670 protein-coding genes, 11 tRNA genes, 3 other RNA genes and 4 pseudogenes (2 of these 688 cut by a window edge) are annotated in these 922,746 nt (G+C 36.2%); 291 read left to right on the forward strand and 397 right to left on the reverse strand.

Going from position 1 to position 922,746, the window contains the following annotated elements:
- The 19 genes from AC51AA_RS04800 to AC51AA_RS04890 all read right to left on the reverse strand — a co-directional run.
- A protein-coding gene (locus AC51AA_RS04800; RefSeq protein ID WP_500704592.1) for a SusC/RagA family TonB-linked outer membrane protein crosses the window boundary here: on the reverse strand, positions 1–1,531 show its 5' portion. Its footprint begins 1,790 nt before the window's first position; only the first 1,531 of its 3,321 coding nucleotides appear in the window; the start codon lies at positions 1,529–1,531; its stop codon lies beyond the left edge, outside the window.
- 254 nt (positions 1,532–1,785) lie between these two features.
- On the reverse strand, positions 1,786–2,799 hold the full coding sequence (locus tag AC51AA_RS04805; RefSeq protein ID WP_500704593.1) for a LacI family DNA-binding transcriptional regulator: 1,014 nt from the start codon (positions 2,797–2,799) through the stop codon (positions 1,786–1,788).
- 1,127 nt (positions 2,800–3,926) lie between these two features.
- Positions 3,927–5,501, reverse strand: a complete 1,575-nt coding sequence (locus tag AC51AA_RS04810) for a SusD/RagB family nutrient-binding outer membrane lipoprotein (protein WP_500704594.1) — start codon at positions 5,499–5,501, stop codon at positions 3,927–3,929.
- Positions 5,502–5,533: 32 nt separating this feature from the next.
- Complete coding sequence (locus AC51AA_RS04815) at positions 5,534–8,854, reverse strand: SusC/RagA family TonB-linked outer membrane protein (protein ID WP_500704595.1); 3,321 nt, start codon at positions 8,852–8,854, stop codon at positions 5,534–5,536.
- Positions 8,855–9,119: 265 nt separating this feature from the next.
- The gene (locus AC51AA_RS04820; protein ID WP_500704596.1) at positions 9,120–10,133 is read right to left on the reverse strand and encodes a LacI family DNA-binding transcriptional regulator; all 1,014 of its coding nucleotides are present in this window, start codon (positions 10,131–10,133) and stop codon (positions 9,120–9,122) included.
- Between the two features lie 355 nt (positions 10,134–10,488).
- Complete coding sequence (locus AC51AA_RS04825; RefSeq protein WP_500704597.1) at positions 10,489–12,744, reverse strand: glycosyl hydrolase family 95 catalytic domain-containing protein; 2,256 nt, start codon at positions 12,742–12,744, stop codon at positions 10,489–10,491.
- Between the two features lie 146 nt (positions 12,745–12,890).
- A complete protein-coding gene (locus AC51AA_RS04830) occupies positions 12,891–15,134 on the reverse strand; it encodes a family 20 glycosylhydrolase (RefSeq protein WP_500704598.1) in 2,244 nt (747 codons plus the stop codon).
- 75 nt (positions 15,135–15,209) lie between these two features.
- The gene (locus tag AC51AA_RS04835; RefSeq protein ID WP_500704599.1) at positions 15,210–16,400 is read right to left on the reverse strand and encodes a peptide-N-glycosidase F-related protein; all 1,191 of its coding nucleotides are present in this window, start codon (positions 16,398–16,400) and stop codon (positions 15,210–15,212) included.
- 105 nt (positions 16,401–16,505) lie between these two features.
- Positions 16,506–18,818 (reverse strand): glycosyl hydrolase family 95 catalytic domain-containing protein, encoded by a 2,313-nt coding sequence (locus AC51AA_RS04840; protein ID WP_500704600.1) that lies wholly within the window; start codon positions 18,816–18,818, stop codon positions 16,506–16,508.
- A gap of 37 nt (positions 18,819–18,855) precedes the next feature.
- Complete coding sequence (locus tag AC51AA_RS04845; protein ID WP_500704601.1) at positions 18,856–21,528, reverse strand: glycoside hydrolase family 3 protein; 2,673 nt, start codon at positions 21,526–21,528, stop codon at positions 18,856–18,858.
- A gap of 141 nt (positions 21,529–21,669) precedes the next feature.
- Positions 21,670–24,336 (reverse strand): glycoside hydrolase family 38 N-terminal domain-containing protein, encoded by a 2,667-nt coding sequence (locus AC51AA_RS04850; protein WP_500704602.1) that lies wholly within the window; start codon positions 24,334–24,336, stop codon positions 21,670–21,672.
- Positions 24,337–24,491: 155 nt separating this feature from the next.
- A complete protein-coding gene (locus AC51AA_RS04855) occupies positions 24,492–25,829 on the reverse strand; it encodes an alpha-L-fucosidase (protein WP_500704603.1) in 1,338 nt (445 codons plus the stop codon).
- A 25-nt stretch (positions 25,830–25,854) separates the two neighbouring features.
- Positions 25,855–28,410, reverse strand: coding sequence for a beta-galactosidase GalB (gene galB, locus AC51AA_RS04860; protein WP_500704604.1), 2,556 nt, complete (start codon positions 28,408–28,410; stop codon positions 25,855–25,857).
- Between the two features lie 57 nt (positions 28,411–28,467).
- Entirely contained in the window at positions 28,468–30,285 is a 1,818-nt protein-coding gene (locus tag AC51AA_RS04865) for a right-handed parallel beta-helix repeat-containing protein (RefSeq protein WP_500704605.1), read from the reverse strand.
- 31 nt (positions 30,286–30,316) lie between these two features.
- Complete coding sequence (locus tag AC51AA_RS04870) at positions 30,317–31,096, reverse strand: L-fucose dehydrogenase (RefSeq protein ID WP_500704606.1); 780 nt, start codon at positions 31,094–31,096, stop codon at positions 30,317–30,319.
- A 75-nt stretch (positions 31,097–31,171) separates the two neighbouring features.
- Positions 31,172–31,999: an amidohydrolase family protein gene (locus tag AC51AA_RS04875; protein WP_500704607.1), complete on the reverse strand. Its 828-nt coding sequence runs from the start codon at positions 31,997–31,999 to the stop codon at positions 31,172–31,174.
- Entirely contained in the window at positions 31,986–32,333 is a 348-nt protein-coding gene (locus AC51AA_RS04880; protein ID WP_500704608.1) for an L-rhamnose mutarotase, read from the reverse strand. Before AC51AA_RS04880 ends, AC51AA_RS04875 begins: the two co-directional genes overlap by 14 nt.
- 63 nt (positions 32,334–32,396) lie before the next feature.
- Complete coding sequence (locus tag AC51AA_RS04885; RefSeq protein WP_500704609.1) at positions 32,397–33,845, reverse strand: alpha-L-fucosidase; 1,449 nt, start codon at positions 33,843–33,845, stop codon at positions 32,397–32,399.
- Between the two features lie 442 nt (positions 33,846–34,287).
- Positions 34,288–35,154: an AraC family transcriptional regulator gene (locus AC51AA_RS04890; RefSeq protein WP_500704610.1), complete on the reverse strand. Its 867-nt coding sequence runs from the start codon at positions 35,152–35,154 to the stop codon at positions 34,288–34,290.
- Between the two features lie 319 nt (positions 35,155–35,473).
- Between AC51AA_RS04890 and AC51AA_RS04895 the strand changes: the two genes are divergently transcribed.
- The 5 genes from AC51AA_RS04895 to AC51AA_RS04915 all read left to right on the forward strand — a co-directional run bounded on the left by AC51AA_RS04895 (position 35,474) and on the right by AC51AA_RS04915 (position 44,298).
- Positions 35,474–37,927, forward strand: a complete 2,454-nt coding sequence (locus tag AC51AA_RS04895; RefSeq protein ID WP_500704611.1) for a carboxylesterase family protein — start codon at positions 35,474–35,476, stop codon at positions 37,925–37,927.
- A 79-nt stretch (positions 37,928–38,006) separates the two neighbouring features.
- Positions 38,007–40,274, forward strand: coding sequence for an alpha-galactosidase (locus AC51AA_RS04900; RefSeq protein WP_500704612.1), 2,268 nt, complete (start codon positions 38,007–38,009; stop codon positions 40,272–40,274).
- Positions 40,275–40,855: 581 nt separating this feature from the next.
- Entirely contained in the window at positions 40,856–41,758 is a 903-nt protein-coding gene (locus AC51AA_RS04905; protein ID WP_500704613.1) for an ROK family protein, read from the forward strand.
- A 46-nt stretch (positions 41,759–41,804) separates the two neighbouring features.
- The gene (locus tag AC51AA_RS04910) at positions 41,805–42,809 is read left to right on the forward strand and encodes an isoaspartyl peptidase/L-asparaginase family protein (protein WP_500704614.1); all 1,005 of its coding nucleotides are present in this window, start codon (positions 41,805–41,807) and stop codon (positions 42,807–42,809) included.
- A 43-nt stretch (positions 42,810–42,852) separates the two neighbouring features.
- Positions 42,853–44,298 carry an alpha-L-fucosidase gene (locus AC51AA_RS04915; protein WP_500704615.1) on the forward strand — a complete coding sequence of 482 codons (1,446 nt, stop codon included), beginning with the start codon at positions 42,853–42,855 and terminating at the stop codon, positions 44,296–44,298.
- A 191-nt stretch (positions 44,299–44,489) separates the two neighbouring features.
- Here the strand turns inward: AC51AA_RS04915 and AC51AA_RS04920 are convergent, their stop codons facing one another.
- The 7 genes from AC51AA_RS04920 to AC51AA_RS04950 all read right to left on the reverse strand — a co-directional run bounded on the left by AC51AA_RS04920 (position 44,490) and on the right by AC51AA_RS04950 (position 55,879).
- Complete coding sequence (locus tag AC51AA_RS04920) at positions 44,490–46,730, reverse strand: GH92 family glycosyl hydrolase (RefSeq protein WP_500704616.1); 2,241 nt, start codon at positions 46,728–46,730, stop codon at positions 44,490–44,492.
- Between the two features lie 9 nt (positions 46,731–46,739).
- The gene (locus tag AC51AA_RS04925) at positions 46,740–48,224 is read right to left on the reverse strand and encodes an alpha-L-fucosidase (RefSeq protein WP_500704617.1); all 1,485 of its coding nucleotides are present in this window, start codon (positions 48,222–48,224) and stop codon (positions 46,740–46,742) included.
- A 31-nt stretch (positions 48,225–48,255) separates the two neighbouring features.
- Positions 48,256–50,577, reverse strand: coding sequence for a beta-N-acetylhexosaminidase (locus tag AC51AA_RS04930; protein WP_500704618.1), 2,322 nt, complete (start codon positions 50,575–50,577; stop codon positions 48,256–48,258).
- A 215-nt stretch (positions 50,578–50,792) separates the two neighbouring features.
- Positions 50,793–51,872, reverse strand: a complete 1,080-nt coding sequence (locus tag AC51AA_RS04935) for a putative glycoside hydrolase (protein ID WP_500704619.1) — start codon at positions 51,870–51,872, stop codon at positions 50,793–50,795.
- Positions 51,873–51,879: 7 nt separating this feature from the next.
- Positions 51,880–52,947 (reverse strand): carbohydrate-binding family 9-like protein, encoded by a 1,068-nt coding sequence (locus tag AC51AA_RS04940; protein ID WP_500704620.1) that lies wholly within the window; start codon positions 52,945–52,947, stop codon positions 51,880–51,882.
- A 7-nt stretch (positions 52,948–52,954) separates the two neighbouring features.
- Complete coding sequence (locus AC51AA_RS04945; protein ID WP_500704621.1) at positions 52,955–53,920, reverse strand: glycoside hydrolase family 130 protein; 966 nt, start codon at positions 53,918–53,920, stop codon at positions 52,955–52,957.
- 81 nt (positions 53,921–54,001) lie between these two features.
- A complete protein-coding gene (locus AC51AA_RS04950) occupies positions 54,002–55,879 on the reverse strand; it encodes a sodium:solute symporter family protein (protein WP_500704622.1) in 1,878 nt (625 codons plus the stop codon).
- 632 nt (positions 55,880–56,511) lie between these two features.
- Here AC51AA_RS04950 and AC51AA_RS04955 point away from each other — a divergent pair.
- From AC51AA_RS04955 to AC51AA_RS05015, 13 genes are all read left to right on the forward strand, one after another.
- Positions 56,512–57,570, forward strand: coding sequence for a sensor histidine kinase (locus AC51AA_RS04955; RefSeq protein WP_500704623.1), 1,059 nt, complete (start codon positions 56,512–56,514; stop codon positions 57,568–57,570).
- 63 nt (positions 57,571–57,633) lie between these two features.
- Positions 57,634–58,347 carry a LytR/AlgR family response regulator transcription factor gene (locus tag AC51AA_RS04960; RefSeq protein WP_500704624.1) on the forward strand — a complete coding sequence of 238 codons (714 nt, stop codon included), beginning with the start codon at positions 57,634–57,636 and terminating at the stop codon, positions 58,345–58,347.
- A 179-nt stretch (positions 58,348–58,526) separates the two neighbouring features.
- Positions 58,527–59,126, forward strand: a complete 600-nt coding sequence (locus AC51AA_RS04965; RefSeq protein WP_500704625.1) for an RNA polymerase sigma factor — start codon at positions 58,527–58,529, stop codon at positions 59,124–59,126.
- 87 nt (positions 59,127–59,213) lie between these two features.
- On the forward strand, positions 59,214–60,392 hold the full coding sequence (locus AC51AA_RS04970) for a FecR family protein (protein WP_500704626.1): 1,179 nt from the start codon (positions 59,214–59,216) through the stop codon (positions 60,390–60,392).
- Between the two features lie 240 nt (positions 60,393–60,632).
- Positions 60,633–63,950 carry a TonB-dependent receptor gene (locus AC51AA_RS04975; protein WP_500704627.1) on the forward strand — a complete coding sequence of 1,106 codons (3,318 nt, stop codon included), beginning with the start codon at positions 60,633–60,635 and terminating at the stop codon, positions 63,948–63,950.
- Positions 63,951–63,988: 38 nt separating this feature from the next.
- Positions 63,989–65,587 carry a RagB/SusD family nutrient uptake outer membrane protein gene (locus AC51AA_RS04980; protein ID WP_500704628.1) on the forward strand — a complete coding sequence of 533 codons (1,599 nt, stop codon included), beginning with the start codon at positions 63,989–63,991 and terminating at the stop codon, positions 65,585–65,587.
- Positions 65,588–65,750: 163 nt separating this feature from the next.
- Entirely contained in the window at positions 65,751–69,719 is a 3,969-nt protein-coding gene (locus tag AC51AA_RS04985) for a beta-galactosidase (RefSeq protein WP_500704629.1), read from the forward strand.
- A gap of 66 nt (positions 69,720–69,785) precedes the next feature.
- A complete protein-coding gene (locus tag AC51AA_RS04990; protein ID WP_500704631.1) occupies positions 69,786–72,263 on the forward strand; it encodes a glycoside hydrolase family 3 N-terminal domain-containing protein in 2,478 nt (825 codons plus the stop codon).
- 848 nt (positions 72,264–73,111) lie between these two features.
- Complete coding sequence (locus tag AC51AA_RS04995; protein ID WP_500704632.1) at positions 73,112–73,414, forward strand: hypothetical protein; 303 nt, start codon at positions 73,112–73,114, stop codon at positions 73,412–73,414.
- Between the two features lie 6 nt (positions 73,415–73,420).
- A complete protein-coding gene (locus AC51AA_RS05000; protein WP_500704633.1) occupies positions 73,421–85,132 on the forward strand; it encodes a PKD-like domain-containing protein in 11,712 nt (3,903 codons plus the stop codon).
- A gap of 156 nt (positions 85,133–85,288) precedes the next feature.
- Entirely contained in the window at positions 85,289–86,206 is a 918-nt protein-coding gene (locus AC51AA_RS05005; protein ID WP_500704634.1) for a PorP/SprF family type IX secretion system membrane protein, read from the forward strand.
- A gap of 11 nt (positions 86,207–86,217) precedes the next feature.
- Positions 86,218–88,143, forward strand: a complete 1,926-nt coding sequence (locus tag AC51AA_RS05010) for an OmpA family protein (RefSeq protein WP_500704635.1) — start codon at positions 86,218–86,220, stop codon at positions 88,141–88,143.
- Between the two features lie 79 nt (positions 88,144–88,222).
- Entirely contained in the window at positions 88,223–88,717 is a 495-nt protein-coding gene (locus AC51AA_RS05015; protein ID WP_500704636.1) for a hypothetical protein, read from the forward strand.
- Positions 88,718–88,794: 77 nt separating this feature from the next.
- On the opposite strand, the gene AC51AA_RS05020 is transcribed toward AC51AA_RS05015, so the two are convergent.
- Positions 88,795–88,977, reverse strand: a complete 183-nt coding sequence (locus tag AC51AA_RS05020) for a hypothetical protein (RefSeq protein ID WP_500704637.1) — start codon at positions 88,975–88,977, stop codon at positions 88,795–88,797.
- A gap of 220 nt (positions 88,978–89,197) precedes the next feature.
- Between AC51AA_RS05020 and AC51AA_RS05025 the strand changes: the two genes are divergently transcribed.
- Positions 89,198–89,611 carry a VOC family protein gene (locus AC51AA_RS05025; protein WP_500704638.1) on the forward strand — a complete coding sequence of 138 codons (414 nt, stop codon included), beginning with the start codon at positions 89,198–89,200 and terminating at the stop codon, positions 89,609–89,611.
- 148 nt (positions 89,612–89,759) lie between these two features.
- Here the strand turns inward: AC51AA_RS05025 and AC51AA_RS05030 are convergent, their stop codons facing one another.
- From AC51AA_RS05030 to AC51AA_RS05050, 5 genes and pseudogenes are all read right to left on the reverse strand, one after another.
- Positions 89,760–92,711 carry an FAD-binding and (Fe-S)-binding domain-containing protein gene (locus AC51AA_RS05030; protein ID WP_500704639.1) on the reverse strand — a complete coding sequence of 984 codons (2,952 nt, stop codon included), beginning with the start codon at positions 92,709–92,711 and terminating at the stop codon, positions 89,760–89,762.
- Between the two features lie 162 nt (positions 92,712–92,873).
- Positions 92,874–95,171 (reverse strand): aminotransferase class III-fold pyridoxal phosphate-dependent enzyme, encoded by a 2,298-nt coding sequence (locus AC51AA_RS05035; protein WP_500704640.1) that lies wholly within the window; start codon positions 95,169–95,171, stop codon positions 92,874–92,876.
- A 236-nt stretch (positions 95,172–95,407) separates the two neighbouring features.
- Positions 95,408–95,683: pseudogene (locus AC51AA_RS05040) on the reverse strand (beta-galactosidase trimerization domain-containing protein); the annotation flags it as partial.
- Between the two features lie 105 nt (positions 95,684–95,788).
- Positions 95,789–97,342: an L-piperidine-6-carboxylate dehydrogenase gene (amaB, locus tag AC51AA_RS05045; protein ID WP_500704641.1), complete on the reverse strand. Its 1,554-nt coding sequence runs from the start codon at positions 97,340–97,342 to the stop codon at positions 95,789–95,791.
- Positions 97,343–97,424: 82 nt separating this feature from the next.
- The gene (locus AC51AA_RS05050; protein ID WP_500704642.1) at positions 97,425–98,237 is read right to left on the reverse strand and encodes a DUF1338 domain-containing protein; all 813 of its coding nucleotides are present in this window, start codon (positions 98,235–98,237) and stop codon (positions 97,425–97,427) included.
- Positions 98,238–98,434: 197 nt separating this feature from the next.
- On the opposite strand from AC51AA_RS05050, the gene AC51AA_RS05055 reads away from it, so the two are divergent.
- Together AC51AA_RS05055 and AC51AA_RS05060 are read left to right on the forward strand one after the other, a co-directional pair.
- On the forward strand, positions 98,435–98,896 hold the full coding sequence (locus AC51AA_RS05055) for an Lrp/AsnC family transcriptional regulator (protein ID WP_500704643.1): 462 nt from the start codon (positions 98,435–98,437) through the stop codon (positions 98,894–98,896).
- A gap of 351 nt (positions 98,897–99,247) precedes the next feature.
- Complete coding sequence (locus AC51AA_RS05060; RefSeq protein ID WP_500704644.1) at positions 99,248–99,709, forward strand: DUF1810 domain-containing protein; 462 nt, start codon at positions 99,248–99,250, stop codon at positions 99,707–99,709.
- A gap of 179 nt (positions 99,710–99,888) precedes the next feature.
- Here AC51AA_RS05060 and metQ read toward each other — a convergent pair whose 3' ends face one another.
- From metQ to metN, 3 genes are read right to left on the reverse strand one after another with little or no spacing between them, the layout of a single operon-like run.
- Entirely contained in the window at positions 99,889–100,707 is an 819-nt protein-coding gene (gene metQ, locus AC51AA_RS05065; RefSeq protein WP_500704645.1) for a methionine ABC transporter substrate-binding lipoprotein MetQ, read from the reverse strand.
- Positions 100,708–100,738: 31 nt separating this feature from the next.
- Positions 100,739–101,392, reverse strand: coding sequence for a methionine ABC transporter permease MetI (metI, locus tag AC51AA_RS05070; RefSeq protein ID WP_500704646.1), 654 nt, complete (start codon positions 101,390–101,392; stop codon positions 100,739–100,741).
- Positions 101,385–102,416, reverse strand: coding sequence for a methionine ABC transporter ATP-binding protein MetN (metN, locus tag AC51AA_RS05075; RefSeq protein ID WP_500704647.1), 1,032 nt, complete (start codon positions 102,414–102,416; stop codon positions 101,385–101,387). Before metN ends, metI begins: the two co-directional genes overlap by 8 nt.
- Before the next feature lie 1,064 nt (positions 102,417–103,480).
- On the opposite strand from metN, the gene AC51AA_RS05080 reads away from it, so the two are divergent.
- From AC51AA_RS05080 to AC51AA_RS05140, 13 genes are all read left to right on the forward strand, one after another.
- Positions 103,481–103,930, forward strand: coding sequence for a NanQ anomerase/TabA/YiaL family protein (locus AC51AA_RS05080; RefSeq protein WP_500704648.1), 450 nt, complete (start codon positions 103,481–103,483; stop codon positions 103,928–103,930).
- A gap of 3 nt (positions 103,931–103,933) precedes the next feature.
- Positions 103,934–104,614 (forward strand): bifunctional 4-hydroxy-2-oxoglutarate aldolase/2-dehydro-3-deoxy-phosphogluconate aldolase, encoded by a 681-nt coding sequence (locus tag AC51AA_RS05085; protein WP_500704649.1) that lies wholly within the window; start codon positions 103,934–103,936, stop codon positions 104,612–104,614.
- 295 nt (positions 104,615–104,909) lie between these two features.
- A complete protein-coding gene (locus AC51AA_RS05090; RefSeq protein ID WP_500704650.1) occupies positions 104,910–107,258 on the forward strand; it encodes a mechanosensitive ion channel family protein in 2,349 nt (782 codons plus the stop codon).
- A 196-nt stretch (positions 107,259–107,454) separates the two neighbouring features.
- Positions 107,455–107,811, forward strand: coding sequence for a hypothetical protein (locus AC51AA_RS05095; protein WP_500704651.1), 357 nt, complete (start codon positions 107,455–107,457; stop codon positions 107,809–107,811).
- Between the two features lie 152 nt (positions 107,812–107,963).
- Positions 107,964–108,326, forward strand: coding sequence for a heavy-metal-associated domain-containing protein (locus AC51AA_RS05100; protein ID WP_500704652.1), 363 nt, complete (start codon positions 107,964–107,966; stop codon positions 108,324–108,326).
- A gap of 27 nt (positions 108,327–108,353) precedes the next feature.
- The gene (locus AC51AA_RS05105; protein ID WP_500704653.1) at positions 108,354–108,842 is read left to right on the forward strand and encodes a TlpA family protein disulfide reductase; all 489 of its coding nucleotides are present in this window, start codon (positions 108,354–108,356) and stop codon (positions 108,840–108,842) included.
- 1 nt (position 108,843) lies between these two features.
- Positions 108,844–109,371 carry a heavy-metal-associated domain-containing protein gene (locus AC51AA_RS05110; protein ID WP_500704654.1) on the forward strand — a complete coding sequence of 176 codons (528 nt, stop codon included), beginning with the start codon at positions 108,844–108,846 and terminating at the stop codon, positions 109,369–109,371.
- Between the two features lies 1 nt (position 109,372).
- On the forward strand, positions 109,373–110,179 hold the full coding sequence (locus AC51AA_RS05115) for a hypothetical protein (protein WP_500704655.1): 807 nt from the start codon (positions 109,373–109,375) through the stop codon (positions 110,177–110,179).
- A gap of 163 nt (positions 110,180–110,342) precedes the next feature.
- Positions 110,343–112,310: a protein-disulfide reductase DsbD family protein gene (locus tag AC51AA_RS05120; protein ID WP_500704656.1), complete on the forward strand. Its 1,968-nt coding sequence runs from the start codon at positions 110,343–110,345 to the stop codon at positions 112,308–112,310.
- A 386-nt stretch (positions 112,311–112,696) separates the two neighbouring features.
- Positions 112,697–113,785, forward strand: a complete 1,089-nt coding sequence (locus tag AC51AA_RS05125; protein WP_500704657.1) for a PAS domain-containing sensor histidine kinase — start codon at positions 112,697–112,699, stop codon at positions 113,783–113,785.
- 188 nt (positions 113,786–113,973) lie between these two features.
- The gene (locus AC51AA_RS05130) at positions 113,974–114,822 is read left to right on the forward strand and encodes a helix-turn-helix domain-containing protein (RefSeq protein WP_500704658.1); all 849 of its coding nucleotides are present in this window, start codon (positions 113,974–113,976) and stop codon (positions 114,820–114,822) included.
- Positions 114,823–114,886: 64 nt separating this feature from the next.
- Positions 114,887–115,453: a reactive chlorine resistance membrane protein RclC gene (rclC, locus tag AC51AA_RS05135; protein ID WP_500704659.1), complete on the forward strand. Its 567-nt coding sequence runs from the start codon at positions 114,887–114,889 to the stop codon at positions 115,451–115,453.
- A gap of 65 nt (positions 115,454–115,518) precedes the next feature.
- Positions 115,519–116,529: a hypothetical protein gene (locus tag AC51AA_RS05140; RefSeq protein ID WP_500704660.1), complete on the forward strand. Its 1,011-nt coding sequence runs from the start codon at positions 115,519–115,521 to the stop codon at positions 116,527–116,529.
- 31 nt (positions 116,530–116,560) lie between these two features.
- On the opposite strand, the gene AC51AA_RS05145 is transcribed toward AC51AA_RS05140, so the two are convergent.
- From AC51AA_RS05145 to AC51AA_RS05245, 21 genes are all read right to left on the reverse strand, one after another.
- Positions 116,561–116,983 carry an MgtC/SapB family protein gene (locus AC51AA_RS05145; protein WP_500704661.1) on the reverse strand — a complete coding sequence of 141 codons (423 nt, stop codon included), beginning with the start codon at positions 116,981–116,983 and terminating at the stop codon, positions 116,561–116,563.
- Between the two features lie 334 nt (positions 116,984–117,317).
- Entirely contained in the window at positions 117,318–118,568 is a 1,251-nt protein-coding gene (locus AC51AA_RS05150) for a purple acid phosphatase family protein (protein ID WP_500704662.1), read from the reverse strand.
- A gap of 244 nt (positions 118,569–118,812) precedes the next feature.
- Positions 118,813–119,919 (reverse strand): lipase family protein, encoded by a 1,107-nt coding sequence (locus tag AC51AA_RS05155; protein WP_500704663.1) that lies wholly within the window; start codon positions 119,917–119,919, stop codon positions 118,813–118,815.
- Between the two features lie 351 nt (positions 119,920–120,270).
- Complete coding sequence (locus tag AC51AA_RS05160; protein ID WP_500704664.1) at positions 120,271–121,272, reverse strand: glycosylasparaginase; 1,002 nt, start codon at positions 121,270–121,272, stop codon at positions 120,271–120,273.
- 115 nt (positions 121,273–121,387) lie between these two features.
- On the reverse strand, positions 121,388–122,290 hold the full coding sequence (locus AC51AA_RS05165; protein WP_500704665.1) for an ROK family protein: 903 nt from the start codon (positions 122,288–122,290) through the stop codon (positions 121,388–121,390).
- Between the two features lie 146 nt (positions 122,291–122,436).
- On the reverse strand, positions 122,437–123,897 hold the full coding sequence (locus AC51AA_RS05170) for a glycoside hydrolase family 125 protein (protein ID WP_500704666.1): 1,461 nt from the start codon (positions 123,895–123,897) through the stop codon (positions 122,437–122,439).
- Positions 123,898–123,901: 4 nt separating this feature from the next.
- On the reverse strand, positions 123,902–126,187 hold the full coding sequence (locus tag AC51AA_RS05175) for a GH92 family glycosyl hydrolase (protein ID WP_500704667.1): 2,286 nt from the start codon (positions 126,185–126,187) through the stop codon (positions 123,902–123,904).
- A 60-nt stretch (positions 126,188–126,247) separates the two neighbouring features.
- Positions 126,248–128,524 carry a GH92 family glycosyl hydrolase gene (locus AC51AA_RS05180; protein WP_500704668.1) on the reverse strand — a complete coding sequence of 759 codons (2,277 nt, stop codon included), beginning with the start codon at positions 128,522–128,524 and terminating at the stop codon, positions 126,248–126,250.
- A 107-nt stretch (positions 128,525–128,631) separates the two neighbouring features.
- On the reverse strand, positions 128,632–130,623 hold the full coding sequence (locus tag AC51AA_RS05185; protein WP_500704669.1) for a beta-mannosidase: 1,992 nt from the start codon (positions 130,621–130,623) through the stop codon (positions 128,632–128,634).
- Positions 130,624–131,104: 481 nt separating this feature from the next.
- Positions 131,105–132,622 (reverse strand): SusD/RagB family nutrient-binding outer membrane lipoprotein, encoded by a 1,518-nt coding sequence (locus AC51AA_RS05190; protein ID WP_500704670.1) that lies wholly within the window; start codon positions 132,620–132,622, stop codon positions 131,105–131,107.
- Between the two features lie 11 nt (positions 132,623–132,633).
- Positions 132,634–135,723 carry a SusC/RagA family TonB-linked outer membrane protein gene (locus AC51AA_RS05195; RefSeq protein WP_500704671.1) on the reverse strand — a complete coding sequence of 1,030 codons (3,090 nt, stop codon included), beginning with the start codon at positions 135,721–135,723 and terminating at the stop codon, positions 132,634–132,636.
- Positions 135,724–136,573: 850 nt separating this feature from the next.
- Complete coding sequence (locus tag AC51AA_RS05200; protein WP_500704672.1) at positions 136,574–137,542, reverse strand: type I phosphomannose isomerase catalytic subunit; 969 nt, start codon at positions 137,540–137,542, stop codon at positions 136,574–136,576.
- Between the two features lie 102 nt (positions 137,543–137,644).
- Complete coding sequence (locus AC51AA_RS05205; protein ID WP_500705610.1) at positions 137,645–139,747, reverse strand: glycoside hydrolase family 97 protein; 2,103 nt, start codon at positions 139,745–139,747, stop codon at positions 137,645–137,647.
- Positions 139,748–140,123: 376 nt separating this feature from the next.
- Positions 140,124–141,032 (reverse strand): urea transporter, encoded by a 909-nt coding sequence (locus AC51AA_RS05210; protein WP_500704673.1) that lies wholly within the window; start codon positions 141,030–141,032, stop codon positions 140,124–140,126.
- A gap of 65 nt (positions 141,033–141,097) precedes the next feature.
- Positions 141,098–141,259 (reverse strand): hypothetical protein, encoded by a 162-nt coding sequence (locus AC51AA_RS05215; protein WP_500704674.1) that lies wholly within the window; start codon positions 141,257–141,259, stop codon positions 141,098–141,100.
- Between the two features lie 182 nt (positions 141,260–141,441).
- Positions 141,442–142,101: a sigma-70 family RNA polymerase sigma factor gene (locus AC51AA_RS05220; protein WP_500704675.1), complete on the reverse strand. Its 660-nt coding sequence runs from the start codon at positions 142,099–142,101 to the stop codon at positions 141,442–141,444.
- Between the two features lie 102 nt (positions 142,102–142,203).
- Positions 142,204–142,587 (reverse strand): hypothetical protein, encoded by a 384-nt coding sequence (locus AC51AA_RS05225; RefSeq protein ID WP_500704676.1) that lies wholly within the window; start codon positions 142,585–142,587, stop codon positions 142,204–142,206.
- A gap of 103 nt (positions 142,588–142,690) precedes the next feature.
- Positions 142,691–142,987: a hypothetical protein gene (locus AC51AA_RS05230; protein ID WP_500704677.1), complete on the reverse strand. Its 297-nt coding sequence runs from the start codon at positions 142,985–142,987 to the stop codon at positions 142,691–142,693.
- A gap of 308 nt (positions 142,988–143,295) precedes the next feature.
- Entirely contained in the window at positions 143,296–144,702 is a 1,407-nt protein-coding gene (locus AC51AA_RS05235) for an efflux transporter outer membrane subunit (protein ID WP_500704678.1), read from the reverse strand.
- Between the two features lie 18 nt (positions 144,703–144,720).
- A complete protein-coding gene (locus AC51AA_RS05240) occupies positions 144,721–147,888 on the reverse strand; it encodes an efflux RND transporter permease subunit (RefSeq protein ID WP_500704679.1) in 3,168 nt (1,055 codons plus the stop codon).
- Between the two features lie 6 nt (positions 147,889–147,894).
- Positions 147,895–149,058 (reverse strand): efflux RND transporter periplasmic adaptor subunit, encoded by a 1,164-nt coding sequence (locus tag AC51AA_RS05245; RefSeq protein ID WP_500704680.1) that lies wholly within the window; start codon positions 149,056–149,058, stop codon positions 147,895–147,897.
- A 241-nt stretch (positions 149,059–149,299) separates the two neighbouring features.
- On the opposite strand from AC51AA_RS05245, the gene AC51AA_RS05250 reads away from it, so the two are divergent.
- The 7 genes from AC51AA_RS05250 to AC51AA_RS05280 all read left to right on the forward strand — a co-directional run bounded on the left by AC51AA_RS05250 (position 149,300) and on the right by AC51AA_RS05280 (position 154,810).
- Positions 149,300–150,376 (forward strand): sensor histidine kinase, encoded by a 1,077-nt coding sequence (locus AC51AA_RS05250; RefSeq protein ID WP_500704681.1) that lies wholly within the window; start codon positions 149,300–149,302, stop codon positions 150,374–150,376.
- Positions 150,373–151,104, forward strand: a complete 732-nt coding sequence (locus AC51AA_RS05255) for a LytR/AlgR family response regulator transcription factor (RefSeq protein ID WP_500704682.1) — start codon at positions 150,373–150,375, stop codon at positions 151,102–151,104. Before AC51AA_RS05250 ends, AC51AA_RS05255 begins: the two co-directional genes overlap by 4 nt.
- A 235-nt stretch (positions 151,105–151,339) precedes the next feature.
- Complete coding sequence (locus AC51AA_RS05260; protein ID WP_500704683.1) at positions 151,340–151,615, forward strand: PrgI family protein; 276 nt, start codon at positions 151,340–151,342, stop codon at positions 151,613–151,615.
- 143 nt (positions 151,616–151,758) lie between these two features.
- Complete coding sequence (locus AC51AA_RS05265; RefSeq protein ID WP_500705611.1) at positions 151,759–152,787, forward strand: LLM class flavin-dependent oxidoreductase; 1,029 nt, start codon at positions 151,759–151,761, stop codon at positions 152,785–152,787.
- Between the two features lie 33 nt (positions 152,788–152,820).
- The gene (locus tag AC51AA_RS05270) at positions 152,821–153,381 is read left to right on the forward strand and encodes a DUF2911 domain-containing protein (protein ID WP_500704684.1); all 561 of its coding nucleotides are present in this window, start codon (positions 152,821–152,823) and stop codon (positions 153,379–153,381) included.
- A 198-nt stretch (positions 153,382–153,579) separates the two neighbouring features.
- Positions 153,580–154,416, forward strand: coding sequence for a sulfite exporter TauE/SafE family protein (locus tag AC51AA_RS05275; protein WP_500704685.1), 837 nt, complete (start codon positions 153,580–153,582; stop codon positions 154,414–154,416).
- Positions 154,403–154,810, forward strand: coding sequence for a DUF1634 domain-containing protein (locus AC51AA_RS05280; protein WP_500704686.1), 408 nt, complete (start codon positions 154,403–154,405; stop codon positions 154,808–154,810). Before AC51AA_RS05275 ends, AC51AA_RS05280 begins: the two co-directional genes overlap by 14 nt.
- 199 nt (positions 154,811–155,009) lie before the next feature.
- On the opposite strand, the gene AC51AA_RS05285 is transcribed toward AC51AA_RS05280, so the two are convergent.
- From AC51AA_RS05285 to AC51AA_RS05305, 5 genes are all read right to left on the reverse strand, one after another.
- Positions 155,010–156,221: a M24 family metallopeptidase gene (locus tag AC51AA_RS05285; protein WP_500704687.1), complete on the reverse strand. Its 1,212-nt coding sequence runs from the start codon at positions 156,219–156,221 to the stop codon at positions 155,010–155,012.
- Between the two features lie 277 nt (positions 156,222–156,498).
- Positions 156,499–158,088: a hypothetical protein gene (locus AC51AA_RS05290; protein WP_500704688.1), complete on the reverse strand. Its 1,590-nt coding sequence runs from the start codon at positions 158,086–158,088 to the stop codon at positions 156,499–156,501.
- An 80-nt stretch (positions 158,089–158,168) separates the two neighbouring features.
- Positions 158,169–159,896, reverse strand: coding sequence for a RagB/SusD family nutrient uptake outer membrane protein (locus AC51AA_RS05295; RefSeq protein WP_500704689.1), 1,728 nt, complete (start codon positions 159,894–159,896; stop codon positions 158,169–158,171).
- Positions 159,897–159,918: 22 nt separating this feature from the next.
- Positions 159,919–163,176: a TonB-dependent receptor gene (locus AC51AA_RS05300; protein ID WP_500704690.1), complete on the reverse strand. Its 3,258-nt coding sequence runs from the start codon at positions 163,174–163,176 to the stop codon at positions 159,919–159,921.
- Positions 163,177–163,390: 214 nt separating this feature from the next.
- The gene (locus AC51AA_RS05305) at positions 163,391–164,542 is read right to left on the reverse strand and encodes a FecR family protein (RefSeq protein ID WP_500704691.1); all 1,152 of its coding nucleotides are present in this window, start codon (positions 164,540–164,542) and stop codon (positions 163,391–163,393) included.
- Positions 164,543–164,842: 300 nt separating this feature from the next.
- On the opposite strand from AC51AA_RS05305, the gene AC51AA_RS05310 reads away from it, so the two are divergent.
- A complete protein-coding gene (locus AC51AA_RS05310; protein ID WP_500704692.1) occupies positions 164,843–165,478 on the forward strand; it encodes an RNA polymerase sigma factor in 636 nt (211 codons plus the stop codon).
- A 252-nt stretch (positions 165,479–165,730) separates the two neighbouring features.
- Here AC51AA_RS05310 and AC51AA_RS05315 read toward each other — a convergent pair whose 3' ends face one another.
- Together AC51AA_RS05315 and AC51AA_RS05320 are read right to left on the reverse strand one after the other, a co-directional pair.
- The gene (locus tag AC51AA_RS05315; RefSeq protein ID WP_500704693.1) at positions 165,731–166,753 is read right to left on the reverse strand and encodes a sensor histidine kinase; all 1,023 of its coding nucleotides are present in this window, start codon (positions 166,751–166,753) and stop codon (positions 165,731–165,733) included.
- Between the two features lie 313 nt (positions 166,754–167,066).
- Complete coding sequence (locus AC51AA_RS05320) at positions 167,067–168,416, reverse strand: sigma-54-dependent transcriptional regulator (RefSeq protein ID WP_500704694.1); 1,350 nt, start codon at positions 168,414–168,416, stop codon at positions 167,067–167,069.
- Between the two features lie 278 nt (positions 168,417–168,694).
- Between AC51AA_RS05320 and AC51AA_RS05325 the strand changes: the two genes are divergently transcribed.
- Both AC51AA_RS05325 and AC51AA_RS05330 read left to right on the forward strand, forming a co-directional pair.
- Complete coding sequence (locus AC51AA_RS05325) at positions 168,695–169,408, forward strand: ABC transporter ATP-binding protein (protein ID WP_500704695.1); 714 nt, start codon at positions 168,695–168,697, stop codon at positions 169,406–169,408.
- A 3-nt stretch (positions 169,409–169,411) separates the two neighbouring features.
- Entirely contained in the window at positions 169,412–171,829 is a 2,418-nt protein-coding gene (locus tag AC51AA_RS05330; protein ID WP_500704696.1) for an ABC transporter permease, read from the forward strand.
- Between the two features lie 183 nt (positions 171,830–172,012).
- Here AC51AA_RS05330 and AC51AA_RS05335 read toward each other — a convergent pair whose 3' ends face one another.
- The 9 genes from AC51AA_RS05335 to AC51AA_RS05375 form a co-directional block, all read right to left on the reverse strand.
- The gene (locus tag AC51AA_RS05335; protein ID WP_500704697.1) at positions 172,013–172,390 is read right to left on the reverse strand and encodes a hypothetical protein; all 378 of its coding nucleotides are present in this window, start codon (positions 172,388–172,390) and stop codon (positions 172,013–172,015) included.
- Positions 172,391–172,774: 384 nt separating this feature from the next.
- Positions 172,775–172,951: a BF3379 family histone-like protein gene (locus AC51AA_RS05340; protein WP_500704698.1), complete on the reverse strand. Its 177-nt coding sequence runs from the start codon at positions 172,949–172,951 to the stop codon at positions 172,775–172,777.
- A 309-nt stretch (positions 172,952–173,260) separates the two neighbouring features.
- Positions 173,261–173,428, reverse strand: a complete 168-nt coding sequence (locus AC51AA_RS05345) for a hypothetical protein (RefSeq protein WP_500704699.1) — start codon at positions 173,426–173,428, stop codon at positions 173,261–173,263.
- A gap of 124 nt (positions 173,429–173,552) precedes the next feature.
- The gene (locus AC51AA_RS05350) at positions 173,553–174,350 is read right to left on the reverse strand and encodes a hypothetical protein (RefSeq protein WP_500704700.1); all 798 of its coding nucleotides are present in this window, start codon (positions 174,348–174,350) and stop codon (positions 173,553–173,555) included.
- 17 nt (positions 174,351–174,367) lie between these two features.
- Complete coding sequence (gene traN / locus AC51AA_RS05355; protein ID WP_500704701.1) at positions 174,368–175,009, reverse strand: conjugative transposon protein TraN; 642 nt, start codon at positions 175,007–175,009, stop codon at positions 174,368–174,370.
- Positions 174,966–175,208: a DUF8473 domain-containing protein gene (locus AC51AA_RS05360; protein ID WP_500704702.1), complete on the reverse strand. Its 243-nt coding sequence runs from the start codon at positions 175,206–175,208 to the stop codon at positions 174,966–174,968. The genes traN and AC51AA_RS05360 overlap by 44 nt, the downstream gene beginning before the upstream one ends.
- A gap of 35 nt (positions 175,209–175,243) precedes the next feature.
- Positions 175,244–175,555, reverse strand: coding sequence for a DUF4133 domain-containing protein (locus tag AC51AA_RS05365; protein ID WP_500704703.1), 312 nt, complete (start codon positions 175,553–175,555; stop codon positions 175,244–175,246).
- 116 nt (positions 175,556–175,671) lie between these two features.
- Entirely contained in the window at positions 175,672–175,956 is a 285-nt protein-coding gene (locus AC51AA_RS05370) for a DUF4134 domain-containing protein (RefSeq protein WP_500705612.1), read from the reverse strand.
- A gap of 183 nt (positions 175,957–176,139) precedes the next feature.
- Entirely contained in the window at positions 176,140–176,607 is a 468-nt protein-coding gene (locus AC51AA_RS05375; protein ID WP_500704704.1) for a hypothetical protein, read from the reverse strand.
- 248 nt (positions 176,608–176,855) lie between these two features.
- Here AC51AA_RS05375 and AC51AA_RS05380 point away from each other — a divergent pair, with 248 nt between their 5' ends.
- Positions 176,856–176,978: a DUF5683 domain-containing protein gene (locus AC51AA_RS05380; RefSeq protein ID WP_500704705.1), complete on the forward strand. Its 123-nt coding sequence runs from the start codon at positions 176,856–176,858 to the stop codon at positions 176,976–176,978.
- A gap of 577 nt (positions 176,979–177,555) precedes the next feature.
- Here AC51AA_RS05380 and AC51AA_RS05385 read toward each other — a convergent pair.
- The 24 genes from AC51AA_RS05385 to AC51AA_RS05500 all read right to left on the reverse strand — a co-directional run bounded on the left by AC51AA_RS05385 (position 177,556) and on the right by AC51AA_RS05500 (position 220,352).
- A complete protein-coding gene (locus AC51AA_RS05385; protein ID WP_500704706.1) occupies positions 177,556–178,170 on the reverse strand; it encodes a hypothetical protein in 615 nt (204 codons plus the stop codon).
- A gap of 11 nt (positions 178,171–178,181) precedes the next feature.
- Positions 178,182–179,444, reverse strand: coding sequence for a MutS-related protein (locus tag AC51AA_RS05390; protein WP_500704707.1), 1,263 nt, complete (start codon positions 179,442–179,444; stop codon positions 178,182–178,184).
- A 349-nt stretch (positions 179,445–179,793) separates the two neighbouring features.
- On the reverse strand, positions 179,794–181,425 hold the full coding sequence (locus AC51AA_RS05395; RefSeq protein ID WP_500704708.1) for an alpha-L-fucosidase: 1,632 nt from the start codon (positions 181,423–181,425) through the stop codon (positions 179,794–179,796).
- Between the two features lie 72 nt (positions 181,426–181,497).
- Positions 181,498–183,303, reverse strand: coding sequence for an alpha-L-fucosidase (locus tag AC51AA_RS05400; protein ID WP_500704709.1), 1,806 nt, complete (start codon positions 183,301–183,303; stop codon positions 181,498–181,500).
- A gap of 226 nt (positions 183,304–183,529) precedes the next feature.
- Positions 183,530–184,813 carry an MFS transporter gene (locus AC51AA_RS05405; protein WP_500704710.1) on the reverse strand — a complete coding sequence of 428 codons (1,284 nt, stop codon included), beginning with the start codon at positions 184,811–184,813 and terminating at the stop codon, positions 183,530–183,532.
- Positions 184,814–185,163: 350 nt separating this feature from the next.
- Positions 185,164–186,177 (reverse strand): PfkB family carbohydrate kinase, encoded by a 1,014-nt coding sequence (locus tag AC51AA_RS05410; protein ID WP_500704711.1) that lies wholly within the window; start codon positions 186,175–186,177, stop codon positions 185,164–185,166.
- Between the two features lie 50 nt (positions 186,178–186,227).
- The gene (locus tag AC51AA_RS05415; RefSeq protein WP_500704712.1) at positions 186,228–186,998 is read right to left on the reverse strand and encodes an SDR family NAD(P)-dependent oxidoreductase; all 771 of its coding nucleotides are present in this window, start codon (positions 186,996–186,998) and stop codon (positions 186,228–186,230) included.
- A 21-nt stretch (positions 186,999–187,019) separates the two neighbouring features.
- Complete coding sequence (locus AC51AA_RS05420) at positions 187,020–188,150, reverse strand: BT3233 family polysaccharide utilization protein (RefSeq protein WP_500704713.1); 1,131 nt, start codon at positions 188,148–188,150, stop codon at positions 187,020–187,022.
- A gap of 6 nt (positions 188,151–188,156) precedes the next feature.
- Positions 188,157–188,999 carry a 5-dehydro-4-deoxy-D-glucuronate isomerase gene (gene kduI / locus AC51AA_RS05425; RefSeq protein WP_500705613.1) on the reverse strand — a complete coding sequence of 281 codons (843 nt, stop codon included), beginning with the start codon at positions 188,997–188,999 and terminating at the stop codon, positions 188,157–188,159.
- Positions 189,000–189,114: 115 nt separating this feature from the next.
- On the reverse strand, positions 189,115–190,155 hold the full coding sequence (locus AC51AA_RS05430; RefSeq protein WP_500704714.1) for a LacI family DNA-binding transcriptional regulator: 1,041 nt from the start codon (positions 190,153–190,155) through the stop codon (positions 189,115–189,117).
- Between the two features lie 44 nt (positions 190,156–190,199).
- Positions 190,200–191,486 carry a DUF2264 domain-containing protein gene (locus AC51AA_RS05435; RefSeq protein ID WP_500704715.1) on the reverse strand — a complete coding sequence of 429 codons (1,287 nt, stop codon included), beginning with the start codon at positions 191,484–191,486 and terminating at the stop codon, positions 190,200–190,202.
- A 64-nt stretch (positions 191,487–191,550) separates the two neighbouring features.
- Complete coding sequence (locus AC51AA_RS05440; RefSeq protein WP_500704716.1) at positions 191,551–192,819, reverse strand: DUF2264 domain-containing protein; 1,269 nt, start codon at positions 192,817–192,819, stop codon at positions 191,551–191,553.
- A gap of 11 nt (positions 192,820–192,830) precedes the next feature.
- On the reverse strand, positions 192,831–194,057 hold the full coding sequence (locus AC51AA_RS05445) for a glucuronyl hydrolase (protein ID WP_500704717.1): 1,227 nt from the start codon (positions 194,055–194,057) through the stop codon (positions 192,831–192,833).
- 113 nt (positions 194,058–194,170) lie between these two features.
- Entirely contained in the window at positions 194,171–196,171 is a 2,001-nt protein-coding gene (locus tag AC51AA_RS05450; protein ID WP_500704718.1) for a heparinase II/III domain-containing protein, read from the reverse strand.
- A 113-nt stretch (positions 196,172–196,284) separates the two neighbouring features.
- Entirely contained in the window at positions 196,285–197,913 is a 1,629-nt protein-coding gene (locus AC51AA_RS05455) for a RagB/SusD family nutrient uptake outer membrane protein (RefSeq protein WP_500704719.1), read from the reverse strand.
- 19 nt (positions 197,914–197,932) lie between these two features.
- A complete protein-coding gene (locus tag AC51AA_RS05460; protein ID WP_500704720.1) occupies positions 197,933–201,106 on the reverse strand; it encodes a SusC/RagA family TonB-linked outer membrane protein in 3,174 nt (1,057 codons plus the stop codon).
- 472 nt (positions 201,107–201,578) lie between these two features.
- Positions 201,579–203,567 (reverse strand): hypothetical protein, encoded by a 1,989-nt coding sequence (locus AC51AA_RS05465; RefSeq protein ID WP_500704721.1) that lies wholly within the window; start codon positions 203,565–203,567, stop codon positions 201,579–201,581.
- Between the two features lie 192 nt (positions 203,568–203,759).
- Positions 203,760–205,868 (reverse strand): right-handed parallel beta-helix repeat-containing protein, encoded by a 2,109-nt coding sequence (locus tag AC51AA_RS05470; protein WP_500704722.1) that lies wholly within the window; start codon positions 205,866–205,868, stop codon positions 203,760–203,762.
- A gap of 42 nt (positions 205,869–205,910) precedes the next feature.
- A complete protein-coding gene (locus AC51AA_RS05475; protein ID WP_500704723.1) occupies positions 205,911–207,824 on the reverse strand; it encodes a glycoside hydrolase family 97 protein in 1,914 nt (637 codons plus the stop codon).
- A gap of 33 nt (positions 207,825–207,857) precedes the next feature.
- Entirely contained in the window at positions 207,858–211,229 is a 3,372-nt protein-coding gene (locus AC51AA_RS05480) for a DUF5107 domain-containing protein (RefSeq protein ID WP_500704724.1), read from the reverse strand.
- 11 nt (positions 211,230–211,240) lie between these two features.
- The gene (locus AC51AA_RS05485; protein WP_500704725.1) at positions 211,241–212,617 is read right to left on the reverse strand and encodes a sugar porter family MFS transporter; all 1,377 of its coding nucleotides are present in this window, start codon (positions 212,615–212,617) and stop codon (positions 211,241–211,243) included.
- 746 nt (positions 212,618–213,363) lie between these two features.
- Positions 213,364–215,085, reverse strand: a complete 1,722-nt coding sequence (locus AC51AA_RS05490) for a RagB/SusD family nutrient uptake outer membrane protein (RefSeq protein WP_500704726.1) — start codon at positions 215,083–215,085, stop codon at positions 213,364–213,366.
- A gap of 4 nt (positions 215,086–215,089) precedes the next feature.
- Positions 215,090–218,131 (reverse strand): SusC/RagA family TonB-linked outer membrane protein, encoded by a 3,042-nt coding sequence (locus tag AC51AA_RS05495; RefSeq protein WP_500704727.1) that lies wholly within the window; start codon positions 218,129–218,131, stop codon positions 215,090–215,092.
- A gap of 931 nt (positions 218,132–219,062) precedes the next feature.
- Positions 219,063–220,352 (reverse strand): DUF2264 domain-containing protein, encoded by a 1,290-nt coding sequence (locus tag AC51AA_RS05500; protein WP_500704728.1) that lies wholly within the window; start codon positions 220,350–220,352, stop codon positions 219,063–219,065.
- A gap of 353 nt (positions 220,353–220,705) precedes the next feature.
- Here AC51AA_RS05500 and AC51AA_RS05505 point away from each other — a divergent pair, with 353 nt between their 5' ends.
- Positions 220,706–221,704, forward strand: a complete 999-nt coding sequence (locus tag AC51AA_RS05505) for a GntR family transcriptional regulator (protein ID WP_500704729.1) — start codon at positions 220,706–220,708, stop codon at positions 221,702–221,704.
- Between the two features lie 42 nt (positions 221,705–221,746).
- Here AC51AA_RS05505 and cslA read toward each other — a convergent pair whose 3' ends face one another.
- The 7 genes from cslA to AC51AA_RS05540 form a co-directional block, all read right to left on the reverse strand.
- Positions 221,747–223,933 carry a chondroitinase-AC gene (gene cslA / locus AC51AA_RS05510; RefSeq protein ID WP_500704730.1) on the reverse strand — a complete coding sequence of 729 codons (2,187 nt, stop codon included), beginning with the start codon at positions 223,931–223,933 and terminating at the stop codon, positions 221,747–221,749.
- 31 nt (positions 223,934–223,964) lie between these two features.
- The gene (locus AC51AA_RS05515) at positions 223,965–226,352 is read right to left on the reverse strand and encodes a family 20 glycosylhydrolase (protein ID WP_500704731.1); all 2,388 of its coding nucleotides are present in this window, start codon (positions 226,350–226,352) and stop codon (positions 223,965–223,967) included.
- 221 nt (positions 226,353–226,573) lie between these two features.
- A complete protein-coding gene (locus tag AC51AA_RS05520) occupies positions 226,574–228,958 on the reverse strand; it encodes a family 20 glycosylhydrolase (protein ID WP_500704732.1) in 2,385 nt (794 codons plus the stop codon).
- A gap of 1,092 nt (positions 228,959–230,050) precedes the next feature.
- Positions 230,051–231,247, reverse strand: coding sequence for a hypothetical protein (locus AC51AA_RS05525; RefSeq protein WP_500704733.1), 1,197 nt, complete (start codon positions 231,245–231,247; stop codon positions 230,051–230,053).
- A gap of 38 nt (positions 231,248–231,285) precedes the next feature.
- Positions 231,286–232,179 carry a helix-turn-helix domain-containing protein gene (locus AC51AA_RS05530; protein ID WP_500704734.1) on the reverse strand — a complete coding sequence of 298 codons (894 nt, stop codon included), beginning with the start codon at positions 232,177–232,179 and terminating at the stop codon, positions 231,286–231,288.
- A 57-nt stretch (positions 232,180–232,236) separates the two neighbouring features.
- Positions 232,237–232,467 (reverse strand): hypothetical protein, encoded by a 231-nt coding sequence (locus AC51AA_RS05535; protein ID WP_500704735.1) that lies wholly within the window; start codon positions 232,465–232,467, stop codon positions 232,237–232,239.
- Positions 232,468–232,501: 34 nt separating this feature from the next.
- Positions 232,502–233,194, reverse strand: coding sequence for a hypothetical protein (locus tag AC51AA_RS05540; RefSeq protein WP_500704736.1), 693 nt, complete (start codon positions 233,192–233,194; stop codon positions 232,502–232,504).
- Between the two features lie 340 nt (positions 233,195–233,534).
- Between AC51AA_RS05540 and AC51AA_RS05545 the strand changes: the two genes are divergently transcribed.
- On the forward strand, positions 233,535–235,217 hold the full coding sequence (locus AC51AA_RS05545; RefSeq protein WP_500704737.1) for a helix-turn-helix domain-containing protein: 1,683 nt from the start codon (positions 233,535–233,537) through the stop codon (positions 235,215–235,217).
- Between the two features lie 219 nt (positions 235,218–235,436).
- Here the strand turns inward: AC51AA_RS05545 and AC51AA_RS05550 are convergent, their stop codons facing one another.
- Positions 235,437–235,760: a hypothetical protein gene (locus tag AC51AA_RS05550; RefSeq protein ID WP_500704738.1), complete on the reverse strand. Its 324-nt coding sequence runs from the start codon at positions 235,758–235,760 to the stop codon at positions 235,437–235,439.
- Between the two features lie 760 nt (positions 235,761–236,520).
- Here AC51AA_RS05550 and AC51AA_RS05555 point away from each other — a divergent pair.
- Genes AC51AA_RS05555 through AC51AA_RS05565 form a run of 3 tightly spaced genes read left to right on the forward strand, consistent with a single transcriptional unit; the run spans position 236,521 to position 243,508 of the window.
- Positions 236,521–239,409 (forward strand): SusC/RagA family TonB-linked outer membrane protein, encoded by a 2,889-nt coding sequence (locus AC51AA_RS05555; protein WP_500704739.1) that lies wholly within the window; start codon positions 236,521–236,523, stop codon positions 239,407–239,409.
- A 12-nt stretch (positions 239,410–239,421) separates the two neighbouring features.
- Positions 239,422–240,825 carry a RagB/SusD family nutrient uptake outer membrane protein gene (locus AC51AA_RS05560; protein ID WP_500704740.1) on the forward strand — a complete coding sequence of 468 codons (1,404 nt, stop codon included), beginning with the start codon at positions 239,422–239,424 and terminating at the stop codon, positions 240,823–240,825.
- Between the two features lie 16 nt (positions 240,826–240,841).
- Positions 240,842–243,508 carry a S9 family peptidase gene (locus AC51AA_RS05565; protein WP_500704741.1) on the forward strand — a complete coding sequence of 889 codons (2,667 nt, stop codon included), beginning with the start codon at positions 240,842–240,844 and terminating at the stop codon, positions 243,506–243,508.
- Positions 243,509–243,570: 62 nt separating this feature from the next.
- Here AC51AA_RS05565 and AC51AA_RS05570 read toward each other — a convergent pair whose 3' ends face one another.
- From AC51AA_RS05570 to AC51AA_RS05580, 3 genes are all read right to left on the reverse strand, one after another.
- Positions 243,571–243,849, reverse strand: coding sequence for a hypothetical protein (locus tag AC51AA_RS05570; RefSeq protein WP_500704742.1), 279 nt, complete (start codon positions 243,847–243,849; stop codon positions 243,571–243,573).
- Positions 243,850–243,930: 81 nt separating this feature from the next.
- On the reverse strand, positions 243,931–245,466 hold the full coding sequence (locus tag AC51AA_RS05575) for a DoxX family protein (protein WP_500704743.1): 1,536 nt from the start codon (positions 245,464–245,466) through the stop codon (positions 243,931–243,933).
- A 332-nt stretch (positions 245,467–245,798) separates the two neighbouring features.
- The gene (locus AC51AA_RS05580) at positions 245,799–247,661 is read right to left on the reverse strand and encodes a TonB-dependent receptor plug domain-containing protein (RefSeq protein WP_500704744.1); all 1,863 of its coding nucleotides are present in this window, start codon (positions 247,659–247,661) and stop codon (positions 245,799–245,801) included.
- A gap of 64 nt (positions 247,662–247,725) precedes the next feature.
- Between AC51AA_RS05580 and AC51AA_RS05585 the strand changes: the two genes are divergently transcribed.
- Positions 247,726–249,222 (forward strand): aminotransferase-like domain-containing protein, encoded by a 1,497-nt coding sequence (locus AC51AA_RS05585; protein ID WP_500704745.1) that lies wholly within the window; start codon positions 247,726–247,728, stop codon positions 249,220–249,222.
- A gap of 12 nt (positions 249,223–249,234) precedes the next feature.
- On the opposite strand, the gene AC51AA_RS05590 is transcribed toward AC51AA_RS05585, so the two are convergent.
- Positions 249,235–249,999 carry an XRE family transcriptional regulator gene (locus tag AC51AA_RS05590; protein WP_500704746.1) on the reverse strand — a complete coding sequence of 255 codons (765 nt, stop codon included), beginning with the start codon at positions 249,997–249,999 and terminating at the stop codon, positions 249,235–249,237.
- Between the two features lie 86 nt (positions 250,000–250,085).
- On the opposite strand from AC51AA_RS05590, the gene dinB reads away from it, so the two are divergent.
- From dinB to AC51AA_RS05605, 3 genes are read left to right on the forward strand one after another with little or no spacing between them, the layout of a single operon-like run.
- Positions 250,086–251,267: a DNA polymerase IV gene (gene dinB, locus AC51AA_RS05595; protein ID WP_500704747.1), complete on the forward strand. Its 1,182-nt coding sequence runs from the start codon at positions 250,086–250,088 to the stop codon at positions 251,265–251,267.
- 19 nt (positions 251,268–251,286) lie between these two features.
- Entirely contained in the window at positions 251,287–254,340 is a 3,054-nt protein-coding gene (locus AC51AA_RS05600; protein WP_500704748.1) for a DNA polymerase III subunit alpha, read from the forward strand.
- A 27-nt stretch (positions 254,341–254,367) separates the two neighbouring features.
- On the forward strand, positions 254,368–254,982 hold the full coding sequence (locus AC51AA_RS05605; protein ID WP_500704749.1) for an alpha-ketoglutarate-dependent dioxygenase AlkB family protein: 615 nt from the start codon (positions 254,368–254,370) through the stop codon (positions 254,980–254,982).
- A gap of 190 nt (positions 254,983–255,172) precedes the next feature.
- Here AC51AA_RS05605 and AC51AA_RS05610 read toward each other — a convergent pair.
- Positions 255,173–255,522 (reverse strand): annotated as a pseudogene (locus AC51AA_RS05610) (YWFCY domain-containing protein); the annotation flags it as partial.
- Positions 255,523–255,847: 325 nt separating this feature from the next.
- Here AC51AA_RS05610 and AC51AA_RS05615 point away from each other — a divergent pair.
- From AC51AA_RS05615 to AC51AA_RS05625, 3 genes are all read left to right on the forward strand, one after another.
- Positions 255,848–257,629: an ATP-binding protein gene (locus tag AC51AA_RS05615; RefSeq protein WP_500704750.1), complete on the forward strand. Its 1,782-nt coding sequence runs from the start codon at positions 255,848–255,850 to the stop codon at positions 257,627–257,629.
- Between the two features lie 155 nt (positions 257,630–257,784).
- The gene (locus tag AC51AA_RS05620; RefSeq protein WP_500704751.1) at positions 257,785–259,404 is read left to right on the forward strand and encodes a YecA family protein; all 1,620 of its coding nucleotides are present in this window, start codon (positions 257,785–257,787) and stop codon (positions 259,402–259,404) included.
- A gap of 214 nt (positions 259,405–259,618) precedes the next feature.
- The gene (locus AC51AA_RS05625; protein ID WP_500704752.1) at positions 259,619–259,996 is read left to right on the forward strand and encodes a hypothetical protein; all 378 of its coding nucleotides are present in this window, start codon (positions 259,619–259,621) and stop codon (positions 259,994–259,996) included.
- A gap of 254 nt (positions 259,997–260,250) precedes the next feature.
- Here AC51AA_RS05625 and AC51AA_RS05630 read toward each other — a convergent pair whose 3' ends face one another.
- Positions 260,251–261,408, reverse strand: a complete 1,158-nt coding sequence (locus AC51AA_RS05630; RefSeq protein WP_500704753.1) for a transposase — start codon at positions 261,406–261,408, stop codon at positions 260,251–260,253.
- Between the two features lie 35 nt (positions 261,409–261,443).
- Positions 261,444–261,782, reverse strand: coding sequence for a transposase (locus AC51AA_RS05635; protein WP_500704754.1), 339 nt, complete (start codon positions 261,780–261,782; stop codon positions 261,444–261,446).
- Between the two features lie 124 nt (positions 261,783–261,906).
- Between AC51AA_RS05635 and AC51AA_RS05640 the strand changes: the two genes are divergently transcribed.
- From AC51AA_RS05640 to AC51AA_RS05650, 3 genes are all read left to right on the forward strand, one after another.
- On the forward strand, positions 261,907–262,695 hold the full coding sequence (locus AC51AA_RS05640; protein WP_500704755.1) for a toll/interleukin-1 receptor domain-containing protein: 789 nt from the start codon (positions 261,907–261,909) through the stop codon (positions 262,693–262,695).
- A gap of 169 nt (positions 262,696–262,864) precedes the next feature.
- Positions 262,865–263,455, forward strand: a complete 591-nt coding sequence (locus tag AC51AA_RS05645; protein WP_500704756.1) for an HI_0787 family protein — start codon at positions 262,865–262,867, stop codon at positions 263,453–263,455.
- A 159-nt stretch (positions 263,456–263,614) separates the two neighbouring features.
- Positions 263,615–264,493 carry a hypothetical protein gene (locus AC51AA_RS05650; RefSeq protein ID WP_500704757.1) on the forward strand — a complete coding sequence of 293 codons (879 nt, stop codon included), beginning with the start codon at positions 263,615–263,617 and terminating at the stop codon, positions 264,491–264,493.
- 160 nt (positions 264,494–264,653) lie between these two features.
- On the opposite strand, the pseudogene AC51AA_RS05655 reads toward AC51AA_RS05650, so the two are convergent.
- The 3 genes and pseudogenes from AC51AA_RS05655 to AC51AA_RS05665 all read right to left on the reverse strand — a co-directional run bounded on the left by AC51AA_RS05655 (position 264,654) and on the right by AC51AA_RS05665 (position 266,281).
- Positions 264,654–265,490 (reverse strand): annotated as a pseudogene (locus AC51AA_RS05655) (transposase).
- 27 nt (positions 265,491–265,517) lie between these two features.
- Positions 265,518–265,901, reverse strand: a complete 384-nt coding sequence (locus tag AC51AA_RS05660) for a hypothetical protein (protein WP_500704758.1) — start codon at positions 265,899–265,901, stop codon at positions 265,518–265,520.
- A gap of 11 nt (positions 265,902–265,912) precedes the next feature.
- Positions 265,913–266,281: a transposase gene (locus AC51AA_RS05665; RefSeq protein ID WP_500704759.1), complete on the reverse strand. Its 369-nt coding sequence runs from the start codon at positions 266,279–266,281 to the stop codon at positions 265,913–265,915.
- 355 nt (positions 266,282–266,636) lie between these two features.
- Between AC51AA_RS05665 and AC51AA_RS05670 the strand changes: the two genes are divergently transcribed.
- From AC51AA_RS05670 to AC51AA_RS05700, 7 genes are read left to right on the forward strand one after another with little or no spacing between them, the layout of a single operon-like run.
- Positions 266,637–267,767 carry an NAD(P)/FAD-dependent oxidoreductase gene (locus tag AC51AA_RS05670; RefSeq protein ID WP_500704760.1) on the forward strand — a complete coding sequence of 377 codons (1,131 nt, stop codon included), beginning with the start codon at positions 266,637–266,639 and terminating at the stop codon, positions 267,765–267,767.
- Positions 267,764–268,474: a methyltransferase domain-containing protein gene (locus AC51AA_RS05675; RefSeq protein ID WP_500704761.1), complete on the forward strand. Its 711-nt coding sequence runs from the start codon at positions 267,764–267,766 to the stop codon at positions 268,472–268,474. Before AC51AA_RS05670 ends, AC51AA_RS05675 begins: the two co-directional genes overlap by 4 nt.
- Positions 268,471–269,523 (forward strand): type III polyketide synthase, encoded by a 1,053-nt coding sequence (locus tag AC51AA_RS05680; RefSeq protein ID WP_500704762.1) that lies wholly within the window; start codon positions 268,471–268,473, stop codon positions 269,521–269,523. Before AC51AA_RS05675 ends, AC51AA_RS05680 begins: the two co-directional genes overlap by 4 nt.
- 22 nt (positions 269,524–269,545) lie before the next feature.
- Positions 269,546–269,983 (forward strand): 3-hydroxyacyl-ACP dehydratase FabZ family protein, encoded by a 438-nt coding sequence (locus tag AC51AA_RS05685; protein WP_500704763.1) that lies wholly within the window; start codon positions 269,546–269,548, stop codon positions 269,981–269,983.
- Entirely contained in the window at positions 269,980–271,254 is a 1,275-nt protein-coding gene (locus AC51AA_RS05690) for a beta-ketoacyl-[acyl-carrier-protein] synthase family protein (protein ID WP_500704764.1), read from the forward strand. Before AC51AA_RS05685 ends, AC51AA_RS05690 begins: the two co-directional genes overlap by 4 nt.
- A gap of 3 nt (positions 271,255–271,257) precedes the next feature.
- Positions 271,258–271,512 carry an acyl carrier protein gene (locus AC51AA_RS05695; RefSeq protein WP_500704765.1) on the forward strand — a complete coding sequence of 85 codons (255 nt, stop codon included), beginning with the start codon at positions 271,258–271,260 and terminating at the stop codon, positions 271,510–271,512.
- Positions 271,509–272,021, forward strand: coding sequence for a 4'-phosphopantetheinyl transferase family protein (locus tag AC51AA_RS05700; protein ID WP_500704766.1), 513 nt, complete (start codon positions 271,509–271,511; stop codon positions 272,019–272,021). The genes AC51AA_RS05695 and AC51AA_RS05700 overlap by 4 nt, the downstream gene beginning before the upstream one ends.
- A gap of 88 nt (positions 272,022–272,109) precedes the next feature.
- On the opposite strand, the gene AC51AA_RS05705 is transcribed toward AC51AA_RS05700, so the two are convergent.
- Entirely contained in the window at positions 272,110–275,481 is a 3,372-nt protein-coding gene (locus tag AC51AA_RS05705; RefSeq protein ID WP_500704767.1) for a CheR family methyltransferase, read from the reverse strand.
- Positions 275,482–275,566: 85 nt separating this feature from the next.
- The gene (locus AC51AA_RS05710; protein WP_500704768.1) at positions 275,567–276,082 is read right to left on the reverse strand and encodes a response regulator; all 516 of its coding nucleotides are present in this window, start codon (positions 276,080–276,082) and stop codon (positions 275,567–275,569) included.
- 293 nt (positions 276,083–276,375) lie between these two features.
- Here AC51AA_RS05710 and AC51AA_RS05715 point away from each other — a divergent pair, with 293 nt between their 5' ends.
- Entirely contained in the window at positions 276,376–276,537 is a 162-nt protein-coding gene (locus AC51AA_RS05715; protein WP_500704769.1) for a DUF1328 domain-containing protein, read from the forward strand.
- Between the two features lie 98 nt (positions 276,538–276,635).
- Complete coding sequence (locus AC51AA_RS05720; RefSeq protein WP_500704770.1) at positions 276,636–277,283, forward strand: DUF5661 family protein; 648 nt, start codon at positions 276,636–276,638, stop codon at positions 277,281–277,283.
- 99 nt (positions 277,284–277,382) lie between these two features.
- On the opposite strand, the gene AC51AA_RS05725 is transcribed toward AC51AA_RS05720, so the two are convergent.
- On the reverse strand, positions 277,383–277,889 hold the full coding sequence (locus AC51AA_RS05725; RefSeq protein ID WP_500704771.1) for a hypothetical protein: 507 nt from the start codon (positions 277,887–277,889) through the stop codon (positions 277,383–277,385).
- A 242-nt stretch (positions 277,890–278,131) separates the two neighbouring features.
- Here AC51AA_RS05725 and AC51AA_RS05730 point away from each other — a divergent pair, with 242 nt between their 5' ends.
- The 6 genes from AC51AA_RS05730 to AC51AA_RS05755 all read left to right on the forward strand — a co-directional run bounded on the left by AC51AA_RS05730 (position 278,132) and on the right by AC51AA_RS05755 (position 284,064).
- Positions 278,132–279,037, forward strand: coding sequence for a DUF8464 domain-containing protein (locus tag AC51AA_RS05730; RefSeq protein ID WP_500704772.1), 906 nt, complete (start codon positions 278,132–278,134; stop codon positions 279,035–279,037).
- 168 nt (positions 279,038–279,205) lie between these two features.
- Positions 279,206–281,188 carry a conjugal transfer protein MobC gene (mobC, locus tag AC51AA_RS05735; RefSeq protein ID WP_500705614.1) on the forward strand — a complete coding sequence of 661 codons (1,983 nt, stop codon included), beginning with the start codon at positions 279,206–279,208 and terminating at the stop codon, positions 281,186–281,188.
- Positions 281,189–281,218: 30 nt separating this feature from the next.
- Positions 281,219–281,611 (forward strand): plasmid mobilization protein, encoded by a 393-nt coding sequence (locus AC51AA_RS05740; RefSeq protein ID WP_500704773.1) that lies wholly within the window; start codon positions 281,219–281,221, stop codon positions 281,609–281,611.
- Positions 281,596–282,714, forward strand: a complete 1,119-nt coding sequence (locus AC51AA_RS05745) for a relaxase/mobilization nuclease domain-containing protein (protein ID WP_500704774.1) — start codon at positions 281,596–281,598, stop codon at positions 282,712–282,714. The genes AC51AA_RS05740 and AC51AA_RS05745 overlap by 16 nt, the downstream gene beginning before the upstream one ends.
- 473 nt (positions 282,715–283,187) lie before the next feature.
- Positions 283,188–283,502, forward strand: a complete 315-nt coding sequence (locus AC51AA_RS05750) for a hypothetical protein (RefSeq protein ID WP_500704775.1) — start codon at positions 283,188–283,190, stop codon at positions 283,500–283,502.
- Between the two features lies 1 nt (position 283,503).
- A complete protein-coding gene (locus tag AC51AA_RS05755; protein ID WP_500704776.1) occupies positions 283,504–284,064 on the forward strand; it encodes a 2'-5' RNA ligase family protein in 561 nt (186 codons plus the stop codon).
- A gap of 89 nt (positions 284,065–284,153) precedes the next feature.
- On the opposite strand, the gene AC51AA_RS05760 is transcribed toward AC51AA_RS05755, so the two are convergent.
- The 33 genes from AC51AA_RS05760 to AC51AA_RS05920 form a co-directional block, all read right to left on the reverse strand.
- Entirely contained in the window at positions 284,154–286,586 is a 2,433-nt protein-coding gene (locus AC51AA_RS05760; RefSeq protein ID WP_500704777.1) for a glycoside hydrolase family 2 TIM barrel-domain containing protein, read from the reverse strand.
- Positions 286,587–286,649: 63 nt separating this feature from the next.
- Positions 286,650–290,177, reverse strand: a complete 3,528-nt coding sequence (locus AC51AA_RS05765; RefSeq protein ID WP_500704778.1) for a malectin domain-containing carbohydrate-binding protein — start codon at positions 290,175–290,177, stop codon at positions 286,650–286,652.
- Positions 290,178–290,273: 96 nt separating this feature from the next.
- Complete coding sequence (locus tag AC51AA_RS05770) at positions 290,274–293,006, reverse strand: alpha-d-galacturonidase (RefSeq protein ID WP_500704779.1); 2,733 nt, start codon at positions 293,004–293,006, stop codon at positions 290,274–290,276.
- Positions 293,007–293,114: 108 nt separating this feature from the next.
- Complete coding sequence (locus tag AC51AA_RS05775; RefSeq protein ID WP_500704780.1) at positions 293,115–294,011, reverse strand: sugar phosphate isomerase/epimerase family protein; 897 nt, start codon at positions 294,009–294,011, stop codon at positions 293,115–293,117.
- A 95-nt stretch (positions 294,012–294,106) separates the two neighbouring features.
- Entirely contained in the window at positions 294,107–295,255 is a 1,149-nt protein-coding gene (locus AC51AA_RS05780) for a sialidase family protein (RefSeq protein ID WP_500704781.1), read from the reverse strand.
- A 138-nt stretch (positions 295,256–295,393) separates the two neighbouring features.
- Positions 295,394–298,153 (reverse strand): glycoside hydrolase family 78 protein, encoded by a 2,760-nt coding sequence (locus AC51AA_RS05785; RefSeq protein WP_500704782.1) that lies wholly within the window; start codon positions 298,151–298,153, stop codon positions 295,394–295,396.
- Positions 298,154–298,317: 164 nt separating this feature from the next.
- Positions 298,318–299,880, reverse strand: coding sequence for an MGH1-like glycoside hydrolase domain-containing protein (locus tag AC51AA_RS05790; RefSeq protein WP_500704783.1), 1,563 nt, complete (start codon positions 299,878–299,880; stop codon positions 298,318–298,320).
- A 46-nt stretch (positions 299,881–299,926) separates the two neighbouring features.
- Positions 299,927–302,404, reverse strand: coding sequence for a glycoside hydrolase family 95 protein (locus AC51AA_RS05795; RefSeq protein ID WP_500704784.1), 2,478 nt, complete (start codon positions 302,402–302,404; stop codon positions 299,927–299,929).
- Positions 302,388–303,809 (reverse strand): alpha/beta hydrolase, encoded by a 1,422-nt coding sequence (locus AC51AA_RS05800; protein WP_500704785.1) that lies wholly within the window; start codon positions 303,807–303,809, stop codon positions 302,388–302,390. The genes AC51AA_RS05795 and AC51AA_RS05800 overlap by 17 nt, the downstream gene beginning before the upstream one ends.
- A gap of 47 nt (positions 303,810–303,856) precedes the next feature.
- A complete protein-coding gene (locus AC51AA_RS05805) occupies positions 303,857–306,619 on the reverse strand; it encodes a glycoside hydrolase family 78 protein (RefSeq protein ID WP_500704786.1) in 2,763 nt (920 codons plus the stop codon).
- A 58-nt stretch (positions 306,620–306,677) separates the two neighbouring features.
- Positions 306,678–308,552, reverse strand: coding sequence for a six-hairpin glycosidase (locus AC51AA_RS05810; RefSeq protein ID WP_500704787.1), 1,875 nt, complete (start codon positions 308,550–308,552; stop codon positions 306,678–306,680).
- Between the two features lie 92 nt (positions 308,553–308,644).
- Entirely contained in the window at positions 308,645–309,562 is a 918-nt protein-coding gene (locus AC51AA_RS05815) for a glycoside hydrolase family 43 protein (RefSeq protein ID WP_500704788.1), read from the reverse strand.
- Positions 309,563–309,629: 67 nt separating this feature from the next.
- Positions 309,630–311,198 (reverse strand): glycoside hydrolase family 28 protein, encoded by a 1,569-nt coding sequence (locus tag AC51AA_RS05820; protein ID WP_500704789.1) that lies wholly within the window; start codon positions 311,196–311,198, stop codon positions 309,630–309,632.
- An 88-nt stretch (positions 311,199–311,286) separates the two neighbouring features.
- A complete protein-coding gene (locus tag AC51AA_RS05825; RefSeq protein WP_500704790.1) occupies positions 311,287–312,690 on the reverse strand; it encodes a glycoside hydrolase family 140 protein in 1,404 nt (467 codons plus the stop codon).
- Between the two features lie 117 nt (positions 312,691–312,807).
- A complete protein-coding gene (locus tag AC51AA_RS05830; RefSeq protein ID WP_500704791.1) occupies positions 312,808–315,963 on the reverse strand; it encodes a DUF6298 domain-containing protein in 3,156 nt (1,051 codons plus the stop codon).
- Between the two features lie 66 nt (positions 315,964–316,029).
- Positions 316,030–316,677, reverse strand: coding sequence for a DUF3826 domain-containing protein (locus AC51AA_RS05835; RefSeq protein WP_500704792.1), 648 nt, complete (start codon positions 316,675–316,677; stop codon positions 316,030–316,032).
- 12 nt (positions 316,678–316,689) lie between these two features.
- Complete coding sequence (locus AC51AA_RS05840) at positions 316,690–318,390, reverse strand: pectate lyase family protein (protein WP_500704793.1); 1,701 nt, start codon at positions 318,388–318,390, stop codon at positions 316,690–316,692.
- A 50-nt stretch (positions 318,391–318,440) separates the two neighbouring features.
- Positions 318,441–319,112, reverse strand: coding sequence for a DUF3826 domain-containing protein (locus tag AC51AA_RS05845; protein ID WP_500704794.1), 672 nt, complete (start codon positions 319,110–319,112; stop codon positions 318,441–318,443).
- Between the two features lie 130 nt (positions 319,113–319,242).
- Complete coding sequence (locus AC51AA_RS05850; RefSeq protein ID WP_500704795.1) at positions 319,243–320,946, reverse strand: polysaccharide lyase; 1,704 nt, start codon at positions 320,944–320,946, stop codon at positions 319,243–319,245.
- Between the two features lie 104 nt (positions 320,947–321,050).
- Positions 321,051–323,018: a RagB/SusD family nutrient uptake outer membrane protein gene (locus AC51AA_RS05855; RefSeq protein WP_500704796.1), complete on the reverse strand. Its 1,968-nt coding sequence runs from the start codon at positions 323,016–323,018 to the stop codon at positions 321,051–321,053.
- A gap of 18 nt (positions 323,019–323,036) precedes the next feature.
- Positions 323,037–326,405: a SusC/RagA family TonB-linked outer membrane protein gene (locus AC51AA_RS05860; RefSeq protein WP_500704797.1), complete on the reverse strand. Its 3,369-nt coding sequence runs from the start codon at positions 326,403–326,405 to the stop codon at positions 323,037–323,039.
- 1,053 nt (positions 326,406–327,458) lie between these two features.
- Complete coding sequence (locus AC51AA_RS05865) at positions 327,459–329,480, reverse strand: aceric acid hydrolase (protein ID WP_500704798.1); 2,022 nt, start codon at positions 329,478–329,480, stop codon at positions 327,459–327,461.
- Between the two features lie 93 nt (positions 329,481–329,573).
- The gene (locus tag AC51AA_RS05870) at positions 329,574–332,024 is read right to left on the reverse strand and encodes a pectate lyase family protein (RefSeq protein ID WP_500704799.1); all 2,451 of its coding nucleotides are present in this window, start codon (positions 332,022–332,024) and stop codon (positions 329,574–329,576) included.
- A 6-nt stretch (positions 332,025–332,030) separates the two neighbouring features.
- The gene (locus tag AC51AA_RS05875; RefSeq protein ID WP_500704800.1) at positions 332,031–334,361 is read right to left on the reverse strand and encodes a DUF5703 domain-containing protein; all 2,331 of its coding nucleotides are present in this window, start codon (positions 334,359–334,361) and stop codon (positions 332,031–332,033) included.
- 107 nt (positions 334,362–334,468) lie between these two features.
- Positions 334,469–335,902, reverse strand: coding sequence for a sialate O-acetylesterase (locus tag AC51AA_RS05880; RefSeq protein ID WP_500704801.1), 1,434 nt, complete (start codon positions 335,900–335,902; stop codon positions 334,469–334,471).
- Entirely contained in the window at positions 335,899–339,318 is a 3,420-nt protein-coding gene (locus AC51AA_RS05885; protein ID WP_500704802.1) for a glycosyl hydrolase, read from the reverse strand. Before AC51AA_RS05885 ends, AC51AA_RS05880 begins: the two co-directional genes overlap by 4 nt.
- A 44-nt stretch (positions 339,319–339,362) precedes the next feature.
- Entirely contained in the window at positions 339,363–342,671 is a 3,309-nt protein-coding gene (locus AC51AA_RS05890; RefSeq protein ID WP_500704803.1) for a glycoside hydrolase family 2 TIM barrel-domain containing protein, read from the reverse strand.
- A 48-nt stretch (positions 342,672–342,719) separates the two neighbouring features.
- A complete protein-coding gene (locus AC51AA_RS05895) occupies positions 342,720–343,838 on the reverse strand; it encodes a glycoside hydrolase family protein (RefSeq protein ID WP_500704804.1) in 1,119 nt (372 codons plus the stop codon).
- Between the two features lie 44 nt (positions 343,839–343,882).
- Complete coding sequence (locus AC51AA_RS05900) at positions 343,883–345,568, reverse strand: hypothetical protein (RefSeq protein WP_500704805.1); 1,686 nt, start codon at positions 345,566–345,568, stop codon at positions 343,883–343,885.
- Positions 345,568–347,760 carry an alpha-L-rhamnosidase-related protein gene (locus tag AC51AA_RS05905; RefSeq protein WP_500704806.1) on the reverse strand — a complete coding sequence of 731 codons (2,193 nt, stop codon included), beginning with the start codon at positions 347,758–347,760 and terminating at the stop codon, positions 345,568–345,570. The genes AC51AA_RS05900 and AC51AA_RS05905 overlap by 1 nt, the downstream gene beginning before the upstream one ends.
- Positions 347,761–348,081: 321 nt before the next feature.
- Positions 348,082–349,665 carry a sodium:solute symporter gene (locus AC51AA_RS05910; RefSeq protein WP_500704807.1) on the reverse strand — a complete coding sequence of 528 codons (1,584 nt, stop codon included), beginning with the start codon at positions 349,663–349,665 and terminating at the stop codon, positions 348,082–348,084.
- On the reverse strand, positions 349,662–350,726 hold the full coding sequence (locus AC51AA_RS05915; RefSeq protein ID WP_500704808.1) for a Gfo/Idh/MocA family protein: 1,065 nt from the start codon (positions 350,724–350,726) through the stop codon (positions 349,662–349,664). The genes AC51AA_RS05910 and AC51AA_RS05915 overlap by 4 nt, the downstream gene beginning before the upstream one ends.
- A gap of 77 nt (positions 350,727–350,803) precedes the next feature.
- Positions 350,804–353,305, reverse strand: a complete 2,502-nt coding sequence (locus AC51AA_RS05920) for a right-handed parallel beta-helix repeat-containing protein (RefSeq protein WP_500704809.1) — start codon at positions 353,303–353,305, stop codon at positions 350,804–350,806.
- Positions 353,306–353,703: 398 nt separating this feature from the next.
- On the opposite strand from AC51AA_RS05920, the gene AC51AA_RS05925 reads away from it, so the two are divergent.
- Positions 353,704–355,392, forward strand: coding sequence for a glycoside hydrolase family 28 protein (locus AC51AA_RS05925; RefSeq protein WP_500704810.1), 1,689 nt, complete (start codon positions 353,704–353,706; stop codon positions 355,390–355,392).
- A 141-nt stretch (positions 355,393–355,533) separates the two neighbouring features.
- Here the strand turns inward: AC51AA_RS05925 and AC51AA_RS05930 are convergent, their stop codons facing one another.
- Together AC51AA_RS05930 and AC51AA_RS05935 are read right to left on the reverse strand one after the other, a co-directional pair.
- Entirely contained in the window at positions 355,534–356,331 is a 798-nt protein-coding gene (locus tag AC51AA_RS05930; RefSeq protein ID WP_500704811.1) for an SDR family oxidoreductase, read from the reverse strand.
- 57 nt (positions 356,332–356,388) lie between these two features.
- Entirely contained in the window at positions 356,389–357,402 is a 1,014-nt protein-coding gene (locus AC51AA_RS05935) for a zinc-binding alcohol dehydrogenase family protein (RefSeq protein ID WP_500704812.1), read from the reverse strand.
- A 717-nt stretch (positions 357,403–358,119) separates the two neighbouring features.
- Here AC51AA_RS05935 and AC51AA_RS05940 point away from each other — a divergent pair.
- Entirely contained in the window at positions 358,120–358,932 is an 813-nt protein-coding gene (locus AC51AA_RS05940; RefSeq protein ID WP_500704813.1) for an SDR family oxidoreductase, read from the forward strand.
- A 25-nt stretch (positions 358,933–358,957) separates the two neighbouring features.
- Complete coding sequence (gene uxuA, locus AC51AA_RS05945) at positions 358,958–360,148, forward strand: mannonate dehydratase (RefSeq protein ID WP_500704814.1); 1,191 nt, start codon at positions 358,958–358,960, stop codon at positions 360,146–360,148.
- A gap of 87 nt (positions 360,149–360,235) precedes the next feature.
- Here the strand turns inward: uxuA (AC51AA_RS05945) and AC51AA_RS05950 are convergent, their stop codons facing one another.
- From AC51AA_RS05950 to rhaT, 7 genes are all read right to left on the reverse strand, one after another.
- Positions 360,236–360,823, reverse strand: coding sequence for a LutC/YkgG family protein (locus tag AC51AA_RS05950; RefSeq protein WP_500704815.1), 588 nt, complete (start codon positions 360,821–360,823; stop codon positions 360,236–360,238).
- Positions 360,816–362,216, reverse strand: coding sequence for a lactate utilization protein B (locus AC51AA_RS05955; RefSeq protein WP_500704816.1), 1,401 nt, complete (start codon positions 362,214–362,216; stop codon positions 360,816–360,818). Before AC51AA_RS05955 ends, AC51AA_RS05950 begins: the two co-directional genes overlap by 8 nt.
- Positions 362,217–362,222: 6 nt before the next feature.
- Entirely contained in the window at positions 362,223–362,963 is a 741-nt protein-coding gene (locus AC51AA_RS05960; RefSeq protein WP_500704817.1) for a (Fe-S)-binding protein, read from the reverse strand.
- A 109-nt stretch (positions 362,964–363,072) separates the two neighbouring features.
- Entirely contained in the window at positions 363,073–364,434 is a 1,362-nt protein-coding gene (locus AC51AA_RS05965) for an FGGY-family carbohydrate kinase (RefSeq protein WP_500704818.1), read from the reverse strand.
- A gap of 14 nt (positions 364,435–364,448) precedes the next feature.
- A complete protein-coding gene (locus AC51AA_RS05970) occupies positions 364,449–365,723 on the reverse strand; it encodes a sugar isomerase (protein WP_500704819.1) in 1,275 nt (424 codons plus the stop codon).
- 200 nt (positions 365,724–365,923) lie between these two features.
- Complete coding sequence (locus AC51AA_RS05975) at positions 365,924–368,065, reverse strand: bifunctional aldolase/short-chain dehydrogenase (RefSeq protein ID WP_500704820.1); 2,142 nt, start codon at positions 368,063–368,065, stop codon at positions 365,924–365,926.
- A 46-nt stretch (positions 368,066–368,111) separates the two neighbouring features.
- Entirely contained in the window at positions 368,112–369,161 is a 1,050-nt protein-coding gene (gene rhaT, locus AC51AA_RS05980; RefSeq protein ID WP_500704821.1) for an L-rhamnose/proton symporter RhaT, read from the reverse strand.
- Between the two features lie 386 nt (positions 369,162–369,547).
- On the opposite strand from rhaT, the gene AC51AA_RS05985 reads away from it, so the two are divergent.
- The gene (locus tag AC51AA_RS05985) at positions 369,548–370,588 is read left to right on the forward strand and encodes a GntR family transcriptional regulator (protein ID WP_500704822.1); all 1,041 of its coding nucleotides are present in this window, start codon (positions 369,548–369,550) and stop codon (positions 370,586–370,588) included.
- 165 nt (positions 370,589–370,753) lie between these two features.
- Here AC51AA_RS05985 and AC51AA_RS05990 read toward each other — a convergent pair whose 3' ends face one another.
- The 11 genes from AC51AA_RS05990 to AC51AA_RS06040 form a co-directional block, all read right to left on the reverse strand.
- On the reverse strand, positions 370,754–371,506 hold the full coding sequence (locus AC51AA_RS05990) for a rhamnogalacturonan acetylesterase (RefSeq protein WP_500704823.1): 753 nt from the start codon (positions 371,504–371,506) through the stop codon (positions 370,754–370,756).
- Positions 371,507–371,558: 52 nt separating this feature from the next.
- Positions 371,559–372,908 carry a glycoside hydrolase family 28 protein gene (locus AC51AA_RS05995; protein ID WP_500704824.1) on the reverse strand — a complete coding sequence of 450 codons (1,350 nt, stop codon included), beginning with the start codon at positions 372,906–372,908 and terminating at the stop codon, positions 371,559–371,561.
- A gap of 13 nt (positions 372,909–372,921) precedes the next feature.
- Positions 372,922–374,070 (reverse strand): pectinesterase family protein, encoded by a 1,149-nt coding sequence (locus tag AC51AA_RS06000; RefSeq protein WP_500704825.1) that lies wholly within the window; start codon positions 374,068–374,070, stop codon positions 372,922–372,924.
- 7 nt (positions 374,071–374,077) lie between these two features.
- Positions 374,078–375,676, reverse strand: a complete 1,599-nt coding sequence (locus tag AC51AA_RS06005) for a glycoside hydrolase family 43 protein (RefSeq protein ID WP_500704826.1) — start codon at positions 375,674–375,676, stop codon at positions 374,078–374,080.
- A gap of 153 nt (positions 375,677–375,829) precedes the next feature.
- A complete protein-coding gene (locus AC51AA_RS06010) occupies positions 375,830–376,993 on the reverse strand; it encodes a glycoside hydrolase family 88/105 protein (RefSeq protein WP_500705615.1) in 1,164 nt (387 codons plus the stop codon).
- An 85-nt stretch (positions 376,994–377,078) separates the two neighbouring features.
- Positions 377,079–378,299: a glycoside hydrolase family 88/105 protein gene (locus AC51AA_RS06015; protein WP_500704827.1), complete on the reverse strand. Its 1,221-nt coding sequence runs from the start codon at positions 378,297–378,299 to the stop codon at positions 377,079–377,081.
- Positions 378,300–378,317: 18 nt separating this feature from the next.
- Positions 378,318–379,532 (reverse strand): glycoside hydrolase family 88/105 protein, encoded by a 1,215-nt coding sequence (locus AC51AA_RS06020; RefSeq protein ID WP_500704828.1) that lies wholly within the window; start codon positions 379,530–379,532, stop codon positions 378,318–378,320.
- A 151-nt stretch (positions 379,533–379,683) separates the two neighbouring features.
- Entirely contained in the window at positions 379,684–380,649 is a 966-nt protein-coding gene (locus AC51AA_RS06025; RefSeq protein ID WP_500704829.1) for a DUF4861 family protein, read from the reverse strand.
- 212 nt (positions 380,650–380,861) lie between these two features.
- Positions 380,862–382,535 (reverse strand): RagB/SusD family nutrient uptake outer membrane protein, encoded by a 1,674-nt coding sequence (locus AC51AA_RS06030; RefSeq protein ID WP_500704830.1) that lies wholly within the window; start codon positions 382,533–382,535, stop codon positions 380,862–380,864.
- A gap of 11 nt (positions 382,536–382,546) precedes the next feature.
- Positions 382,547–385,678, reverse strand: coding sequence for a SusC/RagA family TonB-linked outer membrane protein (locus tag AC51AA_RS06035; protein ID WP_500704831.1), 3,132 nt, complete (start codon positions 385,676–385,678; stop codon positions 382,547–382,549).
- A 39-nt stretch (positions 385,679–385,717) separates the two neighbouring features.
- Complete coding sequence (locus tag AC51AA_RS06040) at positions 385,718–387,157, reverse strand: glycoside hydrolase family 28 protein (RefSeq protein ID WP_500704832.1); 1,440 nt, start codon at positions 387,155–387,157, stop codon at positions 385,718–385,720.
- A gap of 291 nt (positions 387,158–387,448) precedes the next feature.
- Here AC51AA_RS06040 and AC51AA_RS06045 point away from each other — a divergent pair, with 291 nt between their 5' ends.
- The gene (locus AC51AA_RS06045) at positions 387,449–388,477 is read left to right on the forward strand and encodes a LacI family DNA-binding transcriptional regulator (protein WP_500704833.1); all 1,029 of its coding nucleotides are present in this window, start codon (positions 387,449–387,451) and stop codon (positions 388,475–388,477) included.
- Positions 388,478–388,607: 130 nt separating this feature from the next.
- On the opposite strand, the gene AC51AA_RS06050 is transcribed toward AC51AA_RS06045, so the two are convergent.
- The 8 genes from AC51AA_RS06050 to AC51AA_RS06085 form a co-directional block, all read right to left on the reverse strand.
- On the reverse strand, positions 388,608–390,230 hold the full coding sequence (locus tag AC51AA_RS06050; RefSeq protein ID WP_500704834.1) for a UxaA family hydrolase: 1,623 nt from the start codon (positions 390,228–390,230) through the stop codon (positions 388,608–388,610).
- 2 nt (positions 390,231–390,232) lie between these two features.
- Positions 390,233–391,699: a tagaturonate reductase gene (locus tag AC51AA_RS06055; protein ID WP_500704835.1), complete on the reverse strand. Its 1,467-nt coding sequence runs from the start codon at positions 391,697–391,699 to the stop codon at positions 390,233–390,235.
- Positions 391,700–391,918: 219 nt separating this feature from the next.
- Positions 391,919–392,590 carry a bifunctional 4-hydroxy-2-oxoglutarate aldolase/2-dehydro-3-deoxy-phosphogluconate aldolase gene (locus AC51AA_RS06060; RefSeq protein ID WP_500704836.1) on the reverse strand — a complete coding sequence of 224 codons (672 nt, stop codon included), beginning with the start codon at positions 392,588–392,590 and terminating at the stop codon, positions 391,919–391,921.
- Positions 392,591–392,601: 11 nt separating this feature from the next.
- Entirely contained in the window at positions 392,602–393,624 is a 1,023-nt protein-coding gene (locus AC51AA_RS06065; protein WP_500704837.1) for a PfkB family carbohydrate kinase, read from the reverse strand.
- A 53-nt stretch (positions 393,625–393,677) separates the two neighbouring features.
- A complete protein-coding gene (gene uxaC / locus AC51AA_RS06070) occupies positions 393,678–395,084 on the reverse strand; it encodes a glucuronate isomerase (protein WP_500704838.1) in 1,407 nt (468 codons plus the stop codon).
- A 29-nt stretch (positions 395,085–395,113) separates the two neighbouring features.
- The gene (locus tag AC51AA_RS06075) at positions 395,114–395,905 is read right to left on the reverse strand and encodes a gluconate 5-dehydrogenase (protein WP_500704839.1); all 792 of its coding nucleotides are present in this window, start codon (positions 395,903–395,905) and stop codon (positions 395,114–395,116) included.
- A 6-nt stretch (positions 395,906–395,911) separates the two neighbouring features.
- A complete protein-coding gene (gene kduI, locus AC51AA_RS06080) occupies positions 395,912–396,751 on the reverse strand; it encodes a 5-dehydro-4-deoxy-D-glucuronate isomerase (protein ID WP_500704840.1) in 840 nt (279 codons plus the stop codon).
- A gap of 305 nt (positions 396,752–397,056) precedes the next feature.
- Entirely contained in the window at positions 397,057–398,526 is a 1,470-nt protein-coding gene (locus AC51AA_RS06085; RefSeq protein WP_500704841.1) for an MFS transporter, read from the reverse strand.
- Positions 398,527–398,973: 447 nt separating this feature from the next.
- On the opposite strand from AC51AA_RS06085, the gene AC51AA_RS06090 reads away from it, so the two are divergent.
- The 3 genes from AC51AA_RS06090 (at position 398,974) to AC51AA_RS06100 (ending at position 401,793) form a co-directional block, all read left to right on the forward strand.
- Positions 398,974–399,912 carry an alpha/beta hydrolase gene (locus AC51AA_RS06090; RefSeq protein ID WP_500704842.1) on the forward strand — a complete coding sequence of 313 codons (939 nt, stop codon included), beginning with the start codon at positions 398,974–398,976 and terminating at the stop codon, positions 399,910–399,912.
- A 92-nt stretch (positions 399,913–400,004) separates the two neighbouring features.
- Positions 400,005–400,928 carry a helix-turn-helix domain-containing protein gene (locus AC51AA_RS06095; protein WP_500704843.1) on the forward strand — a complete coding sequence of 308 codons (924 nt, stop codon included), beginning with the start codon at positions 400,005–400,007 and terminating at the stop codon, positions 400,926–400,928.
- Positions 400,929–401,028: 100 nt separating this feature from the next.
- Complete coding sequence (locus tag AC51AA_RS06100) at positions 401,029–401,793, forward strand: SDR family NAD(P)-dependent oxidoreductase (protein WP_500704844.1); 765 nt, start codon at positions 401,029–401,031, stop codon at positions 401,791–401,793.
- Between the two features lie 96 nt (positions 401,794–401,889).
- Here the strand turns inward: AC51AA_RS06100 and AC51AA_RS06105 are convergent, their stop codons facing one another.
- Positions 401,890–402,363 carry a hypothetical protein gene (locus tag AC51AA_RS06105; RefSeq protein WP_500704845.1) on the reverse strand — a complete coding sequence of 158 codons (474 nt, stop codon included), beginning with the start codon at positions 402,361–402,363 and terminating at the stop codon, positions 401,890–401,892.
- 209 nt (positions 402,364–402,572) lie between these two features.
- Here AC51AA_RS06105 and AC51AA_RS06110 point away from each other — a divergent pair, with 209 nt between their 5' ends.
- Positions 402,573–403,295 (forward strand): DUF4386 domain-containing protein, encoded by a 723-nt coding sequence (locus tag AC51AA_RS06110; RefSeq protein WP_500704846.1) that lies wholly within the window; start codon positions 402,573–402,575, stop codon positions 403,293–403,295.
- A gap of 330 nt (positions 403,296–403,625) precedes the next feature.
- On the opposite strand, the gene AC51AA_RS06115 is transcribed toward AC51AA_RS06110, so the two are convergent.
- From AC51AA_RS06115 to AC51AA_RS06130, 4 genes are all read right to left on the reverse strand, one after another.
- Complete coding sequence (locus tag AC51AA_RS06115; protein WP_500704847.1) at positions 403,626–404,930, reverse strand: IPT/TIG domain-containing protein; 1,305 nt, start codon at positions 404,928–404,930, stop codon at positions 403,626–403,628.
- 26 nt (positions 404,931–404,956) lie between these two features.
- Positions 404,957–405,790 (reverse strand): hypothetical protein, encoded by an 834-nt coding sequence (locus AC51AA_RS06120; RefSeq protein ID WP_500704848.1) that lies wholly within the window; start codon positions 405,788–405,790, stop codon positions 404,957–404,959.
- Positions 405,791–406,197: 407 nt separating this feature from the next.
- Positions 406,198–406,893 (reverse strand): LytR/AlgR family response regulator transcription factor, encoded by a 696-nt coding sequence (locus AC51AA_RS06125; protein ID WP_500704849.1) that lies wholly within the window; start codon positions 406,891–406,893, stop codon positions 406,198–406,200.
- Entirely contained in the window at positions 406,893–407,930 is a 1,038-nt protein-coding gene (locus AC51AA_RS06130) for a sensor histidine kinase (RefSeq protein WP_500704850.1), read from the reverse strand. The genes AC51AA_RS06125 and AC51AA_RS06130 overlap by 1 nt, the downstream gene beginning before the upstream one ends.
- Before the next feature lie 165 nt (positions 407,931–408,095).
- Here AC51AA_RS06130 and AC51AA_RS06135 point away from each other — a divergent pair, with 165 nt between their 5' ends.
- The 4 genes from AC51AA_RS06135 to AC51AA_RS06150 all read left to right on the forward strand — a co-directional run bounded on the left by AC51AA_RS06135 (position 408,096) and on the right by AC51AA_RS06150 (position 415,381).
- Positions 408,096–409,478, forward strand: coding sequence for a TolC family protein (locus AC51AA_RS06135; RefSeq protein ID WP_500704851.1), 1,383 nt, complete (start codon positions 408,096–408,098; stop codon positions 409,476–409,478).
- Between the two features lie 12 nt (positions 409,479–409,490).
- A complete protein-coding gene (locus AC51AA_RS06140; RefSeq protein WP_500704852.1) occupies positions 409,491–412,775 on the forward strand; it encodes an efflux RND transporter permease subunit in 3,285 nt (1,094 codons plus the stop codon).
- Positions 412,765–413,853, forward strand: coding sequence for an efflux RND transporter periplasmic adaptor subunit (locus tag AC51AA_RS06145; RefSeq protein WP_500704853.1), 1,089 nt, complete (start codon positions 412,765–412,767; stop codon positions 413,851–413,853). Before AC51AA_RS06140 ends, AC51AA_RS06145 begins: the two co-directional genes overlap by 11 nt.
- A gap of 370 nt (positions 413,854–414,223) precedes the next feature.
- Positions 414,224–415,381 (forward strand): hypothetical protein, encoded by a 1,158-nt coding sequence (locus AC51AA_RS06150; RefSeq protein ID WP_500704854.1) that lies wholly within the window; start codon positions 414,224–414,226, stop codon positions 415,379–415,381.
- Positions 415,382–415,472: 91 nt separating this feature from the next.
- Here AC51AA_RS06150 and AC51AA_RS06155 read toward each other — a convergent pair whose 3' ends face one another.
- The gene (locus tag AC51AA_RS06155; protein ID WP_500705616.1) at positions 415,473–416,486 is read right to left on the reverse strand and encodes a zinc-binding alcohol dehydrogenase family protein; all 1,014 of its coding nucleotides are present in this window, start codon (positions 416,484–416,486) and stop codon (positions 415,473–415,475) included.
- Between the two features lie 257 nt (positions 416,487–416,743).
- Here AC51AA_RS06155 and AC51AA_RS06160 point away from each other — a divergent pair, with 257 nt between their 5' ends.
- The 17 genes from AC51AA_RS06160 to AC51AA_RS06240 all read left to right on the forward strand — a co-directional run bounded on the left by AC51AA_RS06160 (position 416,744) and on the right by AC51AA_RS06240 (position 437,211).
- Complete coding sequence (locus AC51AA_RS06160; RefSeq protein ID WP_500704855.1) at positions 416,744–417,664, forward strand: GNAT family N-acetyltransferase; 921 nt, start codon at positions 416,744–416,746, stop codon at positions 417,662–417,664.
- 154 nt (positions 417,665–417,818) lie between these two features.
- Positions 417,819–418,412: a TetR/AcrR family transcriptional regulator gene (locus tag AC51AA_RS06165; RefSeq protein ID WP_500704856.1), complete on the forward strand. Its 594-nt coding sequence runs from the start codon at positions 417,819–417,821 to the stop codon at positions 418,410–418,412.
- Between the two features lie 239 nt (positions 418,413–418,651).
- Positions 418,652–419,869, forward strand: a complete 1,218-nt coding sequence (locus tag AC51AA_RS06170; protein ID WP_500704857.1) for an efflux RND transporter periplasmic adaptor subunit — start codon at positions 418,652–418,654, stop codon at positions 419,867–419,869.
- 11 nt (positions 419,870–419,880) lie between these two features.
- A complete protein-coding gene (locus tag AC51AA_RS06175; protein WP_500704858.1) occupies positions 419,881–423,042 on the forward strand; it encodes an efflux RND transporter permease subunit in 3,162 nt (1,053 codons plus the stop codon).
- A gap of 130 nt (positions 423,043–423,172) precedes the next feature.
- Positions 423,173–424,591 (forward strand): TolC family protein, encoded by a 1,419-nt coding sequence (locus tag AC51AA_RS06180; protein ID WP_500704859.1) that lies wholly within the window; start codon positions 423,173–423,175, stop codon positions 424,589–424,591.
- Between the two features lie 232 nt (positions 424,592–424,823).
- A complete protein-coding gene (locus AC51AA_RS06185) occupies positions 424,824–425,204 on the forward strand; it encodes a DoxX family protein (RefSeq protein WP_500704860.1) in 381 nt (126 codons plus the stop codon).
- Between the two features lie 11 nt (positions 425,205–425,215).
- A complete protein-coding gene (locus tag AC51AA_RS06190; protein WP_500704861.1) occupies positions 425,216–425,425 on the forward strand; it encodes a hypothetical protein in 210 nt (69 codons plus the stop codon).
- Positions 425,426–425,485: 60 nt separating this feature from the next.
- Positions 425,486–425,995 (forward strand): DinB family protein, encoded by a 510-nt coding sequence (locus AC51AA_RS06195; RefSeq protein ID WP_500704862.1) that lies wholly within the window; start codon positions 425,486–425,488, stop codon positions 425,993–425,995.
- A gap of 10 nt (positions 425,996–426,005) precedes the next feature.
- Positions 426,006–426,473, forward strand: a complete 468-nt coding sequence (locus AC51AA_RS06200; RefSeq protein ID WP_500704863.1) for a DUF1440 domain-containing protein — start codon at positions 426,006–426,008, stop codon at positions 426,471–426,473.
- Positions 426,474–426,775: 302 nt separating this feature from the next.
- Positions 426,776–427,831 carry a glycoside hydrolase family 130 protein gene (locus AC51AA_RS06205; RefSeq protein WP_500705617.1) on the forward strand — a complete coding sequence of 352 codons (1,056 nt, stop codon included), beginning with the start codon at positions 426,776–426,778 and terminating at the stop codon, positions 427,829–427,831.
- Complete coding sequence (locus tag AC51AA_RS06210) at positions 427,815–430,085, forward strand: glycosyltransferase (protein ID WP_500704864.1); 2,271 nt, start codon at positions 427,815–427,817, stop codon at positions 430,083–430,085. The genes AC51AA_RS06205 and AC51AA_RS06210 overlap by 17 nt, the downstream gene beginning before the upstream one ends.
- Before the next feature lie 243 nt (positions 430,086–430,328).
- Positions 430,329–431,087: an MlaE family ABC transporter permease gene (locus AC51AA_RS06215; RefSeq protein WP_500704865.1), complete on the forward strand. Its 759-nt coding sequence runs from the start codon at positions 430,329–430,331 to the stop codon at positions 431,085–431,087.
- A 1-nt stretch (position 431,088) separates the two neighbouring features.
- Positions 431,089–431,868, forward strand: coding sequence for an ABC transporter ATP-binding protein (locus tag AC51AA_RS06220; RefSeq protein WP_500704866.1), 780 nt, complete (start codon positions 431,089–431,091; stop codon positions 431,866–431,868).
- 21 nt (positions 431,869–431,889) lie between these two features.
- A complete protein-coding gene (locus tag AC51AA_RS06225) occupies positions 431,890–432,705 on the forward strand; it encodes an MlaD family protein (protein WP_500704867.1) in 816 nt (271 codons plus the stop codon).
- A gap of 18 nt (positions 432,706–432,723) precedes the next feature.
- Positions 432,724–435,519, forward strand: a complete 2,796-nt coding sequence (locus AC51AA_RS06230; RefSeq protein ID WP_500704868.1) for an AsmA family protein — start codon at positions 432,724–432,726, stop codon at positions 435,517–435,519.
- 7 nt (positions 435,520–435,526) lie between these two features.
- Positions 435,527–436,015: a low affinity iron permease family protein gene (locus tag AC51AA_RS06235; RefSeq protein ID WP_500704869.1), complete on the forward strand. Its 489-nt coding sequence runs from the start codon at positions 435,527–435,529 to the stop codon at positions 436,013–436,015.
- Positions 436,012–437,211 (forward strand): NAD(P)/FAD-dependent oxidoreductase, encoded by a 1,200-nt coding sequence (locus AC51AA_RS06240; protein WP_500704870.1) that lies wholly within the window; start codon positions 436,012–436,014, stop codon positions 437,209–437,211. The genes AC51AA_RS06235 and AC51AA_RS06240 overlap by 4 nt, the downstream gene beginning before the upstream one ends.
- A gap of 72 nt (positions 437,212–437,283) precedes the next feature.
- On the opposite strand, the gene AC51AA_RS06245 is transcribed toward AC51AA_RS06240, so the two are convergent.
- Positions 437,284–438,306: a helix-turn-helix domain-containing protein gene (locus AC51AA_RS06245; protein ID WP_500704871.1), complete on the reverse strand. Its 1,023-nt coding sequence runs from the start codon at positions 438,304–438,306 to the stop codon at positions 437,284–437,286.
- Positions 438,307–438,512: 206 nt separating this feature from the next.
- Between AC51AA_RS06245 and AC51AA_RS06250 the strand changes: the two genes are divergently transcribed.
- Entirely contained in the window at positions 438,513–439,007 is a 495-nt protein-coding gene (locus AC51AA_RS06250) for a DNA-deoxyinosine glycosylase (RefSeq protein ID WP_500704872.1), read from the forward strand.
- 225 nt (positions 439,008–439,232) lie between these two features.
- Positions 439,233–439,667 (forward strand): DUF6526 family protein, encoded by a 435-nt coding sequence (locus AC51AA_RS06255; RefSeq protein ID WP_500704873.1) that lies wholly within the window; start codon positions 439,233–439,235, stop codon positions 439,665–439,667.
- Positions 439,668–439,777: 110 nt separating this feature from the next.
- Here AC51AA_RS06255 and AC51AA_RS06260 read toward each other — a convergent pair whose 3' ends face one another.
- The 10 genes from AC51AA_RS06260 to AC51AA_RS06305 form a co-directional block, all read right to left on the reverse strand.
- Positions 439,778–441,199, reverse strand: a complete 1,422-nt coding sequence (locus tag AC51AA_RS06260; RefSeq protein ID WP_500704874.1) for an MATE family efflux transporter — start codon at positions 441,197–441,199, stop codon at positions 439,778–439,780.
- A 128-nt stretch (positions 441,200–441,327) separates the two neighbouring features.
- The gene (locus tag AC51AA_RS06265; protein ID WP_500704875.1) at positions 441,328–441,780 is read right to left on the reverse strand and encodes a MarR family winged helix-turn-helix transcriptional regulator; all 453 of its coding nucleotides are present in this window, start codon (positions 441,778–441,780) and stop codon (positions 441,328–441,330) included.
- 127 nt (positions 441,781–441,907) lie between these two features.
- Positions 441,908–442,759, reverse strand: coding sequence for an EamA family transporter (locus AC51AA_RS06270; RefSeq protein WP_500704876.1), 852 nt, complete (start codon positions 442,757–442,759; stop codon positions 441,908–441,910).
- 106 nt (positions 442,760–442,865) lie between these two features.
- On the reverse strand, positions 442,866–443,459 hold the full coding sequence (locus tag AC51AA_RS06275; protein WP_500704877.1) for a 2OG-Fe(II) oxygenase: 594 nt from the start codon (positions 443,457–443,459) through the stop codon (positions 442,866–442,868).
- A 145-nt stretch (positions 443,460–443,604) separates the two neighbouring features.
- Complete coding sequence (locus tag AC51AA_RS06280) at positions 443,605–445,068, reverse strand: AAA family ATPase (RefSeq protein ID WP_500704878.1); 1,464 nt, start codon at positions 445,066–445,068, stop codon at positions 443,605–443,607.
- 155 nt (positions 445,069–445,223) lie between these two features.
- Positions 445,224–446,342, reverse strand: a complete 1,119-nt coding sequence (locus AC51AA_RS06285; protein WP_500704879.1) for a vWA domain-containing protein — start codon at positions 446,340–446,342, stop codon at positions 445,224–445,226.
- Positions 446,343–446,448: 106 nt separating this feature from the next.
- Positions 446,449–446,829 carry a YchJ family protein gene (locus AC51AA_RS06290; RefSeq protein WP_500704880.1) on the reverse strand — a complete coding sequence of 127 codons (381 nt, stop codon included), beginning with the start codon at positions 446,827–446,829 and terminating at the stop codon, positions 446,449–446,451.
- A complete protein-coding gene (locus AC51AA_RS06295; RefSeq protein WP_500704881.1) occupies positions 446,819–447,052 on the reverse strand; it encodes a hypothetical protein in 234 nt (77 codons plus the stop codon). The genes AC51AA_RS06290 and AC51AA_RS06295 overlap by 11 nt, the downstream gene beginning before the upstream one ends.
- A gap of 106 nt (positions 447,053–447,158) precedes the next feature.
- Positions 447,159–447,314: a hypothetical protein gene (locus AC51AA_RS06300; RefSeq protein WP_500704882.1), complete on the reverse strand. Its 156-nt coding sequence runs from the start codon at positions 447,312–447,314 to the stop codon at positions 447,159–447,161.
- Entirely contained in the window at positions 447,314–447,856 is a 543-nt protein-coding gene (locus AC51AA_RS06305; RefSeq protein ID WP_500704883.1) for a hypothetical protein, read from the reverse strand. Before AC51AA_RS06305 ends, AC51AA_RS06300 begins: the two co-directional genes overlap by 1 nt.
- Positions 447,857–447,943: 87 nt before the next feature.
- Here AC51AA_RS06305 and AC51AA_RS06310 point away from each other — a divergent pair, with 87 nt between their 5' ends.
- The 5 genes and pseudogenes from AC51AA_RS06310 (at position 447,944) to AC51AA_RS06330 (ending at position 451,120) form a co-directional block, all read left to right on the forward strand.
- Positions 447,944–448,195: a hypothetical protein gene (locus tag AC51AA_RS06310; protein WP_500704884.1), complete on the forward strand. Its 252-nt coding sequence runs from the start codon at positions 447,944–447,946 to the stop codon at positions 448,193–448,195.
- Positions 448,196–448,588: 393 nt separating this feature from the next.
- On the forward strand, positions 448,589–449,029 hold the full coding sequence (locus AC51AA_RS06315; protein ID WP_500704885.1) for a KTSC domain-containing protein: 441 nt from the start codon (positions 448,589–448,591) through the stop codon (positions 449,027–449,029).
- Between the two features lie 259 nt (positions 449,030–449,288).
- A complete protein-coding gene (locus tag AC51AA_RS06320) occupies positions 449,289–450,050 on the forward strand; it encodes a DUF4369 domain-containing protein (protein ID WP_500704886.1) in 762 nt (253 codons plus the stop codon).
- Between the two features lie 18 nt (positions 450,051–450,068).
- Positions 450,069–450,458: pseudogene (locus tag AC51AA_RS06325) on the forward strand (TlpA family protein disulfide reductase); the annotation flags it as partial.
- 581 nt (positions 450,459–451,039) lie between these two features.
- Positions 451,040–451,120, forward strand: a tRNA-Tyr gene (locus AC51AA_RS06330).
- A 581-nt stretch (positions 451,121–451,701) separates the two neighbouring features.
- Here the strand turns inward: AC51AA_RS06330 and AC51AA_RS06335 are convergent.
- From AC51AA_RS06335 to AC51AA_RS06355, 5 genes are all read right to left on the reverse strand, one after another.
- The gene (locus AC51AA_RS06335; RefSeq protein WP_500704887.1) at positions 451,702–453,552 is read right to left on the reverse strand and encodes a RagB/SusD family nutrient uptake outer membrane protein; all 1,851 of its coding nucleotides are present in this window, start codon (positions 453,550–453,552) and stop codon (positions 451,702–451,704) included.
- A gap of 57 nt (positions 453,553–453,609) precedes the next feature.
- Positions 453,610–457,005: a SusC/RagA family TonB-linked outer membrane protein gene (locus AC51AA_RS06340; RefSeq protein WP_500704888.1), complete on the reverse strand. Its 3,396-nt coding sequence runs from the start codon at positions 457,003–457,005 to the stop codon at positions 453,610–453,612.
- A gap of 166 nt (positions 457,006–457,171) precedes the next feature.
- Positions 457,172–458,383 (reverse strand): FecR family protein, encoded by a 1,212-nt coding sequence (locus tag AC51AA_RS06345; RefSeq protein WP_500704889.1) that lies wholly within the window; start codon positions 458,381–458,383, stop codon positions 457,172–457,174.
- Between the two features lie 66 nt (positions 458,384–458,449).
- Complete coding sequence (locus AC51AA_RS06350; RefSeq protein WP_500704890.1) at positions 458,450–459,004, reverse strand: RNA polymerase sigma factor; 555 nt, start codon at positions 459,002–459,004, stop codon at positions 458,450–458,452.
- A gap of 209 nt (positions 459,005–459,213) precedes the next feature.
- On the reverse strand, positions 459,214–459,549 hold the full coding sequence (locus AC51AA_RS06355) for an alpha-amylase family protein (protein WP_500704891.1): 336 nt from the start codon (positions 459,547–459,549) through the stop codon (positions 459,214–459,216).
- A gap of 317 nt (positions 459,550–459,866) precedes the next feature.
- Here AC51AA_RS06355 and AC51AA_RS06360 point away from each other — a divergent pair.
- From AC51AA_RS06360 to AC51AA_RS06370, 3 genes are all read left to right on the forward strand, one after another.
- Positions 459,867–459,947, forward strand: a tRNA-Tyr gene (locus AC51AA_RS06360).
- Between the two features lie 320 nt (positions 459,948–460,267).
- The gene (locus AC51AA_RS06365) at positions 460,268–461,050 is read left to right on the forward strand and encodes a ThuA domain-containing protein (RefSeq protein ID WP_500704892.1); all 783 of its coding nucleotides are present in this window, start codon (positions 460,268–460,270) and stop codon (positions 461,048–461,050) included.
- A 171-nt stretch (positions 461,051–461,221) separates the two neighbouring features.
- A complete protein-coding gene (locus AC51AA_RS06370; RefSeq protein ID WP_500704893.1) occupies positions 461,222–461,662 on the forward strand; it encodes a DUF1016 N-terminal domain-containing protein in 441 nt (146 codons plus the stop codon).
- 447 nt (positions 461,663–462,109) lie between these two features.
- On the opposite strand, the gene AC51AA_RS06375 is transcribed toward AC51AA_RS06370, so the two are convergent.
- The 38 genes from AC51AA_RS06375 to AC51AA_RS06560 all read right to left on the reverse strand — a co-directional run bounded on the left by AC51AA_RS06375 (position 462,110) and on the right by AC51AA_RS06560 (position 534,788).
- Positions 462,110–463,408 carry a family 8 glycosyl hydrolase gene (locus AC51AA_RS06375; protein WP_500704894.1) on the reverse strand — a complete coding sequence of 433 codons (1,299 nt, stop codon included), beginning with the start codon at positions 463,406–463,408 and terminating at the stop codon, positions 462,110–462,112.
- A 19-nt stretch (positions 463,409–463,427) separates the two neighbouring features.
- On the reverse strand, positions 463,428–464,390 hold the full coding sequence (locus AC51AA_RS06380) for a glycoside hydrolase family 43 protein (protein ID WP_500704895.1): 963 nt from the start codon (positions 464,388–464,390) through the stop codon (positions 463,428–463,430).
- Positions 464,391–464,679: 289 nt separating this feature from the next.
- Positions 464,680–467,832 (reverse strand): glycoside hydrolase family 2 TIM barrel-domain containing protein, encoded by a 3,153-nt coding sequence (locus AC51AA_RS06385; protein ID WP_500704896.1) that lies wholly within the window; start codon positions 467,830–467,832, stop codon positions 464,680–464,682.
- Positions 467,833–468,377: 545 nt separating this feature from the next.
- A complete protein-coding gene (locus tag AC51AA_RS06390; protein ID WP_500704897.1) occupies positions 468,378–469,871 on the reverse strand; it encodes a RagB/SusD family nutrient uptake outer membrane protein in 1,494 nt (497 codons plus the stop codon).
- 11 nt (positions 469,872–469,882) lie between these two features.
- Positions 469,883–472,891: a SusC/RagA family TonB-linked outer membrane protein gene (locus AC51AA_RS06395; RefSeq protein ID WP_500704898.1), complete on the reverse strand. Its 3,009-nt coding sequence runs from the start codon at positions 472,889–472,891 to the stop codon at positions 469,883–469,885.
- A gap of 745 nt (positions 472,892–473,636) precedes the next feature.
- Positions 473,637–475,313: an endo-1,4-beta-xylanase gene (locus tag AC51AA_RS06400; RefSeq protein ID WP_500704899.1), complete on the reverse strand. Its 1,677-nt coding sequence runs from the start codon at positions 475,311–475,313 to the stop codon at positions 473,637–473,639.
- 34 nt (positions 475,314–475,347) lie between these two features.
- On the reverse strand, positions 475,348–476,379 hold the full coding sequence (locus tag AC51AA_RS06405; protein WP_500704900.1) for a DUF5627 domain-containing protein: 1,032 nt from the start codon (positions 476,377–476,379) through the stop codon (positions 475,348–475,350).
- A gap of 51 nt (positions 476,380–476,430) precedes the next feature.
- Positions 476,431–478,167, reverse strand: coding sequence for a RagB/SusD family nutrient uptake outer membrane protein (locus AC51AA_RS06410; RefSeq protein ID WP_500704901.1), 1,737 nt, complete (start codon positions 478,165–478,167; stop codon positions 476,431–476,433).
- Positions 478,168–478,195: 28 nt separating this feature from the next.
- Positions 478,196–481,219: a SusC/RagA family TonB-linked outer membrane protein gene (locus AC51AA_RS06415; protein ID WP_500704902.1), complete on the reverse strand. Its 3,024-nt coding sequence runs from the start codon at positions 481,217–481,219 to the stop codon at positions 478,196–478,198.
- A 43-nt stretch (positions 481,220–481,262) separates the two neighbouring features.
- Positions 481,263–483,152: a RagB/SusD family nutrient uptake outer membrane protein gene (locus AC51AA_RS06420; protein ID WP_500704903.1), complete on the reverse strand. Its 1,890-nt coding sequence runs from the start codon at positions 483,150–483,152 to the stop codon at positions 481,263–481,265.
- 10 nt (positions 483,153–483,162) lie between these two features.
- Positions 483,163–486,369: a SusC/RagA family TonB-linked outer membrane protein gene (locus AC51AA_RS06425; protein WP_500704904.1), complete on the reverse strand. Its 3,207-nt coding sequence runs from the start codon at positions 486,367–486,369 to the stop codon at positions 483,163–483,165.
- A gap of 1,313 nt (positions 486,370–487,682) precedes the next feature.
- A complete protein-coding gene (locus tag AC51AA_RS06430) occupies positions 487,683–489,629 on the reverse strand; it encodes a glycoside hydrolase family 97 protein (protein ID WP_500704905.1) in 1,947 nt (648 codons plus the stop codon).
- Positions 489,630–489,758: 129 nt separating this feature from the next.
- Positions 489,759–491,096, reverse strand: coding sequence for a glycoside hydrolase family 43 protein (locus AC51AA_RS06435; RefSeq protein ID WP_500704906.1), 1,338 nt, complete (start codon positions 491,094–491,096; stop codon positions 489,759–489,761).
- A 1-nt stretch (position 491,097) separates the two neighbouring features.
- Positions 491,098–493,572 carry a glycoside hydrolase family 31 protein gene (locus AC51AA_RS06440; protein ID WP_500704907.1) on the reverse strand — a complete coding sequence of 825 codons (2,475 nt, stop codon included), beginning with the start codon at positions 493,570–493,572 and terminating at the stop codon, positions 491,098–491,100.
- Positions 493,569–496,163 carry a glycoside hydrolase family 31 protein gene (locus tag AC51AA_RS06445; protein WP_500704908.1) on the reverse strand — a complete coding sequence of 865 codons (2,595 nt, stop codon included), beginning with the start codon at positions 496,161–496,163 and terminating at the stop codon, positions 493,569–493,571. The genes AC51AA_RS06440 and AC51AA_RS06445 overlap by 4 nt, the downstream gene beginning before the upstream one ends.
- A gap of 310 nt (positions 496,164–496,473) precedes the next feature.
- Positions 496,474–499,068, reverse strand: coding sequence for a xylan 1,4-beta-xylosidase (xyl3A, locus tag AC51AA_RS06450; RefSeq protein WP_500704909.1), 2,595 nt, complete (start codon positions 499,066–499,068; stop codon positions 496,474–496,476).
- Positions 499,069–499,096: 28 nt separating this feature from the next.
- The gene (locus AC51AA_RS06455; RefSeq protein WP_500704910.1) at positions 499,097–500,671 is read right to left on the reverse strand and encodes a glycoside hydrolase family 43 protein; all 1,575 of its coding nucleotides are present in this window, start codon (positions 500,669–500,671) and stop codon (positions 499,097–499,099) included.
- A gap of 219 nt (positions 500,672–500,890) precedes the next feature.
- Positions 500,891–501,133: a hypothetical protein gene (locus tag AC51AA_RS06460; RefSeq protein ID WP_500704911.1), complete on the reverse strand. Its 243-nt coding sequence runs from the start codon at positions 501,131–501,133 to the stop codon at positions 500,891–500,893.
- A 118-nt stretch (positions 501,134–501,251) separates the two neighbouring features.
- Positions 501,252–503,549: a glycoside hydrolase family 127 protein gene (locus tag AC51AA_RS06465; RefSeq protein ID WP_500704912.1), complete on the reverse strand. Its 2,298-nt coding sequence runs from the start codon at positions 503,547–503,549 to the stop codon at positions 501,252–501,254.
- A 4-nt stretch (positions 503,550–503,553) separates the two neighbouring features.
- Complete coding sequence (locus AC51AA_RS06470; RefSeq protein WP_500704915.1) at positions 503,554–506,019, reverse strand: glycoside hydrolase family 95 protein; 2,466 nt, start codon at positions 506,017–506,019, stop codon at positions 503,554–503,556.
- Positions 506,020–506,125: 106 nt separating this feature from the next.
- On the reverse strand, positions 506,126–508,654 hold the full coding sequence (locus tag AC51AA_RS06475; protein WP_500704918.1) for a glycosyl hydrolase 115 family protein: 2,529 nt from the start codon (positions 508,652–508,654) through the stop codon (positions 506,126–506,128).
- A 94-nt stretch (positions 508,655–508,748) separates the two neighbouring features.
- Entirely contained in the window at positions 508,749–511,466 is a 2,718-nt protein-coding gene (locus AC51AA_RS06480) for an alpha/beta hydrolase-fold protein (RefSeq protein ID WP_500704921.1), read from the reverse strand.
- 78 nt (positions 511,467–511,544) lie between these two features.
- The gene (locus AC51AA_RS06485; RefSeq protein ID WP_500704925.1) at positions 511,545–512,777 is read right to left on the reverse strand and encodes an SGNH/GDSL hydrolase family protein; all 1,233 of its coding nucleotides are present in this window, start codon (positions 512,775–512,777) and stop codon (positions 511,545–511,547) included.
- Positions 512,778–512,852: 75 nt separating this feature from the next.
- On the reverse strand, positions 512,853–514,586 hold the full coding sequence (locus tag AC51AA_RS06490; protein ID WP_500704927.1) for a glycoside hydrolase family 43 protein: 1,734 nt from the start codon (positions 514,584–514,586) through the stop codon (positions 512,853–512,855).
- Between the two features lie 280 nt (positions 514,587–514,866).
- Positions 514,867–516,813 (reverse strand): RagB/SusD family nutrient uptake outer membrane protein, encoded by a 1,947-nt coding sequence (locus AC51AA_RS06495; RefSeq protein ID WP_500704929.1) that lies wholly within the window; start codon positions 516,811–516,813, stop codon positions 514,867–514,869.
- Positions 516,814–516,825: 12 nt separating this feature from the next.
- Positions 516,826–519,915: a SusC/RagA family TonB-linked outer membrane protein gene (locus tag AC51AA_RS06500; protein ID WP_500704931.1), complete on the reverse strand. Its 3,090-nt coding sequence runs from the start codon at positions 519,913–519,915 to the stop codon at positions 516,826–516,828.
- 485 nt (positions 519,916–520,400) lie between these two features.
- Positions 520,401–521,057: a fructose-6-phosphate aldolase gene (fsa, locus tag AC51AA_RS06505; protein WP_500704933.1), complete on the reverse strand. Its 657-nt coding sequence runs from the start codon at positions 521,055–521,057 to the stop codon at positions 520,401–520,403.
- Positions 521,058–521,439: 382 nt separating this feature from the next.
- Positions 521,440–522,765, reverse strand: coding sequence for a xylose isomerase (gene xylA, locus AC51AA_RS06510; protein ID WP_500704934.1), 1,326 nt, complete (start codon positions 522,763–522,765; stop codon positions 521,440–521,442).
- A 4-nt stretch (positions 522,766–522,769) separates the two neighbouring features.
- Positions 522,770–524,254 carry a xylulokinase gene (locus tag AC51AA_RS06515; protein ID WP_500704936.1) on the reverse strand — a complete coding sequence of 495 codons (1,485 nt, stop codon included), beginning with the start codon at positions 524,252–524,254 and terminating at the stop codon, positions 522,770–522,772.
- Between the two features lie 3 nt (positions 524,255–524,257).
- On the reverse strand, positions 524,258–524,401 hold the full coding sequence (locus AC51AA_RS06520) for a hypothetical protein (RefSeq protein ID WP_500704939.1): 144 nt from the start codon (positions 524,399–524,401) through the stop codon (positions 524,258–524,260).
- A gap of 438 nt (positions 524,402–524,839) precedes the next feature.
- On the reverse strand, positions 524,840–525,193 hold the full coding sequence (locus AC51AA_RS06525; protein ID WP_500704941.1) for a GntR family transcriptional regulator: 354 nt from the start codon (positions 525,191–525,193) through the stop codon (positions 524,840–524,842).
- Between the two features lie 188 nt (positions 525,194–525,381).
- Complete coding sequence (locus AC51AA_RS06530) at positions 525,382–526,413, reverse strand: glycoside hydrolase family 43 protein (RefSeq protein ID WP_500704943.1); 1,032 nt, start codon at positions 526,411–526,413, stop codon at positions 525,382–525,384.
- 27 nt (positions 526,414–526,440) lie between these two features.
- Positions 526,441–527,874 (reverse strand): MFS transporter, encoded by a 1,434-nt coding sequence (locus AC51AA_RS06535; protein ID WP_500704945.1) that lies wholly within the window; start codon positions 527,872–527,874, stop codon positions 526,441–526,443.
- Positions 527,875–528,094: 220 nt separating this feature from the next.
- Entirely contained in the window at positions 528,095–529,201 is a 1,107-nt protein-coding gene (locus AC51AA_RS06540; RefSeq protein ID WP_500704947.1) for an endo-1,4-beta-xylanase, read from the reverse strand.
- Between the two features lie 119 nt (positions 529,202–529,320).
- Complete coding sequence (gene uxuA / locus AC51AA_RS06545) at positions 529,321–530,499, reverse strand: mannonate dehydratase (protein WP_500705618.1); 1,179 nt, start codon at positions 530,497–530,499, stop codon at positions 529,321–529,323.
- A gap of 27 nt (positions 530,500–530,526) precedes the next feature.
- Positions 530,527–531,264, reverse strand: a complete 738-nt coding sequence (locus AC51AA_RS06550; protein ID WP_500704949.1) for an SDR family NAD(P)-dependent oxidoreductase — start codon at positions 531,262–531,264, stop codon at positions 530,527–530,529.
- Positions 531,265–531,283: 19 nt separating this feature from the next.
- On the reverse strand, positions 531,284–533,449 hold the full coding sequence (locus AC51AA_RS06555) for an alpha-glucuronidase family glycosyl hydrolase (protein ID WP_500704951.1): 2,166 nt from the start codon (positions 533,447–533,449) through the stop codon (positions 531,284–531,286).
- A gap of 307 nt (positions 533,450–533,756) precedes the next feature.
- Positions 533,757–534,788, reverse strand: coding sequence for a LacI family DNA-binding transcriptional regulator (locus AC51AA_RS06560; protein WP_500704954.1), 1,032 nt, complete (start codon positions 534,786–534,788; stop codon positions 533,757–533,759).
- Between the two features lie 239 nt (positions 534,789–535,027).
- Between AC51AA_RS06560 and AC51AA_RS06565 the strand changes: the two genes are divergently transcribed.
- Positions 535,028–537,658, forward strand: a complete 2,631-nt coding sequence (locus AC51AA_RS06565) for a glycoside hydrolase family 3 protein (RefSeq protein WP_500704956.1) — start codon at positions 535,028–535,030, stop codon at positions 537,656–537,658.
- A 170-nt stretch (positions 537,659–537,828) separates the two neighbouring features.
- Positions 537,829–539,889 carry a transketolase family protein gene (locus AC51AA_RS06570; RefSeq protein ID WP_500704958.1) on the forward strand — a complete coding sequence of 687 codons (2,061 nt, stop codon included), beginning with the start codon at positions 537,829–537,831 and terminating at the stop codon, positions 539,887–539,889.
- A 75-nt stretch (positions 539,890–539,964) separates the two neighbouring features.
- On the opposite strand, the gene AC51AA_RS06575 is transcribed toward AC51AA_RS06570, so the two are convergent.
- Positions 539,965–540,654: an SIMPL domain-containing protein gene (locus tag AC51AA_RS06575; protein WP_500704960.1), complete on the reverse strand. Its 690-nt coding sequence runs from the start codon at positions 540,652–540,654 to the stop codon at positions 539,965–539,967.
- Between the two features lie 53 nt (positions 540,655–540,707).
- Positions 540,708–541,346: a rhomboid family intramembrane serine protease gene (locus tag AC51AA_RS06580; protein ID WP_500704962.1), complete on the reverse strand. Its 639-nt coding sequence runs from the start codon at positions 541,344–541,346 to the stop codon at positions 540,708–540,710.
- Between the two features lie 113 nt (positions 541,347–541,459).
- Here AC51AA_RS06580 and AC51AA_RS06585 point away from each other — a divergent pair, with 113 nt between their 5' ends.
- Positions 541,460–542,332: a lysophospholipid acyltransferase family protein gene (locus AC51AA_RS06585; protein ID WP_500704964.1), complete on the forward strand. Its 873-nt coding sequence runs from the start codon at positions 541,460–541,462 to the stop codon at positions 542,330–542,332.
- Positions 542,333–542,491: 159 nt separating this feature from the next.
- Here AC51AA_RS06585 and glmM read toward each other — a convergent pair whose 3' ends face one another.
- Entirely contained in the window at positions 542,492–543,880 is a 1,389-nt protein-coding gene (gene glmM / locus AC51AA_RS06590; RefSeq protein WP_500704966.1) for a phosphoglucosamine mutase, read from the reverse strand.
- A 207-nt stretch (positions 543,881–544,087) separates the two neighbouring features.
- Between glmM and AC51AA_RS06595 the strand changes: the two genes are divergently transcribed.
- From AC51AA_RS06595 to AC51AA_RS06630, 8 genes are all read left to right on the forward strand, one after another.
- The gene (locus tag AC51AA_RS06595; protein WP_500704968.1) at positions 544,088–544,672 is read left to right on the forward strand and encodes an acyl carrier protein phosphodiesterase; all 585 of its coding nucleotides are present in this window, start codon (positions 544,088–544,090) and stop codon (positions 544,670–544,672) included.
- Positions 544,673–544,734: 62 nt separating this feature from the next.
- Positions 544,735–546,420, forward strand: coding sequence for a gamma-glutamyltransferase (gene ggt / locus AC51AA_RS06600; protein ID WP_500704970.1), 1,686 nt, complete (start codon positions 544,735–544,737; stop codon positions 546,418–546,420).
- 75 nt (positions 546,421–546,495) lie between these two features.
- Positions 546,496–548,280: a chloride channel protein gene (locus AC51AA_RS06605; protein ID WP_500704972.1), complete on the forward strand. Its 1,785-nt coding sequence runs from the start codon at positions 546,496–546,498 to the stop codon at positions 548,278–548,280.
- A 105-nt stretch (positions 548,281–548,385) separates the two neighbouring features.
- Positions 548,386–551,217, forward strand: coding sequence for an excinuclease ABC subunit UvrA (uvrA, locus tag AC51AA_RS06610; protein ID WP_500704975.1), 2,832 nt, complete (start codon positions 548,386–548,388; stop codon positions 551,215–551,217).
- Between the two features lie 315 nt (positions 551,218–551,532).
- Positions 551,533–551,892 carry a cupin domain-containing protein gene (locus tag AC51AA_RS06615; protein WP_500704977.1) on the forward strand — a complete coding sequence of 120 codons (360 nt, stop codon included), beginning with the start codon at positions 551,533–551,535 and terminating at the stop codon, positions 551,890–551,892.
- Positions 551,893–552,057: 165 nt separating this feature from the next.
- Complete coding sequence (locus AC51AA_RS06620; RefSeq protein ID WP_500704979.1) at positions 552,058–552,786, forward strand: LOG family protein; 729 nt, start codon at positions 552,058–552,060, stop codon at positions 552,784–552,786.
- 233 nt (positions 552,787–553,019) lie between these two features.
- Positions 553,020–555,770 (forward strand): gluzincin family metallopeptidase, encoded by a 2,751-nt coding sequence (locus AC51AA_RS06625; protein ID WP_500705619.1) that lies wholly within the window; start codon positions 553,020–553,022, stop codon positions 555,768–555,770.
- A gap of 188 nt (positions 555,771–555,958) precedes the next feature.
- Positions 555,959–558,370 (forward strand): alpha-ketoacid dehydrogenase subunit alpha/beta, encoded by a 2,412-nt coding sequence (locus AC51AA_RS06630; RefSeq protein WP_500704982.1) that lies wholly within the window; start codon positions 555,959–555,961, stop codon positions 558,368–558,370.
- A 219-nt stretch (positions 558,371–558,589) separates the two neighbouring features.
- Here AC51AA_RS06630 and kdsB read toward each other — a convergent pair whose 3' ends face one another.
- On the reverse strand, positions 558,590–559,324 hold the full coding sequence (kdsB, locus tag AC51AA_RS06635; protein WP_500704984.1) for a 3-deoxy-manno-octulosonate cytidylyltransferase: 735 nt from the start codon (positions 559,322–559,324) through the stop codon (positions 558,590–558,592).
- 273 nt (positions 559,325–559,597) lie between these two features.
- Here kdsB and AC51AA_RS06640 point away from each other — a divergent pair, with 273 nt between their 5' ends.
- Entirely contained in the window at positions 559,598–559,840 is a 243-nt protein-coding gene (locus AC51AA_RS06640) for an outer membrane protein assembly factor BamB family protein (RefSeq protein WP_500704987.1), read from the forward strand.
- Between the two features lies 1 nt (position 559,841).
- Here AC51AA_RS06640 and ygiD read toward each other — a convergent pair whose 3' ends face one another.
- Together ygiD and AC51AA_RS06650 are read right to left on the reverse strand one after the other, a co-directional pair.
- Positions 559,842–560,672 (reverse strand): 4,5-DOPA-extradiol-dioxygenase, encoded by an 831-nt coding sequence (gene ygiD, locus AC51AA_RS06645; protein ID WP_500704988.1) that lies wholly within the window; start codon positions 560,670–560,672, stop codon positions 559,842–559,844.
- A gap of 67 nt (positions 560,673–560,739) precedes the next feature.
- Positions 560,740–562,164, reverse strand: coding sequence for an ATP-dependent DNA helicase (locus AC51AA_RS06650; RefSeq protein ID WP_500704990.1), 1,425 nt, complete (start codon positions 562,162–562,164; stop codon positions 560,740–560,742).
- Positions 562,165–562,478: 314 nt separating this feature from the next.
- Between AC51AA_RS06650 and AC51AA_RS06655 the strand changes: the two genes are divergently transcribed.
- From AC51AA_RS06655 to AC51AA_RS06665, 3 genes are all read left to right on the forward strand, one after another.
- Positions 562,479–563,300 (forward strand): DUF3822 family protein, encoded by an 822-nt coding sequence (locus tag AC51AA_RS06655; RefSeq protein WP_500704992.1) that lies wholly within the window; start codon positions 562,479–562,481, stop codon positions 563,298–563,300.
- Positions 563,297–563,899 carry an RsmD family RNA methyltransferase gene (locus AC51AA_RS06660; protein ID WP_500704994.1) on the forward strand — a complete coding sequence of 201 codons (603 nt, stop codon included), beginning with the start codon at positions 563,297–563,299 and terminating at the stop codon, positions 563,897–563,899. The genes AC51AA_RS06655 and AC51AA_RS06660 overlap by 4 nt, the downstream gene beginning before the upstream one ends.
- 447 nt (positions 563,900–564,346) lie before the next feature.
- Positions 564,347–564,541, forward strand: a complete 195-nt coding sequence (locus AC51AA_RS06665) for a hypothetical protein (protein WP_500704995.1) — start codon at positions 564,347–564,349, stop codon at positions 564,539–564,541.
- 7 nt (positions 564,542–564,548) lie between these two features.
- Here AC51AA_RS06665 and AC51AA_RS06670 read toward each other — a convergent pair whose 3' ends face one another.
- Together AC51AA_RS06670 and rnpB are read right to left on the reverse strand one after the other, a co-directional pair.
- Positions 564,549–565,469: a ketopantoate reductase family protein gene (locus AC51AA_RS06670; RefSeq protein WP_500704997.1), complete on the reverse strand. Its 921-nt coding sequence runs from the start codon at positions 565,467–565,469 to the stop codon at positions 564,549–564,551.
- A 233-nt stretch (positions 565,470–565,702) separates the two neighbouring features.
- Positions 565,703–566,016: RNase P RNA component class A (gene rnpB / locus AC51AA_RS06675), an RNA gene on the reverse strand.
- Positions 566,017–566,140: 124 nt separating this feature from the next.
- Here rnpB and AC51AA_RS06680 point away from each other — a divergent pair.
- Complete coding sequence (locus AC51AA_RS06680; RefSeq protein WP_500704999.1) at positions 566,141–566,434, forward strand: SH3 domain-containing protein; 294 nt, start codon at positions 566,141–566,143, stop codon at positions 566,432–566,434.
- Positions 566,435–566,775: 341 nt separating this feature from the next.
- Here AC51AA_RS06680 and AC51AA_RS06685 read toward each other — a convergent pair whose 3' ends face one another.
- A complete protein-coding gene (locus AC51AA_RS06685) occupies positions 566,776–567,147 on the reverse strand; it encodes a LysM peptidoglycan-binding domain-containing protein (protein ID WP_500705001.1) in 372 nt (123 codons plus the stop codon).
- Between the two features lie 7 nt (positions 567,148–567,154).
- Entirely contained in the window at positions 567,155–567,634 is a 480-nt protein-coding gene (locus AC51AA_RS06690) for a BON domain-containing protein (RefSeq protein ID WP_500705003.1), read from the reverse strand.
- 232 nt (positions 567,635–567,866) lie between these two features.
- Here AC51AA_RS06690 and dnaX point away from each other — a divergent pair, with 232 nt between their 5' ends.
- Positions 567,867–568,952, forward strand: a complete 1,086-nt coding sequence (gene dnaX, locus AC51AA_RS06695; RefSeq protein WP_500705004.1) for a DNA polymerase III subunit gamma/tau — start codon at positions 567,867–567,869, stop codon at positions 568,950–568,952.
- A 28-nt stretch (positions 568,953–568,980) separates the two neighbouring features.
- On the opposite strand, the gene AC51AA_RS06700 is transcribed toward dnaX, so the two are convergent.
- A complete protein-coding gene (locus tag AC51AA_RS06700; RefSeq protein ID WP_500705006.1) occupies positions 568,981–569,154 on the reverse strand; it encodes a hypothetical protein in 174 nt (57 codons plus the stop codon).
- A gap of 88 nt (positions 569,155–569,242) precedes the next feature.
- Here AC51AA_RS06700 and AC51AA_RS06705 point away from each other — a divergent pair, with 88 nt between their 5' ends.
- A complete protein-coding gene (locus tag AC51AA_RS06705; RefSeq protein ID WP_500705009.1) occupies positions 569,243–569,587 on the forward strand; it encodes a DUF8439 domain-containing protein in 345 nt (114 codons plus the stop codon).
- A 2-nt stretch (positions 569,588–569,589) separates the two neighbouring features.
- Here AC51AA_RS06705 and AC51AA_RS06710 read toward each other — a convergent pair whose 3' ends face one another.
- From AC51AA_RS06710 to AC51AA_RS06735, 6 genes are read right to left on the reverse strand one after another with little or no spacing between them, the layout of a single operon-like run.
- Complete coding sequence (locus AC51AA_RS06710) at positions 569,590–570,168, reverse strand: NAD(P)H-dependent oxidoreductase (RefSeq protein WP_500705011.1); 579 nt, start codon at positions 570,166–570,168, stop codon at positions 569,590–569,592.
- Positions 570,169–570,224: 56 nt separating this feature from the next.
- Entirely contained in the window at positions 570,225–570,785 is a 561-nt protein-coding gene (locus AC51AA_RS06715; RefSeq protein WP_500705013.1) for a Crp/Fnr family transcriptional regulator, read from the reverse strand.
- Positions 570,786–570,814: 29 nt separating this feature from the next.
- Positions 570,815–571,390 carry a TMEM175 family protein gene (locus AC51AA_RS06720; RefSeq protein WP_500705015.1) on the reverse strand — a complete coding sequence of 192 codons (576 nt, stop codon included), beginning with the start codon at positions 571,388–571,390 and terminating at the stop codon, positions 570,815–570,817.
- A 20-nt stretch (positions 571,391–571,410) separates the two neighbouring features.
- The gene (locus tag AC51AA_RS06725; RefSeq protein WP_500705018.1) at positions 571,411–572,301 is read right to left on the reverse strand and encodes a Ppx/GppA phosphatase family protein; all 891 of its coding nucleotides are present in this window, start codon (positions 572,299–572,301) and stop codon (positions 571,411–571,413) included.
- Between the two features lie 41 nt (positions 572,302–572,342).
- Entirely contained in the window at positions 572,343–574,424 is a 2,082-nt protein-coding gene (gene ppk1 / locus AC51AA_RS06730; RefSeq protein ID WP_500705020.1) for a polyphosphate kinase 1, read from the reverse strand.
- A 6-nt stretch (positions 574,425–574,430) separates the two neighbouring features.
- Positions 574,431–574,916 (reverse strand): SixA phosphatase family protein, encoded by a 486-nt coding sequence (locus AC51AA_RS06735; protein WP_500705022.1) that lies wholly within the window; start codon positions 574,914–574,916, stop codon positions 574,431–574,433.
- Positions 574,917–575,594: 678 nt separating this feature from the next.
- On the opposite strand from AC51AA_RS06735, the gene AC51AA_RS06740 reads away from it, so the two are divergent.
- The 3 genes from AC51AA_RS06740 to AC51AA_RS06750 all read left to right on the forward strand — a co-directional run bounded on the left by AC51AA_RS06740 (position 575,595) and on the right by AC51AA_RS06750 (position 585,583).
- Positions 575,595–582,572 (forward strand): HYR-like domain-containing protein, encoded by a 6,978-nt coding sequence (locus AC51AA_RS06740; RefSeq protein WP_500705024.1) that lies wholly within the window; start codon positions 575,595–575,597, stop codon positions 582,570–582,572.
- A 156-nt stretch (positions 582,573–582,728) separates the two neighbouring features.
- Positions 582,729–583,646 carry a PorP/SprF family type IX secretion system membrane protein gene (locus tag AC51AA_RS06745; protein ID WP_500704634.1) on the forward strand — a complete coding sequence of 306 codons (918 nt, stop codon included), beginning with the start codon at positions 582,729–582,731 and terminating at the stop codon, positions 583,644–583,646.
- 11 nt (positions 583,647–583,657) lie between these two features.
- Positions 583,658–585,583: an OmpA family protein gene (locus AC51AA_RS06750; RefSeq protein WP_500705026.1), complete on the forward strand. Its 1,926-nt coding sequence runs from the start codon at positions 583,658–583,660 to the stop codon at positions 585,581–585,583.
- 714 nt (positions 585,584–586,297) lie between these two features.
- Here AC51AA_RS06750 and AC51AA_RS06755 read toward each other — a convergent pair.
- Together AC51AA_RS06755 and AC51AA_RS06760 are read right to left on the reverse strand one after the other, a co-directional pair.
- On the reverse strand, positions 586,298–586,975 hold the full coding sequence (locus tag AC51AA_RS06755; protein ID WP_500705028.1) for a tetratricopeptide repeat protein: 678 nt from the start codon (positions 586,973–586,975) through the stop codon (positions 586,298–586,300).
- 993 nt (positions 586,976–587,968) lie between these two features.
- On the reverse strand, positions 587,969–588,679 hold the full coding sequence (locus tag AC51AA_RS06760; protein ID WP_500705030.1) for a S24 family peptidase: 711 nt from the start codon (positions 588,677–588,679) through the stop codon (positions 587,969–587,971).
- A gap of 92 nt (positions 588,680–588,771) precedes the next feature.
- On the opposite strand from AC51AA_RS06760, the gene AC51AA_RS06765 reads away from it, so the two are divergent.
- The 18 genes from AC51AA_RS06765 (at position 588,772) to AC51AA_RS06850 (ending at position 598,507) form a co-directional block, all read left to right on the forward strand.
- On the forward strand, positions 588,772–588,987 hold the full coding sequence (locus AC51AA_RS06765; RefSeq protein WP_500705032.1) for a hypothetical protein: 216 nt from the start codon (positions 588,772–588,774) through the stop codon (positions 588,985–588,987).
- Position 588,988: 1 nt separating this feature from the next.
- On the forward strand, positions 588,989–591,025 hold the full coding sequence (locus AC51AA_RS06770) for a hypothetical protein (RefSeq protein WP_500705034.1): 2,037 nt from the start codon (positions 588,989–588,991) through the stop codon (positions 591,023–591,025).
- An 18-nt stretch (positions 591,026–591,043) separates the two neighbouring features.
- Positions 591,044–591,922, forward strand: a complete 879-nt coding sequence (locus AC51AA_RS06775) for an AAA family ATPase (protein WP_500705036.1) — start codon at positions 591,044–591,046, stop codon at positions 591,920–591,922.
- A complete protein-coding gene (locus tag AC51AA_RS06780) occupies positions 591,923–592,552 on the forward strand; it encodes a P-loop NTPase family protein (protein ID WP_500705038.1) in 630 nt (209 codons plus the stop codon).
- Between the two features lie 4 nt (positions 592,553–592,556).
- Complete coding sequence (locus AC51AA_RS06785; RefSeq protein ID WP_500705039.1) at positions 592,557–592,961, forward strand: hypothetical protein; 405 nt, start codon at positions 592,557–592,559, stop codon at positions 592,959–592,961.
- Between the two features lie 182 nt (positions 592,962–593,143).
- Positions 593,144–593,407: a hypothetical protein gene (locus tag AC51AA_RS06790; RefSeq protein ID WP_500705041.1), complete on the forward strand. Its 264-nt coding sequence runs from the start codon at positions 593,144–593,146 to the stop codon at positions 593,405–593,407.
- 2 nt (positions 593,408–593,409) lie between these two features.
- Positions 593,410–594,063 (forward strand): DUF3164 family protein, encoded by a 654-nt coding sequence (locus tag AC51AA_RS06795; protein ID WP_500705043.1) that lies wholly within the window; start codon positions 593,410–593,412, stop codon positions 594,061–594,063.
- A gap of 125 nt (positions 594,064–594,188) precedes the next feature.
- Positions 594,189–594,344, forward strand: coding sequence for a hypothetical protein (locus AC51AA_RS06800; protein WP_500705045.1), 156 nt, complete (start codon positions 594,189–594,191; stop codon positions 594,342–594,344).
- A gap of 49 nt (positions 594,345–594,393) precedes the next feature.
- A complete protein-coding gene (locus tag AC51AA_RS06805; protein WP_500705047.1) occupies positions 594,394–594,783 on the forward strand; it encodes a hypothetical protein in 390 nt (129 codons plus the stop codon).
- Complete coding sequence (locus AC51AA_RS06810) at positions 594,746–595,252, forward strand: hypothetical protein (protein ID WP_500705049.1); 507 nt, start codon at positions 594,746–594,748, stop codon at positions 595,250–595,252. The genes AC51AA_RS06805 and AC51AA_RS06810 overlap by 38 nt, the downstream gene beginning before the upstream one ends.
- 348 nt (positions 595,253–595,600) lie before the next feature.
- On the forward strand, positions 595,601–595,798 hold the full coding sequence (locus AC51AA_RS06815; protein ID WP_500705050.1) for a hypothetical protein: 198 nt from the start codon (positions 595,601–595,603) through the stop codon (positions 595,796–595,798).
- Entirely contained in the window at positions 595,782–596,126 is a 345-nt protein-coding gene (locus AC51AA_RS06820; RefSeq protein WP_500705052.1) for a hypothetical protein, read from the forward strand. Before AC51AA_RS06815 ends, AC51AA_RS06820 begins: the two co-directional genes overlap by 17 nt.
- 146 nt (positions 596,127–596,272) lie before the next feature.
- Complete coding sequence (locus AC51AA_RS06825) at positions 596,273–596,701, forward strand: LvrA C-terminal domain-related protein (RefSeq protein ID WP_500705054.1); 429 nt, start codon at positions 596,273–596,275, stop codon at positions 596,699–596,701.
- Between the two features lie 18 nt (positions 596,702–596,719).
- Positions 596,720–596,953, forward strand: coding sequence for a hypothetical protein (locus AC51AA_RS06830; RefSeq protein WP_500705056.1), 234 nt, complete (start codon positions 596,720–596,722; stop codon positions 596,951–596,953).
- Positions 596,950–597,459, forward strand: coding sequence for a hypothetical protein (locus AC51AA_RS06835; RefSeq protein ID WP_500705058.1), 510 nt, complete (start codon positions 596,950–596,952; stop codon positions 597,457–597,459). Before AC51AA_RS06830 ends, AC51AA_RS06835 begins: the two co-directional genes overlap by 4 nt.
- A 221-nt stretch (positions 597,460–597,680) precedes the next feature.
- Complete coding sequence (locus tag AC51AA_RS06840; protein ID WP_500705059.1) at positions 597,681–597,845, forward strand: hypothetical protein; 165 nt, start codon at positions 597,681–597,683, stop codon at positions 597,843–597,845.
- A 5-nt stretch (positions 597,846–597,850) separates the two neighbouring features.
- A complete protein-coding gene (locus tag AC51AA_RS06845; RefSeq protein ID WP_500705061.1) occupies positions 597,851–598,222 on the forward strand; it encodes a hypothetical protein in 372 nt (123 codons plus the stop codon).
- A gap of 66 nt (positions 598,223–598,288) precedes the next feature.
- Complete coding sequence (locus AC51AA_RS06850; protein ID WP_500705063.1) at positions 598,289–598,507, forward strand: hypothetical protein; 219 nt, start codon at positions 598,289–598,291, stop codon at positions 598,505–598,507.
- A gap of 88 nt (positions 598,508–598,595) precedes the next feature.
- Here AC51AA_RS06850 and AC51AA_RS06855 read toward each other — a convergent pair whose 3' ends face one another.
- The 8 genes from AC51AA_RS06855 to AC51AA_RS06890 all read right to left on the reverse strand — a co-directional run bounded on the left by AC51AA_RS06855 (position 598,596) and on the right by AC51AA_RS06890 (position 604,863).
- Positions 598,596–599,690, reverse strand: a complete 1,095-nt coding sequence (locus AC51AA_RS06855) for a phage minor head protein (protein ID WP_500705065.1) — start codon at positions 599,688–599,690, stop codon at positions 598,596–598,598.
- Between the two features lie 197 nt (positions 599,691–599,887).
- The gene (locus AC51AA_RS06860; protein ID WP_500705067.1) at positions 599,888–601,150 is read right to left on the reverse strand and encodes a phage portal protein family protein; all 1,263 of its coding nucleotides are present in this window, start codon (positions 601,148–601,150) and stop codon (positions 599,888–599,890) included.
- Between the two features lie 2 nt (positions 601,151–601,152).
- Positions 601,153–601,650: a phage morphogenesis protein gene (locus AC51AA_RS06865; protein WP_500705068.1), complete on the reverse strand. Its 498-nt coding sequence runs from the start codon at positions 601,648–601,650 to the stop codon at positions 601,153–601,155.
- Entirely contained in the window at positions 601,640–602,071 is a 432-nt protein-coding gene (locus tag AC51AA_RS06870) for a phage protein Gp36 family protein (RefSeq protein WP_500705070.1), read from the reverse strand. Before AC51AA_RS06870 ends, AC51AA_RS06865 begins: the two co-directional genes overlap by 11 nt.
- A gap of 1 nt (position 602,072) precedes the next feature.
- On the reverse strand, positions 602,073–602,558 hold the full coding sequence (locus tag AC51AA_RS06875) for a hypothetical protein (protein ID WP_500705072.1): 486 nt from the start codon (positions 602,556–602,558) through the stop codon (positions 602,073–602,075).
- Positions 602,555–604,111, reverse strand: a complete 1,557-nt coding sequence (locus AC51AA_RS06880) for a hypothetical protein (RefSeq protein WP_500705074.1) — start codon at positions 604,109–604,111, stop codon at positions 602,555–602,557. Before AC51AA_RS06880 ends, AC51AA_RS06875 begins: the two co-directional genes overlap by 4 nt.
- Positions 604,104–604,592 carry a terminase gpP N-terminus-related DNA-binding protein gene (locus tag AC51AA_RS06885; RefSeq protein ID WP_500705076.1) on the reverse strand — a complete coding sequence of 163 codons (489 nt, stop codon included), beginning with the start codon at positions 604,590–604,592 and terminating at the stop codon, positions 604,104–604,106. Before AC51AA_RS06885 ends, AC51AA_RS06880 begins: the two co-directional genes overlap by 8 nt.
- On the reverse strand, positions 604,576–604,863 hold the full coding sequence (locus tag AC51AA_RS06890) for an oxidase (protein WP_500705078.1): 288 nt from the start codon (positions 604,861–604,863) through the stop codon (positions 604,576–604,578). Before AC51AA_RS06890 ends, AC51AA_RS06885 begins: the two co-directional genes overlap by 17 nt.
- Positions 604,864–605,038: 175 nt before the next feature.
- Here AC51AA_RS06890 and AC51AA_RS06895 point away from each other — a divergent pair, with 175 nt between their 5' ends.
- From AC51AA_RS06895 to AC51AA_RS07000, 22 genes are all read left to right on the forward strand, one after another.
- Positions 605,039–606,028, forward strand: coding sequence for an HK97 family phage prohead protease (locus tag AC51AA_RS06895; RefSeq protein WP_500705080.1), 990 nt, complete (start codon positions 605,039–605,041; stop codon positions 606,026–606,028).
- Positions 606,029–606,057: 29 nt separating this feature from the next.
- Complete coding sequence (locus AC51AA_RS06900) at positions 606,058–606,897, forward strand: hypothetical protein (RefSeq protein WP_500705081.1); 840 nt, start codon at positions 606,058–606,060, stop codon at positions 606,895–606,897.
- 1 nt (position 606,898) lies between these two features.
- Positions 606,899–607,303 carry a hypothetical protein gene (locus tag AC51AA_RS06905; protein ID WP_500705083.1) on the forward strand — a complete coding sequence of 135 codons (405 nt, stop codon included), beginning with the start codon at positions 606,899–606,901 and terminating at the stop codon, positions 607,301–607,303.
- Positions 607,304–607,319: 16 nt separating this feature from the next.
- A complete protein-coding gene (locus AC51AA_RS06910; RefSeq protein ID WP_500705085.1) occupies positions 607,320–607,778 on the forward strand; it encodes a CHAP domain-containing protein in 459 nt (152 codons plus the stop codon).
- A gap of 11 nt (positions 607,779–607,789) precedes the next feature.
- Positions 607,790–608,290, forward strand: a complete 501-nt coding sequence (locus tag AC51AA_RS06915) for a hypothetical protein (protein WP_500705087.1) — start codon at positions 607,790–607,792, stop codon at positions 608,288–608,290.
- Positions 608,287–609,459 carry a DUF2586 family protein gene (locus AC51AA_RS06920; RefSeq protein WP_500705089.1) on the forward strand — a complete coding sequence of 391 codons (1,173 nt, stop codon included), beginning with the start codon at positions 608,287–608,289 and terminating at the stop codon, positions 609,457–609,459. The genes AC51AA_RS06915 and AC51AA_RS06920 overlap by 4 nt, the downstream gene beginning before the upstream one ends.
- 1 nt (position 609,460) lies before the next feature.
- Entirely contained in the window at positions 609,461–609,877 is a 417-nt protein-coding gene (locus AC51AA_RS06925; protein WP_500705091.1) for a hypothetical protein, read from the forward strand.
- 43 nt (positions 609,878–609,920) lie between these two features.
- Entirely contained in the window at positions 609,921–610,511 is a 591-nt protein-coding gene (locus tag AC51AA_RS06930) for a hypothetical protein (RefSeq protein ID WP_500705093.1), read from the forward strand.
- Between the two features lie 217 nt (positions 610,512–610,728).
- Complete coding sequence (locus tag AC51AA_RS06935) at positions 610,729–612,477, forward strand: tape measure protein (protein WP_500705095.1); 1,749 nt, start codon at positions 610,729–610,731, stop codon at positions 612,475–612,477.
- Positions 612,477–613,076 carry a DUF6046 domain-containing protein gene (locus AC51AA_RS06940; RefSeq protein ID WP_500705097.1) on the forward strand — a complete coding sequence of 200 codons (600 nt, stop codon included), beginning with the start codon at positions 612,477–612,479 and terminating at the stop codon, positions 613,074–613,076. The genes AC51AA_RS06935 and AC51AA_RS06940 overlap by 1 nt, the downstream gene beginning before the upstream one ends.
- Positions 613,076–614,050, forward strand: coding sequence for a late control protein (locus AC51AA_RS06945; RefSeq protein ID WP_500705099.1), 975 nt, complete (start codon positions 613,076–613,078; stop codon positions 614,048–614,050). The genes AC51AA_RS06940 and AC51AA_RS06945 overlap by 1 nt, the downstream gene beginning before the upstream one ends.
- Positions 614,050–614,565 (forward strand): hypothetical protein, encoded by a 516-nt coding sequence (locus AC51AA_RS06950; RefSeq protein ID WP_500705101.1) that lies wholly within the window; start codon positions 614,050–614,052, stop codon positions 614,563–614,565. The genes AC51AA_RS06945 and AC51AA_RS06950 overlap by 1 nt, the downstream gene beginning before the upstream one ends.
- Positions 614,566–614,934, forward strand: coding sequence for a hypothetical protein (locus AC51AA_RS06955; RefSeq protein ID WP_500705103.1), 369 nt, complete (start codon positions 614,566–614,568; stop codon positions 614,932–614,934).
- Positions 614,912–615,211: a hypothetical protein gene (locus AC51AA_RS06960; protein WP_500705105.1), complete on the forward strand. Its 300-nt coding sequence runs from the start codon at positions 614,912–614,914 to the stop codon at positions 615,209–615,211. Before AC51AA_RS06955 ends, AC51AA_RS06960 begins: the two co-directional genes overlap by 23 nt.
- A 1-nt stretch (position 615,212) precedes the next feature.
- Complete coding sequence (locus AC51AA_RS06965; protein WP_500705107.1) at positions 615,213–616,052, forward strand: nucleotidyltransferase; 840 nt, start codon at positions 615,213–615,215, stop codon at positions 616,050–616,052.
- Entirely contained in the window at positions 616,042–616,506 is a 465-nt protein-coding gene (locus tag AC51AA_RS06970; protein WP_500705109.1) for a hypothetical protein, read from the forward strand. Before AC51AA_RS06965 ends, AC51AA_RS06970 begins: the two co-directional genes overlap by 11 nt.
- Positions 616,503–617,327, forward strand: a complete 825-nt coding sequence (locus tag AC51AA_RS06975; RefSeq protein WP_500705111.1) for a hypothetical protein — start codon at positions 616,503–616,505, stop codon at positions 617,325–617,327. The genes AC51AA_RS06970 and AC51AA_RS06975 overlap by 4 nt, the downstream gene beginning before the upstream one ends.
- 2 nt (positions 617,328–617,329) lie before the next feature.
- On the forward strand, positions 617,330–618,211 hold the full coding sequence (locus tag AC51AA_RS06980; protein WP_500705112.1) for a hypothetical protein: 882 nt from the start codon (positions 617,330–617,332) through the stop codon (positions 618,209–618,211).
- A 2-nt stretch (positions 618,212–618,213) separates the two neighbouring features.
- Positions 618,214–619,941 carry a BspA family leucine-rich repeat surface protein gene (locus AC51AA_RS06985; RefSeq protein WP_500705114.1) on the forward strand — a complete coding sequence of 576 codons (1,728 nt, stop codon included), beginning with the start codon at positions 618,214–618,216 and terminating at the stop codon, positions 619,939–619,941.
- Positions 619,942–619,951: 10 nt separating this feature from the next.
- Complete coding sequence (locus tag AC51AA_RS06990; protein ID WP_500705116.1) at positions 619,952–620,320, forward strand: hypothetical protein; 369 nt, start codon at positions 619,952–619,954, stop codon at positions 620,318–620,320.
- Complete coding sequence (locus AC51AA_RS06995; RefSeq protein WP_500705118.1) at positions 620,305–620,691, forward strand: hypothetical protein; 387 nt, start codon at positions 620,305–620,307, stop codon at positions 620,689–620,691. The genes AC51AA_RS06990 and AC51AA_RS06995 overlap by 16 nt, the downstream gene beginning before the upstream one ends.
- 181 nt (positions 620,692–620,872) lie before the next feature.
- A complete protein-coding gene (locus AC51AA_RS07000) occupies positions 620,873–621,703 on the forward strand; it encodes a DNA adenine methylase (RefSeq protein WP_500705120.1) in 831 nt (276 codons plus the stop codon).
- 69 nt (positions 621,704–621,772) lie between these two features.
- Here AC51AA_RS07000 and AC51AA_RS07005 read toward each other — a convergent pair whose 3' ends face one another.
- The 14 genes from AC51AA_RS07005 to AC51AA_RS07070 all read right to left on the reverse strand — a co-directional run bounded on the left by AC51AA_RS07005 (position 621,773) and on the right by AC51AA_RS07070 (position 641,463).
- Positions 621,773–622,288 carry a CAP domain-containing protein gene (locus AC51AA_RS07005; protein WP_500705122.1) on the reverse strand — a complete coding sequence of 172 codons (516 nt, stop codon included), beginning with the start codon at positions 622,286–622,288 and terminating at the stop codon, positions 621,773–621,775.
- A gap of 169 nt (positions 622,289–622,457) precedes the next feature.
- Positions 622,458–623,102, reverse strand: a complete 645-nt coding sequence (pdxH, locus tag AC51AA_RS07010; RefSeq protein WP_500705124.1) for a pyridoxamine 5'-phosphate oxidase — start codon at positions 623,100–623,102, stop codon at positions 622,458–622,460.
- A gap of 78 nt (positions 623,103–623,180) precedes the next feature.
- The gene (locus AC51AA_RS07015; protein WP_500705126.1) at positions 623,181–624,101 is read right to left on the reverse strand and encodes a ribonuclease Z; all 921 of its coding nucleotides are present in this window, start codon (positions 624,099–624,101) and stop codon (positions 623,181–623,183) included.
- A gap of 73 nt (positions 624,102–624,174) precedes the next feature.
- On the reverse strand, positions 624,175–624,507 hold the full coding sequence (locus AC51AA_RS07020; RefSeq protein ID WP_500705128.1) for a ribonuclease Z: 333 nt from the start codon (positions 624,505–624,507) through the stop codon (positions 624,175–624,177).
- Positions 624,508–624,688: 181 nt separating this feature from the next.
- Positions 624,689–625,615: an aspartate carbamoyltransferase catalytic subunit gene (locus tag AC51AA_RS07025; RefSeq protein ID WP_500705130.1), complete on the reverse strand. Its 927-nt coding sequence runs from the start codon at positions 625,613–625,615 to the stop codon at positions 624,689–624,691.
- A 49-nt stretch (positions 625,616–625,664) separates the two neighbouring features.
- A complete protein-coding gene (gene pyrR, locus AC51AA_RS07030) occupies positions 625,665–626,204 on the reverse strand; it encodes a bifunctional pyr operon transcriptional regulator/uracil phosphoribosyltransferase PyrR (RefSeq protein WP_500705132.1) in 540 nt (179 codons plus the stop codon).
- A gap of 364 nt (positions 626,205–626,568) precedes the next feature.
- Positions 626,569–627,741, reverse strand: coding sequence for a glycoside hydrolase family 27 protein (locus AC51AA_RS07035; RefSeq protein WP_500705134.1), 1,173 nt, complete (start codon positions 627,739–627,741; stop codon positions 626,569–626,571).
- Between the two features lie 153 nt (positions 627,742–627,894).
- Positions 627,895–629,100, reverse strand: coding sequence for a DUF418 domain-containing protein (locus tag AC51AA_RS07040; RefSeq protein WP_500705135.1), 1,206 nt, complete (start codon positions 629,098–629,100; stop codon positions 627,895–627,897).
- Positions 629,101–629,397: 297 nt separating this feature from the next.
- Positions 629,398–631,017 (reverse strand): ABC-F family ATP-binding cassette domain-containing protein, encoded by a 1,620-nt coding sequence (locus AC51AA_RS07045; RefSeq protein ID WP_500705137.1) that lies wholly within the window; start codon positions 631,015–631,017, stop codon positions 629,398–629,400.
- 258 nt (positions 631,018–631,275) lie between these two features.
- Complete coding sequence (locus tag AC51AA_RS07050) at positions 631,276–632,049, reverse strand: TlpA family protein disulfide reductase (protein ID WP_500705138.1); 774 nt, start codon at positions 632,047–632,049, stop codon at positions 631,276–631,278.
- Between the two features lie 495 nt (positions 632,050–632,544).
- A complete protein-coding gene (locus AC51AA_RS07055) occupies positions 632,545–634,611 on the reverse strand; it encodes a beta-N-acetylhexosaminidase (RefSeq protein ID WP_500705140.1) in 2,067 nt (688 codons plus the stop codon).
- A gap of 168 nt (positions 634,612–634,779) precedes the next feature.
- On the reverse strand, positions 634,780–636,717 hold the full coding sequence (gene nagB / locus AC51AA_RS07060) for a glucosamine-6-phosphate deaminase (protein ID WP_500705142.1): 1,938 nt from the start codon (positions 636,715–636,717) through the stop codon (positions 634,780–634,782).
- A gap of 119 nt (positions 636,718–636,836) precedes the next feature.
- Positions 636,837–638,417: a RagB/SusD family nutrient uptake outer membrane protein gene (locus tag AC51AA_RS07065; protein WP_500705144.1), complete on the reverse strand. Its 1,581-nt coding sequence runs from the start codon at positions 638,415–638,417 to the stop codon at positions 636,837–636,839.
- 10 nt (positions 638,418–638,427) lie between these two features.
- A complete protein-coding gene (locus AC51AA_RS07070) occupies positions 638,428–641,463 on the reverse strand; it encodes a SusC/RagA family TonB-linked outer membrane protein (protein ID WP_500705146.1) in 3,036 nt (1,011 codons plus the stop codon).
- 282 nt (positions 641,464–641,745) lie between these two features.
- Between AC51AA_RS07070 and AC51AA_RS07075 the strand changes: the two genes are divergently transcribed.
- The 3 genes from AC51AA_RS07075 to AC51AA_RS07085 all read left to right on the forward strand — a co-directional run bounded on the left by AC51AA_RS07075 (position 641,746) and on the right by AC51AA_RS07085 (position 645,109).
- Complete coding sequence (locus AC51AA_RS07075; RefSeq protein ID WP_500705148.1) at positions 641,746–642,780, forward strand: sensor histidine kinase; 1,035 nt, start codon at positions 641,746–641,748, stop codon at positions 642,778–642,780.
- The gene (locus AC51AA_RS07080; protein WP_500705150.1) at positions 642,770–643,471 is read left to right on the forward strand and encodes a LytR/AlgR family response regulator transcription factor; all 702 of its coding nucleotides are present in this window, start codon (positions 642,770–642,772) and stop codon (positions 643,469–643,471) included. Before AC51AA_RS07075 ends, AC51AA_RS07080 begins: the two co-directional genes overlap by 11 nt.
- A 168-nt stretch (positions 643,472–643,639) precedes the next feature.
- The gene (locus tag AC51AA_RS07085) at positions 643,640–645,109 is read left to right on the forward strand and encodes an MFS transporter (RefSeq protein WP_500705152.1); all 1,470 of its coding nucleotides are present in this window, start codon (positions 643,640–643,642) and stop codon (positions 645,107–645,109) included.
- A 139-nt stretch (positions 645,110–645,248) separates the two neighbouring features.
- Here AC51AA_RS07085 and fsa (AC51AA_RS07090) read toward each other — a convergent pair whose 3' ends face one another.
- From fsa (AC51AA_RS07090) to ffs, 4 genes are all read right to left on the reverse strand, one after another.
- The gene (gene fsa / locus AC51AA_RS07090) at positions 645,249–645,905 is read right to left on the reverse strand and encodes a fructose-6-phosphate aldolase (protein ID WP_500705154.1); all 657 of its coding nucleotides are present in this window, start codon (positions 645,903–645,905) and stop codon (positions 645,249–645,251) included.
- Between the two features lie 129 nt (positions 645,906–646,034).
- A complete protein-coding gene (locus AC51AA_RS07095; protein WP_500705156.1) occupies positions 646,035–646,838 on the reverse strand; it encodes an SDR family oxidoreductase in 804 nt (267 codons plus the stop codon).
- 48 nt (positions 646,839–646,886) lie between these two features.
- Positions 646,887–647,261, reverse strand: coding sequence for a hypothetical protein (locus tag AC51AA_RS07100; RefSeq protein ID WP_500705158.1), 375 nt, complete (start codon positions 647,259–647,261; stop codon positions 646,887–646,889).
- A 145-nt stretch (positions 647,262–647,406) separates the two neighbouring features.
- An RNA gene (gene ffs / locus AC51AA_RS07105) (signal recognition particle sRNA small type) lies at positions 647,407–647,504 on the reverse strand.
- An 88-nt stretch (positions 647,505–647,592) separates the two neighbouring features.
- Between ffs and AC51AA_RS07110 the strand changes: the two genes are divergently transcribed.
- Positions 647,593–648,645: a glutaminyl-peptide cyclotransferase gene (locus AC51AA_RS07110; protein WP_500705160.1), complete on the forward strand. Its 1,053-nt coding sequence runs from the start codon at positions 647,593–647,595 to the stop codon at positions 648,643–648,645.
- 108 nt (positions 648,646–648,753) lie between these two features.
- Complete coding sequence (gene hutI, locus AC51AA_RS07115) at positions 648,754–649,995, forward strand: imidazolonepropionase (RefSeq protein ID WP_500705161.1); 1,242 nt, start codon at positions 648,754–648,756, stop codon at positions 649,993–649,995.
- A 612-nt stretch (positions 649,996–650,607) separates the two neighbouring features.
- Here hutI and AC51AA_RS07120 read toward each other — a convergent pair.
- A complete protein-coding gene (locus tag AC51AA_RS07120; RefSeq protein ID WP_500705162.1) occupies positions 650,608–651,486 on the reverse strand; it encodes a DUF8428 domain-containing protein in 879 nt (292 codons plus the stop codon).
- A 96-nt stretch (positions 651,487–651,582) separates the two neighbouring features.
- On the opposite strand from AC51AA_RS07120, the gene AC51AA_RS07125 reads away from it, so the two are divergent.
- Together AC51AA_RS07125 and AC51AA_RS07130 are read left to right on the forward strand one after the other, a co-directional pair.
- Complete coding sequence (locus AC51AA_RS07125; protein WP_500705163.1) at positions 651,583–652,650, forward strand: formimidoylglutamase; 1,068 nt, start codon at positions 651,583–651,585, stop codon at positions 652,648–652,650.
- A 103-nt stretch (positions 652,651–652,753) separates the two neighbouring features.
- Entirely contained in the window at positions 652,754–654,004 is a 1,251-nt protein-coding gene (locus AC51AA_RS07130; protein WP_500705165.1) for a DEAD/DEAH box helicase, read from the forward strand.
- Here AC51AA_RS07130 and AC51AA_RS07135 read toward each other — a convergent pair.
- The 3 genes from AC51AA_RS07135 to aroC form a co-directional block, all read right to left on the reverse strand.
- Positions 654,001–656,187 carry a response regulator gene (locus tag AC51AA_RS07135; RefSeq protein WP_500705167.1) on the reverse strand — a complete coding sequence of 729 codons (2,187 nt, stop codon included), beginning with the start codon at positions 656,185–656,187 and terminating at the stop codon, positions 654,001–654,003. The two genes, AC51AA_RS07130 and AC51AA_RS07135, sit on opposite strands and share 4 nt — an antisense overlap.
- A 135-nt stretch (positions 656,188–656,322) precedes the next feature.
- Positions 656,323–657,606, reverse strand: coding sequence for a dicarboxylate/amino acid:cation symporter (locus tag AC51AA_RS07140; protein WP_500705168.1), 1,284 nt, complete (start codon positions 657,604–657,606; stop codon positions 656,323–656,325).
- Positions 657,607–657,662: 56 nt separating this feature from the next.
- Positions 657,663–658,721 carry a chorismate synthase gene (gene aroC / locus AC51AA_RS07145; protein ID WP_500705170.1) on the reverse strand — a complete coding sequence of 353 codons (1,059 nt, stop codon included), beginning with the start codon at positions 658,719–658,721 and terminating at the stop codon, positions 657,663–657,665.
- Positions 658,722–658,907: 186 nt separating this feature from the next.
- Here aroC and AC51AA_RS07150 point away from each other — a divergent pair, with 186 nt between their 5' ends.
- Entirely contained in the window at positions 658,908–659,732 is an 825-nt protein-coding gene (locus tag AC51AA_RS07150) for a UDP-2,3-diacylglucosamine diphosphatase (protein ID WP_500705172.1), read from the forward strand.
- 376 nt (positions 659,733–660,108) lie between these two features.
- Positions 660,109–660,606 carry a hypothetical protein gene (locus AC51AA_RS07155; RefSeq protein WP_500705174.1) on the forward strand — a complete coding sequence of 166 codons (498 nt, stop codon included), beginning with the start codon at positions 660,109–660,111 and terminating at the stop codon, positions 660,604–660,606.
- A 110-nt stretch (positions 660,607–660,716) separates the two neighbouring features.
- On the opposite strand, the gene AC51AA_RS07160 is transcribed toward AC51AA_RS07155, so the two are convergent.
- The 7 genes from AC51AA_RS07160 to AC51AA_RS07190 all read right to left on the reverse strand — a co-directional run bounded on the left by AC51AA_RS07160 (position 660,717) and on the right by AC51AA_RS07190 (position 667,479).
- Positions 660,717–661,145 carry a protease complex subunit PrcB family protein gene (locus AC51AA_RS07160; protein ID WP_500705176.1) on the reverse strand — a complete coding sequence of 143 codons (429 nt, stop codon included), beginning with the start codon at positions 661,143–661,145 and terminating at the stop codon, positions 660,717–660,719.
- Positions 661,146–661,166: 21 nt separating this feature from the next.
- Positions 661,167–662,309 (reverse strand): N-acetyl-alpha-D-glucosaminyl L-malate synthase BshA, encoded by a 1,143-nt coding sequence (gene bshA, locus AC51AA_RS07165; RefSeq protein WP_500705178.1) that lies wholly within the window; start codon positions 662,307–662,309, stop codon positions 661,167–661,169.
- 226 nt (positions 662,310–662,535) lie between these two features.
- The gene (locus AC51AA_RS07170; RefSeq protein ID WP_500705180.1) at positions 662,536–663,018 is read right to left on the reverse strand and encodes an ABC transporter ATPase; all 483 of its coding nucleotides are present in this window, start codon (positions 663,016–663,018) and stop codon (positions 662,536–662,538) included.
- A gap of 81 nt (positions 663,019–663,099) precedes the next feature.
- On the reverse strand, positions 663,100–663,891 hold the full coding sequence (locus AC51AA_RS07175) for a (Fe-S)-binding protein (RefSeq protein ID WP_500705182.1): 792 nt from the start codon (positions 663,889–663,891) through the stop codon (positions 663,100–663,102).
- A 105-nt stretch (positions 663,892–663,996) separates the two neighbouring features.
- Positions 663,997–665,331 (reverse strand): 4Fe-4S dicluster domain-containing protein, encoded by a 1,335-nt coding sequence (locus AC51AA_RS07180; RefSeq protein WP_500705184.1) that lies wholly within the window; start codon positions 665,329–665,331, stop codon positions 663,997–663,999.
- Between the two features lie 4 nt (positions 665,332–665,335).
- Positions 665,336–666,301, reverse strand: a complete 966-nt coding sequence (locus AC51AA_RS07185) for an MlaD family protein (RefSeq protein WP_500705186.1) — start codon at positions 666,299–666,301, stop codon at positions 665,336–665,338.
- Positions 666,302–666,351: 50 nt separating this feature from the next.
- Entirely contained in the window at positions 666,352–667,479 is a 1,128-nt protein-coding gene (locus tag AC51AA_RS07190; protein ID WP_500705187.1) for an N-acetylmuramoyl-L-alanine amidase family protein, read from the reverse strand.
- A 49-nt stretch (positions 667,480–667,528) separates the two neighbouring features.
- Between AC51AA_RS07190 and AC51AA_RS07195 the strand changes: the two genes are divergently transcribed.
- On the forward strand, positions 667,529–670,312 hold the full coding sequence (locus AC51AA_RS07195; protein WP_500705189.1) for a putative LPS assembly protein LptD: 2,784 nt from the start codon (positions 667,529–667,531) through the stop codon (positions 670,310–670,312).
- Positions 670,313–670,338: 26 nt separating this feature from the next.
- Complete coding sequence (locus AC51AA_RS07200) at positions 670,339–670,719, forward strand: RidA family protein (protein ID WP_500705191.1); 381 nt, start codon at positions 670,339–670,341, stop codon at positions 670,717–670,719.
- 137 nt (positions 670,720–670,856) lie between these two features.
- Here the strand turns inward: AC51AA_RS07200 and AC51AA_RS07205 are convergent, their stop codons facing one another.
- The 5 genes from AC51AA_RS07205 to AC51AA_RS07225 all read right to left on the reverse strand — a co-directional run bounded on the left by AC51AA_RS07205 (position 670,857) and on the right by AC51AA_RS07225 (position 679,085).
- A complete protein-coding gene (locus AC51AA_RS07205) occupies positions 670,857–671,231 on the reverse strand; it encodes a methylglyoxal synthase (RefSeq protein ID WP_500705620.1) in 375 nt (124 codons plus the stop codon).
- Between the two features lie 10 nt (positions 671,232–671,241).
- Entirely contained in the window at positions 671,242–672,093 is an 852-nt protein-coding gene (locus AC51AA_RS07210; RefSeq protein ID WP_500705193.1) for an N-acetylglucosamine kinase, read from the reverse strand.
- A 129-nt stretch (positions 672,094–672,222) separates the two neighbouring features.
- Complete coding sequence (gene gap / locus AC51AA_RS07215) at positions 672,223–673,227, reverse strand: type I glyceraldehyde-3-phosphate dehydrogenase (protein WP_500705195.1); 1,005 nt, start codon at positions 673,225–673,227, stop codon at positions 672,223–672,225.
- An 87-nt stretch (positions 673,228–673,314) separates the two neighbouring features.
- The gene (pfkA, locus tag AC51AA_RS07220; RefSeq protein WP_500705197.1) at positions 673,315–674,301 is read right to left on the reverse strand and encodes a 6-phosphofructokinase; all 987 of its coding nucleotides are present in this window, start codon (positions 674,299–674,301) and stop codon (positions 673,315–673,317) included.
- A gap of 305 nt (positions 674,302–674,606) precedes the next feature.
- Positions 674,607–679,085, reverse strand: a complete 4,479-nt coding sequence (locus AC51AA_RS07225) for a translocation/assembly module TamB domain-containing protein (protein ID WP_500705621.1) — start codon at positions 679,083–679,085, stop codon at positions 674,607–674,609.
- Between the two features lie 223 nt (positions 679,086–679,308).
- Between AC51AA_RS07225 and tsaD the strand changes: the two genes are divergently transcribed.
- From tsaD to AC51AA_RS07265, 8 genes are all read left to right on the forward strand, one after another.
- Complete coding sequence (gene tsaD, locus AC51AA_RS07230) at positions 679,309–680,331, forward strand: tRNA (adenosine(37)-N6)-threonylcarbamoyltransferase complex transferase subunit TsaD (RefSeq protein WP_500705199.1); 1,023 nt, start codon at positions 679,309–679,311, stop codon at positions 680,329–680,331.
- A 3-nt stretch (positions 680,332–680,334) separates the two neighbouring features.
- The gene (locus tag AC51AA_RS07235; protein WP_500705201.1) at positions 680,335–681,048 is read left to right on the forward strand and encodes a 16S rRNA (uracil(1498)-N(3))-methyltransferase; all 714 of its coding nucleotides are present in this window, start codon (positions 680,335–680,337) and stop codon (positions 681,046–681,048) included.
- Positions 681,049–681,065: 17 nt separating this feature from the next.
- Positions 681,066–681,704: a DUF4159 domain-containing protein gene (locus AC51AA_RS07240; protein WP_500705203.1), complete on the forward strand. Its 639-nt coding sequence runs from the start codon at positions 681,066–681,068 to the stop codon at positions 681,702–681,704.
- A 10-nt stretch (positions 681,705–681,714) separates the two neighbouring features.
- Positions 681,715–682,209 (forward strand): TrmH family RNA methyltransferase, encoded by a 495-nt coding sequence (locus AC51AA_RS07245; protein WP_500705206.1) that lies wholly within the window; start codon positions 681,715–681,717, stop codon positions 682,207–682,209.
- 159 nt (positions 682,210–682,368) lie between these two features.
- Positions 682,369–683,319: a zinc metalloprotease gene (locus AC51AA_RS07250; RefSeq protein ID WP_500705207.1), complete on the forward strand. Its 951-nt coding sequence runs from the start codon at positions 682,369–682,371 to the stop codon at positions 683,317–683,319.
- A gap of 109 nt (positions 683,320–683,428) precedes the next feature.
- The gene (locus AC51AA_RS07255) at positions 683,429–684,520 is read left to right on the forward strand and encodes an AI-2E family transporter (protein WP_500705209.1); all 1,092 of its coding nucleotides are present in this window, start codon (positions 683,429–683,431) and stop codon (positions 684,518–684,520) included.
- A gap of 2 nt (positions 684,521–684,522) precedes the next feature.
- On the forward strand, positions 684,523–685,704 hold the full coding sequence (locus AC51AA_RS07260) for a THUMP-like domain-containing protein (protein WP_500705211.1): 1,182 nt from the start codon (positions 684,523–684,525) through the stop codon (positions 685,702–685,704).
- Between the two features lie 2 nt (positions 685,705–685,706).
- Positions 685,707–686,273: a hypothetical protein gene (locus AC51AA_RS07265; RefSeq protein WP_500705213.1), complete on the forward strand. Its 567-nt coding sequence runs from the start codon at positions 685,707–685,709 to the stop codon at positions 686,271–686,273.
- On the opposite strand, the gene AC51AA_RS07270 is transcribed toward AC51AA_RS07265, so the two are convergent.
- The 5 genes from AC51AA_RS07270 to AC51AA_RS07290 form a co-directional block, all read right to left on the reverse strand.
- Positions 686,274–686,858 (reverse strand): M15 family metallopeptidase, encoded by a 585-nt coding sequence (locus AC51AA_RS07270; protein WP_500705622.1) that lies wholly within the window; start codon positions 686,856–686,858, stop codon positions 686,274–686,276. It abuts the gene before it with no gap.
- A 484-nt stretch (positions 686,859–687,342) separates the two neighbouring features.
- A complete protein-coding gene (locus AC51AA_RS07275; protein WP_500705215.1) occupies positions 687,343–687,912 on the reverse strand; it encodes a YceI family protein in 570 nt (189 codons plus the stop codon).
- 36 nt (positions 687,913–687,948) lie between these two features.
- Positions 687,949–688,824: a pirin family protein gene (locus AC51AA_RS07280; protein ID WP_500705216.1), complete on the reverse strand. Its 876-nt coding sequence runs from the start codon at positions 688,822–688,824 to the stop codon at positions 687,949–687,951.
- 4 nt (positions 688,825–688,828) lie between these two features.
- On the reverse strand, positions 688,829–689,122 hold the full coding sequence (locus tag AC51AA_RS07285; RefSeq protein WP_500705218.1) for a GNAT family N-acetyltransferase: 294 nt from the start codon (positions 689,120–689,122) through the stop codon (positions 688,829–688,831).
- 195 nt (positions 689,123–689,317) lie between these two features.
- Positions 689,318–689,908, reverse strand: a complete 591-nt coding sequence (locus AC51AA_RS07290) for a Crp/Fnr family transcriptional regulator (protein WP_500705220.1) — start codon at positions 689,906–689,908, stop codon at positions 689,318–689,320.
- Between the two features lie 330 nt (positions 689,909–690,238).
- On the opposite strand from AC51AA_RS07290, the gene AC51AA_RS07295 reads away from it, so the two are divergent.
- The 5 genes from AC51AA_RS07295 (at position 690,239) to AC51AA_RS07315 (ending at position 697,949) form a co-directional block, all read left to right on the forward strand.
- The gene (locus AC51AA_RS07295) at positions 690,239–690,661 is read left to right on the forward strand and encodes a PepSY-like domain-containing protein (protein WP_500705222.1); all 423 of its coding nucleotides are present in this window, start codon (positions 690,239–690,241) and stop codon (positions 690,659–690,661) included.
- A 145-nt stretch (positions 690,662–690,806) separates the two neighbouring features.
- Positions 690,807–692,006: an exo-beta-N-acetylmuramidase NamZ family protein gene (locus AC51AA_RS07300; protein ID WP_500705224.1), complete on the forward strand. Its 1,200-nt coding sequence runs from the start codon at positions 690,807–690,809 to the stop codon at positions 692,004–692,006.
- A 65-nt stretch (positions 692,007–692,071) separates the two neighbouring features.
- Complete coding sequence (locus tag AC51AA_RS07305) at positions 692,072–693,580, forward strand: sodium:solute symporter (RefSeq protein ID WP_500705225.1); 1,509 nt, start codon at positions 692,072–692,074, stop codon at positions 693,578–693,580.
- A gap of 83 nt (positions 693,581–693,663) precedes the next feature.
- Positions 693,664–696,663, forward strand: coding sequence for a serine hydrolase domain-containing protein (locus AC51AA_RS07310; RefSeq protein ID WP_500705227.1), 3,000 nt, complete (start codon positions 693,664–693,666; stop codon positions 696,661–696,663).
- A 77-nt stretch (positions 696,664–696,740) separates the two neighbouring features.
- Positions 696,741–697,949 (forward strand): anhydro-N-acetylmuramic acid kinase, encoded by a 1,209-nt coding sequence (locus tag AC51AA_RS07315; RefSeq protein ID WP_500705229.1) that lies wholly within the window; start codon positions 696,741–696,743, stop codon positions 697,947–697,949.
- Between the two features lie 166 nt (positions 697,950–698,115).
- Here the strand turns inward: AC51AA_RS07315 and AC51AA_RS07320 are convergent, their stop codons facing one another.
- The 12 genes from AC51AA_RS07320 to AC51AA_RS07375 form a co-directional block, all read right to left on the reverse strand.
- Entirely contained in the window at positions 698,116–700,050 is a 1,935-nt protein-coding gene (locus AC51AA_RS07320; protein ID WP_500705231.1) for an OmpA family protein, read from the reverse strand.
- Between the two features lie 11 nt (positions 700,051–700,061).
- A complete protein-coding gene (locus AC51AA_RS07325; RefSeq protein ID WP_500705233.1) occupies positions 700,062–700,979 on the reverse strand; it encodes a PorP/SprF family type IX secretion system membrane protein in 918 nt (305 codons plus the stop codon).
- A 112-nt stretch (positions 700,980–701,091) separates the two neighbouring features.
- Positions 701,092–702,348, reverse strand: a complete 1,257-nt coding sequence (locus AC51AA_RS07330; RefSeq protein ID WP_500705235.1) for a T9SS type B sorting domain-containing protein — start codon at positions 702,346–702,348, stop codon at positions 701,092–701,094.
- Positions 702,349–702,406: 58 nt separating this feature from the next.
- Entirely contained in the window at positions 702,407–703,228 is an 822-nt protein-coding gene (locus AC51AA_RS07335) for a phage tail-like protein (protein ID WP_500705237.1), read from the reverse strand.
- Positions 703,225–704,010: a phage tail-like protein gene (locus tag AC51AA_RS07340; RefSeq protein WP_500705239.1), complete on the reverse strand. Its 786-nt coding sequence runs from the start codon at positions 704,008–704,010 to the stop codon at positions 703,225–703,227. Before AC51AA_RS07340 ends, AC51AA_RS07335 begins: the two co-directional genes overlap by 4 nt.
- 2 nt (positions 704,011–704,012) lie before the next feature.
- Positions 704,013–704,867, reverse strand: a complete 855-nt coding sequence (locus AC51AA_RS07345) for a phage tail-like protein (RefSeq protein ID WP_500705241.1) — start codon at positions 704,865–704,867, stop codon at positions 704,013–704,015.
- A 56-nt stretch (positions 704,868–704,923) separates the two neighbouring features.
- Positions 704,924–712,693 (reverse strand): phage tail-like protein, encoded by a 7,770-nt coding sequence (locus AC51AA_RS07350; RefSeq protein WP_500705243.1) that lies wholly within the window; start codon positions 712,691–712,693, stop codon positions 704,924–704,926.
- A 473-nt stretch (positions 712,694–713,166) separates the two neighbouring features.
- On the reverse strand, positions 713,167–713,547 hold the full coding sequence (locus AC51AA_RS07355; RefSeq protein WP_500705245.1) for a YegP family protein: 381 nt from the start codon (positions 713,545–713,547) through the stop codon (positions 713,167–713,169).
- 59 nt (positions 713,548–713,606) lie between these two features.
- Positions 713,607–715,121 carry a PAS domain-containing sensor histidine kinase gene (locus tag AC51AA_RS07360; protein WP_500705247.1) on the reverse strand — a complete coding sequence of 505 codons (1,515 nt, stop codon included), beginning with the start codon at positions 715,119–715,121 and terminating at the stop codon, positions 713,607–713,609.
- A 50-nt stretch (positions 715,122–715,171) separates the two neighbouring features.
- Positions 715,172–715,567: a hypothetical protein gene (locus tag AC51AA_RS07365; protein ID WP_500705249.1), complete on the reverse strand. Its 396-nt coding sequence runs from the start codon at positions 715,565–715,567 to the stop codon at positions 715,172–715,174.
- Between the two features lie 652 nt (positions 715,568–716,219).
- Positions 716,220–716,873, reverse strand: coding sequence for a response regulator transcription factor (locus AC51AA_RS07370; RefSeq protein ID WP_500705251.1), 654 nt, complete (start codon positions 716,871–716,873; stop codon positions 716,220–716,222).
- 88 nt (positions 716,874–716,961) lie between these two features.
- On the reverse strand, positions 716,962–718,716 hold the full coding sequence (locus AC51AA_RS07375) for a sensor histidine kinase (protein WP_500705253.1): 1,755 nt from the start codon (positions 718,714–718,716) through the stop codon (positions 716,962–716,964).
- 787 nt (positions 718,717–719,503) lie between these two features.
- Between AC51AA_RS07375 and AC51AA_RS07380 the strand changes: the two genes are divergently transcribed.
- Positions 719,504–720,760 (forward strand): OmpA family protein, encoded by a 1,257-nt coding sequence (locus tag AC51AA_RS07380; protein WP_500705255.1) that lies wholly within the window; start codon positions 719,504–719,506, stop codon positions 720,758–720,760.
- Positions 720,761–721,336: 576 nt separating this feature from the next.
- Positions 721,337–725,389 carry a T9SS type B sorting domain-containing protein gene (locus AC51AA_RS07385; RefSeq protein ID WP_500705257.1) on the forward strand — a complete coding sequence of 1,351 codons (4,053 nt, stop codon included), beginning with the start codon at positions 721,337–721,339 and terminating at the stop codon, positions 725,387–725,389.
- A gap of 136 nt (positions 725,390–725,525) precedes the next feature.
- Here the strand turns inward: AC51AA_RS07385 and AC51AA_RS07390 are convergent, their stop codons facing one another.
- The 12 genes from AC51AA_RS07390 to AC51AA_RS07445 all read right to left on the reverse strand — a co-directional run bounded on the left by AC51AA_RS07390 (position 725,526) and on the right by AC51AA_RS07445 (position 735,664).
- Complete coding sequence (locus tag AC51AA_RS07390) at positions 725,526–726,356, reverse strand: glycoside hydrolase family 16 protein (RefSeq protein WP_500705259.1); 831 nt, start codon at positions 726,354–726,356, stop codon at positions 725,526–725,528.
- 292 nt (positions 726,357–726,648) lie between these two features.
- Positions 726,649–728,415: a RagB/SusD family nutrient uptake outer membrane protein gene (locus AC51AA_RS07395; protein ID WP_500705261.1), complete on the reverse strand. Its 1,767-nt coding sequence runs from the start codon at positions 728,413–728,415 to the stop codon at positions 726,649–726,651.
- A gap of 28 nt (positions 728,416–728,443) precedes the next feature.
- Positions 728,444–731,917: a TonB-dependent receptor gene (locus AC51AA_RS07400; protein ID WP_500705263.1), complete on the reverse strand. Its 3,474-nt coding sequence runs from the start codon at positions 731,915–731,917 to the stop codon at positions 728,444–728,446.
- Positions 731,918–732,116: 199 nt separating this feature from the next.
- Positions 732,117–733,193, reverse strand: coding sequence for a FecR family protein (locus AC51AA_RS07405; protein ID WP_500705265.1), 1,077 nt, complete (start codon positions 733,191–733,193; stop codon positions 732,117–732,119).
- A 238-nt stretch (positions 733,194–733,431) separates the two neighbouring features.
- Positions 733,432–734,034: an RNA polymerase sigma factor gene (locus AC51AA_RS07410; RefSeq protein ID WP_500705267.1), complete on the reverse strand. Its 603-nt coding sequence runs from the start codon at positions 734,032–734,034 to the stop codon at positions 733,432–733,434.
- An 839-nt stretch (positions 734,035–734,873) separates the two neighbouring features.
- Positions 734,874–734,947, reverse strand: a tRNA-Arg gene (locus tag AC51AA_RS07415).
- A gap of 32 nt (positions 734,948–734,979) precedes the next feature.
- Positions 734,980–735,054, reverse strand: a tRNA-Pro gene (locus tag AC51AA_RS07420).
- A 17-nt stretch (positions 735,055–735,071) separates the two neighbouring features.
- Positions 735,072–735,155 (reverse strand) — tRNA-Ser (locus tag AC51AA_RS07425).
- A gap of 64 nt (positions 735,156–735,219) precedes the next feature.
- Positions 735,220–735,293, reverse strand: a tRNA-Arg gene (locus AC51AA_RS07430).
- Positions 735,294–735,382: 89 nt separating this feature from the next.
- Positions 735,383–735,456 (reverse strand) — tRNA-Arg (locus tag AC51AA_RS07435).
- Between the two features lie 32 nt (positions 735,457–735,488).
- Positions 735,489–735,563 (reverse strand) — tRNA-Pro (locus tag AC51AA_RS07440).
- A 17-nt stretch (positions 735,564–735,580) separates the two neighbouring features.
- A tRNA-Ser gene (locus AC51AA_RS07445) sits at positions 735,581–735,664 on the reverse strand.
- A 240-nt stretch (positions 735,665–735,904) separates the two neighbouring features.
- On the opposite strand from AC51AA_RS07445, the gene AC51AA_RS07450 reads away from it, so the two are divergent.
- Entirely contained in the window at positions 735,905–737,083 is a 1,179-nt protein-coding gene (locus tag AC51AA_RS07450; RefSeq protein WP_500705269.1) for an acetyl-CoA C-acyltransferase, read from the forward strand.
- Positions 737,084–737,154: 71 nt separating this feature from the next.
- Positions 737,155–737,916, forward strand: coding sequence for a C40 family peptidase (locus AC51AA_RS07455; RefSeq protein ID WP_500705271.1), 762 nt, complete (start codon positions 737,155–737,157; stop codon positions 737,914–737,916).
- Between the two features lie 49 nt (positions 737,917–737,965).
- Here AC51AA_RS07455 and AC51AA_RS07460 read toward each other — a convergent pair whose 3' ends face one another.
- Positions 737,966–738,811, reverse strand: coding sequence for an AraC family transcriptional regulator (locus AC51AA_RS07460; RefSeq protein WP_500705272.1), 846 nt, complete (start codon positions 738,809–738,811; stop codon positions 737,966–737,968).
- Between the two features lie 118 nt (positions 738,812–738,929).
- Here AC51AA_RS07460 and AC51AA_RS07465 point away from each other — a divergent pair, with 118 nt between their 5' ends.
- From AC51AA_RS07465 to AC51AA_RS07480, 4 genes are all read left to right on the forward strand, one after another.
- A complete protein-coding gene (locus tag AC51AA_RS07465) occupies positions 738,930–739,916 on the forward strand; it encodes an aldo/keto reductase (RefSeq protein WP_500705274.1) in 987 nt (328 codons plus the stop codon).
- Between the two features lie 155 nt (positions 739,917–740,071).
- The gene (locus tag AC51AA_RS07470) at positions 740,072–740,683 is read left to right on the forward strand and encodes an NAD(P)H-dependent oxidoreductase (RefSeq protein ID WP_500705276.1); all 612 of its coding nucleotides are present in this window, start codon (positions 740,072–740,074) and stop codon (positions 740,681–740,683) included.
- Positions 740,680–740,958: a putative quinol monooxygenase gene (locus AC51AA_RS07475; RefSeq protein ID WP_500705278.1), complete on the forward strand. Its 279-nt coding sequence runs from the start codon at positions 740,680–740,682 to the stop codon at positions 740,956–740,958. The genes AC51AA_RS07470 and AC51AA_RS07475 overlap by 4 nt, the downstream gene beginning before the upstream one ends.
- Before the next feature lie 352 nt (positions 740,959–741,310).
- A complete protein-coding gene (locus tag AC51AA_RS07480; RefSeq protein WP_500705280.1) occupies positions 741,311–742,585 on the forward strand; it encodes a DUF2130 domain-containing protein in 1,275 nt (424 codons plus the stop codon).
- Between the two features lie 68 nt (positions 742,586–742,653).
- On the opposite strand, the gene AC51AA_RS07485 is transcribed toward AC51AA_RS07480, so the two are convergent.
- On the reverse strand, positions 742,654–743,436 hold the full coding sequence (locus tag AC51AA_RS07485) for an META domain-containing protein (RefSeq protein ID WP_500705282.1): 783 nt from the start codon (positions 743,434–743,436) through the stop codon (positions 742,654–742,656).
- A 289-nt stretch (positions 743,437–743,725) separates the two neighbouring features.
- On the opposite strand from AC51AA_RS07485, the gene nirB reads away from it, so the two are divergent.
- The 9 genes from nirB (at position 743,726) to AC51AA_RS07530 (ending at position 754,437) form a co-directional block, all read left to right on the forward strand.
- The gene (nirB, locus tag AC51AA_RS07490) at positions 743,726–746,239 is read left to right on the forward strand and encodes a nitrite reductase large subunit NirB (RefSeq protein ID WP_500705284.1); all 2,514 of its coding nucleotides are present in this window, start codon (positions 743,726–743,728) and stop codon (positions 746,237–746,239) included.
- Between the two features lie 125 nt (positions 746,240–746,364).
- Positions 746,365–746,745 carry a nitrite reductase small subunit NirD gene (gene nirD / locus AC51AA_RS07495; protein ID WP_500705286.1) on the forward strand — a complete coding sequence of 127 codons (381 nt, stop codon included), beginning with the start codon at positions 746,365–746,367 and terminating at the stop codon, positions 746,743–746,745.
- A gap of 34 nt (positions 746,746–746,779) precedes the next feature.
- The gene (locus AC51AA_RS07500) at positions 746,780–747,364 is read left to right on the forward strand and encodes a DUF4202 domain-containing protein (protein WP_500705288.1); all 585 of its coding nucleotides are present in this window, start codon (positions 746,780–746,782) and stop codon (positions 747,362–747,364) included.
- Between the two features lie 11 nt (positions 747,365–747,375).
- Positions 747,376–749,181 carry a sensor histidine kinase gene (locus AC51AA_RS07505; protein ID WP_500705290.1) on the forward strand — a complete coding sequence of 602 codons (1,806 nt, stop codon included), beginning with the start codon at positions 747,376–747,378 and terminating at the stop codon, positions 749,179–749,181.
- A 175-nt stretch (positions 749,182–749,356) separates the two neighbouring features.
- On the forward strand, positions 749,357–750,016 hold the full coding sequence (locus tag AC51AA_RS07510; RefSeq protein WP_500705292.1) for a response regulator: 660 nt from the start codon (positions 749,357–749,359) through the stop codon (positions 750,014–750,016).
- 99 nt (positions 750,017–750,115) lie between these two features.
- Positions 750,116–751,594 carry an MFS transporter gene (locus AC51AA_RS07515; protein WP_500705294.1) on the forward strand — a complete coding sequence of 493 codons (1,479 nt, stop codon included), beginning with the start codon at positions 750,116–750,118 and terminating at the stop codon, positions 751,592–751,594.
- A 97-nt stretch (positions 751,595–751,691) separates the two neighbouring features.
- A complete protein-coding gene (locus AC51AA_RS07520) occupies positions 751,692–752,951 on the forward strand; it encodes an alginate export family protein (protein WP_500705296.1) in 1,260 nt (419 codons plus the stop codon).
- Positions 752,952–753,100: 149 nt separating this feature from the next.
- Positions 753,101–753,814, forward strand: a complete 714-nt coding sequence (locus AC51AA_RS07525; RefSeq protein WP_500705298.1) for an endonuclease/exonuclease/phosphatase family protein — start codon at positions 753,101–753,103, stop codon at positions 753,812–753,814.
- Positions 753,815–753,816: 2 nt separating this feature from the next.
- A complete protein-coding gene (locus AC51AA_RS07530; protein ID WP_500705300.1) occupies positions 753,817–754,437 on the forward strand; it encodes a class I SAM-dependent methyltransferase in 621 nt (206 codons plus the stop codon).
- A gap of 73 nt (positions 754,438–754,510) precedes the next feature.
- Here AC51AA_RS07530 and AC51AA_RS07535 read toward each other — a convergent pair whose 3' ends face one another.
- Positions 754,511–755,218, reverse strand: coding sequence for a Crp/Fnr family transcriptional regulator (locus AC51AA_RS07535; RefSeq protein WP_500705302.1), 708 nt, complete (start codon positions 755,216–755,218; stop codon positions 754,511–754,513).
- Between the two features lie 187 nt (positions 755,219–755,405).
- Between AC51AA_RS07535 and AC51AA_RS07540 the strand changes: the two genes are divergently transcribed.
- The 3 genes from AC51AA_RS07540 (at position 755,406) to AC51AA_RS07550 (ending at position 761,381) form a co-directional block, all read left to right on the forward strand.
- Positions 755,406–758,924 (forward strand): molybdopterin-dependent oxidoreductase, encoded by a 3,519-nt coding sequence (locus AC51AA_RS07540; protein ID WP_500705304.1) that lies wholly within the window; start codon positions 755,406–755,408, stop codon positions 758,922–758,924.
- A gap of 85 nt (positions 758,925–759,009) precedes the next feature.
- Positions 759,010–760,440: a rubredoxin gene (locus tag AC51AA_RS07545; RefSeq protein ID WP_500705306.1), complete on the forward strand. Its 1,431-nt coding sequence runs from the start codon at positions 759,010–759,012 to the stop codon at positions 760,438–760,440.
- 278 nt (positions 760,441–760,718) lie between these two features.
- Complete coding sequence (locus AC51AA_RS07550) at positions 760,719–761,381, forward strand: hypothetical protein (protein WP_500705308.1); 663 nt, start codon at positions 760,719–760,721, stop codon at positions 761,379–761,381.
- A gap of 79 nt (positions 761,382–761,460) precedes the next feature.
- Here AC51AA_RS07550 and moaA read toward each other — a convergent pair whose 3' ends face one another.
- The 9 genes from moaA to AC51AA_RS07595 all read right to left on the reverse strand — a co-directional run bounded on the left by moaA (position 761,461) and on the right by AC51AA_RS07595 (position 768,616).
- Positions 761,461–762,468, reverse strand: coding sequence for a GTP 3',8-cyclase MoaA (moaA, locus tag AC51AA_RS07555; protein WP_500705310.1), 1,008 nt, complete (start codon positions 762,466–762,468; stop codon positions 761,461–761,463).
- Positions 762,455–763,369 (reverse strand): bifunctional molybdenum cofactor biosynthesis protein MoaC/MoaB, encoded by a 915-nt coding sequence (gene moaCB / locus AC51AA_RS07560; RefSeq protein WP_500705312.1) that lies wholly within the window; start codon positions 763,367–763,369, stop codon positions 762,455–762,457. The genes moaA and moaCB overlap by 14 nt, the downstream gene beginning before the upstream one ends.
- Position 763,370: 1 nt before the next feature.
- Positions 763,371–763,802, reverse strand: coding sequence for a molybdenum cofactor biosynthesis protein MoaE (locus AC51AA_RS07565; protein WP_500705314.1), 432 nt, complete (start codon positions 763,800–763,802; stop codon positions 763,371–763,373).
- A gap of 59 nt (positions 763,803–763,861) precedes the next feature.
- The gene (locus AC51AA_RS07570; protein ID WP_500705316.1) at positions 763,862–764,938 is read right to left on the reverse strand and encodes a ThiF family adenylyltransferase; all 1,077 of its coding nucleotides are present in this window, start codon (positions 764,936–764,938) and stop codon (positions 763,862–763,864) included.
- Between the two features lie 10 nt (positions 764,939–764,948).
- Entirely contained in the window at positions 764,949–765,185 is a 237-nt protein-coding gene (locus AC51AA_RS07575) for a MoaD/ThiS family protein (protein WP_500705318.1), read from the reverse strand.
- Positions 765,186–765,215: 30 nt separating this feature from the next.
- Entirely contained in the window at positions 765,216–765,989 is a 774-nt protein-coding gene (gene cobA / locus AC51AA_RS07580) for a uroporphyrinogen-III C-methyltransferase (RefSeq protein ID WP_500705320.1), read from the reverse strand.
- Between the two features lie 5 nt (positions 765,990–765,994).
- A complete protein-coding gene (locus AC51AA_RS07585; RefSeq protein ID WP_500705322.1) occupies positions 765,995–766,567 on the reverse strand; it encodes a molybdenum cofactor guanylyltransferase in 573 nt (190 codons plus the stop codon).
- A gap of 56 nt (positions 766,568–766,623) precedes the next feature.
- Positions 766,624–767,370 (reverse strand): sulfite exporter TauE/SafE family protein, encoded by a 747-nt coding sequence (locus AC51AA_RS07590; protein ID WP_500705324.1) that lies wholly within the window; start codon positions 767,368–767,370, stop codon positions 766,624–766,626.
- A gap of 73 nt (positions 767,371–767,443) precedes the next feature.
- On the reverse strand, positions 767,444–768,616 hold the full coding sequence (locus AC51AA_RS07595) for a molybdopterin molybdotransferase MoeA (protein ID WP_500705326.1): 1,173 nt from the start codon (positions 768,614–768,616) through the stop codon (positions 767,444–767,446).
- 936 nt (positions 768,617–769,552) lie between these two features.
- Here AC51AA_RS07595 and AC51AA_RS07600 point away from each other — a divergent pair.
- The 4 genes from AC51AA_RS07600 (at position 769,553) to AC51AA_RS07615 (ending at position 777,308) form a co-directional block, all read left to right on the forward strand.
- Entirely contained in the window at positions 769,553–772,684 is a 3,132-nt protein-coding gene (locus AC51AA_RS07600) for a SusC/RagA family TonB-linked outer membrane protein (RefSeq protein WP_500705328.1), read from the forward strand.
- Positions 772,685–772,701: 17 nt separating this feature from the next.
- Entirely contained in the window at positions 772,702–774,174 is a 1,473-nt protein-coding gene (locus AC51AA_RS07605) for a RagB/SusD family nutrient uptake outer membrane protein (protein WP_500705330.1), read from the forward strand.
- 12 nt (positions 774,175–774,186) lie between these two features.
- Complete coding sequence (locus tag AC51AA_RS07610; protein ID WP_500705332.1) at positions 774,187–776,106, forward strand: arylsulfatase; 1,920 nt, start codon at positions 774,187–774,189, stop codon at positions 776,104–776,106.
- A 191-nt stretch (positions 776,107–776,297) separates the two neighbouring features.
- A complete protein-coding gene (locus AC51AA_RS07615; RefSeq protein ID WP_500705334.1) occupies positions 776,298–777,308 on the forward strand; it encodes a sterol desaturase family protein in 1,011 nt (336 codons plus the stop codon).
- Positions 777,309–777,622: 314 nt separating this feature from the next.
- On the opposite strand, the gene rocD is transcribed toward AC51AA_RS07615, so the two are convergent.
- A complete protein-coding gene (gene rocD, locus AC51AA_RS07620) occupies positions 777,623–778,876 on the reverse strand; it encodes an ornithine--oxo-acid transaminase (protein ID WP_500705336.1) in 1,254 nt (417 codons plus the stop codon).
- Between the two features lie 392 nt (positions 778,877–779,268).
- On the opposite strand from rocD, the gene AC51AA_RS07625 reads away from it, so the two are divergent.
- The 5 genes from AC51AA_RS07625 to AC51AA_RS07645 all read left to right on the forward strand — a co-directional run bounded on the left by AC51AA_RS07625 (position 779,269) and on the right by AC51AA_RS07645 (position 783,087).
- Positions 779,269–779,721: an Lrp/AsnC family transcriptional regulator gene (locus tag AC51AA_RS07625; RefSeq protein ID WP_500705338.1), complete on the forward strand. Its 453-nt coding sequence runs from the start codon at positions 779,269–779,271 to the stop codon at positions 779,719–779,721.
- A gap of 78 nt (positions 779,722–779,799) precedes the next feature.
- Complete coding sequence (locus AC51AA_RS07630) at positions 779,800–780,084, forward strand: penicillin acylase family protein (protein WP_500705340.1); 285 nt, start codon at positions 779,800–779,802, stop codon at positions 780,082–780,084.
- 98 nt (positions 780,085–780,182) lie between these two features.
- The gene (locus tag AC51AA_RS07635) at positions 780,183–780,956 is read left to right on the forward strand and encodes a dienelactone hydrolase family protein (protein WP_500705342.1); all 774 of its coding nucleotides are present in this window, start codon (positions 780,183–780,185) and stop codon (positions 780,954–780,956) included.
- Between the two features lie 130 nt (positions 780,957–781,086).
- Positions 781,087–782,058: a DUF3667 domain-containing protein gene (locus tag AC51AA_RS07640; RefSeq protein ID WP_500705344.1), complete on the forward strand. Its 972-nt coding sequence runs from the start codon at positions 781,087–781,089 to the stop codon at positions 782,056–782,058.
- Positions 782,059–782,064: 6 nt separating this feature from the next.
- Complete coding sequence (locus AC51AA_RS07645; protein ID WP_500705346.1) at positions 782,065–783,087, forward strand: M28 family peptidase; 1,023 nt, start codon at positions 782,065–782,067, stop codon at positions 783,085–783,087.
- 142 nt (positions 783,088–783,229) lie between these two features.
- On the opposite strand, the gene rho is transcribed toward AC51AA_RS07645, so the two are convergent.
- On the reverse strand, positions 783,230–785,113 hold the full coding sequence (rho, locus tag AC51AA_RS07650) for a transcription termination factor Rho (protein WP_500705348.1): 1,884 nt from the start codon (positions 785,111–785,113) through the stop codon (positions 783,230–783,232).
- A 183-nt stretch (positions 785,114–785,296) separates the two neighbouring features.
- Between rho and AC51AA_RS07655 the strand changes: the two genes are divergently transcribed.
- Positions 785,297–785,710: a DUF4293 domain-containing protein gene (locus AC51AA_RS07655; protein WP_500705350.1), complete on the forward strand. Its 414-nt coding sequence runs from the start codon at positions 785,297–785,299 to the stop codon at positions 785,708–785,710.
- A 142-nt stretch (positions 785,711–785,852) separates the two neighbouring features.
- Here AC51AA_RS07655 and AC51AA_RS07660 read toward each other — a convergent pair whose 3' ends face one another.
- The gene (locus AC51AA_RS07660) at positions 785,853–786,347 is read right to left on the reverse strand and encodes a metallophosphoesterase family protein (RefSeq protein ID WP_500705352.1); all 495 of its coding nucleotides are present in this window, start codon (positions 786,345–786,347) and stop codon (positions 785,853–785,855) included.
- Between the two features lie 250 nt (positions 786,348–786,597).
- Here AC51AA_RS07660 and truA point away from each other — a divergent pair, with 250 nt between their 5' ends.
- From truA to AC51AA_RS07745, 17 genes are all read left to right on the forward strand, one after another.
- Positions 786,598–787,335, forward strand: coding sequence for a tRNA pseudouridine(38-40) synthase TruA (gene truA / locus AC51AA_RS07665; protein WP_500705354.1), 738 nt, complete (start codon positions 786,598–786,600; stop codon positions 787,333–787,335).
- A gap of 140 nt (positions 787,336–787,475) precedes the next feature.
- Positions 787,476–789,230, forward strand: a complete 1,755-nt coding sequence (locus AC51AA_RS07670; RefSeq protein WP_500705356.1) for an ABC transporter ATP-binding protein — start codon at positions 787,476–787,478, stop codon at positions 789,228–789,230.
- A 140-nt stretch (positions 789,231–789,370) separates the two neighbouring features.
- Positions 789,371–789,955 (forward strand): NUMOD4 domain-containing protein, encoded by a 585-nt coding sequence (locus AC51AA_RS07675; protein WP_500705358.1) that lies wholly within the window; start codon positions 789,371–789,373, stop codon positions 789,953–789,955.
- Between the two features lie 326 nt (positions 789,956–790,281).
- Positions 790,282–791,670, forward strand: a complete 1,389-nt coding sequence (gene lpdA / locus AC51AA_RS07680) for a dihydrolipoyl dehydrogenase (protein WP_500705360.1) — start codon at positions 790,282–790,284, stop codon at positions 791,668–791,670.
- Positions 791,671–791,920: 250 nt separating this feature from the next.
- Positions 791,921–792,433: a TPM domain-containing protein gene (locus AC51AA_RS07685; RefSeq protein ID WP_500705362.1), complete on the forward strand. Its 513-nt coding sequence runs from the start codon at positions 791,921–791,923 to the stop codon at positions 792,431–792,433.
- A 306-nt stretch (positions 792,434–792,739) separates the two neighbouring features.
- Positions 792,740–793,225 (forward strand): SRPBCC family protein, encoded by a 486-nt coding sequence (locus AC51AA_RS07690; RefSeq protein WP_500705364.1) that lies wholly within the window; start codon positions 792,740–792,742, stop codon positions 793,223–793,225.
- 33 nt (positions 793,226–793,258) lie between these two features.
- On the forward strand, positions 793,259–793,687 hold the full coding sequence (locus tag AC51AA_RS07695) for a hypothetical protein (protein ID WP_500705366.1): 429 nt from the start codon (positions 793,259–793,261) through the stop codon (positions 793,685–793,687).
- Between the two features lie 21 nt (positions 793,688–793,708).
- Positions 793,709–794,395, forward strand: a complete 687-nt coding sequence (locus AC51AA_RS07700; RefSeq protein WP_500705368.1) for an aspartate/glutamate racemase family protein — start codon at positions 793,709–793,711, stop codon at positions 794,393–794,395.
- A 68-nt stretch (positions 794,396–794,463) separates the two neighbouring features.
- Complete coding sequence (locus AC51AA_RS07705) at positions 794,464–794,832, forward strand: nuclear transport factor 2 family protein (RefSeq protein WP_500705370.1); 369 nt, start codon at positions 794,464–794,466, stop codon at positions 794,830–794,832.
- Between the two features lie 104 nt (positions 794,833–794,936).
- Entirely contained in the window at positions 794,937–795,983 is a 1,047-nt protein-coding gene (locus tag AC51AA_RS07710) for a serine hydrolase domain-containing protein (RefSeq protein ID WP_500705371.1), read from the forward strand.
- A gap of 6 nt (positions 795,984–795,989) precedes the next feature.
- Positions 795,990–796,415 (forward strand): DUF1801 domain-containing protein, encoded by a 426-nt coding sequence (locus tag AC51AA_RS07715; RefSeq protein WP_500705373.1) that lies wholly within the window; start codon positions 795,990–795,992, stop codon positions 796,413–796,415.
- Positions 796,416–796,717: 302 nt separating this feature from the next.
- Positions 796,718–797,821, forward strand: coding sequence for an MBL fold metallo-hydrolase (locus tag AC51AA_RS07720; RefSeq protein WP_500705375.1), 1,104 nt, complete (start codon positions 796,718–796,720; stop codon positions 797,819–797,821).
- Positions 797,778–798,356, forward strand: a complete 579-nt coding sequence (locus AC51AA_RS07725; protein WP_500705377.1) for a GNAT family N-acetyltransferase — start codon at positions 797,778–797,780, stop codon at positions 798,354–798,356. The genes AC51AA_RS07720 and AC51AA_RS07725 overlap by 44 nt, the downstream gene beginning before the upstream one ends.
- A 53-nt stretch (positions 798,357–798,409) precedes the next feature.
- On the forward strand, positions 798,410–798,991 hold the full coding sequence (locus AC51AA_RS07730; RefSeq protein WP_500705379.1) for an LOG family protein: 582 nt from the start codon (positions 798,410–798,412) through the stop codon (positions 798,989–798,991).
- Between the two features lie 67 nt (positions 798,992–799,058).
- Positions 799,059–799,526, forward strand: coding sequence for an SRPBCC family protein (locus tag AC51AA_RS07735; RefSeq protein WP_500705381.1), 468 nt, complete (start codon positions 799,059–799,061; stop codon positions 799,524–799,526).
- A 56-nt stretch (positions 799,527–799,582) separates the two neighbouring features.
- Positions 799,583–799,945 carry an iron chaperone gene (locus AC51AA_RS07740; protein ID WP_500705383.1) on the forward strand — a complete coding sequence of 121 codons (363 nt, stop codon included), beginning with the start codon at positions 799,583–799,585 and terminating at the stop codon, positions 799,943–799,945.
- Between the two features lie 8 nt (positions 799,946–799,953).
- Positions 799,954–800,646: a 2'-5' RNA ligase family protein gene (locus AC51AA_RS07745; protein WP_500705385.1), complete on the forward strand. Its 693-nt coding sequence runs from the start codon at positions 799,954–799,956 to the stop codon at positions 800,644–800,646.
- Between the two features lie 6 nt (positions 800,647–800,652).
- On the opposite strand, the gene AC51AA_RS07750 is transcribed toward AC51AA_RS07745, so the two are convergent.
- Both AC51AA_RS07750 and AC51AA_RS07755 read right to left on the reverse strand, forming a co-directional pair.
- Positions 800,653–801,015: a VOC family protein gene (locus AC51AA_RS07750; protein ID WP_500705387.1), complete on the reverse strand. Its 363-nt coding sequence runs from the start codon at positions 801,013–801,015 to the stop codon at positions 800,653–800,655.
- A 68-nt stretch (positions 801,016–801,083) separates the two neighbouring features.
- Positions 801,084–803,231 (reverse strand): cation:proton antiporter, encoded by a 2,148-nt coding sequence (locus AC51AA_RS07755; RefSeq protein WP_500705389.1) that lies wholly within the window; start codon positions 803,229–803,231, stop codon positions 801,084–801,086.
- Positions 803,232–803,549: 318 nt separating this feature from the next.
- Here AC51AA_RS07755 and AC51AA_RS07760 point away from each other — a divergent pair, with 318 nt between their 5' ends.
- From AC51AA_RS07760 to ypfJ, 8 genes are all read left to right on the forward strand, one after another.
- Positions 803,550–804,977 (forward strand): L-serine ammonia-lyase, encoded by a 1,428-nt coding sequence (locus AC51AA_RS07760; protein WP_500705391.1) that lies wholly within the window; start codon positions 803,550–803,552, stop codon positions 804,975–804,977.
- Between the two features lie 127 nt (positions 804,978–805,104).
- Complete coding sequence (locus tag AC51AA_RS07765; protein ID WP_500705393.1) at positions 805,105–806,304, forward strand: SH3 domain-containing protein; 1,200 nt, start codon at positions 805,105–805,107, stop codon at positions 806,302–806,304.
- Positions 806,305–806,353: 49 nt separating this feature from the next.
- Positions 806,354–807,172, forward strand: a complete 819-nt coding sequence (gene panB, locus AC51AA_RS07770) for a 3-methyl-2-oxobutanoate hydroxymethyltransferase (RefSeq protein ID WP_500705395.1) — start codon at positions 806,354–806,356, stop codon at positions 807,170–807,172.
- 32 nt (positions 807,173–807,204) lie between these two features.
- Positions 807,205–807,900, forward strand: a complete 696-nt coding sequence (locus AC51AA_RS07775; RefSeq protein WP_500705397.1) for an RluA family pseudouridine synthase — start codon at positions 807,205–807,207, stop codon at positions 807,898–807,900.
- Positions 807,901–807,972: 72 nt separating this feature from the next.
- On the forward strand, positions 807,973–809,301 hold the full coding sequence (locus AC51AA_RS07780) for an aldehyde dehydrogenase (RefSeq protein ID WP_500705398.1): 1,329 nt from the start codon (positions 807,973–807,975) through the stop codon (positions 809,299–809,301).
- Positions 809,302–809,422: 121 nt separating this feature from the next.
- Positions 809,423–810,214 carry a hypothetical protein gene (locus tag AC51AA_RS07785; RefSeq protein WP_500705399.1) on the forward strand — a complete coding sequence of 264 codons (792 nt, stop codon included), beginning with the start codon at positions 809,423–809,425 and terminating at the stop codon, positions 810,212–810,214.
- A 97-nt stretch (positions 810,215–810,311) separates the two neighbouring features.
- Positions 810,312–814,361, forward strand: a complete 4,050-nt coding sequence (locus tag AC51AA_RS07790) for a PAS domain S-box protein (protein ID WP_500705400.1) — start codon at positions 810,312–810,314, stop codon at positions 814,359–814,361.
- Between the two features lie 93 nt (positions 814,362–814,454).
- Positions 814,455–815,306 carry a KPN_02809 family neutral zinc metallopeptidase gene (gene ypfJ / locus AC51AA_RS07795; protein ID WP_500705401.1) on the forward strand — a complete coding sequence of 284 codons (852 nt, stop codon included), beginning with the start codon at positions 814,455–814,457 and terminating at the stop codon, positions 815,304–815,306.
- Positions 815,307–815,648: 342 nt separating this feature from the next.
- On the opposite strand, the gene AC51AA_RS07800 is transcribed toward ypfJ, so the two are convergent.
- Complete coding sequence (locus tag AC51AA_RS07800; protein WP_500705402.1) at positions 815,649–818,642, reverse strand: endo-alpha-N-acetylgalactosaminidase family protein; 2,994 nt, start codon at positions 818,640–818,642, stop codon at positions 815,649–815,651.
- Between the two features lie 121 nt (positions 818,643–818,763).
- Here AC51AA_RS07800 and AC51AA_RS07805 point away from each other — a divergent pair, with 121 nt between their 5' ends.
- The gene (locus AC51AA_RS07805; RefSeq protein WP_500705403.1) at positions 818,764–818,895 is read left to right on the forward strand and encodes a hypothetical protein; all 132 of its coding nucleotides are present in this window, start codon (positions 818,764–818,766) and stop codon (positions 818,893–818,895) included.
- Positions 818,896–819,580: 685 nt separating this feature from the next.
- Positions 819,581–821,188, forward strand: a complete 1,608-nt coding sequence (locus tag AC51AA_RS07810; protein WP_500705404.1) for a discoidin domain-containing protein — start codon at positions 819,581–819,583, stop codon at positions 821,186–821,188.
- Positions 821,189–821,411: 223 nt separating this feature from the next.
- Here AC51AA_RS07810 and AC51AA_RS07815 read toward each other — a convergent pair.
- From AC51AA_RS07815 to AC51AA_RS07835, 5 genes are all read right to left on the reverse strand, one after another.
- Positions 821,412–821,485: transfer RNA gene (locus AC51AA_RS07815), tRNA-His, on the reverse strand.
- A gap of 215 nt (positions 821,486–821,700) precedes the next feature.
- Positions 821,701–821,774: transfer RNA gene (locus AC51AA_RS07820), tRNA-His, on the reverse strand.
- A 66-nt stretch (positions 821,775–821,840) separates the two neighbouring features.
- Positions 821,841–822,557 carry a bacillithiol biosynthesis deacetylase BshB1 gene (gene bshB1, locus AC51AA_RS07825; RefSeq protein ID WP_500705405.1) on the reverse strand — a complete coding sequence of 239 codons (717 nt, stop codon included), beginning with the start codon at positions 822,555–822,557 and terminating at the stop codon, positions 821,841–821,843.
- Positions 822,558–822,611: 54 nt separating this feature from the next.
- Positions 822,612–823,691, reverse strand: coding sequence for a chorismate-binding protein (locus AC51AA_RS07830; RefSeq protein ID WP_500705406.1), 1,080 nt, complete (start codon positions 823,689–823,691; stop codon positions 822,612–822,614).
- Positions 823,692–823,694: 3 nt separating this feature from the next.
- Entirely contained in the window at positions 823,695–824,123 is a 429-nt protein-coding gene (locus AC51AA_RS07835) for a PaaI family thioesterase (protein ID WP_500705407.1), read from the reverse strand.
- A 259-nt stretch (positions 824,124–824,382) separates the two neighbouring features.
- On the opposite strand from AC51AA_RS07835, the gene AC51AA_RS07840 reads away from it, so the two are divergent.
- The 10 genes from AC51AA_RS07840 (at position 824,383) to AC51AA_RS07885 (ending at position 842,839) form a co-directional block, all read left to right on the forward strand.
- A complete protein-coding gene (locus AC51AA_RS07840) occupies positions 824,383–825,897 on the forward strand; it encodes a hypothetical protein (RefSeq protein WP_500705408.1) in 1,515 nt (504 codons plus the stop codon).
- A 282-nt stretch (positions 825,898–826,179) separates the two neighbouring features.
- A complete protein-coding gene (gene purL, locus AC51AA_RS07845) occupies positions 826,180–829,833 on the forward strand; it encodes a phosphoribosylformylglycinamidine synthase (protein WP_500705409.1) in 3,654 nt (1,217 codons plus the stop codon).
- Between the two features lie 248 nt (positions 829,834–830,081).
- Positions 830,082–832,487 carry a TonB-dependent receptor gene (locus tag AC51AA_RS07850; RefSeq protein ID WP_500705410.1) on the forward strand — a complete coding sequence of 802 codons (2,406 nt, stop codon included), beginning with the start codon at positions 830,082–830,084 and terminating at the stop codon, positions 832,485–832,487.
- 127 nt (positions 832,488–832,614) lie between these two features.
- Positions 832,615–833,064: a hypothetical protein gene (locus AC51AA_RS07855; RefSeq protein WP_500705411.1), complete on the forward strand. Its 450-nt coding sequence runs from the start codon at positions 832,615–832,617 to the stop codon at positions 833,062–833,064.
- A 152-nt stretch (positions 833,065–833,216) separates the two neighbouring features.
- Complete coding sequence (locus AC51AA_RS07860; RefSeq protein WP_500705412.1) at positions 833,217–834,995, forward strand: AMP-dependent synthetase/ligase; 1,779 nt, start codon at positions 833,217–833,219, stop codon at positions 834,993–834,995.
- A gap of 534 nt (positions 834,996–835,529) precedes the next feature.
- Positions 835,530–835,988, forward strand: coding sequence for a MarR family winged helix-turn-helix transcriptional regulator (locus AC51AA_RS07865; RefSeq protein ID WP_500705413.1), 459 nt, complete (start codon positions 835,530–835,532; stop codon positions 835,986–835,988).
- 54 nt (positions 835,989–836,042) lie between these two features.
- A complete protein-coding gene (locus AC51AA_RS07870) occupies positions 836,043–838,433 on the forward strand; it encodes a 3-hydroxyacyl-CoA dehydrogenase/enoyl-CoA hydratase family protein (protein ID WP_500705414.1) in 2,391 nt (796 codons plus the stop codon).
- A 4-nt stretch (positions 838,434–838,437) separates the two neighbouring features.
- Entirely contained in the window at positions 838,438–839,619 is a 1,182-nt protein-coding gene (locus AC51AA_RS07875) for a thiolase family protein (protein WP_500705415.1), read from the forward strand.
- Positions 839,620–839,706: 87 nt separating this feature from the next.
- Positions 839,707–841,512 (forward strand): acyl-CoA dehydrogenase FadE, encoded by a 1,806-nt coding sequence (locus AC51AA_RS07880; RefSeq protein ID WP_500705416.1) that lies wholly within the window; start codon positions 839,707–839,709, stop codon positions 841,510–841,512.
- Between the two features lie 235 nt (positions 841,513–841,747).
- A complete protein-coding gene (locus tag AC51AA_RS07885) occupies positions 841,748–842,839 on the forward strand; it encodes a glycoside hydrolase family 18 protein (RefSeq protein WP_500705417.1) in 1,092 nt (363 codons plus the stop codon).
- A gap of 91 nt (positions 842,840–842,930) precedes the next feature.
- Here the strand turns inward: AC51AA_RS07885 and AC51AA_RS07890 are convergent, their stop codons facing one another.
- Both AC51AA_RS07890 and AC51AA_RS07895 read right to left on the reverse strand, forming a co-directional pair.
- Positions 842,931–843,452, reverse strand: a complete 522-nt coding sequence (locus AC51AA_RS07890; protein ID WP_500705418.1) for a DUF4251 domain-containing protein — start codon at positions 843,450–843,452, stop codon at positions 842,931–842,933.
- Positions 843,453–843,488: 36 nt separating this feature from the next.
- Entirely contained in the window at positions 843,489–843,929 is a 441-nt protein-coding gene (locus tag AC51AA_RS07895; protein ID WP_500705419.1) for an META domain-containing protein, read from the reverse strand.
- A 215-nt stretch (positions 843,930–844,144) separates the two neighbouring features.
- Here AC51AA_RS07895 and AC51AA_RS07900 point away from each other — a divergent pair, with 215 nt between their 5' ends.
- A complete protein-coding gene (locus AC51AA_RS07900) occupies positions 844,145–844,672 on the forward strand; it encodes a superoxide dismutase family protein (protein WP_500705420.1) in 528 nt (175 codons plus the stop codon).
- A gap of 107 nt (positions 844,673–844,779) precedes the next feature.
- Positions 844,780–845,982, forward strand: a complete 1,203-nt coding sequence (locus AC51AA_RS07905; protein WP_500705421.1) for an LETM1-related biofilm-associated protein — start codon at positions 844,780–844,782, stop codon at positions 845,980–845,982.
- Positions 845,983–846,019: 37 nt separating this feature from the next.
- On the opposite strand, the gene can is transcribed toward AC51AA_RS07905, so the two are convergent.
- The 4 genes from can to AC51AA_RS07925 all read right to left on the reverse strand — a co-directional run bounded on the left by can (position 846,020) and on the right by AC51AA_RS07925 (position 849,403).
- On the reverse strand, positions 846,020–846,655 hold the full coding sequence (gene can, locus AC51AA_RS07910; RefSeq protein ID WP_500705422.1) for a carbonate dehydratase: 636 nt from the start codon (positions 846,653–846,655) through the stop codon (positions 846,020–846,022).
- A 123-nt stretch (positions 846,656–846,778) separates the two neighbouring features.
- Positions 846,779–848,428 carry a SulP family inorganic anion transporter gene (locus tag AC51AA_RS07915; protein WP_500705423.1) on the reverse strand — a complete coding sequence of 550 codons (1,650 nt, stop codon included), beginning with the start codon at positions 848,426–848,428 and terminating at the stop codon, positions 846,779–846,781.
- A gap of 79 nt (positions 848,429–848,507) precedes the next feature.
- Entirely contained in the window at positions 848,508–848,792 is a 285-nt protein-coding gene (locus tag AC51AA_RS07920; protein WP_500705424.1) for a hypothetical protein, read from the reverse strand.
- Positions 848,793–848,923: 131 nt separating this feature from the next.
- Positions 848,924–849,403 carry a Dps family protein gene (locus tag AC51AA_RS07925; protein ID WP_500705425.1) on the reverse strand — a complete coding sequence of 160 codons (480 nt, stop codon included), beginning with the start codon at positions 849,401–849,403 and terminating at the stop codon, positions 848,924–848,926.
- 108 nt (positions 849,404–849,511) lie between these two features.
- On the opposite strand from AC51AA_RS07925, the gene AC51AA_RS07930 reads away from it, so the two are divergent.
- Positions 849,512–850,453, forward strand: a complete 942-nt coding sequence (locus AC51AA_RS07930; RefSeq protein ID WP_500705426.1) for a LysR substrate-binding domain-containing protein — start codon at positions 849,512–849,514, stop codon at positions 850,451–850,453.
- A gap of 186 nt (positions 850,454–850,639) precedes the next feature.
- Here the strand turns inward: AC51AA_RS07930 and AC51AA_RS07935 are convergent, their stop codons facing one another.
- The 6 genes from AC51AA_RS07935 to AC51AA_RS07960 form a co-directional block, all read right to left on the reverse strand.
- Positions 850,640–852,820, reverse strand: coding sequence for an alpha-galactosidase (locus AC51AA_RS07935; RefSeq protein WP_500705427.1), 2,181 nt, complete (start codon positions 852,818–852,820; stop codon positions 850,640–850,642).
- Positions 852,821–853,150: 330 nt separating this feature from the next.
- Complete coding sequence (locus AC51AA_RS07940; protein WP_500705428.1) at positions 853,151–854,230, reverse strand: DUF5007 domain-containing protein; 1,080 nt, start codon at positions 854,228–854,230, stop codon at positions 853,151–853,153.
- A gap of 125 nt (positions 854,231–854,355) precedes the next feature.
- The gene (locus AC51AA_RS07945) at positions 854,356–855,015 is read right to left on the reverse strand and encodes a hypothetical protein (RefSeq protein WP_500705429.1); all 660 of its coding nucleotides are present in this window, start codon (positions 855,013–855,015) and stop codon (positions 854,356–854,358) included.
- 29 nt (positions 855,016–855,044) lie between these two features.
- Complete coding sequence (locus AC51AA_RS07950; RefSeq protein ID WP_500705430.1) at positions 855,045–856,580, reverse strand: RagB/SusD family nutrient uptake outer membrane protein; 1,536 nt, start codon at positions 856,578–856,580, stop codon at positions 855,045–855,047.
- 11 nt (positions 856,581–856,591) lie between these two features.
- Positions 856,592–860,125: a SusC/RagA family TonB-linked outer membrane protein gene (locus tag AC51AA_RS07955; protein ID WP_500705431.1), complete on the reverse strand. Its 3,534-nt coding sequence runs from the start codon at positions 860,123–860,125 to the stop codon at positions 856,592–856,594.
- 715 nt (positions 860,126–860,840) lie between these two features.
- Entirely contained in the window at positions 860,841–862,028 is a 1,188-nt protein-coding gene (locus tag AC51AA_RS07960) for a FecR family protein (RefSeq protein ID WP_500705432.1), read from the reverse strand.
- A gap of 178 nt (positions 862,029–862,206) precedes the next feature.
- On the opposite strand from AC51AA_RS07960, the gene AC51AA_RS07965 reads away from it, so the two are divergent.
- The 4 genes from AC51AA_RS07965 (at position 862,207) to AC51AA_RS07980 (ending at position 870,076) form a co-directional block, all read left to right on the forward strand.
- Entirely contained in the window at positions 862,207–862,800 is a 594-nt protein-coding gene (locus AC51AA_RS07965; RefSeq protein ID WP_500705433.1) for an RNA polymerase sigma factor, read from the forward strand.
- A gap of 1,211 nt (positions 862,801–864,011) precedes the next feature.
- Complete coding sequence (locus AC51AA_RS07970; protein WP_500705434.1) at positions 864,012–867,206, forward strand: SusC/RagA family TonB-linked outer membrane protein; 3,195 nt, start codon at positions 864,012–864,014, stop codon at positions 867,204–867,206.
- Positions 867,207–867,214: 8 nt separating this feature from the next.
- Entirely contained in the window at positions 867,215–869,041 is a 1,827-nt protein-coding gene (locus AC51AA_RS07975; RefSeq protein WP_500705435.1) for a RagB/SusD family nutrient uptake outer membrane protein, read from the forward strand.
- 21 nt (positions 869,042–869,062) lie between these two features.
- Entirely contained in the window at positions 869,063–870,076 is a 1,014-nt protein-coding gene (locus tag AC51AA_RS07980; protein ID WP_500705436.1) for a BT_3987 domain-containing protein, read from the forward strand.
- A gap of 414 nt (positions 870,077–870,490) precedes the next feature.
- Here the strand turns inward: AC51AA_RS07980 and AC51AA_RS07985 are convergent, their stop codons facing one another.
- Together AC51AA_RS07985 and mnmC2 are read right to left on the reverse strand one after the other, a co-directional pair.
- Entirely contained in the window at positions 870,491–870,688 is a 198-nt protein-coding gene (locus AC51AA_RS07985) for a hypothetical protein (protein ID WP_500705437.1), read from the reverse strand.
- Positions 870,689–870,837: 149 nt separating this feature from the next.
- Positions 870,838–871,518 carry a tRNA (5-methylaminomethyl-2-thiouridine)(34)-methyltransferase MnmC2 gene (gene mnmC2, locus AC51AA_RS07990; protein ID WP_500705438.1) on the reverse strand — a complete coding sequence of 227 codons (681 nt, stop codon included), beginning with the start codon at positions 871,516–871,518 and terminating at the stop codon, positions 870,838–870,840.
- Between the two features lie 307 nt (positions 871,519–871,825).
- On the opposite strand from mnmC2, the gene AC51AA_RS07995 reads away from it, so the two are divergent.
- Positions 871,826–872,896: a branched-chain amino acid aminotransferase gene (locus AC51AA_RS07995; protein ID WP_500705439.1), complete on the forward strand. Its 1,071-nt coding sequence runs from the start codon at positions 871,826–871,828 to the stop codon at positions 872,894–872,896.
- Between the two features lie 62 nt (positions 872,897–872,958).
- Here AC51AA_RS07995 and AC51AA_RS08000 read toward each other — a convergent pair whose 3' ends face one another.
- Positions 872,959–873,339 (reverse strand): pyrophosphohydrolase domain-containing protein, encoded by a 381-nt coding sequence (locus AC51AA_RS08000; RefSeq protein ID WP_500705440.1) that lies wholly within the window; start codon positions 873,337–873,339, stop codon positions 872,959–872,961.
- Between the two features lie 558 nt (positions 873,340–873,897).
- On the opposite strand from AC51AA_RS08000, the gene AC51AA_RS08005 reads away from it, so the two are divergent.
- The 4 genes from AC51AA_RS08005 (at position 873,898) to AC51AA_RS08020 (ending at position 876,554) form a co-directional block, all read left to right on the forward strand.
- Positions 873,898–875,028 (forward strand): SRPBCC family protein, encoded by a 1,131-nt coding sequence (locus tag AC51AA_RS08005; protein ID WP_500705441.1) that lies wholly within the window; start codon positions 873,898–873,900, stop codon positions 875,026–875,028.
- A gap of 61 nt (positions 875,029–875,089) precedes the next feature.
- The gene (locus AC51AA_RS08010; protein WP_500705442.1) at positions 875,090–875,632 is read left to right on the forward strand and encodes an RNA polymerase sigma factor; all 543 of its coding nucleotides are present in this window, start codon (positions 875,090–875,092) and stop codon (positions 875,630–875,632) included.
- A 33-nt stretch (positions 875,633–875,665) separates the two neighbouring features.
- On the forward strand, positions 875,666–876,079 hold the full coding sequence (locus tag AC51AA_RS08015; protein ID WP_500705443.1) for a hypothetical protein: 414 nt from the start codon (positions 875,666–875,668) through the stop codon (positions 876,077–876,079).
- Positions 876,080–876,095: 16 nt separating this feature from the next.
- Positions 876,096–876,554: a sensor of ECF-type sigma factor gene (locus AC51AA_RS08020; protein ID WP_500705444.1), complete on the forward strand. Its 459-nt coding sequence runs from the start codon at positions 876,096–876,098 to the stop codon at positions 876,552–876,554.
- Between the two features lie 76 nt (positions 876,555–876,630).
- Here the strand turns inward: AC51AA_RS08020 and AC51AA_RS08025 are convergent, their stop codons facing one another.
- Positions 876,631–877,692, reverse strand: coding sequence for a WD40/YVTN/BNR-like repeat-containing protein (locus AC51AA_RS08025; RefSeq protein ID WP_500705445.1), 1,062 nt, complete (start codon positions 877,690–877,692; stop codon positions 876,631–876,633).
- 120 nt (positions 877,693–877,812) lie between these two features.
- Here AC51AA_RS08025 and AC51AA_RS08030 point away from each other — a divergent pair, with 120 nt between their 5' ends.
- From AC51AA_RS08030 to AC51AA_RS08040, 3 genes are all read left to right on the forward strand, one after another.
- Entirely contained in the window at positions 877,813–879,162 is a 1,350-nt protein-coding gene (locus AC51AA_RS08030; RefSeq protein WP_500705446.1) for a hypothetical protein, read from the forward strand.
- 134 nt (positions 879,163–879,296) lie between these two features.
- The gene (locus AC51AA_RS08035; RefSeq protein ID WP_500705447.1) at positions 879,297–881,270 is read left to right on the forward strand and encodes a KUP/HAK/KT family potassium transporter; all 1,974 of its coding nucleotides are present in this window, start codon (positions 879,297–879,299) and stop codon (positions 881,268–881,270) included.
- Positions 881,271–881,418: 148 nt separating this feature from the next.
- Positions 881,419–882,633: an RsmB/NOP family class I SAM-dependent RNA methyltransferase gene (locus AC51AA_RS08040; protein ID WP_500705448.1), complete on the forward strand. Its 1,215-nt coding sequence runs from the start codon at positions 881,419–881,421 to the stop codon at positions 882,631–882,633.
- Between the two features lie 86 nt (positions 882,634–882,719).
- Here the strand turns inward: AC51AA_RS08040 and AC51AA_RS08045 are convergent, their stop codons facing one another.
- Together AC51AA_RS08045 and AC51AA_RS08050 are read right to left on the reverse strand one after the other, a co-directional pair.
- Positions 882,720–883,763: an AMP-binding protein gene (locus AC51AA_RS08045; RefSeq protein ID WP_500705449.1), complete on the reverse strand. Its 1,044-nt coding sequence runs from the start codon at positions 883,761–883,763 to the stop codon at positions 882,720–882,722.
- 8 nt (positions 883,764–883,771) lie between these two features.
- Positions 883,772–884,704: a CPBP family intramembrane glutamic endopeptidase gene (locus tag AC51AA_RS08050; RefSeq protein WP_500705450.1), complete on the reverse strand. Its 933-nt coding sequence runs from the start codon at positions 884,702–884,704 to the stop codon at positions 883,772–883,774.
- Between the two features lie 183 nt (positions 884,705–884,887).
- Here AC51AA_RS08050 and AC51AA_RS08055 point away from each other — a divergent pair, with 183 nt between their 5' ends.
- Positions 884,888–885,232 carry an arsenate reductase family protein gene (locus tag AC51AA_RS08055; protein WP_500705451.1) on the forward strand — a complete coding sequence of 115 codons (345 nt, stop codon included), beginning with the start codon at positions 884,888–884,890 and terminating at the stop codon, positions 885,230–885,232.
- 94 nt (positions 885,233–885,326) lie between these two features.
- Entirely contained in the window at positions 885,327–887,789 is a 2,463-nt protein-coding gene (locus AC51AA_RS08060) for a TonB-dependent receptor (protein ID WP_500705452.1), read from the forward strand.
- A 66-nt stretch (positions 887,790–887,855) separates the two neighbouring features.
- On the opposite strand, the gene AC51AA_RS08065 is transcribed toward AC51AA_RS08060, so the two are convergent.
- The gene (locus AC51AA_RS08065) at positions 887,856–888,029 is read right to left on the reverse strand and encodes a hypothetical protein (RefSeq protein WP_500705453.1); all 174 of its coding nucleotides are present in this window, start codon (positions 888,027–888,029) and stop codon (positions 887,856–887,858) included.
- A gap of 390 nt (positions 888,030–888,419) precedes the next feature.
- Here AC51AA_RS08065 and fumC point away from each other — a divergent pair, with 390 nt between their 5' ends.
- Positions 888,420–889,805, forward strand: coding sequence for a class II fumarate hydratase (fumC, locus tag AC51AA_RS08070; protein ID WP_500705454.1), 1,386 nt, complete (start codon positions 888,420–888,422; stop codon positions 889,803–889,805).
- Between the two features lie 159 nt (positions 889,806–889,964).
- Here fumC and AC51AA_RS08075 read toward each other — a convergent pair whose 3' ends face one another.
- Positions 889,965–891,167, reverse strand: a complete 1,203-nt coding sequence (locus AC51AA_RS08075; RefSeq protein WP_500705455.1) for an NAD(P)-dependent oxidoreductase — start codon at positions 891,165–891,167, stop codon at positions 889,965–889,967.
- A gap of 240 nt (positions 891,168–891,407) precedes the next feature.
- Here AC51AA_RS08075 and AC51AA_RS08080 point away from each other — a divergent pair, with 240 nt between their 5' ends.
- The 3 genes from AC51AA_RS08080 (at position 891,408) to AC51AA_RS08090 (ending at position 894,356) form a co-directional block, all read left to right on the forward strand.
- Complete coding sequence (locus AC51AA_RS08080; protein WP_500705623.1) at positions 891,408–892,610, forward strand: serine hydrolase domain-containing protein; 1,203 nt, start codon at positions 891,408–891,410, stop codon at positions 892,608–892,610.
- Between the two features lie 67 nt (positions 892,611–892,677).
- Positions 892,678–893,073: a transfer-messenger RNA gene (gene ssrA, locus AC51AA_RS08085) on the forward strand.
- A 122-nt stretch (positions 893,074–893,195) separates the two neighbouring features.
- On the forward strand, positions 893,196–894,356 hold the full coding sequence (locus tag AC51AA_RS08090; RefSeq protein WP_500705456.1) for a tyrosine-type recombinase/integrase: 1,161 nt from the start codon (positions 893,196–893,198) through the stop codon (positions 894,354–894,356).
- A 25-nt stretch (positions 894,357–894,381) separates the two neighbouring features.
- On the opposite strand, the gene AC51AA_RS08095 is transcribed toward AC51AA_RS08090, so the two are convergent.
- The 20 genes from AC51AA_RS08095 to AC51AA_RS08190 all read right to left on the reverse strand — a co-directional run bounded on the left by AC51AA_RS08095 (position 894,382) and on the right by AC51AA_RS08190 (position 916,717).
- Positions 894,382–894,948 (reverse strand): hypothetical protein, encoded by a 567-nt coding sequence (locus AC51AA_RS08095; protein WP_500705457.1) that lies wholly within the window; start codon positions 894,946–894,948, stop codon positions 894,382–894,384.
- A gap of 425 nt (positions 894,949–895,373) precedes the next feature.
- Positions 895,374–895,601, reverse strand: coding sequence for a hypothetical protein (locus AC51AA_RS08100; RefSeq protein WP_500705458.1), 228 nt, complete (start codon positions 895,599–895,601; stop codon positions 895,374–895,376).
- Between the two features lie 47 nt (positions 895,602–895,648).
- Positions 895,649–896,320: a hypothetical protein gene (locus tag AC51AA_RS08105; protein WP_500705459.1), complete on the reverse strand. Its 672-nt coding sequence runs from the start codon at positions 896,318–896,320 to the stop codon at positions 895,649–895,651.
- A 3-nt stretch (positions 896,321–896,323) separates the two neighbouring features.
- Positions 896,324–896,833 carry a glycoside hydrolase family 73 protein gene (locus tag AC51AA_RS08110; RefSeq protein WP_500705460.1) on the reverse strand — a complete coding sequence of 170 codons (510 nt, stop codon included), beginning with the start codon at positions 896,831–896,833 and terminating at the stop codon, positions 896,324–896,326.
- The gene (locus tag AC51AA_RS08115) at positions 896,823–897,254 is read right to left on the reverse strand and encodes a phage holin family protein (RefSeq protein WP_500705461.1); all 432 of its coding nucleotides are present in this window, start codon (positions 897,252–897,254) and stop codon (positions 896,823–896,825) included. Before AC51AA_RS08115 ends, AC51AA_RS08110 begins: the two co-directional genes overlap by 11 nt.
- A gap of 26 nt (positions 897,255–897,280) precedes the next feature.
- A complete protein-coding gene (locus AC51AA_RS08120) occupies positions 897,281–898,279 on the reverse strand; it encodes a hypothetical protein (RefSeq protein ID WP_500705462.1) in 999 nt (332 codons plus the stop codon).
- The gene (locus tag AC51AA_RS08125) at positions 898,279–901,263 is read right to left on the reverse strand and encodes a hypothetical protein (RefSeq protein ID WP_500705463.1); all 2,985 of its coding nucleotides are present in this window, start codon (positions 901,261–901,263) and stop codon (positions 898,279–898,281) included. The genes AC51AA_RS08120 and AC51AA_RS08125 overlap by 1 nt, the downstream gene beginning before the upstream one ends.
- Before the next feature lie 26 nt (positions 901,264–901,289).
- The gene (locus AC51AA_RS08130; protein ID WP_500705464.1) at positions 901,290–902,003 is read right to left on the reverse strand and encodes a hypothetical protein; all 714 of its coding nucleotides are present in this window, start codon (positions 902,001–902,003) and stop codon (positions 901,290–901,292) included.
- A gap of 375 nt (positions 902,004–902,378) precedes the next feature.
- A complete protein-coding gene (locus AC51AA_RS08135) occupies positions 902,379–904,394 on the reverse strand; it encodes a hypothetical protein (protein WP_500705465.1) in 2,016 nt (671 codons plus the stop codon).
- Positions 904,395–904,397: 3 nt separating this feature from the next.
- Positions 904,398–906,653: a hypothetical protein gene (locus tag AC51AA_RS08140; protein ID WP_500705466.1), complete on the reverse strand. Its 2,256-nt coding sequence runs from the start codon at positions 906,651–906,653 to the stop codon at positions 904,398–904,400.
- Entirely contained in the window at positions 906,653–911,158 is a 4,506-nt protein-coding gene (locus tag AC51AA_RS08145; RefSeq protein WP_500705467.1) for a phage tail tape measure protein, read from the reverse strand. The genes AC51AA_RS08140 and AC51AA_RS08145 overlap by 1 nt, the downstream gene beginning before the upstream one ends.
- A 2-nt stretch (positions 911,159–911,160) precedes the next feature.
- A complete protein-coding gene (locus tag AC51AA_RS08150) occupies positions 911,161–911,745 on the reverse strand; it encodes a hypothetical protein (RefSeq protein WP_500705468.1) in 585 nt (194 codons plus the stop codon).
- Positions 911,742–912,212 carry a hypothetical protein gene (locus tag AC51AA_RS08155; RefSeq protein WP_500705469.1) on the reverse strand — a complete coding sequence of 157 codons (471 nt, stop codon included), beginning with the start codon at positions 912,210–912,212 and terminating at the stop codon, positions 911,742–911,744. Before AC51AA_RS08155 ends, AC51AA_RS08150 begins: the two co-directional genes overlap by 4 nt.
- Positions 912,160–912,366, reverse strand: coding sequence for a hypothetical protein (locus AC51AA_RS08160; protein ID WP_500705470.1), 207 nt, complete (start codon positions 912,364–912,366; stop codon positions 912,160–912,162). The genes AC51AA_RS08155 and AC51AA_RS08160 overlap by 53 nt, the downstream gene beginning before the upstream one ends.
- Complete coding sequence (locus tag AC51AA_RS08165; RefSeq protein WP_500705471.1) at positions 912,366–913,241, reverse strand: hypothetical protein; 876 nt, start codon at positions 913,239–913,241, stop codon at positions 912,366–912,368. The genes AC51AA_RS08160 and AC51AA_RS08165 overlap by 1 nt, the downstream gene beginning before the upstream one ends.
- Positions 913,242–913,251: 10 nt before the next feature.
- Positions 913,252–913,779 carry a hypothetical protein gene (locus AC51AA_RS08170; RefSeq protein WP_500705472.1) on the reverse strand — a complete coding sequence of 176 codons (528 nt, stop codon included), beginning with the start codon at positions 913,777–913,779 and terminating at the stop codon, positions 913,252–913,254.
- 1 nt (position 913,780) lies between these two features.
- On the reverse strand, positions 913,781–914,359 hold the full coding sequence (locus AC51AA_RS08175; protein ID WP_500705473.1) for a hypothetical protein: 579 nt from the start codon (positions 914,357–914,359) through the stop codon (positions 913,781–913,783).
- A 1-nt stretch (position 914,360) separates the two neighbouring features.
- Entirely contained in the window at positions 914,361–915,638 is a 1,278-nt protein-coding gene (locus tag AC51AA_RS08180; protein WP_500705474.1) for a major capsid protein, read from the reverse strand.
- A gap of 7 nt (positions 915,639–915,645) precedes the next feature.
- Positions 915,646–916,041: a hypothetical protein gene (locus AC51AA_RS08185; RefSeq protein WP_500705475.1), complete on the reverse strand. Its 396-nt coding sequence runs from the start codon at positions 916,039–916,041 to the stop codon at positions 915,646–915,648.
- A 4-nt stretch (positions 916,042–916,045) separates the two neighbouring features.
- Positions 916,046–916,717, reverse strand: coding sequence for a hypothetical protein (locus AC51AA_RS08190; RefSeq protein ID WP_500705476.1), 672 nt, complete (start codon positions 916,715–916,717; stop codon positions 916,046–916,048).
- Positions 916,718–916,878: 161 nt separating this feature from the next.
- On the opposite strand from AC51AA_RS08190, the gene AC51AA_RS08195 reads away from it, so the two are divergent.
- Both AC51AA_RS08195 and AC51AA_RS08200 read left to right on the forward strand, forming a co-directional pair.
- Positions 916,879–917,382 carry a hypothetical protein gene (locus AC51AA_RS08195; protein ID WP_500705477.1) on the forward strand — a complete coding sequence of 168 codons (504 nt, stop codon included), beginning with the start codon at positions 916,879–916,881 and terminating at the stop codon, positions 917,380–917,382.
- Between the two features lie 10 nt (positions 917,383–917,392).
- Positions 917,393–917,542, forward strand: a complete 150-nt coding sequence (locus AC51AA_RS08200) for a hypothetical protein (protein ID WP_500705478.1) — start codon at positions 917,393–917,395, stop codon at positions 917,540–917,542.
- A 38-nt stretch (positions 917,543–917,580) separates the two neighbouring features.
- Here the strand turns inward: AC51AA_RS08200 and AC51AA_RS08205 are convergent, their stop codons facing one another.
- The 5 genes from AC51AA_RS08205 to AC51AA_RS08225 all read right to left on the reverse strand — a co-directional run bounded on the left by AC51AA_RS08205 (position 917,581) and on the right by AC51AA_RS08225 (position 921,609).
- Entirely contained in the window at positions 917,581–919,002 is a 1,422-nt protein-coding gene (locus AC51AA_RS08205) for a phage portal protein (RefSeq protein WP_500705479.1), read from the reverse strand.
- Between the two features lie 10 nt (positions 919,003–919,012).
- Entirely contained in the window at positions 919,013–920,482 is a 1,470-nt protein-coding gene (locus AC51AA_RS08210) for a phage terminase large subunit (RefSeq protein WP_500705480.1), read from the reverse strand.
- A gap of 13 nt (positions 920,483–920,495) precedes the next feature.
- Positions 920,496–920,723, reverse strand: coding sequence for a hypothetical protein (locus AC51AA_RS08215; protein WP_500705481.1), 228 nt, complete (start codon positions 920,721–920,723; stop codon positions 920,496–920,498).
- A 2-nt stretch (positions 920,724–920,725) separates the two neighbouring features.
- Complete coding sequence (locus AC51AA_RS08220; protein ID WP_500705482.1) at positions 920,726–920,893, reverse strand: hypothetical protein; 168 nt, start codon at positions 920,891–920,893, stop codon at positions 920,726–920,728.
- A 92-nt stretch (positions 920,894–920,985) separates the two neighbouring features.
- Positions 920,986–921,609 carry a terminase small subunit gene (locus AC51AA_RS08225; protein WP_500705483.1) on the reverse strand — a complete coding sequence of 208 codons (624 nt, stop codon included), beginning with the start codon at positions 921,607–921,609 and terminating at the stop codon, positions 920,986–920,988.
- A gap of 118 nt (positions 921,610–921,727) precedes the next feature.
- Here AC51AA_RS08225 and AC51AA_RS08230 point away from each other — a divergent pair, with 118 nt between their 5' ends.
- Entirely contained in the window at positions 921,728–922,465 is a 738-nt protein-coding gene (locus AC51AA_RS08230; RefSeq protein WP_500705484.1) for a hypothetical protein, read from the forward strand.
- Between the two features lie 217 nt (positions 922,466–922,682).
- Here the strand turns inward: AC51AA_RS08230 and AC51AA_RS08235 are convergent, their stop codons facing one another.
- Positions 922,683–922,746, reverse strand: partial view of a hypothetical protein gene (locus tag AC51AA_RS08235; RefSeq protein WP_500705485.1) — the 3' portion only. The gene runs 1,178 nt beyond the window's last position; the window shows 64 of its 1,242 coding nt (coding positions 1,179–1,242); its start codon lies beyond the right edge, outside the window; its stop codon occupies positions 922,683–922,685.

Consider the following 922,746-nt stretch of genomic DNA (forward strand, 5'->3'; position numbering starts at 1 on the left):
TTAAATCATTCGTAAGTTGATACGTTTCGGTAACACTCATGATCAAACGATTGGTTATTTCATCCTCTTGTTTTTTGTTAACATCCCAGAAAAAATTAGCAATATCAGATCTGAAACCGTTATATATAATATTTTCAGATGGAGTCAAACTTTGGTCATTTCCTTGAACAAATTTATATCCTAAACTAGTTTGATATTTCGCTTTGTACCAGCTACCATTATCAAATGGACTTAACATTCCTGTAAAATTATTTACCAATCGGTCCATAGCATAGGTACGGTTGTAAACATTTTGTTTGATATAAGATACAATTACATCCGTTTTTGATTTCTCTCCTAATTTGAAAGAAGTATTCAAATTGAATGAGTTTTTTACGTTTTTATTTCCCATACTCAATCCTTGAGAATCGTTACGAGTATAAGAAAAACGAGTATTTGTATTCTCTGTACTGTTCGAAAGAGCAAAGTTAGTTGACGAATCAAATCCACTTTGGAATAAATTTCTGTAGCCGTCTTTCTGAGCAGAATAAGGACGAACAATACCATCCCAAGCCATAGTAGGCTTACCATCGAAGAAAGGTCCAAAGTTAGAAGTGTAATTTTGAACTCCTCTAGTGTCATTAATTTTATCACCATTTGTATCATAATACGCAAATCCGTCTGCTGCATATCCACCATCTACATAAGAAGTAGGGTATCCAGGACCTCTTTCATATTGAAATCTAGGCAAATAAGCAATACTATTACTAGCAAAACTTGTACTGAAATCAACACCTAAACCTTTTTTTCCTTTACCTGATTTAGAGGTAATTAACACAACCCCATTTACAGCCTCAGAACCGTATAATGCAGCAGCAGAAGCACCTTTCAAAATAGTGATGTTTTCAACATCTTCTGGATTGATATCTGCTAAACCATTGCTTCTTACACGTTGATCATTCCAATAATTACCATTATTAACTTCTTGATTACGAATAGGCACACCATCCATAATGATAAGTGGTTGATTTCTTCCCGTAATCGAGTTGATTCCACGAATTTGGATATTAATCGCTCCATTTCCTCCTGGAGTTGAACTAATACGAACACCTGGCGCTTTACCGTATAATGAGTTCGCAATAGTAGGAGAACCTGTTTTTACGATTGCTTCAGCCTTAATGGTACTTGTTGCGTATCCAATAGCTTTATTCTTTTTAGATTGCCCCATAGCTGTAACGGTCACCCCATCAAGTTCGTTAGTAGCACTAGCTAATTTAACATTCATTCCATCGGTAGCTCTCACTTCCATTGTTTTAAATCCAATTGAACTTAAAATTAAAGTAGCACCTTCTTTTACTGAAAGTTTAAAAGCTCCATTCTCGTCTGTAATAGTTTCTGCTTTTGATCCTTTTTCCTTAACAATAACTGAAGGAACAGGCAAATTAGCATTATCTGTAACTATACCGGAAATTGTTTTGTTTTGTGCGCTCACGCCTTGATAACACAACACCATTAGAAAGACTAACAGTGATTTGTATAACAGTTTTCTCATAATTTAGTTTGGTTTGGTTTGGTTTTTATTTTAGTTGTATTAAAAGGTTCTGAGTTCTAAACCCTTTAATTTTATATTATCAATCTCCTCCTCAGGATCAGATAATCATTACTTGCTTGGATTAACATCTTAATTTCTTTTACATCATAAGCGTTTAGTTTATTTTTAGTTTATATTTGGTTTAGTTTTTCTATTTAATGGTCACACCTAACTACATCGTTATAGTATTCTTTTCAAAAAAAAGGTTTATATCATTAAACCGATTCCCTAATAGTTAGACTGCCTTTTTGTTTTTCTTTCTCAATCTTATAATTACTTTCGTCATTCATTTGCGTCATCAATAACTTTACTGTTTTTTTTGCAATATCTTCAATAGGCTGAGATAAAACCGTAATTGAAGGTGAGTGTAACCTAAAGCTATCGTGATCATCAAAACTGATCACCGCTTTATCACTAGGAATTTTAAGTCCTAACTTCCTTAAGGACTGTAAACCTGCCAGCAACAGATAATTGGCACTAAACAATATCGCATCAATTTCAGTGGTTGTACTTAAAAAATCGGAGATCTTCGCTATTCGCTCTTCCTCGGTTATCTGGTAATCCAAATCAAGAATTCTAGCCTCATCAAATAAACCTACTTCCTTCAAAGCATCCGCATAACCATCTTTTCTTAGTTGCATCTGAATCAATTGGGAAGAATTGGTCACAAAGGCAATTTTTTTGAATTCCTTTTCCAAAAGGTAACGGGTTGCTGTCTGCGCTCCATCATAATTATCCAACACCACATGACTTACTTCTTGTCCTTCAAAATAACGGTCAATTAAAACCACTGGACATTGAAGTTCTATCAAGCGCTCAATAGTGGGTTGCATGTTCTTTGTCGGTACTATGATAAAACCATCAACATTGGCTTGCAATAAACTGTTGACTAATTCTACTGCACGCTCATCATCTCCTCCTGTACTGCAGTAAAACACTCTGTAGTTTAAACCTATCGCTTCGCTTTCTATTACTCTAGCTAAATCAGAGAAAAACTGATTGGAAATATCTTCTACTATAAGCCCAATAGATCTGGTCTTACCTGTTCTCAGACTACTGGCAATCATATTGAGTCTGAATTTCATTTCTTCCGTAATCTTAAAAACCTTCTTGATCACTTCAGCGCTGATTCCCATCTTCTCTCCCTTACCATTCAAAACAAACGAAACCGTCGTAACCGATACATTTGCTGCCTTAGCGATATCTTTAATAGTGATCTTTTTTTTCATAAAACGTTAACGTTATCCTAAACCTTAGTTAATTTGTTATAGCAAATATATATTATATAAAACGATTTACAAAAACGGTTTAGTGATTTTTTTTATACAAACTTAATTATTTTAACATTTTAAAATAATTATCAGAAAATTTACTCTAAATATAGCAAGAATACCCTAAATCATTTCATTAAAACAAATGTTAATTCCAATTTTAAGTCCCTAATTTCGTTAAAATCAAGAAAAACAAAAGCTTTAAAAAAATGCCTGTAAAAATCGGATACATTATGATATTTTTAACATAATGAGCCATTCTCTTAAATTCATTTAACAAACGACCTTACCTTTTTATTTTCAAATTCCTTCTAAAAAAGTAATCTCTATTTATTTGGTCTCCTTTCTTACCGAATTATTCACTCTGAACTTTATTTTTATCGAAAAACAATCCAATAATTCAACTTGTATTAAAAATCTTTCTTTTTCAAAAATTGATCGCACTTAAATTCATCAAAACCAGACTAACAAGTAACTATTATCTCGATTTTACCCCTCTATAAAGAAACCCTCAGCTCTAAAAAAAGAGACAATTAAAAAGAAATCTCTACCCTTATTCAATTTTATAAATTCATTTACAATCAATATCTTTTTTCAGGAAGATAATTTAGCGCATTCAGCACAGCTGCAGAAAAAAAAAGCTTACTTCTATTGCTAACCAACCATCTATTTCCCATCATATCCATAGTACTCTTAGACACTTTAGTTTTGTAATCCCCTTGCTTAGTTCCACGGTAGCACTATCGGAAAATAAATCTTATTTTGACTCATACGAGGAAGCTTCCTATTAGAGATGCTCTATTGTTTTTTTTCCAAAACAGCTATATATATACTCCTCCAGAACTGACTTTAATCGTCAAAAAACATTTCAATCCACTCTAAAAATTTGTTCTTTAGAATCTCCAAAAAGTGCAATACCCGTATACCAATAAAGCCGTTACTACTGCCATACGATCGGGTATCCTATCAACTTCTTTTACTCATTACAAAAAGACTAGCTCCTATATACAAAAAACCCTGGATTCAAGAGTTGTCTTGAATCCAGGGTTTACTTATTACTAACAAAATATTAATTTAAAAAAAACTTAGTTTACGTCCCAGAAAATTTTGGTAGTCAAATTGTCTTTAGCACTTACTTTTTCATAGTTTACACTATTGTATGTTCTTTCAGAATTTGGGTAAGTCCATCTTACAGGCGGCTCTTTTTGTGTACTAGAATTATCAGGTAAAAAAGTCAAAACTGGCAAATTCGTTCTTCTCAAATCTGACCATGCATCATCATACATAATAATATTATAATGAATGTATCTTTGAGAAGCGATCAATTGCATACGAGCTTGATTCGTTGTCGCAAGATCAAAATTCACTCCTGGTTTAGCAAGATAAAGCATCATATCAGCATCCGTTGGAGCTGCTGTTGTTGGTAAAAACACTCTGTCATTTGATCTTGACGGAATGTCAATACAATAGAATTGAGCCGATTGTTTTACTGCATTTTCGTAAGCCATTTTAGCAGCTGGAGCATTTCCAGTTCTTACGTAATACTCTGCTAAAAGTAAATTCATTGCTGCAGCATTGATAAATACCCCTGGAAACCATTGGTTACGGCTAAAAGTAGAACGATTGTAAAATGCAATAGTAGCATCCACAGACAGTAACTTCGTTTGCGCGTTAGCATCCAATAATTGATTCAAACCAATAAACGCTTTATTTGGTTCTTTTGTTCCTGGTTCAAACATCCAAGGTAAACGAGGATCACCATTAGCATTCATATGATCAATCATGGCCTTTGGAGCTGCATTGATGTAATTAGATTCTATAGCATCTCTAAATCTTGATGAATCTAAATCAGAATCCTGTGTATAGATTTTAAATTCAATATTATCAGCATTAGTAGTCACAATATCACCAGTTGCAATAATCTGCCCCATCTCAGCATCATTAGCCAAAGTGGTTCCTGATACTCTGTTTAACATACGCAAACGCATAGAATTAGTGTATTTTAACCACTTAGTGAGATTCCCTTTATTAATCAAATCTTGCTTTTCAAATTCTAAAGTGATCTTAGGAGTCAATGCAATCGTTTTCAACTCAGCTGAAATACTTTTCAAATCTGCCAACATCTTAGTATAAAGTTCCTCTTGAGTATCATACTTAGCAGATGCCGCCGTATAATCTCCACCAGTGGAACCGATTTTCCCTGCTTCAGAAAATGGAATATCTCCAAAGTTATCGATCATTTTTTGAGTGTGCTCATACAGGTATACTGTAGCTGTAAGCATGTATATTCTATTTTCTGCTTGTTGAGCAGGAGTTAACGCAGCATTTACTTTTTCTAATTCTCTGTACTGAGTTAAAAAAGAATAAAACCTTCCCCATCTATCCGAAGGAGCAGCTCCTACAACAAACATATTGGTTCTATTTTGAACTCCATGCGCTTGTGTATAATCAAGAGTCGTTCCTTGAATAACTGTAAAGTAATTCCAATAATCAGGAATAGCATCTTCCCAGTTACTTTGTAAAAATCCAGCGTATTGCTTAGGCATATTCGTTTGCAACACTGTGGATGGATCCTTATAAGCATCCTCAAAATCCGATTTCGTACAGGAAGCAAACAAAACTGCCGCCGACGCCATTGATATATATAATAATTTTTTCATGTGCTATTTTTTTTTTAATTACGCTTATAAAATTAGAAAGAAGCTCTCAACATTGCTCCAAAAGTTCTAGTAGCGGGACTCTGACCAGCATTATTAATGTTTTCAGTCCATCTTGAACCTGCTGTAGTTGCCTCAGCATCCATATCTTTGATAGAACGATAGAAGTACAATAAATTACGTCCAAAAGCAGACAAAGTAACTTTAGAAGCTCCCATTCTTTGAGCCCAAACAGCTGGTAAATTATAAGCCAATGATACCTCTCTCAATTTAATGTAGTTATTTTCTTGGATATACTCTTTATATTGAGATCTTCCAGAGTATTTAGGACCACCCCAGTTGTAAGTCTGATTGTAGTATCCTGCTTGAGAAATTACGTTGTTGTTTTGAGAACCATCCAAAGTAACCCCATCCATCACCATACCGTCTCTGTACAACAATTCACCATTAGGTCCTGCAGTTGAACTATTTGGTACTTGAATACCTTTCCCACTAGCATCTTGATAGTAAGTTAAACCACCACGATCGTTTGTACTGTAGTTCAATGTTTCTTTAGTCAAACCTCTTGATTTCATCCATTCAATTCCTGTTGGCATCAAATAACCGCCATAAGAATAATCAATATTTACATCTAAAGTTAGATTTTTGTAGGTAAAACTATTCATTAAACCTCCTAAACCTTTTGGCATAGCATTACCATATTTTTGCCATTTATCTCCATCAATAACGTAATATCCGTCAGCATCCACTAATTGTTTACCATTAGCATCTACTTTAATTGGGTGAGCATATAGACCTCCCATTGCCTCTCCAACTACCGATTTCAATTGAGCACCATCTTCGTAATCTTTATGCAACAATTCAGTAGCCCCATTAGCTAACTTGGTAATTTTGTTTTGGTTTTTCGACCAGTTCAACGTTACATCCCAAGAGAATGACTCTGTTCTTATTGGCGAAGCAGTCAACGCAATCTCCACACCTTGGTTACTTAATTCACCAACGTTAGCCAAGATAGAATTAGCTCCTGTAGTAGGTGCCAATGTTAAATCCAAAATTTGATCCGTTACGTGTGCATTATAATAAGAAAAATCTAATCCTATTCTTCTATTAAAGAATTTAGTTTCGAAACCAAGTTCATATTCTTTTTTCATCTCTGGTTTGATACTTTCATTTCCGTATTTGGATTGTGATTCAGTAATCAAAACAGATCCTGTTGTACCTTGAGATCCTAATGATGATTGATTAAAAGCAACATTAGCCCTATAACGATCAGGATAATTTCCTACGATACCCCATGATGCTCTCATTTTAGCATAATTGATCACTTCTGGTAAAGTCACTGCGTCCGACAAAACAAAACTTGAATTCACAGAAGGATAAGTAAAGCTATTGTTATTTGGATTCATTGTAGAAGTACGGTCTCTTCTGAAAGTTCCTTCAACAAATAAATAGTTTTTAAAACTAGCATTCACAGTTCCAAATACTGCATCCTTAACCGTCTCATATCTTGTAGACGAACTCTTAGGCATGTTTACAGAGGCATTCATATCATACCATCCTTCAACACTTAATCCTCCGTCTGTAAATCTTGACAATGTAGAACCAGTTTCTTTTGTACCTGAATAACCAGCCACAGCTCCTACTTCTAAATCTGGACTGATCTTTTTAGTGTAAGTCAATAACAAATCTCCATACATGATGTTGTAATCTTGAGAATTCATCTCAAAACTTCCAGGACCATTACCATACAACAACGGTTTATCAACTGCGCTTCTTCTTTCTACATTTATTGAAGTCAAATCCGTAGAAAAACGACCACGAATTTTTAAATCATTCGTAAGTTGATACGTTTCGGTAACACTCATGATCAAACGATTGGTTACTTCATCGTCTTGCTTTTTGTTAACATCCCAGAAATAATTAGCAATATCAGGTCTGAAACCGTTATATATAATATTTTCAGATGGAGTCAAACTTTGATCATTCCCTTGAACAAATTTATACCCTAAACTAGTTTGATATTTCGCTTTATACCAGCTTCCATTATCAAATGGACTTAACATTCCTGTAAAATTATTTATCAATCGGTCCATAGCATAGGTACGGTTGTAAACATTTTGTTTGATATAAGATACAATTACATCCGTTTTTGATTTCTCTCCTAATTTGAAAGAAGTATTCAAATTGAATGAGTTTTTTACGTTTTTATTTCCCATACTCAATCCTTGAGAATCGTTACGAGTATAAGAAAAACGCGTATTTGTATTCTCTGTACTGTTCGAAAGAGCAAAGTTAGTTGACGAATCAAATCCACTTTGGAATAAATTTCTGTAACCGTTTCTCTGAGCAGAATAAGGACGAACAATACCATCCCAAGCCATAGTAGGCTTACCATCGAAGAAAGGTCCAAAGTTAGCCGAATAATTTTGAACTCCTCTTGTGTCATTAATTTTATCACCATTTGTATCATAATACGCAAATCCGTCTGCCGCAAATCCACCATCTACATAAGACGTAGGGTATCCAGGACCTCTTTCATATTGAAATCTTGGCAAATAAGCAATACTATTACTAGCGAAACTTGTACTGAAATCAACACCTAAACCTTTTTTTCCTTTACCTGATTTAGAGGTAATCAACACAACCCCATTTACAGCTTCAGAGCCGTATAATGCAGCAGCAGAAGCACCTTTCAAAATAGTGATATTCTCAACATCTTCTGGATTGATATCCGCTAAACCATTGCTTCTTACACGTTGGTCTTTAAAATAGTCCGAATTATCAACTTCTTGATTACGAATAGGCACACCATCCATAATGATAAGTGGTTGATTTCTTCCCGTAATCGAGTTGATTCCGCGAATTTGGATATTAATCGCTCCATTTCCTCCTGGAGTTGAACTAATACGAACACCTGGCGCTTTACCATATAATGAGTTCGCAATAGTAGGAGAACCTGTTTTTACGATTGCTTCAGCCTTAATGGTACTTGTTGCATATCCAATAGCTTTATTCTTTTTAGATTGCCCCATAGCTGTAACGGTCACCCCTTCAAGTTCGTTAGTCGCACTAGCTAATTTGATATTTATTCCGTCAGTTGCTCTCACTTCCATTGTTTTAAATCCAATTGAACTTAAAATTAAAGTAGCACCTTCTTTTACTGAAAGTTTAAAAGCACCATTCTCGTCTGTAATAGTCTCTGCTTTTGATCCTTTTTCCTTAACAATAACTGAAGGAACAGGTAAATTCATATTATCCGTAACTATACCGGAAATTGTTTTGTTTTGCGCACTCACGCCTTGATAACACAACACCATTAGAAAAACTAACAGTGATTTGTATAACAGTTTTTTCATAATTTACTTTAGTTTGGTTTTTAATTTTTTTAGCTTAAAAGGTTCTGATTTCCGAAAAAAAATACCGAGTCCTAAACCCCTTAATTTTACATTATCAATCTGCTCTTCATAAATTGATAATCCTTAATTTACTTGATTACTATCTCTATTTCTTTTACATCATTAGCGTTTAGTTTAATTATTTATATTGGGTTTAGTTTTTTAAAATAATCGATCTGTCTTACTATATCGTTTTAGTATTCTTTTAAAAAAAAGGTTTATATCATTAAACCGATTCCCTAATCGTTAGACTCCCTTTTTTCTTTTCTTTCTCAATTTTATAATTACTGCCGTCATTCATTTGCATCATCAATAACTTTACTGTTTTTTTGGCGATATCTTCAATAGGCTGAGATAAAACCGTAATTGAAGGAGAGTGTAACCTAAAGCTATCGTGATCATCAAAACTAATCACTGCCTTATCGTTAGGAATTTTAAGTCCTAACTTCCTTAAGGACTGCAAACCTGCCAGCAACAGATAATTGGCACTAAACAATATCGCATCAATTTCAGTGGTTGTACTTAAAAAATCGGAGATCTTCGCTATTCGCTCTTCTTCACTGATTTGGTAATCCAAATCAAGAATCCTGGCCTCATCAAATAAACCTACTTCCTTCAAAACATCCGCATAACCATCTTTTCTTAATTGCATCTGAATCAATTGGGAAGAATTAGTTACAAAGGCAATTTTTTTAAATCCTTTTTCTAACAAATGACGGGTCGCTGTCTGCGCTCCATCATAATTATCCAACACCACATGACTTACTTCTTGTCCTTCAAAATAACGGTCAATTAAAACCACTGGACATTGAAGTTCTATCAAGTGCTCAATAGTGGATTGCATGTTCTTTGTCGGTACTATGATAAAACCATCAACATTGGCTTGCAATAAACTGTTGACTAATTCTACTGCACGCTCATCATCTCCTCCTGTACTGCAGTAAAACACTCTGTAGTTTAAACCTATCGCTTCGCTTTCTATTACTCTAGCTAAATCAGAGAAAAACTGATTGGAAATGTCTTCTACTATAAGCCCAATAGATCTGGTCTTACCTGTTCTCAGACTACTGGCAATCATATTGAGTCTGAATTTCATTTCTTCAGTGATTTTAAGAACCTTCTTGATCACTTCAGTGCTGATCCCCATCTTCTCTCCTTTGCCATTTAAAACAAACGAAACCGTCGTAACCGATACATTTGCTGCCTTGGCAATATCTTTAATAGTGATCTTTTTTTTCATAAAACGTTAACGTTCTCCTAAACCTTAGTTAATTTGCTATTAGCAAATATATACCTCTAAAACGATTTACAAAAACGTTTTAGTAATTATTTTAGGTCTAGTTGATTATTTTAACATTTAAAAAGAAATATCAGAAATTTTAACCGTAATATCCAATGAATACGGGAAATCTCATCCTATAAAACCTATGTTAATTTAAGATTAACACATCAAAAAACTACTAAAAGTCACAAAAAAGCAAAAGCCGGAAAAAAAAAGCTCATAGCCTCGACAAAAAAGAAAACGAACAAGACATTTTTTATCCATAACACTATTGCAGAGGATAGGCCCATTTGCGATAAATGGGCCTATTATATTAAAGACTCTTTAGGGTATAAAGTTCCCCTTCTTTAGTATTGAACTTTATAAATTCAGTTGAAAAAAGCTGCGTTTTTCCATTGGCTTTTACACTCACTTTTTTTCCTTTCCAAGGATTTAAAAACGTGATCGAGCGCCCTTTCTCACTTAAAATAGTTACACTTTGCACTTCTGTATTGACAAGCTTTGAGGAAACTAAAAAAGCACCTTCCACTCTAATATTGCCAAACTCAGCATCCTCCTTTTTATTCCAACCCTCAAAAACACGTACGACATCTTGATGTCCTGTACATAACATCTCATTAATGGTGTTGGGCACCGTACTCCAGTTTTCAATTCCATGTGGGTTTCCTTTTCGGTATCCATTGGGGTACATGTCCAAACAATACTGTTTCATTTTTTCCAAAATCACTTTAGGATCGTACCCAATACGGACCGCAGCAGGGAAAAAACTATTACTTCCATTACTATCAAACCATCTATCTCCCATCACCTCCATGGTGTTTTTAGAGACTTCTAGTAATTTAGCATCACTGTAAACACCAATTTGTCCGGCCGGATAAATGTGTTGAATACCTAAAGTATTGCCATCCCACCAAGCTGTTCCTTTCTCAGAATAGCGAAAAACCGTTTTATTATTTTTTTCTTGATAACTGTAAGCTGACATTTTGTTTATTATGTCCTGCCATTTGGAACGCTCTTGCTGGTTTTTCCCTAAAAGTGTACTCATATCTATGGCCGTTTTCATTACCATAGGTACTAATCCCAAGGATAAAATTGGGTTCTTGGTTCCATTGGTTCCCTCATGAATCGCATCGTTATAAATCACATAGCGACCATCTTCATACTTTAGGTATTCACTCCAAAATTTAGCCACTCCATACACAAAGGGATATACATTTTTTGAGAATTTTTCATCCCAAGTGTGGTAAAACTGCATCGAAATATCCACTACGGCATAAGCAGCATTACTCTTTTGCCCCCAAAAGCAACTGCCCCCTTCCACGGTTTGGTTCGCAATCCAATCCGCAAAATACTGTTCCATAAAAGGAGATTGATGTACTGTATCGGTATTGAGTGGACCAATACCCACGGGCAACAAAATCCCGTCTTTAATTCCTGCTATTTTTTCAGAGAAGATTTTCCCTTGTGGCATAATGGCCAACAAAGGCGCATAATAAGGATCTGCTTGCTCAATTCGGTTAGAAGAATATAATCCATAATAGGGCGCTTCATGATTGTAATTCAAATGGTAGTCCCCATTCCAATTCGGTCGTTCTTTTGTAATCCAGCTTCCAAAAATAGAAGGTGGAAAATCTTTGTCTCGACTACAAGAAGCCAGACCATAGAGCGAAATATAATATTGCTTTTCAATTTCAGGAAACTGTCCAATATTAACGAATGATTTCTCCCAAAAGGTTTTCCACCAGTTTTGATGTTGCTCTTCTATGCTTTTGATAATCTTGTCCGAGCTATCCCCTACTTTAGTAGTCACTGCTTTTACACAATCACCGCTTTTAAAGTTGCTTGAAAAAGCACAAACAAAACGCACGATTTCATTAGGTTGTAAAGTGAGTTTTCCATTTTCATTTTGGTGCATAATGCGCAAGGCAATAGCGGCCTTTGTTTTTTGATCCACCTCTTTTTCAAAACCGCGCCAAAGCGTTTCGATTCCCTTATCAGCAATGATTCCCCTTACATCAGGAAAAATTCGTTCCAAGGGTGGCTGATTGGTCATTTCATCAGCTCCTGGAAGTGCCAAATGAACACTAGCTTCTATAGCTGAATCCCCTTCTAGGCTCATTTCGCATACCATCACATCCTCTACTGCTGACACATATACACGATACTTTAGTTTGGTGGTTCCCTTACTTAAGGTCACGGTAGTGGTAGCAGTATACAAATCTTGTTTCGCCTCATACGAGGCTCCTTCTAATTGTGGAAGCTCTACTATTATTTTTCCCAAAACAGCTGGGTAAGATTCATCTAAAGCCGACTTTAATCGCCAAAAATCATTACGGGCTACCCTGAAAATCTGCTTTTCAGGATTCCCCGAAAGAGCAATAGCCGTATAACCATTACCCAATAAAGGCGCGTCTACTGCCACACGACTGGGTATTTTATCGGGCACTTTAGTGTACACAATTTGATGTCGACTCACTACCGCTTGCACTTTTTTAGCATATTGTTTTGGAGGAACTCCCCAACAGTGCATGGACAAAAAACCTAAAACAACCAACAATTTTATTTTCATAGTTTTCTTTTATACATTATCAAATACAAAGCAGCTAATCGCATAGCCTCTAACTAAAAACAACTCCTCTTATCTCCTAAAACAAACAAGCCGAAAAAATTCGGCTTGCTCATTATAATGCTAATCCGTACGCAACGGTATATTTGCTAATTTTTAAAACGATTCATCAATACAAAATCCTTGTCAAGAGCAGATTTCATTTTGACGCTAAAGTTTCCACCTGAATCCAAATCAAAATATTCAGCATACATTTTGTGCCATCCTCTTGCCAAAGCTTTCTGTCCCGTTTTGGCTTTGTTTCCGTGAGGTCCATCGTTATCAATCACCATAACATCATCCACATACAACATAGAACCATCATTCGAAGCGATTTCAAAGGTGTAAACACCGTCAGTTGGTACTTCGAAATAGCCAAGAAAAGTCAAGCCCGCACTTCCTTTGAAGTCCTTTGGCATCTCCATAGTTTCAGCTTTAAATTCCTTGGTTAATTTGCTGTTTTTGATCTCGGCACATTTTTTTGATTTTGAATCGTATTCTTTTACGATTATACCCTCTGAGGTAAGCGCACCTTGAGAAGCTTTTGAATAACTTTCTTTACGGAATTCAGCCTTATATACTTCCGAACCACTTCCATCAGGACGGAAGGATCTAAAACTAAAATTAGTTGTTTCCGAAATACTAAACGGCGCTATATATTTTGCAGAATTCGCCTGTGGAATACTACCATCTGTGGTATATCTAACAGTGATGTTCGGCAATATACAATTCACATTTACAGTTTCGTTTTCTGTAAAAACATTCAAATCGTTAAATCCAGTTAAATTAGGGACACGATAGTTTATTTTCTTAGCATCCAAAAATTCGATCTCATTGACCACTCTACTTCTGAATTCTTCCCAATTGCGTTTTCCACCGTACCAAGCTCCTTCTGCAAGGGCAAAAAATCTTGGGAAATATTGATGCTCTGCACGACGTACTGTCGGTACTGTTTCTGCCCAAAGATTTCCTTGAATCCCCATGACATTCTTAGCTTGTTTGGGTGTCAGTCCTTTCAAGGGCTCAAACATATAGGCCGATTCTAAAGAAGTTGGTCCCTCATGTAAATCAAAGTACAGTTCAAAACAAGGACTTAAAACAGCTAAATTCCCTTGCTCTGTTGCAGTTGGTACGGCCTTTGGCGCCCAATTTCTCCACCACATAATGGTGGCTGTTGGAGACAATCCACCGTCTAAAATTTCATCCCAACCCATTAGTTTTTTGCCTAATTTATTGAAGTGTTTTTCCATATCATGAACAAACCAAGACTGCAATTCCTCCACGCTTTTTAAATGTTCTTTTTTTACTCTTGCCTGACATTTAGGACAAGATTTCCAATTGGTTCTTTCTACTTCGTCAGCCCCTAAATGCATGTACTCATAAGGAAACAAAGCCGCAACTTCTGTATAAACTCCCTTAGCCAATTGCAAGGCTTTATCATTACCCACACACAAAGGATCAGAAAAACTACTTCCCATCCCGGCTTCTCCTTTACAAGAAAGAAAAGGATACCCAATATTGGCCGCCATAAAGTGACCAGGCATGTCTACCTCAGGCAAAACATCAATCCCTCTCTCTTTGGCATATTTCACAACCCCTTTGATTTGTTCTTGGGTATAAAATCCTCCGTAAAGGGTATCTTTACCAACGATTTTCAAATGCTCTTTAGGCAAATTGTAATCGCTATTGTCTGTTTCTTTGGCCAATTTAATGCACTCTCTATCTTGACCATTTAGCTTTCGCCAAGCCCCCTTTTCAGTCAGCAGTGGATATTTTTTAATTTCAATTCTCCATCCCTGATCATCCGTCAAATGCCAATGAAATTTATTGAGTTTGTATCGTGCCATCAAATCCAAAAAATGCTTTACTTGGTCGTCTGTGTAAAAATGACGACTGACATCCAAGTGTGCTCCTCTATAATTGTATTTTGGAAAATCTTCAATCTGTAAAAACTGTACTTTTGTTTGGTTAACCCCCACAGGAATCAATTGCTGCAAAGTAGCTATTGACATCAACACTCCTGCTGCAGAAGCACCATTAACGACAATTCCGTTTGCGCTAACCCCTAATTTGTACCCTTCTGTTTTTTCACTTTTATAGCCTAATGAAAGTGTAATATCGGCTTTACCTGTATTGATTACTTTCAAATCTACTCCATTTACAATCTTTATGGTTTGAACCAGATAGTTGGCTATAGGAGTTAATTTGGGATCGCTCACAAGAACAGTTCCTCCATTTTTTAAAGTAAATCCACCTTCACTATAACTGATTTTTTGTGGTTTTGGAATAATTGACACGCGGTATTGTGCCATACAGAAAAAAGGCAACAATAAAAACAAGACTATTTTTTTCATTTCATTTTAGTATTAATAGGACGAAAAACAAAGCTGATCTCTTTTATTTTAGCCCTGTTGGATTTTTTCACATCATTACAACTCGTACACCATATAAGCACTGACCATCCAGTGGTTTGATGTTCCATTAGCATTCTTTTGAGCTTCTGGAATACTAAAGGTAGCCGTGTGCTTTCCTTCTGTTAATTCCATCGGTACGATCATCGGTGGTACATTACTTCCTGGACACCAGTTGGAGCGACTTAAGTCACTACTCGCCAATGGCTCTTCGATGGCTTTGGTGGTATAGGTACCTGTTTCAGGTTGAATATAAGGGGCTACTCGTTTCTTTAGCCAAACACCAGTTCCTGGATTGAAGCGACGGAAACTTGCACAGTCATCTCTCCAAGGAATAAAGTCAATTACTTTTTTACCATCGATACTTACAATATTTTGCTTTTTAACAAATTCATCGCCTTCACCATGACCACCATGACCTGTAGTGATGTAGTATAACTTCATTTTTTTTGCTCCTTTAGGTACACTGAATTCTACTTTAAAATCTTTATAAGCAAACAACTCATCATTGCCTTGATTAGGACCAAAAGGTTCTGTGTTCAAAATAGGCACCACAATTCTGTTTTTTGGAAGATCGCAGCTCAATTCACTTGGTGTAAGATTAATCGATGCACTAACGATATGTCCGCCTTTAGTGTAATTCCCAATATGTACTCCAATCCAAACTTCCCCTTCTAGGACGCTAGAGAACTGTGAAATATCCTCTTTCCAACGTGCTTCTTTTTCCCAATATGGGATGTAAACAGGCTTACGCTGTAAAGAATCATTACTAAAAAACCCAACTCCAAATGTGGTCATAAAACGCATTAATTCTGTAGTAGGTCCAAAATTTCCTTCTGGAACTGTAGTTTTAATTTTGGTATAACCATTAGATGCAAACTTTTTGCCTTTTACCACTTCTTCTAAAGAATTATTCTTATCCACTGGAAGTACATAAATAGACCCCGCTCTGTCATAACGGTCACCTCCTGAGGCAACACTTACACTGATTTCATATTTTGTATTCAACTTCTGCTTGGGGAAGTTTACTTTTTTGAACACATATTGTCCCCCACCATAATACACATTCCCCTTTACATCAGTGGAGAAATCTTTTAAATCTCCATCGTGTTGTACTCTTACTTGATCAAAAATTTCTATTTTTTGCGCTTTAACATTATCGCTAAAGATCAACGCACTCAATAGCACTGCAAAAAGTATTCTTTTCATATTCTCCTTCTTTCTTGTTTTTTTATTATTTATGATTGTATGGTTTATTATGGTTTCACACTTTGTATTCCCTACCACTCTACACTGTAATGGTCTGCTAGAATTTTAAAACTGCGCTTGTATTTGTTGCCCAGCTTTAACAGCAATTTCATAAATACCCTTTTGATGTTTAACGTTTTTCAGATTCCATTTAGGCTCTTGCCCATCAAAAGTATCTTTGATTCTAAGCACACCTGCTTTTTTAGCCTTTATACTCAAGGCTGCAATTTTACCATTTTTACGACTAGCGGTAACACTATATCCACCTTCAGCTCTTAAATCTTTGAACGAAACATCTGCCCATTCTTTTGGAGTAGCTGGAAAAATTCGAAGGACTCCAGAATTTACTTTCCCTGGCGTTGGGCTCCAACTTTGTAAAAGCATTTCTTGGATGGCCTGCATAGCAATAAAGTTGCCTTCTAGAGTAAAGGGTTTGCCTCCCCCTCCACCATAACGCGTATCTTTGGTTTGATCTTGATTCACGTGAAAACCATTTCTCAAAATATAAGCCTTTTCAAAAACATCCAGATGATGGTAAGCACTTTGGGCATCCCCTACGCGCGCCTGCATACAAGACATCCAAGCCCAAGAATACCCACACCATTCGTTGTGTCGCTCGGCATTCCATTCTGGTCTTTTTAGTGTAGTGTTGATGCGACGTTGCTCTTCTGCATCTCCTTCGATCGTGATCAAATTAAAAGGATAAATTCCAATGATATTCGAAAGATGACGATGACTTTCTCTAAGCAACAATTTAGGATCTAACATCAACTCCCCATCGGCAGCCACATGAAAATCACCTAACTTTGTCGCTAATTCATTCCAAGCTTTCGCTTCAGAAGTTAATCCCTGTGCCTGCGCCATTTCTGCCACGGCCAAAAAGTGCATTTTCATGCTCATTAAATCGTAATTCGTATTGGGTTCCAACCATTTGTTTCCAAATATTTCAGGTGATGAAGAGCGCAATAATTTTAAATTCCCGTCTTTATCCTTTTTCAAAAGTCCACGCAAACACTCTGCCGCTTCTTTACACCAAGGATAGGCACGTTCTTTCAAAAACTGATCATCGGCGGTATACAACCAATGAAGGTAAAACAAGTGGGCATTCCAAGACGTCATCGTTGGCGATAAACTATAAGCGCCCCAACCTCCTAAAGGCTGTCCTCCAAGGGTCATTACCCCAGGAACCGCCAAGCCAGGGGTTTCATAAAAATCTTTAGCAAAAGCACGCCATTGCGCACGTTTGTCCCAAAGGAAATTGATATAACTACTTCCTTCCTCAAAATTCCCAGCTACTTGATACCCTATATAGGTCATTTGTGTGTTCAAATCACTGTGATAATCGCCTTTCCAAGGTGGAAGACTTCCAGTGGCGGAGGTCCAAACACCTTGTAAAGGCATTGGAGGAGTATTGGCTCTCGAACCTGATCCGTATAAATAACGAGCAAAGGTGTAGTAATCTTGCATTCTTTTTTCTGGCAAATTGATCTGTGACTGCCCCCAGAACTTTTTCCACCACGCACTGTGCTGGGCCAAACTTTTATCCAATCCTAAGTCTAAAACCTCGGCGCAACGCGATTTGGCAAGGGCTACTAAATCTTTACTCTCACCACTAGTAGTCACGGCAATAGCCGTGACCATTTCGTCTTTGATTTTACGCGTCTCTGTATACACACAATAAACCAATCCTTCAGAAGCTTCTTGAATGTACCATTTGGCATTTCCAACCGCTTCATTTTTGGCAGCAGGATACCCCAACGAGATCACCGTATGGCTATCTGGTCCTGCTGAAGGCCCACGATATTTTTCAGAAACCTGCAACGAACTCATTACTTGTAATGAATGGTAATCTGAAGCAGGCATACGCATCACGGCAACTGGTTTTACCGCGCTGAAGAAAACCCTAGCTTTCTGGCCGTTTTCAAAATGCACGATGCCTTCGGCTGTCCTTTTGTTGAGTTCAAAAGATTCTATGGAAGTTCCATTACTCAAGGTGAATTCAACAGCCCCTCCTGGCAATTTGGTTGGAGTTGAGCCATAATAGGCATCTTCCCACATATTGCCCCCTTTAGCCCAAGTCTGTGTCTTCCACCATTCTTTAGGCCCATGGCTACGTTCGTCCCATAAATCACCGCGATCCAGTGACAACCGTATGAGGTTTTTCTCTCCCCATAAAAGCCCTCCGGTCAAACCGTTCCCCAAAGGAATGGCTTCATCCCAAGAATTAATCGGAGCACTGAGCACGAGATTGTTTTCGGTTTTCGGAAAATCCTCAAGCTGTTGTTTATTCTGTGAAAAAGCAGTAACACAGCCAACAAACAGCAAGAAGATAATCGTAATTTCTCTATTCCTTTTCAAAAAATATTTTTGTGAAATCATTCTATTTTTAGTTTGGATTGGTTCTTTGGTTTTGGTCTTAGTTGGTAACGGTGAGAATATCTCTCAATCGGATATCTCTAGACGAAGCTCCAATCATGATTCTAAAATCCCCTGGTTCCACCACCCATTTCATGTCCTCATTCAACATTTTCAAGGTTTCGTGATTGATCTCAAAAGAAACCTCTTTTGATTCACCCGCTTTGAGCGAAATTCTCTCAAAGCCTTTCATTTGTTTAATCGGTTGTGCAATAGAAGCCAAAACATCTCTTACATACAACTGAACCACTTCATCTCCATCCACACTACTGGTATTCTTTATCGTACAATACACTTTGGTTGTTTGCGCTTTTCCAATTTTCTTTTGGTCCAATCGCATATTGCTATATTCAAAAGTAGAATAGCTCAATCCGTATCCAAAAGGAAATAAAGGCGCACCGTTTAAATTCGTATAATCATCCGAACGTCCTGTTGGTTTGTGGTTGTACACCAAGGGTAATTGTCCTTCAAAAACAGGGAAAGTAATCGGTAAACGTCCTGCTGGATTTCTGTCACCAAATAAAATATTAGCTACAGCATGACCTCCATCTTCTCCTGGATACCATACATCTAAAATCGAAGGTACATTGTTGATCCATTTGTCCATGGTGATAGCGCTTCCTCCAACCAATACCACCACTACAGGTTTTCCCGTTGCAGCCACAGCATTGATCAATTCTTCTTGATGCCCCAACAGTCCTAAATAAGCTCTATCATTGAACTCCCCTTCCTCTATCCCTGCAGCTATTACCGCTACCTCTGATTTTTGAGCAGCAGCTACGGCCTCATCAATCTTATTTTGCCAATCGTTATTTACCCCTACATTCCAAACCAGTTTGAATTTGGCGTAGCCTTGAGATTCGAAAAACTCCACTTTGATATCATATTCTTTATCTTTTTCGAAATTAAAATCAACCAGCTTAGTAGCATAGGTTTGGGTTTTCCAATGGTCTATAATGAGCTTTCCGTTCAAATACAAACGATACCCATCATTACCTTCGAAACCAATTTTATAGGTTCCCGTTACCGGCGATTTGATTTTCCCAGTCCATTTAGCGGAATAAAAATCGTAATTGATTTTTTCCTGATCTGGAGAATACAACGTCCAATCAAAACTAATGGCCTGATCTACTCTGGTCACCGCTGGCGTACCGCTTAATTGCACATTGTTGAAATATTCCGCAGACAAGCCGTTCACTTTTTGTCCATTAGCCATACTCGATAAATTAGCTGTGGGAACTGTGGTATATTCCGTATTTTTTCTAGCTACACCTTCCGCTAAGTTAATGGTCACCGATTTTCCTAACTTGGCCTTGATTCCTTCAAGCATGTTTACTTTTCCGTTACCCGGTCCACTATACCCACCTAATCGTGCTTCTGTAATATCATTTCCAATTAAAGCAATGGATTGAATCGATTTTTTTAGCGGTAAAACCTGCTTGTCATTTTTCAATAACACCATTCCTTTTTCTGCTGCTTCTCTAGATAGTAGTTTGTGTGCTGGATTTCCGTTCCACTTATTGGTTTCTTTTTCATCCGCATACGGATGCTCAAACAATCCCAATTCGAACTTCAATCGCAAAACTCTCGACACCGATTCGTCGATATTTTTCATATCTATTCTTCCATCTAAAAAAGGCGGTTGAAACAATTTGTAGTGGTCGTAAGCCGTTTGGAAAATCACATCCAAACCATTGTTGATGGCATTGGCACTTGATTCTGGATAGTCTTTGGCGGTATAATGCAACACATTTCCTCCTCCAACAGCATTGGCATCCGAGATAATAAATCCTTTAAAATTCATTTCACCCTTCAGCTTTTTATTCAACAACCAATCATTGGCCGTAGCTGGGCTACCATTTACGGTATTGTATGACGTCATCACACTGCGACTTCCCCCTTGTTCAAAGCAAGCCCTAAAAGGAGGAAATTGGTATTCTTCTAAATAACGTTCGTTATAATCAATAGGATAACTATCACGTCCTCCATCTCCACTATTGGCAAGGAAGTGTTTAGGAGTGGTAATCACGCCTCTTTCTTCAAAGGACGATACATAAGCCACCCCCATCTTTGAAGAAAGAAAAGGATCTTCTCCATAGGTCTCTTCTACACGTCCCCAACGAACATCAGAAGCCAAATTGACCACTGGTGATAAAATCTGACGAATTCCACGACTTTTTGATTCCATTGCAATGGCAGTAGAAACCCTTTTCATCAAACCAGGATCAAAGGTCGCTGCCAATGAAATTGATTGAGGAAAAGCGGTAGCACCGTCTCTAACCAAGCCGTGCAAAGCTTCATCAAAAGCGATAATCGGAATACCCAATCGCGTTTTTTCTACAAAATGCTTTTGGATTTTATTGATCAATTTTACTGTTTCCTTAGCATTGCTGGCCGCACTGTAATCCAAAATTTGGTTGGCTGCATCAGAGCTACCTTTTGCACTGACTTGAAAACCGAAGATTCCATTAGTGTAGTTTCCTGCCCCATCGGACAAATCCCCAGGAATCATGAACATCTGCCAAAACTTCTCCTCCACCGTCATACGAGACAATAGATCGCTAACACGCTGATCAACTGATAATTTTGGATTCTTATATGGAGGTATGTTTTGGGAAAACAAGGTCTGAGCTCCTAAAAACAAACCGATTAAAAGTGTTTTTTTGTTTATCATGGTAATTTTGCATGCCCTAAAGGCATTATTTTATAAGTTTAAAACCAGCACTGGCTTTGGTTTAAGCGCATCGAAAAAGAAGACCGACACTCCCAACAAAAGCAACAGCTACTTGCCCTTTGTATTTGTTATCCAATTAGCCTATTTCAATATCAAAGAAACAGGTTGATTGGCTTTTAATTTCACTTGAATCAATCGGTTCGAAATCGGCAATATGGCCCCTTTTTCTTCCCCTCTCAAATTGCAAAATTGCGCCGTTTTAAAGACACTGCCTTCTGGCAAAGTCACCGTACAAGTTTGGTCTGTTCCGTTTTGTTCCCATAGGCGAATCAAATCTCCTTCACCATCTCTGTTCTTACCAAAGAAAGTAACCAAAACACCTTTTTCTGATACGGAAACGCCTTTCGCCGTTGGTGCCTGATTGCCCGCAGCTCCGCCCGTGTATTCTCCCATCAAAGGATTTCTAATCTCCTCCGAAGGCATTACTATCGCATTTACATTGCTATATTTTTCAATACTCCAGATATAGAATTTAGCATTCCAAGATCCTTCCACCCATTCCGTAAAATTGGTACTCCATTGGTTGTTGTATAAATTGAAAAAGACATTTGCTTTTTGCGGTACAAAATCAGTGGAATATCTCCATAGTCCTGGTCGGTCCAAACTCACTCCAGCCACATCAGGCGAAGTGATTCCATAACCTTGATTGTTCTTGTTTACAACGCCAACCCCGGTCGTGATAAAACCGTAATCCAAATTAGAACCTTTTACGATATCTTTCACAGGATCAATCACAGCGCCCAAGCGGCCTAATTTAAACTGTGTGTTTTCGATATTAAAAGGAAAGCTGATCCAACCTCCTTCTGGCCAAGATTCCGCAGGTTTTCCATTGATACTCCATATCACTTCTACCATTGGTTTGTTTTCAAACAAAGTAAAAACCATCGAATAGTTATGATTGAAATCCGAATCTCCTTTGAAGCTCATCACCGCCGTCACAGACAAAGCATCTTTTGAAAAGGTAATGGTCGCGTTTTTCCCTGAAGACCTCTTGTATGGATTATCGTCCAAATTGATTCGTCCCAACTCTGCATACGCCCAATTCCAACCCGCTTTTATATAATCCTTGGCATATTTATCGGTTTGGGTTTTGGCAAATCGTTCGTTAAGGTATTGACCAAATTTGTATTCTGAATTTGCATCCACCATTTCTTTATTGGCCTTTTTATCCCGTAAAGAAACAATAGTTCCGTTTTGCTTGTCGAAGATGATTTTAAAAAAAGCATTCTCCATCTGTGCTTTCTCGGCGTCAAAGGAAACAGTAGAATTACTCTCTACAGCTTGCTCATCGGTCGGAACAAAAGTGGTATATCCCATCGCAGGAATGTGATTGGCTTGAAATTCTAAAATGTTTTTGTTTTTGATAATCGGAACAATTTCTCCAGTAGCGAGATTCTTCAACGCTTTTTTCAGCTTTGTTGCCGTTTGAATGGTCACCCTATCGTTGCGCTCCCATGGTAAGGGATTATACACCACGATACGATCCCCTTCTACATTAACCGCCGTTGCCAAACGTTTGATTTCTCTGTTTAAAGTCGGAAGTACTAATTTCTCAGCGGCTCGTACATAATTACCTTTTTCTTTCCAGGAATACTCAATAAAATCATAATATCCTTTAGCTCGTAATTTTTCAAATTCATTACCATAAGCCCAATACCCTGAATTCCCATGACTCATCGACACTCCCCAAGTATGCTCATCGAAAAGATTCAGATTGTCCAAGGATTCATCCACAATGGAATGAATGGCTTCTTCGGGTTTTCTTCCCCAAATGGCCGACTCCGTACTAAAAGCCTCCAAATTCAATGTTGATTTACTCAAAGCTCGACTGGATTTTATTTCACGTGGCATAGACATATACCCATGAATCCACGTATCGGGCATGTCCCCTTTTATAGTGGTTAATTTAGGATTTTCTTTGATGATGGCGTTATAAAAATCAGCCATGCTTCCCACTCGAACTTTTGCACCAGGGTTCTGTTTTTCAATATTTTTTAAAGTTTCTCTATAGTCTTCATAAGTAGGCGCACCTGAATTGTCATTGGTTTGAATAAGAGCCAACCACGTTTTGTGTTTCCACTCCTTTGGAGGAGCAGGACTGGTGCCATAATACTCTCCAAAATAGAAGGTCATCAATTTTGAATTATCCGGTCCTTGCCACCAGAATAACATTGGAATCTGAGGTGACATCGAAGCAGGATTACAACCAATGTGCAAGAATTTGACGCCAGCATTATTTAAAATGGTCGGCAAAGTCCATGAATGGCTCGGCACATCAGACATTTTAGCGTCTATTGCCAAGGGCAATCCTAATTCTCGGTGTATTTTAGAAGAATAGCCTAGTGACTGCACTAATGGCTCTAGATCATAAGATTCTGTTTCAATAGAAAAGGGTAAAGCGTGAACAAAAAGATTGCCGTCTTTGATGGCTTGTTCCACTCTTTTCTTTACATCAGGTTTTGCTTTTAAGAGTATTTCTTTCATTGGCCAACCGGAAACTGTCCATTTGAACTGTTGCTCTTTTGGCAAATTTTTGGATTTTTCTACCGTATTCAAAGCACTTGTAATCATCGAATTGGCATAATTGTACCGTACATTATCCGACCAATCCGTATATCCTATATCAAAATGGGTTTTAAAAACCACAATTACCTCATTCACTTTTGGTGCCTCTGATTTGCTTTTCCCTTGACTATTGCCTAAAAAAGGTAAAAAAGAGAGTGTAATTATTAAAATTGATTTTTTCATATTGCCTATTTTCTACTGGATTTTGTTTTTTGATCGAAGGAAATTTGCATCGTAATTACTTTTGCAAATCAACTAAACTGTTTTACTAAATCGATTGAATAAAATGCCATAAAAAATGCCATCTCTAAATGAAGATGGCATTTTCTTACTTTTTATTAATTGGTTAAGAAACCACCTTGCCCTCTGTATAATTTGATTGGTGTATCCAAAGTTACTTTGATACAAGTCACATATTTATCGATCGCTTTCTCTGGCAAGTCGATATAAACCAATCCTGGAACTGCACTCCAAGAGATTTTACCTACTACTTTATGCGTCAATTTTACATTAGATCCCAATACGGTAATGTCTTTGATTTTATTGTCAAGACCTTTTACCATCACTTGCCCAGAAGTTTTTCCATGAACAAATAAGTAAAGTGTTTTAGAATCTTTGGAAAGAGTTGTTGGTCCATAAAAATGTCCTTGCTCAATACCTGGAACGGTTCCAAAAATACCTTCACCGTTTCTTCTGTTCCAATCTCCTAATTCTTTAAGCGTAGAAACAACTGTTTCTGGATAAGTTCCATCAGGTTTTGGTCCTATGTCTAACAATAAATTACCTCCATTTGAAACAGCATCTACAAAAATAGTGATGATTTCATACGGTGTTTTCCAGTTGTTATCACTCACTCTGTATCCCCAGTTTTCATTCATGGTCATACACAATTCCCACCATTTAAAGGCTGGACGAACAATTGGAAAGTTTTGTTCTGGCGTATCATAATCACCATAACCTTGCAAACGACCATTTATGATGGTGTTTGGATTTCTATCCAACATCATTTTACGTGTTTTTTCTGCTTGCCACTCCTCTGCACTGTGTTCCCAATCTCCATCAAACCACCATAAATCTGGATTGTACCAATCCGAGATTTCTTTGATTTGTCCTTGGAAAAACTTTTGGAAACGTTCCCAACGAGCTGGTTCTTTTTTGATATCATAACGTGCTTTGTCTTTCAAGAAACCAGGATAGTCGTTATGAGTCCAGTCAATCAATGAAAAATAAGCTCCACATTTAACGTCACGCTTACGCAATTCTTCAAATAATGGTTTTACCATATCTTTCTTTGCAGGGGTAGTTTTTACCGAACTTAGTTTACCCAATTTTGTGTCGTACATCGCCACACCATCATGGTGTTTAGTGGTAATAACTGCATACTTTGCACCTGAATCTTTGATCATATCCGCCCAAGCAGCAGGATCATACTTACTCAAGGTATAACTCTTTTGTTGTTTCATATAATCTTCAACTGAAATTTTCCCATTGTGAAAACTCCAAGACTCAGAAACATCCGCAACTGAATAAATTCCAGCGTGAATGAAGATCCCTAATTTAGCATCTTCAAACCATTTCATTTTTTCTGCGATGTCTTTGGCCGCAATTTTGTTCTGTGCACTTCCAGCTATGGATGTTCCCACCAATAAAGCCGCTAGTATAAATTTTTTAATCATTATCTGTTTTTTATTCTTTTATCCTTTATTTTATTTTGATTGTCGTCGCTGCCGATTCCAATCCAGCGCTTACGGCTTTCACTGTAAACTGCCCTTTTTGTCCTTTTTTCGCTTTTACAATTACCAATACTTTACCATTAAAAGCAGGTCTTTCTGTACTTTGAAAAGGAACAAAACTTGTAGCATCTCCGTTATCTGTAGCCACGATTTCTCCCGCTCCTTCAATTGAGAATTTAACCAATTCATTAGAACGTGGTACCAATAATCCGGCATTGTCAACAATATCCACTGTTACGAATACCAAATCCACATCGTCAGAAAGTACTGCTGTACGATCCGCTGACATACTTAATTTGGTTGCCGCTCCAGTCGTTTTCACGATGTCAGTAGCCCATTTTTTTCCATTTTTATAACAAACCACTTTTAGTTCACCAGGTGTATACACTACATCTTCCCACATCAAACGGAAATCTTTACCTGCTTCCTTTTTCTTTCTTCCAAGACTTTTTCCGTTTAAGAATAATTCACCCTCGTCTCCTGATGTATACACATGTACGGGAACCACTTTTCCAACACGCTCACTCCAATTCCAATGTGGCAGGATATGCGCCGTTGGTACCTCTGGCAACCAATGTGATTTATAACTATAAAAACGGTCTTTTTTGAAACCCGCTATATCAATAATTCCAAAATAACTACTTCTTGAAGGTGGATTACTTTTTGTTAATTCCGCCAATTTCGCTTCCAATTCTGCTTGTTTTGAAGGATCAGATCTAAAGTTCATTAAATTCGTCTCATCAGAATTGTATGGGGTAGGTTCTCCTAAATAATCAAAACCTGTCCAAACGTATTCCCCTAATAAACGTGGATTCTTCGCGTTGGTACGAAATTGTGTATCAGGTGAACAACCCCAACCTGGGAACGCATCGTCATAAGACGAAATTTGCCAAGTGGTTTTGTTGTATTTATCATCAAAGAAATATTCTCCACGTGAACTTACTGTTGAAGAAGTTTCACTTCCTAGCGTCGGTTTATTGGCATACCTTGGATCTAAATCCCATTTAGGTTGTTGGTCGAAAAAGTAATTCACTCCCATAATATCTAATGCCATAGCTGCACCAGATGCTCTACCCCCATCAGGATCATTATAGCCGTTTGAAATGGGACGCGTTGGATCTGCTTTACGCATAATATCGGCCAAACGTTTGGTTAAAGCAACGTTTTGTTGATCTGGAACTTCATTTCCAATGGACCAAATAAATACCGAAGGATGGTTGCGATCTCTGTGAACCAAAGCCACTAAATCTTTTTCATGCCACTGGTCAAAAATGGTATTATAATCTAATTTTTTCTTACCAATTTTCCAAGTATCAAAAGCTTCGTCCCAAACCAAGAATCCCATTTTATCGGCTAATTCCAATAACTCAGGTGCTGGAGGATTGTGAGAAGTACGCAAAGAGTTACATCCCATTTCTTTAAGCATCACCAATTGTCTTTTCAAAGCTGACGTATTGATTGCCGCTCCTAAAGCTCCTAAATCGTGGTGGTTACAAGTTCCAAAAATCTCCACTTTTCTGCCATTCAAAAGAAACCCATTTGTAGCGGTGAATTCAATGGTACGAACACCAAATGGTGTATTATAGGTATCCACTACTTTTCCGTCCACACTAATTTTAGTTTGGGCTACGTAACGATTAGGCGTCTTAAGATCCCATAATTTAGGATTCTTTAAAATAGAATGCGTTTCCGCTTCTTCAGTCCCATTGGCTTTAATTTCAACAGTAGCCGTCTTTAAAGAACCTACTTTCTTTTTAGGCATATCATTGATATCCATTTCGTACAAATCAGTATTCACTACCGCTTTGATCGTTTTATTAGTAGCATTGTCCACTTTTACCAATACTCTTACATTGGCTGCTTCTTTAGTAATATTTGGAGTCGTTACATAGGTTCCCCAATGTCCTACGTGCACAGGATTAGTTTTAACCAACCAAACGTGACGGTAGATTCCTGCACCAGGATACCAACGGGAATCCCAATTTTCAGTATCCAAACGCACCGCTAAGATATTTTCTTGTCCAAATTTTAAAAATGGCGTCAAATTCATACGGAAAGAATTGTACCCATAAGGCCAAGTCCCTACATACTGTCCATTCAAATACACTTTGGCATTAGCCATCGCACCATCAAAATCAACAAAAATTTGCTTTCCTGCATCTTCCGTAGGCACTTTAAAGTGTTTACGGTACCAACCAATTCCTTTCCATGGTAATTTTCCTGTCTCCCCTCTTAATTCAATTCTAAAAGGCCCTTTGATAGCCCAGTCATGAGGCAAGTTTAACTTTTCCCAACTGGTTTCATTAGTTGAAACAGCTTCTAAATTCTTTGGTTCTTCTCTAACGAGTCCATCGGCTTGAAGCCCGAATCGTGAAAAAAGCCAATTGTCATCGAATGATTCGGTGTCACTCGATCCCATTCTCTTAATAGGTCCCTGCTGTGCAAACACAGACAATCCCATCAATAAACAGACTACCACAGTAAGGCGATTGTTCAGTGAAAACATTTTTTTGTTCATATTCATTTTATTTAATTTTTGGGTTTTGTTCGTCTAACGAACGGTATTATCTTCTCTTTAGAGCTATTTAATATTCAAATCTTTTATATCTGTTTTAATTTGCTGCTTGGTCATATTAGCTGTGGTGATTTTAGGTAACCAAGCCGTATTAAACTTGTTTTTCTTGATCACTACATTTTGGCAGGCCGTAAGACTAAATACATTATCATTAGATCCTGGGGCAAACAAATCAGAACCATTTATGGTATTGTTTATAAAATACAAACCATCTGTAGAACGCGCTGATAAAATTGTTTTATCAAAAGATTTGAAGGTATTATTTTCGATTCGAATATTGCGATGAACATAATAACCATCCACCAATTGATGATTCTCAGGTGCAATATTGATGACCGTTCCTGTATTGATGGCACATTCTTCAAAGACGTTATTGCGAATCGTTACATCTGTAACCCCGCCGGATTCAAACCAACTCGAAGCGTCATCTGCTATTAGAATAGCATGCATGCCAGTGTGGTAAAACGTATTGTTTTCAATTAACACTTTTCTACGAGTAGTCAATAATAAACCACGTGCATTTGTACGTTCGAATCTTGAATTTTTAATAGTCACCTCAGGCGTCCAGGTCAGATTTTCAATCACGTCCCCTACTTTGACCTTATCTGAAACTACACCCTCCAAAACCAATTCCATCTCTTTTAAACCAATTAATTTAGCTGATTTTAGTCTTGCATAACCAACTGGCTGCAAGGTTTGAGGATTAACAAATCCTATACTATCCCCTGCAAAAAAAGCTTCAAACCCATAGGTTTGATGGTGCATGAATTGCACTTTTATTTTTTTGTCCGCGGTAAACTCACTGATTTTCAAATGCGTTCCGTGTACGTTAATTGGATCGTCATGCGAACCAGATGTACTACAGCCGTCTACCAAAATTTTTCCTTTACAACCCGAAAAATGAAAACAATCCGCAAAGGAAGCAATCACTCGACCAGATACTTCGCGCGGAGCCACTACCACTTTTGATAGGGTTATATTTTCAGCAAATTGAGAAACAATTCCCAATCCATGCATATAGTTCATTTGTATATTGGACAATACTATATCTTTACTAAGGGTGATAAAACCACCACAATTATCTCTATAGGTATCACGTAAAGAAAGTACATCACCGACCTTATAGTTCGCTTTTGCAAAGTCCCCTTCAAACAAAACGGTTCTGTTTCCTTGCTCCTTAGCCTTTGATTTTAAAAAAGGGGCAAATGAAGAATAACGCATCACATTTTTTACCTTATCCAATGAAATGGTGTGATGTGAATTACTTTTCCATCCCTCTCCATAAAATCCTATTTTTTCTTTTTCTATAAAATACCTAGAATCAGGATGAACTTTCATCTCTATAGCTGTTGGCGACACCGAACTAATGGTTACCTCAGACATCGTAGGACGCTCATAGTCAAATTGCAGATTTTTAAGGCTTATATTTTGACAATCAAACAAAGCAAACGATACCATTTTTCCGTGTAATACCACCAAAGTATTATTTCCATCTAAAGTCACATTTTTTAACTGATCGAACAAAAAGCCAATATTTTTCACTTTTGATAGTGTATCACTTTCCGTCGAATTTGAAATGTAAATCTCTTTTTTAGCGGCATCCTCCGGCCACAAATCAATTCTACCCCCTGGTAATTGCACCACTACATTCTGCTTGCCCTTACATTTTTCTAATGCTAGTCGAATTCCTTTACTGGCATTGTTATAACTGTTGGCTTTCACTCCAAATTGCGTTACTTTAATAGTATCAGCAACCTGTCCCGACACTCCAAAAGTGATCAGAAACAACAACAGCAGCATAACATTAGCTTTAAATAAATTCATCTTTAATTGGATAAAAGGTTTCAATTATACTTTACAAGGAACGATCTAAATGCGTATAACCGCCATCAACATAAATCAACTGACCAGTTGTATGACTTGATCTGTCGGACAATAAAAACACGGCCATATTGGCAATCTCTTCCTCAGTCGTCATTCTATTTTCCAACGGAATTTTAGCCGTAATTTCTTTTAATTTTTCTTCTGGATTTTCAAGTGTTTTAATCCAAGTATCGTATAGAGGTGTGTAACATTCTGCCACTATTACTGAATTCACACGAATACCGTATTTCAATAACTCAACAGCCCATTCACGTGTTAAGGCATTACGTCCACCATTTGAAGCAGCATAAGCCGACGTATTCCCTTGGCCAGTATCTGCTGTTTTTGAACCGATATTCACAATAGCTCCCTTTGTTTTTTTCAACTCTGGCAAAGCGTGTTGCGCCATCAGATAATAGTGCACCAAATTTTTATGCAATGACGCAATAAATTTATCGTAATCTCCACTTTCTAGACCTACACCATCATTCACACCAGCATTATTGATTAATCCATCGATACGACCACATTGTGCCACTACCTGATCAACTGCATTTTTACACGCTTCTGGATGGGTTAATTCCGCCACTACTGACAATGCTTTACCACCTTGAGCCTCTATGGCTTTTACTGCGATTTGATTATCCGCATCGGCTCTTCCAATGATTACAGGAATGGCTCCCTCGGCAGCCAAAACTTTACAGATTCCAAGACCTATTCCTTTTGCTCCACCGGTTACAATTACTATTTTATCTTTTAAATTCAGATTCATCTATTCTAATTAAGTTGGCTAGTTATTTATATTATGTCCTTGATCGTGGTTGACTCGACCAATAGTTTGTTTTTGTTATAAGCGATAAAAATTCACGGCATTACTACCCCAAAACTGATCTTGCTCGGCTTCTGAAAACTTCGAGAAATACGTTTCTACTAGCTCACAGGATTCTCCATAGGATGCCGCTAGTAAACTCACTGGCCAATCGCTACCAAATAATAAACGATCCATTCCAAATACCTCAGTGACTACATCCAAACAATAGGTAAAATCACTGGTTTTCCAATTGTTCCAATCGGCCTCAGTTACTAAACCCGACACTTTGCAGCACACATTAGGGAATTTGGCTATCGCTCTGATCCCTTTTTCCCATTGACCGAACTCCATTGTTTTAAAATCGGGTTTGGCCAAATGATCAATTACAAATTTTTGCTTAGGGAATTTCGCTACTAATTTTGCTGCATTCTCCAAATGTTTTGGGAAAATCAAAATGTCATAGGTGAAATTGTATTTTGCCAACTTCGAAATACCATTTTGAAAACTTTCTCTCAACAGGAAATCAAGATCAGCCTCCCCTTGCACAATATGCCTGAATCCTTTTAGTTTATCGTATTGGCTATAAAACGCCAAACGTTCTTCAATGTTGGGAGCACAAAGGTCAACCCAACCCACTACACCTTTGACAAAGGTATTGTCTTGGGCTAAACCCAAAAGAAAACGAGTTTCTTCTTCACTCTGATCGGCTTGAACGGCCACACAGCCCTCCACTTCATTGGCTCGCAATATAGGCTCCAAATCAGCCGGTAAAAAATCACGCTGGATCACTTTCATTTCTTCACTGATCCAAGCATCCTTTACAGGATGATATTGCCAAAAATGCTGGTGACTATCTATTTTCATGCAAGTCAAATATTTTATCCATCATCATCCATTTTTCTCCTTCTTTAGCTCCAGGCAATGCTTTCTGATACTTCCACATCAGCTCTTCCCATTTCTGAACAGTCGGATTATTAGCATCCATCTCTCCCTTTTTTTCAAAAGAAAAAGTTTCATTGGCCTCAATAATCATAAACATACGGTTACCCACGCAATAGATCTCCAAATTCTCAATTCCTGAATCGCTAATACTTGCGGTGATTTCCGGCCAAATCTTCTCGTGATATTTTTTGTATTCCGCCATTAATGTTGGGTCTTCAACCAAATCTAATGCAAGACAATACTTTTGAGTTACCATATTATTTTATTTAAAACTAGGGTTACCACCCTACAATTATTGATTATCTCTTCTTGATGCAGTTTATTGTGAACTAACTTTAAGGACCACTCCCGATTTTTTAGCCAACTCTTTTCTCAAAGCACTAGGAATACTAATACTGATTCCATCATTGCGTTTTTTGTAACTTAACTTCGTATTACTTCCCAAAAGTGCAATATTCAATTTTCCTTTTAATTGGTTTTTGATTACAATTTCAGCAGGTAGTTCAGCTTGATTTGCCGCTGGAAGATAAATTCCAAAAACCGTTTTTTCTCCTTTAGCCGTGTAATACAAGTTACCTTCTGAATAAGGAGCAACTGGTTTTGTAGCATAAATAGCCTCACCATTGATATCCAACCATTTCCCTACCTCTTCAAGTGCTTGCTTCACTTTTGGTTCAAAGTCCCCTTTTCCATCAGGACCAACACCTAACAATAGATTACCACCTTTAGACACGATTCCCGTTAACAACTGAATCACTTCTGTACCTGATTTGTATTTATCGTTCGGCACCCATCCCCAGTCGTTACCTAGTGTCACACAACTTTCCCAGGGCTCTGGAATTGGTTTCTCCAATACTTTTCGCTCCGGAGTCAGGTAATCCTCATAATCACCAGGAACCCAACGATCTACAACGATAAGTCCAGGTTGCTTTTTACGCGCAGTCTCAGCAATAAGTTTCATATTAATATCCAGATTCTGACGTCCTTTTTTACCTTCACTTTCCTTAACTGTACTTGTCGGACGAACCCAACCGCCATCAAGCCATAACACATCTACTTTTCCGTAGTTACTCGTTAGTTCATCTAACTGATTTTGAGTGAATTTAACAAAATTTTTCCATCTTTCTGGAAAGGCTTTAATATCGTAATTTGGATTTCTATCTTTTGGAGGATAGTATTTCCACCAAAAATCTTGAGAGCTCCAATCCGGTTTCGAGAAGTAAATCCCCACCGACAATCCCTCTTTTCGAGAAGCGTCCAAGACATTTTTTAAAACGTCAGGGTTTTTATTTTTGGCATTGGGTAAATTCGGGTTCGTGATTTTGAAATCAGTGAATTTTGAATCATACATACAAAAGCCATCATGATGTTTAGAAGTAAAAATCAAATACTTCGCTCCTGCGCTTTTGAACATTTTTGCCCATTTTTCTGAATCCAAATTAACGGGATTCAAACTAAATCGAGCACCGCGATAATCAGCGGCAAAAGAATCGTAATCATCATAACCGTTGCGAGTTACCCAATCCTCTGGAGCTAATCCCCAAGACTCACAAATTCCCAATTGACTGTACAAGCCCATATGAATCAAAACACCGAATTTGTAATCCTGCCATTTGGCCAAATTTTCTTTTACTGCTTTGTCTTTTGGACCTACATAACTATCGCCGGGAGTTTTTTCGTTCTCAGGCATGACGTCACCCTGTGCATGGGATACCACACCTACTGCAAAACAGCAAACCGACAAAGCCACTTTTATACTCCTTCTCATCTTTTGTTTTTTTTCTTTTTAGTATTCCTAGCACTATCTTTTTTAAAACGTATTATATTATCTATACAAGCAAAGCCAACAGATTCACTAAAACGTTTTAAATTTAAGACAACGCATTTTGACGCAATCTCCAAAAAATAAAATTATTGCATTAAAAAGGTTTATCTTACTTCAAAATTATCATTAATTAAGCATTTATTATCTTAACATTTTTTATCACAAAAAAACACAGGATACACAGTTATTAGCACATTATTTTATTAATTAAAAAAAAATAAAGCCCTTAGCTCATCTAAACAACTCAAAACAATCTCCCCTTCTTTTAGAAAAAACACAACAGATTTGACAAAAAAAGCATAAAATTACCCTATCTAAAATTCTTATTTAATTTACTAAATCAACCTAAACAATTAGAAACGAAGCATTCAGTCCTCTAAAGCTTTTACACTAACGCTTTTTTTCGATATTCTTTAGGAGTAGTTCCCATTAATTTTTTAAACAACTTATTGAAGTTTGAAGCTGTTTTATACCCACATTCATAGGCAATTTCCGAAATACCTAAATCTGTCTCTATTAAATACTTACAAGCATTTGACACTCTAATTTCATTGAGGTATTCCACAAAGGGTTTCTTGGTTTTAGCCTTAAACATTCTACAAAAAGAGGTAGGCGTTAAATTGGCAATTTTAGCAATTTCATCGAGTGATATTTCCTCTTTGTAATTGGCTTTCACATATTTAAAAACTTCTGCTAGTCGATCACTTTTATTATCTTCATTAAGCGACATATAGGAATTATCATTGATAAACCTCAAATCTTTACTCTTAGACAACAAAAACAAAATTTCCATCAAGCCCATTACCACTTCAAAACCCTTCTTTTTGAGCAATTTTTCCATTTTCTTAGCAATCATGGCATTGGTAGCTCCTGAAATAGCTACTCCTTTCACTGCCTGAGAGAAAAACTTCTTGACTTCTTGCGCCTCGGGTAATTCATAAAAAGAAGTACCAAAAAGATCTCTACTAAAATAAATAACGATGGCTTTAGCTTTTAAACTATTAATCCCTTTATAAAAAATTTCATCATTTAGCCAAACATGCGGTATATCATCACCTAGAAAAACCATGTCTCCTGACTCAAACGACTCTACTGAATTCCCAATAATACGCTTTCCATGGCTCTCTAAAACATAAACCAACTCAAACTCCGGATGCGAATGAAACGGTGACTGAAAGAACGACTCTTCTCGGGAAAATACCGAAAATGAGGAATTAGTATAAGAAGCGATATTTGTTTTGACAATTTTCATTTACGAATAGTGAGGATAATTAATAGCTAAATATAGATAAAATTGAACTAATTGCTAAATTGATTTAGCAATACTTTTAGATATTCCCAAAAAACAAAAATAACAAAAAATGTTTATGATAAAAGCAATTCACTCAATTGAATACAAAACTTCTAAATCAAGCTATCAAAAGACGACTTTATAAAAGAAATATATGACAAAATCGGCGCATAAATCAATCAAAGCATAGGATACTTTTAGAGTAAAAAATAACTTCTTGATTTGAGAAAACACCACCGTTTTTAGTTTTATTCGAACACTAAAATAACAGCATAAAAAAATGAACAAAGCTCTCCTACTCTTCTTAACTATATGGTGTACTACTACAGCACAAACCAAGGTTACCGGAAATGTCGTAGAATATTTCGGAAAGGAAAAAATTATCACTACCGCTGAGGGAAATGTGCTTTACCATTTCATCAACGGGTACACCCTTGAAGCCGATAAAAGAAGTGGAACACTTTTTAATGGGCAAGATCCTATCGCCTGGCAATACGCCGTTGGAAAATTTATCAACCCCAACAAACAACAAGGAGACTGGCAGCCTATTACTGCGGATTCCTCCAAAAATTTTAGCGCCAAAAACCTGAGATCAGCTTTTCTTTTTACACAATACAATGCTTCTAAGGAACAAATTGTGCTATTGGAAACCACAGGCGGGACCCGCACCTATATTAACGGTCTTCCACATGAAGGCGATCATTATGATTTTGGTTATACCTTAATCCCTTTTAAACTCCGAAAAGGTGCCAACGAATTTGTGTATACCAAAGGTCGTTTTGGCCGTGTAAAATCAAAAATCATCCTTCCTTCGAAAAGCATTCAATTCACCAAACGTGATTTGACACTACCCGACGTGATCAATGGTGAAAAAGATGAAAAATGGGCGGCAGTTCGCGTGATCAATGCTACCGAAAAAGAGTTGAAAAATCTAGTGATTACTACAAAATTATCTAGTGGAGAAACCGCAGCTTATGCCACTGATGCCATCATGCCTTTGTTTGTGAGAAAAGTAAAATTCAAGATCCCAGCGGCCAAAGCGAATTTTACTGGTGAATTAAAGATGAACATCATTCTTAGCGACAAAAATGGAAAAGTAATTGACCAAACACAAGTATCCCTTCAACAACGCGCTGCAACGGTTCATCATGAACGTACCTTTGTGAGTAAAATCGACAACAGTGTACAGTACTATAGTGTTGCCCCTGCAGTGGGAACGGGACAAAAAGCCTTAATCCTTTCGGTTCACGGTGCTTCAGTAGAGGCTAGAAACCAAGCAAGAGCTTACAAACAAAAAGACTGGGCACATATCGTTGCTCCAACCAACCGTCGTCCCTTTGGTTTCAATTGGGAAGACTGGGGAAGAATCGATGCCTTAGAAGTATTGGCTGATGCCAAAAGACAATTTAACACCATCCCAGCACAAACCTATTTAACAGGTCACTCCATGGGTGGACATGGCACTTGGTTTTTAGGTACTACTTATCCTGATCAATTTGCCGCTATAGCTCCTTGCGCTTCTTATCCTGATATCTCCACTTACGGATCCGATAAAGGAGATGAAATGCACGATAGTTTCAAAGCTTTTGAATCGATCAAGCGCTCTGCAAATTCTGGACGTGTGAAAAGCCTCATTCAAAACCTAAAACAGTCTGGAGTTTATATCCTTCATGGAGATGCCGATTCTACTGTGCCTATTTCACAAGTAAGAGAAATGCGTCAACTATTAGGTACTTTCCATTCTAATTTTTGCTACTACGAATACCCTGGTGGCGAACATTGGTATGGCGATCATTCTGTAGATTGGCACCCTATTTTTGAATTCTTCAAACGTCAAACCATTCCGACCAACAAAGAAGTTAAAGCCATTGATTTTCATACGGCCACTCCTGCGGTTTCTTCAACCGATTATTGGATCAAACTACAACAACAAATTCGTCCGTTTGATTTCTCTAATATCAATGCTAAACTAGAACAACAGCAAATCATCGTTAAAACGGTAAATGTTGCTATAATGGAACTAGACCTCGCTTCTTTGGAATTAAAAGAAGAAATTACCCTAAACATCGACGATCAAATCCTAAAAACAACCGCCGATAAAAAGGCTATTTTGAATTTAAAAGACGGAAAATGGGCGTTGATCAATCAAATCGATACCCAACAAAAATACGCAGAACGTCAAGGAGGCTTCAAACTTGCTTTTAACAACCATGTGGTTTTTGTTTATGCTACAGGAGGTACTACTTCAGATCGTGAATGGTACCAAAACAGAGCCCGTTTCGACGCAGAGACGTTCTATTATAGAGGAAATGGAAGCATCGATGTCATCTCAGACAAAGAATTTTCATTGGAAAAATACAAAGATAGAAATGTGGTGGTTTACGGTAATGCCTCCAACAACAGTGCTTGGAAACTCTTGCTGAAAAATTCCCCGATTCAAATTGACAACCAACAGGTCAAAGTGGACGATAAAATCTTGAAAGGGGATGATTTGGCTGCTTATTTCGTAGTACCGAGAAAAGACAGTCCTACTGCAATGGTAGGTGTTGTGGCAGGAACTTCAGAAAAAGGAATGAAAGCCACTTGGGCCAACAACTACATCTCTGGAATTACGGGTTTTCCTGATGTAATGATTTTCAAAGCAGACTTACTCTTAAAGGGTTTACCGGAGATGAAAGTAAGCGGTTTCTTTGACAATAACTGGTCGACCAAAACATTGGAATTTATGGATTAATACCCAATGAATAGCCATACTATTTAAACTTTTTTATCGCATATAAAATTAAAATCAACATTTGAAATACAATAAAAAGATGATACGAATAAACAGTAAATTAGCTCTTGGTTGCGCCACTTTATTTATAGGTTGCTCAGTCCTTGCACAGAAAAATCCAAAAGCGACGACCACTACGGTCCAAAAACAGGAAAAGACAAAAAAGATAGCCGATGTATCCAAACTCCCTATTTTGGACGCAAAAACAGCTGTGACTTCCCCCACAGATTGGTTGCTTTCCCCTGTCAACACCAAGGCCAATGTGTATGCAAGCCCAGACAAAAAGTCGATCATATTGTACAATGGATTAGTGAGAAGGTCTTTTCGTATGTCTCCTAATGTTGCCTGTACTGATTTTACTAATTTAACCAACAATACCCAATTGCTTAGAGCTGTAAAACCGGAAGCAAAAATCACTTTAAATGCCAAAGAATATGCTATCGGAGGCTTGAGAGGTCAAAAGGAAAATGCCTATTTATTACCAGAATGGGTGGATAAAATGGAAGCAGGAAAAGAAGATTTTACATTTGTGACGTATACCGTATCGGAGATTAAACCCTATATCAATTGGAAATCGACCAATTGGGCGATGAACAAAAAACAAGCCACTGGAAAATTATTGGTCTTTGAATATGTTTCAGCACTACCTGAATTAAAAGGCTTGATCGTAAAAGTAAACTATGAACTGTACGACGGCTTACCGCTAATCACCAAATCGGTTACCGTTGAAAATAACAGTCAAAAAGTTTTCAAACTGGACAGAGTCGTTAGCGAAACCATTGCCATGGTGGAAGAGCAAAGTGCCGTAGAAGGAAATCCTGAAAAGATGAGAACACAGCACGGCCTTTATATCGAAACTAACTACGCCTTTAATAACTCGATGAGTTATGAACTAAGTGACCAAACGACGCATTGGACAGAGGATCCCGTTTATACTTCTCAAGTACACTATCGCTACAAAACACCTTGTTTACTAGAAGTTTATCCTGATAAGGCTCCTGGAATTGAATTACAACCCAACGAAATTTTTAATTCAGTTCGTAGCAATGAACTACTTATTGACACCTATGACCGTCAACGTCGTGGTATGATGATTAAAAGAATGTACAGTACCATTGCACCTTGGACCACTGAAAATCCAATTTTCATGCACCTCGTAAGTCAAAATGATGAGCAAGTGCGTTCTGCAATCGACCAATGTGCTGCTACAGGTTACGAAGCACTAATTTTGAGTTTCGGAAGCCATTTGAATATGGAAAAAGACACAGCTGAAAATCACCAAAAATGGAAAGCATTGGCGGATTACGCTCACGCAAAAGGAATTAAAATTGGAGGTTATTCTTTGTTCAGCAGCCGTAGAATCAGTGATGAAGACGATGTCATAGATCCCAAAACAGGAAAGCCAGGTGGTGCATTCTTCGGAAACGCACCTTGTTTTGGTAGTAAATGGGGATTGTCATACCGCGATCGTATCAAGAAATTCTTCACCGTAACCAATTTTGATATCTTTGAAAATGATGGACCTTATCCAGGAGATGTATGTGCCTCAACCACACACCCAGGCCATAAAGGTTTAGATGATTCACAATGGAGACAAATGAACATTCAAAAAGAGTTGTACCACTGGTTAAACGAAAAAGGAGTGTATATCAATGCTCCGGATTGGTATTTTCTAGATGGAACACACAAAATCGCTTTAGGCTACCGAGAAGTTAATTTCTCACTACCAAGAGACCAACAACGTATTTTGAACCGTCAAAACATTCATGACGGAACTATGGAAAAATCAGCCTCTATGGCATGGGGTTTTGTTCCTTTGACTGCTTACCAAGGAGGAGATGCTTCAGCGGTTTTGGAACCTCTTAGCGAACACCTTAAAGATTACGAGCAATTAATGGTACAATACTATGGAGCAGGAGTTCAAGCTTGTTACCGCGGACCTCGTTTGTACGATACCGACACCACTAAAGAATTGGTAAAAACGACCATCAATTGGTACAAAAATTATCGTGAAATTTTAAACTCTGATATGGTGCAATTGCGTCGTGCTGACGGAAGGGATTGGGACGGCTTTGTCCATGTGAATCCTAAATTGAAACAAAAAGGTTTCATTATGCTTTACAATCCTACTAAAGAAAAAATGACTAAAACCATTCAAGTACCTTTGTATTATACTGGACTAACTGATACTGCTCAAATTCGTGAGAAAGAAGGCAGTGCTAAAAATTACAAACTCAATCGCTCTTATGAGGCAGAATTGACTTTCAGCATTGAACCAGAAAGTTATACTTGGTATGTGGTAGAATAAATCCACCAGCAAAAACAATAAACACAGAGGGGAGATGGTCTTTAGTACATAAAGCTCTTTTCCCCTCTTTTTATTTTCCCATAACATCCCTCTATGCTCTTACTCCCCCTACACTTGTTACAACAAACCTACCCCAGTACAAAAAGTCATCAGTAGTTTCTTTTTACTTCACAGGGCAAAACCCTATAAAAGAATTCATTTGTTTTAAATTAATACTATTTGACTTAAGATGAATCAAGAATAAAGACAGAAAAAACCTCTTTTTACTGCCAAAAGCAAGTAGTTGATTTTATTTTACTAATACGATTTAGTATTTCAAATAAAACACTTACTTTTAACAAAAAATTAATGAATAATAAATATTAGAGATTAGTTTACTAGACAAAAGACATTTTTTTGGCAAACCACTCCCTTTATTATTACCATACAAGCCTTTTAACACCACTTTTCAAAAGTTAGACATGAATACTTTCAATTAAGTAAGCAAAGACTTTTGATCAATGAGGGGATTGGAAACAAAAACAACAAACGAATAACAAACAATAATTAACCTAACAACCAAAAGAATAAAGGAACAAAAGATGGAAAAAAGATTTGCAATAGCAATGGATGTAGGCGGTTCGCACATTACAACCGCAGTGATTGATCTAAATGAGATGAAAGTCTTTGATGGATCTCTTTTTAAGATTTCTTTCAATTCTAATTTACCGACCATAGAAGTCATGAACTATTGGGAAAATGCCATTCGCACATTATGGGACAAATCACAGGTAGAAAAATTATCAGGAATTGCTTTGGCCATACCAGGTCCATTCGATTACGAAAATGGAACTTGTTGGATCAAAAACCAAGACAAGTACGATCATTTCTACGGTTTGAACATCAAAGATCTATTGCGAGAACGTTTCGTTTTTGAGCAGGACTTCCCAATTGTTTTTGAAAATGACGCCAACAGTTTTGGAAAAGGAGAAGTTTTCAAAAACCTTGAAAACCTTCCTAAAAATGTAATGGCCATCACTTTGGGAACAGGCCTTGGTGCTTGTTTTATCCAAAATGGCGAAATTGTAAGCATAGGTGACACTGTACCCCCTAATGGTGAAATCTGGAATTTCCCTTATAAAGACAGTATAGCTGAAGATGCCGTATCCGTACGAGGACTATTGGCTAATTATGAAACATTAAGTGGCATTGCCCTAAATAATGGCCTCGAATTATACCACTTGGCCATAGACGGGGATGAAAAAGCAATCCAAGCCTTTACTGCCTTTGGAGATGATCTAGCAGAAATAGTAATTCCTTGGTTAAAAAACTTTGATGCCCATATGTTAGTCATTGGAGGTAAAATTGCCAATGCTGGCGACTTGTTTCTCAATATATTCAGAGAAAAAGCAAAAAAATCAGGGATTGAAATTGACCTACAAATTTCAACAGACAATGAAACCAGTGCTTTATTAGGAGCAGCTAGTTTACTTTATCAAGCCTAAAAATAACAGTTACTGATTTTTGATAATCAACTAAAAAAATAAGGATATGACAAATCGTAGAAATTTTCTAAAAACAACTGCAATAGCATCAGCCGCCATCGTACTAAATCCTTTCAGTGCACAATCGGAAGAGCTCCACGAGCAAAATGAAATTGTTGATGGAAAAATAAGAAAGCCCATTGTACTTTCGACCTGGAACTTTGGTCTAAAAGCCAATGAAGCTGCATGGGAAGTATTGAAAAAAGGAGGTCGCGCCTTAGATGCTGTTGAAGCGGGTGTGAAAATCCCAGAAGGCGACCCAAAAGAAAGAAGTGTAGGATACGGTGGTAGACCCGACAGAGACGGACGCGTCACGCTAGACGCTTGTATCATGGACGAAATGTCCAATATTGGTTCTGTAGGCTGTTTGGAACATATCAAGCATCCTATTTCTGTGGCACGCGCCGTAATGGAAAAAACACCTCACGTAATGTTAGTAGGTGACGGAGCACTTCAATTTGCCCTATCACAAGGTTTTAAGAAAGAAAACTTATTAACAGAAGACTCAGAAAAGGAATGGAAAGAATGGCTTAAAAATAGTGAATACAAACCGATTGCCAATATCGAGAATCACGATACCATTGGTATGATCGCTTTGGATGCTGATGGTAATCTCTCTGGAGCTTGTACCACTAGTGGAATGGCTTTTAAAATGCACGGGCGCTTAGGTGACTCCCCTATCATTGGTGCAGGTTTATACGTCGACAATGAAATTGGAGCCGCTACTGCTACTGGTCATGGTGAAGAAGTGATTCGTATTGCGGGTTGCCACCTGGTTGTGGAATTAATGCGTCAAGGAAGATCCCCTCAAAAAGCTTGTGAAGAGGCTGTTTTGAGAGTGGTTAAACTAATGAAAAACAGAAATAAAAATCTAAAAGACATTCAAGTAGGCTTTATAGCCCTTAATAAAAAGGGAGCTTATGGTTCTTACTGTGTTCAAAGTGGTTTTAATTATGCTGTTTACGACGAAACTGGAAATCGATTGATTGATCCTGAGTTTTATATAAAATAGTGGACCATCCCTATCAAAAATAACGAACCAACGAAAAAACAAAATGAGAAATAGATTTAAGTTATTCTTTACCGCATTGGTTTGTGCCAATGCACTCTCCACTTATGCTCAAGGTGATTTTAGCATGGAAGCGGACAAATCAGAAGAGGCCGGTTATATCGCACCAAAAGACCCTCTAGTAAAAGCCAACCTAGAGAAATGGAAAGGTTACAAATTTGGAGTGTTAATCCATATGGGATTATACACCCAACTCGGAACTGTAGAATCTTGGGGATTAGCTCCAGAGGATTGGGTTTCCAGAGATGGTTATGACGACTATTATAAATATGCTACGGATTACAGAAATACCAAATACAAATTTAACCCTACCAATCTGGATTCAGAGAAATGGGCTAAAATGTTCAAAAATGCGGGGGCAAAATACATGATTTTCACCTCCAAGCATCATGATGGATTTTGCATGTATGATTCCAAATTCACTGATTTCAAAATTACTAATCCAGCCTTACCTTACGCTAAAAATCCAAAAGCTGACGTATTGAAAAACGTCTTAGACGCTTCAAGAAAAGAAGGATTAGCAGTAGGGGTTTACTTTTCAAAACCAGACTGGACTACAGAAAACTTTTGGTGGTCGTATTATCCTCCAAAAGACAGAAATCCTACTTATGACATCACAAAATTTCCAGACAGATGGAAAAGTTATGTACAATACACTCAAAATCAATTGAACGAATTGACTACAGATTATGGAAAAGTAGACATCCTTTGGCTTGATGGTTGCTGGGTTAGACCTTTGTCTACTATTAACAAAAAGGTGGAAGAGTTCTGTAAATATCCATACGATATGGACATTGATATGAAGTTGGTTTCAGAAACCGCACGCAAAAAACAACCTGGAATGTTGGTCGTAGATCGTTGGGTACCTAGCGAATATGAAAACTATTTGACACCAGAGCAAAAAACACCTGAAAAACCATTGACTGTGCCTTGGGAAAGTTGCATTACCCTTGGAGGAGCTTGGGGATGGGTGCCAAATGATCATTATAAATCATCCAAAGAAGTGATCCAATTAATGACGAGCATCGTAGTAAAAGGAGGCAACTTATTATTAGGTGTTGGCCCTGATCCAAAAGGTGAATTTGATCCAAAGATCGAAACTACTTTAGCTAAAGTAGGAACATGGTTAACAGTAAACGGAGAAGCCATTTACGATACTAAACCTGTCGCTCCCTACCTAGATGGTAAAGTGGGTTATACTCAAAAAGGAAAAGCCATTTACGGTATTTATATGCCTGCAAAAGAGGAAAAAGAACTACCAGCAGAAATCACCATCAAAACTGATAAAAAAGGAAGTACAAAAGTGACCTTATTGGGTACTAAACAAAAATTGACTAGTAAAAAAGTGGAGGGCGGAATCATTGTAACGATTCCACAAGAACTAAGAACTACTTTAGCTAGTCAAGAAGCAGTGGTCCTTAAAGTTATGTAATATTTCTTCAAAAGAAGCTATTGAATTAATCAGTCAGTCATAAGGTCCTTATGTATTGGCTGATTTTTTTTATCCATTGATCCCCCTATGCGGCAGTTTTATGACAATTTAAAGTGTTATTCCACCATAAAAAAATGGGCAGCTCATCAGTGAACTGCCCATTTTTTTATTTTATAACTTAGGTATCAATTTTAATTCTGAATTACTTTCAGTGTGTTTCCATTGACCAAATCATCATGAAAAATAAAGAAGCTATTCAATGCTTTTCCATTTAATTCAATGGCTTTTATTTTACCATCGGCATTGATTTCTCTTTCGATAACCATCGTTTTCTTTTGATAATACTTAGGATCTAATTGAATCGTTACTTTATCAAACATTGGCGTTGTAATGGTGTAAATTGGATCTCCAGGAGCGATTGGGTAAATCCCCATCATCGAGTACACCAACCAAGCAGACATGGTCCCTGTATCATCGTTTCCGGGCAAGCCTTTTGGTATATTCTGGAAATATTCTCTAACTAATTTTTTTACCAGTTCTTGACTCTTCCATTCTTCTCCTTTTACGTAATTAAACAGATAAGGATAGGCAATATCGGGCTCATTGGCCATATCAAATTGTTTGATATCAAAAACCTTTTGCAATTGACCAGAGAACGCTTTATCTCCGCCCATTAATTTTTTCAATCCATTTATATCATGGGGTACCATAAAAGCGTATTGCCAAGCATTCCCTTCGATAAAACCTACGTTGGCCTGAAAATTAGATCCAGCGGCAGGATCAAACGGCTCATACCATTTTCCGTCTGCTGTCCTTGGTCGTAGCAATTTTAGATTTTTATCAAACAATTTACGGTACGAAAGTGAACGGTTTTTAAAACGCTCATAATCGTCCTTTTTCCCCAAAGCTTTGGCCAATAGTGAAATCGCATGATCGGAAGTATTGTACTCTTCTGTGGTCGAAACTGGCCCATGAAAATTAGTACTTAAATAGCCTTTTTCAATATATTCTTTAAGCCCCGGACGCAATGGATTATTCTCAATTTGATCGGCTCCTTTAAGCATCGCTTTGTAGGCTTTTTGAACATCAAAATCACGAATTCCTTTCAAATAGGTATCTGCTATAACAATACTTGCAGGATCACCCACCATGGTGAAGGTCTCAGTAGAGTTCAATTCCCATTTAGGCAACCAACCATTCTCATCATACATCTCCAACATACTTTTTACCATATTGGATTGTTGCTGAGGATACACTAAAGACATCAACTGATGCAAATTGCGATAGGTATCCCATAAAGAGAATACGGTATAACGCGTTCCTTGCGTTTTCCCGATCTTATTTCTCTTGATCTCTGGGTATTCCCCATTGTAATCATTTAAGGTATTAGGATGAATCAAAGTATGATACAAGGCCGTATAGAAAATAGTTTTATCCTCTTTAGTACCACCTTCTACTAAAATCTTAGAAAGCTCTTCATTCCACTCCTTATAGGTCTCTTTGTAAACTGCTTCAAAAGATTTATTCCCTGTTTCTTTTTCTAAATTCTCTCTTGCATTTTCAATGCTCACATAAGAAACGCCAATTTTTACTTCAACGGTTTCTTCTTTATCAAATTGATAGGTAAAATAAGTTCCGATACTATCTCCTACGACAGTTTTAATGGTATTTTCCATGATTCTGGTTTTACCATTGTATCCCATCCACTGTGCTTCTACTCCTTCATATTTTGATGGTTTTTTCCAAACCCCGAATTTAGCTGCTGGTTTTGAAAACTTCGCCACAAAATAGACCGGATAAGCATCCTCAGGACTGTTGTAACAGAAAGATCCCACAGAACGCATTCCTTCAATTTCAGTCGATGATACTACTTTTACCGAAGCCCCTTCTTCATTGGTTAATCCCAATCCAAGATTCAATAAAATATTAGATTGTCCTTTTGGAAAAGTAAATTTACTTACCCCTACTCTTTTGGAAGCGGTAAACTCGCCTTTGACCTTATACTTATCAATGTCGACACTATAGTAAGCTGTTTTAGCCACTTCATTAGAATAGGTAGAACCATATTGTAAATGATTAGTTTGAACTGCACCAGTAGTCGGCATGAGTAAAATAACACCTAATTCAGGACAACCCACTCCACTTAAATTAACTTGACTAAATCCAGTTAAAAAACTATTCTCATGCACGTACGGATTAGACAACCATTGACTGTCTTTTTCCAATCGATTTTGCTTTCCTGCCACATTAAAGGGACTTACACTAGCCATTCCCCTTGGCGCAATTGGACCCGGTGAGGTCGCACCATAATTTGAGGTTCCCACAAATGGATTTACAAAATCAGCGGGCTGTTGTGCAAAAATGCTAATGCTAAAAAACAGCATGCCGGAAAGACATGCTGTTTGTAGGGTACTTCTTTTATTAAAAATCATATTTCTATTCTATCTATTAATCGCTTCAATTTTTAAGGTCCATGCTTCTTTACACGGTAAATTATTACGCAAACTTTCCGGAATGCTCACTTTAAATCCAGCGGCTAATTTAGTCCATTTTAATGGGGTTTTCGCCCCTAAAAGGGTGATTTTCGTTCCTTTTTTAGGGTTGATGGAAGTGACCACCACTTCAGAGGCAATTTTGTCCTCTCCCTTTTTAGCCAAGTAAAATAAGAATACATTTCCAGCTTTATTTTGGGTCATGCAAATGTTATCCTCTTTAAAAGGCTCGATAGGTTTGGTGTTGTAGATCCCTGTACTATTGACCTTCATCCAATCACCGTAGGCTGCCAATAAATCATAAGCACCCTGTTGCCAATCTCCTTCAGGGCTTGGGGCAATATTCAATAACAGATTTCCTCCCTTAGCCACCACATCAATCAGCATATGAATCCCTTCTCTGCCGGTCATGTATTTAGCATCCGGGGTATAGGACCATCCACCTCCAGAGGTAATACAAGACTCCCATGGATACGGCAATGTTTTCTCAGGAACACGATTCTCAGGAGTCAAATAGTTCTGATTCTTACCATGTACCGCACGGTCTACCACAATTAATCCTGGTTGCTTTTGGCGTGCTTTTACTACCAATTCATCCATTTTGATATCTTGCTCTACCACTCTGTGTTTAATGAATCCATTTTTAGATTCATTCTCTGCAAATTTTTCAGCGTAATTTTCTTTGATGTTTTGCTGATCTCTTTTTCTAACCCAGCCTCCATCTAACCATAAGATATCTACCTTACCATAATCGGTCAATAATTCTAAAATCTGGTTATGGGTAAAGTCCACATATTTTTGCCATTTTTCAGGATACAGCGTTGGATCGTAATTGACATTTCTGTCAAAAGCTGGAAAATACGGATCCCAAAAATTTTCATTATGCCAGTCTGGCTTGGAAAAATAAGCACCCACTGTTAGTTTTTCATTTCTAAAAGCATTAAAAACTTCCTTAGCGATATTCGCTTTTGGATTAGTACTAAAAGCACAACCAGCATCGGTTACTTTATAATCCGTATATTTTGAATCGAACATGGAAAATCCATCATGGTGTTTAGTAGTAAACACCATGTATTTCATTCCGGCTGCCTTTGCAGCTTTAGCCCATTTGGTTGGGTCAAACTTTACCGGATTGAATGTTTTTTTCAACCCTTCATATTCTTTTACATATTCATTATAATTCTTCGGATTACTTCCTTTGGTGCGTTCACACCAACCATAATCCTCTGGACAAATGGACCAAGATTCTACAATTCCCCACTGACTATACGTTCCCCAGTGCATTAACAATCCGAACTTTTTACCTTGCCACTCTTCTAAGTTTTTCAACACTAAGGGATCCGTTTCCGGAACGTAGCGTTCATCCTCGTAAATGGCTTGAGCAAACAGTTGAACTGAAAACAAAACGGCTATTAGGAGCATTCCTCTTTTCATATGTATACTATTTATTGTTTATCCTTCTTTTTTAATTCACTGAAATTTCATCCACAAATAACCAAGAGCTTCCACCGCTAGGGTTCTTTTTTAGGTTCATTGCCACTACTTTCACAAATCTACTATTGGTCTTGGTAAAATTGATTTTAAAATCTTTTAACTCCGAACTTACATTTACAACATATGGACGTACTACTTTTCCAACTTCTTTGTAATGAATTCCATCCTTTGAAGTCAATACTTTTACTTGTACTGGAAAATAAATTCCAGCTCCTTGACTTTCTAAGGCTCCAACACTCACTTGCTCGAAACTTTGCTCCTTTCCAAAATCAATCACCACTTCCATATCGTTAACTAACCAACCTTGCCACTGTCCATCGTGGAAGTTCTTAGTCCCTCTAATCACGTTTACCATTCCAAAGGCACCAGCTCCTTTATAGCTGTCACTATAAGGTGTTAGGTAATTTACTTTATGAGCAAAGGCTTTATGAAACACTAAAGTATCAATATAGGTTTTCCCTACTGGTTGCTCGTTTTGAAATAAAGACGCTTTTAAAATAGTGGTTTCTTTAATATCAATTGGACTTGAGTATTTAATGGCGTCTTGCCCTATACTTTTATCCCCCAATACATAACGAATATCTGGGTTCGGAAATTCATTTTTCAAGGTTACCTTTACGGCTTTTTGATCCAAATCAGCAACAGATGAAGCCGTCACCAAATACGCACTTTTGGCATAATTGATTCCCAAATAATCATAGCGTTTTAACATCGAAGGCAATCTTGAGGTAAAATCATTCCAATTACGACTCTCTTTTGTACTCCATAAAACTTCAGCTAATGCCGCTAATCTTGGAAAAATCATATATTCAGAGTCTTTTGGCTCTGATAGGAATTCCGCCCATAAATTGGCTTGAGCACCCAATACGTGACTGGCTTCAGCAGCGGTCATCGTTGGTACAACGGGATCAAATTCGTATACTTTATTTAAGGGGTTATAGGCATCAAAAGCTAAGGGCTCATCATTCTGAGGTCCTTGGTAAAAATTAAAATAGCACGGTGATTCTGGAGTCATGATCACATCATGACCTTGTGCTGCAGCTTCAGTTCCCCCTTTGGTTCCTCTCCAGCTCATCACTGTAGCTTCAGGAGCCAAACCACCTTCTAGGATCTCATCCCAACCTATTATTTTTTTGCCTTTTGAATTGATATACTTCTCCATTCTTTTGACAAAATAACTTTGCAATTCATGGGCATCTTTCAATCCGTGCTCTTTCATTCTCTTTTGGCAATTCGGACATTTATCCCAATTGGTTTTAGTGGCTTCATCCCCACCAATATGAATATACTTGGAAGGAAAAACAGCAATCACTTCATCGATTACATTTTGCAAAAACTCAAAAGTGCTTTCTTTTCCTGCACAATAAATATCGGTAATTGGCCAAAGTCCTCCTGATGGAACACCAATACGCTGATTAAAACAAGCCAATTCAGGATAAGAGGCTATAGCAGAACTGACGTGTGCTGGCATCTCGATTTCCGGAATGATTTCAATGTTTTTTGTCGCAGCGTATTTTACTATTTCTTTTAACTCTTCCTGAGTTAAAAACCCACCGTAAGTTCCTTTTTCATCAGGATTGGTCACCAGTCTGGCGTTCCAAGAAGCTTTTTCTTGATCCACTCTCCAAGCCCCAACGGTCGTTAATTTCGGATACTTTTTAATTTCCATTCTCCAACCTTGGTCGTCCACTAAATGCAAATGCAAGACATTCATCTTATGCATAGCCAAACGATCTATGGTTTTCATGACATATTGTTTGTCGAAAAAATGACGTGATAAATCCAACATTAATCCTCTCCATCCAAAACGAGGTGCATCACTAATGCTCACATTAGGAATTTGCCATTTTTCACTAGACACAATGGTATTGCTTTCGATCGCATTAGGCAGTAACTGACGTATGCTTTCCAAGCCATAAATAAAGCCAGCGTTTTCTTTGGCCGATATGGTAATCCCCTTAGTACTTACCTCTAACCTATACGCTTCCTTACCTAAAGTTTGATCCACAATAAACTGTACGTAATTCGTACGTGGCGCTCTATTTGAAATCTCAGGACGCCATCCTGCTGCCTTGGCAAATCGGTCAGCCAAAACATTCGAAATTTCTTTTTCAAAATCGGTCTTAGCCACAAATTTGGTGTTTTTAGAAAACTCAAAGATTCCGGGTTGAATCACCAATTGTGATGGCTTTGGAATAATCGCAATATCCTTTTCTGTATATACTTTTTGTCCATAACTCGCACTCAAAACGGTTAGACAGACTACGACTAATAAAGATTTTAATATCCTCATGATTTATTCTTTTAAAAATGGTATAATTTTAAATTACTATTGATCCCTTTTCTCTTCATTACGCTAGTGGAAGTAAGTACTTTGTCTAAAACTTACAGCACCATAATAACCATTATCCTTATTTGGCCAATGCACGCTTTTCCTTCCTAATCTAGATTCCGATCTTCCATAGACTATACCAGAGTACTTTGGATTGGAAAAGAGATCCTAATGGTTTACTTTAAGCTCGCTTTTGTTTCTTTAATGGTTTTGAAATTCTGCTCAGTCAAAGCACTTCCATCAAAGAAAGTAACTCCTACTGCTCCGTTTTCTTTGGCCAACACTATAGCCTCTTTTAATTCTTTATCCGATTTTAATCCAGGAACATAAACTCCAGTGTTTATCTTAGTGGCTTTCCCTTCTAAATCAGCAACACCTTGTTTAGTAGCATAACCTACCCAATCAATTTCTTCGTCATAAAAACTGTGATAAATCATCGGATATACTTCATCAATATTCCATTTGTCCCAACGTTGACGTACCATATGATCCGCCATTTCAGGATAAGGGAATACCGCTGCTGTTAATTTTTTATTGTGTTTGTGCGCAATGGCATAAGCATCATTCACCACGGCTTGAATAGCATTTAATCTGAAATTTTTCCACTCCATATCGATAGATGTATTGTGGCTGGTTCTTGGATTTTTGTGGTGGATTTTTTCAAATGCCTTCACACATTCATCACAATAACAAAAATCAAACTGAGGCAATTCTACCTCTTGTACTAAATTGTATTTAGGCAATAAACTGATCGGTAAAAAGATATCTGGGAAACGAATGTAATCCAAATGAACGCTTTCAATCCCTTCCACTTTAGCTAATCCCTCAACCAAAGCCAGTACGTGATTTCTAGACTCTTTTCTCGTTGGACATAACCATTGGTAATAATCTACATAAGGACGAGTATCAAAACAAGATTTCCCCTCTTTACTAACCATGTACCAATCTGGATGCTGTAAGGCAATGGAATCTCCTGGTCTGTTCATGGCCATAATCCAAGCATGCACTTTTAAACCTTCTTTAGCCGCTAAAGGCGCAATCCTCTCTAAGAGTTTTGGATCAGTTCCCGTATTGATTAATACTTCATCTATACCGCCGTCTTTGTATTTCTTAAACTCCTTCGTATAATCGGCATCTGTTCTTTTAGCATCTGCTGAAGTCCAGACTCCATATTTAAAGGCTGTTTTTTCTTCCTTGCTTGTACATGAAAATAGCGAAAGTGCAAGTACTAGCACTATTAATTTAGGTAGTTTCATAAGTCTTTTAGTTTGATATAATTTTACCATCTTCTTCAATGATTAATGTTTTATTTGAGAAAGGGCTTTTTACCGAAATGTTGTATCCCGTTGTGTGGTTCTCTATTACTGGCTTTAAAATTTTACCTTCAACACTAATGGTTTCTTTAGTCAAATCTGCTATCGATCTGGCCCATTTTTTATTTTTTTGAAAATATCCTTTTTGTGCTCTGTAGAGACTGTACAATTCCCATCTCACTTTTTCCTCCTGTGGAATGCTAAAACTGTCTTTTCCTTCTTTAGAAGAGAAATACACATAACCCCATTTTTCAGGCACATGCATATCGACTACTCCCATGGGGGACCAAACCCAATTGTACTCCGGCAAAAACTTTCCATCTGCGTCCTTCTTACGCTGGTAATTGCCATTTTTAATATCGTGTTGCCAATTGACTCTAGAGAAATTGACCCTCCAGAATTTGTCAACTGGAACATTTTGATCAAAATAAGAAGTTCTATACGCTGCCCATGGAATGGCTATTTCCAATACCCAACCTTGATCCGTATCGGAAGGGTTGTTTAAAGTTCCATTAATTTTTACAGCGGATTTTAATCCTGGAATATTCCAATCATTTAAAATCACTTTATCACCTTCTCTATACGGTTTTGATAAAAATAAGTCCCAAGGGGTGTTTAAGGCGTTTATCTCTAATTCATAATAGTTAAAGGTATCACTATCGGGATCTATAAAAACTTCAAAATCATTATTGTAAAAAATAATCGTATCTCGTTGTTTCAAATTGGCCCAAACATGAGGTTCGTCAATCTTGGCTAGTATATAAAAATTCTTCTCATCCCAAAGCATTTTTACTTGGGTGGCGTATTTGGGTTTGACACTGCTTTCAATATCTTCAAAAAGATCGGTCCATTCTACTTTATTCCAAGCGAGCTCAGTATCCGATCCATCAATAACCATTGGAGTGGACGTTTTAGCGGCTACGTAGGTTTTGGGTATAATCGCTTTTTTCGCTTGAGCATACCCCACTATCGAAACAAAGCCCAAAGCCACAGGCCACCATTTAAATTTTAAACACATACCTTTTCTATAAACTATTATCTTTTGTAAACTGAATTACCTCGCTTAATTTACCAAATGCAATCGCTACCACAGTATCTGCTGCGCCGTAATAAACCGCTAGTTTATCTTCTTTTACATCGTGCAATGCAGCGCATGGAAATACCACATTAGGTACATCTCCCACTTGCTCATAAAGTTCAGCTGGTCCTAGCAAATAAGGTTGCGTTCTATATTTTACTTGATCTGGCGATTCGATATCCAGTAGCGCTGCACCCATGGCATAACGGAAACCGTTACAGGTATTGATCACCCCATGATACAACATCAACCAGCCATCATCGGTACGAATTGGAATCGGTCCCGCTCCAATTTTAGTACACTGCCAAGCACTGTCTTCAAAAGGAGTCGGCTTCATTACCAAACGATGCTCTCCCCAATATTTCATATCCGGGCTATAGCTGATCCAAATATCTCCAAAAGGTGTATGTCCATTATCACTTGGACGGCTTAACATGGCGTATTTACCACCTATTTTCTCTGGAAACAACACCCCATTTCTATTAAACGGTAAAAAAGCATTTTCACATTGAAAAAACTCCTTAAAGTCAAAAGTGTACCCAATACCAATAGTAGGTCCATTGTAACCGTTACACCAAGTAATCCAGTAACGATCTTCAATAAAAACAACACGAGGATCATATTTGTAGGCTGATTCAATCATCTCCGTATTTCCAGACTGCATCACAATAGGCTCATGATTGATATCCCAATCGATACCATTTTTACTAAAACCAGCAAAAATATTCATTTGAACTGCTTTGTTATCACATCTAAAAACACCCGCAAATCCATCTCCGAAAGGTACAACCGCACTGTTAAAAATACTGTTTGAGGACGGTATAGCGTATCTTTCAATAATGGGATTCTCTGTATATCTCCACATTACATCTTTACTGTTTTCGGGTCTGTCTTGCCAAGGAATTGTAGTCATTATCTCTTTCTTTAATATTAAACTTTTTCTTTTATATTTTTATTCTTCAACAGCCCAATACCAGCTGTTGCGTCTTTTTTCTTAGTCGGCTATTTTTCGAACTTTGTCTAACCAGGTGAATTTTAAAATGGTTGTTGTCACTAAAAATACGAGTAGTGCAATAATGGCCTTAGGATAATCTCTCACCACAAAGAAGATAGGGAGTAAAATCATGCTGGATTGCCATACAATTCCGATGACACAATTGAGCATATCCTTTCCAAAATCATTGTTTTTCTCGAAAGTCTGATCTTCCGCTTTTAATGTTTTATAAACTGGCCCCCACCAGCCCCAAGGTCTTACATTGGTATAAAAAGATCTTAACACTTCCATATCGGTTGGTTTGCTTAAAAACGTTCCCAAAAGACAACCCAAAATTGAAAATCCAAATATCACCGGAAATAAGTAAATAGCCTGTACTTGGGCTAAATCATGTAAAAATGATCCGTGTTCCAAGTTGCCTTTACTTTGTCCCAATATGAACTGTAAAGAAGCCACGATCAAACCAGCAAACATACCCCAGAAATACCCCCAACCATTAAATCTCCACCATATCCATTTTAAAAAATTGGCCGCTACATAACCTCCGTATAAGGCGCTGGTAATCCATAAGGTCAAGGAATTAATCGAGTCTGCAAAGAATCCCATAAAGACCCCTAAACCGACTACCAAAAACGAAGAAATCTGACTTACTTTGATGTAGTGTGCATTGGTGGCTACTGGTTTGAAGTATTTTTTATAAATATCATTCACTATATAGGCTGGTCCAGCATTGACAAAAGCAGAGAATCCAGACATAAAAGCCGCCAGTAAACCCGCGAGCAGAATCCCTTTTATTCCAACAGGAATATATAAATTAACTACCTGCGGCATCAATAATTCTAAATCAGCACCCGTTAAAGCCGTATTGGCATTCAAGGCCGGCGCTATGTTGACCAAAGCAATTACCACGATACCGGTAATCAATAAATACCTTGGGATAAACAAAATCAAATTGGTAAAACCACTCATATAAGCTGCTTCTTTTACCGATTTGGTCGATAAAATCCTTTGTAAATCATAACTCGGTGTTGGTCCTGCAATACTGGCAAAGAAACCTTTAAACAAAGTCATACCGATAAAGGCACCAAACATTTTATAGCCTTCAGAGTCAATTAGATTATTGAAGGTTTGGAACTTATCGCTCCACTGTGTTTCAAACTGCCATCCAAAGAAAACATTTTTCCATTCTTCGGTAATCACTGAATTAATCTGAATATCCGTATAATTGACAAAGGCATAACCCGCTATCAAAACACTAGCTACAATCATGATTAAATATTGTACCACCTCAGTAGCCACTACAGAGAACATTCCTCCTTTAACCGTATAGATGGTCGTTAAAAAGATGATCACTAAAGCATACGATCGCTCTGAGGTCAATAGTAATAAATCGCCATAATGAAGCGATAAATCCCAAGGAAGAATAATGGTGATAAATTTACCGATGCCTTCAAAAAAGTAAGCAATAAAACCAATGGTAGAAATGATAGCAAAGATCGCCACAATAATATGAGAAGCTTTCCCGGCCCTATCACTTCCAAAACGGGTTAAAATCCATTCCGAACCTGTCATTACTTTTGATCTTCTGATCCAAACCGCCAAAAACATCATCACAAAAATCTGATTCCAGATCGGCCAAAGCCACATAAACATGAAACTTTTTACGCCATATAAAAACAATACTCCAATCATCCAGGAAGTACCCGAAACATCAAACATGCCCGAGCCGTTGCTCAAACCTAAGAAATACCATTTAATTGTTTTTCCACCTAGGAAATAATCATCTAATCCCTTTGATGCTTTTCTTGAAATCCATATTCCTATTCCTACCGATAGTAGTATATAGGCAATGATGATTGATACGTCAATGATATCCATTAATTTTAATATTTATTTATTGGTTAGTTAATTGGTTAATTATTTGATTATGCCCCTACAGCAGGCTCTAATTAAGATCTGGTTTGAACCTTTTCTCTAGTCCATACAAAGACATCCCTTAAGGGCACTATTTGTTTGTTGCACTTAGGCAATCTGCACACAGGAAAAGCTTAGGAAGTATAAAGGTCCTTTCTACATTGATTTTAGAACCTTCAAGAAAAACTTAGTAAGAAGCTGGTATTGTTTTTTGGTAAGCATAGCGATGTAAAAGAAAATTAATACTAAGAAATAGGATTGTCGTTACATCTCGTTTTATAATAGCTGCCCTAAATAAGGCCTTTACCCCATCACCTACTGCTATTGAGCAGCTGTATATGGGACCTTGGAATCAAGTAATAACAAAAGACCTTGGATATTGATCAAAAAAAAACGGTTGACTATTATCTTTGTATCTCTTTATTTTACAACTTGCAATCCAATTGTAAACAAAACCAAGCGCATGAAATTCTACGCAAAACAATCATAAATCAACTTTAAACGTATATAAAATTGGCTTTTTTTACAAATAATTTAGACAGACAACAGCTAAACAAAGACAAACATCAAAAAAAGTCGCAAAACACATCATTATTATGAATTTCAGTTCTAACAAAATTTATGCGATTCCTTTGCATTATCATTTCTTTTTTTGGCTGACATACTTTTTATTTAACACCCTTCGATGGGGAAGTTACTTCAATGACTATATCTATTCATTCAAATCTAATTTACTAGGTTTCCCGATTCACATGAGCTTGTGTTATTTGAATATCTTAGTCTTTATGCCTTATTTGGTGTACCGTAAAAAATACCTGCTTTATGTATTGGCTATAGTTTCGGCCATCTTTATCATGGTGATCATCAAATTCAATCTGACTTATCTCTTAATTAGTCATGATGTTTGGCCCGAGGGACCCGAAACGGTAAACAAACTATCGCTTAATTATACCATCGATATGATGATTGGCGAACTTTACGTGATCACGTTTGTTACAGCCATTAAGATTACCTTAGACTTCTTGAAGGAACAAAAACGAGTAACGGATCTAGAAAAATCCCAATTAGAAACGGAACTACTTTTCCTGAAATCTCAAATTTCACCGCATTTCCTATTCAATACCCTCAATAACATTTATTCTCTATCGGTAGAAAAGTCAAACAAGACTCCTAGAATCGTTCTCAAACTTTCTGAGTTAATGCGCTATATGCTGTACGAAACAAAAAATAAAAAACAGTCTTTAGAGAACGAAATACTCTGCATTGAGAATTATCTTGATTTAGAGAAAATCAGAAATGACGATCGTCTGCAAATCAATCTGGCCATTTCAGGAGACATACACGATAAAGAAATTGCTCCCATTATCCTATTGACTTTTATTGAAAATGCCTTTAAACATGGGGTCAACAAAAACACTGGAAAAGTAGTGATTGATATTAACTTTACCATAAAAGGAGATCACCTACATTTCACGGTTTCCAATCCCATGCCTGAAGTAACCGAACATCAAGACCACTTTAATACCTCCGGGGGTATCGGTATCGAAAATGTAAAAAAAAGGTTAGCCTTGGTGTATAATAAAAAGGATTATAGCCTTTCTTTTAAGAATAAAAAGAATATTTTTGTCTCAAAGCTAGTAATTAAAGTCTCTTAGCGAGACTGCTTCTATTTTGAATTTTACCAACTCAATTATTTTGCTCCCATTAACAGTAAAGAAATGAAGATAAATTGTTTGATTATAGATGATGAGCCATTGGCTATTAATGTGGTTAAAAATTATTTAGCACCCATTGAAAATTTCGAGCTAGTCAACACTTTTACCAATCCAATAGAAGGTTTAAATTTTTTAAAAAACAATAAAATCGATGTCCTTTTTCTTGACATCAATATGCCTGTACTCGATGGTATTAACTTCATTAAAAGCTTAGACAACCCGCCACTGGTTATCATTACGAGCGCTTATAGCCAATTCGCTATAGAGACTTACGAATTAGATGTGTTGGACTTCTTAGTAAAACCCATAGAATTTCCGAGGCTAATGAAGGCCTTAAATAAGGTCAGCAAAAGACTAGAAAGTACCACTAATAACACACCTGAAACGATTACCGAGAATGCCTTTCTTTTTATCAAAATTGATAAAAAACGAATGAAGAAAATTTTCTTTAATGAAATCTTAGTTGTTGAAAGCTTAAAGGATTATATCAAAATCAGCACTCTAACAGGCAAATATATTATCCACAGTACTTTATCTGATTTTACGGATTTATTACCTGAAAGAAACTTCTTAAGAATACACCGTTCGTATACAGTAGCCATTGATAAGATTGATGCCGTTGAAGGCAATAGTATCGAAATTGAAGGTCTTCGTTATGTGATCGGGCGCTCTTATATGGAGACCGTTAAACAACGAATTTTAAATACTTCTATTTAAAAACAAGCTTAGCAACAATCCACTGCAATAAAACCATATCCCCATTTTCTCGCATTCCCTATCCTCAAACAAAACACTCTGATTCCATTTTTTACCATTTATTTAACAAATCTTAGCTATTTTAGTTATGTTTGCGTTGCTTGAATTGAATTAAAACCAAAAACGCCCCCTTAACTACTATGAACTCAGCTTTGATTTCTTTGAACGAGTCTACTCTTTTACCAGAGATAGCGAGGGGAAATGAGCTGGCTTATACCCAACTTGTAGAACAGCATTGGTTAAAAGTACTTAATCATGCGCTCAGTTTTGTAAAATCATATCCCATAGCGGAAGAATTAACTCAAGATGTTTTTATTCAAATCTGGGAAAAACGCGACAAACTATTTGACGTACAAAACTTCGATAACTATCTTTTTATCGTCAGTCGAAACTTGATTATCAGTCATATTCGAAAAAAACTCATCGAAACCGATACCTTAGAAGGGGAAAAATTACAAGAATTATTTTTCAAGCCAGACGAGCAATATGAGTTTAAAGAACTCATGGCCATCCTCAATGAAGGTGCTGCACTTTTACCCGAACCAAGACGTACTGTTTTCTTGCTAAGCCGAATGGAAGGTAAAGATTCTGAATACATTAGCAAAGAACTGGGTATAGCCACCAGAACCGTGCGTTGGCATTTATTACAGGCCTTAAACTTTCTTAGGGACTACTTACACAAACGTTATAACATCAATTTGTTAACACTGATTTTACTCGGGTTTCATTTTTTTTGTTAAATTTTTCATTTTTCATTGCCACTTTAACCTTGTACCCTCGTCTTTATAGGCAGAGGTCAGCTGAAGCCGGCCCAAAATTGCATGAACATGTATCAAAACAAAGTATTTAAAGAACTTATGGAGCAGTATGTTTCAGGTGAAATTTCATCTGAGGATAAAACGATTCTCCTTTCGATGTTGGATAACCCTCAATATGCCGATGAACTCGATACTGTTCTTCGAGATAATTATGATACGGTAGAAACTCCTGCCGTAGATCCTGAAGTTACCACTAAATTCATACAGGAATTAAGAGCCAAAATGGCCATAACGGATACTGAAGACGATTCCGATTTCATTACTTCGTCCCTATTCAATTGGAGAAAACTAGCCGTTGCAGCAAGTATTGTAGCTGTACTAGGCTTAGGAACGCATTATTTTTTTCAACCGCGTAATTCAGCTCCAACAACCGTTGCATCAAAAGAGCAAAACGATAAAGCACCAGGTAAAAGTGGAGCAATACTAACGCTTTCCAACGGTTCTAAAATCGTGTTGGATAGTGCCGGAAATGGCTTGCTTGCCAATCAGAACAATACTACTGTTACTAAAAAGAATGGAAAACTAGTCTATACTGCTCAGGCAAATGCCCAAGCTGTATTCAATACTATGACTACGCCAAGGGCTCGCCAATACAACCTTACCCTCTCCGATGGGACAAAAGTTTGGCTTAATGCCTCGTCTTCTATTACTTTTCCGACTTCTTTTCCTAAAAACCAAAGAAAGGTAGCCATCAGTGGAGAAGTCTATTTTGAAGTAGCCAAAGACAAAACAAGACCTTTTACGGTTGCCATAAATGATATGCAAATCAATGTACTGGGAACTCATTTTAATGTTAATGCCTATCAGGATGAAGCATCGGTTAATACCACACTCTTAGAAGGAAGTGTACTCATTACCAAAAAGAGCAGTAAAATCCTGCTAAAACCTGGTCAACAAGCTCAAAAACAAAAATCGGGAGCCCTAGTAGTAAGCAATAAGGTAAACCTAGAGGAAGTAATGGGATGGAAAAATGAGGTGTTTTACTTTGAGAATGCTAGTCTTGAAATGGTACTTCGTCAAATAAGTCGTTGGTATGATATCGACGTGGTGTACGATAAGGGTGTACAACCTCGAGTATTTGAAGGGGAAATTCAAAGAAATTTACAGTTATCACAAGTGCTGAAAATATTAGAAAAAAATAATATTCATTTTAAAATAGAAGGACAAAAATTAAGGGTTATGCCTTAAATAAAATAGAAAAAGGAAATCCTTTTTCACCAAAAATATTTACGATCCATAAAAAAAGCCAGCAGCTGTTGGAAGCAGTGCTGGCTTGTTTCTACAAAAAATAGAAACAGTTATGGAAAAATAAATAGATAAACCAAGCAAGGTGAACACATTATTAACCAAAACCATTACGAAAGTATGAAATTATTACCCAAAACCAAGCCTAGAACCCATTGGCTTACAACAAAAACATGGAAAGTTATGAAACTAGCATCCATACTAGTTGTCGCTCTTACGTTACAAGTTTCAGCGGCAGTTTCTTCACAAAACGTTACTTTTTCTGGGAAAAACGTGGCGTTCAAAAAAGTGCTATCGGTCATAAAAGATCAAACTGATTATGTTTTTTTCTATGATGTGGCCATTTTAAAAAATGTCAAGCCTATTTCTCTCAATGTAGTCAACACTCCCGTAGAAAAGGTACTAGAACAAGCATTCGCTAATCAGCCTATCAGTTGGGCTATCGAAGGAAAAACCATCTCATTTGCTCCTAAAGCTGAAAAAATAAAAGAACCATCCCGTGTGGTTTCGGTTCAAAGTCAAATTAGTGGAAAAGTCGTGGACGCAAAAGGGAATCCAATCCCAGGGGCGAACATCATTGTAAAAGGCACTAATATTAGTGCACAGACTAATTTTGATGGTGAATTTAGTTTTAATGTTCCTGATAGCAACGCTATACTTGTTGTCTCTTTCATTGGGATGGAAACTCAAGAAGTTGCTATTGGAAAATCTCCTCTGAATATTGTTTTAAAAGAAGGTGGTCAAAAACTAGAAGAAGTTGTAGTGGTTGGATATGGTAAGCAAAAGAAAGTAAACCTTACTGGAGCTGTTGCGAGTATCACTTCTAAAAGTTTAGACGATCGTCCTTTAACCAATGTTACTAATGCCCTTCAAGGAACTATGGCTGGAGTAACGGTGACCACTACCAATGGTCAGCCTGGAAAAGATGCAGGTAGTATTCGCATACGTGGTATTGGTACATTGAACAATAGTGAACCAATGGTCGTTGTAGACGGTGTTGTGGCTACTATGAACGAAGTTAATCCAAATGATATTGAAACACTAACCGTATTGAAAGACGCTGCCTCAGCTTCTATTTATGGTTCACGTGCTGCCAACGGTGTGGTATTAATTACAACCAAAAAAGGAAAAAAAGGACAAATGCAAGTACGTTACAGTACCTATGTTGGAAAACAAGACATACACCGCCTACCTGACTTCTTACCTTCATGGGACCAAGCAGCTTTGTATAATGAAGCTCGTGTCAACGAAGGTAAAAGTCCAAGATGGACCCCTGAAGATATTCAGGCGTTTAAAGCTGGAAATGATCCTTTACATCCTAACACAGATTGGCTGGACTTATTTTATACTCAACCGGGTTTTCAACAAAATCATCATCTGAGTTTAAATGGTGGCGATGAAAAGACAACTTATATGTTTTCGTTAGGCTATTTTACGCAAGATGGAAATGTAAAAGGAAGTAGTTTTGAAAAATACTCCACTCGATTTAATATTAATTCTCAGATCGCTAAACGACTGTCCTTGAGCGCCAATCTAGCCTATCAATATGCACCTTTTAGCGAACCAATTAGTACCTACGCTAACGGAGGTTATGGTGGTGATGAATTTGGTTTTGGTCAATTGGTAAGACAAATCAACAGGCTTTCCAGTACCGTGCCTTATAAATATCCTAATGGTGCTTACGGTTATATTGCCGATGGTAGTCCAATGGCTTGGTTAGAATCAGGTTCTTACAACAAGAAAAAGGGATCCACACTAACAGGTAATGTTGGTCTTGATTGGGAATTGGTTAAAAACCTACACTTTAAACCTAACTTTGGCTACCGTGTCAATAATAATGATAGAACGCAATTCACCAAAGACATTCAATACTATAGTGGCATTACAGGTGAGCCTACTAAATATCAAGGACCAAACAACTTGGTTGTTTCCTCTGCTAAAACTACCTATACAAATTTACAGGCTGTACTAGAATATCAAAAAAACTTGGGTGAAAACCACCACTTTAAAGTATTAGCGGGAGCATCAAAAGAATACCAATTGTATAACTATTTGATGGCTTACCGACAAGGCTTTCTGAACAATTCATTGACTGAAATAAATGTAGCGCCAAAAGATGGTCAACAAAATGAAGGAAAATCCAACGATTGGGCCTTACAATCCTACTTTGGTCGATTCAATTATGATTACAAAGAGCGTTATTTATTAGAAGCAAACGTAAGAAGAGATGGCTCTTCACGTTTTGCTCCGGGTAATCAATGGGGCGTTTTCCCTTCTTTTTCAGCAGGTTGGAACATTTCAAAAGAAGCATTCTTTGAACCTATTTTAGATGTGGTAAACAGTTTAAAATTAAGAGGATCATGGGGTAAATTGGGGAATCAAAATGTAGTAGGAAACTATCCGTCCATTGCCACAATTAAATCTAGTCAAAACTATTCCTTTAATCAAGGTTTAGCTTCTGGAATTGCACCAGTTGATGGGGCTAATAAAGACATTAGCTGGGAAGCTACAGCCACTACCAATTTTGGTCTGGATGCTACTTTTTTAGATCAAAAATTGGATTTTACTGTAGATTATTTTACAAAAAACACCACAGAAATTTTATTAAAATTACCAATTGGGGCTGTGTATGGTCTAACGTCACCCTATCAAAACGCAGGATCTGTTTCGAACAAAGGATGGGAGTTTGCTGCTAAATACCGCAACAACATAAATGAAGTTAATTTCAATATTGGAGCCAACCTTTCTTATATTGAAAATAAAATTACTGACCTAAAAGGAAGTGGTCCTTTTATTGAAGGTGGCACTTTTCAACAAGTAGGCTTTCCAATCAATTCGTTATATGGTTATGAAGCAGAAGGTATTTTTAGAACACAAGCAGAAGTAGACGCGCACGCATCACAAAGTGGTGGTCAAATTGCTCCTGGCGACATCAAATACAAAGACCTTAGCGGTCCTGATGGAAAACCTGATGGCGTGATTGACGGCCATGACAAAAAATTCTTGGGTACTTATTTCCCTAAAGTTACTTATGGTTTTACTATGGGCGCAACTTGGAAATCACTTGAAGTATCCCTGTTTTTTCAAGGAGCAGCTGGCGTAAAAGCTAATGGAGGTGATTTGATAGGAGAAGTAGGGCCTGATATCAACAAACCTACTTCGGTATTTTTAGACCGTTGGACTCCAGAGAATCCAAATGCCTCTTTCCCTCGTACTTGGTACTCTTACACGCAGAATGATCCTGGTTCTACTCCATCTTCTTTTTGGGTAAAAGACGCTTCATATTTACGTTTGAAAAATTTAATGGTGGCTTATAATTTACCACAGACCTTTGTCAAAAAAGTAGGTCTTAAAAATTTTAAAATTTATTACAGTGGGCAAAACATTTTAACTTTTACGAAATTTTACAAGTGGATCGATCCAGAAATGGGTTCAACTGGTAGTATCTACAACTATCCACAAGTTATTGTCAACACCATTGGTCTTGATATCTCGTTTTAAAATAGTTAAAAAATTAGCCTCTAAATAAAAATAAAATCATGAAAAAATATTTTTTTGTTAGCTGTCTGACAGCTGTCTTACTAAGCAGTTGTACCAATGATTTCTTAGACAGAAATCCGACAGACCAATATAGTAATAGCTCTTTATGGACTTCTGAAAATGATGCCAAAACCGCATTAAATGGTTGTTACGCCGGCTGGGAATCCGGAGACAATGTGGTCTATAACGATTGTATGTCCGATAATGGATACGATCAATTTCCTTGGGAAGGTTACGAAATCTACGCTTCTGGATTCTCGACTCCAACGGAGCCTGGTGTGAACAGATGGGATTTCAAATCTATCCAAAAATGCAACTGGTTTTTGGCCAATATTGACAAAGTACCGGCCTCTAATCTATCAGACGAAAAGAGAGCAAGAATGAAAAGTGAAGCGCGCTTTTTAAGAGCCTACCAATATTTTGTAATTAGCCAAAGTTACGGCGATATCCCTTTAGTGCTAACAGAGTTAACACCACAAGAAGCCAATAACGTCACCAAGACTTCTAAAGAATTAGTAGTCAAATTCATACTAGAAGAACTAAGTGATTTAGCGCCTAGTTTACCTGTTACGTATTCTGGATCGGATATCGGTAGAATATCTAGAGGTGCTGCCTTGGGATTAAAAGCTAGAATTGAATTGTACAATGAAAAATGGGCCGACTGTATTGCAACTTGCCAACAATTAATGTCTTCACCATTTAGCTATAATCTATATCCAAATTACACAGACTTATTCCGTCCAGCCAACGCTAATAATGAAGAGGTGTTATTGGATGTACAATACCTTAAAGATGATAACCCTGCCTGGGTATTGATCACCCTTGCCCCTAATTCACAAGGAGGATGGAGTTCAATCGCCCCTACACAACAATTGGTTGATGCCTATGAAACAAAAAATGGTAAAACCATTCAAGAAGACGCCACTTATAACCCAATGCAGCCGTATGCAAATCGCGATCCTCGTTTGGACGCTAGCATCATCAGAGCAGGTGCTTTATACACTGGCGCTTATTTTGACCCTTTCTCTGGAACGGATTTTTATAAAAACAACAACTGTTCACCTACTGGTTATAATGTAAAGAAATTCATTTCCAACATAGATGATTTCAGAGGAAGTAATTTTGGAACTGATATAGACAATACAGGATTGAGTTTTATCGTGATGCGATATGCTGAAATTTTGCTTTCTTATGCTGAGGCCAAAATCGAAGCCAATCAAATTGATCAATCGGTATACGATGCTATCAATAAAGTAAGAAACAGAGTCGGAATGCCAAATGTAAACACTACGGTTTACAATTCTCAAGCAACTTTGCGTACTTTAGTTCGTAGAGAAAGAAGAGTAGAATTGGCTATGGAAGGACTTCGTTGGTATGATATTCAACGTTGGAAAATTGGTGATGAAGTATTGACTGGTAAAGTGACTGGTAGCCCACTAGGTACCGTTGATCCAAATAACGGAACACTTACATTAACACCAAATTCAAACATCCCAGCTACTGATCGTGCTTTTTCAAGTGCTAAAAACTATTTATTACCGATCCCTCAAAAGGAAGTGGATTTGAACAAAAATCTAAAACAGAATCCTAATTACTAAGGTTTTGTTTTCCATTTACTGAAGTAATTATTTCGAGTGAATTCAAAGAGGGAAGTTTCGCGCTTCCCTCTTTTTTTTGATACTAGGAAATTTCAATGACTTCTTTACCTATAGAGAAAAACAAGCTTCCAAAGAATAAAAACAATTTTACGACACTATAACAATGAAAAAACTACTCTTGTTATTCCTTTGCCTTTTAAGCGTAAAGACGACCCTGCTCAGGGCACAAACACAACCACTGCCAAAAGTATGGACACCCGACAATGGCAATGGGACTTTTACTAATCCCCTAATGTGGGGAGACTGGCCCGATCCAGATATTATTAGGGTCAAAGATGATTTTTATTTTATATCCACCAGTATGCATTATGTACCGGGATGTCCTATTGCCAAATCAAAAGATTTGGTCAATTGGGAAATGGCGGGATATGCCCTTAAGCAATACACCGAAGACCCTCGCTATAATTTACAAGGTGGGGACCGCTACCTAAGAGGCTCTTGGGCCGCAACTATCCGTCACCACAACGGGCTGTTTTATGCTGGATTTTGCACACCGAACTGGGATAAAGAAAAAGGTCATTTTTCAATGTGTACTGCCAAAGACATCAATGGACCTTGGACCAGAACAATTTTTCCTGAATACTTATATGATCCAGGTTTGTTTTTCGACGATAACGGAAAAGTATATGTGGTACACGGACAACAAAAACTTTTTGTAACCGAATTAAATGCAGATGCTTTGTCGGTAAAAGTACCCCAAAAAGAAATCTACAACAATCGTGAATATCCTTATTTAGAAGGCTCACACACCTATAAAATCAACGGAAAATATTACATCTTTGGCTCTACAGGTGGCACAACAGGAAGACAGGTTTGTTTGCGTTCAGATAATATTTATGGCCCCTACGAATCAAAAGTAGTCATCAACGACGATCATACCTATCCTGGAAATGGCCTACACCAAGGTGGAATGGTCCAACTAAAGGATGGTTCGTGGTGGTTTATTATCATGCAGGATCGTGGACCAATAGGCCGTACCCCTAATTTAGAACCAGTTACTTGGGTGGACGGTTGGCCTATGTTGGGCGTAAATGGTAAAGGTGTTGCCACCTATAAAAAACCAGATGTTAGTAAAACCTACCCGATCAAGGTTCCTGCAACTTCTGATGAATTTAACAAGCCCACTTTGGGACTACAATGGCAATGGAATCATAATCCAGATAACACTAAGTGGTCACTTAGCGCACGTAAAGGCTATTTGCGTTTGAAAGCAGCTAAAGCCACCAGACTTTTTGATGCCCGAAACACCCTAACACAAAGAGTACAAGGGCCCTTCTCTACTGGAACTGTAGAAATGGACCTAAGTGGATTGAAGGACGGAAACACGGCAGGTTTTGGTGTTTTTCAACAGCCCTATGCCTATGTAGCCATACAGCAAAAAGGAAAAGAAAGAAACTTAGTAATGGTCAATAATGATACGATCATTACCTCTGTTAAGTATACAGGAAATACCCTTTGGCTCAAAGCCAATGTTACTCATGAAAACTATCTGGCCTCTTTTGAATACAGTACAGACGGTAAAACTTTTCAAACCATCGGAAACACTTTAAAAATGGGACTAGGTTTAGATTGGACCGCCAATCGTTTTGCCTTATTCAATTATAGTGACAACGCTACTGGCGTGGATGGTTTTGCCGATTTTAATTGGTTTCATTTTACCAACGAAAATGCCTTTACCAAAAAACAAACGGCATTAATTCCAAAGAAATTCGCTAAACCAGAACGAGTACGCTACGATGGAAAAGGAATGATTATCGAAGGAAAGGAATTTTTCACTTATAGTGCGGCATTCCATTACTTCAGATGTCCGCAAGAACTTTGGAGAGATCGTTTTAAAAAAATAAAAGAGGCAGGATTCAATACCGTGGAGACTTATGTACCATGGAATTGGCACGAACGTGAAATGCCTTCTAATATCGATGATTATTCCAAACTTGATTTTACCGATTTACTAGCTTGGCTTAAGATGGCACAGGAAGAATTTGGTTTTTATACCATAGTACGCCCAGGTCCTTTTATCTGTGCAGAATGGTCTGGAGGAGGTTATCCACAATGGCTGGCCAAATACACACCAGGCAAAGAAGAATTCTGGCTGAGAAGTGCAGATCCGGAGCATGTAAAATGGTCACAGCACTGGTACAAAGCCGTATCTAAAGCGGTAGCCCATGAGCAAATTACCCAAAAACCAAAAGGGGCCAAAGGGATTATCCTGTTCCAAATTGAGAACGAATACAACCACGATGATTCTACCAATAAAGAAGTTTTACTTAAAGGATTATATGACTCGGCAAAAGAGAATCAGATTGATGTGCCTTTATTTACCTGCCTAACCCAAGAATGTCGCAGTAGTAATGATCCTCAATTGTCACAAGTATTTGACAGTGACAATTATTATGTGGGTCTAAATGACGCGCCCAGTTGCGCTATTAGAATGGCAGACCTACGAAGCAAACAACCCGATTCTCCAGGCTTTGTAACCGAACTTCAAGGAGGATGGTTCTCTTTGGTAACGGGAAGACTTAGTGAAGACAATTACTCCGATGCCCGTCACTATAAAGCCATCAATTTGATGAGTTTACTAGGAGGCGCTTCAGGCTTAAACGCCTATATGTTTTTTGGAGGTACTCATTTTGCTGGTTGGGGAGCTCGTGGTATGACCACATCGTATGACTATAATGCTCCTATCAGAGAAAACGGAGGACTAAGTCCAAAATACTATGTAGCACAGCAGATCGGGGATTTTCTAAAAGTATATGGCACAAAATTAATGCAAACTCAAGGCGGACCTTGTGACCTAAACGTCGATGGTAAACCTGCTCCAAAAAACCTTTTTGGAGGCGTACGTATTGCCCCTGATGGTACAAAATTTGTTTTTCTTCACAACACGGATGATAAAAAACCACTTTCTGGAAAAGTTACTCTAGCTCCGGGCAAAATCAATAATGGTCACGAACCTATTTACAACATCAATCAGCATGGTGAAAAAGTACTCATTAAAACCGATGAAGAACAACAAACAGCATCTATTAGTATCCCTTCTTTAGATGTGGATTATCAACTAGCTGATCTAGATACCAAAGTCTTAGTGATTCCTCCTGGAAAAACGGCAGCTGAAGGAGAATGGTGGCCAAAGAAAAATGAGCTAACAAAACCGAGTACAGTTCATACCGCTATCCGTATTGGTAAAGTCCTAATGAAAGATGATCCACAAGCCAAAGCGCTATGGATACCTTTGAAATCTGAAACTTCATTGTCTGAATCGGGAGTGAATGACTTTAGATACAGCTATTACAAAGCCAACATTAGCCTTACTGCCGATCAAGCTGCAAGTCAAAACAAACTGTTATTCAATATGTTTACTCGTGATATAGTGAATGCTCAGGTAAATGGACAAATTGCTAAGAGAATAGCTCCAGAAAAAGCCGATGCGCAATCTTGGCCAACACGTGACTGTTTTATTCGTATTGGAGCCAATGTGTTTGACAACCAATTTGATCTCTCAGGTTTACTAAAAGAAGGTAATAATGAAATTGTGATAGTCTATGAAAACTTAGGTCATGCTCACGGTTATATGCCTATGGAAGAATTAGCCGGTATTAAACGTGCAGGCTTATCTGATTCCACTACTAAAATAAACCATGAATTGCAATGGGAACTTGCTAAGGACTTAGCCGGTGTAACCGAAGGCTTTACTCAGCTAGAATTCAAAGTCTCCAAATGGAAAAAGATGGATTTGGACACCACAACTGAACTACTGAGAAAAGGAAAAGAAGTTTCAATCAAAACCACCCCAACAGCTTTGGTTACTTGGTACCGAGTCGAGTTTGAACTTCCTGAAAATACCGATCCAGCCACTACCTGGAAACTTCTAATCAACGCTTCTGGTAATGGCTATATGTATTTGAATGGCCACAATATTGGAAGACATTGGGAAGCAGGTCCGCAACGCGAATTCTACTTACCGGAATGTTGGTTACGATATGGAAAAAAACAAAAGAATGTCATCACTTTAGGACTGCGTCAAACTAGCAATGGAGCCGCAATTAAAGGAGTTGAAATTTCACAGTATTAAGTAATAGCCCCCTATTTTCTCGAACTAAAATTGAGAATATAGGGGGCTTTATAATAAAAAGTCAATATGAGAACAAAACTAAAGCTAGTATACTTAATCACTATTGCTTCGAGTGCCATATCATTTGCACAACAAAGCAATCCCTATCCTGCTAAAAATAATATCTATAAACAGGGCTGGATCGATTTCAACAAAAACAATAAAAAGGATCTTTACGAAGACCCCACTCAGCAAATGGACAAGCGTATTGATAACTTGCTTGCTCAAATGACATTGGAAGAAAAATCCAATCAACTTGCTACGTATTATGGGCATGGAAAAGTGCTCAAGGACAGTTTGCCTACAGCTTCTTGGCAACAATTAATTTTAAAGGATGGTATTGCCAATATCGATGAGCATATCAACAATACCCCTCGGATCAAGGAAAATGAAACCCCTTACAATAATGCGATGGCCATGAAAGAAACCCAGCGTTTTTTCGTGGAATATACCCGTTTGGGTATACCAGTAGATTTTACCAATGAAGGTATTCGTGGCTTGTGTGCCAGACACGCTACTAGTTTCCCTTCGATGAATGCCTTGGGTTGTACCTGGGATAAAGAATTAGCTCTGATTCAAGGAAAAGTAGAAGGAAAAGAAGCTCGTGTATTGGGCTACACTAACGTATATGCTCCCATTTTGGATGTGGTCAGAGACCAGCGCTGGGGCCGATGGGAAGGCTCTCTTGGTGAAGATCCCTTTCTTGTAGCCCGTATGGGTGTAGCTATGGCACAGGGCATCCAATCCGAACGAGTGGTATCCTCTCCCAAGCATTTTGTCGGCTACGGTGATACTAAAGGAGCACGTCAGTGGGATGCACGAACTGATCCGCACATCACCCCATCGGAGATGTATTATATACATGAATATCCTTTTAGAAAAGTATTTCAAGAAGCAGGTGCATTAGGAGTAATGAGTTCCTATAACGACTACAATGGTGTCCCCATAGCAGGCAACTACTTTTATCTCACCACCAAACTTAGAAAAGAAATGGGCTTTAAAGGATATGTGGTTTCCGATAGTTATTCCATAGAACGTCTTTCCGATATTCATAAAGTAGCTCGCGATCATAAAGAAGCTACTTTACTTGCCCTCAAAGCAGGCTTAAACGTAAGAACCGATTTCGATGCCCCAGATGAATACATCAATAATGTTAGAAGTCTAGTTAAAGAAGGCAAAATTCCTATGGAGCGCATCAATGAACTGGTTCGCCAGGTTTTGTATGTAAAGTTTTGGTTGGGTCTATTTGATCAGCCTTACACGAGCAATCCAGAAGAAGCACAAAAGGTTGTTGCTGGAAAAGAGCATTTGGATATTGCCCTTAGAGCATCCAGAGAGTGTTTAGTACTACTTAAAAATGAGAACAAGCTTTTACCTTTAAAAAACAACTTCAAAAAAATCGCTTTGATTGGTCCCAATGCCCATACCAACAATTATGTACCCACACATTATGGTCCTATGGATTATGCGTTTACTAGTGTGTATGACGGATTAAAAAAAGTATATGAAAACGAGGCCGTTGAAATCAAATACGCCAAAGGAATTGATCTTGTTTCAAAAGGATGGCCTGAGAACGAGCTAATACCCGATACTTTATCGACAAATGAAGAAAAATCCATTCAAGAAGCCGTTGACCTAGCCCTACAAAGTGATGTTGTAGTCGTCGTCTTGGGCGATGGAACTAGCACCTCTGGCGAGAGTCGCACTAGGAGTAGCTTAGATTTACCGGGGCATCAGCAGCAATTATTGGAAGCTCTTGTAAAAACCAACAAACCTGTAGTTTTAGTTTTGATTTGGGGAAGACCAGCTACGATTAACTTTGCTAATAAATACTGCAAAGCTATTTTGAGTGCTCCTTATCCTGGAGCCCAAGGAGGTTTAGCCATTGCCGAAGCGCTAAAAGGAGACTATAATCCAGGCGGAAAACTAAACGGTACGTGGGTCAAATCTGTAGGACAGTTGCCTTTAAATATTCCTACAAAACCCAATGCCAATATGGAACCTATGAAAAATCATTCCGTTAGTAACAAAGGTCTTTTGTATTGTTTTGGTTACGGCCAATCGTACACTGAATTTGCCTACGACGACATCACCATTGACGATGTAAAAAGCAAGACAGGCAACGTTACCGTTCACTGTAAAATTACCAATACAGGTGATGTTGCAGGTGATGAAATTGTGCAATTATATCTTAACGATGTCATCAGCTCCACCACCACTTATGAAAAACAATTGCGTGGTTTTGAGCGCGTTCATTTAAAACCGGGAGAGTCAAAACAGCTTAGTTTTAAAATTGTTTCTGATGACCTAATCTTGATTAATGCCCATGATAAAAGGGTAGTAGAGCCAGGCGAATTCAAAGTAATGATTGGTGCCTCGTACGAGGACATCAAGTTACAGCAAAGTTTTTTTGTGACCGATACCCAATCTGAGCGACAGACAGAAACCAAAAAAAATCCAGTTAAAAAATCAAAAATGATGCGAGATACCGATACTGAAAAATAAAAAAATAGCTGGGTTCTGTTTAAAACCTCTAAACTATTTTGTATTAATATTTGATTAAAAAAGTGTCACCAAACTTAGTTTGATGACACTTTTTTTTATCATTGAATATCATCTCCGACAAAATTACAGATGAAAAAACTCTAATATAGCGCATCAAAAACAGCTCGCCATAATACACTTTATTTGTAGGACAAAACTAATAAAAATACTAAGCTTACACAGGAATATTGTTTAAAAATTGATGTTTTTTTTCCGTCATAACACAGATTCAAAAACATTGCTTTTCCCCCTCATAATCTAGATAAGAACTATCTTACTTAATGCTCCCTTCTTACCGTATCCGCGACACACATTTCTAGCTTCCTCTTTTATCCCCATTCAACTGCGTAATTATTATTTAAAAACGTCATTTTTTAGTTCTTCAAACCTCAATTCTTCTTTTATAAGCATTCTTTATCCATTATATTTTAATTACAAATTAAAGTATTTTCCTATAATTACACTGAATTAACTTAAGACACTTAATGTCAAAAACTTAAATTATAGCCAAATTTCTTAAAAAGTACTAAAAAAAATACTACAAAAAATAAGAAGCTTTAAGCCTTTAAAAAATATTTTTTAACAAAAAACACCGATTCAACGAGTTTTTAGGTTATTCACAGAGAAACAGTACAATTATAACGAGTTGTATTTAACTTCGTTGTGTAAAATACCCACTAAAAAAAACAATCTGATTAACTGTTCTCAACAGCTGTTTTTTTAATGAATATATGCCGGATATCTAAATCAGGATAGTGTTAAGATATGCCAAAATTATTGCATCAAATCACACATTAAAAATTCATTATATGAAAGCAAAAATTACTCTTCGTTTACTGGTCTTTTATAGTTTAATCAGTGATTCTTTACTACTACTAAATACTGGCAACAGGTCTTCTTGTTGTCAGCAAATTATAGCATCATTACATCAAGAAATTGCCCTCATTGATCAATTTGTCAGTTTCTTAAAAAAAACTTGGGGAAACATTGCATTTATTCTTTTCAATATTGAAAATCAAAGAAATTCAATGCGTTCTTCACCTCCACCGTATGTACTCACACATGTGAACTCTACCATTTACAACACTATTTTTTCGAACGATTTAAAATGAATCAATATGAAATCAAATTTTACTCTTCCGCTAAAATTATCTGCGTTTTTTTTAGTTTACTTACTCGCTTTTACTACAAATAGCTACTCTCAAGATACCAATATTACATTTGGCGTTGCGCCTCTTTCACCTGCTACATTAACCACTACCGCTGGTTGTACCATTAGCGCATGTACCGCTAATGATGTTAATTTTGGTACAGTTTATTTAGGTGATAACGTCGGGAACCAAGCTACTTTGGCTTATATAAACAATCCCGTTAACGGATTGTATATCTGGGTTCCCATTTCTAATAATTCGACAAAACATGATCTCATGTTTCAATTTGATTTTTTAGTCGGTGGCGTTCGAAGTAATTTTGATTGCACCCCTTTTGTTGGAGCTCCAACCGATAGACTAACAATTAAAATTAGAGGAGCCGTAATTACAGCCGGCTCTAAATATCGAATGGCTCAAATCACAGGCTACACAGTAGGTCTATCCCTTGAATTCAAAAATATTTATCTAGGATGGCAAGCACCTGGCCAAGCAATTGGACCAACTGTAGCAACTAATACCATCGCCTGTGATACTCCAAAGTGTAGTAATACGCTTGGCGCTGGAATAATTATAAAAACACCATTATTCGCAAATTTTACTACGGTTCAATCTTGTACAACAGGTGCCTTTGAACAGGTTGTTTATACTAGCACTTCAACAGGTATTGTAACAACACCCGCCCCCTCACCCACCACTTATCTTTGGGCCTTCCCTGGAGCCGCTACAGTTTCTCCCGTTAGTTTAACAACAGCAGGACCTTATACTGTTACTTATGCTAGTGCTGGTAATAAGAGCGCTACTTTAACGCTTACAGATCCTTCAGGACAGGTACCTCCTAGCACTAAAACAGTAAATACTATAAATGTATTAGCTTGTTGCACTAACCCTGTTATAACGGGTATGACCACTAGTATTTGTACTGGAGGAAACTTCACTGTAATACCTGCAGATGGAGTTAACGGTACAGTACCACTAGGCACTACCTACAGCTGGGAACTCCCAGTTGCACCAGGTATTACAGGACTAGCAGCAGGTACAAATCAAGCAAACATCAGCGGCATCTTAACCAATACAACCAACGCGCCCATCAATGTGGTCTATACGGTAACTCCTAAATCAGGAAACTGTACAGGAAGTACCTTTACCGTAACGGTGACCGTGAACCCAAACAATACTGCGGCCACTCCATCCACCACACCAACCTTGTGTATCAATACCGTTTTAACTGCAATCACACATGCTACAACGGGAGCTACTGGAATTGGAGCCCCTACGGGATTGCCTACAGGAGTTACTGCAGCATGGAATGCCGATGTGATTACCATTAGTGGAACACCAACGATAGCAGGAACTTTTAACTATAACATTCCATTAACTGGAGGTTGTGGAACAGTGAGTGCTACTGGAACTATCATCGTTACCCCTGATAATACCGTAACTCCACCATCCACTACCCCAACCTTGTGTATCAACACCGTATTAACTGCGATCACACATACTACAACGGGAGCCACTGGAATTGGAGCCCCTACGGGATTGCCTACAGGAGTTACTGCAGCATGGAATGCCGATGTGATTACCATTAGCGGAACACCAACGATAGCGGGAACTTTTAACTATAACATTCCTTTAACTGGAGGTTGTGGAACTGTTAGTGCAACAGGAACTATTACTGTTACCACAAACAATACTGCGGGCCTACCATCCACTACACCAACCTTGTGTATCAATACCGTATTAACTCCAATCACACATGCTACAACGGGAGCCACTGGAATCGGAGCCCCTACGGGATTACCAACAGGAGTTACTGCAGCATGGAATGCCGATGTGATTACCATTAGTGGAACACCAACGATAGCAGGAACTTTCAACTATAACATTCCATTAACTGGAGGTTGTGGAACAGTGAGTGCTACTGGAACCATCATCGTTACTCCTGATAATACCGTAACTCCACCATCCACTACGCCAACCTTGTGTATCAATACCGTATTAACTGCGATCACACATACTACAACGGGAGCCACTGGAATCGGAGCCCCTACGGGATTACCAACAGGAGTTACTGCAGCATGGAATGCCGATGTGATTACCATTAGTGGAACACCAACGATAGCAGGAACTTTTAACTATAACATTCCATTAACTGGAGGTTGTGGAACAGTGAGTGCTACTGGAACTATCATCGTTACCCCTGATAATACCGTAACTCCACCATCCACTACCCCAACCTTGTGTATCAACACCGTATTAACTGCGATCACACATACTACAACGGGAGCCACTGGAATTGGAGCCCCTACGGGATTGCCTACAGGAGTTACTGCAGCATGGAATGCCGATGTGATTACCATTAGCGGAACACCAACGATAGCGGGAACTTTTAACTATAACATTCCTTTAACTGGAGGTTGTGGAACTGTTAGTGCAACAGGAACTATTACTGTTACCACAAACAATACTGCGGGCCTACCATCAACTACACCAACCTTGTGTATCAATACCGTATTAACTCCAATCACACATGCTACAACGGGAGCCACTGGAATCGGAGCCCCTACGGGATTACCAACAGGAGTTACTGCAGCATGGAATGCCGATGTGATTACCATTAGTGGAACACCAACGATAGCAGGAACTTTCAACTATAACATTCCATTAACTGGAGGTTGTGGAACAGTGAGTGCTACTGGAACCATCATCGTTACCCCTGATAATACCGTAACTCCACCATCCACTACGCCAACCTTGTGTATCAATACCGTATTAACTGCGATCACACATACTACAACGGGAGCCACTGGAATCGGAGCCCCTACGGGATTACCAACAGGAGTTACTGCAGCATGGAATGCCGATGTGATTACCATTAGTGGAACACCAACGATAGCAGGAACTTTCAACTATAACATTCCTTTAACTGGAGGTTGTGGAACAGTGAGTGCTACTGGAACCATCATCGTTACCCCTGATAATACCGTAACTCCACCATCCACTACCCCAACCTTGTGTATCAACACCGTATTAACTGCGATCACACATACTACAACGGGAGCCACTGGAATCGGAGCCCCTACGGGATTGCCTACAGGAGTTACTGCAGCATGGAATGCCGATGTGATTACCATTAGCGGAACACCAACGATAGCGGGAACTTTTAACTATAACATTCCTTTAACTGGAGGTTGTGGAACTGTTAGTGCAACAGGAACTATTACTGTTACCACAAACAATACTGCGGGCCTACCATCCACTACGCCAACCTTGTGTATCAATACCGTATTAACTCCAATCACACATGCTACAACGGGAGCCACTGGAATCGGAGCCCCTACGGGATTACCAACAGGAGTTACTGCAGCATGGAATGCCGATGTGATTACCATTAGTGGAACACCAACGATAGCAGGAACTTTCAACTATAACATTCCATTAACTGGAGGTTGTGGAACAGTGAGTGCTACTGGAACCATCATCGTTACCCCTGATAATACCGTAACTCCACCATCCACTACGCCAACCTTGTGTATCAATACCGTATTAACTGCGATCACACATACTACAACGGGAGCCACTGGAATCGGAGCCCCTACGGGATTACCAACAGGAGTTACTGCAGCATGGAATGCCGATGTGATTACCATTAGTGGAACACCAACGATAGCAGGAACTTTCAACTATAACATTCCTTTAACTGGAGGTTGTGGAACAGTGAGTGCTACTGGAACCATCATCGTTACCCCTGATAATACCGTAACTCCACCATCCACTACCCCAACCTTGTGTATCAACACCGTATTAACTGCGATCACACATACTACAACGGGAGCCACTGGAATCGGAGCCCCTACGGGATTGCCTACAGGAGTTACTGCAGCATGGAATGCCGATGTGATTACCATTAGCGGAACACCAACGATAGCAGGAACTTTCAACTATAACATTCCTTTAACTGGAGGTTGTGGAACTGTTAGTGCAACAGGAACTATTACTGTTACCACAAACAATACTGCGGGCCTACCATCAACTACACCAACCTTGTGTATCAATACCGTATTAACTCCAATCACACATGCTACAACGGGAGCCACTGGAATCGGAGCCCCTACGGGATTACCAACAGGAGTTACTGCAGCATGGAATGCCGATGTGATTACCATTAGTGGAACACCAACGATAGCAGGAACTTTCAACTATAACATTCCTTTAACTGGAGGTTGTGGAACAGTGAGTGCTACTGGAACTATCATCGTTACCCCTGATAATACCGTAACTCCACCATCCACTACGCCAACCTTGTGTATCAATACCGTATTAACTGCGATCACACATACTACAACGGGAGCTACTGGAATTGGAGCCCCTACGGGATTGCCTACAGGAGTTACTGCAGCATGGAATGCCGATGTAATTACCATTAGCGGAACACCAACGATAGCAGGAACTTTTAACTATAACATTCCATTAACTGGAGGTTGTGGAACAGTGAGTGCTACTGGAACTATCATCGTTACCCCTGATAATACCGTAACTCCACCATCCACTACCCCAACCTTGTGTATCAACACCGTATTAACTGCGATCACACATACTACAACGGGAGCCACTGGAATTGGAGCCCCTACGGGATTGCCTACAGGAGTTACTGCAGCATGGAATGCCGATGTGATTACCATTAGCGGAACACCAACGATAGCGGGAACTTTTAACTATAACATTCCTTTAACTGGAGGTTGTGGAACTGTTAGTGCAACAGGAACTATTACTGTTACCACAAACAATACTGCGGGCCTACCATCAACTACACCAACCTTGTGTATCAATACCGTATTAACTCCAATCACACATGCTACAACGGGAGCCACTGGAATCGGAGCCCCTACGGGATTACCAACAGGAGTTACTGCAGCATGGAATGCCGATGTGATTACCATTAGTGGAACACCAACGATAGCAGGAACTTTTAACTATAACATTCCATTAACTGGAGGTTGTGGAACAGTGAGTGCAACAGGAACTATCATCGTTACCCCTGATAATACTGTAACTCCACCATCCGCTACCCCAACCTTGTGTATCAATACCGTATTAACTGCGATCACACATACTACAACGGGAGCCACTGGAATTGGAGCCCCTACGGGATTACCAACAGGAGTTACTGCAGCATGGAATGCCGATGTGATTACCATTAGCGGAACACCAACGATAGCAGGAACTTTTAACTATAACATTCCATTAACCGGAGGTTGTGGAACAGTGAGTGCTACTGGAACCATCATCGTTACCCCTGATAATACCGTAACTCCACCATCCACTACCCCAACCTTGTGTATCAACACCGTATTAACTGCGATCACACATACTACAACGGGAGCCACTGGAATTGGAGCCCCTACGGGATTGCCTACAGGAGTTACTGCAGCATGGAATGCCGATGTGATTACCATTAGCGGAACACCAACGATAGCGGGAACTTTTAACTATAACATTCCTTTAACTGGAGGTTGTGGAACTGTTAGTGCAACAGGAACTATTACTGTTACCACAAACAATACTGCGGGCCTACCATCAACTACACCAACCTTGTGTATCAATACCGTATTAACTCCAATCACACATGCTACAACGGGAGCCACTGGAATCGGAGCCCCTACGGGATTACCAACAGGAGTTACTGCAGCATGGAATGCCGATGTGATTACCATTAGTGGAACACCAACGATAGCAGGAACTTTCAACTATAACATTCCATTAACCGGAGGTTGTGGAACAGTGAGTGCTACTGGAACCATCATCGTTACTCCTGATAATACCGTAACTCCACCATCCACTACGCCAACCTTGTGTATCAATACCGTATTAACTGCGATCACACATACTACAACGGGAGCCACTGGAATCGGAGCCCCTACGGGATTACCAACAGGAGTTACTGCAGCATGGAATGCCGATGTAATTACCATTAGCGGAACACCAACGATAGCAGGAACTTTTAACTATAACATTCCATTAACCGGAGGTTGTGGAACAGTGAGTGCTACTGGAACCATCATCGTTACCCCTGATAATACCGTAACTCCACCATCCACTACCCCAACCTTGTGTATCAACACCGTATTAACTGCGATCACACATACTACAACGGGAGCCACTGGAATCGGAGCCCCTACGGGATTGCCTACAGGAGTTACTGCAGCATGGAATGCCGATGTGATTACCATTAGCGGAACACCAACGATAGCAGGAACTTTCAACTATAACATTCCTTTAACTGGAGGTTGTGGAACTGTTAGTGCAACAGGAACTATTACTGTTACCACAAACAATACTGCGGGCCTACCATCAACTACACCAACCTTGTGTATCAATACCGTATTAACTCCAATCACACATGCTACAACGGGAGCCACTGGAATCGGAGCCCCTACGGGATTACCAACAGGAGTTACTGCAGCATGGAATGCCGATGTGATTACCATTAGTGGAACACCAACGATAGCAGGAACTTTCAACTATAACATTCCTTTAACTGGAGGTTGTGGAACAGTGAGTGCTACTGGAACTATCATCGTTACCCCTGATAATACCGTAACTCCACCATCCACTACGCCAACCTTGTGTATCAATACCGTATTAACTGCGATCACACATACTACAACGGGAGCTACTGGAATTGGAGCCCCTACGGGATTGCCTACAGGAGTTACTGCAGCATGGAATGCCGATGTAATTACCATTAGCGGAACACCAACGATAGCAGGAACTTTTAACTATAACATTCCATTAACTGGAGGTTGTGGAACAGTGAGTGCTACTGGAACTATCATCGTTACCCCTGATAATACCGTAACTCCACCATCCACTACCCCAACCTTGTGTATCAACACCGTATTAACTGCGATCACACATACTACAACGGGAGCCACTGGAATTGGAGCCCCTACGGGATTGCCTACAGGAGTTACTGCAGCATGGAATGCCGATGTGATTACCATTAGCGGAACACCAACGATAGCGGGAACTTTTAACTATAACATTCCTTTAACTGGAGGTTGTGGAACTGTTAGTGCAACAGGAACTATTACTGTTACCACAAACAATACTGCGGGCCTACCATCAACTACACCAACCTTGTGTATCAATACCGTATTAACTCCAATCACACATGCTACAACGGGAGCCACTGGAATCGGAGCCCCTACGGGATTACCAACAGGAGTTACTGCAGCATGGAATGCCGATGTGATTACCATTAGTGGAACACCAACGATAGCAGGAACTTTTAACTATAACATTCCATTAACTGGAGGTTGTGGAACAGTGAGTGCAACAGGAACTATCATCGTTACCCCTGATAATACTGTAACTTCACCATCCGCTACCCCAACCTTGTGTATCAATACCGTATTAACTGCGATCACACATACTACAACGGGAGCCACTGGAATTGGAGCCCCTACGGGATTGCCTACAGGAGTTACTGCAGCATGGAATGCCGATGTAATTACCATTAGCGGAACACCAACGATAGCAGGAACTTTTAACTATAACATTCCATTAACCGGAGGTTGTGGAACAGTGAGTGCTACTGGAACCATCATCGTTACACCAGCACCAACAATGACTTGTGATACTGCCAAAACTATCTGTAGTGGAGATACTGTTGGACTTCTTTTAACTAGTGTGGTACCTTCCACCTATTCATGGATTGCCATAGCAAATCCTAATGTAACAGGAGAAAGTACTACAGCACAATCTTCAGCTACCATAACAGACATTTTGGTTAATACTACCACTAGTGTTCAAACGGTGATCTACACGGTAACACCAACATCTATAACAGGTGGTTGTGTGGGAGCATCACAAACAGTAACCATAACAGTGAATCCTGCGCCAACGATGACTTGTGATACTTCCAAAACCATCTGTAGTGGAGATACTGTTGGACTTCTTTTAACTAGTGTGGTACCTTCAACCTATACATGGGTTGCCTCTGCAAATGCTAACGTAACGGGAGAAAGTACTACAACACAAACTACTTCGACCATAACAGATATTTTGATTAATACTACTAATAGTGTTCAAACGGTAATCTATACCGTAACACCAACATCTATAACAGGACACTGTGTGGGAGCAGCACAAACCGTAGCCATAAAAGTGAATCCTGCACCAACGATGACTTGCGAAACTTCTAAAACAATCTGTAGTGGAGATGCAATTGGACTTACCTTAACAAGTGTGGTACCTTCTACCTATACATGGGTTGCAACTGCCAATGCTAATGTAACTGGAGAAAGTACTACAGTACAATCTACATCTACAATAACAGATATCTTGGTTAACACTACAACTAGTGTTCAAACGGTAATCTATACAGTGACACCTACATCTATAACAGGACACTGTGTGGGAGCAGCACAAATAGTAACCATAACAGTGAACCCAGTTCCAGTATGTTCCATCGCAGGTTCAGATGGTCCACTATGTCCTTCATCAACAGCTAATATTTATACTGCACCAGCTGGAATGAGTAGCTATGCTTGGTCTGTTACTGGAAATGCGACAATTAATGGCAGTACAACTTCACAAACAGTCTCAATAACTGCTGGATCAAACTGTGGAGCTTCATTTACACTTACCTTAACAATAAAAGACAACAATGGATGCAAATCAACATGTACTAAAATAATAATGGTTGAAGATACAACTTTACCAACCTTTACTAGACCTGCAGACATAATCATCTATGCTGATGCAAGTTGTGAATATAATGCCACTCCAATAAAAACAGGTGATGTTACTAATGAACAAGATAGTTGCTCTACTACTATTCAAGCTACCTACACTGATGTAACTACAGCTGGTACTTGTGAAGGGTCTCATATCATCACTAGAACTTGGTCTTTAAAAGATGCTTGTGGAAACAAAGCTCCTGATCAAGTACAAACTATTACTGTAAAAGATAACACAGCACCAATCATTTCCAAACCAGCTGCTAATCTTATAGTAGAATGTGATGGAAATGGAAACAACACAGCACTTAGTAATTGGCTAACCTCCCATGGTGGAGCTACCGCTACTGATAATTGCTCTCAAGTAACTTGGACCAATAACTTCGATAAAATAGATGCTGATTGTTCTGCTGCAGTAACCGTAGAATTTACTGCCACTGATGCTTGTGGAAACAAAACTACAACTTCAGCCACATTCACCATTGAAGATACCATTGCTCCAACATGGAGTACAGGTGCCGGAACTTTGAATGCTACTATTGAATGTAGCGATGCCCAAGCTTTGACAGCGGCTCAAGCAAAATTCCCTATGGCGGCAGACAATTGTGATGGTGATCTAAGCAATATTCTAAAAACTAGTGGAGCGTTTGTACCTGCCTCTGCCTCTTGTGGTAACGCTGGAACTTATACCAATACCTGGATCGTTAAAGACGATTGTGGCAACACTTCTGCTACCTTCACACAAATAATTACGATCCAAGATACCACTGCACCAACTTGGAGTACGCCAATCGGAACTTTGAATGTTACTGTTGAATGTAGTGATGCTGATGCTTTGGCAACCGCTCAAGCAAATGTACCAGTAGCAAGCGATAATTGTGATAGTGATCTAAGTAATGTTGTAAAAACTAGTGGAGCCTTTATAGCTTCCGAAACTTGTGGCAACGCAGGAACTTATACCAATACTTGGATCGTTAAAGATGATTGTGGTAACACTTCTGAAACTTTCACCCAAGTAATCACCATCCAAGACACTACAGTACCAACTTGGACTACTCTAGCCGGAACTTTAGATGTTACTATTGAATGTAGTGATGCTGCTGCTTTGACAACGGCTCAAGGGAAAGCACCTGTAGCAAAAGATAATTGTGATGGTGATGTGACCAATATCACCAAAATCAGTGGAGCCTTCGTAGCTTCCGGAACTTGTGGTAATGCCGGAACCTATACCAATACTTGGTCTGTTAAAGACGATTGTGGCAACACTTCTGAAACTTTCACCCAAGTAATCACCATCCAAGACACTACAGTACCAACTTGGACTACTCTAGCCGGAACTTTGGATACTACTATTGAATGTAGTGATGCTGATTCCTTGGCAACCGCTCAAGGTAAAGCACCTGTGGCAAGCGATAATTGCGATGGTGATGTGACCAATATTACCAAAACCAGTGGAGCCTTTGTAGCTGCTGCGGATTGTGGTAATGCGGGAACCTATACCAATACTTGGACTGTTAAAGACGATTGTGGTAACACTTCTGAGTCTTTCACCCAAGTGATCACCATCCAAGACACTACAGTGCCAACTTGGACGACTGCAGCCGGAACACTCAATGTAACGCTTCAATGTAGTGATGCTGAGGCTTTGGCTACGGCTCAAGGAAAAGCGCCTGTGGCTTCAGACAATTGCGATGCAGAAGTTACACTAACCAAAACTAGTGGTGTGTTTGTAGCCTCTGAATCTTGTAGCAATACGGGAACTTATACCAATACTTGGATAGCAACAGACAATTGTGGTAATGCCACTGCAGTCTTCACCCAAGTGATCACCATAGAAGACACTACTAAGCCAACATTCAATGGAGAACTTCCAGTTGATCTTACAGTATCTTGTGATAAGGTTCCACAACCCGCTACGATAACAGCAACGGACAATTGTAATACCGACGTACCAGTGGTGTATACAGAAACAAAAAGCAATATTCAAAATGAGTGTGCTACCAACTACACCTTAACACGTAAATGGACCACTAGTGATTGTGGCAGTAATACCACCACGTACACACAAGTCATTACCGTTAAAGACACTACGGCTCCTACAGGAACAGCTCCAGCGGATATCACCTTGCAAAACATAGCCGATATTCCAGTGGCAGATCCTAAAGCAGTACTTAATGCTACTGATAACTGTAGTGCCACAGTAACCGTGACAGTAAGTGATACCAATAATGGAGGTACAGGTTGCGTAGGCACTCCTTACATCCTAACAAGAACGTACACTTTATCTGACTGTGCTGGCAATAAAACACTACTGGTACAAACCATAACTGTTCAACAAAATGATGCATCACCAGCATCGGCCATAAACAGTCCTGTTTGTAATGGAGATACATCGACTGTAAATCTATTTAATATACTCCCTCGAAGCACTACTACTACAGGTACCTGGATCGATACCAATAACTCTAATGCTTTAAATGGTAGTACAGTGACTTCCTTTGGTCTTGCAGTGGGTACGTATACATTTGAGTATCAAATAAAAGATGAAGCCTGTCCGAGAAGTTTATTTGTAAATCTTGTCGTTAATGATGATTGTGTGGTATTGGCCTGTGGAAACATACTAGTTCACAATGCCTTCTCTCCAAATGGTGACAACTTCAATGATAAATTTGTGATCGATAATATAGATCAGACCGCTTGTTATCCTGAGAATACTGTAGAGATCTACAACCGTTGGGGAGTACTAGTATTTGAAACCAAAGACTACAACAATACTACCAATGCTTTTGATGGTTTCTCTAGAGGTAGAACAACAATAAGTGCGCCATCTGGTCTACCAGCAGGAACTTACTTCTACATTCTGAACTATACTGCTGTTGATGGAAACGGTGCAATCCAGACCCATAAAAAAGATGGCTATTTATATTTATCCAGATAAGAACTAAAAACAATGCGCTATAAAACAATGTCTTATAGCGCATTATATCACAATCAATAAAAAACTTATTCTAAAATAAGCCATCACATTGCTTCTTTTCTAGGATTTATGGGGATAAACAAGCAATAGTAATTATTAAAATAATAAATATCTACTATGAGAACAACATTATTTTCCTTCGTCATTATGTTAGTATCATTTGCTAGTCATGCACAACAAGATGCGCAGTTTACGCAATATATGTACAACACAATAAACATCAATCCAGCCTATGCAGGATCTCGAGGAGCATTGAGTGTTTTCGGTTTATATCGTACCCAATGGGTAGGACTAGACGGTGCACCTGAAACTAGTAGCTTTTCGGTTAATACTCCCATTAACAATAGTAATTTAGGAGTAGGTGTTTCCTTTATCAATGATAAAATTGGCCCCACTAATGAAAATAACTTTTCTGCAGACATTTCGTATACCGTACAAACCTCTGCTGATTTTAAACTTTCATTTGGGATCAAGGGAACGGCCAATATATTCAATTTAGACGTCAATAAATTAAATCCTGTTGATCAAGGAGATCCTCAATTTCAAGATTTAAAAAACAAATTCTCTCCTAATGTGGGAGCCGGGGTTTACTGGCATTCTGATAAAGCGTACATCGGGTTATCGGTACCAAATTTTATAGAAACCAATCGATACGATGATAATGATGTAGCCATATATAAAGATAAAATTAGTTATTATCTAATGGCTGGTTATGTCTTTAATCTAGATCAAGCGCAGTATATCAAATTCAAACCAGCGATATTGACTAAAATGGTAGAAGGTGCTCCTTTACAAGCAGATATCTCTGCTAATTTCATGTTCGTGGACAAATTTGTAGTCGGTGTAGCCTATAGATGGAGTGCTTCTTTAAGTGCTATGGTGGGCTTTCAAATTTCGGACGGTCTGTATCTGGGGTATGGGTATGATCGTGAGACCACCAACCTAAACAACTACAATTCAGGATCGCATGAGATATTTCTCCGATATGAATTCTTCAAAAACAATGGTAAAATGACAACTCCTCGTTTCTTCTAAAAATACTGATTATGAAAAATTCTATACTCCTTTGCCTAACCATCGTAAGTGTTTTTTTCTCTAAGAGTTACGCCCAACAAGCTAAAATAGAATCTGGAGATAAAAAATACGATAACTATGCCTATATCGATGCGATTAAAACCTATGAAAAAGTAGCTCAGAAGGGATACAAATCGGAAGATATGTTTAAAAAACTAGGAAACTCTTACTACTTTAACTCCGAATTTGAAGCTGCTGCCAAATGGTACGGCGAATTATTTGCTATGAATACCGAGTTAGAACCCGAGTACTACTACCGTTATGCACAATCGTTAAAATCTTCAGGAGATGGTAATAAAGCCAATAAAATTCTGGACGAATTTAATAGCAAATTTAAAAACGACAACAGAGGTCAACTCTATAAAGAAGACACCAATTATCTCGATAAGATCAAAGCCAATTCGGGGCGTTATAACATTGAAAATGCCGGTATCAATTCAAAGTATTCCGACTACGGAACTATTGTATACAACAACAAAATCTATTTTGCCTCGGCAAGAGATACGGGGAATTTCTCTCAACGCAAACACAAATGGACTGGGCAGTATTTCACCAATCTTTACATAGCCGATGTAGACTCGGCTAAAGTGAGAAAATTCAAAACGATGTTAAACACCAAATTCCATGAAGCCTCTCCTGTCTTCACAAAAGATGGTAAAACAGTTTACTTTACCCGAAACAATTATGCAGACCACAAAAAAGGAACAGATGATCATAAAACTACTTTAATAAAACTCTATAAAGCTACTCTTGACAAGGACAAATGGACCAATGTAATGGAACTTCCTTTCAACAGCGATAATTACAGTACCGCACACCCTGCTCTTAGTGCTGATGAAAAAACATTGTATTTTGTCTCTGATATGCCCGGTACCACAGGACAATCTGATATTTATAGAGTCAGTATCAACAGCAATGGTGGTTATGGATCTCCTGAGAACTTAGGCAGAACCATCAATACTGAAGGAAAAGAAACATTTCCTTATGTGACCAGTGAAAATGAAATCTACTTTGCCTCTGATGGACACCCTGGACTGGGAGGACTAGATGTTTTTGTAGGTCAAATTGCTCCAGACGGAAGTATTAATAACATTCAAAACCTAGGGGCAGATATCAATTCTCCTCAAGATGATTTTGCTTATATTATTGATCCTGTCACTCGAAATGGCTATTTCTCTTCCAATAAAGCAGGTGGACTAGGTTCTGATGATATCTATAAATTCCTAGAAACCAGAAGACTCCAATGTATTCAAGAGCTAAACGGAACCATTACCGATGCGGAATCAGGTGTAGTGCTTCCAGAGACCAAACTTACCCTGTATGATAATCAAGGAAACATCAAAAATACGACTCTCGCCGATGCTAACGGCTATTATACTTTTGCAGTAGAGTGCGGCAAAACCTATAATGTGAGAGCTGAAAAAACAGATTATACTACCAAAGAAGTGAGCATTACTATTCCAACAGAAAGCGGAAAAACCTCTTTACCTATTGCTTTAGAAAAAGCAACTTGTAAAGTAACCATAGGAGATGACTTAGGTAAATGCTTTGGTATCAAAATGATTTACTTTGATTTGGACAAATCCAATATTAGAGTGGAAGCGGCCATCGACCTAGAAAAAATATTGGATGTATTGAATCAGTATCCAACAATGAAACTCGATATACGCTCTCATACCGATAGCCGTGCTAGTTTCAAATACAATGAAGCCTTATCCGATAGAAGAGCCAAGTCCACCATCAAATGGTTGGTTAAAAATGGTGTCGCTCCAAACCGATTAATCGGTAAAGGTTATGGAGAAAGACAACTAGTTAACCACTGTGCTGATGGCGTAAAATGTACAGAAGAAGAACACCAAATGAACAGAAGAAGCGAATTCATTATTTCAGATTTATAATAAATTTTTCCTAAAAAACAATTTTAGGTTCGGTTTTTGTCTTTACCTTTAAGATATTAATCTAAAACAATTTTAAATCATGAAAACACTAAAGTATTTAATTATAGGAATCGCTTTTATTTCAATGAGTTCTTTACAAGCTCAAGTGTCCGTTAATGTTAACATTGGAACCCCTCCAGCATGGGGTCCTTCAGGATATGCAGATGCGCGTTACTATTATTTGCCTGATCTAGAAATGTACTATGATGTTAATACTTCTTTTTACATTTATCTTAACCAAGGAAGATGGCTCAGAACAAGAACTTTACCACGAAATTATAGAAACTATGATCTCTATAACGGATATAAAGTAGTACTTACTGACTATAGAGGAGATAGACCTTATGACAATTATAAAACCCATAAAGTAAAATATGGTAAAGGCTATAAAGGAAAACCTCAACATAGTATTGGTCATAAACCCGGTAAAGGAAATAACAAAGATTATGGAAATAATGGAAATGGCCGTGGAAACAATGGAAATGGCCATGGAAATAACGGAAATGGAAAAGGTCATGGAAATGGTAAACATTAAATTATAGACCAAAAAAAAAGACAGTCAGGAAAATTTTCTGACTGTCTTTTTTTTATTTAGCCTCCACTGAGGATAACTTATCTTTTTTTCTGCTGACCTGGTGCATAGGCTTTTGCACTCTTACTTCCAGACATCTTTTTTGCTTGTCCAGGAGGCAATTTTCTGCCATGTGAAGACGAAGTATGCACGCTGCAACTTACCATAAATAATGTTAACAATACCGTGATCAATAGGTGTTTGATAAATCCGACAGTTTTCATAGTGTTTTTATTTTTTTTCAAAGTTACATTTTTTGTCATTGGTTTATACAATGACTTCTTATTTTAATAAAACCGTCTTTCTCCTTCAATAAAATCTAAACTTGAACAACTATTTTACCCTCAAATAGCATCTTTACTACTAATGAATACCACATAAAAATAGATAAAATTCCTAACTTAGTGTCATCCTAATTACGCAACAATTATAAAAAAACAGCATATGGAAGATTCAAAAAATCAAGTAGACTCATCTGACAAAACGCCAAAAGTTACTGGAATTGGTGGTATTTTTTTCTTTACGGACAATCCCAAGGACAGCAGAGAATGGTATGCTAAAAACTTAGGACTTGAAATCAACGACTGGGGTTCTACTTTTGAATCCAGAAACATTAGCGATCCTCAGGAGATCAATGCACTCCAATGGAGTCCCTTCAAAAAAGGAGATGCGTATTTTTCTCCATCAAAAAAAGAGTTCATGATTAATTACAGAGTTCAGAATATGGAAGGTCTTGTTCTTCAACTCAAAGAAAATGGTGTAACCATACTCGATGATATTGTCACTTATGACTATGGGAAGTTTGTACATATAATGGATGCAGATGACAATAAAATAGAACTTTGGGAACCTCGTTAATACACTAGGTGTTACAATCTAAAAAAATAAACGTACCTTTTATAAGCCGAAAACCTTTCGTTTTCGGCTTACTTTTTTATTTTTCTATTGATCGGTCCTTATAAAGATTAAATTTTAATAAGATACTTATTGCTCTACCCACCTCAATCTATTTTAGTGCAGCATACAATATCTCTACAGGATGTTGTGCCTTTCGTCCTGTACCGTCAGCAATTTGATGCCTACAGCTTGTACCAGATGCAGAAATTAAAGTAGCTTGCTCCTCCAAGCGGATAGTAGGAAACAAAACTAATTCTCCTATTTTCATCGAAATCTCATAATGCTCTTTTTCATAACCGAAAGAACCGGCCATACCACAGCAACCACTCGGAATGTTCAACACTGTATAATTCCTAGGCAAGGTCAAAATTTTCTTTAGAGGTACCAATGAAGATAAGGCTTTCTGAAAACAATGTCCATGCATCCTTACTCGCTCTACCTCATCCGTAAAACTATCTGAAGAAATTCTTCCTTGCTCGAGTTCTTTGGCTAAAAACTCTTCGATCAAAAAGGTTCTAGTAGCCCATGTTTTGGCTTTGGTTTTTAAGTCTCCACGACACAAATCAGGATACTCATCCCGAAAAGTCAAGATCGCAGAAGGTTCTATGCCAATCAAAATACCATCCGTCGGTAGGGCCTTCTCAAAATCCAAAACATTTTGTTCGGCAATTTCACGGGCCTCTTTTAACATCCCTTTCGAAAGATAAGTCCTGCCACTGATACCGATAGTAGGAACCTCAACTTGATATCCCAATCGATTCAAAAGCTTAACAGTCTTCTGCCCTATTTCAACATCATAGTAGTTGAGAAACTCATCATTATACAGATATACTGTACCATTTACAAAATCTCCTTTTTGCATGTACTTTTTGATCCAATTCCCAAAAGTAATGCTATGCATTAGAGGTAAGGTTCGCTCTGTAGCAAAACCTGTTGCTTTTTTAATCATAATGCCTACTATTCCTTTAGTAGAGAGATTATACATCCAAGGAATATTACTGAAAAACTGATTTATTTTAGGTGTATTTCCAATTAATCTAGATCGCATTTTGACCCCATGCTTATCGTGATATTGCTGTAGAGTCTCCGCTTTTAATTTGGCCATGTCCACATTGGATGGACACTCCGATTTACAGCCTTTACAACTCAAACACAAATCAAGCACGTCTAGTAGCGCCTCATCATCGAATTTGTTTTCTTTGGTGGATTGGGTAATGGTTTCTCTGAGCATATTGGCTCTAGCGCGAGTGGTATGTTTTTCATCACGAGTAGCCATATAACTTGGACACATCGTACCTCCACTTTTTTCTGTTTTTCTACAATCCCCTGACCCGTTACACATTTCCGCAGCACGCAAAATTCCATTGTGCTCTGAAAAATCAAAATAGGTTTCTGGCATGGGTGTGTCCTGACCTGGCGTATATCTCAAACTACTGTCCATCGGAGGTGTATTGACAATCTTACCCGGATTAAAAACACCCCAAGGGTCCCAAACCTGTTTGATTTGCTGGAACAGCTCGTAGATCTCTTGACCCAACATCAGCGGAATAAACTCCCCTCTAAGTCTTCCGTCTCCATGTTCACCACTTAAAGAACCTTTGTATTTTTTGACCAAATGCGCTATATCCGTGGCTATGGTTCTAAAGATTTCCGTTCCTTCTTTTGTTTTTAAATCAATTATAGGACGCAGATGAAGCTCTCCTGTTGCCGCATGCGCATAATGTACACAGTTTAAGTTGCGCTCCTTTAGAATAGCATTAAAATCTTCAATAAAATCTGGCAAATCATGTACGTCTACCGCCGTATCTTCAATAACAGCTACGGCTTTGGCATCTCCTGGAATATTGGACAATAAGCCCAATCCTGCCTTCCTAAGGGTCCACACTTTGTTGGTATCGTCTCCGTAGACTATAGGGAAATGATAGCCCAGATTTTTAGAACGCATCAAAACTTCCATCTCTTTCGCAATAATATCTATTTCTTCTTGAGAGTCTCTTAAAAATTCCACCGCTAAAATAGCCTGAGGGTCTCCTTTTACAAAAAAGCGATTCTGGCTTTGTTCTCTGTTTTCTTTGGTACATTCCAGTATATAATGATCGATTAACTCTACACTATCGGGTTGGAATTTTAAAGCCTCTATATTGGCTTTCAAGGAGTCATTAATACTATCAAAATGCACACAAACTAAAGCTGAATAAGGTTTTAAAGCATCCACCAAATTCAATTTAATGGCCGTCGAAAAGAATAAAGTTCCTTCGGAACCAGCAATTAATTTACAAAAATTGAATTTTTCAGTGCTAGCTTCAAAGGGCAACGTATTGGCTAATAGATCCAATGCATAACCCGTATTTCTTCTAGGAATTGATTTTTTTGGAAAATTATTCTCGAATAAACCTCTGTTGGTCTGTGAAGACAAGATAGCTTTGGCTTGCACATACACCGCTTGCTCTAGTGGACTCACTACATTAATCCCCTTGCATTTATCTTCAAATTCAGCATTGGTTAAAGCGCCAAAACTCACTTCATTTCCATCGGCTAAAAAGCCTTTGATCTCCAATAAATGTTCTCGTGTAGAACCATAAATAACCGATCTGGCCCCACAGGCATTGTTCCCTACCATACCCCCAATCATACAACGGTTGCTGGTAGAGGTTTCTGGACCAAAAAATAATTGGTAGTCTTTTAAATGAAGATTCAATTCATCTCGAATGACTCCTGGTTCTACCCAAGCCGATTTAGTCGCTGGATCTACCGAAATAATTTTAGTAAAATCCTGTGAAATATCCACAATAATCCCGTTACCCACCACTTGACCTGCAAGTGAGGTTCCTGCTGCACGAGGGATTACGCTACTTTTATTCTCTCTTGCAAACGCAATTATTTTTTGAATATCTTCCTTTGTTTTGGGGATCGCCACAGCTAAGGGCATCTCCTTATAAGCACTGGCATCTGTTGCGTAAAGCAAACGCATGGTATGATCATAAAATAATTTACCTTCTAATTGCTTTTCTAAACCTTCAAGATCAATAGTACTCTTGGAAAGCATATGATTATCACTCATGTTAATACGGTATTATAGACCATGCTATTTCCTTTTATTACAAAAATAAAAGGATCAGCAAGCAAAAATAGTTTTCGTTTGTTATGGTATTGGTTAGGCCTTGTGCATAAAAGTCTTCCGCCCCTTTTGAGGCAGAAGCTTTTTATTTTTCAAGCTCAGTGGTTACAGTTCGCTTAAGGCGATATCCAATAGTCGCACCATTTCATCTGCATTTTGTTTGTTGAAGGTCATCGGTGGTTTTATCTTTAATACATTATGCAACGGGCCGTCTGTACTTAATAAGTAACCTTTTGCTTTTAATTTTTCCACTACACTATCGATCTCAGCAACGGCAGGCTCCATGGTTATTCTGTCTTTTACCATCTCGGCACCTATGAATAATCCATGTCCACGGACATCACTAATAATAGGGTACTTTGCCATTAAACCTTTAAGTCCTTTGATTAAATGATTTCCAACCTCTAAGGCATGTTGTTGCATTTCTTCGTCTTGGATCACCTCTAAAACGGTCAATCCCGTAGTCATCGAAACGGGATTACCTCCAAAGGTGTTAAAGTATTCCATTCCATTATTGAACGCATTGGCAATTTCCTCAGTGACGATTACCGCGGCTAAGGGATGGCCATTACCAATTGGTTTTCCTAACACCACTATATCCGGAACTACATTTTGCAATTCAAAACCCCAAAAATGCTCTCCTATTCTTCCAAATCCTACTTGCACCTCATCGGCTATACAAACACCTCCGGCAGCTCTAACATAGTCGTAAGCCGTTTTTAAATATTGTTCTGGAAGTGGAATTTGACCGCCTACACCCAATAAGGTTTCGCAGATAAATACAGCAGGCGCTTTATCTTCCTTTTTTAAATCTTCAATAATACGCTGTACATCTGCAGCATATTTCTTTCCTGCATCAGCATCTCCATATTGATAAGGACCTCGGTACAAATCGGGATTAATTGCTTTATGTATCCAAGGCATTTTACCAAAACCACCTTTGGAGTCAAATTTATACGGACTCATTTCCATGGCCACGGTTGAAGTTCCGTGATAGGCATGATCCAATACAATAATATCTTTTTGCTTGGTAAAATGACGACTCATCCTGATGGCTAAATCATTAGCTTCACTACCTGAATTCACAAAATAACAAACGCTTAATGAAGCAGGCAAAGTTGCCGTTAGTTTGGCTGCATATTGGGTTATGGCATCATTTAAATATCGAGTATTGGTATTTAAAGTAGCAATCTGTTTTTGCATTTTACGGACCACTACTGGATGGCAGTGTCCTACATGCGAAGGGTTATTGACACAATCGACAAAGGTTCTTCCTTTATCATCGTATAAGTATTGTAAAGCTCCTTTGACAATTTTCAATTTGTCTTTGTAGCCAATACTCAAATTTCGACCAATTTTCTGTTGACGAATTTCCAATAAATCGCTATAGTCATCATCATTAATTACGCCCTCAAAACCACAAGCTCGTCTAAAGGCATCTTGTGCCTTGATTGGGTTAATCTCAATTAATTGATACAACAAATCCCAAGCAGGTTTTTCTGTAATAAAATGATGTTCGTTGTTACTCTCTAGTGAAGCATTGTACGCCGATTGCGTAACGCTGATGCAAAGTCTTGCTGCAATTAAATAGTATAACAAATCAACTTCCTGTTGGGTTAGCGCATAGGCCTGATGATAACCTTCCACTAGGGTTGCGGCAACAGTTAAGGGATCTTTCTCATCAAGCATGGCATAGGTACAAGCTATGGCTAAATTATTGATCAGAGCTGTATATACCATATCCCCAAAATCTATTAAACCACTCACTTGATTGCCTTGTACCAATACATTATAATCATTAGCATCGTTATGAATATAAGCATGACGAAGTCGGTGGAGTTCTGGTGCTACTTCAGTGTCAAACTGTAACAGAAAGTAACCAGCCATACGTCTTTTCTCATGATTGAGGATGTGCTTTACGTTATCACTTGCCTCATTAGCGCGGCTAATATCCCACGTATAAGAACGGTGCATGGCCGGATGAGCAAAATCTTTTAATGCCTTATCCATCTCTCCTAAAAAAGAGCCCAAATTATGTTGTAATTCAGCCGTTTTTCCTTTTACCTCTGCCCAAAAAGTACCCTCTAGAAAATTGAGAATTCGGATGTAATACGTTTGATCATCCCCTACAATTTTAGTTAATTCCTCTCCTTGTTTGTTGACACTGAAGTGCTGAAAACAATCTGAAATACTACTTTTCGTAAGTTCTTTTATGATATTAACCTGCGCCTCTAAAAAAGGAAACGGATGACTTTCGTTCGAGACTTTTAGAATGTATTTTTCGTCTTTAACATTCGATAAAAGGAAATTCAATTCATCATATCCATTTAATGCTTTTACGGTTACTTTTAATCCGTAATGTTCTTTTACTAAGTCTTGAATTGTTGCTTCTGAAAAAGTCATTATTATCCTTATTTAATATATATTCTTTTATTTTTTTATTTCCAAATTACGGCCTGTGCTGGCTGCAGAGGATTTTATCCCACGAGTATTTTACTTCACTGGGGAATCGGCAGATTTATGGCTTCATTGGTATAATTTACCCCTACATAAAAACCATCACGCCATTCTATAAAGACACTCTTTGGCAAATCTTCAATGGCCCCTTTTGCTAGAGCATAGACCTTACGCACTATTTCTCACTCTAAGGTTCCATCATTACTTTCCACTCCTAAATAGGTAATGGTTCCTTTATCTAATTGTCTTGTAACAGCAGTAGCTTTGCCTTTATAAAACTCATCATCAAAAGTAGCTAAAACTTCGGTTCCCTTTTTTGCAATTAAAACATCTACCCAAGTATTCCATTTGTAACTACTTGCTCCTGTCTTAATGGCTCCATTGACATCCGAAACGAGCATAACAAAAAAGTCAACATCGGCACCAATTAAAGGTACAATTGGAGCACTCCATTTGGCTTCAAAAAAACAACCTTTTTTTCTTTTTTTTTAACGCAATCATTGACTCCCTAAGTCCTAACTATTTTTAATCCAGCATCTGGTTTAGATGCTGGATTCTTTGGTCTACAAATCGAATTTTATTCCTTGTGCCAAAGGCAAGCTAGTGGTATAATTAATGGTATTGGTTTGTCTGCGCATATATACTTTCCAAGCATCCGAACCTGACTCTCTTCCTCCACCTGTTTCTTTTTCGCCTCCAAAAGCGCCTCCAATTTCGGCTCCTGATGTTCCAATATTGACATTGGCAATACCACAGTCCGAACCAACTACAGATAAAAACAATTCTGCCTCTCTTAAATTATTGGTCATAATAGCGGAAGACAAACCTTGACCTACTCCATTTTGAACGGCAATGGCCTGCTCCACAGTTCCGGAATATTTCAACAAGTACAATACTGGGGCAAAAGTTTCGTGTTGTACGATCTTAAAGCTATTGTCCGCTTCGGCAATGGCTGGTTTAACATAACAACCGCTTTGGTATCCTTCACCAGTAAGTACACCGCCTTCAACGATCACTTTTCCACCTTCGGCTACTACTTTGATCAAAGCCTCTTCATATAGGGCAACGGCCTGTTGATCGATAAGTGGCCCTACGTGATTCTTTTCATCTAATGGATTTCCGATACGCAATTGTTTATAAGCGGACACTAAGGCCTCTTTAACGGTATCGTAAATACTTTCGTGAATAATCAAACGACGTGTAGAGGTACACCTTTGTCCAGCAGTTCCTACTGCGCCAAAAACAGCACCAATAACGGTCATTTTGATATCGGCATCCGGGGTTACTATAATGGCATTGTTTCCTCCTAATTCCAATAGGGACCTGCCTAAACGGCCTGCCACTACTTGTGCAACGATTTTTCCCATACGGGTAGAACCTGTTGCAGAAATCAACGGCACACGTTGATCATTGGTCAGGAGTTGACCTATAGTATAATCTCCGTTGATTAAACAAGAGATTCCTTCTGGAAGATTGTTTTCTTGGATGACCTGAGCTACGATATTTTGACAAGCTATCGCACAAAGGGGTGTTTTCTCAGAGGGTTTCCAAACGCAAACATCTCCACAAATCCAAGCTAAAGCGGTATTCCAAGCCCAAACGGCTACTGGGAAATTGAATGCCGAGATAATCCCCACCACTCCTAAAGAATGGTATTGCTCATACATACGATGTCCAGGGCGTTCCGAATGCATGGTCAAGCCGTGCAATTGACGAGAAAGTCCTACGGCAAAGTCACAGATGTCAATCATTTCTTGTACTTCTCCGTAACCTTCTTGTAATGATTTCCCCATCTCGTACGAAACCAACTTCCCTAAAGCTTCTTTGTTTTTACGCAACTTATCGCCAAATTGGCGCACGATTTCGCCACGTTGTGGGGCTGGCATCAGTCTGAAAGTTTGAAAAGCAGCGGTAGCTGCTTGCATTACTTTTTCATAATCTGCTGCGGTTGAAGTTTTCACTTTGGCAATTAATTGCCCATCTACAGGAGAATAACTTTCTAGGATTTCTCCGTTTGAAAAATGATGTACTCCTGTTGAAGTTCCTTCATTTGTTTCTTGTATACCTAATTGACTTAAGGCTTCCTCTATTCCGAAATCTAATTCTATTGTTGTCATAGTGACCTATTTTTATATGTTATGCTCCCTTTTATCTAAAAGTCAGTTTAGATAAAAGAGAGTTATTCTTTACTATGGATACCTATAAATTTTGCAATTTTACATCTGTGCTTTCAAAGATCTTGTCTGCAGATGAAGCGACAAACCCTTGGTACAATTCTCCATTGGCCATCGGATAACGAAGAGCAAATTCATAATAACATGATGGAATCTCTACAGTTCCCTCTTCAAAATCGATCGCATACAAATCAGCCAAGGTGCTCGATTGCTCTAATAACTGCTCCGGAGTTCCCTTAATTTTTCCTCCCGATGCGTTGAGTTTCCATCCGCTATCTTCTAAGAAAGTGTTCAATTGTTCTAAGGTGTCAAATTCTTTTAAAGCGTTGGTATTGATCGTGAAGTGATTGGCTCTAAAACCATAGACATACATCCAAGCAGCATATTCTGATTCGTTTAATAAGGCTGTATAGATCGCTTGAGAATTGGCTTTCCAAACAGACCCACTCAAAACCAACTCAGAATCATTAAATATATTTTGATCACAACTGTCTAAGATATTCTTTACTGTTTCTTGCAATGCAGTGGAGCATTTTTCCAATTCCAATTCAGAGATAAAAATTCTTGGCGCATCTTTGTCAGTGGTATGTTCGTAATGTCTAGCAAATAATTTTTTAGTTTCAAAATCGTATTCGCCTCTTGCCTGATACCCTACATTTAAAAATGGTTTTTCCAATACTTCAATGTTGACACGTTTATCATTAAAAGTTCGAATTGCAATATGATCGTTTTGTATCACTTCGCCTCTCTCTTCTAATAATTCATGAATTTTTTTTGCAGATGGAGTAATATCGGCATATTGCTCCCATAATTTCATAAGTAACTGATTCTTATCCATTTTCAAACATATTTAATAATGTGATTATGACACAAAAATATACATAAAGGTGTTATTATAACATTGATTACACACGTTTATTTACAATTAGACAGATGTAAGTATTTTTTCTGTATTTTTGACACTATCAAACCATGTTTTCGCATTAGAATTGTCAAAATTGTAGAATCAGTTCCTAAACCTTAGTTCTTCCCACTATGAAAAACAATGTAAACACCGATTATTTAGATAAAGAAATCATCCGAAAACTCAGTGAGAACGGGAGAATACCCTTTTCTGATTTAGCCAAAGAATTAAACATCTCCAATTCCTTGGTACACCTTAGAGTTCGAAAATTACAAGAAGCCGGAATCATCACGGGATTTTCCGTAAAACTAAACGCCAAACAAATTGGTTTTGAAACCATTACCTATACAGGAATTGTCACTAAAGAGGCTCGTTTTTCTTATTCCATAGCGGAGAAACTCAAAGAAATTCCGGAAGTAATCGAATGCCATTGGGTTTCTGGAAAATATGCTTTGTTTATCAAAATTGTTTCTTTTAACAATGAAGAACTTCGCAAAATATTATACGAACAAATACATCAAATTGAAGGGGTAGGAAGTACGGATTCTTTTTTCTCTTTTGGTTCTGCTTTCGAGAAGAATCTTCCGGTCTAATCCTATTAGACTCCATTATGCATGCCACTTGCTATCCAGTCCAAAAGAATTCATAAAATGTGAATTAAAACTTATTATTGTACAAAAAGTGAAATTACAAAATTTCCTAATAATACAATTGACACTTTCAAAACAGAATAAGCTTGCCATTATTTAACATAGATATTATAGCTTAGTACGCTATCGTTTGCGCCCAAATTATGAGCTGGCTACTGTCCTTTTTTTATCAAAAATATAGTAGTAAAATCCTTCTCTAAAAAGTTAAAATTCTCATCCTAGGATTCTTTCATTTGGATACACCCTTCTTTTTTAGTACTTTTGCAACCCTTTTCCAATAAATACAATCCATAAATGGCTTATTCAAACAATGACTTAATGCGCTTCTTAGATGCGCAAAATAAACTTTATCTTACTGCTTTTTCCGAAATTAAAAAAGGAAAAAAAGAAACGCATTGGATGTGGTTTATCTTTCCTCAATTAAAAGGATTAGGCACCAGTGATACAGCTAATTTTTATGCTATTGCCAACATTCAAGAAGCAGTTGATTTTTTGGAACATCCTATTTTAGGAAAACATCTAATTGAAATTTCAGAGTTGTTATTGACCTTTAAGAGAAAATCTGCTGAGGCTATACTAGGAGATTTAGATGCGCGAAAATTACGCTCATCGATGACCCTGTTTTTTCTGGCAGGAAGTTCTAATCCTGTATTTCAAGACGTATTAGAGGCCTTTTTCAATGGTGAAATGGATCCATTTACTTTGTCTATTATTAATTCAACTATAAGTAAGCCAGTTGAACAAACGATTATTTAATCTTGTAGAAACTTCATTCGGTTTATTTTTTTTTTAAGACACTATTTTATTCTCCTGAGAATTAATAGTGTCTTTTTTTTTAGATTTGAAAAACGCAAACAAACAACAATTAATAAAAAAAGCGTTAAATCATTGACTTAACGCTTTTTTAAACGATCCAAGGGATCAATGGATTTTAACTACCAACCTTTTACAGCACCACCTTTGAATTCACGAAGGGCTGCTTGTTCAACTTCGGCAGACTGGAAAGCTTTTAAAAACTGTTTTACTTTTTCTTCGTTTTTATTATCTGGACGACTTACAATAAGGTTCACATAAGGCGAGTCTTTGTCCTCTACAAACAAGGCGTCTCTTGAAGGCACTAAACCTGCTTGTGAAGCAAAAGTATTATTGATAATGGCAATAGTCACATTTTGATCGTCTAATGCTCTAGGCAACTGTGGCGCTTCCAATTCTAAGATTTTAAGATTTTTTGGATTGCCTGTAATGTCCGTTACTTTTGGTAACAAACCTACTCCTGCACGCAGTGTCAACAAACCATTCTTCTCTAAAAGCAATAAAGAACGCCCCCCGTTAGTGGGATCATTTGGAATAATGATGGTGCTTTCATTTTTAAGCTCCGAAAGTTTTTTGATCTTTTTCGAATAGCCTGCAATAGGATAAATAAAGGTTTTACCAATAATCTCTAACTGGTAGCCACGTTGTTTGGACTGCTCATCCAAATAAGGTTTGTGTTGAAAAGCGTTTACATCAATATCACCTTGACTCAAAGCTTCATTGGGAATAACGTAGTCGTTGAAAGAAACCAGCTCTACTTCAAGACCGTACTTCTCTTTGGCTACTTTTTGAGCGGCTTGTGCCACTACATATTCTGGACCTGTCGCCACACCTACTTTGATGTGATGGGGGTCATTATTTTTACTCTTGCCGCAATTCACCAACGTCAAGGTCAAGGCTATAATTCCGGCTGTTTTTAAAAAATTTATTTTCGTATTCATCTCTGCTCTATTTAATAATCAATTGTAAAATTTATCTGTGGTCAAATCGCTTGGATAAGGCGTCTCCAAAGAACTGGATCAAAAACACCAAAATCACCAACAACACCAGTACTGCGTTCATCGTCATGGCATCGTAGCCAATGTATCCGTATTGATAACCTACTTGTCCTAAACCACCTGCTCCAACGGCACCACCCATGGCAGAATAGCCCACTAGGGTAATCAATGTGATCGAAGCCGCATTAATTAGTGAGGGTAAGGCTTCTGGCAGCAACACCTTATATACAATTTGAAAAGGAGTAGCTCCCAAGGCTCTTGCCGCTTCTATCAGTCCAGAAGGTAATCCCAAAAGACTGTTCTCTACTAGTCTGGCGATAAAAGGAGCAGCTCCAATGCTCAAGGGCACTAAGGCAGCACTAACCCCTATAGAAGTACCTACTAGGGCACGCGTAAAGGGAATCATCCAAACAATTAAGATAATAAATGGAATAGAACGGAAAACATTCACCAAAACTGATAAGGTTCTGTTTACTGCCGCTTGTTCTAAAATTTGATTTTTTCGGGTAAGAAAAAGTAAAATACCGGTAGGAAGTCCTAGTACAAAACCAAAAAATCCTGACACAAAGGTCATTACTATGGTTTCCCAAGTACCCTTTAATAACAATTCAATAATGGAATCAGACATAACCTATGATTTCTGTTTTAATATGTTTAGAAATAAAATATTGGATAGCGGCTTGGTAATTTTCAGGTTTACCAGATAACTCGATCAGCATCACTCCGAAATTAACCTCCCCAGCTTGATCCATCTGCGCGCTCACAATTTTGAAGTCTGTATCAAACAATCTCGAAACTTCAGAGATTACTGGTTCGTTTACCGATTTCCCCGTCATTTCCAATCGTAACAATGGATGTAAACCTTCTGCGTCTTCTTTTTGCAGTCTTTCTTGATACACCCTAGGAATATCCAAATGCAAAGAGGAGGAGATAAACTCCTTAGTAAGCTCGTGTTTAGGGTCGGCAAAAATCTCTCCTACACTACCCTGCTCTATTAATTTTCCATGACTGATTACCGCCACTTCATCGCAAATCGATTTCACTACTTCCATTTGGTGCGTGATCAACAAAATGGTGATATTCAGACGACGGTTAATATCTTTCAATAGATTTAAAATCGATCGAGTGGTTGCTGGATCTAGCGCACTTGTCGCCTCATCACATAAAAGTACCTTTGGATTATTGGCCAAAGTTCGGGCAATAGCCACTCTTTGTTTTTGTCCACCTGAAAGACTCGCTGGATAGTCGTTGGCTTTTTCTTCCAGACCAACTAACTGCAACAATTCTAAAACGCGTTGTCTTACTGCCTCTTTTGAAGTGCCCACCAATTCCAAAGGAAAAGCGACATTTTCAAAAACGGTACGAGAGGAAAGCAAATTGAAATGCTGAAAAATCATTCCGATCTGCCTTCTCTCAATAGCCAATTGTGCATGGGATAATTCCATCAGGGATTTTCCATCCACTATAATAGCTCCAGAGCTCGGTTTTTCTAAGAGATTCACACAACGAATCAGTGTGCTTTTTCCAGCACCTGAAGTTCCAATTACACCAAAAATTTTCCCTGGTGGCACTTTAAGCGAAACATCAGCTAAAGCGGTAACAATCCGGTTTTTCTGGTGAAACGTTTTGGTAACATTTTTTAATTCAATCATTTTGTTCTTCAAATTAAGCGCGTAAATCGATCGCTACATTTTTTTATCAATTGCCTTCACGCTACTATTTAACACTTTGAAATCTTTATACCCTTAAGTAGATCCAACCTCAAATAAAAAAAGCCTCTCAAGTAATTATGAAAGGCTTTAGAAATAAATACTATTATTTTTATAGACAAGCCAGTCCATTACATTGCATCATAACTGAGCAACACATATTCATGTTGAAGTGATAAAGAATGATATACTGGTTATTATTTTTCATTGCTGCGGCAAATTTAAAGAGATAATTTGAATTTAAATACAAAATAGTAAACTTTTTTAACCCTATCAAGATAATAGACTAATTAGAAAAAGACAATACACTATTTCTTGCCCTGCACAAAAGACGATTTAAATGTCCACAAAATACAAACAAGAGATTCAAAATTGCCCCACTAATATCCAAAACTAAAATAATTTTAGTAATTAATTCTAAAGGATTCATTGCCTTTTTATAATGACCTATCATCTCAATCAATACTTTGAGCTATTTTGAAATTCAACAATACTCTTTTTAACTCTAGTACACCATGGGCTTCTGTAACCGTTACCAAGGGGAAACACTGTAAGAAACAAACCTAAAACACTATTATCAAAGCTGTTACACAACCTTAAAAATTAAAAAAAATCAAAAGAGGCCCTTTTCTCTGTACGCCATTCACTACTTCCTTTGAAGTTACGAGCAATAGAAACCTCTCTATAGACAAAAAGCCGACCGTTCCACCCCCTTTAAAACTACAATTCTAACGATCATCAATCCTCTTGACAATACACTTTTTATAAAATATTAATTATAATTTAAATCAGTTGTTTATATCTCCTCATTTCAAGCAAAAGTTTAATCTTATTTTACACTTTTTTATTTCTAACATCACCTCCACATCCCTGTTTATTAAAGTTCTAATAAATAGCGATCCATCACTGTTTATTAAATTTTGAAAAAAAAATAAATATTCGTTTCACCATAAGGGGATTAACACTAAATTTATTCTACAACAATACCTTCATATAAAACCCAAAAGATGATTATAGATTCCTTACACAATGCTGCAAAATATTACCCTTTGCATCCTAATTTCAAAAAAGCTTTTGACTATATCAGTCAAAATGATATCAACCTTCTTGACGAAGGCGCTTTTGAAATAGCTGAGGGAATAAAAATAATTGTCATTGTCGGAGAAGGAACCAGTAAAGAAGAAAGCATAAAAAACTTTGAATGTCACGATCAAAATATTGACATACAAATTTCTATAAAGGGACCGGAAACCTTTGCATGGAAACCTAGAGAAAAATGCAACCAGCCAAACGGAACCTATAGTGAACAGCGAGACGTACGCTTTTTTCACGACCAACCTGATCTGTATTTCCAACTACAGGAACAACAGTTCGCCATATTATTTCCTGAAGATGTACACTCGGCTATGATTAGCAAAGGCATCCTAAAAAAAATCGTTATTAAAATAAAAATATAAACTATGAGCACCATCCAAGATTCAATCGATGTTATCACCAAACAAGGCGTTCTTCCATTGTACTTCACCACCGATGAACGTATTAGCGTAGAAATCCTGCGTACCTTATACCGCGCTGGAATTAGAGCAGTAGAATATACCAACAGAGGCTCTGAAGCCCTACCCAACTTCAAGCAGATGGTCAGTGTCAGAGATGCAGAAATGCCAGGCATGTTATTGGGTATTGGCACTATAAAAACCAGAACACAAACCGAAGCCTTTCATAACATTGGAGCCGATTTTTTCATTAGTCCGGGTTTTGTTCCTGAAGTTTGGGATTTCCTAAAAAACAAGGCCACTTTATATGCTCCGGGTTGCATGACCCCAACCGAAATTATAGCCGCTGAAAATGCCGGTGTTAAATTCATTAAACTTTTCCCGGGAAACATCTTAGGTCCAACCTTTTTAAATAGTATTAAAGATATTTTTCCAGCACTCATTTTTATGACCACTGGCGGAGTAGATACCACTCATGCCAACATTCAGAGCTGGTACGCCGCTGGAGCAGCCGTAGTGGGATTAGGAAGTCAACTCATTAGTAAAAAGCGAATGAAAGAGGAGGATTATGGCGTCTTGGAGCATGAAACCAAAAAAGTACTACAAATCATTCAGACCATCAGAAACAATCGCGAAGCCTACGCTTAATTCCGTATCGAACCAATAGAAAAATTGCTCTTCAAGGCACCCAAGCTGTGTATTGAGGAGCAACTTTACTACTTTATTAACCCAACGAAGTATCTTTATCAAAAAGTGTCTCTACTCTAAAGCAGTAGCCTTAAGCTATACATCTTTAACACGACTCCTTTCCTACCCCATCTCTAGTCCTACTCAACCTTAGAAGGGTTCTGATTCTCTTTAACAATTAATTATCGTACATCCCATAGTTAAAAGCTGTGGTAAAACATTTAATTTTGTCTCCACTAAATGTATATACGTAATTATGATTCAAAAAAGAAGCTCCATTGGTTTATTAACCCTACTCTGTTTGTTGTTTTTAAACCTACGCACCTCTGCTCAAACCAGTACTTCAAAAACTGAAAATCGCGCAAAGCTTTTTGACACCACCACTACAGACAGTGACTATTTGATCGCTATTGAAAAAGCTGGTGAAGTCATGGAATCTGCTTACAATGACGTTGTATTTGAAGCACCTACCTATCATTTGTTTGGCGAAATAAAAAGAACTCAAGACAAATTGGATCATATTTTGACTAGTTTAAAAGGAGCCAATCCAAATGTACGCAACCAGCAAATGTACTCCACGGTATTAAAAGAAATCCAACAGGAGTTGGACCAACAAAATCTAGCAGTGGATCTGCGCAACGATAAACTAGAGAAAATCAAGCAGCGGTTTTTGGACTTGCGCAAAGACAAAACTTTAATGACGCTTTTAAAAGATACTATTCGTAGAAAGCTCTTTAAAAATGAATTTGCTAATCTTAAGAAAAAATACATCAGTACCGATAGTCTGATGACCAAAAATCAAGGAATTCTCAATACGAAGAAAAGACAAACCGTACGACAAAAAATCGCTGTATCTAATGCTCTGGTCACCGTAGAAAATAGACTAGAAAAATCGGGCATCAGTATACTCAAAAAAGAATATCCTTTTTTATGGAGCACTAACGATACCCTACCTAAAAAAGATACCGCACAAAATATCTCAACAAAAGTTGCCATTGAACAAAGTATAGCTTCCTATTATTTGAGTTATCGCGCTGGAGGTTTGATTACTTTGACGCTTTTGATGGCTTTACTGGCTTGGTACATCTCACGCAATGTTAAATACCTAAAAAACAGCGGACAAGCAGCTAATCTTTCACTATTCAATTTTAACTACCTCAATAAAGGCGTCATCCTTCCTGTTGTAGTCATTGCACTTAATATCAGCATAGTTAGCAATGTATATGCGCCTGCCTTGTTTATAGAAATTCTTCAATTGCTACTCTTGGGCGTATTAAGCATATTGTTTAAAAAACAATGGTCTGCTAAATCCATGCAAAACTGGTGGTTTCTTTTGGGCTTATTTTTTGCACTTTGTTTCTTGGACTCGTTTATCACCGTAGGACTCGTTCAACGTACTGTTTTAATTGCCATTAACCTCCTAGGTATCCGTTATGGTATGGTTCAAATTAACACCATAAAAGATCAACTTTATATTAAAGGCTTCTTCAAATGGGTCACCATTATTTTTGTCGGCTTAAATGTTTTGGCCGTTCTTTTCAATATATTCGGACGTGTATCCCTGGCCAATATGCTTAGCTTAACCGCTTTTATTTCGCTTACTCAATTCATTGCTCTTAGTGTCCTTTTAAAAATAGCACTAGAAATTGTACTGCTACAGATCTATACCACCCGAATCAAACATGGCATTGAAAAGATCTTTGATTATGAAAATCTCTCCAATACTCTAAAAAGACCCTTTATCCTGCTTATTAGTTATATGTGGTTGGTGGTGATTGCCTCGAATTTGAACATCTGGGAATCCTTACGTGCTTCACTGGCTACCCTACTAAATCATCCAATAAATATTGGTAGCATCACCTTTACCTTGAGCAATATCGTATTGTTTTTTCTTATCGTGTGGATTGCCCATCTCTTGCAAAAATATGTGGCCTACTTTTTTGGAGAAATTGACGATGAAAACGAAGAAAATGTCAATAAAAGACAGCATTCCAAATTACTCATTACCCGTCTTGTAGTCTTAATTGCCGGCTATCTTTTAGCCGTAGCTGCATCGGGCATGCCTTTAGACAAACTAAGCATCCTATTAGGAGCCTTAGGTGTGGGTGTTGGACTTGGACTTCAAAACATAGTGAACAACTTTGTATCGGGTATTATTTTAATCTTTGACAAACCCATTCAAATTGGGGATGTTATTGACATTAGTTCGGAATCAGGTCGTGTCAAATCAATGGGGCTACGTACCACCAAAATAAATGCTCCTAACGGCGCGGAAATCATTATTCCCAACGGTAATTTACTTTCTCAGAACATTACCAATTGGACCTATACCGACAATTTTAAACTAGTGGAAATTGCCATCGAAATCAGCGGAGCCATCACTCCAGAGGATATTAACGACCTTATTAACGAATCACTGGCTAGTATTTCCTTGGTGAACCATGCTAAAACTTCGCAGATCTATTATAGTGCCATCTCTGACGGAAAATACAAACTGCTGATCAAATTCTGGTGCAGCATCTATCGCACAGAAGAAACCATTAGCACAGCGCGTCAAGTATTGTTTACCAACTTCAAAAACAAAGGATTAACTTTTTCAACCTAAATTCAAAAGGCTCCTTTAAAATCATACAAAACCTCTAAAAAATTACTTTTTTTGGAGGTTTTCTTTTGTGAAACACTCTCAACAAAACACCTCTTAAAACGTGTCAAAATCACCCCCTTGTTAGAGACCTTACGAAAAGATTTACAAAAAAATTAACAACCGAAATCCCCAATAAAAAGTATATTTGTCCTCAACTATGACAAAAAAATGCTACATATTGCTACTGCTAATCTTTGGTTTCCTACTGGGACCAAGCTTTACGTATGCACATGGAGCAAAAAAAGAAATGTCATGTTGTGCAAAACCCTCTACAACAAAGGACTGTTGCAAGAAAAAAGAAGCCAGTAAAAAAGCGCACGATTGCGACAATAGTTGTACTGGTAGCTCTTGTGGTTGCCCAGCTGCTTATTGTAGTTTTACTGCGGTAGTTTCTTTCGAAACTACAAACAATGCGCTTTTTACCTTTGTAGAAAGAGCACAAAATTTCCATTATTCAGAAATCTTTATTTCTTCAGGTTTCCGTTCTATCTGGCTTCCACCTAAAATAAGCTAGATTCCTTTACTGACAGCCATAAGTCTGTCTTATTCAAAGCCCTTTTAGGCTTTACATCAAAACATTTTTACATTCTATTGCATCAGATATATCCTTATGGGCTATAGTTACTGTTTTGCTTTAGATCTAATTCATCTACAAAAAAACATACAATGAACTCAATAAAACAATTATTGATGGTAATGACTTTATTACTATCAGTTACTTTCGCTAGTGCTCAAATCAAAAATAAAACGACAGAAACAGTAAAAATCAATGGCAACTGCGGCATGTGTAAAAAAGTGATTGAAACAGCAGCAAACGTTGACAAAGAAGCCAAAGTAGTTTGGAATTCCACTACCAAAATGGCCACTATCACTTACGATACTAAGAAAACGACTTTAGATACCATCCTAAAACGTGTGGCCAATGCAGGATATGATAATCCTAAATTCACGGCTCCAACAGCTGTTTATACTGAATTACATGGTTGTTGTCAATACGACAGAGAGGCCAACGATAACAAAAAAGAGTAATCTTTAGTATTCATTAAAAAAAACAGCATGTTTAAAATAAAACAGTTCATTGCCTTATTTACTTTTATCGCGACTGTTGCTACAGCCAGTGCACAAATCAAAGTAGGTGATCGCCTCCCAGAGGTTCAACTTCAGAACAATAAAAATGTTAGCGTAGCCTTAAATTCTTTCAAAGGAAAGACTGTATTAGTAGACTTTTGGGCCTCTTGGTGTGGTCCATGCCGACTAGCCAATAAGGGATTGGTCAAAATGTACGAACAATACAAGGGTCAAAATTTTGAAATCGTAGGTATATCCATTGATAACGATAAAACAAAATGGCTAAAAGCCATCGATAAAGATAAAATGAAGCACACGCAATTAATCGATCCAAAAGGTTTTGATGCTAAAACAGCACTTAGCTTTGGAGTGGATGCCTTACCTTCTACCTTTCTTTTTGATGCCTCAGGAAAACTAATTGCCATCAACCCAAGCGAAGCACAAATTATTGCTCAAATCAAAAAAAACAAAAAATAAAATGAAAACTCTATCTATAAAATTCATCGCGGCTGCATTTTTACTTGTAGCCACTAGTATCAACTCCTTTGCTCAAACCACTAAAGTAGAGATCATGGCCACTGGCCTGACTTGCTCTATGTGTTCTAATGCCATCAACAAACAACTAAAATCTTTTACTCAGGTCGATAGCATCGGTACAGATTTGAATACCAATACCTTTACGGTTTACTTTAAAAAAGACCAATCACTATCTCCTAAAGTATTAAAAACTGCTGTAGAAAAAGCAGGTTTCTTTGTTGGATCTATGGTAATAACAGCTAAATTTCATACACCTGTAATTGAAGACAATACAACAGTGAAAATTGAAGACGCAACGTATAACTTCATTGATATTAAAAAACCTGTACATCATGTAGAGGCAAAATACAGAGTTTTGGATAAAGGTTTTGTAACTCAAAAAGAATACAAAAAACTTTTAAAAGCCTATGCCAAATACCCTGCCTACGCAACAGAAAATGATAATGATTACTACTTAAAAACAATCTAAGATGAAATATGTATCACTGGTTTTTCTCTTGTTGTTTTCCTTTGAAGTAGAAGCACAAGAATTATTTGTAGTGACCGAACCCGCTAGTAATGCTCCAGCGGGTTCTATCGGAGTTCGTGTGGGGCAATCCCTGATGAAAAACGAACTAGAAAGTGGTTCTATGTATAACTTGACCCCAGAAGTTACTTGGGGAATAAATAAAAATTTAATGGTCCGTAGTTCTGCTTTTCTAAGTAATCAAGAAAATGGACTAGGACTTAAAGGTGGAGGTGTTTATGCCAAATACCGTTTCCTTTCTGTGGATGATTTACAAAGTCATTTTAGAATGGCAGCCTTTGGTCGCTATAGTTATAACAACTCCCTGATCAAACAAGAAGCCATCGATTTAATGAGTGGCAATTCGGGTTATGAACTTGGTGTAGTAGCCACTCAACTAATCCATAAAGTAGCGATCAGTTCTTCGGTAAGTTATGCCCGAGCACTCAACAATGATGACTATCATTTTCCAGACCTATTGGGGCAGAACGCGGTGAACTATACCTTCTCTGTGGGTAAATTAATGTATCCTAAAAAGTATACCAGCTTTAAACAAACCAACATTAATGCCATGCTGGAATTCACGGGACAGACCATAACGGAAAACGGAAAATCATATTTAGATGTCGTGCCTTCGATTCAGTTCATTATCAACTCTCAAGCAAGAATTGACCTGGCTTACAAAAAAGAATTGTACAGCTCCCTAGACCGTATGGCTACAGATGGTGTTTTCTTAAAACTGGAATACACTTTTTTTAATGTGACCAAATAAACTACTCCACTGCGATTTTTATTTAGAGCTTCAATACTACAGGCTGAAGTGACTGTTTCGATGGTAAAACACCATGGAAACAGTTACTATAGTCAACTGTGTAATAGTGTAACTCAAAAATCAATTGCTCATCAGAACCGATGGTTCTGCTAAACCCCATACAATGAAAAAACTATTTTATTTATTATTCTTGGTTTTCGCTTTTGCCAAAGTCCAAGCGCAAATCCTCAATCCTGTAAAATGGGAAGCCTCCGTTGAGAAAAAAAACGAGGGTCAGTACCTGCTTACTTTTAAAGGTGCCATTGAAAAAGACTGGCATGTCTACTCTCAGTTCACGCCTGAAGATGGTCCGCTCCCGGCTGAATTTCTATTTCACGACCAAAAAAACAACTATGAACTTGTTGGGAAGGCCACCGAAAGTACAACCAAACGTGCCTTCAATGACATTTTTGGTGTCGATGAAATCTTCTTTGAAAACCAGGTTGTTTTCTCTCAATTAATCAAACAAATTAATCCTGAGAAACAAACCCTACAAGTGGCCCTATCGTATCAAGTATGCAAAGAAAACTGTATTAGTGAGACCAAATACTTTGAGTTCAATCTTAAAACGCTACAAGCTAAAGAAATCGAGGCTGCTGCCATTGTGGACGAAAAAACAGCTAAAACTGAGGTAACCACTACCCTAGACCCAACAGATGACACAAAGCAGTCAGATTCTAGTTTGTATATGATTTTCTTTATCGCGTTTTTATCTGGTTTTGCAGCCTTGCTTACCCCTTGTGTCTTTCCGATGATTCCCATGACCGTGAGTTTCTTCACCAAACAGAGTAAAACCAAAGCCAAAGGGATTAAAAATGCATTGATCTATGGACTATCCATTATCTTGATTTATGTCTTCCTAGGAACGGTCATCACCTTAATTTTTGGAGCCGATGCCCTAAATGCCTTATCCACTAATGTGTGGTTTAATGTTATTTTCTTTATTCTACTAGTGGTCTTTGCTTTATCCTTCTTAGGGGCTTTCGAAATTATGTTGCCTAATTCATGGGCCAATAAAGTAGATCAACAAGCCGATAAAGGGGGTATAATAGGCATCGTCTTTATGGCTTTGGCACTAGCGATTGTTTCTTTTTCTTGTACGGGTCCCATCATCGGAACCTTACTAGTGGAAGCCGCTTCCAAAGGTGGGATAGCACCAATAGTGGGAATGTTAGGTTTTTCATCTGCCTTAGCCTTACCTTTTATGTTGTTTGCTATGTTCCCTGGTTGGCTCAACACCTTACCTAAATCAGGTGGTTGGCTCAATACAGTAAAAGTGTTCCTTGGTTTCATCGAGTTGGCTTTGGCTTTTAAATTCTTATCTAATGCTGATCTGGTATTACAATTACATTGGTTCGAAAGAGAGCTATTCTTAGCCATTTGGATTGCTATATTTGGTACTTTGGCCTTTTACCTTTTCGGAAAAATAACCTTACCTCATGATTCTCCTTTATCCTCCATATCCGTTGGACGACTATCGATGGGATTGGTGGTGTTGGTCTTTACGGTTTACCTGATTCCAGGTTTATGGGGTGCTCCTTTAAAACTCATCAGTGGTTTTCCGCCACCGATGACCTATAGCGAATCACCATACGGTGTTGGAGGATCCAGCAAAGCCTCAGCAACAGACGCGATAGTACTACCCGATGGTGCACACAAAGGCCCGCATGACATCATTGCCTTTACCGATTATGAAAAGGGATTGGCTTACGCCAAAACTGTCAACAAACCCATACTATTGGACTTTACAGGATTTGCCTGTGTCAATTGTCGAAAAATGGAAGATTACGTATGGTCGGATCCTCGTATTTTATCGATCTTAAACAAAGAAGTAGTCTTGATTTCTTTGTATGTGGATGATAAAAGAGAATTACCTCTTGAAGAACAATATACCTCTAAAGAAACTGGTAAAAAAATAGTGACCATAGGCAATAAATGGAGTGATTTTCAAATTACGCGTTATAAAGCCAATGCACAACCCTATTACATCATCTTAGATACAAAGGAGAAAAGTCTCAACAAACCTACTGGATATACTCCAGACATTGCCCAATACGAGCAATGGCTAAGAACTGGAATTGACTCTTTTTAAATGACAAGGCAATTGTCTGATACTTCATTAAACTGTCCTCAAAAAGTAATACACTCTTTGGGGGCAGTTCCTTTTTACTCTACTCTTTAGTGCCTAAAGTGATCCTAGCTTCAATTGACTCCCTCGGCTTTCTTAGCTGTTTTAAATGTTCCGAGCAGGAATTTAAGAATCCATAAAACAATCTCTTATTGGTATTGTTATTCATTACTGTAAGAATTTTAAAACTTAAAATAAAAATGATGCTAATTATCTCTGTTAAGTTAGGTCATCACTCATCTGGTAAATAATTATTAGCTAAATTTGAAAATCCCAATCTTCTATAGAATTACACAATTGCTTAAATAGGTATCGGCTAGAATCGAAACAACAATAACCTTTACATTTAGATGACAATAAAAAAAAATCTTAATACGGACAAAGAATATCATTTTGATAATTTTTTCAACATATCAGCTGATTTGATTTGTATTGCTGGATTTGATGGTTACTTTAAGAGAATAAATGCGGCTGTTTCAAAACTATTAGGTTATTCAGAGGAGGAATTATATGCTAGTCCCATAATGACTTTTGTTTACGAGCCCGATCTTAAAACAACAATTGAAACTAGAGAAGAAGTTTACAAAAACAAGCCTCTTTTAAATTTCGAAAATAGATACTTAACTAAAACAGGGGAAATTGTATGGTTATCTTGGACATCCATGCCCGTTGAAGATGAAAAATTAGTGTATGCTATTGCTAAAAACATCACACACCAAAAAAGAGTGGAAGAAGAACGCAATATACGCCTTGCCAATCTTACCAAAATAAATAAAGAGCTTAAACATTTATCCTATACTACTTCACATGACTTAAAATCCCCAGTAAATAATTTACTGTCCGTTTTTGAGCTTATTGACGTTTCAAAAGTACATGACGAAGAAACGCTAGAATTTATAACGATTTTAAAAACCACGACAGAGAGTTTAAAAGAAACTTTAAAAAACTCTGTTGATGAACTAATGCGTAAAGACGAGTTAAATGCTTCTATTGAAGCCTTAAGTTTGAAGGATAATTTAAATGAAGTACTACTTTCTATAAACTCTTTAATCGTTAATTCAAAAGTTAAAATTAATATTGATTTTTCTGAACTACCTAACGTTAATTTTAACAAAGAATACTTAAATAGTATCTTCTTAAATTTGATTACCAATTCCATAAAATATTCCAAAGCAAATGGATTTCCAATTATTTCCATTACCTCTAAAACAGTAAAAGGAAAAAATCAATTAATTTATTCTGATAATGGGTTGGGTTTTGACATGGATAAAGTACGAGGCAAAATTTTTGGATTACACCAAAAATTCCACAATCATATTGATAGTAATGGAATAGGGCTTTACTTAATCTATAATCACATCACTAATTTAGGAGGTCGTATTGAGGTAGAAAGCAAAGTAAATGAAGGAGCAACTTTTACCATAATATTCAAGGATTAAAAATAAAAACCCACCGTTTATCTATGTCCCGCTGAACGTACAAATCATGTTGGCTTACTGAAAAATTGTAGTAATAGGACTTTCTAAATTTAACCGAAATCCATTTTATATCTAAATATATGCAGATAAAGAGAAATTAGATATTGGAACGGGCAACATTCATCTCACCACTGTAATTAAGATCCCCCATGAAAGATCAATCATCAAGCCAAATCGGCTGTACCATTCAACAAAGCAATACTTTGGATATCAACCAGTGTGGTGGTTCTCCTCTGTATACCATACTGATTTTGGAAGGAAAGGGCAAAGTAAGCGTAGATTTAGTAGAATTTTCTTTTGAGGGTAAAATTGCCTTGTTTACCACTCCCTATCAAATTATACACTTTACCACTGCAGCTTCTCTAAAAACAAGAAGACTTCAATTTCACGGTGATTTTTATTGCATTGAGTACCACAAAAAAGAAGTGGCCTGCAACGGCTTGTTATTTAATAACATTTACCAAAAAGCCTTTGTCAATTTAGAAAATCAGGACTATGCAGCATTAGACTATATCCTAGAGAAACTCATTATTGAACTCGAAGATACCAATCCCTATGCCACAGCAGTAGCACGAGCTTATTTGCAATTGATTCTCGCTTTATGCAGTAAAATCAAATCCAAGGAAGTTATTCTTGAGCAGCAAAACAATAGCCATCATCCATTAATGAACTTTAAAACCTTACTGGAAAATAATTTTCATACCCAAAGACAGCCTTCTTTTTATGCGGCTCAAATGGGGCTCTCCCCTAATAGTTTTTCGAAAATCTGCAAACAGCATTTCTTAACAACACCCTCTGCTTTAATTCATCAGAGAGTCATACTGGAGTCTAAAAAGTTGATTCATCTGACTTATAAAAGCATGAAAGAAATAGCCACTGAACTTCATTTTGACGATGAAAATTACTTTAGTCGGTATTTTAAAAAACATACTGGTCTTACCCCTACTGCTTTCCGGGAAAATGTAGGAATATCCATAGTAGCAGATCTGTCTAGGTAATATCCACATCTGTCCATGTCATCCCAACTACTATTGTAGTAACTTTGTATTTAAATCATACAACATGAACATATTAAGAATATTAGCAGAATTACAAGGTCAATTTTTTAATTTAATGCGCATCGCCATTTTTATTGTAATGGTATGGATCGGTGGGCTTAAAGCCATACCCTATGAAGCAGATGGCATAGTGCCCTTTGTGGCCAACAGTCCATTGATGAGTTTCGTTTATCAGCATCCTACTGAATATAAAGACTATAAAAATAAAGAAGGAGAAGTCGTTCCTAAGAATATTCAATGGCATACGCAGAACGGAACCTATAACTTTTCCTATGCCTTAGGAACTGTAATTGTCGTTATTGGTTTGCTTACTGTATTGGGTGTTTTCAATAGTCGTTTAGGGCTTTATGGCGGCTTACTCACAGCGGGTATGTCTTTAGTTACCCTTACTTTTTTGATTACTACTCCAGAAACCTGGGTACCCAATTTAGGAGGCGATCTACCTACACCTCATTATGGCTTTCCTTATCTTTCTGGAGCTGGTCGTTTGGTGATCAAAGACATTATTATGATGGCTGGAGGTTTACTTGTCGCTTCCGACAGTGCTAAAAAACTTTTAAAGCAGGCCTAAGCCTGCTTTAAACAAGCATACTAAAAGAACCCTTTTACTACTTCAAAAACAGCTCATTTCCAAAAGTGAATAAACTCAAACTAATCCGATACTTTTTGGCCTTGATTATCATTGGCCTAATGGTTGGCGCTTCACAATGGTTGGAAGAAAAAGAAATTCTCTTTCCCGAGATGGCTGCGTTGGCACTGGGTTTGTGGGTTATTGACAAAAAAATATGGACTGTGAGCAGACCCATGTTAGTCTTGCTCATGACACTCTGTGCCGTTTTTGGAATTTTAGTTGTCCGATATTCCCCTTTTCCGCTTTTAGTTAATATTGCCCTTTCCTTTTCCTTTACTTCCCTTTGTCTGATTCTAACGCGAACCACCTTAATACCGATCACCTCGGCGGCCATGTTACCTGTATTACTGGGAACTGATTCCGTTGTGTATCCCATTGCGGTTTGTGGTATGAGCCTTTTGGTGGTTGCTGGACAATGGGTGCTTGAAAAAATGGAACTGCGTCGCCCTATTGCTGTTAATCCTAAAAAAGGGCGTTATAAACATAGTAAAAGGCATTTTGGTCGCTTGCTTTTTTGGTTGCTACTGATCGCTGCTCTTCCAGTGTATACTGGAAAACTCTACTATATTGTACCTCCTTTAGTGGTTATGTTTATTGAGTTCAGCTCTTCTTCATCAGGTTTTAGAAACAGACCCTTACAGGTGTACCTAGTAGTGGTAATATCGGCCTTTATTGGAACATTCTTTCAGCATTATCTCCATAACGTCTTAGGATGGTCTGAGCTGCATACTGTATTGCTCTTATTTTTATGTCTATTTCTTCTTTTTGAAATAGTCAAAAAACCCTTTGCCCCTGCTTGTGCTATTGCCCTTGTTCCTATGATTATTCCTCAAGAGAATATACTTGCTTACCCATTTGAGGTAGCCATAGGCTCTGCGGTATTTTTGTTTGTTTCCATGGTGTTTTTCTTAAAATGTCATCGTTGGAAACGCGAACATCTTTTGGTTTGTTTTGTACCTCAATTTATGCGATCCAGAATCAAACGTCCTAAACGCAAAGCAGATAAAATCACCTAAGAACTTGTTGCAGACCATTTCGAAAAACCACTTATTTTCTGCGTTTTAACCATTCCTCTAGTGGTTCAATTACCGTATTGAGGATCACTACCAAAGAGGTACAAATTAAAGCCTCTGTAAAAAAACCCGAAGCGGCAATACAGCCAATAGCCGCACTACACCATATGGTGGCAGCGGAATTTAGTCCGTGTACATTAGGTCCCTCTCTAAAAATGACTCCAGCACCCAAAAAGCCCACCCCCATAACTACTTGGGCGGTAATACGGGTTACATCAATATTCGGCCCAGTTGCTGCAACTTTTATGGACAACAAAACAAAGGCTGCAGCTCCAGTGGCTACTAACATATTGGTTTTCAACCCCGTTTCCTTATGATGCCACTGTCTCTCAAAACCTATAATTAATCCTGCCAATGTAGCCACTGCAAGTCGTGTTAAAAATTCTGTTGTAGTCACAATTACTATCTATTATTGGGTTAAAAAACATCTTTTTCAACCTATTCTTCCATATGCCAATCATACACCACTTTAAAATTTGACACAAAAACAAACTTCTGGTCTATCACTCATTGGAATCAAAAAGAATGGGGTTCGTTACTCCTACCCTAGCTATTTGAAAAGTAGTAGGTTATCAAATATAACGAATATTTTAACAATTTCTTCTAAATGATATCATGGCAATTCCTGTTTTTTCCATGACATTTAAATATTTTAAATGCATTAAAAGTCAAAAGCCAGTCCGAAATGGAGTGGCTCTTTAACTGTTATGTTATTTTTCTACAATATAATTTTATCCTTTAGCTCTAACCGAATAATTGCCGATTTCACTTCCATCATCCTTCAACATCTTAACCTTCAAATTTTGGGCATTAGCCTTGACCTTTATTAGAGTACGATTCCCTTCTTGTGGCCCTCCCCCGATTACAATAGGATAGGTGTGTTCGCTTGTTGGAGGATGAATTCCATAGCGATGTGTGTGTCCGGATATCATCAGATCCACTTTGTATTTGTCAAAGAGCGGCGAAAACAAATCTCGACAATGAATAGTACCATGTCCATCTCCTTCATACTTTGGATAATAATAGGGAATGTGCATCATGACCACACGGTATTTGGCTTTTCTAAAAGCTTTTGACTTCATTATTTCTTCAACCCATTTGGCCTGTTCGATACGATAATTATCAAAATCAACAACTCCCCCATACACAGGATGTGTATCTAATTTATCTTCCCCTGTGTCTAGAACGATGTTAAAAACGGGCCCCCACTGATAGGCATAGTATCCTTTATCATTCTTAGTAGAAAAATAGTTGGATAGTTCCCGTGCATATTTCCCTCTTGTTTCATGGTTTCCACGAACAAACAAAAAGGGTTTAGTGCTGGCAAAAGTATCCGTACAAGGGGTAATCATATGATCAATTATCTGTTTTTCGTTTTCTTGATAATCAAAAATATCACCATTAAAGAACACATAATCAAAAGGATCGTTCCCATTGATATTCATCAGATGGGGAATTGATTTTGGACGGTCATGAATATCATTCATAATTAACCATGATACCTCTTGAGGATTTTCTTTAGGCGTCGTAAAGTTATAGACGTCACTGACAATGGTTTCCCCATACTTTAAAGCATAAGGTTCAAAAGAGGTAATTTCTTTAGAACATACTTTATAGCTGTAAAGTGTATCTGGTTTAAGATTTTGTAAGCTAACGGCATTAATCCTATTATTCGCATCCACCAATCCTGCGGTAATGTGCTGTGCCTTCTGGTTTAAAGTCGCTCCTTCCCCATATTCTACCCAACTGTGACAAAGCAGATTGGTGATCCATCTTATGGTCATACTTGTTGGAGATGGAACTTGAAGATAGGGCTTTGTTAGAAACAAATGTCCTTCTATTGCTGAGATAGAAACATCTTGTTCTATTGACTTGGCTAAAACATCAAGTGGAAGTAAACTCCCTACAAGTCCAAGTGCTCCAGCGCTGGAAAGCTTGTTGATAAACCTTCTACGTGGCAGTTCTTTATTCTCTTCTTTCATAAAATAAATATATTAGTATTGCAAAAAGTATCAAGCCGAGATCCTTCTCCCTGACTTCTTTTTGATTGTAATTCTGATTACTTGGCAAACAAGAGACTGTTGCTAAGATTTCAACAGTCTTTCCATTATAAAGTTTTAAATATACACTATTTTACGGGTAACAAAATAATCCTGCAAAAGACATTATTTCGTTCCACGGCCCGTTCCTTTCCAAAAATTATGATTCCTAATTATTTCCTACCACCTACTCCTTAAGTTGCTCTAAAAGATATAAATAAGGTGGAAAAGAATGGTGTATCATTAAATCCTTACTGTCATTAGGAAATTTTGAGAAAAAGATCTCATCCTTTGGATCTGGGTACAACACTATGGTATGTCCCGTACGCACATAATTATTACTAGGATACAATTTTGGAGGCACAAACTCTGGTAAATAGGTCTGCACTCTCTTTGCCATCTCTTTACCCAATAGTTTTTGATACGTACTCACTGTTTTGCGAGAGGGATTCGTTAGTTTTCCATAGACCATATTTAAAAACATTCTTTTAAAGAAAGTCTGCTTTTTTATCGTTTCTTCTAACATAGTAATTGGACTTACTACTGGTAAATCTTCGGGCGTCTCTACAGAAAAAGGAGTTTGAGGTACCCAATCTATGGCATTTACCACATTAAACGCCCAGCCATTTTGTGTTTGCTGTTCGTAATCATAAGCAAAATATAAATTCCCAGGTTTAGGAGCTGCACTGCAATAGGTTTTAAAACGAATATCGGCCGCTAACCTTCCTTTGCTTTGTAAATTATAAAAGTGCGCTGTAAGCAAATAACTAATACCTCCACCTTGACTATGCCCCATGATCAAGAAATTCTTAATCCCTGCCTGGTAACAAGAATCTATTTTGGGCAACATCTCTTGAGAAAGAAAAGCAGTGCTTAACAAATAGCCGGTATGAACGGCAGCCTTTTCATTTGTAGATAATTCGTATTGAAAAGTCACCGAATTGCTAATTTGTAAACTTCCCTTAGCCGGTGTCATCGCCGCATAGAGATTCGCTAACCAGCTTTCTCCTTTTTCTGTAGTACCCCTTGTACACAATACGGCGGTATGCTCATCCTTTAACCATAGTTCCCACTGATTATCCAAACCCATAGGTTTACTTTTATAAACCAATTTAGAGTGTTCTGGTAGTGGAATCTCTTTGGCTTTCTCAGGTGACTCCGTAGATCGCGTGGCGATATAAATGAGTTCTTTATATTCTGCTTTATCAAATCCTGGCTTTAAATCCTGAGCTTTTAGCGGTGAATAAGAAAATGCTACAACTGAACAAATGACAACTGATTTTAAAAATTTCATACCTAGTGATGTTTTACTTACTATTACTATCCCCTTCCTTTGCAATCAAAAAAGCCTTATCATCATCATTTTCTATCGGAATTCCCCCTATCCTTAGCTACTCAAATTGACAATTTATCTTACAATAAAGATACTTATTATTTTGAGCACCCCTAGCTCTGAAATAAAAATAATCCCAATGACCCCACTACATCGAAATACACCCTGATCAAAAACTAAGCGACAAGTAGCTCTCTTCCTTATTTGCAAACGCCTGTATACCGCACAAAAAAATGCGCAAAGTTCCTAATGGAGCCTTGCGCATTTTAAAATCAGTGAACATTACCTGTATGCTCTAGATCTTATATTATATTATTTGATAAAAGAATCAGCATCAATTAGATTGTTCCCTGTATCATCGTAAACGGCATAATTAAAGCCTCCTTGAACACAATAAGAACCATACTCACCTGCCTTATTCAAAGCAATAAAACCTACTTGTATATCTTTTAATTCTTTCTTTCTATTCTTAGTTAGTTTGACAATTCTCGAAACAGCCTCTTCACAAGCTTTTTGAGGTGACTTTCCTTGACGCATCAATTCCACCACTAGATGACAACCTGCAATACGCACTACTTCTTCACCATGTCCTGTTGCGGTAGCCGCTCCAATTTCATTGTCTACATACAAACCTGCTCCGATGATAGGTGAATCTCCTAAACGACCGTGCATTTTAAAAGCCATTCCACTAGTGGTACAAGCACCTGAAAGATTTCCATCAGCATCCAAAGCAATCATACCAATGGTATCGTGATTCTCAATATTGGCAATCGGTTTGTACTCACTATTTTTAAGCCATTCTTTATATTCTTTTTCGGACTCTTCCGTTAATAGGTTTTCTTTTTTAAAACCTTGTGAAAGGGCAAATTGAAAAGCCCCATCCCCCACTAACATCACGTGAGGAGTTTTCTCCATCACGGCTCTGGCCACTGAAATAGCATGTTTAATATTTTCCAAACAGCCCACTGAACCAATATTGGACATTTCATCCATGATACAAGCATCTAGTGTTACGCGTCCTTCTCTATCTGGACGTCCACCATAACCCACACTTCTTTCTTTTGGATCTGCTTCTGGAACTTTCACTCCTGCTTCTACAGCATCTAAAGCGCGTCCTCCCTTTTTCAACACTTCCCAAGCAGCTTCGTTAGCCCCAAGTCCAAATCGCCATGTAGACAGTACAATGGGTTTCTTTCCTTTTTTCTTTACAACTACTTGTTCTTCTTCTGAATCCGTACTAAAAGATTGCAAGGCTACAGCCACTGAAGCTATCGCGGCGGTTTTTATAAAATTTCTACGATTTGAATTTGTCATACTACATAAAATATAATCAATAAGTCCACTATGATTTAGCAACTCCTACTAAGGAATCCTCTCTCGAAACTTATCTTTTTTATAGGACTACAATAGTCCTCATAAATTTACAAAACTAGGCTTGGTAAAGCAAACTAGTTGCTCCTAATAATGCCGCTATTTCATTATCTAAAGAAATAGAAACGGTCACTTCGCAACCCGCTTCTTGTATTTTTTTATGGAATGTTGGCAAGAAAAATTCACTTGCATTTCCAATTTTTCCTCCGATAATAAAACCGTCAGCTGAGAACTTCTCAAACCACGGACTAACAATAGCCGCTAAATCTTCTCCTAAATTCTCAAAAGATTTTATGGCTAAGGCATCCCCGCTTTTAGCTAGATTGTATAGCTCTAAACCATTGTTGAGCTGCTTTCCGCTTAAAGCCAAATAACCTGCTAATAGTCCACGTACCGATATATAATCTTCCGCTATACCGTCTTTATAAGGAAGGTCATATAACTCTCCTTCATTAGGCACTAAATCTCCAGTAGTGATCGAAACTCCTTTATCAATAAAACAAGCTCCTAATCCCGTACCCAAGGTAATTGCGATGACTTTTTTGGCAAGATTATCGGTATCTTTAAATACTTCTCCTTTACCAAAACAAACCGCATCATTTTCGAAAAGAATCGGAAAATCGTTGGTAAGATCTAATTTATCCTGAAATAACTCTCGTACATTCAAACCATAAAATTGCTCGTATTTAGCTTGTCCTTTAATCCAGCAAACTCCATTGGTATAATCAAATGGTCCAGGCATGCAAACAGCTAATCCTGTAGTACTTTCCACTTTGGAATTTTCGATTGAAGTACGAATAGCATTTTTCCAAATGGACATTACTTCATCTACTGTCTTATTCGAATCAAAAGACTCTTTGTATAAAGACAAATCCACCACTTTCATATCTACAATATCAATAACCGCCGCGGTAATATGCGTACCACCAATGTCTAATCCAACGGCATATGCTTTCTTCATTCTTGTCTATGTGTTTTAATTGAACCCTTAAGAGACGAAAAATTACAGGAACTTTTGCGCTTCCCTTTCCCTCTCTTATGGTTCTCTTTTCTTTAGGTTAATATTTTATCTTCTACTCCACACCCCTAGTGTTTCACTACTTAGGTTTAGAGGTTTTTATCTTTTAAAATTTGAGGATAATGTTTACTAGTATGTACAATCATTTCTCCAAATAAGGTATTGGCCCAAGCAAACCACTTACGAGTGAATTTTGCTACATCATCTTTATGAAAGGACTCGTGCATAAATCCAGTATCGGCATTGGTTTTGATCAAATTACTAATACACATTCTAATCTCTTTTTCATCTACGCTGGTAATGGCTCTTAAAACAATACTCATCGGCCAAATCGTATCGGCTCCTGTATGTGGACCTCCAATACCTTGTCCTGCTTTTCCTGTATAGAAAAACGGATTGTTTTCCGATAGTACTACCTTACGGGTATTGAGATAAAGTTCGTTATCTGGTTCTATTGCTCCTAAGTACGGTAATGACAATAGAGACGGTACGTTAGCATCATCCATCATATGGAAACTACCATATCCATTCACTTCAAAAGCAATAATTTTTCCAAATTTTGGATGCTCAATAATCGCGTTTTCTTCTAATCCTTTTTGAACCTGTCCTTGCATTTCTTTTGCTCTAGCCACGATAGCATCGTCCTTCAATGCTGGTATAGAGAAAATTTCTTGAAGATATCCAAGCACTTCGATAGCGAACATATTACTTGGAATTAAATATCCAAACAAAGTACTATCATCACTTGGTCTAAAAGTAGAGACAATCAATCCACATGGTTTTACAGGATAACCGTATCCACCTAGTGGCACACCATCAGTAGCCCAAGCAGTAACACGTTGGAAACTATAAGGTCCTTTATCATGCATTCTTTGTTGCTCTGTGAAGGTTTGCAATACCAAAAGCATCGCTTCTTTCCACTTGCTATCAAACAGGCTGATATCACCCGTTTCTTTCCAGTAGCCATGTGCTAATCGAATTGGATAACACAAAGAATCAATTTCCCATTTGCGCTCGTGAATACCCGGCTGCATTTTGGTCATGTCATTTTTCCACTCACTTACTTGTGTGAAATCTTTATAGAAAGCATTCGCGTAAGGATCCAATAAAATACATTTGGTTTGGCGGTTGATCACCCCTTTTACCAATTCTGCTAGTTTTTTATCTTCTTTTATAAAAGGAATATACGGCCATATTTGGGCTGTACTATCACGCAACCACATCGCATCAATATCACCTGTAATCACATAAGTATCAGGTTTACCGTCGATGATTTCGAAATCCACGGTTGTATCTAATGTATTGGGAAAACAGTTTTCAAATAACCAAGCTAATTCTGGATTGGCGATTTGTTTTTTGATTCTTACAATAGCTGCTTCAATAGCTTTACTGGTAAACTTTCTTTCAGCTAGCGGCGGTCTTTTGGATACAAAATCCTTAACTGTGAAATTAAAGACATCCGATGGCATTCCAAAAGCTTGCGTTTGAACGGCTAATAATCCTGCTGAAAAAATCCCAGCGTTTTTTATAAATTTTCTACGTGATTGCATAGTATTATTTTGAAGTTGAATAAGAATATGGATAAGCTGTAGCAGTAGTTCCTCTTTGTAAATTAGGCTCACTGTTCATGTCAAAATTTAATTCACCACCTTTTAATACATCAAAGTGATTGATGTAATTTTTGGTATGAGTTGTATTGTTCCACTTTAATTCCTGTACATATTTATTAGTTTCCGAATTCTTAGGTGCGTTGATTACAAACTGTTTTCCATTTTCTAAATGCAAAGTCACTTTATTAAACAAAGGCGCTCCCAAAACGTACTCTTCTGTTCCAGGACAAACAGGATAGAATCCCATTGCCGAGAACACATACCAAGCAGAGGTTTGTCCGTTATCCTCATCTCCACAATATCCATCCGGAGTTGGTTTGTACAAACGGTTCATTACTTCTCTAGACCAATACTGAGTCTTCCAAGGTTGCCCAGCATAGTTATACAAATAAATCATATGCTGAATCGGTTGATTACCGTGAGCGTATTGTCCCATATTCATGATTTGCATTTCGCGGATTTCATGAATTACCGATCCATAATAACTATCATCAAATACTGGAGGTGTAGTGAAAACTTCATCCAATTTGGCTGTGAATTTTTTCTCACCACCCATTAAATCTATCAAACCGTTTATATCATGGAAAACACTCCAGCTGTAATGCCAAGCATTTCCTTCTGTAAAAGCATCTCCCCATTTAAATGGATTAAAGTTCGCTGGAAAACTACCGTCTTTATTTCTACCACTCATCAAACCGATTGCTGGATTATAAAGATTTTTATAATTCATCATTCTTTTTTCGAATACACTGATTTCTTTCTTTGGACGATTTAAGGCTTTTGCTAATTTCCAAATCGTAAAATCATCATAAGCATACTCCAAGGTTCTGGCTGCATTCTCATTAATTTTTACATCGTAAGGCACATAACCTAAGGTATTGTAATACTTTACTCCTGTTCTTCCAACAGCGTCCATTGGTCCTTCATTGTTGGCTCCATGTACCAAAGCTTCGTATAATTTGTTGATGTCGTATCCACGTAATCCTTTGATATAAGCATCCGCTACCACTGAAGCTGAATTATTTCCAACCATTACATTTCTAAAACCTGGACTTGACCATTCTGGTAAAAATCCACCTTCTTTATAATCGTTGATTAATCCTTCTTGCATTTCTTTGTTGATCGAAGGATAAACCAAATTCAATAAAGGATACAAGGCACGGAACGTATCCCAAAAACCTGTTCCTGCATATTTATAACCAGGTAAAACCTTTCCATTATAAGGGCTGTAATGCACGATTTCTCCCTTAGCATCTATTTCGTATTGCTTTTGAGGAAAACAAGCCGTACGGTATAAGGAAGAATAGAATGTTTTTAATTGTTCATCCGTTCCACCTTCTACAGTTAATTTTCCTAAAACTTTATTCCATTCTTTTTTAGATTCTGCTACAGTTTCCTTAAACGAAGCAGTACCTAATTCACTCTTCAAGTTCAATTCTGCTTGTTCTGCACTAATAAAAGAAGAGGCTACTTTTACATTAACGATCTCTCCCTTTTTTGTTTTAAAACCTACTACTGCTCCAACATGATTGTCTTTTAATTCTAATAGACCTTTTTCTAAAACTTTATCATGCCAAGTATAATTCAACGCAAACGCTTTGTCGAATTGTAAAACAAAATAGTTTTTAAAATTTTCTGAAACCCCACCACTATTACGAGTGGTGTATCCTACAATTTTATTCTCAGATGGAATTATTTTGATATAAGAACCTTTGTCGAAAGCATCAATTACAATAGACGATTCATTACTCTCTGGGAAGGTAATTTGAAAATGCGCTGCTCTTTCAGTAGCGGTAATTTCCGTAGTCACATTATAATCCGCCAAATATACGCTGTAGTAATACGGCTTAGAAACTTCCGCTTTATGACTGAACCAGCTTCCTCTTTCCTCCTCAGTAAATTTTAATTTACCCGTTACTGGCATGATTGAAAACTGTCCGTAATCATTCATCCACGGTGAAGGTTGATGGGTTTGTTTGAATCCCTTGATCTTATCGGCTGTATACACATACGCCCATCCGTCTCCCATTTTCCCTGTTTGAGGTGTCCAGAAATTCATTCCCCAAGGTCTGCTAATAGCAGGATAGGTATTTCCGTTAGAAAGACCAGGTGTAGATTGTGTTCCCATTAAAGGATTAACAAATTCTACTGGGTCTATCGCTTTTACTTGCGCATTTACAAAAAGACAAGATTGCAATACTCCTAAAAAAATTAAACTCTTTATTTTCATGATGTTACTATAAAATAAATTCTAAAAACTGTGCAGCATTTAAAATGCTATCTCTATTCTTTACAAAGGACGATCGGCCTTGTTCACTCCAAAAGTTGCAGATGGCTGACTTCCCATATACAATTTCAACTCTCCACCTTTTACAATCATATCATGCGTGATATAAGATTTGGTATAGGGTTTTCCATTATACTCTGCTCTTTGAATATACATATTGGTTCTGCTATTGTCTATGGCTTTCACCGTAAAGGAAATTCCTTCTTTATGATGCACTGTGGCCTCATTCACTAATGGACTTCCCATCACATAAACACCATTGGCAGGATTCACAGAATAGAATCCCATTGCTGAGAATACATACCAAGCAGACATTTGTCCTAAATCCTCATTTCCACACAAACCATCTGGTTTTGTAAAATAAAAGAGATCGTCAATTTCACGAATCAACTTCGCGGTCTTCCATGGTTGACCTGCAAAGGCATATAGGTATGGAATATGGTGATTAGGCTCATTTCCTTGCGCATATTGTCCAATTAAACCACTAATATCTGGAGAAATTTCTTCGCCTTCTACTTTATCAGTGATCAAGAACAACGAATCTAATTTAGCTAAGAATTTCTCTTCGCTTCCAAATAACGCAATTAAGCCATGAGGATCTTGAGGAACCAACCAAGTGTATTGCCAAGCGTTACCTTCAACGTAATCATCCTTACGGTGTGCTGATGAAAGCGGATTAAATGGTGTTCTCCAATTTCCGTCTGTTAATTTACCTCTCATGAAGGTAGTCTCTTTGTCGAAATACAATTTGTACAAATTGGCTCTTTTAGAGAAGTACTCAAAATCCTCTGTTTTGTTCAAATCTTTTGCCATCAGGGCAATGCAATAATCATCGATGGCATACTCTAAGGCATTTCCAACAGATTCTAATAATTTATCAGCTGGAATATATTGTAGTTTTTGAACATAATCCATTCCTTCACGCGTTTGCATAGCCGTCTTTTTGATGGCTTCATACGCTAAGTTTACATCATAATCTCTGTAACCTTTCATGTAGGCATCTACAATAACAGCAATAGAGTGATTTCCGTTCATCGTATTGGTCTCATTCCCCATCAAATGCCAAATCGGTAATCTACCTTGTTGCTCATAGATGGCTAAAAATGATTTCACTATATCGTTGATCTTATCAGGATGTGTAATGGTATACAATGGATGTAAACCACGGTAGGTATCCCAAAGAGAGAATGTCGTATAATTGGTGAAGTTGGCTTTCTCGTATACTTTTTTATCTGTTCCTCTATAATCTCCATTAACATCATTGAAAATAGATGGCGCGAACATCGTATGGTACATAGCTGTATAAAACACTTTCATTGTTTTATCCGCTGCTTTGATCTGAATCTTATTTAATTCTTTGTTCCATTTGGCAGTCGCTTCTTTTACGACACCATTAAAATCCCAATGGGGAATCTCGGCCTTAATATTGGCCCCTGCATTCTCATAGCTCACTGGAGAAATCCCCACCTTCACTAAAACCTGTTTGTTTTTCAATGTTCCAAAATCCAAAACGGCTTTCATTCTCACGGCTTCACCTTCGCTTCCAGCCACAGCTGTAGTATGATCATAAAGTGCCATATTAGCAATAGGCTCAGAGAATTCCATAGTAAAAAAGATACGTTGATCAGTAGCCCAACCTGCAGAATAACGATACCCTACAAGAGTTGTTGCGTTGATCTTTCTGATGAACGTCTTTACGGGTTTATCCCAGCCGATACCATCTGCTAAATCTAACATCACGTGCGCATCGGTCGCGTCATTAAAGGTATATTTATGAAAACCAACTCTTTCGCTAGTGGTCATTTCCGCTTTAATTTTATACTTGTCCAATAAAACGCTGTAATAACCTGGTTTACTTACTTCATTTTTATGAGAGAAATAAGAACCATATCCTGTTGCCATATCTTCTTTGGTCCCTTTAGTAAGGGGCACTTTTCCTGATACCGGTAATAAAAGAATATCATTTAAATCTCCAATTCCAGTACCACTTAAATGCGTATGGGTAAATCCTAAAATGGTATTACTGGCATAGTTATAACCACTACACCAGTCCCAACCTTCAAATACATTTACCGGTCCTAATTGAACGGCGCCAAAAGGCACATTTGCCCCCACAAATACGTGCCCATGACCCGCCGAACCAATTAAAGGATCTACATATTTTGTGTAATCTACACTCTTTTGTTTGGCTTTCTTTTGTTGTGAAATGACCGGTTGGCTAAAGAATACACTCAAAGCCAAGATCCCACTAAAAACTACGCTATTGTATTTTGCAATCATTCTATTTGTTTTTATTTTTTCAGCCACTAACTTCCTTGAGTGATGTAGTTGTTCGCATTTCCCTTACAACCCTATTTCCCCCCTTAGTCCTTAGCGCCTCTTCTCCTTTATTTGTACCTATTTAAAACATCGTATAGCGAGTAAACGCTCACTACAGGTTTGGCTAATTTTCCTTCAAAAGAAATTACTTTTTCTTCTCCTGCTTCTAAATCGATATAATTATCACTCCATTTTCCGGTATAGCCTGCTATGGAAACATTAACATATTTAGCTGATTTTGCAGCTTTTAAAGTCACCTTATTCCCCTTTATTACCCAAGTTATTTGTGGATCTTCCAGTTTTAAGTCTATAGGACGTACGGCATCTAATTTTGCTATTACATCATCGCGGAAAGCTTCCTTGATCGCATACCAACCCGCCTTCGGTTGTCTGTTATCATAATCGGTAATACTCCAACTCGCTACTGGCCAACAATCGTTTAATTGCCAAACCAAAGTCCCCATATTGTAAGGCGCTTTGGAACGATGAATTCCAACAATATTTTTAATAGAATAATACTGTAAACACTGCGTGAGATACGTATAATCCTCGACATTCATTTTCTTTATTTTGGTGGAATCAATAAAATAACGATGCAAATAAGAATCTAATTTCATGAAACCATTACCCGCTTTTTGATGTGCTTTGAGTACATCGGAATTTAAAACACGATCCTCTGGCTTGGTAAACTTTTCGATTGACGAATAATTAGGCATCGCCTGCATACCCCACTCACTCACAAAACGACCTGTCTTTTTGTGTACCACTTCAATGTCTTCCAATCCCCACCAAGTACCCCAATAATGACTATCTCCTTGGGTAATACTTTGTTTTCTACCCCATCCAAATAACGGAGAAGAACTCACATAAGGACGCTTATTATCAACTTCTTTTACCCATTTTGGAATACTGTCTTGAAACAAACGAACATAGTCATGCCATAATTTAGTCGAATCTTGCTTGGACATTTTCATGCTCTTTTGCCATCCCCAGTTCTTAAAGGCTTCATCGGCTTCATTATTACCACACCATAAAACAATACTTTTATGATGACGAAGACGTTTCACCTGATACTGCACTTCTTTCTTTACATTGTCAAAGAAAGCATCATCTCCTGGAACCATAGTACCGGCAAACATAAAATCTTGCCAAACGTTGATCCCGTATTTATCGCATAGATCATAAAAATAATCGTCTTCATAAATTCCACCACCCCAGATACGCAACATGTTCATATTGGCATCTTTGGCCATACCCACTACTTTTTCGTATTCTTTTTTGGTCATTCTTGATAGAAATGCATCCGAAGGAATATAATTGGCTCCTTTCATATACACTGGTTTCCCATCAATCTTGAAATAAAATCCGCTACCAATACTATCGGGTTGTTGTACCAACTCAATCTTGCGATTCATCACATAGGGTTTCTCTGGCGCTTTTTTATCATAGGCTTCTAATCGTGGTGTCTTCCATATTCCACAAGTTGTGTATTTTGGTCCCCAATCCCATCCAAAATGGTACTGCGCTTTACGAACATATACGCGAGGATTATCTGGAATAACAAAAGGAAGATCTTTCTTGGCTAGCGAATCCACAACATTTTGCGCTGATTTAAATACAATCACCAAATCATTGTTTCCTGATTTGATCAATTTTTTAACATCCACGCGCCATTGACGGAACATATTATCGGCTTTCAAAACCAATTGATTGTTCAGATAAACACTAGCATAGGTATCCAATCCATCAAAAACTAATTCTGCGTTTTTCTTTTTAAGCGTGGCCGGAGTTACTTGAAAAGTAGTCTTGTATTCCCAATCCTTCTTTTCGATCCATTCTAGCTTTTTCTCATTGTCTCTATAATAAGGATCCTCAATTAATTTGTTGTTGAACAAATCCGTATGAACCTCTCCAGGAACGGTAGCAGGATACCATTTTGCCGTTTTGATTTCACGGTACTGCCAACCCTTTTGGATATCCATATTCTGCGCATTCACTCCTGATGAAAGACCCATCAGACAAACACCAACCAACCAATAAAATCTTTTTTTACATTCCATTTTATTTCGCAATATAATTATTATTTAGGCCTAATTTTTTTATTCAAAAATAGTAAAAGAAACCAACCGTTGGCAGTAAGAGAAGGATTCTTGCTCACGCAATACAGACCTTCCCTTTTTTAGGTATTGCGATCCAGAATAAGAATAACTAACAAAAATATCCCAAAATCATTTCCTTTTTAAAACTGCCCAACTTGACCTTAGTACGCTATAACAGCTTCCGTAGCTAATCCTATTTTAAGTACCATCAATTTCTTTCCTATTAAAATAATAAGTAACACTGTATGTATATTACCTCATATCCAATTCCATCTTTTTCAGCAAAAGTTATACTGTTGCGAAAAAAAAGGTATTTCAATACGTTACTGGCAATCTTTATACCCCACTGCTTATTGTTTTTATATCAAACCAAAGATAATAACTTAAAAATAAGCCGAGTGAATAAAATCCACCCGACTTATCTTAACTAACCTAACCAAATTTATTTTTTATCCCACCAAATTCTAGTAGTCATTAAATCTAACCCTTGACGTTGGATGGCTTCTTTATAATTAGCTGCATTGGTAACCAATTCAGACTGATCGTAAATTAATCTTCTTGGAATCGTTCCTTGCGTTTCTCCAAAAGCACTTTTCACAGGAACCAAAGTAGGATAACCTGTTCTTCTATATTCTGCGAAAGCTTCAAAACCATTGAAAACTAAAACAATCCATTTTTGAGTAATGATTTGCTCAATTTTTTGAGCCTCTGTACCATTGGTATTGAAAGGATGAGCCGCCATATAAGCGTCATATTCAGCACCGCTTACAGCAGCCACTTTATCTCCAAAAACAGTTAAACCTGTCATGGCTTGTTTTACTCCATCTTCATAGTACTGTTGTGCTGATTTTCCAACATTCCATCCTTTAGTTGCTGCTTCAGCCAATATGAATTGTACTTCTGCATTGGTCATTAATAAAGTTGGAGCATCTAAACGCAATACCGTTAAAGTATTTGGATCAGAAAAAACTTTTTTATCTCCACCTGGGAATTCTGTTGCATCATTTGCCAAACCTTGTTGGTCTTCAGGATTCATACTTCCTGTAGCTTCCAATTTAGCATAGATTCTCAAACGAGGATCGTTTGAATTTTTCAACATATCAATAAAAGTCTTGCTGTATTTCATTCCTGAATCACCACCTTTTAAATCATTCTGAACCCATGAAGAAGTAATTGGATTGGTTTTCACACCTTGAGGACCTGCATCATGTCTTAAGACAGCACTATCCGCATTAGAGCTGAATACTCCCTTAGCATATGCTTTCTCTACATATTGTCTTGATTTAGCAGGATCTACTTTTGACAAACGCATCGCTACTCTTAACATCAAAGAGTTTGCGAATTTTTTCCATTTTGCTACATCACTTTGGTAGAACAAATCAGCGTTACCAACAAAAGCTTTGTTAGCATCTAAAGCATCACCAGCCTCATCCAATTCTTTTAAAAGGTCGTTGTAAATCGCCTCTTGTGTATCATATTTCGGAGCAAAAATATTTCCATTGTATCCCTGACCAGCTTCGAAATAAGGAACTTCTCCGTAGGTATCGGTAAGCTTTTGAAACATGAAAACTTTCATAATTCTAGAAGCCTGAATCAAGTTGCTATTCTCTGGCGTATTAGGCACTACAGAAAGCAATTGAAAAATTTGATTCAATCCACTACCATAGGTCTCTCCAAAAAGAGATCCTGAATACTCTGATGAATAACTGTATACTGAACCTGCACCATTCACAGAAGCAACATGTTGCACAATTTGAGATGCGTAAGCCAGATTCCCTCTAGTATTAGAATAATCTTGACCGTCCATATAGATTTCAGCAAGTGTAAACATTGATTTTACTGCTGGCTTTTCTAAAGCATTTGGATTCTCATTTAATTCTGCGAATCCTTTATCACATGATGTAAAGGTCATCGCACTCACTAAGGCGATACACAATACTTTGATATATTTATTTTTCATTTTTTGTAAAATTAGAATTTGGCATTAAGTGTAAAACCATAATTTCTTGTCAAAGGCATAGAAGCTCTTTCAAGACCTTGAGCATTACTATTTGAATAGTTAGACTCTGGATCAATGTTTGGTGTTGCACTGTAAATTGTCCATAAGTTATGCGCTGAAACCGCTAAACTAATTGATTGAAATGGTGTTTTTTTGATATAATCTTTTGGGAAATTATAGGCAAAAGAAACCGATCTAAGTTTGATAAAATCTGAATCGTACACAAAGTTTTTAGTGATATCACTATAACTTCTCCAGTAATCGTAAGCCGAAACTTGTTGGTTCACTGCGTTACCATTAGGATCAGTTCCTGTTACAGCAATTCCTCCTTCACGACCAGGAAGTGTAATATCTGTAAATCCGTAACGTGTTCCTAATTGGTTAGTCGCAGAATAGATGTCTCCACCAAACTTAGCATCTATAAAAACTGATAATGTGAAATTTTTATATCTAAAATCATTGGTAAGACCCATTGAAGTAGGGGCTACACCATTTCCAGCTTTAATTAGATCACCTCTTAAGAATCGACCATCTGCACCCATCACGATATTTCCTTTATCATCTCTTAAATAATCATAAGCTTTGATAATTCCAAAAGGTTGTCCTTTTTCTAAAACTACAGAAGCTCTTGCATCTCTGTTTCCTTCTAAAGTTTTAGTGGTAATTTGATCAGACAATTTAATTACTTCACTATCATTGTAAGCAAAATTATACCCTACACCCCAAGTAAAATCATTTGTTTTAACCGCTTTTACATTCACCGCAAATTCAACTCCTCGATTCAGGATCTCTCCTACGTTGATCTTCGTTGTTCTATATCCTGACGCTAAAGAAATGTCAGCATCGGTGATATCATTAGTTGTTCTTTTGCTATAAAAAGTCAAATCAGTACTTACTCTATTGTGGAAGAAAGTATTTTCAAAACCAAATTCAATAGTACTTACATTATACGGTTTCAAGTTCTTATTTGGAACTGTATTTCCGTTGATCCCTAAAATTGGTTGACCAAGAGAATCCGTTTGTCCGTTTGGAGCTGTATAAGTCAACGCTAATGCATAAGCATCTGGTAAAGCTCCACCAACGTTACCCCATCCTGCTCTAAACTTACCATAAGACATCCATTCTGGTAAATTCATTACTTCAGAATACACAAAACTCGTGCTCACAGAAGGATAAAAAGTACTGTTGTTTTTTGGATCTAAAGTAGAGAACCAATCTTGACGTCCAGTTACGTTTAAGTATAAATAATTTTTATATCCTAAATCCGCAGAATAAAAAAGAGAGTTTACTTCACTTTCTGCAAATAATTTCTCAGTTCGTACTGGTTCTGTATTTCCGTAGAAATATTTAAAAGGTACGATGAAGTTTTTACCTTCCATGGCAATACCGCTAAATCTGTTGTGTTGACGGTTAGCACCTACAAAAGCATCCAATGAAAAGTTTTCAGACAAGTCTCCTCTGTAACCTAAATAAAAAGATGAATTTAATTCAGAACGATTTTGCATGCTGTTTTTAAAAGCACCTCTTGGCAAATAGTTAATACCTGTAGGTTCAATTTCCGTAAATTCATAATTCACATCATCAATACCTACTACTCCCTTTGCATATATTTTGTCTGTAATGTTATAATTTACTTTAGCAGAACCAATAAAACGTGTTCTTAAGTCTTCGTTTAAAGTTTCTCGCGTTGCAAAATAAGGATTGGTATTGTAATTATTTGTTCCAAAATAATCTGCTTCACCACCATCTGCATCATATGCATTACTCAACCATCTAATATCACTACTTGGGCTCAAAAATACTGTTGAAAAAGAAGCGTTTTTAGAACCATCATTCAAATATGGTCTGTTGCGACTGTCCTCAGACATATACTGAGCATTGGTTTCGATACTGATTTTTTCATTCACTTTAGAATTCAAACTCAACGACACGTTACTTCTACCAAAATTAGTTCCTGGCATAATCGATTCGTCTTTCGTATTTCCGAATGACAATCTGAAATTAGTGCTTTCATTTCCACCAGATACCGCTACAGTATTGCTAAAAGAAAACCCAGTTCTGTAGAAATTTTTAATATTGTCTTTACCGTATGCTTGATAAGGTCTAGACTGCCCATCAAGATACATAGCAGGATTACCATCGTATTTTGGTCCCCAGTTAAAGTTAAAGTACTCTCTAGCTTCATTCATACTAGTAAATCTTGTAGGAACTCCATCAACCGGTCTACCTGCTCCGTATTGATCTTGCCATTTCAAAAGACTAATTGGCGTATTGAACGTAGAGTTAGTACTAAAGTCTACTCCTAATCCTGTTCCATTTTTTCCTTTTTTGGTCGTAATCAAGATAACCCCGTTTGATCCTCTGTATCCGTATAATGCTGATGCAGCACTACCTTTTAATACAGACATCGTCGCGATATCCTCTGGATTAAAAGAAGACATACCATCTCCTCTATCCACTCCACCATACATACCTGCATTTCCTTGTTGTGTATTGTCGATCGGAATACCGTCTACTACATACAAAGGTTGGTTATTACCTGAACCAGAAGTAGCTCCACGAATTACCACACGACTAGATCCAGATGGTCCAGAAGCAGGTGCAGAAACATTCACCCCTGCAATTTTACCTTGCAAGGCATTTCCTAAGTTAACCTCTTTGGTTTTGGTAAGATCATCTCCTTTTACCTCACCTACAGCATATCCTAAACTTTTCTTTTGTTTTTTTACTCCAAATGAAGTAACCACAACATCTTTTAATTCTTGTACGTTCTCTAATAAAGTAACTGAAATTGTTTCTTCAGTTCCTTGTAACTGTACTGTTTTTGATACAAAACCCATAGAACTAACATTTAAAACGATCTTACCTGAAGGTACGTTCATCTTAAATTTTCCATCTCCATCGGTCATTCCGTAAATAGGACTACCATCTACCTCAATCGATGCAGCAATAATTCCTTTGTGCTGAGCATCTACTACTACGCCTGTTATCAATCGATTTTGAGCTATAGCACCTAAGCTACAGAACAAAACCATCCCTAACACTGCCAAAATTCGTTTCATAAGCATTCTCTTTGGTTTATTTAGTTTTCTTTTTGTTTGTGTTTATTATAAATAGTAAAAATTGAACTCAACTTTAAAACCGCATCAATAAGTCTTTCCTTATTCCATGCTATCGATCCCTAAAATCTTTAAAAAGTGTTGTTTTTACCTTTTAAAAAAGAAATCGATATAGTAAACAGGTCAAAAAAATTATGAATTACCCTTTTTGTAATTCAATTTAACTTAAATCGTTTTAGTAAAACGTTTTAGTAAAATAGGCAAAAAAAAAGAATCGCTTCCTTTCTTTTTTTTATTTTTTCTTCCTTTATCTTATTGTTAATCAAACTAATTACAGCTTAATCCACTTAGCTTTCTACAGCTTATTTTTTATTACCAACTTCATCATCCCCTACTATGTTAACTAACTATTAATCTAGTATTAACGATATCACAAATATATATAAAATTAGTTACTAAAACGATTTTGTAATTTTTTTTCTGAACAAATCATTTTTTTTAAGTGTAATAAACAAATTATCATCAGTAAAAACCGATATTTTTATCATTAATCACTTAAAGCCTATGAGGTAATTTCTAGATTTTCTCTCCAAAAACCCCCGCCAATATTAGAGTAAGGTTAATTTTATGCTAATTTCAGCGTGCAATTTAATAAAATTTTAAAAAAAACAACAATCAAAATTGTTATAATATACCCTTGTAAAATAATTTAACACATAGAGGTCTAACTGTTATGTATTGCTAAAAACAAAACCGCTTTATCGCAACGCCAAACACTAAACTTCCATGTGTTAAAAAACAAAACTCTTGTCTGGTTCAATACTTTACCTAAGGTAAAAACAGTGGCTTTTCTTTAAGAAATATACACTTCCAAAATCGAAGCAGTACCCTTTAATACAAAAGTATCCATAGCCGCAGGAATCAAGACTGTATCTCCTTTTTTATATTGATAAGTAACGTTTTCATGTTTAATTTCAAAAGCGCCTTCAATACACATATAAACCGTAAAAGTCTCTCCACTCTTGTTTACTGTAATCCCCTGCGTTAATGGAATAAAATTAGTAGTGAAATACGAACAATCAACCACCTCATTGGATTGGTTTACTACTGTTTCATAATTCTTATACGTATCTACTTTATTGTAATTAATCGCATCTAAAGCCAAATCAACATGCAACTCTCTTGTATTGCCTTGTGCATCTTTACGATCAAAATCATACAAACGGTACGTAATATCAGATGTTTGTTGAATCTCAGCCACAACCAATCCTGCCCCTATGGCATGAACCGTTCCTGTTTCCAGAAAAAACACATCGCCTGCCTTTACTTTTACATCATCTAAAATAGAAACTAAGGTTTTATTATTTAGATTTTCTACATACTCTTCCTTACTAGAATCTTCTTTAAAACCAACAATGATTCTAGCATCGGTATCTGCCTGCATCACGTACCACATTTCGGTTTTACCAAAAGAATTATGACGCTCCTTTGCTAATTCATCATTTGGATGTACTTGTATGGATAAATCCTCACGTGCATCTAAATATTTAAACAATAAAGGAAATTGATTTCCAAATCGTGAGTACACCGCTGTACCCAAAATCTCGTTTGGCGCTTGATCAATTAAGCTTGACAATGATTCCCCTTTTAAAACCCCATTTGCCACAACACTTACATCTCCCTCTACAGTAGATAATTCCCAACTCTCACCTGTGATTTTAGAAACGATCGGTTTATTAAGAACTGTTTCTAACTTTTCACCACCCCAAATTCTCTCTTTCAATATAGGCTCAAACTGCAAAGGATAAACTTTTGTACTCATTTTTTTTTATTTCTTTTAATTTAATATGGACTCTTACTTATTATATAATGGACTACTGCTGTTTTTTATTCTAACTCGATGCAAAACAGCAAGCTGTCGTTTTTATTTTATCGAAATCGCTACTCCACCACTAGAGGCTAGTTTTTGTTTTATTTTGGTTTTACTAGTCACCACCACTTTACGAATCGCATAGGATTGTGGATTGGTTTTATAATCTGCTGTTTTACCATCCCCATAAATAGTAGCTTCGAAAGACTTCCCAGCAGGCAAAAAGCTAAAATCTAGTATAGCCGTACGTGGGTTTTCATCGGTAATCCCCCCTATAAACCATTCTTCTTTTCCTTTGGTCTTTCTGGCAATGGTAATATAGTCCCCTGGCTCAGCTTCCAAAATATGGGTTTCATCCCAGTCTAAGGCAACATCTTTGATAAACTGAAAAGCATCTTTAAAACGCATATAGTTTTCAGGTAAATCCGCAGCCATCTGCAAAGGGCTATACATCGTTACATATAAAGCCAGTTGCTTGGCCAATGTTGAACTCAACTTGTGCTTCTTGTCGCCATATACCGATAAATCTCCTTGAAAAATACCTGGGGTATAATCCATTGGTCCTCCCATTAATCGTGTAAAAGGCAAGATAGTGGTATGATCTGGGTTAATTCCTTCCATAGATTCAAATTCCGTTCCTCTAGCCGATTCTTGAGCAAACCAGTTCGGATACGTACGGTGTAATCCTGTAGGGCGCACTGCTTCATGAGAATTCACCATGATTTTGCGTTTGGCTGCTTCTTTGGCTACATAGGTATAATGATTTACCAACTGTTGTCCATCATGATGCTCGCCCCTTGGAATAATTGGCCCCACATAACCGGTTTTCACCGCATTGTAGTTATTGTCCACCATAAAATCTAAAGCGTCTTTTAGTTGTCGCTCATACTCTGCCGTTGAAGAAGTCGTTTCATGATGCATCACAATTTTCACCTTCTTTTTACTGGCGTAATCACTTAACGCTTTTACATCAAAATCAGGGTAGGCTTTTGTAAAACTATAGATGCGCTCTTTCTTAAAGGCCGTATTGTCTTCCCAACCTTCATTCCATCCTTCCACCAAAACAGCATCAAAACCATTTTCGGCAGCAAAATCAATATATTCTTTGACATGTTTGGTATTGGCACCATGCGTTTTATTGGGTTTTAGTTTTGAAAAGTCAGTAGCGCCAATCACCACGTCTTGATCGTCGGAATAGGCCCAAGTAGATCCGCCTCCTGTGAAATACTCCCACCAAACACCAATATATTTAACAGGCTTAATCCAAGACGTATCCTCAAAACTACAAGGCTCATTCAAATTTAAAATCATTTTAGAAGCTAATATATCACGAGCATCATCACTAACCACTATCGTTCGCCAAGGCGTAAAGCTACCGGTCTGAATATACCCTTTGTTTCCTACTGCATCTGGAACCAAATGTGAACTCAATGAATAGGTCTTATCATCCACATTAAGACACATGGCAGGATAATTTTTCAAAGCAGCTTCATGTATATTAATATAAAGTCCAGCCTCCATCTTGATCATTAAAGGCGTTTGGGTAGCCAAATTTTTAATGGGAGCTTGTGCTGCCAAAGGAACACGCACGGCCTTTTCCACCAAAGAGTGCATCTGAGATATTTTGGAAGTCGTGTAACTGTATTCGTTGGTATCGTAATCACCCGGAATCCAGAAAAGTTTATGGTCTCCTGTTAGGTTAAACTCAGTGGTTTCTTCCTCAATGATAAAGTGACGCAAGTTATTTTGCACGGGAAATTCATATCGAAAACCCAAACCGTCATTAAACAATCGGAAATAAATCGACATTTTTCGCTTGCTCTTATCTTGAACAAGTTCTGCTTTTAATTCATTATACTGATTCTGAATTTGCTTTTGTTCGCCTAAAACAGGTGTCCAGCTCGTGTTTTCAGATTGCCTTTTTGTGGATGCAATTTGAAAATCCTTATTAAGCAGCACATTGGTTTTTATCACAAAACCCAATTTACTTTCTTTGATCACCTCTTTTTTCTTGTATACCAAGGAATAGATTGGAGTTCCTTCTTTATTTAAAGAAAACGTTAAGCTTAAATTTCCATCAGGGGATTTAAGCTCTTGTGCCTTGCTTATTCCAACAGACAACAATGCCAAAAAGCAGCTAAAAAATAGGTTTTTCATCATTTTTCAAGGTTACGACAGGTTCTAAATCGATTTAGTAAAAATAACAAAATAATTAACATTGCTCTACTTTGCCTTAAAAAAAACTTTTACACCTCATGGAGGTAGACAAGCATCTTCAAAATTTAGAATTCCCCTCCAATAAAACAAAACTCAACATGTTAACAGACAAGTTATTATACTAAAAACACACTATTACCCCTTCCCTCTATCGCTTTTAGAGTAGTACTAACGAAGCGCCATAAGTCAAAAAAATCAATAAAAATTTCCTTACATTACGCCTTTGTACTGCGCTAAAGATTAACTTAATGTAAAGAAAAAACGTCGCTAGAGCGCTTTTAATACGATCTATTCTTTCACTAAGCTTCCAAAAGAGTTAAGACAGCACTGCCTTAGTTTGCCATTTATCAATTGCTTTCTGCAAAACTAAAACGCCCCAAGTTCCTGCAACAAAAGGAAAGGTAAGCGGGGTAAAATTATAGACATTCATCGCAAAACTCACCACTAATGATAAAACCACAGCACTGAGCACCCATAGACCATCTATTATTTTGTTTCCAGCAAAAACAATCGCACACAATACGGCATTATAGCTAAATAAGCCCATCACAATACCGTCTGTAGCGCCACCATAAAAACCAGCTAAAATCCCTGCAATCAACGCAGCTACTAATCCATACAAGGCACGTATAGGCGAACAGATAAAAACGCCTATAAAAAAGGCAGCACCTGCAAAGGTACTCCCCTGAAAGATCACTTGCCCATATCCTCTTAAGGCATAGGCAAAATCATGCGGTAGAACCACAGGACTCGTTAAAGAAGCTGGAGCGGAAACCGGAACAATATTTCTTAAAAAATACAATATAGCCCAAGTCACCACTATAAAAGGAAAGGTAAAAACGGGTATTTTCTTTATACTAAACCAATGCTGTAGCATAGCTGCCAATACTGAACCAACTATTACAGCTACCCAAACAATCACTGTGGATTCAAAATAAAACAACAGGGCCACACCCACTAAGGCTGGACTAAATCCATAAATACCACTGTTGGTTGCCCCTTGATCAAAGCTTAGTGTTTTTGCAGTAAGTGTCCCAACCAAAACAGCTAAAAGAGCTGCGAGGCCCATATAGAGAGAACCGTAAAAAATTCCAACTAAAAACAAGGCACCGGTAAAAACATTTTCTTGCAGCATAATTTGCCCCATCCCCTTTAAAAGTGTCGTAAGGAAAGAAAACTGTGATCCCATTTTAGTTGTAGATTCTTCTAGTGATGTACTTGACATAGCAATAAATTAACAAGTGAAAGATTAGTGTTAAAACAAATATAACCATTAAATCATTTTATTTCCTAATCTTCCACTATATCCCTTTTAGCCCCTTTAGCCACACATCCAGCTCGATTACTTACTTTTCCTTTACAAATTTGAACAGCACTTCCTTTTTTAGAAATCGCTGAGACATTACAAAAACGACGAAAGAAGAACAGCTTTTGCACTATAAATTTAATCAAAAATAAAACAGTTTAATACATCATCCTTCAATTTAATTGAACTAAACAAAAAGCAAAAACAAAAAAAACTTAGCTCATTCTACACTATTAAGTAACTAATGTAGAATGATCCAAGTTTTAACAAGGCTATCACAACTTTAAAGTAAAGTCTTTTGTAGATAACCAATTATGAAAAATCAGTCTTATAAAATGGCTTCCTCTTGTATTTTACTCATCACCCGTAACACCATAGTATCACAATAGATCAGGTTGAACTCAAAAATTTCTGCAGGCGAATACGATTTTTCAATCTCTTTTCGCAACATCGTTTTGGCACGATTTAATCTCACTTTTACATTGGCTTCACTAATACTCAAAGCATCAGCCGTTTCTGAAACATTTAAGCCCGTTATTTCTCTTAAGGAGAAAACCATTCGGTAGTCCTTTGGAACCTGACTCAATGCCGTTTCAATAATATTTCCTAGTTCTCTGTTCATCATCATCTTATTGGTATCTGCATAGTGACCCCCTGAAAAAAGAGGTATTGCCCGCTCATTGATCTCTTTTGCACTTTCGTTCTTAAAACTAAATTTTTGCTGCTTTTTAAAGCAACAATTAAGCATAATCCTGATGATCCAGGTTTTAAAGCTGGAACGATTCTCAAATTTTCCCAAATTTGAATAAACCGCCATAAAAGTTTCCTGCATCAAGTCCTGAGTATCCTCATGATTGTAGTTGTACGCTCTACCCACTTTATACAAGTAGGGATTGTACCTCCTAATTAAAATTTCGAATAGACGAAATTCTCCCTCAATGATCTGTGTTATAATATCAGTATCTGAATATTGTTCGTGTATGTTCATGTTTTGGATCAGCAAAGTGCTACTATTAAATTCAAAGCGCTAAAAAAATATTGAGTCTACCGAGCCTGTCTCCATAGTGCAAACTCCATACTTTATATTTGTTTAGGAAAATATTTTGGCCATCTTCGCCAATGAAAAGGCACTAATAGCCATGACAAAATCTCTAACAGCCACATCTAAATAAGCTCCACTACCCACTAATGTTAACCCAATAAGGGTCAACCAAGCCGATACGATATACCCACCTATAGCCGGTTTTACTAAAACGATGATTCCAGCAATAATTTCAATTACTCCAACGATCATCATAAAAGTATGTGGTGCAAAAGGAAGCGTTGAGGACATACCTGGACTAAGGTAATGTTCCCATACCGTCAAGAGGTTGGTAAATTTATCAAAACCAGCAACAATTGGCACTATACCAAATGTAACTCGTAATAAATTGAAAGTTGGGCTAAGGGCTACTCTTAAGTTGTTCGTTTCCATTTCTATTAAATTTAATTGTTTATTTAATAGTAGAGGAAACGAAATCGCAAAAGGTTACAAAAAAAAGAACCTTTTTTATAAAGTAGCACAAACTTTAAAACACTCAGTGCTGCAGTTTGTTTTTAATAGCTTTAAACCCGTTTTTTGAGAAAACCATTTCATTTGAAATAATCAGCCCTTTGATATGGTGTTTCTCAGAAGAAATACCATAAATGATGGCCTCTGATTTTGGGTCTGGATCTTCAAAATAATAAATTTGCTGTACTTCAAACTCATTATAATTGATTTTGTAATGGCTATTTCTTACTTTAAGGTAATCCTTTTTTAGGACAAAATTCCGATCATATCCCTGACAAATTAACCCCTCTAAAGCCTCTATTAAGTTACTATATGGATTCATCTTTACTCATTTTTTAGAATTCGAATCAGTATTAACTCCCTCATCTTCAGAACCAATACTGTTATAATCTTAAAGATAGTGATTTATTTTTATTCTTTTATATCCCCACCACAAATACCTTTTGAAAGGCTCATTCAGATAAACATTTGTCTCGATAGAGCTAATTCAAGAGGTCTCTATTTGTTTTTTCATGCCCTTAGATGCCTTTTAAATTGCTTTTCACTCCCCAAGCTCGAATTAAACACAAAAAAAAGCGTCTCAAATGAGACGCTTTTACTATACAAAATTAGCACTTAGATGCGAAGAAATTATTTCCAACCACCACCAAGGGCGCGGTACAGTTCCACTACAGCTTGCAATTTCTGCAAATTATCGTTTACTCCACTAATCTGCGCTGCTAGCAAATTTTGCTCTGAAGTCAATACGTCTGTATAATTGGTCGCAGAACTATACTCTAAAAGCTGTTGCGTAAAATCTACAGCTTTGGTTAAGGCCACAATTTGCTTTTCTCTTGACTCTTCTTTTTCCATAGCCATCTGATAGGCATATAAGGCATTGGAAACTTCCTGCCCTGCAACTAAAAGACTTTGCTGAAAATTATTCAGTGCCTGCAATTGTCTTGATTGAGCAGTTGTTAATCTTGTTTTATTAATTCCTTGATTAAAAATAGGCTGTGTTAGTCCACCAATCAAAGAATAAAAAATAGAATTCGAAAAGAAATCCGTTAGTTGCAAATTAGAGAAACCTCCGCTTGCCGTTAGAGTCAAACTTGGATAGAAATAGGTTTTGGCCATATTAGTGGTTTCAAAAGCCGTTCTGAAATTAAATTCCGCTTGACGTACATCAGGACGATTTTCTAACAATTGAGACGGCACACCTATAGCAAGTTGACTCGGAATGGATTGATTTTCCAAAGTTCCTCTCTCAATTGGTCCTGGCCCCTGTCCCAATAAAATATTCAATGCATTTTCAGTCTCCCGTATGCTTCTTTTTAAATCCGGAATAGCTACTTCAGCTGCATGTTGATTGGCTTCACTTTGAACAACAGCCGCACCAGTGACAATCGCTCCTTCTTTTAAAGCTTTGATCACTTCTACATTTTTCACACGACTCTCTAATGTAGCCTTGGTAATCTCCAATTGTTTATCAAAAGAAATCAATAAGAAATAATTATTAGCAATATCAGCAATCAGTTGCGTTTGAATCGCTTGTTTAGCTGCATCAGAGGCAAGATAACTCGCCAGAGCCGCTCTTTTAGAACTACTCAATTTCCCCCAAATATCAGCCTCCCAAGAAGTGCTCAACCCTAACTTATAGGTTGTGGTTAAAGTTCTGATATTAATTCCCGGAGGGAAGTTAAGTCCAGCTTGAGATTGTTTATTGTGAGCCACATTAGCATCCACATTTAAGGTTGGATAGTAAGCCAATTTACTTTGCTCCATTGAAGCGCGCGCCTGAACAATATTCTCTATGGCATTTTTAAGATTAAGATTCTGATCCAATCCTTTTTGGATTAAAGCATTGAGTTTCTCATCTTTAAAAACAGTATTCCACGGCATATTAGCCATTGTCGTAGAATCAGCACTAGCCTGGTCACGATATAACTTATCTGTCGCAATTGTCGACGGACGTTCGTACTTCTTGGTAATCGAGCACGCACTTAGTAGTGCGGCTGTCATTACCATTAGAATATATTTTTTTGAACTATGAGTCATTTTTTCTTAATTAAATTATTACTCTTTGTGAGCCTCTACAAGTTGAATATTCTGATCGTCATCATCGTCGTCATAATTCTCCTTAGGCGGACCACTGACTCTTTCTTGCAGCGTCTGGAAAATGATAAACAAAGATGGAATAACAAATACTCCCAAAATAGTTCCGATTAACATACCGCCAACCGCTCCAGTTCCAATTGATTTGTTTCCGATCGCTCCTGCACCTGAGGCAAACATTAAAGGAACTAGTCCTAAAATAAAAGCAAAAGAGGTCATTAAAATTGGTCGCAGACGCGCTACAGCTCCTTCTATGGCAGCTTGCACTATTGGCAATCCCTTTCGCCTTCTCTCCAAGGCAAATTCGACTATCAAAATACCGTTCTTGGCCAGTAATCCAATCAACATGATCAAGGAAATCTGAAGGTAAATATTACTATTCAATTTGAATATGATCGAGAATAAATATGCTCCTGCCAATCCAAATGGAATAGAGAACAATACTGCAAAAGGCAAAATATAACTCTCGTACTGTGCACTCAACAAGAAGTAAACAAAAACCAGACACAAGATGAAAATAAAGGAGGTTTCACCTCCTGAAGCCAATTCCTCACGAGTTAATCCCGAGAACTCGTATCCATACCCAGCTGGAAGATTCTCCGCAGCCACTTCCTGAATCGCCTTAATGGCATCTCCTGAACTATATCCTGGATTTGGAGCTCCTGTAATAGATATCGAGGTAAAAAGGTTAAACCTTGAAATCGATTCCGGTCCAAAAACTCTAGTCATATGGATAAACTCCGTAATCGGAGCCATGTTTCCAGCGGCGTTGCGGACAAAGATTTTATTTAATCCTTCTGTATTGGTTCTAAACTCTGGAGAGGCTTGAATCATCACACGATACTGCTTTCCAAACTTATTAAAATTCGAAGCATACAACCCTCCATAATATCCTTGCATAGTGGTCAAAATAGTATTGACCGTAACCCCTGCATCTTTAGCCTTCGCTAAATCGATATCCATCATATATTGTGGAAAACCTGGATTAAATGGTGTTGTGGCATATTGTATTTCTGGACGTTTGGATAATTTTGCTAAGAAGTCATTATTAACTTCAAAGAATTCTGCCGTACTATGACCACCTTTATCCTGCAGCTGAAATTCAAATCCACCACTTTGTCCAAAACCTTGAATGGTAGGCGGTGAAATAAAGAAAATACTAGCCTCACGAATACCGCTTGTTTTAGCAAAAAGTTGCCCTATTACATCATCAACACTTAAGTCACGATCTTTCCAATTCTTCAATCGCACAATAACCATACTATAAGCACTACCTGCTCCTGCTGTAAAATTCTGCCCCACAATTTGAAGGGTTGATTCCACACCTGGAATAGTATGAGCAATACTGTCGACCTTCTTGGCTACCACTGTAGAACGCTCCAAAGACGATGCTGGAGGCAAACTGATATTAGCAAAAACAACCCCTTGATCCTCTGAAGGAACGAAAGCCGATGGTGTGGTTTTCATCATATAAAACAAGGCCGCTGATGCCACTACTATAGAGGCTACTACAATCCATTTTTTAACTGATAGAAACTTTACCGAACGTTTGTACTTACCGGTCAAATTATCAAAAGCCACATTAAAAGAGGTGTAAAAACGCTGCATAAAACTCTTGTGTTTATGATCGTCCGCATGAGGCTTTAAAAGCAAAGCACATAAAGCCGGACTTAACGTCAAGGCATTTACTGCCGAAAGAATAATCGCAACTGCTAAGGTAATACCAAACTGTTTGTAGAAAACTCCTGTAGAACCCGTAATAAAAGTTACCGGAATAAATACAGCAGCCATTACTAGGGTAATGGAAATGATCGCTCCAGAGATTTCATCCATAGCATCAATGGTTGCTTTTTTAGCCGATGTATATCCATGATCCAACTTGGCATGCACGGCCTCGACCACTACAATGGCATCATCCACCACAATACCAATGGCCAGAACCATCGCAAAGAGCGTCAACAAGTTAATGGTAAACCCAAATAAATTCAGGAAGAAAAAAGTTCCCACAATCGCTACCGGAACGGCTATTGCCGGGATTAAAGTTGATCTAAAATCCTGAAGAAAAATAAATACTACGATAAAAACTAAGATAAAAGCTTCCACCAACGTACTGACCACCTTTCCAATTGAGGCATCCAGATTTTCATTGACATTAATTAAAGTAGCATACTTTACTCCTTTAGGGAAGGTTTTTACGGCTTCATCTACAATTTTCTTAGAATTAATAATTACATCACGTGCGTTTGATCCTGGTGTCTGACTAATGGCAACACCCACAGAAGGATTTCCATTGGTGGTACTGGCAGAGGAATAGTTAATAGAACCTAACTCTACTCTAGCTACGTCTTTCAATCGCAACAATTGTCCATTCCCAACGGCTTTCACTACAATTTCTTCAAATTCTTGTGCACTAGTCAAACGTCCTTTATACTTGATTACATATTGAAACGCCTGATCTCCGTTTTCACCAAATTTACCTGGTGCCGCCTCAATATTTTGTTCAGCTAATGCCGCCGAAATATCGCTCGGAATCAATCGGTATTGTTGCATCACATCTGGCTTGAGCCAGATACGCATCGAATAATCTCTTGATCCAAAAACCGTTACATCTCCTACCCCAACAACACGTTGGATTTGAGGCACTAAATTGATCTTGGCATAATTTTGAAGAAAGGTCTGATCATAGGCTTTATCTTCACTATACAAAGAGAAGATCAATAAGTTACTACTCTGACTCTTGGTCACCGTTACCCCGGCCTGCGTTACCTCCACGGGTAACAAACTGGTGGCTCTAGATACCCTATTTTGCACGTTTACCGCCGCTAAATCGGGATTTGTTCCTACTTTAAAAAAGATTTTGATAGAGGCGTTTCCATCATTAGTTGCTGTAGAAGTCATGTAGGTCATGTTCTCTACCCCATTGATTTGTTCCTCCAGCGGAATTACGATACTTTTCAGTACCACATCTGCATTGGCTCCTGTATAACTTGCCGCCACGTTAACCGTTGGTGGTGCAATATCAGGATATTGGGCGATAGGAAGTGCAGCAAGTCCTAAAAGCCCTAAGATGACGATAATAACCGATATTACTGTAGAGAGTACCGGTCGTTGTATGAATATTTTAAACATTTGTTTTTATTTTAAGTCTGCATAAACACTTTCAGCACTCTGATTTTGGGCTTTGATCTCTGTTCCATCTTTAAGTGTCGCCACTCCGTTTAAAACAATTTGATCTCCGACTTGCAAACCGCTTTTCACTACATAATAATTCCCTGCCGTATTATCTAAGACAGTAATGTTAGTGCTTTTTGTTTTACCATCTTTACCCACAACCACTGCAAAGAGCTTATCTTGTAGTTCATAGGTAGCACTTTGAGGAATAATGATTGTTTCTTTTACCTCATTTGGAATTCTAACCGTCGCACTACTTCCACTTCTGATGATGCTATTTGGATTTGGGAAACGCGCTCTAAGGGTTACCGTACCTGTTTCCGTATTGATCAATCCACTTACCGTCTCTATACGGCCCTTTTCAGTATAAATAGACTTATTAGAAAGTACTAGTGAAACTTCTGGCAGACTTTTAACTTTTTGATTCAAGGCAGCACCCGAATTGTCTTTTTGAGTATAATTCAAAAGGATTTTTTCATTCACAGCAAAATAAGCATACACATGTCCGATGCTCGAAACTGTCGTTAAGGCTTCCGCTGTATTGGGTCCTACTAAACTTCCTAAACGAAACGGAATGGAACCCACCACACCATTTACTGGACTCGTTACAGTAGTATATCCTAAATTGGTTTTAGCATTGACTAAACTAGCATTTGCCTGAGAAAGAGTAGCCATAGCCGCTTCATAATTATATTGTGCCGATTCAAGCTCGTACTTACTGATAATTCCTTTATCAACAAGAGGTCTTACCTTATTTACGGCTAACTTGGCTGAACTTACAGAAGCTTGAGCACTTTTTATACTGGCTGCAGCGGTACGCACTTGTTGTTCGTATTCCGGAGCACTTATTTTGAAAAGGGCTTGACCCGCTTTCACAACAGTCCCTTCATCCACAAAAATCTTGTCGATATAACCATCAATTCTAGGGCGAATTTCAATATTTTGCTGTCCTTGAATACTGGCAGGATAGTCGGTGTACAAGGTTGCTGATTTAGGCTGCAAAGTCAGCGTTTTAAATTCTTTAATTTGCGCTGCAGCACCAGCTTGAGCCGATTTGTCGTCTTTCTTACCGCATGAAGCGATGATAATTGAGGCTGCAAGAATGCTTAAAAAGGATTGCTTCTTCATTGTTAAAAATGTGTAGTTATCAATTTATATGTGAACAAAAGAACTAAAATATACAATATAAAAACTTTCAAATAGACGTAAAGCAAGAGGCAATCGATAGACATGATATCACAATCGATAGGAGTAAGACTAATGTCTCAACATACGCTAAAACAGTCTCGTCGGTTCTAAAACCCTCTCTAAAGATAATAATTCTATTTTAAACGATTGCTTTTTCATCGTATTTAAATAAAATGTAATATTGTCATTAAAATCACCTATCGCCATGATCTCCACTTTTTTTAAACCCTATCTATTCATCGGATTACATATCCTAGGCTGGTTATTAATTGGCTTTACACTGTTATTTTACATCCCTCTTACCTGGGATATTGCCCTACCTACCACCTTTTGGCTCTGGCAATCCATAGTGTTGTTTTTCATGATCTTTATTTTTTATTTCAATGCTAAAATAATAGTGCCTGGGACCATCATCAAAGACTCTGTAGGTCCTTTTTTACTGTGTATACTATTGCTTATTACAGCCATGCAGTTGATTGCCTACCTCTATACTTCCAATACCGATTTACATAAAAAAATAGCAGACTTACTGGGATTTACCAAATACAGAAGACGATTCTTTGACAACTATATTTTCACCATAACCCTATTGGTTTTAGGTATTAGCACCAGTTGGGCCATGTTACAGCATTGGCAAAAAGCCGCTCAACACAAACAAGAGCTCGAACAAGACAAGACAATGGCTGAACTCGCGATGTTAAAAGCGCAAATCAATCCACACTTTTTCTTCAACTCACTCAACAGTATTTACTCTCTTACCTATACCAACATCGAAGATTCTCGTCATGCACTACACACTTTAAGTCGTATGATGCGCTACTTGCTCTATAGTACAGAAGGTGAAAGAACCACTTTACTCAAAGAGATGGAATTTCTCCAAAATTACATCGCATTAATGCGTCTTCGCGCCAATAGTAAACTAACTATAGTAACGACGATACCTGAAACGCTTAGCGACTACCCTATCGTTCCTATGTTATTATTACCTTTGGTTGAAAACGCGTTTAAGCACGGTGTACATGCTACCGATAAAAGTGAAATTAACATTGTCATTAAACAAACGAAACACCTACTTGAACTTGATATCGAAAACACGCTTTTTGAAAAAAACACATCAACAGAAGAACAAGGAGGAATAGGACTAACCAATACCAAACGTAGACTAGAGCTGGTTTACCCACACAAACATATCTTGACTGCTGGTGTTAATGACCAAGGAAAATACAACGTAAACCTGCAAATAACTTTAGAACAATGAACACATTAACCTGTATTGCAGTAGATGATGAACCATTAGCATTAAGACTAATGGAAACTTTTATCAATCAAACTCCTTTTTTAGAATTAGAGTGTACTTGTGACAATGCTCTTGAAGCTATGTCTCTCATACGCGAGAAACAGCCCGATCTCATTTTCTTAGACATTAATATGCCTAACTTAAGCGGTATGGAGCTCGCCCGACTATTACAAGAACAAACTGGACCTACTCCTAAAATTATTTTCACCACCGCCTACAACCATTATGCTATAGAAGGCTATAGAGTAAATGCCATAGATTACCTTTTAAAACCCTTTAGCTACGAAGAATTTTTACGAGGGGCAAACAAAGCCTTACAACTTTCCGAAGAAGGGGCCAATCAAAATCAAACAGTAAGCGCTGACGACGAATTCATTTTTTTAAAGGTCGAGTACCAATGGGTTAGAATTTCTTTAAAAGACATACTTTATATAGAAAGTCTCAAAGATTATGTAAAGGTGCATCTCGAAGCACCTCAAAAATTTGTTCTTTCACTAACTTCTTTAAAAGCCTTAGAAGAAAAGTTACCTTCGAATAAGTTCATGAGAATGCATCGTTCTTTTATTGTTCCCTTGGACAAGATAAGCGCTATTAGTAAAAACTCGATTTTCATCGACAAAATCGAAGTGACCGTAGGGGAACAATACAAAGAAACGTTTAAAGCTATCGTAGAGCGTTGGATAAAATAAAAATATGTACTTTAGTAGATCATTAACACAATTATCTTTTTAAAGCGCAATTATTATAAACTTTTCCCAAAGGATTGATACGCAAAATATTTGGCAGGATTTTAGATAGTTCAAAAGGCTATTGTACATAGCAGTACAGTACTTTATTAAAAACGAATCGTAAATAAAAAAAGTCAAAATTGAACCCAATCAACCTCACTTAGAGGTAAGTCTAACGAATTAAATGATGATAACTATGGAAAATTTAACCTTTATAGACCCCTTATTGCACGGCATAACTCCTACAGAAAATAAAAAAGTTAAACTTTCAGTTAAACACCTAGTATATGCTGGACTAAGCGCTCTTTTAGTGGGCGCCGTTTTAAAAAAAACCGGACAAAATAAAACGGCAGCGGTCGTGGGAGGTTTTGCACTACCCTTACTTGCTTCGGCAGGCTATAAACAGTTTATTGAAAACTCTAAGGCAAAACGAGAACGCAATGAAAGTAGTGGTATTGAATACAATCACTAAAAAATACATCCAACGAAAATCCTAACTAAAAATAAAAACAGTTAGGATTTTTTTTGTTTTTTACTGTTGGGTTGTTTCCATTTTACACACACTTTTTAAAACATGTAAAAATGTAGAAACAAGTTTATTATCTTTACTACATGATGGAAATAGGAATAGACAGTTTCGCCTCAGCCATGTATGGGGACAACAATACACTAAGTAGTGTGGATGCTATGGCACAACTACTTCAAAGAATTGAGTTAGCCGATCAAGTTGGACTCGATATCTTTGGTATAGGAGAGCATCACAAGAAAGAATTTTTAGACTCTGCCACAGCAGTCATCTTAAGCGCAGCTGCTGCTAAAACTAGCCGTATTCGATTAAGCAGTGCCGTGACCGTTTTAAGCGCCGCCGACCCCGTGCGGACCTATCAAAGTTTTGCTACTCTGGATTTAATATCAAACGGAAGAGCAGAAATTGTAGTGGGACGTGGCTCCTCTATTGAAGCCTACCCTCTCTTTGGTTTTAATCTCAACGACTACGACCAACTCTTTAAAGAAAAATTAGAACTATTGCTTCAAATTCGAGATCAAGAATTTGTCACTTGGTCGGGTAAATTTCGCCCTGCCTTGAACAACCTCCCTATTTATCCACGCGCCTTACAGGAAAAACTACCCATTTGGCTCGGTGTAGGAGGCACTCCTGAATCATTTATAAGAGCAGGAACACTTGGATTGCCTTTAATGGTGGCTGTTATTGGAGGTCAAACCCACCGATTTCGACCACTGATCGATCTGTACCGTGAGGCAGGACAAGCAGCTGGTTATCAAGAAAACGAACTTAAAGTCGGTTTACATTCGCCTGGTTATGTGGGGGCTACTCCTGAAAAAGCCATTGCCGATTATTACCCTGGTTACGCGGAACTTTGGACAAAATTAGGAAGAGAGCGCGGTTGGCCAGCGGTTACTAAGGCTTCTTTCGATGGTCTTATTAGTGAGAAAGGTGTACTGGTTGTGGGAAATCCCGAGCAGGTTGCCGAAAAAATCTTACGCCATAGCCAAGCCCTTGGAGGTATTTCTAGATTTACCTTTCAAATGGACAATGCCGGTCTTACACACAGTCAATTGATGAGCGCCATAGAGCTTATCGGTACTAAGGTAATCCCTTTAATCAAAAAAGAAATTCTATAACCCCTTTGTATACAATCAATAAACCCAAACACTATGAAAAAAATCATGTTACTGACCGCATTCTTTTTAACAACTTTATCTATTACGGCTCAGGAAGTTAAATTTCCTCCTTTAGACAACAGTCCAGTAGACATTAGTTATTTCCCATCAAAATCCATTAAATTCAAAAAAGGAGAAACAAACTCTCCCACGATGAAAATTGTTTACGCAAGACCATCGGCTAAAGGACGAGCTATTTTTGGAGAATTAATCCCTTTTGGTAAAGTATGGCGTGTTGGTGCCAACGAAAATACAGAAATCAAACTTTACAAAACGGTTACCATTGGTGGCAAAACCCTAGCGCCAGGAACATACAGTTTATTTGCTATACCTGAAAAAGACAAATGGGTCGTTATCATTAATAAAGACACCGATCTATGGGGAGCTTATCCCTATGATGAAACTAAAGACATCGTAAGAGTAACGGTTCCTGTTAAAACGGTAGCCTCTACTATCGAAGCTTTATCGATTATTTTTACCCCTTCAGATGCAGGAGCTAATCTAGTAATAGGATGGGATAAAACCATAGTTGAAGTACCTGTAAGCATCAAATAACAAGACCAAATGGTTTTGCCAAAAGAGACCTATAGAGGAATTTTCCTTTATAGGTCTCTTTTATTTTTCCCTACAACAGTCTGATTATATTCCCTCTCATGACAGTATTAAAGACTACATTTTCAGTTTTATTATAAGTAAAAGTTTTTCCTAGCCAATATCAATTCGTAAATTAGCCCGCAAATAAAAGATCCCCGAATGACCGTACTTACCTTTACTCTGATTATGCTTCTTGGTGCTTTCTTAGCAGGATTTATTGGTTCCTTATCCGGATTAGGAGGCGGAATCATCATCATCCCTCTTTTAACCATTCTACTGGGTGTAGATATTCATTATGCCATTGGTGCCGCACTGGTTTCGGTAATTGCTACTTCATCAGGCTCTGCAGCAGCCTATGTTAAAGAAGGCATTACCAATATGCGTTTGGGGATTTTTCTAGAAATTGCCACCACCATCGGAGCGGTCTGCGGAGCTTTACTCTCCACTATCGCCCCTACCTCTTTTATTGCCGTTTTATTTGGACTTACCCTTATTTTCTCAGCGGTCAATTCCTTGCGAAGAAAAGAAGAACATATTGTTTTAGAATCAAGTCCGTTGGCCAAGAAACTACACTTGCAAGGTACCTATCCTTCACATCACGGAGAACTTATTCGATATGGTACCAAAAATGTTATTGGTGGATTTAGTATGATGGGGATAGCCGGTATGATGTCTGGATTATTAGGTATTGGTTCTGGAGCCTTTAAAGTAATTGCCATGGATAATATTATGCAAATTCCCTTTAAAGTGTCTACCACAACCAGTAACTTTATGATGGGAGTCACTGCTATGGCCAGTTCGGTCATCTATATTCAAAAAGGATACATCGAACCTGGAATATGCATGCCTGTGGTCATTGGTGTTTTGTTCGGTGCTATGGCAGGAGCTAAAATTTTAGTCAAAACCAATCCAAAAAAACTACGAATCTTTTTTGCCTGTCTCATTTTTGTACTGGCCATCAACATGATTTACAACGGAATCAATGGAAAAATATAGCCCTATGCAAGAAGAAAAATTTGGAGAAAAAGACTTTCAAACCATTATAGGTAATCTATTGCGTTATGGGGTTTGGATCGCATTATCGGTGGCTTTTATTGGAGGAGTCGTTTATTTAATACATCATGGTGCTGACGTAGAAAACTATTCCGTATTTCATGAAAATGACCGAAACATCTTTGAAGTCATCCAAAGCATTTATAAAGGTGTCCTCCAAGGCGATGGAGAATCACTCATCTTTTTTGGCGTAATACTGCTCTTTCTAACTCCTGTATTGCGTGTACTACTCTCGTTATTTTCTTTTTTAATGGAAAAAGATTATCTGTATGCCGGTATTACAATGATTGTGATTATTATCATTTTAGTGAGTGTTTCATTGGGATTCTCACACTAAAAAACACCAACACTAATATGTAGTCACAGCAAAAAACAAACCTGTATTTTACAACATTATATATAAAAGTAAAGGCTGTCTCTATTAAAAGAAACAACCTTTACTACTTTAAGTTATGTGTGTTTTGGGTCAATGGTCAATACCTAGAAAAATGTAACTTATCCCCTCTTTTCCACTGTCCTTACTTTTTTAATCACTATTAATATCCGAAAGGATTCTCAACGCTATGCATAGGAGTGGTAAACCATTTTGGACCATTGGCGGTCATATAAAAATGATCTTCATGACGAATACCAAATTTCCCAGGAATACAAATCATAGGCTCGTTACTGACCACCATCCCGTCTAAAAGAGCAATCTCACTTCCTCTTACCAAATAAGGATATTCATGAATATCTAGACCTGTTCCATGTCCAACTCTATGTGGCAATCCTGGCAAATTATAGTCTGGTCCTAATCCAGCTGCTACTAATGTTTTTCTGGCAGCATCATCTACAGCACCACAACTACCGCCGATTTTTGCAGCATCAAAAGCAGCTGCCTGCGTTTGTTTTTCTAGATTCCAAATAGTTTTATACTCCTCAGTAGGTATTCCATACGTATAGGATCTGGTAATATCTGAAATATAACCTTCAAGCTTACACCCCGTATCGATAATAACCGCTCCGTTTTCTTTTAGATCCTGGGGAACAGCTACACCATGAGGATATTGTGTATCGTCATCAAACAAGACTATGCAAAAATAAGAACCAGAAGTAATTCCTGCCTTTTTATGGGCATCATTGATAAAAGTTGTTACTTCATTTACGCTAATCCCAGGTCGCAATATCTTGGCAGCAGCACGTTGCACTACCATGGTAATCTCTTTTGCTCTTTGGATGATCGCAATCTCATTTGTTGATTTTTGCATTCGACAACCCGAAGTAATGGCTAAGGCATTTATAAAAGTATACGACTGATTGGCTTTAGTTACACCATCCACCAAAAAATAAGGCGCTGATTCATCTATAGCAATAGACTGATCCACTATATTTTTGCTTTTCAACAACTCCCCTAGTAATGTATAAGGAGATTCATGCTCCTCCCAACAGTTGATTTTTCCCTTTACTGCCATATACTTCTCAAAAGTACCTTCTTCAAATTGGGGAACTATATACTCCAAAGTTCCATCATCGTACAATAATGCTCCCACCATTCTCTCAGACGGATTCCATTTGGTACCCGTAAAATAATAAAGGTTTGTTCCTGCGTTAACGTAAGTCGCTTTTACACTTAAATCCTTCATTAATGCAACTGCTTTTTTAATACGATCTACATATTCCTCTAATTGAATTGGTTGTACATCCAAAGTCATATTTTCAATTTTCTCTAACTCAATAGCCGCAGTTGAACCTCCTATTCCTATTGTCATTTTATATCTTTTAAATTGTTTTAATTAATTCGTGTAATACAATACAAATTAAAACCATTCTACTCTTTTAATCTATAGCAAAAAATAATTTTAACATAGCAGCAATTATTAAAGAAGTGAATATAAGACTAGTGAGAAAAAAATATATTTGAGCACATTTAAATTGTCATGAGAATGCTTTCTTTTTAAATAAATTATCCCCTCTTCGAGTTTCTTTGACTACCAATTCAAAAAAACAAAAAGAAGGGATAAACATCATTAACCAAAATGACTTATACTATTTGCCTGGGATATCTACTCCTAAAGGATTAAGTTCAGGACCACCACCTGCAGTGTATCCGCTGCTTTCCCCAGTCTTCCATTTAGAGACCCAAAAAGAATATAATTCCCCACCTTCTAAATAAAATTTCATTTTAACCGTTTTATTTTTTAGAGAACTTACATCTTTTTTGTTTTTCCAAGAAATTAAATATTTTGTACTATTGGATCTCATGACAATACACTCATTCTTAGTAAACCCAGCGATGGGTTTATTATTAGAATCGAGAATTTCGACCTTAAGCGATGACGTTACATTCGCATTTACAAATAGATGGCTCCCTTCAAAAGTTAAATTCCTAGTGGTTATAAATCCATCTTTACTTTTACTGTCCAAGGATACAAATCCATCTCGACGTAATGTAGCTAAGCCTGTTGAGGTATAGGCATCCCACATTTTCTTATGTAGTCTTCGTCCACTGGCATAAAAGTATAATGAATCTCCTTTAATGATAGGAACTCCTGCAATAGATTGAACATTACCCCAATTCCACGCACCATCTTTTTCATTTACTCCCATAAATGGTTCATGAGAAGGCCTGCTAAAATGGTACCCATCTCTACTGTAACCGATTAAAACCTCATTTCTTTTCTGAATACCCAAGCTATCACAAACGTTGTTTTCAGGTCCCTGCCATACCGAGTAATAACCTAACATTATACTTTCATAAGCAATGGCATCCTGGTTGTATATCTCAGGCTTGATATTCTTAAAATTGGGATGTGTGGGTTCCTTATCATCCGCACCAAACCAATAAGAAATATTGGCATCTTTAACATCTTTTCGAACTCTATGAGCTAAGCTTACTGCCTTCTCAGGATTGGAATTTTCTAAATATGACCTAGCCCTTCCAATGGTAGCATTGTAACGCATACTGATAACCCATTTTTCAGAAAACGGATTATAAAATACCGTAGTTCTGTCGTAAATGTCTCCTGATTGCGCAATACCTTTACCCCAGTGAATACCGTCTTTTGAATACTTCAAGATAATTTGCCAACGACTATCAGTAGCTCTTTTTTCTACATTAAACATTTTAAATCGTTTAGCCGGATCCGTTTCTGCCTTATCCAACCATATCGTATTGGAATCTCTATCAGAATCATCTGTAATATTATTGTCTCCAAATATTCCCAATACTTTTTTATCCCATTTTATCCCATCTTTAGACTCCGCATAACAGGTGTGAAAACTCTGCTTATCTTTATTGGGACTTCCTGCCAAATACCACATTTTAAACATCGCTTCTTTTTCGTCGTACCAAATACCGTCACTGAATGGAGCGGCATACGGACCTGACTTATTACTTTCCCATTCTCTATCTGGTTCTAATACCGGGTTTTGTTTGCTATATACCGCTGGATGACTCACCCTGCTTAAATTAGTTTCCTGTATCAAGAAATCATCTACAAACAGCTGTCTTCCAACATTAATTGGAATTAAATTTTGCCTTTTTTCTAGATAAGGAATTGGCATTTCTTTTCTTTCAGCATCGTTCATAATAGTTTTAACACTCTGAACTTCCACGCCGTTTCTTAAAACTTTCATCTTTACTGTTTGAGCAAATGAATTACCAATAAAAAGAAAAAAAGCAACATTTATTATTATCGTTATACTCTTATTATAATTTACCATCCTGGATTATTTGTTTTAATATTAGGGTTCGTTTTTAAATCATCCGCAGATAAAGGGAGCCACTCATTTTTATTTTCTTGAAAAGGAATATAATTTGTATTAGCGCCTCCGTTTCCAAATTTTTTAAAATTAGGATCCGTCGTTTCTCTATTTCTCATAACAGCTGCTATTTCACCCCATCTTAATAAATCCAAAAAGCGATGCCCCTCAAGAGACAATTCTAAAATTCTTTCTTTTTTAATATTATCAAGTGTCGCAGCGACAGCTGGCATCTTTGACCTTGATCTTACGGCCACTAGTGCATTATCTCCCGTCCCTGCAATTGGAGCTCCTCCCATCGCCACAGATTCAGCATACATTAATAGTACGTCGGCATAGCGCATATATCTATAATTTACGCCATTTGAAAAAGAAGCACCAAACCATAAACTTGGCGATTTTGGATCTTCGTCTGAAGCTAATGTTAAATCAATCCATTTTCTATTGGTAGCCTTATAGGGAGCAAATATGCTACTTACAGTGGCCATCCCTGTTTTGCTTCCCACAGGAGGATACATCTGATTCCAAGTTTTTCCATTAATCCCTTTAACTCGTATTTGTTGTCCGTTAATAATAGGTCTCTTAATTTCTGGAAAAATGATGCTATCATTAAATAACAATGTACCAAACATTCGAACATCTGTATTTCCAAGAATATCTTTAGAATTGGCAAATTCATTGTATAACCAATCATGTACTACCATTGTAGAAACATTTGTTTTTAAAGAGGATATAAATTTATTTGAAAAAGGAAATACAATACCTCTATAATCAAAAGCAACGCCGCTAGTAGTTTGGCCTGGATTAAAAGCAGACGCAACTCTACTTCCCAAAAATTGAAATTCTATGATTGATTCATCATTGTTTTCATGAGCAACATCAAAATTCCATTGATAATCTGGAGTTAGACTAAAAGTTCCATAAGTTCCATTGATGATATCACCAAATTCTTTTGCCGCTTCGTTATACTTACTTACAGAAGTCCCATATTTTGATTCTATTCCACTTTGAACTAAATATACTTTCCCCAATAGTCCTGCAGCAGAAGCCGCAGTTACTCGGCCTATATCTTTTCCTTTCCAGTATCCTTTTTTAGGGAGTAGTTTTTTTGCCATTTGCAAATCTTCCTCAATAAATGCCCACGTTTCCTCAGGAGTACTAATTGGTCTGGCATAATCTTTTGGAAGAGTAGCCGCGTTTTTAAATAAAGAAACCTGTCTGAAATTTGTAAATAAGAAATAATGAGCAAAAGCTCGTAAAAAGTGCGCTTCCCCAAGATAAGCATCTCTAAGAGTCTTATCCGTAAATTTAATATCGTCTATTTTTTCAATTGCAATTGCACCTTGACCTGCTACAGTATACATATATTGATATACTTCCTTTAAGGAATAATAATCCGGATTGATACTGTTTTGTCCGAATGCGGCATAATCGGATCCACTACTAGTTTCGTCTCCTCTACTGAACAAGATACCTCTAGCTTGCGCCCCTAAATTTCTTGGCGTGGCAATGTATGAATAAAGCCCTTGTATAAGTAGATTGTATTGTTCGGGAGTATTTACAGCATCAAGTGTTGATACATTCGGGTTTATTGACAATCTGTCAAATTCATCACTACAGCTATTTGCAAGTAATGCAAAAACAACAAAAAGAAATTGGTATGATAAGTTAATCCGTTTCATATTTATTTTAAATTAAGTGTAATTAAAAGGAGGAGCTAAAACCGAAATTTAGAATGCGTGCATTTGGGTACTGATTCAAATCTACATTTCTCATAAATGTAGTTGAACCACTTACCTCCGGATCCAATCCAGTATATTTAGTAATCGTAAATAGGTTTTGCACCCCTACAAATACGCGCATAGTCATTTTTTCTGAAGTGATGGCATTATAACCTAGCTGTAGGTTTTTCAACCTCAAATAACTGCCATCTTCGATAAAAAAAGTACTAGGCCTTCCACTTTGGGCCACCAATGCTCTACTGGCCATTGGAATATTGGTATTGGTATTGGTTGGAGTCCAAGAATCAAGGACTTCTTTTAACAAGTTTCCTGAATAATCAAAAAAGTTATCATATTTGGCTCTATTAAAAATATCGCCACCTTTTACACCTTGAAAGAATATTGTTAAATCAAATTTATTATAACTTAATCCAAGATTTAAACCATAAGTAAAATCAGGAATTGGACTTCCAATAATCGTCTTATCTTTTGGCAAACCATTTTCTATCGATTTATAGAGCACATTACCATTATCATCAAAAGTTTTTATTCTAATTTTTCCTTGATCAGTTAGACCATCTGCAACAAAACCATAGAAAGAACCTATTGGATAACCTTCTTGCGTAATGGTTATGTTATCACCAATAGTACTACTCATGATAGGACCTAGAATAGGAGCCACATTATCTCCTAACGTAATCACCTTATTTCTTACTGTTGCTATATTTCCACTTACATTTAATTTGAAGTTTCCAATATTTTTTCTATAAACTGCAGACAATTCAAGTCCGTGGTTTTTCACATTGGCAGAATTTACAGGTACCAATCGCGCTGACCCTCCTGTTGGCTGTGTGAGTCCCTGTCCAGATGAAGGTCCTGCAGGTACACTTGCAAGCAATCCTTTGTTGTTTTTTTCAAAATATTCAATTGTAAAATTCAAATCATTGTCAAATAGGCCAAAATCTGCTCCAATATTTTTAGACACTGAGGTTTCCCAAGTTAAATTTATAGGATAAATCTGCGCAGCGTTTGCCATGGAGGGTGTCGAAGAGGTGGAATACAGTGGCGAAGGCATTTGAATGAGGGTGGTATTGAACTGATAGGGACTTATAAAATTAGCTCCTAAAGCACCATAACTAGCTCTTATTTTTAGTTGTGAAATCAGTTTGTTTTCAAACCATTCTTCTTTATGAACATTCCAACCTGCTGAGATAGATGGGAAAAGTCCGGATCTATAATCCTTAGAAAATTTGGAAGAAATATCATTTCTCAAACTAGATCCAAATAAGTATTTCCCGTCATAATCATAATTTAATCTATAGAAATACGATAATAACAAAGACTCTTCTGTATTGGCTGATATTCGACCATTTACGATACCTGTACCGGTTAGATTAGGAGCTCCTAAATCACTGATTGTGGCTATAGAAATCCTTCTGGTACTTTCACTAGCAATACTTTGCCCTAATAAAAAATCGATATTATTTTGTTTGATTTTTTTCTTAAAAGTTACCGTATTATCGAGGTTGTAATTAAATTGAACACCTCTGGTTTCATCCAAAGAATTGATGTTATTCCCGTATTGAGAAATACCAATTCCGTTCTCATCCCACAAAGTATTATAAACGGGAGTATGAGTCATGTTTTCAAAACTGTTATAACTTCCACCAGCTTTAAATTTATATTCGAAGGCATCAGATATTTTATAACCTAAACCTAATGATCCTACTAAATAGGTGTTATTAACTTTTCTTTCCGAATAAAAAGGCGCCGCTAAAGGATTTAAAACTACGCCATTATCCGATGACCCAGATGTTAATCGCCCTAAAGAATCATAAACAGGTAGGGTTGGTCTGCTTATATTAATTATTGGTGTTGGTGTTTTTTCTTGTCTAGAGATTGATAAATTTTCGGTAATGGTTAATCGATTTCTTTTAAAGGTAGTATTGATTCTAGCATCGTATCTTTTAAATCCAGAAAATGCCGTCATCCCTTTTTGGTCAAGATACCCTAGACTCGTATTGTAAGTAATATTTTCACTACCTCCACCCAATTCCATATTTACTTTATAGAGAGAGGCCGGTTTTAACCATTCTCTTTGCCAATCAGTGTCGATTTGCGAAGTAGAAGGCATTTTGTTTCTATCATCTCTTGGAGTACCGCTGTTATCATCCACTTGATTAATAAAAGTTCTCCATTGGTCTGCAGACAAATAGTCATTATATTTTGTAGGAGATTGAACCGTAAAATTAGAAGTTAATGTAAATTTCGGAAGACCTTTCTTTCCACTTTTTGTAGTAATGATTACAACTCCATTTGCAGCCCTAGAACCATAAATTGCAGCAGCAGCACCGTCTTTTAAAATTTCAATGGATGCAATATCTTCTGGATTCAATACGCTTAAGCCAGAATTGCTGAATGCCCCATCTATTACATACAATGGATCTGTTGATCCAAAAGAGGCAGCCCCTCTTATTAAAATACTAACATCGGAACCTGCAATACCTCCTGGCTGAATAATCTCTACCCCTGGGGCAAGCCCCTGTAAAGTACTTCCAATAGTAGAGCCAATTTGTTTTTGCATTTGTTCAGGTTTAATACTTGTAACAGAACCTGTCATACTTGATTTTTTCTGTGTACCGTAACCTACTACAACCACATCATTTAGATTGGAAGCTTCCTCCTCCATCACAATTTTTAATTGTGTTTCATCCTCTAGGGTAATTTTTTTTACTTTCATTCCTAAATAAGAAAATTCAAGAACATCTCCCTTTTGAGCCAGTAACATAAAATTTCCATCTGAATCTGACTGTACAGAAACAGTACTTCCTTTAACAGACACATTGGCGCCAGGAATAGGCTCCCCTTTTGCATTGGTTATCCTGCCTTTTATCTGCCTTTGCATAGGAAGAACAAATATTTTTTGTTCAACAGTAATCCCTTTTTTTTCTTTTAGAATAATATGCTCCCCATCTATTTTATAGTCTGTATTGGTATCCTTAAAAATGATTTTTAGTATCGTTTTAATGTTTTCGTCTTTTACATAAATACTAATGGTCCGATCTAAATCAACAGCCTTAACGTTATAAATAAACCGGTAGCCGCTGCTTTCAATTTTTTCAATGACTTTAGAAACTTCCAAATTAGTCGCATTCAAAGAAAGCCTTGCCTTTTGCGAGTAAGTTTCATTGGCATGAATCACCGACAATGTTGTGAGTAAAAATAATGTGGTCAATTTCATCTTTAAATCAAATTTTAGAAAAGGTGTAGTAAACCTGATCCTGTTCAAGAGTTTTTTCATACTTTTAAATGTTTTTTTTAAATAGTGGTTAGTTAAATAGCTTAATCACGTTTATCCCACCGGGGAATGTTGGCGCATTTCCCGGTTTTTTCTATCTAGACAAACGTTTCCTTTTTTAAAGTTTATTTATAACATAGGCATCGTGGTTTTACGTTTATTCAATTATAATTTTATTGTCTATTCTCTTATAATCAAAGTCATAGCTCTCACTTAAGAATTTAAGTACTACATCAATAGGCTCATGCTCAAAACTGGCATTAAATATTTCTTTCCCAAGGGTTTTATTTTTATTAATAAAAGTCACATTGTAATGTCTTTCTAGCTTTTTGATAATCTGATCAAATGGCATTTTTTTAAACACTAAATTTCCTTTAACCCATGCTGTATAAAGGCCTGTGTTTACTTTTTCTGTACTAATATTTTGCTCCCCTTTACTAGTAGTACCTTTTAATCCGGGGCTTAAGTTTACCAAATTATTCTTTGTTTTTTTGTCCTTATACAATCCCACTTTTCCTTCTACAAGAACAACATCAGTGGTAAGGTCTTCTGTATAAGAATTCACATTAAACTTAGTACCGAACACCTCTACATTTACTTCTGTTGTGCTTACTGTAAAGGGATGTGCTTTATCTTTGGCTACTTCAAAAAAGGCCTCACCAGTCAAGAAGACTTTTCGATCCTGATTTTTTAAAAACACCTCCGGATACCTAAGGGTTGTTCCGGAATTTAGATGCACTATCGTTCCATCAGATAAGACTACTTCAAATTGTTTTCCGTAGGGTATTTTTAAAGTATTGTATACTAGAGTTTCACCCTGCTGGCTATTTCCATAAATAATTTTACTCCCGTTTTGTTTTCCTATAATATTTCCTGATTTATCGGTAACACTATTAGAGTTTGAAGTGTTAATTATTTGTACCCTGCCATTATCTGATTGTAATGTAATTACCTCTTGTTTTGAAACTAATGCAGCCTGTTTTTGGTCAACTATGGTATTGCTTTTATAAAAATAAACAGACCCAGCCATTAGGGTAATGATTGCAGCATATTTGACATACGATCTCACCCTTTTTTTATAAAAAACACTATTATCTTGCTTAATTTTCTGCAATAAGTTTTTCTTTGCCTCTGCGGTGTCAAAAGCACTTACAGCGGAATCAATAGCGTAATTGGTTTTTACAAAATCCTTAAACACCTTTTGATTATCACTGTCTTCTAGCCAAGCTGTAAGAAGCTCTATTTCTTCTTCATTAGCTTCATTAGTTATAAATTTGACGATTAATCGCTTTGATAATTTGTCTTTCATCTTTCTCTATTTTTTACTAATACGAAGCCAAAAACCATTACCCTAACTTTTCTTCACTTTTTTTTTCATTTTTAACTCTCACGTCAGCTCACTTCCTTATTTTTCCTAAGTGTCTAGTCATAATGTTAACTTCCCTACTAACACTTCATAATTTTACACCTAGAACACCCTTGATATATCCGCAACTATTTTGTACATATTTTACTATTATCAGCAGGAAAACAAGTTAAAAACAATCAATATTAAATATTTTTAATAATTAATACATATATTGTATAATATTTTATTTAATTTGTTTTTATGAAAAGAGAAATTTACAATGACAATGAGATTTTAATTGCCTGCCTTCAAAAAGGAGATGAAAAAGCCTATGCTTTTCTGATTGATACTTATCACTACAAACTTTGTGTTTATGCCAATAGTTTGACTAAAAACATTGACAACGCTGAAGACATTGTTCAAAATGTTTTTGTAAAAACATGGGAACAACGCAGTCAGTTGAAAGCAGATCATGCGATCAAAAATTTCCTATACAAACTGGTTTACAATGAGTTTATTGATCATTATCGTAAAAAACAATCTCTCTTCTCACTTGAGAAAACATATTATAATACTTTGAATACGGTTGTACTAGAAGATGATTCTGAGTCGTTTAACCAAATACTTACTGTTGTGAAGAAAGAAATTCACAACCTTCCTGAAAAATGCAAAGAAGTTTTTATTTTAAGTAAACAAGAAGGTTTGACCAATATTGAAATAGCCGAACACCTTAATATATCCGTTAAAGCTGTTGAAGCACGAATCACAAAAGCTTTTTCAATTCTGCGCTCTTCACTGAAGGATAAGTTTATGTCCGTTTTATTTATGTTATTTGGTTCTAAAAATTTTGAGCCTATTCACAATGTCACAACCACTGCCTATGAGTCTAAGCTTTAATTTACAAATAACGCATAAGCAAAAGTAGTTTGTTTTTATTAGAGAGGAGATTAACCTTTGCTTTCAATATCTCGTACTAAAAAAAGGTCTCATAAAGAGAGGCGACAGAATCTTCTATCGCTTTGAAACCAAACATCAAAACAAACGAGGCTTAAATTGAAAAATGAATTATATAAACAGCGTCTACACAATTAAAGTTCGCATAAATCATTAAAATACTCAGGAATAAAACAGCTTCCTAAGAGGACACACTTAATCTTCAACCAAACAAATCTCAAAAGAGGTCTTTCCGTCTTCGCTTTTACTTCTAATATAACCACCATGAGCTTCGATAATATTTTTTGACAATGTCAAACCAATTCCTGCCCCTTCATTTCGGGTGGTGAAAAAAGGAAGAAATATTTTATTTTCAATCTCTTTATCAATTCCATTTCCATTGTCACAAATTGTAATAAATGTTCTATTTTCCTTCGCTTCAGCAGCAATAAAAATCTGTTTGTGTTGAACATCTTTTAAGGCATGAATACAATTCGTTAAAAGATTAATTAAGACCTGATCCATTTGCTGTGCATCAATATTGATCCACCTTTTAAGCGTGATCAAATTGATTACTTCAATCTGGTTTTCTTTGAATAATGGATTCATGATTTGAAGACCATTACTGATCAAATGCTGCAACTCCGTTTTTTGCTTTTTGGGAGAAGGTAACATCGCCAACTTTCTATATCCTTCAACAAATTTTTGCAGATGATCACTTCGCCTTAACATCGTTTCGACACTATTTTTAACATCTTCAAGATCTTCTTGCGACATAGTATCCTGTGCCACCAAATCTTGCAAATTTTGACAGATCGAACGAATAGGCGTTATCGAATTTAAAAGTTCATGCGAAATCACTTTCATTAAATTGACCCAAGCCTCTTTCTCTTTCTTTTCGATGACATTCTGAATCGAGTCAAGTAAAACAATGCAATAATCCTGTTCAAAAACCTCTGTCCTTGAGGCTTGTAAAACAAATGTTTGTTTGTTTTGTTCATTTATACGAATCTCTATAGAGGTTTTGATTTCCTGAAAACCATCCCCTTGAATAATCTCGCACAATTCAGGTAATTGATTTTTTAAGTATTTCCATTTAGAAACTTTCGGAACATTGAAGTGAGTAGAAAAATAGTCGTTCATCAAAAAAACATTCCAGTGACTATCTTGCTTTTGCAGAATGATAATTCCCGTTTCAATATTATTTAAAATAGACCGATAAATAATATCTTTGGACACCTGTTCGTTTTGTTTATTTTTTAAGCTATCATATAACCGAAACAAGTTCTCATAGTTTTTATTGAATTTATGCATTGAGAAATCGGAGCTAAAATCATTTTGTAATATAGATCCAATCGTTTTGTCATACAACAAAATAAAATTCCGTACATAAAAATACATTTCTCGTAATAATAGAAAAACAATGCAGAGCCCGAACACTCCAGTAAAAATCAAATTCTTTTTAAAAAAGAAAATAGAAAACTCAATGCTAGCAATGATTAAAAGCAACCTAATAAAGAGGAACTTGTAAGTTTGAAGTGCTTTAAACATATTAATTAATACTGATATTATATTTCTCTAAACGACGATATAGTGAACCTCTTGACAACCCCAATTCTTCTGCAGTTTTACTGATATTATTATTGTTTTTTAGTAATGTTTTTTCTACTGCCGCTTTTTCCACAGAAGATAGCTGAGTGTCATCAGGATTTTCTTCGTAGGTGATTACAGTATCCAAATCTAAATCAGACACTGTAATTTTGCTGTTTTCACAAAGGATAATGGCTCGTTCAATTTTATTTTCCATTTCTCGGATATTTCCATTCCAAGCATGCTTTTCGATTTGTTCTAACACCTTTTTATCAAAAGTGATTTTATCCCTTCCATATTTAATAATCATTTTATCTAAGAGATATAATGCCAAAGCAACTTTATCTTCATTTCTCTCTCTCAGGGGAGGCAAAACAATTTCCATAGTGTTGATGCGATAATACAAATCTTCTCTAAAGGTTTTATCGGCCACTTCCAGTTTTAAATTCAAATTGGTAGCGGTGATAATACGAACATTCAGAGGCCTTGCCTTTGTTTCCCCCAATCTTGTTACCATTCTAGTTTGAATAACCTGCAGCAATTTAGATTGTAAATGCAAGGGAACATTACCTATTTCATCCAAAAAAATAGTTCCGTTTTGCGCCATTTCAAAACGTCCGGGCGTATCTGTTTTTGCATCTGTAAAAGCACCCTTGGCATAGCCAAACAATTCACTCTCAAAGATATTTGAATTTAAAGATCCTAAATCAACAGTAATAAATGGACCCTTTTTCCTTTCAGATTGATTGTAAATATGATGCGCCAAAACAAATTTCCCAGTCCCATTTTCTCCAAGAATCAAAACATTAGCGTCCGTTTTTGCCACTTTATCTGCCAGTGAATACGCCTTCCTTATACTTTCAGAAGTACCTATAAAAAAGGTGTTTTCAATAGTTTTATCCTCTTGCTTTTTTTGCTCTTTACGAGATCTGTCTACCGCTTGTTTTACCGATTCAAGCAATTTATCATTCTCCCAAGGTTTCAGGATATAATCAAAAGCTCCAGACTTTAGCCCTTCAACAGCGGTTTCGACCTTACCAAAGGCAGTCATTAAAATCACCGTTGTCTTTGGAGAAAGCATTTTTATTTCTTTCAGTAAATACAAACCCTCTCTTCCATCTTCAAAACCAATTCTATAATTCATGTCAAGCAAAACAACATCTATGCTTTTTTTGGACAATAAATCCACAACGTTCTTCGGATTATTTAGCGTATAGATGTCTTCAAAATACTTTTTGAGGAACACTTTCGACGCAAAAAGGATATCTTCCTGGTCATCTATGATTAATATCGAGGCATTTGTCTTTTTCATTTTTGTTCGGTTTTGGACGAAAGCTGTCCAATAATGGACACTTAAAATTTTAATCAATAAATAAAAACATAACAATAAAGCAGTTACGTATTTTAAGTTTTTGGCATGAAAATCACATTAAGATAAGTAAATCATCAAGTATGATGCATTATTATTACTGGTAAAAGTAACAAAAATAGATAGCTATCAACTATATTGTCAACTATCTTAATTTCGATAGATGGTTCTTTTCCATTGGTAATAAAAAACAATAGAACATCAATCTTAAAACAATAATTATGATCAACATTAAAAAGCTTTCAAAAATATTTAGAACTGAAGAAGTCGAGACAAAAGCCTTAAGTGAGGTTTCCTTAACTATCAATCAAGGTGATTTTGTATCCATTATGGGACCATCTGGAAGTGGAAAATCAACCTTACTAAATATCATTGGATTACTTGACAGTGCTTCCACTGGAAGCTATCAATTGCTGACTAATGAAATGATAGGAACTAATGAGAAAATAAAATCGAAAGCCAGAAAAGAAAATATTGGATTTATATTTCAGAATTTCAATCTGATTGATGAATTATCCGTCTACGATAACATAGAATTACCCTTGATTTACAACAATATTCCTGCTCATGAAAGAAAGAAAAAAACCAATGAGATTGCCCATAAATTAGGTATTTCACATCGCTTAAAACATTATCCACAACAGCTTTCAGGAGGTCAGCAACAACGTGTTGCTGTTGCGCGTGCTCTAATAAATGATCCCAAAATTATTCTGGCCGATGAACCTACAGGAAATCTAGACAGCAAAAATGGAAATGAAGTCATGGAATTACTAACCGATTTACACGCGGGCGGAGCCACAATTCTGATGGTAACACATTCCGATTATGACGCTTCTTTTTCGCAAAAAACAATTCTAATGAAAGATGGAGTTATCCTTTCAGAAAAAATGAACAATAGAAACGTAGACGTGTTGGTAACTAATTCAAACAATTAAATCATGCTAAAAAACTGGATTAATATATTTATCTACCATACCAAAAGTAATAAGTTTTTTTCAGCCTTGAATATTTTGGGCCTGAGTATTGGAATCGCGGGACTTATTTTTGCCTTATTATACTGGAATGACGAACAAAATTACAACGCATGGAATCCCGAAAAGGACAAAGTGTATCAAGTATTAGTGCACTTGACCAATATGCCCGTTTCTTCAGATTGTGCTTTATTTCTAAAACCTGCTTTAGAGGAAGACTCTAATATAGAAAGTATACTGTATGCTGACTACTGGTATCAAAGCAATAAGATTATTTATAAAGGGAAGAAGGAATTTGTAGACAAAATCATCAATGTGGAACATAATTTCTTTTCCTATTTTCCATTCAAAATAATTCAAGGAGATGCTATATCCGCTTTAAAGGATGATTCTAGCATAGCCATTTCTGATGTTACTGCTAAAAGAGTTTTTAGAAATGAAAACCCTATTGGAAAACAAATTAAATGTTTTGACCAATTATTTTCTGTTCGAGCCGTATACCATATTCCAGGAAACTCATCGATCGCGCCAAATGTGATCATCAATAAAATGAGGGAATTGACAACTTCAAATAGTACCAATCCTTTTGTTCTAAAATTATTAGTAAAGGTAAAAGACCCCTCAAAAAATGAGATTACAAGAAAGCGGCTTGAAAGAATATACAACTACGATTTTATTAATAGAGTGGCTAAACAAGAAGGTCTTACAGCTGAATATATAGCTAAAAAAATTGGCCGTTTTAGCGTCGTTCTTGAACCATTATCAGAAGCACGATTACATTCGATAGCAGATGGTTATCCCGAAACAAGAGGGAATTATCAGTTTTTAGTCATCATGATGGGCTTATCAGTTTTGATTCTTATTTTATCAATCATGAATTACATTAATCTGGCAACTGCAACTGCTGTTAAGCGCGCCAAAGAAGTTGGCGTTAGAAAAATTTGCGGAGCATCTAAAAGAAATATTATTGGTCAATTCCTTTTTGAAACCGCCTTAATAACCAGTTTCTCTATTTTATTGGCACTGGTAATTGTAGAACTTACTATTCCCTATTACAACAACTTTTTAAATAAAAACATTGTACTGCTGACAAATCAATTTTACACACAATTGATTCTAATTTTCACGATAATCATTTTGACTGCAGGCGTATTTCCAGCAATTTATGTATCTAATTTTGAAACATTTAAAGTCTTGAAAGGAAATTTTGAGCGTAGTAAAAAAGGCATATGGTTACGTAATGGAATGCTTATTTTTCAATTCTCCATAGCCGCCTTTTTTATTATTGGCTCTCATATAGTATATGAACAAATTAAATACATACAAAATAAGGACCTAGGTTTTAAGGGCGATCAAGTAATTAGCGTACCTATAAATTTTTCAATGTCTGAATCTGAACTACAAAATGCGGAGCAAAATGTTTACACAAAATACAATACCTTAAAACAAGAATTAAGCAAAATTAAAGGGGTCGAACAAGTTTCAACAGGACTGTTTTCTTTTGATGGTTCAGATAACGCTCTTGCTCCAGTTTTATACAAGAATGAGCTGTTTCTAGAAAGAAGTATTGCAATAGACTTTGGCATGCTTGAAATGATGCATATCAAAATAATAAAAGGTAAGAATCTTGATCATAAACTTGCCTCCGATACGGTTAACTCTGTGATCATAAATGAAACCGCTGCACGGTTAATGAACCTAAAAGATCCAATTGGAAAGGAACTTACAATACGAGAGCAAAAATTAAAAATCATTGGTGTGGTCAAAGATTTTAACCTCTTGAGCCCTGAATTGAGCGTCCCTCCCATTGCTTTTTACCATCTGAAGACTTTTCATATGGTCCATAACATCAACAAGGTTTATATCAAATTAAAATCGAACAATCTAGAAAGTACTATAAATAGTATAGAAAAATTATGGTCCAAAGTGAATACTGAATATCCATTTCAATATGATTTTGTAGACAAACAGTACGCGAGAACTTATGAAACGTATACCAAACAAAAGAACTTGTTTTCGCTGCTTAATATCGTGGTCATTTTAATTGCTCTATTTGGTTTGTTTGCGCTTGCTTCGTATTCAATACAGACACGTATGAAAGAAATTGCCATTAGAAAAACTCTTGGTGCCGAAACAAATACTTTATTAAGAGTATTGTCTAAACAATATATACTGTACTGTGTCATTGGATTTTTACTCGCACTATTTCCTGTCTATTATTTACTCACGAAATGGCTTCAAAATTTTGCTTACAGAATAGATGTAACTGTTTTTCCATTTGCAGTAGGTTTTATAGTTTTATTACTCTTGACACTAATCATTGTGCTTACAAGGGCGTACATGGCAACAAAAACAGATGTTTTAAAATATTTAAAATATGAATAATTGAACTATTTAAAAATCATTATTCTATAATTTTAAATAGCCTATTAACATCAAAATAGTAACAAAGAGAAAGGACGAGCAATAGCTCGTCCTTTCTTAATATATAATCAACAACTACTCACTTCAGTATATTAAAAGTGTGAAACCATAAAACACTTAAACTGAAACATTACTGTTTTTTTTCTAATTACCGCAGGCTACGTAGGTCACTAACCCAGTTGAATTAATCTTAACGGTCGCTGATGAAGTTCCTCCTAATCTATAATAAGTTGATGTGGCTCCTGTATATTTTGATTGATCACCTCCCGTAGCGTCATAATACAATTGAGTCCCCTCCACTATAGTGGGAGTGCTTGCATATAAAGTCCTTCCCAAATTGATACCACCACTACAGGTATCATTACCTCCTTTATCATACAATGCTCTAGGATATGTTGTCACATACTTAGCACCAATTGGCAAGGTAGTCAACGACACTTTTGGCAAAGGTTCGTTTTCTAATGTATTAGCAAAAGAACTTCCAAAAACAAATAATGCAATAATTAAAGCTGATTTCTTCATGTGTTTTTTTATTAGGTTAAGTATTTCAAATATAATAAAATTCTTATACCACACAACGTACAAATGTTAACTTTTTAATTATTTACAAATAAAACACCTGTAAATAACTAAAAAATCTATCAAAACAAACAAATTACTAACTTATTTGCAATACTCCAGAATTAAAAAAAACCGTTACTAAAACAAATTAGTACTACAAAAATGTCTTTCAAACCTAGAATATTTTTTGAAGAGCATACCTTTTTATTTGATATGAGAAAATTATCAAAAAACCGTAGACTCTAAAATAAAAACAGCAGCAAAAGAGACTTTTGCTGCTGTTTAATTTATTTATTTCTTCCTATTCAATGGAGAACCATTTCTTAGGAGAGGGACAAAAAAATATTATTTTTTTGCTTCTTCGATAGAAACTTTTCTAAACTCTTTTAAAAGTTTTTCAATTTCTAAAGTTGATTTACGTGCTCTTGGTCCAGCTGCTTTAACACCTTTTTCAGTTAGTGATTCAGATTCTGCTTTAAATGTTTCGATTTCAGCGTTGATTTTTACTAATAAATCTTTCATGATAGTATGTATTAAATTAGGGCGCAAAAGTAAAAGTTTGCTTCAAACATAAGGCAAGTTTATTGTTAAAATTAACACTGTTTTTCTCAGATGGCCTTATTACAAAGGCCTTCCACGTCCTTTACACTTTATTATCAACGAATTACGTTTATAGTCAAAATTACTTTTTTTCTTCCTATTTCTTAATAATCACCACCAAATCCCCCCTTTATAGCGTGTTCCAGCAGAAATTCATTCCAAAAAAGAGCTAAACTACGCACTCATACAAGCGTTCAGCTCCCTCTCAAAGGGCTGTTTTGCTCTGATTGCCTATTCCACTACAATGTAAATACTACTGGGTTTATTTTTTTTAAACGACGGCACATACTTTATGTATCCATACTTACTGAGTTCTTTGACATGTTTATGATAGGTACTCGATGCTAATACTTTAGCCATTGGCATAATCTGGTAACTAAAGGCTTTAATGGGATTCATAAATTCCCTTTGAATACTATAACTCAATAGGGCAACAAATATGCCCAGATGGGTTGTATTGATCCGACCGTCCTTTTCTATGGCTGAAAAAAACACTGTTAAAAGCTCTAAAGTATAGATTTCATTAAAGCGACTTAGACCTTCTTTGTGTTCTCTTAGTTGCTTCTTTTGCTTGTTCTCTCTCCTGTTCATCTTTTACTCGCTTTTTTTTTGTTTCCCCTACTACCTTATAAATCACCTCCAGTTTTTTTTCATCTTTACAGAGTCTACTATCCAGTTTTTTCATCTGGCTATCATAAATCTCTAGGGTCTTAAAATGAGGATCAGCTGCAATAAAGTGTTTGACCTCTTTACCTGCACTTAAAAAAGTAACGGTTTGAAGATTGCCCTTTTTTAATGATCGAATTAACTCTTCTTTGCTCGTTTCATTCTCTAGTTCTACTATTGGATATTTATCTAAGGTCCCTGGTAAATCATAGCCGTAATTCTGATGGTACTGCTGCAATTTAAAATTTCCATAATCATCCGTCTTTTTAAAATCCATTTGTATCCAAGCATTATACCCCTGCCCTTCCCTGTTGATCAAATCTTTATTTATAGCCCTACCGATCATTAGATTCTGTGCTTCTTTCATGGTAATAGTTCCACCTTTTCCAACATAAAAAGTATGTTCTACTGTATCGGCTATATTCTCCTTCTTCATCTCAATGGTGTACGAATTAAAAAAATACAAATCACTCTCCTTTGCTTTATTAAAAAGTAAACTCGCTCTAGCTACATGGTCTTCAGGATAAGTTTCATGGTACAGTGTAAAACTCGGAGCCCCTTGCATGAGTTTTTCTTTTAATTCGATCTCCAATGCCTCACCAAATCCAGTGTACTTCAATTGTTCTCTTAAGTATTCAAAATTGTTCTCGTTCATGGTCTTCGTTTTTAAAATTAGTTTTTTAATGTATTGAGTATTTCCAAACGCAGTAAATTATCCTCTTTAATGACAAGATCTAGCTGCCTGCCTTCTCTTTTTTCAAGGAGCTGTACGCTCAACTGTTTTTTCTCTGCAAGACTAAACTTCGGTAAAACAGACACCAAGTCGACCTCTGATGCTGCTGGTATGGTAGCGTGATCAGCCGTTGCTAAAAGGGGAAGGATTTCGACTTCTTGCGATGCTGTTCGTTTGGCCTTTTTCTGATCGCCAATAAAAAAACGCAGTTGGTCTATTTCGTAATTGATTTTAGATTCATTACTCAGCTGGAATCTAAAATACAGTAGGTCCTGATGAATAAAAATACCCGTAAGCTCTAGTGTAATTTCAAATCTAGCATTTTTGATACCCAATCTATTGCTCTTTTCCAATAACGCTAAGTTGGCATATTGTTCCATTTTCTTTTGATTCTGGCTTTCCGCTGAAAATAGAATGTCTTGATTCAGTTCAATGGAGTCATCAACCAGCAAACTTAAATCTGGACACTGCTGATCATAATTCAAAATAAACCCATATAACTTTCCATCCGAAGTAACCACCATAAGATTGGTTTGTTCAAAATTGTCTCGTGCGGCCTTCACCAGTAAAATATTCTCCACTCCCTTGGCTTTTTTGCACTAAAACATCCAGACTTCCCCGATCCAAACTCTTAATGGCATACGGGAAAACTAAACTGGTGGTTTTAGCATAACTGATTTGCAAATTTTTAAAACTAGTGGTCTTATCTCTCCACTGTGCAAAACCGTTGCAACTCAACAGTAGCACAGCAACCAAAAAACCTAATTGATTCTTTTCCATCTCCTTTTCATTTTAATATTAACGTTCTTTAACTATCACATATTAAATAATCCTCTGCTATATGCTTTAATTGTTTTAGGAAGTTGCTTACGCGCTAAGACCTTCATCAGTCCAAACTCTCCATATTGGTTGCTCATTTTATAGATGGTAAAAACCAAATAACCTCCAACTATTAGTATAAAACCCACATAGACAAAAGAGGGTAATCCAGCAATATATCCTACGGAAAAAAGAATCATGAGCCCTACTATACCCCCTCCTAAATACCAAATATACTGTGCCTTTGGCCCACGAAACTCGATGCTTTTATTGATCCCTTTATTGATTTGATATACACTATTACTCATCACTTTTCTTTACTATAACTAAAACTTATACACCCATTATACGAATACCTAAAAAAACTAAACACCAACACCTTAACAATTACATACAAAACAATCACTTTAACAATAAAACAGCATTAAACGCCAAAGAAAGATTTAATGACTGTAGCCACTACCACTAAAAAAACACAACTTCCAAACCAGGCTGCCGCTACCTTTCCCGTATCAGGATCACCAGCATTCCATTTTTGATAAACCTTTACTGCACCGATTAATCTCAGCAGTGCTCCAACGGCGTACATGAGTTCTGTCCCAGCATCAAAATAACTCCTAACCTTTTCGTTCGCCTCATTAATTCCAGCTACACCGTCTTGTGCATAAAACCTCAAATGGGAGAACAACGCAAACAGTAAATAAAGCATTGTTTGTCTTTTCGATCCTTCAAAATCTTTTCTATTCCAAGTACTTTTTTCCATCTTAATTCTCTTTTAGATTTCACTTTGTTTGTTTAAAGAAGAGGAATATTCGCTGCTACATACTCTATTTTTTTGTCACATAAAGCCCTACCGCACCAAAGAGAACAGGGAACATTCCTCAACTGAATTTTATTGAATTGTTTCCTCCCATAACGCATCCACTTCATTATGGCTGAGAACAAACTGTGGATACTTTTGCGTTTCGAAAACCAACAGCCTATTGATTGAATCTCGGAGCGCGGAATCTTTCACAAAGGGAAATTCCGAGAGCAACAACTTAATAAACTTTTGCAATTCTTCTTTGGAGAAGCTCTTCTCTACACTTTCCTTAATGGCTTGTAAGAGCAAGACGGTTAAATATTTTGTATCTTCTAAAGTATCTAAAGTAGGTAAGCCTTCAACTTCTTCAGCATCGATCCCAAGAGATGACAAATCATTTAGCACATTGTTAAATCTCTCTATTTTCATTTTCGGTTGACCAGAAATAAATTGTTTGAGTTCAACATTATAAAACTTACATCCGATAATTAAATACCAGATTACCAGTAGGACACCCATCGCAATGATATAATGGCTCCATGAAATATTTTCCAACATCTTCTTTTCTTTAATTGTTCAACATTTTTCGCTTTCATACTTCAATCACAACCACTTAGTTGTGAAATAATATGCGTCAAAGGAACATTAAGATTATATCCACTACAAGTACAACTTTAAGTTGTACCCCAGTTGTACCCCAAATTTAAAACCAAAGATTAAAGCTTCAAATCCTTATGGATCTATATTTTAAGCACTGACAGAACACCAGTACGTAGATCTGGACCGACCATCAAAAAACAACTACAATGAGAAAAGTAAAACGGCAAATACAAATGTCCAAATATCGATTTGTTGTCGGGTTTTATGCATTGAATATAATAGATGCAAATATCGACGCCGCCCTATCCCAGTTTAATGTAAATGAGTAATTGTCTTTCATACCTACTATCGAATCTAATCAAATTGCCTGTACCAATTTAGGATTTAAGTGTATATACCATTTCTAGTTAAAATTTGATATGAATTGCATATTATCAAATTTCAATTTACAAATACCCACCACTGCTTAATACAATTAATAAAGCAATTTGAATTGGTATAACGATAAACATCAGCAATATATATATCCTATAAAAATAGATTGTAGGAACCTAGACAGTTTTTTAAATCTATCTAGTTGTAGTTCAAAGTCTTTATTTTTGCTTTTTATATAATAGTGGATTAGAGGTCCAAAGCAAATTATAATAGGGCACAATATTACAATAAAAAGGTTGTTAATATAATAATGAAGTAGTGCCATCATAAAAAAAGCTACTATTCCCAATCAACCTTGTAATACCCTAAAGCCCCAAATTTCACGAGCAAATCGTCCAAAAATCTTTTGTTGAACTATATAACTTGCACTATAAATATGATCAAAAATTAAATACATCTTCATTAAAATTTATTTACCAAAGATTGGTCGTGGATTTAAGGTTTCGTTATTATTAAACATTCATAAAATTCTTATTCGAATTTCAACATGCCCCATGTCCTTTTGATTTCTTCATCAACCAAGTCATCATCCCCTTTGTTGTAAAAAAATAATATCTCTGCCCTGCCAACATTATCCTTATAGATTTTTACTTTTTTACATCTAGCATAGGTTCCCAGATATTTATTGTTCATTTTCATATTATAAACCACACCCCTATTGGCATTTACTGCTTTTAATTGTAGTGTATCAAGGTATTTCACTTTGGACAATAAGCTATCAGGTTCAACCCCCACATTTATTTTATCCAAACTCCCCATAACCTCTCTCATACGTCTCATTTGTGGTGTATCAGGCTTAGTGGATATCAATGCAAATGCGATTACAATACCTTGTTTTTTATGTTTTATACTATAACTCAACTTGCTTTGCAAAAAACCTCCATGAGGATCATAGCAACCGTCGTCTCCTTGTATACCAAAATAATATGTAGGAACATGATATTCCAAATCAAAAGTGCTGGCAAGTTTTTCAAATTTTTTATCTAACTGCTCTTGGGCATGCACAGAAAAGCCAGTGTTAATCAGTACAATTGTCAATAAAAAAGTAGTCCTTAACATCCTGTATCTTCCTGTATTAAATCTCATATAGATTTATCTTACTTAATTTTTAATAGTTTATTCAAACCTACTTTCTCAAATAAAATCCTTCCGACTTTGATAGTAGACCAGCCCTCTTTTAATTGATAGGTAAATGTAGGGATGTCGTTTACCAATTCACAGTCTAAATAATAGGTTGAAACACTACTACTTGTCAAATCTTTTAATTCTTGAATGTGCGTTGAAATAAAAAAATAAGAATTAGGGAATACACTAAGCCCATTTATAGTGGTTTTGGCAATTTCCACAGCATCTTCAATATTGGTTCCACTAAAAAGCTCGTCAAAAACAGCAAAACATTTCTTCCCTTCAGCCGCTTTTTCAACTACCGCTTTAAGATTCATAATTTCTGTCATAAAATGACTGTATCCATTTAAAATATCATCACGCCTATTAATTCCTATTGAAAAATGAGTACAAAGAGGAATGACTCCTTTAGAGGCTGGAATTCCAAATCCAAGGTTTCCTAAATAAATGCATAAACTGACTGATTTGAGAAAGGTAGATTTTCCAGACATATTGGGACCATTCAATACGATGACATTACTGGAGGCCGAAAAACTATTTTTTACAGCATTTTTAACTAGTGGATGGTAGAAGTCAGTAAGCATTATACTATTTCCCTCAAAACTAGGAAAAACAAACTTTTTATCCATCATCGCCTTACTAATGGACAGGTACGATTCAAACAAAAATAAATCCTCCCAGAAAACATTAATTTTATCCTCGAGCTTTAGTTGCAAAATCTTAGCCTTTATCTCATTAATATGCTTATTTCTTAAGCGTTTCTCTCTAAGGATCATCTCATACTTTTTCAATTCAAAAAAAGAAAGAAAAGCTAAAATTCGATTTAAATCATGTCTATAAGGAACAGGAAATTCAATTAAATTAAGTCGGGAGAAATAATACGATTCCAACCTATGAAAAAACAATATTAATTGATTGATTTTATTATTCAAAAGAATATAATCTAATTGAGAGCCAGAAAATAGAGATTGCTTTCTTTCCCAAGATTCTGCTTTAAAAGTAGTGAGAAAAAAATGCACTTCATTAACATATAGAACGGTATAGGAATACTGTTCTAAAACCCTTCTACTAGAAGCAAAACCTTTAAGAATATTTTGTCTTTCAATGATTTGATCTTTGTCCGTTAACGGCGTCTCTAATAATCTGAGAATTTTATTTCTAGTGAAGTCATTTAGAGAATAATCAAAAATTGGTAATACTTCGGTTTTTATATTTAGGTCTTGAATATTCTTCATATTTAATATAGCAGGTTTTACTTTCTTACATGATTATTCTAATGCACAAGTTCAAACCCTATAACACCGAATTTAGTCCCATTAGCATAGTCATACAAACACCTAAATTAGCCAAAATACTTACAAAAACAATTCCTTTTTCGCTTTATAATGATAATCCTACTACGAGCAACATCCTAGTGTGGCACAACTTTTTATTTTAGGCATCCCATTGGTTTACTTGTAAATCCAAAATATTGACCAGATAAAATGAAAGAAGCCCCAAAAAGGAGCTTCATTTGAAATGAGTTTATTAGAATGTCTTTTTCTACTATTTCGCAACTGTATAGGTATTAATCAAAAGAAGCGCTTATAAGGCTCCTTTTACTTCAAAAACGGCAGCATACTTCGTAGGGCGATTAGCCGGAACTTTGAATATCAGTTTATCATCAGTTTGTGCAAAAGTTACTTTTTTACCATCAATCATCTTTATCGATTTGATTTTATTGGGTGCCTGCTTGGATTTCAAACCTAAGCTTGGAAGTGTTATTTCACCTTCAGTTGGATTCAGTACAAAAACATACAATACATCCCCTTTGGTAGTAAATCTAACTTCGTCATTTCCATAAGGCAAACTTTTAACCGTTCGCTGATTAAACTGCTCTGATTCGGCTTGTTTCTTCAAGGCCTCTAAATCGGCATTGGCTATATTGTTGGCACGCTTAAAAGCCGAATTCAAATTATCTCCGTATACTTTCCATGGTTTACTGGCATAAATGGCCGCACTGTTTTTATTCACCCAAGCGCCCACATCATCCAGAATTACCTTTTCATCAGCAGAAATACTACCATTAGGCAAAAGCTCCACATTAAGCAACAGATTACCATTTTTACTATTGACATCGGCCATCATTTCAATAATGGTTCTAGCGTTGTGAACCATTTCTCTATCCTTTTTGTAAAACCACCCACTACTAGTGGTGATAATTCCCTGCCAAGGTTTTGGATTAATGTCATTAGAAGTTCCACATTCAATATCTTTTACGATTGCTTCATCTTCTGCGATTTTACCTGCTGCAACGGTCATGATTTTTCCGTTTTTCTTTAAGCTGTTTTCGAATAAGGTACGGCAAACTTCTTTACCGGGATCTCCGTAAGGAAAGCCATAACCGTCAAACCAAATCATATCAACATCATATTTGGTCACCAATTCTTTGTGACGCAATACCCATGTTTTTTTCATATCAGCAATCCACTCAGGAGTTCTTTTTGCAGGAGGTAGTCCATACAAATCTGCAGGATCAAGTCCATCCCACCATAAACCTTTTCCATCTTCTTTGGTCAAATTTCCATCATAGGGAACACCTTTTAATGGTCCAGAACTATCGGATCCAAAAGCAGGCAGCCACCAATTTAAATAACGGTCATCATGTGAACTCACTGCAAAGGGCATATTGTTTTTTCGTGCTGATTTTCTAAAATCACCAACTATGTCTCGTTTAGGACCAATATTTACAGAATTCCATTTTTGATAAGTCGAATTGAAATTATCAAAGCGATCGTGATGAACAGCCAAAATCATAAAATACTTGGCGCCCAAATCCTTGAAATATTTCATCAAAGCATCGGTGTCTAATTTTTCAGCTTTCCAAGACTGAATAACCTCTTTATACCCCACCTTCGATGGATGTCCATATTGCTTAAGCTGATTGGGATACGCGTCTTTTCCAAAAGTTTGGCCACCTACATCCTGCATATACATATGACGAGCATACCAGCCTCCACCATTATCAGGCTGTGACTGTGCTCCCCAATGCAACCAAATTCCAAAACGCGCTTCGGTGTACCAGGCTGGAAATTCATAATTTTGTTTCAATTCTTCCCATGACTTTTCTTTCTGCTGAGCAAAAGAATTAATTGAGCATAAAATGACCAAACTCATATATAAACAGAACTTGGATTTATCCTTTATAGATTTAAAAAAAGAAGCTCTTTTTTTCATAAATATCTTTTTAAACATTGGTTGCTAAAATTTGCATTTCTTACTTAATATAGACACTAACATACTCAAAACCTAAAACACAGGTTCAACAATAACTCTTTTCAATTTGAAAAGCTCTTTTCCTTTCAAAGCCGGTTTTATACTGATGGTTTGTGTCCCTTTATCCTTAACGGTCAAAATCGTAATGGTTTGTTTGATTGTAGCCAATGGCTTCCAGACATCCCTTTCGCCCGATTTCAAGATGCTGAAATAGTTTTCCTTTCCATTCACGCTCAAAATCCCCTCTTGATTCTCATTGCTTTGATCTGCGGAATATTCTAAGGATAATTTATAATCACCCTCTTGTACAAAATCTACTTTAAATTGAATTTCATCGGCAGGTGTAGTCATGTTTTGAATACAAGGAGTCCATTTCCAGTCTCCAAAATAAAGTGAATACTGAACGGTCCCTATCACCGCTTTTCCATTTAGTTGCGCGGCACTGGGCAGCAATGAGAATTCATCAAATTGCCTATTTACCCATTCCTTAGCGGAATAATCTTCTTTCAATTCGCCTTTGTACTCCATCACAATAACGGCGTCTCGCACATCTGGCAGAGACCCAGTCAGCTGTAGATAAATCCCATCTGCTTTGGATTGAGCCACAACCGATTTGTTGTTTTCTAGCCAGTACGTTTTGTTGACTTTTATGCCTTTTATCGGAACAAAAATTTGCCCGTTAAAAGACGGTTTGAAAACATGTACATAAATTTTCCCTGGTTTAGTAGTGGTTACTCCCCAAACTTGAGGACGAATAGTCGAATAGGTTGAGCCATAAATACTTTCGCCGTTTTTCTTTAACCAATCCCCAGTTGCTTTGAAATAACGCTCTGATTTCTCAGGAATTTTACCGTTGGGCAAAGGACCTAAATTCAATAATAAGTTACCTCCCTTTGAGGCTACAGTAGCCAACAAATGAATAATTTCTTTTGGTGTTTTATAATTTTCATCAAAGAACGAATAGCCCCAAGAATCATTATGCGTCGCAATTGCTTCCCAAGGTTCCTTTACTACACCAGCAGGCACTTCACCATCACCAAAATCTTTGTAGTCACCCTGACCGTTGCCAACACGACTGCTTACTAAGCAATTGGGGTGCCACTCTTTAACCTTCTTTAAAAATTCTTTAGATTCCTCAGCAGTCATATCCCCAGGAGTGTCGAACCAAATCAGACCTACCTCCCCATAGTTGGTAAGCAACTCTTTGATTTGAGGGACTGCTTTTGAAGTGTAATATTGTTTATAATCCTTTTTATTCTTATCGAAATCCCAATCGTTCCCCCCGCCATTTGGCTCATGCCAATCTTGAAACTGAGAATAATAAAATCCCAATTTAATACCCGATTTTTTACAAGCGGCAGCCAATTCTCTTAAGGGATCTCTTTTAAAAGGGGTAGCATCGACCACATTAAAAGCCGAAGCCATTGATTTGTACATCGCAAATCCATCATGATGTTTGGCCGTGATTACGATGTATCTTACTCCCGCAGATTTCGCCAGTTCCACCCACTCATTAGCATCAAATTGGGTTGGATTGAAATCTAATGCGTATTTTTCGTATTCCGTTGCTGGAATTTTGGCTCGTAATTGAACCCATTCAGAGATGCCATAATAGCGTTTATCTTTGTATATACCAGCTTGTTCAGCAAACAATCCCCAATGAATAAACATCCCGAATTTTGCCTCCCTAAACCATTTTACCTTTTGCTCCTGAACCGTTTTCTCCTGTTGCTTTTGCATCGTTGGCGAAGCATCGACCATTAAATTCTCTTGTGCACTGGCAGTCAAAACACTAAGAATTCCAATAACACCACTGATACACCTTCTTTTTATTCCCATTATTTTTTATTTGATTCTAAGGCTTTGATTCCATTGCCATGGAAACAAAAGATTCTACAATCCGCGCCTAGACCTTAATGGGTAGTTAAATTGAAGATCAAATACCTAAGGCTAGAACAGCGCGTAAAAAATCAAAAATATCCTACCCTCTTATTAAAAGAAATAGAGCATTACACTATTTTAATGGAGTATCTGATTATTTTAAAAAGTCTAAACTTCTCTTGTATTAAATATCTTTGTTATTGATCTTATGGGTCAAAAAATGCATCACTAGCCACGCTAATAAATAAGCAGATCCACACATAATAAATATAATATTGTAACCCGCTGTGATATTACCCAAAAGCTTAAAATGATCTAAGATAATACCAATGGCCAATGGAAAAAGAATACCTCCTACGGAACCCGCCATACCCCCAATACCTACAACTGAACTAATGTCTTTTTTAGGGAAATAATCCGATACAGTGGTAAAAATATTAGCACTCCAAGCTTGATGCGCTGCCGCCGCCAAACTGATTAAACCCACAGCTACCCAAATGTTTTGGGTAAATTGTGCCAACATAATTGGCATCACACAAATGGCGATAATAAACATGCTGGTTTTACGTGCCTTTTGTACCTTCCAGCCTTTTTTAATTAAATGGGATGATAAATAACCTCCGCCTATACTGCCGATAGTGGTGGCCGTATACACGATAACTAAAGGTAAACTTGGCTTTTTTAAATCCAAATTAAAAGTTTCCGCAAAATAAGAAGGCAACCAAAAGAGGAAGAACCACCAAACAGGATCCGTTAGGAGTTTACCAAAAATAAAAGCCCAAGTCTGTCTTATTTTAAATAATGCAATCCATTTCACAGGGGCTTCTGTCTCTGAAACAATTTCATTATCACTATGAATATAATCAAATTCTTCCTTGGACAATCTTTTGTGTTTAACGGGGATTTCATAACATCTCCACCAAAAAAACAACCAAACAAAACCAAGAGCACCGGTAATCACGAAAGCCTCTTGCCAGCCGTAAACCCCTAGTATTGCAGGCACCATAATAGGCGCCACTACAGCTCCTACGTTAGCCCCTGAATTGAAGATTCCCGTGGCTAAGGCACGTTCTTTTTTGGGAAACCACTCAGCCACTGATTTCACTGCTGCAGGAAAGTTACCTGCTTCAGCTACACCTAAACCCACTCTAGCCAAACCAAAACCAAAAGTACTTTTGGCAAAAGCATGTGCTACTGCAGCCACACTCCAAAAGAAGACCGATACTCCGTAACCCACTTTTGTTCCTATTTTATCAATCCATCGCCCAAAGCCCAAAAGGCCTATGGCATAAGCTGCCGAGAAAGCCATCACAATATTACTGTAATCGGTCTCAGTCCAATTGAATTCTTTTTCTAAGGTTGGTTTTAACAAGCCTATTACTTGTCTGTCAATATAGTTAATTGTCGTTCCGAAGAACAATAAGGCCAAGATGCCATATCTGATTTTTTTTTCTGAAGTAAGATTCATTTCTGGGATTGTTACAAGATTGAATTAAAATTGTTGTCACTTTGATGAAACAGGAAAAATGGCTGTAAAGTAGCCCCTTCAATGAAATGATTTTACAACAGTGTAACTGCGTATTTCAACTAAAGTTATTCCAGCTCAAACTAAACTTTTATGTTTTATTCTTTGGCCTCTACTCCCTTTCCGCATAAATCGCCAAGCGGGTCTTTATCATCCTCTTATCTCCAGAAGCACTTTTAAATTAACTACTGTATTTTTACAGCGAATCGCATGCTAGCATACTCCAACTTCTGCTGGGATAAGCTTTAATTGCGTAGTACTAGACTACATTTCTTTAGCTTATGTCCTTTTCTTTAGTCCATTTGCCCTATCAATTGTTCAATTTCTGACACTTCAGAGGTCGTAGCGTCCCCCTTTATAAATAATTTCTCATAGGCTGCTCTGGCTGCAAACTCTACTAGTGGTTGCAAGTCTTTTTTATGAAGTATACCATAAATAAGTCCAGCCATAAAACAATCTCCTGTTCCTACTTTGTCGATTGTATTGGTTGCAAATAAAGTTTTGCTTTTACAAATTTCTCCTTCTTGGTAAACCGCTGCAAAATACTTCACCCCCTCAGGCTCGTTAAAACGAAAAGTATTGGCAACAGTATGGCAATTGGGATATTTTGCTATAATTTCTTTTGAGATTGCCTTGGCTTGTTTCATCAGATCAAGTTCTTGGCCTGATGTTATTAATTTCGCATCCATCGCTGTACCTAGCATTCTTTCTGCCGCCCATATATTCCCCATAATTACATGAGCATAACGTGCCAACTTCGGCATTACCACTATGGGTTCAACTCCATATTTCCAAAGTTTTTCTCTGTAGTTTAAATCCAACGAAATCGTAATTCCTTTCTTAGTAGCCACAAGTAAAGCTTCTTCACAAAGTGCCGCGATATTCGCATTTAAGGCAGGCGATATGGCCGTAAAATGAAACCAGGAAACGTCTTCAAAAACTTCATCCCAGTTGATACTTGAGGGTTCTAAGGCTGAAAATGAGGAATACTTCCGGTCGTAGATGACCCCAGCATTTTTAACATCGGCACCTTGATTCAAATAATACGAACCAATTCGTTCACCTGATTTGATGACTCTATGCGTATCAACGCCCTTTTGATGGTAATAAGCCAGTATGCTGTCTGTTAAGAAGTGATCTGGCATGGCTGTACAGTAGGCTACCGGAATATCCCATTTAGCCAAAGCTAAGGCCACATTACTCTCTGCTCCCCCTATATAAGCCCCCATTTCGGCTTGATACGGGAAGTCACTCCCCATGCTGTATCGCAAAAGGATCTCTCCAAAACAAAGTACTTTACTCATCATGTAAATCAACTATTTTTTACTTACTCATTTTTAGCTCTCCATAGAGCTGTTTATCTGCCCATCCATCCACCATCCACAGTCAATAAAGCCCCATGAACATAATCCGCTGCCTTGGAGGCCAGAAAAACAATCGGCCCTTTAAAATCCGCTGGTTCTCCCCAACGGTTGGCTGGAATTCGCTCCAAAATGGAACGACTTCTATTTTCATCTGCACGTAAGGCTGTGGTATTATCCGTTGAAATATACCCCGGTACGATGGCATTTACATTTACTCCCTTGGCTGCCCATTCGTTAGCAAAAGCTTTTGTTAATTGAGCCACAGCCCCTTTACTTGCCGCATAACCTGGTACGGTAATTCCTCCTTGAAAAGAAAGCAATGATGCCGTAAATATGATTTTACCCTCTTCTCTTTTTAGCATTTCCTTTCCGATTTCTCTGGTGAGAATAAAAGGTGCTGTTTGGTTTACTGCGATTACTTCGTCCCAATATTCATCAGGATGTTCTGCAATCGGCTTACGCAAAATAGTACCGGCATTATTTACCAATATATCAATTTGAGAATGGTCCTCTTTTACTTTTTTAATAAAAGTATGCAGCGCTTCACGATTAGAGAAATCACATTGGTAAGCATAAAATTTTCTACCTGTAGCCAGCACTTCTTGTTCGACTTCACTACCACTGAGTTCTAAATTAGCCGAAACTCCAATAATATCAGCACCCGCTTCCGCCAGTGCCAAGGCCATTGCTTTGCCAATTCCTCTTTTACAACCCGTTACCAAGGCTACTTTTCCGTTTAATTGAAACATATCTAGGGTTTTCATTTTAGTATTAATTGATGGTAATTATTGTATTTTGATCACCAAAGGTTCCTTAATTTGCTGCTGAAACTGCTCCAAATAAGTAAACCATTGTTTTGCATTGGTAATTTTTCCTGCCTTATCCCAAGCCGCTCCACTGTAGTACACTAAAGGCTCCTTGTTTTTAATCGTGGTTTTCGCCAATAGCTGTGCTTTAGTGACCAACATATTGCTTACGGGCGTCAATAAAATTGCCCCTACTCCTGTAGTCCCTTCTGGGTCAAATGTAGGTTCCCAATACCCCATAATACCTTGTTGCTCATTTAAAGACAAGACACCGCCTTTTGGTCTTTTGATAATCCCCACCACCACTGGTAAAGGTTGACTATCCTCAAACCCATACACATTCTCGATACGATTTAGTTGAGAACCCGCATCCAAAGAGATCGTTTTGGTCGCTTTCACTTGTATTCCTCCTGCGTCCCAAGTATCGTAGCTCAATTGAAATGTAGTGCGCAAAGGACCATTGTCCAACACTTTCCACTGACGATAATTGGCCGAATAACGAATACTGTCCTTTACATATGGTGCCATATTCCCTGCTCCCAATGAAAAACCAACATGATAGTAATCCATCCCATCTCCATGGTCTATATGATATTCATTTCGTTTGTATCTTTCGTTTAAAACAAGTCGGTCCGTTCGCTTGGTCCATACATCAAAACCATAAGCATCCTCTTTTGTATTTTCGAGGGCTTTACCATAGGCACGAAAAGCTATTTTATCGTTCTCCCAAGCAAAATCATCTTTGCGTTCGGGTACATAACGAGCATAGGTTTTACTCGCAAAAGCTGCCGGTTTTCCTTTTTGAATCAAAAGAGAAATGGTGGATTTTGCTTTAACATCTACCTGCAGCAATAAATTTTGAATAGCAGGAAGTCCGTGGTGTTCTAATTGAAACGGAATTTGTTTCTTGGTGATAGCATTAACCACCACAAAATTGGCCGTGTCTATTTGCGGATACTTTGATAGAACCGTTTCCCATTTTAGGGCTACTACGCTTTCATTGCGTTCCCAATTCAACTTATTTTCAATAGTAATAGTTGCTTTGGTTTGTGCCAATATTCCCAAGGGAAAGATAAAAGCACTACAAATAAAAAGTTTGATCAATTTCATAAGACGTTATTTTAAATCGTTAATAGCACAATGATCCATGTCACCATAGTCTAAATTCTCTCCTGCCATACCCCAAATAAAAGTATAATTCGAAGTACCTGCTCCTGAGTGTATCGACCAGTTAGGTGAGATCACCGCTTGTTCATTTTGCATCCAGATGTGTCTAGTTTCTTGTGGCTGTCCCATAAAGTGACAAACACTTTGATTTTCGGGCACTTCAAAGTAAAAGTAGGCTTCCATACGTCTGTCGTGGGTGTGCGCTGGCATCGTATTCCATACACTACCGGGTTTTAGTTCAGTCATCCCCATTTGTACCTGACAGCTTTGCACCACACTATTGACAATTAACTTGTTTATAATACGATGATTGGCCGTTTCCATTGATCCCAATTCGACAATCTCAGCATCGGCTTTAGTTACTTTTTTAGAAGGGTATTGGTGATGAGCAGGTGCAGAATTCAAATAGAATTTGGCTGGCAGACTTGCATCAACAGACTCGAAGAACACTTCTTTGATTCCTTTTCCTAGATACAAAGCTTCTTTGAAATCAATTTCAAATCGCTCACCATCAGCGGTAACCACTCCTTTTCCTCCTACATTAATTATCCCAATTTCTCTTCTTTCAAGAAAATAAGCCGCTTTTAAATCATCAGGATTCGGAAGTACCACTTTTTGGTTTACAGGCATAGCCCCTCCTATGATATAACGATCGAAATGAGACAAAGTCAAGTTGACCTCTTCGGCTTTAAAAACGGTTTCAATTAAAAAATTCTCACGTAAGCTTTCCGTATCCATTTGTTTTGCTTCTTTTGGACTTACGGCAAAACGGCTTTCAAAATTATAATTCATCATTATTTTTAATCTATGGTTAAAGGCCTATTTTTCAGCCTTTCTTTTGCTAAAAAATGCCAGTGTTTATCTTTTTTTCTCTCTTGTGATTTTAGTCTTAAAAAAACCAAAGAGTCTAGGTAGACATCCTACGTATCAATTGAACAGGTATAGTGGTGACATTATCATGCACACTCACCTCGACCTCGTTCATCTTATCCGTTAATTTTTTCATTAATTCTTCCACTACCTTGACTCCCACTACTGCCGGAAACTGCTCTACTGTAGTGATAGATGGTCTGATAATTTCCGTTCTAGAGTCATTCGAATAACCCACAATTTTTAAATCTTCAGGCACGGCAATATTGTGTTCACGAGCAAACTCCAAAACAGCTATCGCGCTAACATCATTCGAAGCAAAGACCGCATCTGGTTTGTTCTTGCCTTCAAACATTTTACCCATAGCTCTGCGCGCATTCTCATGCGTCAATTCATGGTAAAAAACAAGATCTTCATTCACTGGGATTTTGAATTGTTCCATCGCCTTTCTAAAGCCCTTTGAACGATCGATATACAGATTCGAAACCAAAGGCCCTGAGATATGCCCTAAATTTTTACAACCCAATTCTAGTAAATGTTGAGTCGCTAGATAGCCTCCTCTGAAATCATCTCCTTTGACAATTGTCGCCTTATAAGGTTTTGTGGGTACCCTATCGTAAAATACGAGCGGGATATTATTATTGACAAATACATCAAAATGACTAAAATCTTCTGTTTGCAAGGTGCAGGCCACAATCAAAGCGTCCACACGGGATGAAAACATGATATTTGCCAATTCTTTCTCTAATTGCAACGAATCATTAGACTGGCAAATAATCAGGTTATAGCCCAGTTTATATAATTCGTTTTGTATGGTGGTAATCACTTCCGCATGAAAAAACATGGATATTCGAGGGACCATAAGCCCTATGGTTTGCGTTTTGTTGCTGCGCAGACTTGAAGCCATAAGGTTACGTCGATAGCCTAATTTCTCGGCCATATCGAGTACTCTTTTCTTCGTCTCTGCCTTTACGTAAGTACCATTGTTTAATGCTCTTGAAATCGTTGCAGGAGAAAGTTGTAATGCTTCTGCGATATCAAGTATGGTATTGTCCTGCTGCTTTTTTTCTTTTGGCATGATATAGTGGGGGTAACTTATTTATTGTTTTTATTCCAGAATGATTAGTATTCTACTTTGTAATCCTTTTTAAAGGGCTGACTACTCCACGCTTTTTTAGCGGTCCAGTCAGCGGCAGGGCTTGTCCAGAAGCTATTATCTGCTGGGAGTCCTAATGGTAAAAAGGCTAAGGTAGCCATATATAAACTACCTGTGGAGGTATATTGATCGGCGATCATCGGCTGATGTCCACAGAAGCCTAAAACCAACCATCCCTTGTCGTCAAAATTATTACACGTATCATACATACGATGCATCACGGCACTTAAAGCGGTACGTACTTGTCCAGGCGCAATATGTTCTGGTAACTTTTCCATCAAGGCTGTTTGTGCCAAAGCTTGGAAAGCCGCCGTACGATAAGTGATAGAGCGTCCAAATGCAGGATAACTTCCTTCAGGACCAATCATACGTTCTGAAAATTCAGAATAACGCACCATTCTTTTTAAAGCAGTCTCATAGTCTCCTTTACTACTGCGGCCCTTATCGGCTAATACTTTAAGAAAGTCCACCATCATCGGATGGATGACATAACTATTATAATAATCCATACTAAAATTTGGACCATCGCTATACCAGCTGTCCCCTGCATACCACTCCACTAATTTCTTTTTAGCAAAATCAATACGAACGGGGTCCGCTTGCGCACCAACACTTAGCAAAAATGCTTCATTAATACCTTGAAACAATAACCAGTTATTATAGGCACCTGATCGGGTACGCAATTCTTTAAATTCAGTTATTATCCTTTCTTTGGTTAGTGCATCCAACGGCTCCCATAGGGCTTTTGGAGCACGAAGAAAAGCCTGTGCCATATAGGCTGCATCCACGATAGGCTGTTGTTCTGTTCGGAAATTTAAATAGTCTGGACTATTAGGATCCACCGCATGCGTTAATCCTTTGAGTAAATCTTCACGCAATTTTTTTCTCAGCACACCTTCTTTGGTAGTATCATCTGGAAGTGCTAACCAAGGAGCAATACCGGCCATCGTACGCCCTACTGCCTCAAGATAAGTTACTTTTTTCACCTGCAGATAATAATCCGGGCCTATCTCTAAAGGCATATTTTTTTTCAAAGTTTCTTCGGCCAAATTGTGCACTACAGGATAAGCCATTTTATACAATAGTTCAGACCAATATTCTCTGTCTTGTTTACCTGCTGTTGCACTGGAGATCTCAGCTTTGATTTTACTTTTACTTTTCTGCGCCAACACTGTGCTCAATGATAAAGATGCTGTCACCATTAAACCGGCAGCAATATAATGTTGGAATCTATTTTTTATACCATTTTTCATATGCTAATTCTGAGTAAGATTTTGTTTGTTTTATTTTTCCCGGGATTTCTCTTGATTCATTGTATCAATAGTCCACGGCATAATCCTTTTTAAAGGATTGACCTGCCCAAGCTTTTCGTTGCGTCCAATCGGTAAAAGGAGCAGACCAAAACTCATGACTGCTAGCCAGACCTAATGGCATAAATACTAAAGCGGTAATGTACATACTACCGGTGTTGGAATAATAATCCGCTATATCGGTTTGTTTATCCCCTACCAAGCCCAAAGTAAGCCAATCCCCTTTTGCAAAGGTGGAAGGTATAAACATATTCTTCATTACAGCCGTTAAAGCAGAGCGAACCTGAGCTGGTTTTATTTCTTCCGGTAAGGCATCATCTAAGGCCAGTTTTACCAAGGGCTGAAAAGCGCCAACACGATAAGTAGAAGAACGACCTACGGCCATAAAGGTTCCTTCAGGTGAAATATAGCGTTCTTGGAAAGAGGCATAACGCTGCATTCTTTTATAGGCCACATCATATTCTTTGCGATCTCTTCTCCCTTTTGCTACATTTACTTTCAATACTTCTACGAGCATATTGTGAATGACAAAACCATTATAGTGATCAAAATGAAATTTATCACCGTCACTGTACCAGCCATCCCCTACATACCATTTGTTTATTTTGTCAATGGCTGTATCAATTCTTGGAGCATCAATCTCTTCACCAATGCTTAATAAAAAACTCTCGATCGTAGCGGCAAATAATACCCAATTGTTATTGAATGGTTTTATCTGACGAATGGTCTTAAATTCATATACATAACGTTGTTTGGTTACCGCATCTAAGGGCTCCCATAATACAGCTGGCGCCATCAATAAGGCTTGCGCTATATAGGCCGCATCCACTAGTGGCTGTGCTGTTTTTGACGAACCCCAATACAAATAATCAGGACTCTTTGGATCTACAGCATGTGCCAAACTTTGTTGGGTTTGCAAAAGCAGTCTTTTTCGAACCTCTCCCTCTGGAGTATTCTCTTCGGGCAAGGCCAGAAAAGGAGCAATCCCTGGAATCAGCCGACCAAAAGCTTCCATATACGCCACTTGCTTATTTCGTCCGTCCCAAATCGGACTATATTCAACTGGCATATTTTTTCGCAATTCTCCCTTACTCATATTACTTAAAACAGGAGTGGCTATTTTATCCATAAGCTGTATCCAATACTGACGATCATTGGCTCTGGCCCCTAGGGTGTCATCGAAAATAGCCGTTGTATTAGCCACTACACTTTGTCCAGGAACAAAGCCTGTAAAAGCCAATAAGGAGGACCATTTGAGAAAGTTTCTTCTTTGCATGCTATTCTATTTTATAAATACCATTGTTTATATCTCAACAAAGCTTCCAAGAAGTAATAATCCGCATAAGTAAGCGGCACATCCACTTCTGATTTAAAAGGTAGCGCTCCCACACTATGCATCAAAAGAAAGCCTCCGTTTTCTCCTAGCTTAGCTCGATATTTATCCGAAGCCAAAGACTGAATCATTTTTTCAGCAGCAGCAACGTATTCTTTTTTCTCTGCTTTAGTAGCATACTGCCCCAATTCCAATAAAGCCGAAGCTACTAGTGCACCTGCAGAAGCATCACGTAAAGCAGCCGGTATATTTGGTGCGTTAAAATCCCAGTAAGGAATCTTGTCTGCAGGTAAATTAGGATGGTTCAGTATAAATTTGGCAATATGTTTGGCCTGATTCAAATAGTTTTTGTCTTTAGTAAAGCGATACATCATGGTAAAACCATACAATCCCCATCCTTGACCACGAGACCAAGCAGATGAATCTGCTGCACCCTGCCAAGTCACTTTACGCATAATTTTCCCAGTCGCCAAGTCATAATCCAATACATGATAAGAGCTATAATCGGGTCTAAAATGATTCTCTATTGTTGAGTTGGCATGCGCAACGGCAATCTCTTTAAACTTAGGATCAGCGCCATGATCCGTCGCCCAACTCAATAATTCCAAATTCATCATATTATCAATAATCACTGGACATTTAAAATTTTTACTACTGTCCCAGCTTTGGATTGATTTTATAGCAGGACGGTAACGGGTAGCCAATGAAGCTGCTGCAGTATCGATCGTAGCTTTATCTTCGGCTTTACCAAACAATCTGTAAGCATTACCAAAACTACAGTACATCATAAAACCAAGATCATGATTACCTGTATAATGTTTTTCTTTTTCTAAAATACCCAAGCGTTTTTCAGCTTCTTTTTTTATGTCCGCATCTTTAGTATATTCATAAATATACAAAAGCGTTCCAGGGAAAAATCCGCTACACCACCATTTGGTATCACTGGTCTGCACCTTGTTTGTTTTAGCATTGAATGTCATGGGCATCACATCCGCAGCCACATTTTTCCCCAATACTTTATATTGTTGCGCTGCAAAAGTGAATTGCTCATCAATTAACTGCGTCATTTTACTTTTAGTGGATGTCTGGTCCTTACTTTTTACTTGGGCAATGGTGTCATTGGACATCCAAAGACATAGGGATAGTATAAAAACAGCTTCTCTTTTAAATGGTAGTTTCATGCTTTTTTTTGGTTAAATTAAATTTGCGTTAATAGGGTGTTAATAGAATTTTAATTGTTCTAACAATATTATGAAAACGTTTTCATAAATCGTACATTTTTTTACATTTTTTTTTAGTTTTCGACGATTCTAAATTTATACGTATTTGCCACTGATTTTTTCTTATCCGTCAATACAATGCGATACAACTTATCTTGCTTCCAAGAACTTAGTAATCTCTTATCGCTAAGAGCCAAGGTTTCTATTTTTACGTCAAAAAGATTTTTAGGATAATAAAAATAGATGCTGCCCCCTACTTTTTCTTTGAGTTTTATCTCGCCCTCCTTCACCAGTACCGGCAGTTGTGCCGCTATAAAATGTTGCTTAGATTCGCCTTTGTATTGCGTTAATTCAAATCGATCTTCAATGATTAATTCAGGTTGAGCTGACCGCTTTAAAGTATAACTTCTGTTCCAAAATTGACAGGCCGACGCTTCCGGATAAGCCCCCATCAAATTCAAACTGAATAAGAGCTTGGATTTCGAGTTCTGAAAATAAACCTCAGAGGCTTTGAATTTTTTTCCATAAGCTTGAGAAAACCCATTAATAACGGGCAAATTATGGTAATCCGATTGCATGGTCCAAATATCATATCGATTAGGTCCAAATGTTTTAGCCGAATAGGTTTCAACTCCAATATCCGCTAAAAGTGGCGCTCCCTCCTCATAGAGTATAAAAGTACCCGTATCATTATGATTGTGACTCTCATCATTATACCCCCCTTTTGCAGCAAAGAAAAAACCTTTCGATGGATCTCTATCTGTTCGTCCGCCTACTAACTGAGTTCCCTCATACCAAAAGGACAATTCACTCGAGACAACAGCCTTAGTGGATTGAAGTAAAGGAAGAATAGCAATATTGTGTAAGGCATTATCCAAAGAACCTTTTGCAGGAGACTGATAAAAATCTTCTTTTTTAGCTAGAAAGGCTCCAAATTCTTTTAGAGAGGTATCATTTACATAACTTCCATAGCGAAAAACCACACCGGGATAGGTCTGTAATCTGACTGAGGAGTCTGCAAAATTGATATAATAGTCTTCATTAATGTGCGCATTTACAATATACTTCCCCATATTTTTAATAAGAGGAGTAGTTGCCAAAGATATGGCTCCTTTAGAATAGGTTTGAAGTAGTTCTAAATACTCCATCATCTTGGCGGCCGCATGACTCCAATAGGCTGGTCCTTCTTCGCAAGCTCCATCGTCTTTATAGTAATTTATAAATTTATCTACCGACTTCATACTCTTTACAATAACCTCTTTGCGTCGTACCGCCGTGAGTTGATCCCCCAATAATAAACTACTTAAAACGACATTGTAATTACACCACGGATTCCAATTGTTGACAAAACTTTCATTTTTAAAACCCATCCACCAAAAATCATCTCGATTCACATAAGGTTCAATAATACGACGGTTGATCTCATAGGGAATTCTTGCTTTTAAAAAAGGAGATGTTTTCTCAAAATCATCTTTGAAAAAGTAATAGGTCCAGGCCAAGGTACTAGCCGTTTCCCCAGCCCCGAGGTCAATTATCGGTTCGTTTATATTTGGAATTCCGGCCCCTCCTTTTTGAGAAGGCAAATGCGCTGATAGAACCCAGGTGGACTGCTCGCATATCGCCCAGCTTCCATTTATAATGGCATCCATAAATCTACCTTCTGCTTCGAGAACTTCAGCTAGAACCAATTTCTTTAAAGTTTCATTACCGGTAGACCAATACTTTTCCATTCCCATACGATCACCGTTTCGTTTGAAATCTAAGTAGGCCGTTACAGGAATACTAGGCCAATTATACGTCATCACCTCTTTGGCATCTGCCAGTATCTTTTTTTGTACCTCAAGTGGTAAAGCAAGTAATTTTTGCTGAAACTCCACTTTTTCAAAGGGCAAGTACAAGCTGGAGTCCAATGACTCTACAATATTTTTTTGAACCATTGCCCCAAGCAGGTCCCTTTTCTTTTGAGCCTGGGAAACTACTGAAGCAAGCACAAATAAGCCGATGATCGTTCGTTTAATGAAAACGACATTCTTGCCACTATTTGTTCTGAACAGGGGTGAAAATAAAATTGACATACTAGGACGTTTTTAATGATTAGTAAACTTTAGCATAACTTACAGAACAGTGATAAAAAAAATAAAAAAGCCGTTTAAATTTTTGGTTTAAACAGCTTTTAGTACCAGCTTAATTACCAGTTTGGATTCTGTTTCAAATTAGGATTTAAAGCCAATTCATTAACCGGAAATGGCCATAAATAATCTCTAGAAGGCTTGAAAGATCTAACACTAGCTTTTTGAGCGATAATATAATTATCCGGAGTTAACAATGGAATAACAGAGGTGCCAAATTCAGCAAAGAAATAACTTCCCAATACATCTTTTGGTAATTCTATTTCTGCGGTTTTCCATCTGATTAAATCCCAATAACGGAATCCTTCAAGAGCCAATTCTACTCTACGCTCTCTTCTAATTTCATTTCTCATATCTAAACCATTGGCATCTACAAAAGCATTGGTTAGCTTTGGCATGTTCACCGAAGCGCGCTGCCTTAGCAAATTAATCGATTGATTCAAATCAGCATCACTAATACTACCACTTAATTCATAAGTAGCTTCAGCGTAAATCAGCAATACTTCAGCATATCTTGTAATAGGCATATCCATATACGATCTTTGATTGGTCCAATCCGTAATATTAGCATAACATCTATTGGCATATCCTGTTTTTACAAAACTCAATGGAGCTATAGAAAACACAGGAATCGACCCGATATAAGCATCCTCTGTCTTAAAAAAGCGATCCCCCATTCTTGGGTCTCTGTTTTTGAAAACTTCAACACTTTTGGTAGGCGTTACGTACAGAGGAGACTTCGTTGTAGGCAAACCATCTGTCATCAAATACGAATCGGCTAATGCTCTTGTTGGATTTGCCGCACCTGTTTCTAATGTTCTCTGAACGGTATGATTCAATATCGATTCCGCGATACTTTTACCATATTGTCTCACTAGGATATTTTCTTTATTTGCAAAACCTTCTCCTTCATATTGCAACAATTGAAAGTAATTTTTAAAAAGGCTGTGCTCCCCTGAAAGCATAACCTTACTAGAAGCATCTTTAGCTATAGCCAAATGTTTGTTAGGATCTCCATATCCATGAAATTTAGAACGTGTCCCTTCAAATAATCCCACTTGCGCTTTTAGCGTCAAGGCAGCTGTTTTAGAGACGCGTCCATAATCTGCAGCCCCCAATTGAGTAAAGGTTCTTAATTTAAGAATAGCATCATCTAAATCAGCATAAATAGCATTAACAATTTCTTCTCTAGGAGCCTGAGCAGCCTGTAGTTCAGGCGAGCTTTCTGTTAGTGTTTTTAGTATTAACGGAACACCTCCATAACGTTGTAATAATTGATAATAGGCCCATGCTCTGAAATATTTAGCTTCACCAACATACCAATTAACACGTTCTGCTGAAACGCCAAGATCCAAAGTTTTAGAAGACTTTTCAATCATGTTATTGGCCGCTCTAATAGTAAAGTAATTGTCATTATAACTTGCCGCAGTTGCTCCTGGAATTCTTGAACCCTCACTAATTTCATTTGGTCCAGCACCATAGGCGTCATCTGACCAAACATCGTTGGTTACTGGTAAAGTTGGTAATCTGGTATAAAAATAGTTAGCAGCCAGTTTCAAATCATTCTCGCTTGACCAGAATGAAGGATCACTTAGACTTGTTTCTGGAACACGGTCCACTTCGCATGAGGTAGTAATAGTTGCCATCATAAATAATGCAGCAACGATGGTTATATTTTTAGGAATCATAATTCGTCGTTTAATAAAGTTAAAATGTTAAGTTCATTCCAAAAGAAATTGTTCCAAACATTGGGTAATCAGCGTAAATACCATTCTTTTGTTCTGGGTCAAAGGTTGTTTTGAAGATGCCGAATCTTGAAATAGTCGCAATATTCTCTCCAGAAAGATAGAATCTCACTCGAGTCAAAAATGTTTTCTCTAACACACTTTTTGACAAAGAATAGCCAATTTGGATATTTTTAAGTCTTGCATAAGCAGCATCTAACACCCATCTATCCGAAGTAATATAGTTGTGGTATCCATTTAAATAAGGTCTTGGAAAAGCAGCATTTTGATTTTCAGGAGTCCAATAATCAGCATGTAAAGCCATTGGCATAATCCATCCTTCAGCAAAAGGCGTAATCATTTCTGGGTTTGGCATAAAAGCTCTTTTACCTACCCCTTGAATTAGAAAACTTAAATCTAAATTTTTCCAACTAGCATTACCATTTACTCCAAATAAATAACGTTGTTGATCCTCCCCTAACTTAACCAAATCACCATGATCTGTTACAGTTCCCTTACCTGCATTAATCTTTCCATCTCCATTTTGATCTACATAGGCAATATCTCCGACTCCAGTAAGTGTAGAATAAACGGGGGTAGTAGCCAATTGTTCAGGAGTATTAATATAACCTGTTGCTGTTTTATATCCCCAAATAGTATTGATAGGAAATCCTTCAATTAATCTATTGGTTCCAATTCCAATTACACTCACTCCAGCATAATCAACCAGCTTGTTTTGATTGTCAGAAACATTGAACCCAATACCATAATGGAAATCACTTCCAATTTTATCTCTATAATTTACAGCTAACTCCCAACCCCACGATTTTAAAACCCCATTGTTAATCTTAGGTGTACCTACACCAAAAGTGGCTGGTAATCGCAAAGGCGTTAACATGTTTTTATTTTCTTTTGTATAATAATCAAAACTACCTGCCAACTTGTTTTGGAAAAAGCCGAAATCAATTCCATAGTTGTACGTTTCTACCGTTTCCCAAGAAAGATTAGAAGAAGGTACAGTACTTTGATAAAAATAAGCAGTTTTCGTTTCTGAACCTCCTAATACTAAATTAGAGTTTGAGGAAAGCATATTTAGGTAGTCATAATAACCGATCCCTTGTGCATTTCCCAATTGTCCCCAGGATACTCTTGGCTTAAGTTCCGAAATAAAAGGAACGTTTTTTGCTACCCATTCTTCTTTGGTGATGTTCCAACCTAATGAAGCTGAAGGGAATGTTTTCACACGTAGACCAGGTGCCAAACGAGAACTTTCATCTGCTCTTAGAGTGGCTTCCACTAAGTATTTACCCTTGTAGCTATAATTGAAACGTCCAAAAAACGATTGATTGGCATACGTACTAATCTGTTGACTATTTGTTCTAGTTGTTTCTTCTCCCAAATTCAGAGAAGGAACATCGTTACTTTTCAAATTAGTCGCTCCAGAGGTAACATTTGAAAATCGATAATCTTCCCATTGGTAACCACCTAAAAGGGTGAATTTATGATTTTGGGCTATGGTCAGATTGTAGTCCGTCAAAAATTGAAAGTTTTCAGTTCTCAAAGTCCCTGGATTATCGTCATTATTAGTTGAAACAACACCATTTATAATGTATGAGTTAGGGTTATTTAAGTAAAATACAGGCTTGGTTTTTCCCCATAATTCTACCGTTCTTCTGAACACTTCTGTTTGTGCCATTCTCAATTTCCTCCCATATATGGCGGTAAATTTCAACCCCTTAGCCAAATCTTTAACCGTCATTTTAAAGGTACCATCAATATCATCAACAGTACGTTTATTGAAACCACCTTCGGTTAAGTTAGCATAAGCGTTAATTCCTGAAGATCCCGCCAAACCGTTTAATTTTCCTTCAGGAGTAAATATTGGGAATCGAAGTCTTGTTTTATACAGTTGCGAGAGTAAACCTGGTCCATTCACATCTACTGAAGGTGAATCTGTGTCATGTTTAGCATATGATATATTGGAATCCAAATGAATATGTTTGGTTAAATCTGCTCCAATATTAGTACGTAAGTTAAAACGACTAAAATGATCTTCCCCCACTTTAAACATTCCCTCTTGATCCAAATACCCTAAAGAGAATAAATAATTTACTTTTTCCGTACCTCCACGTGCACTTAAATTATTGGTTTTTAACAACGAATTCTCTTTAACCATCTGTTTGGTAAAATCTTTCTGGTTGTAAAAAATATAACCATTTGGATCTGTAGGATTCGGAATATATTCAATACCCTTTTTAATATTATCTAAATCAGCCTGAGTGTATTCCGGCGCAACTCCTTTGTTTTTTCTCGCCTCATTAGACATGTTTGCTTCATCCAACAAAGACATTCTTTGAGGCAGATATAAGGGTTTTTGACCCGCCAACTGAGTCGTAAATTCAAATATAGTCCTTCCTTCTTTCCCTTTTTTAGTGGTCACCAAGATAACACCTCCAGCCGCTTGCGCTCCATAAATTGCTGCCGCAGCTCCATCTTTTAAAACACTAATGGTTTCTACATCTGATGGATTTATAGTTTGTAAATTAAACAATGGAGTAGCAATACCATCAATAAGCAATAACGGATTTACACTTCCATTGGCAGAAGTTGCCCCACGAATTTGAATACTTAGATTTTCACTACCTGGTTGTCCACTTGTTCTGGTAATGTTCATCCCCGGAACTGTTCCTTGTAGTGCAGTAGCCAAACTGGTAACAGGACGATTTTCAATAGACTTAGAAGTTACGGTAGAAACCGAACCCGTCAAGTTTTCTTTTTTCTGGGTTCCATATCCCACGACAACCACTTCATTAAGTTGAGACAAGCTCTCTTTTAATGTGGTGTTTACTTGAGTTTTGTTTGCCGCATCAATTTCTTTATTCTCAAAGCCCATATAAGTGAATATCAATACAGGCTTGGGCGCCGAAGTCTTCACCTGATATTTTCCGTCAAAATCCGTTACAGCTGAATTCTTTGTTCCTTTCACAAGGACTGTAACTCCTGGTATCCCCATTTTGTTGGCATCGGAGACCGTTCCGCTTATTGTTTTACTCTGAGCCTGTGCAAACACAGGAGCAAAGAACAATAGCATACCAACCACTATATATTTTAAAATATAAGTAAGGGATTGGTGGTTTAATTCTAAATCTTTTTTCATAAGCATGGTAATTTATAATTAAGGTTGGTTTTGTTTGTCTGACAATATTATAAAAACGTTTTCAGAAAAACAAACCTCAAAAATCAAAATACCTTAAATAAATCCCAACATAATGCGTTAATCCCTACTTTTACTAGCATTATTTTGACTAAATTATTTTTTTATTCCTAATTTTTTAACAATAGCACATCGCACACCAAGTTAAACAACCCTATTTTCGAACATTAACACTCGATTTACCGCTAGTTTTCACCCATATTTACATTGTTTTATCGGCATATTTTCATAAAAATGAAAACGTTTTTATTAAAATACTTCCAAAATAGATCACTTATTTTCAATCCTTTACTACTAAGCCTTTAAAAAAAAAGCCCTCCCTCAAAAAGAGGAAAGGCTGCTGGTCCAATATTTTTTTTTACTGATTAGGATAAGAAAACAACTAAAATGTATTTAATTATCCCTTAGATGCACACTACTTTGCTTGTAGACTAATGGTCAATTGATTCTTTGATATGATTTCATTTTGATTCCAGTTTCGTTTGGTGGCTATCGTATTTAAAACCAACAGATCAGTGAATCTAGAGTTCTCCATTTTTTTAGCTACTCTATACGATATGATCCCAGGAGCATCCAATTTAAAATCCATCACATCAACCGCTGCGGCCGCAGCCTTAGCAGCATAAGAAAAATCAGCACCCGACTTAACAGCAAAGAATTCTTGCCCTATTTTTAAATTTCTTTTTCCGGTTTCATAGACCCAATTTGGATTGTTTAAAACTCCAAAAGAAAGAGTTTCAATTCGGTTGGTACTACATTTTCTTAATGCGCTAAGCACTTCATTTATCGTCATACTCCCATCAGCTTTCGCTTCACAAGTGATCTCCGCTTGAACTAAATCGCCATGATGCACTACCATTTTGGCAAAAAAACCATTACTATTGGGTTTTACTTCCATACTTTTCAAAACAATAGGCACAATTGAATCATTCTCAACATATACGCGACCAATCCCATTTCGCTGATCTGGAGAAATAATATGATCTTTCGCAACGGGCATCATTTGAATCATTTGCACCAATCCCCAAGAAACAGTTTGAATCGCTTTATCATCTCTACGCATTATAATCTTTCCGTCAGTAAGGTAATTCACACCTGGTTGCGGGATGGTCTGACGTACTTCTTTTTTGGCAAAATGTAAAACCAACCAAGCCTGTGTCAACCAATAGCCCAAATGCGGCTGTGAAGAAGCAAAATAGTTTTCACCAGGAATATAGATAGCACCATCTGCATTACGCTGCTGCATTTTTTGAGCGGTTTCTATCGCATTGTGCAGGTGATAAAGGGCTTCTGTATCATTGAAACGCGCTACAGCAGTAGCATGAGACGGAATCCAGTCCGCATTACGGAAGATCGCCCAATCCTGACCGCTTGGATAACAATATCCTCCATCAGGCAAAAGAAAACGCTTTTGAAGGTTATAAATTTCGGGTAAATTAAACAGGGCCGAAGCAAATGGCTTGCGATTACTCATGAGATAATCCAAATCATTACCCGCATTTAGTGTCCAAGCCCCCATATAATCAGGATGAACAAAACCATGGTTTTCCAAACTAAAATCATCAAATATATTGGCTCCTGTAAATTGTTTTGCAACGGTTTCTCCGTCTACTATGGTTTGGTTATTTTCATCAGAAGCTCGCAGATAAGAAGACATCGACCATTTCTGCAAGGCTACTTCCCATTTCACGCGACGACTATCATTTGGCATTAGTACAATGGCGGCAGACAGTATCTGACTATTCCACGCGTTCTCTTCTGATTTACTATCAAAATTAACTTGATGCGGTGGAATGGTATGTGCTATACGATCAGCTTCATGAGCCACCACTCTTTGTGCTCCCTGTTGAATTTCTGCTGGCAGTTTTTTCCAAGTCCACCAAGCCGCATTTCCCAAAGCAGATGCCCAATGTGCAGACTGCCATGCATCTCCCCAAGATTTACCGTCACTGGTTTTAAGATCTCCAGTATTATGTGTACGGATCAAATACCTTAGCATCGGAATCAATTCTTCTTGAAGCAGTTTTTCACGGGAAGTTCCCACAACTTTTTCATCAAAATTACCAAAGCGCCAAACAAATGCAAGATCCGCTGCGAAGGTGGTGTTCGGTCGTATATAATGCTCCCAATTTTTACTCTCCGTAATGAGTTTCATTGACGGGTCATTATTCCAAGGTTTAAGTAAACCACGTAGATGATGGACCTGATTTTCTATTAGTAAATACAACTGCTCTTTTTCGGTTTGATACAGCTTGTTTTTGGGCAATTGACATTCTAATACCTCCTGTGTCTTCTTGGTTATTTCCGGCTTATTACTGGACACTTTCACAAGAGTCCCAGCGGCACTTTGAGCCTCTATTTTTAAACTCAACACCATCAACAGTGAAAGGAAAATTATTTTCATTTTTAATAAATTTTAATAGAAATAAAAAAATACTATAGTCGAAGAATCCCTTTTTTTAGTGTCTCCTCTTAAAAACAATGGGGCGAAAACGCCCCATTTACAAACAAACTTAACCTCAAGTAATCAGCAACAAATCCCTCCAAAAAAACCACTTATGAAATTTCAGAGTTATTGCTGCACTTTTACCCTCCTTTAATTCTTTAAATCCTTCAACGTACAACCTATTTTATCAAAAGGCAGTTTTGGAAAATCTTTTATTTTTTTATAGACTTCAGCATCCTCTTTAAATCCTTTTAAAGGATCATTAACATCAACAAAACCAGGATTATTAGGTGTGTCCCAATTGTTATAAAATTCCCCTAAAGAAGTTTCACCGTCAATGAGGTTTTTAATATTGAAAAACAAATTACCATTAAACACATTACGCAAAGGAAATTCAGCGCCTTCCTTCCAATAGTTGACCAATTCTGGATAAGCCGTTGAATAAGGAGGCTGGGTATAATTGACCATGTTTAATCTTTGATCAACTACAGCACCTTTTAAAGTCATAAACTTCCCCCAGTTATTACCACGTTTATCCAAGTGAATCGCATGAGGCGAACCCATAAATATATTATTGTAATAGTGATTATCCTTACCCCCTCCGATCATCACAGGCAAAGAGCCCGCTTTATAATAAATATTGCCATAGACTTTTGCATCACAAGCTAAATCATCATGATAAGTAGCCATGATACTATGCCTAGGACTTATCTCTTTGAAATAATTATAACGAATCACATTTCCTCTCTCTGATGGATCACGCCCGTAATAAATAGCACCTTGATCGTCAATTTCTGTGCACACGTTGGTTATTTTACTATATTCAATCGTGTGTTCATTGCCATGAAAAATAATAGCCATACTAGGGGCATTATAAATATCACAACCACTAACTCTATTCCCAACACCATCAATCCAAACGGCTGGTCGGTACGATTTTTCAATTCGGTTAAAATCGTGTATTTGGCAATTTTCAACAAAACTATCTCCTCTCTCAAGGGTCATTCGATCTCCTCCACTAAGGATAACACCTCCAGCACCTGTATTGTAAATATAACTATTGGATACCCCGTTACGCGTTCCTGCATGACGATTCATCACAGGATTCATATACAAAGCACCTCCCATTGCTCCTATTTCCCTAGAAAGTTGAGCTCCTCCATTGGCCATATTGTGTAACTTTTTATTATCACTTGGCTCATTTCCTTTCCCCATACTTACACCTGCACTACCTAAATTTCTGATGATACAATGGTCCACAACGGCATTATGAGCATTCTCTATATAAACACCAATCCCTCTTGCATTTTCAATCGTTATACCACTAATTACAATGTTCTTGCAATTTTCTATGGCAAAAAGCGGAGCTTTAAGAGTCAATAAACGCATTTCTTTAATACTCCCCTTAGGCATAAAGTATATTTTTTGCGCTTTAGCATCAATAGCATATTCACCTGGTACATCAATTTCCTCAATAAGATTCACCGCAAACCATTGTAAAAAAGGCCTACCAGTATTGAATTGGTAATTCGTAAAATCAGCCATATGAAAAGTGCTATCCTGATAACTTATCTTTTGTACCGGAATCATATCATCTGCATACCCATAACCAAAATAACCCGATAACCATACCTGATCTGCCTTTGCCCAACGTTTAGCGCGATCCGTCTTAAATTTAAATACCGGTAGATTTCCTGCTTCTTTATCTTTATCATTACCGCTAACGATTACTTTTCCAATAGGCTCCATCGTCTCATTGGGCCAACGAGACATTTTCAGAGGGTCTCCATTGACTACCAATTCACTCCAACCTTCTTTACTCGGGCGACCAAAACCAACGGCGTGCATCCCTTCAATAGTCACTCCTATTTTAGCAAAGTCAATTTCATAGATCTTTTTACCCACCGATTTATCCAATCGATTCAAAATTTGTCTGTCCCTAATTTTACTGGCTTTGCTCACAGGAATCACTACATCCCCTGAAACCGAAACCTGCTGCCCTTTATAGGGTCTAATAGTGATATCATCTCTATTGACCTCGATTGTTTTGTTAACACGGTAATTTCCGCCCAGAAGTTCAATTACCACTGTCCCCTGTATTTGACGACTTTTATCAATAGCCTGTTGAATGGTTTGAACAGGTGATTTCAGAGACCCGCTTCCCACAGCACTCCCTTTTGGAGATACATAAATACTGCTTTGCGAATACACATTCACCCCTGCAAAAAACACTAAGGCATAAAGAATATATTTTTTCATTTCTATTTCAATTTTTAATAAGCTAACCCTATAGCTTTTAGCTTAAATTTCCTCAATAATCACGGTACATCCACCTCTGGCTAAAAGAGCCATTTTTAACTTAGAAGCAGCCGATACTTTCTTCTTCTCAATCTTGACATGCGTTGGTGTTTTTACTTCTTTTCCACCGTCAGCATAAATGGTTGCTTGATACCTCTTCGAAGGATTTAAGAAATCAAGTGAAACATCTAAAGTACGCGCCTGGTTATTGGTCATACAACCCACAAACCATTTTGTACCACTACGACGTGCCACCACTATCGACTCTCCTATGTCTCCACTTAAGATTTTAGTATCATCCCAAACCGTAACCAGTTGGTCAAAAAACGCCAATTCAGGCACTTCAATAACATCTTTAGGCGTGTCATACCAATATAAAAATTGCAATGGACTGTAAAATACCACAGAACTAGCCAATTGATGTCCAGGTGTGTTTTTTAACAAACGATCTTCATTGGTGATTTGGGGTTTAAATTCCTTGCGATGAAAATACGATACCGTACAATCTGCAGCACCAGCAATAAAACGTGTAAAAGGCAATGATGTATTGATATTGGCATCTGGAAATTCTTCGTTCCCACGCACCCCTTCTTGTGACAACAAATTAGGATAGGTACGACTCACTCCAGTAGGACGGTATTCATCATGTATGTCCACCATGATATTATACTTGGCACATTTTGCTACTGCCTCATGCAACCAAGTGGTCCATCTGTAACTTCCTACATTGACAAAACCAAACTTAATTCCTGACACTCCCCATGATTTATAAAGCGGTAATATATCATCCAAATGATTTGTTAGGGCTCTTTGGTTCACGTATACCCATACCCCTATTCCTTTAGATTTAGCATATTTAATTACTTCTTCCAAGTTTAAGTCATTTGCCAAGGAACGATCTGGATCGACCTGATCGTACCTACTAGGATCTGAACCCATCAAGGTTTCTGCCCCGTACCAACCTGCATCAAAATGCACGTACTGTAGCTTTCTCTTTTCAGCAAAGTCAACAACTTCTTTAGCATCCTTAGTAGTGAGTGATACCACACGAATAATTTTTCCAGGTTTTATCCAATCGGTGTCTTTGATTTTAGACTCCGCATTTAAATTCAGATAAATATCATTATTCGCCAATAAGTCCGTAGGTTTTTCAGCAATCATAATCAGTTTCCAAGGCATCTCTAAAGGCGCATAATCCTCCACCATATCGTACATAGAACTGCGAATGATATTTTCTTCCCCTTTTTCTACTCTGAATTTAGTACGGCAAAAATTCACTACAGCAGCTTCGCCCAATGCCCCATAAAGACCATTATCAAATTTTAGCGTTAAAGGTCTCTCTGCTTCTCCTCTCCAATTTTTAATCGGCATTAATTCTGGAGCTCCTTGTGCAGAATAAGTCAAGTAACAAAAAGTCTTTTCAGGAACCACAAAAGTGGTTTTATCGGAGTTAATATTCATTAAATCCCCTCCTCTACGATAACCTAACGCATTTTCTCTTTCGGCAAATACATACCTGAAAGCGATGCCCTCATTGTAGGCGCGAACCACCACTTGCATATTACTATCTCTTCCTTCTTTTTTAACCACTACTACAGTTTGATTGTAATGATCCTTAACCTCAGAACGTTCACCGTAAACAGGTTTCCAAGCAGTATTGTGACTACTTTTCACTTCTTTTAAGATGGTAAACCCATTGTCCCAGCCATTGATTCCCATCATAGAATTTAAGATAACAGGCTTCCCTTTATAGGAAACATCATAGATCAACTCCCCTTTTGCCTTGGCTCCATCTATGGTACGAATATTTAGTTTAAGCAGGCCATTAGGCGAAACAACCGTATAAACATCGTTAGCAAAAGTTTTTGTACTGAAAACCAGTAGCAGTATTACAAGAAAAAATGTTGTTTTTTTCATTTTTATAGTTTTAAAATAGGTGCTTAACGCTTATTATTTTCTAAAAGTCTGTTTGTTTACGTCTAACTCTTTTACTTTATCATAATATTTTTCTGACTCCACATCATCCCCTAACCCACTATAACCTAAAGCCATTACATAATAACAATGCACTTTATTTCGGTCGTTCAAATCATCATCCCAAATCACCAAATCTGGCAATGAAACAGCAAAATAGTCGATTCTACAATCTTCGAATAGGTGTTTTTCTCCATGAGCAATAAGCTTGTTAAAACGGCTACGCGCTTTATCCTCTTCTCCTAATTCACGCCAAGCGAGTCCTTGATAGAAAATTTTGTCCGGTTGCTGATCGTTATAGAAAAAAGCCTGCACTGGTTCGGAAGAACCTAGCGTCGCTTTTGCAAAGTTTCTTTGCGCCTCTATAGTGTCTCCAATACCTTTATAAGCCAAACCTTTGTAGTAATCTACCTCATTCTCTTCCGCATTAGATAATTTTCCCTCTCCTAAATTATGTGGATATACTTCCGTTTCTTTTAGCAAAACGATCGCCTTTTCAAATTCTTTGTCCTCAATGGCCTTTTTGGCTAATTCTACTCTACAGTAGGTATATTGGCCCGTTACCTTTCCTTCTCCCCCTTCCCAAGGATGAAATTTACGTCCAGAAATCAACTCTTTGGCCGTTTCATATTGCCCAACCTGATTGTATAGTGTAATGCGCTCAATACACAAATCATCTCGTTCTTCTACTAAATTCGAATGTTCCCCTAGAAGCGCTAAACGTTTAGCAGCTGCTATACCTCTTTTCTTATACAACTGATCCAATTCCATCAATATTCTGGAATCCGATTTATCGAGTTCAAAGGCTTTTTCTAGTATTTCTTGTGCCTTTTCTTTATCCTTTCTTTTGTTAAAATATGCTAAGGCTAAATTTCGGAGTACCGTTGGGAATTGATCGTCTAAGCTTTTGGAAATTTCCCAGCAATCGATCGCCTCCTCGTATTGACGGAACGCATACCAAAAATTGCCTAAATAGTAAGGCGCTTTAGCATCCCTTGGATTCAATTCCATGGCATCTTTAAGAATGCCTACTTCTTCTATTCTGTTGGGGAAACATTTCTCTGGAGACAATTGCGCTGCTTTTTCGTACCACTGGATAGCTTTTGCTCGATCCCCTGTCCTACTACTTAAGTAACCCAAAGTATAGTACACCATCGGATAATCCTGCTCATTTTTATTCATACAGCCTTGCAACAATTCGCTTGCTTCTTGGTATAAACCAGCACCAGCAAAATCAAGTGCATATTCTATGTAACCATGCGCCCAACGACGCATAATATTTTTCATTTCATCCAATACAGCTTGGTCGCCAGTCAATAAGTATTTCTCAAAACGACAGCCCATATTAAAACTATCAATCTTAAGCGACTCTTCGATCCAAGCCAATGCCTGGGTCTTTCTGCCTAACTTTCTTAAAATTGACGCTTTCAATTGTCTTGCTTTGTGGTTGTGCCAATTGCGTATAAGACCCGATTCCACACGTTCCAAAGCTTCGTTCCAGTCACCCTTGATACTGTCTATCTGTGCCAAGACAAAGAAAGAAGCATCTTGCCATGCCGCATTCCAAGTGGCTTTAAAGAGTGCTGTATAGGCTTCTTCATTCTTGTTTTGCATTTTCAAGCAAAAACCTAAATTATAATAAGGCTCTCCATAATAAGGATTAGGATTACGCTCTATTAAAGTAGCAATGGCTGTTCTAAAATAAGGTTCTGCCTTTTCAAACTGCCCTCTTCTCATTAGCAAAAGTCCCACAGCATTATTACAACGTACATCTTTGGGCTCTCTTTTTAAAGCTTCAAAATAGTAGTCTAGCGGATTGTAGGTAGCATGTCTATACTGCTCCAAATGCAATCCTGTAAGAAATAATTGCTCCATAGAAGCAATAGCTTCCGGATCCAAAGCTGCTTTAGCAGGATCTGGAACCGCTTTTATTTCGGCTTTTTCTTCCTGGTACTGTACTACAACTGTCCCCGTATGACTATAAATAGTAAAAGACAATTCTTCTGCCTTTGCTCCTTGAACAGCAACTCTTTTTTTATAGGGATTCGATGGAGAACAAGAAATAATTTCTTGATGTAAAACCACTCCATTTGTATTTTTTAATTCCACTTTTAAGTCTTCAAAAAGACTGGTGGTATAGAGAATCAATTCCGCTTGATCTCCTTCTAATTCGATATTGATAATGGCATCTTTAGTGGCATTTTTAACATAACCCACTTCGGAATACGGCATAAAATATTGCGTCCACGATTTTTCTTCATAGGCTTGCAACCAAGAGAAATCAGGTTGATTATCGGTATAAACTCCCGTCATCAATTCAATATAAGGACCATCTACATCTGTAAGACTCCTGTCCCAAGCACGTCCAAAATCCCCATGTCCCCAAGTCCATTGTTTTTTCCCTGGAGAAATATGATGGTTGGCCACATGCAACAAACCAGCCTGCACATCGTCCTGATATCCTCCTACAAAATTGTATTTGGATTGTACGGCCATATAAGAAGTAGGAACAGGAATGTTCTTGTATTTTGAAATATCCACTCCCTTAGAATAATCTTGCTTATAATATTCTCCAGTGGCTATTGGAAATTTAGAGACATCTCTTTTTCCGTGATCAAAAACGGCATGTACATCTGGTGGAAATACGGATTTGTAATCGTCATTTACCACTACGGCTGGATTGGCCCACCAAAGAAAGGTTTGAGGGAAAGCTGTTCGATTGTATACTTTTACTTTAATTTCTATGTATGCCTTATCTGGATGCAAGGTAAATCCTTGCATGCCTTTGGTTCTAAACATTCTCTCCACTTCATTACACCAAATAGTCTTGCTTCCATCTGGGTTTTCTTCGATACGAAAATCCGTAGGTAAGAACGTACTTGGACGGTGGTGTTGTGGCCAGTTGAACTCAATCCCACCCGAAATCCATGGGCCGGTAAGTCCAACAAGAGCGGGCTTAATCACTTGGTTGTAATAAACAAAATGACGTTGTTTCACCTTGTCATAAGCCATATGAACTCTTCCACCGAGCTCTGGCAAAATCATTATTTTAATGTATTTGTTTTCTAAAAAAACCGCCTGATAGGATTTATCAATTTTTACATCTGAAATCTTCTCTACCACTGGATAGGGATAGACCGCACCTGAACTTCCTTGGTAGATTCTTTTTTCAAGAAAAATGGGATTTTTCTCTTCTTCCCCTATTTGATAAGTCGGCAACAATATATCTTCTTCCCATACACGTACCACTCCATCTTCACTAACTGTAGATTGAATTAAATAAGCCGTGATTTCCTCGTCTTGATTATTTACAAGTGTATTCGATTGAGTTAAATTGGAATTTACCATCTTCAATTCTATTATTTTGTTAATTCATTTTCAATTTCTTCCAACGATTTCCCTTTGGTTTCCGGCAGGTATTTCACTAAATACAGATAACCCAACAAGCTCACGATACCATACAACCAGAAAGTACCAAAAGCCCCCAAAGTATTATTTAGCAGTGGAAAAGTATAGGTTAAAACAAAGCAAGCCGTCCAAAGCGAGAAAGTAGCCACTCCCATGGCCATGGCACGTATTCTAGTTGGGAAAATTTCAGACAATACTACCCATGTTACTGGAGCCAAAGTCATAGCATAAACCGCAATTGCTCCAATAACCAACATCAGTACAAAAATACCCGTTAGTTCAAAGTAGTAACAAGCACCTAGGATCGCATAAATTACCGCTAGACCAATAGATCCGAAAAGCATAAGGGCTCTTCTTCCTAATTTATCCACGAAGTACATACCCACAAAGGTGAATATCAGATTAGTTAATCCCGTGATCACGATATTAAACAGTATATCGGTTACCCCATAACCTGCTGCTGAAAATATTTCTTGGGCATAATTGAAGATTACATTGATACCGCACCACTGTTGAAAAACAGCCATTACGATTCCCAACGCCAGTATTTTTGGCATTTTCCCTTCAAACAACATTTTATAACTCACTTCCTCCTTGATGCTGCTGACTCTTGACTTTAGTAGTGCTATTTCTTCTGCTGCAAATTCGGAACCTCCAATTTTACTAAAAATAGAAGCTGCCTTGTCATATTTGTATTGACTAGCCAACCATCTTGGGCTCTCTGGGATAATTAAGATCAAAACAAAGAATAATACCGATGGGATAGCGCCCACCCAAAACATATATCTCCAACCCCATTGTCCATTCCAAGAACTCAAGAGATCTTGTCCTTCCACTATAGGTTCCGCGATTTGCCAGTTGGCGATTTGAGCCAATAAAATTCCAACCACAATCGTCAATTGGTTGATCGAAACAAACTTTCCTCTGGATTCGGTAGGTGCTATTTCTGCGATATAGATCGGCGAAAGGTTAGAGGCCACACCAATACCGACACCACCAACTATTCTCCAAAGAATAAACCAGTCGATCGTATGGGCCAAGCCCGTTCCCACTGCGGCTAGAGTAAAAAATACTGAAGCCACAATGAGTAAGGGTTTTCTTCCGTACTTATCAGCTAAACTCCCTGAGATCATCACCCCTAATAAACAGCCCAAAATCGCACAACCCATTACCCAACCTTGCATCGAAGGAGAGTTGGCTATGCCAAAGTAGACTTCATAAAAGGGTTTTGCTCCACCGATTACCACCCAGTCGTATCCAAATAACAGTCCGCCCATAGCCGAAACCAAGGCGATAAACAATCCATAAGAACTATTGTATTTGCTCATAATATTTTACTTTTTTTATTACCACTCCCCATTACGTCTTACCGCTAAGGAATTACTATTTGTTTTGTTTACTGTTCTTAGCCCAAAGACAAAGTCACCAACACTTTTTCATTTCCCTTTTGATTCCTGCTTACTGACCAATTCACTAACGTTCCAAAAATAAAAATACTCAAAACAATCAGGTACATTTTCAATCCAGTGACAGCATTCTCTATACTTGTGACTATCCTTGCTCTACTGTTGTCCCTAAAAAATCATCCACAGTATTTCATCATTCTCAAAACAACTTACGCGATCCTCAACAAGCAACTTGTTATTTAAAACATTACGCATCAAAAGAAACCATTCATAAGAGTATTGCGCTTTATTTTAACTTTTTTACTACCATTTAACACAAAAACAAAACTAACCTAAAAAACGAATAAATCATACTGGACCCTACTGGTTTTTATCTGGCAAAAAAAGGATTCAAAACAAATGACCACGCAGACAAGAAATATAATAGACTTCGATAAGTAAAGCTACCAATAAGCACTATATACTCCTCTTATTTTCGCTGTACCTTACAATACCTTTCTAGCAAAAAAAATATAAAAAAGACTGGTTCAAAAAATTTAAACCAGTCCTCTTTTAGTCTTCAGGATAAATTTTTACAAAAAATTAAAACGCTTTATTTAGAGCCTTCCCCATCCTATTTCTCAATAGGATGGAATCGGCCTCAAACCAAACCACAAAAATAAAATTCATTAATAACCAGGGTTATTCGGCATTACAACACCTGTATTGGCTTCAATTTCCCTTCTAGGAATTGGTAATTTACTTACGTATGCAGGAGCGGTCAAACCGTTATCCTTTAAGTAACCATTGTATTTATTTAAATATTCAACCAGTTTCCCTGTTCTCATCAAGGTATTCAATCTGAATTCTTCTCCATAAAGCTCTCTTGCTCTTTCATCCAAAATCAAATCCATATTCACGTCTCCAGCATCTACAGCTGTCGCTTTAGCTCTATTACGAACCGCATTGATATCACCTGCTGCCGATCCTAAATCACCTTTAAGCATATAGGCTTCAGCACGCAACAAGTAGGTTTCTGCGGTACGCATAATATACCAGTCTTTCCAAGTTCTACCATTGTCATTTTTACGTTTACTAGTGGCGTCGGTACTTAGTCCTAATGGAACTGCTCTAACGAATTTTTTATAATGTGGTGTCATACGCAAATCCCATAAACTTAGCGTAGTAACGTCGGTATTAGCTTGCGTAACTTGTTGTTTGTAAAAAGCACTTGCAGGATTTGTATAATAATAATTACGTTGAATATTATACTCCGAATTACGCATATCTTTAGCAAAGTCATTCTTATAATTCCATATCTGTTTGTCTGCGTACTCACTTACAATTAAAGTCGCCACCGGTCTTCCTTGTAAGGTATCCATTAGGAAATTTTGAACATTATTCTTGTCCTTAGCCTGCCAAGCAAGAGGTCCCCACCATCTATCCATTACAAAGAATCCTCCTGAAGCATGTAAGTCCGTATTATCCCCTCCTTTTATGGTAGGGTCTTGAGAAATATTCCAGATTGCCTCTTTGTTACCTTCTTTAAAATTAAAATTTCCTTCTTGGAACAAATCCCAATACACATCCCCCCATGGCTTCGCTTTTCCACTGTACGTATAACCAGAGAAAGTAAAACTCTTATTCACTCCAAAACGAGCAGTCATTAAACTATTTTTCCCCCCATTAATCACGGCATTTGCCGCAGCAATAGCTCCATCGTAATCTTTCAAACAAATGTTCACCTCTGTCAACAAATGATAAGCTGCTTCACGAGGCGCTCTACCTCCTTTTAACTGATCAATGGTAGGCATGTTTTGAGTAGCAAACTCCAAATCCGCTTTACATTGTAGATAAATATCTTTTTGAGGTGCTCTTACGTAATCGTATTTGGGCGCCTTAGTTTCATTGATTACCAGTGGCACATCACCCCACATATTGGCTAAAAAATGATACGCAAATGCTCTAAGAAATTTCGCTTCACCTACGATCGCATTCTTTTCAGCTGTAGAGGTCCAAACCGCCTGTGGCGCTTCAGCTCTATCAATAATCACATTGGTTTGACCAATAAGACTATACAAACGATTCCACCAGGTAGAAGAAAATCCACTATCGGCATTTAAGGTATTCCATCCGAAATACCTCAATTTTGTTACAGATCCGCCGCCATATACATTAGCTAAATCCAAATCCATCCCCAACATATCATAGTTAGCAGCCGCATCCGTATTGGCATAAAAATTAGATCTAACATTCAAATACACATTGGCTAAAGCCGCTTCAAAATTGGCTTTGTTTACATAAGAATTCTCGGGAGTGTAAAAATCCAATGGTACCTCCTCTAAGGACTTATCACAGGAACTAACTGCAAGGCCTGCAGCAGCTATAAGGCAAAAAAATATTTTTTTCATAATTTTAGAAATTAACGTTAAGATTGATCGATACGGTACGTAGAGATGGAATACTTGAAACTGTTAAACCATTACCCGTTGCAGCATCTAATCCTTTCCAATGTGGAGCATAAGTACCTAAGTTTTCACCACTAATGGCTACATTCAAACTCGAAATACCTAGTTGTTTAAATTGATCCGTAAGATCATAGTTTACAGCAATTTTTTGCAATTGAATAAAACTTCTGTCATAAAATTTTGCTGCATTAACCGTTTCTTTAGAAGCATGAGAAAAACGAGGGAATTCTGCATTAGGATTAGCAGGTGTCCAATAATCATAAACAGGGTGATTCATATCTCCTCTATTAGCATAAGGATCATTCTGTGGGGTATTACTACCATTAATAAAATAACCATTACCTCCCCATATTGAATTCACAAAAACCAACAAACTCAATTTGTCATAAGTGAACGTATTGGCTAAACTCCAACGAAAATTAGCACCACTATTTCCTAAGAACACACGGTCTTTATCTGAAGTAATTTTACCATCTCCATCTACATCCAACAATTTATAAGTTCCAGGTTGAAAACCGGCCATAATAGTACCGTTGTCTTTATCTTCTTGTTGCCACATGCCAATTACTTTGTAGTTGTAAACCGCATTTAACGATTTTCCAATAAACTGATTAGAGGAAATAATATCATCTTCTTTTCCATCACCGTTTAAGTCGCCCAATAAATGATTGATCTTATTTCTGTTCAATGAAAAAGCCACATTAGAAGTCCAGCTGAACTTATCGGTTTCAATGTTGATTGTTTTTAAGTTAATCTCAAACCCTTTATTTCCTATCTCACCAGCATTAGATGTGATCGATCCATAACCAGATGAACCTGGTAGATTCTGTGGAAAGGCTAGATCATGTGTTTTACTTGAATACACATCTATCGAACCAGATATTCTGTTTTTCAATAGTGAAAAATCGACACCTCCATTGAATCCTACGATTGACTCCCATAGCAAATTATCATTACCCAAACCATTAATTCCTTGCGTATAGGTATATCCTGTATCTCCTTGATAGTAGTAATAATTGTTTCCGATTTTTGATAATGTCTGATACGGAGAAATAGTTTGATTACCATTAGAACCGTATGAAGCACGTAAGGCCAAGGAATTAACCGCGGTAACATTCTTCATAAAACCTTCATTTGAAATGGTCCAGTTAACCCCCACTGATCCAAAGTTCGCATACTTATGATTGTTTGAAAAAGCAGAAAAACCATCGCGACGAAAAGTTCCCGTTACCGAATACCTACGATCATAACCATAAGTCAAACGAGCCATTTGTCCAAGTTGTTCAGACTGAGACGCTGCACTTGATACACTTTGAATAGCTCCAGCTTGCAGTCGGTTGTATCCTAATTGATCGTTATCAAAACCTTGCGCCGATTGCGTTTGTCCAATACTTCTGTTATTTTGATTGGAATACAACAAAGTCAAATCTATATTATGTACTTCGGCAAAAGTTCTATTGTATTTAATCAAATGATCAATCAATACTGAAGTTGATCTACCGTAGCTATTGGACCCTTTTCCTTTTACAGACATACCATCATTGGTTTTTTTGTCAAAGAACGAACCATTTTCAGATGTTATATTCGTGATAGAAAAGGTAGGATTATAGGTCAATCCTTGTATGCCAGGAATTTTTACATTGGCATAAAAAATACCATTTACGTTATTGTTTCTATTGTATGCAGAAGAAGGCACCATCAAAAATGGATTCACAAAAGAAGTCGTAGTTTGTGGAAACTGATTATAGCTACCATCAGCATTATACATAGAAGCATAAGGACTGATTAAATAAGAACTACTTCCGTTCCCTCCCGCATTACCGTATACTCGCGCATCAGGATAATTACGATAACTATAAAAAGCTTTAGCTCCCATGGTTAACCAACTAGCCACTTTTGATTCCAAATTCATGCGCATGGTGTACTGTTTATATCTATCGAAAACAATTACCCCTTTTTGATCAACCATGCTAGCTGACATATAATAACTCATCTTATCGGTACGTTGAGACACACTTAAAGAGTTCATTGTATTACTTCCAGCCTGACGAAATAAACTATAAGGATCTGCTAATGTTGGTCGATGATCTGCAGTAGCATTATAATTAGTCTTCTCTATGGCTTGTAGGTAATTTGGGGTTTGATCCATTGGTACTACAGTACCTGCATCGTTTAGAAAATCATTCAATCTCTTCATATAACCTGGCGCATCGTACACTTGCAATCGATTCAATTCGCTTACAAAACCGAAGGTATTACTGAAACTAAAAGTTGGTTTACCGTTATTACTAGTACCTTTCTTCGTTTCAATTATGATCACCCCATTTCCTGAACGAGAACCATAAACAGCAGCAGCACTAGCGTCTTTTAAAACTGTAACACTAGCGATGTCAGCAGGTGCAAGATCCGTAATAGAACCATTGAAAATAGTACCATCCAAAATTAATAATGGTGAGCCATTACCAAATGTAGCGGTTCCTCTGATGGAGAAACCTGGCGCATTACCTGCCTTATTGGCTTCACCGATATTTAAACCGGCTACTGAACCTTTAAGTCTTTCCATAATGTTGTTTACAGGAACCTTTTCATAGGTTTTTAAATCGGCCTGCGCCACAGCACCCGTAATCGCTTCTTTCTTTTGAGTACCATAACCCACTACCACTACATCATGCAATTGTGACGCTTCAGAAGCCAGTACAATACTTACTGTTTTGCTATCCCCGATCCTTTTTTCTTGAGTCGTATACCCCATGAAAGAAAAAACCAATACATCACCCTTTTTAGCTTCAATAGCATAGCCACCATCTATGTCGGTTTGAGTACCCGTTTTTTGCCCTTTGATGGTCACATTTACCCCAGGAAGGGTATTGTTGTCTTCAGAACTGGTCACTCTACCAGAAATCTTTGTGCTTTGGGCTTCAACTACCGAACATAGCAGCAAGGCTAGCAGGGTAATAATTTTCCGAAATCTCAAAAAATGTTGTTTCATGTTAATTGTTTTGGTTAGTTGTTTTAGTTAATTGTTTTGCTATACCGATTCGGGGAGAATACTTTTTAACAGTTATTTTATTCTATCGTTCATTTTACTCAGAAATATCATTTACACACCAACAAGAACATTCTTTAAAACATTCTTCATAAAAAAGAACATTTAATTAAAGCATCGGTTTTATTTATACTTTTTCAGTAACTAAATGACAAAAACAAACCTAAAATAAAAAACCAAAAATACAATACTGGCACCTACTGGTTTTTCTTCAAAGTCCTAAAAAAAAACAGAACGTTTGCAGAAATTAAGAAAATAACACAGTCCACGAATTCACAATATATTCAGCTTTAAAAAGAAGAAAACCATCACAATTGACCTGTTGAAAGAGAGGTAGATAGCTTTTATTTATTGCATATTAGTAAAAAAATAAGCCTTTAGTGTTATGGTTTTTGCATAAATAGCACTTTTCATCACTGATCAGCCTACAGACCGCCCATTTCCAACTTACAGCGCATAAAAACACAAACACCTAAATAGCAAACACATACCCAAACAATAATCTAAAAAAAGGGTTTTTAAATTAGTGAGAATTTTCGCAACTAATAGGTACCAGTAGGTAAAAAAATAGCATTTCTTAAATTTATCTTAAATTATTATCCTAAGAATAAAGAGACTATTTCGTGGAACTATTAGAAAAAGACGGCAAGAATTGGACATTCCCTCTTTTAACTGAAAACGTTTTCACAATTATATACAAGCAAAAAAGTTATTCTGAGTAACCTTTTTGAACTTGAAAATTCAGAAAAACACACAGAATAACTTTTTTTTATTTCCAAAACAAACCCTATTAGAATCGCATAAAAAACAGAAAGCCATTTACTTGATAGTAAATGGCCCTGCGAAAAAGTCAAATAAAAATTCGTATAATCTATCAATAGGCGACTTTATAGTCCTTTGGTGTTGGTTGACCAGACCACGCTTTCTTTGAAGTCCAATCTTCAGGAGCAGCCGTCCAAAAAGGATTATCTGCAGGCAATCCTAATGGTAAAAATGCGAGGGTTGCCATGTACAAACTTCCTGTAGAAGTATACACATCAGCCGTTTGAGGTTGAGAACCACAAAAGCCTAAAACTAGCCAACCGTCTTTATCAAAATTATTACAGTCGTCATACATACGATGCATCACCGCTGTCAGGCCACTTCTTACTTGCGCTGGTGTAATATTGTTCAATTTTTCCAATAGCGCGGTTTGTGCCAAAGCTTGAAAAACAGCTGTTCGATATGTTATGGATCGACCAAAAACAGGAAAAGTACCATCTGGAGCAATCACACGTTCTAAAAATTCCGAATAACGCCCCATACGTTTTACAGCCAAATCATAATCTTCCCTTGGATACATCTTTTTCTCTGTGGTGATATCCAGTAAATCGACCATCATCGGATGCATCACATAGGAATTGTAATAGTCCACACATAATTTTGAACCATCACTATACCAGCCATCTCCACTATACCATTCATTAGTCTTTTTTATGGCGTAGTCAATTCTCATGGGATCATAATCTGCACCCACACTGAGTAAAAACCCTTCCGTTATCCCTGAAAACAGCAACCAATTATTAAACGTCGGTTTACGATTACGCAAGCTTTTAAATTCATGTATAACCCTCTCCTTAGTTACAGCATCTAGCGGTTCCCATAATGCTTTTGGAGCACGAATAAAAGCAAAGGCCATATAGGCTGCATCTACAATAGGTTGTTGTTGTGTAGAAAAATTCAAATAATCCTTGCTATTAGGATCTACACCGTGGGCAATTCCTTGCAACAATTCTGTTCTTAATTCTTTACGCATTAGTCCTTCCTTGGTATTGTCATCTGGCAAAGCCAACCACGGAGCAACTCCTGCCATAGTACGACCAACCGCTTCTAAATAAGAAACCTCACTAGCGATCATCCCATACGGTATGCCATAATCTGGAAGCCGCTCTAATGGCATATTCTTTTTCAAAGTTTCTTGGGCTAAATTATGAATCACGGGATAACTCATTTTATAGAGCAATTGGCTCCAATATTCGCGGTCAGCCTTACCTGTACTGAGCCCTACTATTTGCTTTTGTTTTTTACTATCTCTCTTTTGCGCGTCCACAGGTCCTGATACCAGGAAAACACACGCGCTTACTACAGCACAAATTCCGACTTTAGTTCTAATTCTATTGATCATGTTTTTTTTATATAAAATTAATAGTAGCTCTTGAATCAATGGTAGTGAACTGCTGTAGCATAAATCACACTTAATAGACTTCGGAATCATTTTAGTAATGAGGCAAAACTTCCCCCTGCTGTACTATTTTAATTAAAAGTGATTAGTAGTAAAACAAAATATGCACTAACACTTTTACAATATCTTCACCCTAAAAAGAAGCAATTCTCACCAATGAAAAGCAATACTTATCATATTGACTTCACTTTAACTTTTAATTTAGCAATTAAAAGAAATCCAAATCTAATTTAAAAAAACAAACACACCATACTAGTACCTACTAGTTTTTTATTATATTGCAAAAAATTGTCTTTATGAAAGTCATTACCATTCAAGAAAATAGCCGCATCCCCAAGTACAAACAGATCATTCTTTCGATCGAAAAAAGCATTGAAAATGGGGTGCTACAAAAAAACGATAAACTTCCCTCCATTAGCAAAGTCGCTTTAGAATTTAATCTTTCCAGAGACACTATATTACTAGCTTATGACAACTTAAAAAAAAGGGGGATTATCTATGCCATATTCGGAAAAGGCTATTATGTTAGAAGCTCTGAAATAGCCCTTCAACAAAGGGTGTTTTTACTTTTTGACGAGCTAAACAGTTTTAAAGAAGACCTCTATAATTCGTTTATTCTACATATGGGTCCTGAGGTCCAAATTGACATATTCTTTCATCACTTCAATGCCAAGGTATTTGAGAGACATATCAATGAAAGCAACGGTAATTACACCAAGTACATGATCATGCCTACTAATTTAGCAAACGTAGCTACTTACATAGCAACGCTTCCGGAGAAAGAGGTCTACATCGTGGATCAAACCAATGAAGAATTAAAAAATTATCCTGCCGTGTATCAAAACTTCAAAAAAGACATCTATAACGGCTTACAAAAGGGAAAAACCAAATTAAAGAAATACAATAAATTAACTCTAATTTTCTCTGGTTCTACAGTACCAGTAGGTATAAAAGAGGGCTTTCTAAAATTTGCTGAGGATTTTAATTTTGAAAATGAGGTTATAACGGAATTTAAAGACCGCACCATTCAAAAAGGAGAAGTATTTATTATTCCAGACGATAGGGATTTGGTGAATGTAATTGAGAAATCTAAAACACAGAAGTTGAAACTAGGAAAAGATTTTGGGATCATATCATACAATGAAACTCCATTAAAAAAATTGGTTAAAAACGGTATTTCTACTATCTCCACGGACTTCCAAGCTATGGGAAAAATACTCGCCCAAATGACCTTTAGCAACAAAAAAACTCAAATTGAAAACAAATCCGATTTAATCATAAGAGGTTCATTGTAAGACCATAATCCCTACCCCATTTAGCCCTGTTTATGCGGTAAACTATCTCAGTTCTACCGTTGCTCCAGCAAATTCGTTTTGAAGAAAATTAACCTCATAGGTCTTTACTTGATCCGTTTTTGTATTAGTAAGGGTTACAGTGGCCGTTTTTTCCTTATACAAAGGATCCGCTACTGAAATTAGCTGCTTTCCTTTACACTCTTTTATCATTACAACACAAGCCTTGTCCACCTTGATCTCTAGAGAAGATACCTTTACAGCACCCGCTTGATAAAAAACAGCCTGGAGCATGTCTAAGGGCTTGTGGTAAACCACTTGCATCGCACCATTATTGGCGATAATTTCAAGCTTCTTTGCTTTAAACTTTTTCATTTCAGCAGCACTTTTCACTGCTGGTAGTACGATATAGGCATAATTGGCATGGACAGGTTTTGCACCATGATCCAACCACAATTTGAAAACATTTCCACTAATCTCCTCTTTAGAATAAGAATCATTAATATGGTACCAATTTCCTTTTTGCACCTTTGTACTTAAGTTTATAGTCCCGCCTTGCGGAAAATAATAACCTACATTCCCATGCAAAAACCAGGTCTTAGATACTTGATTACTGGTTAGGCTTTCATTTTTTACAAGAGCAGCGGTTTGCAACGAACTCACTACATCGCCATTTAACCAACTTTGATTAATGGTTGTAGTAATATTTTCGGCTTCATTGCTTTTTATATCTGCCCCCAAGCACACAATTTCATGATCAAAAAAGAACCATGCTTTTTTGGCCTGAAGACCATCATAATCCAGTTGATAAGCGCTTGCTCCATAAACTCCATCACTTACGCCTCCAGCAAATGCATTACTACCTTGCTCTCCCCAAGTTTTTTCCATTGGTCTATCGGTCGCATAATCCCTGCTGGTCACACCCGGTATTTTATCCCATTCCCAAACAGGCATGATATTATAATACTCAGGGCCATTAATTTGAATATTAGTGGCTCCATCCGATAAATAACGTCCTAATAGATTTTCATTGTTCCCAGCCTCACAACGTTTGGTACGACTACTCACCATCCGCACATTAAAAGCATAAGAAGGTCTAATATGTAACGTATAATCCGCTTTAAAATATTGGGTATGTAAAGGCGCTACTTCAAAGGAAGGTAGAACAGTACTATCGATTCGGGCGATAGCATTATCCCATACAGTAGTCTTGTTAACATCAATCATTTTGGCCACTAATAATTGTTCTTTATCACCCTGTTTCTGAGCACTTAATTTATTAGGCCTACTGATTCCGCGACCATGAATATTAAAATCAGTATATTTTCCACGGACTATTTTCAGATAACTATTGTCATAATATTTAGACAGTAATGCTATTTTTTCATCGGTTAAGGCGTACTGAGTTTCTCTTACATAGTTGGCCATTTTGAACACCCCATTAATAAAGGCCTCACCATAACCCGCGATATACAACTGTGGTCCATGTTGCATATAAGAATTATCATATTGTAAACCCTCTGCGTTGTTCACCAAACGAATTGGGCTAAATAGTTCTTTTACCGATAGACTCAGTAATGCATCATCCTGGGTCAACAGGGCTCTATAAAAAAAGTGAAGCGCTATGTCCGTTTTGTTGGCTCCAACTTGTTTTTCTGGATTGCCGCGTTTCATCCTTTCAATCAAGTTCTGTTGTAGTCCTTTATCCAATTTCTTCTCACCATAGTTCATCATAATGAGTAGTTCCCCTAAATATCGAGGCGTATCTATTTCATTAAACCACCAATTGGCGCTTTGCGGATCAAGAGTGTACCAATATTGAAAAGCCTTATTGATCTGAGTGAAAGCCTTTTCATCAGCATAAAAACCACTCTTTTTACTAATGTAGGCTTTAACGAGTGTATGTAACTTTACCAAATGGGCTGTTGGATCCCAAATGGTAATGGATTTACTGCTATAATCTATCCCTGACCAGCTTCCATCGGGTCTTATACTGGCAAAAGTTTCCGCAATTGCCTTATGGCTGGATGGTTTGTTGATCAAATCCTCCACCACTCTATCGGTAATGGTTTGATACTCTTTTTCTCTATTTCCTTTAGAAAAAGCACTAGTGCTATAACCAAAAATAAAACACATCAACACTAGAGTGTATAAAACAGAACCTTTTTTACATTTTTTTACCATCACGAAAAAAGCATTTTTAATTTCAACTTTTAAAAGAAAAGTTGCCATCTCAAGGCAACTTCATTTAATACTTATTCTATTACACCTCTTCCTTTAAAGCTTGAATTTGCTCAGTAGATAAGATCTGATTGAATACTTTTAAATCTTTCATTTTTCCAATAAAAGAATTGTTACCGTCTCCAATTGTGTCTAAAGGAAAAAACAAGGTTTTCATCACCCAAATAGAATCTTTTTCAAAACCTGTTGGGATTTCTTCTCTACTAAGCTTTTTAACCAATTCTCCGTTTAGGTACAAAGTAGTGGAGTTATTATCACCACTTATCACAACGCTAGTCCATTTGTTCTCCGCAATAGCCACACCAAAATCATAATCCTTTCCTTCGTGGGAAAAACCAAGATTAGACGTCTGGCCTTGCTTTAGTTTTACAGTAGCATGATTCGATTGAAACAGCACGGCATTAGGTGCATTGTTTTCTGATGGATTTATTTTAAAACTAACAGTATAATTATAGCCAATCTCTGGGTAAGGAAGTTTTACATAACTATCCTTATTTTTAAGATGCAATACTTTTCCACTTCCTTCAGCAACATAAGCTGCGTTTTGTAGTTTCTTTATTTCTTTATCATTACCCCCTAATTCATAATTGACAACCAAAGAATCCTTAGCCGAAATTTTTCCTCTCAAATTAATTCCTGGTCCTTCATTTATAGCTTTAGCATTATCAGAAAATGTATCAAAATTTACCGTTGTATCAGCACCACTCCACATTTTCTCACCTAGTACCTGAATAGCAGGAAATACCCTGTCGGTAACATCCTGAGCGGTAATACCATTATTGGCCACATCATTCCATACCGCAAACATCCCTCCTCTTATAAAAGGATCGCCCATCTTGAAAACTACCTTTCCAGTCATAACAACTGGTTCCCATTTATCATATAAGTGTTTCAGATTCAAATAATCGTAATAATAACCTGCAGCAGGTACTATATACAGCAAGTTATCAGGAGTACTGATTAAAGGATAACCCAATTCTTTCATTTTTATAGGATTGATAAAATCTTTGGACCAGGCATTCATAGTCACACCTTTCGCCGTCACAGGAGTCGTGCCTTGCGCATGGGTCAAAGAACCCCAAACGCGTACATCTTTACCAAACTTCTGTACGTATTTTATAAAATGGTCGGTAAACTTTCTAAAAGCTTCTGCTTCTTTTTTAGCATATTCATCCGTTCCAATATGCACCTCTTTAAATCGAAACACTGGATCATCTCCTTCCAAATATTCTTTGAATATATTTTCTACTATGGTGTAGGTTTCTGGATTTTTAATATCCAAATGGTCTTTACCATATTCCTTACTGGCAATTTGTGGAAATGCTTTTGAAATCGCCAAAGAATGCGCAGGCACATCAATCTCCGGAATAATATTGATTCCGTAACTCTCGGCTAATACTTGCAAATCAATAAATTCTTTCTTGGTATAAAATTCTCCTTTGGTAGGCAGATGTGGATAAGTCGAACTTTCTAGCCTAAAACCACTATAAGTCTTGTCCCAATCATTATTAAAATGTTGTGCAAAAGCATTATCAGTAAGATGCAACTGAAAATCCCCCATCTTGTAATAGGCCATCATCTTTACATAATCGCGTAAAAAATCAATTGTAAAAAACTTTCTTCCTACGTCCAACATAAAACCCCTTACTTCATATTTAGGGTAATCTCTAGAAATCCCCTTAGACAAAGCACAATGTTTTACGTCTCCTTCTAATAGTTGCAAAATAGTACGTGTTCCCCAAAAGGCCCCTTTGTATTGTGCTGCATTGATCGAAACATACTCTTTAATCGAAAGCGAATAACCTTCCACTCCCAATTCTTCTTTATTCCCCTTTAGCGAGATGAAAATATCACCTGCTTTTGGAGTACCAACAACAATAGCTGGTTTTATTTTGCTTAGATCTAACAAATCCTTCTGAAAAATCTTTGCCGCAGGAGTCAGTACAGCTGCATATTTTGCATCTAATACAATTCTGGACTTAGCGGTCAATACTAAATTACCCTCCGCTCCATGCCACTCTCGCAAGGATGGAATCACAAAAGGTTTCGCATTACTACCTTGATCTTGGTAAGTTCCTTCTACTTTCACCGTATAGGGAATCTCCATAGAAGCACCATCCTTTATCTTACTAGCTTTAAACAGCAAATTAACAGTCATATTTTGCAAGGGCGTAAAAATAGTTCCTGACTGGCTTATTACCGAAAGATTATCCGATCCAATTAATTTCAACTCATATCCTTCAGGGTTAACTGGCATTTTATAAATCGAAGTCCCTTTTGAAATAAAAGGTTCCACCACCACCTTTTGGGCTAAGTATATGGAGTCTGACTTAATCATTTTGGATTGGGCTAATGCCTGCATTGACACCAACAGAGAACATACTACTACCGCAGAAAATTTGTAACTCATAATTAAATTATTACTGTTTTTTTTCAACTGAATTGACGAAAAAGGTATAATAAGACTTTTGCCATTTAGACTTCTCTTCTTAGAAAAAATTACATACTCCAGTACGAGAAGATTTTATCCACCAACGGGTCAATATATAAAGCCAACTCTATAACTCGTTTTTTTTCTTTCGAACGAAAAGGAGTTAACTCTCAAGCCAACTCCATTTAATTCTACTTCTTTTATACCTCTTCCTTTAAAGCTTGAATTTGCTCAGCGGACAAGATCTGATTGAATACTTTTAAATCTTTCATTTTTCCAATAAAAGAATTGTGACCGTCTCCAATGGTATCGAGCGGGAAAAACAAAGTTTTCATTACCCAAATAGAATCTTTTTCAAAACCTGTTGGGATTTTTTCTCTACTAAGCTTTTTAACCAATTCTCCATTGAGGTATAAACTAGTGGAGTTATTGTCTCCGCTAATCACAACACTAGTCCATTTATTCTCCGCAATAGCCACACCAAAATCATAATCGTTTCCTTCATGGGAAAAACCAAGATTAGACGTCTGTCCTTGTTTTAGTTTTACAGTAGCATGATTCGAATGAAAAAGCACGGCATTAGGTGCATTGTTTTCTGATGGATTTATTTTAAAACTAACCGTATAATTATAACCAATTTCTGGGTAAGGTAGTTTTACATAACTCTCCTTATTTTTAAGATGCAATACTTTTCTACTTCCATCAGCAACATAAGCCGCGTTTTGCAGTTTCTTTATTTCTTTATCATTCCCTTTTAATTCATAATTGATAACCAAAGAGTCTTTAGCCGTAATTTTCCCTCTCAAATTAAGTCCTGGTCCTTCATTTATAGTTTTAGCATTGTTAGAAAATGTATCAAAATTTACCGTTTCATCAGTACCACTCCACATTTTCTCACTCAATACTTGAACAGCAGGAAATACCCTGTCCGTAACATCCTGAGCGGTAATACCGTTTTTAGCTACATCATTCCATACAGCAAACATCCCTCCTCTAATAAAAGGATCTCCCATCTTGAAAACTGCCTCTCCAATAACTACTGGCTCCCATTTATTATATAGGTGTTTCAGATTCAAATAATCGTAATAATAACCCGCTGCAGGTACAATATACAGTAAACCATCAGGTGTACTGATTAGAGGATAACCCAATTCTTTCATTTTCACAGGATCGGCATAACCGTTGTACCAAGCATTCATAGTCACTCCCTTTGCCGTCACTGGAGTCGTTCCTTGTGCATGTGTCAAAGCGCCCCACACGCGTACATCTTTACCAAAACCTTGTACGTATTTTATAAAGTGATCCGTAAACTTTCTAAAAGGTTCAGCTTCTTTTTTAGCATATTCATCCGTTCCGATATGCACTTCTTTAAAACGAAACACTGGATTATCTCCTTCCAAATATTCTTTAAATATATTTTCTACGATGGTATAGGTTTCTGGGTTTTTAATATCCAAATGGTCTTTACCATATTCTTTACTGGCAATTTGCGGAAATGCTTTTGAGATCGCCAAAGAATGCGCAGGCACGTCAATCTCCGGGATAATATTGATTCCGTAATTCTCTGCCAATATTTGCAAATCAATGAATTCTTTCTTGGTATAAAATTCTCCTTTAGTCGGCAGTTGTGGATAAGTCGAATTTTCTAGTCTAAAACCACTATAAGTCTTATCCCAATCATTATTAAAATGTTTTGGAAAAGCATTGTCGCTAAGATGCAGTTGAAAGTCACCCATTTTATAATAGGCCATCATCTTTACATAATCCCTTAAAAAATCAATTTTAAAGTATTTTCTACCAACGTCCAACATAAATCCTCTTACCTCATATTTAGGATAATCTCTAGAAATCCCCTTAGCCAAAGCACTATGTTTTGTATCTCTTTCTAATAGTTGTAAAATAGTACGTGTTCCCCAAAAAGCACCTTTGTATTGTGCTGCATTGATCGAAACATATTCTTTAATGGAAAGGTTATAACCTTCCACTCCCAATTCCTGTTTATTCCCCTTTAGAGAGATAAAAATATCACCGGCTTTTGGAGTACCGACAACAATAGCTGGTTTTATTTTGCTTAGATCAAGCAAATCATTCTGGAAAATCTTTGCTGCAGGAGTCAATTCGGTTGCAAATTTTGGATCTAGTACAATTCTGGACTTGGCAGTCAATACTAAATTACCCTCAGCTCCATGCCACTCGCGTAAAGACGGAATCACAAAAGGTTTCGCATTACTGCCTTGATCTTGGTACGTTCCTTCTACTTTCACCGTATACGGAATTTCCATAGAAGCCCCATCCTTTATCTTACTAGCTTTAAACAACAAATTAACAGTCATATTTTGCAACGGAGTGAAAATAGTTCCTGATTGGCTTATTACCGAAAGATTATCCGATCCTATTAATTTCAACTCATATCCCTCAGGACTAATTGGCATTTTATAAATCGAAGTCCCTTTTGAAACAAAAGGTTCCACTACTACTTTTTGGGCTAAGTAAATGGAGTCTGACTTAATCATTTTGGATTGGGCTAATGCCTGCATTGACACCAACAAAGAACATACTACGACCGCAGAAAATTTGTAACTCATAATTAAATTGTTATTTTTTTTAAACTGAATTAGATCAACCAAAATGATTCTAATTGGCTGAAGGGTAAACATACTATTTTTTTTACAGAAAAAACAATAGTAAAATATTGCAACATAAACAATTTGTTACATTTTAACACTTTAACAAAGAATTCTAAGTCAAGATTAATTTAACTACATGGGCTAAATCGTTAATTTTTGAATAATACTGATTCCCCCTAGATACGGTATACCTCACAAGGATTACTGTTAACATATACTTTAAATAAAGGCTATGAAAAGCAAAAGCCATTCATTGTTTGAATGGCTCTTAATTAATTCCGCATATTATCATAAATCGAGAAGACATTTTGAGCTTTTAAATTTGCTCAAATATTTTTCAGAATAATTTATCAACTTACACAGTTAGTGAAAGGCTGCCTAAGTTATATTACCGTTAGATTGAATTATAGACTTTACTGAATTTTTCATTGCATTTTTTTATTTTTATTAATTAATAAATGAGCAATAAAAATTAAAAAAAACATAACAACTAATATTACTATAATACCAATTACATTTATAACCCCTCCTTCATGTGTTCCGTGGGGTATATCAATGATTTTTCCAGATAAAAAAGCCGTGATGGTATAGCTTGTTACTATACTAAAGAGCATTATCAAATAGATAGACTTATTATTATTTGAATCTTTTTTTACATTTTTTATTTTATAAATATGTTTCAACAATTAAACAAATCAATGCCAAAAGCAGTAGATCCTGCCATTGAACAAGTTAAATTCCTTATAAATCTGCACTAGTTCCAACTACAACCCATCTAATAAATTCAAGTTATAATTTGGCCCTGCAGCTTAATACGAATGTAAATAACGTTCCTTTTAAAACATTACGACTTTCCTCATTCTAAACACTATATCTTTAAACTGCCATTATACACAAAACCTGAAAGATGAACGCATTCCATGTCTATTTTATGGTTTAAAAATCAGGTTACGATCCTACTATACAGCTCAGTTCAACCAAAAGAAGAACATAAGCTCGACTAAGTTTACAATACGAACTTTAAACAAAAAACATTCTCCTCTAGAGTCTCTAAAAATCTTTTATATGACGAATTATCCGTTCTAAGGTTTGAATAGCAATTTCCTTATCTTTATCTTCCGGACAATAGGACTTACTACGCATGGAATCATGTGACAATTCTTTTCTCTGAACAGTAGACAGGTGCGGTACAATGGTTTTAAAGACCTGACTCAATGACCGAGCTTTTAAGACCCTTGATTCATCACTAGCACGCAATATAAGGGCCATTTGATCAATAGACAAAGTACATTCTATCTTACTACTTGATTCTATTACTTTAGTCTTTTTATAGATCTTAGCAGACTCAAGAGTCTTGGACATATCCATTTCTTGTTGCCAATAAGCAATTTCATACTTGAACCAATTATCCAACACATATTTAATATTAGGCTGACTAGCATCAAATCCAACCTTCTCATTAGAACCAAGCTGGTGAAACTCTTTATAATAAAGTAATAAACTTTTTATTTTATTGCTAGCGGTCTCTTGCGCATTTAGATCTGAACCAATGCGTTCGGTTAAACATTTAATGTATTTTTGACAATTAAAATTCAAACCAATTAACCACTGATCTAAAGCGGTAAACACCATAGGCTCTTCCTGTGAAAAAGCAAAAGCATCTTCATTTGCTAAAAGCTCTCGCTGATAAAGGATTTCTCGATAAGTCATTTTTGATCTCTGGTTTACTTCTATCGACTTTGTCAAAACTTCCAAAAGAATCTCGATGGTCTTTTTATCAACATCATTATCGTATTGCTTCTCTTTAAGGTTCTGCAACTTCAGTTGTAGTTCATTCCGTACTATCATTACATAAGCTATAGAAACCCTACGATCGAGCTTTAAATAAGTAGAAAAACGGTTTTCAACAAAGGACAGCAATTCATCTAAGTTGTTCGTAATAGTATGAATAATCTTTGGTAAACTGGAGATTGTGAACATTTCATTTTTCTGATGCTCTACAATATGATCCAAGAGAAAAATTAAAGTGGAATGATATTTTCTAACTTGCAATCGAATTTGTCTTCGCTTGCGCAGCGAGAAAATCTCGTTTTTAATTTGAACTTGAATTTTTTGAAACTCTACAATAACATTATCCGAGATAAGAGACAAATCACTTTCTGACAATGTTTGGATATTGGTCTTCTTTGGATTTAAAGTTTGTAATACCAAAGAATCCAACCATTCTAAAGGATAATTTTTACTCATTATACGTCTGTTTAAATTTACAATTAAAACAACGAAAACTAAATATTTTTATGCTTCTCGCTAACATTCGAACGATACTCTGACGGAGAAATAGAAGTCTGCTTTTTAAAAAAAGCACTAAAAATAAACCCAGTACTAAACCCTAATTCTCCTGCTATTTGAGTTATACTCAACCTTGGATCTTCAAGCAAATTTTTAGCCTCGATAATAATTATCTCTTTGATGAGTGTTTTTACCGTTTTGCCAATAATTTCTAATACTGATTTATTTAAATAACCTGGAGTAATACATAGGGTGTCGGCATAAAATTGCACACTATGCTGTTTTTTATAGTGTATCCATAGAAAATTAAAGAAGCGAACTGTTAGTTCTTCTTTTCGTTTAAAAGCTAAAGTATAGTTAGATGTATGCTTCGTATAAACTGATCTTAACACAAAAAGAAATAAATAAAAAGTAATCTGTCTAAATCTGTAGCCAAGATCATTATTATTAGTCTTAGTATCTTCGTTTCCAAAATAAAACAGTTTAGAGGTCATTGATAAAACTAAAAAGTCCTTTTCTTCTAATGTGATTTTTTTCAATATTCTAGAATTAAAAAAATCAACAAAATCAATTAACAACTTACTTTCATGTTTTTGAGATGCAAATTCTGGCGAAAAACAAATTAGAAACAACTGCAACTTGTCTTGAACCTCCATTAAAGAGCAAAATGAATTTTGCGGTATAACCAGCAGATCAAATGCTGCTAAATCCTGCACACTCTCTTCTACCTGAATTTTAAACTTGCCAGATTGTATCAATATCATCGATAAATTGGCTACTAAAAATAGTTCTTTCGCTGATGTTTTGACAACATAATTTTCAATGAAATGAACCTCAATTCCTTCTTGAGATACATCCTTGAATTTATTATTTAAAAGATCTTTAATCATAATTCTAAAACTTAAAAAAAAGCAAATTTCGTAAGTGATACTCTTGGAAAATTGGACTTATATTTTGTCCTTGAATAAGTTTTCCATGAGGATAAAGGCTAAGAAATATAGATTTACTAAGACTGTGGTAAAAACCAAAAAAGCTACTTTTCTGGGGTCATTTTTGTTTATGCCGCCATCAATAATATGCTCAACTATTTCATCATAGCTAAAAAACGCTATGATGAAATAAAGGCTGACTAGATTAATAATGATCAACAATAGATAAAGGATGATTCGTGTTTTCATTTTAAAGAGATCAGGATTAATCAATCGCAATTTTTTAAATAATCTTATCCAGTACCGCTATGATAGAAATTATAGATGTTTCATTGGCTGAAAAGAATGGTTTTACCATTTTATTACCTGCAGACGTATCCCAATCCCTGTCTTTACGCTCAGCTTCAGAATAAAGAGAATACCTCGAAATGGATGTAACCGTTAAGATTGTTTCCTTTTCATCATTATCCAATGTATTACTCGCTATGATTGTATCCTCATAAGAGATTATATAATCATAAGCAACAGTAAAAGTTTGATCTCTTTGAGTAATTAAATTCTGTAGAAAATTGATAATACTCGTTTGTGCAGCAGAACCAAGTAGACTGCTTTGTACTATTTGAATCATATTATTGTCTGGATCCGACATGATGGATTCAACAATCGAATCGTTAAAAGCTATTACACTTTTACTTGTAGACTGATCATTTTCAAGCTGGCTTAAAATATATCTGATTTGATCAGTAGCATCCGTAATGGAATTCGGAAAATGATTTTGCTCCCAGTAATTCGTTAGAGCATCATAATATTGTTTCCCTTTATAATCAAAAGGGTTTGATTTATTCTCAGGAGGGACCAATGCCTCCACCGACTTTGCGGCTATAGTATTTTCAATTTCAGATCTACTTAGATCTGAATCCGTTGAACAAGAAAATAAAAGACATAATAAAACGCTGCATAATAAATAATTTTTCATGATTAAGGGTGTATGAATGTGAATGAGAACATCTTCTCAGTTCATTTCATCCGGATAAGCGGAACTTTTATTTGACACGATGACAAACATTTTCGCTCTTGAATTCGAAACAAAGCTATCCTATAGAAAAGTCTCTCACAACACAACTACTATGGATTTACAGTATTTCAAGTATGGATTTATAATAAATCCATATCTCTTTTTTTGTAATATAATTCACTATAATTCAATTGTTTATATTAAATTTGAAATAAGCTTACGTAAATTTATCATAGTATATTAAAAGTAACTGCTATCGATAGTTTATTGATTAATTATGGTCCCCAAAACTACATTTCTCATGAGTCGAAATCATTTATTACTATTGCTACTATGCATTTCTCAATTTGTCACAGCACAAAAAAAAAATTATAAAGTACCTGACTCTTTGCAAAATAAGAGTTATGATTATTTGGATGAGAGAGCCTATGAATTAAAAAAAGACAGTTTAAATGCTGCTGTTTATCTATATGCCTATTTACACAAGGCCAAAAATGAACATAATTGGAAAGAGATTGTCAACGGATACCAGAGCCTATTACATCTAGCACCAGATAACTTAAGGTTGGTATATGCAGATAGCATGGTGTATGCAGCAAAAAAAACAAATGATAATACCGTAATAGGATCGGCATATTTGTCAAAAGGAATAGCCAATTATGCGCTGAAACAGCAAAACCAGGCTCTTGATAATTATATTACTGCCAACGAGTACATTTCACAAACAAATGACAAATACCTAATTTATAAACTAAAGTATCATATTGCCTTGGTCAAATATTACCTAGGCTATTACGAAGAAGCCATTTCACTGTTAAAAGAATGCATTTCCTTTTTCAAAAATAAAAATCATCGTGCCTATTTACACTCCTTGCATTCCTTGGGATTGTGTTACAACAGAGTAGGAAATTATGGACTCTCAAATGAAACAAATATTTTAGGTCTGGCAGAATGCAAAAAACTGGACGTTAATGAAATGAAAGTTTATTTTATTCATTCCCAAGGCATCAATGAATATTTCAATAAAAATTACTCATCAGCCATCAAAAATATTGAATCCACAATCGAGGAACTAAAAGAAAAGAAGGATTTTGCAAATGAATCCGTAGGCTATTTCTACATTGGAAAAAGTCACTGGGAGGTCAAAAAATATGAAAAGGCAATATTCTACTTTGAAAAAGTAGATCAACTCTTTAACAATAAAGGCTATCTACGTCTCGATCAAAGAGAAATATATGAATTGCTAATCAACTACTATCAAACCAAAGACAATGATCAGTTGGAATTATACTACGTGAAACAATTACTGAAAGCCGATACTGTTCTTAATGAAACTTTTAAGTACTTGGTGGGAAAAATAAATAAAGAATACAACACAAAAGAGTTATTCATTAAAAAGGAAAAACTAGAGGACCAACTTATTAAAAAAAGTCACAATTATTCTGTCCTGATTGGCTTCACCTCGTTACTTTTTACAAGTTTTACTTTCTTAACTTATCGGTACTTCAAAAACAGAAGGCTCTACAAACAAAAATTTGATGAACTAATGCTCAAAATAGCCACTGCTGAAGATAAACCCCAAGCCAAACAAAAAAATGACAAAACATCGACTTTGGACATTAATCAGGAAACTGTCTCTGCCATCTTAAAACAATTGGACAAATTTGAAAATGGGAAGAAATTTTTAGAAAAAGATTGGACACTTTCAAAACTATCGACTGCTTTAAATACTAATCCGAGCTATTTATCGCTAATAATTAACCATTATAAAAATAAAGGTTTCAATGAATATATTAGTGATCTTAAAATAGATTACATCATAAAACTATTACACACTAATACACTTATACAGAAGTATAACAATGAGGCATTAGCCAAGGAAGTTGGCTTTAGTAGCAAAGAAAGATTTGTTAAGGCTTTTAAAGCAAAGACAGAAATAACACCTAGCTATTTTATTGAGCAGATAAAAAAAGAAAATCAATAATTTTAATTTCTGAGAAATATAAAGAGACTATCCGAATTTTCAAAAATTGACCGAACACCAACATCTTCTTTATTTAAGTAAGTTCTTGTCTACAGGTCGCTACGATTTCATAACAAAATCGTACTTTCTCAATGTACAAAATACCATTATCAATAATAATTTGAAAGTAGCCTTCCTTTTCTGAACTAGCTACTATCAATACAAATGAACTAATTATAGTTACAACTTTTTTTTCTTTCTCTCCTCTTTTCTCTTCCTCTCTTCTTCTTTCTTTTCAAGAAATATTTTTACATCCTCTTCTGTTATTTCGCTAACCATTTGAAAAAATTTAATAGCAGAAATATTAAAATAGGCACAATAAATATAAAGTGTTTCCATTGTAATATTTCCTTCAAGTTCATTTCTACCCATATTATGAGCTGAACCAGTCATTTCCTCCAAATCAGTATTAACATTGGCCTGCGTAACATCCTTTAGCTTGCGAAGCTGCTTTAATACTAATATTATAGCAATTCTAAAATGTAAAAAATTATCATCCGTCATAGTCAAGTAAAAAAAAGATAAAAAAAAATCGTTTTCAACTACTTATAAGTAATTAAAAACTGTATATTTGTATGGTACAGGGGTTTATGAATTATATAAAATCTGTACTTTTGCGATACTTCTAATAAAATATATGAAGCATTCGCTTTGAATCTTGCTTAGAAAAACTGGACACTTTTTTAGCACACAAGATGATAAGTGTAAATGCTCACGCCTTTAAATCGGCGTGGGCTCACTTATTTGCGTGCGGGTAGTCCAGTAAATCCTTCTAAGCAATAAGCTGAGTTCCATGCCCTTTTTTTATGCCAAAAAATCAGGTACAACTCTTCTTAATTCATAGCACTTCCATTTTTTTCCAAAGTCTCGCAATAAGCAACATCAAACCTTTGAATTAGTTCGATGGGAAACACACTGTCCGAATCTAGCCGCAAGACGATAACGGCATTGTGACTTCCCATCATTAACATTTAAACTCAAATGCCTATGAAATGAATCGCTTCAAATCCAAATTGAAACTTCAAATTCAATTTTTATAGTAAATAAAATAGTCCTCTATCTCGTCACCAAACTAGTATAGAGGACCGTAGCTAATAAAAACTATCGTTTAACTAACCAACCCAATATTATGAATAATTTTTCATTTTACAAGGATGGAAGAGCTCTTTATTGCCTATTCTTTTTAGGTTTTATTTTTTCTTCCAGCCCTGCTCTAGCAACAAGTGCACTGCGGCAACTGCAGTCAACCATTCAACAAAATCAAGTGCATGGCACTATAACTGATGGCATTAATCCTTTACCTGGTGTCAATATAGCTTTAAAAAGTAAAATCCATTCTGGAACTATTTCCGATTACAACGGTCAGTATACTATTTCTGCCAATAGTTCAGACACTCTAATTGTAACTTTTATAGGTTTTAAAACTGCCTTTGTCCCCATAAAAGGACAACAGACATTAAATATATCCCTTAAATATGATACAATGTCCTTGCAAGAAGTTCGTGTAAACGCAGGATATTATTCTGTAAAAGAAAGTGAGCGCACTGGGAATATTTCCAGAATCACTTCAAAAGACATCGAAATACAACCTGTTACCAATGTACTGGCCACCATGCAAGGTCGTATGGCTGGAGTAAGTATTACACAAACAACTGGTATTCCTGGAGGTGGATTTGAGATCAAAATCCGGGGTCAAAACAGTATTCGATCCGAAGCTAATGCCCCACTATATATCATTGACGGTGTGCCTTATGCCTCCGATCCTATAGGTCATGGACAGGTTTCTACATTATTTCCAACCTTGACCAGCCCGCTTAATGCTATTAATCCTGATCAGATTGAGAGTATCGAGGTGCTGAAAGATGCCGATGCCACTTCGATTTATGGCTCTCGAGGAGCCAATGGCGTTGTGCTAATTACCACAAAAAAAGGCAAAGGCGGCAAAACTAAAGTCTCGTTGAATGCTTCCACTGGAACTGGAAAGGTTACCAAATTTGGAAAATTCATGAATACAGAACAGTACCTTGCAATGCGCCGTCGCGCTTATGCCAATGACAGAATTGCTACCTATCCAAAATCTGCTTACGATATTAATGGCACCTGGGACCAAACACGGTACACCGACTGGCAGAAAGAATTTTTTGGAGGCACCTCTGTCTTTACTGACCTCCAGACTACCGTATCGGGAGGGTCAACGGCCACAACGTTCCTTTTTAATGGGAATTACCACACCGAAACCACCGTTTTCCCAGGGGAATTTATCTATAAAAAAGGGGGATTCCAATCTAGTATGAATCACGAGTCCGAAAACAAGGATTTTAAGATGCAGTTATCCGCAAGCTATAACTTGCAAGACAATGATCAACCGTCTTCTGATCTTACCAGCCTCTCGAGGGGCCTACCTCCTAATGCCCCTGCCCTGTATAATAGCGACAGAAGCCTTAACTGGGCTGGAAACACTTGGCAAAATCCACTTCGATATCTCGCGGCCAAATTCGAATCGAAAAGCCATGATTTTATGGCCAGTACATTACTTTCATACCAACTACTTGACGGACTTTGGATTAAAAGCAGCTTTGGATACAACAATTTAAGTTATCTCGAAACCCGTACCGCCCCATCTACTATTTATAATCCAAGACTAAATTATGACAGCTCGCACTCAAGCCTTTCGGTCAATACGACCAACAGATCTTCTTGGATTGCAGAACCACAACTCAGCTGGGAAATAGAATCCAACAACACAAAACTCTCTTTATTGGTGGGCGCAACATTCCAAAATCAGTCCACCGCGCAGCTGGTGCAAACTGCAAGTGGATTTCCCTCCAACAGTCTTATTTATAATTTGTCCTCCGCTTCTACGGTGCGGGTAATCAACGATAATGAAACCCTATACAAATATCAAGCTTTTTTCGGCCGCGTTAATTACAATTGGAAGAAACGCTACATTCTTAATATCACAGCTAGACGTGACGGCTCTAGCCGATTTGGGCCAGGGAATCAATTTGCAATCTTTGGAGCCGCTGGTGCAGCCTGGCTCTTTTCGAAAGAGGCATTTCTAAATGACAGTCCATGGCTTTCATTTGGAAAACTCCGCCTGAGCTATGGCACAACGGGAAGCGACCAGATCGGGGATTATAATTTTTTGGATACCTATAGTATTTCAGGATCCTTGTATAGCGGGACGGCAGGGCTTCAGCCCACTGGTCTTTTTAATCCCGATTTTGCATGGGAGACTAATAAAAAACTTGAGCTAGCATTAGAAACTGGTTTATTTTCTGATCGTATTTTCCTGACCTCTGCTTGGTACCGAAATATTTCTTCCAATCAACTTGTAGGCATACCTATGCCAGCAACTACTGGATTCCCATCGCTACAGTCCAATCTCAGAGCAACAGTGGAAAATTCTGGATTCGAATTTACATTGCGCACTGTGAATTTTAAATCGGACCAATTAAATTGGACCTCAAGTATTAACCTTAGTATGGCGCATAATAAGCTACTGAGTTTCCCAGGTCTGGAAGGTTCTACCTACAGACAGAGATACCGTATCAATAAACCTCTTAATATTGTATTACTATATGATTACACAGGTCTTGATTCTCAAACTGGAACTTACCAATTCCGCGACATCAATAAAGATGGGAGAATCTCATCCCCGGAAGACAAACAGCTTGTTGCGGATCTCAATCCGAAGTATTTTGGTGGATTTGAGAATTCCTTGAGCTACAAGAAATGCAAACTTGATTTTTTACTGCAATTTGTAAAACAAAAAAATTATAATTATCCGATATCATCTGCGGGACAGATGTATAACCAGCCCGAGCAAATGCAGTACAGTTGGCAGCAACCGGGTGATACAGCCCCTTATCAGATCTACACCGCAGGCTACAATTCGCAAGCCGTTGATGCAGGCTCACAATACAGCGAGAGTACGGCATCCATCGGCGAGGCATCTTTTGTCCGCCTTAAGAATATATCGTTTTCCTATGATCTTAAACTTCCTGTCGAGCATACGCAGTGTACAATTATGCTGCAAGCGCAGAACCTTCTCACCTTTACTTCTTATAAGTTCGGTGATCCTGAATTTGTGAGTTCTGGCTTCCTGCCACCTTTAAAAATAATAACTGCAGGGATCCAATTAACCTTCTAAAACAAAAAAATCATGAAAAAGATAAACACTGTAGGTCATTGGGAAAGGAATATTATTCGCCTCTCTTTATTTTTACTAACCTTTTTATTGTTCTGTTGTGATTCCTTTGTAGAGGTAGATCTTCCAAAATCGCAGTTGACAAAAAAAGCGGTTTTTGAAAATTACCAGACTGCCGATGCCGCTTTGCTAAATATATATGCCAACATTCGAGATACAGGAATTCTAAGCGGTACAAGCTATGGAATATCAAATCAATTGGCTTGTTATTCCGATGAACTAACTTGGTACGGAGCTCCAACAAGCGCAACAGAGAGTTTTTATACTAATGCTCTACTTCCTTCAAATAATGCCATAATGGAATACTGGAGAGCAGCTTACAACCAAATATATGCAGTAAATGCCGTGCAGGAAGGCAGTGGATCATCCTTGACCCTGACTTCAGCCAATAAAGAAAAACTTTTGGGGGAAGGACTTTTTATTCGTGCATTGCTGCATTTTTATCTAGTGAATTTGTATGGTGACATTCCATATATCACCAACACTGACTACAAAGTTAATGCTGCTTCATCTAAACTCACCCGAGAGAACGTCTACCAGCAGATTGAGCTTGATCTTGAGCAAGCTGCACTGCTTTTATCATCAGTTCAGCAAAATAGTGACAGAGTGCGCCCAGGGAAATCCGCCGTTTATGCCTTATTGGCGAGGGTATATCTATACTCTAGTTCATGGTCCAAGGCTGCTCAGAGTGCTACTGCTGTTATAAATGATACTGGATTTTACACGCTTGAGAATATTGAAAATACATTTTTAAAGGACTCAAAGGAAACCATCTGGCAACTACAGCCCACCGCTGCAGGACAAAATACCGATGAAGCGATAACCTTTATTCTATCTAGTGGGCCTCCTCTCACCACAGCTCTATCTAGCAGTCTTATAGACTCCTTTGCAGAAGACGACCTTCGAAAAAAGAATTGGATTGGGGAAGTATCCAGCGACGACTCTATCTGGTACTATCCTTTTAAGTATAAAGTACGCAACAACACACCTTCCTCAATTGAATATTCTATTGTACTTCGTCTGGCAGAGCAGTATCTGATCCGAGCAGAGGCAAGGGCGCAGCAGGGCGAATTGGACGCAGCAGTAGAAGACCTCAACAAGGTCCGAAGACGAGCAGGTCTTAAAGACAAACAGGGACTTAATAAGCAGGAACTGCTACTGGCCATCCATGAGGAAAGAAGATGGGAATTCTTTAGCGAATACGGTCACCGATTTTTCGACCTCAAACGAGCTGGGCACATAAATGCGGTACTCTCAGCAGTAAAGCCCGGATGGGACCCTCATGATATTAATTTCCCACTACCGCAGAGCGAGTTGGAGCTAAATCCAAAACTACTCCCACAAAACAGTGGTTATTAACATTAAAATCATATCAATGAATCATCTAAACAAAAAGGGAATTCATTTCCCCCTTTCTTTGGCTGTAGTTTTAGCTTTATTTTTTATATTTATTTTGCCATTAGTAGCCTGCCCTGTAAGGGGGCAGGTGGTGCAAAAAAAACAGCTTCATTTTCAAGACTTTAAATCTCTTGGTGATCTACAGTATCATAAAGCAACAGCAGACACCCGCTGGTGCAGCTTTTCCATGCACTATAAAAACGGAGTGGACACGCTCTTTCTTATCTCTACTTCAAATAAAAAAAAATACGTTTTTCCATCAGGGTTAAATCCTAATTTTTTGGGAAATACTCATTTTTTATATCAGAAAGACGGAGCGCTTCAACTCCTAAATCTACAATCTGGAACAAAGCGCACAATGCAACACATATTGCGTTATACCTGTTCTCCCATCTTGCATCAGTTAATAGTTCTTGAAAAGAAAACATCCTCTGAAAATACCCTGCAAATTTTAAACAAAGACGGTGATCTTATGCATAGAATTCAAGGTGTAATGCAATTTAAAATGAGTCCAAGCGGGGACAAAGTTCTTTTTACAGCCACAGAAAACGGCTTTTATTCCCTTGGAATTTTAGATCTCAATAGCAGTGATACTATTAAATGGATCATAAAGCAAAGTTTTGATTTCTTTAAAATGTTAACTTGGGAAAAATCTTCCAAGTCCATATGCTTTATGGCATCTAATACAGCCAAATCGGATAAAAGTTCCCTTTTTTACTACATTATGAAAAATGAGGCTCTTTTCTGCTTGAATCCTGAAAATCAGGTCGGTTTTCCCCGAGATCAAATACTAGACAACCTTGGAGAATCCCACATTAGCATTAGTAACGATCTGAAAAGAGTATTTTTTGGATTGCGGACAAAAAAAGATCCAGTTCATAACAACGAAAAGCCAATTAGCGGCGCTGCAGTTGAACTTTGGAACAGCAATGATAAATGGATTCATCCTTTGGAACAAAAGATAGGGTTATTCGATAAAAAGCCGACCTTGGCCGTATGGTTCCCACATTCAGGGGAGCTGTTGCAGGTATCATCCCAAACCCTACCTGGCGTAATGCTCGCTGGCCATGAGAATTACGCAGTATTGTCTAATCCACAATGCTACGAGCCCCAGCTTGAGTACAATGGTCCGCGCGACTTTTATATCATGGATTTAAACACAGGTAAAAAAGAGCTTTTCCTTCAAAATAAAGCCATAACCCCAACAGAGCCAATGCCAGCGAGCTCACCTGGCGGCAAATTTATCACTTACTCAGCTCAAAACAACTGCTGGATTTACAATCTCAAATCAAAAACACATTTGAATATTACTAAAAAATTACGCGCATCTTTACCTAAAACTATCCCCAATCAGGATACCATTTTCAGAGTTGCTGGCTGGACACCTGATGACAGGGAGATTATTCTCTATGACCATTATGACATCTGGACAATAAAACCTGATGGGAGTACTTGCAGACGCATGACCCATGGCAGGGAAAAACAAATACAGCTGAGGATTTCTGAATTGCAGCGCTCCTCGGGACTGTCCAATTACGAGGGATGGACAGACAGTAGCATTAAGACAGAAGATGGGCTTCTGCTAGAGGCCAAAGGCGATGACGGGAAATCGGGTTATTTCAAATGGAAAACACATACAGGTGAAATTCCAATAGTGTATAAAGATGCATATGTCTCTGAACTTTTCGCTTCGGAGAATAGTAAGTGTTTTATTTACCGTGAAGAGCAATTCAATGTCCCGCCAAGGCTCATATTTCAAAAAGGAAAAACTACACAGATCTTTTTCCAAAGTAATCCGCAACAGACAAAATTCTACTGGGGGCAGAGCACACTTATTTCTTACCAGAATTTAAAAGGCAAAAAACTGCACGCCATTTTATATTATCCCGCGGCTTATAATAAAAAAAAGAAATACCCCATGATTGTAAATGTATACGAGAAACAATCTTCAGAGCGCTATAAATATATTAATCCAACATTGGAAAACGAAGCAGGCTTTAATCCCACAGTTCTTACCAGTCAAGGCTATTTTGTACTTTGTCCTGATATAGTTAGCGAAAAACAAAATGAGGGTCCCTCCGCTCTAGACTGTACTGTGGCTGCCACACGGGAAATCATTGCCATGGGTCTTATACTTGAGGATAAAATTGGACTCATTGGCCATTCCTTCGGCGGATATGAAACCTGCTACATCATTACCCAAACTGGGCTTTATGCCGCCGCTGTAGCTGGGGCGGCAATAACAGATATCAACTCTTACTATTATAGCATCAACTGGGATACTGGACGCCCTCAAATGAATTACTTCCAAAGCGGACAATTGAAAATGGAATTCCCACCATATCAAATACCTGACATTTATGCCCGAAACTCTCCAATAGTTCATGTTCCTAAAGTCACCACACCCCTATTATCCTATGCTGGTAGAAAGGACAATCATGTGAACTGGAATCAGAGTGTTGAATTTTATCTGGCACTTAGAATACTCGGTAAGAAGAGTATCATGCTCCTTTATCCACAAGAAGCCCATACCATTTTGGATCCACTAAATCAGTCAGACCTTACAGAAAGGATTTGCCAGTGGTTCGGTTACTATCTAAAAGACGAAAAGCCTGCAGCTTGGATTGAAAAAGGAACAAAATAGATGTAAAATAACAAAGCAGTTCCATTTGAGGAACTGCTTTGCAACTGGCCGTTATTCCAGATTTAATTGCTAGGACGATATAAAGTCTCTTCGCAAGTGTTGTTCACTTTGCCCTTAGCTTGCTCCCCAGAAGGATAGCTTATACGACAGAGTTGAGCATTAAAATTAGTGCTACAAGATACGCGCTGATTACACGGTATGTCATCTTCATCAGTTACATATCCATCTTTGGGCGCCACATTGGCTACCTTTTGCATTGAAGTAGTTAGAAATGCTCCAGCTGTTCCAGTAAATAATACAAATGCAAACGGCATCATTTTTTTTAAAAACATGGTTTTCATAATAGTAAAATTTTAAATTAAACTTGATCTACTTTTTTCTACAGGTTTTCGATCTTTTTCCTGATATCGGCCGATATACTTTTACGCACCCTGCATTTTGCCTGATGCTTTTTTCATTTCATTTTTCAACAGATCACCAAGATTGTAAATCATCATTTCCGCTCCCGCGATTACGTAGAAGTTAGTGTCGGTGACAAAAAGATCTTGAACCTTTAGATCTGGATTATGATAAATAACAAAACTCATTATATAACTATTCTTTTTTAGATTGTAAACATCTATGACAGATGATCTATTCCAAAGTTTAAGATCATCATATCTCCCAGGGACTTTTGAATTTACAAAAAGAAGGTTGTTTTTAGTAGTGGTCAGCGTGTTGACCTTTACAGGAGGCGCGCCCATTTGTCTCTCTGTATTATTTTTAAGGTAAGCGACTTTTATCTTAGCATGCCTTATAGTATCTATAGTATGCCCCGTCATTTTTAGGCTACCGTTTTTATCAACAGCAATAAACTCATTACGATAAAAATAATTATACACAAAGAGTTTCATTTCTTCATTATAAAGCAGTATACCATCACTATCAAAAATACCATCAATCTGTCGCTTTAGAAGATGCGGGGCATATTTCACGCGTGGCAATCTCTCTGCATAAAAAATTCCAAGTACGCTAGATTTGTTCTTACCAGTATTGTTTCGAAAAGCAACTGTAACACTATCCATCGGCTGAGCAGCACTAAAACGTGGCACACCTGTTAACTGCGAATTAATTCTCCAATCATTTATTTTTCCCCTAAAAATGCAAGGCACAGTTCCATCTAGTAAATAAATATAATTTTCTCTTATTAAAATCCTAATAGATCGAAATGGAAGGTATCTATGATTGAAATAAAGTTTTATAGTATTACGTCGTTCACTCTGATCAATCGATAAAAGATGTAAAGGGTCTGTGTAATTTCCAAGATATATATTGCCATTATTTTTACCAGCAAAATAATAAGAGTTAAATTCCAGATCAAGAGTGTGTTGCAATTTGACTGCACTTTTTGGATAACGTCTTATAAATGGATTATTATGATGGATTATTTGTTCTGAAGACAGATACAAAACAATTACAACTAATATACTTATTGCTAGTGAAAATGATATATTCCGAAGATATAGTAGCAAGTCTATTTTCTTAATTCCGTTTTTGTCACTCCTCGTTTGTAGCCACAATCCAATAATGGCCAGAACTATAAAAAATAAGTTAAAAATAAAATGCACATTCCATGTCATCTTCTCAAGAATCCCTCCACAAGAGCATGGAATAAAAGAACTGTAATGAAGGATTATAAAAATATAAGCTGTAAACATACTCATCAAACACAGTGAAGCTATTAATGCAAAAGTTCTCGTTCTCTTAAAAACAATTAAAAGCGCAATTATTAACTCGATACCAATGACTAGCCAAGAAATCCAAGACGCAAATGCACTTAACAATGGTGATTGAGCGAGTTGTACTTGGAATCTTTCAAAATCAAGTATTTTACCTACTGCAGCATAAATAAATAGCAGTGCATATAATAGACTAACAACTTCTATAAATATAGTTTTAAAACTGGTTTTTAATTTCATGATCAAAAGTTTTACATCGTTCTACAAAATCAACTAACTTGGTTATTAAACCATAAACAAATGTAAATCAGCAACTTCCATAAACGAATAGCAAAAACAAGGGAAATGTTTTGAAAAACAGCTATTTCAATTAAAATTTTAAAAAAGTGTTCTTTCAACTAGACTAATTAATAAAAAAAGTGCCCAATAGATACTATTTATCTATTGGACACTCTTGTTAATTTATGTAATTCTCTAATTACGACTTACTCGACTCGTTTCATATTGTTCTCTTTATTTACCTTCACTAGAGCCACCTTTTGTAGACACTCTTCGGGTTTTTTTCTTTAAAACTAAAAAGTCGCAAATTTCACTCCTAAACTAAACCATCTTGAAGGAAGAGGAACTGCTCCTACTTCATAATAGGTGGTGTTGAAAATGTTTTGCGCATCTACATAGACCGTCACTTTTTTAACCGCTTGACTTATTCTAAAGTCATTAATCCAATACGATGGACCTGTTACTCTTTGATTAAAACGGGTAGCAAATAAAAAGCTAAAATTCTTATGTTGAAAATCGATTGTATTGGTTACTTGATGTTCTAGAGATGAAATTAAATACTTAGAAAATACATTCGGAATTTCATTTTCGAATGTAAACTCTAAATAAGAATAAGCAAGATTGATATTCAATTTCGAATCGTTAGACAATCTGGCGCTGTAATTGGAACGCATATTGAATCCATGTGTATTAAGATTTCCGTAATTATTACTTTGCCAAGGAACTGTAGTAGCGGTTCTGGTCCAATCGATAAAATTACTGATCTTTCTATAGAAGTAATTCGCATTGAAACTCAAGGCTGCTTTGCTGTATTTCAATCCTATTTCACTCTGAAAAGCATTTTCAGTCTCAAGGTCTGGATTACCAATATTTCCAGGGCGTTGGTTTAAATACAAATCTGTAAACGACGGTATACGCTGACTCGTTCCAATATTCCCCACTATCTTAAAGGTATTGCTGATGGCATAACTTGCATCAAGACCAGGATAAACTTGCCATTTATAACTAGAGTTATAATTCAAATAAGCACCCAAATTCACATCCAGTTTTTCTAGAAAAACGGTTCTGTATTGTAGATAAATCCCAACATTTTCACGACGGTGCTCCCCAATATTAGAGGAACTAATATCCTCACTTCTGGCTTCTGCTCCAAATCCTAACTCCCCACTTTCTGTTTTATAGGTAGTATTGACTTCGGCAGCCACAGAGTTGGTGTAATGTTGACTCCTACCCGCATTCAAGTTAGTATTTCCATAATAGCGATAATCATCATAATTATAGCGGTAGCTCAATCGGGGCATCAGCGTCCACTTATCCGATAGCGTGTGTTTGGATTGTACCGAAGCAAAAGTCGTCTGCACCACTTCATTGGAGTTCTTATCCCCAGGAGCTGCATAAAATCCATTGGCTCCAAATCCATTGTTGATATAACCGAATGAACTTAAAATTTCATTAGTATCATTGAGTTGATAGTTCCCTTGATAAAATATCTTATTGTTTTCAAAATCGGTATTATAGCGGTATCCATTGCTTTTATCATGAGAAGCAAAAAGCGAATGTTGGTGTTTTTCTTTACTCAAAATACCTCCCACTTGGATTCCAGTACCATAAAAAGTATCTCCGCTACCTTGCGAGTCTTTTTCAAAATTCGAACCTGCATAAGAATTGATTAAAAATCCTGACTGGTTTGGCTTTTTGGTAATAATATTGATTGCCCCTGTTAAGCTATTGATTCCATAGGTCAATGCAGCAGGTCCACGGATGATTTCAATTCTTTCAATTACCTCAACCGGAATCGGTAGGTTAAGCATATTATGAGCCGTTTGTGAGTCAATGATCTTGGTTCCGTTTATAAGAACCACGGTTTGTTCAAAACTACCTCCATCAATACTAACATCGGCTTGACTTCCAAAGGGACCTCTTTGTCTTAGGTCAACTCCATTAGCATATTGCAATACCTCTTGAATAGATCTACCCGGTAATTTGGCAATTACGGCTTTATCAATTACATATACGTTTCTATTTTTTTTCGAGATAGGAGTACTGAATCGGTTTTCATGAATGATCACCTCATCAATATTTATAGTGTCTTTTTGTGTCTGAGCACATACATCAGCACCAATAAGAACCAGTAGTGCCAAATAAATTTTTGTCATTTTTTTTAATTTTCGGCAAAAGTAGTATCTTGCCGTACTACTAACATATACCAGTTTACTAAAAATGGGTAGTCCGGTTCAAATTCCTTTCAAAAGTTTCATTCAGCTTAAGCCTGAAGAAACAACTGCGCTCTATTTACAAATCGTTTTTGAATTCATTAAAGCCATACAAATTGGATTGCTTCCCGAAGGTACAAAACTTCCGGGCACACGTGTACTATGTAAAGAATTATCGGTTAACCGAAATACCCTCATTAAAGCTTTTCAAGATTTAGAATTACAAGGCTGGATTGCCATTCTACCCAACAAGGGAACCTTTATCTTATCCGAAAAACAACAAAAAAACAAAGCCGACTTTGTTCCTGCTGAAGGGACAAACACTCTAAAAGTGAGTGCTGGTTTTACTTTTAAACATTCCACGATACTAGAGAACCCCAAAGAGATCAGTGACTTGCCCTATCAATTTAATGACGGTCTTCCTGATCTGCGATTGGTTCAAACCGATGTATTGGCCAGACTGTATGTATCTAAATTAAAAAGACAACAACACTCCAAAACCTGGGAACAAATCCAAGAACAGTCCCATTTGAGTTTTAAAACCCAATTCTCTAATTTTCTCAATCTGACTCGAGGAATTCGTATTTCAACAGCCAATCTACTGACCACCAACAGTCATGAAGTTAGTTTGTATCTCGTGACCAAACTCCTCATTACCCCCGGTGATAAAGTGGTGGTTGCCTCTCCAGGATATTATATCTCTAATATGACTTTGTCGGATTGTGGAGCACAAATTATTACCATACCTGTTGACAAAGAGGGTATCAATACGGCACAGCTGAAACAAATTTGCCAAGAGCATACTATTCGATTATTGTACCTAACGTCCAATTATCATTATCCCACAACAACGGCGCTGAGTGCAAAAAGAAGAATCGAGCTGCTTGAATTGGCCAATCAATATGGCTTTGTTATTCTAGAAGACGATTATGATTTTGACTTCCATTATGACAATAATCCGGTATTGCCCTTAGCGGCATTGGATTCAAATCAGCGAGTAGTGTATATTGGATCCTTTGGAAGATCCTTGCCCGCAGGCTTTGGATACGGTTTTATCACAGGCCCATCCGAGTTTATCAAGGAACTGGAAAAACATCAAAACATACTTGAACCTGCCATAGATGTGATCAAAGAACAGGTCTTAACAGAATGGATTCGTGAAGGCGAAGTACATCGCCTCTCCAAAAAAAATAAAAAGATGTACAAAGAGCGTAGAGACTATTTTGTGCTCTTATTAAAGGAAAAATTGAACGGAAAAATTGCCTTTCAAGTGCCTCTTCGTGGTTTGGCAATTTGGGTGGAATGGCTTGATTCTTTCAATTTGGTACAATTGCAAAAACAATGTATCGCCAATGGCTTATTTTTACCCAAAACAATTTTATATCAAAGTAAAAACCTAACGGCTACCCGTTTGGGATTTGGGCATTTAGATCCGATTGAAATGGAAAATGCAGTAACACTTTTAAGTAAATCTCTAGACGATATTCTGCAAAATCATCCCTAATAACAGACAACATTAGGCCTTATTTTTTAATTCTTCAAGATCTCTTTTTAATTCGGAAAACATCGATTTGAGACGTTCCATATCATCTTCTTGTTCTTTTTTGTCACTTCTTCCAATACTGCATTCATATTCCCAGATCTCTAAAATATCCGAAGCCTTCACTTCATAGTTAGGATAAAAACGATTGTCTGATTCCAAAACAAGTGCATTTTTTTTGTTCTTGTTCAACCTCTTGTATACCATACCCTCACTTTTGGTAATCAGGATATAGGTCTTTCCATCGAGTACATCCCCTAGCCTTTCCACATAACGACCAATGATGATACTACCATCCTCGTGGGGTGGCATCGAATCCCCTTCCACTGGAAACCCCCTGTGTTTACCAGGTCCTAAAAAAGGCAATGAAATCTGTTGTAAACTCTCTATATACTCTGGATCGGCATAGCCATTAAGATAACCTGCTTTGACTCTTTGAGTGACAATTTCTATGAAATTATCCCCTGCTGCATCGACCATAATAGGCAATACCAATCGGTTGTCTTCGAGTTTGAGTAGATTCTCGGTCGGAATCTTACGTACATCTACAGAGAGTAATAAATCAATACTGATGTGATAATAATGGGCTATTTTCTTTAAAATATCATAGGGCGCTTCCGAAGTACCGTCCTCGTACTTGACATACCTGCCTCTGGTAATTTCTAGACTCTCGGCTAATTTTTCTTGTGAAATTTTACCTTTTACCCTTAACGCTCTAATATTATCGGAAAATAAAGACATATTAATTTTGTTACAATTTGTAACAGCAAATATAATCATTTTTGTTACAAGCTGTACTAATTTTGTTCTCTACAAAAACAAAACAAATGGCAAGGGCAATAGTACATATGGATATGGATACTTTTTTTGTATCCTGCGAAAGACGCACCAACTCCCAATTGGAAGGAATCCCTTTGATTATAGGAGGTGGTGACCGTGGGGTGGTGGCTTCCTGCTCTTATGAAGCCCGACGTTTTGGGGTGCGCTCGGCCATGCCTATTCACATGGCCATAAAGTTATGCCCACAGGCCAAAATACTCAAAGGGGATATGGAATTGTATTCTCAGTTATCCCATGATGTTACTCAGATCATTCAAGAAAAAGCGCCCATTATGGAAAAAGCCAGTATCGATGAATTCTATCTCGATATCACAGGCATGGACCGCTTTCATGGCAGTTATAAATGGACAGACGAACTGGCTCAATCCGTGATCAAAGAAACGGGTCTCCCGATTAGCTTTGCCTTATCGGTCAATAAAACCGTTTCTAAAATAGCCACTGGTGAAGGAAAACCCAAAGGGAATTTAGAAATTGCGGAGGATAATGTCCGCGCTTTTTTGAATCCCTTATCCATTCAAAAAATACCGATGGTAGGAGCCGTTACCTTTCAGCTCTTATCCCGAATAGGCATTCGGACCATCCAAACCCTTTCTGAGATGCCCTCTGAAGTACTGGGTCGGATGATCGGGAAAAATGGTCTAGAGATTTGGAAGAAAGCCAATGGTATTGACCATACTCCTGTGGAACCCTATACCGAACGTAAATCCATCTCGACCGAGCATACCTTTACACAGGACACTATAGACATTATCAAACTAAAGTCCATCCTGATGGGGATGGTGGAAAAATTAGCCTTTCAGCTCCGATCCGAACAGTGGTTAACCTCTACCATTGTGGTTAAAATACGTTACGCCAATTTTGATACCGAGACCAAACAATGCAAGATAGCGTATACCTCAGCGGATCATATCCTCACTAAAAATGTAACAGAACTCTTTGACAAACTCTACCAGCGTCGCATGCGACTTCGTCTGATCGGTATTCGATTTAGCGGACTGGTTCGGGGTACCTATCAAATTGATCTTTTTGAGGATACTCAAGAAATGTTGTCGCTCTATGCGGCCATGGACAAAATGAAAAGTCGTTATGGTTTTGATGCTGTAATGCGTTGTGCAGGAGCATCTTTCAAACCCAATACCAAAGACGAAATCTTAAAACGCAAAGCCTAGCATACTAAATAGCACACTCATGTATCTCAACTCACATTCTTTTCACTCCCTGCGTTATGGCACCATCCCCCTTGAAGAACTTATTGGGCAGGCCGTCTCTTGTGGTGTAAAAGCCATGGCACTCACCGATGTGAATACCGTAACGGGAATCTATGATTTTATCAAAGGCTGCGCCGCTGTCTCCATTAAACCTTTGGTGGGTATGGAATTCCGCTCAGACCATCAGCTGCGTTATATAGGTTTAGCTAAAAACGCTACTGGTCTTGCGGAAATGAATCGCTTTTTAACGGCACATAATTTCAGTGGAGCCCCCTTGCCGATTCAGGCGCCAAAATTCGAATCAGTTTTCATTATCTATACCTTAGAGAACGCCCCAACCATACTCACAGAGAATGAGTTTATTGGCATTCGTCCTGAAGAAGTCTCCAAACTCTTTGCTTTGGAACTTCAAAGTAAACTGGCTAAAATGGTGGTATTACAACCAGTAACCTTTAGAACCAAAAGAGAGTTTAATCTCCATAAGATACTCAGGGCTATTGATACCAATAGTCTATTGTCCAAACTCTCTGAATCGGATTATTGCAAAACCTCTGAAGTGATGCTGCCTTTAGAGTCCCTTCTAGCAGCTTATGCAGATTATCCTCAGCTTATTGCCAATACCCAACAACTCATTGATGCCTGCAACTTTGAATTTGAGTTTAAAACCCCTAGAAACAAAAAATTCTATACCAACAATCGACAGGGGGATCTGGCCTTATTAACCACTCTGGCGCAAGAAGGCTTACTGTGGCGTTATGGCAACAACCATGCACTGGCAAAAGCCCGTGTAGAGAAAGAACTTCTGGTGATTGATCAACTCGAGTTCAGTGGCTATTTTTTAATTACCTGGGATATTATCCGCTATAGCAATAGTCGGGGTTTTATGCATATTGGCCGCGGTAGTGGTGCCAATAGTATCATTGCTTATTGTCTAGGGATTACCGATATCTGTCCTTTGGAATTGGATCTGTATTTCGAACGTTTTTTAAACCTCAACCGAAAAAGTCCTCCAGATTTTGATATCGATTGGAGCTGGAAAGAGCGCGATGTTATACTAGAGTACATCTTCAATCGTTATGGTGCCGATCATGTGGCTTTTTGTGGTACCAATGTCGAATTTAAATACCGCTCCATTTTTAGAGAAGTAGGTAAAGTTTTTGGTCTTCCTAAAGAAGAGCTCGATATGTTGGCTAAGAATCCTATGGCCTTACACCAGAGCAACTCTATAGTCAAACTGGTACAAGAATACGGAATGCTGCTCGAAAAATACCCCAATCAGCGTAGCATGCACTCCTGTGGGATTATCATCTCTGAAGAGCCCATTACCAACTTTACTCCGCTGGAAATGCCTCCCAAAGGATTCCCTATTGTACTTTTTGATATGCATATAGCCGAAGACATTGGGTTTGAGAAATTTGATATTCTAAGTCAGCGTGGTATCGGACATATCGATGATAGTGTGAAACTCATCGAGAAAAACCAAGGGATTCGTGTCAACATTCGCGATACTTCGCTCTCTAAAGATGAGGCTTTAGCCAATACCTATTTAGCCCAAGGCAAAACCATTGGTTGCTTTTATATTGAGAGCCCTGCTATGCGCGGTTTATTGCGACGTCTGAATTGTGATAATTACAAAATACTCGTAGCGGCTTCCTCTATCATTCGTCCTGGAGTAGCCCAATCTGGTATGATGAAAGAATATATCTTTCGTCATAACAACCCTACTCAATTTGAGTATTTTCATCCTGTATTCAAAGAACAGCTTGGAGAGACCTATGGCATTATGGTCTATCAAGAAGATGTCATTAAAATTGCCCTACATTATGCTGGTCTTCCTGCAGCCGATGGCGATATCCTACGTCGGGCCATGTCGGGCAAAGGACGTTCTAAAACAGCTTTGCAGAAAGTAAAAGATAATTTCTTTGCTTGCTGTGCTCAGAAAGGACACCCTCTTAGCCTTAGTGAGGAAATCTACCGTCAAATTGAATCCTTTGCTGGCTACTCTTTTTGTAAAGCGCACTCGGCTTCTTATGCCGTAGAAAGTTATCAGAGTTTGTATCTCAAGGTCTATTACCCTGTAGAGTTCATGGTGGCCGTCATCAACAATCAAGGGGGCTTTTACAGAACGGAAGTGTATGTACACGAAGCGCGTATGGCTGGTGGTACTATTCATAATCCTTGTGTGAATAAAAGTGAGTATCAAACCACTCTTTACGGCACCGATATTTATTTGGGGTTTATGCATTTGCAAAGTCTGGAATCCAAAATGGCGAATTTTATCGAATCCGATCGGGAGAAAAATGGCGAATTTGGCTCTTTAGAGGATTTTGTCCATCGCATTCCAATGGGTATTGAAGGTATTAAAACGCTCATTTTCATAGGCGCTTTTCGCTTTACAGGCAAAACCAAGAATCAACTTCTAGTGATTGTTAGTTTACTCTTGAACAATTTTAAACCTGAAAACAGAGCGCTGATGCTCTTGCAAGAACCCGTTAAAGACTACAAACTTCCTGTATTGGAACGTTCTTTATTTGAAGATGCGTTTGATGAAATTGAACTACTGAGTTTTCCGGTATCCTGTAGTGTCTTTGATCTTTTACAGACCAAACATCGCGGTGATATTATGGCCAAAGATCTTGTATTACATCATAAAAAACAGGTGCGCATGCTAGCCTATCTGATCTCAAGAAAACAGGTACCCACCAAAAAAGGCACGATGTATTTTGGAACCTGGATCGATCATGAAGGTACTTATTTTGATACGGCCCATTTTCCTGATTCCTTGGCCCAACACCCCTTCCTCGGAGGTGGTTGTTACTTGCTATTGGGTACAGTAGAAGTAGATTATCACTTTCCAACCATCACGATAAGCAAAATGGCCAAGATGCCTTTTGTTGCCGATCCTCGTTATATGGATTCCAAAGACCAATTTAAAACCCAACAGCAAATAAAAGAAGATGTCAGCAGCACCCATCGCAAACCCTATCCTCAAGGTCATGAAATTAACCTACCTAGACATCGAATGAAATTTTAAAATAGTCCAACTTCAAAATATTTCTTTATGACACTGTTTAACGATACCGAATTATTTACTTCAGGTTTGGGCGGTACCACCGTATTTAACCTGCCAGATGCGGATGTGATTTTGATCGATAATTTCTTTAGCAAAGAAGAATCCGATCAATATTATAACCTACTACTCCACCAGACGAAATGGAGCGCCTATGAAATGGAAATCTTTGACAAGACCGTTACGGCACCTCGCATGATTGCCTGGTATGAGGATAATGAAAACGGACAACATCCCCAGTGGACAACTGAATTGCTCACTATTCGAGAAAGAGTACAAAACCAAACCCAAATCGATTTTAATGCCCTACTGCTGAACCTATACCGAAATGGTAAAGACAGTGTTGCCTGGCATAGTGATCGTGTGGACAAAACAGGCCCTAACCCTATTATTGCCTCGGTCACTTTTGGAGAAACCAGAATGTTCCGATTGCGCCATAAATTCAGAAAGGATATCCCTCAGGTCGAAATTCCTTTGCATCATGGATCCTTTTTACTCATGGCTGGAACTACCAATAGCTTTTGGCAACATCAGGTTCCCAAAACGGCTCGAGATGTTTTACCGAGAATCAATTTAACTTTTAGACAACTATTGAACAGACCATAACAGAATCCCTTATCATTTTTGGCTTTCTCTACTCTTTACAATTGAATTATTGAAGTTATATATTGAAGATTTAAAAAAAGCTATCTTATGCTTGTAAGCAATTAACTAATGTAAAAAGGTGCCAAAACCTGTACTGAATTCCCCACACGCTAAATTACAAGCTGGAACGCAATGGGAAGGAACTACAGATTGCTGACAACTCTAACAGCTGCCTATACAGGAAGAACAATACAAAACCAATTCCCAAAGCCACATAATTTTTGACCAGGTTATCTTTTCGTTCTTAACACCTTTGGTTTCCAGACAGCTTAAAGCCAGTAGAACTATAGCAAATACTTTGGTGTAGATGGTGTGTAAAAACAGGCCAGCCCTCTGTTAGAAATTCACCAAAACCTTATTGATAACTTCCAACGTCCATCCACTGTCCAGAAAGAAACCATAACAATACCAATAAAGATGAATAAGTACCGAGAGAATGCTTACTACCCTCATAAATGCCATCATATTGACAAGTCCTCTTAAACCATCTTCTCCCTGCATATTTTTATTTTTAATGTTCTGACGTTGAAATTAAAGGCTGTAAATAGCGGTCACAGTAATGTGGAAGCTAATGGCAATGCGAGACAGTTTTTGGAAATATTTGTTGACAATTTTACCTTATTTAAGCCTTTCCTTACCTTATTTTAACACGAAAAGTATTCAAAAATTAAAAAGTTCATTTGATGATTTATGAAATAAAAATCCTATTTTTGAAAACAAATAAACACTGACGTTTGTCAGACATAGCGACCCAATTTCGGGTAGATAAGTCGGATATCGTCAGACATATATACAAGTTAGCGGTAATTATAAAGACAAACAATTCATGGAAATTAAAATAATTCAAAAACATAAATCAATAAATCCACCTTGCGAATTTGACTTGCCTAATTTTTCAGTTTTAACTGGGAAAAATGGTAGTGGTAAAACTCATTTATTGGAAGCAATTGCTGATAATGCAAAGTCACAAGTTTATATAAATGGTACTTTAATAAAAAATGTTAGATACATTGGTTTTAATGGTCTAAATCCAAATATCGCTGAAACATGCGACCCTCAAACGATCATACAGCACATAAAAAACTCTTGGACAAACTACAGTAACGGAGTTATAAGTTATCGCCAAAATGAACCAAGCAACAACGACATAAATAGACTTTGTGATTATATAGGTAGTGACGATAATTCAAGGAAGTATGTTATTCGTACAATTGAAGGAACTAAGAAAGACTTTGATAAACTAACTGAAGATGATTTCTCTGATTATTTTGATATTTCTTACTTGGGTCAAAACGATTTTTTTACAGCTCAGTTCGCTTTAATTTTTAAGAATTATCATAAAAGGCAAGAGGAGAATGACTATAATGAGTACCGTCAAGCAAAAGGCAAAATAGTTTCAAAACCTGTTCTGACAAAAAATGAATTTGAAGAAAAATTTGGGATTCCTCCATGGGATTTCGTGAATAAAATTCTTCTTGAAACAAAAATTCCATATGAGGTAAATAGTCCAATCGGAACGCGTTTAGAATCTAATTTCACTTTTAAATTAAAAGATAGAAGTGCTGGTTTTGAAATTAGTTCTATGGATTTATCAACTGGGGAAAAAGTTTTAATGTCCTTAGCTCTTGCAATATATAATACGGGTGGTGACTTAGGCAAGCCAGATCTTTTATTATTGGATGAGCCTGACGCAGGTCTTCATCCGTCAATGTCAAAAATGATGGTTGACGTTCTCAATAAGAATATTGTTCTTGATAATAAAATCCCAACTGTAATTTCAACACACTCACCTACGACAATAATAGCTTCTGATGGAATTTCGATTTATCAAATGATTAGGGGTAATAATATTCCAACAAAGATAGCTACTCAACAAGCGGTAGAAATACTATCTTCCGATATACCATTTCTAAAAATTTCAAATGACAAGAGGAGACAAGTATTTGTTGAAAGCAAATACGATGTAAATTATTATGAAATTTTAACTAATATTTATGCCCGTATTGAGCATTTGCCATCAGAACCAATATACTTGCCTGCAAGAACATCCAATGGATCAAATTGTACTGATGTAATTGATATTGTAAATAATTTGTCTAAAAATGGGAATGACCAGGTTTATGGCATAATTGACTGGGATACTACTAACCCATCTGCCGGGAAGATAATTGTACTTGGTGAAAATGAAAGATATGCAATTGAAAATTATCTGCTCGACCCTTTATTAATGGGTTTACTATTTCTAAGAGAAAGAAAGTTGAATTTTTCTGATTTTACTTTAACCTCTTACTCAAATTATTCTGATATTAATAAATTAACACAAGCTGACGCTCAATTGATAGTTGACAAAGTTCTAAATGACTTAGGTCTTTTTTCTACGAATATAAAACCTTGTAACTTTAAAAATGGTTGGTCTTTAAATATTAGTCAAGAATTTAATCTACACCAAGGACACGACTTAGAAGCACTTTACAAAAGAAAATATCCATTTTTGAATTCCTATCAAAGAGAAGATGGATTAAAAAAAGACATTATAGAAAAAGTAATAAATGACTATCCTAGTTATGCTCCAAGACAAATATTCGAGACAATATTGAAAATAAAATAACTACCGCTAACAGGTACTACAACGGATTTGGGCAATTGGTTTAATAGAAAGTTGGTTTTGTATTTGGGATGATTTGGCAAATCCGAAGAATGGGCATAATTTAGTACCAAACCCGCTGTAGTACCAGAACGTTAGCTGTTATTTAACCACAAATCATGACAAGAAAAGAGATTATTGAAAGATTAAATGAAGTAACAAAATCCATTTCATTTATAAATATATTATGCGAAATTGTTATCCGTGATTTTTGTGGACCGATTGATATATTGTTTTCACAAAACAATATGGAACATTTAAATCATAAGGAATTTACATTCTTAATGGGATTGTGGTTAAAAAATATTGATAATAAAGTAGTATTTGACGATAAAAAACATAATGAAATTTTTCTAGAAGTTTACCAACTAATGGAAAAGCTTCATTTTACTTTTCTAAAAGATTTTAAATTTGATCCTGACGTAAAAGTTGATTTACACGAACATTTTACTAATGGAAATATGTTTCAAGAAACAATGTTTTATTCTGGAAGTGGTGCTTATGATGTTCAATATAAAGACACTGCTTTACTTAAATACAAATATGATAGAGAATGGATTTTAGAAAATAAAAAATTTGAAGTTAATTCGTTGTCTAAATTTTATGATAACATTAAAACAAAACTTCAAGAAAAATTAAACGCTAGAAAGTATATTAAAAACATATCTGAAAAAGAACAAATATTAAATTTACTTTGTCTTAAAAAAGATGAAATTACCATAAATAATCCTGACTTTAGTTATATTTTAGAAGCATTAAGTGTAAACATTAACGAATCAAATAATCAATCATTCAATGAATTAGGAGATTTTAATATTTATAACGAAAAGCCAATTTTAAAAATTGATGACAATACATTTTTTATTCCTAGTTGTTTTGCTTTGTCAGAATCTATCTACGAAAGTCCATTTTATTGGATGCAGAAAGACAAAAAATATCTTAGTATAGCACAAAATAATAGAGGAAAAGTTGCGGAAGAAATTACTAAAAAAATTTTAGAACCTGTATTTGGAACTTCAAATATTTATCAGAATATTATAATCAATAAAACCAAAAATAATCAGGCTGGAGAGATAGACATTCTTGCTTTTCATTTTCATAAAGCAATAATTTTCCAAATAAAATCTAAAAAACTAACTGAACTTTCTAAAAATGGAAATCTGGAATCTATAAAAAATGATTTCACAAAAGCAGTACAAAATGCATATGAACAAGGTATAAGCTGTAGAAATTATTTGATCGATTATCAAAACTATAAATTTCCCTTTGAAGATGAAAATTTTATAAATCGGATAGGTAAAATATTGGAATATTATATTGTAACAATTGTATTAGATGATTATCCTGCAATAACACATCAAGTGCATATATTACTTGGAAATAAAACTACTGAATTACCTGTTGCTATAAATATTTTTGACTTAGAATTAATAGCTAAATATTTACCAAAGCCAGAAAAATTTATAGACTATATTTCGAAAAGAATAAAATATAGTAAATCTTATAAGGCAGATAATGAAATGGGATTTTTAGGTTTTCATTTAAGTAAAGGTTTAAACAAACCTGAAGCAGACTATATTGCATTAGACACTAGTTGGGCTCAATCAATTGATAGAAAATATTACAATGAACTATACGACGAAAAAAGAGAAAATATAAATACAAAAAAAACACAAAGAAATGATCCTTGTTTTTGTAATAGTGGAATGAAATATAAAAAATGTCACGGTAAACTATAAACAATAGCTAACACACGCTACAAGCAATTTGGGCATTTGGTTTAGTGGAAAAATTGGTTTGTATTTGAAAGATTTGGGAAATTCGAAAAATGGGCTTAATTTAACCCCAAACTGCGTGTAGCGCGGGAACGTTAGGTACAAGCTAAAAGAACCTTAAGTAAAAAAAGACAGCTCTATTCAAAATATAACAATTGCGTCTGTAAAACGCTCTGCAATGTATATTGATACTTGGGAATATTCTAAAATAGTTACGGCAGAAACTGAAAATAAATATTTTGACTTTAAATTGGATCAAAATGAGCTTCCAATCTTTGAAATTAAAAGTCAAACCAAACATACTTTAATTACAACTCGTCAAATTTTAGAAATAGAAAACAGCAAACTTAAATCAATAGATTTTGAATCAATTGATGATGTAATTTTTGGAGATTTTAAAGGCATTGTAAATAAACCAAAATTATCCATCTTTAGAATTGTTGATATTTACGGAGAACAAATGGATTTTCAAATGGAAACAGGAAAAGCTTCAATTGGATTAATTAAAAGTGTAAATACTGTTATAAATTTAAAAAAGGAATCCTTAAATGAATAGTATAACTCAAAAATGTGATGAATGTAAAAGTCTATATTTTTCAGAATCATCAGAAATGAATTCTTTATGTCCTGAATGCTCATTTTATTTGTATGGAAAGAAAAATTGCGAACACAAATTTGAAAATGGCCGATGCATAAACTGCCATTGGAATGGAAAATCATCCAAATATGTTAATAGTTTAAAAAGTGGTAAATAGCCTGTACCTAACAGCCACTACAATTCAAATAAAGCCTTTTGAGAAGGCTTCTTTTTTAGGCCGAAAATTGCGTTGAATAAAAATTCTGTCTTGTAGCTAGCTTTAAATACCCCGTTATTAGTAAAAACAAGACTTTTACCCTGTAGGGTGAGTTCCATTTTTGGAGTTTTGCGATCAGATCCGGTACGCCAAGTATATTGATACTGCGTTTGATGTTATACACCAGCATAATCAAACTATGTTCTCCGTTTACTTTTTCCAGTCCCGTTAAGTTGGTGTGGTTATAGCCCCATTGGCGTTTGATCGTGCCAAAAATATGCTCATTTATTTCCTGCCTCTTGCGATAGAGTTGTGCATTAGCATGATAGCGTTTATTGTTTTCTTCTACTGCATCGGCATATTGACTGCGGTCTATATCTTGTCCAGCCACCCTGCTGGTGCATAAATGTTTTACGGGACATTCCCTGCATTTGGATGTCCGGTATCTCTTGAATTCATAACTATCGCAATCGGTTTTCTTGTGCCAGTGACCTGTAGTTTTTAGCGTTTCTCCCTGTAGGCAAGTGTAGGTGTCAGTGGTTTGGTCGTATTTGAACTTTGAGATCAAATAACCCTCAGCTATCCTTTCTTTATTTTTTCCTTGTTCGGGCTGCGCTACAATTGTAGAGATGTTCGCTTTTTTGCAGATTTCTATTTGTTTGCCATTATGATAGCCTTTGTCAACTAAAGCAGTATATGTTTCTATACCTAAATTCTCTTTAGCTTCAATAGCAATTGCCGACAAGGCACTGCGGTCATTTTTGTTGATGGTATGCGTGGCCACTACCAGATTGTGTTTGGCATCAACTGCTGCCTGCATATTAAATGAAATTTCAACTACCTGACCTTGTACTAATAAAGCTCTGGCATCACTATCAGTAGTGCTGATTTGAGGTTCTCCACTGGCCTTTAACTTTTCTTCCAGTAATTCATAGCGGATTTTATTTTGTTGTAAACGTTCTATTTTTTGTTGGATGTTTTTCATTTCCGAAGAATTCACTTTGGTATCGTTTTCCTCCAAAGCATCAAGATATTCTTGGCTTTTTGCTTCAATATAGGCCTGGTGCTTTTCAATTTTCTTTTGATTAAAATTTCCTTTTTTGCTGTTGTGCGCCCTACTTTTAGTTCCATCAATAGCAATGGTTTCCCCTGCTATTAAATCGGCATCTTTCAAAAAGCTAACAAAGAGTTTAAATAAGTTATTTAATGCTAGGGGATGTCTTTTCTGAAATCAGAAATACTGTGGTAATTTGGTCGAATGTCTTCCAATAGCCATTGCATTTCTATATTTCTAAAACATTCTTTTTCTAATTTTCGAGAGCTTCTTATTCCGTTGAGATAACCATATAGGTAGGTTTTAAGAAACAGTTTATTGTTATAACTCGGGCGACCTTCTTTTTTGAGCGTTTTAACTTCAAAACCAAGCTTAGATAAATCTACAAACGATACAAAAGCATCTATAAAACGAACCTGATTGTCTGGACTTATTGCGTCTTCTAAACTTGAAATACGCATCTGATAACGGGAAATTCCTAGGATATGTTGCATTACGAAAAATACGAAAAATCCTGTTTTAAAACAATACTTTCCTATATTTGTTTCTAATCAAACGGAAGTTTTTTCACAGACTGACGTTATGGGCTATATCTAAACAATCGTAATAAAAAAAACTATGATATTTCTAAGTCACAATTATCAAGACAAAGCTGTTGTCGAACCAATTGCAATAAAATTATCGACAATATTTGGAATGGAAAAAGTATTCTATGACAGTTGGTCAATGCAACCAGGAGAAGGTATAATAGATAAAATGAACAAAGGTTTAGAAGATTGTGAGCACTTTTTCTTTTTTGTTTCTAAAAATAGTTTAGCAAGCAATATGGTAAAATTAGAATGGCAAAATGCTTTATATAAAGCTACTCAAAATAAGGCTAAACTGATTCCTGTGAAACTTGACGATTGCTTAATGCCTGCCATCTTAATGCAAACTTTATATATTGATATTTATGGTAAAGGGCCTGAATATGGTTTTAGTCAAATTGTAGATGTCATTAATAATAAAAACACATTTACACAAGGTGCAGTGCAGACTTATGAAAATGTAAGAGCTTATATCACAGAAAAGAATATCGGAAAAGAAATCGAATTAGAGATTAGAGCCGAAACTTATCTTGAACCAATGTCAAAATACATCTTGTTAGTAGAAAATTCTGAAAATGAAGTTCAAGTAACTTCTCCTGAATTATTGAATCCAACAGGCGACAGGTTTTTAAAAGATATTGATGTAGCTGATAACTACAAATGTAATGGGATTTATTATTTTGTAAATAGAGCAACTATACCCAATTTTCCCATTAAATTCACAATTAAAAGTACTTCAGAAATTCCATTAAAATTTATTGGTGTAATGAGAGCTGTTGGTGAAAATTTAATTAAATTAGTTCCAACAATCAGCATATAATACAGCCCATAACACACGCTACAAGCAATTTGGAGATTTGGCTGAATGTGAAGTTGGTTTTGTATTTGGATGATTTGGCAAATCCGAATAATGGGCTTAATTTAGTCCAAAACTGCTTGTAGCGCGGGAACGAACGTTGTGTGCAATAGTAACAACCAAAATCTAAAATATGACGATTGTAAAACCTTCTCCATTTGAAATAGAAGCTAGTTTAAAAAAATGGGACGACTTAGAAAATTATGTTTTGCAGGAAAGTAGTCTAAAAAAATTATTTACTCAAACATATCCTCAAAATACCGACATAGATGATGTATTAATAAAAGTTTGCTCTCTTAATGATTTTTATAGTACAAATATTTTCTCGCCTTTCTCTGTCGCTAAACATATTGTCGAATTAAGGATTGATGACAAACTTGAAATGGAGGATTTAACAATCGTAAATAAGATTGCTAATGTAAAAATGCCCGGAGATAAGAAAAGAAACTTTTATTCTTTTGCATCAAAATATTGTAGTCATCATAAACCAAACATTTATCCAATTTATGATTCCTTTGCAGAGAAAATGCTTTGTCATTTCGGAAAAATAGACAAATTCCATAATTTTAAAAAAATTGATTTGAAAGATTATGAAACCTATAAATATATTATCCAAAAATTCAGTGACTACTATGGTTTGGATGATTTTGATTTAAAAAAGATTGACAAATATTTATGGATAAAAGGGAAAGAACATTTCGCCAAAAATTACAAACTAAAGTAGAACTACTGCACACAACAGCCGTTTGGCGAGATTGGGGTTTTAGGATTAATGGAAAGTTGGTTTTGTATTTGGAAAATTTGTGTTTAACCGAAAAATCTTGCATCTTTATTCCCCAACCTCGCCAAGCGCCAGAACGTTAGGTGTAATTTTTAAAAAAAAATGGGGAAACCAAAAATCGACTTAGAAAATCCTATTGTAAAAATAGTATTTGAAATTCTAGAAAAACAAACGAAAATTGCACTTGAAACTCCACAAGATGTTGAAAAAGCAGTTATACCCATCTATGCGATTCCAAAAGCAAAAGCACATCAAAAACCAAAAACTAAAGCTGAACAATTTGGCTCTGGAGTTTTAATTAAAATAAAAAATCAATATTTTATTTTGTCTAGCACCCATTTATTTGAATCATTTGAAGGGTTTGTTTTACAAACTGGTGCCGGTGACGGTTCACTAATTGAACAATTAAGTGGTGAAAGATTTTCTTCAGGTAAAATTGAAACTCCTTACTCAAATAATTTAGACGCAACTGTTTTTCACATTCAATCTGATATAAGTGAAAATCTAAAAAAATTAGCTATAAGTCTACAAGATTTAGAATTTGAAGATGATGACAAAAAGATTGAGCCAATTTATCTAACATCTGGATTTAGAAATAAAAAATCAAATACAGAAGGTAATCAAGTTTATTCTAAAAGGGAAGCATATTCATCTGTTGAAGTAGATATTGAAACATATAAAATTTACAATATTGACAATATACCGCAATTTGTTACTGCATATGAAGACGATATTTTAGTTGATGGTCGTTGGCAAAAATCACCAATTCCAAGAGGTTTTAGTGGCGGAGCAGTTATTAAAATTGAAGGTACGGATATTCGTAATCCTTTATCAAAAATTAAGAAAACAAAACAAAAATTAAAAGCTATTATTACTGAACAACATAGAGAGAAAAATAATAAACCTGGAATTTTAATTTCTACTAAAGTAAATGTACATATCGGTTTAATTGACAAATTTATGCCTGAAATTTTCAAATAAAAAAACTACACCTAACACACGCTACAAGCAATTTGGGCATTTGGCTTAATAGAAAAATTAGTTTGTATTTGGAAGATTTGGCAAATCCGAAAGATAAAGCTGATTTAGCCCCAAACTGCTTGTAGCGCGAGAACGTCAGGCTGTGAAAAAACCTCATTTTCTAATTAAAACCTCCAAATTTCAAGTCACTACAATTCAAATAAATCCTTATACTGAACCACTTTTTTTCGGCTTCCAATTTATCTGAATAAAATTTTGTTGTTGTATTAAGCTTTAAATAGCTCCTTTTTATTAAAAACAAGACTTTTGCTTTGTAGGGTGAGTTCCATTTTTGGAGTTTTGCGATCAGATCCGGTACGCCCAGTATATTGATACTGCGTTTGATGTTATATACCAGCATAATCAAGCTATGTTCTCCGTTTACTTTTTCCAATCCTGTTAAATTAGTGTGATTATAGCCCCATTGCCGTTTGATCGTGCCAAAGATATGTTCGTTTATTTCCTGCCTCTTGCGGTAGAGTTACGCATTTGCGTTGTAACGTTTGTTGTTTTCCTCTACGGCATCGGCGTATTGACTGCGGTCTATATCTCGTCCAGCCACCCTGCTGTTGCATAAATGTTTTACGGGACATTCCCTGCATTTGGATGTTCGGTATCTCTTGAATTCATAACTATCGGTATCGGTTTTCTTGTGCCAGTGACCTGTAGTTTTAAGCGTTTCTCCCTGTGGGCAAGTGTAGGTGTCAGTGGTTTGGTCGTATTTGAAGTTTGAGATCAAATAACCCTCAGCTATCCTTTCTTTATTTTTTCCTTGTTCGGGCTGCGCTACAATTGTAGAGATGTTCGCTTTTTTGCAGATTTCTATTTGTTTGCCATTATGATAGCCTTTGTCTACCAATGCGGTATAAGTTTCGATGGCTAGATTCTCTTTAGCTTCAATAGCAATTGCCGACAAGGCACTGCGGTCGTTTTTGTTGATGGTATGGGTGGCTACCACAAGATTGTGTTTGCTATCAACTGCAGTCTAGACATTAAAAGATATTTCAACCACTTGTCCTTGCACTAATAATACTCTGGCATCGCTATCAGTAGTGCTTATTTGAGGATCACCGCTTGCTTTTAATTTTTCTTCCAGTAAATCATAGCGAAGCTTGTTTTGTTTTAAGCGTTCTATCTTTTGTTGGATATTTTTGATTTCTGTAGAATTCTCCTTGGTATCATTTTCCTCCAAAGCATTTAGATATTCATGTGTTTTGATTTCAATATATTCTAAATGTTGATCTATTTTCTTTTGATTGAAATTAGCTTTCTTACTATTGTGCGCTCGGTTTTTAGTTCCATCAATGGCAATGGTTTCACAGCCTATTAAATCGGCGTCTTTTAAAAAGACAACATAGAGTTTAAACAAGTTCTTTAATGCTAATGAATATTCTTTCTGAAGTCTGATATACTGTGGTAATTGGGACGAATATCTTCTAATAACCACTGCATTTCAATGTTTCTATAACATTCTTTTTCTAGTTTACGACTACTTCTCAAACCATTTAGATATCCATACAAATAGATCTTTATAAATACTGGGCTGTTATAACTTGGACGCCCCTCTTTATTAAGTGTTTGAACTGAAAAACCAAGTTTTGATAAGTCTAAAAAAGAGACAAAAGCATCGATAAAACGTACCGGATTATCCAGACTTATAGTGTCCTCTAAACTTGAAATACGCACCTGGTGGCGGGGAATTCCTGAGATATATTGCATTCTTAAAAATACGAAAATTCCTGTTTTCATAACAGTATTTTGCTATATTTATTTGTAATCAAACGGAAGTTTTTTCACAGACTGACGTTGGCAGTAATGAGCAGAAAATTTCGTAATAAAAAGAATATAATGAAGGTTATTCAAAAGGAAAGCTATTTCGAATATGTCAAGAAGGTTCAAAATTTACTCTGGATATTCAGATTTCTAAAAAAAACGTGTACTTTTAACTATGAAAACATGAACTAGAAACTATTTTATTTTGACCTCCCCATGATCTTCTAGAGTTATTTTCCTTTTTTTTTCAGCACTAGTTCCCTCTAAATTCCCTTAAATTTTAATCCCTAATAATGATTATGGTTTGAGATTTAATTGTTAAATTGCTGGTATGGAAACAGATCCAGATGTAATCATTATAGGCGGTGGTCTTGCCGGTTTGGCAGGAGCGATACATCTATCTCAACAGGGATTAAAAGTAACCTTGATTGAAAAGTCAAGTTATCCTCGTCATAAAGTATGTGGCGAATACATTTCCAACGAGATTTTACCCTATCTTATTTGGCTAGGTGTAGATGTTTTACAACTGAAGCCCACCCATATTAACCGCTTTGAGTTTAGTACACGCACTGGCAAAATAACCACTGCAAAACTTCCTTTGGGAGGCTTTGGCATCAGCCGCTACGAACTGGATCATTTTTTATATCAAAAAGCCTTAGCTCACAATTGCACTATTATCCAAGAAATGGTTACGGCTATTTCCTTTGCCCAAGACTCCTTTACCGTTAGCACTCCCCACCAAACCTTATCGGCCAAAATAGTATTGGGTGCTTTTGGCAAACGCTCCAATATAGATCCCTTTTTATCCAGAAGATTTGTTTCTAAAAAATCACCATGGCTGGCTGTTAAGGCACATTATTCTGGAGATTTCGATAATGATCTTGTGGCCTTACATAACTTTAAAGGTGGTTATTGTGGCGTTTCGAAAGTCGAAAACAATATTATAAACATCTGTTATCTGGCCGATTATGCCACTTTTAAGAAGTACAAAAACATTGAACAATACCAATCTAATGTACTCTACCAAAACAAACAGCTTAAAACTATTTTTGAAAACAGTACCCTGCTCTTTGACAAGCCCATTACCATCAGCCAAATATCCTTTGATAAAAAGCAAGCTGTGGAACAGCATATTTTAATGATGGGCGACGCTGCTGGGCTAATTCACCCCTTATGTGGAAATGGCATGGCCATGGCCATACACAGTGCAAAAATAGCCTCTGAACTCGTACTGGATTATTACTCGGGTAAAATACCCTCACGCGCAGCTCTCGAAAGCACCTATAGCCTACAATGGCAAAAACATTTTGGAAAACGCTTGTCTATGGGAAGGCTTCTGGCACGCATCTTAAGAAACAAAACTGTTACCAATCTATTAGTAGCCCTAGCTGTTGCGTCCCCAAGACTGCTTCCAAGAATCATTAGCTACACCCACGGCAAACCCATAGCAATCACTACATGATAGACACCACATACAGGTCACAAGAACCAGAGATAATGGATGACTTTTCCCTTGAGGGAGAAGAACTTCGAGCTGCTCTTGATCAAATTGCCCGTATCAACCAATTTCTTGGAGGCAATACGGTGATACTTCATGCTCTAAAACAACTCTTAAAAAAAAGTGATCGCAGCAGTCCCATACGCATCGTGGACATAGGCTGCGGAAATGGAGATATGCTTCGAATGCTCGCTACTTACGCTCAAAAAAACAATCTCCATTTTCAATTAATAGGAATCGATGCCAATGACTTTACCATCAATTATGCTAAAGCACAATCAGCAGCCTATCCCAATATTGAGTACCGCTGTGTGGATATTTTTAGCGAAGATTTTACTAGCCTTACCTATGACATCGCTTTATGCACCCTTACCCTACACCATTTTACAAACGAGGAAATATTAAATATAATCACTACCTTTAATAACAATGCCACAATAGGTATTGTCGTGAACGATTTGCATCGCAGCAAAATCGCTTACGGGCTTTTTGAACTGATTTGCACTGTTTTTAGACTTAATAGAATGTCCCGTGAAGATGGCCTAGTTTCTATATTAAGAGGATTTAAAAAAAAGGATTTAGAAGATTTCTCCAGAGCAATACATTTAAAAAACTATACCATTAACTGGAAATGGGCTTTTCGTTACCAATGGATAATTGCTAAAACATGAGTGTAAAAATAGTTACAGTTGCCAAGCAACTTCCCCAGTATTCCCGCCAAACAGCCGATATACTTCCACTACTTGATGGGTGGTTAGAAGGTCAAGAAGAACGCTTTATCAAAAAAGTAAAAAAGATATTTGAAGGTGCTGCTGTAGATGAGCGTTATTCTATAATGGATCCAGCGGAGGTCTTTACCACTACTTCCTTTGAAGATAAAAATGCCATTTACAGTCGTGAAATGATTGTCCTAGGGGAACAAGTACTGAGCAAAGCCTTGGAAAAAGCCAATTGGGATCCTCAAACGCTCGATTATATTATCACGGTGAGCTGCACCGGGATTATGATCCCTTCCTTAGATGCTTACCTGATCAACAAAATGAACCTCAGACAAGATATCGTACGCTTACCGGTAACGGAGATGGGCTGCGCTGCGGGAATATCCGGCATTATCTATGCCAAGAACTTCCTCAAGGCTAACCCAGGCAAACGTGCTGCTGTAATCGCCGTAGAATCCCCTACCGCCACTTTTCAGCTTACGGATTTTTCAATGCCCAATATTGTCAGCGCCGCCATTTTTGGAGATGGGGCTGCTTGCTGTTTATTGTCTTCCTATGAAGCTGATTTGGGTCCTGAAGTAGTCGATGAACAAATGTACCATTTTTACGATGCGGAACATATGATGGGTTTTAAACTCACCAATAGTGGTTTACAAATGGTTTTGGATATAGCCGTTCCCGATACCATCTCCTCCCATTTTGAGGACATCATTCATCCCTTTCTTCAAAAAAACAATTTAGAAATCAAAGACATCGACCATATGATCTTTCATCCTGGTGGTAAAAAAATCATCACCACCGTGGAAGCTCTTTTCTCTTCTTTAGACAAAGACATTGAAGATACTAAGGAAGTACTCAAAAAGTACGGCAATATGTCCAGCGCGACAGTACTGTACGTTTTAGAACGCATTATGGAGAAAAATCCGCAAACTGGAGAAAAAGGACTGATGCTTAGTTTCGGACCAGGATTCTCCGCCCAGCGTATCCTATTGCAATGGTAATTAGCACCTAAAAAATCAAACTATGGATCTAAACAATATTATCGCTCAGTTGCCCTATAGCCCACCATTTTTATTCGTAGACGAATTGCTACATGCGGATCAAAACGGTATAACGGGTACCTATACTTTTAAAGAAGACTTGGATTTTTATAAAGGTCATTTTAAGGATAATCCCGTAACTCCCGGTGTTATTCTAACCGAAACCATGGCACAGATCGGCATGGTTTGTTTGGGCATTTACCTCTTGAATAATGAACTAAAAAAAGATACTGTCATTGCCTTTACCTCAGCCGATATGCAGTTTTTAAAACCCGTGTATCCCAATGAAAAAGTAACCGTAACTTCTGAGAAAACATTTTTCAGATTCGGTAAACTTAAATGTAATGTCGTGATGACCAATCAAGCTGGACAGGAAGTCTGCAAAGGTATAGTGGCCGGCATGATAACGACTAAACTATGAAAAGGCGCGTTGTCATAACAGGTCTAGGGGTAGCCGCTCCAAACGGAGTAGGCATAACCGCTTTTATCCATGCTCTAAAAAATGGCCTATCAGGCATACGCCATGATCCTCAATTACAAGCCTTACAGTTTTCTTGTCAGATAGCAGGTCAACCTCTAATAACAGACGAACTTAAAGCACAATATTTTACCGAATTGGAACTCAGAGGATTCAATAGCACGGGTATCTTATACGGCGTTATGGCCGGTATGGAAGCCTGGCAAAATGCTGGATTATCAATCGTAAACAATGAAGAACCCGATTGGGACAGTGGAACCATTTTTGGAGCTGGTACCTCGGGCATCGATAAATTTCGGGAGAGTATCTACAAAATAGATGAATTGCAAACCCGTAGACTCGGTAGCACCGTTGTGTCCCAAACCATGAACAGTGGCATTAGCGCCTACCTTGGTGGTAAACTAGGTCTTGGCAACCAAGTGACCACCAATTCATCTGCCTGTGTCACAGGAGCAGAGGCTATTATTATGGCTTATGACCGCATACAAGCAGGACATGCAAAACGTATACTAGCGGGAAGCACTAGCGATAGCGGTCCTTATATATGGGCGGGTTTTGATGCCCTTCGGGTCTGTAGTTCTCAATTTAACGACAGTCCTGAACAAGGATCTCGTCCTATGAGTGCCTCCGCAGCCGGATTTGTTCCTGGTAGTGGCGCCGGAGCCTTAGTAGTCGAAGATTTAGACAGTGCCATAGCAAGGGGAGCGACTATTTATGCCGAAATACTATCAGGATGTGTGAACTCAGGAGGGCAACGTGGCAGTGGTAGTATGACTGCTCCGAACAGCAATGCCGTACAAAGATGCATTAGCCAGACCATAGAGAACGCGGGGATATCTCCACAGGATATTGACGCTATAAATGGTCATCTTACTGCCACGACAAAAGATAGTCTAGAGATCGAAAACTGGACCAAAGCATTGGGCAGAAGTGGAACTGATTTCCCGTATATTAATTCTCTAAAGAGCATGACCGGACACTGCCTTAGTGCCTCTGGAAGTGTCGAGAGTGTAGCCACAGTGCTACAACTCCATGAAGGCTTTATATTTGGCAATCCCAATTGTGAAGATTTGCATCCTGAAATTACGGCCCTAATTGATCCCTCGAGAGTGCCATTACAAACTATGCACACCAATCTGAATATCATTGCCAAGGCCAGCTTTGGTTTTGGAGACGTCAATGCCTGTATATTGTTTAAAAAATTTAAAAACTAAGTCATGAACAAAGAAGAACTAATTGCTCAATTAAAAGTAATCATAAAGCCGTATACCACTAAAACAGAAGCTTATGACAACCTAACAGAAGATACCGATTTCATTAATGATCTAGGTATCAATTCTGCTAATTTAGTGGATATTGTATTGGATATTGAAGAAGCCTTTGATGTGGTTATTGACAACACCGATATGGAGCAAATGCTGAATGTTAAAAGCGCAGTCACCATTATTGAGACCAAACTCGCGGCTAAATGATCGGCAATGACGTCATAGATTTACAACTCGCCCAGCATCAAAGCAACTGGCAACGTGAGGGTTTCCTTCAAAAACTATTTACCACTGAAGAACAACTGCTCATTACCAAAGATCCTGAGCCAGAGCGAATGGTGTGGTTACTTTGGAGCATGAAAGAGGCGGCCTATAAAATCTACAACCGACAAACTAAAAGGAGGGCTTATATCCCTAAAAAATTACAATGCACCCTACTCTCAAAAGGCAACTTTTATAGTACAGGTCAAGTGTTTTGCGAAGACGAACTTTATCACACCAAAACCATTCTTTCTACGGACAGCATCCATACTATAGCCGTGCGCCATTTAACGGATTTGAATCAAGTCATTGAGATTGAAAATAAAGGCATTACTAAAGATGAAAACGGTATTCCCTACTTCATCACTAAGCCGAATACTGTAGCTCAAGACGTCTCCCTAAGTCATCATGGAAGATTCGAAAAAGTAGTCAAATTAAACAAAGCTACGCAGTGAATGTGAGCATTAAACACAACACAATTGAAGTCTATATCGTCCGAGATACTAATTTAAAAGCCTGATCTTAGGTTCAACAAAGTACCTATTATACTGGAAGTATAATATGAAACTCTGCTCCTATATTTTCCTCTGCTTTTGAGAAAATAATCCCTTTGTGATTTTCCACAATTTTCTTCCCAATAGACAATCCAATACCCGTACCAGTATACACTTCATTATTATGAAGTCGCTGAAAAATTGTGAAAATCTTATTTTTATATTGCTCATCAAAACCAATACCATTATCCTTGATTATGATTTCATAGTAAGACAAGGCGGGATCCAAGCCTAGATGTTTTTTAACTTGCGACTTAGTAAGCAATCGTGAACTGATTTCAATTTTAGATTTCGAACCGTCATTTTTGTAGAACTTTAAGGCATTGCTGATAAGGTTGTAAAAAAGCTGATTCATCTGCAAGGGAATAGCATTGATAATAGGCAATTTCCCGAGTTTTATATCGAGATTTCGCTCTTCTATCAGCAATTCAAAATCAACAAGAATGTTAGCCAGAATCACATTTAAATCTGTACTGATAAATTGTTTATCTGGATTATTGAGATAGGAATAAGCTAGTAAATCTTTAATAAGCGTATTCATTCTTATGGATGACTTGCTAATCTTTTCAAGCATGCTAAGGGCTTCTTCAGAAATTTTTTCCTCCATGCCTAAGATTCTGCTAATAAACATTAAAATCTTACGCAAAGGTTCCTGCAGATCATGACTGGCTACATAGGCATACTCTTGTAACTGAACATTGGCATCATACAAATCTTTAATGGAATTCTTGAGTTCTATATTGGTTGTTACTAAATCAGCGGTACGCTCCTCCACTTTGGCTTCAAAACCATCTGAAAGTACCTGCAATCTGTTTTCAATAATCCTTCGCTCTGTAATGTCCTCGATGGCCAACAAAATTAATTGTTCCTTACTGGTTTCATTGGTCACTTGTCGAGCATTAAGTAACATGATGCTTTCTCCGTAAGGTAAAAGGTTTACCGAAATTTGATAATCATCAAGCTGTGTTTTCTCTGGAAGTACTTTCTCAAGCATGGCCCGCATCGGGATATTATCAAAAAGATGATTCTGAATTTCATAAATTAGTTTCCCAGTAGCTTCTTCTTTCTCAATATTATACTTTTTTGAGAAAGCTCTATTGATGTTTTTTATTCTTAGGTTAGTATCCAGTACCACTATAGGCTCTCGAAGTGTTGCCACTATCGCCTCGGTATAATTCTTTGAAATATTAATCTGGTGTTGTTTATTTAAAAGCTCCTGATTGATTTGCAAAAGCTCCTCATTACTGGACTGCAACTCTTCCTTGGAAGTTTCTAATTCTTCATTAAGACTTTGGAGTTCTTCACTTCCACTTAATAACTCTTCATTGGCGCTTTGTAGTTCTTCTTTAGAAGCGTCTTGTTCTTCGCTAATCGCATTTACATCATAGTGAATTTTAGCCAATTCTCTTTCAAGCAATGCGATCCTTTTCAAATTAACATTATCGCGTAATTCCTCCGCTGTATATTCATTGGAGACTACGTTCTTTTGCGTAATACTTTGATAAAATAGCACTAAAAAATAAGGATCTGTAGTATCAGGGAGCGGTTGTACTTCAATAGTCACTTCACTAATACTCCCTTTATTTTTAATCTGAATCCCTTCTTTTTTTATCAATGATGTTGTTTCCTTTGCTTTGAGAAAGGCGTTACGCAATTCAAAAGCGAGACCATCACGTGCCATCTTTAGCAGATTAAAAGTAGGTTTACCTTGTGAGAGTTCTATAAAGTCAGCAATAGAACCATTGATATGCACGATATCCATCTGTTCACTTACAATGACACTCGCTGGTGTATATTTGGAAAGCAATATAGCTTCGGCACTTTTCCTAAAATCTTCTTTAATCACTTCTTTCCTTTGGATATCTACTCGTGAGTTGGTGTTCTTATCTCTGGATCCCATTCCTGAATGTACCATTCTACCTGAAACTTGTTTACGTGAATAAATTTTACTTGCTTTGTCAAAAGGCTGAAAAAGCTCACCAGCAGGGACCGCTGTCTCCGATTTTCCCAAAAGTAAAAAACCATTTTCTTTTAGGGCATAATGAAAAGTAGTCAGTGACTTTTTTTGCAAAAAGGAATCCATATAAATGAAAACATTTCTACAGGTTATTAAATCCATTTTAGCAAAAGGTGGATCCGTCAAAAAATTGTGGACAGCAAAAATGCACAAATCCCGAATTTGCCTTTTTATTTTATAACCGTTTGTATTGGCCGTAAAATATTTGGTCAGTATCGTTTCCGGTACATTTTTCATCTGAGATTTTCTATAAAATCCAAGCCTTGCTTTAGCGATCGCTATTTCTGAAATATCAGAAGCAAAGATTTGAATTTCTTTTCCGTCTAAATTCTCACCTAAGAATTCGTGCAGCGAAATAGCCAATGAATAAGCCTCTTCTCCAGTAGAACAGCCCGCGATCCATATGCGTATGGCGTTTCCTTCGATGACTCTTTTACTCAATAAGGGATATACTTTTTCCCTTAAGGTTTGAAATATTTTACCATCTCTAAAAAACTCTGTCACCGGTATCAGTAAATCATTAAACAAATCTTCTGGTGCTAATTGATCCCCTTGCAATACTTTAAGATACTCCTTTAAACTACTAATTTTGTTCAATGTCATTCTTCTGGCGATACGTCTACGAATTGTTGTTTGTTTGTAATAACTAAAATCAACACCACTGTGATGGTGCAAAATTTTAATTATTTTATTAAACACCTCATCTTCATTATCATTAGCACTTGCTCTGACAATCGATAACTCAAGGAGTTTTTCTACTATTTGAGTAGGAGACAATACATAATCAACCACTTGAGCATGAATCGCATTTTGTGGCATCTCATTATTAGCAGCATCCAAATTTTGTGCAAAAGTAATACCGCCATGCTTTTTTATTGCCCCTAAACCAATGGTACCATCGGCTCCATTACCGGAGAGCAATACACCATAAGCCAAATCAAGATGCACTTGGGCTAGCGATGTAAAAAAAATATCAATGGCTTGATTTCTAGTATCCTTTACACGTGGGCTTAATTTTAAAACGCCATCAAAAGAGGTCAACATTTTATTCTCGGGGATCACATAAATCATATTGGGTACCAAATGAATATCATCCGTAATTTCACTTATTGGGATTTTCGCAACATCTGAAAGAAGTTCGGTCAGCATACTATCGTGCAAGGGATGTAAATGCTGCACAATAACATAAGCCATTTCCGAGTCAATAGGAATGGCATCTATAAACTCTCTAAAGGCCTCAAGTCCTCCTGCGGAAGCTCCAATACCTACTATAGGAAAATCCTGTCGCATAGCTTCAGGTAAGACACTTATGGGTGTAGGCATGCTTGCTCTTATTGATTTCATTGTTAGTGTTTAAAGTACTATTTGTAGTCAATCAATAGGTCACTATTAAAAGTTACTGTATTACCAATACATAATCCTTTTTAATTTAAATAGTGATTATAAAAGATTCCAATTCAGAATTCTTCAATTTTTCATCCCAGTCCATTTCAATTACCTTTTTGAGCAATTTTTTCAAATCATCAAAGGCAGTTGGTTTAACGACATAGGCGTTAGCTCCTAAACCAAAAGTGCTTTTTATCCCTTCCTGGGTGGCTGATGTGGAATAAATAGCTATGAGTGGGATATGTTTAAACTGAACATCATCACGAATTTGCTGTAAAGTTTCAAAACCCGACATTACGGGCATGTTAAGATCTAAAAAAATGATATCGGGCACATGAAGGTTTTTATTGTAAAGTCGATTTAAAAGTTCTAAACCATTTTTACAAAATTCAACTGGAAAATTGAGCTCCAGATCAATGAGTGCATCAGCAAAAAACGCTCTATCATCTTCATCATCATCCGTTAATAAAATCCTTATATTCTGTTTATTATCCATTAGTACGTTACCATTTACTTCAAATGTACGCCTAAATAAGCGATAAGAAGCGATCAAAGTCATTTACTTTCTACAGGAGTACCATTCAATTTATCAATACGCTTAACATCATCACTATTACCTAATTGTATCCTGCTCACTAAAAACAACTAAATCGCCACTACTATTGAACAGCAATAATTTTCTTTTCACTTCAATAGATATCCATTATTCTCTTTTTAGCTCGCTCAAGTCCATATAGGCCTGAGCGAGATCGATTGCACTAATAAAAAAATGTATTGAGTTAATATATGTCTTTTAAAAGCTGGAAATTTGAGTAATAAACAGGATTAGTATTAACTAAAAAAATCAATATTATGTTACGATGGACAGTCATTTTTATTATTCTAGCCATAGTGGCAGGAATATTTGGTTTTGGGGGTATTTCCGCCGGAGCCGCCAGTATAGCAAAAGTGCTATTCTTTTTATTTTTAATCTTATTTGTTATATCCTTAATTACTGGAAGAAAAAGAATTTGACCCAGGTCGAATTGAACAAAATCACACATATCTAACGGCACTTATATCTCGATAAAAGTGCCGTTTGTATTTTCAAACGCAACTAAAAACAAAAACTTATGGGCACAAAAATCGGCACCTATCAGGACGTCTATATAAAAAGAGACGAGCAAATGATAAGCTTGGCAAACGATGTAAAGGCTTTTTGTGAAAAATACATTAAACCCATTCATCCTAAGAATTGGGATTGGTCAACTCGCGACTTTGAAAATCCAAAAAACGATCCCACTATTGCTGAAGCACGAGCTATTGGAAATGTGGTTTTTAAAGATTTACATCTACATAATGATACTGATGTTGATCTTTCTACGATGAATAATGTGGAAGCCATAAAAGCCTATTTGAATCCAAAAAGTAAACATGAGGAATTCAATATGGAGGAATTTGCTTTTGCCCTAAAAGTGGAACTCGAACACGGAAAAATTAAAGAGGTAAATGTGACCAACAATCACCCCTTTTTGACGGCCATGATAGCACTTGCACATATGACTGAAAGCTTGACCTATTATAAAAGACTTAAAGTCATGGAAGCTGAAGGAGAAATTTATGAAATCATGCGTAAAATACAAAATACAAACACTCAAGAAAACAAATGGCAAAAGGAACTCATTAAAGCCGAGGAAGATCTCATAGTAGCCAAGTATGGATTAGTCCAGCGTCTAGCAAGAATGGATGATATTCCCACCTTAACTCTCATAGGGGATTAAACAAAAAAAGCTTCGGTTTTTTGAACCGAGGCCTCATTTTTTTAACCTACTTACTATATAGTCAATGCCTTTTTATCCATTGCTTACTTCTTTTAAAATTTAGAATTTTTTGGGATTAATTATGGGAGTCTTGTCCTGCTCCTCTTCGTCGTCCTCTTGAATATCATCCTCGATATATTTATCTTTATCCTCTTGGTCCTGATTCTCATCTTCTAAACCATCCGGTTTGTTAAAATCGTCATCCTGATTAGGCTTTGAGTTCACGAATTTATTGTTCTCCCTATTTAAAATTTCATCTTCTAAATACAGGTCTTCTCTATCCTGACCAACAACATCGACATCTCTTTCAGTTTGAAAATCATCCTCTAAATCGTCTTGGTCATTAGTAATATTTCCTCGATCTGGATTTGGCTTATTAGGATCATACCCATTTCGCACAGTATAACCTTGATTCGCTATTGCCTTATTATTCTCTATTTTTTTCATCTCATTCATAGCATGCATCTCTTCATTGATACGAGCGGTCTTATCGTTGCTGTTTTTATTCTGAACTTTTGAATTAGTGATACTAGTATCACTGTTTTTTTTATCTTGAGCCTTCATCATAACTTATTTAATGGATTTATATAAGACAAAGCTAGACTGAAATATAAAAAATAACTTACACAAACATAGCTTCTAATTACATAATTAACAGCTAGTTACAACACACTTCCCAAGTTGATTATAAAAACACTAGAGGATCAAACTGAATTTGACCATCAAAATTCAATGAGGATTGCATAGTTGTAATCCCTTTTCTAATTTAGTTGTATGAATTTGAATAATGAACTTGATACCATGTACTTATGAATTTCAACTACAAGGGATTTCCCATCGACCAAGCAAAGGAAATAGATATGGTTGCTTATTTATCTACTTTAGGATTTCAACCAACCAAAGTAGTTCGTGACGACCATTGGTATCTCTCGCCCTTGCGTAATGAAAAGACTGCATCATTTAAAATAAATACTAAACTCAACAGATGGTACGATCACGGAATGGGCAAAGGAGGCAATCTGGTCGACTTTGGCATGCTCTTTTTTAACTGTTCTCTTGGCGAGTTTCTTAGAGAGCATTGTGGCAATTTGTCCTTATCTCATCCAGTAATTCCTATTCAAAACACACCAGAGCCAAGACCATCCAAGCTGATCATTCTCAAGGAACAACCGTTACGTTCTATCTCCCTTTTGCGTTATCTTCAACAGCGAAAAATTCCCTTAGAAATTGCTACTGCCTTTTGTCAAGAGATTCGCTTTACTGTAAATGGTCGTTCTCATAATGGTATTGGTTTTAAAAATGATCTTGGAGGATATGAAATTCGGAGTCCCTATCTTAAACTCAGCAGTTTCCCCAAAGCCATAAGTACTTTTAGTCATAATAGTAACGAAGTAATAGTCTTCGAAGGCTTCTTTGATTTTCTATCCTTCAAAACCCTGCATAATCATTCCCACGAAAAAGAACAGGATTATGTTGTACTCAACTCATTGGCCATGATCGAAAAAGCACGCCCCTTTATGGAGCAACACCAACTGATCCGACTCTTTCTAGATCGAGATCCGGCTGGCGAAAAGTGCACTCATACCGCTCTTAATTGGAGTGATCAATACCAAGATGAAAGTGCACTTTATCAAGATCACAAGGACCTTAACCAGTGGCTAATGACTACTGAAAAACACAACCGTGAAAAATTAAGATCAAGGCTAAGACCATAGGGTTTAATTACAATTCTACCCTTTGAGGTAAAATGCCTCCCATTTCGCTTAAAAATGTCCAAGATGGCCCAAGATGGCCTCAAATACCCCCTACAGTAACATCTACTATCCACTGACTATGTCAGTGGATTAGGTAAATAACAACTAGCAAATTTTAAAATCATGGCTATGCAAACTGGAGAAAACGAGCAGGCTCTGCGAAAAATACTTGATATGACTAGACTTATCAGTATCTTTCTTTTGTCTTTACATTTTTACTATTACGGCTACACTGCTTTCCAAGAATGGCAACTTGTCAATGAATTTACCGCTACGCTATTAGGCAATATTTACGATACGGGTTTATTTGATCATTTTAATAAATCTAAATGCTTTTCTCTCGGTTTTTTAATGATCTCACTCCTAGGAGCAAAAGGACGGAAAAACGAAAAGCTTCAATACAAAACAGCCTGCACTTATCTCGGACTAGGATTACTGACCTTCTTTATCAGTTACCTATTGTTATTGTTAAGGCTTAGCAGTACACACAAGATGATCGCCTATATAACTGTTACCTCCCTTGGCTTTATGCTCATACTCACCGGAGGAACGCTATTGTCACGCATTATCAAAAACAGGCTCAATTCGACTGATATTTTCAATAAAGAGAATGAGACTTTCCCGCAAGAAGAACGGCTTTTAGAGAATGAATATTCAATCAATCTTCCCGCTCAATATCATTTAAAAGATAAGGTCCGAAAGAGCTGGATTAACATCATTAATCCCTTTAGAGCACTTCTAGTATTGGGTACTCCTGGTTCAGGGAAATCTTATTTTGTCATACGCCATATCATTACCCAGCACATCCAAAAAGGTTTTGCCATGTTCATTTATGATTTCAAATACGATGACCTGACCACTATTGCGTACAATACCTGGCTCAGATCCAAAATAGCTTACCAAATCCCTCCTAAATTTTATAGTATCAATTTTGATGATCTCAACCGTACACATCGTTGCAATCCTTTAGTTCCTTCTGCTATGACGGACATTACCGACTCAGCAGAATCCGCCCGAACCATTTTACTTGGGCTCAATAGAGAATGGATCAAACGCCAAGGAGATTTTTTTGTAGAGTCCCCTATCAACTTTCTAACAGCTATCATTTGGTATCTGAGAAAATACAAAGAAGGTCAATACTGCACGCTCCCTCATGTCATTGAACTTATGCAAGTCGATTACGATGATCTCTTTACCCTACTGAGAACCGAAAAAGAAGTAGAAGTACTCATCAATCCTTTTATCAATGCCTACCTCAACGATGTTATGGAGCAACTCGAAGGGCAAATTGCTTCAGCCAAAGTAGCCATGGCTCGACTTTCATCTCCACAGCTCTACTATGTATTATCTGGCAATGACTTCACACTCGATATCAACAATCCCGACGAACCTAAGATCATCTGCATGGGTAACAATCCTCAAAAGATACAAATCTATGGTGCAGTCTTATCCCTATATGTCAACCGTCTATTGAAATTGGTCAATCAAAAAGGCAAGTTAAAAAGCAGTCTAATATTCGACGAATTCCCCACCATTTACCTCAACAATATCGATAGTCTAATGGCCACAGCAAGAAGTAATAAAGTAGCAACCTCTTTGGGAATACAAGACTTTAGCCAACTTCGAAAAGATTACGGACGCGAGCAAGCTGATGTCATTATGAACATTACCGGAAATATTATCAGCGGACAAGTCACTGGAGATACGGCTAAACTACTATCGGATCGCTGTGGTAAAATTATGCAAGACCGAGAGAGCATTTCAATTAATAGTGGCGACACCTCTATTAGTCGTTCCAAACAATTGGAATTGGCCGTCCCTACGTCCAAAATTTCGTCTTTAAGCTCAGGAGAATTTGTCGGCATGGTAGCCGATGACCCCAACTGCAAAATTGAACTCAAAACATTTCATTGTGAAATACTCAATGATCATAAAGCGCTTCAAAAGGAAGCTGCCCAATATAAAGAAATTCCCATTATCCGTGAACTTAACCACAACGAGATCCAAAGGAATTACCTGCAAATCAAACAAGATATTCAGGACCTTATTGATTCAGAAATGGATCGACTTACCAATGATCCTGAAATGGCTTATCTGGTCGTTAAAAAATAAGATCAAAAATTAACTAACAATAACATCATCATGAAAACAAACCAATCCAAAAAATCTTTTGTAATTACTTTTGCAGTACAACCAGAAGAATATGCAAAAATCAAGCTACGGCAGCAAAACAGTACCTGCCGCAGTATCAGTGAGTACATCCGAAATATTCTCTTAAACAACCCCATTACCACCATATTTCGAGATCAATCATTAGATGATTTGATCGAAGAAATAGTAGTACTAAACAATGAGATGAACATTCTAAAAAATAATCTTCCTGAAGTTGTCGCAAAATTTAATCAACACCCGAAATTAAACGAAATAAAAGAAGTCCTAAAAGACCACATAAGAGCGACGCAAAAGTTAAGCAAAAGGATAGAAAAAATTAAAAAACAAATTAAAAAAATTACCGACAAATGGTTACAATCATAAAAACAGGAAATTCAATAACAAGAACTCTCCTCTATAATGAAAATAAAGTTAGAATTGGTACAGCCGAATGCCTAGTCGCAGGCAATTTCCCTCTGGATTTGCACCACATAAGCTATGAGATGAAACTAAAGCGATTCCTAACAAGAACAATGCTAAACCAGCGCGCCATTCGCAATACTGTACATATTTCGATTAATTTTTCTCCTTTGCAAAAACTATCTAAAGAAAAACTAATCACTATTACCCATACTTACATGGAAAAAATAGGTTTTGGAAAACAACCTTATTTAGTCTATCAGCATAATGATACTGCACATCCACACCTCCATGTACTAACTACACAGATCGAACGTAATGGCAAACGAATGGATATGTATCAATTAGCCAGGAAAAAATCAGAACCTGCAAGAAAAGAAATTGAAGAACAATTTGGATTAATCAAAGCAGAAGGCCGAAAAACTGATGAAGGATTTACTTTAAACTCCTTAAGTCCCTTGAGGATACAGTATGGAAAAATGGAATCAAAAAAGGCCATAAACCATACACTTCATCATGTTTTGAATCAGTACAAGTACACTAATTTGTATGAGCTAAATGCCGTACTAAGTCAATACAATCTCAAAGTTTGGATATCATCAGAAAATTCAAAAACACACTTCTCAAGTCGATTGTACTTTACTATCTTAAATGAACAGCAAAAGCCTTGTGGAGTCCCCATCAAAGGAAGTGACTTATATAACAAACCTTCCTTAGCCTTTTTAGAAAATCAATTCAAAATAAACATCCATAGCAGTACACAAACTAAGGAAAGATTAAAAAAAAATGTAGAGATAGCCCTATTTAGGGTACACTCCCTACCTGACTTGATCAAAACACTACATAAACAAGGCATTAACACTATTGTACAAACGAATGCTAAAGGCGATATTGATCAGATAACTTACATTGACCTAAGAACAAAAAGCATTTACCACGATCATGCTTTAAGCACTCTGAACAGTACTAGTCTTATTCAAGAAGGTATCACACTAAAAACTAGTACTCCAAATCAACAAATAAGTTCTTTTAGAAAACAACCAAGAGTATCTCCCCTACGTTACTAACCAACATAGCCGATAATTTTCTATTCCTAACTTTTCTTAATCGCTTACTAAAGAAGTGTTTTTATAAACAATCCACCTAGATTCAAAATCATGATATGAAAAAAGGGCTTTTAAATTCAGTTTAATAACCGAACCTAAAAACCCTAAAAAATTAGATGTCGTTGTACTCTTGCAAATTTATACAAACCTATTCACGATTAGATGAATATATCCATTTTCATTTCAAAAAAAAATGTTTCTCCAAAAACAGTTCAACCATAGAAATCTATATGATATTTAAAAAGGCAAAAGCATCATAATTGTTGATTTCTATACCCCAAATCTACATGCTCCTTTTTATAAAAAAGTACGGTTTTCCACATTCTAACATCTTTTTTTTTGATTTTAATATTTATTTAACTTTTCGTTCTTATCCTAGATTAACTCAGTACCAATTTAATTCTAGTAAATTTGTCATCTAATATTGGAAGGTCATGGAAAAGTTAAAATTCTTAATTCTCGGAAAAAACGAACCTATTCTTGCTATTTTACTTCGACTTGTCAATGCGAATGAAAATTGGCAAGCCGTAGGCTTTAACCATGAGTCCTTAGCACAGGATTACTTTTTAAAAAATAAACTAGATTTCGTTTTATTGAGTTCTGGTATTGAAGATCAGATTGAAAAAGAATTCACTGCTTTTTGCATAGAAAATCAACCTGAAGTGGAAGTCATTGCCCACTATGGAGGAGGAAGCGGTTTACTTCAATCTGAAATATACCACCGATTAGATCAAAAAAAGAAACCTTAAGATGGAAAAACACTATTCTGTAGCCCTACATCCATCCCAGGATGTAATCGAAGCGATCAAGAACATGAAAGCGCTATTAGCCTCAAAAATAGGTTGGTTCAATAGTAAAAATTCTGTGGCCCATATTACCATCTGTGAATTCAAGACCTCCGAGAAAGAATTGGAAAAAATCAAAGCAAAACTCTTGCGTACTTCTGATACTTTTACCCCCTTTGGAGTGCATCTAGATCACTTTGACACGTACCCAAATGGTGCTTTTTTTATTGCTCCAAATCAAGAATCTAAAAGTCTTATCGAGCCCATTATGAAAAAAACACAGCAGGCGCTACGAATGTATGACTTAAAAAAAAGCAACGATCCACATCTCTCTATCGCTCGACGATTAACCCCCGAAAGCATTAACATAGCGCATCATTTATTTCCCTCCGTTGCGCTCGACTTTCTTTGTGACAACCTTGTTTTAAGGGAATATGACCCCCTTAAAAAACAGTTCTTTGTCAATGATTGTTTTTCTTTCAACAGTAATACACAAGCCGATTTTGTACAGGGTAGTTTATTTTAAAAACGAATACATCCTTAGCAGCTATCCATTAGGTCTGTGTTTCCCATTATAGCAGAACCGTTTACAAAGTGCGCAACAGAAATAGTATATCAATCCACTTGTACCGAAATGGCTTCCTGCGAAATCCCATTACCCGTAGAGGCTTTTAACTGAATGTTTTCTCTCTTCCCATTTGACTGAATAATCACAATACATTTACCATTAAACAATTTACAAGAATTGGCTTTAAAAGAATCTAAATTGGCTTGATATCCATTATCTACTCCCACTAATTTTCCTCCGCCACTTACTTCAAAATGAATTAAATCATTAGCCTTCGGAAGTAAATTACCCTCCTTATCTACAATTGAAACGCTCACATAAACCAAATCATAAGTATCGTTTTTAATGACTTTTTTATCCCCTTGCAAAGCTATTTTAGAAGCTTCTCCAGCAGTATGTATTTCTTTTTCTAGAACTACTTTTCCTCCTTTTCTTGAAATGGCTTTTATAGTTCCTGGTTCGTACTTTACACGCCATGAAATATGCAAATCATCATTTTGTTTTGATTTGATTCCTAGCGATTTTCCGTTGAGGAATAATTCAACTTCATCGGCATTATTATAATACGCCCAAACGTCCACTTCCTGTCCAACGTTCCAGTTCCAATGCGGAAATATATGCAACACAGCTTTGGTGGTCCATTCGCTCTGATACATATAGTAAACGTCTTTTGGAAAACCTGCCAAATCAATAATACCAAAATAAGAACTTCTTGCCGGATAAGGATATGGATCTGGTTCTCCCAAGTAATCAAAACCGGTCCAAATAAAAGTTCCTGCCATGAAATCTTGCCTCTTGATGGTTTTCCAATTCTCTTCGTGCGTTGTTCCCCAGTACGATCTTACTTGATCGTAAGCGGAAACTGTCCAGTCTGCATTTCCATCAAAAGGAGCATTATGCTTGGGTGGCCACGCTTTCATAACATCTGATGGAAAATCATAATGACCGCGCGATTCAAGGGCTGAAACACTTTCTGATGCAATTATTTTTTGTCCTTTAAAACGCGTTGGAAAATCTTTGTAATCTTCATGTTTGTAATTGAATCCTAAAAGATCTAAAGCGCCTGATTGATAAATGAAATTTTTCTCTACAACATTTTCTGTCAAAGCAGAAGTTACCGGACGAGTTGTATCTAAAGATTTTACAATCTTGGCTAATTCTCTGGTAATAGCAATTCCTGTACTGTCAAATTGTTCTCTGATTTCGTTACCAATACTCCACATCATTACCGACGGATGATTACGATCTCTTAGAATAAAATCTTCCAAATCTTTTTTGTGCCACTGATCCCAGTCTTTATGATAATCATTGGCTACTTTTTTCTTCTTCCAAACATCAAAAGCTTCGTCCTGAACAATAAATCCCATTTCATCACACAATTGCATCATTTCCAGAGAATGTGGATTGTGCGACATCCTAATGGCATTTACCCCCATTTCTTTGAGTAAACCCAATTTCCTTTTCACCGCATGAATATTTTCTACTGCCCCCAAAGCGCCATTGTCGTGATGCAGACAAACTCCTAATATTTTGGTTGGCACTCCATTTAAAGAAAACCCTTTTTCAGCATCAAAACTAAAAAATCGAACTCCCAGAGGTGTTTCGTAATTGTCTACCAAAGTGGTGCCTTCGTATATTTTAGTAATAATCTTGTACAGATACGGATTATCAACACTCCACAGCGTTGGTTTTTTTACTTCTAAATGGTGTACTGTTTTTCCAGTTGCTTTTGCTTCTATTTTTTCTGTAGAAGTAACATGGGCAACCTCCGCATTTTTTGCATTTACTACCGACGTCACTAACGTAAATTCTTTTGCAAGATCAGTGTCATTTTCCAAAGTTACCTCAAAACGCACTTTTGCTTTCTCAGTGGAAACTTCTGGTGTTGTCACATAAGTACCCCATTTTGCCACATGAAGTTTAGCGCTAGCGACCAACCTCACGTTTCTGTAAATTCCAGATCCTGTGTACCATCTTGAATTGGGTTGGGCATCATTATCGACTTTTACAGCGACTACATTTTCTTTATCAAAATTCAAATATTGCGATAGATCATAGGCAAACGAAATGTAGCCATTGGGACGCACACCTAAAGAATGCCCGTTGATAAATACTTCACTATTTTTAAAGACACCATCAAATTCTATCGAAACCGATTTATTTTTCCAATCTACAGGAATCGTAAATGTTTTGCGATACCAGCCTTTACCCCCCGGCAAAGCCCCTTGTGAAGGTTTTGTCGGATGTTTATCACTAAAGGTTCCTTCTATGCTCCAATCGTGTGGCAATTGAATCGCTCTCCATTGCACCATATTAAAATCAGACTCAATAGCCGCTGGATAATCTCCTAATGTAAAGTTCCAGTTTTTATTAAAATCCTCAATGATTCTAGCTTTTTTACTTTTTGACGCGCAGGCCACAAGAAGCAATAAACTCAAGGCAATTATGCTTTTGTGTAAAAGGCTTTTAGGTGTATTCATTGTTGTTGTTTTTATGCTATTCTAATTTGTTTACCAATTGTCACTTGGAGGGATAAAAAACGATTATTGAAACTCAAAAGAATCCAATAACAATCCTTTTAGGTCTTCGCCCTCTATTGTAATTTTATAGGTTCCTGCATTAATATATCCTCCTGAAGTGGTATTTAATACTTTCCACTTTTCAGTAGATGGAAAAAACTCGATGCTATCATTTCGCATCAAAATACCATAGGCATCTTGCATTCTAAATTTTACTTTTAAGGGGGTTTCGTTTCGGTTCATGAACCTAAAACGCATTAAATAAATTCCAGCTACTCCTGGCTTTACTTCAAACTCAATGCTATTGTTTGTCTTTTTTGTAAACTCAATATAATCGGCTTTTTTAAAATTTCCTTTCTCAATTCCCGTTCCCGTAACTTTCGCATTTTCTGCCTCTATAAGTACCACTGGTCTTGAATCATCTTTTTCCCCCATATCATAAGTAGGAACTGCTCCGATCACAAAAGCAGAACTCAAGACTCCAAAAGTTACTTTTTCATTTGCTTTGAATGGCTTCTTATATACATTGAATACAGTCCCAAAACTATTTTTAGCACTTTCTTCTACTTTAGCATAACCCTCTAACCAAGCTGGTTGTTTTTCAGCACTAGGCAAGAATACATATACATTTGAATCTTTAAGCAATGTAAAACTTCCTCCACTTACATTACTCTGTGAAAACTGCACATAATCAGCTCCCACTGCTTCCGATGGTATTTGTGTCAAAATAATCTCTGAGGTTGAAAATTGCTTTGAATTGATATCCAACCAAGAAGCCACTTTATAGCCTACAGCTGAATCTAAATTAACGTTCTGAATATACCTGCCAGATTCTTTAGCGGGTTGCGCCTTCTTCTCTTTTGTGGCAATGGCAATTGCGGAGATTATAGCTTGGCCTGCTTTTACATTCGGGAAAGAAATCGTGATTTTTCCGTTTTTACTTTTGACTACAAACGTTTTCTTCAACGCCTTATCGTGTCCAACTTCCGACCAAATATCAAAATCCTTAAGCACTACATTGTCATTTACAGCAACATCAAACAATCGCCAGCCTTTACAATCTAAACCACCACCGGTTCCGTACCAAGGTTCTGTAAAATAAAGCTCTACTAAATATTCTCCAGCTGCTGCAGGAAATTCGTAACGGAGTTGGTCTAGTCCGTACCTAAAATTTTGAAATAAAGCTTCCTCTTTTGTACCGTTTATGGGATCAAAAGTAGTTCTCTGGCTCGCATAAAAATCAGGCAATTTTGTAAAATTATCGGTCCACGACAAAGAACCCCAGGTATTTTGACCACTTTTATGCGTATCGGTAAGCCAAGTATTTCCCTGAGCATCTGTTAATGCTGAACCACCACAATTTACTCTGTAAATATAATTATATCCTTTTTTGGCTTTGGTAATGTCGACTTTATCGGTAACCAAATCGGCTAAATTAGGCGCTTTGGGAAGTGTGTTTAAAACAATATAATCTTTGGCTACCGCCTTACCCTTTACATAACCAACAGCATACAAAACATTGTATTGAATATTCACCTTATTCCATTGAAAATGCTGTCCTAAACCTGGATTCTTTAATCTGCCTAATGATACTTTATTGACATCGTTGAACAGCTCTACTTCATCACAGTTCGAGTAAACATCAATGCCGTTTTTAATCCCAGTACTTTCCCAGCGACTTGGCCATGAATGTGAAACGATATACACCATCGGGTTTGTTTTGTTCGAAACATAATTCGCACGGTACATATAATAGGCATCTAGAGGTTCACCCCAAATGGTAAAAAGCCCTTTATAATTTACAGGCCCCACTTTATCGATATCCCTAAAACCTTCTCCATTTTGAATACGCCCTGGATTTTCATGAGAGGCAAAAAGCCAGTTAAATTGTCCTGCGATTTTATCTTTAACCGATTCCGCTTCACGAACTTTAATTTCCATTAATTGTGAAAATCTGTTTTCGCTCAAAATTCCTTTTTGATCAAATTCACCCTCAGTATGTAAATCTGCTGTACGCCATGCGCCATATTCTCCATTTAATAACTGCGTTGACATTTCCACATGGTATTTTAAAGGATCACCTCCATAGGTTCCTGACCAGTTTTGTACTACATTCCAATCGGTTCCTTCTCCTCCATTACAAGTGGTTACGATACGTTGTGAAGCAGACATCGGATCCATTTCTCGAATGATTTTAGTGCATTCTTGTGCAAATGCTGCCGGAATGGTACTTTCGTTTTGCAATCCCCACATGACCACCGACGGGCTATTTCTGCGCTCTTTGATCCATTCTCGCAAAAGGGCTTTGAAATTTTCTTTGAACTCAGGTGTATCATACCAAATATGGGCAGAAAATTGACTCCAAAACAAGATTCCGTTTTGGTCTAATTCTTTTTGGTACTCTAAATTATGTGGCTGATGTGCTTCTCTAAAAGCATTAAAACCAGCTGCTTTTATTTGTTCAATTCTCGAATGAATTTGCTCAGTGGAAAAGGAATGACTATTTCCGATTAAATGTTCATACTCACAAGTTCCATTGATAAATAAAGGTTCATCATTGATATAAAAACGATTGTCTTTTCCATCTCGGCTAACGGGCCAACTTACCCAACGGATTCCATAGGGCGTTGTTAACTGATCTATTATTTTTCCGTTTTCATAAACAGTCGTCACTAGTTTATACAGATACGGATTTGAAGGGGACCATAACTTCGGATTGGAAATCTCTGGAAGTGTCTGTGCCATTTCTTTGGTTTCACCAGCCCTATTTCTAAGTTCCTTTTTTGACGCAACCACTTTTTTCCCTGAAGCATCAAAAAGCACATTTTCTACGGTTAGATTTCGATCCAAATTCCCGTAATTTTTAAGTTCTGTTGTAGTATGCAGAATTGCTTTTTGTTTGGAAGTCGATGCATCATTCCAAATGTGAATCCCAAATGGTTGTATTCTCATTTCATTTGTAATCACCAAAGAAACTGGTCTAAAAATCCCCATCGGTTGTGATCCTTCTGAAAATCCCCATTCTCCCGAGCAACCACCACAAACCCAAGGCAAATCTGCTATAAATGAGGGATGGGCAGCTTTGACCAGAATGGTATTTTCTTTGTCGAAAACAACAAGTTGGGTGATATCAAGAGTAAAAGTAGTTCTACCGCCTTTGTGTTCACCGGCTTTTTTGCCGTTTACCCAAACTGTAGCATACGAACTTACCCCTTCAAAAAACAGAAACAGTCGTTTGCCTTTTGCCGAATTATCCAGTTTTACCGTTTTTTGATACCAAGCAGTTCCATGTAAATTACCGTGCTTTGTTCTTCTGAAGCCATAATACTGATCCCAATTGTGCGGCACATTTACTTCTTGCCATTTGGAATCAACTTTGGGATCCTTCACAAAAGCTTCTTCTTGTTTTGGAAGTTCATCTAAAACAACGGTAGCCCAAGAGGAGTTCAGCGAAACTTCTTTACGAAATTCCGCTGAACCATTATTGCTTTGACCCAAAACAAAGCAAGTACTTGAACAAAAACAAAAAATAAAAAATACTATTTTTTTCATATCTTTTTACACCAGATAAGCAATCTAAGGCCGTCTTCTTTTGTCATCCCAATGATTGGGCATGGTCACATTAGGCCCACACTCCACCTATTATTATTAATAAAACAACCAATCTATTGCACTTTTTTCTCCTGCATCAATATACCCAACATCACGAGGGCTTATAGGTTGATTAGCCTCAATAAATCCTAAAATCAATACTCGGCCTTTGCCTAAATCCAGTTTATTTTCCCCTGGTTCAAAAGTATAGGTATGAATGTTTACTCTTGGTAATTCTTTCAAGTTCATAGCGCTTGCCAAAATAACTTCTGCCTGACCGTGCGCATTTCCAGCAGCATCTGTTTCCAAACTTGGCGGAAATAAAAATCGCTTTTGATCTGAATTGAAATAACCTACTACCAATTTTACGGCTTTCGTATTCTTGAATTTCAAATGGGTTCCGCTTTCATTTTGCGCTGCTTCATCAAAAGTAATTCCTTTTAGATTTTGTAATTCCGGCGCTACTTTTATAATTTCAGAAATTGGAGTTCCATATACTTTTACCCCATTCTTGACCGCATAAGTTCCTTTGCTTTCACTAAGTAAAGTCACTTCTGCCGTTTGCCATGGTTTACCTTCTTTAGTGGCTATTTTACCATCTGTTGATGATTTTAGCAAGCCTAAATTTCTTTTGAAGTTCACCAATTCACGTTCGTAATGCGGTAATAACTCTACCCATGTTTTGTTGTTTCCGTCATCGCCACCAATAGGAATTCGGCGTTGTGCCGTTTGCATACTGTTGGCGTACCAATACGTGTCCTTTGTTAAACTCACTAAATGTTCATAATATTCAATACTTTTTTCTAGGTGCGGAAGCGCTTTATCTAGATCTGCAATATCATTTGAATAACTATATCTCAAAACCAGTAAGGCCGCTTTTACTTTTTCTGAAAAGAAATCAGCGAAAGCTTTATAACTATGAATATCGTTCTTAAGACGCAAAAATTCCTCTTTATCTTTAGTCACACTTGCTTCAGCTTTATCTATAGCTTCAACCGCCAATTTACCATGCTGGGTGATTTCAGCAATAATTTGAGTAGGTAGTTCCCCGGTATGCGGCTCGTGATTCCATTCTTTTTTAGCGTACTCTAAAAGTAATTCACCAGCAGGTCCACAAGATTCATGAAACCCAGGGTACACGCGCCACTTGGATGGATTTACCAATTGACTCTCGAACATTCCCAACAATAAAGTTTGACGATTTCCTTCGGTAATTCCAAAGCGTCTTAATGTTTTTGGAGCGATTTCTCCGGTTTCTTCATAGGCTTTTAAAATATTATTTGCCGCCTCTGCATCAGTTCCGTATTTGGCAGCCAAATCTTTGTCCCAAAACTTAACCTCTTCCTTTCTGTCTCTTTTACTGTCCCAGGCGTATCTTGCCCAAGCTTTGTACCAGATCCAGTCCCGATCCATTTCTAATAATCGTTCACCCGTTTTTGTTTTATCAGCTGAATACGGCCAATCCCAATAGGATGCCTGCGGATACAAATGCAAAGCATTGGCTCCGTGCACACTATGCATGGCTTTAACTGTCTTTTGGATAAAGTCAGGAGATCCGTATCTAAAGGGTTCTAAATTGGCTAATATATGGACGTTTTCAATATGAATAGATTGTAATGCACTTAGCTGTTTGTGAGTCTCTCCCCATGGCCCACCTGGGGTATACGTAGTAAGCGATTCTCCGGTGTATTTACTCTCCGTATATAGGTTCTTATATAACGGAAGTGATTTTTCCATAACCAAAGGTCCATCCGTATCATGAGAACGCAAAATAATAGGTGGTTCGTCTGTTCTTCCCAATGCCTTTAAACCGTCTTGAACACCAGGAATAATCGTTTTTGTAAACCATTCCACATCATCATCAACTGTATTTATAGCTTCCCCTAAACAAACCAACAAGCCAACATTTGGGTATTTTTCTATAAAAGCCGCAATAGATTTTCTAGTATAATCTGAAAGCAAAGGTGTAATAGGTCTTGAACGATCTTGAGTTTTGATATTGTAATGCTCTGCAAAAGGCTTAGAAACAATAATATTATAAAACATTTGAATGACCCAGATTCCTCTTTTATTGGCTTCTTCGGTTAGGAATCTATAGACTTCTTCATTCTTTTTGAAATCTACTTCACTTACTTCTAAGGCAAACGGATACTCTTTTAATTTCACTAAAGATGCAAAGGGATGTCCGTTCCATAAATACAAAGAATTCATACGATTGTCCACCATCATATCCAAGTACTTTATCCAAAGTTTTTTATCGTAGAACCAAGGAAAAGTTTCTGGTGTATATGGGTATTCGTAAACATCTCTACCGGGAAGATAGGTCGTTTTTTGCATACCGATACAAGCCCCTCTTAAAACCATCTCAGGACTGTCTTGGATATTTATTTCAGCTGGAATTTTTCCGGATTCTTTGATACGATCCACTACTTCCATTGCTCCATATAAAGCACCTGAAGCATCACTACCCTCGATGTAAATAATGTTTTTTTGCGTGCGAATTTGAAAACCTTCTTTTTGAACAAGTTTACTATCGTCTATTTTTGCACCCTTGGTATTTTGCTTCCAAAAGGCAGTTCCTTTTTCTCCTATGACAATTACGGTCTCTTTTGAGCTTTTAGGCAATTGATTTGAAGAAACTATTTTGATTCCTTTCGCTGCTGCGATTTCAGAAATTTTCTCTGCGCCAAAATGCACTCTTGGCGATTTTGGATCACTGACAACAGTAAGCTTTTGTGCGGTGGCAAAAGTGGTATACAATCCTAAAAAAAGTAAAGTAAAATATTTCATTGTGTGGTTATTTTATTTTTTTTGAATACTGAAAAATTAGCGCTAATGCATTTCCTTCTTGGTCAATCATATGCCTTTTCTTGTATACAGAGCGGGCAACATACTCCTTTACTTTTGAAAGATCTTTTTCAAATAAGCAACGTTTGCACCATAATTGACTTTTACATTATGCACTTGCGTGACATCTCTGGACCGCTCTACGATTAACCAACCGCTCCAATTCATTTCATCCAGCGTCTTTTTGATTGCTGGCATATTAATCGTAGGGTCATTCTCCAACCAAAATTTATCTGTATTGGAGGCATGAATTTGCGCCAAATGTTTTTTACCTAATATTTTTAATTCGGTTGGAATATCTCTGCCATGATCAGCAGCATTGGCAAAATTGAAAGAACTTTTAATATGTTTTGAACCAATTTCTTCCAATAATTTTTTCTCCGCTCTTGCGTCTAATGACGTTTCGATAGCAATGACTCCTCCTATTTTACCCACTTGCTTTGCTGCCCATTTTAATCTTTCAATAATGACCGGACGCAATTCAGGATTTTTAACCAAATCACTTTCTGTACCTAAGGGCAGATAAGCCACTTTTACCTTCATGTCCTTCATCGCTTTAACGCAGTCTTCGATCATGGGTGCGATTGTTTCTCTTTTGGCAAAAGATTGAGCATAAAACCCAGACATCGCAATAGAACTTATTCCAACTCCTACTTCTTTGGCTTTATCCAAAAACTTCTGTCTTTCCACAGGATCACCCAATTTGCTGTCAAAAGTGGGTCTCTTTCCTAAACCTCCCATATCCAATTCGATTCCGTCTGCTTTTATTTCAGCTGCTAAACCAAAAGCGCCTAATTTTTGTCTTTTCAAAATCATCCAGTCGCAAACAGCAACTTGATACTGTTGTTTCTTTTTGGATACCTGAGCGCTTGCACCACTGTGGAATCCCCCTCCTAAAACAAACAGAGTCAAAATGATAATGTTCTTTTTCAAATGAAATATGTTCATATTTATTCTCTTTTTTGTACCAATTGATACGATTTTAGCTGAATCCTTATTCTTAGTAAAAGCTGCGTTTTTTTTATTTTTGTACCAAGCTGTTTCTATTCTTCTTCCGCTTTAACGGCCGTAACCACTTTGTTTTCCTCTCCTGGCCAGATACCCTTTTTGATTGGAAATGAAACTAATTTACTAGGATCAACCTTTACATATTTAATTTTTTCTCTTCTCCAGGTATAAACAATATGTACCATTCCGTCAGCACTCTGAATCATGGAGGGATATGAATACTGACTGATTTTTGAATCCTCTAAAATCAATGCAGCATCCCAGTGAATTCCATCTTTAGAAATAGAAACATTCAATGGTGTTCTTGGTCCCTTTGCTTCAGTGCCCGGAGGCAATACGTGGTTGTAAACTAACAAATGTTTTCCGTTTTTAAGGGTCACCGCATCTGTTCCTGAATTATTGTTTGGCAAACCTATTAATTCGATATCCGACCATGTTTTTCCATTGTCTTTTGAAAACGTACTAAAAATAGCTCTGTTTCTGGTTCTACCGATAGCCTGAATACTTCCATCTTTGTGATAAAGTATACTAGGCTGAATCGCATTGATTTTATTTTTCCCTCTTGATATGGTGTCGCCCATAACCCAGGTTTTTCCAAAATCTGGAGTCGATTCCATACGAAGTCTCCATCCGTCTCCTTCAATACTTGAGGGACACAATAGCGTTCCATTACTTAATAAAACAGGTTTATTTTTGATGGGTCCCAAGAAATCTTTATTAGGCATGTTTTTAGCCTCAGACCAGGTTTTTCCATTATCAGATGAAGTTCTGATCATCCCCCACCATTCCGATGGTTTTGGCCCTATTTTGTAAAAAAGCATTAAATCTCCACCTGGAATTTGGTACAAAACTGGATTCCATGTTGGCAATCTCGGCCCTTCTTTCATCACGCCATCTGCAACATTTACACCCTCACTCCATTTGTCACTTCCTTTTGGTTTAATGCTAACATATATACAAACATCAGGATTTCTCTCGTGCTTACCTCCAAACCATGAAGCGACCAAATCTCCGTTTGTTGCTTCTACGATAGTAGCAGCATGACAAGATGGATAAGGGGCTTTATCATATATAAATTCATCTACTAGGATTCCCTCTTTCCAAGTGTTTTTACCTAAAGTAGGTTTACAACTTCCTAAAAGCAATAGACCAAATAAGACCACAGTCATTTTTACAATTTTCATTCTTAATATTTTATTTTGAATTAAAATTTATAATTTTAAATGCATACCTAATATTTTTTTAGGTAAAATTATTTATTAAGTGTAAAAATGACACTAAAATTTTGAATAGCTATCCTGTACTGTCCCGAATTTTATAATTTATCGTTTTAAATTTATTGCATAGCTGCCAGAGGGTAATGTTACCACAAGTTTGTTGTTTTCGATCTTATAAGAAGTAGTCGATTTCGTTAGCTTTTTACCATCCAAAATAACATTAGCCATCGTATTGGTAGGTAAATAAACCGCTGCTGAAGTGTTAGCAGGAATAGTGATGTTCCATTGCAAATTGTTTTTACTTTTCTTCCAGTTACTAGTTATCGTACCGTGAATAGATTCATAAGAAGCCTTGACGTAGCTCAACCCGGTTTCAAAATCCGGTTTCATTATAATTTGTTTGAAACCAGGGGTTTCAGGATTACTTTTGATCCCGGCTATATTTTCATAATACCAGATCAGTAAATCCCCTAATAACATCACATGGTTTTGTGAATTCATTTTAGGATCGGCAGTATTTCCATTCCATAGTTCCCAAATCGTTGTTGCGCCATTTTTGGCCATATATCCCCAACTCGGATAGCTATCATTTGAAGCTAATCTATAACTCAAATCTGGTCTTCCGAACTCAGATAAGGTTCGCATTAAAAACTGCGTTCCAATAACCCCAGTACTGATGTGTCCATTGTTGGTAACTTCAACTTGATCAACGATATTATCAAATACTTTTGATTGAAGGTTTTGGGGAACCATACCAAAGGCTAACGGAAGTAGATTTGCCGTTACCGTATTATTGGCATAATTATGCTTTTCGGAATTGAAAAATTTCGCATTAAAGGCCCTTTTCACTCTTTCAGAAAGGGAATCATAATACAGACTATCTTCCGAATTTGATCCATTAATTGCGGCAAACTTTTTCATTTTTTGCAACAAATGATAATAAAAAGCACTGGCAATTAATTCACCGTTTGTGGTTCGTGCGGAATCTTTGGAGTGAATTAATTCTAAGGATTCTGGTGGCACACACCAATCTCCATATTTGTCTTTGGTCATGAGATCGTTAACCAAATAATTTTGTTCCATATACACCACCCATTTTTTCATGGACGGATAATGTTTTTCGATCACTTTTTTATCTCCAAATTGTTGGTACAACATATCGGCTACGGTAATATAAGTACCTGGCCAAGTTACATTATCGCCATAATAACGCCAAAATGCCGGCGCAACATCAGGAATTCCTCCATCTGCCGTTTGCGCATTTTTAATGTCATCGAGCCATTTAGCATATAAAGTTTGATTGTCGAATAAAAAACTTTCTCCATAAGCACCCGTTGTTCTGTCTCCCAACCAAGGTTGACGTTCATTTCGTTGCGGGCAATCGATGGGCATTCCTTTATAATTCCCCCTGATTCCCCAATAGGCATTTTTAAAAACCTGATTCATCGTCGCATTGGATGATTCAAAAGTTCCTGTTGTTTTTATGTCGTCGTAAACCACTTTTCCAACAAAATTATCTAGTGTAGGTTGGGTAGCAAATCCAGATACTTCTACAAACCTAAAACCGTGAAATATAAAAGTCGGTTCCCAAATTTCTTCGCCTTCCCCTTTCAAAGTATACACATCAGTTGTTCTGGCATCTCGTAAATTATCCGTATACAGCGTACCATTGGCTTGCAAGGATTCAGCAAATTTTAAAATAATTTTATCTCCGCTTTTTCCTTTTACTTTCAATTGTAACCAGCCTACCATATTCTGCCCCATATCCAGTATATAAGTTCCTTTTGAAGTTTTCTTGATCGAAAGGGGTTTCACCTCTTCCATTATTTTCATGTTAGGCGTCATTTGCGCTTCATAAAAACCGCCTGGTTCCTGCACATATTCAGCGGAGAGCCAATTTTTATCATCAAAATGGGTCGTGCTCCAGTTCTTCATTTCTTTACGCGCATCGTACTCTTCTCCATCATATTCATTGTTGGATAAAATAGGACCATTTGTCGTTACTTTCCACGAATCATCTGTTCTAATTACTTCTTTGGTTCCATCGGTATATTCTACAAATAACTGCAATGCCATTTTTGGGTAGCCAAAGGTTTTAATTTTGTACGGTTTGTAATCCTGACGCATGGTAAAAAAACGTCCGTTCCCTAAAATGGTGCCCAGCATATTTTTACCTTCTTTCAACTGCGAAGTCACATCAAAAACATTGTATTTAATATTTTTAGTATAATCGGTTGGGACGGGGGCCAAAACTTGATCTCCAATTTTAATTCCGTTGATGTATAATTCATACAAACCCAAACCTATCAGATACACCTTGGCATTTTTGATGGGCGCTTTTAAACTAAATTCTTTTCTTAAATAACGTGCCGCCAACCTTGAATATTGAGCAATACTATCTCCAGCAGAGGTTTTTTCGTAGCCAATCCAACGCGTTGATTTCCAATCTGCATAATTTAAAATTCCCATGCTAAAATGAGCATGGTTTATCGGTTGAATTTCTCCTTTATTGGTCCAAACTCTTACTTTCCAGAAGGCATTTTGTCTGTTTTCAAGTCGTTTCCCTTGATACACCACATTGACCGACTCATCACTTTCTACTTTTCCACTATCCCATAAATCGGCTTTATTTCCCTTTAGATTTTCTAAAGTAGTCGCCACTATAATTTGATAGGCTGTTTGTTTTACCTCATTAACCTCCGTTTTTATTTGCCAGCTCAATCGTGGTTGTAAAACATCAATTCCTTCTGGATTAGTAAGCATTTCACATTGTAAATGGTTAAGACTGATTTTATTTTGGCCTTTAACCGAAAATGAAATCAATAGGATAATGCTGAAGGTTAACTGTAAAAAAAACTTTTTCATGAATGATGTTTTTAAGCGACTATTTTTTTATGCGTAAGACCTGACAGGTTTTAAGAACCTGTCAGGTCTAATCTATAGGGTTATTTCCTCTACTGTGTCCTTTCGGTAAAGAAGAGTCGAACGATAGCCAATAGCTTCAATAAATTATAGCCGTGGCTTAATTTCTATTGGGATACTAATTTCTCTAATGTATTTGAAACCGCAATTTCTTTCCCGTTTTTAAAGATTCTGAACCCTTTTCCTTTATGGTATTTCTCTCCTGTTTTGTCCCAAAGAATGGTAATGATATTACCATGATACAACACATTATCCAAACAAAACCAATCCCATTTTTCTTGTGGAATGAGCGGATTAACTTCTATTTTATCATCTGCTCTTGGTCGTAAACCTACTAAGCCCGTAATCATTAAATCGTTAAAAGTTGAATGATTATAATACCTGCTGCGTTCTTTGTCTCCCATTAACCAATATCCAGTGGTCTCGTCCAGATATTCTCCTAGATAGGGTTTTCCGCGATAATACTGCGATTGAACATACAAATCCATCTGCTTGAAATAATCCGTTTTACCAACATAATGCTGATTGTAATTATTCAAAACGTTGGCCAAAGCTGTTAGGGTCTGTGAACTAGCAAAAGGCCAAATGGCACCATCCCACTCGCAAGTTCCTGTACCGTGCGATCTAAAACGTGGACTTCTTCTCTCTGCCGTTGTTAAACCAAAAGGAGCTGCAAATCCTTTCTCGTCTTTAATTTGCTCCCAAGCTTTTTCAAAGCCTTTGTCTTTTTGAGGTAGATTAAAATACCACGGAATAAACCCAATGGCTTCTCTAACTTCTGCTAATGTATCTTTTTCGGTAAAGGTTTCAAAGAACTCGCTTTTAGGATTCCACAGTTTTGTCTCAATTAATTTTTGCAGCGTATCTGCTTTGGCTTCAAAATACCTTTCCTGTTTTAAATCGCCTTTCATCTTAGCCATTTTAGACAAAGCTGTTGCATTTCCAAACATATAACTGTTAATCGTCGGACGTGCATTTCTGAATTTTCTCGCCCCACTTAAGGATTCTTCCATTCCATCCCTTACATCAAATTGCCAGAACAATCCATCTTTGCGCTTTTTTTCACCTTCCCAAGCAGCAAATTCAGCAACCAAATCAGGATACATATCCAATAAAAACGTATTGTCTTTATTCACCAAATAGCGATTGTATAAAGCATCAGCGGTCCAACTACTAAACTTTCTCAGTTTTTCCAAGGGCTTGCCATCATTTCCTCTGAACCACAAATGAACATCCTGTTCTATATATTCTGGATTGTGTAACCATCTGAATTCATTGATATGATGTCCCAAAGCACAACTAATCATATTGTATTTATCGGCATAGGAACGTTCTACTAAAAATTCCGTAATCGCATATCCTTGTGGTGTTTTTTTTATGTGTTTTCTAGCACTCCACCAACGGAAATAATAGATTTCTTCAAAATTTTGTTGTGGACATTCAAACAACGGAATATTTTTTTCCATCCAGGTCCAAGCTGAATCGTTCGGAATGGCAAATTTTAAATTCTCCTCTTCCATCGTGTTGAAATAATCAACATAATGTTTGAAATTCTCTTGTTTTAGAATTGCAGCCGTACTTTTGGAATGTGTCATCCCTGATTTGCAACTGGTTAAAGTGGCAATCAAAATTACGAAAACGATTATTTTGTATTTGAAATGATGTAACATGCTTTCTAATTTATTTATTTTTTAAGCTCCAAAAATTGAGTAAATTTTAATTCCCTTTAAAAGTATACGTCTGCCCTGCCTTCATCTGAACATCATATTCATTGTATTTTGGCAGTACAACTTTTTTCAAATTTGCTTTTTCTGAAATAATTGGTTTCTTTACTTGAACAGCATAAAACAGTGGATTGGAATTTTTTCCTTTTGCTCTTTTAAGAGATCCCCCTTTTTCTGTCTGTAATCCATTTTCTAATTTCAAACGGCAATTCCCTCCTAACTTCGAGTAAACTTTTAAAGTCGAAATTTTATTATTTTTCCAAGTCATATCCACTACAAAGCCACCACGCGCCACTAAACCTTTTATACTTCCGTCTTTCCAAACACTGGGTAAAGCTGGCAATAATTGAATTGCATCTTCCTGACTTTGCATCAACATTTCTGCAATTCCCGCTGTACAACCAAAGTTACCATCGATCTGGAAGGGTTGATGCGCATCGAGCATATTGGGGTAGGTACCTCCACCTTTTCTTTGTTCTGCCGTAACCAAATGCAACTGATCTTGCAACAATTTATAAGCATGATCTCCATCGAGTAATCTTGCCCACAAATTCACTTTCCACCCCATGGACCAACCCGTAGATTCGTCACCTCTGTAATTTAAGGAATTCTTGGCTGCTTCAAAGAGTTCTGGTGTTTTGATTGGTGAAATTTGATTACTCGGGAACAATCCATACAAATGAGAAACGTGTCTGTGTTTGTCCTCTGGCTTATCCCAGTCCGTTTGCCATTCCTGTAATTGACTGTGTTGCCCCACTTTCATTGGCGACATTTTTTTCAATGCCTCACTTACTCTTTTGGCATAAGCTTCATCAGGAGCCACCAATTTAGAAGCCTCAATAACATGGGTAAACAAATCAAAAACCAACTGATTGTCCATGGTAGTTCCTGAAGCAATTGTTGCTTTTCCAGTTCCACCAGCATGTGTGTTTTCAGGTGAACTTGAGGGTACAACTACCAAATATCCAGTATTGGGGTCAACGACCATAAAATCCAAAAAGAAATCAGCAGCGCCTTTTATTACAGGATAAATTTCCTTTAAATAATTTTTATCTCCCGTATACAAATAACGCTCCCATAAATCCTGACTCACCCAAGCACCTCCTGTTGGCCACATACCCGATGCAGCATAATCAACCGGAGCCGTTACGCGCCAAATATCAGTATTATGATGCAGAACCCAACCATTGGCGTTGTACATCACCTTTGCCGTTTCTTTTCCCGTAATGCTCAATTCTTTTGCCATCTCAATAAAAGGCTCGTGCATTTCAGAAAGATTAGTCACCTCAGCTGGCCAATAGTTCATCTCCGCATTAATGTTGGTGGTGTACTTACTATCCCAAGGAGGTGTTACCATATCGTTCCAAATCCCTTGTAAATTGGCGGGTTGTCCCCCAGACTGTGAACTGGATATCAAAAGGTAACGTCCAAACTGAAAATATAAGGAAGCCAATTGAGGATCGAATTGTTTAGAAAAATCCCTAATTCTTTCGTTTGTTGGTTTCTTTGCGGCCTCATTTGAACCTAAATCAAAAGATACCCTGTTGAAGAATCTCTGATAATAGGTGATATGATCTCTTTTTATCGTAGCAAAATCTTTGGTCTGAGATTGGGTCAAATACGCTTTGCATTTGGCCACTTCATCACCACTTATATCCTGGTAATTTTTGAAATTGGTCGCTATCGAAATATACAATGTTGCTTCATCGGCTTTATTGATGCTAATAATTCCATTGCTTGAAGAAACTTCTCCACCTTTACTTTTAGCTTCTACTCTTCCCTGAAATTTAACTTTCCCTTTTTGACCTTCAAAATTGCTTGTAATTCCAGAGAGTAAGATTTGATCTTCCTCTGAGGCCGAAACCGTTTTATCAAGTGGACTATTCATAAAAACATTACAGGTAATTTGTCCTGGCTGACTCGCTGAAAGTTTCACCACTATAACCTGATCTGAGAATGAGGTCAAAATTTCTCTGGTAAATTCCACCCCGTTTACAGTGTATTTTACTTTTGCTGTAGCATTTTCAATATCGAGGTCTCTGTAATAATTTGAATACTTTTGATGTCCCGCAAACGAAATATAAACACTCCCAAAAGTTTGATACGGCATTCCGTCATTGGTCTGTGACATAATATCCTGTGTGGCCAATTCCTGAGCCTGATCAAATTTACCGTCAAAAATTAATTGACGAACTATCGGCAAGGCTTTTATTGATTTACTATGTGCATTGCTATTGGGTGAACCTGCCCAAATGGTTTCTTCATTCAACTGTAACCGCTCTACAGCCGGATCACCAAAAACCATAGCCCCCAAACGACCATTTCCCAAAGGCAAAGCTTCGTTCCAAATAGCAGCTGGTTTATCGTACCATAACTTTAATTCCTTGTTGGTTTGTGCATTGGTTATTTGGTTGGCGGCTAGCGATAAAATCCCTAAACAAATCGCAGCAATTTTATTTTTTAACTTCATAAACTTTGTTGTTTTTTTCTCCAAACATTTCATATAATTTGTTGATGTCTTTTAAGGCATTAGCAGGCAATTTCTCGCCTTTATCTCCAAAGACAAACATTTTTTCCTTGGGTTCAATCACGCAAGTCGATTCGTCAATTTCGCCTTTTTCATTCTTCACTTTATTCAAATCTAAATTTAAATATTTGGCCATAAACGGATATAATGCCATTCTTTTTGAAATTCCAAAATCATGTCCTTCTTTGGCAAAATGGACATTTTCTACTGCCTCTTTTTTACCATAGAGTCCATATGTTCTTTGAATAAAAGGAAATTCTAATTCTGGAACTGCCAATGTCCAATCTTTACCGTCAGAAACTATTAATTGCGGTTTTGGTGCCATCATAGCGGCTACTTCTGCATTGTTGGTTCCGTTACCACATAAATGAATCCCTCTACCGCTTTCACAGGGGCAACCTCCGGAAAAATGAGAAGAAACCATCACAACGGGAGCCGAAACACTAATTCGATCATCTAAGGCCGCTAAAAACATCGTATGCGATCCTCCACCGGAACCACCTGTAACGCCCACTCGCGACATATCCATATTTTTTTGAGTAGCTAAGTAATCCAACAATCTAACTCCACTTAACACTTGTATGGTCGACGCAATACTATTTCTATGAGTTGCTTCTGGAAATTGAAGTACCGATTCTCCCCAAGCGAATAAATCATAACTCACTACAGTAGCGCCCATTTTAGCCATAATAGCGCAGCGATATTGTTCATCTTTTCTATATCTTCCATCTCCAAAATGCCCATCTGGTGTTAAGATAACGGGAGTTTTCTTGTTCAACGGATAAGGTTTATAAAGAGAACCTGTCACATAAACACCCGGCAAAATTTCTAAGCCAATATTTTCAATACTATAATCTTTATAAATTCGTTTTGCCGTTAGTATCGGTCTTGATTTCGGCATTGGTGGTGCTTTATCCAAACCAAATGAAGTAATCATACACTCCTTTATTTCTTTTTTACGTGTTTCCCATGTGGCAACATTCGAATATAAGCTCGTTAAATATGCTAATCTTTCTTTTCCTTTATCCACTGATACTTTATGATTCTCATATTTACGAATAATATAAGTTCCATCGGGTTGTTTGAAATAGATCAATTCAAAAGGAGCTAAAATATTGGTCAACGAAAGAACCAGATTTCCTGGTTCAATTCTCCAATCCGCATAGTCCAATTCTTTGCCTTTTAATAAACCTCTGTCATCATTGATCGTAACCTGAAAAACAGATTCAATTTTTTTTATTGTTTCTAAAACTGGTTTTCTGAAATTTTCATCAGAAGTGATCTGCGCATTTGAGCATGTCATTGCAAAGAATGAAACTGCTAGGAATATCTGTTTTATTTTCATCATCTTGAGTATATTAACTGACTTAAATTGGCAATGCGTATAATACCGTCTTACTTTGCGTTCTCCATCTTACATTCTATGGTGTATTTTCCTGAACCTAATTTTAAATTTTCTGTTGGTCTTCCATTTACTTTTATCTCAGCATCTTTACCAACTGGCAATTTTATGGTCGCGGAGGTATTCACTGGAATTTCAATTTCCAGCGTTAATTTCCCGTTTTTTCTCTTCCAAGCCGAACTGATTTTTCCATAAATAGATTGGTAACTTGCTTTTACAAAAGTCATGTCACCTACAATTTCAGGCTGAATAAAGAAATGTTTGAAACCTGGATTTTGATCATCTGGAACAATTCCAGCTAAACTTTGATAAAACCATTCTTCAATTTGTCCCATCATAAAATGATTCCACGAATTTCCTTTACGTGGATCCCATTGCTCCGTTAAAGTAGTCAAGCCAAATTTGATCTGAAAACCATAACCCGGCGCATCATAATGATTGTTCATTTTATACATCATTTCGTTTTCTCCATTTTGTGCCAAAGCTTGAAACAAATAACGATTTCCCACATCTCCCGTGCTAAGTCTATCCCCCTTAGCCTTTATATCAGATAACAAATTCTGCATTACTGCTGCTTTATATTGCGGTTCTACAAGATCCATATAAACAGGAACCGCATTACTAAACTGGCTATTTGTTCCATATTGTTTGGTTTGGGGATTAAAAAATGCAGCATTAAAAGCTGTTTTTATATCAGCCGTCAAGCTTTCATATTTTGAAATGTCAGCTGTTTTGTTTAATAATTTTGCCGCTTTTGCCACTAAACTTGCACCATAAAAATAATGACTTGTTGCCGAAAGTGCAATGGGACTATTTTTTGAATATCCTGCTGCATGTGTTCCGTAATCATACCAATCACCTAATCCATGCGAAACAATATGATTGGTTGCTTTGGTCCCTAGATAATCCACATATCTTTTCATTACAGGATAATATTTTTCAATCAGCGAAGCATCACCATAATACTCGTAATACATCCAAGGCAGAATGACTCCTGTTACACCCCATTCAGGTGAATCGGTAAAATCACCTCCAAAAACCACATATTCCGGAACTATGGTCGGAATCAAACCATTCTCACGTTGTGAATCGGAGATGTTTTGCATCATGGCAGGAAGGTAACTTTGCAGCTTATAATTGAACATTAATCCGGGGCCATTTAAGTGAACTTCTTCTAACCAACCCAACTTTTCGCGTTGTGGACAGTCGGTAAAAACACTCTGAAAATTACTTTTTATGGCATTGTTAATCAGTTCATGTGCCTTATTAAAAATCACATTGGAGGATTCAAAATACCCTGCTTCTCCAGCGGAATTATAAATGAAATTTGATTTCAATTCTAGCAGTGTCGGCAATTCTTTATCCTTCGCTTTTTTATAATTAATATTTTCTATTTGAACATATTGATAACCGTAATAACTGAATTTAGGTTGCCATTGCTCTATTGCATCTCCTTTCAATGTATAGTCGTAATAATAGGGTTTTCCCGATTTGCCTTGTCCGATAGTGCCGTCCTCATTTAAGCCTTCCCCTACCCAAACTCGAATCGTTTGACCTTTCTTTCCTTTCACTTTTATGGTCGTAAATCCTGAAAGATTTTGTCCCATATTAAAAACATAAAAGTTAGGTTTAAGTTCTTTTACACTAACCACACTATATTGTTTTTGAATCGTAATAGGTGGTGCTGTCTGTGCGCTCAAAGTTCCCTTTGGAGCTTCTTGAACAACCACTTTTTTCCAAGTAGCATCATTAAAACCAGGTTCATCCCAACCTTTTTGCTCTAAATTGGCATCGTAATCTTCCCCTCCAAAAATACTGTTGTAGGTAATTGGACTCTTGCTATAGCTCCAACTTTCATCAGACTGGATTAGCTTTTGAGAACCATCCTTATAGATCACTTTCATTTTAAAAAATAAAGTGGGTGGTCCAAAACTGACATAGAATTTCGAATAACGTTCGGCCAATGTATTGTACATACCGTTTCCTAAGAGAACACCTATTGCATTTTCTCCTTTTTTAAGTTGATTAGCCTTTAATTCGTAGGTATTATAATTGACTGTTTTATCATAATCCGTCCATAAAGGGGCGAACTCGCTATTGCCTATTTTCTTCCCATTAATTGTCAACTCATAATGACCTAGACCAGAAATATAAACGATAACTTCCTTTATTTCTTTTGAAACCGTAAAAGACTTACGAAGCAGTATACTTCTGCGAGACAATGAGTCTGAAGCATTGATCAATGCCTCTTTTTTCTCTCTTTTAAAGGTAGCTGTATGGTAATTTCTGCCTTCAGGTAAATGACTATCGGCTTTGGTAATGGCCCCAATCCACGTTGGACTTAAAAATGATTCACTTGGAGCCATTCGGAAAAAAGTCCTTTTACTCCAGGAGGAAACTTTCTGTGATTGATTCCAAACTTTGACTTTCCAAAAATATTTGGCTCCACTTTCTAATGGATTTCCACTATAAAGGATGTGAAGATTTTTATCTGAAACAACTTTTCCACTATCCCAGATGTCTGCTTCATTTTTTTGCAATTTTTGCTCCGAGGAAGCAACCAATATTTGATAGGCTTGCTGCGAGCTGTTTTCCTCTTTTGAAACCAATTGCCAACTCAATCTTGGCTTTTTTTCATTGACGGCCATCGGATTTTCTGTCAGTTCACAGGTCAAATGTTTGGCTACAATTTGTCCCTTAGAGACCAAAGTGACCAGAAGACAAAAGAGCAATACTATGTTTTTTAAATTCTTCATTCTTTTTCTTTTTGTCATCCTTCCTTGGGTCAATATGACAAGATTATGATTCTATTTACTATAACTTTTTCGTCACCAACGATTGGATATTAAATACCGCTTCAGGGATTAGCTTTCCAGTTTGAGGTAAATCATCATAATCATCTGTATCAGGCGCCGTGTCTGGATTGGGAGTGTATCGCTGTTCGCCGGTACGGAACATAATTCGCTCGAAACCCTCTACTGGAGCATAAAAGATCTTAGTCGATTCTTTATCGTCGTTTACCTTTATCGTGTATGATCTGGTTTTAACATTGAGTTTCAGAGTTATTTTGTATTCTTTTCCTGCTTCGTATTTTGCAAGGGTATTCAAACGAGCTCCGGCCTTTGTTTTGATTTGTCCATCCGCATCAAAAGTCAATCTTACCGCTGGCATTCCTTGTTTGTTTTGAAATTCCACCTGTAATAAACCATGATTATTTTGCTCTGGTTTAACTGTAAAACTTACTTCCATTTTTTCAGCAAATGGAATCACACGTTCTGCACGGGAATAGTCAAAATAGTCTTGATCTCTTAAAGTTAGCCATCTTTTACCATCTGCTTTTTTTTCTATTTTGGTAGAAGCCCAAGCCAGATCATAGGTATTCCATAACTTTAACTCCTGCCCCAAAGGGAGTTCATCAAAAAGATCCTGTACATCAGCTGTTACTTTAGAAACAACAGGAACCGGAATTGAGGCTACCCAAATATCTTCTTTATTTACACTATAACTTACCCAAAGTTTTCCATCAGGTGGAGTTCCATCCCCTTCTGAAATTCCTCTAACATATTGTGGACCTGCCGACTTGTAATTACCACCATAACGCATTGGACTAATTTCACCATGAACCAATAGCAAATCTTTATAATTTAAACCGTCATCGCTTGTAGAAATAGCCAAAGGCCAACGGTATTCTGAAGGATTATACACGGTTGCATAACGGTTATCAGAGGTTTTTTGCCCCCATATCTTGGCATTACTGTTTACAAAACCAGGAGCACGAACGGGCATATATTCCCATGATTTCCCACCATCTTTACTGATCGAAGTTAAGGCATGTTTCCATAAACCTACCACATCTCCGTTGGGTAAATGATAAGAGCTAAGGGCTTTATAGGGCTTTTTTAAAGGAATTAATTCGTCATCGCGATCCGCTTCCTCTACCCATTGTTGCAAAATCAAAGGGTCTGAAAGAATTTCTTCGCAGGCTTTCTTTAGTCCCTTGTCTTTAGCCTGGGTATAAAAAGGAAAAACCGATTTAGATTTATCCCAGGATTTATTATACCTAATAAAAAATATTTCGCCAAAACTGCCGTCTTTTTTGATTTCACGAATCACACGTCCAATTCCTTTTCCGTCATTTGGATCATCTTTTTCATCCATGGCAATTCCATAATAGGCCAAAGCAAAAAGTCGTTTATCCTTGGAAGTATAAAAACCCATTCTTTGGTGCATAATGGCATCCAGATTTTTGGCAACGCCTTCTACACCTTCTTTTTTCCATCCGTCTGGAATGTGATAAATAGGAAAAATTACTTTTGGCATCTTCCAGATTACGCCATCTTTTGAGGTCATAATCAGTGTCTGACTTGGCGGAATATGTTCTCCTGCAGGATCACTCAAATATTGCAGATAAAAACTATCATTCCAATACGCCATGGTAGGTTGGTGATTGTATGTCCATCCAAATCCATCTGCTTTTTCAGGATGTTCCCGACTTGCCCGCATAACTTGTGTAGCATGAACTCCAATTGCTGGACTTAATTGCCCATGATGATAATCGATGTTTGAAAGTGTTTTGCCAACATAACGCACAGTATCTTGCTGTGCCATGGCCGAATGTACAGCTCCGCAAGTCAACATAACGGTTACTGATGCAGCGATATTGGTTTTTATTTTTTGGTAAGCAATCATTGTGTTTGTTTTTTTGCCAAAGATTATCCCCTTTTAAAGAATTCCTTTTTAATTCCTAAACAGTGGAAATCTATGACAGCTCTGGTTGTCAATTATTTTTTTTCAATTAATCCTTTTAAAACATCTTCGGAGATTGTAGTAATAGTTCCGTGTTTATGTCCTTTTGGAAGACTTATTTCTGAGGAAATATCTTCAAAATGAACAAAATCGGAAGTGCGTGAAGCTTTATAGTTTTTCTCCCCGTAGTTGTCATAATAAATCAGCCATTGTTTGCCGACTTTTACAACAGTTGGTCCTTCTGATAATTTACCCGAAAAAGGGGCTGAGCTTTCTCCGAATGGTCCTAAAGGCGATTTTCCAAAAGCTACTTTTATGTTACGCATTGGTCGCGTGTTGTCTTTTAAAACCAAAACATACTCTTTCTTTGCTTTCTTTACAATCACACAGTCAATGACACTAAAACCAGGTTCGTAATACAATTTCGCATCCGAAAATGCTTTAAAATCTTTGGTCGTTACGTAATACATTCTGTGATTATTTTTCTCTTCTTCTACTCCCTTTTCAAATCGGAATGGAATTGTGGATGCCCAAATAATAACGTATTCCTTTTTGACCTCATCATAAAAAATTTCTGGAGCCCAAACGTTTACAACTTCGGCTTCATTTTTCATTACCGGAATAAATTCTTGTTCTGACCAATGAATCAAATCTTTAGAACTAGCATATCCAAATCCATTTCCCCCTTTCCAATCGGTGGTCCAAACCAAATGATACGTACCGTCTACACCTTTTGCAAGGGAAGGGTCTCGCATGATTTTGCTGGCTCCAATTTCCGGTTTTAAAAACGATCCATCAAGACCATTCCAGTGATATCCGTCTTCACTGTAGGCTAAGTACAAACCTGCAGTGGCGGGCTCTCTAAAAGAGCTAAAAAGATACATTTCTTTCTTTTTCTGCGAATAACTTACCGTAAAAATGGCTATAAATAGTATGCTGAATATTTTTTTCATGTGTATTGTTCCGTTTAATTTATGTTTAGGTTTTGCACTTTTCCTAAGATGTCTTAGTCCTTTTTTTTTATTCTACAATCGCTTTTTTATCCAAGTCTTTTCCTTTTTTTATTACTGTATTTACATTATTAAATACATTGTTTTTCAGGTAAACTCCTTTAGTTTCTTTACCATCCGCTTCGATAAAAACATCTGTTGCATTAAATGGGAAATTATTGCTGATCATCATATTAGCAACATTATCCAACTTGATTACTGGCACTCCTTTTATTGGCGTTGCAGAACTTACGTTATCCAATATAATATTTTTAGCTGCGGATATTTCGAATGACGAACCCACTGAGGCGTTCACTTTTACATCGTGAAATTCAACGTCTGTTGCCGTATCTACCGTAAAACCCTCTTTCCCCTCCATATTAATGTTAGAGAACGTTACATTTTGGATTGGCATTTCGGTGATTCCTAAAATCAACCCTGCTTTGTTGACATTGGAGCCCGTAATATTACTCATATGAATATTTCTAAAAATAGGGGTTTTCTCTGTTACGGGTTCTACTTTAGTATCATTATCATAAAAAAGACTCAAAACAATTGCCTCTTTTTTAATGTTTTTCATGACAATATTGTCGACACGAATTTCTTCCACAACACCGCCTCTTCCACGAGCGGCTTTGATACGAATTCCACGATCAGTTCCATCGAAAACACAATTAGAAATGGTTACTTTTTTAATTCCCCCTGACATTTCACTTCCAATCACCACACCACCATGACCACTTAACATCGTACAATTGGTAATGGTCACATTTTCTGTCGGTCGAGCGTATTTACGCCCGTCTTCGTCTCTACCGGATTTTATGGTAATACAATCATCGCCAACGCTAATATGACAATTTGAAATGTGAACATTTTTACAAGACGAAGGATTAATTCCATCTGTGTTGGGTGAATGTGGATTAAAAATGGTGACACCAGTTACGGTTACATTATCACAGAATTCAGGATTTATTGTCCAAAAAGGCGAGTTTTGAAAAGTAACGCCTTCTATTAAAATATTTTTACAATTGTACGCCTGGAAAAAAGAAGGTCTGAAAAACTTTTTATCAATTGTTCTTTTGTAATAATCAGAATACACAATTCCCTTATTTTGTTCCTCCCACATCTTTTGATATTTCGTTTGGGGAATTGGCCCTTTTGCACCTTCAATTCGGTATACTTCATTCCACCATGCTTTTCCTTGTCCATCGATTACACCTCTTCCCTTTATGGTAATATTTTCAACATCTTTGGCATAAAATAATGGCGAGAAAGACTTCATAACTAGTCCTTCATAACGCATTTCTACATAGGGTAAATAGTCATCAAAATTGTCTGAAAATTTTAAAAGCGCACCAGAATCCAAATGGATCGTAATATTACTTTTCAGTTTTAATCCTCCTGTTAAATATTCACCAGCCGGAAAAAATATGGTTCCACCACCATTTTTTGCTGCCTTTTCGATAGCATTTTGAATGGCTTCGGTGCATTTTATTCCTTTATTGTTTCCTCCTTCACTGAGGATGTTCAGCCAGCCATCATTTGCAAAAGCAGTATTGAGTCCCAATAGAAAGCAGAGTATCAGTAGTATGTTTTTCATAGTTTTTTTGTCTTTTGGTAGCACCTAGATCTAATCGATTTCATGCTCATTTTGGTGGTATTAACACCGTTGGATTAGTAGATTGTATTTAGTTAGACTGCAAAATCAAAACCCAGTCATTCCCATCTTTTTTACTTCCAGCTGGTTGAAACTCCTTAATTCCTTTATTGTCTACTATTCCAATTTTAGTTTGCTGTCCATTTCTAGGATTGTACCAAGTCGCCATTACTTTATCTCCAGCAATTTTCCCCATATTCAGACTCATTTTTCTACCTGTATAGGTGTAAATCAACGCGTACTTTTTTCCTTTTGTAGCTAGGAGGTAATCATACTTTTCACCTTGCTCTGCAATTATAGACTGATCAGCAACTCTTTCTAAGTAGGGATATTCTAACATTAAGTTTTTAATGTATATCATTTGTTTAGCTCCTGGTGCATTGATGGCACTAGTCCAAAGTTCTTTGTTTCCATAAGCTCCTTTGTCCCCCTTTTTAAACATTTGCATCACGGCGTTATGTCCGTAAGTGTACCCAGCAGCTCCAGCAAAAACAGACCAATAGGCATACCTTCTCACATCGTTATCCGTCCACTTTGGTTGCAAAGTATCGTGTAAACCATGTGGAATCCCTTCATAAGAAGGCTCCCCATCAAGAGTGGGTTTTATTGGTTTTAAGGCTAAATCTCTCTGAACGAATTTGTAGTTATCTTCTTTAAAACTATTGGTTAAAGTATCCTGATCGTAACGGCGATGACCTGACTGGAACATATTGAAGTCTAACCAACTTGCTGTATGATAATTCTCGGAAGAATCAGTTCTTCCAAAAGGGTGAAAGGTCACTAACTGATTTGGATTATTCGTTTTTAAAGTATTTCCGATGGCATTCCAAATATCCATAAATTCATTCCCATGGGTATCACCTCCGTTTAACCAAATCACATTACTGCTGTTCTTATAACGGTCAGCCAAAAACTTGGCGTATTTTTCTGCTTGTTGTTTGCTTACTTTATTTCCTTTTGAAACGTTTGTTCCCCAAACCGGAACCATAGCCAAGTAAATTCCATTCTTACGAGCCACTTCTAAAGTATAATCTACATGATCCCAATAATCGTACTGGGCTGTATCATTAAAATTATTACCTGTAGTGGTTAAGGGTTTCGAAATGTCATCATTAATCAAGGCGGCATCACCATAAACATTAACTACATTTAAATTATGCAAAACCATAACCTGAACTACGTTGAAACCTTTTTCTTTTCTATCTTTAAAATATTGGTCGACTCCTGCTCTGTCTAATTTACCAAATGTCAGCCAGCCTGTATCGCCAAGCCAGAAAAATGGTTTTTCATTACCGGTTACAAAATAACGCTGATTTTTAGAGACTTTGACTTGCGGCAGAGATCCTTTTACTTGGACAGATTGCGCAAATCCACTTTGTGCTGCAAACAAAAAGCTTATGCTAAGGGCATATACATAGTTAATTTTCAGATTCATTATGGTTTATTTTGAATTATGTTTTTTTTGGTTTCTCTCTCCAATTACCTTCCTTTTTCAAAAGTATTCTAGAAAATAATGGGTGACGATTTAGCGTATTTACAGCTATTTTTTAGCTTACTTTTTCGTTACAAAAAGTACTTTTTCTTTTATTTCAGATTGCGCAATGATTATTTTATTCCCTCCTTTGATAGTACCTTTTTTAGTATAATCTCCTGTTGAAGCATCAATGGCATATACTACAAAATCTCCTTTGTAACCAGTCAGATCAATGGGAACATCCTGATTGTTTTTCAGATAAAAAAGATAACTTTTTCCCTTATTTTCTAAGGTCCATAAATTGTCTGAAAAAGTAGTTCCCTGCACTAGTTTCATATGCACTAAAGCCGAATAAAACTCGGGAAGCTTAATCTTTGGAATATTCGCTAAAGAAGCGCCCGCCATTAAAGCTGGCCAGCCGAACTTTGAAGAAGCATCTGTCGAGTATAAAATTACTTTTTCAGGATACTTTTCACGATATTCTCGAACGGCACGATAGACCTGATCATCGCTTTCTTTCCCTGTTTTTAATTTTCTAGCGTGTTGTCTTGGTGCTAAATTCTTACCTCCTTCAGGCGCATAAGCCGAACCGTCCTCCTTATAATACCAATATCGAATATCAATTAAATCAACTGTTTTTACTCTTTTGACATCATTTAAGATAGCATCTTGAACATCTTTTGTGGCACTTAAACCAATGATTCCCTTTTTACCGGTTTCCTCTTTCCATTTTTGTACCTCATCCAGCCAAAACTCCATAAAGTGAAGTGGGCCTGTATATTCAGCACTAGTTAGTTGAATGACATTACTGTTCTCTTTAAAATTCTCTAACGACTTACGAATAAAACCTTGGTGTAATTTTCTTCTGGCAGGATTGCTAACATCATAGAATTGTTCTGCCATGAAAATACGCTTGTCTCCTGCATAAGGTGGTGGTTCTGGAAAACCTGTACTGTTTATATTGTTTGCTGAACGCCAAGGAGAACTTGACCAATGTGCTCCTGCTTCTATAATGTTATGTTGAAAATACTGTTGGTTAACCAACAATTGTCCTTTGGACTGGGCCAAGTCAGCAAAAAGCGCCAAACGATCCCAATACCAATTATTGAATTTTGTTAAATCGTATTTACTTAACTGATCCCAAGCCAAATCTTCTCCGCTTCTTGCAAAAGGTTGTTCGTAAAATGGTGGCCAAACATCTGCATCAAAACGGCGTACTCTTTCATGATCGTCCATTCTTCGCTCATACCACAACCCGTAATTGTGTTCTAAAGCGACCATATTATTGCTACTTAAATAATCGACCACTTCGTTGATATTATCCGTAAAACCTGTGCCGGTTCTTCCAGGAACAAATCGCGTTACATCTGGTACAGATTTCGCAATGTCGCTATCTCTAAGACTACCGCGCCACCAAGGCACACTCAATCTGTTTCCGGCAATTACTTTATCCTCAAAACTAAGCCAGCCATTTATTGTCTGTACTTTAGAGGACTCAGTAGGCTTCTGCGCTCTATTTATTTTTAAGTCATTCGCATTTTTTAATCCCGACGCGTTTGTATCAATGGGATTCAATTTGGAAACTGCTGCAATCCACTCTACTAAACTTTGCTGTGGAGCTGCTGAATTTTTTGTTAACTCTGCCGCTACTTCCATGCTAGGACTTGAAGAAGGTTCTGATCCTAAATCATAAATATAAGGATCCATTGGAAGTTTTTCTAGTCTATTTTCTAAGAGTGCATAAAACAAACTTCTTGGAGAAATATGATTATTTACGTCCTTCCAATGACCATCACCCGCCATAATTCCACCCCAAACTCCAAAAGCCCAGTTTTGTGCTGTTGGCGGATTATAACATTCTACTTTGGATGCGGAACTTTCCCAAATCACACTATTGGCTGCAGTCCAACCTGCGCCTCTTCCATTCTGTTCTCTATTGGTATAACTTAAAGCTTGTCCGTCTACATAAGAAACATCAAACAATACTCCTGTGGCCCAACTCCCAATGGCTCCGCTGGTATTGAAAGGCATAAAAGATTCGCATTGTACAAAAACATTTGGCCCCGTAGTTCCAAATCCCCCCACTGCAAAATCGTGATAACCATTTTCAGAATAACAGCGCTGAAACAAAGTTTGTTGACCTTCTGTATAAAAAGTATGTCTTCTAAAACCTCCAATTTCAGAAATAGGTGCCGTTGCGATACAATCTTCAACCGTTATTTGCTGCGCTGATTTTAATACGGCTACTGCGCCACCGGAAAAATGCTTGAAATTCACTTGTTTCACCCAAGCATTCCTAGTGTTTTCGATACTGATTCCTAACCATCTGTGCTCTTCGTCTTTTGGATTGGATTCCTGATACATTGATTGGATCAAAATATTTTCAATGCCACTGTGTTCAACTCGTCCCGCCCAGGAATAGCTCGTTACTTTTGCCAAGCCGTAGACCTGATCCAACGTCATGGTCAAAGGAGCATTTAGTATTAGTTCATTGCTCTTAATATCGGTTATTACTCTATTCCAACGGATATCCCAATCGTCTTTTTTCCAGCCAATCCAACCGGTTTCTGCTCCAAAATCGTCCATCTTCAATTCCTTAATCCAATTGGCTGTTAAAGGTTGAGTGATAATAATTTCATCTGTTGCTTTTAATTTTGAAGTATTCTTTAACTGGATTTTTTTGGTTCCAAGTGGGGTATACGTTGCATTAAACTCAAAAGTCTCTCCTAACTTTTTATCATCAACTCCTAAAATGCTGATGACGGCTTCTCTGGACAAACCCGTTCCTAAAAGAATCGTTCCGTTTTGGGTATTTCCACTTCCACGCAATACTACTCCTGAGGCCTTGATGTATAAAGTCCCTTTGACTTTAAAAACTCCCTTATCTAAAAGTACAGCACCACGAAAACCTAATTTATCAGGTTTCAAATTACTCACATAATCAATTGCTGCTTGTATTTTTTGCGTAGCATCTTCTTCTTGTTTGGAAACAAAAATCTTATTCTGAAGATTGGGAATTACTTTTTCTGAAGACCTATATCCCGCATATGAAAAATCAGGAATTTGATTTCCTTTTGTATCAACAGTAAGAGAAAGTTTTCCTTCTTTTGTTTTTATGATATCTGGAAACACATTTTGTGCCCTAGTAATATTAACACTAAAGAAAATAACAAAACAGGATAAAACGAGTAAATCCTGTTTTGCTACTATATTTTTGAGTTGTATAAAATTCACTTTAAAGCGGTTTTAATATTAATCTAAAAGAATCTACTGCTGTTGCTCAATAATTTATAGAATCATCTACTTTTTATTTTTTTCTAATTGCTTTTTTTGCCAGGCCTTGCTCGTATAATGCAACTCTATTCCTTGTGAGGCCAAAATATTATTTATTTTACCTCTATACTTTGCAAACCATGCAAATTGCCCTTTAGAGGTTCCCACATTCATCGCATTTTCTCTTGCCTCAACCAAATGATTATAAATCATCTTCTTTTGATCTTCATTTAGAGTTTGAAACATGTCCAGAAAATTATGGTATGATATAGGCATTACTTGATATGTCATTGCATCTTTAACTTGCACTATTTGCGATTCATTTAATTTTTTAGATAATTTATCCAAATAAGAATCGTGTAATTTGCTAATTGAAGCTTTATATTGTGTCCAAATTTTGGCTGATTTTACCTTTTTTTTCTCTTGATCAATTGATGATTTTTTAAGTTTCTCTAGTTGAGAATCTCTTTTGCTTTCAATTTTCTCAATATTTACATATTCCTTAATAAGGATACTTTCAAGTTCTTTTTTATCAGCATCATTTACCTCTAATTTAGATACAATATTTGATGCTCGTTCCTTAATATCAACTATATAATCTGTTACTTCATGCTGTTGTGCATTTGTTGCAAAACAGATCAACAAAAGAAACAAAACGTTTATTTTTCTAGACATCAGCATTTTATATTAGTTTAATAATGTCCTTTTTAGCGTATCTGTATTATTGGATAAATTGGTCCAATCTACTTTTTTAGTAGGATCTATTCCATTAAAATATTTTTCAAGATTGGTATAACCGTCACCATTGGAATCCTTATTCGCATCAGCTGCATCATTGGGATTAAAACCATATTTTTTCTCCCAAGCATCTGGCATTCCATCATGATCAGCATCTTTATATGCTTTTCCTTTGTACTCCGGATAACCACCCACCTGATTTGGATTGGTTATGATCCCTTTTTTATATGAATCAGCAGGCAATCTTCTTTTAATAAATTCTTTACCAATTGCATTTTCTAAACCGTCCTTTACTTCAATTTTCCCTGTACGCACTTGTTTGATAATTCTTTCATCTACAGCATCTCTTTTAGGTAAAGTTGCCCCCACATTATTCATTACAAATTCATAGGCCTCTTCTGCCTTCATAATGGTAAACTTTGGCATCGAGAATGGTTTTGTCTGCTTGATTAATTCTAAATATGATTTTGTTTCTGCAACTGGCATATCTTCCAATTGTATTCCACCATTCCAGTTATCGGCAGTAACTTCTGGAGAACCATCAATATAATTCCCAGCAACATAAGCTCGTCCGTATGTCTTAGGTACCATATAACCCGACTCTGGTTTTAAAATTCTATAACGAATTGCTTCATCTTTAGGTGTTATGGGTCCTGGTTTAAAATAATTATTGATGATGTTAAACATCGAACGATAATCCCCTCCATCAAGCGAGCGATTCCACCAATTGAAAATTACGTTATTGACAAAATTAAAATCACCATACATTCCAATAGAAGCATTTCTCGAAATATTATCCGCCCATAGATTTCTCATAAAAGTACTGTTTAATCCGCCAATGGTACTTCCAAAAGCATGATTATATGTATCTAATCCTTCAGAAGAAATGGTATTTTGAATGGTAATATTACAAGCAGGTAATTTTTCTAGTTTTGATTTATCATTGGCTTGAAATTGATGTCTGTATAACGATATGTTTTCGTCTAATCCCCAACTTACCGAGCAGTGGTCGATGATGATATTTCCAATAGCATTTCCGCCAAGGGCATCGTCTCTTCTAGAAACCTCTGTAGCTCCTCTTCTAAAACGCATATGTCTAATGATAACGTCATGGGTATCGATTTCTAAAGTTTCACCCGCAATACAAATTCCGTCACCTGGTGCAGTTTGTCCCGCAATGGTAACATAAGGAGCACGCATGCTGATTCTCTTTTTTAACTGGATAATTCCCGAAACGTTGAAAACGATTGTTCTTGCACCAACAGCTTCACAAGCTTCACGGAACGTTCCTTTTCCGCTATCTTCCAGACTCGTTACGACAAATATTTTTCCGCCTCTACCTCCTTGCGTGAAAGCCCCTCCACCTTCGGCTCCTGGAAAAGCAGGAATATCTGAATGAACAAAATCTTTAGGATAAGAAGCCCAAGGTAAATAAGGGCGTCCCAATTTTGTTTCGGCTTGAATAATACTATAATTGGCTGTCCAGATTTCGCTTAAGCGCTTTTCTTCGTCTGCTAAAATAGCATCAGTCTTGTCCTGAATTGCTTTTGGAATTTCTGGATATTGCGCGTACGCAGAGGAAAAAAAAGAACAAAATGAAATCATCATCATTGTTCGTTTCAGTGTGGTTTTGGGAAAGTTATTTTGCATGATAATTTTGATCTGATTTTAAATTGAAACCGAAAAATTAAAAACTATAGTTATTCTTTCTTTTTATTCTTTTCTCTTTCATCAACACGTTTATGCCAGTCGGTACTCTCTTTATTTAAGTCGTAACCTTGCTTGGATAAATAATTATTGATTCTTCCTTTGTATTTACCAAACCAAGCGTGTTTTTCTTTAGAAGAACCACCATCTATGGCATGTTCTCTGGCCTCTACTAAGGCATTATAAATGTATTCTTTTTGTGCTGCCGTCAAAGCTGGCAACATATCTTGATATCCTGCGTAGGTAATGGGTAAGACGCCATAGGTCATTCCATCTTTAACTCCAGTAATTTTATCTTCTGATAAATGCTTACCTAATTTTTTCAAATAGGCTTTGTGCAACTTCTCAATAGCTTGATCTGCTACCGCCTTTTCTTTATCTATCTTTTCGTTTTGTTTTTCTTTAGACAAACTAGTATTTTCTTTTGTCTTTTTGATTTCGGCATCTCTTCCATCTTGGATTTGGCTTAAATCTCTGAATTGTTGCGCCACAATATCCGTAACTACCTTTTCCTTTTTCGGATTGTCTAAGGCTAATTTAGTGACAATTTTAGCGGCTCTTTCATTGGTTACTTTAATATACTCTGGATCTAAATGTTGTTGTGCAATACCGAGAACAGATACCAGTAGCAGCATCAGCATACTTATGTTTTTAATGGACTTCATTTGAATAAAAGTTATGAATTACAATGATTTTATAAAACCTGCCTACTCTCCCAAATCTGTTTACCGATTTGAGAGATTTTAGGAAAGCTGTTTTTTGAAATTGAAATCTTTATTTTTTTAATCTAAAAAATTAGTCTTGCAAAGATTTAGTTAAGGTCTCGTGATTGTTACTTAGATCTTTCCAGTCCACTTTTTTGTTTGGATCAGTACCATTTAGATACTCTTCGATATTACTATAACCATCATTATCTGAATCTGTTTTAGCATCTGAAGCATCGTTTGGATTTAAACCATTTTTCTTTTCCCATTTGTCTGGCATACCATCTTTGTCTGTATCTACATAAGGTTTCCCTTTGTACTCAGGATATCCCCCTACTTGAGAAATATCTGTGATAATACCTTTTTTATAAGAATCCATTGGTAAACGTCTGTGCTCAAACTGATAAAACTCTTTTTTCTCCAGTCCTTTTGCATATTCAGGAACTCCTGTTTTTACTGTTCTTACGATTCTTTCGTCTACTTTATCTCTAAGTGGAAAAATAGCTCCCACATTTTTAAGGACAAATTCATAAGCTTCATCAGCTTTCATAAATGGACGAAACCATGGCATTGGGAAAGGTTTATCGGCTTTCATTTTATCGAAATAAACTTTCGACTCATCAAAACTCATCAACTCCCCTTTTTTATTCTCGATTTGAATACCACCATCCCAGTTGTCTTTGGTCACTTTTTCATTGTTAGCAACAATGTTTCCATTTACATAAGCTCTACCAAAAACCATATAAGGTAATTTACTTCTTCCTGATTCTGGTTTTAAGATTCTGTAACTAATAGGTTGCGTCAAATCCGTTACCGGTCCTGGTTTGTAATAATTGTTCATGATATTGTAGTTGGCCGTATAATCCCCACCATCTGTTGATCTGTTATACCAGTTGAAAACCACATTATTGGCGAAATTAAAAATCCCGTTCCATCCAATTGATGGGTTTCTTCCTGCATTATTGGCCCACATGTTTCTGATAAATGAGCAGTTTTCTCCACCTAAAGTACTTCCAAATGCATGGTTGTACGTATCTAGTGCTTCTCCGAATAAACTATTTTGAATCGTAATATTTACAGTAGGTTTCTTCTCGTCTTGATAACCTGCACCTGGACTGTACATATGTCTGTACATAGACATATTTTCATCTAATCCCCAAGTAGCAGAAACGTGGTCGATCATAATATTTCCAACCGGATTTCCTCCAATAGCATCATCGCGACGACCTACAAAAGTTTCTCCTCTACGGAAACGCATATGTCTTATGATAACATCATGGGTATTGATCCAAACGGATTCCCCTGCGATACAAATACCGTCTCCAGGAGCTGTTTGTCCTGCAATGGTAATATAAGGGGCACGAATAATTAATGGACTTTTGATTCTGATAATTCCAGCAACATTGAAAACAATAATTCTGGCTCCCCCTTTTTCGCAGGCTTCACGTAAAGTTCCAGGTCCTCTGTCTTCTAAGCTTGTCACCGTATACACATTTCCACCACGACCCCCAAAAGTGTACATTCCTCCACCTTCAGCACCAGGGAACGAAGGAATATCGGCCTGTGGTAAATCATTTGGTCTAGATGCCCATGGAATAAAAGGTTTTCCCTGTTTGGCCTCTTCTTCAATAATAACAAGAGCCTTTTCCCAAGCTTCCTCAGAAAGTTTATCCGCTTGATCCATAATAACTTTGGATTGTGCTTGAACTTCAGCACTGATTTTGGGATATTGGGCAAAACATGGTAAATTCCCTAAAAACAATAGGAAAAGAGCCGGTAAAGTGATATTTTTCATACTAATTTTTAATTGTAATAAGCTTTTTCAAACAAATCACCCGTATCGTTTGAAATACAGGTGATCTTTCTTGATAATTTTTATAGTCTTTTTTGAAGTTATAACTATTCTTGATAATTATACGTTCCAGTACCACCAGAAGCATCATTCCAACCTATTGTTTGTGTTAACCATGGGTTTTGAGCCAAAACAGTGTTTTGTAAACCCATAATATAATAGTTGGGATTAAATCTAATTTTAACAGCTACATTATTCACGTTATCCATAGGAGTTGGTGGAGTTGCCAACACAAAATTAGTGGTATAAAAAGTCGCTAATGTGGCCAATTGCGCTTGGAAATTAGCGGCATCAGGATCTGCTACAATACTGGCACGAGCCGCTGTTAAGGGGTCTGTGGATGTGGCTGCCGTTTTGTATTGTAAGTAGTTTCCAGTTCGTTGTGTACCGTTAATTGGCATTAAACCTAATTTACTCACTGTTCCTCCTGTTGTACCTGGAAGGGTCGTATTGTCATAAAGCATCCAACGTTGAATGTCCCAAAAACGTTTTCCTTCGTAGGCTAGCTCCACTCTACGCTCGTATAAAACAGCTTCAATAGCGGCGTATTTATCTGCTAATGGCCCTATTCCATAATTGTTTGCCGATGGTATTCCCACTCTATTTCTAATTTTACCTAAATAAGCCAACGTATTGCTTGTTTGTCCTAGTGCCGCATAACATTCTGCGATATTCAATAATAATTCGGCATAACGATATTCTAATATGTCATTTCCTGAATATTGAAAACTACTGGTATTACTAGCCGTTAAATCGGTCATCTTTCTTACTAATGCTGGACTTGATTCGTTATTTGACTCGCTATAAAAAGCCTTACCTGAAGCATCTAACCAACGGTAAGCCCAAACCACAGGCTTAAGATTCTCTTTATAGTCCCATTTTACTCCAGAAAAAGCAAATGTTCTGTAAAATCTTGGGTCACGTTTCACAAAGAAAAGAAACGGATTATAACCATTAGCAGCAGTGGGTCTTACCCCATTATCCATAGGAAATAAATCAATCATTTCTTTAGGAGCTTCCATTGCACCTGTTCCACCCTGAGAAATTAAACGAATCCCTTTTTCCCAAGAGTTATTTAAATCAAGATTAGTATTCTTTGATGTTAAAAGTTGAGTGGTAATCGCCTCTGGGCAAAAACCGCTGTTGGCACTAATGGTAAACATGTTTTGCCAATCTTTTGCTGAACTTCCGTACAATCCATATCCCGCTCCTGATAATACTGTTTCAGCGTCCAAACCAGCTTTTAAAGCCGCTTGCCAACGCTCCGTAGAACCATCCCAGCCTTTGTTAAATAAGGGGCTTGCATAGGTTAATAATACTCGAGATTTTACAGCTAAAGCAGCTCCTTTGGTAACACGTCCATATTCCGTTGTCCAATTGGCAGGCAATAAACTTGCTGCCATATCTAAATCTTTTACAATTTGTTCCACAACCTGAGTAACAGTAGCTCTTGGTGTTTTAATAGTCGGGTCCACCGCACTTGGAACCTGAATTTCGGTAACGATAGGTACACCACCATAAACACGCATCAAATCAAAATACTGTACAGCACGCAAATAATACATTTGTCCTTTTGCCTGATCACGAAATGTCTTGTCTAAACTTGCCCCTTTAACATCAATATCTTGTATGAATGCATTACAGTCACGGATTCTATTGTAGGGTACATTATTAATTTTATCTTCCAGTTTACCTCCATAATAACCAGAACCATCAGCCGCGTTTACAAAGCTAATTGTTGGATTAATAAGAGGCTGTATACCGCCTATTTCTTCAGTCATTTTAGAATATACATCTGTAAAAGACCCTACTAAACTTTGCCCTGGTGACTTAAATGCGGAATAATAATCATAATAGACATTATTGATAAACCAATTGGTACGTTCCTGACTTTCGTAAAAGGAGTCGTCAACGCTTCCGTAATTTTTCTTTTCTTCCAGGAAACTATCACTGCAAGAACTACTTATCACTACCAATAGTGCTAAGCTTATATATTTATTAATTTTTAGTTTCATCTTGACTTCTGAATTAAATTAGAATGTAATGTTTAAAGTAACCGCCCATGTTCTAAGCGTTGGATAGTTCTCTGAAGAACTATCATACATATTGCGATAGTGCTCTGGATAAGGATTGTATAAATCCCAAAGGTTATTACCTGTTACACCCACTGACCATTTTGAAATTTTAATGTTGTCTAAAAGATCTTTTGGTAAATCAAATCCCAATGTTAAGTTTCTTACGGTACAACGGAACGTATCTAATTGCCAGAAATCAGACGGAACTGCAACATAATCTTGGTTCGCTAGATTCGGATAACGACCATTTACATTATCATCTGCATACATATCATTCCAATAGGTTTCACGTGCCCACATATTATGAGTAGAGCCAGTTCCTTGTTTTATCACGTCAATCGCACGGTATCCGCCCCAAGAAGTGGCAATCTGTGTTTTGAAGAAAAATGATTTATATCTACCTCCTAAATTAGTAGTAAAACCGTATGATCTATTCTTGTTCACCAGTTTGGCATAATCTTCATTTTTTTGAATTTGTCCATTTGGTGCAGCATAAGTTCCATCAGCAGGATTAAATTGTCCAGCCGTATCTTCATAAGCCAACATTCCACGTCTCATACTCGAAACCGAAGAGATCCCCATATAATTTGGTTGTCCACCGCTAGCTGTTGCGTGCTGGGTCAAATAAGACCAGTAGTTGGCAACATCAGCATCGGTACGCAAAATTCCGTCACCTGTAGAAGTTTCTTTCCATGTTTTGAATCCCCATTGTGGAAAAAAGGTAGATTGACCTGCTTGCACTTGATTCAAAGAAGGATCCAATGAAGCTGGTTGTGGAAACTTTTTAACCATATTGTCTGACATTCCAAAGTTGACCCCTACATTATAGCTAAAATTCTTATTGACTTTCTCTTTCCAAGTAACACTAAATTCAGCTCCCCAAGAATCAACCGCAGCATAATTTTCTTCCGCATAACCACCTCCCACTGAAATAGGTACACCAACTGTTCCTGCCATTCCAGTTAACATTTCTTTAGATCGGTCATAGTACAAATCAGTTGTTACTGACAATCTGTTATTTAACAAACTCATATCAATACCTAAATTGTTTTTTATGGTGGTATCCCAACCCACATTTCGGTTTGGTTCCACTCTAGGGGTCACACTGCCTCCCAAAGTACCTCCTTTATCTCCAAACTGAAACCCTTTATCTGCAATTACATCATACAGTTTCATCCATCTCCAGGCATTGATATTATCGTTTCCAGTTTTACCAATAGAGTAACGTATTTTAAGGAAATCGATTCCTGGTATATTATCTGTGAACCATCTTTCTTTAGAAATAATCCATCCCGCTTGAACTGATGGAAAGAATCCCCAATAATTTTCTGGTGCAAATTTTGTCGATGCATCACTTCTAAAAAGAAATTGAAGCATATACTTTGATTTATAACTGTAATTAACACGTCCCAAATAAGACATCGTTCCTTGCTCTCCCTTTAGTGCCGTTGAGTTCGAACTTAAAGTACCCGCAGTTTGATATGATCCCGCATAGTCCTTACCTGTATTTTCAAACGCTAAACGAGAACTTTTAAATTCAGTTTCTGAACGCTCTACAGAGAACATTGCGCCTATCTCATGATTGTCAAAAGTTCTGTTATAGTCTACAAAGAAGTTCGCTTGTACCGCTTTTGAATTTGACGTATTGTAATATACTCTTGAATTACGAGCATTGGTTTCAATGGCATAATAATTATCAACTCCGTTATTGATTGTAGTTGGCAAGGCAGCACTTGCTAAGTGGTTGTCTACTTTTTCATAACCAATGATTCTCGCCAAATCATATGGCAATTGCACTTGCTCTGAATTCTCTGAGGTTTGACTTCTAGCAAAAGTTCCTTTAACTGCTAAACCTTTGATAAAAGGTACTTTCCAATTAAGGGACATGTTTACATTATAAGAGAAGTCGCTTGAAATCTGTTTTGATCCATTGTTTATGGCAGCAAAATAGTTCCATCCTGCGATAGTGTTATTGGCATTTGCAGATCCTAACGTACGATCTGTTCTTGCAAATGGAGACATATAATAGCTTCTATCGTTTACCGTAGTTTCCCAAGGAATGTACTTTGGCATATGCAATAAAAATCCATAATCCGCTTGTTCTCCACCAGAAGCAGAAGCATAACTACTATCACTTATATTTCCTGAAGCTTTGGTAAATGACTTTTCAATATCCCCTGAATTACCAGAAACAGCTGCAGAAAAATCTAAAGAGTTCGTTATTTTTGCCGTCATACCGGTACGGAAATTCCATTTATTATAATCTTGACGCCCTAAATTGGCTCCTTGTGTAAAGTAATTAATACCTGCAAAGTACGTAGCCTTTTCAGAACCACCACTTACACTTAAAGTGTGTTTTTGCTGAATGGCCGCTCTCCATGCTTCTTTAATCCAGTCATAATCCAAACCTTTCATTTCTTCTAATTCTGAAGCATTAAAAAGATTGGATGAATTTGTCCCTAAATTATTACTTCCTGTGAAAAATCGATTAGAAAAAACACCATAGTCATAAGCACTCATTGTTTTACTATGACTTACCGCATCATTTACAGCAAATTGAGTAAAGTAAGAAAAGGTAGGTACCCCACTTTTTCCTCTTTTGGTTTTAATTACAATCGCTCCTTGTGATGCACGAGAACCATAAATTGCCGCAGAGGCATCTTTTAAAACAGTCATGCTTTCTATCTCTGATGGATCTAATCTATTAAAGGCTTCCAAAGAAGGTCTACCATTGATAGGATCTACCTGAATCATATCATCAATTACAATTAAAGGAGTCTTCGAACTACCGTCTTTTGAGAAACCATAGGTTTGACGAATTTCCAATGAAGCTCCATCACCTGGACGACCACCACCATCTATAACGCTCAATCCTGGAACAAGTCCTCTCAAGCCCTCTGATAAATTGGAAACGGGTAGTTCTTGAATATCTGAAGCATTTATCGTAACAATAGCTCCGGTAAGTTTCTCTTTTTTCTGAGTACCGTATCCTACTACTACAATGTTTTGTAATTCGTTTGAATCTTCTATTAATTTTACATTTACAGTGCTACGTGTTCCTGTGGCTACTTCTTGTTTTCTCATTCCTATAAAGGAGAAAACTAAAGTTGTATTTGGTTTTACTTTAATTTGAAATTGCCCATTAAAATCTGTTATAACAGTATTCTTTGTAGATTTTTCAGTTACGTTAACACCTGGAAGCTGACCTCCTAAATTGTCAGTAACAGTACCTGTTACCGTTACAGTGCCTGAGTTTTGAGCATAACTTATTATGCTCATCAACGCAAACAAAAGAAAACTATATTTCTTTATAAGTGCTTGTTTCATAAATGCTTTTTTTGGTTTGGTTAGTAATCATTTAGTCATCATAAACAAAGTATATCTCATTCACATAAAATAACATTTAGAATTAGATCTCAAGTATTTCATTAAATGTTAAAAATACATTTATTTTCTGATAACCAAAAATATAACGATGATACATGACAACCGTCCTGCTCTATCCTGTCTTACTACTATTATCAAAATAAAAACCTGTAAAAAAAACAATATTAATAAAAATAAGAAAGAATAAATTGATAGAACATAAAAAAATTAAGAATAACTTTGAGTATAACCCAATTGAAAAACCCTCTTTTCTTCAAAAAATAGAGAAAAAATAAGCAAACCAAGCATTTACTGATTTATTCGCAAAATCGCAAAAACTCATTACTGATACAGAATGGATTACGATTATCTTTTTACAACTAAAAATCATTTTATTACAGTAAGAAAAAAGCCCATTTTTCAAAAAAAAAGGACCAGTACCCAACACAAAAATTTAACTTTCAGCGTTTATTTTTTTTTCACCTCTCCATTTTTTTTAAACATAAATTCTTACAAACATCGAAGTAAGCAGGATTCATAAGCAACTGTTCCATTACAACTGTTCTTTAAATGCTTACAATTTCTTTCTAGTATTTTTAAAAAACCTCTAAAACGTCTAGTCCGACTCTCTGAAAACATCTACTCTCTTTTCTTCCTTAGGATCAGTACTTAAAGCACCTTACTCCAAATTCCGAAGCCTCTTTATTTACAAAACACTGTCCCTTAAATACAAACAATTTCATCACCCCTTCTTCAATCGTTGTCATGGCTTTAACAATCTATAGATAATCAGTCCGAATATTTGTTCCTTAAAGGTCTCTCTAAAGCTTCTTCCCCCCCAATCAAACAGATGAACAGGGTATTTTTCTTTAATTTTCTGTATAAAAAGACCAAAAAAAAATTCTTTATAAGTCTCAAAACTTACAAAGAATTTTTTCCTTTTTTCTACTGCTGCGTTATGCTTCCTAAAGGGCATCATGAACTTGTCGTTCTTACTTCAAAGTATAAAATAATTTAATGTGACATCCAAACGGTCATCTCTCCTTTTCCTTTATTTCCCCATGCAAAATAAGGGATCAGTTTAAAGTGGTATTCCTTTGTCTTTTTATCAGACAATGATTTATAGAGTTTTTTATCCCATGAAGCATCTTCATCAAGCATTGAAGGGGCATTTATACTCAGTAATTTTCTATTCGCTATTTCGATAAAATCGGTAGTAAATTTAGCCTTTACATTTAAAATCACATTGTTTACGCTCTTGTTTGCTGGAAGTTCATTGGATTCCAAACAATAAACTAACGGTCCTCTTTTTACGGCCACCTGATTTTTAATTTCTTCTACTAAAGGATTGGCTTCCATCAATTCAATAGTCATAGGAATATCCAACTCAATGCTGTCGCCTTTTTTCCATTTTTGCACAATTTTGAAATAGGAACCACTTTCCATTTTATCACTCCTTTTTTTTCCATTAATAGCCACCGTTGCATCCTGACTCCAACCTGGTATTCTTAAAAAGATAGCTTGATTTTCTTTTGGAACTTTTACCATTTTTAAAACAATTTTTCCATCCCACGGATAATTGGTTTGTTGCTCAATTTCAAGCGCCTCACCATTTAAAGTCTGCGTTTTCAAATTATTACTTCCGTATAAATTCACATACAACCCCTCTTTCGAAAGATTATAGGCATAGTTCCCTACTTCTGCAATCGTTCTGGTCACATTGGGTGCGCAACAATTCGATAAGGCAATATAGGATTCGCGCTCATTTCCCCATCTTTGGTGAAAAGGCAAATCATCAGAAACATTCAACGGATTGTTATAGCAAAATTTATCTCCTTCCAGATTAATTCCCGACAACACACTGTTATACAAGGCTAGTTCTACAATATCAGCGTATTTTGCATCAGCAGTAATTTGCAACATCCTCCAATTCCATAACACATTTCCAATATTGGCGCAGGTTTCAGTATGGGCAGTAGCGTTGGGCAATTGAAAAGGTCTTCCGTAAGCCTGATGGATCTTTTGTACTACCGTAGGGTCATACGAGGTTCCATCTGGCGAAACGCCATCGTACAAAGCACCGCATGCACCTGTGATGTACATTTTTCTCAAGGTGACATCATCCCAAATCGATTCCAGATTCTCTAACAGTTTCTTTTCTCCTGTCTCTGCATATAAATCCGCTACTCCTGCGTACAGATAATTGGCTCTTACCGCATGCCCCATCGCCGTGGTTTGTGCTCTAAAGGGTACTCTATCTTGATTATCATCCGTACCGTCATTTGTAGTTCCTCGTATATCAATTAGATTATTAGCCAGTTCCAAATATTTTGGTTCTTTTACGGTTCGATACATTTCAACAATTCCCATATAGTGGGAAGGACAGATGGCATTTCTTGCTAATTCAGGAGAAGCTTTTTTATAAAAATCATACAAATAGTCGGCAACTCCTTTGGCTATATTCAAGAAATTGGTTTTTCCTGTGGCCCGATAATGAATACAGGCAGCGGTCATCAAATGCCCCATATTGTATTTCTCAAAACCCAGTTGTTTTTTTACTTCTTCAGGCCCTAGTGTTCCCCAACGTTCATCGATCAAAACCGGTGTGTGAATATAACCGTCTTTGCGTTGTACTTTTGACAATAAAGCAATGGCTTTGTCCATTTGGACCTCTAATTTTTTATCTTTTGTAACGGCATAAGTTGCGGCCATCGCTTCAAAAACTTTATAAAAATCACCATCGTGAAAAGATGGTCCACTGAATTTTCCTTTCATCAGACCAGCGGCAATTTCGAAGTTTTTATAGGCATGTGTAATCGAATCATTATGATATAAATTCCACATATAGGGCAAAGTATTTTTCGTCTCTACATCAAATTGTTCTTTCCAAAAACCGTTGGTCCATTTTACCTCTTGTAAACCTACACTTTGTAATTTTGAATAGGGACTTTGAGAATTGGCTACTAAACCTTTGTTCTGCCCCGTAGAAACGGCAGAAAAAAGTACCGTTGCTACTAAAAAAATATGCTTTTTCATTGTGCTGTTATTTTTTAAAACTCTACCTCATCTTGATCTGCCCAAGCTGCAGGCTAAAATTTTAGCCCGCAGCTTCACACCAATACTTCTTTATTATTTTACTAAGAAATTAATTTTGCGACTCATGGTATCTCCTTCAGCATCTTTAACCGAAATGATACAGGATGCAAATCCTTTTTGAACTGGAGTAAACTGCACTTCTTTTCCTTTTGAAGTAACTTTTCCATTTTTTATTGCTGAAAAAGTATAAACTGGATTTTTTTCATAACCTTTAAAATAATCTTGAGCAGAAAAAACAGTTTTTTCACCAGCGTTCACAAAATAATGAGGCGTTGACAACCAATCCAGATAATCATCTAATTGTGTAAATCCATCTTTATCGGTATCGGCATTGGCCTCTGAAAAGTCACCCGCTTTAGAGTTTTCATTTAAACCGAATGCTTTTTCCCACCAATTTGGTAATCCATCATGATCGGTATCAAAATCAGCTGCCCGAGTTGCTGTTGCAAAATTGGGCCAACCACCAGCATCGGCTTCGCTGTCAATCATTCCGCCTAAACCACTTTTGCTTCCTTTAAAAGTAAAAGTTCCTTTTAAAGTCTCCTCAATAATTCGGTTATCGTGTTGATCAAAGAAAGGCTGATTGGCACCAACATCGGAAAGAACATCTTTATAAGCTGCTTTGGCCGATTGAGTGGTAACAAACGATTCGAAAAAAGGTTGATTCACAAAAGTTTCATAGTTCACAATTTCATTATGCGAGATGGTAGCCGTTCTGCCTTTTTCTTGTGTTTTCTCATCAAAATGTCCCGGCATGATATTGCCTGTAAAATAATAGCGTTGCATTCCTTTCCCCACTCCTTCATGTTGTGCATTGAGGGCATAAAAATATTTCGTCGAAGCTCCTGCTTTGTAATAATTATTAACAAAATTTACCTCATTAGCCCCACCATCTGTAGTTCTCTGTCCCCAGTTGTATACCACATTGTTTCTAATGTCTAATCTACCTGTATAATAACCGTCTCCATTTAAACCACCACCAATACTCCAGTTACGTCCGTAGTTATGAGCCAACAAATTGTGGTGAAAACTTCCAATATCGCCACCAATTGTGGCCGCAAATCCATGCATTTTACCCACTTCATATTTATCATGTCCTGCCACATTTAAGGCCTCAGAAATTAACGTACGTTGCAACGTAATATGATGTGCTCCTCGAGAACTAAACGATTCATCGATGGTCCAACTAATGGAACAGTGATCAATAATACTCACATCAGCACCTGTAAGTCCCATTCCATCATAAGTAGTACCGCCACCTATTCTCACTTTTAAAAATCGGACAATACCATCATTTCCTGTAAGTCCAATGGGCGCCCTACTAATGGTGATTCCTTCTCCTGGAGCGGTTTGCCCCGCTATAGTGATATAAGGCTGATTAACCACTAATCTCGACGCTAGTTTAATATTCCCTGAAACAGTAAAAACAATCGTTCTTGGGCCAATTTCTTGATTGACGGCATCACGTAAACTACCGGGTCCACTGTCGTTCAAATTCGTTACTTCTACTACTTTTCCTCCTCGTCCACCTACAGCAAAACGTCCGTATCCCTCTGCCCCTGGAAAGGCCAATTGTGCAGGCTTGAAGGACCAAACATTTCCTAAAGTCACTTCACCTTTACTGTCTATTTCATCAACACGCCAATAGTAGGTCGTGCCACTGTACAGATTAGAAACGGGAAACGTTCTAAGGCTTAGCTTTCCTTTAAATTCTTTTGAAGATTCAGTGGCACTTGCAACAGCAGCGGCATTTTCACCAAAATAGAGTTTATGAGCTACTGCATTTTTTGAAGCATCCCATTTTAAAACAGTATTTTTATCTACCACAACATGTTCATCCAGATTTTTAGGTTCTGGACTTCGCGCCTGATTTGTTAAGTTTGGTGTATCAATCTCAAAACCATTAATAACAATTTGCTTTACAACCTCAGGATTTGTTGTTGGCTCTATTTCAAAACGGATGGTTACTTCTTGAGATTTACCCACAGTAAAACTAAGATAAGCCACTGCAGCATCAATTTTTGCGTTGGCGCGTTGACTGGCCTTTACTGTTTCTTCTAATTTTCCGTTTATGAAAATTTTAATCGGCGAAAAAGTCTTTCCCGTAATCACATCAAAAGCATTATGAAAAGTCAACAGTGTATGTTTCCCTTCTTTTAAACCGCTAATTTTTAATTCTAAATTTTCTGCAGTAACCAGTCCATCGCTTCCTAATCGGTTGTAATAAGGTGCATTCATCCCCACTTTATACCATTTAGAACTAAAGTTTCCTTTCAATTTAAAGTGTACGTTGTGGAACGATTTCTCCGCTTCTTTTGAATCGTTAATAACCCAAGATTCATAACTTGGATCGTGAACTTCTTCTAATCTTCTTTGAAAAAAGTCAAAATCGACTTTTACGATTTGCTTTTCAGCCGATTGCCCTTGTGCATTTGCTGCAAAAAGAAGTGCTAGAGCAAAAGAATTAACTAAACTCTTTATCATGTTTTCTTAATTTAATTTTATTTTTTCTGCTTCTGATGTATTCAGAAGATTCACTACATCTTTTTTTCTTCCTTCAGGAATTACTTTTAAAACGTTCAATTCTCCATTTACAAGTACTGCTTCGACGATGGTATTTTGCGACGCATGCAATTTGAAGTGCACATTCCATTTTTTTGGCCAAGCCGGAAAAAGATAAATTTTTCCATTGGCTTCCTGCAAAAGCATTTCCTGCATACCAATCATTCCTGATCCACCCCAATTATGATCGGGAACCCAGTCAAAACCAGGTCCCCAAAATGCAGGAAATCTGCGCTCTGAATTGGCCATCTTAAGCAAATTGTACTTCGCAGCTTCACGGGTCAACCCCAAGCGTGCCGAAAAAATATTGTCTTGTTTCCACCCTATATGACTTCTAACTTTTAGGGCATCAGTATCGTATTTCCAGGTATTTAAAGCGGTTTCTAAATCCGGTTTTCCAAGACCGTAAATGCCCCACGGATATACGGGATACAATTGTGGCACTTCCGAATTATTGATACGTTCCCAAGATTTTGCAGGAACTAACACTTTATGCTTATCTATTTCTCCAAAATTTAAAGGAGGTATTCTGGTTTGAAAAGCTTTTAAATAGGCTACATTTTCTTGAGACAATTCTTGTTGCGAAAACTTTAAAAGCTGCGCTGTAATTACTTGCAAAGCCGCAATAGTGCTGTTGGCATTGTACGTCATTTTATAGGTTTCTGCTCCAGAACCCGGATACAGAATTAGATGACCATTTGCATCCAACCCTTTTCTACCTCTGTTTTTAGCCAGATATTGATAGTGTTCATCAAAAAAACGAAGACAACTAATGATAAACGAATGGTATTTTTCAATGTCTTCTCCCCCGTATTCTTTCTGTTGCAGCATCATTTGACAAAACTCAAAAACAGTATCCCACTCATATTCCAACCAAGCATTATATTCCATACCCGGATCATAATCTGCTGGTCGTTTCCAATCGTATTCAGCAGGATTGGGTAAACCAAAATTCTCCAACTGTTCGGTAAAGGATGCGCCGCCATGTTTCCAATACACCTTACTTCTCAATTCAGCGTTGTTTTGCAAACTCAAATAATAATCCAACTGTGATTTCATCATATCAAAATCACCACTTTTTATCATGGGAAAATAAACCAATCGTTGGTTTTGCGCCGTCATGGTTCCTCCGCCCCAGTTTCTGAAATCAGGGGTAAAATTCAAATCACCGTTGGTAAAAACAGGATCGACAGTAAAAAGCCCACCATTGAATTTTGTTGGATATTTCCCATAAGCATTACATCCTAACATATAGCGGAATAACTGATAATTTTGCCCGATTTGATAAACGGAATCTTTCGCTGAAACCGCATTGTTTTGCGTGTAAATAAAACTGCGGTTCCAGAAATTATGCCACCAGCTAATGGTGTTTATCTCCTTTTGTTTTGCTTTACTTTTATAGTCCGCAATTTGCTTCTTTAACTGGGTATTCCAACTATTCATATCGCTTTGACTCGTATACAAATGAACTGCTAAAGAATGTTTTTTAGAGGCTTTTATACTCGAAAGACTAAATCCTTTACAAGCTGTGTTTTGGTAATTACTGGTATAAGTTCCATCAGGTTTAAAATGATTCCCGCTCATGAATCCCCCAAAGGTAAGATGAGCCAAAGGATTGAGCATTTGCTCTTTCACCGACTCCATCTTTTGCTGCTTTACTGCAACATCAAAAACAGTTTGTTCTCGATTTCTATGATAAAATTTGACCCCATTATTTTCAAATGAAATGGAATCTTTATAGGTAATTATCTCTCCCTGAGGTGCCCATTTATATGAATTGGCATTATTTGCTTTTCCTTTTGATTCGTTATTTTTATAACGCCAACTTTCATAAGAAGCCGTCATTTTAACAGCTGCTTTGCTTTCTACATCCACATGAATTACGGGTTTAAAAACATCTACCCAAAGTTTGATTTTAGTTCCTTTTTGAGTAATCAAAATACAACCCTCTTTCAAAACTAGTTCCTGCTGAAAGCCTTCATTATCCTTAAAGGGATTGGGCGTTAAAGTTACTTTTACACGACCTAATTTCAATAAAGTATTGTGTTCATCGAAAGTACCGCTACGTGAAAAATAAAAATATACAGCTCCCTTTTCTACCCAAACATTCATCCCAATATCACCACCTCCCAAAGGCATCGACTCAGAGGCATTTCCACTTTGCGTTGGCCATATTTGGTTGTAGTTTTTAAGCACAGGTAATTGCGCTTTCACTAAAAACGTAATCAATAGAACAACTATGAATAGGGTATTTTTCAATATGTGTGTTTTTAATCTGCCTAGTCTAAAGTAAGTACCTGCTGCCTTTTTCCATGCAGCTGCCACTGATTTAGTCGTTATTTATAAATCATTATACCTCTTGAGCCTTACCATTCATCTGTCCTAAAAGATGAAACAGGTAATCCTCCAGTACTAAAGAGTTCGGCTTTTACAAAATCTTTAAACAAATACCTTACGGCCACTGGTTGGCTTACTTTCTCTGAGGTTAACACCACTGATTTCCTGCGAACCACTACTTTGGCTGGGTAAAATATTTTGTCTTGACCTGCTAGCTCAAATCCTGTAACTTCTTTATCATAAGAGGTGATCCCGTTGGCCACATCATCAAAAGAAACGGTAACTGTATTCTCTTTTATTTCCATCGACTTGTATTTTGGGCTTTCAAATTCAAAACCTTCAATTCCATAGGTTTTGGCCAAGGCTTGAAAAGCCAATCTATTTCCCCCTTTTTCTTTGTCCATGGGATGAATATTATTTTCTTCTCCCACATCCATCAAAACAGCCATTCCAGAATTCGGAATCTCTTGGGTCGCTTTTAATTGGGCCTCTCTTAAATAAGCAGAATTGTATTTCTCCAGATAGTCATTTGGATGAAACGAGGCGTAATTAAAGGGAGCAATCTGAGCGTAATAAAAAGGGAAATCTCCCTGTTTCCATAACGTTCTCCAACTACTGACCATTTTCTTCATTAAGGCTTTGTACTGCCCAGCCCTTTCGTAATTTGATTCGCCCTGATACCATATACATCCTTTGATTCCATATCCAATTACTGGCGCAAGCATGCCATTAAACAAAGTGGTCGCCACCCGATTTGGGTCTTTTGCCAATTCTTCTTTTTTAGTTGGAATTTTGGCATTTTCAAAATCTTTTAGCATTTCTTGATTCATCCAGGCTTCCATGCTTGAACCTCCATAGGACACGTGAATTAATCCCACAGGAACATCGAGAACTTCCTGTAAAAGAGCTCCAAAATACCAAGCTGTTGCGCTAAAATTTGCCGTTGATTTTGGAGAAGCTGTCTCCCACTTTCCTTCAAAATCTTCTAAGGGTTCTAAAACTGTAGCTCTGGGAATGGTGATCAAACGAATGTTTTTATTGTTGGATCGTACAATGATTTCGTTACCATTTTTTACAGGTTGACCAGGAAAACCTTTCAACGGCATTTCCATATTCGACTGTCCTGAACACAACCAAACTTCACCTATCAATACATTTTTCACTACTACTTTTTCAACTCCCTCTACCACTTCAATCGTAAAGGGGCCTCCTGCAATTGGTGTTTGCAACGCTACTTTCCATTTTCCTTGATCATCCGCTTTTGCTTTATAAATTTTGGAATTCCAAGAAGTTTTAATGGTCAGATTTGCTTTTTTATCCGCCCAGCCCCACATCGGTGCGCTGGCCTTTTGCTGCAAGATCATATTGTCCGAAAATAAAGCGGGTAGTTTGATTTTTGCCTGTATTTGAGCACTTGCTAGTGCCAAAAAAACCACAACAATATGTTTTCTAAAATGTATCATTTCTTTTCAATTTTCTCTTTTACAATAGTAACTGGTCCCAATAATCCCGCTTTCAATAAGGGATTCCCTTCTAGTCTAAAAGGTGCCGTAGTCCAAGTCAATCTTTGTTCTTTGGGTAATTTCTCATCCCCCATTAAGCGATTGGCCCACGTATTGGTTATTTTGATTTCGATCGTATTCTTGCCTTTTTTCAATGCTTCTGAAATGGCTATTTTATAGGGAAATGTCCAAAGTGTTCCACAATTTTTTCCGTTGATACTCACTTCCGCAATATTGGCAATTGTCCCCAAATCCAACCAGACTTCTTCATTGGTCTTCCCCTTCCAGTTCCACTCTTTTCTATAAATAACCGTTCCTGAATAATACTTAATCTGATCATTCACTGAACTACTCCAGTCAAAAAGTTGATCTATTTTCACAACTGCTTTGGGACCTTTATATTCCGGATCAAATTCTAAATCCCACTTTTCATCTAAGGTTTGTACCGTTTCAAAATCAACAGCTTTTGAATATCCATTTGCTAAGAGCTCTTTTGTTTCTTCTTTAAAAATAACAAAACCCGACTCATTTGCCTCTAAAGTTAAAGCCAGAATTGTTCTGCCATTTTCAATTTTCCAATTGGCTAAAGTTGACGTTTTATCGGTCACTGGATTGTACCAATCTGGTCTTTTTCCGCTGATTCTAAACGAGACTTCAACTTGTCTTTTTTCTTCTTTTTGGTTGGCAATAAAGTAAATATCTTCAGTTGCAGAACGACGATGCGTCCAAGCTAAAGTTTCGGCATCTGCTCTACTTAGCTTTGGAAAATAAACGTCCCGCTCCATTCCTATTGATTTAAAATCATCTCCTAAATAAGGCAACTTAATCACCGTTCCTTTTCCTATTTTCCATGAAGAGGAATTGGCCGTATTGCTCCAAATTTTATCTACTACATTTTGCCATTGTTTAGTCGCGGCCTCTGACTGCATTCCGGGTTGTATATTCGGTTTCTCATCAATAAAAATAGTAGCTCCTGCCGTTACCAATTCGACTATCTTTTCGGCTGTAGCCAAAGAAATCATTTTATTGGGCGCCAATTTATGACTCCCTGGAAACAATAAAGCTCCATATTCAATTCCACTGCCAAAATTGATTTTTCCGTTTTCCACCTTAGCCTTGTTCCATAAAACATCCCCGTTAAAAGAATCGTATTGATAGCCATTCATCGGGTTTATCCATTGCGATAAATCAGTTGAATTTTTAGTTGATGTCACTTCTTTTGGAATTTTAATACTGGGCTGATCTTCATTTTTCAATCGAATGGCTTCACTTGCCACTCTTTCCGGCCCAAAAATATTCGGAATAAAAGGGACTAATCGATCTGGAAGAATGGAACGCGATGGCAAATCTTCGCCTATAAAAACAGCTAAATCAATAACTGGTTTGCCTTTTTGTAATTGAAATTGAACTCGCTGACAATAATCAAACCATGCTTTTCCTGATTTCCACCAAGTTTGGTCTCTTTGAAAATAAGTTCCAATATCGTTTAGTGTCATTCCCGGTTTACGATCTGTCCATGGATTGTGCACAAAAACGTGATAGAAAAAACGGTTAATTCCGATGGCATAATTTCTGTCAGCCAAAGTTTTAAGGTTACCCGGATGTTCATCCCAATCCATTCTTAAGGCTGTAAAAGCCTCCGCCTGAATAATATCTTTTCCATAAATATGTCCGCCCGAAATCGCATCAAGCATATCGTTTGGTTTATCATGCGTAGGGCTTTTTAACCAAAATTCTCCACTGGGATAATCAATATGTTTAAAATGTAAAAGACCATCGCTCATCATCGTTGGCGCCACATTTTCTGAACTGAATTTCACATTTGCTTTTTTAGCTTCATCGGCCAATGTTGCAAAGAAATTGTCGGCCACTAATTCTGAAATGGTCTTTCTTAGATCGTAAAGCACTTTCTCAGAGGTCTCAATATCCTTTATAGGAATTCCTGCCATAACAGGCAAATAATCCACAATATCATAACCTCTGCGCGTTATAAACTCCTTTCTAAAAACGGGCGACCAGTTTTGACTGCCACATTCCCAACTGTCCATATGCAATATTTTGACCACTTTAGAAGCCAGCTCTGGCCCGGCCGTTCTCAGCATTTCTCCAAACCAATGATCGAGTTGAAAACGAACGGCTTCTGAGTTGAACTTATCCACTTCCAGACCTCTTCCCCCGCCAGCGGTAGCATTTTCATGACCTGTTGATGTATGCCCAAAACGAATAATACGCCAGCTTCCAGTAGAAGGTGCTTTCCAGTTTAAGGTCCCTTTGTCATTGACAAACTTTGAAACATTAATCATTTTTGATAAATCCACACAATCATTTACACCAATTTGTTCCGCTGAAGTTTGTGGACTCAAACGCCAAACTGTGCCCGATTTCCCTTGGTAATTATCGATTAAGGGTTCGCTTGACAAGAGTATTTTCGAGACTTTTAAGCCTTGATTCCATTTTGCAGGATCTAAATCTTCTGCACCTGGTTCTGTACCTTCAGGATCATAAACAAATCTAAAATATTTGGCCTTTGTCGGAAGGATGCTGTGCGTATAAAAAGCATCCACATCTTGCCAGCCGTGTCGAGGCGTGGTTAATCTTCCAAGGCTTTTAAACTTATTACCGTCATTACTGTATTCAATGATTAAACGATGTGCCTGATAATTGTTTCCTTTGGTTTCGATCTGAATCGATTTACACAAAAAGGCTTGATCAAATTCGTATTGAATCCATCCTTTTTTGGGCATTCTAAATACCCCCTCTTTATCTTCGGAACTTAAATTCGTAGCATCTGATTCTGGATTTGTTGATGTAATCTTTGGGCGATTCTGATCTGATGTGACATAACTTTCTTTTAATGGAATGGCAAAAGTTGCAATGTCCTTGTAATACTCTTTGTAATGTTTTGGCACGGGTAAAGCCACACTTTTGAAGTTATTGCCCTTTACCATAAGATCAGCCCAAACCACTTTTTGCATCGACATTTCGGGCGTAATCCAAGGCCCACCTGCAACAGCAAAACCATCCGCGGGATGAAAAGCAATTTTCACTCCTAAACGATCCGCTTCTGTTAAAGCCCAGTGTACTAATTTCCAAAATTCAGGGCTTAACTGCAAAACCGGTGGCGACAACAAAGGCGGATTTGCTGGGCCTTTAATGGTCATTAAATACGCTCCTCCAATTCCCGCTTGTTTCATCGCTTCTAAGTCAGCTGTGATTCCTTCTTTTGAATAGGCACTTTGCATCCAATACCAATACACCCAAGGTCTTGAAGATTCAATTGTTGGCTCAAAGGCTACTTTTTCTATGGTATGACTATTTTGTGCGGAAACAAATCCCACAAAAAGTAACATTATAAAGAGGTGTTTTTTCTGAAACATGATCTTTGTTCTTTCTTTGATTTGGCAAACCGACAGGTTTTACTTTAATACTTAAACTTCTTTAAGTTTTCTTCCAATCCCTTTTTCGTAGCCGAGAAAGGAACCAAATAAAAACTGTATTGATAGTCGCCTGACTTAATTTGATATTTTTCCAAAGGTTGTGCAACTGCTGTCCAACTATCATTTCCTCCAACTCCCATTTGAATTAAATCAATATTTACGGTTAAAAATCCAGGATCTTTTAAATCAAAAGTATGCTTGGAAGCACTTAAATTCTCTTGTGTATAAGGCCATGCGCTCATGCTTAAAACTTGGGTATCATCCACAACCAATAAACCTTTATTTTTATCAGCTGTTGTAAAAGCCATCCATCTGACCTCGGTTCTATTTGCATTCTCCTGAGGCTTCACATAATGCTCTAAAAAATCATCAATAGGTAACGAATATTTCCCTACAAAGGATCCAAAACTTCTGTCAATGTAATTTTCTAACTCCCCTTTTCCATACCATGAAATCTGATCGAATTTTCTTTGAACCCCCATTTGCATTCCTATTTTTGGAATGTTGGGCAATTGCTTTGTGGCTTTCAGGGCATAGGCCACTTTTATAATTCCGTTTGTATTGATTTTGTATACCACTTGTACCTGCGCACTATCTTTTATTATCTCATAATCACTTGTAACGACAATACCATCAATAGCCGTAGCCATTTTAGTGCTTACCAATTTTGGTTTTGCCTGATACCATGGTTTCAAGACCTTATGCGATTTCCACCCTCTTTTGTCATTATCGGTAAGAGGTCTTACGAAATTAGGCAACAACGGCGCAAAAACTTGCTCTTCACCATTAAAAACATACGAATTCAATGCTCCGTTTACTTTACTAATGGAAATATCAAAAGTTTTTCCATTAATTTTAAATGCTGAATCCGTGTCGGTTGCCTTCATACCAAGAGTACTCTCTTTTTTTAAATCAAAAGTAACATCCGCTTTCTTTAATAAAAATTGGTCCGTCGCCACTACATATCCTTTAGATGCCCATGGTTTGTCTGTTGAAAGTTGAAAATCGATGTTCAGAAAATACTCTGCCTCCTTTTTCAATTTTGGTAAATATTGTTTGAACTCTAAAACAGTAGATTCGCCTGCTTCCAAATTGAAAGGTTTTAAAATTTGTGTTTTGACAATAGTACCATTTTCTAGGATTTGTAAAACTGGAATATACTCTGCCAAAGATTTTACAGCCTGACGATTTTTTATCTCTAACTGAAAATTCTCTTTTAAAGAACTTGTTGCTGGTTGATAAATCCATTTATTTTCATAAATAGACCCTTTTGGTTTTCCGTTAGAATCCACAATTCCTTTGGTATTGAAATTTCCGTCGTGGTATTTTTCACCAAAATCACCACCATGCGCAAAAAATTCCTGACCTGTCACTGGGTCTTTTTTTACTAATCCCTGATCTTTAAATTCCCAAATACAACCTCCAATAACTCTTGGAAGCGAACGGAACTCATCCCATAATTCTTTTAAATTCCCTACTGAATTTCCCATGGCATGAGAGTATTCTACAAAAATAATAGGACGCGTATCTTTCTTCTGATCTACTAAAAATTTAGGCGTAAAAACGCCCGGATAAAAACGGCTCACCATATCGACATAGGGCTCGTCTTGAGGGTTTTCAAATCTATAAGCGTGATCAATTGTTTTAGGATATCGAGGATCAAGAGGATCGATATATCCGTCTAATCTCGGATTTCCTTGCGCTGGTTCATAATGCACGGGACGTGTAATATCAAAATCATGGACCCATCCAGACATGGCAGCATGATTAGGCCCTTTTCCACCTTCGTTTCCTAAACTCCAGAAAACAACTGAAGGATGATTTTTATCTCTTTCCACCATCCTAGTCATGCGTTCTAAATACGCATTGGTCCATTTGGGGTCGTTGCTTAATTTTCCGCCAATACCATGTGTCTCTTGGTTTGCTTCGTCCATAACCATGATTCCGTATTGATCGCATAAATCATAAAAATAAGGATCATTAGGATAATGACTGGTTCTAATAAAATTGAAATTGAATTTCTTAATAGTCGTAATATCTTCTTTGATATCTTCTCGGGTTACGGCCTTTCCTCTCGTTGGATGTTGATCATGTCGGTTGACACCATACACATAAGTTTCCTTTCCGTTGATGAGCATCTTCCCATTTTCTTTTGAAAATTCAATCGAGCGAAAACCAACTTTACAACTTTTTGCCTCCGTAATCTTCCCACTGGCATCTTTTATGGACAGCACTAAAGTGTACAAATTTGGCTCCTCAGAACTCCATTTCTTTGGATTACTAATGGTTTCTTTGAACATACCAAAGCGTACATTATCCAATCGAGGATAACTTTCGTTGATCATATCAATGACTGGTTTTTGAAGCGGTCCTTTAAATAAAGCCACGTTGTTGGCATCATACAATTGCACCTCAAAAGTATAATCTTTGATTTTTTCACCTGTAAGGTTCTCTACTTTTGGTCTTAATTGGAAAGAGGCATCTTTATATTGCTTGTCTAATTTGGTTTGGTAAAAGAAATCCTGAATACGCAATTTTGGTTCCGCCATTATAAAAACTTCGCGCTGAATTCCGCTAACACGCCAATGGTCTTGATCTTCAAGATAGGAACCATCAGTCCATCGTATTACTTGTACTGAAACTATATTTTCTCCCTCTTTTAAATAAGGTGTAATATCAAATTCCGACGGCAAAAAGCTATCTTCTCCATAGCCCAGAAATTCTCCATTAAGCCAAACCTGAAAACCTGAACTTACCGCTCCAAAATGCAAGGTTACCGTCATGTCTTTCCAATTCTCAGGAACGGTAAAACTGCGTTGGTACGACCCAACCCCATTGTAATCTTTAGGGATAAAAGGCGGATTGATAGGTCGAAAAGGATAAACGGCACTTTTATAAATCGGAATATCATATCCTTTCAATTCCCAGTTCGAAGGCACTTCAATTTTATTCCAACCGAACACTTTTCCTTTATAAAAATCCTTGGAAGCTTCTTTGAGATTTGTGGCATATTTAAAATCCCAATCACCCGTAAGCATTTTTAATCGGCTTTTGCTTCGGTCTCCTTTTAGGGCATCTTCCACATTGGCATAAGAATAAGCGGTCGCTCTTGAAGCTTGTCTGTTGATACTCGTGACTGTTGGATCTTCCCATGGGGCAAATTCATATTTTTTATGCAATTCAGGAATTCCTGCAGGCTCACCAGTTACAGATTGCCCTTGCACAGTAAGGGTTAAAACAAAGAGGCAAACTGTGAATTGAAACCTGTAAAACCACTGACTTAAATTGATCATAATGCTTAATATAACTTTAAACTAAATACGCACTTCGAGACTAAAAAACTATTTTTTCTTTTGAGGTGGGGCAACAAAATTCGTTTCGCTTTTCCCCAAATCTTTAGACGTTGCCACCGCAATTCCTCTTTGCTCAGCTTTATTTACTGCACAATAAAAGTGATACACCACTCCCTTGTGTTTCACCACAAATGATTTGTGTGCAAACATATTATCATAAGGTTCAGAGGATTTAATTAAATCTTCACCCTTCCAATCATTCCAGTGAATTAAATCATTCGACACCGCAAAGCGATTAAAAGCACCAGGCTTCCAAAAGGCTCCAAAATAAAACATCACCCAAGTATCCTTAATTCTCTGAATATAAGGATCACCTGTAATGCCTTTATGATTATTCAATAGTGGATTTTTACCGTAACGCTTCCAATTTTTCATATCGTCAGAAACGGCCATTCCAATTCTTTCTGCTCCACGAGCCGGTTTCAAACTATCTCCACGGGCATTGTAATACATGATAAAATTATGGCCAGTTTGTTTTTCAGTATCTCTGATAACCGTATTTTTATACATCGTACTATTGTCCCACCAACTCACATCAGCATCTTTTGGCGACAAAACGGGTTGGTCTAAACGCTCAAATTCGTGTGCTTTTGTTGGCGATTCCTTGGTATAAGCCATCCCGATCGATAACACCCCTGCTTCATATCCTTTGCTGTCTCCACCAAAATAACTCATCCAGTATTTATCATCGTACTGCTCCCACTGGTAGCTTCCTCCCCAAGTAGGATCTTGTAAGGCAATATATCCTGCTTTTTGATTCACGTCCCAGTGTTGCTCGTTTTCAGAAAAAGACATTACTTTTCCTAAATGTTTCCAATGCAACAAATCATCACTTTCTGCCAACCAAGTTTCGTAACCTCTTCCACCGTAAATCAAATAAGTCATGAACCATTTTCCGTCCTTTCTAAAGACACTTGGACAATCCATTTTATAAGAATTGTCTGTTGGAACCATTACCAAACCGAATTTATATGGCGTTTTAATTTCGTTATAAATCTCCTCCATCACCTTATCGGTGATCTCTCTCTTCTTGTATTTAGTGATGGCACAACTACTGATGAAAAGCGCTGTAATTCCAATTAGTAGATACTGTATTGACTTTCTCATTTTGTGTTATTATAAGACATTCTTTGAATCTAGATGGGATCAATTTACTTCAATTCTGTCCATCGAGATTCCATTACTTCTTTATTCAATTTAACTTTTACCATTCCCATTGGATGGAATCTTTTTTTCAGGTCAATAGCGGCGTACACAATGGTATAAACGTCATTTCCTTCAGGAATCAAACATAAAGGTGTCCTCATAATATCCCACCATTTATCGACTTTTATTTCTATCGGAAGATATCTGGCCTCTGACCAATTTTTACCATCTTTTGATAAGGAATAGGCGATCATATTAGGTAAATGATGGCCCCATCCTTCTGGTCCTCCATCAAAAATTGCCATGTATAATCCGTTGGGAAGCTGACTCACAATTGGATTCTCAACAAAAAACGGATGCATGGTTTTGATTGGATTACTGCCCTCTTTTATTCTGGTCCATGGACCTTCTAAACTTTTAGATTCTGCCAAAGCAACAAACCATCCTTTTCCACTTTTCTTTGGATAATCTGCCCAGGAATTAAACGGATAAGCTCCACTGTAAAAACCAAAATATTTATCACCTACTTGATAAGGGAAAAAAGAGGCCACGCCTTGACGTCCTTCCCATGGTTCCGAGTCTAAGCCAGGTTCCATAATAATTCCCATATCCTTATAAGGTCCTCCGATTCCGTTGATTCCCTCTACAGTGGACTCACAACGCCAGATTCTTCCAAAAGAATGATTGGGTTGTATTTCTTTGTGAACGGTATAGGCTAAGTAATAGCCATACCATTTGTTTGTCTTTTCATTAAAAACAGGCATATACGACCAAATAGCCCCGCGGCGATCATTCATTGGATTATCATCTTCCGTTAGCGCGTAAGTTCCACTTGCTTGATAAATTGTTGATACTCTTTTCCAGTGAATGGCGTCTTTACTGGTCCAATGTCCGATTCTGGTTTTAACACGATCATAATAATAATCCACTCCTTTTTCACCGGCTCTTTCGGTTGGGAACATATGATACGTATCCCCAACTTTGACCACGCGACCTCCTTCAAAACCACCTTGAATCCCTTCGGTGCCAGGCATTCCTTCATCTACAACAGGCTGATTTTCTCCACCTATAATTTCAAAAAGTGGCTTTTCATCTGAAAACCCTTCTACTATAAAAGTAGGATTCCAAAGCTTACCGTCCGGAAGTTTAGCATCTCTTGCTACCAATTGCTGGTTACTTTTCAGTACCCCTAAAATGCTAAACAATCCTTTGGCCTTTGGTAAAATAAGGTGCGTTCCTTTGGTATAAGTGATTGCATAAACCTTTACTGGCGACAACCCCGTAATAGTCACTGCGTTTTCAAGAAGTAAATTCCCTTTTCCTAGAGCATTGGACTGAAGGTATTCCTGGTTATTGTCCTCTTGAAATAGCCCCACCAAAACCTGAACTGGTTCTTTAAATTTTAATTGTAATGGAGCATTGGTTCCTTCTTTGTAACTTCCAAATGGAAGTTCAATTCCTGTTAATCCCTCTAATTCTGGAGCAACACGCACAATATTGTGTTTACTCCCAGAAAAAACATGGGCATATTTTGTTGTTTTGAAGGTTTTATACTTAGGATTTAGCACTTCAAAAGAAGCTGCTTTCCAACTCGATTCTTTGCTCTGATTGGGCTTTTGACCTTGAGCAGAAAACTGCAAAGTTGCAAAAAGCAAAAACAGATAATAAATAGGTTTACTTTTTTGAATCATTATTTGAGTGCTTTATAACTTACTTTATATTCTACATTTGGTTCAATGGTCAATTGATAGGTATCCTTTGCCAATTCTTTAATTGTTCCTGAATTTGTTTTAGGTTTGCTTTGGCTTTTAAAAACCAATTTCCCTTCACCTTCAGCTGCTTTTACTTTGATTTCTTTTGTACTGCAATACAATTCAACTTCACCTTTTGGTGTTGGTACTTTTCCTTGCATCCATTGTAAACCTCCTAAATTTGGCTTGATTTCATACTCGGCATACCCCGGTTGCAAGGGTTTTACACCCAAATAATATTTCCCTAACAAATAAATCGGACTTGCACCCCAAGCATGACAAAGGCTTTTTCCAAATTCTCTACCATACATTGCCAAATGTTCCGTTCCTTTTTTGCTCGGATTGTATTCTTCCCAAAACGACGTTGCTCCAAGTTTTAGCATACCGCCCCAATACGCTTTCATCTCTTTCAGCACATAATCTTGTTCTCCCATCGCACATAAAGATTCCAACTCATAAAAACGCATATAGGGCGTTACAATCTTTTGCACTTTATCATTTAATAAAACGGACTTTTTAACCTGCTGCTTTTGTTCTTCACTAAAATAATCGAAGAAAATGGCAAACATATTTGCGTAACGTGTTACGTTTTCTGTTTGTTTTCCATCAACAAAACTATGTACTAAAGCCCCTTTCTCAGGATTCCAATATTTATCAAAAATCTTCGTTTTTAATTGAACTCCTAAATCCTTGTACTTAGTGGACCCCGTGTCATCACCAGCTATTGTGGCACAAACGCTCATGGCTTCTAAACTTCTTGCCAATAACAGTTGTTCAAAACTTACTTCTCCTTTTTTACTTAAACCTTCCGCCCAATCAATAAATATCCAGTCACCAGAAAGTCCCTGCATCATTCCATTTTCATTTCTTCTCCCTAAACAATATTCCATTAAAGATTGCATCCTTGGATAAAATTGCTTGATAAAAGTCTTGTCTCCACTATATTGGTAATAGTCATAAATTCCTAGAAACCAATAAAACGTATAATCCATAATGGTATTGATGTGTGCAGTAACAGGATCTTTGCCACGAAGCGCTAAAATCGTTCTTTCAACAGTCGGTGAATCATTTGTTAAGTAGTAATTCATCAAATAACTTTGGTAAGCATCGCCTGACCAAATCCAACGGTCTCTTTTTATTCCATCAATAAAAAATTCTCTTGTAGTAAGATGGAAAGTATATTTGGCAACGTCATAAATTTCATTGATCTGATTGTCAGAACATGTAAAACTTCCTTTGTCTTTTAAGTCTGCGTATTCGAACAGCATATTTACCGAACCAATAGTCACATCCGAGGACGGAACTACCAAAACATATCGAAAAGCTTTTGATAGCTCCATGATCGTATCTTTCTTAGAACTGAAATCGATTTCAATATGATCTAAAGTTTCACAATGATCTTTAGAAAGTGCTTCTTCTTTAGATTCTCCGTAATAAATAGCAACACTGCCTTTTCCTAGAACTTCATTTAATTTGATAAAACCAAAAGTCTCTTTTCCGAAATCATAAAGTGTTTCAGCCCCTATTTTAACGTTACTTAGCGGTTCCATTTTCTTAACGGGTAATGCGAATTTAGAGGGTACTAAATTAGCCTGATTTAGATTCCATGAACCTGCCTGAAGCCAGGTTGTTCCAGATTGATCAGAGGCTTTTCCCGTTTCGTCTATCCATTCTTTATCTTCAAAAGTAACCAACCATGAATTATCCGATTTTACCGTTTTTCCATCAATGAAAATCGACGGAACGGAAGCCTGATTATACACTTTAAGACTTAGCTTATGTTTACCTGCAGGCATAGTAATCTTTTTAGGAAACCCTTGAAAAGCTTTACCGTCAATTTTTATGTTGTAGGTCCCCTCAACAGCAATGCTGACTTCTTCAGGCGCTTTTAAGTCAAATACTTTATGAAAATCAATCAAGTTGTAATGACTATCCGTTTTCCAAAAAACAGGGAAGAACGAACCTCTCTCAGTTCTCCTATTTTGCATTTGATTGGCTAAGTTAATTTCGAAATCACCTGGATACCAGATCCATGTAGCTTCTTTGGGTTTCTCTTGCGCAAACAAAAAAACAGAAGGATATAAGACCACACAAATAAACAAAAATCTAAAAATTGAAAATCGGCTTTGCATATAAATATATTTTGCACTAAAGATAAGTGTTCCTTTTACATTTCACAACCTGTACTGTCCTGTTTTCAATAAAAGCTTTTAACTTTATTTTTATAGCTACCCTAATTTAACTCCCATATTTATACTTATTTCATTCTAATCTATCTACTTTTTTCTTAAATTATCAAATCCCTTAATTTAAGTCAGATCGAATTCTCGCTGATGTTCTCTTCCATATTTACTCCGAATTTTTTAGAAGATTTTGCAAAATAAAAAATGCCTCAAGAAACTTGAAGCATTAAAAAAACATCTATAAATTTTTTAAAATTATTTCGCTACACTTTAATTTCCATTAAAAATTAGATATAAGGCCAAGATGGTTATTCCCAATAATCCAAATAATAACTTTACTCGTCTACTGGTTTTAGGGACATCTGTCTCACTCACAAAATTGGTTTCTGGGCTTCTATCTACCAATGAAATAATAATGGCTGACACTAGTAAAACTGCAAAAATGTAAAATGAAATTAGCAAAAAGTGCGGCCAAATAGTATAAACATCTGCAGGGAAAATCCATAGATACAGTACTCCTACAAACAAACTAAAGCCTGAACCCCATGAAAGTGTCGCATTTACAGCTTTCTTTGTCGTACGTTTCCAAAAAATACTCAATAGAAACACAACAGATAATGAAGGCGCTAAAAATCCTAAAACGGCTTGAAAAATATTAAATAAATTTTGCCCTTTTATATTATCAATAGCCACCGCAATTAGAATTGCAAACAAACATCCTGCTGCAATGGTAATCCTACCCATTTTAATCTGCTCTTTAATGGTTGCCGTCGGATTGATTTTTTTGACATAAATATCATTTGTAAAAACGGTACTTAATGCATTCAAAGACGAACCAATAGTTCCTACTAGAACGGCAATCATCACACAAATGACCAAACCATTCATTCCGCTTGGAAATAAGTTGGTAACCATAGTCATATAAGCCAAATCAGAGTTTTTGCCTAATTCAGGGTATAAGGCGTAACAAAGAATTCCAGGCAAAATAAACAAGGGTAAAGCCATTACTTTTAGCCATCCGATGAAGTTCACACCAAGTTGACCTTGCTCTAAATTTTTAGCTCCCAAAACACTCTGTACCATCGATTGATCTGTACAAAAGAAAGCCACAGCAGCCACCGGATAGCCTAACAAAATAGCCGGCCATGGATAATGTGGGTCGTCTGCAGGCTGTACTAAATTCCAGAAATTAGCCGGTGTTTTGGCAATTAAAACATCAATCCCTCCAAGTTTTTGCAAACCTAAATAGGATAGCGTTAGCGAAACAACGATTAACAAAATCATCTGAAAGACATTCACTTTAGCGATCGCTTTTAATCCTCCTGCAAAAGTGAAAATTCCTGAAAAAATCACCAAAACCGTCACACTTTGCCACATGGGAATTCCTAAAATCTGGCGTACTAAAACACCTCCACTAAACAAACCTAAAGACAACCAACTTACCAATATTTTGACTAAAGCGTACCAAGCCAAAATATTCTGAGTACTATCCCCATACCGTTTTCCCATATATTCTGGCATTGTACTTACTTTGCTTGCGAGATAACGCGGAGCAAAAACCATCGCCAATAACAATAAAAAAACAAAAGCATACCACTCAAAATTCCCTGCTACAATTCCAGTGGCATAACCTATACTGGCAAAGGCCAATAACGATGAAGGTCCCACATTTGTTCCCCACATATTAAAACCGATGCTATACCATCTAAGTGAATTTCCTGCCATAAAAAGTGTTTCATCTTTCTTGCTTTGTTTCACACTTACCACGTATCCAATAATCAATAAAGCGGCCAAATAAACACCAACAATTATAAAATCTAAGGTGGTTAACTTATCGTAAATGCTGTTGTTCATAGTCCATATTCGTTAAGAACATCAGCTATTTTTACTGGCATCCCGGTTTTTAAAGTTTTATCCATTGCTTGTAATAAAGCCACAGTTCCAATGCCTTCTTCCATATCGGGATAAGCCACAAAATCCTGCTCAATACTATCGGCAAAATATTCCAGATAATTTTGATATTCTCCTGCATGGTGGCTTTGTCCTTCAAAACGGAAATAATGTTTCAAAGTCGAATCTCCCCATGTAATTATTTTTTCTTCTCCATCTTTGGATGTTACCGCATATCTCAATTCATGATAGTCCGACTGGCTCGCCCCTTCTGTTGCTCTTAAAATTGTACTCATTCCACTATCCCGCTGTGCAGGTTGCGTTGGCGAAGTATACACACCGCTTACTCTAGCGATTCTTCCATCGGTAGCTTTAAAGATAAAATGCATGGTATCTTCATTTTTTAATCCAGCAGCACTTCCGTTACTGCTGATCATTCCGTATCCCATTACTTCTTCTATATTTGGTAAATACCATCTGATAAAATCCACAGGATGACTTAAACCTCCATAGAGCCATTTAAACGATTGCAATAACGACCATTCTTTTTCTAAGAACCATCTGTGATCCGCGTGGTAATGTGCTTCAATAGTAATTAACTCCCCTATTAAACCTTCCTCATAATCTTTTCGTTGTCGTTTCGCCGGTTCAAAGAATCGGGAACTTTGACCTATAAAAACCTTCTTTCCTGTCTTTTTACTTAGTGCTAATAAGGCAGCAGCATCAGAAAGATCATCGATAAAAGGTTTCGTACAAACTACATGTTTTCCGTGTAATAAAGCTTGCTTCACATGCTCAGCATGCAAATGGTCAGGGGTATATATGGCAATTATATCAATCGACGCATCTTGCAATAGATCATCGTAATTGGTTGTATAGGAATGAAAATCGAACTCTTTTGCTCTCTGTTTACACAAATCTTCATTTCTATCGCATACTTTTACGAGCTCTACTTTTGCACTTCTTAAAGCTGCCGACATTGTACTTCGACCCTCTCCGAGTCCTAAAATGGCTATTTTCAACATTTGGTTTTTGGTTTATAATTTTTAGGACCACAGATCAACCGATTTTAAAGGTTTTACTATTCTATGGTCCCTTATTTTTAATTTACTTTATTTAGAAATATCCAAGTTTCATCCGGTTTTGCCCCTTCGATTCCGGTTTGGTATTTTTTCATTAAAGCATTCCACTGGTCTACACGTGGATTGTTTTCTGTGGTTTTCAAATTCAGTTTATCCAGACTTTCTCCTTTTGGAATACTTATAATCAGCATGAGTTGTTTTTCATTTTTAAAAACCTGTAGCTGTTGAAAATCAGCATTGCAGAATCCTTTGGCAATCTCCGGCCACTTCTCGAACTGCGTTTTATGATAGTCTACATATTCCTTTTCCAATTTTGGATCAGCCACTAAATTGGCCGTCAAAACAATATTTTCCCATTCTGCTGCCGGTTTTGAATCTTTACATCTCTCAAAATTCTGAAAATCATAAAGGGGATTCTCATAGATTTTAATTTGAAGCTCCGGAAAAGCCAAGGCCAGTTTTTGTTTGGTTCTCTCGGGTTGATTCATTTTTCCATAAATCACCAAATGATTTTTCCATTGGTATAACGATTCGCCTACAATCCTGAAACCTTTTATCCTTGATTTTATTTTTTCGATATCAAAATCAGTACCTATTAATTCTATTGCAACTGGTTTTGGCAATTCCTGTAACCCCCAAGCTTCATCAATAACAACCTCCTTAGTCAAATCCGTATAGGGTGCCCTAATTCCTGCTGCCTCTTTAATTTTGGTACTTACATACGGATTGTTATCCTGCCAAATATTTCCTTCGGGTCCATTATTGTTTTTTAGAATTTTCTCGGTGGCAATCCAGTTATTTTTGATTGTAAAACCTTGACTCCCTTCATCTGTATACAAATACAGCCACAAAAATGGATCATGTGCATAGGGACTATTGTACACTTTATCAATGTAATTTTCCTCGATTCTACTATTGGGTTGTGAAGAAAGCGTGTAAATTCCAGCAACATCATGTAAATGTTTGGCATAATGATGAATTTTATTGGCTCGTATGCTATTGTTTTTCATCACATTTGAAGTGTGCGTCCAACCCCAACCCATCGCAATTCCTGAATACGATACATCTGAAATTTCGTTATGTTCTATCGTTAGGTTACGAACAAATCCCGCACTGATTCCCAGTGTTCCCCAATCTTCATTGGTTACATTGGTAATTAAATTATCCGCAATTAATTCATCCGAACAAATTTCTCGTTCATCTTTTACATTTAGGGGTAAATGCGCTTCAAAAGCTTCTTCTGAAAAAACACCCACATTGATAGCGCTCCCACCGATGTCTTTGAATAAATTTCCTTTAATACTATTGTGATTTGTTCCTTTATTTAAATCCAATCCTGTTGAAGCTAAATGTTCAAAACGACAGGATTCGAACTGATTATCATGTGCATAATTTACCTCCACGGCTGCACGAGGTTTCCCCACCCAAGCCTGATTTTCTAAACTTGCCTGATTTGGGGTTCCCGGAATTTTTAATTTATAAGCATCTAGTAAATACAAACCTGACTGCAACGGCACGTGGCCTTGCTGTGAAGGACGAAGCCAATTGCTGTACTGAAATGAAATTCCCTTGAATCTAAAATGATGAACAGGTGCATCAATTGTTCCCTTTACTTGTACTAAATTTTCTAAAACTGGTACTGTTACTTTGGCCGTATTCATATCTTCTCCAGCTCTTGGAATATAATAGATTTTAGCGCTTTTCTTATCTAAAAACCATTCTCCAGGTTCATTCAGCATTGAAATTCCGTTATTTAAATAAAAAGCTGAATTTCCATTGTTCTTTGAAATCCATGGCGCAGGCCAAGGATGTTCACTCTGAATACGGCTTTCAGGTTGCTCAAACGAAAGTCGAGCACTGTCTTTTTTAATTTCGATATTTTTGATTCGCAGATTAGCAATCGACCACCATTGTACAATAAACATTTCCATTCCCGGCTCAAATTTGATTGACTTATCTTTGAATGGAATCCAACAAGTTTCAGTCTCTTTGTCCCATGATAAAATACGATCCATTGTATTTCCCGCAGTGCTTTTTGCTCTCACCGCTTTTTTATCATTCACCCACAATTGTCTGTAATTGATGATTTCCCCAGCATTTTTTGGCGCATCGGCCACCCACACATTAGCCTTTTTAATACCATTTATGGTCAATGCTTTTTTCCAGTTTTTGATTTCTACACCACCACTTATGATGGGTCTAGAATTCGTTTCCGCTTCAATGGTTGTTGGGCTTTGGGCAGTTCCAGAATCTTCTGGTCTAACAAATAAAGGCTCATTTAAATAATACGTCCCGTCCATTACTATGATACGAATACCGTCTTTGATGGATGCATCTTTTAGTCGACGTAATTCTCTTGCTTTTCTCATCGCCATCTGTACAGTAGCCAACGGACTTGATTTTGAGCCAATATTGATATCCTTTCCCCTTGGAGATACCCAGATTTCGGCTGCAGTGGCTGAAACCATCGAACAAATGATAAAAAGGCCTAGTAGTATTTTAGTAAAGGTGTTTAATCGCATTAGTTTTAAGTTTTAGTTTCTTTTGGTTATTAAAATTGCCAGTGCTCTATTTTAAAGCGAAAAAATAAGCACATCTGAAGTTTTTTTAACACTAATAATAAATATATGGCACAATTTAGCAGAACAAAAAAACATAAGTATCCTGTACCCTCCTGCATCATTCAAATGAATCTGAGCAAACAAATTCATCACTTTTAACTTTCTTTTGTGGCAAATGACCAAATGAGTTATTTTTTATTAATATTTTTTTCATAGATTCGTGCAATCGATTACATTTTAGTTTACTTGTTTTTTATCAAACCTATTTTTTTCATATTCATAAAAAGAATGATCCTAAAAATAGATCCAGTAAACGCACAATCCCCGATTCAGTAAATTTCAAATAAAATGCTAACCCTATGAAAACTAAACCCATCATCCTTTTCCCCCTAACTTTATTTATTATCATAAGCTCTTGCTTGTCCAACAGTTTTGCGCAAAAGTCAAAGTCATATGACACTTATCAAAACATTGAATTTAAAATGGCTAAAGTCAAGGAACCTGTAATTCCAAAAAACACGGTCAACATAATAGACTTCGGTGCGGTAAATGGAGGTACTGTTTTGAATACTAAAGCTTTCGCTGATGCTATCGAAGCCGTTTCCAAAAAAGGAGGCGGAAAAGTAATTATCCCTCCTGGTGTTTGGCTTAGCGGTCCGATTATTTTAAAAAGCAATATCGAACTACATGCACAAACAGGAGCCTTAATCAAATTCTCCACTGATAAGAATCTATACCCCATTATCGAAACCAATTTTGAAGGTTTAAATACATGGCGTTGTATCTCTCCTATTTATGGAAAAAATCTAGTCAATGTTGCTTTTACCGGAAATGGCGTTTGGGATGGTTCTGGCGAAGCTTGGAGACTCGTTAAAAAGAGTAAACTAACGGAGGAACAATGGAAAAATCTCGTGGCTTCTGGAGGTGTTTTAAACGCTAAGAAAGACAGTTGGTATCCCTCTATACAGTATTTAAAAGGCTATGAAGGAGCAGATCAAAATGTTCGTCCTGACTTAAAAACAAAAGAAGATTACGAAGCCATACGTGATTTTCTTCGTCCCGTATTGGTGAGTATTCAAAATAGTAAAAGAGTATTATTTGATGGTCCTGTATTTCAAAATTCACCAGCTTGGAATATTCATCCTTTTATGATTGAGGATTTAATTGTACGCAATATAACGGTTCGTAATCCTTGGTTTTCTCAAAACGGTGATGGTCTTGACGTGGAGTCATGTAAAAATGTAATCATTGAAAATTCAAGTTTTGATGTAGGTGACGACGCGATTTGTATCAAATCAGGAAAAGACAAAGATGGTCGAGATCGTGGAATTCCTTGTGAAAACATTATCGTAAAAAACAACATCGTCTATCACGGACACGGCGGTGTAACGGTTGGAAGTGAAATGTCAGGCGGCGTAAAAAACCTTCATGTATCCAATTGCACTTTTATAGGTACTGATGTTGGTTTACGTTTTAAAAGTACACGAGGACGCGGTGGAGTTGTCCAAAACATCTTTATCTCAGATATTTTCATGACCGATATTCCATCACAAGCCATTTCTTTTGATTTGTATTATGGAGGAAAATCTATTGCAGAAACCTTGGCCGAAGGCGGAAATACAATAAGCACAAAAGCAGTTCCCGTTAATGAAGAGACACCTCAATTCAAAAATATTTCCATCAAAAACGTTACCATAAAAGGCGCTCAGCAAGCGGTATTTTTACAAGGTTTGCCAGAAATGAATTTGGAAAACATCGAGATTTCTAATTTGATTGCTACTGCCAAAAAAGGCTTTTCTATTATTGATGCAAACGGAATCAGAATTACCAATGCAAAACTCAATATAGAAGAAAGAACTGTTTTTGAAATTTACAATACTAAAAATATGACACTTAAAAATATAGAATTCAACTCGACATCTCCAAAAGCGATTTCGGTTAATGGTGAAGCTTGTCAGAATATTGAATTTGTCTCTTCCGCTACTTTAGATGTTGCTTCCAAAACAACTTTGGGACAAACTGTTCCTAAAGGCGCTGTGAAGTTTTAAACTTTTATGAAAACAAAAAACAGGCTATCGAAAAAGGAACAGCCTGTTTTTTATTTTCAATAGTCTGTATTTCGAGAAATGACAGGATTGCGTTAAAACCGATACCTGCAATTTGCATCCCTACAGTTTTGGATCACTTTATTAATTTACATCACTAATTAATGCACGATCCAAATGCACATAACCACCGTCCACAAAAACAAATTGTCCAGTGGTGTGGGAAGAACGATCAGAAATAACAAAAAGTGCTGCGTCGGCAATTTCCACTGTTTTAGTCATTCGGCTTTCCAACGGAATACTTTTGTTGATTTTCTGTAAAACAACCTCACCATCCGGAAGTGTTTTCAACCAATCATCATAAGCAGGGGTAAAGCTTTCCGCAATGATAATTGCATTGGAACGGATTCCAAATTGAATTAAATCAACTGCCCATTCTCTGGTAAGTCCTAAAACGCCACCTTTGGCAGCGGCATAACCCGAGGTTCCTCCTTGTCCTGTTAGGGCGACTTTAGAACCAATATTCAAAATATTCCCTTTTGATTCTTTGAGATAGGGAAGCGCGTATTTAGTCAATAAAAAATAACTGACCACATTGAGTTTCAACGAATTCATAAATTCCTCATAGCTGGCCTCCAAACCCGCACCATCGTTTACTCCTACATTGTTAATCACAGCGTCAATTTTTCCGTATTTTGCAGCAATCTTCTTGACAGCTTCTTCCATTTCAATAGGATCGGTTACATCCGTTTTAACGAATAAGGAATCTATTTCTCTTTTCTGAAGCGCATCGGCATAGCCAAAGCCCCTATCATTTCTATCCACTAGAACCGGAATTGCGCCTTCCTCTGCCAATCTTTTGATGATGGTTTCACCAATACTTCCTTCTTTACCTGCCGAACCCGACACGACAATTACTTTATTTTTTAAATTTAAATCCATTCTGGGTGATTATTTGAGGTTCATCAGTAGCTCGTTATTTTTACTTCAACCATACCGCTATTCGATTTCAATTAAGGCTTTGATTACGTTATTTTTAGGATCAATCAATTTTCCAAAATCGTCAATCATAGTTGAAAAACTTGTTCTGTGTGTAATGTATTTTTTGGGATCAATTTTTCCGTTTTTAAGACATTCCATCACGTATTCAAAATCCGCAATAGTGGCATTTCTGCTGCTCATTAAAGTAGATTCTCTTTTATGGAAATCTGGATGACTAAACGCCAATTCCCCTTTTTGAAGTCCAACCAAAACAAATCTTCCCCCATGCGAAATATACTGAAAAGCATCATTCATCACATTTCTGTTCCCTGTGGCATCAATAACCACATTAGCCATATCTCCCCCAGTGATTTCTTCCAGTTTTGCTGCCACATTTTCCGTTAACGGATTTATTGTTGCATCAGCATTGAGTTCCTTTTTACAAAAACCTAACCGGTACTCGTTGATGTCCATCACGATCACTTTAGCGCCTGCAATTTTAGCAAACTGAATTAATCCAATACCAATTGGTCCTGCTCCCATTACCAGAACAGTATCATTGGGACCAACTGCAGCTCTTCTTACTCCATGGGCAGCAATGGCCAGTGGTTCAACCAAAGCCAACTGATCATAATCCAATCCTTGACCGTGTACTAAATATTGCTCAGGAATAACCACATATTCAGCCATTCCGCCATCAATATGAACTCCAAAGACCTTGATGTTGACACAACAATTTGTCAAACCGTTTCGACAAGCCACACATTTTCCACAATTGAAATAGGGAATAAAAGTTACTTTATCTCCAGGGGCAAAACCTTTTGCATTTCCTTTCACATATTCAGCAGCCAATTCATGACCTAAAATTCTCGGATATTCAAAATAAGGTTGGGTTCCTCCAAAAGCATGAATATCAGTACCGCAAATCCCAATTCTTTTGATCTTTAGTAATACCTCTCCCTCTTTTGGTTCGGGTATTTCTTTTTCTTTTAAGGCAAACTCCTGTGGTTTTTCACATACAATAAATTTCATTTTCTATATATTTTTTATTCGTAATTACTCCTTATTTATATCGTTGCAGTCCCATGAGAATAATAAATGTAAAAACTACATTAACAAAAGTAATCGTAAATATTTATAATTAAGCTATATTTCATCTGAATCCACAAAAACACTCCTACTTTAAAATTTTGTAACATTTTTTGAAGCTTTTATAAAAAATAAGACGCTACTGGTGATGGTCAACAAATGGTTTTGCAGCGCAAAAATTAACATCATTTTATCCTTTTACTACTCGAAAAATTCCCATTAGTCATTTCCCACAAAAGTCCCCACTATATTCACGAACTACTTGTGAAGATTACTTGCTCATCAACCTGCTAAACAATGCATTAATTGCGATAATTTTTAATGAATTTAAATTGAATTCCTTAGTTTTTATATATATTTGTATGATCCGTGTACGCGCACATAAACAAGTCTAACTGTTTAAAAAAGTCATACTCTTAACTGGTAAAGGGCTCTGATTTTATAAAGCCTAGGCCACCGTTTTACAGTTAAAAATGTTTGGACAAAGAAGATTCCGATACCATCGAAAAGGACCCCCAAGAAAATATGGAAAATCATACCCCCAATAAAAAAAGAAACAATTAATAAATACACTATTATTTAGCGCATAAAAAACCTCATTTAAGATCTACAGCACGGTTTCTATGTCTCAAAAAATCATTATAAATCATTAAAATTAGTATGGATTCAATATTTAATCTAAAAGGAAAAATTGCATTAATCACCGGCGGTGCAGGTGTATTAGGAAGCAATTTTGCGAACGTATTGGCAAAACAAGGCGTTATTACAGGAATCGTTTCACAATCAATAGAAAAAGCCAACAAAACTGTAGCCGCAATAGAAAGCAACGGCGGAAAAGCTTTTGCCATTGAGGCGAATGTTTTAAACAAAGAAGAATTAGAAAAAGCCAGAGATTTTATAGTAGAAAAATACGGGCGTCTTGATATTCTTATCAACGCTGCGGGCGGAAACATGCCAGGAGCTACAATACAACCAGATCAGGCCATTTACGATTTACAAGTTGAAGATTTACAAAAAGTAGTCGATCTTAATATTATTGGAACGATGTTGCCTTCTCAAGTATTCTCAGCGCTTTTTGCCAAACAAAAAGCAGGAATCATCATCAATATTTCATCAGCATCAGCACAAAGACCCTTGACCAGAGTTGTAGGTTACTCCGCTTCTAAAGCAGCAATAGATAACTTCACGCAGTGGATGTCTGTAGAACTGGCTTCTAAATATGGCGAAGGTATTCGTGTAAATGCCATTTCACCAGGATTTTTTATCGGAGAACAAAACCGTGCCTTATTGCTAACTCCAGAAGGAAACCTCACTCCCAGAGGCGAGAAAATTATCGAACATACCCCAATGGGAAGATTTGGAACACCACAGGATATTGATGGAGCACTCCTGTTTTTATGCAGTGACATGTCCAAATTTGTCACTGGTACAATCCTAAAAGTTGACGGAGGATTTGCCGCGACAAGTATTTAATTATCATCACTAAAAACAAATCATAATGGAACAAACATTAAGATGGTTCGGACCAAACGATCCCGTTTCTTTACAAGATATCAAACAAACTGGAGCTACTGGAATCGTAACGGCATTACATCATATTCCAAACGGACAAATTTGGGAAATTGAAGAAATTATCAAACGAAAAATTGAAATTGAACACGAAAATGGTGATGCAAAAAAAGGATCTTCTGGTTTGACATGGTCCGTTGTCGAAAGTATTCCAGTTCATGAAGACATTAAAAAACAAACTGGAAATTATCTTCAATACATTGAAAATTATAAAATAAGCATTCGAAATTTAGCTTTATGTGGCATAAAATCTATTTGTTATAATTTCATGCCTGTTTTGGATTGGTCAAGAACGGATCTAGCTTATGAAACGGCCGATGGATCAAAGGCATTGCGTTTTGATATTAATGCTTTTGCAGCTTTTGAATTGTTTATTTTAAAAAGACCCGGAGCAGAAAAGGAATATTCACAAGAACAGATTCAAAAAGCCACGAAATACTTTGAAGCGATGACCCCTGCCGACAAAGTAAAATTACAACAAAACATACTAGCTGGACTTCCTGGAGCGGAAGAGGCCTACTCTGTTGAGGACTTCTTAGTTACGTTAAGCAGTTACAATCATATTGACAGGAAAGCCTTGAAGGAAAATTTATTTTTCTTTTTAAAAGAAATTATACCAATCGCTGAGCGCAACGGTGTCCTAATGGCCATTCACCCAGACGATCCACCCTACCCAATTTTAGGATTACCTAGAGTAGTAAGCACCGAAGAAGATTTAATCGACCTAATGGCTGCTGCTGAATCAAATTCGAACGGCTTTACCATGTGCACCGGTTCATACGGCGTAAGGGCTGATAATGATTTATCGGGAATGATACGACGTCATGGAGATAAAATGAACTTTATTCACCTAAGAAGCACGCAAAGAGATGAAGAAGGAAGTTTTTATGAGGCCAATCATCTTGAAGGTGATGTGGATATGTACGAAGTGGTAAAGGCTATTATTGAAGTGGAAAAGAGAAACAATAGTCAGTTACCTATGCGACCTGATCATGGACATCAAATGTTGGACGACTTGAATAAAAAGACAAATCCTGGATATTCGGCAATTGGACGTTTAAGAGGTCTGGCTGAACTGCGTGGACTTGAAATGGGAATTAAAAAATCACTTCAAAAATAAACTCAAAAGAGCAACAGACGCAAAGTTTTTCAATGTCTTTGCGTCTTGGGTTCTTTATCAAACTATTACTTTCTTTGACTTAAAAAATTATTCCAATAGAAAAACGATTAACCCTCTAGCTCCATGTGCTCCTAAAACCAAGGATTGTTCAATATCAGCCGTTTTAGACGGTCCAGCGATAAAAGTTCCAAAACCATATTCCTGATTACCGATTCTCTCATAGGCCTGTTGCATGGTTGGTACTATATCTTTTTTGTTCACGATAATAGCTAAATATTGGGCAATAAAAGGCGACACACGTTGCCCTAACAAATCATCAGTCACCCAAAGCGCACTATTCTCAGCAACACCAAAATGCGCTTTTACAATGGTTAATTCTACATTTTGTAGTGAATGTGGATCATCGCTTGTCCAATCTAAAGTCGCAATCTCAGAAAGTTCGGAAACTGTAGTTATCAACCGCTTTTCAAGCGAATAATTGGCTTTTATGTACGCTATAATGGCATCGTAATTAGCCACTTCTACGGCATTGCCACCAATATTTTTTAGTACGGTTTTATACGTCTCAAATACATCAAATTGCTCTGACCCCAAAACATTTAAGTCTGGTAAATCTGTAACTAAAGCAGGTTGATTTTGTTTTATTTTCTTTAGAATATCCGCTTTACTACTCATGGTCTTTTGCTTTTGATTCTCTTGCATTCTTCTTGTACCATTCTCTAAAAGATTCTTCAGGAACAGCAGGCATTTCACGTCCGTCGTACCACTTGTTGAACTTATTATTAACCATTCCCGGTACTTTTTTCATTACAAATCTTCCTGATATACCCGCTAAATTAAAAATCATAGGATTGGCTAGTACTTTTGCCATGGTTTTCATCGCTACTGTCTTAGCTGTTGCTGTATGGCCTTCTTTGACCAAAACCTGACGCCATTTGTACAGTTGATCGTGGATGTCAATTTTTACCGGACAAACATGGGTACAAGAGCCACATAATGTACTAGCGAATGGAAGATCAGCGTTTTGACTCATGTCTAAATTGGGTGCTAGAATTGCTCCAATTGGTCCTGCAACGGCATTGTGATAACTATGTCCTCCACTTCGTCTATAAACCGGACAAGTATTCATACATGCTCCGCAGCGAATACATTTTAAAGAATTTCTAAAATCCTCTCTTCCTAATTGTGTGCTTCTGCCATTGTCAACAATGACGATATGCATTTCTTTCCCCTCTCTTGGTTTCTTAAAGTGACTTGAAAAAGTAGTGATCGGTTGTCCCGTTGCGCTTCTGGCTAATAATCTCAGAAAAACACCTAGATGTTTGCGCTGAGGAATTAACTTTTCAAATCCCATACAAGCAATGTGGACATCGGCTAAATGTGCCCCCATATCAGCATTTCCTTCATTGGTACAAACTACTATTTCACCCGTTTGGGCAATAGCAAAGTTAACCCCTGTTAAAGCAACTTTTCTGGTCAAAAATGTATTTCTCAGACTGAAACGAGCTGATTCTGTCAAATATTGAGGATCCATATTTCCTTTTTCAGTTCCCAAATGTTCGTGAAAAGTTTCACTTACATCTTCCTTTTTAAGATGGATTGCCGGTAAAACAATATGACTTGGTGCTTCTTTACGGAGTTGAACAATATATTCTCCTAAATCAGAATCGATAACTTCTATCCCTTTTTCGGCTAAATAATCATTCAAATGACATTCTTCTGTAAGCATTGATTTTGATTTCACCATTTGCTTTACATCCTGTTTTTTCAAGATCGAATGCACTATTGCATTATGTTCTTTTGCATCGGCTGCCCAATGTACTTTAATACCGTTTTTCTGTGCATTGGCTTCAAATTCAATCAAATAATCATGCATATTAGACAACACATTATTTTTAATTTCAGAAGCCGTTTGGCGAAGTAATTCCCAATCGTCGATTTGATGCGCTGCTTTATCCCGTTTTTCCCGAACAAACCAAAGCGTTTCATCGTGCCAATTGACTCGTTCTACATCTTTGTTAAAATGTGCAGCAGCCTGGCTATGTTCTAGTGTTTTTTTTGAAAACATGCTCTTTTAATTTCCGAGTGAATTTAATATTTCGGCTATATGAATGGTTTTAACCTTGCTTTTTTGTCTTTTCAGAATTCCTTCTAAATGCATTAAACACGACATATCTCCACCAGTAATATAGTCCACTTGATGGTCTTCGTGATCTTTTATTCGGTCTTGTCCCATTTTCACAGAAACCGCTCCTTCAGTCACACAAAATGTACCACCAAAACCACAACATTCATCTTTTCGTGCTAAAGAGACCAGATCTAAACCTTTTATTTTATGTAGTAATTGTTCTGGCTTAGAGAAAAAAGTGGCGTTCAATTCTGTCATCTGCGAAAGCTTTAATCCGCGTTGACCGTGACAGCTTATATGCATTCCTACTCTAAAGGGAAAATTCCCTTCTATAGCATCTATTCTAAGAATATCGGTAATGAATTCGGTCAGTTCGAATACCTTGGTTCGCATTACCGCTGCCACTTCTTCTTGTTTTTGGTCATGCAAATGTTCTTTTACATGCAAAACACAACTTCCAGAGGGACAAACAATATAATCGAATCCCGTGAAATTGGCTATAAAATTAGCATCACAACCTTTGGTTAAATGTTGGTATCCACTGTTTGCCATAGGTTGTCCGCAACAGGTTTGTCCCATTGGAAACTCAACCTCACAACCTAATTTTTGTAAAAGCTCATAAGTGGCAATAGCTACTTTGGGATAAAACTGGTCGACATAACACGGTATAAAAAGTCCGATTTTCATATGCTACTGTTTCTTTAATAACGAGATGATCTACCACTAAATTTGCTTCAAACGGTAGCAGCTGTCTGAAACAAAAATCTTATGAATCTTTTAATCTCTAGTTATTGTTTTAATGTTTGTAAAATTTCAAATCAATCAGATCATTTTGGATCGGTTTGGGGTTCCAATTTTGATGAATAGCTAATGCAGCTCCTAAGGCGCTTGCTTGTGCCATTGATGCAGCATACACTTCCATATCTGGAAAAGCTTCTGCCAATAAATTCATGAAAATTGAATTTTTACTAAAGCCACCATCAACAAAAATCTTCTTTACAGGGCTATTGTGCACCACTAAATTAGTCGAGAAAACTTGTTGTTCCACCAGATCCATCATCAATTGATGATAGGCCATTTCGTAAGTTTTAAATGTTGAAAGATCTCTTTTCTGAAAAGGACATTCCTTCAAAATGTCAAAATCGTATTTCTTTGGATAAATGATTTGATAATTTAAAGCTCTTAAATGAGATACAATCTTTTTATCAAAATAAACCTCTTTATAGACGTCTACAGCTACTTTAAAATAAGCGGCTAACCTTTTAGTCTGTACCTCATGTTCGTTACCTGAAAATAAGCGTGCTGCTTTTACGGGTTTTTCAGTGTATTGCATATAACACAAACAGTCATTTTGCAATTCTTCAAAGGTCAATTGTTTTGTATTGAAAGGGTTCAACGAAATGCTCCAGGTCCCTGTTGACAACAAAACAAAAGGTTCAGTGAAATTTATAGTGTAGGGAATAATGGCTGATGAACTATCATGCAAACCAGCTCCTATGGCTACTTCATTGTCTTTTTTGATGATATCTTTTCCAAAATGAAGTGGTGGGATTTTATTTAGAATATCTTCATTTTTGAGCCATTTATGATACTTCATCTTTTTAAAATTCCAAAGATTGGTATGACAGCCAATACTGGTAATATCTGAATACGCTTCATTGGTTAAAAGAAAACTCAAGTATTGCGGCAAATGCAAACAATACCTGATTTTTTCAAACAACTCAGGTCTTTCTTCTTTGAGTCTGTAAATTTGCATTCCCGAATTCAGGTTTCCTAAAACCGGAGAAGCCGTTTTTGCAGCAAACTTTTCTTTGCCCTTATACTTTTTATAGAAAGCCTCAATCAAATCCTCTGGGTACTCTTTTAGGTAATTATAAAGAGGAGTTAAAATTTTCCCGCTTTCATCAATATAAACAAAACTAGCACCATACGTGCTAAAATTGATAGCTTTAAGAACATAGCCATTTAGATTTTTTATTTCAGCTAATCCATCGAATATCCAGTTTTTTAATAACTCTATATCTTCACAGGGAAAACCGTCTTCATCGACCGTTTCCTCAAGATTAACTGATTTCTCCCAAACAATTTTGTAATTTTCATCAAATAAAAACACCTTTTTGTTTGTTTTACCAATATCAAAAATTGCAACTACATTCATTATATGCTATTTTTTTATAAGCCTGTAGCCATTGTTTTTAAACCTCTTTCTCCTATTAGATTTTTTCGAATAGTAAGACTGCGATACAATTCAACTGGATTCAGTGCAGCACCGGAACGCAAACGAGCTTCAGCGACTAATGCACGTACATCGGTACGGAAAGCATGTTGTAAAATTTCTTGCGCTTTTACTACATCATTTTCATCCTGAGCAATTTCTAATGCCTTTCTATCTACCAAAAGAGCCTGCGCATAGGCGATCATTATAGCTTCAACCGATTGCAATAAATCTTCTAAAGGATCTTTAATGTTGTGTGAAGCGTCGATCATCCAGCCTAAATCTTTTGCGTGATTCATTCCTCTGGCATCCATCCCCTCTACTAACTCATTAAAAATCAAAAACAATTGATATGGTTTTAATGCTCCGGCTGTTAAATCGTCATCTCCATATTTTGAATCATTAAAGTGGAATCCTCCCAACTTGTTCTCCATTAATAACAAAGAAACAATTTGTTCGATATTGGCATTTGGCAAATGATGTCCCAAATCAACTAAAGTCTGCGCTTTATCTCCTAACTTTTTCACGTAAGAATACGATTGTCCCCAATCGGCTACAGTAGTAGAGTAAAAATTAGGTTCAGCACATTTATATTCTAAAAACAATTTCCAGTTGGAAGGCAATGCTGCATAGATTTCCTCTAAACTTTCTAATGTATTTTGGTACGCTTTGCGGAAATTCAACTGTCCTGGAAAAGAAGATCCGTCCGCTAACCAAACCGTTAGTGATTCTGACCCTAATTCAATTCCGTGTTGAATGACTTCAATATTATGGGCAATGGCTTGTTTACGAACTGCTTTGTTTACATTTTGCAACGATCCAAATTTATAGGAATGTGCCTGATTCGCTTGATCCTGAAAGGTATTAGAATTCATAGCGTCAAACTTTAATCCGTGTTGTGCAGCTAGAAATTTGATTGCTTTATAATCCGTAGGAATATCCCATGGGATATGCAAGGATATCGCTCCTGAAGCGTTATTTAATGCATGAAGCAAGCCTACATCTTCAATCTTCTCTTCTATCGAACGAGGTTCTCCTCCTCCAGCAAAACGTCCAAATCTTGTTCCTCCAGTTCCTAATGCCCAAGATGGAATCGCGATTTGAAAATCAATTAATTTTTGAATAATGGATTCTGTTTCACCCATTTCAGATACCGTAAAGGCAAATTTGTTCTCATGTCTTTTTAATAATTCCTCATTGTGAGAGGCTATATTGTTTGATCCGATTAACATATTATTTATCTTTTAATAGAGTCTACAATATATAAATTATTATAAATTGAACTCCTGTTTTACTTTACTATTTTATGCTATTTTACAGGTTAAATCAGCGTTTCTATATTTAAAAAAATCTAACGCTCAAATGATATCGAACGTTAGATCACAAAAAACCACTTTTGTTTTTAAACAAACTTAAATAAACCTAAAACAACTTATCTGTAAAAGCCCATGGATACTCCGCCGTCTACGTTTAAGGCGTTTCCTGTTGATTTCCCCAGTAAACCACCAACAAAAGCGTAACAAGCGTTTGCAATATCATCCGGCAATATAATTTCATTAAGTAACGTACGTTTAGCATAATAGGCCGGTAATTCCGCAACCGTTACACCATATGCTTTAGCACGACCTTCTGCCCAACCACCAGCCCAAATATTGGAGTCTGAGATTACAGCATCAGGATTTACGGTATTGACACGAATTTTATCTGCACCTAATTCGGCTGCCATTAAACGTGTTAAATGTGCCTGAGCAGCTTTTGCTGAACCGTAGCCCGGATTATTTGGACCTGCCACTACTGCATTTTTGGAAACAATATTTACGATGTCTCCACCAAATCCTTGTTTACGCATCACTTCAATTCCGGCTTTTGAAACAATAAATTGCCCTTTAACCAAAATATCATATAATCTATCCCATTCGTCAAGAGTATGTTCTGCTATGGATTTTGAAATACTAATTCCTGCATTATTTACAATAATATCAGCACCACCAAACGCCAGACAAGCCTCATCTAATGCTTTTTCAGTACTTTTTTCGTCCGTTACATTTAATAATGTACTTGAAACGGCATCTTTACCAAAGAGCTTGATAAATTCAGCTGTAGCCGTTTCTAGACGCTCTTCGTTAATATCATTAATCACTACACAGGCCCCTTCTTGAGCAAACTTTTTAGCGATAGCTTTACCAATACCACCGGCAGAGCCCGTAATAACGGCTATTCTTCCTGACAATGCTTTTGGTTTTGGCATACGTTGTAGTTTTGCTTCTTCTAACAACCAATATTCGATATCAAAAGCTTCTTGGTGTGGCAATGAAGTATACTCTGAAACTGCCTCGGCCCCTTTCATCACATTTACGGCATTGATATAGTATTCCGATGCCAAACGTGCCATCGTTTTATCCTTAGCAAATGTAAACATCCCCACTCCCGGATATAAAATCACAACTGGATTTGGATCACGCATTGCAGGTGAATTTGACTTCTTACATCCATTGTAATACTCTTTATACATCGCACGATACGCTTCAAAAGCTGGTGCTAACTTTGCTTTGATCGCCGCTACATCTGCCAAATCCTCATCTGGTTCTAATGTCAAGACCAACGGACTGATTTTCGTACGTAAAAAGTGATCTGGACACGAAGTTCCTAATGGAGCTAATTTGGCTAAATCATTAGAATTGATAAACTCCAAAACTCTTGCATCATCGGTATAATGACCAATCATCTGACGCTCTGAAGAACAGAAACCTCTTAAGATAGGAGCTACTTTTGCTGCTTTTAATTTACGATCTGCTTCAGGTAAACTGTCTCTTTTTTTTCCACCAAAAACAGCGCGTTTTTTCCCGTAGTTACTTTCTAAATATTCCGCACATTTCTCAATGACTTCCAATGTATTAATATAACTTTCAAATGCCGTGTCACCCCAAGTAAACAAACCATGAGAGCCCAGCATAATTCCACGAAGTTTTTTTCCTTTTTTCTGCGCTTCCTCCAAACAACTTCTTAATTGAAGTCCTAGGTCAAAACCAGGACGTTGCCATCCTACCCAACCAATTTCACCGTCGAATAATTCTTCAGTAATTTTAGCTCCGTCTTTTGCAGCAGCGATAGCAATTGCAGCATCCGGGTGTAAGTGATCAATATGTTTGAATGGTAAAAATCCATGTAAGGGCGTATCAATTGAAGGTGCTTTTGATCCCAAATCAAAAATACAGTGATTGAACAATTCTACCATTTCATCTTCAAATTCAATACCTCTGTAAACACTTTCAAGATTGCGAAGTCTGTCTAAATATAGCGCCGCACAACCTGATTTTGTCAACGTACCAATGTCCCCACCTGAACCTTTAATCCACATTACTTCAGAGCTTTCTCCCGTTAATGGATCTTTGTCTGTAATTTTTACAGAAGTGTTTCCACCACCATAATTAGTAAGTCTTAAATCGGCTCCCAACAAGTTGGAACGATAAATGAAAAGCGCTACTTCATCTCCTGCTAGTGCTGCTGCCTTAGCATCATCCCACAGATAGCTTACATGCTTAAAATTCATATTTTCTGTATTTATATTTGACATTGTTGTTGTATTCGACATGCTTATAATATTGTTTGTTTGCTGTATTTTATAATGAATTCCCTATTCCGACCAAAACAATCGAAAGCATAATTAATCCAATTCCCCAAGCAAAAGTCCTCAAGGTTCTCTTGGAAACGCCCTTCCATTCTTTCAAATAAAAGCCCCAAAAATTAGCCGTCAAAATAATCGTTGACATATGTAAGATCCATGAACTGGCTCCATTTCCTAATTTGCTTTCTCCCATTCCATAAAAGAAAAACTGTAAAAACCACATGGTTCCAGCAAGAGCAGAAAAAAGTGTGTTTTTAGCAATCGGTGTCTTGGTATTGGTATAATCTGAGAAAGTTTTATTTTTAAAATTAAGATACATACACCCGATAAAATTGGTAGTTAAACCACCCCACATCAAAACGATATAGGTGACATTGTTTTGAAATAATGGATTACAACCATACTCAACTGCTGTTTCTGCCATTGGTTTTCCAGCTTCGATTCCATAATTAAAAAAGGAACTCAAAATCCCTGATATAATAGCGATAACCAACCCTTTTACCATACTAAAATCCCTATCCTTATCTTCGTGTCCTACGGCAAAATCTCTTTCTTTCATTATGCCCGCTTTTCCAGAAATGGCAATTCCCAAAAGACAAACCAAAACTCCTAATAAAACTAACTGCCCTCCCGTATTGCCAAGCATATCACTAAACGAAACTTTGCCTGCTGTTGGATACAAATCATAATATATAGAAGGTACTAAGGCTCCAAATGCCGAGCAAAACCCTAACATGATCGAATTCCCTAGAGACATTCCTAAATAACGAATACCCAAACCGTAGGTCAATCCACCAATTCCCCAGATCAGTCCCATTAAAAATGTGAACGCTTTTATAGTTGGAGATGCTGTTGCGATAATCTCCGAAAAATTGGGAATCGTTAAATAAGCTGCAATTGGCGGAACAATTAACCAGGAGAAAAAACCTCCTACGATCCAATAGCTTTCCCAAGCCCAATCTTTTACTTTTTTAAAAGGCATATAAAAACTACCTGAAGAAAAACCTCCGATAGAATGAAAAATAATTCCTAATAATGATTCCATTTAATAATTTTAGTTTGTTTGGTAAGTCTGTTAATTTGGTTTTGTAAAATAATAGAATGTAAAAAACAAAACTGTCCTGTACTATCCTTTATGATTTTGTGTTTTTTGTTAAAACTGGATATTATCACAAATAAGAACTTGATAATATTAGAAATATAGATTTAAAATTTCTATTTTAGCAATCGATTTCGCAATTATCATATCCGCAATAAGGAACAAATTGACAATTCTTACAAAATACAAACCAAGCGTTAGTAATTTCTCGGTTTTTTGTAAAAAAACCGCATTAAGTGAAATGTTTGAATGATTATTAGCGATTTTTATTAAATATAATTTAGAATTATGTCTTTATACTTTTATACAGGCATAATTTACCAAACGCTATCATGATTAAACTTATTAAAATTGATGAAGATTCTAGAGTCCCCAAATACAAACAAATTGTAGACTCGATCTTACAGAATATTGCAAATGGAAATTTAAAAATAAATCAAAAAATTCCATCCATAAATAGCTTTAGCGAGGAATTTTATATGTCCAGAGACACTGTTGAAAAAGCATATAATATCCTAAAAGAAAGAAAAATTATTTCATCCATTAGAGGAAAAGGCTATTATATTACCCGAACGAAGCTAGAATCAAAAGTGAATATTTTGTTTTTAATTAACAAAGTGAGCGCGTATAAAATGAAAACATACAGCTCATTCATTAACACTCTTGGCGCCAACGCGCATACTGACCTGCACATTTATCATTGTGATGAAACCTTGTTTTTGAACTTACTCGATAAATTTGAAGGGGCTTACGATTACTATGTTATTACAACCCATTTTAAAACGGAGGAATTAAAACATTTAAGTTTTACTGATGAAGTTGCCAAAGCAATTCAGAGAATCCCTGACGACAAATTGGTCTTAATGGATAATATCAAATTGGGAATGGGTGGTGAAATCATCAAAATCTATCAAGATTTTGAAAATGACATCTATAATGCTTTAAAAGAAGGACTAGCTAAAATAGCGAAATACAAAAAATTGATTTTGGTTTATCCCGAGAAAGCGGTCTATCCTTATCCGAGGAGAATTTTACACGGATTCAGAAAGTTTTGTGTTGAACACGAAATCAATTTTGAAATCATGAATGAAGTCTATGATGATATCATTCTTAAAAAAGGCGATTTATTTATTACTATTGAAGAATCGGACCTGGTTAATTTAATGAAGCAAATTCGCGACGAAAAATATGTTTTAGGTCAAGACATTGGTGTGATCTCCTACAACGACACTCCATTAAAAGAATTATTAGGCATTACCGTTATGTCTACCGATTTTAATGTGATGGGAGAAACAGCCGCCAGAATGATCCTAAATAAAGAAAAAGGCCAAGTGAAAGTTCCTTTTAATTTTATTGACAGGAATTCCATATAACAGCTACTGAGTCACAGCTTTCCTAAGCTTTTTCTATGCCTGTAGTAATTTCAAAAGAAGCAAAAAAATAAAAGGCTGTAATTTCTAATGAAATTTGATCATATAAGCCCGATTGAATCGGGCTTATTGTTTGTTGTTAAGTCCATTTACTCTTCTGCCCCCTCTTTATTTGACTCCTTTTTTAAGTGTCCCCAAAGAAGGATCTTTGGATTCCTTAATTTGATCTACAAAAATTTGTGCTATTGCTGTTGCTCCTTGGAGCGAAAGATGTGTATCGTCTGCCTTTTCTTTATCGTAGTAGGCATTTTGCCCCATTTTAAAGTGCAAATGCAATTGCTTTGATTTTTCAGGTCCGTAGGCTTGTTCTAATAACTCGCTATAATACTCTAAATCAATAAAAGGAACCTGATATTCCAGTGCTACCAATCTAGTTTCTAAGGGATACTCTCCATGTGTAGGTACCAGAACTCCTTTTTCATTAAAATTGCGTCTCGCAATAGAGCTCAACAATATTGGAATTGCTCCTTTTTCTCGGCTTTCTTTTACAAACCGAATTAAATTGTATCGATAAGTGGTATGTGGATTAGTGTATCGTGTGGAATCTTCTATTTTTTGATCATTATGTCCGAATTCTATAAGTACATAATCACCTCTTTTTAATTTTTTATAAATAGAATCCCAGCGTTTTTCAGCAATAAAACTTTTAGTACTTCTACCATTGACCGCTTTATTTTCAACAACAATAGTCTCTTTAAAAAAGGGCTGCAATACCTGTACCCAACCGTGTTCCGGATTACGCTCTGGATCTTTCTTATCGGCCATTGTAGAATCTCCAATAGTATAGAGGGTGGTTTTCTGAGCAAAACAACTTGTCGAAATGAGACAGATAATTAATAAAAAGCGTTTTATTTTAAACATCTTTACTAGTAGATTTTTGATTTTATTCATTAGATAGGGGCGCCACAAAAAACTATTTCGCAGCCGTGGGAACTGTCGCTCTTTTTCCGATAAAAACATCCGTCATTAAAACATTCTCAGCGTTCTCATTGGAAATAGCATTTTTAGCCGCTTTAATCTCAATATTCTTCAGCGTAATATTTCGAATTTTCTTTTCTGGAAAACCCTGAATTACAATACCTGACTCCGTAGCTGCATTACAGGAAATATTTGAAAAATGGATATTGGATATATCTGATTGATACCCCTTTCCTTCTCCATGATAATTTGCAGTCATATACAAACAATCTTCTACTTGGTCAAGTTGAATATTTCGAACAAAAACATTCTTAATAAAGCCTCCTCTATCTGCATTTGTTTTTAAATAGATCCCTCTTTTTAAATACCCAATAGTTTTGCAATTTTCTACATAAACATTTTGAACTCCTGCTGACATTTCACTTCCAATGACCACACCGTGAAGTCCTTTGAAATTACAATTTCTAATCACAATATTTTCACTTGGTGTAGCCGAATTAGCTCTTCCTTCGTGGTCTCTACCTGCTTTAATTGCAACATTATCATCTCCATTATCAAAGTTTACGTTTTCGATCAAAACATCTTTAGCATATTCAGGATCAATACCATCATTGTTGTAATTTAATGATTTGTAATGCAGTCCTCGAACCGTTATACTCTCAGACTTTAATAGATGCAAACACCAAAAAGGCGAATTCTCGATTCGGATATTCTCAACCAAAATGTTTTTACAATTAAAAAACTGAATCATTTGCGGACGTAAAAAATATCCCTCTCCTAGTTTTCTATCTTTCAAAGGAACATTATTATGATTCATTTCGCGACTCAACTCTTTTCCCTTTGCTTCTTTGGCTTTAAAACTTTTCCAGATCTTCCCTCCTTCACCATCTATGGTTCCTTTACCAGTTATGGCCACATTCGAACATTGGTAAGCATAGATTAACGGACTGTAATTGTACAACATAGTTCCTTCCCAGCTCGTTAACACCATTGGCAAATAATCTTCTGGTTTATCACTGAACTTAATTTTCGCTCCCTTTTCAATTTTAAGGTTTACATTGCTCACAAAATGAATTGGCCCGTTAATTTTATAAATTCCCTTAGGAACAATAATAGTACCTCCATTGTTCTTTTTACACAACGCCATTGCTTTATCAAATACCAATTTGTTATTGGTAATCGAATCTCCCTTGGCTCCTAATTTCAACACATTAATTTCAAAGGAAGGAATTAGTGGAAGCTTAATTCTGTTGACTATCGAATCTACTTTCGCGGTTGGAAATTCATTGTTTTGAGCAAAAGAAGCCCATGAAATTAATAGAAAAATAAAATACTTAAAATTCATATTGTATGATTTTTTATTTCGAATACCAATTAGTTATCGAATCTTTTAGAATATTCTCGATAGTGTATTTTTCAGCATCCTTTTTTTGAAGCTGTTGTGACCATGAAACTCTTTTTGTGGGTTGAAAGCCTTCGCCTGTACAGTTGTATTCCGCATAAAGAGTATTTTTTTCGGCTTCTGGCTTTGACCAATTTTCCCAACCTTCAGGTCTGATTTGTTTCCCCATATCACAATGGATATAAACTGTTTTGGCATAAATACGCCATGGTCTTCCTAAATAAACTGCCGTTGCACTAGGGGCTGCGGTAAGTTTGCAATTTTTAAAAACAAAACCAAAAGCACTGCCTTGTGGTGTTGAAGCAGCCGTGATATACGAGCTTTTGATACTGTGAATTTCACAATTTTCAAATAAAGCCGTTGCACCTCCAAAAATAAAATCGGTTGTTCCCTCAATATAACAATTTTTAAAATACTGCTTGGCATCATTTCCTGACAAGTACAAGCTATCTTGATTTCCTAAAATATTACAATTTGAAATCTGGACACGGTTTGCAACCACGGATAAAGCGATGGCCTGACCATGATCTCCCGAAGTATTTTTAATCGTTAGATTAGAAGCGGAAAAATCATCTGCTTCCACCGATACCGTAGCGGTATAAAAAGTACTGTTTCTGCCTAAATTGATTTTAGAGAAATTGTCATCAAAACTAATAATGGTCTTTTCTTTGCTTTCACCAATTAACGCCAAGTGAGTGTTCCATTGTGGAATTCTAACTTTTTCATTGTACACGCCATTTTTCACCAACACGGTTACTTTCTCATATGGAAATGATGGACTTGCATTTATAGCATCTTGAATTTTGGTAAAATCACCCGAGCCATCCAAAGCCACCGTTAGCGTGTTCGTTTTTTTTATTGCGCCAAAATCCTGCTGTTGCCTAGGGGTTAGTTCTTGCTGCATCTGCCTATTATTTAATACCGCACCACTATAGCTTGGATACCACAAAATAGGCTCCGATACTCTTTTCACTTGCTTTGAACCGAAGCATGTAAGCTCGTTTATCCCCCTAAAATCAGATCCGCTTTTACTACTATTCTCGGCATAAACACCAAAACAAATACCCAACAAACCCAATGCGATGTATTTTTTAACTTGAATCATCTTCACTTTATTTTGTTATTCTAAACCAATCAACCGCTACATTCCCAGAATCATTTGTCACCTTACCACTCAATGCAAAAAGGCCAACTTTGGCACCAATCCATTTTCCTTCTTTAGCTACAAAATTAGTCCCAATTCGTTCGTATTTTTTATCATCTAAACTATAAAAGAAACTACAAATCCCTCCCTTTTTAACGTTCACTCTTAGATAAATTGTTGGGCTAGTAATCAAAATTGGTTTGCTATCTTTTTCAACTATTCCCTGAGCAAAAGTTCCTGTTTTCTGACTTAGATACAATTTTCCGTTAGCGTTTTCAAAACACAAATAACTATAATCCAATCCCATTACTAAAAGCCCAGTCGACTCTCCGTTTAATCGAGTATTAAAAGTCAATTTGGTTGTTGTCGTAAACTCTTCAGCAGGGAATTTTTGCAACAATAAATTGGGCGCATCAAAAATTTTCTGATCGTCTTTTAGCGTAGGCAGACAAAACAAATTCAGATGACCTAAACTCGTTGGAAAACCCCAATTGATTTGAGAATTTGCCTGCCATTGCCATTGCAAACCTAATTTAGGCTCATTAAATTCATCCGATTCTGCAGGAGTTTCGATTGGATATTTTTTACCTACATTCGGTTTTCGGAATGTAACTACGGGCTCTCCAATCCCGTTTTTATCAAAATCCTGCCCCATAACTGGCCAGTCTTTTTCCCATTTCATAGGTTGAAGATGTACGATTCTACCGTAAGCCCCTTTGTCTTGAAAATGAATAAACCAGTCTTCTCCAGTTTGTGTTTGTACCCAAGCACCTTGATGTGGACCATTTATGCTTGTTTTCCCTTGTTCCAGAACTTTTTTCTTTTCATAAGGACCCCACACATTTTTAGATCTCAGAACCGTTTGCCAGCCTGTAGCCACTCCGCCTGCAGGAGCAAAAATATAGTAATAATTGTTTCGTTTATAGAATTTCGGCCCTTCAATAGTTCCTTCACTTTCATGTCCATCTATCACCATTACTTCATCATTATTAACTACCGTTCCCTCAGTATTCATGCTGCAGACCACTAACAAACTTTTAATTTGCGCACGGCTTCCAGCAAAGGCATGAACGAGATATGCTTTCCCGTCATCGTCCCATAATGGACTGGGATCTATAAGGCCAATTCCTGCTTTTACTAATAGAGGTTCAGACCAAGGTCCTTCTGCTTTTTTGGCTTTTATCATGTAAATTCCAAAATCAGGATCGGGATAATAAATGTAGAATTCATTATTATGAAAAGTAATACTTGGTGCCCAAACACCATTACCATGCTGGACTTTATTATAGGTTTCAAAGGGAGACTGCTTTGCAAGTGCATAACTAACAATCTTCCAATTTACGAGATCTTTAGAACGCAGAATCGGTAATCCTGGAATGCAATTGAAAGACGATGCCGTCATATAAAAATCATCTCCTACGCGAACCACATCGGGATCTGAATAATCGGCATGAAGTATCGGATTTGTATACGTTCCGTCTCCATTATCAGACACCCAAACTTGAGCTAAATTCCTTTGTATCGAGAATACAAATAACAGAAGAAAGAATACTTTTAACTTTTTCATTTTCTTAATGATTATACTTTTAGGCTCCCAAGGGTTATTTTTATCATTTCGACCAATTCAATCAGACTAGAGCATCAACAACGATTCGTCTTCTTTACAGCCTTTTCTCCTTCGTCGAAATGACAAAACAATCTTGTTCATTCTTTAGGCTCGTTATCGATTCAATTCTATCGCAGCCAAAATAAAAGGTCCAGTTGCCTTAGGGTCATTGTCTTTTTTTCTTTCGTTTATATAATATCCGTATGAACCATCACGATAAGGTACTCCGCCTAGACCGGCTACCTGACAAGCATGTGTTAATGTTATACCACCATCAGCATCTACTTTTGTGATCAACTGTGTGGTCAAACCATCGAAAGCTTTGTTGGCCAATTTTTTATATTTTGCCGGTAAGTATCCTTTATTTGCTCCTTTTGCAAAAGCATAAGCAAACATGGAAGATCCTGAAGCTTCAAGGTAATTTCCTTCTTTCCCCCCTTTATCTGTTACCTGATACCATAAACCAGATTTAGGTTCCTGAAATTTAGCCAAGGCCGCTGAAACATTGTTCAAGTATTTCACTAACTCTTTTTGTTTTGGATGATCCTTTGGCATATAATCTAAAACATCAACAAGTGCCATTACATACCAGCCCAAAGCTCTTGACCAGAAGTTTGGAGAATTTCCTGTTTCTTTATTTGCCCACGGCATTTGTTTACTTTCATCCCAAGCATGATATAATAATCCTGTTTTTGGGTCTGTTGCATGCAATTGAATTAATTCGAATTGTTTTGCGATATCATCAAAACTTTTTCCATTTTCAAACGTAAGGGTATATTGTGCGTAAAAAGGTTCTCCCATATACAAACCATCCAACCACATTTGATTTGGATAAATTTGTTTGTGCCAAAATCCGCCACTTTGTGTACGAGGTTGTTCCGATATTTGTTTGCGAACCAATTGCATGGCTTTTAAATATTTTTCTTCTTTTGAAGTGGCATACAGATCAAAAAGCAAACGTCCTGGTACTACCAAATCGATATTGTATTTATCGAACTCATAGGTTTTAATAGTTCCATCAGCTTGAACCAGTTGATCCACATAGCTCCTTACATAAGCTTGATAACGAGCGTCTGGATTTTTTTTGTACAATTCTTCGATGGAGTGCAAAACTAAAGCATGAACATAATCCCATTTTGCCTCTTTTCGATCGTCGATCATATACGCTTCAGGATGACGTTTCATTAAAGTCAGCGCCATTTTATCCGACCATTTTAAATCTTTAGAAATTACAATTTCCTTTTTTGCCTGTTCTTGTGAAGTCACTTTACCACTCATAAAAACCAGTAAGCAAACTACAGTAAATGTTGCAAAATAACCTTGTCTTCTATTCTTTTTCATTTTAAAATATATTTAAATTCTACTATTTATCTAATTCTATAGCTGCCAAAATAAAAGGCCCTAAACCGTGTGAGTTGTCGGTTTTTATTTTTTCTTTTATATAATATTCATAAGAGCCATCACGATACGGATTGCCTCCCAAACCTGCACTCGCGCATACCGAGTTGATGTGAATCTCACCATCAGGATCCACACTAATTAATTTAGTAATTAGCCCTTCAAAACCTTTCTCAGCCAATTTTTTATAACGCGCTGGTAGGTATCCTTTTTTCACTCCTTTTGCAAAAGCATACACAAACATTGCAGAACCAGATGCTTCTAAGTAATTCCCTTCTTTTGCCCCTGAATCGGTCACCTGATACCATAATCCTGACGTTTCTTGATATTTTGCAACGGCTGTTGAAATCTCATTTACATAATGGATTAACTCTTTTCTTTTGGGATGATTTTTGGGCATATAATCCAAAACATCTACTAAAGCCATCATATACCAGCCAATAGAACGAGACCAAAAGTTGGGTGAAGCTCCGGTATCTTTATTGGCCCAAGGCATTTGTTTGCTTTCATCCCAAGCATGAAAAAGCAAGCCTGTATTTTTATCAAGGGTATGTATATGGATTTGTTCAAATTGTTTGGCTACATCATCAAGATCCCTTCCTTTATCAAATTCTAGAGTGTAACGTGCGTAAAATGGTGTTCCCATATACAATCCGTCAAGCCACATTTGATACGGGTATATTTTTTTATGCCAAAAACCACCAGAATTTGTCCTCGGATGTGTGGCTAACTGCTTTCTTAAGGTTTGCATTGCCGTCCAATAACGAAGCTCTTTTGTTGTTTTATAAAGGTCAAAAAGTATTTTGCCTGCATTGACATAATCAATATTATAATCCTCCAACTTATAGTTCATTATTTCACCTGAACTACTAATAACGGTTTGGGCATATTGCTTTACGTAATTCTCATAAACAGGATTCTTTGTCTTTTTGTAAAGTTCCTGAAAAGACATCATGACCAAGCCGAGTTTATAATCCCATTTTGGTTTTTCATTATGATCCATTTGCCAAGCTTTTGGATTGCGTTTCATAATAGAAAAAGCCATTCGTTCCGACCATTTTAACTCTTTAGAAATTGTCATTTCTTTCTTTAAAGATTCCTGAGAGGTCATTATACTAAATGAAAACACCATCAAACCAATGAGCAGGATCGAGCAAACACTATTTTTCTTTCTATTCTTTATCATTTCAAAAATGCTTAGGCGTTACTTATTCAATTCGATAGCGCTCAACAAAAATGCCGCTAAAGCTGGCGAACTATTATCTTTTGTTTTACTCTTGATATAATACTGATTGGTTCCATCCCGAAATGGTTTTCCTCCCAAACCAACATTTGAGGACACATTACTAATGATCACTTGCCCTTTATCGTCTTTCTTTACAAACTCTTTAATATAGGCATCAAATGATTTTTGAGCAATCCTTTTATAACTTGAACTTAAATATCCCTTGTCTGCTCCTTTTGCCAAAGCATAAATAATCATAGCCGAAGCCGACGATTCTACATAGTTCCCAGTCATTTCAGGTTTATCGACCACTTGATACCACAAACTTGAAGTACTTTTATACGCAATGACACTTTTAGAAATCTGATTCAAATAACCAACTAGCGTTTTATATTTTGGATGTGCTTTTGGATAATACTCCAATGTTTCAACCAAAGCCATCATGTACCATCCAATTCCTCTTCCCCAAATCGTAGGTGATGTTCCTGTTTCCTTATTTGACCAAGCTATTTCTTTACTTTCATCCCAAGCCTGATATACCAATCCTGTTTTTTTATCCACAAGATGATTTTGTACCAATTCAAATTGTTTCGCTATATCCTCTAATGCTTTGCCCCTTTCATAGGTAACAGTGTATTGCGTATAAAATGGTTCTGCCATATACAAGCCGTCAATCCACATTTGATTGGGATAAATTTCCTTGTGCCAAAATCCTCCGCTGGCTGTTCTAGGCTGGTTTTCAAGTTGAGTTCTTATTTGCTTCAAAACCTTTAAATAGCGATTGTCTTTTGTTTGATTATATAAACTAAATAGCAATTTTGCCGGATTGGCACAATCGATATTGTATTCTTTCTCCTCATATTTGACAATATTCCCTTCACTGTCAATTAGCTCATCAGCATATTCTTTGATATAGTTAAAATACTTTTTATCACTTGACTTTTGATTTAATTTTTCAAAAGCAGACAACACCAAGCCCATTTTGTAGTCCCATTTTGGTTTTTCAGTACCGTCGATCGTAGAGGCTTTTGGGTACTTATTTAAAATAGTAAGTGCCGTCCTTTCTGACCATTTTAAATTATCCGCCAGGACAGCAGTTTGGGGTATTTGCGCATTAATTTTAGTAGCCATCATCAACAGCAAAACAACGCTCCATTTGGTCCAATTTATCTTTATCCAACTTGATTGAAACATCCTCTCTATTTTAATCTTTTGTATTTATGTGTTTTCTCCCTGATTTATAAAGCGATCATGCTGTAACTTTTTATTTAAGTGAGGACCTACTGAAATCAGCATTACCTGAGAACCGTTGTTTTTAGAGGTAAAAAATCACCAGATTCAACAATTACATTTTGCCTTTTTTATTGAGTATTGCTAATTTTTGATCCAAATATTTTACAAATTCTTCTTTCGATTTTATTCCATTTGGCTCTTGTTCCCAAGCTCCTAAAAGGTAAAAAGAAGTTGCTTTTGTCGATGGTTTAAAAACTAAAAGATAATCCAAATCGGTATCAGGGGCATTTTCGATGGTACTAACTTCATAAAAAATTGCCATTCCTAATTTATCCGGAACCAATGATTGTAATCCATAAGTTGCCAAATAAGCCCATTTTTTGTTTTTACTTTCTTTCTTAATTAATTCCGTGTTTTTTTGTTTTGCAATTCCAGTGCAAATCCCCTTAATTTCTTTTGAAGCCTGAATTTTATGTTGTGTATACAGTTCATCTGGTTTAATGCTCAGCTCCGATGTGAAATCAATTTTATCTGAGGCTGTTTTCCATCCGTAATAGTGCACTTTGACAACTGATTCGTTGGTTTTATTGACAACAGTTGCGATAGTGGAATCCACTTCATAAAAGTGTAATTTTTCATTGTTTAAATAGCGATCTATAGACCCAATTCCGATTGCCTTTCCTGCTTTAAAAATATCTGCTCCCCAATCACTCATTTCATGGTACGAATCAAAATTATCCTGTCCTACTTTTGGCAAAATAATGTCCGAAGTTTTCTTTCCAAAAATATCAATCGCATTTCTCCAGTCTAAATATAAACGGTAACCAATTCGGTTACTTTCCCAACCCGGACCTTCGTAACGGATATCGAACGAATGATCGGTATGTTCTGGCGCTAGTTTTAATTGGTCAACATTTTTAAAAACAGTCCCACCAACGTATTTACGTCCTTCCCATTTACCATCCGTTTTAGCCGATATTTCAGCATAAGTCTTGGCTGTTTTTATATCATACTTTTGAGCATTAACTGCCGTAACACCCACTAAAAATAAGGTCGCTAATGTGATTTTTGTTTTCATTTTTTATTATAATTATGTAAATATTCTGTCTAAAAATTGCGCGGTATAAGCCACCGTTTCAACAAACCAAGGTTGAAAAACCAAAAGCAATGAGATAAATTCCATTGATTTTATTTCAACCGAACTACTTTTTAGTTAAGAAAGGAGTCCGATTCACGATCGAACTCCTTTTTAACTTCTTCACAAAACAAAACCTCAAAAATTATAAATTACTAATAACCAGGATTCTGAGGAAAATCCTTGTTTTGATTTAAATCTAAAGCAGATTGTGGTATCGGTCTTAAAATTTTAAGTTTTCCATCTACTCCAACAAAATTCGCTGCCTTGATTTTATAGTTATAAGTAGAGGCTCTGTCTACCAACGTTCCTGTTCGTTTCAAATCAAACCAACGTTTGTATTCTCCTACTAGTTCTCTTCCTCTTTCGTCTAAGATATAATTGATATTAAATTCTCCGATAAGTGCATTGGCAACACCAGCTCTTCTTCTTACTTCATTTAGACGAGCCAAACCTGTTTGTGGATCTCCTGCTTTGAAATAAGCTTCTGCCGCTATCAAATAAGTTTCTCCTAATCTCGATACAATAATATCTCTTGTACTTACAGGACCTGTACTTGATGGTGTTGTTGGATCTGGATCATCAAATTTCTTAACCGGAATGGTATAACAATCACGGTTATCAATTAGCGTGTGTTCTGCACCATATTCTCCCCAAGGGTGATAGACAAAAGTAGCCGCCTTTCTAGCTGCATTAGCTGTATTCCAAGTCGCTCTATCGGCTAGTGTAAACCATTTTGGTTCGTAGAAATGGCGCACTTTTAAACTCGCAGGATTAGCACTTCTGTAATAAGGATAATACAATATCGTTTTGGTCACACCGTTGGTTGTTTCAGGTCCTTCCAAAATTTCTGTCATGAAGGTAGCCTCCCATCTTTTATCTCCTTTTTCATACAAACCTAAAGCATAGGTTGTTGGACATAAATTATAACTTCTTAAAGGAGCTCCAGTTTCAGCACCACCTAAATAAGAACTAAAATAGTAAAACTGACTGTTCCCTAATTTTGTTGGATCAGTACTTGTTGAAGCTTTATCGTATTGAACAGAAAAAATAGTTTCTGCATTCAAATCATTTGTTGGTTTAAATAAATCTGCAAAAGCTAAATTTAATCCCTGTCCTGCAATTGCCGCATCAGCATAAGCAGCTGCTTTTGTAAAATCAGCAGCAGTACCAAAACTTTCATATCCTCTTGTTAAATACACTTTTGCCAATAAATCATTTACGGCTCTTTTGTTAACTTTCCCTGTTGTCGCATAAGCTGAAGTCCCAACAGTTGCCAAAGAAGCGTCCAAATCTGCAATAATTTGTGCATAAACTTCTTCTGCCGTATTTCTTTTAAAGGATAAAACCGCAGAGGTAATATTATCCAAAACAATAGGAACTCCACCATAGGTCTGCACCAATAAAAAATAAGCATTGGCTCTCAAATATTTTGCTTCACCCACTTGTGTATTTAAATTTGCTGTTTGCTCTGTTATGGTCGAATAGTATACCGTTTTGTTTACAGACTGGATCTGTTGATAACAAGAAATATACAAATCATCGACATTTGTAGCAGATGGAATCAATAAAGTATATTGGCTGATACCAGCTGGCTCAGGCGTTCTTCCTTCTGCGTACATATCAGTACCGGATTCAAACAACCATGGATTTCCTCCATAAACTCCTTTAAGTCTCGCATAGTTCGAGTTTACTAATAACTGAAAACCCGAGGCTGTTTTGTATGTTTCGTCAGCGGGTACATTCGAAAGGCTTTCTTCTTCAATGTAGTCACTACATGAACTGAAAACAGTAATGATTATCCCTAAAACTAATATTATTTTTTTCATTTTATATCTTATTAAAATTTAACACTTAGTCCCAATTGCGTTGTAACAGATGCAGGACGGTTAAGACCAAAAGCTGAACCTGCCCATTCCGGATCATATCCGTCAAAGTTTGTAAATACAAACGGGTCTAAAACATTTACATAAATTCTTAAATTACTCATTTTTAATTTTTGAAGTAATTCTGAATTGAAAGTATATCCTAAAGAGATATTTTTAATTTTCACATAAGAGGCATCTCTGTAGTAACCAAATAAAGACGTCCAATAAGCACCGGCTCCTGTAGCAATTGGCCCAGGTCTTGGGTTAGTATTGTTCGCATTGGCTTCAATACCTGTTCCATTAGTTGGAATAAAATAGTCCATCTTCATTTTTTGACGACCTCTATCACTTACATCCGCAAAGTTTTGATGAAAAGTACTTAACACTGTTTGCCCTTGACTTGTAATTACTGAAAAGTTAAAATCAAATTGCCCCACAGTTAATTTAGAATATAAACTTCCTTGCCAATCTGGATTAGCATTACCAATTACTTGTCTGTCATCTGCATTAAATTTACCATCTCCATTTAAATCTTTCGGTCTCGCCTGTCCTGGAGCCATACCATAAGATGCTGCCTTAGCGGCTTCGCTTTCTTGCCAAACACCATCATAAACGTAATTGTAATTTGGATTTATTTCTGACCCTAAAATCAATTTATTTCCAATATCACTTACTCTATCCTGATTGTAAATAGACTCTAGTTTGTTTACGTTTTTACTAAAAGTAAACGTAGTTTCCCAGTTCACATTTTTAGATTTTATGTTTTTAGTGGTTAACAAAACCTCGATTCCTTTATTACTTACAGAACCAACGTTAGAAAAGGTATTTTTCCACCCTGTTTCTAATGGTAATTGTTGTTTGTAAATCAAGTCATCTGATAATCGGTCATAAACATCTACACTACCTGTAATTCTATTTCTCAAGAACCCGAAATCAATACCTAAATTGATCTCTCTGGTTTTTTCCCAAGTTAAATTTTGATTGGCTAAATTCTCAGATTGCCAACCAGGAACAACATTTCCACCATTAGCATAAAAAGTTTGCTGGTTCAATAAAGCTTGTGAAGTATAAGGAGCCACATTATCATTTCCTGTATACCCTAAACTTGCTCTAAGTTTCAAATCAGAAATAGTCCCATTATCGGCCAAGAATGATTCTTTACTAATTTTCCAACCTAAAGCTACAGATGGAAAACTTTGCCATTTATTATCCGCAGACAATACAGAGGAACCATCCCATCTATTAGAAGCCGTCAATAAATATTTATCATTAAAAGTATAATTCAAACGAACAGCATAAGAACTTAGCGTATTTTTTGCATATCCTGAAGTGATATTATAACTGGTCTGAACTCCTGAACCCATATTATTTGATCCCACATCAAAAGGCTGATTATTAGAATACATATAGGAGTTTTCATCTACATTAGAATAAGAACTCTGTAATAATAACAAGCTAAAATCATGTACTTCATTAAAAGTCTTTTTCAAATCAACCTGGTTATCCCATGTATAATTAAAGTTATTGTACGTTTTAATGGATGCTGAATTTTTCCCGTTTAAAGTAACCCCTGCATTAGTCTGTGCTGTGTACGCAGAATTTGTGGTGGTATTTTGAATTCCTGCTGCAAATGTGGTTTTGAATGTCAACCATTTTAAAGGTTGGTACTGCAAATAAACATTTCCAACAGACTGCCATGTTTTTTCATTCTGAGATGAATTTGCAATCTCCATTAAGGGGTTCACCGCACTTGTCTTATTGATGGCCCAAGAACCATCTGGATACGTTAATTTTCCAGGTAGGAAAAACAAAGAACCTACTCTTTCCTTTCCTGCAGCATCAACAGCCCAAGGCGACATCAGCGGACTTAATCTAAATGCATCCTGCATGGCTAAATCACTACCAAATTGTGTATCAACATGCGCTATTGTAATATTAGCTCCTGTAGAAAATTTGTCGTTTATTTTATGGTTCAAACCTAATTTGAAAGAGTATTTATCCGTCCCATCTTTATCAAGCAGACCTTCATCACTTTGAATACCAAAACCTAAATTATAACTCAATCCTGAGTCTGAACGTCCTGAAATATTCAAATAATTATTTTGAGTCATTCCCGTTTTAAGTACCGCATTGTACCAATCAAAATCATAACCACTATTGGCTCTTGACACCAATAAAGGACTTTGATTACCCGCCAATGTAGCCAATTGAGCAGGCGTTTGTGTTAAAGGTGTAGCGCTCATATAGGCCACTTGGTGTAATTTCCACCATTCCGATCCTGTCATCATTTCAGGTAATCTTGCTGCCGTCCTGGTACCGTAAGAACTGTCAAACGTTACACTGATACCCGATTTGGCACTCGTTCCACTTTTGGTCGTCACAATGATTACCCCATTAGAACCTCTGGAACCATAAATAGCTGCAGAAGAGGCATCTTTTAAAACATCCATTCGCGCAATATCTTGTGGATTCAAAAAGTCAATTCCGTCCATAGGTACACCATCCACAACATATAATGGAGATGACCCCAGTACGTTCGGATTGCTAGAATCGGCCAATAGGGAGTTATTCCCTCTAATGACTACTTTAAATCCATCACCTACACGTCCTGAACTAGACGAAATCTGAACTCCAGGAGTACTTCCCTGAATCGCCTCTAAGGCACTTGTAGTGTTTCTTTCTGTAATCGTTGCAGCACTAATAGTGCTTACTGAGCCCGTAAGATCTGTCTTTTTTACCGATCCGTATCCCACAACAACAACTTCATTTAAGGAGTTGGATTGCTCTACAAGACTAACATTGACCTTGCTTTTTCCTGCAACACTAACTTCTTGGGTCTGAAAACCTAAATAGCTAATTACTAAAATTGCCTTGTTGTTGGTTACATTGATTTTAAAACTTCCCTCAAAATCTGTAGAGGTTCCATTTTTATTTCCTTTTTCCTGAATGTTCACTCCTGGTAATGAGAGTCCTGACGCATCAGTGATTTTTCCTTCTATGACAGTCGATTGAGCATACATAACGTTGCTCAACAAACAAGTCAGGAAAAATAAAAATACAGTATTGTATTTTACTTTTTTCTTAAATAGTTGTTTGGTATTCATAGTTTGGTATAAATGGTTTGATTAATTGTTTGTTTGTTTTTAATTTTTAATTGGTTCTACTTTCTTTTCATTTACATAGGTGTTTATAAAATTTATATTCTTCACATTTTTCAACAAATAGATCGAATCTACTTTTTGAATGACTACATTTTTTAGTGTAATATTTTCTACTGGAGATTCGGCATAGCCTTCTGCCCAAACACTATACTTACCTCCATTTTTGACTTTTATATTTTCAAGACTTATATTTCTGATTGTTGGAATAAAGTTTCCTGTCTGTGCCCCATAAACATTATAAAACATATTCAATTTCAAGACACATTCTTTAACCGTCCCCACTTCAAGATTGCGAACAAAAACGTTTTCTATAATGCCGCCTCTTTTTGAATTTGTTTTAATACGAATCGCACGGTCCAGATTCGGACTATCCATTACACAATCTTCTACAAAAACATTACGTACACCGGCAGAGATTTCACTACCAATAACGACTCCACCATGACCATCAATCATTTTACAATTTTGCACAATGATATTTTTACTAGGTATCGCTACTCTCCTCCCATCAGCATCCCGACCCGCTTTGATCGCAATACAATCATCTCCAGTATTAAACGTGCAGTTTTTTATCCATATATTTTGCGAATATTCAGGATCACAGCCATCATTATTAGGACCATGGCTGTTTACCGTAACGCCATCAATAATGATGTTGTTCGATTTTAAAGGATGTAAAATCCAAAATGGCGCATTGATAATGGTGATATCTTTTACTAAGACTGTATTGCACTCGAAAAACTCAATGAAATTGGGGCGTAAATAACGTCCTTCTCCAAAAATTCTTTCGCTAACCGGTACTCCCTTTTCAGCCATATCTACTAACACTTCACGATTCTGGGGATCATTTTGCGATGGCACTCCCTTTTTCCATCCATAGTCTTTTCCTCCTGACCAAATCCACCAATTAGTACGATCGGCCTGACCGTTAAGCGTTCCTTTTCCCGTTATGGCAACATTCTTTTTGTTTTTAGCATAAATAAGAGGAGAATAATTCATTAGCTCGGTTCCTTCAAACGAAGTATGTACCATTGGATAATCTTTTGGATTGACACTAAAAAGAACTTCAGCATCATCAGCCAAATGCAAGTTTACATTATTATCTAAATCTATGGCCCCCGTTAAATACTTCCCTTGTGGTACATATACTTGTCCCCCACCATTTTCAACACAGGCCTTTATTGCTTTTTTGAAAGCTGCTGTGTTAAGTGTTTTCCCATCCCCTACAGCACCAAAATCATTAATATTATAAATTTTATTAGAGAAGCGTGTTTGAGAAATACTTTTAATGATGGATTCCTTTTCTTTCCACGGATCAGCTCCTACACCATTAGTCACTTGTTTACCACAAGACACAACCATTAAAGCAAGTAGGCTAAAAATTACTATGGATTTAAATGTTATCATTTTATATGTAATCATTTCGAAAAGGTGTTTTATGGTTTGATTGTCAAAACTCTGTAACTATGTAATCGATTACACGAAAGTAGAAAATAAGTTCCATTGCACCAAATAAATTTCGAAATAAATTATATATTTAATTTTTATTGTTAAATATATTTACACTTAATGTAAAAAAACCCATAATTTAATAACATTGTGCAAATGAAAACGTTTTGATTACAAATTATGGTAATCGATAACATTTTATATTCAGATTATAAAAAAAAATGTACTTTTGCTTAGAATTAACCCGAAAAAATCTTTTTTTTAATGAGCGAAAAAATAACCATTTACGATATTGCTGAGAAATTAAATATCACTGCTGCTACCGTTTCAAGAGCGTTAAACAACAATCCTAAAATAAAAGAGAGCACACGTGAGTTGGTTATTAAAACTGCTGCCTCAATGGGTTATAAGCAAAACAAACTTGCTTTAGCATTGAAAAGTGGACGAAGTAATAATATAGGGGTAATCGTTCCTCGTATCGACAGTAACTTCTTCGCCTCTGTCATTAGAGGAATTGAAGAAGAATTACATCCACATGGTTATCAGGTCATTATTTGTCAAACACATGAAAGTGCCAAAAGAGAGAATGAAAATTTATACACCCTTATAGACGCTCAAGTGGACGGTATTATCATGTCGGTTACTGATGTAACTGGCGAAAATGACAGTGCTTTTCAGAATGTATTACAAAAAAATGTTCCCCTTATCTTTTTTGACAGAAGCAAACATATTGATGGTGTAAGCTCCGTAACGATCAATGACTTTAAAGGAGGTTACTTAACAACTAAACATTTAATCAACGAAGGATGTAAATGTATTGCTCACTTATCTGGTGACCAATCTCTAGAGGTATTCAAAAACAGGTTCCTAGGATACAAACAAGCTTTACTAGATAGCGGAATGCCTTTTAAGGAAGAATATGTTATAGGGGTAAAAAGTATGGTTGAGGCAGGAAAAGATGCCGTTGCCTTATTGTTGCAACTCGAGACACCTCCCGATGCTATATTCTCCTCTAGTGATTTTGCTGCTTTAGGAGCAATTCAAGAGTTAAAACAAAGAAATATTAGCATTCCTAGTGAGTTTTGTGTAGCAGGTTTTAGTAACGAACCCTTTACCAAATTCATGGAATTATCTATCACTTCTGTGGATCAGTCTCCCCTTGAAATGGGAAAAATGTCTGCACGTGTTTTCTTAGAACAAGTCGACAAAACGGTCACCACTAAAATCGAAAAAAAGGTTGTTCTTGCTCCAGAATTACACATTCGTAAATCCTCATCAAGAACCACCCTTTAATTTTGTTGAACCATTAAGAAGTAAAATTTTCTAAGACCTAAAACGTCTTTTACCTTAGAGTCTTAATGGTTGAAAAGAAAAAAAGCTCACGTTTCACATGAGCTTATAATCTAATAGGATTTGTATTTTATTAAAGTGAAACACCTCTTTTCCAAGGAATAAAGTCGTTTTGATTTAAGATCGCTGCTTTTGTTTTAATGGTACCACTGGCCACATCGATGATAAACTCCAACATTTCATCAGCCATTTCATCAATGGATTTTTCTCCCGTAATAATTCCACCGGTATCAATATCAATAATATCAGACATCTTATTGGCCAGCTGTGTGTTGGATGATATTTTCACAACCGGAGCAATTGGATTTCCTGTTGGAGTTCCTAAACCTGTTGTAAACAATACCATATTAGCTCCAGAACCTACCATTGCAGTAGTACACTCCACATCATTTCCTGGCGTACAAAGTAAAGTTAAACCTGGTGTAGTGATGTATTCACCATAATCAAAAACACCTGTAATAGGAGAAGTCCCTCCTTTTTTAGCCGCTCCTGCAGATTTCATTGCATCAGTAATTAAACCGTCTTTAATGTTTCCTGGAGAAGGATTCATATCAAATCCTGAACCAGCATCTACAACCGTTTTCTCATACCACTGCATCAAATCTAAGAAACGCTTTCCTCCTTCATCTTCTACACAACGGTTTACCAATTCTTGCTCAACCCCACATAATTCTGGGAATTCTGAAAGAATCGTAGTTCCCCCTAAAGCCGCTAATAGATCCGAGGTTACTCCTAAAGTTGGATTTGCCGAAATTCCCGAGAATCCATCTGATCCACCACATTCTAACCCAATTCTAAGTTTGGACAGTGGTGCAGGCTCTCTTTTTATTTCATTGGCTTTTTTAATCGCTTCAAAGGTATCTTTTACTACACTGCTAAGCATTGTTTCAATAGTTCCTATTTGCTGTTGATCGTAAATTAAAACTGGTTTTTTACTGTTTGGATTAATCGCATCTAAAGCATCTTTAAAAATCTGAATTTGCAAATTCTGACATCCTAAACTCAATACGGTAGCTCCAGCAACATTCGGATTGTTAACATAACCAGCCAATAACTTAGCCAAACTATGCGAATCCTGACGAATTCCTCCACAACCACCTTGGTGCGTAATAAACTTTACATCGATATTATTAAACAAGTTCGCATCATTTGAAGCTGCCTCATTTCCTGCACCACCTGTTTCTGTTTTGACTAAAGAACGAAGTAACAATTGATAATCGTTTTCTTTAGGCTTCATCAACTCTTTCTCAAAAATGTCTTTTAAGATTTCGATATTTCTGTTTTCACAAAATACTAATGGAAAAAACAACCAAACGTTTTCAGTTCCAACCTGTCCGTCTTCCCTGTGATAACCTTGCCAAGTTCTGTCTTTCCATTTATCAATATTTGGAGCTGTCCAGCCAATAGTCTCTGTTTTACCAGTAACTTTATCACTTTCATGCTTTACATTTGAAGTGGAAAGCAATCCCCCTCTTTCGATTCTCGCGCTGGCCTTTCCAACCAAAACACCATACATAATAATCCTGTCTCCTACATTAAAAGGAACCATAGCGATTTTATGTTTCATCTTAACATCACTCTCTACAGTAACATCCTCACCTTCAAAGTGTATCACTTCCCCTGCAGAAAGGTTTACTAAAGCCACTGCTACATTATCCGTAGGATGAACTTTTATTAATTTTTTTTGCGTTGCCATAACTAAACTGTCTGAGTTATTGTATTTATTTGTTTTTGAAAATTAGCAAAACCATTTTCTATTCCATTTGCATCTATTTCTTCTAATCCAATGGCAATTGCCTTAGTTAAACCTGGAACAAGCGTTAAATCTTCATCCCAGAAACTTTTATTTTGCAAAGCCAGTCTGGCTATTTTTTCATAATCATCCGATTTCCAAAGCCCATCAAAGAATGAAATAATATCTTCACTGTCATTAACAGGTAAAACTTCTCCTTTCCATGTTCCTTTGTAAAAACGTATCAAAGCTGCAAATGCAAAGGTCAGATGAACTGGAAGTTCATGACGAATGGCCACATACCCCGTTAAACTTGGTAAAACACGTACTTTGAATTTTGAAATAGAATTCAAGGCAATTGACGACAATAAGTGTTTGATAAAGGGATTTCTAAAACGATCTAAAACTTCTTCAGAAAAACTGGCTAACTCCGCCTTATCCATGTTTAAAGTTTCATTGATCTCCTCAAAAACGGCTTTGTTTACAAAGGCTCCTGTAAAAGCATTATCTACCGTTTCTTTTACTGATTCATTGCCGTAAAGCATAGAAAAGGGAACCATTGCCGTGTGGGCTCCATTTAGGATCCTAACTTTACGTGTTCGGTAAGGTTGCATATCGGCAACAATTTTTACATCTAAACCTGTTTTCTCGAACGGAAGTTTTGCTTTCAACTGCTCATCCCCTTCAATTACCCATAAAAAGAAACTCTCTGCACTTACAATCAAATCATCTTTATAATCCAATTGACTGTTATATTCTTCGATTTGGTCTTTTGGATAGCCTGGCACAATTCTATCCACCAAAGTGTTGTGGAATGAACAGCTGTTTAAAAGCCAAGAAGTAAATTCTTGCTCCAATTTCCAATCTGCACAATATTTTAATATAATTTCTTTTAAAGTATCTGAATTGTAATTAATTAATTCACAAGGAATAATGGTCAATCCTTTTTCAGTAGCTCCCTTAAAGTGTTTGAATCTTTCATGTAAAAGCACCGTTAATTTTGCCGGAAATGACACTGGTGGCTGCATAGTGGGAAGATCAGTTGCAATATACTCTATCCCTGCTTCAGTGGTATTTGAGATGATAAAAGCGAGTTCCTCTTCTTTTGCTAAAGCCAAATAATCTTGAAAAGAAGCATAAGGATCCACCGCTTTAACAATATTAGTGATTAATTCTTTTTCTTGAATTTCTTTCCCTTTTTTAACCCCTTTCATAAACAGTGTGTACAAACCGTCTTGCGCATTGATCATATTGACCAAACCTTTATCAATAGGTTGTACAACTGCAATTCCTGCATTAAAATCAGCCTCTTGATTTAATTTTTGAAAAGCATATCCAATAAAGGCTCGTAAAAAATTACCCTCGCCAAATTGTACTATTTTTATAGGAAGCTTATTTGAAAACCCCGAATTTGATCTGTTTACTTTTTCCATTATAAATTTTCTTTAAAGTGTTACAAATAACCATATTAACCACCTTATCCTTGTTATGCAACTTTGTCAAACTGTAAATGAAACATTACACTCGAGTGAGTAAAATAAACTTTGTTGTGAGGAATGACTAAGTTTATTTTTCAAGCGTAATGCTCAATTACAATCTCTAAAATCTAAAAAAAAAATGCACAACAAATAAGGAATTGGTATGATTACTCCTTATTTATTTTTAATATTTTTAATGATATCAAGTACCTGACTTACCTTGGTTTTCAAACCGTCAAAATCTTGTTTATCAAGTATATCTTTTGAAATTAATTGCGATCCAATACCCACGCAAGTTGCTCCTGCATTGAGCCATGAACTCAAACTTTCTACCGTTGGCAAAACGCCTCCAGTTGGCATTATATTGGTCCATGGGCAAGGGCCTTTAATGGCTTTTATAAATTCTGGCCCATAGATGTCTCCAGGGAATAATTTTACAATTTCGCAACCTAACTCCTCTGCTCTTGCTATTTCGGTTAAGGATCCGCAACCCGGTGACCATAATACTTTACGTCGGTTACATGCAATTGCAATATCTTCTCTAAAAACGGGTGTTACGATAAAATTAGCGCCTAAACTCATATACAATGAAGCTGCAGCAGCATCAGTTATAGAACCTACACCCAACATCATTCCAGGCAATTCAGCTAAAGCATATTTGTTTAAAGCTCCAAAAACTTCATGTGCAAAATCACCCCTGCTTGTAAACTCCATCAGTCGTGAACCACCGTCATAACAGGCCTTTAAAACCTTTTTACTAATTTCTATATCAGAATGAAAAAACAACGGAACCATACCATTTTCTTTCATCTGTACTGCTACTTCAATTCTTGAATATTTTGCCATTTTTATCTACATTATCTTGATACTAATCCACTTGAATCACCATCAATCATATTTTCAACTTCTTTTAAAGTAACCAAATTATAATCTCCTGCTATGGTGTGTTTTAAACAACAAGCTGCCACTGCAAAATCTAAAGCTCTCTGGTTATTGTTTTGATATTCTTGTAATCCATAAATTAAGCCACCCATAAAAGCATCGCCACTACCTACGCGATCGACAACAGGAGTTACTTCTTTTACAGCTGCCTGATAAATTGCTTTTCCGTCAAACAGTATACCCCCAATTCTTTGGTGCGAGGCACTTACAGAATAACGTAAAGTGGTGGCAACTGTCTTTAAATTCGGAACTAGATCAAACAACTTACTGTATAAAATTGGAAGCGATTTCTCGTCTTGATAATTAGGATTCACTTTGGGAATTCCCAACATAAAATAAGCCGTATCAATATCTCCTAAAATAACATTACTATACTTGAGCATTTCTGGCATAACCTCACTTGGGGTTTTACCGTATTGCCACAATTTTGATCGATAGTTCAAGTCGCATGAAATTGTGATTCCTAGTTGATGAGCCACTTTAATAGCTTCTAAACAAGCCTGGGCAGCACTTTCAGAAATAGCTGGTGTAATACCGCTCCAATGAAACCAATTAGCCCCTTCCAAAACTTTTTCCCAGTGAATTGAACCTTTTTCAATAGTAGCCATCGAACTATGTGCTCGATCATACACTACATGACTCCCTCTTGTTCCTGCACCCGTTTCAAGAAAATAAATCCCTAAACGTTCTCCTCCATAAACTATGTTTTTAGACTCCACGTTCATTTTTCGCATTTCCTTTAATGCCGAAGCACCAATTTCATTTTCAGGTAATCTGGTAACAAATTCGGCACTAACACCATAGTTTGCCAAAGACACACAAACATTAAATTCACCACCTCCATAAGAAGCACCAAATGCTTTGGCTTGTGAAAAACGCAAGTGTCTTTCTGTAGAAAGACGCAACATAATTTCACCGAATGCAACTACTTTACTCATGATAAATAATTTAGTGTTATTTTTCTATCCCCTTAAGGATTAAATTACTTGTATTAAAATTTGAAATATTCTTTTGCATTGTTATAAGAAATATCAGCCACTAGCTTTCCAATCCATTCCATATCATTTGGAAGCTCACCACGTTTGATTTCATCTCCTAAAAGGTTACATAAAATACGTCTGAAATATTCGTGTCTTGGAAAAGACAAAAAGCTTCTTGAATCCGTTAACATCCCAACAAAACAACTAATTAATCCCATATTTGAAAGGGCATTTAATTGTTTAGTCATGCCGTCTTTTTGATCTAAAAACCACCAACCTGATCCAAACTGTACTTTTCCTCTAACACTACCATCATTGAAATTCCCAATCATGGTGGCCATCACTTCATTGTCAGCAGGATTTAAATTATAAATAATTGTTTTAGTCAATTTATCTTTACTGTCTAATGCATTTAAGAATGACGATAGTTTTTGGGCCTGTGGATAATCTCCAATAGAATCCCAGCCTGTATCGGGTCCTAAAATTCGGTGCATACGTTCATTATTATTACGCAAGGCTCCTAAGTGAAACTGTTGTACCCAACCAAATTCATGATAGGTTTCTGATAAAAACAACAATAGAGCACTTTGAAATTTCAGCCCCTCTTCTGGCGTCACAATTCTATTTTCTCTTTTCTTTTTGAAAATAGCCCCTATTTCAGTTTCTGTGAAATTTTCAAAATAAATTTGATCCAAACCATGGTCACTCAACTTGCAACCATTAGCATTGAAAAACTCAATTCTGTTTCTTAACGCCCCGCATAAATCTGCATAGGTGTTAATAGCAAGTCCTGCCACATCCCCTAATGTGTCCAGATAGGCATTATAACCTTCATTAGAAATCAAGATAGCCTTATCAGGTCGGAAGGCCGTACTCATTTTAGTCCCAATTGGATTTTTTGCTAGTTTCTGATGAAACACTAAACTATCAATTGGATCCTCAGTGGTACAAACCAATTCAGCATTTACTTTTTTAAGCAAATTTTGTGTACTATAAGCTTGAGAATTAATTTTCTCAGTAGTTTCGATATAGATTTTCTCTGCTGATTTTTCATTCAACAAATCATGAATATCAAAATAACGCGCCAATTCTAAATGTGTCCAGTGATACAAAGGATTACGCATCGTATACGGAACCGTTTTTGCCCAGTTTAAGAACTTATCTTTATCTGAACCTGCTCCAGTTACAAACTGCTCATTAATCCCTAATGTACGCATTGCACGCCATTTGTAGTGATCTCCGTTTATCCAAACCTGAGTGATGTTGTCAAAAATTTTATCTTCAGCAATAAACTGCGGGTTCAAGTGATTATGGTAATCGATTATAGGCTGATTTTTGGAGTAATTATGATATAACTCTTCAGCAAATTTATTTTCAAGTAGAAAATTATCGTTTATAAATGTCTGATTTGCACTCATGTCTTTTTAATATAATTGAACTAATTAAATTATTCGTTTGATGGTTTACCAATTGTCGCCAGAATTCCACCGTCTACATATAAAATATGACCATTGACAAAATCACTTGCTTTTGATGATAAGAATATGGCCGCTCCTGCTAAATCGCCAGCATCACCCCATTTAGCAGCTGGAGTTCTACTAATGATAAAATCATTAAATGGATGTCCATCCACTCGAATAGGTTTTGTTTGCTCTGTAGCAAAGTAACCAGGACCAATTCCATTGATCTGAAGGTTGTGTTTTGCCCATTCCGTCGCCATATTTTTGGTCAACATTTTGAGTCCTCCCTTCGCCGCAGCATAGGCACCAACCGTACTACGACCCAATTCACTCATCATCGAACAAATGTTGATTATTTTTCCTTGTCTTCTTTCAATCATTCCTTTAGCAACCTGCTTTGAAACAATAAAAGGACTTACCAAATCTATATCAATGACTTCTTTAAAATCAGCAACTTCCATCTCAATTAAGGGAACTCTTTTAATAATTCCAGCATTGTTAATTAGGATATCAATTGGACCAACCTCACTTTGAATTTTCGCAACAGCCGTGATTACCTCTTGTTCATCGGTTACATTAAACTTATAACCAAACGCTTTGATTCCTTGACTTTGAAGCTCTTTTACTGCCTCATCAATTTTTTGCTGAGAAGAGTTTCCATTTACAATAATGGTAGCCCCTACCTCACCTAATCCTTTTGCCATGGCCATTCCCAGTCCGTGTGTACTTCCTGTAATCAAGGCCACTTTTCCTCTTATATCAAATAATGAGTTTGTCATAATTGTTTATCTTAATTCCGTGATTTTGCAAACATCCATGTCACCGTAATCTAAATTCTCACCAGCCATTCCCCAAATAAAAGTATAGTTACTAGTTCCTGCACCTGAATGAATAGACCAAGGCGGAGAAATAACTGCTTGATGATTATTCATCCAAATATGTCTTGTTTCTTGAGGCTGTCCCATAAAATGACACACTGCTTGATTTTCTGGAATATCCAAATAGAAATACACTTCCATTCTACGATCATGTACGTGTGCAGGCATCGTATTCCAAACACTTCCTGGTCTCAACTCTGTCATCCCCATTTGCAATTGGCAAGTCGTAACAACACTACCAATAATCATTTGATTTACCGTACGGTGATTGGCCGTTTCCATAGTACCCAATTCTAATTTATTGGCTTCTGCCAAACTTACTTTCACCGTTGGATAACTTGTGTGCGCCGGTGCCGAGTTGATGTAATATTTTGCCGGATTTTTACTGTCTTCACTTTTAAAGATCACTTCCTTATTACCACTTCCTACGTACAAAGCATCTTTAAATCCTAGTTGAAAAGTTTTCCCTTCAACCACAACGGAACCATTCCCTCCAACATTAATAATTCCTATTTCTCTTCTTTCTAGAAAATAAGGCGCTTTAAGTGGATCAATACTTTCTAAAGTTAAATCTTCTTTTACCGGAACAGCTGAACCAGCAATATATCGATCGTAATGAGAATACGTAAACACAATTTCATCTTCTTGCATTAAATCATCAATTAAGAATTCTTCTCTTAATTGATGCGTGTCATATTTTTTTACTGCTTCTGGATTTGAAGCGTATCTTGAACTGTGTTTTGTCATAATTTTATTTTAATGTAATCGATTGCACAAAATTAGATTTTTATCTTTAAAAACCACAATTGAAACAAAAATTTATTATTATTTTTTTTATTCTAAAAATGAAGACCCATAAGTTGATGTCTCCAAACAACCAACTACTACAAAGATCACCGACACTTTCCTGATCTAAGTCAAAGTGTAAGACCTACTCATTAACCATAGTTGCAAAAAACACTAAACTACAAACAGTCTAGTGGTATCTATCTGCTCTTACATTAGATCATTCAATACTACCAATGGGTTTAGATCAATAGTATAAATTGTATTTAAAGATTCGTAATTGGACTATATTTTGGCACTAAGGCTTTCATTACAATCCAACCTGTTAAATAACAAATTGCACAGATAGAGAAAATTATAAAATAACCTGCTTCAATTCCTTGAAAGCCCATAAAAGACATATTATTAACTGTAGCGTAGTCAAACAACATTCCTGAACCTTTATTGATAAAAGTAGAACCAATTCCTCCTGCTAAACCACCAATTCCAGTAATGGTAGCAATCGCTTTTTTAGGAAACATATCTCCTACTGTAGTAAAAATATTAGCCGACCAGGATTGATGTGCCGCTCCAGCGATACCAATTATAATTACTGGAATCCAATAACTTATATAACCTAAAGGCTGTGCAATTAAAGCTAATAATGGAAAGAATGCAAAAATCAACATCGCTCTCATTCTTCCTTCATAAGGATTCATCCCTTTTTTCTCCACAAAATAAGTAGGTAACCAACCTCCAATAATAGAAAGTAAAGTAATCATATAAAGTACAAATAATGGTAACGCAGCCTCAGTAGAATCCATCCCATAAACAGAACTTAAATAGGCTGGCGTCCAGAATAAAAAGAACCACCACACTCCATCGGTCATAAATTTCCCAAAAGCAAAAGCCCAGGTCTGTTTGTACTTAAAACATTCTATTAGCGATACTTTAGTAGTGGTTTCAGGCACATAGCCTACTAGTTTGCGATCCGCAACATCATCTTGTTGAATATATTCCAATTCAGCAGCACTCACCTTTGGATGTTTTTCTGGCTTATCATACATAAATACCCAAAATCCCATCCAAACAAAACCTAAGGCTCCAATGATAATAAAGGCCATTTCCCAACCAAATGATTTTGCAATAAACGGAATTGATATAGGAGCCGCTAAGGCTCCCACAGTAGCGCCTGCATTAAAAATACTTGTAGAAAACGCTCTGTCTTTTTTAGGAAAATACTCTGCAGTAGTTTTAATAGCGGCCGGAAAATTTCCTGCCTCTCCAACTGCTAAAACAAAACGGGCAAAAATGAACAATGTAACACTTACATTTATTACCATTCCTGTATCTTTCACAAGATGAATAGCTTCCTTGGCACCTTCAAAGCCAACAAACCAATTTCCTGTTATAATTCCTGCCGTTGCAATACCACAAAAGGCATGCAAACAAGCTCCAATTGACCATATCCCAATTGCCCAAAGAAAACCTTTTTTAGTATCCAACCAGTCTACAAATCGACCAGCAAACAATAAAGAAATAGCATAAAATATCGAAAATAAGGCGGTTATATTCCCGTAATCATTATTAGTCCAGTGAAATTCAGGTGCAATAAAATCGCTCCATGTCAAAGAAAGTACTTGTCTGTCTAAATAATTAATTGTTGTGGCAAAAAATAATAATGCACATATACTCCAACGATAGCTTCCTGTAGATCTTTTGGTCTGGCTCATAATAACTGCATCTGTTTGATTCATGGTAATGGTTTATTATAAAGTTGATATTTTTTGGGTAATTACAACTAACTGTTAGCCTCCTTGACAATGACAGTAAAATCAATGGATTAAACAGTCCAAAGCGCAACAATGTAATCGATTGCACAAATATAGTTTTTAATCTTTATATTCCAAATAAATTATCTAAATTATTATTTTAACCGTATAAATAAACACATCGACTAAAAAAAAACACACAAAAATATACATTAAACAATATATTTGTTAAAAGTTAAAACCTGAAATTTACCTGATTCACGCATGAAATCTACCCACAAAAGCCTTCATTTTTGAACGTTATTAACTAATCCCTCTTTTTTTTGTAATAAAAACAACTTGTTACAATGGTAACCTGTCTTCATTAGACGAAGAAAAATCAACATTTTTAAAATAACCAGATCCCTTATTATTCAACTAATTCATCTTAAATTGAACACAATCAAAAACGATCATCTAAAAAAGACATTCTTAATCTTTGCTTTCTTTATCGGGATTACGAATCAACTGCAAGCTCAAAATCAAATAATCCCTTTATGGAATGCCATTCCCGATGAGATTAAAGCTCCCGATTATAAAGAAAACGAGTCGATCATTGAAGGAAAAGTACAGAGTACTAGTTTAGTTACAATTCCTACTTTGAGCCTATTTTTACCGAAAGAGAACAAACCCAATCAAACTGCTGTTCTTATTTTTCCGGGTGGAGGATATCAGCATTTAGCCCTGGATAAAGAAGGAACTAAAGTAGCCCAATGGCTCAATACGTTAGGAATAGTTGCTTTTGTGGTAAAATACAGACTGCCAAACGATAAGATAATGAAAAACAAAAACATTGGGCCTTTACAAGATGCTCAAGAAGCCATACGTTATGTAAGACAAAATGCAACCCGCTATAATATTGATCCAACTAAGATTGGCATTATAGGCTTTTCCGCAGGAGGACACTTGGCCTCAACCTTAGCCACACACTATGATGAGAAACCATACGCAACAGATTCTAAAACAAGTGCGCGTCCCGATTTTACACTTTTGATCTATCCTGTAATTTCAATGCAAAATGACATTACTCACAAGGGATCACAAAAAAGCTTATTAGGCAATCATCCGTCACAAGCTTTAATTGATTCCTTCTCGAACGAGAAAAAAGTTACTGCTCAAACCCCACCGACTTTTCTAGTTCATGCAACAGACGATACTGTAGTTGTACCAGAAAACAGTATCAATTACTATTTAGCCCTCAAAAGAAATGCCGTTCCTGCTGAATTGCACCTCTATGAAAAAGGCGGTCACGGCTTTGGTCTAGGCGTAAAAGATACCAGTAAATTTTGGACAAGAGATTGTGAGCAATGGCTTAAAAATCACGGATATTAACACCTACAAACTTCCTTACCTCCAAAATAAGAAAACCTAAAAATTTAAACTCTATTAAGATATCGTATCTTTGATTTTTACAATTCAATCTCATGAAATCATTAGATTCATTTTATCAAGACATTACTCTGGGCTCTACCATTGATCCTAATTCTTTATTACCGACTGACATTCAAAAAGAAATCGGTCATTTTAATATTTTTGACACCAAAGAACTTTTAGAACGTCTTCAGGGGAAATCAATTATGCCTTATGATCGAAGAGCCTATTATAAAATAAGCTTGATTAAAGGTAAAAACAGAGCCGAGTATGCCGATAAGATAATCGAAATCGAAAAACAAGGCCTTTTATTTGGTACACCAAAAATTCCTTATAATTATCTTCCTCAGGACACCAATCAATCGGGACAATTTTGTGTTTTTACCAGTGAGTTTTTATCGAAAAGCAAAAGTGGAATTGATTTAGATGACCTGCCAATTTTTGCTTCAGATGGCTATCCCATTTTTCAACTCACTGATGAAGGTGTTGCTGAAGTGGAATTGATATTCAACAAAATACAAAAAGAAATCAATTCAGATTACATCTATAAATATGACTTAATTAGGAACTATGTTGCGGAATTAATTCATTTTGGACAAAAACTACAACCCATAACTGCCTTGTATTCTAAACACAATTCGGCCGCAAGAGTTTCGTCCTTATTTGCTGAATTATTAGAAAGACAATTCCCAATAGAGTCTCCACACCAACGATTAGCCCTGAGAACGGCTAAGGATTTTGCTGAAAGATTGGCTGTTCATGTCAATCATCTCAATAAAGTTTTAAAAGAGCATACTGGTAAAACCACCACTGAATTAATCAGTAACCGCTTAATTCATGAAGCCAAAATTCTTTTAAAGCAAACCGATTGGAATATCTCCGAGATTGCTTTTTCACTGGGTTTCGAAGAACTAGCCCATTTCTCAAACTTCTTTAAAAAACAAACTTCATTTACGCCATTAGCTTTTCGCGCTTAAGGCTTTGATTTGAATTTCGCAAACTTCGGTTTGATATTTACAAATCTCCTACAGCACTTCCTTACGATCTTTGCCTTATCAATTTAAAACAATTAATAAAATGGCAATCAATACAAAAATAGCCCTAGTAACAGGTGGTAGTAGAGGTCTTGGGAAAAATATGGCCATCGCCATTGCAAAAAAAGAAATCGACGTGATCATCACGTATAACAGCAAAAAAGAAGAGGCAGATGCCGTGGTGAAAGAAATCGAGAATTTAGGACAAAAAGCCGCAGCGCTTCAATTAAATGTAGGCGACACTAGCACTTTTGCCTCCTTTATTAAAAATGTTTCAGCAGTCTTAAAAAATACTTTTAACACTGACACATTTGATTTTCTAATCAACAACGCCGGTATTGGCATTCATAATTCCTTCATGGAAACAACGGAGGCGGAATTTGATCAATTGACCACTATTCAATTCAAAGGACCTTTTTTCTTAACGCAAAAAGCATTAACAATAATGAACGATGGTGGTTCCATTGTGAATATTTCGACTGGACTTACACGTTTTTCTTTTCCTGGTTATGCTGCCTATGCTGCTATGAAAGGGGCAATTGAAACGTTAACCAAATACCAAGCAAAAGAATTAGGCGCACGAGGAATCAGGGTCAATGTAGTAGCTCCAGGAGCAATAGAGACTGATTTTGGTGGTGGTGTTGTTCGTGATAATGAACAATTAAATAAAAACATAGCTTCTGTAACAGCCCTAGAGAGAGTAGGTCTACCAGCTGATATCGGTGGTGTAGTAGCCTTTTTATGCAGCCAGGATGCTTCTTGGATAAATGCGCAACGCATTGAAGTTTCTGGTGGAATGAATCTATAATGCTCACCAATCCTTTAAACGAACAAACCCGACCTGTTTTTACAAACGGTCGGGTTTTTCATATCTACTCTACTACATTAAAAGCTATCCAAATGGCTAATTTTTTTCAACACTTACATCAAAGCCTCCACTTTTATCAAAAACGATATCATAAAACCTAGTTCCTTTTTCTACTCCTACTTCATAGGTCGTTATATTCTTATAATCAACAACTACGGCCACTTCTCTGATTGCATTGGCTGAATAATTTTTCTTCAAATAAACCTGAGCCTTTAGAGGAAGCTGACTAAAGGGAATCTGCAATTCAAAGGCTTTCAAAACACCCAAGTTATCGTACACTGCTAACGCCTTAACATTTTTATCCGTATTGAATTTTGCTTCATAGCGAATTTCATCGTCATCATCACCTACGTAATCTAATCTCCAAACAGGAATTTTCCCAGGAAACTCTTTTTGAAAAGTAACGACAACCTTCTCAGGTGGAGTCACCACTTTTTCAGCATAAACTTCATTTTGGCCTATTAAAAAACAGGAGTGTAAAAAGGCAATCATTAAAACAAGTTTTTTCATGGCTGCTAATTCTAATTAATTTCCATTAAAATTACTATTTTAAATAGGAAGAAAAAAGGAAGTTCTTAAAAAACAATTACCTTCATACCTAACTAACAATCAAAGACATATACCCAAACACACACACCATTTCAAGAGCTAAAAACGTTAAACTAGTCGGTAACAATTTCACCGCTCAAACGTCATACTTTAAACCAAAAACAAACCAAATGACACTTACTCTAAAAAACTTCGACAATTCCCCACAATTTTATGCTAGAATAGCTGGACTATTGTACTTGCTAATCATCCTTATTGGCACCTTCGGAGAACTTTTTGTTCGCAACAGACTTGTTATCTCTGGCGATCCCACGGCTACCGCAAACAACATTATGCAGCATCAATTCTTATGGCGTACAGGTATTAGCGCTGATCTGATCATGCACATTTCCGATATACCCGTAATGATCATACTTTACTACCTACTCAGACCGGTAAATGCTAAACTTGCTTTACTCAACTTAACTTTTAACCTGCTACAAACTTCCGTACTGGTAGCCAATAAACTAAATCTATTAGCGGCTTTATTCCTTTTAGGAGACGCTCCTTACTTAAAATCGTTTCGTCCAGATCAGCTTCATTCTTTATCCTATCTTTCGATTAAACTACACGATTTTGGCTTTGGCATTGGTCTCATTTTTTTTGCTTTTGTATGTTTGATCGAAGGCTATTTAATTTTCAAATCAGGTTACTTCCCTAAAGCAATCGGAGTTTTAATGGCAATTGCTGGACTTTGTTATTTAACCAATAGTTTTGCCTTACTTCTTGCTCCAAAACTCTCAAGTCTTGCCCTGGTAGCACCTTGTTTTATCGCTGAACTATCGTTTACATTATGGCTAATTTTCAAAGGAGTCAACCTAGCTGTATGGAAACAACGATTCGCAAAGGTGTAAAAATCTTTTAATGAAAGACCATATGTTATTTCAATCATTGTCTACTTCTAAATAAACAGTTATAAAGAACTATCCACGTATTGTACAACTAACTAAAACTGACTCATAGCAACTTATCCTTCTCTGGAGATGATTACCTTAAGAAATCGAAAAGAACTGTGTATGTGTCCTTCAATGATGAGCCCTATGAACATTATAAAAGCACAATATTAGGATCCCTTTTTTGGAATGCTAATCGATCAGACATAAATAATAAAAACAAAAAAGCGATTAAGAAAAATTATTTTTTACTTAATCGCTTTAAACTTACGTTTCGAAATCTACCCAATCTTATTGTAGGTAGCGTTTGATAATCTTATTTTTAGAAAAAGCCCAAACTACGTTGTTTTTATATGAAATGTTTCCAATCGGTTGGTCATGGGTGTAGTCTAAAGTCCAAGCTGCACCACCATTTGTAGTTTTGTAGATCTTATTCTCTAAAATTGCCCAACCTGTACTAACATCTTTAAAAGTGAACTTCGTGAACTTTTCACCGTTATAAACCTGGCTCCAAGAATCCCCTCCATTGTTGGTTTTAAATAACTTAATATCCAGTGGCGTTTGGTTATACTCGCCAATTAAAAGGTAACCATTTTCTTTATCAAGAAAACAAATCTCTCTGGCATAATAACCTGCTGCTTCATTAACAAACGGATATTCTTTCCATCCATCAGTTGTATTGTTTTTGAATAAAATAAAAGCTCGGTTACCATTAAATCCATCTTTGTCCTTAACATTTTTATAGCCAATTGCCCAAATATGATTATTGTCAATTTTTGTTGATTGATAAAGGTTAGCCGTATCGTCTCCTAGTTCATAAACTTTTGCAAAATCAAGTCCATTTGATGTTGTGAAGACCTTTCCTTTTTGCGTAACAACTGTTCCATCTTTCATATTGGCGTCAACATACATGCAATAATACACATCGGTAGTATTTTCTATATTAGCGAAATTATTGATAACTATACCACCCGCTGTTATTTTTGTCATCTTTGGATTTCCTATACCACTGCTCCAGCCTTCGTTGTTTACTGTTGCATGAAACACTGAACCACCAGCCCATGTTTTCCAAGTAATACCTCCGTCTGAAGTTTTGAAACTACCTGAAAAATATACACTTTTATCACTTTCCATCTGAATGTTAAATCTCGCTCCATCCCTATCCAAATTGTTTTCCTGTGTTACCCATTCTGTCAAAGAACGAGTAGGAAGAATACCAACATTAGCTTCGTAATCATTTTTCACTTCATTACTTATCGTTCTATTGACTATGGTAAGTTCCAATTTTGGTAGGACTTTTTCAGTTTTAGGTAAAGTAAATTTAATTTCAGTCGCTGTCGAGGAGACAATTGTTGCAGTAACACCATCAAAAGTAATTTTGACATCACTTACTTTATCCGAAAAATTCTCACCGTAAAGACTAACTGTCTCTCCAGTTTCTCCTGAATTTTTAGAATATGATGTTACTTTTGCTGTTTTTACCACTACAACAGGTGGTTCTGGTGTTGGCTGTGAATCACTTCCTGAATCAGAACTACAACTATTCAACACTAAAAACAGTTGCAACACCGTCACGATTAAAATCCTCTTTTTCATTTTCCTTTTCTATATATTCTTTTCAATTAATTATTTCTCCCTAAAGTATAACCGTTACCAACCAAAGCTCTTACAACATTCATTGCCGTAATATCTTTACTCATTTTATACCCTATAGGATTACCTCTATTATCAAAAGTAGCATTAATTACTTTTTTGTCGTATGTGATAAGTTGTTGATTTAAAAATTTATCATAGCCTGAAACCATTCCTGCTTTTGCATACCAAGTTGCTATTAATCTATTGTCTAGATCTAAAACTTCGTACTTTAATTCTCCATTTGTTGATGGTGAGGTCATTTTGACAAGACCGATTTTCTTATCGTTTGGATCTTGATTTTTTGCTTTTGTACTATAAACAGTACCATAGTCATCAATGGTTAGTTGATAGGTATCAGCCAATTTATTTGCGTTGTCAACTTCATTTTGAACTCCCAGGCGCTTTGCAGCTATACCAGTTGATTCTCCATTAACAAAACTTTCTATTGCCTCTTTATTTAAACCATCTGCACTCATATAATTTCCATCGAATAATTCATAGATAATGCTTCTGTCATAATTAAAGGCACTAAATTTTCTGCTTTTATTTTTAAATTCTAATTCGTTAGATTTTCCTGTGGTTTCATCTTTAATTTCAATCCATGGAAGTGTCAACGAAGGGCTATTGGGAGCATTCTTTAACTCTGCTGTAACGACATAACTTTTATCTAAATTGAATATTTTAAAAACGGGTTTTTTACCTTCTATATAACCAATTGTTTTTTCATCGAGCTTGATTTCTCCTTTGTCAACCTTGATTTTTTGTGCATAACTGCAAACACTTATTACTACAACTACTAAGATTAAAATTCTTTTTTTCATGTGATCTTATTTATTAATTAATGCTTTAATTTTATATTGATTGTCTTTTGGCTTATATTTCAAAGCTCCTAATTTTTTGTTAAAAAAAAATCAAAAGTAGTATTTTACTCTCATCAAACAATCAAATTTTTACAAAAAAAAATAATACTTTTATAAATCAACAAATAGACAAAAAGCAAATAAATACGAGTAACGGTAAAAAAACAAGAGAAATACTAGAATTACATGCTTAAACTATACGAATTAGGCTTCTTAAAACTTTAAAAAATATTCTTCAATTGACAGTAGGTCAAAAAGTCTTTAAGTTTAAAACTTTAAGTATAGAGTATCAAAAAAGCCTACATGAAATATCATAGTAGGCTCTTCATTTGAAAATTGAATTAGTAAGTAATCTCTTTTTCTAGGTATTATTTTTTCAATCGGTCGGACAATTCTCTTTTATAGGTAATCCCAACGGGTAATTTTTCTTTTTTGATGATGACAAAATCTTTCTCGACCACTTCAATTTTATCCAGCGCCACTATATACGATTTATGAATCCGAATAAAGTTCTCTGGAAGACATTTCTCAAATTCGCTGGTGGTTATCGAAGCTAAATAGATTCTTTTTAGCGTATGCAATTTTACATAGTTACCAAAACTCTGCGCAAACAAAAGCTGATCTAATTCGATATCTATAAAATACCCATCCACTTTCACATTGACAGTATTGATTAAAACTTCTTCTTCTTTTATTTTATTTTGTTCGGTAGCAAAAAAACGATCGATAGCCTTTAAAAAACGAGGAAAGTAAATCGGTTTTAAAAGATAATCAATCACACCATAATCGTAACTTTCCAATGCGTATTCAGAATAAGCGGTCGTTAAAATAGTCTTAGGGTGTTTAGGGATAATCTTTAGCAATTCCATCCCTGAAATCTCCGGCATATTAATATCCAAAAACATCAAATCTACTGGATGCTCTCGCAGATAATTCATGGCTTCTACGCCATTAAAACCTTGAAAAACCAATTCTAATTGTGGGTTTTGCTTGATATAATTCGCCAACACATAATGTGCTGCTGGCTCATCATCCACAATTATACATTTTTTTGGTTCTCTCATTATACAAATTTTTTCAATTGCAATTTCAAATCTACAATATAAGTATTTTTATCGTCTTGAATATCTAATTTATAGTCTTTTCCATAGATTAGATTCAATCGTTCAATCGTATTTTTTAATCCAATTTTAGTGGACACAACTTCATTCTTTTTCTTAGGAATTGAATTCACTACATGTAAATGCAACAAACCATTTTCCACGGTAATTATAATTCGAACAAAGCATTTTTCTATAGCACAAGCACCATGTTTAAAAGCATTTTCAATAAAAGCGATCAACAACATTGGAGAAACCTTGTACGCATTTTCATTATCTATTTTGCAATCATATGTAATGTCACATCGATAGGCCACCCGCTCTTTTTCGAGTTGTATGTAACTGTTTATAAACTCCAGTTCATCCTCTAAAGAAACACATTGTTTGTTGTTACTTTCCAGCTGATACCTCATCAATTGCGATACTTTCATAATTAAATCAGGGGTTCGCTCAGGAAACTCAAGACTTATTCCGTAAAGGGTGTTAAAAGTATTGAATAAAAAATGCGGATTGAGTTGTCCTTTAAGTGCATTGAGTTGCATTTGATTGAATAACAAGGTTTCGTCGGTTTGTCTTTTGTGGATTCTGTAAAACTTAAAAACGATTATCGGGCTCAATATACAAACCAAAGTTCCCAAAACACTAGCCAAATGAAACACATAACTTCGTTGATGTGAGTTTTGATACAAACGACATTTATTAAACAATTCCCACTGAGTAACCTCGTACAAAACCACCGAAAATACTAGCACTCCAAAAACAGTCAATAAAATATAGGTTACAGGACGTTGGCCTTTAAACAAAATCGGAAGTAGAAAAAAACGATTAAATTGCGCGTGTAGATACAAAATCAGGTAGAAAAAAACTCCCATTAAAATAGAAGCTGCAGAACTAAACAACATCCAATCATTCTTTAAGGTATAAATGGTAAATGAAAATACAATAACAGCAATCTCCTGCCACCATTTATTATCCAGTAAGTTATCTGTTTTCTTATCCATCTTTATTTCTTAAATAGTTTACAAAGTACGAACAAATATTTAATTATCATTTCCAATAAATGACCAATTCAATTGGTCATTTATTACTGCATTACATCATTTAACAAGGCTTTTATTGGATAAAGAGAAATAGTTTTGTTTGGATAATTTCACACCTTGAGTTTTATGTATTTCAAAAAAATTACCTTATTATTTTTCTTGATTTTTGCCTCAATCAGTTATTCACAAACCTTGTCTTTAAAAGAAGCCATCAAAACAGGTCTTGAAAACTACGGTTCCATTAGAGCAAAAAACAACTACACCAATGCATCGCGCGAGGGTCTCAAACAATCAAAACGCGATTATTTGCCGAATCTTAATTTGTCAGCCCAACAAGATTACGGAACCATCAATGGACAAAACGGTCCTCTGTATGGTTTCAATGGTTTAGGAACAGCTTCTTCCGGACCTGCATTAGCCGATCAAAACTGGAATTCTGCTTTTGGGGCTTTGTATTTGGTCAATATGAATTGGGACTTTTTTACTTTCGGAAAAACCCAAGAAAAAATCCACTTGGCTAAAGTTGATCTTCAAGCCAAAGAGAATGATTTGAAACAGGAGAAATTTCAGCAACAGATCAAAATATCCGCAGCTTATTTGAACTTACTAGCGAGCCAAAGATTATTGATTTCGCAAAAAAAGAATTTAAGTCGTGCTGAAGTATTTAAAAGAACTGCTGTGGCCCGTGTAAAAAATGGACTATTGGCTGGAGTGGATTCTACCTTGGCTACCGCTGAAGTTTCAAAAGCTAAAATTGCCTTAAATCTTGCTCGAAACTTTGTCAAAGAACAAAACAATAAATTAGTTGATTTAATGGGTGTGGGACCACAGAATTTTGCTACAGATACCTTATTTGTGAATGAAATTCCCAAGGAACTACTAACTGGAATTGCTTCAGACAGCTTACATCCCTTGCTACAATATTATAAAACCAAGATCGATTATAGTAATCAACAAGCGAAACTATACCAACGTTTTTATTACCCTACCATGAGTGCCTTTGGTGTTTTACAAACCCGTGCTTCTGGATTTAGTTCCGATTATGTTACCGATCAAACCTCTTTTAATAGAAATTATTGGGATGGTGTGAACCCAGATCGTACGAACTATTTAATTGGCGTTGGAATCACTTGGAATTTGACTACCCCTTTTAGAATAAGCAAACAAGTAAGCGCTCAGAAGTATGTGTCGCAAGCTTTACAAGAAGAATACAACCAAGCCGATAGAGAATTGAAATCACAATTGTCTTTGGCAGATGAAAAAATAAAAATCACGCTAGAAAATTATACTGAAGCCCCTATTCAAGTCAATGCAGCACAAAGAGCTTATTTACAAAAATCGACGCTGTATAAAAATGGATTAACCGATTTGACTGATATCACCCAAACCTTGTATACGCTAAATCGAGCGGAAATCGATCGTGATATTGTCAACAATAATGTGTGGCAATCGTTTTTGCTAAAAGTAGCGGCCACTGGCAACTTTGACTTATTTATAAATGAATTTTAATTATAGCTCCTAATGAATTTAATACGTTTTGCACTCCGCAAACCCATCTCCATACTCGTAATGGTTGCGGGTCTATTTTTCTTCGGAATTAGCGCCATCAAGGACATCAAGGTGGATATTCTTCCGAAAATGAACTTGCCGGTCATCTATATTGCACATCCTTTTGGAGGGTATAGCCCAGATCAAATGGAAGCCTATTTTACCAAAAATTATGTCAATATTATGCCATTTGCCAATGGTGTAAAATCAATTGAGACCAAAAATATTCAAGGGTTAATGATTATGAAATTAACCTACTATGAAGATACCAATATGGCGCAGGCGGCAGCCGAATTGAGTTCACTTTCCAATAGGATGCAGGCCTCTTTTCCACCGGGATCGCAACCTCCGTTTATCATTCGTTTTGATGCTTCCTCCCTACCCATTGGTCAATTGGTACTGAGCAGCAAAATCAGATCCAACAACGAACTGCAGGATTTAGCCAACGTATACGTACGAGCGTCCTTTACTTCTGTTCCAGGATTATTATCACCGGCACCTTTCGGGGGAAGTCCAAGAACTATTGAGGTTAATGTAGATCCAGACATGTTGCGTTCACACAATATGACACCGGATCAAATTGTGGAAGCCATACGTCTAAACAACCAAACTGCTCCTGGAGGAAACGTGAGAATAGGCGACAAAAATTACATTACACCCACCAATAATACCATAAGAGAAGTTAAAGATTTTGAGAAAATTCCTTTGTTTAAAGGAAGCGTTCAAAACTTAACTCTTGGTGATGTCGCCACGGTAAAAGATGGTGCAGATATCACTGCTGGTTACGCTTTAGTAAATGGAAAACGTTCGGTTTATATTAGTATTGCTAAAGCCGGAGATGCTTCCACTTGGGATGTGGTTCAGAAATTAAAAGCCGAACTTCCCAAAATTCAAAGTACGCTGCCTGAAGATGTGAAATTGTCATATGAATTTGACCAATCGGTTTATGTCATCAACTCGGTAAAAAGTTTGATCACAGAAGGTATTATCGGAGCTGTTTTAACGGGTTTAATGGTTTTACTTTTCCTAGGTGATAAACGTGCGGCTTTGATCGTAATTTTAACCATTCCCATCTCTATTATTTCAGGGGTTTTATTCCTAAAATTATTCGGACAAACCATCAACTTAATGTCTTTAAGTGGATTGGCTTTAGCCATTGGTATATTAGTAGATGAAAGTACGGTAACCATCGAAAACATTCACCAGCATCTCGATATGGGCAAACCCAAGGCACTGGCCATTTGGGATGCTTGTCAGGAAATTGCCTTGCCTAAGTTATTGATCTTACTTTGCATATTGGCCGTTTTTGCACCAGCCTTTACCATGGTAGGAATACCGGGGGCTTTGTTTTTACCTTTGGCCTTGGCCATTGGATTCTCTATGGTTATTTCCTTCCTATTGTCACAAACCTTTGTACCTGTAATGGCCAACTGGTTGATGAAAGCACATCCTAAACACGAACACACACCTGACATTACTGATGATGAGGCTGAATTCAATGACAGTGGATTAACTCCTGAATCTGAGAAACTCTTAATTGGTCAGAAAAAAGTAATGATCGAACGAGAAGATGCTAATCAGGATGGGAAAATTGGCGCTTTCGAGCGTTTTAGAATTCGTTTCATGAGAACTTTAGATCGTTTATTTCCTTATAAAAGAGCGGCGACCATTACCTACTTGATTGTCATTAGCCTTATTGCTGTACTGTTTCTTAATTTCATTGGTAAAGATGTTTTCCCAAAAGTAAACTCGAGTCAGTTTCAACTGAGAATGCGTGCTCCAGATGGAACACGTCTAGAACGAACTGAAGAAAAAGCCATCATTGTTTTGAAAGAATTACAAAACATGGTAGGGAAAGAACATATCGGCATAACATCCGTATATGTGGGACAGCACCCTGCTTTGTTCTCTATTAACCCAATCTATTTGTTCATGGCGGGTTCTCATGAGGCCGTTTTTCAAGTGAGTTTAAAAGAGTATCATGCAGATATGGATGATTTTAAAGACGACTTTAGAGCCCGTCTTAAAAAAGTTTTACCCGATGTAAAGGTTTCTTTTGAACCCATCGAACTTACCGATAAAGTATTAAGCCAAGGTTCTCCTACTCCAATCGAAGTTCGAATTGCCGGAAAAGACAAAAAAAGAAATGAAGTATACGCCAATCAAATTGTAGAAAAACTCAAAAGGATAGCGTATTTCAGAGATGTGCAAATTGGTCAGCCGATCCATTATCCTGCTATGAACATCGACATTGACAGAACGCGTGCTGCCGAATTAGGGGTGGACATGAATGATATTTCAAGATCACTGGTAGCGTCGACCTCATCCTCTCGATACACAGAGAAAAATACTTGGATAGATGAAAAAGCTGGTTTATCCTATGCTGTTCAAGTTCAGGTTCCTTTAAATAAAATGAAAAGCACCACCGATATTGGAGAGATTCCCGTGTTGAAAAATTCGTTGCGCCCCGTTTTAAGCGACGTTGCTAAAATTACACCTGGTTTTGTAAGTGGTGAAAACGACAATATAGGCGCGATGCCTTACATTACCGTTACAGCCAACATTAGTCAAACCGATTTGGGAACAGCTGTAAAAGATGTGGATGCTACCATTAATTCACTGGGAGAATTACCCCGAGGATTATTCATCACCCCAATTGGGATGAGTAAAGTATTGGTAGAAACTTTAAGCAGTTTACAAATGGGATTAGTCGTGGCTATTTTTGTCATCTTCTTAATGTTAGCGGCTAATTTCCAATCGTTCAAAGTATCCTTAGTGATTCTAACGACAGTTCCTGCAGTAGTTTTAGGATCTCTGTTAATGTTGACCCTTACAGGTTCAACATTAAACCTACAGTCCTATATGGGAATTATCATGTCGGTAGGAGTTTCGATTGCTAATGCTGTATTATTGGTAACCAATGCTGAGCAATTGAGGAAAATCAATGGAAACGCATTAGAATCAGCTCGTGAAGCTGCAGCGCTGCGTCTTCGTCCTATCATCATGACCTCTGTGGCGATGATCGCCGGAATGTTACCAATGGCCATTGGTCACGGTGAAGGAGGGGATCAAGTTTCTCCATTAGGAAGAGCGGTAGTTGGTGGACTGTTGTTTTCAACTTTTGCCGTATTACTTATCTTGCCTTTAATTTTTGCCTGGGCACAAGAAAAAACAACAACACAGTCTGTTTCTCTAGATCCTGAAGACGAAGAAAGCATCCATTATATCTCATCATTAAATCCAAAAAATGAAAAATAAAATTATCCAATCAACTACATTGTTTTTTGTAGCCGTATTTTTTCTAACTAGTTGTAACTCTAAAAAAGAAGAAACACCTACTGCAGAAATAGAAGCTAAAACAGCAACTATACTATTAGAAAAGCAGAAACTAACAACAGCATTGCGTTTGCCTGCTGAATTATCGGGTTTTCAACAAGTCGACTTATATGCTAAAGTGAGCAGTTTTGTCAAATTATTGAAAGTAGATATTGGTTCAAAAGTAAAGAAGGGACAACTTTTAATTATTTTGGAAGCACCAGAAATCAGTTCACAATTGGCTGCTGCAGAATCCAGACTAAAATCGATGGAAGCTATTTACGCTACTAGTAAAAGTACTTACAATCGTTTATACGAAACCAGTAAAGTGGAAGGAACCATTTCTAAAAATGATTTAGAAATGGCTAGCGGAAAGAAAAACTCAGATTACGCACAATATCAAGCTGCCATTGCTGCTCACAAGGAAGTAGCCATCATGAGAGGATATCTTGAAATTCGTGCGCCATTTGACGGAGTAGTTTCGGCTAGAAATGTGAATATGGGTGCCTTTGTTGGTCCAGCAGGAAAAGGATCTGATTTGCCCCTATTGACTATTCAACAGCAAAGTAAATTGCGTTTGGCAGTTTCTATTCCAGAATTATATACGGGTTATTTACATACGGGTGACCAAATGAGCTTTAATGTAAAATCATTACCCGAAACTTTTACAGCAACCATTGAGCGAATGTCAGGTGCTTTAGACATGAAACTTCGTTCTGAACGCGTAGAAATGGACGTACACAATACCAAAGGTAATCTTTTACCTGGAATGGTAGCCGAAGTACTACTTCCTCTAAATGCAAAAGACAGTACCTTTGTTATTCCAAAATCAGCTTTGGTAAGTTCAGCTGAAGGATTGTATGTGATCAAAGTATTGAATCATAAAGCCACAAGAGTTGAAGTTAAAAAAGGGAGAGAAATCGAGGATAAAATTGAAATATTTGGTGATTTGAATACTCAAGATAAATTGGTTAAAATAGCCAGTGAAGAAACTAAAGAAGGCGATATCATAAACGAATAACCTGCGTTTAGTCTTCTCTAGTAGATTGCAAAAACTGTACGTTATTAAATGCAGCTTTTAAAATCGTACCTGATTTTAAAAAGCAAATCAAAATTGGTCGTAAGGGCGGTACTTCTAAAAGTACCGCCCTTATTTTTGCATAAAAAACACCTCTTATTTCCTTACATAAAACTTGGTAAAACTGCTTTTATAGTAGATTTGTCTTACAATTATACTTTTATACTAACTTTGCAAGTATAGGTAAAACATCATTAGAAACTTATAAATTTACTTTACTTCGATTATAATGGATTAAGTTTGCTTTGACAGAAACTCTCGTTCGATATTTAAAATTTTTAACCTAAATAAACCGTAAATCACAAGATCATCTATGAGATCAAATTACATAACTATATTATTATTCTTTTTAGCAACACTATCGATAAAAGCCCAAGAAGTTACCACAAACATTGGATTAGACACCTTAAGTGTTGAAAAAAATCAAATTGTAAAACTTTGGAAAAATTATTTACTATCTAATCCTCACGAATTAAATAATAATCCAAATTGGTGTGACAATGATAAAGCAAAATACAAAAGTTATGATTTATTACGAAGTGAAGGTTTTTTAAATCCATCGCTGTATTATTTTCAAATGAGTAATAAGATCTTATCCATATCAAAAACAGAAAATGATTACGTTATTAAATCTGCTTTTTATGATAAGGAAAACTTTGACATATACGCCATAACCAATGTAGTTGCTACGAAAATAAACCAAAACTTCTATCTGACCAATTATCAACCAAAACTAACCAAAGACTGGCAAACCAAAGTAATTGGAAACATCACCTATCATTATTTCCCGCAATATGTTTTTAATGAGACAAAAGCTGATCAAGCTAATGAATACTTGATAAAAATCTGTTCTATATTTCAATTAAAACCTCAAAATATAGACTACTTTATTTGTCGCGATTGTGAAGATATTTTTAAAGTAAAGGGGTTTGATTATGTCATGACAATGGGCAATGGAAAAGAGTGCGGTTTTTTTGATTCTTTCAATAATATCATTTACGCAACAGCTCAAGCAGGCGAGAATCATCAACACGAAATAACCCATTTTATTAATAATTATTTCCCGAATGCAAACGAACTACTATTGACCGGTTTGTCTGCCTATTGGGGAGGAGAAAATGCTCACAAGGGGAAATCCTTGCTCTATAGTATTAAAAGAGTCAATGCCTTTTTAAAGTTACATCCTGAAGTAGATTTAAATAAGCCAAATGACTTTTGGAAACTAGACGAAGAAACAAATCCCCAATACGTAACTGGTGCATTGCTATGCAATTTAGCCATTGAAAAAGGAGGCATCAAACTCTTTAAAAAATTACTGAATCAGAGCAAAACGGAAGAAGAACTTCTCATTTTTATTGAGAAGGAATTAAAAATAAAAAATGGTACTCTAGATCATTATTTGAGAAAAAAAATAGATCAGATTTCAAAGCAAAATAAATTCATAGCACTAGACATAGAGACTAAAGAGTAAAAAACACTCCTAGCAGTTTCACTCATACCGAAACATCTTCATTAAAAACATAAAGCAAGCCCTTTGAAGCTTGCTTTATGTTTTTTTCTCTTTAAAATTTAATGGCAATTTTACCAATTGTTTTACCCGACTCTAATAGTTGATGTGCTTCTTTAAAATTTGCTGCTGTCAAACCTGTCAGTGTTGTTTTTAGTGTGGAATGAATCGTTCCGTTATCTAGCCAAGTAGCTAATTGATTTAAAATATAATGTTGTTCGATCATGTCGTCTGTCTGAAACATCGAGCGTGTAAACATTAATTCCCAATGAAAACTGACACTTTTACCCTTTAATTCGCGAAGGTTAACATTTTCTTTCGGATCACTAATCGAACCAATATGCCCCTGAGGCTTTATTAGCTCTACAAAGGCACTCCAATACTGATTGACATCTACAAAATCTAAAATAAAATCTACGTGCTGAAAACCTGCATTACGAACTTCTTCTACTAAATTTTTATGATTGACTACAAAATCGGCACCTTGTTGTTTACACCACTCAATAGATTCGGGGCGAGAAGCCGTAGCAATCACGGTCAACCCTACTACTTTTTTGGCCAACTGAATCGCAATTGAACCTACTCCACCTGCGCCACCAATTATGAGAATGGTTTTCCCCTTATCTTTTTCTGGATTGATCCGAATTCGGTCAAATAAAAGCTCCCACGCTGTTAAACCTGTCAAGGGCATTACAGCTGCTTGTTCTGCACTAAGCGTTTTTGGTTTATTCCCTACTATACGCTCATCAATTATTTGATATTCTGCATTGCTTCCTGGCTTGGTAATATCTCCTGCGTAAAAAACTTCGTCTCCTACTTTAAATAAACTTACTTTATCACCAATGGCTTCTACAATTCCAACAGCATCCCAACCTATAATTTTTGGCGTTTCTAAAACAATATCTTTCGCGCTATTCTGACGTATCTTATAATCTACAGGGTTTACAGAAACTGCTTTAATTTTGACCAATAAATCATGTGCTACTGGAACCGGTTTTGGCGTTTCAAATTCAACAAAACTATCTTCTTTTTCTATTGATAATGAGCTTTTAAATCCTATTGCTTTCATCATATTCAAATTTTAATTTACACTACTATCACAAAGATACACACAAACCAAATGCTAACAGTGGTACAAATCTACTATCAAACGGTACATCTTTTATCTATTTGTATTTTATTAGAAAATGCATGAATCTACCAATATATAGAACCTACAGAAACCACCATACCTTAAAGGCCAACCTTATAAAAAAAACCTAAAATTTAATTCTAATTTTGCATATATGTAGTTAACTACGTAATTTTATACGCAAATTATTTTCTATGGTACTAGAACAATCAAAATCATTGGTATTGGGTAATCTTTTACAGCGTTTAAATGAAAACCTAAGAAAAGAAGCACAACAGTTTTATCGAAGTGAAAACATCGACTTTGAGCCAAAATGGTTTCCAGTTATCTATGTGCTATCACAAAAACAAGCTATAAGTGTTGTGGAACTGTCACAAGAAATAGGATACTCCCATCCGACCACCATTTCATTATTGAAAGAATTGGAAAAAAAGGAATTGATTGGCTCAACCAAGGATGCTAAAGACGAAAGAAAGCGCTTGATAACCCTAACGGATAGGGCTAATAAAATGATCTGTCAATTAGAACCTTTATGGCAAATCATGACTGAAGCATTGATTGAACTGACCCATACCGATAATAATTTATTCAAAGCCATAAACGAAGTAAATCAAAATCTGAGAACAAAAAATCTTTTTGACCGAATGACAGCAATCAAAGAAACGAAAAATACAATGGCACAAAGTGCTACAAAAAATTTAATTATAGTAGAAAAAGTAGACGATCAAAAACTAATTGATATCGCCTTTGCCATTAGAAGACAAGTATTTGTAGAAGAACAAAATGTATCACAAGAGCGCGAGTCTATGGATGATGAGCAAGCCATACACTATCTGGCCACTGTAAATGGTTTACCAGCTGGAGCAGCGCGATATAGAAAGATGGAGAATGGGTTTAAAATTGAACGAATTGCCGTTTTAAGCACCTACAGAGGCAAACGAATAGGCGAAGCTATACTGCACAAAATACTGGACGACTTAAAAGACAAAAAGAAGATTTATTTGTACGCTCAAGTCAATGCAAGTCGTTTTTACATCAAAAACGGATTCAGACAGACCGATAATTTTTTCCTAGATGCCGGAATTGAGCATGTCGAAATGGATTTCATAAAATAACACAGACGAGTAAAAGCCTTTGAATCCAAGCATTTCAAAGCTTTTTCTTAGTCCTCTATGGAGCAATAAAAAAAATTGATACTCCTATTGTACTATATTTAAAAATTAATCTACCTTTGCTTAACAGTGTTAGATTATTTAATACACTATCAAAATGGCAAGTAAAGATCGTATTTTAAGACAAAAAGAAGAGACAAGAAGTAATATTCTTGAAGCTGCTTATGCTATCGTTAAAGAAGACGGTTGGCAAGGTCTGAGTATGCGAAAAATTGCCGATAGAATTGAATATACGGCACCTATTATCTACGAATACTTCTCCAATAAAGAAGCAATCCTACAAGAGTTAACTGGTAAAGGGTTTATTAAATTGACCAAAGAGCTTGAAAAAGCCAAAGCTAAATTTGACAAACCAGAAGAGCAATTAGAAGCCATGTGGATGGCCTATTGGGATTTTGCCTTTACCGATACCGAAATGTATCAAGTGATGTTTGGCGTACAAATGAATTGTTGTTCACAACAATGTTCGGCCTCTAAAGCACCTTATGAATTATTTGTTGCTGTTATTGCGGAGATCATGAAGAATAGCAGTCCTACTGAAGATATTATCAAACAAAAGTATTTCACCTTCTTTTCCGTGATTCATGGTTTAATCGCCATCAACATCATCAACAAAAGTGATATACTAGAAACAATCAACAATCAGATTCTTAAAGATGCCATTGGTGGTATCATTAAATCGATACAATAAAAAAAATTTCATCTTAATTTAACAGTGATAAATAATTTAATAATCAATATATAATTAATTTTGCAACTTCATTTAACAGTGATAAATGATTTAATAGGTTTTAAAAAGCTTTTTTTTTCATTTCAACTTAACAGTGATAAATAATTTAATACCAATTGTGAGATATAATTGGAAGGCTTTTTTGATGGTCTTTTTCAACCATTTACTTAACATCGTTAGATAATTTAATACAATTAAATATGAATCCCGAGAATACCCGCATACCACAAATTTTTAAAAGAGAGAATGTCCAACCAATTAAATCAAATAGTAAAATGAAGAATGTAATTATAACCAGTTTTATTCTAGCACTCGTACTAAGCAGTTGTGCTGATAAAACGCAAGCTCCTGCTCCCGCAGCTCCCCTACTACCAGTTTTAGCAATCCAAAACGCAAATGCTGTCACAGATTCTGACTATCCAGCTTCCATACAAGGAACCATTGATGTAGAAATCCGCCCGCAAGTAAGTGGAAATCTAGAGCGAGTATATATAGATGAGGGATCTTATGTAACTAAAGGTCAAACCCTATTCAAAATAAACGAACGTCCCTTCCGCGAGCAATTAAACAATGCTATAGCGAATCTTCATGCTGCCGAAGCGGCTTTGATCAATGCACAATTAGAAGTGGACAAATTAACCCCACTAGTTCTAAATAAAGTGGTTTCTGATTATCAGCTAAAAACGGCTAAAGCTTCTCAAAAAATAGCAGCTGCTAATATAGAACAAGCCAAAGCCATGGTAGGATCGGCCAAAATTAATCTTGGTTATACTACTGTAACGGCTCCTGTTAGCGGGTATATCGGAAGATTACCTAAAAAACAAGGAAGTTTAGTTTCTTCTACTGATCTTGAGCCTTTGACTAGCCTTTCGGATGTACACGAGGTTTATGCTTATTTCTCTTTAGGGGAAACTGATTTTATCAACTTCAAAGCTAAATATGCTGGAAACAGTTTGGGTGATAAACTTAAAAACTTACCTCCTGTAACTTTGATCTTAGCCGATAATAATGCTTATCCTCAAACGGGGAAAATCGATATGGTCGATGGTCAATTTGATAAAAATACCGGAGCTATTACTTTAAGAGCAACTTTTCCAAATACTGGTGGAACCTTACGTTCAGGGAATACAGGAAAAATTCGTTTAGGTATTCAACATGACGATGCCATTCTAATTCCTCAATCCGCTACTATAGAAATGCAGGACAAAATTTTTGTTTTCACTGTGGGTAAAGAAAACAAAGTAAACAAAATGCCGATTACCGTTATTGGCAAAACAGGAACAAACTATCTTATCAAAGAAGGTGTACAAACTGGTGATCTTATTGTATTAAGTGGTATCGATAAACTTCAAGAAGGACAAGTGATTCAACCACAAAAATCGGCACCAGAAGTTGCCCAAATCATTAACAAAAAATAATTTTTACGAAGATGTTCAAAATATTTATACAAAGACCTGTACTGGCAACCGTAATCTCCATTTTATTGGTGATTCTGGGTGTACTTGGACTCACGAAATTGCCATTGCAACAATTTCCTGATATTGCCCCTCCCTCGGTTTTGGTAACAGCCATATATCCTGGTGCTAATGCAGAAACCGTTTTGCGATCTGTTGCTCCTTCTCTAGAAGAATCCATTAATGGTGTAGAAAACATGACCTATATGAGTTCTACAGCCAGTAACGATGGTACCCTAGCCATTACTGTTTTCTTTAAATTAGGAACCAATGCGGACCAAGCTGCAGTAAACGTTCAAAACAGAGTAGCACAAGCGACGAGTCAATTACCTGCAGAGGTGGTTCAGCAAGGTGTAACCACAGCCAAACAACAAAACAGTTTTATTATGGCCATCGGTATGTATACCGATGACGAATCCAAATACGACCAGACCTTTGTGGCCAATTATGCGCAAATCAACATCATTCCAGAAATCAAAAGGATTCCAGGAGTTGGTTCGGCCAGCATTTTTGGTGGTGTGAAAGATTATTCCATGCGCGTTTGGTTGAATCCAACTCAAATGGCTACTTACAAGATTACTCCAAACGAAGTAATGTCTGCTATTCAGGATAAAAGTTTGGAAGCTGCTCCCGGTAAGTTTGGAGAAAGAAGTAAAGAAGTTTTTGAATATGTTATCAAATACAAAGGGAAATTAACCCAACCAGAAGATTATCAGAACATTGCAATACGCTCTAATGCGGATGGTTCGATTCTTCGTTTAAAAGATGTTGCCCGAGTAGAACTTGGCGCCTATTCCTATACCAGTTTAACGCGTTTGAATGGTAAAAAAGGAGTGGTAATTGGTATTATTCAGTTGGCAGGTTCCAACTCAAATGATATACAGGTTGCCATTAATAAATTGATGGTAAAAGCCTCCAAAGATTTCCCTAAAGAAATCAAACACAATATTTTCTATAGTACTAAAGTATCCTTAGACCAATCCATCGAACAGGTACAACATACTTTAATAGAAGCTTTTATATTAGTCTTTATAGTGGTCTTTATTTTCCTTCAGGATTTTAGATCCACTTTGATCCCTGCTATTGCAGTTCCGGTTGCGATTTTGGGTACGTTCTTCTTCATGCAATTGTTCGGATTCTCGATCAATTTATTGACTTTATTCGCCTTAATCTTAGCCATTGGTATTGTGGTCGATGATGCTATTGTGGTGGTCGAGGCCGTCCATGCCAAAATGGAACACAAACAATTGTCTCCAAAAGTAGCTACACATGAAGCGATGCACGAAATAACGGGTGCCATTATTTCCATTACCTTGGTTATGGCTGCCGTATTTTTACCGGTTGGTTTCATGGAAGGCTCCACTGGAGTTTTCTATCGCCAGTTTGCTTTTACCATGGCCATTGCCATTGTCATCTCAGCCATTAACGCTTTAACGCTAAGCCCTGCCCTAGCTGCTTTATTCTTAAAAGACAACCATTCAGCACACGGAGATGCTCCTTATGTCAAACAAGGATTTAAAGAAAAATTCTTTAATGGATTCAACAGAAGTTTTAACTCTTTAACAGATCGTTATGTGGGTGGATTGAAGTTTTTAATTCGTAACAAATGGGTTAGTTTAGGTGGTTTAGCCCTAATTACTTTCGCTACAGTAGTGATGGTTAAAACGACTCCTTCAGGATTTATCCCAACAGAAGACCAAGGATTTATTGCCATTGCGGTAAACACTCCTTCAGGAACTTCATTAGATGGAACTCAAAAGGTAATGACCGAGGCAGAAAATATTCTTAGAAAATTAGATGCTTCAAGAGACGTAACGGCTATTTCTGGTTTCAATTTATTAACCAATTCAACGAGTCCTTCTTCAGCAGTAGTTTTTGTATTGTTGAAACCCAATGAAGATCGTGGTGCCGTTAAAAGCATCGATGAAATTATGAATCAAGTACGAGGTAAATTAGGCGCTATTACTGGTGGTAGTTTCTTTGTATTTAGTTTTCCTACTGTTCCTGGTTTTAGTAATGTGGAAGCTTTAGACTTAGTCCTACAGGATAAAACGGGTGGTAAACTCGATAAGTTTAGTGGTATCTCTCAGAACTTCATTGGACAATTGATGAAACGTCCTGAAATTGCTGTAGCCTTTACGAGTTTCAAAGCTGATTATCCTCAATTGCAATTGGATATTAACGATGAAAAAGCAGATCAATTAGGCGTAAAAGTCAAAGACATACTGCAAACCATGCAAGCTTATTTTGGTAGTGCACAAGCCTCTGACTTCAACCGATTTGGAAAATACTACAGAGTAGTAGTTCAGGCCGATATTGATGATAGAGCCGATCCTTCATCCATAGATCGCGTGTTTGTTAAAAATAAAAATGGGGAAATGGTTCCGATCAATACACTAGTTAAACTAACTCGTATATACGGTTCCGAAACCGCTTCAAGATATAATTTATTTAACTCGATTTCGATCAATGCCATCCCTAAACCTGGATTCAGTTCTGGAGATGCCATCAAAGCCATTGAAGAAGTTGCAGCACAACAATTACCTGCTGGTTATAGTTATGAATTTTCAGGACAAACTCGTGAAGAAATTTCTTCTGGAGGGCAATCGGCAACTATTTTCTTGCTGTGTTTGATATTCATCTATTTCTTACTTGCTGCACAGTACGAAAGTTACATATTGCCTTTGGCTGTAATCTTATCCATACCTGCAGGTATATTTGGTGTATTTGTAGCGATCGGTTTGACCGGTATTGAAAATAATATTTATGTACAAGTGGCACTGGTCATGTTAATCGGACTGCTTGCCAAAAATGCCATCTTGATTGTGGAATTTGCCGTCCAAAAAAGGAAATCGGGTCAGGCCTTAGTCAAAGCCTCCATAGACGCAGCAAAATTGCGTTTACGACCAATCATTATGACCTCATTGGCCTTTGTGGTAGGATTAATTCCGATGATGAGCGCCAAAGGTCCATCCGCACAAGGTAATCACTCCATCAGTATTGGTGCAGCAGGAGGTATGATTTCAGGTGTAATACTTGGTTTGTTAATCATTCCAGTTTTATTCATCGTATTCCAACATTTACAAGAAAAGGTTTCTGGAAAACCAGTAGCCGTAATTCATAACGAAGAAAAATAAAAATGGAAAATTATATAACAGCAGCCCTGGTGACCATCATCGTTGGCATCGCTTATCTATCTTATAAGATCTCAAAAGATCTTGATACTAGAAAAGATATCTGTTCAGAAATTTAATGACGACAAAAAAAATGAAAAAGCACATAACCAAAATCGTGATGATCGCTATTTTGATCACCACCTTACTATCCTGCTCGGTTTCTAAGGATATTGAAACTCCAAAAGATGCATTACCTGATAACTTCAGGAATGCATCCCTTTCAAAGGATACTACTAGTATCGCAGATTTGGAGTGGAAAAATTTCTTTACAGAAAAAGACATCATTGAGTTGATTGATCAGGCAGTAGCACGTAATAATGATTTACAAATTGCTACTAAAAACATCGAGATCGCGCAATACCGATTCACACAATCCAAATGGAATAATGTGCCTCAGGCTAATTTATTTGTAAACACTAGTATCAATCGTCCTTCCGAGAATAGTTTCACAGGAATGAACTTGAGTCAGGCTTTAGGAAAACAACATGTCGAAGATTACTCCACTGGAGTTGCTCTTTCATGGGAAGCGGATATTTGGGGGAAAATAAAGAATCAGAAAAAAGGCGCTTTTGCTAATTACCTGCAATCAGAAGAAGTAAAAAAAGCTTTGCAAACTACTATTGTGGCCAATGTTTCTAAAGGTTATTACAACCTTTTGATGTTAGATGCCCAATTGCAAATTGCCAAAGAGAATGTCAAATTAAACGATAGTACCACCAACATCATCAAATTAAAGTACGATGCGGGTCAGGTAAGCTCATTGGCTATTCAACAATCACAAGCGCAGCAATTAAGCGCTGCTCAGTTAATTCCCCTTTTAGAACAAAATATAGCAATTCAAGAAAATGCTTTAAGTGTCTTGACTGGCTCTTTTCCAAATTCAAAACAGAGAACAACCTCTTTGAGTGCAATTGCTCTAAAAAACAACACGGCCATCGGAGTCCCTTCTTCATTAGTAAGTCGAAGACCAGATGTAAAAAGTGCTGAGCTGGCTCTAAAGGTAGCCAATGCTAATGTTGGCATCACTAAAGCGGATTTATATCCCGCACTGCGTATTACTGCGCAAGGTGGTCTAAATTCATTTGAAACAAGCAGTTGGTTTAACATTCCTGCTTCATTATTCGGTACAGCTCTTGGGGGCTTGACACAACCTTTATTGAATAATAAAAGAATGAAAACGCAATATCAGATTGCTGTCGCTGAAAGAGAAAAAGCGGTTTTAGGTTTTAGACAAGCAGTTTTAGTAGCCGTTAGTGAAGTCTCTGATGCTATGGTCAAAGTAGATAAATTAGACCAACAAGAAACCTTTCTAAAAGAGCGTGTGAAAACGTTGCAGCTGGCCATTAAAAATGCCAATTTACTGTTCAAAAATGGTATGGCAGAATACCTAGAAGTGTTAACTGCCCAAGCCAATTTATTGCAAAGTGAGCTGGAATTCGCCAACATAAAAAGAGAACAATTATCAGCCAATACCGAGTTGTATCGTGCCTTGGGTGGTGGTTGGAAATAATACCCATTTTACTTAATTATTTTTTTCAAGAGCGCTGTAAAACTTCTGTTTTACAGCGCTCTTTCTGTTTCTAATAGGCGCTGTTCTTAGCTCATCGATTTTCTATTTTTTTATCCAATACCCATGATCTGTCCCAAATGCCCCTAAAATAGTCGCAAATGTGTATTCCCTCAAAAGAAAAAGATTGTTAAATTTGTAATAAACTAATTAACAACCACTTAAAAACAACCCCATGAAAAGAGCAAAAATTATTTTCTGGATCACAACTATTATTATTTTCTTATTTGAAGGTGTGATGCCCGCCTTAACTTCTCAAACTGAAATGGCTAAAGAAGGCATCCGACATCTAGGTTATCCAGAATATTTTGGGACTGCCTTGGTCGTTTTCAAAATCTTAGGCGTATTGGTATTGGTCATTCCGTCCATCCCTAAGAATATGAAAGAATGGGCTTATGCCGGTTTTGGCTTTGATTTTATATTTGCATCCATAAGTCATTTTTCCGTTGATGGAATTGGTTTTCAAGGCTTTTTCCCATTACTCTTTTTAGTGATTTTAGCCATTTCCTACATCTATTACCACAGAATTGAGCGTTACAAAAACATTGCGTTCTAACAAGACAAATCATGATCGGAATTTTCAAAACCAATGTTCAAGAAGTAGCACATTCTAAAATGATTGTGGAACAACTACTCGAGCAGTTTCCCAATAGCACCATCACTTTTGATTTGGAAGACTGTGATAAAATTTTACGAATCCACGGTGGATCCATTTCAAACACAAGCATAATTGCGCTTCTTAATGGTCATGGTTTTCATTGTGAAGTACTTGTTTAAAGAACAACAATCCTATAAAATTACTACATTTTAATTTCTTCCATTTCAAAAATAAAAAAAATGAAAACACCTCTGCAAAAAAACATACTGGAAACATTTAAAAATTTAAATGAAACACTGGCTGGTTTTTCTCAAGAAGAATTCAATACGGTCCCTTTTAAAGGGAGTTGGACAGCAGCACAAGTAACCCAACATATCCTGTTGGGATGTTCTGGTTTTCCTGAATTATTTGCGGGAAAAACACAAAAAACAATCCGGGAATATGATAAACATATAAAAATACTAGAGGATATTTTTCTCGATTTCAATACTAAAATGGATGCGCCTGATTTCCTGAAACCAGAATTTAAAAACTACAATAAAAATTCGCTAACTTTAGCGCTGGTTACCCTAGAATCTGATTTAATGCAGGCAACTGAAACTTGTGATTTAACCCTAACCTGCCTTGATTTTGAGGTGCCCGGTTTTGAAAAATTCACTATTTATGAATGGATCTATTTTGCTCTGGTTCATATCCAAAGACATACAAAACAATTAAATACTATTTCACATCAGCTAACCAAATTATAAAACCCTTTATATGAAATCAAGATCCGGAGCTATTTTTTTATCCACTTTAGTGGCAGGCACATTGGATATTATCGCTGCCATAGTTGTTTATACTGTCATTTTACAAAAAACAACAGCCGAGAAATTGCTACAATCAATTGCCAGTGGCATTTTTAAAACAGAAGCTTATACCGGCGGCGCACAAATGGCTTTATACGGTTTCCTATTGCATTATTTTATTGCTTTAAGCTTCTCGTATTTTTACTTTATGGTCTATCCTGAGTTTCCATTTTTAAAAAAGAGTACTATCCTTTCAGGTGTTTTATATGGTGTTTTTGTATGGGTGGTCATGAACCTAATTGTTTTACCTGTTACCTTTCCTATCTTACCTGAGAAACACTTTGATTTCCCCCTACTCTTATCCATTCTAATATTGATATGTTGTATTGGGCTTCCCATTGCTTTTATCACTCGAAAATATTATACTTCACGTCAATAGTTCTAAACAACTAGAATAAAAACAAAAAACGAAACTGGATCTGTCTAGTTTCGTTTTTTTTTATATCCCTCATTCTTCACAAGCTGTTCTACTCTTTCAAAGTTCACTTCATCCATTGAACTTAACTAACTCAAAGCCATATTGTAGTATAACCTCCCGCTTTTTTCTAAAAACCTTAGCTACCCAAATACTCTTTTTCGTTAAAAAAATCCCATAAAATCTTATTGAGTTAATTTTTTAATGGATTGGATTAACCCTAGCCTGATTGATGCCTTAATTTTAAAATATTAAATAGTATGGACATGGAAGCAGCGATAAAACATGGTGTTATTTTAGAAAAAACAGAACGAACTTTCGAAGAATTAGGTGTTTTAAATCCAGGTATCTATCAAGATGGAAATACGGTACATATGTTCTATAGAGCCGCCAAAAAAGGCAATTTTTCAACTATTGGTTATTGCCGTTTCGAAGGTCCCATGACATTAGTAGAACGAAGTATTGAACCTATCTTTTCACCTGAATTCATTTATGAAATTCATGGTGTAGAAGATCCTCGTATCACCAAAATTGATGATCTGTACTATATGACTTATGTCACCTATGATGGAATCAATGCTTGTGGTGCCTTGGCTGTTTCAAAAGATTTAAAAATTTTCAAAAAGAAAGGGATCATCACGCCAAAATTTATTCTAAATGAGTTTACAAATCTCATTAGAAAGCATCTCCAAAATCCAAGCGTAGCTAAAATACTCTCTTTTAACGTAGAGCGAAATTATCCCCTAACAGAAACCATAAAAGAGAACTTATATGTATGGGATAAAAATGTGGTCTTGTTCCCCAAAAAAATCAATGGAAAATTTGTTGCCCTACATCGTTTATTCCCCTCGATACAAATCTTTAGTTATGAAAAAAAAACAGATCTAACAGAAGAGTTTTGGAAAGAATATATGAAAAACTTACCCGATCATATCGTCATGGAACCCAAATATGAGCATGAAACAAGCCATATTGGTCCAGGTGCTCCCCCTATTGAAACTCCAGATGGTTGGCTCTTCATTTATCATTCCGCTGAGCGAAGAGAAAAAGGCTTGGTTTATCACGCTTCGGCTGCCTTATTAGACCTTCACAATCCTCAAAAAGTACTAGCCAGATTGACAAAACCCATTCTATCACCAGAAGAATATCATGAACGACACGGATATGTAAACTATGTGATCTTCCCAACGGGAACGGCAATTTTCGACGACCGCTTATATATTTATTACGGTGCTGCCGACGACAAAATCGCGGTAGCTTCATTGAATCTTACCGAATTATTAACCGAATTAAAACAGCAACAACATGGAAGCACTATCTAACAAATCAAAAATACTTTTCCTTTCGACATTTCCTCCTACACAGTGTGGAATTGCCACCTATACACAGGATACAATCAATGGAATTACTGCTGTTTTTGACAAATCAATCAGTTGTGAAATTTGCGAATTGGTGGACAAACCAAAAGCAAAGTCAACACAAGCCTATACTTTAAATACCAAAAACAAAGCAGAATATGCCCAAGTGGCTCATGAGATCAATAAAGATAAATCCATAAAACTAGTCCATATTCAACATGAGTTTGGTTTGTTTGGGGGGAATTATGGAGACTATCTATTGGATTTTTTAAACGTCATAAAAAAACCCGTTACCTATACTTTTCATAGTGTCATTCCTAACCCCAATAAGGAATTGAAAACTTTTCTAAGACTATTGCTTTCCTATAGCAACTCGGCATTTGTTATGACCAATCAATCCAAGGAAATTTTAATACAGCAATATGGCATAGACGATAAAACAATTACCTGCATGCCTCACGGTACTCATATTGTTATTTATGAAACTCCGGATCAAGCCAAACAAAAATTTGGCTTAGAGAACAGAAAAGTACTTGCTACATTTGGGCTACTAGGAGAAGGAAAAAACATTGAAACGGGACTAAGAGCCTTACCACAAATTATCCAAAACACACCCAATGTCTTGTATCTCATTATAGGGAAAACACACCCCAATAATATCATTGAGGGTGTAGACCATTATCGCAACAAACTCGAAGCCCTTGTTGAGGAGTTACAACTGCAAGATCACGTACGTTTTATAAACGAATACCTCGATACCCCTGAACTTTTAGACTATCTAAAAGCAACTGATATTTATCTCTTTACCTCCAAAGACCCCAACCAGGCCGTAAGTGGTACTTTTTCATACGCTATGAGTTGCGCTTGTCCAATTGTTGCTTCCAAAATCCCTCATACCTTAGAAGTACTTACTTCTGATGCGGGTATATTAGTCGACATTGGAAATGTGGATCAATTTGCAGCGGCAACGATCCAATTACTAGCAGACGATTCTTTAAGAACCGAAATGGGTATTAACGCTTTTAGAAAAACCAGAGCTTCTTCTTGGGAAAATGTCGCTATCGCCCACATCAACACCTATAAACATCTTATCGACAATACCACTACCATCCAATACAGCTACCCACCAATTCGATTGGCGCATATCAAAAAATTGACCACCGAGTTAGGTATAATTCAATTCAGTAAAATCTCAGTTCCTGATATTACTTCTGGTTATACCTTGGATGACAACGCTCGTGCGCTTATTGCTTTTTGTATGCACTATAAACTGACCCAAGACAAAGATGACTTACCGTATATTTTGATCTATTTGAGTTTCATCGAACGTTGTCAAAAACCATCCGGCAATTTCATTAATTATATAGACCAAGAAAATAGAGAGCATGTCGAGCAAAATGCAGCAGTTAATTTAGAAGATGCTAATGCCAGAGCCATTTGGGCTTTAGGAATAGTCATTTCTAATGCTTCTATTTTACCCGAGTCTCTGGCTGCAAAGGCCTCCAAATGCTTATTGAATTCCTTAAAATGGCTTGAAAATTTACAATCACCACGTTCTATTGGTTTTGCTACAAAAGGCTTGTATTTATACCATACAGCAGTACCTAATTTTTATGTGGCAGCCATTATCAACAAACTAAACGCAAAATTGCTTTCCAATTATGAGATACACGCTTCGAAAAACTGGAAATGGTTCGAAAATTACCTGACCTATGCCAATGGTATTTTACCTGAATCAATGTTATACGCTTACTTAATTACCAACAAACCAATTTATAAAAAAGTAGCTTTAGAATCACTTGATTTTCTAATGTCTAAAATGTTTGTCGATAAAAAATTCAAAGTAATCTCGAACAAGGGTTGGTACCAAAAAGACGCTGAGCCTCATCAATACGGAGAACAGCCTATTGATGTTTCGTATACCATCCAAACCTTAAATTCATTTTATAATGCCTTTGACGCTCCACTATACAAACATCAAATGAAAACGGCCTTTAACTGGTTTTTAGGTAAAAATCATTTGCATCAAATTATGTATAATCCTATTAGTGGTGGTGGATATGATGGCTTAGAAAAAGAAAATGTCAACCTAAATCAAGGTGCTGAATCCACTATATGTTATTTAACAGCGCGACTATTGATGGAAAACTTAAAAGCTTCAGAAGCTAAAGTAATTGATTTAATTAAAACAAAAGCCGCCTTAATTATTCATTCCTAAATCCCTAGAAAAAACAAACTAACTTCCAGTTGCACTTTAATTTAAAAAAAGCCTTTTTAGGCTTTTTTTAGCATATAATCCAACGCAACTAAGTACAAATCAATTCACTCCATGCAAATTATATAACGATATCAAAGAGTTGTGTAATGTTTTTCAGGTACTAAAAAAGTAACTTTCAGATTGATAATAAGGCAGAATTGTTTTATTAAAACTATTTGCTAATGCCCTTAAAAACGAACTATTTTGATACTGAGCTTAAAACATACATTTGCAGATATAGGAAGTGCAACACTCTTTGCCAAAAAGTTTTTTAAAGAGGTATTCATACCTCCTTATGAGACAAAAGAGTTCTTGAAACAATGTTATCTTGTTGGTTACAAATCACTTCCCTTGGTAGCTGTTACCGCTTTTATTATGGGCTTGGTTCTTACGCTCCAATCTAGACCAACCTTAGTGAAATTTGGAGCAGAATCTTGGTTACCTGGTATGGTAGCACTTTCGTTAATACGTGAAATTGCCCCAGTGATTACCGCTTTAATTTGTGCAGGAAAAATTTCATCAGGAATTGGGGCTGAATTAGGTTCAATGAAAGTTACCGAACAAATTGATGCCATGGAAGTTTCAGCCATTAATCCGTACAATTATTTAGTTGTAACACGAATACTAGCTACAACTTTAATGGTTCCTCTATTGGTATTTTTTGCAGATGCCATTGGTATTTTGGGTGGTTATGTAGGGGTCAACATACATGCTGATGTTAATTTTTATCGTTACATCCATCAAATTTTAGAGAAGCTAGAATTCTTAGACATTATTCCCGCGACGATCAAAACTTTTTTCTTTGGATTCTTCATCGGGATGATTGGCTGTTATAAAGGATTCAACGCCTCAAATGGGACCGAAAGTGTGGGTAAAGCGGCGAACTCAGCAGTCGTAACGGCTTCCCTAACGATTTTTATCATTGACATGCTCGCTGTTCAAATAACCGATTTATTCTTTTAAGATGCGTACAGAAAAAGTAAATATAGCCACCGTCTCCGAAAGCAAAACAAAAGCGCCGATCATCGAAATCAAAAACTTACATAAAACTTTTGATCTTGATAATCACGTTTTAAAAGGAATAAATCTTACCGTAAACAAAGGTGAAGATTTAGTGATTTTAGGGCGCTCTGGTTCTGGAAAATCCATTATGATCAAATGCATTGTAGGCTTGATTCAGCCGGACCAAGGAGAAATTACCGTGTTCAATGAAAATGTACTGAATCTAAAGAAAAGTGAGTTAAACAAAATCAGGTTACGAATTGGCTTTCTATTTCAAAGTGGCGCTTTATACGACTCTATGTCGGTGAGAGAAAATTTAGCCTTTAGCTTAAGAAAACACAATCGAAAATTAACAGCTAACGAAATTGAACAGGAAGTAATATCGGCCTTAGAAGATGTGGGATTGAGTGATGCCATTGATAAAATGCCCTCTGAACTGTCCGGAGGAATGCAAAAAAGAATTGGCCTAGCGAGAACTTTAATCTTGAAACCCGAAATCATTTTATATGACGAACCCACAACGGGATTAGATACAATAACCTCTAGAGAAATCAGTGAACTAATCCTCGAGATCAAACACAAGCAAAAAGCGACTGCTATCATCATTACCCATGACATGGCCTGTGCTAAACTTACCGCAGATCGTATTATGGTGTTAAAAGAAGGGGTCATACACGCTGAAGGCTCCTATGTAGAATTAGAAAAAAATGAAGACCCCTGGGTACGTTCCTTTTTTAAATAGATAAAATAAACAGTAGAAATCATGGACAAGCCAGCTCAATATACTTGGAAACTAGGAATGTTTGTAACAATAGGTTTACTGCTATTCATAGCAGCAATTTATTATGTCGGAAAACAAAAAAACCTCTTTGGCTCTACCTTTCGAATAACCTCCAACTTTAAGACCGTAAGTGGCTTATCGGTTGGTAACAACGTTCGATTTTCCGGAATCAATGTTGGCACTATTGAAGAAATTAGGTTGATCAACGATTCTTCTGTAGTTGTGGCAATGGTTATAAGAGATGAAGTGCGCGAATTTATTAAAACCGATGCGCATGCTAGTATTGGTTCTGACGGATTAATGGGTGACAAAGTACTTACCATCTCACCAGGGGTGAAATCAAAAAAAATAATTCAAAACAATGGTCAAATTGCCTCTATTGATGGAATCGAAATGAATGACATTATGAAAAGCGTCAAGAAGAGTGTCGACAATGTTGGGGTCATCTCTGAAGAATTAGCCATTTTTAGCCATAGCATGAACAACGGAAACGGTGCCTTGGCTAGATTAGTTCGTGATGATAAGATGGCCAATAGTGTATCCAATACCCTCTCTAATCTAGAATCGGGTACCAAAGGTTTTAGTGAAAATATGAAAGCGGCAAAAAGCAACTTTTTGTTAAGAGGTTATTTCAAGAAAAAAGAGAAAGAGAAAGAGAAAAAATTAGAAGAAGCAAAAAACAATAAAGAAGAGCAAAGCAAAAAGGGTACTCAAGAAGAAAAGAAAACCACCAGAAAACAGCAACGACAAGAAGAAAAAGACGCTAAAAAAGCGGAGTCAGAAAAAGCAAAATCCTAATGTATCTAAAAGCATGTCATGCATATTTCCTATAAAAATAGCGCCCTAAAAATTTTGAAAGGCACAGCAATAGTACTGGTTGTTACTTTGTTGTTACTCTATTTTGTTCCTATATTTTTCCCTGGACAAGTGGCCTCAAAGGTGAAGAAAATTGCCAATAACCATCTAGCGACTAAAATGGAATTTTCAAAATTAAAACTTTCCTTCTTCACTCATTTTCCTGCATTGACTGTTTCTCTTGAGGACTTATCTCTAACTGGTTCAGCCCCCTTTCAAAATGACACTTTATTAAAAGCAGAGCAAGTCGCCTTTGGAATTAATTTAAAAAGACTGATTTTTAATGATGAAGTAAAAATAAATAAATTATACGTTTCTAAAGCATTGATCAATGTTATGGTGAACCAAAAAGGAGAAGCCAATTACAATATTTATATTGCCCCTGCCGATCAAAAGAACGCTCCCGAGGAGGGAACTGCTATTCGTTTAGAACGAATTGATCTAAAGGACTGTCGTGTAAAATATAACGATCGTTCTATTAAAACGCTCATAGACGCTAAAGGTTTTAATTATGTTGGAACAGGAAACTTAAGTGAGGATATTTTTGATTTAAAAACTATTGCCAAAATTGATCATGTCGATTTTTATTATGATAGAACGGCCTATCTCAGAAAAAAAGAAGTTCGTGCTGATTTAATAACTCGTATTAACACACATGCCCTTTCCTTTATTCTTCAAAAAAACAAACTAAAAATCAATCAATTACCTCTAAAATTTACTGGTTTATTTAGCATCCTAAGGGAGGGATATAAAATTGACATTAAAGCGGCCTCTGAAAATACAACCATAAAAGATCTATTTTCGGTCATGCCACCTGAATATCTAGACTGGTTGAACGAAACGGAAATCTCTGGCAAAAGTGATCTGCTTTTTACATTTAAGGGAAATTATAATGTCCGCAAAAAACAAAAACCGGATTTAGCTTTTAATTTAAAAATACATAATGGCGCAATAAACTACCAAAATGCCCCTGCACCACTAACCGATTTTCAAATGAATCTCAATGCTATATTGCCTTCTCTTGATCGTGAAAAACTCATGATTAATCTCCAGACCTTTAAATTCAAGGTGGGACAGAAAGATTATTTTAATGCCAATTTACGCAGCAAGGGTTTTAATGAAATGAAGGTGAATACCAGTATAAAAGGCGCATTAGATTTAGCGACAGTTGATGCAGCTTTGGGTTTAACCACCATTGAATTAAAAGGGATTCTAAAAACCAATATTCAGGCAAATGGCCTTTTCAGCACTTCTAAAAAATTATTCCCCAAAACCATTGGTGGAATTACCTTGCACAATGGTTGGCTAAAAACAAACTATTATCCCCATCCCATTACAGACATTACTTTCGTTGCCAATATGCTAAACAAAGCGGGAACATTTAAGGATTTAATTGTGGCTGTTGCACCCGCCTCTTTTGTCTTTGAAGGAAACCCCATGTATGTTAACGCGACTTTATCGGACTTTAATGATTTGGCTTATAACGCTAAAATAAAAGGAGAACTTAATGTAGGTCGAATCTATAAGGTTTTCTCCCAAAAAGGACTCGATATAACGGGTTACGCAAAAGCGGATCTTGCCCTTAGAGGAAAGCAAAGTTACGCCACAAAAGGACAATATGATAAGTTGGACAATAGAGGTACAATTTTAGTAAAAAACATCAAAGCAACGTCAGAATTATTTCCAAAATCATTTTTTATCAAAGAAGGTAATTTCCGTTTTCAAAATGAAAAAATGTGGTTTGAAAAGTTCAATGCTACTTACGGAAAATCTGACTTTGATATCAATGGTTATCTACTAAACACCATTAATTACTTTTTGGAATCCCATGGAACCTTGAGCGGAAATTTCAACCTGAAATCAAAATTAATTAATGTAGATGAATTTATGGCCCTTAAAAAAGGGGACAACAGTGATCGCAGTTTTGAAGTTGAATATGCCAAGGAAGATCATCCAAAGATGAGCGGAGTGGTTATCATACCTAAAAACTTAAATATTGCCCTTACCACAAATGCCAATAAAGTGGAATATAATGGACTAATTCTAAACCAACTCAGTGGTAAAACAGCCATCAAGACTGGGATCTTTTATTTAGAAAACACCCAATTTACTATCATTGATTGTTTAGTAGGAATTGATGCCACTTATAAAGAAGAATCGCCTACTTCAGCTCATTTCGATGCACACTTTAGAGCCAAAGATTTCAGCGTACAAAAAGCTTACAATGAAATCCCCTTGTTTCATGAAATGGTTAGCGTTGCCGAAAAAGCACAGGGGATTATCTCTGTCGATTATAAAATCAAAGGAGACTTAGATGGCAATATGGCCCCCATTTATGCGTCATTGGAAGGTGGCGGCTCACTAAACCTAAGTGATGTGAAGATCAAAGGATTAAAGATCTTTGATCGAATTAGTTCCAAAACGGGACAAAAAGGACTAGACAATCCAGATTTACAAGGAATTGAAATCAAATCGACCATCGATAATAATCTGATACATATTGATGACTTTACGTTTAAGCTAGCAGGTTTTAGGCCGACCATAAAAGGAACAACTAGTTTTGATGGTCTTTTAGACTTGCGAATGCGACTAGGTCTCCCTCCTTTTGGTATTATCGGTTTTCCGATTGTCATTACCGGAACCCACAAAGCCCCTCAAATCAAAATATTCAGCAAAACAGGTAAAAAAATTGAAGATGCCGTTTATGATGAAAAAAACAACAAAGTCATTAAGAAAGAAAAAGTTAAAACAAAATAAAGAGTAAATGAAAACAACCAAACAAAAGAACAGTAATACTTTTGAGAAGTTTGCCACTCGGGTTTCAAAAGCAGCAGGAACTACAACAGCCTTTATTGGTGCGTTGTTCATCGTAATGGCTTGGGCGGTCTCTGGACCCATTTTCGATTATTCCCAAACTTGGCAATTGGTGATCAACACAGGAACCACCATTATTACTTTTCTAATGGTGTTTTTAATTCAGAAAGCTCAAAATAAAGATTCATTGGCCATTCAGTTGAAATTAAATGAATTAATAGCTTCAAATGAATATTCCAGTAATAGCTTAGTGGACATCGAAAGCATGACCGAAGAAGAAATGATTATTGTGCAAAAATATTACCATCGCCTTGGTGAGCTTTCAAAAAAAGATGAAAGCATTAAAAATTCACATTCTATTGCAGAAGCACATCAACTGCATCAGCGCAAAGATAAAAACAGATCCAAAACCCGTATTCCACATATAGCTAAAAAATGAAACTACGCTCGACCAAAACTTTCTGGCCTTTAAAAAACGCCATGTTAAACAGCTATCCATCTATAGATACTGATGTAAATACGGCCATTTTAATTATAGGCGGCGGTATCACTGGAGCTTTAATCGCTTATAAATTAATCCACGAAGGTCAAAAAATAGTACTAGTAGACCGTCGCGATATCTGCAATGGGAGTACTGCTGCCAGTACAGCCTTACTTCAATATGAAATTGATGTGTCCTTACACGAACTTATTGAAATCAGAGGCCCTCAATGTGCTGTTGACAGTTATAAAAATGGAGAAAAAGCCATTATGGATTTACAAAACATAGTTGAAACCATAAAAAGTGACTGCCATTTTGAGCTCAAAAAAAGCATTTACTTCACCTCTCTAAAAAAAGACATTCCTTTCCTAAAGGCCGAATTTAAAACCCGACAAAAACATGGTTTTAATGTCAAGTGGTTAGACGAAGCTGATCTAGAAAAAATGGGATTAAATGCACTAGCGGGTATAGAGTCCCAAACAGCCGCCGTAATGGATCCATATCGACTAGCGAGCGATTTACTCTATTATTGCCAACAACACGGCATGCAGATTTTTGACCGTACCAATATCACCTCCATACAAAACAAAAGAGGAAAACTAATCGCCAATACCGAAAACAAATCTATTATTACAGCAGACCATATTATACATTGTAGCGGTTATGAAAGTACTGAAACATTAACAGAGAAGGTAGTAGATTTAAAAAGTACCTATGTTATTGTCTCAGAAAGTTTTTCCCAATTACCAACGGCTTTTACAGAGGCTATTTTTTGGGATACGGCTACACCCTATTTGTATTTTAGAGCCACTTCTGATAACAGGATTATTATCGGTGGCGGTGATGAAGAATTTAAAGATCCTAAAAAACGGGATAAATTACTGGCTATAAAGGCACAATATCTGTTGAGACAATTTCAAAAAAAATTTCCTGGTATTGATTTTAAAATAGATTATTCTTGGGCTGGAACTTTTGGAGAAACACTTGACGGCTTACCTTACTTTGGCAAACCAAATCCCTTAAAAAACGAACATTATGTGTTGGGTTTTGGAGGTAATGGAATCACCTTTAGTGTCATAGGCATGAACTCCATTTTATGTTCACTCCAAAATAAAAAACATCCTGATCTAGCCTATTACAAATTTGGAAGATAACTTTCTTTAGCTTAAAAGTTACTAAGATTCTAATCTTACTATTTTCTCCTTAGAACCTTATGCTTTGTAAAGTCAAGCGGTTATAGACAAGGGATTCAGATTAATTTTGTATTCCTTTGGACTACAATTGAATTTTTCTTTGAATATTTTGGAGAAGTAACTTCTACTTGTAAATCCAATACAATAGACGATCTGCGAGATATTTAGATCTGAGGTTCTCATTAAAATTTCCGCTTTTAAAACCCGCATATGCGTGATATAATCATTGACAGTTCGGTCGTGAATCAGTTTAAATCCCTCTTGTAATTTACTTGGAGACAAGCCCGACTTTTTACTCAAAGCCTTAATAGTAAAAGGTTCTTCAGGACTCGATTTAATAAAATCAGACAATTCTTTTATTTCTTGCATCTCTTTCAAATTTAAGTAACTCACATCATTTGAAGCAGTCAAATAATCCGAATATTGCTGAATTTCCATCGCTAAAATAATTCTCAAAATTCCCTCTTTAAGTAAACTCCTAACCATTCCGATCTGGGTAATACCGTTTAACTGTTCAATTTTTTCAGCAATTTTTAAATTATGAGCACCCAGATAAAAGAACTCCTCGAGGCTGTTCTTTTCAAGAAAAGTTTCTTTCACTTTATAATACAAAGAATCAAGCTTATTTTCTTCACACGGCTGAGTGCCAACCATCATTACCGTAAACTTTCCTTTTTTATCTTTTTCAAAAACCAAGCTATTGGCTTGATCCTCCCTTGAAGCCATAATAGCCGTTTGGAACGTTTTTAATTTTCTCTCTGGACCAAATGCACCAAAACGGTGGGACAGGTTTCCCTTAGAACAATAGACAAAACAAATTGGAGTAGACTTTATACTTAACAGATCCATTCTAAACTCTGTGAAGAAAGTGATGTCTAATTGTAGGTATACTAGGTCATCACTAAAGTGGGCTCCAGTAATACTCCCCTTTGCCAATCCATTGTTCACCTCCAATGCATACTGATCCCCATCAAAGGTAACATGTCCTCCTAAACTCGAATTTAAAGTTTCGAAAATCTCTTTTATTAGCGCTGTATTTATGGTAATTATTTTCATTTTGACACCGATTTTAAATCTTATACTTTACTTTTAAGCTTTTTTCATTAAAAACAAAGCTATTTACATCGACTCTGTTATTTTAAAGACCTATATTCAAAGTTCGACTAATGTGTCATGAAATTGTTATATAATTAATCGAATTTATTTTATAATTAACTGTTATTAAATGATTTACAAAATAGTTTTCAAACAACTCACAACAAATGAAGAGCTATTCTTTTCCCCCTATCTCTGCTGTCAATGCTGAAATTTTGATTCTAGGGACCATGCCTGGTCTTAAATCTTTAGAAATGAACCAGTACTATGGCCATCAGCAAAATAATTTTTGGAAATTCATGTTCCTTCTTTTAAAGGAAGACTTCTCTAATGATTATGAGATTAAGAAAGCGCTATTACTCAAAAACAATATTGCGTTATGGGATGTTTTACAATTTTGTGACCGAATAGGCAGTTTAGACAGCGCTATAAAAAATGAAGTCGCTAATGATTTTGAATCCTTTTTAAAAGAACATCCTCACATTAAAGCAATCCTTTTTAATGGACAAAAAGCAGCTTCTCTCTTTAAAAAACACATCTCATTACCCCAATCCTATCAACTCCATACTTTACCCTCTACCAGTCCCGCAAATGCCAGTAAATCTGCAACCTTTAAGTTAGCTCAATGGAAAATAATCCATTCCTTACAAATCGATATCTAACATTTGAATTGTATAACATTATCTTTTTAAAACATAAAATTAAAGCGGATTAAGACTGTAATTTTACACTTGAGTATTAAACAAACTTTAGTGATTTTTAGGCATGAAAAGCTCTAATTAGGTTTAAATAGATTTAAATTGGTCGTTACTTATTTGAAAAAAAGCTATTTTATTTTAAGATAGCTTTTTTTATTTTTATAGCCATCACAATAGCACCTCGTAATTATGAAAATTCAGACTTATAAAAATCATATTCGGTTTTATCCCCCCCATCACTTTTTATATTACCCAGTTTTGGTACTATTGCTAGCTTGTAGTATTTATTTTGCCTTTACAACGGATGATAAACTAATATGGTCGTTCATTTCTATTGGCTTTATTTTTCTCTTTTGTCTGGCCTATATGTTACGTCAGCATTACGGACTCACTTTACAAAACAGAATCATAAAAATAGAACTGCGGTATCGCTACTTTACTCTTACCGGAAAAAGACTGGAAGAATTCGAATATAAATTGACCGATGATCAACTATTTGCTTTGCGATTCGCTCCTGATGATGAGTTAATTCAACTTATGGAGGATGCTTTGAAGCACAATCTAACGGGAACTGCTATAAAAAAGGCCATTGTACACTGGAGAGCCGATTACAATAGAATATAACCCTTAGTAAAAAGTAAAATGATCATTTATTTGGTTGGTATTTTTCGTTCACCGATGTAACAATTTCAAAATGCTATCTTTAAAATACAAATAAAAAAGCGATCAAGCCTTTACTTGGTAATTTCAAAACCTTCCTTGACTATTTCGCTTTCCACTTTATCGATTAGCTTATTGGTTTTACCCGTTAATTTTTCCTTCTTCCAATCACCCTTAGCATAAATAATCACGGTAATCAATGCGGTCAAAATCGTTGAAATAGGAAAAGCCCACCAAAGTCCAGTTTCTCCAAGCGACGTATTGTGGGACAAAACATAAGCCAAAGGAAATTGCAATACCCATTGGGAGATTAAAGTCAAAATCATGGGAAGAGTTGTATTTCCCACCGCTCTGAAAACACCTAACAAACACAGCTGCAGTCCCAAAAATCCCCAAGAAAGAGAAGTAATTCTCAAAAAAACAGTTCCACCTGCAATAACTGCTGGCTCATTAGGAACGAAAAAAGCAATCAAGTGCGGGGCAAAAACATAGGCAATTATACCAATTATCGTTAACAATCCAAAACCTAAATAAGCACCCAGTTTGGCAATTTCACTAGCACGACTTACATTTCCTGCCCCTATATTTTGCCCGACCAAAGTAGCAATGGCCATAGAGAGTCCTAAAGCTGGAATCATAATCAACTGAATTAAGTTAGAGCCTGCTCCATAAGAGGCAACCGTAGTGGTCCCAAAATGCACGATCAAAAAAGTGACAGCCGTTAAACCAATAGCCCTCATCGATTGTTCTATCGAAGATGGAAAACCAATTTTAAAAGCTTTTTTAATGTATTTATAATCTGGTCTAAAATCTTTTAGTTGCAAATGGATGCCATGCTTACCCCTAAAGAGTATACCAAAACCAATAATAATGGCCAGACTCTGTGTAGTTAACGTAGCCAAGGCAGCACCTTTTACCCCCATTGCGGGAACAAATTTCCACCCAAAAATAAAGATCGGGTCTAGAGCAAAATTGAGGATAACTGTCCCTAATACAATATAAACAGGTAAAGTAACACGACCTACTCCTCGCATTACGGATTGAAAAATCATAAAACTGAAACTAAAAACCAAACCAATAAAGGCTACTCTCATAAAACCCAAAGCATCAGCATATACTTGAGGTGTCACTTTTAGTAGCTGTAAAAAATAAGGACTTAAGTAGTATCCGATAAACGATAAAAATATAGAGGCTGTTATGACCATTAGTAAGGTTTGAGCCGCCACATGATTGACCATTTCTTGTTGTCCTGCTCCAAAGTATTGCGCAATAAGAATTGATCCTGCGATAGCCAATCCAGTTCCTAATGCAATGGTCAGGAAAATTACTGGTGTACTCACCGATACAGCAGCAACCGCATCTCCACCTAGACGCCCTACCCAAAAAGCATCCACTAATTGATAAGCGGCTTGCAGCAAATTAGCAATCATAATAGGCACCGCCAATTTTAATAAGGAAGAAAGTATAGGTCCTTCTAATAATTCATTTTTATTCATCTTAGCTCTTTTTGCTAGGGTTAGTTTCTACTGTTTACTGCAACTATCTTGTCTAGTACATATCTATAGATTATACTTCTTTCCTTAAATCCCGATGGACTATATGCCAACTTAATCAGCTAAAAAATTTAAGGCATGTCTAATTTATCAGCATAAGCCCTAATAGTTTCTAAGGCTTCCACTCTTTCTTTTGCAGAAAAAACAGCCAATACCTCATCCTCAGCTCTTTTCATTAAAGAACGAATGTTTTTGGCTAAAACTATTCCTTGATCGGTGAGACTCACGATGTTTTTTCTTTTGTCCACTTTGTCTTTTTGAACCAGTACTAAAGCTTTCTTTTCCAGGGCGCTAATACTTCTCAAAATGGATGATTTATCACGCATGGTTCGATCTGAAAGTTCTCTCTGCGAAAGATTCCCGCGCTGTAAAATCATAAGTATGGGCAGTTGCTCCAATTGCATATGAATACCAGCTTCAGTCATTAATCCATTGGTACGACGAAAAATCGCTTTCTTAATTCGGATGATCTGGAAGAAAAAACTATCTGCAAATTCAATGTTTACTACACTATCTAAACTCATTACCTCGTCTATTATTTTTTTTACTATATCAAATTTACAAAAAAGAGTGACATGTCAACTAAATATAATTAAAAAAAGAAACAACCGATTATAGGTAATCAGTTACCCTCTTATGACAATTAAAATTCTAAAACTGAGAGAAGACAATAAAAACAATCGCCACTAAGGCCAAAAAGATACCTGCCAAATTCGTCTTGGATAATTTTTCTTTAAAAACAAGCATCCCAACAAGACTTCCCAAAATAATAACCCCCATATTCATGCCTGCAAATACCGTAGAGGGATTTTCTGAAAAAGCTTTATGTGCCTTAAGGTAAAATAAGATGTTACCGAAATTGAAGATTCCCACTAGTACACCAAAAAGGATATTCTTTGATTGAAATATTTCTTTTTTCGAAATCATCCCAAACAAAACTATACCTATTGCAATAACTAAAGAAATACTAAAAACAACAAATAAAGAGGTTGTATAGGGTAAAGTTGTATACAGTGCTATTTGCTTAAAGAGAATATCAATAACACCAAAACCAATTAAAACAACCGCCGGATAAACCCACTTGTTTTCCGTGTTTTGAGTCTGTTTTCTTAAAATCAATAACAGCGCTAAAAAACCAATAATCAGTCCGATAACCTTATATGAATTGAACTCTTCTTTAAAAATAAACCAAGCGGCCAATATGGGGATAAACAGTGATAATCGTTGCGCTGCGTCTGTTTTTACGATTCCCATATATTTGATAGAAGCCACCAAGAATAAAAAAACAAGCGGTAACAATACACCTATGGCCATATATAGAGTCCAAGGCGCTTTTCCATCCACTTCTAACAGATTCGGCGTAAAGGTAAAATAACAAAGCGTTAGTGCAGTTACATAATTAAAGGCTACAATTTGGCTTGGATTAGCATTGTACTTTCGGGTTACTTTAAAAACAACACCCACTATTACACTACAAAGAATACTCAGAACAAGGAATAACATATTATCTAATTTTGACTGTAAAAATAAGGTTTATCTCTCTTGTTTTTATTCCCGCCCTAAATATTTACAAACTACCGTTTCAAAGCCATTTGCCTTAATTCCAAAACTAATCACTCTTTAACCAACCGGTAATACTCATTCGCGTATTTTGAGTCACTAAAACCTCATGAACTAATTCATTACTTTTAAAAAAAACCGTTTTCCCTTGGGTAGGAGCAATTTTTTGATTGTTATTTTCTTGATGAATCAGTAACTCTCCTCCATCAGCTTCTTGCCAATTGCTATTGAGATAACTAATCATCGAATATTTTCGACTTGGATTATTTTTGAATTGGTCTAAGTGTTTGAGGTAAAAATCACCTGTTTCATATAAAGAATAATGAAATTCATAACCGGTAATTCCAGCAAAACAACTTTGATTTAGATAGAGTACAAAAGCATCTATTTGGGCAAAAAAAGCATTTTCAAAAACATTATTATGTTTCTTATCCAACCAATAAATAGAATCACTTCGGATAGCGCCATCATAGGTTAGCTTCTCTGAATTACCTACCCCTGCTGCCAATAACAAACTTTGCTCATTTAATTGAAGTAAATTCTGTTTTAAATGATTGGCCAACTCGGGACTTAAAAAATGCTCCGCTATACCCACTTTATTTTCGATATAACTCGCAATCAGATCTTCAAAACTATCTTCCATTTATCTTTTGGGAAAAACCGCAAATGCAGCCAACGGAGCAAGGTAGACTAATTAAAAATGGAAATAGACTTATTTTAAGCAAATAAAAAATCCGACCCTTTTCAAAAAAAGATCGGATTAATAAAAGCCCTTATTTTAAACCTAATTACAGTCTGCTGATATAACTTCCGTACATATCTTTAAACTGATGCCCCTTTGCAAAACGATCTTTGCTTAATTTTTTATATTCGACCAATCCCCACAAGATAAATTCCTTGAAAAAATACTGCTCTTTTTCAGCCAGTTGAGGCTGGTATTTTTTTACCAAAATATCCAGTGGTGTGACTTCATCTAAAATAGCTTGATACTCCTTGTCAGGACACTCATCTAATAATTCGAAACCACTTTCAGCAAAAAACCAATCAATCAACTCCGTATAAGGTGTTCTTTCTCCTGGTTTTTCCAACTTCTCAATTTTAGGCAGATGCTCTGAAAATAAGGTCCTAATAGCCGAACCAATCAGGTTCTGAGCTACAACAGCAGCTCCCTCCTGCTCACCTTCATATACCAATTCTACTTTTCCAGTAATCGAAGGAATAATACCAATAAAATCAGACAAACGCAAAATCGTTTTATCTACTCCTGCTTTTAACGCACGACGTTCTGCTGTGCTGACTAAATTCTCAAAAGCGGTGATACTCATTCTAGCACTCACTCCACTTTTATTATCAATATATTCACTCTCACGAGCCTCAAAACTAATTTGTTCCAAAATATCTTTAGCCAAACTTGGAATATACACGATCTCGCTTTGGGTTTGATCCAACTTTGCTTCCTGCTCCGTAATGGTTCTCGCCACAGCAACACTCTCTGGATAATGCGTTAAGATTTGAGAACCAATCCTATCTTTTAATGGTGTCACTATACTTCCACGATTGGTATAATCTTCTGGGTTGGCCGTAAAAACAAACTGCATATCCAAAGGCATCCGCACTTTAAAGCCTCTAATTTGAATGTCACCTTCTTGTAAAATATTAAACAAAGCTACCTGAATACGTGCCTGTAAATCGGGTAATTCATTGATCACAAATATCGAACGATTCGCTCTGGGAATCATACCAAAATGGATCACACGATCGTCCGAATAGGACAATTTCAGATTGGATGCTTTTATAGGATCAACATCACCTATTAAATCAGCCACAGTCACATCTGGCGTGGCTAACTTCTCAAAGAAGCGTTCGTTTCTGTGCAACCATGAAATAGGCGTATCCTCGCCTTTTTCCGCAATAACATCTTTGGCAAAACGAGAAATGGGCTGTAAGGGATCATCATTAATTTCAGAACCTGTTACAAAGGGTATATACTCATCTAACAGCTCCACCATTTTTCGAGCCAATCTGGTTTTCGCCTGACCACGAAGCCCTAATAAATTGATATTATGACGCGATAAAATAGCCCGTTCTAACTCGGGAATGACCGTATTTTCAAAACCATGAACCCCTTGAAAAACAGCCTGCCCTGTTTTTATTTTTTCACGAAGATTATTTCGCAATTCATCCTTGATACTTGTACTTTTATATCCTGAGGCTTTTAACTGACCTAGTGTCTTTATATTGTGTATTTCCATTTTCTATTGCAATAGCTGTTGGTTAATAATCAGACACATGAAAATGTGTCTCTGAAGTAAAATCTTTGAATCTCTAAATTTTAATGTTGCCTTTCTCCTTAGAAAAAACATTTCTATCTTTATTCTTATGTATGCTTATTGTCTGTATACAACACTTAACGAATGCGTTTCTTCCTATTGGTTTCATAATCCTCAAAGATCATTTCACCCAATCCTTTTAAACCGGTATAAAAGGCCTTTCCTTGATTGGCTTCAGTAAAATGGTGGACAAAACGCTGTAAATACGGATCCGATGCGATCATAAAAGTCGTAATCGGAATATGCAATTTTCTGGCTTGTTGCGCTTGGGTATAACATTTATCGACTATATATTCGTCGAGTCCGTTACTGTTCATATAATACGAACCATCACGCTCGCGAACACAGCTCGGTTTTCCATCGGTAATCATAAAAATCTGTTTGTTGGTATTTCGCTTTCTGCGCAAAATATCCATAGCTAATTGCAAACCAGCCACTGTATTGGTATGATAAGGACCTACCTGTAAATAAGGTAAATCTTTTATAGGAATGATCCAAGCATCATTTCCGAAAACCAATATATCGAGAGTGTCTTTTGGATAGCGAGTCGTAATTAATTCAGCTAAGGCCATGGCTACTTTTTTGGCAGGAGTAATTCGATCTTCACCATACAAAATCATACTATGACTAATGTCGATCATTAAAACCGTACTCATTTGGGCTTTGTACTGTGTTTCTTCCACAACCAAATCATTCTCTGTTAACAGAAAACTGTCAATACCATTATTGATTTGCGCATTTCTAAGACTCTCTGTCAGTACAATCCGCTCTAAACCATCTCCAAAATTAAACTCACGGAATTCTCCTGTATGCTCATCTCCATTTCCGACATGTTTGGTTTTGTGGTTACCTGTCCCTGAGCGTTTCAAATTTCCAAAAATATGATCTAGGGCTTGTTGCCTAATGGCACGTTCTGTTTTAGCTGTGATTCCAAAGCCTGAGGTACCATCCTCTTTAGCCTGATCTTTTATATAGCCTTTTTTCTTAAGATCTTCGATAAAGTCATCGATGGTATATTTTTCATCGGTAAGCTTGTATTCTTTATCTAGTTCTCGAAGCCAACTAATGGCTTCATCAAAATCACCCGAAGTATGGGTGATTAACTCTTTGAAAATGCCAAAAAGTTTTTCAAACGGAGACTCAAAGGGCGCCTCGTATGTTTTAAAATAAAAACCTTTTTTAAATTCCTTTTTCATAATTCTAAAATTACGGTTTTTTAGAATTATGAAAAAACAAACCTTTATTAATTTTTAGTTAAAGTCTTGAAACAAAAACCACTAAAACAGCCTTAATTTATATCGATTATTCAAACTTTCCGTCCACATAATACCAACGCCCCTCTTCTAAGGTAAAAGTCGAAAATTCATAATGTGTTTGAGCTTGTCCTTGAGCATCTAAAAAATACGCTTTGAACTCAACGGTATTTTCGGTAAAATTTAGAATCTCTAGTTTTTGCCATTGATTCGTTGTTGCCCATTTTAAAATCTCTTCTTTAGTGTAATAGTCTCTTTCTGAACTATGGGTCGTCGCTAACAAATAGGAAGCATTATGAGTCGCATAAGCCGAATACCTAGAACGCATTAAAGCCAAGGCTGAAGGTGCCTTATGCTCTTTTTCAAGATACAATCCACAGCAATTCTCAAATAACAGACCCGTATCGCAAAAGCATTTTTTACTCTCCATCCACCTGCTCTTCGCCGTTAATTTTAACATGCAATTGATTCAATAAAACCTGATATTTACTGATTTCTCTTAAATCTTCATCTTCTTCAGCAAAATCAAGCATTTCATCTAAAGTCTCATTTACGTCTAGCAATTTATTATTTGCTTCTCTATTGTCTTTTGCTGCAATCAAATCAATGATCTCCTGCACACTTACCTTTAAATCGTCGAACTTACTATTCATCTTCTTTTTTTATTACGGTTCTTAACTTCGCTTTTTTATCTCTCACGGATAAACTACTTTTCTTCAAAGCCTATGACATCATCCCTGAGTGTACTGTAAAACGCTCTTATTTGTCGTCCTCTTGCGTTTTATTCTCGTTGAACTTTTTCACAATCTCTTTTAGCTTTTCTTTACGCAGCATTTCCGCTTTTTTGGCTTTATCTTGCGCTTTATGCAGTTTGTCGTTGTGCTTTTTTATGTTTCTTTCGTTGTTGCGTCCCATTATATTTCTCTTTTAATTTCGTCTAAGGATTTTTCCGTATAGATCAATTCATTAATAATCTGCTTTCTTAATTCCCCTATATCTTTGTAATCAAAATATTTAGCCCAAGAAGTCAATTGCTGCAAATTCCTAATTTGCTTGATTCGTTTAGTAGTTTCAAAACTTGTCCTTAAAACCGCTTTTTGATCATAGTCCGGATTCTTTTTATGCTCATAATTCACCGTGTTTTTGTCAAAATCTGCTGCTATATAATACAGCTTTTCCTCTGCATTGTCAGGATAAAACGAAGTCCAAGGCGCAAAACCTATTTTAGTTTTGGACTCGCTTTCAGGTTCCATTGCTACCAACCTCCATTTGCTATTGGCTAATCTCCCCCAATGATTGGAAACTCTATACATTCCAACTTCAGTATAATAGTAGGTACTTCCTGCCTTACTTTCAAATTGAATTTTCAAGCCATTAATATCATCAGACACTACTTCTTTAAAAACACAAAAGGTGTTTTTAAACGAATTTGGATGTGGCTTAAAGTTTTTTTGCATGTGCAAATATAATCAGATTGACCCGAACTCCATAAAACAAACAATATATTGACTAACTTTGCCACTTCAATTTTAAATAAAAAAGTCATGTCGAAAGGATCAGAGGAAAAAATGATGCAAAAAGGAGTATATACTGGCATCATGGAAAAAGATGAAAACAACAATTACTTTTGTGGCGAATATCTTTTGGACTACAAAATGGCTCACGCTAATCACACTGTAGGAGAATTAATTACCATTAAATCTGTAATTGAGAACCCGAGCGATATCAGTTATACTAAATATCCAAAAAAATCAAAAAACTTCCATAAGGCCAACCATAAGCCTGAAGATAAATAATCACAAGAGCAACTTGATGTTTTTAGTAATTAAAAATTTAAAAACACCAACCTTATAAAATCGAATCCCCGTCTAGGCAAAACACCAACATGTATTTTGTTATGAGGGGATTCAGCTTATAGATCACTAGTATCCAGGACTTCTCTAGTCAAATATCCATATTTTCCGTAGAATCACACTCAACCTTAAGTCTTCTTTAAAAAAGAAAACAAGACAAAAACGCCATTGGAAACAGTCTTCTTTTTTAAAACACCTCTATTTTTTGGTATATTTTTCGAATATTTTTTACATCAAAACTAAAAAGTTAAAAAAAAGTGTACCTTTGCAAAAAATTTGTCTTTTTGAACCATTAATTTCAATTTCAAACTAATAGACAAGTAGTTACCTTAATTTATGAAAAAAATAGTTGAATACCGCAAGTTACTAAACGTTGAAAAAACTGCTGAGTTAAAAGAGTTAAAAACCATCTATCGTAATGCGATGAAAGAATCTCATCCTGACAAATTTCAAGGTGATGATGCTGGTTTGAAAAGTGCTGAAGAAAAAAGTAAGTCTATAATTGAGGCTTATCACTTTTTGGTAAGTATTAATCCTGAAACGATTAAAGCAAACTTACCTGAATATACTGACACTATCGCAACTTCATCAATTACTGATTATAAATTTGTTGAAGGTCGTTTGATTATCGATTTTTCTAACGGAAGTGTTTACGAATACATCAGTGTTCCTAAAGCAACTTACGTGAAAATGGTAAACGCTGAATCACCAGCAAGATTTGCAAAAAGACACATTTTGAACTCTTTTACTTGGAGAAAGAAAACAAATCAAGAATAGATTTACACCACTATATTCTTAAAAGCACTCTGACAACAGAGTGCTTTTTTTTTGCTTAAAAATCAAAAAATTGATTAAATAGATTCTAAATAGTAATCTATTTAACAGTATTAAATCGCACTAACTCAACAAACATGCTGATTAACTGCATATTAAACTCAAAAAAACTATAACAAAATTTTAGGCTACAAAATTCTTTAAGTTTTAGATTTTTAGATACTTTTGTTGCACAAATCAATTAACTAATTAATTTTTTATAATGAAAAAAATATTTTTTTTACTTACCGCTTCTGTAGCGATAATTTCATGCAGCAAAGTTAAAGACGGAGAATACCTAATCACAGGTACTGCAACAGGAATTGAAAACGGAAAAACAATCATTCTTCAAGGTCAAGATCCAACAACAATGATGACAGTTGCTCTTGATACTGTTAAAGTTGAAAACGGAAAATTTGAAATCAAAGGAAAAGTAACTGAACCAGCTTTCCATACCTTAATCCTTCAAGATGCTAATGCTCCAATTCCTTTTATCTTAGAAACAGGAGAAATTACTATTGCTATCGATAAAGACAGTATCCACAAATCTAAAATTGCTGGAACTTACAATAACGACGAGTTTGTAAAATTCAATGATGAACTTACAAAAACTCAAAAAAGATTAATTGACTTTCAGAAAAACAACACTCAGAAAATGCAAACTGCTCAACAAACTAAAGATACAGCAGTTATCAATGGTTTGATGAAAGAATACATGACTATTCAAACTGAAGTACAAGAAGATTCTAAAAAGAAATATGTTACTTACGCTGAATCTCACCCAAAATCTTTCATCTCTACTTTGATCATTCAAGGTATGGTTCAAGATCCAAGTGCTGATATGAAAAAAGCAGAAACTTTATACAACTCTTTAGATGAGTCTTTAAAAACTACATCTCCTGGTAAAAAAATCAAAGAAAAACTTGGTCAAGCGAAAATGCCATCAGTAGGTGCAACTGCTCCAGCTGTAGGTAGCCCTAACTGAAGATCAGACTTTTCAGCTCCTAATCCAGAAGGAAAAACAGTTTCGCTTAAAGAAAGCTTAGGCAAAGTAACTATTGTAGATTTTTGGGCTTCATGGTGTGGACCATGTAGACAGGAAAACCCTCATGTTGTAGCGATTTACAAAGAGCTACATTCAAAAGGATTAAACATCATTGGAGTTTCTTTAGATAAAGATGCTACAAAGTGGAAAGAAGCTATCGCTAAAGACGGTTTAACTTGGACACAGGTTTCGCACTTAAAATTTTGGGATGAACCAATTGCCGCTCAATACGGCGTTCAATCAATCCCTGCAACTTTTATTCTTGATGCATCAGGAAAAGTAGTAGCGCAAGATTTAAGAGGAGACGAACTTAGAGCTAAAGTTCTAGAGTTGTTAGCTAAAAAATAGTCTTCAATTGCATAAAACAAAAAATCTCCCTAGGGAGATTTTTTTTGTTTTATGACCGATCCAAGTTCAGATTGGCAAAACACTAAAGACACAATAACCAAGCCCCATCATCAAGCGTTTGTACTTACCAGATCTTCTTCTTTAATACATGAAAAAAACACCTAAATTAGAAGAAAAAACAGTTTCGCTCAAGGAAAGCTTAACAAACTGATTTTTGTTGATATTTGAGCTTATAAACAAGTTTGCACTTAAAGTTTTAAGAAGACTCAATTGCAACTCCATGTACTGTTCAATCATTAGAGTAACTTAAATGCTGAGCATAGCTCTACAAATAGTTGAACAGCATTTAAAAAGAGAAAAACTAAGAGCAAAAAACCTCGAATTATCCCAAAAAAAACACATTCATTCACATAAAACAAAAAAACTTCACAACAGCTGATTTTTTATTTTATTCAATACCAACCACTTAAAAAACAAATCGAAAATAAGTTAAAATTAAGTTCGATTTCTGCTTGCAAACACCAAAAACGTTCCTATATTTGCAACCGCTTAGCACAACAAAGCGCATCAATACAAGCTTAGGGGAGATACTCAAGCGGCCAACGAGGGCAGACTGTAAATCTGCTGTGTGAACTTCGCAGGTTCGAATCCTGCTCTCCCCACTAAAAGGGTAAAAGAAGTAGAAAGGCAGCTTTTTAAATCTTTTCACAAACCCGAAAAAACAGTGATAAAACCTGCAAATCTAAGGATTCGCAGGTTTTTTGTTTTTTAGGACAAGGCAAAAACAGAAAAACCGGATACCAAAAACACTAGCATTTGACTTTCCATTTTCTATTACAAAAACATTGAACATCATTAACTATTGTGCAACACCATAACCAACTCATTTTTAACTGTAATTCTTTAAATGGAACACTTGTTATAAAAGAATAGTGAGAGTAACTAGTGGTCATGTCGATTGCGTCAAAAATGTATTTTTTAATTTCATTGTTATAAACGATTCATTATTCATTAATAAAAGAGCAAACGGTCTTGAGTCCAATCAAGAGAGTAAGCTTAAAAAAAAAGACACCATCAAAAATAAATTCAATGATGCCTTTTTAACCAAAACCAAACCAATATTATTTTTCGCTGCTTTTATAAAGCGCATTTGTATTACCGTATTTTAGCTATAAAGCTACTTTTACCTAAGGAATTCACAAAAAAAAACCCAGCTAAAATCTTTTTTTTGACAACTAAATCACTACCAACCAGGATTCTGCATTAAAGTTTTACTCTTCTGCATTTCACTAAATGGTATTGGATATAAATATTGTTTGCGTTCAAAAATGCGTGTTTGAAACTTAGTTCTTTGAAAGAATGTAGACGCATCTCCAGCCATATTCATTCCAGAGAATTCACCCGCTTGTCTGCCTTCAGGAGCTTCAACAATCATCCATCTTCTTACATCAAAATAACGCTGCCCCTCTGTTGCCAATTCGATACGGCTTTCACGTCTGATTGCTTCCCTTTGTAAGGCTTGATTTCCTATAATGCCTGGATTTAACACTTCAAGTTTAGGCAAACCAGCACGCTCTCTTACTAGATTAACATACTTCAACACATCAGAATTGCCCGGATCTACTTCATTAAGCGCTTCTGCATATAACAGATAAAACTCTGCCAGCCTGAAAATGATTGATGGTCTGAACTTAGTCGCAATACCCGGGCTCGGCAAACTTACCGTTCTATTGTATCTTTTATAGAGCAAATAACCGCTAGCTGTATATTGAGCTTGTGGAACACTTCTATCATTGGGTGTTCCCATGTAAAAATTAGTCACTTTGTTGGATACATGCCATCTTCTTCCCGCAAAGAATACTGTATTATAAAAACGGGCTTCTCGATTGATATACATATTATTAACCAGGGTTGGTGTCGCTGATGCATATGGCGCTATGGCTGTTACTGCCTCAGTGTATAAACTAGTTCCTGTTTCTGAATACGCTGTGGATGCCGGTAAAAAACTAGTGGCTTTAATTGGCTTTCCATCTTTCATATAAAAATCATCAACTAGTTCCTGCAATACAGCTGTACTTCCTAACCCATTGGTTTCGCTACGAGGCGTTGATCTTCTTTCCCAACGATCTCCATTGAGCCCACCGCTTCCATTTACGGATGTAGCCCAAATAATTTCACTATTATACAATTGAAACAGATTATAGACCGATTTAGCCGGATCCAGAACGCCTGCAGTAAACTCTTTGTATAGCTGGTGATTTCCTCCAGCATTTGCATAATCAATAAGATCTTTAAGTACCTGTACTGCTTTGTTCCATTTTGATGGATTTGCAGCCGGAAACAATTTTTTACCATCCTTATTAGCCAATGCAAGTGCTTCAGTAAATCCTCCGTTTAATAAAGGGCTTGCGGCATGAATCCATAATTTTCCTCTCACTGCCAAGGCTGCGCCTTTAGTAGGCAAAGCTTTTACATCATCACTGATAGCCGGTGTTTGCGGTAACAACGGGATAACCTTAACCAACTCGGCATCAATAAAATCGATTACCTCATCAACAGAGGAACGGGGTATATCAAGATCTTCACCAGGCGCATAAGACCTATCCATGATAGGCACCGGACCATATTGCTCCAGCAAAAGATAATGATAATACGCACGCATAAACTTCACATTGACTATCATGGGGTCAAGCTCTGTTGCTAAAAGCTTGTCCGCATTAACCCCGGAAGCCGGAATAACTTTAGCTTTTTCCAGAAAAATATTAGCCTGTCTTATCAATGTATAGAGTGTGTTCCATCTATGAAACCCCATGTTTGAAGAGTTGCGGAATGAGATCTGATAATAAGCATTGTCACCATAGCCTGTGTTTATTTCATCGGTCATTCCTGTCCAAGGATTGTGCAAACCTGTCTGTCCTCCAGCATCCCAATCAGCATGAACCATATCGTAATAATCTGGTATCCCTGTGAAAACATTGGCATACCATCTTCTGGTATAGGATACATTATCAAAAACCTGATCAACATTGTTTAAACCGCCCGCAAGCTCATCAGAGACGTCGAGATAATCTTTACTGCAAGAGGAAAAACCCAATACAAGTGTTAATAAAATAATTTTTATACTATTTTTCATATCGAAATAATTAAATTTTTAAAGTGTCAATTCAAGTCCAAACGTAAACGTACGAGGCAATGGATAATTCAAACCTGCATTTGCGTTTCCTGTCTCAGGATCCCAATGTTTTATTTTATCCCAAACCGTTAAGTTATACCCCATCATGTATATTCTCGCCGTATTTACATGTACCTGCTGTACAATAAACTTAGGAAGATTATACCCAATTTCAACATTTTTCAAACGAAGAAAACTACCGTCTTTAAGCCACCATGTACTTGCAGCAGAGTTATTAGCTCCATTAGTACCAATCTTATGCAAACGTGGCATTAGCACACTTTGACTTGGGTTTGCTTCTGTCCAACGGTCTAAAGCAAATGTCCTGTAATTAGATTGATCTACTCCAAAAGCAAAAGGATGCCATGCTTCAGCAGTACTACCTCCAAAAACCACCGAGGTATTGGCTGTTCCTTGAAAAAATGCACTTACATAAAACCCTTTGTATTCAAGGTTTAACCCAGCTCCATAAACAATTTCAGGGTTTGCGGGATTACCCACACCTCTTTTTCTGTCAAATTGATCAATCTTACCGTCACTATTCAAATCCTGGTATTTTATGTCTCCTGGTCCTATTTTCCCTCCTAAAGTAGGAATAGGGATACCGCTTTTTAAGGCATACGAATTGGTTCCATTTGGGTTTGCCGTTATAGTAAAATCATCATTGGTATACAAACGTTCTGCTATATACAACACATTCTCACCAATCCTTGTCCCTGTAGTGGCCATCCATGGATAGGGTTGCGTTAATTCATCATATTCGGTGATTTTATTTCTTGCAAAAGTAAAAGTGCTTCTAAAACCAATTTTTAAATCACCTATGGTTTGATTGGCATTAAGACTTCCATCTATCCCCCAATTTTTAACTTTTCCAAAATTTTCCCAAGGGGCACTCCTAAAACCGGCAACACCAGGAATCGTTTTTCTTTGCAACAAAATAGATGATCTTTCCGATTTGAAATAATCTGCAATAATTTCAATACGACCATGAAACAACTCAATATTAACGCCATAGTTTTGTTTGTCTTCGATTTCCCATCCTAAATATGGAGCTTCAGAGCGACCTTCTATTATTCCATTGCCTAAACCATTAGAGCCACCGCCAGAGGTAATTCCCTGATTAAACCCTCCTGCGGCCATGCCAAAGGTAGGACGATAAAGAAATCGATCGATTTGATTCAAAGCGGTCTCGTCATTTCCGGTGCGTCCCACAGAAGCTCTAAATCTTAAAGTGGTCAAATAATCCTTTAAGCCTTCCGGATAGAATTTTTCATTCGATATTTGATAGCCTGCCCCTACAGCCGGGAAAAAACCATATCGGTACCCATCTGCGAATTTTTCACTACCAGTATAACCAAAATTTCCTTCTATAAAATAGCGCTTGTCATACGAATATGTTACCCTACCCACTATTCCTTGTTTTCTAAAAGCAAGTGCTTCTGTATTAAGCTGACTCTCTTTTTGCATATACAATACCATCCCTTCCACAGCATGCGAGCCAAATGCTCTTTTGTAGTTTAGAGAGGATTCCATATAAACATTCTTAGTTGCATTGCTTGCTTCTGTTGGTTCAGCCATATCAGGTGTTCCTGAAACGGTTTGTGCAAAAATGAGCTTGCCACTCGCATCCCTACCTGTAGCAAAAAACCTACTTGGGTTATCCGTTCTGTTGGAAGAAAAATTCCCGTTATAATCATAACTCACCAAACCGCGATAATACAAGCCTGGAGTAACAACATCTAATTTTTGTTCTAAACGCACTGCCGATTGGATGCTGGAACGCCATTCTTTTGAATAACCTGAATTATACAACAAATTATACGGGTTTCTCTTGTTTGCATCAGCTTCAGAAGCATATGTTGAAATCGTACCGTCGCTGTAAACTGCAGGAAAAAGATGAGGAGGCGTAACCATCATTTGTCGAAAAATAGCTGCACTACCTGTTCCCGGATAGCGATTTATCAAATATTGTCCGCTGAGATCTACGCTCAATAACGTTGTTTTGGAAATATCCATATCAATGTTACTTCTCAGGTTGAAACGTTTCAACCCAATATTAGTTTCATAACGCGGATTAGGATTTTCTTGAAAAATTCCGCTCTCACCATAATAGGCTCCAGAAACGAAATAGCGTGACTGCTCAGACCCACCACGCACATTTAGAGTATATCTATGGTTATCCGTTAGTTTTTTTAACATAGTAGCCATCCAGTCTGTATTGGGATAAAGATCCGGATCTTCATTATTTCTATATTTTGAAATAAGAGCATCACTATAAATTGGTGTTTCTCCATCATTTCTTAAGGCTTCATTATACAATTGAAGATAATCAGCAGAACCTACAAATTTAGGAAGCCTGGTAGGTTGCGATATACTGTGTTCTGTCCTAAAACTTATGGTCGGTTTTTGAGCCTTTCCTCTTTTTGAAGTAATGATTATAACACCATTAGCTCCTTCCGCACCATAAACCGCCGTTGAGGCTGCATCTTTAAGCACCGTGAAGGTATCTATCTCATCTGGTTCAATATCATTGATTGAACGAGGAACACCATCCACCAAAACTAAAGGCTTAGATCCCCCTGCAAAAGTGCTTATCCCCCTTATCCAGAATTCAGAGTTATCATAGCCTGGTTCCCCGGATCTTTGTATAGCGATAAGACCTGCAACCTGACCTGCCATATTATTGGTTAAGTTTCTGGTAGGAAATCGCATTTGTTCCCCCTTTATAGAACTAACAGCCCCTACAATCTGTGTTTTCTTTTGCTTGCCATAACCAACGACAACAACATCTTCCAGTTTAGCGGTTTCATCAAGCAACACAATCTTTAGATTGCTGCGGACCTTAGAAACTTTTACTTCTTGCGTTTGGCTCCCCATAAAGGAAATCACCAATACGCCTCCTTCTTCAGGAATTTTTATCGAAAAGCTTCCATCCACATCTGTTAAAACAGATCTTTTTGTACCTTTCAATGTTACAGTAGCACCTGGGATGTTTTCACCCAACTCGTTTGTTACTGTTCCCTTTATCTCAATAGATTGTTGCAGTTTAGAGACAACCGAAGCTTCTTTAATAACAATGGCATTACTTTTAGTAATATCAAAATCAAAGTCTTTTACAGAAAGACTTTCTTTCAATAATTCGTTTGCTCTTATTACTCCCTTTTTTAAATGTACTTTGGGAGTGTTTTTAAATAAATCTTCCTGATAAATAAAGGTGTAATTTGTTTGTTGTTTGATGATATCAAAAACTTCATCCACCGTTACTGTCTTATCAGCTTTGATAACAATTTTTGCGTTTTGAGAAAAAATATTCCCTGGCGTGAAACCAAAAAATGTCGTGCAAAACAAGAAAATAAAAGTTCTCATAATGTTCATTATTAGTTTTTTTCTTGAAAAGAAAAAAACACTGGTTAAGTTAATTTTCATAAATTAGCATGTAAATTGGTTAGTTAGTTGTTTAAATTAATTAATTGATCGATACATAAAAAAGGGATGAAGTGCGGTACTGTGAGAGGTCTAAACTTCCTTCCCTTTTCTTTTTTTACTTTAATATTATTTTATTGTTTTTTATTTCATAGGCTTTAATAAAGTTAGTCTTTTTAATGGTTGTTAGTATTTCTTCTATATTTTGATCTTTATTTAGTACTCCATTGAATTTTACATTCCCCAGTGCAGCATCAGCAAACTCAATATCCACATCGTACCATCGCGATAATACTTTCATAATGTCTTTCAAAGGCATTCCTTTAAAGACAAATAGTCCTTTTTTCCATGCAATTTCACTGTAGACATCGACAGTAGTTATGTTTATACTATTATTTTTGAGGCTTAAATTTGATTGTTGATTTGGTGCTAATATTTGTTTGCTATTTGCAGTACTTACATTTACTTTACCCTCAACCAAGGTTGTGTATACATTGGTTTCGTCTTTATACGCTTTAATGTTAAACTCCGTACCTACTACCTCTACTTCTTGAGATTTATTAAAAACTTCGAACTTAGAACCTTTATGTGCTGTACTTGGAGATACGTCGAAATATGCTTCGCCATATACTAGCTCCACTTTACGAGTTTCACCATCAACAAAAGCAATAGGATATTTTAATTGGGATTCAGAATTTAGCCATACTTGTGTTCCATCCGATAATTTAATAAAGAATTGCCCTCCTCTGGGAATAGTTAAGTAATTGTAAGCTATTTTTGTTTGTTTTTGTTCACTGGCTTTGTAAACAATCTCCTTACCGTTACTGGTAGCGTTTTGAATATGTAAAGTATTCCCGTTTTTTAATACTACTACAGAACCGTCCTCTAGGGTTAAAGTTGCTTTGTCTGTTCCAGCTTCACCACTATTATTAGTAGCTACTATTACCGGACTGACCTCTCTAGGGTTGGTAAATAAATTATCCCTCAAGACATAGGTTGTAGTTAATATCCCAACTACTATTGCGGCAGCTGCATATTTGAACCAAGGATTCCTCATAGAAAACACCTTAGATTCCTTTTGCTTAGTGATTTGTACTAAAGGAGGATCTAATTTAGAGACGATTTTATTCCAAGCCTTATCTTTATCAATATGATCCGAAAATGATATTTGTCTGGATTTTTTATAAAACAGCAAGAGATCTGTAAACAGAACTTTGTTTTCAGGTGCTTCATTTAACCATTGCTGTAACTCGTTAAATTCCACTTCACTTATTTCTTTAGCAGTATAGAACGAAATAAGTTTTAAAATATAGATGTTTACTTTACTCATAATTGATGCCTTATATTATATATATAATCAAAGATCAAAAATGGGTGACAATAAATTAACTTTTTTTTATATTAATAATAACATGATAATTAAATCGACTTTAAAACGAAGTTGTTTCAAGGCTCTTGCATAATGTGTTTTTACTGTGTTAACGGAAATATCGAGGTGTTCTGCCACCTCTTTATATTTCATATTTTCTAACACAATCGCTTTAAAAACTTCTTTGCTTTTTTCGGGTAAAGCTTCTACTTGTTCGAATAATTTCTTTTTTTCCTCCTCTAAAGCAGCAAAGTCTAATTGATCCTCCTCCATTAACTTATTGACAACATTTTCGATATCATCGAATCGATACTTCGATTCCTTTTTAACAACCTGTAAGGTATTATTTTTTACAGACTTAAAAAGATAAGGACTCATAGGATTATCGAATTTCACATATAACTTTTCATTCCAAAGTTTCACAAATAAATCCTGAACAATGTCCTCGGCCAACTGAAACGAATCACAATATTTAAAACTATAGACGCATAGTGGCATATAATATTTATCAAACAATTGACTGTATGCCAATGGGTCACCTCCTTTAAGTTTTTCAAGAATTTGCGTATCGTTTAATTTCATAAAAACGTAAGTATCTAGAGAGTATCTTAGTATAAATATTTTGTCAAATATATTATTTAATAAATATAAATTCATTATTGTCCGATAAAAACCTTTTTAAAGTTGATTAACCCAGCAATCATATTGCACTGCTACTCATACATTTCTTTTTATAAAAAAAAATCATTTAAGAAATTACTTTCAATATGATAGAGTTATGATGCTACTGATCAAAAACTATAAAACCAAAGATGATCTAAAAGATCAATTCTATTATCTAGATCATCAACTATGTGCCACATATTAGCATGACTACTGACATGCGATACATCTCCGATAGGCGTTTCACTAGGTGAAGTACTTAACACTATCTTACGCCCACATTTATCAATAGCCTTTCTAATGAGATTGATTTCTCCTTCGTGGTAAGGTCTCAACAAATTATCAATTTTAATAAAATCCACTTCCCATTGTGCGTAGAGCTCAAACAACGAATCATAGTATTGTTGTGCTCCTAGTTTATCTGCAACAATCGGATAATTATCTTTTAACCATTCGCATTGCAATGCCGTTGTATAAATTTAAAATAAACACTTAAAAGACAATAAAACTTTGCTTCTGTCCCGTCTCTTCTATAAAATCATACTTAAGGAGGTAACATTCTAAAGCAACACTACTAAAAAGTATACTATTTTAAACATATTCACCTATTTAACAAAGCAACTTTTCAACTTACATCCTTATCATTATCAATCATTTACAAAGTACTATAGCTCTCCCCTATTTTTTTTTATCAATGAAAGCGCTAATAACTTTGTAAACATCAAAAAGGTTTCTATATTTGCAACCGCTTAGCAAAACAAAGCGCAATAATACAAGCTTCGGGGAGATACTCAAGCGGCCAACGAGGGCAGACTGTAAATCTGCTGTGTGAACTTCGCAGGTTCGAATCCTGCTCTCCCCACTAAAAGGGTAAAAGAAGTAAAAAGGCAGCTTTTTCAATCTTTACAAAAACCCGTAAAAACAGTGGTAAAACCTGCAAATCTTAGGATTCGCAGGTTTTTTTATTTTACGATAGTTTTCAATCTTTATAAAAAATACTCAAAAGTTTTGTAACATACTCGTTCCACATTTGAGAAGTACTTCCCCCCACCTATATCTAATATAAAAAAATCCCTCCGGCTCTTGCTTAATAGTTAGGTCTTTATCAAAACTATTATTAAAATTAATTTCAATAATAGTTTGTTATTAATTATTTTTAACAAACTTAAATAGATTTACGACATGAATATATTTCTCAAAACTAAAAATATTTTTTCATCGCTTACACTCGGTATAATCAGTTGTTGCTGTGTTTTGTCATTTCTTTTGGTTTCTTTCCAAAAAAACAATGACAAAGGAACTTTTGCAAAAGAAAAAAAAGTGCTGATTTTTTCCAAAACCAATGGTTACAGACACGAAAGTATTCCAGAAGGTATTAATGCTATAAAAAAAATGGGATTGGAAAATCATTTTTCAGTAACTACCACCGAAGATTCGCTTGACATTAACGTTAAAAATTTAAATCAATATCAGGCTATTATTTTTCTAAATACCACGGGTGACCTTCTAGGTCAAAAGCAAAAAGAAGCTTTGCAAAATTTCATACACAAAGGAAGAGGATTTGTAGGGGTACATGCCGCTACAGACTGTGAATACAAATGGCCTTGGTATATCAAAATGGTCGGAGCCAGTTTTATATCGCACCCTTCACCACAAACTGCCAAACTTGAGGTCATCAATAACAAGCACCTCTCGACAAAACATCTCCCTACAATATGGGAAAGAAAAGACGAATGGTATAATTTCACAGATATAAACCCCGAGGTAAATGTGCTTATAAAAATTGATGAACATTCTTATACAGGAGGAAAGAACAATAATAATCATCCTATTGCTTGGCATCATACTTATGAGGGCGGCAGGGTCTTTTATACCGCCTTAGGACATACTACTGAAAGCTATAGCGAACCTCTTTTTTTACAACATTTACTCGGAGGAATTATATATGCTATGGGACCTAAATAAAATCCCAGAAAAGCTTTTTTCATCTCAACATTCAAAACAACTTTAGATTAACTATTAATTAAAAGTTATGAAATAACTAGGGCATTAAAATTTTCATAATCGAGGGTTAAAATTCCCCTATAATCTCACCTCAAATTACTCTACCCTATTTTTTAGCACTTTTTTGTATGTTTGTATATCATACAGCTAACATATTTACTTTTAACAACGCTTCAAAATCAATCTATAATACCTGACATTAAGGCCATAATTGCGACTTCAAAAGAAAGTGCAATTAGAGCAGTAGACAACGAAAGAACCATAATGTATTGGTCGATTGGCAAGCGCATTTTTGAGGAAGAACAGCAGGGAAAAGAAAGAGCTGATTATGGAACTTACCTAATTAAACTTATTGCAGTACAATTACAACCAGAATATGGAAGCAGCTTTTCAGTAAGGCAATTAGAACGGTATCGTCAATTTTACCGAACTTTTCCAATTGCGTCCGCACTGCGGACGCAATTGAGTTGGACACAATACAGATTTCTCTTAACCATTGATGATCAAGAAAAAAGAGACTTCTACATCGCTGAAAGTGTAAAAAACAAATTGCCTCTTAGATTTTTTTGGTGAATTCGTGGCACACGATGTTTTTAAAACTAAAAACTCAGCAAAACCAAAGTCTGCCAGATTTAGGTTCGAAATATATTATACACGCTGTTTTTTATTTTTAGTCGTTCCGTTTTTAATAGCTCTTTTCTCTTTACATCTTGGACAATTTATATCATCACTAACCCTGGAATACGAAGCAGCATTTTTACTCGTTTTAGTTCTTTTAAGACAATATTAAAACAAAAAAGATGAGCATTACTGCTCATCTTTAAATTGTTTTTTTACTAATACTTATTCTATTTCAACATATTAGAAATGTAAAATCTCATATCACTAAATATGAAACACTACCAAAATGAATAGTAAATTTGAGGCACTTAATAGCATACATGTTGTATTTTAATAGTATTTCGTAAAATTTGCGAGTAAAATTGGTAATAGAGCATACTATTTTCTAAAGTAGAAAAGTTACTTCACTTCTGGATTTATAATTTGATATTTCCCACTAAGATGCATTAAACTGAAAATGTACATTAAGCCGTCATAATATGGATCGAAGTAACCGTCCTCATAAGGTTCGAGCTTAGCATTCCAAATTGCGCGAACAAAATCGATACTTTCTTTATCGGGATTAACTAATGATGCTGTAGCAGATGTTGATACTAAGCCGATCGAATGTCTTAGTTTTTTCACCGACCCAGCCTGAAGAATAAAATCAGGTGTAGAACCATCCAGATTAAATTGATCTTCATATGTATCTAATCCCTTAGATCTAAGAAATTTTTGAAATCTTTTAGCATAATCTTCCTGCCATTTTTTATCTTTTCCGTACCAAGTATAATCCATAGCTATATTCATAGGAACGCGCCAAGAATCAAAACGAAAAGCAGCAGGCATCCAAGGCGTTGGATGGGGATCTCCGTTAAACTCTGTATAATCTGCATTTAAACCCGTTACAGAATGGCATGCTTTGTGTAAAAAATCACGAGAAACAGCAGCACATTCTTTATAAAACTGCTCGTGCCCATCTTTGGCATACAAGGCCCATATTTCGTAGAATGCAGGAACATGATAAGAAGGATCTGTCCAGTGATAGCCATCTCCTTCGGGCACAAAAGATATTTGCTTATGTTCGATATTTATAATATTATGGACATTATCAGTACCTTCTTTTTTCCACATGGCATCCAATATCCTCCTGGCCTCTTTGTAATAGTTTATTCCTGTATCATTACCCCATTTATTAGAAGCAAAAAGCAGACTGGTTATATAATACAATTCCCCGTCTGAAGCCGAACCGAGAGAGTTTTGTTTTTTTGTTAGCGGATTTACACTCCATGCGAAATATCCCTCTCTAGATCCGTTTTGATGTTGCATATATTTTACAGACCATTTCCAAAGGCGATCGAAAACCTCTTTTTTATTGAGCTGAACGGCAATCATCATTCCATATGACATTCCTTCCGTGCGTGCATCTTTATTTTTAACATCAGAAACGTATCCTAAAGAGTCACCCTCTTCAAAATATACTCGATTTGGCCCCACAAAAACATCATAATATGCTTTGGTTAATTTATTATCTATTTCAATTTGACTATAACCCGCTTCTTTAAAAAGATTTCGGTATTGAGGTCTTTTGAGTTCCGCTTTGTCTATCTTACTTTTATTTTGACTAATGAGAAAACCTGGGAAAACCACAACAAAAACCATTATCAAAATACGGATTCTAACCAAGTATTTATTTGCAATATTATTAGATAAATCCATGTTTTTAGTTATATTTTTTTTATTTAATTTTACTTACACCTTCAGTAGTTTGGATTATTTTTTGAATAGTACCATCCTTGTTGTAATACATATAATCTACACAAATTGAACGTCTATAACTGCCGCCTGTTGGTAAACTTCCATTGTGATAAAAAAAATATGATTTTCCTTTATAATCAATAATCCCCGGATGAGTGGTAAAACTATTTACTACATTTTCTTGGATAATCCCCTGATAGGTCCATGGCCCAGTTATATTTTTAGAGGTGCAGTATTCTATCATTTCGGGTTTAGTCCCGGCACTGGCATATACTAAATAATAAAGTCCTTTCCTTTTATACACCCAAGGTCCTTCGATATAATTTTTAGGTTTAAAAATGTTAATCGGTCCATCTACTTCTATCATATTATCTTTAAGCTTTACCCATTTACAACTTCCATTACCCCAAAACATATAAGCTTGTCCATCATCATCAACAAATACCGTCGGATCAATATCATCCCAGGCAAATTTCATATCTGTTGTCATTTCATTAATAATAAGCGCTTTTCCAATGGCATCTTTAAAAGGTCCAATAGGGCTATCCGAAACAGCTACACCAATTGCAGCCCCACCTCCGCTTACATCATCTTTTTTGTGAAACGTCGAAACAAACCAATAAAACTTTCCATTTCGCTCGATACATTGAGCAGCATAGGCATCACCAGTAGCCCATGAAAATGTACCGGGAGAAAGTGCTGCTCCATGATCTTTCCATGTAGCCATATCTGTTGTCGAAAACACATGCCAGTCAGCCATTTTGTAATTAGTATCTGCTTGAATTGCTACATCATGTCCTGTATACAAATACAATGTACCGTTATGTACCAGTGGAGCGGGATCTGCAGTAAATATATTTTTGACAATAGGATTCTGAGCTTCCATTTTAAGGAATACACAACAGCACATCAGCATAAATAACATTTTAGTTTTATTTTCCATTTTATCTTTTAGTTTATTATCGTTCTTAAAGCAATAGGGATTTGACTTTATTTCCTTTTAATCCATTTTTTTTCAATTCGTCTTTTTCTATTATTTTTTTAACGGGTATCTTTTATTTTTTAGAATTGTTTTCATTTTGGTTTCCAGAGATTCATATACGATTTTAGGGTATATGCTGTTGTTTGATCTTTGTAGCTCCCTATTTGTTCTCTATAGGGAGAGTTTGTTTGTTTTTCCAAATAATGGAAAATCCTACCTTTTGAAAATAGTACTCTTTCTTACATACAAATCAAAATAAGTTAAGCGTGTATGTAAAAGAAGTAGGCGCAGCAAAAACCTGATACTCCTCAAGCGGTCGGGGTCCGCAGCTGGCCGATCCGACACCTAGCGTTTTGGTTGAAAGACAAAACACAGTTGAAGTACTGGCAGGTAAGTCAATTTTATATTCTACCGAATGCATTTGCTCATCGGTATGAGGAAGAATAGCCACCTGCATCAATTTTTCATCTGATTTCACCATCAGTGACGGCATATCCTTACCACTGACTTCTGCCCAACTGACTTCTTCATGGTTACCACGTTCCATTGGCTTTTCATATTCGTATTGTTTATTTACATCCAATTCGTACACACCAATATCGGCCGAGCTCTTGCGATCGGAATAATTCTCGAATGGCCCGCGTCCTAAAAACTTCATGTGATCCATTTTTTTATCGAATAATATCCTAACACCAATTCGTGCTAAGTTGATACGGAAACCAACGAATCGAACCTGATTATCAACCTTTACAGAACCATCTCCCTTAATGAGATACACTGCTGTATGATAAACCCCAAAACCTTCTTTACCATCTGCTTTTGTTACAGAAGTTACCCTAACAGTTGCTTTATCAATAACTTCCAATTTAAAATCTATTACTGCATACTCAAGTGCAGTTACGCCGTACTTTTGCCACTGTTGATAAGCCCAGTCATCGTCGTTACGGTGAGAGGCGCGCCACAAATGGAGTTTTGGCGAACCATCCGCGGTTAAAAGATTAGTTCCATTCTTTGTCAGTTGACTCATAAAACCTGTTTTCTTATCAAAACTTACAGAAAAGCCTTTTCCTGAAATCACAGCTGACTGCTGGTCTTGATCTATTTTTACAGCTTGAGTGACTTTTAGCTCTTCAATGCAAGGTGTATAAATAGGTAGTAAAAATTGCTCGGAAGCGACTTCGAAACCTTTATCAGCCCAAAGCGTTTTTTCTTTTAACTTGTACGAAACACGTAAATAGTATTTTGCACCTGCTTTTGGATGCTCTATTTTATAAGGAATATTTGCCGCAAAAATCCGTTTCCCTCCCCATGTGGGACGTATCCCAATTTTACCACTATCAATTTCCTGTCCGTCTTCACTTAGACTCCAAAATAGATCAAAACCATCAAGAGAAATAAACTGGTACTTGTTTTTAATTTGAATACCCCCATTAACAGGATCCGTCAATTCACTATCAATCCATTGAAAAGCTTTTTTCATTTCAGGAAAATGTGGTTTCACATTGTTTCCTTCTGTTGCACGATCATAAGAAACCACTCCTTTATGAATGAAATAATGATCATTTGGATATTCTCCAAAACCACCTCCATAAGCTAAGATTGGGTGATTTGGATCGCGCTTGTTCCACAATGCCTGATCTTGAAACTCCCAGATCGCACCTCCCAAAATTCCAGGATTTTGATCAAAAGCTCTAGAGTATTGGTCCAGGGATCCCATAGAATTAAACATAGCATGAATAAACTCACAGATATAAAGTGGTTTAGTCAACCCCCAATTCTTGGCCATATCAACATAATCGTCTGCACTCCCATACATGCGGCCATCCAAGTCAGCAGGATTTTTTTTACCGCTACCAAATCGTTCATAGTGAACAAAGCGGGTGGAGTCTATAGCTTTAATAGTAGACATTGCAGCCTTCAAATTTGTACTAACGCCACCACCTTCATTTCCAAGAGACCATATAATTACCGAAGGATGGTTTTTGAAATTTTCAACATTCGCAACATTGCGATCAATAATAGCAGCTTTTATTGTTGGTTCTTCATCAAATCGGGTATCATAACCATGGTATTCCATATTGGCTTCGGCAACTAACCAAATTCCCCATTGGTCACAAAGCTCATACCAGCGTGGATCATTTGAATAATGGCTAGTGCGAATATGATTACAGTTTCCTTGTTTAATTACTTCCAAATCACGAACCATCTGTTCTTCAGTCACAGCATGACCTACATCAGACCAATGTTCATGACGGTTTACACCTTTCAATTTGATTGGCTCCCCATTTACCATAAAAATTCGTCCGTTGATTTCTACTTTCCGGAAACCTATTTTTGAGGATATTATTTCTCCTTCTGAATTGGTCAATACCACGGTGTATAAATTAGGCGTTTCAGCAGTCCATTTCAACGGATTATCTACTTTAATTTTTACATTCAATACTTCTTCCTTATTCGCTTTAAGCGTATTGCCAATTGTACTGCCTTTTGCTATTTCTTTGTTTTCTTTATCGTAGAGTGTAACGGTGAATGTTTGTGCTCTTGTAGTTTTATCGCTATAATTCTTAATTTTGGCTGACACATTCAATGTTGCATCCTTATATTCTTTATCTAAATCTGTTTTTACAAAAAAATCGCGAATATGGACTTGTGGAGCGCTCCAAAGCGTTACATTCCTAAAAATACCGTGTAGACGCCACATATCCTGATCTTCCAACCATGTGCCTGAACTGTATTGATACACCTCTACAGCAATCATATTTTTACCAGGCTGCAGGTATTTTGTGAGATCAAATTCTGCAGCATTTCGACTATTTACGCTAAAACCTACTTTTACACCATTAACCCACAAAAAAAACGCACTGTCAACACCATCAAACGTAATGAAATTACGACGACCTATCCATTCTTTAGGAATAGAAAATTCCCTACGGTAACTTCCCACAGGATTTCGTTCTTTAAATGATGTATACGATTTATCAGGCTCACTCATTACATTTGGAAAGTCTTTTTTGATGGTATAACCCAAATTTCTGTAAAAAGGTGTTCCGTAGCCTTGTACTTCCCAGTTAGAAGGAACTGTAATTCCTTTCCAGTCAGATACATCATAATCAGACCTGTAAAAATCGATAGGGCGTTTTTCTGGGGTTGGGACCCAGTTAAATTTCCAGAGTCCATTGAGCGATTGACAAAATGATGAAGCATGGCGTTTGGCTGTCAAAGCTTCCTGCAGGTTGCCATATGGCATTAATGTGGCGTGATAAGGTTCTTTGTTAATGCCGAGTAATTCGGGGTTTTGGATTTCAGATGGGGTTAGATCATTTAAGAGAGCCCCTTGAGCAGCGGCCCGGTTCAAGAAAGCTTGTGATAATAAAATAAATAGTAAAAAAGTTTTTTTTTTCATCGTTATTAATTGTTTTATCAGTTTTATTGAATAGGCTATTTACAATCAGAGATGGTTTTGTTATGCACAACTCAAAGAGTAAACATCCTTTTTTGGAGCAATTAAAGTCTTTCAAATTTGAAAGAAGTTTTCTTTAATTTCAAAATAGTTTTTAGTTGCATCTAACAGTAGTTTAAGTTTGACGCACTATATTTCACCCAATACATATCATATTACGGTTATCTTCGGATGAATTAGCTTTCGTGTCTACATCAGCCGTTTTATATTTTCCTGTATCGGTAATATTCTCTCAAATCCTTTTAATTTTTTTTTAACCTCAAAATAGAACAAGGAGTTGGTCGTATAGTCCATCACAACAATTGTTTTAGAATTTACTTTACTTATTATATTATTTTAAAGCCCTACTGGATATCAAAGGCGCATTTTGAGTTTGTTAAATGATTAGAAAAACAGAAAGCATCTGTACTTACTAAATAATAAACAGCGCTGTTTAATGCGCTGTTTACCAAAAACTAACTGAACTAAAACCACCAAAAATTAATTATTTAGTAACCAGGATTATTATCACTTGGTTTTATATTAGGATTTGAAGATGTTTCTCTATTTGGTATAGGCCATAACTCATTTTTACCAGCGGCAAAACCAGTTCCTTGAAGTTCGGTAGCAGCAATTCCCCATCTGATCAAATCATCAAAACGGCTTTGTTCACCTGCTAATTCAACCTTACGCTCCTGAACAATTGCTGTAAAAACAGCTTCCTTGGTCGGCGTAATCACGGTTAATAAACCCGCACGATCTCTAACTTCCTTAATATAAGCGATGGCAGCCAATTGAGAACCTCCTGCTCTTTGGCTTTCACATTCTGCTTTCATAAGCAAAACATCTGAATAGCGCATAACTTTGAAGTTGATACTAGATTGAGTAGCTTCATCCTCTTTTTTGTAATAGTTTTGATACTTTTTCCAACCTGCTCTTCTAAGACCTGCAGCTGTATTAAAATTATTGGCTGTCATAGTACGAGCTCCATTTAAATATTTAGATCCCGGCAGATAAAAAGTATCTCCAAAACGTAAATCACCAGCTTCATAAGAATTTAAAAGATTGTCTGACGGATATACATTGAACCAGTTTAAATTACCATATTCCTGGCCTCTAAGAGTAGACTCAGCAAAACCAGTTCCGCCACTATTACCTGCATCATCCCATTTATTGCCAACTCCGTTATTTTCATTAAATTCAATTTCAAAAATGGATTCTTTCCCATGCTCGGTTTCTTCCATGAAATTGTTGTAAAAACTCCCTTTATCTTCAAGACTAAATCCGGTAACATTACTAAATGCAGTTAAGGCTTCATCATATTTTTTTTCGTAAAGAAACACTTTGCCTAAATAAGCATACGCAGCTTCTTTGGTTGCTCTTCCTTTTACTTCTGTATTCTTTGACAACAGGTTTTGAGAAGCAAATTGAAAATCCTCCCTGATCAAATTATAAACATCTGCTTTAGGACTTCTTGATTTACCTACAATAGTACCGGTTTTATAAATTGGCAAATCACCAAAGCGATTCACTAATAGAAAATAGTAATAGGCCCTTAAAAAATGTGCTTCTCCTAAAAATTTATTCTTTGTCTCTTGTGGTAAAACTGAATTTGGTAAAGCATTAATTTTTTCAGCATTATCTAACACAAAATTAGCTCTAGATATTCCCAAAAAACAGGATTCCCAATAGTATTGAATAATATCATTACCCGCATTAAAAGAAAAATCCTGGAAAGGTTTTTTATTCCCTTCTAATTGAGGATTTCCAGAAGCATCTTGTGCCATAAGGTCCATGGCGAAGGAAAGATTTCGTGCATAAAGTCCTCGAGTCTGTAAATTGGCATAAGCTGCATTTACAGAAGACTCCACCTGCGCTTGAGTTTTAAAGAAGGTCTCGGACGATAATGTGTTTGGATTAGTTAATTCTAATTCTTGAATGTCACATGAATTTAATGTATAAATTCCGAACAATGCTGCAACTATATAGTTTGTTTTTCTCATTATTTTATATATTAAAATTTAACATCAAGTCCAAAAATTACTGATTTTGGTTGTGGGTATCTTCCCAGGTCGATACCCGCTGAATTTGCATTGGCATCTGCACGTGCAATTTCAGGATCTAAACCAGAATATTTGGTTACGGTTAATAGGTTTTGCCCGCTTATATAGAATCTTATATTTGAAAAATAGCTATTGAATGTATCTCCTGATAATGTATACCCTAAAGTAACATTTTTCAATCTGGTATAAGAACCATCTTCAATATAACGCTGATTAGCTGAAGACCAGTTTATATCAGCACCTTGTGCTCTTGGTAAAGTAGCAGATGGATTGGTAACAACTCCGTTTATTACAATTGCTCGGTCTAAAACTTCTGTACCCGCATTAAACAAACGATTCATTCCTGTTAAATCAAAAGTATTCGCATTATAAATATCATTTCCCTCAACTCCTGTTATGAAACAATTAAAATCGAATTTTTTATAAGCTGCCGTAAGATTTAAACCGTATGTAAAATCCGGATATGGATTTCCAATATTTGTTTTGTCATCTGAATTAATTATTTTATTACCATCACGGTCAACAATTTTAATATCACCTGGTTTAATAATAGTCTGACCAGATCCTAAAACAGCGTCTACTTCAGCTTGATTTTGATAGATTCCGTTGGTTTGGTACCCATAAAAATAGAACATTGGTTGCCCTACTTCAAGTCTTGAGAAGCTCTCTAAACCTGCTCTTCCTGTCGGACCTCCTACTACACTGGTTAGTCCTGGAGCTAAACCAGTCACTTCGTTTTTACTTGTTCCCAAATTCGCTATGGCAGACCATGTAAAATCTCCTTTTCTATCATTGTATCCTAAGGATATTTCATATCCAGCTACTTTTACATCGGCAACATTTTGAATTTGAGTTCCTCCACCAGCAGAGCCTACAGAAGCCGCTAATGGTACAGCAAAGAGAATATCGCTGCTTTTATTGTTGAAATATTCAAAAGATCCCGTGAATTTTTCATCAAACAAACCAAAATCCAAACCTATATTTCTGTCTTTTTTAGATTCCCATTTCAAATCAGGATTAGAAGCAACTCCCAAAGAAACACCCGGTACATTTCCTCCATTAATTGGATAATTATAATCAGCCAATAATGTAGCACTATATTGATAATTGTCTATTCGATCATTTCCTGTTGTTCCTGTACTTGCTCTAAGTTTTAATGTACTGAAAACAGAATTTGTCATAAATTGTTCTTTGGCTATATTCCAGCCCACCGCAAAGGAGTAGAAATTACCCCAACGATTATTTGCTCCAAAGCGAGAGGAAGCATCCCTGCGTCCAGAAACAGCAAATATATATTTATCATCATAATCGTAGTTGATACGAGCGATATATCCAATATTTTTTTCTACAAAATTCGAAGAACTCAAACTTCCCTCATTATAACGTAGCTGATCAATTTCATCAGAAATACTGTAGCGACTTCCAGCAGCTAAACTTTGTCCTTTTCCATCAATTTTGGTTATAACTCCTAATACTTCAATATTATGCTTGCCAGCAAGGGTAGTTTTATACGTTAAACTATTATCAAAAACAATGTTTTGACCTTGGGTATTTGTTTCATTAGTTGTTGAGAAGGCTTGTTTATGATAGGAACCATCATTAAAACTAGGTACAAATGTGTGGTCTTTACCTGTGTAGTAATCTAATGATACTTGTGATCTAAATTTCAAACCTTTATAGAGCTCTAATTCAGCGTAGATATTTCCAATTATAGATAAATTATTAATTTTTTGATATCCTAGATTTGCTACACGTAAAGGGTTTTCGGCGTCATTACCATCAACAGCACTAGGCCCCTGATATCCACCTAAATTAGTGTCATTGTATATCGGTAAATAAGGCGCCATTTTAATAGCATGTTCTAACAATGTTCTTCCTGATCCGCTGCGCTCTGGATTGATCGTACTAAAAGAGACGCCAACATTACTTCCTACTTTAAGTTTACCAATATTCTGTGTGTTATTAGCTCTAAAGGAATAACGCTCAAAACCAGTATTTATAACGGCTCCTTCTTGCTTTAAATATTCAGCAGAATAACGACTTGTCGAAGTCTCTGTACCATTTGAGAAACTCAAATTATAATCTTGCATCAAACCAGTTTGAAAAATTTGATCCTGCCAGTTGGTATTTCTATTTCCAAATTCAGCAGCCCTTGCCGTTAAGTCACTACCCAAATCTTTAGCATACTTTAAATATTGTTGTGTGTTCAATACATCATATCTTTTGGTAATAGTCTGAGAACCAATATAAGTACTGAAATTCAGCTGACCCGGACCTTTTTTTCCTTTTTTTGTAGTAACCATAATGACCCCATTAAAGGCTTTCGAACCATATAAAGCTGTTGTTGAAGCGTCTTTTAATACAGATATACTCTCAATATCATTAGGACTTAAGCCCGAAAGATTCCCCGTTAAAACGCCATCAATTACATACAATGGAGCACTGTTTCCCATTGTTGCTAAACCACGGATATTAACGGTAGGACTCGAGCCTGGAGCGCCATTTACAACCGTAACACCTGCAGCTCTACCTTGCAATGCAGACTCCGCATTAGTAATAGGTACGGCGGCAATATCTTTTGCACTTACCGTTGAAATAGCTCCCGTTATCTTAGCTCTCTTTTGGGTTCCATAAGCAATTACTACTTCGTTTAAGTTTTGTGTCGACTGAGCCAATACAACATCAATTGTCGCTCTGTTGCCTACGGTAATGGTTTGCGAAATCAATCCTACAAAAGAATACGTTATTTTGTCTGTAGGACTTACCTCTTTTAAAGAGTATTTACCATCAAAATCTGTCGATGCATTATTTTTCGACCCCTCTACATTAACACTAGCTCCAGGCAGGGGAAATCCTGAAGGATCTGTAATTATCCCCTGTATAGTCTTTGATTGTGCAATCAGATTCTGACTGCTAATGATCAGCAATGCAATTATTGCAATTTTGAGTTTTAAAATCATTGTAGTTTTTTTTGGTTTTAAATAGTTATTCAGTAGTAAAAAATCGTTTAATCCTTATATTCTTTTCTAGACAATAGTTCGTCTTGATTTAAAGCTATTATGATATATATTCCTATTTTTTAGACAATAAAGCCGTTGACTCATCTAAAAATTTATTTTAAATTACTATTTGAGAATATTTAAAACAAATATAAAAAAACAAATGTAAAAACAATCGGTTGTTTTAATATTATTATAAGATATTTATAAAAAAAACACATTTAAAATACATAAACAGTAAAATTTAAATTAAAAAAATAACAATATACCAAAATACGAATAACCCTTCCAATAAATTATACTAATTTGATAGCATAGGAAGTCATTTTATAAAAAAAACACAAAACAACACATATTCAATAAAAATTAAAAAAAAAGGAACATAAGTAACAAAAAAACTCTTAAACCAGTAATTAAAAACTTAATTTATCACTATCAGTATAGCACTCAACTTAAAAACAATTCAAAAATGCTTAATCATCAATTAAAACAAACGGTTGTTTAATCAAAAATATTGATTTTAGTTAGTGAGAACACTTTATTATTTGATAAGTAATAAGTCTTCCTTTTCAATAGAACAGCGCTATTTAATCCATAATTCCCTGACTATAAATCACTCCTGCCCATCCGCCAAAGAATAAATGCAGACTGGCCGATGCAATCAAAAAATAATTACATCGGCCAGTTAATCTATTTTAAAATTATACTATTTCATCATTTTAAGTCCTTCTGCAAAACCTGCATATGCGGGTTTGCGGATAAACTCTAAATTCCATAAAGCTTGTTTCTCTCCAGGAAGCCAAGAAGCCTCTTTTCTACTATCTGTAATGCCCCAAATGGTGATACCGTACCTTTGTTGGACAGGTACATACTTTGTATACATATCCGTTACATATTGATACATTTCTGCTTGCCTTTGAAGAACATCCTCCGTTACATTGGTCGTTTCTACTTTTACATCAAGTTCGGATACTTTTATAAGCTTTCCTGTTGCAGCAAGTAATTCAAACATTGCAACTATATTTTTTTTATCTGAATGAATACTAATGTGCATTTGGGTCGCTATACCATCCACTTTTTGACCTTTACTTTCAATATATTCAACATATTTTATAAGACCTTTGCATTTGTCTAAATTGTATTCCAGATTATAATCATTTATAAACAATTTATCTGTTGCATTTCCATACTTTCTTGCGAGTCTAAAAGCCTCAACGGCATACTCTTTTCCTAAATAGTCCTGCCAATAAAACTCATCCGAAGCTAGCGTTTTGCCAATTCCTGTTTTTAGTTCATATGGTTTTCCATCATCCATTGGTTCATTAACTACATCCCAAGCCTTTACAAAAGGAGCGCCCTTTTTAACCATCCCTGCAATCCAATTTTCCAGGCTTTCACTAATAATATGTTTCTTCTCCTGAGTTGTTTTCACAATTATTGTACTTCCACCTGTTGGGTTATACTTCTTTAGAGTGATGTTGTCAAAATAGTACGTTGTGGCAGTACTTCCCAAATTCAGAGCAATTGCTCCACAGGTTGCTTGTTCAGCAGAAACGGTAATCTCCTTGGTATAAGTTGTCCAGCTGGTCGTAGAGGGAATGGTACCAAAAAAATCCCAATGTTTATAAGCTCCGGCGGTCACATGTGCCTGAGTAGAATAAGATGCGTTAACATCTGAACGCACATCCATTTTAAGCTGATATTTTTCACCTACTTTAACCGAAGGAGAAAACTTCAGAAAGAGCTGCGCCTCCCAGTCGCTGGCACGAACAACAGCATTGGTTAATTTAAGCGCTTTACCAGAGCCATTTGCCCCCTGACCTGCAGCAGTAAAAGCAGCTGTTAACTTTGAATTTATCTCATAGTTTGAATTGTTCTCTGTTTCAAAGTCATTTCCTATTACAAGATCCCAACTAGGACCTCCTGTTGATGGAATTACTACCGGCGCAATCAGACCATTTAAAAAGGCAGCGTTTTGATTTGCATGCCAACATAAAGTGTGTCCAAATACAGTAATACCTGATTGTTGAGTGGCTGAGAGCAATTTGGTAACTTCAGTTAAATCTAATGTACCATCCTTCTGAACAATTGCTCCATGTTTCATTTCATACCCTACAGTAATCTCGTTAAAATTTCGGTCAACAAGCCTTTTAACTAACCCATCCGACACATATTCTGAGAGTGAAATCCCAGCGCCTAATTTAAAATCAGGGTTATTTGATCTATCTATATATGTTTTTAAATCTGCATAAGCATTTATTTTCTCCTGATTAGCAACCGTAATTGGTTTATCATAGTTAAAATCTAAAACTCCATCATTTGCACAAGAAAAGACCACCGCAGCAACGCAAGAAACCAGTACTAGTTTATATAATTTATTCATATCATTTAAAGTTATACTTTTAATTAATCTTTAGTTATTTGGCAACAGGAGTAAACAATTCAGAAGTTACACCTCTGTCACGTAATACCAATGTATCTTTTGTTGTCAGACTAAAATCCTGAAAATTAACTTTATAATCAAGATACAGCGCATCGCGGTCTTTACTTCCCCAACTGTTTTTTTCTCCTTTTTTTACAAACTTCCCCGTACCCACAGCGGTAAACAGTGCATTATTTCCAGATACTGTACAGTTATTTTTATCATCAAACGTAAGTACCAGATTAAAATTAATATTTACTCCGTTATTATCTTTTACTGTTACAGGAAAATCAATACTACTCATTGAGAGGGTATTTATTCTAGAAACCTGATCATACTCTACATACTGATTGTGTCGACTTAGTACTCTGTTAAGGCTCGTATTTCCATTATTTCCAACAAAAATGTCTTTACCTCTTCGCAAATAAAATCCGTCCCAAGGGTTTACATATTTAATAGCATAAAAGACAAAATCTTTAGGAGCAACACTCCAATCGGAAACTAATGCTTTTAAAGGATTTACAACAAGTGCTTTTCCTGACAAAATAGAATCGGCATTTACAACTTTTGTCATTTGTAGCGGAATAACATAATTCTTTTTTACTGCAAGCGGGTCTGCAAAAAAGGCAGCTGTCAATTGCACTTCGATCCCTCCAATTATCTCACCTTTTGGAATAACAATTTTATCACTTAAAAGAGTATAGTAATTGCTAGGCATTGCCGTAATTTTATCCCCCCCATTAGTAAATAACAGATTTGATGTAAAAGAATCTACAACTGAAACATCAATTATGACCTCTTTATCATTATCATAGACACCACCTAAAGTCCCCATTATCTTACATTTATACTGATTATCTAATGTGGTATCAAATATATCCTCCCCCAAGGTTATGGTTCTAACTGGGAACTGATAGGCAAAATAAACAGCAGTATGCTCATAATCTTTAAAATTCTGATCTTCGTTAGTACAAGATGTCAATAAGACAAAAAGGACCGTAAACATTAAAAATATCTTGTTTTTCATTTTTCTTTAATTAATTTAATACAATAAATATCTTGTAAAGATTCTCCAATCCTACCAACCTTTATTTTGAAACAGGGCGTTAAACTTTAGGACTTCAGAATATGGAATAGGTCCATATTTCATATACTCTTGGAAAAGTCGCTCTTCTACCGTGATTTTTTGATAAGTACCCGCCTGAATCTTTACGCCTTCAGCAGCAACGTTTAAATTCAAATTCCATCTTCGCAGATCCCAAAATCGATAACCTTCAAAACACAATTCTAATCGACGCTCATTTCTAATCAAATTACGCATCGCTGCCTGATCAGATTTAATTGATTCCAAGTATAAATCAGGCTGCCCTATTCCAGCTCGTTTTCTTAAAGCCTGTATGACATCATAGGCCGAGAATCCGGCAGAACCAACCGCTATTGGGCCCCAAGCTTCATTGGCAGCTTCGGCATAAATTAGATATAACTCCGTATATCGCATACGAGGCTTATAATGTCTTTGATTGTTTACTGCATTAGGATTTAAATTGACATCATGTCTTAATAATTTATTCATATAATACCCAGTTCTGGTGGAGGTTCCAACTTTATTCAATGCATCATTTGTAGTCCCATCACTTGCAGTTGTTATAACAGTATTAGTTACTCCAGCTGTAGCTTGATTTACCAATATAAATTTTTTCAAACGAGGGTCGCGATTTGCGTATGGGTTTGCGGCATTGTAATTACTACTTGTATTGGTAATAGGATATCCGTTTGCTGCAGGAAATGCATCCACTAAATTTTGCGTTGGGTTAATACGTCCATTTCCAAAAAGGGTTGGAGGAAAATTATCACTTTCTAAACTATTACTTTCTGCAATATCTCCTCTCCAAATTACTTCTTTAGGATTTACTCCTGCACCTAAACTACTTATTTCAGCAGCATTATTATACCAACTCAATCCGTTGGGGTCAATACCAGCTATCCCATGGTTAAGATTTAGTAATTCTCCAGCGTATTTTGCTGCACTTTCCCAACTAGTGGTACTTGCTGTACTAAAGGCAGGGCTTGCAGCTAGCAAAGCCGCTTGAGCTCTTACTACTTGTGCGATCCTAGAGGACATTCTCTGTCTTGCATATTGGCCAAAAACACGATTATAATCGGCTAAATTAGTGTACCCTACTGGTAAAGTGGCCGCATCTTCAAAATCTAACGGAAGTAATTCTACGGCCTTTGCCACATCTGAATACAATTGCTTCATACAATCCTCAAATGAACTACGGGCAATATTAAAATTTGAGTTTGAAGTCTCCGGTTCTAATAAAATCGGAACCCCTAAAACCTCCCCATTTGAAGCAACTCCCGCATGTGCTTGCAACAGATAATACATATAAAGAGCACGTAAGCCATAAGCCTCACCTTTCAGACGGTTTCTAAATAAAAGACTTACATTCTCGTCTTTTGCCCATGTAACTTTATCTACTTCAGCAAGAAATATATTCAAATATTGTATCGCACTTTTTGAATTTGTCCATTGATTTAGTGGGTTAAAATTGGCCGTCCACTGCCCTGTAGCTATTTTAAGATAACTACTATTGATATCATTCGTTACCGCATCATCTGTCGCGACATCATTAAAAGACCAAGAGTTTCCAGGAAGTCTAGTATAGGCATTTAGAAGAATTCCTTGTGCATACTCAGCCTCAGCATACATATCTTCCAATCCTCTGTTATTTTCTATTGCAGGCTCAATCAAATCATCGCAGCTACAAAAAACAAACATCACTGATATAAAAATTAATAATTTTACTTTCATAATAATTAAATTAGGTATTTTTTAAAATTTAAAATAATGCTTTAAGACCTAGATTAAAGAATCTATTATGCGGCGCGCCTCCAATATTTAATTCCATAAATCTTCTTTCTTTGGCAACTGTCAAAAGATTAGCTCCCAATGCATAAACGCTAAGCTCGCTAAAGAAAGTTTGTCTCAGCATCTCTTTTGAAAAATCATAACTAACCTGAACCTTAGCAAGATCAATACGGTTGGTACTATACATCCAGAAATCAGACGAGCGATAATTATTATCACTGCTTAATGTCGTTAATCTCGGAGAAGTTGCCGTGTTTTTGGTTTCTTCTGTCCAGCTGTTACGAACCTCTACAGAATATTTATCTTCACCATCCATCCAATAATAGGAATTATTTTTCATCCCGTAAGCGCCGGTCTGACCTGTAACCATAGTGAAAAATGTAAAATTATTCCATTTGGCTGTAAAGTTAATTCCATAGGTAAACGGCGCTCCATACCATCCTGCTTTACCTAAATAAACTTCATCTTGCGAATCGATTATTCCATCACCATTTTGATCTTTATATTTGATATCTCCAGGTTTAACTTGTCCAAAAGTTTGCGAAGCAGAATTATCAATGTCAACTGCATCTGTAAAGAAGCCTTCATTTTCAAGTCCCCACAAAGCATCTAATGGCCTTCCTTGTCTGTTTTGATAACTATTCTCATATAGTTCTGCTCGCTTGGAAGCCTCTGTATTTAAATAAGTTCCGGTAAATCCAAGAGCCAGATCAACACTTCCAACCTTTTTATTAAATCTTAAATCAAAATCAAAACCTACTCGCTTATCATCATTGTAATTAATATAAGGGATAAAAGAAGAGTTAGGCCAACCAGTAGTATAATAACTTGGATACAAACTCGCTGCCTGAATGACATTTCCTGTCATTTTATTAACAAAGACATTACTGTTTAAGGTTATTAATTTTTTAAGAAAAGAGCTTTCTAAACCAATACTTATCTCTTTTCTTTTAGCAAAACTAAGATCTAGATTTTCACCTCTTCTGGAATCTGTACTTCTATTAAGGGCCCCATCTCTCCAACTGTACCACGCACCATCTGTTTGGGTATATACACTCTGATACATATAATAATTATTAACATCTAAATCGGTATTTAAGATACCTGCTGAAACTGTTAATTTCAAATCATCTACAGCACTTACATTTTTCATAAACTCTTCCTGTGACAACTTCCATCCTAATGACATGGTTGGAGAAAATGCTTCTCGCTTTCCTTTAGCAAATTTGGCTGAGTGAACAAATGCACCATTAAATTCTACAAAATATTTTTGATCGAAATTGTATGCTAAATTCAAACCTAAATTGGCATTGCTATTTTTGTGATATACTTCGGATTGTGACTGCTGAAATCCAGAAGCAATAAGCATAGCCGACAAATTATGCTGCTCTTTTATTTTTTTAACATAATCAAACTGTCCTGAAAATGCAATGGTTTGAGTAAAGGCACTATTGCTTATATTTTGTACACCTGATTTTGCATCCTTACCGTACTTTGTTAAAGAACTAATTTGATCAAATCCTGCATAAGTATTCCAGGCAGCTTCATAGGTAGCGTACCCATTATTATAAGATTGGTTATATGAAGTTGCGTAATCAACTGCAAAATTAGTACGGAATGACAAACCCTCTACTAAATCACCCAACTTCACATTAACACCAGTGTTAAATTGAAACTGACGACTGGTAAATGTATTATATCCGCCAGCATATATATCAGCGAATGGATTGGTAGAATTAAGCTGGGTACCGCCCAAAACATATTGATTGTTTATTAAATAATTACTGCTATTGGCTAGTGCTAATGTTGCCTGATCTCCAGACTCAATCATGCTAATTGGCAATAGCGGACTAAACAAATATGGTCTTAGCGTGGCCGCACTTTGCCAATAATCCGTATTTACTCCTCTTGAATTTGAATAAATGGCATTGGTACCAATTGTTGCAGATATCCTATCATTAATACTAAGATCAACATTTCCTCTAATATTAAATCTATTATTTTTATTATTTGCTGCCTCACCAAATTCTTGTAAAGCATCCTGCGCAGACATAAAATTAACAGCTGTATAGTATCTTGCTACTTTATTACCTCCTGTAATTTCAATGTTTGCATCGTAGTTAAAATAAAACTTCTTTACATACTCCGGTGCGTAATAATTAACATTTGCATACCTGAATGGGTTTTTACCCGAAGCATAATTATAAATTGTCTCATCTGAATATAACGGATCTAAACCATCATTTGATCGAGCTTGATTATAGTAATGCATGTATTCGGCAGAACCCAAATACTTGGGTAGGCTTTTTGGTATTAATACACCATTATCAAGTCTTGTGCTAATCGTTTGCTTTTGAATTTTACCTTTTTTGGTTGTAATGTAAACGACTCCTTTTGCAGCACGGCTTCCATAAAGTGCCGTTGCAGATACTCCTTTTAGAAAAGTAATCTGATCGATTTCTGTAGACAACACAGAACTAGCCTCACGAGGAAATCCATCTACTAATATTAAGTAGCCACTCATACCCCATACATTATCATTAAATCCTCCAACAAGTGCCTTAGCTCCGTCCAGACTATAGGTTGTATAGTTTTTTTTCAATATTTCTGGGACATTTATATAGGAAATTCCGCCCATTAAATTATTGGCTCCTTCTTTTTTAAAAGCAATCTGTACCAAATCTGCCTGGTCAAGTTCAAGACTTAAATCATCAATTCCTAGAGTAGCCTTAACAGACATCGTTTTATATCCTTCCGCCTGAACTACTAAATCGCTATCAGGTGTGACCGTAATGGAATAACTACCCGTAACATCAGAAGCCATAGAAACATTATCTTGCTTACTTATTACCCTGGCATTCTCAATTGGCTTACCCTCCGCTCCGCTAATAATTCCTGTCAAAATTATTTTCTGATTATTTTGTGCAAGAATTTTGGCAGGTAACAAAGTAAATATTACAAAACATAACACTATTTTAAGTTGTATATATCTCATTATTCTATAATTTTATTTTTAATTTATTAAAATAATCTATCAATTACCATCCTGGATTTTGTCCAAATTCTAAGTACATATTCACATCTGCATTCTTTAAGGGCAGCCAGTAGTGCTTCTCAGAAAATTTTCGTTCTAATATTACAACTTCGCGAATATTAAGCACTTTATTCTGACTCGGATTATTAGTGTCAAATGTACCAGTACGATCAAATTCAACTGATTTTTTCAACGTATAGGGACTTTCAATTAAAAGTAACCAACGACGTAAGTCATTAAAACGATGGCCTTCAAAGCTTAATTCAACTGCACGTTCACGTCTAACCTCATCCATAAATGAATCTAGTCCTGCCATATACAGTGCTGCTACATGACCAACTCCGGCTCGGTCTCGAATAACATTTATAGCATCAACAGCTGTTTTTGAAAACTGTGGATCCTTGCCTGTTGCAGCCCCATAACCTTGAGCTGCCGCTTCAGCATACATTACGTAAATATCTGACAAACGCATCCACGGAAGGTGAATATTAAGATTGTTGCCATAACCAAATCCATCATCAAATTTATTTGCCGTTCTAGGAATGAACTTATAAAGTAAATAACCTGTTCTGCTGCCCGAACTTATATTTCTATAACTACCGCTGGTATAAAGATTTGCATATCGATTTTGTTCTTCATTAGCTGGCATAGATCCAGTAACACATTTTACACCATCATATACAATGTCATTATAAAAACGTGGATCTCGTCCTTTCCAAGGATACTGTGGGTCATATCCTGAATCGGGATCTGCTTTGGTAATATCCTTAATTGGCATCCCGTTAGCCATTCCATAATTATTAACATAGTTAGATGTCGGCAAGAACTTCACATCACCATCACATATTTGAGGTGCGGGCTGATACTGTTTCGACGTTCCCCAGTTCGATCCATTTGCTCCAAAATAAGGACCTCTAAATATAGCTTCTGTAGCCCCGGGCATTTTCCAGTTACCACCTGTTGTATAAAAATTATCGCTGTATTTATTAAAGGGAACCAATTTATACTGAGACGCACCACTTTCAGTAATGGTCAATAATTCTGCAAAAGCTTTTGCTGCTTTTTTACAATATTCAGCATTATAACCCGCTGTTCCTATCGATACTTTATTCATCAATGGACTTCCTGCCCATAGATAATTTTTTCCTAAATAACCTAAAGCCATTATTTTATTAATACGAAGCTCATTTTTCCCTAAAGTTCTCTTTCCTATATCAGTATCATCCCAGTTAATTGGTAATAAATCCGCCGCTTCTCTAAAATCGCTAGCTGCTTTATCTGCACATTGTTGATAAGTAAGTCGTGGTAGTTTTAATGGCTGATCACTTGGAAGCACCTGATCAATATAAGGGAGTCCTCCAAAATACTGCATGAACTCGAAATGAAACCATCCTCTAAAAAATAAAAGCTGTCCTTTTATCATTCTCTTTTCTTCTGCCGTGTACTCCGTCATTTTATCAATATTGGCAAGCCCAATATTTGCTTTACGAATCCCTGCCCAGCCTAATGTCCATAAATCTTTATTCATACGATCATTATTCGTACTTACAGTTCTTCTGTTCATCCATCCTGCCTGCCATCCGTCAAATTCGGACTGCCATCCCCAAAAATCTCCTTTATCAATTTTACATACAAAATGAAAATCACGTGCTGTTGACTGAATTTCATCTTCACCCCAATTCCAAGAATTTGTCCAGTAGCCATTGGTAAAATCAGGAATAGATTGGTATAATTCTTCTGTAAATCCTTGAAAATTTTCAAAATTTTTAAATGCTTCATCTGACGCAATATCAGAATCGGATGATTTTTCAAGATAATCCTCGCATCCTCCCGCAATAAAAAGCAAGCTTAAAGCAATACTGTACTTTGCTATAGTTTTAATATATTTTTTCATAGTTGTAGGTTTAAAATATAATATTAGCTCCTAGATTAAATCGCTTTACCGTCGGATATGCACCTTGTGATGCCCAGCCAGTTCCGGCAAAATTTGACTCTCTGTCATCTGGCATTTTTGACCATAAAAACAAATTATTTCCATTAACATATACGCGCAGACTTTGGAGACCGGCCCCTTTTATCCATTTTGATTTTCCATCAAATGTATAGGCTATTTCAGCGTTCTTTAAACGTAGGTAAGAGCCGTCATACATATACCTGCTTCCACTATTGTACCCACTTGCGGTAGAGAGCCAGCGGGGCATTGGAGAGTCCGCATTTGTATTGCCTGAAGACCAAAAAGATCCTTGATCATAAACGACATGGTTTTGCTCGGATAAACTAGTTAAGACTACTTGTCTGGTCACATTACTTACACCATAAAACTGTACAAAGGCACTAAAACCTTTCCAGTTGATACCAAAAGTCGAATTGTATGTGTTTTGCGGCGTTCCAGAATAGCCGAAAGGAATATTATCTTTAGCATCTATTACACCATCTGCATTGTAGTCTAGTATATTATAATTACCTGGCAATTTTTGCCCATCATTTGTGCTTTGAATTGTACTGGCGTATAACTCATCCCAAGTATTGTAATAACCGTGGCTAACATAGGAATAGCTTTGTCCAATTGCTTTTCCTTCCCCTTTTTGATAATCTGGTAGTAATTCAGGATTGTCAGCACTTATAATTTTGTTCTTAGTATGGGTAAAACTCGTATTTAACCATAGATTCAAGCCATTCCCTAAAGTATAATTAAACTTAAGTTCAAGCTCATACCCTCTGTTCTGGACCCTTCCAAGATTGGCAACGGGAGCAACTGCACCATAGTAGGAAGGTATTGCTCTTCTAAGACCGTCTAGCAAAATATCACTTCTGTCTTCACTATAAAGATCAAAAGTTCCTGAAACCAATCCTTTAAAAAAACCAAAGTCAACTCCAAAGTCGCTCTTTTTTGCTTTTTCCCAATGCACATCAGGATTACCTACTGAACCTTCTTTGTACCAAGTGTAAGGACTTGCTTCTGCGGTTTCTCCGGTAGTTCCTAGGAGTGCTTTACCCCCATATGCCCATTGGGTCATATAAAGCCATCTACCATTAACATTATCATCTCCAATTTCTCCATAAGTTGCGCGAATTTTTAGTAAATCAAGAAATGATGCTGTTCCTTTCATGAAATTTTCTTTAGAAATAATCCAGCTGACACCTCCCGAGGAGAAAAAAGCAAAACGGTTTTCTTTACTAAATTTTTCAGATCCGTTGTAAGCACCATTATATTCAATAAAATACTTATCTGCATAATTATAGGTGGTACGGAACACCCAATCTTCTCTATAATGAGGGATTTCACTTCCAGTAGCAGTCTGATTTCTGTTGAAAAGCCCCAAAACTCCTATGTCATGCTTTTCAGCAATTTTTGTATGATAATTTAATTGTAATTGATAAAAAAGGTTTCGGGCTGAAACCCTATTATCAACAGTACCCGCACTCGGCGACCACTTTATCCCTTCCTGAAAATCAAATCTGTTATTAAAATCGAAACTGTTTTTATAAAGAACCAATCCTGTAGTGGGATCGATCCATTTCTGCTGTACATCATTGTACAAATCGCTAATACCTCTGTTGTTTTCAACGAAAGTATTATCAAGTGCAATCATTCCTTTAAAGCTTAATCCCTTAGCGATCCCGTCTAAATTCTGTTCGAGAGTAAAATCGGTGTTTAACTTTGTATTGGTAACATATTGCACACCACTTATGGCTAAATTCAACACGGAATTAGATGCTTTTCCTTGATTGGGAGCATAATATCCCCAAGAACCATCCTCGTAGAAAGGAAGAAAAACATCAGGAGCAGTTGAATAGGCTGCATCCCACATAGGATACTCGCTTCCTGAAGCTCCCCAAGGACTTTTTTTAACGCCATGCGAACCGGCAAGTCCTACTTTAAAAACGGTACTAGGCGTGATTTGAAAATCTAAATTACTTCTCACATTTAGACGATTGTAACCATACCCTGCATCATAACCTCTGTTATTACTATATTTTTGAAAAAGGTCTCCCTCACTCATAAAATCTGCACTAGCAAAATACTTAACAAACTTAGTTCCTCCGCTCACATTTAAGCTGGCATTATAAGAGATAGCATAATCTTTAAACAACGTTTTTTGCCAATCTACATTAGGATAACGTTCTGCCTCTGCAGTATTTGCAGGAAATCTATATTTATCAATTATTGCTTGGGGTAAATAATCATTCCAACTTGCTGGACTTAAAGCTAATTCGTTTTCGATTGCTCTGTTTTTAACCATAAGAGCATCATATGCATCTAATTTTTCAGGCAATGCTGAAGGAACTTTAATAGTCGTATTAAAAGTAGTTCTAATCAAAGCGGCTCCAGAACGTCCACGTTTTGTCGTTATAAGGATAACTCCATTGGCTCCTCTAACTCCATATACCGCAGTAGCAGATGCATCTTTTAAAACCGAAACACTTTCTACAGAAGTAATCTCCACACTATTCATGGATCGCTCCACACCATCTACCAAAATAAGAGGCTGCGCATTATTCCACGTACTTGCTCCACGAATAAAAAGCTGAGGATCCTCCTCACCTGGCATACCTGTACTTGCAGAAGTGATTAGACCTGGCACATTACCTGTTAAGGCTGCTCCAATACTATTTACACCACCAGCACGTTCTAAAGTTTTACCTGACACCTGCGATATTGAAGCAACTAAACTGGCTTTCTTTTGCTTTCCATATCCCACGACAATAACTTCTCCAAGATCTGTCTGATCTTGATTCAGTACTGCGTTAATTTCTGAACTCCCTCCTACAGGGAGCTCTAGTGTTTTAAAACCTACACTGGTAAAAACCAAAACAGCATTAGGAGAGGAAACCTTAAGCACATATTTACCATCTATATCCGTAACCGCAACTCCGTGTGGCGCTCCTTTTACCATTACATTTACTCCTGGAATTCCTAAATGGTCATTGGCAGAAGTAACACGTCCTGTTATAATAATTTCTTGATTAATTTGAATTACTGACCTATTTAAAAAATTTATCTCTTTTTTCTCAGCAGCCTGTAATCCTCCTGTAAACAAAAGCGGAACCAAAACTCCCACCGACAGATATTTTACGTCATTAAAAATTTTACATAATTTTATTCTCATATTAATTAAGATGTTTGAACTAATTATTTATTTATTTTTTGCTTCAATTGATAAGCAGTGTAATCTTAAAAATCAAGAAGAGTACTTGATAAAAAACAAGATGTACTTATGATCTCTGTAGTTTTCATGTGGAATTGTGAATCATTCTATTTTCTGTTTAAAAAAAAAAATCGTTAATACCATTTTTACAATTCCTTCCACTTTTCTTCTCGCTTAATCCTTTATTATGATGTCGCCCATTTGAGTGAAATGTGAATTTTATGTTAACAAATGTATATAAAAAAACAAAATACACAACCGCTTGTTTAATTTTTTACTGACAAAACAGAAAAAAAACACACAAATAAAAACATATTATGTATTTATTTAGATAAATATATGATGATATGATAAATTAATAGGTATTTTACATACAAACGATGTTGCTTATTTAAAATATCAGGGCAAATAATAACAATTGTATATTTTACACTTATTATTAATTTGTTATGTTTTTATAGGACTAAAACTACAAATAAGTCTCTAAAACAACTGATTATCAAGATAAAATACCTTTAGCATGGGTTTTACTTCGGTTAAAATCATTTGAAACCTTAAAAAAAAGCAACCGTTTGTGATAAATATTAAGTTTGTTTTTTATCCCATTGACTTCTAGATTTCTAACACTGAAATGAGCCTCTTTTTTTATCTGCAAAGCTTTAGACAGCACTGTGATCTGCCTTTATTTAAAAAAGTGGGTTCAAATTTGATGGCTACTGAAAAAGTTGTTTTTAAGAATTATTGTTTAAAAGGCAGTAGCGTGATTTTATTCCTTTTTACTTTAATCTTTAATTACAATCATAAGTCTTTTTAAATCGTAGTTTGCAACAAAAAATGTAGTTTACTACCTTCCTTGTATGGTTTAATTGTTCCCAAGGATAGTATACTCAGGAGAATCAATGATAGGCTTGATTATTCCTTTTCTATGAGGCGCTCTTAAAAAGGACATTATAAATAATGGTCGTACGGTTAAAGACCTTTAGAGGCATGGAAAAGCCATTACTACTGCGGCTTTAGTAAGGAGACGAATCCCAAGTCCTTAAACTTCGACAAAGTAATTAAAACCAACAAATAGATCCTACCCTAAAAAACTACTTATAAAATAAAAACGCTTACAACCGATCTTTAAATCAGTCATAAGCGTTTTTTTACTGTCCAAAAAACGACCTTAATCAAAACATGTTTTTAAGTGACCTCTCCATTTTGAGCCAGCTTTTTCAAAACCATATCAGAATTATAGTCTATTTAGAATAATGCCATGGGATTCTACTTCCTTAATTCGTGAAGAGTATTCCACCATTGTTAGGTATTTTTATTTCAACTTTCTGGTCTTTGTTTATTTTTATTAACTCGACTTTTCCGTTGAGTTGATCGTCATCAGTATAGCGCCTTAATGCCGTACCAGCAGCCAGCATATCTAATTTTACTTTTACATTAAGTGTTTTCTTTTCACCATTAACACCTGCAATATACCATTGGGTTCCCTTTCGACGAGCTAAAAGTACATATTTACCCGGATACCCTTCTAGAAAACGGACCTCATCCCATGTTGTGGGTACTTCTTTCATAAAATCTATAGCCCACAGAGGTGCATCGGTTAGGTTGTTTGGTGCCAATGCAAAGTGCTGTACGCCGCTTTGAAAAAGGACTGCCGTCGCTAAGGCAAATACATCAGAAGTGATTCGTTTTGAACCTTTATTAGGCGTATTATCACTGTTATAAAATTTATTCAGGGCACTTCCTCCAAAATCCATACTTCCCACTGTGTTTCTAATAAAGGTATGTATTGAAGCATTTACAGCTTCATGGTCACAGCTTCCTTGCCCAAAATGCAGATTTTCACTTGCTAAAACAGCCTCACTAGCTGCAAAATTAGGATACATACGCTCCCATCCTCTTGGCAATGTACAACCATGAAAAATAACCATTATGCCAAAATCATTTGCATCTGTCAAGATGTCTTCATACAGCTTCATGGTTACTTGTTTGTCACCTCCAAAAAAATCCACCTTAATTCCTTTTACGCCAATGCTTTTCATCCATGCCATTTCCTGACGACGCACTATTGAATTGTCCATCTTTCCTCGTGGTCCTTGAGGCGCGTCATTCCAAAACCCATTAGAGTTGTACCATAAATACAAACCAACACCTTTTCCTGCGCCGTATTGAGCTAATTCGGCAATTTTATTTTTGCCTATCTGTGTATCCCAAAGTGCATCAATTAAAACGGTCTCGTATCCCATTTCAGCACTAAAATCGATGTATTGTTTTTGAACTGAAAAAGTCGTGTTACTATCCATTTTCATGATCCAACTCCAAGAACCTTTGGTATATTGGTATTCTTTTGAGGCTTCATATTTTGATTTAACCAAATCAAAGGCAATAGTCGTTTCAACGATAGGAGCCAAATTTTCTCCTACTGTAATCGTGCGCCAAGGCGTTTCACCCATAAGCGGTATACCAGGTGCTGTGGTACCATTTCCATTATTTTCTCCTGCCATTGGAAATCCGATCGTATATAACCCATTATCATGGCCAATTAACCTGCTGGCGCAATAATTACTGTCTACACCTGTTTCGGAGATTAAAACCCATCCCGAATTATTTACTTTAAAAAGACTTGGAAAGGTATACCCTTCACCTATTCCGTTTTTACCCATTTCTCCATCTAAAGTATAACTTGTCTCATAACTTGGACCAGTTCTGGCAAAGCCTGTCATTGCTTTACTTTGCGGACAAAGAAACGTCGTTGTTCCTACCGGGAGAACAAAACTGGACACTTCTTCCTGCACTACGCAGGAAAGAGCATCATTTTGCGGATACACTTTATATTTAAAAGCTACATTATTATTACTTACTCTAAATACCACATCAATTGCGGCTTTATTATCTTTACTAAAAGAAAATATAGCTTCGTTTGCCTGATAATGTACATTACTTTGTTTAATATTCGACAGCTGATAGTTCTGGTTAATTTGACTTTCAACTACATCAGGTTTTAGTATCAGTCCTGCACTAAAATCCGCGACATTGGTTTTCAATCCAAGCGGAGATTTTTCTATAAAAGTCTTTTCATTAAACACAACGCTGTAAGCAGGCGTTCCATTATCGAGAATAAACATGGAAACTTTAAGTTTTCCATCTGGGCTTTTTACAACTGATTGTGCATGTAGGTTAAAAAGACTTACCAAACACAAACATATAACATATTTAATATTCATAACAAGCTATTGGTTAATTAGTTAAAATTTTATTCTTTGTTTTTTTACGGGATTGTACGCATACTCAAAACACTCCTGCTTGCGTTTTAACATACGAGTTCATTGTTTTTTTCTTTTCTTTTAAAATTATTATTTAAAAATCCACCAATCTAAATTAAAGAGTGATGCTCCACTTCCTTTAAAAACAAAAAAAACATTATGTACTCCTGTTACCTTTTTTATTTTAGCTTCGAAGGTTTTCCAGTTCTTTAAATCTCCCGTGTTTTTCACATCGCAAGTACCTAAAAGAAGCCCATCTTTTTCATCTAATCGGATCTCTATTTGACCTCCCTTGGCAGAGGAAGCCTCTACCTGAAACTTTTTGGCGCTTTTACTAAAATCCACTGCCTTTACTTCAATAAAGTCGTCATGGTCTATTTTAGTTACAAACACTCCTCTATCCTCATTTTGATCCGACTTTACACCTTCACTCCAAGCCATCGTTTCAGCTTCCACTCGTTTAAACGGATTGATTGTACCAACGGGATTAGGGCCATCGACAGACCAATAGGACAATGTGTTGATTGTTCCATCCTCTTTATAAACAATTTCGTCCAGATCAACAGAGCGTCTTTCGTAAAATGTAGACGTTTCTCTTTTTAGAATATCGTAACTATGTCCAAAACAGTACGACTTACCTTTATAATCAATAATTCCTGGATGGTTCCCTCTGGTTTTATCACTTGCTTCAACTATCATTCCTTTATATTCCCACGGACCTGTTGGAGCCTTACTCATCGCATATCCTATACCCTCTGGACAGCAAGTTGACGCATAAGACAAATAATAATGCTCCTTGTGTTTATAAACCCAAGGACCTTCTTGATAATTTAATGGCTTTGTTGGCTCTTTTATCACTTCACCTGAATAAGATATCATATCAGGATTTAATTTTACGTAATATAAATCAGGATTTCCCCAAAATAAATAAGCTTGACCGTCATCGTCAATAAAAGGATTCGGATCAATATCGTTCCATAAATGATCCGTTTCAATTAAACGTTTTCCTAATGGATCTTTAAAGGGTCCGTAAGGACTATCACTAACTAATACACCTATTCCCTTTCCGTGCATTGGGCTATAAAGATAAAATTTACCATTCCTCTCAATACATTGCACAGCCCAGGCACCATTATCATGTTTTACCCAATCAAAATCTTTTAAAGAGGCGACTACACCATGCTCGGTCCAATTTACCATATCTGTTGAAGTATACAGTAGCCAGTTAATCATTTTAAAACCTTCTGCATCGTCTTCATCATGAGAAGTATATAAAAAAACGGTATCCTTATATACCATTGGAGCAGGATCTGCGGTGTACTTGGTTTGAATAATGGGCCGCTGTTTAATTTCATTTTGAGCATTCCCATTGAAAATGATTAACATCAGTAACCCGATCGAGGCTGAAAATTTTATTTTATTTCTCATCTTATAGTTTAATTGAAATTTTTTGTCCTTCATAATTGATTATACCATCAAAATTAACTTCCCTTTTGTCTCCAGTTCCTGTGTTTACAGTTGCCTTTACGATTTTAAATTTGCGTTTAGTCAGCATATCTTTATATGTTCCTTTCTGCCTGTCTATCGTTAATATTTTCTTGGTATCATTCCACTTAAATGTAATGGTGGAATAGTGACCCTTTTCATAATTATAATTATCTCCTTCGTCTTCATAAAGAATAAATTCACCCTCAGCTCCTTCGTAGATTCTAATTTCAAGGTCATCCCATTTCTTTTCATTTACATATTGAACTTTAGGCCCAAAAGCAATAATACTACCAGCCTTAATATATAAAGGAATTTCATCTATTTTCGTTTCCTGATCAATTTCCTGACCACCTGTATATTGCTTATTGGTCCAGAAGTCATACCATAGAGTACCAGCAGGTAAATAGACTTTTTTTGTCTTTTTCTGATTAAAGTCAACCACAAGACTATTGGTATTGTCACTTATCTCTTTTTTATTCCATCCTGTATCTTCATTGGTTTTTACAATTGTTTCAGGAGTATATTGCGCATTAACAACAGGTGCCACTAATATTGATTCACCAAATAAATATTGATTATTCATATCTTTGACCTTCTCATCATTAAAGTCCATTGCTAAAGCGCGCATCATACTGGATTGCTCCTTTGTGATTTTCCACGCATTAGAATAAATATAAGGTAGTAAGGCATAACGCAGGTTGATTGCCTTTTCGATGGCATCGTAAATTGGTTCTCCTTTTTTTCCAAACTGATATATCTCCCTTGGAATATCGGTACCATGTGAACGCATCATGGGTGTAAAAGCTCCGAATTGTAACCAGCGTACGTACAACTCTTGATACGACTTGTTGTTTGCCCCAGATCCATCATTTGAACTTCTATTGTAGGCTCCTGCAAAAAAACCACCAATATCTGTATTCCAGTATGGGATTCCGCAGAGGGAGAAATTTAATCCTGCTGGAATTTGATTGCGAAAGGTTTCCCAAGAAGAATTAATATCACCAGACCAGGTATTTGCTCCATAACGCTGCTGTCCTGCGAATGCTGAACGCGTTAAGACAAAAACCCTTTTGGCAGATGAAAACTCACGTTGATGATCATAAACCCCGCCCACGGTCATCAATGGATAAGCATTTCTAACTTTTCTAAAGGAACCCAAAAATGTTTTATTGTCAAAATCTTTAGGCTTAAAATCTAAATGATCGGGTTCAGTAGAATCCATCCACCAGCCGTCAATTCCTAAAGAAAACAATCCTTTGTTTAAGTATTTCCAGTAAATTTCTCTTGCTTCAGGATTGTAAGCATCATAGACTTGTACACCTGAAGGAAAATTCATATCAGGCGGCCAAGTTTCTTTTCCAGATTGCGGCCAGGTTTGGAAATCCATCAACATATTTTTATCTTTCATTTCCTGGAATTGTGGCGTTTTCGGACCAAAAGAAGACCAGATAGAAATCAGCAGGTGGGCATTTAGAGCATGAATATCATCCACCATTTGTTGCGGATTTGAAAATTCAGGATTTAAAAAACGCATTCCGTTCCAATGATAATTATCGCCCCAGTATTGCCAATCCTGAATTATACCGTCTAACGGAACACCTAAATCGCGGTATTTCTTGACTACTCCAACAGTTTCATTTTGACTTTTATAGCGCTCTTTACTTTGCCAGAAACCAAAAGTCCATTTAGGAAACATCGGCACTTGACCTGTCAGATCACGCATTTGCGCAATGACACCATCCGCCTTAATACCCTTCATAAAATAATAATCTATACCATCTGCCACTTCTGATTTAAAATAAGTCTCTTCAGAGTTATCGCTAAAATCTGTTGGCGAATAATTATCCCAAAACAATCCATATCCTTTATCAGATTGAAAAAAAGGCACAAAATCCCAAGTGTTGTTCTGTACCATATGTATTTTTTGATTTCGCTGAGACATTTTTCCGTTTTGAAGAATTCCTAATCCATAAACAGACTCTTTTTTATCCAGAACAAACGACTGCGTTATAGCATAGGTTTTACTGCCTGTATCATCAAAATCAGTAAAAACTGCACCTGCTTCTTTTTCATTTAATAACGGTTCACCACTTGGTGTTTTAAAGGATACACTACCGGAATTCAAATTCAAAAAAACTTGTAATCCCTTACTTTTCAGTAGAACCGTACCTTCTTTTTTATCTATACTAAATTTTGTCTTTTGGGGTGCTTTAATTACAGACAAACTCTTTTTTTTAAAAGTATCTTTTTCAGGATATTTTATAATTCGGACTATTTCCGGACTGTAAAACTGAATTTCAACTGTAGTGGCGTTCACAACTGCTTTGAGACCTAATGCTGTTTTTTGATAAGATTGGGCATACCCAGCCATACCAATCGAAGATATTGCCAATAGTAATAGATATAATTTTCTCATAATTTAAAAACTTCTTTTTTTCCTAAATAAGTAACCAGTAACGGTTTCGTTTGTGAATTTGAGGTAATTAAAATAATCCTAAATTTCCTTTCTTTCAACATTCCTTTAAATGAACCTTTTATGTCATTAATTATTAATTGCTTTTTAGCATTCTTCCATTCCAAACTAATTAAAGAATACGCATCCTTTTCATAATTGTAATTATCTCCTTCATCTTCATAAAGAGTAAATTCGCCATCAGCTCCTTCGTAAACTCTTATTTCGAGCTCATCCCATTTTTTTTCACTTGTATATTGTACTTTAGGACCAATAGGAAGTATCGCACCTGCTTTTACAAACAATGGAATTTTATTTAATGGTGCTGCAACTTCAATATTTTGCCCTCCTTTAAATTTTTTTCCACTCCAGAAGTCATACCATTTAGAGTCTTTTGGCAGATAAACCGTCCAATCTGTAACACCTGCGTTAGTAATAGGGGCGACCAATATCGATTTCCCAAACATGTATTGGTAAGGCTGACGTACTGCATTTTGATCATTTTGAAAATCCATCACAAGAGGTCTCATAAAAGTGGAACCTACTCTAATTTTTGACGTTTCTGAATATATATAAGGCAGTAATGTGTACCGTAGATTTAACATTTCTCTCATATTGTCTTCCACTTTCGGACCATACTTCCAGGGTTCTGTTTCTGTCTGATACCCGTGCATCCTAAATATGGTGCTAAAGGCTCCCCACTGAAACCATCTGGTCAACAATTCATGAAAATTTTGATCTGCGTACTGCCCGCTTCCAGGTCTAAAAAAGCCACCAATATCCGTTGTCCAATAGGGCATTCCTGTCAAAGTAAAATTCATTCCGGAAACAATTTGTCTTTTAAAACTATCCCAGGTCCCACCAATGTCACCAGACCAATTTATTGTTCCGTATCGTTGCTGTCCTGCAAATGCCGAACGTGTTAAAATAGCCACACGCTTTTCAGAATTTGTGCTTCGTTGTCCTTCATAAACGGATTTACTCACAAATAATGGATATGTCAGACGGTAAAAATCACCTGGTCCTTGATGTGTAACAGTGCCGACAAGGGCATCGTTTTCAGGTTCCGTTGCATCCATCCACCAACCGTCAACTCCACTAGAAAATAAATTATCATTTAAGGTGTTCCAATAATTTTTTCCTGTTTCTGGATTAAAATAATCCAGCCATTTTGTATTTGGAATGTACATTCCATTTTCAACATATTGTTTGCCTATCGCAGAATTTTTGTCTGGATTTGACCATATTGAAATAGCAAAATGGGCCTTTAAGTCATGTAATTCTTGGATAAAACCCACTGGATTTGGGTAATTATTTTCATCAAATTGAGGCACTCCCCAGCCATTATCCCCCCAATACTGCCAATCTTGTACAATAACATCTACCGGCAATTCTTTTTTACGAAACTCTTTAATGGTATTAATTAAATGCGCGCTGGAAGTATAACGCTCACGGCACTGCCAAAAGCCATAGGCCCACAAAGGTAACATAGGCACTTGTCCAGAAACAGTTCGATACGCAGTAAGTACCGCATCAGTATCTTTTCCATTAAAAACGACATAATCTAAAGCTTTAGCATTCGAGGAACGAAAAGTAGTGGCGTTATCTGTTTTTCTAAAAGACAATTTAGGTGTATTTGCAGCATTACAAACTATTTGAACAGAATGCTCTCCAACACTTAAATTTAAAAGCGCACTAACTGCAGGGGGAAGCCATAAATTGGATTGGTCAATTACCTTTTTACCATCAATAATTAAAAGATGTTGGCTGTCCATATCGCCCAAATCTAACATAATAGAATATTGTCCTTCTTTTTCTACCTGGAATTTTCCTTTGTATAACACTTCTTTCTGGGTCATTTTTTGAGTCCCTGAAGTAGTCGTTACCTCTACTTCTTTATCATTTTCTAAAGATTTTTCATTTTTAGAGAGTGCAACAAAATTATTGTTTGGATTAAATTCTGTAATCCCATATTGATGCCACAGGATTCCATATCCTTTATTTGAATATAAAAAAGGGATTGCTGTTTGAGTATTAACCTGAGTTAATTTTCGGCTAATGTTTTTTAAGTTATAATGTCCGTCTTGAAATTGTCCTAATCCAAAAAGAAATTCATCCTCAGGAGAATCAAAACTTTGCTCTATTTCAAAACAAGGATTTCCACCGACACTACTTAAAGACATTCTTCTGCTGTCTGCCTTTTCGCTTAAAAACACATTTCCTTTGCTGTCTTTAAATTTCAATGCTTTGTTTTTTTTATTAAATACAACAGTCATCGAGGCCGTCTTCAATTGAATTTCATCCTTGTTTTCTGTGACTTTAAAATCAGGAACTGCAACTTTATTTACCAGAATTAACTCTAGCTCTTCTTTTATATTTTCTGTGTTTATTTGAATTCTAATCGCATTTGATGTTATTGGAATAATATTCAGTGTCCCTTCATTTAAAGGTATAGAAAGATGATCTTTATGCAAAGTATAACTAGTATCGGCACTTTTAAAACTCAATAGCAGGAATAAAAAAATTAGCGTAATAAATTTCAATTTAAAAGTCATTTTTATATCAATTTAAATGTTTACTTGTTCATGATCGCAACAAAGGCTGCTTTGGTGCTGTCCTTTGAAAAAGTCCAATAATTTCTCGTTATTTTTGGTTGGGTAACTTTTACAAGCTCCAATGGCGAGCAAGGTCTATATCCTTCCCTTATTTGGCAACCAATGCGTTTGCTTGAGTCCTTTTTTTTCTGCTGATTGAAATCTCTAATCGGAACAAAAAAGAACTTGCTTTATTTACAATTACATATTGAGTTGATAATGCTTTTTCATGTTCACCATCCGCAATTAATATGACCTTATAGGTTTGATTTTACTCGATAGAAAGCTTGATCATTTTTAAATCTTTAGCAGCTGAACTAGTACCATAATAGACCTCATATTCTCCCGAAGTTACTTTCATTGCCATCGTTTTAGTATCATAAAACTCAAATGAAGAGGCCGGTAAATCCATGATTGCATACTCTTTATTACCCGCTTTTAAATGGATTCGTTTAAAAGCTTTCAACGTTTTTAAGGGCCCATCAGTATCCCTCACTTTTCTAACATACACTTGAACAATCTCTGTCCCTTCCCGTTTACTGACGTTTTGTACAGGAATACTTATTTGAATATTCTCATCCGATTTTATAGTCGTTTTACTGAGTTTACCCGAGCCAATATTAAATTTAGAATAACTCAATCCAAAACCAAAAGGGAACAATACATTTGTTGTATATCTATATGTACGCCCTTTCATAGAATAATCTTCAAATTCACCTAATACCTCTGAGTTTTCATAAAATGAAATAGGGAGTTTTCCGGAAGGATTATAGTCTCCAAAAAGAACATCAGCAACAGCTTGCCCTCCAGATTCTCCAGGATACCAAGCCTGCAAAATAGCATCACAACTAGAGGTTTCAGGCGTTAAAGCTATAGCGGAACCGGAACAATTGACAAAAATCACTTTCTTTCCTGCATCTTTTAGTGCTCTTAAACACTTTCTCTGAACAGCCGGAAGCTCAATATTGGTTCGATCACCTCCTTTAAATCCAGGATAAGAAACGGGCATTTCCTCTCCTTCAAGCAAAGTAGAAAGTCCGCCTACAAAAATCACGGTATCGATGCCTTTTAATTTTTGAATTAACGCACCGAAATCTATATCATGTTCCTTTCCAAAATCAAATTCAAGATTGGCTTGCCAATTGTTTGACTGGGCATACAGAATTTCGATTTTATATTTTTTGCCCTCTTCAACCGGAAATTGAATATTACTTGGCACAGTTCGCCAATTCGTATATTTCACAATAGATTTTCCATTAACTAATAATTCAAAAGCTCCTGTAACACCCGTTTTAAAAATAAGAGTATCCCGTACTTTGGCCATAAATTCTGCTTCATATTTTGCCGAAAAACCTTCTAGTTTTATTCCTGAAGCAAACTCATGCTGTCCAGCCGTTGTCATTTTTATGGGATTTGTAATTTGCACTGAGGTAACACTATTACCTTCTCTGTCTGGATTATTCCAATAGGTGGCCTTCATTCCTTTTTTACCATCAAACGAAATTTGGTCGAAATAACTTTGGTTTACTTTATCCTCTACTAAATCACAGGCTTTATCATAAACCATACTGTTTTTAGCAATTTTTGATTCTATTCCGCTCTTAATGGTAATTGTTTTTACAGGAGTTCCATTATAATTCCCCCATAACATAGGCTCATTATCCGCATTTGGACCTATGATTGCTACTTTGTTTATTTCTTTATTTAGAGGCAGGATGTTGTTTTGGTTTTGTAGAAGCGTCATTGACTTTTGAGCTATTTCAAGCGCTAACTGCTGGTGTTCTTTACTATTTAGAACAGTTGCCGGAATTTGAGCCCATGGTACTATGGCATCATCATCCATTTCACCTAAATCAAAACGGCCAATTAAAACGCGAAGCAGACTCTTATTAATATCCGCTTCTTTTATTAAATCTTTCTCAACGGCTTCTGGTAAATTTTTAAAAGGATAGTTTTCCCAAACACATTCTACATCAGTTCCAGCCAAAACGGCTTTTGACGCTGCATGAGTTGCATCTGAAGAAACTTTATGTGTGGTATAAAAATCAGTAACAGCTCCGCAATCTGAAACAACCAAGTATTTATACCCCCACTCATCACGCAAAATACGCTGTAGCAAACGCGTATTGCTACAGCAAGGTTCATCGTCTAAACGCTGATAGGCACACATTACCTGACGCACATCAGCATCTTGCACCAAGGCTTTAAAGGCCGGCAGATAGGTTTCGTATAATTCCCGCGGGTTTATATTATTCAAATTCAATTCATGTCTGCTCCATTCGGGACCTGAATGAACGGCAAAATGTTTGGCACAAGCTAAAAGTTTACGGTATTTAGCATCAGTAGGACCTTGTAGTCCCTTAACCACTGACACTCCCATTCTGGAGGTCAGATATGGATCTTCGCCATAAGTTTCCTGACCTCGTCCCCAACGAGGATCTCTAAAAATATTGACGTTAGGCGTCCAAACCGACAGACTCAAAAATCGTTTATTCTCATTACCGTTTTGTATCCATTGGTTATATTTTGCCCGAGCTTCATCAGAAACCGCATTAAATACATTATATACTAATTGATCGTCAAATGAAGCAGCCATACCTATGGGTTCAGGAAAAACAGTAACATTATCATTATTGGCGTAACCATGAAGGGCTTCACTCCACCAATTGAATTTTTTAATTCCAAGTCTGGGGATGGCATCACTTTGATCACACATTAATACTGCTTTCTCTTCAAGGCTTAATCGTGAAATTAAATCTTCCGCACGCTCTTTTGAACTAAGAGACGGGTCTTTATAGGGATAATGTTGGGCGTTTAAATTGGAAAACCATACTAAACTTAAAATATATAAATAAATATTCTTCATGTGTTATTTTTTGGAATTAAAGATTGTGCTATTCGTTTAGTCTTTCCATTTTATTGTCAAGGTGGAAATAATCAAAATCGACATAACCACCTAAATCTTTCTCTGCGTAATTAAAAAGACCAAATCGGTAGCCCACAAAATGAGGAAGTGTATAGGGTAACTTTATGATGTTACCCATACTAATCCATTCTTTTCCATCCAGACTATAGTAGAATCTGCCAAGATCTGTTTTGTCTTTAAAATTGCATGCCGCTTTAAAATATACTTTAGTACCAGAGAAAGGAATGCTTTGAATTTCTTTTGACTTGCCGTCTACCGTTTCAATCATGACAATTCTCTTTGATCCGTTCTCAGCTTTTACCCCTATCAGACCAAAATCTTTTTGTAATAAGCTAAGCCCAGCAAAATCGCCCTCTTTCATTTTAGAGACTTCCAGCAGGGTTGCACCTGCACATTCTGGTCCAAAAGTTCTTTGGGTCAATGTGTTTTTAGCCTGCGTTAACGTGTTGGTTATTGAAGCTGTTTTTAATCTTAAATAGCCTTTTCTTTCTTTGACAGACCACAATACATTATCCGGATTATGATTCCATTGCCACACTAAAGGCAAATCTTTATCCTTTTTCTTTCGATTAAAATCATCTGAGTTTACAATTCCAGGAATTAAACCTTTGCTTGCTGGCAAGTCCAGAAATTGTGGTACTTTACCATTTTCCCCTATTATCGGCCAACCGTCTTCCCATTTTACCGGAACCAAATAAGGAATTCGTCCTACACCACCAGAATCTCTAAATAAATAAGAAAACCATTTGCCCTCTGGTGTATCGATAAGTCCTCCCTGTGCCACACCTAAATTCTGCAAGCCCACTTTCCCTTCCCAAGGTCCTGAAATACTGTCAGCTCTGTGTATAATTACGGTTCGCATTCCCTCTTTTGGCCAGACTATATTAAATAAATAATACTTGCCTTTGATTTTAAAAAGCTGTGAACCTTCTGACTGCAGCATAATATTGCTTCCGGCAGGAGCACTCGCATTTTCAATTAAAACTCTTTTTGTTTCTTCCTTAACAGCCGAAAGGTCTTCATTTAGTTCTACTATTTGAAGGTTTCCTGCTCCCCAAACCATATAAATCTTGCCATTATCATCAAACAAAAGCGAGTGATCGTGGTACGAATGGTTTAAAACATTTCTTTTCCAGCTTCCTTTTTCAATATCTCTTGTGGAAAAAATATAGGTTTTACCGGTTGTTCCAGAAAAAGTACTTACATAGTAAGTACCATTATGATAACGCAAACTACTAGCCCAGGAACCTCTTCCATAATCATTTTTATCATGATCTAGATTTAGTCGTTCATCTTTGTCCTCCAACGTATCATAGGCATAATTAATGATTTCCCAATTTACTAAGTCTTTAGATTTCATAATGGGAACCCCTGGATTCATGTGCATTGTTGTGCTGCTCATATAATAGGTATCCTTAACCCGGATAATTGACAGATCAGGAACATCGGCAAAAATCACTGGATTCTGCGCCTTTTTTTGTTGTGCAAAATTGCTCTGGCCTAAACAGGCCAACAGCATCATATAGATAAAAATAACTCTCATTTTCATTTTTTTTTTTACAGGCTTAAGCAAAAAAGATTTTCAGTAGTCTTCATTCTTACCGATAACAGTAAGGATTCGGTACTTCTGCTACTCTAATTTCTGCTCAAACCAAAAACGGTTGTTTTATTATTTATTTACTTCTTAAGCAGGACGTTCTGTTCTGTCCAAGTTGGGGGATTTATATAAAATCTGCCATTGGCATACACACAGGTTCTATGCCTATTTGGGGAACTTTTCCCAGGATTGAAAACTTTGATTATAATGGTATGGCCTTTTTTTATCCATAAAATAATGACATGAAGTCCATAAAGCACCATCAGGCCCTTCAAACAATGCATTGTGTCCTGTTTCTTGATAAGGATCCTGAGTGTCTGTAAATTCTAAATAATCATATCCACCACTAAGGGCTAATTCGGGACGATATCCTTTTTTTCGAGTACCAAAAATAGGTTCCCCAGACACTAATTCCCATGGTCATGCGCTGCATTTGATTTTATCTCTAAGGCTGAATCTCCTTTCTGTGCAAAACAAGCGGAGCAAAAAATAAAAACCAACAAGAAAAAATGATTTCGCATATTTTTTAGTTTTTCAAAATTCTAAATTGATGAAACTTTGGACTATTACTACCCTCATTCACTATTATTTTGACGTTTACCAGTTCCATTTTATCAATATTTAACCTCATTCCTTTATTTCCTGCCCCAATTATCTGAGCCGGTTTTTCGTTGACAAGAATGGTGATTTTATCTGCATTAAATTCATCAATACTATCTATATCCAAAAATTTTCCTTCCTTATTTTTATTTAATAATTGATATGAAATATAGGAACGAGTGCTTCTCCATGATTTTGTATCGTCATATCCAGAATCACTTTTTTCTCCTTTATAGCGATGATCTACTTCTGACTGCTGTTCCCCACAATTAATCTTGTCTATGGTTTTTAATTCAATAGCCATTGCTTCTATTTCCTGTTGTTTCAATAAATCGTGTTTTTCCTTATATTGTTCTTTGGTGTAATCTTGAAAATACATTTGATATCGCGCGTCATGTATTGTAAAAAAAGGTTCTAATACTAATGAATCTAAACTAAAACGCATATTACCTAATTCTTTAAGCTTAGCAATATTGGCTGCTTTTTCTCCTATCAATGCATAAGCTTGATCTAATGGATAATATTTACCAGCGGCTATATGTCCCATCCTGCTGTCATCTGCAAATAATCCATCCAAATCCTTGTTTGATGTTTTAGCAGCCAGTACAATGGGTCCATTAACAAAAGCACTCCAATTGGAACCATCGGGCAGACTTTCTAAATGTGTAGACGTTTTGAATTGAATCCTTATCTGATCTCCTGATTTCCATTTTCTGTTAAGACTTACGTAACTCGATGCTTTCGATTCTATTTTTTGTGCTTTTCCATTTATTAGAATTTCAAAATTTTCAGCCCACTTTGGGTAACGGATATTCATTGAAAAGGTCTTACTTTTCTTTAGTTTCAAAACCAGATCCGAACTATTTTCAAATGGGAATTTTGTATTTTGTTCCACCTCAACACCTTTTTCTACCCATTTTAAGGTGGATGGAATAAAAAGATTGACAAAAAGATCGTTATCCGAATGGCTGTAAATTAGTTCTCCGTATTTAGCATGATTTTCAAGTCCTGAACCTACACAACACCACATGCTGGTCTCCGGCTGTGAGTACACACGATAATGATTGGGTCTTATCGGTGTAAAATAAACAAAACCTCCTTTTTCGGGATGCTGGGTTGAGAGAATGTGATTGTAAAGCGTACGCTCATAAAAATCAAGATAACTTATATCATTTTTGTTCAAAAACAAGGCTTTACTTAAACGCTCCATATTGTAGGAGTTACACGTTTCTGGTCCTTGGTTTGACTTTACCATACTGCTAAAATCATTTATAGGATTGAAGTGTTCAGCAGTGCTGTTACCCCCAAAAGCAACACTTCGTTTCTGTGTAACATTTTCCCAGAAAAACTCGACCGAATCTGCCCATTCTTTATTATTTGTAAGGTTCGCAATTTTCTCAAAACCAAGTACTTTTGGAATTTGTGTATTGGCATGTAAGCCTGTTAACTTATCTTCTTTGTGTAGCAATGGATCTAGAATCGCGAAGTGAGAAATTTTTTCTGCCGTTTCAAGATATTTTTTATTTTTTGTGATACTATACAAATCAGCAAACGACTCATTTAATCCTCCGTGTTCTGTTTTTAAAATATTTTGTATCTGCTGATCTGAAAGCGGACCAATTAAAGTTATAAACCAATCACCTAGTTTTATTAAGACCTCTTTTGCTTTCTCATTTCCTGTATAATGATAAGCATCGTTTAAACCTGCAAAAAGTTTATGAATATTGTACAGCGGTACCCAAGTATTATTTAATCCAAAATTACTTCCATCAATATCTCCCTTATGAATTCGATCCCAAAAAACCTTTCCCTGGGGAATTCCTCCCACATAGTCATTACCATTTTTATCCTGACAAACCGCTAATTCTGAAATCATGTACTCTAGTCGGTTTTTAAGCTCTTCATTTCCGGTAGAAGCATACATCATGGCCAAAGCAGAGAGATAATGTCCCGCAATATGTCCGTCAAGTCCAGAACTTTCCCAATTTCCATAACGATCTGCTTTTGGAGGTATCCCCGATGCGATAAGATAAGGAGCCAAAAGCCTGTCCGGTTTAAGCGCCAAGATATACTGAAGATCAACATCCTGAGCATTTTTAAACGGCCCGTCTTTTAACCTAACCTGATTCAAGTCAAATGACTTCATTTGAGCCCCTGCGGAGGATGCCACTAGCAATGCCAGCATACTAGACAAAATCGTATATTTCATAAAAAAATTTCTCATATTATTATTTAATTAAAAAACTGTAGCTCTTTCCTTTTTCAGTAGTCACATCATATAAATAAGTTGGAACAATCTCTAAAGGTTTTATAGTAGATGATGCACTTATAACAGGTTGTTTAATCAGATCTATTTGATAAAAAATATTTGAATTAGTTCCTGAAGCTATTTTTACATCCGTATTGTCTTTTGCTATAATTTCATTGGGAGTTCTTAACCTAAGATTTCCGCCAAAATTGGACTGAATACTTAGGGCTACTAATTTTCCTTTGTTCCATTTCATTTCCCTGATTTCAAAACCTCCGCGTGCTTTTAAACCCGCTATTTCTCCATACTCTTTTAAAGCATCTGGCAAGGCGGGAAGCAAATGAATGGCACCGTCTGAGCTCTGCATTAACATTTCTGTAATGCCTGATGTACATCCAAAGTTTCCATCAATTTGAAAGGGTGGATGGGCATCAAACAGATTATTGTAGGTACCGCCACCATCCTTATTCTCACCAAGAGGGGTTAATTGATTCTGAATTAAACTGTAAGCATGATTGCCATCCTGCATCTTAGCCCACCAATTTACTTTCCATCCCATGCTCCATCCCGTAGATATATCACCTCTGTGAAGTAAGGTGTTTTTTGCCGCTGAAAAAAGCTCTGGGGTTCTATAGGCTGAAATTTGATTCGAAGGATATAAACCATATAAATGTGAAATATGGCGGTGATTATCTTTAGGATCATCTACATCATCGAGCCATTCCTGAAGCTGATTGTATTTTCCAATTTGCATAGGGGCTAGACTATTTCTAAGTGTTCTCAAACTATCTGCATATTGAAGGTTTTTTCCTAATATTTCGGATGCTTGTATCACTGAACTAAAGACATCAAATACGATCTGATTGTCCATTGTTGAGCCAGCAGTAACTGCTGAACCCTGATGTGCTGCCGGAGCATTCTCTGGCGAACTACCAGGAGCCACAACCAGCCATCCATTTGCAGGATCTTTTACTAAAAAGTCGGCATAAAAGTCGGCTGCTCCTTTGAGGACTTCATATACAGATTCAAGATAATTCGTATCCCCGCTGTAAAGATAATGTTCCCATAAATGCTGACTAAGCCAACCTCCTCCTGCATTCCAGACTCCCCAGTTTGCGCCATCAATAGCTCCAGTAATTCTCCATATATCTGTATTATGATGGGCTACCCAGCCGCGCGTACCATACATCTCTCTTGCCGTTTCTTTTCCTGTTTGGGCTAACTCCTGAACCATTTTGAAAAGTGGCTCATGCATTTCTGATAAATTTGTTTTCTCAGCTGGCCAATAATTCATCTCTGTATTGATATTGATTGTGTATTTGCTATCCCATGCGGGTGACATACTATGATTCCAAATACCTTGAAGATTTGCTGGTTGACCACCAGGCTGTGAAGATGAAATCAATAAATACCGTCCGTATTGATAATACAACGTAACAAAGGAAGGATCAAAAACGTGCCTGAAATTTTCCAGTCTTTCATCTGTTGGTAATTTTGCCGCTACAGTGGTTCCCAGGTCAAGTTTAACTCTTTTGAAATATTTTTGATAATAGGCAATATGCGCTTTCTTTATTTTATCGTAGTCCTTATCAAATGCCTTATCCAGAAATGACTTCGCCAACTCATTTTCATTCCCGCTGATATCCTTATAATTAATAAAATTTGTCGCAATGGAGACATAAATCACAACTGTATCTGCTCCTGTAATTTTTATTGAACTGCCGGTAGTCCTTACGGTTCCTCCCTGCACTTTAAACCTTGCCAATGCCTTAAATTTTACCTTTCCTTCTACCCCTTCATGATCACTTGTTGTTCCCCAAAGTGAAATTTCATTATTTCCCATAGAAGCCATCTCTTGCTTTTTATGTTCAGAAGTGAAAGCAGCTGTAAAGGATAATTTTTGAGCTTTATCAGCTGAAAGTTTTACAACTAAAACCCGGTCCGGAAAGGACATAAACGCTTCACGTGTATAGGTAATACCGTCTATTTTATAGCTGGTTTTATTAATGGCTTTTTCAATATCCAGTTCACGCAGGTAATTGGTGTAATTTTGATGTATTGAGAAATCCAGCTCTAAATTTCCCACAGGCTGAAACTTTTGTCCATGGGATTTTTTAGTAATAATATTTTCATTTATTAACTTTTCAGCTGTTTTATATTCGCCACGAAAAAGAAGATTTCTGATTTCTTCCAAATTTTCTTTTGCCTTTGGATTATCATTTCTATTAGGACTTCCACTCCATACAGTTCCTTCATTTAATTGAAAAATTTCTTTCTCAACATTTCCGTACACCATCGCACCCTGAAAGCCATTGCCAATTGGAAGAGCATTTTCCCAAACCGAACCGGAAGGGGTATTGTACCAGAGTTTTAAATCATCTGCCTGTTGCGCAGCTAATGTAATTCCACAAAACAGTAGTATGTTACTTAAAAATATTTTTATCATTTTTATCCTATTATTATAAGCAGCTGAAATACCACTTACGAACTACACCACATCTTCCTTTCCCTTTTTTTGTACTTGATTCCAAAAACACGCTTAATCTAAATCACTATCGGGCAATCCTCTCACTTTCGGGTGGTCCTAGATAAGAAGGTTTCAATCCTCCGGTATCTATTAAAATCTTCTGTAGCACAATCCCCGGATCCAAAACACGAAAACGTAAAATATGTTTTCCCACTTTGGAAATGCTATGCTTAGTAGTCGAGTGTATGAGATGTTCGGCCTGCCATTTTCCTAATTCACCACGGTAATGGCCATTAAAATTTATGAGCTGCGGTTTATCCCCATCAAAAGAAATTTCATAACGAAGTCCTTTATTACTATTAAAATTAAGTGTAGGAGCTAGAAGCAACTCTACTTTAAATTCACCAACTGAAACAAAATCAATTTCATATTCAACAAAAACTTTTTCATCCTTACCCGGATACTGATTTTGTGGAAATGTTGTAACACCACTTTTTGTTTTTCCAAAATCAGGTAGTACTTCCCAATGAATTTTTTCTGAATTATTAACTGTAGAAAAATGCTCTGCTTCAATAGAAACATAACCTTCTTTTTCTACCAATACGCTTCGCAGTATCTGATCTTTTGCTGATACATAACTAATTGCAGGCAGCACGTTTTTGGGCTCATCATGCCAACTTTTGTACCCTATTCTCATCTGATCCATCATATGAATCCATTTCCCACCCGAAATTTCATTATTGTATTTATTTTGAAGAACAGAATCTCTTGTGAAATTGTTTTTCACCTGATCAGCAAAAGCATTGGCTAAACTATTTTTCTCTGAAGCCAATTTTCTGTTATTGGCCTGTGCAAAATACATTTCATAAAGATTACTGCAGGCATCTATTGGATATAAAACCAATTGAAAATAGGCATCTTTGTATTGCTGGGGAAGATCATTGTAAATTCGATAAGCATCAAGTGCTAAATTCTTATAATCCGAAACTACTTGTTGAAATTCATTATAATTTTCAAGACTGTATGTTTGGCTATCGAGCATCTCCGGAGTTACTCTTCGGTTGAATTTTGGATACGTGTTTAATAGTCTGGCAATTTCTTTGGCGTGTGTGGTTCCAAACTGATCAGCAGCCCATTTCTGGGTAAATTCAAACAGATTCTGCGCGTTGAACTTCTTCGGATTCCATGCCATTTCTAAAAAGAAACTGATCGGGAATTCCATTGGTTTAAGATCCCCAACATTGACTATCCAGATTTTATCCACACCGTGCTTATAGCTGAGATTCATCTGCTCCCAGACTCTTTGTATCGGACTTATATTGATCCATTTCGAATTTCTTGGGCCTCCAACATAATCAAAGTGATAATACATCCCATACCCCCCTTTATTCAATGCCTTGGTAGGATCTGGTAATTTACGTACGTTTCCCCAATTGTCATCGCAGAACAGTAAAATAACATCATCTGGAACTCGCAATCCCTGATCATAATAATCTTGCACCTCTTTGTACAAAGCCCATACCTGAGGTGTTTTTTCGGTTTTTTTTTGTGTTACATCACTAATAATTTTACGTTGTTCTTTTACGATATTTTCTAGTAGACTAATATTGGTTCCTTCACTCATTGCTTCATCTCCGTCTCCACGCATTCCTATGGTGACCACTTTTTCCCAATCTTTGCTGCGCTGTATCCCGCTTTTCCAGAATTCATCTAAAACTGTTTTGTTTTTAGCGTAATCCCAAATATTTGGAAGATTATTTTTTTTTATATAACGATGCCAGTCGGTCTGTGCCAAGGCCATAGGTTCGTGATGGGATGTTCCCATGATAATTCCCATTTCATTAGCCAAAGGACCACTAGCGGGATCATCATCATAAAAAGCATTTCCCCACATGGCCGGCCAGATGTAATTTGCTTTTAGACGCAACAGTAATTCAAAAACTTTTTCGTAGAACTTACTATTAAATCCTCCAAATGTTGCTTTTGACCAGCCGCTTAATGCAGGAGCTTCGTCGTTGATAAAAATCCCCCTGTATTTCACGGCAGGTTCTCCATCGCTGTATATTCCTTTTACAAAATAAAGAGCTTCTTTTTTCTCAACAGGAACATCAGCCCAGTAATACCAAGGCGAAACACCAATTTGTTTGGATAATTCATAAATGCCGTAAATCGTTCCGCGTTTGTCACTACCAACAATAACAATGGCTTCCGCTATTCCTTTGAATGGACTTTTTATGCTTTGAATAATAAATTTCTCATTTTTATCTTTAAGCTGCTTTCCATCGATTTTATTTTCTTTAATTAAAGCATCAATTACAGCATTAGTCCCAATTGTTCCAATTATGATCAACGGTGAGGAAAAATTTGTTTTCTCATTAAAAACACTAGGTTTTTCTCCCGTGACTTTTTCAAAATCTAATTGTAAATTACTTATTGCACGCAAAATTCCGGCATCTGTTCCCTTACTAACAAAAAAGGAAAGAGCTGAAAATTTCTCTTTCAGGACCACGACATCCCCCTCTTTTTGTGTCGTTATAAAAGGTTGTGCTGCTTTTGAAATGGTAAAAGTAAAGCCTATAAGAAGCGTTAGTATCAAGGTTAAAAATCTACTCATTGTATTTTATTTTTATGTAAACAATTCAATTAATTGTACACTATTTTTTTCTTTGAATTCACTTTTTGAAAGTTTCATCCATTACGATGATCGGTTACTTAAACAATAATGGCGCAAACATAAATAAGTCATGTCGCCAAACTGGCCAGCTATGTCCACCTGGATATTCACTATATTTATAGGTAATTCCAAATTGGTCCAACTTACTCATCATTATTTTACAATTTTCATAAGCGATATCTTCTTTACCGCCCATTGAAATCCAAAATTGTTTGATGTTTGAATTGATAGTCGTCGCATTCTTTTTCATAAACTCATACTGAGGATCTGATAATGTTGGATTATTTCCCCACCATCCCGAACTAAATACGCCTATATAAGAAAACATATCTGAATTTTTTACACCTGCATACAAGGTCTGCAATCCACCCATTGATAATCCGGCTAAAGCTCTGTTTTTAGCATCGGCTGTTACTTTAAAGTTGTTTTCTACAAATGGAATTGCACCCAGTTTCAATTCATTTTCAAATGCTTTAAGTGCATTTTCATTGAAACCTGCCATTCCTCCAACATTCCCCATATTACCATCCAACATGGCTATTATCATAGGTTTTGCTCTATTTTCAGCTATTAAATTGTCTAAAATTAAACTAGCCTTTCCTTGGGCAGCCCATCCGGTTTGATCTTCACCTCCACCATGTAAGAGATATAATACCGGGTATTTCTCTGTTGATTTTTCATAACCCTCTGGTGTATACACATACATTTCACGCCACGAATTGGTTGCCTTTGAAAAGTATTGTTTGATTCGAATGTCACCGTGTGGAACCTCTTTCAAAGCATAAAAATCACCCTCTTTATTAGGGATTTCAATGCCACTAGCCATACGGCCCATACCATAAAACGATTGACTTAACGGATCGGCCACAGCCACACCATCAATAAGTAGGGAATAATAATTAAATCCTTTATTGATCACATCAGTCGTTACAGTCCAAAGTCCTTCTGAATCCCTTCTCATGTCGTATTTCTTGCCCAAATCAATTTGTACTTTTGAGGCTGCTGTAGCTGTGCTTTTAAACATTACTTTATTGTCCGGTAATATTTGGGGATATGTTGCATTACGGATGTTGGTTTCTGCCCGAGATCCTAAAAGGGTATATTTTGCAAAAACTGAAGTATCTATCTTTTTAAACAAAAACTGTGAAAACATATATAAACCATTTTTCCATACTTTAAAATCATGAACTCCAGGTTCAATATAATAGATGTGTGGCACATCGTTTTGATATAAATAATCGTGCGTTCGTTTACTATTTGATAGTAGCCAGTCATTATCTCCACAAGAAATCCAGAGTAGTTTTAATTTATTTTTTGCTTCTTGAGTATTGGGAAGCAATTCTTTGGGCATTTTCGTATTAGGAGCGGCAGAGAAGGCGCCAACCCACGCAAATGTATTGAGATTCCCTAATCCGAAATTTAAAGACTGCCCTCCCCCCATAGACAATCCGGCAATAGCACGATGTTCTTTGTCTTTAAGAGTGGGGTATTTTTTCTCGATAAAAGGAATCAGATCGTTTAATAAGTCTTTTTCGAAAGTAGAAAATGCCTGTACTTTATCTGCTGCCATAATATTACCGACAGCACTGTCGTCTTTCATTGCCCTGCCGTTTGGCATCACCACAATCATGGGTTCTATTTTTCCTTCAGCATAAAGATTATCTAATATAAGCTGCGGATTTCCACCATTGAGCCATTCTTTTTCATCTCCGCCTATTCCGTGCAAAAGATATAATACAGGATATTTTTTCTTTTTATTGAATCCTGGAGGTGTATAAATGGTCGCTTTTCTAATAGCCCCCACTGTTTTTGATTCATAACTTATGCTTTCTACTTTTCCAGCTGGTGTATTTGGATTTAATTGATCAAAACCAACGGGAGCTTGTACGATGAAAGAGGGGCTACCCTCTGAGGATTTATAGCCCAATAACGATAGCATTTTTTCAGCGTAGCGTCTTCCCAGCTCCTTGTAACCTGCTGCATTAAAATGTAAAAAATCAGGTCCAGCTGTGCATCCTTTAGAGGAAATCACATAGGAGGTCGGAATTGTTTTTGGCAGTGTGGCAATAATTTTATTCATACTCCCACATTTACCGTTCTGGTCTTCGTTTACGGTTTCTCCCGACAGTAAAGGCACTTTTTTAGGATCCAGATTCAGGTCTTTCATTAAATTATCATACACAATTTTCACCTTTTTAGGCCAAAGTGTATCATTGGTATTTGATTCACCCTGATGCAGCAGAATCCCTTTTATGACTCCTTTCTTTTGCGCTATTTTTGCCAACTCCACAAGTCGCTGATAAGGATCTCCATCATATTCCTTAATCATCCCTTTCATCCAATCTGGTGCTGTTGCACTATATTCAGCCGACTTGTCTTTATCAAAAAGTTCAATTCTACAGCCTCCAACGGCTACATTGATAACCCCTACTTTTATATTTTTAGGAAGATTAGCAACCATATTCCTTCCAAAATAATCCACTGGTGTCAGTCCAGTACTACAGCGGCATAATGGTGGTATGGCGGTATACCAATTCCCCCTTGTACGTTTAATCTCTGGACAATTGACTGCTTGCAAAACTTGAAAGCGATCATCAACACCCTCCTTATCCTGTGGCTCTATTTTGGCAAATCCTTCCATATTGGATTGGCCTAAACTCAAATAAACATGAAAGTCAGCATCTTGAGAATAGCCTTTTTGGGTTATTGAAAAAAGAAAAGCAAATGCGAAAAACCTAATTATTGATTTCATTATATAGCTGTTTTTAGTATCAGAAAATCATTTTAAAATCTGGATTGAAATAGGTAACCCTTATAAAAAGGCTCACTTTTAATTAAATAATTTCAAATCTACAGCCTCTCCCATTCTGAGATAACCTGCTTGGTTTGGATGCAAAAAATCTCCGTCATGCATGCTTGACAAAATTGTTTTTGAGTCTTGTTCCGATACCATTATTTTATCAAAATCAATAACAGCATCAAAAGCTTTACTGTTTCGAATCCATGCATTTACAATATCACGCGCTTCTTGTTTATAAGGTGCATCATAAAATGATTTCTCAAAGGGCAAAATAGTACAGCCATAGACTTTAATTCCTTTAGCATGTGCTTTATCAATCATTACTTTGTAGGCTTCAATAAGTTCTTGAGCCTTAACTGGAGCATCATTAGGATTTTTAATGCCTCCGATATCGTTGATCCCTTCCAGAATTACAAGCCATTTTACCCCTTTTTGTGAAAGTACATCTCTATCAAACCGATTTAATGCTGTCGGACCTAATCCTCCTTTTATGACACAATTCCCTCCAATTCCTAAATTCAAAACGCCTATGTTTTTGGTTTTCTTATTGGCCGATAACCGATCCGATAAAATATCTGTCCATCGATTTTGCTTATTGGTACCAGATCCGCGTCCGTCTGTAATAGAATTTCCCAAACAAACTATTGTCCCAGAGGATTTAGTAGCGTTTACATCCACTCCCATTATCGAATACCAGTGATCTGTTTTTATTGCTCCTTTGAAAGTTTCATTTTGAATGTTATCTCCCTGAAGAATATAAGACGTAGTACGTGAACCGGGATGTCCGGATGTTTTTTGCGAGCTAGCTCCATAATGAATGGTAATGGCCAAAAGCTGACCCGGCTGTAAATCAAAATCAAGGGCATCTGAGAAGATTTCCTGCTCTGGTCTTATTACTATTCCTGGACTTCCATTAAAGCTAAGTCCTTTTTGACTACCTAGATCAATAATTGGTGCATTTACCACATTTGAAACGCTTACGGATTGGATCACTGTCGGTTGATCACTCAATAAATTGGAAAATCGAAATCTCATGCGTTTTCCTCCGATAGAAACTCTAATAATTTGTCGCAGCGTATTGTTCGAAAGTCCCGGTGCAGGAGGCATATTGTCTGGTTCGACCAGCATTTGCGCACAGGCCCAGCTACCCACCCAGTTCTTACTGTTTGAATAGCTTTGTGCTACTGTGGATGACTCATTGAACATACATCCCAAAAAGAATAGATGTAAAAATAACAGCCATTTAAAATATTCATTCCGCATGTTTCCCTTTTTAATGATTATCGAATATTGACTACTTTCAGATTATTATTACCGTAGGTCCAACACATTAATTATTTATTGCGGCTGAGCATCATTTGCTGTCGTTGCATATAATCCTACCAATGCTCCTGTAAAACCTGCAGCTACATTTGTTGAAAGAATATCTCCTGAAACGCTTTGTCCTAAAATTTTAAAATCACTACCGTTTAGAGCATAACTAAATTCGTAACTATCTCCTGCAGCTTTTACCTGAAGACGAACTGGTTTTTTGATTTCAATTTTAGTACTTGCCATAATTTTTGACTCTCCCTTTTCTGTTCTTTCCAACAAAAGGTAGGTATCTTTTCCTTTCTTTGTTATACCAAACACATAATTGAAGCGCTCATTTTGCAGACATACAATTCCGGCAAGATCCTTTTCAGATTCAGGTTGATACACAATTGTTGTTGCAAAGGAAAAAGTATTATGCATTTGTCTATAAAAAAGTGTAGAAGTGGGTTTAACTTCTTTAATGTTTACTTCGAAAGGATTAATCTGAAGTCCTTTTTTAGTTACAGCAATAAAACTTTCTCTTGGCCCTCTTAGACCTATCCATCTGTAATCTAATTTTTCAGTTGTGAAATTTTCAGTAAACGTAAAATTGCCATTGGGGAAAAATCCATCCTTACCAGTTTTGTTTTCAGTAACTCCTTTTGGCATTTTTATTTTTGGTTCCAAAGGAACTAACCCATTCTCAAAAACAGGAAATACTCCAGACCAATCTACAGGCAACATGAAAGTTTCGCGTCCTGTATTGACTCTGTCTTTATCATTAGGACGAATGCCTAAAAACACACTATAATATTTATTATCAGGTCCTTGAACTAAATCTGCATGTCCCGCCCAGTCTACTTTATCTTTTCTGTTTTGCGGAAAATATCTTTGAGTTAGAATAGGGTTATTGGATGCTGGTTTAAAAGGTCCTTTTGGATTGTCACTGATAAAAATAACTTCACTATGATTTCCTCCGGTCCCCCCTTCAGCACACATTAAATAATAATGACCATCTTTTTTATATAAATGAGGCGCTTCAATCCAAATTGGTTTTTTAGAAAGATCTACACCTCCATCGACTATAATTTTATCAGTACCTGCAATTACCTGATCCTTTTCAAGATCGTAATCCCAAATTTTGATAACACGATGTCCTGTATATAGCTCTTTTCCTTTATCGGGAGCATCGTTATGTACTACATAACCTTTTCCATTATCATCAAAAAAGATACAAGGATCGATTCCCTCAAAATCTAATTTTATCGGACTTCCCCATCCTTTCATTGGATCTTTTGTTTTTACGATAATATTTCCCATGTTTCCTGTAAAGGCCGTGACAATCATGTAGAAAGTATCATTATGAGGATTATAGGTAATCCCTGGAGCATATACACCAGCACTAATGCCTGTATCATGAGGATTAAATTCAGAAACTTTATTTAATACACCTCCTAGATCTGTCCAATTTACTAAATCTTTAGAATGAAAAATGGGCACTCCTGGAAACATGGCAAATGAAGAGCATACCATGTAGTAATCGTCGCCCTTTCTTGTAATGGCAGGGTCTGGATAACATCCCTGTAAAATCGGAGAATAAAACTCATCTGGTTTTAATGGGTTATTTTTATAAATCTGATCATCTCCTTGATAAACTACATTTGAAAAAACAGGCCCTTTTTGAGTTTGCTTTTTGGTAAGGGTATCTGTAAGCTGTGGTCCTTTAAATGAAAAAAGGAACAATAATGGCAATACGAAAAATATTTTTTGATATTTCATTTGTACTATTGATTTAGTATTAACATCTCTTTTAAGAATGTTAGTTATTATTGATTTTTATGCATGCGAAACCTACTATATGTTATTCTTGTTAAAAGATTTAGAAAAAGCTCTTATATCCTAAACCTTTCATTTTTAGAATTAAATTATGAATTTAAAAGCCGAAGGAATTATCCCTCGGCTTCAAACTAAGCAAACTTAAAAAAACCAACTTATAAGAGGAGTCTGTAAAAACAACACTTATAAACACAGTTAAATTTGCTTATAGAAGTACTATAAATTATTTATACCCTGGATTCTGGTATGCAGCCTTATCAGCTTGTGACATTTCCATACCATCTAACTGACCTTGTGGTATCGGGCGTAAGTAATGATGCGGCTCTATAGTTCTTGTAACGACCTCTGGTGTATGCTGATTGTAATTTGATCCTCCTATAGAATAGGTCCCAGCAAGTTCGTTCCATTTTTGAGTTCTTACTAAATCATACCAACGATAGCCTTCACCATAATATTCACGAGAACGTTCCGCTAAAATATAATTAATGTTAATTATCGCAGGAGTTGTGCTTGTTAATAGGGCACTATTATCTGCCGTTTTGGCTACCTTACCATTATTATCCCAGCGCCATTTCCCAGCACGAGCTCTGATCACATTAATAAGATCTCTAGCAGTCATAGAACCAGTAGCTCCCTTCACCGCCGCTTCTGCAGCAACAAAATAAAGTTCTGAAAATTTAGCCACTGGAAATGGTCTAGTGCTACCGGCATTTGGCTGCCCTAATCCTCCTGCATTGTCCGTACGATATGGTCCTAATTTCCATAAACCTGGATATACAATTCGGTTTATTCCTAACGGAGAAATTACATAGTCAGCCCTGCCTGGTAAAACGCCCGCACCCACACCACTGTCACCCGCTCCCGACGGATATGCAATTGGTGTAGCTGGTTCATCGTTCAGGAAAGTCACAATAGCATCTCCTGGTTTTACAGCTAATCCGTTGGCATTATATAAGGTTTGAACATCGCTTAATCCCGTTCCAACCAAGTTCCAATTTCCATGGTAAACCGTAGAAAAGGTTCCATCATATCTTGAATCATTTGTCTTATCCATAAAAGTTTTTGTAAAAACTTCAATTGGTGGTACCATTCTTACCCATGGGCGTCCCAAAAATTGATCAGCGGCACGTTGCACAGTAGAAACTGAAGCCCCAGCGGCATTTTTACTTCTTATAGTGGTATAATTAAATGTTCCCATCCACCCTGCAAAATTATCTGGTGCACCTCCGCTTCCGTAAGTAAGACTTGCACCATTGTAATATTCACTCTCTTCTGTATGGTCTGCATAAAGCATTAATTCTTTATTACGATCATTAGATCCTAAATTCACATCATAATAGAAGGGTAATAAAGCATAACTTCCAGGATTATTTATCCCATCCAAAGCTAAATTATAAGCTTGTTGAAAGTACCACTGCGCATTGTGTCCATCGGGATCTATTCTTGGTGTTTCGGGATATGTTGGAATACTATTTGGATTTTCTAACCACCAACCGTATGTCAAATACGCTTTTGATAATATTAATCGCGCTAAAGTTTTAGTGGCGGTACCTGTTAATCTAGGAGTATCTGGTAATTCATTTACTGCTGCAACTAAATCTGGAAAAATCCCCTTAGTATACACCTCAGTCACCGTATTTCGTTTTGAAGATCGTGACGGTTTGCTGTTAAATTTTAGTTCACCAGTTCCCAAATCTAGAGGTACTCCTCCAAATGTCTGTACTAATAAAAAATAATCAAAAGCTCTAAAAAATTTAGACTCAGCTATAAGGCTGCTGGCAACACCAACTGCTGCACCATTTTCTATAATTCCGCTGGCAGTATTGATATCATTATAAGAATTATTCCAAACTACATCAGCTCTACTTGAATTAGGATTAATAACCCCAACTCCTGATAAATCATGATCTTTGAAATTTCCATCAGCCTGCTGTCCATACGTATTTTCATCTGTACCAGTTTGAACAGAATTATAATAATATGCCTGCCCATATATCCATCGCAAGTGAGCATAATGAGAAGTTAATCCTTGTATTACTCCCTGTTCCGTTTTAAAGTAACCGGGTTCATAAAAATCATGTGGTTTTTCTTCTAAGATATCCGAGCAGCCTGTGAAAGACAACAAAACTACAGATCCTATAATTAAATTTTTAAAAATATATCGTTTCATGGTTCTTCTTTATTAAAATATTAAATTAAGTCCGAATAAATAATTTCTGGTGGTAGGTGTGTTTGTACCAATTACCAGAAATCTACGCTGGTAGGAAGATACTGCCTGATTTTCATCTCCGAATGAATTTGTTTCAGGATCCATTCCAGATTGTTTATTATAGGGAGAGAAAAGAACAAAAGGATTTTGTGCCGTAAAATAAAGTCTCAACTTTTCTATGCCTAACTTTCTCATGAATTCTTGATCCAATGTGTACCCCAGAGTTAATGCCCTGATTTTCAAATAAGATGCGTCAAAATATCCCATTGTTGACATATACTTTGGATTATCACCGCTTCTAATACCTCTTGGATTAGGGTAATCTGCATCTGTATTATCTGGCGTCCAATAATCTACATCAACATTACTCCTACGTCCGTTAAGCAGATTAAGATAACTTGCACCTCCATAGAGTGTACTCACTAGTACCCCTCCGCTTTTAAATGCTCCAACAGCTGAAAAATCGAATCCTTTATACGTTAGATTTGTATTAAAACCTCCCTGAAAATCAGGATCAGTCTCGATGATTTGCCTGTCGCTTGCATTAATAGCGCGAGTTGGTGAACCGTCCGCATTAAAGTCTCCTGTATATTTAACTTTAATAGACCCTACAACAGTTCCTTGCTGATTAATTCCAGTTGGACCTGGTTCTAAAATTGACATATAAGGATCTCCTTCTTGCCAGATACCTTCCTTTTGATAATCATAAATAGAATTAATATTATGACCTACAAACCAAGAGTTACCCTCATCTCTTTGAGATCCGGATGCTAAGGCAACCAGTTTATTCTCATTTCTATATAAATTAACTCCTACTGACCAACTCAACCCTTTTGGATTATCAAGAATGACTCCGTTTAAAGATATTTCGTAACCTTTGTTTTCAGTTTCCCCAACGTTTGCCACATAACCGCTTACACCTGATGTTGCCGGCAATCCAACTCTTTGAAGTAGGTCTTTTGTATGTGTTTTGTAATATTCAATTGTTCCCGATAAGCGGTTATTAAAGAATCCAAAATCTAATCCATAATTCCAAGTAGTAGAAAACTCCCATCCTAAATCCGGATTTGGAAGTTCTGTTACATACACTCCTGTAGAGTTTGTGCTGCCAAAATTATACGGTCTGGTACTTAAAGCACCCAAAGTAGCATATGGATTAACAGCTTGGTTAGAAGTTTCCCCGTAACCTGCACGTAATTTTAGTAAATTAACCGATGACACATTTTTCATGAAAGATTCATTTGAAATAGTCCATCCTGCAGAAACAGCCGGGTAGGTTACCCATTTATTTCCTTTGGATAATCTTGATGAACCGTCTGAACGAATAGTCGCTGAAACAAAATATTTATTATCAAATGAATACATTGCTCTTGCCATATAAGAACTAAGCCCCCATTGTGTATAATCCTGATTTGCTGGATTTATAACTGCTTCTTCTTCACTCTGTCCTAAATTATAAAACTGAAATGCATTAGAAGTAATTCCGTTTCTTGATATCTGGGAAGTATTTCCTGTATATTGCTCATTGGAATATAATCCCACAAAATTTACAGTATGTTTTTCTGCAAAAGTTTTATCATATGTTATCAAGTTCTCAATAAGCCACTGAGTTGATAAAGTGTTGCTGATCGAGGCATTTGATATTGTAGTAGCATTTACATCAAATACACCCTGGCCTTCATAATATCCACTATTAGACAAACGTAAATTTAATCCGGTATTCATACGATATTTTAAACCTTCAACTCCTGGTATTTTCAATTCAGCAAAAATATTATTGTAAGAGCTAAAAGCTCTGTTTAAATTCACATAAGATTCACCCAGACTATTAATGGACTCTCTTGTATAAACCCATTGGTCATCTGCTGCCATCCTAACTGTTCTTTTCACAGATCCGTCTGCATTATACGGATTGGCTAAAGGTGAAGTCCCTAATATACTTCCTGTACCTATGTTATCACCATTTGTAACAGCATAATTACTATTTGTATTGAATCCCATACGAAAAGATTCACCTAGTTGCTGGTCTAAACCTGCTCTAAGAGTAAAACGTTCATAACTTTGCCCTGGTAAAACGGAATCCTCTTTATAATACCCTAAACCAGCATTATAGGCGCCGCGTTCTGAACCTCCTGTAACGCTTATATCATGACTAATCATTTCACCCGCTCCATAAAGCGACTTCTGCCAGTCTTTATTAGTTCCTCTAGATTCATCAGCACCATCTGTATATAGACCCGCATAATCGCGAAGCGCTGCAAACTTAGCACCATTCATCATATCATAATTACCAAAAACCTGCTTAACACCACTAAATCCATTATAAGTAAATGTAGCTTTTTGATTTTTACGTCCTTTATTACTTGTAATCAGTATCACTCCATTTGCACCACGAGAACCGTAAATTGCGGTAGCAGAAGCATCTTTTAAAATATCAACAGATTTAATATCAACAGGATTAATATCTCCTATAGAACCTGCAAATGGAACTCCATCAAGTACAATTAACGGATCATTACTCCCTGTAAGGGATCTAGTTCCACGGATACGTATCTGCATTCCTGCTCCAGGCTTTGTAGAAGTTTGTGTCAGCTCCACACCAGCCAGTCTTCCTTGTAATGCCTGAGTTACATTAGCAGCAGGAACCTCATTTAATTCTTTACCTCCAATAGAAGCTACAGATCCCGTTACGGCTTCTTTTCTCTGTGTTCCATATCCAATAACGACAACTTCTTTTAAAACACTAGAGTCTTCCTCAAGTTTTACGTTAATAACAGTTTGCCCATTAACAGCAACTTCTTTGTTTTTCAAACCTATAAAAGTAAAAACAAGTACTCCATTGGAAGGTACATCGATAGAATAAGTACCGTCAAAACCGGTGCTTACTCCATTTTTGGCACCTTTTAAATTCACATTAGCTCCGGGAATTGGACCTCCTGCGTCCGATACCGTACCTGTGACTTTTGTCTGAGCACTCGCATGGAGTGATAGCACAAACATCAAGATCAAAAAACAAAAGCTTTTTAGATGCTTCAGTTTACTTGTAACAAAATAGTTAGTCATAAAAAATAATTTAAATAGTTATAATTCTGGCTTAGTTAATAAGTGTATTAATAACAAATATAAAAAAAACTATTAATACACAATCGGTTGTTTGTTATTTTTTTTTAATAATCGCTAAAAAAACCATTAAAAAAAATCATTGTAAATAAAAAAAACACTAAAAAAGTAAATAAAACACAACAATATCATTTATTACACACCATAATTTACAAATACTACAGCATAATACATATATTATTAAAAAAAATCATAAAATTAGAAAACGAATTAAATTTTAAACCCTTAAGGCGCTTTTAAAAGTATAAATATTCTTAAAATTTGAAACATCCCTTAAATTCACCTTACCAATGCCCAGTAGTTAAAAATTATCTCCATATTTTTAAAAACCAGCAAAAAAACAATCGGTTGTTATATCGTTTAAAAAAAAAGTTCCTTTCAAATTAAATTGAAAAGGAACTTTTAAAATTAAAAATGAGTAGTAAAACTTATATTTTCATCTTTTTTGCATCTTCTATAAATTGGTTTAAACCAATATCTGTTAATGGATGTTTCAGTAATCCTTTAATTGCAGAAAGTGGTCCTGTCATAACATCTGATCCTACTTTTGCACAATTTACAATATGCATTGTATGTCTGATTGACGCTGAAAGTATTTGTGTTTGATAGTCGTAATTATCGTAAATTTCCCTGATCTCTGCAATTAAATGCATACCATCTGTAGAGATATCATCTAGTCTTCCTAAGAAAGGAGAAACATAAGTAGCACCCGCTTTTGCTGCCAATAATGCTTGACCAGCTGAAAAGACTAAAGTAACATTAGTTCTGATTCCTTTAGATGAAAAATATTTACAAGCTTTTATACCATCTGCAATCATAGGCAATTTCACTACAATCTGCGGATGCAAAGCAGCCAGTTCTTCACCTTCTCTGATCATTCCTTCCAAATCGATCGAAATCACTTCTGCCGAAACATCACCATCTACAATATTGCAAATATCCAGGTAATGTTTCAAAATATTGTCTTTTCCAGTAATACCTTCTTTGGCCATCAAAGACGGATTTGTTGTAACGCCATCCAGAACACCCAAAGCCTGAGCTTCTTTAATATCTTCTAAATTAGCAGTATCTATAAAAAATTTCATAGTTTATGTTTAAAGTTGGTTAATAATAGTGCAGTTTTAGTGAGCAAAAATGTGCATTTTAGATTTATTCTTCCAAAAACATTCTAAAAAAAATAATTCAATAATTATTCTATCAAACCGACTTTCTTTTCAACTTTAAAATTAAAAAATAGTAACTAAACCTTCCATCTATTTACTAAATCCAAACGTTAAAAACCAGTGGTAATCATTATACACATTCTCTTACTTCATCTAAAAAAAATAGAATTCTGTCGGCTTATACCAGCCTAAAGAAGATAACGCTCTATGGCTATCATGCTAATTTTTTTGGATAATTTTTCCTCACTGTAAATTTTTAATAAGACCCAGCAAGGTTTGAAAACCTGTTAGGTCTTTCTATTTATTATATATATTGATTAATAATATTTTCGAATAACTCTTGTTTTCCGCTTTGAAGATTTAATTCGCCGTTTTCATTTGCGATAGTATATAAATCTTTTAAATTTAATTTTCCAGCAGCAAAATCTTTCCCTTTTCCAGAATCAAATGAACTGTATCTTTCTGTTCTTAATTTCTCGTAAGGAGAAGAAGTAATAATTTTATCCGCAGTCAACAATGCTCTTGCAAACGTATCAGCACCACCAATATGAGCAAGAAAAACATCTTCAAGATCTGTTGAATTTCTTCTGATTTTAGCATCGAAGTTTACTCCCCCACCTTGTAATCCACCTGCTTTTAAGAATACTAACATAGCTTCTGTAGTCTCCTGAATATTGTTTGGAAATTGGTCTGTATCCCAACCGTTTTGATAATCTCCTCTATTTGCATCAATACTTCCTAACATTCCAGCTTTTGCAGCCACTTCTATTTCATGCTGAAAAGTATGTTGCGCTAATGTTGCATGGTTTACTTCGATATTGATTTTGAAATCTTTATCTAAACCATACTCTTTTAAGAATCCAATCGCCGTTGCCGTATCAAAATCATATTGATGTTTTGATGGCTCCATTGGTTTTGGTTCAATAAAGAAAGATCCTTTAAAACCTTGTGCTCTTGCGTAATCTCTCGACATGGTTAAGAACTGTGCCATATGGTCTAATTCTCTTCCCATATCGGTATTCAATAAAGTCATATAACCTTCACGTCCTCCCCAAAACACATAGTTTTCTCCATCTAAAGCGATAGTGGCATCCAAGGCCAATTTTACTTGTCCTCCAGCCCTAGCTACCACATTAAAATCAGGATTTGTAGCTGCACCGTTCATAAATCTCGGGTTAGAGAAACAGTTTGAAGTTCCCCAAAGCAATTTGATTCCTGATTCCGCTTTTTTCTGTTTCAAGTATTCTGTAATTGCAGACAAACGTCTTTCAGATTCAGCAAAAGTTGGTCCTTCAGCAACTAAGTCATAATCGTGAAAACAGAAATAATCAAATCCCATTTTGCTAATGAATTCAAAAGCAGCATCGGCTTTATCTTTAGCAGCCTGAATAGGGTCTGAGGATTGATCCCACGCAAAATTTTGCGTTCCCGGTCCAAACGGATCACCACCTTGTCCACAGAATGTATGCCAGTATGCAATGGCAAATCTAAAATGCTCGCGCATTGTTTTTCCTGCTACAACTTGCTCCGGGTTATAATATTTAAATGCCATTGGATTATCGGATTCTTTTCCTTCAAATTTAATTTGGCCAATACCTTTGTAGTATTCTTTATTTCCTAAAACTATCATTTCTTTATTTTTTATGTGTTAATATAAACTCTAATTCTTGTTTCCATTTTTGATACGCCTTGTCATAAGGCTCTTTGTTTTTAAGCGGCAAAAAAGTCATTACGTGATCATTGGTCGTAATGCTTGATCCGAATTTATCGTAATCGCCATCTTTCAAACCTACTGCTCTTGCAGCTCCAACTGCTCCCGTTGTATTGTAAATTTCGATTTCATGACCAATTAATGTAGCTACAGTATTCGAGAAAATCTCGGAGCGGAATAAATTATCATTTCCTGCTCTGATCACATTTATAGAAGCGTTATCCTCTTTTAAACATTCCATACCGTACACAAATGAAAAAGCAATTCCTTCTAATGAAGCTCTGAACAAATGCGCACTATTATGAATATTCAAATTCAGATTCAAAAAGTGTGTCCCTATGTTTCTGTTGTTAAACATACGCTCGGCACCATTCCCAAATGGAATCACTACTACTCCATCTGAACCAATGGTAATTTTTGATGCTTTTCTGTTCATCGATTCATAGGTTTCATCACCCATATTATTTCGCAACCAACGGTACTGAATTCCGGCTCCGTTTATGTTTAATAATTTACCTACTCGCGGTGTTTCAACTTCGTAATTGACATGCACAAAATTATTTACCCTTGTACTTTTCCCTGCAGACATTTCACTCACTGCATAAAAAACACCAGAAGTTCCTCCGGTTGCAGCTACCTCACCAGGCTTTAACACATTTAAAGATAAAGCATTATTAGGCTGATCTCCCGCTCTGTATACCACCGGAATTCCAATTGGCAATCCAGATTCTTTTGAAGCATTTTCGCTTAAAGTGCCTTGATTGCAAAAATTCTCTACAATATCCGGAGTTAGTGAAGAATCAATTCCATAGTAATCTAACAACCAATTAGCTACTTTGTTCTCTTTATAATCCCAAAGCATTCCTTCAGACAAACCATTTTTTGTTGTCGTAATTTTACCTGTCAACTTATAGGCAATATAATCTCCTGGCAACATGTATTTATATACCTGATTATAAATCTCAGGCTCATTTTCTTTAACCCATTTTAGTTTGGATGCAGTAAAATTCCCTGGAGAATTCAGCAAATGTTCCATACATTTTTCCTGTCCTATTTCGGCGAAAGCCGTATTTCCAATTTCAACAGCACGACTGTCACACCAAATAATAGAATTCCGAAGTGCCTTTCCATTTTTATCTACAACCACCAATCCATGCATTTGATATGAAATTCCGATTCCCAGAATTTTTGAAGCTTCAATATTGGCCTCGCGAATCGCTCTTTTGGTTGCCACACAAATATGTCCCCACCACACTTCTGGATCTTGTTCTGCCCAATCTGGATGCAATGAAACTATTTCCATCTCATTTTGCGGTTCATGCAAAACAATTATTTTTTTTCCTGTTTCGGCCTCTACCAAGGCAACCTTGACAGACGAGCTTCCGATATCATATCCTATATAATACATAACTTATAATGATTCTCTTAAAATTAAATTCGTTGATACGTAACACTGAACAACCTCATCGCGGGTAATAAATGCCGCGGCTTTTGTTCCTAATTCTTTAAAATCAGTTGAAACAACTGAGATTCCTTTGTATATATTTTTTTTCATTAGCGTTTCGTTATACGACAAAAAAACAACATCTGTTACTAGCTCATAATTCTTCTATTTGCATTTTTCTGAAAAATGACATAAAACACTTCCTATCAATCTGATGTAAACAATACTTTTTTATAAATTAAGCATTTTAGGATCGGTAATAATTTCGTGTTTGAAATCAAAATCAATACAGAATTTTTTAAAAAAGTCCAATGTCTCTCTTGGATGACTGGTATAATTTGGATAAACAAAAACCAAACTTTTGTACTTTTTAAACAAAGCTACTACCTCTGTTAAAGACTCATAAAGTCCTTTTCCGAAATCCTAAAAAACCTAATTGTTCAGCTTTTCTTCGTAAATGCTCCAGTCAATCAGTAATAACTTTTCATTTGAAATTACTGCAAAATTGGCGACACTTCTTTATGATCAAAATTCATCACGACGTATTTATCATATTCCCAATACTATTATTATGATCGTTTTAAAAACATTAATCTTATAGTGATGAAACTGAACATCTGTAATCACATTATCGGCAAGATTATTTACAAACGAATGATACAAGACCTCTTTATATGCTTTAAAAGTATCTAATACTAAAAGCCCTTTTCTGGTTTTACCCGAAACACAACACCTTTTATTAGACACCAAATCAATACTATCTTGCTCTTTTAAAACAGAATAGGCCTTAAAAACGGTATCTCTTGACAACTGATTCGCTTTGCAAATTATATTCACCGATGGGATCGAATATCCTCTTTGTAAAATATTCTCTGCAATGGCATTATTGATTCCGTTCACCAATTGCTGATACTTCGGATCATCACTTTGATGCTTTATTCTAAAGAAAAATTGTTAAAAATTTTTCATCCATACTATTCTGTTCTGTTATGATAGTAGAGGTGTTATCTTTTATAATAAAAAACTAACTGTACTAAAATCGCGAACTTTTTAAAAACCATTCGCTAATATCTACTAGCAAAAATATCAGTTTATTGCACTTCGTATTCTCCATAAGGATCAATGGTCACAATTCGTCCATCCTCGAGATAGTCGATTTTAGTCATTTTCATATTTCGTAAATGCGTTACTCCTTTTGACAAACTAGAATCATGATAAAATAAATACCATTGGTCCTCCACTTTACAAATAGAATGATGCGAGGTCCAGCCTACAACCGGATTTAATATTCGGCCTTGATACGTAAAAGGCCCATATGGTGTGTTTCCAGTGGCATAACAAATAAAATGAGTGTCCCCGGTAGAATATGAAAAATAGTATTTTTCATTATACTTATGTACCCAGGCAGCCTCAAAAAAACGTTTATCATGGTCTCCAGCCAATAATACTTCGCCATTTTCATCCAAAATTTTGATTTCTTTTGGTTCTTCGGCTAATCCCAGCATGTCATCGCTCAATAACGCAACTATTGGCCCTAAAGCAACTTCATTATCTGTCGGTTCTTCATGATCCGTATGGTACTTATTGTTCCTGTATTTTTGAAGCTGTCCACCCCAAATACCTCCAAAATAAATATAATACTTTCCGTCATTATCCTCAAAAACAGCAGGATCGATACTAAAACTGCCTTTAATAGGTTCTAACTCCGGTAAAAAAGGCCCTGTTGGAGAATCACTACTCGCCACGCCAATCTGAAAAATTCCGTCAGGACGTTTCGCAGGAAAATACAAATAATATTTTCCATTTTTACTAGCTGCGTCAGGCGCCCACATCTGCTTTTCTGCCCATGGCACATCGTTTACATGTAAAGCCACACCATTATCAATAGCCTCGGAATCGATATTCTCCATTGAAAACACATGATAATCTTCCATACCAAAATGATCTCCATTGTCATTAAAAGGAATACCAGCATCTATATCATGTGAGGGATAAATATAAATTTTACCATTAAATACATGTGCCGATGGATCCGCAGTATAAATATGGGATACCAAAGGTTTAGAAATGGCTTTCTTATTAATTTGCTCGAAATTAATTTCTTCAATACTGTCTTCAGGCATAGTCAATTTTTGTTTTTTATAAAATAATTAAGTTCTTCTTTGTTTTAAATCTGTCTCTATTTGTACTTCTGTTTTTTTATCAATTTTATAGAAAAACATTAAGACAACCCCAATTAAAAAGGGAATAGCAGGAAAAATACTAACCAATAATTTTATCCCGTTTATTGTGAAATCAGTTTGATGTAACGAATTTGGGACATAGTCAAAACAGCCTAAAAATAAGGTCGTCATTGATCCACCTATACTTAAACCTGCTTTTAGGCCTACCATCATAGCCGAAAAAATGATCGCTGTTGCACGACGGTTATTTAACCATTCTGAATAATCAGCAACGTCAGCAATCATAGCCCACAGCAGCGGAATTGTGATTCCATAGAAAAATCCATGTAAAATCTGAAAGAAAAACATGAGATTAACGGCTCTTGGCGGAAAAAAATAAAAGGCGATAATAAATAAAGTCGAAACGAATAAAAATGAACCGAATACATTTCTCTTACCGTATTTATCCGCCAAATTTTTAGACAAAGTAATGCCCACAATCATAAAGATAATACCACCTGCATTAAACAATCCAAAACCTGCAGAAACAGGATCATTCCCAAAATGATTCAATCCTATTTTTGACAACATCTCTAAAATGGGCTGAATAAAAAGGGCCAACTGTTCTTTATCTACATAATTTTCAAAATAGTATACATAAGAACCTCCTTTCATTGCCAGAGTAATAAATACTAATGTTGTAAGACTTAACATGATGATCCAAGGTTTGTTTTTCATTAAATCTCTTAAGTCTTCACCAACACTGGATTTTTGTTCCGGTTTTGGAATAATGCGCTCTTTTGTTGTTAAAAACGTAATCAACAGCATAATTGTACCAATAATTGCCAGAACAGTCATTACCTTTTCGATTCCTATCGCTTTGTCTCCATTTCCTGCGCTTTTAATAATCCCCAACATAAAGACCTGAACAAAAAATTGCGCAAACATTACGGCTACAAAACGATAGGAAGACAGACTATTTCTTTCTTTCATGTCCCCCGTAATGACCCCGCTCAAAGCCGAATAGGGTAAATTATTACTGGCATAAAAAAGCAGTAATAAAGTATACGTTACCACAGCATAAATTACTTTTCCTTGATAGGAGAAGTTTGGGGTTGTAAAAGCCAATAAAGCAATAACACCTAGCGGTATCGCTGTTATCAATACCCATGGTCGGAATTTTCCCCATTTTGTAATGGTTCTATCTGCTAATATGCCAATAATAGGATTAAAAATAAAAGCAGCAATTAGTCCCACAACGAGCATTATGATCGAAGAATGTGTAGGAGATAATCCATAAATATCAGTATAGAAATAAGCCAGATAAGTCATCAAAGTCTGGAAAACTAAATTCGCAGCAAGGTCTCCTAAACTATAGCCGATTTTTTCTTTAATCGATAATTTTTGTGAAATGTTATTCATTATTTATGTGGTTATTTTGGCTTGAAATTAGATTTTATTTTTCTAAATTCAGAATAGTTAATGTATACTGCAAAACAAGTATTCAGTAAAACAATCGGTTGTGTAAAATTATACAAAAAGAACAAACACACAAGTGCGTATTACACAATTAAATGAATATAATTATTAAGCGCATTCGGTTGTGTATTTACTAAAAAAAAGTACTTTTAAGCACCCTTTTTTATTGTTTTATATCTTTCTGCTTAATTACCTCGAAGTACGCTTTCTTAGGTTTTAAATCTTTATCAATTAACAATGGGTAATTTGTTCTACCTTTTATAGGCCAGTCATTTAACCAGGATTGTCCATCATGAACTCCCCAAAATGTTACTCGGCTAATTTTATCTTTATACTTTAAAAACAATTTAAAGATTGAAGCATAACGCTCAGCAAGCTTAACCTGCACAGAATCCGGAAGTGTTTTAGGATAAGGATTCATTTTACCATTTCCTTCAAAATTCTGATTAACATTAGCACCATCTAAATTTTTCGGATTTGGCAATACCGAAATATCAAGTTCCGTAAATGCCACTTTAATACCAAGGGCAGAATAGTCCAAAATACTTTTCTCTATTACATCCAGTGATGGATGATCCAATTTCCAATGTGCCTGAATCCCCACACCGTCAATTTTTCCACCGCCTGCTTTAATCTTTTTGATCAAATTAATAGTACCTTCTCTTTTGGCAGGCTCCTCATTGTTATAATCATTATAATATAAATCCACTTTTGGATCTGCAGCAGCGGCTAATTTAAAAGCATCAACAAGGTATCTTTCTCCAAGTGTATTTAGAAAAATGGATTTTCTTAAAGTTCCATCCTCGTTTAAAGCTTCATTTACTACATCCCAAGAATCAATCCTGCCTTTATATTTAGAAACAATTGTGGTAATATGATCTTTCATAAAAACCATCATTTCTGTACTATCCTTAATTTTCTGCATCCAAGGCGCCAATTGGCTGTGCCATATTAAGGTGTGACCATGAATAAACATTTTATTCTTCTCACCGTAGGCTACAAACTTATCAGCTAATGTAAAATCATATTTGTCTTTTGAAGGATGCATAAACATCGATTTCATAATATTCTCCGCCGTTATAGCACTAAACTCTTTTGTAATTAAAGAATCTTCCTTGGTGTTTTTTTCTTCAATCTGATCTTTACTCAAAGCTGTTCCTATATAAAAATCATTTTTATAGCTGTCTTTTAAAGAAATAGCATTTTTTGTATTACAACTGCTAAAAATCACAAGAGACAAGAACAGTACATGGGGACTAATTAATTTCATTTTTCTGATTATAAGGTTAATAGTTTATTTTTATTTCTTAATAAAATTTAGAATTCTGGCTGTTTTCAATTCGCTCTGAAAGCAGGGACTTTTAGTTTAGAAAAATATTATTTTCGCATTTAATCTTTTTGTATCAATTCGTTCAGCTTGTAAGCAATTCCTATTTCTAATCCTCTTAATTCAGCAAGACCTTTCAATCTTCCCACAAGTGAATAACCAGGATACGTTTCTTTTGTTTCATCAACCGAATGCAAGAAACCATGATCGGGACGCATCGGCAAACTCACTTTTGTTTTGTTCATTAACAAAAGAATCTTTTCTACCATAACTTCCATCTTAGTATCCCCTTTTAAATGCTCAGATTCTCTAAAAACACTTTCGCTTTCACGCAAGGTATTTCGAAGATGCAAAAAGTGAATTCTCTGGCCATAATCATCGATAATGCGCTCGAGATTATTATTGGGATCTGCGCCCAATGAACCTGTACAATAACACAATCCATTTGAGTTTAAAGGAACAGCCTCAAAAATGGCTTTGATGTCCTTTTCCGTAGAAACAATACGCGGTAATCCCAAAACCGAAAACGGTGGATCATCGGGATGGATCGCTAATTTTGAACCCAATTCCTCCGCAATTGGAGCCACTTCTGATAAAAAATAAATAAGATTTTGTCTTAGTTTTTCATTGTCGATATCAGCGTAATTATCCAATAATGATAGTATTTGTTCTGCTGTGAAACTAATTTCACTTCCAGGTAATCCTAATAATACATTTTTAAAAAGCAACGCTTTCTCTTCTTCCGAAAGTTTACATCCAAATCTCAGCGCCTTTTCTTTCTCTATTTCAGAATAGTCGTTTTCAGCACCTGGTCTTCTTAAAAGAAAAACATCAAAATAAGTAAATGCTTCTTGATTGTACAGTAAAGCTTTACTTCCGTCCGCATTCCGATAATTATGATTCGTTCGAACCCAATCTAAAATCGGCATAAAATTATAAGTGATAATTGTAATGCCGCAATCTGAAAGATTCTTTATACTGATTTTATAATTTTCAATGTATTGCAAATAGTTCCCAGTGGCTCTTTTTATCTCCTCGTGAACCGGTAAACTTTCAACAACTATCCATTCTAGTCCTGCGTCTTTTATGATTTGCTGTCTTTCTTGGATTGCTGAAACTTCCCAAATTTCCCCTACCGGAATTTGATGCAAGGCCGTTACTATTCCCGTTGCTCCGGCTTGTTTAATGTCTACTAATTTTACAGAATCCATAGGTCCAAACCATCGCATTGTTTGCTTCATTTTTATCATAATACTTCCGATTTAAAATTAGAATCCGATACTGTTCCCACCGTCGACAGGTAAGATAGTTCCCGTTACATATTTTGATTCGTTTAGAGCGAAATAATACACCGCATCGGCAATATCAGAAGGGTCTCCTAAAAATCCCATTGGTGTTCTCGAAAGCACTTTGTTTTTTCTTTCAGGATCATTATCAAGCGCTTTAGAAGACATTTTTGTTTTAATAAAGCCAGGTGCAATACAGTTTACACGAACACCTACCGGTGCTAATTCTACTGCCATTGCCCTTGTCATCGATTCTATTGCCCCCTTACTAGCCGAATACGCAATCACTTTCGGAATTCCATATTGGGAGGCCATTGAACTAATGTTTACGATACTTCCTCCCCCATTTTCTTTCATGTTTTTCACCACTTCTCTGCTTACCGCAAAAACACTCAAAAGGTTAGTATGAATTATGGATAGAAATTCTTCATCCGTAACATCTGAAAACTCTTTTTTTAGATTGATTCCGGCATTGTTTACTAAAATATCTATAGAATTATCTTTTGTTATGCTTTCAATCATTGCAGGAATTCCTGCAATGTCATTCAAATCAAATAAAAACGGAATGGCATTTTTACCAATTTCCGCACAAGCTTCTTCTGTCTTTTCTTTTGATCTTCCAATGATATACGTTTTGATTCCGTTATCACATAATTTCTTCGCGGTTGCAAAACCTAAACCTGAATTTCCTCCGGTTACAATGGCTGTTTTTGTGCTCATTCTCATTTATTTTGTGTAATTAATTCCCAGGTGCAAATGGAAATTTTAATGATTTGAAATACTCTAATGTTTGTGCTGGTTTCTCTACTCCTACAGGTAATTCTTTACCTGAATATTGCTGAAAATAAAGCAAACAGGCATCGCGCCACCATCTTGCTTCTTTATACTGAATTTCTAACAACATCTGAACTTCTTTAAAACGTTCTTGATCAACATATTTTTCAGTTTTATTCCAGGTATTTTGCATTTCCAGAACCTGATTAACACCTTCCTGATACTTTAAAGCCAAACCATTCCAAAGCGTTTGACCGTTTTTTAGTTTATAATCCCAGGACACATGATGAAACCATAATAAATCTTCCTCCGGACAGGTTTCAGCATTGTCAAACCTATTTGCTGCTTCTGAAGCATATTGAGCAGTGGCATTTGTTCCTGTTTTAGATCTGTTGAAACCAATCCCTTTTTTATCTGCTTTGTGGTAATACGTTGGATTCCACTCCGGCCTGGATAAATCAGAAACCCAAGGACCTGGACCATAATGATGCCCCGTATCCATAATATGATGTAAACCTAGTGGCGTCATATAATTTACAACTGCCTCTCGTGATACAATCATCATTTCTTTAATCGGCTTGATGAAGTTTTCATTGTTCGAGAAAGTACTTCTCAACCATTCATCTGCAATCGTTTCTGGATCCAAATAGGGATCCCAGGCTAATCTACCAAAGCCGTACCAATTTGCCTGCCCAAAAGGGTGACCTGTCCAGTTAAGATCATTACCTATATTTGAAACCCCCGCAATTCCGGTAAGCTTCTGCGGACTTAAAGAACCGTCAATTACTTTTGCAACTGTTGATCCTTTGCCTTTTTGATAAGTATCAGATGCTAAAACTTCCTGAAATAATTTGGGCAAATAAACCAAATGCGTGCTAAATCCTAAATATTCCTGTGTAATCTGAAATTCCATCATCAAAGGGGTTTTGGACATGGCACCAAACAACGGATGAAAAGGTTCTCTAGGCTGAAAATCGATCGCTCCATTTTTTACCTGCACAATTACATTGTCTTTAAATTTTCCATCATAAGGCTGGAATTCAGTGTAAGCCTGTTTTGCCCTATCATCAGCGTCATGCTCCGAATATACAAATGCCCTCCACATGATTACACCACCAAAAGGCGCTACAGCATCGGCCAGCATATTGGCACCATCGACATGATCTCTTCCGTAATTTTGAGGTCCGGGTTGTCCTTCTGAATTGGCTTTTACCAGAAACCCTCCAAAATCAGGAATTCTTTTATAGATCTCTTTCGCTTTATCTTTCCACCAATTTTCAACTGCAACATCTTTTGGATCTGCTGTTTTTAAACCTCCAATTTCGATTGGTGCTGAAAAGCGAGCTGTTAAGTACACTTTGATTCCATAAGGTCGAAACACCTTAGCCAACGCTTCTACTTTTTCTAAATATAGCGGAGTCAAAATCAAAGCATTGGCATTTACATTAGTCAAAACTGTCCCATTAATCCCGATGGAAGCATTCGCTCTGGCATAATCAATATAGCGCTGATCGATAAAATCAGGTAGTTTTTGCCAATTCCATAAAGAAAAGCCGGCATAACCCCGCTCGACAGTTCGATCTAAATTATCCCAATGGTTTAATACCCTAAGGTTTATTTTAGGAGAATCAACAATGTTTAAATTTTGGATTGATTTATGGTTCTGCAATACTCTTAAAAACCTATAAACACCATATAAAACTCCAACGTCATTTTTTCCGGTAATGACTATTTGTTTTTTGTTTTTTAATGAAATGGTTTTAATAATAAAACCTTCGTTGCTTATTCTATCCAAATCCGATGCCAGTACTTTTTGCAAATCCGAATTTAAGCCCGTTTGACAACCCACAATCAAATTATTTTCTCCTTTGATTGCTGATCTAACTTCAAGTTTATTTCCGAGCATACTGGATATTCCCGCTTCTAATTCACCTAAAGAGATTTTAGATGTTTCAGAACTTCCCAATGAAACAATTCCATCTAGATTACTTTTATATTCTGAAGCCATTACAGTATTTTCTATCTTATGGTATTGAAGCCATAATTTATAATCCTGCTGAGCGAACGAAGACCAGCAAACTGCAAAAAGGAGTAAAATTGATCTAAAAAAAGTCTTTTTTAAGTGTGTCATTTTAGTAGCTGATATTTTATTTTAATTTTCAAACACAATCGTTAATTAAACTAAAAACATTACTATTTGGCAAAAAAAATGCTAAAAAATTATATTATAAAGAATATTAGACGATCCGCAATCGGTTGTGCTAAAATACAAAAATATGCCAATAAAAAAATAAAAAACAATTTATTTTACTATTTCATTCTTTTCTATATGATATTAAATCATCAGTAGGGATTTAAACACAGAATTTATAACAAAAAAAAATACCCTGTTAATAAGGATATTAACAGGGTAAAAGATGATCGTTTTAAAATAAAACCTAAATCCTCTTGGAGGATTCACGTATTAGGACCTGAGTATTTAAAAATGTTATTTCTCTGGCATCCTCTTCGTTTATCGATTTTAAATTTTTGATAATCAGCTCCGCTGCGGCCTTACCCATTTTCTCGGCAGGATGTGTTACAGTAGAGATATTAGGTTCAATGATTTCCGAAATCGGATCATTATTAAATCCTATTACAGCAAATTTTTCTGGTACTTTTATGCCTCTTTTTTTAGCCGTCTGAACTGCGCTTACGGCAAGAATGTCTCCAGGTGCAAAAAGACCATCAGGAGGAGGTTTTAAATCAAATAATACATTACACGCCTTTACCCCTTCTTCATAGGTCATTCTTTCAAGACTTATTATCAGCTGTTCTTCTACTGGGAGTTCATGTTCTAGTAAGGCATCAACATACCCTCTTTTTCGCTCATTGTAAAGAGTTCCAAATTCCGATCCGGCAGTTAAATGTGCAATTCTCCTGCACCCTTGCTCAATGAGGTGCTTTGTTGCCTTGTAGCCCGCCAGATAATTATTGATTACAACACGAAAAGTATCATAATCCTTGGGCACCCTGTCAACAAATACAAGAGGAATATTATTATTGGAAAATTGCTGAAAATGAGAAGTGTCCTTGGTTTCCATTGCCAGCGAACAAATAACCCCACTTACTCTATTACTATATAAAGATTTAGCTAAATCTACCTCTGTCTCATACGAATCATGTGACTGCATAATAAGTACCGAATATTCAGATTTTTGAGCCGCAATTTCAATCCCACTAATCAAAGAGGACAAAAAGGGTTGCGTTATCGTTGGAATCAAAACACCAATAGTTCTTGATTTATTACCCCGCAAACCAGCAGCCAAAGTGTTGGGTACAAAACCCATTTCCTTGGCAGTTTGCTTTACCTTTTTAATCGTCTTATCACTAATAGTATGATGATCTTTTAAAGCTCTAGAAATTGTTGATGTTGCCAGATTAAGCTTCTCGGCAATATCATATATCGTTACATGTTTATGTTCTTCCATTACTTATTATCGTATAATAAGTAAATGTAATTATTTTAATTACACGACAATCTATTCCTTATACTTTTAGCACAATATAAGTATTATTATCGTTTTTTAATCGATCCTAATGGTAAATTGTTATTTTTTTTAAACATCTATTGAAAGATTTTTTTTTATATCAAAAAAAAAATCTTTCTTTACACAATCGGTTGTTTAAAACCATCGTATACTATTTATAAATCATAAAAAAAAACCTTATGAGATCTAAAAAATTCAAACATATACTACTACTGTTTATCATAACGTGTTATTGTTTTGGACAAGAAAAAAAAGCAAGGTTTCTATTTCAAGACCCTAACCTGTCTTTTGAAGAACGGGTAAGTGATCTTGTGAGTAGGTTAACATTAGAAGAAAAAGTATCTCAGATGCTTAATTCATCCCCCGCAATCCCCCGCCTGGGAATAATTGCTTATGACTGGTGGAATGAAACCTTACACGGTGTAGCAAGGACTCCCTTTAAAACGACGGTCTATCCACAGGCAATAGCCATGGCAGCCACATTTGACAAAAATTCTCTTTTTAAAATGGCTGATTATTCGGCCTTAGAAGGAAGGGCTATTTACAATAAAGCATTAGAATTAAACAGAACCAACGAAAGATATTTGGGACTCACCTACTGGACACCTAATGTTAACATTTTTCGCGATCCCCGTTGGGGAAGGGGTCAGGAAACTTATGGCGAAGACCCCTACTTGACTAGTATTTTAGGCGATTACTTTGTCAGAGGTTTACAAGGTGATGATCCTAAATATTTAAAAGCTGCCGCATGTGCCAAGCATTATGCCGTACATAGCGGACCAGAATCTTTGCGTCATACCTTTGATGTTGACGTCACAGCTTACGAACTTTGGGATACTTATCTTCCTGCGTTTAAAAAATTAGTAACCGAATCAAAAGTGGCTGGAGTAATGTGTGCTTACAATGCTTTTAGAACCCAACCCTGTTGTGCCAGTGATATTCTGATGACAAATATACTGCGTAACCAATGGAAGTTTGATGGCTATGTTACCTCAGACTGCTGGGCAATTGATGACTTTTTTAAAAATCATAAAACCCATCCCGATGCAGAATCAGCAGCTGCAGATGCAGTTTTTCACGGCACTGATATTGACTGCGGTACCGATGCTTACAAAGCTTTGGTTGAGGCTGTAAAGAATGGAAAAATCAGCGAAAAACAAATCAATATTTCAGTTAAAAGGCTCTTTATGATACGCTTCCGACTTGGAATGTTTGATCCTGTCGCAATGGTTAAATATGCCCAGACGCCTTCTTCTGTTTTAGAAAGTCCTGCCCATAGTGACCATGCCTTAAAAATGGCCAGAGAATCAATGGTTCTGCTACGAAATGAAAAAAATACCTTGCCGCTGAGTAAAAAATTAAAAAAAATTGTGGTTCTAGGCCCAAATGCAGATAATTCTATTTCAATATTAGGAAATTACAATGGAACTCCAAGTAAATTGACTACTGTTTTAAAGGGTATTAAAGAAAAACTAGGCAGTAGCACAGAAATTGTTTATGAAAAAGCAATCAACTTTACCAATGATACTTTATTAGTGTACCAGAATCTTAAAAATCAATACCATTACGAAGGAAAACTAGGCTTTAAAGCAGAATATTATGACAATATCGATTTGTCCGGAAATCCTGCAGCGGTAAGAACTGAATCGGAGATCAATCACTTTTGGCAGGAAGGTGAAGTTGTAATTAAAAATATTAAAGCCAACCATTTTTCAGCGCGTTATACCACAAATTTCACAGCAGACAAGGATGGATCTATTACATTTGAACTCAACGCTGACGATGGCTATCGCTTTTTAGTAGACGGAAAGGAAGTCGTAAATGCTTGGGGGAAAAACCGCTGGGGAGAAAAGACTTTTAAACTAAACACCAAAAAAAATACGGTTTACAATTTAATACTGGAATATTGGCAGGGAGAAGGAAAAGCTAACGTAGCCTTAAATACGGGAAATTTTGAAAAAACCGATTTTGAAAAATTAGTGGAACGAAATAAAGATGCCGACGCTTTTATTTATGTTGGCGGAATATCCCCACAGTTAGAAGGCGAAGAAATGCCTGTTAACTACCCAGGATTCACAGGAGGTGACCGTACCTCTATCCTACTTCCTAAAGTCCAGACAGACCTTATGAAGGCCCTAAAGACTTCAGGAAAACCAGTGGTTTTTGTCATGATGACTGGTAGTGCAATTGCCATCCCGTGGGAAGCAGAAAACATCCCGGCAGTCCTAAACGCTTGGTATGGAGGACAAAGTGCAGGTACAGCTGTTTCAGATATATTATTTGGTGATTACAATCCTTCAGGAAGACTTCCTGTTACCTTCTATAAAAGCGACTCAGACCTATCTTCTTTTATAGATTACAGCATGGATAATAAGACTTATCGCTATTTTAAAGGTCTTCCTTTGTATGGTTTTGGATATGGTCTTAGCTATACTTCCTTTAAATATGATCAATTAAAAGTTTCACCTATAATAAAAAAGGGCGATAGTGTTTCCATTTCGGTTAGAATAACCAATACCGGTACTGTTCAGGGTGAGGAAGTTGCTCAATTATATGTAATCAATCAGAACCTATCTGTAAAGGCACCGCTGAAAAGTCTAAAAGGGTTCGAACGTCTAAATTTAAGAACAGGAGAAAGTAAAACAATCATCTTTACACTTTCTGCCGAAGATTTATCTTCTGTTAGCACGACAGGTAACCTTGAACAATATTCCGGAAAAGTCAAACTTGCCATCGGAGGCTGCCAGCCAGATGAAAAAAATCACACACAAAATAATATCGTCACTAAGATCATTCAAATAAACAACTAATATACCATCAAGAGGCCTAATTTAAAGGTACTATTATTAATATCAAGAGATCGTGCATATTCCCTTTTTTCCTTTTAAAATTAACAACCTATCCTAAGTCATGCTTTACAAATTCTAGTTTTGATATGTAAAATTTATATTGATTTGAGATTACCTAAATAACCCAAAAAATGAGTAAAACAATAGACCAATTATCTGCAGATAATATTAGAGCATTAGCCATTTCGATGGTTGAGAAAGCCAATTCAGGACATCCCGGCGGAGCTATGGGAGGAGCTGATTTTATGCATATTCTTTATACAGAATATTTAAAATACGATCCGTCAGACATGCAATGGATTTTCAGGGACCGCTTTTTTATGGATGCAGGACATCTTTCAGCTCTGATGTACTCCCAGTATTATCTGCTAGGAAACTACCAAAAGTCAGATCTTGAACAATTCAGACAATGGGGATCTGTAACTCCTGGACATCCGGAAATCGATGTAAAAAGAGGTATAGAAAACACCTCTGGACCATTAGGTCAAGGTCATGCTATGGGGATTGGAGCGGCTATTGCAGCTAAGTTTTTATCCGCAAGATTCGAAAATTTATTCAATTATAAAATATACGGATTTATAACCGACGGCGGAGTACAGGAAGAAATCTCGCAAGGTGCAGGAAGAATAGCGGGACACCTAGGACTGAACAATTTTATTATGTTCTATGACTCTAACGACGTACAACTTTCCTCCATGACCGATGAAGTTACCACCGAAAACACGGCAATGAAATATGAATCCTGGGGATGGAAAGTCATAACAATCGATGCGCATAATCATACCCATATACGTTCGGCTTTGAATGCAGCCCATGCTGAATTGCAAAGACCTACACTGATTATCGGCAGAACCATAATGGGAAAAGGATGCGTAACGGCTGACGGAAACCTATACGAAGGACAGTGCGAATTACACGGAAAACCAATCGGGGCGACAAAAGCTGACTTTATAAAAACATTAGAGAATCTAGGAGCAGATCCAAAAGACTCATTTGCCATTTATAAAGAAGTTGCATCACATTATAGCGTTATTTTAGCAAAAAAAACAAAAGAGGCAAAAGAGAGAAAAGCACAGATCTCTACATGGGAAAACAAAAATCCGCAATTGGCAGAAAAGATACAACGCTTTTTTAAAGGTACATTACCGAATCTGGATTTTGGCTCAATCACGCAAAAAACAAACGCAGCGACCAGAGATGCATCAGCGACGGTTTTAGGATATCTCGCCGAGAATGTTGAGAATATGATTGTTTCTTCCGCCGATTTATCCAACAGTGATAAAACAGATGGTTTTCTAAAAAAATCATCTGTTTTACAAAAGAATGACTTCAGCGGCGCATTTCTGCAGGCAGGAGTGGCCGAACTCACTATGGCAGCAATTGCAAATGGGATCGCACTTCACGGCGGGATAATTCCCGTGGTGGCCACCTTTTTTGTATTCTCAGATTATATGAAACCCGCAATTCGCTTGGCAGCAATTCAGGAATTGCCTGTAATCTATATTTGGACACATGATTCTTTCCGTGTGGGGGAAGACGGTCCAACACATCAACCTATCGAACAAGAAGCCCAGATTAGACTTTTAGAAAAAATTAAAAATCATTCTGGCGACCAGAGCTTTTTAGCATTGCGTCCGGCTGATGCTGTCGAAACTTCCATAGCTTGGCAGATCGCACTCGAAAATAAGAAAACACCAACTGGGTTAATCCTTTCTAGACAAGATATTAAAGATCTTCCAACGAATGGAAATTCAAGATTCGAAGAAGCTTCAAAAGCCAAAAAGGGAGGGTATCTAGTAAAATCAAATGAAAATCCAGCGATCACTTTAATTGCCAACGGATCAGAAGTAGCAACACTTATCGAAGCGGCAGAAAAATTAGAACATAGCATGCCAATAAAAATTAATGTAGCCTCCATCATTTCTGAAGGCCTTTTTAGATCGCAATCAAAAGAGTACCAAGAAAGCATAATCCCAAAAGACGCACTGGCTTTTGGTTTAACCGCAGGACTCCCTGTTAATTTGGAAAATCTCGTTGGAAGCAGAGGAACCGTTTTCGGACTGAATCATTTTGGGTATTCAGCACCAGCCCTAGTTTTGGATGAGAATTTTGGCTTTACGAGTGAAAACATTAAAGAAGAAATCTTGAAATATTTAGACTTAAATAACGCAAAACACAAATCAGCCGAATAAAAATAAAAAAAATCCCATCGGTCTAATGATGACAGATGGGATTTGCTTTTTATATTCTTTGATCTGTGTTCCTTTTTATTCTAAAATAAAACTCACAGTTACGTTTGCTGTAATTTCAATTTCACCAATAGCTAAAGTTTCATTTTCAGCACCTGCTGAATCCATAGCCGCTGATTTCATAGCCGAATACATTGGTCTTGGATAATAAGCCTGAGAGTTATCGGCAATAACAAAAGCCTTACCCACTTTTTGTCCTAAAACGGATACATAGTCTTCCGCTTTTAATTTAGCTTCCTTCATAGCCAATTTACGCGCATCTGATTGCAGTTGTACTAACTTAGAAGTTTCAAAAGAAACCTTGTCTAAACGATTAATTCCTTGTTGTACCAATCCTTCCATTAACTCATCATATTTCGACAAATCTTTCAATAGAATCTCTACTGTCTGAGTAGCATTGTAACTAGTTTTCTTTTTCTCGTAATCATATTGTGGGTTAAGAGAAACCTGCTTGGTACGATAATCTGCAGTTGGTATATTCATTTTTTTTATGAACTTCAAAACCGCATCCATTTTCTCATCGTTCTGCTTTTTCACATCCTTAGCATTATTTCCTTTCGTTTCCACTGTTGCTGAAATACTAACCTGATCAGGCGTTACTTTTACCTTCCCCTCTCCACTTACGTTGATTTGAGGAATTTGTTTTACTTCTTGGCCATAAGACATTGTCATAAACATGATTGTTAAAAATAGTACTAATTTTTTCATTTTTGTTATATTTAAATTTATGTAATAAGGACTTTTCAAAAGTTATGCCAAGTTTACAGCTTCCCCATTTTAGCCATGGCAAAAAGGATCAAAATCGGTATTGCCAGCAAAACCACCATTAAAGAATGATCCACCACTAGAGAAGGTTCTTTTACCAATGTGATCAAATAACCACCTATAGCACCTCCAAAATGCGCCGTATGCCCAATATTATCATTTTTAGCTCTCATTCCATAAATCGAATACAATAAATACAAAATTCCGAACACATAAGCTGGCATCGGTATCACAAAGAAGACTCCTAACATCATATTAGGCTGCAATAAAATAGCGGAATACAAAATACCTGTAACAGCACCCGAAGCACCCACTGCACGATAACTGTAATCATTTTTATGAAATAACATTGTCAGCAAACTTCCGAAAATCAAACTCCCGAAATAAACCAAAATAAAAGAAAAAGTTCCTAAACCATTTAAAACTACTGGAGCAAAGAAATAAAGCGTCATCATATTAAAAACCAAGTGCATCATATCGGCATGTAAAAAACCCGATGAAAGCATTCTAATTTGCTCCCCTGAGCGAATACTCCCTACATGAAATTCATACTTTCTAAAAAAAGCAATATCTTTAAAACCTTTGTAACTGATAAGTGCATTGGCAACTATAATCCCTAATAAAATGGCATTCATAAAAAATAATTAATGTGAAATGTAAATATAGTCATTCTCCCAGACAAGTGAGTAAGTAGCCAAAATATATAGCCTAATGATTTTTTGCTTTATATTTGTAAAAAATTAAATACATGCAGTTTCTCGTTTATATACTAGCCTACCCTCTACTTTGGCTTATCTCCATACTTCCGTTCCGCATATTTTATTGGTTCTCGGATTTTGTCTATTTCATTATATACTATATCGTCGGTTACCGCAGAAAAGTAGTTCGCAACAACTTAGCGCTTACACTTCCCCATTTAAATGATGCAGAACGAAAAGAAATAGAGAAAAAATTCTATCAACATATGTGCGATATGTTTTTGGAGATGATCAAGACCATGAGCATTACACCAGAGGAAATGGAAAAAAGATTTACCATTACCAATATTGAACTCATTAGGGAATACGAACAAAAAGGCAAAAGTGTCATTCTAGTAGCTTCTCATTATGCTAGTTGGGAATGGCTTTTAACACTCAACAAACGCATGGGGTTTAGAGGAATTGGTGTTTATAAAAAAATTGCCAATCCTTATTTTGATAAATTAGTGCGCAAAATACGCTCCAAGTATGATGCTGAATTAGTAGAAACTAAAAAAGCAATTCCAACTATGGCGCAGAATCAGCGTGATGGAATTCTGAGTCTTTATGGATTAGCAAGTGACCAATCTCCTAAATTAGACCGAATTTTTCATTCGATGAAATTCATGGGAATTGAAGTTCCCGTCCATACTGGTGCCGAAATGTTGGCTAAAAAATACGACTTAAGTGTTATTTTTATGAAAGTAACCAAAACTGGAAGAGGTTATTATGAGGCTACTATTATTCCTATTGCCGATAATCCTAAGGAGTACGACAATTTTAGAATTACGGAAATCTATTTAAAAGAAGTCGAAAAGCAAATATATGCTGCTCCAGAGTATTATTTATGGACACATAAAAGGTGGAAACACCGAGTTCAATAAGTCAAAAAAAAAAGTCCAAAACGTAACTTCCGTTTTGGACTTTTTCTTTTACAAGAAACAAATCAAAAAACAACTGCTCTTAATTTGTTAAATGAAAAAGCCTCACTTTCACATAATGAAAGAGAGGCTTGTCTTTTTTCTACTCAAAGAAATTACAATCTAGATGCCAGCGATTGCTTTGATTTCATCAATAATTCTTAGTGCTAAAACATCCGCTTGCCCTTGAGACGGAGCTTCCGTATAAATTCTAATAATAGGCTCTGTATTTGATTTTCTCAAATGCACCCATTCTGTAGCAAAATCAATTTTCACACCATCTATAGTGGTAATATCTTCGTTTTTGTATTTTTCAGTCATGGCTACTAAAATCGCATCCACATCAATTTGCGGTGTTAATTCGATTTTATTTTTGCTCATATAATATTCTGGGTAAGAAGCACGCAAGGCCGAAACTGACATTTTCTTATTAGCCAAATGCGTTAAGAACAAAGCCACTCCAACTAAGCTATCTCTTCCGTAGTGTGATTCTGGATAAATAATTCCCCCATTACCTTCTCCACCAATGATCGCATTATTCTTTTTCATTAATTCCACTACATTCACTTCACCTACCGCACTAGCTTCATAAGTTCCCTTATGCGCAAGAGTTACATCACGCAAAGCACGAGAAGAAGACATATTAGAAACGGTATTCCCAGGTGTTTTACTCAACACATAATCAGCGCAAGCTACTAAAGTATATTCCTCTCCAAACATTTCTCCATCTTCACAGATAAAAGCCAAACGATCTACATCCGGATCTACTACTACTCCTAAATGCGCCTTTTCTTTCACAACCAATTCTGAAATATCCGTTAGATGTTCTTTTAAAGGCTCTGGGTTATGTGGAAAATGTCCGTTTGGTTCGCAGTATAATTTTACTACTTCCACTCCCATTAATTCTAATAATCTAGGAATAATGATTCCCCCTGAAGAATTCACTCCATCGACAACCACTTTAAATTTGGCCGCTTTTACCGCTTCAACATCTACCAAAGGCAAGTTTAATACCTCATCGATATGAATATCCATATAAGCATCATTGATGGTAATTTCTCCTAAATTGTCTACATCTGAAAAATCAAAAGCTTCAGCATCTGCAATTTCCAAGATTTTAGCACCTTCAGCTCCACTTAAAAATTCTCCTTTTTCATTCAACAATTTCAAGGCATTCCATTGTTTTGGATTATGAGAAGCCGTCAAAATAATACCTCCATCCGCTTTTTCCAAAGGAACAGCTACTTCAACAGTAGGCGTTGTAGAAAGTCCAAGATCAATTACATTGATTCCCAAACCTACTAGCGTATTGACCACTAAATTATGAATCATCGGTCCAGAAATTCTGGCATCACGACCAATCACTACGGTTAATTTCTCTTTTGAAGTATTATTTTTTAAAAAGGTTCCGTAAGCCGATGCAAACTTAACTGCATCAACTGGAGTTAAATTATCTCCTACTTTCCCCCCTATGGTTCCTCTTATTCCTGAAATCGATTTTATTAAAGTCATCTTTATGTATTATGATTATAGTTTTACAAATATAAAAAAGTTGCTGAGTTCCTAAGGTGTTAAGTCATTAAGATTTTAAATTTATCGTTTATTAATAACTTTAGTCCCAACCCTCAATTGCCTGAAATGATTTGGAAAAGTTTTTATACATTTACAATAACAAACTTAGCTTCTCACCATTGTAGAACCTTAGTAACTCAAAACAAAATGAATTTCCTAGCACACATCTATCTCTCTGGAGACAACGATTTAATTAAAATCGGCAATTTTATGGCCGATGGCATTCGAGGAAAACAGTTTGAACATTACCCTCAAGAAGTACAGAAAGGAATCATTTTGCACCGTTCTATTGACACCTATACCGATTCTCATCTCGTTTTTAGACAAAGCACCAAACGCTTGCATGAAAAGTACCATCATTATGCTGGTGTCATAGTCGATATAATTTACGATCACTTTTTAGCCAAAAACTGGTCCAAATATTCTGAGGAGAATTTAGAGCACTTCATCAATCGATTCTATAAGTCCTTAGAGGAAAACTATCCAATTCTATCGGAAAAAACGCAAGGTTTAATGCCTCATATGATCAAACAAAATTGGTTATCAAGTTATCAAACGATCGAAGGAATACACAACATTTTAACGCAAATGGATCGCAGGAGTAAAAACCTGTCCAAAATGCAATTCGCAAGTGAAGAATTAAAGGAATTTTACTCCGAATTCGAACAAGAGTTTACCCTCTTTTTTGAAGACATTAAATCACATGCAGATCAAAAGTTACGTTCGCTATAAAAACCATCATAAGGACCAAGCTGAAAGAAAAAAGTCCGATTTGATAAAAACATACTTTGGACATGAAAAAAATCACATTCTTAATTGGCCTACTATACATTAGCTGCGCTGCGCAGCAACCCTCTATACGACCAACCGGTTTAGTCACTACAAAAGCGATGGTCGTCTCAGCGCGTGAAGAGGCTTCAAAAGTCGGAGTTGAAATCATGAAAAAAGGCGGCAATGCCTTTGATGCTATGGTAGGAACAGAATTGGCTTTGGCAGTAGCTTATCCCTATGCTGGCAATATTGGAGGTGGTGGTTTTATGGTCTACAGAAAAGCAAATGGTGAAGTGGGCTCATTGGATTATCGCGAAAAAGCCCCTTTGGCAGCCTCAAAAGATATGTTTTTAGATCAAGATGGAAATGTCATCAAAGGAAAAAGCACCCAAACCGCTTTAGCCATAGGAGTTCCTGGGACTATTGCCGGGGTTTTCGCTGTCCATAAAAAATTAGGTACGCTCCCCATGTCTGAAATCTTAAAACCCGTTATTGCCTTGGCAGAAAGAGGTGTTATTGTCACCAAAAAACAACAACAAAGACTGGAAGAATATCATGATGTTCTGGTAAAAGTAAATGGCCCCACTACGCTTTTAGCGGGTAGTTTTAAAGAAAACGACACCATTAAATATCCAGCATTAGCCAACACACTTAAGCGAATATCAAAAAAGGGTCGAAATGAATTTTATAAAGGTCAAACCGCTAAAACTTTAGTAGAGTATCTTCAAAAAAACGGCAGTATTATCACCCTTGAAGATTTAGCGCTCTACGAAGCCAAATGGAGAGAACCACTTCAGTTCTCTTATAAAGAATTAAAAATCACTTCGATGTCACCTCCAAGTAGTGGTGGTATTTGTTTGGCACAAATCATGAAAATGATCGCTCCTTATGACATCGCTAAAATGGGCCATAATTCAGCCCAGGCCATTCAAGTCATCGTTGAAGCAGAAAGAAGAGCTTATGCCGATAGAAGTTACTTTTTAGGAGACCCCGATTTTGTAAAAATCCCTACCAAGTCCTTACTAGCCGACGACTATTTAAAACAACGCATGTCGAGCTTTAATCCTGAAAAAGCCAGTTTGTCTTCTGAGATCAAACAGGGAGAAGTAAACTATGCTGAAAGTACGGAAACTACACATTATTCCATTGTAGATAAATTTGGAAATGCCGTTGCAGCAACCACTACCTTAAATGACGGATATGGTTCGAAATATTACTGTGATGAATTGGGCTTCTTTTTAAACAACGAAATGGATGACTTTAGTGTCAAACCAGGTTCTCCCAATATGTTTGGATTAGTCGGCAATGAAGCCAATAGCATTGCCCCTCAAAAACGCATGTTAAGCTCTATGACCCCAACCATAGTAGAGAAAAATGGAAAGCTTTTTATGGTGGTGGGTTCCCCTGGTGGTTCGACCATTATTACCACTGTTCTTCAAGCTATTCTAAATGTTTACCAGTACAATCAAAGCATGCAAGAAGCGGTAAATGCACCGCGTTTCCACCATCAATGGTTACCGGATTTGATCACTTTTGAACCCAATGCTTTTGATATAAACATCATCAACAAACTAAAGACAAAAGGATACTTAATTAACGAAAAACCAACTCCTGTAATTGGTAAATTGGATTGTATTTTAGTCTTACCCAATAAGAGTCTTGAAGCGGGAGCTGACTTTCGTGGAGATGATGCTGCAGCGGGCTTTTAATTTAGTGCCGGATTTTTAAGTAAATTCAAACATTATAAACTAATTTTGCACCACCCATAAACTTTACAAAACAGCATGCTAAAAAAATATTTTAGAAAACTAGAAAGCATTATTGCTTTGGCGCAATCCTTAATGACTCCAAAGCAGTTTATTTTTTTATCAAGCGTTTTAATCGGTATTTCTTGTTCACTTGCGGTAATTGTTTTAAAAACCTTTGCGCACAGTGTATTTTCTTTCGCTACCTATATCAACGGCATTTTAAAACTGAGTTTTATCAACAGTATCTTACCCATTATTGGTATTCTACTCACTGTTTTTGTCATTAAAAGAGTCCTAAACGGTACAATTGAAAAAGGAACCTCTCAGATCCTTTATGCGGTGGCCAAAAAAGCGAGTATCATTCCCAAAAAGCAAATGTATGCTCAAATCATTACCAGTTCCCTTACCGTAGGTTTGGGTGGGTCGGCTGGTTTAGAAAGCCCTATTGTGATTACCGGTGCAGCTTTCGGATCTAACTTTGCTCAAAATTATCGATTACCCTATAAAGACCGAACTCTACTCATTGGTTGCGGGGTCGCAGCTGGAATCTCAGCAGCCTTTAACGCTCCAATTGCCGGAGTTCTTTTTGCCATTGAAGTATTATTAGTCGACGTTAGTATTTCTGCCTTTACGCCAATTATGATTTCTGCCGCTACTGGTGCGCTAGTGTCTGCCGTAGTATTAGACGAGACTATTTTACTATCGTTCAAAAAACAAGAAGCGTTCAATCATCACAATATACCTTTTTATATCCTCTTAGGAATACTAACAGGTTTTATGGCCGTCTATTATGCGCGTAACTTCCAAAAAGTAGAACATTATTTTTCTAAACTAAAATGGAATCCTTATCGCAAAGCCTTATTGGGTTCTTCTTTATTAGCCTTACTTATTTTCATTTTCCCTACTCTTTTTGGTGAGGGTTATGAAAGTATTAGAACCTTGTCGGAAACAGATCCTGGAAAATTACTAGACAATACCTTATTTGCCGACTTCAGAGACAATCAGTGGGTTTTACTTCTTTTTGTTGGCTGTACTATGATGATGAAAGTATTTGCCTCTGGACTCACACTTGGATCGGGAGGTAATGGAGGTAACTTTGCGCCCTCTTTATTTCTAGGTTCTTATTTGGGTTACTTTTTCTCCAAATTCATCACCTTAATTGGTTTATCCAAATTGCCCATTACCAATTTCACTATGGTCGGAATGGCCGGAATTTTGAGCGGTCTATTTCATGCGCCACTAACTGCTATTTTCTTAATTGCTGAAATCACAGGTGGATATAGTTTGATGATCCCTCTTATGATCGTTTCTTCTATTAGTTTTGCCATCTCAAAACGTTTCGAAAAATATTCTCTTGATGTAAAAGGTTTAGCTAAAAAAGGACATGCTTTCACCAGTAACAAAGACTCTAATATACTTTCAACTTTAGATATTGACTCCATTATTCAAACAGATTATTTAACGGTTCATCCTGAGGAGAACTTAAACAAATTAGTGGATCTAATCTCCCATTCCAATCAAGTAGTTTTCGCCGTGGTAACTAATGAAAAAGAACTTGTAGGTATCGTCCATTTCAATGACATTCGGGAAATCATCTTCAATTCTTATCGCGTCAAGTACACCTTAATTAAAGATGTGATGAAAGAACCTATGGCTACTATTTCTTCTTTCGATAGCATGGAAGTGGTGATGAGTAAATTCGAGAAGACAAAAACTGCGTTTTTACCTGTAGTACGAAATGAAAAGTACTATGGCTTCATTTCCAAATCTATAGCACTTGAAGCGTATCGAACTAAATTGCGCTCGATGACTATTGAATAAACCTCATTTCAAATTAAAAACATAGGCTTCTTTTTAACATAAACTTCTGCACTCTAGTACCAAAAGAATAAATCAAAATGGTAACTTTGCTTTTTGCTCAAATTTATGTTAGAAAAAGACAATACTATTGAAGTTCTTGGTGCAAGGGTTCATAATCTAAAAAATATCGATATTTCAATTCCGCGTGAAAAACTAGTGGTTATTACTGGTTTATCAGGTTCGGGAAAATCATCTTTGGCCTTTGATACTATTTATGCCGAAGGGCAGCGTCGCTATGTAGAAACTTTTTCGGCCTATGCCAGACAATTCTTGGGAGGCTTAGAACGCCCTGATGTCGATAAAATCGATGGACTTTCACCAGTAATTGCCATTGAACAAAAAACCACCAGTAAAAGTCCTCGTTCTACCGTGGGAACTATTACTGAAATCTATGATTTTTTACGACTGTTATACGCTCGTGCTGCTGATGCTTACAGTTACAACACAGGAGAGAAAATGGTTTCCTATTCTGATGAGCAAATCAAAGATTTAATCATTCAAGATTTTAGCGGCAAAAGAATCAATATTCTAGCACCCGTTATTAAAGCTAGAAAAGGTCACTATGGTGAATTATTCCAGCAAATTACCAAACAAGGTTTCTTAAAAGTTCGTGTAAATGGTGAAGTTCAGGATTTAGTTTCAGGAATGAAACTGGATCGTTACAAAACCCATGACATCGAAATTGTAGTGGATCGAATGGTGATTGAAAACACCCCTGACAATCAAAAACGCTTAGCGGAAAGTATTAATACCGCGATGCATCATGGTGAAAATGTTTTAATGATTTTAGATCAGGACAGCAACGAAGTCCGCTATTTCAGCAGAAACTTAATGTGTCCTTCAACGGGAATATCCTATCAAAACCCAGAACCTAATTTATTCTCTTTCAACTCCCCTAAAGGAGCTTGTTCACATTGTAATGGTTTAGGAACAGTTCATGAAATCAACACCAAAAAAATCATTCCTAACCCAAAATTATCCATTAAAGCCGGTGGCTTTGCTCCGCTTGGGGAATACAAATCAACTTGGATTTTTAAGCAATTGGAAGTTATTGGAGAAAAATTCGATTTCAAGATAACGGATCCGATTGAGAAAATACCAGAAGAGGCTATGACCATGATTTTACATGGTGGGAAGGATAAGTTTACCGTAAATTCAAAAGATTTAGGCGTTACACGCGATTACAAAATAGATTTTGAAGGCATATCTCATTTCATCAAAAATCAATACGACGAAACTTCTTCTACAACCATAAAACGTTGGGCAAAAGACTTTATGGACGAAATAAACTGTCCTGTTTGTGAAGGTTCTCGTTTGAAAAAAGAAGCCCTATTCTTCAAAATTAATACGCAAAACATCACCCAATTGTGTGATATGGACATATCCGATTTGACGGCTTGGTTTTTGGATCTACAAAACCATTTATCGGAAAAACAATTACTAATTGCTTCTGAAGTCGTTAAAGAAATCAAAGACCGTTTGAACTTTTTAATGAATGTAGGGCTTGATTATTTGGCACTGAGTCGAAGTTCTAAATCACTTTCAGGGGGAGAAGCACAACGTATTCGTTTGGCTACGCAAATTGGCTCACAGTTAGTGGGTGTTTTATACATACTAGACGAACCAAGTATTGGTTTACATCAGAGAGACAATGAAAAATTAATTCATTCCTTAGAGCAGTTACGCGATATAGGGAATTCGGTTATTGTAGTGGAACACGACAAAGATATGATCGAACGCGCCGATTACGTAATTGATATTGGTCCAAAGGCAGGAAAATACGGTGGCGAAATCATCAGTATTGGAACACCACAGGAAACTTTAGCTTCCAACACCATAACGGCTCAATATCTCAATGGGACCATGAAATTGGAGATCCCTAAAGAAAGGCGCAAAGGAAATGGAAAAACATTAAAACTCTCTGGAGCAACAGGAAACAATCTTAAAAATGTTTCGATTGAATTGCCTTTAGGGCAATTGATTTGTGTTACTGGGGTTTCAGGTAGTGGAAAATCGACTTTGATCAACGAGACACTCTACCCTATTTTAAACGCTTACTATTTCAATGGCGTAAAAAAACCTCAACCTTATAAAAAAATTGAAGGGCTAGAACATATTGACAAAGTCATTGACATTGACCAAAGTCCAATTGGAAGAACACCACGTTCCAATCCAGCAACTTACACAGAAGTTTTTACAGAAATTAGAAATCTCTTCACCATGACCTCTGAAAGTATGATCCGTGGTTATAAAGCAGGACGTTTTAGTTTTAATGTAAAAGGCGGACGTTGCGAAACATGTGAAGGTTCTGGTGTTAGAACCATCGAAATGAACTTTTTACCTGATGTTTATGTAGAATGCGAGACTTGCCAAGGCAAACGTTTCAATAGAGAGACCTTAGAGATTCGCTATAAAGGGAAATCAATCTCTGATGTCTTGAATATGACTGTTGATGAAGCGGTTCCGTTTTTTGAAAACATTCCGAAAATCTACCGAAAAGTAAAAACCATTCAAGATGTTGGTTTAGGATACATCACCCTTGGTCAGCAAAGTACCACTCTCTCAGGGGGTGAAGCACAACGTATTAAACTAGCCGGAGAGTTATCTAAAAAAGACACTGGAAATACCTTTTATATTCTTGATGAGCCAACCACAGGATTGCATTTTGAAGATATTAGAGTACTGATGGATGTCATTAATAAGTTAGTGGACAAAGGCAACACCATTCTAGTGATCGAACATAATATGGACGTGATTAAACTGGCCGATTATATTATTGACATTGGTCCTGAAGGAGGAAAAGGTGGCGGACAATTGATCGCTAAAGGAACACCAGAAGAAGTGGCTAAAAGTAAAAAAAGCTATACTGCTAAATTCTTGAAAAAAGAATTAGCCTAATCACACGGGCTTGCACAAGTTTTATATCTACTTAAAAGCAGTAATAGGAATTTGTGCGACCTCATGTTTTATTGAAACTACCTTAAATTAGCGTACCCTTAAAACATATCTAGCTATGTAGTTGATTCCTCTAAACGGCACATAGAAACGGCTTCTTCTATCCCCATTTACGTTAAAAGACTGATAACAAACCACAAACCTTTCGCCGGTCTTTACTTTACAGTAATAATTTATCTTTTATGTAACAGTTCTCAAAAAAAGCCTTAATTTAGTGTGCCCTTTTTTTTGATTTGGACAGAGACTAAGATAAAACCTATGAATCTAAAAGAAAAATTCAGTAACATTGACCACTATTTTTCACCTAGAATAATTGATGAAGTAAACGATCAATATGTCAAGGTAGCAAAAATAAAAGGTCAGGACTTACCATGGCATAATCACGAAAATGAGGACGAATTATTTTATATAGTCGAAGGTGAACTCTTAATGGAAATTGAAAACAAACAGCCCTTCACTATGAAAAAAGGAGATCTATACGTTGTGAAAAAAGGAATAAATCACAGGGTTTCATCAGCGGAAGAATGTTTAATAATGCTCATTGAATCCAAAACTACAGCACATACTGGAAAAGTTAAAAGTGAGATTACCAAATCAATTGAAGAACAAAAATATTAATAACGTATTCTTCTTTTGATCCGCTAAAAGTGCTACTCACAACTACTGCCCTAGCCCAAAAACGATATCAGCTCGCTAGAGAACACTAAGCTAAATAACTTGTTTTCTGCGTTTGGATCAGGGCACTATTAAAGGAAATAAAATATAAATTTATAATACAACAACATGAGATTAGAAGATTTTGACAACGATGAGGACAAAGTAATCCAAGATCGTTTGAAACAAAAAACGTGGAATGAAATAAGAACAAATGACAGCTGGGCGATTTTTAAAATCATGGCTGAATTTGTAAACGGATACGAAAACATGGGACGTATTGGACCCTGCGTATCTATTTTTGGTTCTGCTAGAACCAAACCAGACGACAAGTATTACTTGTTAGCTGAAAAAATTGCCTATAAAATCAGTAAAGCTGGTTATGGTGTTATTACAGGTGGTGGGCCAGGAATTATGGAAGCCGGTAACAAAGGAGCCCATCTAGGTGGAGGAACCTCCGTTGGACTGAACATTGAACTCCCTTTCGAACAACATTTCAACCCGTATATTGATCATGATAAAAATCTGAATTTTGATTACTTTTTCGTTAGAAAAGTAATGTTCGTAAAATATTCTCAAGGTTTTGTGGTGATGCCTGGAGGTTTCGGAACTTTAGACGAAATGTTTGAGGCCATTACTTTAATTCAAACCAAAAAAATTGGAAAATTCCCAATTATATTAGTTGGTGTTGAATTTTGGTCCGGATTAATTGATTGGGTAAAAACGGTATTGGTCGATAAAATGCATACGGTGAGTCCAGAAGATTTAAACCTATTTAAAATAGTAGACACTGAGGATGAAGTACTTGACGTATTGGATAAATTCTACAAAAAATACGATTTGAGTCCAAATTTCTAACTGGCAACTATACCTTTAGGGATTACATAATTGTAAGAATCGTAAAAATTAAAAGCTGTTTTTAAAACAGCTTTTTTTATGCTATTTTTACAACAAAACCAAAATAACTTTATGCTCGTAACTATCAGTTATCTCCTAAATTTGAAGCCCTATTGAAATCATCATATAAAATCATTCTGTTTGTTTTCGTTTTAATGAGTACATTAAAACAGTACGCACAACATCAATCAACGATGGAGGTCGCGGTCAATCTTGAACTAAAAACATTAAACATAAAACAGGACATTACATTTTATAATACCTCAAATGATTCTTTGATATCCATTGTTTTAAATGATTGGAACAATGCCTTCTCTGACAAAGACACACCACTAGCCAAACGTTTTTCAGATGAATTTTATCGTGGCTTTCACGTAGCCAACAGCCAAGAAAGAGGAAATACCACTATTTTGAATTTAACCGATTCCGATAATGCCGCTCTAGAATGGGAACGAACCCGTAAGAATCCAGACTTCATTATCATCAAACTCAACCAAAAGTTAGCTCCTAACCAAAAGATAGACTTACACCTTACGTACATAGCTAAAATCCCTAGTAATAAATTCACCCATTACGGCTTTGATCAAAATGGAGGCATGAATTTAAAAAATTGGTTTTTAAGCCCTGCTCGTTTTGAAAACCACCGTTTTATAAAGTACAACAATTACAATTTAGACGATATCGCTAATGCCGCAACGGATTATAAACTGGCGATTAAAATTCCTAACCATTACAACATTACAACAGATTTAAGTTCAACTTCAAAAGACCTTAGCAATACTAGTTTTACGACCTATAATTTTTCGGGAACCAATAGAACGGATTTTAATTTGTTCATCGAAAAACAAAACAGCTTTACAAGCTTTAAAAACGGTTCTACAGAAGTGCTCACCAATTTGAAAAACAAAAAAATAAGTGACAGCCAGAAAGGAATTATCATCAGTAGAGTATTGAATTTTGCCAATAGATTTATTGGAGAATATCCACATCAAAAAATTACTGTTTCGCAAACGGATTATGATCGTAATCCCTTTTATGGACTCAATCAATTGCCTTCGTTTATCAGTCCCTTTTCAGATGAATTTATCTTCGAAATTACGTTCTTAAAAACGTATTTAAATAACTATTTAAAAACCAGTCTACGTGTGGATTCCAGGAGAGATAACTGGGTTTATGACGGAATCCAGATTTACGCTATGATGAAATACATAGAGGAGAATCATGCGGACCAAAAAATGCTTGGAAGTCTATCGAACATGAAACTTCTTAAAAGTTACAATATCGCCAACCTAAGTTTTAATGAGCAATACAGCTATTATTATATGTTAATGGCTAGAAAGAACCTAGATCAACCTCTAGGCGACCCAAAAAACACGTTAATCAAATTCAACGAACAAATTGCTAGTAAATATCGTGCTGGATTAAGTTTAAGTTATTTAGATAATTATTTAAACCACAATGTGGTCCCGCAAAGTGTACAGGAATTTTACAAGCTCAACAAAAGTCAGCAAACGAATCGTTATGGTTTTGAAAAAATACTAACTAAAAATAGTCCCAAAAAAATTGATTGGTTTTTCAAAACTATTATTGATTCTCGCGATATCATTAACTATAAATTCTCGGATGTTACCCGAACCAAAGACAGTATCCATTTTACCATAAACAATAAAAAGGGTGCCTATGCTCCTATTCCAATTTTCGGTCTCCAGAAAAATGAGGTTATTTTTAAAGAATGGATAGAGCCTAAAAACCCTGATTCTGTTTATGCGTTGGACAGACAAAATGCAGACAAAATAGTTTTGAATTACCAGAATGAAGTCCCAGAATACAACCTAAGAAACAATTGGAAATCCTTGAGAAGTTGGGCCATTACCAATCGTCCGATTAAATTCAATTTTGTAAAAGATTTGGAAGATCCCTATTACAATCAGATCCTCTACGTACCTATCCTTGGCTATAATTTGTACGATGGATTCACCCCTGGTATTCGTCTTCACAATAAAACCATTTTAGACAAACCTTTTATATTTGACATCAATCCGGCCTACTCTTTAAAAGCAGGAACACTATCGGGTTCGTCTGCATTTTCATGGAATCAATTTTATCGAAACAGCACCTTATATAATATTCGCTATTCCCTTAGCCAAAACTATTTCCACTATGCCCCTGACGCAACTTATCTAAAATTGAACCCAATGATTCAGTTTCGCATTCGAGAGCAAAACCTTAGGGACAACCGAAAGCAATTAATCATGTTTCGACAAGTATTGGTCAATCGTCAAGAAAGCCAATACATCACCGATAATTCGAGTCCTAATTATTCCGTATTCAATGCACGTTATGTCAATACAAAAACAGAGCTGATCAACCATTTGAGCTTTATGGGCGACATCCAATTTGCTGGTGATTTTGGAAAACTTGGCGGAGAAATAGAATACAGAAGATTATTTGAAAACAACCATAAGTTAAACATAAGGGCTTACGCAGCAAGTTTTTTATACAATAGAACCAATTCCGATTATTTTAGTTTTGGTTTAGACCGTCCAACCGATTATATGTTTGAGCATAATTTTTATGGACGATCAGAAAGTACAGGGATTTTCTCTCAGCAATATGTGATCGCCGAAGGGGGTTTTAAATCCAAAATAGGATCCGGTTATGCCAATCAATGGATGACTACTTTAAATGCCAGCTATTCCATTTGGAATTGGATTGAGCTTTATGGAGATATCGGTTTTATGAAAAGCAGAGCACAAAACACAAAGTTTGTCTATGATAGTGGAATCCGATTAAATTTGGTTCCAGACTATTTTGAACTCTATTTTCCTGTCTATTCCAATAATGGTTGGGAGATTACTCAAAACAAATACAACGAAAAAGTACGATTTATAGTCACATTATCACCAAAAACATTAGTTAATCTTTTTACCAGAAAATGGTTTTAAACGAATGAATTTTAAACAAAAATATAAATATTTACCTCTAAACAGATCAAATCACTAAACATTCAATAAAAAACATACCTGATTTTAGCAATTTAATTATATATAATTAAATTATATTTATTTTAATGAATTATGATTATTGATACTTTTTAAGTAATTTTGCCACCTAACATGACCCATTCCAGATTATGATTAAAGAAAAAAACAATACTACATTAACTTTCGAAGATTTTAAAACTGAGGTATTAAAAGACTACCGAGTTGCTGTAACTAGCCGTGAATGCAGTCTTTTAGGACGTAAAGAAGTATTGACAGGAAAAGCCAAATTTGGAATATTTGGCGATGGAAAAGAAGTCCCACAGCTGGCTATGGCCAAGGCTTTTAAAAACGGAGATTTCCGTTCTGGATACTATCGCGACCAAACCTTTATGATGGCCATTGGCGAATTGACTCCAAAACAATTTTTTGCAGGTTTATATGGTCATACTGATTTAGACTATGACCCAATGTCTGCTGGAAGACAAATGGGAGGACACTTTGTAACACACAGCTTAAATGATGATGGTTCTTGGAAAGACTTAACAAAACAAAAAAATTCAAGCGCAGATATATCACCTACAGCAGGACAAATGCCAAGATTATTGGGACTTGCTCAAGCGTCAAAAATTTACAGAAATGTTGATGGAATCAAAATCAAAGACAAATTTTCTGTAAATGGAAACGAAGTTGCTTGGGGAACTATCGGAAACGCCAGTACTTCTGAAGGCTTATTTTTTGAAACTATAAATGCTGCCGGAGTTTTACAAGTTCCGATGGTAATGAGTGTTTGGGATGATGAATACGGAATTTCCGTTCATGCCAAGCATCAAACTACCAAAGAAAATATTTCTGAAATCCTAAAAGGATACCAAAGAGATGAGGATGCTAAAGGTTATGAGATTTTCAGAGTTAAAGGTTGGGATTATGCCGAGCTGATTTCGACTTACGAAAAAGCAGGTGCACTTGCCCGAACTGAACATATTCCTGTTTTAATTCATGTAAACGAATTAACTCAACCACAAGGACATTCTACTTCTGGGTCACATGAACGTTACAAAAATGCAGAAAGACTAGCTTGGGAAAAAGATTTTGACTGTGTTCGTCAGATGCGTTTATGGATGATTGCTATCAATATCGCTTCTCCTGAAGAATTAGCTGAGATTGATACTGAATTAAAAAAAGAAGTACTAGAGGCCAAAAAAGAGGCATGGAACGCTTTTATTAACCCAATAATAGAAGATCAAAAAAATCTTTTGGCTTTATTGGAACAAATAGGTGAAGCTAGTATTAATCATAAAGAAAAAATTCAAAATTATATTGCGGAATTAAGCGCTATTAAATCGCCTTTAAAAAAGGAGATGCTTGTCATTGCAAGAAAGATATTGCGTTTTATCGAAGTACCGAATAGCAAACTAGTCTTAACGAATTGGATTACCAATTATATTTCGATCACACAACCAAGGTTCAGTAGCAATTTACATTCTGAATCAGATTTAAATGTGTTTTCCGTACAAAAGGTACTTCCTCAGTACGCAGAGGATGCTAAGGCCGATTTGGATGGCCGAATGATTCTTCGCGATAACTTTGATGCTTTGTTCGCTAAATATCCAGAAACCTTGATTTTTGGTGAAGACGTAGGAAACATCGGAGATGTAAACCAAGGTTTAGAAGGCATGCAGGAAAAATACGGAGAACTTCGTGTTGCCGATGTGGGTATTCGAGAAGCAACCATTATTGGTCAAGGAATTGGAATGGCTTTAAGAGGTTTACGTCCGATTGCTGAAATACAATATTTAGACTATTTATTATACGCTATTCAAATCATGAGCGATGATTTAGCAACCTTACAATACAGAACCGTTGGGAAGCAAAAAGCACCGCTAATTATCAGGACTCGTGGACACCGTTTAGAAGGCATTTGGCACTCTGGTTCCCCAATGGGAATGATCATCAATGCTATACGTGGAATTCATGTCTTGGTACCAAGAAACATGACCCAGGCTGCTGGTTTCTATAACGCTCTTTTAGAATGCGACGAACCTGCTCTAGTAATTGAATGTTTAAATGGTTACCGTTTAAAAGAAAAAACACCTTTGAACTTCGGTGAATTCAAAACACCAATCGGAGTAGTGGAAACGTTAAAAGAAGGTGCTGATATTACTTTAGTTTCTTACGGATCAACACTGCGATTAGTAGAACAAGCCGCTACAGAATTACTAGAACTAGGTATTGATTGCGAAGTAATCGATGTACAATCCCTACTTCCATTTGATATCAACCACGATATTGTCAAAAGTATTGCCAAAACAAACCGTCTTTTAGTAATCGACGAAGATGTACCTGGCGGAGCCTCAGCCTTTATCTTACAGCAAATTATTGAAGAACAAGATGCTTATATTCATTTAGACAGTAAACCACAAACCTTGGCAGCAAAAGCACACAGACCTGCTTATGGTACCGATGGTGACTATTTCTCAAAACCTTCTGCCGAAGACATTTTTGAGAAAGTATACAGTATGATGCATGAAGTTAATCCTTCTAAATTCCCTGATTTATATTAAGGATTTAAAGTAATCTACCTATAAAAAGAGCTCCAAATGGAGCTCTTTTACTTTTATATGCTATCTAAACAGCTCGGTTTATTATCTTTTTTTTCATCGGACAAGAAGTCCTATCGAACAAACAGCGAACTCTTTTATTCTTTTCCAGGGTTTATCATCAGGTTTTACACTAATTAATTACGTTTTTACACCCTATACTCCATTTGTTGGCTATCACTCTTATTTGGCCGCCAAAATAGCCCTGGCTTTATCTAAATCCTCTGCAGTATCAATCCCAATACCCACATGAGTAGTTTCTACCATTTTAATGCGCTTTCCGAACTCTAAATAACGTAATTGTTCCAATTTCTCAGAAGCTTCTAAGGATTTCATTGGCAAACTATAAAAATCCAACAAAGCCTGTTTTCTAAAGGCATAAATCCCAATATGCTGAAAGTAGCGAACCCCCACCTCTTTATCTCTAGGATAAGGAATCACTGAACGAGAAAAATATAACGCAAACTGCGATTGATCCACCACTACTTTTACGTTATTAGGGCTATTGATTTCCTCTAGCTCGGTAATCTCCCGCATCAAGGAAGCCAAATCAATTTTCCCTTCTTGGTCATTTTTAAAAACAGACAAAACCTGTTCCAAAGGTCCAGCTTCAGTAAAAGGCTCATCACCTTGCACATTCACCACTATATCCACTTCTAAATCACCTATTGCCTCCGCAATTCGATCACTCCCAGATTCGTGCTCTTTGATGCTCATAATGGCTTTTCCTCCTTGGGAAACAATCTCATTAAAAATCAAATCTGAGTCCGTTACCACAAATACATCATCAAACAATTGCGTCGCAACGGTAGCTTCATAAGTTCTAAGAATTACTGTTTTCCCCCCTAGATCTTGCATTAATTTAGCAGGAAAACGCGTCGAGGCATATCGTGCTGGAATTACAGCTATTACTTTCATTCTATTTTTTTTTTAAACCTGAAACAAATGTAACCATTCCTATCTAAGTTTAAAAAAATAATCCAACCGAAACTTCTCACAGCTAACTATCAACTTGTTAGAAAAGATTACAGTTATAATAAAAATGATTATGAAAAATTTCTTGACCCTCATTGTAGTTCTAATGAGTTTAGTTGGTAACTATTCGGTCCTAAGTCAAAAAAAAGGAGGTTCCAATAAGCAATTTTTTCGGAGCGTATTTTTGAAGGAAAAGAACACCAACCTCTTGACTATTTGAAATGGAAATACAAAACACAGGGCAAGATATTTTCCTCTCCACTTGCCAAAAATGGCTTTGTCTATATAGGTAGTGCAGATGGTCACCTATACGCCATCGACGAGAAATCGGGAATTTTAAAATGGAAATTTAAGACCGCTGGAGCGATACACAGCAGTCCAAGCTTACTCAAGAACATCCTTTATTTAGGCAGTGCTCATGGGAATTTACATGCTTACCACCTAGAAAAAACCAAATAGCTTACAAAATCTTAACCGAAGTCATACTTAGAGAACCAGCCAATAATTTATCATTAAATAAAGTAAGTTCTTCTGATTTTTCTTTTAAACCCAAGGTATATAGCAAAGGCAAATAATGCTCAGGTGTTGGTATCGCCAGTTGGATGGCTTTATTCATTTTTTCAAAATCAATCAAGGGCTGAAAGTTACCGTCCACCAAATAATTATTAATAGACTCTCGGGCTTCCATTGCCCAATCATAACCGTAATCATCTTTATCAAAATTGTGAAAGTCAACCAAACGCAGATTATGTACAATATTCCCACTTCCAATAATTAAAACACCTTTACGACGCAAGGATTGTAGTTGCTGAGCCAACTCAAAATGGTATTGACCAGACTTTGTATAATCAATACTTAGTTGAATCACTGGAACATTCGCCTCTGGATACAAATGTTTGATCACACTCCATGCACCATGATCTAACCCCCAATGCTCGTCTAAATCAACTGCAATTGGTGCCAAAATCTTCTTGGTTTCTAGAGCCAATTCTGGGCTCCCTTTGGCTGGATACTGAACATCAAATAAAGCTTGAGGAAAACCACCAAAATCATGAATAGTTCTTGGCATTTGCATTGAAGTTACCTTAGTCCCATTGGTAAACCAATGAGCCGAAATACACAGAATGGCATTAGGCTGGGGCAAGGTCTTAGCCAAATCGCGAAACCCTCTCACAAATTGATTTTCTTCAATAGCGTTCATAGGACTGCCGTGTCCTAAAAACAAAACAGGCATTTTATCAGTATTCGAAAACGTAGAAGAAATCGAATGTAAGTCGTTTAGTGTCGTCATTGAACTGTATTTTAGTTACGAATTTCGCTTTTTTAGACTAAACAGCTCCTGTTCGTACCATTTTGTTTTACTCCTCGAAACTTTCGTCTTTAAATCCTATCAAATATAATTTATTTTTTGCACGTGTCATAGCGGTATACAACCATCTAATATAATCCCTATCAATTCCATTTGGCAAATAAGGTTGCTCTATGAAAACCGTATTCCACTGCCCTCCTTGCGATTTATGACAGGTTATGGCGTAAGAGAATTTCACCTGTAACCCATTAAAATATTCGTTGGCTTTTACTTTCTGGAATTTCTTGTATTTTGTCGTCTCATTCTCATAGTCTTTCATCACTTCTTCATACAAACGATTCGATTCTTCGTAAGTCAATGAGGGCGACTCGCTTTTTATCGTATCGAGTAACAATACAGTTTCAAAAGGTTTTTGATCAGGATAATCCACCATTCTAATTTTCACCTTAGCAAAATTGAATCCATATAATTCTTTGATATCAAAGAGTTCCAAAACTTCAATAATATCGCCATTGGCAATAAAACCAGCCTCATCGGTTTCTTTTAACCAGAAGTAATTATTCTTCACTACCATTAAGAAATCGCCAACTGAAAGCTCGCTTTCTTTAAACAGAATCTTAGTTCGGATTTGCTCATTGTATTGATTTGCTCTTTTGTTGGAACGCACAATAAAAGCCGTATCTTCTATACTATAATTACTGTAAGCTGTATTAATTGCATCCTGAATATCATAACCATCGGTCAAACGAACGATGTCCTTAAACCTTTTTACATCAAATCGAAACTCGGTGATAAAAGTATCTTTAAGTAATTCACGTAATTCTGTAGCATTAAACAAAATCCCAGAACTCTCTTCCTGACGCATCACTTCATCAAGCTCGATATGCTCTATTTCCTTATCATAATGCACAGCCAGAGTATGCGTATCTAAGGCTGGACTCACATCTAAATTTACGGGCGGTAATTGAGCCGTATCTCCTAGCAAGATCATTTTGCAATTGACTCCAGAATACACGTATGCAATGAGATCATCCAAAAGAGATCCATTTTCATACAATTTTGAATCCGAATTACTATCCGAAATCATCGAAGCTTCATCGACGATAAAAATGGTATTTTTATGTTTATTGACCTGCTTGGTAAAGGCAACGCCTCCACCTGCAGATTTTTTAGGAAAGTATATTTTCTTATGAATCGTAAATGCAGGCGTACTAGAATAATTAGCAATAACCTTTGCAGCACGTCCTGTAGGAGCCAGCAAAACATATTTTTTATTAATCTCTGCCAAATTATGTACGATGGTCGAAATGACAGTTGTTTTTCCTGTACCCGCGTATCCTTTGAGTACAAAAATGGTATCATTATTTTCTTCAGTCAAAAAAATAGCTATTTTCTGAAAGAATATATCCTGTTTGTAGGTGGGTGCGAAAGGAAATCTTTTTTGTAAAACGCCGTAAAACAGTGCTGAATTCATAGGGGTAAAATTGAGTTACAAAGAACGGTTTTTTAAATGGCAATGTCAATTTCAAAAATGACTTTCCATCACAATACTTTCACAACGCAGCAAAGAAAACACTAAGCCCCCCTTTGGTCTTTTACAGCCAAACCTATTCTCAAAACGCACACAGGTAAAAAGAATCTCCAAAAAAAACTATTTCTTAACCTTGTTTTAAAGGGTATCTAAAATTGTTTTTTGAAATTGCAATTATAATTGTTCCTTTTTAATTTGTAAGTTTGTGGTCGCCTTAAATTCTTTCTTGTCAAACAGGTAACGAATTGTAAATCAATATGTCATTGCAAAATACTAATATCATTTCAAAAAACTATAAAAAGCTCTCTATTGAGGTTTCCTTGACTGGATTGTCCTTTTGTTGTTTTGATACTTTAAATAACACCATCACTTCCTTGAAAGAAGTTCATTTTGACACTTCCCATAAAACAAGTAAAATTGAAGAGTTGTTTGGAGATGCCTTTAAAAACAATCCCGAATTAAACGATAGCTACGACGAAATTTTAGTGATTCACAACAATAATCTTTCGACTTTTGTTCCTACTGCCTTATTTGATGAAAACTTCTTAGGTAGTTACTTACAGTACAATACTAAAGTTTTTGAAACTGACTTTTTTGCGTACGATCAAATTTCAAACTATGAAATGAATGCTGTTTATATCCCCTATGTGAATATGAATAATTTTTTCATTGATCAATTTGGTACTTTTGATTACAAACATGCCCACAGTATTTTGGTCGAAAAACTTTTAGATGCTTCTAAAAACCACGATGAAAAAAAAATGATCGTGAATTTCCATTCAGGCCATTTTGAAATCATCGTCGTACAAAACCAAAAATTACTATTATTCAACTCATTTGAATACCAAACACCAGAGGATTTTATTTATTATTTGCTTTTCACAGCAGAACAATTGAATATGAATCCAGAGAGTTTCCCTCTTGAATTATTAGGTACTATAGATCAAAACGATACTTTTTATGCCATTGCATATAAATTCATTCGTAATATTTCTTTTTTGGATGTAAGTACTTTACAACAAAAAAACAGCTTTTCAACTGCACAAAATCAAAAACATTATATCTTATTTCAATCATGAGAATTATTTCAGGAAAATACAAAGGACGTCGAATTTTTCCACCCAAAAACCTTCCTGTAAGACCTACCACTGACATGAGTAAAGAAGCATTATTTAATGTTTTGAATAATCATTTTAGTTTTGAAGGCTTAAAGGTTTTGGATTTGTTTTCGGGAACAGGTAATATCAGCTTTGAATTCGCTTCACGTGGAAGTGCGCCAATCACCTCTGTAGATGGTGATTTTGGCTGTGTCAAATTCACCAAACAAGTAGCCTCAGAATATGATTTTGAAATTGCGGCCACTAAAAGTGATGTTTTTAAGTTTTTAGAAAACTGTAAGACATCATACGATATTATTTTCGCCGATCCACCATACGGATTAGATCAAGCCTCTTTTGAGAAAGTAGCTTTATTGGTTTTTGAAAGAGAACTACTTAACGAAGATGGCATGATGATCATTGAACATTCCAAATACACTAAAATGGAACACCTAAGTAATTTCTCTTTCCAGAAAAATTATGGCGGTTCATTTTTTAGTTTCTTCGAATTGAATTCAACAGATGACGATGAAGAACTTCCTATGAAATTAGATAAAGCTACAGAAGAAGACGAAGGATAATTTTCTTTTTCAAATTATAAAAAATCCCTTGAAAATTTTCAAGGGATTTTTCGTTTTATATCCTTTAAGCTTTCCTTCTTTTTAAATTAAAGCAATAATTTAACCCTACACCTAATGTCCATTTTGTAACCACTTTACTGCCATTACCATTTAACTCACTTAACACTTCTCCTAGACCACCATTCTGAAAATCTAATGTAAAGCATCATGAATCTGAATTTTCAGCTGATAGAGCGAAATTATACCCAATTCCAAAACTAAAAGACTACCCCCACTCTTTTACCTCTCCAAAAGAATACTTGCCTCCTGTTGAAATTTCCTGACTATTAACAAGATATTTTGCTTTTGAGTTAATACTGTGAATCTTACAAACTATACATCCAATTGTATAACACTAAAAACAAACAACATAGATACCTTTAGTCTCTATCTTTAAAACTAGAAATTATGAACCTTAAAAGATTTTTTGGAGGATTATTGACCATCCTTGGAATAGTAGGCCTTGTTTACACGGCTGTTATATTTGCTGATACATCAGGAGGAACAAGAGACATTAAGCAATTAATTATTTATGGTGTACTTGGGATTATCTTTTTTATTTCAGGAATCAGTTTGGTTCGTACCACAAAAGACGAATCCTAAAATCATTTCACGATACTAAAGCACTAGCAATCTTACTATAAACAGGCGTATCTACTTCATACTTCAAACCTTCATTCACTACAAATTCAGTTAAAGAGGCTAACTCCATTTGGCGTCCAGCTAATAAGTCGCGATGCATGGATGAAGTCGCATTATGGGGAGATTTTTCTAGTTTCAAGATCGTTTGCATCACTATGTCATTGGGCAAATTCAATCCTTTTACCGCCGCTATCATCGTAATTTCATTCAACAAACTAACATATAAATTTCTACTAGATCCACTCTCTAAAATCTGTCCAATATTCTGATTCAAATAGGATGTTGCCGAAGCCAAAGAGGAAATAAACACAAATTTCTCCCAAACCGTATCCTCGATATTATCCACTAATTCACTTTGAATGGCTGCGTTTTTTAAAATAGTTTGCAATGCTTTCATTCTAGAAATAGAAGCTGTTTCTGAACCAAAAAATAGTTTTTCATAAGCACCCAGTTTTCGAATAACGCCCGGGGATTCAATCATCGAAACAATATACACACAACCTTGTAAAACTTCGTTATCAGGAAAAATAGTACTGATGCGCTCGGGCGCATCCACACCATTATACAAAGGCAAGAAAACAGTGTTTGTAATGATGCATTTCTTTATAGCGTCAAGACTTTCTTCAATATCATAGGTTTTTGTAGCACAAATTAAGTAATCCAATTTCCCAATTACGTTCGGATCATCCGACACGATATGTGGAAATACCGTCATTTCTCCTTCATCGCTAAGAATTTTCAACCCCGATTCTGCAATAACCTTAAGTGTTTCACCACGAGCAATAAACACAATCTCAATAGTATCCGACTCGAAATACGCTTTGGCTAAAAGTCCTCCAAAATAACCGCCTACTCCACCCAATCCTAAAATTCCAATTCTTGTTTTCATTCTACTCTTTATTTTGCTAAAAATTAAAAACGATACCTCTGTTTGATCTACATACCCATTTAACACAATTCCCTGGCGAAAACACCAAATACAGCTCTTTGACAATACTAGCTATCGGGACTTAAACCAGTGTTAGCAAGCCACATAAAACCAATTCTTTTTTTTTGATGTTTTAGAAATAACTAAGGGAAGACTTCTTCATGAAAATAAATTTAATACTCTCACAAATATAAAAAAAATGCAGACCTATAAGCCGGATTCTGTCTCTGATAAATCAAAGCCTTATCATTTATCTAGGCTCATAATTACTCATAAGCTCAAGCTACCTACCCTTCAACAACGGACGAGAAGCCCTTAAATGCTGATATACTTGGTATTTCACCGCATAGAGTTTACCTGGTTTCACTACAGCATTACCTGTACATACTTTCTGTTGCACTTGTCCTGAAGTTATTACTAACTCCGACGGGTGTTACCCGCTATGCTTCTCTATGGTGTCCGGACTTTCCTCCCCTCATAAATGAGCGACGATAAGGCGGTCTGCCCAGCAAAAGTAACGTTTTATCAACTAAGAATAATGATTTTAAATTTTAGATTTTCGAACTCTTTTCGTAACAATTTAATTTTAAATTGGTTACCTTTAAAATTCATAATTATTAAATTCAATTATCATGATTAGAATGTATCATTACGCAACTGTTTCAAAAGCTTTAGATCAATTGAATGAAAAAGGATTTACGTTTGATTTTAATATAAATTCAGACATGATTAGAAAAAATCCAGAAAAATTTGAAATTGTTCATGTGTATCGATACGAAGGGGAATCAGACCCAGGCGATGAGGCAGTTGTATACGGAATTAAATCAAGTTCAGGAAAAAAAGGTGTTTATGTAGCGGGTTTCTCTGCTGATTCAGATCAAGAAACCATAAAAGTTTTAAACGACTTAAGCATTAAGGGAAGGTGATTTTCACCGCTAACATCATGGTCAATTGGCGATGCTTACAATCCTCTTTAGCACATTATCTTTACAAACTAAGCCTACACAAAAAGCATACTAATTTGATCGAGACTAGTTCTTTAGGCTTATAAAAAAAAACACCACACAAACAATCAAGTCATTGCCAGAAATAAAGCAAACACAGCCTTTAAAAATTAAATACATTCAATCCACTGTACTGCTTCATTTCTGACAATGACAAAAAAAAGGAACAACGATCTACCAAATCTACAGCTCCGATCTACCCTTTAAAACCACAAAAAGCCCATCATAAATGACAGGCTTTTAAAAACAGTACATTAAATATATTATGCTGTTGGTATTTTTAATTTCCAACCTACCTGAATCAAGTCTGGATTTTTAATAACATCTTTATTGGCTTCGTAAATGGTTTGCCATGACACACCGTGCGCTTTTCCTATTTTAGATAAAGAATCACCACTTACCACTGTATAATCAGTAGTTACTCCTTCAGCCACAGCAATATTCATAACCACATCAGCTGATCTAAAATCAGGATCTAGTTTTCCATAAGCATTCCAAAGACTTTCTTTGTCTGGGGATGATTTTGCTGTACCATCAATATACAACACATTATCTTGTTCTCTTACCTGCAAATTAGCAATTCCTAAATTAGAGGCTAAATCTGTTAACTCTTTGTACTTATCTAGTAAACTCATAACATTCTTATTTAATAGTTAACTTATTTTCAACTTTTTTAGGCTTCAATTCCTGTACGCTTTTTATCAAATTCGGCAATTGGTCTCTTTTGATATTTCCTGTAAGTGTCACTACGCCATCTTTAACTGTAGCACTCACACCGCTGTACGTTTTCACTACCTCGCTTACTGAAGTGTTTAAAACAGCATCCGTGTTAATTACAACTGGCGCAGCAGCAACCTCCGGTTCTGGTACAGCAATTTCACAATTATTCACTACTGATTTAACCCCCTTAATACCCTTAATAATGCTTTCAGCGTTTTGTTTAAAAGCATCATCTTTACAAATACCCGAAATAGTAGCTACACCGTCTTTCACCGTAACTTCTACCCCTGGCAGGGCGCTTATTTTTGCAGCAATCTCTTTTTGAATGTCTGCATCCTTAGGGCCGCAAGCCACTAATGAAAAAGCAAGGCTGATTCCCAATAAAATTGATTTAATTCTCATAATGATATAGTTTTTAAATTAATTAACCTTTTAAAGTTAACGAATTAATTTCTAACACATTACACAATAATCCTACAATTTTAATCCTTATTAATTTCTTAAAACTAAGTCCTTAAAAAAAAACATTACTTTCTCATACTCAAAACACTCAAAATTCCCTCCAATATTTATCAATTTCAGATTTGTGATTTGGTAATTTTCAGCCTATATTTGCTCTCGAATAAGAAAGAACATGGAACAATTTGTAGTATCGGCTCGTAAGTATCGCCCACAAACCTTTAAGGATGTTGTAGGTCAGAAAGCCATTACCAATACTTTGTTGAATGCCATTGACAGCAATCACCTCGCTTCTGCCCTTTTGTTCACAGGACCGCGTGGAGTTGGAAAAACAACTTGCGCACGTATTTTGGCTCGTAAAATAAATCAGCCCGGATATGACGATCCTACTGAAGATTTTGCTTTTAACGTTTTTGAGTTAGATGCAGCTTCAAACAACTCCGTTGACGATATTCGAAACTTGATTGATCAGGTTCGAATCCCTCCGCAAACAGGACAATACAAAGTCTATATTATTGACGAGGTTCACATGTTGTCATCGGCAGCTTTTAATGCTTTTTTGAAAACGTTAGAAGAGCCGCCAAAACATGCTATTTTCATTTTAGCAACCACAGAGAAACACAAAATCATTCCCACGATTCTCTCTCGTTGTCAGATCTTTGATTTCAAAAGAATCACTGTAAAAGATGCTAAAGAACACTTAGCTGAAGTAGCAACAAGTCAGGGTATCAATTTTGAAGACGATGCTTTACACATTATCGCTCAAAAGGCAGATGGTGCAATGCGTGACGCTTTATCTATTTTTGACCGTGTCGTTTCCTATTGTGGAACCAACTTAACACGTCAAGCCGTAACCGAAAACTTAAATGTTTTAGATTACGAGACCTACATTAACATTACGGATTTACTTTTAGAAAATCAGATTCCTGATCTTTTATTAGCATACAATGATATTCTCTCAAAAGGATTTGATGGACATCATTTTATTGCTGGTCTAGCTTCTCACTTTAGAGACTTATTAGTTAGTAAAACTCCTGCTACCATCGCTTTACTTGAAGTAGGCGAACAAGCGCAGCAATTGTATGCTGTACAAGCACAAAAGTGCTCTCAAGACTTTCTTCTTAAAGGAATTGACACCGCCAATGACTGTGATTTAAAATACAAATTAAGTCAAAATCAGCGTCTCTTAGTCGAATTATGCCTGATGCAACTCGCCTCTATCACTTTTGATGGAGAAAAAAAAAAGTTGAGCAATTCATAATTCCACCCACTTATTATAAAAATAGTGGTTACTCTATAGTTGAAGTAAAAGCGCCAAAAGCTGAAACAACGGAGACTTCAAAAGAAACCACAACAGCTACTGTCGGTGAAACTGCAGCAATTCCAACAACACAAACAGCTCCAACTCCAAAACCTGAAGTAAGCAACGAACCAAAAATTTCTGCTTTTTCATTATCGAGCATTCGTAAGAAAAAGGAATTAGAAGCAAGTAGCCAATCTTATGTAAAACCCTCCACCGTTTTACCTACAGAAGAATTTACGGAGACTGAGATGTTAGTGCAATGGAACAAATATGCTCAACGCATCGGGGATAAAGGTTCAAAAATCATGGAAGCTTTATTACTACTAAACGATCCTACTTTAGATGGTAATAAGATTACCCTTGAATTACCAAATGAAGGTTCTAAATTAGATTTTGAAGGTCAAATTCACGGGCTTTTAGGACACCTAAAAGGACATTTACACAATCACGATATCACCATTGAAATAATCGTAAATGAAGCCATTGAATTTAAGCGTAGTTTAAACGATCAAGATCGATACAATCGTTTGCTAGAAATAAATCCAAACATAGAACTATTACGTACTACATTTGGATTGGATCTACAGGCGTAGTGTTATTTGTTTTGAAACCCTAAATCAAAGACTTTCTCTAACCATTTTTTTCTTTGCAATTCATCAGAACCTTTAACAACACCAATATAACTAACTTTTACGGGTTTTATTCCGCAGAATTCTAAAGTAGATTTCTTTAATTGATTAACACTTGGTCTAGCAAAAAACAACCTGTAATACCAGCTTGGCTGATCTAAAGTTGTGATAATATGAGCCGTTTTTGCTTTCAGTAATTTATCCCACCAAACCGAATTTTCACGGTACTGAAAGGCCATTCCAGGTAAAAACAATCGATCAATAAATCCTTTGGTAATTGCCGGTAAACCTCCCCACCAAACGGGATGAATCCAAACTAAATGATCTGCTTTTTCAATTTTCTCCCAAGATTCTAATAAATCTGGCTCTAATTCTGTTCGTTTTTGATATCCAAATTGCAAATTCGGATTAAACTTCAAAGAAGCAATTGTAATGATTTCCACTTGTGCACCGGAAGCTACAGCACCTTTTTCATACTTTTCTGCCATTGCAAAATTGAAACTTGAAGGATTTGGATGCCCGTTTATAATCAGTATTTTTTTCATAGATGTCTTTTTTACAAAAATAGCATTGCAATGAAAATTCATACTAGACAATTGTCCTATAAAACAGCTTTTCTGATTCGGCTTAAATGCCTTGGTGTAATACCTAAATACGAAGCTAAATACTGAAGCGGAAGCAATTTAATATATTTTTGATGATGTAAATAAAGCTCTTCATAACGCTGTTTTCCAGACAATTTCTGAAAAGAAACCATTCTTTTCTGAAGATTTAAATACTCCATTTCAGTCAGTTTCCTGCCGATTTCCTGCCAATGATTACTTGATTTATAGAGTTTTTCCAAACTTTCTCGGCTGATCACCTGAAGCTCTGTATCCGTTAATGCTTGAATATTTTCTTCCGCAACATTTTGAGTTATAAAACTAGAAAACGAAGCCATAAATTCATTTTCAAAAGCAAAACAATTCGTGATTTCATCTCCTTGATGATTGAAAAAATAGGAACGTAAAATTCCTTTTTTTATAAAAACAATTTCGTTACAAATCTGATTTTCTACCAGTAAAAGCTCACCTTTTTTAAGTTTTCGTAAACTAATTAAATTGTCTAATTGAATTAATTCCTCCTGAGACAAAACCTGAATTGATTGAAAAATAGACTTCATTATAACTCTAAAATTTACTTATGGAAAATCTATTTAGCAAAAACTTTTTCGATTCTTTTATCAGGTACAAGCCACAACATGGCCACTATAAAATAGGCAATTCCTGAGATCCAAACACTATAAAACGAAGCTACGATCCCGATAACATAAAGAATAGCCGAGGTTTTTCCTTTTAAATCCTTTGCCAGAGCTTTCGCCAAAAGCGACTCTTTACCCTCTACATCAAGAACTGCTTTTTGAAGAATCACATAAGCAATCGCACAAAGCAATAAAATGATCCCGTATAGCGCCATTGCAGCTTTTGCAAAATTATGTTCTCCCATCCAACCCGTAGAAACAGGAATTAACGACAACCAAAATAATAAATGCAAATTACTCCAAAGAATTTTCCCGTTTACCTTAGATAAACCATGAAGTAAATAATGGTGGTTATTCCAGTAAATTCCAACATAAATAAAACTCAAAACATAACTTAAAAACTTAGGAATAAGTGGTTTTAAATCAGCGAACTCAACTCCATGAGGCACCTTAATTTCAAGAATCATGATGGTAATGATAATAGCCAATACACCATCACTAAAAGCTTCGAGTCTTGCTTTATTCATTTACTAAGTTTCTAAAAAAATTAAATTTTACCATGATACATGGCTTTTACAATTCCATCAGATAGTCCAATTTTAGGTACATAAATTTGGCGTGCCCCACTCCATTTCATCGCATTCAAATAAATTCGAGTCGCATGAATAATAACATCCGCACGATCTGAATTCAAGCCTAACTCAGCAATACGCTGTTCATAAGTCAATGAATTTAAAAAAGCATACTGCGAATTGATATAAATATAAGAGAGCGGTTTTTCTTGTTGCTTACCAGACATTTTAAACAGCTTATTGATATTTCCACCTGAACCGATAAGAGTTACCTCTTCATAATCAGCGGTATTGACTTTAATCCACTTTTCAATTTCATCCCATACAACATCGTGAACCATATCGTTCAACAAACGAACTGTTCCAGCTTTAAAAGATCTTGAGTTAATCAATTTTCCATCAGAGAACAACGTAAACTCGGTACTTCCACCTCCCACATCTACAAAAAGATAGGTTTCATCTGTTTTTAATAAGTGAAGTAAATCCGTAGAAGCAATAATGGCGGCCTCTTTTTTACCGTCGATAATCTCAATTTTAATGTCCGCTTTTTTCTTGATCAGCGCTACCACTTCTTTAGCATTGTACGCCTCTCGCATAGCTGAAGTTGCAAAGGCCATATAACGCTCCACTTTATGCACTTTCATCAATAAGTTAAATGCTTTCATTGCATCTACCATTCGTTCGATATTTTCTGCTGAAATTTCTCCAACAGTAAAAGCATCTTGCCCCAAACGAATAGGCACACGAACAAGTGAACTTTTATTAAACTGCGGCTCCTTACCTTCCTGTTCTACAACATTCGATATTAGAAGTCTCATGGCATTTGAACCAATATCTATTGCTGCATATTTCCTTATATTAATCATGCTCACTATATGATTTGAAATTGTAAATTCTGTGTTTTTTATTAACTCGTAGGCTGTACTTCCGCTTCGATTACCTCAATTTTATTTTGATAATATTTATAGGTTTCAAATTGAGCCCTAAAAGGTGCATGATGATTTCTAGCTTTGTATTTATTATCTAATTTATAAGAATGATACCTTACTTTTACATTTCCTTTCCAGGCTATATTAAAATTATCAATCAGTTCCTTTTTAATCGCTAGATCATAAATTGGACAGGTAACTTCTACTCTTCCATCAAGATTTCTAGTCATAAAATCGGCCGACGAAATATAAACTTCATTTAACCCCGCATTTCCGAAAATATAAACTCTCGAATGTTCTAGATAATTATCCACTATACTTATGGCTTCGATATTTTCACTCATGCCGGGAATCCCAGGAATCAATGAACAAATTCCTCTAACTTGAAGCTGAATTTTCACACCAGCATTACTGGCTTCGTATAATTTATCGATCATTTTAAAATCAGACAAACTATTCATTTTTAATTTTATAAATGTTTTTCTTCCGGCTAAAGCATGAAGAATTTCACGATCTATTAATTTAACAAATTTCGCTCGCGTATAATGGGGCGATACAATTAAATGCTTGTATCGATGAACCCTATAATTAATATCGAAAAATTCGAATATTTTAGTAATATCTTTTAGAATTTGCTGATGACAAGTAAAAAGAGTGACGTCAGTATAAATTTTAGCTGTCGCCTCATTGAAATTCCCTGTTGAAATAAACCCATAACGGCGTATTTTCCCCTCTTCCATTCTTTCAATTACGCAAATTTTACTATGTACTTTTAATCCTTTAATTCCAAAAATAAGCTCAATTCCTTCCGTTTGCATTTGCTCAGCATACGAAATATTTGAGGCCTCATCAAAACGAGCCTGCAGCTCTATTTGTACGACTACTTTTTTTCCATTTTTAGCCGCATTGATAAGCGAACTAATAATTTGAGAATTCTTTGCCAATCGGTATAAAGTGATTTTTATACTCGTTACTTTTGGATCTAAAGCTGCTTCACGCAAAAACTTAGTCAAATAAGAAAAGGACTGATACGGAGCATGTAACAAATAATCTTTTTTATCGATTTTTTCCAAAATACTCCCCCCTAAACTCAAACCCGGAATAGGCAATGGGTCATTGGTTTTATACAATAAATCATATCTTCCTAGATTTGGAAAACTCATATAATCACGACGATTATGATATCTACCTCCAGGAATGATACTATCGGTTTCCACGATTTTCATTTTATCTAGAAAAAAACGCAGGGTATCCTCTTCGATTAAATTATCGTAAATAAAACGAACGGGCTCTCCTATCCTTCTATCCTTAACCGAGCTAGATATTTTCTCTAACATACTCTTACTCAAATCACTATCGATATCCAATTGCGCATCTCGCGTGATTTTGATCATATGAGCTGAAACACTTTTATAATCGAAAATATTAAAAATATTACTCAAATTATGACGAATAACGTCATCTATAAGAATAACATAGTGTTTATCATCATTAGATGGCAGCACGACAAATCTGTTCATCGTCTTAGGAATTTCGATTACAGCATATCGAATTTCATCGTTTTTATTCATTTCCAAGCGAACTGCCAAATACCCTAAAGTATCCTTAAGAACAGGGAATTCAGCTAAATCATTCAGGATAATAGTAACCAATTCTGGACTTAGTTTTTGAGCAAAAAAGTCCTTTAAAAAACTTTCCTGTTCTTTATTAATCTGAAATTCGTTAATTATGAAGATGTTTTCGGCTTCCAATTCAGTTTCAATATTACTTAAAATACGTAAACTTTCAGATTGCTGCTGAATTACAATTTCGGTGATATCTTTAATTAATTGGTGCGCAGAGACCCCTCCAAGATATTTTTCACCAGAAATCCCAGACAGGCTCAATCTTCTAATTGCAGCATAACGAACTCTAAAAAACTCATCCAAATTGTTTGAAAAAATTCCAACAAAACGCAACCTGTCTAAAAGCGGAACGTTACCATCTGCAGCTTCTTGAAGCACTCTTGCATTAAACGCTAACCAACTTTTTTCTCTATCGATATATTTCTGTTCGTGCACTTATATTTATTTTAAATCTTTGGGGAAAATTGTTTTATCGGTTTTGCCTTTTTGTATCGCATCCCAACTATTTGCTTCAAATTGTAGCGATACAAAACCTGCAGTAGGGACGTTTTCGACAAAAACATCTCCAAATTTATTAACAAAATTTGTAATAGCCTCGTTATGTCCAAAAAGAATAACGCTTTCAAAACGATTATCACATGATTTAATAACCTTCTCGAGCTGTCTTTCATCGAAAGTATAAAGATCGTCTTTATAAACGATACTTTCTATAGGATATGAAATATTTTGGGCAAAAATAATAGCCGTTTCTAATGCTCGTGCGGCAGTACTACTCCAAATTATATAGGTTTTAGGAAGGAATTTTGAAATATGAGAGGATACTTCATGTGCATCTAGAATCCCCTTTTTCATTAATGGTCTATCAAAATCTTTCAAAGGTGCTTCCCAACTCGATTTCGCATGTCGTATTAAAATTAGATTTTTCATAAAAAGAGTTTTTTAAGATGAAATCAAGGCTAAAAAATTATTTTCTAAGTCCTAATTTACAAAAGAAATTTCAATACTTCTGCTTTTTTTAATCTGTTAACATTTCAGAAAAAATTCAGACAACATCTACCAATTAAAAAATACACCAACCTCAAAATAACAACATTTTAATTTCCCTAAAAAATGCATCTCAGCCATGAAAAATGCATTTCGTCGATATTTACACATAACCATAAATAATGTTAAATAATAAATAATTACTCACATAATCAATACAAACAATAATGATTATTGCGTAAAATATATAAAATATTATGTTTTTAAAAACAATAAAACACTCAAATTTTAAATTATTTTGCTAAAAAAAGAGTATTTAAACGACTATTTTGGTTAGTTACGGAGAAAAAAATTAAAACTAATTAAGTCTCTATAACTTTGATTACGATATTTTTTTTAACTGCTTCGATAACCTAAATCCTAAATTTATGAAATCAAAATCTACTCTTCAAAAAGCAATAAAATTTATCTCCAATTGCACGTTAATTTTTTCCCTGAGAAAAAAATCATCAAAAAAAACATTTTTTAGATACTGTTTTGTTTCACCTGCACGAACTACACTCACAGATGTGAACTCTCCCCTTTACAATACTATTTTTCTAACGATTTAAATAAATCAATATGAAATCAAATTTTACTCTCCCGCTAAAATTACCTACATTTTTTTTAGTTTGCTTTTTCGCTTTTACAACAAATAGCTATTCCCAAGATGCTTTTGATGGTGATTACTGCCCAGGCCCCTCACAAGCTAATCCTGAATATACAACAGGAACAGTTTTTCATGAGGTACTAAACCCTAATCCAAATTCGACCTGTAAAATTGGAACCATCCATGCTAAAGTCAATACAACAACTCAAGTATTAAGATTAGGAATGGATATTGGTAATGGTGGTAATGCACTTTTTCGAATATATTTAGACACTGACAACAATCCTTTAACTGGATTAACATCGGATCATATGGGAGGTACCATCACCGTTGCTGGTGCTGAATATATTTTAGAAATAAAATCAAATGGTACTGGTTTCACAGTATATACTGGATCCGGAGGTACTAAAACACAAATTGTCCCTCCTGCTTTACTTGCTGCTGAATCTGGAACTATTTGTGGAGCTAGTGGAGCATTTTTAGAGTTTAATATTCCTTTTGGAAGTTTAGGAATAAACATATGCGATGTAAATAATCCTGGTATAATCAATATTACTAAATTAGCCTCTGTTTCAGGCGGTGATGATAACTCAAGCATATGTATTGATATTCCTCTTACCTTTGGAATTCCTCTTAAAGGATTGGTTGGACCAGACGCAACTATTTGTTCTGGAACTAATACCATTTTAAATTTAACCGGTCTTGCTTCTGGATCTACCGTAACCAAATGGCAATCTGCCGTTTCTCCATTTACAACATGGGTAGACATACCAGCTACCGCTGGTCTAATGACTTACACTACGGAAAATTTAACTGAAACCACAAAATTTAGAGCACTTTTTACAAATCCCGGCTTATGCGGCGGAACGAATATTGCCACTAACGTAGCCACTATAACTGTGAATCCTGCACCAACAATGACCAGTGATAATTCCAAAACAATATGTAGTGGAGCGACTGTTGGACTGGCCTTAACTAGCTCCATACCCTCTTCATTTTCATGGGTTGCCACCGACAATCCTAATGTAACCGGAGAAAGCATTACTACACAATCTTCAGCTACCATAACCGATGAATTGGTTAATACTACAGCTACTGTTCAAACGGTAACCTATTCCGTGACACCAACGGCTACAACAGGAACTTGTTTGGGAACAGCGCAAACAGTAACCATAACAGTGAATCCTGCGCCAACAATGATCAGTGCTAATTCCAAAACAATATGTAGTGGAGCTGCTGTTGGACTTGCCTTAACCAGTTCTGTACCCTCCTCATTTTCTTGGGTCGCCACTGACAATGCGAACGTAACAGGAGAAAGTACTGTTGCACAAGCTACTACTACCATAACGGATGTCTTGGTTAATATTACTGCTGTTGCTCAAACGGTAACTTATATCGTGACACCAACGGCTACGACAGGATCTTGTTTGGGAATAGCCCAAACCGTAACCATTACGGTAAATCCATTGCCAACAGCCACTATTGCTGGAGACATCGCCGTATGTAAAGGCGCTGCAGATCCACTAGTAACCTTCACAGGAGCTGGAGGAACTGCGCCATACACCTTCACGTATAACATCAACGGAGGGGCCAACACAACTGTAACAACATCAGTAGGAAGCTCTGTAACAGTAGCGGCACCCACTACAACAGCGGGAACATTTGACTATAATTTAGTGAGTGTGGTCGATGCAAGTGGTACACTTTGCTCACAAGCACAAACTGGAAAAGCAACCATTACCGTAAATCCATTACCAACAGCCACTATTGCTGGAGACATCGCCGTATGTAAAGGCGCTGCAGATCCACTAGTAACCTTCACAGGAGCTGGAGGAACTGCGCCATACACCTTCACGTATAACATCAACGGAGGGGCCAACACAACTGTAACAACATCAGTAGGAAGCTCTGTAACAGTAGCGGCACCCACTACAACAGCGGGAACATTTGACTATAATTTAGTGAGTGTAGTCGATGCAAGTGGTACACTTTGCTCACAAGCACAAACTGGAAAAGCAACCATTACCGTAAATCCGTTACCAACAGCCACTATTGCTGGAGACATCGCCGTATGTAAAGGCGCTGCAGATCCACTAGTAACCTTCACAGGAGCTGGAGGAACTGCGCCATACACCTTCACGTATAACATCAACGGAGGGGCCAACACAACTGTAACAACATCAGTAGGAAGCTCTGTAACAGTAGCGGCACCCACTACAACAGCGGGAACATTTGACTATAATTTAGTGAGTGTAGTCGATGCAAGTGGTACACTTTGCTCACAAGCACAAACTGGAAAAGCAACCATTACCGTAAATCCGTTACCAACAGCCACTATTGCTGGAGACATCGCCGTATGTAAAGGCGCTGCAGATCCACTAGTAACCTTCACAGGAGCTGGAGGAACTGCGCCATACACCTTCACGTATAACATCAACGGAGGGGCCAACACAACTGTAACAACATCAGTAGGAAGCTCTGTAACAGTAGCGGCACCCACTACAACAGCGGGAACATTTGACTATAATTTAGTGAGTGTGGTCGATGCAAGTGGTACACTTTGCTCACAAGCACAAACTGGAAAAGCCACCATTACCGTAAATCCGTTACCAACAGCCACTATTGCTGGAGACATCGCCGTATGTAAAGGCGCTGCAGATCCACTAGTAACCTTCACAGGAGCTGGAGGAACTACGCCATACACCTTCACGTATAACATCAACGGAGGGGCCAACACAACTATAACAACATCAGTAGGAAGCTCTGTAACAGTAGCGGCACCCACTACAACAGCGGGAACATTTGACTATAATTTAGTGAGTGTGGTCGATGCAAGTGGTACACTTTGCTCACAAGCACAAACTGGAAAAGCAACCATTACCGTAAATCCGTTACCAACAGCCACTATTGCTGGAGACATCGCCGTATGTAAAGGCGCTGCAGATCCACTAGTAACCTTCACAGGAGCTGGAGGAACTGCGCCATACACCTTCACGTATAACATCAACGGAGGGGCCAACACAACTGTAACAACATCAGTAGGAAGCTCTGTAACAGTAGCGGCACCCACTACAACAGCGGGAACATTTGACTATAATTTAGTGAGTGTGGTCGATGCAAGTGGTACACTTTGCTCACAAGCACAAACTGGAAAAGCAACCATTACCGTAAATCCGTTACCAACAGCCACTATAGCAGGAAACATTGAAGTATGTAAAGATGCTACAGCTCCACTGGTAACCTTCACAGGATCAGCAGGAACTGCACCATATACCTTTACCTACAACATTGATGGAGGAGCCAATACAACCGTAACAACAACGGTAGGGAACACTGTAACAATAGCGGCACCCACTACAACAGCGGGAACCTTTGTTTATAATTTAGTGAGTGTTGTCGATGCAAGTGGTACACTTTGCTCACAAGCACAAACTGGAACAGCAACCATTACGGTAAATCCACTTCCTGTATGTTCCATCGCAGGTTCAGATGGTCCACTATGTCCTTCTTCAACAGCTAATGTTTATAACGCACCAGCTGGAATGAGTAGCTACGCTTGGTCTGTTTCTGGAAACGCGACAATCAATGGTAGTGCATCTTCACAATCAGTCTCAATAACTACCGGCGTAAGCTGTGGTCTTTCATTTACATTAAACTTAACCATAATAGATAGAAATGGCTGCGAGTCCACTTGCATTAAAGAGATAATGGTTCAAGATATTACCCTACCAACATTCACTAAACCTGCAGACATTACCATCTATACTGATGCCTCTTGCAACTATGATACCTCACTTATAATAACAGGTGATGTGACAGATGAAAATGATAATTGCACTTCAGGTCTTCAAGCGACCTACACAGATGTAACTTCAGCTGGTACATGTGAAGGTTCTCATATTATCACTAGAACTTGGTCTTTAGTGGATGCCTGTGGAAACAAAGCGCCCGATCAAATACAAACTATTACAATACAAGATAACACAGCACCAATCATTACCAAACCAGCTGCTAATCTTATAGTAGAATGCGATGGAAATGGAAACAACACAGCACTTACTAATTGGCTAACCTCCCATGGTGGAGCTACCGCTACTGATAATTGCTCTCAAGTAACTTGGACCAATAACTTCGATAAAATAGATGCAGATTGTTCTGCTGCAGTAACCGTAGAATTTACTGCCACTGATGCTTGTGGTAACAAAACTATAACTTCAGCCACATTCGCCATTGAAGATAGCATTGCTCCAACATGGAGTACTGATGCCGGAACTTTGAATGCTACTATTGAATGTAGCGATGCAGCTGCTTTAACTATGGCTCAAGGAAAATTCCCTGTAGCGGCAGACAATTGTGATGGTGATCTAAGTAATATTATAAAAACTACTGGAGCCTTCGTAGCTTCTGAAGCTTGTGGTAATGCCGGAACCTATACCAATACTTGGACTGTTAAAGACGATTGTGGTAACACTTCTGAAACTTTCACCCAAGTAATCACCATCCAAGACACTACAGTACCAACTTGGACTACTCTAGCTGGAACTTTAGATGTTACTATTGAATGTAGTGATGCTGATGCTTTGACTACGGCTCAAGGGAAAGTACCTGTGGCAAGCGATAATTGCGATGCCGATGTGACCAATATCACCAAAATCAGTGGAGCCTTCGTAGCTTCTGAGGCTTGTGGTAATGCTGGAACCTATACCAATACTTGGACTGTTAAAGACGATTGTGGCAACACTTCTGAAACTTTCACCCAAGTGATCACCATCCAAGACACTACAGTACCAACTTGGACTACTGGAGTCGGAACTTTAGATGTTACTATTGAATGTAGTGATGCTGATGCTTTGACAACGGCTCAAGGGAAAGTGCCTGTAGCAAGCGATAATTGCGATGCCGATGTGACCAATATCACCAAAATCAGTGGAGCCTTCGCAGCTTCCGAGGCTTGTGGTAATGCTGGAACCTATACCAATACTTGGACTGTTAAAGACGATTGTGGCAACACTTCTGAAACTTTCACCCAAGTAATCACCATCCAAGACACTACAGTACCAACTTGGACTACTGGAGTCGGAACTTTAGATGTTACTATTGAATGTAGCGATGCTGATGCTTTGGCAACAGCTCAAGGGAAAGTGCCTGTAGCAAGCGATAATTGCGATGGCGATGTGACCAATATCACCAAAACCAGTGGAGCCTTCGTAGCTTCTGAGGCTTGTGGTAATGCGGGAACCTATACCAATACTTGGACTGTTAAAGACGATTGTGGCAACACTTCTGAGACTTTCACCCAAGTAATCACCATCCAAGACACTACAGTACCAACTTGGACTACTGGAGCTGGAACTTTAGATGTTACTATTGAATGTAGCGATGCTGATGCTTTGGCAACAGCTCAAGGGAAAGTGCCTGTAGCAAGCGATAATTGCGATGGCGATGTGACCAATATCACCAAAACCAGTGGAGCCTTCGTAGCTGCTGAGGCTTGTGGTAATGCGGGAACCTATACCAATACTTGGACTGTTAAAGACGATTGTGGTAACACTTCTGAGTCTTTCACCCAAGTAATCACCATCCAAGACACTACAGTGCCAACTTGGACGACTACAGCCGGAACACTCAATGTAACGCTTCAATGTAGTGATGCTGAGGCTTTGGCTACGGCTCAAGGAAAAGCGCCTGTGGCTTCAGACAATTGCGATGCAGAAGTTACACTAACCAAAACTAGTGGTGTGTTTGTAGCCTCTGAATCTTGTAGCAATACGGGAACTTATACCAATACTTGGATAGCAACAGACAATTGTGGTAATGCCACAGCAGTCTTCACCCAAGTGATCACCATAGAAGACACTACTAAGCCAACATTCAATGGAGAACTTCCAGTTGATCTTACAGTATCTTGTGATAAGGTTCCACAACCCGCTACGATAACAGCAACGGACAATTGTAATACCGATGTACCAGTGGTGTATACAGAAACAAAAACCAATATTCAAAATGAGTGTGCTACCAACTACACCTTAACACGTAAATGGACTACTAGTGATTGTGGCAGTAATACCACCACGTACACACAAGTCATTACCGTTAAAGACACTACGGCTCCTACAGGAACAGCTCCAGCGGATATCACCTTACAAAACATAGCCGATATTCCAGTGGCAGATCCTAAAGCAGTACTTAATGCTACTGATAACTGTAGTGCCACAGTAACCGTGACAGTAAGTGATACCAATAATGGAGGTACAGGTTGCGAAAGCTCACCTTACATCCTAACGAGAACGTACACTTTATCTGACTGTGCTGGCAATAAAACACTACTGGTACAAACCATAACCGTGAAACACGATAATGAGGTAACAGCAGCAATATCAAGTCAAGCCTGTAATGGAGATCCATCAACTGTAAATCTATTTAATATACTCCCTCGAAGCACTACTACTACAGGTACCTGGATCGACACCAATAACTCTAATGCTTTAAATGGTAGTACTGTAACTTCATTTGGACTTGCAGTGGGTACGTATTCATTTGAGTATCAAATAAAAGATGAAGCCTGTCCTAGAAGTTTATTTGTAAACCTTGTCGTTAATGATGATTGTGTGGTATTGGCCTGTGGAAACATACTAGTTCACAATGCCTTCTCTCCAAATGGTGATAACCGAAATGATAAGTTTGTGATCGATAATATAGATCAGACCGCTTGTTATCCTGAGAATACTGTAGAGATCTACAACCGTTGGGGAGTACTGGTATTTGAAACCAAAGACTACAATAACACCACCAATGCTTTTGATGGTTTCTCTAGAGGTAGAACAACAATAAGTGCGCCATCTGGTCTACCAGCAGGAACTTACTTCTACATTCTGAACTATACTGCTGTTGATGGAAACGGTGCAATCCAGACCCATAAAAAAGACGGCTATCTATATTTATCCAGATAAGAACTAAAAACAATGCGCTATAAAACAATGTCTTATAGCGCATTATATCACAATCAATAAAAAACTTATTCTAAAATAAGCCATCACATTGCTTCTTTTCTAGGATTTATGGGGATAAACAAGCAATAGTAATTATTAAAATAATAAATATCTACTATGAGAACAACATTATTTTCCTTCGTCATTATGTTAGTATCATTTGCTAGTCATGCACAACAAGATGCGCAGTTTACGCAATATATGTACAACACAATAAACATCAATCCAGCCTATGCAGGATCTCGAGGAGCATTGAGTGTTTTCGGTTTATATCGTACCCAATGGGTAGGACTAGACGGCGCACCTGAAACTAGTAGCTTTTCGGTTAATACTCCCATTAACAATAGTAATTTAGGAGTAGGTGTTTCCTTTATCAATGATAAAATTGGCCCCACTAATGAAAACAACTTTTCTGCAGACATTTCGTATACCGTACAAACCTCTGCTGATTTTAAACTTTCATTTGGGATCAAGGGAACGGCCAATATATTCAATTTAGACGTCAATAAATTAAATCCTGTTGATCAAGGAGATCCTCAATTCCAAGATTTAAAAAACAAATTCTCTCCTAATGTGGGAGCCGGGGTTTACTGGCATTCTGATAAAGCGTACATCGGGTTATCGGTACCAAATTTTATAGAAACCAATCGATACGATGATAATGATGTAGCCATATATAAAGATAAAATTAGTTATTATCTAATGGCTGGTTATGTCTTTAATCTAGATCAAGCGCAGTATATCAAATTCAAACCAGCGATATTGACTAAAATGGTAGAAGGTGCTCCTTTACAAGCAGATATCTCTGCTAATTTCATGTTCGTGGACAAGTTTGTAGTCGGTGTAGCCTATAGATGGAGTGCTTCATTAAGTGCTATGGTGGGCTTTCAAATTTCGGACGGTCTGTATCTGGGGTATGGGTATGATCGTGAGACCACCAACCTAAACAACTACAATTCAGGATCGCATGAGATATTTCTCCGATATGAATTCTTCAAAAACAATGGTAAAATGACAACTCCTCGTTTCTTCTAAAAATACTGATTATGAAAAATTCAATACTCCTTTGCCTAACCATCGTAAGTGTTTTTTTCTCTAAGAGTTACGCCCAACAAGCTAAAATAGAATCTGGAGATAAAAAATACGATAACTATGCCTATATCGATGCGATTAAAACCTATGAAAAAGTAGCTCAGAAGGGATACAAATCGGAAGATATGTTTAAAAAACTAGGAAACTCTTACTACTTTAACTCCGAATTTGAAGCTGCTGCCAAATGGTACGGCGAATTATTTGCTATGAATACCGAGTTAGAACCCGAGTACTACTACCGTTATGCACAATCGTTAAAATCTTCAGGAGATGGTAATAAAGCCAATAAAATTCTGGACGAATTTAATAGCAAATTTAAAAACGACAACAGAGGTCAACTCTATAAAGAAGACACCAATTATCTCGATAAGATCAAAGCCAATTCGGGTCGTTATAACATTGAAAATGCCGGTATTAATTCAAAGTATTCCGACTACGGAACTATTGTATACAACAACAAAATCTATTTTGCCTCGGCAAGAGATACAGGGAATTTTTCTCAACGCAAACACAAATGGACTGGGCAGTATTTCACCAATCTTTACATAGCCGATGTAGACTCGGCTAAAGTGAGAAAATTCAAAACGATGTTAAACACCAAATTCCATGAAGCCTCTCCTGTCTTCACAAAAGATGGTAAAACAGTTTACTTTACCCGAAACAATTATGCAGACCACAAAAAAGGAACAGATGATCATAAAACTACTTTAATAAAACTTTATAAAGCTACTCTTGACAAGGACAAATGGACCAATGTAATGGAACTTCCTTTCAACAGCGATAATTACAGTACCGCACACCCTGCTCTTAGTGCTGATGAAAAAACATTGTATTTTGTCTCTGATATGCCCGGTACCACAGGACAATCTGATATTTATAGAGTCAGTATCAACAGCAATGGTGGTTATGGATCTCCTGAGAACTTAGGCAGAACCATCAATACTGAAGGAAAAGAAACATTTCCTTATGTGACCAGTGAAAATGAAATCTACTTTGCCTCTGATGGACACCCTGGACTGGGAGGACTAGATGTTTTTGTAGGTCAAATTGCTCCAGACGGAAGTATTAATAACATTCAAAACCTAGGGGCAGATATCAATTCTCCTCAAGATGATTTTGCTTATATTATTGATCCTGTCACTCGAAATGGCTATTTCTCTTCCAATAAAGCAGGTGGACTAGGTTCTGATGATATCTATAAATTCCTAGAAACCAGAAGACTCCAATGTATTCAAGAGCTAAACGGAACCATTACCGATGCGGAATCAGGTGTAGTGCTTCCAGAGACCAAACTTACCTTATATGATAATCAGGGAAACATCAAAAATACGACTCTCTCCGATGCTAACGGCTATTATACTTTTGCAGTAGAGTGCGGCAAAACCTATAATGTGAGAGCTGAAAAAACAGATTATAATACCAAAGAAGTGAGCATTACTATTCCAACAGAAAGCGGAAAAACCTCTTTACCTATTGCCTTAGACAAAGCCCTTTGCAAAGTCACCATTGGGGATGATTTAGGAAAATGTTTTGGTATCAAAAACATCTATTTTGACTTGGACAAATCCAACATTAGAATAGAAGCGGCCATCGACCTAGAAAAAATATTAGCCGTACTGAATCAATATCCTACAATGAAACTCGATATACGCTCTCATACCGATAGCCGTGCTAGTTTCAAATACAATGAAGCCTTGTCCGATAGAAGAGCCAAGTCCACCATCAAATGGTTAATTAAGAATGGTGTCGCATCAAACCGATTAACAGGCAAAGGATATGGCGAATCAGAACTGGTTAACCACTGCTCAGACGAAGTTCCTTGTACTGAAGAAGAACACCAAATGAACAGAAGAAGTGAATTTATTATTTCAGATCTGTAATTTAATCAAAAAAAAATCCAAATTTGAGAAGCTGCCAATAAAGGCAGCTTTTTTTTTAAAATAAAAACCACTATGATTTAGCAACTGTAAGCCTGTATGGTTTCCTTCCTAGTCCGCCTTTGGTGATTGAAATTAAATTTTTAAAAAAAATATCTAGCAGATTATCAGATCCAGAAATCTCAAAATACAAGATCAATACACAACTAAACTCCATATTAAAGTTAAAGTTATAATACGCTTGGACAAACAATATCGTAATGTCTCACTCTTTAGATTTAGAGTACATCACTCTGCAGTAGAAACTTACTGTTTTTGTTTGCGATTCTTATGCTGAAATATTCGTTTACAAATCACTTGATCCGAGTTTGAATCAAGTTGCTACCCTTGGCATACTTACTAAATCTAAACAAAACTTGTTCTTACACTGATCAAATCGTTGAGCATGGCCAACCGAGCATTAAACAAGAAACAACGCTTTTGATAAAAATTGTTATCAAGTATAATCAAATCAGAAAGCCTCCATAAAGCGTTCGCACTAGCAAAATGTCTTGCAATAGTATGTGTAGATAATTTTAAGTATAGTCCTTAAATTATCACTATTACCTACCAAATTTCACTTGCTTTTTACACTTTTGGTTAAGCAAAACAAAAATATACAATAAAATAAGTACTTATTGTTCACTGATTATGCAAAGAGAAACATTAGATTAAAAATTACTTTTTATTTTTAATGTCAAATATTTTCATCATTTCATTTGCTTTTTCAGTTTGACCGAGTGCCTTTAACGCCTGAGCATATCTAAAGTAATACGCTGCACCTACATTTTTATCCATAGCGATCAACTCCGAATAAAACTTAACGGCCACATCTAAATTCCCTTCAAAATAAGATTTATCTGCTACTTTCTTTAGCATATCTATAGACTTATACCCTTTATTCAACACCTGCTCATACGTACTGACTATATTTACATAAACCGTTTTCGGATCACTGGAAACAGGAGCAGCTGCTACAATAGTAACAGGCTTCACAGTTGTTACAACTACAGGCTCAACCAAGGATTTTGAAGACATATCCATTCCTATTGTTTGTACCTTAACTTTTCCATATACAGGTGTTACAGTCCTTGTGTTGCTTGGCCCTAAGTCATAGGTATTCACCATATCAAGTCTTGGAACCTGATATTTAACAACTCTTTTACCAAAAGCCATATGAACCATTTCCTCCACTATATATCCTGTTATAACTAGACCATCTTTCGATTGGTTTTCCAACTGCAAAGATCCTTTGCCTTTTACTTCAGGAATGGGACCATTATTGGCATGCTGTCCAAAACCGTTAAAAGAGCAAACATATGCAATGACTACTAATTGTACCACGTAAGCTTTCATAATGATAAGATTGACTGGTTTGAAATACAAAGATACCTCTCTTATTCTCTATTCTTTTATTCAGTCCCCAAACAGCTTTAAAAGACGTTAAACTGCAGTTTTTTAGAAACAACCAACAGATTTTTAAGCACTTAAATATTAATAAAGAAAAGAGAAAACCAAATCTATTGTTTGTTCTCATCTTCTTCCAATCTATCCAAAAATTTACCCTCATATTAATATAAAAAAAAAGCCACAAATAAACTTGTGACACCTTATTTGTCCAAACTGGACAAACATCTTTATATATTTTAATTTCCTCTTTGAACTAGTCCATTTTAAGCTGTTTAAAAAAAAATCGTTGTAACTCTTGGAGCTACAACGACAACTAAAAACCAACCAAAGTCAATATGTTTATCTTTTTAAATCTTAACAAATATATTTGTGTAATATTTCTTTCCTGTATTATAAGGGCTACTAAACAATAGTTCTAAGTTAATACATTCTAAAAAAGGTCGAAAAGCCCAACAAAATCAATACTTCACATTAAAAAAGGTCGGGAATTTAGCTAAAACAAAAGTTCCAAATAAATGATAATAATTGCCTTTTAAATACATCTTAAATAACGATTAATTACTTGGTATATCAAAGGAATGCCCGAACAACCGAAAATATAGACAAAAACGCCACATTACAAGCGTTTAAGCCGTTTTTAAACACCATTTAAGCCACCAATACGGTGGCTTTTTTTATGTAATAAAATTGAGCATTTAAAAAAGTGAAAAAATTGATTTTTTATTTTGGATGGACAGTTGGATGGACAGTTGGGTGGACAAAATAAAAACAATATAAACAAGTTTATATACTTGTTTTTGTAGTTTATATTTGATTTTCGCATTAAAATTACAAACTCACGGCACTTAACAACAAAGTTGATTTCATTACAAGACATATAAATACACTAATAATCAATTTATTAGTAGTTAATTAATATGAAAAGGGTTAAAAAAACTACTATTCAAGTCTTATCACTCCAATTACTATCGCAATTGATCTAATATCTGACTTATGTAGTTCGAAAGGATCGTAGCTTTTATTATCACTAACAATTGTTACATACTCATCATTTTCAGCTTTGCAAATACGTTTTATTATAACTCCTTGCTCAGTATCTAAAACATAAACTTTATTCCACTGAAAAAATGTGTCTAACGGCAAGTGCTTACAGGCTACAAGGTCACCGCTGTTGTATTTTGGATACATAGAACTTCCTCTAACATTTATTAAGTAGTCTGACCCTTTGAAAGTTGGTACTATAAATTTTTCAGTTTCATACTCCATAACTTGAACGTCACCACCTCCATATCCTGCCATTGCGTCGATTGGTATAAGTGGTATTCCCTTTTCTTTTATTAATTCATTATTATTTAGCTCAGATATACTAGCCGTGTTTCTATCGCCCTCTTCATAAACTTGTTTATTTCCACTCCCGCTTTTCAAAACATTTCCATCACCAGAAACAATCCATTTTTTTTCTAAACGACCGTCTAATTTGCAAAGTTTATCCACAAATCCAGTAGGTAACGGCACTTTAGCATTAAGAACTTGCGAAAACGCAGACTTGCTTTTATAGCCCATCAAACCGCCAATTTCCTCCTGATTCTTGCCTATCCCTAAACTTATTAAGGTTTTAACAGCTATTTTAATTCTTTCTAATTCAGACATATAAAAAAATCAATGTAAAAAAGTTTATATTTTGTATTGTTTAATCTAAACAAGTTTATATATTTGTTTCAATATTTAAAACAAACAAGACGATGAACAAAAGTAAGACAAAAATTTACAAATCCTACGATTCAAATATTTTAGAAGCGTTGTTTTTAAAATATGGAGTTTCAAAATATTACATCCGTCAAAGTATAAATGGTACCGTTAAAGGTTTAACTCCTGACGCAATTAAAAAGGATTATGACAAAATGGTAAAAGCGAACGAAACAACTGTTCAAAATTTTATCGATAAAACTTTAGAGTAATATGCCCTATCAATATTCAAGTAATGTTATTGCGGTTGAGTCTGAGGAATTAGTTCCTAATTTTTGGAACACTCTAGGCTCATTGCAAAAAGAAATCCAACGTTATCAAGAAAAGCCTTTCGGAATAAAACGCCTACAAATTGGGGGTAACGGTAGAAAGTTACTCCTTGACTTTGACAGCCTAAAGCCGCATATCCAAGAAGCCCTTGGCGACCCAAGACGTGTCGACAATCCCTTAGAAACTTTCTTTGAGTTTGATGCTGATGCCGTTCGCTATTATTCCCGCTTCAAACGTGCGGGAAACAAACTGGAAGCCGACGAACAAGAGCGATACATTATAAATGCCTCTGTTATGAAAGCCGCCATTAAATTGGAGCAAGCTCGCACACAGGAACGCATCAAATTAAAAGGTTCACTTCGGGGAATTGTCGCAACTGTGGTCAAGGATGTCGAAAACTTCAATAATACGCTAAAAATTAAGCACGAAGTAACACACAACCTACCCGCAAGTGAAAAGCAGTTTAAAAAGCTTTTAAAAGAGTGCAAAGACGATTTGTATTTTCCATTGGTAAAAGACCCCGAAGGCAACAAAGCGAAAAACGCTCGTAAGGTCGACGATAAAACAGAAATGATTTTCAACGGTTTGTTTAAAAACCAATTACACAAGCCTACACCAACGGAGGTTGCTAAAAGTTACGACGCTTTTCTGAACAACTATGCGGAAGTCTATAACGAGGACACAGGCGAATTGTATGATCCAAAAGATTTTAAGGCATTGTCAAAGGGTTGTATTATAAGTTATATCAACAAATGGGAAAACAAGCTAGCGACTCACAAGTCAAGAAGTGGCGACCGTCAGGTGTATATGGGAAACTTCAAACCACACCACCAAATGGATTTACCTGCGTTAGCGGGTTCAATAATTTCGATTGATGATAGGCAACCGCCATTTGTTTACAACACCAAAGGTGACAGAGCTTGGTTTTATCTCGGAGTTGATATTGCATCCCGTGCCATTACTACGGTAGTTTGGGGAAAGACAAAAGAGGGAATCATAGTTGATTTTTACCGTCAAATGGTTCGCAATTACACCGAATGGGGATTTTGTTTGCCTTATGAGCTAGAATGTGAAAGCTCATTAAACAGCAGCTTTAAGGATAGCTTACTTCGCCCTGGTGCAATGTTCCAAGAAGTAAAAATTGAAGCCAACAATGCACGAGGAAAATACATAGAGCGTATCAATGGAAAGCTTCGTTACGAAATGGAAAAGGGAGCATCAGGATGGTTGGCTAGACCAACAGCAAAAAGCGAAGCGAACCAATTGAGTAGCGCAAAAAAAGAGGTTATCCCTTATGATATTTTAATAAATGAGCGACTACTTGAGCTAGAGCAATACAACAACATGCCACACCCTGAGGAAAGCAGTTTAAGTAAATGGGATTATTTCGAACAAAGACAAGACCCAAACTTAAAACCAACAAACTGGGAAGCAATTTTACCCGTTATCGGTCACAAAACAACGACTTCCTGTAATGTTGGTTACATCCGACTCCAAGGACAAAAGAGAGCTATAGCGGAAGACGGGAAGATTTTAACAGGCGAAGCGCTCATCCAAAAAATGAGAACCATTGAGGGTAAAGAATTTGAAGTGTATTGGCTAGACGGTAACGACGGTCAAGTTTTGAAAGCTTTGGTTTATCTAAACAACCGTGTGATCTGCGAAGTAATGGAAATGCCAAGATACAACAGAGCGAAAAACGAAAGAACGGACGATTCACACGATCAAGCTTTGAAATTGCAAAGTGCTTATGTCGCTTCGGTTGATGCCTTTGAAAAACGCCAACGAAGCAAAATAGAAAAAATCGCAATTGTTGATAATACACCAAGAACGGTTAACACCAATTTCAAAATGCCAAACCTCAAACGCTATGAGCAACGTGAGGAACCCGTGGAGGTGTTCGCAGATGATATTGACGAGGACAATTTAATATATACACCCAAACAGAATGCTACGCCAGGATGGCGATCTAATTTTTAACCTATTAAAAAAACAAGGATGAACTTAACAACAGAATTTAAAGAAAAAGTAAGATTTGCAATTTTAGAAAAACGTAAAAACTACGGCGGTTCTGATGCCGATTTTTCTAAAAGTTTAGGAATAAACAACGCCATCTATAGCAGAATTAAAAAAGGCGAAACCGACAAAGTATTAAGTGATACTTCTTGGATTACTATCGGTCGCCAATTACAAGTAAAAGTTTTTGAGGACAACTGGAAAGTGGCTCGCACCTCAGTATATAGCGAAATCGAAGACAATTTAAATTTTTGTAAAGAGCTGAGCCGTTCAATGGTTTTAGTAGATGATTGCGGAATTGGGAAAACATTTTGCACGAAGCACATCATCCGAAAAATGAAAAACACTTTTTATGTTGATTGTTCTCAAGCCAAATCAAAACAACAATTCATTAAGCTGTTAGCCAAAACAATTGGAATTGACAACCACGGTAAGTACAACGAGATTTTAGAAAATGCAAAATATTACATTACCACTTTAGAACGCCCTTTAATAATCCTTGACGAAGCGGGAGACTTACAATATGATGCTTTTTTAGAGTTGAAAGGAATTTGGAACGGAACGGACGGTTCTTGCGGTTGGTACATGATGGGAGCTGATGGTTTGAGACGAAAAATAAACAAAGGTTTGAGCGCTCAAAAAGTAGGGTATGCCGAAATATTCAGCCGTTTCTCTGACGAATTTATCAAGTTAGTACCCAACGGAAAAGCCGACCGCCAAGCCTACTACACAGAGTTAATTGGAGCTGTAGCAAGCGCAAATATTACTGACAAAACCAAAATAAAGCCACTCATAAACAAATGCATTGCCAAAGAAACCACGCTTCGATATTTAGAAACCTTAATAAAAATAGGCGCATAAATGGCTAGAGGAATTACGGTTAAAACACTCTTAAATAAAAAGTTTAAAACGTTCAGATTCACTGGTATTTGGGAAAAGGTTTTAGGAGAGCAAGAACGAGGTGGGATTTGGGTAATATACGGCAACGAAAAGAACGGAAAAACCACGCTCGCCCTTTTACTATCAGAATACTTAACGCAGTTCGAAAACCTAAACTATGTATCAGCGGAAGAAGGAACGGGGTTTACATTTCAGCAGAATATCGCTAGAGCGAAAATTGATTTTAAGAACACCAAAATTAAGTTTCACGACTTCTTAGAAATGGAGGAACTCGAAACAATGCTTTCTAAAAGACAAAGCGCAAAAATCATAGTTATTGATAATGCCACGGCATACGTTGACGATTTGAAAACCGCTGTTTTAAGAAAACTAAAAAGGCAATTTCCAGACACTCTATTTATCATAATGGCGCACATGGAAAAAAACGAACCAACCACGGCAATGGCAAAGCTCGCAAAAAAGCTATGTAATGTGTATTTCAGAGTCGAAGGCTTAACCGCATTTGTAGGTGGCAGATGCCCAGGAGGAATATTAACAATAAACGATCAAACAGCAATGCTATTTCACGGTAGCGAAATTTCAAAAAACTAACGCAATGAACAAAATAATAGCCGCACAAGAGTCAGCAGTAGAATACTTAATGAATGTATTTGCATTAGCGGACACTAAAGAAGATTTTATCCTTGCTTTTTGGGAATTATGGACATCAAGTGTAACTACAACCACGAGAGAGTTTCAGCAAGTTTTCGCAAATGCTCCAGTAAACAAATGGTTTATTACTGAATTAGCTAAAGAAGAAAAAGAATTTAAACTATTGTCCGCTCGTTACCCCGAAATAATCGGAACTGACAAAGACAAACTGTATTGCGAGTGTATTAATAAACTAATGTCACGCTTCCCAATGAGTTTATTGCAAAACGCCAAAAAGCGCACCGAAAAGCCAAAAACCAATAGAATAGAAGGAATCAGAATCGAAACATCAATATTAAACCAAAACTAGCCCATGACTCCACAACATCAAGCCAACAAAATAGCCGAATTAGAACAATGGCTAAGAGACAACCCAAACCATGAGAACCGCACTATAATCGAAAAGGATTTGCGAAAGCTCCGAGAGCAATCCACACCAAGACCCCATGAGCGAGGCACCTTAGATTTACGAGAACATAATTTTTACAATGTATGAAAGATTCCCAACTCCCACAACGCCTAAACAATCTACATACAGCATTAGAACAATGCTCACAAATTGACTTTTTAAGCGACGGAAAAAACAAAGTATTTACAACGGGCGAGCGAATAGCCATTAATCAAGAACGAGGCTCAATATTTAGCCAAATAGCCCATGAAAACGGCGAAACAACAGCCCTAGAGGTTAGGAATTATAAGGTTAACGCACACATCGAAAATAAAATCAATTTCACTTTAAGTAAAATCAACAATTAATTATGAGTACACCAGAAGCAATAGAGAAAAAAGAATACACCACAGCCGAACTAGAACAAATGTTGGCTAAACGTAAAAAAGCAGAAAAAGCCAAAGAAGAAAAGGAAAAAGCAACTTACGAAAAAGACCGTGACGAAATGGTTTCTAAAGTCCTTACTACCGCCAAAGCATTATTTAAAGAATTGGGCGAATTCAAAACATATTGTCACATCGAAATGGATAAACAAGCCGTGAAGCTTTCGGAATATGGAAAATTAAGAAGCAACTCCAAAGGCGGGTTTTCAGTAACTGACACTGAGGACACCATGAGAGTAACACGCCGTCGAGATACTGAACCAGTGTGGGACGAACGAAGCGGAAAAGCCGTGGAACTGATAAAAGACTTCTTAGGCGATGCCATAAAAAAACGTGACGTAAAGATGTACGAAATTCTAATGAGCTTCTTAGAACGAAACGCACAAGGCGAACTTGAATACAACCGTGTAATGGATTTATACAAGCACGAAGATAAGTTTGATGATCCACGTTGGAAAGAAGGCTTAAAACTGATAAAAGAATCATTCTCGAACCACCTAAAAGGTTACGGATATGAATTCAAGATGAAAGGCGCTGACGGAAAGTGGCAAAACCTTTACTTAAACTTTTCTAGCCTTTAGAATGAGTGACTACAAAACATCAACACTACTAGCCATTGCGCTAGTAGTGTTTAACCGAAAAGACACCATTCTTTTTCTTGAATGGTTGCATTTTAAAATAACTACAACCTATAAACAGCGAGCCAATGAGCGTAAAAATAATGCCAATAAAAGACCACGAAGAATACACGGTAAACGGGCATTTGGTTTTTAAAAATAAATGTAATTTCTGGACATGCGACCATTTATTAAGCGATACAGAGTTAACCGCTTTTACCAACTACCAAACCCTTGTGATTTAAAATAAAGCATTTACAAAACACATAACAGCAACCTATAAGACAAAGTAATATGAAAAAAGAGGATTTTATTTTAAAGCGAAACGAATTATTGACACTAAAAGAAAAACATCTTGAAGTAATCAATAAAGAATACAGCGAAGTTTTAAAAGAGTTTATAAAAGAAAATTCACCCGTTGAAAAATTAAAAGTTTACGAGCTTATTGAAAATGGTATAAAGAGACGTGGTTTTAAAAGGATTGTTATTTATGGCGTTGAAGTAGAAGTTTGGGATATTGATGCTGTAATGATTCGTATTGGTGGATGGTGGTTAGATAAAGAAAATGTTCCTACTAAATGGGACACAATGACGGTTTACGGAGTTAGTAATCCAGCAATATTTAAGCTTTCAGAAAATCAAGAAAATGAAAAACACCCCGATTCAAACGATGACAGCAACTAAAACAAAACCACCAGTACTTTACGGCAACGATTTACCCATCACAACGTATCAAATCAAAACCATTCGTAAAAACTGCAATTGGCAAGAAGATATAAAAGACGAATGGGTACAATGGGTTACTGGAGACAGTTCTCGTACTTCACTAAAAAGCCTTACCCAAGCCCAAGCCGTCAAGATAATTAGGCAACAAACAGGCGATAATTCCACCCCAAAGGAAGCACAAACCGACAATTGGGGGATGTTCGACAAAACGAACAAACAACACCTTGGTGTTATGGCTCAGCTCCGAACCATGCAATGGACAATTCCACACGAACGCCACGGCGAAGTAGCAGACTTGGAGCGATTGAGTAATTTTTTAAAGAGTAAAGAATCGCCAGTTAAAAAGCCTTTAAAAGCCATGAATCCGCAAGAACTTTCCAAAATAATAGAGTGTTTTAAATCAATGGTAAGAAAAAAATATAAGTAAGATGGACGAGATAATAAAAGATTTACAAGACATAAGGATTTGGTGTTTTCTCTTTGGATATATGGCAGGTATAACTACATGGTTAATGTGGCCAACACAAAAGAAAAAGAGAAAATCTAAATATCCTAAATGTGATTGTAAAGACGTAAACGATTGCCATAAATGGTGCAATGCAAAGCATTTGTTTAAAAAAGACTCTGACCGTGGACTCGTATAGCATCACCGAAATATGTCCCCACGACATAGCCCAAATCAAAGTATTAGAAAGTGTTACAACGTGCGAAACTACACAATTAGTATGCATCCAATGTGGTGAACCATTAGAAGAACCTAAAACAGAATGTTAAGATGAAAAAAAACTTTACAAATGACTATCCACTTCAGATTGGCAAAATCAGATTTGTATTGAAATATACAGGAATTGGTATAATATTTTCCACAGAAATAGACGAAGTCGACGAAACTTGCGCAATTGCATATTTCAAAAAGATGTATCCAAGTGCGGTATTAATTTCAATTAAAAAGAAAGATGAAAAAAAAGACTAAAACTCCAATCTACACCGCCGACCAAGTATTTGCAATCGCAAAACTTTTAGACCAAGTATTCAATCTATTTCCCGCCACAACTCAGGAACAAAAAGCTATCCGTTCGATAGCTTTTGAGCTAGAGGAAAAGTTTAGTAAAAAACGAAAAGAGCTTATAAAATCTAATAATCTGTTTGAGCAAGGTAAAACACATAAACTAACCTTAAAATATCACGAAGAGTTAGCCTTGTTAAAAATTATTTCGTCATTACTCGACACAGTGAATGACTCCAAACCCAAAAACGATTTAAGAATAGTACTAAATTATTTAGACGAAAAACTAGCATAATGTCATTAGGTAAACAACTCAAAAAGCCAACTAACAAAAGTGAAACGATTTTCGAAACCGACCATCGATTAAGGCAAGAAGCTAAATTACTGGCAAGAAACCACAAAGACACAAAACCTATTAAATACCTTTTAAAATAGATTTAAATGGAAGAATACACAACCTACGAAGTAACCTTTATTGAAACTAAAGAAAAGTGGATTTTTCAGTATAGAAAAACCGACGGCATTTTACATTGTTTTATTAATTCGCCTGGCACGGGTTTTATCAATTTATTGCGAAAGCAAACCTTTCCCGAAAGTATCACAATGATTGAAGCTTGGGCAAAGTTTAAGAAAATTGTAACCATAGAACTCAAGATAGACGATTACTCTTTTGAAGCCTTTTGGAAAAAGTATAATTTAAAAGTAAAAAAAGAAGCCTCCGAAAAAGCTTTTGAAAAACTTACACTAGTCGAAAAAATAAAGTGTTTCAATGCTCTCAAAAAGTACGATGAATTCTTAGCCAAAACAGGGCAAGCCAAAGCACACTTAGTGACTTGGATTAACCAAAAACGATTTAATGATGAGTATTAATAATTTTAATAAATAGATATGTCTAAATTAATTTTTAAAACCAAAAAACCTAAAAAAGGTTACGTTCACCACGAGAGTTTTATGACTCACGAAAGCAAAGGACTTTATGATAAGTTACCACCTCATGAAATTCAAAGTCAAGCTCATAAACTTGTCGCTGATACTTTAAGAAAACTAATTATTGACTTAGACAAATTAGGGTACGATCAAACGAATGTTGGCTTTTATATTCATTATAACTCCATTATATGATACTAGGATTTAGCACACAATTAAACGGCAAGCCAACATATTTTGTAGAGCGTATTTGGGAGACGATATTACAAAAAGGAATCCAAATTAAAATGAATGATTCTTTAGAGTTAGGCAGAACAGCCTTGCCTAAAAACTATACAGTTGGTACACACATACCGAAATTGCACACCATCCGAGATGATAAAAAAGATCGTTGGCAACCAGGAACAAAAATTGATTTCTTTATCAATTGCCGTCAAAAGAATATGTTTCGGTTTGCACCGGTTCTGCCTGTGGTCAGCACTCAAGAAGTTGAGATTGTGTATTACTCAAACCGTGAAACTATAATGAATGATTTGCCACCAAAATGTGCGATTATTATTGACGGTAAAAAGCGATTGAATGATAAAGAAATTGAAGCATTATCCCAAAATGATGGATTTGACACCGTTAATGATTTTTTTGCATACTTCGAGAATGGTTTTACGGGTAAAATTATCCACTGGACGGATAAGAGGTATTAATCAACTACGGAAATCCGTAAAAAAACAAAAATAAACCTTATTACCTTTAAATTATGACTGATAGATACCAACAAATTTATGATCGAGAAAATTTGAGATTAAAACAAAAACTATCTGAGATAGACAGACAAACAAATAAAAGAATAAAGGCAATTGAAATTATTGGCGTAATTCTTATTTTTCTATTGGGATACATCTGCTTTTATTAATACATTTGAATTATGGAAAGAATTAAAAAGGTGTTAGCAGGGTTATTTTTCTTTGCGGTACTTTGGCTTGTGATTGTTAATTTTATTCAGGCTTTTAAATGCCCATCAATGACACAAACACAATTGTTTTCGCACTTACCAAAAATTTTTATTTTAGATTTTAAAAATTGTAAATAACCAATATGAAAAAAATACTGTCTCTATTCTCACTCTTTACACTACTATCTTGTAGTCCAAACAAAGTTAAAGACATTGCCTCTTTTGAGTTTAATGGTGCTTGGTACTGGGTTGCTCAGCACGAAGATGGCGCAACTAAACAAGATGTTGAAGATTATGTAAATAAATGGGCGAATCCAACGCAAACAAGTCATTTCTATATTTATGACAAATCTATTGACTTATCGGTTTTTAAAGATGAAAGTTTCAATTTTACTAAGTTTGCCAAAACCGTTTTAGCAAATAAACCGCAATACGGCTACTACAAAATGGCACCTGATACAAAGTTAAATACTGATGCCGTTTGGCTTTTAGAACAATCCCAAAAACAAAAATAATTCCACCAAAAAGCCCAGCTAAAAACTGGGCTTTTTTTTTGTTAAAACATTTTATATTTTTGTCACATGACAAAACAGGAACGATTTAATAACAGAAACACTCAGGTGCGCAAAATGTTCTACGAGCTTCTCGAAAAGAACAAGAAGTGGCGCGTTGATGCTGTTATTGATGAAGTGGCAAATAAAATGTTTTTAGCCAATCGAACTGTTGAAGCAATCATAAAACACGAAGGAATCTACGGCAATACTCCACCACCTCAAAACATTCAATTACAATTACTTTAAACTCTTTTTAAATAGTATTTAAAAAAGTTTGTATATTTGCATAGTCAGGCTTGCGGGTCGGGCAAAGCTCAGGCGTTTAGTAGTAATACTAAACGCCTGTTCGATTTAATACAATTAGCTCTCCATCTTTATAAAATACAACCGAATCATACTTGTAATTTTTATTCTTAAAAATGTCTTTCGCTCTCTCCTGGATAATGGTGTCCGTCAAAGGCTTATCTAATCTACTATCACTAATAACAGCAATTGCTCCCTGTTTAGATGCTTTATTTGCATTCCCTAAAATATTTTTAATAGCAGACGGTCTTTTGACATCAAAATATTGATTGCCTATTTTTAAATCGGGATTTGATGTTTTGGACTGTAAGTTTGGAAAAACAACATTTCTAACCGTTTTTTCACGTTCTGAAATTTCGGGTAACATTTCGGCAATTTTTCCTTTTTGTGCATAGGCTTTGGCAACTCCTAGAATGTCCTTATAATCATCACTTTTAGTAATTAATTGGTGCTCTAAAACAGCTCCTTTTTTACTTTCAAATACCGTCTTAAATTGGTCTTTTCTATCCGATTGTAATACTTTATTTGCTACAAACTTTTTGGCGTTGGTTTTAGATTCTATAATTTGGGTAGCGTTCATTCCTCCCTCATACGATATTTCGCCAAACACTTTTCCACTCAAAGCGGCGTTATTTCTAAATGCCCCTTTTATATCCAGTTCGGGAATTACTTTACTTGCTTCTTCGTCTGTTTGCTCTAAGCCACAACGACAACCCCAATCTAATGGCACATTATGGGTTTTCCAAAATGGGTGATTTATTGGTAAAATCAAACCATCTAAGGCACGGTGTTTTTCACGAGTTCGGGCATCGTTTACGGCATTGTATTTTAGGTTTGGATACAAGTCCGCATCGGCTTCAAAACCTTTCCAATTCGCCACGCTGTTTGCCGTTGCAACCGTATGATGGTATTCGGTTTTTAACCAACGTTGATTGTATTCGATATTCAGTTCTGAAGCTTTGTTTTTAAAATCCGACCAAGAAACTACTTTGCCATCATCGGTAAGTGCGGACTCTAATTGTGTTCTGAAACTCGTTTCTTTGAATGCTGAAAATTGCACAATATCATTTTTTAAAGATTGTGCTAGATCGGCATCATAAAACTCGGAATCGGCACTATAACCCAAATCAAACGCTTTGGTTAAATGGGAGTTGTAATACTCAAAAAGAGCTTGCTTATTTTCGTCAGATACATTTCTGTCGTCATATAATTGCCTAAAATAGCTTTCGATAAGCCCGCTTAAAACATCGTCTTGTTTATCAAGTATTGCGGGATCGTGTTCCGTTTCGCAACATTTAGAACGATAGTATAGTTTAAGCAGGCTTAAGGCTTTTTTGCATTGTCGGTTTTAGTTGGTGGCGTTTGATAAGACGGCATAATTTCAATTTCTACTCCATAAACTTCCTCAACATATTGCTGTTTTAAAATGTAGCCATTGCTCATTAACTGGCTATCGATTTTAATTTGCTTTTCAGGGTCTTTGGTCTTTTCAATAGTGATTTTGGCATTTTCTGGAATAGCGTAACCTAACTTACGCATAGCAGGAACTAAGCGTTTATTCAAGAAAGAAAGCATTTTCTTTTTGTCGCTTTTGATGACCTCCTCCAAGGTGTTTTCGTGTACCGTTCCTTGGGCTTTGCTTGCTCCGTTTTCGGTTGTCATTGTTTGGTGCAAAATCAATTTAGAAAGCTCTTTATCTAAAGCTTGTATTTTCATATAGAAAACTTGAAAGGCATCCGCTTTGCTGTTTTCTTTAATATCAATTTCAGTACCAATTGGGAAAACTCCATAAGGTGCGCTTCCCATTTCTTCCAACCATCCTGCTACTTCATTTTTAACGGTTTCGCTTTGACTAGCTACTTTAGCAATACGAATAGGTACACCAAACAATTCCTCAAATTCATCCCAAGAACCCCACGAGTGGCGTTTAAGAATGGTGTAAACGGCAGCTTTCTCTAATATCCCGATATTGCTGTAAAACTTGGCGTACAGCAAAACATCATCCACCTCGGACACATCTAAACCTTTTGTTCCATTGATATCGTACAATAGTATTTTTTGTCCTGGTACTAACAAACCACGGTCAATCATTTCGACTTCTTTGATACTACCTTTTTCAAAGTCTTTTATCCACAAAAAGCCTTCTCCTTTGAAAGTCGTTTTGTGCGCCTCTTCCAACACATAATCAAACCACTCCTGATCTTCGATGAATTCCGTTAGATTATCGTCCTTAATTCCGTTAACAGTAAAAATGTAATCTTCGTTAATGGTTCTTAGCGTTCTGTCTTCGGTGACAGCTGTTAAATGTCCGTCTAACATAATATCATCATAGACTTCTTGCATCGGAAAGAAACGAGGTATTTCGGATTGATAATAAGCATATCTCGCCGCCTGCCAATCGTTAATCTCTTTGCGCCACAGACGACGTTGACGGCGGATAACATCAACCATCAAATCCGTTATTTTGGATATGTTACTGGAATCAACATTTGACAAACTTATTTTTTTGCCAATAGCATTTCCCGAAAGATTGACCTTGCTCACTTGCCTTTTTGCGTTGGCTATGTTTCTATATTTTGAACTCATTTTTATCGTAGTGTTAAATCTAATTCTCTTTTTATTTTGTCCGCAATTTGTCGGTTTAAATACTCGGACTTTCCTATAAATTGACGTTTCGGCATTCCGTCAAGTCCTTCGTTGTGTCGCTTCGCATATGGTTTATAAGTTCTAAAAACAACCCTGCTACTGCCTTGGCTCACGTTATATTTAAAGGAGTTTTTCAGTTTGTCTCCACCGGTAGAAAATCCGACTAATATGGCACGATCTACGGTTCTACTCCCAAAACGGTTAAGGCTTCCCGAACGTCCTACTCGATTGGTTCTGTATCGGGTGTTGTCCACTCCCATTTTATCGGTTAGCTTACGATCCTTCCACTTTTCCGTACTGTTGTCGGTAAAGCCCTGGTCTCGGAAATTCTTTTCAATAAACTTCTTGCCTTCTACACCAATAACCCGCAATGCCTTTTCGGGAATCTCTTTTGAAGCTCGAATCAGTAACTTTTGCAAGTCGGATAAACTACCAGCCATTTGGGTAATTTTTGCGACTGCCTAACTTCATAAACAGCACTTCGCTATCGGGAGTTCCGTCGCCGTCGGTATCCACGAGCTTTGGCGGTAAATTGGGTTTTATTGTTCCTTTTGAAACTTTCTCTAACCATAGCATTGCTTCATCATATCGTAACTTTGCCACATCATTTAGGGTTTTGGTTCTGCGAGTGTAAATTTCAAAAAGAACAATTCCTTTAAGGTGTTTGAGTACTGTAAGATTACGGTCTTTATCGGAGGCATTAAATATGGCTTCGGCGTCAAAATACTGAAACAAATACCCGCTCATTACGTCGATGCTTTCGGCAATAATATCCTCGACAATTGTATCGTCATTATTAATAATTCGATTAATAATTTCGTCAACTCCTACGGTCTTTAATTCGGATTTTTCTAAAAACATATTATACTGTTGTTGGTTGAATGCTTATTTTTTTGCTACTAAAACGGGGATTAATATGTCGGTAAATGATGGTTGAAAACGAGAGCTTGTAACTCATCATTTCAAATGCTTCATCAACGCTTTCTTCGTTAGATAAATCTAATTGTTTGAAAGTGTCGCCTCTTAATCCTTGGAGTTTTTCTACAATAGAATCAATCACATCAATTTCAATTAATCCGTGTTCGGGGTCGGCAGTTCCGTTGTATTGTTCCATCCAACCATCTTTACAATAAAAAATCACTTCGACGGTCGCTTTTCCTTCCTGCTTTTGCTCTACCATCGTTTGCCACGTTATGGCTTTGATTTCGACTAAAGCAGCTGTAAAATAACTCGGATAGTTTTCTTTCGGCATACTGAACTGTTTGCGTTGCAAATCGACCAACTCCAAGATTGGCAATTCGGCTAGAGCAAGTTTTGTTTTTATAAATAGTTCCTTCCTTGGTGTCATAGTCTACGTGTTGTTTTGCGTTTTCCAATTACGGGTTTTTGGTTGCTTTCCTCTTTTTGAGAATAACCAAATAATAGCCTGCCTTTACGAACGCATTGTTCTAAAACGTCCAAAATATCATCGGGCGTTTTGCAACCTTTTTCAAAAGCGACGATATGTTCCACCGCTTTGTCCATGTCCTCCGTATCTTTTAACTTTTCATCAAAAGTGATTAATCCACGTTGAAAAGTATTAGTCAAAGTAGCGTCAATTTTATCGTGTTTATCGCCTGATGCGTGGTCAGGAATTGGAATTCCAACGGCGTTATTTTCTTCGCATGCTACAAGCCATTCAGGTTCATAAACTACTGATTGAGCTGCTGTGGCATCATAGTATGAAATGATTGACATTCCTTTGCTATTATACTTTCTTTGCCACTCATAGTGTTGGTTCATTGCTTCGGATAAACTGACCTGACGGTTGAATATTTCCAAAACGTGTGCACGTCCTAATTCAATTGACAAAATTCCACCTGCTTTAAAATCACCTGTATCTTTATAGGACAAATCCCAAAATTCAATCAAACCATTAAAAACCTGATTACCGTGCGTTTTCTTGTATCGAATCCACTCGGCTTTAATTCGCTTACCTTCCTCAACTGGATTATTGAAATCTTCTCTTTGGCTCGTATGATAGTCGGTATCACTTACAATATCCTTACAATCTTGTACGCTGTATCGCTCTGGCCAAGTCGGTTTAAATTTATCATCACATAAATTGACTGTACTAATTTTAAGGTTTGGCGATTTCTTGTTTTTTTCGGCATACCCGTCAACAATTCCGTTTTTTACGATGTAGTTGTTTGCCATTACTTGACGGAAACGTCCTTTTTGTCCAGCCTTTCCTAAATCTCCTGTGAGCTTCTGTACATTCTCTTTTGTTAGGTCAATGTTTTTGGCTTGTTTTCGGTCTTCTAAATCGTCCATTGAGGCGAAGTCAGGTCGCCAGGCTCCGTTACGCAAACCTCTAAACGGTTGGTTTAATCCTAACGCTTTAAACATTTTTTTGTCATTGGTTTCAAACTGACCTTCTGCCCAAGAACCGTATTGCATTTGTATACCAAAATCTTTGATGTATCGTTCGTTACTTTCAAGGTGCATTTGTACATCGGAAAGTAAAAGTTTGCCCGCATCGAGCGTACGCCCAATGATTAAACCAAAATTAACCTCGTTGTTTTCTTTGAGGTGGCACAAGTTCCCAACGTTTGTATGAATAGACTTTGCTGCACCACGAAACCAACGGCGTTGTTGTTTGATTAAAGGGTTTTTAAACAGTTCTAAATAACTGGTTAAATGAAATTTTGCGCAAGGCGCATCCGCTAAAGCTAAAAGCGAATTCACACCATAGTAATATTCAAAAAACTCCAAATAGTTTTCAGGTTTTAAAAGGTGTTTAATTCTTTTTTCCTGTTCGGCTGTGGTTTCTTTAAATAAAGATGCACCCGAAAGTAACTGGATTCTTTTCGATTCCAACTGGTATTTTTCAAGAGCTTGTTTGAGTTCCGTTTTAGTCATTGCTTACTAATTCATTTACATATTTATCAAAATGCACACGAATAGTCTGCAATAATTCTAATATTTCATCACGCTTTTTGCCTGTGTTATTCCCTGCCTGTACAACCATAAATTGGCTAAAACCGTCAAAGCTTTCCATTGTATGAACTGCTTTTTTTCGGTCGTCATCCATTCGATCCCAAGCGGCTGAAATTTTAGCTAAATCATCCGCTTTGTGTTTTGGCTGTCTACCTTCTTTTATATCGATTACATATTGAAGTATTAGTTTTTTTATTTCGCTCGGTCGTATAGCAAAAAGTTCTTTTTCATTTTCCCAACAATGTAGCTCCCGCCAATTAGATAAAGTTTTGACACCAACTCCTAAAATTTCAGAAATATTAGTCAACGAGAAACCTTTTACAAACAAATCTTTTGCCTGTAATTTTTTGTAGTCGCTTTGAGCTGCAGTCATTCTGCCTTTGCCTTTACTTGTAGTATCCATCGATATTCAGGTTTTCGTTTTCCTCAAACTTTATGTTATTAATTTTCATACCGTCGTACTCCAAGTTTTTCTTGGCATCAATCAAAAACGGCATATAGTCGTCGTCACTAAGCATTCGGTTAAGTCCAACACCCAATTCAGGAAATTCTTTGAATTCGCCTTTAGTTGCCATCAAAATATGTTCTTGGTGCGTGTAGTCCGAAAAGCCCAAAACAAAGTCACCATTTTGCATGGCTAGGTCTCCATTTGTGTCTAAAAGTATATCAGTCATAGGGCAAAGTTCCACATATAATAGGCGTAGAAAAAAAGGAACTTCAAGCCTTGTATTTATTTTAAACAACGCTTGTATTCATTGTGCCCAAGCCTTGGAGAGTAGTTTTTTTTTACTCGAAAACCGCCCCAATTTTGTCCTCGAAATAATTACCAAATTCAATTTTAAAAAGCCAATGCAATACGACTTTGTTATTAATACCGAAAACGTAAACGAGTACAAATACCGCATTTTGACCGATGGTATTGACTACACTCAATACTTGCGCAATCCTGTTGTACTGTATTTACATGAGCGAGATTCTTTTAAGAATAAAGGAGGGGAAGTTATCGGGCGTTGTATCAAACTTTTTGTCCAGGATAAAAAACTGATCGCAACCATTGAATTTGATGAGAATGACGAATTCTCTAAAAGGATTGCCGACAAAGTGGCTGGCGGTTTTATCCGTATGGCATCCATGTACGCCGATGTGATTGCAGCATCGTCAGAACCCGAATTGGTAATAGAAGGACAATTGTACGAAACGGTTACTAAATGTAAGCTTGTAGAAATTTCGATTGTTCCCATTGGCGGTAATGATGATGCTCTGAAATTATCTAAAAAAGGAGGCGAAGTAAAGTTGAATAAATTGAACATAAAAATTGAAGATATGGAATTAAAAACAATTGCCCTAGCATTGGGTAAACCTGCCGATACGTCGGAAAATGTATTACTTGACACTATTGCACAAGTAAAATTGGAAGCATCAAACTCTAAAACTAAAGTGGCAGAACTGGAAGCGGAAATCAAAACAATTCGTTTGAGCGGTGCAACTGTTTTGGTTGATAAAGCGGTGCAATTGGGATTGATTCCTGCTACTTTGAAAGATTCACAAGTGAAAGCTTTTGAAAGTGATTTTGACGGACAAACTGCCATTTTATCCAAATTGATTGGAGACAAAGAAGCGGAAAATGTGGGTAACGGAAACCAAACGGCAGTAAAAGAAGTGATCCTTAAAGGGAAAGCGACTTCGGGAGTAGCTACTACAACACCCGAGGAATCATTTGATTATTTGCAAAGACACGATGCCGTGAAATTGTCAAAAATCAGAGATGAAGAACCCGCAAAGTATGCTCAACTGGCCAAAGATTATCAGGCGGGTGTGAGATACACAGCAAATAAATAAATAATTAATCGCATTTATAAAAAATAGATATGGCTTTACAAAAAGAAGTATGGGTTGCAGGCATTCAGGAGAATCCTATCCCAGATAACAGTTTTGTTTTTGCATCAACGGACAAATCCGAGTATGTAGATAACAATACTTTACACCTAGCGGAAGCGGGTATTGATCCCGAGGTTCACGAGGACTACTTTGCGGGTAGTGAAACCGATTTGCCAATAGCGGCAATTACAGATATTCCAAATGAGGTTACTTTAAAAACGTACTCTACGGACAGAACGCGCCACAGAGATTTGCAAGAGATAGAATTGCAGTACAATAAACGTGCTTCGATAACTAACCGACACAAAGCTTCTTTGGCTAAAAACCTCGGAAAAAGAGCGGCTTTTGCTTGGGCACCTGCCCTGGACAATGCAAATAATAAAATTATCACTGTAGGAGCTGGTAAATTTATTAGTGCAATCATTAAAATGAAGGCATTTTACAATGGCTTGGATATATACGATAATTTGAACATCTGTTTGACAGCTGAACACATGGGCAAAATTGAAGAGGAAGATACAGTTTTGTATAAGAAAATCTTAGATACAAACAAGATGTATGGCTTCACAGTTTACAACTACAACCAAACTGCATTGTACACGGCTGCGGGAGCTAAAAAGCCATACGGAACTGTGAAAGCCGTAGACGATAAAAACTGCTCTTTTACTTGGTGTTCAAACGAAACATTTAGATGTTTTGGAGATACAGAGATGTACGAAACAATTCGCAGTGCTGCTTCGCAAGCTGACGAAATCTCATTCGCTCAAAGAGCTCTTGTTGGTAACATCCGTGCAGCTAATCCTAAATATTTAGGAGCAATCTTGAACTAATATGGAAAAAGCACAAAAAACGGATTCGGCAGTCTTACTGACTGCCATTGCTTTAGCCGTAAGCAATTATTTTGCACAAAAAGGTGCAAAGAGTGAAGTATTTTCTACAGCTGACGGATATATTTTTGAAAACTTCGGTTTTGCTCAAAATCACGCCACCACTTTGGAAGATAATAATGTAACACCACATTCAAATGTAAATAACATTGAAGTGTTTGGTGAAGCCAATTTAAGCGATAAAGCTATCGAATTAAATGCAGATCAGTTGGAGCTTTTAAACAATGGTTTAGTTAAAGAAAATTATAATCCATTGAAACAATTGGTTGCTTTTCTGAAATTAGAAACAGTTGACCAAAAAGCGGAATCACTAATAGCAGTTTTGACTGCTTATAAAGAATCATTGTAAAAATCAATAAAAGTTTATGACACCACTAGCAAATGCCTCATTACAATCGGCACAAAGCCAAATCGGCGTAACTGAAATTCCAAAGGGTAGCAATGCGGGTCCCGAAGTCGAAATATATTTAAGGAGTGTCGGACTTGGAAAGGGTTTTGCTTGGTGCATGGCTTTTGTTTTTTGGAATGTGCTACAAGCCAGTACCAAATTAAAAACGCCAAATCCACTTAAAAAAACAGGCGGTGTTTTGGCTCAATGGAATGCCCTAGCTCCGACCCTTAAAAGTACTACGCCAATTGCGGGGGACATTTTTATAATAGATTTTGGCAAAGGAGTTGGACACACTGGGTTTGTTGAAAAAGTGGAAGGATTGAACATTCACACTATCGAAGGCAATACAAACGATGACGGAAGCCGTGAAGGTTACGCCGTTTGCAATAGAATCCGAAAGATTTCGAGTATTAAAGGATTTATCCGAATTTAAAAAACACAAAGATGTATAAGGCAATAGTTTTAGTATTGGTTTGTTTATGTTGTTTTTTGACTTCCTGTCGTTCTACACGACAGGATAGCAAAAAAAACACCTCCACAACCGAAAGCTCCATTTTACAAAAAGAAACGTATCGAGATACTATCCTTTTTGCCCCAAAGGCTGAAACAAGTTTAAAAATTCCTGTCACGGAATTGGTATTTAAACAGGGTTTAAACAGTATTTCAAAACCCAAAACATTTACCCAAAAGAACGGCAACGCAACGGCTAAAGTTGAAATTACACCAACTGATATAAGCGTTACAGCAACGTGTGATAGCCTCGCAATTGTTGCTAAAATAAAGCAAGAATTACAAAGGGAAATTTCAGCAACCACCCGAAGCGACACTCAGAATAGCACAAAAAAAACGGGGTATTCTTTTCTTGATCTAATTAGGTTTTTTCTTTGTGGATTGGTCATAGGAGCTAGCGTAATGTTCCTTTTAAAAACATTTAAAATATTATGATTCCAAATATTTCATTCAACATCTCTAGCAATGGTCTAGGGTTGCCACAAGCAGAAATTCAAAAGATACCAGGATTCGTTTTGACAGGTGTAACCGTTGCGGGAGTTAATAAAGTAACTGCAGGTACTTCGTATCAAATCTTTTCTTTGGAAGAGGCGGTTAACTTGGGAATTACTCTAGGAGGCACAAATGATTTTGCTTATAAGCAGATTGCACAATTCTATACTGAAGCCAAAAAAGGAGCTGAATTATGGATTATGGTTGTTCCGTCAACGGTAACAATGGAAGATCAAGCCGATATTACCAAAGATTACGCTCGAAAATTATTGAGCGATGCTAAAGGTAAGATTCGAATTTTAGGGCTTTTGAAAAAGTCTGGCACAACGGAAACTATTACAAACGGGTTAGATGCTGACGTGCATTTAGCGGTCGTAAAAGCACAAGCTTTGGCACAAGACTTTGCTGATCGTTTTTACCCAGTTCGAGTAATGATCTCAGGAAATAAGTTTAGTGGTATTGTTGCCGATTTGAAAGATTATGCAACGACCAACTTTAACAAAGTTTCGATTTTGTTAGCGAATACGGATGGATCAAAAGAGGCGGCTATTGGTTTGACTCTTGGACGTTTGGCAAGCACGCCAACACAAAGAAAATTGAGTCGTGTAAAAGATGGTGCAATAGAACCTTTTGCAGCGTATTTCACTAATGGAGATACTGTGGCAACACTCGATACCTCCTGGAATGCCATAGACACAAAGAACTACATCTTTATGCGAAGCTTTGCCAACTTATCAGGCTTTTACTTCACAGGAGATAAAACCTTGACAACGCCAACAGACGACTTTAATAGTTTGGCTCGTGGCTTGGTAATGGACGAAGGCGTTTTAATAGCGTACACGACTTTAGTACAAGAACTATCAGACGAAGTTCCAGTAACCGAAGCGGGTACCATTCATCCCGCTATTACCAAAGGTTGGCAAAATGCTATCGAAGCTCAAATAAAATCTAATATGGTTGAAGTGGGCAAACTTTCGGGGGTGAGAGCTTTTATTGACGAAAATCAAAACGTTTTGCAGACCAACAATGTAAATGTAGCCTTGCAATTGCTACCAGTTGGCTACTCTGATTTTATAACGGTAAATATTGGTTTTACCACAACACTAGATTAGTATGAGCGATTATAGTAGTAAAAATTATTCTTGGAATGACATCTCCATTGCTATCGGTGGACGTATCATTGAGGGGATTGAAGATGTAGAGTACACGGCAAAACAAGAAAAAAGCGTCATACGTGGTCGTGGTGGAAAAGGTCACAAAGTGGCACGAGGAAACAAGGATTTTGAAGGAAAAATAAACCTCTGGCAGTCCGAAGTAGAAGCCATGATTAAAGATGCCCCTAACAAGGATTTGTTAGCACTAAGCTTTGATGTTATTTGGTCATTTGTTCCAGACGATGGCGGCGCAACGGTTACTGATGTATTGACCACTTGCGAATTTACAGAGTACAAAAAAGCGATGAAACAAGGCGATAAGAATATGCTTATTGAATTGCCTTTTATCTTCTTGGATGTAAAACCACAACAATAGAAATTTTAGACAATATATAAAAGCCATCCAGCTAATATGATGGATGGCTTTTTTTAAGAACGACAACAAAACAACAACAAACCCGATGCAAAAAATTGACGATACACAAATTCAAGAATGGAAAGAAAAATATGGTAGCGTTTACGCTTTGCCTGTAGAAGACAAAACGGCTTATTTGCGTGAACCATCAATGAAGGACTTTAAACGTGCTTTTACTACTATGCAAAATAATGGTGATTTAGCCTTTGGCGAAGAAATGATCAACTTGCTTTTTATTGGTGGTGATGAAGAAATCAAAGCCAAAGACGAGTATTTCTTACCTGCTCGTAAGGAGATTACAACCTTTTTTAATTTTGATGATGCCGAAATCACCAAAGAGAAAAACAACTCTATCATTACAATTGCTGGAGCTAGTTGTAAAGTGCGAATGATTACTCGTGACGACATAAAACTTGCAGAAAAGAAAAATCCAAGCTCTAAGCCTTTTGTTACTCAAGAAAAGTTATTTGAAGCGGTTTGCATTGAAAAAGACGAAGCATTCAACGATAGAGATAACGCAAACTTTCGTTTCCCGTTATACCAAGCGATTGAGAAACTACAAAGTCAAAAAGTAGCTATCATAAAAAAGCTTTAAACAGGGCGATCATTGATACTAATGACCCGTCCTCTTTTGATTACGTACAACAATCAGGAGGAAAACTACATATTGATTTTAGGCTTTTAGACGCCTATTTAAGATACTATATGCACATCAAAAAACCTCATAAGTTGAGTGATGTTGATTGGTGCGAAGAGGTTCAAAACCTCCATTTTATCAGAACGAAAGAAAAAGAATCCTCACAAAATCAAATATGAACGCCTACGAATTTATCATACAAATGAAAAACTACGCCAGTAGCTCGCTTAATCAAATAGCGGCTAGTGTGGGTATGACAAATACTCGTGTGAACGGGTTGAATGCTTCGCTTAGGAATACAGAGTCTACATCAGGTTCGTTTTTCTCTACCTTAAGTTCAGGTTATAAAAATTTGATTGGTTTAGTCGGCGCTTTGGGTATTTCTCTTGGTGTCGTCGCTGGAACCTCGGCACTCTTTAATATGGGTGTCCAAATGGAACAAACTAATGTGAAGTTTGAAGTCTTGCTCGGTTCGGTCGAAAAGGCGAAGGTTATGCTCGGTCAATTGAACGATTATGCCAACGCCACACCTTATAGTAATGAGGGAATTATAAAAGGCTCGGAGACGATGCTCGGTTTTGGTATTGCTCAGGAGAAAATTATGGGCAATATGAGAATGTTGGGTGATGTGGCTATGGGAAATGAGGAAAAGTTAGGCGGTTTATCATTGGTCTATTCTCAAATTATGGCTACGGGTCGATTGATGGGTCAGGATTTATTACAATTAATTAACCAAGGTTTTAACCCACTTCAAGTCATATCTGAAAACACAGGTATGTCAATGGGTGTTTTAAAGAAGAAAATGGAAGATGGTGCTATTAGTGCTAATATGATTGAGGAGGCATTTAGGCTCGCAACTTCTGAAGGTGGTCGTTATTATAATATGTCTAATAAAATGGCAGAAACGGCAGGCGGTAAATGGAGTACTATGATGGGAACTTTACAAAATGTTGTTGCCAAAATAGGAATGTCATTTGCTAATTGGATTTCCCCATTAATCGATATTGGAATAGCGGTAACAAATAATATTATACCGTTTGGACACGCCATTGCGGATGTAGTAAAATGGATAATGCAGGCAAAACCTTTGCTGTTTTTCTTTGCTGTACTGGTTACCACTTTGGGAGTTTCCTTTATTGCGGCTAATGCAGGATTTTGGATTTTCTCAGCTCAATTTGCTTTGTTTGAAGCTCGACTTTGGTTAGCAACTACAGCGCAAACTGCTTTCAATTTTGTAATGAGTATGAATCCTATTGGATTGGTAGTTATCGCCATAGCGGCATTGATTGCTATTGTATGGGCGTGTTGGAATAATTTTGAAGGATTCCGAGGTGTAATTATGGGAACTTGGGAAGTTTTGAAGGGATTTGGAACGGCGATTAAAAACTATGTGATTAATCGAATTCAAGATTTATTATCAGGAATTACAGGAATGGGAAGCGCATTGAAAGCATTTTTTAGCGGTGACTTTAAAGGAGCATTTGAGATTGGAAAAAAAGCCGTTGGCGACTTGATGGGCGTTGACTCTAAAAAGAAATTGATTGATGATGGTATGAAAGCGGCTAAGTCTTTTTCTAAAGGATATAATGACGGTGTAAATATGAAAGCCAAGGAGGTAGGTGTAGAACCTACCACAAAGAAGGCAAAAGTACCTGATTATTTAAAGCAAAATAAATCGGCGGTTTTTGCTGATTTATTGAACGATAAAGGAAAAGGTAAAAAAGACAAAAAAGGTTCTAACTCCGATAACATAGTTTCGGGCGGTTCTAAGATGACCCATATCACGGTCAACATTCAAAAGCTTCAAGACGATACTAAAATATTTGTAGAAAGTACTGAAAAAGGAATTGAACAATTAGGCGAAAAAGTCCAAGAAATATTATTGCGTGCCGTGAATAGTGTCAACCAAATGCAAACGAACTAATGGCAGATTTTAATATAAAAGAGTTACTAATTAGAGCTTCACTTGACTATATCGGACCACAATTTCCGCTTTGGTGGAAAAAGAACGAATCTCGATATAAATTACCCGATTTACTTGGAATCAATAACAAGCAGTTGTTAGGCTCAAAATATTTCATGACACTTAAAGTGTCGCACGGAAAGGATTCTTTTTTATTTCCAAATGAGCCGATTGTTTCTATTGGAATGTCGAAAACCATTGTAAAAACGGCAACGGTTGGGAAGAAAAAGAAACGATCCGTAAAAGAATATATCACGACAGATGACGAAGTGATTACGATAAAAGGGGTTTGTATTGATTTGAATGATCCCGACAAGTATCCAGCAGATCAAGTAAAATTAATTAATGATTTGTTTGAAATAAACGACTCCGTGGATATTGAAGACAACGCCTTTTTTGAATTGTTTGGTATTCGCAAAATAGTACTTGAAAGTTTGGACTGGGATGAAATGATAGGCGAAAGTGGTATGCAAAAATACACTATCAAAGCACTTGGCGATGATGATTTTTTTGCTGATTTGAACGAAAAAGACAAAGACAAAACGAATTTATTGAGCTAATGTACATACTGGACGGAAAAGTAGAAATAGGCAATTACATTTTTAATGCCGTTCACGGTATTGAAATAACCAAGTCGGTTGAGGAATTGAGCGACACTGCGGTTATTAAATTACCTACCCGCTTTAAAATTCGCCAAAATGGAGACCAGAAGTTTACCGAAGAGGCGATAAAAGTAGGCGACAAAGTAGTGATTACTTTGGCTTACGAGGGCATTTATTCAGGTGTTGAATTTACGGGTTATGTAAAAAAGATTAGCCCAAAGATTCCAATTGAAATTCATTGCGAGGACGCAATGTGGTTATTAAGACGAAAAAATATCAATAAAGTTTGGGGCAAAACAAGTATCAAAGAAGTTGTTGAAGAGATTATAAAATTCACTCCAGTATTGATGTCCCGCTTTATGCAAAAGCAAAATGTTCTTTTAGATAAATGGATTGTTCGTAATGCCAACGGCGCACAAGTACTGGAAAGTTTTAGGAAAAATTTAGCTCAAACCGTTTTCATAGATGACGAAGGAAAATTGTATGTGGGATTACAACAGTTAACCAATATCGGGCAAACGGTGGTATATGACTTGAACTATAATCTAGTTGAGAATAATCTTGAGTTTAAAAGTGCAGACGAAAGGCGCATCAAAATTAAGTACAATTATTTAAACCCAAAAACCAACAAAAAAGAAAGCTTTGAGTTTGGAGATATAGATGGCGAACAACGAGAATACAATACCTCAGTTGTATCAGATAAAAAACAATTGGAAGCAATGGCAAATGCCGAACTTAAAAAAATGAAGTATAACGGTTTTGACGGTGATGTGGTTAGTTTTTTAGTTCCATACGCTACTAGAGGGATGAAAGCCAAATTAATTGATGAGGAACACCCAAACCGAGAGGGAAATTATTTTATAAAAAAGGTAGTCACCACTTTTGATACAGGAGGTGCAAGACGAAAAGTAACATTAGGAAATAGATTGTAATGGATCAAGAGTTAATCGAAGCATTTAGACAATTGAAAAAAAGGGACGTTGATACCTTCCCCGCCGTTGTGGTTTCTGTTGATAAAGAAAAAGGTACTTGTGTTATTGTGGTAGATGGATTGGAGCTTCCTGACGTGCAATTATCGGCACTAATTGACGGTAGCGACAAAAAGTTTTATTTGTTTCCTGCCGTTGAAAGTTCGGTTTTAGTCAGCCCTATAAATGAAGATTTGCACCGCTTGTATGTTGAGCAATATTCTGAAATAGAAAGTTTGGATTTGAATATTAAGCAAGTGCGGTTCCAAGTAGATCAAGACGGTTTCCTTTTGCAAAAACAAAACGAAACGCTTAAACAATTAATGAGCGATTTAATTGGAACTATTAAGACTATGAGTTTTACACTTTCTACAACAGGAACGGCAACAGCTCAAACGGGAGTAACCAACAACTTGAATAACACGGCTCAATTTGAAGCCGTTGAAAATAGGTTTAATCAGTTTTTAAAAGGGAATTAAATGGACGTAATTTTAAACAACATCGGACTTTTTTTGAGTGCTATAGGTGGTACTGGGTTTTTTACTTTTTTGTTTACAAAAGGAAAATATAAAGTTGATGTTTTACAGGCAAAAGAAAATGCAGAGACCACGGCAATTGATAACGATGTAAAATTGTCGTCGCATTACAAAGAAATTCTAGACGACTTAAAACAGCGATACGAAACAAGGTATAAGGAGTATGACTCTATGATGCAACGTAAGATTGATTTATTGGAGGAAGAAAACAGGCTAAAAGACAGAAAAATAAAATTGCAACAAATTGAAATTGTAGAATTGAAGCGAGAAAACCGAACATTAAAAGCGAATGCAAAAGCAAGTACTACATAATCAAAGCATACTGGATATAGCTATTCAGAACAACGGCACGTTAATGAGTGCCTTTGAGTTGGCAGTTGAAAACGGGCTTTCAATTACTGAAGAATTATCACCAGGACAAAGTCTTGAGGTTACAGAAAGTAATTTGGTAGATACTACGATTGTAACTTTTTTTCAGAACAAAAACCAAATAATAGCCACGGGTTTCAATAACCCCGAAAATGAAGACATCCTACCACAATTAGGAATTGGTACGATGATAATAGGCTCAACATTTATAGTAGGATAAGATGGCTAGAAAGATACAGGAAATACATCAGGAGATTTTTAACAACATCGCAGCCGATGAAAATTTGGTTGAGTTAAGCTCTACGAGTAAAGTGGCTATTTATCGACTGATTGTGTTTATAGTTAGTTACGCAATTTTAACATTCGAATTAATACTTGACCATCATAAAAAAGAAATAGACACTGCTATTTACGAACAAAAAAGCGGTACGCCACGTTGGTATAGGAACATGTCTTTAGACTTTCAATATGGGTTTGACTTATTGACTGACTCCGATAAGTTTGATAACACTGGGTTTACGCTCGATCAAATTGAAGCTTCGAAAATTGTGAAGTATTGTTCTGTAAAGGAGTCGGCAGAAAGTAACCGTCTAACGATAAAAGTAGCAGGGGAATTGGGCGAAAAACTCATACCTCTTAATGGCGGGCAAAAAGAAAGCTTTGAACAGTACCTAAAGGAAATTAAATATGCAGGTGTTAAAATATCGGTGATTAATAACCCAGCGGATAAGCTATTGCTCACCATGTCTATTTATCGTGATCCTTTGGTATTAGACGAAAGTGGAAATAGTATTATCAGTGGTGGTAAGCCAGTAGAAAGTGCAATAAGAGCCTACATGAAAGCTTTACCGTTTGATGGCGAATTAGTCATTAATGACTTAATCGAAAAGTTACGGGCAGTTGATGGGGTTAATAATGCTCATATAAGCAATGCTAGTTCTAGTTCATACGATAGCATTACAGGTAATTTCTTAGACTTTGTGCCTATTAATGTAAAAACTATCCCAATCTCAGGATACTTTGAGATTGAAAATTTTAATACAGTCACCTATGTGGTATAACGTTGATTTTAATAAGCTTGCCATATTGATGCTTCCTACTTTTTTGAGGAAGCGTGTTTTGGTAGCTTATATCCAATCGCTGCTGGTACCAATTGCTAGTATTCATTATCAATGGAAACAAAAGCGACTAGCTGATTGGTATAAGCTTGAACACACTGGGCAAGTATGTAGCTTGAGAAAGGTTTTGAATGATGCTCTTGATGTTTCAGATAGACGTATTTATATAGATGAAGGAAATTCTTTTGGACGAAAATACATTTATACCAGGGCAGAAAATAAGCCTGTGTTTTTGGGTAAGATGTTCATCTATCAAAACTCAGATTATACCGATACAGGCGTTGACTTTATCGTCTTTGTACCGAAGGAAATAATTAATACACAAATTCACGAATTAAATGCCTTGATTACTTTTTACAAGTTGGCATCCAAACGTTATAAAATACAACCAATATGAATCATTTGAATTTTAACCAAAGCGGTGGCTTTCCATTGGAAACCGATATTCTCGACGAGATGCAAAAAGCTTACAAGCTATTTAATGCGCTTGGAGGTATCGTTGGTGATTTATCCATTATATCGGGCTGTATCGTTACTGGAACTGCTGCTGCCGCTGGAGTCGTTTTTATTAATGGTGAACTATTAGAATTTCGTGGTGGAGTTGTCCAGGCTAATGTGATTATTGTGGAGGAAAAACAACTTCGTGAATTCGAGGATGGAAATTCTAATGATGTTATTTTTATCCGATATGCGACTTTTGGAGTTGCCACAACGCAATGGCCATGGGCAAGTTTTAAGCGTGGTTTCGAAACTAAAGGGATGTTAGCTGCATTGGATAAGAAAGAGGATAAAACTACGACTGAAAGCTTATTAGAACGAATTGAAGCTTTGGAAAATCAAAGTACAGTTGGTGTTCCAAAAGGCTTAATTGCATTATGGGGTCGACCTGCTAATGAAATTCCTGCGGGATGGAAAGAATACACCCTTTTGCGTGGCCGTATGGCCGTCGGTTATGATAGCTCAGATCCGTTATTTGACACGATGTCGAATTATGGGGGCTCGAAAACTAAAAAACTATCCATCGATGAACTTCCAAAATTTACACCTACAGGGACTGCTGCTGGTCCTTATTTAGGAGCAACAGAAATTGGCGGTGCTTTTGAAGGTGGATCAAATAAATGGAAGGAAAGAGATGTGACGATGAAGGAAATTGGTGGAGATAAATCTTTTTCCATTATGAACCCTTATAGAGTAGTATTATATATTGAAAAACAATAGACATGGCAATAGTTTCTTTAAATACCATTAAAAACTGGTTTAAAACTGGTTTAATTCCGACACAAGCCCAATTTTGGGATACTTGGGATTCTTTAAGACATAAAAGCGAAAAAGTGCCAGTAGCTGACGTAGAAGGTATTGATCAATTGCTTTTATCAAAAGCCGATAAAGCTGTTTTAGATGATCATCTCACCAATCCCAACGCTCACGCCACTTTATTCAATTCAAAAGAAGACAAGAACAAAAAAGGCGTTGCAAGTGGCTATGCACCCCTTGATGAAGCTGTTAAAATTGCTAGCCAATATCTTAATATCGTTAATGACTTGATTAGCGGTGGTTCTACGACCTTATTAAGCGGTGAGCAAGGAAAGGTTTTGCAAACTCAAATTGATAATATTAATCTGCTTTTGGCTTCTGACAATGTGAATTTAGACAATGTACAGGAATTGGTAGACGCGATTGAAACCATTCAAATGTCATTAAGTACGATATTGGTGAACGACTTAACCACGGGTGGAACCACTAAGGCCTTGACTGCTGAGATGGGTAAGACGCTGAAAGGATTAATTGATTCTTTGACAGCTACTGTTTCAACAAAGCAAGACATTGCTAATCAAATTGAAGTTGGTACCAGCCAGAACGCTCAAACTTCTTGGCATGGTAAGACAGTTCTTTTTACGGCCAATTGTACTATCACAATTCCAGCAGCGTTGGTTGATAATTATATTTTCAACGGAATAACCTTAGTTGGTGTAACAGTGAATTGGGCTATTATAGCGCCGAAAACATGGTTATTAGGAACGCCTACGGCTACACCAGAAAAGCAGATTTTTACCCTCACGCAAAGAGGCACTACGAACAGCATTTTATTATTGGGAGTGTAACTATGGGAGCCTTATTACAAAATATGAATTTCGGGCGAAGTAAGATTAAGTATGAGCCTTTTGTTTCTACTTGGAAGACAGACAATATATCTACTGGGTCAACCGCAAATAATCAAGTAAAATTGCCTTTGTCAATCTCGGGTTCTTACGCTTTCAGTGTAAATTGGGGTGATGGCACTTCTAGTTTTATTTCATCTTGGAATCAAACAGAAACTACACATACCTATCCAACAATAGGGTCTTATGAAATTACTATTTTAGGTAAATGTAAAGGCTGGTATTTTAATAATACTGGAGATAGGTTAAAGATTTTATCAATTCAATCTTGGGGTAGTTTATCTTTTGGGTCTATAATAAACGTTTTTTTTGGGTGTGGGAATCTAACTTTAGCTTCAGTAAATGATATTGTTGATTTGACAGGCGTGAATTCATTAGAGAATTGTTTTTCGGGGTGTAGTTCATTAACAACTATTAATAATATTAATTCATGGGATGTTTCAAATGTTAATTATATGAATGGTATGTTTTCTTATGCATCTACATTTAACCAGAACCTTGGTGGTTGGAATGTTAGTAATGTAAAACATATGAATAATCTATTCAGAGGTACAGTATTTAATAATGGAGGAAGTGCGGATATTAACAATTGGGATGTTTCAAAAGTTATTCTTATGTCTGGTGTTTTTTATAATACGACAGCATTCAACCAAAATATCAGTGCTTGGAATGTAGGAAATGTAACTAACATGGCTACCATGTTTTCTTCTGCATCTGCATTTAACCAGAACCTTGGTGGTTGGAATGTTTCAAAAGTTACTGATATGTCTGCAATGTTTTCAGGTGCATCAGTGTTTAATAATGGCGAAAGTTCAGATATTAACAATTGGGTTGTCAGTGCAGTTACAAAAATGACTTCTATATTTTCTGCTGCATCTGCATTTAACCAGAACCTCGGAAATTGGGATATTTCAAAAATCACTGACATGTCTTCAATGTTTTCGTATGCAACATCATTCAATAATGGAGGAAGTGCGGATATTAACAATTGGAATGTAGGAAATGTAACTAGGATGTCTACCATGTTTGCTTCTGCATCTGCATTTAACCAGAACCTTGGTGGTTGGAATGTTTCAAAAGTTACTGATATGTATTCAATGTTTTCCGGGGCAACATCATTTAATCAAAATATTGGTGCTTGGGTTGTCAGTGCAGTTACAACCATGGATAGTATGTTTTTCAAAGCAACATCATTTGATCAAGATATTGGAGCTTGGGACGTCAGCACTGTTACAACTATGAATAAAATGTTTTCAGAGGCAACATCATTTAATCAAAATATTGGTGCTTGGAATGTCGGAAATGTTACAAAGATGGGAAATATGTTTTCAGACGCAAGGGCGTTTAATCAAAACATTGGTGCCTGGAATACTAGTAAAGTAACTAGTATGCTTTCCATGTTCTATAATGCTATGGCTTTTAATCAAAATATTGGCTCTTGGGATATTGGATTGGTTTCAATTTTTGTTAGTTTCATGACAGGTAAATCAAGTGCTAACTTTTCGAGTGCTAATTTAGATGCTATTTATAACGGTTGGAGTTCTAGACCTGTACAACCAAATGTTAATATTCCATTTGTGTCGATAAAATATACTTCGGCATCAAGCGCAGGAAGAGCAATTTTGACTGCAGCTCCAAACAATTGGATTATTAGTGATGGAGGAATAATTTAAATAAAAACTTATGATAAAACTTAAAACAGAATACACACACATTGACAGAGCGGTTTTATTGACTGGAACGCTACAAATTGAAATTACGTCATGGATTACTATGCCTGATGCTAAAATTTACACAGTCGAAGATTTTATTGTGGATGAAAACAATGCAAAAAGACAGATCAATTCCCGCATAAAAAGGGTAGAGAATCAAGAGCTAGAGCAAATGGATTCTTTAATTACAATGGATAACAGTTTTGAAGGACTTGGGGAAATTGAAAAAGAGTGGGCAAAAGCAAAATTAGGTTTGTTGCTTTTCATTAAAAAGGATTTGTTGGATGACGGAATACATACCATTTACGGTAAACTTCCGCAAGATTGGGAGTTGGTGTAATGGGTGCTGCTTTAGCATTAGTATCGTTGATTCTATCGATCTTGCTTTTTCCTTTAGGCTTAGTGATTTCCTTTTTTATCAATCTTTATAAGAGGCGTTGGAAGCTATCATTTAAACGACTTGATCAGCAGCTATTAAGTATTGCAACAAGTATAGACGCCTCGGGTAATGTAATTTGTAAAGACTTGTTTAACCTTCTTTTAATCAAAGAAAATGGTTATAGGTTCGGTAAACGAAAGGAGACGATCTCAAGTGTTTTGGGTAAAAATCAGCGTGATGGCACTTTACGCAAAACGGGAAAAGTAATTGTGTTTATCCTGGACAAAATAGAAAAGAATCATTGCCTAATCAGCATTGATATTTTAGTGTAGTTCCATGGAGGTAGGAAGTAAAAAAAAGCCCTCCAACAAATAAAAAACTTCTCAAGGTATTTATATTTAGCACAAAGCCAGCGTTGGAGGACATAAGTCTTCTGATGCTGGCTTTGTTATGTCTTATAAATTCCTTGAGAGTTTGCAAATATAGAATAATCAATCATCAATCAAAAAAAGAATGGAATTAAAAAAGAAAGTTTTTACAACGGCGCCGTTGCCGTTTATGGGTCAAAAAAGGAAGTTTTTAAAGCAGTTTAAACCTGCATTGCAAGGGTATTCACCACAAGCAACTTATGTGGATTTATTCGGAGGAAGCGGTTTGTTAAGTCATACTGTTAAGTCAATATACCCAAATGCACAAGTAATTTATAATGATTTTGACAATTACAGGGAGCGTTTATTGAATATTGATAAAACAAACGATTTAATCGCTGATATTCGTCAATACCTTGCAGATGTACCAAAAGATAAAAAAGTACCTGAAAACATCAAAAAAACGATACTTGAGCGTATAAGTAAAGAGGAAATACAAGTGGGTTACGTTGATTATATCACAATATCGAGCTCTATTTTGTTTAGTATGAAGTATGTGCTGAACTTCGAGTATTTGGAAAAAGAAACTTTTTACAATTGCGTGCGTCAATCATCCTATGACGCTACTGGGTATTTGGACGGATTGGAGGTTGTGAGCAAATGTTACAAGGAGTTATTTAGGAAGTACAAGGATTTGCCTAATGTGATATTTTTAGTTGATCCACCCTATTTGTCTACTGAGGTTGGTACATACAAGAGCTACTGGAAGCTTAAGGATTATTTAGATGTATTGCAGGTATTGGACGGTACGAAGTATTTTTACTTTACATCAAACAAATCCTCTATCATTGAGCTATGTGAGTGGATTGAGACTAAAACGCCAATGAGTAATCCCTTTACAGGCTCTACAACAGCTACAATGAATGCGACAGTGAATTATAGCTCTAGTTATACAGATATAATGTTATATAAATAGGGTTTAATCAGTCTTTAAATGGTAATTAAAAAGCTGGTACGTAACGTGCCAGCTTTTGTTATATTTGTCTCAAAAATGGAAATTTTGTTTTGTCAAACTGGAAGTTTTGATTTTTCGATTATAATTAACATCAGTCTCCACTGATAATCCGAAATGAGTATAGTTTCCTTCTATATTTTTTTTATGCTCAGGACTTAATAACCAAGCATCTAAGGCAGCTTGTGAAGTTTTATAATTGTAAGCCACATTTTCTCCGACATTTTTGGCTCCCAATAGGGTAATAATATTATCAGCCCTTTCAACAAAATCATTGTGATTAACTACATCGTTAGCAATCATATAATCATTATGCTCTTCACATTTAAATGAAACATGATTGATCTTTTCTAATGCGTTTAAACCGATACTTACTCTATAATTATTGATTAACTGCATGGTTTCCAACTCTGACTCATTGTACGCGAAGTTTGTTACAAGTTTATCATTCGAAGCAGCTTCGACATTTCCATCAGCAGTATCAGCAGAACAAGAGTTCATCATAACTAGTGTCAAAACGAACACCATAGTGCGCATAATTTTCTTCATAATCAATAGTAGTTTAACTTTAAAGTAAATGTTGGGGCAAATTCTTTAAATCTATATTTTAGATAAATCCTTTGTTTCAAAGAGCAAACATATTGAATTTACCGTCAAACTACAAAATTAATCGACAAACTGCGCAATAATTAAACTATTTAGTAAGTTTTTCTTACAATTATGAAGATAAGCGCTCTATCTTCCATGAAAAGTCCGCCGCGCTAGTATAACGAATTCTATCGTGTAACCTATTTGGTCTTCCTTGCCAAAACTCTACTTCTAAAGGAGTTACCAAAAAACCTCCCCAATTTTCAGGCCTTGGAATAGGTTTTCCTTCAAATTCTTTTTCGAGTTTTTTTAGATTTTCTTCCAAGAAAGATCTTGACGGGATGACTTCACTTTGGTGAGACACAATCGCTCCCAATTTGCTTCCATCTGGACGAGAATCAAAATAGCCATCTGAAATACTGGCCGCAGTTTTTTGAGCGATTCCTTTGATGATCACCTGACGCTCCATATCTTGCCAAAAAAACGACAAACAAACATGCGGGTTCTCTGCTATCGCTTTTCCTTTTTCTGAATCATAATTCGTATAAAAAATAAAACCTTCCTCGGAGAATTTCTTTAATAAAACTACCCTAGCTTTTGGAAATCCATCCAATCCGATGGTCGAAACTGTCATCGCATTCACCTCACCGTTTCCGCCAAAGCTTTCCACCTCATGAAACCAGCGGTTAAAAAGATTAATTGGATCCTCAGGAATATTTGTTTCTAATAGTTCGCTTTTTTCGTAAGATTTTCTATAGTTGCTTAAATCGTTCATTTTTCTTTAACGTATTAAATATTACAGTATTTCAGTTTTAGTCCTAGCCAATTTTTTCAGACCTTCAATAGGACTTTTTTATCCTAACACCTCATTAAACTCAAAACTTCTCCCATCATCCCCCAAAAGTATATGAGGAAAGATCGTTTGCGCTTCTTCCTTAAAACAGTCTATACCGTCATATCGAGTCGAATAATGCCCCAAAATCAATTGTTTTACATTGGCCTTCAAAGCAATTATAGCGGCTTCCTTTGCCGTAGAATGCAAGGTTTTTTCAGCTAAAGCTGATTCTGATTCTAAAAAAGTAGATTCATGATACAAAACATCTACATTTTTTATAATGGGAATAATGGCCTCATTATACACAGTGTCTGAGCAAAAAGCATAACTCATCGAAGGTACAGGATCAAAAGACAATTTCTCGTTCTCTATTACAGTTCCATCATCCAGAGTTACATTTCCTCCCCCTTTTATTTTCTGATAATAACAGCTATCAATATCGTAGTGTTCAACGGCCTCCACATTAAGTTTTCGAGGGCCTGCTTTCTCCTGAAACAAAAATCCGTTGGTATACACACGGTGTTTGAGGGGAATGGTCTTCACTATTACTTTATCATCTTCAAAAATAATTTCGCTTTCTTTCGATTCTAATTCATGAAAAAACAATTTATAGGTCGTCCAAGAATTAGACAATTTCAATTGTAAGGTAATAATTTCCTTCACTCCTTTTGGACCGTAAATATGCAAATCAGTGGTTCGTCCTAAAAGCGCAAAAGTGGAAATAGTACCGATTAATCCAAAAAAATGATCGCCATGCAAATGCGAAATAAAGATGTGATTAATTTTAGAAAATTTAATCTTGTTTTTACGCAATTGCACCTGAGTTCCTTCACCACAATCGATTAAAAACAGCCTGTTTTTAATCTCTAGCACCTGGGAAGTCGGATTGGTAATGGTTCTGGGAGTGGCTGCATAACAGCCTAGTATGGTTACTTTCATTGTAGATTTTAGATTAAGACAAAGCACTTTTTAAGATTCACACTATTAAAAATCTAAAACCAGAAATCTAAAATTAAAAACCTAAATCTCTTTCTATTTCTTCCATTTCAATAATATCGCGCGCTTCCAAAAGAGAAGGTACTACAAGTAATTTACCTGAAATAGCATTAAAATCAAGATCAGAAACTACAAGTACAAATGATTTCTTTACTTTTTTCTGTTGTTTGGCAAGCGGTAAAAAGAGTTTTAAATCATTCTCAGTTAAAGCAGTATCTGCAGATAAATCGATAATTACATTGTGTTTTTCAAAGGTTTTAAACTGTTGCGTTACTTTTTCCAAGAAAGAATTAAAATCTCCTTGTGTATCTTTAATCGTAACGGTATGTCCTTTTTGGTCTACTTTCATTTTATATTTTATGGGCTCTCTCTCTAAATCATCATTTCAAGAGCTAAGGTACAAAGATTTTTGCAATTGTAGTTTCCTCTCTTTAGTCACCGTTTTGTTCCCTTAGCCTGTTCAATATCAAAGTATCTACACTCCTCAAAAAACCTTCGTTAAAAACGCTAACCCAAATCTGAGACTACAACTATTGAATTTTAGAAGCCAAAAGATAAATAACAGCCATCCGAATAGCAACTCCATTTTCTACCTGATTCAGAATCACTGAATGAGGTGAGTCCGCTACTTCAGAAGTAATCTCTACTCCTCTATTAATTGGACCTGGGTGCATAATCACAATTTCCTTCCCCAATGAATCTAATAAAGGTTTATCTACTCCATATTGCTGTGCATATTCACGAGTAGAAGGAAAAAAATTCACATCCATACGCTCGTTCTGAACTCGTAACATATTAGCGACATCACACCATTCTAAGGCTTTACGCAAATTGGGTTCCACCGTAACACCTAATGATTCAATATACCTAGGAATTAAGGTCTTCGGACCACAAACTTTCACTTCTGCTCCTTGCATTTTCAAAGCGTAAATATTAGAAAGGGCTACTCTTGAGTGCAAAATATCACCGACTATCACCACTTTCTTACCCGTAACATCCCCTAATTTTTCTCTTATAGAATAACTATCTAACAAGGCTTGAGTTGGATGCTCGTGCGCTCCGTCTCCCGCATTGACAATACTAGCTTTTACATTCTTAGATAAAAAATAAGCCGCTCCAGGATTGGCATGACGCATCACCACCATATCTACTTTCATCGAAAGGATATTGTTTACCGTGTCGATCAGTGTTTCACCTTTTTTAACGGATGATTGTGCAGCAGAAAAACTAATCACATCTGCCGACAATCTTTTTTGCGCTAATTCAAACGATAGTTTGGTTCGTGTGCTGTTTTCAAAAAAAATATTAGCAATCGTGATATCTCGTAATGAAGGAACTTTTTTAATTGGTCGGTTAATGACTTCTTTAAAATGGTCGGCAGTTTCAAAAATTAGGTTAATATCATTCTCATTGATGTATTTAATTCCTAATAAGTGATTTACGCTTAATTCTTTCATTTTTATTTCGATTATATTTTTTTAATAGTAGTTTTAAATGAAAGATGAATTAGCTCGTTATCAAATAAACGACATCTTCACCATCATTCTCTTTCCAACTTACTTTTACTTTTTCATTATTAATAGCATCCACCTGACGCCCTCTATAATCAGGCTGAATAGGTAAATTACGACTAAAACGTCTGTCAATTAACACCAATAACTCAATTTCTGATGGTCTTCCAAAAGATTGAATTGCTGTTAAGGCAGAACGAATGCTTCGTCCGGTAAACAATACGTCATCGATAAAAATGACTTTTTTGTCTTCCACTATAAAATTTATTTGTGTTTTATTGGCTTCAAGCAGTTTATCAGTTCTACGAAAGTCATCTCTAAAAAAAGTGATGTCCAAATACCCCAAAGAAATTTCGGGTGTATGGTATTCGTTTTCTAATATTTGTTTTAAACGTTCAGCTAAAAAAACGCCTCTTGGTTGAATTCCTACTAAAATAGTATCGGAGAAATCAAGGTGTTTTTCGATTAACTGACAAGCCAAACGATGGAGTATGATAGTAACTTCTTTTGAATTAAGTAATACTTTTTGGCTCATAATTAAGTGTGATGTTTGGTTGGGCAAATATACGAAATCAGAATTAGGATTGAATACTAATACGATTATAAAATAACAGGCTTTTTAAATTTCTCTAAAGAATCCTCTCTTGCTTTAGTCCAAACAAATACCAAAAGTTCTTATTTATTTTTTTATAGCCTCACGTACATAGACTCAATAACAACAAAAACAATACTATAGCCTTATACCAAACAAAGAGTCCCCCAAACTTCATACCCTCCAGAGCAAAACGATAATCCATAAAAAATCGTATAATGCATTACAAAAAAACACAAATACCTAACAATCCCTAACAAAAGCCAGGGGCGCTTTTATTAGGGAGCGTAAGTAAATTCTTTCTTAATTATTCTGTTCGCAACACTACAACACCATGTTTCGGGATTGCAAAACTTCGTTGTTTACCAATAGAACCTAATGAATTATCCGACCATAAATCACGGATTTTTATCGATTTATCAAGCTTAATTAATTCCGATTTTAAAGTATATCGTCCGACTTCATTACTGCGATTCAATATCGCAATTGCCTTTCCATCTTTCCCATTTTCTCCCAACAATTTCTCCCAAACCTCAATATTTCCTTCTTTAGCAATTCTACGAGCTTGATAAAAACCCTTATCTTGATTTAAAGCAATTAACTTCTTATTGCCCAAAATACCAATGGTTTCTTTTGTCATAGTCCTCAAATCATTTCCTGCCAATAAAGGGGAATTCAACATACACCACATCGAAAAATGGCTTTTATCCTCTTCATAGGTCATCCCTCTACCTACCTGTAACATATCCATATCGTTGTAATGCCCAGCAGAAGCGTATTTATACAAATCAACATTCAAATCGATAATGTCGAGTATCGTCGAAAACTTCTCATTGATATCACCGGAAATTCTCCAAGAATCCGCTTTATCAATAACCCATTCTCCAGGAAATTTCCATCTACATACATTAAAAACAATAGCCTCATTCTTGGCTTTCACTGCGTTAAAAATCTTTAAATATTCCGTTTTTTCATCCAGATTCATTTTCTCTCCTCCACACCAATCTACTTTTAAAAAATCATAACCCCATTCATCAAAAAAAGCAGCAGTATCTTGTTCCAAGTAGCCATAAATCCCCACTCCTATACCTTTTTGATCATTATCCCAAATAGAACCGCAAGTGTTCCTTCCCCCATCGGTATAAATACCTGCTTTGAGTTTTTTACTGTGAATATACGCCGCCAAAGCTTTCATACCCGATGGAAATTTCTGAGCATCAACATAAAGATTCCCTAAGGAATCTCTGCCTCCAAAATAGCCATCGTCTATATTGACATAGCGATAACCAGCATCATATAAACCAGAAGCTACCATAGCATCGGCCTGTTCTCGGATCATTTTCTCATCAATATTCACCCTGAAATTATTCCAACTGCTCCAACCCATTATAGGCGCTTTGGCTTCCTGAGCAGAAAGGATTCCGCTCATTAAAAAAACGATGATTAATTTCCCCGCTAAAATTTTATAAGTAGTCTTCATTTTAGTTATTTTCATTATGGTTCCTAATAAAAAAAAGGCAATTAGATAGCTTTTTAGTAGTAGTAGTAGTAGTAGTAGTAGTAGTGTCTTAGTTTTGTAAAATTAAAAAAAACGCAACAATAAGCAAATATTCGGTACAAGCCAAGGCCCCAACTATACCGTTACCGTTTCCTTTTCTCTTCCAAAAGAAATCCAAGTAGCTTTACCCCAGATATATTCCAAAGGTCCTTGTTTATGTGTTTTCAACCACCAGGTACAAAAGCCCAATTGCAACAAAAACAATACAATACCAATCAATAAACTAAAGGTCGCCCCAGTATACTTATAAAGGCCTAAACCAAAACCATAATAAATAGAAGAACCTATTATGGATTGTGAAAAATAACTAGTCAAACTCATTTTTCCAAAAGGAATCAATTTCACTAAAACCTTATTTACCCTTTCTTTTTGATACAACAACACAAATCCGCTTACCAAAATAACCATGAAGGTAACATTAGACCAAGAAGTAAAAATAATCAACAAACTATATACTACATCTTTATCGACATTCAAGGTAGGCAAATACGTTTTAAAGGCATACAATGGAATAAATACAATACTGGCTATTACTAATGTTTTTTTCCAGAATGCATTACTTGCCTCCGATATAATAAAGAGTCGCTCTCTCCCCAAAATCATTCCAAACATAAATAAAGCCGGAGACTGAAAAAACCTCCCATTTTCCCATGACCAAAAGATGGAGGCCAATCTTCCTATTTGCAGATTACCTACAGCGTGATCTACAAACGAATTTCCATTTAAATACGACAGCATATTACCATAATAGGAATTAGACATGTTTACCGGAGCCGCATAGTCTGGGTTAAACAGCAACCCAAAAACATCAAACCACTGCACAGGTAGCAGCAATAAAAAAGTAGCAATGGCTAACACGTATTTAGTCTTCAGATTACACACCGGAAGTAGCACCAGCCCTAATACGGCATACATCATCAAAATATCACCTGAAAAAAACAACGTATTTATACATCCAAAAACAAATAATATTAGCAGTCGCCAAACAAATCTCCATCTAAAATCATTTCCTTTTTTGTCTTGATTCTCCTTTTGAATAAAAAAACTAAACCCAAAAAGAAGGGAAAAAATAGCATACGATTTTCCTGCAAAAAGGAAGAACAAACTGTCCCAGATTATCTTATCCAAGGCCTTAATCGGTGCAGGTAAATATTCGGGCAAATAATAAAAATCAAAATGTTCTAAATTATGAAGTAACATAATGGCCATGATGGCTAAACCACGCAACGCATCTACTACTTCTATACGAGGAGATTTCAAACTAAAGGCATTTTCAGACATAATATTCTAAGAATTTATTTACAATGTATAAACTCAAATATAAATGTATTTTACGAAAATCGATACTTATAATCCTTAAAAATACCCCAGCACATCAGACACATTTTCACAGATCCTCAAGCATCATACAAAAACGATACAGATTACATAATTAGGGCCTTCAAAAATGAAGCTTAAGCCTGTAAAACCAATACGCAATTCCTTTAGTGATCTTACTAAACCGCTAAATCAGTTCACTATGGAGCAAAAAAAATCCCGCTACTTACATAACGGGACCTCTTACTTATTATAAACTTATTATTTAGCGTACATTTTTGTTCTTAATTCTTGAACTTTTTCATCATCCAAATACTCATCAAATGTCATATAACGATCAATAGCTCCATTTGGCGTAAGCTCTACTACTCTATTACCTACTGTTTGCGCAAATTCGTGGTCATGAGTGGTAAAAATCACAGAACCCTTGAAGTTTTTCAATGAATTGTTAAACGCTGTAATCGACTCCAAATCCAAGTGATTGGTTGGTTCGTCAAGCATTAAAATATTCGCTCTTTCCATCATCATTCGAGACAACATACAACGTACTTTTTCTCCTCCTGATAACACACGACTCGTTTTCAAAGCTTCTTCTCCTGAGAAAATCATTTTCCCTAAGAATCCTCTAATAAATACCTCATCACGCTCTTCTTCTGTTTTAGCGTATTGACGCAACCAATCCACCAATGTCAAATCATTTTCAAAGAAAGAGTGATTCTCAGCAGGTAAATAGGCTTGATTAGTTGTAATCCCCCAATCAAAAATTCCTGCATCTGCTTTTTGCTGATTGTTCAAAATTTCATAGAAAGCGGTAGTAGCACGTGAATCTTTAGAGAAAAGAACTATTTTATCGCCTTTAGCCATATTCAAGTTTACCCCTTTAAATAACAGCTCACCATCTACAGAAGCCTCTAAATTTTCAACATTCAAAATCTGATCTCCTGCCTCACGATCCTGATCAAAAATAATCGCAGGATAACGACGGCTAGAAGGTTTAATATCGGAAATATTCAATTTAGAAATCATTTTTTTACGAGATGTTGCTTGTTTAGATTTGGCAACGTTCGCGCTAAAACGACGAATAAATTCTTCTAATTCTTGTTTCTTTTCTTCTGCTTTTTTGTTTTGCTGTGCACGTTGTTTCGCCGCTAATTGGCTAGACTCATACCAGAACGTATAGTTTCCTGAATAGTGATTAATTTTTCCAAAATCAATATCCGAAATATGTGTACAAACCGAATCTAAAAAGTGACGGTCGTGAGATACCACAATTACTGTATTTTCATAATTTGCTAAGAAATTCTCTAACCAAGAGATGGTTTCAAAATCCAAATCATTAGTAGGCTCATCCATAATAAGTAAATCAGGGTTTCCAAAAAGTGCCTGCGCCAAAAGCACACGAACTTTAATTTTTCCCTCAAGATCCCCCATTAAAGCATAATGATGTTCTTCGTTAATTCCTAAGTTAGACAACATCGAAGCAGCATCAGAATCAGCATTCCATCCGTTCATTTCTTCAAATTGAACCTGAAGCTCTCCAATTCTATCTGCGTTTTTATCGTTATAGTCTAAATAAAGTTCATCCATTTCTTTCTTAACAGCATACAGCACTTTATTCCCCATCAAAACGGTTTCCAAAACAGTATGCTCGTCGAACATATTGTGATTTTGGTTTAAAACCGACATACGTTTTCCTGGCTCTAAATGAATATGGCCAGAAGTTGGATCGATATCACCTGAAATGATTTTAAGAAAAGTAGATTTTCCAGCACCATTGGCTCCAATAACTCCATAAATATTCCCGTGCGTGAAAGTAGTATTTACTTCGTCAAACAAAATTCGTTTGCCAAATTGAACTGATAAATTATTGACTGTTAACATGAATGTCTTTTTAATTAATTTTGTGCAAAAGTAGTAAAAAAGGTTCAGAGGTACAAAGAAACTACAGAGCTAAGTTTTATAACTTATGATTACTAAAAAAAGTTTGCTAAATTGAAGTGATAAGATCGGAATTAACTGAATCTTACAACCTAAAAAACAAGCGGAATAGTTCCTCACTAATTAGCTCTTTCACGGTCCTCCTAGCTGTGACTCTAAGCCGTTAAAATAAGAGGGGATAATAATGATAATTCTAATGTATTACAGTTTACTCGCTTTATCCAAAGCCACCTCTAAACTCGGATAATTATTTACTATTGTAACGATCTTTCCCTCTTTATCTAGAATAAAATGTGTTGGAAAAGCATTCAGTTGCAAAGTCTCATTCATATACTGCTTCATATTAGGAATCACAGGATAAGACAAAGGTTTTCTCGCCAAAAACACCTTTAATTGTTCTGGTGTATCTTCAGCCAAACTCACAAAAAGAATATCTTTGCGATCCTTATACTTGGCTACCATTTGATTTACCTCCGGAAATTCTTTAATACAAGCCGCACAATGAATATACCAGCATTTAATGACCACCATTTTTCCTTTCATAGATTCATTTGAAACTAGATTTCCGTTCAAATCCTTAAACGAGAATTTAGGAAATGCTGTCCCTTCCATTTTAAAATTCTTAAAGGCATCAAAAGCTTGCTGATTAATCGTTGCTTTTATACTGGTATCAGATTTAGGCTGAATCTTAAACAATTTATAATAATAGTGGGAATCATCCGATTTCAATCGAATCACAATAGCATTTCCATCTGTTAATTTCTGTAAAAAAGTCTCTTTTGAGATTTCTTTTGACCACTGATCAAGGGCAACAAAATCTCTGGAAAGCATAATATTTTCACTTTGATAAGTCCACCAATCGCTGAAGCTTTTTTGAATTTGTATCGGATCAACTTCTGGCTCGCCGTATTTGGGCTTACCCGAACAAGAGCATAGCACTATAAATAAGAGGATGATATTGATGAATTTTAACATAACTAAAAGAAATAATTGAACTTCAAAAATACTTAATTAAAATGTTTTACACCGCTCCATCCCGCATTTATCATCCCTAACAAACCACTTCCAGTAATTTCTCTAACATTCCGCCAACGCTTTGTACTACTCTTAGTCTGATCACTTGTACTGTCCAACAGCATTAAAATCCCCCAATACTTCACTAAATGCTGGTCATACTAGAGCAAAAAAAAACCTAGCAATTAAATTGCCAGGTTTACAATGCGCTCGTTCAGATGAAAACCAAATAACAAATCACCCAAATTTGACACATCATTTTGAAATAAAATCATCGATTAAAAAATAAATAACCAAACTCAATTTTAACCCTTTTCTTCTTTTATTTCTAATTTTATACTTTTCCAAACTGCCTAATCTTTCCCTAATCACTTTTACAAGAAATCCCTAACAAAAGCGCCACTTACTTCCTTTTTTAAAACTGATCGGGTTACTAAACAGTATGAAATCCAAAACTTAGATTAACTTGTTTAAGCTTACAAAAACAGCCAACTCCACATCTGCATGATCTTTTGTATCACATTGCTCTATTAACCTTTTTAACTCATCGCTTTTTAATGTTGACTTATTATCCAACACTAACAGCAGTTGTTGCGAAGCATCCTTTAAGTTTTTTGCCAAAGGCAGTAGAGGCTGTACTAGCGGTGCATTTGCACTCAAAGCAGTTAATTCATTATAAATACCAATCCACTTCGTAAAAAACGCAGCCACTTTTGCTTTGTTCTCCGCTGATTTATTGTTCAAATATTGATTCACTGCCTCATCAAACGCCAGTGCATCAGACGCATCTGAGGTACAAGCATCAGCAAAAAGTGTAAAGGGAGAATACATTTGGTATTCAGTACCTCCTTTATTTCTTTTATATCCTTTTAAAGGCTCACAAACATTGGAAAATGCATTGAGCGTCTCTATATTTTGGTTGTTGGCGATATTTCTTAAAATGACAGCTTTGTTGCGAATATGTGTTAAGCCCAACTCTTCTAATCTAAAAGAAACGGTTTCAAGACGTTTTCTCATACTGGCTAGATCCGTAATATCTTCGGCCGACCATAACCTTTCTGCAATTGCCGCTGTTCTTGGCCAAAGTCTTGAATCTATTGTGGTTGATGTTACTAGTTCGCTCCACATTGTGGCTTCACCCCCTAATATTCTTGCCTTTTCTTCAACAGTTAAATTTGCATCTTTTGGCATTGGATCAGTCAAATAATGACTCGCCACTGGATACATTAAATCAAGATAATAACCATTTGACAAAACTGTTTTATATCCTTTTTTTACAGCATCTACTAAGGACTGTCCCGCAACAACGCCTTCATTAGGCCCTCTCCAAGAGTGAATAATAGCCTCTTTTGACATGTTTTTAGTCATAATTTCTTCCCATCCCATCAATTGTTTCTTATGTTTTTTAAGCATCGGAATTAATTGCATGGTAAAATATGTCTGCAATTCGTGATTGGTACTTAACTTATTTTTCTTTTTAAATTCCTGGATTTTAGGATTTGAATCCCAATCTTTACCTTCGTTTTCATCTCCACCAATATGAAAATATTCCCCTGGAAACAAAGGACAAACCTCATCAAAAAGTTCGCTTAATAATTGGTATGTTTTAGGATTTGAAGGATCTAATGTAGGCGAAAACACACCTGCATTTCTTTCAATTCCATAGGTCGCAATAGCGGTACCTTGAATGTTTTTTTCTGAAGTTCCACCTATCAGGTTCGTCACTTTACTTCCAATCTCCGGATAGGCCGTTAATATGGCAGAAGCATGACCAGGAACATCTATTTCTGGAACTACTAAAATACCGCGCTCATCGGCATATTTTACGATATTTCTGATTTCTTCCTGCGTGTAATATTGTCCATCCGAAGCCAATTCAATTAATTTTGGATGTTTTTTCATTTCGATTCTCCAACCTTGATCATCTACAAGATGCCAGTGAAAAACATTCATTTTCATCGCAGCTAATCCATCCAAATTTCTTTTAATGACATCAACGGGCTGAAAGTGTCTCGAGGCATCGATCATCAAACCTCTCCAAGTAAACCTAGGGAAGTCCGAAATCTGAGCTGTTGGAAAGTAGAAAGAAGTACTGTTATTCTGTACCATTTGCAACAAAGTCTCGAGACCATGTAAAGCTCCTAAATCACTTGTTGCGTTAATTGTAATCTTATTTGGCTTGATATCCAAGTGATAACTCTCATCTTCATACAAACCAATTTTACCGCTCTTGGTACAATTTATTTGTAATTGTGCTGTAGGCTCATCATTTAACTTAGTCAAGAAATCTTGCTCAAAGAACAAACCCGTTCTACCATCTAATCTTCTTAAAAAACGTGTTGCTCCACTAAAAATCCTTGCATTAGGATTCCCCGTGATATTTATTTTAAAACTTTTGTTTAGGGCAAAAGCTCCTTCACTTATGTTAATTGTTTGAGGCCAAGGCATTAGATTTAATTGCTCTTTTTTAATTTGAGCACTAGAGGTTACACCTGCTAATAGTAAGACAAATAAATACTTCATTTTTTAATGTGTTTGAAAAGATGTTATCCTAGGATAACCGTATTAATTAATTAAATATAAAAATAGAACAAAACTCAGAATATTCCCTATTGAACCTCACTAATCGCAATGAAATCAATCTGAATTTTGTCTTTTGATTCGCTTTAACCGAATCTTTGAATTTAAATTTTAATAATCAAAGCGCTTAAAAGCTTCAATTGCCTCATACTCCGCAAGTCCAAGATCATCGTATAAAACTGCTGTGTTTTTATTACGATCTTCGGCTCTTACCCAAAACTCTCTAGAATCGTTCCCTTGAAACATTACTCTGTCTTTTTGAGATTGGTGGTATAAGATAGCATGACGTTTTAACAATACTTCGGACGGTGAAAGTGGAACAGCCATGTCAATTTCATGAATATCCCATTCGTGCCAAGCGCCTCTGTAGAGCCACAACCAACAATCCTCCATATAAGGTTTTGGCTTTAACGCTGCCATTGCTGCAAATATAGCATTTAAACAGACTTCATGCGTACCGTGTGGATCCGCTAAATCGCCTGCAGCAAAGACTTGATGCGGTTGTATCTTTTCGATGATGTCTTTTACCATAGCCACATCCTCTGAACCTAAAGGTTTTTTCTTGATTTGTCCTGTCTCATAAAAAGGTAGATCTAAGAAATGGGTATTTTCATCTTTTAAACCAATGTATCTAGTGGCTGCATATGATTCTCTTCTTCTAATAAGCCCTTTTAATTTTCGCACTTCTAAAGAATCAATTTGATTCTCTGATTTGTTATTCAAAAATGCAATAACTGCTTTGAAATCAATTTTAGCCTTTTCATCCGCCGTAAAATCACTGGATACTTCAGCAAATTTCAAGGCCTCATCATCCGTAACAGCAATATTTCCTGAAGTTTGATACACCACATGCACATCATGACCTTGTTTGATCAATTTGGAAAAAGTCCCCCCCATCGAAATCACGTCGTCATCTGGGTGTGGACTAAAAAGAATAATCCTCTTCTTAGCTGGATGTGCCCTTTCTGGACGATAAGAATCATCGGTATTGGGTTTTCCTCCTGGCCATCCCGTAATGGTATGCTGTAGTACATTAAACATATTGATATTTAAATCGTAAGCTGAACCTTCTTGAGCCAACAAATCAGACATCCCGTTATTGTTGTAATCTCTGTCAGTTAACTTTAAGATAGATTGTTTTGTTTTTTGACACAACCAAACAATAGCTTTGCTTTTTAATTCTTGATTCCAAATACACTCTCCCACTAACCAAGGTGTTTTAAAACGGGTTAATTCTGAAGCAGCTGATTGATCCAAAACAAACGTAGCATTGCCGTGGTTTTGCAAAAAAGTAGCAGGTACCTCTGAGGATATACCTCCTTGAATCGTTCTTTTGACGATATCGGCTTTGTTTTGCCCCCATGCCATCAGGACAATTCTCTTTGATCTGAGAATAGTAGAAACCCCCATGGTAATGGCCCTTTTGGGCACATTGTCAATTCCGTTAAAATCCGAAGAAGCATCCACTCTGGTAATGTGATCCAAAGTAATGATACGGGTCCCTGAATTGATATGTGAACCGGGCTCGTTAAAACCTACGTGACCCGTACGTCCAATTCCCAGTAATTGAAAATCAAGACCACCAGCATTTTTAATATTCATCTCATAATCAATACAATATTGATTCAATTCATCGATGGCAACACTACCATCTGGCAGATTAACATTCTCCGGCTTGATGTCGATGTGATTAAAAAGATGTTGGTGCATGAAATAATGATAGCTCTGATTATTCTCTTTACTCATCGGATAATATTCATCCAAGTTAAAAGTAATCACATTGCTAAAACTCAAACCCTCTTCCTTATGCATTCTCACTAACTCCTCATACACTTTTATAGGAGAAGAACCTGTCGCCAAACCCAATACACAAGCCTTGTTTTTTTCCTGTTTAGCTCGAATTAATTGTGCTATTTCCTGAGCCACAATGATGGATGCTTCTATCGAGTTTTTGAAGATTTCGCTATGAATTTTTTCAAATCGAGTCTCTTCAAATTTCCCAGCACTTTTATAACTAATATCAGGTTTTACTTCTAAAGCACTTTTCATTTTTCTCTTTTTATAGTAATTATCAAGCAGGATCATTTTTTTTAAAATGGTATAAGCAATTTGCATTACTTATACCATCTACTAACCAAACTTCAACTCTTTTACTCTTCTATTTTTTATTAAAAATTAGGTGCATTAACATCCCACCAAGTTCTAGTTCCTCCAGTATCTGGACCTCCTAATTTAGCCAGACCGGTTTCATAACCACCTTTGTTACCGGTTTTCTCTGCCTGTACAAAATTGATTCTTCTCACACCCAACTCCGTAGAAATAGTCCCTCCACTATAATTTTTAAGCACTGGGAACAGTTTAGGATATCCCGTTCTTCTATACTCAGACCAAGCTTCTTGTCCTTCGGGAAAACCAGCAATCCATTTTTGAGTAATAATTTTTTGCAATTTCACCTCATTTGTAGCAGCAGCATCCCAAGCCACCGTTACATTATTCACAGGAGCTGAGTTGTTTTCAGGAAAATTAGGATCCACATAAGCTACAGCTGTTTTAACATTATCACCAACATAGGCAGTTGCACCAGAAACCCCTCTTTGATCAAAGGATGTGCTAACGCCTAGTTCATATAACGATTTTGCATCTCCACCCATATTCCATCCTCTCAAAGCACCTTCTGCTCTTAAGAAATAAGCCTCCGCAGTGGTCATTAAAACCGTTTCCTTTGATCGGATCACTGCTCCTAATCCAGAAAACTCTTGATGATCTGCTTTAGCCGCAATAGCGATACCCGTACGTACCCCTTTATATTGCCCAGGAAATTGCACTGAGGTATCAAAATAAACCGACATTCTAGGATCTTGATATCCTTTTAAGATGGATTCCATATCTGCAGACATACGAATATCTAACCAGCCTCCACTAATTGTTGCCAAAGGATTGGTATAAACAGTAGATACAATTTTAAACAAATCAGCATTGGTAGTCATCACACCAAATTTATGCGCAACCGCTTTTTCAGCCTGCTCTTTAGCAATAACAGGTTTAATTTTTACAATACGCATGGCCAATCTTAAACGCAAGGTATTGGCAAACTTCACCCAAGCTTTATAATCCCCTTTATAAGCGGATTCATCAGTGGCAGCAAAAACACTAGCCTCACCTGCGTCCACTCTTTTGGTTAAGTCATTTACAGCGATGTCTAACTCATTAAACATTTGCACATACACTTCTTCTTGTGAATCATACGCAATAGTAGTATCTAAGGTTCCAAATTTAGAATAAATAATAGGCCCAAAAATATCTGTTAGTCGGTGCATTCCTTCCACTTTTAGAATCAAGGATAAGGCATAAAACTGATCGTATTTCCCTTTACTCTTATTGGCAATATCATTAGCATTATACATGATATTCTTATAGGCTGTTTCCCAGCATACCCCATTCCAGTTATCAAGGAATGAGTAGGTCGTATTGTTTATCCCTCCTTGAAATGCAGTAGGAGTAGCCATATAACCAGACCAGATATCACTATTTAGATTCTGCTGCAATTGATACGCATCTGGCGGATTCAAAATTTGGATATTGTTAAACATGGGAGAAAATCCTCCTTTGATATGATTGAAATCTTGCTCAAAATCTACCGGAGTAATACCGTTTGGATTGGTATTTATTTCCTCAAAATTATCTGTACAACCCACTACTGTCAGCAAAGAAATACAGATAGCTGTTTTTATTGTTTTATTTAGTTTCATTTTTTTAATTTTAGAAAGTTACATTTAAATTAAGACCGATACTTCTAGTAGAAGGCAAACCATAAATATCTACACCTTGTAAACCTTGACCAGTACTTAAAGCAACGTTGGGATCAAAAGGAGCATCTTTATAAATAAAGAATAAGTTTCTTGCTATTAAGGAAATACTAGCGTTTTGAATGAACGGCAATGCTTTAGGATTAAAAGTATAACCTACAGAAACCTCTCTAACACTTACATTTGTTGCATTATAAATATATTCCCCACTAATTCCTGCTCTACCTCCAACTTGTTTATAATACGATTCAGCATCCATTTTTGTAACGGCAACACCATCACTTGCTCTTACCGCATTTATAGTAACTCCTCCTGCATTTCTAGCATCACCAGTTGCTTTGGAAACTCCAAAACTATCATTTTGTGCTTCAGTCAAACTCATGACATCTCCACCAAAACGACCATCAACCAATACACTGGCAAAGAAAGATCCGAACTTAAATGAGTTAGAAAGACTCAACATAAAGTCAGGATTAGAATTACCCACTTCCTCAAAATTGCTTTTTTGAAAAGTACCATCATCATTTAATAAAGCTCTACCCTGGGCATCTTTTTTGAAATTGATCCCTTCTATAACCCCAAATGGCCTTCCTTCAATTAAGGCATATCTATAACTATTTACTCCAGGATTGGTTAGATTAATTCGACCACCTAGCTCTTCAGGTATTTCCTTTACCTTATTTTTATTTTGAGAATAATTCACCATTGCATCCCAAGAAAATTTATCTCCTCTAACAATTCCAGCATTCAAAACAACTTCGATACCTTTATTCTCTATACTCCCTGCATTAATCCCATAAAAATCAACTCCTTGAGCATTTCCAATTGGTGCCACAACTTGCAAATACTGGTTTTTAGTTTCTGAATGATAATAAGAAACCTCAAATCCTAATCGGTTATTAAACAGTCTCCATTCTGTACCAAATTCATATTCTGATTTCAACTCCGGTTTCAAACTAGTACCCGTTTTTGGAGCCACTATTGGATTGTATTTTGTTCCACTTCCTTGTGGGTAATAATTAGTAGGACTTGTAATAAATGGGGCAACATCATTACCGGCTTTTGCATAGGCTGCACGAACTTTACCATAGTTAATAAATTCAGGTAAAGTAGCCATCTCGCTAATTAATCCAGTCAAACCAACTGATGGGTAAAAATAACCTCCCTCTTTGGTGTTAACCAAAGTAGACGACCAATCCTTTCTACCAGTAAGATCTAAGAACAACATATCTTTGTAACCAAAGGTAGTAGCGGCAAATATGGATTGGATCTCTTTGTTAGAATCAATGGTTTGATAATTTTCAGCATTGTTATTGAAATTATGCAAAGTAAACCAGTTGGCATATTTCAAACCGCCACCAACACCAGAATCTAAGATTGTTCTTTGATTAATCATCGTGTTTCTAACACTAGTACCTACGTTAGCATTAAAAGAAAAGTCGGATCCAATTTTAGTGTTTATTGTAGCAATTAAATCGGCATAACGTTGTGTACTTAGCGCATCTTCATGATAATATCGACCATTTACATGAGACAAAGCCCCTTGCGTTGTAGCATAAATAAATTTATCATACACGCTTGATATTCTATTATAATTATACCTAGTGGCTATGCTTAACCAATTATTTGCTTTGTAGGTTAAAGACAATGCTCCATTAAAGAAGGCATTGGTATCTTCTGACTTATTTCTATTGATTCCCCAATATGGGTTTTGCATAATATCCCTATTGGTCATCCAGTTTTGAGCCATTAAATTTCTAGTGGGATCAAAAACTTCATAATTATTTTTATAGGCATTGAAGTCATTTCCTCTAGGCATCAAATAAACTCCTGTAAGTGGATTAAAGTAGAGTCCATTAACAGGCTTATTGGCAATGGACTGTGAAGTATAGTTTCCACTGGCAGCAAAAATCAATTTATCATCAAAAAATTTAGCGGTTTGACGAATTCCAAAGTTGTTTTTCTTTAAAGAGTTCCCTGGAATAATTCCAGTAGCTGATGTATTGGCATAAGAAAATGTTGTAGACGAATTTTCATTAGCCGTTGAATATCCTATTGAAGAAATTTGCGTCACTCCCGTATTAAAGAAATCTTTCACATAATCATTTGATTTTTCTTTGGCTCCCCAAGTTTCATCTGCTCCTTTTGCCGCAACATAGTCCGATTGGAATTCAGGCATATACGCAGCCGTTTCAATAGTGGTTACGGAAGAACCCGTAATATTAGCCTTTCCATTTTTTGCTTTTTTAGAAGAAAGTAAAATAACTCCATTTGCTCCTTGACTACCGTATAACACAGAAGCTGCAGCTCCTTTTAGTACAGTCATCCCTTCATAATCATCAGGATTAATCAAAGAAACAACATCTCCCCCGTCACGATTACCTCCTGACAAGCTACCAAATGTATCGTTAGGTTGACCAGAACCAGCATTTAACATTGGAATACCATCAATAACATATAAGGGCTGACTATTGACAACTGAAGAGTTCCCACGAATAACCACCTTAGTAGACCCTCCTGTACCTCCAGAACTTTTGGTTACCGCAACACCCGCAATTTTACCTGCAATGGTATTGATAATATTAGCGTCTTTCACACGAGTTAACTCTTCTCCTTTAAGCTCTTGAGCAGAATAGGTCAACGATTTTCTCGTTTTTTTGATCCCTAATGAAGTGACAACCACTTCATTTAACGCATTAGAAGCCGCTTGTTGCATTTTCACATTAACAGTAGCAGCATCTCCGACAACAATACTTTGTGTCTCAAGACCTACATAAGTAAAAACCAATGTCTGTCCCTTTTGCGCCTCAATGGTATACAAACCATCGAAATCGGTACTAGCCCCTTTTTGACTTCCTTGTACCACAACAGATGCCCCTGGTAACGGCATCCCATCAGAATCTGTAATCACACCTTTGATCGTTTTTACCTGAGCAAGTGAAACTTGCGCCGTAAAAACCATCATAAAGATTAAGAAAATTTTTTTCATTTTTGTTTATTTTTGTTAGTTATGAGGTAAATTTATTCTTAAGGTATTGTTAAAAAAAATAATTTATACCAACAACTAAAAACCTTAAACCAACGACACAAAACTTTCAATAATGTGTTTTACGAAAACGTTATCCTTAAAAAATACACTAGGCTTTTTTATTTATTTTTAAATTTTATTCAAAAAAAATTGCGATTAACCAACTAATTGTTTAAAGTTGCACAATAATTATAGTAGTACTATTCCTAATCCTCACCAAGCAAATTGACTGAAATTCAAAAATTGAAATTTAACATAAAGATTCAAAATCATATTTGGTTTTGGGGTGTTTACTTTATCCTCAATTATTTGAGATGGGGAGCCTATTTCAATGATTACCAATACGCCTTCAAATCGAACCTAATTGAATTTTCCTTAGTTATCCCTCTAGTATATTTTAACTTGTTTGTACTGGTTCCTCGATATGTGCTCAAACAGCAATACATCAAATACACCTTTGCTTTACTGCTGAGTCTCTTCGCTCTTTATTTATTAAAGACAGCCCTGACCTACTACATCATATCGGAAAACATTTGGCCTGAAGCCAATAGAGAATACCATCCTTTTGAGCTGAATCATATCGTAGCGGTTTGCATAGGGGAATTGTATGTTTTAGCCATGGCTTCTTCGGTCTACCTCACACTTACTTGGTTACGCGAACGCGAGCGAAACAGATCTTTAAGAGAAAATCAATTTAAAATCAAATTGAAATATCTGGAAAACCAGATTCAACCTCATTTTTTCTTCAATACTTTAAATAATTTATATGCTTTATCTCTGGAATCATCCAACAAGGTTCCTGATGTAATTCTTAAGTTGTCCAATTTAATGGAATATGTACTGTATGACATTAAAGGAACCAAGTTCGTTCCGTTGATCAAAGAAATTGAATACATTCAAAATTATATTGAAATTGAAAAGTTGCGTTTTGAGCAGGTTGAAGTCTCCATCAACCTCGAATCCACTATCGAAGATGTTGTAGTTCCGCCCTTAATTTTTATTTCCATGGTGGAAAACGCATTCAAGCATGGCGGGCTAAACAACCGAAATTTAAAGATTAAAATCAACTGTAAAGTAATCGACCACAAATTGTTAAAATTTGAAGTTCTAAATAATTTTGTACTTTCACAAAACCCAAATGCAAAAGGAGGAATTGGATTAGCCAACACCAAAAAGAGACTCAAATTGATTTACAAAAATGATTTCAGTTTAAAGAGCACAACCAAATTAAATTACCACATAATCTGTTTGCAAATACCTATTGATAATGAAGATTAAATGCGTGATAATTGACGATGAACCACTGGCGATTAAAGTCATAGAAAATTATTTTAATAATTTCAATGATTTTGAAGTGATTGGTACATTCCACAACTCATTAGAAGCACTTGATTTTATAAACAGTACTACTGTAGATGCTGTTTTCTTAGATATCAATATGCCAATGATGACAGGATTTGAACTCATTAGCTTACTGCAAAGCAAAACCAGGATTATCATTACAACTGCTTTTCGAGAATTCGCAGCCGAAAGCTATGATCTTGATGTATTGGATTATTTGGTAAAACCCATTCCGCTACCGCGATTTATTAAATGCATCAATAAAATCACCACCGAATTCAATTTAAAAAACAATATAAAAATAGAATCTACAAAAGCAGATTCTCATATTTTTATTAAAGTGGATAAAAAGATGATGAAAATTAGCATTGAAGAAATTTTATTTGTGGAAGGAATGAAGGAATACATCAAAATTGTAACTCCAGATAAAACGTATATCACCCATAAATCACTAAGCTCACTATCTGAAGAATTACCCGCAGATCGCTTCCTTCGCATCCACAAATCCTATGTAATTGCATTAAATAAAGTAAAATCCATAGAAGGAAATCGTATTCAAATACAGTCCTACACCATTCCTATTGGCCGAAACTATAGTAAAGATGTCAAAAACAAGATTCTCGAATAAACATTAACATTTCTAAAACTGTAAAAACAAGCACGTTATTGAACAAATAGTGCCGTTGGTTTAAATTTAACATTATTTATTAGTAATAATTTTTTTTTGATACAGCTAACAAATATATTTACGGTCTTCAAAAAACAACTTAAATAAAAAATATTAACCCATTCAATTATGAGTTCAGAAAATGTTCAAACCAAATGGGGCCAATTTATCTCTTTGATAATTGTCTTCTTCTTTTGGGGTTTTGTTGGTTCTGCCAACGACATTCTAATACCCGTATTCAAAAAAGTATTTACCTTATCACAAGTACAATCACAATTAGTAGCTTGGGCATTTTATGCAGCTTATTTTGTAGGGTCAATGATTTTCTTCTTAGTATCACTAAAACTAGACGTACTTCAGAAATTTGGATACAAAAAAACCTTATCTGCTGGATTACTACTTTCCGCATTTGGATCCTTTTTATTTGTTCCTGCTGCCACTATGGCAAGTTTTCCTTTCTTCCTAACGGCATTATTTACAGTGGGACTAGGTTTTTCTATTCAACAAATTGTAGCCAATCCATTAGCTATTAAAATGGGAAGCCCTGCTACCGGAGCGCACCGCTTGACTCTAGCTGGAGGTATCAACTCTTTTGGAACCACTATTGGGGCTATTCTATTAGGAATTGCTTTATTTGGAATGGGAGACAACAAAAAAACAGCCCTTTCTTTAGAAGATATTAAACTGCCTTTTATCATCCTTGGACTTGCTTTTATAGCTGTTGCAATCTTTATGAACTTCTCTAAAATTGAAGATCCAATAAAAGAGGAAGAAGCCATCATCAAACATGCACACGAAAAATTCAACATCTTAGACTACCCACAATTGTACTTAGGAATGTTAGCTATTTTCATTTATGTTGGAACAGAGGTTACCATCATCAGTAACTTACCTGCCTTATTGCATACGTCTGAATTTGGTAATGTTTTAGAAGATGCTATCGCACCTTTTATCGCCCTTTACTGGGGAAGTTTAATGATTGGTCGTTGGAATGGTGGCGTAAACGTTTTCAATACGTCTAACTTAGTCAATACGGCATTAAAATTCATTGTTCCGGCTTTAGCCTTTGGTGTTATCATTGGAGCAAATATTTTTGCAGCACACGATGTTTCTGCATTCTACATTTACCCAATCTGGATCTTATTGTTTATCGCGGTAAGTTTCGTAGGAGGCAAAAATGCTGGAAAAACCCTAATGCTTTTCGGAATTTCAGGTTTATTAATGATGCTTGCAGGACTAGTTTGCCCAGATCCAGAAATTGCTAAATTCTTCTTTATCTCTGGTGGATTATTCTTATCGATCATGTGGCCATCTATTTTTGATTTAGCCATTGCAGGTTTAGGAAAAAATACTGGAAAAGCATCTTCATTCTTAATCATGATGATCCTTGGAGGAGGAATTATTCCTTTAGTTCAAGGAAGTATTTGTGATATCGATTTAACAAGCCCAGAAGGAATATTTGGTATTACCTGGACACACTTCTCTTATATCGTTCCTTTATTAGGTTTTGCATACTTAGGTTTCTATGGTTACTACTGTCCTAAGATATTAAAGAGACAAGGAATTAATCATGTTGAAGGTGGTGGCGGAGGTCACTAAAAAAGACATCAAATCAAATAAAAAAATACTCCCAGTTTACTTGCTAAAACTGGGAGTGTTTTTTTTTAGGCCTAAAGCCTAAAAAAAACGGTACCTTCTACTGAAGAGTACCGCTTTATAAAGTATCTGAATCTAAGGATTATTTATTCCCTTTTTCAAAATCAGCTACGAACTGAGCCAATCCAATATCTGTTAATGGGTGTTTCAACAATCCGTAAATTGCAGAAAGAGGTCCAGTCATTACATCAGCACCAATTTTAGCACAGTTCACAATATGCATCGTATGACGCACAGAAGCTGCTAAAATTTGAGTTTCGTAACCGTAATTATCAAAAATTAATCTGATTTCTTCAATCAAATTTAAACCATCAGTTGAAACATCATCCAAACGACCAATAAATGGTGAAACGTAAGTTGCTCCTGCTTTTGCAGCCAATAAAGCTTGACCTGCAGAAAACACAAGAGTTACATTGGTTTTAATTCCTTTATCTGAAAAATATTTTGCAGCCATTACCCCTTCTTTGGTCATTGGCAATTTTACTACAATTTGATCATGCAATTCAGCCAATTCTTCACCTTCTTTGATCATTCCATCATAATCCAGCGCATTTACTTCAGCACTAACATCACCTTCAACAAGATTGCAAATGTCAACATAATGCTTCAAAATGTTGTTTTTCCCAGTGATTCCTTCTTTTGCCATCAAAGATGGATTAGTAGTTACACCATCTAAAACACCTAAAGCTTGTGCTTCTTTAATCTGAGCTAAATTAGCTGTGTCAATAAAAAACTTCATAATTATATCTATTTAATTGTGTTCTTCTTTAAACGTGTCCCTAGAACTTGATTTTAAGCTATCTCTTTTATACTCTTTAACTTCACAAAACAATAACCCTTCTATGACTCACGTAAATTTGCTGCAAAATTACAACTTATAATGATTCATTAACATTTTTTCATAAACTTTATCCGGAAGTGCTCGTTTCAAAACAATAGAAAATTTCTGCATAAAAGCACCAACTTTATAATGCACCTTAGGCTCCTTCTCTTGTATAATCTTATAAACGGCATCCGCCATTTCATTTGGATTGCTGCCGGCATCCACATGCTGGTTCATCGTCGCTAAAGTATCTCCATATACCTTCTCATAGGCAGAGCCTTTTAAAACGGGTGCATGGTAACGTCCTGAAGCGATATTGGTAGCAAAGTCTCCTGGCGCCACATTAGTAATGGTTACACCGAATTGCTTCACTTCCATCCTTAATGCCTCGGTAATCAACTCTAAAGCACCTTTGGAAGCCGAATAAACGCCACGATACGGCAATCCCATATACCCTGCAATAGAGGTAATATTAATAATTAAACCAGACTTCTGCTCACGCATTTGTGGTAGGGCAGCCTTCATCACTTCAATAGGACCAAAAAAGTTGGTTTCAAAATTGTTTTTGATTTCCTCCATCGGAATCTCCTCTAAAGGCCCCGTAATTCCCACACCTGCATTGTTAATGACCACATCTAAACGTCCCGAAGTAGCGATAATTTTTGATACAGCCGCCTGAATAGATTCGGCGTTTCGCACATCTAGCGCCACAAGAGGGAAAACAGAATTCAGCACTTTCTCTGGATTTCTGCTTGTTCCATAAACAACGAAACCTTTTTGATGCAAAAATTCTCCAATAGATTTTCCGATCCCTGAGGATCCTCCAGTAATTAAAACAACTTTATTCATCTTTATATGTTAGGGATTTTAGGTTATGATTTTGAGTTATGACAATTATTAATGATCAAGCCAATATTTAAATTCTAGTTTTGATGCCAGTTCTTTAATCAATATTGAATCTGTTACTTCTTCTGAAAAATAGACCAGAATTTTATTAGTATCTTTAGTAGAATATTTAAGACGATAATATTTATTCATTTTCAATTCAGAGTTACCGGGGCAACGTCCAACACTATTTCTGTAAACTTTATTACCTACATAATATTTAACAAAAGCAACCCTAGATTTCCCAACACTCTTACAAAAAGTGTATTTACAAATGGTTTGACCTGGGTATTGTTCAATTTCACTTCTATAATCTGAACCTTTCACAAAAAGATACCCTATTCCGATAAACAAAAAGACTAAAATAACTTTTGAAAATTTTCCCATCCTACAAGTACGCTGTTTTTAAGTATTACATAATATGTAAATTCTAAATTCCGAAAGGGTCAAAAATAAAAAAATCCTCCCAAGGGAAGACTACTTTTGAATTAATTCTAAAAAAAAATCTGAACAAATGTTCAGATTAAAAAAAAAATGGCAAGCGACCTACATCGCACCGCTCAACCACGTACCCTTGCTATGTTCCCATCCTGGGGGAGTCTGCAGGAGCTGGTCGTGTAGGACTTGCCGGTGCAAATATACAATCTTTTTATATTTTTGCAAGAGCTTTGTTGCTATAAAAATATCATCGTATATTGGCTTATTCAAATTTTTAACCATGAAAAAACATAACTTCTTAACTGTCATTTTATTAGGAATCACATTAATTGGATGTGGAGATAAAAATAAAGGTGAAAATTCTTTATTTACTATCGATGATTCGGCTTTTCCAGTCCATTTTTTACCACAAGAAGCCCTTTCGATTACTATTTCAAACCCAAATTCGAAAGAAATCGACAGCGTTGTCTACTTTATCAATGACAAAAAAGTAGGAAGCACAAAAGCTACTGAAAAATTCAAGTTCGAATTGAAAGATCAAAAACTAGGCTATCAATACCTAAAAGCGACTGTATATTTCAGTGGAGATTCTTCTGTTGCTACCAAAAGAATTGAATTGGTTTCCAATGTACAACCTAAAGCATTAAAATTCAAAATTGTCAATACCTACCCTCACGATACAGCAGCTTTCACAGAAGGCCTAGAGTTTTACAAGGATACTTTATATGAAAGCACGGGTCAAGAAGGAAATTCATACTTAAGAAAATACGATTATAAAACAGGGAAAGTTTTCAAACAAATTGACTTGGATAAAAAGTACTTTGGAGAAGGCATCACTTTTATCAATGGCAAATTATTTCAATTGACTTGGCGAAACAAAACAGGCTTTATCTATGATGCCAACACCTTAAAGCTAGAAAAAAACTTTACGTATGACAAGGACATTGAGGGTTGGGGTATGACTAATGATGGTACCTACATCTATCAAACCGATAAAACAGAAAAAATCTGGAAAATGGATCCTGCTACTCAAAAGATGATTGATTACATTAATGTATACTCTGGAACTTCCAAAATTAAAGCCATTAACGAACTCGAATGGATCAATGGAAAAATCTATACCAATGTTTGGTTCAAAGATGCCATTGCAGTAGTGAATCCAACTTCTGGAGCTGTTGAAGGAATTTTAGACATGTCAAGCTTACGTAAATTCATGACAGACATTACCAATGAAGATGTTTTGAACGGAATTGCTTACAATCCAAAGACTAAAACCATTTTTGTAACGGGCAAAAACTGGAGTAAGATGTTCGAAATTACCGTTTCCGAATAAATAAAAAAGAACACTGTTCCATACGAATTTCACAAATTGCACGAATTGTTCCGTGATAATTTGTGAAATTTGTGTTTTAAAATACCTTTATACCACTAAACCTACCCCATGATAACACTGATCACCAACATAAAAGAATTACTTCAGGTTCGTGAAACCTCCATCGCTAAAGTTTCAGGAGCTGAAATGGCTGTACTACCCAGTATCCAAAATGCTTTTTTACTTCTAAAAGACGATCTTATTACTGATTTTGGTCCTATGGAAAAACTTCCGCAAGTCAAAGCAGATACGATCATTGATGCCACTGGAAAAATGGTGCTACCTACTTGGTGCGACTCTCATACCCATATTGTATATGCTGGGAATCGCGAGCAGGAGTTTGTAGATCGTATTAATGGCTTTTCTTATGAAGAAATTGCCAATCGTGGTGGTGGCATTTTAAATTCTGCTAAAAAACTCAACGAAACCACTGAAGAAGAAATCTATGCGCAATCGAAATTGCGACTAGAAGAAGTGATGTCTTTAGGCACGGGCGCAGTGGAAATAAAATCTGGTTACGGACTTACTATAGAAGGCGAATTAAAAATGCTTCGTGTCATCAAAAAATTGGCCCAAAATTATCCTATTGCTATAAAGGCCACCTTTTTAGGTGCTCACGCTTTTCCGCTGCATTACAAAGAAAACAAAGCGGCTTATATTGAGGAGATCATCACTAAAATGCTACCTAAGATCGCCAAAGAATCCCTAGCCGACTATATCGATGTGTTTTGCGAAACAGGCTATTTTTCTGTTGAAGAAACAGAACAAATCATGTCCGCAGGACTCCAATTTGGTTTACAACCCAAAATTCACGTCAATCAGTTTAATTCTATTGGAGGCATACAAGCTGCAATCAAATATAACGCCCTTTCTGTGGATCATCTTGAGATAATGACTCCAGAGGACATCGAAGCTTTAAAAGGCAGCGATACCATGCCTGTGGCTTTACCATCATGCTCTTACTTTTTAAGTATCCCTTACACACCAGCACGTGAGATGATAAAAGCCGGTTTACCCTTGGCTTTAGCCACGGACTTCAACCCTGGCTCTACACCATCGGGCAATATGAATTTTGTAGTGGCAACCGCCTGTATAAAAATGAAAATGACTCCTGAAGAAGCCCTAAATGCTGCCACCATAAACGGGGCTTATGCCATGGGGCTTTCAACAACACATGGTAGCATCACCAAAGGTAAAAAAGCCAACTTAATCCTCACCAAAGCCATTTCCTCTTATTATCAAATTCCCTATGCTTTTGGTAGTAATTTGATCGAAAGTGTTTTTATAGAGGGTAAAATTATCACCTCATAAAAACCCCCTCTCCCAATTCAAATTCAAAAGCTAATTTTATCTTAAAGCCGCCTTTTTAATTTGAAAACATAGAAAAAGAGGCTATATTTATCCCTTTAAAAATAGCCTCTTCGCATGATTTTATTAGATCACATTTTAGATATACCCTCTGCCGAGTGGAAACAAAATGTTTCCCTTGCTTTGGTCGGTCTATGTGCTAATCAAAACAGCTACCCTAGCTATTGTTGTTTTTTAAAATTAAAAATCTTCCCGAATTCTTAAGCACCCGCGAGTGTGCTTCATTACATCCTAATTGACTTTATTTTTTTTCAGCACTATCCATTCACTTTGGACAATGCTACTCGCACTATAAAGTTTCATGTAGTTCCCACTACCCGATAGGATCAAGAGTATTCCGTATTTTTTTTCAACATTAAAACCACTATATCATGGCTAAGATGAACACTTTAAAAACTGCTCAAACAGATTTAAAAGCAAAAAAACAAGAAAAAATTCTTAAAAAACTAGAAGAGAAACAAACTCGAAAACGTAAATAATACCCCAAAAAAAAGGTCCGTGAATTTTACTTCACGGACCTTTACTTTATTTATAAAACTTTATTTACTTAAGATCTTATCTTAAACTAAAGCTCGATTTAGAAACCATTTCATCATTGTCAAAAACTGTAATGAAATAATCTCCTTTTGCAAAATCTTTACCTGGTAAATCTTCAGAAACATTTACTGTTTTGTTTTCATACTTCACAGTAGTTTTAAAACTGTACGTCAATGTTTTATCTCCAAAAGTCTCCGTTTTTTTATCTCCTAAAACGTTGTTTTTGCTATCCAAAACTTGTACATAATATGTTTTATCCCCAGACTTAGCAATTTGATTCTCCGCAATAGTAAAACTAACTTTCAAAACGTCAGCACGACTTGCTTTATCCGTTTCGACTTGTTTACCTGAGCTTCTCAATTTATAAGCAGCCGTTCTTGTATTTAAAACAGACAACTTAGCTCCTTTTTCAACTGTTTTGGCAAGCTCTTCATTTTGACCAACTAATACTTCATTGTATTTTTTAGACTCTCCTAAAACTACAATTGTACTATCTCGTTGAACTGTTAAAGTACCGTTTTGTTTTTTCAATTCATCATTTTCAGCAACTAAGGTTTTCATCTTACCTTGCATAGCTTGTAATTGAGATTTAAACTTAGACAAATCCCCTTTCGATTTATTTACATCATCCATTAGCGCTACTACCTTGTCTCTCTCTTGAATTAATTCATCAGACATTGAGGTATTTTCAGCAATTGCAGCATCATAAGTAGATTTCAATTCTTGTAAATCTTTCATAACAGATTCTTTCTCTGTTAAGGTTGTTGTCAATTCAGTCTTAACTACTTCTGTATCCGAAGATAACTTAAAAATATACACTAAGCTACCAATTAGTAGGACTGCTAAAACGGCGATAACGGCCTTTAGACTTGAGTTGTTGTTCTTTGGGTTTTCCATATTGAATAATTTTCTTTAAAAACAAATTTAAGAATTAATATACCTTCATAACGTAAGTTAACACAATTATATTATTTTTGAACAATAATTTTTTTTATGGAGAACTTAATTCCTTTTACGGTCAATGATTTGGCAAAAGTCACAAATCATCGAAGTGGTGAAATAAAATTTGGAGAGAAAATGATTATCATTCCCAAAGGAGTTGATCAAATCAAATTTCTCAAAGAGAGTGAAGCCAAATATGTTCTTTTAGGAATCCCCGAAGATATTGGCGTTAGAGCCAACTATGGAAGACCTGGAGCTGCATCGGCTTGGCAAAGTGCCATAAAAAGTATTGCCAACATTCAGCACAATCGCTTTTGTAAAGGCAGTCAAATTATTGTTTTAGGACAAGTCAACGTAACAGCAGAGATGCGTGATGTGGAAAACCTAGACTTCAATGACATCGACGACCGCTCCAAACTAAGTCAGTTAGTAGAAAAGATTGACAAAGAAGTTTCTCATATTATCTTTAACATCGTCAAAGCTGGAAAAACACCTATCATTATCGGTGGTGGACATAATAATGCCTACGGCAACATCAAAGGTTCGGCTTTAGCCAAAGGCAAACCCATAAACGCTATTAATTTCGATGCCCATTCTGACTTTCGAATCTTAGAAGGACGTCACAGTGGAAATGGTTTTTCCTACGCTTACGAGGAAGGGTTCTTAAAAAAATATTTCATTTTTGGTTTACACGAAAACTACACCTCTAAAAGTGTTCTTGATATTATTAAGAAATTAGAAGACCGTGTTCGTTACAACACCTATGACAGTGTGAACATTCGCAAAGAGAAAGACTTCAACCGTGAAATGACCTCGGCCCTAGAATTCATTAAAACAGATGCTTTTGGTATTGAAATTGATTTAGATGCTATTCCTAATATCGCCAGCAGTGCCATGACCATAAGTGGATTTTCCATAGAACAATTACGTCAATTCATTTCCTTTTTTGGCCAGCACAAAAACGCCACTTACTTACATATTTGTGAAGGTGCTCCTGATTTAGATGCTTCACCAAACAATGATTTAATTGGCAAACTAATTGGGTATCTGATTACCGATTTCATCAAAGCCAACAACGAAAAAAATTTAATTGCTAAAGCTGTCATCCCAGCAATTTAGCTGATTTCTTAAATAAAACAAGATTCAAATAAACGATTACACGAATAAACCTATCTTTGCACAGAATTTTAGTACTTAAAACTAAATTCTTAATACCTAAGATATGTTATTCGAAGATTTATCACTTTCAAAAAGTATACAAAAAGCCGTATTTGAAGAAGGCTACCTAAATCCAACTCCCATCCAAGAACAATCCATCCCGATTGTTTTAGCGGGAAGAGATTTAATTGGTTGTGCTCAAACAGGTACAGGAAAAACGGCTGCCTTTGCTATTCCCATCATACATCAATTACACCGAATTGTTGGCTCCACAAAAAAAGCCAAACAAATTCGTGCCCTCATAGTAACTCCAACACGTGAATTAGCCGTTCAAATTGGTCAAAGTTTTGACACGTATGCCAAATACACCAATTTAACGCAATTGACTATTTTTGGTGGTGTTTCTCAAAACCCACAAGTCGACACTTTGAAAAAAGGAGTAGATATACTTGTGGCTACCCCAGGAAGACTATTGGATTTACAGAAACAAGGATTCCTAGACCTAGATCATTTGCACACCTTAGTTTTGGATGAAGCGGATCAAATGTTGGATATGGGATTCATAAACGATGTAAAGAAGATCGTAAAATTGACACCAAAAAACAGACAAACATTATTGTTTTCAGCCACGATGCCTATTGCCATTCGTGAACTAGCTGAAATGTTTTTGCAAGATCCTGCAAAAGTAGAAGTATCACCAGTGTCCTCTACAGCCGAGAACGTAGAGCAACGCGTTTATTTTGTTGAAAAAACAGAAAAAAGAAATCTGTTGTATCACCTTATAAAAAATGAGAATCTCTCTAATGTCTTGGTTTTTTCTAGAACCAAACACGGTGCAGATAATGTGGTAAAAGCACTTCGTAAAAAAGACATTCCAGCTGAGGCTATTCATGGTGATAAATCACAAAATGCGAGACAACGCGTTTTGGATGCCTTTAAAAATAAAGAAGTGGGTGTTCTTGTAGCTACAGATATTGCTGCTAGAGGAATCGACATCGACCAATTACCCTTTGTGATCAATTTTGACCTTCCTAACATCCCGGAAACCTACGTACACCGTATTGGACGAACTGGACGTGCTGGAAATGGCGGAATTGCTATTTCATTTTGTAGTAAAGACGAACATCCGTACTGGAAAGACATACAGAAACTAATCAAAGTAGATGTAAAAACCATTACAGATCATCCCTACCAATGGCATGCAGGAAGCCCAGAAGCAACGGCAGAAAAACCTAAAAATTCAAACCGAAGCGGAGGCGCTCACAAATCAAGAAAATCAGAAGCTTCTAAGCAAAATAAAAAACGTTGGTACTAACCAACGTTTTTTGTTTCTTGTATTAAGTAGTTCACAATCTTGAACAATTTAACGGGCTCAAAAGGTTTAATAATAATATCATTCATTCCTGAAGAAATAGCTTCATCTGTTATTTCATCTTTATCAAATGCCGTTAGGGCCACTATAGGAGTTTTAATCCCTCTTGAACGTATTCTTTTAGTAGTTTCAAAACCATTCATCAAAGGCATATTGATATCCATTAAGATCAAATCAAAATTCTCTTTTTCCAATAGCATTAAAGCGGCAAAACCATCATCTACCACTTTACAGATATAATTGTTTTTTTCAATAATCTTTCTAGTTACCATTTGATTGATCAGATTATCTTCCACCACTAAAATTTTAAAAACTTCGTTTGAGGTTAAGTCTACCTCTATTTTATCAATGATGTCTTTAGTCTTCTTAGGATCATACTCGAAAGGAATCACGAATGAGAATGAAGTCCCTTCGCCAATATTACTCTGTAATTGAATAGTACTTCCAAAAAGAGCCAACAATCGCTTTACAATACTCAACCCTAATCCAGTCCCTTGGTAATCCTCCTCTTTTCTGCCCACTTGAACAAATTTCTCGAAAATTTTACCCTGATCTACTGCCGCTATCCCTACACCATTGTCTTTAATTATAAAGGCCACAAAATGCATTGCGCCTTCCACTTTACTAAGATCAACTACGATCTCCACTTGTCCATCTTTAGTAAACTTCAACGCATTACTCACTAAATTCATCAAAATTTGAGCTAAACGCAGTTTATCTCCAATCAAATATTCGGGAATAGCGGGATCGATACGCACCACTAACTCATTATTGTTCTTTTGTGACAAAAAAGAAAGTGAATTTTTGATCATGTTTATCTCGTCCGAAATATTAAAAGTCAAACTCTCCAGAACGACTTTATTTTCCTCAATTTTATTGATTTGCAAAAGATCATTGACCAATGACAATAAATATCTTGCTGAGAATTTTAACGAACTTAAATGCTGGCTCCTGGATAATTCTTTATGTTCTTCCAGCAGCATATTGGTAATCCCCACCACACCATACAAAGGAGTACGCAATTCATGGCTTATAGTGGAAATAAATTGCGTTTTAAGCAAAGAGGCTTCCTCTGCTATTTCTTTGGCTTGTAGTAGCTCTAAATTGAGTTTTTTCTTAAATCTAATATTTCGAACTAAAGTAATGATCAAGAATAACAAAATAAGAGAAATCACCACAAACAACACTACGATAGTTCTGGATTGTTTTAAGCTTTGGTACTGCGTGCTTTTTTCATTCTCTATTTTATCAATTTGCCGTTTGTATTCGTCCAACTCCAAATTAAAACCCGCAATCGACGCCTTCTTTAACTTTTTCTCACTATAGAGTTCGTCTTGAATTTTATTGTACTCACAAACATTTTCGTAAGCCTCTTTGTACTTCTTAATTTTGTACAAAAACTTAGAATATTCCAAATGAGTATAGGACAAATCTGATCTTTCACCGCTATCCTTGCCCGCTTCTATGGCTTTTATAAAAAAAGCACTCGCCTTGGCATCTTCGTTTTGATGATTGGCATACATACCATTGAGCATATCCACCACAGTAGAAGTCGATTCATCACCATCTTTGGCCCTGTTGTTATTTAGAAACTGTAAATAAGGAGCACCCTCTTTAAATTTACCTGTATCAAAATAAGCCCAGGCAATGTTAACATTTGTAAAGTATACCTCTTTAAAACCCTTAATTTTTAAACCGTAGGCAATAGATTTTTTATAGTATCGAATTCCTTTCTCGAATTGTTTTTTTTCAAAACAATACACATTTCCAAGATTGTTATAGAGCCTATATTTAATAGAATCATTATTGGTTCTATTGGCATAAAACAAACTTTTATTGTAAAAGAAAATGGCTTTATCAAACTCGGATAGTTCGTTGTAATTTCCGGCTATAATTTTATAGGATTGTGCTATTAAATAATCATCTTTAGCTGCCGTGGCATAATTTAAAGCCTGGCGAGAAGTAATTAATGATTTTTCAAAATTGGATAGCTTGTAGTCGGACCATGCCTCTTTGACAATCTTATCTATTTTGGCATCTGACAGCAATTCAGATTGCGCCATTGCTGAATAGGCGAAACCATTCAGAAGCAACAACAGTACTAAAATAATCCGTTTTGGGGGCATAAATCGGCTAATTTGCTCAAATATACATTTTAAAATAAAAAAAAAGCTACATTTCATATAAAAATGCAGCTTTTAATCTATTATTTACCCCCTTTTTATTAGGATCGTAATTTCAGTGAGAAAAAATATTTTTCCCTACTCTGTTTCTAGAACAGTCTCAGGCTCATCATCATTTTCCCATTGCCCCACAACCGAAGTGGCTAGTGCATTTCCTAAAACATTTGTAGCGCTTCTAAACATATCGCAAAAGTGGTCAATTGGCAAAATTAGTGCAATTCCTTCAATAGGAATATCAAACATACCACAAGTAGCAGCAACCACCACCAAACTCGCTCTTGGTACACCGGCAATTCCTTTACTGGTTAACATTAAAACCAACAACATCACCATTTGAGTTCCTAAATCCAGATGCACACCATAAAATTGAGCAATAAAGATACTAGCGAAAGTCATGTACATCATACTTCCATCCAAATTGAACGAATATCCTAAAGGCAACATAAAAGATACAATTTTATCTTTCACACCAAACTCTTCTAATTCTTCTGTTAATTTTGGAAAAACCGCCTCACTACTTGTTGTTCCAAAAGCAATTGCTAATGGTCCTATTATACGTTTTAATAACTCGGTCATTCTACCTTTTAAGAAAATATAACCAACAGCAATTAACACAACCCACAAAGTACTGATTCCAATTAAAAAGGATCCAAAAAATTTAAAATAGGTAATGGCTAACTCCTGAGCATCACGCACAGCAAACACTCCTGCAATGGCTCCAAAAACTCCTATTGGAGCGAAGTTCATTACATAATTCACCATTTTTAAAACAATATGTGATGTTTTATCTAAAGCATTGATCACCGGTTTTACAGCACTTCCTAAAGAAGCAGCTGCTAATCCAAAAAAGATAGAGAATACAACAATCTGTAAAATCTCATTGGTAGCCATCGCTTCAAAAATACTTTTAGGAACGATATGTTCTATAAAATTCTCAAAGGACAAAGTAGTGGTTTTACCCGTTACTTCTGTAGCAGCTCCCATATCCACATGTCCTAATTTTATCCCCACTCCTGGCTCTAAAATATTCACGTAAAACAATCCAATCAACAAGGATATAAACGAAGCCGTAAAAAACCACCCAAGGGCCTTTCCTCCCACTCTCCCCACTGTCTTGATATCACCCAATTTGGCAATTCCCACTACTAAAGTAGTAAATACTAAAGGGGATATAATCATTTGTACCAATCGGATAAAAACCGTGGCAAGCATCTTTATTTTATTACTAAAGGAGACTGCAGCTTCTTGCGAAATTGTATTGTGCAATATAATCCCTAAAGTTGCTCCAAGTACCATGGCAATTATAATTTGCCCTGTTAAGCCGGAAAGAAATGATTTTTTTTTGGTTTCTGTAACTTGCATCAATTTGTTTTTTATTTAGAATTAAAAAATTAAGACCCTCACTGTCCTAACTTTTATTAATATGTCTTGTTGATTAGATAAAAATCAGCCAATACAATCGCAGCCATTGCTTCCACAATCGGCACTGCACGAGGCACAACACATGGGTCATGACGCCCTTTTCCAGTCATTGGGGTGATATTCCCCTTATTATCTAATGAATCTTGAGTTTGCATGATTGTGGCCACAGGTTTAAAAGCCACTCTGAAATAAATGTCCATCCCGTTGCTAATACCGCCTTGAATTCCTCCAGAAAGATTGGTTTTAGTAGTACCATCAGCATTGTATAAATCATTATGCTGACTTCCTTTCATTTCAGATCCTGAAAAACCACTTCCGTATTCAAAACCTTTTACGGCATTAATAGAAAGCATTGCTTTTCCTAATTCTGCATGCAATTTGTCAAAAACGGGCTCTCCTAAACCAACAGGAACATTTTGAATCACACAAGAAACAATCCCACCAACGGTATCTCCTTGCTTGCGGATATCACGAATATATTCTTCCATAATCGCTGCCGATTTCTCATCAGGACAACGCACTGGATTGCTTTCAATTTTTGAAAAATCTAAATCTTGATAAGGGGTATCTAAATGAATTGGTCCTACAGAAGAAACATAAGCATTAATTTTAATTTCAGGCAACATCTGTTTAGCGATTGCTCCTGCTACTACTCTACTTGCCGTTTCTCTAGCGGAACTTCTTCCTCCACCGCGATAGTCGCGAAAACCATACTTCTGATCGTATACATAATCCGCATGACTTGGACGGTAATTATCTTTTATATGAGAATAATCATCAGATTTTTGATTGGTATTGGGAATAATAAAACCAATTGGGGTTCCAGTGGTTTTTCCTTCAAAAATTCCTGACAAAAACTGAACACTATCTGGTTCTTTACGTTGTGTAACAATTGCTGATTGTCCCGGTTTTCTTCTGGACATTTCAACTTCAATTGCCGCTAAATCTAGTTCAATTCCTGATGGACATCCATCTATAATTCCACCCAGGGCTTCGCCGTGAGATTCTCCAAATGTAGTAACTTTATATAGTGTGCCGTAGCTATTTCCCGCCATTGTAATTAGTTTTAAGCAAATGTAAGTTTTATGAATTAAATTAAAAAATTTAAAATTAGTATTATTAAGCAATGGCATACTTGACTAAAACTCACAATTTGTTAAAATTGAAGCCAAATTCATAACCTTTTGATAAAACAAAACAGCGTTGAGATGCCTTTATTTGTTTAACTCAAAATAGAAAAATTGAAAAAACGAAATGTTGAATTGGTCATAATTTCTGATGTCCATTTAGGTACTTATGGCAGTCACGCCAAAGAATTAAACAACTATTTATCAAGCATTAAACCCAAAACATTAGTCTTAAATGGCGACATTATTGATGCTTGGCAATTTAGAAAATCTTATTTTCCAAAAGCACACTTAAGGGTTATCCAACGCATAATAGGAATGGCTTCCAAAGGCACCAAGGTATATTACATCACTGGCAACCATGACGAAATCTTGCGAAAGTTTAGCGATATGAATATGGGAAATTTTGCTTTAGTCGATAAATTAGTTCTAGAACTAGACGACAAAAAGGCCTGGATTTTTCATGGTGACGTTTTTGACGCTTCTGTTCAACACTCCAAATGGATCGCAAAACTAGGTGGCCTAGGTTATGACTACCTTATACTAACCAACCGTTTTGTGAATTGGTTACTCGCTAAAGCGGGTCGCGAGCCTTATTCGTTTTCCAAAAAAATTAAAGCAAGCGTAAAAAAAGCAGTAAAATTTATTTCTGATTTCGAAACCACTGCTACGGATTTGGCTATAGAAAAAAAATATGATTATGTCATCTGTGGACACATACACGAGCCAAAAATCATCACTAAAGAAAACAAACACGGTTCTACTTTATACTTAAATTCCGGAGATTGGATAGAGAACTTAACCGCTTTAGAATACCATAAAAAGCGCTGGAAACTTTACTCCTATGCTGAAACAAATTTCAGCGAAGAAGAGAATCTTTTTGAAATGGAAGATATTTTAAGCAATCACTTAATTAACTCCATTTTAAAACAAAAATAACACCCAAAGAAGAAAAAACTCTTTGATCTTGATTTAACCCCAAGTTGTTGTTTTTACGAGATTCCTTTCCAAATAACCTTGCTGACGACTTCATAAGACTATCGTTTATTACTGCCAATACAACAAAAAACACAAACCCTAAAACATTCATTTCCAAAGCTATTTACCTCATATTGTTTTAAACAATCAACAACATGTAGTCCAAGTTTCACAGTCATCACTATCCTATACACTTTTCTCATTTATTCTATATCTTTGAGAATACTACAGGACTTTTCGGTAGACTAAAGTGTGAATTATATAACAATTTAAGACAATATTATACGTTTGTCCTGAATAGCAAATGTAACTTTGAATAAAATAATTAACCCTATTTATGAAAAAAATCATTTTATCTGCCCTTATGCTATTCGGTTTAGCATTCACGGCTCAATCACAAGAAATCGCAAAAAATGCACTTGGTCTACGTTTAGGAGATAATAACGGATTTGGTGGCGAAATATCGTATCAAAGAGGATTATCTAAAAACAACAGACTTGAATTCGATTTAGGTTGGAGAAACAGCAATGATGTAGATGCAATTAAAGCGGTGGGACTTTATCAATGGGTTTGGAACATTGACGGCGGTTTTAACTGGTATGCAGGAGTTGGTGCAGGTTTAGCTGCTTGGGATGACAATCACCATTACAACGACAACAATTACGACCATAGCGGTACGTATGTTTTTGCTGCAGGTGATATTGGTATAGAATACGGTTTTGACAATGTACCTATTTTATTATCATTAGATGCAAGACCAGAGATTGGTTCTGGATACTATAACGATGATAACTTTGGTTTTGATGTAGGTCTAGGAATCAAATTTAAATTCTAAAGAATTAAAAATACAAAAATCCTGTCGCCTTGAAAAACGACAGGATTTTTTTTATGCCTCATACCGACCAAATTTGAACTAAAGGCAAATCCGCCTTAAACAGTAACGAATTATTTGATCACAATTTCTTTCTTAGAATGAATCCTTACTACCGTATAAGGATACGTAATTACTTGTATCACCATAGCATCTGGAGCAGGACTATGCTCTTTTACTGTGATAATAATATTTTTGTCTGTCTCTTCCACTTTTTCAACACCTATAGAGTAACCTCCAGTGTTTTTCTCCCCCATATTCAGAATAACATAATTAGACTGACTCACATCTCCTTGTTTCACCTTATCGGCTAAAAGCGGATCATTCTCTAACATTTTAATTTCATTGGGTTCGGTTAAAATTTCAAAAAACTTGATATTTCCACCGCCATCTGACTGTACTGTTAAAACCTCATATAGTTTTCCATCACCCGAATCAGCTGTTTTTTTCGCTCCACAAGAAACCAAAACTAAAACAACTACAACTAACATTACTTTTTTCATTTATGGGCCGTTTTAAGATTACTAATTTTCATTTTTATAATCGTCAATAGCGCGCCTGTACAAAGCTTCATACTTGGGCAAAATGTTTTTAATATCAAACTTCTTGGCCACCTCCAAAGCATTTGCCTTAAACTGGTTTAAAACGACGTCGTCTTTTAAGATTTTAATCGCATTAGCAGCCATCTCTTCTACATTTCCTACATCACTTAAATAACCCGAGAATCCCTCAAAATTAACTTCAGGTAAACCGCCCGAATTACTTGAAATCACCGGTACTCCACACGACATTGCCTCCAAAGCGGCTAAACCAAAACTTTCCGTTTCGGAAGGCAGTAAAAACAAATCGGTAAAACACAAGATTTTATCAATTTCATTACTATTCCCAAAGAAAATTACTTTGTCGTAAATACCCAATTCTTGGCATAAAATCTCCGCCTTCTCTTTTTCAGGTCCGTCCCCTACCATCATTAATTTAGATGGAATTTCCTTCTGAATATTATAGAAAATTTTAATAATATCCGGTATTCTCTTCACCTTTCTAAAGTTACTAATGTGCGTTATAATACGCTCATTCTCTTTAGCCATTACATAACGATGACAAGGCGCCTGTGGGTCTGTACCCACTTTATCCAACTCTATAAAGTTAGGAATTACTTTAATCTTATTCTTAATCTTGAACAACTTCAGTGTATCGTCTTTCAGACTCTGAGAAACAGAGGTTACATAGTCTGATTTATTAATACTAAAGGTTACCGCTGGCTTATAAAAAGGATGATTACCCACTAAGGTAATATCAGTTCCGTGAAGCGTGGTAATCATCGGAAGATTGATTCCTTCATTTTTCAACATTTGCTTGGCCATATACCCTGCATAGGCGTGCGGAATAGCGTAATGCACGTGAAGTACTTCGATTTTATATAATTTCACCATATCCACCAATTTGCTCGACAAGGCCAACTCGTAAGGCTGATAATGAAAAAGAGGATATTCTGGTACGTTTACTTCGTGATAATGAACATTTGGATTTAAAAGGGCCAACCGTACTGGTTGACTATAGGTAATAAAATGAATCTCGTGTCCTCGTCTGGCCAATTCAAGCCCCAACTCGGTAGCCACAACACCACTACCACCAAAAGTCGGATAACAAACTATTGCTATTTTCATGTAATAAATTTAGTACTACGAAAGTACTTAAAAATAGCCTTTAATTATCCTTTTAGCATGTTAGAATTTCCTAAATTTATCCTAATCATTACATTTTCTTGACCACAGTCCACCGATTAAATAGGCTTTTCTACAAAAACACCCCTTTAACTCCCCCTTTAGTTTCGCGTAAAAAAAAAGCACAGAATCTAAATCCTGTGCCTTTGCTGTTTTATAAAACCTTATTCTAGAAAAACCTACTATGCCAACTATCGGCAGCAGGAACTTCCCATGATTCGTTATACTCTTCGATATTGTTTACTAAATTATTAAAAACAATGGTATTCTCAGATACCGATTTATCTTTAACCATTTTCTTAAAATCAATTAATGGCTTGTGTGCGATATGCTCACCAAGTTTAAACGTTACATTCATTTTGTCCAACAAATCAACGTTATACTTTTGTTCTAAACTCTGTATAAATTCTACTGAACTATCGATAGAACAACCTGTAGCGGCCTGCACCTCTTGATTAACAGCCAAAATAATAAATCGGTTGTATTTCAATTCAAATGAAGCCTCAAGACTAGTTCCGTGCGCTGCCCAACCTTCTACAAAAGATTGCACTGCTGTTTCTATTTCAGAAAATTCTTCCTCAGAAAATTTTCTGTTTGATTGATAAATCCAAATTCTGGACTCACCAGGTAAATTTTCAAAAGGTACGTACATTTTATTTTTATTTTTTATTCCAATTCAAGCAGCCTGTTGGCTCCTCAAATCTTTATTACTTTTTTTGTTTTTATCCAAAAACTAAAGATCTTGTGCATTAGCGATTAATTCCGCTATGTCCATTACTTTAACTTGGCCTTCTTTTTCTTGATGTTTAACACCATCTGTTAACATCGTATTGCAAAATGGACAACCTGCAGCAATAATATCTGCTTTAGTCTCCAGCGCATCTTCTGTTCTTTCGACATTGATCTCTTTGTCTCCTGCTTCAGCATCTTTAAACATCTGTGCTCCTCCAGCTCCGCAACATAAACCATTGGCTTTAGAACGTTTCATTTCTACTAATTCCACGTCTAATTTTTGGATCAACTCTCTCGGCGCCTCATAAATTTTATTGGCTCTTCCTAAATAACAAGGATCATGAAAAGTGATGCGTTTTCCTTTAAACTGCCCCCCTTCCACAGTTAACCTTCCATCATCTATTAGTGACTTCAAAAACTCTGTATGATGAATCACCTCGTACTGACCACCCAATTCAGGATATTCATTTTTCAAGGTATTGAAACAATGCGGACAAGCGGTCACAATTTTCTTTGCTTCATAAGCATTTAAGACCTCGATATTCATCATGGCTTGCATTTGAAACAAAAATTCATTTCCCGCGCGTTTTGCAGGATCTCCGGTACAACTCTCTTCAGTACCCAGAACTGCAAAAGAAACATTGGTACGATTTAATATTCGCACAAATGCTTTGGTAATTTTCTTTGCTCTATCATCAAAACTTCCTGCGCAACCTACCCAAAATAACACCTCTGGTTGTTTTCCTTGAGCTAGCATTTCTGCCATTGTTGGCACTACTAAACTTTCTGACATCTCTCTATTTTGTTTAAAGTTTAAAGCCTTTCAAAGTTCCCTTTTTATCAGCTGAAATTTAAAATCTTATTCTATTTATGAGAATTTCTTCACTAGGAATACTTCTTAATTCTCATTTTTCCAATTCAACCTGTCTTGTTGATTGTATGGCCAAGGAGCTCCATTATTCTCTATATTACTCATCATCGCATTTATAGGCATAGGTGCAGCACTTTGCTCCATAACCAAATAACGACGCATATCCATAATAATAGACAATGGACTAATATTCACTGGACATTCTTCCACACAAGCATTACATGAGGTACACGCCCACAATTCCTCTGGTGTAATATAATCGTTTAAAAGTGTTTTATTATCTGGAATAAAAATACCTTTATTAGCGTCTATATTTTTTCCTACTTCTTGTAATCGATCTCTAGTATCCATCATAATTTTACGAGGAGACAATTTTTTACCGGTTTGATTGGCAGGGCAGGATGAAGTACAACGACCGCACTCTGTACACGTATAGGCATTTAACAATTGTACCCAATTCAAATCTTGAACATCGCTAGCACCAAATTTTGCAGGAACTGCATTTGGATCTACTGGAGCTGCCGCAAAAGGATCTGCATTTGGATCCATCATTAACTTCACCTCTTTAGTCACCGACTCTAAGTTGTCAAACTGTCCTTCTGGATTTAAGTTGGCAAAGTAGGTATTAGGGAAAGCCAAAAGAATATGCAAATGCTTTGAAAAGTATAAATAGTTCATAAAAACTAAGATACCCGCTATATGCAACCACCAAAATACTTCCGACAACAACATCACCAATTCATTAGACATTCCATCAAAAATAGGCGCTATGAATTGACTTACCGGAAAACTTCCTGCCTTATGAAAATGAGAAAATCCTCCTGGAACATTTTGTAAATGCAAATCAGAAGCATTCATCAACAAAAACAAGGTCATCAAAACCATCTCAAAATACAAGATGTAATTGGCATCACTTTTAGGAAAGCCTTTTAAGTCTGAACTAATAAAACGCTTTAACCTTACTACATTTCTTCTAATCCAAAAAACACTTACGGCTACCAAAACCAAAAGCGCTAATATCTCGAAAGACCCAATTAAAATATCATAAGCCGTTCCTAAAAAAGCAAAAACTCTATGTGTTCCGAACAAACCATCAATGATGATTTCAAGTAATTCGATATTGATGATTATAAAACCAAGGTAAACTACGATATGTAGCGCTCCTGCTACAGGACGTTTTACCATTTTCGATTGCCCTAAAGCAATCATGGCCATGTTTTTCCAACGTGCTTTAGAATTATCCTTTCGATTGACATCTACTCCTAAGTTAATATTCCGGATGATTTTTTTTACACTCGTCGCAAAAAAACCGAAACCAACAATAAGAAGAATAGCGAATAAAATATTATCTAAATAACTCATCTAATTAATTTTTAGTAGTTGAATCTGCATCTACTGTAGGTGCCACATAAGGTTTATTTTTCTTTCCAAAAAGAGAAACATTTACATAACGTGTAGGATAAAGACGTACATCTTCCAATAACAACTCTAACTCTTTTGAAGTTTTCGTTAAATTAGCATATAAAGCATCATCATTCAATAATTTTCCTGCAGTTCCTTTTCCTGAACTTAAATTACTCATAATACCATCCACTTTAGCCAAAGTTTGGTTTAGGTTTCTAACTGTTTTTCCTAAATCTGCTTTGTTTAAAGAATCTGAGATTTTATTAAAGTTGCTAGACATTTTATTAAAATTAGTCACCACTCCATTAATCTGTGATTTGTTGGTATCTAAGATAGAGTTAATACTACCTGAAGCTTTGTGGAATTGCTCCATTGTTTGACTCAATTCTGCCAAGGTTTTCTTGATATCCTCTTGTCCTTTTTTATCTAACACATGGTTCAATCCTGTCACTAGCGTATCAATATTGACCAACATTTTTTCCAGTTTTTTCTGAATCGGTTCCATTTTACCTCCTAAAGATTCTGTCAATCCTAATTGAACATCAGCTTGCAGTCTTTGTCCTTCCTCAGCCAACTCTTTATCGGCATAATTAGGTAAAATAGCCACTTGTTTTCCACCGATTAAACCTGGTGAATACAAAGATGCTTTACTTGTTTTCGAAATTGGAAAATCCGTTTTTAGTTGCATTTCAACTAATAATTTTCCAGTATTTTCATTGATTTTAATTCCAGTAACTTTTCCAATTACTAGTCCGTTTAAGGTTACCGGTGCTGAAGCTGACAAATCCTCTACATTATCATACTCAACATATAATGTCTTATAATTTGTAAAAAGATCTCTACCTTTTAAAAAACTGTAGCCCCAAATAAATAATAAAATAGACGCAATGACTAAAATAGCCGTTTTAATTTCTCTTGTTAGTTTCAAAATTCTAAATGTTTGTACAAAATTAATATAAATATTCGAACTTGAGGCTATTATTTAATTGCCTCTTGAATACTGATTTTTTCACCATCCTTATACGCAATTAAAAAAGCAGCGCCATATCCTTTACTTTTAGCTTCTTGTAAATATTTTTTAGCATTTTCGTAATCCGAAGTTTCTTGATAGAAATATTTATAAATATTGTTTTCGTACAACATCGTTACATTTTTCAGCCCTTTAAAATTACGTGGCTCTAAAGGTGTTTTTTTGATACTCGCAATAAGCTGTACCTTATAAATGGTTCCTTTTTGCACAATTTTCACAACCGTTGGCGTATCGATGACTTTAGGCTTTACAGGTTTAGAAGTATCTCTTGCTGGCCTTGCCTCTATCAATTCTGGAGCTCCTGAACCAAAATACTCTCTTTTATAACTTAAGATAGCTTGCGCTATAGCCTGAGCAACTTCATCTTGTCCCTCTTCTGAATTCAAAAGATTCCCTTCCGTAGGATTCGAAATAAAACCAGTTTCTACTAAAACTCTAGGCATATATGCTTTGTGCAGTACCATAAATGGTGCTTGCTTCACACCACCATGTCTCAATTTTTTTCCAAGTTTATCAAAGTTATCTTCAATTTTACTTGCCAATGAAATACTGTTATCCAAATACTCTTCTTGCATCAAAGTCATCCCAATCATCGATTCCGGTGAATTAGGATCGTAGCCTTCATATTTACGTTTATAATCTTTCTCTAAAGTAATTACCGAGTTCTCTTTTTTGGCTGCCTCAAGATTCGATGCCGTTTTACTCAAACCCATTACATAGGTCTCAGTACCATCTGCAGCCGTATTTTTGTTCGCATTACAGTGAATCGAAACAAAAATATTCGAATTGGCTCTGTTGGCTATATTGGCCCTTTCAACCAAATCAATAAAAACATCTGTTTTTCGTGTATAAATAACGCCAACATTTGGATTAAGCTCCAATATTTTTCCTACTTTTAACACTATAGCTAAAGCAATGTTTTTTTCGATTCGTCCACTATAAACAGCCCCATTATCATGAGCCCCATGTCCTGCATCAAGAGTTACCTTAAAAACATTGGACTGACTGTACCCACAAAAAGACATTATCGTTAGAAAAAAAGCAAATATTACTTTATTTTTGTTAAATATATTCATAAATCTAAAAGTTAATTTTAATAAACCGCAACTGCTATAATTTTTATAATTGATTATTTTTGACAAAAAATTATATGTAAGTTTGACATGTCAAAAAACAAGCCATACTTTTACAAAAATAGCATTTAAACCTTTGCATACAAACTTATTTAATATCGTTTTGTTATCATTTTTCCTATCATTAGGAGGTGGTAAATTATACTCACAAGAGACAAGAACAAAGAAAACCGCTTTACCAACTGTAAAACAGGCAGATAAGCCAAAACTCACTACAGTTAACACTACAAAAGTGGATAGCATCAAGCCAAAACTAGACAGCATCAAGCCAAAAGTGGACAGCATCAAGCCAAAAAAAGCTTTTCTTGACGGAAAAGTAAAATACAAAGCTAAAGATTATGCTAAGATTGATCAAAAAAAGAAAACCATTACCCTATACAACGAGGCCGAATTATACTATAAAGATGTCGAGTTAAAATCGGGGATCATCGTTCTTGATTACGAAAAGGATGAAGTTTATGCTGGTAGAATAAAAGATTCAGTAGGTGTTTTAAGTCAATATCCCAATTTCAAACAAGGAGCAAGCGAAGTTCAACCTGACTCGATCCGCTTTAATTTTAAGACCAAAAAAGCCTTAATCTACAACTCCAGAACAGAACAAGGTGAATTTAAAATAAAAGCCTCGGTTACCAAAAAAGAAAACGATTCTGTTTATTTTTTAAGAGGTGCGCGTTTCACCACTTCAAAAGATATAGACAATCCTGAATACTATTTCCAAACCAATAAAGTAAAATTCATTCCTGGGAAAAAAGTAATCACTGGTTTAACCAATATGGTTATTGCCGATGTTCCTACCCCCATTGCTTTACCTTTTGCTTATTTCCCAATGAGTCAAGAAAAAAGTATTTCAGGTATTATCCTTCCAAGCTACAACGATTCCAATACCCGAGGTTTTTCTTTGCAAAACATGGGATACTATTTTGCCCTAAGTGATAATTATGATTTAACCGCCCTAGCCGATTATTACACCAACGGTAGTTACGCCATGCGTTTTGAATCCTCTTATGCTAAAAGATATAAATACCGAGGTAATATCAATGTGCGTTTTGAGAATCTCATCAACAGCGAAAGAGGTTATCCGGATTATTCCAAACAAAACATTTACAACATACAGTGGTCGCACTCCAAAGACACCAAATCTACTCCAAATTCTAGCTTTTCTGCTTCGGTGAATATGGGTAGTAGTAAATACTTCAAACAATCTATTAACCAAGCCAACATAGGCTCGAACTTGAATAATACTCTAAGTTCATCTATTTCATACAATAAAACCTTTAACACCATACCGCAAGCTCGTTTCTCATTAACAGCAACGCATTCACAAAATACACAAACCGAACAAATCAACATGACCTTACCAGCACTTCAAGCAAGTGTTGATCGTGTTTACCCTTTTGTTGGTAAAGACGGAATTAAAAAAGGATTCATAAAAAACATCAACTTACAGTACAACTTAAGTGGTAAAAACAATTTCGTTACCACTGACTCTTTGTTTTTCAAACCTCAAATGTTTAGAGATGCTCAAATCGGGATGCAGCATTCGATTCCAATTAGTACCAATTTTAAATTATTCAAATACTTTAGTGCTGGAGCCTCTAGTAACTACCAAGAAACCTGGGTTACCAAAACCGTTCACAAAGAATACAATAATGATTTAAGCACGGTAGAAACCAAAACCGTAAATGGATTTGACGCTTTTAGAACTTATAATTTCAGTACAAACTTAGGAACCACCATTTACGGTACTTTTAATTTTGGTACCGATAAAAAAATCCAATCGATTCGTCACGTCATGCGTCCTTCTATCACCTATGCTTACACACCAAGTTTCGAAAAATATTACGACAACTACGCTGTAGATGCATCAGGAAGAATAACCAACTCTTCCTCTTATACGCGTTTTGAAAATGGTGTTTTTGGCGCTCCCGGCAAAGACAACTCCAATGTCGTAGGATTTGCTTTAAGCAATACTTTTGAAGCCAAAGTAAGAGACCGAGACAGCACAAAGACAGAGCCTAAAAAAATAATGCTGTTAAACAACTTAAACTTCAGCACCAGCTATAACTTTAATGCTAACGGAAGAGAAACTCTAGCTTGGCAACCAGTATTAGTCTCTGGGGGAACTCAGTTTTTTGATAATAAAATGAACATGAACTTTGGAGCTACTTTAGACCCTTACGCTATCGACAATTCAGGCGCTAGAATGAACGTTTTTAACATCGACAATGGCGGAAGTCTCTTTAGAATGACAAGCGCTAATATGACCGTAAACTACTCCTTCTCCAACAAAGGAGATGGAAAAGATGATAAGAACACCCAAAGTCAACGAAACGGAGGTCGTAAAGATGATTTATTCGGTACCAATACTGATTTAAATGATACACGGAAAAGTCAATTCCCCGATGAAAGGGAAGACGATACAGACGTGATTACCGAGTTCTTCAATTCAAAAATCCCTTGGGATATGACCTTAGCTTATTCGCTGACTTATTCCAATATCAATAGAGAGAATAAGATCTCTGGAAATTCCATCATGATTTCAGCCAATATGGACATTACACCAAAATGGAAAGGCGGAATCTCTACTGGTTACGATTTTGTACAAAAAGGAGTTACGTTCACACAATTTCGTTTTGAAAGAGATTTGTTAAGCTGGAGAATGGCCTTTAATTACACACCACTAGGAACGAATTCCAACTGGAATTTCTTTATTGGAATTAAATCTGGAATGCTTAGTGACATTAAATGGAACAAACGAAGCAGCGCAAACCGATAAATCAATCTCGAATACAACTAATCCTTATGAAAAAAATCATCTTTACAGACAAAGCTCCTGCTCCTATTGGACCTTACAACCAAGCCGTATTATCAGGAAACACACTTTATGCCTCAGGTCAAATTGCTATCAATCCAGCTTCAGGAGAACTTGTAACGGAAAACATCCAAGATGAAACCAAACAAGTTATGGAGAACATAGCGGCTATTTTAGAGGCAGCCAATATGACTTTTGAACATGTAGTAAAAGCCACAATCTTTATTATGGATATGAATAATTTTGCCGCAATCAATACCATTTACGGCTCATACTTCAACGAAAAAACCGCTCCAGCACGTGAAACGGTTCAAGTGGCCTGCTTGCCAAAAAATGTAAATGTAGAAATCTCCATCATTGCAGTGCAATAGCGCAATTTTTGCAATAAAAACACTATAAACTTATAAATGCTCTACTTACGTAGAGCATTTTTTATATAAAAAAACCGCTTCCAATCTAGAAACGGTTCAATTGGCTTGTTGGCCAAAATCTATATAAGTTGAAATCTTTATAATTGCAATGCAATAGCGTCCAATAATAATTGTGCCGTTGCTTCATTAGTGGCCAGTGGCACATTATGAACATCGCAAACACGAATTAACATATTAATATCCGCTTCATGTGGATGACTCGATAAGGGATCTTTAAAAAAGAAAACCATCTGCGTAATTCCTTCTGCCACTCTACCTGCAATTTGCGCATCACCTCCTAAAGGACCAGAAAGCATTTTTTGGGTTTTAAATCCTGCTGCTTCAGCTTTTCCTCCAGTAGTTCCGGTTCCAATTAACCTTATTTTTTCATGATGTAAAACGCTGCTGTTTTTAATTAAAAAATTAATTAAATCAGCCTTCTTACCGTCATGTGCAATAATGGCAATTTCCAAAAATCCAGCACTATTGATTGGCAACATGGTACGCAATTAATCCATCAATAGGTCTTCTTAAAACGTTCCCTAATTGAAGTTCATATTTATCAAAAGTTACCTGTAATTCATCTTTCAAATAGAAAGCAATAGAGCCCACAAAATGCACTGGAACATCCTTACAGTTATCAAATTGTTTAATATAGTTTTTAACAAACGATTTCATCCCTTTAGCGATGATCTTTTGGCAAAACTCAGTGTCTTTATGTTTGATTAAAAACTTGGCAAAAGTTGCTAAATACGCGTTCGGATTAGCCTCTTTGTACAATTTGTTTTTAATAAAATCAGGATCTACATCATACTCTTTTTCAAAATCAGCCGCCAAGTCACTTGGCATTTTATTGAAATAATATTTTCTGATTAATTCTTTTCCAAAAACATTTCCACTACAATCATCCATGACGATATACCCTAATGATTGTACTTTTTGATGCAATACTTTTCCATCAAAATAACTACAGTTTGAACCTGTACCTAATATACTAACAATAGCTTCTTCTCCTCTTGGAGTAGTGGCATAAACAGCCGCATAAGTATCTTCCTGAACCTCTACAATAGCATTAACAAAATACTCTTGAAAGATTTGAGAAAGTGCTTTTTTCATTCTATCGGTACCACAACCTGCTCCATAAAAAAACAAATGCGTTGCATTTTTTTTATTTTGCAAAATATCAAAACGATCGTTTAATCTTTCGATAATCTCTGGTGCGTTAAGAATTTCAGGATTTAATCCTAAAGTTTGTGTTGTGAATAATACTTTCCCATTATCATCAATTGCAATCCAATCGGCTTTAGTAGATCCACTATCAACTATTAATTTCATTTTATTTAGTTTTTGGATTAGTCCTTCCCTAATTAAACAAAAGTGTATTCTTTACATTAATTAAAGACGCAACAAAATAACAAAATCCCGTTACTATGAAATAACGGGATTTTGCAGCATGCTATGTTATTATTTTAAACCTGCGATATGCACAGATAAATCAATCAATTTACTAGAGTATCCGTACTCATTATCGTACCAAGACACTAATTTAAAGAAAGTTGAATTCAATCCAATTCCTGCAGTAGCATCAACGATAGAAGTTCTTTTATCAGAAATAAAATCTTGAGATACAACAGCATCTTCAGTATATCCTAAGATCCCTTTCATTGTAGTTTCAGAAGCCGTTTTCAAAACAGCCATGATCTCCTCGTAAGTAGTTTCTTTAGCAAGTTTTACAGTTAAATCTACAACAGAAACGTCAGCAGTAGGTACACGGAAAGACATTCCCGTTAATTTTCCATTCAAAGCAGGAATTACTTTTCCAACCGCTTTAGCAGCCCCTGTTCCAGAAGGAATGATGTTGATGCTAGCAGCACGTCCACCTCTCCAGTCTTTTCTAGAAGGACCATCAGCAGTCATTTGAGTTGAAGTTGTTGCGTGAACAGTAGTCATTAAACCTTCAACAATTTCGAAATTATCATGAATAACTTTAGCTAAAGGAGCTAAACAGTTAGTTGTACAAGAAGCATTAGAAACAACAAGATCAGAAGCTTTTGCAGTTTCATGGTTTACCCCCATTACAAACATTGGAGCATCTGCAGATGGAGCAGAGATGATCACTTTTTTAGCACCACCTTTGATATGCTCATTAGCAGTTTCAATAGTAGTAAAAATACCAGTACATTCAGCAACTACATCAACATCAACTTCGTTCCATTTCAAATCAGCTGGATTTCTCTCAGCAGTGATACGAATGTTTCTTCCGTTTACATAAAGTTTTCCTTCTTTTACTTCTACAGTACCGTCGAAACGACCGTGAACTGAATCATATTTCAATAAGTAAGCTAAGTGATCTACATCTAACAAATCGTTGATTGCTACTACCTCTACATTATCTCTATTGAAAGTTTCTCTAAAAACGATTCTTCCAATACGTCCAAATCCGTTTATTCCTAATTTTACTTTTGACATTTTACTTAATTTTTGCTTTTGTTTTTATTACACTATTTTAAAGTCTAATTTCCTCACAATAAACTTCTTTTCTTTTAATCTTGTATTTTATGTTGACATGATATCAGAGACTCTCAACAACTCTCTATCAATCTCAGACTTACCTTTAATAGCTTGTTCTAACGGAGTTAAAACCACTTTGTCAGCCTGTAAACCTACCATATAATTTGATTTACCTTCAATCAATGATTCTACCGCTTTAACCCCTAAACGGCTAGCTAAAACACGATCAAAACAAGAAGGAGAACCACCACGTTGCATATGTCCTAAAACAGATACTCTAACGTCATACTCTGGTAAGTTAGCTTCCACGTAATCTTTTAGTTCGAATACGTTTTTACCAATTTTATCTCCCTCAGCAATCACCACTATACTAGATGATTTTCCTGAGGCTTTACTTTTTTGAAGTGAATCTAGTAACCTATCTAATCCTAAATCTTCTTCAGGAATAAGAATTTCTTCGGCACCAGCTCCAATTCCAGCATTAAGAGCAATATGTCCAGCATCTCTTCCCATAACCTCTACGAAAAACAATCGGTTATGTGAACTTGCTGTATCTCTAATTTTATCAATACAATCTACAACAGTATTCAGAGCTGTATCATATCCTAAGGTATGACTAGTTCCAAAAATATCATTATCAATTGTACCCGGAATTCCCATTACTGGAAAACCATATTCATTATTAAAAATTAATCCTCCGGTAAAACTTCCATCTCCACCTATTACAACAAGAGCATCCACTCCTGCCTTCACAAGATTCTCATGTGCTTTTTTTCTACCTTCTGGGGTTCTAAACTCAGTTGAGCGAGCCGACTTTAAAATCGTTCCTCCTTTGTTTACAATATTATTTACAGATCGAGGTCCCATTTCTTTGAAATCGCCTTCGATCATCCCTTGATACCCTCTATAAATTCCTATGCACTCTATATTATGATAAGCACACGTTCGAACAACTGATCGTATTGCGGCATTCATTCCAGGAGAATCTCCTCCTGATGTCAGAACACCAACTTTTTTTATTGTTTTTGGCATTATTTAAGTATTAAAAGTGTAAAACTAGCAAACATTCACCAATTTACGGGTTGAATTTATAATAAATTAATAAAATATGTTAAATTCAAACGTTTTCGTTAATAAGTTTTTATAAACGAAAAATTTCATTTAAAATAGTAAAAGCTACTTATTTTAATTTACTCTTTAAAAATAACATTCTTAAAATGAAGTGTTACAAAAATGGTAGTTTAGCACTACGTGTCTACAGCCTAAAAAATCTACCCGTAACACCTGAAGAAAATACTCTTGAGCAGCTGCATTTTAATACAACTGCTCCCAATCCATTAATAATCATTATCAGGTATCAAACCTTGATCATTACCTTGAGGTTGCGTCTGTGGTTGCGGTTTCTTTTGTTCTTCTTTTTTGTTGGCTCTTTTCTTTTTCTTCTCCGACTCCTTTTTACTTGAAAAGTTAAGGTAATCCGGATTCATATACGAATCTTGTAAATCATCTGACGAACTCTTCAGGGCTCTTTCCAGTTTATGATTCTTAAAAATCTTATTCACCAACTCACTAAAGGTATCAAAATCTACCTCATAGGAAATACCTACTCCCTGGGTATATCCAATTCCCTGTCCGATATAATTAATATCATTTTCTTTATTAAACAGACGTAGATTCATCGAACCGTCTTCATTAACTCTATACAATATCTCGATATCACCCACAATTGCAGACTCATTCACCCCTCCAACAGGAACTCCTAACTTACCATTAATGGATATCTTTTCATTAATCTGGGATGAAATATTCGCTACAAATTGTCCATCAGCTTCTTGCCCAATTCGTTTGTCTGCAGAAATAAAATTTAAATTGATATTAAACTTATCATTATCCGATTTAATAATCCCTCCTAACAAACTAGCTGCTGTTTCCGCAAAGGTACCTGACAAATCACTTTGATTAAAACCTTCTGGACTCATAAAAGAACCCGTAGATAACAAATACAAAGCTTGTGTCTGACGAACATCTTTATCGTCTAATTTATACTGTATCTCTGACTTTAAGACATTACTAACCGAAGGAAACTGAATATCAAAATTAGGCTCTGGACTCGCTAAATCTCCCCTTAAACCAATCACCACTTCCACTGGTACCTTTTTATTGAAAGAAGAATTCTCCAGCAATACAGCAGGATTAGCAGAGGTTCTATAAACGGCTTCCAAATTCAATTGCGCTCTCATTGGATTCCCCTCCCAAATAATGGAACCTCCTTTTTTAACCGCGAATTTTTTATCGATTAAACCTCCATATTTAAAGTTATAGGTTCCTTCATAGGCCTGGAAATCTCCCCACATATTAAACTTACCCAACGTATTGATTTTAAACAACAAAGATCCATATCCCTTCCCTTTCATCCCGTGTCCGGAATTACGATCTAAAATTACTTCCACTTCAGCATCAGGGGTAATATCAAAATCAAATTCTAATTCAAGACCATTGTAATTTCTACTTTTATCTACAATTCCATTGGCTAAATTGAATTTTTCTTTTGGTGTTACAAAATGAATCCAACTGCTCTCCCCAACACTTTGTACATTATTGATCGGGATTTTCACTTCTGTTCCTTTCTCTGATTTAGCATCAACTTTGATAAACAACCTATCCGTCGGTCCTTTAATACTGGCTGTACCATTAATGAATGCTGTACCAAAATAGGCTGCATCTTCACTATCTTTAGTATCAAGAGCCAGCAATCGCTTGGAAGCAATGGTTAAATCCAACTTCCAATTAGAAAAATTATGATGTTCAATACTTCCATTTAACAAACCTTTGGTCCCGTACTTACTGTCTGTCAATTGATTATTCCTAAACAAGAACTTTTCATTGGTTACATCAATAACCGTACGATCGGTCAACTCATAATCCGTATTCAAATAAGGAATGGTCATTCCGGCTTTCTCTACGTATAATCTTCCGTTTACTTCGGGCTTATTCATATTGCCGACTATAGCCGCATTTCCAGAAACAGTTCCCCTAATATTAGACAACACATCTCCTCCAACAGTTCCTAAAGTAGCCAGGTTAAAGCCTGCTAATTTCAGATTCAGATCTAAAAAAGTTTCTTTGTTTTCCACAGCAAAAGTTCCATTAGCCCTAAAGGATTCCGTAAAACCATTTTGTATCGAAGAGTTAATAGTGAACTTTCTAAAACTTTCATCTCCTGAGATATCAAAATTTAAGTCTCCCAAATCAATATTATTCAAGTTAAGATGATCAATAACAATAGAAGCTGTGGGCTGGTAGGTGTTCTTGTTTTGTTTGTAATTAACACTACCGTTCAAATTACCATTAAAAACAAACTTATTATTCAAAGGGGTCACCTTATTAATGTCTACATCTTCAAAATTCAGGACGATGTCCTTATAATCTTTTCCTTTAATGACTCCGTTCAAATCAATCTTTTGATTTTCATGAGACAAAACGATATTATTAAACGAAAAGTTCTTGAAATTTTGATCAAAAACAATCTGATTTTCATCATCCGCATCTTCATTTAAATACCATAAATAGTCTTTAAATTTCATTTCAGATTTCTTAATCCCTACGATATTGTTCTTATTTTTATCAATAGTATGATACAAATCCAGATTAAAGTAATCCTCCCCTTGATTCCCTCCTTTAAACTCAGAACGCACAAACAAGGTATCTTTTGAAGTTACATTAATCAAACTAAAATCACGTACCTTATAATAAGGTGTTTTAATACTGTCCAATTCGATATACGCATTATAAAGTGCATTTTTATTATCAATGCTCACTCGGATATTGTCAAAGGTATTTTTAGCCGCGGTAATCTGTTGCGACTTAAAACCGAATTTGAATTCTTGTAAATCGGAATCAATCTTACCACGCACCACTGTACTGGAATCAATTTTAATATCCGGATACATCATCTCGACTACTTTATTATAGACGTGAAAATTGAAACGCAAAAATTGCCCTTTTTTAACCTTATAAGGCTTGTAATTTGTATACAGACTTCCGACGGAATTCATCACTAATTTATCCAATTGGGCGAACTGAAATTTACCTACTATCTTTCCATCTACTACATCAGTCGAATTCACAGTTATCGTACGTAATCTATCAGCATCAAAACTCGAACTAATAGCCACTTCATCAAAAGCATAAGTCGCTTTTGGATTTTGATACACTGCATCTTTAAGATAGACTTTTCCTTGAAGATTTTCAATCGAGTTTCCTGTAACGGCCACAATTGCATCCCCTTTAAAAGAAGAAATCGAATCGTTTATAAATTTAAGTTTTCGCAAATCAGCATTGTCGACTTTGATATGAAAATCATACTTACTTTCGCGTTTACTTAAATCAACCAAACCATCGAAGGTTAAATTTAGATTGGGATCATTTACAGAAAGCTGTCCTTTATAATAAGGCAATTTAAAATTCCCATTGACCACTATATTATTATAGGTATACTGATTATAATCAAATTTTGATATATCCCCTTTTATCACCGTGTTGAGATACTTCTCTGTAAAACCAACACCCTCAACATCTAAATTTAAAGTGGTTTTACCCATATCCTTTCGATCCAACAACGCACCAATATTAAAATTATCCAAGATAATATTCCCCGAATAGGCCGCTTTATCGATAAAATCGATATGGTTCATCGTCAAAACTGCTTGACCGTTTCCTAGAGCCGTAGTCATTTTAAAGTCGGCCTCTAAATCAGTTGTGGATACTTTTGTCTTCCCTACGATATTAAAACCTCCCAGTTTCTGAAGTTCTTTTGGGAGTTTTTTACCCAGTATATTGGGCAATAAAACCACTATATTATCATAGCTGGAAACTAATTTGTCAAATTTTCCATCCATCGAAAATTTTTGGGCTTTAGTTCCTAAAAGGTTGTTGAAATGAAGCGTTCCTACAATTTTAGAACCATTGGTATCGCTAAGTTTAAGATGTCTTAAATTAAGATCATTAAGAGTCCCTCTGATTTTTGTTTTGATTTTAAAATGCTGGTTTTTGCCTAATTCATTATAAAAATAACGAATATCATTTGAGGCAATTGAAGCAGAATCTAGTGCGACATTAAATTTTACTTTATCGGTAAAATGCAAAAAATCTTCAATTTTGTAGTTCAAGATGGCTTGACCATAAATCCAAGATCTTTTGGTTTTAATTGCCAAATTATCCACTTTTATTTGCTTTTTAGTATAGCTAAACTTGCCCGTAAAATTGGAAACATACAACCCGCGATGGTCTAAAAAAGAAAACCTATGAATGGTGGTATTCACATCTGGACCATACAATTTAAAGTCACTGATGTAGGCGTTTAATTTTTTAAAATCCAAAAACTTTGGTGTTGTTTTATTCTCATCTACTACAGAAAAATTACCGTCCGCGATATATCCATTTTTGGCCGTTAATAAAAAGTGCTTACTCGATTTAGCCCTTTTAGGACTTGTCTCAAATCGCTTAATAAACTTATTGATATTATTCTCGTCTTCGTTTTTATAGGTTTTCAAATTAAAAATCAAACCCGTTAACCGAACATCACCAAAAATTAAATCACCTTCTACTAATCGATTTAAACTTAAAATATCCGTGGTAATGATATCGGCATAAATCAAGGTTCTTTTATGATGGTCTAAAATCAATACTTTTTTAAGTTTAGCACCTCCAAAAATATTAAGCGCCACTTTATCTATAGTAATATCGGTTTTAAAATCTTTGTTAAGAGAGGTGGTAATAGCACGTGCAATTCTAGTTTGCACAGCCGGCAAAGACAAAATGATAGCCAGGGCTAACAAAAGTAAAATTAACCCAATAAGGGTGCGAGATACTATTTTCTTTACTTTTCTGATAGCTGCTTTTATTTTAGTTTTCTTTTTTAATTTATTTTGAACAGACAAAGAACGACTGTTTTGATAAAAATTCTTTAATTTTGGCTTTTATTCCATCAAATAAAAAAAAATTGATTGGTCAAATATAATTCAAAATTCGTGCCTTTATATGCAAAATTCAGAGGTTTTTATTCTTGCCATCGAAAGTTCTTGCGATGATACTGCCGCTGCAGTTTTACATAACGATAAAGTACTCTCAAATGTTGTTGCCAACCAGTTAATTCACAATCAATATGGTGGTGTTGTTCCAGAATTAGCCTCTAGAGCACATCAACAAAACATTGTTCCCGTAATTGATGCAGCACTTCGTAAAGCAAATATACAAAAAGAACAACTAACTGCCATTGCCTTTACACAAGGACCTGGTTTAATGGGATCTTTATTAGTAGGGAGTTCTTTTAGTAAATCATTAGCACTGGCTTTAAAAGTACCCTTAATAGCTGTTAATCATATGCATGCGCATATACTAGCCCATTTCATAGATGAAGAGGGTTTCGACAAACCAGAATTTCCGTTCTTAGCGCTTACCATTAGCGGTGGCCATACCCAAATCGTAAAAGTAAATGGTTTCTTTGATATGGAAATTATAGGCGAAACCACCGATGATGCTGTTGGAGAAGCTTTTGATAAAAGCGCCAAAATTCTTGGCCTTCCTTATCCAGGTGGTCCCCTAGTGGATAAATACGCCCAAGAGGGAAACCCAAAGGCTTTCGCTTTTACAAAACCAAAAGTTCCGGGACTAAATTTTAGTTTCTCTGGATTAAAAACCGCAATTTTATACTTCATTCAGAAGAAAAAAATAGAGAACCCCAATTTCATCGAAGAAAACCTAAATGATATTTGTGCTTCTATTCAATATACTATTATTGAAATTTTGATGGATAAATTGAAACTAGCGGTAAAAGAAACAGGAATTAAGCAAATTGCCATTGGCGGTGGTGTCTCTGCTAATTCAGGCATCAGAAACCGTCTCAAAGAAAGTGAAGGCAAATACGGTTGGAAAACCTTTGTGCCCAAATTTGAATACACAACCGATAACGCCGCAATGATAGGAATTGTGGGATATCAAAAATATTTATCAAGCCGTTTTGAAACTTCAGAAGTAGTTTCAAAAGCGCGAATCCAATTTTAAACTATGCAATTATTTTATAATCCAGATATCGACCAAACTACCGAAGCTTTTTCTTTTGACAAAGAAGAAAGTCGACATATTATTAAGGTCTTACGCAAAAAAGATTCCGATATCTTACACGTTACCAATGGCGCAGGGCTATTGTTTGAAACTCAAATCACCTTAGCTTCTGATAACAAATGTATGGTTCAAGTACTTTCGATCACAGCGGCTGAAAAACCAAAATTTCATTTGCATCTAGCTGTGGCTCCTACTAAAATGAATGATCGTTTTGAATGGTTTTTAGAAAAGGCTACCGAAATTGGTATTGGAGAAATCACGCCTGTATTTTGTGATCGTTCGGAACGAAAAGTAGTCAATTTAGAGCGATTTGAAAAAATCATTCTATCGGCAATGAAACAATCCAATGAAACGTATTTGCCCAAATTAAATGAGGCTATATCGTTTAAAGAATTCATCAAACAGCAAAATGAAGGCCTGCAATTAATTGCGCATTGCGAAGAAACCGATAAAAAAACACTGAAAGAAATTCTGAAACCCAACCAAAATGTAACCATCTTGATTGGTCCTGAGGGTGATTTTTCTGAAAAAGAAATTGCATTGGCATTAGAAAACAATTACCAGCCTGTAGCCTTAGGAAATACACGTTTGAGAACGGAAACCGCAGCCATAGTAGCCTGTCATAGTGTTGTTTTCTTCAATGAAAATTCAAATTAATTGATGCCTAAATCAGTATGAAAAAACTTTTTATTTTGTTTTTATTAAGTTCAATTTCTTCCTTTTCGCAGGAGATTGCTTTATTAAAATACAGCGGTGGTGGGGATTGGTATGCCAATCCTACCTCCCTACCCAACTTAATTAAGTTTTGCAATGCTAACATCAATACCAAAATAAAAGCAAAACCCTCAACGGTTGAACCCAGCAATCCTGATTTACTTTCCTATCCTTTTGTTCACATGACAGGACACGGAAATGTCGTTTTCAGTGATGCGGATATAAGCAATCTTCGAAATTATTTAAACGGTGGGGGCTTTCTTCATATTGATGATAATTACGGAATGGATCAATACATCCGAAAAGAAATCAAAAAACTATTCCCCAACAATACTTTGGTCGAACTTCCGGCCAATCATCCTTTATTTCAAAAGCCTTTTCCTTTCCCTAATGGATTACCTAAAATCCATGAACATGACGGAACGCGCGCACAAGCCTTTGGCATTTTTATTGAAAACAAATTGGTTTTATTGTATACCTATGAATCTGATTTAGGTGATGGATGGGAAGATCCTGAAGTACATAATGATCCCAAAGAAGTTAGAGATAAGGCCTTAAAAATGGGCGCTAACATTATCAATTATATTTTTACCAACTAAATTTACAAAAGTGCAACTTACTCACCAGGAAAATCAATTTGAGAGAAAAACGTTTCCCATAACAATCGTTTGTGACCATATTTATTTTCAACAGAATATTGGCTCACTTTTTAGAATTGCAGAAGCATTTGGAGTTGAAAATATTATTTTTCTAGGCAAAGATATCCCGCTCACACCACGTAAAATCAATAAAACTTCCAGAAGTACGCATCTTCATGTAGCCCATAGCGTTATAGAGGAAACAGTCGAGTTAGTGGACTACTTACTTGAAAATGACTTTGAAATTATTGCTTTAGAAATCGCAAGCAACAGCAAACCTTTAAAGGAGGTTCTACTTCCCGAAAACAAAAAAATAGCCCTTTTGATTGGAAGTGAAATTGATGGGATTTCAGAACCACTTTTAAAAATTTCGAACCAAATAGTTCACATCAATATGTTCGGAAAAAACAGTAGTATGAATGTTGTACAAGCTACCAGTATCGCTTTGTACGAATTTACATCCTAACAAATACAGCCTTCCTTTTTATAAAAACCAGACTTCATAAGACTTTGTTAAAATTTTGCTAATTAATTTGAAATAAAATTTTGCAGCATAATAATTTTGTTATAAAATTGCGTTAATATTTAACCAAACAACCATTTTATAACAAAAACCCAAATTATTATGAAAAAAGTTCTTTTTTCCGCAGTTACAGCACTATTACTGTTTTCTTGCCAAAATGACCAGACAGAATCATCCGATTCAGACGCAAACGCAGTAGCTCGACGCGGTTGTGCGACTCAAGAAGTATTTGAAGAACAATTGAAAGCTGACCCTACCTTAGCGATCAGAATGAATGAAATTGAAGATTTTACTACCAATCGCATGTTGACCAATCGTTTGGTTAATGGTAAAATCGAAATTCCTGTAGTTGTTAATGTATTGTACAGAACTGCAGCTGAAAACATTTCAGATGCGCAAATACAAACGCAAATCGATGTTTTAAATGCCGACTTTAATGCTACAAATTCAGACTACAATGATGTCCCAGCTTTATTCTCAGGAGTTAAAGCCAATGTGGGCATTACCTTTGTTTTAGAAAAAATCAACAGAAAATCAACGACCAAATCGTCTTGGGGAACTAGAGATGCGATGAAGAAAACCAAACAAGGAGGTTTAGATCCTACATCACCTACTACTAAATTAAACTTATGGGCTTGCACCATTGGTGGTGGAATTTTAGGATACGCTCAATTTCCAGGAGGAGCATCAACAACAGACGGAGTAGTTATCGATTCTAAATACTTTGGTCTTTCAGGATCTGGAAGTTATCCTTATAACTTAGGAAGAACAGCGACTCATGAGGTAGGACACTGGATGAACCTACGTCATATTTGGGGAGATGCAGCCTGTGGTAGCGATCAAGTAGCAGATACACCAACGCATAACGCTGCAAATTATGGAGTACCAGCGTACCCACATTTAAGTACTTGCCCAGGAACACCTGTAGAAATGACCATGAACTACATGGATTATACAGACGATAGAGGTATGTATATGTTTTCAATAGGACAAAAAGACAGAATGGCCGCCATATTTACTTCTGGTGGACCTAGAGCTGGTTTTGGCATCTAAAAAACACTAAAAACCAAATATTAAAAGCGAGATGTTTTCATCTCGCTTTTTTTTGTTTGCAACTGAATTATAAAAGCTTTTTCCTATATTTATAATCTAAATTACAAGCATGATATCATCTAAAGTCATTTCCAACGGAATTTTAAGATCTATTGCATCCATCTTAGTTGTGTGCCTTATTCTTTACTTTTTGTACCGTATACAAACCGTTATTGTTTACCTATGTATTTCACTAATATTATGCCTGATTGCTAATCCAGTAGTCCTGTTTCTAAAGAATAAATTAAAATTCAGCAATTCACTTGCCGCCACGGCAACCATCATCTTTTTTATATTGATGATGATTGGCTTTATCTTATTGTTTGTACCCTTAATTATTTCCCAGGCTAACAATTTATCTTTACTAGATACCCAAGCCCTTCAAAAGCAATTCATAGAAATGGAGCATAGTTTAGAAACCTACTTCAATATTCAACATCTAGATTTAAATAAAGTCATTAAAGAATCAAAAGTAACTTCCATGTTAGATTTTAGTTACTTCACAGGTTTTATCAACTCCATCATCAACTTTATGGCCGATATGGGAATGGGGTTAGTTTCAGTGTTTTTCATCACTTTCTTCTTTATCAAGGATCAAGAAATATTTAAAGTTACAGCCCAAAAAATACTTCCTGACACTAACGAAGACAAAATTCTAAACTCCATTACGAAAATCAACCATTTATTAACGCGCTACTTCATTGGCTTACTACTTCAATTAACTGTTGTTTTTATACTCTATTTAATTGTACTGGTCATTTTTGGAAATAAAAATGCTTTTGTCATTGCTTTCTTGTGTGCTATTTTGAATGTTATTCCCTATATCGGTCCTATAATCGGAACGGTATTAGCGGGTATTTTAACTATGATTAGCTTAATTGGTCACGACTTTCAATCTGAAATTTTACCAAAAACCATTTATATAATTATCGGATTTCTTCTGGTTCAGGCTATTGATAACAACATTAGCCAGCCTATAATTTCATCAAAAAGTGTAAATTCGCACCCGTTAGAAATATTCCTGATTACTATAATTAGTGGGATCACTTTTGGAATCGCCGGAATGATTGTTGCCATTCCTGTTTTCACAATGCTCAAAGTGATTTTAAAAGAATTTTTTCCTAACAATAAAATTGTCTCCGTATTAACCGAAAGAATTTAACATTGAACACCTCTCTTTTAAGTCCCGATATTCAAGAATTTATAACTCAAAATAGCGGTGCTGCAATTGCCAAATTAGCGCTTCAGAAAAATCCATTTCCCACCATAGATTGGATTTTAATTTTAAATCAAATTGAAGCTAAGACCAAAGCAAAGGACAAATTACCTACTTGGTTTTCGACAGAGAACATCCTTTATCCAAGTAAAATTTCCGTTGAACAAACCTCATCTGAAAAAACAGCTGCTTATAAAGCTTCTTTAATTTCAGGAAAAACACTAATTGATCTCACTGGAGGCTTTGGAGTAGACGATTACTACTTTTCCCAAAAATTTAAAGTCGTTGCTCATTGCGAAATAAACGAAGATTTATCGGGTATCGTCCAACATAATTTTCAGCAATTGGGTGTGAAGAATTGTTTTTGTTATGCCGGTGATTCAGCTCACACATTAAAGGAATCAGATCTCAAATGGGATTGGATTTATATTGATCCTTCCCGAAGAAATGATGCTAAGGGTAAAGTTTTTATGCTCAAAGATTGTTTACCAAATGTTCCGGACTCTTTGGATTTTTACTTTGAAAAAGCGGATTCCATTTTAATTAAGACCGCTCCCTTACTAGACATTTCTGCAGCTCTATCGGAATTAAAATTCGTGAAAAACATCCATATCATAGCACTTGAAAACGAAGTTAAAGAACTACTTTTTGAAATTCACAATCAGTATTCAGGGGCCATTACTATAAAAACAGCCAATATTTTAAAAGACAAAATAGAAACTTTTGAATTTATTTTGGATCAAGAAAAAGAATCTCCTTCGTATGATATACCTCAAAAATATCTGTACGAACCTAATTCGTCCATTATGAAGTCTGGTGGTTTTGATCAAGTTAGCACACACTTTCATATAAACAAACTTCATAAACATTCACATCTCTATACCTCAGAAGACTTAATCGACTTTCCTGGACGCGTATTTGCAATTGAAAAGACAATCCCATACAACAAGAATGAGATGAAAACAGCCTTCGCTAATGGGCAGGCCAACATAACTACCCGAAATTTTCCTGATACCGTAGAAAACATTCGAAAGAAATGGAAAATAAAAAATGGAGGTAATCTCTATTGTTTTTTTACAACTGATAAAAATGATCACAAAATAGTTTTAATTTGCACAAAAATATCTTAAAAATGAAACAACTAATTACGCTAACTTTATTCTTATTAACCTTTTCAGCATTTGCACAAAAACCATGTGAATACTCCACCAATGTAACCGATTCTATTGGTACTTACAAAATAACCAACGAATACCTAATTAGTGAGAAAAACTTCGGTCAAACCTTTAGTTATATCTTCTTTTCTTTGGCACAAACCGATGGCTTACCTACCTTGAATTTACAACTGATCTCAAAAAGTAAGGATTTCATAAAAGCCAATTGTTTCGACAAAAATTCCAAAGTTTTTTTACAATTGGAAAATGGTAAGATAGTGACTATGTTACATATGGACCAAGAAAACTGTGGAACGCTTCTTCGTGATGATAAAGGTTTTGACAATAGAATAAACACTGGAATTTTTATGTTTATGAAAGATAATTTTGAGGAATTAAAAAAATCTCCTGTACAAATTATGCGTATTAAATACTTAACTGATGTAGAAGATTATATCGTCAAAAGCGAATTGGTATCGGAAATGAATACTAAAACCTACCATCCCAATACATATTTCATGGAAAACATTAGATGTGTGGAATAGTTAATCACAATTCCATTTTTGGTTGGATACTTTATCGTTCAAACCAGTCTTTAAATTGTAATGCCACCATTCTGAATCAAAGGAATTGAAACCGTTTTTTATCATTATTTTCTTAAGAAACTTTCTATTGGATTTTACTTTATTTGGAAGAATTGGGAAACTATGACTGGCTTCTAAACCGAAGTAATCAAAAGAAGTTCCCATCTCGAGTTCCTTTCCATTTTCATCCACTAACGAAATATCAACGGCTCCTCCTCTATTGTGGATGGAGCCTTTTTTTGGATCGGCAACATATATGGGATTCGATACGATCTCCCACATTTTCTTCTGAATCGATAAAGGTCTGTAACAATCAAATAATTTAATTCTATATCCTTTCTTCAGAAAATCTTCGTTCGCTGCAATTAAGGCTCGAACGGTTTTATATCGCAACAAACATTCTGCGCAATCATAGACTTTTGCTTTCAAAAAATTATCTTCGGTAGCATATTTCATATCATAGATAAAATCTTTACTATAGTCCTTTAAATTTACAAAGGTAGTGTCAGCTACATTATCATTTCTTTGGGCAGTTGCAAGGACCATCCAAAAAAGAGCGACTAATAAAAATAAAGGATTGATCTGTTTTTTCATGCGTAATTCTATTGCTTGTTAAATACTAAACTTAAAAAATAAATATACGCTTAAAAAGAAAGTATCTTATACTTTTCTCCCTTTTTCACGCAAGATAAAGAGCGTAACCCAAGTCACACAGCCGCAGTGATCATAATAACCCATTCAAGCCTCTACAGTCTTCCTTATGAATGGATTTCATCCTTTCTCATTTTTCCCTTTTTAAGTTAACGAACTGCAAAGTAATCCCAAATTAGTCATTCCTATACGAAAAAAAGTGATTTTTATCTTTTAGTGTGCATTAAAAAGCCTGCAAGATCTGAATTTTGCAGGCTTTTTAACGGCATGATCTTAATAAAGACGCCTCAACTAGTTCGACCCTACTACTTTTTCTTCATCCCACTAGGACTTAGTTTAAGTAGATCGTAGATAGTCGTTACTTTTTTTTAATTAATTTTTATTGCAATTGCATTTCTGCATCTGCAGTTATGGCAGCCTCATCTCCGATAATACCCGATGGAAAAGATTCTCCAATAGCAAAATCGGAACGGTTGACTTTTGCTGTAATCTGAAATCCAGCTGTACTCTTTTTAGTTTTAGGATTCAGAATGGTTCCTCTATAGGTCATATTTAAAGTAACGGGCTTGGTCGCACCATGCAGCGTTAGATTCCCTTTTACAAGATAATTATTTTTGCTCACTTTCTTGATACTAGTACTTTTGAATTGCATATTAGGATACTTATCCACTTCAAAAAAATCACCCCCTCTTAAGTTTTTATCCCGAGTATTCTCTTCCGTATCTATGGAACTAACATCCGCTTTAAATTCAATAGTGGCATCGCTAAAATCTGCTTTTTTTGCTTTCATATTGATGTCAAAAGTTTTAAAAATACCCGTGACATCTGAAATTAACATATGTCTTATTGTAAAACTCAATCTGGAATGCGCACGATCACTTTTCCAATTTTGACCAATACCCACTGCAGGTAAAGCCATTACTAAAAATACAATTATAAACTTTTTCATCTGTATTGATTTAAATGAATAATCCTTTTCTACTGTTCATTCTAAATATCCAAATTTCCCCATATTGACATCATCAAATGCCTGAGTAATTTCTTCCTGTGTATTCATGACAAAAGGACCATGGGCTACTATCGGCTCATTTATCGGTTCTCCACTCAAGATTAACACTACTGAATTTTCAATTGCTTGAATTGTAAATTCCTCACCTTCATTGGCGAATAACAAAAAATGATCCTCTGCCACATTTTGACTATCATTCACCTTGATGTTTCCCTCAATCACTAAAAGTGCCGCATTGTGAATCGCCGGAAAACTAAAAGTGGCTGTAGCCCCTTTGTTGAGTTTTGCATTGAACAAATTCACCGGCGTAAAGGTGGTAGCCGCTCCAGGAGTTCCGTTATAAGCTCCCGCAATAACTTCTATACTACCTTGGTTATCAGAAAGCACATATTTATTGATATCACTATTTACAATACCTTGATATTTAGGTTTTGACATTTTATCTTTTGCCGGCAAGTTTACCCAAAGTTGCACCATTTGAAAATCCCCCCCTTCTCTACTAAATTGCTCTTCGTGGTATTCTTTGTGTAAAATCCCTGAGGCTGCTGTCATCCATTGTACATCGCCTTCTCCAATTACCCCACTATTTCCAGAGCTGTCATGATGTGCTACTTTTCCTTTATAGGCAATGGTAACCGTTTCAAAACCTCTGTGCGGATGTACCCCCACCCCTCTTAACTCTTTTGTTGGTGCAAAATAAAACTTGGAATTGTAATCCATCATGATAAACGGACTCATTCTCTCCATACTCATTCCTTTACCGTAAGGAATAAAATTATGTACTCTAAAACCATCACCCACCATATGTGGGGGTGGGGGTGCTAATACTCGTTCAATTTTTTTTATTGTCATGATCTTATTGTTCTTTATTGTGAAATAAGGAATTGGCTTGATACTCTGGATGTTTATCGATATATGCTTTTATATACGGACAATAGGGTTTTACTTTAAGATGATGTTCTTCTGCATAATCCAAGACATATTTAGCGATATAAGCCGCTATGCCTCTACCTCCTAATTCTGGAGGAACTTCGGTATGGATGTAAGCTATCCCTCCCTCGAACAATTTGTATTGCTCAAAGGCGACATGTCCTTCTACATGAATTTCAAAACGTTTGTCTTTTTCGTTATTTACAACAGTGTATTCCATAATTCTTCATTTGTGTAGGATAAAGTTAATACCCATAAAACAAGAACTACTTGATCTATGATAAGAAATTCACAAAATAGCAAAGCTTAGCCTTACCCTACTGTATCGTATACAAAGGGGGTATATTGTTCTTGTTCCAAACCAAATTTAGCAGTAGCCTTACCTAGTAGTATATCCCAGTAATCTTGATTATACTTATGGTTTAAAGTTTTTTCTAGCTAGTTCTTTTCGCACCCTACTTAAACTTTCTGGGGTAATACCTAGGTAGGAAGCTATCATTTGAAGGGGGAGTCTAAAAGTGATTTCACGATGGGTTTCTATAAAATCCAAATATTTTTTTTCAGCCGAAGCGGCTAAGAGATAATTTATTCTTTGTTGCATCTGCCTAATGTTTTTGTGCAAGGCAAGGGTATTGAAATAAGTGAATTCCTCGGAAACCACTTCTGCTCTTCTTAGGAATTCCTTCTGCACATAGACGATCTCCGCGTCTTCAATGACATCGATAAATAAATCAGAGGGTTCATCAAAATAAAAACTACTGCGATCAGCAATCCACCAATTCTCTGATGCAAACTGAAGAATGTGATCCTTTCCCATCTCATCTATTGTATACGATCTCAATAAGCCTTTGCAGACAAAAAATGCTCGATCGCAAATTTGATTTTCTTTCAATAAAACGGTTCCTTTTTTCACTTTAAGAGAATACACCAAATGCTCCATTTCACAATACTGCTCTTCTGATAGGCCCATATTACTCAGTAGATGTGTTTTAAATTGCTCAAGCATTGGTATTAGGAGATTTATTGATGTGATGAATTTACGTAAAATAAACTAAAATTCTGACCAAGAAAAAAAGTTTTTTTGCCCTTCAAAAAAAGCAGATCGTTTCCTCTTAGCTTAGAACAATTGAACTCTTTTTTTTTCATTTTATTGCTTTTTTACTAGGTTTTTCATTCAAAAAAAAGCTAACTTTTTAATCGTTAAACATAAAATAAGCCGTATTTTAGCTATTGATTCACAATTGTTTAGCATTATATATTAAAAACACAACCTTCTAACCGTATTACTTCTCAATTTTGTATTCTATTTTTAGTTCAACCTTAAAAACTAGAACTCATGAAAAATGTAATCATTAGCCTCTTTGCATTCCTTTTTTCTTCCTTTGTTTTGGCACAAACTATAGATGAGAAAGACGTTCCCAATATTGTTAAATCCACTTTTCTAATAAGTTATCCAGACTTGACTAATGTACAATGGGAAAAAGAAAAAGAGTTTTATAAAGTCCATTATATCGTTAAAAATACAGCACAAACAATGGTTTTAGATCCAAATGGTAATGTCTTAAAAACAGCAACCGCTATCACCCTAAAACAGCTACCTGCTACCGCTTTAACCTATATCAAAAAAAACTACCGTTACAAAAAAATAAAAAGTGTCGCAAGAATATCGGATGCTCAAGGCGTCGTCACTTTCGAAGTACGAATTGCCACCAAAACGTTAAGTTTTACTAAAAAAGGAGTCTATAGAAACAGCTGGTAAAACAAATCCATTCCGTTGACCCCATAAAACAACTCCGTTTAAAATTTTGTTTAGACCAACTACAACCCAATACAACCAATCCAATAATATTCGGTAACTTTATTTCATTAATTTGAACCTTCTAACTCGTAAACTGTAATTTAAAATGATCCGATTCATAACCAAAAGTGTGCTCATTATAGCCTCTATGATTTATACCCCATCTTATTCCAGTTCATTTCAGACAGTTATAAAAAGTAATCCCCTCAAAAATAACAGCGTTAACATTAAGACTGGAGCTGATAATTACACCAAATACCTGCCTTTATTAAAGGGTAAAAAAGTAGGAATCGTTACCAATCAAACAGGAGTATTGTCTAATAAAACACATCTGGTGGATTTCTTATTGGAGAAAAACATTACGATTCAAACTATTTTTGCACCCGAACATGGCTTTAGAGGGACAGCCGATGCCGGTGAAGAGGTACTCGATGGAAAAGATCCAAAAACAGGTCTGGCTATTATCTCTCTTTATGGGGACAATAAAAAACCAAAAGCAGCACAATTAGTCGGAATTGATGTTATGCTATTTGATTTACAAGATGTGGGAGCGCGCTTCTACACCTATATTTCTTCTTTGCACTATCTCATGGAAAGTTGTGCTGAAAACGGAATTCCACTGATCGTTCTGGACAGGCCCAATCCCAACGGCCGAATTGTAGATGGACCCGTTTTAGAAAAACAGTATACAAGTTTTGTGGGCATGCATCCTATTGCGCTGCTCCACGGCATGACCATCGGGGAATATGCACGAATGATTAATGGGGAAAAATGGCTTAAAAACCAAATTCAATGCAAGTTAACAGTCATTCCTTGTATCGACTACAATCGAAAAATGGACTATACCTTAGCAGTTAAACCCTCTCCTAATTTACCCAACGATCAAGCTATAAACCTATATGCTAGTTTGTGTCTCTTTGAAGGGACCAATATAAGTGTCGGTCGCGGGACTGAAAAACAATTCCAAATATATGGATCTCCTTACTTACCCAAAACCAGTTATAGTTTTACACCAAAACCTAATTTTGGAGCTAAAGACCCACTCTATAATGGAAAAGAGTGTTATGGTGAAGATTTAACCACCTATCCTAAACTAAATCAATTAGAACTAAAATGGCTCATTAAAGCCTATCAAAATACTCCCGATAAAACGAAATTCTTTAATCCTTTTTTCACAAAACTAGCGGGAACAAAGAAATTACAACAGCAGATTGAAAGCGGAATTTCAGAAGATCAAATAAGAAAGAGTTGGCAGAAGGATTTACTGTTGTTTAAAAAAACGAGAATCAAGTATCTACTCTATTAAACACCACTTTATGATGGTGTTACACCCTCGATAACGCACTAAGAAAAAAACACTAAAGATCTAAAATGACACCAAGCGCCATTCTCCTCCTTATCATCATTTACTTCGGAACCTTATTCTATATCTCACATCACGTCAGTAAGAAAGATGGGAGCAACGATGCTTTTTTCACCGCCAATAAAAACTCTAAATGGTATTTGGTTGCTTTTGGCATGATAGGAACAGCACTCTCTGGTGTTACTTTTATATCGGTCCCAGGAGAAGTGGGAGCTCCCAGTGGTGAACAATTCAAATATTTTCAGTTTGTATTGGGTAATGCTATCGGCTTTATCGTGATTACCAAACTATTATTACCGCTGTATTATCGAATGAACCTCACTTCTATTTATGGGTATATAGAACAAAGAATGGGTTTTTATAGCTACAAAACAGCCGCCTCCATCTTCTTAATTAGTAGAACCATAAGCTCGGCATTTAGGCTCTATTTAGTGGTTATTGTATTACAGCGTTTTGTATTTGATTATTATCACATTCCATTTGCCTGTACCGTTTTAATCTCGCTACTTCTTATTTTTTCATATACCTATAGAGGTGGGCTCAAAACCATTATAATCACCGATACCTTACAGACTTTTTTCCTAGTTACATCGGTTTTCTTGACCATCTATTTTATCTGTGACCGTATGGATTTAAGTGCCATTGGAGCTTTTGAAGAAGTCAAAAATAGCCATTATTCTAAAATATTTTTCTTTGATGATTTTATGGGAAGTAAATTTCATTTCATCAAACAAATACTGGGCGGAATGTTTGTTACTATAGCCATGACAGGACTTGACCAAGATTTAATGCAAAAGAATCTCAGTTGTAAAAATATAGGCGAGGCGCAAAAAAATATGTTTACCTTCACGGGCATCTTTGTGGTGATCAACATCTTCTTTTTAAGTGTTGGCGCTTTGTTATATATCTACGCCAATAAAAATGGAATTGCTGTTCCTCTTGATTTGGTGACTGGGAAACCCAGAACTGATTTACTATTTCCTGAAATCGCTCTAAATCATTTGGCAACAATTCCAGCCATTGTATTTTTATTGGGAATCATCGCAGCTACTTTTGCCACTACCGATTCAGCATTAACGGCCTTAACAACCTCCTTTTGTGTCGATTTTTTAGGCATGGAGAAAGCCGAGAATAACCATAAAAAAAATACCGTGCGTTTACGTCATTGGGTTCATATTAGTTTTTCTGCATTGATTTTTTTAGTCATATTGGTTTTCAATTCCATCAATGATAGTTCTGTGGTGGGTATGATATTCAAAGTGGCTTCTTATACCTATGGTCCTTTACTAGGCTTGTATGCTTTTGGACTCTTCCAAAAGTCCAGAAAGGTAAAGGATAAATTGGTTCCTCTGATCTGTCTATTATCTCCATTCTTTACCTATTTAATCAATGAAAATTCGACGCTATTATTCTCTGGATATGTATTTGATAATGAATTAATTCTACTCAACGGACTCCTAACCTATTTAGGATTGTACCTCAGCAGTTCGCACAGCAGTGAAAGAATAAGCTTTTAAGTTAATATGAAAACAGTACTTATTGATTCATCAATTGAACGCTATACAAACCAGTAGCATTCGATGGTCCAAAACATAATAATATGAAAGATTACTTCATAAAGATTGTCCTTTGTACCACACTTTTGTTGATGATCACCAATTGTGGGAGTACTAAAAAAAGGAGCAGCATTACGGATTCAAAAAAAGTGCCTGTATCCAAAGATACAGTAGCCACTAAAATTCCAACGCCAGCTGAAAGAAGAACCTTTTTCAAAGATTCCGACAGCGAAACCGTATGGGTAGATAGCATTTTAAATAAAATGTCGCTTCAAGAAAAAATAGGTCAGCTCTTTATGATTCCCGCCTACTCCAATAGAAATGCAGTTCATGTCCGTCAAATCACGGCCTTAATCGAAGACTATAAAGTAGGCGGAATTATTTTTTTTCAGGGTGGCCCCGTTCGTCAAGCCAAACTAACCAACCTGTATCAGTCCAAAGCTAAAACTCCTTTATTCATCGGCCTGGATGCAGAATGGGGATTGAGTATGCGTTTAGATTCCACCTATACCTATCCTTGGAACATGACTTTAGGAGCCATTCAAGACCTAAGTTTGATTGAAAGGCTTGGTAAAAACATGGCCAATGAAGACAAGCGCATGGGAATCCATTTTAATTTCGCTCCCGTTCTTGACATCAATACCAACCCTAAAAACCCAATTATTGGCAACCGCTCTTTTGGTGAAGATAAAGTCAATGTAAGCAACAAAGCCATTGCCTTGATGAAGGGAGTACAGAGTCAGGGTGTTTTCAGTACGGGAAAACATTTTCCTGGACATGGAGATACCGCAACAGACTCGCACCACGCCTTACCCATGCTTACCTTCTCAAAAGAAAGACTTGAGTCGGTCGAGTTGTATCCCTACAAAAAAATATTCTATGAAGGTTTAGCAGCTGTTATGACAGCGCATCTTGACATTCCTAGTTTAGAACCAAGAGAAAACTATCCTTCTTCAGCTTCCTATAATGTGGTAACCAATTTACTTCAAAAAGAATTAGGCTTTGACGGTTTGATCTTCACAGATGGTTTAGCAATGAAAGCGGCAAGTAATTTCAGATCCCCTGGCGATCTAGAACTAGCGGTATTTCTAGCTGGAAATGACATTTTACTTTGCCCCGAAAATGTCCCCCTAGCGCTCCAGAAATTCGAAACGGCCTACAATGAAGGTATTATTAGCGAGCAACGCTTAACCCATTCAGTCAAAAAAATACTGCATTATAAATTTAAAGCAGGCCTGAACCACTCCAAAGCTATTGATTTGGTCAACCTCTACCAGGATTTAAATCCATCCCAAAATGATGCTTTACACTATCAATTGTATGAAAATGCCCTTACCGTTCTAAAAAATGATCAGGAAATACTGCCTATCAAAAATTTAAATCAGAAGATCGCTTATGTGAAACTAGGTGATGATCACAACAGTGCTTTTGTCAGTACCTTAAAAAAGTATATGGAAGTAACAGAAGTAGCCAACACCAATATAGACAGTCTCAACCAGGAATTAAGAAAGTACAACACGGTAATTATTGGTTTCCACAAAGTAAACAAAGCCTGGGAGGAACAAGATTTTACCAATACTGAATTGCTGTGGTTACAAGAAATCGCCAAACACAATAAAGTAATTTTGGATGTGTTCGCAAAACCCTATGTGCTGCTACCAATCCCAAATTTTGATGACATTGAAGCCTTAGTGGTTTCTTATCAAAACTCTGCCATCAGTCAGATCGTTTCCGCGGAATTAGTATTTGGAGCCATCCAATCCAAGGGAAAACTACCCGTATCTATTCATAGTGCCTTTAAAGTCAATGATGGTTTATCTACTGAAAAACTGAACCGTTTAGGTTTTACTTCAGCAGAAAATGTAGACATGAATCCTACTATTTTATCCAAAATAGATGTCATAGCACAAAAAGCGATAACCGCTAAAATGACTCCCGGTTTACAAGTTCTTGTAGCCCGAAAAGGCCGTGTTATTTTCCAGAAATCCTATGGTTTTCAAACCTACGATACGAGTCCAAAAGTAACGAATTCAACACTATATGATGTAGCCTCGCTTTCCAAAATGATTTCGACCTTGCCCAACCTAATGCAATTGTATGATCAAAATCAAGTAAACCTCGATACTCCATTAAAAGATATGGTCCCGTTGTTTGCTAATACCACTAAAGGGAGCATTATTCTCAAGGATTTACTAAGCCATTATGCCGGGCTTCAAGCTTGGATTCCCTTTTACAAAGCAACCTTAGATAGTCAAGGAAAACCATCTTCTAGATATTATCGAAAAATAGCCCAGCCCCCATTTTCCACCAAAGTAGCGGACAGCCTTTTTATTAGAAATGACTATCACGATAGCATTATGAAAATTATTGCCCAAAGTCCCTTATCTATTAAAAAAGAATATCGCTATAGTGATTTGACCTTTATGATTATAAAAGAATACTTGGAACTAAAAACGCATAAAAAATTAGAGGATCTTAGCCAGCAAAATTTTTTCAGCACATTGGGCATGAACAATACCCTTTACAATCCTTTAAACCATTTCAACAGGAATGACATTGCACCTACCGAAATTGACAATTACTTTAGATACCAACTCATCCAAGGCTATGTACACGATATGGCAGCGGCTATGGAAGGCGGAGTTGCTGGTCATGCCGGAATTTTTTCAAATGCCATGGATGTTGCCAAGATGATGCAATTATTTTTGCAAAAAGGTAATTACGGTCATAAACAATACTTCTCTTCCCAAACATTTGATGCTTTCAACACTTGTTATTACTGTGATAAAGGTGTGCAACGAGGATTGGGGTTTGACAAAAGAATCGCCAAAAATGGTCCTACATGTACCTGTGTTTCAAACTCAAGTTTTGGACATACAGGATTTACAGGAAACATTGCTTGGGTAGACCCAGAAACAGAAATTGTTTATGTATTTTTATCCAATAGAACGTATCCATCTGTCATTGATGAAGAAAATAAATTATTGAAAGGAAAAATTCGAGAAGATATCCAGCAAATAATTCAAGACGCCATTATTAAATAAAAAGGCCTCCTATTTCTTAAACCATTAACAAAAAGAAACGATCTCCATAAAAACAAAAAACGCTTTACCTTATAATCATGAACGCCAATCTTGAATTACTCTATAAAATTGCTCAAAAACCAACCCGAACTATTATTGGACTAATGTCTGGAACTTCACTCGATGGATTAGATGTAGCTTTATGCGAAATTTCAGGTGCGGGCGAAAATACAACGGTACAATTAATCCAATTTGAAACTGTTGATTATTCAGAAGATATAAAATCCGAAATTAGAACTGTTTTTGCCCAACAAACTGTAGATTTTCAAAAACTTGTATTGCTCAATGAATGGATTGGACTGCTTCACGCTACTATGATTTTAGACTGCCTCAACACTTGGAAAATCCCAACAACACAGGTTGATCTAGTAGCCTCTCATGGGCAAACCGTTTTTCATGCTCCAAAAATCCTACACCAACAGGAGAAATTTCCAAATGCCACTTTACAAATTGGAGACGGCGATCATATTGCAGTAAAAACAGGTATCATAACCCTGTCGGACTTCAGACAAAAACATGTTGCTGCAGGTGGCGAAGGAGCACCTCTAGCTGTTTACGGAGACTACTTCCTCTTTGGGAAAAAAGGCGAGAATCGCATTATGCTCAATATGGGAGGCATTGCTAATTTCACCTATTTACCTTCGAGTTGTAATCCTGAAGACGTTTTTGTAACCGATACAGGGACTGGGAACACCTTAATCGATGCTTTTACCAGATTACATTTCCCAGAGAAGTCTTATGACAAAGATGCCGAAATTGCCAAACAAGGTACTTTGAATCATGCTCTATTACAGTGCCTAAAAGCGGACGAGTTCTTCTTGGCCTCTTTCCCTAAGACTACCGGTCCAGAGCTTTTTAATATAGCCTATGTACGAAATGCGCAAATCCAAAGCAAAACCGAGAATATTACTATTGAAGATCTATTAGCAACACTTACCCGATTCAGTGCCGAAACCATAGCCACGGCCATTCAATCCTCTATAAACAACACTAGCTATCCAGTGGAAAGTTTTACCATCTATATGTCGGGTGGAGGCGCACACAATCCTTTATTAGTAGGCTGGCTAAAAGAACTCTTAGCTTGCACTTTCTCTAATACCAGTGAATTAGGCATTTCAGGAGATGCCAAAGAAGCCATTTTATTTGCCATTTTAGCCAATGAAACGATTACCGGCGGAACTTCAGATTTTGGATCTCGCAAGGGAATTCCATCGGTATCTATGGGGAAAATTTCTTTTCCAACATAAAGAGCAATAAAAAATAAATTATTTACCTACTCTATACATAACCAAAAACGAATCAAACCCATTTTAGATCTATTTTTTAGCATGCACCTATTTAAAAGACATTTCCGAATAAATACAATAGTATTAGTTCCGATGATCAAAAAATAATTTCAAAATTTATTCTCACCTATAAAGCAGTAATAATAAATTCACTACGTCTGTTGGCTTGGTGCTGCTCTTCTGTACAGTTTACACCATCAGAACATCCATTTATAAGTTGGCTTTCACCATAACCTTTACCGGTTAATCGATCAGCCGCTATACCGTTCTTGATAAGCCATTGCAGAGTTGATTTGGCTCTTCTATCGGATAAGGCTAGGTTGTATTTGGCTGTTGCACGACTGTCAGTATGTGAACGAATATCTATTTTCATGGCCGGATACTGTTTTAAAGCATCTAATATTTTTTCCAAATCTAAGGCTGCCTCTCTTCGAATATTGGATTTATCCAAATCAAAATAAATATTTTTAATTCCAAAACACTTCCCTAAATCATCACCAATAGTTACTTGACATCCAGCTTTTTCTAAAGCAATTGATAAAGTGGTTTTCCCGCTTTCCGAGGCTATCGTAACGGCAACTTCTTTGGTGGTATAATCAGGTTTTTCAGCTCTTACATAATAACTTTTACCACATTCAACAGCGAAAGTATACAACCCGTTGCTATCCGAGAGAGTAGAGATCAAAAGTTGCGAGTCACTATCAAACAAGGTCACCTTTGCCCCTGATAGGATAGCTCCTGTTTTAAAATCTGTAATAACACCACTTAATTCTTGGATACATTTGAGTCTTTTGGTTTCTAAAAACTTATAGATATCATCCGATCCTAATCCGCCATCTTTATTCGAAGAAAAGAAGCCTCTTCTTGTTTGAGTGTCAATTATATAAGCAAAATCATCATTGGGTGAATTAATATCCGATCCTATGTTTTTAATTTCACTGATACCCTTTTCTTTAATCTCTCCAACAAACACATCTAATCCACCGATTCCAGGATGGCCGTCTGAGGCAAAATAAAGTTCATTTTCATCACTCACATAGGGAAAAGTTTCTTTTCCTTCTGTGTTGATGGTGCTTCCTAAATTCTCTGGAGTCCCAAATGCTCCGTTGCCATCAATACTTACCTTATAAATATCTGACTGTCCTAGAGTTCCAGGCATGTCAGAGGCAAAGTATAAGGTTTTCTCATCCGGACTTAAGGCAGGGTGCGCCGTACTGTACTGATCACTATCAAAAGGAAGTGCTGTTATATTAGTCCATTGATCTTTTTCAAGAGTTGCTTTATAGAGTTTAACTAGGGTTGTCTTTTGTTCATTCTTCCCTTTTTTACCGTCAATAAAATTGTTTCGAGTAAAATAAACAGTCTTCCCGTCTTTGGTAAATACAGGAGTCGCTTCATGAAATTTAGAATTGATTTTTGATTTCAATGCTTTCACTCCATTGGGATTAAATTGCTCATCAAGATCCGATTGGTAAAGATTGGTAAAGTACGCATCGGTCCATTTGTGTTTGCGTTGAGAGAAATTACCCGTATCTCTTGCAGAGGCAAAATAGATTTTATTGTTGTGCATGGTGGTTCCGTAGTCGGAGTATTTGGAATTTACCCCGGCATCTTCAATCTTGTACCTCCCTGAATTGGCTTTGATCTGAGCCATATAGTTCGTGTTTCCTTTATACAGTTTACCCCTATTGTCATTTTTAAACTTGGCATTAAACTCATCGAGCATTTTATTGGCTTTAGCCACGTCTCCAGTGGATTTTAACGATTGAGCATAACGGTAATAATACTCTGGTTCCACCTCAGTATTCATAGCAAAAAGTTCGCCATACCACTTTGCTGCAGCAGCAAACTCGGAATTGAAATAGTAGGAGTTGCCTAGTTTTTTAAACATGTCTTCGGATTTATATCCTTTTTCAGCTACACGCTCATAGGTTTTGATTGCATCGATGTACGCATATTGATCGTATTTTTTATCTCCAGAATTGATCTTGGATTGCTGGGCATAACTTTCAATTGAAAAAACACTGAATAGGGTAATGTAAAGAAGTATATTTTTTTTCATAATCATTATTTTTAGAAAAAACGTGGAGTGGTCATTTTACTAGTACTTTTGAAAAATTCATATCTTAGAAATATCTCATGAGATCCTGAATTGTAATTGTTCAAATGAGTCGTTTCTCTATCATAAGCATACCCTAGATAAAGTCCCTCAGTAATCTGAAAGCCCACCATAGCACTCAAGGCAGCACTCCATCTATAAGCCAGACCTGCCACAAATTTATCGTTGAACATAAAATTGGCTGATACATCCACTTGCAATGGAGCACCCTCTACCATTTTTGTCAATAGCGCTGGCTTGAATTTGATATACTGGTATTGATCCAAGTCAAACACATAACCAGCGATCAAATAATAATTGATTTTATCTTTATAAATGGCAACATCATTGTCATCGTAGCGCTTGGTTTCGATAAAATTCGGAACCGATAAACCGATATAGGCTTTATTGGAATGCCAGTAAACTCCAGCTCCTACATTGGGAGAAAATTTGTTATTTAAATCTTGAAATTGGGGATCACCCTGATCTACTGGATTTAATTTGGTCACATCCAAATTGAACAAGTTCCCTGTTGCTTTAACTCCAAAAGAGAGCTTAAAATCCGACGATGTTTGTATCGTATACGAAAGATCCGCCGATAAAGTATTTTCATTAGTAGGCCCAATTTTATCATTGATTAAGGAAACCCCCACTCCTAAATTACTATTGTTGATGGGTGTATTAACCGAAAAACTACTGGTTTCAGGCGCGCCATCTAGTCCTACCCATTGGGTACGATATAAACCAAAAACACTCAATGCTCCTCGAGATCCTGCATAAGCTGGATTAATATTGATGGTGTTGTACATATACTGTGTGAATTGAGCATCTTGTTGCGCAGTGCATAGAAACCCCATTAGCATCATCACTATTGTTAAATATTTTATTCTCATATCGTTCTTTTTAATACCCCCATTATAACATCCCTATATTGCTAACAATATATTGAGCGAACTTTTGGAGATGTATCATTACTTATTGAAATTTCTAGCTTGTGGAACAAAATCAATTTCTACTTAAATAGACATAGCCCGCTTTTTTTATAGTTTGTGGTTTAGCCCCTGAATATTTGATGTTTAAAACATAGAAATAAGTTCCTGTAGGAAGGAGTTTATCTTTTGAAATGGTTACTCTTCCTTCCGAATAGCCTTTAAAAACATTTCCATTAGCCCCATAATTGGCTGTTTCAAAAACTTTCACCCCCCAACGATTGTATATTTCTACTGTATTTTCTTCTGCACAGTCCGCTAATCCATCAATTTGGAAATAGTCGTTTTTACCATCATCATTGGGTGAAAAGGCATTATGAACCACTAGAGTACTGCAGGCCAATACGATACCGTCATCTACTCTTGCCGTAGTAAATACATTGTATCCCGAAACATTTATAGGTGTGGTCACTGTTTTGTTAACGCTATCTACAACCCCACCTTCATCAACCCAAAGACGTGTTGCTACGTCCCAACGAACAATATGTATTTCACTCTGTGGTGCCACTAATATGTTTGCTGGTGTGGTTGATGCCTCATCCCAACTCAAGGTTAACATGACATCCGAATTACCGGCCGTTTTATCTAACGTCCAATACTCTTGATCGTTTATGAGTTTAATTGTTTCGGGTTTATCCGAATGCGGATATAGAGCATCTGAATTTTCATAAAAATACTTTCCTGTAAAACTACTCAACAGCTCTTCTGGTGCTGAAATACCAGCAAATCGATATTTGTTTTTATCTCCTATTGGATACGTAAAAGTATCCTTTCCATTTTTTTGTACTTTACCATCTACAAAGCTTACATCGCTAACACTAATAGCCTCAGCTCCTTTTTCAAAAGTTAATAAGCCTCCATAATTATCATCATCAACAATCCCTTGATTAAAATCAGCGGTCCCTGAAACACTTACCTGATTAGATAAATAGAATGCTGGCTGAATGTTGTTGTTTTTAAACTCCGCATGATACCATTCCATTGGTATACTCCCTGAAATTTCTTGAGGACCATCTAATCCTCTCATCCTAGTTATTCCCTTGGTAGCACTAGTGGAGAAAGTAACCAGACCGTCATTATTATAATGACTATAAACAAAAAAATCTCCGTCATTAAACAAATTACCACTGCTCTTATTATCCATAGCACCTACTGTAGACATAATAGTCCCTTCACTTATGTACAAATCACCTGTATTGACTGTCTGGGCAAATAAGGTTCCACTGCACAATGCTAAAAGAGTTAAAAGAATATTTTTATTTTTGGATTTCATAGTTTACTAGTATTAGGTAAAACTTATATCGAGCTTAAACTCTGAATATTTTTTTACGTTATTCGAACATCTTATAAAAAGTAACAATCAATCCTGCCTGATTGTCCCTCGTTAATGTTGAATCTGAAGCGCCGTCGTTATGGTTTAACATGACTTTTACGATCTGATCTGCTGGCAAGGTGAAAAAGTAAGAGAATCTATATCCCTGGATACTTCTTGGATCACCTGCCTCAGAAATAGTAGAGGCTACTTTTAAATCTGAAATAAGTGCATTAGCTGAATTTACAATTGCTGCATTTACAACATACAGCTGATTTATCGCTGCCGTTTCAAATTTGTTACTATAAGCCGCAGTAGTAGGAGACATGCAATCGAAAGTGATATCTACCCGATAAGCCCCTTTAGGTAAAGTAATAGATGGACCTGATGTATAATTCACTCCAACTATCGTATTTACCACTGTCGTATAAGTACTTGGAAATTGCACAATATTAGCTGTTGTAACACCATCGGGGATCAAAGTCAGAGAAACAGTCTCATTGGTCGGCGTATAAGCCGCATACTTCACGTTCAAAATCTGATCCGTTTCTCCTTTTACGATCATTCTTTCCCATCTTAGTCCGGTCCAATAATAATAACCTTTGGGATTAACTCCTCCGATATTATAAATCAAAGATCCTTCAACTGGTGCATTTACGGGACTTACCGCATCGGTTAAACTCCCTAATGTGTACTGTGGTAACAATACTCCTCTATCTGTCGCAGAAACATCCAAAGCTGAAGAAGCCGCGGGAGTTCTGGTATTAATACCTGTTTGCCCCCAACCTAATGCAGAGAAAAACACAAATACTATACATAATTTCTTTCTATACTTGATCATAACATAGAGCGCTGAATGTGAATAAATGAATTTAAAATGTCGATATTACCTCCATACGTACCTCCAGTAACGCGTGCCAGATTGAAACTCATTGTGGTCACTGCTGTAATTTGAAAACTAAAAGAAAAATTGGCTACATGTTGTTTACTATTTGTGGGGCTGCTTGAATTGGATGTTTGATTATCCGGCATCACAAGTCCGTAAGTAGTTGCTCCGTTAGCAAGTTTAGCCGAATAGTAATGTACATTGGTACGAACCGTATTACCAAGTCCATTAGAAGGAACCTCCAATGGGACCTGAATATTTAATGCTACCTGAATAGTATAATTACCTGGAGGCAAAGTAAAGTTGCTTCCACTGGTTGTAAAACCAGGAATACTACTAAATACCTGAATACCACCTAAAAGCGGTGTATAGACCCCTATAGTAGACAAATTAAATCCGCTAACCTTTGTTGTATTTTGAATTACTGCATTGGTTACTGAGTTCTCTTTTGCAGCCATTAAACTCCATGTACCTTTATTCCAGATATAGAAACCTTTTGGTTGTACGGTACCTGTATTGTAAACAATAAGTCCCTCTATTGGATTGACAACTGGGTTAGTAGTGCTAAACAAATCGGTTAAAGCAACTCGTGCTGGTAAAAAAGCCTTACTGGTGCTATTTGATAGGTCTAAAACCGCTGCACTGTTAACTACTTGTTTACCTACTCCTGCAAGACCTTGCGCGTGAACATAGCCATTAAAGACTAGTAAAAAAATCACGATACTATATTTTTTCATGGTTAATTTAATTTCGTTAATTTAATAATAGTACCACTGGCAATTACATTAACCAAATCGTAAAAAGTAGTTCCATCTCTTCTACCTAAATTCAGATCAAGTTCAAATACCTGACCTGCCCCACTTACCGCAAAAGTGTGTAAAAAACGCATTCGATGATCTACTAAAATCTTTGATAGAATAGCACCTTCTACACGAATCCCTGGACTATAGACTCCATAGGTATTTGTGCTTGGATTAAAAGGAAGAATGAAAAGATCACTAAAATAGCCCATATTGTAATAACCATTACTTACTATGGTCCCATTAGTAGACGGGAATGGTGCTGGAGCATTCAATAAATAAGATATCTCTAGTGTATACGTTCCAGGACCTACGGCAATCGCACCATATCCATTGTTATCTAATCTTAAACCTGGCATATAACCCGAGGATATTATTTTAAAATTATTAATAGGAGGGCAAATCGTCTCTTCAACTCCTCTCCCCTTGTCATCTAATAATGCCAAATTATTGATAAGCCCAATAGTCGCAACTTTAGGCGTTTCTTTAAAATATAATTGTTGTATCCAGGCACCACTGGCGGCGTTAGCTGCAACATCCCAGTAATGTAATGTTTGGCTATTAGAAGCGCCACTATTATAAGCTAACAAACCATCCGGCATAACCGCTGCTGTGACCGGCGATTTTGAAGTTAAACTTGTGATATTAAGCCGAGGTACCAATACTCCCTTGCTGGTACTGCTTACTTCAAAAATAGCAGACCCAATCGGATTTCTTGTATTTACTCCTGTCTGTGCATTTAAATTAAATGCAGTGATAAGAAAAACTAAAGAAATGGTTATTACTTTTTCCATGATAATTATTTATAAAGGAGAACTACAGGAGGAAACCCTCCTATAGTTCAATTATTTTATTTCTTAAGTATTAACTTCTCTAACTGTTCTAATCGATCATTGGTTTCTTTAGACGCTTTTTTAAGAGTATCTATTTCTGTTTGTTGTTGATCAATTTTTTCTTTTTGCTCAATGGTGTGCAAGTACAATTCTTCGATTTTCTCCAAACTTTGGATCGTTAATTGTGTCATATCAAACGTATAGCCATTTGCTGCTTTACGTAACTCATCAATTGAAGCTACTCCAGGTAAATGATGGTTCGCTCTAATGAACTCCTTTACATAACTCAATGACTTGAACTCGTAATCAGGATTAATTTCAGATTGACCTACAAAGTATTTTTCGAATACATAATCCGCATACACACTATTTGTTGTCCAGATTTTCCCTGTAGTAGAGATGTCTCCAGCTACGTGAAATTTAGGAGTGATGGTCGTTCCTCCCACTACGAAAGAGGGAATTGTACTTGTTCCAACAGCTACTGTACCTGTTTGGTAAATATTTTCAATATTAGTTGTGGCCTTTACTGTCCCACCTTGTACTTGCCAAGGTTCTAAAGCTGATAGACTTACCGTTCCTGTTGACTGCACACCGTTTATAGTGGACACTAAGTTGTTACCCGAAACCGATAGGACATTAGTATTAATAATAGGTGCTGTAGGTTTTATTCCGTTAACATCACTTGTAAGTGTATTACCAGCAGAAGTTAAATAATGAGAAATAGTTTGAGGCGTAGATGCACCTGCTGGGCCTGTTAGACCAATAGGCCCTTGAGCACCAACTGCTCCAGCATCTCCCTTATCTCCTTTTAATCCTGTTGGACCTGTTAAACCTATAGGACCTTGAGCTCCTACTGCTCCTGTATTTCCAGTATCTCCTTTTAATCCAGTTGCTCCTGTTGGACCTGTTAAACCAGTTGGGCCAGTTGGGCCAGTTAAACCAATAGGACCTTGAGCTCCTACTGCTCCTGTATTTCCAGTATCTCCTTTTAATCCGGTTGCTCCTGTTGGACCAGTTAATCCAATAGGGCCTTGAGCTCCTACTGCTCCTGTATTTCCAATATCTCCTTTTAATCCAGTTGCTCCTGTTGGGCCAGTTAAACCAGTTGGGCCAGTTAAACCAATAGGACCTTGAGCTCCTACTGCTCCTGTATTTCCAATATCTCCTTTTAATCCGGTTGCTCCTGTTGGACCAGTTAAACCAGTTGGGCCAGTTAAACCAATAGGACCTTGAGCTCCTACTGCTCCTGTATTTCCAATATCTCCTTTTAATCCAGTTGCTCCTGTTGGACCAGTTAAACCAGTTGGACCAGTTAAACCAGTTGGGCCAGTTAAACCAATAGGACCTTGAGCTCCTACTGCTCCAGTATTTCCAGTATCTCCTTTTAATCCTGTTGCTCCTATTGGACCTGTTGGACCAGTTGGGCCAGTTAAACCAATAGGACCTTGAGCTCCTACTGCTCCTGTATTTCCAATATCTCCTTTTAATCCAGTTGCTCCTGTTGGACCAGTTAAACCAGTTGGGCCAGTTAAACCAATAGGACCTTGAGCTCCTACTGCTCCTGTATTTCCAGTATCTCCTTTTAATCCAGTTGCTCCTATTGGACCTGTTGGACCAGTTAAACCAATAGGACCTTGAGCTCCCACTGCTCCTGTATTTCCAATATCTCCTTTTAATCCAGTTGCTCCTGTTGGACCAGTTAAACCAGTTGGGCCAGTTAAACCAATAGGACCTTGAGCTCCTACTGCTCCTGTATTTCCAGTATCTCCTTTTAATCCTGTTGCTCCTATTGGACCTGTTGGACCAGTTGGGCCAGTTAAACCAATAGGACCTTGAGCTCCTACTGCTCCTGTATTTCCAGTATCTCCTTTTAATCCTGTTGATCCTATTGGACCTGTTGGACCAGTTAATCCAATAGGGCCTTGAGCTCCTACTGCTCCTGTATTTCCAGTATCTCCTTTTAATCCTGTTGCTCCTATTGGACCTGTTGGACCAGTTAATCCAATAGGGCCTTGAGCTCCTACTGCTCCTGTATTTCCAATATCTCCTTTTAATCCAGTTGCTCCTGTTGGACCAGTTAAACCAGTTGGGCCAGTTAAACCAATAGGTCCTTGAGCACCTACAGCTCCAGCATCTCCTTTTAATCCCGTTGGACCTGTTAGACCAATAGAACCTTGAGCACCTTCTGCTCCAGTATCTCCCTTATCTCCTTTTAATCCAGTTGGACCTGTTAAACCAATAGTACCTTGAGCACCTACTGCTCCAGTATCTCCTTTTAATCCAGTTGGACCAGTTAGACCAATAGGCCCTTGAGCGCCTACTGCTCCAGTATCTCCCTTATCTCCTTTTAATCCATCAATACCATTTGTTCCAGCTAAACCATCAACTCCATTAGTACCATTTTTAATAGTAACTGAATTTCCTGAACCATCAGTAATAGTGGAACTACCATCTCCGTTATCAACTACAGTAACTGATTTACCATCAACTCCATTTGTTCCGTTTGTTCCGTCAACACCATTAGTACCATTTTTAATAGTAACTGTGTTTCCAGAACCATCTGTAATGGTTGAACTTCCATCTCCATTATCTACTACAGTAACTGATTTACCATCAACTCCATTTGTTCCGTTTGTTCCGTCAACACCGTTAGTACCATTTTTAATAGTAACTGAATTTCCTGAACCATCTGTAATGGTTGAACTACCATCTCCGTTATCTACTACAGTAACTGATTTACCATCAACTCCATTTGTTCCGTTTGTTCCGTCAACACCGTTTGTTCCATTTGTTCCGTCAACACCGTTAGTACCATTTTTAATAGTAATTGAATTTCCAGAACCATCAGTAATGGTTGAACTACCATCTCCATTATCTACTACAGTAACTGATTTACCATCAACACCGTTTGTTCCATTTGTTCCGTCAACACCGTTTGTTCCATTTGTTCCGTCAACACCGTTAGTACCATTTTTAATAGTAACTGAATTTCCAGAACCATCGGTAATGGTTGAGCTTCCATCTCCATTATCTACTACAGTAACTGATTTACCATCAACTCCGTTCGTACCGTTTTTAACAGTAACTGTGTTTCCAGAACCATCGGTAATGGTTGAACTACCATCTCCATTATCTACTACAGTAACTGATTTACCATCAACTCCATTTGTTCCGTTTGTTCCGTCAACACCGTTAGTACCATTTTTAATAGTAACTGAATTTCCAGCACCATCAGTAATGGTTGAACTACCATCTCCATTATCTACTACAGTAACTGATTTACCATCAACACCGTTAGTGCCATTTTTAACAGTAACTGTGTTTCCAGCACCATCAGTAATGGTTGAGCTTCCATCTCCATTATCTACTACAGTAACTGATTTACCATCAACTCCGTTCGTACCGTTTTTAACAGTAACTGTGTTTCCAGAACCATCGGTAATGGTTGAACTACCATCTCCGTTATCTACTACAGTAACTGATTTACCATCAACTCCATTTATTCCGTTTGTTCCGTCAACACCGTTAGTACCATTTTTAACAGTAACTGTGTTTCCAGCACCATCAGTAATGGTTGAACTACCATCTCCGTTATCTACTACAGTAACTGATTTACCGTCAGTACCATTTGTTCCGTTTGTTCCGTCAACACCGTTAGTACCATTTTTAATAGTAACTGAATTTCCAGAACCATCAGTAATAGTTGAACTACCATCTCCGTTATCTACTACAGTAACTGATTCACCATCAACACCGTTAGTACCATTTTTAACAGTAACTGTGTTTCCAGCACCATCGGTAATGGTTGAACTTCCATCTCCATTATCAACTACAGTAACTGATTTACCATCAGTACCATTTGTTCCGTTTGTTCCGTCAACACCGTTAGTACCATTTTTAACAGTAACTGAATTTCCAGCACCATCAGTAATGGTTGAACTACCATCTCCATTATCTACTACAGTAACTGATTTACCATCAACACCGTTAGTGCCATTTTTAACAGTAACTGTGTTTCCAGCACCATCGGTAATAGTTGAACTACCATCTCCGTTATCGACTACAGTAACTGACTTACCATCAGTACCATTTGTTCCGTTTGTTCCGTCAACACCGTTAGTACCATTTTTAATAGTAACTGTGTTTCCAGCACCATCAGTAATGGTTGAACTACCATCTCCGTTATCTACTACAGTAACTGATTTACCATCAACTCCGTTTGTTCCATTTGTTCCGTCAACACCGTTAGTACCATTTTTAATAGTAACTGAATTTCCAGAACCATCAGTAATGGTTGAGCTTCCATCTCCATTATCTACTACAGTAACTGATTTACCATCAACTCCGTTCGTACCGTTTTTAACAGTAACTGTGTTTCCAGAACCATCGGTAATGGTTGAACTACCATCTCCGTTATCTACTACAGTAACTGATTTACCATCAACTCCGTTCGTACCGTTTTTAACAGTAACTGTGTTTCCAGAACCATCGGTAATGGTTGAACTACCATCTCCGTTATCTACTACAGTAACTGATTTACCATCAGTACCATTTGTTCCATTTGTTCCGTCAACACCGTTAGTACCATTTTTAATAGTAACTGTGTTTCCAGCACCATCAGTAATGGTTGAACTACCATCTCCGTTATCTACTACAGTAACTGATTTACCATCAACTCCATTTGTTCCGTTTGTTCCGTCAACACCGTTAGTACCATTTTTAATAGTAACTGAATTTCCAGCACCATCAGTAATGGTTGAACTACCATCTCCATTATCTACTACAGTAACTGATTTACCATCAACACCGTTAGTGCCATTTTTAACAGTAACTGTGTTTCCAGCACCATCAGTAATGGTTGAGCTTCCATCTCCATTATCTACTACAGTAACTGATTTACCATCAACTCCGTTCGTACCGTTTTTAACAGTAACTGTGTTTCCAGAACCATCGGTAATGGTTGAACTACCATCTCCGTTATCTACTACAGTAACTGATTTACCATCAACTCCATTTATTCCGTTTGTTCCGTCAACACCGTTAGTACCATTTTTAACAGTAACTGTGTTTCCAGCACCATCAGTAATGGTTGAACTACCATCTCCGTTATCTACTACAGTAACTGATTTACCGTCAGTACCATTTGTTCCGTTTGTTCCGTCAACACCGTTAGTACCATTTTTAATAGTAACTGAATTTCCAGAACCATCAGTAATAGTTGAACTACCATCTCCGTTATCTACTACAGTAACTGATTCACCATCAACACCGTTAGTACCATTTTTAACAGTAACTGTGTTTCCAGCACCATCGGTAATGGTTGAACTTCCATCTCCATTATCAACTACAGTAACTGATTTACCATCAGTACCATTTGTTCCGTTTGTTCCGTCAACACCGTTAGTACCATTTTTAACAGTAACTGAATTTCCAGCACCATCAGTAATGGTTGAACTACCATCTCCATTATCTACTACAGTAACTGATTTACCATCAACACCGTTAGTGCCATTTTTAACAGTAACTGTGTTTCCAGCACCATCGGTAATAGTTGAACTACCATCTCCGTTATCGACTACAGTAACTGACTTACCATCAGTACCATTTGTTCCGTTTGTTCCGTCAACACCGTTAGTACCATTTTTAATAGTAACTGTGTTTCCAGCACCATCAGTAATGGTTGAACTACCATCTCCGTTATCTACTACAGTAACTGATTTACCGTCAGTACCATTTGTTCCGTTTGTTCCGTCAACACCGTTAGTACCATTTTTAATAGTAACTGAATTTCCAGAACCATCAGTAATGGTTGAGCTTCCATCTCCATTATCTACTACAGTAACTGATTTACCATCAACTCCGTTCGTACCGTTTTTAACAGTAACTGTGTTTCCAGAACCATCGGTAATGGTTGAACTACCATCTCCGTTATCTACTACAGTAACTGATTTACCATCAACTCCGTTCGTACCGTTTTTAACAGTAACTGTGTTTCCAGAACCATCGGTAATGGTTGAACTACCATCTCCGTTATCTACTACAGTAACTGATTTACCATCAGTACCATTTGTTCCGTTTGTTCCGTCAACACCGTTAGTACCATTTTTAATAGTAACTGAATTTCCAGAACCATCAGTAATAGTTGAACTACCATCTCCGTTATCTACTACAGTAACTGATTTACCGTCAGTACCATTTGTTCCGTTTGTTCCATCAACACCGTTAGTACCATTTTTAATAGTAACTGAATTTCCTGAACCATCAGTAATGGTTGAACTACCATCTCCATTATCAACTACAGTAACTGACCTTCCGTCAACTCCATTTGTACCGTCAACACCATCTTCACCTTTTGGGCCTTTGATATTGCCTGTGCTTACCCAAGTATCTCCTTGTTTAACATACACATCTCCAGTACTATTATCAATATAAGTATCACCATCTTTCCCTGGAGTAGTAGCTCCTGGTGCTCCGGTGCCTCCAGTAATTGATTGACCATCAAGTCCATCTTTACCATCTTCACCATCTTCACCTTTCGGACCTTTGATATTTCCTGTATTAACCCAAGTATCTCCTTGTTTAACATATACATTTCCAGTACTATTATCAACGTAAGTATCCCCATCTTTACCTGGAGTAGTAGCTCCTGGTGCTCCGCTGCCTCCAGTAATTGATTGACCATCAAGTCCATCTTTACCATCTTTACCATCTTCACCTTTCGGACCTTTGATATTTCCTGTAATTACCCAAGTATCTCCTTGTTTAACATAAACATCTCCAGTGCTATTATCTACATAACTATCTCCGTCTTTCCCTGGAGTTGTTGCTCCTGGTGCTCCAGTTCCTCCAGTAATAGATTTTCCATCAATACCGTCATCACCTTTAGGGCCTTTGATGTTTCCTGTAATTACCCAAGTATCTCCTTGTTTAACATAAACATCTCCAGTGCTATTATCTACATAAGTATCTCCGTCTTTCCCTGGAGTTGTTGCTCCTGGCGCTCCAGTTCCTCCAGTAATAGATTTTCCATCAATACCGTCATCACCTTTTGGGCCTTTGATATTTCCTGTAGTTACCCAAGTATCTCCTTGTTTAACATAAACATCTCCAGTGCTATTATCTACATAAGTATCTCCATCTTTCCCTGGAGTTGTAACTCCTGGTGCTCCAGTTCCTCCAGTAATTGATTGACCATCAAGTCCATCTTTACCATCTTCACCTTTTGGGCCTTTGATGTTTCCTGTATTTACCCAAGTATCTCCTTGTTTAACATATACATTTCCAGTACTATTATCAACGTAAGTATCCCCATCTTTCCCTGGAGTAGTAGCTCCTGGTACTCCAGTATCTCCGGTAATTGACTTACCGTCAATTCCATTAGTTCCTGGTATCCCTTGCAAACCTGAACCTAAATTAATAGTTACTGCTGTCCCAGTTTCATTTGTATAAGTAACTGTCCCATTCTTATTGTCAACTAATGTTGTAATGGTTTCAGTACCTGCAGTACCTAGTCTGTACCATTTATCAATGTACCAGTAATAATAACCAGGCTGGATGTCATTAATCGTTTGCGTATTAAAAACCAAAAGGCTATTTACATTTCCAGCACTAATAGTAACTTTATCTACAGTACTAGTTAACGCAACTCTAGGTATGAGTATACCTTTATTTAATGCAACGACATCAAGCTGACTTGATGCATTAGGTAATTGCGTTCCAATACCTACTTGTGCATGACCCCAAAATCCAAACCCTGTTAAGAAGAGTAATAAGTAATAATTTTTCATAAAAAATATTTTAAAAAACAATTAATTTCAACAAGAAATCGATCAAATAGAAAAACTCAGAAAATGATCAATCCTCATTTTTTAAAAACACGATTAATTTTTTTTTAGATTTGGGGTCTATAGAAAAGATTTTAAAATCCTATCAATTAATCATTTGGCAAATGTAAATGGGTGAAAATCAAAAATATGTAGAATTCAAAACCACAACGTGTAGAACTTTTTCTACAAAATATTTTGATTGAAAAAATAGCGATACTGCTCTCAATTGATTTAATGATAGCCAATACTAAGGCGCATGAACTTACTTTGGGAAATAAGCACAGTACATCTTGACAGCCTAATTTTAAAAAAGGCCGGAGTTATAAACAACCGTTAAATTGCGAAGTGAATCTCCGACATAGCGGAGAAAAAAATATACAAGGGTATATCAATAGTACAAAAAACAAGGAAACCAGTCTTACTGCTTCCTATTATTAAGCTGTCATATCTAAAGATGAAAGACAGGGAATTATTTTAATCAATTGCTTTGAACGATCTTCAATTATGGCATTTGGCGCTTTTTTCTTCAAGTATTCGATACCTTTATCACGCGAAAATCTATCCTTAAACTTTTTGCTTACTCCAATAATCTTTCCATTGAAAGCCTTCAAATTAAAAAAGGTTTCATTGTTTAAAGCTGTCTTCCTAAAAAATTTTATGTTGTCTTGTGAATTACGCCTTACAGACTCAATTCCTTTTATACACATCAATTTTCTTGTGTATCCACCACTACTAAGGATCACTTTACCTTTTTTATCTATAAAATCAAACTGAAATTCTCCATTTGACTTTTTATAAATTATAAATTTTTCCATTTCAAAATTATTTGCTTCTAAATTGATTATTGATTTCGGTAGTAACTACTAACAAAGACTCAATCATTAAAAATTATTTTAAAAGTAGTCCCTTTACCTACCTGACTCTCAACTGTAACTGATCCATTCATAGACTCGATCTGGTTTTTTGTAATATATAGGCCAATACCATTGGCTTTCTCATGTTTATGAAATGTCTTATACATTCCAAATAAAAGATGCCCGTATTTTTCGAGATCTATTCCCAAACCATTATCCTTTATAGTCAATACTTTTTTCCCGCTTTCGAGAAAAAAATTGAATTCAATGATTAAGAATTCATTAGGTTTGGCATACTTGATTGCATTTGTACATAAATTTTGCAAAACACTTTCAAGATAGGCAGGGTTAAAATTGATTGTAGCATCAGCGGGAATATTGTTTACAATGGTGGCATTGTTACGATGACTATAGGCACTAACAATATTGAGCACTCTACTTAGATAGGTACTTAAATTCAACGGTTCAACTACAATATCAGTGTTATTATGAATATTAACTATTTGAGATAAATCTTCAATTGTTCGGTTCAAATCGTTAGAAACAGTACGCAAGTACTTCATCGTCTCACGCTTTTGAGCAAAATTTTCCTCTAAGTCAATCATATCTAGCAGTAATTTGAAGTTCCCAGCATGTGAATTCAAATTATGAGAGGCGATATGAGAAAAATTCAATAACCTATTATTTTTTTCATTGTATGCCTCCATCTTTTTCATTAACTCCAACTCTTTTCCTTTTTGAGCCGAAACATCTGTATGGGTTCCAATAACCTTTAATGGCTTACCACTAGCATCACGTTCAATAACTTTACCCCTATTAAGGATCCATTTGTATTTCTTATCGGTAGTTAATACACGATGAAAATTTTCGAAATATGCCCTTTTATTATCGTAATGATCACAAATAGCCGTGTAATAGGCCCCCAAATCATCAGGATGCACAATTTCATTCCAACTTTCTGGACTATCAAGCCCCTCAAGAGATTCTAGTTCTAATATTTTTAAAGATTGTGGAGAATAAAAAACAGTATTGGCTTTCAAGTCCCAATCCCAGGCGCCAGAATCAGAAGTTTCTAAAGCAAATTTAAAGGACTCTTCCGCTACTTTAAGTTTCAACTCCTGTGTCTTTACATCAGTTATATCTTCAATCCTTCCGTAAAAGGCAACACTTTGATCACTATTGGATTCTCTTTTTGACGACATCTTAAACCAACGCAGTCCTTTTAAAGGCAATTGCACTCGGAAAACAGCATTCCATTTCTTCCCTTTTTTTATGGAATCTATCAAAGACCGTTTCACTGATTTTTTATCTTCCTGGTGTATTCGATCGTACACAGAAAGTATGGTATTGGAAAAAACATCATCTACTAAAATTTCAAATAATTGATATGCAGAGGCATTTATAAATGGCATATCATAATCATTATCTTCTGAAATGGTTAAAACAAAAAGTGCATCTTGAATTTCATTGAATAACTTAGACTTTAAGTCATTAACCGTTTTATTCTTTTGGTTTCTATAAAAATCCACTTCCATATTTATAATTTAATAACATACATTAATTCCAAGCTCCCTATTTGATCCCATTAACACTTATTATTTAAAGGTTTATATACTACTGCTTGCCCTAACGGTATATTGAGTATACTTTCTTTTATATAAAAGCCCAACTGGTTAAACATTTCTGATCGAATCATTGAAGTATCCAATAAAAACAGATCATCTAAATCAATTAAAACATCTAAAACTCTTTTATTAAAAACACAAACGATAAGAGGGGTTTGCTTTCCGTACAATTTAAAAAAATCAACTAAGTCTTCTTCGATATAAATAACATACACGATTACAGAGTAGTCGTTTAATTGTGTATTGATGTTTTTAAAATCCCTACAAACATCAAAAATCAAAACGTCCTGAAATTTATATTTCAGAAATTTTGAAAAGCTTTTCTGATTGCCATACAGCAGTGCTCTTTTTTTCATCCTCTCTCCATTACATTTTGAATCAAATTCTATTCTCTACACTCACTGAGGCTCAAAAATTAAAGTCATCCAACGCTTCACACTGACTAGAAGGCATCCTCATCAATTGGATAAAAGGAGAAATTTCATTGCGTTTTTTTTGTAAAAAATAATATAGCTTAAGGTCAATCTTCCAAACATTCTCTCGCTAAATCTCCCAAACATTCTCTCTCCTTTATCACTTCTTATTCAACTTAGGTCAACTCGATATTTCTAAAGTACAGTATTAGCATTTTGTTGGTCAGACGGCTTGTTTTCAAAAAACTTTGACCCACTTTGCATCAATCCAAAAACACAAATTAAAGCCGTCTGCTACAACAACAACAAAATCAAAAAATAAAAAAAAATGTTTCAATCGCGCTGAAAAAGCAGATTGTTTCGGGCAATCTTTTATGCTAATGATTTCAGACAATACAAAAATACCCCCAATAAAATCAATAGTTTATAGTATAAGTGACGGGCCTTTGTAGAATTGTTTCTACAAAAAAATGTAGCAACTTACTATTGAATTAAAAGCAAAAAACCAGGTGATAAATCCCTGGTTTCTGTTTTGTTATTATTCCAATAAAAGTGTCTAATGGAGTTTCAAGTAACACTCCTAAATACAGCACTGTTACTCATCAAAGTACAGCTGAAAAAACTTAATTAAATCCGCTAAATTGTCTATTTCTAATTTTTCAAAAATTCTATTTTTATAGGTACTAACTGTAGTTTTCTTTATCTTCAATAATTCCAATATCTCCAAATTCCCGTAGCCTTTTATCAATAATTGTGCTACTTCTATCTCCCTATTAGACAATAAATCTAAGGGATTGGTTGGCTTTTTTGACATATAGGAATCCAAAATTTTGTCCTTTATATTCTGGCTAATATACTTTCCTGTAGAAATCATCGTATTGATTGCATATTTCATTTCATCTTCAGAAGTTTCCTTATTTAAATACCCAGCAGCTCCGGCATTCAAATACCGCATCGCATAAATATTTTCATCATAAGCCGAAAAAATCAATATTTTAATATTGGGTCTAATGGCTTTTATTTCGGATATAATATTCAAGCTATTTCCATCAGGAAAATTCACATCCAAAATTAACAAGTCTACTTCTACTTCTTTTAAGATATTAAAAGTGTCTTTAAAATTTCCTGCTTTATAAATCTTAGCATTTAAAAATAACTCTTTTACAATTAGAGAGACACCTTGTCTTACCACACTATGATCATCTGCAATTAGAAAACTATAGTTACCTGAGGACGATTTCTTTTCCATCTGTGTAAATTTATTTTTGTAAAACTCCATCTAACTTACTTCCTTTTTTGAATTGCAAATACAACATCTACAGATTCTCATTTTCCTATTAAACTAAACTTAATACTAAATTAAATACCACCTTTGTTCCTTTTCTTTCTTGGCTTTGGACATCAATTTCTCCACCAAACAACTCAACAATTTCTTTACAGAGATTCAGTCCTAAACCTACTCCTAAATCATTCACTTTACCCGAAACTGCACCTTGATAATACAGTTCAAATATATTATTCAAATCATTCTGTGAAATACCCACTCCATTATCTTTAATTTCAACTTTTAAATTTAATTTCCGATCTAAGCTCTTTTCCACATTTAACGTAATTAAGATCAGCCCATTTTTAGTAAACTTACTAGCATTACCAATGAGGTTGTAAAAAAGCTGATGAATTTTGATGGGATCTGAAAAAACCTGATATTCCTCAAGCATATTGGACTTAACCTCCATCTTATTTCCTTTGCTCTCTACCAACGAACTCATCGACGAAATAATTTGATCTATTTCACTCTTTAAGTTAAATGCACTGTTTTTTAATGCGGGTTTATAATTCTCATCCTTGGAATATTCTAATATTTGATTTGCTAAAAGAAGCAATGAGTTTGTTGTAAATTCAATAGAGTTAAACGTTTCCTTTATTTCATTATCTTTTATCGAAGAACTTATCATTTTACTGTAAATAGAAATGATACTTAAAGGCGATCTAATCTCATGACTGATCATTCCCATAATTCTATTTTTAAAATTCAAGCTTTGTCTAATTTGATCCTGGGCAGCAGTTAATTTCTTTTCATACTCAAAAGCTATTTTGGTAAAACTCAGAAGAACCAATGAAATAATCAACATCAAGACAATCAAAATTACTATAGAATAATTTCTAACTAACTTATTGGATTGATATTGATCCTGCAACTTTTTCTGAATACCTTCTTGAAGCACATTCAACGATTTATTGTAACCCGGCATCACTACACCTTCTAATTCCAATAACCTATTATTAAGTTCTGTTAACTTTGCATCCTGATCACTTAAACTGGTAAACGACTTTTTTAAGTTCTTAAATTCATTTTCATAGTATTTATTGGTAGTCGAAAATAGATTGGCAATCTGATCCTCTATACTTCCCGAAATCACTTTATCATTATACTTCATGGTAACAGTAATATTTAACTGTTCCTTCTGCACATCCATTCTTCCGGCAAAGGCATCACCTAATCTAGAAAACAAGCCCTTTCGCGATACACTATCTACCTTGATGTAAGAATCCGTTTTAACACTATCTAGAATTTTCTTGTATTCAAATTTATTGAGTTTAAACTCTTTAGCAGGATTACTTTTAATGGGATTGATTTGCGTTTCAATAATTGAATCAATATCCGCTTTTAAATGCATAATATTTGCCTCAGAAATATTCCTTTGCATTAACACCTTCATAAAGTCTCTATTATCTTTTGTAATAAAGCTTAGGCTATCTATTAACGTCCTTATCTCTTGCAGAGATAAAGTATACTGCTCTAGAGAAGCCTTATCCTTATTCGTTGTATAATTATTAAAGCTCTTTTGAGAATCAATAAATGAATCATTAATCTTACTTGTAAAATGCGAAATTTTATTCAAGGACTGCATGGAGTCCAAAGCCTTTGTCGCTTGCTCATCCTTTGTGGAATCAGTATACCAAATGATAACCGCAATTAATTGCAAAAAAATAACACAGGCTAACAAGCTATAGTGAATTATTTTTCTTTGTCTAAATTTCAGTTTCAATAAACCAACTGTATTAGTACTCTTTGAATGTTCTTTTATCAAAATCCGTATTATTTTAAATGATACCAAAATAAGCTCCGATTAGATCGACAACTTATTAACTTTTTAAGTAGGTACTTTAGAAGTGCCATCACGATTGATGTACTACATTTTGGATAAATATTATCTTTAGAAATTAAGTTCACACTGTAAACAAAACGCTAATGTTGACACGTCTTTTTCTTCATATAAAAAAACTAGTTTTTGGTACCGCTGCCTAGAAAAATCCCAGCAGATTCAATACAAACTATAACGACAACTAAATATTTAAAAGAAATTTGGGGAGTCCTTTTAATTGAATAAATATGTCGGAAACAATTTACATATTAAAATTCATAATTGAATATGTTTTTGCTCATATTTTTTATTCTAATGTGCAAACTTAGATCCTTTAAGTAAAAATCACTGTAGAACATTGAAAAACATCATGTAGAACTTGTACTACGCAAAAAATGCCAACCGCTACAGCAGTAAATACCCAACCTAGCAAGACTGAAGTGCTAATAAGAGATTTACAAGATCAAAAAGCCTTTTTCTGTTAGTTCTTCTTTTTCAACTGAACCCAACAATATTAAAAAATAGTCATCATTAGCTCCTTCTGGCTTATTCTTAAAAAATATTAATCAGTGCCATACGACAAAAAAAACAACTAACAATCAACAACTTACAAGCTACTAATTATTTTGTATCGCATAATTCTGAGTCTTAAAATCGCTAAAGATTTTACTGCCCATTTTTTTGATCTAAAATTGCCTTCTACTTTTGCGGAAAATTTTAAAACACGAATAAAATGAAAAATTTAATACTTACGTTGGTTTTTGCTAGCGCAATAACAACTTTAAGTGCTCAAAACAAAACTGAAAAAAGTACAACAACTGATTTTAATAAATGGTCTATTGAATTAGCCGGTGGTGTCAATAAGCCACAACGACCAATGTCTACTGGTTATTTCACTTCAACTCCAAGCCCTTATGTTGTTGATTTAGGAGTTCGATACATGTTTAACAATAAGTTTGGTTTGAAAGCTGACTTCGGATACAACAGCTTCCAAGGAAAAAACAATTCTATTGATTTTGATACTAAATATTACAGAGCTGACATTCAAGCTGTAGCCAACTTAGGAAGAATCATGAACTTTGAAACCTGGACCAACACCATTGGATTATTAGGTCATGCTGGTTTTGGATTGGCACAATTAGAAGATGAAAATTCTGCTTTAAAAGACAGAATGGGTAACTTTATGGCTGGTATAACTGGACAAATTAAATTATCCAATAGAATTGTTTTAACGGGTGATTTCACGACGATTCTAAATACAAAACAAGACCTAACTTTTGATGCAGCAAGCGCTGCTACGGCTAGAGGTTTTTCAGGAATTCTGTTTAATGGAACAGTTGGTTTGACAGTTTACCTAGGTAAAAATGAAAAGCATGCTGACTGGGTTGTTGCCAATGGAGGAGAAGTTGATGAATTGAAAAAAAGAATAGAAGATATTGAAACTTCTATGTTAGACACGGATAAAGATGGTGTAGCTGATTATTTAGATCAAGAGCCAAACACAATTTCTGGTGTTATGGTCAATACCAAAGGAAAATCAATTGATACAAATAACAACAACGTTCCTGACGAATTAGAAAGTTATTTATTAAAAACTTACGGAAGTAAAACGGATAAATCTCCTGTTTTAAGCAACAATGAATTGATCAAAAACTTAATCAACGGAGGTTATGTATGTACCTACTTTGACTTCAGTAAATCTACACCAACAAATGTCTCAACAGAAGGTATCGATTTTATCCTAAATTATTTAAGAAACAATCCTGATGCATCAGTTGACATCATTGGACATGCGGATGAAATAGGGAACTCTGCACAGAACAATAAATTATCTACCAACAGAGCCAATAGCGTTAAAAATGTATTGGTAAAAGCAAATATTAATCCATCTAGATTAAATGTTGTTGCAGCTGGTGAAGATACAACTGTTGATAAAGATTCAGAGGCTGCAAGAAAATTAGTTCGCAAAGTAACTTTTAGAGTAAAATAAATAAGAAACAAAGTCCTCCAAATGGTAAGTTAGATTCGAGAGTTGTATTTCCTGAATTTCTATAAATAGCTGGTAGACTATTACCATTAGAAAGCCCCATCAAACTATTTTTGATGGGGCTTTTGCCGTTAGCTTCGTTACACGAAATATTAGTCTACCTTTTAAAGATGTAAAGTGTTATCTTATGCATTTCACTCAAAAAAACATTCAATTATCACTCCATTTTTGTATGCATTTGCCATCCTTCTTTTTTTTGTTCATAAAAACTGAATTTCAAAAATTAGCTCTATAAACTACAACTGTTCAGAATATCTTCCGTCTACTAGTAACCAAAACACATCTTTTTAAATATCAAAAAAATAGATTTCTGGTCAATAATAGCTCAGTTTTACATCTTAAATGCAAAAAAACATTTTTAACTATAACCGAATTCTTCACGCTAATTTTAGTCACCTTATCCATAAACATCTAATTGTAAGTAAAATAACATATCAAATTACTATTTTATTAAAAAGAAAACAGTAATTTTAGGTGCCCCATTTGTAAAGTATTTCATCATAACTAAATCCTAATAGTATGAATCTTAAAATTTTACTTTTACGTCGTGTGTACCTGACCCTGTTAATTTTATGCACAACAACGGCATTTTCTCAATCTCAATGTTTTGAAATCCAAAGTATTTTAGTGGATGCCTGTGGTGCAGCTGAAGGATACGATGAAATGGTTCGCTTCAAAGTGGGAGACACTCCTCTAAACACAACCGATTTAGACGTAACATGGCCCAATACAAATATCAGTTGGAAAGGAGTGGTTCAGAATACCCTCACCGCTGTAATCACCAATAATTTAAATACTCTTGTTACAAATGCCGGCGGTTGTGGAAAAGTACTAGAGCCTACTGGTGGTGTATTACCTGCCAATGCTACCGTTATTCTAGTTACAAGTTATCTCATGACTACGGTGGCAAACCCATTTGGTCCTTTATCGGAGGATATCTATATCATCTTTCAAAATAATAGTACAGTAACAACAGGTCATTTTGCCAATTATTCAACTGGTACTCCAAATGATCGAACCTTATCCATGAATTTTGGAACTGGCTGTTCGGATTCAGTAGTGTATGACAAATCTCTCCTAATAAAACAAAATGGACTCCCTGGGGATGAAGATGGGGCTACTGTAGACTTTACTCCACAAGGAGTCGCTACTTACACTAATGCTGCATGCAAGGCACCAACACCTCCTTTTACCGTTGACGCTGGACCCGCGACTCTAACGGCTTGTGATGGATCAACCATTACTTTAAACGGTACTGCCGTAGGACAACAGTCCGTTAGCTGGTCGGCCTCTATTGGAAGTTTTTCATCCCCCACTACACTCATTACTAATTATACTATTCCGGCAGGATCAGCAGGACAAACTATTCCCATTACCTTAACAGCTACAAATAATTGTGGATTACAAATCACTGATATTATCAATTTAACCGTAACTGCAAATGTAACAACTGATTTTCCTACCAGCCTAACTTTATGTAGTGCTGATACAGCGCCTGTTTTAGCGCTTACTTCTCCTAATGGAATCACAGGAACTTGGAACCCAGCCACTATTAGCACCTCAGCTAACGGTAACTATACTTTTACTCCCAATGCCGGTCAGTGTGGCACAATAGTTACACTTGCCGTTACCATTACTCCTGCCATGGTACCAGATTTTCCAACATCTTTAACTTTATGCAGTACCGATACGGCCCCTGCCTTAGATACAACATCACCAAACGGAATTACAGGAACCTGGAATCCCACGACGATCAGTACAACTGCAAGCGGCACTTACACTTTTACTCCAAATCCAGGACCTTGCGCCGCCAAGGTTACATTAGCGGTCACCATAACGCCTCCCATAACACCTGATTTTGATACGGCCCTAACGCTATGCATAGCTGCTACGGCGCCTACTTTAGCCACTACCTCACCAAACGGAATCACGGGAAGCTGGAGCCCCGCCGCTATTGACAATACAACAAGTGGCAACTATACTTTTACTCCAAATGCAGGGCAGTGTGCCACTTCTGCTACATTAGTAGTCACCATTACTCCTGTAATAACCCCTGATTTTGCAACCTCCCTAACTTTATGTAGCGCTGACACACCGCCTACTTTAGCCACAACCTCTCCAAACGGAATCACAGGAACTTGGAGCCCCGCCACTATTGACAACACTACTAGTGGGAACTATACTTTTACGCCAAATGCCGGTGAGTGCGCCACTACTGCTACATTAGCAGTTACCATTACTCCTGCAATAGTACCCGATTTTGATACAGCCTTAACGTTATGCAGCACCGATACAGCTCCTGCTTTACAGCCAACTTCTCCCAATGGAATCATTGGAACTTGGAACCCCGCCACTATTAGTACCACTACAAGCGGTAGTTATACTTTTACTCCAAATACTGGTCAATGTGCCACTACTGCAACTCTAGCGGTTACCATAACTCCTGCATTAGTGCCGGATTTTGCAACATCCTTAACTTTATGCATTACGGATACAGCCCCAGCATTAGCTGCAGCATCGCCAAACGGAATCACAGGAACTTGGAATCCAGCCACTATTAGCACCACATCAAATGGCAGTTATACTTTCACTCCAAATGCGGGACAATGTGCCACTACTGCTACTCTAGCGGTCACCATCACTCCCGAAACAATACCCGATTTCGCAACAAGCCTAACTTTATGCATTACGGATACAGCCCCTACTTTAGCCACAACATCACCAAACGGAATTACGGGAACTTGGAATCCTGCTACTATTAATACCACAGTAAGTGGCAATTATACTTTTACTCCAAATGTCGGACAATGTGCTACCACAGCTACTCTAGCGGTTACCATCACTCCCGAAACAATTCCTGATTTTGCAACGAACTTAACTTTATGCAGCACTGATGCAGCACCGACTTTAGAACCGACTTCTCCTAATGGAATAACAGGTACCTGGAGTCCCGCTACTATTAGCACTTCTACAAGTGACACTTATACCTTTACTCCGAATGCCGGACAATGTGCTACCACCGCTACACTAGCAGTTACCATAACTCCTGCAACAACACCTGATTTTGCAACCATCCTAACTTTATGCTCAAGTGCTACAGCCCCTGCTTTAGGCACAACATCGCCAAACGGAATTACAGGAACTTGGAACCCAGCAACTATTAGTACCACAGCGAGTGGCAGTTATACTTTCACTCCAGATGTCGGACAATGTGCTACCACAGCTACACTAGCAGTTACTATAACTCCTGCAACAACGCCTGATTTTGCAACCATCCTAACTTTATGCTCAAGCGATACAACCCCTGCTTTAGGTACAACATCGCCAAACGGAATTACAGGATCTTGGAACCCAGCTTCTATTAGTACCACAGCTAACGGGACTTATATTTTTACTCCAGATCCCGGACAATGTGCTACCACCGCTACACTAGCAGTTACCATAACTCCTGAGACAACACCTGATTTCACAACGTCCTTAACTTTATGCAACGGTGCTACAGCACCTGCTTTAGCCACAACATCGCCAAACGGAATTACAGGAACCTGGAATCCAGCTACTATTAGTAATACAGCTGACGCTACTTATACCTTTACAGCAAATGCTGGTCAGTGTGCCACTACTGCTACACTAGTGGTTACCATCACTCGTGCCATTACACCTGATTTTGCAACGACCCTAACTTTATGCAGCACCGACACAGCACCTGCTTTAGCCACAACATCACCAAATGGAATTACAGGAACCTGGAGTCCTGCTAGTATTAGCATTACCGCTAGCGGCAGTTATACTTTTACGCCCAATCTCGGACAATGTGGTACAACTGCTACACTAGCAGTCACCATAACACCGGCAATCAAACCTAATTTTAGCACGACTCTAACTTTATGCAACAACGCCGTGGCGCCTACTTTAGCCACTACATCACCAAACGGAATTACAGGAACTTGGAATCCAGCCATTATCAGCACCACCGCTAATGCTACTTATACTTTTAGTCCGAATGCCGGACAATGTGCGACGACTACAACTTTGGCCGTTACGATCAATTCCTTTGCATATTCCATCACACAAGATTGTATTGACAATGAGTATTTAATAAAAGTCCAAGCAGATCCTACTAATTCTTCCCAAGATTTGACCTATACATGGATTGATCAAAATGGAAATCAAGTAGGTGATAATAATTCAACTTTTAATTTTACATCCTATATTGAAAAATCACTTGATAAACCAATGCTACCACTACAGTTCAAGGTTATAGTCGGCAATGGCAGCTGCGATACTGAAGAAACCTTTGTTATAAAGAATAATTTATGTGGTCTACCTAATATCATTACACCCAATGGAGATGGTATAAATGATTCTTTCGACCTAACTTCTTTCAATGTAAGCAAGGTTCTTATTTTTAATAGATGGGGTTCAGAAGTATTTAATTTTGCTGGTAAATATGAAGACCAATGGAAAGGCCAATGGAAAGAAGGAACTAAGCTCCCAACGGGTACTTATTTTTACCTCATATCTAATGATAATGGAGATGAAAGGGCAAGTTGGGTCTTTTTGAGCTATTAAAATAGTCCCCTAAATATTGGGAGACTGCTAAAAAATTTATTACTTCATCGATTACGGGATTCTTCCTTTCTACAAAAAAAGGCATGAAAATCAATGATTTTCATGCCTTTTTTCACTACCAAACTTCGCGTAAAGTCTATTGATATACTTTTACCCAATCAATGATCATTTGCACAGGTAATTGATCTGGATTTATTTTTCCAACCCAACTACCTCCCAATTGCTGATCAATCATCACATAAAAAGGTTGATCATACGGCCACTGGCTACTGTCTACATCTAGTTTTCGTGGATATCGGAATGTCTCTACTCCATTCAAAGTAAATACCAATTTATCTGGATACCATTCCAATCCAAATGTATTGAACTCCCCTATATTCAGTTTTGCTGTTCCACCATGGGGAGGGTTCGTTTTTTCTTTTAAATCAAGAGTATAGTACGAATGGGTTGTTTGATAAATAATATCATCCATATTGAGGTGCTCCATAATATCAATCTCTCCATTTTTCGGATACTTGCCATACTTATCTTTTTCAGCTAGCATCCACATCGCAGGCCATGCACCCTCTGCACACTCTAGCTTAGCATATATTTCTATTTTACCATACTGAAAAGCAAATTTGCCTTTGGTATAAACCCCACCGGTAAGATAAGGCCTTGGGTCCTTTGAAATATCCGGATTTTTAATACCCTTTAAGTATAATTTCCCACCTGACTGATCATAGCAATCAGCATTACTACTCATATGCCTATTCCAATCGCTTGTACCTGATGGAATTTTACTCCATTTAGTACTGTCCATAACAGCCCCATTAAAGTCATCTTCCCATACCAGTTTCCATTTCGTGTTTTCTCTTCCTTCTTTTTGCAAATAGATGTACTGCTCGCTCTTAGGGGTATGCACCGTTTTACAAGAAGAAAATAAAAGCAGTCCCAAACATACAATTGGTAAAAATTTATTCATCATTGGTTTAAGTTTTGTACTCCTCACTTTGTAAGAAGAGTTTTTATTAAGATTGATCGAAAATATAAAAATAGTCCGAAATCTATTGAATTCGACAAGCATTAAAATAATGTGGCGGATAATTTAAAAAACAAAACAGTATGGTTTATAATATTTATCCTGAAAAGACAGAATATCATATAAACCATACCGTTTTATACCTTGCTTATTTAATATAAATATCCAAAATTTCACATAGTTTCCTTTGTAACCTTAAATTATAAAGTGCCTAATTTAGAATACCTATTGTTTCAAATTACCAACCAGGATTTTGTTTATATCCTGCCAATGTCATTTGATTTAACGGAATCGGTAGCAAATAATCTCTATCCGTTTTAAATTTATATCCGGCCGACATAGACGAAACATTTTGATAAGGTTCAACATATCCGTCACTATTGGCATTGTAAATTGAAATCCCAGGAACTGACTCCCATTGTGCTTTCTTAGCTCCCAACGGTTTTTTTCCACTGATCAATTCGTCGGCAGCTGCCCATCTCCAGATGTCGTCATGACGAAACCCTTCTACAGCTAATTCAATACGTCGCTCTCTTCTTATTTCGTTAAGTACTGGGGACAATGTAGGAAACGACCATTTTGGGTCATTGGCTATCATACCTAAAACTAATTTTGGCATTTGAACTCTTTCACGTAATTTATTAATTGATACTTCTAAATCCGCTTGAGTTAAAGTACCAAGCTCTGCTTTTGCTTCAGCATAAGTTAACAGAACCTCAGCATATCTGAAAAAGATAAGTCCCATATCTCCCATACCGTTGAATTGCTTAGCATAGCTAGGATCACTGCCTTTATATCTTTGAAAACCAGTGGAACATTTATCTTCCGTTGCCCCCTCTACTGCTGGGTGTAAAAACTGCTGGTCAGGCAATCCATTGGGTCTATTGATGGTGATAGGATGTTGACCGTCATTTACACATACCGTTTGATTTAATCTCGGATCTCTATTGGTAACAATGTCTATCAAAGTCTCATCTCCTTTATAAAGTGGGCTTGCACTGATAGGCAAACCGTCCTTACATAAATAATCATCAACCAAACTTTTAGTCAATCCCTTACCTGTACCTAAAGCCCCGTATTGTGCCCAACGATTTGTAAAGTTAGCCGCTACATCATATCTTCTCCAAAACATGATTTCTTTACTCGTACTGTAATCGGACTGGTTAAAAAGTGACCAATATCCTTTCACTTGACCTGAAGCAGTGTTATCTAAAGCAAATATACCTGAATCAATAATCGCTTTTGATGTGGCCGCAGCTTTAGCTAAATATTTATCCCCATTAGAACCTTCCACTCCAAAAGGAGTTCCGGCATGGTATTTTTCCCAGGTACCTTCATATAAAGCGATTCTAGCTTGTAAAGCCATGGCTACTTCCTTATATACACGATTGCTTCCTGAACCACTTTTTGAAGGCAAATATTGAATTGCTTTGTCTAAATCTGCTAAAATATTATCCGCAATTATACCTCTGGAAACCCTTGGTGCATTTAACAAATCAACATCAGTTGGAGTAACTACTTTATCTATCCAAGGTAAATTCCCGAACTTTTTCATTAAATCAAAGTATAAAAGCGATCTAAAATAATACGCTTCTCCTACATGCTCCTTAATGACATCAAAACTCTCTGTGCTTTTGGTGTAGTTGGCTAGAAAATAATTCACATTTCTAATTCTTCCCCATTCACCAGTACCCCATCCTCCTCCAGAAGATGGAACGATACGTTCCCCGTTAAGTATAGTACCGCTAAAAGATATATGCACCATATTATCAGTTCCCTCATCGGCATCTAAACCATAAATTCCTTGGGTCATAAAACCTTGATAAGAAGGCAGGAAATTATTGTAAAAATTATTTACATACAGTTGCAAATCATTCTTTGTCTTCCAGAATTCACCGTCGCTAATATTCGTCTCAGGAGAACGATCCAAAAAGTCATCATCTTCACAGGAAGTAAAGACAAAAAGAATAACTAGCATTACATTAAAATATTTTATTAATCTCATGATTATCTATTTTTTAAATTATTAGTTTTTACAGCGTAAGATTGATTCCCATAGCAAAACTTCTCTGTAACGGATATACTTTAGCATCATCAAATGCATTCTCAGGATCTAATGCTGAGTGATCATCCATCTTAGTAAAAGTGGCTAAATTGTCAATACTTAAGTAAAATCTTAATTTCTCAATTCTTGCTTGACCTATTACGCTTTTAGGAAGCGTATACCCAATTTGTAGATTTTTAATACGCATATAAGCTGCATTCACTAAATACTTGGTTTGCGCTTCTGTATTTCTCCAGTTACCGCTTCCTCCTATGTATGCCTTAGGAAAGAAACCGTTTGGATTATCTTCCGACCATCTGTCTAAATGCTCTGTAAATAAAGAACTTTGCCATTCACTACCGGTAACTCCAAAAAACATATTACTATTTGTAAAGTAATCTCTTTGTCCAACTCCTTGAATAAACAAACTGAAATCGAAATTTTTCCAACTAGCATCAGTAAACAAACTGTAACTATATCTTGGAGTAGAGTTTCCAATTATTACTTTGTCACCTGTATCACCAAGTTTATCATTACCCCAGTCTACTTTTCCATCTCCATTTACATCTACATATTTGATATCTCCTGGACTCCAATTCGATAAATTAAACTGTTTCACATTGGCTAAATCATCATCCGCTGTAAAATAACGGTCCGTTTTGTATCCCCATATATTCCCCATTTGCTCTCCTTCATACCAGTTGTTAATTAATTTATCTGGATTTGGAAATTTAGTAACACGCCCAGTGTAATCACTTAAAACACCTCTAAGCCCGTATTTAAACTCTCCAATATTATCCCTCCAAGACAAAGTCAATTCAAAACCTTTGGTTTCCATAGCAGCACTGTTTGTTCTAGGAGCAGCTGTTCCCAATACACTTGGCAATTCTTGTGCAGGTCCTATGTAATCCGACATTTTTCTGGTATACATATCGAAATTTGCCGTAAGCCTGTTGTTTAAAAAAGTAGCATCAACTCCAAAGTTCTTTGTGGTTGCGGTAATCCAAGTTAAACTAGGATCTACCAGACCTGGCGTGTTTACGTAAGGTTGCCTTCCTGATCCAAAAAACCAGTTGCTTGAGTTAGGAGCAACCGTTCCCAAACTTGGGTAGAAAGGGTAGTTCCCTAAAAGATCTGCAGCCTGATCACCTAAAGAACCATAAGATCCTCTAAACTTAAGTGTGTTCACCACATTCGATATGCCTTCCGTCCAAAAATTTTCCTTATTCACATTCCATCCAATAGAAACACCTGGATAGGTTTTCCAACGAACTTCTTTTAAGAAACGGGATGAACCATCACGACGTCCAGTAACTTCCAATAGATACTTATCATCATATGAATAATTAAGTCTTCCGAAATATCCTTGAACTGCTAATTTAGAAGAGCCATCAGAAACTGAAGGCGTTGCACCGTAAGTTGTTGAAATCGATGGTATTTTATCAGAGTATAAATTAGTATTATAACCGTACAATGAAGTATACGTTGTTAACTCCTGAACATATCCTGCTAAGAGTTTAAAACTGTGTTTTTTAATTTCAAAGTCATAATTGGTAAAGGCATTGACAATTGCCTTCTGATTCTTTGCAGAGAATCTACTAAAACTATTTGGAGCAGTTCCAGAAATAGCCTGAAGCGTACCACTAGGCATCGCAGTGAAAAGTGTTTTAGTGTGGTTCGTTTGATTGTTAAACTCACCATCAAAAGTATAATTTACTGTAGCATTCCACTTACTGGTAAATTTCGTTACAATCTCACCTGTTAATACTGGTTTGTCCTTAGTCTCAATAAATCTTCCCCCGTCTCTCATCAATAAAATATCACTTTCATCTGAAATACCACCGTTAGGCGTGTATAGCGCAAGGTTTGGGTGTTTACGTCCTATTTGATGCATATAATTCCCACCGGTTTTACCTGAATATGTACTAGGGGTGTTTAATCTATCCTGAGAGTATGCTCCTCTAAAATTGAATGTTAACCAATTGTTTACTTTACTTGACAAATTAGTACGAATATTGTAACGTCTATAGGCATCATTACCGTATCTGTACATCCCTTCCTTCTCATTGTATCCTAAACCAACATAATAACTGGAGTTTTCAGTAGCACCTGTAATCCCTAGATTATGTTGCTGACTCATCGAATGGTCTTTAAAATAAATTTTAAACCAATCATTATTTCCATTGGCTGCTCCCCAATTTAACCAAGAATCTCCTGTTGGAGAAGCCATAGTCTCAGTAGCAAGAGTCCCATTTTGATATGCTTTCATTCGATCAATAGCATCTTGACTGAAAAAAGGAGATCCTCCACCGTTTAAAGCAGATTGGTTATAAATTTTTGCAAAATCCAAGGAATTCAACATTTTAGGAACACCTAGTGGTGAGTCGATAGTTAAATTACTATTGTAAGTTACCGAAACTGCTTGCCCTTTTTTTCCTTGTTTTGTCTTAATCAAGATCACCCCATAAGGTGCGCTTGACCCATAAACGGCTGACGCTGCTGCATCTTTAATTACAGAAATACTTTCTACGTCATTGGCATTAATTGCGTTGATATCACCTCCTTGAATTCCGTCAATAACAATCAATGGAGATCCAGAAGTTCCTAGTCCAGTAAATCCTCGAATATTGATTTTTTGTGTTGCATTTGGAGCTCCGCCACTACTGGTAATATTCAAACCTCCAATAGCCCCTTGCAAACCTTGTGACAATCTCGTTATGGGTCTATCTTTCAATATCTTTGAATCAATTTGAGTCACTGATCCTGTCAGATTAACTTTTTTCTGAGTACCGTATCCTACCACAATTACTTCCTGCATAAGCTGAGTTTCAGCTTTTAGAACAATCTTTAAAGTACTATTGTTACTAATTTTCTCTTCTTGATTTGTGAAACCCATATAGGAAAAAACCAATACATCGCCTAAATCTCCTTGAATAGAAAAGTTACCGTCAGCATCTGTAATGGCACCTTTTTTAGTGTTTTTATTGGTCACACTCACACCAATCAAGGGTATACCACCTTCATCAACAACTTTACCCCTAAGGTCACTTTCGATCTCCATTACCGCTCCTTCTGCGGTATTTTGAACGTTTCCCAAGCTACCGTTTTTATTCAAAATAATTTGATTATTTCGCAATACTTGAAACTCAATATTTCGAGGCTCAAGTATTTTTCTAAGCACTTCTCCTAGTGTTTCATTTTTAAATTCCGCATTAACACTGAATTTGGAAGACACTACTTCTTTATGATAGGAAAAAGTAACATCCACTTGTTTTTCAATACTTTGAAGTACTGATTTAATATTTCCATTTTTTATGGAAATAGAAACACGCTCTCCTAATGGTCCCTGTTCGTATACACTCTCGGCATAACTCGTATTGATTGTTATAGCCATTAGGACAAGCTGTATGAAGGTGATTTTCATTATCTTAAAAATCCTTTTGCTGCTAAAAATTTTAGACATACTTTTGTTTTTTTGTTAGTTGATGACAAAATTAATTTTATCTATTGCCGCCAAGCAATAGTGATTCTTTAAGGGGAAAGATGTTGTAGCATCTTTTCCTTTTTTTTGCTCCTCTCTTTACAATGGTTTTTCTCTTTTCATATTTAAGTGGTTTGGTTAAAAATTGGTTTAGTTAAAAATTTGTTTATTTAAAATTGGTTTAATTACATCCTGGGGCTTCGATCACTATTTGAGCATCCACTTCTTTATAAGTTCCTCCAATAATCCCACAAATAAGATCCAGTTCATTGTACAGTGATTTATCTACTAATCGTGTTGTTATATAGCAATCTGCTAAAACCTCTTCGTTATAAATTATTTTGACACCATAGCGTTTTTCAATCACTTCAAAAACTTCACTTATCGCTACTTCGTCAAATTCAACTGGCAATCTATCTAGTAATGGTACGGGCGACTGCACGAGGCTCTTGCTTAGATTTTTATCGCCTCTGCTATAGGTAGCCTGCTGGTTAGGCATTAAAACGATGCCGTTGGTTTCTGGATCCGAAAGGTTTACACTCCGCTGATTATACACTGAGACCTTTCCTGTTCTTACTTTCACAAGGACTTTTTTCTCTTTATCAAAAGCCTGAATTCTAAAACTGGTTCCCAAAACCTTGGTCACAATCTCATTGGCATAAACATAAAAAGGTTTATTTGGATTTTTAGCAATCTCAAAAAAGGCTTCTCCGCTCAAAATGACCGTTCTTTTGTTTTTGTCAAAATGTACAGGAAAACTCAATTTGCTATTTTTTTCCAACGTAATGACACTACCATCTTCCAAAACCACTTTTAGAGGTTCTTCATTTAGATTTATTCGCTCTATAAAAGCACTTTTATCCCCAATTGATGCAACCAAATCTTCATAGCTAACATCTCCTTTACCTTGATTATTCCATACTATTGAACCTATTCCCAACATAACAATAATACTTGCCACCCATCTGAAAACCGATTTCCTCCACAAGCTTCTGGTAGGTTTTTCGACTACCTCATCCATAGAAATATTTTTAGAGATCCTGTTCCAAACCAGTTCTTGATCTAACTCCACTACCTGCTTACCCTCAATTTTATTAATTTCCAAAATAAGTTGATAGGCTTCATCCATCAAACCAGCTTTCATTGGATAATCCATTAAAAATTGCTCCCATAAGAAGCTATTTTCCCCAAAGAGAACCCATTGAACAAATGAATCGTCGTCTAAAAAATCTTGTATCGTATTGTAGTTTTGTTTCATTTTAATAGTAGCGAATAATCCCTATTTAATTAGAAGTAATGATTTCTTTAAAAAGTAACCATTGAAATTGAAGTTTTTTTTAACAAATATTTAACTAGCTCATAATCAACAGCAATCAACCTAAATTAATTTGTTTATTTTACGATCTATCATAGAAATTAAGGCCTCATTTTGAGACATGCAAAAAAAGAAACCCTTGTTAGAAAGTGATTTTAAATGAATAAGTATTGAAATTGTGCTAAGAAAAAAACAAAAGAGGAATGATTAAAATTGTTTTTTTTAGGGAAACCCTCAATATAGCATAGGCTTTAGACAATAGATTTTTAACTACCTGTTTTGGTATGTCCATGATCTGGGAAGCATCGTCCAAACTCAACCCTTGATAGAAACGCAAATGAATAGCTTCGGCTTGACGCTTACTTAAATTAGCAAGTGATTTTTGAATTGCTTGCGCTTTTATTTCACTAGATTCCTTGTCTATAGACTCTTGCTCTAAAGACAACGTGGAAAGATAATCTAAAAAGTCATCAACGTTTTGGGCTCCCTCAAAAATATCTTTTTGAATAGTACGGTTAAATTGATTCCGAATGGCTCGGAATAAATAAAATTTAACATTATCAACATCGCTTAAATATTCCTTTCTTCGCCATAGATCAACAAACAAATCATGTATAGCATCTTCAACTAAAAACGTATCCGAACTGAGATGAAAACCATAACTTCCTAAAACTTTAAAATACTTTTTATACAAAAGTTCAAAAGCCTCTTCATCTCCCCTTTTGAATGACTTCCAAAGTAAGGAATCATCTAATCCGTCTGTCTCGTTAGCTAAGTTTTTCAAGAAAATATTTACCGTTATTATGATGAGGGTTATGTTTTTTATAAACTTTAATTAATCCAACTGCATCTTTAAAAATGCAGCATTATTATTAAATTTTTTTATAAAATCAAACATATAACAGTTTGTATTAAATATAAACCAATACCTACCAGTTTTTCTTGCGGTATGCGTAAAAAAACACCTAAATAAGAATAATCCTAAAAACCTATTTTTATTTTAGGCAAAAACTAAGGATAATACTTGTTATACAAGACTGTTAAAACCGACCACAATCGATATATCATACAAATGCATCTGTAATTAAAAGCGAAATGGTATGATTTATTGTAGCTACCTTAAAAGATAAAACACTAAATATCATACCGTTTATATACATCCCACAAAAAAGTTATTCTTCTTTCAATAGCTGTTTTCATCTTAGACCATCCAATTGATCGATTCATTATTTAAGTTTCCAATTCATTTACTGGAAGTCTTTTCTTCCCTTTTTATGCAGCCAATTATCCATTTCATTTGGATCTTTTCTTTACAAATTATAAACTCCTCTCAGATCCAGCACCATTAGTAGTATAACCTGATTTACAACAAAATTTTCATATCAAGAAAACCCATCTTTAATCACAACTCTATTTGAATCCACACACGCATATCACATAGTGCGATTTGAATAAATAAACGTTATACAAAACCATCCGCAAGCAAACGAAATTTTAGTCATGCATGTACATCTATAATAGTAAGAGAAGAAAGAGTAAGAATGTTAATGGGGGGCAAATTGAAAAAAAAATAACAAATAAAAAAAAACCTCCAAATATATTGAATATATATTGGAGGTTCTGTGAACGCAGAAGGATTCGAACCTTCGACCGCCTGCTTAGAAGGCAGGTGCTCTATCCAGCTGAGCTATGCATCCATTTGTTTTTAAACTCTATGGAAAAGTTTTAGTCGGGGTGGCAGGATTCGAACCTGCGGCCTCCTGCTCCCAAAGCAGGCGCGATAACCGGGCTACGCTACACCCCGAAAAGCAATATTTTATGCGGAGAGACAGGGACTCGAACCCTGGCACCGATCACTCGATGACAGTTTAGCAAACTGCTCCATTACCACTCTGGCACCTCTCCAAGCTCAAGAAAACGAGTTCTATTTTGCGATTGTAATTTAAGACAACATTAGTTTGTCCTAGTGTGAACGCAGAAGGATTCGAACCTTCGACCGCCTGCTTAGAAGGCAGGTGCTCTATCCAGCTGAGCTATGCATCCATTTTTATTCTAACTTACTCAAACTGTACTGATTGGAAAAACAGCACGTTTGTATAACAAAAAACCCGCTTTTTTAGCGGGTTTTAGTGTGAACGCAGAAGGATTCGAACCTTCGACCGCCTGCTTAGAAGGCAGGTGCTCTATCCAGCTGAGCTATGCGTCCATTTGTTTTTAAACTCTATGGAAAAGTTTTAGTCGGGGTGGCAGGATTCGAACCTGCGGCCTCCTGCTCCCAAAGCAGGCGCGATAACCGGGCTACGCTACACCCCGAAAAGCAATATTTTATGCGGAGAGACAGGGACTCGAACCCTGGCACCGATCACTCGATGACAGTTTAGCAAACTGCTCCATTACCACTCTGGCACCTCTCCAAGCTCAAGAAAACGTGTTCTGTTTTGCGGTTGCAAATCTAAGACAACATTATATTTCTCGCAACTATTTTTGTGCTTTTTTTAATCTTTTTTCGAACTTTTTTTAAAAACACTTCACAATCAAACAAATAGAATTAATAAAAAATCCGTCATTAATTTAAAATCCAATCGAATAGACACAAAATTTGAATTTCTATAAATAAAGATTAAATTTGCTTGATTAACTAATACTAACAGAAAATGAACAAAAGAGTTGTTATCGTTTCTGCCGTTAGAACACCTATCGGAAGTTTCATGGGAGGTTTATCTACCGTACCCGCCCCAAAACTAGGTGCTGCCGCTATAAAAGGAGCACTACAAAAAATTAACCTAGACCCTAAATTAGTTGATGAAGTATTCATGGGCCATGTAATACAAGCTGGAACTGGACAAGCACCTGCAAGACAAGCCGCCCTTTTTGCTGGCCTATCTGAGGAAGTTGCTTGTACCACTGTAAACAAAGTTTGTGCCTCTGGAATGAAAGCTGTAATGTTAGGCGCTCAAGCCATCGCTTGTGGTGACGCTGAAATTGTTGTCGCTGGAGGAATGGAAAACATGAGTTTGATTCCCCATTATATGCAACTGCGCAACGGAACTAAGTTTGGTCCTGCTGCCATGCTCGACGGAATGCAAAAAGATGGTTTGACGGATGCTTACGATAACAACGCAATGGGAGTTTGCGCTGATTTATGTGCATCTGAATACAACATTAGCCGTGAAGAACAAGATAATTTCGCTATTCAATCCTACGAAAGAAGTGCAAAAGCTTGGGATGCCGGAAAATTCGATAATGAAATTGTTCCCGTGGAAGTTCCACAAAGACGTGGTGAACCTATCATCGTTTCAAAGGACGAAGAATACACCAATGTAAAACTGGACAAGATTCCATCATTAAGTGCCGTTTTCACTAAAGACGGAACCGTTACTGCTGCAAATGCCTCAACTATAAACGATGGTGCAGCTGCAGTTATTTTGATGTCTGAAGAAAAAGCCATTGCTTTAGGATTAAAACCTTTAGCCTATATAAAAAGCTATGCCGATGCCGCTCAAGAACCAAAATGGTTCACAACAAGTCCAGCAAAAGCATTACCTAAAGCGCTAGACAAAGCAGGAATCACAATTGGAGATGTTGATTATTTCGAATTCAACGAAGCCTTTGCTGTTGTTGGATTAGCCAATTCAAAAATTCTTGGCCTTGATAATGATAAAGTAAACGTAAATGGAGGAGCGGTTTCTTTGGGTCATCCTCTAGGATGTTCTGGAGTACGAATCATCGTGACCCTTTTAAATGTTTTAGAGCAAAACAATGCTAAAACTGGTGCCGCTGCAATTTGCAATGGTGGCGGTGGAGCTTCAGCAATTATTATTGAAAGAGCTTAAATTAATAGTACACCTTAGGAGTTATTTTATTGACAAATAACTCCTAAATTTCAACCCATAAACCACCCTCAATGTTCGGAATTTGCAATCTTGCCATAGTACCCGTTCGATCTGAACCAAGTGACCGAAGTGAAATCGTCACACAATTGCTCTTTGGTGAACATATCGAAATCTTAGAACGTCAAAACCAATGGGCTCGAATAAAAATTCAATACGACGACTATGAAGGTTGGGTAGACTCTAAACAATATCAAGTAATTTCTGAAGCAAACTTTCATCAATTAAGCAATGAAGCCATTATCCTTAATGCTGACCTGATTGACTATATCACTTCTCCTGATAATTTATTACTTCCTATTCCCCTTGGCGCCTCTTTGTCCTTTTTAAACAATAGTGAAATCAACATTTCCAACTTTGATTTCGAAGGAACAAAAACAAGTGGAATCAAACCCAAAAGCGCCTTACTAAATACCGCTTTTATGTATTTAAATGCTCCTTACCTTTGGGGCGGAAAAACGCCATTTGGAATCGATTGTTCTGGTTTTACACAAATGGTTTACAAGTTAAACGGTTACAAAATCCATCGTGACGCCTCACAACAAGCCCTTGAAGGAGAATCCTTAAGTTTTATTGAAGAAAGTGAAGCGGGAGACCTCGCCTTTTTTGACAATGAAGAAGGAAATATTATTCACGTAGGCATCATCATGGATAACAATTACATCATCCATGCCAGTGGAAAAGTACGTATCGACCGTTTAGATCATTTAGGAATTTACAATCCTGAACAAAACAAACACACGCATAAACTTAGAGTGATCAAGAAAATCATCTAAACACAACTTTTCAATCCAATTCTACTGTAATAAAAAGCAAGTCTTTTACTTAAGCACTAATACGAATGCTCTTCCTAAATTCAGATGGGCTATTTCCTCGTTGTTTTTTGAAGAATTTATTAAAGTGACTTTCATCAGTAAAACCAAATTCGTACGCAATTTCATTGATTCGCTTATCACTAAATTGCAAGCGATGTTCAATCAATTTCGTCTTATAGTTGCTAATATATTGCTGCATGGTCTCAGTAGCATGTTTCTTAAAGTAACGCCCTAGATAGGTATTCGAAATTCCAAAATAGGCACTGATCGATTCCGCTTTTATTCGTTCAGGGTAATAAATATTGTTCTGGATATACTGCAAGATATCCATTGCTCTTGCCTCACAGCCGATGTTTACCTGCTCGGGTAAATACTTAGCAATATTTCGCGCCACAATAATAATCAACGTATTGACCAACTGCTGAATCAATTCTTTATTATAAACATCTTTGTCTTGATGTTCACGACAGATCGCTTCAATCATCACTTTTACCAGACATTTATCAGCATCGTTTTTTAAAATACAGCCCGGTTGATGATTCGCGTTCTGCAGTATATACTCCAAACGCTGAATATTTTCATTTTGCAAACTCGAGTCTTTCAAATAAATATCATTAAACCTCAAAAAGAAAAACTTCGTTCGGGTTTCAATGGTGAAATTATGACAATCTTCAGGAGTCAATAAAAACATATGGCCGGCATCATATTCAAAGATATTTTTATTGATGCATTGTGTACCAGTTCCCTCCAAAATGTAAACCAATTCAAAAAAATTATGACGGTCCCCAACATCTGGATACTGCTCTAAAGTCTCAAAAGAAACTGTAAAAGGCTCATATAAATTCTCTTTTTTCATGGTACCCCTCTTTTAATAAGTTGCAAATATACCTAAAAAACACAAATATATACCATTTAACACTCGTAAAAACAGTATAATTTTGCCAAACAAATTTCAACCACTCAAAATAACGAATATGGAATATAGAAAATTAGGCAACACTGAACTTGAATTATCAACCATTACATACGGTGCCTTTGCCATTGGTGGTCATATGTGGGGCGGAAATGAAAAAGCAGATTCTATCGCTTCCCTTCACGCTTCAATCGATCATGGCGTGACCTCAATTGACACCGCTCCTTTTTACGGATTTGGTTTAAGCGAAGAAATGATCGGCGAGGCTTTAAAAACGCAAGACCGTTCTAAAGTACAGCTGTTAACTAAATTTGGCTTGGTTTGGGACCAAGGTAACAATCCTAAAGGTGAATTCTTTTTTGATGCGGAAGATAATGGAAAGAAAATCCCTGTTTACAAATACGCCTCAAAAAATAGCATCATAAAAGAAGTAGAACAAAGTCTTCGACGTCTTCAGACCGATTATATCGATTTATTACAAATTCATTGGCCAGATGCTACAACACCTATCGATGAAACTATGGATACACTTGAAACCTTAATTCAACAAGGGAAAATTAGAGCTGCAGGGGTTAGTAATTATAGTGCTTCTCAAATTCAGCAAGCCCAGCAAACAATCCAATTGGCTTCCAATCAAGTACCCTACAGCATGCTCAATAAAACTATTGAAAGCGACATCATCCCTCTTGCCCTTGCAGAAAACATCGGCATCATCGCCTACAGCCCAATGGAAAGAGGCTTATTAACTGGTAAATATTTTACCGATAGTCAACTAAAAGACAACGATCATCGAAATGGCTATTTTGGTCAGTTTGATCTTCTAAAAGTAAAAACTTTGGTGGAAGAATTGAGTTCACTAGCCAACGCAAAACACATCTCTATCTCACAATTGGTTTTACGCTGGACCACTTTACAAAAAGGAATCACAATAGTACTGGCAGGTGCTAGAAATGCCCAACAGGCTATTTCAAACGCTAAAGCGATGGATCTTGATTTATCTACGTCCGAGATGGATTTTATCAATCAAGCTATTGCTAAATCAAAATAATCTACTGAAAAATTAGCATTATTAAACCATTGTTTTGATGTATACTCATCAAAACAATGGTCCTATATTAAGGATGTTTCCCTTCTAGTCATTAGGTAAAAAGAATGCCTTCACTTCCAGACACAGCGGCATCCGCACACAAAAACACGCACATTATGAAGAAAATTTTTATTATCAACGGCGGGCAAGAATTTGCTCATTCTGGTGGAAAATTCAACCAGACCGTTACCGATTGGACCATTGAATATCTGACCCAAAACCCACAATACGAAGTTAAAACTACCGCTATCCAAGCAGAAATCGATTTAAACCAAGAAGTCGATAAATTCGTTTGGGCAGATCTAATCATCTACCATACACCTGTTTGGTGGTTTCAATTACCCAACTTATTCAAAAAATACATTGATGACGTCTTTACAGCAGGACACAATAAAGGCATTTACAAAAGTGACGGAAGAAGCAGAACAAACCCAGACATTAATTATGGCACCGGCGGACTTTTGCATGGTCGCAAATATATGTTAACCACCTCTTGGAATGCCCCTGCAACAGCCTTTACTCTTCCTGGAGAATTCTTCAACGAAACTAGCGTAGATGATGGTGTAATGTTTGGTTTTCATAAAATGAATAAATTCGTAGGAATGGAAAAACTCAACGGATTTCATTTTCACGATGTCGAAAAAGGTGCTACCTCTGAAAATATTAGTATCTTTAAGAAAGAATACACCCATCATTTAGATCAAATTTTTAAAACCTTATCACTATGATTTCAATTACTGCGACTATAAAGAGTAAAAAAGAAAACATTCAGCAACTCCAAGATTTACTGATTCATTTGGTTAGAGAAACCAGAAAAGAGGCTGCATGTGTGCGTTATGATCTTCATCATAGCGAAAATGTTTTCATTATCTGGGAAGAGTGGAAAGATCAAGATGGTCTTGACTTACATAATAATCAATCACATTTACAAGATTTTATCACTAAAAGTGAATCTTTTGTATCAGCACCCATTCAGGTTTACAAAACAACACAACTTCTTTAAACAGATATACTATACAGCACGCAAATCATAAAGTTATAGTCCACCAACAGGGCTATAACTTTTCATTGTTATAGACTCTTACTTAACAACTCCAAAAGCGTCAAAAACACCAGTTTTATGTGAAATCACGCTCCTTTTAAAACCTGTTTTGGTCAAATTTACAGTAGCAAAAACCTACACAAACAATCTACTTAGCTTCGAGCCACTGCGATCAGATCCCCCCCTTTTATTCGCTTTAAAAAACCAGTTTCGCTGTGTTAAAAAGAGAAAAACTTTAATAACATAGAAGGGCTTAACGCTAACTTTTAAATATCTTAGCAGAAAATTACGTTACCTAATAAAACCAAGTCAAATGTCTGAGCAATCTTCAATTCAATGCCCAAAATGCGGAACCCCAATCGACGTAAATGATGTATTAAAACATCAGTTAGAAGATAGTATACGTAAAGAATTCCAACAAAAAGCCAATGCTCAAACTACAGAATTGGCCCTTAAAAATGAGCAGTTCGAAAAAGCAAAAAGTGAATTTGAAGCCAAAAAGAAACATGAAAACGAACTATTTGCAGAACGTTTAGAGCGTGAGAAAAAAGTTGCCGAAAAAGAAATAACCGAAAAACTAAAAACAAAACTCGACGAAGAGAACAAAGACCGCTTACTTTCTATGGAAAAAGAGCTATCTGAGAAATCTGAAAAACTTCGCGAATTAAATAAAATGGCAGGAGAAATTGCCAAACTTCAGCGTGAAAAACTGGAGATGAAAGAAGCCATAGAAGCCGAAGCTCAAAAACAACTTAATGCTACTTTGGTATTAGAACGTGATAAAATCAGAAAACAAGAAGAAGAAAAAAACGAGCTAAAAATCAAAGAATACCAAAAACAATCTGACGATCAAAAAAAGCTTATCGAAGAGATGAAGCGCAAGCAGGAACAAGGTTCTATGCAATTACAAGGTGAAGTTATGGAATTGGCTATTGAGGAATGGCTAGCCAATAATTTTCCCTTAGATACTATTGACGAAATTAAAAAAGGAGCTAATGGAGCCGATTGTTTACAAATAGTAAACACCCGAGAATTACAAAATTGTGGTTCTATCTACTACGAAAGTAAACGTACCAAAGCATTTCAACCCGCATGGATTGAAAAATTCAAAAATGATATCCGAACTAAAAGAGCCAATATTGGTGTCCTTGTAACCGAAGTTATGCCAACGGGAATGGACCGAATGGGGATGCGTGATGGCATCTGGATTTGTACCTATGAGGAATTCAAAGGGCTAAGTGCCGTTTTACGACAATCTTTAATACAGGTAAGCCAGGCAGTTCAAGCACAAGAAAACAAAGGCGACAAAATGTCTATGCTGTATGATTTTTTAACCAGCAATGAATTCCGTCTACAAATAGAGGGTATCGTAGAAGGTTTTACGCAAATGCAAGGTGATTTAGATGCCGAAAAAAGAGCCATGCAACGTATTTGGAAACAACGCGAAAAACAAATTGAAAAAGTGGTTCACAATACTTTAGGAATGTATGGATCAATTCGTGGGATTGCTGGAAACGCTGTACAAACCGTTAGAGCATTAGAACTTGACTTCATAGAAGACGAACCCGTTAGAGAAGAATTAGAATAAATACTTCGACCCCGCTCAGCTGACACTTATACAAGAGTCTCAACTGAGCGGAATGGAAGGTCCATTGTTTAATCCACTTTCTTAAAAACCAAAAGTTTCCCTGAAGGATTTGAAAGGGTCAATTTATTATTCCCAACAGCGTAGGTGGTGGTGCTTTGCAATGCCTGGACAAATTCATCTTCTTTATTAGCAGGAGCACAAGCCATAAGCGTAGAAATCACTTGGGTAAACCTTAATAAATCTTTTTCATAAAAGATACTTCCACTAATATGATTACAACCTCCAAAACCACTGAATCGATTTTCTGTGGCATTAATTTCAATTCTTGGTAATTCTCTTTGGAAATCCGTAGTCGTTATTTTCTTTCCATTCAATTCTTCCAAGACCCAAATATCATACAAACGATAGTCGGTTATATATTTACCACAGCCTTCCAACAATTTAGCTGTAGCCTCAACCTTACTTTTAATTTCAATACTCACCTTATAAGGCGACATCTCACCTGACATCGAATCCTGACAGTCGCTTTGCATAATAGTTACCGTTGCAGTAGTGGTGGCGTTACTAAGTCTATACATCTTTACATTAGCATCCATTGCTCGAATAGGCTCTACCGCCCCAAAACTAAGACTCTCCTTCCCTTCTATCATCGAAGTAAAAACAACCCTATCCTTACCCATTTTCAATCCCCAAAAAGGCTCGTTTCCCGTAGCTTTAAAAAAAATGGTCATATCCTCTTCTTGCGTATCAGTTGTAGAAGTTGGTTCTTTTGTATCAGGACTTTTAGTTGCCGCTGTTTTACAACTAATTATCAAAAATGTCAATAACAGTAAGCAAAGTACTTTTTTCATGTAGTTAATTTTTAAAATGAATTTGTTTTGAAAATCAAATCTAAAACTAAGCCAAACTTGAAGTGATTTTTAAAATACTTATTTAGATCTCATTCAAATATAAGAAAAATAACACTATTTTAAAAAAAATGCCACTATCAAAAAAGTGACCGAATACCGCACTACTTATACCATTACGCTTAAATACGTATCTCTTGCCATCATTTTTCTAACAAAAAAACATTTACCATACGTATTTTAATAAGTACAAATACTTATATTTGCGTAGTAATACTTAATTAAAGAAATCATGATTAGAGTAATAGTAGTTGGAAACGGCATGGTTGGTTATAAATTTTGCGAAAAATTCATTGCAAAATCAGGACAAGAAAAGTATCAAATCACTGTATTTGGTGAGGAACCCAGGCGTGCATACGACCGCGTTCACTTAAGCGAATACTTCGGAGGTAAAACTGCTGATGATTTATCACTATCCACAAGTGAATGGTACTTAGAAAACGGTATTACGCTCAATACGTCAGAATTAATCACTGATATCAATCGAGAAGAAAAAACAATTCATACGCATTTAGAAAAAATCCATACGTACGATTACTTAGTTCTTGCAACTGGATCCTCTGCATTTGTACCTCCTATTGACGGAGTCGAAAAAGAGGGTGTTTTTGTTTACAGAACCATCGAAGACTTAGATGCGATTATGGCCTACGCCAAAAAAATAAAACAAAAAGGAGCCACAGAAGCTGCCGTTTTAGGAGGAGGCTTACTAGGTCTCGAAGCAGCAAAAGCAGTTCGCGATCTAGGATTAAATCCGCAGGTCGTTGAATTTGCACCCCGTTTAATGCCCAGACAATTAGATCAAGGCGGAAGCGATATGCTACAAGCTAAAATAGAAGAACTAAATATTGGAATTCACCTGAACAAAGCCACACAATATATCGATGGAAAAGAATGCATAACGGGAATGATGTTTGCCAATGAAGAATTGTTAAAAGTTGACATGTTGGTTATATCTGCCGGAATTAAACCTCGCGACGAACTAGCACGCGTTTCTGGACTTGAAGTTGGTGTACGAGGTGGCGTTGTGGTAAACAATCAGATGCAAACATCAGATCCTTGTATTTATGCCATTGGCGAAGTAGCCCTTTACAATCAGAACATTTACGGACTTGTTGCTCCAGGTTACGAAATGGCCGAAGTAGCTGCTGAGCAAATCTTAAATGGTTCTAAAACCATGAGAGCCTCCATCGATATGTCAACACAATTAAAATTAATTGGTGTTGAAGTTGCGAGTTTTGGTGATCCTTTCATCGAAAATGACACAGTAACGGCCATCATTTATGAAAATAAATTAAGTGGTATATACAAAAGAATCAATGTAACAAAAGATTCCAAAACCTTATTAGGAGGGATTCTAGTGGGGGATTCTAGTGACTACAACTCCCTTTTTCAGATTTACAGCAATGCCATGGCTTTACCTAAAAATCCAGAAGATTTGATTTTAGGCTCTAGAGATGGTTCTGAAGGCTCCAGTTTAGGAAGCGTCTTAGACTTGCCTGATACGGCCGTTATTTGTTCTTGCGAAAACGTCACCAAAGGCACTATTTGCTGCTCGCTTTTAGACCAAAGTTGTGCTGATTTTTCAGATGTTGTCAAACATACCAAAGCAACTTCTGGATGTGGAGGCTGTAAACCCATGGTTTCTGATTTAGTAAAAGCCACTCAAAAATCATTAGGAAAAGAAGTTAAAGATGTTATTTGTGAACATTTTCAATATACCAGACAAGAATTATTCGACTTAGTAAAAATCAATAAATACGAGAATTTTTATGAAGTAATCGATCATCATGGTAAAGGTGATGGTTGTGAAGTTTGCAAACCAGTAGTTGCTTCCATTTTTTCTAGTATTTACAACGATACTGCCAATAAACACGTTACTACACAAGATACGAACGATCGATTTTTGGCCAACATTCAACGAAACGGCACATACTCAGTTGTTCCAAGAGTTGCCGGTGGAGAAATTACAGCCGAAAAACTAATTGTCATAGGAGAAGTGGCCAAGCAATTTGATTTATATACCAAAATTACTGGCGCTCAACGTGTGGATTTATTTGGCGCACATTTGAATGATTTACCTAAAATCTGGAAAATATTAATTGACAATGGTTTTGAAAGCGGCCATGCCTATGGAAAATCGCTTCGTGCGGTAAAAAGCTGTGTCGGAAACGCCTGGTGTCGCTACGGAATGGATGACAGTTCAGGATTTGCTATCGAATTAGAAAACAGATACAAAGGTATTCGCTCTCCACATAAATTAAAAGGTGGAGTTTCAGCCTGCATTCGTGAATGTGCCGAAGCCCGCGGAAAAGATTTTGGTCTAATTGCTGTTGAAGGTGGTTGGAATTTATATATCGCTGGAAATGGTGGAGCCAACCCAAAACATGCCGTTTTATTAGCTGAAAAAATTGACAAGGAAACCGTGATCAAATACCTAGATCGCTTTTTAATGTACTATATCCGCACAGCTGGCCCGTTAATTAGAACAGCAACCTGGTTAGATAAATTAGAGGGTGGTTTAGAATATCTGAAAGAAGTAATTCTGGAAGATAGTTTGGGAATTTGCGAAACACTTGAAGCTGAGATGCAAACTCTAGTCAATACTTTTGAATGCGAGTGGAAACAAGTATTAGAAAAACCAAGGTTATTAAAACGTTTCAATCATTTTGTGAACTCTGAAGACAAAGATGACAATGTGGTTTTCGTTCCATTACGAGATCAAAAAATGCCAAAAGCTTGGTCTTAAAAGACTCCAAAAAAGAAAAAAAATATCGTTAACGTTTGCTGTCCTCTTACCCTCTTTTTTACTGCGCCATCAACTCTCTTGATTGTAAAAAGAGGGATAAGAACAGAAATAAAAATAAAATCAAAATGGAAGAAATTTTAAATCAATATGCAACGGTACATCCAAACGATGCTACAATTTGGTTCAAAGCTGGTAAAATAGAAGATTTTCCAACCAATCGTGGCGGTTGTATCAAATACAAAAACAAACAAATTGCTATTTTCAATTTTACACGCACTAACCAATGGTACGCTTGTCAAAATGCTTGTCCGCACAAAATGGAAATGGTATTGGCCAGAGGAATGACAGGATCAACAGATGATATTCCGAAAATTGCCTGTCCTATGCATAAAAAAACATTCTCCTTAGTTGACGGTTCAAATTTAAATGGAGAAGACGATTTGAAAATTGCGACTTACCCCATTAAGATCCTTGAAAACGAAGTGTTCGTTGGCTTTATAGATTAATTATGTATATTTGAAATCTATATCTTACCAAAAAATGAAGACACCTTTTCAAAAAGCCAGCGAGTGGATTGATGCCGAAAACGCTCAGGATCCAAACATCGAAATAGATCAAAATCAAGAATATCCGAAAGAATTACTATATTCAAACAGGATGTATGAAAAACTGATGCAATTTGAGCCAGAGGCTTCAGAAGAAGTTCAGATTGCTTCAAAAGCGCAACATATTTGTCGATGGAAAGTAGCTCGAGAATCGTATCCAATGGATCGAGTAGGTTATTTAAAATGGAGAGAAGATCTTAAAAGATTCCACGCCAAAATCGCTTCCGAAATTTTAGAAAAAGCAGGCTACAATCCAGAATTTATTGCCAGAGTTTCCTTTTTAATTGAAAAGAAATTACTAAAAAAGGATACTGAAACCCAATTACTCGAAGATGTTATTTGCTTAGTATTTTTAGAATACTATCTAGACCCTTTTGTACACAAACACGATGAAGAGAAATTAAAAAACATCATCAAAAAAACTTGGGATAAAATGTCTGAAAAAGGACATCAGGAAGCATTAAAAATCAACTACACTGAAGAAAACTTAAATTTGATAAAAGCTTCTTTGGGGTTGTAATCAAATTTTTTATGAAAAAAAGCAATCAGGAAGCTGCAGATAAAATTACTTTCAAAAATTTACGCCGTTGGTATTTTTTTGCACTTTGGACTATTGCCATAACCATTATTTTAAGTCAAATATTGGTTCAATACAATTTAAAACAACAATTAAGCGATTCAAAAATTATCAATATTTCCGGCAAACAAAGAATGTTAAGTCAGAAAATTGTGAAAGAAGTTTTGATCTTAAATTATGTTGTTGATGCAGCTAAAAAAGAAGAAATAGTACATTTAAAAAGCGTTTTATCGCTTTGGAAAAACAATCAAAATGCCTTACAAAATGGCAACGCTACTTTGGCTTTTCCAATAGAAAAAAGTAAAACCTTATCTAAATTATACTTGGAAATAAAACCAAGTTTCACCAGTATCGCAGATGCTACCGATTTATTTCTTTTAAACTTAGCACAAAAAAACAGCTTCGACACCAATCAAAAACTAGTACAAACTATTCTTAAAAACGAAAGCTTTTTTCTTTCGAAAATGAATCAAATTGTAAGTCAGTACGATATCGAAGCCCACGAAAAAGTTACCCAACAACGAAAAATAGAATATTGGATTTTTGCCTTTACTCTATTTATACTGCTGCTGGAGTTTTTCTTTATTTTTAAACCAACCAACAAAAAAATAGAAAAACTGTTTTCCCATCTTTTATCTTCCGAAAAGAAAGCTTTAAAACTGGCTTACGATACAGAAATCATAAGTGAAATTAAGGAAAACTCCGTTAAAGAATTAAAATCACTGAACTATGCGATGGAAAATACGTTGCTTTATTGCCGTATTGCTCCTGATGGTTCTATTATCCATATTGGAGAGAAATTTGCCAAACTTCTAAATTACACCAAGTTTTCATCCAACAAAAAATTCTCTGAAGTTTTAACTACAGATGAAAAAGAACAACTTATTGTTGATCGCATTATATCTGAGAAACATCGCAGTGGTTGGCAAGGAGAAATCAAAATCATCAATAAAGAAAATCAAACGATTTGGTTAGATTTATCGATGGTTCCCGTTACGATTAAAAAAGAGGAATCAGAGCTTTTAATTATTTGTTTCAACATTACTGAGCGCAAAAAAGCACAAAAAGAAGTCGAGCGTCTTAATTTGGAAAACAGTACGGAAAAAATCAATCAACAAAAGATTATTTCAAGCAGGATTGTAGAAAATCAAGAAAACGAACAAAACCGCATTGCCAAAGAAATTCACGATGGAATTGGTCAAATGCTTACCGGTTTGAAATTTAGTTTAGAAAGTATCAATCTGGATGATAAAGAAAAATCGGCTCAAAAAATCGAATACCTAAAAAAATTATCACTTGATATTATCAAAGGAGTTCGTACAGCAACTTTTAATTTAATGCCTCCGGAATTGAGCGACCACGGAATCGTTTCTTCGCTTGCAAAACTAGTACAAGAACTTTCTAAACTAACTGGAAAAGAAATCCTTTTCTTCAATAAAACCGATTTTGATCAACGTTTAGATTCTTTAATCGAAATCAATATTTATCGTTTAGCGCAAGAAGCCATTAACAATGCTATCAAATACGCTGAATCCTCACATATTATTGTTCAACTTTCCCATAGCGAGACTTTGTTGAGTGTTATTATTGACGATAACGGAAAAGGGTTTGATATACATGCTGTAGATCAAAAACGAAACAGCGAATCCGGAATGGGATTATTGTTTATGAAAGAACGAATTCAGTACATAAACGGACGCGTTTTCATTAATTCAATACCTGGTGAAGGAACTAGGATTACTTTTAATATTCCTATTTAAGACTTCAGTACTATATCAATTTGATAATTCGATCATCTGTTGATCGATTAATTCTTCCTATTTCCTAATTACACATTTTCCAATTGATCGCGTTTCAAATTCAAAAAATACGTATCTTAGCCACATATTTATAGATGAATATACGTAAAAATTCAGAATCAAAATTAAGTAAACCATGAGTAATAATATTCGAGTAGTTCTAGCAGATGATCATGTATTTGTAAGAGATGGAATAAAATCATTACTAGAAAATGAAGCAAACATCGAAGTTGTAGGTGAAGCTATTGATGGCGCCGATGCTCTTGAAGTCGTGGCAACCAACAAACCCGATTTACTTATAGTAGATATTCGTATGCCTAACTTAACGGGTATCGAAGTAGTAGAAAAACTTAGAAGTGATAATAACAATGTAAAAATTATCATGCTGTCGATGCACGAATCTGAAGAATATGTATTAAAATCAATTAAAGCCGGAGCAGATGGTTATCTACTAAAAGGTTCCAGTAAAGAAGAATTCTTAAAAGCCTTACATACGGTTGCTGCAGGTGGTAAATATTTTAGTGGCGATATCTCCTCTATTTTAATTAATCAACTGACCAGCTCTTCCGTTTCATTAGAACCTAAACTAAATTTAGGCGAAGAAATGATGATTACCAAAAGAGAAAAAGAAATCCTAACGCTGTTGCTGTCTGGAAAAGGGAATAAAGAAATCGCCGAAGCCCTTGAAATCAGTAAACGTACTGCCGAAGTACACCGCTTTAACTTAATGAAAAAGCTAAAAGTAAAGAACCTTATGGAACTTTCGAACAAAGCGGCTGAATATTCATTACTTTAAAAATACTACGTATAATTACGTAAATATTTTCTAAAAACTGCGTTTTAGCAGCTTTAAACTACGTTGTAGTACTTATTTTTGATAAAAATTATAAGTACTATGAACACTACAAACTCATTATCGCAATCACACAAGATTTTATTTTTGAACACACTTGCTTTTACAGTGTGTTTTGCCTGTTGGACATTAAATGGAGTTCTCGTAACTTTTTTAGTTGATAACGGAATTTTTCATTGGAGCGTTGTCCAAGTAGGTTGGCTACTCGGAATCCCTATCCTAACAGGTTCTATTATGCGCTTGCCAATTGGCATTCTTACAGATAAATATGGAGGTAAATATGTATTCTCGCTTTTACTCCTACTCTGCTCGATTCCACTGTTTTTACTCCCTTTCGCCGATAGCTTTTTTATGTTTGCCTTATTAAGCTTTCTATTTGGCATGGTCGGAACGAGTTTCGCAGTGGGAATTGGATATACTTCGATTTGGTATCCAAAGGAATGGCAAGGACGTGCTTTAGGAATCTTTGGAATGGGAAATGCCGGAGCTGCGATTACCACTTTTCTAGCGCCCTCATTATTAAATCATTTCTCGATTGATGATCCTCAAAATGGCTGGAAAATACTTCCCATTCTATATGCTGTTGCTTTGGTTGTAATCGGAATTGCTTTTTTAATTTTTGCTACCAACAAAAAGATTGAAAACAATACTAAAACCGTTTCGCAAATGCTTCAATCTTTAAAATGTGCCAGAGTTTGGCGCTTTGGAGCCTACTACTTTTTGGTTTTTGGCTGTTTTGTTGCCTACTCACAATGGTTGTTGCCTAATTTCATGAATGTCTACCAAACGAGCTTAGTTATGGGTGGATTATTTGCCACACTTTTCAGTTTACCATCCGGTGTAATCAGAGCTTTTGGAGGATATCTATCTGATAAATTTGGTGCTCGAAAAGTCATGTATTGGGTTTTGAGTTCTTCTGTAATTTTAAGCGCTTTATTAATGATTCCAAAAATGGAAATCACCACAACTGGCCCTGGTGTTTTAGCCACTAAAAAAGGAACCATAACATCCGTTTCAAATGAAAAAATTAAAATTGGCACTACCGATTTTGTCGTAGCTCAGAAAAAAGAAACTGATGCCGAAAATACTATTTTCCCCACCAAAACTTCCTGGCAACAAGTTGTAGTTGAACAAAACCAAACGGTGAAGAAAAAAGAGCTTTTAGCCCAGGGAATCACAGTTATTAAATTTGATGCCAATATGTGGGTTTTTCTTGTATTAGTAATTCTAATTGGAATTTCTTGGGGAATTGGTAAAGCAGCAGTTTACAAACACATACCCGAATATTTCCCTACCGAAGTTGGTGTTGTTGGCGGAATGGTTGGAATGATTGGCGGTTTAGGCGGTTTCTTCGGACCTATTATTTTTGGCTATTTATTAACTGCTACGGGAATTTGGTCCAGTTCATGGATCTTCATTTTACTTCTTTCAGCAATTTGCTTGATTTGGATGCATTATACCATTACCAAAATCATGAACGAAAAACAACCCCTTTTAGCAAAAGTAATGGACAGACAATAAGTTAATACAACTAAAAAACAATCCGTAAACATGATTTTCATTCCAAATCATAAAGCCTTTTGCATACAAACACCCCCCGATTAAAAAGAATCAAATTATGAAAATTCTAAAAACAATTCTATCCTCACTAACACTCTGTATGAGCTTTGGCCTTCAGGCTCAAGAATTAGATGTTCATGTACAACTTAGACCTCGCTTTGAATACCGAAACGGATATAAAACACTTTTACCTAATGGTCAAGAAGGCAGTTCGCAGATCTCACAGCGTTCTCGATTAAATTTCAATTACAAACAAGAGCATTTAACTACAAAATTGACTTTTCAAAACACCAGAACTTGGGGAGATGTTCCCACTGCGACTCTCGCAGATAAAAATGGTCTTGCCGTTTTTGAAGCTTGGGCACAATATGATCTTACCGAAAAATGGAGCGCAAGAATGGGACGTCAAGTTCTTTCGTACGACAATCAACGCATTATGGGAGAAATGGATTGGGCACAACAAGGACAAAGTCATGATGCGTTAATGCTAAGTTATCACCCTAAAAATCATCAATTAGATATGGGAGTAGCTTACAACTCCAATGCCGAAAATACCCTTCAAACACCCTATACCGTTTCTAATTACAAGGCTTTGCAATATGCATGGTACCATACCACTTTTGATAAATTAGGACTGAGTTTATTGGTACTAAATACGGGCTATGAATATGCCAACACAGCTACTAAATTATTGATCGATTACAAACAGACTTTTGGAACGTACCTAACGTACAAAACCAAAAAAACAGACAGTAATTTAGGGCTCTACGCTCAAACTGGAAAAAGTACAGATAAACAAGTGAGCGCTTGGCATGTCGGAGCAAATTTTGGATACAATATCACCGACTCCTTTAAAGCTGGTTTAGGCTATGAATTCTTATCCGGAAAAGACATGAATGACGGAAGTACAACGATCAAATCATTCAATCCAATTTTCGGAACCAATCACGCTTTCAATGGTTATATGGATTATTTTTATGTGGGGAATCATTTGAATAGTGTTGGTTTGCAAGATGCCTATTTGAAGCTGAATTACAATATTAAAAAATGGCAATTTGTTTTGATTCCGCATGTTTTCTCAGCGCCAAACAAAATACTTAATCCTTCCAATGAAAAACTTGATTCTTATTTAGGAACTGAGGTGGACTTTACCGCTGCATTTAATTTCAAAAAAGACATCACTTTAACTGGAGGTTACTCTCAAATGTTTGGTTCTAAATCTTTAGAATTTCTAAAAACAGGAGATGCTGGTCATACAAACAATTGGGCTTGGCTAATGATTTCTGTAAATCCAAGAATTTTTAGCTGGAAGAAATAGACTCAAAAAAACCTTTTATAATTTGCCCTTTTTCTATTTTGGATAAAGGGCTTTTTTTACAGCCTACAGCATCTAAAATATTGCGCTTTAATTTGTATTTTAGTACAACTAAAATACAACCTAAAATTCCTCTAAAAAAATCTTCAAAAATGAAAATCATAGCTTGGAATTGCAATATGGCCTTCAGAAAAAAAGCCGAATTTATTATAGCTTTAAATCCTGATATTGCCGTAATCTCTGAGTGTGAAAACCCTGAAAAACTCAAGTTTTCAAGTGATACAAAATTGCCTACGGCTATTCTTTGGTATGGCACAAATCCGCATAAAGGACTTGGCGTTTTCTCCTATAGCGATTACCGATTTCAATTGCTGGATTGTCATAATCCAGATTTCAAAAATATACTCCCTATTGCGGTAACTGGCGGAAAAGTTGATTTCACTTTATTTGCGGTTTGGGCCAATAATCCCACAGACAAAGATGGCGCTTACGTCACTCAGGTTTGGAAAGCGATAAACTATTACGAAAATTTAATCAAGGAAAATAAAACGATATTAATTGGAGATTTTAACAGCAATACCATTTGGGACAAACCGCGACGGGAAGGAAATCATTCTACTGTTGTCGATAAATTAGCTTCTAAAAAAATCTTTAGTACCTATCATCAATATTACAATCAAACGCAGGGAAAGGAACAACATCCCACTTTATATCTGTATCGTCACCAAAACAAACCATATCATCTTGATTATTGCTTTGCCTCAAATGATTTTATGGACGTTTTAGAAAGTGTCACCGTAGGAAGCTATCAAGATTGGACGATGCACAGTGATCACAAACCCTTAATAATCAAATTCAATTTATAATTATGAACAACTGGACTCAAAGATGGGACGACCGCTACAGTAACGAAGAATTTGCATACGGCGAAGAACCTAACAATTATTTAAAAGAACAAATAGAAAAATTAGACCAAGGGGTCATTCTCTTTCCTGCCGAAGGCGAAGGAAGAAATGCTGTTTTTGCTGCCAAATTAGACTGGAAAGTTTCGGCATTTGATATCAGTGAAGAAGGAAAAAACAAAGCCTTAAAACTTGCTCAAGCTCATAACGTCATAATTGATTATAAAATCGGAGAATTAGAAACGTTACACTATAAAGCCGAACAATTTGATGCTATTGCTTTAATTTACGCTCACTTTCCAGCAGAAATTAAATCGACCCTACACAAAACACTTGAAACTTATTTACGTAAAGATGGTATAATCATTTTTGAAGCATTCAGTAAAAAACACTTGGAATATCTAGCCATAAACGAAAAAGTGGGTGGTCCAAAAGACATTGCATCCTTATTCTCTATTGAAGAAATTAAGGCTGATTTCCCTAATTTCGACATTATCGAATTAGAAGAAAAAGAAATTGAATTGAACGAAGGTTTATTCCATAACGGAAAAGGTTCCGTTATTCGTTTTGTGGGAAGAAAAAAATAAATCCTCTTACTGGCATGGAGACACCCCACTGTGTCTCTACAAAAACCTCTGATTATATTTTACGTACTAATACTTAATTAACATATTTATGCTCCATAATTTCAGCTCGTAATTTAGGAATAGCTAAAATACCAATTCTTTTTCCTGCAGTTTTAATCAGCAATTCTTTTTTAAGGCTTGACAGTATTCGGATGGCTTGTTCTTCTGTAGTTCCGGCAAAATCAGCAATTTCTTTTCTTGAAAGTTCAATATCAATCAAACCATCTATCTGACCAAATTTGCGGTGGATATACAACAATAAATCAACTACACGTTCACGTACATTCATGTGAGCAATTTTACGAATATTATTTTCACTTTTATTGAGTTCCTCGGCATAAAACAACATTAAAGCATAAGTGAACTCGGGAACGTTTTGCAAAATTTCTAACATCGTTTCATTACTAAAATTACACAAAACTGTATCTTCAAGAGCATAAGCTCCAATTAAATATCGTTTTGAAGTTCCAAATCCACGAAAACCAATTGTATCTCCGTTTTTCGTCAAACGTACAATTTGCTCTCTACCGTTTATACCCGTTTTAACCGTTTTTACTTTTCCACTACAAATAAAATAAAGTCCCTGTAATGGTGCACCTTCGGTAATGAATTGATCTGATTTTTTACAAACAAAACTATTCTTCTTCAAAACAAATTGCTTCATTTTTTCCAAGTGCAAATGTTTTTTGATAAAACAATTTTCATTCATACAGCTATAACAAATTACTGATTCTTCTTTCATGAGTCCTATATTTTATCAGATTAAAAAATTTTGTTGCTGCTCCTTTCTTTTCTTCAAAAATATAAAAATAAATCCAAAAAATAAGTACAAATACGTAAAAATACTTATTTTTACATAAAACTAAATAAGTGGATTATTTAGAATACTGCACAAATCAATAATAGTCGTATTCAAAAAAACAGTTGTAATGCAAAATACCAAAATCAAAACTACCTGTTCGTATTGTGGCGTTGGCTGCGGAATTATCGTCACCAATGATGCTAAAAACGGCGTGATGGTAACAGGCGACAAAGACCATCCGGTAAACAAAGGAATGTTGTGTTCTAAGGGAATGAATTTGCATTACGTTGTCAATGACACTTCGGATAGAATTTTATACCCTGAAATGCGAGGTAGCAAATCATATCCGCTGGAACGTGTCACTTGGGACACCGCTCTTGATCGTGCTGCTGCCGTTTTTACTTCTATCATAAAAAAACACGGACCTGACAGCGTTGGCTTTTATATTTCAGGTCAATGTCTAACCGAGGAATATTATGTAGTTAACAAACTAGTAAAAGGCTTTTTGAAAACTAATAATATCGACACGAACTCTCGTTTATGCATGAGCTCTGCAGTTGTTGGTTATAAAAAAACTTTTGGAGAGGACTCGGTCCCTATTGCTTATGATGACATTGAATTGGCCGATACTTTCTTAATTACAGGTGCCAATCCCGCTTGGTGTCATCCGATTTTATTCAGAAGAATTGAAAAACACAAAGAGAAAAATCCAAAAATAAAAATCATTGTTATCGATCCCAGGCGCACAGATACGGCAGCTTTCGCCGATTTGCATTTGCAAATTATTCCTGGATCTGATATTATTTTGTATCATGCTATTGCAAAACGAATCATAGAAAAAGGTTACGTCGATCGCGATTTTGTAAAGAATCATGCCGAAAACTTTAAACAATATAAAGACTTAGTTTTAACTACATCTCTTGAAAAAGCTTCAAAACTCTGCGGAATATCTGTCACTGACATTAAACTTGCCGCAGATATTATCGGAAAAGCGAAAGGATTTATTTCGCTTTGGGCCATGGGACTTAATCAAAGTGCCGTTGGAGTTGACAAAAACACCGCTTTACTCAATTTATCTTTATTGACAGGACAAATTGGTAAACCCGGTTCAGGGCCATTTTCTTTAACTGGACAACCTAATGCCATGGGCGGACGAGAAGTTGGCGGAATGGCAACATTATTGGCTGCACACAAAGACATTGCAAATCCCGAGCATCGCAAAGAAGTGGCTGACTTTTGGGGAGTTGATGAAATCTCAGACCAACCTGGGTTAACCGCAACAGAAATGTTCGATGCCTTAGAATCAGGCAAAATGAAAGCCGTTTGGATTATCTGCACTAATCCCCTAGTAAGTTTACCGGATTCTCGTCGTATTGAAAAAGCACTCCAAAAAGCTAAGTTCGTCGTTGTTCAGGATATTTCCCATAATGCAGATACATCAAAATATGCCGATCTATTATTACCAGCCGCAGGTTGGTTAGAAAAAGAAGGTACCATGACCAATTCTGAACGTCGCATTTCGTATTTACCAAAAGGAATAAATGCACCGGGAGAAGCTTTACCAGATATTGAAATTTTAATCCGTTTTGCTAAAAAAATGGGCTTTAATGGTTTCAATTTTAATAGTGCCGAGGAAATTTACAAAGAACATTGCGCACTGACCAAAAACACTAATATTGATATTTCATTCTTAAATTATCATCGTTTAAAAAACGAAGGCACTTTTCAATGGCCCGTTCCAGATTACGGGCATTCTGGAACTCCTCGTCTTTTTACAGACAAGAAATTCTATACACCATCACAAAAAGCTATTTTTAATTTGCCCACGCATATTGAAAATACCTCCGAACCCCCAAGTCCACAGTTCCCTTTTATCCTTACCACAGGAAGAGTTCGTGACCAATGGCACACCATGACAAAAACTGGAAAAGTATCCCGATTGATGACACATACACCGAGTCCAGTTTTAGAGATCAACCCGATTGATGCGTTTAAAAATGATATTAAAAATGGAGATATTGTTATTGTTGCCAGTAAAAATGGAGAAGTACGTGTAAAAGCAAAAGTGACCGATTCCATCAAGGAAAAAATAGTATTTCTACCCATGCATTGGGGGAAACAACTCGAAAATGATTTAAATAGAACCAACAATTTAACCAATACCGTTGTTGATCCGATTTCCAAAGAACCTGATTTCAAATACACAACGGTTAACATTTCAAAATACGTAAAGCCTTTCCAAAAAATTGCTATTGTAGGCGCCGGAGCTGCATCATTTCGTTTCATTCAAAATTATCGTGAATTCAATTCTACTGACGAAATTATCGTTTTCTCTAATGAAGTGAATCCGTTTTACAATCGTGTATTGCTTCCGGAATACATGACAGGCGAATTTAGTTGGGAACAATTATTAAAAGTAAAAGATGGCGAAGCGCTAAACAAGTTAAAAATCACCATGAAAGCTGGTGTGGCCATTGACAAAATAGATGCTGCTAAAAAAACAATTACAGATAGTCTAGGCGAAACCCATACCTTCGACTCTTTGATCTTAGCCACTGGAAGTCGACCATTTGTTCCAGAAAACGCCCAACTTCATCTTCCTGGACGTTTTACCGTAAGAAGAAAAGAAGATGCCGATCGCTTAAAAACACACCTTGACAACACTAATTTACCCCCTGAAGAACAGCACGTTGTTATTATCGGTGGCGGTTTATTAGGTTTAGAATTGGCTGCTGCTTTAAAACATAAAAAAGTAAAAACTACCATAATTCAAAGAGCTTCCCGTTTGATGGAACGTCAGCTTGACCGTATTTCAAGTAAATTATTAGCTGAAGAAGTACAACTTCGTGATATTCAAATTTATTTTGATAATGAAGTCAGTACCGTTTTTGAAACGGATACTGAAAATGAAATAGAAATCGCTTTAAAAAGTGGTCGAATCATAACAGCAAATGCCATTGTTTATACTATCGGAACAATCCCTAATATAGAAATTGCCCGTGAAACGGGTCTTGCTTGTGGTCGTGGCGTAAAAGTCAATCAGTATTTACAATCATCAAATCCTGATATTTATGCTATCGGAGAAATAGCCGAATTCAATAATAAGCTGTTCGGAATTACCTCTGCGGCAGAAGAACAAGCAGACATTTTAGCCAATTTTTTAGCCGGCGATATCAGTAGTTTTTACAAAGGTTCCATTTTGATGAATATCCTCAAACTCGAAGACATCAATTTGTGTAGTATTGGCGATATAGAAGTTCCTGAAAATGATGATTCCTACGAAGAAATTGTTTTTGCCGATCTAAAGAAGCGTTATTATAAAAAATGTATCGTTAAAGATGATTTGCTGGTTGGTGCCATTTTAATGGGCGATAAAAATGAGTTTGCCGAATTCAAAACTATGATCGAAAGCAAAATCGAACTATCAGATAAAAGAAACTCTTTACTTCGAGGAAGCTCAAATGCCAAACCCGTTTTAGGAAAATTAGTTTGTTCATGTAGCCAAGTTGGAGCCGGAAACATCGAAGAAACCATTAAAAGTGGTGTAAATAATTTTACGGATTTATGTAAAAATACCGGAGCAGGATTAGGCTGCGGAAGTTGCAAAACAGAGGTTAAGGAAATTTTGGCCAAATGTAAAATTTAGACTCTTTTATTACACGTTTCAAAACGTTGGAACGTACAACACTTGAAACTAACAAAACTTCGAATTGAAACAAAAAATTAAAGACATGGAATTAACGAGATTAATAATAAAAGGAGGTGTTATTTCGCCAGGAGAATTAAGAGAAGTAGTCAATATGGCTATGGATCAAGGTTTAGATTCCATTTCATTTGGTTCCAGACAAGATATCATTTTCCCGAAAGGTTTTAAATCTTTAGATAAAGAAAAGCTAGGCAAACATCATTTTGTTTTCCCTGACCAAAAAAGCGGCAATAACATTGTTTCTTCTTATGTTTCAACTGATATTTTCAGAAATACCAATTGGCTTACAGGTAATAAATTCTTATATATTTTAGAGCAATTCAAAGAGCAACCCAAACTCAAAGTAAATATAACCGACCCTAAACAACAATTAGTTCCCTTGTTTACAGGTCATCTGAATTTTATCGCATCAGAACACGAAGATTATTGGTACTTGTATATTCGTTTACCTAAATGGGAACGTATGGAAGTATATCCCATACTGATTTACAGTTGGGATATTGCTACTTTTTATTATGAAATCGAGAAAATTGTAGCTGAAGAATCTTTAGGAATTGACATGATTTTTAGCTTGGTTAGCGACGCTTTGGACACCAACAACAGAACCATTGATAAATCATTGAATATTCCGTTTTATCCTTTTCCTTACTATGAAGGTATGAATCGAATGGGCATTGACCAATATTGGCTGGGATTGTATTGGAGAAATAATCTATACGATTTAGATTTCCTAAAAGAAATGTGTGATTTATGTTTTGATTGTAAAATTGGAAAAATCTGCATCACACCTTGGAAATCGTTTATCGTAAAAGGAATTCCAAAAGATAGAAAACTGGAATGGGAAAAATTTCTAGGAAAAAAGGGAATCAATGTGCGTCATTCTTTATTAGAATTGAATTGGCATTTGCCCGTTGCCATGGAATGGGCTCTAAACCTTAAAACGTTTCTAGTTCGCACCCTAGATCAATTTGACATTAGTACCTATGGTTTGACCTTTGGTATCTCTGAATACAATCGCGATGGGCATTATTTTACTTCGATCGTAGTCGAAAAAAATGATTTACCCAAGGATTTAGAGTCCATCAAAATAAGAGACACTTACAATGTTTTATTTGCAAAAAATTTCGATCCCAACACACGCGAATATATTGTGCATTCACAGGATATTGACAAACTCGAATTACCAACAATCTTAATCGAATTAAGCAGAAAGTATTTTGATGAACTTGGAAATTCCATTACTGAAACAACTGAAAATCCACAGAAAAAAGAAAAACCTCAATTAGATATTTACCAATGTCAAGAATGTTTAACCTTATATAATTCTGATTATGGGGACGAAACTCAAGGGATTCCAAAAGGTGTCTTATTTACTGATTTAGCAGAAACTTATTGTTGCTCACTATGCGAAGCTCCAAAAAGCAATTTCAAGGTTTTGGAAATAGTCGAGCATTAATCCCACCCCCCTTATTTATCACAATATTGATCAATTACTATTTCCTTCTATCCTTCTAATCTTTTGTGCCAGACCCTGGCACAAAAGGGCTCTTTTTTATAAGTTTTTTTTGACTACTGGTTTTTCGCAGAATATTTTTTTAAAATAATACATTTCCTATGTTTTTATAGAAAAACTTAACATTGGCGCATTTGTTTATTGATTATATTTACTTTACCACAAATTAACAATTTAGTTACATTGTTGACAACACAATCATCTTAAACAATATTTATTATATGGAAAACAAAGCCACAGATACGAATCCTGAAAAAGTTGATTCTCCAAAAACAGAAAACATTCTGCCAGTTACAGAGGCTGCCAAAACGGTAAGTACACCTACTAAAGCACCAGTTCGCAAAGCAGCGGCAGTTAAAACAACAACAGCTACAAAACCTGCTGCGTCAACAACTGCCAAACCTACTCCACAAAAAACACCGGCAAAAACAGCAACGGCTGCATCTTCTACTACAGCAAAACCCGCTGTTCGTAGCACTCCCGTAAAAAAAGTAACCATTCCAACCACAAAAATCGAAGATAAAACACCCGTTGCTAAAACACCAGTAGTTAAAGCAGCCACTGTGGAATCAAAAAAAGAAGATGTAAATAAAATCGTTACGACCCAAGAAACAACTAAGGATAAATCAAAAGATAAAAAGAAGAAAAAGATGAAAGACAAGGACAAAGACAAGGACAAGGACAAAGAGAAAAAGAAATTAGCGAAGAAAAAAGAAAAAGCTAAAAAAGACAAAAAGAAAGAAAAAGCTAAAAAAGCTAAACTAAAAGCTGCAGCTAAGAAAAAAGAAAAAGCTAAAAAAGCCAAGGATAAAGCCAAAGCAAAAAAAATAGCCAAAAAGAAAGCTAAGTCTCAGAAAAAAGTTAAGGCTAAAAAGAAAAAATAATACTAGAGAGAAGGTTTGACTTTATCAGTTGAACCTTTTTTTTCTCATTTCTCTGCAATTTCGAGGAGGTTTTTAAAACTTAGCCCCCAATGGCAATCATACTTCGATTATCAAAATGCAAGGCTGGATTATCCATCTCTTCAATGGTTTCCATTCCGGCTCTGATTTTCTTTTTACTTTTTATTGATGCTGAAATTAAGTCCGTGATCGACTCACCATTTCGGAAAGGAGTCAGCAAATCAGTTTCTGAATTGGAGAAAAGGCAATTTTTTATTTTTCCATTTGCCGTCAAACGGATTCGGTTGCAGCCATCACAAAACGGATTGGTGATCGAACTGATAATTCCAAAATCACCTTGAAAACCTTTAATTTTATACGTTCTAGCTGTGAAGTTTTTTTCATCTTCTAATTTCAGGATTTCTTCTGATGAAAAAGCATTTTCTAAGTCTGTTAAAATCTCGTTTTGAGAAACCATTTTACTCCTGTCCCATTGGTTTCCGGCAAAAGGCATAAACTCGATAAAACGAATCGAAATAGGCAAAAACTGCGTTAGTTTTACAAAATCTACAATTTCATTTTCATTAAAACCTTTCATCAAAACCACATTTACTTTTACCTGAAAATCATGATTCAAAAGTAAATGTAGATTATCAATTACTTTCTCAAATTGATTTCGAAGCGTTATCGTATGGAATTTGGAAGGAACCAAAGTATCTAAACTTAAATTGATTTTTTTGATTTTAAACTGCTTTAAAACATCAATATGACGATCAATTAGAATTCCGTTTGTTGTAATGGAAAGCAAAACTTTAAGAGACGCTAATTTGGAAATAATCTCATCAAAATCTTTTCTTAATAATGGTTCACCTCCGGTTAATCTAATTTTATCAACACCATTTTCTACGAAAGTTTGGGCAATAGCAAAAATCTCATCAGCAGTCATTAAACTCGCTTTTGGAGACAATGCGATTCCGTCAGCAGGCATACAATAAGCACAACGCAAATTGCATTTTTCTAACAACGAAATACGCAAATAATTGTGTTTTCGTCCAAAATCATCCGCCAAAATGGTTTTAGAGGGTATCATGATTTTTTCCTTTTAAAATATGAAAAACGTGCATTACATGTGGAAAAACGGCATCCATAGATTCTCTGGCTCCGTTGGTTGATCCCGGCAAAGCCAAAATTAAGCTTTTCCCTAATGTTCCCGCAACCGTCCTTGATAACATGGCATACGGCATACGTTGCTGTCCATAATCACGAATTGCTTCTTCAATTCCTGGAATTCTACTTTCTAATAATGGTGACAAAGCTTCAGGTGTTACATCTCTTGGAGACAAACCAGTACCTCCTGTAAAAATGACCAGCTGATGTTCTTTGGCAAAAGCTTTAGCTCTGTCTTGAATACTATCAAATTCATCAGGAATAATTTCGTAATGTGCTGTTTCAACTCCGTATGAAGTTAATTTCTCTACAATAATTTTTCCAGAACGATCTTCTTTTTCACCAGCAAAAATAGAATCTGAACAAACAAAAACTGCCGCTTTAATTACATTGGGAAATTTATTTTTAAACGAAGATTTTCCTCCTTCTTTATTAATCAATTTAATCGTCGAAATTTCTATTTCCTTATCGATAGGTTTCAGCATATCATACATGGTAAGCGCCACTATTGATGCGCCATGCATAGCCTCAACCTCAACTCCAGTTTTGTAAACCGTTTTTACACTGAAGATAATCTGAATGGTCAAACCTTCAATTTTATAAGCTACAGAAGTAAATTCGATCGGAATCGGGTGGCAATCTGGAATTGACAAATGCGTATTTTTTACAGCAAATAATCCCGCCGTTTTCGCCATTTCTAGAACATTTCCCTTCGGAACCAGATTATTTACCACAGCATCGATTGTCTCTTGCTTACTAACCTTGACAATCGCTGTTGCTATTGCAGTTCTTAAAGTACTTATTTTATGCGTAATATCTACCATTTTAGCTGTTTTGTTTCCAAGTGAAAGTATCGTTTTCAAACATTTCTTTACCAAAAATTGGTACATCTGTTTTGATCCAGTTTACGATAGCTTCTGTCGCTTCATAAACCTGTTTTCGTCTTGTTGCTGAGACAAACACAAATAGACAAATTTCACCTGCTTTAACAATTCCCAAACTATGATAAATGTGCATACAGCTTAAATCGAATTTAGCGAAAGCTTTTTCTCGAATAGCGTACAAAGCTTCATTGGCCATATCGGTATACGCCGAATAATCAATGGCCACAACTGTATTGTCGTGAATCACATCAGCACGCACTTGCCCCAGAAAAATATTATGCGCACCAATGGTATGTTTAGACTGATGTTTAGCAATAGACTCAGCAATAAACTCAGGAGAAATTGGTCCTTCTACAAATACATTTTTACTCATTATTCTTTATTTTTTTCACAGATTATAACTAAAACTCCATGAATATTTTTTATCTGTGGTTATACTTTCACTTCTTCTTTTAATAATGACTTCAATGCCAAAGCACCACCGACAATACTTTTTACATTCCTAAATTGATGTTTCTGAAGCAATTCCACAGCTATTTTACTTCTTATTCCGGATTGACACAAAATATAAATTGTTTGATTTACATTCAGTTTTTCAATTTCATTTTCTAATTTCATTATCGGAATCTGAATTCCATTTTTGAAATTGATTTTCGGAAGTTCATCCAGATTTCTAACATCTAAAAAAAGAACTTCATCACTATTAATTTCATTCAAAATTGCTTCCGCTGATATTTCTTCCACTTGGTCTTGAGCAATATTATATTTTTTTTGAAAACTTTCTAAATTCATCACAACACTTGTACGCTTCTCGAAGTCATACTTTTGCTGATCATTATTTAAAATACTATACACCAATATCTTACCACTTAAAACATCTCCTATTTCTAAAATTATTTTAATAACTTCAGTAGCTTGTAACATTCCGATAATTCCAACTGAAATTCCAATAACACCACCCTCTTCGCAATTCGGCGATTGGCCGTTTTCATCAGGATACAAGCAGCTGTAAGTGGGGCCATTTTGATAATTAAAAACAGATACCTGCCCCTGAAATCTAAAAACAGATCCGTAAATCATAGGCCTATTGGTTACTAAACAAGCATCATTTATGAGATACTTAACCGAAAGATTATCCGTTGCGTCCACAATCATATGATACTTTTCAAATAAAGCAATCGCATTTCTTCCCGTTAATCGCTCAGCAATAGCATTCACTTTCACAGACGGATTCAATTCAGCAACCATCGCTTTAGCTTGCTCAACTTTGTGTTTTCCAACAGCCGAGCTTTTATAAATCACCTGACGATGCAAATTCGATATTTCGATAAGGTCATCATCCATAATTCCAATTTCACCAACACCAGCTGCCGCTAAATAAGGTAATATCGCAACTCCCAAACCGCCTGCTCCAATAATTAAAACTTTAGCAATTGCTAGTTTCTGTTGACCAATCTCCCCTATTTCAGGAAGTATTATCTGTCTACTGTAACGCGTTGATTTATCCATAAAACTCAATTTATCCACCCGCAAAAGGAGGCAATAAAGCCACAATATCACTTCTATGTAAAGTGCAATCAGTCGCTTTTGGTACTATTTTTTGATTTACTGCGACACTAAAAGATAATGAATCGAACTCGTATTTTTCTTCTAAACTTCGCAATAACTCATGTAATGAAATTTGAGAAAAAGATACTTTTTCGAAAGCGCATTTCGTTTTTTCAGCGACAGCTCCAAAATATTTAACTTCAATCATTATTCTATATTTAAATTCAGATTCCGATCCCTATCGTGACAAATTCTTAACTTCATGCTCTTGAAAATAAGCCGTTAGTTTTGAAGTATTCTTCACTACTTCACCAATCACAATAATGGCCGGTGAAGAAATGTTATTTTCCGATACTAATTTACCAATTGAATTTATCGTTCCAACCACTTTTTGTTCTGTGTATTTTGTACCATTTTGTATAATTGCAATAGGAAGATCATCGGTACGATTTTCTTTGTAAATCGAAATTATCTCTTCTAATTTATGCATTCCCATCAAAATAACCACTGTTGCTGCCGATTTTGAAGCTAAATGCACGTCCTTAGACAATTCATGATTGGACGTTGTTCCTGTTATCACCCAAAAACTTTCGGCTATTTGGCGTTGTGTCAAACTAATACCCACCGAAGCTGGAACCCCCAACGCAGATGAAATTCCAGGAACAATTGCGGTTTCTAAACCCCATTTTTCCACATATTCAATTTCCTCACTTCCTCTTCCAAAAATAAAAGGATCACCACCTTTTAAGCGCACTACGTGTCCGTAACGCTTTGCCATCGATACAATCAATTCGTTTATTTGATCTTGCGTGTAAGCATGACACCCCAAGCGTTTTCCTACGAAAACAATCTCAGCATTTGTAGCATATTGCAATAACTCCTCATTTACTAAAGCGTCATATAAAACAACATCTGCATTCTCTAAAGCTTTTATAGCTTTTAAGGTAATCAATTCAACATCTCCAGGTCCTGCGCCTACTATCGTTAATTTTGGTGTTTTTGAATTTCGCATAGCTTTTAACTTAAATTGATATTAAGATCATTTAATTCGTCAACCGAATTAATATTGGTTAAATGAAAGTTTTCACTTTCGTCAATAGTGATGATTTGATGCGGAATATTTGCAATTAAATTCATCACTTTTAAATCGTCGTTATCAATTGCGCTTTTGACAACGTCTTTTATTTTCTTCGAATAAATCCCAATTAAGGGATGTAATTTACTCTCTGAAGCAAAAATTGTTACCTCCGCTTCATCGTTATGTTTTGAAATTAATTCCGTCAATAATTCGGTTGAAATTAAAGGTATATCACAACTGAGAATCAAATTAAATTCAGTTTCAGTATAGGATAAAGCTGTGTGAATTCCACCTAACGGACCTTTATCTGAAATAATATCCGGTATTTTTTTATACGGTAAATAATCGTATTCTTTGGTCGCGGTGATCAGCATAATTTTATCTGTAATAGGTAAAATAGCCTGAATTATATGTTCGATAAAAGGCTTCTTTTGAAACAAAACCAATCCCTTCTCTGATTGCATCCGAGAACTTTTACCTCCACAAAGAATAAAAACTGTTAGTGTTTCCATGATTATTTATTTTATTTCAAATTTCAATCTATATGGTTATCGGCTATAAAAATACATTAGGGGAAAATCAATTTTATGCTAGCCATTAAAATCACTACGCCTAAAACCATTTTTAATGTTCTGTTGGAGAAATATCCACTTCCGTAAAACCCTCCCAAAACACCTCCAACAACAGCAATTGGAACCAGATAAAAGCTTTCTGTCGGAATTATTTTTCCTCCTATCAAGAACCCTAACATACCTGCAAATGAATTCACGAAAATGAATAAACTTGAAATTGCTGCTGATTCTTTAACTGTGGCCCATCCCAAAAACAATAAAATTGGACTTAAGATAATTCCACCGCCTATACCCAACATTCCTGACAATAATCCTATTACAAATCCTATTGCTAAAGCAAAGGGTAGCTTTATTTGAACGACTTCTTTTTCTTTAAAATTGAATATTCCAAACAATCGAAGTGCCGCAAAAACCAATACAATTCCTAAAATAATTTTATAAATTGTATTATCTAAGGTCACAAATCCGCCTAGAAAAGCTGCTGGCACCGAAGCTATCGCAAACGGATAGAATAGCTTTGGTTTGAAATAATTCATTCTGTAATAAAAGAAAAACGAAATACTTGAAACAAACAAATTCAATAACAAGGCCGACGGTTTCATGATTGCAATTGGAAAAGCGAAAATGGTCATCAACGCTAAATAGCCCGAAGCCCCACCGTGACCAACGCTTGAATATAAAAACGCAATTACCATTAAAGCAAAACTAAATAGTACAATATTTTCGGAACTAAGCAGATTCATTTATTTTGTTTCAAATTTAAAATTTAATCCTGTATGTTTAATTTTACAAACTGCCGCCTACATTTTCAACACTCTAGTCAATAGGTAGCAAAGTCAACAATTGTCCTTTTTTAAACGTTTCTACATCATTGGGAACAATTAATAAACTATTGGCTATGGCAAAAGTATTCAGCATTGCTGAGCTTTGACCATCTAAAACGGTTACGTTAGTTTGATCATATAACGCTTTCAAAAACAATGTTTTGCCTGAAGCATTAGTAACATCTTCGTTTAATTTTCTAGTCAATTTTGGTAAATGCGTTTCAGAGAAACCCATCTTGTTCTTAATAGCGGGATACACATATACATAAAAATTAGTTAGTGATGATGCCGGATTTCCGGGTAAAGCAAAAACTAAAGTTTCATCTTTAGAACCGAAAAACATTGGTTTTCCAGGTTTCTGATTGATTTTATAAAAAAGTTCTACTACTCCATTTTCTAATAATGCTTCCTTTACAAAATCGTAATCTCCAACAGAAATTCCCCCAGAAACTAATACAATATCATATTGCTTTAAGATTTCTTTTAAAGCTTTTTTTGTAGCTTTAAGGTTGTCTTTTACGTGATAAACTTTCGTCTTTTTGATTCCGATAGTTTGAAGTGCCGCTTCTAACATTACCGAATTACTTTCGTAAATTTTTCCTTTAGGCAATTTCTTTCCGGGTTTTACCAATTCGTTACCGGTAACCAAAATGGCCACTTTTGGTTTTTTATACACTACTATCTCAGTAATTCCCAAACAGGCTAAAAAACCTACTGCAGCTGGTGTTATTAAAGTATTCGCATCAAAAACAAGATCTTCTTTACCAATTTGTTCTCCTTGGGCTCGAACATTTGCAAACTGCTGTGGCATATTAGTAATCAAAATTGATTTGTCATTTGCCATTACATGTTCTTGCATAATAACAGTATCTGCATTGTCAGGAACAAAAGCTCCTGTAAAAATGCGAACTGCTTCGTTTTCCTTTAGCTTTACATTTGAATGATCGCCTGCTTGTGAGGTACTTATTACATCATATTGATGCTTTTCGCTGTGAATAAAAGCATATCCATCCATAGCAGATTGCCTAAATGGTGGCATATCTATTGGCGAATAAATAGCCTCCGCCAAAATATACCCAAGAGCTTTGTGCACTGGTATTCTCTGAACAGGCCTATTTGAACTGTTCTCTGCCACAATCGCTAAAGCTTCTTTAACTTGTATCATTATTTGCTTCTATAAAACTACGTATTACTACTTATTACAAATATAAGTATTAATTCATACGATGAGTAAAAAATTTAAAATTATTTTAATATCTATAAAATTAGTCTAATTTATTCAAAATCAACTTTAAAAAGAACTCTAGTTTTCTGCTTAAAACAATCTTTTAAATCCAAAACCACACTTTTACTGACGTTTTATATCCTTTATTTTCAATAACAAAGAAGTTTAAAATCAAGAAAAAAGGCATAAAACACTCTATTTTGTACTATTTTAGAAATAGAAATTCACAATTCACTCCTATTAAAAAACAACAAACAAAACACTAACAACCAACACATTACAACTTCTTTAATCTATTACAAAACCAGGATTAGCTTTACTATTTGAAAAAAAACTTTATAAATTTTTGGATTTTATTATATTAAATTTAACTTTGTCTATAGAATTAGTAGAGTTTAAAATCATATTTAAAACCAAAAAAACTATATTTTGAAAACAACAGAAAGCATATCGTATTACATTCTTCCTAAAAAATATACTTATAACACTTTTTGTTATATGTGCTTCTGTTGTTAATCCTCAGTATTCTTTTCGTTTACATTCTATTCGTTTTTAGATCGAATTGATTTTAAAGCGAATCTCATCATAACCACATCAATTTTTATTAAAAATCCAAAAGTCATTTGAGTACATTAATTTGTACTGAATGGGTACCTGAAACTATACCCCTACACTAAAAAGAAAATAACTAATAACTAAAAAAACTAAAATGAAAAAGATGCAAAGCTGTTGCTGTAAATAAAAAAAAAGCCATTTCTGAGGCAACAGAAATGGCGAGGCTTAAAGAACATTTATCACTAAATCAAGATTACCATTAGAGAGTTGAAAATTCAACTTTCAGGGCGCCTTGTTAATTACTTAAACCAGTACAAAGAAATGAAAAAAAAATTAAAAACATACTCCATATTATTCCTCTTGCTGCTGACGGCAGGAATAAATGCTCAGAATCCCACCCCACTGATCCAGTCCAAACTAGACGGAACCGTTGTAGATGATGTTAGCAACCAACCCATCATTGGCGCCTCGGTTGTAATCAAAGGTACCACTCATGGAGTTCAGACCGATGCAGAGGGAAAATTCTATTTTCAAACAGGTCAAAAATTTCCATATACCTTAATTGTAAGTTACATCGGATACAAAAAAGCACAGCTAATTGTTGACAAAAACCCTGTAACGATTAATTTAAAAGAAGAACGTCAGGAACTGGACGAATTGGTCGTTGTGGGCTATGGTTCTCAAAAGAGAAAAGACATCACAGGTTCTGTAGCATCAGTTCCCAAAGCGAATCTATCACAAGTAACTTCTTCTGCAGACAACTTATTAAGAGGTGCCATACCAGGAGTAGTAGTCACACAAAGTTCGGGACGTCCTGGGGCTTCTTCAAGTGTTCGTATCAGAGGAGGCAACTCCATCACGGCAGGTAACGAGCCTCTTTATGTCGTAGATGGTGTCTTAATTTACAATGACAATACTAACAGTACCGCAGGCGTCGCCTTTGCAGGTGCAACAGTAAATGTATTGTCCACCATCAACCCTGCTGATATCGAGTCAATCGAAGTTTTAAAAGATGCTTCGGCCACCGCCATTTACGGATCAAGAGGCGCTAATGGTGTTGTGATTATTACCACTAAAAAAGGAATAAAAGGCCAAGATAACATTTCCTATCAGGGCTACGTTGGGTTCCAAAATGTTTCGAAAAAACTTAACTTAATGAACGCCAGTCAATGGGCAAGCTTACGTAATGATGTTCAGGCGAGTATCGGTCAGCTACCCTCTTTTACACCAGCGCAAATTGAAACGTTTAAAACCTCAGGAAGTTATGACTGGCAAGATGCCCTTTTTAGAACTGCAGCTCCAATTCAAAATCATCAATTATCCTTTTCAGGTGGGGACGAGCGTTCCCGTTATGCGATTTCAGCGGGATACTTTCAACAAGAAGGAATTGTGATTGCATCCGATTTTAAAAGGATTTCCCTTCGTGCCAATTACGAAAGAAATTATTCTCCGAATTTTAAATTTGGTGTAAATGCCAATTATAGTAATACGGTGTCAAACGGTGTAGGAGCCAATGGTGGTGCTTCTGTCGGAAGATCACCAAGCCCATTGGTTGTCGCCTTATATCAACCTCCAGTAGTCCCGATTAAAAATGCGGACGGAGGCTATAATTTAACTAACAATCCTTACGCAACCGCTACAAACGGTATTATACCCAATCCCATTAATGATTTGGTCAGTACAACCAATGAAACTAAAATCAATAGAATTCTAACGAGTCTATTTGGTGAGTACAAAATCACAAAAAAACTTACTGCCAAAGTTGCTGTGAGTGGAGATGTCATCAATACCAAACAAAACTATTATGCGCCGGCCACTACAACTACTGGTGCGGGTGTAAAAGGATTAGCCTCTGTTGGTGACCGCTTAGTAAGTTCTGTATTAAATGAAAACACCTTAAATTACAATACTACTTTTGGCGAAAATCATAAGTTTTCCGCTTTAGGAGGATATACACTACAATACACACAAGGAGAAGTTGTGAATGCGGGAGCGCAAACGTTTGTAAATGATGCCAATACTTATAACGCTTTACAAGATGGTGTTCCTGTAAAACCCTATAGTGATGCGTTTGAAAGTGTGTTGAAATCATGGTTAACCAGAGTAAATTATTCTTATAAAGGAAAATACAACTTTACAGTATCTGCACGTGCAGACGGTTCTTCAAGATTTGGATCTGAATCACTCTGGGGTTACTTTCCTTCGGCTGGATTTTCTTGGAACATTACAGACGAAGATTTTGCAAAAAACATAAAAGGGGTAACCGAAGCCAAACTTAGAATTACGGCAGGAACAACAGGAAACCAAGAAATTGGAAACTATCTGTCTTTAGCTTCTATGGGCTCTGTAAACTACTCTTTTGGAGGTAGTTTAAACACAGGTTTGGCTCCTACCCGATTGGCCAATCCAGATTTAAAATGGGAAAAAACAAATCAATATAATGTTGGTTTAGATTTATCATTATTGGATCGAAAAATCAATTTTGTTTTTGACGTCTATTACAAAAAAACAAACGATTTATTGATCAATGTACCCATTCCGCTTGCTTCAGGTTATGCAACAGTGCTACAAAATATTGGTGGAGTTGAAAACAAAGGAGTTGAAGTTGGTTTAATTACCGAAAACATCAAAACTGAAAACTTCTCCTGGAACTCTAACTTCGTTTTCTCAGCCAATAAAAACAAAGTAGTTTCAATAGGAAATGGTGTCGATCAGTTTTTCCCTATAGTACCAAATGGTTCCTTATTACAACAACAACCCGTAACGGTAAAAGTAGGCTTGCCCTTAGGAACTTTCTGGGGATACAAAACAAACGGTATTTTTCAGACTCAGGAAGAGGTGAATACCCAACCTAAAATCAACAGTTTAGCCAATACAAAAATTGGAGACAGAAGATATGTCGATACCAATGGAGATGGTGTGATTACCGCTCTGGACAAAGGTAGTCTAGGAACCTCACAACCAAAATTTGTGGGAAGTTTTAGCAATACTGTTTCCTACCATGATTTTGATCTTAATTTCTCTTTTCAGGGATCTTACGGGGGAAAAATATTCAATGCTTTGAACCAACAATTAGAAATTTCTACGTTGGGAACAAATGCCAATGTTTCACTCGAAGATCGTTGGACACCCACAAATCCTAGTACTGAAATTCCTAGAGCCACAAGTTCACCACTTGGTATTGTTTCAGAGCGCTATGTAGAAGATGCTTCTTTCTTGAGGTTAAAATTGATTACAGTAGGTTATACATTACCTAAAAGTATTTCTCAAAGACTTGGAACCAAGAGTATCAAATTCTATGTATCGGCAGAAAACTTAATTACGTGGACTAAATATACCGGATATGATCCGGAGGTAAGTTCCTACGAGCAAAATAACTTATATCCGGGAATTGACTTTGGATCTTATCCAAATTCTAAAACATTCATTTCCGGCTTGAACGTAACTTTCTAAGTCAAAAAATATACACAATGAAAAAAATTATAATCTTATTAATAGCAAGTGCTGGTCTCTTTGTATCGTGCACAGATTTAGAGGTAACCCCTACCTCTTTTGTAACCGAAGAAAATTACTTTAAAACGCAGGATGACGCTGTTGCAAGTGTAACAGCCGTTTATGCTTCTTTAAGTTTAGATCCGGGAGAACAAAGTTTATTTGGTAGAAATTTATATTTCCTGACAGACATGGCTACTGATTATGCTTCGGCAGGAGTTTCGGCAACCAATCCGCAAGTAAGAGCTTTGAGCAGCTTGACTCACGATGCTACCTCAGATCGTGTTCAGGTAGCCTGGCGGCAAATTTACGCGGGAATAAACAGGGCCAATGTTTCAATAGATAACATTCCGAAGGTGGCCGGAACTGAAGCCGTAAAAAACAGATTGATTTTGGAAGCCAAATTTATTAGAGGGTTATTGTACTTTCAGGCAGTTCGTCTTTGGGGCGGAGTTCCAATTGTTTTGCATGAACCAACATCCATTCAACTAGAAAGTTTAAAATCGAAAAGAGCAACTGTAGAAGCTGTTTATGCCCAGATCATTTCAGATTTAAAAGAAGCTGAAAGCTTGCCTTCTACTTATGGGGCAACTGACGCGGGTCGTGCAACATCCGGAGCTGCAAAAGCAATCTTAGCCAAAGTTTATCTCACTAGAAAAGATTATCCAAATGCCATCTTAAAAGCCAGAGAAGTCATCAACGGTGGTTATGGTTATGCTCTTTTTGAAAATTTCGGTGATCTCTTTAATAAAACGAAAAAGAACGGAAAAGAACATATTTTCTCTGTACAATTTGAACCCAATCAAGCAGGAAACGGATCTAGCGGAAGTACTTTTCAAGCAACATCATTTACAGGCTTTACGGCCACAGAACCTGCTGACATTATCTCAGACGTAACGCTATTCTATGATATATATGTCCCTGGTGACACCCGAAGAGATGTAAGTTATGCCAAACAATTACCCATTCCAGGTACAGCAAACCTCTATACTTTTCCAAAACCCATCTTTAAAAAGTATTTGGACTTAACCAATTTGGCTACGCCATCAAACGTTGCCATTAATTTTCCAGTGATTCGTTATGCTGACATTTTATTGTCTTTAGCCGAAGCGATAAACGAGCAGGGAGCACCGACAACAGAAGCATACGAATTGATTAATCAAGTAAGACGAAGGGCATTTGGAAAACCAATCGCTACACCAGATGCCTCAGTAGATTTAACTGGTTTAACTCAAACCACTTTTAGGGCTGCCCTTCAGGAAGAACGCAAAAAAGAATTCGTTCAAGAAGGACAACGCTGGTTTGACTTGGTTCGTTGGGGAACACTCGTTACTGAAGTAAAAAAAGTAACGGCAAAAAACTCGGTTTCAGAAAGAAACAACCTGTATCCGATTCCACAAAGCGAAAGAAATATTGACCCAATAGGCTTACCTCAAAACCCAGGATATTAAAAACTCTACATTATGAAAAACTTTAAAAATAGAATTACCATCAAAAGCCCTAAAAAAGGGCTCTTGATTACAGCAATACTTCTTGCACAATTGAGCTATGCCCAAGACAAACCAGAAGAATTTAAGGGCGTTATCGGAAAAACTTTGGCCGATTCTAAAGAATACTGGCCAGAACCGGTACAAGCGCCAAAAGGTGCCCCAAACATTGTTTGGATTTTACTTGATGACGTTGGATTTGGAGCTTCCAGTGCCTTTGGAGGTTTGATCCAAACTCCAACTTTTGACGCATTAGCCAATAACGGTCTTCGTTATACTAATTTTCACACCACAGCTATCTGTGCTCCTACCCGTGCCGCTTTATTGACTGGTAGAAATTCAGGAAGAGTTCATGTTAGTGGCTTTTCTCATACTGTTCTATCGGCAGGTTTTCCAGGTTGGGACGGTAGAATCCCCTCTGATAAAGGAACCATTGCAGAAATTTTAAGAGATAAAGGCTATAATACTTTTGCAGTTGGTAAATACGGATTGACTCCTGATGAAGAAGCTACTGACGCAGGACCATTCGACAGATGGCCAACAGGGAAAGGATTTGAACACTTTTATGGTTTCTTAGGGTCACAAACCGATCAATACAAACCTGACTTAGTAGAAGATAATGCTCATGTAACACCTGACGGAAGACATTTAACGGACCAGATAACGGATAAAGCCATTAGTTATATTACAAAACAACATAAGGCTGCTCCGGATAAACCTTTCTTTTTGTACTATGCACCAGGAGCCGTTCATGCACCTCATCAAGTTGCCGCATCATGGAGTGATCCCTATAAAGGGAAATTTGACGACGGTTGGGATGCTTATCGTGAAAAAGTATTGGCCAATCAGAAAAAATTAGGTGTAATTCCTGCCAATGCCATTTTACCGGAACGTAACCCCATTATTGCAGACTGGAAAAAACTAACTCCAGATCAAAAGAAAGTTTACGCAAGATTCATGGAAGTATACGCCGGATACCTCACGTACACAGACCATGAAATTGGAAGAATTGTAGATCATTTAAAAGCAACAAACCAATTAGAAAATACCTTAATTTTTGTAGCTATTGGAGATAATGGAGCCAGCAAAGAAGGCACAACACAAGGTACGATCAACCAAAATATTTTTGCTCAGGCTGTTTCTGATGAAAAGTATCTTCAGGATAACTTAAACAACATAGGAGAAATTGGTACTGCAAAAGGTCTCAATACTAACTTTCCTTTAGGTTGGGCTCAAGCCACTAATTCACCTTTCAAAAACTGGAAACAAGATGCCCATTCTGAAGGTGGAACCCGAAATCCTTTGATTGTTTTTTATCCAAAAGGAATTAAAGAAAAAGGTGGTATCCGAAATCAATACAGCCACGTAACCGATTTGCTACCCACTACATTAGAAATTGCAGGACTTAAAGCTCCAGAAGCCATCAGAGAGGTTAAGCAGGATATTATTCAGGGTTCTTCGTTTTACGGTTCTTTAAATGATGCGAAAGCCGAGTCATTGCACAAAGTACAATACTATTACATTTTCGGAAACAGAGCTATTTACAAAGAGGGTTGGAAAGCTGCTGCAGCACATTTACCAGATTCATTTGCCTTAAAAAATTCATTAGGTAAAAACCAAGCCGCTGCAAAAAGCAATTTTGATGCTGATGTATGGGAACTCTACAACCTAAATGAGGATTTTAATGAGCGCGTTAATTTGGCTAAAAAATATCCTGAGAAACTAGCAGAGCTTCAAAAATTGTTTGATGAGCAAGCCAAAGAAAATAACCTTTATCCCTTAATAGACTGGCAAGATGTTTTTAGCCGAAGAATACACAACAGCGGAACGGATAAAAGCAAAAATATTCAGGAATTAATTCGTCAGGCAAACAAACCAGCGGGAAGTACTAATTAAAAAAATCTGGAATTCAGGTCTTTATTACCATTTTAAAGGCCTGGTTCTAATAAAACATTATCATCATGAAAAGAGTAGACTTTGAAATTATAGCAAAAAAAATCATCGTTGGAACGATTCTTTTTTTAGTGCCGCTTGCCATACTGGCGGGAGGTTTAACATTATTAAAACAATTTTTAAAATAAGCAATTATGGCCACAATTCAAAATTCGCAAAAAAAACTAACAAGAGATTTAAGCATCAGTTTTTTGTTATACACATTGCCTGTCTTGGCAATTTATCTTTATTTTAGACTAAGCAATGGTGTCGTAAGTGAATCACATATTACATTACCATCCTTTTTAGAATTTGCAAAACCAGCATTCACCAACATCAGAACATGGGGATTAACTGTTTTTATGCTCGTTTTGGGCATTATCGAATTTAGCGCAGGTTTATATGACGATCAATGGACTGGTGAAGAACGCAAAATAGATATTATCTCTTTTTTAGCCCCCAAATTAATTTTACCTCCTGTTATCGCATTTTTTAGTCTAACGGTGTTACCCCTTTTAATTCCGAACCTCGAAAATTCACTTTCTTGGGTTCCGTTTTGGGGAGGTTTTTTTCTGATTGCTATAGCCGATGATCTAACCCAATATTGGTACCATCGTTTACACCATCAAGTACCCTTTTTATGGCGCTTTCATAGAACGCACCACTCAGCTCCTTACATGGGGATGGCAATGCTTTCTAGGCAAAATTTCATTTATACCATTTTTTTCTCTCAAATTTATCTTACCGCTACTTTAACGTATTTAGGTTTAGGCCTACCTGCATTATTTGTTCTGGTATTAAAAAGTTTTATCACTTTAGGAGCACATTCAAGTATTGCTTGGGATAAACCTTTTTATAAATACAAAATATTACATCCCATTGCCTGGGTTTTAGAACGTTTAATTTCTACACCAGCCACACATCATGCACATCATGCAGATACAAGCGGTGACGGAATTGGCCATTTTAAAGGAAACTTCGGAAACATGTTTTTCATCTGGGATATCATCTTCGGAACTGGCTTGATCACACGTAAATTTCCAAAATCATATGGAATCAAATCGTATAAACAAGAAGAATGGTATGCCCAGTTTCTTTGGCCCATATTTAAATCTAAAAAAGAAGGAAGTGCTTTGGCAGATGGCGTTTTTGCCGTTCCTCAATAACATAAGCCAAAAGATACTACTCCAAATCCAGCTTATTATGGGCATGTCCAATCTTGAAAATCATGAAAAAATAAAACACTAAAAAAGAGGCTGTCTAAAAGGCAGCCTCTTACAATAGGATTTGTCCCCATGGAACTTATTTAACTTCTATGTTCGGGAGCTTAGTATTTTTCTTTCACGAAAATGACTAGTCGCTCTGAAGATCAAGTACAATAGCCCAATCAGAGAAACTTTGATGCTTTTTTCGGCTCCATATAAGGAACGTCTAAGTACACCTAATTTTTGCCATTTGAAAAATAATTCTACCTGTAAAATTAATCTCTAAAATCATTCAATGACTTCTCGATAATTTCAAGACATTCCATAATTTGAGCTTCTGTCATGACCAATGGTGGTGCCAATCTGATTTTATTTCCATGAGTAGGTTTAGCTAATAAACCATTGTCTCTAAATTTTAAACAAATTTCCCAAGCCAAATCAGAATCTTCACTACAATTAATCACTATAGCATTCAGTAAACCTTTTCCACGAACAAGTGTAATTAAGTTATTACGTTCTGCTATTTCGTTTAATCCTTTTCTTAAAATGATCCCTAAACGCTCTGCATTTTCAGCTAATTTCTCCTCTTTTATCACTTCAAGAGCAGCGATGGCAACAGCCGCAGCAACTGGATTTCCACCAAAAGTAGAACCATGTTGACCTGGCTTAATTACATTCATGATGTTATCATTACACAAAACCGCTGAAACAGGATAAACCCCACCTGAAATGGCTTTTCCTAAAATTAAGATATCAGGTTGTACATCTTCATGATGAACTGCCAATAATTTCCCCGTACGAGCAATTCCGGTCTGAACTTCATCTGCAATAAACAATACATGGTGTTTCTCACACAGGGCTTTTGCCTTAGCCAAATACCCATCACAAGGCACATACACTCCAGCTTCTCCTTGAATAGGTTCTACCAAAAATCCAGCTATATTTTTAGAAGACAATAAAACCTTCTCAAGCGCTTCTATATTATCGTATTCTATTTTTATAAAACCTTCCGTATAAGGACCAAAGTTTTTACGTGCTCCTTCATCATTAGAAAATGAAATGATCGTCGTGGTTCTTCCGTGAAAGTTATTTTCACACACAATAATTTGTGCCTGATTCTCCGCAATACCCTTCACTTCATAAGCCCATTTTCTACACAACTTAAGAGCGGTTTCAACCGCTTCAGCTCCTGTATTCATTGGTAAGACTTTATCAAAACCAAAATACTTTGTTACATATTCCTCGTAATCACCTAGTTTATCATTATAAAAAGCGCGCGAAGTCAAGGCTAGTTTTTGAGCCTGGTCCACCATAGCCTTCACGATTTTAGGATGACAATGTCCTTGATTTACCGCAGAATAGGCCGATAAAAAATCATAGTATTTTTTACCATCGACATCCCAAACATATACACCTTCTCCCTTTTCCAATACAACAGGAAGTGGATGATAATTATGAGCACCGTATTTATTTTCTTTTTCAATCAAAATTTCTGATTTTGACGAAAGGGATTTTTCAGTATTAATCATGATAGCTATTTTTCGTATTACACAAAAGTATCAAAAAATATTTATTTTTTGATACTAAACAAATATTTTGACTTAAAGAAAACTACTTTAAAATCAAATTAATTATTTTACACCATAAAAAAGACAATTACAAACTCCTGATAAATCAATTTCTCATCCTATTAGTAAAAAAAAAGAATTACTTTTAGAGGTGAAAAAAGATCGGCATCTCTGCAATACGCTCAAGGCTCCATCACCATAACTTGGGTTTATTGGACTTGGATTCTATTTTAAAATCTTTAAGCGATGTATTGATTAACCATCCCATATTGAATAGATAAAACAATAACATGATCTAGTTTTTATCACGCCAAAAAATTAGATATATTTGAATTTTAACTCAAAATAAAAAAATGGAAACATTAGACGAATATGATATCCGTATAATTCAAGAATTAGAAAAAGATGGTAGAATGGCTTTTTCTGCCATTGCCTCTAATTTAAAGATCTCTAATACTATGGTTCATCAACGTATTAACAGATTGATGGAACAAGGCGTTATTGGCGGAATAAAACCCATTATTCAAGAAAAAAATCTAGGTTATGATTGGGCTTCTTTTACTGGCATCACCCTTAACAAAGATTCAGAGTCGGATAGAATTATCGAAGCATTAAAAGAAATTCCAGAAATCACCGAGTGTTACTATGTAACAGGTTCCTTTACACTTTACATCAAAATCATTGCAAAGAACCACGAGCATATGCGTCGAATTCTTTACGAAAAAATCGATGGAATCCCTGGTATTGCTAAAACCGACTCGATTATTGAGTTAGGATGTGCATTTAAAAGAAATATTACTTTGTAAGGAAGATCGCTTTTCAACGTTTAAATGGAGATATCAATTTAAAATACGATGATAATCACCCCAGTTTACCAATAGCTTATGGTCCTTGGTTCATGGGGAAGTCTACCTTCTTTCAAAAGCAATTATCAAAATAATTCTAAAAAACGTTACGGATACAATGGAAATAGTTTTGTTTGCGTGGTTGAAGTTGGTCCAAAAATAAAAGCAAAATCACTGCTAGCTGGAGGGAATAGTGGCGATGTACACTCTACCCATTTTAATGACCAGGCTCAAATGTATCAAAAAGGCCAATTTAAAGAAGTCCAATTTTACAAGGAAGAAGTCCAAAAGAACGCGCAACGTACTTATCATCTTGGTGAATAATCGCATCAAATCCCCTTTTAGACAAACCTCGTAAGAAATTTCTTTTGAGGTTTTTTTGTAGCTAAATATTTCTGATATTTGTTTAAAATTGATTAACCATGAAAAACCCAACCAACTTATTGCTTTATATCCTATTGTTTTCTAGCACTATAAACGCGCAACTAAAAACAGTAAAATATTCTGATGGTACACAAACATTAAATGGTTTACTTTCAAAACCCGCTAAAAAAAGCAATCAGAATCCTGGTATTTTACTTTTACCGGCCTGGCTAGGGATTGACAACGCTTCTAAAGAGATCGCGGAAAATTTATCCAAATTAGGTTATCATGTTTTCATCGCCGACATCTATGGCGAAGGCAACTACCCTAAAAACAACGCGGAAGCTGGAAAACAGGCAGGTCATTACAAAAAAAACTACGAAGCGTATCAAAAACGCATTCGTTTAGCCTTACAAGAGTTAATAAAATCAGGAGCAAATCCCGATAACATAGTGGCTATTGGCTATTGCTTTGGTGGAACAGGAGTTCTTGAAGCAGCTAGAGCTCATCTGAATTTAAAAGGAGTTGTTTCCTTTCATGGAGGTTTGAGTAAAGACATTAATCGCCCCTTGGAGCCCATTACATCCAAAGTTTTGATCTGTCATGGCGCAGATGATCCCTTTGAATCTAAAGAAGAAATTGCGACTTTTCAACAAGAAATGCGCGATAGCAAGGCCGATTGGCAAATGATTTATTACGCCAATGCCGTACACTCTTTTACCAATCCTGAAGCCGGAAATGATAACTCAAAAGGAGCCGCTTATAATGCCGTTGCCGCAAAAAGAGCCTTTGCTCATTTACAGCTATTTCTGGAGGAAGTATTGAAAAAATAAAGCCCGGTTACCCCTAGTAAATACAAAGGTATGCCCATGCAAGACGCCAAACTTTTATCCCAGCCCTACAAGTTACAACTTGTAGGGCTGTATTAAAAAACCAAATCAAATCCATCCAACCCATTAAACAATGTCAAAAAATACGATTAGAAAAGATAAAACGTGCTTGAATTGCAAGCATGTTGTGGAGCAAAAATTCTGTCCAAATTGTGGGCAGGAAAACACAGACACTCGAAAAACGTTCCACCATTTATTTATTCATTTTTTTGAAGACTTAACCCATTACGAAAATGCCTTTTGGAAAACCATCCGTAATTTACTTTTTAAACCCGCCACTTTAACCAAAGAATACCTTTCTGGAAAGAGGCTTTCGTACTTAGCTCCAGTTCGTCTGTATATTTTTATCAGTTTTATTACCTTTCTTCTAATAGCGCTATTCTCTGATGGAGCTGGCGAAAAATTAAGTAAGAATGCAGATCAAATCTCTTCTAATATTATTAAGCAAGAAAGAAAAGGAGCTAAAACCACTAAGGACAAGCTGTATTTTGATTTTACTCCCATGAAAGAAGTCGACTCGATTCAGAAATATGGAAAAGCAAATGAGAAATATTCTGATTTTGAATATTGGATCACTGAAAAGATGTTACACGTTACTGAAAACAATACCAAACAGGAAATAGTTGCAAAGTTTATCGACTCCTTTTTCCATAATATTCCCAAAATACTATTCATAATTATGCCATTCTTCGCCTTTTTTCTATGGCTTTTCCACAACAAAAAGAAATGGTATTATTTTGATCATGGCATTTTTACACTGCATTATTTTTCATTTTTATTATTAATTTTCCTCATCTTATTCATTATCGAGAAAATAGTCGGGCTCTTTGGACAAGACAGTCCTCTTGCTTTTATATCCTCCATCACAAATTTTGTTGGAGTAATCTGGATGTGTTATTATTTTTATCCTGCACATCACCGTTTTTACGGTGAAACGCGATTCGTATCATTTGTTAAAAGTGCAAGCCTATTCTGTATCAACTCCATTTTTATTCTATTTTTACTGATTCTCTACGCTTTCTATACATTTATCAACTTACATTAAACAAAAATGAAAAAAACCATAATTCTATTATTAATTGCTACTGCCTTTTCCTGTAAAAATACGCAGACAACGGTCTCAAAAGACAATTCAGATCCCACTAAATATCTGAAGAGCATAACGGAAAAAAATTTAAAAACAATGTTATACGTTGTGGCTTCCGATGAAATGGAAGGTCGTGAAACCGGATCAAAAGGACAAAAAAAAGCAGGTCTTTACATGATTGAGCAATACAAAAAAAATGGTATTTCGTTTCCAAAAGGAGCAACGGATTATTACCAAAAAGTACCTGCCTCTTTTTTAAATGCTAGACGCAACGAAAATCTACCCGATTCAGAAAATATTTGGGCCTTCATCGAGGGTACCGAAAAACCAGAAGAAGTATTGGTCATCTCTGCTCATTACGACCATGTTGGTATTAAAGACGGAGAAATTTATAATGGTGCCGATGATGATGGTTCCGGAACAGTAGCACTACTGGAAATGGCCAAAGCCTTTCAAAAAGCTAAAAAAGAAGGTCACGGACCAAAACGCTCTATACTATTCCTACACGTTACTGGTGAAGAGCATGGTTTACATGGATCCCGTTATTATTCAGAAAATCCATTGTTTCCAGTTGCCAATACCATTACGGATATCAACATTGATATGATTGGTCGTCGTGATGTTGAACATGCAAACACAAACAATTATGTTTATGTTATTGGCGCTAACCGATTATCAACAGACTTGCACAATATAGTGGTGGCCCAAAATGAAAAATACACCCAATTAGACTTAGATTTTAAATTTAATGACCCAAAAGATCCTAATCATTTTTACGAGCGTTCTGACCATTATAACTTTGCTAAACTTGGTATTCCTGCCGTTTTCTTATTCAATGGCGTTCATGAAGATTATCATGGAAAAGGTGACGAACCTGAAAAAATCGAATACGATGCTTTAACCAAAAGAACACAATTAGCTTTTGTTATTGCTTGGGATTTAGCAAACAGAGCAAACAGACCCGTAGTAGACAAACCAATTAAATAAGTTTTAGTATAACGATAAGACTAGTAGTTAAAAAATAAAAGAGGGATGTGTTTCTAAAAACGCATCCCTCTTTTTATATTCTATTTCGAAATCAAAAGAAACCAAGAACCTTAGTCCTTAGTAGCTCTCAACGTATCAAATCTTAGTCATTCATTGAAATCAAAAACTCTTCGTTATTTCTTGTTTTTTTGAAACGTTCATTTACGAAATCCATAGATTCTACTGGGTTCATATCCGAAAGATACTTACGCATAATCCACATTCTTTGTAATGTTTTTTCGTCTAACAACAAATCATCACGACGTGTACTTGATGATGTTAAATCGATAGCAGGGAATATACGTTTGTTCGCAATTTTACGATCTAACTGTAATTCCATATTACCAGTACCTTTAAACTCTTCAAAAATTACCTCATCCATTTTCGAACCTGTTTCAGTCAATGCTGTAGCGATGATACTTAATGAACCACCATTTTCAACATTTCTTGCCGCTCCAAAAAATCGTTTCGGTTTTTGCAGAGCATTTGCATCAACACCTCCACTTAATACCTTACCAGAAGCAGGTTGAACCGTGTTGTATGCTCTTGCCAAACGCGTAATCGAATCTAAAAGAATCACAACATCATGTCCACATTCTACCAAACGTTTTGCTTTTTCAAGTACAATATTAGCGATTTTCACGTGTTCTTGTGGTTCTCTATCAAAAGTAGAAGCAATAACTTCTCCACGTACGCTACGTTGCATGTCGGTAACCTCCTCGGGACGCTCATCAATTAAAAGAACAATTAAATAAACTTCAGGATGATTCGCTGCAATAGCGTTAGCAATATCTTTCAGCAACATCGTTTTACCCGTTTTAGGTTGTGCCACGATCATACCACGTTGTCCTTTTCCGATTGGAGAAAACAAATCAATAATACGGGTTGAAACTGAACTTCCTTTTTCAGCTAATTTAAATTTTTCAGAAGGGAAAACTGGTGTTAAGTGTTCAAAGGAAACTCTATCGCGAACTACTTGAGGATCGTGACCATTAATTTTGAGTACACGAACAAGAGGAAAAAACTTTTCGCCTTCTTTAGGAGGACGTACTACACCTTTTACGGTATCTCCGGTTTTAAGACCGAATAATCTTATTTGTGAAGTTGATAAATAAATATCATCTGGAGAGGCTAAATAATTATAATCTGATGAACGTAAAAATCCGTATCCATCTGGCATCATCTCTAGAACACCCTCACTTTCAATAATTCCATCAAATTCGAAATCTGCATCTCTGAAATTATTTTTTTTATTTTTATGATTTGGATTTTGATTCCCTACATTTCCAATTTGATTCGGATTTGGATTTTGGTTCGGGTTTTGGTTCGGGTTTTGGTTCGGGTTTTGGTTGGGATTCTGATTTTTATTTTGATTCGGATTGATCTTTTTTACAGGAGCTGCACCTTCAACTTTTTCCTTTTTATCTGCTTCCTCTGCAATTGCAGCAGTAGGAACGACTTCTTCACCTTCTTCTGCTACACCTTCTTTTGTAACTTCCTTTTCCTTTTGCAAAGCGACTTTTTTCTCGTAAGCTGATTTATTAAATTTTACGATCTTTGGTCCTTTCTTCTCCACCTCAACCTGCTCTGGAGCTTCTGTAACATTTGATACCTCCTTAACTATCGGTGCTTGTTTTGTTATTAGAGGAGTCTTAGCTTTTGGCGCTTCAGTCAAATCTTCAGCTGCTTCAACTACTTCAGTTTTCACAGGAGTTTCCTCCGATTTATCAAATTCTAATATTGGCGTATTTTTCCTAATAGCCGCTTTTTTAATCGGCAAAATTCTAGCTCTCTTTGGTTTATCATCAGTTATTTCTGATTCTGCTACAACGGCAGCAGGAGGCGCTACAGTAGTTTCTTGATGTGCCAAAATCTGACTAATTAAAGTCTCTTTTTTAACGCCATTAAACTTTATAGTTTTAGCTAACTTAGCTATTTCTTGAAGCTCAGAAAGCTTCATTTCTTTTAATGCAGAAATATCAAACATGAATATTCTATGAATTTAATTATTTTAAAGGAAATACTGTAAAAAGAATAGGTAGATAATTTTTATCAATTGACCGCAGTATGAAGTGCTTACGGTATTATGATGCAATAATACGAATAAAATTTTATCAGACAATAGTATTTATAAAAAAGAAAATATATTTTTGTAAAACAATATTAGACCATGATACAACGAATTCAAACTATATATCTATTACTTACCTTTGTCGTAACAGGGGTTTTAATGTTTTTTATACCGCTTTGGACATTAAACGATGGAAAGCCTTTCTATTTTATGCAAGACCAATTCTATACGATACTATTAGGTTTAAGTACCATGTTGACTATTATAAGTATTATATCATTCAAAAAGAGACAAAATCAGTTTGTCATGGGCAGACTGAACATAATATTAAATTTAATTTTATTAGGATTATTTGTATATCGATCACTAAACTTATCTGGAGGGACAGCTACTGTCTCAGAGAAAGGTATTGGGATGTTTCTACCGATTGTTGCTATCGTGTTATTAGTGTTAGCTAATAAGGCCATCAAGAAGGATGAAGATCTTGTAAAATCTGTCGATCGTTTGAGGTAAACCTATAAACTTAATTTTTTTGTGCGAAGAGAACCCGAATTTTTAATTCGGGTTTTTTTGTGCCTAAAATTCTGCATTTAAAATTACACTATAAAACAAGCCAGCTGTGTCAACATAACAAGCTAAGTGTACTAAGGCACTATTATTTTTTACCAATCTCTACAATCTCTAAATCTTTAATCTTATCGTCGTCGATAACAAATCGTAACATAGTTCGCACTTGATGAAATCCACTTTTACCAGCAGCTCCCGGATTCATATGCAACAAATTGTTTTTCTTATCAAACATTACTTTCAAAATATGCGAATGCCCGCAGATGAATAATTTAGGAGGATTCAAAGCCATTTCCTCTTTTATATTGGGACTATACTTCCCTGGATATCCCCCAATATGGGTAATCCAAACCGACACATTTTCACATAAAAAACGATTGTGCAATGGGAATTCCATTCTAGCTTTTGCATCATCTATATTCCCATAAACAGCACGTAGGGGCTTTAGTTTTTTTATCGTATCAGTAACGGTCAAATCTCCAATATCTCCAGCATGCCAAACCTCGTCGGCCTGCGCTACATATTTTAAAATAGTTTCATCTATATGGCTGTGAGTATCAGAAAGGAGTAGGATTTTTTTCATGCTAAGGCGCTAAGATTTCAAGATGCTAAGGTACTGAGATTTTTCTCCAGACCAGCAACAGTCTCCCACTAGCTTCCCTTTTTTTTACCATCCAAAAACACCCCATCCCCATCCCCTTAGTAAACAGTCCACTATAGCACTGACCAAAGCAAAGAGATATACCCTTACCAACTTCAAGTCCTAGCCACATCAAAGAAAAAAACTTTGTACCTTTGCTATTCAAAACCTTTGTCCCTCTAAAGAAAAACTCTTGAGATATTTTATTCAATTCGCTTATAACGGAACACATTATCATGGTTGGCAATACCAGCCCAATGCGTCTTCTGTCCAAGAAACGTTAAACAAAGCGCTTTCCGTTTTGTTAAACACTCCCCTAAATGTAATGGGTGCTGGACGAACAGACACTGGAGTGCATGCACAACAAATGTATGCTCATTTTGATTTTGACACTCCAATCGATACCGTAAATTTAGTTCACAAACTCAACTCTTATTTGCCAAAAGACATTGCAGTTTTCGACCTTATCCTCGTTCACGATGATGCACATTGCCGATTTGATGCTACCAAAAGAACCTATGAATACCACATCAACACTGTTAAAAATCCCTTCTCAGAGGAATTCAGTTGGTATTTTTATCAAAAATTAGACGTAGATTTGATGAATGAAGCAGCAAAAACATTGCTACATCATATCGACTTCCAATGCTTTTCCAAAGTAAACACAGATGTCAATACATTTGATTGTACGATTTTTGAAGCCTATTGGAAAAAAGAAAACAATAAGTTAGTTTTTACAATTTCGGCAAATCGATTTTTGAGAAACATGGTTCGTGCCATTGTAGGTACCTTAATAAACATTGGTTTACACAAAATTTCCCTTTCTGATTTTGAAAACATTATTATCAGTAAAAGCAGAGATAAAGCGGGTTTCTCGGTACCGGCACATGGATTGTACTTAACTGAAGTAAGCTACGATTACATCACCTAACAAACCTAATTGTAAAACAATCTTTTTGATTAAACTTTCATTTTTTGAATGTGCAACTCAGCCAGGAAGCCTCTAAAGCAAAAACAAGTTTTTTGAAAAGATCATATAAATAAAAGCAGCAATACGCTCCAAAGAAATAAATGAAAGCAAAAGCATTTGATACCGGATTATTCAAAAGAATTTTAAAATACACCAAACCTTATAAATGGCGTTACTATGGCGTCATTGTTTTTGCTATTTCCTTGTCTGTTTTTGCAGCACTTCGTCCCTATTTATTAAAACAAACGGTTGACGGCTATATCAAAACACATGATAAAGAAGGTTTATTAATGTACATTGTTTTAATGGGAGTCGTTCTTTTGTTCGAAGTTTTCTCTCAATTCTATTTTGTGTATTGGGCCAACTGGTTAGGACAAGACATTGTAAAGGATATACGTACCAAACTTTTCAAACATATTTTAAGCTTTCGAATGAAGTATTTTGATTTGGTTCCTGTGGGACAATTGGTCACTCGATCTGTTTCTGACATTGAGTCCATCGCCCGTATTTTCAGCCAAGGTTTATTTATGATTATCAGTGACTTAATGAAAATGCTCGTGGTGCTGATTTTCATGTTTTACATGAACTGGAAACTAACCTGGATTGTGGTAGTAGCCATGCCTATATTAGTGTACATTACCCGCATCTTTCAACGCAAAATGCAAGTGGCATTTGAGGAAGTACGTACACAAATTGCCAATATGAATTCCTTTGTACAGGAACGTGTTACTGGAATGAAAATTGTTCAGCTTTTTAATCGTGAGAAAATCGAAGCTGAAAACTTTAAAAAAATCAATGACAAACACAGAATTGCTTGGATAAAAACAATTCTTTACAACTCTATATTTTTCCCTATTGCCGATATTATTTCTTCTATTACCTTAGGGTTAGTCGTGGTTTACGGTGGATTTAAAATCTTAAATGGAGATCATTTCACGACCTTTGGAGACTTGTTTTCCTACACTATGTTTATTGGAATGTTGTTTAATCCACTACGCCAAATTGCGGATAAATTCAATGAGATGCAATTGGGTATGATTGCGGCTAATCGCGTCTTTGATATTATTGACACTCAGGATCATATTCAGGATACAGGAACACTCGAAGCTCCCGTGTTTGAAGGCACTATTGCATTCAAAGAGGTTCGTTTTGGTTATATCCCAGAAGAAGAAGTTATTAAAGGTATCGACCTAGAGGTTGCTGCAGGACAAACCATTGCCATAGTAGGCTCTACAGGAGCAGGTAAATCCACTATTATTAATTTATTAAATCGCTTTTACGAGATCAATAGCGGCACCATTTATATCGACGGCCACAACATTGAAAACTACACACTAGCTTCCTTAAGAAAGCAAATTGCAGTGGTATTACAGGATGTTTTCTTGTTTGCTGATACCATTTACAACAACATCACCCTTAACAACCCCGAAATTATCAAAGAGCAGGTTTTGGATGCTGCCAAAAAAATTGGCGTTCACGATTTCATCATGAGCTTACCTGATAACTATGATTTTGATGTGAAAGAACGTGGAGTTATGCTTTCCTCAGGGCAACGACAGTTAATTGCTTTTTTACGCTCTTATGTAAGCAATCCAAGTATTTTAATTCTAGATGAAGCTACTTCTTCTATTGACACCTATTCTGAAGAACTCATTCAGCGTGCCACGGAAACCATTACCAAAGGCAGAACTTCGATCATTATCGCACACCGATTAGCCACTATTGTAAACGCAGACAAAATTGTGGTTATGGATAAGGGGTTAATAGTAGAACAAGGTACACACCAAGAGCTACTTAATCGATCAGAAGGTTATTACAAAAACCTATATGATTCTCAATTTGCAGTGGCAAATTAGTCTAAAATCACAATATCCCTCATCGAAAAGTTAAAATAGCGTTATAATAATCATAAAACTCACCCTCATAACCAGTACTATAGCTTTCTTTTTTCATTTATTATTTATCTTTGAGATTCAAGAATCAAATGTAAATGAATATGCCACAAATTAGATTTTATCCTAACGAAGAATTCAAAGAAATAGAAGTAAACAGCTCATTACAATTCAGATACGCCATCTCTAATAAAGGACGATTAGTTAGTTTTTCAGATGAAATACAAAACGGACGTCTTTTAAAAGGAGGCCTAAGCGATGGTTATCCTACTTTTCGATTTAAAATCAAAAAAGACGATAAAATCGTTAATAAATACCTGTTTTTATACAAATTAGTTGCTCAGTATTTCATCAAAAAAGAATCAGAAGAACAAACCTACGTCCTGCATTTAGACTACAATCGCAGCAATGATGATGTCAACAATTTACGTTGGGCAACCAAAGTGGAAATGATGGCTCATAGCCGCAAAAGTCCACATGTCATTCAAGCAAAAAAGAATCTCATCGAACACAACCTTAAAGCAGACGGTAGAAAATTAACCACCACTAAAGTGATGTTAATCAAAAAAATATTGGCCCGACCAGAGCAAAAGACACGTTTAAAAATGATTGCCAAACAATTTGGTGTTAGCGAAATGCAAATACGAAGAATTGCCAGCGGTGAAAACTGGGGACATATTAAAATTTAATCCTTTTTAGTCAGAGCTTATTGATTGCCGTCCATTTAAATCCTCTTTTTCACTCTTTTAATTGGAGCCCTTTCTATTTTTCTAATTAAGGGAATCTGCTCTTTTTGTTAAAAATAAACGGAATAACATCCTCTGTTTCCCTTTTTATTTAAGTTTTATCAAAATCTAAGTAAAAAGGTCAAAATCATCGTGGCTAAAAATAAATTTTAAAGTGTTTTTTAAAATAATTCCTTAAATTCGCAATCACAAATAACAAAGAGAAATCGAAAAATGAGTTTCGGAATTATAAACTTCATTTTCGGTCTTAAATACTAAAAACCAAAAAAATGAAATACGACATTATTGTTTTAGGAAGTGGTCCTGGCGGATATGTAACAGCAATTAGAGCATCACAATTAGGCTTTAAAGTGGCTGTAGTTGAAAAAGAAAACTTAGGTGGTGTATGTTTGAACTGGGGTTGTATCCCAACAAAAGCATTATTAAAATCAGCTCAAGTTTTTGATTATCTAAAACATGCTTCCGATTACGGATTAAAAGTTTCTGAATTCGATAAAGATTTCCCTGCAGTGGTTCAACGTAGTCGTGGTGTTGCAGAAGGAATGAGCAAAGGAGTTCAATTCTTAATGAAGAAAAACAAAATTGACGTTATTGAAGGTTTTGGAAAGCTAAAGCCAGGTAAAAAACTTGACGTTACTAGTAAAGACAATAAAGTTACTGAATATAGCGCTGATCATATCATTATTGCTACAGGAGCTCGCTCACGTGAGTTACCAAACCTTCCTCAAGATGGTGTAAAAGTAATCGGATATCGTCAAGCGATGACCTTGCCAACTCAACCAAAATCGATGATCATTGTAGGATCTGGAGCTATTGGAGTTGAATTTGCACATTTTTACAACTCAATGGGAACTGAAGTTACTATTGTAGAATTTATGCCAAACATCGTTCCTGTTGAAGACGAAGACATTTCAAAACAAATGGAACGTTCTATGAAAAAAGCAGGTGTAAAAATTATGACCAACTCTTCTGTTGAGAAAATTGATACTACTGGAACAGGTGTGAAAGCAACTGTAAAAACAGCTAAAGGAGAAGAAATTCTTGAAGCAGAGATTGTACTTTCTGCAGTTGGAATCAAAACAAATATCGAAAATATTGGCCTAGAAGAAGTAGGTATCGCAGTAGACAGAGATAAAATCTTAGTAAACGCTTACAACCAAACAAACATTCCTGGTTACTACGCAATTGGAGATGTTACTCCTGGACAAGCTTTAGCTCACGTAGCTTCTGCTGAAGGAATTAACTGTGTAGAGAAAATCGCTGGTTTACACGTAGACCCAATCGATTATGGAAACGTTCCTGGTTGTACTTATGCTACTCCAGAAATTGCTTCTGTAGGTTTAACTGAAAAACAAGCTAAAGAAAAAGGATACGAACTAAAAATTGGTAAATTCCCTTTCTCTGCTTCAGGTAAAGCAAAAGCAGCTGGTACAGCTGACGGATTCGTAAAAGTAATTTTTGACGCTAAATACGGAGAATGGTTAGGATGTCACATGATTGGTGCTGGTGTTACAGATATGATTGCTGAGGCAGTTGTAGCTCGTAAATTAGAAACTACAGGTCATGAAATCTTAAAATCGATTCACCCTCACCCAACCATGAGTGAGGCTGTTATGGAAGCTGTTGCTGATGCGTACGGCGAAGTAATTCACTTGTAATACCTATGTAGTGACACTTTGTATCACTACATCTTTATATAATTTCAATTTTAAAAATCCGATTTGCATCAGCAAGTCGGATTTTTTTGTGCCTACCACAAACAAAAAAATAAGTAATCCGAAATCATTTCAGAGGGATTAAACGTCGTGGAAGACCACTACTATAGTCCCTATTTAATATCAAATTCTCCTATAAATTACAAGAATAAAATCTTATTTTCGCGGCACCAAATCTAATCTTAAACCTAAGATGAAAAAAAAACTCTTCCTTATCACAATTGTACTCGCGCTACTTTTACCAACTTGTATTTTTGCCCAAACAAAAAAAGACTTAAGTTCAAATTCTACATCAGCAAGTCCTTTTTCAAAATCGTACGATTATGTAAATGATTTTGAAAAAATACTCACCCCTACTCAAATAACCACTTTAAAGAATAGTTTAAAATCTTGTGAGACTAAGTCTCGTCGTAAAATTATTATTGTTACCACTTCTTCTATAAAGCCTTATGCGGATATTCCTCAATACGCATTACATCTCAATACGTATTTAGATCAAAAACTAAAATTAAACACTGCTGTTCTTATTGTACTCAGTAAAGAATGGAGACAAATTCAGGTTCAAGGAGTGGAACAGCTCGGTAACAAACTCACTGATAATGATACTAAAAATATCATAGCCACTTATGCCTTACCCGAATTTAAAAAAGGGGATTATTACAAAGGTTTAGAACAAGCAGTATCGCAAATAATCAAAAAACTATAGTAATACTTCAAATGGATCTTTAAAAAACGGTCTATAAAATATTTTAAGCAGACTTGAAAAAACTAGATTTTAAATAAGCCAATAGTTATCCTATTACACTTAAATTGAATTGTTGATGCCTTACTAGCAGTACACTTAATCAGAGTATTCACTATGCATAGTAAATATTTTAAATCACCACATAAGATTTCAAATTACTAAAGTCTGTACACTGTCCTATTCCCTACTCAAAATTGTCCGTAAAACACCTAACCAATTGATTTTTAAATCTTAAATTTGTTTTATAGATCTCTAAAATCATAGATAATGAATGCAACAGATTTTTCCACCACTATATTAGTAGACCAATCGCCTGCAGAAGTATTTAATGCCATTACCGATGTTCGAGGCTGGTGGTCGCAAGAAATTAAAGGGGCAGCTGCTAAACTAAATGATACCTTTACGTATCATTATGAAGATATTCATCGCTGTAAAGTCAAATTAATTGAGGTGATTCCGAATCAGAAAATAGTTTGGTTAGTTGAAGAAAACTACTTTAAATTTACTCACGACAAGACGGAATGGACTCACACAAAACCAACTTTTAAAATCAGTGAAAAGAATGGTCAAACGGAACTTACTTTTACTCATTTTGGCCTAGTGCCCCAATACGAATGTTTTGACATTTGTGAAGAAGCCTGGACAAATTATATCCAGAACAGCTTATTTAAACTCATTACTACAGGTAAAGGAGAACCGAACGCCTCTGGAAAACCGCAAACAGAGTCAGAAAAGAAATTATCTTCGGAATAATTGTTATAAATTCGTAGTACTAAAACCACCACTATGAATCCTATCTTAAAGAATACCTTAGCGGTCCTTATCGGCCTTTTTGTTGGAAGTGTAATTAATATGGCTATTATTCTCATTAGCAGTTCTATTATTCCTCCTCCCAACGGTGCTGATGTTACCACTATGGAAGGACTCAAGGCTACCATGCATTTATTTGAACCCAAACATTTTATTTTTCCCTTTTTAGCCCATGCCCTTGGAACCTTTACAGGCGCAGCAACCACAGTTCTAATAGCTGCCACTAACCAAGCAAAACTGGCATTAATCATTGCTTCCTTCTTTTTATTGGGTGGTATTGTCAACACCTTTACCTTGCCTTCACCACTTTGGTTTACTTTAGTTGATTTAATTTTCGCTTACCTTCCAATGACTTTTCTAGCGATAAAATTATTTTCAAAAAACAGCTCCCAAAAGTATTCTTAGTCTTAATAGCCCAAAAAAACAATGAGAAAAATTGGACTCGTAGGTGGAATCAGTTGGGTATCCACCATTGACTACTATAAATTGATTAACGAAGGGGTCAATCAAAAACTAGGTGGACTGCAATTCGCAGAATGTTTAATCTATTCTTTAAACTTTGGTGATATACAAGAAAAAACCTGGGATCATGCATACGAACTCCTTTTAAATGCATGCCTTAGTTTAAAAAATAGTGACGTTGATGCTCTGGTATTATGCGCCAATACAGCACATCTTTATGCTGATCAACTCGAAAGAGCAACAGGATTACCGTTAATTCACATCGGAACCGAAACAGCAAAAGCCATCACACAAAAAAAACTAAAAACCATTGGACTTTTAGGGACCACCTTGACCATGGAAATGGATTTTTACAAAGACCGTCTAAAAAGTTTTGGTTTAGAGGTACTGATTCCCGAAAAGCAAGAAACTAGAGATTATATACAGTATGTACTCAAGGAAGAGCTAGGCAGAGGAATTATTAATCCCGAATCTAAACAAAACTATATTTCAATAGCCAACGAACTGATCAGTCGTGGCGCTGAAGGCATTATTTTAGGCTGTACTGAAATCCCATTGCTTATCGACCAAACTGATTTTGTCTTACCGGTTTTTGATACCACAAAAATACATGCTGCCGCTATCGTAAACTTCTTAGTATCCGAAAGTTAAAAAATCACTTTTTTGTAAATTTCAGCTCATTATTTTCATAACTTAGTTAGCTTTTAATCTGTATGATCATGACTAAGAAATATATAGCTAAGGAATTTTTAAAACTAGCTTCCAAAGGACACTGTCACGAAGCTTTTCGGCTTTACGTAGCTGAAAATTTCAAACACCACAATGTCTACTTTAAAGGGGATGCTGAGACCTTGATGTTGGCCATGGAAAAATCAGCAAGAATCAATCCCAATAAGATTTTTACCATTCATCATGTCTTAAGAGATGGTGATTTTGTTGCAGTCCATTCTCATGTCCAACAAAACACATCGGATTTAGGTGCCGCTGTTGTTCATCTTTTTAGATTTGAGGCCGATAAAATTGTAGAACTTTGGGATCTCGGGCAAGGTGTTCCCAGCGAAATGATCAACGAAAACGGTATGTTTTAAACACACTTGCTACTACAAAAACTCACCATTCAAAGCTGAAGGAACAAGTAGAGTAACTTGAAAACTTCAAGAATGATAAAATCATCAACCCATAACCGCTCACAATGAATTCTATTTTAAAATCCTCCCTTCTATTTTCTTTCCTTTTCTTATTATCTTGTTTCCCTTCCTTTGCCCAAAAACAAAGCTCTTATAGCGCTCAAATTGATAGCTTGATAAAAGTAGTTGATCCAAAATTCAATGGCGTTATTTTGATTTCTAAAAACGGAAAAACACTATATTCAAAAGCGCATGGTTTTACCAATTTTGAAACTAAAAAACCGATACAATTAGACAGTCAATTCGAAATCATGTCCAATAGCAAACAAATAGCAGCCGTCTTGATTTTATTAGAGGTCGAAAAAGGCAAAATCGATTTACAAGCGCCAATCAAAAAATACCTACCGGAGCTCACTCAAGCCTGGTCAGATTCTATAAGCGTTCATCAATTACTAAATCATACGCACGGAATTATTGATTTGCAAAAACCTCTGGCTTTTAAACCTGGAACCGACTTCAAATACGGAAACATCAGCTTTAGTCTGTTAGGTAAAATTGTTGAATTCAGCACTAAAAAAAGTTATTCAGAAGTTGCCCAGACGCTCTTTAAGAAATTAAAAATGAAAAAGACATTTTGTTATTCTGAAGCCAAAAATCAAAATTTAGTTACGGGATACATCAATGAAAATGGTTCTTTTGTAACTGTAAAAGAAACGCTAATTAACGCTGAAAATTTAGGCGCGGACGGAGTTATCTCAACCGTAAATGATTTGGCAATATGGAATAATAATCTTCATAAAGGAAAGATTATAAAACCAGAAACTTACCTATCAATGTTGAAATACACTACTATGTCACAGCATAATTTCTTTGGAAAAGAAAAAGAAGGTTTTGGCTATGGCATTAGAATTATCGAAAAAGAGCCCGTAAAATATCTTGGTCACACTGGATTAGGCGACGGATTTTCTTCTGTAAATTTGTATTTCCCTCAAAGTGATGTGAGTTTAATTGTCTTGGAGAATCAGATGAATGAAAAGTCCGATTTATTTTATGCTTCGGAATTTAAAATCAAAAATGTCTTATTAAAAAGTGATTTACTGAATCAAAAATAAAAGACCATGGCTAAAAATAAAACGACCCAAACCGAAACTAGCGTTGAAGAGTTCATACAAACTTTTGTTAAAGACCAAACAAAAAGAGAAGACGCCTTTTCCCTTATCAACATCATGCAAGATCAAAGTGGTTTCGAGCCTAAAATGTGGGGCCCCAGCATTATTGGCTTTGGTAGTTATCACTATCAATATGCCAGCGGTCACCAAGGTGATGCCCCCCTTGTAGCCTTTTCTCCCAGAAAGGCCGCTATTACCCTATACCTCTATACAACAGCCGATAATCGAGAAGAATTTCTAACTAAACTTGGGAAACATAAAGCTTCAAAAGGTTGTATTTACATTAAAAAACTAAGCGATATTGATGTTGAAGTTCTCAAAGAAATGATCACCTTTTCTATTAATTATGTAAAAAAATTATATCCTGAAAACTAAACTGTTGTAAAATAAAAAATGAACCAAACCTTATTAGAAAATAGTTCCCAACGCCAAAACGATCATTTTATACTGGAGTACCTATTTTTCCTCCTTATCCTTACCATAACCTATTTTTGTATCAAAAGGCGCAAAAAATTATATACTGCTTTCTTAAATCGTATGGCCATCTCGCCACTGTCTGCTTTTCGACGTTTCCTAGGAGTACTAATTTTCATCATGATCGGGATCATGTTAGCTTTTAAACTCATTACACAACTATTACCTTAAATCTATTTCTCAACGCTCATTCCATAGATCAAATGATAACACTTTCCATACTGCTCCTCTTACTAGCACTCGTCGTTTATGCTTATTTACAGCATCCAAAGTTTGGCAAAAAACCAGCTGGCGAAAGATTGTCTTTAATACAAAAATCACCACAATTTAAAAACGGAAAATTTGAAAACAGCAGTTTTACACCCGAAATCACAGAAGGCTACGGCTATTTTGAGGTTATTACTGAATTTCTTTTCAAAAAGGTCGACAGAAAAATCCCAACGACCTCTCTTCCGTCTGTAAAAACCAATCTATTAACCCTTCCCCCTGATCAAGATGTTTTAGTTTGGTTTGGCCATTCTTCTTATTTCATTCAAATCGAAGGAAAACGCTTTTTAATTGATCCTGTTTTTAGTGGAAATGCCTCTCCTATTCCTGGTACGACAAAATCGTTTAAAGGGACTGATATTTATACGGTGGAGGACTTACCACTAATTGATTATTTATTGATTACACACGATCATTATGATCATCTGGATTATGAAACCATAATCCAACTAAAATCTAAAACAAAAAAAATAGTTTGTGGCCTTGGTGTTGGTGCTCATTTTGAACATTGGGGATTCTCCGCTACTGCCATCATCGAAAAAGACTGGAACGAAAAAATAGTATTGGACCAAAACATCAACCTGTACACCACCCCCGCCCGACATTTTTCTGGCAGAAGTTTTAATCGCTGTAATACGCTTTGGTTGTCCTTTGTTTTAGAAACACAAAACTTCAAAATGTATTTGGGAGGTGATAGTGGCTACGATACCCACTTTGCCGAAATCGGTAACAAATTTGGCCCATTTGACATCGCTCTACTTGACAACGGTCAATACAATGAGAAATGGAAATACATTCATAATAGACCTGAGGATGTTATCAAAGCCATCAAAGATTTAAAAGCCAAAAGAGTTTTTCCTGTGCATTCCGCTAAATTTTCATTAGCGCTCCATTCATGGGACGAACCTTTGATTAAAGTAACGGAACTTAATCAGCTATCCGATCATCCAACTCCTTTAATCACTCCTATGATTGGCGAATTAGTGGAACTAAAAAATGAAAAACAAGCGTTCCAACAATGGTGGAGAATCATCAACTAAATTCAAAACAATGGCATCAGACTACACGATAAGGGCTGCTTTTCCTACTGAGTTTCCTAAAATTGGACAATTGCTCATTAGAGTATATTCTCAACTAGAAGGTTTTCCTAAAGAAAACGAGCAACCCAATTATTATAAAATGTTGGCCAATATTGGCGATTTTACCAAACTTCCAGAAACAACCCTTTTAGTGGCCGTAGATACCAAACAAACTATTTATGGTGCAGTACTATACTTTAATGACATGAAATACTACGGTTCGGGAGGCATTGCCACTGGGGAGCAAAATGCCTCTGGTTTTAGATTATTGGGTGTTGATATTACAGCTCGAGGAAAAGGAATTGGTAAACTTATGACTCAAGAATGCATTAAGAAAGCGATTGATAACAAGCATAATGAAGTTATTATTCATTCCACTTTGGCCATGCAAACTGCTTGGAAAATGTATGATAATCTCGGTTTTAAACGTTCTGAAGATTTAGATTTTATGCAAGGAGAATTAGCTGTGTTTGGATTCAGACTAAAATTGATATAACCATTACCCATTCAAAATAGGACAAAACATAACTTAGCTAATCACGATATAACATGAAGAGAATAACTGTTTTCTGCGGATCGAGTTTTGGTACCGACGCTATTTACAAACAACAAGCAACTTTATTGGGACAAACCTTAGCCAAACAAAATATAACTTTAGTTTATGGTGGAGCCAAGGTCGGTTTAATGGGCGCCGTGGCCGATGGGGTTTTAGAGGAAGGTGGAGAAGTCATTGGTGTACTTCCCGTTTTTCTACAATCAAAAGAAATTGCACATCCGGGTTTAACCGAATTAATAGTAGTAGAAAGCATGCATGAGAGAAAAACGAAGATGAATGATCTATGCGATGGGGTGATTGCCCTTCCAGGTGGTTTTGGAACCATTGAAGAACTTTTCGAAATGCTAACTTGGGCACAATTAGGCCTACATAAGAAACCAATTGCCATTTTAAACATCAACGGTTATTATGATTCGCTAATTACCTTCACCCAAACTATGGTTCAAAATGGTTTATTAAAAGAGGTCAATCAAAAGATGCTTTTAGTAAGTGACAACATAGAGAATTTATTGTTTCAAATGAGTAACTATGAAGCACCAACTGTTGGAAAATGGATCAATAACGATCAAGTTTAAAGTATTCTCCTTAAATTAGTTGTTCGAAAAAATGGTTTCAAATTTCACCTTATACAAAGAACATCTTATGAAAGCAGAAAACAACCACTTTGCAAAAGCCGAAATGCTCATTAGAAAACCCATTTCAATCGTATTTCAAGCTTTTGTTGACCCTAATATTACTTCTAAATTCTGGTTCACTAAAGGTTCAGGTAAATTAGAAGAAGGAAAAGCTACCCAATGGACTTGGGAAATGTATGGTTTTTCACTAACTGTAACGACCTTGGTCTTGCAAGAAAATAAACGAATTGAAATTGAATGGGGAACCCCCAACGAGACTACTTTAGTCCAGTGGACTTTTACTTCATTAAATGAAAATGAAACTTTTGTAAGCATTATTAATTCAGGCTTAAAAGGCGAAACGGATATAATAATAGATCAAATTAGAAACTCTACTGAAGGCTTTACCTTGGTTTTGGCTGGAGCAAAAGCATACTTAGAACATGAAATTCAGCTGAATCTCGTTTTAGACCGCTTCCCTAAAGGTTTAGCATAAAAGATAGCTCCCTTTTTTTTCACTATCAAGTTTCACTACTCAAACGATAAAAGCAAATGGAAATTAAAAAACCTGAAAATATAGACCAATACATCAAGGGGTTTCCAAATGATATTCAAGGAATTTTAGAGCAAATTAGAACCACCATTCAAAACGCAGCGCCAAATGCAAAGGAAAAAATAAGTTATGCAATGCCTGCTTTTGAACAAAACGGAATTCTAGTGTATTTTGCTGCCTTCAAAAATCACATAGGTCTGTATGCTTTACCAAGTGGCCACGAAGCTTTTAAAGAAGAACTCTCACTATACAAAACAGGAAAAGGTTCTGTCCAATTCCCTTTAAATAAGCCTATCCCTTATGATTTAATTAGCCAAATTGTAAAATTTAGAGTGAAAGAGAACCTCGAGAAAAAGAAATAAAAGCGAGAATGAATTTACAAGAGCACTACCATCACCTTTATACAAAATCTGCTAAAACTATTTTAGCAGGGCATTACACATTAGACCCTCAACTAAAGAACGAAGATGATTCGCGATTTGGAATTACCTTACTCCTACGCCCAAGTAAAAAAATAAAAACCAATATACAATTATTTTTAGAAGAACTAAAAACTGTAGATCCTGTACAATATTACTATTGTGAAACTGACATTCACATTACCCTAATGTCGATTATATCCTGTTATAAGGGGTTTACTTTGGATAAAATCAACGTGCAAGACTATATCGAAATTATTCAAAAAAGCTTAGAAGATTTAGGTAAAATTAAAATCGATTGCAAAGGCGTTACTGCCTCTGATTCTGCCATCATGATCCAAGGTTTCCCAACGGATGAAACGTTGAATGATTTACGCGATAAATTACGTGAACGATTTAAAAAATCAACTTTAGAACAAAGTATCGATAGCCGTTACGCCATATCTACCGCTCATTCCACTGTAGTGCGATTTCAGGAAAAACTACAAAACCCGACCGCGTTCATGCAGGTGATTGAGAAATTTCGAACTTATGATTTTGGCAGCTTTAGTGTTGAAAATATAGAACTAGTTTACAATGATTGGTATCAAAGGAAAAGCAAGACGATACATTTGAGCGATTTTCCAACACGAAAAAGGTCCTGAATTCCATTACCCATTAAACTTCCCAAAATGCCACAAAACTCCAGAGGGATCGTGCAGAAAACACTCGCTTCCCCAATCTAGATGACGTATTGGAGTTAATTTCACGCCATACTTCTCTGTCAGCTTCAGAGCCAAAAGTTCATTATAATAATACGCAACATCATCAACTTCTAAGAAAATCATGGTATTTTCAATCCAACTTTTATCGTAATAGTCCTGTAAGTAAAAGGCCAAATCCCCTGTTTTAAAAACAGAAAACTTTGGATCAATAACAAACTCTTCGAATCCTAAGTCTTTATAAAAACGTCTGGATACTTCAAAATTTTTAGCTCCTATAAAAGGTCGAATTGATTTAGCTTTGTGATGCATGCCTCTTCGTTTTTAAATCCATAAAAATACCGTAGTGCAACAGACAGCCTTGGTTGTATTTAAAAAGATTAACCTTTTTTCAAAATACTTCCCAAACCTCTACCAATTTGTTCAATAGCCTCTATACCTTTTGTAAGCGGGGTCGCCGAAAAATCTTCATATGCATCCATCGCACTTTCTTTTCGATCGTCCTGAGGATACACCAAAATCAAATTGTTATCACTGAATAATTTCTCAAATTTCTGAGGCAGTTTATCATAAATGGACTGGTAAGAAACCGAACCTTTTCTCGATAAATTAAAAACAATCAAATCGGTCAATTTAATTTCATCTGAAATGGCTTCAAAATCATCCCAATCCAGTATACTTTTAAAACCCAACTTGGCATTTAACTTTAAATTATTGGCAATTTGCTGAATGGCTTGATGCGTTTTATACTCTGAAAAAATTACTATAGGAACACTTAATTCTTGCGATAATCGAGAGATTTTCTGCATCAATAAATGGAAACCCATTCCTCTTTCAGAAAAAGGAGGGCAAATAAAGACCAATCTTTTTTCCTCAATAAATGTTTTTTGAAATCTACAGATAAACAAACTCTTGTCGACATTATTAATAATCGAATCGACATTTTCACCAAAAATCTTATCTAGAAAACCTGTTTTACGCGGCCAGCCTATAATGACAATATCCGACATAATTTCTTTAGAAGTCCTAGCAATTCCACTAGCAGGATTATGATCAATTCTGGCAATGGTATTGATTTTCACCTCAGAGGCCGAACCTTGGATCACAAATTTATCGACCGCTTTTCGGTACTTTAGAATATTAATCTCTGCCTGATCATTATTAGGAACTATCGTTAATAAGGTTACCGGATTAGCTGATTTTTTATTCTTTATCAAAAGAGCGAAATCTAATAAACTGGCCGTTGCCGACGTTTTAGCTAATGGAATTAAAATATGTTCATCTAAAATTTGGTCGCTATTGGCATCCTCAGGTGAGACTTCTTCTTCACATATCGCAATTTTCTTGGCTGCTTTCTCTGTGGCAAAAGAAGCCACGATACAAGTTATTAAAATTAAGATAATCGTTCCATTTAAGATGTTTTCATCTAAAATATTAGCTTTAAACCCTACCAAAATAACAGCCAATGTAGCCGCCGCGTGGGCACTACTTAGCCCGAAAATAAGCTGTCTTTCTGTTTTAGTATATTTAAAAACGATCTGGGTAAAAAAGGCGGCAATCCATTTTCCAAAAAGAGCAACTGCACTTAATGTTCCTGCTACTATCAAAGCAGTTGGTCCACTTAAAATCACACTGATATCCACTAACATTCCAACGGAAATCAAGAAAAAAGGAATAAACAATGAATTCCCAATAAACTCAATTCTATTCATCAGTGCAGAGGAATGTGGAATTAAAGGGTTTAAGGCTAATCCAGCAACGAATGCTCCAATGATAGGCTCTACACCTGCCACTTCAGCTAAAAATGCGGCAAAGAAAACGACCGAAAGTACAAAGATATAATGGGCGTGTTTTTCACTTTCTAATTTCTTAAAAAACCACTTGGCAATTTTAGGAATCACTAAAAACATAATGGCAGAAAAAATGGCCAATGAAACACCTAATTTGATCCAAAATGCCTGATTCAAACTCCCTTGGCTACTTCCAATTATGACCGCCAAAATAATCAAAACGGCAGTATCAGTCAAAATAGTTCCACCAACGGTAATGGCCACGGCTTGATTTTTGGCAATACCTAATTTACTCACAATCGGGTATGCCACCAAAGTATGGGTAGCAAACATACTAGCAGTTAAAAAACTGGCATTAAAATCGTATTGTAGTAAATAAAAGCAAACTGGAAAACCGATCGATAATGGCAGGATAAAGGTAAAAAAACCAAATAACAAACTCTTATTTCGATTGGCTTTAAACTCATTCATATCAAGTTCTAAACCAGCAATAAACATGATATAAAGTAACCCAATAGTAGAGAATAAATCCACTGCTGAGTTTTTGGCCAAAATATTTAAACCGTGAGGTCCAATAATTACTCCCGAAATAATTAGTCCAATAATCCCTGGTATATTAATCTTTTTAAGTAAAATTGGCGACAACAAAATAATGAAAAGTATCAACGAAAAAATCAATACAGGGTTACTTAGTGGTAGTTCAAATTCTTGTATAAAATGCTTGAAAAATTCTATCATATTATAGTTTTATCCTCGTTGTGGTTTATCGATATTCGCAAAAGACATTTTATGAATTAAAATGGAATATCTAAAGTTCGAATTTACTTCGATTTGTTTAAAAAACAACAATCGGTTTCTTTTAGTCCTTGGTTTTATACAAAAATACCTAAAAAAATTACGAACTTTTATTGAAAACTCGATATTACGCAATTAAATTTATTTCATTATCAAATTACTAAAATTTAATATTATTTTTAACAAATACGCAACTTTAATAATCAAAAATTAAACATCTTTGCATTATTGAATTATCTTTGTCTTAATAAAAATTGAACAATGGAAGAATGTATCTCTGTATTTGACATGCTTAAAATTGGTGTTGGTCCCTCAAGTTCGCACACTTTAGGTCCTTGGAGAGCCGCAGAACGTTTTTTAGAAGAGTTAAAAAACGAATCAATATTAGACCAAGTCGAACGTGTAAAAGTCGACCTATACGGCTCCCTTTCCTTAACGGGTAAAGGTCACGCCACTGACTTATCTGTAATGCTAGGATTAAGCGGGCAAGATCCCGAATATATTCCAGTTGAAAATATCCCTGCAATTATCAAAACCATAGAAACTAAAAATGAAATTGTTTTGGGCAACCAAATCACGATTCCTTTTTTCTTTCTTCAAGACATTGTTTTCAATAAAGAATTTTTACCCTTTCATGCTAACGGTTTAAAATTCACGGCTTATAAAAAAGATGATTCCGTATACGAATCCACTTTTTATTCCATTGGTGGAGGGTTTGTGGTCAAAGAAGAACGTACGAATGCCAAAATTAATGAGGCTATAAAATGCGCTTTCCCCTTCCCGATCCAAAATGCGGTTGAACTTTTAAATTATACGATTTCAGAAAACAAATCTATTTCGGAAATTGTCTATGAAAACGAAAAATCAATGCGTACTGAGGCGGAAATCGACTTTGAATTAATACGCATTTGGAAAACTATGCTAGAGTGTATGTACATAGGTTGTCATTCGGAGGGTATTCTTCCGGGGGGACTAAACGTCCGCAGAAGAGCCTTTGATATGCACCAAAACTTAATCGGATTGTCCAACTATTCCGATCCTCAAAGCTGGTTAGAAGAAATTAGAAAAACAGAAGTCAAATTTCGTCAGATACTTAAATGGGTAAGCTGTTTTGCACTGGCTGTAAATGAAGTAAATGCTTCTTTAGGCCGTGTTGTTACTGCGCCTACTAATGGAAGTGCTGGTGTAATTCCAGCTGTATTGATGTATTATTTAGTCATTGAAAATCACAATGCGGGCGAAAAAGAAATCAAACAATTTCTGATGGTAGCAGGCGAAATTGGTAGTATATTCAAAAAAGGAGCTACTATTTCAGCTGCAATGGGTGGCTGTCAAGCCGAGATAGGCGTTTCATCTTCTATGGCTGCTGCAGCACTTTGTGAACTAATGGGAGGCACACCTGCTCAAGTTTTAGTGGCTGCCGAAATTGCTATGGAACACCATTTGGGCTTAACTTGTGATCCAATTGGCGGTTTGGTTCAAATACCTTGTATCGAAAGAAATACCATGGGAGCCATAAAAGCGATAAATGCAGCAGAATTAGCATTGGAAACCGATGCTAAAAATGCCAAAGTTCCTTTAGATAAAGTAATCAATACGATGTGGCAAACCGCAAAAGACATGAACTCTAAATACAAAGAAACCTCTGAAGGTGGTTTAGCTATTGCTGTAAATATGGCCGATTGTTAAAAATTGAACCACCTTATTCACTACAGCTACAACAATATTCATCCTTGAAATAATACTAAAAACCGATCAAAAGTCGGTTTTTAGTATTTTAAATCACTGGCCAAAAAGTCCATTAAAAAATGACTTCATGAAAAAATACTACTTCTTTATAACCCTATTGTTGAGTCCTCTTTTAATACAGGCTCAGCAACGTTATTTCCTAAACTCCGATACCCGATTGTACACCTCAAAAAACACAACTTCCGATTTTTTGGGTTACTTTAAATATGGTGCCGAGGTACAACTACTTTCCAACAATGAAAATGGTTGGTACAAGGTCAAATCGGATAATCTATCAGAGGGTTATGTTCCTGAGAACTTTATAGCCAAGTCACTAAATGCCAAAGATGTCAAAACTAGAGATAAAGAAAATCCGATTTTAGAAGGTACAGATCAATATTATGGTGGTAATCATCTTTTTGTTTTGGTGGCAGGTTTAAAAGCCAGAGCCCAGCCAGATAAAAATGCCAAAATCCGAGAAATATTAAACACTGGCGATCCTGTTGCGGTTAATTATCTTCCCAAAAACCAAGAAGATTGGGTCAACATAAGCGGTCAGTTTGACGATCAATACGCCCTATTTACCCTAAGAAAACTCATTGGAAAAAGGCCTGATTTTAACAGCCTATTGCAGCATTTTGACCAACTAGATCCTGCTGATATTGCACAACGCAAAACCATGGCCGAAAGGATTGTTGCCTTAGCTTGGAATAGTGAGACTACTACATTTGCTCCGGCCTACCAAAGGTACTACGAGATCGTTAAGCAATTGAACGACCCTAAATTACTGGCAGATACCGAGCTCAACATAGCCATAACCAAAGGCCTGCTAAAAACTAAAAAACCAGAAGAAATCGTGGCTTTTGCCAAAAAAGCAGAATTTATCTTAAAAGGATTAAAAACAAAATCTTGGTATCTATCCCAACAAGATTTGATAAAAACATTCGGTAAACCACCTAAAAAAGCCATTATAGGTAATGAATGTGGAGTATTCCTTAGTGAGCTTTTTTATTATTATCCTGATTTCGAATTTTCGGTGGACGAATCACAAAATAAGGCAGAACTTACCAAAGTTTTCATCAACAAGTACAATAAACTGGTTTTAAACAGCACCAACTCGTTAGATTATTCCTTATCAGAAAAAACATTTATTGAAAAATATGGCACTTATATCGGAGCCTCAATAAAATCACCACATTTATACACTATTCAACTGGAAGACAGCGAACTTAGACTATATTTTAAAGAGGGTAAATTATTTACCATAGAAATATTCTTTTATTGCTGATTTCAATTTATTTTTATTCTCTACTTTTACACCCTCAAAAAAAACTAAAATGTCAGTAGCAAAAAAAGATTACAAAAGAATCACTACAAAGTCCTTAATCGAAATGAAGAGCCATGGAGAAAAAATCTCTATGTTAACCGCTTACGATTATACCATGGCTAAAATTGTGGATACAGCTGGAATCGATGTGATTTTGGTGGGCGATTCAGCATCGAACGTTATGGCGGGTCACGAAACGACATTACCAATTACCTTAGATCAAATGATTTACCACGCTTCTTCTGTAGTGCGTGCTATTGAAAGAGCTTTGGTTGTGGTCGATCTACCTTTTGGAAGTTACCAATCTGATCCAAAAGAAGCTTTGCGTTCTGCTATTAGAATCATGAAAGAAAGTGGCGGACACGCTGTGAAACTTGAAGGAGGAAAAGAAATCAAAGAATCAATCAAAAAAATATTAAATGCTGGTATTCCTGTAATGGGTCACTTGGGTTTAACACCACAATCCATATACAAATTTGGTACTTACACTGTTCGTGCTAAAGAAGAGGAAGAAGCTGAAAAGCTAATGGAAGATGCGAAAATGCTAGAAAAAATTGGTTGTTTTGGTATCGTCTTGGAAAAAATCCCAGCGCATTTAGCCGAAAAAGTAGCCAAAAGTATTTCAATCCCAGTCATTGGAATCGGAGCTGGCGGGAATGTGGACGGTCAAGTTTTAGTTATTCATGATATGTTAGGAATGAACAATGAATTTAGTCCACGTTTTTTACGTCGTTACTTAAATTTATACCAAGAAATGACATCAGCCATTGGTCAGTATGTTGCGGATGTAAAATCTAGCGATTTCCCAAACATTAACGAGCAGTATTAACATTTCCTTTATAATCACTTAAAAAAATCACCTTGTCCAATAAGATTATTTCCAACAAGAGCAATCTCCAAATTCTACACGAAGACAACCACATCATAGTGGTCAATAAACGCGTAGGCGATATTGTACAAGGCGACAAAACCGGTGACAAACCTTTGTCTGAAGTTGTAAAAGAATACATCAAAGACAAATACAATAAACCTGGCGAAGTTTTTCTTGGCGTAATTCACCGCTTAGACAGACCCACTACTGGAATTGTTGTTTTTGCTCGAACAAGCAAAGCACTATCACGTATGAATGAAATGTTCAGCAATCGTGAAACTCAAAAAACCTATTGGGCAGTTGTCAAAAACAAACCTTTGGAAACAACTGCCAAATTGGTTCACTATCTCAAAAGAAACGAAAAGAACAACACTTCAAAAGCCCATATCAAAGAAGTCCCTGATAGTAAACTGGCTAGTCTAGATTATACTATTTTTAAAGAACTTCAAAATTATGTGGCTCTAGAAATCAATTTACATACAGGTCGTCATCATCAAATTAGAGCTCAATTATCCGCTATTGGATCTCCTATCAAAGGCGACTTAAAATATGGTTTTGACAGAAGTAATCCTGATGGTGGAATCCATCTGCACGCTAGAAAACTTGTTTTTATACATCCTGTTTCTAAAGAAAACATCACCATTGTCGCTCCTACCCCTGATGATACCATTTGGAATGCCTTGTGATTTTATGACATAATTGTTTAGATTTTAAATTTTATCAATTAACTTGCGTATTGAAAACTAGTTAAGGATATTATGAACTACAAAAATGACATCGAATACAGAAAACAAACCTTAAAAAAATTGTTGTATAACATACAAAAAAATGAAGATTTAATTGTAAAAGCTTTATACGACGATTTTAAAAAACCTGAATTTGAAGCTGTTTTAACAGAAACCAATTACGTAATATCTGAACTAAAAGATACCATTAAAAACATTCGGAATTGGTCCAAACCCAAACGAGTTTTTCCATCCATCCTTAACTTCCCTTCTACAGACTACATTTACAAAGAACCCTACGGAAAAGTATTGGTCATCGCTCCATGGAATTATCCTTTCCAATTGGCCTTATGCCCATTAATTTCCGCTGTAGCAGCTGGAAACCAAGTTATTTTAAAACCCTCTGAACTCACTCCTCATACCGCGGCTATCATCGCCAAAATCATCGAAAAAACTTTTCATATCAATCATGTGGAAGTCATTCAAGGCGGTATTGAAGTTTCGAATAAATTATTGGCTCAGCGTTGGGATTATATTTTCTTTACTGGAAGTGTCTCTGTTGGTAAAATTATTGCCAAAGCTGCCGCTGAACACCTAACACCAATTACTTTAGAATTAGGCGGAAAAAATCCGTGTATTATAGATGAAACCGCTAATTTGAGATTAGCAGCCAAACGCATTGTTTGGGGAAAATTTATCAATGCTGGCCAAACCTGTATTGCACCTGATTATATTTTGATTCAAAAAAACATGAAGGTCAATTTCATCACTTTTATGATCGAGGAAATCACGAAAGCTTATGGAAAAAAAATGGAGAAATCACAAGACTTCGCGCGCATTATCAATACCAAAAATTGGTTGAGATTGGTCAGCATGCTCGAACCTGAGAAAATAATATTCGGAGGTGAAACCGATGCCAACAAAAATTATATTTCACCCACACTAATAGACGAACCAAGTTTGGACAGTTTGATCATGAAAGAGGAAATATTTGGTCCTCTTTTACCTATTCTTACATACGAAAAAGAACAAGACATTTACACTATTCTTAATCGTTACGAGAAACCCTTGGCCTTCTATATCTTTAGCGACCATAAAGTATTTGCTCGAAAATTAATCGATACTTGCTCTTTTGGAGGTGGCTGCATCAACGATACCGTTGTTCACTTTTCTAATAAAAGACTCCCTTTTGGAGGCGTTGGCCATAGCGGAATGGGTGCCTACCATGGTCAGTTGAGTTTTGATATTTTTTCACATCAAAAAGCAGTAGTCCGAAAAGGTACCTGGCTTGATTTACCGATGCGATATGCTCCCTATAAAGATAAATTAAGCGCTCTTAAACGACTATTAGACTGGATGTAAAAAATCAAAACTAGACTACTAATGTTTTGTCGATTCTCCAAAGGAATTGATTAAAAATATTATATTTACATTCCATTAAACTTCATAAACTAAACCAATAAAACAACTCTACTTAAAAAAAATGAAATCGACACTTGACCAAATCAAAGACATTCAAAATCATGGTTATACCTTAGATTTTTCAACCGTTTTTAATCACGCTTTCGAAAACTATAAAAAAATTGCCCTATATGCTGGATTAATACTTTTAGTCTTTTCCGTTCTCTTTGGTGTGACGATCTACAGTTTTTTAATCGCTTTCTTTGGTATCGAAAAAATTACCAATGGCGTCCTTTTTAATATACAACCCCAAAACTTAGCGCCTCTTCATTTGATTTATTACATTGTTGGAGTCGTCCTTTTTTCAGGACTTTTTGCTCCATTTGGTGCCGGTTTTTTAAAAATGGCTGATTGTGCAGAAAAAGACCAAGAATTCAACGTTTCTACTATTTTTACCTATTATAAAAGCCACCATTTTTTACAAATTTTCCTTGCTACCGTAATTGTTTCGCTATTTAGTGTAATCATCACTACTTTTCTAGAAATTCAAAAGCTTAATAATTTAGGTTTAATAGTCTCACTGGCCATATCCTACTTTACTTTTTTAATGCTCCCACTTATTGTTTTTGGGGATTTAAAAGCAATAGATGCTATACGATCTAGCTTCATCATTATTATCAAACAACCTATAGTGCTATTAGGACTAATGCTTTCCATTTTCATCGCCTTAGTGATAGGCTTGTTAGGATGTTGTGTTGGAATCCTTTTTACAATTCCTTTTAGCTACTCTATGTCTTATGCTATGTACCACTCCATCTTAAACATGGACAATGAGGATCCTATCGATACTATCGGTCAATCGGATAATCAATAACTAAAAAAAAAATCTAACCTAAAAAATGAGCTTAACCACCTCTAGTTATGAAATAAAATAAAAAAACAAGTACAAAACCGAGCATACCCAAAAAAGTATGACACAAGACTATCATTTTTTTAATTTTCTACTTACAGGAATTGCCAATTCAGGCAATATCCTCAGGTCAATTAATGCAAATTGCTTCATTTATAAGTTCCATATTATTTTTTTTAATGACCCCAAATTCATCCTTTTAGGTGTTTTATTATTTGGGTTTCTTGGCTTAATGGTTTATCAATTCTTTAGAATCAAAACCAAAATAGGCTATTTCATCGAAAAAAAACTCGAAGACGAAACGGAAAACAAAGAATACCAATTGTACATTTTGTTTTTTGGTATCGCCGTTATTGTAATTGAGATCATTAATGAAATTTTCAAAGTCCGACCCGAAAGTTTACTGATTTTAAACTTATCCATTGGTTTTACTGTTCTGCTTATCTACCTCCTCACAGATAAAATTAAAGTGCTGCGAGACAAAATTCAGCCCATTTTCATTGTGGGCTTCTTTGTTTATATTTCCTATATTGCCTACAACATCATTAACCTTCAAGATGATGTTGTCCCCACTATCGTTTTTTTAATCTCCTTTTATTTTTCGTATAACATTCTAAAGCCAATAAAAATTTACTGGCTCTTTGTTGGACTTACCTTTGCCTTTTTAATCTTCGCGATTGCTTTTCATTTAATCCCAATAAAATCAGCTGTTTTATTGCTCAATTTTAGCATATTGGGTTTTATCATCAACCATGTAAAGTATGCCGTTTTACTAAACAACAAAGACAATTTTAGATTCACTAACGAAATTGTTCACAAAGGAAATTCATTGACCATTGCCACTAACAAAAAGAAAGAAATTTTGTTTTGCAGTGAAACCATCAACAGTATTTTGGGGTATTCCACAGATGAGGTCATGGGATTAAACTTTTGGAAATTGACTCAAAATACTCAATTTATTGAAGAAGATCAGCCTGAGAACAACGAAGAAAACAGACTTTATATTCGCAAATTAAAAAGTAAAAATGGAGAATACAAATACATCCAATGGAAAGATAAAAAATTCTCTGAAGACCTCATTATTAGCATAGGACAGGATGTAACCGAGCAGGTTATTGTTCAAGATCAATACAAAAACTTAATCCAAACCGCCACTGATATTATTTTTGAAATCGACATAGAGGGTTGTTTTACTTTTGTAAACGAATTTGCTTATTCCACTTTAGGCTTTACTGAAAGCGAAATTATTGGCCAGCATTACGCATCTTTCATCCATCCTCATTATATAAAAAAAGCCGTCGATTTCTACGAAAATTTGGAGCGAAACGAGGATAATTTTCCCACCATTGAAATTCCAATTTTAAAGAAAAATGGTGATGAAATATGGATCTCACAAAAGATCATCATTCGTAAAAATGACATAGGCGAAATAACAAGTTATGCCGGAATTGCGCGTGATATTACTAAAATTAAAAATATAGAGCAGGAAGAAAAAAGGCGTCAAGAAAAAATCGAAGCCTACAACAATTCTACTAAAAAATTATCCACAACCGATTTTAGCAAATACAATAGCTTAAATGCTGTTATTGACTACATAATAAAAGAATCGGCAATTGTTAGCAAAACCAACCGCGTTAGCTTCTGGAAATACAACAAAGATTCCATTAGTCAAAAGAACTCCTTTTCCACAGCTGTCGGCTCTTTAGAAAAGAGAAAAAAGCTCAAAAAAGAATTGTTTCCCCTATATTTTGAAACCTTGCAAAACAAGGCCATTATCAACGCGCCTGACGTTTTTAATAAATTCGAAACATCCGAATTCCAAGACCTTTATTTTATCCAAAACAGAACCAAATCCATACTAGATGTTCCCATCTTTATCAACGGACAATTAGCTGGCGTGGTATGCTTTGAAAGTACCAACCAAAAAAGAGTTTGGGACAACGAAGATATTAATTATGCCAAAACCACTTCGGATATAATTTCCTTGGCTATCTCCTCTCAAAAGCGTTTACAAGCGGAACGAAAACTAGAGTTTAAGAGCCAATTATTATCTGCACTTGCTCTTTGTACCGAAAAATTCTTACTGAGTAAAACCACTCATGAAATGTTTCAAGAAACCTATGATTTAATTGGAAAAGCAGCCAAAGTAGATCATATGTACTATTATGAAAAAGACTTTATTGACGATACACTTACCCAAAAATACAAATGGACGAGAAACGCGTCAAACGAACAAACAACAACTGTAGGGCAGTTAACTAAAGACGATTTAAAAGAGATTTACGATGCGTTAGAAAGTAAAAAGCTCTTAAACACCCCTACACGAAAACTTAAGGATACTTTTTTAAAGAAAACGTTAATCGCAAGACAAATCAAATCCATCTTGGTTTTACCCCTGTATGTCAATGATGTTTTTTCTGGATTCATTGGTTTTGATGATTGTACTCGCGAAAGAAAGTTTTCTGAGGAAGAAATCTACATCTTTCAAGTATTGGCTAACAATATTTCTTCGGCCTTAGAAAAAAATCGAAATCAGACCAAAATCGTTGAGAGTGAAGAAAAATTCAAATTAATAGCCAACAACATACCTGGCACCGTTTATCTGTCTAAATTTGATGCTTTTTCCACCAAAATTTTCTTAAATGATGAAATCTTAAATCTAACAGGCTACTCTAAAACGGAATTTATAGAGCATAATTTATCGTTCTTATCCCTTATCCATCCGGACGACAAAAACGAGGTCATCACCAAGCAAATACACAATTTAAGAAATGGTATCCCTTTGCATAATGTTTATCGCATTCAGAAAAAAGATGGGGAATACATTTGGATTGAAGAATTTGGGGATGTCATTAAGAAAGGGGATGAAATTGAATTTGTGGGAGGTATTTACTTTGACATCACCGACAAAAAAGAAACGGAAGACGCCATAAAAGCCAAACAAATAGCAGAAGCAGCGAATAAATCCAAATCCGATTTTTTAGCCAATATGTCTCATGAAATTAGAACGCCACTAAATGGTATTATCGGTTTTACTCATTTATTGATGAGAACAGAACTGGGAGAGATTCAAGAAAAGTACATGACTACTATAAATCAGTCAGCACATTCCCTACTAGAAATTATAAATGATATTTTAGATTTTTCAAAAATTGAAGCTGGAAAACTAGAATTGTTTATTGATGTATATGATGTCAAAAAGGTACTTGGACAAGTTTTTGACTTAATTGTATACGAATCCAATCAGAAAGATCTTCAACTCGAACTCAATATTGGCTCTGATGTTCCCAAATACATCTGGACGGACATAGTGCGTCTCAAGCAAATCTTAATCAATTTACTCTCGAATGCCGTAAAATTCACCACTAAAGGATCTATAAAACTTAATGTTTCGCTATTAGAAAAAACCAAAGAGAACTACTGTAACATTCGCTTCTCTGTAGTGGATACAGGAATTGGAATCTTGGATAAAAACCAAGAGAAAATCTTTACGGCCTTCTCTCAAGAAGACAGCTCTACCACTAGACAATTTGGCGGAACTGGCTTAGGACTTACCATTTCAAATCAGCTATTAGCTTTAATGGAAAGTCATTTGCAACTCGAAAGCAAAATAAATTTGGGGAGTAATTTTTATTTTGACCTCAATTTAAAAACTAGCGATCAGAGCATTAGTGACCGCTACGACAGTGAATTCAAAACTATCCAGTTAGAATCCGACAAAAACAACAACACTTTACATAAAAAAATTAGCTTTTTAATCGTAGAAGATAACAAGGTTAATATGTTACTGCTAAAAACCATTATACAAAACCTGTACAGTAAAGCCGTTATTTATGAATGTAAAAATGGTTATGAGGCTGTAAAACAATTTGAAAAGATCAATCCAGATCTTATTTTTATGGATATTCAGATGCCAATTATGAATGGATACGAAACGACAAGAGCCATTAGAAACATGGTTAAAGGCAAAAATATTCCTATAATCGCGGTGACTGCCGGTGCTGAAAAAGAAGAACGTAATAAATGTATCGCTGCAGGAATGGACGACTATATCTCTAAACCGATCATGAAAGGAATTGTAGAAGAGGCCTTAACAAAATGGTTAAAATAAATAAAAAGTAAATCGATTTTACTATCGAATTATTTCCAAAAAATATATAAATTCGTATTAATTAAAACGCAACAAGCTTAAATAGAATCTAATATGAAATGGCAAGGCAGAAGACAAAGTGATAATGTTGAAGACAGAAGATCAATATCTGGCGGAAAAGTAGCTGTTGGAGGTGGTATTATTGGTATCATTATTCTGTTAGTCAATGTTTTTGGCGGTGAAAATGCACAACTAATTACACCTGTTTTGGAACAAATGCAAGGCGGACAACAAACACAAACCGAATCAGCAGCTCCGTTAAGTAAAGAAGATGAAGAAATGGGCCAATTCGTCAAAGTAATTTTGGCCGACAATGAAGACATCTGGAGCAAAATATTTGAGGAGAATGGAATGACTTATAAAAATCCAAAATTGGTGCTTTTTAGAGGAGCTGTTCAAACTGCTTGCGGTGGAGCATCATCGGCCTCAGGACCCTTTTATTGTCCAGGCGATCAAAAAGTATATATGGATTTAGGCTTCTTTGAAGAGCTAAAAAATAAATTTGGTGCACAGGGTGGCGATTTTGCTATTGCGTATGTTATCGCGCATGAAATTGGGCACCATGTACAAACCTTACTAGGAACATCAGCTAAAATGCGTCAGGCACAGGAAGGTAAAAGCGAAACGCAAGCCAACAAGCTCTCTGTAGCCTTAGAATTACAGGCCGATTTTTATGCGGGCGTTTGGACACATTACAATCAAAAAAACTTAGACGTGGATGATATTGACGAAGCCTTAAGCGCTGCTCAGGCCGTTGGGGACGATGCCATTCAATCTAAAATGCAAGGTCAGGTAGTGCCGGATTCTTTTACACATGGAACTTCAGCCCAAAGAATGTATTGGTTCAAAAAAGGATTCAGTACAGGGGATATCAAACAAGGAAATACATTTCAAGACATTCAATAAATACAAAAACCAAACTATAATAACCAAATGAAGCATGATCTAAAGGTCATGCTTTTTTTGTACCCACCTTAAAGATCTGAACAACAGCACAACCGTTTCCAATCCAGAAAAGTACTGAGTTCACTATAACAACCAACGATTCTCACCTCTGATCTTAATCGGTTCATTTCCCTATTTGAAGCCGATCCAACCCATATATCTCGCACTTGCACCTCTACTCTTTTTCTATACTACTTAACACCATTTTATTTCAATAAATGGTAAAAAAAAAATCAGATAGTCATGCTAAAAAGCTTCTATCTGATTTTTTAAAAGTCAGTTAATTTTATCTGACATTGTTCTCTACTGCTCTGTAATGACCAAATCATCCAAAACAAAATCAGATTCCTTGCCATTAATTTTTTCGATTCCAAACCAAGAATTTCCGCTATCAGAAGCTAAGAAAGTAAAAGAAGCAGTTGTGGGCGTAGTTACTGTGTTTAGCACAATTGACATATTTGTTTTCGTTTGATCTCCGCTTACCAAAGCATAATCTGCTCCTGATGTTTCATAGCTGAAGGTCACCTTGTAGGTTTTACCCGCTTTGAATCGAATAGTTTGTGGAATAGTTTGCAATAACAAACCTGCTTCTTCGCCGTGCGCTTTTAAGGACCAGTTTCCATTTATTACATCATCGATTGGCTTTTCGTTCCACCCTTTTTGAGTATAAGGGGCATGCAATTCTGATAAGTGGACTCTTGGATCATTTACGCCTCCAGCTGGTCCTTTAACAAATGGATATAAACCGTCAGGGATATTTTCGAAATTTTCACTAAAAAAGATATTCGATGGCTTCGATTCCTGTTTTACAGCTACTACACGAATATCATCAAACACTACCGTTTCTAAACCTGCGTCAGCATGCAAAAATAATTTTGCAGTGGTTTGACCTTGTGGTACTTTAAAGTAAATATACATGCGTTGTAAGTTGGTATCGTGTTTCGAATCTGCAGCAATATAATTCTTCCATAAAGAACTGTTAGCATAATTACTTACCTCTTGTCCTCCATAGTCTCTTACTCCTAAATAAGCTCTTCGGTTACCATTTGTATTTACATAAACCGATGCATAATAAGTTCCTGCAGCTAATCCTGAAAGTGTTTGACTTACTGTCACTGGAGCGGTACCATTAATTTCAAGTTCATATTGACCAATTTTACTACGCACTACAGAAACACCTAATCCTTCAACAGTCCAGTTCTTTAAATGACCACTATTAAATCCAGGATCTTTTATAAAAGTTCCTTCTCCCCAACTAAGGGCTGAATTTGAACTATTTTTGTTTTTGTACACAACATAAGCTATGCTTGGTTCTGCATTCAGGATAATTTGACCATTCTTAATCTCTACTTGTTGTGCCAATTCCCTTCCTTGATCCGTAAGTTTGTATAAAGCAACTGTTTTTAGGTTTTTCCAACTTTGCGGTAAATCCCAAGTTGTTGTTCCTCCTGCAGTATTCCAATGATACAATTTTTCTTCTGTCAATGGATTCCAAGGCAAAAGATAAGTATCCCCATTTAAAACGGTTCGACCGTCTTTTGTCAGGATACGTTTTCCCGAAACCATACTTACTGTTACATTTTTCTCTAAAGTAATACCATTTTCCTCCCAAGTAAGGATAGGAAAATGTTGCAAGTATTTCGTAGGAAGATTAGTAGCGAAGGTCATTGAAATACAATCATCAAAATTATTTCTACCTTGCCATCCTTCGAAATCTCTCATTTCAGTACCACCAAGTAATGGATGCCTGGCTATCCAGGTATCTTTCTGATGATTACGAATGAACCGAACAATTTGGCTATTGAATCCTTTGATGTCTTTTCCCCCATAGTCATAATCAACAGCCCAATGATTCCAAATGGCATCATATTCATGATCGTTAGGAAATTCTGTAGTCAGCGTCAAACCTAAGGAATGGATTTCACGTCCCAGTTTTTTACTGTCCCAGCTCCCTTTGTCATACCAAACATCACAATAAATAAAAGCAAGTGAAGGCACCTGATCCTTTAAGGATTTAAGCCTACCCATTCTATTGTTGGAAGTGGCGTCGTAACGTTTGTTGATATAGTAGGAAGGATCTAACCAATCCCAGCCTTTTTTTGTTTTGTTGACCAGTGAATCATTAAAGGCCGTGGCCTCCGGATAGGATTCTGTACCATTGATGTGGACTCCCATGAATGCATTGTACTGAATCGCTTGCTTACAAAGCATCTCCATATCTTTGGCACCACCTTGCCTTTTCCCAATATCTCCATAGTCAGGATGTTTGGAATCATGTCCCTCCGAACCATACCCTTTTAGAATAACATACTGCCCCAAGCCATCTGTATTTAGGAAAACTCTTTTCGTCTCGTCTAATGTTTTTGTAAATGGGTTTGTGGCCTGACTCCCAAAGTTCATTGGAATGCGTTGTACCACTAAATTGGGAATCTTATCACTCCCCATGGGATTATTCATGATACTTCTGAAAGCGATTGCGCCATCTTGCCAATCTACTTTTCTGTCTTTGTTTGTATCATCGGTAATCACAATTTTAACAACTGGAAGCGGATCTGTAGCGGTCATCCCTTTGGCACGATAAATCCAAGAACCGTTCCATATTCCTGTTCTAGAATAGTCCTTTTTTTTGATGGTTTGCTTTAAAACTCGATCATCATCTGATTTTTCTCCTGTCGAGTTACTCCACAAACTTGCGGCGAGTTGTTCATTATTAACGATACCATAAAGATAGCCTTTTGCAATGCTGTCTTTTGCAACGGTCGCAGTAAGGGGAACAAATACGTCTCCAGTTCCTTTAACAGCCGTAAACATTTTTACTCCAGAAAAAATAGCTCCTTTTTGGGTACTTCTTACCGAGAGTAAATTGTGCTGCGGTATCTCCAAACTACTCAACTTGAAAGTTCCCTTTTCTTCAATTTTGGTAACGTTAAGTTCGACGATATTAGCTACAACTTTAATCTGAATTTTTACCGTTACGCTGATTTCAGGGATCTCTAATATATAGTTTGCCTCATTTTTTACTATTGAAGAAGTGATCTTAGGGCTATAAAGTTTACCATTAATCTTCACTTGTGATAATTTATCTTCCTGACCATAAAAAACAGTTCCATCTGAAATCCAGTTATACTGCTTAATTCGGGGAAACGACTTATCCAGAAACACACGAAGTATTTTTGATTCTATAGTCTGAATACTGTCTTTTTCAATAGCAACGAGATTGCTTTTGGCAACACAATATTGAATGGGAAGGACTTGAAAAAGGAGTACGAAAAACGCGCTAAGGCTGAATGATTTCATCTTTAATGGTTGAGTTAATGGTTTTGCTAGTGTCTATAGTGCTATTCACGATTATTATTTTCCGCAGCCTCGATATTATAAAATTTATATTCCGAAATGAAGCTAGATCTAAATAATCGTAATGATTAATATTAAAACGGTGATTGTCTTTACTTCATACACCTTATTAGGTTGTAACAATAGTTACTACGCCAAATTTCTCTGCAGTAAATCAATTCTTTATACGCTTCAGTATTACGAAACTAGAAATTAAATCTTAATAAAACAAGATACAACCTAAATAATGTGCTCGTGCACACTATTTAGGTTGTATCCCTATGCTTTTTTTAAAATAATCCTTTTTTTAACCCTCCAAATCTTAAAAATGACAAAGGAAATTAAAATACAAATAGTAGAATCAGCAAAGAAAAAACCACATCTTCTTAACTTTATAAGGGCAGACAAAATATCCGATCAGAGCAGTTTCAATCGCAAAACCCATCAAAGAAAAATCTCAGATGAAATAGTTGATATCTAAAATGTTCTCGAGCACATTTTTTTCACTTTTTTTGGTTTGTAAGAATATAATACATATATTCGATCTGATTTAAACTCTTAAAAATATATTTATTTTACAATTATTACAAAGAAATAGTAAAAAATTACACGCAAATACTAGGTTTAAGTAAATAAAAACCAATAATCAACACAAAGATTGCTGATATCTACAATACAAAATCAGCTCTAAATCACTAAAAAAACTACTGCAAAAAGAATTAGCAGAGGAGTATAAAATAAGCGAATTAAAATAAAACGAGTTTCATTTTGAGATACGGAATCACGAAGAAAAGAATATCCATATTTAAACGTAAATAATTAAAGATTTTATAGATCAAAAGTTTTTTAAAAAGACTGATCAAGCCCCTTTTCTATTATTAACTAAATAACCTCAAAAAACAATGAAAAAAAAAATTATTCTGTTTGTTTCACTGATTTCTGCAATTGCATTTCAGTCCTGTTCTAATGACCATCAGTCTGCTGAAGGAGGCACAAAACCAAATCAGGAAGAAAATTTCCATTATGCAAGTGATAAAAAACATAACCTAAATGTTGTTTATTTTATTCCTAATGACATCACTGCCCCGGTAGATTATCATCGTCGTTTAAGCGAGATTCTCTTAAATGTTCAAGATTTTTACGGCAAAGAAATGGAGCGTAATGGATATGGCTATAAAACATTTGGTTTATTAAAAGATGATATTAAAAAAAGAATTAAATTAATTATAATAACAGGCAGTAAACCAGGGTCAGCATATCCTTATCAAGGAGGAAGTGGAGCTGTACAAGAGGACATCGAAAATTATAAAACGACACATCCTTCTGAGTTTACAGGTGACCATTATTTAGTGATTATGCCAGCTACAACTTATGAAACCAATGGAGAACCAGGAGGAGTTCCTTTTTATGGAACGGGTAAATACTGTTATGCACTGGATTATGCTGATCAGGATATCAAATATTTAGGAACTGGAGGAACTTTAGGCACAAGAGCTACCAAATGGATTGGTGGTATGGTGCATGAACTGGGACACGGATTAAATCTTCCACACAATCGTCAGAAATACGCCTCTGATAGCACATTGGGAATGGCATTAATGTGGGCTGGAAACTCTACTTGGGGGATTTCCAAAACATTTTTGACTGCCGCCGACTGCGCCGTTTTAAATAGAAACCAAATTTTCAATACGGGTAATGACAGCTTTTACGGCGCTGTTACTTCTTCCATCAAAGAAATACATGCCAGCTATGACACTAGTAAAGGAGCCATTATAATTACAGGAAAATACAATAGCTCTTCCACGGTGACGGATATATTGTATTTCAATGACCCTAATGTAAACAACGAAGGTACTGGTGTTAACAGAGATTATAATGCCATTACATGGACATCAAAACCCATTGGAACAGATAGCTTTGCTATTGAAATGCCAATCTCCGATTTGGAATTTAAAACGGATAACATCCCTTATGAACTCAAAGTAAAATTAGTACATCAAAATGGTACCGTAGTGGAAACGATTTACTCCTATACCTTTTTGGCTGGTAAACCTGTATTGAACTTTTCCACTCGTAACGAAATTGCTAAGACTGGATGGAGTGTTGCTTCTTTCAGTTCCCAAGAAATTGGTGGGGAACCAGCTCCAAATGGACCAGCCGCAAATTTAATCGATAGCAACAGCTCTACTTATTGGCATTCGAACTGGTCAACTGTTGAAGCCACTTATCCGCATGAATTTGTAATTGACATGGGCAGTGCTAAAACAGCCAATGGACTAGCCATTACGCAACGATCTGGTTTACAACGCGCCATTAAAAATGCTGAACTTTTCACCAGTAATGACGGGCTTAACTTCAGCTCGGCCGGGACTTATGTATTTGCCAATGTTAATGGCTCTCAATATTTTGATTTCGCTGCACCAAAAACATTTCGTTATTTTAAAATAATTTCAACCACAGCTTGGGATAATTTGCAATTTGCTTCCCTAGCCGAAATAGGAATGTATTAATCACATAGATAAATCAAAGCAGATTTTTTTGCCTTGATTGTATAGATAATTTAAGTTAGTTAGTTAAAAGGTGTCATCAAATCAAATTTTGATGATGCCTTTTTTTATATGCCGTACCTATCCTATTTCAAGAGACCGTAAGTAGCACACGATTTTTTGGATTTGCTCTCTAAAAATGAGCCACAAAAAAAGCCTTGAATTTCTTCAAGGCTTTAAATTTCTGGGTGGATGACCGGGTTCGAACCGGCGACCCTCGGTACCACAAACCGATGCTCTAACCAGCTGAGCTACAACCACCATTTGCGCTTAGCGATTGCAAATATAAAACAAATCTTGACTTCCGCAAAGAAAAATAACACTCTCTAGTAAAATCGAACAAAAATTGATTAAAAAAAACTTCTAAATCCCTGTAAACATAGAGATTGGATTTTATGTTTTTTTTAAAAAATTTTGAATTCTTAAAAAACGACCACAAAAAAAGCCTTGAATTTCTTCAAGGCTTTAAATTTCTGGGTGGATGACCGGGTTCGAACCGGCGACCCTCGGTACCACAAACCGATGCTCTAACCAGCTGAGCTACAACCACCATTTGTGCTTAGCGGTTGCAAATATAGAACAAATGTTCACTTCCACAAAGAAAAAAAACTAAAATTTACAATAAATCTCCTAAGCTATTGATTGCCAAATATCTTTCCACAGTAAAACCTTCAGCAAATTCTACTCCGACTAACCTTCCCAAGTCTTGCGCACGATAATTTAAGCTATCCAAGAAGTTTTTACTCGTAATTGGTGTAGCAGGCTCTTTCGAATTGGCATCATAAAATTGAGTTTTATAGGCTAAAACAGCCTCTACCTTCTGTTTCTCGAAACCCGTGATGTTTACGACAAAATCAGGTTCAATATTCTTCCATTGCACATAATGATAAACTACTTTAGGTCGCCAAGCCTCCTGAGCCACACCATCAAGCACAGTTTCAATCTTCATCAATCCTGACAGGAAACAAGCATCAGAAACTAATCTACTGCCTTTTCCGTGGTCTATATGACGATCATCAATAGCATTACATAACACAATTTCTGGTTTGTATTTACGAATCATTTTAATAACTTCTAATTGATGCCTTTCATCGTTTACAAAAAAGCCATCACGCATACCTAGATTCTCTCTAACCAAAACCCCTAAAATATCGGCTGCATCTTTTGCTTCCTGATCTCTGGTTTCTGCCGTACCACGTGTACCTAATTCACCACGAGTTAAATCGACAATCCCTACTTTTTTACCCAGGGACACTTCTTTTAAAATGGTGCCCGCACAACCCAATTCTACATCGTCAGGATGTGCACCAAAAGCTAATATATCTAATTTCATTTTTTTTACTTTTTTATCTCTGGTTTCCACTTGGCCACCCGTTTTTCTGCCGTTTTATTTTACTATCTCTTTTATTCTCAAAACTCGTTTCATGGTCATGGATTTGTTCACACTTTCCTCCCATTCTTTCTCTGGCACACTCTCTTTGGTAATCCCGCAACCCATGTACAAAATAGCTTTATTCTCCTTTATTTGCATGCTTCTCAAATTGACAAACAAATCAGAACTACTCGCATTATTGGCAGAACTGCTATTGAGTTCTCCCAGAAAACCAGTATAAAAATCTCTATCGTAATTTTCGTTGGCCACAATAAAAGCTTGTGCCTTCTTTTTAGGTAAACCACAAACCGCAGGAGTTGGATGCAAAGCTCCCACCACTTCTTCTAGAGTTGAATCAACATTCAAAACTCCTGAGATATCTGTCTTAATATGCCAAATTGAACCTGCTTTTACGCTATAGGGAGCTGTTACATCAACAGTAGCAGCCACCTTTTTTATTTTTTTTACAATAAAATCAGTCACATACTGCTGTTCGTCCTTTTCTTTTTGCTGCCAAATAATCTCGTTTTCAGCACTTGCCTTCTGTGTACCGGCCAAAGCCATCGTTTCAAAAACTTTTCCATTTGCCTTTAACAATTGTTCTGGTGTAGCCCCCATCCAAAATCCAATTTTAGGATGAAAAAAACAATAAGAAAAAGTCGTTGGATATACCTGAATTAAACGCTCAAAAGTGCTTACCCAATCAAAATCAATCAAGTCCACTACTTCGCTTCTCGAGAGAACTACTTTTTTAAACTCATCGTTTTTAATGGCTTTAATTCCGCTGCTCACTAAATTCTCGAATTCCTTTTTTGCCACAGCATCAAAACCTAATTCTTCATTTTCAATCGATTCAAAAACAACCTCCTCCTGTTCCGTAGTCATCATTTGGGCATGCTCTTCCGGAATTAGGATCAATTGCTGCTCATCAAAAGACGCAAAAACAAATCCTTTTTCCGTATAATTAGATACTGTATACAACATCTCATTTTGCTGTAAAATCCCAATTATCGCTTTCGAATTTGGTTTTGAATACACTACAAAGGGTAAATTTTGCTGATAATGGGCCTTAATTTTAGAAAAAAATGTGTTCATATTCTAACTTACTTTCTTATCTAAAACCATATTGGTCAATTTGCAAAGCGATACTAGGTTCCCAGCTTCATCAGTAATTTTAATTTCCCAAAGATGAATACTCCTTCCTTTATGAATTATACGTGCCGTTCCATAAACAACACCTTCGCGTATGCTTTTTAGATGATTCGCAGAAATCTCGATACCGCGCACTTCTTGCTCTTTTGGATTAATAAAAAAAAACGAAGCCGCACTACCAACACTTTCAGCCAAAGCTACTGAAGCACCACCATGCAACAAACCCATAGGTTGGTGGACTGCTGGATTTACTGGCATTTTTGCTACTAAAAAATCGTCACCAGCATCTATAAATTCTATTTTAAGCGTTTCCATCAAAGTGTTTTTAGAAAACTCGTTGCAACGCGCTATAATTTGTTCTTTTGTATAATTCATTTAAAATTGCTTTAAAATCGTAAATTTAAAGAAAAGATGAGATACAAATTGGAAAATCCATTTCTAAAATTAAAAATCAACGATCAAGCTGTAGGTTTTTTGTTATTTTTACAAAAACAATAGGCCCAACTCAGACAACGCGCTCTAAGAAGAGTTGAGATTAATTTCACGGCGGTCACCCTTAGAGAAAAGTAAATTTCAATGCACTAAAAAAGCGCTAAAAAGCATTACAACAAGCCAAAAAACTAAAACAATTCCAATGCGTCATTACTTTGCACTCTTGATTCTAACCCTCCTTTTAGTTTGCAGCGCTTGCCGAACTGATTTCAACACCGTAGCCAGCACTGGAGATTTAAAGTTTTCAAAAGACACTGTTTTCTTGGATACTGTTTTCAAAAATATTGGTTCAAGCACCTATCAACTTAAAGTATATAACAATAGTAAAAACGATATCACCATTCCAAGCCTTCAACTCAAAAAGGGACTTAATTCCAAATACCGAATGACCGTTGATGGTATGAGTGGAACTAATGGAAAAATCTTTAAAGATGTCACCCTTTTAGCCAAAGACAGTTTATATATTTTCATAGAAACTACCGCAGAGATCACCGATGCTGAGCCTACTGATTTTCTCTATACCGATGAAATTCAATTTGACAGTGGCGTCCATCTTCAAGAAGTAGCCTTGGTTACTTTAATTCAAGATGCTATTTTCTTGTACCCCCAACAAAATCCTGACGGAACTAAGGAAAAAATCCAGATCGATGGCAAAGCTGTAGACGGTTTTTATTTGAACACAAACGACCCTATCAATGGCGACGAATTAACTTTTACCAACAAAAAACCATATGTCATTTACGGGTACGCTGGGGTTTCCGAAAACAACACCCTAACTTTCAACCCAGGCTCTAGAGTATTTTTTCACGCCAATTCTGGACTTTATGTAGGCAATAAAGCTTCTCTTCAAATCAAGGGAGCTGTCTCGACAACGCAGCAACTAGAAAATGAAGTGATTTTTGAAGGGGATCGATTAGAATCTCTATACGAGGCTATTCCCGGACAATGGAACTCGGTAATTCTCGCTCAAGGAAGCAGCAACCACCACATCAATCATTTAACGCTAAAAAATGCCCTAATCGGACTTGACATAAAAAACCAAGACAATACCACTGTTCAAATCCAAAACACTCAAATTTACAATTGCGCTCAATACGGAATTCTAGCCCAAAATGCTCGCATCGACGGGCTAAATATCGCAATCAACTATTCAGGATTAGCTAGTCTTTCCTGCGTTTACGGCGGTAATTATCGCTTTACCCATTGCACCTTCAATAACAACTGGTCAAGTGCTACTCAGTACACCGTGAACCTTAGCAACAGTTTGACTGCTGCGTCTGCTCCAACCAATCCCTTAACGCAAGCCACTTTTAACAACTGCATTATTTACGGATCCAATACCAATGCACTTAATCTGAACCGCAACACCAATGCTGCTTTTGTTTATCAATTCAATAATTGCCTGTTGAAATACAACAGCACAACAACAGATCCAGCCTATCAGTTTAAAAATGATCCAGAGCATTACAATCAAATCATCCTAAATGAAAACCCTAGATTCTACAATACTGCTCTAAACAAATTCAATATCGATCCTAGTTCCGCTGCTTTTGCAAGAGGCAATCCAACCTATAACATCCCAATGGACATTCAAGGAAAAATAAGAACTTCCCCTCCTGACCTAGGAGCTTACCAGAGCGCCCCTTTCTCAAAATAATTTCAAATCTGAACCTTAAAAAAACAGCAGGTAATAAAAGATTTTTCCTCCCTATTCCCCTAATTTCGCACCTCAAAATCTGCGGCGAACTTCCCGCAACAAGCCTACTTTACCAATTGCTCCCCCTAATCACCTTACTAAAAAGAACTTACAATAATTAGTTCCTTTTCAAACCATCCTCCTTTTTACTTAATTTTTTTTCAAAAGAGTTTGTTTTCAAATTTGCGCTTACTATTTATTTACACTAAATTTGCACTTCAATACAACAAACTACACATCACAATGATCCATTTCTTTGAAAACCAAAGCAAAACTGTTTTTGCCGTACAAACGCAAAACGAAATTTCAGCTCAAGACATTTCAAAATTAAACTGGCTTTTTGCCAACTCAAATAAGATCGAAAAATCCGTATTGACGGATTTTTTTGTTGGTCCACGCGCCACTATGATCACACCTTGGAGTACAAATGCTGTAGAGATCACTCAAAACATGGGGATTTCTGGAATCATTAGAATTGAGGAATTTCACAAAGTAGCTAACGACTTTACTGATTTTGATCCTATGCTTTCTCAAAAGTATACCGAACTAAATCAAGAAATCTTCACCATCAATGTTCTTCCAGAACCGATTTTAGAAATCGAAGATATTGCTGCCTATAATAAAGCTGAAGGTCTGGCTTTAAGTCAAGAAGAAGAAGAATACTTAAACAATTTATCGACCAAACTAGGAAGAAAATTAACTGATTCTGAAATTTTCGCTTTCTCACAAGCCAATTCTGAGCACTGTCGTCACAAAATTTTCAACGGAACTTTTGTAATTGATGGTCAAGAAAAAGAAACTTCTTTATTCAAGTTAATCAAAAAAACATCACAGGAAAACCCTAACGATATCGTTTCTGCTTACAAAGACAATGTGGCTTTTGTAAAAGGACCAAAAGTGCAGCAATTTGCACCAAAAACAGCAGACAAACCTGACTTTTATGAGACAAAAGAATTTGATTCTGTTTTATCATTAAAAGCAGAAACGCACAATTTCCCAACCACTGTCGAGCCTTTTAACGGTGCTGCTACAGGATCAGGAGGAGAAATTCGTGACCGTTTGGCAGGTGGACAAGGTTCTTTACCACTAGCAGGAACAGCCGTATACATGACTTCATACTCACGATTGACCAATGACCGTCAATGGGAAGATGCAGTTCAAGAAAGAAAATGGTTGTACCAAACACCAATGGACATCTTAATCAAAGCTTCAAACGGAGCTTCTGATTTTGGAAACAAATTTGGTCAACCCTTAATTACAGGATCCGTTTTAACGTTCGAACACGAAGAAAACGACCGCAAAATTGGTTACGATAAAGTAATCATGCAAGCCGGTGGAATCGGATATGGTAAACTAGATCAAGCCATTAAAAAGAAACCACAAGAAGGTGATAAAATCGTTATTCTTGGTGGAGAAAATTATAGAATTGGAATGGGTGGAGCTGCAGTATCCTCTGCAGATACTGGAGCATTTGGTTCAGGAATTGAATTAAATGCCATCCAACGTTCAAATCCTGAAATGCAAAAACGTGCTGCTAACGCCATCCGTGGTTTAGTAGAAAGCGACAACAATCCAATTGTTTCTATTCACGACCACGGTGCTGGAGGACACTTAAACTGTCTTTCCGAATTAGTGGAAGAAACTGGAGGTTTAATTGATTTAGACAAATTACCTGTTGGAGATCCAACCCTATCTGCAAAAGAAATCATCGGAAACGAATCTCAAGAAAGAATGGGATTGGTAATTGGTCAAAAAGACATTGACACTTTACAAAGAATTGCTGACAGAGAGCGTTCACCAATGTACCAAGTAGGAGATGTAACAGGAGACCACCGTTTTACTTTTGAATCCAAATCTACTGGAGAAAAACCTATGGATTACGCCCTTGAAGATTTCTTCGGAAGTTCTCCAAAAACCGTAATGACTGATAAAACAATCGATAGAAATTATACCGATATTACCTATACAGCAACTGATTTCGAAACTTACTTACAAAACGTTTTACGTTTAGAAGCGGTTGCCTCGAAAGACTGGTTGACTAATAAAGTAGACCGTTGTGTTGGTGGAAAAGTAGCCAAACAACAAAATGCAGGACCTTTACAATTGCCATTGAACAATTGTGGTGTAATGGCTCTGGATTATTTAGGTAAAGAAGGAATTGCTACTTCTATTGGGCACGCACCTATCGCTGCTTTGATTGATCCAGTTGCAGGTAGTAGAAATGCTATCGCTGAATCATTATCCAACATTGTTTGGGCACCAATCAAAGACGGTTTGAAAGGAATTTCACTTTCTGCTAACTGGATGTGGGCTTGTAAAAACGAAGGTGAAGACGCTCGTTTATATGCTGCAGTAGAAGGTTGTTCAGAATTTGCAATCGAATTAGGAATCAATATCCCAACGGGTAAAGATTCTCTTTCAATGAAACAAAAATATCCAAATGATGAAGTAATCGCACCAGGAACGGTCATTATTTCAGCTGGAGGAAACTGTACTGATATTAGAAAAGTAGTAGAACCTGTTTTACAAAGAAATGGAGATTCTATTTATTATATCAATTTATCTCAGGATGCGTTCAAATTAGGAGGTTCTTCTTTTGCCCAAATCAGAAATACAATTGGAAAAGAAACCTCTACGATCAAAGATGCTTCATTCTTCAAAAAAGCGTTTAATACCATTCAAGAATTAATTGTAGACAATCAAATTCTTGCTGGACACGATATCGGAAGTGGTGGATTAATCACTACCCTATTGGAAATGTGTTTTGCAGACGTGAATTTGGGAGCTAAAATTGATTTTTCTGCTTTCGCTGAAAAAGATCTTTTAAAAATTCTTTTCGCTGAAAATATCGGAATCGTTTTCCAAGCGAAATCAGATACTGCTGTTGAAGCCAAACTAAATGCTAATGCTATCGAATTCTTTAAAATTGGTACTGTCAACACTACTGAAACTTTAGAAGTTGGAAATTGGAATTTAGATATCAAACAATACAGAGACATCTGGTTTGAAACTTCTTATTTATTAGATCAAAAACAATCTAAAAATGGAACAGCTAAAGCACGTTTCGAGAATTATAAAAATCAAGTTTTAAATTATACATTCCCAGCACACTTTACAGGAAAAAAACCTCTAATAGATGCTTCGAAACCAAAACCAAAAGCGGCTATTATTCGTGAAAAAGGAAGTAATTCTGAGCGCGAAATGGCCAATGCCATGTACTTGGCTGGTTTTGATGTCAAAGACGTTCACATGACCGATTTAATCTCTGGTCGTGAAACTCTTGAAGACATACAATTCATTGGTGCTGTTGGTGGATTCTCTAACTCAGATGTATTGGGTTCTGCTAAAGGTTGGGCTGGAGCTTTCTTATACAACGAAAAAGCAAAAACAGCTTTAGACAACTTCTTTAAAAGAGAAGATACTTTATCTGTAGGAATCTGTAACGGTTGTCAATTGTTTATGGAACTTGAGGTAATTAACCCTGAACATGAAGTTCATGGAAAAATGCTACACAACGAAAGTCATAAACACGAAAGTATTTTTACCTCAGTAACGGTACAAGAAAACAACTCGGTAATGTTATCTACATTAGCAGGAAGTACTTTAGGAGTTTGGGTTTCTCACGGTGAAGGAAAATTCAATTTACCATTAGCAGAAGAAAACTACAACATCGTATCTAAATATGCCTACGAAGGATATCCAGCAAACCCGAATGGATCGGACTACAACACTGCTATGATGTGCGATAAGACAGGAAGACATTTGGTCATGATGCCTCATATTGAGCGTTCTACTTTCCAATGGAACTGGGCACACTATCCAAAAGATAGAAATGATGAAGTTTCTCCTTGGCATGAAGCTTTTGTTAATGCAAAAAAATGGATTGATAAAATCTAATACCTTATATTATTTACTAAAAGCGTTCGAAATTCGAACGCTTTTTTTTTACCCTAACATTCCACAAAGCACACCCTGCATAAACCCAAGCCGACCCAATCTGAAATTTCTCTTCGATACGGCTATTTATTCACCTTGAACAAAATGATTTGGTCATAACAATCCCCTAAAGACCTGCTAAGATTAATTTAATACTATCTTAAGCTAGTTTAACCCCTTATTTTTTATCATCTAAATAACTTTGTGGTATGATAAAAAGCAGACCAAACACGATACTACTGATCCTCTTATTTACTTTAAGTCAACTCTCTTTTGGTCAAAAAACAGCCTCCATAAAAGGAACGGTCTCTGACGGAAAACTAGGTATCGAATTTGCTGATATACTCTTAAAAAGCATTACTGATTCCACTAAAATAACCGCTTATACCGTAACCGACGCCGCTGGCAATTTCCTCCTAGAACACATCCCTAGTGGTGATTATCAATTACAAATCAAACTCATTGGTTACCAATCAAAGTTTAAAAAAATAAAACTGGAAGACACCCCCATTTCCATAGGAACACTCCTACTACAAACCGATACTCACTTACTAAACACCGTTGTGGTCCTTTCACAGAAAAAACAAATTACAAAAACACAAGAAGGCTTTGTATTTAACGCTACATCTTCTATTTCACAAACAGGAGGAACAGCTACCGACTTGCTGAAAAACGTGCCAACTGTGGCCGTTGACGCTGACGGAGGCATAACTTTAAGAGGTAAATCCCCTTTGATTTTAATTAACGGAAAAAACTCTGCCCTTACCAATATGGATCAAATAGCCGCCAGCAGTATTGAAAACATAGAGGTCATTAACAACCCCACGGCTAAATACGACGCCAATGCTGAAAGTGGTATAATCAACATTATACTCAAAAAAAACAATCAAAATGGCATCAATGGCGCTGTGGTTTTGGGGAGCGGTTTTGGCGCTAAAGGCCGACTAAACAGTTCTGTTCTTTTAAATCAAAAAGCGGGAAAATGGAATTATGGTCTCGCCTACGACAATCGATTTGCCGGTCGAACCAAAAAAATAAAAGGAGATAGAATAAATTACACTATTGACGATGAACATTTTATTGATCAGCATAGAGAAGACCAACGCACCGAATCGCTACAAAATTTAAAACTCAATATTGATTATGCCTCAAACGAAAGAAATACCTTTTCCTTTGAAGCTATTGGTAACAAAGAAGGACAAGATAATGATGAAACTTTAAAAACCTCCATACAAGCCCTTAACAACGAATTTTTCTCTGCCAACAAAAGGCATTCCTTAGAACTAGAACGTTCAAAAGTAGGCGAACTGGCTTTTAATTATAACCGAAAATTTATTGCTGATCGAAAAAGCCTAAGTGCTAGTATCACCTCTTCTTTTAATAAAGACAGAGAAAACACAGGCATCGACACTTATGATTACGACCAAAACAACAGCCAAATTGGCGATGTTCTTTTACAAAGAACACACAATTATGAAGACGAAAACGTAACCAATGCTATGGTGAATTATGCTTTCCCTATTGCCGAAAAATCAGTTATAGAAACAGGCTACAAAGGAACTTTTCGCTTTTTCAACTCTGATTTTGAAAGTGCTGACAAGATCAATGACGATTATATTGCGGATCCTTTATCGAGCAATACCTTCAAATTCCACGAACACATAAATGCCCTTTACCTCCTAATGAATTCTTACATAGGAACATCAGAAAATCCCAAATGGAAATACAATTTGGGATTGCGTGGCGAGCAGGTTACTAACAATGGAAAAACACAAAACAATAGCGATAATTTCACCAATCATTATTTCAAACTTTTCCCTTCTGTCTCTTTACAATGGAATCTAGAACCAGCCGAATCCGTTAAAATTAGTTATAGCAAACGCATCAATCGTCCCGAACTCGACCAGCTCAATCCCTTTATTGACATCACCGATGCCCTGAGTCCACATGGCGGAAACCCCTATCTAAAACCTGAAATTATTCATATTGCTGAAATGAGCTATAACAAAGAGTGGGACAAATACTCTTTTTCTAGCACTGCCTTTTACCGCAATGCAACCAACACCATTAAATCCTATGCCGAACTTCAAGACAATGGCGCTATTTTCTTGCAACCCAGAAATATCGGTAACACCCTTACCTATGGAGTAGAATCAATTTTTAGCTTAAAACCAATCGGTTTTTATGACGCCAACATCAGCATAACCGCCTTTCAACAAGACATGAATGGCTCCAATCTAGCGCAAGACGTTGTCAGGAGTGCTTTTAGTTGGTACGGCAAAATGATTCATAATTTCGTTCCCTGGAAAGGTGGAAAACTACAAATTATAGGGAATTACAATTCTGCCTTAGCTACCCCACAAGGAAAAAGAATTCCAATTTACAATATTGATCTGGGTTTCCAACAAAAAATAGGCAAAGGAAATGCCCGTTTAGGATTGGTACTTACCGACATGTTTAACACTTTGGAAAGCGGCTATAAAAACAACACTTCCCTTTTTACTCAAAATCGTACCTCAAAATCAGATACTCGCGCCCTAATGATCACTTTTGCCTACACTTTTAAATCCGATTTTAAAGAAACCCTTTTAGAGAATCAATTTTCAACAGAGTAATTTTTTAATCCCAATAAGAAACATTCTAGACATTTCGACTTCATTTTCTAGACAAATTTGAACTATATTCGCCAAAAAAATCATGCCCCTGATTTTTTCACTCAATCAATATTTAAACCTACCTAGAATGAAATTTTTAAAACTATTGCCTATTTTTCTGTTTTTTGTTGCGTCAGTATCACATGCACAAATTAAAATTGACCAGATAACCTACAAAACGCACCAACATTATATTACCACAACCATTGGTTACCCCATAGACGGTATTTTTCTCTATGAAGGTAAAGGCGAACCCATCGTAGAACTAAAAGCCAATGGAACTGGGATTTTCCAGTACGAGGATTTATCTAAAAAAAACATTCGCTGGGGAATAGAATGTTCTCAAGAAGGAATTCCAATCTTTAAAGAAGGTTACAATAGCGCCTCCTATACGCTTTGGTACAAACCTAACACTGAAGAAGATTGGATCTATGTTCAATTTTCAATTCACTTCAACAAGAAAAAAATGTTTATTATGGGCGAACGCATCAAGACCTACCAAGATTCTAGTACTGACAAAAAATCGCTTTCCTTTTAAATATTTCTTATTTTTTTCAAAATCTACCACAAAAAAGAAAACGTTTTCGTAGATTTTCAATACTCCTTATAAATTTTACGATTTAATTTCACAAATTTAAAAATTATACCTATTTTTTATTTAATTTGCGATAAAATTCAATATATTAAACAATGATTTCAATCACACGCCTTTTTGATTTTCCTTACTATCAGCAAGAAACTTACAATCTTCCAGTTGCCTTAGCGACCAAAAAAAATGGCGTTTGGGAAAAGACATCTAGCCAAGAATATATTGCAAAAGCAAATGCTATTTCAAGAGCATTGATACGCATAGGCGTACAAAAAGATGATAAAATTGCCTTAATCACCTCAAATAATCGTACCGAATGGAACATTATGGATATCGGTATTTTGCAAACAGGCGCACAAAATGTACCTATTTACCCTACCATTTCTGAGGAAGATTATGAATTCATATTAAACCACAGCGGTAGTATTTACTGTTTTGTGTCAGATGATGAAGTATATCAAAAAGTAAAGAGCATACAAGCCAATGTACCCCATTTAAAAGAAGTGTATTCTTTTAATGAAATCCAAGGTTGTAAACACTGGTCTGAATTATTGACACTTGGAAAAGACGAAAGCAACCAGCATGAAGTAGAAGCTAGAAAAGACAGTATCCAAACAGATGATTTAGCTACTATAATTTATACTTCAGGAACAACAGGAAGACCAAAAGGAGTAATGCTTTCGCACAAAAATATAGTATCAAATGTTCTAGACAGTTCTCCTAGAATTCCTTTTGAACCAGGAAAAAGCACTGCTTTAAGTTTCTTACCTATCTGCCACATTTTTGAAAGAATGATTTTGTACATCTATCAATATTATGGTGTTTCAGTTTATTTTGGAGAATCCATTGATAAAATTAGTGATAACTTAAAAGAAGTTCGTCCGACAGTTATGACAGCTGTTCCTCGACTTTTAGAAAAAGTATACGATAAAATTTACGCCAAAGGAGCTGAATTAACAGGCATCAAGAAAACATTATTTTTCTGGGCTATTGATTTAGGTTTGCGATATGAACCCTACGGTGCTAATGGTTTTTGGTATGAATTTCAATTAAAGATTGCTAGAAAACTTATTTTCAGTAAATGGAAAGAAGGCTTAGGAGGTAATTTAGATTTAATGGTTTCTGGAAGTGCTGCCTTACAACCAAGATTAACAAGAGTTTTTGCTGCTGCTGACATTCCTGTTATGGAAGGTTACGGTTTATCTGAAACCTCCCCTGTAATTGCCGTGAACGACCAAAGAAATAGAGGTTTCAAAGTTGGAACTGTTGGAAAAGTAATTCGCAACGTTGAAGTTAAAATTGCTCAAGACGGTGAAATTCTTTGCAAAGGCCCCAATGTAATGTTAGGTTACTTTAAAGATCCTGAAAAAACAGCCGAAGCTTTGCAAGACGGTTATTTTCACACGGGAGATATAGGAGAAATTGACAGCGAAGGTTTCTTGAAAATTACAGATCGTAAAAAAGAAATGTTCAAGACTTCAGGAGGAAAATATATTGCGCCTCAATTGATTGAAAATGCCATGAAACAATCCCGTTTTATTGAGCAAATCATGGTCATTGGCGATGGTGAAAAAATGCCAGCAGCTTTTATTCAACCTAATTTTGAGTTTGTAAAAGAATGGGCAAAAATTCATAAAATTACCTTAGGAGATACAGATGCAGCAATCAGTGCAAATGCTGATGTTATCAAACGTATCGACGAAGAAGTTGAAGGAATAAATCAAAAATTTGGTAACTGGGAAAAAATCAAACGTTTTGAATTAACACCTGATGTTTGGTCTATCGATGGAGGTCAACTTACCCCTACTCTAAAACTAAAACGCAAGATTATCAAAGAAATTTACAACGATCTTTACTTAAAAATCTACGACCATAATTAATTACCAAAATAATTCAACCAATGAAAAGGCTCTCTTGCAAAAGATAGCCTTTTTTTTATTTTCAAAATACCTACTCTATTTTCAAAAACGAAATTCTATTTGCTTACCTCTTCGCACTCTAGCAAGAATTTCTCCTCTTTATTTCTTTTGATAGATCTACTACATTCACCCTCATAACTTCCACAGAATAACGAATAATTGTCCCTTTTTTTAAATATAAGAGTTATCTATCAAGAACCTCTACCCTAAAATCCTAATTGATTGGCCTGTTGTTATTTTATAACTATTGAAATAACTAAAATTTCAAAAATAAGTGCTATATTTCAGTTAAAAACGAACTTAATCGACTCAATTTCAGAGTGATTATTCGCTTAAGTAAAAAATATTTTCAGTAATACTATGCGTGCATAATATTTTTTTATTATATTTGAAATCGATATAGTTGCTGATAAACACAAATTCGATTTAAACTAATGTAAAACATATGCTCTCATATATTTCATTAAAATTAAATAATCAAATACAATCTACCAAATGAAAGAAAAAACTATAGATTATATTTTAAGAGCAACCTGGCAAGCAGTATCAAGAATGTACAATGAAGAGGCTGCAAAATATGATGCAACCATGGCAACGGGTTTTGCACTACTGAGTATCGACAAAGAAGAGGGCACTCCATCTACAGCATTAGGTCCCAGAATGGGAATGGAAGCCACTAGCTTAACCAGAACGCTTAAATCTATGGAAGACAAGGGTTTGATTGTTCGCAAAAAAAATCCGACCGATGGACGTGGTGTTTTGATTTACTTGACCGAATTTGGAAAAGAAAAAAGAGAATTATCCAAAAATACTGTTCTGAAATTTAATGAAACCGTTAGAAAACATGTTACAGATGAAAAGCTAAAACATTTTATTGAAGTTTCTGAAATCATAAACGAATTAATTCAGGACAAAAACATATTTAATCAAACAGAGAAACTAGAAAATGAATAACCTATACTTTAATTAAGGAAACTTCAAATTCAAATAAAAAACAAAATATTAACTATGAAACGCACAATTAAAAAAGTTGCTGTAATTGGATCCGGAATTATGGGTTCAGGAATAGCTTGTCATTTTGCCAATATTGGTGTTGAAGTTCTTTTGCTTGACATCGTACCACGTGAGTTGACAGAAGCTGAAACTAAAAAAGGATTAACGCTTGAAAGTAAAGCTGTTCGCAACCGCTTGGTAAACGAGCACTTAGCGAATTCATTAAAATCAAAACCCTCTCCTATCTACAGTCAGAAATTCGCCAGTAGGATTACCACTGGAAACACCACTGATGATATGGCAAAAATTGCCAACGTTGACTGGATCATAGAAGTTGTTGTAGAACGTCTTGATATTAAAAAACTAGTTTTTGAACAGATTGAAAAATTCAGAAAACCAGGTACTTTAGTAACCTCAAACACTTCAGGTATTCCAATTCATTTCATGAGTGAAGGAAGAAGCGAAGATTTTCAACAACATTTCTGCGGTACACACTTTTTTAACCCTGCGCGTTACTTAAAATTATTTGAAATCATTCCTGGTCCAAAAACTTCAACTCAAGTATTGGATTTCTTAAACGAATACGGATCTAAGTTTTTAGGAAAAACTTCGGTTGTTGCTAAAGACACTCCTGCTTTTATCGGAAACAGAATTGGTATTTACGGCATCCAAAGTTTGTTCCATTTGGTTAAAGAAATGGGCCTAACTATTGAAGAAGTTGATAAACTAACTGGTCCAGTAATTGGTCGTCCAAAATCAGCTACTTTCCGTACTGTGGATGTAGTAGGTCTGGATACTTTGGTACACGTTGCCAATGGTATCTATGAAAACTGTCCAACAGACGAGCAACACGAATTGTTCAAACTTCCAGACTTCATCACCAAGATGATGGACAATAATTGGTTGGGAAGTAAAACAGGACAAGGTTTCTACAAAAAAGTAGACAAAGACATCCTTACTCTTGATTTAGACACATTGGAATACCGTGCTGCGAAAAAAGCAAATTTTGCCACACTTGAATTGACTAAAACAATTGACAAACCAATCAATCGTTTTAAAGTTTTGGTAAAAGGAAAAGACAAAGCTGGTGAATTTTACCGCAAAAGTTTTGCTGGAATGTTTGCCTATGTATCCAATAGAATCCCTGAAATATCAGACGAACTATATAAAATTGACGATGCCATGAAGGCTGGTTTTGGATGGGAAAATGGACCTTTCGAAATCTGGGATGCCATTGGTGTGGAAAACGGAATTGAAATCATGAAAGCGGAAGGTTTAGCACCAGCTGCTTGGGTTAACGACATGTTAGCCTCGGGAAGCAAAAGCTTTTATACAGTAAAAGAAGGCGCTACCTATTTCTACAACATTCCAACGAAATCACAAACTAAAGTTCCTGGTCAAGATGCCTTCATTATCCTAAACAACATCCGCGAAAGCAAAAAAGTTTGGAGCAATAGTGGTGCCATCATCCAAGATTTAGGAGACGGAATCTTAAACTTAGAATTCCAATCCAAAATGAACACCATTGGTGGCGATGTACTTCAAGCGATCAATAAAGCCATCGACTTATCTGAAAAAGAATACCAAGGTTTAGTTATTGGTAATCAAGCAGCTAATTTCTCGGTAGGCGCTAATATCGGGATGATTTTCATGATGGCTGTCGAGCAAGAATACGACGAATTGAACATGGCTATCAAAATGTTCCAAGACACCATGATGCGCGTTCGTTACTCTGGCATTCCTGTCGTTGTTGCTCCTCACGGAATGACCTTTGGCGGTGGATGCGAAATGAGCCTACATGCCGATAAGGTTGTAGCTGCAGCAGAAACCTATATGGGACTTGTTGAGTTTGGTGTTGGTGTACTTCCTGGTGGTGGTGGGTCTAAAGAAATGGCTTTAAGAGCTTCTGATTTATTCCGTAAAAACGATGTGGAATTGAATGTGCTTCAAGAATATTTCTTGACTATTGCTATGGCAAAAGTATCTACTTCAGGTTACGAAGCTTTTGACACTGGACTTTTACAACACGGTAAAGATATTATTGTAGTAAACAAAGACCGTCAAATTGCTGAGGCAAAAAAACACGCTTTGTTAATGGCTGAAGCGGGTTATACACAACCAATAAGAAGAACTGATGTAAAAGTATTAGGAAAACAAGCCCTTGGAATGTTCTTAGTAGGAACAGATCAGATGGAAGCTGGAAAATACATCTCTGAGCATGACAAGAAAATTGCTAACAAACTAGCGTATGTGATGGCTGGTGGTGATTTATCTGAAGCGACTTTGGTATCCGAACAATATTTATTAGATATCGAACGTGAGGCTTTCTTATCTCTTTGTACAGAGCGAAAAACATTAGAAAGAATTCAATACATGTTAACCAAAGGGAAACCACTTAGAAACTAAGAAAATGAAAACAGCATATATAGTAAAAGCTTATCGTACTGCGGTAGGAAAAGCACCAAAAGGAGTTTTTAGATTTAAAAGACCTGATGAATTAGCTGCAGAAACCATTCAGTTTATGATGAATGAATTGCCTGATTTTGACAAAAAACGTATTGATGATGTGATGGTAGGAAATGCCATGCCAGAAGCCGAACAAGGTTTAAACGTAGGTCGTTTAATTTCTCTTATGGGATTAAAAATAGAAGATGTTCCTGGTGTAACGGTAAACCGCTATTGCGCTTCTGGATTGGAAACGATCGGAATGGCAACTGCTAAAATCCAATCAGGAATGGCGGATTGTATTATCGCTGGTGGAGCTGAAAGTATGAGTTTTATTCCAATGGGAGGTTACAAACCAACTCCGGATTATAAACTTGCTGCTGCAGGTCACGAAGATTATTACTGGGGAATGGGTTTAACTGCTGAAGCGGTTGCCACTCAATATAAAATTTCAAGAGAAGATCAAGATGAGTTTGCTTATAACTCACATATGAAAGCCTTGAAAGCGCAAGCGGAAGGAAAATTCGACAAACAAATCGTTCCGATTACTGTTGACCAAACTTTCATCAATGAAAATGGTAAAAAAGAAACTAAATCATACGTTGTAAAACAAGACGAAGGTCCAAGAGCTGGAACCTCTGTTGCTGCGTTGTCAGGTTTAAGACCGGTATTTGCTGCTGATGGAAGTGTAACTGCTGGTAACTCCTCTCAAATGAGTGATGGTGCTGCTTTTGTTTTGATCATGAGCGAAGAAATGGTAAAAGAATTAAAACTCGAACCAATCGCAAGATTAGTAAACTTTGCTTCTTCTGGTGTTGAGCCTAGAATCATGGGTATTGGTCCTGTAAAAGCAATTCCAAAAGCCTTAAAACAAGCTGGATTAGCCTTAAAAGACATCGACTTAATTGAATTAAATGAGGCGTTTGCTTCTCAATCTTTAGCGGTAATTCGTGAGTTAGGTTTAAATCCTGATATCGTAAACGTAAACGGTGGAGCTATTGCCTTAGGACATCCTCTGGGTTGTACTGGAGCTAAACTTTCCGTTCAATTATTTGATGAAATGAAACGCAGAGGTAACAAATACGGAATCGTTTCTATGTGTGTAGGAACTGGACAAGGTTCTGCAGGGATTTACGAAGTTCTTTAAAAATAATTATTGGGTCTCTCCTTTCTTGAAATGACAAGATTGGAGAGGCGATTATAAAAATATAAAAACATACAAAAAACAAAAGCAATGGCAGATACAATCGAAAAAAACGTAACCCGTGGTGGTCAGTTTTTAGTAAAAGAAACAAAGTGCGAAGATATCTTTACACCAGAAGATTTTTCGGAAGAGCAATTAATGATGCGTGACTCTGTAAAAGAGTTTGTAGACAAAGAAATTTGGCCTAATAAAAACCGTTTCGAGAAAAAAGATTACGCCTTTACAGAAGAAAGCATGCGTAAAGCAGGTGAATTGGGACTTTTAGGAGTTGCAGTACCTGAAGAATATGGCGGATTAGGAATGGGATTTGTATCTACAATGTTGGTTTGTGACTACATTTCTGGAGCTACAGGTTCGTTCTCAACTGCTTTTGGTGCTCATACAGGAATTGGAACTATGCCAATCACCCTTTATGGAACTGAAGAACAAAAGAAAAAATACGTTCCTAAATTAGCTACTGGCGAATGGTTTGGAGCTTATTGCTTGACTGAGCCAGGTGCTGGTTCTGATGCAAATTCTGGAAAAACTAAAGCCGTTTTATCTGAAGATGGAACGCATTATAAAATTACCGGACAAAAAATGTGGATTTCCAATGCAGGTTTCTGTAGCGTTTTCATCGTTTTTGCCCGTATTGGAGATGATAAAAACATTACAGGTTTCATCGTAGAAAACGATCCATCTAATGGAATTTCTATGAATGAAGAAGAACACAAATTAGGAATTCGTGCTTCCTCTACTCGTCAGGTTTTCTTCAACGAAACAAAAGTGCCTGTTGAAAACATGTTATCTGAAAGAGGTAATGGTTTCAAAATTGCCATGAATGCACTAAACGTAGGTCGTATTAAATTAGCAGCAGCTTGTCTTGATGCACAAAGGAGAGTAACTACAGGAGCCGTTAAATACGCTAACGAAAGAATCCAATTCAATACGGCAATTTCTCAATTTGGAGCCATTCGCTCTAAATTAGCTGAAATGGCTACTTCTTGCTATGCTGGAGAAAGCGCTTCTTACCGTGCTGCAAAAGATATCGAAGATAGAATTATCGCTCGTGAAGCAGAAGGAGCTTCTCATCAAGAAGCAGAATTAAAAGGTGTTGAGGAATACGCTATTGAGTGCTCTATTCTTAAAGTGGCCGTTTCTGAGGATGTTCAGAATTGTGCCGATGAAGGAATACAAGTTTTTGGTGGAATGGGATTCTCTGAAGATACACCAATGGAAAGTGCTTGGAGAGATGCCAGAATAGCGCGTATCTACGAAGGTACTAACGAAATTAATAGAATGCTTTCTGTTGGAATGTTAATCAAAAAAGCCATGAAAGGTCACGTTGATTTATTAGGACCAGCAATGAAAGTATCCGAAGAACTAATGGGTATCCCTTCTTTTGACACTCCTGATTTCTCTGAATTATTTGCAGAGGAAAAAGGTATTATTGCCAACTTGAAAAAAGTATTCTTAATGGTTGCCGGAAGTGCTGTACAAAAATATGGTCCAGACTTAGATGCACACCAACAATTATTAATGGCTGCGTCTGATATTTTAATTGAAATATACATGGCCGAAAGTACTATTCTTAGAACTGAAAAATTAGCCAAAAAAGAAGGTGAAGCCAAAGTGCAGGAGCAAATTGCCATGGCAAAATTATACTTGTATAAAGCAGTAGACATTGTAAATCAAAAAGGAAAAGAAGGTATTATCTCTTTTGCTGAAGGAGATGAACAACGTATGATGTTAATGGGATTACGTCGTTTTACAAAATACACCAATATGCCTAATGTAGTGGCACTAAGAGAAACGATTACTTCAAAATTAGTTGCAGAAAACCAATACTGCTTCTAAGATCACAATAGTTTTTAGCTTTTAATTTGTTTAAACCCGCACTAATCCGAAACAGTGCGGGTTTATTTTTTGCTATCCTTTCCTAAAAATAAACCACATCGAATTTAAAGCCCCTCCAGCACCACTTCTATTTCAGAAAACCTCCTCTGCTTTTTTCTTCATGATTTTACGTCTTTAGTGAAATTTAATTTTGAATGTTTTATATTTAGCACTCAAAAAAACTAAAAAACTAAAAATGAAACAAGTTAACCTCATTGCCTTATTTTTACTCTGCCTCTGTACCACAGCTACCTTTGCACAAAAAAATAAAAAAATGGATATTATCGCCTATTACACTGGCCATGACAAGCTGATCAATGAATATGAAGTAAATAAATTGGACCAGATTATCTTTAGCTTTTGCCATTTAAGAGAGGGTAAACTAAGTGTCGATTCTCCTAAAGATTCGATTACTATCAAACATTTGGTTTCTTTAAAAACGAAAAATCCACAACTAAAGATAGTCTTATCTCTTGGTGGCTGGGGAGGTTGCGCACCTTGTTCCGCAGCATTTTCTACAGCTGAAGGAAGACTAACCTTTGCCAAATCTGTAAAGGAAATAAATGATTATTTTAAAACAGACGGTATAGATTTAGATTGGGAATATCCCGCCATTGAAGGACTTCCTGGTCATTTGTATCAAGGGGCTGACAAGAAAAACTTTACTGAATTGATCAAAATTCTACGCCTAACCTTAGGAAAAAAACACCAAATCAGCTTTGCTGCTGGAGGATTCCAACAATTTTTAGATGAATCTATTGAGTGGAAAATAGTAATGCCTTTAGTGAATCGTGTCAATATCATGAGTTACGATTTGGTAAATGGTTATTCAAAAGTAACAGGGCACCAAGCTCCTTTATATAGTGGAACGGCTGACGCACAGTCTGCAGATAGAGCCGTAACTTATTTACTAAACTTAGGCATACCAGCCGAAAAATTGGTTATTGGTGGTGCATTTTACACCCGTACCTGGGAAAATGTTGCCAATGTAAACAATGGTTTGTACCAGCCTGGAGTACATGTCCAAGGAGTGTCATTTAACCAATATGCTACTACCTTTACAGCCGCTAATGGTTGGAAATACTTTTGGGATGATAAAGCCAAAGCTGGATATTGGTATAACGAAAAACAACAAAAATTTGCTACTGGAGATGATCTTGCTTCAATAAAAGCCAAAACAGCATATGTGAAATCTAAAAAATTAGGCGGAATCATGTTTTGGGAACTTCCATTAGACACCCCACGCAACGGCATGGTAGGTGCTATTTACGAAGTGAAAAATAACTAACTAGACAACATCCCAATACCATATAAAAAAAGGCAATTATTGAAAAATAATTGCCTTTTTTGTATCCATTGAATAGCTCTATTAAAAACTATTACTTTTTATCTTCTAGTTTTTTTGGCGCTCTAATCACGCCATCATACGAAATTGACGCTCTGTTGTTGCTACTGATCGAAAGTGAAGTACTTCCATTGAAAAAAACAGAAAATAAAAGATTAAATACATCATCCTTTCCCTTTACGGTCGCTCTTATAATGTACGATTTCTTCTTTTTTTCCACCTGTACATTCTCGGGCTTACCCTCAAATTTAATTCCACCATCTCCTCCATAAGGAGCACTAAAAGCCCTTCCAAAAAAAGGCAATTCAGCAGTTGCTTTTTCTGCTGTAAAGTTCACGAAGTAACTATTGTGATCCAATAATATAAATCGATACCCGAGAGGAATTGCTTTCTCAGCATCAAAAACAAAATTTCTTGATTCAATTAATGCTTCAATTTCTTTTTGCTTCTGAAGGGCCGCTGCTGCCTTTACTTCCTTCTTGGTAAGTTGTTGCGCCAAAACTGGGGCACTTAAAAAACAACATAACATCACTACTATTGCCCATTTAATTTTCATACAATACGTCTTTTAAAAGTTTAACAAACTACCGCCTTATTTTTTCTCAAATCGCATCATGGCAATATCACCAGAAATGAGATTCAAAGTTTTTCCATCCTTACTAACACTATAGGAAGTGATCTTTTCGATGGTACTCATAAAAACGTGTTCTCCTTGGTTGTCCTCACACATCATTCTGGTGGTGGCTAATCCATTTCTAAAATTAATCATATGTCCCTCAACATTTAATTTTCCAGTAAAGGAATTACAACTATTATTTCCCGAAACCCTACTCTCTTTAACATCAAAGACAATAGTGGGCTTTACATTGGGATACAAACCATCAAAAGCGATTCTTGGCCCTGTTATATAATTTAACTCCCAAGAACCATTAAGACGGGCAACAGCCTCTGCACCTGTCGATTTATGCCCTGTAGCATTACATGAAAATAAAAGAATTCCCAAAACTGCGAAGACGGCTATTTTTTTTATCATAATCCGAAGTTTTACGCCTTTAACCATTTACCAATGACTATTTTAGCATTATTTAATCCCTAAATACACACAACGAATTTAAGGAATATTTCAGCCATTTTAGTCAATTTAAGCTTATTTTTAACCCAATCCTTTTGGCTTTTTTAACTTTGGGATGGTTTTCTTTCCATAATTTTGAACTAACTTTACTTTACTTTAAAATAAAAACACAAATTATGAAAAAAATACTTCTATCTCTGGTGGTCATTGCAGCCGTTATTATTGGGTGTAAAACAAAGAACAACACAGATGATTCTAAAAAATTGACCATTACACTCGAACCAAAAAGCAACAGTACCGTTAGTGGAACGGCTACCTTTACAGAAAAAAATGGAAAAGTAACCTTTGTTGCAAAAATGAGTGGTTTACAACCAGGAGTTCATGCCATACACATACATGAAAAATCAGATTGTACAGCCGCGGACGGAAGTTCTGCTGGAGGACACTGGAACCCTACTTTTAAAAAGCATGGGAAATGGGGTTCTGCCGAATACCATAAAGGAGATATTGGAAACTTTACTGCTGATGAAAAAGGTAACGGAACCATCACCTTAACTACAGACCAATGGAGTATTGGTGGCGATGATGAAACCAAAAACATTTTAGGAAAAGGCTTAATAGTACATCAAGGATCCGATGATTTTACCACACAGCCTACTGGGAATGCAGGCGGTAGAGTTGCTTGTGCAGGTATCATTAAGTAATCCAAACAATAACCACTAGATTTTCACAAAATCTAGTGGTTATTTCATTTAAAGTTAATCCTTAGACAAGAAAAAAGATATAGCTTTGCACCTATAAATTAAAGTTAATGATTAACCCATCGGCACCAGGTTGGATAGCTAAGTTTTTTAGTGAACAAAAGTTCTCCGAGTCCATTCCTTTTGAGACTACAGATTCCTTTTACTACAAAGTAAGAGAAACTGGTTTTATATACGGTCACATTATAGCCATTGACACACAAATCCCAATTCCCATAAAAGGTTGGTTTAAAACTGAAATTTCTAAAGTAGCTTTATTAAATACTTTATACAATGTTTTTTGTCTAGAAAAAAGAAGTTCTGAACCCGACAATTTCATCTCTGAAGTTTTGAAGTTTTACAAGGAAATGAATCCCGAAGGCTTTAATATATTCAAAATTTTGCTCCCTAAAGACAGCCCTTCTTTGTCTTTAGAAAACATAATTGATCAGAGGGTACAGACCAACGACAGTATAATCAGTAAAAACTTTTCACATTTAGTAACCAATTCTTTATTGTTTATTGATGTTTTGGCATTTAGACAATACTTAGTTCACGGTGCTATTCCAGAAAAATATTTAAAACGAATCGAAGAAACCGTTTTGGGTATCGTCGCTTTAGCTTTAAAAACCAAAACCATCAAATCGCAGCATGATGATCTATTAATTAAACTCTTTGAAGCTTCTATTCGTTATTCTAAATTTTCCAAAGTAACGGTCGATACTTTAGAAACCTTACGTTTGGATTATTTCAGTAATACCCTTGAGCAATACTATTTAATTGATATGGCTGGAATGGCTTTATGGAGTGATGGTGTTGTAGAAAACGACGAAGCGTATTTTTTACATTCACTTGCCGCCATGATGGGGGTTTCAGATGATTTTGTTAGTAAAAGCATATCGACAACCAATACTTTCATTACCACACATAAAAAGAAAATCCCTTACTTCAACTATTCGAATCCCGTAAAGCATTTCTATGATCAGATGACCCATAGCGTTGTAAAATTGATTGTAAGAAACAAAAATAGATTAATTAAGGAAATCATTCAAAGCAAAGAGTTAATGCTTCTATTGGCTTATTCTACCCGTAGAGATTTGGATGCAAAAGAAAAGAAAAAAGTAAAAAAGCAACTCTTAGATATTTGCAAAACCATTCCTTCGCTGACTATCTTTCTATTGCCTGGTGGCAGTTTACTATTGCCTATTTTAATAAAATTCATCCCTACTTTATTACCATCGGCTTTCAATGAAAATCTAGATGAAAATGAATAAAAAAAATCGCCCTAAAATTTAGGGCGATTTTTTTATACTACAAGTCTAATTGATAAACTTCGTCTAGTTCTTCATTCGAACTAATGTTTACATTTAAATCGGTTACAAAACCAGAATTCAATCCGTAAACCCATCCGTGAAGCATTAAATCTTGACCGTTTTTCCAAGCTCCTTGTACAATTGACGTTTTGGCCAGATTATACACTTGCTCTTTGGCATTAATTTCAACAAAAGCATTAAAACGCTCTGTCTCATCCTGAATCGAATTCAGATATTTATCATGTAAACGGTATTCATCTTTAATATGACGAATCCAGTTATCAATAATTCCAACAGATTGATTCCCCATAGCGGCTTTTACACCACCACAACCGTAATGTCCACAAACAATTACGTGTTTCACTTTTAATACATTCACTGCATAATCTAAAACACTCAACATATTCATATCAGAGTGCACGACCATGTTAGCAATATTACGATGTACAAAAACCTCACCTGGTTTAGCACCAATAATTTCGTTTGCCGGCACACGGCTATCAGAGCATCCAATCCACAACAAAGGTGGCGTTTGTCCTTTAGCTAAATCCGCGAAATAATTAGGGTCTAATGCTAATGATTTTTCAACCCACTCTTTATTATTTTCTAATAGTTTTTGATAAAACTCTCTCATTTTATTTCTTTTTTTATTGGCATTTTGACCTGTCATAAAAGATCAAGATCAACTCTACTGTAAAGTTATGCAAATTTTGAAACTTCCGACACTTCAAAAATACCTTAGTTTATTAATTTATTTTTAAAGTTCAGTTTTTGTTGTTTCTTTTTTAACCATTGTTCTCTTGGCCACATCATAATAATGCTCAATAGAAACATGGTTATTTGTCTCTGGAGAGTTTTCTAACTCATAGACATCCTTAAACCCTTTTAGTTTTACTTTGATATTATCATCAACAGCACGCGTTTCTTTAAACTCACGAATTAAGTCCAGTACATCATGTGCAATATATTCTGTATCGTGAGCATTAATGATCACTTTAGAATTTTCTGGAATTTCATTTAATGTCAATTTAATAGCTGCTTTATTCAAGAATGAAACTTCTTGTGCCAAATCGATATGGATAACATCTCCGTCTTCGTATTCTTCTTTTTTAAAGCTATAGGCTCTTTTTAAGTTTCCTCTCAATACGAATATAACACTGATCACAATTCCTAAAGCAACACCTTTAAGTAAATCTGTTGTTACTACAAATACTAGAGTAGCTACAAAAGGAATAAACTGATACTTTCCTTTTTCCCAAAAATGTTTAAATGTTGCTGGTTTAGCTAACTTATATCCTACCAAAATTAAAACTGTAGCTAAAGTTGCCAACGGGATTTTGTTTAATAGGGCTGGAATAGCCAAAACACTTAATAACAATAAAACACCGTGAATAATAGCAGACATTTTAGATTTTGCTCCTGCATTATTATTAGCAGAAGATCTTACTACAACCGAGGTCATTGGTAAACCACCTAAAAGTGAACTAACAATATTACCAATTCCTTGTGCTTTAAGTTCCACATTGGTATTGGTATAACGTTTTTGCACGTCCATTCTATCGGCAGCCTCAATACATAATAATGTTTCAATAGAAGCTACAATGGCAATTGTAATAGCAACAACCCAAACTTGTGGATTAGTAACCGCAGCAAAATTTGGTGTAACTAAAATAGATTTAAACTCATCAAAAGAAGTTGGAACTGGCAATGAAACCAAATGTTCTTTTGCAATAGCCAATGAGCTTCCTGTGGCGATAAAAAATTCATTTAAAGCAATCCCTAAAATAACAGCAACAAGTGCTCCTGGAACTAGTTTTAATTTCTTTAAAAAAGAAACTTTATCCCATGAAATCAAGATCACTAGTGACACTAAAGAAATCACTACTGCCCCTAAATGAATGTGATTAAAAATATCAAATAAAGACGACAATGAATTGCTACCGTCATTTTGAACAAAAGCTTGATCACCTTCAAAATCAGCATCATAACCAAAGGCATGAGGCAATTGTTTTAAGATGATTATAATACCGATACCGGCCAACATTCCTTCAATAACATTGGTTGGGAAGTAATTTGAAATACTTCCAGCTTTTAGAAAGCCTAAACCTAATTGAATTAATCCTGCTATAAAAACAGCCAATAAGAACACGTCAAAAGCACCGAAATCAGTAATAGCGGTTAAAATAATTGCTGTTAACCCAGCAGCTGGACCTGAAACACTAATATGTGATTGGCTCAAATACCCTACCACAATACCCCCGATAACACCTGAGATAATTCCAGAAAATAAAGGGGCACCTGAAGCCATTGCAATACCTAAACACAATGGAAGAGCCACCAAGAAAACCACTAAACCTGAAGCAAAATCAGATTTAAGGTTGGCAAAAAGATTGATTTTTTTTGTCATAATACAATACTAAAAAAATTATACATTAAAGTTTACCGCATTTATTCAAATGCAGTGTAATTCAAAATAATCGGAAGTATTATACCAAGTTGGGGGGAGGAGCAAATATGCTCGGTGAAATATTATCTAGTTTGACAATATTACCAGACAATATAATCTTAGATTCAGCAAAAACTGGAATAACCAATTCATGTTGAAGTATAGCTGGTTTGACAGCTGCTTTAAGTTCTTTGTGAGAATGTTCCTCTTCCGAGAAACTAAAATTTACAGATGTATCACTACCTTTCTTAATCAACGTAATAATCGTAGGCGCTGATAAGAATGTAATAAATATAAATAATAATATGCGAGCTGTAAATTTCATTGCGACAAAAATAGTTTTTAACAACTAAAATCAAAGCGTTAAGCTAAAAATTTCATAGAAATTTAACATTTATACAAAACAGAATGGTCCAAATGGACCATTCTGTTTCTATATATCTATAAAAGAGAATTTTACAATTCTTCTTCCAACCAAGCTCTCATCATCCAGATGGTCTTTTCTTGCTCTGCAATAAAATCACTCATCATAGAATTGGTTCCTTCATCATTAATTTCTGCTGATTGGTTCAAAATTTCTCTTTCGATTTTCAATAGATCGGACAAAGAGTGCACAATCAATTGTACCGCTTTTTCATCATTTGAGATGTTTTTTCCCACCGCCAATTTATTGTTTTTGATGTAATCTTCAAAAGTATGCAATGGTGTTCCGCCTATAGTTAAAACCCTTTCTGCAATCATATCGATCTTTAACTGTGCATCGGTATACAATTCTTCAAATTTTACATGTAAATCAAAGAAGCGTTTCCCTCTAATATTCCAATGAATACCTCTCAAATTTTGATAATACACCTGAAAATTGGCTAATAAAACATTTAACTCTTTTACTAATAACTCTGACTCTTTCACAGGTAATCCTAAAATATTTGTTTTCATAGTTTTCTATTTTACAGTAAGTTTACTACAAATTTAAAATAAGTTGTCCCTAAATCATATAAAAAAAAATTATATTTTCTTATTTTTGTATCAAAAAATACTATCAAAATGACGATTACTCAACTACAATACGTGTTAGCCGTTGCCGAACATAAAAACTTTACACTTGCCGCCGAGAAATGCTTCGTGACTCAGCCCACTTTAAGCATGCAGATTCAAAAAATTGAAGAAGAACTTAGTATTCTAATTTTTGATAGATCCAAAAAACCTATCCAACTTACTGATATTGGTCAAAAGATTGTTAATCAAGCCAAAAACATAGTAAATGAAGCCGATAGGATTAAAGACATCGTAGAGCAGCAAAAAGGTTTTATTGGAGGTGAATTCCGATTAGGAATTATCCCAACGATTATGCCTACACTACTGCCGATGTTTTTAAACAACTTCATCAAAAGATACCCAAAAGTAAAACTCTTAATCGAAGAGCTCAACACAGATGAAATCATCCTAAAATTAAAAAACGGTCATTTGGATGCCGCTATTGCAGCCACTCCTTTAGAAGATGATAAAATAAAAGAGATCGTTTTGTATTTTGAACCTTTTGTAGCTTACATACCCGAACAACATGCTAATTTCCAAAAAGAAGAAATTGAAGTAGCTGATTTAAACATTAACGAAATTTTACTTTTACAAGATGGTCATTGTTTTAGAGATGGGATTTTAAACCTGTGTAAAAATGGTTCTGATGTGGATCAAAATAATTTTCAGTTGCAAAGCGGAAGTTTTGAAACATTGATCAAATTAGCAGATGAAGGTTTAGGTACTACCCTACTTCCCTACTTACATACTTTGGATTTAAAGGATAGCGACAAATTAAAACTACGCAACTTTAAGGAACCTAAACCTGCTAGAGAAGTGAGTTTAATCTACCCTAAGAGCGAATTAAAAATACAAATCATTGATGCGCTTAGATCAACTATCGCTGGCGTGGTTAAAGGTGCTATTGTATTTCAGAACGTTCAAATTATTAGCCCCCTACAAAAGAAGTAAAACAAAAGAAATATACATACCCTTGGGTAGTCCTGAAAGCTGTCAAATTTGACAGCTTTTCTTTTTTGAGATTCTGGCTAATCCAAAAAAAGCACCACCGAAAATAAATTCGATGGTGCCTTTTTTTAAATAGGTAAATTATTATAGAATCAATTTGTTCCTCCTTTAAGGTTTAAGTCATCTAAATTATAGAGCGGTCACTTTTAAAACAACACTTGTTCTATTACTATTAGCCTCCGGATTAAAACCAACTTTCATCAGAAAATCTCCCGAATAAACTTTAGTTCCATCAATTGGTGACTTAGTCCCTGGATACAAGTTAATCTCTTCTATTTTATATTTTTTGGCTGGATCTAAACCTTTTAGTTTGATAGGTAAAATAACACCATTGGTAAAAAGGGTAGCCACATAATAATTAAATACAATTGCTTTATCCTTTGCATCGTTAACATAAGCAATCGAGGCAATTTTGTTTTCGTAAGGATCTTGTAATCTATATTGTTGGCCGTGCCAAACAATGTCTTTAAAGCCATTGTAAGCTTGAACTGCATTTTGACTGAAAAGCAAATCACTTTCACTCAATTCGTTTACACGAACATCGTAACCTAATTTACCCATCATGGCTACATCCGTTTTAAATTTAATGGGCTGTTTCCCCATATCCGTGATATGATTATCACTTGCTATAGACGGGAAGTAATAAGAATATTCCCATTGAATAAAAATACGATCAAAAGGATTGGTGTTATCGCTTGGCCAAAATTCAGTAAAATATTTTAGTGCGGCATAATCAACTCTTGATCCTCCACCTGCGCAAAGCATCATTGGTGTTTTTGGGTATTTCTTACGAATCTTTTCCAATACATTATTTAAACCTCTAATGTATTCTATATAAAAGTGATCTTGATTTTTTAAGGTTGGAGAATTAGCGTTGTAGATTAATGAATTACAATCCCATTTGATGAAAGCCAATTCCGGTACTTCTTTAAATACATCGTCAACTGTTTTGAAAATAAAATCCTGAACTTTAGGGTTGGTTAAATCCAATACCAACTGGTTACGCATATAAAACTCCTTCCTTTCTGGTTGTCTAATAATCCAATCAGGATGATTTTCATATAATTCACTTTTAGGATTCACCATTTCTGGTTCTAACCAAATACCGAATTTTACACCATTTGCAGTAGCTTCTTTACCTAAAGAGCTGATACCGTTTTTTAGTTTTTGTTTATTGAATTGCCAGTCACCCAAACCAGCAGTTGCACCATTACGCGGATATTTATTACCGAACCAGCCATCATCCAATAAGAAAACATCAACACCGAGTTTTTTGGTGTCTTTGGTCAATTCATTCAGTTTCTCATCATTAAAATCGAAATAAGTAGTTTCCCAATTATTTAAGATAGTCAATCGTTCGCCTTTTCCGTCCGCTAATTGGTAGTTTCTTGCCCAGTTTTGCAGATTTCTGCTCGCCAATCCTTTTCCGTTAGAGGAGTAAGTGTAGACAAAGCGTGGCGTAACAAAATTTTCGCCTGCTTTTAAGGTATAGTTTGACGAAAAATTATTGATTCCTGCGGTAATTCTCAAATAATATTCGTCGAAGGTTTCAAAATCAAGCTTGAAGTTTCCCGTCCATTCTAAAGAACCCGCAATTACTTCTCCCACATCTTCTGTAGCTGGTTGATCGATAGAAACCATAAACGATGACGAATGCAATAAATTTGTTCTTGTACCTAATTTTGAATCAATGGTTTCTATGCCATGTAGCAATTGCTGTTCTTCTGAACGCATCTCGCGAACAGCACCGCTATAATGGCTTTTCAAAAAGAATTTTTTACCACTTAAAGTAAGATTGGCTGAAGCGTATTTATTCAATACAACCGTTCCTTTTTCATTATGCTTAATCTCAGCCCATTGCTCTATTACATCTTCATCAAAATAAGCGAGATAATTTAAGGTAACCTCGAATTTATATTTGGTATCTGTTAAGCGTACAATGGTTAGTTTGCGGTTTGCATCCAATTGTTTTTCTTCAACCCCAGTAAAACTAAGTACGGTAGATTTATTCCCATCGCCATGTGTGACACTTAAGCTGGGCTCCAAAAGGTTCAGCGAACCAGAAGCTATATAAGCTTCGCGTTTATTAAAAAGATCGTCAGAACCTGGTCTATACTTATCTAAGGTTTGGATAGTAGGATATTCACTATCATTTTCCATTTTTTTACCTATATAGGTTGATAATAGTGAATTATCTTTATCCGTTTCTAAAACCAGTACATTGTTTTTGGTAGTAATCGAAATTGTTTTTTGAGCAAAACTGTTCATTGCAATCACTAATAACAATAAGGAGGTAAATCTGTAGGTCATGTTTCCTAAAATTAAATATTTCTAAATTTTTATTTTTTTATAATCGGTTCAGTTACATTTTTAATTCTTGCTCCAAGCATGGATTGCTTCTTTATACTCATTTTAATTTGTTTAATTTGAATAGACAACGATGCTGCATTGTCACAAAAACAAGCTATTCTTACTTGTGTTTCTTTCACAATGTTCAAATACAATTCGAAAACTTCTAAAGTTTAAGAAATGTTTTTTTAATCCATTTTTGTTAACTCCACAAAATAGAAAAAAAACACCACCGAAATTAAATTCGATGATGCCTTTCTTACTAAAACAATATATTTATACTTTTTAAAACTATTTCTTTATGGTATAGGGAATCTTCATCTTTATCACCCAAGTTCCTGTATCATTAATTCTCATTCCCCATCTGATATACGCTCTATTGCGAATCTGTCCTGTAGCAGGATCGATATAAGCCGTCCAGTTTTTAATTCCATTTGCTGCTTCAAAAGCCGCCTTATCCACAGTAAAGGCGTCTTCTGTAGACAAATAATACATTAGGTAAGCACTCGTACCTGTATAGCTTCTAGAATACTGAGGAAATGGAGGTGCCGGCAATCCAAATGTAGTACCCTCAGCATCCACTTTGGTTCCAACAGTATTGTCATGATAATTCTGCAAATACTTAGTCCCATCAGGATAAAATATGATTTTGGACGGATTCACCGCAGCACCATAACTATCGGCTATGATCATTTTCACTTCAATAGCAGTTTTAGGTTCATCGCTGACTTTCACAATTGTGATGTAAGGATTTGTTCCATCCAATACACTGGATACTTTTGGATCATTATCATTAAGAACGGTATAGGTAGCACCAACATCCCAAACACCTCCTCCTTTACCCAACTGTAACCTAGATCTCGCCTCGGTCGGGAATTCAACAGGTACGAAAGGCAACAATTTTACACGGGCAAATTTATCTAGTTGTTTCTCTCCACGAACATTTTTAGCACTTACATTCACATAAAAATCACTGCTTTTCACAAATTTACTAGCTTGTGTAAACATAAATTCCCCACTCACTGGATTCATCAAAATAGCAGGTCGCTTGGCTAGCTCTAATTTTTTCATAGCCAATTCCATGGTCGTATCGGTATTGGGATCAAAAGGTTTTTTCCAAATTAAAATCTCATGCTCGTCCTGTAATTCAGTCGTAGGCTTTCCATCTTTATCGGTAATACCGGTAATCTTCCATTCCAGTGGATAGGTCGACCCTTCAACTGAAGGAAGTGCCGCGGCCATAAATACACCACGAGGTACTTCTATAGTGTCTTGAAGCGAATGTATATTATCACTAATATAACCTACTTCAGGCTGTTCGCATGAGGAAACAAATGCGGCAATCATTAATAAACAGAATATCTTTTTCATATATATTTTTATATTTTTAAGACTAAATGTCTCGAATCGTATCGAGCTAAATCCTAATACAACCACTACTATTAGGACTAATTCAAATAGCTTTTTGATTATTGAATTAAGGTATCATTTTCAATTTATGGAGTAGAGATGTAATTAGAGAATATATGATACCCTTGTAATACATGAATAACCCCATTAGTCGAAAGTAAATTGGAAGTTCTAACCACCGTTTTTCTATCTGCCTCTAGCACATCGTCAGAAATTTCATCAGTAGGATCCCATACCTCTCCCACTTTAAAAGTATAAAAAACGTATTCCGGATAACTATCCAATTGTGGTTTATAGTCTCCAATCGGTTCGAGCGAAAGCAATCTTTCTTCTCCACTATAGGTCATATACACTTTCCCCTGTTTAACCAATTTACTACGATCCAGCGTTTCGTTAAAAATATACCCCCCTAACATCACTTTTAAATCCGCCTCAGGAATATCATTAATAGTAAAGGTTGCCGTTGGATCTATTTTTCTTTTTTTAATCAAAATTGCATTGACATAATTTCTGATCGATAGATTATTGGCCGCAAAAAGAGTAGTTGATTTGGCATTTACCACATCAATCATTTTGGCTCTTTCAATTAAAATCGCCAAAGTATCCAATTGTTTGTTCGACTTTAAAAAGTCATAAGTACTCATTCCTACATTCTGATTGGCCACACCTCCATCAACGAGATAATCGTCGTTAGAACAAGAATATAGACCCAATAACGCAAGTAATATTAACAATGTCTGTTTCATCTTTTTATCTTATTATATTTTTAATTGAATTACAATTTCCCTTTCCAGTAATCGGTCTGAATAATAGCGGAATTAATAGAGATAATCGCTGGATCAACAGGCCAGAAATAACCTTCTTTAGCCGTTCTAGCTGGATTAGTCCAGTTCACTCCAGTATAATAATTCATTCTTATTCTATCAAATCCCGATTGCCCCTCTCCCACTAATTCAATGGCGCGCTCATCAAAGATGGCTTTAGTAAGGGATGCTCGATCGGTAGCTCCTGTATAATTAGGCACATTAGCCTTACTTCTGATCATATTGATATCGGCTATAGCCTCTGAGGGTTTATTCAATTTCATATTTCCCTCAGCTCTTAGAAGATAAATATCCGCCAATCTAAAAATCAAAATATTCGATTCAGAAAATTCAGCATAAGAATCAGTCGCATTCGGGTCTTTGGTACGTTGTGAATATTTCTTAAGATAAGATTCATCCGATCTATTGTAATCAGAGAAAAACAAATCTTTACGCACATCATTATCTCGATCACTGTCCGAATCCATCATATCAGATCCGTAAAATTCCGGATCTATATAAGGACCTGCATTATTAACATCTACAAACACAGGAGTATTCAAGGTTAAGCCTGTATGCGAATTATCAGTTGGCAGTACCCTGAAAGATTCATTCACATCGGAACTAATATTGATTTCAAACAAGCCTGTTTTAGATTCACCCATACACATCTCATTAAAGCCATCTTCACCCTCAATAACATAATCAATAAGAGAGGCGTTACTATTGTTGATCACTGAAGTAGCGGCCGCAATCCCTTGAGCAATCAATTGCGGATTGTCACCATCTCTACTAGCATACCATAGAGCGATGTGTGCTTTCAAAGCTTCAGCACTCCCTTTATTGGCTTGAATAGCCCATCTAGGCGCACCCGGTGATGAATATTTCAATAAACTAATCGATTTGTTTGCCGCTTCTAAAGCATATTCCAAAACTTTCTTTTCATCTTCTCTAGGCAAGGTCACAATAAAACCATCTTTTATTAATTGATCCGAAGACTCAATAACCTCCGTAACAATAGGCACATCTCCCCAAATACGAGCCATATAGAAATAAGACAAGGATCTAATGAAGGCTGCCTCTCCAATAATTCTATTTTTCTCCGCTAGCGATTTAAATTTAGTATCGGGCATAGCACTAACATGTTTTTCAATAGAAAGTGCCCAGTTTGCCGCTCTGTAAAAACCTTTCCAATTACGTGTATTGTCTCTATAAGCCAATACATAATTTCCACTTCCTTCAATATAATCCGAAATCCAACTTTGACTATTCATAAAGGTCATACCGGTAAACTCTCCCCAATACATGAAGGCGGCATTGCCTATTAAAGTATTCTTTAATAATCCATAACAGCCTGCAACCGCGGATTCAGCATTTGGCTGAGATACCCAGAAATTATCCGGAGTGGTCATACTTACAGGTTCTTGGTTTAAAATGTCCGTACAGCTCATCATGCTGGACAAACCCAAAACCACAAGCACTATTTTTGTCTTTATATAATTTTTCATTTTCAATTCATTTAAAATTTAACATCCAATCCAAAAGAAATCGTTTTTGATTGTGGATAGCCATTACCATACGTATAGCCATGTTCATCCACTAAAGAAGCATCGGTTACCGATTTAGAACGTTGCCATTGGTATGGATTTAAGATAGAACCATAAATACGAACACGGCTCACATGTAATTGGTCCAAAATTGGGCTTTTATCAAAAGTATATCCGATAGCAGCATTGGAGATTTTCCAGAAATCACCACTTTCAATCCACATAGATTGTCCGTCTCTAAATCGGTAATACGGTGGCAATCCAGGGGCTGTAGGATACAAAGCTGGAAATCTCACTCCAGCGGCACCATCACCAGGTTGTTGCCAGAAACTTTGACCACTTAAATCAGCCAAACCAGTAGCATCCCAACCGTGTTCATCGTATACCTCTGCTGCGTCATATTTCTGCATATAACTTTGGAGCACCGAATTGATAATATCCGATCCAAAGGAGAATTGACTATACATCTGCAAATACCATCCTTTGTATTTTAAGTTTATATTTAAAGAACCAATCAAATCAGGTGTTGGTTTAAATTTCGTATCTAATATATTATCACTAAGCCCTCCTTCATCAGATAACAAATAATCTCCGTTATAATCTTTCCAGATTGGAAAACCTGGAGCAATATTAGCCCAAGCTCCTTTTCCATGAAGTGTTTGCCCTGTATATTGATTCACGGGTAATTGACTCATATCATCCAAAATATATTCGTTTTTGAATAATACAGGAAGATTAAGCGGCTGCCCCACCACATAACCATAAAGCCTACCATTACTATCTACTCCATAAAAATCTTTGTTTCCGTTTGGAAGTTTGGTTACAAAATTTTTGTTTTGACTAAAACCAGTCATTATCTCTAAATTCCAATCACTTGATCTTGGAAAAAGCTGCCATCTAATCATCGTTTCCCATCCATAATTCATCACACCAGCGGTATTCGCTTTAGCGCTGTTATACCCTGAATAAGCAGGAAAAAGCACATCGAAAAATAACTTCTCTGTTTTCTTGTTATAGGCGTCAAAAGTTACGTTTATCCTGTTGTTAAACAAATCCAAATCAAATCCTAAATCCCATTGTTTTGTATTCTCCCACGACAGTTTTGAATTTCCAATAGCATCGTAATTAGGTTTTACTCCATTCACTCCTCCATAAGTAGAAACATTCATTTGGTTGGCCCAAAACGGATTTCCTCCATATCCTAAACTATACGAACCATAGCGTAAAAAGTTAGCATCAAACTGTTTTCCATTTACTCCATATGTTGCTCTTAATTTACCATAACTGATAATATTGGAAAGATTGTCTTTAATAAAGGACTCATCAGAGAAAATCCACCCTAAATCTACAGCTGGAAACTTGGCCCAACGTACATCTCTACCAAAACGAGAAGATCCATCGATACTATAACTTGCTCCTAACTGGTAACGCTCTTTGAATCGGTAAGAGAAGCGTCCAAAATAAGACAGCAAAGCATTCGTTTCAATACTGGTAAAACCAACTGTCTGTTCTTTAGTATAGCGATCATTAATAACCTGAATAGCATCACTACCAAAACCTTGAGCTCTAATGCCCATATCTTCGTATTTGTTGTAATCACTTTTTGTACCCAGAATGGCCGTAAATCCATGGTCATTAAAGGTTTTGTAATAACTCAAATAAACATCCGACGACAAATTCTTGCGAGTATATAAGGAATAACTTGCTATACCATCTCCCTCTTCACGTATGATTGAAGGTTCGTAGAAATTTTTCTTTTCTGTACTGTACACAAAATTAAATTGGGTATTGAAAGTAAGTCCATCCATGATATTGAACCTAGAAAAGTTTGAAATCGTAGTTTGAATCGTTTCATCTGTATTCAGTTTTTCACTCAATTGCCCCATGACGGCTCGCCTTTTTTCATCAGAGATATAAAACAATGAGGAATTTAAATTGGCTGGATCCGTAGGTAAAGTGGAATTGAATTTAAAGTTCTCCCAATAGGGATTCCCTTGACCATTTTTATTATCGGTAAAAGTTAAATTCACTCGAAATTGATTTTCAAAACTTTTCCCTACTTTTGAATTGATATTGCCCGCTAAGGTGTAACGTTTAAAGCCTGTGTTTTGAATTACGCCTTCCGCATTGTCATAGCCTAACGACAATCTGTAATTCGAAGTTTCTGATCCACCACGCATACTCAAATTGTACTTTTGAGTGATCCCATTTCTATAAAACATCCCTTGGTAATCCACGTTATTATTGAATGCTGGATTCAAACTATCCGACAAAACCATCGGTACATGCGCATTTTGTGCATATTGCGATTTCCACCATTTGTTAATCATCCCCATTTTCGCATCCCTTTCTGCTCCTCCCACTAACATAGGAACCAATTCAGGGATTAAAGCAAAACCGGTATTCATCGAAAAATTAAACTCTGGCTTATCTAAAGCAGTTCCTTTTTTAGTAGTGATAATGATTACCCCATTGGCACCACGAGACCCGTATATTGCGGCAGCTGATGCATCTTTCAACATATCAATGCTTTCAATATCATTAGGATTCAACGAAGCCAAGAAATCCGTATTCGAAGTATTGTAACCCGCCAAATCTTCTAAAGAAGTCTGTACACCATCAATTACATATAATGGATTACTATAACCAGTACCATCCACACTACCTGACATATTAGAATTACCACGAATCATAACAGATCCTCTTCCTCCAGGAGCACCACTTTGAGTCGGTGTTTGAACCCCTGTAGATAAACTTGCAATCAAGGAAGACACACTAATTACTGGTATAGATTCTAATTGTTTACTGCTGATACTAGCCACAGCAGCATTGACATTTTTCTTACGCACCCTTTGGTAACCCGTAACCACAACGTCATTCAATTCACTTTGTGCCGCTTTCAATCTGATTTTGAGTTCTTTTTGATTTCCAACAGCTACTTCTGTAGTCACATAACCAACGAAAGAAACAATCAAAACATCAGAATCTTTTGCCTCAATAGAAAAACTTCCGTCACGATCTGTAGAAACAGACTTATTAGAACCTTTAATTTTGATGGTCGCTCCAGGAAGAGCTTCCCCCAAATCACCTGTTACTTTTCCTGTAATAGTAGCATCAGCTACTTTTTCTTTAAGGATCGTTTTATTGGAAACTGGAACAATTACAATAACAGCATTATCCATTAACTTCACCTCGTAATTGGGTCCAACCAAATCCGAAACCATCTCCAAGGCTGATTTATTGGTGAATTTCACACGAACTAATTTATCGACATCCAATTCATCATCACTATAAAACAGCATAACATTAGCTGCTTTTTTTATTCTATCAAAGCCTTCATGTATGGTTACTTTTCCTAAGTTTAAAGAGAAATTTTGAGTGTATCCGAAAGAAGAGATACTAAAAAAAGTAATAAAAAAGAATAGAGATTTCTTCATTATCCAAAGAATTAATTTTTTTTGCCTAGTTAACATCCCAGCATCTACTGAGTCTAACATTTTTTTCATAAATTTGGTTGTTTAATGGTTAATAAAATGCTCTTGTCGAGAGTTTTTTTTGATAGTTAAATTTTCACAACTAGGGAAATGTTGCCGCATTTTCCTAGTTTTTTTTTGCTCACTATTTTTTTTTATAACATGGAAAATATTGCCGCATTTTCCTAGTTTTCTTTTTGCCTTTCTTCTTCTTCTATTTGTTTTCCGCTTTATTCTTCACTTCCTACTTTACCTAAAAAAGCCCTTTATTTTTTTATCTATAGATTAAAATTTAACAAATTATTAAATTTTATTTACCATAAAATTAACTATATATCCTACAAAAATTCCTTATTTAATTCTCTTCAACTAAGCTAATTATTTAAAACCAACAAAACAAGAAAAAACCAATAAAAATGTGCTCGAACACATAAATTTTCAACACTTGTGCATTAAAAATATAAAAAGTCCATTTTTTTGAATAAAATACTTTTTTTTACCCCATGCAAAAATGAAACTCAAACCCCTATTTATGGCTTTTTTCTCAGAAATACGAGAGATTATTAATGCCCGAAATTCTCTTAAAAAAAAATGAATTTCAATCCCTTTCTTTTCAAACTACCAATCCTTAAAAACCGATCAAAACCCTAGTCATTATTTCATTCCACTTTCTCTTCATAAAATTCTTCACTTAATAATGATCAACAGTTTATACTCTTAAGAAAAGACGCGTTTTCACCGCTTTACTTTACTTTCTCTTTCTAATTTTAATCAACTTTCTAGTAGACTTACCTTTTTTAACAATTTCGTACTCCACTTTTGAAGTCTTACTTATAATATCCAACAAATACTCCACTGGCTTATCTTTTTGAACAACACCCGTGAAGGTATAATTAGCCAAACTCTGATTTTCTAAAACAAAATCAACATCATACCATCTGCTCAACTTAGAGATAATAGTCCCTAACTTTTCTTTTTCAAAGTAGAACTTCCCGTCTTTCCAAGCCACTTCTTGATAGATATCCACCTCATTTACCGCTATAACCGTATTATTAACTTTAGATAAACTTCCTTTCTGCCCTGGTTTCAAAATCACCTTTTCAGACTCTTTATTAATAGCCGTCAACTGAACACTCCCTTCAATCAAAGTTGTAGCAAAAAAATCATCATCCTCATAAGCGCTCACATTAAAATGCGTTCCTAAAACTGTCACTTCAGCCCTTGCTGTTTTTACCACAAACGGCTTGCGCTTATCCTTTTCAATTTCAAAATAAGCTTCCCCATCAACCGTAACCTCTCTCTGAGTCCCAACAAACTTTGTTGGGAATTTTAAGGAAGTAGCCGAATTCATCCACACTTTTGAACCATCAGGTAACTCCACTTGATAAATTTCTCCAATAGGAACATGCAGTGTATTGTACGTCACTTTAGAAGCATCTCCACTTATAGCCGCAGTTATCGAACTCAACTTTAAAACTTTATTTTTATTCACTATTTTAACGCCATCTTCTGAATCTAGCACTTCATTTTGATGTTCTTCCAAAACAACCTCCGTACCATCAGCCAATACTAAAGTAGTTTTATCATAAGCCCCTCTAGATTGAGTAAAATTTTGCTTATTTAAATGCTGATACATCAACAACGAACCCAACGACACCCCAACAAATACCGCAGCATATTTTAAAATACGATAACCCAACTTTCGTTTGCCAATGGTCACAATCTTTACCTCATTAATTTTCTCAAGAAACTTTCGATAAGCTTCTTCGGTATCGAGATGCTGCTTAGACTCAGTAGTCAAAAAATAAATCTTTACGGCCTCGCTGTACTCTTGCTGATTCTTTGAAATCCAATCATCCAAAAATTCAATTTCCGACTCAGTAGCCTTACCACTAAAATACTTTTCTAAGATTATTTCTATATTTTCTATATACATACCCACTTTTAACAACACAAACTTGTGTTTTACATCAAATTAATGTTAATTCGCTTTCATTATGACAATCGAAAAAACGAATACCCCTACTGGTTTCTGTTTTTTTTCTGTTTTTTTTTGAAAAATCAACCAACAATCTGTAAATCAATACATTAAAAAACAACAAAACCAACTAGTTATGATGCATTCATTTCAAGATGATGATTTCTTAATTTCGGAACTCAAAAACGGAAATGAGCTGGCGTATAACTATTTATACACCCACAAATACAGAGACATTGTACACTATATAAATGGACTGACAAGGGATTACGATAAAGCCGAAGATATTGTGCAAGAAGTAATTGTCAAAATCTGGAAAAACAGAAACGAAATAGACATTAACACCTCTATTAAAAGCTACCTATACAAAGCTTCCTACTATTCTTTTATCAACGAATACAAAAGAGATAAACGAAAAGAAAGTTTGTCTGAAAAAATTCAAAAAACGGTTATTCTTGAATTGATTGAAAGCAACGAAGAATACACCCAACAAAAATTAAAGCACCTAGCGCAGCTCATCGATCAACTCCCTCCAAAAAGAAAGGAAATTTTCATTATGAACAAAACCGAAGGACTGACCTATGAAGAGATTGCCTCCCATTTGCAACTTTCAGTAAAAACAATAGAAAGCCATATCAGCAAGGCCTTATACGAAATCAGATTTCAAATAAAAACAGCAAACATCAACAAAGCCATTCAACTAATCTTTTTGTTGCATGTCTTTTTATAGGAATTAATTTATACAAAACATTGACTTGGTTCTTAACATTACTTTATTTACATAGGTCTTTTTCAATTAGACGAACAACTAGCACTAAAAAAGACACCGTCCCAAATTAAACCATTAGTCCAAACCAATTATAACAACTGTTATATGCTCACCTTTTCTGAATTTCACAAATTCTAATTTTAAAAACTTGCTTTTGTTGTCCAAATTTCTTTTCCAACTACATACTCTGAACTAAACACCTCTTGTCTGTTACAAAAAATATTACTAGCAAACTATATGTTTATTCCGGAATAAACTAAATAGTTAAAGAATTCCACCCGAACATACACCGCTATTGCTAAATGAAAATTTGAATCGTAAACCAGTGGTTATCACATTACAATTTGCACCACTCTTTTCAAGTAAAGAAATCAGATTTAGACTAACTTCCTAAGGACTCCATTTAGCTTTCTTAGATAAGTTTTTTTACTATTGAGAAGCAAGAAATCCGAACTGTCCCTATGATTTATTGACTGTGTATTTTAAAGAGTATGTTTGAACCATTCAGATAGATTTACTTCATGCTTTTTTACATTACAAAAAAGCACACACCATAGCTGTTCTTTAAGAAGTATCCTTTACCCATAATAAAATAAGTTTTTATTTACAAAAACAGCGTAAATCCTTATATAACGGGGGCTAAATCAAATTCAAAATTACGAAAAAGATAGAAAATTATAAAAAAAAATGTTTTTTCGCGTCTTTTTTGTGCTCGAGAACACTATTTTTATGTGTTCGAGCACATTTTTTATGCATTTTATTGTTTTGTAAGAAAAAAAATGTATTTTCGTCCCGTTAAAAACTTGAAACCATAGTTTTCAAGCTTAAAAATTATTGCGTTTTGATTTTTTAAACAGAGACATTTTGAACAAAGATGTGTTTCCTGTAACCAAAACAAATAGTTCCAAAAAAAAAATAAAATAGAATACAAAATGCTGTTTCTTTTTATTTAACACTAATTCATTGGTTAAAAAGAATATTAAGGATTGAATTTTCTTTCAATTGATTAATTAGAAAACAGTAATACAAAAGCTTGTAAAATATAAAGAGAAAATAACTCGTGAATTTATGTCTTTTGATAATGAGCGACAATAATATGAATTTACACTAATCATAAAAGAACCACATATTAGACAAAAAACTATAATAACCATTACAAATAAACCACATTTATGAAACAAAAATTCCACTCGTTAGAGTCTAGGATGTTTAAGGAGAAAAAAAGATTAGTTCCTTGGACATTAAAGAAATCGGCTATGCTATGTGTTGTACTACTTAACATGTCGGCTTTCGCTAACACCAAAGAGCTAACAGCAAAACCTCTAATAGCCGTAAACAACAATGAAGGCTTAAAAAAAATTAATTTTCAACAGAACAACATTACAGGAAAGGTTACCGATAGTAAAGGGGTGCCAATACCTGGCGCCAACATTATTGAAAAAGGCACAACCAATGGTGTCCAAACCGATCTCGAAGGAAATTTCTCTATTTCTGTAAGCGGAAAAAATACTATTCTAGTGGTTTCTTTCGTTGGTTTTAACAATAAAGAAGTTCCCTTAAAAGGACAGTCCTCTATAAATATTCAGCTCGAAGAAACTTCTTCTACTTTAAATGAAGTGCTTGTTGTAGGATACGGAAAGCAAAAAAAACAAAGTGTAGTTGGTTCTCAAGCTACCATTGATGCAAAAGATTTGAGAAATGCTACTGGAAACCTGACCTCTGCAATAGCGGGAAGAATTGCAGGAGTTGTTGCTACTCAGAGAGGTGGTGGACCTGGAGCCGACGGAGCTTCGTTATTCATTAGAGGAGTTGGTACTTTTGCCAGTAGCCCACAATCCCCCTTATTGGTTGTTGATGGCGTCCCAGATCGAGACATTAACAATATTGATCCCGAAGATATTCAAAGTTTTACCGTACTTAAAGATGCGACAGCCACGGCGGTTTATGGAACAAGAGGGGCCAATGGGGTTATTCTGATTAACACCAAGACAGGTAAGATTGGTAAACCAACCATTAGTGCAGAATATAATCATGGAACAACAAAATTCACCAAACTACCTGAATTTGTGGATGGTCCTAACTTTATGAGATTATACAATGAAGCACTTCAAATGAGAGGAAGAGCCCCATTCTACACCGAAGAGGTAATTGGGAAGCATGAAAGCGGTATCGACCCAGATCTCTATCCGAATGTTAATTGGTATGATGTTTTGTTTAATGATTTTGGGCAGAACGATAGAATTACATTAAATGTTAATGGAGGTTCAGAATCAGCAGCCTATTATCTTTCAGCAGGTTATTACGGAGAGACTGGATTATTTAAAACCGAAAATATCGATTCATACAATTCTCAATTAAAGCTGAACAGGTTTAACTTTACTAGTAATTTGAACCTAAAAATTACTGCAAAGACAAAGATAGATTTTGGTTTGAACGGTTATATTACGGATTACAACCGACCCGCTTTTGGAGTAAATGAAATTTTTGCCATTGCAACAGCTTCGGCTCCACATAGTATTCCTGCCCAATACAGCAACGGACAATGGCCACAAATCAAAGGAACATTACAAAGTCCATATATGGCTTTAACCCAATCGGGAGTTACTAATGAGGCCAGTAATACCATACGATCTAATCTACGATTAACACAAGATTTGGATATGTTTTTGGACGGTTTAAGTGCAACGGCCATGATTGCTTTTGACATTAATAACAGAGCTAATTTAACCCGCTCAAGAACTTTGCAAACTTATTTTGCAACAGGTCGTGACGCTAATGGAAATTTAATAACGGAAATTTCCTCCCCTGGCTCAGATCAATTAGGATTCTCACTTCAACGTTTTGGAGACAAAAGAGTGTACTCCGAAGCAGCACTAAACTATGGACATAAATTTGGTGATCACGATGTATCTGGCTTACTATTGTTTAACCAATCCGATTACAGAGATGCATCAAGTCGCGTTAGCAACTACAAAGCTGCCATCCCTTATAGACAAAGAAATTTCGTAGGGCGAGCCACTTACGGATATGCTAATAAATATTTTGCAGAAGCGAACTTCTCTTATTCGGGTTCAGATAATTTCGTAGACAGTGAACGCTACGGTTTCTTCCCTTCTATAGGAGCAGGATGGATTGTTTCTGAAGAGAAATTTTTCGAACCTCTTGCAGATATCGTCTCTCTATTTAAATTACGCTATAGTTATGGACTTTCAGGAAATGCAGCCGTAAGTGATCCCAATTTAAGATTTTTATATCTTACTACAATTGGAGAAAGCGGTTACTACAGCTTTGGTGCTCCTGGCTCCGAGCGAGGTTTCGCAGGATATAACGAGTCACGAATCGGTGGTAATGTACGATGGGAGACCTCATATAGACAAAATTTAGGTATTGAACTTAAATTTCTTAATAATGATTTAGGTCTTGTTGTTGAACTTTTTCAAGAAAAGAGAGAAGGAATTTTACTTCCTAACTATGTAATTCCATACATTTCTGGATTTACAATTGGTAATATCCCATACAACAACATAGGAAAAACAAACAACAAAGGAATCGATGTAACGCTTGATTACAATAAGAACTGGAGCACAACAAGTTTCTTTAGTTTTAAAGGTACTTTCAATTACAATAAAAATAAAGCCGTATTTGATGGGCTTCCAGAATGGAGATACCCATACTTAGATAGAATAGGACAATCTATAAGCCAACGTTTTGGTTATATCTCTGAAGGATTTTTTGAAAGTGATGATCAAATTCAGAATTCTGCAAAACAATCGGGTGATGTACGACCAGGGGATCTTCGATATAAAGATCTAAATGGAGATGGAATTATTAATGGTGATGACCAGACTGCTATAGGTTATGGAAGTACACCACGTATCGTTTATGGATTAAGCTTTGGTGGAGGCTATAAAGGTTTCGATCTTAGTTTGTTTTTCCAAGGTACTGGTATGGTAGATTTTAATTATGCCTCCGGTTTTGGAACAACCCCATTCTCTCAAGGAGCTAGTTATGGAAATATGTACACGACAGTTAATGACAGATGGACTCCAGAAAACCCGAACCCGAACGCATTTTACCCAAGATTATCCACAAATCAAGACCAGACTACCAACTATTACACCAGTACACACTGGATTAAAAGAGCAGATTATCTAAGATTAAAACAAGTTGAATTAGGCTATACATTTAAGCAGAACAGCTTTTTAGACCGATATGCTGTTAAAAAGCTAAGAGTGTTTATGAGTGGAAATAATATATTTACACTTTCACCTTGGAAATACTGGGACCCAGAGCTTGGCGACGGAAGAGGCGCTGCATATCCTAATACTAGTGTATACAATGTAGGTGTACGTTTTAATTTTCAATAAATATGACCATGAAAAATCTTAAAAAAATACAATATATAACAGTTTGCGTCTTAGTCGCAGCCCTTTTTGCTGCATGCGAAAAAGATTACTTTGATTCACAACCAGATAACCTACTCTCTGTAGAAAAAATATTCTCCAATAGAGGTCAAACAGAAAAATGGTGGGCAGGACTATTCACCAATATTCCAGATATTTGGGATCAACCCTACGGTGCTCAATATAGTATTAGTTCAGATGAATCTGATGCCAGTAGTTGGACAACCCCAGCTATCAACAGTGGCGCTTTATCTCCTGGAGACACTCCTGCTAAATTTCTCGAATACTACGAAAGGATTCGATTAGCCACCATTTTCTTGGAGCGCATCGACGGGAATCAAGAAATTTTAGCAGAAGCAGACGGAGCAGAAACTATTCAGCATTACAAAGGTGAAGCCCGTTTTTTAAGAGCGTATTACCATTGGGAATTGATGAAGCAAGTCGGTCCAGTTGCTATAGCCCCTCTAGTATCAGCAAAACCAAGTGATGATTTTCAAATAGCGAGAAGCACTTGGGACGAATGTGTAAAGTTTGTTTTATCCGAAATAGAAAAAGCAAAATTAGACCTACCTGTTGATTATTATCTAGATGGAACCACAGCAGATGAAACCCAAATTGGTAGAATTAATAAAATAATAGCTACTGCAGTAGAATCTCAAATTTTACTCTACCACGCAAGCCCTCTTTATAATGGAAATACAGAATTTGCCGATTTCAAAAATTTAGATGGGACAGTACTACTAAATCAAGTTTATGATCCTAGTAGATGGGTAAAAGCCGCAGAAAAAGCTAAAGAAGCAATCGATCTTGCTGAAAGCAACGGAAAAAGTTTGTACCGAGTTGAAAACGCTGATCCTTTTAGAGCTGCGTTTTTATCCTGCCGCAATTTATACTGGGACGGCTGGAGAACCGAAGGTATATGGCTGAGACCTTCTAATCAGGTAAGTACCTGGGAAATACATTGTTCCCCAAGATCTACAGCAGGAACCGCTTATAACGGTATAGCCGTACTTCAAACTTTAGTGGATGAGTACAGAATGGCTGACGGAAAAACGATTGCTGATAGCGGTACGTATAACGAAAATACCTATACAACTACGGCTACACCTTATTACGTTGCAGGAACTAACGCCATGTACACCAACAGAGAAGCCAGATTCTACGCTCAAGTAACTTTTAATGGCGCGGTTAATCCAGGAGTACCTAAGTCGGGTGCCAATAATGCACGTGTGGAGTTTTTTGCTAGCGGAAATTCTGGTAAATCAGGATCTCCTAGAGACTGGCCAAAAACGGGTTATACGGCTAAAAAAAATATTCATCCTACTTTCAGTGTAAGCCCTTCTGTAAATGTCACTAGACCAGCAATGCTTATTAGATTGGCAGAATTATACCTTAATTATGCAGAGGCTTTAAATGAGTCAAATCCTGGAAATCCAGATATTTTGATCTACTTGAACAGAATAAAATCCCGTGCGGGCTTACCAGCTCTTACCTCAGGACTTAGTCAAGAGCAAATGCGCAAAGAAATTCGCCATGAGAGACGAATTGAATTGAGTTTTGAAAGTCATCGCTATTTTGATGTACGTCGCTGGAAAATTGCAGACCAACCAGGATCAAACCAAGGAGGTGATTTTTACGGTATGAATATGAACAAAGGAACTACATTATCAGATCCAGCTTTTCACCAAAGAACAGTTAGTTTCTCTAGAGCAATATGGCAACGTAAATACTATTTTATGCCATATCGTCAAAACGAGATGGATAGAAATAAGAAACTGGTAAATTTCCCTGGGTACTAAAAATTATTAATAGTAAAAAAAATGAAAAAAAGATATTTATACTATACCACGCTACTACTCTTATTTGGCGTATATTCTTGTGAGAAAGACAACACTTCTTATAAAGAATTGACAGACTCTAAAGAAGGAGCTCTGGTTTTCACTGCAAAATCCCGACTTGGTATTCAAACATTAAAAACCTATTCTATTGAGGAAGAAACGTATTTAGAACAGGACACCGTTACCTTTAATGCAGGTATTGGAGCTGTTGGACTTCCCGCTTCAGATATCAATGTTACTTTCGAAATGAATACCAAAGTATTAGATAGTATCAATGCGATTCGAGAAATGGGTGGCAAAAAGAAATACCAACCATTTCCTGCCGATTCCTATACAATAAGCGATACGAAATTAAATATTCCAAAAGGAAAGGAATATTCGAATACATCGTCACTTATCTATCATCCTGAAAAGTTTGCGATAGACACCAATTACTTGATCGCTTTCACTATTACTGATGCTTCTGGTTATAAGATCAACCGCGACGTAAAAACAGTCATCTTCGTTGTTTCCGAAGTCATTATTCCTGAACCAACACCCAATTTCTACGCTAAGACTGGCTGGAAGGTTATCGATATTAGTTCAGAAGAAACAACTGGTGAAGGCACTGATGGATTTGCTGCAAATATTATAGACGGAAAGCTCAGTTCCTTTTGGCATACTTGCTGGTCGACTTGCACTCCCGAAGAATCATCTTATCCACATAGTCTTACTATAGACATGAAAGTAGCAAACAAGGTCAGCGGTATCGAAGTTGCTCAACGCCAATCGGGTACTCGTGGGGTCAAACTTACAGAACTTTTGATTAGCGATGACAATGTGACCTGGAGAACTCTAGGGGAGTTTACCCTCCTTAATGTAATTGCGCCTCAGCGAGTAGACTTTAAAAAATCCGAATCTTTTCAATATTTAAAAATGATTGTGAAGTCTGGTTATGACGATGACGGCGAAGCGTTTGTTGCCCTAGGTGAAGTGAGTCCTTTTATTTTAAAATAAAACTCATTTACCAAAAAACTAAATCTTCGCTCTAGACCAGAACATTGTAAAGGATTTTAAAATACCCAATTATTATTAAAAGAGGCTGTTCAAAGTAGACAGCCTCTTTTTTTTGACCTATACTCACCTACTACTTAGACTATTAAACTCCTTATTTATAAAACGCAGCTAAAATCTACCCCTCTTTTATGCTTGGATGGTAGGTAAGCAACACACTAAGCTTTGGAAGTAGGTTTTATCCAATAGTAAAAGGAGATGCCATAAAACGGCTCCCACTCTTACTTTTATAACATAGCTCGATACTGAGACTATTTTACAAGGTCTCCCTTACAACGATCGATACCATAACACTTATCTGCACTCACATATAGACTAGAACTAAAACTAAAAAAGGAGCCGACTGGCTCCTTTTCTTTATACTTTAACTACTAATAAACATTGTTTTAATTCTGGCTTTCCGATTGTGAAATTCACCAACCATTCTTGCAATTGCTCCATTTCGTATGGTAACAGTGTTTTGATAGCTTTCTCTAGTTCTTTACAGAAAAGTATCGGATCGAAACTTACTCTCTCAAGTATTGATTTCGTATAATCAAACATCAATTTTGACATAATGAAACAAGATTTTGGGGTTATCTATATTTTTAAACTCGCAGCAAATTTAAACAAATATCACACATAAAGACCGCTTTTAACATATATTTTTAAAAACTTTAGCTACGAATACGTTTTCTTAATACATATAAATCAATTCATAATAATTATAAACAACTCATTTCAACCTTTTTAAAAGCTCGAAACATTTCACGCTTTCCCGGAGGGCCTGCCAATTTCTCGACCGTAAATCCAACTGAAATCATACTTCTTTTAACAACTCCTCGCGCAGCATATGTAACTAAAACGCCATTTGGTTTTAAACTATTGTACATTTTCTGAAATATTTCCGTACTCCAAAGCTCTGGCTGCACGCGATATCCGAAAGCATCAAAGTAAATCAAATCAAAAACTTCAACATCGTCTATTTCGTCAAAAAATTGTTTTCTTTTGGTTAATGAAAAATCAGTACTAATTTGCTCTTTCTGGTCCCATGGGCTCTTATGCATCTTTACAAACACTTCCTCATGTTCAGTTGCCTTTAATTCAGACACATAATTCATCGCTAGCACTTCAGTGGCCTCTACAGGATAAGCCTCCACCCCCACATAATTAATATTTTGCTGTTTCTGAGTCGCTTCTAAAAATGTAATAAAAGCATTCAAACCTGTTCCAAATCCAATTTCAAGAATACTTACAGGATTGTTCTCAAATAAGGAAAGTCCATTTTTAATAAACACATGTTTTGCTTCTTGAATCGCTCCATGTTTCGAATGATAACACTCATCCCACTCTTGCAAATGAATTGTGGTTGAGCCATCTAGGGTTTTAATTATTTCTCTTTTCACTTTTTTCGATATTTACCATACAGTATTATTGGCCTTTTTACCATTTTCCGAGTCAAATTTACTCAAAACAAATGCGTAAAGCCTTAAAAATGGTCACTTTTTTCATAAAATCCATATAAAACCACCTGAAATTTTTCTGTTTATTATAAGATAAATAAATCTCAGTTAAAGACCGTAATTAATGCAGTTTTAGTAAGCAAATTGTATATTTTTACTTAATTTTGCATTCAATAAAATCTATTTTACACCAAATCATGGCTTTAGACTTTTCTATCGAAATGAGCATTACATAAAAACTTACATTATTATGAGTACAACTCAAACAAGCAAAATTGAAATCACAAAAGCAGCTTCGACAAAAATAAACGAAGTAGACTTTGAAAACTTAAGCTTTGGTGCTGTTTTTACAGACCATTTATTCGAATGCGATTTTAAAGATGGGCAATGGCAAACTCCAGTCATTAAACCCTATGCTCCGATTCTAATGGACCCTTCGTCAAAAGTCTTCCATTACGGACAAGCCATCTTTGAAGGAATGAAAGCCTATAAAGATGACAATAATGATGTTTGGTTGTTTAGACCTGATGAAAACGTCAAACGTTTTAACAAATCAGCAGTTCGTATGGCGATGCCAGAAGTTCCAGAAGCTATCTTCATGGACGGACTGAATGAACTATTAAAATTAGATCAAGAATGGATCAAAAAAGGAAACGGAAGCAGCATGTACATTAGACCGTTCATGATTGCTACTGGCGCTGGTGTTGTAGCCAATCCATCTGATGAATACAAATTCATGATTTTGCTTTCTCCTGCACAATCTTACTATGCTGGTGAAGTAAAAGTAATCATAGCTGAACATTATAGTAGAGCTGCCAATGGTGGAATTGGAGCTGCAAAAGCAGCCGGAAACTACGCAGCACAATTCTATCCTACCAACTTAGCTAACAAAGATGGTTTTCAGCAAGTAATATGGACAGATGATGCCACGCATACAAAACTAGAAGAAGCGGGAACAATGAACGTATTCTTTAGAATAAACGATACTTTATTGACAGCTCCAACTAGCGAAAGAATTTTAGATGGTATCACTAGAAAGAGTTTACTTGCAATGGCAGAAAAAGAAGGACTTCAAGTAGAGGTTCGACCTGTTATAGTTGCTGAATTAGTAGAAGCTGCTAAAAACGGATCTTTGAAAGAAATTTTTGGTGCTGGAACAGCAGCAGTTATTAGCGTAATCAAAGGTTTCTCTTATCAAGATGTATATTATGAAATGACTCCTGTTGAAAACTCTTATGCTTCTCTTTTAAAAGACAAACTTACCAATCTTCAAAACAAACTTTCTGAAGATACTTTTGGTTGGACAGTTAAAGTACAATAAGCAGAACAAAACATAAAACTAAAAAGAACCCGACTAATTAAAATTTGTCGGGTTCTCTATTTTTAGAGCAATTTAGAAAAATCAGGCTTGAAATAATTTGGCCCTTTCATTACCTTACCGTCTTCACGGTAAATCGGTTGACCATCTTCACCCAGCTTACTCATATTACTACGCTGAATCTCATCAAAAACAGCCTCTATTTTATCCTGCAAACCATGTTCAATAATAGTTCCACACAAAATATACATCATATCCCCTAATGCATCGGCAATTTCAACCAAATCATTATTTTTCACCGCTTCAAGATACTCCTCATTTTCTTCTTTCATCAAATTATAACGAAGCATTTTTTTGCTATCTCCTAAATCAGCAACTGGACTTTGGCTATGTCCAATTTTAAAAGCAGTATGAAATTCCGTCACTGCATCAAGTTGTTTTTTCATATCTAAATTCTATTAGTTTATTAGTGATCCTTAAAGCCATCATTCTTCACCCAACTCCATAACCTTCAATCTAGGTGATTTTATGATTTTATTAGCTGAAATGATATCGCAAATTAGCAACTATTCGTATACAATTATCTAAATTTGCCAAAAATATTTTAAACTATGTTTAGTCAAGGACAATTAATATTCGCTCTGTGTTTTTTTATCGCATTTGTAATCATAATCTTTTTTGCTTACCGTAAAGATCTTGCATTGCACAAAATTTTTTATAAAGGAAACTACAAAGTACTCATCGTATTTTTACTTTTTATTGCGCTTTTATTTGTCATCAAGTTCTTTTTCAAAAGATAACTGAAGTACATTATTTTTAGCATTAAAAAAAACGATCCGCCTTTTGCTCTATTTTCTATAAAACACCTCCAAATCGTTTTAGTTTAGCATAAATTTTAGTTGAAAAACTACTCAACGGTTCTCCTTTTTATTTATTTAATCATTTGTAAGACTCGTTACTAGTTAGAAATTTATAACTTTACAACACCAAACAACCTATAACCAATGAAGATTTTAAAATACTTATTCCTATTATTATTATTAAGCTTAGTTGCCCTTGCCGTTTTTATCGCTACTCAAAAAGGTGTCTTTTCTGTAGAAAGAAGTAAAGTCATCAACTCTCCGAGAGCTACGGTATACAATTATGTAAATGATTTTAGAAATTACGAAGATTTTGAATCTTGGTCTGTAGAAGATCCTAGCATCAGTATGACCTTTCCGAACAAAACCATCGGTAAAGGCGCTTCATACTCATGGGAAGGTGCAGAAGGAAAAGGAAACGCTTCAACACTTCAAACAAAAGAAGGTGAAAGCATCCATCAAAAAATGAATTTTGATGGAAATCAGGCAGAGGTAAACTGGACATTTAAAGATACCCTAGCTGGTAAAACCAAAATTACCTGGAAAGCAAAGGGAACGATGAGCTTTTTATTCAAAGTATATACCGCTTTAAACGGTGGTTCAGATAAAATCATTGGTACTATCTACGAAAAGAGCCTTGCCAATATTGATAAAAATTTAGATTACGAAACAAAAACCTATGCCATTCAAGTCAATGGACTTGTGAAAAAAATCGAGACTTTTTACATTAACGAAACCTTTACAAGCGAGATTGAAAAAGTGAATAAAAACGCTCGAATTGTTATCCCTAAACTTATAGCATTCAGTAAAACCAATGGTTTAGAAACCACTGGAAAACCCTTTATTATTTACCACACTTACGACACTACAACCGGTCTGGCTAAAGTATCTATCTGCTTACCAATTACTAGGGAATTTACAAGTGGCTCTGCAAACGGAATTCTATCCGGAAAACTAGCTGGTTTTGAAGCCGTAAAAACAACCTTAAAAGGAGACTACAGCCATACAAAAGAAGCCATTGCTAAAACCACTGCCTTTATCAACAATGAAAAAATTGTTCCCGATTTAAGTTGGTCACATTTAGAAATTTTAACCCTTAGTAAATTTGACGTCAAAAGTCCGTCAAAACTAATAACCGAAATTTATTTCCCAACAAAACCAAAAGTAGTTCCAGTAGTAAAAACGCCTGTTTACGTTCCTACTGCAGAGCCGAAGGTACGTAGAGCAGTAGACAGCCCTGCAACAACTCCGGAAGAAGAACAATCAGAATTCTAAAATCGTACCCCTGATTAAACCTTTTGCTTTATATTCATTCTAATAAGATAAACCGTGAAATTTGACTCAGGAGAAGGAATTTATACAACAACTATTAAATCCTAAAACGCAAAATATTGCGTTTCAAAAACTCTTGTCAGATTACCAAAGGCCATTGTACGCTCATATTCGAAATATCGTTTTAAATCATGACGATACCGACGATGTTCTACAAAATACTTTTGTAAAAGTTTTTCAATATTTAAAAAATTTTAAAGGAGAAAGCAAGCTTTTTTCCTGGATGTATCGCATTGCCACCAATGAAGCTTTAACCTTTCTAAATCAAAAAGCCAAGTTAAACGGACTAACCTCTGAGGCCTTGCAAATTAAAACTATCGACAACCTAAAAGCCGATGTTTATTTCGATGGAGATGAAATTCAGATCAAACTTCAAAGAGCTATAGCAAACCTACCCCAGAAACAGCAATTGGTTTTTAAAATGAAATACTTCGAAGAATTAAAATACGAAGAAATTGCAGAAATTTTAGGCACCTCAGTGGGCGCTTTAAAAGCTTCATATCATCATGCTGTAAAAAAAATTGAACTATATGTTACCTCAAATTAAACCTTTTGTAACAAAACGTATCTTATAGACATTATGAAAACATTTAAACTAGAAAACGAACCGAAAATAAAATCTGGATTTAAAACTCCGGATCATTATTTTGATACTTTTTCCATAAAAGTTTTACAAGAGATCGATACTACAGCAGTAAAAACAATCCCAATTTACAAACGTAAAAAGGTTCTTTCTTTACTAGCTGCGGCTGTTGTTGTTGTCTCCTTGATGATTCCAATCGTAAACAATTACAATGCGACATCAAAAGACCTCGACGAGGCTACTTTAGAGTCCTATTTAAGTTACCAATCGAATTTAAACCAATATGATTTGATTCGAGAATTAGACACTAAAGATATTCAAACGCTTAGTAAAAATGTGGCTCTTGAAGATGAAACTCTTGAGGATATTTTATCCTCAAACCCAAATATTGAAAATTTAATTTCAGAATAAACAAACTCTAAAAAAGATGAAAATCAAAAACATACTACCGCTACTCATGCTTTTAGCTAGTTTTTCATTTTATGCACAAAATGGTAAAACAGATGAAAAGCGTGAAAAAATCAAAGCCTATAAAGTTTCCTTTTTAACAACAGAACTTGAACTCACGTCAACCGAAGCCGAAAAATTCTGGCCCATTTACAATGCCTATGATGATAGACAATTTGAATTAAGGCATTCAAAAATGAGAACCTATATGCGCAAGCTCGACAACGACAACATTAACTCGATGTCAGAAAAAGAAGCCGCAACACTTTTGTCCCAAATGGAAAGCACCGATAAAGAATCATTTCTTTTACGTGAAAAATACATGACCAACTTAAAAAAAGTACTTTCAGCTAAAAAAATATTAAAGCTTAAAAAATCAGAAGACGCTTTCAATCGCAAATTGTTAAAACAATACCGAGACAAAGCCAACAAAGAATAATCTTTAGATTTCACCATACAACAGCGATAGGACCCTATATAATAATACTTACTTTATTATTTAGGGTCTTATTATTTTACCTAAATCGAATCCTAACTATTTTATTATAACCCGCTGCAATAGCGGTATTTTTATTCAAAAAACGAATAGTAAACAACTGAACATCTTTAGACAACTGCACCCAAGAAGCACCGCCGTCTTTCGAATAATGCACACCTGTAGCCCCCACACATACCAATTCTTTTGCTCCACTACCTGGAACATACTGCACGCAAGATGCGTAGCCAAAGCCTTGATTTTCTCCCACTAACTCCCAAGTTTTACCGCCATCTTTGGTAAAAGCCTTATTGGCTGAATTTTGCTCAGGAAGCTCATAATCACCCCCAGCCACAAACCCGTGTTTGGAGTTGTAAAAATCAGCTGTAAAAATTCCGGTCATCTCCTTACCTTGTACTATAGGCGTATCGACTACTTTCCACGTTTTTGCTTTATCCCCAGAATAAAACACTCTTGCTTTTTTTCCTCCAGAAACCAGCCAAGTATGCCTTCCCTTAATTACGATATTGGAATTACTAGCCGCAAAAGCCGCTTCTCCTTTAGCATTTGTAGGTAATTTTTCCGACAATGTTTTCGTCCAGGTCTCACCACCATCGCGGGTAACAATAATCGAAAAAGTATCTTCGGTTGGATCTCCTACAGCAATCCCTTCTTTATCGTTCCAAAACTGCATACTGTCGTAAAACACTTTTTCGTTCACTTCTTTATAAACTAATTTTACTTTTTTCGTCTTTTTGGAAACCTGATAAAGCAAAGCTGGATTCTCAACACTTAACAGATAAATATTTTTATTGGTTTGCGCGATACTTCTAAATTCTAATTTTAAAGTGTCTCTATAAATATGCTCTTCAAATTTTTCTTTTTTATCTAAATCGTAATAACCAAAACGCGAATTATCCCCTCCATACCAAATTTTATTTTTATCAATTGCAATGGCACGAATACTAATTTTATCTTGAAATAAAGTATCTATTTGTATGGCTGTAAACCCATTGTGAATTGCCAATCCAGCCCCATAATTCAAGGGTTTAAAAGACACCAACAAAATAAAAGCCCCACAAAACAAAAACAGTTTTTTCATACAAATTAAAATTTATTGAATGCTAAAATACAATTATTTCTAACATATCAAATACCTTTCGATTTCTTTTCTGGCACAGTAATTGGATAACTCAATATATTAATCTTAATATGATTTGCCATGAAAACTAAACTACTTTTAATCGCATTACTAACCATAGGTTTAAACGCAGTTCCAGCGCAAAGCCAAACTACTGTTTACGCAAAAAATTCAGACATAAGTGATAATTTAGACCTAAGAGCTGTTGCTTCCATTTTTGGAGAATCAGCCAATCTTCAGGATTTTGAAAGACGTCTAAACGACCCCAAGTATCAAATCTCTAATCTAGACCTTAATAATGATGAGCAAGTGGATTATCTACGTGTCATAGAGTCCGTAGAAGACAGAACGCACCTTGTTATCATTCAAGCAGTCTTAGACCAAGACGTATACCAAGACATTGCCACAATTGACGTAGAAAGAGACCGATACAATAAAGTTAGTGTACAAGTAGTAGGAAACACCTACCTATATGGAGACAACTATATTTACGAACCTGTTTACAATGTAATTCCTGTAATTTATGGTTCATTCTGGGTAAACAATTACAGACCATACTACTCTAGCTGGACATGGAATTATTACCCAACCTATTACAATGCTTGGAGACCTTACCCAATATACAGATACAGAAGCAATATCAATATCTCCATCAATCTGAACAATCGTTACAATTATGTAAATTACAGAAGTAGTCACAGAGCTCCTATTTTATATCAATCAAGACGTAGTTATGGTTATGAAACAAGACGTCCGAACTATAGTTTCGCTCAAAGACATGCTAATGTCAGCAATAGATATGATTTAGATCAAAGAAGAACAACTAGTAGAGAGTACAACAGAGCCTCTAGCAGAGATTATAATACAGCCTCTAATAGAAGTCAAAACACCTACAATACAAACAATAACAATAGATATAATTCAGCAAGAACCTCTACCACGGACAATAGAACTCCAAATAGAAATTATGCTGAAAACAGAACCAGCGCTGACAGAAGTTACAACACGAACCGTACCTCGAATACAAACAGAGACAATTCAGCTTCAGTAAACAACCCTGTAAGAATTGAAAACACGCAAAGAACAACTTCAAGAAGAGACTATAATTCGAATAATCAAAGAGGAAATTCAGCTCCGGTAAGTACTCCTGTAAGACCTGAGAACACGCAAAGAACAGAGTCTAGAAGAGATTACAACTCAAACAATGCAACTATTTCTAGAGGGAATTCAGGAAATAATGGTAACAACAGTAGAGGGTACACTCCTCAAAGAGCAGAAGCACAAAGAAATTACCCTCAAAACAACGCCAATACTGCTAGACCACAAACTACTCAACGTGCTGAACCACAAAGAGCAAGTCAAGAAGCAAGAAGCAATCAAGGCGGTAGAGAAAACCACGATAACTCAAGAGGAGCCGGCAGAAGAATCTAAGGCACCAACCCTAAAATCAAATAAAAAGCAAAAGCACAATTTAACCGTTGTGCTTTTTTTTATCTTTTTAACTATAATTGGCGCTAGTTTGTTTTAAAACAGTAAATTTGCAACCGTCTTTTATAAAATTATACATGAGCGCAGCGCACAAAAACTTACACAGTAAGTTGTCTATAGGAGGTTTATTGATCACATTAGGGATTATTTACGGAGATATCGGAACTTCTCCATTGTATGTAATGAAAGCCATACTTGGCGAGTACGCCATTAATGCCGATATTGTTTTAGGCGGAATTTCATGTGTATTTTGGACCTTGACATTACAGACCACTATCAAATACGTTTTAATCACGCTAAGTGCTGATAACCACGGTGAGGGAGGTATTTTTGCTTTATACGCCCTGGTCAAAAAAACAAAGATTCAGTGGCTCATTGTACCAGCCATTATTGGAGGAAGTGCCCTACTTGCTGATGGAATCATCACCCCTCCCATTTCAATTTCCTCAGCTGTAGAAGGAATCAGGGCTTTTTATCCTGAAATGAAAACACAGACCATAGTCTATATTGTCATCGGAATTCTATTCATTCTCTTTACCATACAACAATTTGGAACCAAACTAGTTGGGAAATTTTTCGCCCCAATGATGTTGATTTGGTTTACCATGTTAGGAACCCTTGGAGTCATTCAAATTATAGACCATCCAGAGGTTATTAAAGCCATAAATCCATACTACGCCTATCATTTATTATCCATTCATCCTGATGGTTTCTTTGTCTTAGGTTTTGTCTTTTTATGTACCACTGGAGCAGAAGCACTGTATTCAGACATGGGACACTGCGGTAGAAAAAACATCCGAATCAGCTGGATTTTTGTAAAAACAGCCTTGGTTTTAAACTATTTTGGACAAGCTGCCTATTTAATTCACCACGAAGGAAGTACGCTACAGCAATTAGGAGGCGAAAACGGAAACCCGTTTTATCTTATCATGCCACATTGGTTCCTTCCATTTGGAATCGTTGTAGCCACTTTAGCTGCCGTTATTGCTTCTCAAGCACTTATTAGCGGATCTTTTACTTTGATCAACGAAGCCATGCGATTGAACTTCTGGCCTAAAGTAAAAATAAAATATCCTACTGAGGTAAAAGGACAACTGTACATCCCATCGATCAACTGGTTGTTATTTTTTGGTTGTGTGGGTATCGTTTTACACTTTGAAAAATCAGGAAACATGGAACATGCTTACGGGCTTGCCATTATCCTATGTATGATCATGACTACGATTCTACTGAATTATTACTTAATAATGAAAAGGGTTAAACTGTACTTTATGGTACCGCTTATCACCATCTATTTATTAATTGAATTTAGTTTCCTTTTTGCCAATATTACCAAATTTGCCGAAGGTGGTTACGTTACCCTAATCATTGCAATCGCTTTAATTTCCATCATGACGATCTGGTATTTAGCCAAGAGAATCAACAAAAACTACACAAAAGTCATCAAAATTGACGATTACAAAAAAGTGTTAATGGAGTTGAGCGAAGATTTATCTATACCCAAATATGCTACGCATTTGGTTTATATGACCAATGCCAACCGCGTAGATGAACTAGAAGAAAAAGTAATTTATTCTATTTTACAAAAACGTCCAAAAAGAGCTGATATCTATTGGTTTGTTCACGTAAACATACTTACAGAACCTTATAAAACACAATACAAGGTAACCGAAATTGCCAAAGACGATATTTACAGAATTGATTTCAACTTAGGATTTAGAGAGCCTACCAAAATCAATCTAATGTTCAGAGAAGTTATTCGTGACATGGTAAAACGTGGAGAAGTAGACATTACTAGCCGTTATGAATCACTAAATAAAAACAATATTATTGGTGACTTTAAATTTGTACTGTCTGAGAAATTCTTATCCAATGACAACGATCTAAGATGGCACGAAAACATCATTATGAACTCTTATTTCTTTATCAAGAAATTAAGTTTATCTGAAGAAAGAGCATTTGGTTTAGACAGTAGTTCAGTAAAAATCGAAAAATTCCCAATGGTGCTTCACGCTCCGGAAAACATTGGATTGACTCGAATTATCAAATAAAACATTTATACAATACCCTAAAAAAAACACTCTTTTAATCGTTATAAGAGTGTTTTTTTTTCATTCAAAAGAAAGTTAAAATAACAATCAAAATTAAAAATTTAACTTTCAATCAATTAATAGTACCTTTGCAACTCAAATAATTAAAATGAGATTACACAGAAATTTAGTTTATACTACCATAGATTCATTAAACGCGATCTTCAATGAAGGAGAATATGCAGACAAAGTGGTAGCTAGAGCCTTAAAAAAAGACAAACGTTGGGGAAGTTCTGACAGGAAGTTTGTTGCTGAAACGATATACGAAGTTGTTCGTTGGAAACGACTATATGCAGAAATTGCCGAAGTAAAAGAACCTTTTGATAGAGATAATCTATGGAGAATGTTTTCTGTTTGGGCTGTATTAAGAGGATATCCAATTCCAGATTGGAGACAATTAGAAGGAACTCCTGAGCGAAAAATAAAAGGTCGTTTTGATGAGCTTTCAAAAGTTAGAGCCTTAAAGGAATCTATCCCTGACTGGATGGATGAGATAGGCGTAAAAGAATTAGGTGAAAAGGTTTGGGCAAAAGAAATTGCTGCTCAAAACCAACCGGCAAAGGTGATCCTAAGAACCAATACACTTAAAGGAACCAAAGAGAATCTGAGAAATACTTTGATGGATTTAAATATTGAAACAGAATATTTAAAAGATCAACCTGAAGCTCTAGTTTTAAAAGAAAGAGCAAATGTATTTTTAACAGATGCTTTTAAACAAGGCCTTTTTGAAGTACAGGATGCAAACTCTCAATTGGTAGCCGGTTTCCTTGATGTTAAACCAGGAATGCGTGTAGTGGATACTTGCGCAGGAGCCGGAGGAAAAACATTGCACATTGCTTCTTTGATGGAAAACAAAGGACAATTAATTGCCATGGATTTATACGAAAGCAAATTGAAGCAATTAAAGTTAAGAGCAAAGCGAAATGGTGCTTTTAATATTGAATACCGTATTATCGACACTACAAAAGTGATCAAAAAATTACACGAAAAAGCAGACCGTGTTTTAATTGATGCTCCTTGTAGTGGTTTAGGAGTTTTAAAAAGAAACCCTGACGCTAAATGGAAATTACAACCTGAATTTATAGATAACATCCGTAAGGTACAGGCAGAAGTTTTAGAAAGTTATTCTAAAATTGTAAAACCAGGTGGTAAATTAGTTTACGCAACTTGTTCTATATTACCTTCAGAAAACCAAGAGCAAATAGAAAAATTCTTAAAAACTGAAATCGGACAACAATTTACTTTCCTAAAAGATCGTAAAATTTTAGCTTCGGAATCAGGTTTTGACGGTTTTTACATGGCCTTACTAGAACGTAAAGCATAAGTAAACTCCAAAAGTATACAATCCCAAATTCCAACTGATATTCAGTGGAATTTGGGATTTTTTGTTTCTACTAAGTCGCCTCACTTCTAAGATTGTAGACTTGGCTTACGCAACAACTTTCCATTTTCATTTTCTTTGAATTTAGGAACAAAAACAATTTCTTTTGGTTTTTCATACTTGCCTAAGCCATCAAAAAAGTTAGCAGCAAAATCAAGCTGTTCTCCTTCAATAACTAAAATTAATTTTTCACCTAATACAGTATCGGGAACGCCAATTACAAAAAAGCGATTCGTAATTTTATCAGCCAACTTTGCTTCAATTAGCTCCGGAATTAGTTTTACACCACCACTGTTGATTACATTATCAATTCGTCCTAAAAAAACAAATTGCTCTTTATTTTTTAATTCAACCAAATCATTGGTCACTATAGGCTCATCCGAAATTGTCGGCACAGAAATAGTCAAACAACCTCGATCATCTTTGGCTATTTTTACGTTTGGCAATACCGTAAAAGCAGTCTCTCCAATTCTTTTAGCAGCTATATGCGTAATGGTTTCCGTCATACCATAAGTCTCATAAATTTCAGTCTTTAAAGGCAAAAGCTTTTCTATTAGCACGCTGTCCATTTTAGCGCCACCGACTATTAACTTCTGAACATTTTTCAATTGATCTATAGCCTGCTGAACTTGTAAAGGCACCATCGCTACAAAATCATATACTTGGGTATTGCGCTCTAAGGGATTCAAACTTGGCGCCACTATATCGAGTTCTAAACCAAGAATTAAACTACGAACAAGCATCATTTTTCCGGCTATAAACTGCGTAGGCAAACAATGCAGCGCCTTATCTCCAGGCCTTAACTCAAAAAAATCTCCCGTAGCCAAAGCCGAATGAATCATCGCTTGCTTTTGCAGACGAACCACTTTAGGAAGACCTGTTGTTCCAGAAGTAGTCATTTCTATAAAATCTTTATCATCAAACCAATCCAATAAGAATTCACCAATTGCCTTCTCATTATGATCCCCCTCTTTGATATAACTATACCCGACACGACACAATTCTTTTCCGTTAAAATGATGACCATTTAATTTGAAATAATTGTGAACATTTTTATGTGTTAATTTTGACATAATCGTATTTAATTTAATGAATCTGAAACCTTTATTTTTCCTGTCAATTTTCCCTTCCAATCACTCCAATTGTATTTCTTGCTAAAAATAAAAAGCAGAATAGGATAAACCACTACCACTGGCAAAACAACATCTAAGCCAGCTGAAGGATCTGACAAATCTTTAAACATAGAATGTGTCTGAAAAACAGACCAATCTGAAGTAACCAATAAAGCACCAATGAAATTATTAGCCGCATGAAATCCCAAAGCCAATTCAATTCCCTCATCCATAAGGGTAATAATTCCTAAAAAGAAACCTGTTCCGATATAATACACCATAACGACGTAACCCATTTTAGACACTTCTGGATTCAAAACATGCATAGAACCAAAGATCAATGAAGTCATCAATAATGGAAACCATCTATTTTGAGCCAAATTAGCAAATCCTTGCATCAAATACCCCCTAAAAACATATTCTTCAGTACTGGTTTGTATAGGAATTAATACAGCCCCTAAAACAACTAAAATTAAAAAGGGTACTAATTTAAAATTCCAAACAAAATTCTCAGGAGTCTTTAAATAAACAAACAAAAAACTGAGCACTGAAAAAATAGCCCATAAAGAAAAAGAAAACAAAGCTCTACTCCAATCCATTTTTCTGCGCGCAGTACTTATCGAAAGAAAACTTTGATGGTGCAAATATTTCACCACAAAATAAATACCTGCTAAAGCAAACGCAAAAGAAATCATGACTAAAACCAAGGTAATATTAGGCTCGAACATTTTCATTGCTGATTCCGTATCAACAGGAAAAGTGGCTTCATCAATCATTTTTTTATAAAGCACAGCCACTGAAAAAGGAATTTGACCAACAAATGATGCTGTTATGATAAAAACCGATCCTAAAAGATATTTCCAAAATTTATTATCCGGCTTAATCCCTTGTTCTAAAAACATATATTAAAATTTAAAGTTAGAAATAGCACGATCCAAAAATAGAAGGTATCGCACAAAACTTTTTTCATTGACACCAAATTCTGATTTCAAAAGACCCAGATTTAATAAGTAAATCTTATTTTTGGCATTGCTAAAATACCTATTTTTTATTTCAACTCTCTTCCTAACACCTTAAAAAAATATATGATCCAAATTTACCATAATCCTCGCTGCGGAAAATCAAGAAACTGTTTGGCCTTCATCGATCAATTAAATCAAGATTATGAAATCATACCGTATTTAACCGAAACACCAACTTTTGATGAGTTAAAAGATTTGGTTCAAAAACTAAACATACAACCACTTGATTTAATTCGAGTTAAAGAAAAAATTTGGATCGAACAATACAAAGACAACATTTTAACTGATGATCAAATCATTCAAGCAATGGCAGACAATCCCATCTTAATAGAACGCCCCATTGTCATAAAAGACGGAAAAGCCATTATCGGAAGAGACTTAGATCTTGTTGCCTCTTTTTTAGACTGATTACAAAGTGTTGAATTAACATTTTTTTATGATTTCTTTCTTTAAACCAAAGGCTACATTTGCCGTCTAAAGAGCAACTGAAATCAAAAGAATAATGAAACAAATTAAATTTGCTGTATTACTTGTCTTCTTTTTCGCAAGTTATTACAACTATGCGCAACAGGCAATCCTACCTAAAACCAAAGTAAAAGTTACGGGAAAAGTTTTCGAGAAGATCAGTAAACAACCTTTAGAATATGCCACTATTTCCATCATGGCTCCCAACGACACTAAAGTCATTGCAGGGGGAATTACCAATCCTAAAGGCGAATTTGAAGTTAGTGTTGCTCCAGGTATTTATGATATAAAAATTGAATTTATCTCATTCAAACCTGCTGAAATAAAACAAAAAAACCTTCAGAACGATACTAACCTGGGAATTATCAATCTAACGGAAGACGCAGCACAATTAAACGAAGTGGTCATTCGTGCTGAAAAATCAACCGTTGAAATCAAATTGGATAAAAAAGTATACAATGTTGGTCAAGATATGATGGTAAAAGGTGGAACCGTAAGTGATGTTTTGGATAATGTCCCATCAGTTTCCGTTGACACTGAAGGAAATGTAAGTCTTAGAGGAAGCGATAATATTCGAATTTTAATTGATGGCAGACCATCAAATGCTATAAATGTCGCCGAAGCTTTACGTCAACTTCCAGCAGATGCCATTGACAAAGTGGAAGTCATTACTAATCCATCAGCACGTTATGATGCTGAAGGAGGTTCGGGACTAATCAATATTATTCTTAAAAAAGGAAAAAATCAAGGATTCAATGGAACCTTTATCGCTTCCACTGGTATCCCTGAAACCTACGGTTTAAGTGGAAACTTAAATTACAAAACGCAAAAACTAAACTACTTCACAACGGCAGGTTACAATCACAGAACAAATGAAGGTAGCGGCAAAACCAATACTGAGTATTTCAATACTGACGGTACACCAAAACGTTATTTAGATGAACAGCGTGATACCAAAAGAACTTCGGACGGATTTAACGCACGAGCTGGTATTGAATGGACCATCGCTCCAAATACCTATTGGACTAATGCCATCAATTATCAAAAAAACTCAGGAGACAGCCGAGATTTAATTAATTATAACAATTATGATGCTGCTCATGCTTTTACAGGAGCTACATACCGATTAAACAATGGAGACACCGGTAGTCAAAATATAGAATACACTTCTAATTTAATCAAAAACTTCAACGATAAAGGCCATAAACTTACAGCTGATTTATCGGTTTCTAAAAATGATGATGACAGCAATAGTCTCATCACAAGCACAAACGATTTTAATAATACGTTAAACAACCAAGTTCAAAAACAAGTACAATTACAAGCCGATTACGTTTTGCCATTAGGTGAAGGAAGTCAGTTTGAAGCAGGATACAAAGGGAATTTTGGCGATTTAAACAATGTGTATTCCGTTACAGATAATCAAGGAGCCATAGACAGCAATTTATCCAATACTTTAGAGTACAAAGAAAACATAAATGCCATTTACACACAATACGGATTTAAAGTAAACAAATTTTCATACTTATTTGGACTGCGTTGGGAAGATACCAATATACAAGTAAATTTATTAGACACGAATGATTTTAATACTAAAAAGTACAACAACTTATTCCCTAGTGCTTTTATTAGTTATGAAGTGTCCGATCAGAGTAACTTCACCGCTAGTTATAGCAAGCGTTTATCAAGACCTAGAGGACGTTTCATGAACCCAGCAACCAATTACTCTAGTAACATCAATATTTTTCAAGGAAATCCAGATTTAGATCCGTCTTTAACTGATAAATTTGACGTTGGTTATCTTAAGCGTTGGGACAAATTAACGTTTAACACTTCAGCTTATTATGAAGACACTAAAGACGTTTTCAGTTTTGTACGAACTCCTAATGGTCAATTTGTAGACGGAATTCCCGTTATTTTAAGCCGACCTATAAATTTAGGAAAAGAGCAAAAATTTGGTTTTGAATTCACCTTGAATTATACACCATCTAAAAAATGGAGAATCAACAGTAATTTCAATATTTACAACGTAAAAACAACAGGAGAAAACAGCTACACAGATACTAACGGAGATCTTGTTGTCCAAAACCTGAACAACCAAGCCACTACCTGGTTTGCTAGAATCAATTCTAAATTGACTTTACCTTACAAAATCGACTGGCAATTAAGTGGTGTGTATAATGGTGAACAAAAAACAGCGCAAGGTAAAAACTTAGGGCAGTTTGGTATGAACACGGCTTTCAGTAAAGATGTCTTAAAAGACAAAGCGACTATAGCATTCAATATTAGTGACATCTTAAACTCAAGAATCATGAAGTCCTATACCTACCTTCAGAATGACAAAACATTGGAGAGTCAAACCTCATATGGTGAAATGCAGTTCCGTAGACGTCAATTCAACTTATCGTTTACCTACCGTTTCAACAAACCTAAAAATGAAAAAGATAAAAATGCAGCACCTAAAAATGAAGGTGATGGCGGTGGTGAATTTCCAGGATAATCACCATACAGCATAAAAAAAAGGACTCGTAAAAACGGGTCCTTTTTTTATGAAGTCAATTTAAAATTAAATTGATTGTTCTTCTTGTTTTCTTTTTGCTCTTTTCTCTTTGAACATTTCCCAGCTAGCTCCCGTAACCCAATAAGATACGAAACCAACTAAGAAAAACATCAACCAAAACCCCATAGTTAGTATGGTCAAGAAAAGTAAAAAACCTAAGTACTGTGAAAATTCAAACATGTTTTCCGGAATTTTTGAATGTAAGGACAAATGTATGTTTTATATTTTTCCTTAGCAATAAAAACCAAATCAATTTTTATAAAATCACAATTATCCGTATATTTAAACTGATTTTAAATAAGTCAATTTACACCTAAAGGAATCTACCAATTACTAAAACAACTTAAACAGAACAACATACCCATTTACAACAGTGATTTCCCTTTAAAGACGGTTAACCTAGTTCAAACAACAACAAATTAGTAAAGAGTAAAATAAGTCCTCTTTTACTTTCAAAGTAAAGGTTTCTTAAACTGTGAAAACGAAAATTTCTACTTAAAAAACAGCTAAGAATCCATTTCTAGAGCCATTCGTGACAGCATAATAAGCAATAACACTTAACTCAAAGCAATGAAATACCGAATAGAAAAAGACACTATGGGCGAAGTACAAGTCCCAGCCGACAAATACTGGGGTGCCCAAACCGAACGTTCTCGTAATAATTTTAAAATTGGCCCTTCAGCATCCATGCCCCATGAAATCATTGAAGGTTTTGCTTATCTCAAAAAAGCTGCTGCCTATGCCAATCATGATTTAGGGGTTTTACCAATCGAAAAGAGAGACCTCATAGCGGCTGTTTGCGATGAAATTCTAGCAGGAAAATTAAACGATCAGTTCCCTTTAGTGATTTGGCAAACAGGTTCCGGCACACAAAGCAATATGAACATTAATGAAGTTGTAGCTAATCGTGCACAAGTTCTACAAGGATTTTCCATTGGCCAAGGAGATCAGTTTATCAAAGCCAACGATGATGTCAATAAATCGCAATCTTCAAACGACACTTTTCCAACAGCTATGCATATTGCTGCCTACAAAATGATCATCGAAACCACCCTCCCTGGAGTTGAAAAACTGCGCAATACACTACAGGAAAAAGCTACCGCATTTCAAAATGTGGTAAAAATTGGTCGTACCCATCTCATGGATGCCACACCACTGACATTAGGACAAGAAATTTCAGGCTATGCCGCTCAATTGACTTATGGAATAAAAGCACTTAAAAACACTTTAGCTCACTTATCTGAAATAGCCCTAGGTGGTACTGCTGTAGGAACAGGACTCAACACTCCAAAAGGATATGACAAAAAAGTAGCCAAATATATTGCTGCCTTTACCCATCTTCCCTTTGTTACAGCGGAAAATAAATTCGAGGCACTAGCAGCCCATGATGCCATAGTAGAAACCCACGGCGCATTAAAACAATTAGCCGTTTCTTTAAATAAAATTGCCAACGATATTCGAATGCTGGCTTCTGGCCCACGTTCTGGAATCGGAGAAATTCACATACCCGAAAATGAACCTGGATCTTCGATCATGCCTGGAAAAGTAAACCCTACACAATGCGAGGCTTTAACCATGGTCTGTGCACAAGTAATCGGAAACGACATGGCTATTGCCGTTGGGGGCATGCAAGGTCATTATGAACTCAACGTTTTTAAACCCGTCATGGCAGCCAATTTCCTTCAATCGGCTCGTTTGCTAGGAGACGCCTGTATTTCATTTGATGAACATTGCGCACAAGGCATAACACCCAATTACCAACGCATCCAAGAATTAGTAGATAATTCCCTAATGCTCGTTACTGCCTTAAATACAAAAATTGGCTACTATAAAGCAGCTGAAATTGCACAGACAGCTCACAAAAATGGAACGACACTTAAAGAAGAAGCGGTCCGATTGGGATATGTAACTTCTGAAGACTTTGATGATTGGGTAAAACCAGAGGAAATGGTTTAATCTTAAAAACAGACTATACCCTATTAAGGCTTCCTATTGATTACTGATCAATAAGAACTATCTACTTGTAGTTTAACCTCAAAGAACAGCAAACATAAAAAAAACCCTTTGTAAAAGTCATAAACTCATACAAAGGGTTTTCTAATTTTATTCTAAAAACTATTTTCCGTCTACATAATCCTGTAAATAACTAAATCTCGGCGTTAATTTTCCGTTTTCAGTTATTTTGGCGCGTTCTAGAATTCCGTCTTTATCTTCATTAAAAAATGCTGGAATAACGTGCTCCATAAATTGCTCGCCGAAACCTTCACTGGCATCTTTAGGAATTTCACAAGGCAAATTATCCACCGCCATCACTACAATTGCAGCAGGATGAAAAACATCAACCTCTTTATTTTCAACAGGAAAATAGCCATACAAAGGTTCTGCAATGGTGGAAGAACGCAGCGTACAAGCAATTGGTCCATTGACATCACAGGAAATATCGGCTACCACCTTTATTTTACAATCTTTAGATTGCAACATTTCACGAGTCAAAATAGCCGGCGCACCACTGGCATAAAAATGTCCAGCAAAATAGATATCGGTAACTTTTGTAAATTTTTCAAAATCGGACTCATAAGCTTCTGGATGTTCCACAAAATCAACAAAATCGACAAGCTCACCATCAATTCGTTTATTATATTGTAAAACATCTAACTGAACATAAACAGCTTGCGCATAATTTTTACTCAAGTAATTCTCAACAGTGATTTCTTTTATCTTTATCGCATCTAAAATTTCTTTAGCCCCCATGCCTACTTTTCCAGTCCCTGTAATAACGAATTTCAAAGCCGGCATTGTAATACGTTTTAAATGCATAATTAAAGCATCCTTACCCGCTAGAGTTTCAGCCTTAGGCAATTTAAACAATTCGAACTTTATTCCAAAAGCGCGTATACCATTGTAAACACCAACCATACCAGCATACTTACCAAAACCGATTAAACGACGATTGTGCGCATCAACGATGGTCTCATGGTCATACAAGTCAATGTTTTTTTCTAAAATTGCTTGCAACAATTTTCTATTATAAGGTTGTTTTTTTATGGTATGCGAAAAAAAGAAATATGCTTTATTGGCAATTAAATTTTCAACAGGAACTTCTTTTACCCCGAATAAAACATCACAATTCGAAACATCATCCGTTACGGTAATCCCCATACTCTTATATTGTAAGTCCGAAAAAATTCGAATATCTGAACTCTCTACTTCAACTATGGCATCGTGATATAGCTGTTTTAGTTTTGCTAATTCATTTGGAGCAAAAACAACTCTACGATCTGGTGGGCTTTTTCTTTCTTTTATAATTCCAAATTTCATTTTACTAGGTTTAAAGCATTTATAAATATAACTTTTTGCATGTAATTTGTTTCAAATATAACAAATATCGTTAAAGTTTTGTTGTTAAATTACTATTTAGAATTGGTAAAAACCGTTAAGAGCTGGCTAACAATTATCTAAATAAAAAAATAGTTAAAAATATGTTAAAACAAGCTTTTAAACTCTTTAAAAACCGCAAAACATAACTATTGAATTCGATATATTTGTTTTTCAAGAATGATGCAAATGAATTTCCTTAAAAGAACAAAGATACCACAAATACTTTTCCTAATTTTAGTTTTAGGCTCGTGTGGAAAAGATAAAAATACGAACTCTGACAATACTTCGGCAAAAGAAGATACCTTACCAAAAATGAAGCCTTTAGGTGCAGAAAAAAAACTGACACAGGCCTACTTAAATACTGTAACTGGAAGAATAAATCATTTTTACACGAAAAACTGGCCCAACAATAGCATGAATGGAAGTTTTTTAGTGGCTAGAAATGGTCAAATTATTTTCGAAAGGTACAATGGCTATGCCAACAAAAATAAAGATACTCAAATTACCAAAGATACACCGCTACATATCGCATCGGTAAGTAAAGTTTTGACAGCAACAGCAGTTTTAAAACTAGTCAATGCGGGCAAAGTAAATTTAGATCAAAAAGTAAATTCGATTTTAAAAACATTCCCTTACGAAGAATGTACTGTTAGAATGTTATTAAATCATCGCAGTGGAATGCGCAATTACGCTTACTTTACAGACAGAGACAAATCAATTTGGGATAGACATGATCAACTAACCAATAAAGATATTCTGAATATTTTAGCCACCAAAGACATTGGTTTAGAATCAACACCAGGCAAACGTTTTAGTTATTGCAATACCAATTACGCAATGTTAGCCTTAATTATTGAGAAAATCACAGGTCTAAGCTACAAGGAAGCGATGAATCAAATGATTTTCAAACCCTTACATATGACAAATACATTTGTGTTTGACAATAAAAAAGACAAAGACAAAATTGTTCCTTCCTATAAAGGAAACAATGTCGAAATTGGTTTTGATTACTTGGATTGTGTATACGGCGATAAAAACATCTATTCTACTCCTCGCGATTTATTAAAATTTGATAGAGCACGAAGTTCAGCTAATTTTTTAAAACCTGCTTTATTAAAACAAGTCTATACCGGTTATAGTAATGAGCGTAAAGGTGAAAAAAATTACGGTCTAGGTATACGAATGATTAATTGGGAAACTGGACAGAACTATTATTTTCATAATGGCTGGTGGCATGGTAACACGTCATCTTACATACCGTTAATTAAAGAAAATGTTACCATTATAGCTTTATCGAACAGAATGACAAGAAGTACTTATGCAGTTCGAAAATTAGCTCCAATTTTCGGAGATTATCCTTTTAAATTTCATGATGATGAATAAAGTTATTTTTCTGATAATTTTAGTACAAAACTAACTTCAAATAGTATAAATTTGCAAACTCATTTTTGGGGTCGACTGGTTTTGACAGCAAGTCGAATTGGAAAGTAAGCACGTCGAGCATTGAGACCTTGCTCGTAAATATAAGATCTTACACTTTTACACGGCGAAAATAACTACGCTTTAGCTGCATAATCCGAATTATAGTAAGATTAGCCACGTCCCTATCAGATAGGGAAGCTGGATTCTCCTTGAAAGCCTTGGTTTGTGGCGGTCAGTACAGGGGAACCGTAAAAATAGACCTAGATTTCCATGAGCTTCGGGTGGATATCGAAATTAAGAAGATAAGTGTTGAGTGGTTGTTCCTGACCTAGCTCAACAACGAAAATCCAATCAGGAAATAAACGTGTAGAAAGCTCTTTAGTTGCTTGTTTGGACCCGGGTTCGATTCCCGGCGACTCCACTAAGAACCCCTGTAAACACAGGGGTTCACAATGAGAAACCAAAAAAAAGTGAACAAAAAGAGAACAGAATTTTAAACAATTGATTTAATGTCCCCGCAAGCATTTTAATTTTAAACAAATTAAAATGAAATCAATTTACACAATTCCAAAGGTTGTCAAATACGATGATCTTTCGAAAGCCTGGTTTGTCTATTTTAGATACAACAAGGTACTTTTCCGATACAAATTCGGAATCAACTACATCAATAATTATAAGAAACGACTAGTCGAAGCAGATTCGATCAGAGACGCTTTACATCAAAAACTAAAAGAAGGTTGGAATCCAAACATTCCAGATGTTGTAAATACGTACAGCAATCTTCTATTTAGTGAAGCCTTAGATTTTTCCATTGAAAAGAAAACACCGCATCTAGGCGAGAAAACTCTTTGTGGATATAAGAGCACTGTCAAATTCATAAAAGAAGCTTTAAAAGCTACTAATATGAACAACCTGCTCATAGAAGAAACTAAAAGAATCCATATAAAGTTGATCATTGAAAAGACCAAGCAGCAACGTAAATGGTCCAATAAATCATTCAACAAAAATTTAGGCTATTTAAAAGCAATCTTGTCTGAGCTAATGCAATGGGATATCATTGAAAATAATCCAGCACACGGCATCAAATCTTTAAAGGTTGGAGAAATAACAGCATTCACACCAGCAACAGACGAAGAAGTCAAATTGATAAAAGAAAAAATCCTTGCTGAGTTCCCTAGCTTCTACGTCTATATAATTTCAATTTTTCACACCGGTATAAGACCTGAAGAGCTGCTCCACATTCAACTTAAAATGATCGATTTAAAAAAATCACAGATCATACTACCTCCAAACATTACTAAAACCGATATCGAGCGAATCGTTCCGTTAAATCCATTTTTGAAAGCGTATTTTGAAGAAATGAATTTATCACAGCATAATCAGGAGTTTTTTGTATTCGGATCTAAACGCGAACATTCTAATCGAGGGTTAAAAAAAGAATTAGACTTCGTTCCTGGTCCGCGTAGATTAAATAGAGATTGTGCTTCCAAATTATGGAGAAAATTAGTTATCGACGGATTAAAAATTAACGTAAATATGTATTCACTAAAACATCTTGGAGCTAATAAAAAAATCCTAGCTGGAGTCGAACTGGATGCACTTCGTGAACTTTATGGCCACACCTCCAAAATGATGACTCTAAGATATGCGAAGGTAGTAAAAGAGGTTAATCGAAATCAGATCATGGAAAAGTCACCCGATTTTTAAAATAAACACACCAAAGTATCAAAAACTAATTTATCCAATATACCACAAAGAGTGTTAATTCGAAAAATAATAAAAGTCCAATAACAATAAACTTACCCTCAAACGAGTATAATTTATTTTCTTTCCATACCTCATAAGAGTCCTTATTATAAATAAGTGTTTCGAATTCATAAATCCTCCACTCAGACGAAAGAATCAAAAACGCTTGAACAAGGAAAGTTAATATTAAAAAAAACAACATTCCAACATGCTGAGCGATTGTCTCTATTTTTGTATTGTATAAAATTTCGGATATATTAAAAAAAGTTAACCATGACGATATTAAGGTAAGGAGCAACGCCATTGAATACGCAGTTGAAAAACCTCCTTTGCGACGAGACGTCGCTATTAAACTTGATAAAATATAGGCAATGCCAAATTGAAGTATCAATATAAAGCCAAGTTTAAGAGCAAAATTTTTATTCGTAATATTAACCAAATAGCTAGCATCTATATCTTTAAACACTGATGGTAACGCTAAAAAAACATTAAAAATACTTAATAAGGAAGAAATAAATCCAACAAGACCAGAGATAAAATTAAATTGCTTCATTTTTGTATTTGAAAATTTCCACAAACATAAATAATATAATTCACATTAAATAGCCTTGTATATTTGTAAAGGATTTAGTGATAGATAAGCGCATAGTCATAATCTCCACTACAAAAGAAAAAAGACCTTTCAATGAAGGCCTTTTTTTAGTTTCTATCTTTTTTTCAGTTCCTTGACCAAGAGCCTAAGCTCTCTAAGTATTAAGAGAAATAATAACAGACATGTAAATGATACACTCATGGTTAAATAATTATTTTTATATTTATTATATAAAATAAATTGACTTAAGTTTTGAGAAATGACTAAATAACTTAAACAATTATAAAATTTTACACTTATCTCGATGTTTTCAACGAAATATTTAGTCTAAAAAAAAGCGATCCATTTCTGAACCGCTTTCCAACTAACCAAAACCAAATATAAAACTATTCCGCCGCACTAAAATCTAGATAATACTCTTTTCCATTTTCAAAAAAATTAACAGCTTCAGTTTCATAGCTAATACTTAATGATACGTTTCCAGCTGGTGTATATTTCGAAAATGATTTATTTTCTTCACTTCCATCAATAACAGGAACAAACGAAACTGTTTTATTTTCATATTCAGGATGATCTTGAATCCCATTACACACGAATTTTGCTCTTACAGACATAATTTTATTTTTTAATATTTCCCTACTCATTAGCTTTTCGGGTTCCGCTATTCCTTCTTTTCAATTGTCACTATTCGACTTTCCCCGCACTGATCAACTACTTTTACAGTCGATTGCACCTTACCAAGAAACCTTGTTTTAATACCTAAAAATTTCCATTGTCGCCTTTCCCAGTAACCTATGACCGTTGTCTTATTTTTAAATTCCCGATCATTGATTTCGACAGTTACAGTATCCAATTCAAATTTCAAGTTCCCTTTTATCGTGAGGCATTCTGTAGAATCAGTAAATGGAACAATCGTATATTTGATATAAGGACCAGCATTCGAAACTGTATATCCATTTTTCCCTGGAGAAACAACAAAGTTTAAATTATCCCCACTTAAAACATAATCAGGAATCGGAATCTTGGTTTCTTTTTTTTCTTTGTTCGAATACTTAAAATCATTTACAGTGATATCCTGAATTCGATTTTCCTTGATCTTTAAATCTTTGATAACTTTTTTCAAGTCGGGATTACTATTGATATGACCTGTAATCTGTTCAGCATTGTAATTATACACTGCTTTTTTCAAGCTATCTATAGTTTGACTTTGACGAATATTTTCAGTATTCCTTTTATTTTCTAAAGACTGGTATTGCCAGTTCTTGAAAAGCCAAACTCCGATCACAATAGCAATTGCGATCACAATAATTTTAATGTTATTCCAGTTAATCATCTTTTAGGCTTTAATTAGTTTGTCAATCATTTTTGCTACTGCTTTCAAGTTTTTGGCATAATCCGGATCAGTAGCATATCCAGCTGCAGCAATTTCATCGATGAACTTATAAGGATCTGATTTCACCAAAAGGGCTTTAGCGTATCGTTTGTTTTTGAAGAAAAACATCGAATGATCAGTAAAGCTTTCTTCAGGTGTATTGTACTTTCTAAAGTAATCCTTACCTCGGTGCTTAAACATTTTCACACCATTTCGAACTACAGGAGTTGACGAAACAGGAAAAGGCATCGGGTTTTTGGCACTTCGAGTATATTCAGTTGTCGTAATTAATTGCTCATTGCCATTAACCCCATCAGTATCTTTAACACCAAAAATCATATTACCTGGTGCAACATCTCCCCAAGCACTTTCCAATGCTCCTTGCGCTAAAGTGGCCACTGCTGATATCCCAGTTTTGTCTTGTGACTTTTTAGCGTGTGATAGGTATTTATTTACGTATGCTTTAGGCTTCATCTTTGTATCTTTTTGCTAGTTTTAAAATCAGTAGGTTGTGTAGCGGTGTTAGGAAATAGATACAGAAATCAGAAGGCTCTCCCTCTTTTGTATTGATTTCAATTAGATTTTCAACGATCGATTTCAATTCGATGTAGCTGGTTCCGATCAGTAAACCATTAAGCGAGTATTTAAACACTCCTAGAAAATCCCCATCAGTATCGGCAAAACTTGTGATGTTGACGATCACCAAAACAGAAAAAATAAAGGTGCAGTAGGTAGTTGCTTTATCAATGGTATTTCGAAGTCCTCTAGAGGTCGTTGCTTCACCATTATTTTTGGCTTTTCTAATTCCAGAAAGAAGATCTAAAAAGATCATAGACATTAATCCAAAAACTAAAATTGGATGTGGGTAAACGATTTGAGATAAAATTATATTCATGTTTATTTATTATTTGATTATTGTTTTTAAAAATCGCAATTACTATAAGCACTTAAACTTGTGCCGTTCCAATATACATAGTAACCACTTGACTGCATTTTATACCATCCTGCATCTGATGGAGCACTAGCGTCGCTATATTTGTAAAATTTAGTTGCTAAGCCCATATTAGGGTGATCTGAGTAAACATTTTCCCTAACACTTGAGAAGCATATGCCTGCTTCTGTAGACCCCTTGTAGCATTCTATTAGGTATAAAGGTGTAGGATCCGGTGGAGGAGGGCAATTTTCTATAGTTCCAATTATGTTATTATGTGTTTTAAAGACCACTTTCTTAAATACACCGTTTTCTTTTACCTTAAAAGTTGCTTGCTCTATTGATTCTCCCCCGTATTCAGAAGTACATGCAGCGTCGTTATATATGTGTCCATCTATTACTAGCCCGTCCATTGTGTACTTTGTTAATGCTGCTGAAAAATCCACATCGCAGGCGCTTGGTTGTGGAGCTGGTCCTACCAATACCAGTTGTAATGTTTTACTTTCAGCACAAGTAGTCAAACCATTTACTACGCCACTGAGAATTTTGCAACTCTGATTACTACCTATTTTATACCAATCATTCCTCTGCACTATCGGAGTTGTCAAAGTTGCATCAGCCCATACCACCATCCCATCCGTTATAGAGCTAGAAGAAGAGTAAACGGTTCTAGGATTATTGCTAAAACACGCTTGTGCTGGAGATGGGTAAACGTTAGATGATAATTGATAGGAATAACTGGTTACTCCGCTTGCCCAGTTTTCTCTTGGAACTAGTTGGTTATTTGAAAAGCCACTCATGAGAGTAGTTGATAAGTTGTATTTAGCTAGAGCATCGGATTTGGTCATGCACTGAGGACTAGTAACGTGTGACTGTCCACTGTTTAACGGAAACCCAAGCGACGAAGCTTGAGTATAAGAAACCATTTGATTTCCTGCTTGTCCAAAGACAAAAACCGACCATAAAAGGAATAAAATATATTTTTTCATTATTTACGGTTTTCTAATTGTTTGATTCTTTTTTCTTGGTACTCTAGGACTTGTTCTAAGCGACGAACTTTTTCAACAAGTATTTCTGTATAACTGACTGACAACATACCTTTATCGTCTGTATTAACTTGGTCGGGGTGCGTTTCCTGCACTTCCTGCGCACTATATCCTATATGAGTAAGAGTGTCACGTTTATCTTTCCAATTGAAATAAATCAAGTCCCCGTTTCTTGCGATTACGTTTTTAAGCCGGATATCAGATGTTGCATTGAAAAATCCGCCTGCTATTACTGTTCCTGAGAAAGAGGCGTTTCCTGTTACTTGGAATTTATTTCCGTTGTCAGACGTACCACCCAATATCACATTACCACCGCTAGGTTGAAATAGTAAATTATAAGCATTGGTGAGCCCATCATTTCTTTGCGATTGAAAAAATATATTTCCGCTATTCAATATCCCTGTAAATAATCCGTATTTACCGAAATCATCTAATAGATTAAATCCACCACCGTCAACACCTAAAGACGGAATTGTACTTGATTTTACTATTTGGGTTTTTCCACTAACGATTCCACCAGATAAGGCTAAATAAGCCGTGGAAGTAAAAGCATTTGCTCCTAAACCTAACCAAGCGTTAAAAGATGCATTAGTAGCCATTGTCACTACACCACTTGACTCAACTACTACTGGCTTATGTATAGAGGTAGCATCAGCAGCTAAATTGGCGGTTCTTGCTCCCCAAATAGATGCAGTGGTTGCACTTACTGCATTTCCTCCAACTGGTAAATAGTTATTAGGGTTAAAATTAGCAGTATCCCAAACAGCTTTCCAAGGAGATTGACCCCATCTCTTATAAAATGTACCACTCGAACCTATTCCAAACTGACTACTATCTGTTCCGTTACCCAATGTTATTGCTTGAAAATAAGCTTCGGGAGTATTTGCAGCAGTAGCATAATATCTTGTGTCATTTATCCTTATTGAGTTTGCATCCGCAGCACCCCCTCCACCATTAATTGAACCACTAAGATTACTTGCGCTTCCATTAATACTATTGGATAGAGTTGAGTTATTGTTTAATCCTAAAGTTGCTTGTGCACCTCCAACATCAGCTAGTCTAGTGGTGGCATCGGGGTTTCTAACTAAGAAATAAGTGATAGTATTATTTATTGTATTTAAGTCTGCTGGTCTACCGCCCCAATTTGTTGCGCTATTTGCGTTACCATTTATTGAATTAGATAATGTAGAGCCATCGCTTATATTTAAAGACGCCTTAGCATTAGCTAATGGTGTGTACCCATAAGTACCACCATCCACACTCCCCATGAAATACAACGGTGATGTTGTAGGCGATGAATTATTATAGCTTAATCCATTCCATAAGTTGGCAAAATTTGCAGCATTAGCATTTCCGGTTATACTAATTCCCCACGTTCCACTTGCCCCTATTCCTGCCCTAGTTGGCATATCAATTTCAGCATGTGACCAACCTATATTAGATGATCCATCAACTGACTTTGTAGCGTTACCAATAGTAAAATTTCGAGGTGTTATCCATTTAGTGGCTGTAGTAGCATTTCCATTGAAAGTTGGCGCAGTAACTGCCCCGTCAACGGTGATTCCTCTTGTACCCGTAGGTACTCCAAAAACACCTAATCCCGACCCGTTTACTAATTGAAAATCATAAATAGATCCTGTCTTTCCAATTAACTGCGTTCCTGCTGTAGGTGTATTAAATATCTGTCCGTCTCCTGCTGCGTACGAGCCCGAGCCCCAAGTAAGTTTTCCGTTGCTCTTGACGTCTCCATTAACCCAAATATTAGCCGTTTGAGCAGCAGAATTTTGATTTTGAATATAATTAGTACTACCTATTATTGGCGCATACAATCCCGAATGATTACCCCAAGTAAAAGCCGTTTGTCCGTTATTTATTCGTGAATCATCCCCTTGTGCGACTGTTCCTACCGATGTGCCAAAATTTTTGTTAAATGCTGTGTTTTTAGAGAATGATGGCTCTTTTGAATTCAATTGATTTTGAATACTGGAAGTAGCATCGTTATTTGCTTGTTGAGCATCAGTCTGATATCTTTTGTTAGCAGAATCAGGAATATGTGAAGTATTAAGCGTAACAACTCCTTGCTGACCATTTACAGAAACCACTGCGTCAGTACCAGGAGATCTCTCCCAGTTAGTTCCATTGTGAATTACGTAATCTCCAACTAAAAAAGTTAGGTTTCCAGATCCTAAATTGATAGTTCCTCCAACGCTTACCTTATACACCCAGCCAACTACTCCTGTTGCATCTGACAGTACTGGAGTATTGGTCGAAACATCCCACATCTTCTTATAAATCATAAGTGAAGATGGCAAGTATTGGAAAGAAACCTTACCACCAGCATCTAAAGGAGTAACGCCGTTGTTTGCTCCGACCAACGAAAGATTTAATTTCGCATCAATAGCCGCTTGTAAGCCTATAACCGTATTAATAGGTTGTTGGTTTGTATGATTTTGTCTGTCTAGTAAATATGCATCAGTTTGATTAGCCGTAGCATTGTTCGCTATACCTGCAAGCTTGTTTTTCTCTACGGTGGTATAATCCTCTGTAGACAATCCTTTGCCGGCTACTTTATCTACTTTATTGGCCAGTGACGCATCCAATCCATTAATTTTAGCTTTATCAGCTGGAGATTGTAAACCAGCATTGGTTGTAGTCGCCAATGGTACTAGTGCATCATTTCCAGTACTAGAAAAGATTGTTCCTCCTGTTGGAGTTGCCAAAAAATCAAGATTGGTTACTGGAGCAATAGTCGATATTGGAAGGATCTTCAATAATTTAGAGGCGCCATCCCAAACAACCGCGCTATCTTTTTTAACTCCCAAAGGAGGGATATTCATTTGATACTTCCCCGCTTTAACAGTCGAGGTGTTTTCTTGGCTAAAGGCTACATTCGCCATCAGCAATAGAAATAGTACTATTTTTTTCATGTTATTTTTATATTTATAATTTTCAATTAAAAATCAACTTCAATGATTGGGCTGTAATTTGTTCGATTCATTCTATCTCCACCATTCCACCGCGCAAGTGCCCAATATGTAGTTGCATCTTTACAGCCAGCGAAAAAGTCTCCAGGTTGTTCTTGGTCAAGGACCATATTACCTACTCCTTTAGCAACAAATCTTAAATTCAAATAAGGTATAGGACCTGTGTCAATTGGATCTGGAGGAATGATCAAAATTGAATTGTCAGTAACATCCATTTCAGTTACCAGTACAGTATTTGTAGGGATATTTGGCCGTATAGTTATGCCGGCAGTTTCATCTCCTTTTACTAAATAGATTGAATTGAGATCATTGGCTACTAAGATATCTTTTCGAGAAAGTCCTATATCTGCATAAGAGCTGTTAATTTGAATACTAGCTATATTGCTATATAAAATATTATTGATCTTCCAAGTTGCATTTGCTGGAATTGTGATAAGGGTTCCAGCTAAACCAATGTCACCTATTGATATGAGTTGATTTGAGCTGCCATCTTTTATGAAATCTACAATTTGTTTGATTTCAATTTTTTCCGAAATACCCCCTCTAGACACATGTAATTTTGAAGCAGTATCTAAATTTGATTGCGTAGGAAGTTCATCAATTTTTTTTGCATTGGTCGAGATCGCATTTAACATCCCAGTAATTGCGGCTAATCTTTCCGTTACAAATGATTGAAAACTCATGGTGAATAATTTATTCAACAAATGTAAAAAATATAATCTTATTTAGAATCATTCTAAATAACAAAATCAATAAGTTAAGACTCTAATTTTTAATAACTTTGCTTTTATGGGATCTATAGTTATGCTTTTTTTCGTAATAGTTGGCGGTTGCTGGCTAATTGGTAAAGCCATTGGGAATGTATTATTTCCTGATAGAAATTCATCTGGATATATAGACCGTTCAACAACAGTCGTACATCACCATCACTACCACGATAATAGAAGTGTTCATGTCGATGGCAAACAATTCAAAAATTTGAAGAAATAATTACATCAATAAAAAACATATAAAAAAAGCCTCTAATTAAATTTTAGAGGCTTTTTGCTTTTTGATAATTAGTAACTTAAATATCCTGATCCAGTTGAAATTAATCCAGGTACCTCAACTTGACTTCCATCAAAATCAATGTTTCCACTTCCTTGAGAATTATAGACGTTACCCGCTTTAAGCATATTGGCTGTTAACACGTATAAATTTGATTTCTCCAAAGGCCCCTCAGTACTAAAGCTGCCATTTTTTACATAGCCAATGCCATTTAACCAAACTTTTTCATGAGATAAGGCAATCATTAGCTTTCTCCACATTTCTTTCGTTACAGGTTCAAAAATAAATTGATCACCTTCATAAATATCTGCATTAAGCAAAATCGCATCAGTATCCGTCTTATGGATATTGCTTTCTTCATCCGGTACTCCTTTTTGAATAGTAAGAGGAATTCTAATTTTGAATTGAATTCCGGTTGCATAGAAAACATCTGTATTGGTAGTATTGTAATATTTAATTTCCAAAACATCATCATGTTTTACTTTGCACCAAATCTCCTCACTTAAATAAGTGATCGTTTCAAAATTAGGATCTGAATTCACAAGTTTAACTCTTAATTTTTGATCGATATAATCAACCATATCAATAGAATATTCATAAACTTCATAATTAAACCTGTTGAATATAGATCCCGAAACTACGTTGATTTCAGGTCCTGTATAATTTTGAGAAAATATAAGAACATCTGCATCCTTAGATTCATCAAAAACAACTTCTGCAATTAAAAACCATGTATTTGCAATAACAATATAATTGCCAACAATGGCCCATTCTGGCAAGTTTCCATTCAAAGAATATGTTCCGGTTACTGCATTAGTATCGTAATCGTAAATATTCCCAGATAAAAAATAAATTCCTGTTCTTCCATCTCCAATACTGTACTTTCTCGCATCTCTTTTGTCTTTAATGCCAATGTTTGTTGATTTCTTTTCTACTGGAATAACAACTTCAGAAAGGTCTTCCTTGATCACTTTAGCAACAATATTACTGTAATTTGATTTGAACTGTGTTGTTACAACATCAGCACTTTGAAATTGCTGTACTTCTTTATAAGGTAAATCGACATCTACCTCACAACTTAAAGTGTTTTCATCTGTTTTATAATTTCCAGAATCTCCCCAGGTAATTCGATTTGCATATCGGATTGAATTTGATTTTGAGATATAGAAATATGGAGCTTGAATTCCAAATTCATTTACTGAAAATGGTTTATTAAAAGAACAGCCGAATTGATCGCGAACATATAAAACAAAACTACCTACACTAAGACCCGAAAAGGTATTTGATGACTTCCATGTAACATTGTCTAACGAATACTCTAAATTCAAGCCAGAACTATCAGTGTTTTCAACTAATACTGTAGCACCGTTTGGACTATTATTGACGTTTATTGTGAAATTAGAAGCATTTAACAAAGCCGGCAATGTCAATGTTTTATTTGCTTGATTTCCATTTGAATCTTCAACTATGACATTAATTGTTTCGCCTCTAAGCCAATCAAACGAAAATGGATTGTTTGTATTTGGATTAACTGAAATTGGACTAATAATTTTCACAGCTAATAAGTCTGTAGTGATGTTTACCCTTACATTCTGGCATTTATTTCCAGTTGCAGCGGATATACTTGAGTCCGTTATTTTAATCCCAACAACAGGCGCTCTATTGTAAATAGAAGCCGTGATAGATCCGCTTGTTGTATTTTCTAATAAAGAAAATTGAGCATCATCATACTTGGCCATAATAACAACAGTTCCATCACCAACCAAAGGATCCCCAAGGTTAATACTTAAATCAAATAATTCAGTTCCGTAGTCTAATTGGAATGCATTTCCATAATTGTTTGCTTCCCAACTTGCGCCCTCAACAGGAATTCCATCACCAACCTTGGTTTGACCAGGGCCTAATCTATTAAGTCGAAACACCTCTGATAGTGTAAGTCCCAGTTTTGATTCATAAAAAGATAAAACACTATTTAAAGCAGTGAAATTATTGAACTGTAATGTGATTCTTGAATATAATAGCGCCATGACTTATCTGTTTAATTTTAATACTTTCCACTTTCCGTTTCCGTTTGGCTTTAAATTCAATAAAAAGCCTTTTTCAATTTCGTTATCTTCGTTTATGAACTCTACTAATCCGTATAAATTCAACACTTTTTTACCCAAAATTATACTCGTACCATTTACTTGCTGCATAATGTCAAAATCACAAATATGATCAAACTCAACCGTCTCAGGGATAAATTTTGCCGTTTGTAATTCTGAATTAATGATATCTCCATTTTCTGCATATTCATTACCTCCAATTAATTTGGTTTTAAGTAACCTATTTGCGGTTGATGAGCCAAATTTTAATTTCTCAGTAGCATATTTTATTACGGATGCAGATATCCACCATCCATGGCGCAATAAGCAATTCACTGGTGAAAATCTTAAGTTGGTTGCCGTTTCGGGACTAAAAATACCAGTTGGTGCTTTTTCAAAATCATCTTGCCACTTACGCTGTAAAAATGCACTTGACGGACCTCTTTTTAGATCTAAGAAAAAGATATCTTCATCATATGAGGTGTCTTCTGTATCGTTTAAAGATTTAGGCTTTCTCCTAGCGAATTCCATTCCATAGCTATCAGCTCTGTACTTTGAAATTTGGGTATATATATTCTTGAATTTACTTATAAATGTTGAAAAATTTGACTTCACATTGAACTCATCAAGTCCAAAAGCTTCTTCATAATCTCCACCCTTTTCATAACCAATTTCAATCGCTGAGTAATACTTATCAACTGACGTATTTCTATCTACGTTTTGAACCTGATTTGGAAGCCTAATAGTTACATTCCTATTGTAGAAATAGCTTAGTTCCTCAATTCTAACTCGTTCTGATCTCCCAAACTTCTCTATACCTAAACCAATATTTAAAGCTGCAGTATTGGAAATAAGAAAATCTTGAATAGAAGTAGTTAGAGGTTTGAATAAATTACTTACTGCAGTCTGAGTTGCAGTTTCTTCTTGTGGCAAAGGGAATTTATCAAATTTACGAACCCAAAATCCGTGAGTAAATCCAATAAAAGCCCCTTTTCCATCCACTGGATATCCTAAATCCTTTCTCCCGAAATAATCTGAATAAAATGCGCCTTGTTTATTTGTTGCGATTGTTACTAATCGTTCCGCTAATTCATGTGCTAAAATTGCTTTTGTTGTTGATTTATTTTCAAAACTATCTTCCTCAATATCTAGTGTACAAACAACGCTATCAACAGTTATTTCAAGTCGTTGTGATGATGTATTTCTGAAATCTACATTTTGATCAAACATCAAAGCCAAACTTTCATTTTCTAATATTGAGATTGTTTCATTTAAAGTCACGGAAAAAGTTTTCCCTTGCAAAAGGGAAAATGAAGAATAAGAAGAAGTCGGATCACCAAATAAGAATTTATTTTTCTTAAAAACATAATCAGGCCCATCTTTATAAGTTGCTAACCTCACTGTGAATCTAAATTTGTCTATATCATCGAAAACGGAAATGTTTACTCTAAATTGAAGACTTAATTTAATTTTTAAATCTCTAGGCTTATCCGAAATTGCAAAAAACATATTGCTTGTTGTACCATTTCCTATTTTGCCCCAATTATTATCCCCTACTAATGATCCTGCAATAGGTTCATGAGCATTTTCATGAGATTTATTTACTAATCCTAATGGAACAGAAATTGTACAACCTCTAGTATTACCATCAGATGAAGTATTAGATAATTTTACAGAGTTTTCATTCACCTTTGTTGCAAATTTTGTCTGTAGAAAGATTCTTCTACCATCAAGTTCAACTTCAATAGTATTCAACCCTGGTATTACTGTATCATTTGAGGTTGTTGTACGATCAACCTCAACGCTTTCAGAATCTCTAGCTTTCAATTCCTGTTCCAAGCCGCCAGAATTAAACTTAACTGCAACCTGTCTATCTTTTCGGTTCCAAGTTGATAAATCTAAATAGCCGGAATATGTTAAGGTCCAAACATCTGTATGTGGATGTCTTTCATTACGAATTAATTCTATTTCGGCCATTATTCCATCCAAGTCATAAACTAGCTGAATGTATTCCGCAGCATCTTCGATGAACCTTAATGAATTGGAGAACTTCGCAAAAATACCATGGTATTGTTCGTGCCTTGCATACTCTTTATCATCGTCATTCCAGCCAATAGGCTCTATAGTTATCAGTTCTCCTAAATTTTTGTTCTTTAGGATATACTGAATACGGTCGTTATATTGTGTATTGATATTTCCCATTAGTTCCAGCTAGTGTTTTTTGATTTCCAATATGCATGAGGAATGTCGATTTTAGGCGACTTAAATACTGGTTGTTTTTGATTCTGAATGGCTTTTCTTGTCAACTTCATCTCCTCCACTAATTCTTTTCCATAAGAAGCTTCAAAATATTGAGATGCTTGGAAATCACTCATCTTTCTACCTTCCATATTAAGGCTAGACATCATGGCTGCCCTTTGAAGCTTATTATAATCGTCAAAAGATTTATGTACAGTGTCACCTTCATACAACTGAACAATTCTATTTACGCCTGAATACATTCTTGCGGTACCATCTTTTGATTCAACAACTTCAGGAACTCCACCATCATTAATCATGGCAATTTCTTTTGGACCTCCTTTACGTCCATCTTTGTATTTAGGAATTGGAGTAGCCACAATTGCAGCAAGTTGAACAGCAGCAACAGCGGCTGTAATTACGGCAAGCGCTAAACCAATTCCAGGTCCCGCAGTTAAAGCTGCTGTAACAGCTTTTGCAGTATTATAACCAGCCTCGGTAATAGCTAATGCTTTATTAAAAATGGCCTGTTTTTCCTGTTCTTTACGCTTCTTTTTTTCTAGAGCATCATTCTTTTTATCTCGCTCTTTCTGCAATAAGTCTTTTTGCTTTTCATCTTTACCAGCTAACTCTATTTGTTTAGCGAAATATGCATCATTAGCAGATTGTTCAGCTTCGATATTCTGAATTCTAGAGTCAAAAATAGCATTACCTAAATCCTGCAAAACATCTTTTAATTCTAAAGCCTTCTCTTCAAGTTTTTTAAAATTTTCCTCTTCAAAAAACAACTTTTTCTTACCTGAAGTGTCATTGTTTTCAACGTCAATATCTGAATTCTCTTTTTTTAACCTAGCAAGATCATTATCAATTTGAGCGCGCTTTTCTGCTGAAATCTTTTCATTTTCTGGAAGTTTATCCTGAGTTTTAAGCAAATCTTCAATTGCTTTAATCTGAATATTAAGACCTTCTTTAGCATACGCTCTTTTGATCTCAACTATTCTTCTCTCATGTTCTTCTTGAGCTTTTTCAAGATCACTATTTGCATTTAATGAAGCATTGTAAAGTATGTTTTCAGCTTCAAGAGCTTTATTTAATTTTGTATCCTGATTCAGAACCTCAGCATCCATTCTTTTTTTCACTTCTTCAACTTCACTATCTATAATCTTCTGACGATCCTTGACACCTTTTTGAGTTAATTTCTTTTGATCATCTTGATATTTCTCAAGGATCAATAACTGGCCAGCTGTTAATTTCTTTTTCTTCTCACCACCTTCCAAAATGGTTTTGATTTCCAAATCGGAAAGCTCACGCATAAGCTTTCCAGTGTTTTCGTTATATTTCCCTAATTGGGATAATTCGAACGCAGCTGCGTTTCTAATTTTCTCCGATGCTAATTGAGTATAATCAGATAAAGCATCTAGTCTTTTATCATAAGTTGCTTTGTCATTATTCAATATCTCATCATCCATATCAATTGATACTTGTAATCTAAATTGTTGAAGCTTGAAAAGATCTTCGAGCGCTTTCTTTTCAGATTCATATCTTTCTTTAAGCATTTTTAATCTTTGAGCCTTGGCTTTTTTGCTTTCCTCGGCTTTAAATTGAGCATCTTTTACAGCAGCATCTTTATCTAAATCTTCAAGCTGTTTTTGTAACCTTGCTTTTTCTTCCGTTGCTAGTTTTGAGTTTTGAGTCAAACTTGCCTTATTGAAGTTCAACTTGTCTTTTTCAGTTTTAATTAATTCGTCAAAATCGTCTGTTGTTCGCCCTTGTTTATTTACGCGATATCCGCTTTTTTCTAAGGCATTTTGTTCAATTTGAAACTGAGCAATTCTTTGTCTAGAGCTATTAATATCATTTTGAGTTCGTTCAAACTCTAAATTTTTTAATTTAGAATAAACATCAATAGAAGCCTGTAAGACCTCCTTTTTTCTTGAAATTTCTTCCTTATCTAATTTATCAGAGTTTCCTCCTTGAGCCTTTTTAAGCCTAATCTCGTCCTCAATTGCTTTGAATCTATCTGAGTTGGATTTGTCTCTTGAATCTGCATAAGACTTCTCAGATTTTTCCAACTCTTTATTGGCATCAACAATTCTTTGAATATTTTTCTCTGCTTCACTCATTTCATCATTGAAGATCATATAGGCTACTATGGCCGCGGACAAAAAGGCAAGTATTAACCCCCACGGAGTTGATTTTACTGCAATATTTAAACCTTCTTGAGCAATCATGGCTTCTTTAGCCGCTGCAGCTTGAGCTAAAATTGATTTAGTTCCAATACCAGTTGCTAATGCAAATCTAATTTGGCCAGCTGTAGCTGCTGTTTGAATGGCACTCCAAGCGGTTGTGACAAAATTCACAGTTTTCATTACCCCTATATATGTAAGTAATACTGTTCCGAACTTCACGATAAAGTCAATAATATCTTTAAAATTATCACGGACAAATTTCAAACCTTTAGCTAGGGTAATGGATCCATTATTTGCATCATTTGCACTTAAAACATAAGCTTCCCATCTATCATTGATATCTGCCAAAATAGAAGAAAGGCTTTCAGATGCAGCAGCAACTTCTTTATTCAATGCCACATTTTCAACATATTCTTTTTTGGCTTGGTCCATGGCGTTAGCCAATAAATCATAATTGGCAGCTAAGGATCCAATAGTTTTAAATGATCTAACCTCATCCAGTCCAAGTTGACCTAACACGACTGCTAAATTTTGCCCCTCATTTTTAGCCGTATTCAATCCTTTTATGAACTTCACAAATACACCTGTTGCATCCTGGTTGAATTGTTTGGACAATTCTTTTTGAGTTAAATTGGTAAGCTTTAAAACTGCTTCTAAATTTTTACCTGTAGCAATAGATTTATTGATTACTCCAAAAGTCTTTTGAATGGAACTAGCAGAAACCTCTGCTTCAGATCCCAAAGAAGAAGTCGCAGCTCCTAAGGCCAAAACTCCTTGAGCTGATGTGTTATAAACTGCTACACCTTTTTGAATCTCAGTAGCATTCGAAAGCACTTCCTTTTCAGTTGTCGCAAAAGAGTTACCTAACTGAGTAATTACAGATGCTAATCGATCAGCATTTTCAAAACTGTCAGTTGATACTTCGATAAACTTGGCAAATTGAGCCACTTCTTCGTCAGAAATAATGTCTGATGTTAATTTTAACTTTTCAATAGCAGTTGAAAACTTCAAGATATTTTCCGTACCGGTTACGCCTAATTGACCAGCCACTTCAGCTGATGCAATTAAACCGGCAACTGTTACACCATCTAAACGATCGCCCAGCTCCACAACTTCTCTTCCGAATTGTTTTAAATCCTCTCCAGCAATATTGGTTGTTTTACCAACAGCTATTAATTGACGGTCAAAATCTAAAACAATTGAAAAAATATCTTTTACAACTACCCCAAATAATTCAAGTCCGGTAACAAGACCAAATGTTGCAATAAGATCTCTGAATGTCCCATTTAATCCCGTGAAAGCACTTTGATAATTACCAATGTTTTTGGAATAATTTCTTATTGCATCGTCAACAACCTTTACTCTGGTATCTAGTTTGTCATACTCTTTTTGAGCAAGAATAATAGCAGCTGTATTTTTGTTTTCAGCAGATAATAACTCAGCTAAACGTTTTTGAGACTCAAGCCTGGCACGATTCAATTTTTCATAAGCGCCCACCATTCCAAGCCTCTCTCTAGCTTGATACTTTAATTCTTTTGTGGTCTCAGCAAGGGAAACACGTTCTTTAATAACAGCCTTATTTGTGCTTTCAGTGGCTAGTTCATTTTTCCTTTTTAGGCTTATTAACTGATTTTCAGCTTCTGTTTGTTCTTTCCAAACCACTATTCCTTTTTTTGCTAATGCAATCTCACGTTCTTTGGCAGCTAATAAAGCATTTTCGCTTTTTGCATTTGACAGCTTTTCTTTTGTTAGCCTTTCCTCTTGTATTAAAAGATTTATAGCTTCCTTACTTGAATTTAATCCTTCTTTTTTTAGCCTTTCTTTTTCAATTTCTATTTTTTGAAGTTGTTGCTCAGCTGCCAACTCTTCTTTTTGAGATTTAGCTTTTTGTTGATTTAATTTCTCTTCTTCAATAAGTAAAGAATTTACTTTTTTTGCAACTTCAGCTTTTTTTGATTCTAAGTCTAACGCTAATTTGTTGGTAACAATAACAGCTTGCTTAATTTTGTTCGCTGAAATCTCAGCGACCTCTTGTTTTTTTATTGCATCAATAGCCTGCTGAGTTGCTAATGCTTCAGCCTGTTTAGTTGTGATATAATCTCTCTGATTATTTGCTCCTTTGAAATTTTGAACCTGCTTATTCAATTCTTTTACAGAATCTACCAACACTTTATTTGCATCAATAGCAACATTAAGCTGTTTAGCGTAGTCCTCACCAAACTTCATTGCATCATCAGCAAACATATCCTTTCTGGTAACTATTCCTCCTTTATTTGCCATGATTATGATTTATTATTTTGCGATTGCATTGCTTTTACTTTAGAATGTGCTTGCTTTTGTAAAGCATGGAATTTGTTATAACTAATTAAATTGTAATCAAAATCTAACCCTGTAATTATCGAATAACTGGCCATAATATCATCAATATCATACTCAACACTTTCATCTTCTTTTGGATCTGGCAACATCTTTTGGTAATGCTCGGCTTTGATGACATAAGCATTTGCTTCGCGTTCTATCCTATCAATGTCAGAGTAGTAGGATTCAGAATCTGTAAGTGATAATTTATATCCATAACCAATAAGCATATCATACAATTCTTGATCGAAATCAAATCGCAAACATCCACAACTGATCAGGACAACTTTATTCATAGCGATCAACTCAGATATGCTTTTTGATAATTTTAATACCTTTTTAGATTCGGAAGATTGATTTTTACTCAAATGCTCATCGTATAGTTTGATCCATATATCCGAAATAGCTTCAATATCAGTTTCAACATCACTTAACAAAATGAATTCACCTGTTTCAGCAATTTTTATGAATAATTTATAAGGTATTGTATCGAGGGAATTGTAAATCATATATCAAGCGTGTTACGTATGTGTTCAATAAAAAAAGGAAGTAATCTAGTTTCGATTACTTCCTTTAGATTTTCATCGGATAGTCCAAATAATTCATCAGAAAGCCAACCCGCCTTTGCCCATTCATTTGTTGCTGATCCTATAATTATAGAATTTTTAGGGTCAGAAGAACTAAATCTTAGTACACCCGAAACTTCCTGCATGTAAAAACCTTTGAACCAATCACCAGTATCGAAACCTGTAAATGGATCCCCAGCTTTTTTTCTGCCACCAGACATAACTTCAGTTCCTGGAGAATAAAACCCAATAGGTTTACCAAAAATATCTTTACTGTCTTTTTCAATTTGTTCTTTGTTTTTATCCAGGAACTCTTTTTCAATACTCTTGATAAACTTGAACAAATCATTTTTCAACCTATCCGGCTGAATCTTCTTTGATTTCGTTAACTGTTCTTGAAGTGTGGCCATTTGAAGTTGCAATTTTGTAGGCTGCCTTTAGTTCTTGCTCTCTTTCTTTTGGTGGAAAATTATTAAAGATGTGATTCGAGCCGAAATCATCTTTAAATTCAGCAAAGGACCTATTATAGTCCTTTGCGAATTCTATTCCTTTGTAGATATTCATTAGATTTCTACGACTAATGGTTCTGGAGATTCATACATGATAGTCGTTTGTTGAACAACATCTTTTAATGATAGTGTATAACCAGATGCGAATGCAGTTCCAACTGCTTCATATACACCATTAGCATCAGCTGGAACCAATGTAACAGTTTGAACTACTCCAGCTGCATTTCTAACTACAATGTCAGCAAGTAGCAAAGAGGTTACTTTTGAACCACCTCCAGAACAACCGGCAGAAGCTGTGAATTTGATTGAAGTAGCAGAAGCTGAAACTTGCCCCAAATGAACATCGAAAATACCCTCCAAATCGCTTTCTTCTAATTCTGATTTTACAATAACCTGATTAAGCACGTCATTTTTATCAGCGAAAGTGATTTCTCCTTTTACGTAAGGAACTTTATCTTTTGTCGCTCTGATTCTTGTAAATGTGATAGATTTTATTTTTCTACCTTTTACTTTGGTATTATCAGAAGCAAAAACACCAGAATAATCTCCATCTTCATTGAATTCAAACAATTCTCCGTAAGTACCTGAGTTCTCGTATGATTTTAAAGCAGCATAAGCACAAACACTCAAATAACACTCAAAGGTGATTTTCTCAACTCCTTTAGCTGTAATTTTTGAGAAGTTTCCACTTTCGAACTTAGTGTCCTCAGTAGAAGCATCCGCAAGTTCGTACACTGCAAATAATGGAACCAAGCTTTTAGCTTTGATTGCCTCTTTCCATGCTGATACAGTTTTAAATTCTGATACTGAAGGAAATTCGAAGCCATTTGAAATGACTGGAATTTGTAATTTTGATTCAATACATTGTTCCTTGAACCCTGTATTTTTAGGCTTTGTTTCACCTCCACCACATATTTCTAAATGTGTCATGATTTTTTAATTAGTTTGTTAAACAACTTATTTGATATGTTAGATCTCCATTGATTGAAAAAATGTGATATGGATGCATATCACTTAGCTTGATGCCATCAGTATTGAATCCTTTAAGTACTTCTCCAACTCCCTTTTCAATTTCCGTCATGGAGAAATTTGCTCTAGTTCTTAATAATTCTACTGCTTCAATCTCAGCTTCCATATCTGCTCTATGAACTAAGTCTGGATAAGCCTTTTTGAGATTTATAATGAACACTACTTTAATCTTATTCTTAAATTGAATTCCTTCGTTTGTAGTATGCTTATTATCCTCAATAAAAAAGAAAGTAACTGTCTTGCTATCATTTGTGAATACGTCTTTATATTCATTTTTTGATACATAAGCCTCAAGCGTTAAGCCTTTAGCTTTTGATGGGTTTTCAAAGACTCTACCATAGGCATCAATGTCAGTCCAAGACAATTTTCTAAACAAATGAGTTTGGATTTTTTGAATTGCAATATCAATTCCTTTTGGATTTTCTATAGTGTAATTCATATTACCAAGCATTACCATTATTGACTATAACCTTATAAGGAAAGATTACCTTCTGAGCTTTCTTAATGCTTTGTTCCAATTTGAAAATGATTCCTTTAGCTACAAAATGGCCGTTCTCGTTTTTTGCTCCCTCAAGTTCAACCTTCAAAGTCTGGTAACTCATTTTAGCGCTTCTTTCTTCGGAATTTGATCGAGTAGTTGAAATGAATAATTCAAGCATTTTTATAGCAACTGAATAACCAATACAATCATCAAACAATGCTGATCTTTCGGTAATAATACTAGAGTAATCAGCTAAAGGATCGTAATCAACATATGTGTCAAGAATAGATGTAAGTAAAGTCAATACAGCTTGTGAACGAATTTCTTTTAGATAATTGTTGAAATCATCCTCAGACATATTGGTTTCTGGAACAGCTGCAAAAATGTTATCAACTAATACCAGAGAATGATACCAATTGAATTTCTTTCCTGAATTTGCAGTTTTGTTTTCCGTAGTTAAACCAAATGGAAGGCCTGATGATAAGTCAGACCAACCAATACGGTTTGTTAATACATCTATAGATTCTTGAGTATACATATTATACTGATGCTACAATGTTTCCTTCAAATACTAATACTTGCTCTTCTGACAATTTATTTACACCATTCATAATATTCGCATCAGTAGTAGCAATTGTAATTGTTGAAGTTGGTTTAGCAAGTAAATACGCTGCTACGACTGAGGCTTTTGTATAATTCGTGCCTTTGTATGAAAAGTTACCATCACCTTCTGTTTGGGTAGATACATCGGCTTCTTCAGAATCAAGTAAGTAAATACTATCCACTGCATCAATTACGGGAATAGCCAGCGCTTGAGAAGATGTGTGTTCTGAGAACGGCTCTTCTTCTGACCATTTTTTCAAAAGAATATACTTCCCAGCTTTCGCATAAGTAGCAGCTTTTGATTGTCTCGTTTCTTCAGCTAAAATACCATACACTAATCTGCCTACCTTTTGAGTCTCCAAGAAAACAACTTTGTTTACAGCCCATGGAGTTTGCACCGTTCTTACACCATCTCGCTCAGTAATAACAGTTCTATCCACAATTACAATTTGTAATTTGTAACGCTTTTGTAACATGCTATTTACTTGTTCTAAATCCGGAACTGGAACATTTGAGCCTACAAAGTTTTGAGAAAACGCAAAATATTGACGCACTTGGTCGTTGGCGGCCATGTTATCAAAAGTATTTTGATCCATCATCATGAACTTTAACGAAACACCTTTTGATCTGGCTTCTTTAGTTACTCTTTGGATATCATCTAATGGTTTAGCGGCTGCATCTGACCAGGCTTTCACTACGCCAAATTTGTTGGCATCTGAATAACCATAATCAATACGAACTCCCGTACCAACATTTTCAGTATCTTCAATTAAAGCAATACCAGTAGATAAAGCACTTAAGAAAACATATTCCATTTTTTCATAGATACCCATGGTGCATGATATCGCATCATTGAATATTTTTTCTACAATAACCTTGTTTTCTACCTTTTTGTTTACCAAAGTATCAATGTCAGAGAGTTGCTTTTCAGTCAATTTCTTTTTCATACCGACCTTGGTAATATCTCCATTTGCGGTACCAATTGCATCACGTTTTTTCAACGGCAAAGGAGAATCCATTGCAACAATGTCTGCTGCTACAATTGTACTGTTCACTGTCAAAGTTGACCATTTTAGATCTACTGACAATTCCTCTGTAAGCATCGATTTATGAAGGTAGGTTAACTCTGTTTTACCTCCATTGATCTTAGTTACAACACCTAATATAATAGCACTTAGCCATGAGGTGTATTTTACGAATAATGATTCTTTCATAATCTAATTAGTCTTGAGTGAAACGAATCAGCGGTAAGGCTGTTTTCACTGCAGTTAATACTGATGCAATCACATAGAATGATGCATTTTTGTTCACGGTACCTCTTACCATAATTCCGGCAAATGGTTTTGATTTTAATATTGTTGAAATCAAAACACCTTCGTAAGTATGTGATGCAGGCAAAGCACCATAATCACTACCCGAAATTGGCATTGGCTTTAAAACTCCTGTAGCGGTCTCTTTTATGATCAAGTGACCTGCAGGAATTACATCAGGAGTATAAGAAGTAACATCAAGTGTTTTTCCTCCTGGAATAGCCTCTAGCACTTTTACAATAACGATAGAGTCATTTCCTGTATCGTAACTAGGACCTTTTGTAGCTAAATTTGCTGTTGTTGACATGTCTTTAAATATTTAAGTTACCTACAATTTCATCAACAATTGACGCATCTGGCTTTTGATTAGCAGAACCACTGCCCGCGGGACCAGCATAATCATTACTATCAGCACTCACTTGAACCAGTTCTGAATATTCAGACTCTAAATCTTTAATTTGATCTTCGAATGATACTTCAGAATTAACATCAATTCTATTCACCCAACGTTCTTTAAGTTCTGGTTTCATACCTTTAAGAATATCAGATTTTCCAAATAAATCAGATGCTGTTTGCTTTTTAGTTTCAAGAACATTCCCAGTTTTTATTGAGTCAATATCAGATCTTAAATCACCGAAATTCTTTAACATTCTTTTTTCGAATGCAGTCATTCCAGCTGTTTCTTCTTCTTCTTTTTCCTCCTCTTCCTCTTTACTACCTTTAGCTTTTTTTGCTGCTAATTCTTCAGCTTTCTTTTTATCAGCTTCAAGAGTTCGTGTTCTATCGTCCTCTTGAGCTACTGCTACAAAATCAATCACATCATTGTAATCGTTAATGATAGCATCAATAGCTGTTTCGTCAGCATCATCTGCTGGTTTTGGCGCAAGTTTAGCCACATAAGTGTCTAGCCTTTTTTGAGATAAGTTCGCCTTAGGGAATAATACCTTAAGTCGAGCCTTAATAATTTCTGGTTTTACTGCCATGATTAAATGTTTAAATTGTTGATTACTATTAGAAAACAAATGTAATATATTTTACATTATTTAGAATCATTCTAAATAACAATTTTATTTAAGAAGTTTCTTCTATAAAATAAAACCCAAAATCAATTCCTTTATATTTGCCAAAATTGACTTAATAAAATATGAAAGGAAAAATTTGGGCTTCACTCTGCAACATGCAATTCAAGGGGTATTACATAGATTTTCAAGTGACAAGATTTCAACAAATTGATCGGAATATAAATATCTTCTTAGCTATAGCTTCAGCGACTAGTATTGCAGCATGGGCAATTTGGAAGGATTATGCTCAAATATGGGCGATTATTATAGCTGCATCTCAGGTAATAACAGTAATTAAACCTTACTTCCCTTATTATAAATATGTAAAAGAATTAAACATAAAATCCTCGAGTTTAGGAAGTATTAATATTGAACACGAAAAGCTTTGGGATCAATTCACAAACGGAAAAATAACTAAAGATGAAGCTTCTGAAATTTACTACACCTTAAAACAAAAGAGTAATGACATTTTAAAATTTAGTGATGAAACCGTTTTTAGTCACAGTAAAACAATAGAACAAAAAGCTAATAATTGTATGGTAATTTTCCTCGATACTAATTATGGAATAACCCCAAAAACAACTTAAATATATTTTTATGGCAGATGATAAAAAATCTAAAGCAGTTCAAGCTACACTTAACGCTGCAAATAAAGCAGGTAAAGTAGTTGCAGTAAACGAAAGTAAGATTCCCAATTACAGGTTTACTCCTCCTCCACCAGCAGTTAAAAAAACAAAAAAAGATTAAGAAAAGCCACCTTACTGGGTGGCTTTTCTTTTGAATATTTAAACACTTGGCGGTTTTAGTTCCGTAGCAATTTTATTTTCTTGATCAATCAAAAGTATTTCAGCATCAACATCTTCAACCATATCTAAAATACCAATGGAAGTTTTACGGCTAATGATTTTACTAGCAACTGCAACTGAAAGAGTATCTACTGTTTCTTTTATATCTGAAGGTAAGATTGAATTAAATTGAATATCATAATATAACATTGAACCGTCTTTGGCCAACGATGTGTTTGTCGTTTTTGTAACTCCTGAAATAATAATATTCAAACATCTTTCAATAAAAGTTCGAGTTTCTGACTGCTTTAAAGAAGCCTTTATGTCAGTAGCTAAAAACATCAACTTGACCGTCTTTTCAGCAACATTCCCCAATGATTTTAATTTCTCGAGTGACAAATTAGGAACTCCAGAACCGTAAGCTATTGCATCTTCCAATTTATCCAGTTCCAGCTTATTGCTTTCCGGAGCCGTAGTTGCTTCAAGAAAACGAACATCCCCTTTAATTACTTTCCCCTCATCATCTACTGTAAGAGGAATATTGAAATGCTTACCGCTTTCCTCTTTCAAAGGCATATTTTTGACCTCACCCTCGGTTATCAAAATAGGATGTCCGGAATAGTCATTTGAATCACCTAGCTTTGAAAGAGCTACCTCGTGGCGATCAACAGGTGATTTAACTGTATACCATTGTGGCTCTACTTGGCTATCGTATACAACAGGAATCCTATCGAATCCATGAGGTAATGGATTTGCGGCATATGCTAAACCGCCACTTAAATCATTTAAATAATAAGCCTTTTCAGCATCCCAGATCTGTATATTATTAATATCTTTTCCATTAATAGTGCTTTTGTACTCCCACATAAAAGCAATCATATCTCCAGTAGCATTAAAATAAGGTGTCATTGTTCCTTTGGTGTTATCAAGGACCTTTGCTTTTACTTCTTTGGCTTGCTGCTTAAGTTTGAGGAATGCTAAAACCTTATTTAATAGTGAAGTTTGACCACTATCAGCAATGTAAAACTGCATAGCAACTTGTGTTTCTGATAGTTTCAAAATAGTAGCCTCTAGAAGTTTAGAATCAATACGGTTCACCCTCCATATCTGCTTTACTAATTTTGCCAAATCATTGTTTTCAGATGGAATCAAAGTAATAGGTTTTCCAATTACAAAAGCCGCAAGTGTTTCAACAATATTTTGAGCATGATTCAAATAGATCTTAACCATTTTTGACGTCTTACCATCTGCAATCGGTTTATCAATTTGAATTTTACCAATTTGACCTTCCCTTTGAAGTCGATCAAATTCTTTATATTCTTTAATATATTCTGCAATTTTTGCAGCATCTTTGGTTTGGGCCTTAATGGTTTCAATAGCTTTTTTAGGGTCTGATGCGAGTAATAATATCAATTCTTCCATGAATATTTTATTAGTAGTTTAATTGTCTGCTTTGTTCCTCTGTCATTTGGTGAATTGTAGGTTTGCTATTATGTGCGATGTGGCCATAACGAGCAGAATCCCACATATGATTGAATTTATCTAAAGGTTGATTGATTGAAATTCCTGCAATCTCACGCATTTTATAATTCTGCTGTTCCTTCAACGCTTCTTTATAAAGATGATTCTTAACAATGTGAATCTTCTTTTTCTTCATTGAAGTAAGCCAAAACATAACTGATTTAGTTTTACTTATTTTATAAGCATTAACCCATTTGAGTTTCTTTAGGCCTTTAACCATTTCAACGGTTCCCTTGTTTTCTCCGGTGTATTTATCAGCCGAATCACATGGGATTATGTCTTTAGCTTTATCAATTCCTAACTTATCAAGAAGCATTGAAAGCGCTTCTGGTGTTTCGATAGGCTCATAGCTTAATGGCTCAATCCAAATATTGAACTCATCCTCAGCATATCTTGTAAGGGTGTTAGGATCCGTTGTAAATCCAAAGTCATTTGGATATATTGGGGCTTTATCTTCAGGAAACTTATCAATCCAAGTGACAAATGGGAAGATTAATCCTTTCATCGCTCCTCTTAAACCAAGTCCATAAATACGCCAGTAGCTTTCATCAGCAGTACCGTTTTTAATGTTGACTGGATGCGGTGGCGGCTGATTGGTTGGAGATAATGGCTCAACCTTTTGCGTTTCCTTATTGTAGCATTGAACAACATCATCTTTGACAATATAAGAACCCGGTTTCCATGGTTCCGTAATTAAGATCTCATTTCTTTCTTGAGCAGAAATGTATTTGTTGTCTTTGAAAGTTGTTCTCAAAAATGCTACATCAGGCCTTGCAAGTACACTATCAAAAAACCAGTGCTCTGTAAATGATGGGTTATAATCAGCCCACCAGAATTTACGACAACGCATTTTAACTTGGTCGAATACTGATTTCTTAATAAACATTACCTCATTAAAAAATGCATAATCGCATCCTCCACCGTGTTTACCATCACCAATAAAGTATATCTTACTATTCCCAATCTTGAAGCTTTTTATCTCATCATTTTCCTTGAACTTATTTGGTAAACCATAATCATCAAGACGACGTTTAAAATCATCATAAAGAGTTGTTTTAAACTCGTTGTATGTTTCACGATAAATATTGATAGTACATCCATTTGGTTCATAAAACAAGCAAAGCCAAATAATGATATCAATTCCAGACCAAGTTTTTCCAGAACGAGAAGATCCTTCAAGACCAGCTCCGCGGTACCCAGATACTAATTCTGGTTTTCCATCTATTAACTCATACTTTTGGTCCTGGATGGCATTGAAAAGAAGTGTATAATTAGGATTTGTTTCCTCATCAACCGTCTTTAGTCTATCACGTGACATATCAATATCACGTGCCGACAAAAGTTCTTCCAGCTCTAATATTTCAGCATCGGTTAATGACATTCAATTGAGTTGATTATTTGTTTACTTGGATATGGCCCTTTGAGATAAGATGTCCAATTCTTAATTGAACAAAATCTCTTTCGCTCCTAGATAGTTTACTTTTATTTTCTTGAATCAATCTGAATTCATAGATCAGATCGTTGTAATCACTGACAACACGAACAAGAGTTGCTTTTCTTGCAGCTTTACGGTCTTTTCTTTTCTTAAAGTAAGAAGTGATTTTAATTAGAATAGTTTTCATGATTATTGAATTTGAATAGGTTCAACAAAGACATCCTCATCTTTCAAAACAATTCTGATATTGTCGTATTCTTGAGTCTCAGCATAATCTAGAATAGCTAAACCAATCAATGTAGGATCAACAGTTTCTTTTCCTTCAACAAATACACGTCCGTTTACAATTTCTATCATGTCAATGAGCTTTTTAATTACCCTTACAAAGCTAACATATTTTACAACTTACTTACAAATTATATTAGTTTTTAAACATCAAAAAATGATCTCTATTTTTGAGCCTTAGCGATCAATGCAGCAATTCTTGCATCTCGTTCTTCTGGGTTGGACATATCTAAAGACGTTTTCTTTTGCTCATTGTCTTTTTCATAGAAGCCAATATGTTTGTTTATCTTCTCAATGGACCACTCTTTCCCATGAAGTTTAATTTCAATGCCGTATTTTGTTTGCTTGATGCCTTCAATGCACATCTTTTGTTCTTCTGTAAGTTTATCGAAAGTCTTTAACCTTAACTCAGTCCTCTTTTCAATTGTTGTCAAAACTATTTTATTCTTTCCTGTTCCAGTTGTGGTAGTTATGGGGAAATCATATTCATAGTACTCTACATATTCATCAATTCTAGCTTTACGAAGAATATTCAAATGATGAAGCATTTCCAATGATGTAATCTTAAATTCCTTTTCCGCGATATCAGCAACAACAGATTGCAATTCTTTTATCCTTGCGTGTACCTTGCTGTTGTTTAGCACTCTACACGCAGCTTCGTGAATTGACTTATCGCTTTTATTTGAATAGGAATAACCAGCTTCTTTATAAGCCTCAGAGCTAACACCTATTCTTACGTACGCATTAGAAAAGGCTTCCTGTTTTTCAGTCAAATTATTAATCTTCATAGAATGTATTTTGATTAAACAAAAGTAACAAAATATGTTAGTACAACATATAATCTAAAAATAACTACACAATAGTCTATAAAACTTTTATATTAGCAACAAAACACAATATTACTTTATGGAAGACAAAAACAAAACTAGTCTGATTGATTTAGCCACAACGCTTTCTATTGCAGGTGTGTTTTTATATCAAATGGGATGGGCATATCTTACAAATTACTATGAAGCTTTCAATATTGCTCCTTCATATATTGACTTGTCATTTGAGAAAATATTAGTATCAACTTCTTGGACTATTTACCTTCTTATTTTGGCATTTTTTATTGTTATTTATCATTACAATAAAAAATCTGAAAACGAACTAAATCTTTTTGATATAAGCTACATTACACTTCTATCAGTCTTAGGCTTACTTTATGCTTGGTCACGTAATAAAGTAATATCACTAATATCACTCGCATTATACATATTTGCATACCATAAGTACGATTTTTTAAAAGAAAAGTTTAAAAAAGCAGATCGAGTAATTAAAAAAAGTACTTTTCTTATTATTTTAATACCGGTCGTTTATTTTAGCGGTTTAAATTTATTTATTGACAAAGCTAATACGGATTCTCAAGTCATAATTGCCAATTATAGAAAAGACATTGAACTAACTTTAAACCATGACAATAAAGTAATATCTGGAAAACTAATTGCTTACATGAATAATAAATATTTTATACTTGTGAAAAACAAGGATAAAACTCATCTAACATTAGTTTTTAATGACAGCGAAATCTATAACGTGAAATTACTAAGTCAACCATTGACCCCAAAAAGCTCTTTAACCAATTTATTTAACAAACTTTTCTAGCGCTAAAAATGATCGTCCTTTTATCATACCTAGAGACAATGAAGGGAATGTATATTTATCGGTTGATCGTAGTTGGGTACATCATTTCATATATGATATAAAAAAAACCACTCGTCTGAGTAGCTTTTTATTATTTATCTTTCGTCTACTAACAAAATTGACTCAGGCCTTTATTTCAACTATATAAAAAAACAATTCCTTTTCAAATAAAATATCTTTATAAATTAGTATTATCACTATGTTTTAAACGTTTACTACTAATCAAATGGAAAATAAGTTGA

It is taken from the genome of Flavobacterium sp. OHVDL-2026-0007, assembly GCF_059882335.1.

What these genes read in the sequence shown, in the direction of transcription:
- AC51AA_RS04875 (WP_500704607.1), bottom strand. Translation starts at nt 31,999, where the DNA reads ATGAAAATAGATAGTCACCAGCATTTTTGGCAATATCATCCTGTAAAG.
- AC51AA_RS05725 (WP_500704771.1), bottom strand. Translation starts at nt 277,889, where the DNA reads ATGATGAAGGCTCAAGATAAAAAAAACAGTGATACTAGTATCACTAAT.
- rhaT (WP_500704821.1), bottom strand. Translation starts at nt 369,161, where the DNA reads ATGGAATCATTATTAGGAATTATTTTTCATTCTATCGGAGGTTTTTCT.
- AC51AA_RS07695 (WP_500705366.1), top strand. Translation starts at nt 793,259, where the DNA reads ATGAATCCTATCTTAAAGAATACCTTAGCGGTCCTTATCGGCCTTTTT.
- AC51AA_RS06075 (WP_500704839.1), bottom strand. Translation starts at nt 395,905, where the DNA reads ATGACAAACTCATTATTTGATATAAGAGGAAAAGTGGCCTTGATTACA.
- AC51AA_RS07085 (WP_500705152.1), top strand. Translation starts at nt 643,640, where the DNA reads ATGAGTTCAGAAAATGTTCAAACCAAATGGGGCCAATTTATCTCTTTG.
- AC51AA_RS05755 (WP_500704776.1), top strand. Translation starts at nt 283,504, where the DNA reads ATGGAAAAACACTATTCTGTAGCCCTACATCCATCCCAGGATGTAATC.
- AC51AA_RS07925 (WP_500705425.1), bottom strand. Translation starts at nt 849,403, where the DNA reads ATGAAAACAAATATTTTAGGATTACCTGTGAAAGAGTCAGAGTTATTA.
- AC51AA_RS05570 (WP_500704742.1), bottom strand. Translation starts at nt 243,849, where the DNA reads ATGAAAACCATGTTTTTAAAAAAAATGATGCCGTTTGCATTTGTATTA.
- AC51AA_RS07055 (WP_500705140.1), bottom strand. Translation starts at nt 634,611, where the DNA reads ATGAAGTATTTATTTGTCTTACTATTAGCAGGTGTAACCTCTAGTGCT.
- AC51AA_RS07890 (WP_500705418.1), bottom strand. Translation starts at nt 843,452, where the DNA reads ATGAAAATTAAATGGGCAATAGTAGTGATGTTATGTTGTTTTTTAAGT.
- AC51AA_RS05845 (WP_500704794.1), bottom strand. Translation starts at nt 319,112, where the DNA reads ATGAAGTCCATTAAAAACATAAGTATGCTGATGCTGCTACTGGTATCT.
- AC51AA_RS06365 (WP_500704892.1), top strand. Translation starts at nt 460,268, where the DNA reads ATGAATATATTTCTCAAAACTAAAAATATTTTTTCATCGCTTACACTC.
- AC51AA_RS06495 (WP_500704929.1), bottom strand. Translation starts at nt 516,813, where the DNA reads ATGAAACGATATATTTTTAAAAATTTAATTATAGGATCTGTAGTTTTG.
- AC51AA_RS06210 (WP_500704864.1), top strand. Translation starts at nt 427,815, where the DNA reads ATGGAAGCACTATCTAACAAATCAAAAATACTTTTCCTTTCGACATTT.
- AC51AA_RS04815 (WP_500704595.1), bottom strand. Translation starts at nt 8,854, where the DNA reads ATGAAAAAACTGTTATACAAATCACTGTTAGTTTTTCTAATGGTGTTG.
- AC51AA_RS05130 (WP_500704658.1), top strand. Translation starts at nt 113,974, where the DNA reads ATGAAAGATCAATCATCAAGCCAAATCGGCTGTACCATTCAACAAAGC.
- kduI (WP_500704840.1), bottom strand. Translation starts at nt 396,751, where the DNA reads ATGACAAAACACAGTTCAAGATACGCTTCAAATCCAGAAGCAGTAAAA.
- AC51AA_RS07535 (WP_500705302.1), bottom strand. Translation starts at nt 755,218, where the DNA reads ATGAAAGAAGAATCAGTAATTTGTTATAGCTGTATGAATGAAAATTGT.
- AC51AA_RS08025 (WP_500705445.1), bottom strand. Translation starts at nt 877,692, where the DNA reads ATGAAAAAACTGTTTTTGTTTTGTGGGGCTTTTATTTTGTTGGTGTCT.
- AC51AA_RS06220 (WP_500704866.1), top strand. Translation starts at nt 431,089, where the DNA reads ATGCGTACAGAAAAAGTAAATATAGCCACCGTCTCCGAAAGCAAAACA.
- AC51AA_RS06940 (WP_500705097.1), top strand. Translation starts at nt 612,477, where the DNA reads ATGGCAGATTTTAATATAAAAGAGTTACTAATTAGAGCTTCACTTGAC.
- AC51AA_RS05870 (WP_500704799.1), bottom strand. Translation starts at nt 332,024, where the DNA reads ATGATAAAGAGTTTAGTTAATTCTTTTGCTCTAGCACTTCTTTTTGCA.
- AC51AA_RS05900 (WP_500704805.1), bottom strand. Translation starts at nt 345,568, where the DNA reads ATGATTCAAAAAAGTAAACCTATTTATTATCTGTTTTTGCTTTTTGCA.
- AC51AA_RS06575 (WP_500704960.1), bottom strand. Translation starts at nt 540,654, where the DNA reads ATGAAAAAATTAGTACTATTTTTAACAATCATGTTTATGACAATGTCT.
- AC51AA_RS05195 (WP_500704671.1), bottom strand. Translation starts at nt 135,723, where the DNA reads ATGAAACGAATTTTGGCAGTGTTAGGGATGGTTTTGTTCTGTAGCTTA.
- AC51AA_RS04840 (WP_500704600.1), bottom strand. Translation starts at nt 18,818, where the DNA reads ATGATTTCACAAAAATATTTTTTGAAAAGGAATAGAGAAATTACGATT.
- AC51AA_RS07300 (WP_500705224.1), top strand. Translation starts at nt 690,807, where the DNA reads ATGATCCGATTCATAACCAAAAGTGTGCTCATTATAGCCTCTATGATT.
- AC51AA_RS07685 (WP_500705362.1), top strand. Translation starts at nt 791,921, where the DNA reads ATGAAAAAAAAACTCTTCCTTATCACAATTGTACTCGCGCTACTTTTA.
- AC51AA_RS05615 (WP_500704750.1), top strand. Translation starts at nt 255,848, where the DNA reads ATGGAAATTAAAATAATTCAAAAACATAAATCAATAAATCCACCTTGC.
- moaA (WP_500705310.1), bottom strand. Translation starts at nt 762,468, where the DNA reads ATGATACCCTCTAAAACCATTTTGGCGGATGATTTTGGACGAAAACAC.
- AC51AA_RS05940 (WP_500704813.1), top strand. Translation starts at nt 358,120, where the DNA reads ATGGATTCAATATTTAATCTAAAAGGAAAAATTGCATTAATCACCGGC.
- AC51AA_RS06260 (WP_500704874.1), bottom strand. Translation starts at nt 441,199, where the DNA reads ATGAATAAAAATGAATTATTAGAAGGACCTATACTTTCTTCCTTATTA.
- AC51AA_RS05625 (WP_500704752.1), top strand. Translation starts at nt 259,619, where the DNA reads ATGTATATTGATACTTGGGAATATTCTAAAATAGTTACGGCAGAAACT.
- kdsB (WP_500704984.1), bottom strand. Translation starts at nt 559,324, where the DNA reads ATGAAAGTAATAGCTGTAATTCCAGCACGATATGCCTCGACGCGTTTT.
- AC51AA_RS05550 (WP_500704738.1), bottom strand. Translation starts at nt 235,760, where the DNA reads ATGACGGATGATAATTTTTTACATTTTAGAATTGCTATAATATTAGTA.
- AC51AA_RS05785 (WP_500704782.1), bottom strand. Translation starts at nt 298,153, where the DNA reads ATGAAAAAGTTTTTTTTACAGTTAACCTTCAGCATTATCCTATTGATT.
- AC51AA_RS05840 (WP_500704793.1), bottom strand. Translation starts at nt 318,390, where the DNA reads ATGCAAAATAACTTTCCCAAAACCACACTGAAACGAACAATGATGATG.
- AC51AA_RS06440 (WP_500704907.1), bottom strand. Translation starts at nt 493,572, where the DNA reads ATGAGAAAATTATATCTATTACTATTGGCAATATCTTCGATTGGTATG.
- AC51AA_RS08140 (WP_500705466.1), bottom strand. Translation starts at nt 906,653, where the DNA reads ATGGGAAATATCAATACACAATATAACGACCGTATTCAGTATATCCTA.
- AC51AA_RS07460 (WP_500705272.1), bottom strand. Translation starts at nt 738,811, where the DNA reads ATGAAAAAAGAGAATTTATATGAGCCTTTTACAGTTTCTTTTGAGACT.
- AC51AA_RS08110 (WP_500705460.1), bottom strand. Translation starts at nt 896,833, where the DNA reads ATGAAGCCTAAAGCATACGTAAATAAATACCTATCACACGCTAAAAAG.
- AC51AA_RS08015 (WP_500705443.1), top strand. Translation starts at nt 875,666, where the DNA reads ATGAAAACATTTAAACTAGAAAACGAACCGAAAATAAAATCTGGATTT.
- AC51AA_RS08205 (WP_500705479.1), bottom strand. Translation starts at nt 919,002, where the DNA reads ATGGAAGAATTGATATTATTACTCGCATCAGACCCTAAAAAAGCTATT.
- AC51AA_RS05085 (WP_500704649.1), top strand. Translation starts at nt 103,934, where the DNA reads ATGAGCACCATCCAAGATTCAATCGATGTTATCACCAAACAAGGCGTT.
- tsaD (WP_500705199.1), top strand. Translation starts at nt 679,309, where the DNA reads ATGCAAAATTCAGAGGTTTTTATTCTTGCCATCGAAAGTTCTTGCGAT.
- AC51AA_RS07860 (WP_500705412.1), top strand. Translation starts at nt 833,217, where the DNA reads ATGATTTCAATCACACGCCTTTTTGATTTTCCTTACTATCAGCAAGAA.
- AC51AA_RS07290 (WP_500705220.1), bottom strand. Translation starts at nt 689,908, where the DNA reads ATGCTTGAGCAATTTAAAACACATCTACTGAGTAATATGGGCCTATCA.
- AC51AA_RS07500 (WP_500705288.1), top strand. Translation starts at nt 746,780, where the DNA reads ATGAAGACACCTTTTCAAAAAGCCAGCGAGTGGATTGATGCCGAAAAC.
- AC51AA_RS06760 (WP_500705030.1), bottom strand. Translation starts at nt 588,679, where the DNA reads ATGTCTGAATTAGAAAGAATTAAAATAGCTGTTAAAACCTTAATAAGT.
- AC51AA_RS06085 (WP_500704841.1), bottom strand. Translation starts at nt 398,526, where the DNA reads ATGAATCAAACAGATGCAGTTATTATGAGCCAGACCAAAAGATCTACA.
- AC51AA_RS06435 (WP_500704906.1), bottom strand. Translation starts at nt 491,096, where the DNA reads ATGAGAAATAAAATAAAATTTTCAGCCTCGATCGGGTTACTGATGTTA.
- AC51AA_RS05000 (WP_500704633.1), top strand. Translation starts at nt 73,421, where the DNA reads ATGAAATCAAATTTTACTCTTCCGCTAAAATTATCTGCGTTTTTTTTA.
- AC51AA_RS05885 (WP_500704802.1), bottom strand. Translation starts at nt 339,318, where the DNA reads ATGTTTCAGAAAAAACACCTCTTTATAATGTTACTTTTTGTGGGATTT.
- AC51AA_RS05415 (WP_500704712.1), bottom strand. Translation starts at nt 186,998, where the DNA reads ATGAAAACCCTAGATATGTTTCAATTAAACGGAAAAGTAGCCTTGGTA.
- AC51AA_RS07135 (WP_500705167.1), bottom strand. Translation starts at nt 656,187, where the DNA reads ATGCCCCCAAAACGGATTATTTTAGTACTGTTGTTGCTTCTGAATGGT.
- AC51AA_RS07265 (WP_500705213.1), top strand. Translation starts at nt 685,707, where the DNA reads ATGAAACAACTAATTACGCTAACTTTATTCTTATTAACCTTTTCAGCA.
- AC51AA_RS06845 (WP_500705061.1), top strand. Translation starts at nt 597,851, where the DNA reads ATGAAAAAAATACTGTCTCTATTCTCACTCTTTACACTACTATCTTGT.
- AC51AA_RS04990 (WP_500704631.1), top strand. Translation starts at nt 69,786, where the DNA reads ATGAGAACAAAACTAAAGCTAGTATACTTAATCACTATTGCTTCGAGT.
- AC51AA_RS04930 (WP_500704618.1), bottom strand. Translation starts at nt 50,577, where the DNA reads ATGAGGATATTAAAATCTTTATTAGTCGTAGTCTGTCTAACCGTTTTG.
- AC51AA_RS06690 (WP_500705003.1), bottom strand. Translation starts at nt 567,634, where the DNA reads ATGAGAATTAAATCAATTTTATTGGGAATCAGCCTTGCTTTTTCATTA.
- AC51AA_RS04895 (WP_500704611.1), top strand. Translation starts at nt 35,474, where the DNA reads ATGAACAAAGCTCTCCTACTCTTCTTAACTATATGGTGTACTACTACA.
- AC51AA_RS04900 (WP_500704612.1), top strand. Translation starts at nt 38,007, where the DNA reads ATGATACGAATAAACAGTAAATTAGCTCTTGGTTGCGCCACTTTATTT.
- AC51AA_RS05960 (WP_500704817.1), bottom strand. Translation starts at nt 362,963, where the DNA reads ATGAAAATCGGACTTTTTATACCGTGTTATGTCGACCAGTTTTATCCC.
- AC51AA_RS06285 (WP_500704879.1), bottom strand. Translation starts at nt 446,342, where the DNA reads ATGAAAAAGGAATTTAAAAAAGGTTTTTATTTTAAAACATACGAGGCG.
- AC51AA_RS06840 (WP_500705059.1), top strand. Translation starts at nt 597,681, where the DNA reads ATGGAAAGAATTAAAAAGGTGTTAGCAGGGTTATTTTTCTTTGCGGTA.
- AC51AA_RS05165 (WP_500704665.1), bottom strand. Translation starts at nt 122,290, where the DNA reads ATGAAGAAAGCATATGCCGTTGGATTAGACATTGGTGGTACGCATATT.
- AC51AA_RS07305 (WP_500705225.1), top strand. Translation starts at nt 692,072, where the DNA reads ATGACACCAAGCGCCATTCTCCTCCTTATCATCATTTACTTCGGAACC.
- AC51AA_RS05560 (WP_500704740.1), top strand. Translation starts at nt 239,422, where the DNA reads ATGAAAAAGATAAACACTGTAGGTCATTGGGAAAGGAATATTATTCGC.
- galB (WP_500704604.1), bottom strand. Translation starts at nt 28,410, where the DNA reads ATGAATATGAACAAAAAAATGTTTTCACTGAACAATCGCCTTACTGTG.
- AC51AA_RS06155 (WP_500705616.1), bottom strand. Translation starts at nt 416,486, where the DNA reads ATGAAAGCAATAGGATTTAAAAGCTCATTATCAATAGAAAAAGAAGAT.
- AC51AA_RS06780 (WP_500705038.1), top strand. Translation starts at nt 591,923, where the DNA reads ATGGCTAGAGGAATTACGGTTAAAACACTCTTAAATAAAAAGTTTAAA.
- AC51AA_RS05275 (WP_500704685.1), top strand. Translation starts at nt 153,580, where the DNA reads ATGACCGTACTTACCTTTACTCTGATTATGCTTCTTGGTGCTTTCTTA.
- AC51AA_RS08020 (WP_500705444.1), top strand. Translation starts at nt 876,096, where the DNA reads ATGAAAATCAAAAACATACTACCGCTACTCATGCTTTTAGCTAGTTTT.
- AC51AA_RS07585 (WP_500705322.1), bottom strand. Translation starts at nt 766,567, where the DNA reads ATGGAAACACTAACAGTTTTTATTCTTTGTGGAGGTAAAAGTTCTCGG.
- AC51AA_RS06865 (WP_500705068.1), bottom strand. Translation starts at nt 601,650, where the DNA reads ATGGCTGGTAGTTTATCCGACTTGCAAAAGTTACTGATTCGAGCTTCA.
- AC51AA_RS08230 (WP_500705484.1), top strand. Translation starts at nt 921,728, where the DNA reads ATGGAAGACAAAAACAAAACTAGTCTGATTGATTTAGCCACAACGCTT.
- AC51AA_RS07740 (WP_500705383.1), top strand. Translation starts at nt 799,583, where the DNA reads ATGGAAATTAAAAAACCTGAAAATATAGACCAATACATCAAGGGGTTT.
- AC51AA_RS07750 (WP_500705387.1), bottom strand. Translation starts at nt 801,015, where the DNA reads ATGCATCACAAAGCTAAATCAATTCGACCTTTTATAGGAGCTAAAAAT.
- AC51AA_RS06485 (WP_500704925.1), bottom strand. Translation starts at nt 512,777, where the DNA reads ATGCGGAATGAATATTTTAAATGGCTGTTATTTTTACATCTATTCTTT.
- AC51AA_RS04985 (WP_500704629.1), top strand. Translation starts at nt 65,751, where the DNA reads ATGAAAAAACTACTCTTGTTATTCCTTTGCCTTTTAAGCGTAAAGACG.
- AC51AA_RS07110 (WP_500705160.1), top strand. Translation starts at nt 647,593, where the DNA reads ATGAAAAAACATAACTTCTTAACTGTCATTTTATTAGGAATCACATTA.
- AC51AA_RS05650 (WP_500704757.1), top strand. Translation starts at nt 263,615, where the DNA reads ATGGGGAAACCAAAAATCGACTTAGAAAATCCTATTGTAAAAATAGTA.
- AC51AA_RS05710 (WP_500704768.1), bottom strand. Translation starts at nt 276,082, where the DNA reads ATGACTTTGATCGCTTCTTATCGCTTATTTAGGCGTACATTTGAAGTA.
- AC51AA_RS05160 (WP_500704664.1), bottom strand. Translation starts at nt 121,272, where the DNA reads ATGACAAATTCAAATCGTAGAAATTTTATAAAAACCGCCGCGATAGCT.
- AC51AA_RS06035 (WP_500704831.1), bottom strand. Translation starts at nt 385,678, where the DNA reads ATGAATACCAAACAACTATTTAAGAAAAAAGTAAAATACAATACTGTA.
- AC51AA_RS06295 (WP_500704881.1), bottom strand. Translation starts at nt 447,052, where the DNA reads ATGAATAGTAAGTTCGACGATTTAAAGGTAAGTGTGCAGGAGATCATT.
- AC51AA_RS07125 (WP_500705163.1), top strand. Translation starts at nt 651,583, where the DNA reads ATGGAGAACTTAATTCCTTTTACGGTCAATGATTTGGCAAAAGTCACA.
- AC51AA_RS05965 (WP_500704818.1), bottom strand. Translation starts at nt 364,434, where the DNA reads ATGAATGTAGTTGCAATTTTTGATATTGGTAAAACAAACAAAAAGGTG.
- AC51AA_RS05440 (WP_500704716.1), bottom strand. Translation starts at nt 192,819, where the DNA reads ATGCAAAGAAGAAACTTTCTCAAATGGTCCTCCTTATTGGCTTTTACA.
- AC51AA_RS05020 (WP_500704637.1), bottom strand. Translation starts at nt 88,977, where the DNA reads ATGAAAACTGTCGGATTTATCAAACACCTATTGATCACGGTATTGTTA.
- AC51AA_RS05530 (WP_500704734.1), bottom strand. Translation starts at nt 232,179, where the DNA reads ATGATTAAAGATCTTTTAAATAATAAATTCAAGGATGTATCTCAAGAA.
- AC51AA_RS05575 (WP_500704743.1), bottom strand. Translation starts at nt 245,466, where the DNA reads ATGAAATTAAAAACCAGTTTTAAAACTATATTTATAGAAGTTGTTAGT.
- AC51AA_RS07350 (WP_500705243.1), bottom strand. Translation starts at nt 712,693, where the DNA reads ATGAAAAATTATTACTTATTACTCTTCTTAACAGGGTTTGGATTTTGG.
- AC51AA_RS07660 (WP_500705352.1), bottom strand. Translation starts at nt 786,347, where the DNA reads ATGAAAAAAATCCTACTCCTTTCTGATACTCACAGCCATATAGATGAA.
- AC51AA_RS05205 (WP_500705610.1), bottom strand. Translation starts at nt 139,747, where the DNA reads ATGAAAAACCTATTTTTTAGCTGCTTTTTGGCATTGTTGTCTGTTGGA.
- AC51AA_RS06860 (WP_500705067.1), bottom strand. Translation starts at nt 601,150, where the DNA reads ATGAGTTCAAAATATAGAAACATAGCCAACGCAAAAAGGCAAGTGAGC.
- AC51AA_RS05535 (WP_500704735.1), bottom strand. Translation starts at nt 232,467, where the DNA reads ATGAAAACACGAATCATCCTTTATCTATTGTTGATCATTATTAATCTA.
- AC51AA_RS07995 (WP_500705439.1), top strand. Translation starts at nt 871,826, where the DNA reads ATGAGTACAACTCAAACAAGCAAAATTGAAATCACAAAAGCAGCTTCG.
- AC51AA_RS05620 (WP_500704751.1), top strand. Translation starts at nt 257,785, where the DNA reads ATGACAAGAAAAGAGATTATTGAAAGATTAAATGAAGTAACAAAATCC.
- AC51AA_RS06805 (WP_500705047.1), top strand. Translation starts at nt 594,394, where the DNA reads ATGAAAAAAGAGGATTTTATTTTAAAGCGAAACGAATTATTGACACTA.
- AC51AA_RS06755 (WP_500705028.1), bottom strand. Translation starts at nt 586,975, where the DNA reads ATGAAAGCTTACGTGGTACAATTAGTAGTCATTGCATATGTTTGCTCT.
- AC51AA_RS07320 (WP_500705231.1), bottom strand. Translation starts at nt 700,050, where the DNA reads ATGAAAAAAAATATACTTCTTTACATTACCCTATTCAGTGTTTTTTCA.
- AC51AA_RS06065 (WP_500704837.1), bottom strand. Translation starts at nt 393,624, where the DNA reads ATGAGTAAAGTAGTTGCATTCGGTGAAATTATGTTGCGTCTTTCTACA.
- AC51AA_RS08095 (WP_500705457.1), bottom strand. Translation starts at nt 894,948, where the DNA reads ATGAAGCAATTTAATTTTATCTCTGGTCTTGTTGGATTTATTTCTTCC.
- AC51AA_RS06030 (WP_500704830.1), bottom strand. Translation starts at nt 382,535, where the DNA reads ATGAAAAAAATAATATTAGTTTTAGGGATAATCATTACTGTTTTCAGT.
- AC51AA_RS04970 (WP_500704626.1), top strand. Translation starts at nt 59,214, where the DNA reads ATGTATCAAAACAAAGTATTTAAAGAACTTATGGAGCAGTATGTTTCA.
- AC51AA_RS06985 (WP_500705114.1), top strand. Translation starts at nt 618,214, where the DNA reads ATGGGAGCCTTATTACAAAATATGAATTTCGGGCGAAGTAAGATTAAG.
- AC51AA_RS06915 (WP_500705087.1), top strand. Translation starts at nt 607,790, where the DNA reads ATGTATAAGGCAATAGTTTTAGTATTGGTTTGTTTATGTTGTTTTTTG.
- AC51AA_RS05080 (WP_500704648.1), top strand. Translation starts at nt 103,481, where the DNA reads ATGATTATAGATTCCTTACACAATGCTGCAAAATATTACCCTTTGCAT.
- AC51AA_RS07130 (WP_500705165.1), top strand. Translation starts at nt 652,754, where the DNA reads ATGTTATTCGAAGATTTATCACTTTCAAAAAGTATACAAAAAGCCGTA.
- AC51AA_RS05920 (WP_500704809.1), bottom strand. Translation starts at nt 353,305, where the DNA reads ATGCGATTAAACACCTTTACTAAAATACTACTAGGCCTTTTTATCATT.
- AC51AA_RS08065 (WP_500705453.1), bottom strand. Translation starts at nt 888,029, where the DNA reads ATGTTTGAATTTTCACAGTACTTAGGTTTTTTACTTTTCTTGACCATA.
- AC51AA_RS05010 (WP_500704635.1), top strand. Translation starts at nt 86,218, where the DNA reads ATGAAAAATTCTATACTCCTTTGCCTAACCATCGTAAGTGTTTTTTTC.
- can (WP_500705422.1), bottom strand. Translation starts at nt 846,655, where the DNA reads ATGAGAGAGTTTTATCAAAAACTATTAGAAAATAATAAAGAGTGGGTT.
- AC51AA_RS06125 (WP_500704849.1), bottom strand. Translation starts at nt 406,893, where the DNA reads ATGAGAGAACCAAAAAAATGTATAATTGTGGATGATGAGCCAGCAGCA.
- AC51AA_RS05910 (WP_500704807.1), bottom strand. Translation starts at nt 349,665, where the DNA reads ATGAACAACAGCATTTACGATAAGTTAACCACCTTAGATTTTATAATT.
- AC51AA_RS05480 (WP_500704724.1), bottom strand. Translation starts at nt 211,229, where the DNA reads ATGGTAAATTCCAATTTAACTCAATCGAATACACTTGTAAATAATCAA.
- AC51AA_RS06240 (WP_500704870.1), top strand. Translation starts at nt 436,012, where the DNA reads ATGAAACTACGCTCGACCAAAACTTTCTGGCCTTTAAAAAACGCCATG.
- AC51AA_RS06765 (WP_500705032.1), top strand. Translation starts at nt 588,772, where the DNA reads ATGAACAAAAGTAAGACAAAAATTTACAAATCCTACGATTCAAATATT.
- AC51AA_RS06050 (WP_500704834.1), bottom strand. Translation starts at nt 390,230, where the DNA reads ATGGCAACGCAAAAAAAATTAATAAAAGTTCATCCTACGGATAATGTA.
- AC51AA_RS05585 (WP_500704745.1), top strand. Translation starts at nt 247,726, where the DNA reads ATGGGTAGTCCGGTTCAAATTCCTTTCAAAAGTTTCATTCAGCTTAAG.
- AC51AA_RS07855 (WP_500705411.1), top strand. Translation starts at nt 832,615, where the DNA reads ATGAAATTTTTAAAACTATTGCCTATTTTTCTGTTTTTTGTTGCGTCA.
- AC51AA_RS04805 (WP_500704593.1), bottom strand. Translation starts at nt 2,799, where the DNA reads ATGAAAAAAAAGATCACTATTAAAGATATCGCTAAGGCAGCAAATGTA.
- AC51AA_RS06430 (WP_500704905.1), bottom strand. Translation starts at nt 489,629, where the DNA reads ATGAATATTAAATATGTTATATGTTTGTGTTTGGTAAGTCTTTTTAAC.
- AC51AA_RS07885 (WP_500705417.1), top strand. Translation starts at nt 841,748, where the DNA reads ATGAAACAAGTTAACCTCATTGCCTTATTTTTACTCTGCCTCTGTACC.
- AC51AA_RS06625 (WP_500705619.1), top strand. Translation starts at nt 553,020, where the DNA reads ATGGAGGTCGCGGTCAATCTTGAACTAAAAACATTAAACATAAAACAG.
- AC51AA_RS05030 (WP_500704639.1), bottom strand. Translation starts at nt 92,711, where the DNA reads ATGAGTGATAATCATATGCTTTCCAAGAGTACTATTGATCTTGAAGGT.
- AC51AA_RS08130 (WP_500705464.1), bottom strand. Translation starts at nt 902,003, where the DNA reads ATGAGTTTTCAATCATTTGTAACGGAAAGATTAGCCGCAATTACTGGG.
- AC51AA_RS04945 (WP_500704621.1), bottom strand. Translation starts at nt 53,920, where the DNA reads ATGACTACAATTCCTTGGCAAGACAGACCCGAAAACAGTAAAGATGTA.
- AC51AA_RS08135 (WP_500705465.1), bottom strand. Translation starts at nt 904,394, where the DNA reads ATGGCGCTATTATATTCAAGAATCACATTACAGTTCAATAATTTCACT.
- AC51AA_RS06665 (WP_500704995.1), top strand. Translation starts at nt 564,347, where the DNA reads ATGAACCTTAAAAGATTTTTTGGAGGATTATTGACCATCCTTGGAATA.
- AC51AA_RS05410 (WP_500704711.1), bottom strand. Translation starts at nt 186,177, where the DNA reads ATGATGAGTAAAGTACTTTGTTTTGGAGAGATCCTTTTGCGATACAGC.
- AC51AA_RS05770 (WP_500704779.1), bottom strand. Translation starts at nt 293,006, where the DNA reads ATGAAATATTTTACTTTACTTTTTTTAGGATTGTATACCACTTTTGCC.
- AC51AA_RS07340 (WP_500705239.1), bottom strand. Translation starts at nt 704,010, where the DNA reads ATGAAAAAATATAGTATCGTGATTTTTTTACTAGTCTTTAATGGCTAT.
- AC51AA_RS07170 (WP_500705180.1), bottom strand. Translation starts at nt 663,018, where the DNA reads ATGTACGTACCTTTTGAAAATTTACCTGGTGAGTCCAGAATTTGGATT.
- uxuA (WP_500705618.1), bottom strand. Translation starts at nt 530,499, where the DNA reads ATGAAGCAAACAATGCGATGGTTTGGACCTATGGATTCTGTAAAATTA.
- AC51AA_RS05055 (WP_500704643.1), top strand. Translation starts at nt 98,435, where the DNA reads ATGAAAAACAATGTAAACACCGATTATTTAGATAAAGAAATCATCCGA.
- AC51AA_RS06580 (WP_500704962.1), bottom strand. Translation starts at nt 541,346, where the DNA reads ATGAATGCCATTTTATTAGGGATTATAGTTGCCAATGCACTTATCAGT.
- AC51AA_RS06900 (WP_500705081.1), top strand. Translation starts at nt 606,058, where the DNA reads ATGGCTTTACAAAAAGAAGTATGGGTTGCAGGCATTCAGGAGAATCCT.
- AC51AA_RS05210 (WP_500704673.1), bottom strand. Translation starts at nt 141,032, where the DNA reads ATGTCAAGTACATCACTAGAAGAATCTACAACTAAAATGGGATCACAG.
- AC51AA_RS06980 (WP_500705112.1), top strand. Translation starts at nt 617,330, where the DNA reads ATGGCAATAGTTTCTTTAAATACCATTAAAAACTGGTTTAAAACTGGT.
- AC51AA_RS05300 (WP_500704690.1), bottom strand. Translation starts at nt 163,176, where the DNA reads ATGAAATTGACCACATTATTTTTACTCACAACATTGTCGGTGATTCAT.
- AC51AA_RS05740 (WP_500704773.1), top strand. Translation starts at nt 281,219, where the DNA reads ATGAAAACAAACCAATCCAAAAAATCTTTTGTAATTACTTTTGCAGTA.
- AC51AA_RS06245 (WP_500704871.1), bottom strand. Translation starts at nt 438,306, where the DNA reads ATGAAAATAATTACCATAAATACAGCGCTAATAAAAGAGATTTTCGAA.
- AC51AA_RS06795 (WP_500705043.1), top strand. Translation starts at nt 593,410, where the DNA reads ATGAGTACACCAGAAGCAATAGAGAAAAAAGAATACACCACAGCCGAA.
- AC51AA_RS07640 (WP_500705344.1), top strand. Translation starts at nt 781,087, where the DNA reads ATGTCAAAAAATACGATTAGAAAAGATAAAACGTGCTTGAATTGCAAG.
- AC51AA_RS05465 (WP_500704721.1), bottom strand. Translation starts at nt 203,567, where the DNA reads ATGAAAATAATTTTCCTTTCACTGTTGATGGTGTTGAGTTTAAAAATA.
- AC51AA_RS05700 (WP_500704766.1), top strand. Translation starts at nt 271,509, where the DNA reads ATGATCGGCAATGACGTCATAGATTTACAACTCGCCCAGCATCAAAGC.
- AC51AA_RS07800 (WP_500705402.1), bottom strand. Translation starts at nt 818,642, where the DNA reads ATGAAATCATTCAGCCTTAGCGCGTTTTTCGTACTCCTTTTTCAAGTC.
- AC51AA_RS07595 (WP_500705326.1), bottom strand. Translation starts at nt 768,616, where the DNA reads ATGATACAAGTTAAAGAAGCTTTAGCGATTGTGGCAGAGAACAGTTCA.
- AC51AA_RS08075 (WP_500705455.1), bottom strand. Translation starts at nt 891,167, where the DNA reads ATGAAATTTGGAATTATAAAAGAAAGAAAAAGCCCACCAGATCGTAGA.
- rclC (WP_500704659.1), top strand. Translation starts at nt 114,887, where the DNA reads ATGAACATATTAAGAATATTAGCAGAATTACAAGGTCAATTTTTTAAT.
- AC51AA_RS07570 (WP_500705316.1), bottom strand. Translation starts at nt 764,938, where the DNA reads ATGGATAAATCAACGCGTTACAGTAGACAGATAATACTTCCTGAAATA.
- xyl3A (WP_500704909.1), bottom strand. Translation starts at nt 499,068, where the DNA reads ATGAAGAATATTTATTTATATATTTTAAGTTTAGTATGGTTTTCCAAT.
- AC51AA_RS07710 (WP_500705371.1), top strand. Translation starts at nt 794,937, where the DNA reads ATGAATTCTATTTTAAAATCCTCCCTTCTATTTTCTTTCCTTTTCTTA.
- AC51AA_RS06910 (WP_500705085.1), top strand. Translation starts at nt 607,320, where the DNA reads ATGACACCACTAGCAAATGCCTCATTACAATCGGCACAAAGCCAAATC.
- AC51AA_RS07365 (WP_500705249.1), bottom strand. Translation starts at nt 715,567, where the DNA reads ATGAAAAAAAGAGCACTGCTGTATGGCAATCAGAAAAGCTTTTCAAAA.
- AC51AA_RS06750 (WP_500705026.1), top strand. Translation starts at nt 583,658, where the DNA reads ATGAAAAATTCAATACTCCTTTGCCTAACCATCGTAAGTGTTTTTTTC.
- AC51AA_RS06250 (WP_500704872.1), top strand. Translation starts at nt 438,513, where the DNA reads ATGAAGAGCTATTCTTTTCCCCCTATCTCTGCTGTCAATGCTGAAATT.
- AC51AA_RS05180 (WP_500704668.1), bottom strand. Translation starts at nt 128,524, where the DNA reads ATGATTGCAAAATACAATAGCGTAGTTTTTAGTGGGATCTTGGCTTTG.
- AC51AA_RS05835 (WP_500704792.1), bottom strand. Translation starts at nt 316,677, where the DNA reads ATGTCTAGAAAAATAAACGTTTTGTTTCTTTTGTTGATCTGTTTTGCA.
- AC51AA_RS07455 (WP_500705271.1), top strand. Translation starts at nt 737,155, where the DNA reads ATGTTCGGAATTTGCAATCTTGCCATAGTACCCGTTCGATCTGAACCA.
- AC51AA_RS04880 (WP_500704608.1), bottom strand. Translation starts at nt 32,333, where the DNA reads ATGGTAACTCAAAAGTATTGTCTTGCATTAGATTTGGTTGAAGACCCA.
- AC51AA_RS06425 (WP_500704904.1), bottom strand. Translation starts at nt 486,369, where the DNA reads ATGAGAATAAAATTATGTAAAATTTTTAATGACGTAAAATATCTGTCG.
- AC51AA_RS07900 (WP_500705420.1), top strand. Translation starts at nt 844,145, where the DNA reads ATGAAAAAAATACTTCTATCTCTGGTGGTCATTGCAGCCGTTATTATT.
- AC51AA_RS07525 (WP_500705298.1), top strand. Translation starts at nt 753,101, where the DNA reads ATGAAAATCATAGCTTGGAATTGCAATATGGCCTTCAGAAAAAAAGCC.
- AC51AA_RS07390 (WP_500705259.1), bottom strand. Translation starts at nt 726,356, where the DNA reads ATGATGAATAAATTTTTACCAATTGTATGTTTGGGACTGCTTTTATTT.
- AC51AA_RS05705 (WP_500704767.1), bottom strand. Translation starts at nt 275,481, where the DNA reads ATGAAATCAATAAGAGCAAGCATGCCTACACCCATAAGTGTCTTACCT.
- AC51AA_RS07255 (WP_500705209.1), top strand. Translation starts at nt 683,429, where the DNA reads ATGATATCATCTAAAGTCATTTCCAACGGAATTTTAAGATCTATTGCA.
- AC51AA_RS06990 (WP_500705116.1), top strand. Translation starts at nt 619,952, where the DNA reads ATGATAAAACTTAAAACAGAATACACACACATTGACAGAGCGGTTTTA.
- AC51AA_RS06955 (WP_500705103.1), top strand. Translation starts at nt 614,566, where the DNA reads ATGGACGTAATTTTAAACAACATCGGACTTTTTTTGAGTGCTATAGGT.
- AC51AA_RS06180 (WP_500704859.1), top strand. Translation starts at nt 423,173, where the DNA reads ATGAAAAAGCACATAACCAAAATCGTGATGATCGCTATTTTGATCACC.
- AC51AA_RS05400 (WP_500704709.1), bottom strand. Translation starts at nt 183,303, where the DNA reads ATGGGAATAAAAAGAAGGTGTATCAGTGGTGTTATTGGAATTCTTAGT.
- AC51AA_RS08185 (WP_500705475.1), bottom strand. Translation starts at nt 916,041, where the DNA reads ATGTCAACAACAGCAAATTTAGCTACAAAAGGTCCTAGTTACGATACA.
- AC51AA_RS06810 (WP_500705049.1), top strand. Translation starts at nt 594,746, where the DNA reads ATGAAAAACACCCCGATTCAAACGATGACAGCAACTAAAACAAAACCA.
- AC51AA_RS06095 (WP_500704843.1), top strand. Translation starts at nt 400,005, where the DNA reads ATGAAATCATTAGATTCATTTTATCAAGACATTACTCTGGGCTCTACC.
- AC51AA_RS05245 (WP_500704680.1), bottom strand. Translation starts at nt 149,058, where the DNA reads ATGAAGAAGCAATCCTTTTTAAGCATTCTTGCAGCCTCAATTATCATC.
- AC51AA_RS06570 (WP_500704958.1), top strand. Translation starts at nt 537,829, where the DNA reads ATGAGTAAAACAATAGACCAATTATCTGCAGATAATATTAGAGCATTA.
- AC51AA_RS05225 (WP_500704676.1), bottom strand. Translation starts at nt 142,587, where the DNA reads ATGGAAACGAACAACTTAAGAGTAGCCCTTAGCCCAACTTTCAATTTA.
- AC51AA_RS07610 (WP_500705332.1), top strand. Translation starts at nt 774,187, where the DNA reads ATGAAAAACTTTAAAAATAGAATTACCATCAAAAGCCCTAAAAAAGGG.
- AC51AA_RS05905 (WP_500704806.1), bottom strand. Translation starts at nt 347,760, where the DNA reads ATGCAAAGCCGATTTTCAATTTTTAGATTTTTGTTTATTTGTGTGGTC.
- AC51AA_RS07690 (WP_500705364.1), top strand. Translation starts at nt 792,740, where the DNA reads ATGAATGCAACAGATTTTTCCACCACTATATTAGTAGACCAATCGCCT.
- AC51AA_RS08200 (WP_500705478.1), top strand. Translation starts at nt 917,393, where the DNA reads ATGGCAGATGATAAAAAATCTAAAGCAGTTCAAGCTACACTTAACGCT.
- ggt (WP_500704970.1), top strand. Translation starts at nt 544,735, where the DNA reads ATGAAAAAAATCACATTCTTAATTGGCCTACTATACATTAGCTGCGCT.
- dnaX (WP_500705004.1), top strand. Translation starts at nt 567,867, where the DNA reads ATGGAACAATTTGTAGTATCGGCTCGTAAGTATCGCCCACAAACCTTT.
- AC51AA_RS07480 (WP_500705280.1), top strand. Translation starts at nt 741,311, where the DNA reads ATGTCTGAGCAATCTTCAATTCAATGCCCAAAATGCGGAACCCCAATC.
- AC51AA_RS04905 (WP_500704613.1), top strand. Translation starts at nt 40,856, where the DNA reads ATGGAAAAAAGATTTGCAATAGCAATGGATGTAGGCGGTTCGCACATT.
- AC51AA_RS06005 (WP_500704826.1), bottom strand. Translation starts at nt 375,676, where the DNA reads ATGAAAAAGTTAAAAGTATTCTTTCTTCTGTTATTTGTATTCTCGATA.
- AC51AA_RS07975 (WP_500705435.1), top strand. Translation starts at nt 867,215, where the DNA reads ATGAAAAATCTTAAAAAAATACAATATATAACAGTTTGCGTCTTAGTC.
- AC51AA_RS06410 (WP_500704901.1), bottom strand. Translation starts at nt 478,167, where the DNA reads ATGAAAGTAAAATTATTAATTTTTATATCAGTGATGTTTGTTTTTTGT.
- AC51AA_RS07510 (WP_500705292.1), top strand. Translation starts at nt 749,357, where the DNA reads ATGAGTAATAATATTCGAGTAGTTCTAGCAGATGATCATGTATTTGTA.
- AC51AA_RS07730 (WP_500705379.1), top strand. Translation starts at nt 798,410, where the DNA reads ATGAAGAGAATAACTGTTTTCTGCGGATCGAGTTTTGGTACCGACGCT.
- AC51AA_RS06150 (WP_500704854.1), top strand. Translation starts at nt 414,224, where the DNA reads ATGAGATCAAATTACATAACTATATTATTATTCTTTTTAGCAACACTA.
- AC51AA_RS04830 (WP_500704598.1), bottom strand. Translation starts at nt 15,134, where the DNA reads ATGAAAAAAATAGTCTTGTTTTTATTGTTGCCTTTTTTCTGTATGGCA.
- AC51AA_RS06775 (WP_500705036.1), top strand. Translation starts at nt 591,044, where the DNA reads ATGAACTTAACAACAGAATTTAAAGAAAAAGTAAGATTTGCAATTTTA.
- AC51AA_RS06835 (WP_500705058.1), top strand. Translation starts at nt 596,950, where the DNA reads ATGATACTAGGATTTAGCACACAATTAAACGGCAAGCCAACATATTTT.
- AC51AA_RS07280 (WP_500705216.1), bottom strand. Translation starts at nt 688,824, where the DNA reads ATGACAATAAAAAAAATTGAACGAGTATTAGCACCCCCACCCCCACAT.
- AC51AA_RS05665 (WP_500704759.1), bottom strand. Translation starts at nt 266,281, where the DNA reads ATGAAAACAGGAATTTTCGTATTTTTAAGAATGCAATATATCTCAGGA.
- AC51AA_RS05800 (WP_500704785.1), bottom strand. Translation starts at nt 303,809, where the DNA reads ATGATGAAAATAAAACAGATATTCCTAGCAGTTTCATTCTTTGCAATG.
- AC51AA_RS07210 (WP_500705193.1), bottom strand. Translation starts at nt 672,093, where the DNA reads ATGAAATTAATAGTTGATAGTGGATCTACTAAAGCCGATTGGATTGCA.
- AC51AA_RS07270 (WP_500705622.1), bottom strand. Translation starts at nt 686,858, where the DNA reads ATGGTCCTTGCAACTGCCCAAAGAAATGATAATGTAGCTGACACTACC.
- AC51AA_RS06540 (WP_500704947.1), bottom strand. Translation starts at nt 529,201, where the DNA reads ATGAAATTAATTAGTCCCCATGTACTGTTCTTGTCTCTTGTGATTTTT.
- AC51AA_RS07760 (WP_500705391.1), top strand. Translation starts at nt 803,550, where the DNA reads ATGGAAGAATGTATCTCTGTATTTGACATGCTTAAAATTGGTGTTGGT.
- AC51AA_RS05190 (WP_500704670.1), bottom strand. Translation starts at nt 132,622, where the DNA reads ATGAAAAATAAATATATCAAAGTATTGTGTATCGCCTTAGTGAGTGCG.
- AC51AA_RS08150 (WP_500705468.1), bottom strand. Translation starts at nt 911,745, where the DNA reads ATGATTTACAATTCCCTCGATACAATACCTTATAAATTATTCATAAAA.
- AC51AA_RS07005 (WP_500705122.1), bottom strand. Translation starts at nt 622,288, where the DNA reads ATGAAGAAAATTATGCGCACTATGGTGTTCGTTTTGACACTAGTTATG.
- bshA (WP_500705178.1), bottom strand. Translation starts at nt 662,309, where the DNA reads ATGAAAATAGCAATAGTTTGTTATCCGACTTTTGGTGGTAGTGGTGTT.
- AC51AA_RS06145 (WP_500704853.1), top strand. Translation starts at nt 412,765, where the DNA reads ATGAAAAATAAAATTATCCAATCAACTACATTGTTTTTTGTAGCCGTA.
- AC51AA_RS05395 (WP_500704708.1), bottom strand. Translation starts at nt 181,425, where the DNA reads ATGAAAAAAAGAGCTTCTTTTTTTAAATCTATAAAGGATAAATCCAAG.
- AC51AA_RS07235 (WP_500705201.1), top strand. Translation starts at nt 680,335, where the DNA reads ATGCAATTATTTTATAATCCAGATATCGACCAAACTACCGAAGCTTTT.
- AC51AA_RS05750 (WP_500704775.1), top strand. Translation starts at nt 283,188, where the DNA reads ATGGAAAAGTTAAAATTCTTAATTCTCGGAAAAAACGAACCTATTCTT.
- AC51AA_RS06975 (WP_500705111.1), top strand. Translation starts at nt 616,503, where the DNA reads ATGAATCATTTGAATTTTAACCAAAGCGGTGGCTTTCCATTGGAAACC.
- AC51AA_RS05580 (WP_500704744.1), bottom strand. Translation starts at nt 247,661, where the DNA reads ATGACAAAAATTTATTTGGCACTACTGGTTCTTATTGGTGCTGATGTA.
- AC51AA_RS05760 (WP_500704777.1), bottom strand. Translation starts at nt 286,586, where the DNA reads ATGAATACACCTAAAAGCCTTTTACACAAAAGCATAATTGCCTTGAGT.
- AC51AA_RS05060 (WP_500704644.1), top strand. Translation starts at nt 99,248, where the DNA reads ATGGCTTATTCAAACAATGACTTAATGCGCTTCTTAGATGCGCAAAAT.
- AC51AA_RS06555 (WP_500704951.1), bottom strand. Translation starts at nt 533,449, where the DNA reads ATGACACACTTAAAAAAGACTTTTTTTAGATCAATTTTACTCCTTTTT.
- AC51AA_RS06320 (WP_500704886.1), top strand. Translation starts at nt 449,289, where the DNA reads ATGAAAAAAATATTTTTTTTACTTACCGCTTCTGTAGCGATAATTTCA.
- AC51AA_RS07675 (WP_500705358.1), top strand. Translation starts at nt 789,371, where the DNA reads ATGCCACAAATTAGATTTTATCCTAACGAAGAATTCAAAGAAATAGAA.
- AC51AA_RS05775 (WP_500704780.1), bottom strand. Translation starts at nt 294,011, where the DNA reads ATGAACATATTTCATTTGAAAAAGAACATTATCATTTTGACTCTGTTT.
- metQ (WP_500704645.1), bottom strand. Translation starts at nt 100,707, where the DNA reads ATGAATACGAAAATAAATTTTTTAAAAACAGCCGGAATTATAGCCTTG.
- AC51AA_RS07315 (WP_500705229.1), top strand. Translation starts at nt 696,741, where the DNA reads ATGAACGCCAATCTTGAATTACTCTATAAAATTGCTCAAAAACCAACC.
- metI (WP_500704646.1), bottom strand. Translation starts at nt 101,392, where the DNA reads ATGTCTGATTCCATTATTGAATTGTTATTAAAGGGTACTTGGGAAACC.
- cslA (WP_500704730.1), bottom strand. Translation starts at nt 223,933, where the DNA reads ATGGCAACTTTTCTTTTAAAAGTTGAAATTAAAAATGCTTTTTTCGTG.
- gap (WP_500705195.1), bottom strand. Translation starts at nt 673,227, where the DNA reads ATGTCAAAAGTAAAATTAGGAATAAACGGATTTGGACGTATTGGAAGA.
- AC51AA_RS07505 (WP_500705290.1), top strand. Translation starts at nt 747,376, where the DNA reads ATGAAAAAAAGCAATCAGGAAGCTGCAGATAAAATTACTTTCAAAAAT.
- AC51AA_RS06205 (WP_500705617.1), top strand. Translation starts at nt 426,776, where the DNA reads ATGGAAGCAGCGATAAAACATGGTGTTATTTTAGAAAAAACAGAACGA.
- AC51AA_RS08160 (WP_500705470.1), bottom strand. Translation starts at nt 912,366, where the DNA reads ATGAATATCTACAAAGGAATAGAATTCGCAAAGGACTATAATAGGTCC.
- AC51AA_RS04925 (WP_500704617.1), bottom strand. Translation starts at nt 48,224, where the DNA reads ATGAAAAGAGGAATGCTCCTAATAGCCGTTTTGTTTTCAGTTCAACTG.
- AC51AA_RS05280 (WP_500704686.1), top strand. Translation starts at nt 154,403, where the DNA reads ATGGAAAAATATAGCCCTATGCAAGAAGAAAAATTTGGAGAAAAAGAC.
- AC51AA_RS05095 (WP_500704651.1), top strand. Translation starts at nt 107,455, where the DNA reads ATGACAAAAAAATGCTACATATTGCTACTGCTAATCTTTGGTTTCCTA.
- AC51AA_RS06965 (WP_500705107.1), top strand. Translation starts at nt 615,213, where the DNA reads ATGGCTAGAAAGATACAGGAAATACATCAGGAGATTTTTAACAACATC.
- AC51AA_RS05285 (WP_500704687.1), bottom strand. Translation starts at nt 156,221, where the DNA reads ATGACAATAGGAATAGGAGGTTCAACTGCGGCTATTGAGTTAGAGAAA.
- AC51AA_RS05520 (WP_500704732.1), bottom strand. Translation starts at nt 228,958, where the DNA reads ATGAGTTACAAATTTTCTGCGGTCGTAGTATGTTCTTTGTTGGTGTCA.
- AC51AA_RS06630 (WP_500704982.1), top strand. Translation starts at nt 555,959, where the DNA reads ATGATTAAAGAAAAAAACAATACTACATTAACTTTCGAAGATTTTAAA.
- AC51AA_RS06045 (WP_500704833.1), top strand. Translation starts at nt 387,449, where the DNA reads ATGAGCGAAAAAATAACCATTTACGATATTGCTGAGAAATTAAATATC.
- AC51AA_RS06885 (WP_500705076.1), bottom strand. Translation starts at nt 604,592, where the DNA reads ATGGATACTACAAGTAAAGGCAAAGGCAGAATGACTGCAGCTCAAAGC.
- amaB (WP_500704641.1), bottom strand. Translation starts at nt 97,342, where the DNA reads ATGACAACAATAGAATTAGATTTCGGAATAGAGGAAGCCTTAAGTCAA.
- AC51AA_RS05970 (WP_500704819.1), bottom strand. Translation starts at nt 365,723, where the DNA reads ATGTTAATCGGATCAAACAATATAGCCTCTCACAATGAGGAATTATTA.
- kduI (WP_500705613.1), bottom strand. Translation starts at nt 188,999, where the DNA reads ATGAATTATAATTTTGAAAGCCGTTTTGCCGTAAGTCCAAAAGAAGCA.
- AC51AA_RS06585 (WP_500704964.1), top strand. Translation starts at nt 541,460, where the DNA reads ATGCAGTTTCTCGTTTATATACTAGCCTACCCTCTACTTTGGCTTATC.
- AC51AA_RS08120 (WP_500705462.1), bottom strand. Translation starts at nt 898,279, where the DNA reads ATGAAAAAATATATTTTATTCCTTTTATGGTCGGTTTTTGTCTTTGGA.
- AC51AA_RS05260 (WP_500704683.1), top strand. Translation starts at nt 151,340, where the DNA reads ATGGAAAATTTAACCTTTATAGACCCCTTATTGCACGGCATAACTCCT.
- AC51AA_RS06025 (WP_500704829.1), bottom strand. Translation starts at nt 380,649, where the DNA reads ATGAAAACAAAAATCACATTAGCGACCTTATTTTTAGTGGGTGTTACG.
- AC51AA_RS08115 (WP_500705461.1), bottom strand. Translation starts at nt 897,254, where the DNA reads ATGAATATAATTTTATCTCAAATCGTTTACCCACATCCAATTTTAGTT.
- AC51AA_RS07745 (WP_500705385.1), top strand. Translation starts at nt 799,954, where the DNA reads ATGAATTTACAAGAGCACTACCATCACCTTTATACAAAATCTGCTAAA.
- AC51AA_RS05385 (WP_500704706.1), bottom strand. Translation starts at nt 178,170, where the DNA reads ATGAGATTTAATACAGGAAGATACAGGATGTTAAGGACTACTTTTTTA.
- AC51AA_RS07865 (WP_500705413.1), top strand. Translation starts at nt 835,530, where the DNA reads ATGAAAGAAAAAACTATAGATTATATTTTAAGAGCAACCTGGCAAGCA.
- AC51AA_RS05500 (WP_500704728.1), bottom strand. Translation starts at nt 220,352, where the DNA reads ATGATCAATAGAATTAGAACTAAAGTCGGAATTTGTGCTGTAGTAAGC.
- AC51AA_RS07035 (WP_500705134.1), bottom strand. Translation starts at nt 627,741, where the DNA reads ATGAAGACTACTTATAAAATTTTAGCGGGGAAATTAATCATCGTTTTT.
- AC51AA_RS05370 (WP_500705612.1), bottom strand. Translation starts at nt 175,956, where the DNA reads ATGCTTTATTTACTGTTTGCGTTGTTCTCCCATTTGAGGTTTTATGCA.
- AC51AA_RS05600 (WP_500704748.1), top strand. Translation starts at nt 251,287, where the DNA reads ATGTATCTCAACTCACATTCTTTTCACTCCCTGCGTTATGGCACCATC.
- AC51AA_RS06340 (WP_500704888.1), bottom strand. Translation starts at nt 457,005, where the DNA reads ATGAACATTATGAGAACTTTTATTTTCTTGTTTTGCACGACATTTTTT.
- AC51AA_RS07335 (WP_500705237.1), bottom strand. Translation starts at nt 703,228, where the DNA reads ATGATCAAGTATAGAAAGAAATTATGTATAGTATTTGTGTTTTTCTCT.
- AC51AA_RS07830 (WP_500705406.1), bottom strand. Translation starts at nt 823,691, where the DNA reads ATGAACACATTTTTTTCTAAAATTAAGGCCCATTATCAGCAAAATTTA.
- AC51AA_RS06200 (WP_500704863.1), top strand. Translation starts at nt 426,006, where the DNA reads ATGAAATCAAGATCCGGAGCTATTTTTTTATCCACTTTAGTGGCAGGC.
- AC51AA_RS05050 (WP_500704642.1), bottom strand. Translation starts at nt 98,237, where the DNA reads ATGGATAAGAATCAGTTACTTATGAAATTATGGGAGCAATATGCCGAT.
- AC51AA_RS07605 (WP_500705330.1), top strand. Translation starts at nt 772,702, where the DNA reads ATGAAAAAAATTATAATCTTATTAATAGCAAGTGCTGGTCTCTTTGTA.
- AC51AA_RS06530 (WP_500704943.1), bottom strand. Translation starts at nt 526,413, where the DNA reads ATGCCTGAAGACAGTATTGAAGAAATTAATTTCGAGCAAATTAATAAG.
- AC51AA_RS08155 (WP_500705469.1), bottom strand. Translation starts at nt 912,212, where the DNA reads ATGGCCACACTTCAAGAACAGTTAACGAAATCAAAGAAGATTCAGCCG.
- AC51AA_RS04935 (WP_500704619.1), bottom strand. Translation starts at nt 51,872, where the DNA reads ATGAAACTACCTAAATTAATAGTGCTAGTACTTGCACTTTCGCTATTT.
- AC51AA_RS05995 (WP_500704824.1), bottom strand. Translation starts at nt 372,908, where the DNA reads ATGAATTTTAAGTATTTTATTTTTCTATTAATTTCATGGGCTTCTTTT.
- AC51AA_RS05265 (WP_500705611.1), top strand. Translation starts at nt 151,759, where the DNA reads ATGGAAATAGGAATAGACAGTTTCGCCTCAGCCATGTATGGGGACAAC.
- AC51AA_RS06830 (WP_500705056.1), top strand. Translation starts at nt 596,720, where the DNA reads ATGTCTAAATTAATTTTTAAAACCAAAAAACCTAAAAAAGGTTACGTT.
- AC51AA_RS04950 (WP_500704622.1), bottom strand. Translation starts at nt 55,879, where the DNA reads ATGGATATCATTGACGTATCAATCATCATTGCCTATATACTACTATCG.
- AC51AA_RS08050 (WP_500705450.1), bottom strand. Translation starts at nt 884,704, where the DNA reads ATGTTTTTAGAACAAGGGATTAAGCCGGATAATAAATTTTGGAAATAT.
- AC51AA_RS08175 (WP_500705473.1), bottom strand. Translation starts at nt 914,359, where the DNA reads ATGTATACTCAAGAATCTATAGATGTATTAACAAACCGTATTGGTTGG.
- AC51AA_RS06820 (WP_500705052.1), top strand. Translation starts at nt 595,782, where the DNA reads ATGAAAAAAAAGACTAAAACTCCAATCTACACCGCCGACCAAGTATTT.
- AC51AA_RS07325 (WP_500705233.1), bottom strand. Translation starts at nt 700,979, where the DNA reads ATGAGAATAAAATATTTAACAATAGTGATGATGCTAATGGGGTTTCTA.
- AC51AA_RS07240 (WP_500705203.1), top strand. Translation starts at nt 681,066, where the DNA reads ATGAAAAAACTTTTTATTTTGTTTTTATTAAGTTCAATTTCTTCCTTT.
- AC51AA_RS08220 (WP_500705482.1), bottom strand. Translation starts at nt 920,893, where the DNA reads ATGATAGAAATTGTAAACGGACGTGTATTTGTTGAAGGAAAAGAAACT.
- AC51AA_RS07065 (WP_500705144.1), bottom strand. Translation starts at nt 638,417, where the DNA reads ATGAAACTAAATAAAACAATAAAAACAGCTATCTGTATTTCTTTGCTG.
- AC51AA_RS04965 (WP_500704625.1), top strand. Translation starts at nt 58,527, where the DNA reads ATGAACTCAGCTTTGATTTCTTTGAACGAGTCTACTCTTTTACCAGAG.
- AC51AA_RS07880 (WP_500705416.1), top strand. Translation starts at nt 839,707, where the DNA reads ATGGCAGATACAATCGAAAAAAACGTAACCCGTGGTGGTCAGTTTTTA.
- AC51AA_RS06255 (WP_500704873.1), top strand. Translation starts at nt 439,233, where the DNA reads ATGAAAATTCAGACTTATAAAAATCATATTCGGTTTTATCCCCCCCAT.
- AC51AA_RS06175 (WP_500704858.1), top strand. Translation starts at nt 419,881, where the DNA reads ATGTTCAAAATATTTATACAAAGACCTGTACTGGCAACCGTAATCTCC.
- AC51AA_RS07705 (WP_500705370.1), top strand. Translation starts at nt 794,464, where the DNA reads ATGACTAAGAAATATATAGCTAAGGAATTTTTAAAACTAGCTTCCAAA.
- AC51AA_RS07725 (WP_500705377.1), top strand. Translation starts at nt 797,778, where the DNA reads ATGAAAAACAAGCGTTCCAACAATGGTGGAGAATCATCAACTAAATTC.
- AC51AA_RS04910 (WP_500704614.1), top strand. Translation starts at nt 41,805, where the DNA reads ATGACAAATCGTAGAAATTTTCTAAAAACAACTGCAATAGCATCAGCC.
- hutI (WP_500705161.1), top strand. Translation starts at nt 648,754, where the DNA reads ATGATAACACTGATCACCAACATAAAAGAATTACTTCAGGTTCGTGAA.
- AC51AA_RS05810 (WP_500704787.1), bottom strand. Translation starts at nt 308,552, where the DNA reads ATGATTGCTTACCAAAAAATAAAAACCAATATCGCTGCATCAGTAACC.
- AC51AA_RS06785 (WP_500705039.1), top strand. Translation starts at nt 592,557, where the DNA reads ATGAACAAAATAATAGCCGCACAAGAGTCAGCAGTAGAATACTTAATG.
- AC51AA_RS06135 (WP_500704851.1), top strand. Translation starts at nt 408,096, where the DNA reads ATGTATTTCAAAAAAATTACCTTATTATTTTTCTTGATTTTTGCCTCA.
- AC51AA_RS06660 (WP_500704994.1), top strand. Translation starts at nt 563,297, where the DNA reads ATGAGAATTATTTCAGGAAAATACAAAGGACGTCGAATTTTTCCACCC.
- AC51AA_RS07000 (WP_500705120.1), top strand. Translation starts at nt 620,873, where the DNA reads ATGGAATTAAAAAAGAAAGTTTTTACAACGGCGCCGTTGCCGTTTATG.
- AC51AA_RS08145 (WP_500705467.1), bottom strand. Translation starts at nt 911,158, where the DNA reads ATGGCAAATAAAGGAGGAATAGTTACCAGAAAGGATATGTTTGCTGAT.
- AC51AA_RS05745 (WP_500704774.1), top strand. Translation starts at nt 281,596, where the DNA reads ATGGTTACAATCATAAAAACAGGAAATTCAATAACAAGAACTCTCCTC.
- AC51AA_RS06315 (WP_500704885.1), top strand. Translation starts at nt 448,589, where the DNA reads ATGAAAAAAATAGTTGAATACCGCAAGTTACTAAACGTTGAAAAAACT.
- AC51AA_RS08190 (WP_500705476.1), bottom strand. Translation starts at nt 916,717, where the DNA reads ATGGCAGTAAAACCAGAAATTATTAAGGCTCGACTTAAGGTATTATTC.
- AC51AA_RS05715 (WP_500704769.1), top strand. Translation starts at nt 276,376, where the DNA reads ATGTTACGATGGACAGTCATTTTTATTATTCTAGCCATAGTGGCAGGA.
- AC51AA_RS07140 (WP_500705168.1), bottom strand. Translation starts at nt 657,606, where the DNA reads ATGCAAGTTACAGAAACCAAAAAAAAATCATTTCTTTCCGGCTTAACA.
- AC51AA_RS06680 (WP_500704999.1), top strand. Translation starts at nt 566,141, where the DNA reads ATGATTAGAATGTATCATTACGCAACTGTTTCAAAAGCTTTAGATCAA.
- AC51AA_RS05720 (WP_500704770.1), top strand. Translation starts at nt 276,636, where the DNA reads ATGGGCACAAAAATCGGCACCTATCAGGACGTCTATATAAAAAGAGAC.
- AC51AA_RS06605 (WP_500704972.1), top strand. Translation starts at nt 546,496, where the DNA reads ATGCTAAAAAAATATTTTAGAAAACTAGAAAGCATTATTGCTTTGGCG.
- fsa (WP_500705154.1), bottom strand. Translation starts at nt 645,905, where the DNA reads ATGAAGTTTTTTATTGACACAGCTAATTTAGCTCAGATTAAAGAAGCA.
- AC51AA_RS05035 (WP_500704640.1), bottom strand. Translation starts at nt 95,171, where the DNA reads ATGACTTTTTCAGAAGCAACAATTCAAGACTTAGTAAAAGAACATTAC.
- pdxH (WP_500705124.1), bottom strand. Translation starts at nt 623,102, where the DNA reads ATGAACGATTTAAGCAACTATAGAAAATCTTACGAAAAAAGCGAACTA.
- AC51AA_RS06345 (WP_500704889.1), bottom strand. Translation starts at nt 458,383, where the DNA reads ATGAGTAAAGTAAACATCTATATTTTAAAACTTATTTCGTTCTATACT.
- AC51AA_RS07790 (WP_500705400.1), top strand. Translation starts at nt 810,312, where the DNA reads ATGACACAAGACTATCATTTTTTTAATTTTCTACTTACAGGAATTGCC.
- AC51AA_RS05380 (WP_500704705.1), top strand. Translation starts at nt 176,856, where the DNA reads ATGAGAAAAGTAAAACGGCAAATACAAATGTCCAAATATCGATTTGTT.
- AC51AA_RS05695 (WP_500704765.1), top strand. Translation starts at nt 271,258, where the DNA reads ATGAACAAAGAAGAACTAATTGCTCAATTAAAAGTAATCATAAAGCCG.
- AC51AA_RS05565 (WP_500704741.1), top strand. Translation starts at nt 240,842, where the DNA reads ATGAATCATCTAAACAAAAAGGGAATTCATTTCCCCCTTTCTTTGGCT.
- pyrR (WP_500705132.1), bottom strand. Translation starts at nt 626,204, where the DNA reads ATGAGCCAAAAAGTATTACTTAATTCAAAAGAAGTTACTATCATACTC.
- uxaC (WP_500704838.1), bottom strand. Translation starts at nt 395,084, where the DNA reads ATGAGTGCAAATCAGACATTTATAAACGATAATTTTCTACTTGAAAAT.
- AC51AA_RS06480 (WP_500704921.1), bottom strand. Translation starts at nt 511,466, where the DNA reads ATGAAATCAATAATTAGGTTTTTCGCATTTGCTTTTCTTTTTTCAATA.
- AC51AA_RS05230 (WP_500704677.1), bottom strand. Translation starts at nt 142,987, where the DNA reads ATGAATCCATATAGTAACTTAATAGAGGCTTTAGAGGGGTTAATTTGT.
- AC51AA_RS07895 (WP_500705419.1), bottom strand. Translation starts at nt 843,929, where the DNA reads ATGATAAAAAAAATAGCCGTCTTCGCAGTTTTGGGAATTCTTTTATTT.
- nirB (WP_500705284.1), top strand. Translation starts at nt 743,726, where the DNA reads ATGATTAGAGTAATAGTAGTTGGAAACGGCATGGTTGGTTATAAATTT.
- AC51AA_RS04855 (WP_500704603.1), bottom strand. Translation starts at nt 25,829, where the DNA reads ATGATTAAAAAATTTATACTAGCGGCTTTATTGGTGGGAACATCCATA.
- AC51AA_RS08000 (WP_500705440.1), bottom strand. Translation starts at nt 873,339, where the DNA reads ATGAAAAAACAACTTGATGCAGTGACGGAATTTCATACTGCTTTTAAA.
- AC51AA_RS06275 (WP_500704877.1), bottom strand. Translation starts at nt 443,459, where the DNA reads ATGGAAGATAGTTTTGAAGATCTGATTGCGAGTTATATCGAAAATAAA.
- AC51AA_RS07655 (WP_500705350.1), top strand. Translation starts at nt 785,297, where the DNA reads ATGATACAACGAATTCAAACTATATATCTATTACTTACCTTTGTCGTA.
- AC51AA_RS05675 (WP_500704761.1), top strand. Translation starts at nt 267,764, where the DNA reads ATGATAGACACCACATACAGGTCACAAGAACCAGAGATAATGGATGAC.
- AC51AA_RS07980 (WP_500705436.1), top strand. Translation starts at nt 869,063, where the DNA reads ATGAAAAAAAGATATTTATACTATACCACGCTACTACTCTTATTTGGC.
- AC51AA_RS05295 (WP_500704689.1), bottom strand. Translation starts at nt 159,896, where the DNA reads ATGAAACGGATTAACTTATCATACCAATTTCTTTTTGTTGTTTTTGCA.
- AC51AA_RS06490 (WP_500704927.1), bottom strand. Translation starts at nt 514,586, where the DNA reads ATGAAATATCAAAAAATATTTTTCGTATTGCCATTATTGTTCCTTTTT.
- AC51AA_RS04870 (WP_500704606.1), bottom strand. Translation starts at nt 31,096, where the DNA reads ATGAATCTGAATTTAAAAGATAAAATAGTAATTGTAACCGGTGGAGCA.
- AC51AA_RS06170 (WP_500704857.1), top strand. Translation starts at nt 418,652, where the DNA reads ATGAATCCCGAGAATACCCGCATACCACAAATTTTTAAAAGAGAGAAT.
- AC51AA_RS06745 (WP_500704634.1), top strand. Translation starts at nt 582,729, where the DNA reads ATGAGAACAACATTATTTTCCTTCGTCATTATGTTAGTATCATTTGCT.
- AC51AA_RS07025 (WP_500705130.1), bottom strand. Translation starts at nt 625,615, where the DNA reads ATGAAAGAATTAAGCGTAAATCACTTATTAGGAATTAAATACATCAAT.
- AC51AA_RS05170 (WP_500704666.1), bottom strand. Translation starts at nt 123,897, where the DNA reads ATGCAATCACGTAGAAAATTTATAAAAAACGCTGGGATTTTTTCAGCA.
- rho (WP_500705348.1), bottom strand. Translation starts at nt 785,113, where the DNA reads ATGTTTGATATTTCTGCATTAAAAGAAATGAAGCTTTCTGAGCTTCAA.
- AC51AA_RS06020 (WP_500704828.1), bottom strand. Translation starts at nt 379,532, where the DNA reads ATGTTTCAATCAAGTTGGATAAAGATAAATTGGACCAAATGGAGCGTT.
- AC51AA_RS07700 (WP_500705368.1), top strand. Translation starts at nt 793,709, where the DNA reads ATGAGAAAAATTGGACTCGTAGGTGGAATCAGTTGGGTATCCACCATT.
- AC51AA_RS06560 (WP_500704954.1), bottom strand. Translation starts at nt 534,788, where the DNA reads ATGGAAGAACATAAACATGTAACGATATATGATATTGCCGAGAAGCTT.
- AC51AA_RS05290 (WP_500704688.1), bottom strand. Translation starts at nt 158,088, where the DNA reads ATGAAAGTTTTAAGAAACGGCGTGGAAGTTCAGAGTGTTAAAACTATT.
- AC51AA_RS06475 (WP_500704918.1), bottom strand. Translation starts at nt 508,654, where the DNA reads ATGAGTAGATTTTTAACCTTGATACTAACGCTTCTTATAGGCTTTACT.
- AC51AA_RS07870 (WP_500705414.1), top strand. Translation starts at nt 836,043, where the DNA reads ATGAAACGCACAATTAAAAAAGTTGCTGTAATTGGATCCGGAATTATG.
- AC51AA_RS04825 (WP_500704597.1), bottom strand. Translation starts at nt 12,744, where the DNA reads ATGAAAATAAAATTGTTGGTTGTTTTAGGTTTTTTGTCCATGCACTGT.
- AC51AA_RS06305 (WP_500704883.1), bottom strand. Translation starts at nt 447,856, where the DNA reads ATGCAAAAAAACTTTAAGCCACATCCAAATTCGTTTAAAAACACCTTT.
- AC51AA_RS05850 (WP_500704795.1), bottom strand. Translation starts at nt 320,946, where the DNA reads ATGAAAAATATCACTTTACCGGCTCTTTTCCTATTGTTTTTAGGGAAT.
- AC51AA_RS06385 (WP_500704896.1), bottom strand. Translation starts at nt 467,832, where the DNA reads ATGAAAAAAAAAACTTTTTTACTATTTATTTTATTATCACAAGCTTTC.
- AC51AA_RS05640 (WP_500704755.1), top strand. Translation starts at nt 261,907, where the DNA reads ATGATATTTCTAAGTCACAATTATCAAGACAAAGCTGTTGTCGAACCA.
- AC51AA_RS05430 (WP_500704714.1), bottom strand. Translation starts at nt 190,155, where the DNA reads ATGCCAAAAGAAAAAAAGCAGCAGGACAATACCATACTTGATATCGCA.
- AC51AA_RS05790 (WP_500704783.1), bottom strand. Translation starts at nt 299,880, where the DNA reads ATGTTACATCATTTCAAATACAAAATAATCGTTTTCGTAATTTTGATT.
- AC51AA_RS05320 (WP_500704694.1), bottom strand. Translation starts at nt 168,416, where the DNA reads ATGAAAAAGACAAATGCCTCGATATTAATCATAGATGACCAGGAAGAT.
- AC51AA_RS06925 (WP_500705091.1), top strand. Translation starts at nt 609,461, where the DNA reads ATGAGCGATTATAGTAGTAAAAATTATTCTTGGAATGACATCTCCATT.
- AC51AA_RS06040 (WP_500704832.1), bottom strand. Translation starts at nt 387,157, where the DNA reads ATGATTACATATAAAATGATAACATTTAAATCCATAGTAATTTTTAGC.
- AC51AA_RS05470 (WP_500704722.1), bottom strand. Translation starts at nt 205,868, where the DNA reads ATGAAAAAATATATTCTTTATGCCTTAGTGTTTTTTGCAGGGGTGAAT.
- AC51AA_RS07515 (WP_500705294.1), top strand. Translation starts at nt 750,116, where the DNA reads ATGAACACTACAAACTCATTATCGCAATCACACAAGATTTTATTTTTG.
- AC51AA_RS05635 (WP_500704754.1), bottom strand. Translation starts at nt 261,782, where the DNA reads ATGCAACATATCCTAGGAATTTCCCGTTATCAGATGCGTATTTCAAGT.
- AC51AA_RS06380 (WP_500704895.1), bottom strand. Translation starts at nt 464,390, where the DNA reads ATGGAAAATAAAACTAAAATGTTATTTATGCTGATGTGCTGTTGTGTA.
- AC51AA_RS07540 (WP_500705304.1), top strand. Translation starts at nt 755,406, where the DNA reads ATGCAAAATACCAAAATCAAAACTACCTGTTCGTATTGTGGCGTTGGC.
- cobA (WP_500705320.1), bottom strand. Translation starts at nt 765,989, where the DNA reads ATGCGAAATTCAAAAACACCAAAATTAACGATAGTAGGCGCAGGACCT.
- AC51AA_RS07520 (WP_500705296.1), top strand. Translation starts at nt 751,692, where the DNA reads ATGAAAATTCTAAAAACAATTCTATCCTCACTAACACTCTGTATGAGC.
- AC51AA_RS05795 (WP_500704784.1), bottom strand. Translation starts at nt 302,404, where the DNA reads ATGAAGTTAAAAAATAAAATTGCTGCGATTTGTTTAGGGATTTTATCG.
- AC51AA_RS07715 (WP_500705373.1), top strand. Translation starts at nt 795,990, where the DNA reads ATGGCTAAAAATAAAACGACCCAAACCGAAACTAGCGTTGAAGAGTTC.
- AC51AA_RS06375 (WP_500704894.1), bottom strand. Translation starts at nt 463,408, where the DNA reads ATGGATTTATCTAATAATATTGCAAATAAATACTTGGTTAGAATCCGT.
- AC51AA_RS07930 (WP_500705426.1), top strand. Translation starts at nt 849,512, where the DNA reads ATGACGATTACTCAACTACAATACGTGTTAGCCGTTGCCGAACATAAA.
- AC51AA_RS06520 (WP_500704939.1), bottom strand. Translation starts at nt 524,401, where the DNA reads ATGAAAAAAAATATATACAAAGGAATCTCAGTTGTTTCAACTGATTTT.
- AC51AA_RS05825 (WP_500704790.1), bottom strand. Translation starts at nt 312,690, where the DNA reads ATGAATCTGAAAATTAACTATGTATATGCCCTTAGCATAAGCTTTTTG.
- AC51AA_RS07905 (WP_500705421.1), top strand. Translation starts at nt 844,780, where the DNA reads ATGATTAACCCATCGGCACCAGGTTGGATAGCTAAGTTTTTTAGTGAA.
- AC51AA_RS05935 (WP_500704812.1), bottom strand. Translation starts at nt 357,402, where the DNA reads ATGAAATTTATTGTATGTGAAAAACCACAGGAGTTTGCCTTAAAAGAA.
- AC51AA_RS07160 (WP_500705176.1), bottom strand. Translation starts at nt 661,145, where the DNA reads ATGAAAAAAGTAATGTTAGTTGTAGTTGTTTTAGTTTTGGTTTCTTGT.
- panB (WP_500705395.1), top strand. Translation starts at nt 806,354, where the DNA reads ATGTCAGTAGCAAAAAAAGATTACAAAAGAATCACTACAAAGTCCTTA.
- AC51AA_RS07545 (WP_500705306.1), top strand. Translation starts at nt 759,010, where the DNA reads ATGGAATTAACGAGATTAATAATAAAAGGAGGTGTTATTTCGCCAGGA.
- AC51AA_RS05485 (WP_500704725.1), bottom strand. Translation starts at nt 212,617, where the DNA reads ATGAGCAAATACAATAGTTCTTATGGATTGTTTATCGCCTTGGTTTCG.
- AC51AA_RS05525 (WP_500704733.1), bottom strand. Translation starts at nt 231,247, where the DNA reads ATGAGTAAAAATTATCCTTTAGAATGGTTGGATTCTTTGGTATTACAA.
- AC51AA_RS07645 (WP_500705346.1), top strand. Translation starts at nt 782,065, where the DNA reads ATGAAAAAAACCATAATTCTATTATTAATTGCTACTGCCTTTTCCTGT.
- AC51AA_RS06300 (WP_500704882.1), bottom strand. Translation starts at nt 447,314, where the DNA reads ATGGGACGCAACAACGAAAGAAACATAAAAAAGCACAACGACAAACTG.
- AC51AA_RS05375 (WP_500704704.1), bottom strand. Translation starts at nt 176,607, where the DNA reads ATGTTGGAAAATATTTCATGGAGCCATTATATCATTGCGATGGGTGTC.
- AC51AA_RS05090 (WP_500704650.1), top strand. Translation starts at nt 104,910, where the DNA reads ATGATTCAAAAAAGAAGCTCCATTGGTTTATTAACCCTACTCTGTTTG.
- AC51AA_RS08055 (WP_500705451.1), top strand. Translation starts at nt 884,888, where the DNA reads ATGATCCAAATTTACCATAATCCTCGCTGCGGAAAATCAAGAAACTGT.
- AC51AA_RS08035 (WP_500705447.1), top strand. Translation starts at nt 879,297, where the DNA reads ATGAGCGCAGCGCACAAAAACTTACACAGTAAGTTGTCTATAGGAGGT.
- AC51AA_RS05025 (WP_500704638.1), top strand. Translation starts at nt 89,198, where the DNA reads ATGGAAGATTCAAAAAATCAAGTAGACTCATCTGACAAAACGCCAAAA.
- lpdA (WP_500705360.1), top strand. Translation starts at nt 790,282, where the DNA reads ATGAAATACGACATTATTGTTTTAGGAAGTGGTCCTGGCGGATATGTA.
- AC51AA_RS06710 (WP_500705011.1), bottom strand. Translation starts at nt 570,168, where the DNA reads ATGAAAAAAATACTGATTATAAACGGGCATCCAAATCCTTCAAGTTTC.
- AC51AA_RS06100 (WP_500704844.1), top strand. Translation starts at nt 401,029, where the DNA reads ATGGCAATCAATACAAAAATAGCCCTAGTAACAGGTGGTAGTAGAGGT.
- AC51AA_RS07040 (WP_500705135.1), bottom strand. Translation starts at nt 629,100, where the DNA reads ATGTCTGAAAATGCCTTTAGTTTGAAATCTCCTCGTATAGAAGTAGTA.
- AC51AA_RS05305 (WP_500704691.1), bottom strand. Translation starts at nt 164,542, where the DNA reads ATGAAAGACAAATTATCAAAGCGATTAATCGTCAAATTTATAACTAAT.
- AC51AA_RS06970 (WP_500705109.1), top strand. Translation starts at nt 616,042, where the DNA reads ATGTGGTATAACGTTGATTTTAATAAGCTTGCCATATTGATGCTTCCT.
- AC51AA_RS07600 (WP_500705328.1), top strand. Translation starts at nt 769,553, where the DNA reads ATGAAAAAAAAATTAAAAACATACTCCATATTATTCCTCTTGCTGCTG.
- AC51AA_RS05895 (WP_500704804.1), bottom strand. Translation starts at nt 343,838, where the DNA reads ATGAGAAAGTCAATACAGTATCTACTAATTGGAATTACAGCGCTTTTC.
- AC51AA_RS05185 (WP_500704669.1), bottom strand. Translation starts at nt 130,623, where the DNA reads ATGGAATGTAAAAAAAGATTTTATTGGTTGGTTGGTGTTTGTCTGATG.
- AC51AA_RS05445 (WP_500704717.1), bottom strand. Translation starts at nt 194,057, where the DNA reads ATGAAACTACCATTTAAAAGAGAAGCTGTTTTTATACTATCCCTATGT.
- AC51AA_RS06535 (WP_500704945.1), bottom strand. Translation starts at nt 527,874, where the DNA reads ATGAATAACATTTCACAAAAATTATCGATTAAAGAAAAAATCGGCTAT.
- AC51AA_RS06420 (WP_500704903.1), bottom strand. Translation starts at nt 483,152, where the DNA reads ATGAAAAAATATATTAAAACTATAGCAAAGTACAGTATTGCTTTAAGC.
- AC51AA_RS07285 (WP_500705218.1), bottom strand. Translation starts at nt 689,122, where the DNA reads ATGGAATACACTGTTGTAAATAACGAAAAAGACAAACGTTTTGAAATT.
- AC51AA_RS06850 (WP_500705063.1), top strand. Translation starts at nt 598,289, where the DNA reads ATGACAAAACAGGAACGATTTAATAACAGAAACACTCAGGTGCGCAAA.
- AC51AA_RS07835 (WP_500705407.1), bottom strand. Translation starts at nt 824,123, where the DNA reads ATGAATTATACAAAAGAACAAATTATAGCGCGTTGCAACGAGTTTTCT.
- AC51AA_RS07155 (WP_500705174.1), top strand. Translation starts at nt 660,109, where the DNA reads ATGAAAAAAATCATTTTATCTGCCCTTATGCTATTCGGTTTAGCATTC.
- AC51AA_RS05890 (WP_500704803.1), bottom strand. Translation starts at nt 342,671, where the DNA reads ATGATCAATTTAAGTCAGTGGTTTTACAGGTTTCAATTCACAGTTTGC.
- AC51AA_RS06935 (WP_500705095.1), top strand. Translation starts at nt 610,729, where the DNA reads ATGAACGCCTACGAATTTATCATACAAATGAAAAACTACGCCAGTAGC.
- AC51AA_RS05540 (WP_500704736.1), bottom strand. Translation starts at nt 233,194, where the DNA reads ATGAAAAATTATTTATTATGCAGCGTTTTATTATGTCTTTTATTTTCT.
- AC51AA_RS07120 (WP_500705162.1), bottom strand. Translation starts at nt 651,486, where the DNA reads ATGGAAAACCCAAAGAACAACAACTCAAGTCTAAAGGCCGTTATCGCC.
- AC51AA_RS05405 (WP_500704710.1), bottom strand. Translation starts at nt 184,813, where the DNA reads ATGAATCTTACTTCAGAAAAAAAAATCAGATATGGCATCTTGGCCTTA.
- AC51AA_RS06705 (WP_500705009.1), top strand. Translation starts at nt 569,243, where the DNA reads ATGTTAGTGCAATGGAACAAATATGCTCAACGCATCGGGGATAAAGGT.
- AC51AA_RS05865 (WP_500704798.1), bottom strand. Translation starts at nt 329,480, where the DNA reads ATGAAAAAGCATATTTTTTTAGTAGCAACGGTACTTTTTTCTGCCGTT.
- AC51AA_RS08210 (WP_500705480.1), bottom strand. Translation starts at nt 920,482, where the DNA reads ATGTCATTAACCGATGCTGAAATATTAGAGCTGGAAGAACTTTTGTCG.
- AC51AA_RS05435 (WP_500704715.1), bottom strand. Translation starts at nt 191,486, where the DNA reads ATGAAAAATGGTATAAAAAATAGATTCCAACATTATATTGCTGCCGGT.
- AC51AA_RS04975 (WP_500704627.1), top strand. Translation starts at nt 60,633, where the DNA reads ATGAAACTAGCATCCATACTAGTTGTCGCTCTTACGTTACAAGTTTCA.
- AC51AA_RS07310 (WP_500705227.1), top strand. Translation starts at nt 693,664, where the DNA reads ATGAAAGATTACTTCATAAAGATTGTCCTTTGTACCACACTTTTGTTG.
- AC51AA_RS06185 (WP_500704860.1), top strand. Translation starts at nt 424,824, where the DNA reads ATGAAAAGAGCAAAAATTATTTTCTGGATCACAACTATTATTATTTTC.
- AC51AA_RS05350 (WP_500704700.1), bottom strand. Translation starts at nt 174,350, where the DNA reads ATGAACGAGAACAATTTTGAATACTTAAGAGAACAATTGAAGTACACT.
- AC51AA_RS08080 (WP_500705623.1), top strand. Translation starts at nt 891,408, where the DNA reads ATGCAAATGAATTTCCTTAAAAGAACAAAGATACCACAAATACTTTTC.
- AC51AA_RS08195 (WP_500705477.1), top strand. Translation starts at nt 916,879, where the DNA reads ATGAAAGGAAAAATTTGGGCTTCACTCTGCAACATGCAATTCAAGGGG.
- AC51AA_RS07765 (WP_500705393.1), top strand. Translation starts at nt 805,105, where the DNA reads ATGAAAAAATACTACTTCTTTATAACCCTATTGTTGAGTCCTCTTTTA.
- AC51AA_RS06890 (WP_500705078.1), bottom strand. Translation starts at nt 604,863, where the DNA reads ATGACTGATATACTTTTAGACACAAATGGAGACCTAGCCATGCAAAAT.
- glmM (WP_500704966.1), bottom strand. Translation starts at nt 543,880, where the DNA reads ATGACTTTAATAAAATCGATTTCAGGAATAAGAGGAACCATAGGGGGG.
- AC51AA_RS06120 (WP_500704848.1), bottom strand. Translation starts at nt 405,790, where the DNA reads ATGAAAAAAAGAATTTTAATCTTAGTAGTTGTAGTAATAAGTGTTTGC.
- AC51AA_RS06920 (WP_500705089.1), top strand. Translation starts at nt 608,287, where the DNA reads ATGATTCCAAATATTTCATTCAACATCTCTAGCAATGGTCTAGGGTTG.
- AC51AA_RS04820 (WP_500704596.1), bottom strand. Translation starts at nt 10,133, where the DNA reads ATGAAAAAAAAGATCACTATTAAAGATATTGCCAAGGCAGCAAATGTA.
- AC51AA_RS07940 (WP_500705428.1), bottom strand. Translation starts at nt 854,230, where the DNA reads ATGAAAAAGATATTCTGTTTATTAATGATTGCCGCATTTGTTTCCTCA.
- AC51AA_RS04850 (WP_500704602.1), bottom strand. Translation starts at nt 24,336, where the DNA reads ATGAAAAAATCAATTTTAATAATTACACTCTCTTTTTTACCTTTTTTA.
- AC51AA_RS07070 (WP_500705146.1), bottom strand. Translation starts at nt 641,463, where the DNA reads ATGAAAAAAATTTTCTTAATCTTTATGATGGTTTTTACGGCGCAAGTT.
- AC51AA_RS07955 (WP_500705431.1), bottom strand. Translation starts at nt 860,125, where the DNA reads ATGAAAAAAATGTTAGACTCAGTAGATGCTGGGATGTTAACTAGGCAA.
- AC51AA_RS06265 (WP_500704875.1), bottom strand. Translation starts at nt 441,780, where the DNA reads ATGAGTTTAGATAGTGTAGTAAACATTGAATTTGCAGATAGTTTTTTC.
- AC51AA_RS07935 (WP_500705427.1), bottom strand. Translation starts at nt 852,820, where the DNA reads ATGACCTACAGATTTACCTCCTTATTGTTATTAGTGATTGCAATGAAC.
- AC51AA_RS07805 (WP_500705403.1), top strand. Translation starts at nt 818,764, where the DNA reads ATGATTAATATTAAAACGGTGATTGTCTTTACTTCATACACCTTATTA.
- AC51AA_RS06055 (WP_500704835.1), bottom strand. Translation starts at nt 391,699, where the DNA reads ATGGAAAAAGTAAACAGATCAAATTCGGGGTTTTCAAATAAGCTTCCT.
- AC51AA_RS06225 (WP_500704867.1), top strand. Translation starts at nt 431,890, where the DNA reads ATGGACAAGCCAGCTCAATATACTTGGAAACTAGGAATGTTTGTAACA.
- AC51AA_RS05255 (WP_500704682.1), top strand. Translation starts at nt 150,373, where the DNA reads ATGAACACATTAACCTGTATTGCAGTAGATGATGAACCATTAGCATTA.
- AC51AA_RS05105 (WP_500704653.1), top strand. Translation starts at nt 108,354, where the DNA reads ATGTTTAAAATAAAACAGTTCATTGCCTTATTTACTTTTATCGCGACT.
- rocD (WP_500705336.1), bottom strand. Translation starts at nt 778,876, where the DNA reads ATGATTAATACTGAAAAATCCCTTTCGTCAAAATCAGAAATTTTGATT.
- AC51AA_RS07575 (WP_500705318.1), bottom strand. Translation starts at nt 765,185, where the DNA reads ATGATTGAAGTTAAATATTTTGGAGCTGTCGCTGAAAAAACGAAATGC.
- AC51AA_RS07275 (WP_500705215.1), bottom strand. Translation starts at nt 687,912, where the DNA reads ATGAAAAAGTTTATAATTGTATTTTTAGTAATGGCTTTACCTGCAGTG.
- AC51AA_RS07465 (WP_500705274.1), top strand. Translation starts at nt 738,930, where the DNA reads ATGGAATATAGAAAATTAGGCAACACTGAACTTGAATTATCAACCATT.
- AC51AA_RS05390 (WP_500704707.1), bottom strand. Translation starts at nt 179,444, where the DNA reads ATGAAGAATATTCAAGACCTAAATATAAAAACCGAAGTATTACCAATT.
- AC51AA_RS05915 (WP_500704808.1), bottom strand. Translation starts at nt 350,726, where the DNA reads ATGTTGAAAATAGCCATTTTAGGACTCGGAGAGGGTCGAAGTACAATG.
- AC51AA_RS06620 (WP_500704979.1), top strand. Translation starts at nt 552,058, where the DNA reads ATGAGATTAGAAGATTTTGACAACGATGAGGACAAAGTAATCCAAGAT.
- AC51AA_RS06960 (WP_500705105.1), top strand. Translation starts at nt 614,912, where the DNA reads ATGCAAAAGCAAGTACTACATAATCAAAGCATACTGGATATAGCTATT.
- AC51AA_RS07850 (WP_500705410.1), top strand. Translation starts at nt 830,082, where the DNA reads ATGATAAAAAGCAGACCAAACACGATACTACTGATCCTCTTATTTACT.
- AC51AA_RS07950 (WP_500705430.1), bottom strand. Translation starts at nt 856,580, where the DNA reads ATGAAAAATTATATAAAGACAAAAATAGTGCTTGTGGTTTTGGGTTTG.
- AC51AA_RS07810 (WP_500705404.1), top strand. Translation starts at nt 819,581, where the DNA reads ATGAAAAAAAAAATTATTCTGTTTGTTTCACTGATTTCTGCAATTGCA.
- AC51AA_RS05345 (WP_500704699.1), bottom strand. Translation starts at nt 173,428, where the DNA reads ATGAATCCCATTAAAGCCTTTAGTTACCAGATTATGCCAATGGCTAAA.
- AC51AA_RS06280 (WP_500704878.1), bottom strand. Translation starts at nt 445,068, where the DNA reads ATGGAAATACACAATATAAAGACACTAGGTCAGTTAAAAGCCTCAGGA.
- pfkA (WP_500705197.1), bottom strand. Translation starts at nt 674,301, where the DNA reads ATGCCAAAAACAATAAAAAAAGTTGGTGTTCTGACATCAGGAGGAGAT.
- AC51AA_RS07920 (WP_500705424.1), bottom strand. Translation starts at nt 848,792, where the DNA reads ATGAAATTTACAGCTCGCATATTATTATTTATATTTATTACATTCTTA.
- AC51AA_RS07250 (WP_500705207.1), top strand. Translation starts at nt 682,369, where the DNA reads ATGAAAAAAGTTCTTTTTTCCGCAGTTACAGCACTATTACTGTTTTCT.
- AC51AA_RS05310 (WP_500704692.1), top strand. Translation starts at nt 164,843, where the DNA reads ATGAAAAGAGAAATTTACAATGACAATGAGATTTTAATTGCCTGCCTT.
- AC51AA_RS04915 (WP_500704615.1), top strand. Translation starts at nt 42,853, where the DNA reads ATGAGAAATAGATTTAAGTTATTCTTTACCGCATTGGTTTGTGCCAAT.
- AC51AA_RS04865 (WP_500704605.1), bottom strand. Translation starts at nt 30,285, where the DNA reads ATGAATTTATTTAAAGCTAATGTTATGCTGCTGTTGTTGTTTCTGATC.
- uvrA (WP_500704975.1), top strand. Translation starts at nt 548,386, where the DNA reads ATGTTAGAAAAAGACAATACTATTGAAGTTCTTGGTGCAAGGGTTCAT.
- AC51AA_RS07615 (WP_500705334.1), top strand. Translation starts at nt 776,298, where the DNA reads ATGGCCACAATTCAAAATTCGCAAAAAAAACTAACAAGAGATTTAAGC.
- AC51AA_RS06445 (WP_500704908.1), bottom strand. Translation starts at nt 496,163, where the DNA reads ATGACTTTTAAATTGAAATTTATTACGCTAATTTTTTTATTCCTGCTA.
- AC51AA_RS05460 (WP_500704720.1), bottom strand. Translation starts at nt 201,106, where the DNA reads ATGAAAAAAGATTTAGAATTAAACCACCAATCCCTTACTTATATTTTA.
- AC51AA_RS07450 (WP_500705269.1), top strand. Translation starts at nt 735,905, where the DNA reads ATGAACAAAAGAGTTGTTATCGTTTCTGCCGTTAGAACACCTATCGGA.
- AC51AA_RS06000 (WP_500704825.1), bottom strand. Translation starts at nt 374,070, where the DNA reads ATGATTCAAGTTAAAAAATACATCGCATTGGGTTTGTTGGGTATTTGT.
- AC51AA_RS05325 (WP_500704695.1), top strand. Translation starts at nt 168,695, where the DNA reads ATGATCAACATTAAAAAGCTTTCAAAAATATTTAGAACTGAAGAAGTC.
- AC51AA_RS07970 (WP_500705434.1), top strand. Translation starts at nt 864,012, where the DNA reads ATGAAACAAAAATTCCACTCGTTAGAGTCTAGGATGTTTAAGGAGAAA.
- AC51AA_RS08225 (WP_500705483.1), bottom strand. Translation starts at nt 921,609, where the DNA reads ATGAAGATTAATAATTTGACTGAAAAACAGGAAGCCTTTTCTAATGCG.
- AC51AA_RS06500 (WP_500704931.1), bottom strand. Translation starts at nt 519,915, where the DNA reads ATGACTAACTATTTTGTTACAAGTAAACTGAAGCATCTAAAAAGCTTT.
- AC51AA_RS06140 (WP_500704852.1), top strand. Translation starts at nt 409,491, where the DNA reads ATGAATTTAATACGTTTTGCACTCCGCAAACCCATCTCCATACTCGTA.
- AC51AA_RS05820 (WP_500704789.1), bottom strand. Translation starts at nt 311,198, where the DNA reads ATGAAAAACATACTACTGATACTCTGCTTTCTATTGGGACTCAATACT.
- mobC (WP_500705614.1), top strand. Translation starts at nt 279,206, where the DNA reads ATGCAAACTGGAGAAAACGAGCAGGCTCTGCGAAAAATACTTGATATG.
- AC51AA_RS08165 (WP_500705471.1), bottom strand. Translation starts at nt 913,241, where the DNA reads ATGACACATTTAGAAATATGTGGTGGAGGTGAAACAAAGCCTAAAAAT.
- AC51AA_RS04885 (WP_500704609.1), bottom strand. Translation starts at nt 33,845, where the DNA reads ATGAGAAGGAGTATAAAAGTGGCTTTGTCGGTTTGCTGTTTTGCAGTA.
- AC51AA_RS04955 (WP_500704623.1), top strand. Translation starts at nt 56,512, where the DNA reads ATGAATTTCAGTTCTAACAAAATTTATGCGATTCCTTTGCATTATCAT.
- AC51AA_RS05005 (WP_500704634.1), top strand. Translation starts at nt 85,289, where the DNA reads ATGAGAACAACATTATTTTCCTTCGTCATTATGTTAGTATCATTTGCT.
- AC51AA_RS06720 (WP_500705015.1), bottom strand. Translation starts at nt 571,390, where the DNA reads ATGAATAAAGCAAGACTCGAAGCTTTTAGTGATGGTGTATTGGCTATT.
- AC51AA_RS05175 (WP_500704667.1), bottom strand. Translation starts at nt 126,187, where the DNA reads ATGAAAATAAAGAGTTTAATTTTTTTAGGAGTATTGCAATCTTGTCTT.
- AC51AA_RS05450 (WP_500704718.1), bottom strand. Translation starts at nt 196,171, where the DNA reads ATGTCAATTTTATTTTCACCCCTGTTCAGAACAAATAGTGGCAAGAAT.
- AC51AA_RS06945 (WP_500705099.1), top strand. Translation starts at nt 613,076, where the DNA reads ATGTACATACTGGACGGAAAAGTAGAAATAGGCAATTACATTTTTAAT.
- AC51AA_RS05955 (WP_500704816.1), bottom strand. Translation starts at nt 362,216, where the DNA reads ATGTTTTCAAAAAAAACACTAGAACATAGCCAGGCTGCTGCACATTTT.
- AC51AA_RS06015 (WP_500704827.1), bottom strand. Translation starts at nt 378,299, where the DNA reads ATGATAAAGAATAGAAAGAAAAATAGTGTTTGCTCGATCCTGCTCATT.
- moaCB (WP_500705312.1), bottom strand. Translation starts at nt 763,369, where the DNA reads ATGGTAGATATTACGCATAAAATAAGTACTTTAAGAACTGCAATAGCA.
- AC51AA_RS07875 (WP_500705415.1), top strand. Translation starts at nt 838,438, where the DNA reads ATGAAAACAGCATATATAGTAAAAGCTTATCGTACTGCGGTAGGAAAA.
- AC51AA_RS06235 (WP_500704869.1), top strand. Translation starts at nt 435,527, where the DNA reads ATGAAAACAACCAAACAAAAGAACAGTAATACTTTTGAGAAGTTTGCC.
- AC51AA_RS06195 (WP_500704862.1), top strand. Translation starts at nt 425,486, where the DNA reads ATGAAAACACCTCTGCAAAAAAACATACTGGAAACATTTAAAAATTTA.
- AC51AA_RS05360 (WP_500704702.1), bottom strand. Translation starts at nt 175,208, where the DNA reads ATGGAAAAGAATCAATTAGGTTTTTTGGTTGCTGTGCTACTGTTGAGT.
- AC51AA_RS07045 (WP_500705137.1), bottom strand. Translation starts at nt 631,017, where the DNA reads ATGTTAACAGTCAATAATTTATCAGTTCAATTTGGCAAACGAATTTTG.
- AC51AA_RS06400 (WP_500704899.1), bottom strand. Translation starts at nt 475,313, where the DNA reads ATGAATAAATTATATAAACTAGTACTGGTTTCTTGCGTTGCTGCGGTG.
- AC51AA_RS07400 (WP_500705263.1), bottom strand. Translation starts at nt 731,917, where the DNA reads ATGTCTAAAATTTTTAGCAGCAAAAGGATTTTTAAGATAATGAAAATC.
- AC51AA_RS07050 (WP_500705138.1), bottom strand. Translation starts at nt 632,049, where the DNA reads ATGTTAAAATTCATCAATATCATCCTCTTATTTATAGTGCTATGCTCT.
- AC51AA_RS06550 (WP_500704949.1), bottom strand. Translation starts at nt 531,264, where the DNA reads ATGAGCACAAAAACAGCCATTGTAACCGGAGGAAATTCAGGTTTAGGT.
- AC51AA_RS07330 (WP_500705235.1), bottom strand. Translation starts at nt 702,348, where the DNA reads ATGAAATCCAAAAATAAAAATATTCTTTTAACTCTTTTAGCATTGTGC.
- AC51AA_RS07475 (WP_500705278.1), top strand. Translation starts at nt 740,680, where the DNA reads ATGATTTCAATTACTGCGACTATAAAGAGTAAAAAAGAAAACATTCAG.
- AC51AA_RS06700 (WP_500705006.1), bottom strand. Translation starts at nt 569,154, where the DNA reads ATGCTCGATAATGAAAAAGCAGAAATTTTTGGTTCGTTGCTTACTTCA.
- AC51AA_RS06895 (WP_500705080.1), top strand. Translation starts at nt 605,039, where the DNA reads ATGCAATACGACTTTGTTATTAATACCGAAAACGTAAACGAGTACAAA.
- AC51AA_RS06735 (WP_500705022.1), bottom strand. Translation starts at nt 574,916, where the DNA reads ATGAAAAATCTAATTTTAATACGACATGCGAAATCGAGTTGGGAAGCA.
- AC51AA_RS05100 (WP_500704652.1), top strand. Translation starts at nt 107,964, where the DNA reads ATGAACTCAATAAAACAATTATTGATGGTAATGACTTTATTACTATCA.
- AC51AA_RS05985 (WP_500704822.1), top strand. Translation starts at nt 369,548, where the DNA reads ATGATTAAACTTATTAAAATTGATGAAGATTCTAGAGTCCCCAAATAC.
- AC51AA_RS07670 (WP_500705356.1), top strand. Translation starts at nt 787,476, where the DNA reads ATGAAAGCAAAAGCATTTGATACCGGATTATTCAAAAGAATTTTAAAA.
- AC51AA_RS05015 (WP_500704636.1), top strand. Translation starts at nt 88,223, where the DNA reads ATGAAAACACTAAAGTATTTAATTATAGGAATCGCTTTTATTTCAATG.
- AC51AA_RS06455 (WP_500704910.1), bottom strand. Translation starts at nt 500,671, where the DNA reads ATGAGAGTTATTTTTATCTATATGATGCTGTTGGCCTGTTTAGGCCAG.
- AC51AA_RS08170 (WP_500705472.1), bottom strand. Translation starts at nt 913,779, where the DNA reads ATGAATTACACTATAGAAAATCCAAAAGGAATTGATATTGCAATTCAA.
- AC51AA_RS04960 (WP_500704624.1), top strand. Translation starts at nt 57,634, where the DNA reads ATGAAGATAAATTGTTTGATTATAGATGATGAGCCATTGGCTATTAAT.
- aroC (WP_500705170.1), bottom strand. Translation starts at nt 658,721, where the DNA reads ATGGCGGGAAATAGCTACGGCACACTATATAAAGTTACTACATTTGGA.
- dinB (WP_500704747.1), top strand. Translation starts at nt 250,086, where the DNA reads ATGGCAAGGGCAATAGTACATATGGATATGGATACTTTTTTTGTATCC.
- AC51AA_RS06880 (WP_500705074.1), bottom strand. Translation starts at nt 604,111, where the DNA reads ATGACTAAAACGGAACTCAAACAAGCTCTTGAAAAATACCAGTTGGAA.
- AC51AA_RS05545 (WP_500704737.1), top strand. Translation starts at nt 233,535, where the DNA reads ATGAGTCGAAATCATTTATTACTATTGCTACTATGCATTTCTCAATTT.
- AC51AA_RS05860 (WP_500704797.1), bottom strand. Translation starts at nt 326,405, where the DNA reads ATGAAACAAGCACTTATAAAGAAATATAGTTTTCTTTTGTTTGCGTTG.
- AC51AA_RS07945 (WP_500705429.1), bottom strand. Translation starts at nt 855,015, where the DNA reads ATGAAACAGACATTGTTAATATTACTTGCGTTATTGGGTCTATATTCT.
- AC51AA_RS05455 (WP_500704719.1), bottom strand. Translation starts at nt 197,913, where the DNA reads ATGATTCCTAAAAATATAACCATCGTTGCTGCATTATTTATGATGGCA.
- AC51AA_RS04995 (WP_500704632.1), top strand. Translation starts at nt 73,112, where the DNA reads ATGAAAGCAAAAATTACTCTTCGTTTACTGGTCTTTTATAGTTTAATC.
- AC51AA_RS06670 (WP_500704997.1), bottom strand. Translation starts at nt 565,469, where the DNA reads ATGAAAACAAGAATTGGAATTTTAGGATTGGGTGGAGTAGGCGGTTAT.
- AC51AA_RS05645 (WP_500704756.1), top strand. Translation starts at nt 262,865, where the DNA reads ATGACGATTGTAAAACCTTCTCCATTTGAAATAGAAGCTAGTTTAAAA.
- AC51AA_RS07345 (WP_500705241.1), bottom strand. Translation starts at nt 704,867, where the DNA reads ATGGAAAAAGTAATAACCATTTCTTTAGTTTTTCTTATCACTGCATTT.
- fumC (WP_500705454.1), top strand. Translation starts at nt 888,420, where the DNA reads ATGAAATACCGAATAGAAAAAGACACTATGGGCGAAGTACAAGTCCCA.
- AC51AA_RS05220 (WP_500704675.1), bottom strand. Translation starts at nt 142,101, where the DNA reads ATGAACATACACGAACAATATTCAGATACTGATATTATAACACAGATC.
- AC51AA_RS07635 (WP_500705342.1), top strand. Translation starts at nt 780,183, where the DNA reads ATGAAAAACCCAACCAACTTATTGCTTTATATCCTATTGTTTTCTAGC.
- AC51AA_RS07395 (WP_500705261.1), bottom strand. Translation starts at nt 728,415, where the DNA reads ATGAGATTAATAAAATATTTTAATGTAATGCTAGTTATTCTTTTTGTC.
- AC51AA_RS06290 (WP_500704880.1), bottom strand. Translation starts at nt 446,829, where the DNA reads ATGGAGAGTAAAAAATGCTTTTGCGATACGGGTCTGTTATTTGAGAAT.
- AC51AA_RS05690 (WP_500704764.1), top strand. Translation starts at nt 269,980, where the DNA reads ATGAAAAGGCGCGTTGTCATAACAGGTCTAGGGGTAGCCGCTCCAAAC.
- AC51AA_RS05975 (WP_500704820.1), bottom strand. Translation starts at nt 368,065, where the DNA reads ATGTCAAATATAAATACAGAAAATATGAATTTTAAGCATGTAAGCTAT.
- AC51AA_RS05155 (WP_500704663.1), bottom strand. Translation starts at nt 119,919, where the DNA reads ATGAAATTTTTAAAATCAGTTGTCATTTGTTCAGTTGTAGCATTTTCT.
- AC51AA_RS07380 (WP_500705255.1), top strand. Translation starts at nt 719,504, where the DNA reads ATGAAAAATTTAATACTTACGTTGGTTTTTGCTAGCGCAATAACAACT.
- AC51AA_RS06130 (WP_500704850.1), bottom strand. Translation starts at nt 407,930, where the DNA reads ATGGATAAGAAAACAGATAACTTACTGGATAATAAATGGTGGCAGGAG.
- AC51AA_RS08040 (WP_500705448.1), top strand. Translation starts at nt 881,419, where the DNA reads ATGAGATTACACAGAAATTTAGTTTATACTACCATAGATTCATTAAAC.
- AC51AA_RS06470 (WP_500704915.1), bottom strand. Translation starts at nt 506,019, where the DNA reads ATGATAAAAATATTTTTAAGTAACATACTACTGTTTTGTGGAATTACA.
- metN (WP_500704647.1), bottom strand. Translation starts at nt 102,416, where the DNA reads ATGATTGAATTAAAAAATGTTACCAAAACGTTTCACCAGAAAAACCGG.
- AC51AA_RS06825 (WP_500705054.1), top strand. Translation starts at nt 596,273, where the DNA reads ATGGAAGAATACACAACCTACGAAGTAACCTTTATTGAAACTAAAGAA.
- AC51AA_RS05855 (WP_500704796.1), bottom strand. Translation starts at nt 323,018, where the DNA reads ATGAAACTAAAAATTAATAAATATATAAGCTTAGCACTATTGGTAGTG.
- AC51AA_RS07190 (WP_500705187.1), bottom strand. Translation starts at nt 667,479, where the DNA reads ATGAATATATTTAACAAAAATAAAGTAATATTTGCTTTTTTTCTAACG.
- AC51AA_RS07385 (WP_500705257.1), top strand. Translation starts at nt 721,337, where the DNA reads ATGAATCTTAAAATTTTACTTTTACGTCGTGTGTACCTGACCCTGTTA.
- AC51AA_RS08180 (WP_500705474.1), bottom strand. Translation starts at nt 915,638, where the DNA reads ATGAAAGAATCATTATTCGTAAAATACACCTCATGGCTAAGTGCTATT.
- AC51AA_RS06110 (WP_500704846.1), top strand. Translation starts at nt 402,573, where the DNA reads ATGACACTTACTCTAAAAAACTTCGACAATTCCCCACAATTTTATGCT.
- AC51AA_RS06310 (WP_500704884.1), top strand. Translation starts at nt 447,944, where the DNA reads ATGTCGAAAGGATCAGAGGAAAAAATGATGCAAAAAGGAGTATATACT.
- AC51AA_RS06165 (WP_500704856.1), top strand. Translation starts at nt 417,819, where the DNA reads ATGGCAAGTAAAGATCGTATTTTAAGACAAAAAGAAGAGACAAGAAGT.
- AC51AA_RS06615 (WP_500704977.1), top strand. Translation starts at nt 551,533, where the DNA reads ATGAATCTAAAAGAAAAATTCAGTAACATTGACCACTATTTTTCACCT.
- AC51AA_RS08090 (WP_500705456.1), top strand. Translation starts at nt 893,196, where the DNA reads ATGAAATCAATTTACACAATTCCAAAGGTTGTCAAATACGATGATCTT.
- AC51AA_RS07630 (WP_500705340.1), top strand. Translation starts at nt 779,800, where the DNA reads ATGGTCCTTGGTTCATGGGGAAGTCTACCTTCTTTCAAAAGCAATTAT.
- AC51AA_RS06350 (WP_500704890.1), bottom strand. Translation starts at nt 459,004, where the DNA reads ATGAAATTAAACGATACGCAAATTCTTGAAAAACTTAAAGGAGGTGAC.
- AC51AA_RS05240 (WP_500704679.1), bottom strand. Translation starts at nt 147,888, where the DNA reads ATGTTTAAAATATTCATACAACGACCGGTACTCTCTACAGTAATATCG.
- AC51AA_RS08005 (WP_500705441.1), top strand. Translation starts at nt 873,898, where the DNA reads ATGAAGATTTTAAAATACTTATTCCTATTATTATTATTAAGCTTAGTT.
- nagB (WP_500705142.1), bottom strand. Translation starts at nt 636,717, where the DNA reads ATGAAAAGTGCTTTAGAAGTAAAACCTGATATTAGTTATAAAAGTGCT.
- AC51AA_RS04920 (WP_500704616.1), bottom strand. Translation starts at nt 46,730, where the DNA reads ATGATTTTTAATAAAAGAAGTACCCTACAAACAGCATGTCTTTCCGGC.
- AC51AA_RS06740 (WP_500705024.1), top strand. Translation starts at nt 575,595, where the DNA reads ATGAAATCAAATTTTACTCTCCCGCTAAAATTACCTACATTTTTTTTA.
- AC51AA_RS07960 (WP_500705432.1), bottom strand. Translation starts at nt 862,028, where the DNA reads ATGTATATAGAAAATATAGAAATAATCTTAGAAAAGTATTTTAGTGGT.
- AC51AA_RS06595 (WP_500704968.1), top strand. Translation starts at nt 544,088, where the DNA reads ATGAATTTCCTAGCACACATCTATCTCTCTGGAGACAACGATTTAATT.
- AC51AA_RS05335 (WP_500704697.1), bottom strand. Translation starts at nt 172,390, where the DNA reads ATGAAGAAATCAGCTTTAATTATTGCATTATTTGTTTTTGGAAGTTCT.
- AC51AA_RS06655 (WP_500704992.1), top strand. Translation starts at nt 562,479, where the DNA reads ATGTCATTGCAAAATACTAATATCATTTCAAAAAACTATAAAAAGCTC.
- AC51AA_RS05365 (WP_500704703.1), bottom strand. Translation starts at nt 175,555, where the DNA reads ATGAGTAATAGTGTATATCAAATCAATAAAGGGATCAATAAAAGCATC.
- AC51AA_RS07755 (WP_500705389.1), bottom strand. Translation starts at nt 803,231, where the DNA reads ATGATAGAATTTTTCAAGCATTTTATACAAGAATTTGAACTACCACTA.
- AC51AA_RS06270 (WP_500704876.1), bottom strand. Translation starts at nt 442,759, where the DNA reads ATGTTATTCCTTGTTCTGAGTATTCTTTGTAGTGTAATAGTGGGTGTT.
- AC51AA_RS06715 (WP_500705013.1), bottom strand. Translation starts at nt 570,785, where the DNA reads ATGAAGTCTATTTTTCAATCAATTCAGGTTTTGTCTCAGGAGGAATTA.
- AC51AA_RS06905 (WP_500705083.1), top strand. Translation starts at nt 606,899, where the DNA reads ATGGAAAAAGCACAAAAAACGGATTCGGCAGTCTTACTGACTGCCATT.
- AC51AA_RS07405 (WP_500705265.1), bottom strand. Translation starts at nt 733,193, where the DNA reads ATGAAACAAAACTACAATACGATACAAGATTTTTTAGACGACGATTCA.
- AC51AA_RS04835 (WP_500704599.1), bottom strand. Translation starts at nt 16,400, where the DNA reads ATGAAAAGAATACTTTTTGCAGTGCTATTGAGTGCGTTGATCTTTAGC.
- AC51AA_RS07785 (WP_500705399.1), top strand. Translation starts at nt 809,423, where the DNA reads ATGAAATCGACACTTGACCAAATCAAAGACATTCAAAATCATGGTTAT.
- AC51AA_RS05925 (WP_500704810.1), top strand. Translation starts at nt 353,704, where the DNA reads ATGAAAACTAAACCCATCATCCTTTTCCCCCTAACTTTATTTATTATC.
- AC51AA_RS07720 (WP_500705375.1), top strand. Translation starts at nt 796,718, where the DNA reads ATGATAACACTTTCCATACTGCTCCTCTTACTAGCACTCGTCGTTTAT.
- AC51AA_RS05605 (WP_500704749.1), top strand. Translation starts at nt 254,368, where the DNA reads ATGACACTGTTTAACGATACCGAATTATTTACTTCAGGTTTGGGCGGT.
- AC51AA_RS06725 (WP_500705018.1), bottom strand. Translation starts at nt 572,301, where the DNA reads ATGATTAATATAAGGAAATATGCAGCAATAGATATTGGTTCAAATGCC.
- AC51AA_RS06190 (WP_500704861.1), top strand. Translation starts at nt 425,216, where the DNA reads ATGATCGGAATTTTCAAAACCAATGTTCAAGAAGTAGCACATTCTAAA.
- purL (WP_500705409.1), top strand. Translation starts at nt 826,180, where the DNA reads ATGATCCATTTCTTTGAAAACCAAAGCAAAACTGTTTTTGCCGTACAA.
- AC51AA_RS05330 (WP_500704696.1), top strand. Translation starts at nt 169,412, where the DNA reads ATGCTAAAAAACTGGATTAATATATTTATCTACCATACCAAAAGTAAT.
- AC51AA_RS07080 (WP_500705150.1), top strand. Translation starts at nt 642,770, where the DNA reads ATGAAGATTAAATGCGTGATAATTGACGATGAACCACTGGCGATTAAA.
- AC51AA_RS05150 (WP_500704662.1), bottom strand. Translation starts at nt 118,568, where the DNA reads ATGAAAGAAGAGAATAAAGAACTGCCACGTAGAAGGTTTATCAACAAG.
- AC51AA_RS06405 (WP_500704900.1), bottom strand. Translation starts at nt 476,379, where the DNA reads ATGAAAAACAAGATATTTTTAATGTTTACGGTCCTTTTTGTCTTATTG.
- AC51AA_RS08030 (WP_500705446.1), top strand. Translation starts at nt 877,813, where the DNA reads ATGAAAACTAAACTACTTTTAATCGCATTACTAACCATAGGTTTAAAC.
- AC51AA_RS06115 (WP_500704847.1), bottom strand. Translation starts at nt 404,930, where the DNA reads ATGAAAAAGAGGATTTTAATCGTGACGGTGTTGCAACTGTTTTTAGTG.
- AC51AA_RS05930 (WP_500704811.1), bottom strand. Translation starts at nt 356,331, where the DNA reads ATGGATTTAAATTTAAAAAATAAAGTAATTGTCGTGTCGGGTTCGGCA.
- AC51AA_RS08125 (WP_500705463.1), bottom strand. Translation starts at nt 901,263, where the DNA reads ATGAAAAAAATAGTACTATTTCTATTGCTGATGGCGAATGTAGCCTTT.
- AC51AA_RS07200 (WP_500705191.1), top strand. Translation starts at nt 670,339, where the DNA reads ATGAAAAAAATCATCTTTACAGACAAAGCTCCTGCTCCTATTGGACCT.
- AC51AA_RS06160 (WP_500704855.1), top strand. Translation starts at nt 416,744, where the DNA reads ATGGTACTAGAACAATCAAAATCATTGGTATTGGGTAATCTTTTACAG.
- AC51AA_RS05765 (WP_500704778.1), bottom strand. Translation starts at nt 290,177, where the DNA reads ATGAAAAAAATAGTATTTTTTATTTTTTGTTTTTGTTCAAGTACTTGC.
- bshB1 (WP_500705405.1), bottom strand. Translation starts at nt 822,557, where the DNA reads ATGAAATTAGATATATTAGCTTTTGGTGCACATCCTGACGATGTAGAA.
- AC51AA_RS07020 (WP_500705128.1), bottom strand. Translation starts at nt 624,507, where the DNA reads ATGAAAGTAGACCAAAAAGGACATACCGTTACGATTAAAGATACACAA.
- AC51AA_RS06515 (WP_500704936.1), bottom strand. Translation starts at nt 524,254, where the DNA reads ATGTATTATATAGGATATGATATCGGAAGCTCGTCTGTCAAGGTTGCC.
- AC51AA_RS04810 (WP_500704594.1), bottom strand. Translation starts at nt 5,501, where the DNA reads ATGAAAAAATTATTATATATATCAATGGCGTCGGCGGCAGTTTTGTTT.
- AC51AA_RS06685 (WP_500705001.1), bottom strand. Translation starts at nt 567,147, where the DNA reads ATGAGTTTACTAGATAAGTACAAAGAGTTAACAGATTTAGCCTCTAAT.
- AC51AA_RS05780 (WP_500704781.1), bottom strand. Translation starts at nt 295,255, where the DNA reads ATGAAAATTGTAAAAATGACTGTGGTCTTATTTGGTCTATTGCTTTTA.
- ypfJ (WP_500705401.1), top strand. Translation starts at nt 814,455, where the DNA reads ATGAAATGGCAAGGCAGAAGACAAAGTGATAATGTTGAAGACAGAAGA.
- AC51AA_RS05110 (WP_500704654.1), top strand. Translation starts at nt 108,844, where the DNA reads ATGAAAACTCTATCTATAAAATTCATCGCGGCTGCATTTTTACTTGTA.
- AC51AA_RS07915 (WP_500705423.1), bottom strand. Translation starts at nt 848,428, where the DNA reads ATGACAAAAAAAATCAATCTTTTTGCCAACCTTAAATCTGATTTTGCT.
- AC51AA_RS06790 (WP_500705041.1), top strand. Translation starts at nt 593,144, where the DNA reads ATGAAAGATTCCCAACTCCCACAACGCCTAAACAATCTACATACAGCA.
- AC51AA_RS05670 (WP_500704760.1), top strand. Translation starts at nt 266,637, where the DNA reads ATGGAAACAGATCCAGATGTAATCATTATAGGCGGTGGTCTTGCCGGT.
- AC51AA_RS04980 (WP_500704628.1), top strand. Translation starts at nt 63,989, where the DNA reads ATGAAAAAATATTTTTTTGTTAGCTGTCTGACAGCTGTCTTACTAAGC.
- AC51AA_RS05200 (WP_500704672.1), bottom strand. Translation starts at nt 137,542, where the DNA reads ATGAGTACAAAAGTTTATCCTTTGCAGTTTGAGCCTATATTGAAAGAG.
- AC51AA_RS05950 (WP_500704815.1), bottom strand. Translation starts at nt 360,823, where the DNA reads ATGAGTAGTAAAGCGGATATTCTAAAGAAAATAAAACAAAATCAACCT.
- AC51AA_RS06060 (WP_500704836.1), bottom strand. Translation starts at nt 392,590, where the DNA reads ATGGCAAAATATTCAAGAATTGAAGTAGCAGTACAGATGAAAGAAAAT.
- fsa (WP_500704933.1), bottom strand. Translation starts at nt 521,057, where the DNA reads ATGAAATTTTTTATAGATACTGCTAATTTAGAAGATATTAAAGAAGCT.
- AC51AA_RS06870 (WP_500705070.1), bottom strand. Translation starts at nt 602,071, where the DNA reads ATGTTTTTAGAAAAATCCGAATTAAAGACCGTAGGAGTTGACGAAATT.
- AC51AA_RS08100 (WP_500705458.1), bottom strand. Translation starts at nt 895,601, where the DNA reads ATGTCTGTAAGAGCAAAATTCGTGTGTAATGGGATTCAAGATCATCCT.
- AC51AA_RS05680 (WP_500704762.1), top strand. Translation starts at nt 268,471, where the DNA reads ATGAGTGTAAAAATAGTTACAGTTGCCAAGCAACTTCCCCAGTATTCC.
- AC51AA_RS06875 (WP_500705072.1), bottom strand. Translation starts at nt 602,558, where the DNA reads ATGACACCAAGGAAGGAACTATTTATAAAAACAAAACTTGCTCTAGCC.
- AC51AA_RS04890 (WP_500704610.1), bottom strand. Translation starts at nt 35,154, where the DNA reads ATGAAAATTGTCAAAACAAATATCGCTTCTTATACTAATTCCTCATTT.
- AC51AA_RS05420 (WP_500704713.1), bottom strand. Translation starts at nt 188,150, where the DNA reads ATGAAATTGATCAAACTTTTTATTTGTAGTGCTTTTATCTTTCCCTTG.
- AC51AA_RS05120 (WP_500704656.1), top strand. Translation starts at nt 110,343, where the DNA reads ATGAAAAAACTATTTTATTTATTATTCTTGGTTTTCGCTTTTGCCAAA.
- AC51AA_RS07780 (WP_500705398.1), top strand. Translation starts at nt 807,973, where the DNA reads ATGAACTACAAAAATGACATCGAATACAGAAAACAAACCTTAAAAAAA.
- AC51AA_RS07355 (WP_500705245.1), bottom strand. Translation starts at nt 713,547, where the DNA reads ATGGAAAAATTTATAATTTATAAAAAGTCAAATGGAGAATTTCAGTTT.
- AC51AA_RS07550 (WP_500705308.1), top strand. Translation starts at nt 760,719, where the DNA reads ATGGAAAACAAAGCCACAGATACGAATCCTGAAAAAGTTGATTCTCCA.
- AC51AA_RS07470 (WP_500705276.1), top strand. Translation starts at nt 740,072, where the DNA reads ATGAAGAAAATTTTTATTATCAACGGCGGGCAAGAATTTGCTCATTCT.
- AC51AA_RS06800 (WP_500705045.1), top strand. Translation starts at nt 594,189, where the DNA reads ATGAGCGTAAAAATAATGCCAATAAAAGACCACGAAGAATACACGGTA.
- AC51AA_RS05270 (WP_500704684.1), top strand. Translation starts at nt 152,821, where the DNA reads ATGAAAAAAATCATGTTACTGACCGCATTCTTTTTAACAACTTTATCT.
- nirD (WP_500705286.1), top strand. Translation starts at nt 746,365, where the DNA reads ATGGAAGAAATTTTAAATCAATATGCAACGGTACATCCAAACGATGCT.
- AC51AA_RS07840 (WP_500705408.1), top strand. Translation starts at nt 824,383, where the DNA reads ATGCGTCATTACTTTGCACTCTTGATTCTAACCCTCCTTTTAGTTTGC.
- AC51AA_RS07735 (WP_500705381.1), top strand. Translation starts at nt 799,059, where the DNA reads ATGAAAGCAGAAAACAACCACTTTGCAAAAGCCGAAATGCTCATTAGA.
- AC51AA_RS05495 (WP_500704727.1), bottom strand. Translation starts at nt 218,131, where the DNA reads ATGAAACAACATTTTTTGAGATTTCGGAAAATTATTACCCTGCTAGCC.
- AC51AA_RS07015 (WP_500705126.1), bottom strand. Translation starts at nt 624,101, where the DNA reads ATGAAAGTAACCATACTAGGCTGTTATGCAGCCACTCCCAGAACCATT.
- uxuA (WP_500704814.1), top strand. Translation starts at nt 358,958, where the DNA reads ATGGAACAAACATTAAGATGGTTCGGACCAAACGATCCCGTTTCTTTA.
- AC51AA_RS05235 (WP_500704678.1), bottom strand. Translation starts at nt 144,702, where the DNA reads ATGACTCATAGTTCAAAAAAATATATTCTAATGGTAATGACAGCCGCA.
- AC51AA_RS07100 (WP_500705158.1), bottom strand. Translation starts at nt 647,261, where the DNA reads ATGGGAAAATTTTCAAAAGTTATTTTAGTCTTTTTGTTTATCGGAATA.
- AC51AA_RS05505 (WP_500704729.1), top strand. Translation starts at nt 220,706, where the DNA reads ATGAAAGTCATTACCATTCAAGAAAATAGCCGCATCCCCAAGTACAAA.
- AC51AA_RS06390 (WP_500704897.1), bottom strand. Translation starts at nt 469,871, where the DNA reads ATGAGAAAAACAAACTATATAGTTGCAGCATTGTTCGGAATTTATACA.
- AC51AA_RS07565 (WP_500705314.1), bottom strand. Translation starts at nt 763,802, where the DNA reads ATGAGTAAAAATGTATTTGTAGAAGGACCAATTTCTCCTGAGTTTATT.
- AC51AA_RS05490 (WP_500704726.1), bottom strand. Translation starts at nt 215,085, where the DNA reads ATGAAAAAAATATTTTTTTGCCTTATAGCTGCTGCAGGCCTTGCAGTT.
- AC51AA_RS08105 (WP_500705459.1), bottom strand. Translation starts at nt 896,320, where the DNA reads ATGATTAACTGGAATAACATTAAAATTATTGTGATCGCAATTGCTATT.
- AC51AA_RS06770 (WP_500705034.1), top strand. Translation starts at nt 588,989, where the DNA reads ATGCCCTATCAATATTCAAGTAATGTTATTGCGGTTGAGTCTGAGGAA.
- AC51AA_RS05515 (WP_500704731.1), bottom strand. Translation starts at nt 226,352, where the DNA reads ATGAGTTACAAATTTTCTGCGGTAGTAGTATGTTCTCTGTTGGTGTCA.
- AC51AA_RS05990 (WP_500704823.1), bottom strand. Translation starts at nt 371,506, where the DNA reads ATGTTTAAAATAAAACGCTTTTTATTAATTATCTGTCTCATTTCGACA.
- AC51AA_RS07985 (WP_500705437.1), bottom strand. Translation starts at nt 870,688, where the DNA reads ATGTCAAAATTGATGTTTGATTATACGAAATCAATACTTGAGAGAGTA.
- AC51AA_RS05125 (WP_500704657.1), top strand. Translation starts at nt 112,697, where the DNA reads ATGACAATAAAAAAAAATCTTAATACGGACAAAGAATATCATTTTGAT.
- AC51AA_RS06465 (WP_500704912.1), bottom strand. Translation starts at nt 503,549, where the DNA reads ATGAGAAATTTTTTTATGAAATATACGATTTTGTCTAGTATGCTGGCA.
- AC51AA_RS06815 (WP_500705050.1), top strand. Translation starts at nt 595,601, where the DNA reads ATGAAAAAAAACTTTACAAATGACTATCCACTTCAGATTGGCAAAATC.
- AC51AA_RS05685 (WP_500704763.1), top strand. Translation starts at nt 269,546, where the DNA reads ATGGATCTAAACAATATTATCGCTCAGTTGCCCTATAGCCCACCATTT.
- AC51AA_RS05475 (WP_500704723.1), bottom strand. Translation starts at nt 207,824, where the DNA reads ATGAAAAAAACAACATTTTTTCTTGTAATACTGCTACTGGTTTTCAGT.
- AC51AA_RS05340 (WP_500704698.1), bottom strand. Translation starts at nt 172,951, where the DNA reads ATGAAAGATTTATTAGTAAAAATCAACGCTGAAATCGAAACATTTAAA.
- xylA (WP_500704934.1), bottom strand. Translation starts at nt 522,765, where the DNA reads ATGATAGTTTTAGGAAATAAAGAATACTACAAAGGTATTGGCCAAATT.
- AC51AA_RS06010 (WP_500705615.1), bottom strand. Translation starts at nt 376,993, where the DNA reads ATGAGTGGTAAAGTGACTTCACAAGAACAGGCAAAAAAGGAAATTGTA.
- AC51AA_RS06415 (WP_500704902.1), bottom strand. Translation starts at nt 481,219, where the DNA reads ATGAGATATATACAACTTAAAATAGTGTTATGTTTTGTAATATTTACT.
- ygiD (WP_500704988.1), bottom strand. Translation starts at nt 560,672, where the DNA reads ATGACGACACTAAACGACTTACATTCGATTTCTTCTACGTTTTCGAAT.
- AC51AA_RS05730 (WP_500704772.1), top strand. Translation starts at nt 278,132, where the DNA reads ATGAATTTCAACTACAAGGGATTTCCCATCGACCAAGCAAAGGAAATA.
- AC51AA_RS07485 (WP_500705282.1), bottom strand. Translation starts at nt 743,436, where the DNA reads ATGAAAAAAGTACTTTGCTTACTGTTATTGACATTTTTGATAATTAGT.
- AC51AA_RS04845 (WP_500704601.1), bottom strand. Translation starts at nt 21,528, where the DNA reads ATGATAAACAAAAAAACACTTTTAATCGGTTTGTTTTTAGGAGCTCAG.
- AC51AA_RS06230 (WP_500704868.1), top strand. Translation starts at nt 432,724, where the DNA reads ATGCATATTTCCTATAAAAATAGCGCCCTAAAAATTTTGAAAGGCACA.
- AC51AA_RS07360 (WP_500705247.1), bottom strand. Translation starts at nt 715,121, where the DNA reads ATGGAAGTGGATTTTTATAGAAACCAAAAGAATAAAACGGTTAATGAC.
- AC51AA_RS08060 (WP_500705452.1), top strand. Translation starts at nt 885,327, where the DNA reads ATGAAACAAATTAAATTTGCTGTATTACTTGTCTTCTTTTTCGCAAGT.
- AC51AA_RS05115 (WP_500704655.1), top strand. Translation starts at nt 109,373, where the DNA reads ATGAAATATGTATCACTGGTTTTTCTCTTGTTGTTTTCCTTTGAAGTA.
- AC51AA_RS07370 (WP_500705251.1), bottom strand. Translation starts at nt 716,873, where the DNA reads ATGGAAAAGAAATCGTCCTCAGGTAACTATAGTTTTCTAATTGCAGAT.
- AC51AA_RS07965 (WP_500705433.1), top strand. Translation starts at nt 862,207, where the DNA reads ATGATGCATTCATTTCAAGATGATGATTTCTTAATTTCGGAACTCAAA.
- AC51AA_RS05880 (WP_500704801.1), bottom strand. Translation starts at nt 335,902, where the DNA reads ATGATACATTTTAGAAAACATATTGTTGTGGTTTTTTTGGCACTAGCA.
- AC51AA_RS07095 (WP_500705156.1), bottom strand. Translation starts at nt 646,838, where the DNA reads ATGAATAAAGTTGTTTTAATTACTGGAGGATCCTCAGGGATCGGAAAA.
- AC51AA_RS07175 (WP_500705182.1), bottom strand. Translation starts at nt 663,891, where the DNA reads ATGTCAGAAAGTTTAGTAGTGCCAACAATGGCAGAAATGCTAGCTCAA.
- AC51AA_RS05805 (WP_500704786.1), bottom strand. Translation starts at nt 306,619, where the DNA reads ATGAAGAATTTAAAAAACATAGTATTGCTCTTTTGTCTTCTGGTCACT.
- AC51AA_RS08215 (WP_500705481.1), bottom strand. Translation starts at nt 920,723, where the DNA reads ATGAAAACTATTCTAATTAAAATCACTTCTTACTTTAAGAAAAGAAAA.
- AC51AA_RS05590 (WP_500704746.1), bottom strand. Translation starts at nt 249,999, where the DNA reads ATGTCTTTATTTTCCGATAATATTAGAGCGTTAAGGGTAAAAGGTAAA.
- AC51AA_RS07530 (WP_500705300.1), top strand. Translation starts at nt 753,817, where the DNA reads ATGAACAACTGGACTCAAAGATGGGACGACCGCTACAGTAACGAAGAA.
- AC51AA_RS07295 (WP_500705222.1), top strand. Translation starts at nt 690,239, where the DNA reads ATGAAAAATGTAATCATTAGCCTCTTTGCATTCCTTTTTTCTTCCTTT.
- AC51AA_RS06105 (WP_500704845.1), bottom strand. Translation starts at nt 402,363, where the DNA reads ATGAAAAAACTTGTTTTAATGATTGCCTTTTTACACTCCTGTTTTTTA.
- AC51AA_RS08045 (WP_500705449.1), bottom strand. Translation starts at nt 883,763, where the DNA reads ATGTCAAAATTAACACATAAAAATGTTCACAATTATTTCAAATTAAAT.
- AC51AA_RS06650 (WP_500704990.1), bottom strand. Translation starts at nt 562,164, where the DNA reads ATGAATTCAGCACTGTTTTACGGCGTTTTACAAAAAAGATTTCCTTTC.
- AC51AA_RS06565 (WP_500704956.1), top strand. Translation starts at nt 535,028, where the DNA reads ATGAGATCTAAAAAATTCAAACATATACTACTACTGTTTATCATAACG.
- AC51AA_RS05815 (WP_500704788.1), bottom strand. Translation starts at nt 309,562, where the DNA reads ATGAAAAAAATATTCAGCATACTATTTATAGCCATTTTTACGGTAAGT.
- AC51AA_RS07180 (WP_500705184.1), bottom strand. Translation starts at nt 665,331, where the DNA reads ATGAGTTATTTAGATAATATTTTATTCGCTATTCTTCTTATTGTTGGT.
- AC51AA_RS04940 (WP_500704620.1), bottom strand. Translation starts at nt 52,947, where the DNA reads ATGTGTTTAAAATTTAAATGGTGGCCTGTGGCTTTGGGCTTTGTTTCG.
- AC51AA_RS07590 (WP_500705324.1), bottom strand. Translation starts at nt 767,370, where the DNA reads ATGAATCTGCTTAGTTCCGAAAATATTGTACTATTTAGTTTTGCTTTA.
- AC51AA_RS06950 (WP_500705101.1), top strand. Translation starts at nt 614,050, where the DNA reads ATGGATCAAGAGTTAATCGAAGCATTTAGACAATTGAAAAAAAGGGAC.
- AC51AA_RS06930 (WP_500705093.1), top strand. Translation starts at nt 609,921, where the DNA reads ATGGCTTTTTTTAAGAACGACAACAAAACAACAACAAACCCGATGCAA.
- AC51AA_RS06395 (WP_500704898.1), bottom strand. Translation starts at nt 472,891, where the DNA reads ATGATTTTAAAACTCAAAATTGCAATAATTGCATTGCTGATCATTAGC.
- AC51AA_RS07625 (WP_500705338.1), top strand. Translation starts at nt 779,269, where the DNA reads ATGGAAACATTAGACGAATATGATATCCGTATAATTCAAGAATTAGAA.